Origin of the sequence: Streptomyces brevispora (assembly GCF_007829885.1) — a bacterium.
GTDB classification, from domain to species: Bacteria; Actinomycetota; Actinomycetes; order Streptomycetales; family Streptomycetaceae; genus Streptomyces; species Streptomyces brevispora.
Map to the genome: position 1 here is coordinate 4,155,822 of NZ_VIWW01000001.1, position 922,746 is coordinate 5,078,567.

The 922,746-nt window shown below is 70.3% G+C and carries 774 protein-coding genes, 9 tRNA genes, 3 rRNA genes, 24 pseudogenes and 3 riboswitches (2 of these 813 running past the window's edge); of the genes and pseudogenes, 503 read left to right on the forward strand and 307 right to left on the reverse strand.

Features of this window, described 5'->3' with window-relative positions:
• Together FHX80_RS19470 and FHX80_RS19475 are read right to left on the reverse strand one after the other, a co-directional pair.
• Positions 1–83, reverse strand: the beginning of a protein-coding gene (locus tag FHX80_RS19470) for a M18 family aminopeptidase (RefSeq protein ID WP_145765357.1). The gene continues 1,219 nt to the left of window position 1, outside the view; 83 of the gene's 1,302 nt are visible here — the first part of the coding sequence; it begins with the start codon at positions 81–83; the stop codon falls past the left edge of the window.
• A gap of 504 nt (positions 84–587) precedes the next feature.
• Complete coding sequence (locus FHX80_RS19475; RefSeq protein WP_375885341.1) at positions 588–1,850, reverse strand: MFS transporter; 1,263 nt, start codon at positions 1,848–1,850, stop codon at positions 588–590.
• A 157-nt stretch (positions 1,851–2,007) separates the two neighbouring features.
• Between FHX80_RS19475 and FHX80_RS19480 the strand changes: the two genes are divergently transcribed.
• The gene (locus FHX80_RS19480; RefSeq protein WP_145765358.1) at positions 2,008–3,024 is read left to right on the forward strand and encodes a LuxR C-terminal-related transcriptional regulator; all 1,017 of its coding nucleotides are present in this window, start codon (positions 2,008–2,010) and stop codon (positions 3,022–3,024) included.
• A 146-nt stretch (positions 3,025–3,170) separates the two neighbouring features.
• On the opposite strand, the gene FHX80_RS19485 is transcribed toward FHX80_RS19480, so the two are convergent.
• The gene (locus tag FHX80_RS19485) at positions 3,171–4,838 is read right to left on the reverse strand and encodes a fumarate hydratase (protein WP_145765359.1); all 1,668 of its coding nucleotides are present in this window, start codon (positions 4,836–4,838) and stop codon (positions 3,171–3,173) included.
• A 239-nt stretch (positions 4,839–5,077) separates the two neighbouring features.
• Between FHX80_RS19485 and FHX80_RS19490 the strand changes: the two genes are divergently transcribed.
• On the forward strand, positions 5,078–5,743 hold the full coding sequence (locus FHX80_RS19490) for a DUF1707 SHOCT-like domain-containing protein (protein WP_145765360.1): 666 nt from the start codon (positions 5,078–5,080) through the stop codon (positions 5,741–5,743).
• 159 nt (positions 5,744–5,902) lie between these two features.
• The gene (locus tag FHX80_RS19495; protein ID WP_145765361.1) at positions 5,903–6,274 is read left to right on the forward strand and encodes a WhiB family transcriptional regulator; all 372 of its coding nucleotides are present in this window, start codon (positions 5,903–5,905) and stop codon (positions 6,272–6,274) included.
• Between the two features lie 158 nt (positions 6,275–6,432).
• Here the strand turns inward: FHX80_RS19495 and glpX are convergent, their stop codons facing one another.
• The gene (gene glpX / locus FHX80_RS19500; RefSeq protein ID WP_145765362.1) at positions 6,433–7,464 is read right to left on the reverse strand and encodes a class II fructose-bisphosphatase; all 1,032 of its coding nucleotides are present in this window, start codon (positions 7,462–7,464) and stop codon (positions 6,433–6,435) included.
• A 142-nt stretch (positions 7,465–7,606) separates the two neighbouring features.
• Between glpX and FHX80_RS19505 the strand changes: the two genes are divergently transcribed.
• Positions 7,607–8,125 (forward strand): DUF4245 domain-containing protein, encoded by a 519-nt coding sequence (locus FHX80_RS19505; RefSeq protein ID WP_145765363.1) that lies wholly within the window; start codon positions 7,607–7,609, stop codon positions 8,123–8,125.
• 214 nt (positions 8,126–8,339) lie between these two features.
• On the opposite strand, the gene FHX80_RS19510 is transcribed toward FHX80_RS19505, so the two are convergent.
• The 4 genes from FHX80_RS19510 to FHX80_RS19525 all read right to left on the reverse strand — a co-directional run bounded on the left by FHX80_RS19510 (position 8,340) and on the right by FHX80_RS19525 (position 12,362).
• On the reverse strand, positions 8,340–8,930 hold the full coding sequence (locus FHX80_RS19510) for a malonic semialdehyde reductase (protein WP_145765364.1): 591 nt from the start codon (positions 8,928–8,930) through the stop codon (positions 8,340–8,342).
• Positions 8,931–9,116: 186 nt separating this feature from the next.
• Entirely contained in the window at positions 9,117–9,386 is a 270-nt protein-coding gene (locus FHX80_RS19515; protein ID WP_145765365.1) for an exodeoxyribonuclease VII small subunit, read from the reverse strand.
• Positions 9,387–9,453: 67 nt separating this feature from the next.
• Positions 9,454–10,665 (reverse strand): exodeoxyribonuclease VII large subunit, encoded by a 1,212-nt coding sequence (gene xseA / locus FHX80_RS19520; protein WP_145765366.1) that lies wholly within the window; start codon positions 10,663–10,665, stop codon positions 9,454–9,456.
• Positions 10,666–10,916: 251 nt separating this feature from the next.
• On the reverse strand, positions 10,917–12,362 hold the full coding sequence (locus FHX80_RS19525; protein ID WP_244318335.1) for an APC family permease: 1,446 nt from the start codon (positions 12,360–12,362) through the stop codon (positions 10,917–10,919).
• Positions 12,363–12,436: 74 nt separating this feature from the next.
• On the opposite strand from FHX80_RS19525, the gene FHX80_RS19530 reads away from it, so the two are divergent.
• Both FHX80_RS19530 and ppgK read left to right on the forward strand, forming a co-directional pair.
• Complete coding sequence (locus tag FHX80_RS19530) at positions 12,437–13,426, forward strand: 4-hydroxy-3-methylbut-2-enyl diphosphate reductase (protein ID WP_208764686.1); 990 nt, start codon at positions 12,437–12,439, stop codon at positions 13,424–13,426.
• A 185-nt stretch (positions 13,427–13,611) separates the two neighbouring features.
• Positions 13,612–14,349 carry a polyphosphate--glucose phosphotransferase gene (gene ppgK / locus FHX80_RS19535; protein ID WP_145765368.1) on the forward strand — a complete coding sequence of 246 codons (738 nt, stop codon included), beginning with the start codon at positions 13,612–13,614 and terminating at the stop codon, positions 14,347–14,349.
• Between the two features lie 110 nt (positions 14,350–14,459).
• On the opposite strand, the gene FHX80_RS19540 is transcribed toward ppgK, so the two are convergent.
• Entirely contained in the window at positions 14,460–15,011 is a 552-nt protein-coding gene (locus FHX80_RS19540) for a DUF6542 domain-containing protein (RefSeq protein ID WP_145767385.1), read from the reverse strand.
• Between the two features lie 347 nt (positions 15,012–15,358).
• On the opposite strand from FHX80_RS19540, the gene ychF reads away from it, so the two are divergent.
• Both ychF and FHX80_RS19550 read left to right on the forward strand, forming a co-directional pair.
• The gene (gene ychF / locus FHX80_RS19545) at positions 15,359–16,447 is read left to right on the forward strand and encodes a redox-regulated ATPase YchF (RefSeq protein ID WP_145765369.1); all 1,089 of its coding nucleotides are present in this window, start codon (positions 15,359–15,361) and stop codon (positions 16,445–16,447) included.
• A gap of 170 nt (positions 16,448–16,617) precedes the next feature.
• Positions 16,618–18,057, forward strand: coding sequence for an ATP-binding protein (locus FHX80_RS19550; RefSeq protein ID WP_145765370.1), 1,440 nt, complete (start codon positions 16,618–16,620; stop codon positions 18,055–18,057).
• 818 nt (positions 18,058–18,875) lie between these two features.
• Here the strand turns inward: FHX80_RS19550 and FHX80_RS19555 are convergent.
• Both FHX80_RS19555 and FHX80_RS19560 read right to left on the reverse strand, forming a co-directional pair.
• Complete coding sequence (locus FHX80_RS19555; RefSeq protein WP_145765371.1) at positions 18,876–19,283, reverse strand: type II toxin-antitoxin system VapC family toxin; 408 nt, start codon at positions 19,281–19,283, stop codon at positions 18,876–18,878.
• Positions 19,280–19,555, reverse strand: coding sequence for a hypothetical protein (locus FHX80_RS19560; RefSeq protein WP_145765372.1), 276 nt, complete (start codon positions 19,553–19,555; stop codon positions 19,280–19,282). The genes FHX80_RS19555 and FHX80_RS19560 overlap by 4 nt, the downstream gene beginning before the upstream one ends.
• Before the next feature lie 404 nt (positions 19,556–19,959).
• Here FHX80_RS19560 and FHX80_RS19565 point away from each other — a divergent pair, with 404 nt between their 5' ends.
• Both FHX80_RS19565 and FHX80_RS19570 read left to right on the forward strand, forming a co-directional pair.
• Positions 19,960–20,280, forward strand: a complete 321-nt coding sequence (locus tag FHX80_RS19565) for an ArsR/SmtB family transcription factor (RefSeq protein ID WP_244318336.1) — start codon at positions 19,960–19,962, stop codon at positions 20,278–20,280.
• Complete coding sequence (locus tag FHX80_RS19570; protein WP_208764687.1) at positions 20,277–20,816, forward strand: SRPBCC domain-containing protein; 540 nt, start codon at positions 20,277–20,279, stop codon at positions 20,814–20,816. The genes FHX80_RS19565 and FHX80_RS19570 overlap by 4 nt, the downstream gene beginning before the upstream one ends.
• Positions 20,817–20,948: 132 nt before the next feature.
• Here FHX80_RS19570 and FHX80_RS19575 read toward each other — a convergent pair whose 3' ends face one another.
• From FHX80_RS19575 to FHX80_RS19595, 4 genes are all read right to left on the reverse strand, one after another.
• Positions 20,949–21,839: a TIGR03620 family F420-dependent LLM class oxidoreductase gene (locus FHX80_RS19575; RefSeq protein WP_145765374.1), complete on the reverse strand. Its 891-nt coding sequence runs from the start codon at positions 21,837–21,839 to the stop codon at positions 20,949–20,951.
• Positions 21,840–22,114: 275 nt separating this feature from the next.
• The gene (locus tag FHX80_RS19580) at positions 22,115–24,745 is read right to left on the reverse strand and encodes a discoidin domain-containing protein (protein ID WP_145765375.1); all 2,631 of its coding nucleotides are present in this window, start codon (positions 24,743–24,745) and stop codon (positions 22,115–22,117) included.
• Positions 24,746–24,944: 199 nt separating this feature from the next.
• Positions 24,945–26,045 (reverse strand): threonine synthase, encoded by a 1,101-nt coding sequence (locus FHX80_RS19585; protein WP_411977500.1) that lies wholly within the window; start codon positions 26,043–26,045, stop codon positions 24,945–24,947.
• A gap of 169 nt (positions 26,046–26,214) precedes the next feature.
• Positions 26,215–27,630 carry a glycoside hydrolase family 18 protein gene (locus FHX80_RS19595; protein ID WP_145765377.1) on the reverse strand — a complete coding sequence of 472 codons (1,416 nt, stop codon included), beginning with the start codon at positions 27,628–27,630 and terminating at the stop codon, positions 26,215–26,217.
• A gap of 336 nt (positions 27,631–27,966) precedes the next feature.
• On the opposite strand from FHX80_RS19595, the gene FHX80_RS19600 reads away from it, so the two are divergent.
• The 5 genes from FHX80_RS19600 to FHX80_RS19620 all read left to right on the forward strand — a co-directional run bounded on the left by FHX80_RS19600 (position 27,967) and on the right by FHX80_RS19620 (position 33,345).
• Positions 27,967–28,719 carry a GntR family transcriptional regulator gene (locus FHX80_RS19600; protein WP_145765378.1) on the forward strand — a complete coding sequence of 251 codons (753 nt, stop codon included), beginning with the start codon at positions 27,967–27,969 and terminating at the stop codon, positions 28,717–28,719.
• A gap of 389 nt (positions 28,720–29,108) precedes the next feature.
• Positions 29,109–29,294 (forward strand): SPOR domain-containing protein, encoded by a 186-nt coding sequence (locus tag FHX80_RS19605; protein WP_425281692.1) that lies wholly within the window; start codon positions 29,109–29,111, stop codon positions 29,292–29,294.
• Between the two features lie 85 nt (positions 29,295–29,379).
• The gene (locus FHX80_RS19610; RefSeq protein WP_145765380.1) at positions 29,380–29,784 is read left to right on the forward strand and encodes a (deoxy)nucleoside triphosphate pyrophosphohydrolase; all 405 of its coding nucleotides are present in this window, start codon (positions 29,380–29,382) and stop codon (positions 29,782–29,784) included.
• Positions 29,785–30,140: 356 nt separating this feature from the next.
• A complete protein-coding gene (locus FHX80_RS19615) occupies positions 30,141–30,569 on the forward strand; it encodes an ATP-binding protein (protein WP_145765381.1) in 429 nt (142 codons plus the stop codon).
• A 193-nt stretch (positions 30,570–30,762) separates the two neighbouring features.
• On the forward strand, positions 30,763–33,345 hold the full coding sequence (locus FHX80_RS19620) for a SpoIIE family protein phosphatase (protein WP_208764797.1): 2,583 nt from the start codon (positions 30,763–30,765) through the stop codon (positions 33,343–33,345).
• Between the two features lie 18 nt (positions 33,346–33,363).
• Here FHX80_RS19620 and FHX80_RS19625 read toward each other — a convergent pair whose 3' ends face one another.
• The 6 genes from FHX80_RS19625 to FHX80_RS19650 form a co-directional block, all read right to left on the reverse strand.
• The gene (locus tag FHX80_RS19625) at positions 33,364–34,077 is read right to left on the reverse strand and encodes a PspA/IM30 family protein (protein ID WP_145765383.1); all 714 of its coding nucleotides are present in this window, start codon (positions 34,075–34,077) and stop codon (positions 33,364–33,366) included.
• A 79-nt stretch (positions 34,078–34,156) separates the two neighbouring features.
• A complete protein-coding gene (locus tag FHX80_RS19630; RefSeq protein ID WP_145765384.1) occupies positions 34,157–36,247 on the reverse strand; it encodes a TPM domain-containing protein in 2,091 nt (696 codons plus the stop codon).
• 260 nt (positions 36,248–36,507) lie between these two features.
• Positions 36,508–37,710, reverse strand: coding sequence for a glycoside hydrolase family 1 protein (locus tag FHX80_RS19635; protein WP_145765385.1), 1,203 nt, complete (start codon positions 37,708–37,710; stop codon positions 36,508–36,510).
• 114 nt (positions 37,711–37,824) lie between these two features.
• Positions 37,825–38,736 carry a carbohydrate ABC transporter permease gene (locus FHX80_RS19640; protein ID WP_145765386.1) on the reverse strand — a complete coding sequence of 304 codons (912 nt, stop codon included), beginning with the start codon at positions 38,734–38,736 and terminating at the stop codon, positions 37,825–37,827.
• Positions 38,733–39,725 (reverse strand): carbohydrate ABC transporter permease, encoded by a 993-nt coding sequence (locus FHX80_RS19645; protein ID WP_145765387.1) that lies wholly within the window; start codon positions 39,723–39,725, stop codon positions 38,733–38,735. The genes FHX80_RS19640 and FHX80_RS19645 overlap by 4 nt, the downstream gene beginning before the upstream one ends.
• 5 nt (positions 39,726–39,730) lie before the next feature.
• Positions 39,731–40,981 carry a sugar ABC transporter substrate-binding protein gene (locus FHX80_RS19650; protein WP_145765388.1) on the reverse strand — a complete coding sequence of 417 codons (1,251 nt, stop codon included), beginning with the start codon at positions 40,979–40,981 and terminating at the stop codon, positions 39,731–39,733.
• 257 nt (positions 40,982–41,238) lie between these two features.
• Between FHX80_RS19650 and FHX80_RS19655 the strand changes: the two genes are divergently transcribed.
• Complete coding sequence (locus FHX80_RS19655; protein WP_145765389.1) at positions 41,239–42,219, forward strand: acetylxylan esterase; 981 nt, start codon at positions 41,239–41,241, stop codon at positions 42,217–42,219.
• A gap of 176 nt (positions 42,220–42,395) precedes the next feature.
• Here FHX80_RS19655 and FHX80_RS19660 read toward each other — a convergent pair whose 3' ends face one another.
• Positions 42,396–43,451, reverse strand: coding sequence for a LacI family DNA-binding transcriptional regulator (locus FHX80_RS19660; RefSeq protein WP_145765390.1), 1,056 nt, complete (start codon positions 43,449–43,451; stop codon positions 42,396–42,398).
• Positions 43,452–43,642: 191 nt separating this feature from the next.
• On the opposite strand from FHX80_RS19660, the gene FHX80_RS19665 reads away from it, so the two are divergent.
• Both FHX80_RS19665 and FHX80_RS19670 read left to right on the forward strand, forming a co-directional pair.
• Positions 43,643–44,098, forward strand: coding sequence for a MarR family winged helix-turn-helix transcriptional regulator (locus FHX80_RS19665; RefSeq protein WP_145765391.1), 456 nt, complete (start codon positions 43,643–43,645; stop codon positions 44,096–44,098).
• Positions 44,099–44,204: 106 nt separating this feature from the next.
• A complete protein-coding gene (locus tag FHX80_RS19670) occupies positions 44,205–44,756 on the forward strand; it encodes an isochorismatase family protein (RefSeq protein ID WP_145765392.1) in 552 nt (183 codons plus the stop codon).
• Between the two features lie 95 nt (positions 44,757–44,851).
• Here the strand turns inward: FHX80_RS19670 and FHX80_RS19675 are convergent, their stop codons facing one another.
• From FHX80_RS19675 to FHX80_RS19690, 4 genes are all read right to left on the reverse strand, one after another.
• Positions 44,852–45,625 carry a succinate dehydrogenase/fumarate reductase iron-sulfur subunit gene (locus FHX80_RS19675; protein ID WP_145765393.1) on the reverse strand — a complete coding sequence of 258 codons (774 nt, stop codon included), beginning with the start codon at positions 45,623–45,625 and terminating at the stop codon, positions 44,852–44,854.
• Positions 45,622–47,535, reverse strand: a complete 1,914-nt coding sequence (locus FHX80_RS19680; RefSeq protein ID WP_145765394.1) for a fumarate reductase/succinate dehydrogenase flavoprotein subunit — start codon at positions 47,533–47,535, stop codon at positions 45,622–45,624. The genes FHX80_RS19675 and FHX80_RS19680 overlap by 4 nt, the downstream gene beginning before the upstream one ends.
• Positions 47,536–48,318 carry a hypothetical protein gene (locus FHX80_RS19685; RefSeq protein ID WP_145767387.1) on the reverse strand — a complete coding sequence of 261 codons (783 nt, stop codon included), beginning with the start codon at positions 48,316–48,318 and terminating at the stop codon, positions 47,536–47,538.
• Between the two features lie 126 nt (positions 48,319–48,444).
• Positions 48,445–48,693, reverse strand: a complete 249-nt coding sequence (locus FHX80_RS19690; RefSeq protein ID WP_145765395.1) for a hypothetical protein — start codon at positions 48,691–48,693, stop codon at positions 48,445–48,447.
• A gap of 390 nt (positions 48,694–49,083) precedes the next feature.
• Between FHX80_RS19690 and FHX80_RS19695 the strand changes: the two genes are divergently transcribed.
• The 12 genes from FHX80_RS19695 (at position 49,084) to FHX80_RS19750 (ending at position 66,691) form a co-directional block, all read left to right on the forward strand.
• Complete coding sequence (locus tag FHX80_RS19695; protein ID WP_145765396.1) at positions 49,084–51,483, forward strand: ABC transporter family substrate-binding protein; 2,400 nt, start codon at positions 49,084–49,086, stop codon at positions 51,481–51,483.
• Between the two features lie 430 nt (positions 51,484–51,913).
• Complete coding sequence (typA, locus tag FHX80_RS19700) at positions 51,914–53,785, forward strand: translational GTPase TypA (RefSeq protein WP_145765397.1); 1,872 nt, start codon at positions 51,914–51,916, stop codon at positions 53,783–53,785.
• 735 nt (positions 53,786–54,520) lie between these two features.
• Complete coding sequence (locus FHX80_RS19705; protein WP_145765398.1) at positions 54,521–56,161, forward strand: peptide ABC transporter substrate-binding protein; 1,641 nt, start codon at positions 54,521–54,523, stop codon at positions 56,159–56,161.
• A 167-nt stretch (positions 56,162–56,328) separates the two neighbouring features.
• Positions 56,329–57,261 (forward strand): ABC transporter permease, encoded by a 933-nt coding sequence (locus FHX80_RS19710; RefSeq protein ID WP_145765399.1) that lies wholly within the window; start codon positions 56,329–56,331, stop codon positions 57,259–57,261.
• A complete protein-coding gene (locus FHX80_RS19715) occupies positions 57,254–58,204 on the forward strand; it encodes an ABC transporter permease (RefSeq protein ID WP_145765400.1) in 951 nt (316 codons plus the stop codon). Before FHX80_RS19710 ends, FHX80_RS19715 begins: the two co-directional genes overlap by 8 nt.
• A gap of 11 nt (positions 58,205–58,215) precedes the next feature.
• Positions 58,216–59,274, forward strand: coding sequence for an ABC transporter ATP-binding protein (locus FHX80_RS19720; RefSeq protein ID WP_145765401.1), 1,059 nt, complete (start codon positions 58,216–58,218; stop codon positions 59,272–59,274).
• Entirely contained in the window at positions 59,267–60,415 is a 1,149-nt protein-coding gene (locus FHX80_RS19725) for an ABC transporter ATP-binding protein (protein WP_145765402.1), read from the forward strand. The genes FHX80_RS19720 and FHX80_RS19725 overlap by 8 nt, the downstream gene beginning before the upstream one ends.
• 401 nt (positions 60,416–60,816) lie before the next feature.
• Positions 60,817–62,445, forward strand: a complete 1,629-nt coding sequence (locus tag FHX80_RS19730; RefSeq protein WP_145765403.1) for a peptide ABC transporter substrate-binding protein — start codon at positions 60,817–60,819, stop codon at positions 62,443–62,445.
• A gap of 106 nt (positions 62,446–62,551) precedes the next feature.
• Positions 62,552–63,475 (forward strand): ABC transporter permease, encoded by a 924-nt coding sequence (locus tag FHX80_RS19735; protein WP_145765404.1) that lies wholly within the window; start codon positions 62,552–62,554, stop codon positions 63,473–63,475.
• A complete protein-coding gene (locus FHX80_RS19740) occupies positions 63,468–64,442 on the forward strand; it encodes an ABC transporter permease (protein ID WP_145765405.1) in 975 nt (324 codons plus the stop codon). The genes FHX80_RS19735 and FHX80_RS19740 overlap by 8 nt, the downstream gene beginning before the upstream one ends.
• A 13-nt stretch (positions 64,443–64,455) precedes the next feature.
• Positions 64,456–65,433 carry an ABC transporter ATP-binding protein gene (locus FHX80_RS19745; protein ID WP_145765406.1) on the forward strand — a complete coding sequence of 326 codons (978 nt, stop codon included), beginning with the start codon at positions 64,456–64,458 and terminating at the stop codon, positions 65,431–65,433.
• On the forward strand, positions 65,423–66,691 hold the full coding sequence (locus tag FHX80_RS19750; RefSeq protein ID WP_145765407.1) for an ABC transporter ATP-binding protein: 1,269 nt from the start codon (positions 65,423–65,425) through the stop codon (positions 66,689–66,691). Before FHX80_RS19745 ends, FHX80_RS19750 begins: the two co-directional genes overlap by 11 nt.
• Before the next feature lie 68 nt (positions 66,692–66,759).
• Here the strand turns inward: FHX80_RS19750 and FHX80_RS19755 are convergent, their stop codons facing one another.
• The 5 genes from FHX80_RS19755 to FHX80_RS19775 form a co-directional block, all read right to left on the reverse strand.
• Positions 66,760–68,460, reverse strand: coding sequence for an ABC transporter family substrate-binding protein (locus FHX80_RS19755; RefSeq protein WP_244318337.1), 1,701 nt, complete (start codon positions 68,458–68,460; stop codon positions 66,760–66,762).
• A gap of 14 nt (positions 68,461–68,474) precedes the next feature.
• Positions 68,475–70,601 (reverse strand): ABC transporter ATP-binding protein, encoded by a 2,127-nt coding sequence (locus FHX80_RS19760; RefSeq protein WP_145765408.1) that lies wholly within the window; start codon positions 70,599–70,601, stop codon positions 68,475–68,477.
• On the reverse strand, positions 70,598–71,554 hold the full coding sequence (locus tag FHX80_RS19765; RefSeq protein WP_145765409.1) for an ABC transporter permease: 957 nt from the start codon (positions 71,552–71,554) through the stop codon (positions 70,598–70,600). The genes FHX80_RS19760 and FHX80_RS19765 overlap by 4 nt, the downstream gene beginning before the upstream one ends.
• A 1-nt stretch (position 71,555) precedes the next feature.
• Positions 71,556–72,539 (reverse strand): ABC transporter permease, encoded by a 984-nt coding sequence (locus FHX80_RS19770; protein WP_145765410.1) that lies wholly within the window; start codon positions 72,537–72,539, stop codon positions 71,556–71,558.
• Positions 72,540–73,041: 502 nt separating this feature from the next.
• On the reverse strand, positions 73,042–75,129 hold the full coding sequence (locus FHX80_RS19775; protein ID WP_411977572.1) for a S9 family peptidase: 2,088 nt from the start codon (positions 75,127–75,129) through the stop codon (positions 73,042–73,044).
• A gap of 210 nt (positions 75,130–75,339) precedes the next feature.
• On the opposite strand from FHX80_RS19775, the gene FHX80_RS19780 reads away from it, so the two are divergent.
• The 8 genes from FHX80_RS19780 (at position 75,340) to FHX80_RS19820 (ending at position 83,059) form a co-directional block, all read left to right on the forward strand.
• Positions 75,340–75,534: a hypothetical protein gene (locus FHX80_RS19780; RefSeq protein ID WP_073736631.1), complete on the forward strand. Its 195-nt coding sequence runs from the start codon at positions 75,340–75,342 to the stop codon at positions 75,532–75,534.
• An 84-nt stretch (positions 75,535–75,618) separates the two neighbouring features.
• Positions 75,619–76,518 carry an N-acetyl-1-D-myo-inositol-2-amino-2-deoxy-alpha-D-glucopyranoside deacetylase gene (mshB, locus tag FHX80_RS19785; RefSeq protein WP_145765412.1) on the forward strand — a complete coding sequence of 300 codons (900 nt, stop codon included), beginning with the start codon at positions 75,619–75,621 and terminating at the stop codon, positions 76,516–76,518.
• Positions 76,515–76,958, forward strand: a complete 444-nt coding sequence (locus FHX80_RS19790; protein ID WP_145765413.1) for a DUF6113 family protein — start codon at positions 76,515–76,517, stop codon at positions 76,956–76,958. Before mshB ends, FHX80_RS19790 begins: the two co-directional genes overlap by 4 nt.
• Positions 76,959–77,133: 175 nt before the next feature.
• The gene (locus FHX80_RS19800) at positions 77,134–79,443 is read left to right on the forward strand and encodes a peptidoglycan binding domain-containing protein (RefSeq protein ID WP_208764688.1); all 2,310 of its coding nucleotides are present in this window, start codon (positions 77,134–77,136) and stop codon (positions 79,441–79,443) included.
• A 145-nt stretch (positions 79,444–79,588) separates the two neighbouring features.
• Entirely contained in the window at positions 79,589–80,527 is a 939-nt protein-coding gene (locus tag FHX80_RS19805) for an ABC transporter ATP-binding protein (RefSeq protein WP_145765415.1), read from the forward strand.
• The gene (locus FHX80_RS19810; protein WP_145765416.1) at positions 80,521–81,276 is read left to right on the forward strand and encodes an ABC transporter permease; all 756 of its coding nucleotides are present in this window, start codon (positions 80,521–80,523) and stop codon (positions 81,274–81,276) included. Before FHX80_RS19805 ends, FHX80_RS19810 begins: the two co-directional genes overlap by 7 nt.
• On the forward strand, positions 81,273–82,451 hold the full coding sequence (locus FHX80_RS19815) for a sensor histidine kinase (RefSeq protein ID WP_145765417.1): 1,179 nt from the start codon (positions 81,273–81,275) through the stop codon (positions 82,449–82,451). Before FHX80_RS19810 ends, FHX80_RS19815 begins: the two co-directional genes overlap by 4 nt.
• Positions 82,448–83,059: a response regulator transcription factor gene (locus tag FHX80_RS19820; protein WP_145765418.1), complete on the forward strand. Its 612-nt coding sequence runs from the start codon at positions 82,448–82,450 to the stop codon at positions 83,057–83,059. The genes FHX80_RS19815 and FHX80_RS19820 overlap by 4 nt, the downstream gene beginning before the upstream one ends.
• Before the next feature lie 28 nt (positions 83,060–83,087).
• Here the strand turns inward: FHX80_RS19820 and FHX80_RS19825 are convergent, their stop codons facing one another.
• Both FHX80_RS19825 and FHX80_RS19830 read right to left on the reverse strand, forming a co-directional pair.
• A complete protein-coding gene (locus tag FHX80_RS19825; RefSeq protein ID WP_145767389.1) occupies positions 83,088–84,092 on the reverse strand; it encodes a L,D-transpeptidase in 1,005 nt (334 codons plus the stop codon).
• 263 nt (positions 84,093–84,355) lie between these two features.
• Positions 84,356–86,155 carry a coagulation factor 5/8 type domain-containing protein gene (locus FHX80_RS19830; protein WP_145765419.1) on the reverse strand — a complete coding sequence of 600 codons (1,800 nt, stop codon included), beginning with the start codon at positions 86,153–86,155 and terminating at the stop codon, positions 84,356–84,358.
• Positions 86,156–86,561: 406 nt separating this feature from the next.
• On the opposite strand from FHX80_RS19830, the gene FHX80_RS19835 reads away from it, so the two are divergent.
• Positions 86,562–87,236: a class I SAM-dependent DNA methyltransferase gene (locus FHX80_RS19835; RefSeq protein WP_244318338.1), complete on the forward strand. Its 675-nt coding sequence runs from the start codon at positions 86,562–86,564 to the stop codon at positions 87,234–87,236.
• Here FHX80_RS19835 and FHX80_RS19840 read toward each other — a convergent pair.
• The 3 genes from FHX80_RS19840 to FHX80_RS19850 all read right to left on the reverse strand — a co-directional run bounded on the left by FHX80_RS19840 (position 87,202) and on the right by FHX80_RS19850 (position 89,328).
• Positions 87,202–88,047: a class I SAM-dependent methyltransferase gene (locus FHX80_RS19840; protein WP_145765421.1), complete on the reverse strand. Its 846-nt coding sequence runs from the start codon at positions 88,045–88,047 to the stop codon at positions 87,202–87,204. The genes FHX80_RS19835 and FHX80_RS19840 overlap by 35 nt on opposite strands.
• A 131-nt stretch (positions 88,048–88,178) precedes the next feature.
• Positions 88,179–88,736: a TetR/AcrR family transcriptional regulator gene (locus tag FHX80_RS19845; RefSeq protein WP_145765422.1), complete on the reverse strand. Its 558-nt coding sequence runs from the start codon at positions 88,734–88,736 to the stop codon at positions 88,179–88,181.
• Positions 88,737–88,746: 10 nt separating this feature from the next.
• On the reverse strand, positions 88,747–89,328 hold the full coding sequence (locus FHX80_RS19850) for a sugar O-acetyltransferase (protein ID WP_145765423.1): 582 nt from the start codon (positions 89,326–89,328) through the stop codon (positions 88,747–88,749).
• 84 nt (positions 89,329–89,412) lie between these two features.
• Here FHX80_RS19850 and FHX80_RS19855 point away from each other — a divergent pair, with 84 nt between their 5' ends.
• Positions 89,413–90,615 (forward strand): MFS transporter, encoded by a 1,203-nt coding sequence (locus FHX80_RS19855; protein ID WP_145765424.1) that lies wholly within the window; start codon positions 89,413–89,415, stop codon positions 90,613–90,615.
• Between the two features lie 24 nt (positions 90,616–90,639).
• Here FHX80_RS19855 and thrS read toward each other — a convergent pair whose 3' ends face one another.
• Positions 90,640–91,965, reverse strand: a complete 1,326-nt coding sequence (thrS, locus tag FHX80_RS19860; RefSeq protein WP_341874043.1) for a threonine--tRNA ligase — start codon at positions 91,963–91,965, stop codon at positions 90,640–90,642.
• A gap of 124 nt (positions 91,966–92,089) precedes the next feature.
• A complete protein-coding gene (locus tag FHX80_RS19865) occupies positions 92,090–92,827 on the reverse strand; it encodes a class F sortase (protein ID WP_145765426.1) in 738 nt (245 codons plus the stop codon).
• 313 nt (positions 92,828–93,140) lie between these two features.
• On the opposite strand from FHX80_RS19865, the gene FHX80_RS34770 reads away from it, so the two are divergent.
• Both FHX80_RS34770 and FHX80_RS19875 read left to right on the forward strand, forming a co-directional pair.
• The gene (locus FHX80_RS34770; RefSeq protein WP_167523579.1) at positions 93,141–93,887 is read left to right on the forward strand and encodes a hypothetical protein; all 747 of its coding nucleotides are present in this window, start codon (positions 93,141–93,143) and stop codon (positions 93,885–93,887) included.
• Between the two features lie 519 nt (positions 93,888–94,406).
• Entirely contained in the window at positions 94,407–96,386 is a 1,980-nt protein-coding gene (locus FHX80_RS19875; RefSeq protein ID WP_145765427.1) for an elongation factor G, read from the forward strand.
• A 62-nt stretch (positions 96,387–96,448) separates the two neighbouring features.
• Here FHX80_RS19875 and FHX80_RS19880 read toward each other — a convergent pair whose 3' ends face one another.
• Both FHX80_RS19880 and FHX80_RS19885 read right to left on the reverse strand, forming a co-directional pair.
• The gene (locus tag FHX80_RS19880) at positions 96,449–97,288 is read right to left on the reverse strand and encodes a transglutaminase-like and tetratricopeptide repeat-containing protein (RefSeq protein WP_145765428.1); all 840 of its coding nucleotides are present in this window, start codon (positions 97,286–97,288) and stop codon (positions 96,449–96,451) included.
• 4 nt (positions 97,289–97,292) lie between these two features.
• Positions 97,293–98,294, reverse strand: a complete 1,002-nt coding sequence (locus FHX80_RS19885) for a GNAT family N-acetyltransferase (protein ID WP_167523580.1) — start codon at positions 98,292–98,294, stop codon at positions 97,293–97,295.
• 117 nt (positions 98,295–98,411) lie between these two features.
• On the opposite strand from FHX80_RS19885, the gene fdxA reads away from it, so the two are divergent.
• Positions 98,412–98,732: a ferredoxin gene (gene fdxA, locus FHX80_RS19890; protein ID WP_018956287.1), complete on the forward strand. Its 321-nt coding sequence runs from the start codon at positions 98,412–98,414 to the stop codon at positions 98,730–98,732.
• Between the two features lie 118 nt (positions 98,733–98,850).
• Positions 98,851–99,954, forward strand: coding sequence for a succinyldiaminopimelate transaminase (gene dapC, locus FHX80_RS19895; protein ID WP_145765429.1), 1,104 nt, complete (start codon positions 98,851–98,853; stop codon positions 99,952–99,954).
• Positions 99,955–100,025: 71 nt separating this feature from the next.
• Here dapC and FHX80_RS19900 read toward each other — a convergent pair whose 3' ends face one another.
• Complete coding sequence (locus FHX80_RS19900; protein ID WP_145765430.1) at positions 100,026–100,436, reverse strand: ATP-binding protein; 411 nt, start codon at positions 100,434–100,436, stop codon at positions 100,026–100,028.
• A 287-nt stretch (positions 100,437–100,723) separates the two neighbouring features.
• Positions 100,724–101,704 (reverse strand): VldE C-terminal domain-containing protein, encoded by a 981-nt coding sequence (locus FHX80_RS19905; protein ID WP_145765431.1) that lies wholly within the window; start codon positions 101,702–101,704, stop codon positions 100,724–100,726.
• A gap of 35 nt (positions 101,705–101,739) precedes the next feature.
• Here FHX80_RS19905 and dapE point away from each other — a divergent pair, with 35 nt between their 5' ends.
• Positions 101,740–102,819, forward strand: coding sequence for a succinyl-diaminopimelate desuccinylase (gene dapE / locus FHX80_RS19910; RefSeq protein ID WP_145765432.1), 1,080 nt, complete (start codon positions 101,740–101,742; stop codon positions 102,817–102,819).
• Positions 102,820–102,915: 96 nt separating this feature from the next.
• On the forward strand, positions 102,916–103,665 hold the full coding sequence (locus FHX80_RS19915) for an LOG family protein (protein WP_145765433.1): 750 nt from the start codon (positions 102,916–102,918) through the stop codon (positions 103,663–103,665).
• 182 nt (positions 103,666–103,847) lie between these two features.
• Here FHX80_RS19915 and folP read toward each other — a convergent pair whose 3' ends face one another.
• Positions 103,848–104,720: a dihydropteroate synthase gene (gene folP, locus FHX80_RS19920; protein ID WP_145765434.1), complete on the reverse strand. Its 873-nt coding sequence runs from the start codon at positions 104,718–104,720 to the stop codon at positions 103,848–103,850.
• A gap of 121 nt (positions 104,721–104,841) precedes the next feature.
• On the opposite strand from folP, the gene FHX80_RS19925 reads away from it, so the two are divergent.
• Both FHX80_RS19925 and FHX80_RS19930 read left to right on the forward strand, forming a co-directional pair.
• On the forward strand, positions 104,842–105,258 hold the full coding sequence (locus FHX80_RS19925; RefSeq protein ID WP_145765435.1) for a hypothetical protein: 417 nt from the start codon (positions 104,842–104,844) through the stop codon (positions 105,256–105,258).
• Positions 105,255–105,842 (forward strand): DNA-3-methyladenine glycosylase I, encoded by a 588-nt coding sequence (locus FHX80_RS19930; RefSeq protein WP_145765436.1) that lies wholly within the window; start codon positions 105,255–105,257, stop codon positions 105,840–105,842. The genes FHX80_RS19925 and FHX80_RS19930 overlap by 4 nt, the downstream gene beginning before the upstream one ends.
• A gap of 21 nt (positions 105,843–105,863) precedes the next feature.
• Here FHX80_RS19930 and chcB read toward each other — a convergent pair whose 3' ends face one another.
• Positions 105,864–106,667, reverse strand: a complete 804-nt coding sequence (gene chcB, locus FHX80_RS19935; RefSeq protein ID WP_145765437.1) for a 2-cyclohexenylcarbonyl CoA isomerase — start codon at positions 106,665–106,667, stop codon at positions 105,864–105,866.
• Positions 106,668–106,979: 312 nt separating this feature from the next.
• On the opposite strand from chcB, the gene FHX80_RS19940 reads away from it, so the two are divergent.
• A complete protein-coding gene (locus FHX80_RS19940) occupies positions 106,980–107,147 on the forward strand; it encodes a DUF3117 domain-containing protein (RefSeq protein ID WP_003966491.1) in 168 nt (55 codons plus the stop codon).
• A gap of 138 nt (positions 107,148–107,285) precedes the next feature.
• On the opposite strand, the gene FHX80_RS19945 is transcribed toward FHX80_RS19940, so the two are convergent.
• Positions 107,286–107,951: an O-methyltransferase gene (locus FHX80_RS19945; protein ID WP_145767391.1), complete on the reverse strand. Its 666-nt coding sequence runs from the start codon at positions 107,949–107,951 to the stop codon at positions 107,286–107,288.
• Positions 107,952–108,132: 181 nt separating this feature from the next.
• Between FHX80_RS19945 and sigE the strand changes: the two genes are divergently transcribed.
• From sigE to FHX80_RS19975, 5 genes are all read left to right on the forward strand, one after another.
• Entirely contained in the window at positions 108,133–108,894 is a 762-nt protein-coding gene (gene sigE / locus FHX80_RS19950) for an RNA polymerase sigma factor SigE (RefSeq protein WP_244318606.1), read from the forward strand.
• Complete coding sequence (locus tag FHX80_RS19955) at positions 108,891–109,877, forward strand: zf-HC2 domain-containing protein (RefSeq protein WP_145765438.1); 987 nt, start codon at positions 108,891–108,893, stop codon at positions 109,875–109,877. The genes sigE and FHX80_RS19955 overlap by 4 nt, the downstream gene beginning before the upstream one ends.
• Positions 109,878–109,988: 111 nt before the next feature.
• On the forward strand, positions 109,989–111,668 hold the full coding sequence (locus tag FHX80_RS19960) for a S1C family serine protease (protein WP_145765439.1): 1,680 nt from the start codon (positions 109,989–109,991) through the stop codon (positions 111,666–111,668).
• Between the two features lie 99 nt (positions 111,669–111,767).
• Positions 111,768–112,244 (forward strand): sec-independent translocase, encoded by a 477-nt coding sequence (locus FHX80_RS19970; protein WP_145765440.1) that lies wholly within the window; start codon positions 111,768–111,770, stop codon positions 112,242–112,244.
• A gap of 118 nt (positions 112,245–112,362) precedes the next feature.
• Positions 112,363–113,022, forward strand: a complete 660-nt coding sequence (locus FHX80_RS19975; RefSeq protein ID WP_145765441.1) for a hypothetical protein — start codon at positions 112,363–112,365, stop codon at positions 113,020–113,022.
• Positions 113,023–113,122: 100 nt separating this feature from the next.
• Here FHX80_RS19975 and FHX80_RS19980 read toward each other — a convergent pair whose 3' ends face one another.
• From FHX80_RS19980 to FHX80_RS19990, 3 genes are all read right to left on the reverse strand, one after another.
• On the reverse strand, positions 113,123–114,256 hold the full coding sequence (locus tag FHX80_RS19980; protein ID WP_145765442.1) for an Mrp/NBP35 family ATP-binding protein: 1,134 nt from the start codon (positions 114,254–114,256) through the stop codon (positions 113,123–113,125).
• Between the two features lie 98 nt (positions 114,257–114,354).
• Positions 114,355–114,909 carry a DUF1003 domain-containing protein gene (locus FHX80_RS19985; protein ID WP_145765443.1) on the reverse strand — a complete coding sequence of 185 codons (555 nt, stop codon included), beginning with the start codon at positions 114,907–114,909 and terminating at the stop codon, positions 114,355–114,357.
• Positions 114,899–116,173, reverse strand: coding sequence for a magnesium transporter MgtE N-terminal domain-containing protein (locus tag FHX80_RS19990; protein WP_145765444.1), 1,275 nt, complete (start codon positions 116,171–116,173; stop codon positions 114,899–114,901). Before FHX80_RS19990 ends, FHX80_RS19985 begins: the two co-directional genes overlap by 11 nt.
• Positions 116,174–116,376: 203 nt before the next feature.
• Here FHX80_RS19990 and FHX80_RS19995 point away from each other — a divergent pair, with 203 nt between their 5' ends.
• Positions 116,377–117,153: a hypothetical protein gene (locus tag FHX80_RS19995; RefSeq protein ID WP_145765445.1), complete on the forward strand. Its 777-nt coding sequence runs from the start codon at positions 116,377–116,379 to the stop codon at positions 117,151–117,153.
• Between the two features lie 39 nt (positions 117,154–117,192).
• On the opposite strand, the gene FHX80_RS20000 is transcribed toward FHX80_RS19995, so the two are convergent.
• Both FHX80_RS20000 and FHX80_RS20005 read right to left on the reverse strand, forming a co-directional pair.
• Positions 117,193–117,711: a hypothetical protein gene (locus FHX80_RS20000; RefSeq protein ID WP_145765446.1), complete on the reverse strand. Its 519-nt coding sequence runs from the start codon at positions 117,709–117,711 to the stop codon at positions 117,193–117,195.
• A gap of 36 nt (positions 117,712–117,747) precedes the next feature.
• A complete protein-coding gene (locus FHX80_RS20005) occupies positions 117,748–118,869 on the reverse strand; it encodes a magnesium and cobalt transport protein CorA (protein ID WP_145765447.1) in 1,122 nt (373 codons plus the stop codon).
• A 411-nt stretch (positions 118,870–119,280) separates the two neighbouring features.
• Here FHX80_RS20005 and FHX80_RS20010 point away from each other — a divergent pair, with 411 nt between their 5' ends.
• The gene (locus FHX80_RS20010; RefSeq protein ID WP_145765448.1) at positions 119,281–119,865 is read left to right on the forward strand and encodes a suppressor of fused domain protein; all 585 of its coding nucleotides are present in this window, start codon (positions 119,281–119,283) and stop codon (positions 119,863–119,865) included.
• 130 nt (positions 119,866–119,995) lie between these two features.
• Here the strand turns inward: FHX80_RS20010 and FHX80_RS20015 are convergent, their stop codons facing one another.
• Positions 119,996–121,228 (reverse strand): MFS transporter, encoded by a 1,233-nt coding sequence (locus FHX80_RS20015; RefSeq protein WP_145765449.1) that lies wholly within the window; start codon positions 121,226–121,228, stop codon positions 119,996–119,998.
• Positions 121,229–121,385: 157 nt separating this feature from the next.
• Here FHX80_RS20015 and FHX80_RS20020 point away from each other — a divergent pair, with 157 nt between their 5' ends.
• From FHX80_RS20020 to FHX80_RS20030, 3 genes are all read left to right on the forward strand, one after another.
• A complete protein-coding gene (locus FHX80_RS20020; RefSeq protein ID WP_145765450.1) occupies positions 121,386–122,030 on the forward strand; it encodes a DUF6758 family protein in 645 nt (214 codons plus the stop codon).
• A 76-nt stretch (positions 122,031–122,106) separates the two neighbouring features.
• Complete coding sequence (locus tag FHX80_RS20025; RefSeq protein ID WP_145765451.1) at positions 122,107–122,973, forward strand: PHP domain-containing protein; 867 nt, start codon at positions 122,107–122,109, stop codon at positions 122,971–122,973.
• A 178-nt stretch (positions 122,974–123,151) separates the two neighbouring features.
• Positions 123,152–123,757: a MarC family protein gene (locus tag FHX80_RS20030; RefSeq protein WP_145765452.1), complete on the forward strand. Its 606-nt coding sequence runs from the start codon at positions 123,152–123,154 to the stop codon at positions 123,755–123,757.
• A 74-nt stretch (positions 123,758–123,831) separates the two neighbouring features.
• On the opposite strand, the gene FHX80_RS34775 is transcribed toward FHX80_RS20030, so the two are convergent.
• Positions 123,832–123,984 (reverse strand): hypothetical protein, encoded by a 153-nt coding sequence (locus FHX80_RS34775; protein WP_167523582.1) that lies wholly within the window; start codon positions 123,982–123,984, stop codon positions 123,832–123,834.
• 222 nt (positions 123,985–124,206) lie between these two features.
• Here FHX80_RS34775 and FHX80_RS20035 point away from each other — a divergent pair, with 222 nt between their 5' ends.
• On the forward strand, positions 124,207–125,094 hold the full coding sequence (locus tag FHX80_RS20035; protein ID WP_145765453.1) for an NYN domain-containing protein: 888 nt from the start codon (positions 124,207–124,209) through the stop codon (positions 125,092–125,094).
• 31 nt (positions 125,095–125,125) lie between these two features.
• Here the strand turns inward: FHX80_RS20035 and FHX80_RS20040 are convergent, their stop codons facing one another.
• Complete coding sequence (locus FHX80_RS20040) at positions 125,126–125,974, reverse strand: alpha/beta fold hydrolase (RefSeq protein WP_145765454.1); 849 nt, start codon at positions 125,972–125,974, stop codon at positions 125,126–125,128.
• A gap of 162 nt (positions 125,975–126,136) precedes the next feature.
• A complete protein-coding gene (locus FHX80_RS20045; RefSeq protein WP_145765455.1) occupies positions 126,137–128,044 on the reverse strand; it encodes a DEAD/DEAH box helicase in 1,908 nt (635 codons plus the stop codon).
• Between the two features lie 475 nt (positions 128,045–128,519).
• Between FHX80_RS20045 and FHX80_RS20050 the strand changes: the two genes are divergently transcribed.
• A complete protein-coding gene (locus FHX80_RS20050; RefSeq protein ID WP_145765456.1) occupies positions 128,520–129,254 on the forward strand; it encodes a ferritin-like fold-containing protein in 735 nt (244 codons plus the stop codon).
• 30 nt (positions 129,255–129,284) lie between these two features.
• Here the strand turns inward: FHX80_RS20050 and FHX80_RS20055 are convergent, their stop codons facing one another.
• The 4 genes from FHX80_RS20055 to FHX80_RS20070 form a co-directional block, all read right to left on the reverse strand.
• Positions 129,285–129,554, reverse strand: a complete 270-nt coding sequence (locus tag FHX80_RS20055) for a hypothetical protein (protein WP_145765457.1) — start codon at positions 129,552–129,554, stop codon at positions 129,285–129,287.
• A 294-nt stretch (positions 129,555–129,848) separates the two neighbouring features.
• The gene (locus tag FHX80_RS20060; RefSeq protein ID WP_208764689.1) at positions 129,849–130,076 is read right to left on the reverse strand and encodes a DUF3107 domain-containing protein; all 228 of its coding nucleotides are present in this window, start codon (positions 130,074–130,076) and stop codon (positions 129,849–129,851) included.
• Between the two features lie 130 nt (positions 130,077–130,206).
• Positions 130,207–130,848, reverse strand: coding sequence for a TetR/AcrR family transcriptional regulator (locus tag FHX80_RS20065; RefSeq protein WP_145765459.1), 642 nt, complete (start codon positions 130,846–130,848; stop codon positions 130,207–130,209).
• A gap of 168 nt (positions 130,849–131,016) precedes the next feature.
• Entirely contained in the window at positions 131,017–131,232 is a 216-nt protein-coding gene (locus FHX80_RS20070; protein ID WP_145765460.1) for a hypothetical protein, read from the reverse strand.
• 110 nt (positions 131,233–131,342) lie between these two features.
• Between FHX80_RS20070 and FHX80_RS20075 the strand changes: the two genes are divergently transcribed.
• The 12 genes from FHX80_RS20075 to moeZ all read left to right on the forward strand — a co-directional run bounded on the left by FHX80_RS20075 (position 131,343) and on the right by moeZ (position 146,289).
• Entirely contained in the window at positions 131,343–132,308 is a 966-nt protein-coding gene (locus FHX80_RS20075) for an alpha/beta fold hydrolase (protein ID WP_145765461.1), read from the forward strand.
• Positions 132,293–133,666 carry a DUF3152 domain-containing protein gene (locus FHX80_RS20080; RefSeq protein ID WP_145765462.1) on the forward strand — a complete coding sequence of 458 codons (1,374 nt, stop codon included), beginning with the start codon at positions 132,293–132,295 and terminating at the stop codon, positions 133,664–133,666. Before FHX80_RS20075 ends, FHX80_RS20080 begins: the two co-directional genes overlap by 16 nt.
• 140 nt (positions 133,667–133,806) lie before the next feature.
• Positions 133,807–133,902: an Ms4533A family Cys-rich leader peptide gene (locus FHX80_RS36630; protein ID WP_311316959.1), complete on the forward strand. Its 96-nt coding sequence runs from the start codon at positions 133,807–133,809 to the stop codon at positions 133,900–133,902.
• A gap of 221 nt (positions 133,903–134,123) precedes the next feature.
• Positions 134,124–135,851, forward strand: a complete 1,728-nt coding sequence (locus FHX80_RS20085; RefSeq protein WP_145765463.1) for an ABC transporter substrate-binding protein — start codon at positions 134,124–134,126, stop codon at positions 135,849–135,851.
• A 2-nt stretch (positions 135,852–135,853) separates the two neighbouring features.
• Entirely contained in the window at positions 135,854–136,837 is a 984-nt protein-coding gene (locus FHX80_RS20090) for an ABC transporter permease (protein ID WP_145765464.1), read from the forward strand.
• A complete protein-coding gene (locus FHX80_RS20095; RefSeq protein ID WP_145765465.1) occupies positions 136,834–137,823 on the forward strand; it encodes an ABC transporter permease in 990 nt (329 codons plus the stop codon). The genes FHX80_RS20090 and FHX80_RS20095 overlap by 4 nt, the downstream gene beginning before the upstream one ends.
• On the forward strand, positions 137,820–139,412 hold the full coding sequence (locus FHX80_RS20100) for a dipeptide ABC transporter ATP-binding protein (protein ID WP_145765466.1): 1,593 nt from the start codon (positions 137,820–137,822) through the stop codon (positions 139,410–139,412). Before FHX80_RS20095 ends, FHX80_RS20100 begins: the two co-directional genes overlap by 4 nt.
• Positions 139,413–139,602: 190 nt before the next feature.
• The gene (locus FHX80_RS20105) at positions 139,603–141,585 is read left to right on the forward strand and encodes a glycosyltransferase (protein ID WP_145767393.1); all 1,983 of its coding nucleotides are present in this window, start codon (positions 139,603–139,605) and stop codon (positions 141,583–141,585) included.
• Positions 141,586–141,667: 82 nt separating this feature from the next.
• Positions 141,668–143,092: a hypothetical protein gene (locus FHX80_RS20110; RefSeq protein ID WP_244318339.1), complete on the forward strand. Its 1,425-nt coding sequence runs from the start codon at positions 141,668–141,670 to the stop codon at positions 143,090–143,092.
• Positions 143,093–143,229: 137 nt separating this feature from the next.
• Positions 143,230–144,195 carry an NAD-dependent epimerase/dehydratase family protein gene (locus tag FHX80_RS20115; protein WP_145765467.1) on the forward strand — a complete coding sequence of 322 codons (966 nt, stop codon included), beginning with the start codon at positions 143,230–143,232 and terminating at the stop codon, positions 144,193–144,195.
• On the forward strand, positions 144,183–145,025 hold the full coding sequence (locus tag FHX80_RS20120; protein WP_145765468.1) for a spherulation-specific family 4 protein: 843 nt from the start codon (positions 144,183–144,185) through the stop codon (positions 145,023–145,025). The genes FHX80_RS20115 and FHX80_RS20120 overlap by 13 nt, the downstream gene beginning before the upstream one ends.
• Before the next feature lie 85 nt (positions 145,026–145,110).
• Complete coding sequence (gene moeZ, locus FHX80_RS20125) at positions 145,111–146,289, forward strand: adenylyltransferase/sulfurtransferase MoeZ (protein ID WP_145765469.1); 1,179 nt, start codon at positions 145,111–145,113, stop codon at positions 146,287–146,289.
• Positions 146,290–146,366: 77 nt separating this feature from the next.
• Here moeZ and FHX80_RS20130 read toward each other — a convergent pair whose 3' ends face one another.
• From FHX80_RS20130 to FHX80_RS20140, 3 genes are all read right to left on the reverse strand, one after another.
• Positions 146,367–147,947, reverse strand: coding sequence for an alpha/beta hydrolase (locus FHX80_RS20130; RefSeq protein ID WP_145765470.1), 1,581 nt, complete (start codon positions 147,945–147,947; stop codon positions 146,367–146,369).
• A 69-nt stretch (positions 147,948–148,016) separates the two neighbouring features.
• Positions 148,017–149,621 carry an alpha/beta hydrolase gene (locus FHX80_RS20135; RefSeq protein WP_145765471.1) on the reverse strand — a complete coding sequence of 535 codons (1,605 nt, stop codon included), beginning with the start codon at positions 149,619–149,621 and terminating at the stop codon, positions 148,017–148,019.
• Between the two features lie 106 nt (positions 149,622–149,727).
• Positions 149,728–152,469 carry a lysylphosphatidylglycerol synthase domain-containing protein gene (locus FHX80_RS20140; RefSeq protein WP_145765472.1) on the reverse strand — a complete coding sequence of 914 codons (2,742 nt, stop codon included), beginning with the start codon at positions 152,467–152,469 and terminating at the stop codon, positions 149,728–149,730.
• Between the two features lie 221 nt (positions 152,470–152,690).
• On the opposite strand from FHX80_RS20140, the gene FHX80_RS20145 reads away from it, so the two are divergent.
• Positions 152,691–153,098 (forward strand): MGMT family protein, encoded by a 408-nt coding sequence (locus tag FHX80_RS20145; protein ID WP_145765473.1) that lies wholly within the window; start codon positions 152,691–152,693, stop codon positions 153,096–153,098.
• 236 nt (positions 153,099–153,334) lie between these two features.
• Positions 153,335–156,775, forward strand: a complete 3,441-nt coding sequence (locus tag FHX80_RS20150) for an ATP-dependent helicase (protein ID WP_145765474.1) — start codon at positions 153,335–153,337, stop codon at positions 156,773–156,775.
• Positions 156,776–156,827: 52 nt separating this feature from the next.
• On the opposite strand, the gene FHX80_RS20155 is transcribed toward FHX80_RS20150, so the two are convergent.
• Positions 156,828–157,751, reverse strand: a complete 924-nt coding sequence (locus FHX80_RS20155) for an SAM-dependent methyltransferase (RefSeq protein WP_145765475.1) — start codon at positions 157,749–157,751, stop codon at positions 156,828–156,830.
• A gap of 594 nt (positions 157,752–158,345) precedes the next feature.
• On the opposite strand from FHX80_RS20155, the gene FHX80_RS20160 reads away from it, so the two are divergent.
• The 3 genes from FHX80_RS20160 to nudC are packed head-to-tail and all read left to right on the forward strand — an operon-like array spanning position 158,346 to position 164,291.
• On the forward strand, positions 158,346–161,897 hold the full coding sequence (locus tag FHX80_RS20160) for an ATP-dependent helicase (RefSeq protein ID WP_145765476.1): 3,552 nt from the start codon (positions 158,346–158,348) through the stop codon (positions 161,895–161,897).
• A 10-nt stretch (positions 161,898–161,907) separates the two neighbouring features.
• On the forward strand, positions 161,908–163,302 hold the full coding sequence (locus FHX80_RS20165) for a dipeptidase (protein WP_145765477.1): 1,395 nt from the start codon (positions 161,908–161,910) through the stop codon (positions 163,300–163,302).
• Between the two features lie 44 nt (positions 163,303–163,346).
• A complete protein-coding gene (nudC, locus tag FHX80_RS20170) occupies positions 163,347–164,291 on the forward strand; it encodes an NAD(+) diphosphatase (protein ID WP_167523584.1) in 945 nt (314 codons plus the stop codon).
• 158 nt (positions 164,292–164,449) lie between these two features.
• Here nudC and FHX80_RS20175 read toward each other — a convergent pair whose 3' ends face one another.
• A complete protein-coding gene (locus FHX80_RS20175) occupies positions 164,450–164,707 on the reverse strand; it encodes a glutaredoxin family protein (RefSeq protein ID WP_145765478.1) in 258 nt (85 codons plus the stop codon).
• Between the two features lie 221 nt (positions 164,708–164,928).
• Between FHX80_RS20175 and FHX80_RS20180 the strand changes: the two genes are divergently transcribed.
• The 5 genes from FHX80_RS20180 to FHX80_RS20200 all read left to right on the forward strand — a co-directional run bounded on the left by FHX80_RS20180 (position 164,929) and on the right by FHX80_RS20200 (position 168,987).
• The gene (locus tag FHX80_RS20180; protein ID WP_145765479.1) at positions 164,929–167,121 is read left to right on the forward strand and encodes an ATP-dependent DNA helicase UvrD2; all 2,193 of its coding nucleotides are present in this window, start codon (positions 164,929–164,931) and stop codon (positions 167,119–167,121) included.
• Between the two features lie 166 nt (positions 167,122–167,287).
• Positions 167,288–167,623: a hypothetical protein gene (locus FHX80_RS20185; protein ID WP_145765480.1), complete on the forward strand. Its 336-nt coding sequence runs from the start codon at positions 167,288–167,290 to the stop codon at positions 167,621–167,623.
• 172 nt (positions 167,624–167,795) lie between these two features.
• Positions 167,796–168,164 (forward strand): WhiB family transcriptional regulator, encoded by a 369-nt coding sequence (locus FHX80_RS20190; protein ID WP_145765481.1) that lies wholly within the window; start codon positions 167,796–167,798, stop codon positions 168,162–168,164.
• Between the two features lie 32 nt (positions 168,165–168,196).
• Entirely contained in the window at positions 168,197–168,520 is a 324-nt protein-coding gene (locus tag FHX80_RS20195; RefSeq protein ID WP_145767395.1) for a hypothetical protein, read from the forward strand.
• Between the two features lie 263 nt (positions 168,521–168,783).
• On the forward strand, positions 168,784–168,987 hold the full coding sequence (locus FHX80_RS20200; RefSeq protein WP_145765482.1) for a hypothetical protein: 204 nt from the start codon (positions 168,784–168,786) through the stop codon (positions 168,985–168,987).
• A gap of 9 nt (positions 168,988–168,996) precedes the next feature.
• On the opposite strand, the gene FHX80_RS20205 is transcribed toward FHX80_RS20200, so the two are convergent.
• The gene (locus FHX80_RS20205) at positions 168,997–170,589 is read right to left on the reverse strand and encodes an ABC1 kinase family protein (RefSeq protein WP_145765483.1); all 1,593 of its coding nucleotides are present in this window, start codon (positions 170,587–170,589) and stop codon (positions 168,997–168,999) included.
• A gap of 41 nt (positions 170,590–170,630) precedes the next feature.
• Positions 170,631–171,776, reverse strand: coding sequence for a ThiF family adenylyltransferase (locus tag FHX80_RS20210; protein ID WP_167523586.1), 1,146 nt, complete (start codon positions 171,774–171,776; stop codon positions 170,631–170,633).
• A 187-nt stretch (positions 171,777–171,963) separates the two neighbouring features.
• Here FHX80_RS20210 and FHX80_RS20215 point away from each other — a divergent pair, with 187 nt between their 5' ends.
• The 4 genes from FHX80_RS20215 (at position 171,964) to FHX80_RS20230 (ending at position 175,796) form a co-directional block, all read left to right on the forward strand.
• A complete protein-coding gene (locus FHX80_RS20215; RefSeq protein WP_145765485.1) occupies positions 171,964–172,587 on the forward strand; it encodes a M48 metallopeptidase family protein in 624 nt (207 codons plus the stop codon).
• 107 nt (positions 172,588–172,694) lie between these two features.
• Positions 172,695–174,329, forward strand: a complete 1,635-nt coding sequence (locus FHX80_RS20220; protein WP_145765486.1) for a TerD family protein — start codon at positions 172,695–172,697, stop codon at positions 174,327–174,329.
• A gap of 11 nt (positions 174,330–174,340) precedes the next feature.
• Positions 174,341–175,021, forward strand: a complete 681-nt coding sequence (locus FHX80_RS20225; RefSeq protein WP_145765487.1) for an AIM24 family protein — start codon at positions 174,341–174,343, stop codon at positions 175,019–175,021.
• A 19-nt stretch (positions 175,022–175,040) separates the two neighbouring features.
• Complete coding sequence (locus tag FHX80_RS20230; RefSeq protein ID WP_145765488.1) at positions 175,041–175,796, forward strand: AIM24 family protein; 756 nt, start codon at positions 175,041–175,043, stop codon at positions 175,794–175,796.
• A gap of 125 nt (positions 175,797–175,921) precedes the next feature.
• Here the strand turns inward: FHX80_RS20230 and FHX80_RS20235 are convergent, their stop codons facing one another.
• Both FHX80_RS20235 and FHX80_RS20240 read right to left on the reverse strand, forming a co-directional pair.
• On the reverse strand, positions 175,922–176,470 hold the full coding sequence (locus FHX80_RS20235; protein WP_145765489.1) for an NUDIX hydrolase: 549 nt from the start codon (positions 176,468–176,470) through the stop codon (positions 175,922–175,924).
• On the reverse strand, positions 176,467–177,978 hold the full coding sequence (locus FHX80_RS20240) for a zinc-dependent metalloprotease (protein WP_244318341.1): 1,512 nt from the start codon (positions 177,976–177,978) through the stop codon (positions 176,467–176,469). The genes FHX80_RS20235 and FHX80_RS20240 overlap by 4 nt, the downstream gene beginning before the upstream one ends.
• A gap of 190 nt (positions 177,979–178,168) precedes the next feature.
• Here FHX80_RS20240 and FHX80_RS20245 point away from each other — a divergent pair, with 190 nt between their 5' ends.
• From FHX80_RS20245 to FHX80_RS20260, 4 genes are all read left to right on the forward strand, one after another.
• Positions 178,169–179,311, forward strand: coding sequence for an SDR family oxidoreductase (locus tag FHX80_RS20245; RefSeq protein WP_145765490.1), 1,143 nt, complete (start codon positions 178,169–178,171; stop codon positions 179,309–179,311).
• A gap of 168 nt (positions 179,312–179,479) precedes the next feature.
• Positions 179,480–179,941 carry a molybdenum cofactor biosynthesis protein MoaE gene (locus FHX80_RS20250; RefSeq protein ID WP_145765491.1) on the forward strand — a complete coding sequence of 154 codons (462 nt, stop codon included), beginning with the start codon at positions 179,480–179,482 and terminating at the stop codon, positions 179,939–179,941.
• A gap of 128 nt (positions 179,942–180,069) precedes the next feature.
• Entirely contained in the window at positions 180,070–180,258 is a 189-nt protein-coding gene (locus FHX80_RS20255) for a hypothetical protein (protein WP_145765492.1), read from the forward strand.
• Positions 180,259–180,403: 145 nt separating this feature from the next.
• Positions 180,404–181,492 (forward strand): YlbL family protein, encoded by a 1,089-nt coding sequence (locus FHX80_RS20260; protein WP_145765493.1) that lies wholly within the window; start codon positions 180,404–180,406, stop codon positions 181,490–181,492.
• 30 nt (positions 181,493–181,522) lie between these two features.
• Here FHX80_RS20260 and FHX80_RS20265 read toward each other — a convergent pair whose 3' ends face one another.
• A complete protein-coding gene (locus tag FHX80_RS20265) occupies positions 181,523–182,092 on the reverse strand; it encodes a PPA1309 family protein (protein WP_244318343.1) in 570 nt (189 codons plus the stop codon).
• A gap of 127 nt (positions 182,093–182,219) precedes the next feature.
• Here FHX80_RS20265 and FHX80_RS20270 point away from each other — a divergent pair, with 127 nt between their 5' ends.
• From FHX80_RS20270 to FHX80_RS20285, 4 genes are all read left to right on the forward strand, one after another.
• On the forward strand, positions 182,220–185,138 hold the full coding sequence (locus FHX80_RS20270) for a UPF0182 family membrane protein (RefSeq protein ID WP_145767396.1): 2,919 nt from the start codon (positions 182,220–182,222) through the stop codon (positions 185,136–185,138).
• A 52-nt stretch (positions 185,139–185,190) separates the two neighbouring features.
• Positions 185,191–185,264 (forward strand) — tRNA-Met (locus FHX80_RS20275).
• Between the two features lie 213 nt (positions 185,265–185,477).
• The gene (locus FHX80_RS20280; protein ID WP_208764690.1) at positions 185,478–187,532 is read left to right on the forward strand and encodes a tetratricopeptide repeat protein; all 2,055 of its coding nucleotides are present in this window, start codon (positions 185,478–185,480) and stop codon (positions 187,530–187,532) included.
• A 306-nt stretch (positions 187,533–187,838) separates the two neighbouring features.
• Positions 187,839–187,912: transfer RNA gene (locus tag FHX80_RS20285), tRNA-Met, on the forward strand.
• 69 nt (positions 187,913–187,981) lie between these two features.
• Here the strand turns inward: FHX80_RS20285 and FHX80_RS34780 are convergent.
• Positions 187,982–188,125 carry a hypothetical protein gene (locus FHX80_RS34780; RefSeq protein ID WP_167523336.1) on the reverse strand — a complete coding sequence of 48 codons (144 nt, stop codon included), beginning with the start codon at positions 188,123–188,125 and terminating at the stop codon, positions 187,982–187,984.
• 422 nt (positions 188,126–188,547) lie between these two features.
• Positions 188,548–188,967 (reverse strand): Fur family transcriptional regulator, encoded by a 420-nt coding sequence (locus FHX80_RS20295; RefSeq protein WP_145765496.1) that lies wholly within the window; start codon positions 188,965–188,967, stop codon positions 188,548–188,550.
• Positions 188,968–189,136: 169 nt separating this feature from the next.
• On the opposite strand from FHX80_RS20295, the gene FHX80_RS20300 reads away from it, so the two are divergent.
• Positions 189,137–190,588, forward strand: coding sequence for a catalase (locus tag FHX80_RS20300; RefSeq protein ID WP_208764691.1), 1,452 nt, complete (start codon positions 189,137–189,139; stop codon positions 190,586–190,588).
• Positions 190,589–190,685: 97 nt separating this feature from the next.
• On the opposite strand, the gene FHX80_RS20305 is transcribed toward FHX80_RS20300, so the two are convergent.
• Entirely contained in the window at positions 190,686–191,087 is a 402-nt protein-coding gene (locus tag FHX80_RS20305; protein WP_145765498.1) for a CBS domain-containing protein, read from the reverse strand.
• 290 nt (positions 191,088–191,377) lie between these two features.
• A complete protein-coding gene (gene hisN, locus FHX80_RS20310) occupies positions 191,378–192,178 on the reverse strand; it encodes a histidinol-phosphatase (RefSeq protein WP_145765499.1) in 801 nt (266 codons plus the stop codon).
• 121 nt (positions 192,179–192,299) lie between these two features.
• On the opposite strand from hisN, the gene FHX80_RS20315 reads away from it, so the two are divergent.
• On the forward strand, positions 192,300–192,920 hold the full coding sequence (locus FHX80_RS20315) for a TetR/AcrR family transcriptional regulator (RefSeq protein WP_145765500.1): 621 nt from the start codon (positions 192,300–192,302) through the stop codon (positions 192,918–192,920).
• 37 nt (positions 192,921–192,957) lie between these two features.
• Here the strand turns inward: FHX80_RS20315 and FHX80_RS20320 are convergent, their stop codons facing one another.
• From FHX80_RS20320 to FHX80_RS20335, 4 genes are all read right to left on the reverse strand, one after another.
• Positions 192,958–193,281, reverse strand: a complete 324-nt coding sequence (locus FHX80_RS20320; protein ID WP_145765501.1) for a DMT family transporter — start codon at positions 193,279–193,281, stop codon at positions 192,958–192,960.
• Between the two features lie 98 nt (positions 193,282–193,379).
• Positions 193,380–194,396 carry a ribosome small subunit-dependent GTPase A gene (gene rsgA / locus FHX80_RS20325; protein ID WP_145765502.1) on the reverse strand — a complete coding sequence of 339 codons (1,017 nt, stop codon included), beginning with the start codon at positions 194,394–194,396 and terminating at the stop codon, positions 193,380–193,382.
• Between the two features lie 3 nt (positions 194,397–194,399).
• Positions 194,400–195,740 (reverse strand): 3-phosphoshikimate 1-carboxyvinyltransferase, encoded by a 1,341-nt coding sequence (aroA, locus tag FHX80_RS20330; protein ID WP_145765503.1) that lies wholly within the window; start codon positions 195,738–195,740, stop codon positions 194,400–194,402.
• A gap of 92 nt (positions 195,741–195,832) precedes the next feature.
• Positions 195,833–196,546 carry a M50 family metallopeptidase gene (locus FHX80_RS20335; RefSeq protein WP_145765504.1) on the reverse strand — a complete coding sequence of 238 codons (714 nt, stop codon included), beginning with the start codon at positions 196,544–196,546 and terminating at the stop codon, positions 195,833–195,835.
• A 78-nt stretch (positions 196,547–196,624) separates the two neighbouring features.
• Between FHX80_RS20335 and FHX80_RS20340 the strand changes: the two genes are divergently transcribed.
• The 9 genes from FHX80_RS20340 to FHX80_RS20380 all read left to right on the forward strand — a co-directional run bounded on the left by FHX80_RS20340 (position 196,625) and on the right by FHX80_RS20380 (position 204,878).
• Positions 196,625–197,440 (forward strand): SOS response-associated peptidase, encoded by an 816-nt coding sequence (locus FHX80_RS20340; RefSeq protein WP_145765505.1) that lies wholly within the window; start codon positions 196,625–196,627, stop codon positions 197,438–197,440.
• Between the two features lie 50 nt (positions 197,441–197,490).
• Positions 197,491–198,141 carry an alpha/beta hydrolase family protein gene (locus FHX80_RS20345; RefSeq protein ID WP_145765506.1) on the forward strand — a complete coding sequence of 217 codons (651 nt, stop codon included), beginning with the start codon at positions 197,491–197,493 and terminating at the stop codon, positions 198,139–198,141.
• 273 nt (positions 198,142–198,414) lie between these two features.
• On the forward strand, positions 198,415–199,071 hold the full coding sequence (locus FHX80_RS20350) for a sigma-70 family RNA polymerase sigma factor (RefSeq protein WP_018105559.1): 657 nt from the start codon (positions 198,415–198,417) through the stop codon (positions 199,069–199,071).
• On the forward strand, positions 199,068–199,388 hold the full coding sequence (gene rsrA / locus FHX80_RS20355) for a mycothiol system anti-sigma-R factor (protein WP_145765508.1): 321 nt from the start codon (positions 199,068–199,070) through the stop codon (positions 199,386–199,388). Before FHX80_RS20350 ends, rsrA begins: the two co-directional genes overlap by 4 nt.
• 104 nt (positions 199,389–199,492) lie before the next feature.
• On the forward strand, positions 199,493–200,893 hold the full coding sequence (locus FHX80_RS20360; RefSeq protein WP_145765509.1) for an HD-GYP domain-containing protein: 1,401 nt from the start codon (positions 199,493–199,495) through the stop codon (positions 200,891–200,893).
• Positions 200,890–202,149: an HD-GYP domain-containing protein gene (locus FHX80_RS20365; RefSeq protein ID WP_145765510.1), complete on the forward strand. Its 1,260-nt coding sequence runs from the start codon at positions 200,890–200,892 to the stop codon at positions 202,147–202,149. The genes FHX80_RS20360 and FHX80_RS20365 overlap by 4 nt, the downstream gene beginning before the upstream one ends.
• Before the next feature lie 92 nt (positions 202,150–202,241).
• Positions 202,242–203,234: a tetratricopeptide repeat protein gene (locus FHX80_RS20370; protein ID WP_145765511.1), complete on the forward strand. Its 993-nt coding sequence runs from the start codon at positions 202,242–202,244 to the stop codon at positions 203,232–203,234.
• Positions 203,235–203,340: 106 nt separating this feature from the next.
• Positions 203,341–203,979 carry a peptide deformylase gene (gene def, locus FHX80_RS20375; protein WP_145765512.1) on the forward strand — a complete coding sequence of 213 codons (639 nt, stop codon included), beginning with the start codon at positions 203,341–203,343 and terminating at the stop codon, positions 203,977–203,979.
• A gap of 167 nt (positions 203,980–204,146) precedes the next feature.
• Positions 204,147–204,878: a D-Ala-D-Ala carboxypeptidase family metallohydrolase gene (locus FHX80_RS20380; RefSeq protein ID WP_145765513.1), complete on the forward strand. Its 732-nt coding sequence runs from the start codon at positions 204,147–204,149 to the stop codon at positions 204,876–204,878.
• Between the two features lie 52 nt (positions 204,879–204,930).
• Here FHX80_RS20380 and FHX80_RS20385 read toward each other — a convergent pair whose 3' ends face one another.
• From FHX80_RS20385 to FHX80_RS20420, 8 genes and pseudogenes are all read right to left on the reverse strand, one after another.
• Positions 204,931–205,434 (reverse strand): glycoside hydrolase family 20 zincin-like fold domain-containing protein, encoded by a 504-nt coding sequence (locus tag FHX80_RS20385; RefSeq protein WP_244318344.1) that lies wholly within the window; start codon positions 205,432–205,434, stop codon positions 204,931–204,933.
• A 185-nt stretch (positions 205,435–205,619) separates the two neighbouring features.
• Positions 205,620–205,811, reverse strand: a pseudogene (locus tag FHX80_RS35810) (AraC family transcriptional regulator); the annotation flags it as partial.
• A 124-nt stretch (positions 205,812–205,935) separates the two neighbouring features.
• Positions 205,936–206,952, reverse strand: a complete 1,017-nt coding sequence (locus FHX80_RS20395) for a ribonucleotide-diphosphate reductase subunit beta (protein WP_145765514.1) — start codon at positions 206,950–206,952, stop codon at positions 205,936–205,938.
• Positions 206,952–209,432, reverse strand: a complete 2,481-nt coding sequence (locus FHX80_RS20400; protein ID WP_145765515.1) for a ribonucleoside-diphosphate reductase subunit alpha — start codon at positions 209,430–209,432, stop codon at positions 206,952–206,954. Before FHX80_RS20400 ends, FHX80_RS20395 begins: the two co-directional genes overlap by 1 nt.
• Before the next feature lie 154 nt (positions 209,433–209,586).
• Positions 209,587–209,685: riboswitch (adenosylcobalamin-variant (AdoCbl-variant) riboswitch) on the reverse strand.
• 78 nt (positions 209,686–209,763) lie between these two features.
• Positions 209,764–210,276, reverse strand: coding sequence for a GNAT family N-acetyltransferase (locus FHX80_RS20405; RefSeq protein ID WP_145765516.1), 513 nt, complete (start codon positions 210,274–210,276; stop codon positions 209,764–209,766).
• Between the two features lie 111 nt (positions 210,277–210,387).
• Entirely contained in the window at positions 210,388–212,025 is a 1,638-nt protein-coding gene (mctP, locus tag FHX80_RS20410) for a monocarboxylate uptake permease MctP (RefSeq protein ID WP_145765517.1), read from the reverse strand.
• Complete coding sequence (locus tag FHX80_RS36415; RefSeq protein WP_145767398.1) at positions 212,022–212,228, reverse strand: DUF3311 domain-containing protein; 207 nt, start codon at positions 212,226–212,228, stop codon at positions 212,022–212,024. The genes mctP and FHX80_RS36415 overlap by 4 nt, the downstream gene beginning before the upstream one ends.
• A gap of 346 nt (positions 212,229–212,574) precedes the next feature.
• A complete protein-coding gene (locus tag FHX80_RS20420) occupies positions 212,575–213,345 on the reverse strand; it encodes a GntR family transcriptional regulator (RefSeq protein ID WP_145767399.1) in 771 nt (256 codons plus the stop codon).
• A 281-nt stretch (positions 213,346–213,626) separates the two neighbouring features.
• On the opposite strand from FHX80_RS20420, the gene FHX80_RS20425 reads away from it, so the two are divergent.
• From FHX80_RS20425 to FHX80_RS20440, 4 genes are all read left to right on the forward strand, one after another.
• Entirely contained in the window at positions 213,627–214,928 is a 1,302-nt protein-coding gene (locus FHX80_RS20425) for a sugar ABC transporter substrate-binding protein (RefSeq protein ID WP_145765518.1), read from the forward strand.
• A gap of 135 nt (positions 214,929–215,063) precedes the next feature.
• On the forward strand, positions 215,064–216,059 hold the full coding sequence (locus FHX80_RS20430; protein ID WP_145765519.1) for a carbohydrate ABC transporter permease: 996 nt from the start codon (positions 215,064–215,066) through the stop codon (positions 216,057–216,059).
• Complete coding sequence (locus FHX80_RS20435) at positions 216,056–216,913, forward strand: carbohydrate ABC transporter permease (protein ID WP_145765520.1); 858 nt, start codon at positions 216,056–216,058, stop codon at positions 216,911–216,913. The genes FHX80_RS20430 and FHX80_RS20435 overlap by 4 nt, the downstream gene beginning before the upstream one ends.
• Positions 216,914–216,921: 8 nt before the next feature.
• The gene (locus tag FHX80_RS20440; protein WP_145765521.1) at positions 216,922–218,460 is read left to right on the forward strand and encodes a glycoside hydrolase family 3 protein; all 1,539 of its coding nucleotides are present in this window, start codon (positions 216,922–216,924) and stop codon (positions 218,458–218,460) included.
• Between the two features lie 173 nt (positions 218,461–218,633).
• On the opposite strand, the gene nagB is transcribed toward FHX80_RS20440, so the two are convergent.
• Positions 218,634–219,419 carry a glucosamine-6-phosphate deaminase gene (gene nagB, locus FHX80_RS20445; RefSeq protein ID WP_145765522.1) on the reverse strand — a complete coding sequence of 262 codons (786 nt, stop codon included), beginning with the start codon at positions 219,417–219,419 and terminating at the stop codon, positions 218,634–218,636.
• Between the two features lie 219 nt (positions 219,420–219,638).
• On the opposite strand from nagB, the gene FHX80_RS20450 reads away from it, so the two are divergent.
• Positions 219,639–220,709, forward strand: coding sequence for an SIS domain-containing protein (locus FHX80_RS20450; protein ID WP_145765523.1), 1,071 nt, complete (start codon positions 219,639–219,641; stop codon positions 220,707–220,709).
• 363 nt (positions 220,710–221,072) lie between these two features.
• Entirely contained in the window at positions 221,073–222,539 is a 1,467-nt protein-coding gene (locus FHX80_RS20455) for a sensor histidine kinase (RefSeq protein ID WP_145767400.1), read from the forward strand.
• A gap of 175 nt (positions 222,540–222,714) precedes the next feature.
• Here FHX80_RS20455 and FHX80_RS20460 read toward each other — a convergent pair whose 3' ends face one another.
• Positions 222,715–222,972: a WhiB family transcriptional regulator gene (locus FHX80_RS20460; protein WP_003953983.1), complete on the reverse strand. Its 258-nt coding sequence runs from the start codon at positions 222,970–222,972 to the stop codon at positions 222,715–222,717.
• Positions 222,973–223,291: 319 nt separating this feature from the next.
• Positions 223,292–224,260: a diacylglycerol/lipid kinase family protein gene (locus tag FHX80_RS20465; protein ID WP_145765524.1), complete on the reverse strand. Its 969-nt coding sequence runs from the start codon at positions 224,258–224,260 to the stop codon at positions 223,292–223,294.
• Positions 224,261–224,495: 235 nt separating this feature from the next.
• On the opposite strand from FHX80_RS20465, the gene FHX80_RS20470 reads away from it, so the two are divergent.
• Positions 224,496–224,885 carry a hypothetical protein gene (locus tag FHX80_RS20470; protein ID WP_145767401.1) on the forward strand — a complete coding sequence of 130 codons (390 nt, stop codon included), beginning with the start codon at positions 224,496–224,498 and terminating at the stop codon, positions 224,883–224,885.
• Positions 224,886–224,980: 95 nt separating this feature from the next.
• Here the strand turns inward: FHX80_RS20470 and FHX80_RS20475 are convergent, their stop codons facing one another.
• From FHX80_RS20475 to FHX80_RS20485, 3 genes are all read right to left on the reverse strand, one after another.
• Entirely contained in the window at positions 224,981–225,907 is a 927-nt protein-coding gene (locus FHX80_RS20475) for an RNA polymerase sigma factor SigF (protein ID WP_375881480.1), read from the reverse strand.
• Positions 225,908–225,957: 50 nt separating this feature from the next.
• Positions 225,958–226,371, reverse strand: a complete 414-nt coding sequence (locus tag FHX80_RS20480) for an ATP-binding protein (protein ID WP_014048265.1) — start codon at positions 226,369–226,371, stop codon at positions 225,958–225,960.
• 231 nt (positions 226,372–226,602) lie between these two features.
• Complete coding sequence (locus FHX80_RS20485) at positions 226,603–226,863, reverse strand: UBP-type zinc finger domain-containing protein (protein WP_145765525.1); 261 nt, start codon at positions 226,861–226,863, stop codon at positions 226,603–226,605.
• Between the two features lie 35 nt (positions 226,864–226,898).
• On the opposite strand from FHX80_RS20485, the gene FHX80_RS20490 reads away from it, so the two are divergent.
• On the forward strand, positions 226,899–228,500 hold the full coding sequence (locus FHX80_RS20490) for a Na+/H+ antiporter (protein WP_145765526.1): 1,602 nt from the start codon (positions 226,899–226,901) through the stop codon (positions 228,498–228,500).
• A 57-nt stretch (positions 228,501–228,557) separates the two neighbouring features.
• On the opposite strand, the gene FHX80_RS20495 is transcribed toward FHX80_RS20490, so the two are convergent.
• The 4 genes from FHX80_RS20495 to FHX80_RS20510 all read right to left on the reverse strand — a co-directional run bounded on the left by FHX80_RS20495 (position 228,558) and on the right by FHX80_RS20510 (position 232,026).
• On the reverse strand, positions 228,558–229,508 hold the full coding sequence (locus FHX80_RS20495; RefSeq protein ID WP_145765527.1) for a 1-aminocyclopropane-1-carboxylate deaminase/D-cysteine desulfhydrase: 951 nt from the start codon (positions 229,506–229,508) through the stop codon (positions 228,558–228,560).
• A 40-nt stretch (positions 229,509–229,548) separates the two neighbouring features.
• Positions 229,549–230,139 carry an N-acetylmuramoyl-L-alanine amidase gene (locus FHX80_RS20500; RefSeq protein WP_145765528.1) on the reverse strand — a complete coding sequence of 197 codons (591 nt, stop codon included), beginning with the start codon at positions 230,137–230,139 and terminating at the stop codon, positions 229,549–229,551.
• A gap of 148 nt (positions 230,140–230,287) precedes the next feature.
• Entirely contained in the window at positions 230,288–231,484 is a 1,197-nt protein-coding gene (locus FHX80_RS20505) for a globin domain-containing protein (RefSeq protein WP_145765529.1), read from the reverse strand.
• Between the two features lie 92 nt (positions 231,485–231,576).
• Positions 231,577–232,026, reverse strand: coding sequence for an RrF2 family transcriptional regulator (locus FHX80_RS20510; protein WP_145765530.1), 450 nt, complete (start codon positions 232,024–232,026; stop codon positions 231,577–231,579).
• A 175-nt stretch (positions 232,027–232,201) separates the two neighbouring features.
• On the opposite strand from FHX80_RS20510, the gene FHX80_RS20515 reads away from it, so the two are divergent.
• The 5 genes from FHX80_RS20515 (at position 232,202) to FHX80_RS20535 (ending at position 237,320) form a co-directional block, all read left to right on the forward strand.
• Positions 232,202–233,608, forward strand: coding sequence for a family 2B encapsulin nanocompartment shell protein (locus FHX80_RS20515; RefSeq protein ID WP_145765531.1), 1,407 nt, complete (start codon positions 232,202–232,204; stop codon positions 233,606–233,608).
• A 196-nt stretch (positions 233,609–233,804) separates the two neighbouring features.
• Positions 233,805–234,848, forward strand: a complete 1,044-nt coding sequence (locus FHX80_RS20520) for a family 2 encapsulin nanocompartment cargo protein polyprenyl transferase (RefSeq protein ID WP_145765532.1) — start codon at positions 233,805–233,807, stop codon at positions 234,846–234,848.
• Between the two features lie 219 nt (positions 234,849–235,067).
• Positions 235,068–235,736, forward strand: coding sequence for a DUF6304 family protein (locus FHX80_RS20525; RefSeq protein WP_145765533.1), 669 nt, complete (start codon positions 235,068–235,070; stop codon positions 235,734–235,736).
• Positions 235,737–235,977: 241 nt separating this feature from the next.
• The gene (locus FHX80_RS20530; RefSeq protein ID WP_145765534.1) at positions 235,978–236,961 is read left to right on the forward strand and encodes a DUF1648 domain-containing protein; all 984 of its coding nucleotides are present in this window, start codon (positions 235,978–235,980) and stop codon (positions 236,959–236,961) included.
• Positions 236,962–236,963: 2 nt separating this feature from the next.
• Positions 236,964–237,320, forward strand: a complete 357-nt coding sequence (locus tag FHX80_RS20535; RefSeq protein WP_145765535.1) for a GntR family transcriptional regulator — start codon at positions 236,964–236,966, stop codon at positions 237,318–237,320.
• Positions 237,321–237,534: 214 nt separating this feature from the next.
• Here the strand turns inward: FHX80_RS20535 and snpA are convergent, their stop codons facing one another.
• Positions 237,535–238,206 (reverse strand): snapalysin, encoded by a 672-nt coding sequence (gene snpA / locus FHX80_RS20540; protein ID WP_244318346.1) that lies wholly within the window; start codon positions 238,204–238,206, stop codon positions 237,535–237,537.
• Between the two features lie 300 nt (positions 238,207–238,506).
• On the opposite strand from snpA, the gene FHX80_RS20545 reads away from it, so the two are divergent.
• From FHX80_RS20545 to FHX80_RS20570, 6 genes are all read left to right on the forward strand, one after another.
• A complete protein-coding gene (locus FHX80_RS20545; RefSeq protein WP_208764692.1) occupies positions 238,507–239,460 on the forward strand; it encodes a LysR family transcriptional regulator in 954 nt (317 codons plus the stop codon).
• A gap of 112 nt (positions 239,461–239,572) precedes the next feature.
• On the forward strand, positions 239,573–240,574 hold the full coding sequence (locus FHX80_RS20550) for an NAD-dependent epimerase/dehydratase family protein (RefSeq protein WP_145767405.1): 1,002 nt from the start codon (positions 239,573–239,575) through the stop codon (positions 240,572–240,574).
• A 184-nt stretch (positions 240,575–240,758) separates the two neighbouring features.
• Positions 240,759–242,189 (forward strand): choice-of-anchor A family protein, encoded by a 1,431-nt coding sequence (locus FHX80_RS20555; RefSeq protein WP_145765536.1) that lies wholly within the window; start codon positions 240,759–240,761, stop codon positions 242,187–242,189.
• 9 nt (positions 242,190–242,198) lie between these two features.
• Complete coding sequence (locus tag FHX80_RS20560) at positions 242,199–242,555, forward strand: DUF952 domain-containing protein (RefSeq protein WP_145765537.1); 357 nt, start codon at positions 242,199–242,201, stop codon at positions 242,553–242,555.
• Positions 242,552–243,487 (forward strand): NAD(P)H-binding protein, encoded by a 936-nt coding sequence (locus tag FHX80_RS20565; RefSeq protein ID WP_145765538.1) that lies wholly within the window; start codon positions 242,552–242,554, stop codon positions 243,485–243,487. The genes FHX80_RS20560 and FHX80_RS20565 overlap by 4 nt, the downstream gene beginning before the upstream one ends.
• 130 nt (positions 243,488–243,617) lie before the next feature.
• Entirely contained in the window at positions 243,618–244,232 is a 615-nt protein-coding gene (locus FHX80_RS20570; protein ID WP_145765539.1) for a nucleotidyltransferase domain-containing protein, read from the forward strand.
• Positions 244,233–244,287: 55 nt separating this feature from the next.
• Here the strand turns inward: FHX80_RS20570 and FHX80_RS20575 are convergent, their stop codons facing one another.
• Positions 244,288–244,959: a TetR/AcrR family transcriptional regulator gene (locus FHX80_RS20575; protein WP_244318348.1), complete on the reverse strand. Its 672-nt coding sequence runs from the start codon at positions 244,957–244,959 to the stop codon at positions 244,288–244,290.
• Between the two features lie 559 nt (positions 244,960–245,518).
• On the opposite strand from FHX80_RS20575, the gene FHX80_RS20580 reads away from it, so the two are divergent.
• The 4 genes from FHX80_RS20580 (at position 245,519) to FHX80_RS20595 (ending at position 248,519) form a co-directional block, all read left to right on the forward strand.
• Positions 245,519–245,728 carry a hypothetical protein gene (locus tag FHX80_RS20580; RefSeq protein WP_145765540.1) on the forward strand — a complete coding sequence of 70 codons (210 nt, stop codon included), beginning with the start codon at positions 245,519–245,521 and terminating at the stop codon, positions 245,726–245,728.
• 108 nt (positions 245,729–245,836) lie between these two features.
• Positions 245,837–246,595, forward strand: coding sequence for an ATP-binding cassette domain-containing protein (locus tag FHX80_RS20585; protein WP_145765541.1), 759 nt, complete (start codon positions 245,837–245,839; stop codon positions 246,593–246,595).
• 53 nt (positions 246,596–246,648) lie between these two features.
• Positions 246,649–247,935, forward strand: coding sequence for a DUF7224 domain-containing protein (locus tag FHX80_RS20590; protein WP_145765542.1), 1,287 nt, complete (start codon positions 246,649–246,651; stop codon positions 247,933–247,935).
• Between the two features lie 38 nt (positions 247,936–247,973).
• Positions 247,974–248,519 carry a hypothetical protein gene (locus FHX80_RS20595; RefSeq protein ID WP_123461596.1) on the forward strand — a complete coding sequence of 182 codons (546 nt, stop codon included), beginning with the start codon at positions 247,974–247,976 and terminating at the stop codon, positions 248,517–248,519.
• 615 nt (positions 248,520–249,134) lie between these two features.
• Here FHX80_RS20595 and FHX80_RS20600 read toward each other — a convergent pair.
• Both FHX80_RS20600 and FHX80_RS20605 read right to left on the reverse strand, forming a co-directional pair.
• Positions 249,135–249,632 (reverse strand): NUDIX domain-containing protein, encoded by a 498-nt coding sequence (locus FHX80_RS20600; RefSeq protein WP_208764693.1) that lies wholly within the window; start codon positions 249,630–249,632, stop codon positions 249,135–249,137.
• A 35-nt stretch (positions 249,633–249,667) separates the two neighbouring features.
• Positions 249,668–250,429, reverse strand: a pseudogene (locus tag FHX80_RS20605) (NsdA family TPR-like regulatory protein); the annotation flags it as partial.
• Positions 250,430–250,632: 203 nt separating this feature from the next.
• Between FHX80_RS20605 and FHX80_RS20610 the strand changes: the two are divergent.
• The 3 genes and pseudogenes from FHX80_RS20610 (at position 250,633) to FHX80_RS20620 (ending at position 252,804) form a co-directional block, all read left to right on the forward strand.
• Positions 250,633–251,181 (forward strand): GNAT family N-acetyltransferase, encoded by a 549-nt coding sequence (locus tag FHX80_RS20610; protein ID WP_145765545.1) that lies wholly within the window; start codon positions 250,633–250,635, stop codon positions 251,179–251,181.
• Between the two features lie 96 nt (positions 251,182–251,277).
• Positions 251,278–251,931: pseudogene (locus tag FHX80_RS20615) on the forward strand (aminoglycoside phosphotransferase family protein); the annotation flags it as partial.
• Between the two features lie 141 nt (positions 251,932–252,072).
• Positions 252,073–252,804: an alpha/beta fold hydrolase gene (locus tag FHX80_RS20620; protein ID WP_145765546.1), complete on the forward strand. Its 732-nt coding sequence runs from the start codon at positions 252,073–252,075 to the stop codon at positions 252,802–252,804.
• Positions 252,805–252,901: 97 nt separating this feature from the next.
• Here the strand turns inward: FHX80_RS20620 and FHX80_RS35815 are convergent, their stop codons facing one another.
• The gene (locus FHX80_RS35815; RefSeq protein ID WP_244318350.1) at positions 252,902–254,011 is read right to left on the reverse strand and encodes an IS1634 family transposase; all 1,110 of its coding nucleotides are present in this window, start codon (positions 254,009–254,011) and stop codon (positions 252,902–252,904) included.
• 12 nt (positions 254,012–254,023) lie between these two features.
• Between FHX80_RS35815 and FHX80_RS35820 the strand changes: the two are divergent.
• Together FHX80_RS35820 and FHX80_RS20635 are read left to right on the forward strand one after the other, a co-directional pair.
• Positions 254,024–254,218 (forward strand): annotated as a pseudogene (locus FHX80_RS35820) (XRE family transcriptional regulator); the annotation flags it as partial.
• A pseudogene (locus FHX80_RS20635) lies at positions 254,208–255,095 on the forward strand (tyrosine-type recombinase/integrase); the annotation flags it as partial. The pseudogenes FHX80_RS35820 and FHX80_RS20635, both read left to right, overlap by 11 nt.
• 7 nt (positions 255,096–255,102) lie before the next feature.
• Here FHX80_RS20635 and sodN read toward each other — a convergent pair.
• Complete coding sequence (gene sodN, locus FHX80_RS20640; RefSeq protein ID WP_145765547.1) at positions 255,103–255,498, reverse strand: superoxide dismutase, Ni; 396 nt, start codon at positions 255,496–255,498, stop codon at positions 255,103–255,105.
• Between the two features lie 179 nt (positions 255,499–255,677).
• On the opposite strand from sodN, the gene sodX reads away from it, so the two are divergent.
• Positions 255,678–256,136 (forward strand): nickel-type superoxide dismutase maturation protease, encoded by a 459-nt coding sequence (sodX, locus tag FHX80_RS20645; protein ID WP_145765548.1) that lies wholly within the window; start codon positions 255,678–255,680, stop codon positions 256,134–256,136.
• Here sodX and FHX80_RS20650 read toward each other — a convergent pair.
• Positions 256,040–256,669 (reverse strand): CGNR zinc finger domain-containing protein, encoded by a 630-nt coding sequence (locus FHX80_RS20650; RefSeq protein ID WP_145765549.1) that lies wholly within the window; start codon positions 256,667–256,669, stop codon positions 256,040–256,042. The two genes, sodX and FHX80_RS20650, sit on opposite strands and share 97 nt — an antisense overlap.
• A gap of 75 nt (positions 256,670–256,744) precedes the next feature.
• On the opposite strand from FHX80_RS20650, the gene FHX80_RS20655 reads away from it, so the two are divergent.
• Positions 256,745–257,521, forward strand: a complete 777-nt coding sequence (locus FHX80_RS20655; protein WP_145765550.1) for a class I SAM-dependent methyltransferase — start codon at positions 256,745–256,747, stop codon at positions 257,519–257,521.
• Between the two features lie 90 nt (positions 257,522–257,611).
• Here the strand turns inward: FHX80_RS20655 and FHX80_RS20660 are convergent, their stop codons facing one another.
• Genes FHX80_RS20660 through FHX80_RS20670 form a run of 3 tightly spaced genes read right to left on the reverse strand, consistent with a single transcriptional unit; the run spans position 257,612 to position 260,306 of the window.
• On the reverse strand, positions 257,612–258,373 hold the full coding sequence (locus tag FHX80_RS20660) for an amino acid ABC transporter ATP-binding protein (protein WP_145765551.1): 762 nt from the start codon (positions 258,371–258,373) through the stop codon (positions 257,612–257,614).
• Positions 258,370–259,320, reverse strand: a complete 951-nt coding sequence (locus FHX80_RS20665) for an amino acid ABC transporter permease (protein WP_145765552.1) — start codon at positions 259,318–259,320, stop codon at positions 258,370–258,372. Before FHX80_RS20665 ends, FHX80_RS20660 begins: the two co-directional genes overlap by 4 nt.
• A gap of 29 nt (positions 259,321–259,349) precedes the next feature.
• Positions 259,350–260,306 carry an ABC transporter substrate-binding protein gene (locus tag FHX80_RS20670; protein WP_145765553.1) on the reverse strand — a complete coding sequence of 319 codons (957 nt, stop codon included), beginning with the start codon at positions 260,304–260,306 and terminating at the stop codon, positions 259,350–259,352.
• A 519-nt stretch (positions 260,307–260,825) separates the two neighbouring features.
• Between FHX80_RS20670 and FHX80_RS20675 the strand changes: the two genes are divergently transcribed.
• From FHX80_RS20675 to FHX80_RS20690, 4 genes are all read left to right on the forward strand, one after another.
• Positions 260,826–262,046: an NAD(P)-dependent malic enzyme gene (locus tag FHX80_RS20675; RefSeq protein WP_145765554.1), complete on the forward strand. Its 1,221-nt coding sequence runs from the start codon at positions 260,826–260,828 to the stop codon at positions 262,044–262,046.
• A gap of 153 nt (positions 262,047–262,199) precedes the next feature.
• Positions 262,200–263,171, forward strand: coding sequence for a zinc-binding dehydrogenase (locus FHX80_RS20680; protein WP_145765555.1), 972 nt, complete (start codon positions 262,200–262,202; stop codon positions 263,169–263,171).
• A 31-nt stretch (positions 263,172–263,202) separates the two neighbouring features.
• Positions 263,203–263,412 carry a helix-turn-helix domain-containing protein gene (locus FHX80_RS20685; RefSeq protein WP_145765556.1) on the forward strand — a complete coding sequence of 70 codons (210 nt, stop codon included), beginning with the start codon at positions 263,203–263,205 and terminating at the stop codon, positions 263,410–263,412.
• On the forward strand, positions 263,412–263,987 hold the full coding sequence (locus FHX80_RS20690) for a Clp protease N-terminal domain-containing protein (protein WP_145765557.1): 576 nt from the start codon (positions 263,412–263,414) through the stop codon (positions 263,985–263,987). Before FHX80_RS20685 ends, FHX80_RS20690 begins: the two co-directional genes overlap by 1 nt.
• Positions 263,988–264,152: 165 nt before the next feature.
• Here the strand turns inward: FHX80_RS20690 and FHX80_RS20695 are convergent, their stop codons facing one another.
• Positions 264,153–265,184 (reverse strand): PadR family transcriptional regulator, encoded by a 1,032-nt coding sequence (locus FHX80_RS20695; RefSeq protein ID WP_145765558.1) that lies wholly within the window; start codon positions 265,182–265,184, stop codon positions 264,153–264,155.
• 1 nt (position 265,185) lies between these two features.
• Entirely contained in the window at positions 265,186–266,043 is an 858-nt protein-coding gene (locus FHX80_RS20700; protein WP_145765559.1) for a DUF4097 family beta strand repeat-containing protein, read from the reverse strand.
• Between the two features lie 166 nt (positions 266,044–266,209).
• Here FHX80_RS20700 and FHX80_RS20705 point away from each other — a divergent pair, with 166 nt between their 5' ends.
• Positions 266,210–267,082: a hypothetical protein gene (locus FHX80_RS20705; protein ID WP_145765560.1), complete on the forward strand. Its 873-nt coding sequence runs from the start codon at positions 266,210–266,212 to the stop codon at positions 267,080–267,082.
• A gap of 952 nt (positions 267,083–268,034) precedes the next feature.
• Here FHX80_RS20705 and FHX80_RS20710 read toward each other — a convergent pair.
• Positions 268,035–268,220 carry a DUF6104 family protein gene (locus FHX80_RS20710; RefSeq protein WP_018102711.1) on the reverse strand — a complete coding sequence of 62 codons (186 nt, stop codon included), beginning with the start codon at positions 268,218–268,220 and terminating at the stop codon, positions 268,035–268,037.
• A gap of 207 nt (positions 268,221–268,427) precedes the next feature.
• Here FHX80_RS20710 and FHX80_RS20715 point away from each other — a divergent pair, with 207 nt between their 5' ends.
• The 8 genes from FHX80_RS20715 to fxsT all read left to right on the forward strand — a co-directional run bounded on the left by FHX80_RS20715 (position 268,428) and on the right by fxsT (position 282,434).
• Positions 268,428–269,003, forward strand: coding sequence for a CU044_2847 family protein (locus FHX80_RS20715; protein WP_145765561.1), 576 nt, complete (start codon positions 268,428–268,430; stop codon positions 269,001–269,003).
• 56 nt (positions 269,004–269,059) lie between these two features.
• Positions 269,060–271,069 (forward strand): VMAP-C domain-containing protein, encoded by a 2,010-nt coding sequence (locus FHX80_RS20720; protein ID WP_145765562.1) that lies wholly within the window; start codon positions 269,060–269,062, stop codon positions 271,067–271,069.
• 226 nt (positions 271,070–271,295) lie between these two features.
• Positions 271,296–272,318 carry an AAA family ATPase gene (locus FHX80_RS20725; RefSeq protein ID WP_145765563.1) on the forward strand — a complete coding sequence of 341 codons (1,023 nt, stop codon included), beginning with the start codon at positions 271,296–271,298 and terminating at the stop codon, positions 272,316–272,318.
• Between the two features lie 367 nt (positions 272,319–272,685).
• Positions 272,686–276,060, forward strand: coding sequence for an SAV_2336 N-terminal domain-related protein (locus tag FHX80_RS20730; RefSeq protein WP_244318610.1), 3,375 nt, complete (start codon positions 272,686–272,688; stop codon positions 276,058–276,060).
• A 230-nt stretch (positions 276,061–276,290) separates the two neighbouring features.
• The gene (gene fxsA, locus FHX80_RS20735; RefSeq protein WP_145765564.1) at positions 276,291–276,506 is read left to right on the forward strand and encodes an FxSxx-COOH cyclophane-containing RiPP peptide; all 216 of its coding nucleotides are present in this window, start codon (positions 276,291–276,293) and stop codon (positions 276,504–276,506) included.
• Between the two features lie 307 nt (positions 276,507–276,813).
• Complete coding sequence (locus tag FHX80_RS20740; protein ID WP_145765565.1) at positions 276,814–277,971, forward strand: FxsB family cyclophane-forming radical SAM/SPASM peptide maturase; 1,158 nt, start codon at positions 276,814–276,816, stop codon at positions 277,969–277,971.
• Entirely contained in the window at positions 277,968–279,359 is a 1,392-nt protein-coding gene (locus FHX80_RS20745) for an aKG-HExxH-type peptide beta-hydroxylase (RefSeq protein ID WP_145765566.1), read from the forward strand. The genes FHX80_RS20740 and FHX80_RS20745 overlap by 4 nt, the downstream gene beginning before the upstream one ends.
• An 81-nt stretch (positions 279,360–279,440) precedes the next feature.
• The gene (fxsT, locus tag FHX80_RS20750; protein WP_145765567.1) at positions 279,441–282,434 is read left to right on the forward strand and encodes an FxSxx-COOH system tetratricopeptide repeat protein; all 2,994 of its coding nucleotides are present in this window, start codon (positions 279,441–279,443) and stop codon (positions 282,432–282,434) included.
• A 208-nt stretch (positions 282,435–282,642) separates the two neighbouring features.
• Here the strand turns inward: fxsT and FHX80_RS20755 are convergent, their stop codons facing one another.
• The 5 genes from FHX80_RS20755 to FHX80_RS20780 form a co-directional block, all read right to left on the reverse strand.
• Positions 282,643–286,479 (reverse strand): multifunctional oxoglutarate decarboxylase/oxoglutarate dehydrogenase thiamine pyrophosphate-binding subunit/dihydrolipoyllysine-residue succinyltransferase subunit, encoded by a 3,837-nt coding sequence (locus FHX80_RS20755; RefSeq protein ID WP_145765568.1) that lies wholly within the window; start codon positions 286,477–286,479, stop codon positions 282,643–282,645.
• A 257-nt stretch (positions 286,480–286,736) separates the two neighbouring features.
• The gene (locus tag FHX80_RS20765; RefSeq protein WP_145765570.1) at positions 286,737–287,813 is read right to left on the reverse strand and encodes a HAMP domain-containing sensor histidine kinase; all 1,077 of its coding nucleotides are present in this window, start codon (positions 287,811–287,813) and stop codon (positions 286,737–286,739) included.
• Positions 287,810–288,547: a response regulator transcription factor gene (locus FHX80_RS20770; protein ID WP_145765571.1), complete on the reverse strand. Its 738-nt coding sequence runs from the start codon at positions 288,545–288,547 to the stop codon at positions 287,810–287,812. The genes FHX80_RS20765 and FHX80_RS20770 overlap by 4 nt, the downstream gene beginning before the upstream one ends.
• A gap of 244 nt (positions 288,548–288,791) precedes the next feature.
• Positions 288,792–289,484, reverse strand: a complete 693-nt coding sequence (locus FHX80_RS20775; protein WP_145765572.1) for a spermidine synthase family protein — start codon at positions 289,482–289,484, stop codon at positions 288,792–288,794.
• A gap of 135 nt (positions 289,485–289,619) precedes the next feature.
• Positions 289,620–289,826 carry a hypothetical protein gene (locus FHX80_RS20780; protein ID WP_145765573.1) on the reverse strand — a complete coding sequence of 69 codons (207 nt, stop codon included), beginning with the start codon at positions 289,824–289,826 and terminating at the stop codon, positions 289,620–289,622.
• A gap of 364 nt (positions 289,827–290,190) precedes the next feature.
• Here FHX80_RS20780 and lon point away from each other — a divergent pair, with 364 nt between their 5' ends.
• Positions 290,191–292,617: an endopeptidase La gene (lon, locus tag FHX80_RS20785; RefSeq protein WP_145765574.1), complete on the forward strand. Its 2,427-nt coding sequence runs from the start codon at positions 290,191–290,193 to the stop codon at positions 292,615–292,617.
• Positions 292,618–292,843: 226 nt separating this feature from the next.
• On the opposite strand, the gene FHX80_RS20790 is transcribed toward lon, so the two are convergent.
• Together FHX80_RS20790 and FHX80_RS20795 are read right to left on the reverse strand one after the other, a co-directional pair.
• Complete coding sequence (locus FHX80_RS20790; RefSeq protein WP_167523587.1) at positions 292,844–293,608, reverse strand: polysaccharide deacetylase family protein; 765 nt, start codon at positions 293,606–293,608, stop codon at positions 292,844–292,846.
• 217 nt (positions 293,609–293,825) lie between these two features.
• Positions 293,826–294,680, reverse strand: a complete 855-nt coding sequence (locus FHX80_RS20795) for a lysozyme (RefSeq protein WP_145765575.1) — start codon at positions 294,678–294,680, stop codon at positions 293,826–293,828.
• 225 nt (positions 294,681–294,905) lie between these two features.
• On the opposite strand from FHX80_RS20795, the gene FHX80_RS20800 reads away from it, so the two are divergent.
• The gene (locus FHX80_RS20800; protein ID WP_208764694.1) at positions 294,906–295,403 is read left to right on the forward strand and encodes a MarR family winged helix-turn-helix transcriptional regulator; all 498 of its coding nucleotides are present in this window, start codon (positions 294,906–294,908) and stop codon (positions 295,401–295,403) included.
• 166 nt (positions 295,404–295,569) lie between these two features.
• Here FHX80_RS20800 and FHX80_RS20805 read toward each other — a convergent pair whose 3' ends face one another.
• Positions 295,570–296,355: a protein phosphatase 2C domain-containing protein gene (locus tag FHX80_RS20805; protein ID WP_145765577.1), complete on the reverse strand. Its 786-nt coding sequence runs from the start codon at positions 296,353–296,355 to the stop codon at positions 295,570–295,572.
• Between the two features lie 364 nt (positions 296,356–296,719).
• Between FHX80_RS20805 and FHX80_RS20810 the strand changes: the two genes are divergently transcribed.
• Genes FHX80_RS20810 through FHX80_RS20830 form a run of 5 tightly spaced genes read left to right on the forward strand, consistent with a single transcriptional unit; the run spans position 296,720 to position 302,605 of the window.
• Complete coding sequence (locus FHX80_RS20810) at positions 296,720–299,812, forward strand: sensor histidine kinase (protein ID WP_145765578.1); 3,093 nt, start codon at positions 296,720–296,722, stop codon at positions 299,810–299,812.
• Complete coding sequence (locus FHX80_RS20815; protein WP_145765579.1) at positions 299,809–300,288, forward strand: roadblock/LC7 domain-containing protein; 480 nt, start codon at positions 299,809–299,811, stop codon at positions 300,286–300,288. The genes FHX80_RS20810 and FHX80_RS20815 overlap by 4 nt, the downstream gene beginning before the upstream one ends.
• Positions 300,285–300,701 (forward strand): DUF742 domain-containing protein, encoded by a 417-nt coding sequence (locus tag FHX80_RS20820; RefSeq protein ID WP_145765580.1) that lies wholly within the window; start codon positions 300,285–300,287, stop codon positions 300,699–300,701. Before FHX80_RS20815 ends, FHX80_RS20820 begins: the two co-directional genes overlap by 4 nt.
• Positions 300,682–301,332, forward strand: a complete 651-nt coding sequence (locus FHX80_RS20825; protein ID WP_145765581.1) for a GTP-binding protein — start codon at positions 300,682–300,684, stop codon at positions 301,330–301,332. Before FHX80_RS20820 ends, FHX80_RS20825 begins: the two co-directional genes overlap by 20 nt.
• A 31-nt stretch (positions 301,333–301,363) precedes the next feature.
• Positions 301,364–302,605 (forward strand): styrene monooxygenase/indole monooxygenase family protein, encoded by a 1,242-nt coding sequence (locus FHX80_RS20830; protein ID WP_145765582.1) that lies wholly within the window; start codon positions 301,364–301,366, stop codon positions 302,603–302,605.
• A 91-nt stretch (positions 302,606–302,696) separates the two neighbouring features.
• Here FHX80_RS20830 and FHX80_RS20835 read toward each other — a convergent pair whose 3' ends face one another.
• The 5 genes from FHX80_RS20835 to FHX80_RS20855 all read right to left on the reverse strand — a co-directional run bounded on the left by FHX80_RS20835 (position 302,697) and on the right by FHX80_RS20855 (position 308,774).
• Positions 302,697–303,914: a C40 family peptidase gene (locus FHX80_RS20835; RefSeq protein ID WP_145765583.1), complete on the reverse strand. Its 1,218-nt coding sequence runs from the start codon at positions 303,912–303,914 to the stop codon at positions 302,697–302,699.
• Between the two features lie 160 nt (positions 303,915–304,074).
• Positions 304,075–306,657, reverse strand: coding sequence for an outer membrane protein assembly factor BamB family protein (locus FHX80_RS20840; RefSeq protein WP_145765584.1), 2,583 nt, complete (start codon positions 306,655–306,657; stop codon positions 304,075–304,077).
• A 118-nt stretch (positions 306,658–306,775) separates the two neighbouring features.
• Positions 306,776–307,042 carry a hypothetical protein gene (locus FHX80_RS20845; protein ID WP_145765585.1) on the reverse strand — a complete coding sequence of 89 codons (267 nt, stop codon included), beginning with the start codon at positions 307,040–307,042 and terminating at the stop codon, positions 306,776–306,778.
• 17 nt (positions 307,043–307,059) lie between these two features.
• Positions 307,060–307,812 carry a TetR/AcrR family transcriptional regulator gene (locus FHX80_RS20850; RefSeq protein WP_145765586.1) on the reverse strand — a complete coding sequence of 251 codons (753 nt, stop codon included), beginning with the start codon at positions 307,810–307,812 and terminating at the stop codon, positions 307,060–307,062.
• A 26-nt stretch (positions 307,813–307,838) separates the two neighbouring features.
• Positions 307,839–308,774: an AurF N-oxygenase family protein gene (locus FHX80_RS20855; RefSeq protein WP_145765587.1), complete on the reverse strand. Its 936-nt coding sequence runs from the start codon at positions 308,772–308,774 to the stop codon at positions 307,839–307,841.
• A 178-nt stretch (positions 308,775–308,952) separates the two neighbouring features.
• Here FHX80_RS20855 and FHX80_RS20860 point away from each other — a divergent pair, with 178 nt between their 5' ends.
• Together FHX80_RS20860 and FHX80_RS20865 are read left to right on the forward strand one after the other, a co-directional pair.
• Positions 308,953–310,071 carry a ferritin-like domain-containing protein gene (locus tag FHX80_RS20860; RefSeq protein WP_145765588.1) on the forward strand — a complete coding sequence of 373 codons (1,119 nt, stop codon included), beginning with the start codon at positions 308,953–308,955 and terminating at the stop codon, positions 310,069–310,071.
• Between the two features lie 40 nt (positions 310,072–310,111).
• Positions 310,112–311,206 (forward strand): protein kinase family protein, encoded by a 1,095-nt coding sequence (locus tag FHX80_RS20865; RefSeq protein ID WP_145765589.1) that lies wholly within the window; start codon positions 310,112–310,114, stop codon positions 311,204–311,206.
• Here the strand turns inward: FHX80_RS20865 and FHX80_RS20870 are convergent.
• Positions 311,172–311,657, reverse strand: a complete 486-nt coding sequence (locus FHX80_RS20870) for a mycothiol transferase (protein ID WP_244318611.1) — start codon at positions 311,655–311,657, stop codon at positions 311,172–311,174. The genes FHX80_RS20865 and FHX80_RS20870 overlap by 35 nt on opposite strands.
• 220 nt (positions 311,658–311,877) lie before the next feature.
• Between FHX80_RS20870 and FHX80_RS20875 the strand changes: the two genes are divergently transcribed.
• Complete coding sequence (locus FHX80_RS20875; protein WP_145765591.1) at positions 311,878–312,768, forward strand: ADP-ribosylglycohydrolase family protein; 891 nt, start codon at positions 311,878–311,880, stop codon at positions 312,766–312,768.
• A gap of 57 nt (positions 312,769–312,825) precedes the next feature.
• Complete coding sequence (locus FHX80_RS20880; protein WP_145765592.1) at positions 312,826–313,713, forward strand: hypothetical protein; 888 nt, start codon at positions 312,826–312,828, stop codon at positions 313,711–313,713.
• 117 nt (positions 313,714–313,830) lie between these two features.
• Here the strand turns inward: FHX80_RS20880 and FHX80_RS20885 are convergent, their stop codons facing one another.
• The 8 genes from FHX80_RS20885 to ligD all read right to left on the reverse strand — a co-directional run bounded on the left by FHX80_RS20885 (position 313,831) and on the right by ligD (position 323,659).
• A complete protein-coding gene (locus tag FHX80_RS20885) occupies positions 313,831–314,970 on the reverse strand; it encodes an amidase family protein (protein WP_145765593.1) in 1,140 nt (379 codons plus the stop codon).
• A gap of 4 nt (positions 314,971–314,974) precedes the next feature.
• Positions 314,975–316,432, reverse strand: a complete 1,458-nt coding sequence (locus FHX80_RS20890; protein ID WP_145765594.1) for a penicillin-binding transpeptidase domain-containing protein — start codon at positions 316,430–316,432, stop codon at positions 314,975–314,977.
• 34 nt (positions 316,433–316,466) lie between these two features.
• Positions 316,467–317,846: an FtsW/RodA/SpoVE family cell cycle protein gene (locus FHX80_RS20895; protein ID WP_145765595.1), complete on the reverse strand. Its 1,380-nt coding sequence runs from the start codon at positions 317,844–317,846 to the stop codon at positions 316,467–316,469.
• 80 nt (positions 317,847–317,926) lie between these two features.
• Positions 317,927–319,204 (reverse strand): sensor histidine kinase, encoded by a 1,278-nt coding sequence (locus tag FHX80_RS20900; protein ID WP_145765596.1) that lies wholly within the window; start codon positions 319,202–319,204, stop codon positions 317,927–317,929.
• Positions 319,205–319,248: 44 nt separating this feature from the next.
• Positions 319,249–320,025, reverse strand: coding sequence for a hypothetical protein (locus tag FHX80_RS20905; protein ID WP_145765597.1), 777 nt, complete (start codon positions 320,023–320,025; stop codon positions 319,249–319,251).
• A gap of 100 nt (positions 320,026–320,125) precedes the next feature.
• Positions 320,126–320,455 carry a zinc ribbon domain-containing protein gene (locus FHX80_RS20910; protein ID WP_145765598.1) on the reverse strand — a complete coding sequence of 110 codons (330 nt, stop codon included), beginning with the start codon at positions 320,453–320,455 and terminating at the stop codon, positions 320,126–320,128.
• The gene (locus tag FHX80_RS20915; protein WP_145765599.1) at positions 320,452–322,578 is read right to left on the reverse strand and encodes a PBS lyase; all 2,127 of its coding nucleotides are present in this window, start codon (positions 322,576–322,578) and stop codon (positions 320,452–320,454) included. The genes FHX80_RS20910 and FHX80_RS20915 overlap by 4 nt, the downstream gene beginning before the upstream one ends.
• 184 nt (positions 322,579–322,762) lie before the next feature.
• Positions 322,763–323,659: a non-homologous end-joining DNA ligase gene (gene ligD, locus FHX80_RS20920; protein WP_145765600.1), complete on the reverse strand. Its 897-nt coding sequence runs from the start codon at positions 323,657–323,659 to the stop codon at positions 322,763–322,765.
• Positions 323,660–323,719: 60 nt separating this feature from the next.
• Here ligD and ku point away from each other — a divergent pair, with 60 nt between their 5' ends.
• Both ku and FHX80_RS20930 read left to right on the forward strand, forming a co-directional pair.
• Positions 323,720–324,829: a non-homologous end joining protein Ku gene (ku, locus tag FHX80_RS20925; protein WP_145765601.1), complete on the forward strand. Its 1,110-nt coding sequence runs from the start codon at positions 323,720–323,722 to the stop codon at positions 324,827–324,829.
• A gap of 69 nt (positions 324,830–324,898) precedes the next feature.
• The gene (locus FHX80_RS20930; protein ID WP_145765602.1) at positions 324,899–325,771 is read left to right on the forward strand and encodes a fatty acid desaturase; all 873 of its coding nucleotides are present in this window, start codon (positions 324,899–324,901) and stop codon (positions 325,769–325,771) included.
• Here FHX80_RS20930 and FHX80_RS20935 read toward each other — a convergent pair.
• The 3 genes from FHX80_RS20935 to FHX80_RS20950 all read right to left on the reverse strand — a co-directional run bounded on the left by FHX80_RS20935 (position 325,755) and on the right by FHX80_RS20950 (position 327,090).
• Positions 325,755–325,958: a DUF397 domain-containing protein gene (locus FHX80_RS20935; RefSeq protein WP_145765603.1), complete on the reverse strand. Its 204-nt coding sequence runs from the start codon at positions 325,956–325,958 to the stop codon at positions 325,755–325,757. The genes FHX80_RS20930 and FHX80_RS20935 overlap by 17 nt on opposite strands.
• A 255-nt stretch (positions 325,959–326,213) precedes the next feature.
• Positions 326,214–326,768 carry an Imm21 family immunity protein gene (locus FHX80_RS20945; protein ID WP_244318352.1) on the reverse strand — a complete coding sequence of 185 codons (555 nt, stop codon included), beginning with the start codon at positions 326,766–326,768 and terminating at the stop codon, positions 326,214–326,216.
• A 250-nt stretch (positions 326,769–327,018) separates the two neighbouring features.
• Positions 327,019–327,090, reverse strand: a tRNA-Arg gene (locus FHX80_RS20950).
• Between the two features lie 207 nt (positions 327,091–327,297).
• On the opposite strand from FHX80_RS20950, the gene FHX80_RS20955 reads away from it, so the two are divergent.
• From FHX80_RS20955 to FHX80_RS21075, 25 genes are all read left to right on the forward strand, one after another.
• A complete protein-coding gene (locus tag FHX80_RS20955; RefSeq protein WP_244318353.1) occupies positions 327,298–327,732 on the forward strand; it encodes a response regulator in 435 nt (144 codons plus the stop codon).
• A 55-nt stretch (positions 327,733–327,787) separates the two neighbouring features.
• Positions 327,788–328,870, forward strand: a complete 1,083-nt coding sequence (nrtL, locus tag FHX80_RS20960) for an ArgS-related anticodon-binding protein NrtL (protein ID WP_145765605.1) — start codon at positions 327,788–327,790, stop codon at positions 328,868–328,870.
• A gap of 26 nt (positions 328,871–328,896) precedes the next feature.
• On the forward strand, positions 328,897–330,288 hold the full coding sequence (gene lysA, locus FHX80_RS20965; protein WP_145765606.1) for a diaminopimelate decarboxylase: 1,392 nt from the start codon (positions 328,897–328,899) through the stop codon (positions 330,286–330,288).
• Between the two features lie 124 nt (positions 330,289–330,412).
• Positions 330,413–331,714, forward strand: coding sequence for a homoserine dehydrogenase (locus FHX80_RS20970; protein ID WP_208764695.1), 1,302 nt, complete (start codon positions 330,413–330,415; stop codon positions 331,712–331,714).
• A gap of 6 nt (positions 331,715–331,720) precedes the next feature.
• Positions 331,721–332,791 carry a threonine synthase gene (gene thrC / locus FHX80_RS20975; RefSeq protein WP_145765607.1) on the forward strand — a complete coding sequence of 357 codons (1,071 nt, stop codon included), beginning with the start codon at positions 331,721–331,723 and terminating at the stop codon, positions 332,789–332,791.
• Between the two features lie 422 nt (positions 332,792–333,213).
• On the forward strand, positions 333,214–334,131 hold the full coding sequence (gene thrB / locus FHX80_RS20980; RefSeq protein ID WP_145765608.1) for a homoserine kinase: 918 nt from the start codon (positions 333,214–333,216) through the stop codon (positions 334,129–334,131).
• Between the two features lie 391 nt (positions 334,132–334,522).
• Positions 334,523–336,613 (forward strand): transcription termination factor Rho, encoded by a 2,091-nt coding sequence (gene rho / locus FHX80_RS20985; protein ID WP_145765609.1) that lies wholly within the window; start codon positions 334,523–334,525, stop codon positions 336,611–336,613.
• Between the two features lie 359 nt (positions 336,614–336,972).
• Positions 336,973–338,073: an LCP family protein gene (locus FHX80_RS20990; protein ID WP_145765610.1), complete on the forward strand. Its 1,101-nt coding sequence runs from the start codon at positions 336,973–336,975 to the stop codon at positions 338,071–338,073.
• Positions 338,074–338,216: 143 nt separating this feature from the next.
• Entirely contained in the window at positions 338,217–338,441 is a 225-nt protein-coding gene (gene rpmE / locus FHX80_RS20995) for a 50S ribosomal protein L31 (protein ID WP_145765611.1), read from the forward strand.
• Positions 338,442–338,593: 152 nt separating this feature from the next.
• The gene (gene prfA / locus FHX80_RS21000) at positions 338,594–339,670 is read left to right on the forward strand and encodes a peptide chain release factor 1 (protein WP_145765612.1); all 1,077 of its coding nucleotides are present in this window, start codon (positions 338,594–338,596) and stop codon (positions 339,668–339,670) included.
• A gap of 44 nt (positions 339,671–339,714) precedes the next feature.
• Positions 339,715–340,560, forward strand: a complete 846-nt coding sequence (prmC, locus tag FHX80_RS21005; RefSeq protein ID WP_145765613.1) for a peptide chain release factor N(5)-glutamine methyltransferase — start codon at positions 339,715–339,717, stop codon at positions 340,558–340,560.
• Positions 340,561–340,624: 64 nt separating this feature from the next.
• Positions 340,625–341,272, forward strand: coding sequence for an L-threonylcarbamoyladenylate synthase (locus FHX80_RS21010; RefSeq protein ID WP_145765614.1), 648 nt, complete (start codon positions 340,625–340,627; stop codon positions 341,270–341,272).
• Positions 341,269–341,910 carry an arsenate reductase/protein-tyrosine-phosphatase family protein gene (locus FHX80_RS21015; protein ID WP_145765615.1) on the forward strand — a complete coding sequence of 214 codons (642 nt, stop codon included), beginning with the start codon at positions 341,269–341,271 and terminating at the stop codon, positions 341,908–341,910. The genes FHX80_RS21010 and FHX80_RS21015 overlap by 4 nt, the downstream gene beginning before the upstream one ends.
• Before the next feature lie 170 nt (positions 341,911–342,080).
• Positions 342,081–343,334, forward strand: coding sequence for a serine hydroxymethyltransferase (locus tag FHX80_RS21020; protein WP_145765616.1), 1,254 nt, complete (start codon positions 342,081–342,083; stop codon positions 343,332–343,334).
• 115 nt (positions 343,335–343,449) lie between these two features.
• On the forward strand, positions 343,450–344,844 hold the full coding sequence (locus FHX80_RS21025; protein WP_145765617.1) for an MraY family glycosyltransferase: 1,395 nt from the start codon (positions 343,450–343,452) through the stop codon (positions 344,842–344,844).
• A gap of 261 nt (positions 344,845–345,105) precedes the next feature.
• Positions 345,106–345,549 carry a Cg1360 family ATP-synthase-associated protein gene (locus FHX80_RS21030; RefSeq protein ID WP_145765618.1) on the forward strand — a complete coding sequence of 148 codons (444 nt, stop codon included), beginning with the start codon at positions 345,106–345,108 and terminating at the stop codon, positions 345,547–345,549.
• 225 nt (positions 345,550–345,774) lie between these two features.
• Entirely contained in the window at positions 345,775–346,596 is an 822-nt protein-coding gene (gene atpB / locus FHX80_RS21035) for a F0F1 ATP synthase subunit A (RefSeq protein ID WP_145765619.1), read from the forward strand.
• A 70-nt stretch (positions 346,597–346,666) separates the two neighbouring features.
• On the forward strand, positions 346,667–346,897 hold the full coding sequence (gene atpE / locus FHX80_RS21040; protein ID WP_073889576.1) for an ATP synthase F0 subunit C: 231 nt from the start codon (positions 346,667–346,669) through the stop codon (positions 346,895–346,897).
• 42 nt (positions 346,898–346,939) lie between these two features.
• Positions 346,940–347,482, forward strand: a complete 543-nt coding sequence (locus FHX80_RS21045) for a F0F1 ATP synthase subunit B (protein WP_145765620.1) — start codon at positions 346,940–346,942, stop codon at positions 347,480–347,482.
• Positions 347,479–348,294 carry a F0F1 ATP synthase subunit delta gene (locus FHX80_RS21050; protein ID WP_145765621.1) on the forward strand — a complete coding sequence of 272 codons (816 nt, stop codon included), beginning with the start codon at positions 347,479–347,481 and terminating at the stop codon, positions 348,292–348,294. Before FHX80_RS21045 ends, FHX80_RS21050 begins: the two co-directional genes overlap by 4 nt.
• 140 nt (positions 348,295–348,434) lie before the next feature.
• On the forward strand, positions 348,435–350,006 hold the full coding sequence (gene atpA, locus FHX80_RS21055) for a F0F1 ATP synthase subunit alpha (RefSeq protein WP_145765622.1): 1,572 nt from the start codon (positions 348,435–348,437) through the stop codon (positions 350,004–350,006).
• A gap of 3 nt (positions 350,007–350,009) precedes the next feature.
• A complete protein-coding gene (locus FHX80_RS21060) occupies positions 350,010–350,927 on the forward strand; it encodes a F0F1 ATP synthase subunit gamma (protein WP_145765623.1) in 918 nt (305 codons plus the stop codon).
• Positions 350,927–352,369, forward strand: a complete 1,443-nt coding sequence (gene atpD / locus FHX80_RS21065) for a F0F1 ATP synthase subunit beta (protein WP_145765624.1) — start codon at positions 350,927–350,929, stop codon at positions 352,367–352,369. Before FHX80_RS21060 ends, atpD begins: the two co-directional genes overlap by 1 nt.
• A 109-nt stretch (positions 352,370–352,478) precedes the next feature.
• Positions 352,479–352,853, forward strand: a complete 375-nt coding sequence (locus FHX80_RS21070; protein WP_145765625.1) for a F0F1 ATP synthase subunit epsilon — start codon at positions 352,479–352,481, stop codon at positions 352,851–352,853.
• Between the two features lie 140 nt (positions 352,854–352,993).
• Positions 352,994–353,440: a DUF2550 domain-containing protein gene (locus FHX80_RS21075; RefSeq protein WP_208764800.1), complete on the forward strand. Its 447-nt coding sequence runs from the start codon at positions 352,994–352,996 to the stop codon at positions 353,438–353,440.
• Between the two features lie 96 nt (positions 353,441–353,536).
• On the opposite strand, the gene FHX80_RS21080 is transcribed toward FHX80_RS21075, so the two are convergent.
• From FHX80_RS21080 to FHX80_RS21090, 3 genes are all read right to left on the reverse strand, one after another.
• Complete coding sequence (locus tag FHX80_RS21080) at positions 353,537–355,414, reverse strand: glycoside hydrolase family 18 chitinase (protein ID WP_145765627.1); 1,878 nt, start codon at positions 355,412–355,414, stop codon at positions 353,537–353,539.
• A gap of 180 nt (positions 355,415–355,594) precedes the next feature.
• Positions 355,595–356,245 carry a response regulator gene (locus FHX80_RS21085; protein WP_145765628.1) on the reverse strand — a complete coding sequence of 217 codons (651 nt, stop codon included), beginning with the start codon at positions 356,243–356,245 and terminating at the stop codon, positions 355,595–355,597.
• Positions 356,242–357,438 (reverse strand): sensor histidine kinase, encoded by a 1,197-nt coding sequence (locus FHX80_RS21090; RefSeq protein ID WP_208764696.1) that lies wholly within the window; start codon positions 357,436–357,438, stop codon positions 356,242–356,244. Before FHX80_RS21090 ends, FHX80_RS21085 begins: the two co-directional genes overlap by 4 nt.
• A gap of 151 nt (positions 357,439–357,589) precedes the next feature.
• Between FHX80_RS21090 and FHX80_RS21095 the strand changes: the two genes are divergently transcribed.
• Complete coding sequence (locus FHX80_RS21095; protein WP_145765629.1) at positions 357,590–358,159, forward strand: hypothetical protein; 570 nt, start codon at positions 357,590–357,592, stop codon at positions 358,157–358,159.
• A gap of 33 nt (positions 358,160–358,192) precedes the next feature.
• Here FHX80_RS21095 and FHX80_RS21100 read toward each other — a convergent pair whose 3' ends face one another.
• The 3 genes and pseudogenes from FHX80_RS21100 to FHX80_RS21110 form a co-directional block, all read right to left on the reverse strand.
• A complete protein-coding gene (locus FHX80_RS21100) occupies positions 358,193–358,765 on the reverse strand; it encodes a cob(I)yrinic acid a,c-diamide adenosyltransferase (RefSeq protein ID WP_145765630.1) in 573 nt (190 codons plus the stop codon).
• Positions 358,766–358,769: 4 nt separating this feature from the next.
• Positions 358,770–359,204: pseudogene (locus tag FHX80_RS21105) on the reverse strand (ABC transporter permease); the annotation flags it as partial.
• Positions 359,201–359,677: pseudogene (locus tag FHX80_RS21110) on the reverse strand (ATP-binding cassette domain-containing protein); the annotation flags it as partial. The pseudogenes FHX80_RS21110 and FHX80_RS21105, both read right to left, overlap by 4 nt.
• Here FHX80_RS21110 and FHX80_RS21115 point away from each other — a divergent pair.
• From FHX80_RS21115 to FHX80_RS21130, 4 genes and pseudogenes are all read left to right on the forward strand, one after another.
• A pseudogene (locus FHX80_RS21115) lies at positions 359,677–360,087 on the forward strand (TetR/AcrR family transcriptional regulator); the annotation flags it as partial. The pseudogenes FHX80_RS21110 and FHX80_RS21115 sit on opposite strands and share 1 nt — an antisense overlap.
• Before the next feature lie 129 nt (positions 360,088–360,216).
• A complete protein-coding gene (locus FHX80_RS21120) occupies positions 360,217–361,065 on the forward strand; it encodes a 3-hydroxyacyl-CoA dehydrogenase family protein (RefSeq protein WP_145767412.1) in 849 nt (282 codons plus the stop codon).
• A gap of 238 nt (positions 361,066–361,303) precedes the next feature.
• Positions 361,304–361,627, forward strand: coding sequence for an STAS domain-containing protein (locus tag FHX80_RS21125; RefSeq protein WP_145765632.1), 324 nt, complete (start codon positions 361,304–361,306; stop codon positions 361,625–361,627).
• A gap of 241 nt (positions 361,628–361,868) precedes the next feature.
• On the forward strand, positions 361,869–364,382 hold the full coding sequence (locus FHX80_RS21130; RefSeq protein WP_145765633.1) for an ATP-binding protein: 2,514 nt from the start codon (positions 361,869–361,871) through the stop codon (positions 364,380–364,382).
• Positions 364,383–364,547: 165 nt separating this feature from the next.
• On the opposite strand, the gene nucS is transcribed toward FHX80_RS21130, so the two are convergent.
• Complete coding sequence (gene nucS, locus FHX80_RS21135) at positions 364,548–365,219, reverse strand: endonuclease NucS (protein WP_123523497.1); 672 nt, start codon at positions 365,217–365,219, stop codon at positions 364,548–364,550.
• Positions 365,220–365,482: 263 nt separating this feature from the next.
• Between nucS and FHX80_RS21140 the strand changes: the two genes are divergently transcribed.
• Positions 365,483–365,875, forward strand: coding sequence for an SCO5389 family protein (locus tag FHX80_RS21140; protein WP_123461692.1), 393 nt, complete (start codon positions 365,483–365,485; stop codon positions 365,873–365,875).
• Between the two features lie 91 nt (positions 365,876–365,966).
• Here the strand turns inward: FHX80_RS21140 and FHX80_RS21145 are convergent, their stop codons facing one another.
• Positions 365,967–367,010, reverse strand: coding sequence for an LLM class flavin-dependent oxidoreductase (locus FHX80_RS21145; RefSeq protein WP_145765634.1), 1,044 nt, complete (start codon positions 367,008–367,010; stop codon positions 365,967–365,969).
• 212 nt (positions 367,011–367,222) lie between these two features.
• On the opposite strand from FHX80_RS21145, the gene FHX80_RS21150 reads away from it, so the two are divergent.
• Entirely contained in the window at positions 367,223–367,552 is a 330-nt protein-coding gene (locus FHX80_RS21150; RefSeq protein ID WP_145765635.1) for an ATP/GTP-binding protein, read from the forward strand.
• A gap of 35 nt (positions 367,553–367,587) precedes the next feature.
• Here FHX80_RS21150 and FHX80_RS21155 read toward each other — a convergent pair whose 3' ends face one another.
• The 7 genes from FHX80_RS21155 to mce form a co-directional block, all read right to left on the reverse strand.
• Positions 367,588–368,463, reverse strand: a complete 876-nt coding sequence (locus FHX80_RS21155; RefSeq protein WP_145765636.1) for an ABC transporter permease — start codon at positions 368,461–368,463, stop codon at positions 367,588–367,590.
• Positions 368,460–369,653 (reverse strand): ATP-binding cassette domain-containing protein, encoded by a 1,194-nt coding sequence (locus tag FHX80_RS21160; RefSeq protein ID WP_145765637.1) that lies wholly within the window; start codon positions 369,651–369,653, stop codon positions 368,460–368,462. Before FHX80_RS21160 ends, FHX80_RS21155 begins: the two co-directional genes overlap by 4 nt.
• A 157-nt stretch (positions 369,654–369,810) precedes the next feature.
• On the reverse strand, positions 369,811–370,590 hold the full coding sequence (locus FHX80_RS21165) for an ABC transporter permease (RefSeq protein WP_145765638.1): 780 nt from the start codon (positions 370,588–370,590) through the stop codon (positions 369,811–369,813).
• 4 nt (positions 370,591–370,594) lie between these two features.
• Positions 370,595–371,632, reverse strand: coding sequence for an ATP-binding cassette domain-containing protein (locus FHX80_RS21170; RefSeq protein WP_145765639.1), 1,038 nt, complete (start codon positions 371,630–371,632; stop codon positions 370,595–370,597).
• Positions 371,633–371,750: 118 nt separating this feature from the next.
• Complete coding sequence (locus FHX80_RS21175) at positions 371,751–372,689, reverse strand: coiled-coil domain-containing protein (protein WP_145765640.1); 939 nt, start codon at positions 372,687–372,689, stop codon at positions 371,751–371,753.
• A 188-nt stretch (positions 372,690–372,877) separates the two neighbouring features.
• Positions 372,878–376,726 (reverse strand): polarized growth protein Scy, encoded by a 3,849-nt coding sequence (scy, locus tag FHX80_RS21180; RefSeq protein ID WP_145765641.1) that lies wholly within the window; start codon positions 376,724–376,726, stop codon positions 372,878–372,880.
• Positions 376,727–376,970: 244 nt separating this feature from the next.
• Entirely contained in the window at positions 376,971–377,399 is a 429-nt protein-coding gene (mce, locus tag FHX80_RS21185; protein ID WP_145765642.1) for a methylmalonyl-CoA epimerase, read from the reverse strand.
• A 134-nt stretch (positions 377,400–377,533) separates the two neighbouring features.
• Here mce and FHX80_RS21190 point away from each other — a divergent pair, with 134 nt between their 5' ends.
• Both FHX80_RS21190 and meaB read left to right on the forward strand, forming a co-directional pair.
• On the forward strand, positions 377,534–378,736 hold the full coding sequence (locus FHX80_RS21190) for an acetyl-CoA C-acetyltransferase (protein WP_145765643.1): 1,203 nt from the start codon (positions 377,534–377,536) through the stop codon (positions 378,734–378,736).
• A 39-nt stretch (positions 378,737–378,775) separates the two neighbouring features.
• Positions 378,776–379,735: a methylmalonyl Co-A mutase-associated GTPase MeaB gene (gene meaB, locus FHX80_RS21195; RefSeq protein WP_145767413.1), complete on the forward strand. Its 960-nt coding sequence runs from the start codon at positions 378,776–378,778 to the stop codon at positions 379,733–379,735.
• Positions 379,736–379,964: 229 nt separating this feature from the next.
• Here the strand turns inward: meaB and FHX80_RS21200 are convergent, their stop codons facing one another.
• Positions 379,965–380,564, reverse strand: coding sequence for a PepSY domain-containing protein (locus FHX80_RS21200; RefSeq protein WP_145765644.1), 600 nt, complete (start codon positions 380,562–380,564; stop codon positions 379,965–379,967).
• 119 nt (positions 380,565–380,683) lie between these two features.
• On the opposite strand from FHX80_RS21200, the gene FHX80_RS21205 reads away from it, so the two are divergent.
• Together FHX80_RS21205 and FHX80_RS21210 are read left to right on the forward strand one after the other, a co-directional pair.
• Positions 380,684–381,343 (forward strand): response regulator transcription factor, encoded by a 660-nt coding sequence (locus tag FHX80_RS21205; protein ID WP_145765645.1) that lies wholly within the window; start codon positions 380,684–380,686, stop codon positions 381,341–381,343.
• Positions 381,340–382,800 carry a sensor histidine kinase gene (locus FHX80_RS21210; RefSeq protein WP_145765646.1) on the forward strand — a complete coding sequence of 487 codons (1,461 nt, stop codon included), beginning with the start codon at positions 381,340–381,342 and terminating at the stop codon, positions 382,798–382,800. The genes FHX80_RS21205 and FHX80_RS21210 overlap by 4 nt, the downstream gene beginning before the upstream one ends.
• Before the next feature lie 97 nt (positions 382,801–382,897).
• Here FHX80_RS21210 and FHX80_RS21215 read toward each other — a convergent pair whose 3' ends face one another.
• The 4 genes from FHX80_RS21215 to FHX80_RS21230 form a co-directional block, all read right to left on the reverse strand.
• Positions 382,898–383,368, reverse strand: a complete 471-nt coding sequence (locus FHX80_RS21215) for a MarR family winged helix-turn-helix transcriptional regulator (protein WP_145765647.1) — start codon at positions 383,366–383,368, stop codon at positions 382,898–382,900.
• A gap of 123 nt (positions 383,369–383,491) precedes the next feature.
• Positions 383,492–384,259, reverse strand: coding sequence for an AIM24 family protein (locus FHX80_RS21220; protein ID WP_145765648.1), 768 nt, complete (start codon positions 384,257–384,259; stop codon positions 383,492–383,494).
• Positions 384,256–384,906: an AIM24 family protein gene (locus FHX80_RS21225; RefSeq protein WP_145765649.1), complete on the reverse strand. Its 651-nt coding sequence runs from the start codon at positions 384,904–384,906 to the stop codon at positions 384,256–384,258. Before FHX80_RS21225 ends, FHX80_RS21220 begins: the two co-directional genes overlap by 4 nt.
• Entirely contained in the window at positions 384,906–385,538 is a 633-nt protein-coding gene (locus tag FHX80_RS21230; protein WP_145767414.1) for an AIM24 family protein, read from the reverse strand. Before FHX80_RS21230 ends, FHX80_RS21225 begins: the two co-directional genes overlap by 1 nt.
• Before the next feature lie 177 nt (positions 385,539–385,715).
• On the opposite strand from FHX80_RS21230, the gene FHX80_RS21235 reads away from it, so the two are divergent.
• The gene (locus tag FHX80_RS21235) at positions 385,716–386,066 is read left to right on the forward strand and encodes a DUF3817 domain-containing protein (RefSeq protein WP_145765650.1); all 351 of its coding nucleotides are present in this window, start codon (positions 385,716–385,718) and stop codon (positions 386,064–386,066) included.
• A complete protein-coding gene (locus FHX80_RS21240; protein ID WP_014048385.1) occupies positions 386,063–386,356 on the forward strand; it encodes an MTH1187 family thiamine-binding protein in 294 nt (97 codons plus the stop codon). Before FHX80_RS21235 ends, FHX80_RS21240 begins: the two co-directional genes overlap by 4 nt.
• A 53-nt stretch (positions 386,357–386,409) precedes the next feature.
• On the opposite strand, the pseudogene FHX80_RS21245 reads toward FHX80_RS21240, so the two are convergent.
• Positions 386,410–387,058, reverse strand: a pseudogene (locus FHX80_RS21245) (ArsR/SmtB family transcription factor); the annotation flags it as partial.
• 5 nt (positions 387,059–387,063) lie between these two features.
• On the opposite strand from FHX80_RS21245, the pseudogene FHX80_RS21250 reads away from it, so the two are divergent.
• The 7 genes and pseudogenes from FHX80_RS21250 to FHX80_RS21280 form a co-directional block, all read left to right on the forward strand.
• Positions 387,064–387,306 (forward strand): annotated as a pseudogene (locus FHX80_RS21250) (MFS transporter); the annotation flags it as partial.
• A 10-nt stretch (positions 387,307–387,316) separates the two neighbouring features.
• Positions 387,317–387,826, forward strand: a complete 510-nt coding sequence (locus tag FHX80_RS21255; protein WP_145765651.1) for a MarR family winged helix-turn-helix transcriptional regulator — start codon at positions 387,317–387,319, stop codon at positions 387,824–387,826.
• Between the two features lie 65 nt (positions 387,827–387,891).
• Positions 387,892–388,224: a DUF3817 domain-containing protein gene (locus FHX80_RS21260; RefSeq protein WP_145765652.1), complete on the forward strand. Its 333-nt coding sequence runs from the start codon at positions 387,892–387,894 to the stop codon at positions 388,222–388,224.
• A 74-nt stretch (positions 388,225–388,298) separates the two neighbouring features.
• Positions 388,299–389,999 carry a coenzyme B12-dependent isobutyryl-CoA mutase large subunit gene (gene icmA, locus FHX80_RS21265; RefSeq protein ID WP_145765653.1) on the forward strand — a complete coding sequence of 567 codons (1,701 nt, stop codon included), beginning with the start codon at positions 388,299–388,301 and terminating at the stop codon, positions 389,997–389,999.
• Between the two features lie 442 nt (positions 390,000–390,441).
• Positions 390,442–391,224, forward strand: a complete 783-nt coding sequence (locus FHX80_RS21270; RefSeq protein ID WP_167523588.1) for a LamG domain-containing protein — start codon at positions 390,442–390,444, stop codon at positions 391,222–391,224.
• A 1,466-nt stretch (positions 391,225–392,690) separates the two neighbouring features.
• Positions 392,691–392,984: pseudogene (locus tag FHX80_RS36800) on the forward strand (hypothetical protein); the annotation flags it as partial.
• An 8-nt stretch (positions 392,985–392,992) separates the two neighbouring features.
• A complete protein-coding gene (locus FHX80_RS21280) occupies positions 392,993–393,646 on the forward strand; it encodes a hypothetical protein (protein WP_145765656.1) in 654 nt (217 codons plus the stop codon).
• 45 nt (positions 393,647–393,691) lie between these two features.
• On the opposite strand, the gene FHX80_RS21285 is transcribed toward FHX80_RS21280, so the two are convergent.
• Positions 393,692–394,336 (reverse strand): TetR/AcrR family transcriptional regulator, encoded by a 645-nt coding sequence (locus tag FHX80_RS21285; protein ID WP_145765657.1) that lies wholly within the window; start codon positions 394,334–394,336, stop codon positions 393,692–393,694.
• A 318-nt stretch (positions 394,337–394,654) separates the two neighbouring features.
• Between FHX80_RS21285 and FHX80_RS21290 the strand changes: the two genes are divergently transcribed.
• The 4 genes from FHX80_RS21290 to FHX80_RS21310 all read left to right on the forward strand — a co-directional run bounded on the left by FHX80_RS21290 (position 394,655) and on the right by FHX80_RS21310 (position 398,865).
• Positions 394,655–395,632 (forward strand): tetratricopeptide repeat protein, encoded by a 978-nt coding sequence (locus tag FHX80_RS21290; protein WP_208764697.1) that lies wholly within the window; start codon positions 394,655–394,657, stop codon positions 395,630–395,632.
• A 597-nt stretch (positions 395,633–396,229) separates the two neighbouring features.
• On the forward strand, positions 396,230–396,889 hold the full coding sequence (locus FHX80_RS21300) for a DUF6230 family protein (protein ID WP_145765658.1): 660 nt from the start codon (positions 396,230–396,232) through the stop codon (positions 396,887–396,889).
• A gap of 97 nt (positions 396,890–396,986) precedes the next feature.
• The gene (locus FHX80_RS21305) at positions 396,987–397,577 is read left to right on the forward strand and encodes a DUF6114 domain-containing protein (RefSeq protein ID WP_145765659.1); all 591 of its coding nucleotides are present in this window, start codon (positions 396,987–396,989) and stop codon (positions 397,575–397,577) included.
• Entirely contained in the window at positions 397,567–398,865 is a 1,299-nt protein-coding gene (locus tag FHX80_RS21310) for a hypothetical protein (RefSeq protein WP_145765660.1), read from the forward strand. The genes FHX80_RS21305 and FHX80_RS21310 overlap by 11 nt, the downstream gene beginning before the upstream one ends.
• A 94-nt stretch (positions 398,866–398,959) precedes the next feature.
• Here the strand turns inward: FHX80_RS21310 and pyk are convergent, their stop codons facing one another.
• The 3 genes from pyk to pta all read right to left on the reverse strand — a co-directional run bounded on the left by pyk (position 398,960) and on the right by pta (position 403,790).
• On the reverse strand, positions 398,960–400,390 hold the full coding sequence (gene pyk / locus FHX80_RS21315) for a pyruvate kinase (protein ID WP_145765661.1): 1,431 nt from the start codon (positions 400,388–400,390) through the stop codon (positions 398,960–398,962).
• A 74-nt stretch (positions 400,391–400,464) separates the two neighbouring features.
• Positions 400,465–401,703 carry an acetate kinase gene (locus FHX80_RS21320; protein ID WP_145765662.1) on the reverse strand — a complete coding sequence of 413 codons (1,239 nt, stop codon included), beginning with the start codon at positions 401,701–401,703 and terminating at the stop codon, positions 400,465–400,467.
• A 5-nt stretch (positions 401,704–401,708) separates the two neighbouring features.
• Positions 401,709–403,790 carry a phosphate acetyltransferase gene (pta, locus tag FHX80_RS21325; protein WP_145765663.1) on the reverse strand — a complete coding sequence of 694 codons (2,082 nt, stop codon included), beginning with the start codon at positions 403,788–403,790 and terminating at the stop codon, positions 401,709–401,711.
• 258 nt (positions 403,791–404,048) lie between these two features.
• On the opposite strand from pta, the gene FHX80_RS21330 reads away from it, so the two are divergent.
• Positions 404,049–405,074 carry an ATP-dependent 6-phosphofructokinase gene (locus FHX80_RS21330; protein ID WP_145765664.1) on the forward strand — a complete coding sequence of 342 codons (1,026 nt, stop codon included), beginning with the start codon at positions 404,049–404,051 and terminating at the stop codon, positions 405,072–405,074.
• A 169-nt stretch (positions 405,075–405,243) separates the two neighbouring features.
• Here FHX80_RS21330 and FHX80_RS21335 read toward each other — a convergent pair whose 3' ends face one another.
• From FHX80_RS21335 to FHX80_RS21345, 3 genes are all read right to left on the reverse strand, one after another.
• Positions 405,244–405,867 carry a helix-turn-helix domain-containing protein gene (locus FHX80_RS21335; RefSeq protein WP_145767416.1) on the reverse strand — a complete coding sequence of 208 codons (624 nt, stop codon included), beginning with the start codon at positions 405,865–405,867 and terminating at the stop codon, positions 405,244–405,246.
• A 197-nt stretch (positions 405,868–406,064) separates the two neighbouring features.
• Positions 406,065–406,739 (reverse strand): response regulator, encoded by a 675-nt coding sequence (locus FHX80_RS21340; RefSeq protein ID WP_145767417.1) that lies wholly within the window; start codon positions 406,737–406,739, stop codon positions 406,065–406,067.
• Positions 406,740–406,744: 5 nt separating this feature from the next.
• Positions 406,745–408,442 carry a sensor histidine kinase gene (locus tag FHX80_RS21345; RefSeq protein WP_145765665.1) on the reverse strand — a complete coding sequence of 566 codons (1,698 nt, stop codon included), beginning with the start codon at positions 408,440–408,442 and terminating at the stop codon, positions 406,745–406,747.
• A gap of 130 nt (positions 408,443–408,572) precedes the next feature.
• Between FHX80_RS21345 and FHX80_RS21350 the strand changes: the two genes are divergently transcribed.
• From FHX80_RS21350 to trxA, 3 genes are all read left to right on the forward strand, one after another.
• A complete protein-coding gene (locus FHX80_RS21350; protein WP_145765666.1) occupies positions 408,573–409,940 on the forward strand; it encodes a cation:dicarboxylate symporter family transporter in 1,368 nt (455 codons plus the stop codon).
• A 123-nt stretch (positions 409,941–410,063) separates the two neighbouring features.
• A complete protein-coding gene (locus tag FHX80_RS21355) occupies positions 410,064–410,468 on the forward strand; it encodes a MerR family transcriptional regulator (protein ID WP_145765667.1) in 405 nt (134 codons plus the stop codon).
• Positions 410,469–410,471: 3 nt separating this feature from the next.
• On the forward strand, positions 410,472–410,813 hold the full coding sequence (gene trxA / locus FHX80_RS21360; RefSeq protein ID WP_145765668.1) for a thioredoxin: 342 nt from the start codon (positions 410,472–410,474) through the stop codon (positions 410,811–410,813).
• Positions 410,814–410,862: 49 nt separating this feature from the next.
• Here the strand turns inward: trxA and glgB are convergent, their stop codons facing one another.
• The 4 genes from glgB to FHX80_RS21380 form a co-directional block, all read right to left on the reverse strand.
• Entirely contained in the window at positions 410,863–413,337 is a 2,475-nt protein-coding gene (gene glgB / locus FHX80_RS21365; protein ID WP_145765669.1) for a 1,4-alpha-glucan branching enzyme, read from the reverse strand.
• A gap of 73 nt (positions 413,338–413,410) precedes the next feature.
• Positions 413,411–414,808 (reverse strand): maltokinase N-terminal cap-like domain-containing protein, encoded by a 1,398-nt coding sequence (locus FHX80_RS21370; protein WP_145765670.1) that lies wholly within the window; start codon positions 414,806–414,808, stop codon positions 413,411–413,413.
• 225 nt (positions 414,809–415,033) lie between these two features.
• On the reverse strand, positions 415,034–416,740 hold the full coding sequence (gene treS / locus FHX80_RS21375) for a maltose alpha-D-glucosyltransferase (protein ID WP_145765671.1): 1,707 nt from the start codon (positions 416,738–416,740) through the stop codon (positions 415,034–415,036).
• Positions 416,737–418,788, reverse strand: coding sequence for an alpha-1,4-glucan--maltose-1-phosphate maltosyltransferase (locus FHX80_RS21380; RefSeq protein ID WP_145765672.1), 2,052 nt, complete (start codon positions 418,786–418,788; stop codon positions 416,737–416,739). The genes treS and FHX80_RS21380 overlap by 4 nt, the downstream gene beginning before the upstream one ends.
• Positions 418,789–419,552: 764 nt before the next feature.
• Here FHX80_RS21380 and glgP point away from each other — a divergent pair.
• Both glgP and FHX80_RS21390 read left to right on the forward strand, forming a co-directional pair.
• Complete coding sequence (gene glgP, locus FHX80_RS21385; RefSeq protein WP_208764699.1) at positions 419,553–422,156, forward strand: alpha-glucan family phosphorylase; 2,604 nt, start codon at positions 419,553–419,555, stop codon at positions 422,154–422,156.
• A gap of 215 nt (positions 422,157–422,371) precedes the next feature.
• Complete coding sequence (locus FHX80_RS21390) at positions 422,372–423,589, forward strand: alginate lyase family protein (protein ID WP_145765673.1); 1,218 nt, start codon at positions 422,372–422,374, stop codon at positions 423,587–423,589.
• Between the two features lie 81 nt (positions 423,590–423,670).
• On the opposite strand, the gene FHX80_RS21395 is transcribed toward FHX80_RS21390, so the two are convergent.
• The 3 genes from FHX80_RS21395 to FHX80_RS21405 all read right to left on the reverse strand — a co-directional run bounded on the left by FHX80_RS21395 (position 423,671) and on the right by FHX80_RS21405 (position 429,868).
• Positions 423,671–425,719, reverse strand: coding sequence for a M4 family metallopeptidase (locus tag FHX80_RS21395; RefSeq protein ID WP_145765674.1), 2,049 nt, complete (start codon positions 425,717–425,719; stop codon positions 423,671–423,673).
• A gap of 376 nt (positions 425,720–426,095) precedes the next feature.
• Complete coding sequence (locus tag FHX80_RS21400) at positions 426,096–428,000, reverse strand: ABC transporter ATP-binding protein (RefSeq protein WP_145765675.1); 1,905 nt, start codon at positions 427,998–428,000, stop codon at positions 426,096–426,098.
• Entirely contained in the window at positions 427,997–429,868 is a 1,872-nt protein-coding gene (locus tag FHX80_RS21405) for an ABC transporter ATP-binding protein (protein WP_145765676.1), read from the reverse strand. Before FHX80_RS21405 ends, FHX80_RS21400 begins: the two co-directional genes overlap by 4 nt.
• 175 nt (positions 429,869–430,043) lie before the next feature.
• Here FHX80_RS21405 and FHX80_RS21410 point away from each other — a divergent pair, with 175 nt between their 5' ends.
• Genes FHX80_RS21410 through FHX80_RS21425 form a run of 4 tightly spaced genes read left to right on the forward strand, consistent with a single transcriptional unit; the run spans position 430,044 to position 433,781 of the window.
• A complete protein-coding gene (locus FHX80_RS21410; protein ID WP_145765677.1) occupies positions 430,044–430,982 on the forward strand; it encodes an ABC transporter ATP-binding protein in 939 nt (312 codons plus the stop codon).
• A 1-nt stretch (position 430,983) separates the two neighbouring features.
• Positions 430,984–431,766 carry an ABC transporter permease gene (locus FHX80_RS21415; protein WP_145765678.1) on the forward strand — a complete coding sequence of 261 codons (783 nt, stop codon included), beginning with the start codon at positions 430,984–430,986 and terminating at the stop codon, positions 431,764–431,766.
• Between the two features lie 24 nt (positions 431,767–431,790).
• Positions 431,791–433,071, forward strand: coding sequence for a sensor histidine kinase (locus FHX80_RS21420; RefSeq protein ID WP_145765679.1), 1,281 nt, complete (start codon positions 431,791–431,793; stop codon positions 433,069–433,071).
• A 59-nt stretch (positions 433,072–433,130) separates the two neighbouring features.
• The gene (locus tag FHX80_RS21425; RefSeq protein ID WP_145765680.1) at positions 433,131–433,781 is read left to right on the forward strand and encodes a response regulator; all 651 of its coding nucleotides are present in this window, start codon (positions 433,131–433,133) and stop codon (positions 433,779–433,781) included.
• A 9-nt stretch (positions 433,782–433,790) separates the two neighbouring features.
• On the opposite strand, the gene glgX is transcribed toward FHX80_RS21425, so the two are convergent.
• On the reverse strand, positions 433,791–436,067 hold the full coding sequence (gene glgX / locus FHX80_RS21430) for a glycogen debranching protein GlgX (protein WP_145765681.1): 2,277 nt from the start codon (positions 436,065–436,067) through the stop codon (positions 433,791–433,793).
• A gap of 153 nt (positions 436,068–436,220) precedes the next feature.
• Here glgX and FHX80_RS21435 point away from each other — a divergent pair, with 153 nt between their 5' ends.
• Complete coding sequence (locus FHX80_RS21435) at positions 436,221–437,453, forward strand: L,D-transpeptidase (RefSeq protein WP_145765682.1); 1,233 nt, start codon at positions 436,221–436,223, stop codon at positions 437,451–437,453.
• A 372-nt stretch (positions 437,454–437,825) separates the two neighbouring features.
• Positions 437,826–439,073 carry a L,D-transpeptidase gene (locus FHX80_RS21440; protein WP_145765683.1) on the forward strand — a complete coding sequence of 416 codons (1,248 nt, stop codon included), beginning with the start codon at positions 437,826–437,828 and terminating at the stop codon, positions 439,071–439,073.
• A 188-nt stretch (positions 439,074–439,261) separates the two neighbouring features.
• Here FHX80_RS21440 and FHX80_RS21445 read toward each other — a convergent pair whose 3' ends face one another.
• The 4 genes from FHX80_RS21445 to FHX80_RS35830 all read right to left on the reverse strand — a co-directional run bounded on the left by FHX80_RS21445 (position 439,262) and on the right by FHX80_RS35830 (position 443,158).
• Complete coding sequence (locus FHX80_RS21445; protein WP_244318355.1) at positions 439,262–440,164, reverse strand: helix-turn-helix transcriptional regulator; 903 nt, start codon at positions 440,162–440,164, stop codon at positions 439,262–439,264.
• A 704-nt stretch (positions 440,165–440,868) separates the two neighbouring features.
• A complete protein-coding gene (locus FHX80_RS21450; RefSeq protein ID WP_145765684.1) occupies positions 440,869–441,531 on the reverse strand; it encodes a 4'-phosphopantetheinyl transferase family protein in 663 nt (220 codons plus the stop codon).
• Positions 441,528–442,376 (reverse strand): metallophosphoesterase family protein, encoded by an 849-nt coding sequence (locus FHX80_RS21455; protein WP_145765685.1) that lies wholly within the window; start codon positions 442,374–442,376, stop codon positions 441,528–441,530. The genes FHX80_RS21450 and FHX80_RS21455 overlap by 4 nt, the downstream gene beginning before the upstream one ends.
• Before the next feature lie 62 nt (positions 442,377–442,438).
• Entirely contained in the window at positions 442,439–443,158 is a 720-nt protein-coding gene (locus FHX80_RS35830) for a helix-turn-helix transcriptional regulator (RefSeq protein ID WP_244318356.1), read from the reverse strand.
• Here FHX80_RS35830 and FHX80_RS35835 point away from each other — a divergent pair.
• Positions 443,147–443,500 carry a hypothetical protein gene (locus tag FHX80_RS35835; protein ID WP_244318357.1) on the forward strand — a complete coding sequence of 118 codons (354 nt, stop codon included), beginning with the start codon at positions 443,147–443,149 and terminating at the stop codon, positions 443,498–443,500. The genes FHX80_RS35830 and FHX80_RS35835 overlap by 12 nt on opposite strands.
• Positions 443,501–443,688: 188 nt before the next feature.
• Here the strand turns inward: FHX80_RS35835 and FHX80_RS21465 are convergent, their stop codons facing one another.
• Together FHX80_RS21465 and FHX80_RS21470 are read right to left on the reverse strand one after the other, a co-directional pair.
• The gene (locus FHX80_RS21465; protein WP_145765686.1) at positions 443,689–443,958 is read right to left on the reverse strand and encodes a PqqD family peptide modification chaperone; all 270 of its coding nucleotides are present in this window, start codon (positions 443,956–443,958) and stop codon (positions 443,689–443,691) included.
• 400 nt (positions 443,959–444,358) lie between these two features.
• Positions 444,359–444,577 (reverse strand): annotated as a pseudogene (locus tag FHX80_RS21470) (thioesterase II family protein); the annotation flags it as partial.
• Between the two features lie 132 nt (positions 444,578–444,709).
• Between FHX80_RS21470 and FHX80_RS21475 the strand changes: the two are divergent.
• Positions 444,710–445,471: a TetR/AcrR family transcriptional regulator gene (locus FHX80_RS21475; protein ID WP_244318358.1), complete on the forward strand. Its 762-nt coding sequence runs from the start codon at positions 444,710–444,712 to the stop codon at positions 445,469–445,471.
• 141 nt (positions 445,472–445,612) lie between these two features.
• Here the strand turns inward: FHX80_RS21475 and FHX80_RS21480 are convergent, their stop codons facing one another.
• A complete protein-coding gene (locus FHX80_RS21480; protein ID WP_145765687.1) occupies positions 445,613–447,208 on the reverse strand; it encodes an MFS transporter in 1,596 nt (531 codons plus the stop codon).
• 130 nt (positions 447,209–447,338) lie between these two features.
• Complete coding sequence (locus tag FHX80_RS21485; protein WP_244318360.1) at positions 447,339–447,632, reverse strand: hypothetical protein; 294 nt, start codon at positions 447,630–447,632, stop codon at positions 447,339–447,341.
• Here FHX80_RS21485 and FHX80_RS21490 point away from each other — a divergent pair.
• The 6 genes and pseudogenes from FHX80_RS21490 to FHX80_RS21515 form a co-directional block, all read left to right on the forward strand.
• Positions 447,628–447,813: pseudogene (locus tag FHX80_RS21490) on the forward strand (alpha/beta fold hydrolase); the annotation flags it as partial. The gene FHX80_RS21485 and the pseudogene FHX80_RS21490 sit on opposite strands and share 5 nt — an antisense overlap.
• Positions 447,814–448,170: 357 nt before the next feature.
• Positions 448,171–448,608 carry a cold-shock protein gene (locus FHX80_RS21495; protein WP_145765688.1) on the forward strand — a complete coding sequence of 146 codons (438 nt, stop codon included), beginning with the start codon at positions 448,171–448,173 and terminating at the stop codon, positions 448,606–448,608.
• Between the two features lie 218 nt (positions 448,609–448,826).
• Positions 448,827–449,594, forward strand: a complete 768-nt coding sequence (locus FHX80_RS21500; RefSeq protein ID WP_145765689.1) for an enoyl-CoA hydratase/isomerase family protein — start codon at positions 448,827–448,829, stop codon at positions 449,592–449,594.
• 251 nt (positions 449,595–449,845) lie between these two features.
• Positions 449,846–450,361: an ATP-binding protein gene (locus FHX80_RS21505; RefSeq protein WP_145765690.1), complete on the forward strand. Its 516-nt coding sequence runs from the start codon at positions 449,846–449,848 to the stop codon at positions 450,359–450,361.
• 453 nt (positions 450,362–450,814) lie between these two features.
• Positions 450,815–451,621, forward strand: a complete 807-nt coding sequence (locus FHX80_RS21510) for a polysaccharide deacetylase family protein (RefSeq protein WP_145765691.1) — start codon at positions 450,815–450,817, stop codon at positions 451,619–451,621.
• The gene (locus FHX80_RS21515; RefSeq protein ID WP_145765692.1) at positions 451,621–452,808 is read left to right on the forward strand and encodes a YncE family protein; all 1,188 of its coding nucleotides are present in this window, start codon (positions 451,621–451,623) and stop codon (positions 452,806–452,808) included. Before FHX80_RS21510 ends, FHX80_RS21515 begins: the two co-directional genes overlap by 1 nt.
• A 19-nt stretch (positions 452,809–452,827) precedes the next feature.
• On the opposite strand, the gene FHX80_RS21520 is transcribed toward FHX80_RS21515, so the two are convergent.
• On the reverse strand, positions 452,828–453,466 hold the full coding sequence (locus tag FHX80_RS21520; RefSeq protein ID WP_145765693.1) for a GNAT family N-acetyltransferase: 639 nt from the start codon (positions 453,464–453,466) through the stop codon (positions 452,828–452,830).
• A 145-nt stretch (positions 453,467–453,611) separates the two neighbouring features.
• Here FHX80_RS21520 and FHX80_RS21525 point away from each other — a divergent pair, with 145 nt between their 5' ends.
• Positions 453,612–453,827: an EF-hand domain-containing protein gene (locus FHX80_RS21525; RefSeq protein ID WP_123461777.1), complete on the forward strand. Its 216-nt coding sequence runs from the start codon at positions 453,612–453,614 to the stop codon at positions 453,825–453,827.
• Positions 453,828–453,877: 50 nt separating this feature from the next.
• On the opposite strand, the gene FHX80_RS21530 is transcribed toward FHX80_RS21525, so the two are convergent.
• Positions 453,878–454,288: an STAS domain-containing protein gene (locus FHX80_RS21530; protein ID WP_145765694.1), complete on the reverse strand. Its 411-nt coding sequence runs from the start codon at positions 454,286–454,288 to the stop codon at positions 453,878–453,880.
• A gap of 217 nt (positions 454,289–454,505) precedes the next feature.
• On the opposite strand from FHX80_RS21530, the gene FHX80_RS21535 reads away from it, so the two are divergent.
• Positions 454,506–455,471, forward strand: coding sequence for a CopD family protein (locus FHX80_RS21535; protein WP_145765695.1), 966 nt, complete (start codon positions 454,506–454,508; stop codon positions 455,469–455,471).
• A gap of 21 nt (positions 455,472–455,492) precedes the next feature.
• Here the strand turns inward: FHX80_RS21535 and FHX80_RS21540 are convergent, their stop codons facing one another.
• From FHX80_RS21540 to gcvT, 6 genes are all read right to left on the reverse strand, one after another.
• Positions 455,493–456,989: a carboxylesterase/lipase family protein gene (locus tag FHX80_RS21540; protein WP_145765696.1), complete on the reverse strand. Its 1,497-nt coding sequence runs from the start codon at positions 456,987–456,989 to the stop codon at positions 455,493–455,495.
• A gap of 326 nt (positions 456,990–457,315) precedes the next feature.
• Positions 457,316–458,326, reverse strand: a complete 1,011-nt coding sequence (locus FHX80_RS21545) for a terpene synthase family protein (RefSeq protein WP_411977496.1) — start codon at positions 458,324–458,326, stop codon at positions 457,316–457,318.
• Positions 458,327–459,142: 816 nt separating this feature from the next.
• Positions 459,143–460,525: an L-serine ammonia-lyase gene (locus FHX80_RS21550; protein ID WP_145765697.1), complete on the reverse strand. Its 1,383-nt coding sequence runs from the start codon at positions 460,523–460,525 to the stop codon at positions 459,143–459,145.
• 184 nt (positions 460,526–460,709) lie between these two features.
• The gene (gene glyA / locus FHX80_RS21555; RefSeq protein ID WP_145765698.1) at positions 460,710–461,966 is read right to left on the reverse strand and encodes a serine hydroxymethyltransferase; all 1,257 of its coding nucleotides are present in this window, start codon (positions 461,964–461,966) and stop codon (positions 460,710–460,712) included.
• A gap of 19 nt (positions 461,967–461,985) precedes the next feature.
• Positions 461,986–462,363 (reverse strand): glycine cleavage system protein GcvH, encoded by a 378-nt coding sequence (gene gcvH / locus FHX80_RS21560; RefSeq protein ID WP_145765699.1) that lies wholly within the window; start codon positions 462,361–462,363, stop codon positions 461,986–461,988.
• A gap of 101 nt (positions 462,364–462,464) precedes the next feature.
• A complete protein-coding gene (gcvT, locus tag FHX80_RS21565; protein ID WP_145765700.1) occupies positions 462,465–463,580 on the reverse strand; it encodes a glycine cleavage system aminomethyltransferase GcvT in 1,116 nt (371 codons plus the stop codon).
• Positions 463,581–463,721: 141 nt separating this feature from the next.
• Positions 463,722–463,814: riboswitch (glycine riboswitch) on the reverse strand.
• Positions 463,815–463,971: 157 nt separating this feature from the next.
• Between gcvT and FHX80_RS21570 the strand changes: the two genes are divergently transcribed.
• The 11 genes from FHX80_RS21570 (at position 463,972) to FHX80_RS21620 (ending at position 476,296) form a co-directional block, all read left to right on the forward strand.
• Positions 463,972–464,685, forward strand: coding sequence for an AAA family ATPase (locus FHX80_RS21570; RefSeq protein ID WP_145765701.1), 714 nt, complete (start codon positions 463,972–463,974; stop codon positions 464,683–464,685).
• 87 nt (positions 464,686–464,772) lie between these two features.
• Positions 464,773–465,543: an enhanced serine sensitivity protein SseB gene (locus tag FHX80_RS21575; protein ID WP_145765702.1), complete on the forward strand. Its 771-nt coding sequence runs from the start codon at positions 464,773–464,775 to the stop codon at positions 465,541–465,543.
• A 167-nt stretch (positions 465,544–465,710) separates the two neighbouring features.
• Positions 465,711–466,517: an enhanced serine sensitivity protein SseB C-terminal domain-containing protein gene (locus FHX80_RS21580; RefSeq protein ID WP_145765703.1), complete on the forward strand. Its 807-nt coding sequence runs from the start codon at positions 465,711–465,713 to the stop codon at positions 466,515–466,517.
• 418 nt (positions 466,518–466,935) lie between these two features.
• Positions 466,936–467,934 carry an ABC transporter permease gene (locus FHX80_RS21585; RefSeq protein ID WP_145765704.1) on the forward strand — a complete coding sequence of 333 codons (999 nt, stop codon included), beginning with the start codon at positions 466,936–466,938 and terminating at the stop codon, positions 467,932–467,934.
• A gap of 72 nt (positions 467,935–468,006) precedes the next feature.
• The gene (locus FHX80_RS21590) at positions 468,007–469,770 is read left to right on the forward strand and encodes an ABC transporter substrate-binding protein (RefSeq protein ID WP_145765705.1); all 1,764 of its coding nucleotides are present in this window, start codon (positions 468,007–468,009) and stop codon (positions 469,768–469,770) included.
• Between the two features lie 142 nt (positions 469,771–469,912).
• On the forward strand, positions 469,913–470,923 hold the full coding sequence (locus tag FHX80_RS21595) for an ABC transporter permease (protein ID WP_145765706.1): 1,011 nt from the start codon (positions 469,913–469,915) through the stop codon (positions 470,921–470,923).
• On the forward strand, positions 470,920–472,008 hold the full coding sequence (locus tag FHX80_RS21600; RefSeq protein WP_145765707.1) for an ABC transporter ATP-binding protein: 1,089 nt from the start codon (positions 470,920–470,922) through the stop codon (positions 472,006–472,008). Before FHX80_RS21595 ends, FHX80_RS21600 begins: the two co-directional genes overlap by 4 nt.
• A 56-nt stretch (positions 472,009–472,064) precedes the next feature.
• Entirely contained in the window at positions 472,065–473,261 is a 1,197-nt protein-coding gene (locus FHX80_RS21605; protein ID WP_375889705.1) for an ABC transporter ATP-binding protein, read from the forward strand.
• Between the two features lie 18 nt (positions 473,262–473,279).
• Positions 473,280–473,939, forward strand: a complete 660-nt coding sequence (locus tag FHX80_RS21610) for a trimeric intracellular cation channel family protein (RefSeq protein WP_145765708.1) — start codon at positions 473,280–473,282, stop codon at positions 473,937–473,939.
• Between the two features lie 138 nt (positions 473,940–474,077).
• Positions 474,078–474,944 carry a thioesterase family protein gene (locus tag FHX80_RS21615; RefSeq protein WP_145765709.1) on the forward strand — a complete coding sequence of 289 codons (867 nt, stop codon included), beginning with the start codon at positions 474,078–474,080 and terminating at the stop codon, positions 474,942–474,944.
• Between the two features lie 182 nt (positions 474,945–475,126).
• A complete protein-coding gene (locus tag FHX80_RS21620; protein WP_145765710.1) occupies positions 475,127–476,296 on the forward strand; it encodes a cysteine desulfurase family protein in 1,170 nt (389 codons plus the stop codon).
• Positions 476,297–476,485: 189 nt separating this feature from the next.
• Here FHX80_RS21620 and FHX80_RS21625 read toward each other — a convergent pair whose 3' ends face one another.
• On the reverse strand, positions 476,486–477,166 hold the full coding sequence (locus FHX80_RS21625; protein WP_145765711.1) for an N-acetylmuramoyl-L-alanine amidase: 681 nt from the start codon (positions 477,164–477,166) through the stop codon (positions 476,486–476,488).
• A 61-nt stretch (positions 477,167–477,227) separates the two neighbouring features.
• On the opposite strand from FHX80_RS21625, the gene mnmA reads away from it, so the two are divergent.
• The 3 genes from mnmA to FHX80_RS21640 all read left to right on the forward strand — a co-directional run bounded on the left by mnmA (position 477,228) and on the right by FHX80_RS21640 (position 481,085).
• A complete protein-coding gene (gene mnmA, locus FHX80_RS21630; protein WP_145765712.1) occupies positions 477,228–478,358 on the forward strand; it encodes a tRNA 2-thiouridine(34) synthase MnmA in 1,131 nt (376 codons plus the stop codon).
• 112 nt (positions 478,359–478,470) lie between these two features.
• The gene (locus tag FHX80_RS36420) at positions 478,471–478,695 is read left to right on the forward strand and encodes an IS3 family transposase (protein ID WP_145767421.1); all 225 of its coding nucleotides are present in this window, start codon (positions 478,471–478,473) and stop codon (positions 478,693–478,695) included.
• Positions 478,696–479,495: 800 nt separating this feature from the next.
• Complete coding sequence (locus FHX80_RS21640; protein ID WP_145767422.1) at positions 479,496–481,085, forward strand: M4 family metallopeptidase; 1,590 nt, start codon at positions 479,496–479,498, stop codon at positions 481,083–481,085.
• A gap of 202 nt (positions 481,086–481,287) precedes the next feature.
• On the opposite strand, the gene FHX80_RS21645 is transcribed toward FHX80_RS21640, so the two are convergent.
• Together FHX80_RS21645 and FHX80_RS21650 are read right to left on the reverse strand one after the other, a co-directional pair.
• Positions 481,288–482,088: an alpha/beta fold hydrolase gene (locus FHX80_RS21645; RefSeq protein WP_145765713.1), complete on the reverse strand. Its 801-nt coding sequence runs from the start codon at positions 482,086–482,088 to the stop codon at positions 481,288–481,290.
• A 106-nt stretch (positions 482,089–482,194) separates the two neighbouring features.
• On the reverse strand, positions 482,195–482,530 hold the full coding sequence (locus FHX80_RS21650; RefSeq protein ID WP_145765714.1) for a DUF427 domain-containing protein: 336 nt from the start codon (positions 482,528–482,530) through the stop codon (positions 482,195–482,197).
• 137 nt (positions 482,531–482,667) lie between these two features.
• Between FHX80_RS21650 and FHX80_RS21655 the strand changes: the two genes are divergently transcribed.
• The 14 genes from FHX80_RS21655 to FHX80_RS21720 all read left to right on the forward strand — a co-directional run bounded on the left by FHX80_RS21655 (position 482,668) and on the right by FHX80_RS21720 (position 501,670).
• Entirely contained in the window at positions 482,668–483,207 is a 540-nt protein-coding gene (locus tag FHX80_RS21655; RefSeq protein WP_145765715.1) for an LOG family protein, read from the forward strand.
• 38 nt (positions 483,208–483,245) lie between these two features.
• Positions 483,246–483,935, forward strand: a complete 690-nt coding sequence (locus FHX80_RS21660) for an SDR family oxidoreductase (protein ID WP_145765716.1) — start codon at positions 483,246–483,248, stop codon at positions 483,933–483,935.
• Positions 483,936–483,969: 34 nt separating this feature from the next.
• Positions 483,970–484,995 carry a methionine synthase gene (locus tag FHX80_RS21665; protein WP_145765717.1) on the forward strand — a complete coding sequence of 342 codons (1,026 nt, stop codon included), beginning with the start codon at positions 483,970–483,972 and terminating at the stop codon, positions 484,993–484,995.
• 30 nt (positions 484,996–485,025) lie between these two features.
• On the forward strand, positions 485,026–487,209 hold the full coding sequence (ligA, locus tag FHX80_RS21670) for an NAD-dependent DNA ligase LigA (protein WP_145765718.1): 2,184 nt from the start codon (positions 485,026–485,028) through the stop codon (positions 487,207–487,209).
• Positions 487,210–487,466: 257 nt separating this feature from the next.
• The gene (locus FHX80_RS21675; RefSeq protein ID WP_145765719.1) at positions 487,467–489,638 is read left to right on the forward strand and encodes a putative bifunctional diguanylate cyclase/phosphodiesterase; all 2,172 of its coding nucleotides are present in this window, start codon (positions 487,467–487,469) and stop codon (positions 489,636–489,638) included.
• A 219-nt stretch (positions 489,639–489,857) separates the two neighbouring features.
• Positions 489,858–490,154, forward strand: coding sequence for an Asp-tRNA(Asn)/Glu-tRNA(Gln) amidotransferase subunit GatC (gatC, locus tag FHX80_RS21680; protein WP_003966094.1), 297 nt, complete (start codon positions 489,858–489,860; stop codon positions 490,152–490,154).
• A gap of 6 nt (positions 490,155–490,160) precedes the next feature.
• Entirely contained in the window at positions 490,161–491,663 is a 1,503-nt protein-coding gene (gene gatA, locus FHX80_RS21685) for an Asp-tRNA(Asn)/Glu-tRNA(Gln) amidotransferase subunit GatA (RefSeq protein WP_145765720.1), read from the forward strand.
• Between the two features lie 5 nt (positions 491,664–491,668).
• Positions 491,669–491,902 (forward strand): hypothetical protein, encoded by a 234-nt coding sequence (locus FHX80_RS21690; protein ID WP_167523732.1) that lies wholly within the window; start codon positions 491,669–491,671, stop codon positions 491,900–491,902.
• A gap of 17 nt (positions 491,903–491,919) precedes the next feature.
• A complete protein-coding gene (gatB, locus tag FHX80_RS21695; protein WP_145765722.1) occupies positions 491,920–493,431 on the forward strand; it encodes an Asp-tRNA(Asn)/Glu-tRNA(Gln) amidotransferase subunit GatB in 1,512 nt (503 codons plus the stop codon).
• Between the two features lie 82 nt (positions 493,432–493,513).
• Entirely contained in the window at positions 493,514–494,773 is a 1,260-nt protein-coding gene (locus FHX80_RS21700) for an SLC13 family permease (RefSeq protein ID WP_145765723.1), read from the forward strand.
• Between the two features lie 216 nt (positions 494,774–494,989).
• Positions 494,990–497,212, forward strand: a complete 2,223-nt coding sequence (locus FHX80_RS21705; protein WP_145765724.1) for an MMPL family transporter — start codon at positions 494,990–494,992, stop codon at positions 497,210–497,212.
• A 161-nt stretch (positions 497,213–497,373) separates the two neighbouring features.
• Positions 497,374–498,054, forward strand: a complete 681-nt coding sequence (locus FHX80_RS21710) for a hypothetical protein (protein ID WP_145765725.1) — start codon at positions 497,374–497,376, stop codon at positions 498,052–498,054.
• Positions 498,055–498,276: 222 nt separating this feature from the next.
• Complete coding sequence (locus tag FHX80_RS21715; protein WP_145765726.1) at positions 498,277–498,456, forward strand: hypothetical protein; 180 nt, start codon at positions 498,277–498,279, stop codon at positions 498,454–498,456.
• A 13-nt stretch (positions 498,457–498,469) separates the two neighbouring features.
• Positions 498,470–501,670: a helix-turn-helix transcriptional regulator gene (locus tag FHX80_RS21720; protein WP_411977495.1), complete on the forward strand. Its 3,201-nt coding sequence runs from the start codon at positions 498,470–498,472 to the stop codon at positions 501,668–501,670.
• A gap of 36 nt (positions 501,671–501,706) precedes the next feature.
• On the opposite strand, the gene FHX80_RS21725 is transcribed toward FHX80_RS21720, so the two are convergent.
• From FHX80_RS21725 to FHX80_RS21735, 3 genes are all read right to left on the reverse strand, one after another.
• Positions 501,707–501,964, reverse strand: coding sequence for a DUF6191 domain-containing protein (locus FHX80_RS21725; protein WP_145765727.1), 258 nt, complete (start codon positions 501,962–501,964; stop codon positions 501,707–501,709).
• Between the two features lie 31 nt (positions 501,965–501,995).
• The gene (locus FHX80_RS21730; RefSeq protein ID WP_145765728.1) at positions 501,996–503,174 is read right to left on the reverse strand and encodes a PQQ-dependent sugar dehydrogenase; all 1,179 of its coding nucleotides are present in this window, start codon (positions 503,172–503,174) and stop codon (positions 501,996–501,998) included.
• Between the two features lie 277 nt (positions 503,175–503,451).
• Positions 503,452–504,444, reverse strand: coding sequence for an aldo/keto reductase (locus FHX80_RS21735; RefSeq protein ID WP_145765729.1), 993 nt, complete (start codon positions 504,442–504,444; stop codon positions 503,452–503,454).
• 96 nt (positions 504,445–504,540) lie between these two features.
• Here FHX80_RS21735 and FHX80_RS21740 point away from each other — a divergent pair, with 96 nt between their 5' ends.
• The 7 genes from FHX80_RS21740 (at position 504,541) to FHX80_RS21770 (ending at position 514,909) form a co-directional block, all read left to right on the forward strand.
• On the forward strand, positions 504,541–505,503 hold the full coding sequence (locus FHX80_RS21740) for a 2-hydroxyacid dehydrogenase (RefSeq protein WP_145765730.1): 963 nt from the start codon (positions 504,541–504,543) through the stop codon (positions 505,501–505,503).
• Positions 505,504–505,786: 283 nt separating this feature from the next.
• Entirely contained in the window at positions 505,787–508,624 is a 2,838-nt protein-coding gene (locus FHX80_RS21745) for a putative bifunctional diguanylate cyclase/phosphodiesterase (RefSeq protein ID WP_145765731.1), read from the forward strand.
• 217 nt (positions 508,625–508,841) lie between these two features.
• Positions 508,842–510,698, forward strand: a complete 1,857-nt coding sequence (locus tag FHX80_RS21750; protein ID WP_145765732.1) for an acetolactate synthase large subunit — start codon at positions 508,842–508,844, stop codon at positions 510,696–510,698.
• A gap of 21 nt (positions 510,699–510,719) precedes the next feature.
• The gene (gene ilvN, locus FHX80_RS21755; protein WP_073738667.1) at positions 510,720–511,247 is read left to right on the forward strand and encodes an acetolactate synthase small subunit; all 528 of its coding nucleotides are present in this window, start codon (positions 510,720–510,722) and stop codon (positions 511,245–511,247) included.
• A gap of 127 nt (positions 511,248–511,374) precedes the next feature.
• Positions 511,375–512,376, forward strand: coding sequence for a ketol-acid reductoisomerase (ilvC, locus tag FHX80_RS21760; RefSeq protein ID WP_145765733.1), 1,002 nt, complete (start codon positions 511,375–511,377; stop codon positions 512,374–512,376).
• A 274-nt stretch (positions 512,377–512,650) separates the two neighbouring features.
• Complete coding sequence (gene serA, locus FHX80_RS21765) at positions 512,651–514,243, forward strand: phosphoglycerate dehydrogenase (RefSeq protein ID WP_145765734.1); 1,593 nt, start codon at positions 512,651–512,653, stop codon at positions 514,241–514,243.
• A 78-nt stretch (positions 514,244–514,321) separates the two neighbouring features.
• A complete protein-coding gene (locus FHX80_RS21770; protein WP_145765735.1) occupies positions 514,322–514,909 on the forward strand; it encodes a TetR/AcrR family transcriptional regulator in 588 nt (195 codons plus the stop codon).
• Positions 514,910–514,955: 46 nt separating this feature from the next.
• On the opposite strand, the gene kdpC is transcribed toward FHX80_RS21770, so the two are convergent.
• The 6 genes from kdpC to FHX80_RS21800 form a co-directional block, all read right to left on the reverse strand.
• Positions 514,956–515,585: a potassium-transporting ATPase subunit KdpC gene (kdpC, locus tag FHX80_RS21775; RefSeq protein WP_167523590.1), complete on the reverse strand. Its 630-nt coding sequence runs from the start codon at positions 515,583–515,585 to the stop codon at positions 514,956–514,958.
• A 34-nt stretch (positions 515,586–515,619) separates the two neighbouring features.
• Positions 515,620–517,743 carry a potassium-transporting ATPase subunit KdpB gene (gene kdpB / locus FHX80_RS21780; RefSeq protein WP_145765736.1) on the reverse strand — a complete coding sequence of 708 codons (2,124 nt, stop codon included), beginning with the start codon at positions 517,741–517,743 and terminating at the stop codon, positions 515,620–515,622.
• Positions 517,743–519,407 (reverse strand): potassium-transporting ATPase subunit KdpA, encoded by a 1,665-nt coding sequence (gene kdpA / locus FHX80_RS21785; RefSeq protein ID WP_145765737.1) that lies wholly within the window; start codon positions 519,405–519,407, stop codon positions 517,743–517,745. Before kdpA ends, kdpB begins: the two co-directional genes overlap by 1 nt.
• A 13-nt stretch (positions 519,408–519,420) precedes the next feature.
• A complete protein-coding gene (gene kdpF / locus FHX80_RS21790; RefSeq protein ID WP_145765738.1) occupies positions 519,421–519,510 on the reverse strand; it encodes a K(+)-transporting ATPase subunit F in 90 nt (29 codons plus the stop codon).
• Positions 519,511–519,760: 250 nt separating this feature from the next.
• Complete coding sequence (locus FHX80_RS21795) at positions 519,761–522,280, reverse strand: sensor histidine kinase (RefSeq protein ID WP_145765739.1); 2,520 nt, start codon at positions 522,278–522,280, stop codon at positions 519,761–519,763.
• A 219-nt stretch (positions 522,281–522,499) separates the two neighbouring features.
• A complete protein-coding gene (locus tag FHX80_RS21800) occupies positions 522,500–523,642 on the reverse strand; it encodes a PucR family transcriptional regulator (protein WP_145765740.1) in 1,143 nt (380 codons plus the stop codon).
• Between the two features lie 199 nt (positions 523,643–523,841).
• Here FHX80_RS21800 and FHX80_RS21805 point away from each other — a divergent pair, with 199 nt between their 5' ends.
• Positions 523,842–524,768 (forward strand): proline dehydrogenase family protein, encoded by a 927-nt coding sequence (locus FHX80_RS21805; RefSeq protein WP_145765741.1) that lies wholly within the window; start codon positions 523,842–523,844, stop codon positions 524,766–524,768.
• A gap of 40 nt (positions 524,769–524,808) precedes the next feature.
• A complete protein-coding gene (gene pruA, locus FHX80_RS21810) occupies positions 524,809–526,440 on the forward strand; it encodes an L-glutamate gamma-semialdehyde dehydrogenase (protein WP_145765742.1) in 1,632 nt (543 codons plus the stop codon).
• 103 nt (positions 526,441–526,543) lie between these two features.
• On the opposite strand, the pseudogene FHX80_RS21815 reads toward pruA, so the two are convergent.
• Positions 526,544–527,055, reverse strand: a pseudogene (locus FHX80_RS21815) (1-acyl-sn-glycerol-3-phosphate acyltransferase); the annotation flags it as partial.
• Positions 527,056–527,112: 57 nt separating this feature from the next.
• Positions 527,113–527,505 carry a hypothetical protein gene (locus tag FHX80_RS21820; protein WP_244318364.1) on the reverse strand — a complete coding sequence of 131 codons (393 nt, stop codon included), beginning with the start codon at positions 527,503–527,505 and terminating at the stop codon, positions 527,113–527,115.
• A gap of 393 nt (positions 527,506–527,898) precedes the next feature.
• Between FHX80_RS21820 and FHX80_RS36425 the strand changes: the two genes are divergently transcribed.
• Positions 527,899–528,027: a hypothetical protein gene (locus FHX80_RS36425; protein WP_280118755.1), complete on the forward strand. Its 129-nt coding sequence runs from the start codon at positions 527,899–527,901 to the stop codon at positions 528,025–528,027.
• A 31-nt stretch (positions 528,028–528,058) separates the two neighbouring features.
• Here FHX80_RS36425 and FHX80_RS21825 read toward each other — a convergent pair whose 3' ends face one another.
• Complete coding sequence (locus FHX80_RS21825) at positions 528,059–529,624, reverse strand: purple acid phosphatase family protein (protein ID WP_145765743.1); 1,566 nt, start codon at positions 529,622–529,624, stop codon at positions 528,059–528,061.
• Positions 529,625–529,753: 129 nt separating this feature from the next.
• Between FHX80_RS21825 and FHX80_RS21830 the strand changes: the two genes are divergently transcribed.
• From FHX80_RS21830 to cimA, 4 genes are all read left to right on the forward strand, one after another.
• On the forward strand, positions 529,754–530,794 hold the full coding sequence (locus FHX80_RS21830) for a 3-isopropylmalate dehydrogenase (protein WP_145765744.1): 1,041 nt from the start codon (positions 529,754–529,756) through the stop codon (positions 530,792–530,794).
• A gap of 240 nt (positions 530,795–531,034) precedes the next feature.
• Positions 531,035–532,123, forward strand: coding sequence for a branched-chain amino acid aminotransferase (locus FHX80_RS21835; RefSeq protein ID WP_145765745.1), 1,089 nt, complete (start codon positions 531,035–531,037; stop codon positions 532,121–532,123).
• Between the two features lie 189 nt (positions 532,124–532,312).
• Positions 532,313–533,647 (forward strand): MFS transporter, encoded by a 1,335-nt coding sequence (locus FHX80_RS21840; RefSeq protein WP_145765746.1) that lies wholly within the window; start codon positions 532,313–532,315, stop codon positions 533,645–533,647.
• Positions 533,648–533,947: 300 nt separating this feature from the next.
• A complete protein-coding gene (gene cimA / locus FHX80_RS21845; RefSeq protein ID WP_145765747.1) occupies positions 533,948–535,555 on the forward strand; it encodes a citramalate synthase in 1,608 nt (535 codons plus the stop codon).
• Positions 535,556–535,613: 58 nt separating this feature from the next.
• Here cimA and FHX80_RS21850 read toward each other — a convergent pair whose 3' ends face one another.
• On the reverse strand, positions 535,614–537,479 hold the full coding sequence (locus FHX80_RS21850) for a ricin-type beta-trefoil lectin domain protein (RefSeq protein ID WP_145765748.1): 1,866 nt from the start codon (positions 537,477–537,479) through the stop codon (positions 535,614–535,616).
• A 289-nt stretch (positions 537,480–537,768) separates the two neighbouring features.
• Here FHX80_RS21850 and FHX80_RS21855 point away from each other — a divergent pair, with 289 nt between their 5' ends.
• From FHX80_RS21855 to FHX80_RS21920, 14 genes are all read left to right on the forward strand, one after another.
• The gene (locus tag FHX80_RS21855; RefSeq protein ID WP_145765749.1) at positions 537,769–538,743 is read left to right on the forward strand and encodes a LacI family DNA-binding transcriptional regulator; all 975 of its coding nucleotides are present in this window, start codon (positions 537,769–537,771) and stop codon (positions 538,741–538,743) included.
• Between the two features lie 154 nt (positions 538,744–538,897).
• Positions 538,898–540,574 carry an ABC transporter substrate-binding protein gene (locus FHX80_RS21860; RefSeq protein ID WP_145765750.1) on the forward strand — a complete coding sequence of 559 codons (1,677 nt, stop codon included), beginning with the start codon at positions 538,898–538,900 and terminating at the stop codon, positions 540,572–540,574.
• A gap of 38 nt (positions 540,575–540,612) precedes the next feature.
• Positions 540,613–541,671: an ABC transporter ATP-binding protein gene (locus tag FHX80_RS21865; protein ID WP_145765751.1), complete on the forward strand. Its 1,059-nt coding sequence runs from the start codon at positions 540,613–540,615 to the stop codon at positions 541,669–541,671.
• Positions 541,668–542,648 carry an ABC transporter permease gene (locus FHX80_RS21870; protein WP_145765752.1) on the forward strand — a complete coding sequence of 327 codons (981 nt, stop codon included), beginning with the start codon at positions 541,668–541,670 and terminating at the stop codon, positions 542,646–542,648. The genes FHX80_RS21865 and FHX80_RS21870 overlap by 4 nt, the downstream gene beginning before the upstream one ends.
• Before the next feature lie 3 nt (positions 542,649–542,651).
• A complete protein-coding gene (locus FHX80_RS21875; RefSeq protein WP_145765753.1) occupies positions 542,652–543,650 on the forward strand; it encodes an ABC transporter permease in 999 nt (332 codons plus the stop codon).
• Complete coding sequence (locus FHX80_RS21880) at positions 543,647–544,654, forward strand: ABC transporter ATP-binding protein (RefSeq protein WP_145765754.1); 1,008 nt, start codon at positions 543,647–543,649, stop codon at positions 544,652–544,654. The genes FHX80_RS21875 and FHX80_RS21880 overlap by 4 nt, the downstream gene beginning before the upstream one ends.
• Before the next feature lie 31 nt (positions 544,655–544,685).
• Positions 544,686–546,104 (forward strand): GH1 family beta-glucosidase, encoded by a 1,419-nt coding sequence (locus tag FHX80_RS21885; RefSeq protein WP_145765755.1) that lies wholly within the window; start codon positions 544,686–544,688, stop codon positions 546,102–546,104.
• 54 nt (positions 546,105–546,158) lie between these two features.
• Positions 546,159–548,033 (forward strand): discoidin domain-containing protein, encoded by a 1,875-nt coding sequence (locus FHX80_RS21890; protein WP_145765756.1) that lies wholly within the window; start codon positions 546,159–546,161, stop codon positions 548,031–548,033.
• Positions 548,034–548,112: 79 nt separating this feature from the next.
• On the forward strand, positions 548,113–548,379 hold the full coding sequence (locus tag FHX80_RS36805) for a hypothetical protein (protein WP_375889475.1): 267 nt from the start codon (positions 548,113–548,115) through the stop codon (positions 548,377–548,379).
• A 125-nt stretch (positions 548,380–548,504) separates the two neighbouring features.
• A complete protein-coding gene (locus tag FHX80_RS21900) occupies positions 548,505–548,876 on the forward strand; it encodes an ATP-binding protein (RefSeq protein ID WP_145765757.1) in 372 nt (123 codons plus the stop codon).
• Positions 548,877–548,900: 24 nt separating this feature from the next.
• Positions 548,901–549,938: an NAD(P)/FAD-dependent oxidoreductase gene (locus tag FHX80_RS21905; protein ID WP_425281705.1), complete on the forward strand. Its 1,038-nt coding sequence runs from the start codon at positions 548,901–548,903 to the stop codon at positions 549,936–549,938.
• Positions 549,935–550,564, forward strand: a complete 630-nt coding sequence (locus tag FHX80_RS21910) for an SAM-dependent methyltransferase (protein ID WP_145765759.1) — start codon at positions 549,935–549,937, stop codon at positions 550,562–550,564. Before FHX80_RS21905 ends, FHX80_RS21910 begins: the two co-directional genes overlap by 4 nt.
• Positions 550,565–550,706: 142 nt before the next feature.
• Positions 550,707–551,267 carry a DinB family protein gene (locus tag FHX80_RS21915; protein WP_145765760.1) on the forward strand — a complete coding sequence of 187 codons (561 nt, stop codon included), beginning with the start codon at positions 550,707–550,709 and terminating at the stop codon, positions 551,265–551,267.
• A gap of 114 nt (positions 551,268–551,381) precedes the next feature.
• Positions 551,382–551,741: a hypothetical protein gene (locus tag FHX80_RS21920; RefSeq protein WP_145765761.1), complete on the forward strand. Its 360-nt coding sequence runs from the start codon at positions 551,382–551,384 to the stop codon at positions 551,739–551,741.
• A gap of 229 nt (positions 551,742–551,970) precedes the next feature.
• Here the strand turns inward: FHX80_RS21920 and FHX80_RS21925 are convergent, their stop codons facing one another.
• A complete protein-coding gene (locus FHX80_RS21925; RefSeq protein WP_145765762.1) occupies positions 551,971–552,600 on the reverse strand; it encodes a YceI family protein in 630 nt (209 codons plus the stop codon).
• Positions 552,601–552,827: 227 nt separating this feature from the next.
• On the opposite strand from FHX80_RS21925, the gene FHX80_RS21930 reads away from it, so the two are divergent.
• The 3 genes and pseudogenes from FHX80_RS21930 to FHX80_RS36810 form a co-directional block, all read left to right on the forward strand.
• Positions 552,828–553,349, forward strand: coding sequence for a hypothetical protein (locus tag FHX80_RS21930; RefSeq protein ID WP_145765763.1), 522 nt, complete (start codon positions 552,828–552,830; stop codon positions 553,347–553,349).
• A gap of 484 nt (positions 553,350–553,833) precedes the next feature.
• Entirely contained in the window at positions 553,834–554,322 is a 489-nt protein-coding gene (locus FHX80_RS21935; protein WP_244318366.1) for a transglycosylase SLT domain-containing protein, read from the forward strand.
• Positions 554,323–554,599: 277 nt separating this feature from the next.
• Positions 554,600–554,692: pseudogene (locus tag FHX80_RS36810) on the forward strand (DUF4291 family protein); the annotation flags it as partial.
• 561 nt (positions 554,693–555,253) lie between these two features.
• Here the strand turns inward: FHX80_RS36810 and FHX80_RS21955 are convergent.
• Positions 555,254–556,483: a glycoside hydrolase family 64 protein gene (locus FHX80_RS21955; protein WP_145765765.1), complete on the reverse strand. Its 1,230-nt coding sequence runs from the start codon at positions 556,481–556,483 to the stop codon at positions 555,254–555,256.
• Between the two features lie 414 nt (positions 556,484–556,897).
• Here FHX80_RS21955 and FHX80_RS21960 point away from each other — a divergent pair, with 414 nt between their 5' ends.
• The 10 genes from FHX80_RS21960 (at position 556,898) to FHX80_RS22000 (ending at position 570,910) form a co-directional block, all read left to right on the forward strand.
• On the forward strand, positions 556,898–560,782 hold the full coding sequence (locus tag FHX80_RS21960) for an endo-alpha-N-acetylgalactosaminidase family protein (protein ID WP_145765766.1): 3,885 nt from the start codon (positions 556,898–556,900) through the stop codon (positions 560,780–560,782).
• Positions 560,783–560,917: 135 nt separating this feature from the next.
• Positions 560,918–561,058 carry a twin-arginine translocation signal domain-containing protein gene (locus tag FHX80_RS35850; RefSeq protein ID WP_244318368.1) on the forward strand — a complete coding sequence of 47 codons (141 nt, stop codon included), beginning with the start codon at positions 560,918–560,920 and terminating at the stop codon, positions 561,056–561,058.
• Between the two features lie 2 nt (positions 561,059–561,060).
• The gene (locus FHX80_RS35855) at positions 561,061–561,393 is read left to right on the forward strand and encodes a polysaccharide lyase beta-sandwich domain-containing protein (RefSeq protein WP_244318370.1); all 333 of its coding nucleotides are present in this window, start codon (positions 561,061–561,063) and stop codon (positions 561,391–561,393) included.
• A 96-nt stretch (positions 561,394–561,489) separates the two neighbouring features.
• Entirely contained in the window at positions 561,490–562,881 is a 1,392-nt protein-coding gene (locus FHX80_RS21970) for a S1 family peptidase (protein WP_167523594.1), read from the forward strand.
• Positions 562,878–565,175, forward strand: a complete 2,298-nt coding sequence (locus FHX80_RS21975; protein ID WP_145765768.1) for a serine/threonine protein kinase — start codon at positions 562,878–562,880, stop codon at positions 565,173–565,175. Before FHX80_RS21970 ends, FHX80_RS21975 begins: the two co-directional genes overlap by 4 nt.
• A gap of 42 nt (positions 565,176–565,217) precedes the next feature.
• Complete coding sequence (locus FHX80_RS21980; RefSeq protein ID WP_244318372.1) at positions 565,218–566,645, forward strand: hypothetical protein; 1,428 nt, start codon at positions 565,218–565,220, stop codon at positions 566,643–566,645.
• Positions 566,645–567,670 carry a hypothetical protein gene (locus tag FHX80_RS21985; RefSeq protein ID WP_244318373.1) on the forward strand — a complete coding sequence of 342 codons (1,026 nt, stop codon included), beginning with the start codon at positions 566,645–566,647 and terminating at the stop codon, positions 567,668–567,670. The genes FHX80_RS21980 and FHX80_RS21985 overlap by 1 nt, the downstream gene beginning before the upstream one ends.
• Positions 567,667–568,905, forward strand: a complete 1,239-nt coding sequence (locus tag FHX80_RS21990; protein WP_145765769.1) for a carbohydrate ABC transporter substrate-binding protein — start codon at positions 567,667–567,669, stop codon at positions 568,903–568,905. Before FHX80_RS21985 ends, FHX80_RS21990 begins: the two co-directional genes overlap by 4 nt.
• Positions 568,906–569,058: 153 nt before the next feature.
• Complete coding sequence (locus FHX80_RS21995) at positions 569,059–570,642, forward strand: acyl-CoA carboxylase subunit beta (protein ID WP_145765770.1); 1,584 nt, start codon at positions 569,059–569,061, stop codon at positions 570,640–570,642.
• Positions 570,643–570,706: 64 nt separating this feature from the next.
• A complete protein-coding gene (locus tag FHX80_RS22000; protein WP_145765771.1) occupies positions 570,707–570,910 on the forward strand; it encodes an acyl-CoA carboxylase subunit epsilon in 204 nt (67 codons plus the stop codon).
• Positions 570,911–571,041: 131 nt separating this feature from the next.
• Here FHX80_RS22000 and FHX80_RS22005 read toward each other — a convergent pair whose 3' ends face one another.
• The 8 genes from FHX80_RS22005 to FHX80_RS22040 all read right to left on the reverse strand — a co-directional run bounded on the left by FHX80_RS22005 (position 571,042) and on the right by FHX80_RS22040 (position 581,650).
• Positions 571,042–571,623: a GTP-binding protein gene (locus FHX80_RS22005; protein WP_145765772.1), complete on the reverse strand. Its 582-nt coding sequence runs from the start codon at positions 571,621–571,623 to the stop codon at positions 571,042–571,044.
• The gene (locus tag FHX80_RS22010) at positions 571,604–572,284 is read right to left on the reverse strand and encodes a DUF742 domain-containing protein (protein WP_145765773.1); all 681 of its coding nucleotides are present in this window, start codon (positions 572,282–572,284) and stop codon (positions 571,604–571,606) included. The genes FHX80_RS22005 and FHX80_RS22010 overlap by 20 nt, the downstream gene beginning before the upstream one ends.
• 88 nt (positions 572,285–572,372) lie before the next feature.
• A complete protein-coding gene (locus FHX80_RS22015) occupies positions 572,373–572,795 on the reverse strand; it encodes a roadblock/LC7 domain-containing protein (protein ID WP_145765774.1) in 423 nt (140 codons plus the stop codon).
• 1 nt (position 572,796) lies between these two features.
• On the reverse strand, positions 572,797–575,997 hold the full coding sequence (locus FHX80_RS22020) for a sensor histidine kinase (RefSeq protein ID WP_145765775.1): 3,201 nt from the start codon (positions 575,995–575,997) through the stop codon (positions 572,797–572,799).
• A gap of 347 nt (positions 575,998–576,344) precedes the next feature.
• Positions 576,345–576,926, reverse strand: coding sequence for a GTP-binding protein (locus tag FHX80_RS22025; protein ID WP_073738725.1), 582 nt, complete (start codon positions 576,924–576,926; stop codon positions 576,345–576,347).
• Positions 576,907–577,314, reverse strand: coding sequence for a DUF742 domain-containing protein (locus FHX80_RS22030; protein WP_073738726.1), 408 nt, complete (start codon positions 577,312–577,314; stop codon positions 576,907–576,909). Before FHX80_RS22030 ends, FHX80_RS22025 begins: the two co-directional genes overlap by 20 nt.
• A gap of 133 nt (positions 577,315–577,447) precedes the next feature.
• Entirely contained in the window at positions 577,448–577,861 is a 414-nt protein-coding gene (locus FHX80_RS22035; RefSeq protein WP_024495006.1) for a roadblock/LC7 domain-containing protein, read from the reverse strand.
• Between the two features lie 9 nt (positions 577,862–577,870).
• Positions 577,871–581,650 (reverse strand): sensor histidine kinase, encoded by a 3,780-nt coding sequence (locus tag FHX80_RS22040; protein ID WP_145765776.1) that lies wholly within the window; start codon positions 581,648–581,650, stop codon positions 577,871–577,873.
• A 593-nt stretch (positions 581,651–582,243) separates the two neighbouring features.
• On the opposite strand from FHX80_RS22040, the gene FHX80_RS22045 reads away from it, so the two are divergent.
• The 5 genes from FHX80_RS22045 (at position 582,244) to FHX80_RS22065 (ending at position 585,479) form a co-directional block, all read left to right on the forward strand.
• Positions 582,244–582,435 (forward strand): hypothetical protein, encoded by a 192-nt coding sequence (locus tag FHX80_RS22045; protein WP_145765777.1) that lies wholly within the window; start codon positions 582,244–582,246, stop codon positions 582,433–582,435.
• A gap of 93 nt (positions 582,436–582,528) precedes the next feature.
• Entirely contained in the window at positions 582,529–583,305 is a 777-nt protein-coding gene (locus FHX80_RS22050; protein WP_145765778.1) for a fumarylacetoacetate hydrolase family protein, read from the forward strand.
• A complete protein-coding gene (gene gltX / locus FHX80_RS22055; protein ID WP_145765779.1) occupies positions 583,298–584,770 on the forward strand; it encodes a glutamate--tRNA ligase in 1,473 nt (490 codons plus the stop codon). The genes FHX80_RS22050 and gltX overlap by 8 nt, the downstream gene beginning before the upstream one ends.
• 77 nt (positions 584,771–584,847) lie before the next feature.
• A complete protein-coding gene (locus FHX80_RS22060; protein WP_145765780.1) occupies positions 584,848–585,111 on the forward strand; it encodes a hypothetical protein in 264 nt (87 codons plus the stop codon).
• On the forward strand, positions 585,108–585,479 hold the full coding sequence (locus FHX80_RS22065; protein ID WP_145765781.1) for a PIN domain-containing protein: 372 nt from the start codon (positions 585,108–585,110) through the stop codon (positions 585,477–585,479). Before FHX80_RS22060 ends, FHX80_RS22065 begins: the two co-directional genes overlap by 4 nt.
• Before the next feature lie 289 nt (positions 585,480–585,768).
• On the opposite strand, the gene FHX80_RS35860 is transcribed toward FHX80_RS22065, so the two are convergent.
• Positions 585,769–586,191: a DUF3800 domain-containing protein gene (locus FHX80_RS35860; RefSeq protein ID WP_244318374.1), complete on the reverse strand. Its 423-nt coding sequence runs from the start codon at positions 586,189–586,191 to the stop codon at positions 585,769–585,771.
• A 95-nt stretch (positions 586,192–586,286) separates the two neighbouring features.
• Here FHX80_RS35860 and FHX80_RS22075 point away from each other — a divergent pair, with 95 nt between their 5' ends.
• From FHX80_RS22075 to FHX80_RS22115, 9 genes are all read left to right on the forward strand, one after another.
• Positions 586,287–586,721 carry a helix-turn-helix domain-containing protein gene (locus FHX80_RS22075; RefSeq protein ID WP_145765782.1) on the forward strand — a complete coding sequence of 145 codons (435 nt, stop codon included), beginning with the start codon at positions 586,287–586,289 and terminating at the stop codon, positions 586,719–586,721.
• Positions 586,722–586,737: 16 nt separating this feature from the next.
• Complete coding sequence (locus tag FHX80_RS22080; RefSeq protein ID WP_145765783.1) at positions 586,738–586,938, forward strand: DUF397 domain-containing protein; 201 nt, start codon at positions 586,738–586,740, stop codon at positions 586,936–586,938.
• A gap of 154 nt (positions 586,939–587,092) precedes the next feature.
• On the forward strand, positions 587,093–587,707 hold the full coding sequence (locus FHX80_RS22085; protein WP_167523597.1) for a type I restriction-modification enzyme R subunit C-terminal domain-containing protein: 615 nt from the start codon (positions 587,093–587,095) through the stop codon (positions 587,705–587,707).
• A gap of 18 nt (positions 587,708–587,725) precedes the next feature.
• Complete coding sequence (locus FHX80_RS22090; protein ID WP_145765784.1) at positions 587,726–588,445, forward strand: HAD family hydrolase; 720 nt, start codon at positions 587,726–587,728, stop codon at positions 588,443–588,445.
• 86 nt (positions 588,446–588,531) lie between these two features.
• Positions 588,532–588,603: transfer RNA gene (locus FHX80_RS22095), tRNA-Gln, on the forward strand.
• Between the two features lie 27 nt (positions 588,604–588,630).
• A tRNA-Glu gene (locus FHX80_RS22100) sits at positions 588,631–588,703 on the forward strand.
• Positions 588,704–588,763: 60 nt separating this feature from the next.
• A tRNA-Glu gene (locus FHX80_RS22105) sits at positions 588,764–588,836 on the forward strand.
• Positions 588,837–588,848: 12 nt separating this feature from the next.
• Positions 588,849–588,920, forward strand: a tRNA-Gln gene (locus tag FHX80_RS22110).
• Between the two features lie 27 nt (positions 588,921–588,947).
• A tRNA-Glu gene (locus tag FHX80_RS22115) sits at positions 588,948–589,020 on the forward strand.
• Between the two features lie 81 nt (positions 589,021–589,101).
• Here FHX80_RS22115 and FHX80_RS35865 read toward each other — a convergent pair.
• Complete coding sequence (locus FHX80_RS35865) at positions 589,102–589,620, reverse strand: transcriptional regulator (RefSeq protein WP_244318376.1); 519 nt, start codon at positions 589,618–589,620, stop codon at positions 589,102–589,104.
• Here FHX80_RS35865 and FHX80_RS35870 point away from each other — a divergent pair.
• A pseudogene (locus FHX80_RS35870) lies at positions 589,588–589,836 on the forward strand (monooxygenase family protein); the annotation flags it as partial. The gene FHX80_RS35865 and the pseudogene FHX80_RS35870 overlap by 33 nt on opposite strands.
• A 62-nt stretch (positions 589,837–589,898) precedes the next feature.
• Here the strand turns inward: FHX80_RS35870 and ndgR are convergent.
• Entirely contained in the window at positions 589,899–590,615 is a 717-nt protein-coding gene (ndgR, locus tag FHX80_RS22130) for an IclR family transcriptional regulator NdgR (protein WP_024490257.1), read from the reverse strand.
• Between the two features lie 174 nt (positions 590,616–590,789).
• Between ndgR and leuC the strand changes: the two genes are divergently transcribed.
• From leuC to FHX80_RS22150, 4 genes are all read left to right on the forward strand, one after another.
• A complete protein-coding gene (gene leuC / locus FHX80_RS22135; RefSeq protein WP_145765787.1) occupies positions 590,790–592,214 on the forward strand; it encodes a 3-isopropylmalate dehydratase large subunit in 1,425 nt (474 codons plus the stop codon).
• 5 nt (positions 592,215–592,219) lie between these two features.
• A complete protein-coding gene (gene leuD / locus FHX80_RS22140) occupies positions 592,220–592,813 on the forward strand; it encodes a 3-isopropylmalate dehydratase small subunit (RefSeq protein WP_145765788.1) in 594 nt (197 codons plus the stop codon).
• Between the two features lie 104 nt (positions 592,814–592,917).
• On the forward strand, positions 592,918–593,145 hold the full coding sequence (locus FHX80_RS22145) for an SCO5555 family protein (protein WP_145765789.1): 228 nt from the start codon (positions 592,918–592,920) through the stop codon (positions 593,143–593,145).
• Positions 593,146–593,288: 143 nt separating this feature from the next.
• Positions 593,289–593,951, forward strand: coding sequence for an HU family DNA-binding protein (locus FHX80_RS22150; protein WP_145765790.1), 663 nt, complete (start codon positions 593,289–593,291; stop codon positions 593,949–593,951).
• Positions 593,952–594,052: 101 nt separating this feature from the next.
• Here the strand turns inward: FHX80_RS22150 and FHX80_RS22155 are convergent, their stop codons facing one another.
• Positions 594,053–594,256 carry a hypothetical protein gene (locus FHX80_RS22155; RefSeq protein ID WP_145765791.1) on the reverse strand — a complete coding sequence of 68 codons (204 nt, stop codon included), beginning with the start codon at positions 594,254–594,256 and terminating at the stop codon, positions 594,053–594,055.
• A gap of 10 nt (positions 594,257–594,266) precedes the next feature.
• Positions 594,267–594,950 carry a 2-phospho-L-lactate guanylyltransferase gene (gene cofC, locus FHX80_RS22160; RefSeq protein ID WP_145765792.1) on the reverse strand — a complete coding sequence of 228 codons (684 nt, stop codon included), beginning with the start codon at positions 594,948–594,950 and terminating at the stop codon, positions 594,267–594,269.
• Positions 594,951–595,141: 191 nt separating this feature from the next.
• On the opposite strand from cofC, the gene FHX80_RS22165 reads away from it, so the two are divergent.
• From FHX80_RS22165 to FHX80_RS22175, 3 genes are all read left to right on the forward strand, one after another.
• Positions 595,142–595,894: a lysophospholipid acyltransferase family protein gene (locus FHX80_RS22165; protein WP_145765793.1), complete on the forward strand. Its 753-nt coding sequence runs from the start codon at positions 595,142–595,144 to the stop codon at positions 595,892–595,894.
• Positions 595,891–596,901, forward strand: a complete 1,011-nt coding sequence (locus FHX80_RS22170) for an NAD(P)H-dependent glycerol-3-phosphate dehydrogenase (protein WP_145765794.1) — start codon at positions 595,891–595,893, stop codon at positions 596,899–596,901. The genes FHX80_RS22165 and FHX80_RS22170 overlap by 4 nt, the downstream gene beginning before the upstream one ends.
• Before the next feature lie 91 nt (positions 596,902–596,992).
• Positions 596,993–598,150 carry a D-alanine--D-alanine ligase family protein gene (locus FHX80_RS22175; RefSeq protein WP_145765795.1) on the forward strand — a complete coding sequence of 386 codons (1,158 nt, stop codon included), beginning with the start codon at positions 596,993–596,995 and terminating at the stop codon, positions 598,148–598,150.
• A gap of 59 nt (positions 598,151–598,209) precedes the next feature.
• Here FHX80_RS22175 and FHX80_RS22180 read toward each other — a convergent pair whose 3' ends face one another.
• Together FHX80_RS22180 and FHX80_RS22185 are read right to left on the reverse strand one after the other, a co-directional pair.
• Positions 598,210–598,698 (reverse strand): DUF3515 domain-containing protein, encoded by a 489-nt coding sequence (locus FHX80_RS22180; RefSeq protein WP_244318378.1) that lies wholly within the window; start codon positions 598,696–598,698, stop codon positions 598,210–598,212.
• A 20-nt stretch (positions 598,699–598,718) separates the two neighbouring features.
• Complete coding sequence (locus tag FHX80_RS22185; protein ID WP_145765796.1) at positions 598,719–598,952, reverse strand: Lrp/AsnC family transcriptional regulator; 234 nt, start codon at positions 598,950–598,952, stop codon at positions 598,719–598,721.
• 320 nt (positions 598,953–599,272) lie between these two features.
• On the opposite strand from FHX80_RS22185, the gene FHX80_RS22190 reads away from it, so the two are divergent.
• Positions 599,273–600,244, forward strand: coding sequence for a thiamine-phosphate kinase (locus FHX80_RS22190; protein ID WP_145765797.1), 972 nt, complete (start codon positions 599,273–599,275; stop codon positions 600,242–600,244).
• 10 nt (positions 600,245–600,254) lie between these two features.
• Positions 600,255–601,082, forward strand: a complete 828-nt coding sequence (gene thiD / locus FHX80_RS22195) for a bifunctional hydroxymethylpyrimidine kinase/phosphomethylpyrimidine kinase (protein WP_145765798.1) — start codon at positions 600,255–600,257, stop codon at positions 601,080–601,082.
• A gap of 75 nt (positions 601,083–601,157) precedes the next feature.
• On the opposite strand, the gene rpmB is transcribed toward thiD, so the two are convergent.
• Positions 601,158–601,343 carry a 50S ribosomal protein L28 gene (rpmB, locus tag FHX80_RS22200; protein ID WP_003965989.1) on the reverse strand — a complete coding sequence of 62 codons (186 nt, stop codon included), beginning with the start codon at positions 601,341–601,343 and terminating at the stop codon, positions 601,158–601,160.
• Positions 601,344–601,601: 258 nt separating this feature from the next.
• On the opposite strand from rpmB, the gene FHX80_RS22205 reads away from it, so the two are divergent.
• From FHX80_RS22205 to mutM, 9 genes are all read left to right on the forward strand, one after another.
• On the forward strand, positions 601,602–603,248 hold the full coding sequence (locus FHX80_RS22205; RefSeq protein WP_145767432.1) for a DAK2 domain-containing protein: 1,647 nt from the start codon (positions 601,602–601,604) through the stop codon (positions 603,246–603,248).
• Positions 603,249–603,428: 180 nt separating this feature from the next.
• Positions 603,429–605,693: an ATP-dependent DNA helicase RecG gene (recG, locus tag FHX80_RS22210; protein WP_145765799.1), complete on the forward strand. Its 2,265-nt coding sequence runs from the start codon at positions 603,429–603,431 to the stop codon at positions 605,691–605,693.
• A 110-nt stretch (positions 605,694–605,803) separates the two neighbouring features.
• Positions 605,804–606,388 (forward strand): 16S rRNA (guanine(966)-N(2))-methyltransferase RsmD, encoded by a 585-nt coding sequence (gene rsmD / locus FHX80_RS22215; RefSeq protein ID WP_145765800.1) that lies wholly within the window; start codon positions 605,804–605,806, stop codon positions 606,386–606,388.
• 26 nt (positions 606,389–606,414) lie between these two features.
• Positions 606,415–606,894 carry a pantetheine-phosphate adenylyltransferase gene (gene coaD, locus FHX80_RS22220; RefSeq protein ID WP_208764803.1) on the forward strand — a complete coding sequence of 160 codons (480 nt, stop codon included), beginning with the start codon at positions 606,415–606,417 and terminating at the stop codon, positions 606,892–606,894.
• 98 nt (positions 606,895–606,992) lie between these two features.
• On the forward strand, positions 606,993–608,105 hold the full coding sequence (locus FHX80_RS22225; protein ID WP_145765802.1) for an ATP synthase subunit B family protein: 1,113 nt from the start codon (positions 606,993–606,995) through the stop codon (positions 608,103–608,105).
• 247 nt (positions 608,106–608,352) lie between these two features.
• Positions 608,353–608,961, forward strand: a complete 609-nt coding sequence (locus FHX80_RS22230; RefSeq protein ID WP_145765803.1) for a YceD family protein — start codon at positions 608,353–608,355, stop codon at positions 608,959–608,961.
• 2 nt (positions 608,962–608,963) lie between these two features.
• On the forward strand, positions 608,964–609,137 hold the full coding sequence (gene rpmF, locus FHX80_RS22235; RefSeq protein WP_003965982.1) for a 50S ribosomal protein L32: 174 nt from the start codon (positions 608,964–608,966) through the stop codon (positions 609,135–609,137).
• A gap of 19 nt (positions 609,138–609,156) precedes the next feature.
• Positions 609,157–609,981 (forward strand): ribonuclease III, encoded by an 825-nt coding sequence (gene rnc / locus FHX80_RS22240; protein ID WP_145765804.1) that lies wholly within the window; start codon positions 609,157–609,159, stop codon positions 609,979–609,981.
• 88 nt (positions 609,982–610,069) lie between these two features.
• Complete coding sequence (gene mutM, locus FHX80_RS22245; RefSeq protein ID WP_145765805.1) at positions 610,070–610,930, forward strand: bifunctional DNA-formamidopyrimidine glycosylase/DNA-(apurinic or apyrimidinic site) lyase; 861 nt, start codon at positions 610,070–610,072, stop codon at positions 610,928–610,930.
• A gap of 62 nt (positions 610,931–610,992) precedes the next feature.
• Here mutM and FHX80_RS22250 read toward each other — a convergent pair whose 3' ends face one another.
• Complete coding sequence (locus FHX80_RS22250; protein ID WP_145765806.1) at positions 610,993–611,412, reverse strand: winged helix-turn-helix transcriptional regulator; 420 nt, start codon at positions 611,410–611,412, stop codon at positions 610,993–610,995.
• 109 nt (positions 611,413–611,521) lie between these two features.
• Positions 611,522–612,475 carry a CAP domain-containing protein gene (locus FHX80_RS22255; protein WP_145765807.1) on the reverse strand — a complete coding sequence of 318 codons (954 nt, stop codon included), beginning with the start codon at positions 612,473–612,475 and terminating at the stop codon, positions 611,522–611,524.
• 144 nt (positions 612,476–612,619) lie between these two features.
• Between FHX80_RS22255 and FHX80_RS22260 the strand changes: the two genes are divergently transcribed.
• The 4 genes from FHX80_RS22260 to FHX80_RS22275 all read left to right on the forward strand — a co-directional run bounded on the left by FHX80_RS22260 (position 612,620) and on the right by FHX80_RS22275 (position 619,393).
• Complete coding sequence (locus tag FHX80_RS22260; protein WP_145765808.1) at positions 612,620–612,901, forward strand: acylphosphatase; 282 nt, start codon at positions 612,620–612,622, stop codon at positions 612,899–612,901.
• Between the two features lie 438 nt (positions 612,902–613,339).
• Positions 613,340–613,552, forward strand: coding sequence for a hypothetical protein (locus FHX80_RS22265; protein WP_024494492.1), 213 nt, complete (start codon positions 613,340–613,342; stop codon positions 613,550–613,552).
• Positions 613,553–613,886: 334 nt separating this feature from the next.
• Positions 613,887–617,765: an AAA family ATPase gene (locus FHX80_RS22270; protein ID WP_145765809.1), complete on the forward strand. Its 3,879-nt coding sequence runs from the start codon at positions 613,887–613,889 to the stop codon at positions 617,763–617,765.
• A 209-nt stretch (positions 617,766–617,974) separates the two neighbouring features.
• Positions 617,975–619,393, forward strand: a complete 1,419-nt coding sequence (locus tag FHX80_RS22275) for a sugar porter family MFS transporter (RefSeq protein WP_145765810.1) — start codon at positions 617,975–617,977, stop codon at positions 619,391–619,393.
• Between the two features lie 531 nt (positions 619,394–619,924).
• Here the strand turns inward: FHX80_RS22275 and FHX80_RS22285 are convergent.
• The 4 genes from FHX80_RS22285 to FHX80_RS22300 all read right to left on the reverse strand — a co-directional run bounded on the left by FHX80_RS22285 (position 619,925) and on the right by FHX80_RS22300 (position 624,518).
• On the reverse strand, positions 619,925–620,788 hold the full coding sequence (locus tag FHX80_RS22285; RefSeq protein ID WP_145765811.1) for a DUF3592 domain-containing protein: 864 nt from the start codon (positions 620,786–620,788) through the stop codon (positions 619,925–619,927).
• A 23-nt stretch (positions 620,789–620,811) separates the two neighbouring features.
• On the reverse strand, positions 620,812–621,894 hold the full coding sequence (locus FHX80_RS22290) for a hypothetical protein (protein WP_145765812.1): 1,083 nt from the start codon (positions 621,892–621,894) through the stop codon (positions 620,812–620,814).
• Positions 621,895–622,104: 210 nt separating this feature from the next.
• Positions 622,105–623,070 carry an LLM class flavin-dependent oxidoreductase gene (locus tag FHX80_RS22295; RefSeq protein WP_145765813.1) on the reverse strand — a complete coding sequence of 322 codons (966 nt, stop codon included), beginning with the start codon at positions 623,068–623,070 and terminating at the stop codon, positions 622,105–622,107.
• Positions 623,071–623,126: 56 nt separating this feature from the next.
• Complete coding sequence (locus FHX80_RS22300; protein ID WP_145765814.1) at positions 623,127–624,518, reverse strand: purine-cytosine permease family protein; 1,392 nt, start codon at positions 624,516–624,518, stop codon at positions 623,127–623,129.
• 140 nt (positions 624,519–624,658) lie between these two features.
• Here FHX80_RS22300 and FHX80_RS22305 point away from each other — a divergent pair, with 140 nt between their 5' ends.
• Positions 624,659–624,946 carry a hypothetical protein gene (locus tag FHX80_RS22305; protein WP_145765815.1) on the forward strand — a complete coding sequence of 96 codons (288 nt, stop codon included), beginning with the start codon at positions 624,659–624,661 and terminating at the stop codon, positions 624,944–624,946.
• Positions 624,947–625,173: 227 nt separating this feature from the next.
• On the opposite strand, the gene FHX80_RS22310 is transcribed toward FHX80_RS22305, so the two are convergent.
• The 4 genes from FHX80_RS22310 to FHX80_RS22325 all read right to left on the reverse strand — a co-directional run bounded on the left by FHX80_RS22310 (position 625,174) and on the right by FHX80_RS22325 (position 629,852).
• Positions 625,174–626,397, reverse strand: coding sequence for an MFS transporter (locus tag FHX80_RS22310; protein WP_244318379.1), 1,224 nt, complete (start codon positions 626,395–626,397; stop codon positions 625,174–625,176).
• Positions 626,398–626,927: 530 nt separating this feature from the next.
• Positions 626,928–628,403 carry a recombinase XerD gene (locus FHX80_RS22315; protein ID WP_145765816.1) on the reverse strand — a complete coding sequence of 492 codons (1,476 nt, stop codon included), beginning with the start codon at positions 628,401–628,403 and terminating at the stop codon, positions 626,928–626,930.
• Between the two features lies 1 nt (position 628,404).
• The gene (locus tag FHX80_RS22320) at positions 628,405–628,740 is read right to left on the reverse strand and encodes a helix-turn-helix domain-containing protein (protein WP_145765817.1); all 336 of its coding nucleotides are present in this window, start codon (positions 628,738–628,740) and stop codon (positions 628,405–628,407) included.
• Entirely contained in the window at positions 628,737–629,852 is a 1,116-nt protein-coding gene (locus FHX80_RS22325; RefSeq protein ID WP_145765818.1) for a tyrosine-type recombinase/integrase, read from the reverse strand. Before FHX80_RS22325 ends, FHX80_RS22320 begins: the two co-directional genes overlap by 4 nt.
• Positions 629,853–630,129: 277 nt before the next feature.
• Between FHX80_RS22325 and ftsY the strand changes: the two genes are divergently transcribed.
• Positions 630,130–631,326, forward strand: a complete 1,197-nt coding sequence (gene ftsY / locus FHX80_RS22330; RefSeq protein WP_145765819.1) for a signal recognition particle-docking protein FtsY — start codon at positions 630,130–630,132, stop codon at positions 631,324–631,326.
• A 228-nt stretch (positions 631,327–631,554) separates the two neighbouring features.
• Here the strand turns inward: ftsY and FHX80_RS22335 are convergent, their stop codons facing one another.
• Positions 631,555–632,214, reverse strand: coding sequence for a bifunctional DNA primase/polymerase (locus FHX80_RS22335; protein WP_145765820.1), 660 nt, complete (start codon positions 632,212–632,214; stop codon positions 631,555–631,557).
• A gap of 427 nt (positions 632,215–632,641) precedes the next feature.
• Here FHX80_RS22335 and nsdA point away from each other — a divergent pair, with 427 nt between their 5' ends.
• From nsdA to FHX80_RS22365, 6 genes and pseudogenes are all read left to right on the forward strand, one after another.
• Positions 632,642–634,120: a transcriptional repressor NsdA gene (gene nsdA / locus FHX80_RS22340; RefSeq protein WP_145765821.1), complete on the forward strand. Its 1,479-nt coding sequence runs from the start codon at positions 632,642–632,644 to the stop codon at positions 634,118–634,120.
• 403 nt (positions 634,121–634,523) lie between these two features.
• Entirely contained in the window at positions 634,524–635,864 is a 1,341-nt protein-coding gene (locus FHX80_RS22345; RefSeq protein ID WP_145765822.1) for an ammonium transporter, read from the forward strand.
• The gene (locus tag FHX80_RS22350) at positions 635,861–636,199 is read left to right on the forward strand and encodes a P-II family nitrogen regulator (protein ID WP_145765823.1); all 339 of its coding nucleotides are present in this window, start codon (positions 635,861–635,863) and stop codon (positions 636,197–636,199) included. The genes FHX80_RS22345 and FHX80_RS22350 overlap by 4 nt, the downstream gene beginning before the upstream one ends.
• A 31-nt stretch (positions 636,200–636,230) precedes the next feature.
• Positions 636,231–638,684 carry a [protein-PII] uridylyltransferase gene (locus tag FHX80_RS22355; protein WP_145765824.1) on the forward strand — a complete coding sequence of 818 codons (2,454 nt, stop codon included), beginning with the start codon at positions 636,231–636,233 and terminating at the stop codon, positions 638,682–638,684.
• A 143-nt stretch (positions 638,685–638,827) separates the two neighbouring features.
• Positions 638,828–640,378 carry a signal recognition particle protein gene (ffh, locus tag FHX80_RS22360; RefSeq protein WP_145765825.1) on the forward strand — a complete coding sequence of 517 codons (1,551 nt, stop codon included), beginning with the start codon at positions 638,828–638,830 and terminating at the stop codon, positions 640,376–640,378.
• Positions 640,379–640,763: 385 nt separating this feature from the next.
• Positions 640,764–641,329: pseudogene (locus FHX80_RS22365) on the forward strand (M41 family metallopeptidase); the annotation flags it as partial.
• A 49-nt stretch (positions 641,330–641,378) separates the two neighbouring features.
• On the opposite strand, the gene FHX80_RS22370 reads toward FHX80_RS22365, so the two are convergent.
• A complete protein-coding gene (locus tag FHX80_RS22370; protein ID WP_145765826.1) occupies positions 641,379–642,233 on the reverse strand; it encodes a class I SAM-dependent methyltransferase in 855 nt (284 codons plus the stop codon).
• A 502-nt stretch (positions 642,234–642,735) separates the two neighbouring features.
• On the opposite strand from FHX80_RS22370, the gene FHX80_RS22375 reads away from it, so the two are divergent.
• From FHX80_RS22375 to FHX80_RS22460, 18 genes are all read left to right on the forward strand, one after another.
• Positions 642,736–643,329 (forward strand): hypothetical protein, encoded by a 594-nt coding sequence (locus tag FHX80_RS22375; RefSeq protein ID WP_145765827.1) that lies wholly within the window; start codon positions 642,736–642,738, stop codon positions 643,327–643,329.
• Positions 643,330–643,486: 157 nt separating this feature from the next.
• Positions 643,487–643,930 carry a 30S ribosomal protein S16 gene (gene rpsP / locus FHX80_RS22380; protein ID WP_145765828.1) on the forward strand — a complete coding sequence of 148 codons (444 nt, stop codon included), beginning with the start codon at positions 643,487–643,489 and terminating at the stop codon, positions 643,928–643,930.
• A 2-nt stretch (positions 643,931–643,932) separates the two neighbouring features.
• Entirely contained in the window at positions 643,933–644,172 is a 240-nt protein-coding gene (locus FHX80_RS22385; protein ID WP_145765829.1) for an RNA-binding protein, read from the forward strand.
• A gap of 79 nt (positions 644,173–644,251) precedes the next feature.
• The gene (gene rimM / locus FHX80_RS22390) at positions 644,252–644,875 is read left to right on the forward strand and encodes a ribosome maturation factor RimM (protein WP_145765830.1); all 624 of its coding nucleotides are present in this window, start codon (positions 644,252–644,254) and stop codon (positions 644,873–644,875) included.
• Positions 644,875–645,696, forward strand: a complete 822-nt coding sequence (gene trmD, locus FHX80_RS22395; protein ID WP_145765831.1) for a tRNA (guanosine(37)-N1)-methyltransferase TrmD — start codon at positions 644,875–644,877, stop codon at positions 645,694–645,696. Before rimM ends, trmD begins: the two co-directional genes overlap by 1 nt.
• 171 nt (positions 645,697–645,867) lie before the next feature.
• Entirely contained in the window at positions 645,868–646,218 is a 351-nt protein-coding gene (gene rplS, locus FHX80_RS22400; protein WP_145765832.1) for a 50S ribosomal protein L19, read from the forward strand.
• Positions 646,219–646,263: 45 nt separating this feature from the next.
• A complete protein-coding gene (gene lepB / locus FHX80_RS22405; RefSeq protein ID WP_145765833.1) occupies positions 646,264–647,034 on the forward strand; it encodes a signal peptidase I in 771 nt (256 codons plus the stop codon).
• Positions 647,027–648,103, forward strand: a complete 1,077-nt coding sequence (lepB, locus tag FHX80_RS22410; RefSeq protein WP_145765834.1) for a signal peptidase I — start codon at positions 647,027–647,029, stop codon at positions 648,101–648,103. The genes lepB (FHX80_RS22405) and lepB (FHX80_RS22410) overlap by 8 nt, the downstream gene beginning before the upstream one ends.
• On the forward strand, positions 648,000–648,905 hold the full coding sequence (gene lepB, locus FHX80_RS22415; RefSeq protein WP_145767434.1) for a signal peptidase I: 906 nt from the start codon (positions 648,000–648,002) through the stop codon (positions 648,903–648,905). The genes lepB (FHX80_RS22410) and lepB (FHX80_RS22415) overlap by 104 nt, the downstream gene beginning before the upstream one ends.
• Before the next feature lie 214 nt (positions 648,906–649,119).
• A complete protein-coding gene (gene lepB / locus FHX80_RS22420) occupies positions 649,120–650,025 on the forward strand; it encodes a signal peptidase I (RefSeq protein ID WP_244318619.1) in 906 nt (301 codons plus the stop codon).
• Between the two features lie 49 nt (positions 650,026–650,074).
• Positions 650,075–650,824: a signal peptidase I gene (gene lepB / locus FHX80_RS22425; RefSeq protein WP_145765836.1), complete on the forward strand. Its 750-nt coding sequence runs from the start codon at positions 650,075–650,077 to the stop codon at positions 650,822–650,824.
• Positions 650,814–651,302, forward strand: a complete 489-nt coding sequence (locus FHX80_RS22430) for an NUDIX hydrolase (RefSeq protein WP_145765837.1) — start codon at positions 650,814–650,816, stop codon at positions 651,300–651,302. Before lepB (FHX80_RS22425) ends, FHX80_RS22430 begins: the two co-directional genes overlap by 11 nt.
• A gap of 63 nt (positions 651,303–651,365) precedes the next feature.
• A complete protein-coding gene (locus FHX80_RS22435) occupies positions 651,366–651,674 on the forward strand; it encodes a DUF2469 domain-containing protein (RefSeq protein ID WP_003965949.1) in 309 nt (102 codons plus the stop codon).
• An 84-nt stretch (positions 651,675–651,758) separates the two neighbouring features.
• The gene (locus tag FHX80_RS22440; protein WP_145765838.1) at positions 651,759–652,118 is read left to right on the forward strand and encodes a YraN family protein; all 360 of its coding nucleotides are present in this window, start codon (positions 651,759–651,761) and stop codon (positions 652,116–652,118) included.
• On the forward strand, positions 652,118–653,743 hold the full coding sequence (locus FHX80_RS22445) for a YifB family Mg chelatase-like AAA ATPase (protein ID WP_145765839.1): 1,626 nt from the start codon (positions 652,118–652,120) through the stop codon (positions 653,741–653,743). Before FHX80_RS22440 ends, FHX80_RS22445 begins: the two co-directional genes overlap by 1 nt.
• Positions 653,744–653,859: 116 nt before the next feature.
• Positions 653,860–655,014: a DNA-processing protein DprA gene (dprA, locus tag FHX80_RS22450; protein WP_244318381.1), complete on the forward strand. Its 1,155-nt coding sequence runs from the start codon at positions 653,860–653,862 to the stop codon at positions 655,012–655,014.
• Positions 655,015–655,305: 291 nt separating this feature from the next.
• Positions 655,306–656,142: an RNA polymerase sigma factor WhiG gene (gene whiG / locus FHX80_RS22455; protein ID WP_145765841.1), complete on the forward strand. Its 837-nt coding sequence runs from the start codon at positions 655,306–655,308 to the stop codon at positions 656,140–656,142.
• 118 nt (positions 656,143–656,260) lie between these two features.
• Positions 656,261–656,836 (forward strand): TetR/AcrR family transcriptional regulator, encoded by a 576-nt coding sequence (locus FHX80_RS22460; protein WP_145767435.1) that lies wholly within the window; start codon positions 656,261–656,263, stop codon positions 656,834–656,836.
• A gap of 25 nt (positions 656,837–656,861) precedes the next feature.
• On the opposite strand, the pseudogene FHX80_RS22465 reads toward FHX80_RS22460, so the two are convergent.
• Positions 656,862–657,603: pseudogene (locus FHX80_RS22465) on the reverse strand (murein hydrolase activator EnvC family protein).
• Between the two features lie 405 nt (positions 657,604–658,008).
• On the opposite strand from FHX80_RS22465, the gene rpsB reads away from it, so the two are divergent.
• The 9 genes from rpsB (at position 658,009) to FHX80_RS22510 (ending at position 667,941) form a co-directional block, all read left to right on the forward strand.
• Positions 658,009–658,944 carry a 30S ribosomal protein S2 gene (gene rpsB, locus FHX80_RS22470; protein WP_145765842.1) on the forward strand — a complete coding sequence of 312 codons (936 nt, stop codon included), beginning with the start codon at positions 658,009–658,011 and terminating at the stop codon, positions 658,942–658,944.
• Between the two features lie 99 nt (positions 658,945–659,043).
• Positions 659,044–659,898 (forward strand): translation elongation factor Ts, encoded by an 855-nt coding sequence (gene tsf / locus FHX80_RS22475; protein WP_145765843.1) that lies wholly within the window; start codon positions 659,044–659,046, stop codon positions 659,896–659,898.
• Between the two features lie 158 nt (positions 659,899–660,056).
• On the forward strand, positions 660,057–660,833 hold the full coding sequence (gene pyrH / locus FHX80_RS22480) for a UMP kinase (RefSeq protein ID WP_145765844.1): 777 nt from the start codon (positions 660,057–660,059) through the stop codon (positions 660,831–660,833).
• Between the two features lie 172 nt (positions 660,834–661,005).
• Positions 661,006–661,563, forward strand: coding sequence for a ribosome recycling factor (frr, locus tag FHX80_RS22485; RefSeq protein ID WP_024488459.1), 558 nt, complete (start codon positions 661,006–661,008; stop codon positions 661,561–661,563).
• Positions 661,563–662,648, forward strand: a complete 1,086-nt coding sequence (locus FHX80_RS22490) for a phosphatidate cytidylyltransferase (protein WP_145765845.1) — start codon at positions 661,563–661,565, stop codon at positions 662,646–662,648. Before frr ends, FHX80_RS22490 begins: the two co-directional genes overlap by 1 nt.
• Before the next feature lie 104 nt (positions 662,649–662,752).
• Positions 662,753–663,859, forward strand: a complete 1,107-nt coding sequence (gene rlmN, locus FHX80_RS22495; protein WP_145765846.1) for a dual-specificity RNA methyltransferase RlmN — start codon at positions 662,753–662,755, stop codon at positions 663,857–663,859.
• Between the two features lie 250 nt (positions 663,860–664,109).
• Positions 664,110–665,213 (forward strand): thiamine ABC transporter substrate-binding protein, encoded by a 1,104-nt coding sequence (locus tag FHX80_RS22500; RefSeq protein ID WP_145765847.1) that lies wholly within the window; start codon positions 664,110–664,112, stop codon positions 665,211–665,213.
• A gap of 86 nt (positions 665,214–665,299) precedes the next feature.
• Positions 665,300–666,913 (forward strand): ABC transporter permease, encoded by a 1,614-nt coding sequence (locus FHX80_RS22505; protein WP_145767437.1) that lies wholly within the window; start codon positions 665,300–665,302, stop codon positions 666,911–666,913.
• Positions 666,914–666,915: 2 nt separating this feature from the next.
• Positions 666,916–667,941: an ABC transporter ATP-binding protein gene (locus FHX80_RS22510; protein ID WP_145765848.1), complete on the forward strand. Its 1,026-nt coding sequence runs from the start codon at positions 666,916–666,918 to the stop codon at positions 667,939–667,941.
• 216 nt (positions 667,942–668,157) lie between these two features.
• Here the strand turns inward: FHX80_RS22510 and FHX80_RS22515 are convergent.
• From FHX80_RS22515 to FHX80_RS22535, 5 genes and pseudogenes are all read right to left on the reverse strand, one after another.
• Positions 668,158–668,736 (reverse strand): annotated as a pseudogene (locus tag FHX80_RS22515) (LOG family protein); the annotation flags it as partial.
• Positions 668,737–668,790: 54 nt separating this feature from the next.
• Complete coding sequence (locus FHX80_RS22520; protein WP_208764701.1) at positions 668,791–669,975, reverse strand: hypothetical protein; 1,185 nt, start codon at positions 669,973–669,975, stop codon at positions 668,791–668,793.
• A complete protein-coding gene (locus FHX80_RS22525) occupies positions 669,957–670,694 on the reverse strand; it encodes an ABC transporter ATP-binding protein (RefSeq protein ID WP_145765850.1) in 738 nt (245 codons plus the stop codon). The genes FHX80_RS22520 and FHX80_RS22525 overlap by 19 nt, the downstream gene beginning before the upstream one ends.
• 290 nt (positions 670,695–670,984) lie before the next feature.
• A complete protein-coding gene (locus FHX80_RS22530) occupies positions 670,985–672,364 on the reverse strand; it encodes an aspartate aminotransferase family protein (RefSeq protein ID WP_145765851.1) in 1,380 nt (459 codons plus the stop codon).
• A complete protein-coding gene (locus FHX80_RS22535) occupies positions 672,349–672,840 on the reverse strand; it encodes an Lrp/AsnC family transcriptional regulator (protein WP_208764702.1) in 492 nt (163 codons plus the stop codon). Before FHX80_RS22535 ends, FHX80_RS22530 begins: the two co-directional genes overlap by 16 nt.
• Positions 672,841–673,017: 177 nt before the next feature.
• Here FHX80_RS22535 and FHX80_RS22540 point away from each other — a divergent pair, with 177 nt between their 5' ends.
• Both FHX80_RS22540 and FHX80_RS22545 read left to right on the forward strand, forming a co-directional pair.
• Positions 673,018–674,457, forward strand: coding sequence for a gamma-aminobutyraldehyde dehydrogenase (locus FHX80_RS22540; RefSeq protein WP_145765853.1), 1,440 nt, complete (start codon positions 673,018–673,020; stop codon positions 674,455–674,457).
• A gap of 184 nt (positions 674,458–674,641) precedes the next feature.
• A complete protein-coding gene (locus FHX80_RS22545; RefSeq protein WP_145767438.1) occupies positions 674,642–675,805 on the forward strand; it encodes a polyamine ABC transporter substrate-binding protein in 1,164 nt (387 codons plus the stop codon).
• A gap of 200 nt (positions 675,806–676,005) precedes the next feature.
• Here FHX80_RS22545 and FHX80_RS22550 read toward each other — a convergent pair whose 3' ends face one another.
• The 3 genes from FHX80_RS22550 to FHX80_RS22560 all read right to left on the reverse strand — a co-directional run bounded on the left by FHX80_RS22550 (position 676,006) and on the right by FHX80_RS22560 (position 678,641).
• Complete coding sequence (locus FHX80_RS22550) at positions 676,006–676,812, reverse strand: SAM-dependent methyltransferase (RefSeq protein ID WP_244318384.1); 807 nt, start codon at positions 676,810–676,812, stop codon at positions 676,006–676,008.
• A gap of 64 nt (positions 676,813–676,876) precedes the next feature.
• A complete protein-coding gene (locus FHX80_RS22555) occupies positions 676,877–677,581 on the reverse strand; it encodes a glycerophosphodiester phosphodiesterase (protein WP_145765855.1) in 705 nt (234 codons plus the stop codon).
• A gap of 25 nt (positions 677,582–677,606) precedes the next feature.
• Complete coding sequence (locus tag FHX80_RS22560; protein ID WP_145765856.1) at positions 677,607–678,641, reverse strand: adenosine deaminase; 1,035 nt, start codon at positions 678,639–678,641, stop codon at positions 677,607–677,609.
• 124 nt (positions 678,642–678,765) lie between these two features.
• Here FHX80_RS22560 and FHX80_RS22565 point away from each other — a divergent pair, with 124 nt between their 5' ends.
• Positions 678,766–679,575 (forward strand): DUF4190 domain-containing protein, encoded by an 810-nt coding sequence (locus FHX80_RS22565; RefSeq protein WP_145765857.1) that lies wholly within the window; start codon positions 678,766–678,768, stop codon positions 679,573–679,575.
• Between the two features lie 113 nt (positions 679,576–679,688).
• Here the strand turns inward: FHX80_RS22565 and FHX80_RS22570 are convergent, their stop codons facing one another.
• Positions 679,689–680,255, reverse strand: coding sequence for an NADAR family protein (locus FHX80_RS22570; RefSeq protein WP_145765858.1), 567 nt, complete (start codon positions 680,253–680,255; stop codon positions 679,689–679,691).
• Positions 680,256–680,462: 207 nt separating this feature from the next.
• On the opposite strand from FHX80_RS22570, the gene FHX80_RS22575 reads away from it, so the two are divergent.
• The 8 genes from FHX80_RS22575 to FHX80_RS22610 all read left to right on the forward strand — a co-directional run bounded on the left by FHX80_RS22575 (position 680,463) and on the right by FHX80_RS22610 (position 690,167).
• On the forward strand, positions 680,463–681,977 hold the full coding sequence (locus FHX80_RS22575; RefSeq protein WP_145765859.1) for a gamma-aminobutyraldehyde dehydrogenase: 1,515 nt from the start codon (positions 680,463–680,465) through the stop codon (positions 681,975–681,977).
• A 43-nt stretch (positions 681,978–682,020) separates the two neighbouring features.
• Positions 682,021–683,271 (forward strand): polyamine ABC transporter substrate-binding protein, encoded by a 1,251-nt coding sequence (locus tag FHX80_RS22580; RefSeq protein WP_145765860.1) that lies wholly within the window; start codon positions 682,021–682,023, stop codon positions 683,269–683,271.
• Positions 683,272–683,320: 49 nt separating this feature from the next.
• A complete protein-coding gene (locus FHX80_RS22585; protein WP_145765861.1) occupies positions 683,321–684,469 on the forward strand; it encodes an ABC transporter ATP-binding protein in 1,149 nt (382 codons plus the stop codon).
• Positions 684,466–685,392: an ABC transporter permease gene (locus tag FHX80_RS22590; RefSeq protein ID WP_375888208.1), complete on the forward strand. Its 927-nt coding sequence runs from the start codon at positions 684,466–684,468 to the stop codon at positions 685,390–685,392. Before FHX80_RS22585 ends, FHX80_RS22590 begins: the two co-directional genes overlap by 4 nt.
• Positions 685,392–686,195, forward strand: coding sequence for an ABC transporter permease (locus FHX80_RS22595; protein ID WP_145765862.1), 804 nt, complete (start codon positions 685,392–685,394; stop codon positions 686,193–686,195). Before FHX80_RS22590 ends, FHX80_RS22595 begins: the two co-directional genes overlap by 1 nt.
• Before the next feature lie 23 nt (positions 686,196–686,218).
• Positions 686,219–687,634 carry an NAD(P)/FAD-dependent oxidoreductase gene (locus FHX80_RS22600; RefSeq protein ID WP_145765863.1) on the forward strand — a complete coding sequence of 472 codons (1,416 nt, stop codon included), beginning with the start codon at positions 686,219–686,221 and terminating at the stop codon, positions 687,632–687,634.
• A 158-nt stretch (positions 687,635–687,792) separates the two neighbouring features.
• Positions 687,793–688,275, forward strand: coding sequence for a bifunctional DNA primase/polymerase (locus tag FHX80_RS22605; RefSeq protein ID WP_145765864.1), 483 nt, complete (start codon positions 687,793–687,795; stop codon positions 688,273–688,275).
• A gap of 74 nt (positions 688,276–688,349) precedes the next feature.
• Positions 688,350–690,167 (forward strand): chitinase, encoded by a 1,818-nt coding sequence (locus tag FHX80_RS22610; RefSeq protein ID WP_375888234.1) that lies wholly within the window; start codon positions 688,350–688,352, stop codon positions 690,165–690,167.
• On the opposite strand, the gene FHX80_RS22615 is transcribed toward FHX80_RS22610, so the two are convergent.
• Positions 690,118–690,741: a phosphatase PAP2 family protein gene (locus tag FHX80_RS22615; protein WP_145767440.1), complete on the reverse strand. Its 624-nt coding sequence runs from the start codon at positions 690,739–690,741 to the stop codon at positions 690,118–690,120. The genes FHX80_RS22610 and FHX80_RS22615 overlap by 50 nt on opposite strands.
• A gap of 379 nt (positions 690,742–691,120) precedes the next feature.
• Complete coding sequence (gene gabT, locus FHX80_RS22620; protein WP_145765866.1) at positions 691,121–692,461, reverse strand: 4-aminobutyrate--2-oxoglutarate transaminase; 1,341 nt, start codon at positions 692,459–692,461, stop codon at positions 691,121–691,123.
• Between the two features lie 247 nt (positions 692,462–692,708).
• On the opposite strand from gabT, the gene FHX80_RS22625 reads away from it, so the two are divergent.
• The 3 genes from FHX80_RS22625 (at position 692,709) to FHX80_RS22635 (ending at position 698,508) form a co-directional block, all read left to right on the forward strand.
• A complete protein-coding gene (locus FHX80_RS22625) occupies positions 692,709–695,216 on the forward strand; it encodes a type IV secretory system conjugative DNA transfer family protein (RefSeq protein WP_145765867.1) in 2,508 nt (835 codons plus the stop codon).
• Positions 695,217–695,346: 130 nt separating this feature from the next.
• Positions 695,347–696,912 carry a PucR family transcriptional regulator gene (locus FHX80_RS22630; protein ID WP_145765868.1) on the forward strand — a complete coding sequence of 522 codons (1,566 nt, stop codon included), beginning with the start codon at positions 695,347–695,349 and terminating at the stop codon, positions 696,910–696,912.
• A gap of 150 nt (positions 696,913–697,062) precedes the next feature.
• On the forward strand, positions 697,063–698,508 hold the full coding sequence (locus tag FHX80_RS22635) for an aldehyde dehydrogenase family protein (protein WP_145765869.1): 1,446 nt from the start codon (positions 697,063–697,065) through the stop codon (positions 698,506–698,508).
• A 208-nt stretch (positions 698,509–698,716) separates the two neighbouring features.
• On the opposite strand, the gene FHX80_RS22640 is transcribed toward FHX80_RS22635, so the two are convergent.
• Complete coding sequence (locus tag FHX80_RS22640; protein WP_145765870.1) at positions 698,717–702,106, reverse strand: S8 family serine peptidase; 3,390 nt, start codon at positions 702,104–702,106, stop codon at positions 698,717–698,719.
• A 318-nt stretch (positions 702,107–702,424) separates the two neighbouring features.
• Entirely contained in the window at positions 702,425–703,453 is a 1,029-nt protein-coding gene (locus FHX80_RS22645) for a TrmB family transcriptional regulator (protein WP_145765871.1), read from the reverse strand.
• Between the two features lie 233 nt (positions 703,454–703,686).
• Here FHX80_RS22645 and FHX80_RS22650 point away from each other — a divergent pair, with 233 nt between their 5' ends.
• From FHX80_RS22650 to FHX80_RS22700, 11 genes are all read left to right on the forward strand, one after another.
• A complete protein-coding gene (locus FHX80_RS22650) occupies positions 703,687–704,808 on the forward strand; it encodes a PP2C family protein-serine/threonine phosphatase (RefSeq protein ID WP_244318386.1) in 1,122 nt (373 codons plus the stop codon).
• A 299-nt stretch (positions 704,809–705,107) separates the two neighbouring features.
• Positions 705,108–707,069: an acyl-CoA dehydrogenase family protein gene (locus FHX80_RS22655; RefSeq protein ID WP_145765872.1), complete on the forward strand. Its 1,962-nt coding sequence runs from the start codon at positions 705,108–705,110 to the stop codon at positions 707,067–707,069.
• A gap of 85 nt (positions 707,070–707,154) precedes the next feature.
• Positions 707,155–708,450: a 3-phosphoshikimate 1-carboxyvinyltransferase gene (gene aroA, locus FHX80_RS22660; RefSeq protein WP_145765873.1), complete on the forward strand. Its 1,296-nt coding sequence runs from the start codon at positions 707,155–707,157 to the stop codon at positions 708,448–708,450.
• Between the two features lie 13 nt (positions 708,451–708,463).
• The gene (locus FHX80_RS22665; protein ID WP_208764805.1) at positions 708,464–708,955 is read left to right on the forward strand and encodes a nucleotidyltransferase domain-containing protein; all 492 of its coding nucleotides are present in this window, start codon (positions 708,464–708,466) and stop codon (positions 708,953–708,955) included.
• A 90-nt stretch (positions 708,956–709,045) separates the two neighbouring features.
• The gene (locus FHX80_RS22670; RefSeq protein ID WP_145765875.1) at positions 709,046–709,825 is read left to right on the forward strand and encodes a hypothetical protein; all 780 of its coding nucleotides are present in this window, start codon (positions 709,046–709,048) and stop codon (positions 709,823–709,825) included.
• Between the two features lie 84 nt (positions 709,826–709,909).
• Positions 709,910–711,163, forward strand: a complete 1,254-nt coding sequence (dxr, locus tag FHX80_RS22675) for a 1-deoxy-D-xylulose-5-phosphate reductoisomerase (RefSeq protein WP_145765876.1) — start codon at positions 709,910–709,912, stop codon at positions 711,161–711,163.
• On the forward strand, positions 711,160–712,470 hold the full coding sequence (locus FHX80_RS22680; protein WP_145765877.1) for a M50 family metallopeptidase: 1,311 nt from the start codon (positions 711,160–711,162) through the stop codon (positions 712,468–712,470). Before dxr ends, FHX80_RS22680 begins: the two co-directional genes overlap by 4 nt.
• A gap of 184 nt (positions 712,471–712,654) precedes the next feature.
• Entirely contained in the window at positions 712,655–713,809 is a 1,155-nt protein-coding gene (gene ispG / locus FHX80_RS22685) for a flavodoxin-dependent (E)-4-hydroxy-3-methylbut-2-enyl-diphosphate synthase (protein ID WP_145765878.1), read from the forward strand.
• A 233-nt stretch (positions 713,810–714,042) separates the two neighbouring features.
• Positions 714,043–714,885 (forward strand): GNAT family N-acetyltransferase, encoded by an 843-nt coding sequence (locus FHX80_RS22690; RefSeq protein ID WP_145767442.1) that lies wholly within the window; start codon positions 714,043–714,045, stop codon positions 714,883–714,885.
• 74 nt (positions 714,886–714,959) lie between these two features.
• Positions 714,960–715,535, forward strand: a complete 576-nt coding sequence (locus FHX80_RS22695; RefSeq protein ID WP_145765879.1) for a GNAT family N-acetyltransferase — start codon at positions 714,960–714,962, stop codon at positions 715,533–715,535.
• A 73-nt stretch (positions 715,536–715,608) separates the two neighbouring features.
• Positions 715,609–717,309 carry a proline--tRNA ligase gene (locus FHX80_RS22700; protein WP_145765880.1) on the forward strand — a complete coding sequence of 567 codons (1,701 nt, stop codon included), beginning with the start codon at positions 715,609–715,611 and terminating at the stop codon, positions 717,307–717,309.
• A gap of 114 nt (positions 717,310–717,423) precedes the next feature.
• Here the strand turns inward: FHX80_RS22700 and FHX80_RS22705 are convergent, their stop codons facing one another.
• The 3 genes from FHX80_RS22705 to FHX80_RS22715 are packed head-to-tail and all read right to left on the reverse strand — an operon-like array spanning position 717,424 to position 719,449.
• On the reverse strand, positions 717,424–718,356 hold the full coding sequence (locus FHX80_RS22705; protein WP_145765881.1) for an aminoglycoside phosphotransferase family protein: 933 nt from the start codon (positions 718,354–718,356) through the stop codon (positions 717,424–717,426).
• A gap of 29 nt (positions 718,357–718,385) precedes the next feature.
• A complete protein-coding gene (locus FHX80_RS22710) occupies positions 718,386–718,910 on the reverse strand; it encodes a ferritin-like domain-containing protein (RefSeq protein ID WP_244318387.1) in 525 nt (174 codons plus the stop codon).
• Positions 718,907–719,449 (reverse strand): hypothetical protein, encoded by a 543-nt coding sequence (locus FHX80_RS22715; protein ID WP_145765882.1) that lies wholly within the window; start codon positions 719,447–719,449, stop codon positions 718,907–718,909. Before FHX80_RS22715 ends, FHX80_RS22710 begins: the two co-directional genes overlap by 4 nt.
• 179 nt (positions 719,450–719,628) lie before the next feature.
• On the opposite strand from FHX80_RS22715, the gene rimP reads away from it, so the two are divergent.
• From rimP to FHX80_RS22770, 10 genes are all read left to right on the forward strand, one after another.
• Positions 719,629–720,126, forward strand: a complete 498-nt coding sequence (gene rimP, locus FHX80_RS22720) for a ribosome maturation factor RimP (RefSeq protein ID WP_145765883.1) — start codon at positions 719,629–719,631, stop codon at positions 720,124–720,126.
• Positions 720,127–720,128: 2 nt separating this feature from the next.
• Positions 720,129–721,169, forward strand: coding sequence for a transcription termination factor NusA (gene nusA / locus FHX80_RS22725; protein ID WP_145765884.1), 1,041 nt, complete (start codon positions 720,129–720,131; stop codon positions 721,167–721,169).
• A 158-nt stretch (positions 721,170–721,327) separates the two neighbouring features.
• Positions 721,328–721,606: a YlxR family protein gene (locus FHX80_RS22730; protein WP_208764704.1), complete on the forward strand. Its 279-nt coding sequence runs from the start codon at positions 721,328–721,330 to the stop codon at positions 721,604–721,606.
• A gap of 148 nt (positions 721,607–721,754) precedes the next feature.
• A complete protein-coding gene (gene infB, locus FHX80_RS22735; RefSeq protein WP_145765886.1) occupies positions 721,755–724,898 on the forward strand; it encodes a translation initiation factor IF-2 in 3,144 nt (1,047 codons plus the stop codon).
• Between the two features lie 137 nt (positions 724,899–725,035).
• A complete protein-coding gene (locus FHX80_RS22740; RefSeq protein WP_145765887.1) occupies positions 725,036–725,332 on the forward strand; it encodes a DUF503 domain-containing protein in 297 nt (98 codons plus the stop codon).
• Between the two features lie 24 nt (positions 725,333–725,356).
• Positions 725,357–725,809, forward strand: coding sequence for a 30S ribosome-binding factor RbfA (rbfA, locus tag FHX80_RS22745; RefSeq protein ID WP_123462623.1), 453 nt, complete (start codon positions 725,357–725,359; stop codon positions 725,807–725,809).
• Complete coding sequence (truB, locus tag FHX80_RS22750) at positions 725,806–726,762, forward strand: tRNA pseudouridine(55) synthase TruB (protein ID WP_145765888.1); 957 nt, start codon at positions 725,806–725,808, stop codon at positions 726,760–726,762. The genes rbfA and truB overlap by 4 nt, the downstream gene beginning before the upstream one ends.
• A gap of 206 nt (positions 726,763–726,968) precedes the next feature.
• On the forward strand, positions 726,969–731,072 hold the full coding sequence (locus tag FHX80_RS35220; protein ID WP_208764705.1) for a trypsin-like peptidase domain-containing protein: 4,104 nt from the start codon (positions 726,969–726,971) through the stop codon (positions 731,070–731,072).
• A 43-nt stretch (positions 731,073–731,115) separates the two neighbouring features.
• Positions 731,116–732,069 (forward strand): bifunctional riboflavin kinase/FAD synthetase, encoded by a 954-nt coding sequence (locus FHX80_RS22765; RefSeq protein ID WP_145765889.1) that lies wholly within the window; start codon positions 731,116–731,118, stop codon positions 732,067–732,069.
• A 195-nt stretch (positions 732,070–732,264) separates the two neighbouring features.
• Entirely contained in the window at positions 732,265–733,371 is a 1,107-nt protein-coding gene (locus FHX80_RS22770; RefSeq protein ID WP_145765890.1) for an XdhC family protein, read from the forward strand.
• Between the two features lie 57 nt (positions 733,372–733,428).
• Here the strand turns inward: FHX80_RS22770 and FHX80_RS22775 are convergent, their stop codons facing one another.
• The 8 genes from FHX80_RS22775 to eccE all read right to left on the reverse strand — a co-directional run bounded on the left by FHX80_RS22775 (position 733,429) and on the right by eccE (position 745,032).
• Positions 733,429–734,424 (reverse strand): oligopeptide/dipeptide ABC transporter ATP-binding protein, encoded by a 996-nt coding sequence (locus FHX80_RS22775; protein ID WP_145765891.1) that lies wholly within the window; start codon positions 734,422–734,424, stop codon positions 733,429–733,431.
• Complete coding sequence (locus FHX80_RS22780; protein WP_145765892.1) at positions 734,421–735,449, reverse strand: ABC transporter ATP-binding protein; 1,029 nt, start codon at positions 735,447–735,449, stop codon at positions 734,421–734,423. Before FHX80_RS22780 ends, FHX80_RS22775 begins: the two co-directional genes overlap by 4 nt.
• Positions 735,446–736,399, reverse strand: coding sequence for an ABC transporter permease (locus FHX80_RS22785; protein ID WP_145767443.1), 954 nt, complete (start codon positions 736,397–736,399; stop codon positions 735,446–735,448). Before FHX80_RS22785 ends, FHX80_RS22780 begins: the two co-directional genes overlap by 4 nt.
• Positions 736,400–736,410: 11 nt before the next feature.
• Complete coding sequence (locus tag FHX80_RS22790; RefSeq protein ID WP_145765893.1) at positions 736,411–737,493, reverse strand: ABC transporter permease; 1,083 nt, start codon at positions 737,491–737,493, stop codon at positions 736,411–736,413.
• Positions 737,494–737,623: 130 nt separating this feature from the next.
• Positions 737,624–739,501, reverse strand: coding sequence for an ABC transporter substrate-binding protein (locus FHX80_RS22795; protein WP_145765894.1), 1,878 nt, complete (start codon positions 739,499–739,501; stop codon positions 737,624–737,626).
• 197 nt (positions 739,502–739,698) lie between these two features.
• Positions 739,699–742,662, reverse strand: coding sequence for an SCO5717 family growth-regulating ATPase (locus tag FHX80_RS22800; RefSeq protein WP_145765895.1), 2,964 nt, complete (start codon positions 742,660–742,662; stop codon positions 739,699–739,701).
• A gap of 310 nt (positions 742,663–742,972) precedes the next feature.
• Entirely contained in the window at positions 742,973–743,695 is a 723-nt protein-coding gene (locus FHX80_RS22805; RefSeq protein WP_145765896.1) for a hypothetical protein, read from the reverse strand.
• Positions 743,695–745,032 carry a type VII secretion protein EccE gene (eccE, locus tag FHX80_RS22810; RefSeq protein WP_375887878.1) on the reverse strand — a complete coding sequence of 446 codons (1,338 nt, stop codon included), beginning with the start codon at positions 745,030–745,032 and terminating at the stop codon, positions 743,695–743,697. Before eccE ends, FHX80_RS22805 begins: the two co-directional genes overlap by 1 nt.
• 222 nt (positions 745,033–745,254) lie before the next feature.
• Here eccE and eccB point away from each other — a divergent pair, with 222 nt between their 5' ends.
• The 4 genes from eccB (at position 745,255) to FHX80_RS22830 (ending at position 748,984) form a co-directional block, all read left to right on the forward strand.
• Positions 745,255–746,805 carry a type VII secretion protein EccB gene (gene eccB / locus FHX80_RS22815; protein WP_145765898.1) on the forward strand — a complete coding sequence of 517 codons (1,551 nt, stop codon included), beginning with the start codon at positions 745,255–745,257 and terminating at the stop codon, positions 746,803–746,805.
• A gap of 41 nt (positions 746,806–746,846) precedes the next feature.
• A complete protein-coding gene (gene mycP, locus FHX80_RS22820) occupies positions 746,847–748,076 on the forward strand; it encodes a type VII secretion-associated serine protease mycosin (protein WP_145765899.1) in 1,230 nt (409 codons plus the stop codon).
• 141 nt (positions 748,077–748,217) lie between these two features.
• Entirely contained in the window at positions 748,218–748,568 is a 351-nt protein-coding gene (locus FHX80_RS22825) for a hypothetical protein (RefSeq protein WP_145765900.1), read from the forward strand.
• Positions 748,569–748,678: 110 nt separating this feature from the next.
• On the forward strand, positions 748,679–748,984 hold the full coding sequence (locus FHX80_RS22830; protein WP_145765901.1) for a WXG100 family type VII secretion target: 306 nt from the start codon (positions 748,679–748,681) through the stop codon (positions 748,982–748,984).
• A 213-nt stretch (positions 748,985–749,197) separates the two neighbouring features.
• On the opposite strand, the gene FHX80_RS22835 is transcribed toward FHX80_RS22830, so the two are convergent.
• Both FHX80_RS22835 and eccCa read right to left on the reverse strand, forming a co-directional pair.
• On the reverse strand, positions 749,198–749,431 hold the full coding sequence (locus FHX80_RS22835) for a DUF397 domain-containing protein (protein WP_123462661.1): 234 nt from the start codon (positions 749,429–749,431) through the stop codon (positions 749,198–749,200).
• A gap of 125 nt (positions 749,432–749,556) precedes the next feature.
• Positions 749,557–753,504, reverse strand: coding sequence for a type VII secretion protein EccCa (gene eccCa, locus FHX80_RS22840; protein WP_145765902.1), 3,948 nt, complete (start codon positions 753,502–753,504; stop codon positions 749,557–749,559).
• A gap of 187 nt (positions 753,505–753,691) precedes the next feature.
• Here eccCa and eccD point away from each other — a divergent pair, with 187 nt between their 5' ends.
• From eccD to FHX80_RS22870, 6 genes are all read left to right on the forward strand, one after another.
• On the forward strand, positions 753,692–755,173 hold the full coding sequence (eccD, locus tag FHX80_RS22845; RefSeq protein ID WP_145765903.1) for a type VII secretion integral membrane protein EccD: 1,482 nt from the start codon (positions 753,692–753,694) through the stop codon (positions 755,171–755,173).
• Between the two features lie 176 nt (positions 755,174–755,349).
• Positions 755,350–755,640 carry a 30S ribosomal protein S15 gene (rpsO, locus tag FHX80_RS22850; RefSeq protein WP_018551846.1) on the forward strand — a complete coding sequence of 97 codons (291 nt, stop codon included), beginning with the start codon at positions 755,350–755,352 and terminating at the stop codon, positions 755,638–755,640.
• 269 nt (positions 755,641–755,909) lie between these two features.
• Positions 755,910–758,123: a polyribonucleotide nucleotidyltransferase gene (locus FHX80_RS22855; RefSeq protein WP_145767444.1), complete on the forward strand. Its 2,214-nt coding sequence runs from the start codon at positions 755,910–755,912 to the stop codon at positions 758,121–758,123.
• On the forward strand, positions 758,120–759,499 hold the full coding sequence (locus FHX80_RS22860) for a M16 family metallopeptidase (protein WP_145765904.1): 1,380 nt from the start codon (positions 758,120–758,122) through the stop codon (positions 759,497–759,499). Before FHX80_RS22855 ends, FHX80_RS22860 begins: the two co-directional genes overlap by 4 nt.
• 28 nt (positions 759,500–759,527) lie before the next feature.
• Complete coding sequence (dapB, locus tag FHX80_RS22865; RefSeq protein ID WP_145765905.1) at positions 759,528–760,280, forward strand: 4-hydroxy-tetrahydrodipicolinate reductase; 753 nt, start codon at positions 759,528–759,530, stop codon at positions 760,278–760,280.
• A 14-nt stretch (positions 760,281–760,294) separates the two neighbouring features.
• A complete protein-coding gene (locus FHX80_RS22870) occupies positions 760,295–760,762 on the forward strand; it encodes a tetratricopeptide repeat protein (protein ID WP_145765906.1) in 468 nt (155 codons plus the stop codon).
• A 58-nt stretch (positions 760,763–760,820) separates the two neighbouring features.
• Here the strand turns inward: FHX80_RS22870 and FHX80_RS22875 are convergent, their stop codons facing one another.
• A complete protein-coding gene (locus FHX80_RS22875; protein WP_145765907.1) occupies positions 760,821–761,372 on the reverse strand; it encodes a hypothetical protein in 552 nt (183 codons plus the stop codon).
• A gap of 94 nt (positions 761,373–761,466) precedes the next feature.
• Entirely contained in the window at positions 761,467–761,706 is a 240-nt protein-coding gene (locus FHX80_RS22880) for a hypothetical protein (RefSeq protein ID WP_145765908.1), read from the reverse strand.
• Between the two features lie 187 nt (positions 761,707–761,893).
• Between FHX80_RS22880 and thyX the strand changes: the two genes are divergently transcribed.
• The 7 genes from thyX to FHX80_RS22915 all read left to right on the forward strand — a co-directional run bounded on the left by thyX (position 761,894) and on the right by FHX80_RS22915 (position 771,592).
• Positions 761,894–762,631: an FAD-dependent thymidylate synthase gene (gene thyX, locus FHX80_RS22885; RefSeq protein ID WP_145765909.1), complete on the forward strand. Its 738-nt coding sequence runs from the start codon at positions 761,894–761,896 to the stop codon at positions 762,629–762,631.
• A 152-nt stretch (positions 762,632–762,783) separates the two neighbouring features.
• Positions 762,784–763,683, forward strand: coding sequence for a 4-hydroxy-tetrahydrodipicolinate synthase (dapA, locus tag FHX80_RS22890; protein WP_145765910.1), 900 nt, complete (start codon positions 762,784–762,786; stop codon positions 763,681–763,683).
• 132 nt (positions 763,684–763,815) lie between these two features.
• Entirely contained in the window at positions 763,816–765,501 is a 1,686-nt protein-coding gene (locus FHX80_RS22895; protein ID WP_123462684.1) for a ribonuclease J, read from the forward strand.
• A 639-nt stretch (positions 765,502–766,140) separates the two neighbouring features.
• Positions 766,141–767,666, forward strand: a 16S ribosomal RNA gene (locus tag FHX80_RS22900).
• Between the two features lie 299 nt (positions 767,667–767,965).
• Positions 767,966–771,090: ribosomal RNA gene (locus tag FHX80_RS22905) — 23S ribosomal RNA — on the forward strand.
• Between the two features lie 79 nt (positions 771,091–771,169).
• Positions 771,170–771,286 (forward strand): 5S ribosomal RNA (gene rrf, locus FHX80_RS22910).
• Together the 16S, 23S and 5S rRNA genes with 1 tRNA gene alongside form the textbook arrangement of a ribosomal RNA operon.
• A 233-nt stretch (positions 771,287–771,519) precedes the next feature.
• Positions 771,520–771,592, forward strand: a tRNA-Thr gene (locus tag FHX80_RS22915).
• 53 nt (positions 771,593–771,645) lie between these two features.
• Here FHX80_RS22915 and FHX80_RS22920 read toward each other — a convergent pair.
• Entirely contained in the window at positions 771,646–774,273 is a 2,628-nt protein-coding gene (locus tag FHX80_RS22920; RefSeq protein ID WP_145765911.1) for a SpoIIE family protein phosphatase, read from the reverse strand.
• Positions 774,274–774,673: 400 nt separating this feature from the next.
• Between FHX80_RS22920 and FHX80_RS22925 the strand changes: the two genes are divergently transcribed.
• From FHX80_RS22925 to FHX80_RS22975, 11 genes are all read left to right on the forward strand, one after another.
• On the forward strand, positions 774,674–780,163 hold the full coding sequence (locus FHX80_RS22925) for a HAMP domain-containing protein (protein ID WP_145765912.1): 5,490 nt from the start codon (positions 774,674–774,676) through the stop codon (positions 780,161–780,163).
• 245 nt (positions 780,164–780,408) lie between these two features.
• Positions 780,409–781,086, forward strand: coding sequence for a response regulator (locus tag FHX80_RS22930; protein ID WP_145765913.1), 678 nt, complete (start codon positions 780,409–780,411; stop codon positions 781,084–781,086).
• Between the two features lie 212 nt (positions 781,087–781,298).
• The gene (locus tag FHX80_RS22935; protein WP_145765914.1) at positions 781,299–784,082 is read left to right on the forward strand and encodes a DNA translocase FtsK; all 2,784 of its coding nucleotides are present in this window, start codon (positions 781,299–781,301) and stop codon (positions 784,080–784,082) included.
• Between the two features lie 204 nt (positions 784,083–784,286).
• On the forward strand, positions 784,287–785,087 hold the full coding sequence (locus FHX80_RS22940) for a helix-turn-helix domain-containing protein (protein WP_145765915.1): 801 nt from the start codon (positions 784,287–784,289) through the stop codon (positions 785,085–785,087).
• A gap of 133 nt (positions 785,088–785,220) precedes the next feature.
• Complete coding sequence (gene rimO, locus FHX80_RS22945; RefSeq protein ID WP_145765916.1) at positions 785,221–786,699, forward strand: 30S ribosomal protein S12 methylthiotransferase RimO; 1,479 nt, start codon at positions 785,221–785,223, stop codon at positions 786,697–786,699.
• Positions 786,696–787,484, forward strand: a complete 789-nt coding sequence (gene pgsA / locus FHX80_RS22950) for a CDP-diacylglycerol--glycerol-3-phosphate 3-phosphatidyltransferase (protein WP_145765917.1) — start codon at positions 786,696–786,698, stop codon at positions 787,482–787,484. The genes rimO and pgsA overlap by 4 nt, the downstream gene beginning before the upstream one ends.
• On the forward strand, positions 787,481–787,990 hold the full coding sequence (locus FHX80_RS22955) for a CinA family protein (RefSeq protein ID WP_145765918.1): 510 nt from the start codon (positions 787,481–787,483) through the stop codon (positions 787,988–787,990). Before pgsA ends, FHX80_RS22955 begins: the two co-directional genes overlap by 4 nt.
• Before the next feature lie 109 nt (positions 787,991–788,099).
• Positions 788,100–788,483: a helix-turn-helix domain-containing protein gene (locus tag FHX80_RS22960; protein WP_123462700.1), complete on the forward strand. Its 384-nt coding sequence runs from the start codon at positions 788,100–788,102 to the stop codon at positions 788,481–788,483.
• A gap of 288 nt (positions 788,484–788,771) precedes the next feature.
• A complete protein-coding gene (locus FHX80_RS22965; protein WP_145765919.1) occupies positions 788,772–789,242 on the forward strand; it encodes a Dps family protein in 471 nt (156 codons plus the stop codon).
• A 106-nt stretch (positions 789,243–789,348) separates the two neighbouring features.
• Positions 789,349–789,543: a CsbD family protein gene (locus FHX80_RS22970; protein ID WP_145765920.1), complete on the forward strand. Its 195-nt coding sequence runs from the start codon at positions 789,349–789,351 to the stop codon at positions 789,541–789,543.
• Between the two features lie 174 nt (positions 789,544–789,717).
• Positions 789,718–790,017: a hypothetical protein gene (locus tag FHX80_RS22975; protein WP_145765921.1), complete on the forward strand. Its 300-nt coding sequence runs from the start codon at positions 789,718–789,720 to the stop codon at positions 790,015–790,017.
• On the opposite strand, the gene FHX80_RS22980 is transcribed toward FHX80_RS22975, so the two are convergent.
• The 3 genes from FHX80_RS22980 to FHX80_RS22990 form a co-directional block, all read right to left on the reverse strand.
• Complete coding sequence (locus FHX80_RS22980) at positions 789,965–790,729, reverse strand: SDR family NAD(P)-dependent oxidoreductase (protein ID WP_145765922.1); 765 nt, start codon at positions 790,727–790,729, stop codon at positions 789,965–789,967. The genes FHX80_RS22975 and FHX80_RS22980 overlap by 53 nt on opposite strands.
• A 36-nt stretch (positions 790,730–790,765) precedes the next feature.
• Entirely contained in the window at positions 790,766–791,617 is an 852-nt protein-coding gene (locus FHX80_RS22985; protein ID WP_145765923.1) for a DNA-formamidopyrimidine glycosylase family protein, read from the reverse strand.
• Between the two features lie 226 nt (positions 791,618–791,843).
• A complete protein-coding gene (locus FHX80_RS22990) occupies positions 791,844–796,517 on the reverse strand; it encodes an Lhr family helicase (RefSeq protein ID WP_145765924.1) in 4,674 nt (1,557 codons plus the stop codon).
• A 137-nt stretch (positions 796,518–796,654) separates the two neighbouring features.
• Here FHX80_RS22990 and FHX80_RS22995 point away from each other — a divergent pair, with 137 nt between their 5' ends.
• The 3 genes from FHX80_RS22995 to FHX80_RS23005 are packed head-to-tail and all read left to right on the forward strand — an operon-like array spanning position 796,655 to position 798,676.
• Positions 796,655–797,518 carry an AraC family transcriptional regulator gene (locus FHX80_RS22995; protein ID WP_145765925.1) on the forward strand — a complete coding sequence of 288 codons (864 nt, stop codon included), beginning with the start codon at positions 796,655–796,657 and terminating at the stop codon, positions 797,516–797,518.
• 10 nt (positions 797,519–797,528) lie between these two features.
• The gene (locus tag FHX80_RS23000) at positions 797,529–798,374 is read left to right on the forward strand and encodes an AzlC family ABC transporter permease (protein WP_425281693.1); all 846 of its coding nucleotides are present in this window, start codon (positions 797,529–797,531) and stop codon (positions 798,372–798,374) included.
• Entirely contained in the window at positions 798,371–798,676 is a 306-nt protein-coding gene (locus FHX80_RS23005; protein WP_145765926.1) for an AzlD domain-containing protein, read from the forward strand. The genes FHX80_RS23000 and FHX80_RS23005 overlap by 4 nt, the downstream gene beginning before the upstream one ends.
• A 164-nt stretch (positions 798,677–798,840) precedes the next feature.
• On the opposite strand, the gene FHX80_RS23010 is transcribed toward FHX80_RS23005, so the two are convergent.
• Positions 798,841–799,755 carry a hypothetical protein gene (locus FHX80_RS23010; protein WP_145765928.1) on the reverse strand — a complete coding sequence of 305 codons (915 nt, stop codon included), beginning with the start codon at positions 799,753–799,755 and terminating at the stop codon, positions 798,841–798,843.
• A 79-nt stretch (positions 799,756–799,834) separates the two neighbouring features.
• Here FHX80_RS23010 and FHX80_RS23015 point away from each other — a divergent pair, with 79 nt between their 5' ends.
• From FHX80_RS23015 to recX, 4 genes are all read left to right on the forward strand, one after another.
• Positions 799,835–800,029 carry a DUF3046 domain-containing protein gene (locus tag FHX80_RS23015; protein WP_073737752.1) on the forward strand — a complete coding sequence of 65 codons (195 nt, stop codon included), beginning with the start codon at positions 799,835–799,837 and terminating at the stop codon, positions 800,027–800,029.
• Between the two features lie 184 nt (positions 800,030–800,213).
• Positions 800,214–801,386, forward strand: a complete 1,173-nt coding sequence (locus tag FHX80_RS23020; protein WP_145767446.1) for an AI-2E family transporter — start codon at positions 800,214–800,216, stop codon at positions 801,384–801,386.
• A 339-nt stretch (positions 801,387–801,725) separates the two neighbouring features.
• The gene (recA, locus tag FHX80_RS23025; protein WP_145765930.1) at positions 801,726–802,856 is read left to right on the forward strand and encodes a recombinase RecA; all 1,131 of its coding nucleotides are present in this window, start codon (positions 801,726–801,728) and stop codon (positions 802,854–802,856) included.
• A 3-nt stretch (positions 802,857–802,859) separates the two neighbouring features.
• Complete coding sequence (gene recX, locus FHX80_RS23030) at positions 802,860–803,621, forward strand: recombination regulator RecX (RefSeq protein ID WP_145765931.1); 762 nt, start codon at positions 802,860–802,862, stop codon at positions 803,619–803,621.
• A gap of 247 nt (positions 803,622–803,868) precedes the next feature.
• Here recX and FHX80_RS23035 read toward each other — a convergent pair whose 3' ends face one another.
• The 9 genes from FHX80_RS23035 to FHX80_RS23075 all read right to left on the reverse strand — a co-directional run bounded on the left by FHX80_RS23035 (position 803,869) and on the right by FHX80_RS23075 (position 811,632).
• Positions 803,869–804,570 (reverse strand): DUF6197 family protein, encoded by a 702-nt coding sequence (locus tag FHX80_RS23035; RefSeq protein ID WP_145765932.1) that lies wholly within the window; start codon positions 804,568–804,570, stop codon positions 803,869–803,871.
• A 676-nt stretch (positions 804,571–805,246) separates the two neighbouring features.
• A complete protein-coding gene (locus FHX80_RS23045) occupies positions 805,247–805,621 on the reverse strand; it encodes a rhodanese-like domain-containing protein (RefSeq protein ID WP_244318623.1) in 375 nt (124 codons plus the stop codon).
• A 74-nt stretch (positions 805,622–805,695) separates the two neighbouring features.
• Positions 805,696–806,277, reverse strand: a complete 582-nt coding sequence (locus FHX80_RS23050) for a cupin domain-containing protein (protein ID WP_145765935.1) — start codon at positions 806,275–806,277, stop codon at positions 805,696–805,698.
• Positions 806,278–806,305: 28 nt separating this feature from the next.
• Positions 806,306–806,392, reverse strand: a complete 87-nt coding sequence (locus FHX80_RS36815; RefSeq protein WP_311307652.1) for a putative leader peptide — start codon at positions 806,390–806,392, stop codon at positions 806,306–806,308.
• 32 nt (positions 806,393–806,424) lie between these two features.
• A complete protein-coding gene (locus tag FHX80_RS23055; protein ID WP_145767447.1) occupies positions 806,425–808,038 on the reverse strand; it encodes an FAD-dependent monooxygenase in 1,614 nt (537 codons plus the stop codon).
• 242 nt (positions 808,039–808,280) lie between these two features.
• Positions 808,281–809,192 (reverse strand): amino acid ABC transporter permease, encoded by a 912-nt coding sequence (locus FHX80_RS23060; protein WP_145765936.1) that lies wholly within the window; start codon positions 809,190–809,192, stop codon positions 808,281–808,283.
• Entirely contained in the window at positions 809,189–809,854 is a 666-nt protein-coding gene (locus tag FHX80_RS23065; protein ID WP_145765937.1) for an amino acid ABC transporter permease, read from the reverse strand. Before FHX80_RS23065 ends, FHX80_RS23060 begins: the two co-directional genes overlap by 4 nt.
• A 74-nt stretch (positions 809,855–809,928) precedes the next feature.
• On the reverse strand, positions 809,929–810,774 hold the full coding sequence (locus FHX80_RS23070) for a glutamate ABC transporter substrate-binding protein (protein ID WP_145765938.1): 846 nt from the start codon (positions 810,772–810,774) through the stop codon (positions 809,929–809,931).
• Positions 810,775–810,843: 69 nt separating this feature from the next.
• Positions 810,844–811,632 carry an amino acid ABC transporter ATP-binding protein gene (locus FHX80_RS23075; protein ID WP_145765939.1) on the reverse strand — a complete coding sequence of 263 codons (789 nt, stop codon included), beginning with the start codon at positions 811,630–811,632 and terminating at the stop codon, positions 810,844–810,846.
• Between the two features lie 334 nt (positions 811,633–811,966).
• On the opposite strand from FHX80_RS23075, the gene FHX80_RS23080 reads away from it, so the two are divergent.
• Together FHX80_RS23080 and FHX80_RS23085 are read left to right on the forward strand one after the other, a co-directional pair.
• Positions 811,967–812,659, forward strand: coding sequence for a response regulator transcription factor (locus FHX80_RS23080; protein WP_145765940.1), 693 nt, complete (start codon positions 811,967–811,969; stop codon positions 812,657–812,659).
• Between the two features lie 15 nt (positions 812,660–812,674).
• Positions 812,675–814,102, forward strand: coding sequence for a sensor histidine kinase (locus tag FHX80_RS23085; RefSeq protein ID WP_145765941.1), 1,428 nt, complete (start codon positions 812,675–812,677; stop codon positions 814,100–814,102).
• On the opposite strand, the gene FHX80_RS23090 is transcribed toward FHX80_RS23085, so the two are convergent.
• Positions 814,092–815,093 carry a TAXI family TRAP transporter solute-binding subunit gene (locus tag FHX80_RS23090; protein WP_145765943.1) on the reverse strand — a complete coding sequence of 334 codons (1,002 nt, stop codon included), beginning with the start codon at positions 815,091–815,093 and terminating at the stop codon, positions 814,092–814,094. The two genes, FHX80_RS23085 and FHX80_RS23090, sit on opposite strands and share 11 nt — an antisense overlap.
• A gap of 135 nt (positions 815,094–815,228) precedes the next feature.
• On the opposite strand from FHX80_RS23090, the gene miaB reads away from it, so the two are divergent.
• Complete coding sequence (gene miaB / locus FHX80_RS23095; protein ID WP_145765946.1) at positions 815,229–816,749, forward strand: tRNA (N6-isopentenyl adenosine(37)-C2)-methylthiotransferase MiaB; 1,521 nt, start codon at positions 815,229–815,231, stop codon at positions 816,747–816,749.
• 191 nt (positions 816,750–816,940) lie between these two features.
• Complete coding sequence (locus FHX80_RS23100) at positions 816,941–817,654, forward strand: class III extradiol dioxygenase subunit B-like domain-containing protein (protein ID WP_145765947.1); 714 nt, start codon at positions 816,941–816,943, stop codon at positions 817,652–817,654.
• Positions 817,655–817,799: 145 nt separating this feature from the next.
• Here the strand turns inward: FHX80_RS23100 and FHX80_RS23105 are convergent, their stop codons facing one another.
• The gene (locus tag FHX80_RS23105; RefSeq protein ID WP_145765949.1) at positions 817,800–818,036 is read right to left on the reverse strand and encodes an antitoxin; all 237 of its coding nucleotides are present in this window, start codon (positions 818,034–818,036) and stop codon (positions 817,800–817,802) included.
• 239 nt (positions 818,037–818,275) lie between these two features.
• Between FHX80_RS23105 and miaA the strand changes: the two genes are divergently transcribed.
• From miaA to hflX, 6 genes are all read left to right on the forward strand, one after another.
• Positions 818,276–819,214: a tRNA (adenosine(37)-N6)-dimethylallyltransferase MiaA gene (gene miaA / locus FHX80_RS23110; protein WP_145765950.1), complete on the forward strand. Its 939-nt coding sequence runs from the start codon at positions 818,276–818,278 to the stop codon at positions 819,212–819,214.
• 107 nt (positions 819,215–819,321) lie between these two features.
• Complete coding sequence (locus tag FHX80_RS23115) at positions 819,322–819,762, forward strand: hypothetical protein (RefSeq protein ID WP_145767448.1); 441 nt, start codon at positions 819,322–819,324, stop codon at positions 819,760–819,762.
• Between the two features lie 105 nt (positions 819,763–819,867).
• Complete coding sequence (gene dapF, locus FHX80_RS23120) at positions 819,868–820,740, forward strand: diaminopimelate epimerase (RefSeq protein ID WP_145765951.1); 873 nt, start codon at positions 819,868–819,870, stop codon at positions 820,738–820,740.
• Between the two features lie 140 nt (positions 820,741–820,880).
• Entirely contained in the window at positions 820,881–822,995 is a 2,115-nt protein-coding gene (locus FHX80_RS23125; protein ID WP_145765953.1) for a RelA/SpoT family protein, read from the forward strand.
• 110 nt (positions 822,996–823,105) lie between these two features.
• Complete coding sequence (locus tag FHX80_RS23130; protein ID WP_145765954.1) at positions 823,106–824,569, forward strand: M1 family metallopeptidase; 1,464 nt, start codon at positions 823,106–823,108, stop codon at positions 824,567–824,569.
• A 133-nt stretch (positions 824,570–824,702) separates the two neighbouring features.
• Positions 824,703–826,223: a GTPase HflX gene (hflX, locus tag FHX80_RS23135; RefSeq protein ID WP_145765957.1), complete on the forward strand. Its 1,521-nt coding sequence runs from the start codon at positions 824,703–824,705 to the stop codon at positions 826,221–826,223.
• 320 nt (positions 826,224–826,543) lie between these two features.
• On the opposite strand, the gene FHX80_RS23140 is transcribed toward hflX, so the two are convergent.
• Complete coding sequence (locus tag FHX80_RS23140) at positions 826,544–827,773, reverse strand: trypsin-like serine peptidase (RefSeq protein ID WP_208764706.1); 1,230 nt, start codon at positions 827,771–827,773, stop codon at positions 826,544–826,546.
• Between the two features lie 382 nt (positions 827,774–828,155).
• On the opposite strand from FHX80_RS23140, the gene FHX80_RS23145 reads away from it, so the two are divergent.
• The 5 genes from FHX80_RS23145 (at position 828,156) to FHX80_RS23165 (ending at position 836,298) form a co-directional block, all read left to right on the forward strand.
• The gene (locus FHX80_RS23145; RefSeq protein WP_145765960.1) at positions 828,156–829,535 is read left to right on the forward strand and encodes a diaminobutyrate--2-oxoglutarate transaminase family protein; all 1,380 of its coding nucleotides are present in this window, start codon (positions 828,156–828,158) and stop codon (positions 829,533–829,535) included.
• Between the two features lie 28 nt (positions 829,536–829,563).
• The gene (locus tag FHX80_RS23150; RefSeq protein ID WP_145765961.1) at positions 829,564–831,456 is read left to right on the forward strand and encodes an IucA/IucC family protein; all 1,893 of its coding nucleotides are present in this window, start codon (positions 829,564–829,566) and stop codon (positions 831,454–831,456) included.
• Between the two features lie 64 nt (positions 831,457–831,520).
• A complete protein-coding gene (locus FHX80_RS23155; protein ID WP_145765962.1) occupies positions 831,521–832,246 on the forward strand; it encodes a GNAT family N-acetyltransferase in 726 nt (241 codons plus the stop codon).
• A 60-nt stretch (positions 832,247–832,306) separates the two neighbouring features.
• Positions 832,307–834,277 (forward strand): IucA/IucC family protein, encoded by a 1,971-nt coding sequence (locus tag FHX80_RS23160; RefSeq protein ID WP_145765963.1) that lies wholly within the window; start codon positions 832,307–832,309, stop codon positions 834,275–834,277.
• Between the two features lie 50 nt (positions 834,278–834,327).
• Positions 834,328–836,298, forward strand: a complete 1,971-nt coding sequence (locus FHX80_RS23165; RefSeq protein ID WP_145765964.1) for an ATP-dependent DNA helicase — start codon at positions 834,328–834,330, stop codon at positions 836,296–836,298.
• Between the two features lie 81 nt (positions 836,299–836,379).
• On the opposite strand, the gene lexA is transcribed toward FHX80_RS23165, so the two are convergent.
• Positions 836,380–837,180 (reverse strand): transcriptional repressor LexA, encoded by an 801-nt coding sequence (gene lexA, locus FHX80_RS23170; protein WP_145765965.1) that lies wholly within the window; start codon positions 837,178–837,180, stop codon positions 836,380–836,382.
• 532 nt (positions 837,181–837,712) lie between these two features.
• Here lexA and nrdR point away from each other — a divergent pair.
• The gene (gene nrdR, locus FHX80_RS23175; RefSeq protein WP_145765966.1) at positions 837,713–838,225 is read left to right on the forward strand and encodes a transcriptional regulator NrdR; all 513 of its coding nucleotides are present in this window, start codon (positions 837,713–837,715) and stop codon (positions 838,223–838,225) included.
• Between the two features lie 160 nt (positions 838,226–838,385).
• Entirely contained in the window at positions 838,386–841,292 is a 2,907-nt protein-coding gene (locus FHX80_RS23180; protein WP_145765967.1) for a vitamin B12-dependent ribonucleotide reductase, read from the forward strand.
• 103 nt (positions 841,293–841,395) lie between these two features.
• Here FHX80_RS23180 and FHX80_RS23185 read toward each other — a convergent pair whose 3' ends face one another.
• Positions 841,396–841,932: a TerD family protein gene (locus FHX80_RS23185; RefSeq protein ID WP_145765968.1), complete on the reverse strand. Its 537-nt coding sequence runs from the start codon at positions 841,930–841,932 to the stop codon at positions 841,396–841,398.
• A gap of 276 nt (positions 841,933–842,208) precedes the next feature.
• Between FHX80_RS23185 and FHX80_RS23190 the strand changes: the two genes are divergently transcribed.
• The 4 genes from FHX80_RS23190 (at position 842,209) to FHX80_RS23205 (ending at position 846,479) form a co-directional block, all read left to right on the forward strand.
• Positions 842,209–842,814 carry a YdbC family protein gene (locus FHX80_RS23190; protein ID WP_145765969.1) on the forward strand — a complete coding sequence of 202 codons (606 nt, stop codon included), beginning with the start codon at positions 842,209–842,211 and terminating at the stop codon, positions 842,812–842,814.
• Positions 842,815–842,943: 129 nt separating this feature from the next.
• A complete protein-coding gene (locus FHX80_RS23195; protein WP_145765970.1) occupies positions 842,944–843,603 on the forward strand; it encodes a histidine phosphatase family protein in 660 nt (219 codons plus the stop codon).
• A 10-nt stretch (positions 843,604–843,613) separates the two neighbouring features.
• Complete coding sequence (locus tag FHX80_RS23200) at positions 843,614–844,510, forward strand: ADP-ribosylglycohydrolase family protein (protein ID WP_145765971.1); 897 nt, start codon at positions 843,614–843,616, stop codon at positions 844,508–844,510.
• A 196-nt stretch (positions 844,511–844,706) separates the two neighbouring features.
• On the forward strand, positions 844,707–846,479 hold the full coding sequence (locus tag FHX80_RS23205) for a DUF4153 domain-containing protein (RefSeq protein ID WP_375883479.1): 1,773 nt from the start codon (positions 844,707–844,709) through the stop codon (positions 846,477–846,479).
• Positions 846,480–846,677: 198 nt separating this feature from the next.
• Here the strand turns inward: FHX80_RS23205 and FHX80_RS23210 are convergent.
• Positions 846,678–847,019, reverse strand: a pseudogene (locus tag FHX80_RS23210) (MFS transporter); the annotation flags it as partial.
• 421 nt (positions 847,020–847,440) lie between these two features.
• On the opposite strand from FHX80_RS23210, the gene FHX80_RS23220 reads away from it, so the two are divergent.
• Positions 847,441–848,151 (forward strand): ribonuclease HII, encoded by a 711-nt coding sequence (locus FHX80_RS23220; RefSeq protein ID WP_145765972.1) that lies wholly within the window; start codon positions 847,441–847,443, stop codon positions 848,149–848,151.
• Positions 848,152–848,211: 60 nt separating this feature from the next.
• Positions 848,212–848,832 carry a hypothetical protein gene (locus tag FHX80_RS23225; RefSeq protein WP_145765973.1) on the forward strand — a complete coding sequence of 207 codons (621 nt, stop codon included), beginning with the start codon at positions 848,212–848,214 and terminating at the stop codon, positions 848,830–848,832.
• 64 nt (positions 848,833–848,896) lie between these two features.
• Here the strand turns inward: FHX80_RS23225 and FHX80_RS23230 are convergent, their stop codons facing one another.
• Together FHX80_RS23230 and FHX80_RS23235 are read right to left on the reverse strand one after the other, a co-directional pair.
• Positions 848,897–849,526 carry a hypothetical protein gene (locus tag FHX80_RS23230; RefSeq protein WP_145765974.1) on the reverse strand — a complete coding sequence of 210 codons (630 nt, stop codon included), beginning with the start codon at positions 849,524–849,526 and terminating at the stop codon, positions 848,897–848,899.
• A gap of 218 nt (positions 849,527–849,744) precedes the next feature.
• Positions 849,745–850,494: pseudogene (locus FHX80_RS23235) on the reverse strand (recombinase RecQ); the annotation flags it as partial.
• Between the two features lie 242 nt (positions 850,495–850,736).
• Between FHX80_RS23235 and FHX80_RS23240 the strand changes: the two are divergent.
• A complete protein-coding gene (locus FHX80_RS23240; protein ID WP_145765975.1) occupies positions 850,737–853,787 on the forward strand; it encodes a M36 family metallopeptidase in 3,051 nt (1,016 codons plus the stop codon).
• Between the two features lie 110 nt (positions 853,788–853,897).
• On the opposite strand, the gene FHX80_RS23245 is transcribed toward FHX80_RS23240, so the two are convergent.
• Positions 853,898–854,989, reverse strand: a complete 1,092-nt coding sequence (locus FHX80_RS23245; RefSeq protein ID WP_167523599.1) for a helix-turn-helix domain-containing protein — start codon at positions 854,987–854,989, stop codon at positions 853,898–853,900.
• A gap of 627 nt (positions 854,990–855,616) precedes the next feature.
• On the opposite strand from FHX80_RS23245, the gene FHX80_RS23250 reads away from it, so the two are divergent.
• From FHX80_RS23250 to FHX80_RS35875, 3 genes and pseudogenes are all read left to right on the forward strand, one after another.
• The gene (locus FHX80_RS23250) at positions 855,617–857,776 is read left to right on the forward strand and encodes a RecQ family ATP-dependent DNA helicase (RefSeq protein WP_145765977.1); all 2,160 of its coding nucleotides are present in this window, start codon (positions 855,617–855,619) and stop codon (positions 857,774–857,776) included.
• Between the two features lie 59 nt (positions 857,777–857,835).
• Positions 857,836–857,985 (forward strand): annotated as a pseudogene (locus FHX80_RS23255) (transposase family protein); the annotation flags it as partial.
• A gap of 368 nt (positions 857,986–858,353) precedes the next feature.
• Positions 858,354–858,803 carry a transposase gene (locus FHX80_RS35875; protein WP_244318624.1) on the forward strand — a complete coding sequence of 150 codons (450 nt, stop codon included), beginning with the start codon at positions 858,354–858,356 and terminating at the stop codon, positions 858,801–858,803.
• On the opposite strand, the pseudogene FHX80_RS23265 reads toward FHX80_RS35875, so the two are convergent.
• Positions 858,781–859,188: pseudogene (locus FHX80_RS23265) on the reverse strand (recombinase RecQ); the annotation flags it as partial. The gene FHX80_RS35875 and the pseudogene FHX80_RS23265 overlap by 23 nt on opposite strands.
• 112 nt (positions 859,189–859,300) lie before the next feature.
• Between FHX80_RS23265 and FHX80_RS23270 the strand changes: the two are divergent.
• The 6 genes from FHX80_RS23270 (at position 859,301) to FHX80_RS23295 (ending at position 867,554) form a co-directional block, all read left to right on the forward strand.
• Positions 859,301–860,602: a DUF4192 domain-containing protein gene (locus FHX80_RS23270; RefSeq protein WP_145765979.1), complete on the forward strand. Its 1,302-nt coding sequence runs from the start codon at positions 859,301–859,303 to the stop codon at positions 860,600–860,602.
• Between the two features lie 301 nt (positions 860,603–860,903).
• Positions 860,904–861,668 carry an NUDIX hydrolase gene (locus tag FHX80_RS23275; RefSeq protein WP_145765980.1) on the forward strand — a complete coding sequence of 255 codons (765 nt, stop codon included), beginning with the start codon at positions 860,904–860,906 and terminating at the stop codon, positions 861,666–861,668.
• 172 nt (positions 861,669–861,840) lie between these two features.
• A complete protein-coding gene (locus tag FHX80_RS23280; protein WP_145765981.1) occupies positions 861,841–863,658 on the forward strand; it encodes an ATP-binding cassette domain-containing protein in 1,818 nt (605 codons plus the stop codon).
• Positions 863,659–863,818: 160 nt separating this feature from the next.
• Positions 863,819–864,721 carry a FadR/GntR family transcriptional regulator gene (locus FHX80_RS23285; protein ID WP_208764709.1) on the forward strand — a complete coding sequence of 301 codons (903 nt, stop codon included), beginning with the start codon at positions 863,819–863,821 and terminating at the stop codon, positions 864,719–864,721.
• Positions 864,722–865,043: 322 nt separating this feature from the next.
• Positions 865,044–866,591: an RNA polymerase sigma factor gene (locus FHX80_RS23290; RefSeq protein ID WP_145765983.1), complete on the forward strand. Its 1,548-nt coding sequence runs from the start codon at positions 865,044–865,046 to the stop codon at positions 866,589–866,591.
• A gap of 132 nt (positions 866,592–866,723) precedes the next feature.
• Positions 866,724–867,554 carry a S1 family peptidase gene (locus tag FHX80_RS23295; protein WP_145765984.1) on the forward strand — a complete coding sequence of 277 codons (831 nt, stop codon included), beginning with the start codon at positions 866,724–866,726 and terminating at the stop codon, positions 867,552–867,554.
• A gap of 105 nt (positions 867,555–867,659) precedes the next feature.
• Here the strand turns inward: FHX80_RS23295 and FHX80_RS23300 are convergent, their stop codons facing one another.
• Positions 867,660–867,893 carry a DUF7455 domain-containing protein gene (locus FHX80_RS23300; protein ID WP_024489001.1) on the reverse strand — a complete coding sequence of 78 codons (234 nt, stop codon included), beginning with the start codon at positions 867,891–867,893 and terminating at the stop codon, positions 867,660–867,662.
• Positions 867,894–868,331: 438 nt separating this feature from the next.
• Here FHX80_RS23300 and FHX80_RS23305 point away from each other — a divergent pair, with 438 nt between their 5' ends.
• From FHX80_RS23305 to FHX80_RS23335, 6 genes and pseudogenes are all read left to right on the forward strand, one after another.
• A complete protein-coding gene (locus tag FHX80_RS23305; protein ID WP_145765985.1) occupies positions 868,332–870,452 on the forward strand; it encodes a DNA gyrase/topoisomerase IV subunit B in 2,121 nt (706 codons plus the stop codon).
• 201 nt (positions 870,453–870,653) lie between these two features.
• Positions 870,654–871,172 carry a DUF1453 domain-containing protein gene (locus FHX80_RS23310; RefSeq protein WP_145765986.1) on the forward strand — a complete coding sequence of 173 codons (519 nt, stop codon included), beginning with the start codon at positions 870,654–870,656 and terminating at the stop codon, positions 871,170–871,172.
• Positions 871,169–871,867: pseudogene (locus FHX80_RS23315) on the forward strand (histidine kinase); the annotation flags it as partial. The gene FHX80_RS23310 and the pseudogene FHX80_RS23315, both read left to right, overlap by 4 nt.
• A 217-nt stretch (positions 871,868–872,084) precedes the next feature.
• Positions 872,085–872,528 (forward strand): DUF485 domain-containing protein, encoded by a 444-nt coding sequence (locus FHX80_RS23320; protein WP_145767450.1) that lies wholly within the window; start codon positions 872,085–872,087, stop codon positions 872,526–872,528.
• Positions 872,525–874,117: a solute symporter family protein gene (locus FHX80_RS23325; protein ID WP_145765987.1), complete on the forward strand. Its 1,593-nt coding sequence runs from the start codon at positions 872,525–872,527 to the stop codon at positions 874,115–874,117. The genes FHX80_RS23320 and FHX80_RS23325 overlap by 4 nt, the downstream gene beginning before the upstream one ends.
• A 746-nt stretch (positions 874,118–874,863) precedes the next feature.
• A complete protein-coding gene (locus tag FHX80_RS23335) occupies positions 874,864–875,883 on the forward strand; it encodes a LacI family DNA-binding transcriptional regulator (protein WP_145765988.1) in 1,020 nt (339 codons plus the stop codon).
• A gap of 29 nt (positions 875,884–875,912) precedes the next feature.
• Here the strand turns inward: FHX80_RS23335 and FHX80_RS23340 are convergent, their stop codons facing one another.
• Positions 875,913–877,238: a citrate synthase gene (locus FHX80_RS23340; RefSeq protein ID WP_145765989.1), complete on the reverse strand. Its 1,326-nt coding sequence runs from the start codon at positions 877,236–877,238 to the stop codon at positions 875,913–875,915.
• A gap of 175 nt (positions 877,239–877,413) precedes the next feature.
• Between FHX80_RS23340 and FHX80_RS23345 the strand changes: the two genes are divergently transcribed.
• Together FHX80_RS23345 and FHX80_RS23350 are read left to right on the forward strand one after the other, a co-directional pair.
• On the forward strand, positions 877,414–878,574 hold the full coding sequence (locus tag FHX80_RS23345; protein WP_145765990.1) for a citrate synthase/methylcitrate synthase: 1,161 nt from the start codon (positions 877,414–877,416) through the stop codon (positions 878,572–878,574).
• 20 nt (positions 878,575–878,594) lie between these two features.
• Complete coding sequence (locus FHX80_RS23350; RefSeq protein ID WP_244318388.1) at positions 878,595–879,734, forward strand: CobW family GTP-binding protein; 1,140 nt, start codon at positions 878,595–878,597, stop codon at positions 879,732–879,734.
• A gap of 37 nt (positions 879,735–879,771) precedes the next feature.
• Here FHX80_RS23350 and FHX80_RS23355 read toward each other — a convergent pair whose 3' ends face one another.
• Entirely contained in the window at positions 879,772–882,222 is a 2,451-nt protein-coding gene (locus FHX80_RS23355; protein WP_145765992.1) for a DNA gyrase/topoisomerase IV subunit A, read from the reverse strand.
• Positions 882,223–882,469: 247 nt separating this feature from the next.
• Here FHX80_RS23355 and FHX80_RS23360 point away from each other — a divergent pair, with 247 nt between their 5' ends.
• From FHX80_RS23360 to FHX80_RS23375, 4 genes are all read left to right on the forward strand, one after another.
• Positions 882,470–883,846 (forward strand): M16 family metallopeptidase, encoded by a 1,377-nt coding sequence (locus FHX80_RS23360; RefSeq protein WP_208764710.1) that lies wholly within the window; start codon positions 882,470–882,472, stop codon positions 883,844–883,846.
• A 26-nt stretch (positions 883,847–883,872) separates the two neighbouring features.
• A complete protein-coding gene (locus FHX80_RS23365; RefSeq protein ID WP_145767452.1) occupies positions 883,873–885,255 on the forward strand; it encodes a M16 family metallopeptidase in 1,383 nt (460 codons plus the stop codon).
• 213 nt (positions 885,256–885,468) lie between these two features.
• Positions 885,469–885,635: riboswitch (cyclic di-AMP (ydaO/yuaA leader) on the forward strand.
• Between the two features lie 13 nt (positions 885,636–885,648).
• On the forward strand, positions 885,649–886,461 hold the full coding sequence (locus FHX80_RS23370; RefSeq protein WP_145765993.1) for a M23 family metallopeptidase: 813 nt from the start codon (positions 885,649–885,651) through the stop codon (positions 886,459–886,461).
• Between the two features lie 214 nt (positions 886,462–886,675).
• Positions 886,676–887,386 (forward strand): GntR family transcriptional regulator, encoded by a 711-nt coding sequence (locus tag FHX80_RS23375; RefSeq protein ID WP_145765994.1) that lies wholly within the window; start codon positions 886,676–886,678, stop codon positions 887,384–887,386.
• A 267-nt stretch (positions 887,387–887,653) separates the two neighbouring features.
• Here FHX80_RS23375 and FHX80_RS23380 read toward each other — a convergent pair whose 3' ends face one another.
• Positions 887,654–887,935 carry an HPr family phosphocarrier protein gene (locus tag FHX80_RS23380; protein ID WP_145765995.1) on the reverse strand — a complete coding sequence of 94 codons (282 nt, stop codon included), beginning with the start codon at positions 887,933–887,935 and terminating at the stop codon, positions 887,654–887,656.
• A gap of 161 nt (positions 887,936–888,096) precedes the next feature.
• Here FHX80_RS23380 and FHX80_RS23385 point away from each other — a divergent pair, with 161 nt between their 5' ends.
• The 4 genes from FHX80_RS23385 (at position 888,097) to FHX80_RS23400 (ending at position 893,638) form a co-directional block, all read left to right on the forward strand.
• The gene (locus tag FHX80_RS23385; protein ID WP_145765996.1) at positions 888,097–891,033 is read left to right on the forward strand and encodes a bifunctional acetate--CoA ligase family protein/GNAT family N-acetyltransferase; all 2,937 of its coding nucleotides are present in this window, start codon (positions 888,097–888,099) and stop codon (positions 891,031–891,033) included.
• An 81-nt stretch (positions 891,034–891,114) separates the two neighbouring features.
• Positions 891,115–891,711 carry a DUF5998 family protein gene (locus FHX80_RS23390; protein ID WP_145765997.1) on the forward strand — a complete coding sequence of 199 codons (597 nt, stop codon included), beginning with the start codon at positions 891,115–891,117 and terminating at the stop codon, positions 891,709–891,711.
• Positions 891,711–892,898 (forward strand): alkaline phosphatase family protein, encoded by a 1,188-nt coding sequence (locus FHX80_RS23395; protein ID WP_145765998.1) that lies wholly within the window; start codon positions 891,711–891,713, stop codon positions 892,896–892,898. Before FHX80_RS23390 ends, FHX80_RS23395 begins: the two co-directional genes overlap by 1 nt.
• Before the next feature lie 89 nt (positions 892,899–892,987).
• On the forward strand, positions 892,988–893,638 hold the full coding sequence (locus FHX80_RS23400) for a thymidine kinase (protein WP_145765999.1): 651 nt from the start codon (positions 892,988–892,990) through the stop codon (positions 893,636–893,638).
• 30 nt (positions 893,639–893,668) lie between these two features.
• On the opposite strand, the gene FHX80_RS23405 is transcribed toward FHX80_RS23400, so the two are convergent.
• The 13 genes from FHX80_RS23405 to FHX80_RS23460 all read right to left on the reverse strand — a co-directional run bounded on the left by FHX80_RS23405 (position 893,669) and on the right by FHX80_RS23460 (position 906,819).
• Positions 893,669–894,385, reverse strand: a complete 717-nt coding sequence (locus tag FHX80_RS23405; protein WP_145766000.1) for a DUF6390 family protein — start codon at positions 894,383–894,385, stop codon at positions 893,669–893,671.
• A gap of 99 nt (positions 894,386–894,484) precedes the next feature.
• On the reverse strand, positions 894,485–895,573 hold the full coding sequence (gene hypE / locus FHX80_RS23410; RefSeq protein ID WP_145766001.1) for a hydrogenase expression/formation protein HypE: 1,089 nt from the start codon (positions 895,571–895,573) through the stop codon (positions 894,485–894,487).
• Between the two features lie 8 nt (positions 895,574–895,581).
• A complete protein-coding gene (hypD, locus tag FHX80_RS23415) occupies positions 895,582–896,685 on the reverse strand; it encodes a hydrogenase formation protein HypD (protein WP_145766002.1) in 1,104 nt (367 codons plus the stop codon).
• Positions 896,682–896,978 carry a HypC/HybG/HupF family hydrogenase formation chaperone gene (locus tag FHX80_RS23420; protein ID WP_145766003.1) on the reverse strand — a complete coding sequence of 99 codons (297 nt, stop codon included), beginning with the start codon at positions 896,976–896,978 and terminating at the stop codon, positions 896,682–896,684. Before FHX80_RS23420 ends, hypD begins: the two co-directional genes overlap by 4 nt.
• A gap of 47 nt (positions 896,979–897,025) precedes the next feature.
• Entirely contained in the window at positions 897,026–899,557 is a 2,532-nt protein-coding gene (gene hypF, locus FHX80_RS23425) for a carbamoyltransferase HypF (RefSeq protein ID WP_145766004.1), read from the reverse strand.
• Between the two features lie 2 nt (positions 899,558–899,559).
• Positions 899,560–900,102: a hydrogenase maturation protease gene (locus tag FHX80_RS23430; RefSeq protein WP_145766005.1), complete on the reverse strand. Its 543-nt coding sequence runs from the start codon at positions 900,100–900,102 to the stop codon at positions 899,560–899,562.
• A 34-nt stretch (positions 900,103–900,136) separates the two neighbouring features.
• Entirely contained in the window at positions 900,137–900,256 is a 120-nt protein-coding gene (locus tag FHX80_RS36820) for a DUF6893 family small protein (protein ID WP_375883435.1), read from the reverse strand.
• Complete coding sequence (locus FHX80_RS23435) at positions 900,253–901,656, reverse strand: hypothetical protein (RefSeq protein WP_145766006.1); 1,404 nt, start codon at positions 901,654–901,656, stop codon at positions 900,253–900,255. Before FHX80_RS23435 ends, FHX80_RS36820 begins: the two co-directional genes overlap by 4 nt.
• Positions 901,653–902,333, reverse strand: a complete 681-nt coding sequence (locus tag FHX80_RS23440) for a DUF6084 family protein (protein ID WP_145766007.1) — start codon at positions 902,331–902,333, stop codon at positions 901,653–901,655. Before FHX80_RS23440 ends, FHX80_RS23435 begins: the two co-directional genes overlap by 4 nt.
• The gene (locus tag FHX80_RS23445) at positions 902,330–902,983 is read right to left on the reverse strand and encodes a DUF5947 family protein (protein WP_244318390.1); all 654 of its coding nucleotides are present in this window, start codon (positions 902,981–902,983) and stop codon (positions 902,330–902,332) included. The genes FHX80_RS23440 and FHX80_RS23445 overlap by 4 nt, the downstream gene beginning before the upstream one ends.
• The gene (locus FHX80_RS23450; RefSeq protein WP_208764711.1) at positions 902,980–903,906 is read right to left on the reverse strand and encodes a NifU family protein; all 927 of its coding nucleotides are present in this window, start codon (positions 903,904–903,906) and stop codon (positions 902,980–902,982) included. Before FHX80_RS23450 ends, FHX80_RS23445 begins: the two co-directional genes overlap by 4 nt.
• A 17-nt stretch (positions 903,907–903,923) precedes the next feature.
• Positions 903,924–905,717, reverse strand: a complete 1,794-nt coding sequence (locus FHX80_RS23455) for a nickel-dependent hydrogenase large subunit (protein WP_145766009.1) — start codon at positions 905,715–905,717, stop codon at positions 903,924–903,926.
• 46 nt (positions 905,718–905,763) lie between these two features.
• On the reverse strand, positions 905,764–906,819 hold the full coding sequence (locus tag FHX80_RS23460; protein ID WP_145766010.1) for an NADH-quinone oxidoreductase subunit B family protein: 1,056 nt from the start codon (positions 906,817–906,819) through the stop codon (positions 905,764–905,766).
• A 258-nt stretch (positions 906,820–907,077) separates the two neighbouring features.
• On the opposite strand from FHX80_RS23460, the gene FHX80_RS34790 reads away from it, so the two are divergent.
• Positions 907,078–907,407 (forward strand): hydrogenase maturation nickel metallochaperone HypA/HybF, encoded by a 330-nt coding sequence (locus FHX80_RS34790; protein WP_167523601.1) that lies wholly within the window; start codon positions 907,078–907,080, stop codon positions 907,405–907,407.
• Between the two features lie 54 nt (positions 907,408–907,461).
• On the forward strand, positions 907,462–908,196 hold the full coding sequence (gene hypB, locus FHX80_RS23470) for a hydrogenase nickel incorporation protein HypB (protein WP_208764712.1): 735 nt from the start codon (positions 907,462–907,464) through the stop codon (positions 908,194–908,196).
• A gap of 136 nt (positions 908,197–908,332) precedes the next feature.
• On the opposite strand, the gene FHX80_RS23475 is transcribed toward hypB, so the two are convergent.
• Complete coding sequence (locus FHX80_RS23475; protein WP_208764713.1) at positions 908,333–909,109, reverse strand: VOC family protein; 777 nt, start codon at positions 909,107–909,109, stop codon at positions 908,333–908,335.
• Positions 909,110–909,342: 233 nt separating this feature from the next.
• Here FHX80_RS23475 and FHX80_RS23480 point away from each other — a divergent pair, with 233 nt between their 5' ends.
• Positions 909,343–910,173: a sulfurtransferase gene (locus tag FHX80_RS23480; protein WP_145766014.1), complete on the forward strand. Its 831-nt coding sequence runs from the start codon at positions 909,343–909,345 to the stop codon at positions 910,171–910,173.
• Between the two features lie 166 nt (positions 910,174–910,339).
• Here the strand turns inward: FHX80_RS23480 and sepH are convergent, their stop codons facing one another.
• The gene (sepH, locus tag FHX80_RS23485; RefSeq protein WP_145766015.1) at positions 910,340–911,404 is read right to left on the reverse strand and encodes a septation protein SepH; all 1,065 of its coding nucleotides are present in this window, start codon (positions 911,402–911,404) and stop codon (positions 910,340–910,342) included.
• A 496-nt stretch (positions 911,405–911,900) separates the two neighbouring features.
• On the opposite strand from sepH, the gene FHX80_RS23490 reads away from it, so the two are divergent.
• Positions 911,901–912,992, forward strand: coding sequence for a hypothetical protein (locus FHX80_RS23490; protein ID WP_145766016.1), 1,092 nt, complete (start codon positions 911,901–911,903; stop codon positions 912,990–912,992).
• Between the two features lie 13 nt (positions 912,993–913,005).
• Here FHX80_RS23490 and FHX80_RS23495 read toward each other — a convergent pair whose 3' ends face one another.
• Together FHX80_RS23495 and FHX80_RS23500 are read right to left on the reverse strand one after the other, a co-directional pair.
• Positions 913,006–914,328 (reverse strand): D-arabinono-1,4-lactone oxidase, encoded by a 1,323-nt coding sequence (locus FHX80_RS23495; protein ID WP_145766017.1) that lies wholly within the window; start codon positions 914,326–914,328, stop codon positions 913,006–913,008.
• Positions 914,285–915,532, reverse strand: a complete 1,248-nt coding sequence (locus FHX80_RS23500) for an MFS transporter (protein WP_145766018.1) — start codon at positions 915,530–915,532, stop codon at positions 914,285–914,287. The genes FHX80_RS23495 and FHX80_RS23500 overlap by 44 nt, the downstream gene beginning before the upstream one ends.
• A gap of 202 nt (positions 915,533–915,734) precedes the next feature.
• On the opposite strand from FHX80_RS23500, the gene FHX80_RS23505 reads away from it, so the two are divergent.
• Together FHX80_RS23505 and FHX80_RS23510 are read left to right on the forward strand one after the other, a co-directional pair.
• Complete coding sequence (locus tag FHX80_RS23505) at positions 915,735–916,862, forward strand: ferrochelatase (protein WP_145766019.1); 1,128 nt, start codon at positions 915,735–915,737, stop codon at positions 916,860–916,862.
• Between the two features lie 56 nt (positions 916,863–916,918).
• The gene (locus FHX80_RS23510) at positions 916,919–917,737 is read left to right on the forward strand and encodes an inositol monophosphatase family protein (RefSeq protein ID WP_145766020.1); all 819 of its coding nucleotides are present in this window, start codon (positions 916,919–916,921) and stop codon (positions 917,735–917,737) included.
• 41 nt (positions 917,738–917,778) lie between these two features.
• On the opposite strand, the gene FHX80_RS36430 is transcribed toward FHX80_RS23510, so the two are convergent.
• From FHX80_RS36430 to FHX80_RS34795, 3 genes are read right to left on the reverse strand one after another with little or no spacing between them, the layout of a single operon-like run.
• Positions 917,779–918,165 (reverse strand): SDR family NAD(P)-dependent oxidoreductase, encoded by a 387-nt coding sequence (locus tag FHX80_RS36430; protein ID WP_280118759.1) that lies wholly within the window; start codon positions 918,163–918,165, stop codon positions 917,779–917,781.
• Positions 918,065–918,562: an SDR family NAD(P)-dependent oxidoreductase gene (locus tag FHX80_RS36435; protein WP_280118760.1), complete on the reverse strand. Its 498-nt coding sequence runs from the start codon at positions 918,560–918,562 to the stop codon at positions 918,065–918,067. Before FHX80_RS36435 ends, FHX80_RS36430 begins: the two co-directional genes overlap by 101 nt.
• A gap of 22 nt (positions 918,563–918,584) precedes the next feature.
• Positions 918,585–918,758 (reverse strand): hypothetical protein, encoded by a 174-nt coding sequence (locus FHX80_RS34795; RefSeq protein ID WP_167523603.1) that lies wholly within the window; start codon positions 918,756–918,758, stop codon positions 918,585–918,587.
• A 395-nt stretch (positions 918,759–919,153) separates the two neighbouring features.
• Between FHX80_RS34795 and FHX80_RS23520 the strand changes: the two genes are divergently transcribed.
• The 4 genes from FHX80_RS23520 to FHX80_RS23535 form a co-directional block, all read left to right on the forward strand.
• A complete protein-coding gene (locus FHX80_RS23520) occupies positions 919,154–919,807 on the forward strand; it encodes a response regulator transcription factor (RefSeq protein ID WP_145766021.1) in 654 nt (217 codons plus the stop codon).
• A 5-nt stretch (positions 919,808–919,812) separates the two neighbouring features.
• Positions 919,813–921,048: a sensor histidine kinase gene (locus FHX80_RS23525; RefSeq protein WP_375883522.1), complete on the forward strand. Its 1,236-nt coding sequence runs from the start codon at positions 919,813–919,815 to the stop codon at positions 921,046–921,048.
• A gap of 403 nt (positions 921,049–921,451) precedes the next feature.
• Positions 921,452–921,748: a DUF4193 domain-containing protein gene (locus FHX80_RS23530; RefSeq protein ID WP_003965732.1), complete on the forward strand. Its 297-nt coding sequence runs from the start codon at positions 921,452–921,454 to the stop codon at positions 921,746–921,748.
• A gap of 13 nt (positions 921,749–921,761) precedes the next feature.
• Positions 921,762–922,746, forward strand: the 5' portion of a protein-coding gene (locus FHX80_RS23535) for a hypothetical protein (protein ID WP_145766023.1). Its footprint extends 14 nt past the window's final position; the window shows 985 of its 999 coding nt (coding positions 1–985); the start codon lies at positions 921,762–921,764; the stop codon falls past the right edge of the window.

Below are 922,746 nucleotides of genomic sequence, written 5' to 3' on the forward strand. Positions count from 1 at the left end.
GCGACGGCGTGGTACGGGGAGGGGCTGGCCTTGATGAAGGAGAGCAGATCGTCGACGTGGCTGCGGTGGTGGACCGGCGTCATGCGGTCTCCGCCTTTCCGGTGTTGGACGGTGAAGGTGTTCGGCCGTGCGGGTTCGGATGCTGGGGCTGTGGGGCTGTGGGGCTGCGCAGGTGTGAGGCTGAAGTGGCTGAAGTGGCTGGAGGGGCTTGCGGGGTGTCGGGCGGGGACGGTGCGGCCAGGGGCGCGCGGCGGCATCCGGACCGGGCGGTCGGGCGGTGTGGGGTCTCTCCCGCGACGCGGACAACTCACCGCACAGGCCCGGCACCCCGCAAGCCCGTCCGGCGGCCCGCTGCGCGAATGCGGCGGTGCGACGCCGCTACCCACGGCCGGTACGGACCTGCCCGGGACCCCGTCGTGCCCTCGGCCGGGCACCTGTGGGGCGACCGGCGTGCGCCTCGCCGCCCCCACCCGTGCCGCGGACCGCGCGCCGGAGTGGGTGCGGCGGCGCCGCACGCCCCTGCGCGGGATTGGCTGAATTCAGTCGTACGCGGGCCGTTCCGGCACTGGATCCGGTCATGCGTCCGGTCACGCGGACGGCGGGCCCGACGGCGTCCTGCGCAGGCCCGACACCCGGATCAGGTACACCGCGGCGACCACCAGAGCGGCACCGTGGGACCAGCCGACGACCGTCAGCGGGGTGTAGTGGTCGAGGGCGGCCGCGACGAGGATCATTCCGGCGCCGAAGCCGAGGTTCTCCACCGTGGCGGAGAGCCCGAAGGCGTGTGCGCGCGGCCCGGCCGGCAGGGTCTGCAGATGCGAGGTGTACGAGACCTCCGTGAGCCCGTCGGCGGCCCCCGCGACCAGGGCGATCGCGGCCGTGGCCACCAACGGGAACCCCGCGAAGGCCAGGATGAACGCCCCGGACATGAGGCAGGTGCCCCAGCCGAATCCCGCCGCACCGACGGACCGGCCGGTGCGGCGCGCGTACCGCTGGATCAGCTGCTGCGCCACGATGTTGCCGAGCGCCCACAGGCACCAGAAGGCGCTGACGAACACGGCGGGGCGCGAGGCGTCGAGCTCGCTGGAGTAGACCGGCAGCGCCGCGTTGTGCGAGGACGAGCCCAGCGCGTCCACGCCCCGCAGCGCCACCATCAGACCGAGACCGGGCGCGGCGGCCAGGGCGGCGAGCGCCACGGGCCTGCGCAGCCGGGCCGGCGCGGCGTCCGCAGCCGGTTCCGCACCGGGCACCACGTCCGGCTCCTCCCGGCCGCTGCCCGCACTCCTGCCCTCGCCGCCGCCCCTGCCGTTACCCTTGCCGCCGCCCGGGATGGGGAGCAGGGCCACCGTCACCGCGCAGACCGCGAAGGTGGCCGTGTCCACCACGAAGGCGGCCGTGTACCCGACGAGCGAGACGACGACACCCGCCGAAGCGAAACCGGCCACCATGGCCAGCGAACGACCGGTGATGGAGAGGGAGTTCGCCCAGGAGCGCCGGTCCTCGCCCACCATCTCGGGAATGGAGCTGCGCAGGGACACCATGAACAGCGTCCCGCAGGAGCCGACCACCACGGACACGGCGACCAGCGAGGCCGTCCGCAGCCCGTCCGGCGCGAGGACCAGCAGCACCATCGCCGACGCCTGCGCGATATTCGTCCAGAGCATCACGCTCTTCGCGGTGAAACGGGCGAGCAGACCGCCTGCCGTCAGCCCGGCGGCAAATCCGGAAGCCAGCCGCACCGCCATGAACAGCCCCATGGCGAGAGCCCGGCCCGTCGTCTCATAGACGAACAGATTGAGCGCCACCATATTCAGGAAGGTGCCGTACGAAGAGATGGCGTAGCCGGCCACCAGGAATCGATAACGCCGATCTCCGTGCAGCGAGTCGGCGGATTCGGCGTTCGGCCGGCTGAGGATGTCGTCGGTGCCGGGCGTCACCCGTTCATGGTCGCCGAACTGCCCGACTTCCCACCGTCATCCCGTATGTACAAAGGTAATCTGCATACTTGTGAAGGACGATCATTTCAGCCCACCGGCATGTGATTGCCACGAATCGCCGGTGGACAGCTCCGCGCGGGCCCGGCCCGTTCCGGAGCAACCGTGCGAGACGGCGCTCGCCGCCTATCGGCGCGCGCTGGTGGCGGGGGGCCTTCCGCAGGACGAGGTGGCCGGTTGTCTGCGGGATCTGCATCTGATGGTGGCGGACCGCGACTCACCGGGATTCATGATCCCCGTACCGCCGGAGGCGGCGTCGTACGCCGCGCTCGCCCCGCTCCAGGAGGCCATCCTGGACCGGCGCCGCACGCTGCGCGCCACCCGCGCCGCGCTCTCCGTCTTCGAGACCCTGTACGCGGATGTGCACCGGCTCGAACAGCCCGTGCTCACCCGGCTGTCCGGGGAGGCCGTCATCAGCAAGGCGCTGGACGCGGCGGTGGGCGGCTGCCGGGAGCAGGTGCGCACCGCGCACCCCGGGGGCGGTCGCCCCGCGCAGGTGCTCCAGGAGGCGCTGAACCGGGACCTGGGCAACCTGCGGCGGGGGATCCGGCAGCGGACGATCTACCAGCACACCGTCCGCTCGGACCGTACGACCCTCGCGTACATCGAGCAGGTGACCGCGGCGGGAGCGGAGATCAGGACGCTCGCCGAGGTGGTCGACCGGGTGATCGTGTTCGACGGGGACCTCGCGTTCGTCCCGTTCTCCGACGAACCGCACCACGCCCTGCGCGTCCAGCACCCGTCACTGGTGCGGTTCCTGGCCCGGGCCTTCGACGAGGCATGGGCCCGCTCGGTGCCGGTCCGCCCGGAACGGGCGCCGCTGCGCACCCCCGTCGTCACGTCCGATCTGCAACGCGCCATCCTGCAAGGGGTGGTCAACGGCGAGACCGACGCCTCGATAGCCCGGCGGATCGGGATGAGCCGTCGCAGCGTCGCCGAGCACATGCGGAAGGTCTCCGAGCAACTCGGCAGCAACAGCCGGGCCCAACTCGGCTACCTGGTCGCGACTTCGGGTCTGCTCGACGGCTGACGGCAGTGGGCACACGTCAGACGGCGGACGACGCATGTCAGACGGTAGACGGCTTACGGCTCACGGTAGTTGGCACATGGCTGACGGCCGGACGCTCCCTTGCGGGTGCCTCCGGCCGTCAGCCGTGCGAACGTGTCCCTGGATCGTCAGCCGAGGCCGGGACCGCGTACCGGAATGCTGGTGAACGTCGGTGCCGGGGCGGGCTCGGTGAAGAAGTCGTTGCCCTTGTCGTCGACGACGACGAACGCCGGGAAGTCCTCGACCTCGATCCGCCAGACCGCCTCCATGCCGAGCTCCTCGTACTCGACGACCTCTACCTTCTTGATGCAGTCCTGGGCCAGCCGCGCCGCCGGGCCGCCGATGGAGCCGAGGTAGAAGCCGCCGTGCGCGTCGCACGCGTCGGTGACCTGCTTGGACCGGTTGCCCTTGGCGAGCATCACCTTGGAGCCGCCCGCCGCCTGGAACTGCGCGACGTAACTGTCCATCCGGCCCGCCGTCGTCGGACCGAAGGAACCGGAGGCGTAGCCCTCGGGCGTCTTCGCCGGGCCCGCGTAGTAGACCGGGTGGTCCTTCAGGTACTGCGGCATCTCCTCGCCCGCGTCCAGCCGCTCCTTGATCTTGGCGTGCGCGATGTCGCGCGCCACGACCAGCGGGCCGGACAGCGAGAGCCGGGTCTTGACCGGGTACTTGGTCAGCTCGGCGAGGATGTCGTCCATGGGGCGGTTGAGGTCGATCCGTACGACGTCCCCCGCCTCGTCGAGGTGCTCGTCGGTGGTGTCGGGGAGGAAGCGCGCCGGGTCCTTCTCCAGCTGCTCCAGGAAGACGCCCTCGGCGGTGATCTTCGCGGTGGCCTGCCGGTCGGCCGAGCAGGACACGGCGATCGCGACGGGCAGCGAGGCACCGTGACGGGGCAGCCGGACCACACGCACGTCGTGGCAGAAGTACTTGCCGCCGAACTGCGCCCCGATGCCGATCTTCTGCGTCAGCTCGAAGACCTTCTCCTCCAGCTCCTTGTCACGGAAGCCGTGACCGGTGGGGGAGCCCTCGGCGGGCAGCTCGTCCAGGTAGTGCGCGGAGGCGTACTTCGCGGTCTTCAGCGCGAACTCCGCCGACGTACCGCCGACGACGATCGCCAGGTGGTACGGCGGGCAGGCTGCCGTACCCAGGGAGCGGATCTTCTCCTCCAGGAACTTCATCATGGAGGCCTCGTTGAGGACCGCCTTGGTCTCCTGGAAGAGGAACGACTTGTTGGCCGAGCCGCCGCCCTTCGCCATGAAGAGGAACTTGTACGCGCCGCCGTCGGTCGCGTACAGCTCGATCTGGGCCGGGAGGTTCGAGCCGGTGTTCTTCTCGTCCCACATGTTCAGCGGGGCCATCTGCGAGTAGCGCAGGTTGAGCTTGGTGTACGCGTCGAAGATGCCGTGCGACAGCGCCTCCTCGTCACCGCCCTCGGTGAGCACGTTCTGCCCGCGCTTGCCCATGACGATCGCGGTGCCGGTGTCCTGGCACATCGGCAGGACGCCCGCGGCGGCGATGTTCGCGTTCTTCAGCAGGTCCAGTGCGACGAACTTGTCGTTGGACGACGCCTCGGGGTCGTCCACGATCCTCCGCAGCTGCGCCAGGTGCGCGGGCCGCAGGTAGTGCGAGATGTCGTGCATGGCCTCGGCGGCCAGGGTGCGCAGCGCCTCCGGATCGACCTTGAGGAAGGTGCGGCCGTCGGCCTCGAAGGTGGAAACACCCTCGGAGGTGACCAGACGATAAGGCGTGGTGTCCTCTCCCAGGGGGAGCAGATCGGAGTACGCAAACTCTGGCATTACGGCCATTCCTCACTCGGTGACGGCGGCTGACCACCCTTGGGCAGCGCACCCACCAGGGTAGAACCCCGCCGGGGTGCCGAGCCTGTGAGGTAGGGCTCACCCGGACACGGCCCCGCCCGTGCGGCCGGACACGGCCCCGCCCGTGCGCGGGGCGGCCCCGGTCCGTCCCGTTTCGCGCCCCGCCGTCACCGCGCGGACCCTAGTCGCGATCTATCGCGTTTGGGTACGCTGGGCCGGTGGACCTCGAAAAGCACCCCCAACAGCCCACCGCACCGGCGGAACCCGACGTCATCCGTGCCTCCGACGCCGACCGTGACCGGATCGCGGACATCCTGCGGGAAGCCATGGCCGAAGGCCGGCTGACCGCCGAGGAGCACGGTGAGCGGGTCGACGCGGTCTACCGCGCCAAGACCGTCGGTGAACTGGAGCCGCTGGTACGGGACCTGCCCGCGCCGGGCGGGGCCGCCAGGCCCGCCACCGCGCCGTACGCCTACGGTCCGGAGGCGCCGGCGGGCCCGGCCGACAACCTGATCGCGGTCTTCAGCAGTTCCACCCGCAGGGGGCGTTGGCGGGTCGGCGGCCGCACGAACGCGTTCTCGTTGTTCGGCAGTGTGGAGATCGATCTGACCGAGGCGCTTTTCGGACAGCGTCTCACCGTGATCAACGCGACCTCCATCTTCGGAAGTGTAGAGATCCGCGTTCCCGAGAACATCTCGCTGCGCGGTAGCGGAACGGGCATTTTCGGCAGTTTCGAAGTCGTCACTCTGGAATCCGGTGATCCCGAGGCGCCAGTGGTGGTCGTCAACGGCTATTCGGTGTTCGGCAGCGTCGAGGCAAAGCCCAAGCGCGGCAAGTTCATTGCGGATCTCCAGGACCGGCTGCGCAAACACCTCGGTCACTGACGGAGAAGCGAGCGCGGAGGAACTGATTCAGGCCGAAATCGCGATCGGAGGTAATTTCGCGGACCGGCCTGAGTGCCACTCAGTGCATAGGCGTGCGCACAGCGGGTAGGGAGTGCTGCATCGTCTTCTCGCCCGCGAAGCCGTCGTCAGGAGTGGACCGTGCTGCAACTGCCGCATCAGCCCCTGCAGGTCGCCGCCGTGCCTTCCCAGCGGACCCCCGCTCGGGAGGACCAGGCCGGCCCCTGGCATTCGGAGGCGGTGTGCCGCCGGGACGAAGCCGGGCTGTTCTTCGCCCCGTCGAAGGAGCCGACCGCTGCCCGTCTCTCGCGCGAGGAGTCCGCGAAGCGGGTCTGCGCGCGCTGCCCGGTCATGGTCGAATGCCGGGAACACGCCTTGCTGCAACCCGAGCCGTACGGGGTGTGGGGCGGCCTCACGGCTGCCGAACGCCGCGTGGCACTCGCCCGCCGCCGGCGGCGCGAGGCCGAGCTCAAGGCATCCGACGCGGCCGGTCACATCGCCGCGGCCGGCTGACAGCCGCACCGCGTTTTCCTGCTGCACCGCGTCTGCCTGCCGCACCGTGCTTGTCTGTCGTACCGCGTCCGTTTGCGCGAAGAGGCGCCCCCACCGCACAGGGGGGCGCCTCTTCGCGTGGACGCGCGCCTACGCCTTTTCGCGTGGACGCGCCTCCATCACTTCGCGCGGTCGAAGTCGATCGCGCTGTAGGCGCGCAGCTTCGACAGCCGGTGGGTCGAGTCGATCTTCCTGATGGTGCCCGACTTGGACCGCATCACGATCGACTCGGTGGTCGCCGTCTCCGCGCGGTACCGCACACCGCGCATCAGCTCACCGTCCGTGATGCCGGTCGCCACGAAGAACACGTTGTCGCCGCTGACCAGGTCGTCCGTGGACAGCACCCGGTCCAGGTCGTGCCCGGCGTCCAGCGCGCGTTGGCGCTCGGCCTCGTCCTTCGGCCAGAGCTTCCCCTGGATGACACCGCCGAGGCACTTTATGGCGCAGGCCGAGATGATGCCTTCCGGGGTGCCGCCGATCCCCATGAGCAGGTCGACGCCGGTGCCGTCGCGAGCGGCCATGATCGAGCCCGCGACATCTCCGTCGGAGATGAACTTGATCCGGGCGCCGGTCTCCCGGATCTCCTTGACGATGCCGTCGTGGCGGGGGCGGTCCAGGATGACGACGGTGACGTCCTCGGGGGTGGAGTTCTTCGCCTTCGCGACCCGGCGGATGTTCACCGAGACGGGGGCGTTGATGTCGACGAAGTCGGCGGCCTCGGGGCCGGTGACGAGCTTGTCCATGTAGAAGACCGCGGACGGGTCGAACATCGCGCCGCGGTCGGCGGCGGCCAGCACGGCGATCGCGTTAGGCATGCCCTTGGCGTTCAGGGTCGTGCCGTCGATCGGGTCGACGGCGATGTCGACCTCGGGGCCGGTGCCGTCACCGACCCGCTCGCCGTTGAACAGCATGGGGGCCTCGTCCTTCTCGCCCTCACCGATGACGACGACGCCATTCATCGACACGGTGGAGACGAGGGTCCGCATGGCCTTCACGGCGGCGCCGTCGGCGCCGATCTTGTCCCCGCGACCGACCCAGCGCCCGGCGGCCATGGCGGCGGCCTCGGTGACCCGGACGAGCTCCATGGCGAGGTTGCGGTCGGGGGCCTCCGGAGAGACCTCCAGCTGGGACGGCAGATGATGCTCGGACATCGGAGCGCACCTTTCTGTACGACGACGACCGGATGAGGGTGCTATGACTCTATCGCCAGGTTGATAAAATGAGCAGACCGGGTCACGGATGAGCGGGGCGCCCTGACGTCGGGCCCGCGGGGGCCAATGCGAGGATGGACCCGTGGCAAGCAAGCGAGGCAAGCAGACGGTACGGGACATGTTCCTGTCGATGGCGGTGATCACCGCGGTCGCCGGCGTGGTCTACATCTTCGTCCCGCACGACGACAAGGCCGACCCGATCAAGGCGGTCGACTACCGGGTCGAGCTCCTGACGGCGCGGCGCGCGGCCCCCTACCCGGTGGCGGCACCCAGCGGTCTGGCGGAGAAGTGGAAGCCGACCTCCGTCAGTTACGAGCGCCGGGCCGACGACAGCTGGCACCTGGGCTTCCTCGACCCGGACGGCAAGTACGTCGCGGTGGAGCAGTCCACGTCCCCGGCGGAGAAGTACGTCACCCAGGTCAGCCAGGACGCGAAGAACACCGGCCGCACACAGCAGGTCGCCGGTGAGACCTGGCAGCACTGGGAGGGCCCGAAGTACGACGCCCTCGTGCGCCAGGACAAGGGCGCGACCACGGTCGTCACGGGGTCGGCCTCGCCGGAGCGGCTGGCGGAGATGGCGGCGGCGCTCAAGACCTCCTGACGGGAGCTCCTGGCGAGCCCAGCGGTACGCGCGAGGCTCAGCGGGACCCGCGGGACGCCGCACGGTAACGGGACGTACGGGCAGGAAGTGCGGGACGTACGGGAAAGGCCCTGGAGCAGGTGGACGAAATGTCCAAGTGCTCCAGGGCCTTTCCCGTACGTCTGCGTGCACCTCGGCGTGGGCCTCGGCCGGGCAGGCTGCCGGCCGGTGCGGCTCAGATGCTGGTGATGACCTCGTCGTAGGCCAGACGCGGCAGGCGCGGGAACCAGGCGTCCTCGCCCGGCTTGCCGATGTTGACGACCATCAGCAGGCTGTGGTCGCCGTCCAGGAACTCCTTCTCGATGCCCGCGGCGTCGAGGCCGGTCATCGGGCCCGCGGCCAGGCCGGCGGCGCGGACGCCGATGATGAAGTAGGCGGCCTGCAGCGCGGCGTTCAGCGCGGCGGACGACTCGCGGACCGGGCGCTCGGAGAAGAACGCGTCCTTGGCCTGCGGGAAGTGCGGCAGCAGTGCCGGGATCTCCTCGTGGAACTCGTTGTCGGCGGCCAGGATTGCGACCAGCGGGGCGGTCGAGGTCTTCGCCTGGTTGCCCTCGGCCATGTGTGCGACGAGGCGCGCGCGGGCGTCGTCCGAGCGGACCAGGATGACGCGCAGCGGCGACTGGTTGAACGCGGTCGGACCGTACTTGACCAGGTCGTAGATCGCCTGGACCTGCTCCTCGGTCACCGGCTCGTCGGTGAAGGTGTTGGCGGTGCGGGCCTCACGGAAGAGGAGGTCCTGGGCGGCGGGGTCAAGAACGATGGACATCTTGCGTATTACCTTCCGGACGTACATGGGGGATCAAGCAACGAGGATCACCGTAACCGAGAAGTAGGTTAACTTTCAACTAAAAGCGGGGTGGAGTGATTCACTCCACAAGACCTGCGTCGCGCGCCGGCTCGCCGTGGCTGCGCCTGTCCGCCTCGCGTGCCCAGGGTGGACGAGCGCCCGGACTCAGCCCGCGTCGGCCACTGCGCCCTCGGGGCCGCCGCCGCCCCCGGGGGCGGCCGGTCCCGCCAGCGCGGCATCCAGCCGGGCGCGCGCGCCCTCCAGCCAGTGCCGGCACACCTTCGCCAGCTCCTCGCCCCGCTCCCACAGCGCGAGGGACTCCTCCAGGCTCGTTCCGCCCGCCTCCAGCCGGCGCACCACCTCGATCAGCTCGTCGCGCGCCTGCTCGTATCCGAGCGTGCCCGTGGCCGCAGCCGTCGTCCCGTCGTCCGTCATGTGATCCACCTTACGACCTGCCCGTTGATAGGAAATGGGCTCCGAAGCCCGTCGGCCCCGGCCGCCGTCACTCGGCGACCCGCACCACGAACTCGCCCCCCGCGACCCGCGCCCGGAGCGCGTCCCCGGCCGCCCCCGCATCGGCGGGATCGCGCACCACATGCCCGTCCGCCCGCTGGAGCACCGCGTAGCCGCGCTCCAGCGTCGCCGCGGGCGACAGCGCGACGACCCGGGCCCGGGTGTGGGCGAGCTCCGAGTCGGCGCGGTCCAGGAGGTGCCCCAGCACCCGTCGGCCGCGCCCGATCAACGCGTCGACCTCCGCCGCGCGCTCGTCCACCATCCGCTGCGGGCGCTCCATCGAGGGCCGCCCCAGTGCGTGCGCCAGGCCCCGCTCCTCCCGGTCGAGGAGCCCCCGTACGGTCCGCAGCGCCCGGTCCCGCAGCTGCTGGACCCGGTCCAGCTCCTCGCCCACATCGGGCACGATCCGCTTCGCCGCGTCCGTCGGCGTGGAGGCCCGTACGTCCGCGACCAGGTCGAGGAGCGGGGAGTCCGGTTCGTGGCCGATCGCCGAGACCACCGGGGTGCGGCACGCCGCGACCGTACGGATCAGCTGCTCGTCCGAGAACGGCAGCAGGTCCTCCACACTGCCGCCGCCGCGTGCCACGACGATCACGTCGACGTCCGGGATGTCGTCCAGCTCCTTCACCGCCTGGACCACCTGGTTCACCGCGTGCACCCCCTGCACGGCGGTGTTGCGGACCTCGAAGCGGACCGCGGGCCACCGGCGCCGCGCGTTCTCCAGGACGTCGCGTTCGGCCGCCGAGGCCCGGCCGCAGACCAGTCCGATCAGCTGTGGCAGGAAGGGCAGCGGCTTCTTGCGGTCGAGGGCGAAGAGGCCCTCCGCGGCCAGTGACTTCTTCAGCAGCTCCAGTCGGACGAGCAGCTCGCCGATGCCGACCGGCCGTATCTCCGTGGCCCGCAACGAGAGCTGCCCGCGGGGGGCGTACCACTCGGGCTTGGCGAGGACGACGACCCGCGCCCCCTCCGTGACCACGTCCGCGATCCGGTCGAAGACCTGGCGGAAGCACGTCACGCTCACCGAGATGTCGTGCGAGGGGTCGCGCAGCGTCAGGAACACCACTCCGGCACCCGGGCGCCGCGACAGCTGGGTGATCTGCCCCTCGACCCAGACGGCACCGAGCCGGTCGATCCAGCCGCCGATGAGCCGAGACACGTCACCGACGGGCAGCGGAGCTTCCGCGGATGTTTGGAGAGCCATACGCGCGAGCGTATCCGCCACGACCGACAACGAGACGGCTCCGCGACGGGAGCGGCCGACGGTCCTCGGAAGAGGGGTCCTGGTGAGGAGGGGGCCACCGAAGAGCCGTCCACCGAGGAACGGTCCTCAGAAGAGCGGCCCCCGGAAGAGGGGCATCGCCCTCAGCCCCGCCGGACGGACCCTGGCGCGCCCGGTCCCCGCCCCTGCAACCGCGCCCCGGTCCCCGCAACTTCCCCCCACCCCCCGCAACCTCACCCCATCCGGCGCCCCCGCTGCACCGCCAACACCACCAGCCCCACCACCAGCCAGCACCCTCCCACCACCTGCGCACTCGACGTCGCCTCCACGATCACCGCGATCAGCACGCCGGCGCCCACCACCGGGATCAGGACGTGCCGCCACCAGCTCGGCGGCCCCTCCATCCGCCGCACCGCGAACCAGCCGACCACCGACGCGTGCAGCAGGACGAACGCGGTCAGCGCGCCCATGTCCACGACCGACACCAGATGGTCCAGGCCGTCGTCGCGCCCGGCCGCCCAGACCGCCGCGACCAGCGTCACGACCGCCGCGATCAGGATCGCGATCCGCGGCACCCCCGAGCGCGGATCGACCTTGGACAGCAGCGCGGGCAGCCGCCGCTCCCGGGCCATCGCGAACAGCAGCCGGCCCGCCGCCGCCTGCCCGGCCAGCGCCGCGAACGCCGCCCCGATCGCCTTGCTGACCGCCACCAGGTCGTGCAGCCACAACCCGACCGAGGAGTTCACCGTGTCGTAGAAGGCCGAGCCCTGCGCGGCCGGATCGGCGGCCAGCTCCGCCGACGTCATCGGCTCCAGCAGAGCCGCCAGATACGCCTGCGCCACGAACAGGACCCCCGCCAGCACCAGGCAGAACAGCAGCGCCCGCGCCACCTTCGCCGAGCCGCCCGTCACCTCCTCCGCGAACGTGGCGATGGCGTCGAAGCCCAGATACGACAGCACGGCCACGGACACCGCACCCAGTACCGCCGTCGCGGAGAACCCCGAATCGCCGGTGAGCGGCGTCAGCCAGTCGCGCTGCGCCCCGTCCCGCACGAGCACCACCACCGCGGACACCAGGAACACCAGCAGCACCCCGATCTCCATGGCGAGCACCGCGAACCCGACCCGGGCCGCCGCCCGGACGCCCCAGAGGTTCAGCAACGTCGTGAGGACCACCGCCAGCGCCGTCCACACCCACCGCGACACCTCCGGCACCAGCGAGTTCATCGCGATCCCCGAGAAGAGATAGGCCACCGCCGGGATCAGCAGATAGTCCAGCATCGCCATCCAGCCGGCGATGAAACCCGGCCCCTCCCCGAGCCCTTTGCGCGCGTACGCGAAGACCGAACCCGCCAGCGGAGCGACCCGCACCATCTGCGCGTAACTGAAGGCGGTGAACGCCATCACCACGGTCGCCGCGACGTACACCAGTGCCACCGCACCGTGCGATTTCGCGTCGAGCGTGCCGAAGACGCCGACGGGGGCCATCGGGGCGATGAACAGCAGCCCGTAGACCACCAGGTCCCGGAAGCCCAGCGTCCGCCGCAGCCCCGCCCGGTCGGCGGTGCTGCCGGAACCCGAGCCGCTGCCGGAAGCCCTTCCACCCGCGGAATCACTGCCGTTGCCGCTGCCGGAATCGCTGCCACGGCCGCTGCCGGAATCGCTGCCGCTGCCGGCCATGAGTCCTCCGTTGTTCGCGTGATGATCAGTCTTCCGATCCCGTCGGCCCCGCGCCTGTTCGGTACGGCCTTACGATGGGACGCATGACTGCTACGACATCCCGACGCGTCCTGCTCGCCGCTCCCCGTGGCTATTGCGCGGGCGTGGACCGTGCCGTGATCGCCGTGGAGAAGGCCCTGGAGCAGTACGGCTCACCGGTCTACGTGCGCCACGAGATCGTCCACAACAAATACGTCGTACAGACGCTGGAGAAGAAGGGTGCGATCTTCGTCGAGGAGACCGCGGAGGTCCCCGAGGGCTCGATCGTGATGTTCTCCGCACACGGCGTCGCGCCGACCGTGCACCAGGAGGCCGCCGATCGGAAGCTCGCCACGATCGACGCGACCTGCCCCCTGGTCACCAAGGTCCACAAGGAAGCCGTCCGCTTCGCGCAGGACGACTTCGACATCCTCCTGATCGGCCACGAGGGCCACGAGGAGGTCATCGGCACCTCCGGCGAGGCCCCCGAGCACATCACGCTGGTCGACGGCCCCGAGGACGTCGCGAACGTCGAGGTCCGCGACCCCTCCCGGGTCGTCTGGCTCTCCCAGACCACGCTCTCGGTCGACGAGACGATGGAGACCGTCGGCGCGCTGAAGGAGAAGTTCCCGCTCCTGATCTCGCCTCCCAGCGACGACATCTGCTACGCCACGCAGAACCGTCAGATCGCGGTGAAGCAGATGGGGTCGGACGCCGACCTGGTGATCGTCGTCGGCTCCAAGAACTCCTCCAACTCGGTCCGCCTGGTGGAGGTGGCCCTCGGCGCCGGTGCGAACGACGCCCATCTGGTCGACTTCGCCGACGAGATCGAGGAGTCCTGGCTGGACGGCGTCTCCACGGTCGGTGTCACCTCCGGTGCGTCCGTTCCCGAGGTGCTGGTCGACGGTGTCCTGGCGTGGCTGGCCGAGCGGGGTTTCGAGGACGTGGAGATCGTGAAGGCGGCCGAGGAGTCCATCATCTTCTCGCTGCCCAAGGAGCTCCGCCGGGACCTGCGCGCGGAGGCGGCGGCACTCTCCGCCGAATGACGGCGCCCGGTTCGGGCATCCGCTCAGGTTTCCGACCGTGCATCCGCTCGGGTATCTGCTCAGGTTTCCGATCGGCGTTCCGGTTCGGGGTTCCCGTTCGGCGTTCCGGTTGGGTTCCCGTCCGGTTCCGTTCCGGTTTTCGTTCCGGGAAGTGAGTCGGGCCGCCTGCCCGTACCGTGGATCACATGGAGATCTTCGGCGTGGACATCGGCGGATCCGGGATCAAAGGTGCTCCCGTGGACCTGGACCGCGGAGACCTGGCGCAGGAGCGCCACAAAGTACTCACACCGCACCCGGCCACGCCCAAGGACGTGGCCGGGAGCGTGGCCGAGGTGGTCGGCCATTTCGACTGGTCGGGCCCGGTGGGCATCACCTTCCCGGGCGTGGTCACCGGCGGCCTCACCCGCTCCGCGGCCAATGTCGACAAGGGCTGGATCGACCTGGACGCCCGCAACCTGCTCAGCGACAAGCTGGGCCTGCCGGTCACCGTACTGAACGACGCGGACGCGGCCGGTATCGCCGAGATGACCTTCGGCGCGGGGCGCGGCCGCAAGGGCACGGTCATCGTGCTGACACTCGGTACGGGCATCGGCAGCGCGCTCTTCATCGACGGCAGGCTCGTACCCAACACCGAGCTCGGCCATCTGGAGCTGAACGGTCACGACGCGGAGAAGCACGCGTCGACGAAGGCCAAGGAGGACGAGGACCTGAGCTGGCACCACTGGGCACACCGGTTGCAGAAGTACCTGGCCCATGTGGAGATGCTGTTCTCGCCCGAACTGTTGATCATCGGCGGCGGTGTCAGCCGCAAGGCCGACAAGTTCCTGCCGCTGATCGAGCACGTACGGGCCGAGATGGTGCCGGCGGAGCTGCAGAACAATGCGGGCATCGTGGGCGCGGCCATGGCGGCGGGGGGCAGCTGACCGCCGCGTGGCGACGGCCGAGCCGAGACCGCCGCGACCGCGCATAGCCTGCGGCTGCGACGGCTTCGTGGCGACCGCCCCGGCCGGGGCCGCTCGGTGTTCCCGGCCGGTCAGTGCTGCCGACGCCGGGGCGCCTGTGCGGTGGTCCGGGGTGCCGGCCCCGCAGGCCGGGGGGATTGCGACTGGCCGGCGCCGGCCGCCCGCGCGGTCTGTGCGGCCAGCAGCATCCGCCGCTGCCGGGCGCGCATCAGCCGGACCTTGCGTACGGTCGCGATGAGCCCGGCGATGAGCGTGCCGCCGTACAGCCAGCCCGCGTGGACGGCGAGCGCGGTGACGACGGCCATCGTCTGTCCGCCGAAACCGCTCGTGCCGCCCGAGATCGGGATGATGCCGACAGCGAACGCGATCGGCACGCTGATCGGCGCGGTCACCAGGTCCGCGGGCCGCACCCAGAGCGCGGTCAGCGCGCTGACCGGCAGGAACAGCGCACCGAACACGACGGCCGAGTCGTCGAACAGCAACCAGTCCGCGCAGGCCAGCACGAACATGGTGACGGCCGCGAAGAGCCCGGCGCCGATACCGGTCAGCCGGGGATTCGGCAGTCGCCGCAGGGCGAGCACAACAGGTGCCACCGGGCGGGCCCGGCCTGCGGGTGCGCTCATCACCCGATAGGCGGAGGCACCTTCGCCGGGTGCTCCCTTGGCTCCCTCGGCTCCCTTGGTCCCCAGCGGGGACTGCGGGGCCTGCTGAGTCGGGTTGTGCTGCGGGGGACGTGTCCTGTGCTGCTCCACCGGGACAACGTAGGTCGCCGGGCGGCAGGAATCAGGTGCGGGACACGCGCTTTGGCCGAGCTTGGCGATGAGTTCGATGCCACACGGCCCAACGGGAACCGGATCGGCGCCCGACGGGACCCGTGGATACGTGTTCGCGGCCGCCCGTAAACTGGAGAATCGGCCCACCGGGGCCGGACGTCATTGCGAGCCCGCCCACCCCTCAGGAAGTCGCCAACGTGTCGCTCACGATCGGAATCGTCGGCCTGCCGAATGTCGGCAAGTCGACCCTGTTCAACGCCCTGACCAAGAACGACGTGCTGGCGGCCAACTACCCGTTCGCCACGATCGAGCCGAACGTCGGCGTCGTCGGCGTGCCCGACGCACGCCTGAACACGCTCGCGGAGATCTTCAGCTCCCAGAAGCTGCTGCCGGCGACGGTCGACTTCGTCGACATCGCGGGCATCGTGCGCGGCGCGAGCGAGGGCGAGGGCCTGGGCAACAAGTTCCTCGCGAACATCCGTGAGTCGGACGCGATCTGCCAGGTCATCCGTGCCTTCAAGGACGAGAACGTCGTCCACGTCGACGGCAAGGTCTCGCCCAAGGACGACATCGAGACGATCAACACCGAGCTGATCCTCGCCGACCTCCAGTCCGTCGAGAAGGCCGTCCCGCGCCTCACGAAGGAGGCCCGCCTCCAGAAGGAGAAGGTCGCGGTCCTGGCCGCCGTCGAGGAGGCCCAGAAGATCCTCGAAGCGGGCGACACCCTCTTCCACGCCGGCATCACGGCCGCCACCGAGAAGGGCCGCCTCCTCCACGAGCTGCACCTGCTCACCACCAAGCCCTTCCTCTACGTCTTCAACGTCGACGAGGACGAGCTGGTCGACGAGGACTTCAAGAACGAGCAGCGCGCCCTGGTCGCCCCCGCCGAGGCGATCTTCCTCAACGCCAAGATCGAGTCCGAGCTGATCGAGCTCGACGACGACGAGGCCCTGGAACTCCTCCAGTCCATGGGTCAGGAAGAGCCCGGCCTCGCCACCCTCGGCCGCGTCGGCTTTGACACCCTGGGCCTGCAGACGTACCTCACGGCAGGCCCGAAGGAAGCCCGCGCCTGGACGATCAAGAAGGGCGCCACGGCCCCCGAAGCGGCCGGTGTGATCCACACCGACTTCCAGAAGGGCTTCATCAAGGCGGAGATCATCTCCTTCGAGGACCTGGTCGAAACGGGCTCGGTCGCCGAGGCCCGCGCCAAGGGCAAGGCCCGCATGGAGGGCAAGGACTACGTCATGCAGGACGGGGACGTGGTGGAGTTCCGGTTCAACGTGTAGCGGGTTCGATACGTTACGTCACTGATCTGGCAAAAAAGCAGGTCGGAAGGGGCCCGGCTCTTCGGAGTCGGGCCCCTGGGCTTTCCCCGTTCGGTCCGTCAGCTCAGAGGTGAAGTAAGATTCAACCTACGTAAGAATCTATCTACGTTAATTGTCCTCAGGGGTGCGTCGTGGAGTTTCAAGGTCGGGCCGGAGATCTTGAGCTGCTGGCTGAGCAGTACCGGACAGTGGTAGAGGGGGTTGGAGCCACTCGGGGGCGGGCTGTGATCATGACGGGTCGGCGCCGAGTAGGGAAGTCGCGACTGGTCCAGGAGTTCTGCGACCGCTCGGGAGCGGCATACGTGGTGTTTCAGGCCACCCGTGGGCGCAACCCTGTGACGGAGCGCGCCGACTTCGCCGCGACGCTCGCGCAGTCGCTACTGCCGGGGGCGGAGCTGGTCGCCGGCCTCCAGGCGCAGGACTGGAACCAGGCCCTGCGCTCACTGGCGCTCGCGGTACCCGATGACTCGCCCAGCATCGCGGTGATCGACGAGGTGCCCTGGCTGGTCGAGCAGGATCAGGAATTCGAGGGCGCACTCCAGACTGTCTGGGACCGTCACTTGTCCTCCAAGCCCGTGCTTCTGCTGCTGGTTGGCAGCGATACATCGGTGATGGAGGCACTGCAGTCGTACGGACGCCCATTCTTCGGTCGGGCAGCGAAAATGACCGTCCACCCCCTGAACCTGGCCGACGTACAGGCCATGACCGAACTCGACGCCGCAGGGGCCGTCGACGCCCAGTTGATCACTGGCGGATTCCCCGAGATCGTGCAGTCGTGGCGGCCGGGAATGGGGCGTACAGCCTTCTTGCAGGCGTCGGTCGCCAATCCTCTCTCGCCCCTGCTGGTGGCTGGCGAGCTGTCCCTGCTGGGCGAATTCCCCGAGGCTTCGCACTCACGGGCCGTGCTGGAAGCGGTTGGCAGCGGTGAGCGCACGTTCAGTGCAATCGCAGCCCAGGCCGGCGGCGCCAGCGCTCTGCCGTCCGGCACGCTCTCCCCGCTGCTGGCCATGTTGCAGGCCAAGCGAGTCCTGGCTGCTGATCTCCCCCTGTCGGTCAAGCCGGACAGCAAGAACAAGCGCTACCGGATCGCCGACCCGTATCTGCGGTTCTGGCTGGCGTTCCTGGCACGCGCGATCCCACTCATCGAGCGAGGCCGCGGTGACTTGGCACTGGAACGCATCGAGCGGTCATGGACCAGTTGGCGCGGGCGAGCGGTCGAGCCACTGATCCGCGAGTCCTTGCTGCGTCTGATGCCCAATGATGAGTGGCCCGAGACCGAGGCCATCGGCGGTTGGTGGAACCGTCAGAACAACCCCGAGATCGACCTCATCGGTGCAGACCGCGAGCCGGTGGCCCGGCAGGTGTCCTTCGTCGGGTCGGTCAAGTGGCTGGAGACCCAGCCCTTCGGCCGTCATGAGTACGACGCCTTGGTGCGCGACATGCTCGCCGTCCCCGGTACCGCCCCGGATACTCCACTGGTCGCGGTCTCCCGCTGTGGGGTGACCGATGATCTGCCGCTCACCGCGCACTGGGGGCCGGAGGACCTCGTACGGGCGTGGCAGCCCCGATAGCCGCGAAGTCCGGGATTCTCACGTCGTGAGTGATCCGGCGGAGCCCCGCACAGGAGCATCGTCAGCAATGCGCTCCGACTCGCACCTTGCGAGATGAGCGCAGCGACGAGGTCTACCTCGGCCGGATCGGCCCCACTGCCTCAACACTCATACCTTGAGGACCGTCGGCACCAGAACGCGCCCTCTATGCGCTCTGGTCACGGCCGGTGTGCGCCTCCCGGGCAGGCCCACACTCCCCGGCGAAGGAGGCCGCAGGCACGGGCCACCGCGGCGAAACCGGGTCAGCACCCGCAAGGTGAAGTCCCCCATCTCCCGTTACGCGGAACGGAAGCAGGACGGCCGCCCCGACGGCAGCCGGACCGTAACATCCATGACGATCGCGCTCCTGCCGCCCCCAGCCCCGGAGCCCGCGCTGCCCGCAGCGACCGTTCCGCAATACGTCGGCCCCGGTCGGCCCCGGCAAGACCAGCAGCCGCATGGCACGTGTCCTGGCCATCCTGCAGGCAGAACCCGAACGGCACTGGCGGGCAAGGGAAATCGCCGAGCACCTCGGCGACGTCACCCTCGTTGCCACCTACCGACAACTCGTTCGCTGGACCGAGAAAGGAATGATCAAGAGAGTCCGCACCGGACGCTACACGGCAACTCCACCAACAACTCCCTTGCACAACCAGCGGAAACGCTAACTACCCGGCCTTGGGGAAACTTCATCTTTACCGACGGGTCGGCCATCAACGCGATCATCGTCGCCCTCGCGGATGCCTTCTACGAAGCGGCAGTCGATCAGCAGGTGGATTCAACCTGAGTAGACGCCGAGGTCAGACGTCCTTGATCTGTACGCGGTCGCCGCACAGTTTCGACCAGTCGCCGCGGTCGGAGGTCAGGACGAGGGCGGGTGCCGGGGAGCGGAGCGCCATCGCGGCGACGAGGGCGTCGATGGCGTACTTGTGGCCGTGTAGGCCACCGGCGTCGCTCAGCAACTGCACCGCGGTGTGGCTGTCTGCCTGGGTGACGTCCTGGACCTGAAGGCGGGAGAGAAGCCAGCGCAGCCGGGTGGTGTCCGTCTTCCCGTAGACGGACACCACGACCGTCAGGGCCGACACGAGGACGGGCACGCCTACGCGACGAGCGGCCTCGATCCGGGTCACCATCTGACGGTCGTTGCGCAGCACCAGCGACAGCGCCTGGGAGTCGAGCACCAGGGACCCGGCTGCGGGCTCCTTCACGCGGCGCTGTCGTTCGACGCGTAGGGCGCTGGTGCATCACCGAAGAGCTCGCTCTGTGCGGCCTGGACTTCGGCCTCGCTCAGCGGCTCGTGCTCGGCTTCGTAGGCGGCCACGATCTCGGCGAGGCCGTCCATGGCGAGCTGGTGCCGGACCGCCGCCGTCACGTAAGCGGACACGCCGCGCTTACCGGTGCGGGTCCGCAGAGCACCGAGGAGTTCGGAGGGCATCGACACGGAGAGGTTCTCCGTGCCGCCGGGGCGGGGTGACTTCATGGCCGCAAATCTAGTACAGAAACTATTACAGCGTCTGGAGCGCTGCGCGGTCTGTATCCGGGGCGGGTCTTGATGCGTAGTCTTGGCGCTTCTGGATCTTCTTGTACTTTGCAGTGAATCCCGTGCTGGGATGGTGCTGGGATGCGCCCACATAATCGCAGGTCAGACCGGTTGTGGTGGAGTTCCGCTTCAACGTCTGATACGTGCGGCGAAAGGCCGTCTGACCTGCGGCGGAGTGGGTTAGGCGGCCTTTGCGGTCCGCGCGGAGTCCGCAGCTTGCCGACTGGGGCGTTTTTTGAAATCCGTGCACGATGGGGTCGACACGGGCTTCCTTCGTTGCGGTCGGCTCTCCGGGGTCTTGTATGCGCTTGCAGGCATATTGCTGGTGTCGTATATTCGTTTGGGTGAGCTACCCGGCAAGTGACGTCATCGCAGTGCTCGCCGAGCCCAGTCGTCGGCGGATACTCGACCTCCTCAAGGATGGCGAGAGGCCCGTCGGCGAATTGGTCGACGAGTTGGGACTGACGCAGCCGGCCGTCTCCAAGCATCTGCGCGTCCTGCGCGAAGCCGGGCTGGTCGAGGCCAGGGTGGACGCTCAGCGGCGGTTGTACCGGATACGCCCGGAGCCGCTGGCCGAGCTCGATGCCTGGCTCGCCTCCTATCGCAGGCTGTGGAGCGCGAGCCTGGACCGCCTGGGCCGGCATCTGGAGGAAGGAACATCATGAGCAACCCCATGGATTCCGTAGATCCCACGGATTCCGACGCCGCCCCCGACGCCACGTTGAGCACCGACGGCGCCCGGCCGATCCTGCGCTTCGAGCGGGTTCTGGCCCAGCCTCCCGCGGTGGTCTGGCGTGCGATCACCGACCGTGAGGAACTCAAGGCGTGGTTTCCGTCCGAGGTCATCGCTGACGCCTGGGAGCGCGGTGCCAGGATCAGCTTCCCGTTCCCCGGGACCGATATGACTCTCACCGGCACCGTCCTGGAAGCGGAGGAGCCCCGCGTTCTCGCCTATACCTGGGGAGAGGAAACCCTCCGCTTCACCCTGACGCCCGAGCCGGACGGTCGCACCCGCCTGGTGTTCACCGATGAGACGCCCCCCGGTATCGCCGCCCGCAACGCGGCAGGCTGGCAGGTCTGCCTCGCCCGCCTCGCTGGTGAAACCGCGGCCGCCGACGTCTGGAAGGGCCACTTCGACCGCTACGTCGCCGCGTTCGAGCCCGCCCTCGGTCCGCAGGAAGGCCCCCCGGCCGCCAGCTGACGACCTGCACGGGGAATGCGCCGACCGCCACCCACCCGCCCGGCCGGGAGCGACACGCACGGGCCCCTGCAGCCGGACCGGCACGGCGGCGGGTCCGGCTGCCCTTGCGAGCCGACCTCTACAGCTCGTCCTCTACAGCTCGTCGCCGAAGGCCTCGGCCAGTTCACGCCATTCGGCCCGCGGCAGGCCGGCGCCGCCCCGGTCCGCGGTGAGCACCTGGAGGGCGACGTGGTCGGCGCCGGCGTCCAGGTACTGCTGCGTCCGGGCCCTCACCTGCTCGGCGTCGCCCAGGGCGAAGAGCGCGTCGAGCAGGCGGACGCTGCCGCCGTCCTCGAAGTCGTTCTCCGTGAACCCCAGACGCAGCAGGTTGTCCGTGTAGTTGGGCAGCTGGAGGTACATCCCCAGCATGTTCCGCGCGGTGGTGCGGGCCCGGTCGGGCGTGGTGTCGAGCACGACGGACAGTTCCGGGGCCAGCAGCGCGTCGGGGCCGAGCGCCTCGCGTGCTTCCGCGGTGTGCTCGGCGGTGACGAGATAGGGGTGGGCGCCCAGTGCCCTGTCGGTCGCGAGCTTCAGCATCCTGGGGCCGAGCGCCGCCAGCACCCGACGTCCGGAGTCCACGGGCGGGGTGGCTGCGTCCAGCGCGTCGAGGTACGCGACCATCGCGCTGTACGGCTTCGTGTACTGCGGCACCATCGGGCCGTGGCTGACGCCCAGGCCGAGGACGAACCGCCCGCGCGCGCTCGCGTCCATCGCCGCGATCCGCGCCGCCACCTCCGCTGCCGTGTGGTCCCAGATGCTCAGGATGCCGGTGGCCACGGTGACCGTGCGGGTGGCGGCGACGACAGCCGCGGCGTCGTCGGGCGACGGGCTGCCGCCGATCCACAGCGTGCCGTAACCCAGCTCTTCGAGCTCGGCGACCGCCTCCGTGATCGCCCCCTTTCCCGCGTCGTCCGCCCGCGCCCCGTGCAGGGCGCCGCTCCAGATGCCGACCCGTCCGAATGCCTCGCGTGTCTCAGAAGTCATGCCGTGCCCAACAGCGACCCGCGTCCGCTATTCCCGGCCGGGCCGGGATTCATCCATCTGCCGACGTGTACGGCGCGGAGCGCCCGCCGCCCTCGACCACCTCATCCATCTCGCCGGGCCCGTGCGGTACGACAGTCCGGGCCGGCCCTGGCGCGCGTGCCGTTGCCCTGGGGCCGGGGCCGGGGCCGGGGGGCCACTGCCGGGCCGGGGCCCGCCGTCGGGGCGGGGGCGCCCCCGGTCCCGGCCCGCCCCCGGTCCCCGCCCGCCCGGATGGTCTACGGCTGGGTGACCCTCAACTCCCTTACGCCTGTGGGCTTGTCCCCATCCGCCGACCGGACCGTCACCCGCACCTCGCGGGCCACCGCGCCCGCCCGGTACAACTCCCAGTGCTGTCCGTCGGCCGAGGTTTCCAGCCCGTACGAAGCGGGGCGTACGTCCGTCCACTCCGGCACGATTCCCGTCACCGCTGCCGTCCGCCCCAGATCCACGGTCAGCGTCCCCGCCGCCCCGTCCGGCGACCAGGCCGTCGCCGTACTGCCGTCCACCGCCGCCGCCGCGTAGAGGCCGGGGGTCTCGGAGGTGGCCGTCGCCGGGCGGCACCGGGCCGCGTCGGTGGTCGGGACGAGGTCGGGGCGGCGGGTGGGCAGGGTGAGCGCGGTCGACAGGAGGCGCGGACCGGCCGGCGTGTGGAGGGTGAACGGCGCACCCGAGGCCAGCCGGACCTCGGTCGTCCGGGGGCCGATCTCGATGTCGTACATACGCCCCTGATAGCGCAGCCCCGTCAGCGTGACCCCCGCAGGCAGCTGCGGCGGCAGCATCGGGTCCAGCCGCACCCCGTCCTCCCGCAGCCGCAATCCGGTCAGCCCGTGCGTGAACACCTGGAGGAATCCGCCCTTGCCGGTGAGGAAGTCCTCGGCCGGAAAACCGGACAGCGGATCCTGCGCGCCCGCCTTCGCGCCCCGCGCCTCACTGAAGAGGGCGTACGGACCGCGCATGAACGGGCGCACGGCACGCTGGAGATAGGTGTACGTCGCACAGCCAGGCTCCCCGATCGCGGCCGCGTCGATCGCATGGACCGAATCCGTCATCGCCGGGCCGTCCGGATCGGTGTGGGCCGCGTAGTAGTCGAGCGTGGCGGCCGCCGCACCCGGCTCCATCGGCCACTCCAACGGGTAGATGAGCAGCACGGTGTCGGCCTGCTTGATCGTCGAGCCGTCGTAGCCCGCGTACTGGAGGAAGAGCTTGCGCTTCGGGTCGTACGGGATGCGCAGACCGTTCGCGACCTCGGTCCACTCGGCCGGAGCGGGGTGGCCGAGCAGCTGCGCCGCGCGGGTGGCGTTGCGCAGGGCGGTGGCGGCGACGGCGTTGGTGAACACCCCGTCCGTGACGCCGTTGCTGTACTCGTCCGGGCCCGCCACATCCTTCACGGAGTAGCTGCCGTCGTCGTTCACGGTGGCGCGCGAGGCCCAGAAGTCCGCGATGCCCTGCAGGAGTTGCCAGCCGTGGCCGGCCAGCCAGTCACGGTCGCCGGTGGCCAGGTAGTACTGCCAGACGGCCAGTGAGACATCGCCCTGGAGGTGGTTCTGCGTGACGCAGTGCGGCGGGTTCCAGCTCTGGCACTCGGACCAGAGGCCGCCCTTGCTCGCACTCGTCCACGGGTAGAACAGGCCCTTGAAGCCCAGCTTCTCGGCGTTGACACGGGCCTCGTCACGGGTGCGGTAGCGGTACTCGACCACCGAACGGGCCAGCTCGGGACGGGTGGCGAGCAGCCCGGGGAACATCCAGGTCTCGGCGTCCCAGAACACCATGCCCGCGTAGTTGTCGCTGGTCAGACCGGCCGGGGCGATGCTGTCGCGGGAACCGGCGCGGGTGGCGGTGAGCAGCCCGTACTGTGCGGAGCGCAGCCACTTCTGGAGGTCGGGGCTGCCCGGTAGGGACACGTCGGCGGACCAGTCCCGGCGCCAGACGGCGGCGCTCTCGGCGAGGACCGCGGACCAGCCGAGCCGGGCCGCGCGCCGGGACGCCTCCTGGGCGGTGGTGCGCGGGGCGCGTGAGGTGAGCGCGGTGTCGACCCCGACGAACTTCTCGAACGTATACGTGAGCCCGGCGCTCACACGGGACGGATTCGCGCCGGCGGGGGCCGGGCTCGCGCTGCCGGACGGGGCCGGGCGCATCGTCTGAACGATCGCGCCCTCCGTCCCGGTGCCCCGGGTGCGGAACGTCCCGTCGTCGTCGAGTGCGATCCGGCGTGCGCCGCGTGGGTCGAGCCGGCCCGTGACCGTCGCCGTGCCGCTCCAGTGCGGGGTCATGAGCAGTCGTACGGCGCCGGTGTGCACTGCGGCGCGGTCGGCCAGCACCTCGTACGTCAGGTCGGTCGCGCGGCCGTCGGCGGTCGTCCAGCGCAGCGACGTACGTACCAGTCCGCAGCGCAGGAACACCGTCTGGCGGTACCGGGAGATCCGGCCCGCCGGGGTGGCGGAGCCGTACGTCTCGTCGCCCACGCGCACGTCGAGGTTCGTCCAGCTCGGCAGCGCGGCGATCACCTCGCGGCCGGCCGCCAGGTCCGGCTCGCGGCCGAAGAGGCCGGAGACGAAGGCGCCGTCGTAGCGCGGGGTGAACAGCGGCCAGCCGGTCTTCCCGCCGGGCTCCGCGTATCCGGCGCCCGCGGCGGGCACGCGGTGGCCCAGGTAACCGTTGCCGACATAGGGGTCGTAGCCCGCGGCCTCGCCGAACGTGGTGGACGTCGGCGCCCAGGCGGGGTCGGTGTCGCGGCCGCAGGCCATGTCGGAGGCGGGAGCGGGAGCGGCCTGGTCCGAGGTGGGGGAGGTGGGGGGGACGGGCGGCAGGGGCGCGATCAGGGCGCACGCGGCCAGTGACGCGAGGAGAGAGATACGCGAGAGGCTCACGCTACGAACGTAGGGAAGGGAAACGGGCACAGCGCGGCGGCGTACGGCGCGCGGGTGAACGGCTGACGCGGCCACCGGCTGAGGCGGCGGCCACCGGCTGAGTCGCCGACCGGCTGCGCGGCGGTCATCGGCCGGCGCGGCAACCGGCTGGCGCGGCGGCCATCGGCTGAGTCGGGGACTCCAGGTCAGGCCCTCCGGCTCAGGTGGCGAGGCCTGTCTTGAGTCCCGCGCCGCACAGGGGTACGACGACGCTGCGGTCCGTCCAGCCACCGACCGCGGCCCAGCACGCCACCCCTGTCGTCTCCACGTAGAAGCCGCGGGCGGCCAGATCCAGTTGTGCGCCGCGGATCTGATTTTCGGTCACGGTCAGGAAGGTGCCGCCCGACTCACGCACCGCCGCCAGGATCGCCCGGGCCCGCGGCGGACGCGGGATGGCGATGCCCTCGGCGAGGGTGGGGGAGAGGGCCCCGGACGGGGCGTCGAGGAGATCCTCCGCCCCGGCGTGGAAAGCGTCGGCCAGTGGGGAAACGGCCTCGGCCTGCACGGCGATCAGGGCCGGGCGGGTGTCGATCAGGCCCTGGTCGTGGAGTTCCGTGACGGCCAGGGCCGCGCCGAGGAGCAGGGTGCCGTTGCCGACCGGCACGGCGATCGCGTCGGGGAGCCTGCCGCCGAGGTCCTCCCACATCTCGTACACGTAGGTCTTCGTGCCGTGCAGGAAGTACGGGTTGAAGACGTGCGAGGCGTAGAACGTGCCGGGTGCGTCGGCGGCGGCCCGGGCGGCCAGGGCGGTCGACTCGCGGTCTCCGGGGACGATTTCCAGCCGGGCTCCGTGGGCCCGGATCTGCTCGGTCTTCTTCGGGGACGTGCCCTCGGGGACGTACACCGTGCAGGGCAGTGCGGCGCGGGCGCAGTAGGCCGCGACGGCGGTGCCCGCGTTTCCGCTGCTGTCCGCCACAACGCGCTCGGGGGAGAGACGACGGGCCAGTTCGGCGAGCATCACCGCGCCGCGGTCCTTGAAGGAGAGCGTCGGCATCAGGAAGTCGAGTTTGGCCGAGACCGTACCGGTGAGCGGAACGAGCGGGGTGCGGCCCTCGCCGAGGGTGGTCATCGGAGACGCGAGCGGCAGCACCTCCTCGTAACGCCATAGGGAGTTGACCCGCCCGGACAGGGCGTTGGGACGAAGGGGGCCCGCGATCTCGAAGTCGAGGTCCCAAGGGCCGCGGCAGACCGGGCAGCACCAGGTCAGCGAGGCGATGTCGGCGCGGGTTCCGTCCTGCGGGCAGCGGTACGTGGTGGCCATGGCTACCAGCATGTCAGGAGGAGGGAGGGGAGGGAGGGGAGGGAGGAGGGAGCGGAGGGAGGAGGACGGGGTGGGATGGGCTGAGGGGATGGGGCGGGATGCGCTGAGGGGCCGGGCTGAGGGGGCTGGGGCGGCTGCACTGTCGCAGCCGCCCCAGCCCCGGGAGTTCCTACCGCCGGGAGAGTCCGCGGTCCACGGTGGCCATCAGCTCGCCGTCGTCCGTGTCCCCGTCCAGCGACCAGAACATCGCACCGCCGAGCCGGTGGTCGCGGATGTACTGGCTCTTGGTGCGCAGGACCTGCGGGTCGTCGTACGTCCACACGGTGGTGCCGTCGAACAGCCAGGCGCTGCCGTCCCGGACATTGCGGTGGACCTTGTACGTACCGGATTCAGCCAGTTTCTTGAGGGCCTTGTAGTCCTCGTAACCGGCGGCCCAGGTGGCGGGGGCGGGCGCCGTGGCGGGTTGGCCCAGGCCGTCGCCGCCGCCGGTCACACCGGTCCAGCCCTGACCGTAGAACGGCATCCCCATCACCAGCTTGCGGGCCGGGGCGCCGCGCTTCAGCCAGTCGCGTACGGTCCGGTCGACGCTGAAGTCGCCCTTCGCGTACAGCGCGGACTGCTGGGCGGTGGTCTTCTCGCCGGAGACGTGGAAGTCGTAACCCTGGAGGTTCACGAAGTCGAAGTCCCGCATGATGCGGGGCACGTCGAAGCCGGCGTCGATCTTCTCGGGGGACGCGGGAATGAACGCCGAGAGGTCGTAGTGCCTGGGCTTCGAGCCGTGGTTCGCGCCCTTATGCCCGGCTGACCCCTTCCGCGTGTTCTTCCCCTTGTGCGATGCGGCGTCGCTCTTCGCGTAGGCGTCGAGCTGGGTGCGGAACTCGTGCACCAGAGCGGTGAAGTTCCGCTTGTCCTCCGGGCGGTACACCGTGTCGGTGTCACCGGCGGATCCCGGCCATTCCCAGTCGATGTCGATTCCGTCGAAGAGGCCGGCCGCGGCACCCTCGCCGCCTCGTGTCCCGTCCACCGGCAGATTGCCCTTGATGTACAGGTCGATGCAGGAGGAGACGAACGCCTTGCGGGAGGCGGCGGTGCGGGCCGCGTCCGAGAAGTGGGTGGACCAGCTCCAGCCACCCAGCGAGATCATCACCTTGAGGCCGGGGTGCTTGGCCTTGAGCTCGCGCAACTGGTTGAAGTTGCCCGCGAGGGCCTGGCCGTCGGTGTCGGCGACGCCGTCCACCGAGCCTGCGGCGTCCAGCGGACGGACGTAGTCCGCCCATGCGTCGGCCTCGCCGGGCACATTGCCGGTGAAGCACTTGCCGTCGGCACTGACGTTGCCGAAGGAGTAGTTGATGTGGGTGAGCTTGGCTGCCGTGCCGCTCGTCTCCAGGTCCTTGACCTGGAAGTCGCGTCCGTAGACACCCCACTGGGTGAAGTAGCCGACGCGCTTGTAGGCGGGAGCGGAGGCGTGGTTCTTGCCGCGGTCCTTGCCGTGCCCGGCGGAGGCGCTGGCGGCGGGTGTGACGGCGGCTGCCAGCGAGACGGCGCAAACGGCAACTGCCAGCTTGGACAGGGTTCTTCGACGCATGAGGCCCATTTCTGTGCGTGTGCCGAGAGGTGCGTGAGCCGTGCTGTGTGGGGTGGAAGTTATTGGTCTGGACCAAGCGAGGTCAAGGGGTGAGTCACATCTGACTGCGGGTCACGCCCGGGGCCGCGCCCCGAGCCGTCCCGGGCCGGCGGTGGCGGATGCCGGTCGCGATCGGTGGGGTGCGACAGGGGGGCGGAATCGCCGCGGCGGCTCGGGGTGTGTATGCGTATGTCGGTGGCGAATCATCACTTCGAGTGAAACCCTGGCCTGCGCTTGCGGTCTGGAACCGACGGTTGTCACGCTGTCGCAGTCTGTCAATCTCCTGGGGAGTGGCCTGTGACTTTCGGTGAGCAGCCCGCCTATCTGCGCGTTGCGAGCGATCTGAGAGAGAAGATCGTCAATGGTTCGTTGCCACCACACACGCGCCTGCCGTCGCAGGCGCGTATCCGCGAGGAGTACGGGGTCTCGGACACCGTCGCGCTGGAGGCGCGCAAGGTGTTGATGGCCGAGGGGCTGGTCGAGGGCCGCTCCGGCTCCGGTACGTATGTGCGCGAGCGCCCGGTTCCGCGCCGGATCGCCCGCTCCGGCTTCCGGTCGGAGACCGGCGCCAGTCCGTTCCGGCAGGAGCAGACGGCGGAGGGGGCGCGGGGGACCTGGGAATCCCGGAGCGAGCAGGAGGGCGCGAGTCCGGAGATCGCCGAACGGCTCGGAATCGAGCAGGGCGACCGCGTGATGCGCACGCGCTACGTGTTCCGGGAGGCGGGTGAGCCGATGATGCTCTCGACCTCCTGGGAGGCTCTCGCGGTCACGGGGCGGACGCCGGTGATGCTGCCGGAGGAGGGCCCGCTGGGCGGCTGCGGGGTGGTCGAGCGGATGGCCGCGATCGATGTGGTCGTGGACAACGTGGCCGAGCAGGTCGGTGCGCGCCCGGGGCTGGCGGAGGAGCTCCTGGCGCTCGGCGGGGTGCCGGGGCATGTGGTGATGGTGATCGAGCGCACGTACTACGCATCGGGCCGACCGGTCGAGACCGCCGATGTGGTGGTGCCCGCGGATCGCTACCGGATCGCCTACCACCTTCCGGTCAGGTGACCGGCACCGGAGGGGGCGTCGGTGGCGGGTGGCCGATGCCCGGCGTCGTCGTACCTGTCGGTCGGCCGGTGCCGGAGGCGTTCGTCCGGAGCGCATGACGACACGTTGGCGGCTGCCCAGGTCTCGTAACGGCCGGGCGCGACGTCACTTGTGACGGCTTGTCATGTCCCGCTCGTATCGGTCCGAGTGGCCCAGGGGGCGCATCCAGCTGGATGCGCCCCCTACGTATTGGTCCACTCCTGGCCGGATCGGTATCTCTTTGTGCAAATACATATTCGTTGCGTGAAGGTCAGGCGTACGCTCGGGCATATGCGTACTGCGGTTTCCTGGGGATTCTTAGAAACGTGCACGTCGTTCAGGGGAGGGGCGCAATGCTCGGGAGGGACACGATGAGCGACAGCGGGGCCGTGCTCCCTTGGCTGGTGATACGGCAGGACGACAACGGAAACCGCTACCGCGTGGGCAGATACACCACGCAGGAAGAGGCCCAGCGGGCCGCCGACAAGCTCGATGGGCACGGCCACAAGCAGCTCTACTGGGTGGAGCGCATCGGGCAGAGCGCGCGGCCGCAGTAGTGCGCCGGTCCGGCCGTCCGCCGGAGCCCCGGTGACCGTGCCGCGCCCTCCGGGGTGGTCGGGGCCTGGCACTACGCTCCGAGGCATGAGTGATCGTGTGGTGGTGGCCGGAGCCGTCTACGACCGGGGGCGGCTGCTCGCCGCGCGCCGTAGCGCCCCGCCCGAGCTGGCCGGCCGCTGGGAACTGCCCGGCGGCAAGGTGGAGCCGGGGGAGAGCGGCGAGCAGGCGCTCGTGCGCGAACTCCGCGAGGAGCTCGGCGTCGAGACGGAACCGCTGGAGCGGATCCCCGGCGAGTGGCCGCTGAAGCCCGGCTATGTGCTCCGGGTGTGGACGGCCCGTCTGGTGTCGGGTGTTCCCGCGCCGCTTCAGGACCACGACGAGCTGCGCTGGCTCGGACCCGGTGAGGGCGACACCGTGGACTGGCTGGAGCAGGACCGGCCCGCAGTCGCCGAAGCCGTACGGCGGTTGGCCGACGGCGCGCACCGCTGAGCGGAGCGGCTGACCCGTGGCGCGCACCGCCGAGCGGAGTGGCCGACCCGCGACGCCCGTCGCTGGGTGGAGCGGTTGGCCGACGGTGCACACCGCTGAACGGAGAGGTTGGCCGGTGGTGCGCACCGCTGAGCGGAGTGACTGGTCAGCGGCGCATGCCGTTGAGCGAGGTGACTGGTCGGCGGCGCGTGCCGATGGGCCCGTGCGCCCTTTCTCTGCGCGCACACCCGTTCGTGCGCATGGCCCTGCACCCGTACGCCCCACGTGTCGACCCCGGCGGTATTTCACGCGGATTATCGGGTATGCCCTGGTTGATCCCCTTTGGACAGGACGCTCTCCGATGCTGGTCTTGGGAAGTGATCGGCGTGATCGATACCGAAGGCGACTGCACCGAGTGGAGCTTTCCCGCTGTTCCCGGCGCAGTGCGCACGGCACGGCACGCCGTCCACGAGGCGCTGCGCGGCTGGGGGATCGACACAGCGGTCGGAGATGTGGCTGTACTCCTGGTCAGCGAGCTGGTGACCAACTCCATGCGCTACACGCCGGGCCCCATCGACGTGCGGCTGGTGCGCCCTCATCCCAACGGTGACGGCCCTGTCACGCACCCCGCGCTGCTGGTGGAAGTCTCCGATCCGCTTCCGGATCCGCCCACCGAACGCAGGGCGGGACCCGACGACGAAGGCGGCAGGGGATTGCAGCTCGTGGCCTGTTCCGCCCGGCGCTGGGGGACCAGACGCGGAAAGACCGGCAAGACGGTGTGGTTCGAGCTGGCCCTGCCTGGTTAGGAGTGGGGTGGGACGAACAGCGATCACCAGAGGTCGGGCAGAACCTGGCTGAAAGGGACTGAGACCGTGCTGTGATCGTGAACGCCGTGTCGGTGAGGGCCGTAGTGCTGAATACTGCGGGCAGGACCGGTCCGGTGTGTGAGCTGGAGGGGACGGTCGCGTGAGCGAAATACCTGGGACAGCGGGCGACGTCGTGTGGCAGAGCAGTCCGCCTGGCTCGATTTATGACTACGTCAGGGTTGCCTCCTTCTCGATCGGCTCCGACGGGCTGATCGAGCAGTGGAGCCGCCGGGCCGCCGGTCTCTTTGGCGTTGCCGCTCACGAGGTGGTGGGCAAGGATCCCGTCGAGGCCTTCATGCCCGGCCAGCTGCGCCGTGACGGTCACCGCCGGATCGGTGAGGTGCTCGACGGCAAGGAGTGGACGGGCCTCGTCCCGTTCCGCATGCCGGGCGAGAACGCCCTGCACGGGCTCGCCGAGATCTATGTGATGCCGAGTGAGACGGTGACCGGCGAACGGGCCGCGGTCTGCATCGTCGTGGATGTCCGGGCGCTGCGCGGTATCGAGACGGACCTTGCGGCCTCGCAGGCAATTTTCGGCCAATCTCCCTTCGGTTTTGTGCTGTTCGGTACCGACTTCACGGTGCTGCGGGCCAACGAGCGCTTCGCCACAGTCTTCGGCGGCCGGGCCGACGACCACCACGGCCGCACCGTTCACGACTACCTCACCGGCGCGGAGGCAGACCGGCTGGCCGCCACACTCCGCCGCGTCCTGGCGACCGGTGAATCCGTCACCGACCTCCAGCTCGTCGGTACCGCCCCGGGCGACCCGGAGCGCCGCCACTGGTCGATGAACCTCTACCGGGTGCACAGCGGATCGGGCCGCCCCATCGGTATCGCCGGACTGGCCACCGATGTCACCCGGCGTCATATCGCCGCCCGCGAGGCCGCCAGCGCCAGGCGCAACCTCGCCCTGCTCAACGAGGCCAGCGCGCGCATCGGCAACTCCCTCGACCTGGAGACCACCGCACGCGAACTCCTCGACGTCGCCGTACCGGGCTTCTGCGACCTGGCGTCCGTCGACCTCTACCAGGCACTGCTCACCGGCGAGGAGGCACCGCCGGGCAGTTGGAGCTCCCTCCGTCAGGAATCGGTCGGCGGCTCCGCCGAACTGTGCCGCGTCGCCTTCGCCAGCGCCGTGTCGGACGCCATGCCCGACACCGTCGCGGACACCGTTCCCGACTCCGTCGGCGACGGCTCGCAGGCCCGGAGGGTCGCCGGGGCGCCCGCGCTCGGCGCGGTGCACCGCTACCCGTTCAACTCGCCGTGTGCCATCGCGCTGCGCACCGGCCGTGTCGAGGACGTGCCCGGCGACGACCGCGGATTCGTCCAGTCCACCTTCGCCGTGCCGATGGTCGCCCACGACACCGTGATCGGACTCGTGCAGTTCTCCCGTACGAAGGGCAGCGAGCCCTTCGGCGAACGGGACCGGGCCCTGGCCACCGAACTCGCCGCCCGTGCCGCCGTCTGCATGGACAACGCGCGCCTCTACCGGCGCGAGCACGAGCGTGCCCTGATACTCCAGCGCAGCCTGCTGCCCCCCGGCGACCCCGAGGCCGCGGGTCTCGACATAGCCTGCCGCTATCTGCCCGGCAACACGGCGACCGAGGTGGGCGGCGACTGGTTCGACGTGATCGAACTCCCCGGGCACCGCACCGCCCTCGTCGTCGGCGATGTGATGGGACGCGGACTGCGTGCCGCGGTCGCCATGGGGGAACTGCGAACCGCCGTGAGGACCCTGGCGCTCCTCGACCTGGAGCCCGCCGAGGTCCTCTCCGCGCTCGACGAAGTCGCCCGAGGCCTCGGCGCCCCCGGTGGCAGCACCTCGTCCGGCGGGATCGGCGGCGCCCAGTGGCCCTCACGGGCCGCCCACAAATCCCGCGAGGCGGACCTCGCCGAGGTCTATCTGGCGACCTGTATCTACGCCGTCTACGACCCCGTCACCCGACGGTGCACCTTCGCCAACGCCGGCCATCTTCCCCCCGTCGTGGCCGAGCCGGGTGAACCGGCGCTGCTGCTCGACGTCCCGCCCGGCATGCCGCTCGGAGTCGGCGGCGAACCCTTCGAGGAAGTCGAGGTCGAACTCAAGGAGGGCGCCCTCCTCGCCCTCTACACCGATGGCCTCGTCGAGTCCCGCGATCACCCGCTGGACGAGGGACTCGAAGCGTTGCGCGGCGCCCTCGTCGAACACGCGCGGCCGCTTGAAGACGTCTGCGACCGGGTACTGAACACCCTCGACACCCGGCACGGCGAGGACGACATCGCCCTGCTGATGGCCCGCATCCAGGGGCTGCCGGCCGAAGCGGTCGGCGACTGGCGACTGCCCAGAGAACCCCGCTCGGTCGGCCGCGCCCGCGAACTCGCCCGCGGTCAGTTGCTCGCCTGGGACCTCGACGACCTGGTGGACACCACCGAACTGCTCGTCAGCGAACTGGTCACCAACGCCCTGCGGTACGGCGAGGGCGAGGTCCGGCTCAGGCTGCTGCGCGACCGTACCCTCGTGTGCGAGGTGTGGGACGCGGGTCTCGTCCAGCCGCGGCGACGGCGGGCACGCGACACGGACGAGGGCGGCCGGGGTCTGCAACTGGTCGGGCTGCTCAGTGCGGCCTGGGGATCGAGGCGGACACCGCGTGGCAAGACGGTCTGGTTCGAACTGTCGTTGCCCGACGGCCGGCCGGCCGCCGAGCGCACGGTCGAGGAGCTTTTGAGCATGTACTGACCAGGGCCCCGCCCGGACTCACGAGGCCGTCTTCAGGGCCGCGAGACGCGCCTCGACCTCCGCACTGGCACCCAGCGTGTCCAACTGCTCGAACTGGGCGTCCAGGGACGAAGCGGCAAGCTCCTGCTTTCCCAGCGCCTTCGCCTCCTCGCGCCGCACCCTGTCCTCGAACCGGCCGATCTCGCTGGTCGGGTCGAGGACGTCGATGCTGCTGACGGAGTCCATCATCCGGTTCTGCGCCTGGGCGGACTTGACCCGTGCGACCAGCTCGTCCCGCTTGGGCTTCAGCTCCGTCAGCTTGGCCTTCATCCGGTCCAGCCCGGACCTGAGCTTGTCCACCACTTCCGTCTGCGAGGCGATGGTGGGCTCCGCGGTCTTCGCCTCCTTCTCCGACTGGAGCTGCCGGCCGAGCGCGACCTTGGCCAGGTTGTCGAACCTGTCGGCCTCGGCCGCCGATCCGCCCGCACGCAGCTCGTCCGCCTTGCGACTGGCGGCGAGCGCCTTCTCGCCCCACTCCTCGGCGGCCTCGACATCCTCCCGGTGGTCCTGCTCCATCAGCCGCAGATTGCCGATCGTCGTGGCGACGGCCTGTTCGGCCTCCGAGATGTTGGACGTGTAGTCGCGGATCAGCTGATCCAGCATCTTCTGCGGATCCTCGGCCTGATCGAGCAGTGCGTCGATGTTGGCCTTCGCCAGCTGCGTGACGCGTCCGAGAACGGTCTGCTTGGTCATGGCACCTCTCCTGTGTGTCCCGTGCTGATCCACGAGTGATCCGTACGCAGGCCGGCGAGTGCGGGGCGGCGCCGGGCGGTCAGAACCGGCCACCACCGCCGCGCCGGCCACGGGTGCCCCCGCCACCGAAACTGCCCGGCCCGCCGCCCCCGCCGAAGCCGCCGCGGCCGCCCCCGCCCCGGAGCCCGCCGAGAATGATTCCGCCGAGGACCGCGCCGCCCGTACCCCCGCCGCTGCTGCCCCCTCCTTGCGCACCGCCCGGACCATTTCGGCTGCCGTATGTCCGCACGTCCTGTTCCGCCAGGCTCTGTGCCTGCCCGGCCAGTGAGTCCGCCCGGTGCGCCTCGGCCAGCGCCCCCTGCGCGTCGTCCGTCCCGGCCAGTTCACGGGCTCGCTCCAGCCGTCGCTGGGCCTCCGCCAGCCGGGTCCGGGCCTGGCTGCCGACCGCTCCACGATGGGTACTGACGCAGTCGGCGGCGGCGCCGATCGCCGAGCGCGCGGTGAGCATCGCCTGGTCGAGGAGCGAGCGGGCCCGCCGGTCGCCCTGCTCCCGCTCACGCGCACCGGCCAGCGCCTCGTCCAGTGCCGCGTCCGCCTCCTCCACCCGGCGCAGCGCGTCGACCGGGTCGTGCGGACCGGCCCGCAGCTCTTCCCGCACAGCGCGGATCACGGAGCGCGCGCGGGTGATCCGGCCCCGGAGATCCGCTGTGGACGCCCCCGCGGTGGTGCCTTCCAGCAGCCCGCCCGCGTCGGCCAGGTCCGTCTCCGTCTCGGTGAGCGCGGCCGGCAGCCGGCCCGCCGCCTCCTCGGCCTCCCGCGCGCGCCGGTCCACGGCGTCGACGAGGGTGGTCGCCTGGTCGACCGCGCCCTCGGCGGCCCGTACGTACACCGCGGCGGCGGCGTTGTCCCCGCCGTCCACCGACTGCCGGGCCTGATTGAGTGACGACGTCGCGAACACGAGCCGGTCCTTGGCCTGTTCGATGTCACCGGCGACGGGGGCCGAGACGGACTTTGCGTAGCGGCTGCGCAGGGAGGTGAGGGTCGCCCCGGCCTCGGAGACCCGGCCGGCGAGCGCACGGAACGCGGTCTCGGCCGCCGCGAGCGCCTGGGGGGCGTTGTGTTCGAGCGCACGGAGCCGGTCGAAGTCCTCGGATACCGCGTCCAGCCGGGAGTTGGCGTCCTCGCAGCGGCTGATGATCTCGTCCAGCATCCGCCGGCGGGTGGCGTCGTCCTCGGGGATGGCGTTGTCGAGCTGCTGGCGCAACCGGAACGCGGCCGTCAGCTCGCCCCTGGCGTACGCAACCGCCTCGGTGAACGGTGCTGCGGCCGCTTCTCCGAACTGGGCCGTGGCGAATCCGAGTTCCTCGTCGCTGGTGCGGACCGCGTCGTCCGTGCCGACCAGTGTCTCCTTGGCCCGGGCGTCGAGTTCCGGCAGCGAAGTGGGCGGCGCCGGTGACGTGTTCCGGTCGGGGTCCTCCCGTCCCCAGCCGGTCGCGCCGGGCGTCGTGCGGGTGGCGGTGCGTCGTCTGCGTCGGGTGTGCGCATAGGCGGCGGCCGCCGCGGCTCCGCCGACGACGACGATCGGCAGGATCAGGTCCCCGACGCTCGTCCCGCCGGAGTTCCCCGTTCCGGGGTCGTCGGCGCCCGGGGTGATCGTCGGAGTGGGTACGGCCGCGCCGGTCAGGACGGCGGAGTACCCGTTGGCGGCCCCGATCGCGGCGCCCGCCCAGTCGTTCTCCTTGAGCGCCGGCTCGATGGCGGTGCTCGCCACGTCGTGGAGCTGGGCGTCGGTGAAGCGGGAGTCCTGGCCGACGGAGTACGCGTACCGCCGGTCGTGGGTGGCGACGGCGAGCAGGTTGTCGTCGCGTCCGATCCCGTTGCGGTCGGCCGTGTCGGCGGCCCAGTTCCGCGCGGACCGCCCGGAGGAATCACGGACGTACACCACGAAGAGCTGGATGCGGCGTTTTTCGTACAGCTGGTCGAGTGCGGTGACCACCTGGCCCCTGCGGTCTTCCAGCGCGCCGGACCTGTCGGTGACCTGCCCGTCCCGGGACAGCGTGACGGGGTCGTCGGCGCGCGCCGACAGCGCGGCAGGAAGGGTCAGCCAGCACACCGCGAGCAGGACGGCGAGCAGGGCCCGGCCCGGTATGACGGTCCGGGTTCGGCTCACAGGCGGCATCACGTCTGTGAGGCTATGTCCACGTTCGGTCACCCGCGACCCGGCGAGGGGCCACGTTCAGCGCCCGGAGAGACTCCCCGCGACGTGCCCGCGCCTGCCGTGCGTGCAGCGCCCTGCCGGACGCGGATGCCGGCCGTCGCCATGTGACTGCCCCGCGTCCGATGTTGGTGGCGGGGTCCGGCGGCCGTCAGGTACCGCCGGACCCCGCACGGTCGGGAACCGTCAGGAGGCTCCCGGTCCGAGGGCCGACGTCAGTCGGCGATACGCGGCAGCGCGCGGGTGCGGCCCATCTCGCCCAGCCAGGTGGCGGACGGCTTCGGCAGTCGCTCGAAGGTCTCCGGGTCCCAGCCGATGAGGCCGAACGTCGGCGTGTAGGAACCCCACTCGTAGTTGTCCAGGGCGCTCCACGCGAGGTAGCCCTCGACCCGCAGGCCGTCCTGGATGGCGGAGGCGACCTCGTTCAGGGCGCCGGTGTAGTAGTCGATCCGGCGGCTGTCCCGGTCGGTCGCGATGCCGTTCTCGGTCACGATCAGCGGGATGTCGTGACCGACGACCTCGGCGGTGTGGCGCAGCGCGTGGCCGACGGCGGAGGGGTAGTACTCCCACTGCGTGAGGGTGCGCTCGGCGTCGTCGGGGGTCGGGACCGGTCCGTCCGTACCGATCTTGGTGCGGGTGTAGGACTGCACCCCGATCCAGTCGTCGCCGCGGGCGGCCTCGATGAAGATGTCCTCGCGGGGGTGGCGGTAGGCCGCGGTGACCTCTTCGGCGCCGGGCAGGGCCTGGTACACCTGGTTGGCGATGGTCCAGCCGACCTGGATGTCGGCGTTGATCGCCTTGACCTCCTTGACGGCCGAGTGGTGGGCGGCGATGACGGCCTGGGTGGTCTCGTCGTCGGGGGTCGGCAGACCGGCGGGCGGGAAGCTGAGATCGCCGCGCTTGGCCTGGCCCGCCATCACGGCGATCATGTTCGGCTCGTTGATGGTGCAGACGTGGCTGACGCCTTCGCTGATCACCGGTGCGCAGGCCGCGACGTAGCGGGCGAACAGCTCGGTCGCGCCCTCGGCGGTGAAGCCGCCACGCGCCTCGAACCACTGCGGCACGGTGAAGTGGTGCAGGGTGACCATGGGGCGCAGCCCGCGCTCGATGGCGCCCTCGACCATGCGGCGGTAGTGGGCGAGCTCGGCCCGGGAGAACTGGCCCTCGGCGGGCTCGATACGGGCCCACTCGATGGAGAACCGGTAGTCGGTGAAGCCCAGTCCGGCCAGCACGTCCATGTCCTCGTGCCAGCGGTGGTAGCTGTCGCAGGCGTCCAGGCTGGGCTCCTGGATGTGGGTGCCCGCGGTGTGCTCCTTGACCCACCAGTCGCTGTTGGTGTTGTTGCCCTCGATCTGGTGGGCGGCCGTGGAGGCGCCCCACAGGAAGCCTTCGGGGAACGGGACCTGGGTGTGAGTCATCGCAAACTGTCCTTCTGGTGCGTGAGGGGGGGTGACCGGCGGGTGTGCGGGTGCGGGCCACGTACGTATCGGTGGGGCGGCCGGGGGCGGGGCGGGGCCGCCCCCGCGGGCGTACTACTTCATGCCCGCGGTGGCGATGCCCTGCGTGAAGTGCCGCTGGAGCGCGATGAACACGACCAGGACCGGCAGCACGATCAGGAAGGAACCGGCCATCAGCATGCCGTTGGATCCGCCGGCCTTGTTCGGGTCGGTGGCGAACGTGGCCAGGGCCACCGGAAGGGTGTACTTGTCGGGGTCGTTGGTCGCGATGAGCGGCCAGACGAAGTTGTTCCAGGAACCGAGGAACGTGAAGATCGACAGCGTCGCCAGGGCGGGCTTGACCAGCGGCATCACGATGCGCCAGAAGATGTACCACTCGCCCGCGCCGTCCATCCGGGCCGCTTCCAGCAGCTCGTCCGGGATCGACTGCATGAACTGCCGCATCAGGAAGACGCCGAAGGCACCGGCTGCGAACGGCAGCACCAGACCGGCGTACGAGTCGATCAGCTGCAACTTGCTCATCAGGACGAACAGCGGCAGCAGCATCAGGTTGCCGGGCACCATGAGGGCGCCGAGAACCAGACCGAAGATCTTGTTGCGGCCCGCGAACCTCAGCTTGGCCAGGGCGTAGCCGAGCATCGAGCAGAACACCAGGTTGGACACGGTGACCAGCACCGCCACGATCACCGAGTTCATGAAGTACAGCGGCAGATCGAGCTTGTCGAGCAGGTCCCGGAAGTTCTCCAGGGTCCACTCGGTCGGGATCCAGACCGGCGGGCTCGCGGTCAGTTCGCTCGACGTCTTGAACGCGGAGAGGGCCATCCACAGGAACGGCGCCGACATGATCAGCAGGCCGAGCGAGAGCAGGACGTAGACGGCGATCCGCTTCAGGGACCTGGGCTGCCGGGCCCGGTCCTTCCGCTCGGCGTTCCCGGGCTTCTTCGACGGCGCCGTCGAGACGGCGCCCGGTGCATTGGTGGCGCTCATTTCGTGTTGTCCTTCAGCAGTCGGAGCTGCAGCACCGTGATGCCCATGATCACTACGAAGAGGACATACGCCATGGCGCTCGCATAGCCCATGTGGAAGAAGTTGAAGCCCTCGCGGTACATGTTCAGCGAGACGGTGAGCGTCGAGTCCGAGGGACCGCCCTGCGTCATCACGAAGGGCTCCTCGAAGACGTTGAGGTAGCCGATCGTGGTGATCACGGTGGCGTAGAGCATCGTGGGCCGCAGCAGCGGGACGGTGATGCCCTTGAACTCCTGCCAGACGCCGGCGCCGTCCAGCCGCGCCGCCTCCCGCACCTCGGTGGGAATGGCCTGCAGACCGGCGATGAAGAGCACCATGACCGTGCCGACGTTGCGCCAGACCGCCATCGCGATCATCGACGGCATGGCGAGCGTCTCGGAGCCGAGGAAGTCCGGAGCGGTGAGGCCCACTTCGGAGAAGAGGCCCGCGACGAGGCCGTCGCTCGGGTCCAGCACGAAGCGCCAGACGACGGCGACCGCCACGATGGTGGTGACGACCGGGGCGTAGAAGCCGACGCGGAAGAAGGTCCGGGCCCGGTCGATGCCGTTGTTCAGCAGTACGGCGACGAGCAGTCCGAGGAAGATCGTCAGCGGGACGCCGATGACCACGAAGTACGCCGTGTTGAACAGCGACTTGAGGAACTTCTCGTCACTGAACAGCTTGGTGTAGTTCTCGAACCCGATGAAGTTCGCGTCCAGCGGGTGCGTCACGTTGCGCAGCCCGAAGTCCGTGAAACTCATCACCAGGGTGGCGATGATCGGGACGGCCATGAAGACGAGGAAGAGAACGAGGAAGGGAGTGGAGAACAGCCAGCCGGCCATGTTCTGCACGCCCAGCCTGGGCTTCCCACGCATGCGCGAACCCTTGGGCCCGGCGGCCGGGGACTTCGCGGTCCCCGGCCCGGCCTGCACCTTGGCCGACTCTGCGGCCTTTCCGGTCGTGGTGCTCATGGCTCCTACTTCACGAGGCCTTCGATCTGGGACTGCGCCGTCTTCAGCGCGTCCTCGGCGGAAGCCTTGCCCTGCGTCACCTTCGCGATGGCCTGGTCGACCTTGTCGGTGATCTCGGTCCAGTTGGACAGCGACGGCGAGGACTTGGCGGTGTCCATCTGCTTCTTGAAGATCTGCAGATCGGCGTCGTCGGCGAGGTCACCGGAGGTCCAGGCGGCGGTGTTCGCCGGCAGGTCCTTGGTGCGCTTGTACCAGTCGGCCTGGCCCTTGGTGTCCGTCAGGTACTTGATGAACTCGGTGGCCGCGGCCTTGTGCTCGCTGTCCTTGGAGATCACCAGGGAGGAGCCGCCGGCCATCGAGACGGAGGCCTTGTCGGAGGGGACGTTGGCCACCGCCCACTTGCCCGTGAGCTGCGGCTGGCCCTCGTTCAGCAGGGTGACGTGCCAGGGGCCGCCGAAGAACATCGGGACGCGGCCGTTGCCGAAGTCCTTCACCACGTCGTAGCCGGGCTGCACGGACTTGTTGGAGAGCCCCTTGTCGAAGTACGAGCCGTACTCCTTGAGCGCCTTGACGGCCTCGGGGCTGTCGATGACGGCCTCGCCCTTGTCGTTGACGATCTCGCCGCCGGCCGAGTACAGGAAGGAGTAGAAGTTCTGCACCGTGTCCAGGCCGCTGGGCTGGATGGACAGGCCCCACTTGGTGTCCGCCTTCTTCTGGTAGGCGGTGGCGAGGTCCCGCATCTCCTTCCAGTCGGTCGGAGCCTTGGTGATGCCGGCCTGCTTGGCCAGGTCGGTGCGGTAGTAGAGGACGCGGGTGTCGACGTACCACGGCACGCCGTACGCCTGGCCGTCCACCTCGCCCTGCTGCCAGCCGGCCGGGAAGAAGTCCTTCTCCTGGAAGATCTTGGTGTCGACCGGCTCCAGGACTCCGAGCTCGGAGAACTCGCCCATGTAGCTGCCGCCCATCTGCGCCACGTCCGGCATGCTGCCGGCGGCGGCCGCGGAGACCAGCTTCTGGTGGGCGACGTCCCAGCCGACCGGGGTCACCTTGATGGTGATGTTCGGATTGGCCTTCTCGTAGACCTTGGCCACATCCGCGAGCTTCTCGCCCTCGGCCCCCATGGCCCAGACGGTGAGCGTCTGCTTCTTGTCCGCGGCGACGTTGTCGCCACCGGAGCTGCCGCACGCGGTGAGGCCAAGAGCGAGCACGACTGCGATACCGATACCGGTGGAGGCGGTTCTGGCGGTGCGGGGCATGGAGGGCTCCTCCTTGAGCAATCCGAATGTATGCGCTGCCTGTAAGCGCATACATCACTCTGCGGCAGGGATTCGGGAATCCGCAAGAGGGTGCTAGGTCACACTCGCGCAACGTGCCGGATATCTGAATGTTCAACTTCGAACGGTAAGCGTGCCGTTTGCGAAATAGAGAACCATGTGACCGATTGCGCACGATTGGGGTGGGTGGTCGCCGGCGGCCCGAATCGTGGATCCAGGGAGGGGATATTGTCGTGATCATGTCCTCGTTCGTACATGATTTCCCTTTCGACCCGTCCTACGGGCGCACCCTCGACGACCTGACCGCCCTTCCCGCGCCCCTCGCGCCGGACGGCTTCGCCGACTTCTGGCGAGCCCGGTACGAGGCCGCTCGCGAGGTCGCCACGGAGCCGGAGATCGGGCCGCTGGAGGACGAGCGCGACGGCGTCCGGATCCACCGAGTGACATTCGCCTCGGTGGGCGGGGTGCGGCTGGGGGGCTGGCTCGCCCTGCCGTCGGACGGGGCGGCGCGCCATGGGTTCGTCATCGGCCACGGCTACGGCGGCCGGCAGGAGCCGGGCCCCGATGTGCCGCTGCCGCTGCCCGGGGCGGCCGCGATCCTGCCCTGTGTGCGGGGGATGGGGACGCGCGGCCTGGTGCCGGGCATCCCGGACGTCGCTGACGCGCATGTGCTGCACGGCATCGAGTCACGCGAGTCGTATGTGATCGGTGACTGCGTGGCGGACCTGTGGTGTGCGGCGTCGGCGCTGCGCGAACTGGTGCCCGAGTTGGCGGAGGCGGGTCCGCTCGGCTACCTCGGGGAGAGCTTCGGCGGGGGGCTCGGCGCGCTGGCCCTGCCGTGGGACGACCGGTTCGGGGCCGCGCAGCTGACGGTGCCCACGTTCGGGAACCACCCGTTGCGGCTCACCCTGCCGTGTACGGGGAGCGGGGAGTCGGTGCGCGGGTACCACCGGGAGCATCCCGAGGTCACCGAGGTGCTGAGGTACTTCGACGCCGCGACGGCCGCAAGGTTCCTGGAGCTGCCGACGCTGGTGGCCGCGGCCCTGTTCGACCCGGCGGTGCCGCCGCCGGGGCAGTTCGCGGTGCACAACGCGCTCGCGGGGGAGCGGGAGCTGCTGGTGCTGAGGGCGGGGCACTTCGAGCATGCGGGAACGGCCGCCGAGACGGCCGGGCTGGTGGCGGCGCGGCAGCGGTTCTTCGGTGAGTGGCTGGGGCGCTGACGGGGGTGGTCGGGGCGGCCGGGTTGGCCGTCTCGGCCGGGGTGGCTGGGGCGGCTGGGGTGGCCGGGGTGGCCGGGGTGGCTGGGGCGGCTGGGGTGGTCGGGGCGGCTGGGGTGGTCGGGCCCGGCCACCCCAGGTGCACTGCCCTGTCTGCCTCGTCCGCCCCGCCTGCTCCGTCAGCCGCAGCCGCAGCTTCTGCGGCGGATCGGGGAGACCGGGAGGGTGAGTGACACCGGTTCGCGGCTCGCGTTGTTCAGCCGCTGCACCAGCAACTCGACCGCCTGCTCGCCGAGTTGGCGGATCGGCTGGCGCACCGTCGTCAGTGGCGGCTGGACGATCCGGCTGAGCGGGATGCCGTCGAAGCCGGTCACCGCCATGTCCTCGGGTACCCGGATGCCGCGTCTCGCCAGTGCACGCAGGGCGCCCACCGCCATCTGGTCGTTGGCGAACAGCATCGCCTCCGGCTGCTGCCCGCCCCCGTCCAGCAGCCGTTCGGCGGCACTCGCGCCCTCGGCCTGCGTCATCATCGTCGTCCGGACGGCCGGTGCGTCCGGCACCGGGAGACCCGCGTCCTGGCAAGCCTCCCGGAAGCCGCGGAACCGTGCCTCGGCGTCGGGCGAGTCGGTGTCGCCGCCGATGAAGGCGAGCAGGTGCAGGCCGTGGTCCTCGATCAGGTGGCGGGTCAGTTCGCGCTCGCCTTCGACGTTGGCGACGATGATGTGGTCGAGGTGGTCTATCTCGCGAGGCCCGGCGATCATCACGACCGGCAGCCGGCGCGATATGACCTCAAGGTCCTCGGTCGGCACCGTCTGGGCCAGAACGGCGAAGCCGTCGACCCGGCCCGCGACCTTCGCGACCAGGCTCTCCGGCCCGCCCTCCAGCGACGCGGCGATCAGCAGGGCGTAGCCGTGCCGCCGGGCGGCGCGCTCCATGCCGCGGATGATCTGGTCGGAGTAGAGCATCACCGCGTCGTCGGCGTCGCTGTCCGCCTCGGCGTCGGCCTCGGCATCCGGGTCGGCGTAGTCGGGAAAGCACAGTCCGAGCACTCCGGTGGTGCGGCTGGCCAGTCCGCGGGCGTTTCCGCTGGGTACGTAACCGAGCTCGCGCGCCGCCTGAAGGACCCGTTCGCGGGTCTGGGCGCGCACCGAATCCGGGGTGCGGTAGACCCGTGAAACCGTGGCAATGGAGACGCCCGACCGCTCGGCCACGTCGTACACCGTTGGGGCGCTCACTCGACCGACCGTCCGCTTCTTCTTCCGTACCGACACGTCTCGACACACACGCTGTGAAAGCGCATTCACCCTAGATCGCGGGCCGGGCACGAGCAAGGCCCTCCGAAATAAGCAGACAAAACAGGCGGCGTACAGGCCGGGAAATGACAGGCAACCTTGCAAGGTGACCTGTGCATCTTTACGGTGGGCGCATGACGCAATCGCCCGGTCCCGCCCCCGTCGATCCCACGGCCGAGCAGGTGGCGGACGACCTCGCGGCCGTCGTCGGCAGACTGCTGCGACGGCTGCGTTCCTCGTCCTCGGAGAGTCTGCTCACACCGACCCAGCGCTCGGTACTGGCCCGGATCGAGGACGGGGGCCCGGCCACCACGGCCGCGCTGGCCCGTGCCGAGTTCGTACGCCCGCAGTCCATGCGGCTGACGCTGGGCGCGCTGGAGGAGCAGGGGCTCGTCGAGCGGGCGCCCGATCCGGAGGACGGGCGCAAGTCCGTCATGTCGATCACCGACACCGGGCGCACGACGCTCGCGGCGGTCCGGGCCGCCAAGCGGAACTGGCTGGCCGAGGCCATCGCCGCCGAACTCGACGGGGCCGAGCGCCGCTCCGTGGCCGAGGCGACCGCCCTCCTGGACCGCCTGGTCGGTTCATGACCGGCCGCGACGCGGCCCCGGGGCCCTGACTCCCGATCCGGCGCCCGGCTCACCGCCCCACCGCTACGTGAAATCCGTCCCGCACCACTCAGCAAGGAGCACCGGCATGAGCGCCACCACCCTCGACCCGAAGACCGCCCTGGTCGTCGTCGACCTCCAGAAGGGCATCACCGCCCTGCCCACGGTCCACCCCATCGCCGATGTCATCGCGCACGCCACGACCCTCGCCGACGCGTTCCGGGCCAAGGGCCTGCCGGTCGTCCTGGTCCGTGTCACCGGCGGCGCCCCCGGCCGCACCGAGGCACCCGCCCGCTCCGGGCAGCCCGCCGCCGACTGGGCCGACATCGTTCCCGAGCTCGGCCCGCGGGAGGGCGACATCGTTGTCACCAAGCAGCAGTGGGGCGCCTTCTACGGCACCGACCTCGACCTCCAGCTGCGCCGCCGCGGTGTGACCCAGGTCGTGGTGGCCGGTGTCGCGACCAGCATCGGCGTCGAGTCCACCGCCCGCTCGGCGTACGAGTACGGCTACCACGTCACGATCGCCACGGACGCGGTGACCGACATGAGCGCCGAGGCCCACGACAACAGCGTCGAGCGGATCTTCCCGCGCCTCGGCGAGACCGACACCACGGACGCGATCATCAAGCTGCTGGGCTGATCCGGAACGTCCTCGGGGTGCCTCGGAACCCGTTCCGAGGCACCCCGAGGACGAAAAATCCGGGCCACTCCCTCAGGGGACGGGACTCACGCCCCTCAGGACGGCTCCCGCCGCCGGATCTTGTTCCCCAGCCACACCAACGGGTCGTACTTACGGTCCACGGCCCGCTCCTTCAGCGGGATCAGCGCGTTGTCGGTGATCTTGATGTGCTCGGGGCACACCTCCGTACAGCACTTCGTGATGTTGCAGTAGCCGAGCCCGTGCTCCTCCTGGGCCGTCGCCTTCCGGTCGAGTCCGGACTCGGCGGCGGCGTCCAGCGGGTGCATGTCCAGCTCCGCGATCCGCATCAGGAAGCGCGGTCCGGCGAAGGCCGCCTTGTTCTCCTCGTGGTCACGCACCACATGGCAGGTGTCCTGGCACAGGAAGCACTCGATGCACTTGCGGAACTCCTGCGAGCGGTCCACATCGACCTGCTGCATCCGGTACTCGCCCGCCTTCACCCCATGCGGGGGCACGAAGGCGGGCACTTCCCGTGCCTTGGCGTAGTTGAACGACACGTCCGTCACCAGATCGCGCACCACCGGGAAGGCCCGCAGCGGGGTGACCGTGATCGTCTCCTCGCGGGTGAACACCGACATGCGCGTCATGCACAGCAGCCGCGGCCGTCCGTTGATCTCCGCGCTGCACGAACCGCACTTGCCGGCCTTGCAGTTCCACCGCACCGCCAGATCACCCGCCTGGGTGGCCTGGATGCGGTGGATGATGTCGAGGACGACCTCGCCGTCGTTGACCTCGACCGCGAAATCCTCCAGGCCGCCGCCATCGGTGTCCCCGCGCCACACCCTGAACCGTGCGTTGTAGCTGCTCACTCGTACAGCTCCTCATCGGCGAGGTACTTGACCAGCTCCTCCTTCTCGAAGAGGGAGAGCAGATCCGGACGGATGGGCTCGGTGACCTCGCGTACGAGATCGATCCGGCCCTCCAGCGGCGCGGCGGAGACGTCGGCCGGCCGGCACAGCAGGTTGACCGGGCGCCAGGAGCGCTCCATGGCAGGGCAGTCCTCGCGGGTGTGGCCGCCGCGGCTCTCGGTGCGCTCCAGCGCCGCCCGTGCGATGCACTCGCTGACCAGCAGCATGTTCCGCAGGTCGAGCGAGAGGTGCCAGCCGGGGTTGAACTGCCGGTGCCCCTCGACCCCGGCCCGCCGGGCCCGCTCCCGCAGCCCGGCCAGTTTCTCCAGGGCCCGCTCCATCTCGGGGGCGCGGCGGATGATGCCGACCAGGTCGTTCATCGTCTGCTGGAGTTCCTGGTGCAGGGTGTACGGATTCTCCGTGGGCGCCCCCTCGGCGAGGTCCTCCGCGCTGAACGGTCGCAGCGCCTCCGCGGCCGCGGCGGCGGTCTGCGCCTCGTCCACCACGGGCAGGGTGTCGGTGGAAGCGGCGTACCCGGCGGCGTGCAGTCCGGCGCGCCGGCCGAAGACCAGCAGGTCGGAGAGGGAGTTCCCGCCGAGCCGGTTGGAGCCGTGCATGCCGCCCGCGACCTCGCCGGCCGCGTACAGGCCCGGCACATCGAGGGCGGCGGCGGTGTCGGAGTCGACGGCTATGCCGCCCATCACGTAGTGACAGGTCGGGCCGACCTCCATCGCCTCGGCCGTGATGTCGACATCCGCCAGCTCCTTGAACTGGTGGTACATCGACGGCAGCCGGCGCCGGATCCGCTCCGCGGACATCCGCGTCGACACATCCAGGAACACCCCGCCGTGCGGCGATCCGCGGCCCGCCTTCACCTCGGAGTTGATGGCCCGCGCGACCTCGTCGCGCGGCAGCAGTTCGGGCGGGCGGCGGTTGTTGTCCGGGTCCTCGTACCAGCGGTCGCCCTCCTCCTCCGACTGCGCGTACTTCTCCTTGAACACATCGGGCACGTATTCGAACATGAAGCGCTTGCCCTCGGAGTTCCGCAGCACCCCGCCGTCGCCGCGCACCGACTCGGTGACGAGGATGCCCTTGACCGACGGTGGCCAGACCATGCCCGTCGGATGGAACTGCACGAACTCCATGTTCATCAGGGGAGCGCCCGCCAGCAGGGCCAGCGCATGGCCGTCGCCGGTGTACTCCCAGGAGTTCGACGTCACCTTGAAGGACTTTCCGATGCCGCCGGTGGCGAGGACGACCGCGGGTGCCTCCAGCACGAAGAAGCGGCCCGTCTCGCGCTCGTAGCAGAAGGTCCCGGCGACCCGCTCGCCGTCCTTGAGGACGCGGGTGACCGTGCACTCCTGGAAGACCTTCAACCGGGCCTCGTAGTCACCGAATTCGCGTTTGTCCTCCTGCTGGAGCGAGACGATCCTCTGCTGGAGGGTGCGGATCAGTTCGAGGCCGGTACGGTCCCCGACGTGCGCCAGACGCGGATACTCGTGGCCGCCGAAGTTGCGCTGGGAGATCTTCCCCTCGGGGGTGCGGTCGAAGAGCGCGCCCCAGGTCTCCAGCTCCCAGACCCGGTCGGGCGCCTCCTTGGCGTGCAGCTCCGCCATCCGCCACTGGTTGAGGAACTTCCCGCCGCGCATGGTGTCGCGGAAGTGCACCTGCCAGTTGTCCCCGGAGTTCACATTGCCCATGGAGGCGGCGATCCCGCCCTCCGCCATGACCGTGTGCGCCTTGCCGAAGAGCGATTTGCAGATGACGGCGGTACGGGCTCCGCGCTCCCGCGCCTCGATCGCGGCGCGCAGCCCGGCGCCTCCGGCACCGACCACGACGACATCCCACTGCTGCCGTTCGAGCTCTGTCATTCAGAAAAACCTCGGATCGTCGAAGGCGCCGGAGGCGACGAGGTACACATAGAAGTCGGCGAGTGCCACGCTGATCAGCGAGGCCCAGGCGAGCAGCATGTGACGGGCGTTGAGCCGACCCACCCAGCCCCAGAGCCGGTAGCGCACGGGGTGCTTCGAGAAGTGCCGCAGCCGGCCGCCGATGATGTGCCGGCAGGAGTGGCAGGACAAGGTGTACGCCCAGATCAGGGCGATGTTGACGACGAAGATCAGTGAGCCGAGACCCATATGGCCCCAGGCGTAGTGCTCGTCGCGGAAGGAGAGCACGGTGTCGTACGTGAGGATCCCGGCGACCGGCAGCGCCGCGTAGAAGAAGTACCGGTGGAGGTTCTGCATGATCAGCGGGAAGCGGGTCTCGCCGGTGTACGCCGTGTGCGGTTCGGCGACCGCGCAGGCCGGGGGCGAGGCCCAGAAGCCCCGGTAGTAGGCCTTGCGGTAGTAGTAGCAGGTCAGCCGGAAGCCGAGCGGGAAGATCAGGATCAGCAGGGCGGGGGAGAGGCCCCACCAGCTGCCGAAGAGTTCCCAGTTCGGGCCGTGCCGCATGGGGGCGCAGCTGTCCGCCAGACAGGGCGAGTAGAACGGCGAGACATAGGGCGCGGCGTAGTAGTCGGCGTTCGAGAACGCCCGCCACGTCGAGTAGACGATGAAGGCGAGGAGGCCGGCCGCTGTCACGGCGGGCGCCAGCCACCAGCGGTCGGTCCGCAGATGGCGGGCGGCGATGGCGGCCCGCGAGGCGTGGTGCACACCCGCGGTCCGGGTCCCGGCTCCGAGCCCCGCCGGCGGCTCCGTGCCCGGAGCCGCACCCGGATCCTCGCCTGAGTCCTTACCTGAATTCGTACCTGTTTCCGTATCGGTGGCCAAGGAGTTCTCCTAGGGGGCGTGCCTGCCGCGGACGCCCAGACCCTCGTCGTCCGAGTCCGTCCACAGAGTGGTGTCGTACGGCGCCTCGGTGATCGTGATGACGCCGTCGACGGGGTCGGCGTGGCCGTCCGGGGCGAGCGGGTCCGGTGCGGGGCCCACCTCGCGCAGCTGCGCGAGGCTCCGCTCCAGCCGCCCGACGGTGCGGGCCAGGTCGTCGAGACAGTGCTGAACTGCCGTCAATTCGTCCTGCAGTGACATGACTTGCTCTCACTTCCGCAGTCGCGGGTGGCCATGCTCATGCGCATGCGAGTGTCGCGCGTCACATCCCGTTTGTGAAGGGAGCGGGCCGCCCCGGCTCACCGGTCCGGCTGAAAGGTCCCAGGCGGGCCCTCCGGGGCGTCGAGTTCCGGCCGTTGTCGAGGGGTCGGGTTCCGGCCACGGCCATGGCCACGGGTTCGTGCGGGTGCCGGAGCTCCGCCGCGCGGGTGAGGTTCGGGGGTCGTTGCGCCGTGTCTGCGGCACCCCTCGCGCGTGGCCGCTTTCAGTGGATGGACGGAATCAGTGTGATCAACTGTAAATGCCACCAAACATGCATGATTCGGTCCATTCGGTTACGGGTGGTCCGGGCCGTCTCCGGAGGTATCAGCCATGTCCCACGTCGGCGTCCCGCGCGGGACAGCCCGAAAGCGCCGCTCGCTCGCGCTCTTCACCACGGGTGTGCTCACGCTCCCCGTACTGGCCGGCTGCAGCTCGGGCAACGAGGAGGCCGCCGCCCCCGTCGTCCCGCAGGACGTCGCACCCGCGGCCCGCTCCCAGGTCACGGAGGGCGGCACGGTCAACTGGGCGATCGACGCGATGCCCGCCACCCTCAACGTCTTCCAGGCGGACGCGGACAGTGCCACCACCCGGATCACCGGCGCGCTCCTGCCGACCCTCTTCCCGCTGGACGTCAAGGGCCGGCCGCAGCTGAACCCGGACTACCTGGAGTCCGCGAAGGTGGTCGAGAACGAGCCGAGGCAGGTCGTGCTCTACCGGCTCAACCAGCAGGCCGTGTGGAGCGACGGCCGGGAGATCGGGGCACCGGACTTCGTCGCCCAGTGGCGCGCGCTGAGCGGCAAGGAGTCCTCGTTCTGGACCGCCCGCAACGCCGGGTACGAGCGCATCGAGAAGATCGAGCGCGGCGCCGACGACCTGGAGGTCAAGGTCACCTTCGCCAAGCCGTACGCGGACTGGCGCTCCCTCTTCTCCCCGCTGTACCCGAAGCAGGTGACGGGCTCCCCGAACGCCTTCAACGACGGCGCGCGGTCCACGCTCAAGGCGACCGCGGGGCCGTTTCGGCTGAGCGGCGTGGACAAGGCGACGGGTTCCGTCACGCTGACCCGGAACCCGCGCTGGTGGGGCAGCCGGGCCAAGCTCGACTCGCTGGTCTTCAAGGCGGTCAAGCCGCAGGACCGCACCAAGGCGCTGACCGCCGGAAAGGTCGACATCGCCGACATCGACGCGGTTGCCGCCCACCGCATCGTCCAGGCCACCGGCAGCGGCGGGGCGCCGCCCGCCGAGGGCCCCGGCTCCGAGCTCACCCCGGCCGCGGCCCTGCGGTCCTGGGCGGTGGTGCACGGCTCCGACGCGGGAGCGGCCGCGAAGGCGCGGGCCGCCAGGGACGCGAAGGCCAGGGCCGCGACGGCGTACGCCACCGAGCAGAACGGTCTGCGCGGCTACGTCGTACGCAAGTCCCTGGAGCCCGCCTACACCCAGCTCGCCCTGAACGGTGAGACCGGACCGCTCGCCGACGACCGGGTACGCCGGGCAGTGGCCCGCGCGCTGGACCGCCAGGCACTCGTCGACACCGTGCTCAAACCGCTCGGCCTGCCAGCCACCCCGCTCGGCAGCCATCTGGCCCTGGTCGGACAGCCCGGCTACAAGGACGGCAGTGGCGCCCTCGGCGGCCAGGACACCAAGGAGGCCCAGGCGCTGCTGGCCGACGCCGGCTGGACCCCGGAGGGCGCCCTCAAGAAGGAGGAGGGCACCAAGGCCGGCAGCGAGGGCGAGAAGCAGAAGGACGAGAAGAAGGCGGCGGACAAGCAGGCGGAGGACAAGAAGAAGGCGGAGGAACAGAAGAAGGCGGAGAGCAACAAGAAGGAGGGGGACAAGAAGGCCGACGACGGCAAGAACGACGGCAGGAACGACAGCGCCGCCCGTCACGAGCCCTCCCACGACGACGGCCTCTACATCGTCGGCGACGACAACAAGCCCGGCGACGCCGAGGGCGCCGTCACCCACGTGCTCGCCCCGGCCCCCATCGCCGCCGTACAGAGCGCCGCCCTGCTGCGCCAGGCCGGACACCTGGGGGAGACGGGCACCTCCGAGGAGGCCACGGCCAGGATCACCGCCCAGGACCGGCAGCCCGGTGGCGCCGCCGGCGCCTACGCGCCGGCCGGCACCGCCGCCCCCGCCCAGGCCCCCGGCTCCGCCCGCGGCCCCCTCGGCAAGGACGGCAAGCCGCTGTCCCTGCGGTTCGTCCTGCCCTCCGGTCCGGGCTCGGAGTCGCTGCGCAGCGTCGGGGACAAGATCGCCGCGATGCTCGACACGATCGGGATCCGTACCGAGATCGTCAAGGTCTCCGACGAGAGCTACTTCCGGGACCACGTCGCGTCCGGTGACTACGACCTGGCGCTGTACTCCTGGCCCGCGACCGCCTATCCGGCCACCGACGACCGCCCGATCTTCGCCAAGCCGGTGCCCGCGACCGACGGTTCGCTGCTCGTCGAGCAGAACTACACCCGCGTCGGCACGGACCACATCGACCAGCTCTTCGACCAGGCCGCCGGGGAGCTCGACGAGGGCTCGGCCAGGAACCTGATGAAGCAGGCGGACGCCCGGATCTGGGCCGCCGCAGGATCGATTCCTCTCTACCAGCGCCCGCAGCTCGTCGCGACCGACAAGAAGCTGGTGAACGTCGGCGCCTTCGGCTTCGGGGTACCCCACTACCAGGACATCGGTTTCAAGAAGCCGCAGGCGGCGGGAGCCCCGGCCGTTCCGAAGAAGTAGCAGGTCAGCGCAGGACCGGAAAGCTCAGAACTGGCTCAATTCCCTTGCTCGCTCGCCGGTCGGCGGGCAAGGCTGTGTGCACCCGCTGACCCGGGTAGCCGCTCAGCCTCCCGGCCTCCGGGGCCCCAACCCCGGAGGCCGGCCGGGAGGCCCTGCTCCGCACCCGCCCCGGTGTCGGCCACGCAGTGAGCCGGACTGCCGAGGGAGCCGGGATCCCCGACTGCGACGAGGGGCCTCCCGAAGGGGCGACGGCCGCCGCGCACGAGGCGGTCCGGCCGTTCTGCCGCCGCTCACACTTGCCTGGGAAGCCGCAGGGGCGCCCGGCCCGTACCATGGGACTAGCCGTGGCGCGTCCGCCCGGCGGGCGTACGAGGACTCAAGACCGACTAAGACGCCTGAATCCCCGATCCGAGAGAAGCGCAAGCCACCCATGCCCACGCGCCACGACATCCGTAACGTAGCCATTGTCGCCCACGTCGACCACGGCAAGACCACGCTGGTCGACGCCATGCTCAGGCAGGCCGGCGCGTTCGCCGCGCACGCCGCCGAGAACCTCGACGAACGCATGATGGACTCGAACGACCTGGAGCGTGAGAAGGGCATCACGATCCTGGCCAAGAACACGGCCGTGAAGTACCACCCCAAGGATGGCGGCGACGTCATCACCATCAACATCATCGACACCCCCGGCCACGCCGACTTCGGTGGTGAGGTCGAGCGCGGCCTGTCGATGGTGGACGCGGTCGTCCTGCTGGTCGACGCCTCCGAGGGCCCGCTGCCGCAGACCCGCTTCGTGCTCCGCAAGGCGCTGACGGCCAAGCTGCCGGTCATCCTCTGCATCAACAAGACGGACCGCCCGGACTCCCGGATCGCCGAGGTCATCGACGAGACGTACGACCTCTTCCTGGACCTGGACGCCGACGAGGACCAGATCGAGTTCCCGATCGTCTACGCCTGCGCCCGTGACGGCGTCGCCTCGCTGACCAAGCCGGAGGACGGCCAGGTCCCGCCGGACAGCGACAGCCTGGAGCCGTTCTTCAGCACGATCCTCTCCGCGGTCCCGGCCCCGGAGTACGACGACGACGCCCCCCTCCAGGCGCACGTCACCAACCTGGACGCCGACAACTTCCTCGGCCGTATCGCGCTGTGCCGCGTCGAGCAGGGCGAGCTGCGCAAGGGCCAGACCGTCGCGTGGATCAAGCGTGACGGCTCGATGTCCAACGTCCGCATCACCGAACTGCTGATGACGGAGGCGCTCACCCGTAAGCCCGCCGAGAAGGCCGGTCCGGGCGACATCTGCGCGATCGCCGGTATCCCGGACATCATGATCGGCGAGACCCTGGCCGACCCCGAGAACCCGATCGCGCTGCCGCTGATCACGGTCGACGAGCCCGCCATCTCGATGACTATCGGTGCCAACACCTCGCCGCTGGTCGGCAAGGGCGGCAAGGGCCACAAGGTCACCGCCCGCCAGATCAAGGACCGTCTGGACCGCGAGCTGGTCGGTAACGTCTCGCTCCGCGTCCTGGACACCGAGCGCCCCGACGCCTGGGAGGTCCAGGGCCGCGGTGAACTCGCCCTGGCCATCCTCATCGAGACCATGCGTCGCGAGGGCTTCGAGCTGACGGTCGGCAAGCCGCAGGTGGTCACCAAGCAGGTCGAGGGCAAGACGTACGAGCCCATCGAGCGCATGACCATCGACTCGCCCGAGGAGCACCTCGGTGCCATCACGCAGCTCATGGCGTCCCGCAAGGGCCGCATGGAGACGATGACGAACCACGGTTCGGGCTGGGTCCGCATGGAGTGGATCGTCCCGTCCCGCGGCCTCATCGGCTTCCGTACGGAGTTCCTGACCCAGACCCGTGGCACGGGCATCGCGCACTCCCTCTTCGAGGGCCACGAGCCGTGGTTCGGCGAGCTGCGCACCCGTCACAACGGTTCGCTGGTGGCGGACCGCGCGGGCGTCGTGACGCCGTTCGCGATGGTCAACCTCCAGGAGCGCGGTGTCATCTTCACGGAGGCCACCACGGAGGTCTACGAAGGCATGATCATCGGCGAGAACTCGCGCGCCGACGACATGGACGTGAACATCACCAAGGAGAAGAAGCTCACCAACATGCGTGCGGCTTCCGCGGACACCACGGAGAACGTGGTGCCCGCCCGCAAGCTGTCGCTGGAGCAGTCGCTGGAGTTCTGCCGCGACGACGAGTGCATCGAGGTGACCCCGGAGACCGTGCGTATCCGCAAGGTCGTCCTGGACCAGAAGGAGCGTGGCCGCTCCGCGTCGCGCGCCAAGCGCTGATCCACACCTGCCGGCGCTGAACCCTCGCGGTTCGGACGGCACGGCGCTCCGGCACCGGAAACGGCTCGGCGGCCCCGCCCGACAGGCGGGGCCGCCGAGCCGTTTCCGCATGTGTTCAAGGTCGTGCGCCGAACGTAGTGACTCCGGCTGCCGGAGTGCGCCATGCTGAGGGAAGGTCATCGCGTACCTCCCACGTCGAACTTCCCGTTCGCTGCGGAGAGTTGCGCGGTGACCACCTCGTGTTCAGGGGCGTCCGCAGGTGGTCGGCGCACGCGGGAGCGCCGGGGCGGGGCGTTGTCCGGGCAGGGACCGGCCGCGCCGCTCGGCGGGACGCCGTCGGGGCCGCCGCGGGGCGGGACGGAGGCGAGGGCGGGTCGCTATCCGGTCAAGTTGCCGTCAACTCGTTTTCGCAGGCCATGTGTCCGGAAAGCGGTCACTACTCTCCGGGTGGTGCGTTAACAGTCCGTTTCGGGCGTGTCTGTCTGGAGTCATTTTGTCCGTATTTTGATCCACGCGGCCCGGGGATGTTGTCAAACCGAGACCCTTTAAGTGTGGTTTACAGCCCAGTCGTACTTAATAGTTGGCTCCATTGAGCTCGGGTCAATGGGTCACGCACTGTGGGGAGTGCCGACTCACGAGCACACTCAGGGCACTGAAACGATCACCGTCAGGGGTGTCGGTGTATCAATCCAGTGCCCTTCTTGTAGTCAAAAGTGGACTCATGAGGAGGAACCCATGCGTGGTGCCAAGAGCGCCAAGTGGGTCGCGGGAGCGGCCATCATCGCCCTGGCTGCGACTGCTTGTGGCGGCGGTAACGACGACGCCGACAAGGGCAAGAGCAGCGCCAAGGGTGCTGTCAACGCCGACGGCATCTTCTCCGTCGAGGTCGGTGAGCCGCAGAACCCGCTGCAGCCGGCCAACACGATGGAGTCGAACGGCAGCATCGTCACCGACGCGATCTTCTCGCAGCTGGTCGACTACGACCCGTCCGGCAAGCTCCAGATGATCAACGCCGAGTCCGTCGAGACCTCGGACAGCAAGCTCTGGACGGTCAAGCTCAAGAAGGACTGGAAGTTCCACGACGGGACCCCGGTCACCGCCGAGTCCTACATCAAGGCGTGGAACTGGGCCGCCAACGTCAAGAACAACCAGACCAACGCGTCCTGGTTCGGCGACATCAAGGGCTTCGAGGACGTCCACCCCGCGGACGCCAAGGCCAAGCCCAAGGGCGACGCCATGTCCGGTCTGAAGAAGGTGGACGACTACACGTTCACCATCGAGCTCAACGCCCCGCTCCCGTACTTCTCGTACAAGCTCGGCTACACGGTCTTCTCCCCGCTGCCCGAGTCCTTCTACGCGGACCCGAAGGCCGCCGGCGAGAAGCCGGTCGGCAACGGCGCGTACAAGTTCGTCAGCTGGGACCACAAGAAGCAGATCAAGGTCGTCCGCAACGACGACTACAAGGGTTCCGACAAGGCGAAGAACGGTGGTGTGGTCTTCAAGAACTACACCACCCTCGAGACCGCCTACGAGGACCTGAAGTCCGGCAACGTCGACGTGCTGCGCCAGATCGCGCCGAAGGACCTCCCGGTCTACCGGTCCGACCTCGGCGACCGTGCCGTGGACAAGGCGTACTCCGCGATCCAGACCATCGGTGTCGCGATGTACACCAAGCAGTGGAAGAACACCGACCCGAAGGTCCTTCAGGGCCTGTCGATGGCGATCGACCGCGACACCATCACCAAGACGGTGCTGCAGGGCACCCGCGAGCCGGCCACGGGCTGGGTCGCCCAGGGTGTTCTCGGCTACCAGAAGGACGTCGCCGGAGACGTCACCAAGTACGACCCGGCGAAGGCCAAGGCTCTCATCAAGGAGGGCGGCGGTGTTCCGGGTAACAAGATCTTCATCCAGTACAACGCCGACGGCGGCCACAAGGAATGGGTCGAGGCTGTCTGCAACAGCATCACCCAGGCCACCGGCGTCGCGTGCGCCGGCGACTCGAAGGCCGACTTCCAGGCAGACCTGAACGCCCGTGACGCCAAGCAGGTCAAGTCCTTCTACCGCAGTGGCTGGGTGCTCGACTACCCGGTGAACGCGAACTTCATCAGCGACCTGTTCCGTACGGGTGCGGCCGGTAACAACGGCTTCTTCTCCAACAAGGCGCTCGACGCGAAGATCAAGGCCGCGGACTCCGCTGCCTCGCTCGACGAGTCGGTCAAGGGGTACCAGCAGATCGAGAAGGAGCTGGTCAACTACATGCCGACCATTCCGCTCTGGTACTACAAGGTCAACGCCGGTTACTCGGAGAAGGTCCAGAACGTGGACTACGCGCAGGACGGCGACCCGATCCTGACCCAGATCGAAGTCAAGAAGTAACCACACCTACGTAGTCCGCGCGCAGGCGCGGGACCGGCACTGAAGGACGGTCCGCACTGCCCGCACGCAGTGGCCGGGGGGCCCTTCCACGCAGCCGACGACCCACAGGGGGAGTCGGTGCGGGGGAGGGCCCGTCGCCTGCCGCCTGCCTATTACATGGAGGCATGATGGGGCGCTATGTCGCACGACGACTGCTCCAGATGATCCCGGTCTTCCTCGGGACAACCCTGCTGATCTTCCTGATGGTCTACACGCTGCCCGGCGATCCCGTGCGCGGGCTCTTCGGAGACAAGGGTGTCGACCCCGCGACGCTGGCGAGACTTCGCCACGAGCACGGGCTCGATCAGCCGATCCTGCAGCAGTACTGGAATTACATGACAGGCATCGTCCTGCATTTTGATTTCGGTAACCAGATAGCGAGCGGGCGTCCCGTCACGGACGTCCTCGGCGAAGCGTTCCCCGTCACCCTCCGGCTGGCCGGCATGGCGTTCGCCATCGAGATCGTCGTGGGCATCGGCCTCGGGACGTTCGCTGGTCTGCGCGCCGGCCGGCTCACCGACAACGTGGTCCTGGTCTTCACCCTGCTGATCATCTCGATCCCGGTGTTCGTCCTCGGCTTCATCATCAAGACGGTGTTCGCCTTCCAGCTCGGCTGGATCTCACCGAACGTGTCCAACGATGCGAAATGGGGCGAACTGCTGGCGCCCGCCATCGTGCTGGGCTCGCTCTCACTCGCCTACGTGGCGCGGCTCACGCGTACGACGATGGCCGAGAACCTGCGCTCGGACTACATGCGCACCGCGATCGCCAAGGGGCTTCCCAAGCGGCGCATCGTCGGCGTGCACCTGATGCGCAACTCGCTGATCCCCGTCATCACCTTCCTCGGCACGGACCTGGGCGCCCTGATGGGCGGCGCGGTCGTCACCGAGGGCCTGTTCAACGTCAAGGGCATTGGTGGAACGATCTACGAGTCCATCGTCAAGCGTGAAGGCACGACACTTGTCGGCCTCGTCACCATCTTGGTGCTCGTCTACCTCCTCATGAGCCTTATCGTCGACCTGCTGTACGCGGTCCTGGACCCGAGGATCCGTTATGCCTGACGTGACCAAGACCGCACCCGCTCCCGAGGACGCCAAGGTGCCCCTCGCGGACCCGTCGGCGACCGTGAAGGCCGAGAAGGCCCGCAGCCTCTGGGGCGACGCCTGGCAGGACCTGCGTTCCAACTGGTACTTCATCATCTCGTCGGTGCTGATCGTCATCCTGATCGTGATGGCCATCTTCCCCGGCCTGTTCACCAGTGCTTCGCCGACCTCCGCCGACCTGGTGCACCACTACCTGGGCAAGCCGGAACTGGGCAAGATCGGCTCCGAGGGCTGGCTCGGCTACGACGGCCAGGGCCACAGTGTCTACGCGCGTGTCATCTACGGCACCCGCGCGTCGGTCACCGTGGGCATCTGCGTCACGCTCCTGGTGACCCTGTTCGGCGGACTGATCGGCATGCTCGCCGGTTACTTCGGCGGCTGGGTCGACGCACTGCTCTCCGGCTTCTTCACCAACGTCTTCCTCGGCATCCCCTTCCTGCTGGGTGCCATGGTCGTCCTCCAGGCGTTCACCGACCGGACGATCTGGGTGGTCATCTTCGCCCTGGCGTTCCTCGGCTGGACCCAGATCGCGCGAGTCATGCGTGGCGCGGTGATCGTGATCAAGCAGTCGGACTACGTCCAGGCCGCCAGAGCACTCGGGGCGGGCACCGGCCGGATCCTCTTCCGGCACATCCTGCCGAACGCCATGGCCCCCGTGATCGTGGTCGCCACCATCTCGCTCGGTGTCTACATCTCGGCCGAGGCGACCCTGTCCTACCTGGGTCTCGGTCTGGCCTCGCCGACCATCTCCTGGGGCATGGACATCTCCGGTGGCTCCGCCTCAATCCGAGTCGCGCAGCACATCCTGCTGTACCCGTCGATCATGCTCAGCATCACCGTTCTGGCGTTCATCATGCTCGGCGAAGCCGTCCGTAACGCCCTCGATCCCAAGTCGCGATAAGGAGGGCGAACGTGACCACCATCGACAAGACGGCCGAAGTCCCGTCCCCGCGCTCGGGTGACGACCACGTCGGCCCGCTGCTCGAAGTCCGTGACCTGCACGTGGAGTTCCACACCCGCGACGGTGTGGCCAAGGCGGTCAACGGTGTCAACTACAGCGTGAACGCCGGTGAGACCCTCGCCGTCCTCGGTGAGTCCGGCTCCGGGAAGTCCGTGACGGCGCAGGCCATCATGGGCATCCTCGACATGCCGCCGGGCAAGATCCCGCAGGGCGAGATCCTCTTCCGCGGCCAGGACATGCTCAAGATGTCCAAGGAGGAGCGCAGGCAGATCCGCGGTCAGAAGATCGCCATGATCTTCCAGGACGCGCTCTCCTCACTGAACCCGGTTCTCACCGTCGGCTACCAGCTCGGCGAGATGTTCCAGGTCCACCAGGGTCTGTCCAAGAAGGAAGCCAGGACCAAGGCCATCGAGCTGATGGACCAGGTCAAGATCCCTGCCGCCGCGGCCCGGGTGGGCGACTACCCGCACCAGTTCTCCGGCGGTATGCGCCAGCGCATCATGATCGCCATGGCGCTGGCCCTGGAACCGGACCTGATCATCGCGGACGAGCCGACCACCGCGCTCGACGTGACCGTCCAGGCCCAGGTGATGGACCTGCTCGCGGAGCTCCAGCGCGAGTACAACATGGGCCTGATCCTGATCACGCACGACCTCGGTGTCGTCGCGGACGTCGCCGACAAGATCGCCGTGATGTACGCCGGCCGGATCGTCGAGACCTCACCGGTCCACGAGATCTACAAGCGCCCGGCGCACCCCTACACCAAGGGGCTGCTGGCGTCGATCCCGCGCCTGGACCAGAAGGGCCAGGAACTCTTCGCGATCAAGGGCCTGCCGCCCAACCTGCTCCACGTGCCGTCGGGTTGTGCCTTCAACCCGCGCTGCACGATGGCGCAGGACATCTGCCGTACGGACATCCCGGCCCTGCGCCCGGTGACCGAGCAGGACGGTACCGAGCTGGTCGGACGCGGCAGCGCCTGCCACTTCTGGAAGGAGACGATCCATGGCTGACATCAAGAAGGAGCCCGTGGACGCCACCCCGAACGTCACCGAAGTGGAGACGGTCGACGCGGCCACCGAGGCGGAGGCCGTGGCCGCCATTGACGCGCCGGTGGCGCAGGGGGAGCCCATCCTCCAGGTGCGCAACCTGGTCAAGCACTTCCCGCTGACCCAGGGCATCCTGTTCAAGAAGCAGGTCGGCGCGGTCAAGGCCGTGGACGGGATCTCGTTCGATCTCTACGCGGGCGAGACGCTCGGCATCGTCGGCGAGTCCGGCTGTGGCAAGTCCACCGTCGCCAAGCTGCTGATGACGCTGGAGCAGGCCACCGCGGGCGAGGTCTTCTTCAAGGGCCAGGACATCACCAAGCTGTCCGGCCGCGCGCTGAAGGCCGTCCGCCGCAACATCCAGATGGTGTTCCAGGACCCGTACACCTCGCTGAACCCGCGTATGACGGTCGGCGACATCATCGGGGAGCCGTACGAGATCCACCCCGAGGTTGCCCCGAAGGGTGATCGCCGGCGCAAGGTCCAGGAGCTCCTGGACGTCGTCGGTCTCAACCCGGAGTACATCAACCGGTACCCGCACCAGTTCTCCGGCGGTCAGCGCCAGCGCATCGGCATCGCCCGCGGCCTCGCGCTCAACCCGGAGATCATCATCTGCGACGAGCCGGTCTCCGCGCTCGACGTGTCGGTGCAGGCGCAGGTCATCAACCTGATGGAGAAGCTCCAGGACGAGTTCAACCTCTCCTACCTCTTCATCGCGCACGACCTGTCGATCGTCCGGCACATCTCCGACCGGGTCGGCGTCATGTACCTCGGCAAGATGGCCGAGATCGGTACGGACACGCAGATCTACGACCACCCGACGCACCCCTACACCCAGGCGCTGCTGTCGGCGGTCCCGGTCCCGGACCCGGAGGCCCGTGAGGGCCGCGAGCGGATCATCCTCTCCGGCGACGTGCCGTCCCCGGCCAACCCGCCGTCGGGCTGCCGCTTCCGCACCCGCTGCTGGAAGGCTGAGGCCAAGTGCGCCGAGGAGATGCCGCTGCTGGCCATCCCCGAGCGCTTCAAGACCTCGACGACGCCGGCCGCGCACGAGTCGGCCTGCCACTTCGCGGAGGAGAAGGACGTGGTCGGCGCGGCGGCCTCGTAACCGTCGCCCCACCGCCCGCCAGGGCAACGGAAGGCGCCCGGAACCGATCGGTTCCGGGCGCCTTTCCGCGTTCCCGGGAGCTGGGCGTGCAGCGACGTTCTTGTGGACACGGCCGTCGGGAGGCTCGGGTCGACGGCCGACCCGCTCGGTTCCCCCGGGCGGGGGTGTCGGCCTCCGGCCTTCGGGTTCTCGACGGCCTTGTCGAGGGTCGGATGTTTCCGGTGCATCCGGTGATCGTGTCCGATCGCTGATGTGTCCTTCTCGCTGTCCGGGGCGCTCTGCCGTGCGTTCTGCCCTTCGGGTGGTGGGTTGATGCATTTGGTCGCAGCGCGAGTGCACTGATCCTCTTATGGGGTGATATTTGACTTCACGTAAGGCAGAGCACTATGAGGAGGCACTCCATGCGCGGAGCCACAACCGTCAAGTGGGCCGCATGTGCGGTGGCCGTCGCCCTGGCGGCGACTGCCTGCGGCGGAGGGAGCAGCGGTGGTGGCGGTGGCGCCGATGGGATCGTGAGTTCCTCATGGGGCGACCCGCAGAACCCGTTGGAGCCCGCCAACACCAACGAGGTGCAGGGCGGCAAGGTCCTCGACATGATCTTCCGGGGGCTCAAGAAGTACGACCCGAAGACCGGCGCGGCCTCGAACATGCTCGCCGAGAAGATCGACTCCACGGACAACCAGAACTTCACGGTCACCGTGAAGGACGGCTGGACCTTCAGCAACGGCGAGAAGATCACCGCGAAGTCGTTCGTGGACGCCTGGAACTACGGTGCCCTGCTGAAGAACAACCAGAAGAACGCCTACTTCTTCGGTTACATCGACGGATACGACAAGGTCCACCCCGATACCGGCACGGCGTCCGCGGCCACGCTCTCCGGCCTCAAGCTGGTGAACGACAGGACCTTCTCGGTCAAGCTGTCGCAGAAGTTCTCCCTCTGGCCCGACACCCTCGGCTACCCGGCCTTCGCCCCGCTGCCCAAGGCCTTCTACACCGACCACGCCGCCTGGGTGTCCAAGCCGATCGGCAACGGCCCGTACACCATCGACAAGTACGCCAAGGGCTCCTCGATGAGCCTGCGCAAGTGGGACAAGTACCCCGGTGACGACAAGGCGCAGAACGGCGGCATCGACCTCAAGGTCTACACCGACAACAACACCGCCTACACCGACCTGACGGCCGGCAACCTCGACCTCGTCGACGACGTGCCCGCCTCGCAGCTCAAGAATGTCAAGGCGGACCTCGGCGACCGCTACATCAACACCCCGGCCGGCATCATCCAGACCCTCGCCTTCCCCTTCTACGACAAGGCGTGGGACACCCCCGGCGGGATCAAGGTCCGCCAGGGCCTGTCGATGGCGATCAACCGCGAGCAGATCACCGACCAGATCTTCCGGAAGACCCGCACCCCGGCCTCCGACTGGACCTCCCCGGTCCTCGGCGCCGACGGCGGCTTCAAGAAGGGCCTCTGCGGCAAGGAGTGCACCTACGACGCGGCCGAGGCCAAGAAGATGATCCAGGACGGCGGCGGCATCCCGGGCGGTCAGCTCAAGATCTCGTACAACGCGGACACCGGCTCGCACAAGGAATGGGTCGACGCCGTCTGCAACAGCATCAACAAGGTGATGGGCAACAACAAGGCGTGCGTGGGCGCCCCGATCGGTACCTTCGCCGACTTCCGCAGCCAGGTCTCGCAGCAGAAACTGCACAGCCCCTGGCGCGCGGGCTGGCAGATGGACTACCCGCTGATCCAGAACTTCCTGCAGCCCGTCTACTACACCAACGCCTCGTCCAACGACGGCAAGTGGAACAACAAGCAGTTCGACGACCTCGTCAACAAGGCCAACGCCGAGTCCGACAAGGCCAAGGCCGTCTCCACGTTCCAGGACGCGGAGAAGGTCATGGTCGAGCAGATGCCCGTCATCCCGCTCTGGTACCAGAACGGCAGCGCCGGCTACTCGGACAGGGTCACCAACGTGTCGTTGAACCAGTTCAGCGTCCCGGTGTACGAGCAGATCAAGGTCAAGTGACCGGCTGAGGCCGGGCGGCCGGTGCGCTCCCAGCACCGGCCGCCCGGCTTCCCCGTCCCCGGCCACCGATGACTCCTCAGCCAACCCGAGACCCCCGGAGCCCTTCATGGGACGTTATGTGATCCGGCGGCTGCTGCAGATGATCCCGGTCTTCTTCGGCACCACGCTGTTGATCTTCCTCATGGTGAACGTGATGGGTGACCCCATCGCGGGTCTCTGCGGCGACCGCCAGTGCGACCCGGCCACCGCCGCCCAACTCCGTTCGGAATTCGGCCTCGACAAGCCGGTGTGGCAGCAATACCTCACCTACATGGGCAACGTCTTCACCGGCGACTTCGGCACCGCGTTCAACGGGCAGAAGGTCACCGAGCTGATGGGCACGGCCTTCCCCATCACCATCCGCCTCACCCTCGTGGCGCTCTTCTTCGAGATCGTCATCGGCATCAGCCTCGGTGTCGTGACCGGACTGCGCCGCGGCCGCCCCGTCGACACCACCGTGCTGATCCTGACCCTGGTCGTCATCTCCATCCCGACCTTCGTCACCGGTCTGCTGCTCCAGCTCCTGCTCGGCGTGCAGTGGGGCATCATCAAACCGTCGGTCTCCTCGGAGGCCCCGATCAACGAGCTGATCATCCCGGGGCTCGTGGTCGCCTCCGTGTCACTGGCCTACGTCACCCGGCTCACCCGGACCTCGATCGCGGAGAACGCCCGCGCCGACTACGTCCGTACGGCGGTCGCCAAGGGACTGCCCGGCCGCCGGGTGATCATCCGGCACCTGCTGCGCAACTCGCTGATCCCCGTCGTCACCTTCATCGGCACGGACGTGGGCGCCCTGATGGGCGGGGCGATCGTCACGGAGCGGATCTTCAACATCCACGGCGTCGGCTACCAGCTCTACCAGGGCATCCTGCGCCAGAACTCGCAGACCGTCGTCGGGTTCGTCACCGTCCTGGTCCTCGTCTTCCTGGCGGCGAACCTGATCGTCGACCTGCTGTACGCCGTACTCGACCCGAGGATCCGCTATGCCTGAGCAGACACCGGACGAGGCGATCTCGGCGGCCGGAGCCGGCGGAGCGATGGATCTCGCACTGGAAGAGGGCACCACCCTGGAGAAGACCCCCGGCGGCCCCGAGGGCACGGGTCCGGGCACCAAGCCGCAGAGTCTGTGGTCCGACGCCTGGCACGATCTGCGCCGCAACCCCGTCTTCATCATCTCCGCGCTGATCATCCTCTTCCTGGTCGTCATCTCGATCTGGCCGCAGCTCATCGCGTCCGGCGACCCGCTCGACTGCGACCTCGGCAAGTCCCAGCAGGGCTCCCAGCCGGGCCACCCCTTCGGGTACGACGGACAGGGCTGCGACGTCTACACGCGTGTCGTGTACGGCGCCCGCAACTCCGTGACCGTGGGCATCTGCTCCACCATCGGCGTCTCCCTGATCGGCAGCATCCTCGGCGGCCTCGCCGGCTTCTTCGGCAGCTGGTGGGACGCGATCCTGTCCCGGCTCACCGACGTCTTCTTCGGCATCCCGGTCGTCCTCGGCGGCCTGGTCTTCCTCTCCGTGGTGACCAGCTCCACCGTCTGGCCGGTGATCGGCTTCATCGTGCTGCTGGGCTGGCCGCAGATCGCCCGCATCGCCCGCGGCTCCGTCATCACCGCCAAGCACAACGACTACGTCCAGGCGGCCCGGGCACTCGGCGCCTCCAACGGGCGGATGATGCTCCGCCACATCGCACCCAACGCCATCGCCCCGGTGATCGTCGTCGCCACCATCGCGCTCGGCACGTACATCTCCCTGGAGGCGACCCTGTCGTTCCTCGGCGTCGGCCTGAAGCCACCGGCCGTCTCCTGGGGCATCGACATCTCCGCCGCGTCCCAGTACATCCGCAACGCCCCGCACATGCTCCTCTGGCCGGCCGGCGCGCTGGCGGTCACCGTGCTCGCGTTCATCATGCTCGGCGACGCGGTGCGCGACGCCCTCGACCCCAAGCTGCGCTGAGGAGTCCGCCGCCATGTTGCTCGAAGTACGCGATCTGCACGTGGAGTTCCACACCCGGGACGGGGTCGCCAAGGCCGTCAACGGGGTCAACTACTCGGTGTCCGAGGGCGAGACGCTCGCCGTGCTCGGCGAGTCCGGCTCCGGCAAGTCGGTCACCGCACAGGCCATCATGGGCATCCTCGACATGCCGCCGGGAAGGATCAGCGGCGGCGAGATCCTCTTCAAGGACCGCGACCTGCTGAAGCTCAAGAAGGAGGAGCGCCGGAAGATCCGCGGCCGGGAGATGGCCATGATCTTCCAGGACGCGCTCTCCTCCCTCAACCCCGTACTGACGGTGGGCGAGCAGCTCGGCGAGATGTTCGTGGTGCACCGGGGCCTGTCCCGCAAGGCCGCGAAGGCCAGGGCCGTCGAGCTGATGGACCGGGTCCGGATCCCGGCCGCCAAGGAACGCGTCGGCAACTACCCGCACCAGTTCTCCGGCGGCATGCGCCAGCGCATCATGATCGCCATGGCGCTGGCCCTGGAACCCTCACTGATCATCGCGGACGAGCCCACCACCGCCCTCGACGTCACCGTCCAGGCCCAGGTCATGGACCTGCTCGCGGAGCTCCAGCGCGAACTGAACATGGGCCTGATCCTGATCACCCACGACCTGGGCGTCGTCGCCGACGTCGCCGACAAGATCGCCGTGATGTACGCGGGGCGCATCGTCGAGACCTCACCGGTCCACGACATCTACAAGGCGCCCGCACACCCGTACACCAAGGGCCTGCTCCGCTCGATCCCGCGCCTGGACCAGAAGGGCCAGGAGCTCTACGCGATCAAGGGGCTGCCGCCCAACCTGCTGCACATCCCGGCCGGCTGCGCCTTCAACCCGCGCTGCCCGATGGCCCAGGACGTCTGCCGCACCGACGTACCGCCGTTGTTCGACGTGGCCGAGAACCGTCAGAGCGCCTGCTACTTCTGGAAGGAGACGCTCGATGAACGCTGATCACTCGGGGCGCGGGGAAGCGCGCGAAGAGGGCGGGGCGGCACGCCACCCGCTCGCCACATCACGGGAGACGACGGGCGCCCGGACGGGCGGCGAACCCATCCTGGAGGTACGCGACCTCGTCAAGCACTACCCGCTGACCCAGGGCATCGTGATCAAGAAGCAGATCGGGGCCGTCAAGGCGGTCGACGGGGTCTCCTTCGACCTGGCGGCGGGCGAGACCCTCGGCATCGTGGGCGAGTCCGGCTGCGGCAAGTCGACCGTCGCCCGGCTGCTGGTGCACCTGGAGGAGCCGACGGCCGGAGCGATCCGGTACAAGGGCGAGGACATCACCAAACTCTCCGGCCGCGCCCTGAAGGCGGTGCGCCGCAACATCCAGATGGTGTTCCAGGACCCGTACACCTCCCTCAACCCCCGGATGACGGTGGGCGACATCATCGGGGAGCCGTACGAGATCCACCCCGAGGTGGCCCCGAAGGGCGAGCGGCGCCGCAAGGTGCAGGACCTGCTCGACGTCGTCGGCCTCAACCCGGAGTACATCAACCGCTATCCGCACCAGTTCTCCGGCGGTCAGCGCCAGCGCATCGGCATCGCCCGCGGCCTCGCGCTCAACCCCGAGATCATCGTCGCCGACGAACCGGTCTCGGCCCTCGACGTCTCCGTCCAGGCACAGGTCGTCAACCTGCTGGACCGGCTCCAGTCGGAGTTCAGCCTGAGTTACGTCTTCATCGCCCACGACCTGTCGATCGTCCGGCACATCTCCGACCGGGTCGGCGTCATGTACCTGGGCCGGTTCGCCGAGATCGGCACGGACGAGGAGATCTACGAGCACCCCACGCACCCGTACACCCAGGCGCTGCTCTCCGCCGTGCCGCTGCCCGACCCGATGGCGCGTGAGTACCGCGAGCGGATCATCCTGCACGGTGATGTGCCCTCACCCGCCAACCCGCCCTCCGGCTGCCGCTTCCGTACCCGCTGCTGGAAGGCGCAGGAGAGGTGCGAGCTGGAGGTGCCGCTGCTGGCCGTCCCGGCGGTCTTCCGGCTGACGGACACCCCGGCCAGGCACGATTCGGCCTGTCACTTCGCGGAGGAGAAGCGCGTGGTGCCGCCGGAGGGGACGCTGGAGCCGGTACGGGGGGAGAGCGGGCCCGGTCCGGACGTGGAGAAGGTGCACAAGGAGGACCGCAGGCCGCCGTCGCCGGAGCCGCCGGGCGGGGACGAAGAGCCGCCGCCCGCCGGCAGCAGCCGGGTCGGCTGACCCCGGTACGCGCAGGGGGCTCCGCCGCATCGATGCGGCGGAGCCCCCTGCAAGGTGGCTTGCTACTGCTACTTCTGCCAGCCGATCAGCTCGGGCGGGCCCATGACGCCGTAGTGGCCGTAGAACTGGGCCGCCCCGTAGTTGGCGAGGCCCTTCTTGACGGCCCAGATGGTGGGGCCGTTGTGGATCGGCATGATGCCGTAGGTCCCCATGGCTTCCAGCTCGGCCTTGTTGCCCGCGTCGAGCTGCTCGTCCAGGGTCGGCAGGTTGGTGACGGCCTTGGTCGCCTTGTCCATGCTCTTCGGCACCGAGCGCGAGACGTTGAGAGTGGAGTCGGAGCAGTACATCTGGCAGATGTAGAGCATTCCGTTCGGGTCGCTCGAGATGAAGCCCATCCCGAAGATGTCGAAGGAGCGCTCGGTGAACACCTTGTTGAAGTCGGCGGAGGGGTGCGCCTTGATCTCCAGCTTGATGCCGATGTCCTTCATCATCTGGGCGATGGCGGTGGCACGGGCCTTGACGGTGGAGCTGTCACCGATGGTGGGGAAGGTCAGTTCCAGCTTCTTGCCGTCCTTGGCACGGACACCGTCCGAGCCGACCTTCCAGCCTGCGGCATCCAGATCCTTCTTCGCGGTGGCGGCATCGAACTTCACGAGCTTGCCGAAGTTGTCCGCGTACCCCTTCTGGAAGGGGAAGAGAGTGAAGGATCCGGGCAGGGGCTCGGTGTAGCCAAGCCCCTGGAACGTGATCTTCGCGAGCTGGGAACGGTCGATTCCCTCCATCAGGGCCTTGCGCACCGCCGGGTCCTTCAACTGCGGCGAGGTGCTGTTGAAGACCAGGAGGTTGTTGGAGGTGGTCGTGCCGCGGCGAAGCTCGGTCCCCTTCACCCCCTTCACCTGGTTGAGCTCCTCGGCGTTGGCCGCCTGAACCCCGTCGATCTGGCCGTTCTTGAAGGCGTTGATGCTGGCGCTGGACTCCATCTGCACGAAGGTGAACTCGTCCAGATGCGGCGCGGCGCCCCACCACTTGGGGTTGGGCTTGTAGGAGACGGTGCCGCCCTTGGCGTCGAACTTGGAGATGGTGTACGGGCCGGCACCCCACTCCGGGTGGGGGTTGCTCACGTAGGCCTTGTTGAAGGCGCTGGCCTTGGCGATGTGCGGGTTGACGAGGTTGTAGAAGAGGGACTTCCAGTACACGAACGGGCCGTCGAAGGTCACGATCGCCTGCTTGGCGTCCTTGCCCTTCTTGACCGAGGTGATGCTGGAGTAGCCGTCGGTGGAGCTGACGTCGTACTCCTTGTTCTTCCCGTTCTGCGCGCTCCAGGTGTCCCGGAACGCCGTCCAGTCGATCTCCTGGCCGTCGTTCCACTTGGCCTTCGGGTTGATGTCGTACGTGACCTGGGTCTTACCGTCCACCGTCGCCTGCTTGACGTCGGTGAGGTAGTCCTCGTTGTAGGTGACGTTGCCCTTGGGGTCGTTGAAGGACAGCTGCGGCTGGTAGAACCAGGCGATCTTCGACGTGTACAGCGATGCGTTGCCGTTCGCCGGGTTGAGCTGATCGGGAATCTCCACGATGGGAAGAGTCAGCTTGCCCCCCTGCTTCAGGTTGCTCGCGGGCTGGGGGTTGTACGACGTCAGCACCTCGTTCTCCGAGGTGGCGCCCTTGGACTTCTTCTGGCCGGAGTTGTCGGTGTCACCACCGCTGCACCCGGTGAGAACGAGGGAAGCGGCGGCGGCGAACGCCAGCCCGCTGAGAGCGATTCTTCTCATGACAGCCTTTCAGCTTAGTTGTCGACAGACGTGGTCGTGTCCGCGAAGTGGCATGCGTCGCGGTGGTCCCGGTCTCCTCTCCCCGTGAGCTGCGGAGTGACCCCGCGACACTGCTCCTTCTGCGGATTCGACAGCGTCAAGTGGAGCGGACATCTGGTGACGAACCGGCAACCCGGCTGGTCGTCGGTCGGACTGGGAAGGTCGCCCTTGAGCAGGGCTCGTTCCCGGGTGCGTTCCGCGACCGGATCGGGCAGGGGGATCGCGGAGAGGAGCGCCTTGGTGTAGGGGTGTCTGGGGTTGTCGAAGACGGAGTCGGTGTCGCCGATCTCGACGATCTGCCCCAGGTACATCACCGCCACGCGGTCGGAGATGTGGCACACCACCGACAGGTCGTGGGCGACGAAGAGGTAGGACAGGCCCAGTTCGGCCTTGAGGTCGTTGAGCAGGTTGATGACGCCGGCCTGCACCGAGACGTCGAGAGCCGAGACCGGCTCGTCGAGAACCAGCAGCTGCGGCTTCGTGGCGAGCGCCCGGGCGATGCCGATGCGCTGCCGCTGCCCGCCGGAGAAGGCCGCGGGGAAGCGGTCGCGGTGCTCGGGGTCGAGTCCGACCAACTCCATGAGCTCCGCGACCTGGGTGTCGAGCACCTTCCTGTCGCGTTCACCGATCGCGCGGACGGGTTCCGCGAGGATGTCGAAGACCGTCATGCGGGGGTCCAGCGCGCCCATGGGGTCCTGGAACACCATCTGCATGTTGCGGCGGACGGAGCTGATGTCCTGCTTCCGCTTCAGGTCCGCCGTGTCATGGCCGCAGACGGAGATGCTGCCCTGCTCGGGCGGCTTCAGCCCCATGATCTCCAGCAGTGTGGTGGTCTTGCCGCAGCCCGACTCGCCGACGAGCCCGAGCGTCTCTCCCTCGCGGATGTCCAGGTCGATGCCGTTGACGGCGAAGACGGTGCCCACCTTGCGCTTGAGCAGGCCGCCCTTGGTGAGCGGGAAGGTCTTGGTGACACCGGAGAGTTCCAGGACCTTCGGCCGGTCCTCGCGGGGGACGGCCGTGGCCCGGTTCTCCCTGCCGCCCGGGACGGGGTAGATCGGCAGGCCGCCGATGGCGCCGTCGTCGATCTCCGCGGCACGCCGGCAGGCGGCCGAGTGCTCGTCGCCGTCGTCGCCCTCGGTGATCGCCAGCAGGGGCGGTTCTGCTTCCCTGCAGGCGTCCTGCACCGCGGGGCAACGCGCCGCGAAGGGGCAGGCGTCAGGAAGGTCCACCAGGAGCGGCGGAGTCCCCGGGACCGGGGTCAGGGCCTCCCTGGAGCGGTCGTCCAGGCGGGGTATCGCACCCATCAGGCCGATGGTGTAAGGCATGCGCGGTCGCGCGAAGAGCTCGTCCACCCCGGCACGCTCGACCGGGCGACCGGCGTACATCACCATGACGTCGTCGGCCGATCCGGCCACCACCCCGAGGTCGTGGGTGATCAGGATGACCGCGGCCCCGGTCTCGCGCTGGGCCGTCTTGAGGACATCGAGGATCTGCGCCTGCACGGTGACGTCGAGAGCGGTCGTCGGCTCGTCGGCGATGATCAGGTCGGGGTCGTTCGCGATCGCCATGGCGATGACGGCCCGCTGGCGCATACCGCCCGAGAACTCGTGCGGGAACCCCTTGGCGCGGCGGTCGGGGTTGGGGATGCCGACCAGGTCCAGCAGTTCGACGGCCCGTTTCCAGGCGGCCGCGGACGAGATGTCCTGGTGGATCTGGAGGGCCTCGACGATCTGGGCTCCGATGCTGAAGATCGGAGTGAGCGACGAGAGCGGATCCTGGAAGATCATGCCGATGCGCTGACCGCGCACCTTCGACATCTGCCGGTCGTCGAGGTCGAGGAGGTTCTTCCCGCCGAGCGTGATCTCGCCGGTGACCGCGGCGTAGTCGGGCAGCAGCCCCATGACTGCCATGGACGTGACGGACTTGCCCGATCCCGATTCGCCCACGATGCCCAGGGTCTTGCCGCGGTGCAGGTCGAAGGAGACGCCGCGGACGGCTTCCACCCGGCCTGCTTCCGACGGGAAGGCCACCTTCAGGTCACGCACGGACAGCAGGGGCTGCCGGGTGTCGGGCTCGGTTGTGACAGCGCGTTGCTCGATCATGCGCGGCCTCCTGACTGCGAGGTGGGGTCGAGGGCGTCCCGCAGACCGTCACCGATGAGCGCCATCGCCACGGTGAGCAGCACCACCAGGGCCGCCGGCAGGTAGAACAGCCAGGGCGCGGTGGACAGGGTGTTCTGCCCGTCGGCGAGCATGGAACCCAGCGATACGTCGGGCTGCTTGACGCCGAAACCGATGAAGGAGAGCGCCGTTTCGGCCTGCACGGTCGAGGCGACACCGAGGGTGAACGTCACGATGAGCAGGGACCCGATGTTCGGCAGCAGGTGGCGGACGATGGTGCGGATCGGACTGACGCCCATGAAGCGGGCCGCCATCACGTACTCGCGCTCCCGCAGCGAGGTGGCCAGGGACCAGATCACCCGGGCCGTGAGCATCCAGCCGAACAGCGTGAGGACCACGACCAGGACCTGCCAGTCGCCGCGGTAGTGCGTACCGACCAGGGCGATGATGAGGAACGACGGCAGGATGAGCAGGAAGTGCACGAGACCGAGCATCGCCCGCTCGGCCTTGCCGCCGTAGTAGGCGGCGGTGGTGCCGAACAGTCCGGCTATGGCGGTGGTCAGCAGCGACACCGTCACGGCGATGATCAGCGATCTGCCGAGGCCGTGCACGAGTTGGGCGTAGACGTCGTTGCCCGCGCCGTTGGTGCCCAGCAGGTGGCCGCCGACCCCGGGGGCGACAGAGAGCGCGGTGAAGTCCGCCTCCATGTGGTCCCAGTGGGTCAGGTACCGGCCGAACAGCGAGAAGAGCACGAGGAGGGCGAAGAGGACCAGGCCGCCGAGCGCCGCCTTGTTGCGCGCGAAGCGCCGCATGTAGAGCTTGAACGGGGAGAGGCGCTTGCCATCGGAGCCGGTCTTCCCCGGTTCCTGGGCTTCGGCCCCGTTGGGGCGCACCTCTTCGGTGGCGGGTCCGGCACCGGGCATGTTGATGGCCACGTCAGCTCACCCTGATCCTGGGGTCGAGGGCCACGACGACGAGGTCGGCGAGAATCGCACCGATGGCCGTCATGAGGGCACCGAACGCTGCGACGGCGACGACGCCGTGCACGTCGTTCGTGCTGATGGTTCTGGTGAAGTACTCACCCATTCCGTGCCAGGCGAAGACCGTCTCCGTGATCACGGCGCCGGTGAACAGTGCCGGCATCGCGAATGCGACCTGAGTGGCGACGGGAATGATCGAGGTCCGCAGCCCGTGCCGGTAGATGGCCTGCTTCTGCGTCAACCCCTTGGCCCGTGCTGTACGGACGTAGTCGGAGTTGATGTGATCCAGCAATAGAGATCGCTGCAACAGGTGGTATCCGGCATAGGAGATGAACGTGAGCGAGATCGTGGGCAGGATCGCGTGCGTCGCTCTGGACCCGAAGACCGACCAGAACCCGGCGACGTCGGGACTCTGCGCTCCCGCGACGGGCAACAGTGTGCTGCCCAGGGCCTGGTTCAGCGCGATGGCCACGAGTACCACCGCGAGGGAGGCCACCGCGGAGGGGGTGTTGAAGGAGATCACGGAGAGCCCCTGCCACACCCGGTCGGCGGCCTTGTACTGGCGCGACGCGGTGTAGACGCCCAGCCCGACCCCGATGATGATGGACAGGATCGTCGCGCCCAGGACCAGTTGGCCACTGACGAAAATTCGATAGGCGACCTGGTCGTTGACGCTGCCCCCGGTCGGCGACTGGCCCCAGTCGAAGTGAGTCACGATCTGGGATATCCAGTGCCACCACCGATCCGTGATCGGTTTGTCTGGATTGAGATTGTAAAGCGCCAGCGAATGGTTGATCTGGGCTGGAGTTCGAGGCGGTCGCAACGCGGTGTAGTTCGACGCAGGCTTGAGGAATGCGTTAGCGAGGAAATACGTGAGGTTGGTCGCGACGGCGATCATCAAAAACCAGCCGACTGCTTTGCGGGCGATGTAACGCAGCACTCTTAGCCGGCCTTTCTTGATATAGGGTGTATCGGCCCGCAAATCCGGTGGGTGACCGGACGCTTGCCGCGCTGACCGGGCACCGGGTCGCGAGCGCTCGGACGGGAAGTGCGGATCCTCGGGGGGTCAGAAAATGACTGGCGCGAGACCCTTCCGGTGTAGGAGCCTGGGGTGTGTTGACGGAGCTTCACCGATGCGTGGAGCAGGAGTGGGCAGCGCGCCGGGCATGAAGTGACGACCTCGGGTGAGAGTGAGTCAGTTCAATGCGGCCGCACGATTCAGCAGCGTCTCTGCTGACGATTGCAACTGCCCGTGTGGCGCGTCAAGGCTGGTCAGGTCGCGATCCGGTTAAGCCGAAGCCGCATATCGGTCATTCTTTGCGAAAATTTTTAACGCCGAGGTGGACGCGCGGTGAACCGTGGGGTTTCGCAGGCTCCAAAGGTGCAAAACGAACCTTCGCGCGCATTCACCTCTTCACGTCTGATCCAGGACGGGACGGCCCTCAGGCCGGGCCCGCCAGCGACCGCTTCAGGAAGTCCACTTGGAGCAGCAGCAGATTCTCCGCCACCTTCTCCTGCGGGGTCATGTGCGTCACCCCGCTCAGCGGCAGCACCTCGTGCGGCCGCCCCGCGGCGAGCAGCGCCGACGACAGCCGCAGCGTGTGCGCGACCACCACGTTGTCGTCCGCGAGACCGTGGACGATCAGCATCGGGCGCACCTGCTCGGCCGCGTGCGACAAACCCTCGTCGGTGACCAGCGAGTTGTACGCGTACACCTCGGGCCGGGCCGCCGGGTCGCCGAGGTAGCGCTCCGTGTAATGGGTGTCGTAGAGCCGCTGATCGGTCACCGGGGCGCCCACCACCGCCGCGTGGAAGACGTCCGGCCGCCGCAGCACGGCCATGCCCGCCAGGAAACCGCCGTACGACCAGCCGCGGATGGCCACCCGCTCCAGGTCCAGCGGGAACCGCTCGGCGAGCGCGTGCAGCGCATCGACCTGGTCGTCGAGGGAGAGGGCGAGGTTGTGCTTGACCGCCTTCTCCCAGCCGGGTGAACGGCCCGGGGTGCCACGGCCGTCCGCGACGACCACGGCGAAACCCTGGTCCGCGAACCACTGCGAGGTGAGATGCGTGTTGTGGGTGGCGACCACCCGACGGCCGTGCGGCCCACCGTACGGATCCATCAGGACCGGAAGCGGACCATCCGATTCCTTGTAACCGGTCGGGAGGAGTACGGCGCACGGAATCCGCCGTGCGCCCCCTTCGGTGAGCTGTGCCCGCACGGAAAGAACCGGCTGCTCCGCGTGGTTCGTGACGGTCGTGATCCGCTTCCCGTCCCGGAGCACCTGAGCAGTCGTTCCCGGCCGGTCCGGGGAGGTGGAGACCAGCACCGTCACCCCGCCGGCCCGGACCGCGGAATGCACGCCCACGCCCTCCGAGACCCGCTCCACGCCCAGCTCGTTGACCCGGTAGACATGGCTCTCGCCGATCTCCGGCCCGGCCGCCCGCTCACCCGCCGACGCCGTCAGCAGGATGTCCGATTCACCGATGTCCAGGACCGCCTGGATCTGCAACTGCGCCCCGGTCAGCGGCCGGTCGCCGACCGCGAGGACCCGCGCCCCGCCCTCGTCCGCGATCCGTACGAGCCGCCCGTCCGGCGCCCACGCGGGCACTCCCGGGAACAGGTCCAGCCAGACCGGATCCTCGTCCACGTGCACCGTCCGGGTCGTACCGGTCTCCGGGTCCACCGCGAGATGGAGCTGGCTCTGCTGGTCCCGGGCCTGCACGAGCAGCAGCGGCGCCCCGCCCGACGACCAGTGCACCTGCGCCAGATACGGGAACCGGGCCCGGTCCCAGACCACTTCGGTGTGCTCCCCGGCCAGGTTCACGACGAAGAGCCGCACCACGGCGTTGGGCGTCCCGGCCGCCGGGTACGCGATCTCGGCGGGCTTGCGCTCCGGGTGTGCGGGGTCGGAGATCCACCACCGCTGGACCGGGCTGTTGTCGACCCGGGCGACGAGCATCCGGTCCGACTCGGGCGACCACCAGAAGCCCCGGGAGCGCTGCATCTCCTCGGCCGCGATGAACTCCGCGAGGCCGTAGGAGACCTGGGCGTCCTCCGGCTCCGCGAGCGCCCTGTCCTCGTCGCCCCCGGCGCTCACGACGCGCAGCGCCCCCTTGGACACATATGCGATGTGTCGTCCGTCCGGGGAGGGGCGCGGATCGATCACCGGACCGGGTACGGGCAGCGCGCGCGCCGTGCCCGCCCGCAGCTCCGCGACGTACACCTTCCCGGAGAGCGCGAACGCCGCCAACTCCGCGGCTGCGTCGACCGCGTAGCCCACGATCCCCGACGCACCCTCGCGGCTCCGCTCGCGCCGGGCCCGCTCCTGCACCGACAGCCGCTCCGCCGAACCGCCCAGCAGCACCGCCGGATCGGCCACCACCCGCTCCCGGGGCGCACCGTCGCCGGCCAGGTCCAGCACCCACAGCCGGGTCGACCGGTCGGTGCCCGACCCCGAGCGCAGGAAGGCCACCCGCTCACCATCGGGTGACACGGTGAACGCGCGGGGTGCGCCCAGGGTGAAGCGCATCGTCCGGGCCGACTGGAGCGGAAAGGTGATCTCTGACGAAGTCATGGGCCGAACCTATCGGCCGACCCCGGCCCGTGCGCCCCTCGTGCTGCTGTGCCCCGATCAATGCCCTGCGACGGATAGTTATGATCCGTAGCGCTCGGTGGGTATGAACCTGCTGGCTCCATGCGTGCTGCCCGTCCCCGACCGTACTGATGGAGGTGAACCGCCGTGGCACTCTCGATTTCGGCGGTGGTGCTGCTGGCGATCGTCGTCTTCCTGCTGGTCCGGAAGTCCGGACTGAAAGGCGGACATGCGGTGGTCTGCATGCTGCTCGGTTTCTATCTCGCCAGCTCGTCCATCGCGCCCACCATCTCCGAGGTGACGACGAATGTGGCGGGCATGATCGGAGGGCTCAAATTCTGACAGCGCCAACCGTGCTCGGTTCGTCGGCGCCCGGCGCGTGGGCGCCGTCGGCCTTCGGGGCCGTCGGCTCGTAGGGTGGTCCCCATGACGGACCTTCCCACCCGGCGTCTGCTCCTGGTGCACGCGCACCCCGACGACGAGTCGATCAACAACGGCGCCACCATGGCCAGGTACGCCGCCGACGGCGCTCTGGTCACTCTGGTGACCTGCACGCTCGGCGAGGAGGGCGAGATCATCCCGCCAGCGCTCGCGCACCTCGCATCCGACCGGGACGACTCCCTGGGTCCCTGGAGGCAGGGTGAACTCGCGGCAGCGATGAAGGAACTGGGGGTCATCGACCACCGCCTCCTCGGCGGCCCCGGCCGGTTCCGCGACTCCGGAATGATGGGCGCCGAGCAGAACCACCGCCCGGGCGCCTTCTGGTCCGCCGATGTGGACGAGGCCGCCGGACACCTCGTGGAGGTGATCCGCTCGGTCCGCCCCCAGGTGCTGGTCACGTACGACCCCGACGGGGGCTACGGACACCCCGACCACATCCAGGCGCATCGGGTCGCGACCCGCGCCGCCGAACTGGCCGCCGACCCCGCCCACCGCCCCGGCTCCGGCGCCCCGCACACCATCGCCAAGATCTACTGGAACCGGGTGCCGCGCACGGTCGCCGAGGACGCCTTCGCGCGCCTGCGCGCCACCGCCCCCGACGCCTTCCCGGGCATCGCCGCGATCGACGACGTACCCGGTGTGGTGAACGACACCCTGATCACCACCGAGATCGACGGCACCGCTCACGCGGCGGCCAAGGCCGCGGCGATGCGGGCGCACGCCACCCAGATCGCGCTGAGCGGACCCTTCTTCGCCCTGTCGAACGATCTGGGCCAGCCCGTCCTCACCACCGAGTACTACGAGTTGGTGAGCGGCACATCGGGCGCCGCTCCGGGGGCGCGGGAGAACGATCTCTTCGCCGGACTGACGGGAGCGGACCAGTGAGCAGCAGGCAGCGGGCCGCACGGACCAACGCACCGCCGAGGGACATTCCGGCCACCGGTCTGGCCGCTCCCCTCAACCCCCGCCGGATCGTCGCCCTGCTGGGCCTCGCGGTCCTCGGTGCGGCCGTCGGGATCGCCGGGACGCTGGTCCAATCCGCCTGGTTCCCCGCCGGATTGCTGCTCACACTGCTCGCGTCCGCCGGTCTCTTCTACGGCGGTCGCTGCCTCATGGAAGCCCAGTCGGGCGCCCTGGCACCCGCCGCAGGGTGGCTGGTTTCGGTCATTGTTCTCCTGGGCGGACGCCCGGAAGGGGACTACGTCTTCGGCGATGAACTGGGCCTCGCCCTCTTCATGCTGGGCGGGATGGTCGTCGCTGTGATCTGTGCCACCATGTCGCGGTCACCGCAACCGGGTGCCGACAGTGGACGACCTGGCAAGTAATGTGCCACGTCCGATCCCGTAATGCCCTCTGTCCGTCCGGGGGGCGCGCAGTCGTTTCCCCCGGTCGCGGGGTGTCTGTCGGCCGCGGCCAGTAAGGTGGTTCGCGCGCCGAGCCGTCCCCAGGCCTGCGGCATGGGGGAAGTACGGGCGGCGGAGCCAATCGGGAGAACCTGCTTTGAGTCGTGAAACTGACAGTTCGTCCTCCGGGCCCCAGGGCCGCGGGGGAGCCGCGTATCCCTCGGGTACGCCGCCGTACGGATCCCGCCAGTATCCGTCGCTGCACCCTTCGCAGGATGCCCCGGAGGAGACCCCGGAGCCTGCGGATCCGCCTCAGCCCGAAGAGCCGAGGACCGAGACGACGCTGACGACGCGCATCCGGATCAACATCCCCGGTTCGCGTCCGATCCCACCGGTTGTCATGCGTACGCCCATGAGTGACGCGGACGGCGGTTCCGGCGGCGAGCGCACCGGCAGCATCCCGCGTCCGGGCACCTCCACGCCCAACGGCGCGCAGGGAGCACCGGCCGCACCGGGACCCGAGGCGAGAGACGGGTCCGCCGCCGCGGCGGACCCCGCCGCCGAGAAGCCGGCCAGGGAGAAGAGCGGCAGCGACTGGTTCGCGCCGCGCAAGCCCCCGGCGGGCACCACGGCGGATACGTCCGCGACCGCTCCGACGGGTACGCCGTCGTCCGGTGGCGGTACGAATGGTGCGGGCTTCTCCGCCACGGGTTCCGGTGGCGGTACGAATGGTGCGGGCTTCTCCGCCACGGGTTCCGGTGGCGGTACGAATGGTGCGGGCTTCTCCGCCACGGGTTCCGGTGGCGGTACGAACGGTGCGGGCTTCTCCGCCACCGGCCCCGGCGGCCGCGCGGACGATCCCGGAGCCGACCGGGCCACCCCGCCCGCCGGCCCGCGCGCCGATCTGCCGTACTTCTCGGACGGCCCGCCGCGCACGGGCGAGCCGGGCGAGCCCGGCTCCGACGAGTTCGGCGCCGACGGCCCCGGCGGGCCGCGCTCCACGCCGAACCTCGGCATCCGTACGCCGGGCCCGTCCGGGCCCACCACGGGACCGGGCACCGGCACCTCCCCGCTCACCCCGAACCTCGACGGACCGGGCCCCTTCGGCTCGGGGCCGGGCGGGCCGGTCGGTCCGGGCGGTCCGGTCGGTCCGGGCGGGACGCAGCCTCCCGGTGGCCCCGGTGGCCCCGGTGGCCCCGGTGGTCCTGCGGCGCGGATGTCCGACGACACCGCGATCCTCACGCCCCAGTTCCCGGCCGCAGGCCCCGGTTCCGGACCTGGTTCCGGGCCCGGTTCCGGCTCCGGTGACAACGTCTCGGGTGACACGCTGACCAGCGGCATCCCCGTGGTGCCGTCGGAGCGCCGCTCGACGCGGAACTCGCCGTTCCCGGGCCCCGATCTGACACCGCGGACCCCGGACAACCCGATGGGTACCGGGCCGGCCGGACCGGGAGGGTTCGCGGACCAGACGTCCGGGCCTGCCGCCCCGCAGCCCGCCTCGGCGAAGGCCCCGGCGAAGAAGGGCCGTTCGAAGCTGGTCCTGCTCTGCGTGGCCGCGGTCTGCGTGCTCGGGGTCGCGTACGGCGCCGGGCTGCTGATGAACCACTCCGACGTCCCCAAGGGCACCACCGTCCTCGGCGTCGACATCGGCGGCGGCACGAAGGAGGACGGTGTCGAGAAGCTGGACGCCGCTCTCGGTGAACGCGCCAAGGCCCCGCTCAAGCTGAGTGTGGACGGCAAGGACACGCAGCTCCCACCGGACAAGGCCGGACTCGCCCTGGACAGCCAGGCGACCGTGCGCTCCGCGGCGGGCAGCGACTACAACCCGGTCTCCGTCATCCGCTCCCTCTTCGGCGGCAAGCGCGCCATCGAACCGGTGTTCCCGGTCGACGAGGAGAAGCTCGGGGTCGCGCTGACCGACCTGGCCGGTGCCTCCGGCACGGCCAGCGACGGCACGATCAAGTTCGTACCGGGCAAGGCCGTCGCCGTACCGGGCAAGGCGGGCAAGGCGCTCGACGTCAACAAGTCGATGGGCTCGGTCCGGGACGCCTACCGCGCCCAGGTGGAGACGGGCCGTGCGGCCACCGTCCAACTGCCGGTCACCACCCGCCAGCCCACCATCGACCAGGCCGAACTGAACCGGGCGATGAAGGCGTTCGCGGAGCCCGCGATGTCCGGCGTGATCGTGATCAAGGCGGGACCGAAGTCGATCCCGTTCGGACCGGCCAAGTCGCTGCCGCAGATCCTCTCGATGGTGCCGATCGACGGCAAGCTCGTCGATCACTACGACAAGAAGGCCATCGAAACCCTCTGCGCCGGCGTTTTCGACGGCATCATGATCACCAAGGGCGACGGTGCGAAGCACCAGCTCAGCCCGGACGACGTGGCCTTCGCCATGAAGGGCGCGCTGATGGGCAAGACCCCCGTCGAGCGGACCGTCACGATCGACCTCGGCGGCAACGGCTGACACCGGCCCGCACCGCACACCACCGCCCCCGGCCGGACCCCCGGCCGGGGGCGGTGCCATGTCCCGTACGACATGACATCTGTCATCCCGGATTCACGACCCGTGACCCTGCCGGGCGCGCGCCCCGTTCCGCCACGCTGGACGCATGACAACGACAGCCCCCGAAGTCACCGCGGCCAAAGCAGCCGTGGTCAGCTTCGACCAGGTCAGCAAGGCCTACGGCGTTGTACGCGCCGTGGACGGGCTCACCCTCGACCTGCGCCCCGGCGAGACCGTGGCGCTCCTCGGGCCCAACGGCGCCGGCAAGTCCTCCGCCCTCGACCTCCTCCTCGGCCTGCGCACCGCCGACTCCGGGACCGTCCGGCTCTTCGGCACGACCCCGCAGGCGGCCATCGCGGCCGGCCGCGTCGGCGCGATGCTGCAGACCGGCGGCCTGATGGAGGACGTCACGGTCGAGGAACTGGTCCGGCTCGTCTGCGGCCTGCACCCCAAGCCCTACCCGGTGATCGAGGTGCTGTCGCGGGCCGGTATCGCGTCGATCGCCGGCCGCATGGTCAACAAGCTCTCCGGCGGCCAGGAGCAGCGCGTCCGGTTCGCGCTCGCCACCGCCGGGGCCAACGACCTGATCGTGCTCGACGAGCCGACCACCGGGATGGACGTCACCGCCCGAAAGGCCTTCTGGGCCACCATGCGCGAGCAGGCCGACCAGGGCCGCACCATCCTGTTCGCCACCCATTACCTCGAAGAGGCCGACGCCATCGCCGACCGCGTCCTGGTCCTGCACAAGGGCCGGATGCTCGCCGACGGCACCGCGGCCGAGATCAAGGCCAGGGCCGGCGCCCGCCGGATCTCCTTCGAACTGGAAGGACCGGTCGACGAAGAGGCCCTGCGCGCACTGCCGTTCCTCTCCACGCTCGACGTCACCGGCCACCGGGTCCGTATCCAGTCGCACGACGCCGACGCGACCGTGCACGCCCTCTACGGCCTGGGCCTCTACCCGCGTGAGCTCGAAGTCACGGGACTCGGACTCGAACAGGCCTTCGTCGCCATTACCGAGGCCGAGGAGGCCAGGACCGCATGCTGAACCTCTTCTCGTGGGCACTCATCAGGCTCGAAGTGACCCGCACCCTGCGGAACAAGAAGTTCATGTTCTTCTCGGTCATCTACCCGTCGGTGCTCTACGTGCTGATCTCCAGCACCCAGAACACGACCGACAAGGTGCCGCACACCGATCTGACCCTGCAGTCCTTCTTCATGGTCTCGATGGCCTCCTTCGGCGCGCTGACCGCCGTCCTGATGGGCAACAGCGAGCGCATCGCCAAGGAGCGCGAGAAGGGCTGGGTCCGCCAGCTCCGGCTGACCGCGCTGCCCGGCCACGGCTACGTCCTGGCCAAGATCGCCGGCGCCGCGATGGTCACCCTGCCGTGCATCGTGGTCGTCTTCATCGTCGCCGCGTCCGCCAAGCACGTACGGTTCGACCTCTGGCAGTGGCTGGCCCTGACCGGCCTCATCTGGGCCGGTTCGCTGGTCTTCGCCGCCCTCGGCGTCGCCATCGGCTATCTCGCCAGCGGTGACGCGGTCCGCCCGATCACCATGATCGTCTACTTTGGGCTGTCGATCCTCGGCGGCCTGTGGATGCCGACCTCGACCTTCCCGCAGTGGATCCAGAACATCTCCGAATGGCTGCCCACGCACGCGTACGCTGCACTCGGCCAGGCCGTCGAGATGGGCGGCGCGCCGCACGGCAGGGATGTCGCGATCCTGTGCGTGTACTTCCTGCTCTTCGCGGGGGGCGCGGCCCATCTCTACCGGAAGGACACCTTGAAGGCGTGAACGAGGACGAGATCCCGGCGGACCTGGGGAGCCGGCCGACGAACGCCAAGCAGTTCCGGATGAAGCTGCTGTGGATCGGCATCTGGCTCGCCTTCATGAGCGCGCCGGTCAAGGACCTCGCCGACGGCGGCCACACCCGGTGGGCGACCGTCCTGGGCACACTCGGTCTGCTGGTCTTCGGGGGCAGTTATCTGGTCCTGGTCTTCCAGTACACGTCGAAGGCCCTCGACCCGCTCCGGGTCCGCTCCGCGCTCGCCTTCCTCGGGGTCCTGGCCACCGCACTGGCCCTGACGATGGGCGTTTCCTGGCTGGTCCTGTTCGTGTACGTCTCCGTCTCCGTCGGGGCCACCCTGCCGCTGACGACCTCCCGCTGGCTGATCCCCGCGGTCACCGCCCTGCTGGTCGCCATCGGCACCGCTCAGGAGCACCCGCGCGAGGTCATCACCGCGCTGGTCTTCCCCGCGCTGCTCGGCGGGTTCGCGATGACCGGCGTCCGGCAGATGATCCGCACCACGATCGAGCTCCGCGAGGCCCGCGCCACCGTCGCCCAGCTCGCGGCCAACGAGGAGCGGCTGCGGCTGGCCCGGGATCTGCACGACCTGCTCGGCCACTCCCTCTCCCTGATCACCCTCAAGAGCGAACTGGCCGGGCGGATGCTCCCCGACCACCCCGAGCAGGCGGCCGCGCAGGTCGCCGACATCGAACAGGTCAGCCGGCAGGCCCTGGTGGACGTACGCAGCGCCGTCACCGGCTACCGCCGCCCGACCCTCCCCGGCGAACTGGCCGGTGCCCGCACCGCGCTCGCCGCCGCGGGCATCCTCGCCGACGTCCCGGCCGAGGCCCCCGACGGCGTCCCCGAGAAGACCGAGGAAGTGCTCGCCTGGGCGCTGCGGGAGGCCGTCACCAATGTCGTACGCCACAGCGGCGCCCGGCACTGCACCGTGACCCTCGCCCCGCGCCAGACCCTCGACGGCCGCATCCTCGAACTCACCGTCGCCGACGACGGCCGCGGCGCCTCCGGTACGAAGCCGGGCAACGGCCTCACCGGCATCGCCGAACGCCTCGCCACGGTCGACGGGACGCTGACGACCCGGGCCACCGACTCCCGTTCCGGGAAGGGCTTCACCACAGCCCTCGGCGTGCCGCTCGAATCCGGCCTAGGATCCCAGGAATGAGCATGATCAGACTCCTCCTCGCCGAGGACCAGTCCATGGTGCGCGAGGCCCTGGCGGCGCTGCTCGGCCTGGAACCCGACATCGAGGTGGTCGCACAGGTCGCCCGCGGTGACGAGGTGCTGGCCGCGGCCCGGGAACACGAAGTCGACGTGGCCCTCCTGGACATCGAGATGCCCGGCATGACGGGCATCGACGCGGCGGCCGAGCTGCACCGCGAACTCCCGGACGTCAAGATCGTCGTCGTCACCACCTTCGGCCGCCCCGGCTACCTCCGCCGTGCGATGGAGTCGGGCGCGGACGCGTTCCTGGTGAAGGACGCCCCGGCGTCCCAACTCGCCCAGGTGGTACGCAAGGTGCTCACCGGCGAACGCGTCATCGACCCCGCCCTCGCGGCCGCCGCCCTCGCCGACGGGGCCAGCCCGCTGACCGACCGGGAGCGCGAGGTGCTGCGCACGGCGGCGGACGGCTCGACCAACGCGGAGATCGCCGAGGTGCTGCACCTGTCCCGGGGCACGGTCCGCAACTACCTCTCGATGGCGATCCAGAAGATGGCGGCGCGCAACAGGGCGGAGGCGGTGCGGATGGCGCGGGAGAAGGGGTGGCTGTAGCCGGGGCGCGGGCCGGCGACCGTACGGCTCAGAGGGTGGCCGTGGTCTGCTCGCCGCTCGCGCTTCCGTCCAGCCACTGCGACCAGGACAGGTTGAAGGAGGCGTAGCCGTTGTCGGCGGGTGCCTTGGCACGCGGGGAACCGGTGACGGTGACGGGGTCGCCCTGCTTGACCTGGCCGTAGAACCACTTCGCGTCGGAGAGCGAGAGGTGGACGCAGCCGTGCGAGCCGCGGGCGCTGCCGCTGCCCGGGTTGGTGTCGCCGGTGGAGAAGTGGACGTAGGTGCCCGACTGGGTGAGGTGGACGTCCCAGGGCAGGGTCAGGTCGTAGTAGTTCGCATTGCCCTTGTCGCAGCTGATGCCGACGCTGCAGGACGTCATGTGGACCTTCTCCTGCTTGTCGATCACCGCCATCGTGCCGTTCCAGGTGGGGTATTCGGCGCTGCCCGCGTTGATGGAGAGCGTCCGGACCGGGGCGCCGTTACGGGTGACCTTCATGGTGTGACCGGTGACCGAGGCGTCGGCGCGGACGTCGTCCCCGATGGTGAAGGAGTGGGTGTAGCCGTGCGTGCCGTAGCGGCCGCTGCCGTTGGGGACGTCCTTCAGATCGGCGTTGATCCGCACCTTGGTGCCGGACTTCCAGTAGTTCTGCGGACGCCAGTCGACCCGCTTGTCGCCCATCCAGTGCCAGGCACCGGTGGTGGGGACCGAGGCGGAGACCTTGAGGTGCTTCTCGATGTTCGCGCGGGCCGCGGTGGCCACCGGGTTGGTGAAGACCACGGAGACCGGCATGGCGACGCCGACCGTCGCCTTGTCCAGCGGTGTGATCGTCTCCAGCAGCATCGGCGGACCCGAGGGGCGCGTGTGTGACGGCGAGGGGTGCGCGCTCGCGGATGCCCGGCCGGAGGAGCCGCCCTTGGCGCCCCCGTTCGTGGAGTCGGCCGAGGCCGACCCGTGTCCGCCGCAAGCGCTGGTCCCCGCGAGTACCGCGCTCACCAGCAACGCGATCCCTATAACGCCCTTGCCCCGCCGCATGTCCTGCTCCACTCGCGTCACTACTTCAAGGATTCAACATGTGTAGAGACATGGAGCCGACCGGTGCGGTTGCGGACGGTGCGTAAAGCGCGTGCCAAGTTCGCGGTGTGCCGTGTGCCGTGTGCCGTGTCCGGTGTTCCTGTGCGCGGTGGAGAGGAAGCCCCGACAGCGGTGTGCTCCGTCATGCGTCGACGGGGCACACCGCGCTTCCTGGACGGGGCCGGGTCCACCCGTTGGCGACCCGGCCCGCACCACGCGTCTTCCTACGGGAAGGACACCACGTTCGACGGGACGGTGGTCGTCCCCGACGTGGGTGATCCGGTGGTGTTGATGACGTGTTCGTACTGGCCCTGGCCGCCGAGAGAGACGACGAGCAGGTCGTGGAACTTCACTCCGGGCTTCACCGGTGCTGCGAAGCCGTGGTCCTGGCGGATGGTCGGGTCCACGTTGAAGTAGCAGTAGCTGCCCAGGCCCCAGCCCTCGTGGGTGGTCACGGAGTCGTCGACCTTGTAGGCCGCGTACCCCTTGGTGTCACCGTTCTGGACGGCCGCCTGGTTCGGGGCGTCGTACGCCTTCTCGTTCTGGAAGAAGATCGTCTTGCCGTTCTCGCCGGACCAGCGGACGTCGTACTTGTTGAAGTGCTCGACGAACAGCCCGGTCGCCAGCACGTTGTCACCGTTGACCTGGAGGCCGTAGTCGGACCGGTTGGTCTCCCAGCCGACGCCCTCGCCGTGGTCGGCGCGCCACAGCCAGGTGTGGTCGATGATCGTGTCGTTGCTGTTGATCACCATGCCGGTGGTGGCCTTGCCCGCACCCGCGCCGCCGACCCGCACGAACACGTCCTGCAGTGACGTCGGGTTGTCCGCGTGGCTCGCGGACGCGCCCTCCGGGCCGACCTCGATCAGCGACTCGGAGTTGGTGGAACCGGCGTCGACGAGGAGGCCGGCGAGCTTCACGCCGTCCACGTCACCGACCTTGATGGCCGTGACCCCGTTGTCCGGGATGATCGTGGCGAGACCCAGGCCCAGCACGACCGTGTTGGCGCGGTCGATGTCGATCGTCTGGTTCACGTGGTAGACACCGGGCGTGAACAGCAGGTGCAGACCCTGCTGCACCGCCGCGTTGATCGTCTCGGCGGTCGCGCCGGGCTTGACCACGTAGAACTGGTCCAGCGGTATCGACTCGCCTTGCGGCGTGCCGTTGCCCCACGAGACACCGCGTGCGTTGGTGCGCTTGGCGGGGACGAACACCTTGTAGTCGTTGCCGTCCAGGTACAGGAACGGCTTCTCGCGGGAGACCGGGGTGTTGTCGAGGGTGGTGTAGGGCGGCTCAGGGAAGCTCTGGGCGGGTGCGCCCTCGACGCCGGAGAACGTCATGTTCCAGACGCCGTTGCCCCAGCTGCCGATCGAGCTGTCGCGGGTGTACCACTGCTGCTGCGAGTACGGCGCGACCTGACCGTCGATCTTGCTGTCGGCGATGTACCCGCCGCTCGCCCAGCCGTAGCCGTCGGGGGCCAGGTTCAGCCCGCCCTTGACGTGCATCCGGCGGAACGGGGCGGCCTGGGAGACGGCCCAACGGTCCGTGCCGTTCACCGGGTTGAGCGCCAGGTTCTCCGCCGAGCGCCAGAAGTTCTGGGTGGCGTTCCCGTTGAACCAGCCCGCGTCGACGGTCACATCACCGTTGAACGTGGTGTCGTCCGGCTTGAGACCGAGACCCGCGATCGAGGTGTAGAAGCCGATCTGCGCGTTGATGTTGTTGTACGTGCCCGGCTTGAACATCAGCGCGTAGCGGCGGGTGCCGAACTGCGCCGACTCCTGCTGCTTGAACACCTCGTCGACCTTGGCCTGGATGTCAGGCATCGACGGATCGAAGACCATGACGTTCGGACCGAGATCGCCGCCGCCCTCGATGGCCTGCGCGTGCGCGCCGAAGGCGTTCTGCGCCGTGGGGACGGCCATGAGGAGCGAAACGGCGAACGCGGCGAACCCGAACGTCCGGGTACGGCGCCTGCGACGCGGCGCGGTGGGGGTTTCCATGAAGGTTTCCGTGGGGGGAACATGCATAGACGTACGTCTCCTGAGTCGTGGTTGGGGTGACACGACGAGCTTCCCCGGAGAGCGCTCTGAGAGCGCTCTCTGACGGGAGTTGATGGTTTCGTCGCAGAGCGGGAAACGTCAAGAGGTGTGCAGCGGAAGCCTCCGCTGACAGGCATCGGCGCAACAATTAACGTCAGCAGAAAGGCAATTGACCCGTTCTGCGCTCAGTTCCGGGTGCGGTTGGCTTTAGGAGTTGATGTGCGTCGGCGCGGCCGCCACCACTCGCGTGGAGGGCTTGAAGGCGGCGCGGCCGGATAACTTGCCTTCACGGAAGGCGGGTTCGGAGCATTTCGCGGTCGCGGTCCGTCAGGAGCGTGGCGGTCGAAGCCAGGTGCGGTCGGGTCGGGGTCGTGCGGGCTTAGGGTCGAGCGGTGTGACGAACCTTCTCCCGCTGAGAGCGACCCGGGCCTACTACGACACCGTGGCCGAGGACTATGCCGAGCGCGTGAGGGGCGCCTTCGCACAGGACGTGTGGGGGCGTGCGATGCTCGGCGGGTTCGCGGAGGAGGTGCGGGCCGACGGCGGGCTGCCGGTCGCCGATCTCGGCTGCGGACCGGGGCATGTGACCGCGCACCTGGACGCCCTCGGCCTCTCCGCGTCCGGTGTGGACCTGTCGCCGCGGATGGTGGACATCGCCCGCCGCACCCATCCCGGCCTGCGGTTCGAGGTCGGTTCGATGAGCGCGCTCGACCTCCCGGACGCCGAGCTCGGGGGAGTCGTCGCCTGGTGGTCGATCCTCCACACGCCGCCCGCCCTGCTGCCGGTGCTGTTCGCCGAGTTCCACCGGGTGCTGGCCCCCGGCGGCCGGCTGCTGCTGGGGTTCCACGCGGGGGAGGACCAGCCGTACACGGGGCCGGAGCGCGACGACGGGACGTCCTACGACATCCATCTGCTGTCGCCCGACCGGGTCGGCGAGCTGCTGGTCCGGGCCGGATTCACCGCCGGTGCGCGGATGCTGGGCGAGGGGAAGAAGTGGCCGTGGGCGTGCCTGACCGGCCGGCGGCCCGCCACCGTCAGCGCTTCCCCCGCGGATTCCGCCAGATCCTGATCTCGGTCGCCGGAGGGCGTTCCGCGAAGCGCCGGTCGGGCGCGGCCTCCCGCAGGACCTCCCGCACCTCGCGCTCGAATTCGGGGAGCCCGTCGCCGAAGAGGTGAGGCGCCGAGTCGGACCGGGAGAACACCCACGCCACGATGTCGTCGGCCTCGCGCACGAGCACCTCCCCGGCGGGCACGACGTGCCGTTCGCAGCTCCCGAACCCGGCGCGTTCCAGCACCAGGTCCTCCCGGTCGGGCGTGCCGGCCACGAGGGTCCCGCGCCCCGCGCGGCGTACCGGGCCGAGGCGGCGTCGCACCAAGTCCGCGATCCGCTCGTACGGGGGAGACGGCAGCGGGAGGGGCGTCGGGTCCGGGGGTGGGTCCTTGAGTTCGTTCACGTGGACGAACGCGCCGCCAGGTTCCAGCATGTGCGGCACGGTGGCCGCGACGCGGGCGCGCTCCGTCCAGTGGAACGACTGGGCGAACACCAGGGCCCGGAACACACCGAGACCGGCCGGCAGGTCCTCGGCCCGGCCGGTCACCCAGCGCACGTTGCGCACTCCGCGGAGTGCGGCGCGGCGCCGGGCCTCGGTGAGCATGTCCTCGTCGGGGTCGAGGCCGACCGCCTCGGCCACGTACCGCGCGAGGCCGAGCGTCACCGTGCCCGGCCCGCAGCCGACGTCGAGCAGCCGGCCCCGGCCGTCGAGGCCGAGGGCATCGGCGAGCACGCCGGCGAAGCCCGGCGCGTACGGGAGCCTTCCGCGCGTGTAGTGGGCCGCGCTTCCCCGGAACAGCGTGCTGTCCCACTGCCATCCCTCGGGCATCCGGCCCCTCCGTCCGCGTACAACCGGAACACCGACCCTCAGGGCGCTGGGGCGGTGCGGGTGGCTGCGCGAAAATGACCTGGCCGGCACCTTGGTCAGGTGGGGTGCCGGCCAGGGGTCTCGGGGCGCGGTCAGGAACTCCCGCTTCCGCCCTTCGTGATGCGGGCGATCGCCTCGACCGTCAGGGCGCGGTCGTGCGGTTCGGTCTCAAGGGCGCGGTGGATGGAGAGTCCCTCGATCAGTGCGTCGAGCTGTCGGGCCGTCGCCGGGTCGAAGTGCCATTCGAGCGCGACGCGACTCCTGCGCATCCACTCCCGGGTCAGCTCGCGGTAGGCGGGTTTGCGGGCCGCGAGCGTGTAGAGCTCGTGGGTGAGGACCAGTTCGCGCTGGTTCCCGCCGGACAGGTGGTGGACCAGGTCGGCGACCGCCGTCCGGGCCTCGTCGGGTGTGGTCGCGGCGCCGAGACGCTCCTCGAAGACGGCGACGATACTGCTGGAGAAGCGGATGAACGCCTCCCTCAGCAGCTCGTCCATGCCGGCGAAGTGATACGTCATCGAACCGAGCGGCACCCCGGCCCGTGCGGCGACCTTGCGGTGCGACGTCCCGGCGACCCCCTCCGCCGCGATCAGGTCGAGCGCGGCGGCGATGATGCGCTCCCGCCGCTCGGGGTCGTTCCTTCCGGTCGCCACGGTGCTTCCTTTACTGAATCGAGCGGATCACCCGGGCCGGATTGCCCACGGCGACCACGTTGGCGGGGACGTCCTTCGTCACGACGGCTCCGGCGCCGATGACGCTGTTGTCCCCGATGGTCACTCCGGCGAGCACGATCGCTCCGCCGCCGAGCCAGACATTGTCGCCGATCGTGATTGGCTTGGCCGCCTCCAGCTTGTCCCGGCGCGGCTCCGGCTCCACCGGGTGGGTGGGGGTGAGCAACTGTACGTTCGGCCCGATCTGGCAGTCGCGGCCGATGGTGATGGGGGCCACGTCCAGCGCGGTGAGGTTGTAGTTGATGAACGTGTCCTCGCCGACCGTGATGTACGTGCCGTAGTCGACGTGCAGCGGCGGCCGGATGTGGGCGCCCGCGCCGAGCCCGCCGAGGAGTTCCGCGACGACGGGCTGCGCCGCGTCGGCGTCCTCGGCATACGCCGCGAGGTACCGGGCGGCGAGGCGCACGGCCCGCTGCTGGGCCTTTGCGATGTCCGGGTCGTCGGAGATGTAGAGGTCTCCGGCGAGCATCCGCTCATGGTTGGTACGGGGATCCCCCGCGAAGTGGTCCGTCATGCGTACGATCGTACACTCAAGGGCGTACGATCGTACGCTCCCGCTGCTCCCGTTCTTCGATCCGTCTGCTGAGGCCCCGCTGTCATGGATGCCGCTACGCGCCGCTGGCGCACCGCCCTGTTCCTCTTCATGCTGGCCGCCGGCACCGGCATGGCGTCCTGGGTGGCCCGCACCCCGGCCGTCCGGGACGGGCTCGACGTGTCCACCGGCTCGATGGGCCTCGTGCTGTTCGGGCTGTCCACCGGTTCGATGGCCGGAGTCACCGCCTCCGGCCAGCTCGTACGCCGTTACGGGGGCCGGGCGACGATCAGCGTCGGCGCGTCGCTGATCGTCGCCGGGCTGCTGGTCGTCGCGGCGGGCACGAGCCTGTCGCAGGCGGGCGGGGTGTTCGGCGGACTGGCCCTGTTCGGCGCCGGGATGGGACTGGCCGAGGTCGCGTTCAACATCGAGGGCGCGGCCATCGAGAGCGTCATCGGCCGGCCCGTCCTGCCGGTACTGCACGGCTGCTTCAGTCTCGGCACCGTCGTCGGGGCGCTGCTGGGCATGGGGCTGACCGCGGCCGCGTTCCCTGTCGGCTGGCACCTGTCGGCCGTCGCGGTGCTCATAGCCGCCGCCGCGGTCCGGGCCGTCCTCTCGATCCCGCACGGCACCGGGAGGGAGCCGGCCGGTGCCTCCGGGCAGGGTGGTTGGCGGGGCCAGCTGCGGGTGTGGCAGGACCGGCGGCTGATCCTCATCGCGGTGATCGTCCTGGCCATGGCCTTCGCGGAGGGCGCCGCCAACGACTGGCTGCCGCTGCTCATGGTGGACGGCTACCACGTGAGCGCCACCGCGGGATCGCTGACCTTCCTGGCCTTCGCCTCGTCGATGACGCTCGGCCGGTTCGCCGGCGGCCCCCTCCTGGAGCGCTTCGGCCGCGTTGCCGTCGTCCGGGTCAGCGCCGTCACCGCCGCCGTGGGGCTGGTGCTGATCATCGTCTCGCCCAGCCCCCTGGTGGCGGGCGCCGCCACGGTGCTGTGGGGACTCGGCGCCTCGCTCGGCTTCCCGGTCACGCTCTCCGCGGCGGGCGACCACCCGCACGACGCGGCGGCGCGGGTCGGCGCGGTCGCCACCGCGGGGTACGTCGCCTTCCTCGTCGGCCCGCCCGCACTGGGCTTCCTCGCCGACCACATCGGACTCCGTCTCACCATGACCGTCGTCCTCGCCCTGCTGATCGTCGCCTCCACGCTGGCCGGGGCGCTCGGTTCCGACCGCCGAGCGGGTACGGAGCCGGCCCCGGTCACCACCTAGGAGGGCGCTGCCCCGCGGCGTCGGTCACTGCGCCGGCCGGTGGCCGTCCCCCTCGTCCCACAGCGCGGTGCTGTGCGCCGCGACCAGCGCGCCGATCCGGGCGAGTGCCTCCCCGGCCGGCTGCGGGTCGATCCGGCGGCCGTCGCGCAGGCGGAGTGCGACGCGGTCCCCGGCGGCCTCCGCGGCGCCGAGCACCGCCTGGTACGGGACGAGGCGGGACTCCCGGATGCGGGCGCCCAGGCTGCCGCGCTCCCGGCCGCTGACCTCGGCGCGCAGCCCGAGTGCGGTGCAGCGGCGGGCGAGATCCTCGGCGTCCGGCAGTTCGGCGTCCGAGACCGGGAGGATCACGACCTGGGTGGGGGAGAGCCAGCCCGGGAAGGCGCCGCCGTGCTGCTCGACGAGGTGGGCGACGGCCCGCTCCACACTGCCGATGATGCTGCGGTGCACCATGACCGGCCGGTGTTTCGCCCCGTCCGCGCCGATGTAGTGCAGATCGAACCTCTCGGGCTGGTGGAAGTCGACCTGGACGGTGGACAGGGTCGACTCGCGGCCCGCCGGATCGGCGACCTGGATGTCGATCTTCGGACCGTAGAACGCGGCCTCGCCCTCGGCGGACTCGTACGGCAGCCCGGACGCGTCCAGGACCTCGGTCAGCAGCGCGGTGGAGCGCTGCCACATCTCCGGCGCGGCGACGTACTTCCCGCCGGGCCCCGGCAGGGAGAGCCGCAGACGGGCCGGGCGGATGCCGAGTGCTTCGTACGCCCGGCGGATCATGTCGAGCGCGCCCCTGGCCTCGTCGGCGACCTGGTCCAGGGTGCAGAAGATGTGCGCGTCGTTCAGCTGGATGGCCCGGACCCGGGTCAGCCCGCCGAGCACCCCGGAGAGCTCGGAGCGGTACATGCCGCCCAGCTCGGCCATCCGCAGCGGCAGTTCGCGATAACTGTGCGAGCGGGAGCGGTAGATCACCGCGTGGTGCGGGCACAGGCTCGGCCGCAGCACGACCTGCTCGCCGCCCAGGTCCATCGGCGGGAACATGTCGTCGCTGTAGTGCGACCAGTGCCCCGAGATCTCGTACAGCTCCCGCTTGCCGAGCACCGGCGAGTACACGTGCCGGTAGCCCGCCTGCCGCTCGGCGGTGCGGACGTACTCCTCCAGGGTGTGCCGCAGAGCCGCGCCGTCGGGCAGCCAGTACGGAAGCCCCGCGCCGATCAGCGGGTCGGTGTCGAACAGCTCCAGTTCGCGGCCGAGCTTGCGGTGGTCGTGCATGGCGGTCTCCTCGCGTACGAGGGGCGAGTCACCGCAAGCAGAAGCCCCGGGGCACTCGCCCCGGGGCTTCGGACTGTTCAGCAGTCAGCGCGCCGGGACACTCTCCGGCGTCGTCGTCATAGCGGCGCGCTTCATGCGGGGGACGCTAACAGGGGCCCCCGGCGGCCCGCGAGGGGAATTTCGTCCGCCAGGCGTGGGAGCACGGCGGTCAGCCCTTCTTGGACGAGTCGAGGTGGGCGAACACGACCACGTTGTCCTCGTAGTCCTTGGCCGTCTTGTTGTAGTCGCCACCACAGGTGATCAGGCGCAACTGGGCGTCCGGGGTGTCGGAGTAGACCCGCTTGTCCGGGAACTTCGCCTTGCTGAACGTCTCGACGGTGTCGACCTTGAACGTGGCGACCGTGCCGTCCGTGCGCGTGATGTCGACCGAGGCCCCCGGCTGCAGGAACCGCAGTTGCAGGAAGACCGCCGGCCCGATCGTGGTGTCCACGTGGCCCGCCACGATCGAGGCCCCGCGCTCGCCGGGCGTCACACCGTCCTTGAACCAGCCGACCAGGTTCTGGTCGTTCGCGGGAGGGGGGTCGAGCTTGCCCGACTCGCCGATCGCCAAGGCGGTGAACGGGGCGTCCACCGCGAGGGCCGGGATCCGCAGGCGCGTCGGCACGGAACGGGGCAGCGACGGTCCCGGGGCCGGTGTCTTTGGGACGGCGGATCCCGGAGCGGGGGCAGGTGCGGGGACCGGTGCCTGCGCCGGTACCGGGGCCGCGGGTGCGGCGGCCGCCGGTGGGGCGGGTGCCTTGTCGTCGACCGGGGCGCTGAAGGAGTTGTAGATGAGGAGCATGCCGAGCCCGGCCGCTGCGGCGGGCCAGAGCAGGGCGCGGCCGAGCGTGATGGTGTCGGTGGCAGTCCGGGAGGAGGGTGAACCGGGCGACTGCGGGGCGGCCATGGGAACGAGCCTTTCGTCTGCGCGGGACAGCGGTGGCGTGAACGCGAGGGGGAGCGATGCGGGGGAGGGGCGGGGCGGGTGCGGTGAAGGGGAAACGAAGGCGCCGCGGCCGCCGTCCGGAGGGACGACGGCCGCGACAGCCAAGCGACCGGCCGGCAGTACGGGCGGGTCAGGTGAGGATGGGTCAGGCCATCGCACCGCCCGTCGCCTGACGGCGACGCAGCTTGTACGCGCCGACGCCGACGCCACCGAGCAGCAGCACCGAACCGGCCGCCAGCCCGCCGCCGGTCATCGCCATCGCGCCACCACCGGCGTGGACGCCGCCACGGGGCTTGTCGCGGCCCTCGTCGCCGCGGTCGCCACGGTCTCCGCCACGGTCGCCACGGTCACCGCGGTCGCCGCCACGGTCGCCCCGGTCGCCCCGGTCGCCGCCGCGGTCACCGCGGTCGCCGCCACCCTCGTTGCGACCACCGTTGTCACGACCGCCGTCACGACCGCCGTCGCCGCGGTCGTCGGCCACGATCATGGCCAGGGCGCCGCCACCGGCGTGGACGCCGCCACGGGGCTTGTCCCGGCCACGGTCACCGCGGTCTCCCCGGTCGCCGCCGCGGTCGCCACGGTCGCCCCGGTCACCCCGGTCACCACCGCGGTCGCCACGGTCTCCGCCGCGGTCACCCCGGTCGCCGCGGTCTCCGCCACGGTCGCCGCGGTCACCGTCGTCGCCGCGGTCACCCCGGTCGCCGCGGTCGTCGGCCACGATCATGGCCAGGGCGCCGCCACCGGCGTGGACGCCGCCACGGGGCTTGTCCCGGCCACGGTCACCGCGGTCTCCCCGGTCGCCGCCGCGGTCGCCACGGTCGCCCCGGTCACCCCGGTCACCACCGCGGTCGCCACGGTCTCCGCCGCGGTCTCCGCGGTCACCACGGTCTCCGCCGCGGTCTCCCCGGTCGCCACGGTCACCGCCGCGGTCGCCGCGGTCACCGCCGCGGTCGCCGCGGTCGTCGTCATTGTGCCTGCCACCCTCGTCGGACCTCCCGTGGTCCTCGCTCCGGGAGGATGAGCCGTTGTTGTGCTCCCCGTCGCCGGACATGGTCATTGCGTAGGCGGAGGGAGCGGTGATCGTGAGAACCGCCATGACGGCGGCCGAAGCGAACAGCGTGCGGGCAGAGCGCATCTGAACACGTTTCCTTTCGTCGCGACTGCGAGGAGCGACGGGCTGCCGGCTCGGAGTGGCGCAGTGGCTACGTGATCCACCGTCAGCCTGAACACCGGGGCGCGCCATCGGAGAGTGCCGCATTGGAGCTACACCATGGGCTCATCGAGTGGCTGAGAGCGGATAATCACCCGTTGGACGGCACGCTGCGCCGGTTCGAGGTTTGGGCTTTGGCGCACCGGCTTTTCGCTGACGGGCCTTCATGGTGTCGGAGCCGGCCACGCGGCCCGGTAAATGAGTTGCACCGTCGGCCGACAGGCTGGTGTACTCGCCGCACCAGCCGACAGAACCAGGAGATTTCCATGCGCCGATCTCACATGTTCATTCAGACGGAAATTCACACCGAAACTGAAAACATGGAGTTCTGTGCACACGCTGAATCTCGGAATTCTGGCGCATGTCGACGCCGGTAAGACAAGCCTGACCGAGCGGCTGCTCCATACCGCCGGAGTCATCGAAGAACTCGGCCGGGTCGACGACGGGAACACACGGACCGACTCGCTCGCGCTCGAACGACGACGCGGCATCACGATCAAGTCCGCGGTCGTTTCGTTCGCCGTCGACGACGTCACCGTCAATCTGATCGACACCCCCGGTCACCCGGACTTCATCGCCGAGGTGGAGCGGGTGCTGAGCGTGCTCGACGGCGCCGTGCTGGTCATCTCCGCCGTGGAGGGCGTGCAGGCGCAGACCAGGGTCCTGATGCGGACGCTCCAGCGGCTGAACATTCCGACGCTCGTCTTCGTGAACAAGACCGACCGCGCCGGAGCCCGGTACGGGCAGGTGCTGCGGAACATCTCGGAGAAGCTCACGCCGAACGCCGTCGCGATGGGACCGGCCGTCACCGCTCTGGGCACCCGCGACGCGCACTGCCCGTCGTACGACGCCGACGACCAACGGCTCACCGACCGGCTGACGGACCTGCTCACCGCGCACGACGACGCCCTGCTGGCCGCGTACGTCGAGGGCGGGGAAACGATCGCGCCCACCTGGCTCCACGAGCAGCTGGCAGCGCAGACCGGGCGGGCACTCGTCCACCCGGTGTACTTCGGCTCGGCCGTGACCGGCGCCGGAATCGCCGCCCTGATCCGCGGCATCAAGGAGCTGCTCCCCGCGGCGCAGGGCGATGCGGACGGGCCGGTCTCCGGCGCCGTCTTCAAGATCGAACGCGGTCCGGCGGGCGAGAGACTCGCGTACGTCCGGATGTTCTCGGGGACCGTACGCACCCGCGACCGGCTGTCGTTCGGACGGGGGCCGGCCGCCGCGGGCGAGGGCAGGGTGACCGGGATCGACGTCTTCGCGGACGGCTCGGACAGCCGCAGCGCATCGGTCGGACCGGGGCGGATCGCGAAGCTCCAGGGGCTCGGGGACATCCGGATCGGCGATGCGGTCGGTATCGCACGGAAAGCGGCCGAGCACCATTTCGCCCCGCCGACACTGGAATCCGTGGTGGTGCCCGAAGCACCCGCCACCAGGGGCGAACTGCATTTCGCACTCGCGCAGCTCGCCGAACAGGACCCGCTGATCAATCTGCGCCAGGACGACATCCGTAAGGAGGTGTCCGTGTCGCTCTACGGCGAAGTGCAGAAAGAAGTCATCCAGGCGACCCTTGCCGAGGAATTCGGTATCGACGTCACCTTCCGCGAAACCACGACCATCTGTCTCGAACGCCCGTCCGGCACCGGCGCCGCATTCGAGATCATCGACAAGGACGACAATCCCTTTCTGGCGACGGTCGGCCTGCGCGTCGAGCCCGCCCCGATCGGCAGCGGGGTGGACCACCGGCTCGGGGTGGAGCTCGGCTCCATGCCGTACTCCCTGATGAGGGCGGTCGAGGAGACAGTCCTCGAAACACTCGAACAGGGCCTGTACGGATGGCAGGTGACCGACTGCACGGTCACCATGACGCACTCCGGCTACTCATCTGTGTCGAGCACGGCCGGGGACTTCCGCAACCTGACCCCGCTCGTCCTGATGGCCGCGCTCCACCAGGCCGGCACCACGCTGTACGAGCCGATGCACCGCTTCCGGCTGGAACTCCCCGCGGACGCGCTCAGCCCGCTCCTGCCGGTCCTCGCCCACCTGACGGCCGTCCCCGGCACCCCGTCCGTGGACGGCGCGCTCTGCGTACTGGAGGGCGAGATCCCCGCGGCCAGGGTGCACGAACTACGGCAACGGCTTCCGTCGCTGACCCGGGGCGAAGGCCTGCTGGAATCCGCGTTCGCATCCCACCGGCCGGTCATCGGAAGCCTCCCGCGGCGGTCCCGCACCGACCGCGACCCGCTCGACCGGAAGGGGTACCTGCTGCGGACGGCGCTGCGAGGGCCGGGCCCGTCCGGCGATTGACGTGACGACGGGACGGCCCCGGGCCCGGCCGGCGACCGGGGCGCCACGGCCCCGGCACGCTCTCAGTTCAGCCGTGCCCGGGCCGCCCGTGCGCTGCGCCGGACCGCCTCGGCGGCCGCCGGCTCGACGTCCGCGACCACGTCCGCGTACTCCTCCATCTCCGCCGCCCCGCGCAGGAACTCCCCGCTGCGCACCAGCAGCTGGGCCCGTTCGTACCGCAGCCGGGCCGGGTGCGACGGCAGCAGGAGGGACAGGTCCACCGCCCACAGCGCCACGTCCGTCCGCTCCGGCCGGGCCGCCGCCCAGGCCCGGATGTTGTTCAGGATCCGCAGCACGGTCTCCAGCGGCTGCGCGGGCACCAGCATCGACGGCTCCAGCGGCTCCCCGGTCGCGCCCGCCACCAGCAGTTCCGCGTCCTGGCCCGTCAGCGGACGGCCACCGGCGAACGGATCGGCCAGCACCCGCTCCTGCGGATCGCCGAAACCGACCACGAAATGGCCCGGCAACGCCACCCCGTACACCGGGGCGCCCGCCCGCCTGGCCACCTCGATCCACACCACCGACAGCAGGATCGGCAGCCCGCGCCGGCGCCGCAGCACCTCGTGCAGCAGCGACGACTCAAGCCGCTGGTAGTCCGCCGACGAGCCCTCGAAGCCGTACCGTTCACCGAGCAGTTCCGCCAGCGCGGAGGCCCAGGCGCGGCCGCCGCGCAACCCGTACGGCAGCAGACCCGCGAGCCGGTCCAGCTCGATCTGCGCCGCGTCGATCCCGTTCGCGTCCAGGGCGGGATCCGCCTCCGCACCCAGCAGCAGGCAGAGCAGCGCCAGGTCAGGCCGCTCGGCCCGCGCCTCCTCGGCGAACCGGCGGCGGATCTCCTGCCCGTCGTGCCTCTCGGGAGCCACCGGGCTACGCCGGCCGGAAGTGGTGGTAGCGGTGGTGGGTCGAGAAACCCATCCCGTCGTACAGGGCGCGGGCGCCCTCGTTCTCCGCCTCCACCTGGAGCCAGGCCGCCGACGCGCCCTCGTCCATCGCCTGCCGGGCCAGCGCGGTCATCACCGTGGTGGCGAGTCCCCTGCGCCGGTGCCCGGCAGCCACCTCGACGGCCATGAACCCGGCCCACCGCCCGTCCACCACGCACCGCCCGATCGCGGCGGGCGCGGCGTCCCCGGCATCGCCCGGCACCGTCGCGAACCACACCGAGGGACCGCTGCCCAGCACCGCGGTCACCTCCGGGCCCGGGGTGTCGAAGCGCTGGTAGCGGGAGAGCCACGCCGCGTCCGCCGTACGGCTCAGCCGCACCCGGGACACCTCGGCCGCCAGATCACCGATCGGGGCCAGCGCCGCGGTCCGCACCTCCGCCGTCACCTCGCGCTGCCACCCGCGCCCCTCCAGCGCCGCGCACAACTCCTCCTGGGCGCCCTCGGCGCCGGTCGCGGTCTGGATGCGGGCGGGCAGCCCCCGGTCCGCGTACCACTGCCGGACCCGCGCGAGCGCGGCGTCGAGCGGAACACCCGGATCGCCGAGCGGCAGTACGGAGTTGGCGCGCCGGGTGAACCCCCCGGCGGCCCGCAGCAGCCAGTCGCCCAGCGGCTCGCTCTCCACCGGCTGCCAGGCGCGCGCGCAGACCGGGGCGAGTTCGGCGAAGGAGGCCGCCGGACCGCGGCGGCGGGGAGGCGCGGACGGGACGACCTTGCCCGCCACCAGGGACGATTCCATGATGCGGACGGATTCACCGCTTTTCGGTGTGATGCACAGCACACCGGTGTCCCATGATGTGAGAACGCCGACCGTGTCAGTGAACTTCGGGCCGTCCGGACCGTCCTGGAGCAGGCGCCGGACCGATACCCGTTTGCCCACGTCAGCCGGTGTGATCCGGATCTCCAGCCGTCCGCCGATAGTGAATTCCACAGCTCTGTCCGCCCCTCCTGTTCGGATCGTGCCCGGGAACGGAGATACTAGGTGCGGGCATCGACGACGCCGCGCTCCCGCGCGAGAGCCAACGCCCTACCGAGGAGGAACGACAGCGTGACCTACGTCATCGCGCAGCCTTGTGTCGACGTAAAGGACAAGGCCTGCATCGAAGAGTGCCCCGTCGACTGTATCTATGAGGGCCAGCGGTCCTTGTACATCCACCCGGACGAGTGCGTCGACTGTGGGGCCTGCGAGCCGGTGTGCCCGGTCGAGGCGATCTTCTACGAGGACGACACCCCGGAGGAGTGGAAGGACTACTACAAGGCGAACGTCGAGTTCTTCGACGACCTCGGGTCGCCGGGTGGTGCTTCCAAGCTGGGTCTGATCGAGCGCGACCACGCGTTCATCGCAGCGCTGCCGCCGCAGAACCAGTAGCAGCGTCCGGCAGGTGCGTCACCCCGGTCCCGTACGGTTCGTCACCGTGCGGGACCGAGGCGTTTCCACGCTCCCGGTGTGCCATGCGCCCGAACCCCGTACGAGAAAGCAGAGATCCGTGTCCGCAGCAGTCTCCTCCCGCCTCCCGGTCTTCCCCTGGGACAGGCTCGCGCCCCACAAGTCGACGGCCGAGGGCCACCCGGACGGCATCGTGGACCTGTCCGTCGGCACGCCCGTCGACCCGGTGCCCGAGCTGATCCAGCAGGCGCTCGTCGCCGCGTCGGACAGCCCCGGCTATCCGACGGTGTGGGGGACCGCGGCGCTGCGCGACGCCCTCACCGGCTGGGTGGAGCGGCGGCTCGGAGCCGTCTCGGTGGCGCACGAGAACGTGCTGCCCGTCGTCGGATCCAAGGAACTGGTGGCCTGGCTGCCGACCCAGCTCGGCCTCGGCGCGGGCGACAAGGTCGCCTACCCGCGGCTCGCCTACCCGACGTACGAGGTCGGCGCCCGGCTCTGCGGCGCCGAGCCGGTCGTGTACGACGACCCGACCGAGCTGGACCCGGCCGGGCTGCGGCTCCTCTGGCTCAACTCGCCGTCCAACCCGACCGGCCGGGTCCTGGCCAAGGACGAGCTGACCCGGATCGTCGCCTGGGCGCGCGAGCACGACGTGCTGGTCTTCAGCGACGAGTGCTACCTGGAACTGGGCTGGGAGGCCGAACCCGTCTCGGTGCTCCACCCGGACGTCTGCGGCGGTACGTACGAGGGCGTCGTCGCCGTCCACTCGCTCTCCAAGCGCTCCAACCTCGCCGGGTACCGGGCCGCCTTCATCGCGGGCGACGCGGCCGTCCTGGGCGAGCTGCTGCTGATCCGCAAGCACGGCGGCATGATGACGCCCGCACCGGTCCAGGCGGCGGCCGTGGCCGCGCTCGGCGACGACACGCACGTGGCCGAGCAGCGCACCCGGTACGCGGCCCGGCGCGCCGCCCTGCGGACGGCGCTGGAGGCCCACGGCTTCCGGATCGAGCACAGCCAGGCGAGCCTCTACCTGTGGGCGACCCGCGACGAGCCGTGCTGGGACACCGTGGCGTACCTGGCGGAGCTGGGCATCCTGGTGGCGCCCGGGGACTTCTACGGGCCGGCGGGCGACCGCTTCGTGCGCGTGGCGTTCACGGCCACGGACGAGCGGGTGGCGGCGGCGGTCAAGCGGCTGGGCCGAGCCTGAGCCGGACGCGCGAGGGCCTCGGGAGTGCGCACTCCCGAGGCCCTCGCGCGTTTGTGCGGCCGTGCTGCGGGTCAGCCGATCGGCAGGCCGCCCAGGCCGTTGGTGGGCAGGCCGCCCAGGCCGTTGGTGGGCAGGCCGCCCTTGGCGACGCCACCGAGTGCTCCGGTCGCACCGCCGGTCGTGGCCTTGCCGACGGTCTGAGCGGCGACGGGGGCGGCCTTGCCGGTCGTCTCGCCGAGGGTCTTGCTCGCCGCCGGCAGCGTGGTCCCGACGACCTTGCCGCCGGTCTCGGCGCCCGGCTTGGACACGCCGTCGACCGTCTTGCCGAGACCGGCGCCGTCAACGGTGGTGAGACCGCCGAGCTCCGGAGCCTGTGCGAGCTCCGCGGCACCCGCGGCGCCGGCCGCACCGACCACGGGGGCCGCGGTCGCCGCGATCAGCAGCGCGGTACGGACGATCCGACGGGTCAGGGGGAGGGACATGATGCTCCTTCGACGGGGTGTGGAATCTGTCTGTCCGTGGGCCGGACACCATGACAACCGTCGTGGGGGCGGGGGAGGTTGCGGTGAACCAACGTAAAGAGTCGGTAATGCGTCACATAATCCGCAACGGGCGGACCCGGGCGCGCATTGCATTCCCCGGCCGTTGGATGAACCGTCACTTCCCTTTGCCCGCAAGGGAATTGAGCCTTCCTGAAGATGCCGCACGAACCGCTGCGCCAAGGCTGTTCCGGGAATACCCGGATCCCCCGTACGGGGGACCGGCCGTACTAACGCACGAAGCGCATACGCACCGCTGTGGTGCCCGATTTCTCGCTTTCCGTCCGCCAGCCCGAGCCGGCGTCCCACACCCGGCCCGCGTACGCGACCTCGCCGATGCCCAGCGCCTCGGACTGCGCGACCGCCCAGTGCGCGAGCTCCCAGCCGTGCCGCGGAGCGCCGCCCTCCACGGACGCGCCACCGTCTCCGGATGCGCCGTCCTCGCCGGACTTGCCGCCCGGTCGGACCGGCACCGAGAGCGAGCCCGGAGCCGTCGCGCCCGCCGTCGAGGTCCGCCCGTCCGCCCGCTTCGCGGCCGGCAGCACGCCCTTGCCGAAGGAACGGATCAGCTCGGCCCGGACCTTCGAGGCGTCACCCGTCCCGGCCGTGGTCCGCGACGGCGAACAGTTCAGCGCGGCCGGCGTGCGGCCGGTCAGTACGGCCGCCAGCAGTGCGGCATCCGGCTCGTGCTTCGCGTACGCCTGCGGGAAACCGCTGCGCTGCACGCGCTGCGCGGCCACCGTCAGCGGCAGCCGCGAGTAGCCGGGAACCTCGGCCAGGTGCTGGTAGAACTTCCCGGCCGCGTACACCGGGTCCAGGATCTGCTCCCCGGTGCCCCAGCCCTGCGAGGGGCGCTGCTGGAACAGCCCGAGGGAGTCCCGGTCGCCGTGCTCGATATTGCGCAGCCCGGACTCCTGGAGCGCCGTCGCCAGCGCGATCGTCACCGCGCGCTCCGGCATCCCGCGCGTGGTGCCGACAGCCGAGATCGTCGCGGCGTTCGCGGCCTGCTCCGGACTCAGCCGGTAGGTGCGCCCCTCACCGGACGAGCCGTCCGCCGACTGCACGGTGCACTGCTGGGAGCCCTTGCCGCCCGACAGGTACTGAACGCTCATGTAGCCGCCCAGGGCCACGAGCACGGCGAAGGCGGCCGCGACCCGCAGGCGGCGGCTGCGGCCGGTGTGTCGGCGGGCGGAGGAATCGGTCCGGGGCACGGGGCCACCGTACGCGAGGCACTAGGGTCGTAGCCATGGCCGAAAGCACCCTTGACCTCACACTGGACGGACCCGCGCTCACCGCCCGGCTCGTCGACTTCCCTTCGGTCAGTGGAGAGGAGAAGGACCTCGCGGACGCCATCGAAACGGCGCTGCGGACCCTTCCGCACCTGACCGTCGACCGGCACGGCAACAACGTCGTCGCCAGGACGAACCTGGGCCGCGGCGAGCGCGTCGTACTCGCCGGGCACATCGACACCGTGCCGATCGCCGACAACGTGCCGTCCCGGCTCGACGCCGACGGCCTGCTGTGGGGCTGCGGGACCTCCGACATGAAGTCCGGCGTCGCCGTCCAGCTGCGGATCGCGGCGACCGTGCCCGAGCCCAACCGCGACCTCACCTTCGTCTTCTACGACAACGAAGAGGTCGCCGCGCACCTCAACGGCCTCGGCCACATCGCCGACGCCCACCCCGACTGGCTGGCGGCCGACTTCGCCGTCCTCCTGGAGGGCTCCAACGGTGAGGTCGAGGGCGGCTGCCAGGGCACGCTGCGCGTCCACCTCCGTACGGAGGGGGAACGGGCACACTCCGCACGCAGCTGGATGGGGTCCAACGCCATCCACGGCGCCGCCCCGATCCTCGCCAGGCTCGCCGCGTACGAGCCGCGCAAGCCGGTGATCGACGGGCTGGAGTTCCACGAGGGACTCAACGCCGTACGGATCGAGGGCGGCGTCGCCAACAACGTCATCCCCGACGCCTGCACGGTCGTCGTCAACTACCGCTACGCCCCCGACCTGGGCCCCGACGAGGCCCTGGCCCACGTCCACGAGGTCTTCGCCGACTGCGGCGTCGCCGAAATCACCGTCGACGACCACTCGGGCGCGGCCATGCCCGGCCTCTCCCACCCGGCGGCCAAGGCGTTCATGGACGCGGTCGGCGGCACCGCCCGGCCCAAGTTCGGCTGGACGGACGTGTCGCGCTTCGGCTCGCTCGGCGTCCCCGCGGTGAACTACGGACCCGGTGACCCGATCCTCGCGCACAAGCGCAACGAGCACGTGGCGGTCGAGCGGATCACCCACTGCGAGGAGCGGCTCCGCTCCTGGCTCACCAACTGACCTCCCGCATTCCCCTTCCCTTAACCTCCGGCGATCTACGCTGGCCTGAGACAGGGCGCCGCAGGGCGGTTCTGACGTCGTCGGAGGGAGCAGGTCATGGGCAACCCCGAGGGAGAACGGATTCCCGAGGAACAGCGACTCGGCCCGGTGCTGCGCCGCAGGGAGCAGGTACAGCCCGGCACCACCGATCAGCGGCTGCTGGACTCCGAGGGTGACTCCGAGTGGGTGCACACCGACCCCTGGCGGGTGATGCGCATCCAGTCGGAGTTCGTCGAGGGGTTCGGCGCGCTGGCCGAACTGCCGAGCGCCATCAGCGTCTTCGGCTCGGCCCGCACACCGGCCGACGGGCCGGAGTACGAGGCGGGTGTGCGGATCGGCAAGGCGCTGGTCGAGGCCGGCTTCGCGGTGATCACCGGGGGCGGACCCGGAGCGATGGAGGCGGCGAACAAGGGGGCGCGGGAGGCTAAGGGGGTCTCGGTCGGTCTGGGCATCGAGCTGCCCTTCGAGTCCGGTCTCAACCCGCACGTCGACATCGGCGTCAACTTCCGCTACTTCTTCGTCCGCAAGACGATGTTCGTGAAGTACGCGCAGGGCTTCGTCGTCCTGCCCGGCGGACTCGGCACGCTGGACGAACTCTTCGAGGCGCTCACCCTCGTCCAGACGGGCAAGGTCACCCGCTTCCCGATCGTGCTGTTCGGCACGGCGTATTGGGGCGGGCTGGTCGACTGGCTGCGGGACACGGTGGTCGCGCAGGGCAAGGCGTCCGCGAAGGACCTGCTGCTGTTCCACGTCACGGACGACGTGGACGAGGCGGTCGACCTGGTGACCAAGGAGGTCGGGCGCTAGAGGCATCCGGCGTCCCAGGAGCGGGGTACCGGGCGGAGCCCGGGAACCGGCGCGCGGCCGGGATCCCGCTCCGCCGGTGCCGCGACCGGGCACCGCCTGCCGGGAGGTGGCCGCGGATGTGCGTGCCGGGCGCCGGGGGCCCGGCCATGATCTTCAGCGCTCTCCTGGGCCGGAGTGCTCTCCTAGGCCAGCCCGCGCCGCGCCACGGCGGGTGGCCGATGCCCGGCGACGGACGCCACCATGTCCAGGACATCCCGTGTCTCCGCCACCTCGTGCACCCGGTACACCCGCGCCCCCAGCCACGCGGACACCGCGGTCGTCGCCAACGTACCGATCAGGCGTTCCTTCACCGGGCGGTCGAGCGTCTCGCCGACGAAGTCCTTGTTGGACAGGGAGACCAGCACCGGCCACCCGGTCTCCGTCATCTCGCCGAGACGACGGGTCGCCTCCAGCGAGTGGCGGGTGTTCTTCCCGAAGTCGTGACCGGGGTCGATCATGATCCCGTCCGGCCGGACCCCCAGCTCCACGGCCCGCTCGGCCAGTCCCACGGTCACCCGCAGGATGTCGGCCATCACGTCCTCGTACCCGACCCGGTGCGGCCGGGTCCGCGGCTCGGCGCCGCCCGTGTGCGTGCACACCAGCCCCGCCCCGTACCGCGCGGCGACCTCCGCCAGCTTCGGGTCGACGCCGCCCCACGCGTCGTTCAGCAGGTCGGCACCCGCCTCGCAGACGGCCTCGCCGACATCGTGCCGCCAGGTGTCGACGCTGATCACCACGTCCGGGTGCCGCCGGCGCACCTCGGCGACGAACCCGACAGTCCGGCGGGCCTCCTCCTCGGCGGTGACCTCTTCGCCCGGTCCCGCCTTCACCCCGCCGATGTCGATGATCGCGGCACCGTCCGCCACCGCCTGCTCGACCCGGGAGAGCGCCGGCTCGTCACGGAAGGTCGCGCCCCGGTCGTAGAAGGAGTCCGGGGTGCGGTTCACGATCGCCATGATCACCGGCTCGTGCGCACCGAACTCACGCCGCCCCAGCCTGAGCGCACCGCTTCGCATCCCGTGTCTCTCCCTGTGAATCCCCCGGCGGATCACCCGCCGGGACCGACTGCGACCCTAACTGTCAGTGCCGCATGGCACGATCGGACCCGGACGAAATTCCGCTCCCGGGGAGATGTACGTGTTCTGGTTCTTGCTGCTCGCGATGGTGGTGGTGGTTGCCGCGGTCACCCTCGCGGTGGTCGGCGGAGGAAGGAGCGCCATCCTTCAGGACGTGGCGCCCGAGCAGCTGACGGATCCGCTGCCCGCGACGCGCCCGGTCGGCCGCGCGGACGTCGAGGCGCTCCGGCTGCCGGTCGCCGTCCGCGGCTACCGGATGACAGATGTCGACGAGGCGCTGGGCCGGCTCGGTGCCGAGCTCGCCGAGCGGGACGCGCGGATCGCGGAGCTGGAGTCGGCGCTCGCCGGCGCACAGGCCACGAGGGCCGGCCGCCCCGACCTACTCGAGGATCCTCAGGAACGGCCTCGGGCGCCCTGGCAGGCGCAGGAGCAGTCACCCGGGGGCGGGCAGCGGCCGGACGGCGAGGACGGGCGATGAGCGGCGGCGCCGTGGCGGCGGCGGACGGCGGGCTGCGCTGCCCGTGGGGCCTGTCCACCGAGGACTACCTCACGTACCACGACACGGAATGGGGCCGTCCGGTCCACGGCGACGACGCCCTCTTCGAGCGGCTGTGCCTGGAGGCGTTCCAGTCGGGGCTGTCCTGGCTGACGATCCTGCGCCGCCGGGAAGGCTTCCGCAGCGCGTTCGCCGGGTTCAGCATCCCCGCCGTGGCGAAGTTCACCGACGCGGACCGGGAGCGGCTGCTCGCCGACGCGGGCATCATCCGCAACCGCGCGAAGGTCGACGCGACCCTGGCCAACGCCAAGGTGCTGGCCGACTGGCGCGGCGGTGAGCTGGACGAGCTGATCTGGTCGTACGCCCCGGACCGCGCCACTCGGCCCGTCCCGCGCACGCTCGGGGACGTCCCGGCGGTCACGGCGGAGTCCACGGCGCTGTCCAAGGACCTCAAGAAGCGCGGACTCCGCTTCATCGGCCCCACCACCGCCTACGCCCTGATGCAGGCGTGCGGGCTGGTCGACGACCATCTCGCCGACTGCGTGGCACGCGGCACCAAGGCATAGGGCCTCTCGGGCCGGAAGCGGCTACCGGCCCAGGTACGTGGGCCGCTCCTTGTCGAGGAAGGCCCGCACCGCGATGGCGTGGTCCTGTGACGCGCCCGCGCGGGTCTGGAGCTCGTCCTCCTTCTCCAGCGCCTCGCCGAGGCTGTGACCGGCCCCGTACGCGAGGGACTCCTTGAGCGCCGCGTAGGCCACCGTCGGACCGTCCGCCAGTGCGCGGGCCACCGCGGCGGCCTCGGTGGCGAGCTCGGCGGCGGGTACCAGCCTGTTCACGATGCCCAGGTCATGGGCGTCGCTCGCGGAGATCGAGCGCGGGAAGAGCAGCAGGTCAGCGGCGCGGCTGTGACCGATCAACCGGGGCAGCGTCCAGGAGACGCCCGAGTCGGCAGTGAGCGCGACCCCGGCGAACGAGGTGTTGAACGAGGCGGTGTCCGCGGCCACCCGGTAGTCGCAGGCGAGCGCGAAACCGAAACCGGCACCGGCCGCGACCCCGTTGATCCCGGCGACCACGGGCTTGGGCATCTCGGTGAGGGCCCGCAGGATGGGGTTGTAGTGCTCCCGCACGGTGCTGAGCGCGTTGCCGCCGTCCGACTCCCGCGCTTCCGCCAGCTTGGCGACGTGCTCCTTGAGGTCCTGGCCGACGCAGAAGGCGCGCCCGCCGACCGCGGTGAGCAGAACCGCCCGCACGGCGGGGTCGCCGGCGGCCGACGTCAGCGCGTCACGCAGTGCCACCTTGGTCGCGGTGTTCATCGCGTTCATCGCGTCGGGACGGTTGATCGTGATCGTCGCGAGTCCGTCGCTCACTTCGCAGAGCACGTCGTCGGTCATTCGGGGGCCCCTTTGCACCTCGTCGAAAGCCTGTCGAGGCAAGCATGGACGACTTCGGCGAAGGCGAACATGTGACCTGCGTCTAACAATTCCGCCCCGATGGAGGGGTAAGGGGGACGGAGTATCGCAGTCGGATCGCCGAATTGGGTGGTTTTGAGTGAGTGCGTTGCGCAAGCGATGCAGAGCGATGTTGGTCATTGGGGTCTGTGATGCGGGATAATGACCTGGAAGCAATGTGTTCGATGCCGGTGAGGCAGCGCCTGTCATGGGGCCGCCGGTTGCGATGAGCTGGTTTCAGGAAGGGGAACGAGCATGGCGGCCATGAAGCCGCGGACGGGCGACGGCCCGCTCGAGGTGACAAAGGAGGGGCGGGGCATCGTCATGCGCGTTCCGCTCGAAGGTGGCGGTCGGCTTGTCGTGGAGCTGACTCCGGACGAGGCCGATGCGCTCGGCGATGCCCTCAAGAAGGTCGTCGGCTGACACAGAGGCGCCCACACTTCACTACTGCCCCGGCACGCATTCCGTGCCGGGGCAGTAGTGCGTTCGGTGACAGTGCGACGGGGCGACGGTGACAGCCGGGGAAGCGGGCCGCGGCCCCGCGGTACGGCGGGGCCGCGGTTAGCCGAGCCGTACCGCGCAGAGCAGGCCGTCGCCCACCGGCAGCAGCGTCGCCATCAGCTCCTGGCTCTCGCGGACCGCGCGCAGCAGCTCGCGCAGGCGCAGCACCTCCGCGGGCTGGGGCGCGGAGTCGACCGTACGGCCGTCCGCGAAGACGCCCTCGAAGCACACCAGGCCGCCGGGTCGCAGCAGGCGCAACGATTCAGCGAGGCAGTCGAGGCTCTCCATCCGGTCGCCGTCGCAGAAGACGAGGTCGTATCCGCCGTCCGCCAGCCGGGGGAGCACGTCCAGGGCGCGGCCGGGGATGAAGCGGGCCCGGTTGGTGGCGAAGCCCGCCGCCCGGAAGGCCTCGCGGGCGAACTGCTGGCGCTCGGGTTCCGGGTCGACCGTGGTCAGTACCCCGTCGGGCCGCATGCCGTGCAGCAAATAGATGCCGGACACGCCCGTACCCGTGCCGATTTCGGCGACCGCTTTGGCGTCCGTCGTGGCAGCGAGGAGGCGCAGCGCGGCGCCGGTGCCTGGTGACACCGAGCGGAGCCCCGCATCCCGGGCCCGGTCCCGGGCCCAGCGCAGTGCTTCGCCCTCGGCGACAAAGGCGTCGGCGAACGCCCAGCTCGTCTGCCGGTTGGCGGTGATGGCCCTCTCCTGTCCCCGTAGTTGGCGCAACGGTGACTGTATCCGCTGCACCCGGGAACCCGCAGATGGGACCGGGCGTTATGAAAGGACAGGGGAAAGCCCGTTGACCGGGCCCGCGGATCGGGCCGGGGATCACGGGCAGGCGGTTCCCGGGGCCGTCCCCGGCCCCAGCAGGAAAAAGGCTTATCCGGAGCTAACGGGCGAGGTGGCTATGGTAGGGGCTCCACTGGACACCACCAGAGCCGACAGGGGAGGTGCGGCTGCGCCTGTGGATCGGGGAGGAGTGCTGTGGCGCTTCCTCAGATCGGCGGGTGAGCCGAAATCCGTGACCAACATTGCTGACCGTTCTTCCAACGACTCCGCAACGACCGCGACCTTCGCCTCGGATGCGGAATCCCAGGCGTGGACGCCGCCCTCATGGGAAGAGATCGTCAGCACGCACAGCGGTCGTGTCTACCGCCTTGCCTACCGACTGACGGGAAACCAGCACGACGCCGAGGACCTCACTCAGGAGGTCTTCGTCCGGGTGTTCCGTTCGCTGTCGACCTATACGCCCGGCACCTTCGAGGGCTGGCTGCACCGCATCACGACCAACCTGTTCCTGGACATGGTGCGCCGTAAGCAGCGGATCCGCTTCGACTCCCTCGGCGACGACGCTGCCGAGCGGCTGCCGAGCCGTGAGCCGTCGCCGCAGCAGGTGTTCAACGACACCCACTTCGACGCGGACGTCCAGCAGGCTCTGGACACCCTTGCGCCCGAATTCCGGGCCGCGGTCGTGCTCTGTGACATCGAGGGACTCTCCTACGAGGAGATCGCCGCGACACTCGGCGTGAAGCTCGGCACCGTACGCAGCCGTATCCACCGCGGGCGCTCGCACCTGCGCAAAGCGCTGCAGCACCGTTCGCCCGAGGCCCGCGCCGAGCAGCGCTCGCTGGCCGGTGCCCTCGTGGCAGGGGAGGGCGGATCGCCGTGAGTGGCACAGGTCCGACCTCCGCGGAACAACACCTGGGGGACCGGCTCGCCGCGCTCGTCGACGGTGAGCTCAAACACGACGCCCGGGACCGGGTGCTCGCCCACCTCGCGACCTGCGCCAAGTGCAAGGCCGAGGCTGCCGCCCAGCGGCGCCTGAAGAGTGTCTTCGCACAGTCGGCCCCGCCCTCACCCTCCGAGGGCTTCCTTGCCCGGTTGCAGGGCCTTCCCGGTGGACCGGGTGGTGACGACGACAGTCGGGGAAGACCGCTGGGCGGCTCAGGCCGTTTCGGTGACGGGATCTTCCCCGTGATACAGCCCCCCGGCAGCCGAGCCGATTCCCCCTCGGGCGGCTCTCCGCTGGACGGCTTCGGCTATCACCCGACGGTGCACGGTTCGACCGCAGTCCTTCCGGCCGCCCCGGACCGGCCCGCGTTCCGGATCCACGAGGTCAGCCGCGAGGCCGACCGTTCGCCGTGGCGGGGCCGCAGATTCGCGTTCGCCGCCGCCAGTGCCGTCTCCCTGGCCGCCATCGCCCTGGGCGGCGCCCTGCCGACGGACGCGGGGCCGGATGCCCCGACCCGGGCCGAGGGCCCGGGCAACAGCGTGACGCCGATGAACGCCGACGCGCGTGCGGAGAGCGGCGCCACCGTCAGCCGCCGCGGCGGCGGCCACAGCGCGCTCGCCCCGGCCGGTTCCCTCGACCGCCCGGTATCGCTCGCGATGAACGCCGCGCCGCTGGCGTTCTCCGCGGCATCCCCCCTGCTCCGCACCGGCAGTTTCACCGCGAGCCGGTACGCGCTTCCCATCCAGACCGACGTGTCCGCGCCTTCGCTGATACGTCCCAACGGCACCAGCCCGCTGTTCGCCCAGGCCCTCGGCAGTGGACTCTCCCCGGCCCCCCCGGAGCCGTCGAGGACCCCCACGTCGGCCGCCGGACTGCCGGTTCCCGCCGACAACGGACTGCCGCTCCTCCCCCGTCGCTGACGCCGGTCCGCGCAGGGCGTGCGGGAACCTGGTTGAATTCCGGCAGGATTTCCGGGAGGGACGCCCCCTGCGGGGCGTGCAGAGGCCAGTTGTGGCAGTTGCGGGGAGAGCATGGACGACGGGAAGCCCACCGAGCCGAAGGCGAAGTGGTGGAGCAGGCCCACGCCGGGGCGCAGTACGCGCACAGCACCTCAGGAGTCGTCGCCGGTCGAGGACGCGGTGCCCCTGGTGGACGCGGGCGCAGTGCGTGACGGGGCAGGAGCGGAGCCGACGCGGTCCGTGGCGCCCGAGGCCGTGCCGCAGGCCGCGCGGCCGCTCCACGAGCCCGACCAGTACAGCACCCCGCCCTACGGCGGCCCCGGCCCCTGGGCACCCGCACCCCCCGTGCAGCGGCCGGTCCCGACACCGGCGCACGGCACCCCCGTACCGCCGCCCTACGCGGGGACGAACGGTGCCGGGACGACGGCGGCCGCCGCGAAGCCCCCCGCCCCGGCAGCCGCGTTCCCGCCCCCGCTGCCACAGCAGTCGCAGCCCCCGCTGCCGCAGCACTCCCCGCCGCAGCAGCACCCCCAGCCCCAGCCCCCGGCGCCGCAGTGGCTCCAGTACGACCCCTGGGGTGCGCCCCGGCAGCCCCTGATCACCAACTCCGGCCCCCCGCTCGGCCCCGACGGCGGCCGGCGGCGGAACCGGCGCGGACCGGTCCTCGTCGGTGCGCTGCTCCTCGCCCTGGTGGCGGGCGGCATCGGCGGCGGCATGGGCGCCTACATAGAGCGCAACGGCGGCCTCACCCAGGTCGAACTGCCCCAGGACGAACGGAACCTCGGCGGTCGCGCCCCCGACAGTGTCGCGGGCATCGCGGCCAGCGCGCTGCCCAGCGTGGTCACCCTGCATGTCAGCGGCAGCACCGAGTCCGGCACCGGCACCGGCTTCGTCCTCGACGCCCGGGGGCACATCCTCACCAACAACCACGTCGTCGCCCCGGCCGGCTCGTCCGGCGAGATCACCGTCACGTTCAGCGGCGGCGAGACGGCGAGCGCCGAGGTCGTCGGCAAGGACAGCGGCTACGACCTTGCCGTGGTCAAGGTCAGCGGCGTCTCGGGACTCAAGCCGCTGCCCCTCGGCAACTCCGACAACGTGCAGGTCGGCGATCCGGTGGTGGCCATCGGGGCACCGTTCGACCTGTCCAACACCGTTACCTCCGGCATCATCAGCGCCAAGGACCGGCCGATCACGGCTGGCGGTGAGAAGGGCGACGGCAGTGACATCAGCTACGTCGACGCGCTGCAGACCGACGCCCCGATCAACCCGGGCAACTCCGGTGGTCCGCTGGTCGACACCGACGCGCACGTCATCGGGATCAACAGCGCCATCCGGGCCGCGGACAGCGGCTCGACGACCGAGGGCGGCCAGGCCGGTTCCATAGGCCTCGGCTTCGCCATCCCGATCAACCAGGGCAGGCGCGTCGCCGAGGAGCTGATCAACACCGGGAAGGCCACCCACCCGGTGATCGGCGTCACGCTCGACATGAAGTACACCGGTGACGGCGCCAAGGTCGGGCAGAAGGGTGCCGACGGCAAGTCCTCCGTCGCGCCGGACGGCCCCGGCGCGAAGGCCGGGATCCAGCCCGGAGACGTCATCACCGAGGTGGACGGCAGGCGGGTGCACAGCGGCGAGGAGCTGATTGTCAAGATCCGCTCGCACCGGCCGGGCGACCGGCTGGAGTTGAAGCTGACCCGCGGTGGTAAAGACCTGTCCATGACTTTGACGCTCGGCTCGGCAACCGGCACGTGACGGCCACGTGAAGCTACCGCGCAGACAGTTCCGGCGGGTACCGTGGTCCGGGTCCGGACCTCATCCGACCTGGTCGCGGAGAATACGAGGAGCCGCAAGGTGTTCAACGACATAGGCACACTCGAGCTGGTGACGCTCGCGATCATCGGGGTGCTCGTCTTCGGTCCGGAGAAGCTGCCCAAGGTCATCCAGGACGCCTCGCGCTTCATCCGCAAGATCCGTGAGTTCTCGGAGAGCGCCAAGGAAGACATCCGCACGGAGCTCGGCCCGGAGTTCAAGGACTTCGAGTTCGAGGACCTCAACCCCAAGACGTTCGTCCGCAAGCAGCTCATGGACGGCAACGACGATCTGGGGCTGAAGGAGATCCGGGAGAGCTTCGACCTGCGCAAGGAGGTCGCCGAGGTCACGGACGCGGTCAATGGCCGCGAGACCTTGTCGGTGGAGGCGAAGAGCGGCGTGTCGGGCGGTTCCGCGATCACCGCGGCGAACGGTTCGGCGGGCGCTCCCGACCTGCTCAAGAAGCGCGAACAGCCGACGAAGGACGATCACCCGCCGTTCGACGCAGACGCCACCTGACACCCGTCAATCCCGACTCGCCCGGACGGTATGGCTATTCTCCATCTGTCCGGTTGTGAGGACGCCCGAGGGGGGCGGGCCGCTCCGGACCCTACGGATCGAGGAGGCGGCCGGACAGATGGAGACAACGAGTCGGGTGGGCGCGGATGGTGCGCCGGAAACAGGCACGGCAGAGGGGGTGCCTGCGGCCCGGCTCACGGTCGACGGCTATCTGCGGGCGCCGTTCCCCTGGTACGGACTTGACGAGGCCTTCACCGGGCCGCGCTGGCTGATGCAGGTGGGCGCCGCCGCTGACGGCACGGTGCAGCACGGATCCACCGGCCATGGCGACGAACCCTCGGTACGCAGCGACGCGGGCGAGGAAAGGCAGAGATTCGCGGTCGTCGTGACCGTGGCCAGCAGCCCGGTCCGGCGCAGCGGCGACGGCACGGGCGTCCTGGACGCGACGACGGTCTCCTCCGCGGCCTGGCTGGCCGGCTCCGGTCTGCTGGCCTACACCTGGCCCGCGCAGATGGACCACACGCTGCGCGACGACTGGCTGGACCAGCAGACGGAGACGGCCTTCGAGCTCGCCGACGACCTGGACGGCCCCGCGTGGTCGGCGCTTTCGCTGCCGGTCGACGGCGTGCCGGTGGCCTTCCACTACCGCGAGTCCGAGTTCGGCTGGGTGCTGGCCGGTTCGGCGCACGGTGGGGTGCACATCGGGGCGTACGGGCGGGGGATGAGCGCGTACGGGCTGGGGTTCTCGGCGATCGGTGACATCACGTCGTACGCGTAGCCGCGAGCGGGCCGGTCGGGATCGAACGGACGTCCGGTCCGGCTTCGGCGGTGGGTGTCGGGGGCTATCGGTCCCCGGCACCCACCGTTCTCGTGCGCGGTCAGAACTTGTTGCGCGGGGTGATTCCCAGGGACATGCCTGACAGGCCGCGCCGGCGGCCGCTCAGCTTGTCCGCGATGGAGCGCAGCGCCTGGCCCGCCGGGGAGTCGGGGTCGGACAGGACGACCGGCTTGCCCTCGTCGCCGCCCTCCCGCAGCCGTACGTCGATCGGGATGGAGCCGAGCACCGGCACCTCCGCGCCGACCGTCCTCGTCAGACCCTCGGCGACCCGGGCGCCGCCGCCCGAGCCGAACACGTGGACCATCTCGTCGCAGTGCGGGCACGGCATGCCCGACATGTTCTCGACGACGCCGACGATCTTCTGATGGGTCTGTACGGCGATCGAGCCGGCCCGCTCGGCGACCTCGGCCGCGGCCTGCTGCGGGGTCGTGACGACCAGGATCTCCGCGTTCGGCACCAGCTGGGCCACGGAGATCGCGATGTCACCGGTGCCCGGCGGCAGGTCGAGCAGCAGGACGTCCAGATCGCCCCAGTACACATCGGCGAGGAACTGCTGGAGCGCGCGGTGCAGCATCGGGCCGCGCCACACCACGGGGGCGTTGCCCGGGGTGAACATGCCGATGGAGATGACCTTCACGCCGTGCGCGGACGGCGGCATGATCATGTTCTCGACCTGGGTCGGCTTGCCGTCCGCACCGAGCATCCGGGGCACGCTGTGCCCGTAGATGTCCGCGTCCACGACGCCGACCTTGAGGCCGTCGGCGGCCATCGCGGCCGCCAGGTTCACGGTCACCGACGACTTGCCGACGCCGCCCTTGCCGGAGGCGACCGCGTACACCCGGGTCAGCGAGCCGGGCTGGGCGAACGGCACCTCGCGCTCGGCCGTGCCGCCGCGCAGCGAGGTCGCCAGCTCCTTGCGCTGCTCGTCGCTCATCACGTCGAGTGTGACCTCCACCCGTGACACCCCTTCGACGCGGGCCACCGCGTCGGTCACGTTCTTGGTGATCGTCTCGCGCATCGGACAGCCGGAAACTGTGAGATACACCGTGACAGCGACTACACCGTCAGGATCGATCTCGACCGATTTCACCATGCCCAGCTCGGTGATCGGGCGGTGGATCTCCGGGTCGTTCACTGTCGCCAGTGCCTCAAGCACCGCGTCTTCCGTAGCCATACCTCGATAGTACGGGTGCGCGCGGCGGTCCTCGGAAGGGTGGTGACGGGTGACGGGAGGGCGGTACGGCGCCCGCTCCCACGCGGGAGCAGCCCCCGTCAGCGGTTTTCGTCGCCCTCGGCCCGGGACGGTGCCCGGCGGTCGTCCAGGTCCCTCACCAGGTCCTCCAGCTCGGAGCGGATCCAGTCGCGGGTGGCGACCTCCCCGAGGCCCATCCGCAGCGCCGCGATCTCCCTGGTCAGGAACTCGGTGTCGGCGATGGAGCGTTCGTTCTGGGCGCGGTCCTGCTCGTGGGTGACCCGGTCGCGGTCGTCCTGCCGGTTCTGCGCGAGCAGGATCAGCGGGGCCGCGTACGAGGCCTGGAGGGAGAGCATCAGGGTCAGGAAGATGAACGGGTACTCGTCGAACCGGAGCTTCTCCGGCGCGTAGATGTTCCACACCACCCACACGATGATGATCAGCGTCATCCAGACGATGAACCGCCCGGTCCCCAGGAACCGTGCGATCCGCTCCGAGAACCGGCCGAACGCCTCGGGGTCGTACTCCGGCAGCAGCCGGCGCCGCGGGTCCTTCGGCTGGTCGAGCCGGCTCCTGGGGGTGCGGGTCAGGGCCGTCGAGCCGTTCGACGTCCTGGAGCGGTCCTCACCGGCCACGGAGCTCTCCCTCGTGGTCGTGGAAGTTGGTCTCCCGCCAGTCGTCGGGCAGCAGGTGGTCGAGCACGTCGTCGACGGTCACCGCGCCGAGCAGCGAGCCGCTCTCGTCCACCACGGGCACCGAGACCAGGTTGTACGCCGCCAGATAGCTGGTCACCACCGACAGCGGGGTGCCCGGCGGCAGCGCCACCAGATCGCTGTCGACGATCGAGCTGACCAGGGTGAACGGCGGGACCCGCAGCAGCCGCTGGAAGTGCACCGTGCCCAGGTACTTCCCGGTCGGGGTCTCGTCCGGGGACCGGCACACGTACACCTGGGCGGCGAGCGCCGGGGACAGGTCCGACCGGCGGACCCGGGCGAGGGCTTCGGCGACCGTCGCGTCCGGGCGCAGGATGATCGGTTCGGTGGTCATCAGGCCGCCCGCGGTCCGCTCCTCGTACGACATGAGGCGCCGCACATCGGCCGCGTCGTCCGGGCGCATCAGCGTCAGCAGCCGCTCCTTGTCCGCCTCGGGCAGCTCGGACAGCAGGTCGGCCGCGTCGTCGGGGTCCATCGCCTCCAGGACGTCCGCCGCGCGCTCCTCCTGCAGCTTGCCGATGATCTCCACCTGGTCGTCCTCGGGGAGCTCCTCCAGGACGTCGGCGAGCCGGTCGTCGTCGAGTGCGGCGGCCACCTCCGCCCGCCGCTTCGGGGAGAGGTGGTGCAGGGCGTTGGCCACATCGGTCGGGCGCAGCGTCTCGAACGTGGCGACCAGCGACTCCGTGCCCTGCCCGTGCTCCTCCAGCGAGAAGCCGCTGACCGCCGACCACTCGACCGTCAGGGTCTCGCCCTTGCGGCGCAGCGCGCCGCCCCTGCCCTTGCGCACGAAGTACTTGTCGATCTCCCAGTCGCGGCGGGCCGGCAGCTGCTGGATCGCGACGTCGAGGATGGTGACCTCCTCGCCGGTCTCCACCAGGCTGACCCGCCGGTCGAGGAACTCGCCGAGCACCAGGCGTTCGGTGGGCCGCTGTTCGAAGCGCCGCATGTTGACCACGCCCGTGGTGATGACCTGTCCCGACTCGATGCCCGTCACCCGGGTCATCGGGAGGAAGATCCGGCGCCGGCTCACCACCTCGACGACGATGCCGAGCAGCCGGGGCGGCCGGCCGCCGACCCGGAGCATCGCGACCAGGTCGCGGAGGCGTCCCACCTGGTCGCCGTTGGGGTCGAAGACCGGCACGCCGGAGAGGTGCGAGACGAAGACCCGGGTCGTTCCTCCTGACATGCCCGCGCCTCCTCCTTCGCCGTCGGCTTACGCATCCGGTCTGTTCTGACAGTTATTGCACCGTTATGACGGGATCAGGCTAGCCCGTACCGTTGCGGGGCGCCCCGGCGAGCCGTCTGTGCGACTCTCTGCCGGATGGCGTAGGCCGCACGGGTACGCTGCCGTCTGCCACCCCCGCCATGCAGCTGAGAGGCAGTGCGCCTGTGACCTCTTTCGTCCCGCCCGTCCGGGCCCGCCGCCGGACCGCCCTCTTGGCCGTCGCGCTCTGCGCGGGGCTGACCGCCGCGCTGACCGCGTGCGCGGGCGAGGATCCGGACGAGGGGACCAACGGCATCGGCAGACTGGACGCACCGCAGATCGAGAAGAGGGCGCGGGCCGCCGCGGACGCCTCCGGCACGGTCCGGCTGGCCGGCACGCTGGTCAGCAAGGGCGGCACGTACAAGATCGACATGCGGCTCAAGGACAAGGGTGGGGCGGGCTCCGTCGCGTCCGGGAACAGCACCTTCGAGCTGCTCCGGATCGGCGACGTGCTCTATCTCAAGGCGGACGCGGGCTTCTGGACCCATGGCACGACGGACGCCGGGAAGGCGAGCGACGCGGACGGGGCGGCGGCGGACAAGCTCGACGACAAGTACGTGAAGGTCCCCGAGGACGACCCCACGTACAAGCAGCTGCGGGGATTCACGGACAAGAAGGTGCTGCTCGACGGGCTGCTCACGCTGCACGGCGAGGTCGCCAAGGGAGACCGCGACAAGGTCGGCGGGGTGCGCACCATAGGGATCATGGGCGGCAAGGGCGAGGGTGGCGCGCTCGACGTGTCCCTGGAGGGCAAGCCGTATCCGCTGCGCTTCGCGCGGGGCGGCGGCGGTGGCGTCATCACGCTCGCGGACTGGGGCAAGGACTTCGCGCTGGAGGCCCCGGCCGAGGGCGACACGGTCGACTACGGGCAGCAGCTGCCCAGGTCCACGTCCTCTTCGTAGCCCCTGCGGCCGGTCCCGGGACCGGCCGCGGCCACCCGGCTACGGCTTCCTGAGCGAGCGCTTCAGCAGGCGCGGCAGCCCGGCCGGAACCGGCAGCCGGGTGGTCGCGCCGGTGGGCAGCGGCGCCGCCGCCCCCGAGGTCACCGGCAGGTCCGTGCGGGAATCGAGGGGCGTGAGCCGTACGATCCGGCACTCGCGCGCCCAGCGCTCCGTCATCCGCTCGGCGTCCGGCGCGTTGAGCCGCTTGCCCCTGAGCTCGGCGACCGCGGCCTCCCACTCGTCGGAGTGCGGTGCGAGCTGGGCCACCGAGGCCGTCCAGGCGACGATCCGGCCGCCCTTGTCCTTGCTGCGGACGGTCACCTCGGCGGTGGCGCCGTCCGTGAGCCCGGCCGGGAGCGGCTGCTCGCCGGGGCCGTCCCCGACGAAGTGCGCCGCACCCTCGTGCCACACGTGCCACAGCGCCCGCGCGGGCCCGGTGCCACGCACCCAGACCAGGCCCGACTTCTTGGTGGCCTCCTCGACGAGGGCCGGTCCGAGCAACGTGTCAGCAGCAGTCATGCAGCAGAGCCTACGACCTGCCCGGTGTCCCGGCGGTCAGAGCCAGCCGTTGCGCTTGAGTATGCGGTGGATCGAGAAACAGACCACCCCGATGCAGCCCATCACCATCGGATAGCCGTAGGTCCAGCGCAGCTCCGGCATGTGCTTGAAGTTCATGCCGTAGACCCCGCAGATCATCGTCGGAACGGCGATGATGGCCGCCCAGGACGTGATCTTGCGCATGTCCTCGTTCTGCGCGACGGTCGCCTGCGCCAGGTTGGCCTGGAGGATGGAGTTGAGGAGCTCGTCGAAGCCGATGACCTCTTCCTGTACCCGGACGAGGTGGTCGGCGACGTCCCGGAAGTACTTCTGGATGTCCGGGTCGATCAGCCGCATCGGCCGCTCGCTGAGCAGTTGCATCGGGCGCAGCAGCGGCGACACGGCCCGCTTGAACTCCAGCACCTCGCGCTTCAGCTGGTAGATCCGGCCCGCGTCCGAACCGCGCGGGCTGCCCTTGTCCGGGGTGGAGAAGACCTCGATCTCCACCTCGTCGATGTCCTCCTGCACCGCGCCCGCTACCGCGATGTACCCGTCGACGACATGGTCGGCGATGGAGTGCAGGACCGCCGAGGGCCCTTTGGCGAGCAGTTCGGGGTCGTCCTGGAGCCGGTGGCGCAGCGCGCGCAGCGAGCCGTGGCCGCCGTGCCGCACGGTGATGACGAAGTCCCGGCCGGTGAAGCACATCACCTCGCCGGTCTCCACGACCTGGCTGGTCGCGGTCAGCTCGGCGTGCTCGACGTAGTGGATGGTTTTGAAGACGGTGAACAGGGTGTCGTCGTACCGCTCCAGCTTCGGCCGCTGGTGGGCGTGCACGGCGTCCTCGACGGCCAGCGGGTGGAGCCCGAACTCCCGGGCGATACCCGCGAATTCCTCCTCGGTGGGCTCGTGGAGGCCGATCCAGGCGAAGCCGCCCTGTTCCCGTACCCGGAGCATCGCCTCGTGCGGCGTACGGCAGGTGCCGTCCACCTCCGCGAGGCGGCGTCCGTCGCGGTAGACCGCGCAGTCGACGACAGCGCTGGAGGCGGACGGGTCGCGGGTGGTGTCGTAACTGCTGTGCAGGGTGTTGGTCTTGCGCAGGGACGGGCGCACCACGGCGCGCAGGTCACGGATCATCGACATGGCTGGCTCCTTCACGGAGGGCCGTCGGCGAGGGCGTGGAACAGCCCGGAATGGGGACGTGGACTCACGTCCGCAAAGCGGGCGGCACCGCGGCGGCGCGATGACGGCGTTCGCTACAGACAGGCAAAAAAGGAGTGCTCTTCCGTCGTGCGAAATGCCATGGCCCTTGACCGGGAAGGCGTCAGATCACAGAAGAAAGGCGTCGAGCGGAAGAGCGGTTGGTACTGCACGGTCGACTTGGATCCACCGCAGCCCCACCTCCTCCGGTCGGTCCCCCGTGGGGGATGACGTTTCGTCGGGACTTGAGAGCAACGCTTCTGCGTGCTGTCCCGACCGGCGGGCCCAGGCTATCAGCAGGCACCGGGCCAATCTCTTACTTTGCCCGTTCCATACGCGTCCTATGCTCGCCACATGGCAGAAATTCTTGCTCTGGTCGAGGCACGTCTGCGGACAGCCCTGGGTGAACCGGACGCACGCGCGGCAGTGACGTTTCTCGGTACGGACCGGATCGAGGTGCTCCGGTTCATCGACGGCGACGTGGTGAGGTACGCCACGCTCGGCATGTCCGCGCAGCCGATGGCCGACCCGACCGAGGCCCTCGCCGACCCCGTGAAGGGGCCGCGGGCCGAGCTGGTCCTCTCGGTGCGGGCCGGCCTCGCCGACACCGACCAGGTGCTGCGCAAGCTCGCCGTGCTGGCGGCCTCGCCGCAGGTGGAGGGGTTGATCGTGGCCCCAGGCGCCTCGCTGGACCTCGGTGAACCGCTGTGGCCGGAAGCACCGTTCAGCTCGGTGCTCGTCGCCGAGTCCGGAGGGCTGGTCGAGGATCTGGAGCTGGACGCGCCCATGGAGCCGGTGCGGTTCCTGCCGCTGCTGCCGATGACGCACAACGAGGCGGCCTGGAAGCGGGTCCGGGGCGCGCAGGAGCTCCAGGAGCGGTGGCTGGCACGGGGGACGGACCTGCGCGATCCGCTGCGCGCCGCGGTGGCCCTGGACTGACACCGCCGGGCCGGGCGCGCTGCGGTGGCCCTGGACCGGCGCCGCCGCGACGTACGGAACGCGAAGCCCCGCCGCGCGGCGAGGAGGAAGCCGCGGGCGGGGCTGTACGGGGGAGACCGGCGCGGTCGCCTCAGTCGGCGAAGGCCGTGACGCCGTCCTCGGTGGCGTGCTTCGGTTCCAGCTCCGCCGCCTCGTGGATCAGAGCGGAGCGCCGGACCGAGATGACGACCGCGCCGACGAGCGCGGAGGCGGCGGCGACCACGAACGGGGTGTGGATGTTGCTCCACTCCTCGATCTTCGGCGCCAGGTAGGGCGCCGCGGCCGCGGCGAACCAGCGGACGAAGTTGTAGCCGGCGCTGGCCACCGGGCGAGGTGCGTCGGACACCCCGAGCGCCAGCTCCGTGTAGACGGTGTTGTTCATGCCGATGAAGGCGCCGGAGGCGATCGTGCAGACGATGGCCGTGGTGTGGCTGCCGTAGCCGAGGATCACCAGGTCGGCGGCGAGCAGCACCAGCGAGGCACCGACCACGTTGACCGAGCCGAAGCGCTTCTGCAGCCTCGGTGCGACGACCACCGAGAAGACCGCGAGCAGCAGGCCCCAGGCGAAGAAGACGGCGCCGGACTTGTACGGCGACATGTTCAGCACGAACGGCGTGAACGCCAGGATCGTGAAGAACGCGTAGTTGTAGAAGAACGCCGAGGTGGCGACGGAGGCGAGCCCGCGGTGGCCGAGCGCCTTGACCGGGTCGAGCAGTGAGGTCTTCTCGGCCGGCCTGGGCTGTTCCTTGAGGAACGCCGTGATGCAGACGAAGCCGATCGCCATCAGCGCGGCCGTGCCGAAGAACGGGTACCGCCAACTGGCGTCACCGAGCAGGGCGCCGAGCAGCGGCCCGCAGGCCATGCCGAGGCCGAGCGCCGACTCGTACAGCAGGATCGCCGCCGAGCTGCCGCCCGCCGCCGCGCCGACGATCACGGCGAGCGCGGTCGATACGAAGAGGGCGTTGCCCAGACCCCAGCCCGCCCGGAAGCCGACGAGTTCCGCGACGGAGGACGAGGTGCCGGAGAGCGCGGCGAAGACCACGACGAGCGCCAGGCCGGCCAGCAGCGTCTTGCGCCCGCCGATGCGGCTGGAGACGAAACCGGTGACCAGCATCGCGAATGCGGTGATCAGGAAGTACGAGGTGAAGAGCAGGGACACCTGGCTCGGCGTCGCCTCCAGGCCCTTGGCGATGGACGGCAGAATCGGGTCCACCAGGCCGATTCCCATGAACGCGACAACCGAGGCGCCCGCTGTGGCCCAGACGGCCTTCGGCTGGCGCAGGATGCTGACCGATCCTGAGTCGAACGGGTCCTCTCCCTGCATGGGTCTTCTCGCTCTCCACTAGGTCATTGGGCGATGCACAGAATAAGTTAGGGGGACTAATAAATGCAAACTACATCTAAATCCCCTGATGGGAGCCACGCTGCGGAAGGGTGATCGTCCTTGACGCGGCGGCGGCCGGGGAGGACGGTTGGTGACTATGAGGGGCGAACCAAGTTGCCCGAAGTGCGGAGGCCGGGTGAAGGCGCCCGGTTTCTTCGACGACACCTGGCAGTGCGATGTGCACGGCAGTGTGCACCCGATGCAGCCGGTGGTCCCGCCCGGCGTCGAGGCGCTCGAAGTCGTGGTGCAGCGTGCCCGGGTGCCGGTGTGGATGCCCTGGCCGGTGCCGGTGGGCTGGCTCTTCACCGGTGTGGCGTGCGCGGGCGACGACCGCAGTGGCGGCCGGGCCACCGCCGTCGCCTGCTCCGGACCGGGGCCGTTCGGCGGTGTCGGTGAGCTGCTGCTCGTGGCCGAGGAGCTCGGCGTCGGACTCGGTGCGCGGTACGCCGGAATCGACGGCCCCGACCCGGGCCCGTATCTGCGGGTGGACGGGGCGCCGGACGTCAAGGTGCTCGCCGCCGGACGGCCGACCCCGCTCTGGCGGGTGAAGGGCACCCCCGCCGACCGGGCGGTCTTCGCGGGCGAGGCGTGCGGCCTGTGGCTCTGGGCGGTCGTCTGGCCCGAGCAGTCCGGACTCCTGATGTACGACGAACTGGTGCTGACCGATCTGCGCGACGCCGGGGGAGAGGCCGACCTGGTGCCCTGCGGCGCGCTCACGCCCCGGCTGCTGAGCGGGCCCTGAGCGGTCCGGGGCCCGCGCGCCCGCCGGTTATCCTTGGGTGTCCCCCCGTCCGGCCGCGAGCTCTGGAGTACGTGTCGTGCGCATAGACCTGCACACCCACTCCACCGCGTCGGACGGTACGGACACCCCCGCCGAGCTGGTGCTGAACGCCGCCGCCGCGGGCCTGGGCGTCGTCGCCCTCACCGACCACGACACGGTCCGCGGGCACGCCGAGGCGGTCGCGGCCCTGCCCGAGGGGCTCACCCTGGTCACCGGCACGGAGCTGTCGTGCCGGCTCGACGGTGTGGGCCTGCACATGCTGGCGTACCTCTTCGACCCCGACGAGCCCGAGTTCGCGCGCGAGCGCGAGCTGGTGCGCGACGACCGGGTGCCGCGCGCCCGGACCATGGTGCGCACGCTCCAGGAGCTGGGCGTGCCGGTCGAGTGGGAGCACGTCGCGCGGATCGCCGGGGACGGATCGGTCGGGCGGCCGCACATCGCCACCGCACTGGTCGAACTCGGCGTCGTCCCGACCGTCTCCGACGCCTTCACGCCGCAGTGGCTCGCCGACGGCGGACGCGCGCACGCGCAGAAGCACGAGCTCGACCCCTTCGACGCGATCCGGCTGGTCAAGGCCGCCGGCGGCGTCACCGTCCTCGCCCACCCCGCCGCCGTCAAACGCGGCAGGGTGGTCTCCGAGTCCTCGATCGCGGAGCTGGCCGCCGCCGGGCTCGACGGCATCGAGGTCGACCACATGGACCACGACGAACCGACCAGGGCCCGGCTGCGCGGGCTCGCCCGCGAGCTGGGGCTGCTGACCACCGGGTCGAGCGACTACCACGGCAGCCGCAAGACCGTACGGCTCGGCGAGAACGCCACCGACCCCGAGATCTACGGCGAGATCACCCGGCGCGCCACGGGGGCCTTCCCGGTGCCGGGAGCCGGCGGACCGCTCGCCCCGTAACGGCCCACGCCGCAACACCCTTCACCCGGCCCGCCCACAGCGCGACGCCGCCCGTTCCACCCCCGCGCACCGGCCCGCCGCGGCTGCCGTCAGCACCTTCTGACGGACGCCGGTCCGGCATTCGTCCGGTGCGCCGCTCCCGGCCAGATTCCCGCTCTCTCTCCCCGCAAGGCTCACTGTGTTCGACGTCGCTGTCTTCGGATCCCTTTTTCTCACGCTTTTTGTGATTATGGATCCGCCCGGAATCACCCCGATCTTCCTGGCCCTCACCGCCGGCCGACCCGCCAAGATGCAGCGCAAGATGGCACTGCAGGCGGTCTCCGTCGCCTTCGGCGTGATCGCCGTCTTCGGCGTGCTCGGCCAGCAGATCCTGGACTACCTGCATGTCTCCGTACCCGCGCTGATGATCGCGGGCGGACTGCTCCTGCTGCTGATCGCGCTGGATCTGCTGACCGGCAAGACCGACGAGCCGACGCAGACCAAGGACGTCAACGTGGCGCTCGTGCCCCTGGGCATGCCGCTGCTCGCCGGTCCCGGCGCGATCGTCTCGGTGATCCTCGCCGTGCAGCACGCCGACAGCGTGGGGAGCCAGATCTCGGTCTGGACGGCGATCGTGGCCATGCACATCGTGCTCTGGCTGACCATGCGCTACTCGCTGCTGATCATCCGGGTCATCAAGGACGGCGGCGTCGTGCTGGTCACCAGGCTGGCCGGAATGATGCTGTCGGCCATCGCCGTGCAGCAGATCATCAACGGTGTCACCCAGGTCATCCAGGGCGCCTGACCCGGACCGGACACCACAGCGCCCCCGCACGGTCGATCCGTGCGAGGGCGCTTCTTCTTTATGCCTGCAATGTGTTACGAGGCCGCGGTGTCGGCCGGGCGGATATAGATGCGCTGGCCCACTGAGGCTGCCTGCTGCACGATCCGGTTGACGGAGGCGGCGTCCACGACGGTGCTGTCCACGGCGGTACCGTCGACATCGTCGAGACGCATGATCTCGAAGCGCATATGGCTTCCCTTCGTCCGATCCTCCTGCTGGAGAACTACTGGGAGGACGGGTGACCCGTCCGCAAGGATGTGGAGCGCCGGACTGGTCCGTCTCGCGCCCCACAGGGTGTACAACGACTTGCCCTCTGCAATCATTCCCTACGCTAAGGAAATTTTTTGGATGTCTAAGCACCAGCAGGTAACCGAGCGGGCGCGGACGACGACAGCCGCGGCGAGGCCCGAATGAACGAGGCAGAGATCGGCGAACGCCTGGACCGCGCCAACGAGCTGCTCCAGCGCATGCTCGCCGAGGTGTCGAAGACCCCCTCCACCCACGCGATCTTCGTGGACGCGGGCTATGTGTACGCCGCGGCCGGGCTGCTCGTCACCGGCACCGAGGACCGGCGCTCCTTCGACCTCGACTCGGAAGGACTGATCGAGGCCTTCATCGACAAGGCCCGCACGATCTTCGCGGACAGCAGACTGCTGCGCGTGTACTGGTACGACGGAGCCAGGCGCCGGATCCACACCGTCGAGCAGCAGTCCATCGCGGAACTCCCCGACGTCAAGGTCAGACTGGGCAACCTCAACGCCAACAACCAGCAGAAGGGCGTCGATTCACTCATCCGCACCGACCTCGAATCCCTCGCCCGCCACCGCGCGATCAGCGACGCCGCGCTCGTCGGCGGCGACGAGGACCTGGTGTCGGCCGTCGAGGCCGCACAGGGGTACGGGGCCCGCGTCCACCTGTGGGGCATCGAGGCCGGAGAAGGCCGCAACCAGGCCGAACCGCTGCTCTGGGAGGTCGACAGCCAGCGCACCTTCGACCTCGACTTCTGCCGCCCGTACGTGACCAGGCGCCCCGTCACCACCTACGAGGACGACTCCCCGGCGCCCTCGCGCGACGACGTCCGCTTCGTCGGTGCGCAGATCGCCGCGGCCTGGCTCTCCGCCCGCGGCCGCGAATCCCTTGCCGACCTGCTCCCCGGGCACCCGTATCTGCCCGGCTCCGTCGACCAGGACCTGCTGGTCGAGGCCGAACGCCTGCTCCAGCACTCGTTGCGCGGCCACGCCCATCTGCGGCGGGCGCTGCGCGACGGCTTCTGGCAGCACCTTCAGTCGCAGTACTGATCCGGCGGCCGGTGCGGGTGGCAGGCTCCGCCTACAGGCTGTCCCAGAAGGAGACGAGCGCGGCCGCTGTCGGCTCCGGCCGGTCCGTGTTGGGGGAGTGCTCGGCGCCCCCGATCCGGGTCCGGCGGGCGCCCAGCCGGTCTGCCATCCCGTCGAGTCGAGGCACCGGCCAGGCGTCGTCGCGCTCGCCGGAGATCACATGGACCGGCAGCCCGGTGGCGGCGACCTCGGCGACCCGGTCGGGCTCGGTGGCCAGTTGGCGGCCGGTGGCGATCAGCTGGGCGGGCCGGTGGCGCATCCAGCGCCGCCGCAGGTCCTCGCCTCCGTCCGTCTCGGCCTCGACGGGCGGGTCGAAGGCGCGCATGGCCTTCCAGACCCGGTCCATGCTCATGGTCGCGAGCGCGTCGCAGAGGATCTTCAGCCTGATCTGCTGGCCCTCGACGACCTCTGCGGGCCCGGATGACATCAGGGTCAGCGACCGGAACGGCGCGGGGTCGAGGATGGCCGCGGCGCGGGCGATCAGCCCGCCGAGCGAGTGCCCGAGCAGCTGGACCGCGCCGTCACCGAGCTCCAGTGCGGCCGTCTGTGCGAGCACGTCGCGGGCCAACTCGCCCTGTGCGTAGGTCTCCTGGCGGTCCGTTCCGTCGGTCTCGTACTGCCCGCGCCCGTCGACCGCGACGGCACGGTAGCCGGCGGCGGCGAGCGGTTCCAGCATCGCGATGAAGTCCTCCTTGCTGCCGCCGAAGCCGGGCAGCAGGAGAGCGGTGCCGCGTGGTGCGGTGGACGGGGAGGCGTCCAGCACGGCGAAGTCCCCGCGCGAGGTGTGCAGCACACGGGCACGGGTGCAGGGGGGCGGGGCGAAGGTGGGTGGCCGGCTCATGGGACGAGGTTACGACCAGAGCGTGTCCGGCGGGCCCAGGGACGGGCAGGGCGCCGCCCCGAGCCGTGGAACGCCCGACGGGCCCGAGGGAATCCCTCGGGCCCGTCGGGCACACTCGACGCCGGTCGGCCGGGGCGTGGCCCCGGGCATCCGGCGCCGGGCTCAGCTCTCGGTCTTCGCGGCAGCCGCTCGCGGCGCCCGCCGCCTGCGCGGCTTGGCCTCGCCCTCGGCGCCCGCGGTTTCCGCCACGGCCTCGGTCTTCGGCTTCGCGGCCGCACGGGTGCGACGACGCGGCCTGGTGTCCGTCTCGGGCTCGGCGATCGGCGCGATCTGGAAGTCGACCTCGTCCTCGGCCGGCTTGATCACCCGGGCGCGGCGGCGCGGCTTCGTCACCGTCTTCGCCTCGGCGACGGGCTCGGCCACGGGGGCGGTCTGGAAGTCGACCTCCTCCGTCACCGGCTTCACGACCCGGGCGCGACTGCGACGCGGCTTCGCCGCGGTCACGGCCTCGGCCGCCACCTCGACGGTGACATCGGCCTTGGCCTTGACCGCCCTGGTCCTGGTCTTCACCACGGGCTCGGTGTCGATGACGACGACCGGGGCCTGCGCCACGTCGACCGCGGCCTCGGCCGCGATGTCCGGGACACCCACCCGGCCGCGCCGACGACGGCGAGGCGTACGCGGCTCCGAGGGGCCTTCGGCGGCCTCGGCGGCCTCGGGGGCATGGACGGCTTCCGCGGCCGGTGCGGGCACCGTGGCGACGCCCTCCTCGGCAGCGGAACCGCCCCGGGTGCGACGACGCTGACGCGGCGTGCGCGGGGCACGCTCCTCGCGGACCGCGGGGGCCGAGGCGGGGGCGGACTTGCGGCCGCGGCCGCCCGTCTCGCCGAGGTCCTCGATCTCCTCGGCGCGCAGACCCGCACGGGTCCGCTCGGTGCGCGGCAGGACACCCTTGGTGCCGGCCGGGATGTCCAGCTCCTCATAAAGGTGCGGGGAGGTGGAGTACGTCTCCGGCGGGTCCGGGAACTTCAGGTCCAGGGCCTTGTTGATCAGCTGCCAGCGCGGGATGTCGTCCCAGTCGACGAGCGTGATCGCGATGCCCTTGGCACCCGCGCGGCCGGTCCGGCCGATCCGGTGCAGATAGGTCTTCTCGTCCTCGGGCGACTGGTAGTTGATGACGTGGGTGACACCCTCGACATCGATACCGCGGGCCGCGACGTCGGTGCAGACGAGGACGTCCACCTTGCCGTTGCGGAAGGCGCGCAGCGCCTGCTCGCGGGCGCCCTGGCCGAGGTCGCCGTGGACCGCGCCGGAGGCGAAACCACGCTTCTCCAGCTGCTCGGCGATGTCGGCCGCGGTGCGCTTGGTGCGGCAGAAGATCATCGCGAGTCCGCGGCCGTTGGCCTGCAGGATGCGCGAGACCATCTCCGGCTTGTCCATCGAGTGGGCGCGGTAGACGAACTGCGCCGTGTTCTTGACGGTCGTGCCCTCGTCGTCGGGCGAGGTGGCGTTGATGTGCGTCGGCTGCGACATGTAGCGACGCGCCAGGCTGATGACGGCACCCGGCATGGTCGCCGAGAACAGCATGGTCTGCCGCTTCGCCGGCAGCATCGTGATGATGCGCTCGACGTCGGGCAGGAAGCCCAGGTCCAGCATCTCGTCGGCCTCGTCGAGGACGAGGACGCGGATGTGCGAGAGGTCGAGCTTGCGCTGGCCCGCCAGGTCGAGCAGCCGGCCCGGGGTGCCGACGATCACGTCGACGCCCTTCTTGAGGGCCTCCACCTGGGGCTCGTACGCCCGGCCGCCGTAGATCGCGAGAACGCGGACGTTACGGACCTTGCCGGCGGTCAGCAGGTCGTTGGTGACCTGCTGACACAGCTCGCGGGTGGGGACGACGATCAGTGCCTGCGGTGCGTCGGTCAGCTTCTCGGGCGCCGCCCGGCCCGCCTCGACGTCGGCGAGGACGGTGACGCGCTCCAGCAGGGGCAGCCCGAAACCGAGCGTCTTGCCGGTGCCGGTCTTGGCCTGCCCGATGACATCGGAGCCGGAGAGCGCTACGGGGAGCGTCATCTCCTGGATGGGGAAGGGGGACACGATGCCGACGGCTTCAAGCGCCTCGGCCGTCTCGGAAAGAATCCCGAGGTCTCGGAACGTAGTCAGGGTATTGCCTCTTCTGTGAAACGCGGTCCGAGGCGAACGAAGGGGGTCGTACCGTGCCGGGGTTGGTCATCCGGCCCAGGATGGGCCGGGTGGCGCGGGACCACTGCCGTCGCTCGAGCGCTCGTGCCGCTGAGGGGGCCCCTCATCTGCGGTCGCACGTGTCGTACGCATCGCGTGGAGGGCTGTCGGGTCGGAGCCGATCGGGCCACCGACCGGGCATCCTCATTCAATTTCGCGCCACGAGCAGTTGCAAAATGCTCAGTAAGCGCAATACCACTGTACCCCGGATTCGCGCATCTGTGTTGGGCGAATTCATCGGAACGGTGTGACGTCAGTCGGCGGCCGGACCCTTCCACCGCTCGTCGGGCGGGCTATTCTGCGCTCCATGGAGACGCCTGACAACGCCACGGAAACCCCCGCATCCACCAAAATCGCCGACCAGGACTGGGCCACCGCGTCCACGGAGCCGCAGTACCGGGCCGCCGTCGTAGACCTGCTGGGAGCACTTGCCTACGGGGAGCTGGCGGCCTTCGAGAGGCTCGCCGAGGACGCGAAACTCGCGCCGACGCTGGGTGACAAGGCGGCGCTGGCGAAGATGGCGTCCGCGGAATTCCATCATTTCGAGCGGCTGACCGACCGGCTGACGGCGATCGAGGTGGATCCGACCGGCGCGATGGAGCCGTTCGCCAAGGCGCTCGACGACTTCCACCGCCAGACCGCGCCGTCGGACTGGCTGGAAGGCCTGGTCAAGGCCTATGTCGGTGACTCGATCGCCAGTGACTTCTACCGTGAGGTCGCGGCCCGGCTCGACTCGGACACCCGCTCCCTCGTCCTCGCCGTGCTCGACGACACGGGCCACGGCAACTTCGCCGTCGAGAAGGTGCGTGCGGCGATCGAGGCGGACCCGAGGCTCGGCGGCCGGCTCGCGCTGTGGGCGCGCCGGCTGATGGGCGAGGCGCTCTCGCAGGCGCAGCGGGTGGTGGCCGAACGCGACGCGCTGTCCACCATGCTGGTGGGCGGGGTGGCCGACGGGTTCGACCTGGCCGAGGTCGGCCGGATGTTCTCGCGGATCACCGAGGCGCACACCAAGCGGATGGCCACCCTGGGGCTGGCGGCGTAGGACCGTCCCCGAGGGGCCGGGGTGGCGGCGTCAGGCCGCCGCCGACCGGCCCAGACGGCGGCTGCGCGGCCGGAGCAGCAGGGACACCGTCACCGCGGAGATGAGCACCGCGCCGATCAGCGTCGCCGCCGCGTGGCCGGGACCCAGCACCGAGTGCATCAGATACAGGCCGAACAGGGCTCCCAGCGCACCGGTGCCGAAGACGGCCCGACGGGACGGGAGACGACCCGACAGGGAGCGCAGGGCCGCCCAGGAGAGGGCGAGTCCGAGTACGACGGAGCCCAGGGTTTCCAAGATCACAGACGATCACCTCGCAGGTAGGGGGCGGGCAATTCGGTCGTAGGCGGTACTACCCCCGGGCCGCGGAAGGCAATCCTCTCGCGGACAGGCTTCGCTCAGCCGACGCACAGGAATGGCCCCAGCGCCTCGCGCGTGAGACGCACGGGACCGAACGCGCGGCTTCACGGCCCGAACGGACGGGTTCACGGCACGAACGCCCGGGTGCACGGCACGAACGCGTGAGGCCCAACGGAAAGCGGCCCGGCGGGGAATCCCCGTCGGGCCGCTTCCACGGTCACTGTGTCCGTGCGTGCCTTACAGCGCGCCGAACCCCACCCGTCGCGTGCTGGGCTCGCCGATCTCCACGTAGGCGATCCGGTCGGCCGGCACCAGGACCTTGCGGCCCTTCTCGTCCGTGAGGCTGAGCAGCTGCGCCTTGCCGGCGAGAGCCTCGGAAACCGCGCTCTCGACCTCTTCGGCGGAAAGCCCGCTCTCCAGAACGATCTCCCGGGGCGCGTGCTGCACCCCGATCTTGACCTCCACGGCTATGTCCCTCCGACGGTCAGTCCCTGCGCGTTGAACCGCGCCGTACGCAGGACACATTAGCCCGCTGAGGGGACCGGCCAGGGCTCCGCGGCAACGCCCGCAGCGAACACGGACGCGGCCGTACCGCTCAGTGCTGGTCGATGCCGTGCAGCGGGAAGCCCGCGATGCCCCGCCAGGCCAGCGAGGTGAGCAGTTGCACCGCGGTGTCGCGCGGAATGGTGGACCCGCTGGAGAGCCAGTAGCGGGCGACCACCTGGGACACCCCGCCCAGGCCGACGGCGAGCAGCATGGACTCGTCCTTGGACAGGCCCGTGTCACCGGCGATCACGTCGGAGATCGCCTCGGCGCACTGGAGCGAGACCCGGTCGACCCGCTCGCGCACGGCGGGCTCGTTGGTCAGGTCCGACTCGAAGACCAGCCGGAAGGCGCCGCCCTCGTCCTCGACGTACGCGAAGTAGGCGTCCATCGTCGCGGCCACGCGCAGCTTGTTGTCGGTCGTCGACGCGAGTGCCGTCCGCACCGACTGGAGCAGCGACTCGCAGTGCTGGTCCAGCAGGGCCAGGTAGAGCTCCAGCTTGCCCGGGAAGTGCTGGTAGAGGACCGGCTTGCTGACCCCGGCCCGTTCCGCGATGTCGTCCATCGCGGCGGAGTGGTACCCCTGCGCGACGAAGACTTCCTGGGCGGCGCCCAGGAGCTGATTGCGTCGGGCGCGACGCGGCAGGCGAGTGCCCCGTGGACGCGCCGCCTCGGTCTGCTCGATGGCTGTCACGCCGCCTCCCAAAATCGTGAATCCGACACACCGTTCCGTACACGCTGCGCCATACCGCCATCGTACTTTCGGGTAACCGGGGTATGCGCGGCGCGGACGCAGAATTTCACGGACCGGACGACTGCGGTAGCCACAGGTTGTTCGGCCTGTGCCCTATAGCGGGACGTATCACCGGTAATCGTCCTCGTCGTCGGCGACAATGCGGGCCTGTTCCGCCGCGTCCGCCTCGTTCGCGTGGTTCCGGTCGAGCTCCGTCAGCGGTGCGTCGCCCTCGGGGCGCAGTTCTGTCTGCTGCTCGGCGGCGTCCGCCTCGGGTGTTTCCTGGCCGGGATCGTCCGGCTGGACGCCCTCGAAGGTCTCCGGGTCACTGGGGTCGACCGTCATGGTGACTCCCTTCCTTTGCTTCGAGCCTAGGAGCAACACCCCGAAGCCGCGACGCGATGTGTGACGGCGAACACACGAATCGCAGTGTGATCATCTCGTAACATTGCCGTATGTCTTCGACCGAGCTGCCGGGAGTCCGTGCCGCCGCCGCAGCGGTGGCCCCCACGGTGAGCGCCGTCAGGGCCGCGCAGGGCGAGAGGCTTCGTTCCGTCACGCTGCCCGGACTCACGCTGACCGTCCGTTCGCGACCCCCGGAGCGGACGGGTCTGGCGCCCGCCCTCTATGTGCACGGGCTCGGCGGCTCCTCGCAGAACTGGTCGGCGCTGATGCCGCTGCTCCAGGACGTGCTGGACGGCGAGGCGGTCGACCTGCCCGGCTTCGGGGACTCCCCGCCGCCGGACGACGGCAACTACTCGGTCACCGGTCATGCCCGAGCGGTGATCCGCTTCCTGGACGCGGAGGAGCGCGGGCCCGTCCACCTGTTCGGCAACAGCCTCGGCGGCTCGGTGGCGACCCGGGTCGCGGCGGTCCGCCCCGATCTGGTGCGCACGCTCACCCTGATCTCGCCCGCGCTCCCCGAGATCCGGGTGCAGTGGTCGGCCGCGCCGACCGCACTGCTCGCCGTTCCGGGGCTCGTCTCCCTGTTCTCCCGGATGACCCGGGACTGGACCGCGGAGGAACGCACCCGCGGAGTCATGGCACTCTGTTACGGCGATCCGGCACGGGTCTCCGAGACGGGCTTCCGCGCGGCGGTGGCCGAAATGGAGCGACGGCTGGAGCTGCCGTACTTCTGGGACGCCATGGCGCGCTCGGCGCGTGGCATCGTCGATGCGTACACGCTGGGCGGCCAGCACGGGCTGTGGCGTCAGGCCGAGCGGGTGCTCGCGCCGACCCAGCTCGTGTACGGCGGACGGGACCGGCTCGTCTCGTACCGGATGGCACGCAGGGCGTCCGCGGCCTTCCGCGATTCGCGTCTGCTGACACTGCCCGACGCCGGGCACGTGGCGATGATGGAGTACCCGGAGACGGTCGCCCAGGCGTTCCGGGAACTGCTCGACGAATGCGGCGGGAGCTGATCCGGGGCGTGGGACGACACAGTCGAAAAGGCCCTGGGCCCAAGGCGCCGGAGGCCGGTTCGGCCTCGGCGGACACGGGTGCCGGGCGTGAGGGCACCCGGCCCGTACCCGGCAGCGGCCGGCGCCGACGGCCGGGCGAGGCGTCATCGGGCGCCGATGGCCACACCCCGTTCCAGGGCACTCCCCAGGTGCGCGGTGGCCACCCCGAACAGCGTGAACCCGGTGGTGGCTGGGGCGCCGGGCCCATGGCACGGCAGCCCGGGCGGCCGGGTCGGCCGAGCGGCGGACCCGGCCGTGTCGGTGCGCAGCCGCAGGCGCCGCAGGACGGGCAGGGGACCGGCACCCGGTCGCTGATACCGGGACCGCGACGGGAGTTCGTCGAGGCCTTCGACAACCCGTCGGCCGCTCCCGCACCCCGCGGCCAGGCGCCGGCACGGACCAACCCGGCTGCACCGGCCGACCCGGCCGATCCGTACAGCTCCGTCAGCGACTCGGACGAGCGGCCGCCGGGCGGTGGTGGCGGCACGCCCAAGGACTCCAAGGACTCCAAGGGTGGCAGGGGCCGTACCTTCACCGGCATCGCGGCCGCCGCGGTGACCACGGTGCTCGCGGTGGTCGTGGCGGGCCAGGTCGCCCACGACAGCGGCGCCCGGACCGGTGCCGCGCAGCCCGCGGGCGTCGACCGGGACGGCGTCGACGACGCCTCCCGTTCGGACAGCCGGAAGACGCCCGCGCCCAAGGTGGCGCTCAAGCCCCTTTCGTACGAGCAGAAAATGGCCAAGGCCTATCCGCTGGCGCCGAAGCTCAAGGGTTCGGGGGAATTCGAGGCCGTGCCCGGTGCGGCGAAGGCTCCGGGCAAGGGGCACAAGTACCGCTACCGGATCGATGTCGAGAAGGGGCTCGGACTCGACTCCGCGCTCTTTGCCGAGGCGGTCCAGAAAACCCTGAATGATGAACGTAGTTGGGCGCACGACGGCGAGATGACCTTCGAACGGATTTCCACCGGCGATCCGGATTTCGTGATCACGCTGGCGAGTCCCGGGACCACGGGCGACTGGTGCGAGAAGTCGGGGCTGGACACGACGGTCGACAACGTCTCCTGCGACTCCGCCGCCACCGAGCGCGTGATGATCAATGCCTATCGCTGGGCCCAGGGGTCGTCCACCTTCGGCCCGGACAAGCTCCACTCCTACCGCCAGATGCTGATCAACCACGAAGTGGGCCATCGGCTGGGTCACAACCATGTGAGTTGCCGCACGCCGGGCTCGCTCGCTCCGGTGATGCAGCAGCAGACCAAATCGCTCAATATCGACGACATCAAATGCCGCGCCAACGCCTGGGTGTATCCGACCGGTTGAGCCCGGCGGGTGTCTGTGCGAACGGTCGCGGGTCCGGACCGGGCCGGTGAGGGCGGTCTCCCGACACACATCGTCCGAATGGTGAGATGGCCGTCTCATGTTTTTTTGACATCGTGAAGGCCGTCACTCATATTTCTCGCATGTCACGCAGCCTCGTCACCTTCGATCGCGCCGCCATTGAGCTGGCGCTCATCGGTGTGACCGGGCACAGCGTCGCCGACGTCGACTGTTGCTGACGCCCGCCCGAGTGCGCGTCGGCCCCCTCCCGTTCGAGCCCTGATGGCCCGGACGGGTCCTCCCTGACTGCCGCACCGGGCCTACTCCGTCCGCAGGCGCGGCAGTTCCAGTGTTCCGGTCCCTCCACCGACCGGTCGTCAGCACGCCCTCTCGTCGCCGCCTGCACGGATTCGCTTTTCGATTCCTTCATCCAGGCAGTACTCCGAGAGGTCACCTTCCGATGCGTCAACCGTCTGTCATATCGCGCCGCACAGCAGCCGCGGCCGCAGTACTCGTCGTCGTCGCCGGCGCCGCGGCCTGCGGGCCCGAGGCCGGCAGCAAGGGCGGCGACGGCGGCTCCGGCGCGGCGGGCGCCCCCAAGAAGGGCGGCACGCTCACCGTCCTGAACAGCGCCCCGCAGGAGGACTTCGACCCCGCCCGGCTCTACACCTCCGGCGGCGGCAACGTCCCCTCGCTCGTCTTCCGCACGCTCACCACCCGCAACCGGGAGGACGGTGCGGCCGGCTCGAAGGTCGTCCCCGACCTGGCGACCGACCTGGGCAGACCCAGCAAGAACGCCACCGTCTGGACGTACACGCTCAAGGACGACCTCAAGTACGAGGACGGCACCGCGATCACGAGCGCCGACATCAAGTACGGCATCGAGCGCTCCTTCGCGGCCGAGCTCTCCGGCGGCGCGCCCTACCTGCGCGACTGGCTGATCGGCGGGGCCGGCTACCAGGGCCCGTACAAGGACAAGAAGGGCCTCGACTCGATCGAGACACCCGACGCGAAGACGATCGTCTTCCACCTCAACAAGCCCGAGGGCGAGTTCCCCTTCCTGGCCACCCAGACCCAGACCACTCCCGTGCCGAAGGCCAAGGACACCGGCACGAAGTACGAGGAGCACCCGCTCTCCTCCGGCCCGTACAAGGTCGTCACGAACGAGGGCGACGGCGAGCGGCTCGTCCTGGAGCGCAACACCTACTGGTCGCCCGCCACCGACGAGGAGCGCAAGGCCTACCCCGACCGGATCGACGTCCGCTCCGGGCTCGACTCCGCCGTCATCAACCAGCGGCTGTCCGCCTCGCAGGGCGCCGACGCCGCGGCCGTCACCACCGACACCAACCTCGGCCCGGCCGAGCTCGCCAAGGTCAGCGGCGACAAGAAGCTCGCCGCCCGGGTCGGAACCGGCCACTTCGGCTACACGAACTACATCGCCTTCAACCCGAAGGTGAAGCCGTTCGACAACCCGAAGGTGCGCCAGGCGATCTCCTTCGCCGTCGACCGCAGCTCCGTCATCAACGCCGCGGGCGGCTCCTCGCTCGCCGTGCCCGCCACCACCTTCCTGCCGGACCAGGAGTCCTTCGGCTACACGCCGTACGACGCGTTCCCGGCCGGCGAGTCCGGCAACGCGGCCAAGGCCAGGGAACTGCTGAAGGAAGCCGGCTACCCCAACGGCCTGACCGTCACCCTCACGCACAACAACGACAAGAACTTCGCCACCAGCCCGGAGATCGCCACCGCCCTCCAGGAGGCGCTGAAAAAGGCCGGCATCACCGTCAAGCTCCGCGGCCTGGAGTCCAACGCGTACTCGGACACCGTCTACAACGTGAGGACCGAGCCCGGTTTCTTCCTCGCCGGCTGGGGCGCCGACTGGCCCTCCGGCGGCCCGTTCTTCGCCCCGATCTTCGACGGACGCCAGATCGTCAAGGCCGGGTACAACTTCAACTCCGGCCGGCTGAACGACCCCGCGGTCAACAAGGAGATCGACGAGATCAACAAGCTGACCGACCTGAACGCCGCCGCGAAGCGCTGGGGCGCGCTCGACAAGAAGGTCGGTGAGCGGGCGCTGACCGTGCCGCTGTTCCACCCGGTCTACAAGCGCCTGTACGGCGAGTCCGTCAAGAACGTCGTGATCAGCGACTGGACCGGCGTGCTCGACATCTCGCAGGTCGCGGTCAAGTAGCCATGGCCGAAGCACTGCTGGTCAAGGAGGCGGGGGCCGTCGCGGCCCCCGCCTCCGGGGCCCATCCGTTCTGGCGCCGGCTGCGCACCCGGCGCTCGGCGCTCGTGGCCGCCGCCGTCGTCACCCTGCTCGTCCTGACCGCGCTCGCCGCGCCGCTGCTCGCGGGCATCGAGGGCCAGGACCCCACCACGTACCACCCGTCTCTCGTCGACTCCGCCACCGGCGGGGTGCCGCTCGGCTCCTTCGGCGGGATCAGCGCCGAGCACTGGCTCGGCGTCGAACCGCTCACCGGACGCGACCTGTTCGCCCGCGTCGTGTACGGCGCCCGGGTCTCGCTCGGCGTCGCGCTCGGCGCGACCCTGCTCCAGGTGGTCATCGGCGTCGTCATCGGCCTCGCCGCCGGTCTCGGCAACCGCTTCGTCGACCAGGCGTTCAGCCGCCTCACCGATGTCATGGTCGCTCTGCCGGTCATGGTGGCGGCCCTCGGCGCACTCGCCGTCGTCCCGGCCGGATTCCCGCGCCCGGTGCTGATCGCGCTGCTCGTCGGCCTGGTCGGCTGGACCCACATCTCGAAGATCGTGCGCGCCAAGACCCTCGCCCTGAAATCCCTCGACCACGTCGCGGCCGCCCGGCTCAGCGGCTGGGGCTCCTGGCAGATCGCCCGGCGTGAGCTGCTGCCCGCGCTGGCGGCGCCCGTCATCACGTACGCCGTACTGCTCTTCCCCGCCAACATCGTCGTCGAGGCCGCTCTGTCCTTCCTCGGCGTCGGCATCAAGCCTCCCACCCCGTCCTGGGGGCAGATGCTCAGCGACGCCGGCACCTGGTACCAGGCGGCGCCCACGTATCTGCTGATCCCGGCCCTGCTGCTCTTCGTCACCGTGCTGGCGCTCACCGTCCTCGGCGAGGGCGTGCGCACCGCGCTCGACCCGCGCGCCGCCTCCCGGCTGCGGATCGGCACCGGAGCCAAGAAGGAGGCCGGAGCATGAGGTGGTTCCTGCTGCGACGACTCGGCGGGGCGCTCTTCGTCCTGCTCGCCCTCAGCGTCGTCGTCTACGCGGCCTTCTACGTGGCACCGGGCAACGTCGCACAGATCGCCTGCGGCCCGCGCTGCTCGCCCGCGCAGGTCGCCCAGGTCAGCGAACAACTGCGGCTCGGCGACCCGGTGTACGTGCAGTACGCGCACTTCCTCCAGAGCCTGGTCGCCGGCCGCGACTACTCCACCGGAACCGGCGTGGTGCACTGCCAGGCCCCCTGCCTGGGACTCTCGTACCAGAGCGGCCAGCAGGTCACCCAGCTGATCGTCGCCAAGCTGCCCGCCACCGTCTCGCTCGCCGTCGGCGCCTTCGTGCTGTGGATGGTGCTCGGCGTCGGCACCGGCCTGCTCTCGGTGTGGCGGCGCGGCCGCGCCACCGAGCGCGTCCTCACCGGGATCACCCTGGCCGGCATGGCCACGCCGGTCTTCGTGATCGGCCTGCTGCTGATCATCATCTGCGTCACGACGCTCCAGATCCTGCCGTTCCCGGACTACGTGCCGTTCACCGAGGACCCGGAGCAGTGGGCCTGGAACCTGCTGCTGCCGTGGATCTCCCTGGCCCTCGTCTCCGCGGCCCCGTACGCCCGGATGACCCGGGCCTCGATGCTGGAGACGCTTGCCGAGGACCATGTCCGCACCTTCAGGGCGTACGGGGTCAGCGAGCGGGTGATCGTCGGACGGCACGCGCTGCGCGGCGCACTCGCCCCGGTGATCGCGCTCGGCGCACTGGACGTCGGCTCGATGTTCGGTGGCGCCGTGCTCACCGAGTCCCTCTTCGGGATTCCGGGGGTCGGCCGCGAACTCGTCGCAGCCGTAAGGAACGTGGACCTCCCGGTCGTCGTCGGTCTGGTGCTCGTCACCGGGTTCTTCGTCGTCCTTGCCAATGCCGTCGCGGACATCCTGCAGGCGATGGCCGACCGACGGGTGGTGCTGTCATGAGTCTGGTCGAGGTCACCGATCTCTCGATCTCGTTCGGCGACGTACAGGCGGTGAGCGGACTGTCGTTCTCGCTGGAGGCGGGCGGTGCGCTCGGCATCGTCGGCGAGTCCGGCTCCGGCAAGAGCGCGTCGGCGTACGCCCTGCTCGGACTGCACCGGGGCACCGGCGCCAGGGTCGGCGGCTCCGTCCGGGTGGCCGGTGTGGACGTCCAGACGGCCGACGACGCCGAACTGCGCGGACTGCGGGGGGCGAAGGCCGCGATGGTCTTCCAGGACCCGCTGTCCTCGCTGGACCCGTACTACGCCGTCGGCGCCCAGATCGCCCAGGTCCACCGGGTCCACAACCGAGTCTCCCGGCGGGCGGCGCGGGCCAGGGCCGTCGAGGTGCTGGACCGGGTCGGCATTCCCGACGCGGCACGCCGCTCCCGGTCCCGGCCGCACGAGTTCTCCGGCGGGATGCGGCAACGGGCGCTGATCGCGATGGCACTGGCCTGCGAGCCGCAGCTGCTGATCGCCGACGAGCCGACCACCGCGCTCGACGTCACCGTCCAGGCCCAGATCCTCGACCTGCTGCACGATCTGCGCCGGGAGACGGGCATGGGGCTGCTGCTGGTCACCCACGACGTGGGCGTGGCGGCGGAGTCGGTGGACGAGGTGCTGGTCATGCGCTCCGGTCTCGCGGTGGAACGGGGGCCGGTGGCGCAGGTCCTCGGCGCGCCGCGCGAGCCGTACACGAAGGCGCTGATGTCCGCGGTGCCGCGCATCGCTGCGGAGCCGGGCGGCCCGGCCGCCACGACCGGACGCGTGGTCCCCGATGAGGCCGAGGTGCTCATCGAGGCCGACGGAGTGCGGCAGGTCTTCGGCCGGGGGAAGTCCGCCCTGGCCGCCGTCGACGGGGTCTCCCTCACCGTTCGGCACGGCGAGACGCTCGGCATCGTCGGGGAGAGCGGCAGCGGCAAGACCACCCTCGGGCGGATGCTCGTCGGCCTGCTGGAGCCCACCTCCGGCCGGCTGAGCCGGGTGGACCCGGTGCAGATGGTCTTCCAGGACCCGGTCTCCTCGCTCAACCCGCGCCGCTCCGTCGGCGAGTCCGTCGCCGACCCACTGCGGGCGCGCGGGCAGCGCGACGAGGGCGTCATCAGGGCGCGCGTACAGGATCTGCTGGAGCGCGTCGGGCTCGACCCGGAGCAGTACGACCGCTATCCGCACGAGTTCAGCGGCGGACAGCGCCAGCGTGTAGGGATCGCGCGGGCGCTGGCCGCCGAACCGAGGCTGATCGTCTGCGACGAGGCGGTCTCCGCTCTCGACGTGACGACCCAGGCCCAGGTGACCGCGCTGCTGGCCGAGCTCCAGCAGGAACTGGGGCTCGCGCTGGTCTTCATCGCGCACGACCTCGCCGTCGTACGCCAGGTCAGCGACCGGGTCGCCGTCATGCGCCACGGCCGGATCGTCGAGGAGGGCACCGTGGAGCAGGTGTACGGAGATCCCCGTGACCCGTACACCAAACAGCTCCTGGCGGCCGTTCCGGCGCTCGATCCGGCACGCGCGGCGGTCCGCCGCGCAGCACGCGCGGAGCCGGTCGCAGGCTGACCGTACGTAATCGGCCTCCTCTATAGCGCGACGGAACGCTACGGGGACGGGAAAGTTACGACGGTTCACCCCTTTCGGTGGTGCGACGGACAACCGTCCGCCGCACCACCGGCGTATCCGCTTACGGTCGTCCCGCTGCGAGTCGCCGATCCAACGGTGGCCGCCCACAAGGGAGATCGGGGGTGTGCTCGTGCGGATCGGACTCCTCACCGACGGTGGTTATCCGTATGCGACCGGTGAGTCCAGACTCTGGTGCGACCGTCTGGTGCGCGGACTCGCGCAGCACGAGTTCGATCTCTTCGCGCTCAGCCGCACCGCCGAACAGGAAGCGCGCGGCTGGGTCCAGCTTCCGCTCCAGGTGAGCCGGGTGCGCACGGCGCCGCTGTGGACCGCCGACGAGGACACCCTCGGCCTGCACGCACCCAGAGGGCTGCTTTCGCGGCTGCTGACCGGTGGGGGCGCACGCTCCTACGGGCGGCGCGAACGGCGGCGCTTCACCACCCACTTCACGGCGCTGGCGACCGCGGTCTGCGCCGCGGATGCGGCCGGTGGCGAGCGGGACGACGCCCGGCCGGACGAGTCCGGGCCCGATGTGTCCTGGCCGGGCGGGTCCGGTCACGGTGCGTACGGAGATGGGGGACGTGCCGCGGCCGGCTTCGAGGACGCACGGTTCACCGGCGGCCTCTACGGTCTCGCCGAACTTGCCTGCGAACACGGCGGACTTCCCGCAGCACTCCGCTCCGAGACGGCGCTCCGGATCCTGGAGGCGGCCTGCGGCGCGCCCGGCACCGGCCGCACCGTCCAGGCGGCCACCGTCCCCGACCTCCTCGCCTTCGCCGCGGAGCTCGACCGGGTGCTCCGCCCGCTCTCCCTCGACTGGTACGACGAGGAGAGCCTCGGTGCTGTAGACCTCTGCCACGCCACCTCCGGAGGCGCCGCCGCACTGCCCGGGCTGCTGGCCAAACGCTTCTTCGGGGTGCCGCTGCTGGTCACCGAGCACTCCGTTCAGCTGCGGTCGCACTACCTGGCGGCGGCCGGCACCCCGGTCAGTGCGCCGGTGCGCGCCCTGCTCGCGAACTTCCACGGCCGGCTCGCCGGTGAGGTGTACCGCCAGGCCGCGCTCATCACCCCCGGCAATGCGCACGCCCGCCGCTGGCAGGAGCGCTGCGGTGCCGAACCCGCCAAGGTGCGCACGGTCTACCCCGGCATGGAGTCCGGCCGGTTCGCGGCGCTGGGCGAGAACGAGGGCGACGGCGGCCCGGACACGCTGGTGTGGGTCGGCCGGATCGAGCCGGCCAAGGACCTGGTCGCGCTGCTGCACGCCTTCGCGGAGGTGCGCAGGGCCGAACCGGACGCCCGGCTGCGGATCATCGGCGCGGCGGCCCAGGGGCCGGAGGGCGCCACCTATCTCGCGCACTGCCGGGCACTCGCCGCCCAGCTGTTCCCGGACGAGGCCGCCGACACGCACGCCGCCGACGCGCACATTGTTGATGCGCATGCTGCTGACGCGCACATCGCTGACGCGCGTGCCGCCGACTCGCGCGCCGCTGACGTGCACATCGCTGACTCGCGCTCCGCCGACTCGCGCGCCGCCGGCGACCACCCGGTCTCCTTCGAGGACATCGGCGGGGCCGGGATCCCCGACCTCGCCCAGGCGTACGCGGCCGGCGGGATCGTGGTGCTCTCCAGCGTGGCCGAGGGCTTCCCGATCAGCCTGGTCGAGGCGATGTTCTGCGGCCGGGCCACGGTCTCGACGGACGTCGGCGCCGTCGTCGAAGTCATCGGCGGTACGGGGCTCGTGGTGCCGCCGCGCAATCCCCGGGCGCTCGCGGACGCCTGTCTGGCGCTGCTGCGGGACCCGAAGCGCCGTGCGCGCCTGGGAGCGGCGGCGCGCGCCCGCGCACTCGAACTCTTCACGGTCGAACAGAACCTCGCGGCGTTTCGCGGCATTTACCTGGAGCTCATCGCGCGGGCGCCGGTGCGCCGGGACACGGCAGCGGCGAACGCCGACGGCGGACCGCGCCCCTTCGCCACCCCGCCGGAGGCCCATGTACTCGGCCTGTGGCCGGAGTCGGACGAGGGCCCCGACCCGGGACCGGCCGAGCGCGCACCCAGTTGGGCGGGGCACGGGATCTGCGCGGGGGCGCGCGGAGCGGGGGACCGCGATGCGTGACCAGGAAGCGGCCGGGCCCGGCCGCCGTACCGACCGATCCGGGCCGCCCGGCGCCGCAGGTGAAGAACACGGAGGAACGACGATGGGCCGCCCGACCGAGGTGTCCGGCACACCGATGACCGGCCGCGAGTGGGACCCCCGCTCGCGGGCACTGGTCTCCGAATCCCCGGCTGCCGAAGTCTCCGAACCCGCATGGGGGCTGTCGGGCCCGCAGGACGCGTCAGCGGACGGTGTGACCGTGACCGCGTCCGGGCCGGTGGCCACAGCGGCAGAGGGCGCCCCGGCGGAGGCGGCGCCGCAAGCCACTCCGGCGGAGACAGCACCGCAAAGCGCCCCCGCGGAGACAGCACCGAAAGTCACCCCGGAGCGCGGAGCGCACGCCTCCCTCCGCGCACCCGAGATCGCGCACGCCGCCCCCCAGCGCAGACCAAGCACCGGGCGGCGTGGTCCCGCCGACCCCGTGAAGTCGCTCATGCACCGGCACCGCGAACTCTGCGAGCGTGCCGTTGATCCGCTGGAGATCGCCGCCGGGCTCGAAGCCCACGGCGTCACCGACCGCACCGCCGCCCGCTACCGGCACCGTGATGTGTTCTCGCTCGCCGAGGAACTGTTCGCACGGGTACCGGGCTTCGCGGGGGAGCCCGCCGGAGCGGTTTCCGCTCCGGCGCATGACATCCGGACGCGCGCCGCGTGGTCGCTCCGGGCGCTGCTGCCGGGCGCCGCCTGCCTGGCGACCCTCGTCGCGCTGCGGCTCACCGAGGGGGTGCTCGGCGGTGAGGCGCGGCTCGCCATCGGCAGCGGGGGCACACTCCTCGCGTTCACCGGCCTCGCCCTTGCCCTGCACACCGGTCCGCTCTCCGGCGGTGGCCGCTCCGCGGGCGCCGCCAACCTCTACGGCTGCTGGCTGCTCGGCTACGCCCTGTACGGCGAGGCCCTGCTCCACCAGGTCCTCAGTGGCGGCCCGGAAGGTCCCTGGGCGATCACCCCGGCACCGCTGCTCGGGCTCGCCGTGGCGGTCGCACCCGCGGCCTGGTGCGCGCACCTCTTCTCCGTGCACGCACAGCGCAAACTCAACGGCAGCCGCGCACTGGAGGAGTTCGCGGCAGGCGTGCGCCCCTTGTTGTTCGGCGCCGTCGCGTTCTTCTTCTGCGTCCTCATCGGTCTGCTGTACCTGGCCGGCCTCGGTACCGGGGACGGCGGTGCCCCCGTCGGGGCCGTCGGCCTCGGGGTGCTGCTCCTGCTGGCCCGGCTCCTCACCGTCCACGGCTTCCCCGAACCGGCCGCCGCCGGACTCGCCGCCGCCTGCGCCGTCGAGGCCGCCGCCCCCGCCCTGGTCCTGGCCGGGCGGCTGCCCGGTCTCGACGCCGTCGCCCGGCCCGTCGACGCCCTCGTGGCGGCGGCGGGCACCGGAGCCGTACCCGCCGTGGCCTGCGGCACGGCCGCGCTCGGCCTGCTGATCACCGCCACCGTCGCCCTCTCCCGGGCATCCGCCCACACCGCCGCCTGACGCACCACACAGCCGCCGCGGAGCCGACGCCGCGGGTCCCTTCCCCCGCACGTACACAACTGACCCAAGGAGAAACCGGACATGACCCCCCAATACCCCGCACCGGCAGCCCGCCGTCGGCACCCAGGGGGCGCGCGATGAGGGTGCTGCTGCTCGGAGCCAACGGATTCCTCGGCCGGTTCGTCGCCGACCGGCTGCTCGCCGACCCCGCCGTGCACCTCACGGCACTCGGCCGCGGCGACGACGCCGACGTGCGCTTCGACCTCGCCAGCGGCAGCCCGGGAGCGCTCACCCGCTTCCTGGACGCCGTCCACCCCGGAGTCGTCGTCAACTGCGCGGGCGCCACCCGGGGCGGGGCCCGCGACCTGACCCGCCACAACACCGTCGCCGTCGCCACCGTCTGCGAGGCGATGCGGCGCAGCGGCTGCACCGCCAGGCTGGTCCAGGTCGGCTGTTCCTCGGAGTACGGGCCCTCGCAGCCCGGCTCGTCCACCGCCGAGGACGCCATCCCCCGCCCCGGCGGGCCGTACGGCGTCAGCAAGCTCGCCGCCACCGAACTCGTCCTCGGCTCCGGCCTCGACGCGGTCGTGCTGCGGGTCTTCTCGCCGGTCGGCCCCGGCACCCCGGCCGGTTCCCCGCTCGGCCGGCTCGCCGAGGCGATGCGCCGCGCCATGCAGTCCGGTGACGGCGAGCTGAAGCTCAGCGGCCTCGGCGTGCAGCGCGACTTCGTCGATGTGCGCGACGTCGCGCGCGCCGTGCACGCCGCCTCGCTCTCCGCCGCCCAGGGGGTCGTCAACATCGGCACCGGCCGGGCCGTACGACTGCGTGACGCCGCCGCCGTGCTCGCCAAGGTCGCCGGATACGCCGGCGCGCTCCACGAACTGGACACGCCCCCCGCCCGGCTGCCCATCGGCGCCCCCCGCACCTCCACCGAATCGGTCATCGAGCACCTCTCGGCCACCCCGTCCCCCTACCCGGACGGCTGCGGCACCTGGCAGCAGGCCGATGTCCGCACCGCCAGGGACCGGCTCGGCTGGCGTCCCCGGATCAATCTGGAGGAGTCCCTCGCCGACATCTGGATGGAGGCGGCGTGCCGTATCTGACCAGTACCGGCACGGCCCGCAGGACCGGCGCCGCCGAACAGCTCGGCTTCGGTGTCCCCGGCTACGCGCACCCGCTGCTCGCGCCCGCCGAGTGGGCCGAGCTCGCCCGCCCCGGCACTCCGCTGCACTGGGCCGTGCTCAATATCGACAACGGCCCCGGCACCCGTCCCGACCCGCACTGCCTGGAGGCCGCGGGCCGGCTCCGCAACGCCCGCGAACGAGCCGTGCACGGTGAGGAGGCGCTGGACCCCGTACGGGCCTCGGCCGGCCGGCTCCTCGGCCGGATCGACCTGGCCCACGGCGACCGGCCCCTCGACGAGGTGATCGCCGACGCCCGGTCCTTCCTGGACTGGTACCGCGTCGACGGCTTCTACCTCGACCGGTGCCCGGCCGGGCGGCCCGGCCTCCCGGCGGTCCGCCGGCTCACCAGCACGCTCGCCGTGCTGCTGGCGGACAGCGGCAGCGCGCGAGGCGGCGGACATCTGGTGCTCGGGCACGACACCCACCCGTATCCCGGCTACGCCGAGGCCGCCGACCAGCTCGTCACCTTCCGCGGCCCGTGGACCGACTACCGCTGGTCGCAGGTGGCGGAGTGGACCGCCGCCTATCCACCCGGCCGGTTCGCGCACTTCGTCCACGGCGTCCCGCGTACTCATCTGGAGGAGGCGATACGCGTCGCGCGCTGGCAGGGCGCCGGAACGATCTTCTTCACGGACCGCACCGGAGAGGCGGATCCGGTGAGCGGGAGGGGGCAAACCGATCCATTCGCGACACTGCCCAGGTACTGGGATGAAATTGTCTCGCGGATCGGACCTGGTATCTCGGAATGAGAGGGGGCGTGGCAGTGTTACCGCAAGAACAACCGTACGTAGCCGAAGTACGTAGAAACCGACCACCTGCATTGTTGAGGTTCCTGTGTCGCTGCCACCCCTGGTCGAGCCAGCTGCTGAGCTCACCGTCGACGAGGTCCGCAGGTACTCCCGCCACCTGATCATCCCGGATGTCGGGATGGACGGGCAGAAGCGGCTGAAGAACGCGAAGGTGCTCTGTGTGGGCGCCGGCGGTCTCGGCTCGCCGGCTCTGATGTACCTGGCCGCCGCCGGTGTCGGAACGCTCGGCATCGTGGAGTTCGACGAGGTCGACGAGTCGAACCTGCAGCGTCAGATCATCCACAGCCAGGCCGACATCGGCCGGTCCAAGGCCCAGTCGGCCAAGGACTCGGTGCTCGGCATCAACCCGCTGGTGAAAGTGATCCTTCACGAGGAGCGGCTCGAAGCCGACAACGTGATGGACATCTTCGCCCAGTACGACCTGATCGTGGACGGCACGGACAACTTCGCCACCCGCTATCTCGTCAACGACGCCGCGGTGCTGCTGAACAAGCCGTATGTCTGGGGCTCCATCTACCGCTTCGACGGTCAGGCGTCCGTTTTCTGGTCCGAGCACGGCCCCTGCTACCGCTGCCTCTACCCGGAGCCGCCGCCCCCCGGCATGGTTCCGTCGTGCGCCGAGGGCGGCGTGCTGGGCGTGCTCTGCGCGTCCGTCGGCTCCATCCAGGTCACCGAGGCCATCAAGCTGCTCGCCGGAATCGGTGACCCGCTCGTCGGCCGGCTGATGATCTACGACGCCCTGGAGATGCAGTACCGCCAGGTCAAGGTCCGCAAGGACCCCGACTGCGCGGTCTGCGGCGAGAACCCGACCGTCACCGAGCTCATCGACTACGAGGCCTTCTGCGGCGTCGTGTCCGAGGAGGCCCAGGAGGCGGCGCTCGGCTCCACGATCACTCCCAAGCAGCTCAAGGAGTGGATCGACGCGGACGAGAAGATCGAGATCATCGACGTCCGTGAGCCGAACGAGTACGAGATCGTCTCGATCCCCGGCGCGAAGCTGATCCCGAAGAACGAGTTCCTGATGGGCAACGCCCTCCAGGACCTCCCGCAGGACAAGCGCATCGTGCTGCACTGCAAGACCGGTGTCCGCAGCGCCGAGGTCCTCGCGGTCCTCAAGTCGGCGGGCTTCGCCGACGCGGTGCACGTCGGCGGCGGCGTGATCGGCTGGGTCCACCAGATCGAGCCCGAGAAGCCGGTGTACTAGAGCCTGACCGTCTGTTCCGAAGGGGCCGGAGTCCGCATCGTGCGGTCCGGCCCCTTCGGCGTGCCCGGCGTGCTCCGCTACGGGCAGGTCGTGCCGTCCGCGGGTACCTTCCCGTCCAGGAAGTACGTGTCCACCGTCGACGTCACACAGGCGCCCCGGCCGTAGGCGCCGTGCCCCTCGCCCTTGTTGGTGAGCAGGATGCCGACGCCCTTGCCCAGCTCGTCCGCCATCTTCCGCGCACCCTCGTACGGCGTCGCCGGGTCGCCCGTCGTCCCCACGACGAGGACCGGTCCGGCGCCCGGAGCGCTCGCCTCCGGGGTGTCGTGCTCGCCCTTCACCGGCCAGCCGGAGCACCAGCCCGCGGTGTCCCAGGCGAGGAACGCCCCGAAGACCGGGGACAGCTTCTCGAACTCCGGCAGCAGCGCCCTCGCCTCGGCAGCCGTCGGCCGGGCCCTGCTGTCCGCGCAGGAGATGGCCCGCTGCGAGTGGCTCTCGGTGTCGTAGTGCCCCTTCGCGTCACGGCCGTTGTACGAGTCGGCCTGCCGCAGCAGCAAGCTGCCCCGGCCGCTCTCCGCCTCGTCCAGTGCCTTGGTCAGGAACGGCCAGCTGTCCTTGGAGTAGAGCGGCATCACGATGCCCGTCAGGGCCAGTGACTCGTTGAGCTCACGGGACGTACCGGTCGGCAGCGGCTTCCGGTCGATCCGCGCCAGCAGCCGGGCGATGCGCCGGGTGCCCGCCTTCGGGTCCTGGCCGCGGTCCCTGAGGTAGTTGTCCAGCGCCCGCTGGAAGCCGGTCGCCTGGTTGCGGGCGTGCCCGATGGTGTCCGCCGTGGGGTCGACGACGGCGTCCAGGACGGTGCGCCCGACGTTCGCCGGGAAGAGGTGCGCATACGTGCCGCCCAGCTCGGTGCCGTACGACATGCCGAAGTAGGTCAGCTTCCTGTCGCCGAGCACCTCACGGATCAGGTCCATGTCCCGGGCGGCGTTCGTCGTGCCGACGAACGGCAGGACCTTGCCCGAGCGGCGCGCGCAGCCGGCCGCGAAGGCGGCGCCGTCCTTCATGAACGCCGCCTCCTCCGCCGCCGTGTCCGGAGTCATGTCGACCTTCCGGTTGGCGTCCTCCTGCTCCTGGTCGGAGCGGCACCGCACCCCGGCGCTCCGGGCCACCCCGCGCGGGTCGAACCCCACGAGGTCGTAACGGGAGTTGAGCCTGCCGTACGAACCGGCGGCGCGCGGCAGGATGGAGACCCCCGAACCGCCGGGCCCGCCGAAGTCGAACAGCATGGAACCGAGCCGCCGGCCCTTGTCCCGGGCCTCCTTGCGGATCAGCGCGATCCCGATCGTGGTGCCGTCCGGCTTCGCGTAGTCCAGCGGGACCCTGACCGTCGCACAGCGCCAGGCCGGGCCCGGGGCGCTGCCGCCCTCGGGGGCCTCGCAGCGGTTCCAGTCGAGGCGCTGCGAGGTCAGCGAGCCGGGCAGGGCGGGCAGTTCCGGCTTTCCGCTCGCGGTGGACGAGGGCGCGGCGGGCGGCGAGGCGGCCGTGCTGCCGTCCGCCTGCTTGCCGGGCTTGTCGTCCGTACCGTCCTCGCAGCCCGCGAGCACCCCCGCCAGCAGCAGCGCGGTGGCGGCCAGCGCCCCGGCCCGTGCGTGTGCGACCACGTGTCCGTCCCTCCCCGTTGAGCCTGCCCGGTCGACAGTTCGCCCATGGTAGGGCGGGGCCGGACCGTCCTACCCGCAGACCGTTCCCGGCGCCGGCATCTCGCCGTTCAGCAGATAGCCGTCCACCGCCTTCTGCACGCAGGCGTTGCCGCTGTTGTACGCGCCGTGCCCTTCGCCCTTGTACGTCATCTCCACGCCGACGCCCTGGCCGAGCTCCTCGACCATCGCCTTCGCGCCCTTGTACGGCGTGGCCGGGTCGCCGGTGTTGCCGATGACCAGCTGGGGGGCCGACCCCGGGGCACTGACATCGGGGTGGTCCCAGGCGCCCGCCACCGGCCACTCGGTGCAGGTCATCAGGCCCCAGCCCAGGTAGTCCCCGAAGATCGGTGAGGCCTCGCGGAACGCGGGGAGCTTCGCCCTGGTCTGCTCCAGCGTGAACCGTTCCTTGGAGTCGGCGCAGCTGATGGCCGTGTTGGCCGCGGCCAGGTTGTTGTAGTGGCCGGTGGCCGAGCGGCCGTTGAGGGAATCGGCGAGGGCCAGCAGCAGGGCGCCGTTGCCGCCGTCGGCCTCGTCCAGGCCCTCCTCCAGCAGCGGCCAGGTCTCCTTGGAGTAGAGGGCGGAGGCGATGCCGGTGATGGCCAGCGTCTGCGTCAGTTTCCGTGAACCGAGCCCGGGGATGGGCGTCTTCTCCAGCCGGCCGAGGAGATCGGAGACCCCTTGCTCGACCTCGGCCCCGGTGGAGCCCGGCAGCTTGCAGGCGCCGCCCCGGTCCGCGCAGTCCTTGGCGAAGTTGTCCAGCGCGAGCTGGAACCCCTTGGCCTGGCCCAGGGAGGACTGCTCGATGTCCTCGGTCGGGTCCACCACCGCGTCCAGCACCGACCGGCCGACGTTCTTCGGGAACAAGTGGGCGTAGACACCGCCGAGTTCGGTGCCGTACGAGATGCCGAAGTAGTGCAGCCTGGCGTCGCCGAGCACCTGGCGCATCAGGTCCATGTCGCGGGCGGCGTTCGTCGTGCCGACGAAGGGGAGCTGCCTGCCCGAGTTCTTCTCGCAGGCCGCCGCGTACTCCTTCGTGTCGTCGGTGAAGATCTTCTCCTCGGCGGCGTCGTCCGGCGTCCCGTCGGCCTCGTACCGGGTGTCCAGCTGTTTGTCGCTCTCGCACTTCACCCCGTCGCTGCGGCCGACTCCGCGCGGGTCGAAGCTCACCAGGTCGTAGCGGGTGCGCAGCTTGTCGTACTCGGTGCCGAAGGCGGGCAGGGTGGCCACGCCGGAGGCGCCGGGACCGCCGAAGTTGAAGATGAGCGAACCGATCCGGTTCTTCTGGTCGATGGCCTTCGCGCGGACGAGCGCCAGCTCCGTGGTGTCGCCGTCGGGCCTGGCGTAGTCGAGCGGGACCTTCATGGCGGAGCACTCCCAGACGGCCCCGCCGGGCAGCGGAGAGGGTGTGGGGCCGCCGCCCTCCGCCTCGGACGGGGCGGGGCAGGGGTGCCACTCCAGCTGCTGGGAGGCGAGGTCGGACGGGCCGGGGGCCGCTGCGGCGTTCGCGGCGTGCGGCGAGCTGTCCGACCGGTCCGGTGTGTCGTTGCCACCGATGCCCGAACAGCCGGTGAGCGGGAGCAGCACGGTCACGGTGGCGGCGAGCGCCGCGGCGCGCACAGCAGGGGAGGTCCTCATCGCTCCATCGTGCGGCGGGGGCCGGACGGGTGCACGGGGCGCCGGTCCAAGCGGGTGGCGGTCCAGGCGGGTGGCGGCCCGCTCCGGACCGGCGCCCCGAGGGTTGTCAAAGCTCGCCCTTGCGCGTCAGGTGGTTGAAGCAGATCCAGCCGGGAAGCACCGGCAGCCACAGCGTCATCAGCCGGAACAGCAGCACCGCCGGGGCCGCCACCTCCTTCGGCAGGCCGACCGCGATCAGCCCGAGCGTCAGTGCCCCCTCGACCGCACCCATACCGCCCGGGGTCGGCGCCGCCGAGCCCAGGGCGTTACCGGCGAGGAAGACCACCGCGATGCTCGCGTAACTGAGGTGCGGCGTGTCCGGACCGCTGAACGCCCGGACCGACGCGTCCAGACACATCACGAACAGACCGGTCAGCAGCAGCATCCCGCCGATCCCGGTCAGCAGCTTCTGCGGACGCTGTACGACGTCGAGCATGCGCGGTACGACGCCGGCGAACAGCGACCGCACCCGGGTCACCACGAACTTCCGCATGAACGGGATCGCCGTCACCACCAGCACCAGCACGGCGACCGTCAGCAGCCCCGCGATCACGGTCCTGGACGGGGTGAGCGAGGACGGGGTCTTCTCGGTGCCCGTCAGATAGCCGAAGGCGCCGAGCAGCAGGATGTGGCAGCCGAGGCCGAACAGCTGCGAGGCGCCGACACTCGCGACCGCGAGCCCCGGGCGCACACCGGAGCGTTGCAGGAACCGCGTGTTCAGGGCGACACCGCCCACCGCGGCCGGCGCCACGATCTTCACGAACGACCCGGCGATCTGCGCCAGTACCGTCCTGGCGAACGACACCCGCTCGGGCACGAAGCCCAGCAGGCTCATCGCGGCCGCGACATAGCTGAGGGCCGAGAAGCCGGCCGCTGCCGCCACCCAGCCCCACTCCGCCTGCTCGACCACCGCACCGAAGTCGGCCTCGGTGACCTGCGAGATCAGGAAGTACGCGGCGATGGCGCCCGCGATGAAGCTGAACAGGGTGCGCGGCTTGATGCGCTCCAGACGGACCGGCTCGACCGGGGCCTGTGGCCGGATCAGCAGCACCTCCCGGCGGATCTGGGAGAGCAGATCCTCCTCCCGGGCCACGTCCAGCGCGTCGTCGATGGCCCGTTTCTCGGCCTGCTTCTCGGTGCGGTGCGACTTGCGGACGGCCTTGCGGTCCGCGTCCTCGGAGAGCTCCGCGCCATGGGTACGGGCCCGCTTGGCCGCGTCCGACGCATCGAGCACCGCCTCGCGCTCCCGCTGCGACCGCTCCCGGGCGAGCCTGCGCAGATGCGCCCGGGTGGAGCGGCTGAGCGCGATCGGCTGGAGCAGCGGCAGGCAGTCCGCGACGGTGTCCGGACCGACGACCGCCAGCGCGGCGGCCACCGCCCGCTCCGCGCCCACCCGCAGACCGGTCGTGGTGAGCAGCTGGGCGACGTCCATCCGCAGGACCAGATCGCCGGCCGCGATCTCGCCGCCGCGCAGATCCGTGACGAACACCTTGCCGGAACGATCCACCAGCAGGGCGTCGCCGGTGAGCCTGCGGTGTGCGATGCGCCGCGACTGGAGCGCCTTCACCTGGCGCCAGGCGCCGCGCACCAGGTCGTCGGTGATGTCGGTGTCCACCATGGCGTCCAGCGAGCGCCCGCCGATGTGCTCGTACACCAGCATCACGGCGTCCGGACCGAGCTCGGAGGTGGCGATCAGCTTGGGGGCGTTGGCCCCGGCGGCGATCGCCGCATACGCCAGCAGCGCCTCCTGCTCCAGCGCCTGGCGCAGCGACTGGATGGAACGCCGCTGGGTGATCCCGCGCAGGGTGAGCCTGCGCCACACCCGGTAGAAGAAGCCCTGGGCCTGCTGTTCCCGGTCGACGACCGTCACATCGAGCGGTGGGCCGTCCTCCAGGGAGACCAGATAGCGGCGTCCGCGATCGTTCTGGTCGCCGGAGTCGGGGTCGTCGTCGGCCCGCGTCGCGGAGACGGGGCGGAAGCCGACATGGCGCAGCCCGGCCATCAGATGCTGGCCGGTCGGCCTGACGTTCGGCGAACCGACCGCGTACAGCGTGCCGTAGGCCACCGTCCAGCCGATCAGCACCGTGAGGATGATCGACAGCGGTGTCGTGTAGCCGCCGACCAGCATGGCGAACGCGTCGAGCAGCAGCACCACCCACAGCACGACCCGCCAGCGCGGCCGTCTCGCCATCCCGACCGCCGTCATATAGGCGATGACGGGGGCGAGATAGCCGTGCACGGGGTCGGTGAGCGCGTCACCCGGCGCCGGCTGGGTCAGGGCGTCCTGAATGGTTCCGGAGGCGGTCTTGGCGACCCAGAGATCCGCCGCGAGCGTCACCCCGTGCGCCAGAACGGCGGCCAGCACACCGTCCGCGATCCGCAGCCCGTCCCGTTTGATCAGCCGCTCGATGGCGAAGGCGACCGGGACGAGCAGTACGGCGATGCTGGAGACCAGACCGGCGATCTTGATGAGCAGATCGGGTGCCTGGCCGGTGCCCTTGTTGATGTCCTGTTCGAGACCGGCGGTCGTGCCGTGGGCGAACGCGGCGAAGGAGAACAGCACGGCGATCGCCAGGACGCCGATGAGGAGCCGCAGCAGATCGGAGGGACGGTGCACCCGGGCGGGGAGCAGGGGTTCGTCCCCCGAGACACGTTCGGACAGTTCCTTCTCGGAGGTCGAGAGCGTCGAGCCGGCCGGGCTCTCGGAAGGATGCTCCGGTTCGGTGTCAGGGGCGGTGTCCGAGTCGGGCCGGGCTCCCTCCGGGCGCGGCTCGGCATCAGAGGCGTCGGCCGCCTTCGGTGGCTGCACGCCCTGCTCCTTCGTCGCCTCTGATTGGTCTTCGTGTTCTCGTATCACCGGTCACCGCCCGCATGATGGTGGCACGGCCGGCGGACGGAGGAGGGCATCAGGGTGCGATGCAGGGGTGCGCGAAGCGCAAGATACGCCCCTTTTCCGCCGCGCGCACGCTCCGTGTCCGGCCGGATACGTAATCGGGCAGGCTGTCGGTGGCGTACGGCAGGATGGGCCGGATGAGCGAACACCCGACGAGCGACGCGCTGCCGGAGTACGCGGAGCGCGTGCTCGACGTCGCCGAGATGATCCCGGCCGGGCGCGTCATGACCTACGGCGACATCGCGGAGTGGCTGGGGGACGGCGGCCCGCGTCAGGTCGGCCGGGTCATGGCCCTGTACGGGGGAGCGGTGCCGTGGTGGCGTGTGGTGCGCGCCGACGGGGCGCTGCTGCCCGGCCACGAGCTGCGCGCGCTGAACCACTACCGCGAGGAGAACACCCCGCTGCGCGAGGCCCCGCGCAATGCGGACGGCCATGTTCCGCGGCTGGACATGAGACGCGCACGGTGGGACGGCGTGGCCGGCGGGGCGGCGGACGGCAGATCGGGCGGTCCGGGCGCGGACGGCGGCGGGGATGCTCACACCTGACAGCTTCGGCCATCCGGTGGCGCTTAGGGCGGAGCCGGGCCCGTACGGCGTACAGGAAGCATGATGTGCGGACGGCGCGGGGCCCACTGACCCCACGGCGTTCCCCGGCCGGGCGGAACGTGACGATCCACGCATCCGTACCGCCGCAATCGGGGCCGTCGCCGGAGTAGCGTCGTCAGTTCGCGGCAGGTGCCGCGCCCTCACCATCAGCACACCCACCAGGACCGGCGACCCACGTGAGCTCCTCCTCCACCACCCGGCACAGTCCGCACCGTCAGGCACGGCAGCAGACCACGGGCGCGTACCGACTGGTGCGTACCCTGCCGGGCTCCGTGGATCCCCCTCTCCTGGACGCGGCGCAGCGCGCGGTGGTTGATCACCCCGGCGGGCCGCTGCTGGTCCTCGCCGGACCGGGCACGGGCAAGACCACCACGCTCGTCGAGACCGTCGCCGCACGCGTCGCCCGGGGAGCCGATCCCGCCCGCATCCTGGTCCTCACCTTCAGCCGCAAGGCCGCCGTCGAACTGCGCGACCGGATGGCCGCCCGGCTCGGCGCCGTCCGCGGCCCGCAGGCCACCACGTTCCACTCCTTCTGTTACGCCCTGGTCCGCGCCCATCAGGACGCCGACCTCTTCGCCGACCCGCTGCGGCTGCTCTCCGGGCCGGAACAGGACGTCACGGTCCGCGATCTGCTGGCCGGCCAGCTCGATCTGGAGAAGCGGGGCCACGCCCACATCCGCTGGCCCGACGAGCTGCGGGCCTGCCTGACCACGCGCGGCTTCGCCGACGAGGTGCGCGCGGTGCTCGCCCGCAGCCGTGAGCTGGGTCTCGGCGCGGACGCCCTCGCCGACTTCGCCCGGCGCACCGGGCGGCCCGACTGGAGCGCCGCCGCCGAATTCCTCGCCGAGTACCTGGACGTGCTCGACGCCCAGGGAGTGCTGGACTACGCGGAGCTCGTGCACCGGGCGGTGCTGCTCGCGGAGCGCCCCGAGGTGTCGGCGCTGCTGGCCGGGAGTTACGACCTGGTGTTCGTCGACGAGTACCAGGACACCGACCCGGCGCAGGTACGGCTGCTGCACGCGCTGGCCGGGAACCGGGGGAGCGCCCCGGGTGGCGGCGGTGGCCGGAACCTGATCGCGTTCGGCGACCCGGACCAGTCGATCTACGCCTTCCGCGGCGCCGATGTGAACGGCATCCTCGACTTCCCCGAGGTGTTCCGGCGGGCGGACGGCGCTCCGGCCCCGGTCGGCGTCCTCACCACCTCGCGCCGCTCCGGCGCCGGGCTGCTGGAGGCCACCCGGCTGCTCACCCGGCGGATGCCGATGACCAGGCTCCCCGCGGCGAAGGTCCGCGCCCACCGGGACCTCGGCGCGGTCCGCGAGGGCGGCACCGTCGAGACGTACACCTACCCCACGGCCTCCACCGAGCTCGACAACATCGCCGACCTGCTGCGCCGGGCGCATCTGGAGGACGGGGTGCCGTGGCGCGAGATGGCGGTGCTGGTGCGGGCCGGCGGCCGCACGATTCCCGCGGTGCGCCGGGCCCTGACCTCGGCGGGCGTGCCGCTGGAGGTCGACGGCGACGACCTGCCGCTGCGCCACGAGCCGGCGGTGGCCCCGCTCCTGACCGCCCTGCGCACGGTGGCCACGGCGGCGCTGAGCCGGGGCGCGGGTGCCGCCGCGGACGTCACGGACACCGCGGATGCAGAGGACGCCGCGGACGCCGCGGATGCAGCAGACGTCACGGACGCCGCGGATCCGGACGCCGCCCCCGACGACGAGTCCCCCGCCGCGGGACCGCGGGCCTGGCTCGACACCGAGACCGCCCTGACGCTCCTCGCCTCCCCCCTCGGCTCCATGGACGCCGCCGATCTGCGCCGTCTGGGCCGGGCCCTGCGCGACGAGGAACGCGCCGCCGGGAACCGGGTGCCCGCACCCTCCGGCGAACTGCTGGCCCGCGCCCTGGCCGAGCCGGAGCGGCTCGTCGCGCACGATCCGGCGTACGCCCGTGGCGCGCAGCGTCTCGGGGCCCTGCTGCGCAAGGCGCGCGAACTCCTGGAAGGCGGCGGCACCGCCGAGGAGGCCCTGTGGGAGCTGTGGTCCGGCACCCCCTGGCCGGGCAGGCTGGAGCGTGCCGCGCTGCGCGGTGGCGCGGGCGGCCGCAACGCCGACCGCGATCTCGACGCGGTCTGCGCCCTGTTCGACACCGCGGCCCGCGCCGAGGAGCGCACCGGAGGCCGCGGCGCGCTCAACTTCCTGGAAGAGGTCGACGCCCAGGACATCGCCGCCGACACCCTCTCCCGGCGTTCCGTGCGGCCCGACGCCGTACGGCTGATGACCGCGCACCGGTCGAAGGGCCTGGAGTGGCGCATGGTCGTCGTCGCCGGGGTGCAGGAAGGCCTCTGGCCCGACCTGCGCCGCCGCGGCTCGCTGCTCGAGGCGGACCGGATCGGCCGCGACGGTCTCGCCGAGCCCCTCACCCCCGGCGCCCTTCTCGCCGAGGAGCGCCGGCTCTTCTACGTCGCGGCCACCCGCGCCCGCGAACGCCTCGTCGTCACCGCGGTCAAGGCACCCGCCGACGACGGCGACCAGCCGTCCCGCTTCCTCTCCGAACTCGGCGTCGAACCCCGCGACGTCACCGGCCGTCCGCGCCGCCCCCTCGCGGTCGCCGCCCTCGTCGCCGAACTGCGCGCCACGACCGTCGACCCCGACGCGTCCGACACCCTGCGCGAGGAGGCCGCCCACCGCCTCGCCCGGCTCGCCGCGCTCACCGACGACGAGGGCCAGCCGCTCGTACCGTCGGCCCATCCCTACCGCTGGTGGGGTCTGTACGAGCCGACCCGCTCGGCCGTCCCGCTGCGCGACCGGGACCAGCCCGTCGCCCTCTCCGGCAGCGCGCTCGACCAGCTGGCCAACACCTGCGCGCTCCAGTGGTTCCTCGGCCGCGAGGTGAAGGCCGACGCCCCGGCGACCGCCGCCCAGGGCTTCGGCAACGTCATCCACGTACTCGCCGACGAGGTGGCCTCCGGCCGTACGCCCGCCGACCTGGCCGTCCTCATGGAGCGGCTCGACTCGGTCTGGGACGGACTGGTCTTCGACGCCCCCTGGAAGTCGAAGCAGGAGAAGGAACAGGCGCGCGTCGCCCTCGAACGGTTCCTGCACTGGCACGTCATGGACCGCACCGGCCGCACCCCGGCCGCCAGCGAGCACGACTTCGACGTGACGCTCGATGCGGGGGAGTACGAGGTGCGCATCCGTGGCTCCATGGACCGCGTGGAGCGGGACGCCGAGGGCCGGGCCTACGTCGTCGACTTCAAGACCGGCAAGCAGTCCCCGACGAAGGACGAGGTCGCCCGCCACCCCCAGCTCGCCGTCTACCAGCTGGCCGTCCGGGAAGGGGCGGTCGACGAGGTCTTCGACGGCCGGCGCCCCGAGTCCGGCGGCGCCGAACTCGTACAGCTGCGCCAGCCCGCCCCGAAGAAGGAGGGTGGTGACGCCGTCCCCAAGGTGCAGGCCCAGCAGCCGCCGGACACCGAGTGGGTCTCCGACCTGCTGGCGACCGCCGCGGGCCGCGTCCTGGACGAACGGTTCACCCCGACGAGCGGCCAGCACTGCACCCACTGCACCTTCAAGGCCTCGTGCAGCGCCCAGCCGGAGGGCCGGCACGTCCTGGAGTGAGCGGGTCCGCCCGGGTGGCCCGGCTGTGGGACCGTCGGGCGGGCCGGGCGGGTCACGGCTTGCGGGCCATCACTCCGTACACACTGACGTCCGCGTCGGTGACGTCGTTGATGTCCCGATAGCGCGTCCGGTCCAGCTTGTCCAGGCCCGCCACGAACTCCGCGTCGGGGTCCTTCGCCTCGGGCAGATCGATGACCCGCTCGGGACGCCAGCGGTGCACCGGCACGACCCCGGGGTCGAGCATGTCCAGACCGTTGTCGGTCACGAAACGCTCCACCTGGGCGTGCGAGCGGCGGACCATGGCGAAGCCGCGCTCCTTGAACGCCTTCGTCACCTGACCGACCTGCTCGGGGTTGAGATCCGAGCTGACGTTGCTCAGGACGAGATGGCTGCCCGACGGCAGCGCGTCCACGAGCTGCTTGACGATCGGGTAGGCCTCGTCGTCCTCGATGAAGTGGAGTACGGCGGCGAGGACGAGGGCGATGGGGCGGTCGAAGTCGAGGGTGCGGCGGGCGGCTTCGAGGATCTTGGCGGGGTCGCGCAGATCCGCCTCGACGTAGTCGGTACGGCCCTCGGGACCGCTGGTGAGCAGGGCCTGCGCGTGCACCAGGACGACCGGGTCGTTGTCGACGTACACGACACGCGAATCGGGCGCGACGGCCTGCGCGATCTGGTGCACGTTCTGCTGCGTCGGCAGCCCCGTGCCGACATCCAGGAACTGCCGGGTCCCGCCCTTGGCGGCGAGGGTCACCGCTCGCCGCATGAAGTCCCGGTTGTGGCGCACGGTGAGGTAACCGCGCGGATTGGCGACGAGGGCCATGGCCGCGGCATCGCGGTCGGCCGGGTAGTTGTCCTTGCCGCCGAGGAAGACGTCGTAGACGCGGGCCGGGTGCGCCTTCGTGGTGTCGATGCGCTTCCTGAGTTCGGCTGTGGCGTCCGGGGAGCCGGGGGCAGGTGCGGGGGCATCGGCACTCATGTGACCGTCCTCGTAAAGCTGTTGATGCGACAAGAGGTCAATCTAGACGCTCTTCATGGCGTGCGTGCCACGGTGACGAAGATGGTGATGCCGTCGTCGTCGGTCGCCTCGGCGATGCTCACTTACTGCCCCTGCTCAAGGTCGTCGAGCCGCTCCACGCGCTCCGGCGCAGCCCCGTGTCCCGGCCGCTTCGGCCACTTCGGCCGCGTGATCCGGCCGCCAGCGACGGGAGGGGACGATGCCGGGCTCCATCGGCTCCAGACCGTTGCCGGTCGGGGAGAGTGCTCGATCTCTTCGCGCCGGCGCAGAGCGAAGGGGAACCCGCGCTCGCGGAACGTCTCCGCCACCTTGTTGGCCGGCGGGTGCGATCGGCGTGATCGGCAGCTGTCGGCAGTGATCCGCTTCGACGTGGGCCGGGCCCCGGGCGCGACGCTTCCCGGCCTCCGCGGGGGTTCCGCGCGCCGCCCGTCTCCGGGCCCCGTGCGCTTCCTCACACCGTTTCGTACGAGCTCCCCCGGATACCCGGCACTGGGCCCAGCGCGAGGCCGATCACGGCTTCGTGGGTTGTCGGTGTGTCCGGTTAGCCTCTGTGGAGTGTCCTCACACATCACCGATCCCGAGCAGCTCAAGGAGTTGCTCGGAATCCCCTTCACCCCGGAGCAGACGGCGTGCATCACCGCGCCGCCCGCCCCTCAGGTGATCGTCGCCGGAGCCGGGTCGGGGAAGACCACGGTGATGGCGGCCCGCGTGGTGTGGCTCGTCGGGACCGGACAGGTCGCCCCCGAGCAGGTCCTCGGGCTCACCTTCACCAACAAGGCGGCCGGCGAGCTGGCGGAGCGCGTCCGCAAGGCCCTGATCGCCGCCGGCGTCACCGATCCGGACGCCATCGATCCGGACAACCCGCCCGGCGAGCCCAGCATCTCCACGTACCACGCGTTCGCCGGCCGGCTCCTGACCGAGCACGGGCTGCGGATCGGGCTCGAACCCACCACCCGCCTCCTCGCCGACGCCACCCGCTTTCAGCTCGCCGCCCGCGTACTGCGCGAGGCCCCCGGCCCGTACCCGGCCCTGACCAGGTCGTTCCCCACCCTGGTCAGCGACCTGCTGGCGCTCGACGCCGAGCTGGCCGAACACCTCGTACGCCCCGAACAGCTCGCGGAGTACGACACCGAACTGCTCCGCACCCTGGAGACCGCCAAGCTCAGCAATGCCGAACTGCGCAAGATCCCCGAGACCGCCGAGGCCCGCCGCGAGCTGCTCTCCCTGACCCGGCGCTACCGGGAGGCGAAGCGGAGCCGCGACCTCCTCGACTTCGGTGACCAGATCGCGCTCTCCGCGCAGCTCGCCCTCACCCGACCCGAGGTCGGGGCGATCCTGCGCGAGGAGTACCGGGTCGTCCTGCTCGACGAGTACCAGGACACCTCCGTCGCCCAGCGGCTCCTGCTCTCCGCCCTCTTCGGCAGCGGCCCCGACGGCCTCGCGTCCGGGCACGCGGTCACCGCCGTCGGCGACCCCTGCCAGGCCATCTACGGCTGGCGCGGCGCCTCCGTCGCCAACCTCGACGACTTCCCGGACCACTTTCCGCAGGCCGACGGCGCCCCCGCCACCCGCTACTCCCTCAGCGAGAACCGCCGCAGCGGCGGCCGCCTCCTCCGCCTCGCCAACGGCCTCGCCGAACCTCTGCGCGCCATGCACGAGGGCGTCGAGGCCCTGCGCCCCGCCCCCGGCGCCGAACGCGACGGCCTCGTCCGCTGCGCCCTGCTGCGCACCCACACCGAGGAGATCGACTGGCTCGCCGACTCGATCGCCCACCTCGTGCGGACCGGCAAGGCACCCGGTGAGATCGCCGTCCTGTGCCGCACCGCGGGCGACTTCCCGGAGATCCAGGCCGCCCTGGTCGCCCGGGACATCCCGGTCGAGGTCGTCGGTCTCTCCGGGCTGCTCCACCTCCCCGAGGTCGCCGACCTCGTCGCGGTCTGCGAGGTCCTCCAGGACCCGGGGGCCAACGCCTCCCTGGTCCGGCTGCTCACCGGCCCCCGCTGGCGGATCGGCCCCCGTGACCTGGCGCTGCTCGGCCGCCGGGCCCGCCTCCTCGTGCACCGCGCGGCCCATGGCGGCGACGAGGACTTCGACCCCGACCGCCGCCTCGCCGAAGCCGTCGAAGGCGTCGACCCGGCCGAGGTGATCTCGCTGGCCGACGCCCTCGACACCTTCCTCGACTCAGGGGGCGAGCAGGACGACCGCCTGCCGTTCTCCACCGAGGCCCGCATCCGCTTCGCCCGGCTCGCCACCGAACTGCGCGACCTGCGCCGCTCGCTCGCCGACCCCCTGATGGACGTACTGCACCGGGTCCTCACCACCACCGGACTCGAGGTCGAGCTCTCCGCGTCCCCGCAGGCCCTGGCGGCCCGCCGCCGCGAGACCCTCGCCAACTTCCTCGACGTCGCGGCCCGCTTCGCCGCCGTCGACGGGGAGGCCACCCTCCTCGCCTTCCTCGGCTTCCTGCGCACCGCCGCGCAGTACGAGAAGGGCCTGGACAACGCGCTGCCCGGCGGCGAGAACACCGTCAAGGTCCTCACCGCCCACAAGTCCAAGGGCCTCGAATGGGACGTCGTCGCCGTGCCCGGCCTGGTCACCGGCCAGTTCCCCAGCGGCCAGTCCCGCGACGCCTGGACCTCCCAGTCCAAGTTTCTCCCGCACGCCCTGCGCGGCGACACGGCCACACTGCCCGTCATCCACTCCTTCGACGCCAAGGGCCTCAAGGGCTTCAAGGAGGAGATGAAGGAGCACCAGCACACCGAGGAACTGCGTCTCGGATACGTCACCTTCACCCGGCCCCGCACCCTGTTGCTCGGCTCCGGCCACTGGTGGGGCCCGAGCCAGAAGAAGCCGCGCGGCCCGTCCGGCTTCCTGCACGCGCTGTACGAGCACTGCGTGGCCGGTCACGGCGAGATCGAGGCGTGGGAGGACGAGCCGGCCGAGGACGAGGAGAACCCCGCCCTGGCCGAGTCGGCGGCCGACCACGCCTGGCCGCTGCCCCTGGACGACACCGCGCTGGCCCGCCGCAGGGCCGCCGCGGACACGGTGATGGCCCACCTGAACGCGCTGGCCGCCGGGGGCCCCGCGGCGGGCACGCGTGCTGCGCCGCACGGGGCGGCGGAGCCACCGCCCTTGCCGGACGAGCTGTACCTCCACGAGGCGCCTTTCCCGGACGAGCCGCCCCTCGACGAGGCGCCGTTCCCCGACGACGATCCCTTCCTGGACGAGGCCCCTTTCCCGGACGACGGGCCGCTTCCGGACGAGGGTCCCCTCAGCGACGAGGGTCCCTTCCGCAACGAGGCACCTTTCCGCGACGACGGGCCGCCGCCGGTCCCGCCCGTCACGCCGGTCCCGCCCGTCCCGTACGTCCCCGCAGCCCGGGCGCCCGAGAGGGTCCCCCCGCGTCTCACCCCCGAGGAGTCCCGCACCCTCGCCTCCTGGGACCGCGACCTCGATGCCCTCGCCGGGGAGCTGCGCCGGGCCCGGGCCACCGTGCGCGACGTCCTCGTACCCGCCTCGCTCTCCGCCACCCAGCTGCTGCGTCTCGCCGACGACCCCGACGGCTTCGCCCAGGAGCTGGCCCGTCCCATGCCCCGCCCCCCGCAGCCCGCCGCCCGCCGCGGCACCCGCTTCCACGCCTGGGTCGAGTCCCGCTTCGAGGAACTGCCACTGCCCATGCTCGGCCCCGACGAGCTGCCCGGCGGCGACGAGAGCGATGCCGACATCGCCGACGAACGCGATCTCGCCGAGCTGAAGGAGGCCTTCGAGCGCACCCCGTACGCCCGCCGCATCCCCTACCGCGTCGAGACGCCGTTCCAGATCACCCTGGCCGGCCGGGTGATCCGGGGCCGCATCGACGCGGTGTACCGCACCGGGGACACGTACGAGATCGTCGACTGGAAGACCAGCCGCACCAACACCGCGGACCCCCTCCAGCTCGCCGTCTACCGTCTCGCCTGGGCCGAACTGCACGGCCTGCCGCTCACCGGCGTCACGGCCACCTTCCTCTTCGTACGAAGCGGCGAGAGCGTCCGCCCCACCCGCCTCCCGGGCCGCCCGGAGCTGGAGCGGATCCTCCTGGACGAGCCACCGCCCACGGCCCGATAGGCTGAAGGTCATGAGCGATACCCCGGACAGCGCCGTCCGTACGTACACCGAGCAGCACCGCACAGCCTTCCTCGACGACCTCGCCGAGTGGCTGCGCATCCCGTCCGTATCCGCCCAGCCGGAGCACGACGGGGACGTACGACGCAGTGCCGCCTGGCTGTCCGCCAAGCTGAAGGAGACCGGCTTCCCGGTCGCCGAGATCTGGGAGACGGACGGTGCGCCCGCCGTCTTCGCCGAGTGGCCGTCCGACGATCCGGACGCCCCCACGGTCCTTGTGTACGGGCATCACGACGTGCAGCCCGCCGCCCGCGAGGACGGCTGGGACACCGACCCGTTCGAGCCCGTGATCCGGGACGGCAGGGTGTACGGGCGCGGCGCGGCCGACGACAAGGGGCAGGTGTTCTTCCACACCCTCGGGGTCCGGGCGCACCTGGCGGCCACCGGCCGCACCACCCCCGCCGTACACCTCAAGCTCCTCGTCGAGGGCGAGGAGGAGTCCGGTTCCCCGCACTTCCGCGCCCTGGTCGAGCAGCGGGCCGCCCGCCTCGCCGCCGACGCCGTGATCGTCTCCGACACCGGCATGTGGGACGAGACGACCCCGACCGTCTGCACCGGCATGCGCGGCCTCGCCGAGTGCGAGATCGAGCTGCACGGCCCCGGCCAGGACATCCACTCCGGATCGTTCGGCGGCGCGGTCCCCAACCCCGCGACGGAGATCGCCCGGCTCGTCGCGGCACTGCACGACGCGGACGGCCGGGTCGCGGTCCCCGGTTTCTACGACGGCGTGGCCGAACTCACCGCCACCGAACGCACCCTCTTCGCCGAGCTGCCGTTCGACGAGGCGGCCTGGCTGCGCACCGCCAGGTCGCAGGCCGCGTCCGGCGAGGCGGGCTACTCCACGCTGGAGCGGATCTGGGCCCGCCCCACCGCCGAGGTCAACGGCATCGGCGGCGGCTACCAGGGCGCCGGAAGCAAGACGATCATCCCGTCCTCGGCACGGGTGAAGATCAGCTTCCGCCTGGTCGCGGGACAGGACCCGGCCCACGTCCAACAGGCCGTGCAGGCCTGGGCCGAGGCGCGGATCCCGGCCGGGGTCCGCCACCGGATCACCTTCCTCCCCGCGACCCGCCCCTGCCTCACCCCGCTGGACCACCCCGCCCTGCAGGCCGTGGCCCGCGCCATGGGACGAGCCTTCGGCCAGAAGATCCTCTTCACCCGCGAAGGAGGCTCGGGACCCGCCGCCGACCTGCAGGACGTCCTCGGCGCCCCCGTCCTCTTCCTGGGCATCTCCGTACCGTCCGACGGCTGGCACGCCCCCAACGAGAAGGTCGAACTCGACCTGCTGCTCAAAGGCGTGGAGACCACCGCCCATCTCTGGGGCGAACTGGCAGCCGCACTCCGCTGAATCCTCTGAACACCCGATCCATCCCGGGGGAGTAGGAAGCACCTGTGAGCACCTTCGACAACGCCACCGCAGACCGGCCCATCGGTCTGACCGCGCCCAGCGGCATCGACCGCGCCGCGCACCACCGCCTCGACGAGGCCTGGCTGGCCGCCGCGTGGAGCCACCCGACGACCCGGGTCTTCGTCGTCTCCGGCGGGCAGGTGCTGATCGACGACACCGCCGACGGGACCGAACTCGTGACGACCCCCGCCTTCGAGGCGCCCGTCACCGAGACCCACCGCTACTTCCTCGGCACCGACGAGGACGGCGTCCGCTACTTCGCTCTCCAGAAGGACTCGCTGCCAGGCCGCATGGACCAGTCGGCCCGTCCCGCCGGCCTGCGCGAGGCGGGCCTGCTCCTCGGCGCCCGTGACGCCGGTCTGATGGTGCACGCGGTGGCGCTGGAGAACTGGCAGCGGCTGCACCGCTTCTGCTCGCGCTGCGGCGAACGCACCGTGATCGCGGCCGCCGGACACATCCGCCGCTGCCAGGCCTGCGGCGCGGAGCACTACCCGCGTACCGACCCCGCGGTCATCATGCTGGTCACCGACGACCAGGACCGCGCCCTGCTGGGCCGCCAGGTCCACTGGCCCGAGGGCCGCTTCTCCACCCTGGCCGGTTTCGTCGAGCCGGGCGAATCGATCGAGCAGTCCGTGGCGCGCGAGGTGTTCGAGGAGGCGGGGATCACGGTCGGCGAGGTGGAGTACATCGCCAGCCAGCCCTGGCCCTTCCCGTCCAGCCTGATGCTCGGCTTCATGGCACGGGCCACGACGTACGAGATCAACGTCGACGGCGAGGAGATCGAGGAGGCTCGCTGGTTCTCCCGCGAGGAGCTGACCGCCGCCTTCGAATCGGGCGAGATCCTGCCCCCGTTCGGCATCTCGATCGCGGCCCGGCTGATCGAGATCTGGTACGGCAAGCCCCTCCCGAGGCCAGTACGGGCGAGCTGACCGGGCAGCGTCCCGTCCGACCCGGCCGCGGAAGCGGCCAGGGACAACGCGGCGGCGGTCCGGGACCAGGGCCGTGAACGGCCGCCGCCTGCTCTCCGCGCACACAGCGACGCCCCCTCCGGCGATGCCTGCCGGAAGGGGCGGTGCGCGCCGGGAGGTCAGGCCGCGAGGGCCTGCTTCACCTGGGCCAGGCTCGGGTTCGTCATGACGACGTTCTCGCCACCGCCGGCAGGAGTCACCAGAAGCGTCGGAACCGTTTGGTTTCCGCCATTCGCCTTCTCGACGAAGGCCGCGGAGTCCGGGTCGTGCTCGATGTTGATCTCGGTGTACGCGATGCCCTCGCGGTCCATCTGGCCCTTGAGCCGACGGCAGTAGCCGCACCACGTGGTGCTGTACATCGTCACAGTGCCCGGCATGTCTTCGTGCTCCTTAGTCTCAATTGGTCCCGGCGATCCCGCCACGTCCCGTCGCGGTCATTTCCGTCACACCCGGAAGCCTGGACGTGCGTTGCCGCACGACAGGGCAACGTACGTGACCTGGCCACCATTCCCGGCGCCGATCCTGATTAGTACGACTGATGCTGCACCCCTGTGGACAACCTCCGCGTCCGCCCCTTTCGACCTGGCAGCATGGCGGGGTGACATCAGCAACGCATTCCACCCTCTTCCCTCAGGTCCCCGACTCCGCCGACGCCGTCCTCGACGGGCTCGACCCCGAGCAGCGCGAGGTCGCCATGGCCCTGCAGGGCCCGGTGTGCGTGCTGGCCGGAGCCGGTACGGGCAAGACGCGGGCCATCACGCACCGCATCGCCTACGGGGTGCGCGCCGGGATACTCCAGCCGACGAGTGTGCTCGCCGTCACGTTCACCAACCGGGCCGCCGGCGAGATGCGGGGGCGGTTGCGCCAGCTCGGAGCCGGCGGGGTGCAGGCGCGGACCTTCCACTCCGCGGCCCTGCGCCAGCTCCAGTACTTCTGGCCGAAAGCCGTCGGTGGCGATCTGCCCCGGCTGCTGGAGCGCAAGGTCCAACTGGTGGCCGAGGCGGCGGCCCGCTGCGGTATCCGGCTCGACCGCAATGAGCTGCGCGATGTCACCAGCGAGATCGAGTGGGCCAAGGTCACCCAGACCGTCCCTGCCGACTACCCGGCCGTCGTCGCCAAGTCCCAGCGGGACGCCCCGCGCGATCCTGCCGAGATCTCGCAGGTCTACGCGATGTACGAGCAGCTGAAGCGGGAACGCACGGTGATCGACTTCGAGGACGTGCTGCTCCTGACCGTCGGCATCCTTCAGGACCGCCACGACATCGCCGACCACGTACGCCGTCAGTACCAGCACTTCGTCGTCGACGAGTACCAGGACGTCAGCCCGCTCCAGCAGCGGCTGCTCGACCTCTGGCTCGGCGACCGGGACAACCTCTGCGTCGTCGGCGACGCCAGCCAGACGATCTACTCCTTCACCGGAGCCACCCCCGACCACCTGCTGAACTTCCGCACCCGTCACCCCCGGGCCACCGTCGTCAAGCTCGTCCGGGACTACCGCTCCACACCCCAGGTGGTCCACCTGGCCAACGGGCTGCTCGGCCAGGCCCGGGGCAGGGCCGCCGAGCACCGGCTCGAACTCGTCTCGCAGCGCGAGCGCGGCCCCGAGCCCGCCTATACGGAGTACGCGGACGAGCCCGCAGAGGCCGAGGGCACCGCCCGCCGCATCCGCGACCTGATCGCCGCGGGCGTCCCGGCGGGCGAGATCGCCGTGCTCTACCGGGTCAACTCCCAGTCCGAGGTCTACGAGCAGGCCCTGGCCGACGCGGGTGTGCCGTACCAGCTGCGAGGTGCGGAGCGGTTCTTCGAACGCGCGGAGGTACGTGAGGCGGGCGTCGCCCTGCGCGGCGCTGCCCGCGCCGGGGGCAACGACTCCCTGCTGGACGATGCGGAGGGGCTGCCCGCCGAGGTTCGCGCGGTGCTCTCCACCAAGGGCTGGCGGAGCGAGCCGCCCGCCGGGTCCGGGGCGGGGCGAGACCGCTGGGAGTCCCTGGCCGCACTGGTCAGGCTCGCCGAGGACTTCGAACAGGCCAAACCGGGCGCGACCCTCTCCGACCTGGTCGCCGAACTGGACGAGCGGGCCGCGGCCCAGCACGCACCCACGGTCCAGGGAGTCACCCTGGCCTCGCTGCACTCGGCCAAGGGCCTGGAGTGGGACGCCGCGTTCCTGGTCGGACTGACCGAGGGCATGATGCCGATCACGTACGCCAAGACGGACGAACAGATCGAGGAGGAGCGCCGGCTGCTGTACGTCGGCGTCACCCGGGCCCGTTTCCACCTCTCGCTGTCGTGGTCACTGGCACGCTCGCCCGGCGGCCGGTCCGGCCGCCGCCCGAGCCGCTTCCTGAACGGGCTGCGCCCCGGCTCGGTGGCGCTGGGCAGCAGGGGCGCGACGAGCGGCAGCGGCGGCGGCATCGAGCGCCCGGTCACGGCCCGGCGCAAGCGGCGCGGGCCCGCGCTGTGCAGGGTGTGCGGCAAGACCCTGACCGACGCCGGTGAGATGAAGCTGATGCGCTGTGACGACTGCCCGTCCGACATGGACGAGGCGCTGTACGAGCGGCTGCACGACTGGCGGGCGGCGCGGGCGCGGCAGATCAGCCAGCCCGCCTACTGCGTGTTCACCGACAAGACGCTGATGGCCATCGCGGAGACGGTGCCCGGCAGCGAGGGTGAACTGGCTGGGATCTCCGGGGTCGGCGCGCGGAAGCTGGGCCGTTTCGGCGCCGCCGTGCTGGACATCTGCGCAGGTGGGGACGGGGCGGAGGCGCCTGGGGAGGCCGTCGAGGAGATGTGAGAAAAACTCGTCGAAAAAATAGTTTGCGCCCGCCCCAGTCGTCACCATAGGTTCTTAACCACGGGAACAGCGACTTCTCTGAAGCCCTGATCCTGTGCTGTACTTATCCGAATACGTAGGACCGGCTTGGTCGGTCCGCTCTAGACGCCGAGAGGAGGCGATTGAAGTGATCAGCATCATCGAGACCAACAAAATGACCGATCTCTCGGTCGTCTCCGCCTACTCGCTCGGCCTCGCCTGCTCTTCGACGTCTTCGCTGCGTGGCACCGGTGTGTCCGGCGTTCCCGCCGTCAGCCCGCTGTCCCTGGCAGGCATTTCCGAGCGGGAGCGTAATGAGCGACCGACCCAGGCACCGGCTGCAGCAGTAGCGAAGGGACAGGCCCAGGCCTATGCCTTTGCGGCCGTCGGTGCGGGAGCGGAAGCCGGAGCCAAGAAGCAGACGACGCATCACCACACGATGTGGGCCTTCCGTGGGCCTGAACCCTGGAGTGATCCAGCCTGATCGACGATCAGGCCGGCGCCTTCAGGGCCGCGGAACCCCACTCGGGATCCGCGGCCCTTTTGTTTTGTCCGAACGGATGAGACAGCACGAAGGAGCCTCGGGACAAGCAATACCTGGTACCAGCCGCCCCCGGCCAACAGGCCGGAAACGACCAGACGAGGACACCACCACCGTGCAACTCGAAGCGCACGCCCCGTCCGTACCGCCTTCCGAAACGATCCCCCCGCCCGGCCTCACGGAGGACTCCACCTTGACCCCGCTCACTGCGCTCACCGCGCTCGACGACGCCATCGAGAACCTCGGCGTGCCCGTCCCCTGCCGTTCCTATGACCCGGAGGTCTTCTTCGCCGAGTCGCCGGCCGATGTCGAGTACGCCAAGTCCCTCTGCCGTACCTGCCCGCTCGTCGAGGCTTGCCTCGCCGGCGCCAAGGAGCGCCGCGAGCCGTGGGGTGTCTGGGGTGGCGAGCTCTTCATCCAGGGCGTCGTCGTTGCCCGCAAGCGGCCGCGTGGCCGTCCGCGCAAGCACCCGGTCGCGGCGTGATCGCCGACCTGGGAGTTACGGCTCCCAAACCCATGAAGCGCATCGGAACCATCGACCGTCCCCACACCCACGACCCCCGGAACCAGGAACCAATGCCCATCCCCACGAGGGAGCCCGTCGGCTCCGCGACACCGGACGTCACCATCATCGGCGCGAACGACTCGCGTCAGAACAGGACCCGCGAGATGCAACTCATCCCAGAAGCCATGGCTCGTGCTCATATGCACGACCGTCTGCGGGAAGCCGAAGCGCAACGTCAGGCCCTGCGCCTGAGCAACGCGCGGCGGATGCAGCGCAGGGCCGAGCGCGCCTCGATGCGTGCCCGGCGCGCGCTGGCCATGGCGGTCATGCACTGAGCCGAGCAGGACAGAAGACCGGCAGCACAGAACACAGGCAGGACAGAACGCCGGCGGTACTGAACAACAGCAGTGCCGAACGGCAGCAGTACCGCTGCGGGGCAGCCGCTCTCTGACCCGCAGCAAGCAGCACCCACCACCCCTGCCTCGGGGCCGGTCCACTCGGACCGGCCCCGAGGCCGTGCTGTGGGGCCTGCTGTCCGGTGCCGTGCCGCGCCCCGTCCTGTCGTGCCGGACCGCGCCGGCGGGGTTATCGTCGCAAGGTGGACGAGGAGACTCAGCGCCCCGACGCGGCGGGTACCGAGGGCGTTGTATGTGCCCTGTGCGAAACCGCAGCCGGGAGCCACGACGCACCGCCGACCTGGATCTGCTCCGTGGAGAACGGCAGCCGCCGCTACCTCTGCGACTGCTGCGCCCGCACCCACATCAGGGCCATCGAGAGCCGCCTCGACTCCGCCTGGTGGTGAGACCGGCCGCTACTTTGCCTCCGCGCCGGCCGTGGCACCTTCCACGGGCTCGTCCGCCGCATCGCGTTCGTCCGCCGCATCGCGTTCGTCCGTCGCCTCGAGCTCGTCCGTCGCCTTGAGCTCGTCCATGGCCTTGAGCTCGGCCGGAGCGTCTTCGGCCCATTCCTCCTCGTTCCACTCCTCCTCGTCCTGCGGCAGGAACCCAGGCAGCCAGGACTCGAGTTCCTCGCGCAGCCGGACCGTCGCGCCGAGCTGGCACAGCACGCCTATCGTGCTCAACGTCACCCGGTGTATCAGCAGATAGGAGGGCGGCAGATTCAGTTGCTTGCCCAGCTGGTGGGCGGGGGATCGTGGATCCGCTATCCGGGTGGCCTGATTGCGCATCCAGCTCCGGCTGAAGGTGAACTCCTCCACCAACGCCGGCTCGATGATCGGCCGGAGGTAGTCGAGCACGGCGTCCGGGGCGAGGTCGATCGAGTCCTTGACGAACCCCTCCTCGCGCAGCCGCTCGTACACCGCCTCCGCGTCGCCCTGGAGCGTCAGCCGCAACGAGTCCCCGATGGTCTGGGGCAGTCCGCCCGGCAGCCGGTCCACCGTCCCGAAGTCGAGTACACCGAGCCGCCATTGAGATGCCCCGGTGTTCTCCGCGACGCCGGTCTCCTCGGTGCCGTCGGCAGCGGCGGCCGTGTCGTCGGGTTCGTCGGTGTCCGTCCCACCGGCCGGTTCCGGGGGCAGCAGCCGGAAATTGCCCGGGTGCGGGTCGGCGTGCAACAGCCCGGTGCGCGCAGGGCCGGAGAAGAGGAACCGGGCCAGCAGTTGCCCGGCCCGGTCCCGCTGCTCCGCGGTTCCGTCGGCGATCACATCGGCCAGCGGCACACCGTCGATCCACTCCGTGACCAGTACCTGATCGCACTGGTGGACCACGCCCGGGACGACGACATCGGGATCGTCCGCGAACTCCTCGGCGTGCTCCCGCTGCGACCGCGCCTCCTGCTCGTAGTCCAGTTCCTCCGCCACCCGGTCGCGCAGCTCCGTGATCAGCGGCTTGATGTCCATGCCGGGAATCAGCGGGCCGAGCAGCCGGGCGAACCGGCTGAGCTGGGTCAGGTCCGAGAGCAGCGCCTCCCCGGCACCCGGGTACTGCACCTTCACCGCGACGTTCCGCCCGTCGTGCCACACCGCCCGGTGCACCTGCCCGATCGAGGCAGCGGCTGACGGCTTGTCCTCGAACGTCAGGAACAGCTCCCGCCAGTCCTCACCCAGCCGTTCGGCCAGCACCGCGTGGACCGTGCTGTTCGGCATCGGAGGGGCGGCCTCCTGGAGTTTGGTGAGGGCCGCGCGGTAGGGGCCGGCGACCTCCTCCGGCAGGGCGGACTCGAAGACGGACAGGGCCTGTCCCAGCTTCATCGCCCCGCCCTTCAACTCACCCAGGACCTTGAAGAGCTGGTCGGCGGTGCGCTGCTGTACCTCGCGGGCGACCAGCTCCGCGGACTTCCCGCCGATGCGCTTGCCCAGCCCCCAGGTGGCGCGGCCCGCGAACCCCAATGGCAGCGCGGCCAGCTTGGCGGTTCGGGTGACCGCCTTCCGGGGAAGATCAGACATATGCCCCTCCAAATCCCAGACTGCCGCGCTGCGTGCGGCGGTTACCCGGCCATTGTGTCGTGCGCCGTGCCGGCCCCGGAGGTGCGCACCCCTTCAGTGTGCCCACCCGCTCCACAGGAACAGTCGAGGTGCGCCGGGATCTGTTCCGACCGCCAGTCCAACAGAGGCAGTGCGGCTTCCCATCGGGCCCCGGTGCAGGCGGGCAGTTCTCCGTCGAGGAAGGCCAGTGCGTGGGCCGCCGCCAGACCCGCCACCGCGGTCGCCAGGCCCAGGTCACAGGCCTGAACGGCGGTGCGTCGCCCGGACTGCCACTGAGCCAGCATCCGCGGCCACTGAGGGTCCCGGTCCCGCCGGTTCAGGTCCAGGCATCCCGCGCACGCGGTACCTCCCGGCAGTACGAGGGGCCCCACGAATCCGGTGGCCTCGATCACCCCGGCGTAGAGGTGGGGTGTGCCCGAGGCGATCCATGGCCCGGCGGTGCCCGGATCGGGGACGTAGGCGGAGAGGCTGTCGCGAGGGGCGACCACGATCAGGGAAAGGCCGGGCTCGCCGCTCGTGGGCCCGCCCGACGCCTGTGCTGCCCGCGGCGCCGGACCAGGGGCCGAGCGCCGTACGAGTTGCCTGGCCGAGGTGTCCCGGCGCTCTCCGGTCGCCGAGGGCGGCAGGCCCCCGGGTGAGACGTCGCCCGGCTCGGCGCATCCGCCGTCCAGGACCTCGACCCGGCCCACCCCGGATCCGGAAAGTACCGCGGCGACGGCCGCGCCGACCCGGCCGGCTCCCCGTACCTGGACGCGCATGGAGCGGCGGGCGGCCAGCCGGCGCATCCCTCCGCCGGGCTCGGGATGCACGACGGAGAGTGACGCCAGGTCCGGTCGGTGACGCTCCAGGACGTCCGCCCGGTTCCGTAACGCATCGGCTTCCGGTCCGCCGGCCCGCACATCGTCGATGAGGCCCGCGTCCAGCAACCGCACGACGAGCGTGTCCACTTGGTGGTCGGTGAGATCCAGCGCCCTGGCCTCCTCGCGCAACAGCGGCATCCCGCGTGTTCCGTCGAGCAGCTCCAGGAAACAGCCCGTCGCGATATCCATCGGGCCGACCTTCACCGCATGTGCGGGCGTCACACCGAATTGGACGGTGCCGCGGCCGCGCCATGCGCGGCGCAGTGCGGGTTTCAACATCGGATGCACGGCTTCCCCCGGTCTGTGTGGCTGCGTGAGATCCATTGCCAGAATGCAACGGGCCGCGGAAGCGCGTGAAAAGTTGTCCACAGGCAGGGGGTATTAGTCGTTCAAATGGTGCAAGCCATGGGGTGGATCATGTGTGAACCGTCCAGGAGACGGGACTTCGCACACTGACAGCGGGTAACGTCGTGCCGTGCCCGCCGACCCGTCACCCGGCTTCGCCGGCGAGACCCCCGCGCGCAGCGCCGGAATCCATCAGCGCAGCGCGGCAGACCATCCGCCCCGCGGCTCGGCGACGAGCGCGGTCGAGGTCCGCAGGAGCTCCCGCCGCAGCAGAACGGTCTCCGCGTACCGGGAGGGTGATCGCACGATCGTGCTGATTCCCGCCAGGATGTCCGAGGCCGAGGAGCAGCGCTGGGTGGGCGTGATGCTCGACAAGCTGGCCGCCCAGGAGAGCAGACGCATCCTCGGCGACAGCGAACTCGCCGAGCGGGCGGCGCGGTTGTCCGCGCAGTATCTCGAGGGCCGGGCCAGACCCGTCTCGGTGCGGTGGGTGACCAATCAGAACACCCGGTGGGGGTCCTGCACCCCGGCCGAGGGCAGCATCCGCCTGTCGCACCGGCTGCAGGGCATGCCGGAGTACGTCGTCGACTATGTGCTCGTCCACGAACTGGCCCATCTCCTGGTGCCCGGACACGGTCCGAGGTTCTGGCGGCTCCTGGACGCCTACCCCCGGACCGAGCGGGCCCGCGGCTATCTCGAAGGGGTGGTGGCGGCCGACCGGCTGCCGCACCTGCCCGCCGCACGCGGCGAGTGACGTTCTGCGATTCTGTACCGGGTCTGTACCGGCTTGGCCCGGGGCCGGATTTTGCGGTTAGCCTGACGCGAAGCATTCAGTTTCCGGATGGGGGACGGTCGTTACGCATGGCCAGGGAATTCCAACGCGGCCACAAGGCCAAGATCAGCGATCTCACACCGGGAACGGACCTGTACGTAGGTGTGCAGATCGCCGGCCCGGGACTGACCTTTGACATCAGCTGCTTCGGCCTCGACGCCAATGAGCAGCTCTCCGACGACCGGTATTTCATCTTCTTCAACCAGCCGAAGTCGCCCGAGGAGTCCATTCAGCTCCTCGGCCCCCAGGCCGGTGACACCGAGTCGTTCCGCGTGACTCTGGACCGCATTCCGGCGAGCATTCACAAACTCTCGTTCACTGCCACGCTGGACGGCGCCGGGCAGATGGCGCAGGTCGGTCCCGGATACATCCGGATCGTCGCGGGTGGCGAGGAAGTCGTCAGATACGCCTTCACCGGCTCGGAGTTCACGACCGAACGTGCGGTGATGCTGGGTGACTTCTACCTCAAGGACGTCTGGCGGTTCGCCGCTGTCGGCCAGGGCTTCGACGGCGGGCTCGACTCGCTGCTGAAGAACTTCGGAGGCGAGGTCGCCGAGGAGGCCCCCGCCGCCGCACAGCCGCAGTCCGCCGTCCCGTCGTTCGCCCCGCCCGCCCAGGCGGCACCGGCCCCGTCGTTCGGTGCCCCGGCCGCACCGCAGATCCCGCAGCCCGCACCGTCCTTCGGCGGACCGGCGGCGCCCGCGCCGGTGCCCACTCCGCAGCAGCAGCAGATGCATGCCGCGCCCACCATCGTGGCGCCGCTGGCCCCGCTGGGCGGTACCGTGCCGCCCCCGCCGCCGCCCCCGCCCGCTCCGTACGGACATCCGGGGCAGCCGTCCCAGCAGCCGCAGTTCGGGCAGTTCCCGGGACAGCCGCCGGCACCCTATGGGCAGCCGGCTCCCGCGCCGTACGGTCAGCCGGCTCCGGCCCCGTACGGTCAGCAGCCTCCCGGCATGCCGCCGGGGATGCCCCAGGGCGTACCGCAAGGGGCGCCGCAGACCGGGGCAGGTCTCCTGGCCGCGCTCCAGCCGTACAAGGAGACGGCCACCGGTCAGCGCTGGACCGCGCAGAACCATCAGCTCATGCGCGTCGACCTCACCAACGGCGGTGGGGGAGTGCTGGCCAGACAGGGCAGCATGGTGATGTACCAGGGCAAGGTCGACTTCGGCTACAAGGGCGCAGGTTTCGCGGGCCGGATCGTCGGCAACGCCACCGGTCAGGAGATGCAGCTGATGCGCTGTACCGGCCGGGGGCAGGTCTTCCTCGCCGAGGACGGCTCCCACCTGCACACCGTCGAGCTCCAGGGCGACGGCATCTGCGTCTCCGCGGAGAACGTCCTCGCGTTCGACGAGTCGCTGCAGTACGAGGTCCGCAGGATCGAGGGCCACGGCATCCCCGGTGGCGCCCTGTTCACCATGCAGTTCCAGGGCACCGGCACCGTCGTCGTGAAGACCCACGGCGTGCCGGTCGTCCTGCCCGTCACCCCCACCACCTTCGCCGACTGCAACGCCGTCGTGGCGTGGTCGTCGGCATCCCAGGTGATCGTCTCCAGCCAGGTCCGGCTGCGCCGCAACGCCTATCCCGGACACAGCGGAGAGACCGTGAACCTCCAGTTCCGGGGCGCGCCCGGCAACTTCATCGTCGTCCAGCCCTACGAGGTCTGAGGGAGCCCGTCATGAATCAGCAACTCGCGGGCTACGCCCCGACCCCCGTCACGGCCCGGATGGAGAACCACGGCCATTCGATGCTGAAGGTCGCCATGGCCACCGGCCAGGACCTGTACGCGCGTACCGGCTCGATGGTGGCGTACGAGGGCTTCATCCAGTACGAACCCAATCCGCCCGCTGTCCGCCAGATCGCCTCGCAGTGGATCACCGGCGAGGGCACGCCCTTGATGAAGTGCGCCGGTGACGGGCTGCTCTACCTCGCCGACTACGGCGCCGACGTGGTCGTCATCAATCTCAACAACGACTCCCTCTCGGTCAACGGCACCAACGTCCTCGCCTTCGACGGCCATCTCACCTGGGGTGTCGAGCGGGTCAAGGGGCTGGCCAAATTCGCCGGCCAGGGGCTGTGGAACGTCTGCATCTCCGGCACCGGCTGGGTCGCCATCACCTCCCGCGGCACACCGATCGTCGTCGACTGCGGGCGCGGCGAGGACGAGACCTATGTCGACCCCGACGCCCTGGTCGCGTGGTCCCCGAACCTCAAGGTGAAGGGCAAGCGCAGCTTCAAGGCCGCCTCGCTCATCGGGCGGGGCAGCGGAGAGGCGTTCCAGATGGCCTTCTCCGGCGAGGGGATCGTCGTCGTCCAGCCGAGCGAGGACAGTACCGACCGCCTCCGGGTCCGGAACTGACGGGGAGGAGAAACACACCATGCAGAGTCCGCTTTTCAACTACACGGAACAGCAGTCCCAGGACCGGTACACGGTTCAGAACCCGCAGCTCCTTCGGGTCTCGCTGACCGGCCACGAGGACATCCTCGCCCGCAAGGGGGCCATGGTCGCGTACCAGGGGCTGATGGAGTTCGACGGCGAGTACCAGTCGCACGGACAGCGCCGGGCCCGCGCGAGCACCGGTGAGGGTCTCGACCTGATGCGCTGCTCCGGGCAGGGCACCGTCTACCTGGCCAACCTGGCGCAGTACGTCCATGTGGTGGATGTCGACCACGACGGCATGACGGTGGACAGCGCCTATGTCCTGGCGCTCGACTCGTCGCTCCACACCGAGGTCATCGCGGTGGACAGCCAGTACGGCATTTCGGGCACCGGTAAGTACCAGCTCAACATCTCCGGCAGCGGCAAGGTCGCCCTGATGACCTCCGGCCAGCCGCTGATGCTGCAGGTCACACCCGACAAGTACGTCAACGCCGACGCGGACGCCATCGTCGCCTGGTCCAGCTCCCTGCGCGTGCAGATGCAGGCCCAGACGCACTCATCGGGCGTGATGCGCCGACGCGGCAACACCGGCGAGGGCTGGGAGCTCAGCTTCCTCGGGCAGGGCTTCGCCCTGGTCCAGCCGAGCGAGGTGCTGCCGCCGCAGAGCGCCCAGATCGGCCAGGGGCTGGCTGCCCAGTTCGGCATGGGCCAGCAGGGATCCCATGCGCAGAACCAGAACAACGCCTGGAACTGAGTCAGGCACACCGGACCGGCGCAGGACGGGCGGGACGGGTGCGGTGGAAGAGCACGGTAAGGGGCGGTCTCCCATGAGACCGCCCCTTACGACCGTGCCCCTTACGACCTCGCTCGTGGTCCCCGCTACCTGACGCCGGCCAGTGCCGCCCGCGTACGTTCCATCAGACGCACCACCGAGGAGTCGGCGACCCCGGCGACCTCGTCGTAGGCGAACCATCGAAGGTCCAGCGATTCGTCACTGATCCGCTCCGTCGAGCCCGACGGAGCCAGTACCGCGTACTGGACGTCCAGATGCCAGTTGCAGGGCGCCGGGATCGGGTGGCGGTCCAGCGTGACCGGGCCGCCCGCCAGCAGCGTCAGACCGGCGATGCCGGACTCCTCCATGGCCTCCCGCAGCGCCGCCCCGGCCGGCGTGGCGTCCCCGGGCTCGCAGTGACCGCCCATCTGCAGCCACTTCCGCAGCTTCCGGTGCAGCGTGAGCAGCACCCGGCCGCGCTCCGGGTCGATGACCAGCGCGCTGGCCGTCAGATGCCCGGCCCCGCAGGCCTTCCACATGCCGTCGGGATGCAGCGCCAGATGGTCCAGACAAGCCAGGCGCAGTTCCTCCTGGGCGGCGTCCGCGCCGCTCTCGTAGCTCTTCAGTACGAGAACGGCTTCGTCATGCAGGCTCACTTTTCGGTGTCGTCCTTGCCGTCGCCGCCCGTGCCGTTGCCGTCCGTGCCGTTGCCGTCCGCACCGTCGTTGTCCTTGCCGTCGGCGTCGGCCGGCCCGGATCCGGCCTTGCTGTCGCCGACGGTGTCGGTCGCGGGCTTCTGCAGACCGTTCGCGGCCTCGCCGAGCATCTTGTCCAGCTCGGAGAAGTCCAGCTGCTCGTGGTGCACGAACTCGTCCGGATCGTCCAGGTCGTGGGCGGTCGGCAGCATGTCCGGGTGCTCCCACAGCGCGTCGCGCCCGTCGAGACCCCGCGCGTCCGTGAGCGAGGCCCACAGCCGTGAGGCGTCACGCAGCCGTCGCGGGCGCAGCTGGAGACCGATGAGCGTGGCGAACGTCTGCTCGGCGGGACCGCCGGAGGCACGGCGCCTGCGCATCGTCTCGCGGAGTGCGTCAGCCGAGGTGAGCCGGGGCTTCGCGGCCTCGTGCACCACGGCGTCCACCCAGCCCTCGACCAGCGCGAGCGCCGTCTCCAGCCGGGCCAGGGCGGCCTTCTGCTCCGGGGTGTCCTCCGGCTGGAACATGCCCTGCTGAAGAGCTTCCTGGAGCTGCTCCGGCTGCGAGGGGTCGAACTGGCCGACCACGTCCTCCAGCTTGCTGGTGTCGACCTTGATGCCCCGCGCGTAGCCCTCCACGGCACCGAACAGATGCGAGCGCAGCCACGGCACGTGGGCGAAGAGCCGCTGGTGGGCGGCTTCGCGCAGCGCCAGATACAGCCGCACCTCGTCCTGCGGCACACTCAGGTCCTTGCCGAACCGCTCGACGTTCAGCGGAAGCAGCGCGGCCTTGCCCGCCGGGCCCAGCGGCAGCCCGATGTCCGTCGAGCCGACGACCTCGCCCGCCAGCACACCGACGGCCTGCCCGATCTGCTGGCCGAACATCGCGCCGCCCATCGACCGCATCATGCCGATCAGCGGGCCCGCCATCGCCTGCATCTCCTCGGGCAGCACATCGCCCATGGCGAGGCCGACACGCTCGGCCACCGGGTCGACCAGCTTCTGCCAGGCGGGGAGGGACGCCTCGACCCACTCCGCACGGCTCCACGCCACGGTGGAGACCGAACCGGACGGCAGCGACGTCGCGCCGTCCAGCCAGTGGTCCGCCAGTCGCAGCGCCTCGTCGACCGCGGCGCGTTCGGACGGGCCGACGCTCGCGTCCTTGGTGCCGTCCGCGTTGCCCTGCGAGACGGTCTGGCGGGCGATCTGCTTGGCCATGTCCCAGTTCACGGGACCGCCCTCGTAGCTCAGCATCTGGCCGAGCTGCTGGAAGGCCGCGCCCAGGTCGTTCGGGTTCATCGAGCCGAACATCGCGGCGAAGGGGTTGTCACCCCCCGCGCCGGGGCCGAAGCCGAGCGGGTTCGCCGGACCGCCCGAACCCTGCCCACCTCCGGTGGGGTCCTTCTTCTTGCCTGCGTCGCCGTCGTCCGGCTCCTCCGGCGGAAGGCCGAATCCGAATGGGGTGTCACTCACGGGTTTCCTCGGCTCGTAGGGCCGCCGGATCGAACCGACGGCGACTGCCCGACATCACCATCCAGCGTAGACACCAAGTCCGCTTAGGGCCTCAGTGCTCCGTCGGCTCCCGGCCTGCGGCAGGATGGACGCCACCTGGTACGTACGCGTCATTCGGGTACGTACTGAAGACAACCGCTGGAGACGCCCGGTGAGTTCCCCAGATCCGCAGGTTCGCGCAGCGCGAAACCTGGCCGACCCGCTGCCCGAGAACAAGACGGTCCGCAGCCGCTCCAGAAGCCGCGGCCCCGTCGTGGCCGTCACCGGAGCCGCGACGGGTGTCGGCGAGCTGCTCGCGGCCCGTCTCGCGGCCTCCGAGGAGATCAAGCAGGTCATCGCCATCGACGAACGCCGCGGAGAGGTCTCCGAGGCGACCTGGCACATCCTCGACGTCCGTGACCCGGCCATCGCGGAGAAGCTGCGTGGCGCGGACGTCGTGGTGCACCTGGCGCTCGATCTCGACCTGGAGACCGATCCCGCCGCCCGCACCGCCTACAACGTGCGCGGCACCCAGACCGTGCTGACCGCCGCCGCGGCCGTCGGCGTCCACCGGGTCGTGCTGTGCACCTCCGCGATGGTCTACGGGGCGCTGCCCGACAACGACGTCCCGCTGGCCGAGGACGCCGAGCTGCGGGCCACCGCGGAGGCGACCGGCGTCGGCGACCTGCTGGAGATCGAACGGCTCGGCCGCCGCGCGCCTCGCGCCCACCCCGGACTCCACGTCACGGTGGTCCGTCCCACGGTGCTGGTCGGCGGCACCGACACCGCACTGACCCGTTACTTCGAGTCACCGCGCCTCCTTGTCGTCGCCGGATCACGCCCCACCTGGCAGTTCTGCCATGTCGACGACCTGGTCACGGCGCTGGAGTACGCCGCGCTGGAGAAGATCGACGGGGAGTTCGCGGTCGGCTGCGACGGCTGGCTCGAACAGGAGGAGGTCGAGGAGATCAGCGGCGTCCGCCGGATGGAGCTGCCCTCCGCCGTCGCGCTCGGCGCCGCCGCCCGGCTGCACCGGATCGGCCTCACCCCGTCCCCGGCGGGCGATCTGGCGTACACGATGCATCCCTGGGTGGTCAGCGTGAGCCGGCTGCACGACGCGGGCTGGCGCCCGAGCTGGACCAACGAGGAGGTGCTCGCCGCGCTCCTGGAGGAGGTGGAGGGACGGCACACCGTCGCCGGCCGTCGCCTCGGCCGCAAGGACGCCACCGCGGCCGGTGCCGCCGGTGCGACCGTGGCGCTGCTCGGTACCGCTGCCCTGGTACGACGCGCCCGCAAGGCGCGCCGCCGTATCTAGTGCCCCTCCCGGCGAGCATCGCCGGTCGCGCCGTCGGCCACCCGTCGCTGCCGCCGGGACGCGCTCCGGGGACGTCCCGGCGTCTGTAGGAGGCTCCAAGGCCGGTGGCGGCCCACCAGCGGAAAGCGCTATTCCGTGATGCCGCCGCGGTACGGCACGATGGCCGGCATGGCACCCACGCATGACCATCCCGGCGAGCAGGCGGCACAGGACCCCATCCGGCTGCTGGAGATTCGCGACACGCCGCTCTCGGTGGACGAGATCTTCCGTGCCGTCGGCGACGACGCGGCCGGCGGCACCGCGCTCTTCGTCGGCACCGTGCGCAATCACGACGGCGGTCAGGACGTCGGGGCGCTCGGCTACTCGTGCCACCCCTCGGCGCAGGACGAGATGCGCAGGGTGGCGGAGAAGGTCGTCGCGGCCTTCCCGGTGCGGGCACTGGCCGCGGTCCACCGAGTGGGTGAACTGGAGGTCGGCGACATCGCCGTCGTCGTGGCGGTCTCCTGCCCGCACCGCGGAGAGGCCTTCGAGGCCTGCCGCAAGCTCATCGACGACCTCAAGCACGAGGTCCCGATCTGGAAGCACCAACGCTTTTCGGACGGTACGGAGGAGTGGGTCGGTGCATGCTGAGCGCAAACCGGACAGGCCGGAATCCGCCCCGATTTGCGTAACCGCACCCCTGCCGTGAGCGTTGGCTCTGTAGATGGTTAATCTGCTGATCGGTTGGTTGCGGTTGCGCATGGGGCAGGGAGGTCATCATGGCAGCACTCGCCTGGTTGTTGATTCCGCTTTTCGCTGCGGTCGGTGCTGCAATATGGGGAAGCTGGGCCGCCCGTAATCGCACGACCGGCGATGGTACCGAGCTCGCCGGCTATGCCCGGTTCCGTGAAGCGATGGAGAAGTCGCACTCCGATTCGGAGCCGGTCGAGCAGATATCGAACGTCTGACGCCACGTCGAACGTACGCACTCGCCAATCCGCGCCACCGCATCTCCTGCCGAGGCTCCCCGGCACACCTCTCGCACCCCGGCCCCGGCTCCGTACGGACCGGCCCCGACGGTGCACAGACGGACCCTTCCCGTACTGTCGTTCCATGCCACGCCGCACCGCGACGATGCTCGCCTCCACCCTGGTTCTGATCGCGCTGGTCTGCGCGGGTCTGCTGATCAGAGTGCCGTACTCGGAGATGTCCCCCGGGCCGACCGTGAACACGCTCGGCAAGGTCGACGGCGAGCCCGTCCTGCAGGTCACCGGGCACAGGACGTACAAGACGTCCGGCCATCTCAACATGACGACGGTCAGGGTCACCGGCGCCGACTACAACATGAACCTCGTCGAGGCCCTCTACGGATGGCTGGGGCACGACAGCCTGGTCGTACCGCACGACACGCTGTACCCGGACGGCAAGACCGAACAGCAGTCGACGCAGGAGAACGCCGAGGAGTTCAGCCAGTCCCAGGAGAGCGCCAAGGTCGCGGCCCTCACCGAACTGGGCATCCCGGTGTCGTCACGGGTCGTGGTCTCCACGGTCATCAAGGACAGTCCCGCACAGGGCAAGCTGCACGCCGGCGACGTGATCAAGTCCGTCGACGGTACGGCGGTCGAGCGGCCCGAGGACGTCGCGAAGCTCGTCACCAGGCACAAGCCCGGCCAGGACGTCACCTTCACCGTCATCCCGGCCAAGACCGCGGCGGCGGCCGAGAAGGCAGGCAAGGAGCCCGAGGGCACCGAGAAGATCACCCTCACCACCAGGAAGGCCCCCAAGGAGAACCGCGCGATCGTCGGCATCCAGGCGGGGACGGACCACACCTTCCCGTTCGAGATCGACATCAAGCTCGCCGACGTGGGCGGCCCGAGCGCCGGTCTGATGTTCTCCCTCGGCATCATCGACAAGCTCACCCCGGGACAGCTGACGGGCGGCAAGTTCGTCGCGGGCACCGGGACGATCGACGACAAGGGCAAGGTCGGCCCGATCGGCGGGATCAGCATGAAGCTGGTCGGCGCGCGCAACGCGGGCGCGCGCTACTTCCTGACCCCCGACGACAACTGCAAGTCGGCCGCCTCCGACACCCCGGACGGGCTCACCCTGATCAGGGTGAAGACCATCGACGACGCCAAGAAGTCGCTGGAAAAGATCAGCTCGGGGAACACGGCCGGCCTGCCCAGCTGCTCGACAGGCTGACCGCGCCCCCGTACCGGCGGGCGGACGGGGTCAGGACTCGAAGGTCGCGGCCAGTGCCTCGGCCAGCCCCGGCACCAGACCGGCCCCGGTCAGCACGTCGTTCGGCGAGTCCTTCTCACGCAGACGTACGGCCGACTCCCGGGCACCGTCGCGAAGGACGGCCACGGTCATCCGTACCTCCTGACGGTCGGGGTGTTTGGCGACCCATTTGGTCAGCTGGTTGTCGTTGAGACCTTCCGGAACGGAGGCCTCGGCGGACGGCGGCAGCATCAGCCGCTCGACCGTCATCGCGCACCCGACCACCGCGTCCGGCCAGGCGATCGTGGCGAGGAACTCGTCCAGCGCGGTACCTGCGGGAAGCTCCTCCTGCTCGATAGGGGTGAGTGCGGCGGCCTTCGAGCCGTCGCCGTCGAGGCCGAGCTGGGCGGCGAGGCCGGGCTCCTGGACCCGCAGCCGGGCGGTGTCGACGAGCGCGAAGAGCCGGGCGGGCTGATCCCAGCCGAGACCGGAGATGTATTCGTCGATTTCGAGCACCGCGACGGTGAGCGGGCTCGCGGCCATCGGAGGGCCTGAGGGGGAAACGTTGGACATGGACAACATCCTGCCTCCTTCCGCCCCGGGAACGGGAACTAGGTAAAGCCTCAGTAAGTTGCATAGGTGGGTTCTAGGATCGCTGGGCCCCTTTCACACGACCGCGAACTTTGAGGTGCGCACGTTGGCTTTCCAGATGCCGGACCGCGGCGGAGGCCCGACAGGGCCACGGATCAGAGTCGGCCGCCCGTCCCGGCGCGCCCGAACCCTGCTCATGACACTGGGCGTCCTGGCGATCCTCGCCATGGCGTTCGTCATGTTCGCGGGGTTCTGGACGGACTGGCTCTGGTACAGGTCGGTCGCGTATTCATCCGTCTTCACCACCACCCTGTGGACCAAGATCGGACTGTTCCTCGTCTTCGGACTGCTGATGGCCGTCGCCGTCGGCGTGAACATCTGGCTCGCGCACCGGCTCCGGCCGCCGCTGAGCGCGATGTCGCTGGAGCAGCAGAGCCTGGACCGCTACCGGATGAGTATCGCCCCGTACAAGAAGTGGGTGCTGCTCGCGATCACCGCGCTCGTCGGTCTGATCGCGGGGGCGTCCTCCTCCGGCCAGTGGCGTACCTGGCTGATGTATGTGAACGGGGTCTCGTTCGGGCAGAAGGACCCCCAGTTCCATCTGGATGTGTCCTTCTTCGCCTTCGACCTGCCCTGGTACCGCTTCCTGCTGGGCTTCGGCTTCGCGGCCACGGTGCTCTCGCTGATCGCCGCCGCGCTGACCCACTACCTGTACGGCGGACTGCGCATCACCAGCCCCGGTGCACGGGCGACGGGGGCGGCCACCGGTCACCTCTCGGTGCTGCTCGGCGTCTTCGTCGCGCTGAAGGCGGTGGCGTACTGGCTCGACCGCTACGGGCTCGCCGTGAAGTCCAGCGATTTCAAGGCCACTGACAACTGGACCGGCCTGCGGTACGTCGACGCCAACGCCTATCTCCCGGCGAAGACCATCCTGTTCTGCATCGCCGCGATCTGCGCCGTGCTGTTCTTCGCGACGCTCTGGCGCCGCACCTGGCAGCTTCCGGTGATCGGATTCGGGCTGATGGTCCTCTCCGCGATCCTGATCGGCGGGCTCTACCCGGCGATCGTGCAGAAGTTCCAGGTCCAGCCGAACGAGCAGGCCAAGGAAGCCCCGTTCATCCGGAAGAACATCGAGGCCACGCGGGACGCCTACGACATCGACAACGCGCAGGTCCACGACTACTCGGGCAAGAGCACCACGGACGACGAGGCGAAGCTCCGGGCCGGCGCGGACACGGCGGCCAGCTACCGGGTGATGGACCCCAACGTCGTCTCCCCGGCCTTCCAGCAGCTCCAGCAGAAGAGGAACTACTACCAGTTCCCCAAGACGCTGGATGTCGACCGCTACAAGGACGAGTCCGGCAAGGAGCAGGACACGGTCATCGGTCTGCGCGAGCTCAACCTGCAGGGCATCCCCAAGCGCAACTGGATCAACGACCACTTCACCTACACCCACGGCTACGGTGCGATCGCCGCCCGGGGCACCACGACCGGCAAGAACCCGAAGGGATCTCCGGACTTCACCGAGTCGGGACTGCCGACCACCGGTGAGCTGGGCTCGTACCAGCAGGAGATCTACTACGGCGAGAAGACCGAGCAGTACTCCATCGTCGGCGGGCCCCAGAAGGAGCTCGACTACGAGGAGGACGGCGAGAAGACCACCAGCTACAAGGGCAAGAGCGGGGTCAGCCTTTCCGGCGCCTTCAACCGCGCCGCCTACGCGGTGGCGTTCAGCGAACCGCAGATCCTGTACTCGGGAGCCATCGGCGAGGGCTCGCGGATTCTGTACAACCGCACGCCCAAGGAACGCGTCGAGGCGGTCGCCCCGTGGCTGACCATCGACGGCGACGCCTACCCGGCCGTGGTCAACGGCCGCATCCAGTGGGTCGTCGACGCGTACACCACGACCAACGGCTACCCGTACGCCTCGCGCACGACGCTGGGTGACACCACGGCCGACTCGCTGACCACCAACCAGCGCGCGGTCGTCGCCCAGCAGAACCAGGTCAACTACATCCGTAACTCGGTGAAGGCCACCGTCGACGCGTACGACGGCAACGTCAAGCTGTACGAGTGGGACACCGAGGACCCGGTTCTCAAGACCTGGCGCAAGGCGTTCCCGGGGACCGTGAAGTCCAAGGCGGACATCCCGCAGGAACTCATGGACCACCTGCGGTACCCGCAGGACCTGTTCAAGGTGCAGCGCGAGCTGCTCACCCGCTACCACGTGACGAACCCCGCCCAGTTCTACAGCGGCAGTGACGCGTGGCAGGTCCCGGACGACCCGACCAACAAGGAGTCCGGTGCCGTCCCGCCGTACTACCTGAGCATAAAGATGCCGGACCAGGCGGCTCAGAAGTTCTCGCTGACGACGACGTTCACCCCCAAGGGGCGGCCCGACCTGGGGGCGTTCATGGCGGTGGACGCCGATGCGTCCAGCAAGGACTACGGCACGATCAGACTGCTGAGAGTCACCACCACGGTGAAGGGCCCGGGTCAGGTTCAGAGTGAGCTCAACGGCAACGACGACGTCGCCGAGTTCGTGAGAAACCTCAAGGGCACCGACTCCGACATCGAGTACGGCAACCTGCTGACCGTGCCGCTCGAAGGGGGCTTCCTCTACATCGAGCCGGTGTACACGCGCGGTGGCACGCAGAACTATCCGCTGCTGCGCAAGGTCGCCGCCTCGTACGGGTCGAAGATCGTCTTCGAGAACAGCCTCGGTGAGGCGCTCAACGCGGTCTTCGGGGTGGACGGCTCCGATACGAGTCAGCCGCCGGCCGAGACCACGCGGCCACCGGGTGACACCACGGAGCCGCCGGCCACCGGCGACGCCGCGCTGAAGAAGGCGATCGCCGACGCGCAGAGGGCCTACACGGAAGGTGAGGCGGCCCTGAGGAAGCAGGACTGGGCCGCCTACGGCAAGGCCCAGACGGATCTGCAGGACGCGTTGCAGCGGGCAGCGGCCGCGCAGCCCAAGTCCGGCAGTCCCAGCAAGACGGACAAGAGTGCCGCAAGTGCCGACAGCGGTGGCTGAGTAACTCGGTAAAGCTTCACCTTCGCGCCGTGGTACGGTTTGAACACAACGGCGCGGGGTGGAGCAGCTCGGTAGCTCGCTGGGCTCATAACCCAGAGGTCGCAGGTTCAAATCCTGTCCCCGCTACTGCAAGACGAAGGCCCGGATTCTTTCGAGGATCCGGGCCTTCGTCGTGCCGCCGTGACTTTTCTCTGCGCGGGGCGTGAACTGCACTTCATGGGGCACGAGTTGAGTTCGAGCGCGTTTGACTTGTCTCTCTGTGGGCATGTCGACAAAACGCTGAAGTGACCTCACTGTCCGCGATATACCAGGTGTACGCGGGTTACAGGTGGTGCGACGATGGTATTTATGGGGGACAGGGCAACTCTGTTGGAGACAGGGCGGTTTGCGCAACGTCACACCCATCCTGCGGAAAACGCGATGGATGTGGCATTTGCCGCCGCCGCGGGGTACAACGACTACATCGAGACCGCCGAGACTGCGGAGTGTGCCGCGAGCGTCGAAAGTGCAGAGACCGCAGAGTCCGCGGACGGCGTGGAGAACGCCGAGGGCGCGGAGACCGCAGAGAGTGCGGACAACGCCGAGAGCGAGGCGCGCCATCGTCGTGCCGCCGACGCCGGGGACACCGCGTCGATGAGCGTGCTCGGCGCGTTGCTGCTGCGCCGGGGCGACCTGGTGGGCGCCGAGTCCTACCTGCGCGCGGCCACTGCCGACGGCGACCGTGCCGCGGCCAACAACCTCGGCGTCCTCCTGCACCAGCGCGGCTACCCGGACGAGGCGGCCGACTGGTGGCGGACCGCGGCCGTGGCCGGCTCCGCCGCCGCCGCGCACGCCCTGGGACGCCACTACCGCGAGCGTGGCGACGAGCCCGGCGCCGAGTACTGGCTGCGCCAGTCCGCGGAGCAGGGCCACGCGCTGGGCGCGTACGCCCTCGCGGACCTGCTGGAACACCGCAGCGACGTCGGCGCCGAGCGCTGGCTGCGTGCCGCGGCCGAGCAGGGGCACCGCGAAGCCGCGTACCGGCTGGCGCGGATGCTGGAGCGCAACGCGGCGGACGCCGCGCACGACGCGTTCGGCAGCCCCGGACTGGGCCCCCGCACCGGAACGGACAGCGGGGCGGACACCGGCCGGCGCCGTGTGGCCGTGCGCAGGGACGACGGCCCGGTCGCCGGACCCGCGGCGGGCCGGGTCGGTGAGGCCGAGCAGTGGTACCGGCAGGCCGCCGCGCGTGGCCATCGGCGTGCCGCCCTGCACCTCGGCGCCATCCTGGAACAGCGCGGCGAGCTCAAGGAGGCCGGCCGCTGGTACCTCATCTCCGCCAAGGCGGGCGAGGCGCGTGCCGCGTGCGCGCTCGGCTTCCTGCTCCGTGACGCGGGCGACCGCGAGAGCGCGGCCGTGTGGTGGCTGCGCGCCGCCCAGGACGGCGACGGCAACGCCGCCAACGCGCTCGGTGCGCTGCACGCGGCCCGGGGGGAGCAGCAGACCGCCGAGCGCTGGTACCGCGCCGCCATGGACGCCGGTGACGTCAACGGCGCGTACAACCTGGGGCTGCTCTGCGCGGCCCAGGACCGTACGGCGCAAGCCGAGCAGTGGTACCGGCGCGCCGCCTACGCCGGGCATCGGGAGGCCGCCAACGCGCTGGCCGTGCTCCTGCTGCAGTCGGGCGACGCGACCGGAGCGGAGCCCTGGTTCTCCAAGGCGGCCGAGGCGGGCAGCGTCGATGCCGCCTTCAACCTCGGCATCCTGCACGCCGGGCGGGACGAGGACCGGGCGGCGCTGCTCTGGTACGAGCGTGCCGCGGCGGCCGGTCACACCGAGGCCGCGCTCCAGGTCGGCATGGCGCTGCTGCACCACGGCGAGGAGCGGGAGGCCGAGCGGCATCTGCGCTGCGCCGCCGGTGGTGGCAGCGCGGAAGCGGCCTTCCGGCTGGCCGGGGTGCTGGACTCGCGGCAGCCGCCGCCGGGACCGCCCGCCCTGGGCGAGGCGATGCCGGAGAAGACCGAGTGCGAGGAGTGGTACGAGCGTGCGGCCGAGCAGGGCCACCGCCGGGCCCAGGTGCGCGTCGGGATGCTCGCCGCGGCCCGCGGCGACGTGGAGAGCGCCGGGCGCTGGTACCGGGAGGCGGCCGAGGCGGGCAGCCGCAACGGGGCCTTCAACCTCGGTCTGCTGCTCGCCCGCGAGGGCAGTGAGCGTGAGGCCGCGCTGTGGTGGAGCCGCGCCGCGAACGAAGGGCACGGGCGGGCGGCCCTGCGCCTCGCCCTGCTGGCCGCGCGCCGCGGTGAGCTGGCCGAGGGGCAGCGGTGGTGTGCGCGGGCGGTCGAACTGGGGCCGGCGGAGGTTTCGGAGCGGGCTGCGCGGTTGCGCGAGGCGCTGCATCAGGAGCTGACCGCGTAGCGGGTGCGGGGTGCGGTGCCGGGTGGGCGAGTCGGGGCGGGTGTTCGGGGGTGCGGTGCCTTCGGCCCCGCTTTGTCCTCAATCGCCGGACGGGCTTGATGTGGCCGGAGTCCTCGGTTGCCGGACGGGCTTGGTGAGGCCGGAGTCCTCGGTTGCTGGACGGGTCTGACGTGGACTGCGTCCTCAGTCGCCGGACCGGCCTGATGCGACAGTCATGGTCCATGGCCTTCGGGGCTCGTTCCTGGAGGGGCTGGGAAGTGATTTGCGCTGGTCCGGAGGGGTGACGTACTGTGGGGATCACAACGACGCGGGGTGGAGCAGCTCGGTAGCTCGCTGGGCTCATAACCCAGAGGTCGCAGGTTCAAATCCTGTCCCCGCTACTGAAGACAGAGGGCCGGATCCTTAAAGGATCCGGCCCTCTGTGCATGCACCGCACGAGGCTGCCCCGCTCAGAGCTTGTGACCCACGGCTTCGCCGTACATCGCACGGTCCACGGCCTTCTCCTCCGGCACCGGCGTGCCCGTCGAGACTCCCGAATCGGCGTACGCCTTCTGCAGCCGGTCCGTGGTGCCCTTCCGGATCTCCCAGTCCATCCGCATCGACGGCGTCGGCCGCAGGGTGGCCTCGTCGGTCGATGAGGACGCCAGGGGTGATGCGGATGGGGATGTGGATGGGGATGCGGGGGGTGGCGGTGATGGGGATGGGGGGCGGGTGCGGGTCTCCCACGGGTCTCTCCTCGTACGCAATCGAGGTGCGGAGCCGCCGCGGGGCGGCGGTGATCGCCGATGACGATATGGCGACCCGTCAGATTCGAGAAGGGGGTGCGCGGGGCGGGTGTGAAGGGGGCGCGCGGGACGGGCGCCGGGGCGGTGGGTTCAGCCTTGGCCGGACGGTGGGCCGGACGGTGGGCCGGACCGGTGTCCGGGCCGGGACCCGCGGTTCCGTGCACACGGAGAACGCCCCGCACCGGACCTCCGGTGCAGGGCGTGGGGTGTGGGGCAGGGGGTGTCGGGGTTCAGGCGGCCGCGGCGCAGTTCGGGCAGATGCCGCGGTACGTCATCTCGACGCCGGAGATCGTGAAGCCGAAGCGCTCGCCGTCCGGCAGGTCCGCCAGCGGGTCGCCCGCCGGGTGTACGTCGCGGATGGCGCCGCACGTCGCGCAGACCAGGTGGTGGTGGGGGCGGTGCGCGTTCGGGTCGTACCGCTTGGCCCGGCGGTCGGTGGAGACCTCGATGACCTCGCCCAGCGTCACCATCTCGCCCAGCGTGTTGTAGACGGTGGCGCGGGAGATCTCGGGCAGCTTGGCGACGGCCCGCGCGTGGACCTCGTCGGCCGTCAGGTGTACATGGTCCCCGTCGAGCACCTCGGCCACGACGCGCCGCTGCGCAGTCATGCGCCAGCCGCGTCCACGGAGTCGTTCCAGCAGGTCACTCATGAGGACAAGCCTAACAGTGGAGTGGCCGTGTTCCGAACTGGTGTGACTTTGGATGACTGCTTGACTTGGACTAAGTCCATTGTAGGATCGGAAACGGCGTAGGCCAAGGGACAGGCTGTGCACGCCATGACGACATGACGAATGTGCAGGAATGACGCAGGAGGCGCACGTGACGCAGGGACCGCTCACCACGGAGGCCGGAGCACCGGTCGCCGACAACCAGAACAGCCAGACCGCTGGCGTCGGCGGTCCGGTGCTGGTGCAGGACCAGTTGCTGATGGAGAAGCTCGCGCACTTCAACCGCGAGCGCATTCCGGAGCGGATCGTGCACGCCCGGGGCGCCGGGGCGTACGGCACCTTCACGCTGACCCGCGACGTCTCGCAGTGGACGCGTGCGAAGTTCCTCTCCGAGGTCGGCAAGCAGACCGAGACCTTCCTGCGCTTCTCGACCGTCGCGGGCAACCTCGGCTCGGCCGACGCGGTGCGTGACCCCCGCGGCTTCGCGCTGAAGTTCTACACCGAGGACGGCAACTACGACCTCGTCGGCAACAACACCCCGGTGTTCTTCATCAAGGACGCCATCAAGTTCCCCGACTTCATCCACACCCAGAAGCGCGACCCGTACACCGGCTCGCAGGAGGCGGACAACGTCTGGGACTTCTGGGGCCTGTCGCCCGAGTCCACCCACCAGGTGACCTGGCTCTTCGGTGACCGCGGCATCCCGGCCACGCTGCGCCACATGAACGGGTACGGCTCGCACACCTACCAGTGGAACAACGAGGCCGGCGAGGTCTTCTGGGTCAAGTACCACTTCAAGACCGACCAGGGCATCAAGAACCTCACCCAGGACGAGGCCAACAAGCTCGCCGGCGAGGACCCGGACAGCCACCAGCGCGATCTGCGCGAGGCCATCGAGCGCGCCGACTTCCCGTCCTGGACCGTGCAGGTCCAGATCATGCCGGCGGCCGAGGCGGCCGCGTACCGCTTCAACCCCTTCGACCTCACCAAGGTGTGGCCGCACGAGGACTACCCGCCGGTGGAGATCGGCAAGCTGGAGCTCAACCGGAACCCGGAGAACGTCTTCGCGGAGACCGAGCAGTCGATCTTCAGCCCCGCGCACTTCGTGCCCGGCATCGGTCCGTCCCCGGACAAGATGCTCCAGGGACGTCTCTTCGCGTACGGCGACGCGCACCGCTACCGCGTCGGCATCAACGCCGACCACCTGCCGGTGAACCGTCCGCACGCCACCGAGGCGCGCACGCACAGCCGTGACGGCTACCTGTACGACGGCCGCCACAAGGGTGCGAAGAACTACGAGCCGAACAGCTTCGGCGGTCCGGTCCAGACGGACCGGCCGCTGTGGCAGCCCGTCCCGGTCACCGGCGACACCGGCACCCACGAGGCCGCCGTACACGCCGAGGACAACGACTTCGTCCAGGCCGGCAACCTCTACCGGCTCTACTCCGAGGACGAGAAGGCCCGGCTGATCGACAACCTCGCCGGGTTCATCTCGAAGGTCTCGCGCGACGACATCGCCGAGCGCGCGATCAACAACTTCCGCCAGGCCGACGGCGACTTCGGCAAGCGCCTGGAAGCCGCGGTCCAGGCCCTGCGCGGCTGAGGCCTGCCGGCCGGTCGCGGGCAGTCGCCGGCACCTGCGGGGTGGGGCGGCGAATGAGCTGTCCCACCCGGCGCCGGCCGGGCGTCCGGGTGCCCGTTCAGCCGACCAGCTCCACGGGATGGCGTCCGGCCGCTGCCCAGCAGCGGATGATGTCGCGCACCGACACCACGCCGACCGGACCGGCGTCGTCCAGCACGATCAGATGCCGGAAGCCGCCGTGCGCCATGACCTCGGCCGCCTCCTCCAGCGTCCAGGCGGGCGCCGCGAAGACCACGTCAGTGGTGGTGTGGGTGGAAGCCGTCTCGATATCGGGGTTCTGGCCCGATCCGATCGCGTTGAGGATGTCGCGCTCGGTGAGAATGCCGAGGCCGCAGGTGTCCGGGTCGTGGACGACAGCTGCTCCGATACGGCGTGCCGACATGAGCCGGGCCGCCTGGCGGAGGGTGTGGGTGGGGCCGATGGTGAGGACCACCGTACTCATGGCGTCACGGACGAGCATGAAAGGAGCCACCTCCTTCGTGAAGCGACTGCGTGAGCCGATTCACAAGTTCACAAGCAGGGGGACTCTCAGGGTCGCACTGTTGGGGAGCGGCAACAAGAGGTGGTGAGGATCATTCGAGGGGCGTGCGGTGGTGCGGCACGCCCCTCGTGGTTACCGGTGCGCCTGCTGAGGCGTCCGGCACGGCTGATCCTGTTCAGGCGTTTGACCGGCACCGATGGACCCGTACCGAACCCGTACCGGGGGCTCGCCCCGGTGGGCTGTCCCGGCGGGGCCCGTTCCGGCCGGGGTCAGTAGCGCTGGTTCAGATATCCCAGCAGTTCGTGGTGGAGTGTCCCGTTCGAGGCCGCCGCGTTGCCGCCGCCCGGTCCGGAGACTCCGTCCAGGCTGGTGAACCGGCCGCCCGCCTCCTGCACGATGATCGCGTTCGCCGCCATGTCCCAGAGCGAGAGCTCCGGCTCCGCGCAGATGTCGACCGATCCCTCGGCGACCATCATGTAGGGCCAGAAGTCCCCGTACCCGCGGGTGCGCCAGCAGGCCCGGGTCAGATCCATGAATCCGTCGAGCCTGCCCTGCTCCTCCCAGCCGGTCAGGGAGGAGTAGGCGAGCGACGCGTCCGCGATCCGCTCCACCTTCGACACCTGCAGCCGGGACGCCGAGGTCAGGCTGCGGCCGGAGAACGCCCCCGCGCCCTTCGCCGCCCACCAGCGCCGGTTCAGCGCGGGCGCGGACACCAGGCCGACCACCGGCTGGAAACCGTCCTCACCGGCCTCCATCAGTGAGATCAGCGTCGCCCAGACCGGCACGCCGCGTACGTAGTTCTTGGTGCCGTCGATCGGGTCGATCACCCAGCGCCGGGGGCCGGTCCCCTCGATCCCGTACTCCTCGCCCAGAATCGCGTCGCGCGGGCGGGCCCGATGGAGGTGGCCGCGGATCAGCTCCTCGGCGGCCTTGTCGGCCTCGGTCACCGGTGTCATGTCCGGCTTCGTCTCGACCTTGAGGTCCAGAGCCTTGAACCGGTCCATCGTCGTCGCGTCGGCGGCGTCCGCCAGCACGTGGGCGAGGCGCAGATCATCGTGGTAGTCGGGCATGACCGCCACAGTATCGACCGCGGATCAACAGAGCCACATGACCCTGACGCTGTGTGGACGCTTGACAGCGCGCAGGAGCGCATCAACTCTGAAACGCAGAGCCCCGGCGTGGGAGGCAACGATGCCGACAGCGCGAGAAGCACTGCTGGACGCGGCCCTCGCGGCCGTGACCGGCCGGCCCTGGCCGACCGTGCGGATGGTCGATGTGGCCGCTGCCGCCGGGGTCTCCCGGCAGACCCTCTACAACGAGTTCGGCAGCAAGGACGGGCTGGCCCGCGCCCTGGTCCGGCGGGCTGCCGACGCCTATCTGGACGGCGTCGAACGGGCACTGGGATCGGCCGGCGGCACGGGCGACAAGCTGGCCGCCACCGCCGCCTGGACGGTCCGGGCCACCCGGACGAACGTACTGGTCAGAGGGTTGCTCACGGGCTGCTGGGGGGACCGGTTACCGTGCCCGGCCGACCTGGTCCGCTCGCCCCGCTTCCCCATACCGGCGCAGCGCCCGGCCGATGCCGGACCGCCGACGCCCGCCGAGCTGCTCGGCCAGGTCCGGGACCGCGCGGTGGCCGCCCTGGACGGGGGACGCCCGCCGCACGACCCGGCGGCCCTGGCCGTGACCTGCGAACTCGCGCTGCGGCTAGCCCTGTCGTACGCACTGGTGCCGGCTCCTGCGGGGACCGAGGGGGAGGTGGCACCGCTGGTGAGCCACGTGGTGGAGCGGGCCCCGGACGCCGCCGCCTGAGCGGGGCGGCCGCGGACGGCACGGGCAGGGCCGCGGGTCAGTGGGTGGAACCCGAGAGCTGGAGCCCGATCACGCCGAGGATCACCAGCGAGATCGAGACCAGCTTGAGCGTGGAGACCACGTCGTCGAGGAAGACCATGCCGTAGATCGCGGTGCCCGCCGCGCCGATACCGGTCCACACCGCGTAGGCGGGTCCGACGTCGAGCTTCTTCAGCGACATGGTCAGCAGACCGAAGCTGCCGAGCGCGAAGACACAGAACGCGATGGTCGGCCAGAGCCGGGTGAAGCCGTGCGAGAGCTTGAGGCAGACGGCGAAGCCCGTCTCCAGAAGTCCCGCGACCACGACCAGCAGCCACGCCATCGTCAGTGCCCCTCCCGCATCGGTGACCGCCGTGTACCGCTGGGCGTGATTCGTGATTATGCACTTACCGGTGGCGAGTGATCGCAAACGTGCCCGGATCAGTCGCCTTCGCGTCGCTCCCGCGTGGACAGCAGCCGGTGCAGCGAGTCCAGCCGGGCCGGATCGGCGTGCCCCGCCGCCACCCAGGCATCCAGCGCGCATTCCGGTTGCCGGCTGTCGTGGGTGCAGCCGCGCGGGCACTCCTCGGTGCCGGGCTGGAGGTCGGGGAAGGCGTTGATGACCCGGGACGGGTCGATGTGGTGCAGGCCGAAGGAGCGGACGCCGGGGGTGTCGATGACCCAGCCCCGGTAGTCCGGCAGCGGGAGCGCCAGAGCCGACGTGGTGGTGTGGCGGCCCCGCCCGGTGACCGCGTTGACCACTCCGGTCGTGCGCCGCCTGTCCTTCGGCACCAGCGCGTTGACCAGCGTGGTCTTCCCGACTCCGGAGTGCCCGACGAACGCGGTCACCCGGTCGTTCAGCTGCTCTCGGACCCGTTCCGCAGCGTCGCCGTTCTCCAGCTCCTCGCGGTTGGTGACGATGAACGGCACGCCCAGCGGGGTGTACGCCTCCAGCAGCTTGTCCGGGGAGGCCAGATCGGACTTGGTCAGCACCAGGAGGGGGGAGAGCCCACCGTCGTACGCGGCGACCAGACAGCGGTCGATCATGCGCGGACGGGGTTCCGGATCGGCCAGCGCCGTGACGATCGCGAGCTGGTCGGCGTTGGCCACCACCACCCGCTCGAACGGATCGTCGTCGTCCGCCGTCCGGCGCAGCACCGAGCGGCGTTCACCGATCCGGACGATCCGGGCGAGGGTGTCCTTGTCGCCGGACAGATCGCCGACGATGGAGACGGTGTCACCCACCACCGCTGCCTTGCGGCCCAGTTCACGGGCCTTCATCGCGATGACCGTGCGGCCCTCGACGAGACAGGTGAGGCGGCCGCGGTCGACGGTGAGGACCATGCCCTCCTCGGCGTCCTCGTGCTTGGGACGGATATGCGTACGAGGCCGGTTGCCCTTGCGGTTGGGGCGGACCCGGATGTCGTCCTCGTCGGGGTTCTTGCCGTAGCGGCGCATGTCTCAGACCCCGAGCATTCGGGTCCACATCTGCGGGAAGTCCGGCAGGGTCTTGGCGGTGGTCGCCACGTTCTCGATCTCCACTCCCGGGACGGCAAGGCCGATGATCGACCCCGCGGTGGCCATCCGGTGGTCGTCGTACGTATGGAAGGTACCGCCGTGCAGCGGTCGCGGCCGGATGTGGAGGCCGTCCGCGGTCTCGGTGACGTCGCCGCCCAGCTCGTTGATCTCCTTGGTGAGCGCGGCCAGCCGGTCCGTCTCGTGCAGCCGCAGATGGGCCACGCCGCTCAGGGTGGAGGGGGAGTCGGCCAGGGCCGCGACCGCCGCGATGCCCGGGGTCAGCTCGCCGACCTCCCCGAGGTCGACTTCGATGCCGTGGATGCGGCCGGAGCCGGTGAAGGTGAGTCCGTGCTCGGTCAGCTCGCAGCTGCCGCCCATGGCGGTGAAGATGTCGCGCAGCGCGTCACCCGGCTGTGTGGTGCTCAGCGGCCAGTCCGGCACGGTGACCCGGCCGCCGGTGACCAGCGCCGCGGCCAGGAACGGCTGGGCGTTGGACAGGTCCGGCTCGATGGTCAGGTCGCGGCCGAGCAGCGCCGAGTGGGAGACCCGCCAGACGTTCGGTTCGCCGCCCGTCTCCGGCTCGTCGACCTGGGCGCCGACCGCCCGCAGCATGTCGACGGTCATCCGGATGTGCGGCATGGACGGCAGCCGGGCGCCGGTGTGGCGTACCTCCACGCCCTGGTTGAAGCGCGGCGCCGACAGCAGCAGCGCCGAGACGAACTGGGAGGACGATGAGGCGTCGATCGCGACCGGGCCGCCGTCCAGCACGCCGACGCCGTGCACGGTCATCGGCAGCGAGCCGCGGCCGTCGTCGTCGATCCGGGCGCCGAGCACCCGCAGGGCGTCGATCACCCCGTTCAGCGGGCGCTCGTAGGACCGCGGGTCACCGTCGAAGTGGACCGGGCCGTCGGCGAGGGCCGCCACCGGGGGCAGGAAGCGCATGACCGTGCCGGCGTTGCCGACGTCGATGGTGACCGGGCCGTGCAGACCGGCCGGGATGACCCGCCAGGCCTCGCCGGAGCCGTCCGGGCCGCCCGCGACGGAGGAGCTGGAGGACACCGTCTCCTCGATGCCGACGCCCATCGCGCGCAGCGCGTCGGCCATCAGCAGGGTGTCGCGGGAGCGCAGCGGGCGGCGCAGCCAGCCGGGCTCCGAGGAGAGCGCGGCCAGCACCAGTGCGCGATTGGTGACCGACTTCGATCCGGGCACGGTGACGGTCGCGTCGACGGCTCCGCTCGCATGCGGGGCGGGCCAGAGGGCGGGGTGCACGGAACTTTCGGTCATGACGCTCACTTTAGACCGACCTCCGCCAACCCGGATCTAGATCAAATGCGTGGAAACCTGGACGTAACGCAGGGGTGGTGAAGGAAGCGAGGTCACAGACCCAGCATCCAGCGCCCGCCGCCGATCAGTGAGCAGAGCGACACGGCGTGGAACAGGAACAGCCACAGCGCGGCCGGTACGTCCGTCAGCCGCGACAACTGGTCCGCGTCCGAGTCCGGCGCACCGCCGTGCCGCCGCTTGGACTGCAGCTCGAACGCCGGACGCACACCGCCCAGCAGCAGGAACCAGACCGCACTGTAGGCGAACAGCGACTGCCAGTCGGGCGAGGCCAGCCACGACATCAGCAGGAAGAGCGAACCGGTGAAGATCACCGCCAGCGCCCCGTACACATTGCGGATCATCACCAGCATCACCGCGAGCAGCGCCGTGGCCAGCCACAGCAGCAGCGTGATCCGCCCGTTGACCAGCAGCCACGCGCCGCCGAGCCCCAGCAGCGGCGGCGCGGTGTAACCCGCCGCCGCGGTGAGGACCATGCCGATGCCGGTCGGCTTGCCGCGGCTCACCGTCAGGCCGCTGGTGTCCGAGTGCAGCCGGATGCCCGAGAGCTGCCGCCCGGTGAGCAGGGCGACCAGTCCGTGACCACCCTCGTGGGCGATGGTGATCGCGTTGCGGGTCAGCCGCCATATGACGTTGGGGACGACGGCGATGAGCGCGGCCGTGGCGGTGACCACGACCAGCCACTGCTCGGGGGCCGGCTGAGTACCGAAGACGCGGTCCCACAGATTGCCGAGATCGGTGCTGTCCATGGGGTGGGCGGCTCCTTGCGGTGTTGACGTGAGGTGTTCGCGTCCGGTCGGGACGGCGGTCGTGGCAGTCTGGCACTTATGTGCGGACGGTATGCAGCGAGTCGGCGGCCCGGGGATCTGACCGGACTCTTCCAGGTGGAGAAGTGGGAACCGGCCGAGGCGCTGGAGCCCGATTACAACGTGGCGCCGACCAAGGAGGTCTACGCCGTACTGGAGCGTCCGGTGAAAGACGCGGATGACCAGCGTCCGGTTCGCCAGCTGCGCGCACTGAAATGGGGACTCGTCCCTTCCTGGGCCAGAACACCGGAGGGCGGCGCCCGGATGATCAACGCCCGCGCCGAGACGGTGCACGAGAAGCCGTCCTTCCGCCGCCCCTTCGTCTCGCGGCGCTGCATCCTGCCGGCCGACGGCTATTACGAGTGGGTGACCGGCAGCGAGGAGCGGCAGCTGGAGGAGAAGGGCCGCAGGAAGCGGCCCCGCAAGCAGCCGTACTTCGTGACCCCCGCCGACGGATCGGTCTTCGCCATGGCCGGGCTGTACGAGTTCTGGCGGGACCGGACCCTGCCGGACGACCATCCGCAGGCCTGGTGGGTGACCTGCTCGGTGATCACGACCGAGGCGGAGACGAGCCCGCTCGCCGTCGCCCCGGCCGAGGGCCCGGCCGCGCTCGCCGACATCCACCCCCGGATGCCGCTGATGCTGACCCCGGACCGCTGGGACGACTGGCTGGACCCCTCGCACACCGACGTCGAGGAGCTGCGGGGGCTGCTCACCCCGCCGCCCGGCGGGCTGATGCGGGCCTATCCGGTCGCCACCACCGTCAGCAACGTTCGCAACAACGGCCCCGAGCTGCTGGACGAGCTGGCCGCGCCCGAGGTCGGCACGCTCTTCTGAGACACGGGTCGCAGCGGTGCCGGTCGCACCGGTCTTGGTTGGATGGGCCCGTGAAAGCCACCGACACAGCCCCACGCACCGAAACGGTCGACACCGAGGCCGGGACCGCCCGGATCAGCTGGCTGCCCGCGCGCGAACCCCGCCTCCTGCTCGCCCTCGGCCACGGCGCCGGCGGCGGCATCGAGGCCCGGGACCTGCGGGCGCTGGCCGCCGCACTGCCCGCGCACGGGGTGAGCGTCGCTCTGGTGGAGCAGCCGTGGCGGGTCGCCGGGAAGAAGCTCGCGCCCGCCCCGAAAACCCTGGACACCGGCTGGCGCGGCCTGTGGCCGGCACTGGCCGACGCCGGGCTCCCGGTCGTCGCCGGCGGACGCAGCGCAGGGGCCCGGGTGGCCTGCCGCACGGCGTCCGCACTCGGCGCCCGCGCGGTCCTCGCGCTCAGCTTCCCGCTGCACCCCCCGGGCCGGCCGGAGAAGTCCCGTAAGGACGAGCTGCTGGCCTCCGGCGTACCCACCCTCGTCGTCCAGGGTGGCAACGACCCGTTCGGCAGGCCCGCCGAATTTCCTCCGGGGGAGTACCGGCTCGCCGAGGTGCCGCACGCGGACCACGGCTTCTCCGTACCGAAGCGGTCGGGGACGACCGAGGACCGGGCGATGGAGATCCTCACGTCGGCCGTGACCGGCTGGCTGGCCGCGACGGTGTGACGTACGACCCGGGAATGCCGGACGGGGGACCGCTGTTGTCCGGGGTGTCGGTACACCAACGTCGTACGTGGAGAGGGAGTCCGTCGCATGGGTTCAACCATCTGCCCGCGTCGCTCGAACGCCGCTGACCTGGAGTGGACGGTGCTGCATGCGGCCAAGACCACTTCAGAGCGGGCGCTGAGCGGATCGGATCGACAGCCCGCGGCGGACCAAGGTCGACTATTCTCCGATTCGAGCGGGTCCGGTTTCGGCTCCGCCACAGCGTTGGAGGAGGTGGGTCCGGTCACTGGGACCGACACAGGGACCGACGACGGCCGCCCGCAGGAGACGACCGCCGAGCGCAACGCGCGCTTCGAGCGCGATGCCCTCGGATTCCTCGACCAGATGTACTCGGCCGCGCTGCGCATGACGCGCAACCCCGCGGACGCCGAGGACCTGGTCCAGGAGACGTACGCCAAGGCGTACGGATCCTTCCACCAGTTCCGTGAGGGCACCAACCTCAAGGCGTGGATGTACCGCATCCTCACCAACACGTTCATCAACTCGTACCGCAAGAAGCAGCGTGAACCCCAGCGCAGTGCCGCCGAGGAGATCGAGGACTGGCAGCTGGCCCGCGCCGAGTCCCACATGTCGACAGGTCTGCGCTCCGCCGAGTCCCAGGCCCTCGACCACCTGCCCGACTCCGATGTGAAGTCCGCGCTGCAGGCGATCCCCGAAGAGTTCCGCATCGCGGTCTATCTCGCCGATGTAGAGGGCTTTGCCTACAAGGAGATCGCGGACATCATGGGGACTCCCATCGGTACGGTGATGTCCCGACTGCACCGGGGCCGCCGTCAACTGCGCGGCATGCTGGAGGACTACGCCCGTGACCGCGGGCTCGTCCCGGCCGGCGCCGGTGAGTCGGACGATCGGAAAGGCTCGGGCTCATGAGCTGCGGAGAGCCGCACGAGACGGAGTGCTCAGAGGTCCTCGATCACCTCTACGAGTTCCTCGACCGGGAGATGCCCGACAGCGACTGCACCAAGTTCGAGACGCACTTCGGTGAGTGCAACCCCTGCCTGGAGAAGTACGGGCTGGAGCAGGCCGTGAAGAAGCTGGTCAAGCGCTGCTGCGGCCAGGACGACGTGCCGGCCGACCTGCGCTCCAAGGTGATGGGGCGGATCGACCTGATCCGCTCCGGCCAGGCGGTGCCTGAGCAGGACGTGACGGTGTCCGACCCCGAACTGCCGGCCGCCGCCAAGGAATGACGCGTCACCCGAACGTGCTAATCACGGTCGTCGGCACTCTGCCGGGACGTCCAACTCGCTAGCCTGACGCCTCCATTGGCGATGCTGGGGGGCGGGCGGAACGGGTGAGAGCCACACGCGGGGCGGTGCGGGCGTACATCCTGGCCGTCACGCTCTGCGCCACCCTGTGCGTGCTGCCGGCGCTGCGGCCCGGCGCGGACACCCCGTGGGCCACGCTCGGACTGCTCGCCGGGCTCTACCTGGGCTGCGAACTCCCCGGCCGCTGCCCGTTCTTCGGCCGCTCCGCGCCGGTCAGTGCCGGGTCGTTCTTTCCGCTGCTGCTCGCCGCCGCCTTCCTGCTGCCGCCCGCGGCCGCGGCGCTGGTCGCGGTACCCGGCTCGCTCGTCGGCCGGGTGGAGAATCCCCCGGCCGCCGCCCGCCGCGTCTGGCGGGCGGCCGAGCTCGCCCTCACCGTCTGGGCGGCCTCCCGCGTCCACGCCCTGCTCGGCGGTCCCGCCGCGCTCGGCGGCCCCGGACCCGGACGGCTGCCCGACCTCCCGTACGCGCTGCTGCCCGCCTGCGCGGCCGCACTGGCCTTCAGCCTGGTGCTGGCCGCGCTGGACGGCTCGATCCTGGCCACGGCCGAACAGCTGCCCGTCCGGCGCGCCTGGAGCGGGCTGCTGCCCCACTCGCTCGGCCCGCACCTCGTGCACGGCCTCGCCGGACTGATGATGGCGGTCCTGTGGAGCAGCTCGTACGGGCCGCTGGCCGCGCTCTTCGTCCTGTTGCCGATGTACATCTCCTGCTGGGTCTTCGCCCAGTACCACCGCGAGCACGCCGCGCACCGCGCCACGATCAGGGCCCTGGTGCAGGCCGTCGACATCAAGGACACCTACACCCGGGGCCACAGCGAGCGGGTGGGGCGCGCCTCCGTGCTGATCGCCCATGAACTGGGCATGGCGCAGGACCGCGTCGAAGTGCTCCGGTTCGCCGGCATCCTGCACGACGTCGGCAAGCTCGGCGTGCCGACCCGGGTGCTGCGCAAGGACGGGCCGCTGACGCCTCAGGAGCGGCGGGTGATCGAGCTGCACCCGGAGTACGGGCACGAGATCGTCCGCGGCATCGGCTTCCTCGGCGAGGCGCGGGCCGCGATCCTGCACCACCACGAACGGCTCGACGGCAGCGGGTACCCGTACGGGCTCACCGGTCGCGAGATCCCCGAGTTCGCCCGCGTGGTCGCCGTCGCCGACGCCTTCGACGCGATGACCTCGACCCGGTCCTACCGGCCGGGCCGGCCGGTGCCGGTCGCCGTGGAGGAGCTCAAGCGGTGTGCCGGCACCCAGTTCGATCCGCAGATGGTGCGGGCGCTGGCGCGGGGCCTGGAGCGGCACGGGTGGTCGGGGGCGGCGTCGGCCGTGACCGCGGACGACGAGCGGGTGCCGGACGACGAGCGGGTGCCGGCGCCGCGGACCGGGGGCGCCGGACGGGACGCGGATGCCGGGCCCGACCGGGGCCGTCCCCGGTGAGCCGGGAGCGGTCCCCGCTGCCCCCGGCCACCCTGGCCGTTCGCGGCGCCGCCCTCGCGCTCGCCGTCGCCGGGCTCGGGCACACCCTCTGGGACGGGGTCCGGGATCCCGGCCACGCCCTCGCCTTCGGGGTGCTCATCACCATCGGCGAGCTGGCCCGCTGGGGCGCCCTCCCCGGTGAACGGGAGCCCGCACCGCTCGGCGCCGCCGGAGCGCTCGCGTACGCCCTGCTCGGCCGCAGCGGCGGGGAGCCCACCGGGCACGGCGCGCTCCAGGTCGTCGCCGTGCTCGTCGCGGCCCAGCTCATCGCCTCCGTGCCCCATGTGGCACGCGGCAGCGGGCCCGGCCCGGACCAGGTGGCCCGCCGCGTGCTGACCGTCGCCTTCGCGGCCGTGTGCTTCCAGCCGCTCTACAACTCCGGCCGGTCCGAGAACTGGTTCGGCGACGGCCCGTACCACGCGGCCTTCCTGCTCCTGCTGCTCGGCCTCACCGCCCTGTGCGACGCCGTTCTGGGCGCCCTGCTGCTGCGCGCCGGCACCGCCGTCCCGTACGGGCCGCTGCTCCGCGACGAGCTGCGGGCCCTGACCGGCATCGGATCGGCGGTCTGCGCGACCGGCGCGGTCATGGCGCTCGGGGTCGCCGCCGCCGGGCTGTGGGCGCTGCCCGTCCTGTGCGTACCGCTGCTGCTCACCCAGGTGTCGTTCCGTCGTTTCGTCGCCGTACGCACCACCTACCGGCAGACCATCGCCTCGCTCGCCCGGTCCACCGAGATCGCCGGTTACACCCCGCACGGCCATGCCCGCAGGGTGGCGGCGCTCTGCACGGCCGTCGGCCGTGAGCTGGGGCTCTCCGGGCCCGAGCTCACGGTCCTTGAGTACGCGGCCCTGATGCACGACATCGGCCAGCTCTCGCTCGTCGACCCGGTCCCGGAGGGGGCCACCGCCGTACTGCCCGCCGCCGAGCAGCGCCGGATCGCGCTGCTCGGCGGGGCCGTGGTCCGCCAGACCGGGGTCGACGCGAAGGTCGCCGCGGTGGTGGAGCGGCAGGCCGACCCCTACCGTGAGCAGCCGCTGTCCGCCAGGATCGTCAGGGCGGTCAACGCATACGACGACCTGTGCGGGAAAAGTCTCAGCGGGCCGCTCGGCGCGCTGGAACAGCTCAGGCTCGGGACCGGCCACGACTACCAGTCCCAGGTCGTGGAATCGCTCGCCAGGGTTCTGGCCAGGGACGGTCTGACCCCTGTCCCACCTGGGTAAACCCATGGGTAATGAGCGGGCGTCCGGCCGGGCATGGTTGGATGCGAAGGAGAGCGAAAAACGAGGGTGTCCAGTCGGGACAGGCGGGAATCGTGAGGATCTTCGGGAAGGTACGGCATCGGCCCTCCGCCTCTTGGCGGCAGGCCACGGACCGCGCGTTCACGCTGATCGGCGACGGTCGGTACGACGATGCGGGCGCACTGCTGACGCGGGCGGCGGACCTGGAGCCCTGGCTCTCCGAGTCATGGTTCAACCTGGCGCTGCTGCACAAGTTCCGGCATGACTGGGAACAGGCGCGGGCCGCCGGACTGCGGGCCGTCGCGCTCCTCGACAAGGAGTCCGGCGCCCCTGACTGGTGGAACGTCGGGATCGCCGCCACCGCACTGCAGGACTGGCCGCTGGCGCGCCGTGCCTGGCAGGCGTACGGGCTGAAGGTGCCCGGCGGCGGGCAGCAGAGCCCCGCCTCCAACAGCGAGCCGGTCGGCATGGAGCTGGGCAGCGCGGCCGTGCGGCTGTCGCCCGAGGGCGAGGCCGAGGTCGTGTGGGGCCGCAGGCTGGACCCGGCGCGGATGGAAGTGCTGTCGATCCCGCTGCCGTCCTCCGGGCGGCGCTGGGGCGAGGTCGTGCTGCACGACGGGGTGCCGAACGGCGAGCGGATTACCGCGGCCGGGCCCTCCTACCCCGTCTTCGACGAGATTGAGCTGTGGGCGCCGTCCCCCGTGCCGACCTGGGTGGTGCTTCTCGAAGCCGCCACCGAGGCGGACCGGGACGCCCTGGAGCAGCTGGCGTCGGACGCAGGTTTCGCCGCCGAGGACTGGTCGTCGTCCGTCCGGCTGCTCTGCCGGGCCTGCTCGGAGAGCCGGATGGAGAGCGACGAGGGCGACGGCGAGCACCTCGACCCGCACGACCACAGCGAGCCGGGACACCCCGGCCCGCTGGGGCACCGCACCGCCGGTGAGCTGTGGGTGCCGGAGCGTGAGTGCGGCCTGGCGGCGCCCGCCGGGCTGGTGCGCGGCCTGCTCGACGGCTGGGTGGCGGACAGCCCGGACAGCCGTGAGTGGCGGGATCTCGAAGAAGTCTGCTGACCGGTGCCCGTAGGCTGTACGGGCACCGATTCCGGTGCTCGGGCGCCCGGGTTCTCGCGAGCCGCGGACCCCGGGTTTCACGTTGTGAGGAAGGCGTACGGCGGACATGGCGCAGCAGGAGACGGACGAGCAGATCAGCGTCGACGACGAGGGCTACCTCGTCGACACCGAGGACTGTGAGGCGCGTGAGGCGGCATACCGCGAGCGCGGCACCTCACACCCGATCACGGTCGTGGGCAACCCCGTCCTGCACAAGGAGTGCAAGGACGTCACCGCCTTCGACGACAAGCTGGCCACGCTGATCGACGACATGTTCGCCAGCCAGCGGACGGCGGAGGGCGTGGGCCTGGCCGCCAACCAGATCGGGGTCGACCTCAAGGTCTTCGTCTACGACTGCCCGGACGACGACGGGGTGCGGCACACGGGCGTCATCTGCAACCCGGTGCTCGACGAGCTGCCGCCCGAGCGGCGCGTCCTGGACGACGCCAACGAGGGCTGCCTCTCGGTCCCGACGGCGTACGCCTCGCTGGCCCGCCCGGACTACGCGGTGGTGCGCGGACAGGACGCGAAGGGCAACCCCGTCAAGGTGCGGGGCGACGGCTACTTCGCCCGCTGCCTCCAGCACGAGACGGACCACCTGTACGGCCACCTGTACATCGACCGGCTCTCGAAGCGCGACCGCAAGGACGCGCTCCGGCAGATGGAGGAGAACACCCCGCGCTACGAGATCGTGCCGAACGACTGAGACCGACCTGAGCGCGCAGCTGCGCGGGGGCCCCCTTCCGGTACGCCGGGGCAGGGCCCCCGCGGCGTCTCCCGTTCGTCAACCGCCTTGCTCCTGTGCATAGTTGACGCGCGTCGACTCGTCCGACAGTCTCTCTGTCCACACCTTCGTCGCAGTAGGGAGCCCCCATGCTCAAACGTTCCGCGAGACTCCTGCTCGGTCTTGTCATGACCATGGCTTTTGCTTGGGGCGGGGCCGTGGTCACCGCCGGCACCGCACAGGCCGACGGCTGCTACACCTGGACCCGCACCCTGTCCCCCGGCGCCACCGGAAACGATGTCGTCCAGCTCCAGATCCGAGTCGCCGGATACCCCGGATACAACTCCGTACTCGCCGTGGACGGCTCCTACGGACCGGCCACCACGGCAGCCGTCAAGCGCTTCCAGGCCGCCTACGGACTGGCCGCCGACGGCATAGCGGGCCCCTCCACCCAGGCCAAGATCTACTCCCTCCAGGACAGCGACTGCACGCCGATCCACTTCACCTACGCCGAGCACAACACCTGCAACAGCACCTGGGCGGGCGGTGCCGTCGCGGCGGGCACGGCGAAGGCCAACGCGCTGAGCACCATGTGGAAGCTGGAGGCGCTGCGGCACGCGCTCGGCGACCACCCCATCAGGATCAACAGCGGCTTCCGCTCCGCGGCCTGCAACAGCGCGGTCGGCGGCGCGGCAGGCAGTCGCCACATGTACGGCGACGCGGCCGACCTGGGCGGACTCCCGCTGTGCACCATCGCCCAGCAGGCCCGCAACCACGGGTTCAACGGGATCCTCGGCCCGGGCTACCCGGACCACGGCGACCACATCCACGTGAACCAGGGCCCGAGCCACTTCTGGTCGGCGCCGAACTGCGGTATCTGACATCCGGCACACGTGTGGGGCCCGCCGCACCGGCGAGCCCCACACGTGCGGGTCAGGCGGACTTCGCCGTCAGGGGCGTCCCGCCCGTCGTCTGCACCGCGGCGCCGTCCGCGGCCCGCTCGAACCAGGGGAGCGAGACGTTGATGTAACAGGCGCAGACCCCGACCCCGCGCTCCCGGTACGCGGGCACGTCGGTCGCCGAACCCCGCGCGGCGCGGCCGTCGTCGTCGTTCAGCAGCTGGAGCACGGTGCGCGAACCGTAGAACACGCCCGTGGAGGTCGCGGCGGTGACCGTGACCCGGTCGCCGACATCGAGGCGGTAGCCCTCCGCGCCCAACGACCCCTTCAGGGCCGGGTCCTGGCGCAGCACGATGTCCCCGGCCCGGGCGGCGGACAGGCCCCGCGACACCGAGGGGTGCCCGTTCAGCTCGGCCGCGAACCTCCGCGCGTCGGCGGCGGTGCGCTGCTCCCGCGCCCCGTCGAGCACGATCCTGGCCCGGTCGGTGAGGGTGAACTCCCCCTCGCCGGGCTGCCACTGCCGCAGCGAGGGCAGCACCTCGGGCGGATCCGTCCACGGCCGCGGCGCTCTGCCAGGGCAGCAGAGTGGCGGCGAGCGCGGCCACCACGGCCCCGATGGTCCTTCGTCTTGCTGTCCGGATGTCCATCCGTCAGACCCTGGCCCCCTCGCCGGGGTCCGGTCCATGGACAGGTGAGGGAAACGGTTGGACGAATGATCGGAGGTCAACTCCGCCTGGGGCGGGCGACTTCGGTCATTGCGGAGGGGCTGTGGAAGGCCCTCCGATACGCATGCGGCTTGATGCCCGAAGAACGTACGAGCCGGCGGCGCGGCGCGACGGCGTTCCCGAAGCCGGACCGTCCTGCGATCGTGTCCGTCGTTTCATCCGATGTCTCCAGGAGGTGCTGTGCCGCCAGCTCCGGGCGAAGGCGCGCGGGGCGGGGGCTGATGGTGAACCGCCGCGGACGGCGGACGCCGCGCGGCCGGTGAGGGCCGCACGGCGTCCGTACCTGAGGAGCTGGGCGAGGAAACCGGAGGGTTCTAGAAGTCGTCGTCGAAGCCGACCGTGCCCTCGACCGCCACCTGGTACGCCGACGGGCGGCGCTCGAAGAAGTTCGTCAGCTCCTGGACGCCCTGGAGCTCCATGAACGAGAACGGGTTCTGCGATCCGTACACCGCGGGGAAGCCCAGCCGGGCGAGACGCTGGTCGGCGACGCACTCCAGGTACTCGCGCATGGACTCGGTGTTCATGCCCGGCAGCCCCTCGCCGCACAGGTCGCGGCCGAACTGGAGCTCCGCCTCGACGGCCTCCTTGAGCATGTCGGTGACCTGCTCCTGGAGGGCGTCGTCGAAGAGCTCCGGCTCCTCCTTGCGGACGGTGTCCACGACCTCGAACGCGAAGCTCATGTGCATGGTCTCGTCACGGAAGACCCAGTTCGTCCCGGTGGCGAGGCCGTGCAGCAGGCCGCGCGAGCGGAACCAGTAGACGTACGCGAACGCGCCGTAGAAGAACAGCCCCTCGATGCACGCCGCGAAGCAGATCAGGTTCAGCAGGAAACGGCGGCGGTCGGCCTTCGTCTCCAGCCGGTCGATCTTCTCGACCGAATCCATCCACTTGAAGCAGAACTGCGCCTTCTCACGGATCGAGGGAATCTCCTCGACCGCGTCGAACGCGGCCGCCCGGTCGTCCGGATCGGGCAGATAGGTGTCGAGCAGCGTCAGATAGAACTGGACGTGCACGGCCTCCTCGAAGAGCTGCCGCGACAGGTACAGCCGCGCCTCGGGGGAGTTGATGTGCTTGTACAGCGTCAGCACGAGGTTGTTGGAGACGATCGAGTCACCGGTCGCGAAGAACGCCACCAGCCGGCCGATCATGTGCTGCTCGCCCGGCGACAGCTTGGCGAGGTCGGAGACGTCGGAGTGGAGGTCCACCTCCTCCACCGTCCAGGTGTTCTTGATCGCGTCCCGGTAGCGCTCGTAGAAGTCCGGGTAGCGCATGGGTCGCAGGGTCAGCTCGAAGCCCGGGTCCAGCAGGTTCTTGTTCTCGGATGTGCTCATTACTGGCAGGCCTCGCAGGACTCGGGGTTTTCGAGGGAGCAGGCGATCGCGTCCGCGTCGGGCGCGGCGGCCTGCTGTACGGGAATGGGGGCGGCGGCCTGGCCGGATGCCGCACGGGCGATCCGGGTCGCCGGGCGCGAGCGCAGGTAGTACGTCGTCTTCAGCCCCTGCTTCCAGGCGTACGCGTACATCGAGGAGAGCTTGCCGATCGTCGGCGTCTCCAGGAACAGGTTCAGCGACTGGCTCTGGTCGAGGAACGGCGTACGGGCCGCCGCCATGTCGATCAGTCCGCGCTGCGGGATCTCCCACGCCGTGCGGTACAGCGCCCGCACCTCCTCCGGGATCCAGGCGAAGCCCTGCACCGAGCCGCTGGCCTCGCGCAGCGCCTCACGGGTCCGCGCGTCCCACACGCCGAGCTTCTTCAGCTCGTCGACGAGGTAGGCGTTGACCTGGAGGAACTCACCGCTGAGCGTCTCGCGCTTGAAGAGGTTGGAGACCTGCGGCTCGATGCACTCGTACACGCCCGCGATCGAGGCGATCGTCGCCGTCGGCGCGATGGCGAGCAGCAGCGAGTTGCGCATGCCGGTCGTCGCGACCCGGGCGCGCAGGGCGTCCCAGCGCTCCGGCCAGTTCAGCTCGGTGTCGTAGTGGTCCGGGTGCAGCACACCGCGGGCGGCACGCGTCTCGGACCAGGCGGGCAGCGGGCCGGACCGCTCGGCCAGGTCGCAGGACGCCTCGTACGCGGCGAGCATGATCCGCTCGGAGATCTTCGTGGAGAGGGTGCGCGCCTCGGGGGAGTCGAACGGCAGCCGCAGCCGGAAGAAGACGTCCTGGAGACCCATCGCGCCCAGGCCCACCGGCCGCCAGCGGGCGTTGGACCGGCCGGCCTGCTCGGTCGGGTAGAAGTTGATGTCGACGACCCGGTCGAGGAAGGTCACGGCGGTACGGACGGTGGCGTCCAGACGCTCCCAGTCGATCGTGCCGTCGGCGACGAACGCGCCGAGGTTGACCGAACCCAGGTTGCAGACGGCCGTCTCGCCGTCGTCGGTGACCTCCAGGATCTCCGTGCACAGGTTCGAGGAGTGCACGACGCGGCCCGGCTCGGCGGTCTGGTTCGCGGTCCGGTTGGAGGCGTCCTTGAACGTCATCCAGCCCTGGCCGGTCTGCGCGAGCGTCCGCATCATCCGGCCGTACAGCTCACGGGCCGGCATCGTCTTGCGGGCCAGGCCCTTGGCCTCGGCCGCCCGGTACGCGGCGTCGAACGCGTCGCCCCACAGGTCGACCAGCTCGGGCACGTCGGCCGGGGAGAACAGCGACCAGGTGCCGTCCGCGTCGACCCGGCGCATGAACTCGTCCGGGATCCAGTGCGCCAGGTTGAGGTTGTGCGTGCGCCGCTGGTCCTCGCCCGTGTTGTCGCGCAGCTCCAGGAACTCCTCGATGTCCGCGTGCCACGTCTCCAGGTAGACGGCCGCGGCGCCTTTGCGGCGGCCGCCCTGGTTCACCGCGGCGACGGAGGCGTCGAGCGTCTTCAGGAACGGCACGATGCCGTTGGAGTGCCCGTTGGTGCCGCGGATCAGCGAACCGCGGGCGCGGACACGGGAGTACGAGAGGCCGATGCCGCCCGCGTGCTTGGAGAGCCGCGCCACCTGGTGGTAGCGGTCGTAGATCGAGTCCAGCTCGTCCAGCGGCGAGTCCAGCAGATAGCAGGAGGACATCTGCGGGTGCCGGGTGCCGGAGTTGAAGAGGGTGGGGGATGAGGGGAGGTAGTCCAGCCGGCTCATCAGCCGGTACAGCGCGGCGACCTCGTCCAGGGCGCGCTCGGAGTTGTCCTCGGCGAGCCCGGCGGCGACCCGCAGCATGAAGTGCTGCGGGGTCTCGACGACCTGGCGGGTGAGCGGGTGGCGCAGCAGATAGCGGCTGTACAGGGTGCGCAGACCGAAGTAGCCGAAGCGGTCGTCGGCGCCGTCGGCGAGGGCCTGCCCCACCAGAGCGTCGAGAGCGGCCGCGTGGAGCGTCACGAACTCGGCGGTGCGGTCCGCGATCAGGCCCTCGCGGTGACTGACGGCGACCGATGCGGAGAAGGACGTCGCGCCCTGCCCGGCGGCCTCGTCCGCGATGGAGCGGGTGAGGAGGCGGGCGGCGAGCCGGGAGTAGGCGGGGTCCTCGGAGATCAGGCCCGCGGCGGCCTCGGTGGCCAGCGAGCGCAGCTCGGCCTCGTCCGACCGGGCGTTGCGGCCGCGCAGCGCGGCGGCGGCGACGCGGCCGGGGTCGGTGTCGGGCAGATCCGCGGTGAGGTCGGTGAGGGTCCGCAGCAACGCGGTTCCCGGTCCGTCCTTCGCGGGTGTCGCGGACGGGTCGGCTCCGGACTCGACCGCCCCGGACTCGACTGCTCCGGACTCGACTGCTCCGGACTCGGCGGCTTCCGACTCGGCGGCTTCGGACTCGGCCGCTGAAACCGGATCGGCTGGCGCGATGGTCACGTGGTGCTCTCCCTCGCTCGGCTCTGGGCCGGCGGGGGAACGGGGGCAGCCGGGCGGAGCCGGACCCTGGGCAGGGCAGCACTCCGTGCGGCGTCCACCGGCCCATCCACGAGGCCCGGACGTCTGGGCATCCGGTTCGGTCGAGCCGGATGCGCTGTCGGCAGGTCCTCGGACTCACGGATGCGCAAAAGCACACCGAACACACCGTTGCGGGACAGTTCCGGATTCGCACCGGATTTCCCTGCGTCGACAGCGAGCACGAGCATACATGTGGGGGCAGCCGGATGCGGCAGCCCCCACATGTTGTGTTGCGCGACGCGTCAGTGCGACGTCATGACGCCGGCGGGAGGTCCAGGCGATATGTCAGCAACGACACCCCGTCGATGGGGTACCAGTCCCTCTCGGGGGTCCGTACGAAGCCGAGGCGCCCGTAGATCCTATGGGCTCCGTGCATGCTCGGCTGCGTCGACAGGACGATCCCCGTGACCCCCGAGGTGCCCTGTGCGCGGTCGATACAGGCCCGGACGAGCGCCTCGCCCGCCCCGGCCCCACGGGCCTCGCGGGAGACCGCGAGCATCCGGAACTCGGCCTCGTCCGCGGCCGCGATGTCGGCCCACCGGTTCCCCGGCGGGGCGTAGGTCACGCCGCCCAGGACCCGGCCCCGCGCATCCGCCGCGACGAGTACCTCGGCCTCGGCGGCCCGCCGGGCGACGTCCCGCAGCTGAACCAGGTACGGATCGTCGGCGCCGAAGTCCAGCAGCCCGTCCCCGAGATAGGCCTCGGCGGTGATCTCGCCGAGGGCGGTGTGCTCGGCGGGCTCGATCGGCCTGATGGTGATGTCCATACGCGGAAGTCTGCCGTATCCGCGGGCGCCGTCCGCAAGGGTTTTCCGCCCGGCGCGCGAACGGGCCGCCGCGCCCCTGTGCGTGGGGTGCGGCGGCCCGTGCCGCTGCCGTCAGTGCCCGCCCGGCGCCCCGGCCGTTACCGGCGGGAGCTCCTTCTTCACACCGGGGGCGGCCAGGTCGTCCGCGTCCGCGGTGTAGTCGCCGGGGGATGTCTCGTCGGTCCCGGCAGGCGCCTTCACGGCGTTCAGGACGAGGGTGAGGACGAGGGTGACCACGACGTTCAGCACGAACGCCGTCAGGCCGATGTAGCCGATCTCGCCGATGCCCGGGATCTCCTTGGACGACCCGCCGAAGTGCGCCTGGGTCGGGCCGGCCACCCCGTATGCGGCGGCCGTGCCGTAGACCATGCCGACCGCCCAGCCCGCGAGCAGCGCCCAGCGGTGGAACCACCGGGTGAACAGGCCGCCGACCAGGGCCGGCATCGTCTGGAGGATCCAGATCCCGCCGAGCAGCTGGAAGTTGATCGCGACCGTCTTGTCCATGGTGAGGACGAAGGCGAGCGCGCCGACCTTCACCAGCAGCGACACCAGCTTGGAGACCCTGGTCTCCTGGGCGGCCGTCGCGTCGGGCTTCAGGAAGTCCTTGTAGATGTTCCGGGTGAACAGGTTCGCCGCGGCGATCGACATGATCGCCGCGGGCACCAGCGCGCCGATGCCGATGGCGGCGAACGCCACCCCCGCGAACCAGTCGGGGAACATGTTCTCGAAGAGCTGAGGGATCGCCAGCTGAAAGTTGTCCACCTTGACCCCGGCGGCGATCGCCATGAAGCCGAGCAGCGCGAGCAGGCCCAGCATCAGCGAGTACAGCGGCAGGATCGTGGTGTTGCGGCGGATCACGTCGCGGCTGCGGCTGGAGAGCGTCGCCGTGATCGAGTGCGGATACATGAAGAGCGCGAGCGCCGACCCCAGGGCCAGCGTGGCGTAGCCCCACTGGCCGTTCACCCCGGGCGCGAGCGCGCCGGTCGGCTTGCCTCCCGGCGGGCCCGCGAACTTCTCCTGCGCGGCGGCGAAGATGTTGTCGAAGCCGCCGAGCTTGATCGGGATGTAGATGATCGCCACGGCGATGACCAGGTAGATCAGCCCGTCCTTGACGAACGCGATCAGCGCGGGTGCGCGCAGCCCGGAGGAGTACGTGTACGCGGCGAGTACCGCGAACGCGATCAGCAGCGGCAGGTCCTTGACGAACCAGTGGGTGTTCTCGCCGCCGCCTACGCCCATCACGTCCAGCACCGCCTGGATGCCGACGAGCTGCAGCGCGATGTACGGCATGGTGGCGAGGATGCCGGTGACGGCGACGGCGAGGGAGAGCCCCTTGGAGCCGAACCGGCCGCGGACGAAGTCCGAGGTGGTGACGTAGCCGTGCTTGTGCGAGACCGACCACAGCCGCGGCAGGAAGGTGAAGATCAGCGGGTACACCAGGATGGTGTAGGGCACCGCGAAGAAGCCGGCCGCGCCCGCCGCGTAGATCGCCGCGGGTACGGCGACGAAGGTGTACGCGGTGTAGAGGTCGCCGCCGAGCAGGAACCAGGTGACCCAGGTGCCGAACGACCGGCCGCCCAGGCCCCACTCGTCGAGACTGGCCTCGTTCTCGGCCTTGCGCCAGCGGGCCGCCATGAAGCCGATGACCGTGACGGCCAGGAAGAAGAAGATGAAGACGCCGAGCGCGACGCCGTTCACGCCGTCCTTCATGCTGACGCACCTCCCTTGCGGGCGCGCTGGTCACGCTGCCACAGCTTGTACGCGATCATCGTGAGCGCGGTCGAGATCAGCACCCAGAGCATCTGGTACCAGTAGAAGAACGGGATGCCGATGAAGGCCGGGTCGATCCTGGCGTACGAACTCACCCAGAGCATCGCCACGAACGGCGCGATGAGACAGAAGGCGATGACCACCCGCACCGGTGTGACGGTGGGCGGCTCTGCTGCTGGGCCCGGCTCCCCTGCTGGGTCCGGCTTTCCTTCTGGGTCTGCTGTCATTGCGGCGACTCCGTCCCCTCGCTGATCACCTGTCGTGATGCGCACGAAATCTAGGCGAGGGTTCCGGCCGGCGTCACCCCCAGTCGGCGTTGCGGTCCGGCAACGGCCTTCATACCGCGAACGGTTGGCCGAAACAGCTCCAGGCGTACGAAAAATGGTCTAGTCCAATGGCGGTATGGAGTGCCTTCTGTGGGCGCGGAACAGCCCCCGTGGAAGCGGCTCCACGGGGGCTGTTCGGGTAATGCTTCGGGCGGGCGTCCGTTCAGTCCAGCGGACGCTTCAGGCGGGCCACGAACTTGTAGCGGTCGCCGCGGTAGACCGAGCGGACCCACTCGACCGGCTCGCCCTGTTCGTCCAGCGAGTGCCGGGACAGCATCAGCATCGGCAGGCCCACGTCCGTGCCGAGCAGTCCGGCCTCGCTCGGGGTGGCGAGGGAGGTCTCGATGGTCTCCTCGGCCTCGGCCAGCCGCACGTCGTACACCTCGGACAGGGCTGTGTAGAGAGAGGTGTACTTCACCAGCGAACGCCTCAGCGCGGGGAAGCGTTTGGCTGAGAGGTGGGTGGTCTCGATCGCCATCGGCTCACCGCTCGCCAGCCGCAGCCGCTCGATCCGCAGTACGCGGCCGCCCGTGGTGATGTCGAGGAGCTGGGCCAGTGTGTCATCGGCCGTGACATAGCCGATGTCCAGTAGCTGGGACGTCGGTTCCAGCCCCTGGGCGCGCATGTCCTCCGTGTACGAGGTGAGTTGCAGGGCCTGCGAGACCTTCGGCTTGGCGACGAAGGTGCCCTTGCCCTGGATGCGTTCCAGCCGGCCCTCGACGACCAGTTCCTGGAGCGCCTGGCGCACGGTGGTGCGCGAGGTGTCGAACTCGGCGGCCAGGGTCCGCTCCGGGGGTACGGGGGTGCCCGGCGGCATCGTGTCCGTCATGTCGAGGAGATGTCGCTTCAGCCGGTAGTACTTCGGGACGCGCGCGGTACGCGTACCCGCGCCCGCGCCCGTCTCGTTCTCCGTGCTGCCCCCGCCGGTACCCATGGCCCGCCTTCCCGACTGCTGCGTTGCTGCCGTCACCGGCTCCTCCGTCTGTCGCGGCTCACATGGTGGCACGGTCCGGTCACGGCTCGTCGCCCTCCCTCAGGTGTCGGTCCTATAACGGACGCGAGTGCACTTCTTATACACCCTTGACACCCCTAAAGGTCTAGGCCAAGCTCCCCGTACTGGTCTAAACCATTAAAGACCAGGTTCCAGCCCCAGCAGTACTCGTCGACGTTATTCGCGCGGTGGGCAGGGGTTGCAGCATCCCTGAGGAGGGTGGCGTGAAGCGCAAGCTCATCGCGGCGATCGGCGTCGCGGGCATGTTGGTTTCGATCGCAGCGTGTGGTTCCGACGACGGCAAGACGTCGTCGAAGGACCCGAAGGACCGCAAGGAATCGCTCACCGTCTGGCTGATGTCGGATGCGCAGAGCACGTGGCCTGAACTGGTCAAGGATGTCAATGCCCAGTTCAAGACGAAGTACCCCAACGTCAAGGTCAACGTTCAGTACCAGACCTGGGCCGACAAGGCCAAGAAGCTTGACGCCTCCCTGGCGGGCGACAAGTTCCCCGACGTGGTGGAGCTCGGCAACACCGAGACCATGACGTACATCCTCAACGGGGCACTCGGCGAGATCGACCCGAAGAAGTACGAGAACTCGGACACCTGGATCAAGGGTCTGAAGGACACGTGCGCCTTCGAGGGCAAGCAGTACTGCGTTCCTTACTACGCCGGCGCCCGCGTAGCGATTTACAACAAGGACATGTTCAAGGCCGGCACCGGCAAGGACACTCTCCCCGCCACCCAGGACGAGTTGACCGCCGCGCTCGACAAGATCGGCAAGAAGTACGGCAAGGACAAGGCGTTCTCGCCGCTGTACCTGCCGGGCCGTTACTGGTACGCCGCGATGTCCTACGTCGCTGCCGAGGGCGGCCAGATCGCCAAGTACGACGAGGGCAAGAAGGAGTGGAAGTCCACTCTCTCGACCCCCGAGGCCCAGAAGGGCATCACGGACTTCGTCGAGCTGGTCAAGAAGTACAACCACGGTGACCAGACGAAGGACGAGGCGGACCACGCCAACGTCATGGCCAACGAGAAGACCGCTCTTCTCTACGGCAACGGCTGGGAGGCCGGCAGCGTCATCGACTCCAAGTCCAACGGCAACCCGAAGCTGAAGGACAAGATCGGCACCGCGGGCATGCCCGGCCCGAACGGCAAGGCGCTTCCGTCCTTCATCGGCGGTTCCGACCTGGCCACCATCTCCAAGTCGAAGGTCCAGGACCTCGGCGAGGAGTGGATCTCGCTGTTCACCTCGGAGAAGTCGGAAGAGGTTCTCGCCTCGAAGAACATCCTTCCGAACAACACCAAGCAGCTTGAGCCGCTGAAGGCGAAGCCGGAGACCGCGGCCATCGCCAACGCCGTTCCGGACGCCTGGTTCACCCCGATCGCCCCGGGCTGGACGGCGATCGAGAAGAAGGAAACGCTCGAGATCCTGCTCCTCGACATCATCAAGGGCAAGTCGGTCGAGGAGGCCACCAAGAAGGCCGACGCGGAGATCGACTCGATGATCAACAAGGAGTCCTGAGCCCCGAGCTCACGGAGTCCGAGCCGGTGAGCCGATGAGCCACCGACTCAACTGATCGTCTGCGGGGGTGGCAGGCCCGAAAGGGGCTGTCACCCCCGCCCTCCGGTACCCGGTCCGAAACGGAAGGCAAGCACAATGAGTGCCGCCGATATGAAAGCAGCCGACCCGCCGGTGTCCGTCCCGCGGGCTCCTGAGGGTGCGGATCCTCAGCTCGCGAAAAACGTGAACCGTAAACCGCGGAAGGCCGGCGCTCTGCTGCCGTACCTCCTCATAGCACCGGCGTTCGTCGCTATCGCCGCAGTCTTCGTCTGGCCCTTCATCAAGACGGTCATCATGTCCTTCCAGGACGTGGGCCGCCGCGAGCTGTGGTCCGGAGCGGCGGCACCCTGGGTGGGCTTCGACCAGTTCACCAACATCCTCGGGGACAGCGAGTTCTGGGACGTCGTCTGGCGGACCATCATCTTCATGGTGGTCTGCGTCTTCGTCACCATGGTCGGGGGCCTCGGCCTGTCCATGATCATGCAGCGGATGTCCACCTGGGTCCGGCTGCTGCTGACCGCCGCGCTGGTCGCCGCCTGGTCGATGCCGCTGCTGGTCGCCACCTCGATCTTCCGCTGGTTCGCCGACTCCGACTACGGCGTCATCAACATGGTGCTGACCAAGTACCTGGGGATCGACGCGCAGGGCCACAACTGGTTCCTCGATCCCAAGCAGGGCTTCGTCATCATCGGCGCGGTCGTCGTCTGGGGTGCCATCCCCTTCGTCTCCGTGACCCTGTACGCCGCGCTCACCCAGGTTCCCAAGGAACTCGAAGAGGCCGCGTCGCTCGACGGAGCCGGCACGACCGGCATCTTCCGCTACGTCACCTGGCCGGTCATCAAGCCCGTCTTCCAGATGGTCGCCACGCTCTCCGTGCTCTGGGACTTCAACGTCTTCGGCCAGATCTTCCTGATGCGCGGCAACAAGCCGGAACCGGAGTACTCGGTTCTCGGTATCTACTCGTTCGAGAAGGCATTCGAGTCGAACTCGTTCAGCCAGGGCGCCGCCATCTCGCTCATCACGGTCCTGCTGCTGTCCGGCGTCGCCGTGTACTACCTGCGCCAGCTGCTCAAGATCGGAGAGGTCGAGTGAGCGCCTCCACCCCCCAGGTCCTCCGCCCGGACCGCAAGAAGCACCGCATCGGCTACAACATCGCGGGCCTCGTCGCCTTCGTGCTGATGGCCTTCCCGGTCTACTGGCTGGTCATCAGTTCCCTGCGGCCGAACGCCGAGATCCGCAGCTACGACCAGACGCTCTGGCCCTCGTCGATCACCTTCGACAACTTCTCCCGCGCCATCAATCAGCCGAACTTCGGTACGGCCATCGAGTCCAGCCTGATCGTCTGCGGCGTCGCCGTCCTCGGCGGCATGCTGCTCGCCACGATCGCGGCCTTCGCGATCGGCCGCTTCCGGTTCCGCGGCCGCAAGTTCTTCATGATCGTGCTGCTCGTCGTCCAGCTGCTGCCTCCGACGGCGATGCTGATCCCCATCTACATCCAGCTGAACGACCTCGGCGGGCTGAACGAGTACTGGGGCGTCATCGTCATCTACCTCGTCTCCACGCTGCCGTTCGCGACGTGGATGATCCGCGGATTCGTGATCAACATTCCGCCGGAGCTCGAGGAGTCGGCCATGGTCGACGGCTGCAGCCGGATGGGCGCCTTCTGGCGGGTCACCTTCCCGCTGCTGGCCCCGGGCCTCGCCGCCGCCTCGATCTTCTCGCTGATCACCGCCTGGAACGAATACCTGCTCGCCTACGTCGTCCTCCAGGACAACGACAAGTACACCCTCAACGTGTGGCTGATGAACTTCACGACCTCGCGAGGCATCGACTACGGCGCGCTGATGGCCGCCTCGACGATGATCGCGATCCCGGTCGTGGCCTTCTTCCTGCTGGTACAGAAGTACATGGCAACCGGCCTCACCTCTGGTGCCGTGAAGGGATAACGCCGCCCATGACCACCCTCGTATCCACCACGGATACCGTCACCCGCGACGCCCTCGCCGTTCTGCAGCCGGGGTTCACCGGCACCACCGCCCCGGACTGGCTGCTGCGCCGGGTCGGCGAAGGCCTCTCCTCCGTCGGCCTGTTCGGCCGCAACATCGAGACGCCCGAGCAGCTCGCCGCGCTCACCGCCCAGCTCCGCGCCGAACGCGACGACGTGCTCGTCGCGATCGACGAGGAGGGCGGTGACGTCACCCGGCTCGAGGTGCGCCACGGCTCGTCCTTCCCCGGCAACCTGGCGCTCGGCTCCGTCGACGACGTCGCACTGACCCGCGCCGTCGCCCAGGAGCTGGGCCGCCGGCTCGCCGAATGCGGCGTCAACCTCAACTGGGCGCCGTCCGCGGACGTCAACTCCAACCCCGGCAACCCGGTCATCGGGGTACGGTCCTTCGGCGCCGAACCCCGCCTGGTCGCCCGGCACACCGCCGCGTACGTCGAGGGCCTCCAGGCCGCCGGCGTCGCCGCCTGCACCAAGCACTTCCCGGGGCACGGCGACACCGCGGTCGACTCGCACCACGCGCTGCCGCGTATCGATGTGGACCTGGAAACCCTGCACGCCCGTGAACTGGTGCCTTTCCGGGCGGCGATCGCGGCCGGTTCCAAATCGGTGATGAGCGCGCACATCCTGCTTCCCGCGCTCGACCCGCACCGTCCGGCGACGCTGAGCCCGCAGATCCTCACGGGTCTGCTGCGCGAGGAGCTGGGTTACGACGGCCTGATCGTCACCGACGCCGTGGAGATGCAGGCCATCGCCTCGACGTACGGGATCGAGCGCGGCTCGGTCCTCGCGATCGCGGCGGGCGCCGACGCGCTCTGTGTCGGCGGCGGCCTCGACGACGACAGCACGGTGCTCCGGCTGCGCGACGCGCTCGTCGCGGCGGTCCGGGCCGGTGAACTGCCCGAGGAGCGGCTGGCCGACGCCGCCGCACGTGTACGGGCCCTCGCGTCCTGGACGCAGCGGGTCAGGGGGGCTGCCCCGGAACCGGGCGCGGCAGCGCAGGAGGGGACCGCGTCCGGCGCCGGGGGCAGCACGGCAATCGGCTCCGACATCGGCCTGGTCGCGGCCCGCCGCGCGGTCGTGGTGACCGGCGCGGCCGAACCGCTCACCGGGCCGGCGTACGTCGCCGCTCTCACCCCGGTCGCGAACATCGCGGTCGGTGCCGAGACCCCGTGGGGTGTCGCCGCCGAACTGGCCCGGCTGGCACCGGGCACCGAGGCCGACACGTACGACGGCGGGGCCGAGGAACTCGCGGCCGACGTGCTGCGGGCCGCGGGGGAGCGGCGCATCGTCGCGGTCGTCCGCGACGCGCACCGTCACCCGTGGATGACCGAGGCCATCGACGCGCTGCTGGCGGAGCGTCCGGACACGATCGTGGTCGAGATGGGCGTCCCGCAGGCCGAACCCAGGGGCACCTTCCACATCGCCACCCACGGCGCGGCCAGAGTCTGCGGTCTGGCCGCGGCAGAGGTCATCACCTCGGGCCGATAGAGCCCGTCCGGCGGCTGATTCAAGTCCGTCCGGCGACGAGGACAACTCCTCGCGCCGGGCGGACGGGTCAAGCCCGTCCGGCGATCGAGGACAAGGCGCCCACCAGGACGCCCGTTACGCGGGAGGGGCCGGACACCACCAGGTGTCCGGCCCCTCCCGCGTAACGCCAAGGACTAAATGCCCTGCCACAGCGGCTTCGCCGCGAACGTGGCGCGGAAGTAGTCCGCCAGCTTCAGCTTCGACGCCGCCGCCTCGTCGACCACGATCGTCGCGTGCGGGTGCAACTGCAGTGCGGACGCGGGCACGACCGAGGCCACCGGCCCCTCGACCGTCTGCGCCACCGCGTCGGCCTTGCCCTCGCCTGTCGCGAGCAGGATCGGGTGGCGGGACTCCAGGATCGTGCCGATGCCCTGGGTGATCACGTGGTGCGGCACCTGCGTGATGTCGTTGTCGAAGAAGCGCGCGTTGTCCACCCGGGTCTGCTCGGTGAGCGTCTTGATCCGAGTACGGGAGGCGAGCGAGGAGCACGGCTCGTTGAAGCCGATGTGCCCGTCGGTGCCGATGCCCAGCAGCTGGAGGTCCACCCCGCCGGCCTCGGCGAGCGCCTTGTCGTAGGCCTCACAGGCGGCCTGGACGTCCTCCGCGGAGCCGTCGGGGCCCATGAACGAGGCCTCGGACAGTCCGAGCGGCTCGACGACCTCACGCAGCACCACGGAGCGGTAGGACTCCGGGTGGCCCGCCGGCAGTCCGACGTACTCGTCGAGCTGGCAGATGCGGGCGCGCGAGGCGTCCACGGCACCGGAGCGGACCCGGTCCGCCAGCGACTGGTAGATGGGCAGCGGGGTCGAGCCGGTGGCAACGCCGAGAAGGGCGTCGGGCTTGCGGCTCAGCAGGGCACCGATGGCCCCTGCGATCAGTTCGCCGCCTGCCTTGGCGTCCGGGACGATGACAACTTCCACGCGGGGGCCTGCCGATCTGGAGTGACTACATGTGGTATAGACCAATCAAAGTCCTAATCTAGCAGAACTCGCCGTACGCGGACACGGTGCCCGGGTACGTGCGGGCGAACGGTGGGCGACGGGCGCCGCAACCCCGCCGGGTGCCGTCCGCTGGCGGGGCCGAGGTACCGCGTGTTCGACTTGGCCGACGCATCGGCACACCTCCGGGAGGCACCAGACATGTCCGCCCCGTACCCGGCAGGCGAGGGCGAGCTGCCCGGCCGGATCATGTCCGGCGAGATGGCGGAGCAGCCCGCGGTGCTCCGGCGCATCCTCGACCAGGGGATCCCCGCCATCCGGGCGGTGGCCGCCGAGATCGCGGCGAGGCGGCCGCGCTTCGTCCTGCTCACCGCCCGCGGCACCTCGGACAACGCCGCGCTCTACGCGAAGTACCTGATCGAGATCACGCTCGGGCTGCCCTGCGGCCTGGCCTCGATGTCCACCACCACCGCCTACGGCGCGAAACCGGATCTGAAGGACGTCCTGGTCGTCACCGTCAGCCAGTCCGGCGGCTCGCCCGACCTGGTGGCGTCCGCCAAGGCCGCGCGCGAGGCCGGTGCGGTGACGCTGGCCGTGACCAACAACCCCGACTCGCCGCTCGTCGCGGTCTCCGAGTACCACATCGACGTCCTGGCGGGTCCGGAGAAGGCCCTGCCGGCCACCAAGACGTACACCGCCTCGTTGCTGTCCCTGTACCTGTTCGTGGTGGGCCTGCGCGGCGGCGACGGTGCGGCGGCCGCGATCCTTCCTGAGCTCGCCGAGGCGATCCTGGCCCGCGGGGACGAGGTCAAGGCCCTGGCGTCGCGCTACCGCTTTGCCGAGCGCATGGTCATCACCTCGCGCGGCTACGGCTACCCCACGGCCAAGGAGGCCGCCCTGAAGCTGATGGAGACGAGCTACATCCCCGCTCTGTCCTACTCCGGCGCCGATCTGCTGCACGGCCCGCTCGCCATGGTCGACAACATCTCCCCGGTGATCGCCGTGGTCACCGACGGCCGGGGCGGCGAGGCCCTCCAGCCGGTGCTCGACCGGCTGCGCGGACGTGGCGCCGACCTCTTCGTGGTCGGCCCGAAGGCCCAGGTGGCAGCGGCGTCCGCGGGCTTCGTACTGCCGACTGCCGGGGTCGCCGAGGAGGTCCAGCCGATCCTGGAGATCCTGCCGCTGCAGATGCTGGCGTACGAGGTGACGATCGCCCGCGGCCAGGACCCGGACGCGCCGCGCGCGCTCGCGAAGGTCACCGAAACGCACTGACCGGGCGGCCGGACGGCCCGGAAGACACCCGCGGGCCGCGGCGCCGGGCCGGGACCCTCAGCCCGACCAGCACCGCAGCCCGGAGCAAGGCCGCCCAGGGGGCGGCCGGTTCGGCCGGCGGTGTGCGGTGCCCCCGGCCTGGGAGAGGTACCGGCGCAGTCAGGGCAGAGAGCGCGGGTACCTCGTTCCGCTCTCCTGTGCGGGGAGAGCGGAGGTTCCGTCTTGAGCATTGTGGACTAGACCATTCATCCCTGTCCATCCATGGGGCGCGGTGATTTCCGGCCCTTCTCCCGGCACGTACGGCCGGGCCGTCCGGTTCGGTACCTGTGCACATCCACAGGTACGCTCGCACGCGTGCCCTCCATGAACGACCTCGTCCGCCAGCACACAGCCCTGAGTGACACCGACCTCGAGTGGCTCCACCTGCTGGTCTCGGAGTGGCAACTGCTCTCCGACCTCTCCTTCGCCGACCTGGTGCTCTGGGTCCCCACCCGCGACGGCACCCGCTATGTGTCCGTCGCCCAGATGCGGCCCAACACCGGCCCCACCTCGTACCAGGACGACATGGTCGGCCATCTGGTGCCGCGCGGCCGCCGGCCGCTGCTGGACGCGGCGCTGGACGAGGGCCGGATCGTGCGCGAGGGCGACCCGGAGTGGCGCGAGGAGGTCCCCGTACGGGTCGAGTCGATCCCCGTGCGCCGGGAGGGCCGCGTGCTGGGTGTCATCGCCCGCAACACCAACCTCCTCACGGTCCGCACCCCGTCCCGGCTGGAGCTGACCTACCTCCAGTCGGCCTCCGACCTGGCCCAGATGATCGCCGCCGGGTCCTTTCCGTTCCCCGGTCAGCAGGTCGACATGGACGCCTCGCCGCGGGTCGGTGACGGGCTGGTCCGGCTCGACGCCGACGGCGTCGTCCAGTACGCCAGCCCCAACGGCCTCTCCGCGTACCACCGTCTCGGACTCGCCTCCGACCTGGTCGGGCAGCACCTCGGCGGGATCACCGCCGAACTCGCGCCCTCCCGCGGGCCGGTGGACGAGGCGCTGGTCAAAATGGCCAGCGGTTACGCGCCCCGTGAGTTCGAGGTCGAGTGCGCGGGCGGTGTGATCCAGCTCCGGGCGATCCCGCTCAAGCCCAAGGGGGTCCGGATCGGCTCCCTGGTCCTGCTCCGTGACGTCACGGAACTGCGGCGCCGCGAGCGCGAGTTGATCACCAAGGACGCCACCATCCGGGAGATCCACCACCGGGTGAAGAACAACCTCCAGACGGTGGCCGCCCTGTTGCGGCTGCAGGCCCGCCGGATGGACTCCGAGCAGGGCCGTGAGGCGCTCAACGAGGCGGTGCGGCGCGTCGGCTCGATCGCCATCGTGCATGAGACGCTGTCTCAGAATCTGGACGAGCGGGTGGAGTTCGACGAGATCGCCGACCGGGTCATCGCCATGGTCGCCGAGATCTCGCCCGGAAAGGTGACCTGCCGCCGCTCGGGACGCTTCGGCATCCTCGACGCCGAAGTGGCCACCCCGCTGGCGATGGTCCTCACCGAAGTGCTGCAGAACGCGCTGGAGCACGCATTCGGAGTCGCCGAGTCCGGCACGGTCGAGGTCTCCGTGGTGCGGGGCGGTTCGCCCACCGAGGGCCGGCTGCTGATCACCGTTCAGGACGACGGGTGCGGCCTGCCCGAGGGGTTCGACCCGCAGCGGGCCGGCAACCTGGGGCTCCAGATCGTGCGGACGCTGGTGGAGGGCGAGTTGAGCGGGACGTTCGGCATGGTGCCGGGACCCGAGAGCGGCACCCAGGTCATCCTCGACATCCCGGTCCGCGCCGACAAGTAGCATCCGGCCCCGCTGCCGGACACACGCACAGCAGGAAGCCCGGACCGTTGGTCACGATCCGGGCTTCCTGGTCAAGCGTGCGTTTCGGGGGTACTGCGCGCTGCGACTCGGGGGGCGGGGTGATGCGTACACTCCGTACGCGCCGCCTGGCTGAGGTTCGTAGCGGTGGCGTCGGTCAGGCGCTGGCGTTGCGCGCCCGGTTGCGAGCGGCGCGGCGCTTCATTGCGCGGCGCTCGTCCTCGCTGAGGCCACCCCAGACGCCGGAGTCCTGGCCGGACTCGAGCGCCCACTGCAGGCACTGCTCCATGACGGGGCAGCGACGGCAGACGGCCTTGGCTTCCTCGATCTGCAGCAGCGCAGGACCGGTGTTGCCGATGGGGAAGAACAGCTCCGGGTCTTCCTCACGACAAACGGCGTTGTGACGCCAGTCCATGGCTGCTACCTCTCCTTGGTATTACGTACTGTGGCTTGTGAATGTGAACGCTTTCACGAATCCCCCCGCAGGTGTAGGTCCGACGCCCAGATGAACTGGATGTGGTCCTGTGAAGTGAGGAGGGGTTCTGGCTCTCAGTGGAGGCCGTTGTTGCGGGCCGTCCCGATCGCCATGTAGAGATTCGCAAACCTCGGCGACGGATACAACCCCTTCTGGAAACTTTTTTTTGATTCCTCGGTGTCGACTAGGTCACAGCCGTACTTCTAGAGGGTGGAAGCCAGTCCAAACGTTCGAGTTAAAGGACTTTGGTCCCTTCCACTCACACAATCACACGCAGTGCACGGCGTACGCCTGTGAACGTCACACTCGTACGCAGTCCCAGGTGGTCGCCGTCCATCTGGAAGGGCAGTGGAGCCTTTGAATGCAAGGTGAAGTCCGTGAGGTCATGCCGTGAAACCGCGTGCTTGCCGTGCGGGCCCTTTTCGGGACTCGAAGTGAGCAGCTGGGTGGCGTAGCGGGTGACCGCCGCCGTCGACAGTCGTCGCAGGCCGAGGACGTCCAGGGCGGTGTCGAACGAGGCCTTCGGGGAGGCGTATATCGGGCGGTTCCCCAGGTAGGTCCAGGGTGCCGTATTGCAGATTATGGAGAGCGCGAGATCGGTGACCGGGTCCTGGCCGGGGACCTCGAGTGTGATCATTCCGTTCCGCCGGTGCGGTTCCTCGACGAATTGGCGGAGCACCTGTCGGACGTACAGCGCATGGGTCGACCGCTTGCCCTGTTCGCGCCGTTGTTCGACCCGGCCGATGACACCGGCGTCGAATCCGAGGCCGGCGCAGAAGGTGAACCAGCGTTCCGGAACCGATTCGTCCTCGGTGCCGGGTGTACCGGCCGCCAGGCCGAGGCCGACGGTGCGCTCCGTGTGATTGGCCAGCGCGTCCAGAATGGCGCCGGTCGCCTCCACCGCGTCGTTGGGCAGACCGAGCGCGCGTGCGAAGACATTGGTGGAGCCACCGGGAACCACGGCGAGCTTCGGCAGGTTGTCTATGTCGGGGCCGTTGTGCAGCAGGCCGTTCACGACCTCGTTGACCGTGCCGTCGCCGCCGAGTGCCACCACGAGATCGATGTCGTCGCTGTCGGCGGCCTGACGCCCCAGATCGCGGGCGTGCCCGCGGTACTCGGTGGTCACGGCCTCCAGCTTCATCTCGCTGGCCAGTGCATGAATGAGCACGTCACGGGTACGCGCACTGGTGGTGGTAGCAGCTGGATTGACCACAAGAAGTGCGCGCATGACCGCCAGACTACCTACCGCGGGGTATCGGTCTGTAGTCCCGCCCGGTGACCTTCACGCACGGTGACGATCCGGGCGCGGTGGGGCGACCGGAGCCGCCACGTTCCGGTGGTGTCGCGACCCCGGCTTCGCTTTCGCGGGCCCGGGATGCCAACCTGCAAGGGTGAGTACTCAGCAGAACGCGCCCTCGTCGATGCCGCTGGCCGAACCGCCGAAGCCGGCCAGGCTCACGCTCGTGGCCGGACTCAACGCCCTCGAAGGCGCGACCCTCGTCATCGGCGGGATCTACATGCTGGTCATGGGGCTGCTGGGTCGCCCCGACAGCCCGCAACAGGCCGAAATGGGCGGTCTGACGCTGATCGCCCTCGGGCTGATCCCGCTGTTCGCCGCCCGCGGACTGCTGCTGCGGCGCAGCTGGAGCCGCGGCCCGGCCCTCATCACCCAGATCGTCGCGCTGCCGGTGGCGTGGACGCTGCTGCGGTCCCACGGCGTGTTGATCCCGGCCGGGATCGTCCTCGCGGCGGGGTCGCTGACCGCGCTGTACCAGCTGGCAAGGCCGGCGACGATCGAGGCCCTCGGCATCCGCCGGCCGGGCACGGCGCCCGACACCGACCCCGACGCCTGACAGCTGCGCGAGGCAGCGCGGGCGCGCTTCGCAGGCCCGGGGCGGATGGCCGCGGGGGGCGCGGACACCGGTCTCCCGGGCCGCGCACCGTCCGGCTACTCCTCGACGAGCAGCCGCTCGCGCAGCTGCGCCAGGGTGCGGGCCAGCAGTCGCGAGACATGCATCTGCGAGATGCCGACCTCCTGCGCGATCTGCGACTGGGTCATGTTGCCGAAGAACCGCAGCAACAGGATCCGCTTCTCCCGCGGCGGCAGGTCCTCCAGCAGCGGCTTGAGCGACTCCCGGTACTCGACCCCCTCCAGCGCCTCGTCCTCGGAACCGAGCGTGTCCGCGACCGCGGGGGACTCGTCGTCCGTGTCCGGCACGTCCAGTGAGAGCGTGCTGTAGGCATTGGCCGATTCCAGGCCCTCGAGGACCTCTTCCTCGGAGATGCCGAGCCGCTCCGCCAGCTCGTGCACCGTGGGCGAACGGCCGTGCTGCTGGGAGAGCTCCGCGGTCGCCGTGGTCAGCGAGAGCCGCAGCTCCTGGAGGCGGCGCGGCACCCGCACCGCCCAGCCCTTGTCACGGAAATGGCGCTTGATCTCACCGACGACGGTGGGCGTCGCGTACGTCGAGAACTCGACGCCCCGCTCCGGATCGAACCGGTCCACCGACTTGATCAGGCCGATCGTGGCGACCTGGGTCAGATCGTCCAGCGGCTCGCCCCGGTTGCGGAAGCGCCGGGCCAGGTGCTCCACGAGCGGCAGATGCATCCGCACCAGCCGATTGCGCAGTTCGGCCTTCGCGGCCGAGCCGTCGGGAAGCTTGCCCAGCTCGATGAACAACGCCCGCGCCCCGCTGCGGTCGTGTGGATCGTGGTGCACGTGCTCGCTCATCTGGCCTGCCCGCTCCGCCTGCGACTGCTCCACCACGACCGTACGGCCGGCGGGCCCGTCCGCCCCGTCCACCGCACGGGGAAGGTCCGCCCCGTCCACCGGATGAGTCAGGGCCTGCTGCTCCGGGATGCCTGCTGAGTGCACCACCCCTGGTCGGATCGTCTCGTCCCGCACAGGACCGTCCCCGTTCCCGTTGCTCACGCCGGCCCGGGTCCCGCGCCGCGCTGTTTGTACAGGCTGATGCTGACCGTCCGGTCATCGGCGACCGTGGAGTCGACCTTTCCTGCCAGTGCGGAGAGCACCGTCCAGGCGAAGGTGTCGCGCTCCGGGGCCCGCCCGTCCGTGGTGGGGGCCGAAACCGTCACCTCGAGAGAATCGTCGATGAGACGGAAGACGCAGCTGAGGACGGAGCCGGGCACGGCCTGCTGAAGCAGGATCGCGCAGGCCTCGTCGACCGCGATGCGAAGATCCTCGATCTCGTCGAGAGTGAAGTCCAAGCGCGCTGCGAGACCGGCCGTGGCCGTACGCAGCACCGACAGGTAGGCACCCGCAGCGGGCAGCCGGACCTCTACGAAGTCCTGATTCCCGGGCTCGCCTGCGATCTGGGACACCCTCACCTCCAAGGTGGCACAAACTCATTCGAGGATCCGGGAAGAGTGCCCGGAGCCATGTGGTACGTCTTCGGTTCTTGGTCCGGCGACGCTATCGCGATCCATGATGCCGTGTCGCCAAGACCCCGTCCCATGACTGTCACTCATGGTAAGCACATGGGCACACACAGTGGCTAGGGGTCTGTGACGGTCAATTACGAACAACAGGCGCCGGTTTGACGTACCCAGACGTCAGACGATCGAACCGTCCTCGAAGCACCAGCGCCAGCTTTCGCCGGGTTCGAAACTTCGCATCACTGGGTGACCGGTGTCCTCGAAGTGCGTGGTGGCGTGCTGCAGGGGTGACGAATCACAGCAGCCGATATGGCCGCAGGCCAGGCAGAGTCGCAGCTGTACGGGTTGGGTGCCCGCTGCCCGGCATTCGAGACAGGTCTCGCTGAGGGGCACGGGCTCAGGGCGCGGCAGGTCTGATACGTGCGAGCACTCACTCATGATTGCCAGGTTACGACGGATGCGAGGACCGTGAGATGTACGCATTGCCGCTGGTGGCACTGGTCGCGGCCAGTGCGGCGATGGCGGGGCTGGCCCGCCGTACGCCGGTGCCCGCCCCACTGTTGCTGGTGGCCATGGGGCTGATCGGCTCGTATGTGCCGGGGGTGCCGACGTACACGCTGAGCGCGCACATCGTCCTGCCGCTCCTGCTGCCACCGCTGCTCTACACGGCCGCCGTCGACAGCTCCTACCTGGACCTGCGGGCCAATCTCCGCCCCGTCGCGCTGCTCTCCGTCGGCTATGTGCTGTTCGCGACCTTCGCGGTCGGCTGGCTGGCGTACCGGCTGGTGCCCGATCTGCCGCTCACCGCGGCACTGGTGCTGGGCGCCGTGATCGCCCCGCCGGACGCGGTCACGGCCGCGGCCATCGCCCGCAGGGTCGGCCTGCCGGCCCGGGTCACGACGATCCTCCAGGGCGAGTCCCTGGTGAACGACGCCACCGCGATCACCGCGTACAAGGTGGCGCTGGCCGCGGCCGTCGGCGAGGGGATGAGCTGGGGCGCCGGCATCGGCGAGTTCTTCCTCGCGGCGGTCGGCGGTGTCGGGGTCGGCCTGGTGCTCATGGTGCCGCTGCACTGGCTCCGTACGCACCTGAAGGAGGCGCTGCTCCAGAACACCCTGTCGCTCCTGATCCCCTTCGTGGCGTACGCGGCGGCCGAACGCGTGCACGCCTCGGGGGTGCTCGCGGTGGTCGTCGTCGCGCTCTATCTGGGCCACCGGGCCTGGCAGGTGGACTTCGCGACCAGGCTCCAGGAGGCAGCCGTCTGGAAGATGGTCGCCTTCGTCCTGGAGTCCGCGGTCTTCGCCCTGATCGGCCTCCAGCTGCCCTTCGTACTGAGGGGGCTCGGTGCGTACGCCGTCGTGGACACCGTCTGGTACGCGGTGGCGGTGTTCCTGGCGGTCGTCGTGGTCCGGTTCGTCTGGGTCTATCCTGCGACCTACCTGCCCCGGTGGATGTCGAAACGGATCAGGGACCGGGAACCCGAGACCGACTGGACCGCGCCGCTGATCGTCGGCTGGGCCGGGATGCGCGGCGTCGTCTCGCTCGCCATCGCCTTCTCCATCCCGACGCTCACGGCCGGCGGCGCGCACTTCCCGGCCCGCAACCTGGTGCTCTTCCTGACGTTCACCACGGTCATCGGCACCCTGGTCGTGCAGGGGCTCACGCTGCCGCTCCTGGTGCGTGTACTGAGGCTTCCCGGGCGCGACCTGCAGACCGAGACGCTCGCCGAGGCACAGGCGCAGAGCGAGGCCTCCGCGGCCGCGGAGGCGCGGCTGGAGGAGCTGCTCACCGACGAGCGCAACCAGCTGCCCCAGCCGCTCGTCGACCGGCTGCGCACCGTCCTGGAGCGGCGCCGCAACGCCGTCTGGGAGCGGCTGGGGGCGTCGAATCCGGTGACGGGGGAGTCGGCGGACGACACCTACCGGCGGCTGGCCGGCGAGATGATCGCGGCCGAGCGCGAGGTCTTCGTACGGCTGCGGGACGAGCGGGCCATCGACGACGAGATGCTGCGGACCCTGCTCAGGCGCCTCGACCTGGAGGAGGCGGCGGCCTACCGGGAGGAGGCGGACGGCTGAGGGGCTGCCGGGTGACCTCGGACCGTGAAGCGTGCGTGCCAGGGCGCGGCCGCCCGGTCAGTGGCCGCCGGGCGGTTTCTGCGGGGCGCCGGGCGGCTCGGTGGGGTCCGGGCGGCCGGTGATCACGGCGGCGACCGTCGTGCCGGCGGGGAACGCGCCTTGCCCGGCCAGCTCCGTGAGCGCGTACAGCAATTTGGCCACATAGAGCCGCTCGATCGGCAGCCCGTGCCGGTCCTCGAAGTCGTCCGCGAAGGCGTGCAGCCCGGGAGTGGTGCGGGCGTACCCGCCGAAGTGGAAGCGCTCGTCCAGGGACCAGGTGCCGGCCGGTCCGCCGAACGCCTCCCGCTGGAGGTCCCGTACCGCGTCCCCCAGGAAGCCGCCGCGCAGGACCGGGATGCCGAGGGCGCGCTGTCCCGGTGCGAGGCCGGCGGCGAGGCCTGCGAGGGTGCCGCCGGTGCCGCAGGCCACCGCGGCCACGTCGACCCGGCCGAGCAGCTCGCGCCCGAGCTCTGTGCAGCCCTGTGCGGCCATCGCGTTGCTGCCGCCCTCCGGGATGACCTCGCACTCCCCGTGGGCGCTCAGCAGCCCGGCCAGGACCTGTGGATCGGCCTTGGCGCGGTACGTCCGGCGGTCCACGAAGTGCAGCCGCATGCCGTCGGCGGCGCACTGCGCGAGCGAGGGGTTGAGCGGGCGGTGCGCCAGCTCGTCGCCGCGGACGACGCCGACCGTACGGAAGCCCAGCAGCCGGCCCGCGGCGGCCGTGGCCCGCAGGTGGTTGGAGTACGCCCCGCCGAACGTCAGCACGGGACGGCCGGCGGCGGCGAGCAGGTTGGGGGCGAGCTTGCGCCACTTGTTGCCGGGCAGATCCTGGTGGATCAGATCGTCGCGCTTGAGCAGCAGCCGTACGCCGTGACGTTCGAAGCGGTCGTCCGCGGCCGGCTGCAGGGGCGAGGGGAGCGCCGGCCGCAGCCGGGAGAGGCCGGGCGGATCGGAGGGTGTGGCGGGCATGCCCCATTGTGGACACGTCCCGGGCGGGCCACCTCGCCGGCTACTTCAGACAGTCGTGGATCCGTGCCCGCATGGAGGCCATGGTGAAGCCGCGCGGGTCGACCTTGCCCGGTTGCCACTCCAGGTGACCGATGACCGATCTGGAGGTCCAGCCGTGGTGGCGGCAGACCGCGGCCGCGGCCTTCGCGATGGCTTCGAGCTGGACGTCGGGCCAGGGGTCCTCGCCGTCGCCGAGGTTCTCGCACTCGAAGCCGTAGAAGTACTGGTTTCCATCGGTGTCGGCCTCGTTGTCCGGCGGGAGGCCTTTCTCGGCGATGACGGCGCGCAGGACGTCGCCGTCGCCGAGACCGGCGTGATTGGTCCGGCCGTGGCCGACCAGATGGACCCGGCCGTCCTTGGTGATGACGCCGTGGCACAGCGGCCCCGGCAGGCCGGTGCGGCCGTCGCGGCAGATCCGGACGGTGGCGTCGGTCCCCTTGGTGGCGGTGTGGTGGATCATCACGCCGTTGACCGGGCCCCAGGAGCCCTTGTGGCTGCGGTTGTGGGTACGCCAGTCGCCGACCTGGACGACGGTGAGCCCCTCGTTCTTCAGGGCGGCGAGGAAGGTGCTCGCGGACATGGGTGAGGACATGGCCGACTCCTTGTTGCGCGTGGGGAGTATGTCCGTACAGCGCTTGTACCCGACAAACGAGGCCCCGGGCCGCCAATGGGCTGTTTACGGGCCCTGTTCGGGCGGTGTGCGAGCCGATCCGGCCAATTCCGCGAGCACCGGGCCCGATTCAGGCCGTGGCGAGCCACAGGTCGGGGCCGAACACCTCGTAGTGGATGTCGGCCGACGGGACGCCCTTGGCGAGCAGCTGGGTGCGCACGGACCGCATGAAGGGCAGCGGGCCGCAGAGGTAGGCGTGGGTTCCGGACGGGATGACCACACCCGTCAGGTCGACCAGGCCCGTGCGGTTCGCGGGGTGGCCCGGCTCGGGGTTCTCGTACCAGAAGTGTGCCGTGGCGTCGGGGAGTTTGCCGGTGAGCAGGGCGTGGTCGGTGCGCATGGCGTGGTCGTCGGGGGAGCGGTCGCCGTGCACGACGGTGACCGGGGCGCGGTGACCGTCGCTCGCGAGGTGCTCCAGCATCGAGAGCATCGGGGTGCATCCGATGCCCGCGGAGGCGAGCAGGAGCGGGGCATCGGGGGACTTCAGCACGAGGTCGCCGTACGGGGCCGAGACCCGGAGCCGGTCGCCCGCCCGGACCCGGTCGTGCAGCTGCCGCGAGACCTCACCGTCGGGGGAGCCGTCGCCGTGCACCCGCTTGACGGTGATCGAGCGGAGCGGGGAGCCGGGGGCCGAGGAGAGGCTGTACTGGCGGATCTGGCGTGCGCCGTCCGGGAGTTCGATCTGTACCGAGACGTACTGGCCGGGGTGGAAGCCGGGGGCGGGCGCGCCGTCGGCGGGGCGGAGCTGGAAGGTGACGACGTCCGCGGTCTCCGTTGCCCGGGAAACCACCTCCCAGTCGCGCCAGACATCACCGGCGAGCACGCCCTGCTGCGCGTACAGCCGCTCCTCGATGGCGATCAGGGCGTTGGCCATCAGCCAGTAGACCTCGTCCCAGGCGGCGGCGACCTCCGGGGTCACGGCGTCGCCGAGCACCTCGGCGATGGCGGCGAACAGGTGGGTGTGCACGACGTCGTACTGGGCGGCGGTGATACCGAGCGAGGCGTGCTTGTGCGCGATGCGGCCGAGCATGACGTCGGGGCGGGTGTCCGGGTGTTCGACCAGCTGGGTGGCGAACGCGGCGATGGAGCCGGCGAGCGCCTGGCGCTGGGCGCCGGAGGCCTGGTTGCCGCGGTTGAAGAGGTCGCGCAGCAGCTCGGGGTGGGCGTCGAACAGCTTGCGGTAGAAGAGATCCGCGATGTCTCCGATGGCCGCGCCGACGGCGGGGAGGGTGGCGCGGACAGTGGCGGTCGACGGCTCGGAGAGCATCGTGACTCCTCGGGTTTGAATTGGCATATCAGATGCGTATTTTAGAGCGCGGTGAAGTGCGGCGTGGGGGTGGAGTGGAAGGCCGTGGTGGTTCAGCGGCCGGGTGGCCGTCCGCTGCTGATGCTGATCAGGAGCGGACCGGTGGGGGAGGCGGTGAGTTCGGTGACGGTGATCGGGTCGAGCGTGGCGTAGAAGGCTTCCGCCGCCTCGCGCAGCGCTCCGCGCAGCCGGCACGCCGACCGCAGTGGGCACGGGGTGGTGCCCTCGCAGTCGACGACGTCGCCGGGGCCCTCCAGCTCGCGGACGAGCCCGCCGATCGAGGCGGACCGGCCGCGCGCGGTGACGGCGAGTCCGCCGCCGCGGCCCCGTCGGGCCTCGACCAGGCCGAGGTGCTGGAGCCGGGCCACGACCTTCGCCGCGTGGGAGTACGGCACTTTTATGGTCGCCGCCACCTCGCGGGTGGTCGGCGGATCCTCGTTCTCCACGACGGCGAGGCGCATCAGCACGCGCAGCGCCACGTCGGTGAATCTCGTCAGCCGCATGACCGTCACCGTAGATAATTGGCATTCAAGATGCAAGTTAACTGGTCCATGGGCATCGCGCAGCGTTGTGCCCAGCCCAAAGCCCTATTAGTCACACTCTTTTGTGTAATGGCGCGTCGGGCCCCGCGCTGGAAGGCTTCTTCTGCAGGTCAGCCGATGATCGAGAGGACGTCAGATGTCCGTTGGTGAAGAGGTTCAGAACGTGCAGGTGTCGCCGCAGCAGAGTCTTGGCACGGCAGCCGCGCGGAACCTCGCGACGACCACCAAGTCCGCTCCGCAGATGCAGGAGATCACCTCGCGGTGGCTGCTGAAGATGCTCCCGTGGGTCCAGGTGCAGGGCGGCACATACCGGGTGAACCGCAGGCTGAGCTACTCGGTCGGCGACGGCCGGGTGACCTTCGTGCAGACCGGGGACCGGGTAGCGGTCATCCCCGCCGAGCTCGGCGAACTCCCGGCCCTGAGGGACTTCGGGGACGCGGAGGCGCTCGCCGAGCTGGCCCGGAGGTGCGAGCAGCGTGACATTCCCGCCGGACAGCTCCTGGCCACGGCCGGTGAGGCGGCGGACCGGGTCTTCCTGCTGGCGCACGGAAGGGTCGAGAAGATCGGCACCGGCCCCTACGGGGACGAGACGGTGCTCGGGGTGCATGCCGACGGGGCCTACTTCGGTGACCACTCGCTCATCGAGGGCGACGCCCTCTGGGAGTACACGGCCCGCGCCGTCACCGACTGCACCGTACTGACGCTGCAGCGGGCGGATGTGCTCAACCTCGCCGAGCGGTCCGACTCGCTGCGTGAGCATCTCGCCGGACTGCTGGCGATCCCGCAGCAGCGCACCAACAAGTACGGCGAGGCGGCGATCGACCTGTCCGCGGGCCATGTCGGCGAGGCCGTCGTCCCGCACACGTACGTCGACTACGACTCCGCGCCGCGCGAGTACGAACTGAGCGTCGCGCAGACCGTGCTGAAGGTCCACAGCCGGGTCGCCGACCTCTACAACCAGCCGATGAACCAGACCGAGCAGCAGTTGCGGCTCACGGTCGAGGCGCTGCGTGAGCGCCAGGAGCACGAGCTGATCAACAACCGCGAGTTCGGCCTGCTCAACAACTGCGACTACGGCCAGCGGATCCAGCCGCACGACGGGGTGCCCAGCCCCGACGACATGGACGAACTGCTCTCGCGCCGCCGCGGATCGAAACTCTTCCTGGCCCACCCGCGGGCCATCGCCGCCTTCGGCCGGGAGTGCAGCAAGCGCGGTCTGGTCCCGGAGAGCGTGGATGTCGGCGGACACCGTATGCCGGCCTGGCGCGGGGTTCCGATCTTCCCGTCCAACAAGATCCCGGTCACCGACGCCCGCACCACATCGATCATCTGCATGAGGACCGGTGAGGCCGAACAGGGCGTCGTCGGACTCCAGCAGACCGGCATCCCCGACGAGATCGAGCCCAGCCTGTCGGTCCGCTTCATGGGGATCGACGAGCAGGCGATCATCTCCTACCTCGTGACCGCCTACTACTCGGCGGCCGTGCTGGTACCGGACGCCCTCGGCGTCCTGGAAAACGTCGAGGTCAGCCGCTGGCGTTAGGTCCGGCCCGGCGCCGCGGGGCAGGCGGGACCTTCACCACCCGCCCCGCGCCCGGGGGCTCCGACCGCCGGGGCCCGCCCCGCGGTCCGGGCCCCTCGGCCACGGTCCGCAGTACCCACAGCAACCACCCACGTCCCCGGCCCCGTGGCGACAGCGACCGGGCCGGGACGGCAACGACCGGGGTGACCGATTGACCATGACCCATACCGATGCCGCGACCGAGGGCAACGAGGCCGCGGCGCTCCTGGAGCACACCCGATCCCTCGTCGACCCCCACCTGCGGGCCGCGGTCGCCTCACTGCCCGGTTCGATCCGGCGCGTCGCCATGTACCACTTCGGCTGGCAGCACGCCGACGGCAGCCCGGCCGCGGGCGGTGCGGGCAAGGCGATCAGGCCCGCGCTCGTCCTGGCCGCCACCCGGGCACTCGGAGGCGACCCCCGGGACGCCGTGAGGGCAGCCGTCGCGGTGGAGCTGGCCCACAACTTCACCCTGCTGCACGACGACGTCATCGATGAGGACCGGACCCGTCGTCACCGCGCCACGGCCTGGGCGGTCTTCGGCATCCCGGACGCGGTCATCGCGGGCGACGCCATGCTGGCCCTCGCCCAGCGGCTTCTCGCCGAGGACGCCCGAGCGGTGTCGCCGCGCGCGTCGGCCCGGCTCTCGACCTGTGTCATCGAGCTGTGCGCGGGCCAGCAGGCCGACTGCGCCTTCGAGGAACGCGGCCCGGACGAGGTCTCGTTGGACGAGTGCCTTGCCATGGCCACGGCCAAAACGGGCGCTCTGCTCGGCTGCGCCTGCGCGCTGGGTGCGCTCTACGCGGGCGTGGACGAGCAAGCCGTCGGGGCGATGGACGGTTTCGGCCGGGAGGCGGGGCTGGCGTTCCAGCTCATCGATGACCTGATCGGCATCTGGGGGGACCCGGCCCAGACGGGGAAGCCGGTCGGGGCCGATCTCGCCGCCCACAAGAAGTCGTTGCCCGTGGTCGCCGCGCTCACGTCCGGCACCCCGGCCGCCGCGGAGCTTGCCACGCTCTACCGGGGCGCCATGAACACGGCCGGCGAGGTGAGCCGCGCGGCGGATGCCGTCGACCGGGCCGGCGGCCGCGACTGGGCGCAGGTCTGTGCCGCGGACCGGATGGCGCGTGCCGTGCACCATCTGTCCCGCGCCGTGCCCGATCTGTCCGCGGCGGGCGACCTCCTGGCCCTGGCGGAGTTCGTCACCCGCCGGGCGCACTGAGCGAAGGGGCGGAGGCGAGGGGCGGACCCCGGTGGCGGGCCGGGCCGGGCGGGCGGACCGGTGGGCAGGTGGGTGAGCGTGTGGTCCACGCGGTGAGTCGAGTGAGCGGGTGAGTGGGTGCGGCGGGCGGGTTGATGATCGGCCGAGGTCACAGGGCCCGTGCGAGGAAGTGGAGGGCGGCAGGGGGAGTGTCGGAGGCACGAGCTACAGTCCGTGCCCATGACAGATGAGTCGTGGGCAGGGTGGTACCGGGACCGGCAGGGATCCGATGCCGTCATCCTCACCACCGACGGACAGCAACTCCGCCTCCGTATCCGGGGCGTCGACTTCGAGGGCGAAAGCTTCGACGGTCTTCGCCCGGCCGCGGGCATGCCGGCCGAGGGCGATACGTTCGCCCTGGCGGACGGTGTGCTCAACGACTGCGTCCTGGAATGGGACCTGCCGTTCCCGGTCACCGCGGACGGGACGGCCCAGCAGGCGACGCTCAGTTGCCTGCTGTCCCTGCGCAGGCCGGACCCGTACCTCTACCTGGAGCTGCGGTTCGGCGGAGCGGCCTTCCGGTCCCATCGGGCCGAGAGTGACTTCGGGGCCGCGCTCGCCACCATCCAGCGGGTCCTTCCGCCCGGGATCCGGCTCCAGACCTGTATAGCCTGCGCCTTCTCGGACTACTTCCCGGCGCCGGGCCGTGGTCTGTCCGGTGGCCTCGCCTGCTTCCGGGGTGCCAAGGATGCCTACCGGGGGGCGGACGGCGAGGGCGATGTCCTCGATCTCTGGGACCGGCGCAGCGGTTTCGTCCAGGAGACCTGGAGCTGCCCGGAGTTCGAGCCCCGGCCGGCGGCGGGTGCGGGCACCGGCCACCGCGGCGCGTTCCCGCTCGAACTGGCCTGACCGCTTGCCCACCCGCTTGGCTGCTTGAACCGTCGGCCTCCCGTACCTCCCGTACCTCCCGTACCTCCCGTATTGACCAACCACCCACACCGCACCGGCCAACAACCTGCACCGCACCGGCCGGCCACCCGAACCCGCCTGACAGAGCGCCACCGTCAGGCGGGTTCGGCATTGCCCTGCCATTGCCGTGTCATTGCCCTGGCTCCATTGTTCTACTAGCATGCGAACAATGGAGGTTTTGATGAATCGAGAGAATGTCGGCCGCGTGGCCCTTGCAGTTCTGCCGTTCCTGCTCGCGCTCGCCGCCGACCTCATCCTTTTCGCCACCCGCCGTGACCGGCTGCCCGCGCAGCTGGCCAGCCACTTCGTGGGCAACGGCCGAGCGGACGACCACGCGGGCCAGGGCTCGTACATCGCGATCACCACGGTCCTGCTCATCGGGACCGGCGTCCTGTGGACCCTGATGGCGGTCGGGGGCAAGTTCACCGGCCCCGCGTACCGGAAGCTCGTCGCCAGTGGCTATGCCCTCGCCGGGTTCCTCGGCTACCTGATGGCGGTCGTCCTGCTCGTCAACGTGGATGCCGCGGAGGACGCGCAGGGCCGCGCGCAGGACGTCTCGTTCCCGATGTGGCACATCGTCGTGGCCCTGGGGGTCGCCGTGCTCGCGTTCGGGCTCGGTCTGCTGCTCGCCGCCCTGGTTCCCGTACCGGAGGGGCCCGCCGCCGACGGGTCGGCCGGTGACGGCGAACGGATCGCGCTGGCCGACGGGGAGGTCGCGGGGTGGGCGCGCAGCGCCGGCAACCGGTGGCTGCCGCCGGCCGCGCTCGCCGTGCTCGGAGCCGGGGTCGTCCTGCTGTTCACCACGGGCTGGGCCGCGGCGGTTCCGGCTCTCCTCGTCGGCGTGCTCGTGGCGAGCTTCGCCCGTCCCTGCGTCACCGTGGACCGGCGCGGCATCACGGTCTCCGGGGTGCTGCCGTGGCCGCGCATACGGGTCCCGCTCGACCGGATCGAGGCGGCGAGCAGCCGTAGGATCAATGTCCTTGCCGAGTACGGGGGCTGGGGCTACCGGATCCGCCCCGGGCGCACCGGAGTCATGATCCGTTCCGGTGAGGGGATCGTGGCACGGTTGTCCGGCGGACGGGACTTCGCGGTGACCGTCGACGACTCGGCGACCGCTGCCGCGCTCCTCAACACCCTGGTCGACCAGCGTCGAACGGAACACTGACCATGCTCTTCAGGGTCGACCCCACCTCCACCGTGCCGCTCGGCGACCAGATCGCGGCCTGTGTGCGCCGTGCCGTCGCCGAGGGGACGGTGGACCCCGGGGAGAGGCTGCCCGCCGCCCGGGTCCTCGCCGAATCGCTGGGCGTCAATGTGCACACGGCGCTGCGCGGCTACCAGCGACTGCGCGAGGAAGGGCTGATCGAACTGCGCCGGGGACGCGGCGCGGTGGTCGCCGTCGGCGCCTCCCCGCACCGCGCCAGGCTGCTGGAGCGGGTACGCGAGATGGTCGGCGACGCCCGTGAACTCGGGATGACGGAGGACGAGTTGCTGGCCCTCGTCCGCACCGAACTCAACAGCTGACACAGGCTGCCGGCCGCGAACAGCCGCCGGCGCGGTGCACGTCTGCGGACAACCGCCGGCGCGGTGCATGCGTTCGCGAACAGTCACCGGCACGGTGCACGCGTCCGGGAACGGTCACCGGCGCGGTGCACGCGTCCGCGGACAACCGCCGGGGCGGTGTCCGCGCCGCTAAGGGCCACCCCGTCCTGCGAGGTGGCCCCTTTGGGCTGGTGGGTCAGGAACCGCTGCGGGCGAGCGCGGCCGCGAAGCCGTTCTGCCACAGGGAGTTCACCCGGTTGCGCTCATTGGTGTTCGGATAGGGGTTGGTGCAGGACGTGCCGGGGCCGCCGCCCGACATCAGCTCGCTGCACGGTCCCGAGTAGTGGTCCGGCAGGCCGAGCACGTGACCGGTCTCGTGGGCCGTGACCCGGGTCGAGTTGTACTGCCGGTTCTGCGCGTAGTCGAGGAAGATGTAGCCGTTGCCGTGCATGTCGGTGCTGGCGTACGAGCCTCTCGAGTCATTGCCCTCGTAGTAGGTGAAGTCGGCTTTGGACCCCTCCTGGAGACGGACGTTGGAGACCGAGCTGTTCCAGATCTGCGCGCTGTTGGCTATCTGAGTGCGGAAGGTGGGTGCGTTGGCGGCGCTGTAGACGATGGTGACCGACTGGACGCCCGGGCGTGCGGCGCGCTTCTCGGCCACCGACTTCGCGACCGCATCGAAGAACGCCTTGTTGGCGGAGGCGTTCTCGTGCGATCCGGAGCGGGCGGTGTACGCGGCGTGGGGGGCCGAGGCCGACGAAGCAGGTGCCGGGGCGGCAGTGGCGAGCGCGGGGGCGGTGCCCAGCGCGGCGGCGAGGCCGAAGCCGAGGCCGATCACGGCCGACATGACGGTCCTGGGGTGATTCATGGGGGGTCTCCTACCAGTTACCTGTCCGAGGAACCCGTCCGATGATCGGACTCGGACGGGGGCGGTACGGAGAGAGTTTCGGTGAAGCGGAGCCGCAGCGGATGATGCCAACAGCCGATAGCGCCGCGTTATCACCCCGCGAGCACCCCGCGAGCACCTTTCGATCACCCCTGGGCGAGAACGGGGTGACGCGAGAGGGAACAAGCGGTGTCCGGCATTCCACCAACCGCTGGATTAGCGGTGTTTGATGGGGTTGGGGCGTCTGGTGCGGCACGGTCCCGCCGCCCTACTCTCGGCGGTATGGAGCTTGAGGTGAGGCACCTCAGGGCGCTGTGCGCCATCGCCGACACCGGCAGCCTGCACCGGGCGGCCCGCAGACTGGGCGTGAGCCAGCCCTCGCTCACCACTCAGCTGCGCCGGATCGAGAACTCCCTCGGCGCCGAGCTGTTCAGCCGCGAACGCACCGGCTGCCGCCCCACCCTGCTCGGCCACGCCGTCCTCAGCCGGGCCCGTCCGCTCGTGGACGGCATGCGGGCCCTGGTCACCGATGCGAAGGCGGAGGCGGAGGCGGCCCGCGCCGGTGGGCCCCGGCTGCGGATCGGCTGCACCGCCAGCCGGGTCATCGGTGGCTGGCTGCGCAGGCTGCGGATCCGGCTGCCGGGTACGGACATCTCGCTCCGGGTCGACGTGTCGGCCCACGCGCTGCTGCGTGCGGTGGAGGCTGGCCGGCTCGATGTCGCCTTCGTGCACGAGGTGGAGGGGTGCCCGCTGTACGTGCCGGACGGGCTGGTGCAGCGGGTTCTCGTGGACCGCGAACCGCAGTTCGTCTCGATGGCCCGCGACCATCCGGCCGCCGCCCTGCCCGTCGTCGACCTGACGGACCTGGCCGCCGACCGGTGGATGGTCGACCCCACGGTGGACGGCGAATGGGACGGCCTGCGCCGGGTGTTCGGGGCGGCCGGTGTCGCGCCGACCGTGCTGCACGGCGACTATCTCACCGCCGCCTCCCTCGTCGTCCTCGGCGAGGCAGTCGCCCCGTGCCAGCCGACCTCGGGCCCGCGCGACGACATGGCGATCCGCCCGCTGCGCGACGACCCGCTCGCCGTGCGCCTGCTGCTGGTCTCCCGGCCGGGCGCCGACATGGCCTCGGTGTACAAGGAGTTGGAGGCCGCCTACCGGGAGGCGGCCCGGCGGGCGGACGGATACCACCAGTGGCTGCTGCGCAACCGGAGCCCGCTCGCCCGTTACTCCTGAGTGCGGACCGGACCCGGCCCGAGCGCGGACCGGGTTCGACCGGTTCAGCCCGGAGCGAGGCGGGTTCCGGATCGGGGTGCGGGGAGGCAGAGTCGGTGCCATGAGGCTTCTGATGCTGGGTGGTACGGAATTCGTCGGACGGGCCGTCACCGAGGACGCCCTCGCGCGCGGCTGGGAGGTCACGGTGTTCCACCGCGGCCACCACGGGCCGCCGCCCGGCGCGGCCGAACTGATCGGCGACCGCATCGCGGAGGGCGGTCTGGCCGCGCTCGAAGCCGCCGGGGGTCCGGGGGACGGCACGTACGTCTGGGACCTGGTCGTCGACACCTGGAGCGGCGCTCCCTCGGTCGTACGGGACGCGGCCCGGCTGCTGTCGAGCCGTGCCAGGCGGTACACGTACGTCTCCAGCCGTTCCGTCTACGCGTACCCGGCCCCGGCCGGTCTGCCTGAGGACGGGCCGCTGGTGGACGGTGCCTCACCGGATGCCGGTGGCGACGTCTCGTACGCCCTGGCCAAACGTGGTGGCGAACTGGCCGTGCTGGACGCCTTCGGCGACCGGGCGTTGCTCGCCCGCGCGGGACTGATCATCGGCCCCCGGGAGAACATCGGCCGGCTGCCGTGGTGGCTGACGCGGATCGCCCGCGGCGGGCCCGTGCTTGCCCCCGGGACTCCTGATCTGCCCCTCCAGTACATCGATGCCCGCGACCTCGCCGGGTGGCTGTTGGACGCCGCCGGGAGCGGACTGCACGGACCGTACAACCTGGTCAGCCGTCCGGGGCACACCACGATGGGGGAGCTGCTCGACGCCTGCGTGCGTGTCACCGGCTCCGATGCGGAGCTGCGCTGGACCGACACCGCGGCGATTCTCGCGGCGGGCGTCGAGCCCTGGTCGGACCTGCCGGTCTGGCTGCCGCCGGGGGAGCTGTACGACAGCCTGCACCAGGGCGATGTCAGCCGGGCGCACGCCACGGGGCTGAGCTGTCGGCCGGTGCAGGAGACGGTCGCCGACACGTGGAAGTGGTTGTGCGAACTGGGCGGCAGCGCACCGCAGCGGCCCGACCGGCCCCAGGTGGGCCTCGATCCGCAGACCGAGGCAAAGCTGCTGACGGGCTGACGGGCTGACGGGCTGACGGGGGACCCTCGTCCGGTCCGCCGACCGCACCCACGTCCGTGCCCACGCCCGTGCCCGCGTCTGGGCCGTCGGCCGAGGTGGGTCCGGCCGTCCGCGAGACGGAAGAGGCCGACTGCCCGGCGTGGCATAGCCGATGAACACGTAATAAAGCTGCATATTGCGCTGTATGGGAACAAAAGCGCGCAGAATCGGTAAATCTCACCGCGCGGCGGTGACGGTGGCGGCAGCGGCGGCCATGGTGGGGGTCATCGCGCCCTCGGCGGTCGCCGATTCGCTGCCGGGCGATCTCGGCCCGTGTCTCGGGGACGAGTGCCTCTCGGTCTGGGAGGATCCGAACAACGGGCCCGTTACCCACCATGACAGCAACATCAACATCTATGTCGGCGGCGACTACCTGGTCAGGGAGGCCGCCGCGGAGGCCGAGGGGAAGATCGTCACTCTCGGCCGGTTCGACATGCGTAAACGGGACGGTGTCTCGCAGATCTACGACGTCGGCGTCGCGGGTGTGGGATCACGGGTGCCGCCGCCCAACGGCTCCGATTACCTGACGGTGGGCGGCGATCTGACCGTCGCCACCGGTCAGCGGCTGCTCGCCGAGGAAGGCGCCAACCACGGTGTGGTGCGCCACGCCCAGGGCCTCAACGGGACGGTGATCCCGACCGCCGTCCACGATGCCGATGCCGCCGCTCCGTACACCGCGCTGCGCGACGAACTGACGGCGGCCAGCCACTGCTACGCGTACGACGACAACGAGGACCACCGGCGTCCGACGACCGGAACGGTGCGGAACGACGGCTCCGAGACCGTCTTCACCGGCGACGGCAGCTCCGCCCTCCAGGTCTTCGCGCTGGACGCCGATGTGGCCACGGGCGCGGGCGGCGACCAGGGCGTCGTCTTCAACGGCGTTCCCGACAGTGCGACCGTGCTGGTCAACGTCTACGGAAGCGCCCGCAACATCAGTACGTACATGGGATCGTTGCCCCAGTCGGGACTGCGTGAACGCCTGATGTGGAACTTTCCGGACGCCACCGAGATCGGGCTGAAGGGTTCCGGCCAGTTCCAGGGCAGTGTGCTGATCGGGCAGCAGTCCAGTGTGGTCACCCTGATGATGTCCGGCATCAACGGCCGCTTCTACACCGCTGGTTCGCTGACCCACTCGTCGGCAGGAGAGTCGGGCGGCCAGGAACTGCACGCCTACCCGTTCAACGGCGAGTTGCCGGACTGCGGCGAGGAGCCCTCCCCGTCCCCGTCGCCCACGGACGAGTCACCGTCCCCCACGCCGTCGCCCACGGACGAGTCGCCGTCCCCGTCGCCCACGGACGAGTCGCCGTCGTCCTCCCCGTCTCCGAGCGACACGTCCCCGGGCCCGTCCCCCTCGCCGAGCGGCGAGTCCCCGGCCCCGTCCCCCTCCGACACCGTCCCCGCTCCGGAGCCGACCCGTACCCACACCTGGCCGCACCCGCCCAACCCGGGCGGCGAACTCCCGAACACGGGTTCGCACGGCGGTGAATGGGTGATCGGCGGGATCGCGGCAGCACTGCTGATCGCCGGATCGGCGGCCACGCTGGTGTCCCGGAGGACGCGTCGACGCGGCTAGTTTTGGCCCATGGCCGAACTGCTGCACCTCACCGAAGGACCACTGTGGGAGGCGGCCCGCGGGATCGGGACGTACGAGATGTCCACCCGCGGCCGCACCCTGCACGAAGAGGGCTTCATCCACTGCTCACTACCGCACCAGCTCCCTGGTGTGGCCGAGATGCTGTACGGCGCCGGGAGCCGGGCCGGAGCCGGTGACCAGGACCTCTTGGTGCTCGTCATCGACACCGAGCGGCTCCCCGCGCCCGTGCGGTACGAGTCGGTCACACCCGGCGGCGAGGAATTCCCGCACATCTACGGACCGGTCCCGGTCGACGCGGTCGTGGAGGTGCGCCCCTGGCAGCGCAAGGAAGGCGATCCCGCATGACCCCCTCGGACGACACGCACGGTTCCGAAGACCTCACGAGCGGCCCCCTCACGGCGGTCACCGGCGCGAGCGGCGCGCTGGGCGGCCGGGTCGCGAAGCGGCTGACCCGGGCCGGTGTTCCTGTCCGGTTGCTGGGACGCGACCCGTCCCGGCTGCCGCGACTGCCCGGCGCCGACACCGCGCCGGCCGCTCCCTACGGAGACGGGGAGGCGATGCGCCGCGCACTGGCCGGGGCGCACACCCTGTTCCTCGTCTCGGCGCACGAGAGCCCGGACCGGGTGCGCGAGCACATGACCGCCGTGGACGCGGCGGTGGCGGCGGGCGTCGAACGGATCGTGTACGTCTCCTTCCTCGGCGCCGCACCCGACGCGACGTTCACGTTCGCCCGGGACCACTGGGACACCGAGGCGCACATCCGCGTCTCCGGCGTCCGCCACACCTTCCTGCGCGACAGCTGGTATCTCTCCGGCCTCCCGGCGATGACCGGCACCGACGGCGTGCTGCGCGGCCCGGCCGGTGACGGCAGGGTGGCGGCGGTGTCCCACGAGGACATCGCCGACGCCGCGACCGCGGTCCTGCTGCCCGCCGGCGATCCGGCGGCCGACGCCGCGCACGACGGGGAGACGTACGACCTGACAGGGCCCGAGGCGTTCACCCTCGCCGAAGCGGCCGAGGAACTGAGCCGGGCCACCGGACGGACCATCACCTACGTACCGGAGACACGGGAGGAGGCCTACGCCTCACGGTCCAGGTACGGCGCGCAGGACTGGGAGGTGGCCGGCTGGGTGACGTCGTACGAGGCCATCGCGGCGGGGGAGATGGCCGCCGTCTCGGACGCCGTACCGAGGCTCACCGGCCGACCGGCCAAGGACCTGGCCACGTACCTCAGGGAACACCCGAACAGCTACCGGCACCTCCTCACCGAGGACTGACGCACGAACAGGCCATCCGGGTCGGTGCCCCGGCGGAGCACCCGGCCCGGCCTGCCCGTCCCGATCTGCCCGCTCCGACCTGCTCGCCCCGACCTGTCCCGCCCCACCCCGACGAGCCGACCGGAACCCGATGCGGACGGAAACCCCCTGGGGCCCCTGGGACCCGTTGTCCCTCGCTGAAGCCGTCCGCCTGCTCGCCGCGCTGCGCACGCCGTGGTGGATCGCGGGCGGGTACGCGGTCGAACTGGCCGTCGGCCGCGCGTACCGGGACCACGGCGACATCGACGTGCTCCTGCTGCGCCACGACCAGCTCGCAGTCCAGCAGGTGCTGCCGGGCTGGGAGTGGTGGGCCGCCGATCCGCCCGGCACCCTGCGGCCCTGGCGCCCCGGGGAGATCCTGCCGGCGCACGTCCACGACATCTGGTGCCGACCGGGGCCGGACCAGCCGTGGCGCGTCCAGTTCATGCTCGACGACGTGGACGGCGGTGACTGGGTGTTCCGGCGTGACCCCAGGATCCGGCTCCCGCTGGACCAGCTGGGCACGGCCACCGGGGACGGCGTCCCCCACCTCCTGCCGCAGGTGCAACTGCTGTACAAGTCCCGGTGCCGGCGCCCCAAGGACGAACAGGACTTCGAGGCCGCACTGCCGGTCCTCGACGACGACCAGCGCTCCTGGCTGACCGAGACGATCACCCTGGCCGAGGGCGCGGACCACCCCTGGGCGGCCCGGCTTCGCGCGGGCTGAGGCCCGGCCCGCGCGGGTGTGCGGGCCGGGCTCGGTTCACGCGTGCGGGCTGGGCTCAGCTCACGTACGCACCCGCCCTCGCGGCCGCCGCGGCGGCGTCGGCGGCGCGATCGGCGGTCGCCTCGTCGAGCGGATCGCCGCTGGCCAGCAGACGGTAGTAGAGCGGCGCCGACACGGCACGGATCACCTCGTCCGGATCCGTGCCCGCGGGTAGTTCGCCGCGCTCGACGGCCTCGGTGACGCAGCCGGACCACTCCTTGATCCGGATCGCGTAGAAGCGGTGCAGGGCCCGAGCCGTGCGCTCGTCGCAGGTCGCCGCCGCGATCACGGAGCGGAACAGGGCGCCCTGGCGCGGGTCGGTGAGGGTCTTGAGCACGAGCCGGGCGTTGGCCCGGAGGTCCTCGGCCAGCGAGCCGACTGCCGTGCGCGGGGACGACTGCTCGGCCATGTCGTCGAGCAGATCCGCGATCAGCCCGGTGGGGCTGGACCAGCGGCGGTAGACGGTCGTCTTGCCGACCTCCGCGCGGCGTGCGACATCGGCGAGGTCGAGGCGGTCGAAGCCGTGCTCGGCCAGCGCGTCGCCCGCCGCGCGCTCGACTCCAGAGGGCTGACCTTCTTGGGCTCGGAGTGCAGCGCGCTGACGCCCTGAACCTCCATGTAGGCCTCGGCCACGAGAAGGGCGACGAGACCAGGGCCGGCCCAGGCAATTCGCGCGATGACGCGTCATGCAAGCGGGTAATGGCCGACGTCGGCGCGGCCGAGATCGACGTACCCAGAGACCGGACGGCTCCTGGGCCGTTGACGCCAGGCATCGAGTTCTTCGGTGGCCTCGTCGGTCGCGCGGGGAACAGGTCGCGGGAGAGGTCCACGTCGCAGATCTCCGCGAAGACCACCAGGGCTTACGCAAAACAAGACACACCGCGACGTAACAGCAACTGCCGTGTATTCCAACGCTGTTGATGTATAATCAGGGCCCCTCGCAGGGAATTCCCACCAATGCGGCCTTCACTCAATTCACCTCGTGATGCACACGCATGCCCGCGATTCCAAACGAGAGGTACACCTGTGCGTAAGTTCGGAACCCGTATTACCTGGAAGCGGATCGGTACGGTTGCTTCCATCTCGACCCTCCCATTGGCCCTCGCGAGCCCCGCTGGGCTGTCGTGAAGTACTCGTACATGCAGGGTGGAGTCGCCGGCTTCAACTCGCATCCTGTGACCGATGACGGAGGTACCGGCGGGAACAAGGTGGACTTCACCGGATGCCATACGGACTCGGGTGGAAGTGTGACTGTTCAGCTGCGTCGTGCTGTCATCGGACCCGACACCGGATACGACGAAAAGACGTACACGGCATGCTTCAACGGTGGAACGTCGTCCGGCGAGTGGGGTGCCGGAATCGAGGGCCACGACTACTACTTCCGCATAACCGAGGTCGATGGCAGTTCGATAGTCGGCCCGACGATCGGCGTCGATCAGACCCGTATGTCGTTCTAGGTGACACTGGATTCTGAATACCTGGGTGGAGACCTGAAACGCAGTTCTCCACCTGCCTCTTGATGAAACAGACAGAGGCACCCCCACGCTGAAATGCCAAGGTGTCGCATGCCCATTTCGATGTCCGAGTGTTCCTTTTCCTATCGGCGTAGACGCCCGGTGCTGCGTGATCTCAGCTATACGCTGCCGCCCGGGCGGACCGTGCTCCTGGGTCCGAACGGAGCGGGAAAGAGTACCCTGTTGGGCTTGTGCGCATCTGCGCTGCGCCCCGATTCCGGTTCCGTCACCTATGGCGACCTGAGCACCGGCCGGCGTCGCGCGCTGCCCGCGTTCCGTAGGCGCGTGGCATGGATGCCTCAGCAGGTGGAGCAGGTGCAGGGGCTCACGGCCCGGGATCAGGTCGCGTATTCCGGTTGGCTCAAGGGGATGCCCCGGCGCGAGGCGTGGCGTGAGGCTCTCCAGGCCCTGGATCGCGTGGAGTTGGCCGATCGGGCGGATGACAAGGTCCAGGAACTCTCCGGGGGGCAGCAGCGGCGCGTCGCAGTGGCGCAGGCCCTCGTGCATGACGCAGAGGTCCTTCTCCTCGATGAGCCGACAGCGGGCATGGATCCCCGGCAGCGGCAGGTCTTCCACCAGATTCTCGCCGATCTGTCGAAGGAGGTGCACATCGCTCTCTCCACCCATGACACCTCGGACATCGCCAACTCGTACGACTCAGTCGTAGTTCTGTCGGACGGTCAGGTGCGCTTCTCGGGAACAGTGGTGGACTTCCTTTCCCACGCGAGCGCGACGGCGACATCCGACGAGCAGCGGGCCACCTCCGCTTATCAGGCCTTCATCGAGATCGATGGGGCGATCTCGTGGTGAACCGATTCCCCTTTGCTCGGCACTCGGGCGCCATCGGGCTCGGAGCCCCGACGGTGGCTCTGGCCATATACTTCACCGCCTACCAGCCCATGCCGTTCACCGGTGAGGATTCCATCGTCGTGGTCTCGGTGGCCCTGAGGGTCGCCGCGTTGGGAATCGCTTTGGTGGCCGCCTGGGACGCAGGGAGGCTTCGCCAGGCTCGGATCACAGCCGCCCCGTCCAGCCGCCCCCTGCTGCGAATATTTGTCGATGCGATGGCCCCCACCCTGGTCCTGATGATCATCAGCTGGGCGGCGTCCTTCCTGTTCGTGATCAGCTATCTGGGAGGCCCCGCACCAGGGTTCCACGACACCGTTCCAATGGTCCGAAGTCTTGCGATCCCCTTCAGTGCAGTAGCAGTCGGCTTCCTCCTCGGGCTCTCCCTTCCGCCCGTTATCGCCCGCCCCCTTGCGGTGGTGATCACGGCGCTGTGGGTCTTCGTCGCCTATACGCTGGGTATCCCATGGCTGCGGGCGATATCCGGATTCGACATGAGCACTCCGACCTATACGGATGTCGTGGACCGCGCCTACCTCATGGCACCGGCGATCCTGGCTCTCGGGCTGCTGCTCGGTCTTGTCGCGCTCAGCCTGCTCTCACGTCCGGCGCTGCGCGCCGCCGCCGTGGTCTGCTGTGTCCTCGCGGGCTTCGGGGCGTCGTATCCTCTGGTGAGTGACGCCCCGCGCTACGCCGACCCCACCGTTCCCCGCACTTGGGCAACGACGTGTGAGCGAACTGCCCCGGTGATCTGTGTGCCCGGCGAGTTCGCCGACGACATCCCCGCGCTGCACCGCTCCGCTCAACACGCGCTGCCCCGCCTGCGAGAGGTCGGGTTCACCCCACCCCGGAAGCTGGCCTTCGTCTCGGAGGATCTACCGCTGGCACGCGACACCTGGCGAACCTTCCTCCAGAAGCCGGTGACCCGCCACCGCAGCCGGGCCGTCTACGTCAGCGCCTTGGTTCCGACAGGGCTCCACGACTGCCCGGACCTTCCTGATGACTACGTTTATCCGGGGCGCGGAGCCGCTTCCGCCTGGATCGGCCTGACGGTTGGGATGTCGGAGGCAGAGGCCGCCCGCAGCTACGGACCCAGCGGTGTGTACCGGGCACGCTGGGTGCGCAGCCTCCCCAAGGCGAAGCAGTACGCTTGGTACAAGCAGCAGTTGAGTTACCTCGAGTCCTGCGACGAGCAGGTCCACGAGAAGGCCCGGGCGGGGGCCAAGGACGAGAACGAGCGGGGCCGAGCGCTGGGCCCGCAGTTGGAGGATGCGGCGGACATGGCACCGGGGGTGGACCGTTGACCCTCTGGGCGCGCGCACGAAGAATCTGGCTGCTGCCTGTGGCCCTGTTCGCCTGGACGCTCCTCCTTGTGCTCGTGCGCGACGACGTGGCGAAGGTTCCCCAGATCGCCGCGCGGGGCACCTTCTCGATCAAGCTGATGAATTTCGTCCCGCTCATCCTGTGCATCCCGACGATGTACTGCATGAGCCGGCGCCTCATCGCCACCGAAACCACAGCGGCGCGAGCGGTCGCTGTCGTTGACCGGCTGGCTCTCCTGCTTCTGGGGGTGAGCGTGGCGGGACTGGGGTTTGCACTCGGGGAGTTCCTGGACATGCCGACAGCGATGGCGGGCGGACGAAACACCGTCATGGTGCTGGGCCTCGCTCTCCTCGTACACAGCTGGTACGGCCCGATCGCCGGTGGCGCGGCGGCGACCATGTTCGTGATGGTCAGCATTGTCACCGGCCTGGCGGGAGACCAGAGGCCGTACCCGTGGGCGGTTCTCCTGATGGAGTCCACCAGCGTCGTGGCGGCAGTCGTGGCGGCGGTCAGTTTCACTGCCGGTCTGATCACGATGTCGTACCGCCGACAGATACCGGGTTGACATGTACCTTGGGCTGAAGCCCGAGGATTCTGGCCGTCCCCTACCCGCTGCTGTGCGAGGAAGAGCCCAAGGCCGGGGACCACAAGGTGGAGCTCTCCGAAAGGTTCGTTGACACGGCGGCGGACGGGGTCCGCGAGTACGTCGTCGCACCTCCGCTGCGCGCCGAGTTCGACAAGGCCCCCTGTCCCTGGTCAAGAGCGCCGTCACCAAGAAACGCTCGTACGCCGCGTACTTGCACGGCTCGTTCGGCGCCGGTAAAGGCCACTTCCTGACCGTGCTGCACGCCGTCCTGAACAGCGGCCCGGAGACCCGGGAGAAGGAGCGGCTGGGCCGGCTGGAACCACCGCGACCGGGCCGAGGCCCTCGTCGACCTCCTCCGCTCCCGCACGGAGGCGGACGGCTGGGCCCTGGACGACCCCCGTTCCGTACCGCTGTCTGCGGCCTGCGGCCTGCGGCCTGCGGCCTGCGGCCTGCGGCCTGCGCGAGATCCTTCCCTGGGTGCACCACACAGCCCAATGACTGCGGCGCTGAGGGCGCACGCGTAGACCAGCGCTGTCTGGAACAGGGCCACAACCTGGTAGAGGTTCAGGCCGTGGCCCCGGCTATGAGGTTGGGCTACCGCCATCCGTCCAGGGAGACCTCGGGCCCTTCCGCCAAGTAGCTGCGTAGTGCGCTGCGGGTCGTCTCCACGAAGTTCTCGGGGATGGCGTCGGCGTCGGTCCATCGGACCTGGGAGTGCTTGCGAGGCTCGCGGTTCTCAGGTTCGCCGGTCCATTCGTGGGCGGCGAAAACGACGGTGAGGAAACCGCTTGGGGCTTCGACGCCCCAGGCGCCGTGGATGACGTGGGCGATCTTCAAGGACTCCGGCTTCACCGTGAGGCCGGTCTCCTCGTAGAGCTCTCGTACGGCGGTCTCGGTGATGGGCTCGCCCGGCTCGCTCTTCCCGGCCGGGAGGTCCCACATCCCCTGGGCGAACTTGGCGTTCTCGCTGCGCTGGAGGAGGACGACGCGGTTGGTGGTCTTGTCGTGGACGATGACCGCGGCGACCAGCAGGGTCATGGATTCGAGCGCCGGCTTCAGGGCCTTCGGCTGGTCGTCGGTCTGCTGGGGCACGGGAATTCCTCTCGTCGGATGGGCCATTGGGCATGTTAGGCGAGGGCTTCACGGGCGCGGCGGGCGAGATCGGCGGCGCCGGGTACCCCGCGTCGCTGGTAGACCGCGAGGGTGGAGCGGATCGAGGTGATCGCCTTGCGGGTGCGGTCGGAGGTCATGCCCTCCATGAGGATCAGCGCCTGCGTCCAGGCGGCGACGGCCTCATCGGCGCGGTCCTGAGCGGCGAGGCTGTCGCCGAGGTCGGCGTGGGTGAGCGCGTGGACGCGCTTGTACTTTTCCGGGTCCCAGCGGGTGAGAGCATCCCGGTGCTGCTGCTCGGTACCGACGTGGTCGGCGAGGTCGGTCAGCGTGCGTGCGGTGTGACTGGCCACCGTGCCCGTGGCGGGGCCGCTCACACGGGAGTAGCTGGGCTGTCGGCCGTCCTCCCGCAGGAGGGCGTCCTCGGCGGCAAGCAGGGCACGTGCGGCCGACGGGTTCTCATCGGTCGCGGCGTAGGCACGGGCGTGAGTGATGTGAAGGAGGGCTTCGGTCTGGCCGTCGACGCGGTCGAGACCGCGCCGCAAGGCGGCTTCGACGAGCTCGACGCAGTGGTGGGGCTGTTTGAGACTGAGGGCCTGGTGGGCAAGGGCGCGCATCATCCAGGCGGCATGCCCGTGCGGGTCGGCTTCGCAGGCGAGCTGGTAGCCGACCTGGTAGTACCGCTGGGCGGCACCCTCCTGGCAGAGGTCGTGGTGTTTCCACCCGGCCAGGTAGGCGAGTTCGGAGACGGCTCCGAAGGCGGCCCGCCGTAACGGTCTCGGGGGAAGTTGAGCTTCGGGCGTGCTGGCCTGGCGGCTCGGCTGGTGGGTGACGAGTGAGGCGTTCGCGAGATGGGTCTCGGCGTAGGCATCGCGCGGCCGCGCGGCCCTTCCCATGTCACGGCCCGACGGGGGCGATCATCATGTCCGCCGAGGCCGTAAAGCGGTGGACAGCTCTCTGGTGCTGGGCGAGCATCTCCGCGATGAATAACGAACTTCTCTCCGCCCCCAAACGCGTCCGCTTCGTCGAGCTCAGCGTCAAGGCGCTGCGGGCGCTTGCCGACGGTGACCTGGCTGGCGGCAGCGCCGAGGCCGGGGTCGCCCTTGACGAATACTTCGTGTCTGACCGGGCCCGCGGGATCTTCGGCTATCGAGCCGACCAGCTCACCGGGGACCCGTCTGTCGCGCCCTGGATCGTGCGGGCCGCGGTGTCCGAGCCGGATGGGGCCGTCGTCGGCGACGCCGGGTTCCACGGGCCGCCGGACGGGGCTGGCATGGTCGAGGTCGGCTACAGCGTCGTGCCCGGGTACCGCCGCCAGGGCTATGCCCGCGCGATGCTGGCGGCGTTGCTTGTCAGGGCCGCCGCCGAATCCGGTGTCAGGACCGTGCGGGCCACTATCAGATCCGACAACAACGCTTCCCTGGCCACCATCGCGGGCTTCGGTTTCACGCGCGTCGGTGAGCTAGGGAACGAGCGCGACGGGCTCGAGATCGTCTTCGAGGTCCCGGCAGACGCGATTCAAGCCGAGTAGCACGGCGGATATGGTGATCGTCCCGGTCGGGCCGTGACATGAGAAGGGCCGCACGGGTTGGGTGAGTTGTGAAGCTGACCTGGGCCCGTGCGGCCTGTTCTCATGGACGACCTCGGCACCCCCGTACGGGACGCAGACGACCTCGACGGTGTCGCCGCCGCCGTGATGCTCCATGCCGCCCGCCCTGCGGGTGGTCTGCCCCTCCTCGACGGGGCGGGCCTCGCGGCCCTGCCCGGCCGAGCCCTCAATCACCTCCAGCGGCTACGGAAAGCCGACCGCTGGACGGACTGCGACGACATCGAGACCGCACTGGGGAAGATCTCCGCCGCGGCCGAGGCCCGCGTCCAGGGTGCGACGCTCGACCCGTTCGGCTGGGTCCACTCCGAGTTCCACCCCACGAGCGTCCACATCGGGGAGAACGGCTGGCACCTCCTCGACTTCGCACGCGCCTTCACCGGACCCGGCCTGATCGACCTCGCCTCCTACCACGGCACCACCGACGTACCGAGCCCCTTCCGCATGCGGGTGTTCCTGGAGCAGTACGTCACCGCAGGCGGTCATGAAGACGCCCTCGCCGCCCGGGGCGGCCTCGCCGCAGAGGCATGGGCCCTGGGCTGGCACCGCATGTGGGCCGTGGAGTGGTTCATGGAGCAGGCCATCCGCTGGATCAACGACCCGGCCAAGGATCCCGCGTACATCCCCGTCGTCCGCCGCCACCTGGGCGACGTGGTCCAACTCCTGGAGGTCTAGGTCCGTACTTCGCAGGCCGTTCGTACAGGTCTGTAGTTGGCCAGTCTGAGCGTCCCCGTTGGACAGCACTTTCGCGTCTCAGCGCCGGGGATGGCCCCGCCGGTAGAGTCGCTCCGAGGAGAGCGCTGATCTGGGGGACTCATGACGGCAGCGGATGCACCGCCCATCGTCTTGGTACACGGGACGCGGTTCAGCGCGGGACAGTGGAGCCCGCAGCTCACCGCACTTCAAGAGGACTTCCCGGTAGCCGCCGTTGACCTACCAGGCCACGGCGCCCGCTCTGCTCAACCATGGAGCCTGAACGCGGCGACGGAGATCATCGCTTCCGCGGTGGACTCGCTCGACCGCGGGCCGGCTCTGGTCGTCGGGCACTCGCTCGGCGGATACGCCTCACTGGAGTTCGCGCGGCGCTGCCCGGAGCAGCTGCGCGGGCTGGTCCTTGCGGGGGCCAGCGCCTCAACTTGTGGCCCGTGGGCAACGCCGTATCGGTGGGTCGCCGGGCTCGTCCCTCGCATGCCGGCGGATCGGTTGGCCCGGTGGAACGACCGGTTGCTGCGCCGGCTCTATCCTCCCGGGGTGGTGGAGGCGACCATCCGCTCTGGCTACGCCTTCCACACTCTGCCGGCCGCATGGGGCGAGGTGCTGGGCCGCTTCGACGCGGGTGCGATGCGTCATGTGGCGGCTCCCGTGCTCATCCTGAACGGCGAGAAGGACACCGTCTTCCGGTCCGGCGAGATGGACTTCGTCCGCGCGCATCCGCACGCCCGCGTCGAGTTGATCCCGCGGGCAGGACATCTCGCGAACTTTGACGATCCAGATGCTTTCACCGAAGCCGTCCGCCGCTTCGCCCGGCATCTACCTGTTCGCAGCTGAGTGCGCCAGAGTCAGGTCCACCAGGGCTGCCCGAGCGCAGTGGGACCGCGAACGCGCAGGCTGGCCACATCGCGTGCTCACTGGCCAACGGTGGTGTTCAGGTTTCTGGCCAGCGGGGGTGTGTGGGTTCCAGGCCGAGGAGGTCGAGGAGGTGGAGCTGGATGCCTCGGGTGATGGCGATGACGGGTGGGTCGGTGGCGCTGCCGACCCGTAGCCGCAGGTCGGACAGGTGGTAGAGGATCATCCGGCCGGTGGGCCGCACTTTCTGGCTGCCCGGATACAGCCCCTGCATCTTCTGCTCGCCTCCCAGTGTTCTGCGGACCTGGCGTTCGATGAGGCAGAACAGCAGCAGGGCCAGGCAGATCACGGTGATCAGTGCGGCGACGCGTTTGTTGTCCTGTACGAAGATGGGGGTGACGGCCAGCGGGCCCTTGAAGTCGCCGTATCGGCGCTCGACCGTGCCCTGGCCTTTGTGGCGGCGTAGTACATCGCTGGGATCGGTCTGTTCGGGGGTGAGGGTGGTCAGCAGCGCGTACCAGCCGTCGACGGCGGCCTCGGCCTGGAGCACGTCCTGGTCGAAGTGCCAGGACAGGGCGGGCCGTCCGGTTTCGTCCGTGGTGATCTGGGTGCACAGGCAGCCGGAGACCCGGCGGGTGCGGGTGATCACGCCGAGGCGTGCGGCGATCTCCTCGGCGGTGTTGTAGTAGCGGCCGCCGGTCGAGTGCTGGAGCTTGTCGAGGTCCTCGCGGGCCTTGGCCAGGCGTTTCTCGCGGGCCCGCTGCTGGCCTTTGGCGTTGCCGGTGGAGTGCACCAGGATCCGGCGTACCTCGAGCGGGGGATCGTTCTTGTGGGGCCCGGTCAGCAGGTGGATGTCTTCCAGGACCCGGTAGGTCTCGCGTTCTGCGGCGGGGGTGTCCTCGTAGCGGGCCGGGGTGTAGTCCACGACGGTGGCCGCATCGAGGTCGAGGGCGGCGTAGATGGCGTCGTCGACCTTGGAAGCGGGGGCCGGGGCGATGAAATCGGTCCCGGCCTTGATCAGGGCAGCCACGTTGCCGTAGGAGATCAGCTTGGAGTCGGCGATCAGCAAGAACTCCTTCGGTCCGGCCATCGCGCGCAGAGCGTTCATGGTGCCGGTGATCTGGGAGATCTCCGCGGCTCCGCCGTCGATGACGCGGGACAGCAGCGGGATGCCGCCGTCGCCGGTCACCGCCAGGCCGGTCTGCTCTACAGCGAAGGCAACGTGGCGGGCCGCGTGGCCCTGGAGCGCGGGGTCAGAGGGTGGAGCACGACCGAGCTGGCCGAGCGGGTGACCAGAGCGGGCGTGAAGATGAACCAGACGGCTGTGTGGCGCATCGAGAACGGCTCACCGCGCCGCCGGATCAACCTCGACGAGGCGCTCGCCTATACCAGCGTTGGGCGCTCGCTCACTGGCAGCGATCCGCCGCAACGACATACAGGTGCTCTTCAAGCACCTGTCCGACCAGCTCGGCCCCGGCAGCGTCCGGAACGTTCACGACGTCCTCGTGCGCATCATGACGGCGGCCGTGGACGACAAGGTCATCGCCTCCAGTCCGTGCCGCCGGATCACCCTTCCGGTCATGCCGGACGAGGAGGTCACCCCGCCCACCGTCGCCCAGGTCGAGGCGATGGCCCGCATGATGCCGCCGTACATCCGCGCGACTGTCGTCACGCTCGCCGGATCAGGCTTGCGCATAAGGGAGTTGCTCGGCCTGAAGGTGTCGGACGTCGACTTCAAGGCCGGCAGCATCCGCGTGGAGCGACAGCGGTTGCAGTCGGGGAAGATCGGTCCGCCGACGACCGCGAAGTCCCGGCGGACGGTTCCGGTCGGGGAGGTCGTCACCGACGCGCTCCTGGGGCATCACGCCGCGCGCCCCTCCACGGAGTGGCTGTTCACGATGGAGGAGGGGGAGCCGCTCAACTACCGACGGTGGAAGACCGAGTGGAACTGCACCCGCAGGGCGCTCCAGGCGGAGGAGAACGAGGCGGCCGGGCGAGCGGGGCGCAAGCCCGTCGCGCTGCCGCACCTGGTGACCCACGACCGGCGGCACTTCTACGCCTCCGCGCTCATCGGCGGCGGGGCGAGCGTCAAGCAGGTCCAGCTGGTCCTCGGCCATGCGTCCGCCGTCATCACGCTGCGGATCTACGCGCACCTGTGGCCGGGCGAAGAAAACCGCACCCGGTCCGTGATGGACGCCGTGCTCGGCGGCCTGCGGACCGGGTGCGGACCGGTAGGGAGTCTGACCAGCGAAACCGCAGGTCAGACGGCCTAGCCAGAGATCAAGCCTTCTTGGTCTCCCAGAAGATCTTGTCGATCTCGGCGATCAGGTCGAGCGCCTTCTGGCCCGTGGCCGGGTCCGTGGAGGCCTTCGCGGCCGACAGCGCCTTGAGGGCGTCGTTGACCAGCTGGTGCAGCTCCGGGTACTTCTCGAAGTGCGGGGGCTTGAAATAGTCGCTCCAGAGCACCGAGACGTGGTGCTTGGCGAGCTCGGCGCGCTGCTCCTTGATGACCACAGCGCGGGCCCGGAAGTGCGGGTCCTCGTTGGCCTGGTACTTCTCCTGGACGGCCTTGACGGACTCCGCCTCGATGCGGGCCTGGGCCGGGTCGTACACGCCGCAGGGGAGGTCGCAGTGGGCGCTGACCTTCACCTTGGGGGCAAACAGGCGGGAAAGCATTGAGCTGTCCTTCCTCGTGATCGTCTTCTCAGGTGGGACATTACTCCGTGAGAGGCGCGAAATAGTGGGTGCCCCCATGGGCTTAGGCCAAAAGTCCAGGGTGAGGATGGGACCAGTGGCCGAATGTACGGTGCGCCGTCGTGGACGGTGCGCGGGACGGACGGGGAGGTGCCGGAGAGATGCGGGAGGTGCCGGAGGTGCCGGAGCTGACCGATGAACAGCCCGGACGGGGGCTGGCGGCGCGGGTGCCGTTCCAGGTGGTGGAGGTGACGGGGCCCTCGATGGTGCCCACGCTCCACCACGGGGACTGGCTGCTCGTGCAGTACGGGGCACCGGTGCGCCCCGGTGACGTGGTGATTCTGAGACATCCGTTCCAGCAGGACCTGCTGGTGGTCAAACGGGCCGTGGAGCGGCGGACCGGTGGCTGGTGGGTGCTCGGCGACAACAGGTTCGCGGGCGGCGACAGCACGGACTACGGGACCGTGCCCGAGGAGCTCGTGCTGGCCAGGGTCCGGGCCCGCTACCGGCCGCTGACGAAAGGTCAGCGCTCGCTGCGCGGTGTGGCGGGCTGGGCGGTCTCCGCGTTGCGGCCGGTCTCGGCGGCGCGCTCCGTCTCCAGGCGCTTTCGGGCCCGGTAGGCGGCGACGTTGGCGCGGGTCGCGCAGCGGTCCGAGCAGTAGCGGCGGGAACGGTTGGTCGAGGTGTCGAGGTAGGCGTTGCGGCACGGTGCCGCCTCGCACAGGCCGAGCCGGTCCACGCCGTACGAGGTGAGGTGGAAGGCGAGGCCCATCGCCGCCGTCGCGGCGTAGCCCGCCGTGGCGTTGGACGGGTGGTCGGCCAGGTGCATGTGCCAGTCCGGCTTTCCGTCCGCGTCCCGGATGTCGTGCCCGGAGACCTGCGGGCTGACCGGGAACTCCAGCAGCAGCGAGTTGAGCAGGTCCACGGCCAGCGTCTCGTCCCCGCCGTCGGCCGCCTCGAAGACCGAGCGGAGCCGTGCCCGGACGGACCGGAAGCGGGTCACATCCGCGTCGGTCGCCCGGCGGGCGGCCTGCCGGTTGACACCGAAGAGCTCGCGCACCGCGTCGACCGAGGTGAGGGCGTCCTTGTTGCGGGCCGGCTCCTCGGTGTTGACCAGGCGCACGGCGTAGTCCGAGTAATAGGCCAGTTCCACTTGTAGTCCTTACGCCGTCGGTCTAAGGTCGGTGGGGCGATGATGTAATGGTCTTCTATGGGTTCAGGGTATTACATGGGAGGGTTTCGGGTGACTGGGACAGCACGGGACACCGACTGGCAGGCCTGGCAGGAGAGCTGGGACCGGCAGCAGGAGTGGTACTTGCCCGACCGCGAGGAGCGCTTCCGCGTGATGCTCGACATGGTCGAGGCCTTCGCGGGCCCCGAACCGCGGGTGCTCGACCTCGCGTGCGGTACGGGAAGTATTACGGACCGGCTGCTCCGGCGGTTCCCGAAAGCCACCAGTACCGGAGTCGATCTCGACCCCGCACTCCTCGCCATCGCCCGCGGCTCCTTCGCCGGCGACGAGCGCGTCACCTTCGTCACCGCGGACCTCAAGGACCCGGGATGGGCGGACCGGCTGCCCCATGACTCGTACGACGCGGTCCTCACCGCCACTGCCCTGCACTGGCTGCACAGCGAACCGCTCGCCGCGCTCTACGGGCAGCTCGGCGGCCTCGTCCGGGACGGTGGGGTGTTCATGAACGCCGACCACATGCCCGATACGGACACCCCCCGGATCAACGCCGCCGAACGCGCCCGCCGGCACGCGGTCATGGACGGGGCCAGGGCCGGGGGCGCCCTGGACTGGGCGGACTGGTGGGCGCTGGCCGCGAAGGACCCGGTGCTCGCCGGGCCGACCGCCGAGCGGTTCAGGATCTACGGCGAGCACGCGGACGGCGACACGCCGTCCGTGCGGTGGCACGCGGACACGCTGCGCGCGGCCGGCTTCGGCGAGGCGCGGGCCGTCTGGTCCTCGCCCTCGGACAGCCTGGTGCTCGCGGTGAAGTAGGCGAAGCGGGCGGAGCGGGTGAAGACGCACGAGAGGGCGGTACGGACTCGGTGAGTCCGTACCGCCCTCCCTCGTGCAGGCTCACCGCACCTAAAGGACCTTGGAAAGGAACGACTTCGTCCGGTCGTGCTGCGGGTTGGTCAGCACGTCGCGCGGGTGGCCCGACTCGACCACCACGCCGTCGTCCATGAAGACCAGCGCGTCGCCGACCTCGCGGGCGAAGCCCATCTCATGGGTCACGACGATCATCGTCATGCCGTCCTCGGCGAGACCGCGCATGACGTCCAGGACATCACCCACCAACTCCGGGTCGAGCGCCGATGTGGGCTCGTCGAAGAGCATCAGCTTCGGCTCCATGGCCAGCGCACGGGCGATGGCCACCCGCTGCTGCTGTCCGCCGGAGAGCTGCGAGGGGTAGCTGTTCGCCTTGTCGGACAGGCCGACCCGGTCCAGCAGCTGGGTCGCCCGTGCGCGGGCGACGGCCTTGGACTCGCGCTTGACCTGGACCGGAGCCTCCATGACGTTCTCGATCGCCGTCATGTGGGGGAACAGGTTGAAGCGCTGGAAGACCATGCCGATGTCCCGGCGCTTCAGCGCGACTTCGCTGTCCTTGAGCTCGTAGAGCTTGTCGCCCTTCTGGCGGTAGCCCACCAGTTCGCCGTCGACGGACAGCCGGCCGGCGCTGATCTGCTCCAGGTGGTTGATGCACCGCAGGAAGGTCGACTTGCCGGAACCGGACGGGCCGATCAGACAGAAGACCTCGCGCGGGGCGACCTCCAGGTCGATGCCCTTGAGGATGTGCGCGGCGCCGAAGGACTTGTGGACGCCCTCGGCCTTCACCATGGCGGTCATGCCATGCCTCCCTTCGGGCGGCCCAGCGACAGCAGATTGGCTCTGACCTTCTGCATCGGGGTGGGCGGCAGACTGCGGCTGGAGCCGCGGGCGTAGTACCGCTCCAGGTAGTACTGCCCGACGCTCAGCACCGAGGTCATGATCAGGTACCAGGCCGCGGCGAGGAAGTACATCTCCACCGGGGACCCGGAGGCCTGCCCGATGTCCTGGGCGTATTTGAAGAGTTCGTAGAACTGCACGGCGGCCACCAGGGAGGTGGTCTTGAGCATGTTGATGACCTCGTTGCCCGTGGGCGGCACGATCACCCGCATGGCCTGCGGGATCACGACGCGTCGCAGGGTCTTGCCGTGGCTCATGCCCAGCGCGTGCGAGGCCTCCGTCTGGCCCTCGTCGACCGAGAGCAGACCGGCGCGGCAGATCTCCGCCATGTACGCGGCCTCGTTGAGGCCCAGGCCCAGCAGCGCCGTCAGCAGCGGCGTCATGAAGCTGGACCAGTAGTCCTTGTAGATCGGCCCGAGGTTGATGTACTGGAAGACCAGGCCCAGGTTGAACCAGACGAACAACTGGACCAGGACCGGTGTACCGCGGAAGAACCAGATGTAGGACCACGCGATCGACGAGGTCACCGGGTTCTTCGACAGGCGCATGACGGCCAGCAGGATGCCGCCGACCACGCCGATCACCATCGACAGGGAGGTCAGCAGCAGGGTCTGGCCGACTCCCGTGATGATCCGGTCGTCGAAGAAGTAGTCCGGGACGGCACCCCAGTTGATCTTGCCCTGGCTGAAGGCGTAGATGATCGCGACGAGTGCGGCGATGGCGACGACCGCCGCGACGTACCGGCCGTAGTGCCGGACCGGGATGGCCTTGATCGCCTCCGGTCCGGCCGTCGGGACGGGTGGTGCGGGTGGCTGGTCGGCCGGGCCCGGCTTGTCGGTGTCAATCACGGCTGATGCCTCTCAGTGCCGGGGTCCGGTCACGATCCGCCGTTCAGCTTGGCCTCGGTGACCGCTCCGGCCTCCACGCCCCACTTGGCGATGATCTTCTGGTACTCGCCGCTCTTGATGATTTCGTCCATGGCCGCCTTGACGGCCTGGGTGAGCTTGTCGTTGCCCTTGGCGACGGCGATGCCGTACGGGGCCGCCTCGACCTGCTCGCCGACGATCTGGAAGTCCTTGCCGCCGCCCGAGGTCTTCACCGCGTACGCGGCGACCGGGAAGTCGGAGGAACCGGCGTCGGCCCCGCCGGAACGCAGCCGGGTCTGGGCCTCCAGGTCGTTGTCGTACGGCTCGATGGCGATCTTCTTGCCGCCCGTGCACTTCTTGGACTCGGCCTTGGCCAGGTCGTGCGAGACGGTGTTGCGCTGGACGGCGATCTTCTTGCCGCAGAGGTCGGACCAGGTCTTGATCCCCCGGTCGTCCCCCTTCTTGGTGTAGATCGAGACCCCGGCGGTGAAGTAGTCGATGAAGTCGACCCCCTCGCCGACCTTCTTCTTGGTCTCGGGGTCGATACCTTCCTGGCGGTCCTTGGTGTCGGTCATCGCCGACATGGCCAGGTCGTAGCGCTTGGAGCGCAGCCCCGTGACCAGCGTGTCGAACGTGCCGTTCTCGAACTGGAACTCCACGCCCAGCACCTTGCCCAGCGCCGCGGCGATGTCGGGGTCGATGCCGACCGTCGTGCCGGACTTGTCCTTGAACTCGACCGGCGGGTACGCGATGTCCGAGCCGACCTTGATGACGCCCTTGGACTTGATCTCCGGGGGGAGCAGATCGGCGGGGGAGGAGGAGGCGCCGGCCGTGGTCTTCGCCGTGTCCGAGCCGCTCTTGGTCTGGTCGCCACAGGCGGTCAGCAGCATGGTGCCGGCGACCGCGATGGCGCCGACCGCTGCAATCCGGGACTTCGCGGTCGTACGACGAGTCGTGCTTGCGGTCATGTTCGGTTCCTCCGGCAGATGAGGGTGTTGCCAGGCGGTTTGACACACGGCGTCGAGTGTCGCCGCCGTGTGCGATTACGGCATCTTGCCATTTGGACCAGCGCATTCAGGGGCCGGTCATGTCAAAATCGGGTAACGGGCGATCCCCGATCCTCACGAGGCCGGTACACCAAGGCCGGACCTTCTGTGGGGTTTCTTTACTGCAGCCGCAGGATCTGCGGCGCGTCTCGACCGGTGGACACTCATTCTTCGCGTGGCGGACTTGTCCAGATATTGGGCTATGAGTCGCGTCACCGAGCGGGTATGGACTCGTCCATGACCCGGTCCGTCCGGTATGAAAGACGTCTACACCCCTCATCCGGGGACCAGGGCGCGTGTGCGGCGCGCCCGCGCGTACGTACATCCCCCCTGCCGGGGCGGGCCAATCGCCCAGCGCAGGGGACGTACGCGGTGCCCGCCCACCCCTCCTCAACCAGGAGTGGCCACCCTCAAACGATGAAGACTTAAGGGGTCAACACCATGGCAGCGGAGATCGTCAATCCTCGCAGCGACAGCAGCACAGACAGCACGGACAGCGCGACCGACGAGCCGTTCGATCCGGCCTTCGCCCTCCACCGCGGCGGGAAGATGGCCGTGCAGGCCACCGTCCCGATCCGGGACAAGGACGACCTGTCCCTCGCGTACACGCCCGGCGTGGCGAAGGTGTGCAGCGCGATCGCCGAGAATCCCGAGCTCGTCCACGACTACACCTGGAAGTCCCAGGTCGTCGCCGTCGTGACGGACGGCACCGCGGTGCTGGGGCTCGGCGACATCGGGCCCGAGGCCTCCCTCCCCGTGATGGAGGGCAAGGCGATCCTGTTCAAGCAGTTCGGCGGCGTCGACGCGGTGCCGATCGCGCTCGCGACCACCGACGCCGACGAGATCGTGGAGACCGTCGTCAGGCTCGCCCCGTCCTTCGGCGGTGTGAACCTGGAGGACATCTCGGCGCCGCGCTGCTTCGAGATCGAGCGCAAGCTCCAGGAGCGGCTCGACATCCCCGTCTTCCACGACGACCAGCACGGCACCGCCGTGGTCACGCTCGCCGCCCTGCGCAATGCCGCGAAGCTGTCCGGGCGCGACCTCGGTGAGCTGCGCGCCGTCATCTCGGGCGCGGGTGCGGCCGGGGTCGCCATCGCCAAGTTCCTGCTGGCGGCCGGTCTCGGCGATGTCGCAGTCGCCGACCGCAAGGGCATCGTCAGCCGGGACCGCGAGGACCTGACGGAGGTCAAGCGGGAGCTGGCCGAGCTCACCAACAAGGCCGGTATCTCCGGGCCGCTGGACAGTGCGCTGGCCGGTGCGGACGTCTTCATCGGCGTCTCCGGCGGTACGGTCCCGGAGCCGGCCGTCGCCTCGATGGCACCCGGCGCGTTCGTCTTCGCCATGGCGAACCCGAACCCCGAGGTGCACCCCGACATCGCGCACAAGTACGCGGCCGTCGTGGCGACCGGGCGGTCGGACTACCCGAACCAGATCAACAACGTGCTGGCGTTCCCGGGCATCTTCGCGGGCGCGCTCCAGGTGCGGGCGTCGCGGATCACCGAGGGCATGAAGATCGCCGCGGCCAACGCGCTGGCGGACGTGGTGGGCGACGAGCTGGCCGCGGACTACGTGATCCCGTCGCCGTTCGACGAGCGGGTCGCCCCCGCGGTCACCGCGGCCGTCGCGGCGGCGGCGCGGGCGGAGGGCGTGGCGCGGCGCTGAGCGCATTGAGGCGGGGGTCCGGGGGTGCCGTCCCCGGACCCCCGCTTCTCGGCCGCCGGAGGGGGCTCACCTTTCGGGCGGCCCGTCACACGCGGTGCGTGTCACACCCGCGGCCGGTTACACCGGACCGCCGCCCGGCCTATCGTCGGCCCCATGTTCGCCGCCTACGCATCCCGCCTCGACCGTGACCACCCACTCAACGGCCTTGAGCTGGGCGAACGCCCGGCTCCCGGCGCACGTCCCGGATGGACCACCGTCAACGTCCGGGCCGCCTCCCTCAACCACCACGACCTCTGGTCGCTCCGCGGCGTCGGCCTCGCGGAGGACAAGCTGCCGATGATCCTCGGCTGCGACGCCGCCGGGACCGACCAGGACGGCAACGAGGTCGTCCTGCACTCCGTCATCGGCCAGACCGGGCACGGGGTCGGCCCGGACGAGCCCCGCTCCATCCTCACCGAGCGCCATCAGGGCACCTTCGCCGAGCAGGTCACCGTCCCCAGCTGGAACGTGCTGCCCAAGCCGAAGGAGCTCACCTTCGAGCAGGCGGCCTGTCTGCCCACCGCCTGGCTGACCGCGTACCGCATGCTCTTCACCAACGCCGGGGTACGCCCCGGCGACTCCGTGCTCGTCCAGGGCGCAGGCGGCGGGGTCGCGACCGCCGCGATCGTGCTCGGCCGGGCCGCCGGACTGCGGATCTACGCCACCAGCCGCGACGAGTCCCGGAGGAAGCGAGCCGTCGAACTCGGTGCCGTCGAGGCGTACGAGCCCGGCGCACGGCTGCCCCACCGGGTCGACGCCGTCATCGAGACGGTCGGCGCCGCCACCTGGTCACACTCCGTCAAGTCCCTGCGTCCCGGCGGCACACTGGTCATCTCCGGCGCCACCAGCGGCGACCGTCCCTCGCACGCCGAGCTGACCCGGATCTTCTTCCTGGAGCTGAGGATCGTCGGCTCGACCATGGGGTCCAAGGACGAACTGGAGGATCTGCTGGCGTTCTGCGCGACCACCGGTGTGCGTCCCGTCATCGACGAGGTACTGCCGCTGGACCGGGCCCGTGAGGGGTTCGAACGGCTCGCTTCGGGAGACCAGTTCGGGAAGATCGTGCTGACCGTCAACCAAGGTTGACACGTACGGCGTGTCAACGTACGTTGACGTCATGACCGAAGCGACGGATCTCGCCGCTCGCGCCGGCGACCACGACCCCCGGGTGGGGCTGCGGTCGGTCGCCGCGCTGCGAAGGCTGCTGGAGCAACTCGAAGCCGTGCAAGTCACGAGCGCCCGTGCTCAGGGCTGGTCGTGGCAGGAGATCGCGGCCGAACTGGGTGTCAGCCGGCAGGCCGTGCACAAGAAGTACGGGAGGCATTGATGTTCGAGCGATTCACCAAGGGCGCCCGCGCCACCGTGACCGGTGCCGTCACCCATGCCGAACGGGCCGGTTCCGGTCCCGTCACCGAGGAGCATCTGCTGCTCGCGCTGCTGGACCAGGAGGGCAGCCGGGCGTCGTTCGCCGTCGCGGCGCTCGGCCTCGTGGACCGCAGGGCATCGGTGGCGGCCGCGCTGGCCGATGCGCGCAGACGTGGCGGCATGACCAGGGCCGACGTCGACGCACTCGCCGGCATCGGCATCGACCTCACCGCGATCGTCGACCGCATCGAGGAGGCGCACGGCGAGGGCGCCCTGGGTGGCGAACGCAAGGGCCGGCGCCGATGGTCGGGCCACCGCACGTTCACCCGGGAGGCCAAGGCGATCCTGGAGAAGTCGCTGCGGATCGCGCTGGGCCGGGGCGACCGGTTCATCGGCGAGGAGCACGTACTGCTGGCTCTCACCGCCAACCCCGGCGTCGTCGCCGACGTCCTCGCCGAGCACGGCGCGACGTACGAAACGGTCAGCCGCGCGCTGTACGGGGACGGCGGTGCTCAGCGGGACCGGAGGGCGGGCTGAGGACCTCACGCCGCGGCGCCGCGGCCAATCACCGGTGAGGCCGTGAGGCCGTGAGGGACCGCGCGGCAGCGGAACCGGCGGGTTGGGAGACAGCAGGGAGCCCGGGGTGTGCACCCCGGGCTCCCTGCCGTTTCCTGCTTCGGCTCCTGGGCTCCCTGCCGCTGCCTACTCCGGCTCCTGGTCGTCCTTCCGCAGCAGCGCCCCGATGCGGGCCGCCGCCGTCGACAGATGCCCGCGGGCCTGCGACAACTGGTCCGCCGTGACGCCCCGGTCCCGGGCCGCGTCGCGGATGTCGTCGCGGAAGCGGTCGAGCAGACGGTCCAGATCGCGTGCCGGGTCGCCCGTACTGCCCGCGTCCTTGCCCCAGTCGGGGTCGGAGTCGGTGCCGGCGGGTTCCGGCTTGACGTACGGGGGCCGGCCGCCGGTACGGGCGAAGCCGCCCAGCTGTCCGGTGATCTCCGCCAGCCCCTCCCGTACGCCCGCGGGCCAGTCGCCGCGGGCGAAGTGCTCCTGGACCTGACGGGCGGCGTTCTGCATCTGCTCGCGCGCCCGGTCCTGGGCCTCCTTGGCCTGGCGCCGGGCCTGCTGGGCGTCCTCACGGGCGCGGCGCGACTCGTCCTTCGCCCGCCGGGCCTGCTCCTTCCACTCCTGCTTGGCCTTGCGCAGCTCCTCCTTCGCGGTGCGCCACGTCTCGCTGTCGCCGAAGTCACCGAGGTCGCCGAGGTCACCGAAGCCGCCGAAGGGGGACTCCTTGCCTCCCGCGGTGTCCTTCTTGTCGCTTGCCCCGGCGCCGGAGCGGGTGCTGCCGTGGCGGGACTCGTCCGCCGCGGCGCGCATCTCGCTGCGCAGCTTGCCGGCGGCCCCGCGGACGTCGTCGCGGATCTCGGCGGCCAGTTCGGAGACCGACTCCCTGATCTCCAGCTCCAGATCGGCGAGCTCTCCGGTGCGGCCGGCGAGCTCGGCACGGCCGGCGTCGGTGATCGAGTAGACCTTGCGGCCGCCCTCGGTGGCATGGGTGACCAGGCCCTCGGCCTCCAGCTTGGCCAGCCGCGGATAGACCGTGCCGGCCGAGGGCGCGTACCGCCCCTCGAAGCGTTCCTCCAGCAGCCGGATCACCTCGTAGCCGTGGCGGGGGGCCTCGTCGAGCAGCTTCAGCAGGTAGAGGCGCAGACGGCCATGGGCGAATACGGGGGGCATGTCAGAGCACCTTTCCGGTCGGCTCGGCGTCGTGCGGATCGTCCTCGGCCGGGGGGCGGCGGAGCAGGGCGATCGATCCGGAGACCGTCGTCGCCCTCAGTGTCCCGGTACCGGCGCCGAGCGTGCCGGTGATCCGCTTCGCGCCCCACTGGCCGTTGACCCGCAGGTCCTCGAAGCCGTTGGAGACGGCGCCGCTCGCGGTGTTCGCCTCCACCTTCGCGTCCGCCGGGTGCGGCAGCCGGATGGCGACCTCGCCGGAGACGGTGGTGAGCCGGATGTCGGTGGGCTTCCCGGTCGGGTCCAGGTCGAGCACCATGTTGCCGCTGACCGATTCGGCCCGCACGGAGGCACCGGCGCCCTCGACGACCGTCAGATCGCCCGAGACCGAATGGAAGCGCAGATCGCCGGTGACGGCCTGGGCCTCCAGGCTGCCGGACACGGTCTCCGCGCCGACCGGGCCGGCGAGTCCGACGAGGGTGGTGTCGCCGGTGACACCGCGCACCTCCGTACGGCCGCGGACTCCGGAGACGAAGGCTCCGGCGCCGACCACGCCGACCTCCACGGCCGAGCCGGCCGGGACCGCGAGGGAGACGGACGCGCTGCGGTGCCAGCCCTTGCGGTCGAACCACTTGAGGAGGCCCTGCCAGGCCAGGTCCTCGTAGGCGACGGTGAGGACGCCGTCCTTCTGGGTCACGATCAGCGGCGGTCCCTCGATGCCGGTGACCTCCAGCCTGGCGGTCGGTTCGTCGGTGCCGACGACATTGACCGTGCCGTTGACGATGCGCACGTTCAGCGCCGTCACGGGTTCGTCGAAGGTCAGCTTCTGAGGCTCGGCGATGGCCCACGTCGACACAGGCATGGATCTGACCTCCTGGGGGAGCGCGGATGACGCAACATATCGCGTCTCTTGCAGAACACGATATATCGCGGATTGGGGAAGTCAAGACAGATCGCGACGGAGGGTGGGGTCGGTTTGATGGGTCAAATCGCATCAAACAGTGATGATTTGTCCTACGGTGTGGTGCATGAACGCGACATCACCCGTGGGGGCACTGCTGCTGTGCCGGGCCGAACCCGAAACCGTGCGGCCGGTCGCGCACCTGCTGCGCGAGCGGATGCTGCTCGCGCCCGCCGGAGACGGGTGGAGCGTCCTCGTACCCGGGGGAAAACCCTGGCGGGACCGGCCGGGCCGGCAGTCGGGGGAGGTGACCGACCCCGTCGACCGGGTGCTGGGCGGCTGGGCCACCGCGCTCGCGGTCGGCTCCACCTGGCCGGTCCTCGCGCTCTGGTGGGACGGCGACCGGGCCGGATACACCCTGGCCGCGGGGTTCCGCCGCCCGGTCGGCTACGTCTGGCTCGCCGACGGGACCCCGGCGGGGGAGGACGAGGCGATGCGTACGTTCGCCGAGCGGCTCGGCCTCGATCCCGTACTGGACGTCCAGGCACTCGAGGCCCTTACCCGCCCCGACCCGGAGGCGGACGCCCGTGCCCGGCTGCGCGGACTGCTCGCCGTCCTCACCCGCGTCGGGCTGACGCTCCCGGCCGGCCTGGACCCCGGCGAGTCCTCCGCCGCGCTGGCCGCCGCAGCCGCTACGGGGCCGGCGGTCGAACGCATCGCGTGGGCCGGTTGGCGCGACGCGGTCAGGGTCGAACTCGAAGCGGTCGAGAACAGCCGTATCGGCCCCTGGCTGCGCGGTCCCAGGGCCCGCGCACTGGCGGGCGTCCAGCTGGCCGCGGGGCTCCCGCTCGCACTCTGGGGAGTTGGCCGGCACAGCGGTGGCTGGGTCTTCGCCGGGGCGCTGCTGATGGTGCACGGCGCGCTCGGCCTCGCGTACGACCGGATCCGTGACGACGGCCCGGGCGGGCGAGCGACGGGCCGGTCCGAGGGGTCCTCCTGACGGGTCCGCCTGACAGGTCCGCCTGACGGGCCCGTCTGACGGACCGGCGAGGGGCGGGCGGTGACCAGTGCCGCGTCAGGGGGCGCCTTCGCCTCAGCCGACCGCACCAGCCACCGTTGCTGAGCGCCAGGTACGGGCCCGGCTCCCTCAACTCCGAGACAGCTTGAGCCAGTTCGGCCGACGCCCGGCCGCCGGGCGGAATTCCGAGGGCCACGGCCTGTCTCACCCCTTCCGCCCGGCTGGAGGCGAAGGGACCCGCCGCGTCCGCCTCGCGATCGACCGGGCCCAAGGTGGCCCGGCGGGCGTAGTAGGCATCGGCCCGCCCTGCCGTGACCGCGCCCAGCCGGCCGAGCGCGCGGGCGAAGGCGGTCAGCCGCTTCGCGTGAGCCACCGCACCGTCGCGGACGAGCAGGCCGTCCAGGACGACACGGGGTGCGAGATCCTCCAGTACGAGCAGCCCGGCGGCCAGGTCGCAGGTGATCACGCGGGGCGCGAGGCGTGTTCCGAGGTCCTCCCCGAGGAACCGCAGCGCGGCACACTCGGCGGGCAACCGCCAGGGGTCGCAGCGGGCAGTGCGGCCCGCGGCGGGACGCACCCACTTGGCGATCGCGGTCCGCGGTACTCCGGCACCCTCCAGGCGGAACCGGGCCACCGCCCATGGCTCCAGCTGCTGCCAGTCGCCGACGGCGACGGGTGCCTCGCAGTGCTCAATCAGAACCTTCTGAACGGCCAGGGCCCGGGAAGGCATCGGGGTCGCAGGCACTCGCCCAGCCTACGACGCACGCTGGTGTGGGTCCGCAGGCCTTCCGGCGCCGGCTTCTGGTGCCGCATCAACCGGCATCCACGCCGTTCCGCCGCCCGGCGGGCTGATCTGTCCGGCAGACCGATCCGCCCGGCAGGCCGATCCGGCCGGTCTGAAGACGGGGCAGGGCGAACACTGCCCGACGCGGCACTACTCGTCCTCGTCCTCGTCGTCGTCCAGCCGGGCCAGCCAGGTGGCGAGGCGCTCGACCGGCACCTCGAAGTCAGGATTCAGATCGACGAACGTACGCAGCTGCTCGGCGAGCCACTCGAAAGTGACCTCTTCCTCGCCTCGCCGCTTCTCCAGCTCCTCGATACCGCGGTCGGTGAAGTACATGACGGCAAGTTTAATGCCTGGTGAAAGCCCACAGCGGCCGTGGGGCCCGGCCCGTATCCGGTCCCGTGTCCGGTCCCTGTCCGGTCCGCACCGGCCGTGCGGACGGCCCGCGAACCGACCCGTCACGCCCCCGCGTCATGGTCCATGTGCCTCGCATCGGTCGACTACGGCCGTTAGCCTGCGGGTAGTTGGGGAACGGGGGGTTTCATGGGCGACAGTGTGGCCCGTATTACGCGCATTGAGATGCCGGACGGCACGCCGGTCTGGGCCCGGATCTCGGGAGCCGAGGAGCTGGACCTTCCGGCGCCCGGTGCCGGTCCGACGTACACGGACACCGGGTTCGGGGACATCGCCGACCAGGTGCAGGCCCGGGTCGAGAGCCTGCAGGGCGTGGTGACCAGTGTCGCGCGCTCGCTCGCCGTGCCGCTGCGCGCCGTGCGGCCGGACGAGGTCAGTGTCGAGTTCGGGATCGAGCTCACCGCCAAGGCGGGCAGGATCGTCGGACTTCTCGCCGATGGCGAGGCCAAGGGGGCGATCAAGGTCACGCTCACCTGGAACGGCGGCGGACCACCCGTCGATCCGCCCCCGCCCCCGCAGGCGTCCGTGCCCGTACCCGCTCAGGCCCCGGCGCCGCCGGCGTTCCTGCCACCGGTTCCGTTCGCGCCCCCCGGAGTGCCGCCCACCGCACCGGCGCCCGCGCCCCCCGGCCCGCCCGCCGGTGCATCCCCCGGCGCCCCGGCGCACCCGGACGGGGCGGACGGCACCGACGGCGGCGCGGCATGACCTCGGAGGCCGACGGGGGCGCAGAGGGGGTTCTGGGACAGCCGCAGGCTGCACTCATGGACCTCGTGCATGACGCCACCGTGCGCATCCATCGCCCGGGGTCCGGGTATGCCCATGACGGACCGGGCGGGGACTTCCTGGGGAGCGGCTTCTTCATCGCCCCGAGCTGGATCCTGACGTGTGCGCACGTGGCGATGCGGGGGGAGGGGGGCGTGGTGAACGTGTGGTTCAAGGAGGACCGCTACAGCACCGAACTGAGCGAGGTGCCGGGCAAGGTGGTCGCCGCGATGCCCGGCGCCCGTCCGCAGGGGGCCGCCGCCTGGCCGGCCCCCGACCTCGCGCTCATCAAGCTCCAGCGCCCCGTCGAGCACACCTGTGTGTACGTCACCGAGCGCTCGGAGGCCATGCTCCGCAGCCGCGAGATCCACTGCGTGGGCTGGGCGCCCTCGCAGGGCGGGGGGCTGCTGAAGCGCAGCGGCGTCTGTGCGGTGAAGGGGGCCTACGGCGCGTCGGACGACGCCGAACAGGTCGTCCGGCTCGACGGCGACTGGCTGGAGCCGGGCATGTCCGGCGGCCCCGTGGTGGATCTCGCCCGGGGGGAGGTGGTCGGGGTGATCAAGTCGCGGCTCGACAACCACCAGGGCGGCACGGCCGTGGGGATCGAGCGGCTGCGCACCCTGAAGGTGCCGTCCACGCCCGTCGAGGCCGAGGCCGACGACACCTACCAGTCCGTCTTCCACGCCCATGACCGCTACCACGCGGACCGGCACAACAGCCCGGCCAGCACCGAACGGACCTGGGCCGACGCGCAGAGCGAGCTGTCGGCCCCGCCCGGCGGTGTCCTCGGCCCCAAGCGGCGGGCGGACCTGCTGGGGCGGCTCGCCGAGTTCCCGCCCCCGGTCAGCACCCGCAGCCTGCTCGCCCTCCTCGACTCCCTGCCCGGTGTCCACTCCCGCGACCACCGCCCCGCCCCGCGCGGCTGGCGGGACGGTCTGGGGGCGCTGTACGACACCCGCCCCCGTGACCGGGACGCCCCGCTCGAACTGGTCCTGCGCTACTGCATGGGCGTGCTCGCCGCCGACCGGCCCTTCGGCACGCCGTCCACCAGGACGGCGGCCGGATCGCTGTGGGAGTGGGTGAAGCGGATATCCGAGGAGGAACTGTCCCGGGACTTCCGCCAGCAGCTCGCCATGGACTGGGCGGCCGTCCGGCTGCGTCTGGAGGAGAGCCGCGGCCGGGCCCGCGCACCGCTGAGCAACCCCGTCCGGTACGGCGAACGCGGCTACGTCGTGCTGGAACTGGAGCCCCAGGGCTGGGTCCGGGACCGCTACGACTGGCGGATCGGTGTCGCCCGCCACACCGGAGAGATGCTGCCCGTCGACGAGGACAGCCAGGGCTCCGCGCTCGACACCCTGCCGGACCGGCTGGCCGCCGCGCTGACCGAGGCGTTCCGGCAGTGCGACGAACCGGGCAGCCCCGCCCTGCTCCAAGTCGCCGTCGCCCCGGCGCTGTTCGGGCTCGAGGTCGACCGCTGGGAGCTCCCCTCGGACGGGCAGCCGCTCGGAGTCGTACGCCCGGTGGTCCTGCGCAGCTCTTACCACGGGCCGGCCGACGAGCGTCTGGCGCGCTGGAACGCCATGCCGGACGCCGGGATGTGGGCCGAAGTCGTCGACTGCGACAACGAACTGCGGGTACGAGTACCGGAGGTCGCGCACCTGCGCACGCTGCCCCACGAAAGCGTGCCCGTGCTCTGCCGCTACGGCAGCCGCCCGGACCCCGAGATCACGGCCGGGGTGGTGCGGGTGCTCGACACCGGTTTCGGAGTGGCCCTGCTGCAACGAAGGCCGACGGAGACCGACACGGTCTGCAAGGAATTCCACCGACGTGCGGCCGAGGCCGTCTCCGATGCCCACGCCCGTGACGGACTGCCGCTGAAAGTGCATGAGTTGAGGAAAGGAGTGCGTGCGGAACGTACGGAGACGTACTGGTCCGACGGGGTCGCCCTCTACTGGGACGATCCGCACCACCCGCTGCCCGGTTCGGACGAGTTCCTGGAGGCGCCGTGACGGCCCGAGCCGGTCATGAAGCGCAGGCCCGTGCCGGTCATGAAGCGGAGGCCCGCACCGGTCATCAAGTGCAGGTGCGTGCCGCTCATCGATCGAAGACCCGCGTCGGTCATCAAGGGAAGGCCGGCGTCGGCCCTCCCCTTACGGAGGGTGCGACGGATCGCTACGGTAAGGCACGTTCGACGGCTGCTGTCCCTGGCGGACGAGTGACAACGAGGACCACGCTATGAGTGAACCCAGCGAGTGGCTCATCTACCGCGGAGTCGGCGAACCGCACGACGGCGTACCGCAGTTGCCTCCCCCGCCGCCCTGGCGTGACTTCGCGGGCAGTCGCGGTGCCCCGGCGGACGGGGATGATTCCGCCGACCGCCGTCTCGGTATCCCCGGACGCATCGCCGAGGAGCACCGGCCGGGCGCCGAGGAACTCGAAATGATCAACGCCGCGCTGTATCTGCGGCGCCCGCTGCTGGTCACCGGGGACCCGGGTGCCGGAAAGAGCACCCTCGCCCACTCCGTCGCCCGTGAACTCGAGTTCGGCAAGGTGCTGCGCTGGCCCATCGTCAGCCGCTCCACCCTGCTGGACGGGCTCTACCACTACGACGCGATCGCCCGGCTGCAGGACGTGCAGATCGCCTCGCACGCATCCGGCGACGGGGTTGACGGAGCAGACTCGGCCCAGAACGTGGGGAGTTACATCCGGCTCGGCCCGCTCGGCACCGCCCTGCTGCCCTCGGACCGGCCAAGAGTGCTGCTCATCGACGAGCTCGACAAGAGCGACATCGATCTGCCGAACGATCTCCTCAACGTGCTGGAGGAGGGCGAGTTCGCCATCCCCGAGCTGGAACGGATCGTGGACCGGCTGCCCGACGGCGAGGCGGACGTGCTGGACCATGACGGCAACAAGGTACGGATCAAGGGCGGCCGGGTGCAGTGCGGGGCCTTCCCGTTCGTCGTCCTCACCAGCAATGGTGAGCGGGACTTCCCGGCCCCCCTGATGCGCCGCTGCATCCATCTGGAACTCGACCGGCCCGACCACAAGCGGCTGGCCGCCTTCGTCAAGGCCCACCTGGGCGAGGAGGTGGCCCGTTCGAGCGAGGACCTCATCACCCGCTTCCTGGAGCGTTCACGCAGCGAACTCCTGGCCACCGACCAGCTGTTGAACGCGATCTACCTCACCCATGCCGCAGCGCCGGCCGGCCGCGACCGGCTGGCCGAACTGCTCATCCAGCGACTCGACCGGCCGAGGTGAGGTACTGATGCCCGGGGTGGACGGGGCACCGGAGGTGCCCGGCGCGGACGGGGTGTCCGGGGTTCCTGGGGTGTCCGAGGGGCCTGGGGTGCCTGGGGTGTCTGGGGTGTCCGGCACGGGCGGGGTGTCCGGTGCGGACGGTGCCCCTGGCGCGGGCGGTGCCCCCGTGCCGCCGGGTGTGGACGGTGCCCCTGGCGCGGGCGGTGCCCCCGTGCCGCCGGGTGTGGACGGTGCGCCCGGTGCGCCCGGTGCGCCCGGTGCCCCCGTGCCGCCGGGTGTGGACGGTGCGCCCGGTGCGCCCGGTGCCCCCGTGTCGCCCGGTGTACCCGATGGGCCAGGCGCCCCGGAGCCGTACGAGGAAGGGTTGCTGCCGACGCTTGTCGCACGGCTTCGCGGGGCCGGGCTCGATCCCGACGTCGAGCAGCTCTGCGATGCCCTCTGGCTGGCCAGGTGGACCCGCGTCCCCGGCGCGCCCGAGGAGGACGTGGCCGGGGCGGTGCCCTCGGGCGTCCGGCTGCCCGACGAGCCCGCAGGCGCGGAGGGCGCGAAGGGCGCGGGAGGCGGTCCTGTTCCGGACACCGGCCGGTCCGACCCGCCCGATGAGGGCCGCAGGCCGGGTGACGAGGCGGTCGACGACGGGCGGATCGCCCTGTACCCCGTCCCGGCCCGCGCACGGGCCGGTGGCAAGCGGGACGAGGGTGACCCGACGGGCCGCCGGAGTTCCGGGGCGGAGCCCCGCGCCACCGTACTGGCACTCGGGGTGCCGGCCGCACCCGTCCTGCCGGCACCCCTCGAACTCACCCGCGCGTTACGCCCGTTACAGCGCTACCGACCGGTCTCCGCCCCGCTGCGCCGCGCCCTGGACGAGACGGCGACCGCGGACCTCAGTGCCCGCGCGGGCGGCATGATCATGCCGGTGTTCCGTGGGATCGGCCGGGGCGACGCGATCCTCCAGTGCGTCATGGACGCCTCGTCCTCGATGCTGGTGTGGGACCGGATGTTCGGCGAACTCCAGCAGATCTTCGGCCAGTTGGGTGCCTTCCGGGATGTGCAGGTGCGCTATCTGCACCAGGGCCCGGACGGCGGCTGCACGGTCAGCCGCAGCTCCGACCCCACCGCTGCCGCGCTGCACTCCGCGGACCGGCTCAGCGACCCGACCGGGCGCCGGGTCACCGTGGTGATCAGCGACTGCGCCGGACCGCTCTGGCACAGCGGGCGCGCCCACCGGCTGCTGCACCACCTGGCCAGGCAGGCCCCGGTCGCCGTGTTGCAGCCGCTGCCGCAGCGCATGTGGAACCGCACCCGGCTGCCGGTCACCTTCGGCTCGTTGTCACGAGGTGACGGCCTCGCCGGAGCCACCCTGCTGAAGGTCACCGAGGACGCCGGAACCGGCCCCGCGGTGCACCCCGGCGCCCTGGCGGTCCCGGTCCTCCCGCCGGTGCCGGACGCCCTGGCGGCCTGGGCCAGGCTGCTCTCCGGTACCGGAGCGGCGCGGATCTCCGGAGCGGTCGGCTGGGTGCGGGCCGACCAGCCCCCGGCGGCCGCCCAGCGCTCGGGCGCCGCCCTGTCCTCGCTCCAGCTGGTCAGCCGCTTCCGTTCGACCGGCTCACCGGCCGCCGGACAGCTGGCCGTCTATCTCGCGGCCGCGCCCCTCTACCTCCCGGTGATGCAGCTCGTGCAGCGCACCATGCTGCCCCAGTCGGGCCCGTCCGAACTCGCCGAGGTACTGCTGAGCGGCCTCCTCTCGCGTGCCGACGGCGGCGGGGGCCGCGGACAGTGGTACGCGTTCGGGCCCGGCGTCCAGGAGGCGCTGCTCGGTCCGCTGGGCCGGGACGAGGCACTGCTCGTGCTCAAGCACTGTTCGGAGTACATAGAGACGCGGTTCGGCAAGGGCGGCCCCAACTTCCCTGCCCTGGCCTTCGCTCAGCTCGGCGACGGCGGGGCGGGCGATTCCCCGTACGCCACCGGGAGCGGCAGCACGGGCATCGGGTACCGGGACGGGGAGTCCGACAGGGGCGAGGAGAACGAGGACAGCGAGGAGAACGAGGCGGGCGGGGGGATCGGGGGGCGCGGCGGCATCCGAGTTCCTCATGCCTTTGCCGAGGTCGCAGCCCGCGTACTGGAGCGATTCATGCCCGTGCCCCCCAGATTCGTGACCCCGCCGGAGACCGCCGCCGGACCGTCGGCGCCGGGTACCGCCCCCGCCGTGAAGCGTGCCCGTGAGCTCGTACGGCACTTCGAGGCCGACAAGATGGTGCAGCGTCTGATCGACGCGGTCCAGCTGCTGCGGGGAGCCGCCGAGAACGGTCCGCGGCAGGCCGTCGACCCCGAGCTCTGGGCGGAGTACGCGCGCTGCGTGCTGCGGCTGTGGGAGGTACAGGGCGGCGCCGAGCTGCTCCGCGAGGCCGAGCGGGCCGCCGAGCGGGCAGCCGCGATTCCCGCCGCGGTACGCGAACGGGCCGTGCTGGCCAAGGTGTTGCACGCGGCGGCCGACGACCGGCGGCGGCGCGGCGACCGGCGCGGCGCCCTGGAGCTGCTGCGGCGCGCCGACCGCGAGTACACCGCCGCCTGTGCGGCCCCCGGCCTGGATCCGGCCGAGGCGCTGCGGCTCACCCTGGAGCGGGTGCGGGCCCTGGAGGCGCAGTGGCGGCTCGACGGCGACAGCGCCCTGCTGCAGAGCGCCTGCGGGATGCTGGAGGCCTTCGCCGACTCCTGGCCCGACCAGGAGAACCGGCCGGCCGCCCTCCCGCTCCAGCACGGCCGGACGCTGCTGAAGCTCTCCGGCGCCACCGACGACACCGAGCGGTCCAGGGAGTTCGCCCGGCAGGCGGCCCGCTCGCTGCGCACGGCCTTCGCCCAGGGCGGCCGGCACACCATGGGCACCGAGATCCGCGTCGTGCTGGACCTGGTGGACGCGCTGCTGGCCTCCGGCGAGGAACCGGACGAGGCCGCGACCCTGACCGGGCAGGCGCTGGAGACGGTACGGGACCAACGGCAGCGCGCCCAGCTGCAGACCAGGGCCGGACGGGTCCGGGTCGCCCGCTACGAGCACACCGGCGATCCGGACGAACTCGTCGAAGCGGCAGACTGGTTCGCCCGAGCGGTCCGGGGGATCCCCCGGGACTCCCGGGCCCACACCGATCTGCTCGCCGAGTGGGGCGGCACGCTGCTGCGCCGCGCCGGACTGCCGGACGGCGGCCCTTACATCGGTGCGGCGGTGCGGGTGCTGCGTGACTGCCGGACCGAGACGCCGGCCGGCGGTGCGCAGCAGTCCGAGCGGCTGCTGATGCTCGGCCGGGCGCTGATGCTGCGGCACCGGGCGATCGCGGACCGGGTCGACCTGCGGGAGGCCGAGTACCTGTTCGGGCTGGCGGCGCAGGAGGCCACGGCCCCGCTCACCGCGGCGCGCTGCTGGCTGGAGCTGGGCAGGGCCCAGCTGGAGGCCGCCGACGTACTGGACAGGCCGGCCCGCCGCGACGAGGCGGCGGAGGCCTTCCGCTCGGCCGCCGAGTCCGCCGCGGCGGCAGAAGCGGAGCCGGAAAGTCCGCAACGGCTTCAGGAGGCTGTGGAGTTGGGTGCTACAGCCAACCACTGGCGGGGTATGACGTATGAGAGAGCGGGGCGCCCCCGGGCCGCGCGAGAGGCGTACCGGGCGGCCCGCCGGGAGTGGCGCAGGCTGCCGGACGGCGGCGGGGCGGCGGGCGAGTCGACCGCCGAACGGCTGGCCGAGCTGGAGCGATAGGAGCGGTCGGTCCAGGTGCTCGACGACGAGCACCCGGCACGGCGGCGCGTCCCGACCGGGTACGGGTACGGGTACAGGTACGACTACGACCGGCGCGTGACCGGCGCGTGACCGGCGCCGGGCGAAGGCGCGGGCAGCAGGACGAAGCGGGCCAGGGACGCGGGACCGGCGGTGTGCGCTCAACGGCGAGCGCGGGGCGGCGGGCCCGGTGCTGAGTACGGGGAGGCGTGATGAGCGAGTCGACACACAACGAGGGGGCGGCTGTGCCCGACGGCACGGGCGTGGGCGCGTCCGGGGCCGCGGGCGCGCTGCCGGACCTGCTGGAGCTCGATCTGGAGACCCTGCGGACCCTGGGCCACCCGGTGCTGGCGGAGGTGGTCGCCGATCTGCGCGGCCGGGCCGAACAGCCGCGGGAGATGCTCTGGGGATTCCAGAGCGCCTTCTGAGGCGGAGGGTCCCGCAGCGCCGCCGCACGGACCCGGACCCGGCGCACGGTTTCGGCCCGGGGCGTGGCCGATCAGGACATCATCGTCCGGGACGTGTCTGCTCGCGCCGGGCGCCGGGGATACTCACCCCGGGCCGGTACCGGTGACCGTCCCGGCAGACGCACAGCACGGGGGTGCCGGAGTGGTCCGACGGACGACGCCGCAGGGGGAGCGGTACGCGGAAGGGTGCGGCGAGCCGCCGCGCCCGGACGGAGTGCGGCGCCCGGCCGCGTTACCGGAGCGCGGTGGCGCGGGCTCGCCCCCGCCCGTGCCGTTCGGGCAGTTCATCGTGAAGGTGCACGGCCGTTGCAACCTGGCCTGCCGGTACTGCTACCTGTACGAGGGCCCCGACCGGACCTGGCGGAGCCGGCCGGCCGCCGCCTCGCCCGCAGTCCTGGACCGCGCCGCGGACCGGATCGCCGAACACGCCGCCGCCCACCGGCTCCGGCACGTCGCCCTGGTGCTGCACGGCGGTGAACCCCTGCTCGCGGGCCCGGCCCGGCTGGCCGCCCTCGCCGACCGGGTGCGGGAGCGGGTGCCCGGGGGCTGCACCGTCCACGCCACCGTGCAGACCAACGCCACCCTGCTCACCGACGCGGGCGTCACCACGCTCGCCCGGCACGGCATAAGCGTCGGCATCAGCCTGGACGGCGGCCTGGCCGCCCACAACGCCCAGCGCACCGACCACGCGGGCCGCCCCTCCTGGCCCGCCGCCTCGCGCGGCGCCCGGCTCCTCGCCGACCACCACGCCGACGCGTACGCGGGCATCCTCACCGTCGTGGACCCGCGCACCGACCCCGTGGAGATGTACGAGTCGCTGCTCGCCCTGCGCCCGCCGGCCCTGGACCTGCTCCTGCCGCACGGCAACTGGACCAGCCCACCGCCCGGTCTGCCGGACCCGGCGGACACCCCGATGGGTCCGGGTTCGGGCCGTGCCACCCCGTACGGCGACTGGCTGTGCGCCGTCTTCGACCGCTGGTGGCCGGCGGCCCGGCGGGAGACCCGGATCCGGCTCTTCGAGGAGTGCGTCGCCCTGCTCCTCGGTCTGCCCGCCGCCACCGAATCCCTCGGCCTCGACCCCGTCAACGCCGTCGTGGTCGAGACCGACGGATCGATCGAACAGGTCGACTCCCTCAAGTCCGCCTACGACACGGCGGCCGCCACCGGACTCGACGTCTTCCGGCACACCTTCGACGACGCCCTGCGCCACCCCGGCGTCGCCGCCCGGCAGGCAGGAGCCGGTGCGCTCGCCGCCGCCTGCCGCGCCTGCCCGGTGCTGACCGTCTGCGGCGGCGGCCACTACGCCCACCGCTACCGCGCAGAGAACGGCTTCATCAACCCGTCCGTCTACTGCGCAGATCTCGAACGGCTGGTCCGCCACGTGGCGGACCAGCTCGCCGAAGCAACCGCAGGAGACCCCCCATGAGCCCCGCCATACCCGATCGCGCGCTGCGCGAACTCGGCCGCACGGAGGGCGACGCCGACTCCCTCGGCCTGCTCGTACGCGATCAGGACACCCGCCGCCTCGTCCTCCTCAGGGCCCTGCTCGACGCGGCGTCGGCCGCCCCCACGACGGTGTGCCCGCCTCCACTGCTCGACCGGCTGCGCGAGGACTGGGCGCTGCTCGAAGCGGCCGAACGCGCCGACCGGGCCGCGGTGCGCACCGTGCTGTTCCACCCCATGGTCGGCCCCTGGGCGCAGCGGCTCCTGAGCGGCCTCGCCGCCACGACCGCCCCGACCCCGGAACTCCGCGCGGACCTGGCCCACTTGAGCGCGCTCGCGGCCGCGGCCGCGATCCGGGCCGCACTGCCCTGCACCGCTCGGCTCACTCCTCGCGAAGGACTGCTCTGCCTGCCCACCCTGGGTGCGGTACGGACGGGCCCCGGACCTGTCGAACTCGCCTATCTGGGCGGTGAGGTGACGATCCGTCCGACCGGTGCGCCGCCCCTTTCGGTACGGGCCCTGCCGGACGGCACCATGTGCTCGGCCGACCCCCGCTGGCTGCCGGTGCTCGCGCTGCCCGCCGTACTGCCGGGCGCCGGCCCCGTACCCCTGGACGACCTCGACCCGTACCGTGCCCGCGGAACCGGACTCGAACGCCATGGGCTGAGCGGCGCCCCCCACATCGACGACAGCGAACGCAAGGCGTGGAACGAGTCCTGGTCCGCGGTCGAACCGATGCTGCGGGTGGGCGGCGAGCACCGGCTCACCGAAGCGGCCGTCCTGCTGCGCTGCCTCGTCCCGCTCGGACCGCCGCCCGGCTCCGGGCCGACCGGTCGGAGCGCGGCCCACTGCAGCGGCACCCGGCGCGAGGCGTTCGGCGCGGTCCTCAGCAGCAGGCCCGCCACGCCTGCCTACTTTGCCTCGACCCTCGTGCACGAACTCCAGCACACCAAGCTTGCCGCGCTCGGCACACTCGTACCGCTGCACCACGAGGACGCGACCCCCCGCCACTTCGCCCCGTGGCGCCCGGACCCCAGGCCCTTCGACGGGCTGCTCCAGGGCGCCTACTCGCACCTGGCGCTCGCCGACTACTGGCAGCGGTTCGCGCTCGGCGCGCGGCGGGTCACCGACTGCGACCTGGCCTGGGCGGAACACGCGCGCTCCCGCAGGCAGGTCGGCGCCGTACTGCCGGTACTCGCCGGCTCGGCCGCCCTGACCACCGAGGGACGGGTGCTGGTCAACGAGATGATCACGGTCTACCACCGTCTGGAGGATTCGCCGCCCCCCGCGGGGCACCTCGCACGCGCGGAGGCCTACGTCAGCACCGCCAAGGTGATATGGCAGCAGAGGAACGGATCGCCCAGGAGCTGAACAGCCAGGTGATTCCGGCCGGGGCGACCTTGCTCCGGTGTATCTTGACAGAGCTCGCAACGAGGCCAGGGAGACGGTTCAATGCCCGGAACGCGTAAGCAAGTTGGAGCAATCGGGGCGCAGACCGTCACCCTCAGTTTCGCCGGTTTCAACCGGGCCTGGGCGGCGTGGATCGCGGACCGGCTGGAGCGGCGCGGGGTGACGGTCGTCCAGCAGCGCTGGGACCCTCCGGTCGAGGTCCCGCTGGAGGACGCCCTGCGGGACCTGATGCTCTCCCGTGGCCGCATCCTGGTCCTGCTCAGTGACTGGTACTTCCAGGTCGGGCCCCGCGGCCACAAGGAGTGGAACCGCGCCCTGCGCGAGGTCGTCGCCCCCGACCAGGAGCGTTTCGCCGCAGTGTCCGTCACCACCTCGGCACTTCCCGGCGCCACCTCGGTCTACGCCGCCGCGGACCTGACGAACGTCGGCGCGGACGAGGCCGAGCGCCGGCTGCTCGTACGCCTGGGGCTGCCCACCGACCCGCTGCCCGAGGCCGCCGCCGCGCGGCCGGGCCCGCGCTACCCGGCCGACACCCCCGAGGTGTGGGGCGGGGTGCCGCGCCGCAACACCCGTTTCACCGGCCGCGAGGAACTGCTCAGCAAGGCCTACACGGCCCTGCAGGACGCCGGGACCGGTGCGGGCGTCGTCACACTGCACGGCATGTCGGGGGTGGGCAAGACCCAGCTGGCCGCCGAGTACGTCTACCGGTTCGGCTCCGAGTACGACGTGGTGTGGTGGGTGCCCGCCGACCGGCGCGCCCTCTACCGCCAGAAACTCGCCGAACTCGCCCCGGAACTGGGCCTGTCCACCGGCGCCGAGTACGGCGAACGACTGCGCGCCGTACGCGACTCGCTGCGGCGCGGCGACCCGCACCCCCACTGGCTGCTGGTCCTGGACGGCGCGGACGAACCGGAACAGATCTGGGACCTGGTGCCGACCGGCCCCGGCCACGTCCTGATCACGTCCCGCAACCCCGAGTGGAGTGAGCACAACAGCAACCTGGTCGAGGTGCCGATCTACAACCGTGAAGAATCGGTCGCCTTCATCCTCCGCCGGGCCCCGCGCCTCACCCGGACCGAGGCCGACCGGCTCGCCGAGGCGCTGGAGGACCTCCCGCTGCTGCTCGACCAGACCGCGGGCTGGCTGAACGACTCCGACATGTCGGTCGAGGAGTACATCGAGCTGCTCGGCGGCGGCATCGACCAGGACGTCGTCAAGGTCTCCGCCGACTTTCCGCTGGCCTTCCAGACCGCCTGGTCGATACTGCTGAACAAGCTCCGGGACACCGTCCCCGAGTCCGTCGATCTGCTGCGCCTGTGCAGCTTCTTCGCGCCCGGCTCCATCCCCGTACGGCTGCTGAAGGAGATGCCACCGGGCGAACTGCCCGAGCAGCTCTCCGGCCTGATGAACGACCCGCTGCTGTGGAACAAGGCGATCAGCCAGCTGCGTCAGTACTCGGTGGTCCGCCTGGAGTCCCACGAGGCCGTCGTCGACGAGTCGTCCTCCGGCGAGTCGGTCTATCTGCACCGCATGGTCCACCAGATCGTCCGCAAGGACATGCCGGAGCGCGACGCCCAGGAATTCATCGACGTGGTCCGCCGCGCACTCGCCGCCGCGGACCCGGGCCGCCCCACCGACACCCGGCTGTGGCCCCGATACGCGGAGATCACCCCGCACCTGAAGTGGGCCGACGTCCTGCGCAGCACCGACCCGGCGGTCCAGTCCCTGGTGCTCAACTGCCTGCGCTACATGTACCTCTCCGGGGAGTACCGCGCCGGAATCAAGCTGGGCTCCCGTGCCATGACGGCATGGGGTGAGCTGATGGGAGAGATCCACCCCCGGGTCTGGGACCTCAGCTACAACTACGCCAACCTGCTGCGCGCGGTCGGCGACTACGCCGGAACCGAGGCGATCGAACGGGCCGCCGTCGACCACCTGCGCACCGAGCGGGGCACCCACGACCTGGAACACCTGCGCGCCGCCAGCGGCCTCGCGGCGGACCTGCGCGGCCTCGGGCAGTACGACGAGGCGTACGAGATGTCCAGCTGGATCCTGAGCGCGTACCGCGAACTGCTGGGGGACCAGGACTCGCTCACACTCAGCGCGCAGAACAACCTGGCCATTTCGCTCCGTCTGCTCGGGCGGTACGAGGAGGCGCTGGAATTCAACCGGCGCACCCTGGAAGCGCGTCGGCAACTGCTCCGGCAGCGCCACAGCTGGACCCTGTACTCCGAGATCAACTACGCCACCGATCTGCGCCTGCTCGGCCGGTACAGCGAGGCCGAATCGCTCCAGACCCAGAGCGTCCGGGTGCACCGGCTCGTGATGGGCAACGAGAACCCCCAGACACTGCGCGCCGAGCACAACCTCGCTCTCTGCTACTACCGTTCGGGGCAGCGCAGTCAGGCCGCAGAGCTCTTCACCCGGGTGCTCGAACGCGGTGAGCGCGTGCTCGGCGAGAGCGACCCGCTGACCACGATGTTCGCCGCCAGCCAGAGCTGTTTCGCCCGGGAGCACGCCGACATCGACCAGGCCCGGGCCATAAGCGAGAAGGTCATGGAAGCCTACGTGGACATGCTGAGTGACCAGCATCCCTATGTGGCGGGCACCCGGGGCAACCACGCACTGATCCTGCGCAACGTCGGGGAGCGTGACCACGCGCACCACCTTGCGGAGGACGCGCTCGCGGACATGGGCCGGGCGGTGGGCGAGAACCACCCCTGGACACTGGGCTGCGCCATCAACGTCGCGGCGCTGCGCAATCTCGTGGGCGACCCCGAGTCCGCCGCCGCGCTGACGGAATCGGTCACCACCCGGGCCACCGAGATCCTCGGCAGAACCCACCCGCTGACCCTCTCCGCCCGCATCGCCCACGCGGCCGATCTGCGGGGACTTCGCGACCGGCAGCGGGCGGAGAAGGTCGAGACGGAGGCACTCGGCGATCTGGCGGCCACCTTGGGAGCGCAGCACGTTCACACCGTCTCGGCGCGCTCCCGCAACCGGCCGTACTGGGACTTCGAGCCGCAGATGATCTGAGTACCCGCCCGGTATCCACACATGATGTGAGGGGCCGTCACCAGCCTTGTGGTGCAGGCTCCGAGCGGCCGTCGGGGACCGTCCCGGTCCTTCCGAGCAGCCGTGTCGCCGGGCGGGACGAGCCGAGGCCGAGCGCCCGGGGCAACGCCGAGGGCCCGGCTCCGCGATGGATTCGCGGGGCCGGGCCCTCGGTTCATGAACTCGCTGATCAGGCCTCGAAGACCTCGTCGGCCAGCTGGGCCTGCTCGGCCTGGTGGCGCTTGGCCGAGCCGACCGCGGGGGACGAGCCGCGCGGCCGCGAGATGCGGCGCAGGCGCTCACCGTGCGGGACGTCGGCGCCGACGGCCAGGTCCAGGTGGTCGATCAGGTTCAGGGCGATGAACGGCCAGGCACCCTGGTTGGCCGGCTCCTCCTGGGCCCACAGGTACTTCTCGGCGTTCGGGTACTTGGCGATCTCCGCCTGGAGCTCGGCACCCGGCAGCGGGTACAGGCGCTCAAGGCGGATGATCGCGGTGTCCGTGACGCCGCGCTTCTCGCGCTCGGCCTCCAGGTCGTAGTAGACCTTGCCGGCGCAGAAGACGACCTTGCGGACCGCGTTCGGGTCGACCGACTCGTCGCCGATCACCGGACGGAAGCCGCCGGTGGTGAACTCCTCCACCTTCGACGCGGCCGCCTTCAGGCGGAGCATCGACTTCGGGGTGAAGACGATCAGCGGCTTGTGGTGCGGGTTGTGCACCTGCCACCGCAGGAGGTGGAAGTAGTTCGACGGCAGCGTCGGCATGGCGACCGTCATGTTGTCCTGCGCGCACATCTGGAGGAAGCGCTCCGGGCGGGCGGACGAGTGGTCCGGGCCCTGGCCCTCGTAGCCGTGCGGCAGCAGCAGCGTGACGCCGGAGGTCTGGCCCCACTTCTGCTCGGCCGAGGAGATGAACTCGTCCACGACGGTCTGCGCGCCGTTGACGAAGTCACCGAACTGGGCCTCCCAGATGACCAGCGACTCCGGGCGGGCCAGCGAGTAGCCGTACTCGAAGCCCATCGCCGCGTACTCGCTGAGCAGCGAGTCGTAGACGTTGTAACGGGCCTGGTCCTCGGAGAGGTACAGCAGCGGGGTGTAGTCCTCGCCGGTCTTCTGGTCGACGAGCACCGCGTGCCGCTGGCCGAACGTGCCGCGGCGGGTGTCCTGGCCGGCGAGCCGGACCGGGGTGCCCTCCATCAGCAGCGATCCGATGGCCAGCGTCTCGCCCATGCCCCAGTCGATGGTGCCGTTGTCCACCGAGGCGGCGCGGCGCTGCATCTGCGGCATCAGACGCGGGTGGACGGTGATCCGGTCGGGGATGTTGACCTGCGACTCGGCGATCAGCTTGACGACCTCCGAGGACACCGCGGTGGTCACGGCCACCGGGAACTCGGCCTGGACGTCCGGGACATGCGGCTGGGACGGCGCGGAGGTGGCTTCGCGGACCTCCGCGAAGACCTTCTCCAGCTGGCCCTGGAAGTCCTGGAGCGCCTGCTCGGCCTCCTCCAGCGTGATGTCGCCGCGACCGATGAGGGACTCGGTGTAGAGCTTGCGCACCGAGCGCTTCTTGTCGATCAGCGTGTACATCTGCGGGTTGGTGAACTCCGGGTTGTCGCCCTCGTTGTGACCGCGGCGGCGGTAGCAGATGAGGTCGATCACGACGTCCTTGTTGAACGTCTGCCGGTACTCGAAGGCGAGCCGCGCGACGCGGACCACGGCCTCCGGGTCGTCACCGTTGACGTGGATGATCGGCGCCTCGATCATGCGCGCGACGTCCGTCGCGTACATCGAGGAACGCGAGGACTCCGGGGCGGCGGTGAAACCGACCTGGTTGTTGATCACCACGTGCACGGTGCCGCCGGTGCGGTAACCGCGCAGCTGCGACATGTTGAGCGTCTCGGCGACGACGCCCTGGCCCGCGAAGGCCGCGTCGCCGTGGAGCGCGACGGGCAGGACGGTGAAGTCCGTGCCGCCCTTGTTGATGAGATCCTGCTTGGCGCGGGCGATGCCCTCCAGGACCGGGTCGACCGCCTCCAGGTGCGAGGGGTTGGCGGCCAGCGAGACCTTGATCTGCTCGCCGTCCAGACCGGTGAAGGTGCCCTCGGCGCCCAGGTGGTACTTGACGTCACCGGAGCCGTGCATCGACCGGGGGTCGAGGTTGCCCTCGAACTCCCGGAAGATCTGCGCGTACGACTTGCCGACGATGTTCGCCAGCACGTTCAGCCGGCCGCGGTGGGCCATGCCGATGACGACCTCGTCCAGGCGCGCCTCGGCCGCGGAGTCGATGACCGCGTCGAGCAGCGGGATGACGGACTCGCCGCCCTCCAGCGAGAACCGCTTCTGGCCGACGTACTTGGTCTGCAGGAACGTTTCGAACGCCTCGGCGGCGTTGAGCCGTCGCAGGATCCGCAGCTGCTCCTCGCGCTCCGGAGCCGGGCGCGGACGCTCCACCCGGTCCTGGAGCCACTTGCGCTCCTTCGGGTCCTGGATGTGCATGAACTCGATGCCGGTGGTGCGGCAGTACGACTCACGCAGGACACCGAGGATGTCACGGAGCTTCATCAGGGTCTGCCCGGCGAAGCCGCCGACCGCGAAGTCCCGCTCCAGGTCCCACAGGGTGAGGCCGTGCTCGGTGATGTCCAGGTCGGGGTGCTTGCGCTGGCGGTACTCCAGCGGGTCGGTGTCGGCCATGACGTGGCCGCGGACCCGGTAGGAGTGGATCAGCTCGAAGACCCGTGCGGCCTTGGTGACGTCGTCGTCGTGCGAGGCGTCGATGTCCTTGAGCCAGCGGACCGGCTCGTAGGGGATGCGGAGCGCCTTGAAGATGTCGTCGTAGAACCCGTTCTCGCCGAGCAGCAGCTGGCTGAGGATCCGCAGGAACTCGCCGGAGGCGGCGCCCTGGATCACCCGGTGGTCGTACGTCGAGGTCAGGGTCATGACCTTCGAGATGCCCAGCTTGTTCAGGGTGGCCTGCGACGTGCCCTGGAACTCCGCCGGGTAGTCCATCGCGCCGACACCCATGATGAGGCCCTGTCCGGGCATCAGGCGGGGCACCGAGTGAACGGTGCCGATGCCGCCGGGGTTGGTCAGCGAGGCGGTGACGCCCGTGAAGTCGTCCATGCCGAGCTTGCCGTTGCGGGCCCGGCGGACGATGTCCTCGTAGGCCTGCCAGAACTCGAAGAAGTTGAGCGTCTCGGCCTTCTTGATGGCCGCGACGACCAGCTGGCGGTCGCCGTTCGGCTTCACCAGGTCGATGGCCAGACCGAGGTTGACGTGCTCCGGCTTGACCAGGGTCGGCTTGCCGTCCTTCTGTGCGAAGGAGTAGTTCATCGCCGGCATGGCCTTGAGGGCCTGCACCATCGCGTACCCGATGAGGTGCGTGAAGGAGATCTTCCCGCCGCGGGCGCGCTTGAGGTGGTTGTTGATGACGATGCGGTTGTCGAAGAGCAGCTTCACCGGGACGGCGCGCACGGACGTGGCCGTCGGCAGCTCCAGTGAGGCGTTCATGTTCTTCGCGACGGCGGCCGAGGGACCGCGCAGCGTCACGTACTCCGGCCCGGCCGGGGCCTCGGCGGCCGGGCCGGCGGCGGCCTTCGCGGCCGGAGCCGGTGCTGCCGGAGCCGGGGCGGCCTTCACCGGAGCGGGTGCTGCCGGAGCCACCGGGGCGGCCGCGGCAGGAGCGGGCGCCGGTGCAACGGGTGCGGCCGGGGCCTGGACCACGGGCGGCGCGGGTGCGGCCGGGGCGGTGTGGTTGGTGGCGGTCGGTGCGGTCACGGCCGGAGCCGTGGGCGCTGCGGCCCCCGCGGCTGCGGCGCCGGGAACGGGCTTGTCCGCCGTGCCGGAAGTGCCCGGCTTGTAGTCGGCGAAGAAGTCCCACCAGGCGCGATCGACCGAATTGGGATCCTGGAGGTACTGCTGGTAGATCTCGTCGACGAGCCACTCATTGGGGCCGAAAGCAGCAGCCGGGTTCGAACCCGGGCTGGCTTGGTCGGTCGAGATGCTCGAGTTACTGGGGGACTGAGACGACACGGCGGCAACCGCCCTCTTCCGCTTCACAAGGTGGTGGACAGCGGAAATCAAGGCTACGCCTCCCGGACCGTTCCATGCGGACCGGGCCGGTCTTCGTCGTGCAAGTCACATCGAAAGTCGGGTTTCGGCGCAGGAAATGGCGGGAAACAAGCCTGGTTCCGCATTGCTCCGGGTACGCGAGACCGCACTTACGGCCCCTTGGACCGTACCCCTTGAACAGAACACGCAGAACGTGCCCTTCCGGTTGGAAGCCTATGTCAACCTCGCGGTTGATGGAGCCCCGGAAGAGTGACGCGGATGCGGCATCCGCGAGCTGATTCGGCCACACCGATGCGTCCGCCGTGCAGATCCACCGCCCAGCGGGCGATCGCGAGGCCCAGCCCCGTACCGCCGTCGCTGCCCGGACCGTGCGGGGACATCACCTCGCCCCGGTTGAAACGCTCGAAGACCCGGTGCCGCTCGGACTCCGGAATGCCGGGGCCCTCGTCCACGACCTCCAGGTCCAGTGACTCCGGCTGAGCCCCGCGCCGCGCGAGCACCGTGACCCGGCCGTGCGGCGGGCTGTGCTTCACCGCGTTGTCGATCAGGTTCGCCACCACCTGGTGCAGCCGCTCCGCGTCCGCGTGCGCGGTCAGCTCCGGCGGGGACACGTCCAGGTGCAGATGGACATCCTTGCGGGTGGAGTTCCCGGAGCCGGAGGACAGCCGGCGGTGGGCGGCGGCGAGATTCGCCTCCTTCAGCACCCCCGACAGATACGGCCACACCTCGAAACGGCCGGCCTTCAGCGTGACCACGCCGTTGTCCAGCCGGGACAGGTCCAGCAGCGTCTCCACCAGCCTGCCGAGCCGCTCGGTCTGTTTGAGGGCCGTGCGCATCGTCTCCGGATCGGCCGAGGACACCCCGTCCACGACGTTCTCCAGCACGGCTCTCAGCGCCGCGATGGGAGTGCGCAACTCGTGCGAGACGTTCGCCACCAGCTCCTTGCGGTGCCGGTCCACGGCCTCCAGGTCGTCCGCCATCAGGTTGATCGTCTGCGCCAGGTCGCCCAGCTCGTCACGCCGGTCGGCGCCGCTCACCCGTCTGGTGTAGTCGCCGTGCGAGATCGACCGGGCCACGGCTCTCATCTCGTCCAGCGGCGCGGTCAGACCGTGCGCCACGAACTGGGTGATCAGCAGGGTCGCGATGACCGAGAACACCGTGATGAACCGCAGCTCGGTGCGGGTGCGCAGGGCCACCATCAGCAGGCCGGTCGTGATGAACACCGAGACCACGACGAGCGTGCCCAGCTTGGCCTTGATGGAGAACGGCCGCAGCCCCGGTCCGGGCGCGGTCATGGCGCCGGGGTCTCCAGGGCGTAGCCGACACCGTGCACGGTACGGATCCGCTCCGCGCCGATCTTCCGGCGCAGCGCCTTGATGTGACTGTCGACGGTCCGGGTGCCCGAGGCGTCCGCCCAGTCCCAGACCTCGGCCAACAGCTGCTCCCGGGAGAGCACCGCGCGCGGCGTGTTGGCCAGGCAGACCAGCAGGTCGAACTCGGTCGGCGTCAGATGGACGTCGTCCGCCCGCACCCGCACCCGGCGCTGTGCGTGATCGATCTCCAGCTCACCGAGGCGGAGTATCCCGCTGCGCGGCGTCACGGCGGCCAGCGCGGCCCGCTCGACCCGGCGCAGCAGGACGTGCACCCGGGCCGCCAGCTCACGCATGGAGAACGGTTTCGTCATGTAGTCGTCCGCGCCGACCCCGAGGCCGACGAGCATGTCGGTCTCGTCGTCCCGGGCGGTCAGCATCAGCACCGGCACCGGGCGCTGGGCCTGCACCCTGCGGCAGACCTCCAGCCCGTCGAAACCGGGGAGCATGATGTCGAGCACCATCAGATCCGGCTGCCAGGCCTCGGCCGCCTCGACGGCCGCCGGGCCGTCGAGCGCGGTCTGCACCAGGAAGCCCTCGGCCCGCAGCCGGGCGGAAATGGCATCGACGATCGTCGCGTCGTCCTCGACCACCAGGACCCGGCGCTGCGCGCCCGGGGTGGCCGCGACACCGTTGTGGGTGGTGTGTGTCTGTTCCATCGCCCCGCCCCTGCCCGTTCTCACGGAGGCCATTCCCCCGGACGCACGGTTATCGCTCATGAATTTCGTGGAGATCCCGTTATCGGTCAGCAGCGTAAAGGCAGCGGGCGGCTCCCGGCTACGCAGGGTGCAAGGGCGCCGGGGCGCGTTGGCAGCGCGAAGAGGGCGGAGTGTCGCTCTTGTGGCGCTTGGCCCCGGGCGCCCCCGGGCCCCGCATACCCGGCGGGGGGATCGCAGGCGGATCTCAGGCCGCGCGAATTGCGAGATGGACCACGTCGGGCACACCTCGGGCAACGCCTACCTCTTCGGTTCGAACCCCATGGAACCCGGCATCACGCAAGGCTTGTTCGAACTTCTCGGACGGCTGTGCGGACCACACGGCGAGGACTCCGCCGGGTGTGAGCCGCTGGTGGCAGTCGGCGAGACCGGCGGGGGAGTAGAGATTCCCGTTGTCGTCGGTGACGGTCCAGTCCGGCCCGTTGTCGATGTCCAGACACAGCGCGTCGTAACGTTCCGTAGTCGTACGGAGGTGGGCGACGAGATCCGTCGTCAGGACCGCGGTCCGCGGATCGGCGAGCGCCGGCCCCGAGATCCCGGCCAGCGGCCCGCCCAGGTGCCAGTCCACGATGGCCCGCTCCCGCTCCACCACCGCGATCCGGCCCCAGCGCGGCTCGGCGGCGGCCCGTGCGAGCGAGAACCCGACCCCGAGCCCGCCGATGAGTACCGCCGGGGCAGGCCGTCCGGCGGGCAGCGCGGCGAGTGCGGCGTCGATCAGCAGCCGCTCGGAGCGCCCGTCCGAGGTGTCCATCAGGAAACACCCGTTGGCGATGATCTCGAAGTCGTGGCCCCGCTTGCGCAGGACGACCTCCCCGTACGGTCCCTCGCGGCGGTCGAGGGTGACGGGGGAGAGGATGTCGGGGCCGTAGGTGTGGGGCATGGCGCGGATCTCCGGTGGATGTGTCGGTGGGTGCCACCGCCGGTCGGTGTCACGGCCATCCTGGCCCGCCCAGCCGCGTCCGGGCCAGCGGTTTGCCCGAGCGGGCACCGGCCGGCCGAATTCGGGCCGACCCGGTCAGCCGCGCTCGGAACGGGCCCCGCGCACCGCGAACAGCACCGCGCCCACCCCATGCACCGGCAACCCCACCACCCACGCCCCGGCCCACGCCCCGGCCCACGCCCCGGCCTGCGGCCCGGGGTGCATCGGCCAGGCCCACAGGGCGGCCGCACCACCCGGGGCGCGCCGTGCGGCCGGGTACACCGCGCCGCCGTAAACGGTCATGGGCAGCCGGCTCAGAGGGGCCGGTTTCCGGAGGGGACGTCTCTGGCCTTGGACACGGATGGGAGCAAGCGGCGGGCGCTTGGCGGTCAGGTCGGCCCAGTAGCTGAGGGGGTCGTTTGTACGACTTGAACGCGCGTACCGGCGCGACGTCCTCGAACCGCACGGCCCCGGCATCCACCAGCGAGCGACGGAACTCGGACCCGCCCTGGTCGGCGTACGCGATCTCGGGCCCACCGCCGGCGGCTCAGAGTCGAAGGGCAGCAGCCACCACCCGATCGCTCACAGCGAACACCCCCCGGGGAACATTGAGCGGCTCAGCAGCATTGAGTCTTCATAGCTCAACTTGACTGCCGAAGGGGAGATCATGGCTACTGAGTCCGATGCGGTCACACCGCTCACCCTGCCTGTGCTGCCGCTCGACGACGAGGTCGTGCTGCCCGGAATGGTGGTACCTCTGGACCTGTCCGAAACCGAAGTGCGCGCCGCGGTGGAGTCCGCACAGGCCGCTGTCCGTGAGGGCGGCGGCAAGCCCGAGGTGCTGCTCGTCCCGCGCATCGACGGCACCTACACCGGGACCGGTGTCATCGGCACCGTCGAACAGGTCGGACGGCTCTCCGACGGCGACCCCGGCGCGCTCATCCGCGGCCGCGCCCGGGTGCGGATCGGTGCAGGGACCGGTGGACCGGGCGCCGCGCTCTGGGTGGAGGGGACCAGGGTCGACGCATCGGCCCCCGATCCGCTCCCCGGAGCCGCCGCCGAGCTGGCCAAGGAGTACAAGGCGCTCGCCACCAGCTGGCTGAAACAGCGCGGCGCCTGGCAGGTCGTGGACCGGGTCCAGCAGATCGAGGACATCTCCGCGCTCGCCGACAATTCCGGATACTCACCCTTCCTCACCACCGCGCAGAAGGTGCGGCTGCTGGAGACCGCCGACGCGGTCGACCGGCTGAGGCTCGCCATCCAGTGGCTCCGTGAACACCTCGCCGAGCAGGACGTCGCCGAGTCCATCGCGAAGGACGTCCAGGAGGGCGTCGACAAGCAGCAGCGCGAGTTCCTGCTGCGGCGCCAGCTCGACGCCGTACGCAAGGAGCTCTCCGAACTCAACGGTGACCCCGATTCCGGCGACGAGTCCGACGACTACCGGGCGCGCGTAGAGGCCGCCGATCTTCCCGGCAACGTCCGCGAGGCCGCGCTCAAGGAGGTCGACAAGCTGGAGCGTTCCTCCGACCAGAGCCCGGAGGGCTCCTGGATCAGGACCTGGCTCGACACCGTCCTCGAACTGCCGTGGACCGAACGGACCGAGGACGCCTACGACATCCGTGGTGCCCGGGAGATCCTGGACGCCGAGCACGCGGGCCTCCAGGACGTGAAGGAGCGCATCACCGAGTACCTCGCGGTGCGCAAGCGCCGTGCGGACCGCGGTCTGGGCGTCGTCGGCGGGCGGCGCGGCGGCGCGGTGCTGGCCCTGGTCGGCCCGCCCGGCGTGGGCAAGACCTCGCTCGGCGAATCCGTGGCGCACGCCATGGGCCGCACGTTCGTCCGCGTCGCGCTCGGCGGTGTCCGGGACGAGGCGGAGATCCGCGGCCACCGGCGCACCTACGTCGGCGCGCTTCCCGGACGCATCGTCCGAGCCATCAAGGAGGCCGGTTCGATGAACCCGGTCGTCCTGCTCGACGAGATCGACAAGGTCGGCTCCGACTACCGGGGCGACCCGGCCGCAGCGCTCCTCGAAGTGCTCGACCCGGCCCAGAACCACACCTTCCGCGACCACTACCTGGAGGTCGAACTCGACCTCAGCGACGTCGTCTTCCTGGCCACCGCCAATGTCCTGGAAGCGATCCCGGAGGCCCTGCTCGACCGGATGGAGCTGGTCAGGCTGGACGGCTACACCGAGGACGAGAAGGTCGTCATCGCCCGCGACCACCTGCTCCCGCGCCAGCTGGAGCGGGCGGGCCTGGAGAAGGACGAGGTCACCCTGGGCGAGTCCGCCCTGCGGAAGCTGGCCGGCGAGTACACCCGGGAGGCCGGGGTGCGGAACCTGGAGCGGGCCGTGGCCCGGCTGCTCCGCAAGGTCGCGGCCCAGCACGAACTGGGCGACCGGGAGCTGCCGTTCACGGTGACCGACGAGGACCTGCGCGGTCTCATCGGCCGGCCGCATCACGTCCCGGAGTCCGCCCAGGACCCCGCCGAGCGCCGCACCTCGGTGCCGGGTGTGGCCACCGGACTCGCGGTGACCGGAGCCGGTGGTGACGTGCTCTTCGTGGAGGCGTCGCTCGCCGACCCGGAGACCGGGGCGTCCGGACTGACCCTCACCGGCCAGCTCGGCGACGTCATGAAGGAGTCCGCGCAGATCGCGCTGAGCTTCCTGCGGTCGCACGGTGCGGAACTGGAACTTCCGGTCGCGGACCTGAAGGACCGCGGTGTGCACATCCACTTCCCGGCGGGCGCCGTGCCCAAGGACGGTCCGAGCGCGGGCATCACGATGACCACCGCACTGGCCTCGCTGCTCTCCGGACGGCTGGTCCGTACGGATGTGGCGATGACGGGTGAGGTTTCGCTGACCGGGCGCGTGCTGCCGATCGGTGGACTGAAGCAGAAGCTGCTCGCCGCGCACCGGGCCGGGATCACCACCGTGGTGATCCCGAAGCGGAACGAGGCGGATCTGGACGACGTCCCCGCCGAGGTGCTGGACACCCTGGAGGTGCACCCGGTCACGGACGTCCGCCAGGTGCTGGAGATCGCCCTCGCCCCGGCCTCGGCCCGGGCGGAGCGGAGGATCCCGGCCGCCGCGTAGGTGCCACGGAGTGACGGGCGTGGCACCACGGGCACGGCCGGTACGAACGGTCCGCCTCCCCGGCGACGGGGATGCGGGCCGTTTCGCGTACGCGGTGGCGGTGCGGCCGTTTCGCGTACGCGGAGGGTGGGGTGGCCGATTCGCGTGCACGGTGGCGGTGCGGCTGATCCGCGTACGCGGAGGGTGGTGCGGCCGTTTCGCGTACGCGGAGGGTGGTGCGGGCGGCTCAGGGGCGGTAGATGGTGCCCGGGACCGGCTCGGCGGGCGCCATCAGCTGGGGCACCGTCACGAAGGTGTAGCCGCGCTTCTTCAGCTCGTCGATGATGCCCGGCACCGCGGGCACCGAGCCCTTGTAGATGTCGTGCAGCAGGATGATGCCGTCCTTGCTCGCCTGGTCGAGGATCCGCTTCTTGATCAGCGCGGAGTCGGTCGTCGAGTAGTCCTTGGCGGTGGCGCTCCACAGGATCTGGGACAGCCCCAGGTCCTTGCTGATCCCGGAGACGGTGTCGTCGGTGCGGCCCTGCGGCGGGCGCATCAGCCGCGGCTTCTTGCCGGTGATCGCCTCTATCGCGTCCTGCGTCTTCTCCAGCTCGGCGCGTATCTCGGCGGGCTTCTTGTCCGTCAGTATCTCGTGCGACCAGGTGTGGTTGGCCACCTCGTGCCCCTCGGCCGCGATGCGGCGGACGACGTCGGGGTGCTTCTTCACATGGTTCTTGCCCAGCAGGAAGAAGGTCGCGTGGACCTTCTCCTCCTTGAGGATGTCCAGCAGGTGCGGGGTGTCCTCGGCCGGGCCCGCGTCGAAGGTCAGGGCTATGCACTTGGCCTTGCGGCAGTCCACCGGCCCGAACGGCCCCTTGGAGTCGGAGCCCGCGTCGGCGCGTGCGGAGCCGGGGGCGGTGGTCTCCATCGAGCAGCCGCTCAGCGTCAGGGTGAGGGCTGTCACAAGAGCGACGGCCAACCCCGTACCGATCGACTTCGTCCTACTGGGCATGGCACGTCACTCCCTCGTGGCTGAACGACGCACACGACGTGCGTCCCGGGAGGACTATACGCAGCGTGTATACACCTGGTGCATAGGGGGTGCCGGGGGTCGTCCCCGGGCACTGAATGCCGGGTCAGGGGCGTGAAACGGGAAGAACCCGGCGACGTGATGCGTCACCGGGCTCTTCCGTGGGAAAGTCGTGCCGGGCGACTGCCGGCGGAGCGGCTCAGCCGTTGGCCAGCGCCTGTACGCGGTCGAGGGCGCCGTTGAAGTGGCTGTGGTCGCCGACCGTGGGGCCGGTCGAGGTGTACTGCCACATCGTGTAGTAGCCCCAGCCGGCCGGGAGTGTGCCGACCGTGGTGTTGTAACGGGCCACCCAGAGCGGGTTGGTGGCGCCGAAGCCCGCGTTGTTGCCGGTGCAGGTCTGCCACCAGCTCGTCGCGGTGTAGATGACCGCGTCGCGTCCGGTGCGCGCCTTGTAGGTGTTCACGAAGTCGCGGATCCAGGAGACCATCGCGGCCGGGGTCATGCCGAAGCACTGGTCGCCGTACGGATTCCACTCGATGTCGAGTACGCCCGGCAGTGTCCGGCCGTCCCTGGACCAGCCGCCGCCGTGGTCGACGAAGTAGTTGGCCTGGACGGCACCGCTCGTGGTGTTCGGGGTGGCGAAGTGGTAAGAGCCGCGGATCATCCCGATGTTGTACGAACCGTTGTACTGCTGGGTGAAGTCCTCGTTCATGTAGTAGGTGCCCTCGGTGGCCTTGACGTAGGCCCACCTGACACCGCTGTTCCAGAGGGCCGACCAGTTCACGGCGTTCTGGTGGCCACTGACGTCCACGCCCTCGGTCTGGACGGCGCGGGTGTCCACCGGCAGACCACCCCGGCCGTCGTGGGCGACGACACCCATACCCATGGTGGCGGAACCCCGTTCGGGCTTCGTGGGGTTGCCGGTGGCCGGGTTGCCCGCGGCGCCCGCCGCGCCGGGCAGGGTGATGAGGAGGGAGAGTGCAGCGAGCAGAGTTCCCGCAGCCGCGAAACGCGAGCGGCGGGCAGTCTTGGAGCCGGATCTTTGCACGAGCATGTGCGTGCCTCCGAGGCCTCAGTGGGGGGATCTGCTGATTCAGGGACCGGCGTACGCACCCCTGTTGACACGACATGGTGTGGACATGCCATGCAGGACGCTACGCGCGTAGGCCTGTATTGCGGAAGGGGGTCAGGGCGGTGCCGTTGGTCTACTCCTGCGAAATACTGGCGGAGCTGCGGCGATGACCAGCGCTGAAAGAAACTTTCAGCGGCAGGAAAGCATATGAGGGGTTTTGACGTGCACGGGAGCGGAAGAGGGAGTGAACCCGGCGCAGCCGGTGGGAGTGGTGTGGACCATGAATTCCTGGCCCTGGAGCTGGAACTGGCGGTGTTCCTGCGTCGCGCCCGGGCGAACTCCGGCGAAATGGCGCGCGAGGTGCACCCGGAGCTGGAGGCGGCCGCCTACGGGCTCTTCGTACGCCTGGAGTCGGCGGGCCGGCAGCGGGCCACGGACCTCGCCTCGTACTTCGGGGTCGGCAAGGCCACCATGAGCCGTCAACTGCGCGCCCTGGAGGGCCTCGGACTGGTGGCGCGCGAGCCCGATCCGGCCGATGGGCGGGCCTTCCTCGTCCAACTCACCGACGAGGGCCTCGACCGCTTCCGGCGCGTCCGCGACGCCCGCCGGGACCGGTATGTGCGCAAGCTCGCCGACTGGGACCGGGCCGAGGTGGCCGAACTGGCCCGGCTGCTCCATCACTTGAACGCCCGCGCGGAGGACTGACGGCGATACGCCCCCGGCGGCGCGAACACCCGGCCGCGCCGCGCCTGGGCGTCACGGGCCCGACCGAGTCACGCCTCCACGTCACGGGCCGGCCACGCCTCCGCGCCTCAGCGTCCGGCCACGCCTCCACGTCACGTGCCGGCGACTCCGGCCCACCGCGCGGGCCTCACAGCTCCACGTAGACCGCCGTCGCGTCGTCGTGCGTCTTGCCGCGCCGCAGCCGCGTACGGTCCGTGTCCGCGTCCTCCAGGGTCCGGACCCGGTCGATCAGCCCCTGTGGCCCCTCCTTGCGCAGCACTCCGAGGCAGTCCGCCCAGTCGCCCTCGTCGAACATCTCCGCCCAGCGGCTCGCGCCGTCCGTCATCGCGGCCAGGGCCCGCACCTCGGCGCGGGGCGTGCGCCCCGTCACCGCGCGGTGCGCCACGGACGGATCGGCGGCGGCGGTGAAGAAGCCCCCCTCCTTGTTCCTGAACCGTGCGTCGGCGATCGCGTCGGAGGCCAGCGAGCCCGGCGGCAGCCGGTCGAGCCGGTCGTCCAGCAGGACGCGCACGGTCCCGTCGGGCGATTCGACGAGCAGCACGGAGTCGGAGAGGACCAGGTGTTCGATCTCGGTCTCGTCCCAACGTGCCATGACGACGGTCGCCTGCGGTGTGCGTACGTGAGAAAGGTCACAGAGGGAACGGTGCGTGTCGGCGGTGCGTCGGATGGACTCGGCCAGGATCTCCCGCAGAGTCAGATCTCGCCGTGAACCGGACAGTTCGACCAGGGCGCCGCCCAGCCGGGCGGTGAACCACGGCACCGAGTGCGCACAACCGTCGTCCCCCCGTGGCGGAGTGACCCCGTCGAGCAGCACCAGCCCCCCACCCTGGCCGGAAGCGGGCAGGACGGTGGCGGCCCAGTCCTCGTTCGAGCGTCCGGGAATGCCTGCGGCGGTGGCGAGCTCCATACGCATACGGACCAGTCTGCACGACGCCTTCACGAGGCCTGCACGTACCCGGGCCGACCCGTATCAGCAGGTCAGACGGGCGGCTGGGGCGGAGGTAATCACTCCGCCAAGTGTGCGGGCGGGCATCCTGCCAAAGGCTGCCCGGAAGTTCCAGCCGGACGTCCGGGTGTGCCGTCCGGGCGCCGCGGGGAGACTTGTTCGCCAACTCGCGAGTGTTGTTCACTCGTTCGAGTGGCGGAGCGGTTGATGCGCGCCCCCCTCTCAAAAGCACTGGAATGGTCGGAAGCCGTACCAGGGGTCGGGGCGCTCATTCACGTGGCCGTGCGTCACCTCTGCTTCAAGGGCGGACGAGTCAAGATTGCGAGCACCGGTGCAGAAGAAGCGGCCTCGGAGCAAGGGCGGCAAGAACAGCGGTTCCGAGGTGGCGCCTTCGGCGTCGGCTGAAGGCGGGCGCACTGTGCGCGTACGCCGTCGGCTGGTCGCGGGAGTCGCGGTCGTCGGGATCACCGTCATAGCCGCGGGGGCCCCGGCAGCCCTCAGCGCCTCGTCCGATCTGACCGAGTCGCAGCGGCTGGTCACCCTCGCGGAGCTGAACCAGCAGGCCATCGCGCTCGCGCACTCCCTCGCGGACGAGCGCGACGAGGTCACCGCGTACATCGCCGCCGGCCGGGAGGGAAAGCCCGAGGGTGCGGGCACCACCGGGAGCCGGAGCGCCCGTGTCGACCAGCAGGTGGACGAGATCCGGGACGCGGCCCCCGCCGTCCTGCGCCGCGACCTCTCCACCATCCCCTCGCTGCGGCGCGACGCCGTCAGCGGCAAGGGTTCGGCGCTGGAGGCCCACCAGTCGTACTCCGAGGTCATCGCGAAGCTCCACGGCCTCGCCGACGACCTCGCGGAGAAGACCCCGCCGCGCGCCGCCGAGACGGGCCGCGCCCCGCTCGCGCTCGGTCAGGCCACCGAGCACGCCTCGGCCACCCGCGGGCTGCTGCTCGCGGCGCTCGCCGTCCCCCGCAAGGAGCCGGCCGCCCCGCAGATCGACCCGTTCACCGGGCTGCCCGTCCAGACCCAGGACGAGGGCGACACCAAGGACGACCGCACCCGTGACGAGCTGAGCGCGGCCGCCCAGCAGGCCCGGGTCGGCGAGCTCTCCTCGCTCGCCGACTTCGACCAGGCGGCCGGAGCCGCCGCCCGCGACAAGCTCACGTCCACCGTCACCGGCCCCGACGTCAACAGCGCGGAGAAGTACCTCGCCGAGCTCACGGACCGCCCCGAGCTCTCCGACTCCGACCAGAAGGTCAACAGCAAGAAGGCGGGGGCGGCGCTCTCCGCCCGGATCGACCGGATGCGGAGCGTCGAGTCAGCCCTCGGCACCGCCCAGGTCCAGCGGCTGGAGCAGCTGCGCGACGACGACGTCACGGGGCTCGAACTGCGGATCGCGCTGCTCGGCGGCTGTCTGCTGATCGCCGTCGGCGTCTCCACCGCGGTGGCCCGCACCCTCACCCAGCCGCTCTCCGTGCTGCGGATCGGCGCCGCCCGTCTCGCGGCGGAACCCGCCACCGCCGAACCGGTCCGCTACACCGGCCGCAACGACGAGTTCGCCCAGGTCGTACGGTCCATCAACGCCCTGCACGGCAAGCTGCACGGACTGCTCCACGAGTTCAACGGACGGTTCGAGAACCTGGAGAGCGAGCGCGCCGAGCTGATCGCCGGCCGCGAGGCGCTCACCCTCCAGCGCGCCGAACTCCAGGTCCACACAGCCGATCTGACGACCCAGCTGGAAAAGCTGAAGAACACCGTCCACCACACCTTCGTCAACCTCTCGCTGCGCAACCTCGGCCTCGTCGACCGCCAGCTCGGGGTCATCGAGTCGCTGGAGGAACGCGAGCAGGACCCGGACCGGCTCGCCACCCTCTTCAAGCTCGACCACATGGCCACGGTCATGCGCCGCCACAGCGAGAACATGCTGGTCCTCGCGGGCGCCGAGCACGGGCACGGGCATCCGGGGCCGATTCCGCTGGTCGACGTCCTGCGCGCGGCGGTCAGCGAGATCGAGCGGTACGAGCGGGTCACCATCCAGTCCCTGCCGCCGCACGCCCAGATCGCCGGGTTCGCCGCCGACGACCTCAGTCACCTCGTCGCCGAACTCCTGGAGAACGCGACCTCCTTCTCGCCGCCCGACTCCCATGTCCAGCTCTCCGGCTGGCTGCTGGAGTCCGGCGAGGTGATGCTCTCCGTGCAGGACGAGGGCATCGGCATGTCGTCCGTGCGGATGGGTGAGCTGAACACCCGGCTGGGCAACCCGGCGCTCTTCGAGGCGGGCGAGCAGAACGCGGACGGAGCCGGTCTCGGCCTTCAGGTGACGTCGCTGCTGGCCGCGCGCCACGGCGTGCAGGTCGAGCTGCGCGAGCAGAAGGGCAGCGGGGTGACCGTGGTCGTCGTACTGCCCTTGGCGTTGCTGCCGAAGGCGTTGCCGGCCGCCACCCCGCCGCCGGTCACCGTGTCCGGCGACGCGCCCACGCTGAACCTGCCGGGCTCGGTCGCGGAGGCCAACTCCAACGCGTTGCCGGGCCGCCCCCCGGCGCTGCCCGGTGACCCGCTGATCGCGGCGGCCGAGCAGACGATCGCCGCGTCCGGGGCCGAAGCCGTCAACGCGCCCGTCGTCAACGCGCCCGTCGTCGACGCGCCCGCCGTCCAGAAGCCTGTTGTCGAGCAGCCCGTCGTCGAGGAGCCTGTCCAGGCCGTCCCCGACCACGCACCCCCCGCCGAGCCGGAGCCCTCGCAGCCCGCGCAACCTTCGGACAGTGAGGTGCCCGTGCACCCCGCGCAGCCCTCGGACAGCGAGGTGCCCGCGCACTCCTCGGACTCCGAGGCCGAGATCACCATGCAGGTGCGGCTTCCCCGGGTGCCCGAGTTCGACGACACCCCCGAGTTCACCCACGCCCCCGCCTTCGGGGACGGCCCCGACTCCCCGCTCGTGTCCGGCCCGTACGCCATCGGCCCCGACCGCCACGAGCGCGCCGCCGACGAGGGCCCGCGGGAAGCCCCGGCCCCCGCCCCGGCACCGGAACCCGTCACCACCCCCGCGCCCGTCACCACCCCCGCGCCCGCCACCACCCCCGTGGCCGACACCGTGCCGGGCCCGCGCCGGCCGGAGCCCGAGAGGATCACCGACAAGGGGCTGCCCAAGCGCACCCCCAAGGTCGTCAAGCCCACCGCGGCCCCCGCGGCCGACCGCAAGGGCAGCGTGGACAAGGACGCTCTGCGGCGTCGGCTGGGCGGCTTCCACCAGGGAGCGAAGGACGGCCGCAGGGACGTCGAGGCGGAGATCGCCGAGTCGTCCGCCACGCCGGAGGCGGCCGTACCCGCCGGACGCGCAACACGTACAGGCCACACCGAGGCGGCCGACCGTACCGACGGTCGAACCGATGAGACGGGGGACACAGTCGAGGAGGCACGCAGTTGACTGCGCCCAGCACATTCGGGCTGAGCACCGAGGCCCGGAACCTTCACTGGTTGCTGAGCAATCTGGTGGAGGAGGTGCCAGGGGTTCACTCGGTCACCGTCGTCTCGTCCGACGGGCTGATGCTGCTCTCCTCCGACCCCGGCCACCAGACCGCCCAGGTGAGCAGCCGGCAGGACGGCCCACGGGGCTCCAGCGCCGACCTGGCGACCATCGTCTCCGGTATCGGCAGCCTCACCATCGGCGCCGCGAAGCTGATGGAGGGCGGCGGTGTCAAGCAGACCATGGTCGCGATGGAGGAAGGCAGTGTCTTCGTCATGTCGATCAGCGACGGCTCGCTGCTCGGTGTGCATGCCACCCCCGACTGCGACATGAGCGTCATCGCCTATCACATGGCGCTCTTCGTCGGCCGCGCCGGCCACGTACTCACCCCCGAACTCCGCAGTGAGCTGCGCAAATCGATGGAGAGCGCCCAGTGACCCCCGCCGCCGCCGAACCCGTCCGCAGGCTCCCCGTCCGCGGGGCCGAGAAACGGCCCTCACGGGTCCGCCCGTACTCACTCACCGGGGGTCGCACCCGGTTCGGTCACGTCCTGCTCGTCGAGACGTTCGTGGCCGCACTCGAAGCACCCGAAGAGCGGCGTGAACTGACCAATGGCAATCTGGCCTCGCGCGTCGTGCCCGAGCTCCAGGCCATCGTCGAGATCTGCCGCCGGATGCGTACCGTCGCGGAGATCTCCGCACTGCTGAAGATGCCGCTCGGCGTGGTCCGGGTGCTGCTCAGCGACTTGGCCGACCAGGGAAAGATCCGCGTGTACGGGACCGGGCACGGCACCGGCCAGCCCGACCGCGCACTGCTCGAAAGGGTGCTCAATGGACTCCGTCGTCTCTGAGTCGCCGCTGTTCGCCCCGCGCCGGCCGGGGCCGCAGGACCAGGCCGACGAGGCGCTGCAGGCCTGGCAGCTGGACCACACCAGGGCCCCGATCGCCACGAAGATAGTGGTCGCGGGCGGCTTCGGCGTGGGCAAGACGACCTTCGTGGGTTCGGTCTCCGAGATCACCCCGCTGAAGACCGAAGCGATGATGACCCAGGCCAGCGAGGAGACCGACGACCTCAGCGCGACGCCCGACAAGGTCACCACGACCGTCGCCATGGACTTCGGCCGTCTCACGCTCGACGACGACCTGGTGCTGTACGTCTTCGGCACACCGGGGCAGCAGCGCTTCTGGTTCATGTGGGACGACCTGGTGCGCGGCGCGATCGGCGCGATCGTGCTGGCCGACACCCGCCGGCTCGCCGACTGCTTCCCCGCCCTCGACTACTTCGAGAGCTGCGGACTGCCGTACATCGTGGCCGTCAACCACTTCGAGGGAACCCCCGGGTTCGAGGTCGAGGACGTCAGGGAGGCCCTGACCGTGCCCCCGCACGTGCCTGTCGTGATCATGGACGCGCGTAACAGGATCACCGTCGTCGAGGCGCTGCTGGCTCTGGTGGGCCACGCCCTCGACGCCACCCCGGCATAGCTTGTACGTTCACACACAACGGAGAACCGCGATGCGGAAGATACTCATAGTCGGAGCCGGCCAGTCCGGTCTCCAGCTCGCCCTGGGACTCCAGTCCAGAGGGTACGAAGTCACCCTCATGTCCAACCGCACCGCCGACGAGATCCGTTCGGGCCGGGTCATGTCGACCCAGTGCATGTTCCACACCGCGCTCCAGCACGAGCGGGACTACCAGCTCAACTTCTGGGAGTCCCAGGCCCCGCGCATCGAGGGCCTCGGGGTCTCGGTCGCCGCCCCCGACTCCTCGCGCGCCGTCGACTGGGTCGGCAAGCTGGACGGCTTCGCCCAGTCGGTGGACCAGCGCGTGAAGATGGCCGGCTGGATGGACACCTTCGCCCAGCGCGGCGGACAGCTCGTCATCCACGGCGCCGCCGTCTCCGACCTGGACTTCTTCTCCCGCACCTACGACCTGGTGATGGTTTCGGCGGGCAAGGGCGAGCTGGTCTCCATGTTCGGCCGGGACGCCTCCCGTTCGCCGTTCGACGCCCCGCAGCGCGCCCTGGCCGTCGCGTACGTGCACGGCATGGGCCCGCGCCCCGAGCACCCCGAGTTCGACGCGGTCCGCTGCAACCTGGTCCCGGGTGTCGGTGAGCTCTTCGTGATGCCGACCCTGACCACGTCCGGCCGCGCCGACATCCTGTTCTGGGAGGGCGTCCCGGGCGGACCGCTCGACGTCTTCCAGGGCATCAAGGACCCCTCGGAGCACCTCGCCAAGACGCTGGAGCTCATGGAGCGGTTCACCCCGTGGGAGTACGCCCGCGCCACGAAGGTCGAACTGACCGACGCCAACGGCACCCTGGCGGGCCGTTACGCCCCGACCGTCCGCAAGCCGATCGGCCGGCTGCCCGGCGGCGGCCTGGTGCTCGGAGTCGCGGACGTGGTCGTCGCCAACGACCCGGTCACCGGGCAGGGTTCCAACTCGGCCTCCAAGTGCGCGAACGCCTACCTGGACTCGATCATCGAGCACGGTGACGGCGAGTTCGACGCGGCGTGGATGCAGTCCACCTTCGACCGCTACTGGGACACCGCCCAGCACGTCACGAAGTGGACGAACGCGATGCTCGGCGTTCCGCCGGAGCACGTGTTGAACCTGATCGGCGCCGCCGGCCAGCTCCAGCCGGTCGCCGACCGCTTCGCCAACGGGTTCGACAACCCGGCGGACTTCGAGAACTTCTTCTTCGACCCGGAGAAGACGAACGCGTACCTCGCCTCGGTCACGGGTCCCGCCGCCTGAGCGCTCCGTACTTACTGAACCAACCGGCCGGGCCGGGACCAGTCGCCATCGCGCAGCGGTCCCGGCCCGGCCGAAGCGTGTACGGCAGCCGTCACCCGGCAGGGGACGAAGAGGCGCTGTACCCCTCGTCGGAGCCCTCGGACGCACCCTGGGGGAGCTCCGGCGGCTTGTACGTCGACAGCGGGGCGCTCTCCGGGTCCGGCCGAACAGCGCCCAGCAGCGGGTTCGACGCCAGTGGCGAGATCTTCACCCGGGAGCCCGGCCGGGGCGCCTGCACCACCAGGCCGTTGCCGATGTACAGCGCCACATGCGTGGCCTTCGGGAAGTAGATCACCAGGTCACCGGGGCGCAGGCTCCCCACCGGCACCTTCCGGAGCTGCCGCCACTGTTCCTGCGAGGTCCGCGGGATGGCGCGGCCGGCGTTCGCCCAGGCCTGCGAGGTGAGCCCGGAGCAGTCGAACGAGCCGGGTCCCTCGGCGCCCCACACGTACGGCTTGCCGATCTGCCTGAACGCGTACCGGACCGCCTCGCCGCCCTCCTCGGACGGCGGCCGGTTCGAGGACAGGGCGCCCGAGGCGACCAGAGCGCTCTGGGCCGTGGCCGTGCCCTTCTGTTCGAGGCTGGACACCTGGGTGAGCTGGTCGATGGAGAGCGTGGCGAGCATCGCCTCGACCTCCTTGAGGCGCTTGCGCACGGCGTCGCGTTCCTTCTTCTGCCGTGCGGCCAGCACCTGTTGCTTGTCCAGCACCTCGCGGGATTCCTTCGCCAGCTCCCCGGCACGCTCCTCGGCGCCGGTGAGCCTCTTCACGGCCGCCACCCGCCCGGCGGCCAGCCGCTGGATGACCTGCCCCTGGTCCAGGGCCTGTTCGGGGTTGCGGGACAGCAGCAGCCGCAGGTACGAGGAGAAGTCGGAACGGCCCTGGTACTGCTCGCGGGCCAGCCGCCCGGCGGCGTCGCGGCCGCGGGACAGCGAGAGCCGGGCGGTGACGAGCGCGGCGTCCAGCTTCTTCGCCTGCGCGGTCCGCTTCTTCAGCTCGGCCGCCGTCCCGTTGTAGGCCTCGGTGGCCTCCTCGGCCTGCTGGTACAGCTTCTGAAGACCACTCAGCAGTGCGGGGACCACGCGGCGGGCCGCTTCCGGAGCGGCGGCACCCACGGCGCCCGGGGCGGGGATCGCCGGGACGGCGGAAGGGGAGGGCGAGGGTGAGGGTGAAGGAGAGGGGGCGGCAGCGGCCAGGGCGCCGGTGGGTGAGGTCACGACGACGGCTGCCAGCGTCGCCGTACAGATGGAGCGCAGAACTCTGCCCGGCACGACATCACCTCCGATAGCGGGGTGAATCGTGGGACTACCCCATGAGTGAGCGCGATTCGTCCATACGCTCACTTGCCGTCAGGTGATTCAAGAACCGAAGGGCGTGGCGGCGGCCCGGTCCCCCGGAAGGCGGCTCACCGGCCGCCTTCCGGCCCTGTGGTCAGGCGACCGGGAACGCGTAGAACACCCGGTCGCGCCACACGACTGCGATCTTCCCGAAGGGCAGTACCTCGTACACGGCGGTGACCGTCGCGCCCTTCGGGTCCTGTTCCCCGATGTCCTGGAACTTCCACAGCCGCCGCCCGTCGGCCGCCGCGAACGCGGTGACCTGGTCGGAGCTCGCCGCGAACAGCGTCCCGCCGGTGCCGCTGACGGTGATCGTGGGGGACCGGTCGGTGGCCGTCCCCTCCGTCGACCGCTGCCAGCGCAGCTGCCCGGACTCCCGGTCCACCGCGCCCACTTCCTGGTTGCTGTTGGTGGTGTGCAGCAGCGCACCGGCCTCGACCGCTGTCCCGAAGTGGGAGCCGCGAGTGCCGTTGAGCGTCCACTTCGGCTTCCCGTCGGACGTCCCGAAGGCGCGGAGATCGTCCCCGGCCGCCGCGTACAGCACCCCGTCCGCGTCGCCCATGGCCGCCCCGTCGGGGGTGACGACGCCGAACGTCTCGGTCCACTTCGGCTTTCCGGTCCTCCGGTCGAAGCCGCGGAACATGCCCTTGCCCTTGGCCGCCTTCACGTCCGCCGGGGTGAGTGACAGCCGGCTCTGCCGTACGACGATGTCGTCCGGCCGCACCGCGATCAGCCGGTACACCGGTGCGGCCGGGCCGCGCCCGGTGGGCACGGGGGTCCGCCACAGCTCCTTGCGCTGCTCGATGTCGTACCCGAACAGATACGACTTGACGACCTGCTGGTCCTTGCCGCGCTTCTTGCCCTTCTTCGGCTTGGGGGCCTTCACAGTTACCTTGTTGGAGCCGGTGAACCAGACGGTCGAACCGGACGCGCCGACGAGCTGGGGCACCGTCAGGTACGGGGCGCCGTCGAATCCGTCGGCGTACGCCACCCGGTGGGCGACCCGGCCGTCCTTCGCCGACAGCCACAGGAACTCGGTCGGGCCCGCGATGAAGCAGAACTCCTTGCCGGCCGGCACGGCCGCCTGGCCCTTGGCGGCGTCCGGGCTCTCCCAGACCCGGCGGCCGGTGCGCAGGTCGACGGCGGACGCGTGGGTCTCGCCGGTCAGCACCAGCAGCCGGTCGTTCCAGAGGGCGGCGGTGAGAGGGGGCGGTTCGGATGCCGGGTGCGTATGGATCCAGCGCGGCTGCGGAGGCAGTCCGGCGATGGTGGCCCGGCTGGTGCTCGGGCCGGGCTCGGCGTCGTCCGTGGGCTTCGTGTCGTCGCCGGACCCGAGCGCGAGCACCCCGCCGCCTCCGACGAGGAGCCCGGCGGCCCCGGCCGCGGCCCCGATCACCAGGGTCCGGCGGTCGACCGCGGCGCGCCCGGGAGCGGCCGGAGGAGGCGGAGGGGGCGCGAGGGCGGGAAGGTACGCCGCGGGTACGGGGAGCGGCCGCGGGACCAGAGTCCCGGCGGGGAGGGCGGCGGGGAGGCCGGGCAGCTCACCCGGCATCGAGAGCTGGGCCGTCACCAGATCGGGGCGCGGGGCGCGGTGATCGATGATCCCGAACTGGGCGGTCCGGGTGTCCCGGCCGGGCGCGGGGGCTTCGGACCCGCCGGTGGCGGGGTCGGCCGCGGACACCACGGCGTCCCGCACGTCCGGGACCTCGGGCACGGCGGGCACGTCCGCCCGGACCGGCGCGGCCATCGAGTCCCCGGAGGTGGGCGGTGCGGTCCCCAACGACTGTGCGCGTACGTCCTGTTCGGCCACGGCCACCGACAACGAAGCCGGCAGCCAGCCGCCCTTCGCGAGCCCGGCCGCACCCTCCAGGGCCAGTTCGGCGGCCACCGCACCCGCCGTCGGCCGGTCGGCCGGGTCCTTCGCCAGGCAGCGGGTGACCAGATCGCGCAACGCGTCCGGTACGGCGCCCAGTTCGGGGTCGGCATGGGCGATCCGGTCGGCGGCCTCCACCGCCGGACCGTCCGCCAGCGGGGTGCTGCCGGTCGCCGCGTACGCGAGCAGCAGGCCCAGCACGAAGAGGTCGGAGGCCGGACCGGCCTCCGTGCCCGCGACCTGCTCCGGGGTCAGATAGCCGAGCCGGACGGAGAGCTGACCGCCCGGCCGCGCCTCGGCGTCGGCCGCCGCACCCAGCGGGCCGAAGGCGGTGAGCCGCGGCCCGTTCTCGGCCAGCAGCACCGTCGTGGGGGTGAGGCCCTGAAGCACGGCCCCGGTGGCGTGCACCCGGGAGAGGGTCTCGGCGATGCCCGCGCCCAGTATCCGCACGGCCCGCTCGGGGAGCGGCCCGGCGGTCTCGATCGCCTCGGCGAGGGTCAGGGCCGGTGCGTACTCCGAGGCCGTCCACAGCAGGTCGGCGTCCCCGGACCCGTCCGTCCGGGTGTCGAGCTGCGCCGCCACCCAGCCGCCGGCCAGCCGGTCCGCGGTCCGCGCCTCCGCCTGGAAGCGGCGTCGGAAGACGGGCAGCGCGGCCAGCGCGGGCCGCGCCGCGGTGATCACGACGAGGTCCCGCGAGGCCGCCCCGCGCGCGAGGTACTGCACCGCGACGGCCGTCTCACGCAGGCGCACCAGCGTCGTGTACGGGCCGAAGCGGAGTGGATCGTCCTGACGCAGCGCCTCCATGGCGCACCCCCTTGGTGACCGTCCTCTGACCGTCCTCGGACCAGATCGCCGATCTTAGAGGCTGCCGGGCGGCCTCGGACCGGACGGCCGGTCCCACCCCCGATTCACCCGATATGCGTCATCCCGGCTTCGACCAGGGCCACTTGACGCCGTGGCGTTCGCGGCCGCCGGGGGCGTACTCGTACACCCAGCCGCGCTGGATCCCCAGCCGCTTGGAGTGTCCGGCCGGGACCCGCCGGTACGCGTGCACGGTGGCCGGTCCGCCGTCGGCGTCCGGGACCGGGACCTCGTACCACTTGGGCGGGTGGCCGGTCGCGCCGACGAGTACGGGCAGCACCCGGCCGTCCAGCGGGCCGCCGGTGAAGGGTGTGTTCTCGCTTCTCACCGCCCCAGTCTGACCGATCAGCCCGGGGGCAGCAGATGCGCCGCCACGCCGACCACCGGGATCAGCCGGTCCGCCAGCCGGCCGGCCGGGCCCGCCGCGGTCTCCAGGGGCAGCAGCTCGGACACCGCGGAAGCGGTTGCCGGGTCCGTGGCGGCGGTGACCGCGAGGAGTCCGATGAACTGGTCGACGAGCCAGTCGCGCAGCTCGGAGGCGGCCGGCTGCTTCTCCTCGTCCAGCCAGATCAGCGAGGCCGCCTCGACGGCGGCTATCCAGGTGCGCACCATCATCCGCAGCCGCGGTCCGGGATCGCTGCCCGCGCCCCGGCCCAGGTGCAGGAGTATCTGGTCGGCCGCCGCCCGCCGTACCTCGTCGACGATCGTGCTCGTACGCGACGTCTCGGCGACACTGCCGCCGCGCAGCAGTGCGCTGAAGCCGGCGTCGTGCTGGTCGACGAAGGCGAGATAGCGGTCCAGAACCCGCGTCACCCGTTCCGTGGGCGGGCCCACGGCCGGCTCGGTGAAGCACAGGATCAGTTCCTCGGCGGCGGACCTGAGGGCCGCCTCGTACAACTGCTGCCGCCCGCCCGGGAAGTAGCGGTAGACCAGCGGCCTGGAGACCCCGGCCACCGTCGCGACCTCGTCGAGCGAGACCTCGTCGGGGGCCCGGTGCGCGAAGAGGGTGAGTGCCGCGCCGAGGAGCTGGGTGCGCCGCTCCTCGACGCTGAGCCTTCGGTACGCACGGGTCGGCGGCGCGGCTGCGGCAGGGGTCATACCCGTCAGCGTAAGTCTTGGTGCCGTCAGGCGAGCAGGCCCGAGCTCTTCCACAGCCTGCGTCCCACCCCGTTGAGGACCCCGATGTCGTCGAAGAAGTCGGTCAGCCGCTTGGCGCCCGACTGCATGACCTCCGCCCGGTGGCCGCTCACCCGCACCTGGGCCACGGCCTCGTGGCGGTCCAGCCCGACGTTCTCGTACACCTGCGGATTGACGAAGCAGACGGAGAAGACGCGGGCCGCCTCGCCGCAGCTGACCCGGGTGAGCTCACGTTCCCAGCGCGGTGCGGTCACCATCTGGCGGCGCAGTTCCTCGCGGGCGTACCGGACGTGCCGGGCCTCCTCGACCACATGGATGCGGGTCACGCCGCGCACCAGGGTCTGGACGCGCTCGTCGGGGAAGGTCAGCCGCTGCATCCAGTCGAGGATCTCCTCGCCGAGCAGGGTGGCGGCGAACGAACCGGGCGTGGTGGAGACGGTCTTCAGCACCCGGGCGAGGTTGTGGTACCTGCGTGGGACCGGGTAGGAGGGCGCCCCGCCCCAGGTGATCATCCGGCCGAACATCATCGAGTGCCGGCACTCGTCGGCTATCTCGGTGAGGGCGTAGCGGACGTGGTTGCTGGTCACCGGCTTGTCGTAGATGTGCCGGACCAGCAGCTGCATGAGGATGATCTCGAACCAGATGCCGAGCGAGGCCAGTGAGGCCGCCTCGTGCCGGGCCAGTTCCTGCCGCTGTTCCTGCGACATCCTCCGCCACATCGGGGTGTCGTAGAGGGAGACCAGCTCGGGCGGCCAGAACCACTTGCCGTCCTCGACCGCCGCGTCCCAGTCGAGCTCCTTGTCGGGGTCGAAGGAGTGCTTGGCCGAGGCCTCCAGCAGTCGTTCGGCGATCTGCTCGCGGTCCCGGAGCGGGCCGAGTGCGTCGCGGAGCAACTGCACATCGTGTTCGGTCACTGTCGTCATGGCTGGAGGCACCTCGCACATGGGTTACCGGCGGTCACTTCTTATGAGACCTTCTGTCAGCAAGCCCGTCAATCCCTTGCGCACGACTTGTTGACCCGGCGTCTACCAACGTGTGAACCTGCCAACTGAGCCAAGCGACAGGTGACTTGTCCGAGCATGCGAGGCGAAGGAGCCGTCCGTGTCGACCCACGACCTCTACACCACCGCCCCCGACCAGCCGCTGTGGACGGTGCCCGCCTCGGGTGCCGCCCGCTTCAGCTGGGACTACGACGACGGCCGCGAGCGCCTTCTCGCCCTGTACCAGAAGGGCAAGGACAAGCAGTGGGACGGCAACAAGCGCATCGACTGGAGCCTGGAGGTCGACCCCACCGACCCGCTCGGCACCCCTGACGAGGCCCTCACCCTGTACGGCACCCCGCACTGGGCGAAGATGACCGAGAAGGACCGGGGCGAGCTGCGCAAGCACTACACCTCCTGGCAGTTCAGCCAGTTCCTCCACGGCGAGCAGGGCGCGATGATCTGCGCGGCCCGGATCGTGGAGTCCGTCCCCGATCTCGACGCCAAGTTCTACTCCGCGACCCAGACCATGGACGAGGCCCGGCACGCGGAGATCTACGGCCGGTTCCTGCACGAGAAGATCGGGATGCTGTACCCGGTCAACGACAGCCTCCAGGGCCTGCTCGGCGACACCCTGCGCGACTCCCGCTGGGACATGCCCTACCTCGGCATGCAGGTCCTCATCGAGGGACTGGCCCTGGCCGCCTTCGGCATGATCCGCGACACCACGACCAAGCCGCTGCCCAAGCAGATCCTCGCGTACGTGATGCAGGACGAGGCCCGCCACGTGGCCTTCGGCCGGATGGCGCTGCGCGACTACTACAAGCAGCTGAGCGACGCGGAACTGCGCGAGCGCGAGGAGTTCGTCATCGAGGGCTGCTACCTGATGCGCGACCGGCTCAGCGGGGTGGAGGTGCTGGAGAACTTCGGCATCGCCAAGCAGGAGGCCAAGGATCTCTCCGAGCACTCCGAGTTCCTCCAGCTCTTCCGCAAGCTGCTGTTCAGCCGGATCGTCCCGTGCGTCAAGGACATCGGGCTGTGGGGCGAGCGGCTCCAGAAGGCCTACGTCGACATGGGCGTCCTCGAACTCGGCGACTCCAGCCTGGACCTGCTCATGGCCCAGGACGAGGAGATCGCCGAACAACTGGACCGGGACCGGTTCGAGACCGAGGAGCAGGCGCGGGTGGCGGAGGTCGCGGAGGCGATCGCGGACGGCGGAGCGGACCCGGCGGCCTCCTGAACGGGGCGGGCCGGCGGGAGCGTTGAGTAGGGTCGTCCGCATGTATGAGACCGAGAATGCCACCGGTCCGCCGACGGACCACTCGGACCGGCGGGCCGCCTACGGTTCCGTGTCCACCCACCTGTCGCTGATGAGCGATCGCCGGCTCGGCGAGGCCGTCTCCGCGGCCACGCCGCTGGGGTCCGGCATGGGCGGCAGGTCGGCGGAGCTGGATGTGTGCGGGACGCGAGTCTTCGTCAAACGGGTGCCGCTGACGGACCTCGAACTGCGGCCGGAGAACGTGCGGTCGACCGCCAACCTCTTCGGGCTGCCGACGTTCTACCAGTACGGGGTGGGCTCGGCCGGATTCGGGGCCTGGCGCGAGCTGGCCGCGCACACGATCACCACCAACTGGGTCCTCGGCGACGTGTACGGGGACTTTCCGCTGATGTACCACTGGCGGGTCCTGCCGGATTCCGCCCCGCAGGGTTTCGCCGACGAGTTCGGCGGCATCGACGGGGCCGTCGCCCACTGGGAGGGCTCCTCGGCCGTACGCGCCCGGCTGGAGGCCGTCGGCCGGTCATCGGCGAGCCTGGTGCTCTTCCTGGAACATGTGCCGCAGACCCTCGCGGCCTGGCTGAGTGACCGCCGTGCGGCGGCCCGGGAGGGCGGGGAGGAGCCGCCGTACGAGTGGCTGGACGCGGCCCTGGCCCGCGGGGCGGACTTCATGAGTTCCCGCGGGTTCGTGCACTTCGACGCCCACTTCGGCAATATCCTGACCGACGGCCGCTCGATCCGCTTCGCGGACTTCGGCCTCGCCCTGAGCTCCGGGTTCGACCTCTCCGCGGACGAGTCCGAGTTCCTGGCCGGCCACCTCGCCCACGACCGCCACTACCTCGCCGGCCATCTGGTCCGTCACCACTTGCTCGACGGCGTGTGCGACGCGGCCTTCCTGCGCGCCTGGATCGCGGGCGACCGGCCCGATGGCGTCCCGCCCGGGGCCGCCGCGGTCCTCGACCGGCACGCGGCGCCCGCCGTCGTCCTGGACGGCTTCCACCGCCGCCTGCTGACCGTGAGCAAGCGGACGCCCTATCCGGCGGCCGCCATCGCCCGGGCCGCGGCTACGTCAGCACCAGCCACTGCCGTCCGTCGATGAGTTCGCGTGCCGCGTCGAGGTGACCGGCATGGCACGCGGTCTCGGCGATGACGTGCAGCAGGACGTCGCGCAGGGTGTGCAGGTGCGGTTCGCCGAACAGCTCACGCGGCCACCAGGCCAACGGGGCACCGGCGTCCGCGGCGGCGACGACGACGGCGTTCGCGAGCTCCGTCTCGGCGCGATACCGGTCGAGGACCTCCGTGCCCGTGACGCCGGGCGCCACCTGCCAGGCATCATCGATCTCGTCCAGGGCCGCGATGACGGCCCGGTCACCCGCGAACACGGCACCGAACCAGAACCGTTCGACATCGAGCGCCAGATGCTGGACGAGCCCCAGACAGCTCCACCCCGACGGCAGCACGGGCCGCCGCAGCGCATCGGCGTCCAGCCCGCCGACCATCTCCAGGACATGGCGGCGCTGCCCGTCCAGGCAGGAAAGGAGCGCCCGGATCTCGGCGTCGGGGTCGGTGACCCCGGCGCCGGGGCCGGCGTCGGGGCCGGTCCGGGGTTCGTTCTGTGTCCCGGTCCCGGTCCCGGTCCCGCTCTCGGGTCGGGTCACTGCGTCATCTCCCCGGTAGGTCATGTCTCCAGAATCCCATTGATGCGGCTGGTCCGGGTGATTCGGCCGAAAACGGCTGTACGGTCCCGGACCGCTGCGGAAGGATGACGTCATGGCCTCAACCACCGTCGAAGCGGACCTCGCCGCCGCCCACCGCAGTCTCGAAGGGCTGGCGCTCGGGGACGCGTTCGGGGAGCGGTGGTTTCGGCTCTTCCGGGAGCCCCGGCAGGCGTACAACGAGGTCAGGGCGCGGCGGATGCCCCCGGAGCCCGTGTGGAACTGGACCGACGACACCGCCATGGCCCGTGCGCTTCAGCGGGTGCTCGACGAGCACGGGGAGGTCGAGCAGGACCGGCTCGCGCTCTTCTTCGCCTTGGCCTTCGACGCCGATCGGGCGCGGGGGTACGGCCACGGCATGCACATGCTGCTGCCCGAGCTGCTGATCTCACCGGGCGACTGGCGGACGCTGGCCCCCCAGCTGTTCGAGGGCGGCAGTCTCGGTAACGGTGCCGCGATGCGGGTCGCGCCGCTCGGGGCGCGCTTCCGCCGGGACGTCGACCACGCGGCCGAACAGGCCGCGTTGCAGGCGGAGGTCACCCACGCCCACCCCGCGGGGATCGCGGGCGCGGTGGCGGTCGCGGTCGCCGCGGCGCTGGCGGTGCGGGGTGCGTTCACGCTGGACGAGGTCGTCGCGCGGACCCCCGCGGGGCCGGTGCGCGACGGTCTGGCGCGGGCCGCTGAGGTGCCGTTCGACACCGAGCCGTGGCGGGCCGCCGACCTGCTCGGCAACGGGCAGCGCATCCGCGCCGACGACACCGTGCCGTTCGCCCTGTGGACCGCGGCCAGGCACCCGGACGACCTGGAGGCGGCGCTCTGGGCGACCGCCGAGGGATTCGGGGACGTCGACACCACCTGCGCCATCGCGGGCGGGGTCGTCGGCGCCGCGGTCGGGGTCGACGGCGTGCCCGCCGAGTGGCTCCGGCGCCGCGAGCCGCTGAACTGAACCGGCCGCCCCGGCGGTTCGAAATCGTGTTCGTGCACATGACGTAACTTGGGCGCCATGACCACCCCGCCGCCGCAGCCGCCGCAGGGTCCGTACGGAGCGCCGCAGGGCCCGTACGGAGCCCCGCCTCCGCCCCAGCAGAACCCGTACGGCCAGCCGAACCCGTATGCCCAGCAGGCCCCGTACGGGCAGCAGAACCCGTACGCGCAGCCGCCGGCACCCGGGCCGCAGCCCTTCGGTCACCCGCAGGGACCGCCGCCCTTCGGGTTCCCGCAGGGACCGCCGCCGCCCCGGAGGAGCAGGACCGGGCTGATCGTCGGGATCACCGTCGGCGCGGTGGTGGCGGCAGGCAGCATCGCGTTCGGTGTCTCCCGGCTGGCCGACTCCGGGGTGTCGGCGGTCGGCGGTGGGTTCCCCGCGGCCAAGTACCGGCTGACCGTGCCCAAGAAGCTGCTGGACGAGGAGTACACGCTGCTCAAGGACTCCTCGTCGACCGAGGGGCGGGAGATCGAGAAGACCTACGACCCGAGCATCCGCGATGCGAAGGCCGTCGTCACCCAGTACACCTCCTCCGCGGGCGGCACCCTGGTCATCTCAGGGCTGTGGGGACGGATCAAGGGGCCCGAGTTCACCCGGGACAAGATCCTTGAGGGGGCCACCCAGGCGAAGGGCATGACCATCGCCGTACCCGCCAGGGAGTTCACCCCCGACGGGTACGGGGTCACCGTGTCCTGCCAGGTCGTGCGGGCCAAGGACGGCGCGATCACCAGCACCATCCCCATGTGCGCCTGGGGCGACGACAACACCGCGTCCTTCGTCGCCGTCGTCACGCCCGAGATCGCGCTCCGGGCCCCCGAGAAGGTCGACCTCGAAAGGGCGGCGCTGGACACCGCCCGGGTCAGGGCCGAGTCGCGCAAGCCGATCGGCGCCACCGAAGCGGGCTGATCGGCTCCCGGTCCCGGCCCCGGTACATGAAGGCCGTCGGTGTGTCCTTGTCCCCCCCACACGGTCATGTCCGGCCGACCCGGCTCACCTGGGCTGTGGCCGTGGGCTCATTCGCTGTCATGGCCGCACACCGGTCAGCACCCTTTCCGCCGCAGCGGCCATCCCGAGCAGCGAGGCATCGGCACCGCGCCGCGCCACCAGTTGGAGCCCGACCGGGCAGCCGTCCGGGGTGAATCCGGCGGGCACACTCGCCGCGGGATGCCCGCTCAGGTTGAACGCCCAGGTCAGCGCGGTGGAGAGGAGTTCGCCCGGTCCCTCGTGGCCGTGCGGGCGGTTGGGGGTGACCGGGGTGAGGAGCAGGGGCACGCCGTCGAAGAGGGCGTCCAGCCTGCGGTCGTTCTCGCGCCGGAGTTCCCCGGCGGACGGCGCCGCCTCCCCGCTCCGTACCGCCTGCCAGGCCGCCGCCGGGTCGAGCAGGTCGCAGCCGCCGCCCACCAGCCGGATCACCCCGGCCGCCGCCAGCCGTCGCACCGCGCCCCGCACCACCGTCTCGACCTCCGGGTCGACGTCCGCGTACCCCAGGTCCGGGCTGTGGACGGCGCGCAGGGGCAGCTTCGGCACCGCCGGTTCGTACGTGTCCAGGACGCAGCGCAGATAGACGTGCGCGTGCGCGGCCGACCGGGCCAGCACCCCGGCGGAGGCGAGGCCCGAGCGGTCGGGGGAGGGCAGCAGCCCGTTGGTCGTCTTGAGGCCGAACACCCCGCACCAGGCGGCCGGGATGCGCACCGACCCGGCCCCGTCGCTCCCGGTCGCCAGTTCCACCAGCTCCGCCGCGACCGCCGCCGCGGAGCCCGCCGAGGAACCGCCCGGCGTCCGGTCGGCCCGCCAGGGATTGACCGTGCGTCCGTGGGCGCCCAGCCCCCAGGTCTGCCAGTGCGTGCCGGGGCCCGGCACGGAGGTCGAGCCGACCGGGACGCCGCCCGCCGCGATCAGCCGCCGGGCGGCGTACGAGCCGATTCCGGTGGGGCCCTTCACCGTGAACGGCAGCCCGGCCAGCGGGAGTCGGGCCGCGCCGGGCAGCCGGGCGAGTGCCTCCGTGTGCCAGATGTCGAGGAAGGCGCAGAGTTCCGGATCCGCCCGCTCGATCGCGGCCAGTGCCCCGCGTACGTCGGTCCGCCCGATCGAGGCCGACAGCCCTGGTACGGCGGTCCGTTCGGCTGCGGCCGGTGGCCCGGAGGCGTCCCTGGAAGCCGTCATGGACTCAGTCTCGCAGGGCCGCTTCCATGACGGAACGGGCGATCGGAGCGGCGTTGCCGCCGCCGCTGATGTCGGCCCGGTCGGCGGCGGCGTCCTCGACGACCACAGCGACCGCGACGGCCGGCCGGGCGGAGTCCTGTGCCTGCGCCCAGGAGATGAACCAGGCATACGGTGTACCGGAGTTGCCGACGCCGTGCTGGGCCGTGCCGGTCTTGCCGCCGACCGTCGTCCCGTCGATGGCCGCGTTGGTGCCGGTGCCGTCGCGCACCACGTCGATCATCATCCGGCGCAGCCGCGACGCCGTCTGCGGACTCATCGCCCGGTGGTAGGAGCGGGACCCCGTCGTGTGGACGGTGGAGCCGCTGTGCGTGGTCGTGCGGTCCACCAGATGCGGGTACATGAGGTCGCCGCCGTTCGCCACGGCCGAGGCGACCATCGCCATCTGCAGCGGGGTCGCCGTCGTGTCGAACTGGCCGATCGAGGAGAGGGCCAGCTGGTCGTCGCTCATGTCGGTGTCGAAGTTGCTCTTCGCCACCCCGGACGGGATCTTCAGCCCCGTGTCGTTGAAGCCGAACCTGCCGACGGCGTTCACCATGCCTTTCAGCCCGACCTGCACCCCGAGGTGAGCCATCACGGTGTTGCAGGAGACCCGGATCGCCTCGGCCAGGGACGCCGTGTCGCAGCCGCTCGCCTCGTCGGGGAGCGTGGTCGAGGTGCCCGGCAGGACGTAGGGGGAGGGGGTGTCGGTCTCGGCGTCCGGATCGGTGACGACCTCCGAGTCCAGCGCCGCCGCCGCCGTCACGATCTTGAAGGTGGAGCCGGGCGGATACGTCTGCCGGAAGGCCCGGTTGAGCATCGGCTGGCTCCGGTCCGCGTTGAGCTCCCGCCAGGCGTCGGTGACGGACGAACCGGTACCGGAGAGCCGCCCCGGGTCGTACGACGGGGTGGAGACCAGGGCCAGGATCTTGCCGGTCGCCGGCTCGATGGCCGCGACGGCGCCCCGCCGGCCGCCGAGCCCCACATAGGCGGCGCGCTGCATGGAGTCCTTGATCGTGGTGATGACATCGCCGCCGGGCTGCCGGCTGCGGGTGGCCTCGTTCCAGAGGGGGAACGGGGCGAGCATCGAGGCGGTGCCGGAGAGGATCGGGTCCTCGGCGTTCTCGATCAGGGTGGTGCCGTACGTCTGCGAGGCGTATCCGGTCACCGGGGCGTACAGCGGGCCGTAGCGGTAGGTGCGCTCGTAGGCGAGTTGCTCGCCGGTGTCCTTCGAGCCGGTTACGGATCTGCCGTCGACCAGGATGTTGCCGCGCGGCTGGTCGTAACGGTCGATGGTGGTCCGGCGGTTGGCGGGGTTGTTGTCGAGGGAGGGGGCCTCGAAGACCTGGACGCGGGCGGCGTTCAGCAGCAGCGCCACGAGCAGCAGCAGACAGAAGCCGGCGGCGCGCCGGATGTAGCGGATCATGGCCGGACCCCTTGCGCGGTCGACGGGTACGGGGTCACAGCTCGTCCTCCAGGATGGGTGCGATGACACCGGTCTCCACCTGGTCGGGGTGGGGTCTGCGGGCCACGTCGCTGACCCGGATCAGCAGCGCCACGATGATCCAGTTGGTGACCACGGACGAACCGCCCTGGGCGAGGAACGGCATCGCCATGCCCGTCAGCGGGATCAGCCCCATCACCCCGCCCGCGATCACGAACACCTGGAGCGCCAGGATCGAGGAGAGGCCGATCGAGAGCAGCCGTCCGAACGAGTCGCGCAGGGCGAGCCCGGCCCGGTAGCCGCGCGCCACCAGCAGCGCGTACAGCATGAAGATCGCGGTCAGCCCGGTCAGTCCGAGCTCCTCGCCCGCCGTCGCCAGGATGAAGTCGGACTTGGCGGCGAAGCCGATGAGGATGGAGTGCCCGAGCCCGAGCCCGGTGCCGAGCATCCCGCCGGCCGCGAAGGCGAACAGCGACTGGGCGAGCTGCCCGGGCCCCCGGCCCGCGTCGATCGAGGCGAACGGGTCGATCCAGTCCTGCACCCGGCTGTGCACATGCGGTTCGAAGGAGCCGACGACGAACGCGCCGACGGCGGCGAGCAGCAGTCCGACGGCGATCCAGCCGATCCGGCCGGTCGCCACGTACAGCATGATAACGAACAGGCCGAAGAAGAGCAGCGAGGTGCCCAGATCGCGCTCCAGGACCAGCACCCCGACGCTGAGCAGCCAGATCGCCACGATCGGGCCGAGCACCCGGCCGGTGGGGAGTTGCAGCTTCCAGATCTTGCGGCCGGTGTACGCGAGGGCGTTGCGGTTCGCCGCGAGGTAGGCGGCGAAGAACACGGCGAGCAGGATCTTGGCGAACTCGCCCGGCTGGAAGGAGAATCCGCCGACCCGGATCCAGATCTTGGCACCGTTCACCGCGGGGAAGAAGATCGGCACGATCATCAGGACGAGGGCGGTGGCGACCGAGAGGTAGGCGTAGCGCTGGAGCACCCGGTGGTCGCGCAGGAACACCACGACCGCGATGAAGAACGCGACGCCGAGCGTGGACCAGACCAGCTGGGTGGGGGCCGCCTGGTCCCTCGGGGTCTCCAGGTCGAGCCGGTAGATCAGCACCAGGCCGAGGCCGTTGAGCAGGACGGCGATGGGCAGCAGCAGCGGATCGGCGTACGGGGCACGGAAGCGGACGGCGAGATGCGCGAGCAGGGCGAGCAGCCCGAGGCCGCCGCCGTACCCCGCGACATCGGGTGGGACCACGCCGTTCCTGGCCAGACCGACGGCGGCGTAGCCGTAGACGGAGATGAGGACGGCCCCGATGAGGAGCGAGAGTTCCACGCCGCGCCGCTTGGGCAGGCGCAGTTCGGGCGGGGGTGCGTCCGCTGTCGTTGCGGTCATGCCACGCAACGTAGCAAGAGGCGGGGGTTATTTCCCCTATGTCACAGTGTGGAGGTTCGTGGGGTCCGGGTGGCGGACCGTCAGGTCCGGGGGCCGGGCAGTGGTGGCTCATGTGCGGGGCGTCCGTACTCCGGCAGCGTCAGCCGGGCGACCGCCCCGCCGTCCGCCGCGTTCTCGAAGACCAGCCGGGCACCCATCACCCGTGCCTGCCCGGCGGCGATGGTCAGCCCGAGGCCGTGCCCCTTGCTGCCGCCCTCGGTGCGGAAGCGCTGCGGACCGTCCGCCGTCAGATAGTCCGGGAAGCCCTCCCCGTGATCGCGTACGGTCACCACCGGCCCGTCGGCCGTCAGCACGACCGGCGGGTGGCCGTGCCGGTGCGCGTTGCTGATCAGATTTCCGAGCACCCGCTCCAGCCGCCGCCTGTCCGTCTCGACGCGTACCGGCGGCCCGTCCCCGACGACCTCGACCTCGGTGTCGGTGCCCGAGGCGGACACCACCCGCTCGACGAGCGGCGCCAGTTCGTGCACATCCAGATCGACCCGTTCGGTACGGGTGTCGAGCCGGGAGATCTCCAGCAGGTCCTCGGTGAGGGCGCGCATCGTCCGGACCCGGTCCCGCACCAGCTCGGAGGGGCGGCCCGGAGCCAGCAGTTCGGCGGCGGCCGACAGCCCGGTCAGCGGGGTGCGCAGCTCGTGCGCCACATCGGCGGTGAAGCGCTGCTCGGCCAGCAGTTTGTGCTGGAGCGCCGAGGCCATCGTGTCCAGTGCTCCGGCGACGATCGCCACCTCGTCCTGCGGGCGCGAGGCGTCGGCCGTACGGGGATCGCCGACCCGGGCGTCCAGATCGCCCGCGCCGATCCGGCGGGCCACCAGCGCGGTCTGGTGCAGCCGCCGGGTGACCCGGGTGACGGCGAACCCGCCGGCCAGCAGTGTGGCGCCGATCGCCAGCAGCGAGGAGCCGACGATCGCCCGGTCCAGGCCGTTGATCGTGCGGGCGCTCTGGCCGTAGTCGGTCTGGGTGGCCAGCGCCTGGCCGTCGGCCGGGGCGGCGGCCCACATCGTCGGGCGGCCGAGATGATCGGCGACCATGGTGCCGCGTTCCCCGTCCACCGCCAGGGCGCGCAGCGAGGCGGGCAGCCCCGGCGGATCGAGACCGGAACGCCGCGGGAGCGCCTCGCCGGCCGTGTAGGCGGCGGTGACGTCGTCCAGCCGGGTCAGCGCCTTCTCGCGGGCCTGGCCGACCGTCTGGCGGGTGACCGCGGTGTGCACCAGCACCCCCAGCAGGGCGGCGAGCGCACAGCACATCACGGTGATGAAGACCGCGGACTTCCAGGCCAGCGTCGCGGTCCAGGCGGGCATCCGCGTCCCGCGCCGGACCCGTGCGGCCGACGTCCGCCGCCGGTTCACCGGCGCTCCGCCGACACGGCGGCCGAGGGCGCCGCGGTGGATGCGGCGGTGGGCGGCGCGGTCGTCGGCGTGGCGGTGGGCGGTTCGCCCGGTGTGCGCCGCCGGTCCGGCCGCGGCTGCGGGGTCATGCGCAGGATGTCGTCCTGGGTGGGCAGCATGGCGCGCTGCCGGCTGTCCCAGGACCAGGCCGTGCGGTACTCGTACCCGGTGATGGCCGACGGTGCCCGCATGATCAGGTCCCGGCCGGCCAGCTCCACGCTGATCACCGCGTCCGAGGTGGACATGATCCGGGTCAGTCCGTCCGGCTCCGGCATGTAGACCCGTACGGAGAGCTGGCGGTCGGCCAGCCGGATGGCGAGGACCAGATCGTCCCTGCCGTCGCCCGTCAGGTCGCGGTAGTACGGCGCGAGCACCGGGCAGGCGTCCGGCGCGGTCCGGCAGGCGTTGATCCGGCGGACCGTGGCGGCCGGGAGCCGGTCCGCACCGCTGGAGCGGTCGGGGCGGGCCTTCAGTCCCGCCTGCACCACCGCCACCGGGTCCAGCCGGTGCACGTCGCCGCCCGGAACCGTGATGCCGGGGATGTGCGCGGTCTCGCCCTCGCCGTAGTCGTACGGGGCGGCGGAGGCGGCCGGCAGCTCAGGCCAGAGGCGGGCCGGGCCGATGGCGGTCGGGGCCCGCCCGGCGCTCTTCAGCTCGCCGCCGGTGCCGCAGCCCGCCAGCAGTACGGCGCCGACCAGCAGCGCCGCCGCGCGGGGCCCCGCCCGGTGCTGCATGGCTTCCTCCGTTCCCGATGGTCCGTCGAGCCGGCGGGCACATGCCCCCGCACGGCCCCGACTCGTAGACCTTATTCGGAAGGAAGTCTCTTATGCGTATTTAGTGCTGATACGGGTTCTGGCGCTGGCCCTGCGGCCCCGGCTTGACGCCCGGCTGCTGCGGCGACTGGCCGAACGGGTTGCCGTCCTGCGACGCCATGTGCTGGGCGAGCAGCTGATCGGCCTGCTCCCTGGGGATCTTCTGCTCGCCGCCGCAGAAGGTGCACTGGGTGGCGAACTTCGTCGAGAAGGGGAACAGCGGCACGAAGAACAGCGTGAACTTCGTGACCCGCTTGCGCAGGGTGTGCGCGGACGGATTCCCGCACCAGCCGCAGACCATCGTCATGACGGCCAGTTGGTAGAGATAGCCTCGCGTACCGAAAATGATCATGTGGCGGGTCCCTTCCCCGGATTACCCGTGAGTGCCCGGCGGCAGAGCGCCAGCAGCTTCTCGTCCTCGTATGTGTCGTGGCTGCCGTAGCCGCCGTCCATCGCGTTGTGCCGGCGTACGGAGGCGAGCTCGGCGCGCAGCACGTGTGCCGCGTCCGACTCCGCGTCGGCGGCCCCCATCCGCGCCAGGCAGCCGGCCACCCGGACCCTGACATGGCGGTTCTGCTCCCAGGCCGCCAGGAGTACCGGAACGGACTCCCCGGCCCAGCCCGAAACCTCCCACAGAGCGATCGCCGCGTCCACCCGCAGCCACAGCTCCTCGTGCCACAGCAGCGCCCGCAGCCGCGGCGCGGTCACCGCCGCCTGCGCACCGAGCCGGCCCAGCGCGCTCGCCGCCGACCGCCGCTCGTGCGCGTGCTCCGCCTGGAGCCCTTCGATCAGCACCGGCAGCACGGTGCCGGCGTCCCCGTCGACCGCCCACAGCGCCTCGGCGGCCTCCGTGGCCGCCGCGGTGCCGGGACGCCGGATCAGCGCCCGCAGCTCCGGTACGGCACAGTGCGCCGCCGGCCCGAACGAGCCGAGCGCCCGCAGCGCCGCCGTCCGCAGCCACTCGCCGCGGTACTCCGGAGCCCCGCGCAGCACCCGCAGCACCTCCGGCGCCGCCTCGCCCGCCCGCAGCGCGGTCAGCCCGGCCAGCAGCGGGCTCGCCCGGTCGTACGCACCCTCGTCGAGGCCCACCTCGCCGAGTCTGCGCCGCAGCGCACCGGCCAGCGGGCGGGCCGCCGACCCCAGATAACCAATGGCGAACCCCACGTCGTGCGGCACCTCGGGCCGCTCCAGCGCCGCCGCCAGCGCGGGCACGGCGCGGGCATCACCCAGCCGGGACAGGGCCTTCACCGCGCTGCCGAGCCCCGGCGGCCCGCTGGCCCACTCCTTCACCCAGGCCCCCGGATCCGCCGCGACCCGGACCGCCAGCGCGTCCGCGGCCGGTGCGGCCAGGCCGAACAGCTCCTCCAGGACGTGCGAGGCGGCCTCGGCCAGCCGCGGTTCGGCCTCGCCGAGCTGCTCGCCGACCAGCCGCACCAGCTCCCCGTAGGAACCGCGCCAGGCCCGGATCAGCCCGCTGCTCATCCGGACCGCGTCGATGCGCTGCCAGCGGTCGGGGCTGCACAGCTGATCGGTCAGCAGCGCCGTCCGCTCGGCGACCCGGTCGTCCAGCCCGACATGCAGGGTCCGCAGCAGATCGGCCGTCCAGGGTGCCGCGCGACCCGCGTTCTCCTCGGCCGACAGCGCCCGCAACTGCCCCACCAGGGTGACCGGCGCGGCCCGCTCCTCGGCCGCGGCCGCCTCGCCGTGCGCCTCGGCCGGCCGGGACCCCGGATCGGCGGCCGCGGGCACCGAGCGCAGCTGCCGCAGCAGCCCCGCCACCATCCGCACCAGATCGCCCGGCAGCGCCTGCGGTGCGCACCGCGCCAGCTGGGCCAGCGCCGCCAGCCGCAGCCCCGGCGGGTACGCCTCGGCGGCCAGCCGGCTCAGCCAGTCGGCGATCCGGTCGGTCAGCGGGCGGTGGCGCAGGGCGATCCGCCCCGCCGCCTCGACCAGGGCGAGCCGCACCTCCTCGTCCGGCTCCACCGCCAGCCGGTCCCGCAGCAGCGTCAGGACCCGGGCGGGGTGGCCGTGCAGGGTGGCCAGCGCCAGCGGGGCGCAGACCCGGACCCCCGGGTCGTCGTCCGCCATCAGCGCGAAGAACACCCCGGCGCCCGCGGTGACGGCCGCCGCCGCCATCGCGTAGTTCGCCGCGCCCTCGATCTCCTCCTCGTCGATCTCGTCCTCGTCGTCCTCGTCGAGGTCGATGCCGCCGATGCTGGTGAGCAGCTCGACGATGCCTCCGCGGTCCGGGACCGCCGGATCCACGACCAGTTCGAAGAGGAAGGGGATACAGGCGAGGGTGCACGCGTAGACGTCACCCTGGTGGTGCACGGCCCCGTACATCCCGTCCAGCGCCCCCTCACGCTCCGCCGGATCGGCGGACGCGAGACCCTGGAGCAGTCCGGGCACATCATCGGCAGGCCCGTAGGCATGCTCCATCGAGGCCCAGTCGACCTCGTTGATCCCCGCGAACACGCCATCGCCTCCCCACCCGTCACCACGAAGCGGTGCCTGCGCAGAGTGTGCACCACCGATCCGACAATCCACCCTTCACATGCGGCCTTTGCCTTTGGACATGACAACAGCGGTGGTGGTGCGGTATGCCCCGGGACGGGAGGGCCCGGACTATGCCGTGTCTTGGGGACGGGAGGGCCCGGGGCTATGCCGTGTCCGGAATTGAACGCCCCCGGTCCGGCTCGTTGAGCGGCCCGAGCAGATCCCCGTACCGCGCCAGCCGCTCCGCCATGTCGCCGGCCAGGAAGACCAGATCCCCGGGACTGCGGCATTCCTGGATCTCCGCCCAGGTGACCGGTGCCGAGACGGTGGGCTCGGCGCCCGCGCGCAGGGTGTAGGGAGTGGCGGTCGTCTTGGCCGCGGCGTTCTGGCTGAAATCGACAAACACCTTCCTGGGTCGCAGCGCCCGCCTCATCCGGTGCACGACCAGATCCGGAAGCTCCCGCTCCGCCTGGACGGCCAGTCCCTTCGCGTACGCCGACACCCGGGCGGACGGAGTGGGCTCCAGCGGGACGAGCAGATGCAGCCCCTTGGACCCGGAGGTCTTCCCGTACGCCTCCAGGCCGTCCGCGGCCAGCCGCTCCCGCAGCCAGAGGGCGACCTCGCAGCACTCCACCGCTGTCGCGGGCGCCCCGGGGTCCAGGTCGAACACCAGCCGGTCGGCCAGCCCCGGCGCACCGGCCCGCCACTGCGGGGTGTGGAACTCCACCACCAGATTGGCCGCCCACATCAGCGAGGCGAGGTCCCCGACGACGATCTGTCCGGCTTCCTCGTTGTCGTGGTGCGGCACCGGGGTGATCCGTACCCAGGACGGCGTACCGGGTGGCGGGTTCTTGGTGAAGAAGCGCTGACCGTCCGGCCCGTCCGGATAGCGCAGGAAGGACACGGGCCGGTCCCGCAGATGCGCCAGCAGCGGCTCGGCGGCCGTGGCCGCGTAGTAGTGCAGCACCTCGCCCTTGGTGGTGCCGGTGGCCGGATACAGCACCTTCTCCAGATTGCTGAGCGTCAGGCGCCGCCCCTCCACCTCCGCGATCGGCGTCATACGATAAGAATCACACACAAAACGGATCTATACGGCTGTTGCGGATGTAAGGGGTGACCGGTGAGGTCCATATGGAACGGTGCCATCTCCTTCGGGCTGGTCAGCATCCCGATCAAGCTGGTCAACGCGACCGAGAGCCACTCGGTCTCCTTCCGCCAGATCCACCTCACCGACGGCGGCCGGGTCCGCTACCGAAAGGTGTGCGAGCTGGACGGGGAGGAGGTGACCGCGGCCGATATCGGCAAGGCGTACGAGAGTGCCGACGGCTCGATGATCCCGATCACCGACGAGGATCTCGGCTCGCTGCCGCTGCCCACGGCCAAGACGATCGAGATCGTCGCCTTCGTGCCGGCCGACTCGATCGACCCGCTCCAGATGGACGCGGCCTACTACCTCTCCGCGAACGGGGTCCCGGCCGCCAAGCCGTACATCCTGCTGCGCGAGGCGCTGAAGCGGAGCCGGAAGGTCGCCGTCGCCAAGTACGCGCTGCGCGGGCGCGAGCGCCTCGGGATGCTGCGGGTGGTCGACGACGTGATCGCGATGCACGGTCTGCTCTGGCCGGACGAGATCCGGGCCCCGGAGGGGGTGGCGCCGGAGGCCGAGGTGAAGGTGCGCGACGCCGAACTGGACCTGGCCGACGCCCTGATGGCCACACTCGGCGAGGTCGACATGGACTCGCTGCACGACGACTACCGGGAGGCGGTCGAGGAGCTCATCGCGGCCAAGGCCTCCGGCGAGGTGCTGCGGCCCGCGGCGTCCGAGGACTCCGGCGGCAAGGTCATCGACCTGATCGCCGCGCTGGAGAGCAGCGTCCGCGCCGCGAAGCAGGCCCGTGGGGAGACGCCCGACGAGGACGGCGAGGAGGCTCCGGTCGCCGAGGTCACCTCGATCGCGGACCGCAAGACGTCGGGCGGCACGCGCAGGACCGCGACGGGGAAGTCGGCGTCGCGTGCGTCGTCGTCCTCCGACGCGAAGAAGTCCACGGCGGGGGCCGGTAAGGCGGCCACGAAGAAGAGCACTCCGAGCGGCGGGACCGGCGCGAAGAAGAAGGCGACGGCCAAGAGGACCACGGCCAAGAGGACCACGGCCAAGAGGACGACGGCCAAGAGTGCGACGGCGAAGAAGCGGGCCGGCGCGAAGAGCGCCCCGCGCAAACGCGCTTCGGCCTGACGCAGGGCCCGCCTCGCCAAGGGTCCCAACGCCCCAACGCCCCAACGTCCCAACGCCCCAACGTCCGAGATGCCCCCGGCGCCCGCGGCAGCGGCCGGGGCGGTGAAGTTGCGGCATCTCCAGGAGGTCAGCCACTTCGCTGTCCACGGAGTGCTGACGCGCGGCGCGCGGGCCGGCAACGTGCTGTGCGAAGCGGCCGTCCACGTTCCGCTGGGCTTCGCATCCGTCCCGCTCCGCCGCCGACGGCATGTACGGGAACACCACCCCAACGCGACCGTTGCCGGCGCCGACCCCAACCTCCGGGAGTTGCACGAGGCCGGCCTTCGCGCCGGGGTCACCGGAGCAGGCTTCCTTCGCGCCCTGCTCTTCCCGCTCACCCCCACAGGTATCGCTGCCACGGTGCGGGGTATCGCGGACAACGTCCTCAACGGCACGCGGCGTTGGTGGCGTGTGGCCGGCTTCGTCGCCGTACCGGCGGCGATCATGGCAGCGGGAGGCTGGCAGGCGGCACTGTTCGGGTACGCCGTACCCCGCCTGCTGCTGTACCCACAGCTCGCCTGGATGTCCCTGCTCGTCGAACACCGCTGGTGGGACGCCGAACCCGTGCCGGGACCGCCCGCAGTGGTCGAAGCAGCCCGGTGCCTGCGCCTGTATCCGGACAACGCGGCCTCGGCACTGCTGGCACGCGGCACCTGGCTGCCGTACGGCGACCTCTACCACTACGCGCACTCCGCGCATCCTGCCGTGCGCTGGAACTACCTGCCGGTCCTGGAACAGAACATCCTCGGCACCCCTGCGTACACCCCAGCTGCGCTGATGCTCGGCGACGATGCGGTCGTACGCCGTCACTTCCGGGCGCTCATGACGCGCCGTGAGGCAGCGAGCGGTGCAGCTGAGGGCGCCGCAGCGCGTGGCGGTTCCAGGGTCAGACCAGCTCGCTGACGAACGCGTGCCAGGCGTCGTGGCCGAAGGTGATGACGGGGCCGGTGGGGCGCTTGCTGTCGCGGACGGGGACGAGAAGGGGGAGGTTGTGGGCGACCTCGACGCACTCGTTATTTCCGCCGCTGTACGTGCTTGTGCGCCACCTTGCGCCCGACAGGTCCGGCGTTCTGTGGTGTGCGCTGTTCATGCTTGATGCTCCTTGGCCCGGCGATGGATGGCAGCACGGGACTCGGTCGGCGAGAGCGCTGACGTGCGCGCGGCGTCGAACAGGTTTCTTGGTAGCGAGACACGTCCGTTTCCCGCTCCAGCCACATGGAACCGGAAAAAGGCAGCAGTCCTGGTCGGCGTCGGCCGCTTCCGCGTACCGCAATGACTCCAAGGCGTGGGAGGAACCCGCGGTCAAGGCTGCCGTCGGCAGGACCGACCCAAACTCCTGCCCGTTTCAAGATTCGATGGGCAGGAGCTGGACCAGGCCGACCCAGTTCTCCTCGTCCGCCTGGGTGTGGGTGGCGCGGACCCTCCAGCGGCCGGCGGGCAGTGGGACCGATGCCCGGGCGGGCTTACCACCGCCGGGATACCCGATGTCCAGCTCGGCGCCTGCTTCGGCGGAGTCCATGAGCGTGGCCGGACCGTCCGACGCCCATGTGCCGCACTCCTCCCACTCCGTGGCCGCAGCTACGAGCACAGCCCTGGCCGCAGCCTTCAGGCCGGCTTCGGAGTCGGCGGCGAGCCACCGCAGGAAGGTTCGATGCTCGGGTAGGAAACAGCTGGTGGCGGGCTCGTCCGCCAGCACCAGTGCCTGCGCACCGCTGTCCCCGACGGCGATCACGCCGGCCAGGTCATCCACGGCACAGGCCCGGTCGTAGTCGTCCGGAGTGAGGGCGTCCCCCGCCAGGACCCCGGTCTCCGCGCTCCCGCGCCATGCAGTCAACGCGGAGACGGGGACGATGATCAACGGCCCGCCCATCGACTCGACCCAAACAGGAGGGATGCTCATGCCGTCAGTGTGCCCGCGCCCGCTGACAAGGCCCGAGCGTTCCGTTCCGTGCGCGATTGCGTTCTGCACGGTGTCCGTACTGCGGAGGCGCGTTCGCGCGGGCAGTCTGTCGGGGCGCCGCCTCGGCCTCGGAAGGCCGCCGCACGGGATGAGCCTGTCATGAGCTCGTTGAAGGGCGAGCGGGCATGAAAAAGACCCTCCGTTCAACGTTTCCGCTGATCAGAGGGTCTATTCGGCACCTTTTGCAAGGTGCCCCCGGCAGGATTCGAACCTGCGCTCCCGGCTCCGGAGGCCGATGCTCTATCCCCTGAGCTACGGGGGCGTATCGCCGTGCTGCTCTGCGACGGGTGAAACACTACCAGCTTCCGCCCGGTGCCCGTGAACAGGTATTTCCGTACGGCCGGCCGGGTGCCTCAAGCACTCCCAGGCCCGTCGCACACACATCCGGCCAACCTTCGGCACCATCCGTCCGGGGACGGAAGTGGGCAAAACCCGGACGCAGCCACTCCGGCCCGCCTACTCTCGAAGGGTGTCAGGGGCGTCCGGCCGCGTGCTTGTTGTCGACGACAACAAGGTCATCCGGCAGTTGATCAGGGTCAATCTCGAGCTTGAGGGCTTTGAGGTCGTGACTGCGGCCGATGGTGTCGAGTGTCTGGATCTGGTGCATCGGGTCAGTCCCGATGTGATCACGCTCGATGTCGTCATGCCCCGGCTGGACGGTCTACAGACCGCCACCAGACTGCGTTCCGATCCGCGCACCAGACATCTGCCGGTGGCGATCATCAGCGCGTGCACTCCGTACGAGGTCGACAACGGCGTCGCCGCGGGAGTCGACGCCTTCCTTGCCAAGCCCTTCGAACCGAGCGAGCTGGTGCGGGTCGTGCGGCAGTTGATGGAGCGTGGCCGGCCTCCTGTACTCGACGGCAGGCAGGGTGCCGGGCGGGCGGAGACCGCCGCCGGCTGACCGCATGGCGAAACCGGTTCGCGAAACGCCCCCCTCCCTCCCATACGCTTGCCCCGTGACCCCCGCTGATCTCTCCACGACCGTGCTGCGCGCCGTGCGCCGCGCGGTCGACGAGGACGCTCTCCACGCGCCCGTGCCCGCGCGCGTGCGAGTGGAGAGGACCAGGCCGGGCGGCCGCGGCGACTACGCCAGCGCCGTCGCCCTCCAGCTGGCCGGGCCCGCCGCACTGCCCGCGCGGGAGGTGGCCGAGATCCTGCGGGAGCGGATGGCCGGGGCGCCCGGGATCGGGCAGGTCGAGATCACCGGCCCCGGCTTCCTGAACTTCACCCTCGACGCCACGGCCGACGCCGCCGCGCACCACGCGCTCCTGCACCGGGTACGGGAGCAGGGCCCGCGGTACGGATACGGCGACGCGCTCGCCGGGACCCCGCTGCAATTCAGCCACGCCCGCGAGGTCCGGGCCGCCGTCACCGCCGACGCGGTGCGCCGGCTCGTACGGTCGCAGGGCGCCCCCGTACGCATCAGCTGCGACGAGGAGCCCGACCCGGACTGGACGCGTCTCGGGGTCACCGTCGACGCCCAAGGACGGCCCCCCGCACCCCTGACGGTGGTACGCCCGGTCCCGGCCGGGGCCACCGCCGGCGAGCTGCTCGAACGGCTCGGGCCCGACGCCACCCGCTGGGGACTGCTCCGGCCGGCCGGACACGACCACGCCCCGCTCGGCGACGGCCTTCTCGTCCAGGGCGAGGGCAACCCGCTGTTCCTGGTCCGCTACGCCCACTCCCGCACCCACGCGCTCAGCCGCGGCGCGGCCCTGCTCGGGTTCACGGGCGACCCCGGCAACGACACCGGCGGCCCGGCGGGGCCCGAGGCGCTCGCGCTCCTCGCCGTCATCGCCGACCACCCCGCCGTCCTCGCCGCCGCCGCACACCACCGCGCACCCGACCGGCTCGCCCGCCACCTCGAAGCGGTCGCGCAGGCGTTCCTCGACTTCCACGACGCCGCGTCGCCGCTCCCCGTCGGGGACGAGAAACCCTCGGCCGCCCACCGCACCCGGCTCGCCCTTGCCGAAGCCGCCGGAACGGTGCTCGCAGGCGGCCTGTCCCTGCTCGGTATCAGCGCGCCCCAACACCTCTGAGAGACCCGAGAGAGCAGAGCAACACGATGAGCCGATCCGCACACCCCGCCGGTCCCCGTCACGCCGACGTCATGACGGAGGGCCACTACACCGCCCCGGCCGAGGACCTCAACGTCCTCGACGAGAAGGTCTGGTCCCGCACCGTCACCCGGGACGAACACGGCGCACTGACCGTCGGCGGGATCGAAGTCGCCCGGCTGGCCGAGGAGTTCGGCACCCCGGCCTACTTTCTCGACGAAGCCGACTTCCGGGCCCGCTGCCGCGCCTGGTCCGACGCCTTCGGCCCCGGCGCCGACGTCTTCTATGCCGGCAAGGCCTTCCTCTCCCGCGCGATCGTGCGCTGGCTGAAGGAGGAGGGGCTCAACCTCGACGTCTGCTCCGGCGGCGAGCTGACCACCGCACTCGACGCCGGGATGCCCGCCGGGCGCATCGCCTTCCACGGAAACAACAAGACGGTCGACGAGATCGAGCGGGCCGTCACGGCCGGCGTCGGACGGATCGTGCTCGACTCCTTCCAGGAGATCGCCCGGGTCGCGCACATCGCGCAGCGTCTCGGCCGGCGCCAGCCCGTACAGATCCGGGTGACCGTCGGCGTCGAGGCGCACACCCACGAGTTCATCGCGACCGCGCACGAGGACCAGAAGTTCGGCATCGCGCTGGCCGGGGGACAGGCCGCCGAGGCCGTACGGCGGGCGCTCACCCTCGACGGGCTCGAACTCGTCGGCATCCACTCGCACATCGGCTCGCAGATCTTCGACATGGCCGGTTTCGAGGTCTCCGCCCGGCGCGTGGTGCAGCTCCTCGCCGAGGTGCGCGACGAGCACGGCGTCGAACTGCCCGAGATCGACCTCGGCGGCGGCCTCGGCATCGCGTACACCTCCGAGGACGACCCGCGCGAGCCGCACGAGATCGCCAAGGCGCTCGGCGACATCGTGACCCGCGAGTGCGAGTCCGCCGGGCTCGCCACCCCTCGGATCTCCGTCGAGCCGGGCCGCGCCATCGTCGGACCGACCGCCTTCACGCTGTACGAGGTCGGCACGATCAAGCCCCTGGAGGGGCTGCGGACCTACGTCAGCGTCGACGGCGGCATGTCGGACAACATCCGCACCGCGCTGTACGACGCCGAGTACAGCGTCGCGCTCGTCTCGCGCACCTCGGATGCCGAACCGATGCTCGTCCGCGTCGTCGGAAAGCACTGCGAGAGCGGCGACATCGTGGTCAAGGACGCCTTCCTGCCCTCGGACCTGGCCCCCGGCGACCTGATCGCCGTCCCCGCCACCGGCGCGTACTGCCGTTCCATGGCGAGCAACTACAACCATGCCCTGCGCCCGCCCGTCGTCGCCGTGCGCGACGGGCAGGCGCGGGTCATCGTCCGGCGTGAGACGGAGGAAGATCTCCTGCGTCTCGACGTCGGCTGACGCCGTATTTCCCGGGGTACACCCCCGGTCCCCCGAAACATCTCAGGATCCGGACGGGTGGCAGGAACGCCCGTCCGGTGAGTGAGACTGGTCCATACAACAGATGTAAAGGAAACGAGGTCGGATGATGCGTACGCGTCCGCTGAAGGTGGCGCTGCTGGGCTGTGGAGTGGTCGGCTCAGAGGTGGCGCGCATCATGACGACGCACGCCGACGACCTCGCCGCGCGCATCGGTGCGCCGGTGGAGCTCGCCGGTGTCGCCGTGCGCCGGCCCTCCAAGGTGCGCGAGGGCATCGACCCCGCACTGATCACCACCGATGCGACCGCCCTGGTCAAACGGGGTGACATCGACGTCGTCGTCGAGGTCATCGGTGGCATCGAGCCGGCCCGCACGCTCATCAGGACCGCCTTCGAACACGGCGCGAGCGTCGTCTCCGCCAACAAGGCACTGCTCGCCGAGGACGGTGCGGCCCTGCACGCCGACGCCGAGCGGTACGGCAGGGACCTCTACTACGAGGCCGCCGTGGCCGGTGCCATCCCGCTCGTCCGGCCGCTGCGCGAGTCCCTCGCCGGCGACAAGGTCAACCGGGTCCTCGGCATCGTCAACGGCACCACGAACTTCATCCTCGACAAGATGGACACGAGCGGCGCCGGGTACTCCGAGGCGCTCGACGAGGCCACCGCCCTCGGATACGCGGAGGCCGACCCGACCGCCGACGTCGAGGGCTTCGACGCCGCCGCCAAGGCCGCGATCCTCGCCGGAATCGCCTTCCACACCCGGGTGAAGATCGGCGACGTGCACCGCGAGGGCATCACCGAGGTCACCGCGGCCGACATCGCCTCCGCCCGCCGCATGGGCTGCACCGTCAAGCTCCTCGCCATCTGCGAGCGCGCCGCCGACGGCCGGTCGGTCACGGCCCGCGTGCACCCCGCGATGATCCCGCTCAGCCACCCGCTGGCGTCCGTCCGCGAGGCGTACAACGCGGTGTTCATCGAGGCCGACGCCGCCGGGCAGCTGATGTTCTACGGCCCCGGCGCCGGTGGCGCGCCGACCGCCTCCGCGGTCCTCGGCGACCTCGTCGCGGTCTGCCGCAACAAGCTCAACGCGGCCCCCGGCCCCGGTGAGTCCGCGTACACGCGCCTGCCGGTCAGCCCCATGGGCGACGTCGTCACGCGGTACCACATCAGTCTCGACGTGGCCGACAAACCTGGCGTACTCGCCCAGGTCGCGACGGTCTTCGCCGAACAGGGCGTATCCATCGATACGGTCCGCCAGAAAGGCCGACAGGACAGCAGCGGCGAGGCTTCGCTCGTCGTCGTCACCCACCGCGCGCCCGACGCCGCCCTCTCCGGGACCGTCGAGGCGCTGCGCAAGCTCGACACCGTACGCGGTGTCGCCAGCATCATGCGTGTTGAAGGGGAGTAAGGACCCATGACCACCAAGGGCACCCACCAGTGGCGCGGCATCATCGAGGAGTACCGGGACCGCCTTCCGGTCACGAGCACGACTCCGGTCGTCACACTCCGTGAGGGCGGTACGCCGCTCGTTCCCGCTCAGGTCCTCTCCGAGCGCACGGGCTGCGAGGTGCACCTCAAGGTCGAGGGCGCCAACCCCACCGGTTCCTTCAAGGACCGCGGAATGACCATGGCGATCACCAGGGCCAAGGAGGAGGGCGCGCAGGCCGTCATCTGCGCCTCCACCGGCAACACCTCCGCCTCCGCCGCCGCGTACGCGGTCCGGGCCGGCATGGTCTGCGCCGTCCTCGTACCGCAGGGCAAGATCGCGCTCGGCAAGATGGGCCAGGCGCTCGTGCACGGCGCCAAGATCCTCCAGGTCGACGGCAACTTCGACGACTGCCTCACGCTGGCCCGTTCGCTTTCGGACAACTACCCGGTGGCGCTGGTCAATTCGGTCAACCCGGTCCGTATCGAGGGCCAGAAGACCGCGGCCTTCGAGATCGTCGACGCGCTCGGCGACGCCCCGGACATCCATGTCCTCCCGGTGGGCAACGCGGGCAACATCACCGCGTACTGGAAGGGCTACACCGAGTACGCCGGCGACGGCCCGGCCGCGCGCACGCCGCGGATGTGGGGCTTCCAGGCCTCCGGCTCCGCGCCCATCGTGCGCGGCGAGATCGTCAAGGACCCGTCGACCATCGCCACCGCCATCCGGATCGGCAACCCGGCCTCCTGGCAGTTCGCGCTCGACGCGCGGGACGAGTCGGGCGGTTTCATCGACGAGGTGACGGACCGACAGATCCTTTCCGCCTACCGGCTGTTGGCCTCCCAGGAGGGCGTCTTCGTGGAGCCCGCGTCGGCCGCGTCGGTCGCCGGTCTGCTCAAGGCCGCCGAAGAGGGCAAGGTCGACCCGGGTCAGCGGATCGTCTGCACCGTCACCGGCAACGGCCTGAAGGACCCCGACTGGGCCGTCGCCGGCGCCCCCCAGCCGGTCACCGTCCCGGTCGACGCGGTCGTCGCCGCCGAGAAGCTGGGCCTCGCGTAGTACGCACCGCACACCGCCCCCGGGACCTGATGCGCATCGGCTCCCGGGGGCGCGGCCGCGGCAGCGGTTTCGCCAGGAAGACGGGTCAACCGCCCTTTTCGGGGCGGAGAGCGCATCGGTGGCGTGCGACACGCATCGTGCGCCTCCTGTGCGCCCTATGTCGCCACAGAACCTTCCTTCGATAAGCTGTACGCAACCCACCCCGTCGCATATGCCCGGGGTGCCCAGGCCGTTGCGGCCGTCGGTCCATTCCCGGACTTGCGCAATACCCGCCGCCGCAATCGACCTGAAGAATCCCCAAGAACCCTTGGACCCCGAAAAACCCGAAGTCCCCCAGAAGAGCCCGAAGAGCCGCAAAGAGACCCCAATATCTCGCAGCGCTTCGAATTCCCCGCCGCCTCACAAGGAGAGTCGTCAGACCGATGGCCGGTCCCGCCTTCCGAGCCGCCGCCGTACGGGTGCGCGTCCCGGCAACCAGCGCCAACCTCGGTCCGGGCTTCGACGCCCTCGGCCTGTCGCTGGGGCTGTACGACGATGTCGTCGTCCGCGTCGCCGATGCCGGACTGCACATCGACATCGCCGGTGAGGGCGCGGACACGCTGCCCCGCGACGAGAACCACCTGCTCGTACGGTCCCTGCGCACCGCTTTCGACCTGCTCGGCGGACAGCCCCGCGGCCTGGAGATCGTCTGCGCCAACCGCATCCCGCACGGACGCGGCCTCGGCTCGTCCTCCGCCGCCATCTGCGCCGGAATCGTCGCCGCCCGCGCTGTGACGACCGGTGGTGACGCCCGGCTCGACGACGCGGCCCTGCTGGAGCTCGCCACCGAGATCGAGGGTCACCCCGACAACGTCGCGGCCTGCCTGCTCGGCGGGTTCACGCTCGCCTGGATGGACGGCGGATCGGCCCGCGCCATCAGGATGGACCCCGCGGATTCCATCGTTCCGGTGGTTTTCGTCCCCGGCAACCCGGTGCTCACCGAGACCGCCCGCGGACTGCTGCCGCGTACCGTTCCGCACGTCGACGCCGCCTTCAACGCGGGCCGTGCCGCCCTTCTCGTCGAGGCTCTGACCAGGCGCCCGGAGCTGCTGCTCACCGCCACCGAGGACCGGCTGCACCAGGAATACCGCTCCCCGGCGATGCCGCAGAGCGTGGAACTCGTGAACCGACTGCGCGCCGACGGCATCCCCGCAGTCATCTCCGGTGCCGGACCGACCGTGCTGGCACTGGCCGACGAAGGTGCGGCCGACAAGGTCGCACGGCTGGCGGGCGAGGGATGGGTGGCCGACCGGCTCGCTCTCGACGCCTCGGGCGCGAGTGTGCTGCCGCTCGCCCAGTAGTCGAGAAGTGATTACCGGTGCGTGAGAGGGGGAATGTTTGTTGGAGCCGGTAGTGTTAACCTCAAGTCTGCAACCGACGTCTATGTGGCGCGTTGCTTCGTGTCCCTTTCCGGGACCACCATTTCTTCCGGGAGCCTCCCCAACTGCCTGAGCAGCCTGCCTGAGCAGTTTCGAGCACGCTCCGGAACCGGCACGACACCCTCTCGCTTGTCCAGGAGTGGGCCGAGCAGGGGGATGCTCGCGCCGGGCCCAAGCACACGTTCATCTCTCCGCCGTACCTACCCGGCGGACCACCGCCCCGGCACGGTCCGCACAACCAGAGACCGCAGTCGGACAGCACAACCGGTCGCCGAGCCAGAAGGCCGACGTCCGCTCCAGGGAAGGACCCTTCGTGAGCGACACCACCGATCTGATGGGCGTGACTGCCGACAAGAATGTCGACAGCGCCGCGCCCGCCGAAGGTGCTGCCACTGGCACCACCGCACGGCGCCGCCGCTCCGGCACCGGCCTTGAGGGCATGGTCCTGGCCGAGCTGCAGCAGGTCGCGTCCGGCCTCGGCATCAAGAGCACTGCGCGGATGCGCAAGAGCCAGCTGATCGAGGTCATCAAGGAGACCCAGGCCGGCGGTTCCTCGGCGCCCAAGGCCAAGGCCAAGGCCGTCGCCGCGGCCCCCGCCGACGAGGCCGAGGCCAAGCCGAAGCGCCGGGCCACCTCCAAGGCGCGCACCGGCGCCGGGGACGAGACCCCGGCCGCCGCCGCTCCCGTCGACCAGGCCGCGGCCCAGCAGCAGATCGACATCCCCGGCCAGCCGGCCAGCGACGAGCAGCCCACCGGCGAGCGCCGTCGGCGCCGCGCGACCGCTCAGGCGGGCAGCCCGGAGACCAAGGCGGAGACCAAGACGGACACCAAGGCGCAGGCCAAGGACCGCACGCAGGACGAGCCGAGGCGCGAGGCACCCGCCGAGGACCGCTCCGACGCCAAGGCCGAGGCCGCCGCGGACAACGCCGAGGGCCGCCGGGGCGACCGCCAGGACCGCGGTCAGCGCGGCGAACGTGGTGACCGCGGCGACCGCGGTGACCGTCGTGAGCGCCAGCGCGACCGTCGCGGCAAGGGCGGCGACGAGCAGGGCGGTGGCCAGGGCGGCCAGCGCCAGCAGCGCCAGGGCCAGGGACAGAGCCAGGGCCAGGGCCCGGGCCAGGGTCAGGGCCAGCAGGGTGGCGGCGGACCGCAGGACGACGGGTTCGACGACGAGGGCGGCCGTCGTGGCCGTCGTGGCCGTTACCGCGACCGCCGTGGCCGTCGTGGCCGTGACGACTTCGCGAGCGACGCGCCGCCGGTCACCGACGACGACGTCCTGATCCCCGTCGCGGGCATCCTGGACATCCTCGACAACTACGCGTTCATCCGGACCTCCGGCTACCTGCCGGGCCCGAACGACGTGTACGTCTCGCTCGCCCAGGTCCGCAAGAGCGGCCTGCGCAAGGGTGACCACGTCACCGGTGCGGTGCGCCAGCCCAAGGACGGCGAGCGCCGCGAGAAGTTCAACGCGCTGGTCCGCCTCGACACGGTCAACGGTGCCGAAACCGGCCGCGGCCGCCCGGAGTTCCAGAAGCTGACGCCGCTCTACCCGCAGGACCGGCTCCGTCTGGAGACCGACTCCAACATCCTGACGACGCGCATCATCGACCTGGTCGCCCCCATCGGCAAGGGCCAGCGAGGCCTGATCGTGGCCCCGCCGAAGACCGGTAAGACCATGATCCTGCAGGCGATCGCCAACGCGATCACGGTCAACAGCCCCGAGTGCCACCTGATGGTCGTCCTGGTCGACGAGCGTCCGGAAGAGGTCACCGACATGCAGCGGTCGGTGAAGGGCGAGGTCATCTCCTCGACCTTCGACCGTCCCGCCGAGGACCACACCACCGTCGCCGAGCTGGCCATCGAGCGCGCCAAGCGTCTCGTCGAGCTGGGTCACGACGTGGTCGTCCTGCTGGACTCGATCACCCGCCTGGGCCGCGCGTACAACCTCGCGGCCCCCGCCTCCGGCCGCATCCTGTCCGGTGGTGTCGACTCGACCGCGCTGTACCCGCCGAAGCGCTTCTTCGGTGCCGCGCGCAACATCGAGGACGGCGGCTCGCTGACCATCCTGGCCACCGCGCTGGTCGAGACCGGCTCGCGCATGGACGAGGTGATCTTCGAGGAGTTCAAGGGCACCGGCAACATGGAGCTCAAGCTCGACCGCAAGCTCTCCGACAAGCGCATCTTCCCCGCGGTGGACGTCGACGCGTCCAGCACCCGTAAGGAAGAAATCCTCCTCGGCAGCGACGAGTTGGCGATTGTCTGGAAGCTGCGGCGGGTGCTCCACGCGCTGGACCAGCAGCAGGCGATCGAGCTCCTCCTGGACCGGATGAAGAAGACCCAGTCCAACGCGGAGTTCCTGCTCCAGATCCAGAAGACGACGCCGGCCCCGGGCAACAACGACTAGTTCGCAAGCCCGTCGGCAGCCGTACACAGGGCCGCCCCCGCCACTTCGGTGCCGGGGGCGGCCCTGTGTCGTACGCCGGATACGGGAAGCCCGTGGCCGGCCCGAGACCTTCGCCACACGGCCACCGGGGCGCACACCCGCCCCGCATTGCCGGCCGCGGACAGGAAACCGCAGGTGGGCGCCGGATCGCCGGCTGTTCCCGCGTGCCGCCGGCCGCGTCCCGCTTACCCGGAGACCACGGGGCCCTGTGCAACCCTTCTTGTCTGCGCAACGTCGTACAAAAGAGCGACAAAGCGGCGCATGAGCCCGCACACCGCACCAGGGAGTCGCCGGGAGCAGTCGAGGGAACGAGGAGACGGATGACCGGACAGAGCGGGAGTAGCAGCCGAATACGGGCCACCGGCAAACGCCGGAGGAAGCAGTCCCGCCGCCGCAGGGCGACCGTCATCGCCGCGTGGAGTCTGGCCGGCCTGGTCGTCGTGGGCGGAGGGGGACTCGGTTACGCCTACTTCCAGCTCAACGGCAACCTCAAGGCCGTCGACATCAACAACGCCCTCGGCAAGAACCGTCCCCAGAACGTCGACAACGGCTCCGAGGACATCCTCGTCCTGGGTTCCGACTCCCGCTCCGGCGCGAACGCGCAGTACGGCGCCGACGAGGGAGGCGCCCGCTCGGACACCGCGATGGTCGTCCACGTCAACAAGGGCCACAAGACGGCCAGCGTCGTCTCCATCCCCCGCGACACCCTCGTCACCCGGCCCGAGTGCACGAGCGACGAGAGCGGCGCGACCGTCCCGGGTCAGCGGCGCGCGATGTTCAACACGGCGTACGAGGTCGGCGGACCGGCCTGCGCGGTCAAGACCGTCGAGGCGATGTCCGGGATCCGGATGGACCACTACATCGAAGTCGACTTCACCGGCTTCAAGAAGCTGATCGACAAGCTCGGCGGGGTCGAGATCACCACCAAGCAGGCGATCAACGACTCCAAGAGCCATCTGAACCTGGAGCCGGGCACCCACACCCTGAACGGCGAGGAGTCGCTCGGACTGGTCCGTACCCGCAAGAGCATCGGCGACGGCAGCGACCTCGGCCGCATCCAGCTCCAGCAGGCCTTCATCAAGGCCCTGATGGTGCAGGCGAAGAGCGTCGGCATCCTCGACGGCACCAAGCTGTACGGCCTCGCGGACACCGCGACCAAGGCCATCACGACCGACTCCGACCTGGGCTCGGTCAAGGCGCTCGCGGGCTTCGCCAACGGGCTCAAGGGGCTCGGCTCCGACGACGTCCACATGGTGACCCTGCCGGTCGCGTACGACCCGGCCGACCCGAACCGCGTCATACCGCTGGAGGAGGCCGGAAAGCAGGTGTGGACGGCGCTCCGGCACGACGCGCCGATCCCCGCCTCCGCCACCGAGAAGTCGGCGGGCGACAAGGGCAGCGCGGGCGACATCGTGCAGTGACCGGGCGGGCCCGGGAATAGTTCCCGGCCGACCCCGGTTTTGGGAGATACGGCCGGTCCTGGCAGACTGGTACGTCGGCCCCGGTTCACGGACACGCAATCCGCGCGTACGACCCGGCGCCCTCCCGAAACTAGGAGACACCCTTGAAGCGCGAGATCCACCCCCAGTACGTCGAGACCCAGGTCAGCTGCACCTGTGGCGCGTCGTTCACCACCCGGTCCACCCTGGACAGCGGCGCCATCCGTGCGGACGTCTGCTCCGAGTGCCACCCGTTCTACACGGGCAAGCAGAAGATCCTCGACACCGGTGGCCGTGTGGCCCGCTTCGAGGCCCGCTTCGGCAAGGCCGCCGGCACCGCCAGCAAGTAGCGAGCCAACTGCGCCGGTTCTCGGCGCCCTCTTTTCCGGGGGGCGCCGTGACCGGCGTTTTTTCCGGCCGGGACACGGCATCCCCGTGTCCCGCCCGGCAGGCATCCCGCCGGCCGGCAGGCACGTCGAGCGAAGAAACCAGGAGCCCGAAGATGTTCGAGGCGGTCGAGGAACTGATCGGCGAACAGTCCGATCTCGAGAAGAAGCTCGCGGACCCGTCGGTCCACGCCGACCAGGCCAACGCGCGCAAGCTCAACAAGCGCTACGCCGAGCTGACCCCGATCGTCGCCACGTACCGCTCCTGGAAGCAGACCGGCGACGACATCGAGACGGCCCGCGAGTTCGCCGCCTCCGACCCCGACTTCGCCGCCGAGGTCAAGGACCTGGAGAAGCAGCGCGAGGAGCTCACCGAGAAGCTCCGCCTCCTGCTCGTGCCGCGTGACCCCAGTGACGACAAGGACGTGCTCCTGGAGATCAAGGCGGGCGCGGGCGGCGACGAGTCCGCCCTGTTCGCCGGGGATCTGCTGCGCATGTACCTGCGCTACGCCGAGCGGGTCGGCTGGAAGACCGAGATCATCGACTCCACCGAGTCCGAGCTCGGCGGCTACAAGGACGTCCAGGTCGCCGTGAAGACCAAGGGCGGCAACGGGGCCACCGAACCCGGCCAGGGCGTCTGGGCCCGGATGAAGTACGAGGGCGGCGTGCACCGTGTGCAGCGCGTGCCCTCCACCGAGTCGCAGGGCCGCATCCACACCTCCGCCGCCGGTGTGCTGGTCACGCCCGAGGCCGAGGAGGTCGAGGTCGAGATCCACGCCAACGACCTGCGGATCGACGTCTACCGCTCGTCCGGCCCCGGCGGCCAGTCCGTCAACACCACGGACTCCGCCGTCCGCATCACGCACCTGCCCACCGGCGTCGTGGCCTCCTGCCAGAACGAGAAGAGCCAGCTCCAGAACAAGGAGCAGGCCATGCGCATCCTGCGCTCCAGGCTCCTCGCCGCCGCCCAGGAGGCCGCCGAACAGGAAGCCTCGGACGTGCGGCGCAGCCAGGTGCGCACGGTCGACCGGTCCGAGAAGATCCGTACCTACAACTTCCCGGAAAACCGGATCTCGGACCACCGCGTCGGCTTCAAGGCGTACAACTTGGACCAGGTGCTCGACGGTGATCTGGGCGCCGTGATCCAGGCATGTGTCGACGCCGACTCCGCCGCCAAGCTCGCCGCGGCGTAAGCTCCACCACCCGCACCGCTCGTGAACCTGTACGGAGAACCGCGATGAACCTGCTGCTCGCCGAGGTGGCCCAGGCCACCCAGCGGCTGGCCGACGCCGGTGTGCCTTCGCCGCGATTCGACGCGGAGGAACTCGCCGCGTTCGTGCACGGCGTGAAGCGGGGCGAGCTGCACAACGTGCCGGACGCCGACTTCGACGCCCGCTACTGGGAGACCATCGCCCGGCGCGAGGCCCGCGAACCGCTCCAGCACATCACCGGACGCGCCTTCTTCCGCTACCTGGAGCTCCAGGTGGGACCCGGTGTCTTCGTGCCCCGCCCGGAGACCGAATCGGTCGTCGGCTGGGCGATAGACGCCGTCCGCGCGATGGACGTGGTCGAGCCGCTGATCGTCGACCTCTGCACCGGATCGGGCGCCATCGCCCTCGCCATGGCCCAGGAGGTGCCGCGCTCGCGCGTGCACGCCGTGGAGCTGTCCGAGGACGCCCTCAAATGGGCCAGGAAGAACGCCGAGGGCTCCAGGGTCACCGTGCACCGCGGAGACGCCCTGACGGCCCTTCCCGAGCTCGACGGACAGGTCGACCTGGTCATCTCCAACCCGCCGTACATCCCGCTCACCGAATGGGAGTACGTGGCCCCGGAGGCCCGCGACCACGACCCCCAGATGGCGCTCTTCTCCGGCGAGGACGGCCTCGACACCATCCGCGGCATCGAGCGCACCGCACACCGTCTGCTGCGCCCCGGCGGCCTCGTCGTCATCGAGCACGCCGACACCCAGGGCGGCCAGGTGCCGTGGATCTTCACCGAGGAGCGGGGCTGGGCCGACGCGGCCGACCACCCCGACCTGAACAGGCGGCCCCGGTTCGCCACGGCCCGCAAGGCGATGCCGTGACCGGCGGCCACCACCCGCACGACCCGTACCAGCCCTACCCGAACATGCTTGAGGAGGCCGGCTGATGGCACGGCGATACGACTGCAACGACGCGACGGACCGTATGACGGGTCTGCGCGAGGCCGCGTCCGCCGTCCGCCGCGGTGAACTGGTCGTGCTGCCCACCGACACGGTGTACGGGATCGGGGCGGACGCCTTCAGTTCCGAGGGCGTCGCCGACCTGCTGGACGCCAAGGGCCGCGGCCGCAACATGCCGACCCCCGTCCTGATCGGTTCCCCGAACACCCTGCACGGCCTGGTCACCGACTTCTCCGAGCAGGCCTGGGAACTCGTCGACGCCTTCTGGCCCGGCGCCCTCACGCTCGTCGCCAAGCACCAGCCGTCGCTCCAGTGGGACCTCGGGGACACCCGCGGCACCGTCGCCATCCGGATGCCGCTGCACCCGGTCGCCATCGAGCTGCTCACGGAGGTCGGCCCGATGGCCGTCTCCAGCGCCAACCTCACCGGGCACCCCTCGCCCGAGGACTGTGACGCGGCCCAGGAGATGCTCGGCGACTCCGTGTCCGTCTACCTCGACGGCGGTCCGACGCCGGGCATCATCCCGTCCTCGATCGTCGACGTCACCGGCAAGGTCCCGGTCCTGCTGCGCGCCGGCGCGCTCTCCGCGGAGGAGCTGCGCAAGGTGGTACCCGACCTCGAGGTGGCCAATTGACCGCCCCTGAGGGGCGTGGCATAGCGGGGCAGACCGACACTTTCCGCATCCTCCACGTCAGCACCGGCAATGTCTGCCGCTCACCGATCACCGAGCGGCTGACCCGCCATGCCCTCGTGGACCGCCTCGGCGACCCGCTCCAGGGCGGCCTGATCGTGGAGAGTGCCGGCACCTGGGGGCACGAGGGTGCCCCGATGGAGGCCAACGCCGAGGTGGTCCTGGCCGACTTCGGCGCCGACGCCACCGGGTTCGTCGGCCGTGAGCTGCTGGACGAGCACGTGATCCGTGCTGACCTGGTGCTCACCGCCACCCGCGACCACCGGGCCCAGGTGATCTCGATGGGTCACTCGGCCGGTCTGCGGACCTTCACGCTCAAGGAGTTCACCCGGCTGGTCCGGGCGATAGACCCCGCGACGCTGCCCGACGCGAAGGACGAGGGCGTCGTCGAACGCGCCCGCGCGCTGGTGCGCGCGGCCGCCGCGCTGCGCGGCTGGCTGCTGGCCCCGACCGCCGAGGCCGACGAGGTGTACGACCCGTACGGCGCCCCGATCACGTTCTTCCGGTCCATCGGCGACGAGATCAACCAGGCCCTGGAGCCGGTCGTCACCGCACTGACCGGCGTATCGACCCCGCACTGACCGGCGCGGGGTCCTGGGCCCCGCCCACGCCGTGCCGACGGCCCTGCGGACCGGGCCCGGGCCCCTCCTCCGGACGGGTGCACCACGGGGCGTGACAGCGGGCAGCAGGCCCGTCGCGGGCCTACATTGGAGCTGACGTCAGCGCACTCCTCCCAGGCCCGGAGCCCCCGATGCCGGTCACCACCTCCGCCGCACCCCCGGCCACCCTGCCGCAGGACTTCGGTGCCCTGCTCCGGGAGGACCCGGAGATCGCCGATGTACTGCTGGGGGAGCTGCGCCGGCAGTCCGGCACACTGCAACTGACCGCCGCCGAGAACTTCACCTCGCCCGCGGTCCTCGCCGCGCTCGGCTCGCCGCTCGCCAACAAGTACGCCGAGGGCTACCCCGGCAAGCGCCACCACGGCGGCTGCGAACAGGCGGACGCCGCCGAACTCATCGCCGTCCGCCGGGCCACCGCGCTCTTCGGCGCCGAGCACGCCAACGTCCAGCCGCACTCCGGCTCCTCGGCCGTCCTCGCGGCGTACGCCGCGCTGCTGCGGCCCGGCGACACGGTGCTCGCGATGGGACTTCCGTACGGCGGACATCTCACCCATGGATCGCCCGCCAACTTCTCCGGCCGTTGGTTCGACTTCGTCGGCTACGGCGTGGACTCCGAGAGCGGTCTGATCGACTACCAGCAGGTCCGCACCCTGGCCCGCACCCACCGGCCCAAGGCGATCGTCAGCGGCTCCATCTCCTACCCGCGTCACCCGGACTACGAGCGGTTCCGCGAGATCGCCGACGAGGTGGGCGCGTACTTCATCGCCGATGCCGCGCACCCGATGGGGCTGATCGCCGGGGGAGCGGCGCCGAGTCCCGTCCCGTACGCGGACGTGGTCTGCGCCACCACGCACAAGGTGCTGCGCGGGCCGCGCGGCGGCATGATCCTGTGCGGCGCGGAACTGGCCGAGCGGATCGACCGGGCGGTGTTCCCGTTCACCCAGGGCGGCGCCCAGATGCACACGGTGGCCGCGAAGGCCGTCGCGTTCCACGAGGCGGCCACGCCGGCCTTCGCCGCGTACGCCCACCGGGTGGTGTCCCACGCCCGGGTGCTGGCCGCCGGCCTGGAGGCCGAGGGCTTCGACGTCACCACCGGCGGCACGGACACCCACCTGATCGTCGCGGACCCGGCCCCGCTCGGCGTCGACGGTCACACCGCCCGCACCCGGCTGGCCGCGGCGGGTCTGGTGCTGGACACCTGCGCGCTTCCGTACGGGGACGCCCGGGGCATCAGGCTGGGCACGGCGGCCGTCACCACCCAGGGCATGGGCGACGCCGCCATGGCACGGCTCGCGGCGCTGTTCGGCGCGGCGGTGCGCGAGGAGGGCGACGTCCTCGCCGAGGTGCGGGAACTGGTGGCGAAATTTCCGCCCTACCCCGGGTGACATAGGTCCTATGTCCTGAATGCAGACGCCCCGTGCAACCATCACGGGTACCTCTGTGTCCTCAACCATGAGGCCGACGTAGTTAAGGTGTGGGCTGAGATGGCCGGCGACATTTGTGGGGCAGCCCGTGCGTGATTACTTGCTGACACTCTGTGTCACGGCTGCGGTGACCTATCTGCTCACCGGCCCGGTGCGCAAGTTCGCCATCGCGGTCGGGGCGATGCCCGCGATCCGGGCGCGTGACGTCCACCGGGAACCGACCCCGAGGCTCGGCGGCATCGCCATGTTCGGCGGGCTGTGCGCGGGGCTGATCGTCGCCGATCACCTGGCCAACCTCGACGGCGTCTTCGACCTCTCCAGCGAACCCCGGGCGCTGCTCTCCGGGGCGGCGCTGATCTGGCTGATCGGCGTCCTGGACGACAAGTTCGAGATCGACGCCCTGATCAAGCTGGGCGGACAGATGATCGCCGCGGCGGTCATGGTCCTCCAGGGCCTGACGATCCTGTGGCTGCCGATCCCCGGCGTCGGCACCGTCGCCCTCACCCAGTGGCAGGGCACGCTGCTGACGGTCGCCCTGGTCGTCATCACGATCAACGCGGTGAACTTCGTCGACGGCCTGGACGGCCTGGCGGCCGGCATGGTCCTCATCGCGTCGGCCGCGTTCTTCCTCTACACCTACCGGCTCTGGTACGGACACGCGATCGAGGCGGCCGCCCCCGCGACGCTCTTCACGGCGATCCTGATGGGCATGTGCCTCGGCTTCCTGCCGCACAACATGCATCCGGCCCGGATCTTCATGGGCGACTCCGGCTCGATGCTGATCGGCCTCGTGCTGGCCGCCGGCGCGATCTCCGTGACCGGACAGGTCGACCCGGACACCATGAAGATCTTCGAGGGCAGCGAGCGCCAGGCGACCCACGCGATGCTGCCGGTCTTCATCCCGCTGCTGCTGCCGCTCACCATCATCGCGATCCCGGCGGCCGACCTGGTGCTGGCGATCGTGCGGCGAACGTGGAACGGCCAGTCGCCGTTCGCCGCCGACCGCGGACATCTGCACCACCGGCTGCTGGAGATCGGCCACTCGCACAGCAGGTCGGTGCTGATCATGTACTTCTGGTCGGCCCTGATCGCCTTCGGCGCGGTCGGCTACTCCGTGCACTCGGCCTCGATGTGGATCGTCCTCGTGATCGTGGGCCTGAGCGCGCTCGGCCTGATCCTGCTCCTGATGCCCCGCTTCACCCCGCGCGCCCCGCTGTGGGCACAACGCGTCGTACCGCCCCGCTACCGCCGTCGGCGCCGCCCGGCCGCGGAGCCCGAGGCTGCTTCCGCGGACGGGCCGGAGGGCCAACAGGGGCCGCTGGAAGGCCAGATGGGGCAGGAGGGCGAGGAGCCCGAACCCGCTCCGCGGGCCCGGGTCGCGGCAGGAGTCTCCGGCGTCAACGGGGCGACAGCCATTGGCCCCCGTTCTCGATTTTCGGACCGGCGCAAGGCCGATTCCACGCGTCGATAATTCGGGCATCAACGGGCAATACCACACAAGCAGTTAGACTGCCTTGCTCACACGCGCTCACTCACACTCAAGTGTGACGGTGAGCACACTTTCTAGGTAAAGACCTCATCAAATAGTTTGTGATACCGTTCACGAACCCGGTGACAGAGCCGAAGGACCTGAGTAACACGGTCTCTTGGCCCCGAGGCATCGACTCGGACCGGGCCTACGCTCGTCCATGACGACACACTGCCGAACCCCCCAGCAAGCGGAGCTGCCGCCATGCCGTCCAACGACGTCCGGACTCTCCTCCAGACCGCCGTACCCACCGCTGTCGCCGGCGCTGTTGCCGCCGCGATCGCCGGTGGCGTCGCCGGTGGCAAGGGAGCCCTGGGCGCGGTCGTTGCGACGATCGTGGTCATCCTCTTCATGGGTATCGGGCTGGTGGTCCTGCAACGGACCGCCAAGTCCCTGCCCCACCTGTTCCAGGCGATGGGGCTGATGCTGTACACGGCTCAGCTGCTCCTGCTGTTCATTTTCGTCGCCGTGTTCAAGAACACCACGATGTTCAACCCGAAGGCGTTCGCGATCACCCTGGTCGTGACGACACTCGCGTGGATCGGTGCACAGGCGCGTGCGCACATGAAGGCCAAGATCCTTTACGTCGAGCCCGAGTCGAAGTCCGACAAGAGTGAGAAGCCCAAGAACACTGGGTCCAGGTCGTGAAGGGTAGGGGCGGGATAAGGGCGAGTTCAGGACCCTGCTATCGTCCGGTTCCAACTGCGGCACCGCGGGCGCGGGCATATGAGCTGACGCCTGCTCGATCGCGAGGCTCAATGCCTGACTGCCGCTCACACATCCGAAACACCAGTCCAGTGCCGAACCGCGGCTGCGCGCCGCGCCGACACAACGAGGTTGCCGTACCTATGCGCCACGCTGAAGGAGCCCGCGGTGAGTGCTGACCCGACACAGGTGCTCGCCTTCGAGACCGATTGCCACATCTTCTCCGGTTGTGGTTTCCCGGCACCCGGCCTGCACTCGTTCCTGTTCGAACCCCTCTGGGGCGACGCGGACAGCAACCTGTACTTCAACAAGCCGATGCTGCTGGCCCTGCTCGGTTCGATCATCATCGTCGGCTTCTTCTGGGCGGCCTTCCGCAAGCCGAAGATCGTCCCGGGCAAGCTGCAGATGGTTGCCGAGGCGGGATACGACTTCATCCGCCGCGGCATCGTGTACGAGACGATCGGCAAGCGTGAGGGCGAGAAGTACGTCCCGCTCGTCGTCTCGCTGTTCTTCTTCGTCTGGATGATGAACCTCTGGTCGATCATCCCGGTCGCCCAGTTCCCGGTGACGTCGATCATCGCCTACCCCATTGTGCTGGCGGCGATCGTCTACATCGTGTGGGTCAGCCTGACCTTCAAGCGCCACGGTTTCGTCGGTGCTTTCAAGAACATCACCGGATACGACAAGTCGCTCGGCCCGGTGCTGCCGCTGGCCATGACCATCGAGTTGTTCTCGAACCTGCTGGTCCGGCCCTTTACTCACGCGGTGCGACTCTTCGCGAACATGTTTGCGGGGCACACGCTCCTGCTGCTGTTCACCATCGCCAGCTGGTACCTGCTCAACGGCATCGGTTTCGCGTACGCGGGCGTCTCCTTCGTGATGACCATCGTGATGACGGCCTTCGAGCTGTTCATCCAGGCGCTGCAGGCCTACGTCTTCGTCCTTCTGACCTGCACCTACATCCAGGGCGCGCTCGCCAAGCACCACTGAGCACCCGCACCCGTCCCAGTCGTCCGGTGGCCAACCCCCACCGGTCCGTGAAAGAGAAGGAAGAACTGGCATGTCCCAGACCCTTGCTGCCGTCAGCGGCTCCCTCGGCTCCGTCGGTTACGGCCTCGCTGCCATCGGCCCCGGCGTCGGCGTCGGCATCATCTTCGGTAACGGCACCCAGGCTCTCGCCCGTCAGCCCGAGGCTGCCGGTCTCATCCGCGCCAACCAGATCCTCGGCTTCGCCTTCTGTGAGGCGCTCGCCCTCATCGGTCTGGTCATGCCGTTCGTCTACGGCACCTGATCCACGGATCAACGACCAGCCCACTAGACGAAAGGCAATGACGTGAGCCAGTTGCTTACGATCGCGGCTGAGACGGAAAATCCGCTCATCCCGCCGATCCCTGAGCTCGTCATCGGCCTCATCGCCTTCCTGATCGTCTTCGGCTTCCTCGCCAAGAAGCTCCTTCCGAACATCAACAAGGTTCTGGACGAGCGTCGCGAGGCGATCGAAGGCGGCATCGAAAAGGCCGATGCGGCTCAGACCGAGGCCCAGAGCGTTCTTGAGCAGTACAAGGCTCAGCTCGCCGAGGCCCGCCACGAAGCCGCTCGTATGCGCCAGGAGGCGCAGGAGCAGGGCGCCGTGATCCTGCAGGAGATGCGGGCGGAAGGCCAGCGGCAGCGCGAGGAGATCGTCGCTGCGGGCCACGCCCAGATCGCCGCCGACCGCAAGGCCGCGGCGTCCGCGCTGCGTCAGGACGTGGGCAAGCTCGCCACCGACCTGGCCGGCAAGCTCGTCGGCGAGTCCCTCGAGGACCACGCCCGGCAGAGCGGCACCGTCGACCGTTTCCTCGACGAGCTCGAGGCGAAGGCCGAGGCCGTCCGATGAACGGCGCGAGCCGCGAGGCACTGGCCGCCGCACGCGAGCGTCTCGACGCACTGACCGACAGCACGTCGGTCGACGCGGCGAAGCTCGCCGAGGACCTGGCCGGCGTCACGGCGCTGCTGCACCGCGAGGTGTCGCTGCGCCGGGTCCTGACCGACCCGGCGCAGGCCGGCGAGGCCAGGGCCGAGCTGGCCGGACGGCTGCTGCGCGGCCAGGTGGGCGGCGAAGCCGTCGATCTGGTCTCCGGCATGGTCCGCTCGCGCTGGTCGCAGTCGCGTGACCTGGTCGACTCGGTCGAGGAACTGGCGAACACCGCAGACCTCACCGCCGCCCAGCGCAACGGAGACCTCGACGACGTCGAGGACGAGATGTTCCGGTTCGGCCGGATCGTCGCCTCCAACCCGGAGCTGCGCGCCGCGCTCACCAGCCGGACCGCGACCCCCGCCGCCAAGGGCGAGCTGCTGCGCAGCCTGCTCGGCGGAAAGGCGCGGCCCACCACCGAGCGCGTCATCGTGCGGCTTGTCACCCAGCCCCGGGGACGTAGCCTGGAGGAGGGACTCGACTCCCTCTCCAAGCTTGCCGCGGAGCGCCGCGACCGCATGGTCGCGATCGTCACCTCGGCAGTGCCGCTGAGCGATCGGCAGAAGCAGCGCCTCGGCGCCGCCCTGGCGAAGATCTACGGCCGCCCGATGCACCTGAATCTCGACGTGGACCCCGAGGTCCTCGGCGGAGTCACGGTGCGGGTCGGTGACGAGGTCATCAACGGCACCATCGCGGAGCGTCTCGACGAGGCGACCCGACGGATGGCCGGCTGACCCAGCCCGGCGCAGTAACAGAGACAGAGCAAGACCAGCGGCCCGGTTGGGCCGTGCAGAAATTGCAGAAGATTCCTGGGGGTCGGCCCCCAGACCCCCTTAAGAAACTTCGGGCCCAACAAGGAGAGCAGGGAACCCAGATGGCGGAGCTCACGATCCGGCCGGAGGAGATCCGGGACGCACTGGAGAACTTTGTCCAGTCGTACAAGCCGGACGCGGCCTCGCGCGAGGAGGTCGGTACGGTCAGCGTTGCCGGCGACGGCATCGCGAAGGTGGAGGGCCTGCCCTCCGCCATGGCGAACGAGCTGCTGAAGTTCGAGGACGGCACCCTCGGTCTCGCCCTCAACCTCGAGGAGCGCGAGATCGGTGCGATCGTCCTCGGCGAGTTCAGCGGAATCGAGGAGGGCCAGCCGGTGCAGCGCACCGGTGAGGTGCTCTCCGTCGGCGTCGGCGAGGGTTACCTCGGCCGCGTCGTCGACCCGCTCGGCAACCCGATCGACGGTCTCGGCGAGATCGCGACCGACAGCCGGCGCGCCCTCGAGCTGCAGGCCCCTGGCGTCATGGTCCGCAAGTCGGTGCACGAGCCGATGCAGACCGGCTACAAGGCCGTCGACGCCATGGTGCCGATCGGCCGCGGCCAGCGTCAGCTGATCATCGGCGACCGTCAGACGGGTAAGACCGCTCTGGCTGTCGACACGATCATCAACCAGCGCGACAACTGGCGCTCGGGCGACGTGAACAAGCAGGTGCGCTGCATCTACGTCGCCATCGGTCAGAAGGGCTCCACCATCGCCTCCGTGCGAGGTGCCCTGGAAGAGGCCGGAGCGCTCGAGTACACGACCATCGTCGCCGCCCCGGCGTCCGACCCGGCCGGCTTCAAGTACCTTGCGCCGTACACCGGTTCGGCCATCGGTCAGCACTGGATGTACCAGGGCAAGCACGTCCTGATCATCTTCGATGACCTCTCGAAGCAGGCCGACGCGTACCGCGCCGTATCGCTTCTGCTGCGCCGTCCGCCGGGCCGTGAGGCCTACCCGGGCGACGTCTTCTACCTCCACTCGCGTCTGCTGGAGCGCTGCGCCAAGCTCTCCGACGAGATGGGTGCCGGTTCGATGACCGGCCTCCCGATCGTCGAGACCAAGGCGAACGACGTGTCGGCGTTCATCCCGACCAACGTCATCTCCATCACCGACGGCCAGTGCTTCCTGGAGTCCGACCTGTTCAACGCCGGCCAGCGTCCGGCTCTGAACGTCGGTATCTCGGTCTCGCGAGTCGGTGGCTCCGCCCAGCACAAGGCCATGCGGCAGGTCTCCGGCCGACTGCGCGTGGACCTCGCCCAGTACCGCGAGCTGGAGGCGTTCGCCGCCTTCGGTTCCGACCTGGACGCGGCCTCGAAGGCTTCGCTGGAGCGCGGTAAGCGCATGGTCGAGCTGCTGAAGCAGCCGCAGTACGCCCCGTTCCCGGTCGAGGAGCAGGTCGTCTCGGTCTGGGCCGGCACCACGGGCAAGATGGACGACGTCCCGGTCGAGGACATCCGCCGCTTCGAGGGCGAGCTGCTGGAGTACCTGCGCCGCGAGCGCAAGGACCTCCTGACCAGCATCGCCGAGGGCGCCAAGATGTCCGACGACACGCTGCAGTCGATCGCCGACGCGGTCGCCGCCTTCAAGCAGCAGTTCGAGACCTCGGACGGCAAGCTTCTGGGCGAGGGCTGATCGATGGGCGCTCAGCTTCGCGTTTACAAGCGCCGCATCCAAGCCGTCACCGCGACCAAGAAGATCACCAAGGCGATGGAGATGATCGCCGCCTCGCGCATCGTCAAGGCGCAGCGCAAGGTGTCGGCGTCGATGCCGTACGCGGCCGAACTCACCCGTGCGGTGACCGCGGTCGCGACCGGCTCCACCACCAAGCACCCGCTCACCACCGAGGCCGAGGCCCCGGCGCGGGCCGCGATTCTGCTCATCACGAGCGACCGCGGTCTGGCCGGCGGCTACTCCTCCAACGCTCTCAAGGCGGCGGAGCGGCTCCGGGAGCGGCTCGCGGCGGAGGGCAAGGAGGTCGACGCGTACATCGTCGGCCGTAAGGGTGTCGCTTACTACGGCTTCCGCGAGCGCAAGGTCGCGGAGTCGTGGACGGGCTTCACCGACAGCCCGGAGTACTCGGACGCCAAGAGGGTCGCAGCGCCGCTGATCGAGGCCATTCAGAAGGACACGGCCGAGGGCGGCGTCGACGAGCTGCACATCGTCTTCACCGAGTTCGTGTCGATGATGACGCAGAACGCGGTCGACGACCGGATGCTGCCGCTCTCGCTCGACAAGGCTGCGCAGGAGAGCACGGAGAAGGGCGAGATCCTTCCGCTGTTCGACTTCGAGCCGTCGGCGGAGGACGTCCTCGACGCCCTCCTGCCGCGCTACGTCGAGAGTCGTATCTACAACGCACTGCTGCAGGCAGCCGCTTCCGAGCACGCTGCCCGCCGCCGCGCGATGAAGTCGGCGACCGACAACGCCGGGGATCTCATCAAGAGCCTCTCCCGGCTTGCCAACGCGGCCCGCCAGGCCGAAATCACCCAGGAAATCAGCGAGATCGTCGGCGGTGCAGGTGCTCTGTCCGACGCGTCCGCGGGGAGTGACAAGTAATGACGACGACAGTTGAGACGGCCGCTGCCACGGGCCGCGTCGCCCGGGTCATCGGCCCGGTCGTCGACGTGGAGTTCCCCGTCGACGCCATGCCGGAGATCTACAACGCCCTGCATGTGGAGGTGGCGGACCCGGCCGAGGACGGTGCCCGTAAGACACTGACCCTCGAAGTCGCCCAGCACCTGGGTGACGGCGTGGTCCGTGCGATCTCGATGCAGCCCACCGACGGTCTGGTCCGCCAGGCCCAGGTGACCGACACCGGCGCGGGCATCCTGGTGCCGGTCGGCGACATCACCAAGGGCAAGGTGTTCAACACTCTTGGTCAGATCCTGAACGACCCGGACGCCGAGGCTCAGATCACCGAGCGCTGGCCGATCCACCGCAAGGCCCCGGCCTTCGACCAGCTCGAGTCCAAGACCGAGATGTTCGAGACCGGCCTGAAGGTCGTCGACCTGCTGACCCCGTACGTCAAGGGCGGCAAGATCGGTCTGTTCGGTGGTGCGGGCGTCGGCAAGACGGTCCTCATCCAGGAAATGATCATGCGTGTGGCGAAGCTGCACGACGGTGTGTCGGTGTTCGCCGGTGTCGGCGAGCGCACCCGTGAGGGCAACGACCTCATCGACGAGATGACCGAGTCGGGCGTCCTGGAGAAGACCGCGCTGGTCTTCGGCCAGATGGACGAGCCGCCGGGCACCCGTCTGCGGGTCGCCCTGTCCGCCCTGACCATGGCGGAGTACTTCCGTGATGTGCAGAAGCAGGACGTGCTGCTCTTCATCGACAACATCTTCCGCTTCACGCAGGCCGGCTCCGAGGTCTCCACGCTGCTCGGCCGTATGCCGTCCGCGGTGGGTTACCAGCCGACGCTGGCCGACGAGATGGGTGTGCTCCAGGAGCGCATCACCTCGACGCGTGGTCACTCGATCACCTCGATGCAGGCGATCTACGTCCCCGCGGACGACCTGACCGACCCGGCCCCGGCCACCACGTTCGCCCACCTCGACGCGACGACGGTTCTTTCCCGTCCGATCTCCGAGAAGGGCATCTACCCGGCCGTGGACCCGCTGGACTCCACGTCCCGCATCCTGGACCCGCGCTACATCGCGCAGGACCACTACGACGCGGCCAGCCGTGTCAAGGGGATCCTGCAGAAGTACAAGGACCTCCAGGACATCATCGCGATCCTCGGTATCGACGAGCTGGGCGAGGAGGACAAGCTCGTTGTCCACCGTGCCCGTCGCGTCGAGCGCTTCCTGTCGCAGAACACCCACGCCGCCAAGCAGTTCACCGGCCTGGACGGTTCGGACGTGCCGCTCGACGAGTCGATCGCCGCGTTCAACTCGATCTGCGACGGTGAGTACGACCACTTCCCGGAGCAGGCGTTCTTCATGTGCGGTGGCATTGAGGACCTCAAGGCCAACGCCAAGGAGCTCGGCGTCTCCTGAGCCTCCGGCTCACCGAGGGGGGCGGGTGCGTCCCGTCCCCCTCACCACGCCCCGTAGAATTGACCCAACACCCGGCATGACCGCCGGGTGGTGACCCGAGGAGCCACCCTTGGCTGCTGAGCTGCACGTCGAGCTGGTCGCGGCGGACCGTAGTGTCTGGTCCGGCGAGGCCACCCTGGTCGTCGCGCGCACCACGTCCGGCGACATCGGCGTCATGCCCGGTCACCAGCCGCTTCTGGGTGTGCTGGAATCGGGCCCGGTGACGATCCGTACGAGTGATGGCGCCACTGTCATCGCCGCGGTGCACGGCGGTTTCATCTCGTTCGCCGACGACAAGCTCTCGCTGCTGGCGGAGATTGCCGAGCTGGCCGACGAGATCGATGTCCAGCGCGCGGAGCGTGCGCTGGAACGTGCCAAGTCGGACACGGACGGCGCCGCCGAGCGTCGCGCCGATGTGCGACTGCGTGCGGTGGCGGTGCACTAGCCACCCCGCGACAAGTCTTTACCCTCAGCCGCGGCCCGTTCTGGAGACCTCTCCAGACCGTGTCGCGGCTGAGGCGATGCAGGTGCAGGTGAAGTTCGGGCGGTATCCGTTTACTCGACGATGCGAGGAGGTCGGTGGAGATGTTCCTCGCGCTGTGGGTGGGCGGGCTGGTCGTCGCACTGGTCGCGGTTGGTCTCTTCGTCTTCGGTCTGCGCCGGCGGCTGATTCAGCGCTCCGGCGGGACCTTCGACTGCAGCCTGCGCTGGAACGTGCCGGTGGAACCGGACCTCTCGGGCAAGGGCTGGGTGTACGGCGTCGCCCGCTACCACGGCGACAAGGTCGACTGGTTCCGGGTCTTCAGCTACTCCCCGCGTCCACGCCGGGTGCTGGAGCGGTCCTCCATCGAGGTGGTCGCCCGCCGGATGCCCGAGGGCGAGGAGGAGCTCGCGCTGCTCTCCGACGCCATCGTGCTCGGCTGCCTCCACCAGGGGACCCGGCTGGAGCTGGCGATGAGCGAGGACGCGCTGACCGGATTTCTCGCCTGGCTGGAGGCGGCACCGCCCGGCCAGCGGGTGAACGTGGCCTGAGGTCACGCACCACACACACGAAAACCGGGGAGACAGGGGGCGGACCTGTCTCCCCGGTGCTTTTCGGGGGTTACGCGATGTGCGGTGCTGTGGGGATTACTTCAGACCGTTGTTCATCGCGCTCACGAGTTCACCGTTGCTGGTGTCCCCGCTGAACTCCCAGAAGAACGCGCCTCCCAGGCCCTGGCTCTTCGCCCAGGCCATCTTGGTGCCGATGGTGGCCGGGGTGTCGTAGCTCCACCAGTTGGTGCCGCAGTGCGCGTAGGCGGTGCCGGCGATGGTGCCGGTGGCGGGGCAGGTGTTCTTGAGGACCTTGTAGTCCTCGATGCCCGCCTCGTACGTACCCGGGGCGGCGCCGGTGGCGGTGCCGCCGGGCGCGTCCTGGGTCACGCCGGTCCAGCCGCGGCCGTAGAAGCCGATGCCGAGCAGCAGCTTCGAGGCGGGGACGCCCTGGGCCTTCAGCTTGGCGATGGCCTCGGAGGCGGAGAAGCCGGCCTTCGGGATGCCGGTGTACGGGGTGAGCGGGGAGTGCGGGGCCGTCGGGCCCTTCGCGTCCCAGGCGCCGAAGAAGTCGTACGTCATCACGTTGTACCAGTTCAGCGACTGTGCGGCGCCCGCGTAGTCGGCGACGTCGATCTTGCCGCCGTTGGAGCCGTCGGCCGTGATGGCCGCGGTCACCAGGTTGTTGCTGCCGAACTTGGTGCGCAGTGCGGACGTGAGGGACTTCAGTGCGGCCGGGCCGCTGGTGTCACAGGTCAGACCACAGGCGTTGGGGTACTCCCAGTCGATGTCGATGCCGTCGAAGACATCGGCCCAACGGGGGTCCTCCACCAGGTCGTAGCAGGACTGGGCGAACGCGGCCGGGTTCTGCGCCGCCTGGCCGAAGCCGCCGGACCAGGTCCAGCCGCCGAAGGACCAGAGGACCTTGATGTTCGGGTACTTCGCCTTGAGCTTGCGCAGCTGGTTGAAGCTGCCGCGCAGCGGCTGGTCCCAGGTGTCGGCGACGCCGTCGACGGACTGGTCGGCGGTGTACGCCTTGTCGTAGTCGGCGTAGGAGTCACCGATCGTGCACTTGCCGCCCTGGACGTTGCCGAAGGCGTAGTTGATGTGGGTGATCTTCGCGGCCGAACCCGAGGTGACCAGGTTCTTGACGTGGTAGTTCCGGCCGTAGACGCCCCACTCGGCGAAGTAGCCGAGGTTGACCTTGCTGCCGGTGCCCGGACCGGGGTCGGTGCCCCCGCCGCCGGTGGTGTGCACCTTGACCGCGCCGCTGGCCGGACCGGTCTGGTCGGCGGTGTCGCGGGCCCGCACGGTGTACGAGTAGTCGGTGCCGGCGGTGAGGCCGGTGTTGGTGTACGTGGTGCCGGTCACCGTGCCGACGACCGCGCCGTCCCGCAGGACGTCGTAGTTCTTGATGCCGTTGTCGTCGGTGGCCGCGTTCCAGCTCAGCTTCACCGAGGTGTCGGTGATGCCGCTCGCGGTGGGGGTGCCGGGGGCAGAGGGGGCCTTGTCACCGGGGACGCTGCCGCCGTCGCAGGAGGCGCCGTTCAGCTTGCATCCCGCGGGGGAGCCGGAGCCGGTGCCGTTGAAGCCGAACGAGACGCTGGCGCCCGGTGCGACCGAGCCGTTCCAGCTGAGGTTCTTGGCGGTCCAGTGAGTGCCGGAACTGGTGACGGCGGCGTCCCAGGCGGAGCCGACGGCGGTGCCGGAGGGGAAGTCCCACTCGATGGTCCAGGAGCTGAGGGCGGTGGTGCCGGTGTTCTTCACCGTCCACTGGCCCTCGAAGCCGCTGCCCCAGTCGGACTTCTTGACGTAGGTGGCGGTCGCCGAGGTGGCTGCTTCGGCCGGGGAGGCCATGCCGACCATCGCGGCGAGCGGAAGGAGCAGTGCGGTGAGGCCCGCGACGGCTCGTGATCTGGTGGCTTTCCCGGCCCCGACTCTGAATCGGGTCCGGCGGGGGGTCTCAGTACTCAACGGTGCTCCTCGGGTGAGGTCCGGACAAACGGGGGTGGTCCGTCGACTGCAAACCCTGCGCCGCCCTGAGTACGCCTTGTCATGGCGTACTCACCGCAGTGTGCTCGGTGAGAGTAGGAAGGTCTGGACCAATCGTCAAGAGGTCTGGACCAAAGAACCAGGGTTGGGCAGGACTAAACCTCAGAGGCCCAACTCCTGGGCCAGTACCGCCGCCTGGGCCCGGCTGCGAAGCTTCAGCTTCCCCAGCAGCCTGCTGACGTGCGTCTTCACCGTCGCTTCCGCCATGGACAGCCGCACCGCGACCTCGGCGTTCGACAGGCCCTCGCCGAGGCAGCCGAGCACTTCGCGCTCGCGCCGCGTGAGGGGGGCGAGCACCGACCTGTCCGCGGTTTCCGATGGCCGTACGGGGGCGGCACCGGCGAACTCCGCGATCAGCCGGCGCGTCACCGCCGGGGCGATCAGGCCCTCGCCGCGCGCCACCGTGCGTACCGCTTCGAGCAGGCCGTGGGCCTCGGTGTCCTTCAGCAGGAAGCCCGACGCCCCGGCCCGCAGCGCGCCGAAGACGTACTCGTCCAGATCGAAGGTCGTCAGCACCAGCACATCCGCCAGCCGCTCCGCGACCACCTGCTTCGTCGCCGACACCCCGTCCAGTTTGGGCATCTGAATGTCCATCAATACCAGGTCCGGGCGCAGTTCGCGGGCCAGCCGCACCGCCTCCTCCCCGTCGCGGGCCTCCCCGACGACCTCGATGTCCGGTGCGCTGCCCAGGATGAGCACCAGCCCAGCGCGCACCGCCGACTGGTCCTCGGCCACCAGTACCCGGATGGTCATGTCCTCACGCTCCCTTCCTCGACGGGCAGTTCGGCCCGTACCCGCCAGATCTTCGTCCCGTTCGCGGTGGACACCGGTCCCGCCTCGATCGCCCCGCCGAGCAGTGCCACCCGCTCCCGCATCCCGACCAGCCCGGTCCCCGAACCGGGAGCACGCGGTCCCGGCCGGTTCCCGAGGGCACTGGTGACCTCCACCGTCAGCCGCGGCCCCGCCTGCCCCAGCCGGACCGTGACCGGGCCGGGCCCGGCGTGCTTGAGCGTGTTCGTGAGGGACTCCTGGACGATCCGGTACGCGGCCAACTCGACCGGTGCCGGCAGCGGACCGGGCTCGTTGCGGGAGTCCTCCAGCACACATGTGAGCCCGCTGGACGCGGCGTTCGTACGGTGCTGCTCGACCAGGGCGACCAGCGAGCCGAGCGTGGGCGAGATACTGGGCTCCGGAGCGGCCCCACCGGTACGCAACAGCCCGATCAGACGGCGCATTTCGGCCAGACCGTCGACGCTGTTCTCCCGGATGACCCCCAGGGCGTTCCGGGACGTCTCCGGGTCGTCGATGGAGAGCGCGGCGGTGGAGTGGATGGCGATCGCGGAGAGGTGGTTGGCCACCATGTCGTGCAACTCGCGTGCCATCCGGGCCCGTTCGGCGGTCACCGCCTGCGCCCGGTCCATCTCGGCCAGCAGAGCCGTCTGATCGGCGCGCAGCCGCTCGGCTTCGGCGGCATCGCGGTGGTTGCGCACGCTGACGCCGGTGAGGGCGGGCACGAACGAGACCAGTCCCGTGACGATGCCGATGAGCAGCGCCTCGGCGGTGCGGAACCACGCCAGGAAGCCGATCGTGATCGTGACCGTGATCAGGAAGGTGGTCACCGGGATCCGCCGGGCTGCCGCCGGGCTGCCGTACAGCACGGCCGCGTACATGACGTCGGTGTACAGCAGCAGGGTGGCCAGGTTCCCGGCCGTGAACTGGTCCATGACCAGCGCCAGGGTGCCGATGATCAGGGCGGTCCGCGGCGCGCTTCTGCGCAGCAGCGCCAGTGCCGACATCACGGCGAGCGGGACCAGCTCGATCCCCGGGGCGTCGAGGGGGCGGCCGGTCTGCATGTGCAGACCGAGCAGCCACAGCACCACTCCGCCGAGCAGACCGCCGACCGCGATGAGGGCGTCGTCCCGGTGGGGGCGGGGATGAGAGAGCACCCTCCCATCCAACACGGCGGGCCGTTCCGGGACGTCCGTACGGGGAATGAGCCGCGACTGCATCGAAGTATGCAGCGGCGGTTCGTCACTCCGGGCGACGATCGGGCGCGCCGCCGCGGGGATGCTGGAGGGGAGCGAAAGGAGCAGGACCGTGATCGTCACGCTGATCGTTCTCTGCGAGATCGCCTTCTGGGTGCTGCTGGCCGTGGGACTCGCGCTGCGGTACGTGGCGAGGAAGCCGCGGCTCGGTGGCGCGGTGCTGCTGTGCGAGCCGCTGCTGGAGGTGATCCTGCTGGTGGTCACGGCCGTCGACCTGAAGAACGGCGCCGCTCCGGACTGGAAGCACGGCCTCGCCGCCGTGTACATCGGCTTCACGGTGGGCCTCGGGCACTCCACGATCCGGTGGGTCGACGCCCGGATCGCCCACCGGTTCGCGGGCGGTCCGCCACCGGTGAAGCCGCCGAAGTACGGCATGGCGCGGGCGGTCCACGAGTGGCGGGTGGCCGGACGGTGGACGGTGGCCACGGTGACGGCGCTGGCGCTGCTCCAGGGGGCGGTCTGGTACGTGGGGGGTGACGGGGACGTGGCGTCGCTGCGGTCCTGGCAGCAGACGATGCTGTTCGTGATGGGGATCAACCTGGTGATCGCGGCGAGCTACACGGTGTTCCCGAAGCGGGATCCGAAGGGATCCGCGAAGGGGGTGCCTCGCCCGCCCGGCTGAGGCGTTGTCATCGGTCGCCGGACGGGCCTGGCTCTACCGTTCGCCGCCCGGTACCCACAGCACGTCGCCGACCTCCTTGTTCGCCACCCGGGCGAGGATGAACAGCAGGTCGGAGAGCCGGTTGAGATACGTCGCCGTCAGCGGGTTCATCACCTCGCCGTGCACCTCGAACGCCGCCCAGGTGGACCGCTCCGCGCGCCGCACCACCGTGCACGCCTGGTGCAGCAGCGCCGCGCCCGGGGTGCCGCCGGGCAGGATGAAGCTGCGGAGCTTCTCCACCTGCTCCAGGAAGTGGTCGCAGTCCGCCTCCAGCTTGTCGACGTAGAACTGCTCGACCCGCAGCGGCGGGTACTTCGGTTCCTCGACGACCGGCGTCGACAGGTCGGCGCCCACGTCGAACAGGTCGTTCTGTACCCGGACGAGGACCTTCACGACGTCCTCGGTGAGCTGCCCGAGCGCGATCGCCGTGCCGATGACCGCGTTGGCCTCGTTGCTGTCGGCGTAGGCGGAGATCCGCAGATCGGTCTTGGCGGTCCGGCTCATGTCGCCGAGGGCGGTGGTGCCCTGGTCGCCGGTGCGGGTGTAGATACGTGTCAGATTGACCATGTCGTCAGCCTAGTGAGGCACCGGCCCTCCGGAGGACGCGTGTGCCCACTGTCACGGCGAGCGCCGCGAATCCGAGGGCGACCAGGACGCCGTACAGCAGGTGCGCGGTGGCGTACGAGCCGATGTACGCGTCCCGTACCGCGTCCACGAGGTAGCGGAACGGCGTGAGGTGGGAGAGCACGTCCAGCCATCCCGGGCCCAGCGTCGTCGGCAGCATCGGACCGGAGAGCAGCATGGCCGGCATGGTGAGCGAGTTGATCACCGGGCCGAACTCCTGCGGTGTGCTGACCCTCATCGCCAGGGCGTACGACAGCGAGGCCAGTGAGGCCGTCAGCAGACCGACGAACGCGAAGCCGATCAGCACCCCGGGGAGCGGCGCGCGCAAGCCCATGACCAGCGCGGCCAGGACCAGCAGGACCGCCTGGAACATGAACAGAGTGCGTCCGCCTCGTCGAGGTAGTGGGTGGTGAGCACGACGGTCGTGCCGGATGTGTCGCGCAGCCTCCGCACCAGGTTCCACAGATCGGTGCGGCTGCCCGGGTCGAGTCCGGTGGTCGGTTCGTCGAGGAAGAGCAGTGGTGGGCGGTGGGTGAGTCCCCTCGCGATGTCGAGCCGCCGGCGCCGGCCCCCCGAGAGCGAGGCCGTCTTCCGGTCGAGCAGGTCCGACAGGCCCAGTTCCCCGGCGCGGGCGACCGCCGCGGCCTTGCCGAGCCGGTACATCCGGCCCTGGGTGACCAGCTCCTCCCGCACGGTGATGCCGGGGCCGACCCCGCCGGACCGGGCGACGTACCCGCAGGTCTCCCGTACGCCCGCCGGGTCCGTGAGCAGGTCGTGGCCGGCCACGGTGGCGGCGCCGCCGGTGGGGGCCGGCAGCGTGGTGAGCATGCGCAGGGTGGTGGTCCTGCCCGCTCCGCGGCAAGGGCGAGTCCGCGGCCGACGCCGTCCTGCGGGAACTGCGCATCCAGGTCGAGGGCGTATCACCCACCGTCGGCCTGATGGAGGGCTACGAGCGCTTCATGTGGGTCATCGAGAACGCCGACGGCCTCAAGGCCCGCCTCTGGCGCGTACAGCAGGAGGCCGTCCGGCATCTGGAGGCGACGCTCCTGGAGGAGTCCGGGGCGGAGCCCGGGGACCGGACCCCGGTCCTGGTGGCCGGTCGGCTCTCCTGGGTGCACAGCACGCTCATGGCGTACATCGGGGGCGAGATGGCCGCGGGCCGCGGAGCCGCCGAGGTGTCCCGGGACGCCCTCGTCCTGCTCGATGACATCGAGGACCTGCTGGGCGAAAAGGTGCTCAACTACGCCCGGCGCGCCGCCGAATGACACGCCCCGGTGTGATGTCCGTCATTTGAGACGTGACGCGCATCTCTTCGCGGCCCCAGCGCCCCTCACGGGTACTAACCTCCGCCGGAGAGTATGGACAGGAACCTTATGGAAAGCAGGGGTGTCAACGTGGCCAGGAAGCTCGCCGTCATCGGAGCCGGACTCATGGGGTCCGGTATCGCGCAGGTCTCCGCCCAGGCGGGCTGGGACGTCGTGCTGCGCGATGTCACCGACGCGGCGCTGACCCGTGGCCGTGACGGCATCAAGACCTCCTACGACAAGTTCGTCTCCAAGGGCAAGCTCGCGGCGTCCGACGCCGAGTCCGCGCTCGCTCGCATCACCACGACCACCGATCTCGACGCGGTCGCCGACGCGGACATCGTCGTCGAGGCGGTCTTCGAGAAGCTGGAGGTGAAGCACGAGATCTTCCGGGCCCTCGACAAGATCGTCCGGGACGACACCGTGCTCGCCTCCAACACCTCCGCCATCCCGATCACCAAGATCGCGGCCGTGACGGAGCGCCCGGAGCGCGTCGTCGGTGTGCACTTCTTCTCGCCGGTCCCGATGATGCAGCTCTGCGAGCTCGTACGCGGCTACAAGACGAGCGACGAAACCCTCGCCACCGCACGGGAGTTCGCCGAGTCGGTCGGCAAGACCTGCATCGTGGTCAACCGTGACGTGGCCGGCTTCGTCACCACCCGGCTGATCTCGGCGCTGGTCGTCGAGGCCGCCAAGCTGTACGAGTCGGGCGTCGCCTCGGCGGAGGACATCGACACCGCGTGCAAGCTGGGTTTCGGCCACGCCATGGGGCCGCTCGCCACCGCGGACCTGACCGGCGTCGACATCCTGCTGCACGCCACCGGCAACATCTACACCGAGTCCCAGGACGAGAAGTTCGCCGCACCGGAGCTGATGCGCCGAATGGTCGATGCAGGTGACATCGGCCGCAAGAGCGGGCAGGGCTTCTACACCTACTGATCGTTTTCAGTCCCTTGTTGCCTGATCCGCTGTCAATCAGGCCCGGGGTCCCCGGGGGTCACCTCCCGGGATCAGTGGATCCGCACCGGATCGACAGCGGGCCTCAGTCACTCCACGGAGTGAATTCGGTATCGGTTCGCTTACAGACGGCAACTTCCCTGCCGCTGCCGCAGTCAGTTGGGGCAGAGGCAGTTTCAGACATCCGGACCTTGCCACGGAGCATTCCAGGGGAGCGCATATGCACATCAGGGGCGACCACGCCAAGCTGGTCGTCGGGGGCCGCCTCGACGTCCGAAGCGCGGCGGACGCCCGTACGGTCCTGCACTCGGCCCTCGACGACGGCGTCGGCGATCTGGTGCTGGACCTGACCGAGCTCGATTCATGGGACGCCACCGGACTCGGCGTCATCATGGGCGCGCACAGACGGGCCGGACGGGCCGGGCGGCGGCTGGTGCTCCGCGGCGTGCCACCGCAGATGCAACGCCTTCTGGTGGCCACCAGACTGCACCGCATCCTGGCCATCGAGGGCGGAATCGCCGCAGACTCCCTGCCACGCGTCTGAGGCTCCGGGCGGCGGCGGACACCCGTCCGCACCCCGCGGCCGAAGCCGCACAATCCTCACGAGACCGTGATCTGTCGGGCGGCGTGGGACCCCGGATGTTCGTAGATACTGTGCGAAGGTTTAGGGTTCGGCCGTCTGCCGATTGACGGACCCACCTGGCTGACACCGGACCGGAAGCGACCGCTGGACGTGCGAGGCCGGGAGGGACAACCGTGCTCGACGCGTCTTGGGGGCTTTGACGATGGACCCGATACACCGGGGGCCGGAAGAGTACGGCCACGACAGGAACGGCTCCGCGCAGGACGCCGGCCGACGGCGCACTTCCCGCGATCCGCTGACTCCTGATTTCGGTCAGCAAACACCGCAACAGATACGCATCGTCCCCGTCATATCGGGTGACCTCCTGCTCACGGTCAACCCGGTCGACGGCAGCGAGGTCGAACTGTGCCCGCCGGGCGAGCAGCCCGCCGAACCGGTCCGGCGCACCCCCGCCGGACGCGCCGACCACGAACGGGCCACCGCGCCCCCTGTGCCGCCCGGCCTGCCCGTCCTCCAGCTGCCCCTCCTGCAGCGCGCGGACGAACGCGAGCGACTGGTACGCCTGCTGGCCCGCGGCCGCTCCGTACGGCTCACCGGACCGGCCGGATCCGGCCGGACCGCGCTCCTCGACGCCGTCGCCGCCGACTGCGCGCAACTCGCACCGGACGGAGTCGTACGGCTCAGCGGCCACAAGCGAACCGTCACCGACCTGCTGTACGGACTCTTCGAGGCCGTCCACGACGCGCCGCTGCACCGCCCGGACCGGGCGCTGCTGCTGGAGAAGCTGCGCGCCACCGGCGCCGTCGTCGTCCTGGACGACCTGGAGTTCGGCGGCGCCGCGCTGGACGAGCTGCTCGACGCGACGCCCGAATGCGCCTTCCTGTTCGCCGCGACACCCGACATCGACGCCCCCGGCGCCGACTCCCACCTCGATGAGGTCTCCCTCGCCGGACTGGACCGCGGCGCCTCGGTCGACCTGATGGAACGGGTGGTCGAGCGGCCGCTCTCCGAGGAGGAGGCCAACTGGGCGGGCGACCTCTGGTTCGAGTCCGAGGGCCTGCCGCTGCGCTTCGTCCAGGCGGGCGCCCTGCTGCGCCAGCGCGATCTGCTGCGCACCGACTCCACCGCGTACGACGAGTACGGCTACCTCGACAACAGGCCCGCCGATGCGCCGCTGCCTGCCGAGGCCCCCGACGTGCCGCTGCCCAGCCTCGGTGAGGGCGCCGCGCCCGCCGCGCTGCTCGCCTCGCGGCTGAGCGGGGCCGCGCGCGACACCCTGCGCTTCGCGGTCGCGCTCGGCGGCGAGGTGCCGCACCAGGCGCATCTGCCGGCGCTCGTGGGGGACACCCACGCCGATGCCGCACTCGGCGAACTGGCCGGCTGCGGACTGCTCTCCCCGGCCGGGTCCCGCTACCGGCTGGCCGCCGGTGTGGTCGCCCAGCTGGAGGCCGCCGGATACGGCGACGACGCCACGAGCCGGGCCCGTACGGCGGCCCAGCACTACGCCTGGTGGGCCGGGCACCCCTCGGTCACCTCCGCACGGGCGGTCGCCGAGGCCGACGCGATCGTCGCGGCGATGACGCAGCTGGTGCCGGGGGACGGGGCCGGACAGACCAGCGTTGCCGTGCTGCTGGCCCGCAGCGCCTCGCCGACCTTCGCGGCCGGGCTGCACTGGAGCGCCTGGGAGAAGTCCCTGCGGATCGGCCAGGAGGCGGCCCGGATCGCCGGCGAGGTCGCCGAAGAGGCCTACTTCCACCACGAGTTGGGCGTACTCGCGCTCTGCACCGGCAATCCGGAGCGGGCCAGGGCCGAGCTGGAGACCTCCATCAGCATGCGCGGGGCGCTCGCCGACAAGTCGGGTGCGGTGGCCGGGCGCCGGGCACTCGCCCTGGTCGAGGACCGCTCCGGTGTGGTGGCGGGCCGTACTCCGGTGGACGAGGAGATACCGGCGAACCGCTTCGAGGCGTCGTCGCCCGGTGGCCCGACGGTCGCGCTGCCGGTCTCGACGCCGTGGCCGTCCGCGGCCGACACCGCCGTCCTGCCCCGGCAGACCGCTCCGAAGGGCGCTCCGAAGGGCGCTCCGAAGGGCGCTCCGAAGGGCGCGCCGGGTGGCCGCTTCGCGGTCCTGGGCGGGGCGCGGCGCAATCTGGTCGCCGCGAGTGCGGGTGTGCTGCTGGCAGGCGTGCTCGGCACGGTGGTGACGCTCGGGCTGACGTCGAGCAGTGATCCGCAGAGTGACCCCGGTGACTCGACCGAGCAGTCGGTGAGCGAGGGCGACGACAGCGAGAACGAACTCCCGGCCGACGAGCCGACGGACGATCCGGTTCCGTCCGCCCAGGCATCCAGCGCCACGGCGTCGACGCCCGGGCCGACGGGGAGCGAGGCCGCGCCCACCGGGAGCGTGAGTCCGTCCCGGGGGACGAGCGAACCGCGGGAGAGCTCGTCGTCCCCGGACAAGCCGCCCGTCGATCGCCCGTCGAGTCCTTCGGGCAAGCCGTCCGATCCGCCCAAGCCGACGAAGTCGGACACGCCGCGGCCGACGACGAGTCCGTCGTCGAGCCCGCCGGAGACGAGTGAGAGCCCGTCGCCCACGGAGCCCGTGACGGAGGAGCCGGGTCTGCCCAATTCGTCGGACTCGGCGAGTGGGCCGTCGGGGGCGATGAGTACGGGTACGGCGGTGTCCGGGGGGCCCGCACCGAGCCCGTCGGTGGCCTGAGCCGGGGTGCGCCCCGGGTGGGCGCCTTGTCCTCGCGCGCCGGACGGGCCTGATGGGCATGCTCGTCCGGCGCTGCGTCCGGGCTCCGGGGTCGGGGTCCCGTCCTCGGGCGCCGGGCGGGCTTGACGCACCGGGCGGGCTTGAGGACGGAGCGAACGGCCCGGGTCAGAACAGCCGGAGTTTGTCGTCCTCGATGCCGCGCATCGCGTTGTAGTCGAGCACCACGCAGCCGATCCCGCGGTCCGTCGCCAGCACGCGGGCCTGGGGCTTGATCTCCTGGGCGGCGAAGATGCCCTTCACCGGGGCGAGGTGCGGATCGCGGTTGAGCAGCTCCAGATAGCGGGTCAGCTGCTCCACGCCGTCGATGTCGCCGCGTCGCTTGAGCTCGACGGCCACGGTCTGCCCGTCGGCGTCGCGGCACAGGATGTCGACCGGGCCGATGGCGGTGAAGTACTCGCGGCGGATCAAGGTGTAGCCCTCGCCGAGGGTCTCGATCCGGTCAGCGAGCAGTTCCTGGAGATGCGCTTCCACGCCGTCCTTGATCAGGCCCGGATCGACGCCCAGTTCATGGGACGAGTCGTGGAGGATTTCCTCCATCGTGATGATCAGTTTTTCGCCCGCCTTGTTCACCACGGTCCAGACGCCCTCGGTGTCGTCGGCGCCCTCCTTCAGGGTGCAGGGCGGTGACATCCAGTTGAGCGGTTTGTAGGCCCTGTCGTCGGCGTGAATAGACACGCTCCCGTCCGCCTTCACCAGGATCAGACGGGGAGCGGAGGGCAGGTGGGCCGTGAGCCGGCCCGCGTAGTCCACGGAGCAGCGGGCGATGACGAGACGCATGGTCGGCAACGCTACTCGACGACGGGTGGTCGACGCGATTCACCCACCCGTCACTCCATCCCCGCCTCTACCTGACCGAATCTGGCTTGTCCCTCTTTGAACCCCTTCGTTGTTGGCCGGTTGTGTTCCCAATCTCCTGGTGCGGCCCGGACTGCACCCTTACCGTGGATGCAGGAGGTCGCCGTCTGTGCACGCTGCGTCGCCGTCCTCCTTCCCTGCCCGTAAGGCCCCGGCCCTCCGTCGGGGTCGCGAGAGGAGAACCCATGTCGCTCGACGTCTCACCGGCGCTGTTGGAACAGGCCGAGCGAGGCGAGGTCGATGAAGCCGACTTCGTCGACTGCGTCCGGACCTCCCTGCCCTTCGCGTGGGAGATGATCAGCTCGCTGGTGGCTCAGCTGAAGGTCGACGGCGGCGAGTTCGCCGACAACCAGACGCCGCCGCCGGACGAGCAGGCACGTGGTCAGCTGCTGCGTGCGCTCGCAAGTGATGCAATCCGCGGCGCGCTGCAGCGGCACTTCGGGGTGCGTCTGGCATTCCAGAACTGCCACCGCGTCGCGGTGTTCCCGCTGGACGCCTCGGTCGACGACCGACTCGCCCGATTCACCTCGGTGAGGGGTCAGTTGCTCAACCAGTCGCCCGAACTTCGGGACTGCTGAACGCCTTTGCTGTCGTTCCGGACCGCGGGAGGTGCGACTGGTCCGGGGCGGCAGCTCCCGTTCGTACACCGGAACGGCGTTTTCCGGCGGATCATTTCAGGAGCGGCAGCACCTCGGTGCCCAGTCGCGCTACGTTCTCCTCCGTGGCCACGAGATCGCCCGAACCCTCGACCAGGAGCGCGAAGCGGGTGATGCCCGTGCGCTCGGCCGTGGCGGCGAGCCGGTCGGCCGCGAGCCGGGGCGGGCCCACCGGGTGAATGCCGCACAGCATCTCCGTGTAGCCGACCGGGTCACGCATCACCCGGTGCCGGCCGTCGACCGTCACATGGGCGTCCAGCCCCTGCCGCAGCCAGCCGGGCATCGTCTTCACGAGCGTCTCGGTGGCTTCCTCGGCGCGGTCCGCGATCTGGGCCACCCCCGCGGACACGTGCCCGGCCTGCCGCACACTCTCCGGCGAGCGGCCCGCGGCCAGCGCGCAGGTCCGCCAGAGCGCGACCACCTCGGCCTTCTCCTCGTCCCCGCAGTGCATGCCGAGCAGCATCGGCAGGCCGTTCTCGGCGGCGAGCCGCACGCTCTTCGGCGAGGTGCACGCGACGACCACCTCGGGACCGCCGGGGTTCTCGGTGCCCGCCCCGTCGAACAGCTCGTCGGGGCGGGGCACCACCGCCACCTCACGGAAGCCGTAACGCTCCCCGCGGCCCGCCACACGCGGTTCGCGCAGCCAGTCGAGCAACAGCCCCAGGGACTCCGGGAAGCCCCTCTCGTAGGCCTCCAGGCCGCCGCCGAACACTTCCAGGTCGATCCAGGGGCCGCCCCGGCCGACGCCGAGGGTGAATCGGCCGCCGCTGGTGAGGTGCAGCAGCGCGGCCTGCTCGCCGAGCGCGACCGGATGCTGCGTCGGCAGCACGCTCACCGCCGTGCCCACCCGGATCCTGCGGGTGCGGCCGAGCAGCAGCGCGGCCAGTGTCACGGCGGACGGGCAGACCCCGTACGGCACGAAATGGTGTTCTGCCAGCCAGACCGAGTCGAGTCCGGACTCCTCCGCGACCTCGGCGGACCGGATCGCGCGATGCAGCGCTTCTCCCGGCCCCTGCCCCGGGAACTGGGCTGCCAGTACGAACGTTCCCACACGCATCGCCTATTACCTCCTTGCGGCCGACGCGGCTCTCCCCTGCTGGCAACAACGTCTGACACGTGCCAAAGGCACGGTCCGGCGAGAAGTTGTTGCGATTTTCCGGTAACCCGTCCCCCCGTCGGGCCCGGTGATGAGCGGTGCGGGACACCTGCCTCGGCCGAATGGCCCTACGCTGGACGGGAACTGCCCGGCCTGCCCCCATGAGGTGTCACGTGTCCCCGCGCCGCAACCGCCCCCGAGGCGGCGAGAGTCCCACCGACAGCGCGCGCGTGGACGGGGACCGGTACGGCGGTGGAGGGCGCGCGGAGGAGTGGCAGGGCGAGGACTGGTGCATCCGCCCGGTGAGCGGCGCGAGCGCGGCGGGCAAGCGCTACCGGTGCCCCGGCTGCGACCAGGAGATCCCGTCCGGCGTCCCGCACCTGGTGGCCTGGCCCGAGTACGGCGGTATCGACGACCGCAGGCACTGGCACAAGGCGTGCTGGAACGCGAAGGACCGCCGCACCACACGGGTGCAGCGGTCCAGGAACGCGCCTCGGTACTGAACGTCCGCCCGGTCGACGGCAGGTACGGAGACCGGTCAGACGTCGCGGCGGCTCATCGCCAGATAGGCGCCGCCCATGGCCACGGCGGTCAGCCCGACCATGATCCACAGCGGTTCCCAGCCGGACGGCCCCGACTCGGTGACCGAGGTGTCGTAGAAATTGCTGAGCTGGTTGGGGATCGAGTACTCCAGGAGCCACTCCTGGATCTTCGCGAGCGACTGGGCGAACATGAAGATCGCCAGCACGAGCGGCAGCAGCACCACACCGATCATGACGGTGATCGCACCGGCCGAGTGCCGGATCAGCGCGCCGATCGCGAGCGAGAGCAGCCCCAGCGTCGCGATGTAGAGGCCGACGCCGACCGTGCTGCGCAGCCAGTCCGCGCCGCTGGGGGTGTCGGCGTCCACGATGGCCGTCTGGAGCACCGCGACGACCGTGGTCATCACGGTCGTCAGGACGAAGGTGAGCAGGAAGAAGACGATGGCCTTCGCACCGAGCACCCGTCCGGGGCTGGGGCAGGCCGTCATCGTCGTACGGATCATCCCGGTGCCGTACTCCGAGGCGATCGTCATCACGCCGAGCGTGATCACACAGATCGAGCCGAGCAGTACGCCGAAGAAGCCGAGGCTGAGCACCGGGGTGGAGCCCAGGTCGGCGTCGGACAGATGGACGGCGACCGCGGAGAGCACGCCGATGACGAGCAGCAGCACGATCAGGATGCCGAGCGTCCACATCGTGGAGCGCACCGAACGGATCTTGGTCCACTCGGAGGCGATCGCGTCGCCGAGCGTGGCCCGGCGCACCGGGATCGGCGAGACGTAGGAGTCGGCCTGCGCGTTCTGCTGCGGTGCCGGGGGCTGCTGGTACGCCTGCTGCTGGTACGGCGTCGGCGGCGTGGACGGGGTTGTCATCGGGGGTCCTCGCTGGTGTCGCGCGCGGTCGGGTCCGCGGGGGCCGCGGCAGGTGCTGCCGGGGCGGGGGCGGGGGCGGGGGGGACGGCGGGCGCCGCCGGTGCCTGGCCGGGCCCGGGGGCTGTCGCGTACGGGTTGGCTCCAGGCGGCGGCGGGGCGTACCAGCCCTGCTGCGGCACCTCCGGGACGGTCTGCTGAGGCGGCGCGTACCCGGGGTGCTGCTGCCCGTATCCGCCCTCCGGGACGGGCGGCTGCAGGCCCGCCTTCTGGTCCGCCGTCGAGCGGTAGTCCACGGTGGCCTGCGTCATCCGCATGTACGCCTCCTCCAACGAGGCCTGGTGCGGCGAGAGCTCCCACAGCCGTACGTCGGAGTCATGGGCCAGATCGCTGATCCGGGGCAGCTTCAGCCCGGTGATCCGCAGGGCGCCGTCCGGCTCCGACATGACCTGGCCGCCCGCCTCGGTGAGGGTGGCGGTGAGCTTCTCCCGCTGCTCGGACCCGTTGTCCTGGACCCGGACCCGGGCGAAATCGGCCGAGTTGGCCGAGATGAAGTCCGTGATGTTCATGTCGGCCAGCAGCTGGCCGCGGCCGATCACGATCAGATGGTCGGCGGTGAGCGCCATCTCGCTCATGAGGTGGCTGGAGACGAAGACCGTACGGCCCTCGGACGCCAGCATCTTCATCAGGTTGCGGACCCAGAGGATGCCCTCCGGGTCGAGTCCGTTGACCGGCTCGTCGAAGAGCAGCACCTGCGGGTCGCCCAGCAGCGCGCCCGCGATGCCCAGCCGCTGTCCCATGCCGAGCGAGAAGCCGCTGGACCGCTTCCGGGCGACATCCTGAAGGCCGACGACACCGAGCACCTCGTCGACCCGGGCGGCCGGGATCCCGGCGAGCTGGGCCAGCGAGAGCAGGTGGTTGCGGGCGCTGCGGCCCCCGTGCACCGCCTTGGCGTCCAGCAGCGCGCCCACCTGGCGCGGCGCGTTCGGCAGGCTGCGGTACGCGTGTCCGCCGATCGTCACATGGCCGGCGGTCGGCCGGTCCAGGCCGAGCATCATGCGCATGGTCGTCGACTTGCCCGACCCGTTGGGACCGAGGAATCCGGTGACGGTGCCCGGCCGCACCTGGAAGGAAAGGTTGTACACGGCCGTCTTCGCGCCATAGCGCTTGGTCAGGCCGACTGCCTCGATCATGCTCCAGCCCCATCGACTTATCTGTCGTCGGGGTACAGGCCGTCCGGCCGCACACCCCCGTAAGAGTTAGGAGGATAACCAGGCCTTTACGGTTCCGGCCAAGCCGATGCGGCGGCGCGCCCCTTACGAAGGCCGCGGACCGGGGTCCGCGGCCCGCTCAGGCGTCCCGCTTCTTGAGTACGAGGAAGCCGCCGAGCACCGCGGCCACCACCCAGCCGACCATGATCAGCAGTCCGCCCCACGGCCCGTACGGAGCCGCGTTGCTGTTCATCGCGTGGGGCACCACCTGCATGATCTTGGACCCCGCCTGGTCGGGGAAGTAACGGGCGACGTTCTTGGCGCCCGGTACGGCCGACAGGATCTGGGAGACCAGGAAGAAGAACGGCATCAGGATGCCGAGCGACAGCATGGAGCTGCGCAGCATCGTCGCCACTCCCATGGAGAAGAGCGCGATCAGCCCCATGTAGATGCCGCCGCCGAAGACCGCCCGCAGCACGTTGTCCGCGCCGATGTCCGTGCCGTGGTCGCCGAGCAGGGCCTGGCCGAGGAAGAACGAGACGAAGCTGGTGGCCAGGCCGACCAACAGGGCCAGCACGACGGCCACCAGCATCTTGCTGAAGAGGAACGTGGCGCGCTGCGGCACGGCCGCCAGCGAGGTGCGGATCATGCCGGAGCTGTACTCCGTACCGACCACCAGGACGCCGAAGACCACCATCGCCAGCTGACCGAGAATCATCCCGGAGAAGCTGATGAGGGTGGGGTCGAAGGTGACCCGCTCCGCCACGGAGAGGTTGCTGAACTGGGAGTTCGTCAGGGCACTGAGCGCGGCGCCCATCGCGACGGTGACGACGAACGCGGAGATCAGGGTCCAGACGGTCGAGGAGACCGTACGGATCTTGGTCCATTCGGAAGTCAGGACCGCGGGTACCGATGCCATCTCGTCATGCCCCCTTGCCGGTGCCGGACCCGCCGGGGGTTCCGGGAGTGCTGTCGGGAGGCCCTGGGGCGGCGCCCGGCTGCCGCTGCCCCCACTGGTCGCCCCAGTGCGGTCCCACCGGCGGCGCGGCGTCCCGTTCCGAGTGCGCGTGGTACTCCACCGAGCCCGCCGTCATCTGCATGAACGCCTCCTCCAGAGAGGCCCGCTGGGAACTCAGCTCATGCAGCACGATGCTGTGCCGGGCGGCGAGCTCGCCCAGGGCCTCGGTGGTGGCGCCGTCGATCTCCAGCGTGCCGTTGCCCGACTCGACCGCGATGATGCCCTCCGCGTGCAGTACGTCGCGCAGCCGCTCCTGCTGCGGCGAGCGCAGCCGTACGTAGCTGCGGGAGTTCTGGTGGATGAAGTCGGCCATCGAGGTGTCGGCCAGCAGCCTTCCCTGGCCGATCACGATCAAGTGATCCGCTGTCAGTGCCATTTCGCTCATCAGATGTGAGGAGACGAAGATCGTCCGGCCTTCCGAGGCGAGCGTCTTCATCAGATTCCGGATCCAGTGGATTCCCTCGGGGTCCAGACCGTTGACGGGTTCGTCGAACATCAGGATCTCGGGATCACCGAGCAGCGCCGAGGCGATTCCCAGCCGCTGCCCCATGCCGAGGGAGAAACCCTTGGACTTCTTCTTCGACACCGCGGTCAGGCCGACGGTGTCCAGGACCTCCGCCACCCGGCTCCGCGGGATCCGGTTGCTCTGCGCGAGACAGAGCAGGTTGTTGTACGCGCTGCGACCGCCGTGCATCGACTTGGCGTCGAGCAGCGCACCGATGTACTTCAGGGGTTCCTGCAGCTCGCGGTAGTGCTTGCCGTCGATGCGCACCGATCCGCTGGTGGGGTTGTCGAGATCGAGCATCATCCGCATCGTGGTGGACTTGCCCGCCCCGTTGGGTCCCAGAAAACCCGTCACCATCCCCGGCTTGATCCGGCACGACAACTGGTCGACGGCAACCTTGCTGCCGAAACGCTTGGTGAGGCCATCAAGCTCGATCATGCGTTCACGCTAGAACGGCCGCGCGCCCGGCGCCACCACAAAGGTGGAACCGGGCGCGTCGGGATCGAACCGGCCGGTGCGTCGGGGACGACCGGTCGTACCGCGTCGTTCCCTGGCGTCAGCGGGTCTGCTGGGCCGGGACGCCGCGGGAGGCGGGCTCCTCGTCGGCGGGGGTGCCGGCGGCGGCCACCGCGGCACCGGTCAGCGTCGCCAGCATCTCGCGGACGTTGGTCAGCTGCGCGTTGATCGAGTCGCGGCGGTTGGTGAGCGCCGCCAGCTCGCGCTCCGACTCGCTGCGGATCCGGTCGGCCTTCGCGTTGGCGTCGGCCACGATGTCCTCGGACTGGCGCTGCGCGGTCTCCACCGTCTGACGGGCCCGGCGCTCGGCGTCCGTACGGAGCTTCTCGGCTTCCAGCCGGAGCTGCTCCGCGCGGTGCTCGATCTCGGCCAGACGCTTCTCGGCCTTGGCCTGACGGGACGCGAGGTCGCGCTCCGACTGGTCGCGGCGCTTGGCCAGGTTCGTCTCGAAGTCCGCGGCGGCCTGGGCGGCCTTGGCACGGGTCTCCTCGAAGAGGGCGTCGGCCTCCTCGCGCTTCTGGGCGGCGTCCTTCTGAGCGTCCGTGCGCAGCGTGGTGGCCTCGCCCTTGGCCTTATCGACGATGCGGACACCGTCGTCCTCGGCCTTGGACTTGCGCTCGGCGGCGAAGGCCTCGGCGTCGTTACGAACCTGCTGGGCGGCGGACTCGGCGAGCTCGCGGTGCTGCTCGGCGGCGCGACGGGCCTCTTCTCGAAGGTCCTTCGCCTCCTCCTCGGCAAGGCGGAGAATCTTCTCCACGCGAGCGCCGAGACCGGCGTACGACGGCTCGGCGTCGCTCACCTGCGCCTGGGCGTTCTGCGTTTCGAGGTGCAGTTCCTCGATGCGCTTTTCCAGAGACGTGATGCGGGCGAGAGCACTATCACGGTCGGCGACGAGCTTGGTAATGCGGTCATCCACCTGACCGCGGTCGTAACCACGCCGCACATGCTCGAAGCCGAAGGGGGAGGAGGGGTCACTCATGGGGTTCCTGTCGAAGTAAGACCGGTGAGGTGATAGAGGGAATCCTAGGGGCCCGGACGGCGTGTCATCGAGCAGATGCCGGTTTGATCTGGAGAATGACACCCCTTTTGAGTGGCTGGACCCCGCAACTCTTGCCACTCGGAGGAATGATTGGCTTTGCTGGGTCGCGGGAGGTCCCCGGAAAGGATCTACCCATCGGACGGCTTGCCATTCGAACGAGTGCCCGCGGCGGCCCCGGCCTTGACGCCGTCGGCGCCCTTACCACCCGCCGCCGGGGTCTCGAATGACTCCAACGCCTCCAGCACGTCCTGGACGCGGGAGATCTCCGTGTTGATGTCCGCGCGCCGGCGCACCAGTACATCGAGTTCGCGCCGGCCCTCGTCCACCGTCCGCTTGGCCTCGGCCTCGGCGTCGGACCGCAGCTTCTCGGCCTCGCGCACCAGGCTGGCCTTCTTCTGCTCGGCCTCCTTCAGCAACGACTCGGCCCGCTTCACGGCGGCGATCCGGACCTTGCTCGCCTCCGAACTGGCGTCGGACAGGAGCTCCTTGGCCTTCGCCGCGGCCTCGTCGCGCTGCTCGGTCGCCGCCTTCATCAGTTTGTCGACGCGCTCGCCGGCCGTCTTCATCTGCTCGGAGGTCTCCCGCCGGGCACGGTCGTGCAGCTCCTCGATCTCGCTCTCCAGGCGGGTCCTGAGCTCCTCGGCCCGCTCCCGGATGGCGGTGGCGTCCCGGCGGGCGCCGACCAGCAGCTCGTCCGCGTCTGTCCGGGCCCGCTCGACCAGGGAGTTGCCCTCGACCGTCGCGTCGGAGGTGATCCGGACAGCCTCGTTCCGGGCGGCCCCGACCATCGTGTCGGCCTGCTCCTCGGCCTCGGTGGCGGCGCGCAGCGCCTCCTCCTGGGCCTTGTTGATCAGCTGGTCGGCCTGCTCGGCGGCGTCGGCCCGGCGCTTCGAGGCCGATTCACGCGCCTCGTCGAGCAGCCGGTCCGCCTCCTCACGGGCCTCGGCACGCATCTGTTCGGCCGCGGCCTCGGCCTCGCCGCGCAGCCGCTCCGACTCCTCGCGGGTCCGGGCCGCGTGCTCCTGCGCGGAACCGACGGTGGCCGCCGCCTCCGCCCGCAGCCGCTCCGACTCGCCGGCCGCCTCGTCGCCGATCCGGGCCGCCTGCTGCGCCGCCTCGGTACGGACGCGCTCGCTCTCGACGGTCGCCTCGGACATCAGACGGTCGGCCTGGACCGCCGCCTCCGACCGCATCCGGTTGGCGTCCTCGCGGGCCTCCGCACGGCTGCGCGAGGCATCCTGCTCGGCGGAGGCCAGGGCGTCGGACGCCTCGGTGCGCATCCGCTGGCTGTACTCCGCGGCGTCGGCCCGCAGCTTCTCCGCCTCCGCGGCGGCGTCGGCCCGCAGTTTCTCCGCCTCCGCGGCGGCGTCGGCCCGCAGTTTCTCTGACTCCGTGATCGCCTCGGAGACCGTCCGCTCGGCCATCGCCTTCGCGGCCTCGGTCTCCTCCTTCGCGACGGAACGGATCCGGGCCGCGTCCTCCCCGGCCCGCTCCCGCTCGGCGTAGGCATCGGAGCGGACCCGGTCCGCCTCCTCCTGCGCCTCGGACTTCGTCCGCTCCGCGACGTGCTCGGCGGTGGAGCGCAGCCCGGCGATCTCCGCCTCGGCCTGCTCCTGGAGCCCGCTGACCGCATCCCGTACCTGCTGGGCGGTCTGCTCGGCCGCGGAGACCATCTCGGTCGCCCGGCTGTCCGCCTCCTCGACCAGGCGCTGGGCCTCGGCCTGCGCCTCCTCGACCCGCTTGCGGGCGGAGGCGAGGAGATCCTCGCTCTGCTCGCGGGCCCGCTCGCGCTCCTGGTTCGCCTCGGCACGTGCCGCGTCGAGGGTCTCCTCCGCCTCCCGGCGGCGCCGGTTGGCCTCCTCCTGGGCGGCGGCCAGCGCCTCGGCGGCCTCCGTGCCCACCCGCTCCGCCGCGGCCGCGGCCTCCGACCGCACCCGGTCGGCACTCTCCTGCGCCTCGGCCTTGAGCCGCTCCGCCTCGACGGCCGCCTCACTGCGCAGCCGTACGGCGACGGTCTCGCCCTCCGCACGGGACTGCGAGGCATCGGCGGCGGCCTCGTCGCGCAGCCGCTGGGCCTCGGCCTCGGCCTGCTCCTGGAGGGTGCGCAGCCGCTCGGCGGCCTCCGCGCGCAGCCGCTCGGACTCCTCGTTCGTCTCGCGCCGGATGCGCTCCGCGTCGGTGCGCGCCTCGCCCAGCGTCTTCTCGGCCGTGCTGACCCTGGTCTCGGCTTCGGTGTGCAGCCGGGCCAGCTCCTCGGCCGCCTCGGCCTGCCGGGCCGCGACCGCGCGCTCGGTCTCCTCGCGCAGCTCCGTCGCCGCCTGCTCGGCCGCGGACGTCGTCGACTCGGCCTGCTCCTCGGACTCGGTGCGCAGCCGCTCGGCCTCGGCGCGGGCCCGCTCCAGGGCCTCCTCGGCCTGCTTGCGCAGGGTGCCGGCCCGCTCGGTGGCCTCGGTGCGGACCCGCTCGCTCTCGGTGCCCGCGGCGCCGCGCAGCTCCTCCGCGTCCGCCCGCGCCTTGGCCAGCAGCTCCTCGGCGGTCTTGGCGCCCTCCTCGATCTGCTGGACGGCCTCCCGGCGGGCCTCGCCGCGGATCCGCTCGCCCTCGGCGACCGCTTCGGAACGCAGCTGCTCGGCCTCGCCGCGCAGCCTGCGTGCCTCCTCCTGGAGCTCGACCGTCTTGGCCCGGTACTCCTTGGTGTCGTCCTTGGCCGCGCCCTTGAGCTGGTCGGCCTGCTCGGCGGCCTCGCCGCGCAGCCGGTCCGCCTCGGCCTCGGCCTCGCGGCGGATCCGGTCGGCCTCCTCGCCCGCCGACCGGGTCGTCGACCTGGCGTCGTCCGACGCCTTGGTCAGCACCTCCTCGGCGGCACGGGCCGCCTTGGCGAGCTGGGCCGCGGCGTCCTCCGCGGCGGCGGTGCGCGCGGCGTCGGCCGCCTCGGAGCGGAGCCGGTCGGCCTCGGCACGGGCATCGGCGAGCGACTGCTCGGCCTCCGCCTTGAGGGCTTCGGCGTCCTTGGTGGCCTCGCCGACGAGCCGGGCGATCTCCGACTTGGCGGTACGGGTGCGCTGCTCGTTCTGCGACTCGGCGCCGGCCAGCCGCTTGATCGCGGCCTCCTTCGCCTCGGACAGGACCTTCTCGGCCTCCAGCCGGGCCTCGCGCAGCTGCGTCTCGGCCTCCTGCATGCGCTGCTCGGCGGTCCGGTTCAGCTCGGCGGTCTGCTGCCGCGTCTGCTCGGTCTCGGCCGTCGCCGACGCACGCAGCTGCTCGGCGTGGGCGGTGGCCTCCTGCGCCTGGCTGGAGGCGGTGTTCATCAGCCGCTCGGCGTCCCTGCGGGCCCGCAGCAGGATCGACTCGGCCTCGGACCGGGCGGACTCCGCCTCGGAACCGAGCCGCTGCCGCGTCTCTTCCGCCAGCCGGACGGCCTCGGAGCGTGCGGCGGTCAGCGCCTGCTCGGCCTCGGCCCGTGACTCCTCCAGCAGCCGACGGGCCTGGGACTCGGTCCTGGCCCGCAACTGCTCGGCCCACGCGACGTTCTCGTTGACATGGGACTCGACGGTCTGGCGGCGTTCCGCCAGCTCCTGGTCGAGCCGCTGGCGCCGCTGCACGGCCTCGTTGTGCAGCTCGGTCTGGAGCCGCGCCTGGTGCTCCGCGTGCTCCTGAAGGATCCGCTGCGTCTGGGCACGGGCGTCGCGCAGCTCGCGCTCCGCGTCGGTGCGCAGCTGCTCGGCCTGGATCTGGGCGTTACGGAGCATCTGCTCCGCCTGGTAGCCGATGTCCGCGCTGTCGTACGCGGGACGGGTCGCCAGACTGCGGCGGGCCTCGTGCAGCTTGGCGCGCAAGACCTCGACCTGGTAGCCGAGGTCCTCGGCATGCTGGACGGCCTTCTCCCGGTCGGTCTTCAGCCGGTCCATCTCGGCCTCGAACCGCGAGAGATGGTCGTCTTCAGCTCGGTGGCTCTCCTGGCGTTCGTAGCCCCGCACTGCGCGGTCCCATCCTTCCCCGAGCTCTCAACTTCTTCCCCGAACTCTCAACTTCGTTCGAGCAGGGGATACCCCACTGAGCAGGGGAGACCCCAACCCTGGTCGCACACTCCAAACGAGTACCGTTCGCCGGCGAACGGTCCCCCCGGGGAATGGTGACAGATCAACGGCTGAGGACGCGGCGCGGCCCCGACCCGGCCCCGGCCCGGAACAGCCCACTCTACCGGGCCGGGTATGCCTCGGGTCAGTGCTCCGTCCGGGACGTGACCAGTTCGGTCAGGACACCGTGGCAGTCCTTGGGGTGCAGGAAGGTGATCCGGGACCCCATCGACCCCGTCCTGGGCTCGTCGTACAGCACCCTGACACCCTTCTCCCGGATGTCCGCGGACTCCGCGTCGACGTCGGCCGTACCGAAGGCGAGGTGGTGCACCCCCTCGCCGTTCTTGGCCAGCCACTTGCCGACGGCGGAGTCCTCGCGGGTCGGTTCCAGCAGCTGGAGGTAGGAGGCGCCGCCGTCCGACGTCTCGTTGATCTTGAGCATGGCCTCCCTCACGCCCTGCTCCTCGTTGACCTCGGAGTGGAACACCTCGAACCCGTAGGTCGAGCGGTAGAACTCGACAGTGGCGTCGAGGTCGAAACAGGCGATCCCGATGTGGTCGATTCGCGTCAGCATGGAACCAGTGCAGCGCTCCTCGGATGGTTACGCAACGTGCGCGCGATCACACTCGTAGCCGGATGACGGGCGCGGTACCGCTCAGTACATTCAGGTAAACCCTCGTTCACTCCTATTCCAAGGGGCTGTGCCTCATGTCAGGAACGACAGGTACGACTTCCGTGATCGTCGCGGGCGCCCGTACGCCCATGGGCCGCCTCCTCGGCTCGCTGAAGAGCTTCTCCGGAGCCGACCTCGGAGGCTTCGCCATCAAGGCGGCACTGGAACGGGCCGGCATCGGCGGCGACCAGGTCGAGTACGTGATCATGGGCCAGGTGCTGCAGGCCGGGGCAGGGCAGATCCCGGCACGGCAGGCCGCGGTCAAGGCGGGCATCCCGATGAACGTCCCCGCGCTCACCGTCAACAAGGTGTGCCTCTCCGGGCTCGACGCCATCGCGCTGGCCGACCAGCTGATCCGCGCCGGCGAGTTCGACATCGTCGTGGCCGGCGGCCAGGAGTCCATGACGAACGCCCCGCACCTGCTCCCGAAGTCGCGCGAGGGCCACAAGTACGGCGCGATCGAGATGCTCGACTCCATGGCGTACGACGGCCTGACCGACGCCTACGAGAACATCCCGATGGGTGAGTCCACCGAGAAGCACAACACCCGCCTCGGACTGGACCGTGCGGCCCAGGACGAGATCGGCGCCCAGTCCCACCAGCGCGCCGCCGCCGCCCAGAAGAACGGTCTCTTCGAGGCCGAGATCACCCCGGTCGAGATCCCGCAGCGCAAGGGCGACCCGGTCCTCTTCTCCCAGGACGAGGGCATCCGCCCCGAGACGACCGCCGAGTCGCTCGGCAGGCTGCGCCCCGCCTTCGCCAAGGACGGCACGATCACCGCGGGCACCTCCTCGCAGATCTCCGACGGCGCCGCAGCGGTCGTCGTCATGAGCAGGGCCAAGGCCGAGGCGCTGGGCCTGGACTGGATCGCCGAGATCGGCGCCCACGGCAATGTGGCCGGCCCGGACAACTCGCTCCAGTCCCAGCCGTCCAACGCGATCCGGCACGCCCTCAAGAAGGAGGGCATCGGCGTCGAGGACCTCGACCTCATCGAGATCAACGAGGCGTTCGCGGCCGTCGCCATCCAGTCCATGAAGGACCTCGGCGTGACCTCGGACAAGGTCAACGTCAACGGCGGCGCCATCGCGCTCGGCCACCCGATCGGGATGTCCGGCGCCCGTGTGGTGCTGCACCTGGCGCTGGAGCTGAAGCGGCGTGGCGGCGGCACCGGAGCGGCGGCGCTGTGCGGCGGCGGGGGTCAGGGCGATGCGCTGATCCTCCGCGTTCCGGGCAAGTAGTACGCGGTACATGTGGAGCACGCGGTGAACGGAGCGGTGATGGTGGACGTCCCCACCCTGGTGGAGCAGGCCCGTGCGGGCAGACCGCGGGCGGTGGCCCGGCTCATCTCCCTGGTGGAGGGGGCGTCGCCGCAGCTGCGCGAGGTGATGGCGGCCCTGGCGCCGCTGGCGGGCAACGCCTACGTCGTCGGCCTGACCGGCTCACCGGGTGTCGGTAAGTCGACATCGACGTCGGCGCTCGTCTCCGCGTACCGGCGGCAGGGCAAGCGGGTCGCCGTGCTCGCCGTCGACCCGTCGTCGCCGTTCTCCGGCGGCGCGCTGCTCGGTGACCGGGTCCGGATGTCGGATCACGCATCCGACCCGGGCGTCTACATCCGCTCCATGGCCACCCGCGGGCACCTGGGCGGCCTCGCCTGGTCGGCACCGCAGGCGATCCGGGTGCTGGACGCGGCGGGCTGCGACGTGATCCTGGTGGAGACCGTGGGCGTCGGCCAGTCGGAGGTGGAGATCGCCTCCCAGGCCGACACCTCCGTCGTGCTCCTGGCCCCCGGTATGGGCGACGGCATCCAGGCGGCCAAGGCCGGGATCCTGGAGATCGGCGACGTCTACGTGGTCAACAAGGCGGACCGGGACGGCGCGGACGCCACCGCCCGGGAGCTGAACCACATGCTGGGCCTCGGGGAGTCCCGGGGACCCGGCGACTGGCGGCCGCCGATCGTGAAGACGGTCGCCGCCCGGGGCGAGGGCATCGACGAGGTCGTCGAGGCGCTGGAGAAGCACCGGGCGTGGATGGAGGAGCACGGCGTCCTGGCCGAGCGGCGCGCGGCCCGCGCCGCCCACGAGGTCGAGACGATCGCGGTCACCCGGCTCCGCGAACGCATCGGCGACCTGCACGGCGACCGCCGCCTCGGCGCGCTCGCCGAACGCATCGTGGCCGGCCGGCTCGACCCGTACACGGCGGCGGACGAACTGGTGGCGGGGCTCACCGGGGAGGCCTGAGAGGTCCCCCCGGACGGTCCCCCGGGACTGACCGGGGAGGCCTGAGAGGTCCCCCATGGACGGTCCCACCGGGGCTCACCGGGAAGGCCTGAGAGGTCCCCGGGGCCCGTCGGGGAGGCCTGGGCGGTTCCTTCCCCTGTTCCCGGTGCGGCGTGCGGGCCGCACCGGGAACAGGGGGGCGGGACCGCCGGACCACGGCCGGGCCGGGACCGGCGCGGCGGCTGCTTCCTCAGTCGTCGTCCCCGTCGTCCCCGATATCGTCCCCGTGACCGTCGTCCGACCGGTCCACCGTGACCTTCGCCGTCTTCGCGTCCACGTTCAGCCCGTGCTTCTTGCCGTCCTTGCCCCGGACGTCGACTTCCCAGTGCACCGCACTGCCGCCCCGGCCGTCGTGGTCCTCCAGCTCGATCGAGGTCACCGTGCCCGGGGCCGACCGGACTGCCGCGTCGGCCGCCGCGTCCAGCGTGACGGAGGTCCTGCGGGGTGCGTGCCGGTCGTTGTCGTCGTTGTCGACGTGCTTGCCGAGCACCTTGCCGTTGCCCGGGTCCACCGTCACGTCGTGCCAGGACCTGTCGGAGCCGTACACATCGATCTCCCAGACGAGCCGGCCGTCCTCGTCGTCGAGCTCGGCCTCGGTCACCGTGCCCGGGACGGCCCGGACGGCGGCCTTGGCCGCGTCACCGGCCGCGACCCGGGCCGTGCTGCTCCCGGAGGCGGTACGGGCGCCGCTGCCGCGGCTGTCGTCGCCCGTGAGGGCGACGGCCGTGGCGGCTGCGCCGCCGACGAGCACGGCTGCGGTGACGGCGGCGATGACGATCTTTCGCTTCATGAGGGTTCCTCCCGATCGGATGGTTCCGTTGCGACGGGGCCCACACTGCCGGTGTGATGCTGAACGCAGCCTGAAGCCACCTGAAGGTGTCTTCAGGTTCGGTTTGCGAGGCTGTGCGCATGCGCCTGTTGATCGTGGAGGACGAGAAGCGGCTGGCGATCTCCCTGGCCCGGGGGCTCACCGCCGAGGGATTCGCCGTGGACGTCGTGCACGACGGGCTCGAAGGGCTGCACCGGGCCACCGAGGGCGCGTACGACCTCGTGGTCCTCGACATCATGCTGCCGGGGATGAACGGCTACCGGGTCTGCGCCGCCCTGCGCGCCGCCGGGAACGAGGTGCCCATCCTGATGCTGACGGCGAAGGACGGGGAGTACGACGAGGCGGAGGGGCTCGACACCGGTGCCGACGACTACCTGACCAAGCCGTTCAGCTACGTGGTGCTGGTCGCCCGGGTCCGCGCGCTGCTGCGCCGCCGCGGCGGTTCCGCCTCGCCGGTGGTCACCGTCGGGGCCCTGCGGATGGACACCGCCGCCCGCCGGGTCCACCTCGGCGACGACGAGATCGTCCTCACCGCCAAGGAGTTCGCGGTGCTCGAACAACTCGCCCTGCGGGCCGGGCAGCTGATCAGCAAGGCGGAGATCCTGGAGCACGTCTGGGACTTCGCCTACGACGGGGACCCGAACATCGTCGAGGTGTACGTGAGCGCCCTGCGCCGCAAGCTCGGCGCGGCCGTCATCCGTACCGTGCGCGGCGCCGGCTACCGGCTGGAGGCGCTGTGAGATCGGTACGGGCCAGGGCGGCGCTCGGTGCCACCGTGGTGGTCGCCCTCGCGGTCGTCGCCGCCGGGCTCGGCGTCCTGCTCGTCCTGCGCGCCAACCTCACCGACCAGGCGGGGCTCCAGGCCGAGGTGGCGGCCCGGGAGACCGCCGGGCAGCTGGCCCTCGACGTCCCCTACGGCAAGCTGGGGATGAGCGACGAGGAGGACCATCCGGTCCAGGTGACCGACGAGGGCGGGCGAGTGGTCGCCGTCTCCAAGGACCTGGAAGCGATCGCCGGCACCGGCACGGACCGGGTCACCCCGCAGCCCTCGCCCGCCGCCACCGAGAAGAGCGACGACGACCACGACGGCCACGACGACCACGGCGGCCACGACGATGACGACGGCGTGAGCATCACCCCCGGCCGCGGTGAGGTCTCCACCGACGCACCGCACTTCAGCAACGGCACCGCCACCGTCGACGGCGACAGTGCCGACTACCGGTTCGCCTCCATCGAGGCGACCAACTCCGCCGGGCTGACCCTGACCGTCCACGCGGGCGCCCCGCTCGCCGCGGAGCAGCGGGCCGTCGCGAGCGTGCGCGGTGCGATGTTGGCCGGGCTGCCCGTCGTGCTGCTCGTCGTCGCCGGGGTGACCTGGCTGGTGACCCGGCGGGCGCTCCGCCCGGTCGAGGGCATCCGGCGCGAGATGGCGGCGATCACCGCGTCCGAGGATCTGAGCCGACGGGTGCCGGAGCCCGGTTCGCACGACGAGATCGCCCGGCTGGCCCGGACCACCAACGAGACGCTGACTGCCCTGGAGGCCTCGGTCGACCGTCAGCGGCGCTTCGTCGCGGACGCCTCGCACGAACTGCGCAGCCCGATCGCCTCGCTCCGCACCCAGTTGGAGGTGGGTGCGGCGCACCCGGAACTGCTGGACGTTGAGGGCGCGGTCGCCGACACCGTACGGCTCCAGGTGCTGGCCGCCGATCTGCTGCTGCTGGCCCGGCTGGACGCGGGGGAGCGGCCGGGGAAGGCGCGAGTGGACGTCGGCGCACTGGTCCACGAGGAGGTCTCGCAGCGCACCGGCGACCGGATTGCGGTGACGGTGTCCGTGCCGGAGCCCGGCGGTCCGGAAGTGACCGGCTCACGCGGCCAGTTGGCCAGGGTGATAGGCAATCTGCTGGACAACGCGGAGCGGCACGCGGAGAGTTCGGTGGCCGTCGCGGTGCGCGCGGAGCGCGGTGGGGCGGTCGTGGCGGTCACGGACGACGGGGCCGGGGTGCCGGAGGCGGAGCGCGAACGGATCTTCGAACGCTTCGTGCGCCTCGACGACGCCCGCGCCCGTGACGACGGCGGGGCCGGTCTGGGCCTCGCCATCGCCCGTGATGTGGCCACCCGGCACGGGGGCCGGCTGACCGTGGCCGGTGCGGGGGAGCACGGCGCCCGGTTCGAGCTGTGGCTGCCGGGCTCCCGCTGAGCGCTGTCACCGGTGTGCCGGTGCCGCTCGGACCGAGCGCTGTCGCCGGTGTGCCGGTTTCGCTCGGATGTGGCGTGCGCGGTGCTTTCGGTCCTGCTCAGACGCGGCGTGCGCGCAGATGATCGGCGACCGGGGCCAGGGCCGCGTGCAGCTGCTCCAGCGCCTCCGGCGTCAGCAGGTCCATGAAGTGCTTGCGCACCGACGCCACGTGGTGCGGCGCCACCTTCCGCATCGTCTCCGCGCCGGCCTCGGTGAGGACCGCGTACAGCCCGCGCCGGTCGGACTCGCAGTTCTCCCGGCGGACCAGGCCCACGCTCTCCATGCGGGTGATCTGGTGCGAGAGCCTGCTCTTGGACTGCAGGGTGACGGTGGCGAGGTCGCTCATCCGCAGGCGCTGTTCGTCCGCCTCCGAGAGGTTGACGAGAATCTCGTAGTCGTTGTTGGTCAGGCCGAACGGCTGGAGGTCCCTCTCCAGTTGGTGCATCAGCAGCCTGCTGACGTCCAGGTGGGTGCGCCAGGCGCACTGCTCCGCGTCGCTCAGCCAGCGGGTGGCCGTCTCGGTCTCCATGTATGGATTCTACCTAAGAAGTTGAAATCCGGACGAAGTCAGTTTGTGTGACGCCCCGCACGTACTGGCCGGGTCCCGCAGCCAAAGCGCGGGCCCTCGGCGTCACACTCCGCAGACTACAGTTCACAACCCGAAGCGACGCTGGAGGTCGCCCAGCTGACCGGCGGAGCGACTGGCGGACCCAGGTTGACCCCCGCCGCCGCCCGGAACCCCCGGCTGCTGCGGCACCGCCCCCGTCGGCTGCTCGGCCATCAGCACCTCGGTGGACTGGAGCAGCACCGTACCCGCGCCCACGAACTCGAACTGGTGCTCCTCGCCCGAGGCGCCCCCGATCCCGGTGAACGCGCGCAGCCCGCCCAGTACGCCCGTCATGTAGCCGTGGTCGTAGTGGTGGCACGGCGAGGGGCAGTCCGCCCAGCCCACCAGCGCCTGCGGATCGACCCGCAGCGGCGGCTCCATGAAGACCACCGGACCATTGGACGCCGCGACGAACTTCCCCGTGCCGATCAGCGTCAGGAACCCCGGCACGATCGACTGCTTCAGCGCCAGCGTCGGCTGGTAGGCGAGCAGATTGCCGGACCGGATCGTCAGGTTCCCGTCCTCCAGGTCGTACGAGTTCACATCGAAGGCCCGGTCCGCGAGCAGCATCTTCCCGCTGCCCTCGGCCACCACCCAGTCGCTCGCGTGCAGCGGCGAGTGGAAGCTCGTACGGACCAGCCGCTCGAAGCGGCCGTGCCCGATGCCGTTGAACTCGATCCGCCCGTAGTAGGCGATCATCTTGCCCTTCTGCAGGAACCACTGGCTCCCCTTGAGCTCCACGCAGAAGGTGTACGAGTTGACGTTGTCGTCCGACGGCAGTGTCATCGGATCGAAGACCACGGGCGTGCTCACAGCTTCTCCTCCGACGCCTGGACGTACACCGCACCATTGCCGCTGAGCTCCAGCTGGAACGCCTCGCCGGAGCCGCGCCCCACCATGTCGCGCCAACCGAGCGCGGTGGAGAGCTTGTTGCGCACATCGCCGTGGTGGGCGACGTACGCCTGCGGGTCCACATGCACATCGCGGCCCGGTGCGATCGGCAGCTCGATCACCCCGCCGTGCGCCATCACCGCCACCGCGCCGTGCCCCTTGAGCGTCGTGGTGAACAGGCCCTGCCCGGTCACCTGGCCGCGCACCATGCCCATCACCCCGCCCTGCGAGCCCATGAACATCGTGCCCTGCTGGAGCGTGCCGTCGAAGGCGAGCAGCCGGTCGGCCTCCACGTAGAGGGTGTCCCCGGCCAGATTGATCACCTGGATGTGATGACCGCCGTGGCCGAACATCACCGTGCCGCTTCCCTCGACCGTCATCAGCGGGGTCGCCTCGTTCGCCATCCGGCGGCCGATCATCGACATCACCCCGCCCTGACCGCCCTGGATGTTCGGGGTGAACGACACCTCGCCGCGGTAGGCCAGCATCGCGCCGCGCTGGCTGAACATCTTCTGGCCTGGCAGCACCGTCGCCTCGACCATCTTCGAGTTGATCTCACGGAACGGCATCAGACGTTGCCCCCGATCGTGTTCCGCTCGCTGGGCTGGACGTAGACGAGCCCCTCGCCCTCGAAGCGGATCTGGAAGGACTCGCCCGATCCCTCGCCCATCAGCGTCCGGAAGTTGACCCCGGACTGGAAGTGCTGCTGGAGGCTGCCCTGGTGGGCGATGTAGGCGCCCGGGTCGACGAAGAGCGGGTACTGGGCGGAGACCCGCAGGGCCACGGCCGAGCCGTCCGACATGATCGCCGCCTGGCCGGTTCCCTCGACGGTGGTGGTGAACAGGCCGTTGCCCGTCGCGCCGCCGCGCAGCCCGGTGAAGGTGGTGCCGGTACGCAGCCCGGCGTCGGTGCAGAGCAGATTGCTCGCCTCGACGTACAGCTTCTCGCCGCGCAGCGAGACGAGATTGATCTCACTCGCACGGTCGGCGAAGTAGCAGGTGCCCTGCCCGGTCACCTCCATCACGGTCATCTGCTCGCCGGTCAGCCGGCGGGTCACCATGCCGCGCAGACCCTCACCGCCGCCGGTCATCTTCTTGAACGTCATCCGGCCGTCGTACGCGACCATCGAGCCGTTCTTCGCCTTGACGGCGTCGCCGGCCAGGTCGACGGCGAGCGTCCTGCTGCCTTGGAGTCGAAACATTGCCACGGGGTGACGGTAGCCGCCGGAAAACGGCCCCGTACGGCGATTGAGGACAAGGAGTGCCCGAAGGGCGCGAAACGGCCCCCGCTACCTCGTCCGGCAGGAGTCGGTGCCACAATGGTGACGCTTGTGCCTGCGTTCACAAGCCGTAGCCCTCCTCCCACCGAAGGTGCCCCCGTGGACATCAAGACCGCTACCGCCCTGCACCGGCTGCGCCTCATCTCGATTCCCGAGGCGCTCTCCTTCCCGGCGCTGATCATCTTCGGATCGATCCTGAGCCGGGTCTCCGACATCGACTTCCTGATGATGCCGCTCGGCGCCCTGCACGGCGGGCTCTTCGTGATCTACGTCGTCCTGCTGCTGGACGTCTGGTCCAAGACCAAGTGGCCGCTCAAGCGCGTCGCGTTCTTCTTCCTGCTCTGTGTGCTGCCGTTCGGCGGACTGTACGGCGACAAGCTGCTGAAGCAGTACGAGGCCGACGGCGTCATCGCCGCCCGCGCCCGCCGCGAAGGCACGGTCAGCGCATGATCGTCGCCTTCTCCGTCAGCCCGCTGGGGGTCGGCGAGGACGTCGGTGAGTACGTCGCCGACGCCGTCCGCGTCGTCCGCGAGTCCGGACTGCCCAACCGCACGGACGCCATGTTCACCTCCGTCGAAGGTGAGTGGGACGAGGTCATGGACGTCGTCAAGCGCGCCGTCGCGGCCGTCGAGGCGCGGGCCGGGCGGGTCTCCCTCGTCCTGAAGGCCGACATCCGCCCCGGTGTGACCGACGGCCTGACCTCCAAGGTCGAGACGGTCGAGCGGTACCTCGCGGACTGACGCCCCCGCCCCGCGCCCCGGAGCCCCCTGCCGCAGCCGGCCGGGGGCTTCCGTCATTCCGGCGCCCGGTGCTGCGACACCGCCAGGGCGATCCCGAGCGGCGTCCGTTCGTACAGCACCTGGTGGCCGTATCGGCACGACGTGAGCAGCCCGCGGCCCGCAGCACCGACAGGTGCTCCGACACGGAGGAGGGTGCGCGGCCGAGCCGGTGCGCGAGCGCGCCGGTGCCGGCCGGCTCGTCGGGCGCGCACAGGACGTCGGCGCGGGCCCGGCCGAGCAGCCGGGCGAGCACCTCCGGGGTGCGGTCGTCCGGCTCCGTCCGGAGTCCGCCGACTCCGCGTGCCGGATAGATGACCGCGGGCAGCCACGGCGCCTCGTACCCGCCGACCACATCGGGCCGGCCGAAGACACTGGGCATCAGCACGAGCCCCTGCCCGCCGAGCACCCCATGTCCTCCCGCGCCAGCGCCGGATCGACCGCCCGCACCCTCGCGATCTCCTCCTCGAACGAGGCCAGGGGCCCCAGCGCCGGCGGGCAGAAGAAGTCCGGGTTGTGGCCGCCCTCGGTCATCAGCAGCCACAGGGGTTCGAGTTCGAGCCCGGCGGCGGCCTGCCGGATCCTGCGCAGCCACGGCAGGTGATAGCCCTGCCGCTCCGGCCTGGCCAGCACCCGCACGGCGGCCTGGGTCTCCCAGAGCGGGGAGCGACCTGATCCGCGCCGGCTGCGTCGCCGTGATGGGTCTGCCGGGCACCCCCGTCGCCGGACTGCTCGTGCTGCGCTGCCTGGTGGCCGCCGAGTTCTTCCCGGTGCACCAGGTGGTCGCCGGGGCCGGGGTGCTGGGCACGCTGTGCCTGCTGCTGCTCGTCGCGGAGGTCCGCGGAACCGCACCCGCTCACCGTATTCGGACCGAAGTTCGAGACGGGGAGGATCAGCATGTGGCCAGTGGGTAAGGTCGAAGCCGTGCCGAAGCCGCTCAGTCTCCCCTTCGATCCCATCGCCCGCGCCGACGAACACTGGCAGCAGCGCTGGGGTCCGGTGCCCTCCATGGGCGCGATCACCTCGATCATGCGTGCGCAGCAGATCCTGCTCGCGGAGGTGGACGCGGTCGTCAAACCGTACGGGCTGACCTTCGCCCGGTACGAGGCGCTGGTGCTGCTCACCTTCTCCAAGGCCGGTGAGCTGCCGATGTCCAAGATCGGCGAGCGGCTGATGGTCCACCCCACCTCCGTCACGAACACCGTGGACCGGCTGGTGCGCTCCGGCCTGGTCGACAAGCGCCCCAACCCGAACGACGGGCGCGGCACGCTCGCCTCCATCACGGACAAGGGCCGCGAGGTCGTCGAGACCGCCACCCAGGACCTGGTCGCGATGGAGTTCGGGCTCGGGACGTATGACGCCGAGGAGTGCGGCGAGATCTTCGCGCTGCTGCGGCCGCTGCGGATCGCGGCACAGGACTTCGAGGAGAACTGAGAGACGGGGTTCCGGGCCCCGGCCCGCTGCAAGATCGCCCCGGGTGCCCGGTTAGGGTCGATGGCATGAAACGCAGCGTCCTGACCCGGTACCGGGTGATGGCTTATGTCACCGCCGTCATGTTGTTGATCCTGTGCCTGTGCATGATCTTCAAGTACGGCTTCGAGAAGGGTGAGGGCCTGACCCTCGTCGTCTCGCAGATCCACGGCGTGCTCTACATCATCTACCTGATCTTCGCCTTCGACCTCGGTTCCAAGGCGAAGTGGCCGATGGGCAAGCTGCTCTGGGTGCTGGTCTCCGGCACGATCCCGACGGCCGCGTTCTTCGTCGAGCGCAAGGTCGTCCGCGAGGTCGAGCCGCTGCTCGCGGACGCCCCCGCGGTGACCGCCGAAGCCTGAACCGAACCGCCCCGTGCGAAGCGCCGGGCGGTTTGCCATCGACATTTACTAGGACGTCCTAGTAAATTCGTCTCATGGACGCTGACGCGATCGAGGAAGGCCGCCAACGCTGGCAGGCCCGTTACGACAAGGCCCGCAAGCGTGACGCGGACTTCACCACGCTCTCCGGGGATCCGGTCGAGCCCGCCTACGGCCCCCGGCCCGGGGACACGTACGAGGGTTTCGAGCGGATCGGCTGGCCCGGCGAGTACCCCTTCACCCGCGGGCTCTACCCGACCGGCTACCGCGGCCGCACCTGGACGATCCGCCAGTTCGCCGGCTTCGGCAACGCCGAGCAGACCAACGAGCGCTACAAGATGATCCTGGCCGCGGGCGGCGGCGGACTCAGCGTCGCCTTCGACATGCCGACGCTGATGGGCCGCGACTCGGACGACCCGCGCGCGCTCGGCGAGGTCGGCCACTGCGGGGTGGCCATCGACTCCGCCGCCGACATGGAGGTCCTCTTCAAGGACATCCCGCTCGGTGACGTCACGACGTCGATGACGATCAGCGGCCCCGCCGTGCCGGTCTTCTGCATGTACCTGGTCGCCGCCGAGCGCCAGGGCGTCGACCCGGCCGTGCTCAACGGCACGCTCCAGACGGACATCTTCAAGGAGTACATCGCGCAGAAGGAGTGGCTCTTCCAGCCCGAGCCCCATCTGCGTCTCATCGGCGACCTGATGGAGCACTGCGCCCGCGACATCCCCGCCTACAAGCCGCTCTCCGTCTCCGGCTACCACATCCGCGAGGCCGGAGCCACGGCCGCGCAGGAGCTGGCGTACACCCTCGCCGACGGCTTCGGCTACGTGGAGCTCGGCCTCTCCCGCGGGCTGGACGTCGACACCTTCGCGCCCGGCCTCTCCTTCTTCTTCGACGCGCACCTCGACTTCTTCGAGGAGATCGCCAAGTTCCGCGCGGCCCGTCGGATCTGGGCCCGCTGGATGAAGGAGACGTACGGCGCGAAGACCGACAAGGCGCAGTGGCTCCGCTTCCACACCCAGACCGCCGGCGTCTCGCTCACCGCCCAGCAGCCGTACAACAACGTCGTACGGACCGCGGTCGAGGCGCTCTCCGCCGTTCTGGGCGGCACGAACTCCCTGCACACCAACGCCCTCGACGAGACCCTGGCGCTCCCCTCCGAGCAGGCCGCCGAGATCGCCCTGCGCACCCAGCAGGTGCTGATGGAGGAGACCGGCGTCGCCAATGTGGCCGACCCGCTGGGCGGCTCCTGGTACGTGGAGCAGCTCACCGACCGGATCGAGGCGGACGCCGAGAAGATCTTCGAGCAGATCAAGGAGCGCGGCACCCGGGCCCACCTCGACGGGCAGCACCCGATCGGCCCGATGACCTCCGGCATCCTGCGCGGCATCGAGGACGGCTGGTTCACCGGCGAGATCGCCGAATCCGCCTTCCGTTACCAGCGGTCGCTGGAGAAGGGCGAGAAGCGGGTCGTCGGCGTCAACGTCCACCACGGCTCGGTGACCGGGGACCTGGAGATCCTGCGGGTCAGCCACGAGGTCGAGCGCGACCAGGTCAGCGAGCTGGCCGGCCGCAAGGGCGGCCGCGACGACGCCCGGGTGACCGCCGCGCTGGACGCGATGCTGGCCGCCGCCCGCGACGGCTCCAACATGATCGCCCCGATGCTCGACGCCGTACGGGCCGAGGCGACCCTCGGTGAGATCTGCGGGGTGCTTCGCGAGGAATGGGGCACCTACACGGAGCCGCCCGGCTTCTGAGTGTCGATCCGACCGCACGGCTGGGCCGACCGGGCTCCACCCCGGTCGGCTTCCGCGTTCCTCCGGCGGGGCCCCGCCCCGCGGAGGTTGGGGCCGCGGGACTTCGGGAGGATTCTCGGAGTGGCCCTGTCACCACCTCTACCCACCGGAGCGGATTGTCCGTCTCTTTCTGCCGCGAACCAGGAACGGCAGGAGCCGACGGCGACCGGTGCGGCGGACGAGCTTGTGTGAAGGCATTGTGATGGCCCGTCATGAATGTAATGATCATGACGAGCCCCCCGGGGGGCGTTCGAAGGGCGCCGCCAGGAGATATTAACTCTGCCGCGTTTCGCACTGCTGCCGTCCTGCCCTGGAGCACCTTCCAATGACCAGGGAACGGTGGATCGTGAAGACCAGAATCCGGAAGAGACCGGGCGGCACCCGGCCTGGTGTGGCCAGGCTGATGACAGCCACGGCGTTCGTCACCGCGCTGTCGACAGTGACGACGCTCGCCCACGCGGTGCCCAACAAGCCGTCGGCGCCGCAGAGCGCGACGGCCGCGGACGAGGACGCGTCGCCCGTCTATCCCCTCAAGGGGGAGGTCGCGCACTATGACTTCGAGTGGAGCGAGCCGGAGTACACCCCGACTTCGGGCGAGCTTGAAGGCGGACCGGAGGCCACCCATCACAATGGCATCTACGCCGGAGAGAGGACGGACAACGAGTCCATTTGGGGCGGCGGATCCGGGGGCCGCACGCTGCGGTTGGACGGGGTGGACGACTACCTCACCGTTCCGGTGCCGCTGCCCACGGACCAGTCCTTCACTGTCTCGGCGTGGCTGCGCTCGGAGAAGCCGGGCAAGGCCTACACGGTCATCTCGCAGCCGGGTAGCCAGGTCTCCGGCTTCGAGCTGAGGATCAACGCGGACGGCAAGCCCGCATTCGCCATGCCGAACGAGGACACCGCGGCGACGGCCTGGGACACCGTCACCGGCACGGCTCCCGTGGCAAGCGGCAACGACTGGAATGGTAACGACTGGACCCATCTCACAGGCGTCTTCGACGCGGCAGCCGGCCAGATCCGGCTGTACGTGAACGGTGCCCGAGTGGCCACCGCCACCCACGCCAAGGCCTGGCGGCAGGACAGCCGGCCGGCTACTTCCCGGGCCGCATGGACGACGTACGGGTCTGGAGCCGGGCACTCAACGACCTCCAGGCGTCCGGCGCGGCCATCCCGCAGGTCATAGCGCGCGGACTACTGCACCACCGGCAACTGGCTGCACGCCGGTGGCCCGAAGGTCAAGGCCGCCGCCGCACAGGGCCTGGTGGGCCCCGCGGTCAACGCGCGCCTCGCCGTCTACACGTGGGGCGCCGGCACACTCGGAACCGCACGTCGCGAGGACCAGGACGACCTGCGGGTGGCAAGCGCCGCCCATTCCACCCGCCAGACCGGGTGGGCGGGTGTCACGAAGCCGTTCGCCGTCCACAACGACGACTACATGACGTTCCTGGAAGCACCCAACTACGCGCAGACGATGCTGCAGTTCCTGGGTGACGACGGGACGAAGAACTTCGACGGGCTGCCGCCGACCAAGCCCTCCAAGGCATCGCTCGACAACGCCATCGTCATCCTCAACCAGCGGAAGGAGGAGTCGAAGGACGAACCGTACGGAGGTGTCTACGGCTTCACCTCCGAGGACGACCTCAAGAAGATGTCGGCCAACGAGATCGCCCGATTCATCCGGCTGGGCGGATTCCCCTCGGTGAGCCCGGAGAGCGACTCGCTCGAATTCCGCATGGAGGTCGAGGAGCTCAAGACCCAGTGGGCCGGCTGCGCGACGGAGGACCCCTACGGCGCGTCCGACAAGTTCAACGACGTGGTGGAAACCGCGGACGCCGAATGGCAGGCGGAACAGGCGAGCCAGGCCAAGCAGCGCGGTGACCTCGTCGCTGCCGAGATCCAGGCCTGCAAGGACCTGCGCAAGGCCTCGGACGCGATGATCGAGGCGCAGGGCCAGGCCTACATCGTCAGCCGCATGCTGGTCTTCCAGAAGTACTGGCAGGGCAAGCCGAAGACGGATCCCGACTACCCCAAGGCCGCGGTCTTCACCAACGCCACCACCGCGATCAGCAACGCCAAGAAGGCCATCTCCGCGCAGCTGACGATCGCGAAGAACGCGGCCGCCTCGGCGCAGACCCAGGCGGGCAAAGCTGCCACGGCACAGACGGACGCAGGGGCTATCGCGCTGGCCAACGGCACCCCGTACGGGCGCGGGCTCACCTACGCCCGGCAGTCCGCGCAGGTGATCAAGGCCTCGGCCTCCGCCGCACAGTCCTCGTCCAAGGCGATCGAGGCGACGCTGAGCGCGGTCTCGGCCACCGCGGCCGACAGCAAGGCGCTCTACGCACTCGGCGCCACGCAGTCCCACGCCGCTCAGAACGCCTTCAAGCGCGCGGCGGCGGAAGAGGCCGCCGCGCAGGCGAAGGCCGCCGCCACCGGCGCCGAACAGCAGGCCACCAAGGCGGCGGACAGCGCCAAGAAGGCCAAGGCCGCGCAGACCAAGGCGGAAGCTGCCGAACAGACCGCCAAACTGGCCGCCGCAGACGCGAAGTCGAAGCGAGCCACCGCCGAGAAAGAGCGTGACAACGCCAAGGCGCAGAAAGCCATCGCCGCCTCGCGAAGAAGAAGGGCAAGCCGAACACCGTATGGACGAACGGGGACATCGCGCAGCAGGCGGTGGACCGGGTGGTCGCCGACTACTTCTACCCGAGAGGCGTCAGGAACAAGGCCGCCTTCGCCAAGCTGGAGAGGTGGCGGAACACTGCGGGACCGGGCGACTACTTCACCATCAACGGGAAATGGGACGCCTATCCATCGCTGGGCAAGGCCTACCATCCTGACGGCAGCACCATCACGACAGCCGGCAACGAGGTGACTGTCCTCCTCAAGAAGTGGACCCACAAGGGACGCGGTGGCTTCGTCGTGTACACCGCCTATCCGAACTGAGAGCGTCCATGACAGTGCATCGATTTGACTGGGACTTCGGCTTCAGCCGGCTGACCAAGTTCTTCGCCGGGCCGTGGTCCCACGAACGGACCGTCGAGGAGACCATCGCGGACGCGGCTACGGGACACACGGACGACCCGCCCGGAGCGGCCGCCTCGGCGATCCTCGAGGACGCCGTCCGGCTGGAGGAGTCGTCGCTGCCCACCGAGGTGATCGCCACGGTATGGACGGTGGCCTCGGAAGGGGGCTACAACCTCGCTTATTTCGGCGTCGACGGACGGGACTGGCTGCGTCAGGTCGCGGCTGTCTGCTCCGGGCAGGTGCGGCAGGCCGATCCTGCCCGAGTGCCGGGCGTCGAGCCGGTCAGGGCCGCCGAGGAGTCGGTGGACGCGGTCGTGGAGGTCATCAGGTCGGCGGCACCTGCCCTGGCGGCCAAGGCAGCCACCTTCCACGGCCATGAGGCCGGCGACGTGGTCCGGGGGCTGGAACTGGTCGCCACCGAGGTCGATCCCGACCTCGGCCTCCGGCTCCTCCTCCGCGTGCTGAACGCTTGTCGGGTGCCGATCACCGACGCCCAGTACGCCCGGTACGAGGCCCTCGGCGAGGCGTTCGGCTACGGGCAGTTCCACGTCTCCGATGTGGAGCATCTGACCCGGTTCTGAGCGGTGCCGAGTACGGGCATGTGAAGGGAAAGCGCCCCGGGGTCCTCAGACCCCGGGGCGCCGTTCGGTCGCCGCCGCGCCCAGCCCCGCGAGCAGCAGCAGCGTGAAGCGCCGGGCCCAGTCCTCGTCGACGGGCTCGGCGCTCACCAGTGCCCGGTGCACCACCGCACCGGCGATGACGTCGAAGACCAGGTCGGCGGTCAGTGCGGCCATGGCCTCGTCCGCTTCCACCGGCAACTCCCCGCGTTCCTGCGCCCGCTGCCGGCCCTGGAGAACCAGCCGCTTCTGCCGGTCCACGATCGAGTCGCGGATCCGGGTGCGCAGCGCCTCGTCGCGGGTCGACTCCGCGATCACCGCCATCAGTGCGGTCTGGGTCTCCGGCCGCTCCAGCAGCGCGGCGAACTGGAGTACCACCGCCTGCACATCGGCGGACAGGCTGCCCAGATCGGGCAGTTCCAGCTCGTCGAAGAGGACCGCCACCGCGTCCACGACCAGTTCGTTCTTGCCCGCCCAGCGCCGGTACAGCGTCGTCTTGGCGACGCCGGCCCGCGTCGCCACATCACCCATCGTCAGCTTCGACCAGCCGAGATCGACCAGCGAGGCTCTGGTCGCCTCGAGGATCGCCTCATCGGCCGCGGCGTTGCGCGGACGTCCCGTTCGGGAGGGTTTGGGGTGGCTGTGGCTCAGCATGACGCGACCATACCCGCCAGTAGCAAGAACCGGCCGGTCCCGTTGGCCGTGAGACAGATCACCGGGTACTCCTGTGCGGCGGGGGCGGTGGCCAGTTACGCTACGGGTCGTAGCGTAAGGACGACAGCCCAGCTGTTGTGACGCCACGGACGAACGACAGCCACAGGCGCCGGGTGGGGACCGGGTGCCGAACCGGGCCTTTCAGGGGCCCTCGGACCGTGTCTGTCCGTACACCTCGCACACCGGCGGGGGGTCGCGGACGGGCGCGGTTCACGCAACGCTTTCCGGATCGGTGTGCCAAGGGGGGAGGATGTACGTATGCAGCCTAGGAACATGTCCATGAGCGGCGTCGTCGACCTCGCCGCGGTGAAGGCGGCCGGTGAGGCCAAGGCGAAGGCGGAGCAGGCCCGTGCCGAGTCCGCCCGGCAGGGTGGCCCCGCCGCCGTACCCGCTTCCTCCCTCGTGTTCGACGTCGATGAGGCGGGCTTCGAGAGCGATGTCCTGCAGCGCTCCGCCGAAGTCCCCGTCGTCATCGACTTCTGGGCCGAGTGGTGCGAGCCGTGCAAGCAGTTGGGGCCGCTCCTGGAGCGACTGGCCCAGGAGTACAACGGTCGCTTCGTGCTGGCCAAGGTCGATGTCGACGCCAACCAGATGCTGATGCAGCAGTTCGGTATCCAGGGCATCCCGGCGGTCTTCGCCGTCGTCGCCGGACAGGCGCTCCCGCTCTTCCAGGGCGCGGCTCCCGAATCCCAGATCCGGCAGACCCTGGACCAGCTGATCCAGGTCGGCGAGGAGCGGTTCGGGCTCACCGGCATCGTGGTCGACCCGGACGCGGCTCCGGGCGCGGCCGCGCAGGAGCCCGCCCCGGTGCCCGCGGGCCCGTACGACGCCCTTCTGGAGGCGGCCGCACAGGCGCTGGACGCCAACGACTTCGCCGGTGCCGTCCAGGCGTACAAGAACGTCCTCTCCGACGAACCGGCCAACAGCGAGGCCAAGCTCGGCCTCGCGCAGGCCGAACTCCTGGCCCGGGTCCAGAAGGCGGACCCGCAGCAGGTCCGCAAGGACGCCGCCGAGAATCCGGCCGATGTGCCGGCCCAGCTCGCCGCGGCCGACCTGGATCTGGTCGGCGGTCATGTCGAGGACGCGTTCGGGCGTCTCGTCGAGACGGTCCGCCGGACGTTCGGTGACGACCGGGACCGGGTGCGGGTACGGCTGTTGGAACTGTTCGAGGTGATCGGCCCCGATGATCCACGGGTCGGCGCCGCGCGTACCGCGCTCGCACGCGTCTTGTTCTGATCTGACAACACGGCCGCGACTCCTTTCCGGAGTCGCGGCCGTTTTCGCGTCGGGGCGATAAGAGAAGCCCGCACTTTACCAAATCTTGATAAAAGCACCGTCTGTTACTCGCAGTAAATCGCGCCCTGGGATCTGTCCGATTTCGAGCGTCAATGCCGTGGTTCGTCTGCGGGGCGCGGGCAACCCTGTGTGGCCGCTCGGTGCCGCCCGGTCGTGGGTGGGTTATCGCGCCGTTACCAGTGAGTAACGAACCCCCTTGTGTCACAGCCGCGAATGGACCACGATCGGCCACGCTCGGTCCAATGACGTCACTCCGGCTGCCAGTCGGTGCGGCGGCTCCGTTGGGTCCCCACCGGGTGGGCCGGCGCAGTGGTGCCGGCTCCGGACAGGGGGGTTCCTGTGAATCGCAGGGCCTGTCCGAAGAGGTTGCGCGAACGCGTGGCCAGTGGTTGTCGCTCGGGGGTGATCGCCGGTGATTCGGGCGCGGTTCACGTCTCCGTTCGCGGGCGCTCTCCTTTCCGAGGACGTAGCACTTCTCCCATCCCAGGTCGGGCAGGATGCCAGGCCGGAGATGTACGTCCGAGAAGGAGGAAAAGTATGAGTTCCCAGGTTCGCGGTGGCACGAGATGGAAGCGCTTCGCTGTCGTCATGGTGCCGAGCGTCATAGCCACCGCCGCGGTGGGTGTCGGCCTCGCACAGGGCGCGCTCGCCGCTTCGTTCAGTGTGTCGGGGCAGGAGTTCAAGGTCAGCGCTGCTGAGCTCGAAGGTTACGACTTCGTGCAGTACGGCAGTGTGGCCACCGAACCCGGCGCCGACCCCAAGGCCTCGGGCAAGGCGCACGCCGTGGCCGTGTCGGGCTTCAGCAAGGCCTACATCACGAACATGTGCCAGTCGGTCGTCACGCCCAACCTGCCGTTCGGCCTCGGCACCGTCACCATGAGGCTGGAGGCGGGTGGCAAGGGCCACAAGCGTGTCTACGCCAAGGACCTCTACCTCGATGTGTCGGAGCTCGACGGCGACGCCAAGTTCTCGCACATCGACATCGGTGTGGCTGCCGGTTCGCTGAAGACGAGCAAGCCCGGGAGCATAGGCATCCAGCCTGGCACCCAGGCCGACCCCAACGGGTTCTCCCAGCGCGCCGAGGAGGCCGTGCTGACCGGCGTCAAGCAGAAGGCGTGGGCCACGACGGCCGGCACCTTCAACCTCAGCGGGCTGAAGCTGCGGCTCTCCAAGGGCACAGAAGCGGAGTGCTACTAAGCACCCGTCAGGGTGGCCGGGGCACACACCGTTGGCTTCCGGCCGCCCACCCCTTCTTCTCTCTCACAGCAGTACCGGTTCCAGGGAGCTGTATTCCATGAGCCCCGAATCCCAAGGGCAGAACGAGCACTACCTCAGCGTCTTCCGGCGGAACTTCCGCACCTGGCGGGGTAACCGACCGTTCTGGGCGGGCCTGTTCACCATGTTGGGCGGAGTACCCATCGCGTACTTCCCGTACGCGAACATGCACCTCGGCAACGTGACGCTGGCCATGTCCACCACCGCGGGCGCCGGGTCGCTCATCATCGGGGTCCTGCTCATCACGCTCGGCCTGACGATGTGGTTCCACAGCATCGTCCGGGTGTTCGCCGGTGTCGCCGCGATTCTGCTGGCCCTCATCTCGATACCCGTCGCCAACATCGGCGGCTTCCTGGTCGGCTTCGTGCTCGCCCTGCTCGGTGGCGCCCTCTCCCTCTCCTGGGCTCCTGGTGAGCCAGGGGCGGACGAGACCGCGCCCGCAGCGGGAGTTCCCGCCGAGGCGGCACCGGAGGGCCTCTCGTTCACGAAGGACGAGCAGACCGCCGAACACCCCGGGGGCGCGCTCTACGGGAGCGCAGTTCCGCGGCAGGAGGCGGCGCAGTACGACACGACAGTCGAGGTCGACGGCGGGAGGCATCGTGCGGGGTGACGACGATCAGGCGGACGCCGTGGGCGAGAGCGGGCTCCGGGAGCGAAGAGGACCCCGCCACGCCGCCCCCAGGAAGTCCCTGCTGACCAAGCTGCACATGCCCGCGGGCAAGAAGGCGTTCGCGCTCGCCGCGATGCCGACCGCGGTGTTCGTCGGGATGGGGCTCACCCCGAAGCTGGCGATGGCCGACGACAACGTGGACATCCCCTTCGCGCCGGGCCCCTGCGTGACCCGCTCCGACGAGCCGAGCGAGTCGGCTTCACCCTCCGCCTCCGCGACGAAGCCGCCGTCCCCGTCCGTCTCCGCGAGCGACAAGGTCACGCCGGACAGGAGCGACGGCGCCACGCCGAAGCCCTCGGCCACCCCGTCCGCGAGCGCCTCGGGCGACACGGCTGCCGACTCGGCGAAGAAGAGCACCGACGCCCCGGCAGCCACGCCGAGCGCGACTCCTCCGCCCACCAAGTCGAAGAACCCGCTCGACCCACTGGGGCTCGGCGACACGCTCAAGGACCTCTTCGACGGACCGGACAAGGAGACGGCCGCCCCGTCCCCGAGCGCCACCACCGCGTCCCCGAAGCCTTCCGCGAGCGCCACCGGCACGGCCACTGAGAAGGCGGCCGACAAGCCCGTCGAGAAGGCCACGGACGCGGTGAAGGACACGGCCGACAAGACCGCCGACGCCATCCGTGACGCGGCGGACAAGGCGGGCAAGCCGGTCGAGGAGCTGGACGGGGACGTCAAGGGACTCGACCCCAAGAAGGACGAGGACATCCCGGACGGCGCCAAGCCCTCCTTCCCGTGCCCGACCGCCGACCCGAAGGCACTGGCCGCGGCCGATCTGGAGCAGGGCATCCCCCGGCTCCCGAACGACCCGTGGATCCTGGAGAGTTCGCTGCTCACCCTGAACGGACTGGACTACAAGGGCATCGTGGAGGTGGAGAAGGGCGACGGCAGCACGAAGAAGGTGCTGAAGTTCACCGCCTCCTCCGTCGACATCAAGGACCTCCACCAGCTGACGGTCGGCCCGATGTCGGATGTCACCGGTCATGTGAAGGCGCGGAAGGGCTCCACCTCCACCATCCGCGACGGCACGGTGACGATGTACACCGAGGAGCTGAAGGGCAACCTCTTCGGGCTCATCCCGATCACCTTCAGCCCGCAGACCCCGCCCCCGCTGAACGTGCCGTTCGCCTTCTTCACCAAGGTGAAGGTCACCCAGGCCGGCCAGTTCGGCGGCACGCTGACGGTGCCGGGACTGCAGAACTACTTCACCAAGGGCGCCAACTGACCGACCCGGACCCGTTCGGGAGCCGCGGACACGGCTGTGGGCCGCACCCCTCGGGGTGCGGCCCACAGCCGTGTCGCGATCAGTGCCGACGGAATCAGTCGCGCCCCTGGCCGCCCACGTGGTGCACGCGCACCATGTTGGTCGTGCCCGGGACACCGGGAGGCGAGCCGGCCGTGATGACCATCGTGTCGCCGGCGTTGTAGCGGTCCAGCTTCAGCAGCTCCGCGTCGACCAGCTCCACCATCGCGTCCGTGTTGTCCACGTGCGGGACCACGTGGGCCTCGACGCCCCAGCTGAGGGCCAGCTGGTTGCGGGTGGACTCGTCCGTGGTGAAGGCCAGGATGGGCTGGGCCGCGCGGTAGCGGGAGAGGCGGCGGGCGGTGTCGCCGGACTGGGTGAACGCGACCAGGGCCGCACCGTTCAGGAAGTCCGCGATCTCGCAGGCCGCACGGGCCACCGAACCGCCCTGGGTGCGCGGCTTCTTGCCCGGCACCAGCGGCTGGAGGCCCTTGGAGAGCAGCTCCTCCTCGGCGGCGACGACGATCTTCGACATCGTCCGGACCGTCTCGATCGGGTACGCGCCCACGGAGGACTCCGCGGAGAGCATGACCGCGTCCGCGCCGTCCAGGATCGCGTTGGCGACGTCGGACGCCTCGGCGCGGGTCGGACGGGAGTTGGTGATCATCGACTCCATCATCTGGGTCGCGACGATCACCGGCTTGGCGTTCCGGCGGCAGAGCTCCACCAGGCGCTTCTGCACCATCGGGACCTTCTCCAGCGGGTACTCGACGGCGAGGTCGCCACGGGCGACCATCACACCGTCGAACGCCGCGACGACGCCCTCCATGTTCTCGACGGCCTGCGGCTTCTCGACCTTGGCGATGACGGGGACCCGGCGGCCCTCCTCGTCCATGATCTTGTGGACGTCCTTGACGTCACCGGCGTCCCGGACGAAGGAGAGCGCGACCAGGTCGCAGCCCATCTTCAGGGCGAAGCGGAGGTCGTCGATGTCCTTCTCGGACAGGGCCGGGACGTTGACCGCGGCACCCGGCAGGTTGATCCCCTTGTGGTCGGAGATCACCCCGCCCTCGATGACGATGGTGTGGACCCGGGGGCCGTCCACGGAGACGACCTTCAGCTCGACGTTGCCGTCGTTGATCAGGATCGGGTCGCCCTTGGCGACGTCGCCGGGCAGGCCCTTGTAGGTGGTGCCGCAGATCGACTTGTCCCCGGGGACGTCCTCGGCGGTGATGACGAACTCGTCCCCGCGGACCAGTTCGACAGGGCCCTCGGCGAACTTCGCCAGGCGGATCTTCGGGCCCTGGAGGTCGGCGAGTACGCCGACCGCCCGGCCGGTCTCGGCGGCGGCCTTGCGGACCCGGTCGTAACGACCCTGGTGCTCCGCGTGGGAACCGTGACTGAAGTTGAATCGGGCCACGCTCATGCCGGCCTCGATCAGAGCGACGAGCTGCTCATGGGAGTCGACGGCGGGACCGAGGGTGCAGACGATTTTGGAACGGCGCATGAGGCGGATCCTATCGGTTTGTTTCACTGCGGAATATTCCGGCTGGTGGAAGATACAAAGGGGCGCGGGGGCGCTCAGTTGTCGACCAGTGCGAAGGTCTGGCCGGCGATCTCCAGCTCCTCGTCCGTAGGCACCACGGCGACCGCGACCCGTGCGTAGTCCGGTGAGATCAGCCGCGGTGAGCCGGACCGTACGGCGTTGAGATCCGCGTCCACCACCAGGCCGAGCTCCTCCAGGCCGGCGATCGCAGCCTCCCGCACCGGAGCCGAGTTCTCGCCGACCCCCGCCGTGAACACCACGGCGTCCACCCGCCCGAGGACCGCCGAATAGGCGCCGATGTACTTCTTCAGCCGGTGGACGTAGATGTCGAAGGCGAGCGCGGCACGTGCGTCGCCCTCGTCGATCCGGCGCCGGATCTCCCGCATGTCGTTGTCGCCGCAGAGACCGACCAGACCGCTCTTCTTGTTCAGCAGCACGTCGATCTCGTCCGCCGACATCCCCGCCACCCGCCGGAGGTGGAAGGTGACGGCCGGATCGATGTCCCCCGATCGCGTACCCATGACCAGTCCCTCCAAGGGGGTCAGTCCCATCGACGTCTCCACGCACCGGCCGCCCGCCACCGCGGACGCCGAGGCTCCGTTGCCCAGGTGCAGCACGATGACGTTGACGTCCTCCGGGGCGTGGCCCAGCAGCTCGGCCGCCTTGCGCGAGACGAACGCGTGCGAGGTGCCGTGGAATCCGTAGCGCCTGATCCGGTGCGCGTCGGCCGTCGCCACGTCGATCGCGTACCGGGAGGCGTACTCCGGCATCGTGGTGTGGAACGCGGTGTCGAAGACCGCCACCTGCGGCAGGTCGGGGCGCAGCGCCCGTGCGGTGCGGATGCCGGTGATGTTCGCCGGGTTGTGCAGCGGCGCCACCGGGACCAGGCGCTCGATCTCCGTCAGCACCTCGTCGGTGATCACCGTCGGCTGGGTGAACCGCAGCCCGCCGTGCACCACCCGGTGGCCGATCGCCGCGAGTTCCGGGGAGTCCAGGCCGAGCCCGTCGGCGGCCAGCTCCTCGGCCGCCGCCCTGAGCGCCGCGTCGTGGTCGGGGATCCGGCCGGTGCGCTCCCGGCTCGCGCCACCGCCGCCGACCAGCGGGGTGTGGACGAGCCGGGAGGTCTCCTCGCCGATCCGCTCGACGAGACCGGAGGCGAGCCGGGAGTGGTCGCGCATGTTCAGGAGCTGGTACTTCACGGAGGAGGAGCCGGAGTTGAGGACGAGCACCCGGCTCGGCCCCACAGCTGCTGCGGCACCTTCGGTGGTGGTCATGCGGGTCACTCCTCGTCCTGCGCCTGGATCGCCGTAATGGCCACGGTGTTGACGATGTCCTGGACGAGCGCGCCCCGGGACAGGTCGTTGACGGGCTTGCGCAGCCCCTGGAGGACCGGGCCGACGGCCACCGCTCCCGCCGAGCGCTGCACGGCCTTGTACGTGTTGTTGCCGGTGTTCAGGTCCGGGAAGATCAGGACCGTCGCCTGGCCCGCCACCTCGGAGCCGGGCAGCTTCGTCGCGGCGACGCTCGGCTCCACCGCCGCGTCGTACTGGATCGGGCCCTCGATCATCAGCTCCGGGTGGCTCGCGCGCACCCGGTCCGTCGCCTCGCGGACCTTGTCGACGTCGACTCCCGTGCCCGAGGTCCCCGTCGAGTACGACAGCATCGCGATCCGCGGCTCCACACCGAAGCGGGCGGCGGTGACCGCGGACTGCACGGCGATGTCCGCGAGCTGCTCCGCGTTCGGGTCCGGGTTGACCGCGCAGTCGCCGTACACCAGGACCTTGTCGGCGAGGCACATGAAGAAGACCGAGGAGACGATCGAGGTGTTCCCCTTGGGCCCCTTCGTCTTGATGATCTCGAAGGCCGGGCGGATCGTGGCCGCCGTGGAGTGCACGGCCCCGGAGACCATGCCGTCCGCGAGCCCCTCCTGGACCATCAGGGTGCCGAAGTAGTTGACGTCCGAGACCACGTCGTAGGCGAGCTCGACCGTCACCCCGCGGTGCGCGCGCAGCCGCGCGTACCGCTCCGCGAAGGCCTGGCGCAGCTCGGAGGTCTGCGGGTCGATGAGCTGGGTGCCGGCCAGATCGATGCCGAGATCGGCGGCCTTCTTACGGATGACGTCGGGGTCGCCGAGCAGCGTGAGATCGCAGACGTCGCGCCGCAGCAGTACGTCGGTGGCCCGCAGCACCCGCTCCTCGGCGCCCTCGGGCAGGACCACCCGGCGCCGGTGCGCACGGGCCTGTTCGAGGAGTTCGTGCTCGAACATCATCGGCGTGACCCGGCCGCTGCGGGCGACCGAGATCCGGTCGAGGAGCGCCCCGGTGTCGACATGGCGCTCGAAGAGTCCCAGCGCCGTCTCGGCCTTGCGCGGCGTCGCCGCGTTCAGCTTGCCCTCCAGGGCGAAGAGCTTCTCGGCGGTGGGGAAGGAACCGTCGGCCACCGCGACGACCGGGGTACCCGGTGCGAGCCGCGCGGCCAGCTTGAGTATCTCCTCACCGGGCCGCTCGTTCAGCGTCAGCAGCACACCCGCGATGGGCGGTGTCCCGGCGCTGTGCGCGGCCAGCGAACCGACCACCAGGTCCGACCGGTCCCCGGGCGTCACCACCAGGCACCCCGGCGTCAGCGCGTTCAGCAGGTTCGGCAGCATCGCGCCGCCGAACACGAAGTCCAGCGCGTCCCGGGCCAGCCCCGCCTCGTCGCCGAGCAGCACCGTGCCGCCCAGCGCCGCGGTCAGCTGGGCGACCGTCGGCGCCGAGAGGGCCGGGTCGTCGGGCAGGACCGAACAGGGGACGGGCAGCGTCGCCGCGAGCCGGTCCGCGATGACGTCGCGGTCCGCGGACGCCACCCGGTTCACGATCATCGCGAGGACGTCGCAGCCCAGCCCCGCGTACGCGCGGTAGGCGTTGCGCGTCTCGGCCCGCACGGACTCCGCGTTCTGGTCCTTGCCGCCGACCACCGCGATCACCGAGGCGCCGAACTCGTTGGCGAGGCGGGCGTTGAGGGCCAGCTCGTCGGGGAGCTGGGTGGCCGCGAAGTCGGTGCCGAGCACGAGGACCACCTCGTACTTCTGGGCCACCCGGTGGAAGCGCTCGACGAGCCGGGAGACCAGTTCGTCGGTACCCTGTTCCGCCTGGATCGCGGAGGCCTCGTGGTAGTCCAGCCCGTAGACCGTCGCCGGGTCCTGGGAGAGCCGGTAGCGGGCCCTCAACAGCTCGAACAGCCGGTCGGGGTCGTCGTGGACCAGCGGGCGGAACACCCCGACCCGGTCCACCTGACGGGTCAGGAGCTCCATGACCCCCAGATCGACGACCTGGCGGCCGTCTCCCCGGTCGATCCCGGTCACGTACACGCTGCGCGTCACGCGTGCTCTCCCGTCCTTGCCTGGCAGGTTTGGGTGATATCGCCTGTTTGACGATACCTGCGGGGGCTGAGGGGCCGCCCGCCGGGCGAAGGTCCCCGTTCGCAGCCGCCGGTGCCGCCGCCGCGAGCGGCCGGCAGCCCTGTGAGCAGCCGAAAGCGCGAGGGACGTACCTGGCATGGGACAATCACCGTGGCTCACGGTACGGGGGAATCTGTAGTTACCGGCGGACAGGCCCTAGCGAGCAGGAGATTAAGCACGATGCGCATCGGAGTTCTCACCGCAGGCGGCGACTGCCCAGGCCTGAACGCAGTGATCCGCTCGGTCGTGCACCGTGCCGTGGTGGGTCACGGCGACGAGGTCATCGGGTTCGAGGACGGCTTCAAGGGCCTCCTCGACGGTCACTTCCGCCCCCTCGACCTCAACGCGGTCAGCGGCATCCTCGCCCGCGGCGGCACCATCCTCGGCTCCGCCCGGCTGGAGCGCGACCGGCTGCGTGAGGCCGCCGAGAACTGCGCCGAGCTGAGCCGCCGTTACGGCATGGACGCGCTGATCCCGATCGGCGGAGAAGGCACCCTCACCGCCGCCCGGATGCTCTCGGATGCCGGAATGCCCGTCGTCGGCGTGCCGAAGACCATCGACAACGACATCTCGGCCACCGACCGCACCTTCGGCTTCGACACCGCGGTCGGCGTCGCCACCGAGGCCATAGACCGGCTGAAGACCACCGCCGAGTCCCACCAGCGCGTCATGGTCGTCGAGGTGATGGGCCGCCACGCGGGCTGGATCGCGCTGGAGTCCGGAATGGCCGGCGGGGCGCACGGCATCTGCCTGCCCGAGCGGAAGTTCCAGGTCGAGGACCTGGTCAAGATGGTCGAGGAACGCTTCGCACGCGGCAAGAAGTTCGCGGTCATCTGCGTCGCCGAGGGCGCGCACCCGGCCGAGGGCTCGATGCCGTACGCCAAGGGCGAGATCGACCAGTTCGGCCACGAGCGCTTCCAGGGCATCGGCAACCGCCTCGCCGTCGAGCTGGAGACCCGGCTCGGCAAGGAGGCCCGGCCGGTCATCCTCGGCCACGTGCAGCGCGGCGGCACGCCGACCGCGTACGACCGGGTGCTCGCCACCCGCTTCGGCTGGCACGCGGTGGAGGCGGCGCACCGGGGTGACTTCGGCCGGATGACGGCCCTGCGCGGCAACGACATCGAGATGGTGCCGCTCGCCGACGCGGTGACGCAGCTGAAGCGGGTCCCTCTGGACCGGATGCACGAGGCCGAGTCGGTCTTCTGACCGGGCCGACCGGGCCGAACCCGATGCGTGCGGCCGGGTCGGACGCCCTGACCGGGCCGACCGGACAACGAACAGCGGCGAGCGGGCCGTGGCCGTCCCTCATGGACGGTCACGGCCCGCTCGTCATGGTGCGGCCGGCCCCGGGGCGGACCTCACGACCGCATGGCCCTCACGCCTCGGCCGTCTGCCAGAAGTGCTCCACTATGCCCGCCAGGAACGCCCGGCCGGCGTCGCCCGCCGCGCTCTCCCGATCCGTCCCCGTACTGCTCCAGCTCAGCGTGGACACCATCAGCGACTGATAGTCGGAGTGCAGCTGTTCCAGGACGCCCTGGAGCAGCCGCCGCTCCACCGGCACCAGCTTCGCGACCGGCCGCACATGCGCCTGCCAGCGCGTCGTCACCGCGCTGCGCAGCAGTTCGGCCAGTTCCTCGTCCCGCCCGCTCGCCGTCACGAAAGCGGCGGTCGTCAGCCCCAGCGCCTTGGTGAGCGCCGCGGACTGGCGCTCGTTGCCCCGCCACCGTCCGGACTCCTCCATGCGCAGATACGCGGAGGTGGCCATGCCCAGCAGCCCCGCCAGCTCTTCCGCCGCCAGCTCCCGGGCGACCCGGTGCTCGCGCAGGGTCCGGGCCGCGGTGAGGAGTTCACCCGGCGCGCACCACAACACCCCGGCCAGCGCGGCGAGTTCGTACTCACTGGGCAATTCGAGCCCACGCTCCCAGGCGGCGACGGTCTCGGCGCTGATCCGGAGTCCGTACTGGGCGCCGAGGCCGTAGGCGACGTGGCCGGGAGCCATCCCCAGGGCCTCGCGCAGTCTGCGCGCGGCGGGGGCGTTGAAAGGTGGGGTGGGGTGCACGGCCCTACCGTAAGAGGTTCGGAGCCGGTCTGACTACGGTGGGTTCCATCGAGACCACGGCTCGTAGGAACGTCCTAATGGGAAAGCCGGACGGCCGCGCACCCGATACGGGGTCCCGGGACGCTCCGGATACCCGGTCAGCGAGCCTCGGCCACCCACCGGTAGTGCAGCTCCGGACGCCCGATCTGTCCGTACTGCGGACTGCGCGCGGCCCGGCCCGCCGTCACCAGATGCTCCAGGTAGCGGCGCGCGGTGATACGGGAAATCCCCAGCTCCACGCCGGTGGCCGCCGCCGTCACGCCGTCCGGCGCCGAGCGCAGCACCCGGGTCACCGCCTCCAGCGTCGGACCGCTCAGGCCCTTGGGCAGCCGTGCGGGCTGCGGGGAGCGCAAGGTGGCGAGTGCGCGGTCGACCTCGTCCTGGCCGCTCGCCTCACCGGCCGCCGCCCGGAACTCGGCGTAGCGGACGAGCCGGTCGCGCAGGGTGGCGAAGGTGAACGGCTTCAGCACGTACTGGACGACACCGAGCGACACCCCTTCGCGGACCACGGCCAGATCACGCGCCGAGGTCACGGCGATCACATCGGCCGCGTGCCCGGCGGCCCGCAGCGAGCGCAGCAGGTGCAGACCGTGCCCGTCGGGCAGATACAGATCGAGCAGCAGCAGATCGACCTGGGTACGCTCCAGCGCCCGCACCGCCTCGGCACGGGAGCGCGCGACCGCGGCCACCGCGAACCCCGGGACGCGGTCCACGTACAGCCGGTGGGCGTCGGCGGCGACCGGATCGTCCTCGACGACCAGCACCCTGATCACCGGGTTCATGTGGCCCTTCCTCTCCGCACACCGCTGCCCGCGGGCAACGGCAGCCGTACGGTGAACTCCGCGCCGCCGTCCGGCCCCCGCTCCAGCGTGACCACCCCGCCGTTGCGGTGCGCGGCCTGCCGCACGAGTGCCAGCCCGATCCCGCGGCCGGCGCCGTGCGTCGACCAGCCGCGCCGGAACACCTCCGCGGCATCGGCGGGGTCGACGCCCGTCCCGTTGTCGGCGACCCGCAGCAGGAGCTCGCCGTCCCCGGCGAGTGCGGTGACAGTGACCCGGGCGCGTGCCGGACGGTGCGCCGACGGGGCACGCTGGGCGGGCACGGCGCCGTCACCGGCATCGTCCACCGAGCCGGGGCCCGTCGCCGCCTCCGACGCCGCGTCCACCGCGTTGTCGATCAGATTGCCGAGGATGGTCACCAGATCGCGCTGCGGCAGCGCCTCGGGCAGGACCCCGTCGTCGATCAGGCTGTCGTCCGCCAGCACCAGCTCCACCCCCCGCTCGTTCGCCTGCGCGGCCTTGCCCAGCAGCAGGGCCGCCAGCACCGGTTCGGCGACCGCGCCGACGACGCGGTCGGTCAGGGCCTGGGCCAGCTCCAGCTCCGCGGTCGCGAAGCCGACCGCCTCGTCGGCCCGGTCCAGCTCGATCAGTGACACCACCGTGTGCAGCCGGTTCGCCGCCTCGTGGGCCTGCGAGCGCAGCGCCTGCGTGAAGCCCCGCTCCGAGTCCAACTCGCCGGACAGCGCCTGCAGTTCCGTGTGATCGCGCAACGTGACGACCGTGCCGCGCCGTTCACCGCCCACCACCGGACGGGTGTTGACCACGATCACCCGGTCCGCCGTCAGATGCACCTCGTCGACCCGCTCCTCGGAGGCGAGCAGCGCCCCGGTCAGCGGCGCGGGCAGATCGAGTTCGGAGACCCGGCGCCCGACCGTACCCGGAGCCAGCCCCAGCAGCTCCCGGCCCGCGTCGTTGATCAGCGCGATCCGGTGCTGCCCGTCGAGCATCAGGAGCCCCTCGCGTACCGCGTGCAGCGTGGCCTCGTGGTAGTCGTGCAGCCGGCTCAGCTCGGCGGCGTTCATCCCGTGGGTGTGCCGTCGCAGCCGGGCGTTGATCACATAGGTGCCGACACCACCGAGCGCCAGCGCCGCACCCGCCGCCAGTCCCAGCGCGCCCAGCTGCGCCCGCACCTGCGTGGAGACCCGCTCGACCGTGATGCCCGCACTGACCAGGCCGACGATCCGGCCGCCGTCCCGGACCGGGGTGACGACCCGGATCGAGGGGCCGAGCGTGCCGGTGTACGTCTCCGAGAACGTCTCGCCGCGCAGGGCCCGCGCCGTGTGCCCGAGGAAGGTCTCGCCGATCCGGTCGGCGTCCGGGTGCGTCCAGCGGACCCGGTGCGGATCCATGATCGTGACGAAGGCGATCCCGGTGTCCCTGCGGACCCGCTCCGCGTACGGCTGGAGGACGGCCGACGGGTCCGGGGCGCGGATCGCCTCCCGAACCGACGGCGAACCGGCCACCGCCAGGGCCACCGCCCTGACCTGCCGGGTCGCGGTCTCCCGGGCCTGCGCGCTGCCCGAGACGTACGCGAAGAACGCGCACCCCGCCACGACGGCCGCCACCAGCACCACCTGCATGGCGAAGAGCTGTCCGGCCAGGCTGCGCGGACGGGCGCGAGGACGGGGAATGCGCATGCCCACAGTCTGCCTGGCCGAAAACATATGAACGAAATGCACGTAAGGGTGACCGGGGTCACAGGGGGCGGAATAGTCGCCGGAGCCCCCAGGGACGGGGGAGGGACAAGGACGAACCGAGGAGACCCCCGTGGGAGTGGCCGCCGCCAAGCGGGACCGTACGAAGTATCTGTATCTCGCCGTGATCGTGGCGGTGGGGCTCGGGATCATCGTGGGCTTCGCCGCCCCCGGAGTCGCCGTCGAGCTGAAGCCGCTCGGCACCGCCTTCGTCAATCTGATCAAGATGATGATCTCGCCCATCATCTTCTGCACGATCGTGCTGGGCGTCGGCTCGGTCCGCAAGGCCGCCAAGGTCGGCGCGGTCGGCGGCCTCGCCCTCGGCTACTTCCTGGTGATGTCGACCGTCGCGCTCGGCATCGGCCTGGTCGTCGGCAACATCCTCGAGCCGGGCACGAGCCTGCACCTCACCGACGCGGCACGGGCCGCCGGTGAGCACCAGGCGAGCGGCGGCGGCGAATCGACGGCCGACTTCCTCGTCGGCATCATCCCGACCACCATGGTCTCCGCCTTCACCGGCGGCGAGGTCCTCCAGACCCTGCTGATCGCACTGCTGACGGGCTTCGCCCTGCAGGCGCTCGGCCCGGCCGGCGAGCCGGTGCTGCGCGGCATCGGCCACATCCAGCGACTCGTCTTCCGCATCCTGTCCATGATCATGTGGGCCACCCCGGTCGGCGCGTTCGGTGCGATGGCCGCGGTGGTCGGGGAGACCGGCGTCGACGCGCTGAAGTCCCTCGCCGTCATCATGATCGGCTTCTACGTCACCTGTGCGATCTTCGTCTTCGCGGTGCTCGGCGCGATCCTGCGGCTCGTCGCCGGGGTGAACCTGCTGCTCCTGCTGAAGTACCTGGGCCGCGAGTTCCTGCTGATCCTGTCGACCTCCTCGTCGGAGTCCGCGCTGCCGCTGCTGATCGCCAAGATGGAGCACCTCGGGGTCAGCAAGCCCGTCGTCGGGATCACCGTCCCGACCGGCTACTCGTTCAACCTGGACGGCACCGCGATCTACCTCACGATGTCGTCGCTCTTCATCGCCAACGCGATGGGCGACCCGCTGAGCGCGACCCAGCAGATCTCCCTCCTGCTCTTCATGATCATCGCCTCCAAGGGGGCGGCCGGGGTCACCGGCGCCGGTCTCGCCACCCTCGCGGGCGGGCTCCAGTCGCACCGCCCCGAACTGGTCGACGGCGTCGGCCTGATCGTCGGCATCGACCGGTTCATGAGCGAGGCCCGCGCCCTGACGAACTTCGCGGGCAACGCGGTCGCCACGGTCCTGGTCGGCACCTGGACCAAGGAGATCGACAAGGAACGCGTCGACCGGGTGCTCTCCGGCGAGCTCCCCTGGGACGAGTCGATGCTCGACGCGGACGACGCGCACGGCGGCGGCACGGACGTCCCCGAGCCGCGCGAGGGCGAGCGCGAGGTCTCGATGACGAAGGCGTAGCCGCCACCACGACCCCCATGCGCGCCGGGCCGGTACGGGCACACTCCGTACCGGCCCGGCGCGCGCCCGTTCCCGTCCGGACGTCCTTGCCCTGACGTCGGCGTCAAGGTCTACGGTCGTCCCATGCGAATCGGGGAGCTGGCCGAGCGGGCCGGAACGACGACGCGGACTCTGCGCTACTACGAGTCGCGCGGGCTGCTGCCCACGCGGCGGGCGGAGAACGGGTACCGCACGTACGACGAGGGCGATCTGCGGCTGCTCCAGCAGATCCGGACCCTGCAGGACTTCGGGTTCGACCTGGAGGAGACCCGGCCCTTCGTCGAGTGCCTGCAGGCCGGTCATCCGGCCGGTGACGCCTGCCCCGCCTCCCTCGCCGTCTACCGGCGCAAGCTCGGCGAGCTCGACTCGCTCATCGAGCAGCTGCGGACGGTCCGTACGGAGGTGGGCGCCCAGCTGGCCCGCGCCGAACTCGAGGCGTCGTCCGAGCTGCCCGGCGGCCCCGAACCACGATGCGAACTGGGAGGATGACAGATGATCCAGGTGGAGGGCGTCGCCGAGGTCACCGACGAGACCTTCGACGCGGAGGTGCTGGGGGCGGGGCTCCCCGTCCTCGTCGAATTCACCGCCGACTGGTGCGGACCGTGCCGCCAGCTCGCCCCCGTACTGGGAGCGATCGCGGCCGAGGAGAGCGAGCGCGTCAAGATCGTCCAGATCGATGTCGACCGGAATCCCGGGATCACCTCCCGGTACGCGGTGCTGTCGATGCCGACCCTGATGGTGTTCCGGTCGGGCGAGCCGGTGAAGTCGATGGTCGGCGCCCGGCCGAAGCGCCGGCTGCTCCAGGAGCTGGAGGACGTGTTCGAGACGGTGTGAGGCCACTGGCCCCGCGGGTGAGGGAACACCCGCGGGGCCGGTTCGTCGCTCACGCCGGCTTGAACCACACCGTCGCCAGCGGCGGCAGCGTCGGAGCCATGCTCGTCGCCCTGCCGTGGGCCGGTACGGCCTCCGGCTTCAGCGGCCCGTCGTTGCGCACGTCGCTGCCGCCGTACCGTTCCGCGTCCGTGTTCAGGACCTCCACCCACGCCTGCGGGCCGTCCGGCACCCCGATCCGGTAGTCGTGGCGGACCACCGGCGAGAAGTTGCAGACGGACAGCAGCGGTGACCCGTCCGCGTCGAAGCGCAGGAACGCGAAGACGTTGTCCTCGGCGGCGCCCCCCTCCACCCAGGCGAACCCCTCCGGGACCGTGTCGCGCTGCCAGAGCGCGGGCGTCGCCCCGTACACCGTGTTCAGATCGCTGACCAGGGTCCGTACGCCCCGGTGGTCACTCTCCGCCGCGTACGACGGATCGAGCAGCCACCAGTCCGGGCCGTGGCCCTCCGACCACTCCGCCCCCTGCGCGAACTCCTGCCCCATGAAGAGGAGTTGCTTGCCCGGGTGGGACCACATGAAGCCGAGATAGGCGCGGTGGTTGGCGCGCTGCTGCCACCAGTCGCCGGGCATCTTGCTGACCAGCGACCGCTTGCCGTGCACGACCTCGTCGTGCGAGACCGGCAGCACATAGTTCTCGCTGTACGCGTACACCATCGAGAAGGTCATCTCGTCGTGGTGGTACTTGCGGTGCACCGGCTCCTTCGACACGTACTCCAGCGAGTCGTGCATCCAGCCCATGTTCCACTTCAGCCCGAAGCCGAGCCCGCCGAAACCGCCGGGGCCGACGTGATGCGTGGCGCGGGTGACACCGTCCCAGGCGGTGGACTCCTCGGCGATGGTCACGACGCCGGGGCTGCGCCGGTAGACCGTGGCGTTCATCTCCTGGAGGAAGGCGACGGCGTCCAGGTTCTCCCGGCCGCCGTGCTCGTTCGGGGACCACTCGCCGTCCTCGCGCGAGTAGTCGAGGTAGAGCATCGAGGCGACGGCGTCGACCCGCAGCCCGTCGATGTGGAACTCCTCGCACCAGTAAGTGGCGTTGGCGACCAGGAAGTTGCGCACCTCGGTGCGGCCGAAGTCGAATTCGAGCGTGCCCCAGTCCGGATGCGCGGCCCGCTGCGGGTCCGAGTGCTCGTACAGCGGCCGGCCGTCGAACTCGGCGAGCGCCCACTCGTCGCGCGGGAAGTGGGCCGGCACCCAGTCGACGATGACGCCGATCCCGGCCCGGTGCAGCGCGTCGACCAGGAAGCGGAAGTCGTCCGGTGTGCCCATCCGGGAGGTCGGGGCGAAGAAGCCGGTGACCTGATAGCCCCACGAGCCGCCGAAGGGGTGCTCGGAGACCGGCATCAGCTCCACGTGCGTGAACCCCAGATCGCGTACGTACGCCGGGAGTTGCTCGGAGAGCTGGCGATAGGTGAGACCGGGGCGCCAGGACGGCAGGTGCACCTCGTAGACGGAGAGCGGCGCCTCGTGCACCGGGACGTCACCGCGACGGGCCATCCACTCCTGGTCCCGCCAGACGTGGTGCGAGGCCGTCACGACCGAGGCGTTGGCGGGCGGGACCTCGGCATGGCGGGCCATCGGGTCGGCGCGCAGGGTGTGCGAACCGTCCGGGCGGCAGATGTCGAACTTGTAGAGCGCCCCCTCCCCGATCGCGGGCAGGAACAGCTCCCACACCCCGCTGGAGCCGAGTGAGCGCATCGGGAAGCCGGTGCCGTCCCAGTAGTTGAAGTCGCCCGCGACGCGTACCCCGCGGGCGTTGGGGGCCCAGACCGTGAACCGGGTTCCGGTGACGCCCTGGTGCTCCATCGGCTGGGCACCCAGCGCGGTCCACAGCTCCTCGTGCCGGCCCTCGCCGATCAGGTGCAGATCGAGGTCGCCGAGCGCGGGCAGGAAGCGGTACGGGTCCTGGACCTCGATCTCGTTGTCCTCGTAGGCGACCAGGAGCTGGTACTCGGGGACCGCCGGCATCGGCAGGAGCGCGGAGAAGAATCCGTCGCCGTCCTCGTGCAGCGGGGTCCGCAGCCCGTCGGCCAGCACGGTGACGGACCGGGCGAAGGGGCGCAGCACCCGGAACGTGACCCCGTCGGGGATCCGGTGTGCGCCGAGGAAGTCGTGCGGTGCGTGGTGCTCACCCGCCAGGAGCCGGCCCCGGTCGCCGCCGTCCAGGGCCGGGGCCGGGCGGACCCCCTGGTCGGCCGCGGCGCTGCGGGGACGAGGCGGGGCCGCGGCCGCTCGCTTCGCCCGTTTGGCGGGAGCGGGAGTGGCGGCGGGAGCGGGAGTGGCAGCGGTGATCGGTGTGGTGACCGGAGCCGGGGGCGGGGTGCTCGCTTCCGGCGGTGCGAGGGTCCCGGTCGCAGGGCCGGCGGCGGTGGCGTCCGCGTGCTCGGCCGGAGCCGTGGCGAGCGTTGCTTCGGGGGTGGTCGGAGCGGGATCGGGCGCGTTGCGGGACGGCTTGCGGGCGGTCACAGGGACAGCCTCCTCGGGGGTGTGGGCGGGGCGGGGGATGGGGGTGCCGGCGGGCCGCGCGCGGTGGCGGGCGTCAGTCGGTGACGGCGGCCAGGCGGTGGATGGCGGCCATCGGGACCGGAAGCCAGTCGGGCCGGTGCCGTGCCTCGTACAGCACTTCGTACACCGCCTTGTCGGTCTCGTGGGCCCGCAGCAGCTCCGGTTCGCCGCGGGGGTCGATGCCCGCGGCCTCCGCGTACCCGTCGCAGTAGGCGGACCGGCAGCGCGCCGCCCAGTCGGCGTTCCAGGGCCGGTGCGAGCGGGCCGCGTAGTCGAAGGAGCGGAGCATTCCGGCGATGTCGCGCGCCGGTGGCTGCGGGCTGCGGCGTTCCGGGAGCGGGCGGGCCGGTTCGCCCTCGAAGTCGATCAGCGACCAGAAGCCGTCGCTCCCGCGCAGGGTCTGGCCGAGATGGAGATCGCCGTGTACCCGCTGGGCCGCCCAGCTCCGCCCCAGGTGACTCAGCGCCGTAACGGCGTCGAAGGCGGCCCGCAGCCCGGGGACGTACGGCACCAGCTCCGGCACCGCGTGGGCGGCCGCCTCCAGCCGCCGCACCATGCCGGCGGCCAGCTCGTCGGTCTGCGCACGGCGCAGGGCGGGCGTGGGCAGCGCCGCGGCGAGCGCGGTGTGCACCTCGGCGGTGGCCCGCCCCAGCGCGCGGGCCTCGGGCCCGAAGTCATGGCCCGCCGCGAGTGCGCGCAGGGCGAGCTGCCAGCCGTCCTGCGCACCGCGCAGGAACGGCTGGAGTACACCGAGCGTGAGCTGTTCCGCCGCGGTGGACTCGAACCAGGCGACGGGGGCCGGGACGCGCCCGCACCCCTCGCGGGCGAGCGCGAGGGGCAGTTCGAGATCGGGGTTGGTGCCGGGGAACACCCGGCGGAAGATCTTGAGGATGTAGGAGTCGCCGTAGACGAGCGAGGAGTTGGACTGCTCGGTTTCCAGCACCCGGGGCGCGAGGCCGTCGGGGACCGGGGCCGCGCCCCGGCCGAACCGGAGGGTACCGAGACGCCCCGGGATGCGCAGCCGCTCCAGCAGCAGAGCGGCGAGGCGCGGGTCGTGCAGCCCGTCGTAGACGCTCCGGCCGGCCAGCGGACCGCCCGTCACATGGCCGATGAGGGCGGGCGCCAGCCGGGGCGGCAGCGTGGCCCGTACGCCGAGCAGCAACTGGTAGCAGTCGATGGGCGGCTGGGCGGGCATGGTGGGCTGGTGGACCCGGACCAGCAGATGCAGGAGCCCGGGGCCGGCGGTGGGGCCGCCGGACCTCTTCACCGGCAGTATCTCGGTCGCCGACACGAGCGAGAAGGCCGTGATCGGCCGGCCCTTGCCGGCGAACCACCGCTGCCTGGGCAGCCATTCATGCAGCAGCGGTCCGAGAGACGGGAGCAGGGCTGTGCTGTTCGCCAGGGTGACCTGAGCGGATGCAGCCTCCGACATGGCATCGCGTCCTTTCCCCGGGCACACCACAGGATGCGAAGAGTGTCCCGGATTGCGGCATTGGCTGTCCGGCTGTGCGGGACGTGTCGGGTCAGGATGATCCGTACGGACTCGACTCGAAGGGAACGAAACGCCAGGAGGATCCTGGAAGGGTCCTGAAGCGTTCGATATGGTGGGAGAGTGCCCCGTGCGGAGCGGCGGAAACCGCCCCGCACCGGCTTCCGGTCAGCTCGGCGGCGCGTCCTTGCGCAGCCGGAACCAGTAGAACCCGTGTCCCGCGAGAGTCAGCAGATAGGGCCACTCACCGATGGCGGGGAAGCGCACCCCGCCGATCAGCTCCACCGGATGACGCCCGTTGAAGGACCTCAGATCGAGCTCCGTCGGCTGCGCGAACCGCGAGAAGTTGTGCACGCACAGCACGAGGTCGTCCCCGTGCTCACGGGTGAAGGCGAGCACCGCGGGGTTGGTCGAGGGCAGTTCGCTGTACGAGCCGAGGCCGAACGCGGGGTTCTGCTTGCGGATCTCGATCATCCGGCGCGTCCAGTGCAGCAGCGACGACGGCGAGGCCATCGCCGCCTCGACGTTGGTGACCTGGTAGCCGTAGACCGGATCCATGATCGTGGGGAGGAAGAGCCGCCCCGGATCGCTGGAGGAGAATCCGGCGTTCCGGTCGGGCGTCCACTGCATCGGGGTGCGCACGGCGTCCCGGTCGCCCAGCCAGATGTTGTCGCCCATCCCGATCTCGTCCCCGTAGTAGAGGATCGGGGAGCCCGGCAGGGACAGCAGCAGCGCGGTGAACAGCTCGATCTGGTTGCGGTCGTTGTCCAGCAGCGGTGCCAGGCGCCGCCTGATGCCGATGTTGGCCCGCATCCGCGGATCCTTGGCGTACTCCGCGTACATGTAGTCGCGCTCTTCGTCGGTGACCATTTCGAGCGTCAGCTCGTCGTGGTTGCGCAGGAAGATGCCCCACTGGCAGCCGGACGGGATCGCCGGCGTCTTGGCCAGGATTTCGGAGACCGGGTAGCGGCTCTCGCGCCGCACGGCCATGAAGATCCGTGGCATCACGGGGAAGTGGAACGCCATGTGGCACTCGTCGCCGCCGGCCCGGTAGTCGCCGAAGTAGTCGACGACGTCCTCCGGCCACTGGTTGGCCTCGGCGAGCAGCACGGTGTCCGGGTAGTTGGCGTCGATCTCCTTGCGGACCCGCTTGAGGAAGCCGTGGGTCTCCGGGAGGTTCTCGCAGTTGGTGCCCTCGCGCTGGTAGAGGTAGGGCACGGCGTCGACCCGGAAGCCGTCGATGCCGAGGTCCAGCCAGAAGCGCAGGGCGGAGATGATCTCCTCCTGCACCGCCGGGTTCTCGTAGTTGAGGTCGGGCTGGTGCGAGAAGAACCGGTGCCAGTAGTACTGCTTGCGCACCGGGTCGAAGGTCCAGTTGGACGTCTCGGTGTCGACGAAGATGATCCGGGCGTCCTGGAACTGCTTGTCGTCGTCGGCCCAGACGTAGTAGTCGCCGTACGGACCCTCGGGGTCGGTGCGGGACTGCTGGAACCAGTCGTGCTGGTCGCTGGTGTGATTCATGACGAAGTCGATGATCACGCGCATTCCGCGCTGGTGCGCGGCGTCGACGAACTCGACGAAGTCGGCGAGGTCGCCGAACTCCGGCAGTACGGCGGTGTAGTCGGAGACGTCGTAACCACCGTCGCGCAGCGGCGACTTGAAGAACGGCGGCAGCCAGAGGCAGTCGACGCCCAGCCACTGGAGGTAGTCCAGTTTGGAGGTGATTCCCTTCAGATCTCCGATGCCGTCGCCGTTGGAGTCCTGGAAGGAACGCACGAGGACTTCGTAGAAGACGGCACGCTTGAACCAGTCGGGATCGCGGTCCTTGGCCGGGGTGTCCTCGAACGTGTCGTGGACGGGCTCATTGACGATCATGGTGTGGGTGACCCTCCGGTCGGCGGGGACGGTCGCAGGACGGCGATGTGCGCGGGCGTCACGCCCGGCTCAAGGCGCACATAGAAGGTCCTGCCCCAGTGGTAGGAAGTGCCGGTGAGCTCGTCGCGCACCGGCACGCTCTCGTGCCGGTCCAGGCCGAGTTGCGGCATGTCCAACGAGACGGTCGCCTCCTGGGTGTGGTGCGGGTCGAGGTTGACGACCATCAGAACGATGTTCGAACCGGAGCGCTTGCTGTAAACGATCAGGGCGTCGTTGTCGGACGAGTGGAAGTGCACGTCACGCAGCTGCTGCAGCGCCGGGTGGCGGCGCCTGATCCGGTTGAGCGTGGTGATGAGCGGGGCCAGCGACCGGCCCTCACGCTCGGCGGCTTCCCAGTCCCTGGGCCGGATCTCGTACTTCTCCGAGTCGAGGTACTCCTCACTGCCGCTGCGGACCGGGGTGTTCTCGCAGAGCTCGTACCCCGCGTACACCCCCCAGGTGGGGGAGAGCGTCGCCGCGAGCACCGCCCGTGTCTCGAAGGCGGGCCGGCCGCCGTCCTGGAGATATCCGGGAAGGATGTCGGGGGTGTTCACGAAGAAATTGGGCCTCATGAAGGAGGCCGTCTCACCGGACAGTTCGGTGACGTAATCGGTGATTTCCTGCCGGTTGTTGCGCCAGGTGAAGTAGGTGTACGACTGCTGGAACCCGACGGTGGCGAGTGCGTGCATCATCGCGGGACGGGTGAATGCCTCGGCCAGGAAGATCACATCGGGATCGGTGCGGTTGATGTCGGCGATCACCTTCTCCCAGAAGATCACCGGTTTGGTGTGCGGATTGTCGACGCGGAAGATCCGTACCCCGTGGTCCATCCAGAACCGGAGGATGCGCAGGGTCTCCGTGACGATTCCGCTCAGATCCTTGTCGAAAGCGATCGGATAGATGTCCTGGTATTTCTTGGGCGGATTCTCCGCGTAGGCGATGCTGCCGTCCGCTCGGTGATGGAACCACTCGGGGTGCTCCGTCACCCAGGGGTGGTCGGGGGAGCACTGGAGGGCGAAATCCAGGGCGATCTCCATGCGCAGGTTACGGGCGGTCTCGACGAAATGGCCGAAGTCGTCGAGAGTGCCGAGACCGGGATGGACGGCATCGTGACCGCCCTCGGCCGAACCGATCGCCCAGGGCACCCCCACATCGTGCGCGGCGGGGGAGAGGGAGTTGTTCGGCCCCTTGCGGTGGGTGGTCCCGATGGGGTGGATCGGCGGCAGGTAGACCACGTCGAACCCCATCGCGGCGACCGCCGGCAGCCGCTCGGCAGCCGTGCGGAAGGTGCCGCCGATGATGCGGGGAGGCCGCGCCGAGGCCGCTCGCGCCTTGGCCGCGCGGCCCTTCCCCGCAGGTTTCGCCGGCGGGGCCGGTTCGGCCCTGGCGCCCTCGGAACGGGGGAACAGCTCGTACCAGGAACCGAACAGGGCGCGCCGGCGCTCGACGACGAGCGGCATCGGGCGCGAGGCCGTGACCAGCTCACGCAGCGGGTGACCGGCCAGCGCCTCGTCCGCCTCGGGGGTGAGCGCGGCGGCCAGCCGGGCTGCGGCCGGGCGGGCCGCGTCACGCAGGGCGTCGACCGCGGACAGCACCGCCTCACGGCCGTCCCGCTTCGGCACGCCGCCGGCGGCCCGCTCGTACAGCTCGGCGCCCTCCGCCAGGACGAGCGCGGTGTCGATCCCCGCCGGGATCTTGATCCGGGCGGTGTGCCGCCAGGTGGCCACCGGATCGCTCCACGCCTCGACCGTGTACGTCCAGCGGCCCTCGGCGTCCGGGGTCACGTCGGCGCCCCAGCGGTCGGTGCCCGGAGCGAGCTCGCGCATCGGTGTCCAGGGGCCGGACCGCCCGCTCGGGTCCCGCAGGACGACGTTGGCCGCGACCGCGTCATGGCCCTCGCGGAAGACGGTCGCGGTGACCTGGAAGGTTTCACCGGAAACCGCCTTGGCGGGCCTTCTTCCGCAATCGACGAGGGGGCGGACGTCGAGGACGGGAATTCGACCGATCATGGAATCACCTGGGGACTGGAGCTCGGACTCAACAGGGCGCGTTGTGGCTGCGGACGGCTGAACGCGCGCGCCGCGATGACGGGGGTCCGTCCTTTCTAGCTGCTCCGTTGACGACTGGTGGGATGTGGGCATGGCCGCTCCTGTCCGCGTTCACTCGAATGGCACTCGAATGGATGGGGCGAGGGTGTGGTGCACGGGTGTGGACCGAATGCGCGCGGGCCGTACCGATCGCATACGAACCGCGGGCGGATTGCCGCCGAACAGCGGATGAATCGTCTGTGGGCCTGAGGTGGATCGCCTTCGGCTGTCATCCGAATGCATCCGTTCCGGGTACCGGAGAAGCCTTCCCATGGATGCCGGTGGGCCAATCCGGTGGTTTGTTAACTACTCGGGCGTATCTGTGACGTTCTGAATGCGCCGGGCTCCGCCGCGCGTGCGCGGGGTCGCGGAAATCCGGCGCACGCGGGGACGGCGGGCGCCACTGGGAAGCCTTCCCTGTGGGGCGAAGGCCCACAAGGCCGTACGAGGTGAGGGAATCGGCCATAACGCCTGTGACGCATGTGTCCGCAGCCGCGTCCAGTGCCGGGCGGTGCCCGGGAGGGCGGAGCGGAAGGGGCGGTCGGCCCGCCCGGGGTCGCACCCCACCGGACGGCCGCGCGCCGTGGTTGCGGAGGGCCGCACACGGTTAACGTCGAGAGTGACGGAGCGGCGCACACCGTGGTGCGTCCCCTCGGATTCGGACGTCCCCTGTAAAGGTGGAAAACGTGAAGGCCATTCGTCGATTCACCGTGCGCCCCGTCCTCCCCGACACCCTTCAACCGCTCAGCGACCTCGCCCGTAACCTGCGCTGGTCCTGGCACACCGAGACCCGTGAGCTCTTCGAGGCCGTCGACCCGGTGGCCGGCCGGACGGCGGACGGCGACCCCGTGCGCCTGCTCGGTGCCGTGTCCGCCGGGCGGCTCACCGAGCTGGCCCGGGACGAAGAGTTCCTGCGCCGGCTGACCGCGGTGTCCGCCGGTCTCCGGGACTACCTCCAGGGCCCCAGGTGGTACCAGGAACAACTGGCGCAGGGCGTCGAGTTGCCCGCCGCCATCGCCTACTTCTCGCCCGAGTTCGGGGTGACCGCGGCCCTGCCCCAGTACTCCGGGGGACTCGGCATCCTGGCCGGCGACCACCTCAAGGCCGCCAGCGACCTGGGCGTGCCCCTGGTCGGCGTCGGCCTGCTCTACCGCCACGGCTACTTCCGCCAGAGCCTCTCCCGGGACGGCTGGCAGCAGGAGCACTATCCCGTCCTCGACCCCAACGAACTGCCGCTCACCCTGCTGCGCGAAGCCGACGGAACACCCAGCGAGGTGGTCCTGGCGCTCCCCGGCGGCCGGTCGCTGCACGCCCACATCTGGCAGGCCCTGGTGGGCCGGGTGCCGCTCCTCATGCTCGACTCCGACGTCGAGGGGAACGCACCCGGCGAGCGCGAGGTCACCGACCGGCTGTACGGCGGCGGCAGCGAACACCGGCTGCTCCAGGAGATGCTGCTGGGCATCGGCGGCGTGCGCGCCGTACGGACCTACTGCCGGCTCACCGGCCACCCGGCGCCCGAGGTGTTCCACACCAACGAGGGCCACGCCGGGTTCCTCGGCCTCGAACGCATCCGGGAGCTCTCCGGCACCGGCCTGGACTTCGGCTCCGCGGTGGAGTCCGTACGGGCGGGCACCGTTTTCACCACCCACACGCCGGTGCCGGCCGGGATCGACCGGTTCGACCGCGAACTCGTCGCCCGTCACTTCGGTGACGACGGAGAGCTGCCGGGCGTCTGTGCCGAACGCGTCCTGCAACTGGGCATGGAGACGTACGACGGCGGCGACCCCGGCGTCTTCAACATGGCCGTGATGGGCCTGCGGCTCGCCCAGCGGGCCAACGGCGTCTCCACCCTGCACGGCGCGGTCAGCCGGGAGATGTTCGCCGGGCTCTGGCCGGGCTTCGACGCCCCGGAGGTGCCGATCACCTCCGTGACCAACGGGGTCCACGCACCCACCTGGGTCGCCCCCGAGATCTACCGGCTGCGGACCGAGTCCGGGGGCACCCCCGGACGGTGGGACGCCGCCGCCGGCATCCCCGACCGGCAGCTCTGGGACCTGCGCCGGACCCTGCGCGAACACCTGGTGACCGAGGTGCGGCAGCGGCTCCACGCCTCCTGGCGCACCCGCGGCGCGCAGGCCGCCGAACTCGGCTGGATCGACGGCGTGCTGGACCCCGACGTGCTGACGATCGGCTTCGCCCGCCGGGTGCCCTCGTACAAGCGGCTGACGCTGATGCTGCGCGACCGCGACCGGCTGCGGAGGCTGCTCCTCCACCCGGAGCGCCCGATCCAGATCGTCGTGGCGGGCAAGGCGCATCCGGCCGACGACAGCGGGAAGCGGCTGGTCCAGGAGCTGGTCCGGTTCTCCGACGACCCCCGGGTGCGTCATCGCATCGTCTTCCTGCCCGACTACGGCATGGCGATGGCCCAGAAGCTCTACCCGGGGTGCGATGTCTGGCTGAACAATCCGCTGCGCCCGCTGGAGGCGTGCGGTACGAGCGGGATGAAGGCCGCGCTCAACGGCTGTCTCAACCTGTCGGTTCTCGACGGCTGGTGGGACGAGTGGTTCGAACCGGACTTCGGCTGGGCGATCCCGACGGCCGACGGCTCCGCCATGGACGAGGACCGGCGCGACGACCTTGAGGCCAACGCGCTCTACGAGCTGATCGAGGACCGGGTCGCGCCCCGCTTCTACGACCGCGGCGGCGAGGGGCTCCCGGAGCGCTGGATCGAAATGGTCCGCCGCACGCTGGGCACCCTCGGCCCCAAGGTCCTCGCGGGGCGCATGGTCCGTGAGTACGTGGACCGGCTGTACGCCCCCGCGGCGCTCGCCCAGCGCTCCCTGGACGCCACCACCGCACGGCAGCTCGCCGACTGGAAGGCCAGGGTCCGGGCGGCCTGGCCGCGGGTGGCGGTCGACCATGTCGAGACGGTGACGCCCACCGAGGCGGGCGGCTCGGCGGAGCTGGGCTCGACGCTGGCGCTGCGGGTCCGGATCAGCCTCGGGACGCTGGAGCCGGACGACGTGGAGGTGCAGGCGGTGGCCGGCCGGGTGGACTTCGCCGACTCCATCACGGACGCCCAGGTGTTCCCGCTGAAGCCGGCCGGGGGCCAGGACCTGGAGGGGCGCTGGCTGTACGACGGCCCGCTCGCCCTCGACCGCACGGGCGCCTACGGGTACACCGTGCGGGTGCTGCCCTCCCATCCGCTGCTGGCCGGTGGCGCCGAACTAGGCCTGGTCGCACAGCCGGCGGGTGCGGCGGGCGAGGGCGCGGGGCTGCTGATGCGCTGACGTCCCGTTCTCCCGGCCGCGCGAGGGCCCGGCACCGCTCCATCGGTGCCGGGTCCTTCGATTTCTGAACACACATGCTTGACGTGTGCATGCGATGGCTTTACGTTCCTCACTCATCGCAGGGTTCACAGTTCGACCCAGGGTTCATGTGTATGAACTTTTCTGCTTCCGGGTCGAGTTGCCGGACCTCCCCCGCACCGGAAGGCACCCCCCACATGCGCACCGGAACCATCGGGCGCGGCCTCGGCCTCGCCACCGCACTCGCGGCACTGATCACCGGCCTCTGCATGGCCCCGGCCACGGCCGTCCGGGCCGCCCCGGAACCCGCCCCGGCGGTGGCCGCGGCCCCCGCCGCCTTCACCCACCCCGGCGTACTCGTCAGCCGCCCCCAGCTGGACTTCGTACGCGCCAAGGTGCAGGCCGGCGCGCAGCCCTGGAAGAGCGCCTACGACCAGATGATGGCGAGCAAGTACGCCTCGCTCACCCGGACGGCCAAGCCCCGGGCCGTCGTCGAGTGCGGCTCGTACTCCAACCCCAACTACGGCTGCACCGACGAGCGCGAGGACGCGATAGCCGCCTACACGCTCTCGCTGGCCTGGTACATCACCCAGGACAGCCGCTACGCCGCCAAGGCCGTCGAGATCATGGACGCCTGGTCGGCCGTGATCAAGGACCACACCAACAGCAACGCCCCGCTCCAGACCGGCTGGGCCGGCTCCTCCTGGCCGCGCGCCGCCGAGATCATCAAGTACACCTACAGCGGCTGGCCGAACGCGGGCCGGTTCGCCACCATGCTGCGCGACGTCTATCTGCCCAAGGTCATCAACGGCTCGAACAGCAACGGGAACTGGGAACTGAGCATGACCGAGGCCGCGATCGGCATCTCGGTCTTCCTGGAGGACCGCACCTCGTACGACAGGGCGGTCACCAAATTCCGCGGACGCGTTCCCGCGTACATCTATCTGACCTCGGACGGCGCGCTGCCGAAGGCGGCGCCCGGCAGCGGGCTGGACACCCGCGACAAGATCATCAAGTACTGGCAGGGCCAGTCGACCTTCATGGACGGCCTCTCGCAGGAGACCTGCCGCGATCTCACCCACACCGGCTACGGCATCTCCGCCGTCTCGCACATCGCCGAGACCGGCCGGATCCAGGGCCAGGACCTCTACCCGGAGATCGCCGACCGGCTGCGCCACGCGCTGGGTCTGCACGCCAAGTACCAGCTGGGCGAGGCCGTTCCGTCGTCGCTCTGCGGCGGATCGCTCAAGGACAACCTCGGCCCGGTCACCGAGGTCGGGTTCAACGCGCTGCACAACCGGATGGGCATCGCGATGACCAACACCCAGACCCTCACGCAGCAGCGCAGGCCCGCCGGGACCGACAACCTGTTCGTCGCCTGGGAGACGCTGACCCACGCGGACAACCCGAACTGAGCGTGGAACCGCCCGGGAGGAGTGGGTACTCCTCCCGGGCGGGATGCCGCGTCAGCCGTGGTGCACGCCGTGCGGCTGGGTTCAGAAGGTCAGCTTGAAGCTGTTGATCTTTCCGGTGTCGCCCGAGTAGACGTCCTGGACCTTCAGCTTCCAGGTCCCGTTCGCCACGTTCGACGAGGCGTTGACCGTGTACGTGGTCTGGACGTTGTCCGCCGAGTCGGTGGGGGACGAGTTCTTCAGGCGGTAGGTCGTGCCGTTCGGGGCGACGAGGTCGATGACCAGGTCACCGCGGTAGGTGTGGGTGATGTCCACGCCGACCTTGAGGGCGCTGGGGGCGTTGCCGGTGCGGCCGGTGACGTTGATCGAGCTGGTGACGGCCGCGCCGCGGTCCGGGATGGCCGTGACGGTGTTGTTCTCGAAGACCGTGCCGCCGGGGTCGGTGCCGCCGCCGGGACGCGTGCCGACGTTGATGCCGGCCCAGGCGTCGCCCACGGCCTTGTACTCGGCGCTGGTGGTGCCGTACAGCTCACCGGCCGCGGCGAGCGTGCCCGTGCGGGCGGACGCGTAGTTCGTGTTGGAGCTGAACTTGGTGGTGAGCGCCTTGAACCAGATCAGCGCGGCCTTGTCGCGGCCGATGCCGGTCACCGGCAGGCCGTCGGAGGTCGGGGAGTCGTACGAGACGCCGTTGATGGTCTTGGCGCCGCTGCCTTCCGAGAGAAGGTAGAAGAAGTGGTTGGCCGGGCCCGACGAGTAGTGGACGTCGATGTTCCCGATGCCCGAGTACCAGGCGTCCTTGGACGCGCCGTCCTTGCTCGGCTTGTCCTGGTAGCGCAGCGGGGTGCCGTTGCCGTTGATGTTGATCTTCTCACCGATGAGGTAGTCGCCCTTGTCGGTGGCGTTGTCGGCGTAGAACTCGACGGCGGTGGCGAAGATGTCGCTGGTCGCCTCGTTGAGGCCACCGGACTCACCGCTGTAGACCAGGCGGGCGGTGTTGGAGGTGACGCCGTGCGTCATCTCGTGCGCCGCGACGTCCAGTGCGGTCAGCGGTGAGGCGTTCCCGCTGCCGTCGCCGTACGTCATGCAGAAGCAGCTGTCGTCCCAGAAGGCGTTGACGTAGTTGTTGCCGTAGTGGACCCGGGAGTACGCCCCGACGCCGTCGCCCCGGATGCCCGTCCGGCCTTGGACGTTCTTGTAGTAGTCCCAGGTCTCGGCCGCACCGTAGTGGGCATCCGCCGCCGCGGTCTCCGCGTTCGAGGGGGTGCCGTCGCCCCAGACGTCGTCGGTGCCGGAGAAGAGGGTGCCCGTGCCGGACGAACCGTGGTTCAGGTTGTACGTCTTGTGGTTACCGCGGGTGGTGTCGGTCAGGTTGTACGTCCCGGAGGTGTTGAGGGTGACCTGACCGCTGTACTCCGTGTTGCCGACGCCGTTCTCGATGGCCTGCCACTCGTAGAGCTTCGCGCCGGTGGTCGCGTCGGTGACGACGTGGAGCGCGTTCGGGGTGCCGTCCTCCTGGAGCCCGCCGACCACGGTCTCGTAGGCGAGCTGCGGCTTGCCGCTCGCCATCCAGACGACCTTGCGCGGCGCCTTCTCGGCCACCGTCCTGTCCGAGCCCGCGGCCTTGGCCGCACCGAGCGCCTGCTTCTGGGCGGTCGCCGGGGCGACGTCCGCGGTCGTGTCCACGGCCTTCAGCTGGGCGGTGGTGGCCTTGGAGGCCTTGGTGACGCTCTCGGTCGTGCCGGCCTTCGACTCCTGGACGATCAGGTCGCCGCCGAGGACCGGAAGTCCGCTGAAGGTGCGCTCGTAACGGGTGTGCGTGGTGCCGTCGTTGTCCTGGATGACGTCCCGGACGACGAGCTTCTCCTGCGAGCCGAGGCCGAGCTCCTTGGCGGTGGCCGCCGTGCTCGCGTTCGCGTCGCGGATCAGCTCCGCACGCTGGGAGGGCGAGAGCTGCTTGGGCAGCGCACCGTGAATGGCGCCGGCCGAGGCCGAGGCCGAGGCCGAGGCGGTGGCGCCGGGGGCGTCGGCCGGTGTCGCGGTGGCGGTGCCGGTCTGGACTCCGGCGGCCAGGAGGGCTGCTGCGGCTATCAGAGCGCCGGTCGCGGTGGCACGACGGCTGGGCGTGGATCTCACGCGGACTCCTTCTGCAAGGGGGGTACCGGCGGCAGAGCGAGCCGTCCGGGCAGAGCAGGCAGTGCGCAGAACGGGGTGAAGAGTGTCAGCAGATGGAGGCACCTGTCAGGACCGCGTCAACAAGATGGCCGAAATTCGTTCGTTGCCGTAATGGTCATGTTCGTTAAGCGGACGTTTCGCCGATCATCACCGCGATGTCGCCCGGGGTCCTCCGTAGCGCGAATTCCAAGCGGACAGCGAGGTCGGGCGCGAAGTCGTCGTGTTCGAAAAGAGTGTGAAGAACCTGAAAATGCCACCCTGTCGAGACAGCTTCGAACTGTGGCTCGTTCCGCGCCGTCCACTCCTCGTCGGACAGTGCGGCGTCCCGGCGCGGCCGTCAGACCAGGCTCTCCCGCCAGACGCGGTGCAGGCCCGCGAACCGGCCTGTGCCGCCGATGAGTTCGGCCGGGGCGCCGTCCTCCACGATGCGGCCGTGCTCCATGACCAGGACCCGGTCCGCGATCTCCACGGTCGACAGCCGGTGGGCGATCACCACCGCGGTGCGGCCGTGCAGCACGGTGTCCATCGCCCGCTGCACCGCCCGCTCGCCCGGGATGTCGAGGGAGCTGGTCGCCTCGTCGAGGATCAGCACCGCCGGGTTCGCGAGCAGGGCACGGGCGAAGGCGACCAGTTGGCGCTGACCGGCCGAGATCCGGCCACCCCTCTTGCGTACGTCGGTGTCGTACCCGTCGGGCAGACCGCTGATGAAGTCGTGGGCGCCGATCGCCTTGGCGGCCTGCTCGATCTCCTCACGGCTCGCGTCCGGGCTGCCGATCGCGATGTTCTCGGCGACGGTCCCGGAGAACAGGAAGGCCTCCTGGGTCACCATCACCACCCCGCGCCGCAGTTCGGGGACGGCGAGATCCCGCAGATCGGCCCCGTCCAGCAGCACCCGGCCCTCGGTCGGGTCGTAGAAGCGGGCCAGCAGCTTGGCGAGCGTCGACTTGCCGGCGCCCGTCGAACCGACCACGGCCACCGTCTGGCCCGCGGGGATCGTCAGACCGAAGCGGGGCAGCACCTCACCACCCGTGCGGTAGGAGAAGCTCACCGAGTCGAAGACCACCTCGCGGCCCGGGAGCTCGCCCGTGAGCGGCGGCAGCTCCCGCGGCTCCAGGGCCTCCGGAACCGTGGGGGTCTGCGCCAGCAGACCCGCGATCTTCTCCAGCGAGGCCGCGGCGGACTGATAGGAGTTGAGGAACATGCTGAGCCGGTCGATCGGGTCGTAGAGCCGCCGCAGATACAGCACCACCGCGGCCAGCACACCGAGCGCCAGGGTCCCGGAGGCGACGCGGTAGGCACCCCACAGCACGATTCCGGCCACCGCGGTGTTGGCGACCAGCCGGGAACCGACGACGTACCGCGCGTTCTCCAGCATCGCGTCGCCGTTCGTTCGCCGGTGCTCGTGGTTCAGCTCCCGGAAGGTCGCGTCGTTGACCGGCTCACGACGGAAGGCCTGGACGGGACGGATCCCGTTCATCGTCTCCGCGAACTTCACGATGACCGCGGCGATCGCCGTCGACCGCTCGGCGAAGATCACTCCGGCCCGGCGCTGGTAGAGCCGCACCAGCAGATACAGCGGGACGAAGGAGAGCACGGCGACGGCGCCCGTCGCGAGATCCAGCCAGAGCAGCATCAGGGAGATGGAGACGAAGGAGAGGACGACACCGATCAGTTCCTGCAGCCCCTCGCTGAGCAGCTCCCGCAGCGACTCCACATCGGTGGTGGAGCGGGAGATCAGCCGTCCCGAGGTGTACCGCTCGTGGAAGTCCACGCTCAGGGCCTGGGCATGACGGAAGATCCGGCCGCGGAGATCGAGCAGGGCGTCCTGGTTGACCGCTGCGGAGACCCGGATGAAGGCGTACTGCATGGCCCCCGCGCCGACGGAGCAGAGGGCGTAGCCGATGCCCACGGCGATCAGCGGCCCGTAGTCCTTGTCCCGGAACGCGGGCACCCCGCTGTCGATGGCGTACCCGACGAGCAGCGGACCGGCCTGCACCGCCATCTGCTGGATCAGCAGGAACAGCGCGGCCACCACGACCCGGCCGCGGTGCGGGCGCAGCAGCGAGGCGAGCAGCTCGCGCGTCGCCCCACGGGGCGTGGGCAGGTCGTCGCGGTCGAACGGGTCCCCGGGCCGCTTCGCCGGGGCCTCGCCCGCTGGTTCCGGGGCGTACGGGGGCGCCGTCTCCTCGTTCTCGCCGCTGCCGTCGGGCCCCTTCGGGCGCCCGGTCGTCGTGCTCGTCATCGGGTGCTGTTCCCTTCGGCGGGGGCGTCCGCGCCCGCGACGTCATCGGCCGGTGTGACCGCTGCGGTCACACCGGTGAGGTCCTCGCCAGAAGGGCTCTCCGCGCCCGACATCAGCAGGGCGTACTCGGCATTGCCGCGCAGCAGTTCCTGGTGGGTGCCGACCGCGCTGATCCGGCCCTCCGACAGCAGCGCCACCCGGTCCGCGAGCATCACGGTGGACGGCCGGTGGGCCACCACCACCGCCGTGGTCTCCCGCAGCACACTGCGCAGCGCGGCCTCGACGAGCGTCTCCGTGTGCACGTCCAGCGCGGAGAGCGGGTCGTCGAGCACCAGGAAGCGCGGCCGGCCGACGACGGCGCGGGCCAGCGCGAGACGCTGCCGCTGACCGCCGGAGAGGCTCAGCCCCTGTTCGCCGACCTGGGTGTCGACCCCGTGCGGCAGATCGTGGACGAAGTCGGCCTGTGCGACCGAGAGCGCCCGCCGCAACTCGTCGTCACCGGCCCCCTCGGCGCCCATCAGGACGTTCTCCCCGACACTCGCGGAGAAGAGCGTCGGCTCCTCGAACGCCACGGACACCAGCTCCCGCAGCCGCTCGCGCGGCATCGAGGTGATGTCCTCGCCGTCCAGGGTGATCCGCCCCGAAGTGGCGTCGTGCAGCCGGGGCACGAGCGCGGTGAGCGTGGTCTTGCCGCAGCCCGTGGCCCCGACCAGGGCCATCGTCTCGCCGGGACGGATCCGCAGATCGATCCGGGCCAGCACGGGGACGGAACCCTCCTCCGCGTCCGGGTAACGGAACTCCACCCCCTCGAAGACCATGCCGCCGTGACGTTCCCGGTCCCCGTCGGCGTCCTCGCGGTACGCGGAGGTGTCCTCCTCCTCGGCCACGTCCATCACCTCGAAGAACCGCGCGGTCGCCGACGCCGACTCCTGGCTCATCGCCAGCAGGAAGCCGATCGACTCGACCGGCCAGCGCAGCGCCAGCGCCGTGGAGAGGAAGGCGACCAGCGTGCCCGCCGAAAGGCCGCCGTCCGCGACCTCGATCGTGCCGAGCACCAGTGCCGCCCCGATGGCGATTTCCGGGATCGTCGTGATGAGCGCCCAGATGCCCGCGAGCAGCCGCGCCTTGTCCAGCTCCGTGGCGCGCAGCCGCTGCGAGAGGGCCCGGAACGCGAGGGCCTGGCTGCGGTGCCGTCCGAAGCCCTTGACGATACGGATGCCGAGCACGCTCTCCTCGACCACCGTCGTCAGATCGCCGACCTGGTCCTGGGCCCTGCGCGCCACCAGCGCGTACTTCGACTCGAAGACCGAGGAGGCGATCACCAGCGGCACGACGGGGACGAGCAGCACCAGGCCGAGTGTCCACTCCTGGGCCAGCAGAATCACGAAACCGACCACGATCGTGGTCGAGTTGACCACCAGATAGGTCAGGGGGAAGGCCAGGAACATCCGCACCAGCATCAGGTCGGTGGTCCCGCGCGACAGCAGCTGGCCCGATGGCCAGCGGTCGTGGAAGGACACCGGCAGTCGTTGCAGATGCCGGTAGAGGCCGGCCCGCATCGACGCCTCGACACCGGACAGCGGACGCGCCACCACCCAGCGCCGGATGCCGAACAAGAACGCCTCGGCGATCCCGAGCAGCAGCAGATACAGTGCGCCCAGCCAGACCCCGCCGGGATCCCGGTGGGCGACCGGGCCGTCGACCATCCACTTCAGCACGAGCGGGATCACCAGGCCGAGGCACGAGGCGACGACCGCGACCAGGACCGCGATGGACAGCCGGGCCCGTACCGGCTTCACGTACGGCCACAGCCGCATCAGGGTGAGCACGGCGGACCGGTCCTTGGGCACTGCATGTTGTTCGGGCATCAGGGGCGAGCCTACGGTTCACCACTGACATCCCTCATCCTTTTTTCTCGCCCGGCCGCGGTCCGGCGGGGCGACGGCCCCCTACGTCGTAGCGCCCCATCAACCGATCGGCTGATGACGATTCGAGCGCGATGGCGGATGCCGCGTGCGGCCCTTCGCCCGGATGCTCGTGGACATGGCAATCATCGAAGTGAGCGGGGTGCACAAGGCCTACGCCGGACGCCCCGCGGTGGACGGGGTGAGCCTCACCGTCGACGAGGGGGAGATCTTCGGGATTCTCGGCCCCAACGGTGCGGGCAAGACCACCACCGTCGAATGTGTCGAGGGACTGCGGGTCCCCGACTCCGGTACGGTCCGGGTCGCCGGGCTCGACCCCGTCGCCGACCACGACCAGGTGACCCTGCTGCTCGGCGCCCAGCTCCAGGAGAGCGAACTCCAGCCCAAGATCACGGTGGGTGAGGTGCTGGAGCTGTACAGCGCGTTCTACCCGAACCCCGCCGACTGGCGGTCGCAGGCGGAGCGGCTCGGCCTGCACACCAAGCTGACCACCCGGTACGGCCGGCTCTCCGGCGGCCAGAAGCAGCGGCTGTCGATCGCGCTCGCGCTCGTCGGGAATCCCCGGGTCGTGGTCCTCGACGAGCTGACCACCGGGCTCGATCCACGGGCCCGGCGCGACACCTGGCAGCTGATCGAGGACGTACGGGACAGCGGCGTCACGGTCCTGCTCGTCACGCACTTCATGGAGGAGGCCCAGCGGCTCTGCGACCGGATCGCCGTGATCGACAAGGGCAGGGTCGTCGCCCTCGACACCCCGTCCGGGCTGATCGCCAGGGCCGGGAGCTCCACGGTCATCTCCTTCACACCCTCGCGGCCGCTCGACGACGCCGAGCTGGCGCGGCTGCCCGGCGCGGCCTCGTGCGAGAGCCGCAACGGCCGGATCGTCATCAACGGCACCGACGAGACCGTCAACGCCGTGATCTCGCTGCTGGCCCGGCTCCGCGTCACCGCGCACCAGTTGCGCGTCGCCGAAGCCACTCTGGACGACGCCTTCCTCGACCTCACCGGACAACCCGGCCCCGCGCAGCGGCACCAACTCACGGAACGGGCAGTCTGAGATGGCCACGGCGAACCCCGCCCCCGCGCCCCGCACCGCCCTTTCCGGTGCCTCGGTGGCGGTCCTGAAGTCCGAGACCCGGCTCTTCCTGCGGGAACCCGGCAGCCTGTTCTGGATCATGGTCTTCCCGACCGTGCTGATGACGATCCTGGGACTGATCCCGTCCTTCCGGGACCCCGACGACGCACTCGGCGGCCGGCGCGTCATCGATCTGTACGTACCCGTGGCGGTGCTGCTCGCCATGATCATGGCCGGCCTCCAGGCCATGCCGCCCGTACTCACCGGCTATCGCGAGCGCGGCATCCTGCGCCGCATGTCCACCACACCGGTACGGGCCTTCGCCCTGCTCGGCGCGCAGATCGCGCTGCACGGAGTCGCCGCGCTCGGCTCCGCCCTGCTGGTGACGGCGGTCGGCCGGATCGCCTTCGGCGTGCGGCTGCCCAGACAGCCCTTCGGCTATCTGCTGGCCCTGCTGCTCGCCGTCGCCTGCGTGCTGGCCCTGGGCGCGCTGGTCTGCGCGGTCTCCCGCACCACCAGGATCGCGGGCGCCATCGGCTCGGTCGTCTTCTTCCCGATGATGTTCACCGCGGGTGTCTGGGTGCCGGTGCAGACGATGCCCGACACACTCCGGCACATCGTCCAGTTCACCCCGTTCGGCGCCGCCTCCCAGGCGCTGGACCAGGCCGCGGCCGGTGACTGGCCGAACTGGGCGTACCTCGGTGTGGTGGCGCTGTGGACCGCGCTGGTGGCAGTGGCGGCCACCCGCACGTTTCGGTGGGAGTAGGAGGATCCGGGGGAGACTTCACCCATGAGCACGGGGGAGCGGGAAAGAGAAGTCGTGAAGCGGGTGGCGACGGCCGAGCAGTGGTGGGAGCGGTTCTTCCGGTACGGACCGTACGGACTGCTCCTCCTGGCCACCGCGATCTCGGCCGTGTCCAGTTCACTCATCATGTCCCGCGCGGACGTGTACGCGGCCGCGGTCCTCGTCCCGGTGGCGCTCGTCCTCCAGCTCTGGTGGGGCCGCGTCGCCTCCGGACCGGGGTCACGGGCGGCGCAGTTCTACTTCGTCGCCCGCACCCTGCTGGCCTTCGGGCTGACCTGGTGCAACCCGTTCTTCTCCATCTTCACGACGCTCGGCTACTTCGACGCCGGCCGGCTGCTTCCGCGACGGGCCATGCGGGCCGGGCTGCTGGCCACCGCCGTCATCATGGCGGGCTCGCAGTCCGGCAGCGGTATGCCGCCGGCCAGTCCCATGAACTGGATCGCCTTCGTCATCCTCTTCGCCCTGCACGGGACGCTCACCATGATCTTCGCCCAGATCGGCGACCGGGAGGCGGAGCAGACCCGCACCCAGGCCGACACCATCGCCGCACTCGAATCCGCCAACGCCCGTCTCGAAAGGGCCATGGCGGAGAACGCCGGACTGCACGCCCAGCTCCTGGTCCAGGCCCGCGAGGCCGGGGTGGCCGACGAGCGGAGCCGGATGGCGGCCGAGATCCACGACACCATCGCGCAGGGGCTGGCCGGCATCATCGCCCAGCTCCAGGTCGTGACGTCCGCGGCCGGCACCGATCCCGGGCCGGCCGGGGAACACCTCGTCCGGGCCCTCGCCCTCGCCCGGCACAGCCTGGGCGAGGCGCGCCGCTCGGTGCACAATCTGCTGCCCGCCGCGCTGGAGCACGACGACCTGCCGGGCGCCCTCGAGAAGACCGTCACCACCTGGTCCGAACGCACCGGCGTCCGCGCCGAGTTCACCGTCACCGGCACGGCCGAGCCGCTGCACGACGAGATAGGCGCCACCCTGCTCCGGATCGCCGAGGAGGCGCTCGCCAACGCCGGCCGCCACGCCGCCGCGTCCCGGGCCGGCGTCACCCTGTCCTACATGGGCGACGAGATCACGCTGGACGTGCGGGACGACGGCCGCGGCTTCGACCCGCACGCGCTGCCGCCGTACCGGGGCGCCGGCGGATTCGGGCTCGGCGGCATGCGGGCACGCGCCGAACGCATCGCGGGCACGGTCGAGGTGGAGACCGGACACGGCCTCGGCACCGCGGTCTGCGCCCGGGTCCCGCTGGTCCGCAACGACTGAGGCGGCTGCCGGACGACCTCTGGGACGGCACGGCCCCGGGCACAGTACGGTGGGCCGCTATGGCTCAGGAACCCGCACGCGTCATCACGCTGATCGTCGTCGACGACCACCCCGTCGTACGGAACGGACTGCGGGGCATGTTCGATTCGGCGGCGGAGTTCCGGGTGCTCGGCGAGGCGGCGGACGGTGTCGAGGGCGTCGAGATGGCCGTCCGGCTCGATCCCGACGTCGTCCTGATGGACCTTCGGATGCCCGGCGGCGGCGGAGTGGCGGCGATCACCGAACTGACCCGGCGCGGCGCCCGCTCCAGGGTCCTGGTCCTCACCACGTACGACACCGACTCCGACACCCTGCCAGCGATCGAGGCCGGGGCGACCGGATACCTGCTCAAGGACGCCCCGCGCGAGGAGCTGTTCACCGCGGTGCGCGCCGCCGCCGACGGCCGCACCGTCCTGTCGCCCGCCGTCGCCTCCCGGCTCATCTCACGGGTGCGCACCCCCCTCCCGTCCGGCAGCGAGACGCTCTCCGCGCGCGAGCGCGAAGTGCTCGAACTCGTCGCCAAGGGGACCTCGAACCGGGAGATCGCCGCCGTACTGTTCATCAGCGAGGCCACGGTGAAGACCCATCTCACCCATGTCTTCGCCAAGCTGGGCGCCAAGGACCGCGCGGCCGCCGTCGCCGTGGCGTACGACCGCGGCATCCTGGGCTGACCTCCCGGCTCACTCCCGTACCCGCAGCAGCAGGACCGATCTCGCCGGCACCGTCAGGCCCGTGTCGCCCCGGTGGACGGTGCCCGGTGCGGCGGACTGGTCCTCCCGTGAGGTGTCCAGGACCAGTTCGTACGCCTGCGCCCACGGCGGTCCCGGCAGCCGGAAGTCCGCCGGGCGGTCACCGGCGTGCAGCACCGCCAGGAAGCTGTCGTCGGTCACCGGCTCGCCGCGGGCGTCCCGGCCCGGGATGTCGCGCCCGGAGAGGTAGAGCCCGACCGTCGCGGCCGGTGCGTACCAGTCCCCCTCCGTCATCTCGGCCCCCTGCCGGGTGAACCACGCCAGGTCCCGCAGCCCGTCCGGGGCCTGCGCCCGGCCGGAGAAGAACGCCCGGCGGCGCAGCACCGGATGGGTGTGGCGCAGCGTCAGCAGGCGTGCCGTCAGCTCGGTCAGCTCCCGCCACTGCGGCTGGTCCAGCAGCGACCAGTCCAGCCAGCCGATCTCGTTGTCCTGGCAGTACGCGTTGTTGTTGCCGCCCTGGGTGCGGCCCATCTCGTCGCCCGCGACCAGCATCGGGACCCCGGTCGACAGCAGCAGGGTGGTGAGCAGGTTGCGCAGCTGGCGGCGGCGCAGCGCGTTGACCGCGGCGTCGTCGCTCTCGCCCTCGGCGCCGCAGTTCCAGGCCCGGTTGTCCGAGGTGCCGTCGCGGTTGCCCTCGCCGTTGGCCTCGTTGTGCTTCTGTTCGTAGCTCACCAGGTCGCGCAGGGTGAAGCCGTCGTGCGCGGTGACGAAGTTGACCGAGGCGTACGGGCGGCGGCCGCCCCACGCGTAGAGGTCACTCGATCCGGTCAGCCGGTAGCCGAGGTCGCGTACGTCGGGGAGCGCGCCGCGCCAGAAGTCCCGTACGGCGTCCCGGTAGCGGTCGTTCCACTCGGTCCACAGCGGCGGGAAGGCACCGACCTGGTAGCCGCCGTTGCCGACGTCCCACGGCTCCGCGATCAGCTTCACCCGGCGCAGCACCGGGTCCTGGGCGATCACCGCGAGGAACGGGGAGAGCATGTCGACGTCGTGCATCGAGCGGGCCAGCGCCGCCGCCAGGTCGAAGCGGAAGCCGTCGACGCCCATCTCGGTGACCCAGTACCGCAGTGAGTCGGTGATCAGCCGCAGGACGTTCGGCTGCACCACGTGCAGGGTGTTGCCGCACCCGGTGTAGTCGGCGTATCTGCGGGCGTCGGACTGGAGCCGGTAGTAGCCGCGGTTGTCGATGCCGCGCAGCGACAGCATCGGGCCGAGCTCGCCCGCCTCCGCCGTGTGGTTGTACACCACGTCGAGGATCACCTCGATCCCGGCGTCGTGCAGGGCGCGCACCATGCGTTTGAACTCGCCGACCTGCTGGCCGGCGGTGCCGCTCGCGGAGTAGGCGGCGTGCGGGGCGAAGTAGCCGATCGAGTTGTAGCCCCAGTAGTTGTGCAGCCCGCGCCGGAGCAGATGGTCCTCGTGGGCGAACTGATGCACCGGCAGCAGTTCCACGGCCGTCACCCCGAGGCGCTTCAGATGGCCGATGGCCGCGGGGTGCGCGAGTCCGGCGTAGGTGCCCCGTAGTTTCTCGGGGATGCCCGGGTGGAGCTTGGTGAAGCCGCGGACGTGCAGTTCGTAGATGACGGAGTCGGCCCACGGGGTCTTGGGCCGCCGGTCCTCGGCCCAGTCGTCGTCGTCGTGGACGACCACCCCCTTGGGGACGTACGGCGCGGAGTCCCGTTCGTCGCGCACGGTGTCGGCGACCTGCTGCTCGGGCCAGTCCCTCATATGGCCGTACACCTCGGCCGGAAGGGTGAAGGAGCCGTCCACCGCCCGTGCGTACGGATCGAGCAGCAGTTTCGCCGCGTTCCACCGGGCACCCGTCCACGGGTCCCAGCGGCCGTGCACCCGGTAGCCGTAGCGCCGGCCGGCTCGTACCCCGGGCACGAAGCCGTGCCAGATCTCATGGGTCAGCTCGGTCAGTGCCAGCCGGGTCTCGGTGCCGTCCTCGTCGAAGAGGCAGAGCTCCACGGCTTCCGCCCCGCCCGCCCAGAGCGCGAAGTTGGTGCCCGCCACCCCGTCGGGCCCCACCCGGAAGCGGGCTCCGAGCGGCATCGGCGTACCCGGCCACACGGCGGGCGGCCGTCGGCCGGGCCCGGTGGCAGGCACCTGTCCTGAGCCGGCGGGAGCGGTGGCCGGCCGCTCCACCGTCTGTCCGGCCGATCCCGGAACCGTCTTCGGCACTGCCTCCTGCTCGGCTGCGCTCGACACCTGCTCGCCTCCCGCGGCTCGTGGGGACCGGCACCGAAAGGGAGCGCGCGGCGTCCCGGCCGCGGCTCCCCGAGTGTGGTCGTCCCCTCTGTTCTGCCCACGAGGGGGCCCGCACTCACGTTTCCCCCGACCGGCCCCGGTCGTTGGGAGGGCGTGAACCACGTAGCGAAGAAGGCAGGCGCGAGCGGGGCCACCGTGCTGACACGGTCGGGACTGCTCGCCGTACTGGCCGTACTGGCTGTTCTGACCGGCTGCTCGGGCGCGGACTCGACCACCGGCGGGAAGTCCCGGTCGCCGCAGGAGGCGATCCGGATCACCCCGAAGGACAGGGCGGCGGGCGTAGGACCGGACAGCAAGGTCGAGGTGAGAGTCCCGGACGGGCGACTGGAGAGCGTCAAGGTGACCCGGATCGAGGACGCGCAGGAACAGGAGGTGAGGGGCCTGATCGCGAAGGACGGCCGGTCCTGGACTCCGCAGGGAGCGGCGGGCCGGCTCGGGCTCGCCGCCAAGTACAGCGTCGACGCGGTGGCCGTGGACGGTGCGGGGCGCCGCTCGGCCCGGCACACCACCTTCACCACGGTGGTGCCCGAACACCGCTTCATCGGCTACTTCAAGCCGGAGAACCGGTCCACGGTCGGCACCGGCATGATCGTCTCCTTCGAGTTCAACCGCCGGATCACCCAGCGCGCGGCAGTGCAGCGGGCCATCAGGGTGACCAGCGATCCGCCGGTCGAGGTGGCCGGGCACTGGTTCGGCGCCGACCGGCTGGACTTCCGCCCGGCCGCCTACTGGGAGCCGGGTACCGAGGTCACCGTCGAGGTGGGGCTGCGTGATGTGCAGGGGGCGCCGCAGGTGTACGGCACCCAGCACAAGACCATCAGATTCACGGTGGGCCGGGAGCAGGTGTCCCGGGTGGACGCGGAAGAGCACACGATGGAGGTGCGCCGGGACGGGAATCTCGTCTCCACGGTCCCGATCACGGCGGGCTCCCCGGCGACGGCCACGTACAACGGCAAGATGGTGGTCAGTGAGATGCAAGAGGTGACCCGGATGGACGGGCGGACCGTCGGCTTCGGCGGTGAGTACGACATCAAGGACGTTCCGCACGCCCTGCGGCTCACCGATTCCGGGACCTTCGTGCACGGCAACTACTGGTCCGACGAAGACATCTTCGGCTCGACCAACGTCAGCCACGGCTGCATCGGGCTCCGCGACGAGCAGGACGGCGGCGGGGCCACCCCGGCCCGCTGGTTCTTCGACCGGACGCTCATCGGGGACGTCGTCGAGGTCGTCAACTCCAAGGACAAGCAGGTTGCCCCGGACAACGGGCTGAGCGGCTGGAACATGAACTGGACCCAGTGGAGGGCGGGCTCCGCCGTGCACTGACGCACCGCCGGCTCAGCTCTCCGGCCGACACCTCATCGGCTCTGCCCGAGCGGCCCGAGCACCCGGACGGCGCGGCCGTCGCGGCCCCGCCGTCCGCCGGGTTCGCCCGGTTTCGCGGCCCCGCCGTCCGCCGGGTTCGCCACGGTTTCGCGGCCCCGCCGTCCGCCGCCGCGACCCCGGCACACCGGGACGGCCACGACCGGGCGATGTGCTGGACGGGTTGGGACTGAACGGTGACATTCCGGGGAAGAACTGTCCGCAGTCGGTGTGATTATCTTTCGCTGAGCGCGCATATGCAGCGCGCGGGGGCGGGAGCCCGAGAGCTCCCAGGGCCTTGGCGGGGCCAGGCCGTGCGAAGGGGAGACGACCACATTGAACGGGCAGCCGATATCGGGGACATCGGCCGGGGCGGACAGCGGGCGGCGTGGGACCACCGGACTGCTGGCTCTGGTACTGGGTGCGCTGCTGTTGCTGGTGACGGCGTGCAGCGCGGGAGACACCGAGGACGGTGGCAAGGGCGCCGGCCGGGGTGGGGCGAAGGCGGAAGACACCAGCGCCTCCCAGGCCGTGGTGAAGGTCGCTCCGAAGGACGGCGCCGACTCCGTTGCCACCAGTGGGGCGCTGAAGATCTCGGCCGAGCGCGGGAAGCTGGCCACGGTCAAGGTCTCCGACCCCAAGGGGGCCGACGTCGAGGGGAAGATCGCGGCGGACGGCGCGAGCTGGGAGCCGGACCAGCATCTGGCCTCGGCGACCAAGTACAAGGTCCACGCCGTGGCCAAGGACGAGAAGGGCCGTGAGTCGGCGAAGGACACCACCTTCACCACGCTCGTCCCGCAGAACACCTTCATCGGGCAGTACACCCCGGAGGACGGTTCCACGGTCGGCGTCGGCATGCCCGTCTCGATCCACTTCACCCGCGGCATCACCGACCCGGAGGCCGTCGAGAAGGCCATCAAGGTGACGGCCGATCCGGCTGTTCCGGTCGAGGGCCACTGGTTCGGCAACGACCGCCTGGACTTCCGGCCGCAGGACTACTGGCCCGCGGGCACCAAGGTGACCGTGAAGCTCAACCTCGACGGTGTCGAGGGACGCCCGGGGGTCTACGGCAAGCAGGCCAAGACGGTGTCGTTCACCATCGGCCGCCGGCAGGTCAGCACGGTGGACGCGAAGTCGCACCGGATGAAGGTCGTGCGCGACGGCAAGCAGATCAAGGACATCGCGATCTCCGCGGGCGCCCCGGCCACCACCACGTACAACGGCAAGATGGTCATCAGCGAGAAGCTCCGGGTGACCCGGATGAACGGTGACACCGTCGGCTTCGGCGGTGAGTACGACATCAAGGACGTGCCGCACGCGATGCGCCTGTCCACGTCGGGCACCTTCATCCACGGCAACTACTGGGGCGGTCCGGGCGTCTTCGGCTCCAGCAACACCAGCCACGGCTGCGTCGGCATGCTGGACGCCCGCGGCGGCGGTGACCCGAGCACCCCGGCGTCCTGGTTCTTCAACAACTCCCTCATCGGTGACGTCGTGGTCGTGAAGAACTCCCACGACAAGACGATCCAGCCGGACAACGGCCTCAACGGCTGGAACATGGACTGGTCGGAGTGGACCAAGTAGCCCTGCCCCACTGACTGTTCACGGGCCCGGCACCGGCGGCGGACGCCGGTGCCGGGCCCGTGTGCGACGTCGGCTTCCAGGACCTCGACGCGGTCCGGGGAGCCGACGTTGTCATTGGGGGAGCGTTACAGGGCGGTGTGGAGCGGTATTTCGGCACGTATTCGGTACGTGCGCAACGGTCCGGTTCGTTACGTGGGTGATGTTCCGGGCTCGTATGTCGAGTGCCCGGACCCTTCCGCGCCACGGGGATTATCCGATGGGTCGGACTTATTCCCCGCGGCGGCCGTCCGGGGCGGAGGAAAGGGATCGTCGACCAGGCCCGCCCGAGTCAGATGGACACCGGCTTGAAAGCGGCTGACGGCTCCCTGTTCATCCATTATTTCGGCAATATGCCGACGGCATGTGCGGACCGATATGCTGAGCCGGCGAGCCACCATTTCGTCTTTGTGGCCCATGGACAGAAGGTGCACTATCGATTTCTTGAGTTCATCGATTGCGTGCGGAGTCTTCTTCGTGTCGGGAATGAGTGGGCTTGCGGTGTTCCACAGGTTTTCGAAAGCGGCGCAGGCGAAGGCGACCACGGCCGGGTCCCGCACCGCGACCGCCGTCGTCGCGCCGGCTCCCCGGGAGGAGTCCGGGGGGTGGGGCAGGACGAGCGCTTCGCGATCGAAGGCGATGAGCGGATCGATCAGTTCGGCACTGGTCCTGACCTCGGCGCCGTGCTGGGTCAGCTCCCGCACCAGGGCCCGGGTGACCAGGTCGCCGCGTATGGCGTGCTGGTAGATCAGCCGGGCCCGCACCCCGCGGGCGAGCAGGTTCAGCACGATGATCCGGGCGGCCGGGAAGGACTGGCAGGGGCGGGCGCCACTGGGTAGGACGAGGAGGAGCTCCTCGCGGCAGTGGCTGCTCATGTCACTGATCAGCGCGTGAAAGGCCGTGGTGCGGGCGGAGTCGCACGCAGGGGCGGTGGCGGGAGGAGCCGCGGGGTCCGGCCGGTTCTCCGCGCTGTCGCGGGGGCCGTCCGTGTGACGTTCGCGCAGTTGCGCTCCGAGCGCCCGTGCCAGCATCGCCGAGGTCTCCTCGCCATCCACCGGGTCGACGAGTCCGCCGTCGGCGGCACCTGACCGGATCAGGCCCAGGAGGCGCAGTACCCGCTCCGCGCCGATCGACTGCTCAGGGCTCAGGCTCAGCCCCTCGGCGACGTCCGCACGCTCGAACCGGGTTGCTTCCGCGGCGAATCCATGCGTTGGCGTCCCGTGGTCCAGCGGTGTGCATTCCCCGGCCGGGTGAGACCCTCTCGCTGCCGGCATTTACTGTTCCCCCTTGCGCCCGCAGGTCGGTGGGCGTCAACTCTAAGGTATCTGGATTTCGTGAGGAGAATAAGGAGCATTAATTCTCTCACGAGCGATCCGAGGGTCTGGTTGTGCAGTGGAGAGGGGAGGTGTGGAAAATGTCGGAAAAGTTGCTGGAAATTAACGCCAAGGTAATCGGGGAGTTGTCTCGGTGGTGCCGAGTCGGGATGAATTCCCCTCATACGGAATTTCCTGCAAGAGTGAAGGAAGTGTGATTGATCGATCACGAGCGTAACCGAGAGGATTGCAAATGGAACAGTATTTGCTCAATCAATGCATTTCGTTTACTTTTCCTTTACTCGCGTTCGGGTTGCGAACGACGTTTGGCTCCGCCGCGCGGAGGGAACTGATTAGTTGAAGATTTTCCCGCTTTCCACCGTGCGGCAAGCTGCGCGCCACGGAGGTCCTCCGGAACGTGGCAGTGCGCGGACCGGCTGGTCAGTTCACGCCGGCAGTGCGATCGCGGTCAGGACGAAGCCGCGCCCCACCGTCCAGCGCCCGGAGAACGCGCCGTGACGTCGCCCGGCCAGTTCGGGCCCCGGCACCAGCAGCCGCGCCGAGAACGTGCCCGCCGGGTCGAAGTCGAGCTCCGCCTCCGTGAAGTCGAGCTCACGCCGGGTCAGCGGATACCAGGTCTTGAACACCGACTCCTTGGCGCTGAACAGCAACCGGTCCCAGTGCACGTCCGGGCGCCGCCGGGAGAGTTCGGCGAGCCCGGCCCTCTCGCGCGGCAGGGAGATGACCTCCAGGACACCGTCGGGCAGCGGCAGATTGGGTTCCGCGTCGATGCCCAGTGACGCGATGGCCTCGGTGCGGGCGATCGCCGCCGCGCGGAAGCCGGGGCAGTGGGTCATGCTGCCGGTCACCCCGTCCGGCCAGTTGATCGCACCCCGCTTCCCGGACAACAGGGGGGCCGGCGGCAGACCGAGCTCGGCCATGGCACGCCGTGCGCACAGCCGCACGGTGGTGAACTCGGCCCGGCGGCGCGCCACCGCCTGGGCGACCGCTGCCGCCTCCGCCGGAAAGAGCCCGCGGTCCCGCGTGGGTGACAGATCGCCGAACGTGCTCACGGCGGCCACGTCCGGGGGCAGTATGGCGGCGATCATCCCGCGTGCCCCGACGCGGGCCGGGGCAGGATCTGGCGCAGCGGGGAGCGGGACGGCCGGGAACGCCACTCCCTCGGGTATCCGATCGACACCTCCTCGAAGCGGACCCCGTCGTGGGCGGTGACCCGGGGTATGTGGAGGTGGCCGTAGACGACGGTGACCGCCCGGAAGCGCCGGTGCCAGTCGGCGGTCAGCTCCGTGCCGCACCACTGGGCGAACTCGGGGTGGCGCAGGACCCGCGTCGGGTCCCGTACCAGCGGATAGTGGTTGACCAGGACCGTGCCGTACCGGGGGTCGACGGCCGCGAGCCGTTCCTCGGTGAGGGTGACCCGGGCCCGGCACCAGGCGTCCCGCGACGGGTACGGGTCGGGGTGGAGCAGGAACTCATCGGTGCACACCACCCCCGATTGGTGGGCGACCCGCAGGGATTCCTCCTTGGTACCGGTCCCGGGGGCGAAGAAGGAGTAGTCGTACAGCACGAACAGGGGGGCGACCGTGACCGGTGCCTCCCCGCCGTGCCAGACCGGGTACGGGTCCTCGGGGGTCAGTACGCCCAGGCCCCGGCACATCTCGACCAGGGCCTCGTAGCGTGCGACGCCGCGCAGCGTGACGGGGTCGGAGGGAGGGGTCCACAACTCGTGGTTGCCGGGGGCCCAGACGACCTGGGAGAAACGCTCCGAGAGGAGTTTCAGCGCCCAGGCGATGTCCTCGAACTTCTCGCCGACATCCCCGGCGACGAGCAGCCAGTCGTCCTCGGACTCCGGCCGGAGGGACTCCGTGATGCGCCGGTTCTCCGCATGGGCGACGTGCTGGTCGCTCAGCGCGAGCAGCTTTCCGTGGGTCACGGAGATCAGTCCTTCCACTCCGTGCTGACGCCGTGATCCACCCCGAGCCCGGAAGGCTCTGATCAGACGGCTTCGGCAGCGGAGACCGCGAGGTGGAGGTCCACCGGCAGGTCCTGCCGGCGCGTGATGTTGAGCTTGCGATAGACGCGCGTGAGGTGCTGCTCCACGGTACTGACGGTGATGTGAAGTTTCAGGGAGATCTCACGGTTGGTGTAGCCGCTCGCCGCGAGGGTGGCCACCCGGCGCTCGGAGTCGCTCAGCTTGGTGTCGGGATCGGAGCGGTACTCCTCCGGGGCGCCGCTCCGGCTCATCCGGTCCTCCGGGCCGAGCTCCGGGCGGATCTCCTCGCACAGCGACTGGGCACCGCACTCCCGCGCCAGGTTCCAGGCCCTGCGGATCACCGCGTCGGCCCGGGCGGGCTCGGCGATCGCCCGCAGGGAACGGCCCAGCGCGGCGAGCGAACGGGTCAGCTCCACCCGGTCGCCGGAGCGGCTCAGTTCGTCGACCGACTGGTTGAGCAGGGCGAGTTGCTGGCGCGGATCCGACGTCACCGCGCGCAGCCGCAGACTGATCCCGCGCACCCACGGTCTTCGCGCGTCAGGGTCCGCGAACTGCTGTTCCACGAGCACTTTGGCCCGCTGCGTCTCACCGAGCCGGAACAGTACGTCGGCCGCGTCCGTGCGCCAGGGCAGGATCGCCGGCCGGTCCACGCCCCAGCTCCTGGCGAGCCGGCCCGCTTCCAGGAAGTCGCCCAGCGCGGCGTGGAGTTGATGGGTCGCCATGAGATAGAGGCCGCGGGCGCGCAGATAGGCGAGACCGTGGGTGCTCTTGAACAGCGTCTCCGCGACGGGCTGGTGGAGCTGGCGGGCGGCCGCCGCATGGTCGCCATGAGGGTGCGTGCCCGGATCAGGGTGGCCGTCGGGCTCCCCATGAACGCGCTGCTGCTCTGCTCGGGCAGGCAGTCCAGTGCCCGGCGCGCGTACTCCTCGGCGGCGTGCAGATCGCTCAGCCGCAGAAGCACCGCCGCGAGCGCCGAGGAGAACAGGGCCTGCCAGGCGGGGGCCTTCTGCCGCTCGGTTTCGGCGATCAGCTCGCGGCAGCAGACGGCGGCCCGTTCGGGGTGACCGAAGTAGGAGAGGGTCCGCAGCGCACGCAGGACGGGTTCCAGCGTCTCGGTGCTGCATCAGGGTGTCGCCGTCGGCTCGGGCCCGGCCGCCTGAAGGGTCGAGCAACGCCTGAAGTGGCGGGCCGTAGCTGTTCGGTGGGGGCGGCGGGGTGCCCGGAAGGGAGCGGGTACCGTGCCGCCGCCCGCTCAGAGTTCGTCGCGCACCAGGCCGGCGTCCCGCAGCTCGCTCACCCAGATGTCCATGTCGGTACGGGTGTTCTCCGGGTCCGTGCACCACAGCTCGGCCAGCATCTCGGCCGCCGGGCCGATGTGGCCGTTGTGCTGGCGCAGTGCGATCCACATGGCCGCGGCGACGGGGCTGCACCGGTAGCCGGCGCCGTCCGCCGGGGTGAGGAATTCGAGGTACCCGTCCTCGGTGACGCGTGAGGTGACGCCGTGTTCTGGTCGTACCGGCACTCTGGCCTCCGTAGTCGACAGCCGACCGGTGACGGCCAACCGTGAGAAGGAGGCGTGACCGTGTACGCGGGGCGGGTTGGGATGTCTGTCAGGCCGGTGCGCTTACGGGCGCCGGCCGGGACTGCCTCGCACATCGGCTCATGAGGGCGGACTGCCCGATGCCGCGATAGACGTTCGTCTAGTACGGTCGTCTAGATTCTGGTGAGCAAAGCGCAACTCTGTCCGGATTGAATCGTCCGGGGCATGCAGCACGCATGCCCCGGAGATGACTCCGGGGCATGCGGCAGTGGGCTTCCCGAAGCGGCGCCGGTCCCGGCGCCGCTCGTGCGGGACTTGTGCAGGACTCACCTGTGGGTGACCGGGCGAGCGGGCCGGACAGCCCGGCGCCGCCGCCGGCCGGTCACGATCTCACCGGCGCCACGCTCATGCGGCCACGGATCAGATCGAGGACCGGAGCCACATGGGAGTCCAGGAAGAAGTGGCCACCGGGAAACACTTTCAGCTCGAACGACGCCGTGGTGTGCTCACGCCACGACGACGCCTCGTCGACGGTCACCTGCGGATCGTCGTCACCGACGAGTGCCACCACGTCCAGGCCGAGCGGCGGTCCCGGCCGGAAGCGGTAGGTCTCCGCGGCCGTCTCCCCGCCTCGGTGTCACACCGGCTCCGCGTACCGCGGACCCGAGGCGTATACGATGCTCTATGCGTGCGTGATACGCATGGGAAGGCTTCCGATGAAGGCAGGCGCGAGATGACTACTGGTGAAGGATCGAGCACGGAAGGCGTCGGCCTGCCGAACAGCATCGCGGTGCTCTGGGAACTGCGGAACAGGGAACAGCGCACCGCGCGTACCGGCCTGAGCGTCGAGCGCATCGTGACGGCCGCCATCGAGTCGGCGGACGCCGACGGCCTCGCCGGGCTGTCCATGTCCCGGGTCGCCAAGAGCCTCGACTTCGGCACCATGTCGCTGTACCGCCACGTGTCGAGCAAGGACGAGCTGCGGCAGCTGATGCTGGACATGGCCTACGGCGTCCCGCCCCGCATCGAGACGGCGGCGGGGGACTGGCGGGACGGGCTGGAGCAGTGGGCCCGCGCCTTCCAGGAGGTCTTCCACCGGCACCCCTGGATGCTCCAGATCTCGGTCAGTGGGCCGCCCCTGGAGCCGGGCCAGCTCAGCTGGCTGGAGTGCGGGCTGCGCACCCTGGGCGGCACCGCCCTGAGGCCGGACGAGAAGCTCTCCGTGATGATGCTGATGATCGGCTACGTGCGCAACAACGTGCAGATGTCGCTCGGTGTCGTCACCCAGGACATCAGCGAGGAGGACCTGATGGCCAACTACGGCCGTGCGCTGGCCAAGTACGCCGACTCCGCCTCGTTCCCCGCCCTCGCCGAACTGCTGGAGGCCGGGGCGTTCAACGAGCCCGAGGACGACTTCACCTTCGGGCTCCAGCGGGTCCTGGACGGAGTCGAGGTACTGGCCCGGATCCGCAACGGCGAGAAGCCGCTCACCTGACGGGACCACCGGCCGGGCCCGACGCGTGACCGGCCGGTAGTCCCGTGGGACCGGCCGGTCCCACGTCGGGCCATGCGGAAGGGGGCTGGTTCCCCACCCGACCGGGTGGGGAACCAGCCCCCTTCCTTCGTCTCCGGTGCCTCAGCTCGCGGTGGGCTGCATACGTGCCGGAGCGGGTACGGTCGCCGGTGCGTCGATGTCGTACGGGTCGGTCGGCTCGCCCGTCTCGATCGGCACCTTGCGCAGCAGCATCGCGACGATCGCGGCGACCACGACCATGGCGGCGGCCCCGGACAGCGCGGCTACCTGGAGGCCGTGGGTGAAGGCCTCACGGCTGGCGGAGATCAGTTCGGAGCCGATCGCGGCCGGCTGCTGGGCGGCGACCGTGGCGGCGCCGCCGATGGTGTTGCGGACCGCGCCCAGCGCCTCGCCGCCGAGACCGGCCGGGTTCACCGCGTTCATGTCATGCCGGTAGATGGCGGAACCGATGCTCCCGATGACCGCGAAGCCGAACGCGCTGCCGAACTCGGTGAACGTCTCCGAGGTCGCCGTGGACGATCCGGCGTGCTCCTTCGGCGCCGAGGTGACGACGATCTCCGCCGTGAGCGTCTTCGACGCCGTCATGCCGGCCGCCATCAGCCCCACGCCCACCAGCAGGACGGCGACGTTCGAGCCCACCGTGAGGCGGCTGAGCACGCCGAAGCCGATGGCCATCACCAGCATGCCGCTGGTGACCAGGAAGACCGGTTTGACCTTGCGGGACAGGGCCGAGACGAGGCCGACCGCGATCCCGATCGCCGGCATCACCGCCATGGACCACAGGGCCGCCCGGAACGGTGTCATGCCCAGCACCATCTGGAGGTACTGGTTGGTGAGGATGCTGACGCCCATGAACGAGAACATCACCATCAGGTTGGTCAGGATCGCCCCGGTGAAGCCGCCGTAGCGGAACAGCGAGATGTCGATGAGTGGGTGGGACGTCATGCGCTGGCGCTGCACGAAGGCGATGAGCAGCACGAGACCGACGGCTGCCCAGATCGCGGGGTCGCGGTCCCAGCCGTCCACGGCCAGCTCCTTGAGGCCGTAGATGAACGGCATGATGCCCGCGACCGACAGGAACGCGCCGAGCACGTCCAGCTTGCCGCGCGAGGTGTCGCGTCGCTCCGGCAGCAGGATCGGGGCCAGGATCAGCACCAGCACCATGACCGGGGTGTTGATCATGAAGACCGAACCCCACCAGAAGTTGTTCAGCAGCAGTCCGCCCACGACCGGGCCGAGGGCCGCGCCGGTGGCGAGGGTGCCGCTCCAGGCGGCGATGGCCGACTTGCGCTGCTTGGAATCGTGGAACATGTTGCGGATCAGGGCCAGCGAGGTCGGCGTCAGCGTCGCGGCGCCGAGTCCCAGCAGGGCGCGCGAGCCGATGAGCATCTCGGGAGTGTCCGCGGTCGCGGCGAGCGCGGACGCGACGCCGAAGACCAGGGCCCCGGTGATCAGGAGCTTCCGCCGTCCGAAGCGGTCACCCACCCAGCCCATCGTGATCAGCGCGCCGGCCAGCACGAAGCTGTAGATGTCCGTGATCCACAGCAGCTGGGTGGCGCTCGGCTTCAGCGACTCGCTGATGGGCGTGATCGCGAAGCCGAGTACCGAGATGTCAATGGCGATCAGCAGGGTGACCAGGACGATCACCACGAGGCCGAGCCATTCCTTGAGCCCCGCCCGGGGCTTGTTTTCTGTCACGGCAAACGTCCATGCCTTCCTGCGTCATGACCCTGAGTACATAACACGCTGAGCGTATCAGGTACGCGTAAGCGTGTCGCGTACTCATCGGCGGCGGATCGGGGCTCCCGAGCCTCGCCCCGTCATGGCTTCAGCCCGTTCGGCCGAGCAGTTCCCGCGCCCGGCTCAGCAGCGCCCGGCGGTCGATCTTCCGGTTGGCGTTGAGCGGGAATTCCGTGATGTGGAAGAAGTGCTGGGGGAGGACGGCCCGGGGGAGTGTGCGGCTCAGCTCGCGGGCCAGGACGACGGGGGGCACGCGCTCTCCGGTGTGGAACGCGGCCAGCGTGATGCCCTGATCGGAGGGCATCGGCACCGCGACGCCGTCCTCCACCCCCGGACACCGGCGCAATGCCTCGTCGATCTCCGCCAGCTCGAACGTGCCCACCCTGCTGATCTCCGGGCGCCATGACGAAGCCACCCCCGCGACCGTGCAACCGTTCCAGGACCTCATTCCGGGAGCGCGCTGGGAGATATTCGAGGAATCCAGTCACCTGCCGCACCTTGAGGAACCGGAACACTTCCGCGAGGTCATGAGGGCGTTCCTGCAAGAAGTCGACCCCAGCTGACTCCCCGGCGCCGACGGCAGCGCACCCAGGCAGAGGGCGTGGCAGAGCAGACAGGCAGAACACGCAGACAGAGCACACAGGCGGGGCAGCGCGGGCCCGTGGCCGGCCCGGGCACGCAAGGTGGAGCAACAGAGCACCTCCACGCTGTTCCGACGGCCGCGGGTTGCATAGAGTGCTGGCAGCATGCCGCGCCTCGGCGCGGAGGCCCGGTTGCCACCCGCAAGGGAAAGACAACCGGGACAGGAGTGGTCAGGTAGTCGCAAGGCGTGTCCGGAGTGGTGTACGAGGTCCGGGCCGCCTGCCGCGGCAGGGGTATCCCGGGCACGGGTCCGGGGTTTCGTTGAGAGGTTGGTTGTAATGGTCATCGGTCGTGTGGTGCGGTTCGACGGTGCGAAGGGCTATGGGTTCATCGCTCCCGACCATGGCGGCGAGGACGTCTTCCTCCATGTGAACGACCTTCTCATTCCCGAGGCCTCCCTCCGGCCCGGTCTGATGGTCGAGTTCGAGATCGAGCAGGGCGACCGGGGCCTGAAGGCATCCTCGGTGCAGCTCGCCCCCGGCAGCGGGCCGGCAGTGGTTCCGGCAGCTGTGTTCCCGGGGCGCGCCGACTCCCCGAGCCGGCAGATCGCGGACGGCGACGACGTGTTGTGCGATGTGCTCAACTCGGAGGAGTACGTACGGGACGTCACGGAAGTGCTGCTGGAATCGGCACCCACGCTCACCGCGGCGCACGTTCTTCAGGTACGCCAGGGGATGCTGCTGTTCGCCAAGAAGCACGGCTGGGTCGAGGGCTGAGCCAAGAAACCCTGTTACACGCCGCGGCCCGGGGACCACAGGTCCCCGGGCCGTCGCCCGTCCCCCGTCCGGCATCCGACGGACGGTGCGGGGACCGTCCCCCGTCCGGCATCCGACCAACGGCGCCGGGCCACTCGCACGTCGCCCGTCGGCTGTGACGAACGGCACCGGCCCCGGGCCTGTCCGGCCCCGCGTTAGCGCCGGTTAACCTGCCTCTCATGACCGTAACCCTCGAAGTAAGCGGCGGCGTCGGCACGATCCGGCTGGACCGTCCGCCGATGAACGCCCTGGACATCGCCACCCAGGACCGGCTGCGCGAGCTCGCCGAGGAGGCGTCCGGGCGCGACGACGTGCGCGCCGTGGTGCTCTACGGCGGCGAGAAGGTGTTCGCGGCGGGCGCGGACATCAAGGAGATGCAGGCCATGGACCACCCCGCGATGGTCGTACGGTCCAAGGCCCTGCAGGAGTCCTTCACCGCGGTGGCCAGGATCCCCAAGCCCGTCGTCGCGGCCGTCACCGGCTACGCGCTCGGCGGCGGCTGTGAACTGGCCCTCTGCGCCGACTTCCGGATCGTCGGCGACAACGCCAAGCTGGGACAGCCGGAGATCATGCTCGGCCTGATCCCGGGCGCGGGCGGCACCCAGCGGCTCGCCCGTCTCGTGGGCCCCTCCAAGGCCAAGGACCTGATCTTCACCGGCCGCCACGTCAAGGCCGACGAGGCCCTCGCCATGGGCCTGGTGGACCGTGTGGTGCCCAGCGCCGAGGTGTACGAGCACGCGCACGCCTGGGCCGCCAGACTGGCGAAGGGCCCGGCCCTCGCGCTGCGCGCCGCCAAGGAGGCCATCGACGCCGGACTGGAGACGGACATCGACTCCGGCCTCACGATCGAGCGGACCTGGTTCGCCGGACTCTTCGCCACGGAGGACCGGGAGCGCGGTATGCGCAGCTTTGTGGACGAAGGACCGGGCAAGGCCAAATTCCTCTGACCGAACGCCAGTTGGGAACAGATCACTGCGCGTTCATCCGTGTGGGCGGATTAGCTGAGCCTTAAGGCAACCTTAAGGCTCAGCGTTCCCCCGGTCCCGGCGAACCCGTTCGGGTGCGGTGTTCATGCAGGTCGGTGGGGGTGCGGGCGGGTACGCCTTGCCGGTGGCATATGACAAGGAGCCGCTGTGGAACTACTGATTCCGGGTCAGGGATTCCCGCGGAACGGCCCCGGGGCGTCCGCCGTCCAGCCATGATGGTGTCCATGGCGGGCCTGGAGGGTGTGGAGCAGCCGCGACAGCGCTGCGGCGCGACAGCGGCACGGAGGATGCCGGCTGTCGAGAACGAACAGGCGTTCAAGGCGCTGGAGTTGTTCGGAAATCCGACGGAGGACGAAGTCCGGCTGCCCTCCCGCCCGGAGTCCGCGGCCACCGCCCGCCGGCTCACTTCCTGTGTGGTGCTGGGTCAGTGGGCGCTCTCCCCGCAGACCGCCGAGTACGCCGTCCTGCTCGTTTCGGAACTCGTCGGCAACGCCGTACGGCACACCGGCGCCAGGGTCTTCGGTCTGCGGATGCTGCGCCGTCGCGGCTGGATCAGGATCGAGGTGCGCGACCCCTCGCGTGGACTCCCGTGCCTCATGCCCGTGCAGGAGATGGACATCAGCGGGCGGGGCCTCTTCCTCGTCGACAAGCTGTCCGACCGGTGGGGTGTGGATCTGCTGCCGCGCGGCAAGGTCACCTGGTTCGAGATGCGGATCTCCGACCGCTGACACCGACCGCCGCCCAGGCGTACCGACCCGCAAGGCTCGGGACATGCAGAAGCCGGAAAGCGCAGAAGTCCCAGGATGCACAGAAGCCCCCGGTTCGGCCGTGGTGCGGCGCTGCGGGGGCTGCTGTGTGGGGACCGTGAATTGGGGGGTGTGTTCACGGCCGCTTATGGCGACCTGGCCCGGGTCAAAGGAGGTCGTGTCACCGACTATGGCAGACGGGCGACTCCACCGCCAAAGCCGCAAATAGCCCATTCGGTAACGTATCTGGACGTTCTATCGGTGAATCGTAGGTGTGTTGGGTCACTCACCTGGAATTCCACGAGCATTTATGGGTCCTCGCGGGTGATTCATTGATCGCCGAAGGTGCGGACGGTGCGCATCCGTGTGACCTGCGGAAGTAGCGAAGGCGGTCAATTGTTATTTTCCTGACATTTCGCACTTACTGTTCTGCACATGAACGCCTCCGACACACCGGTGCACCGCCGCAGCGCCCTGCGCGCAGGAGCCGGGGCCGCCCTCGTCGCAGCCCTCGCCGCCGGTTGCGGGGACGGGAACAGTGCCGGGACATCGGCGAAGACCCTCACCCACCCGGCACCGAAGAAGCCGGCCGGTACCGCCGGAGCGCCCGCCCCCGCGCCCGCCCCACGCCGCTTCCCCGGGCAGCCGGTGCAGATCGACCACGGCCCCCGCGACCGGGCGCGCGTCGCCCTCACCTTCCACGGCCAGGGCGACCCCGCCATCGCCCGGACCGTCCTGGCCGAGGCCGAACGGGCCCGTGCGAAGGTCACCGTGCTCGCCGTCGGCAGCTGGCTCGACGAACACCCCGAGATGGCCCGCCGGATCCTCGACGGCGGCCACGACCTCGGCAACCACACCCAACACCACATCGACATCTCCTCGATGGGCGAGGCGCAGGCGTACGCGGAGATCACCGGCTGCGCCCAGCGGCTGCGCCGGCTCACCGGCTCCATCGGCACCTGGTTCCGGCCCTCGCGCACCCAGTACGCCACCCCGCTCGTCCAGCGGCTCGCCGTCCGCGCGGGGTATCCGCACGTCCTCTCGTACGACGTGGACTCCCTCGACTTCACCTCGCCCGGCGCCGCGGCCGTCACCCGCAAGGTGGCCGGGGAGATCCGTAACGGATCGGTGGTGAGCATGCACTTCGGCTACGCGGACACGGTCGCCGCGCTGCCCGTCCTTCTCACCGAACTCGACCGCCGCGGACTGCGTGCGGTGACGACCACGGAGCTGTTGACCTGATGCTTCCCTCCACCACACGCGCCACGGCCCTGCTCGGGGGCGTCCTGCTCGCCGCGCTCACCGGCTGCGGCACCCCCGCCCCCAAGACGTCGTCCGACGCCACCACCGAGGCCGCCGCACCCGCCAGACCCGAGCACGTCACCCCGCCCGCACCGCCCGGACTGGCCGGGATGCCGCCCGTGCTCGATCCCGCGAACGTGTACGCGGCCGACGCGGCGGGAAAGCTGTCGCCGGTCGTCAAGGGCTTCCCCTCCCGGGTGTACGTACCCAACACCAACTCCAACACGGTGACGGTGATCGACCCCGCCACCTACAAGGTCATCGAGACCATCCCGGTCGGCCGCCAGCCGCAGCACGTCGTCCCGTCCTGGGACCTGAAGACCCTCTGGGTGAACAACGACCTCGGCGACAGCCTCACCCCGATCGACCCGGCGACCGGCAAGGCGGGGAAGACGGTCGCCGTCTCCGATCCGTACAACCTCTACTTCACCCCGAACGGCAAATACGCCATCGTGATGGCCTCGATGGACCGTCAACTGGTCTTCCGCGACGCGCACACCATGAAGACGGCCAAGGCGGTCCCGGTCAGCTGCGCTGGCGTGAACCACGCGGACTTCTCGGCGGACGGCCGCTACTTCATCGTCTCCTGCGAGTTCTCCGGCGAACTCCTCAAGGTCGACACGGCCGGGATGAAGGTCGTGGGCCAGCAGAAACTGCCGTTCAAGGGCGCCATGCCGCAGGACGTGAAGCTGTCGCCCGACGGCAGCACCTTCTACATCGCGGACATGATGGCGAACGGCATGTGGGTGCTGGACGGAAAGAAGTTCACCACCCCGAAGCTGCTGCCCACCGGCAAGGGCTGCCACGGGCTCTACGTCAGCCGCAACGCCAAGGAGATGTACATCTCCAACCGCGGCGAGGGCTCCATCTCCGTCTTCGACTTCGCGGACAAGAAGCTGGCGAAGAAATGGCACCTGCCCGGTGGCGGCAGCCCCGACATGGGCGGCGTCTCGGCCGACGGCAAGGTCCTCTGGCTGACCGGGCGTTACAACGCCGAGGTCTACGCGATCGACACCACCAGCGGCAAGCAGCTCGCCCGGATCCCGGTGGGCAAGGGACCCCACGGCCTCGCCGTCTACCCGCAGCCGGGGCGCTACTCGCTCGGCCACACGGGCGTCTTCCGGTAGTAAGCCGCCCACCGGGCGCTCACCCCTCGATCAGCAGCGCCTCCGAGCCCACCGGCCGGTATCCCGCCGCCTGGAACGTCCGCACACTGCGGGCGTTCCCCGGCGACTGCTGCGCCCACACCACCGCGTCCGGCACCAGATGCCGGGCCGCCCGCGCCAGCCGTTCGCCGAGCCGCCGCCCGCGCGCCTCCTCCGCCACCTCGATCGCGGCCTCCCAGCGCCCCGCGACACCCCGGCCGAGGATCAGCACACCACCGTTCGCACCCCAGACCCGCACCTCGTCACGGAACCTCATCGCCCTTGCCACCCGCGGATGCCCGGGGTCCCGGATCTCGCGCAGCTCAAGACCGGGGGCACCCGGCAGCGCGGTCGCGACCGTGAGCAGATCGATCGTGTTCATGTGCCGGCCGGTCCGGGCCAGCAGCGCGCCCAGGAAATGCGGATTCATCGTCGCGGCGAGCTCATCGCCAGGCGTGGCGGCCAGCGCGGCCCGCACCCACCGCGGGTCCTCGTCCGTGAACACCACCGAGTGCGCGGTGAACGCCAGCACCCCGGCATCCCGCACACTCGGCTGCCGCACCACCGTCGTGGACCCGTCCGGCGGCGGAAACCGCCCCTGCGCCGCGGCTGCCAGGATTCCCGCCAGTGCATCGGTCATCGCGCCGTACTCTCCTGGGTCCGGGCCACCACCCGCCGGGCGGCGGACGGACCCACCCATGATCGACGACCGGCCGCCGCGATCACCATCCATCACGCCCGATAATCTGACCTCCGTCATATAGGCATTACGAAGGGGCGGGACAGTGGCGGACATCGAGTCGGCGCGCAAGGCGTTCGAGCGGTTCGACCTCAACGGCGACGGGCTGATATCGGCCGCCGAGTACAAGAGCGTCATGGCCCAGCTGGGAGACCCCTACGTCACCGAACCGGTCGCGCAGGCCGTGATCAACTCCCACGACGCGAACGGTGACGGACTCCTCACCTTCGACGAGTTCTGGGCCGCACAGAACAAGGGCTGACGGCCGAGGCTCCCCGGCCGGCGGGCCGGGGGCCGGGGACCCGCCCCCGTTCACCCGCCGGACGGGCCGGCGGACCCGTCCGTGGCGAAGGCCTCGTCCGGGGTCGCCACCGGACGGAACACGTCGTGCAGCCGGCCGGCCCGCAGCAGCCGCAGGATTCTCGGGCAGTCGCAGACGAGCCAGAACCGCCCGTCCCGGTCCAGCGCCCGCCGTCGGGCCCGGCACAGCAGCGTCAGCCCCGAGCAGTCGAGGAAACTCACCTCGGTCAGGTCGACCACCACATGCGGTGACCCGTCCGAAGTGGCCACGTCCAACGCCGGGGCGATGAGGGCCGCGGTCGCGATATCGATCTCGTCGCGCAGCGCCACCACCGTACGGCCGTTCCTGCGGTACACGCGGCCGCACGGCTCGGGCAGGGGGAGCAGCGCGTGGGATGCCGTGGGGGACAGCCTCTCGGTCATGATGCCTCTCCTCGCGGCGCCGAATCCGTGGAGGCACCCGGGCCTGGGTGGCTGTCGGTGAGGTGACAGTCGGTGAACCTAACCCGACGCTCGCGTCGGGAGGGGATGCAGAAACGTTCGCGCCTCCCGTAATGCGCCCTTCCGGGTGAACGTCCGGTGCCGCCGTGGACCTCGGGGGCCTTTTTGTGTGGTTGTCGTTCAGGAAAGGGGGTGGCTGGTGCTCCCCTCACGCGTGCCCGCACCCGCCCGCCGCAGATCAGCGGTGGCCGTGCTCGTCACAGCGGTGGGCTGTCTCCTGGCCGTGGCGGCCGCGCTGCTGGGCGCCACCGCCGTCGCCCGCGGCACCGGTGAACTGCGCATACCCGACGCCGGGACCGCCACCCTGCTGCGGACGGTCCTCTTCGGCGCGCTCGCCGTTCACCTCGGCGCACTCGCGGCCACCGCACTGGCCCGCTCCCTGCCCGGCCGGCCCGAAACCGCACCACGCGACTGGGCGGCGGCCGCCTCGGTCGCCGGAGCGGTGGCCGCGGCGGGGCAGATCGTCCGGCTCGCCCACGTCAGCGATCTCGGCCTCGTCGAGACCTACGGAACCCGGGAGGGCGGTCTGCTGCTGCTGACCGCCAACGGCTTCGCCCTCGCCGCGTGCTGCGCCGCGAGCCGCCGCCCGGCACGGGCCGCCGTCCCGCTCGCCCTGGTCATCGGCGCGGAGGCGTTGCGCGCCCACCCCGAGGCGTACAGCCCGGCGGTGGGCGCGGCGCTCACCGTCGTCCATCTGACGGCCGCGTCGCTCTGGTGCGGCGGGCTGCTGCACGTGCTGCGCACCATGCGGCTGTGGCGGCGGCCCGGGTCCGGCGCCGCCCGCGCGCTGCTCGGCCGCTACGCCCGGTTCGCCGGGTGGCTGTACGCGGCCCTGGCGGTGACCGGCACGTTCAGCGCCCTGCGCCGGCTGCCGCTGGACGTCGTCCTGACCTCGGCCTACGGGCGCACCCTGCTGGTCAAGCTGGTGCTGATGGCCGTCGTGAGCGCGCTGGCGCTGGGCGCGCGACGGGGGCTGGCGTCGGACCCGGACCCCGCGGTCGCCCAGCGCCGGGCGCGCCGTGAACTCGTCGCCCTGGCGGCGGTCGTCCTGGTGTCCGCGGTCCTGACGGTCGTGCCCGACCCGCACTGGCTCAGCACCCGCTGACCGCCGCCGGGCGCTCCCCGCTCAGTGCCCGCGGTAGGGCGGCCAGCCGCGCAGTTCGTCGTCGCGCGGGGCGCGCACCGTCCCGGGGGCGCCGGGGCCGAAGAGCATCACGGGACGCGACGCGTCCCAGGCGGGCCAGCCCGGGTCGCCGGACTCCGCGAACCGTACCCACGCCGCATGCATCGTGTCGGCCAGCTCCTGCGGGGCGTCCCGGCCCGCGAGCACCACCGCGTCCGGCCGGTGCAGGTTGTCGAAGACGAAGCCGATCTCCAGCCCGTGACAGGCGCCGAGCCGCTGCACGGGGGAGGGCCAGCCGAACTCGTAGAGGTGCGTGCCGCCGACGGCGCCGGTACGGGCGTCGGCCAGCCGGTTCAGCGGTACGCGCAGCAGCAGGTCGGTGGCGAGGGCGCCCAGCAGCTCGCCGGGGGTGGCACCGGGCCGGTTCGCGCGGTAGGTGCGGGCCGTGGCGCCCGGCACCCCGAACTTCAGCAGGGCCAGCCGGAGCCTCGTGCGGGAGAGCCGCTCGGTGAGCCCGCTGGGCACGAACCAGAGCCGGTACTCCTCCGTGTTGGACCCCATCAGCAGATCGATTCCGGACGCGGCACCGTCCCGCAGCGCCTCGGCCGGGTCACGGGGCAGCAGATCGCCGTCCACCACGATCTGGAAGGAGTTCCCGCCGGTCAGCGGGGAGCCACCGCTCGTCACCGCGGTCTGCGCGGCCAGGAGCGCGGGCGGGTCCACCGCGGCCAGGGCCCGCGCCGTAGCCGCCACCCCGAGCCGTTTCGCGATCAGTTCGGTGGTGCGGCGGCCCTTGTCCACGGGGAGCGCGGCCGGGGCCCCGCTCTGCAGTACCGCGCGCCGGAACAGGCCCCGGGCCCGCGGCGCGGCGAGCAGTGCGCCGATGCTGATGGCACCCGCCGACTCCCCGCACACCGTCACCCGGTCCGGATCGCCGCCGAACGCCGCGATGTTGTCCCGCACCCAGCCGAGCGCCGCGAGCTGGTCGAGCAGCCCCCGGTTGGCGGGCGCGTCCGGGAACACCCCGAACCCCTCCACGCCGAGCCGGTAGTTGAGCGACACGAGCACCACCCCGTCGCGGGCGAAGGCGGCCCCGTCGTACAGCGGGACGGCAGACGAGCCGTGCAGCAGTGAGCCGCCGTGGATCCAGACGAGGACGGGCAGCCCGGTTCGGGCGGGCGCGGGCGTCCACACGTTGAGGTTGAGGCAGCCGTCGCCGGGCACCGCGGGGTCGGGCAGCAGCCGGTCCAGCGGCGGGGCGTACGGCCGCTTGGGCGCGGTCGGACCGAAGGCCACCGCTTCCCGGACCCCGTCCCAGGGTTCCGGCGGCGCCGGGGCCCGGAAACGGTGGGCGCCCACCGGCGCGGCCGCGTACGGGATACCGCGGAAGACGGCGACACCCTGTTCGTGTGTGCCGCGGACGGTGCCGTGGGCCGTTTCGGTGTGCGGAGCGGCCCGGTCGGCGCCGGACGCGGATATCGGAGGAGGTACGGCGGTCATGAGATGCCTCCAGCCCTGCTGCGGTACGGCCGGCGAGGTCGTGTCATCGGAGTGCCGCCTGCCATCGGGCGTATGCACCAGCACACCACGGCCGGGCGGGGCCGACCATTCGTGAGGGTGCGGCCCTCCCGCGGCCGCGCCGGGGAGGGGTCGCTTCGGACAGGGCGCGCTTTCGGCCGTCGGCGGACGACCGGTAGTTGCCGGGCCATCGTGACGACAAATGTCCGGAAATCGTCGCCGAGCGCCCTCGTTGCGGTGCCGTGTGCCGCCGCGGCAGGGCCCGGCAGGGTGCGTCGGGCCCTGCCGGGTACCCGTTCGGGTGTGCGTCAGGCGGCGAAGTTCCGGGACAGCGAGTCCTGTTCGTCGATCTCCACGAGGTCCGGGCGGGTGTAGCGCTCCGCCCGCGCGTGGTAGTCGAAGTCCCCCCGGACGAGCCCCCGGTAGTCCTGGATGCAGCGCTCCAGAGCGGCTCGCGGAAGGCCCTCGATTCCCGCCGCCTCAATTTCCTCGATGAGTTCCTTCTCGGCCCGCTGCACGCGGTCGGCGATGCGGGCCAGCTGGATTCCGGCCTCGTCCGCCGCTTCCTGGAGCGTGCCCCCGCGGTCCCGCTGGATCAGCCGGACGGTGTTGTGCTCATAACCGAGCAGGGCCTCCTTCTCGAATGAGCAGATATCGTTGCAGAGGCCTGAGTGGTCGGTCACCGCATTGCGCAGCGAGATATAGGCGGGAAGACTCCGCGCGGATTCCGTCAGATCAATTCCGGCAGTGATTTCGTGCAGATCGAGGAACGGCTGCATGGCCACCGAATCACGGCGGTGCTTCACGAAATCGGCCGTGCTCGGCACATGGCCGGCGGCCCGGTCGACGGCCTCGGCGTAGTACGTCCACAGCCAGGCGGCTGTGTCTCTGCGGAACTGCCGCACCCAGTGCGTCGGTCTGTCCGAGCAGGTCCGGACTAACAGCTCGTCGAGGGCGTGCTCCATGGGGCCGTCCGGTGTCCGGGCGCCGTCGAGCACGTCCACCAGATGCGCGATCGCCGATTCGCACAGCCGGGGGTCCCGGCCGGCCGGCCCGTCGTCGAACTCGTCGTCGACGAGGAAAGCCCAGAACAGCCACTGGCAGAAAAGGTCGAGGTGTTCTTGCGAGGCCTCGGGAAAAATTAGCGATATCCAGAGTTCGGGGCGGGTCCGGATCATCTTCTTCTGGGCCACCGGTGAGAGGACGAGATTGCTGGACTCAGCCCATTCCCAGGCGGCCTGCCTGGTCTTCTCGATTCCTGGATTACATCCTGCGCTCTCGAACGGCATGTGGAACTCTGGAAGCGCGATCTTGCTCATGGTGCACCTCGTCTGAACGATGCGAACAGGGAAGGGGGGATACGCGAAACGAATCGCGCACGCATGGGCCGGGCGGCAAGCGGTGGACGCGGCCTTTGCCGAGCGGGGCTTCGGTGAGGCCGTGTCATCGGAGACAGCCGTCCACGCCGGCACGACGAAGGGGCGGCGAGACGGTGAACCCGGCTGCGGCGGCGACCGCCGCAGGAGGATCAGGGGCGGCGGGGCGGCCGGTCGGTGCGCGGGGGTTGCGACGCTCTTCGTGAAACGGCGCGGCCGGGCCGGACGGCCGGATCCCGTCGGGGGCGCGTCACGGGAGGGGCGGCTGTCATCGCTGTCCTCTTTCCTCCGCCGGAGCCTGGGAATCGGAGCCGGACCCGTGGGGCCCACGGCAGCGGACCGCCTGACGTGCACGGCGATTGCGTCACCACTCGTCACGACCAGTGAACTCCCAGTATGCGGGGGAGGGAAGGTGCATGTGACTGAAAATGTGTGTTCGGAATGAACATCTGCTCAGTTATGGGCAGTTGGGGCACTCGCGTGTCGGCTGGGGTGACGGGCCGCGGGCATGTCTGTAACCCGTTCGACGTACCGGTACGAGGTACCGGTACGTCGAACGGGTTACTTCTCACCGTGGGCCCGGCTCAGGCAGGCGGCGAGGCGAGCCTGCCTGTCCGGATCAGGTGCGGTGACAGCGACACGGCCGTCGATGGCGCCCGGGGCGTTCCGCCACATGAGCACGGAAGTGAGCGGGGAAGTGGGCAGGGAAGGCCCTGACCGTGCTGATGGTTGCGAACACGCGGATCAGGGCCTACGTGCCTAGCACTCGATGATGTTCACCGCGAGCCCGCCCCGGGCCGTCTCCTTGTACTTCACGCTCATGTCGGCGCCCGTCTCCTTCATGGTCTTGATGACCTTGTCGAGGGAGACCTTGTGGTTGCCGTCGCCGCGCAGCGCCATCTTCGCCGCCGTGACGGCCTTCACCGCCGCCATGCCGTTGCGCTCGATGCACGGGATCTGGACGAGGCCGCCGACCGGGTCGCAGGTCAGGCCCAGGTTGTGCTCCATGCCGATCTCGGCGGCGTTCTCGACCTGCTCGGGGGTACCGCCCAGCACCTCGGCGAGGGCGCCCGCGGCCATGGAGCAGGCGGAGCCGACCTCGCCCTGGCAGCCGACCTCGGCGCCGGAGATGGAGGCGTTCTCCTTGAAGAGCATGCCGATCGCTCCGGCGGCCAGGAGGAAGCGGACGATGCTGTCGTCCTTCTCCGCCTCGGTCGCGCCGCCGGCCGCGAAGTTCACGTAGTAGTGCAGCACCGCCGGGATGATGCCCGCGGCGCCGTTGGTCGGGGCGGTGACGACGCGGCCGCCCGCGGCGTTCTCCTCGTTGACCGCCATCGCGTAGAGGGTGATCCACTCCATCGCGTGGGTCTGCGGATCGCCCTCGGCACGCAGTTGGCGGGCGGTGTTCGCGGCGCGGCGGCGGACCTTGAGGCCGCCGGGCAGGATGCCCTCGCGGGACATGCCGCGGGACACGCACGCCTGCATGGAGCGCCAGATGTCCAGCAGGCCGGAGCGGATCTCGTCCTCCGTGCGCCAGGCGCGCTCGTTCTCCAGCATCAGGGAGGAGATCGACAGACCGGTGTCCTGGGCGAGGCGCAGCAGTTCGTCGCCGGTGCGGAAAGGGTTCTTCAGCACGGTGTCGTCGAGGACGATCCGGTCCTCGCCCACCGCGTCCTCGTCGACGACGAAGCCGCCGCCGACCGAGTAGTACGTCTTCTCCAGGAGCGGGGTGCCGTCGAGGTCGTACGCGAAGACCGTCATGCCGTTGGCGTGGTACGGCAGGGTCTTGCGGCGGTGCAGGATCAGGTGCTCGTCGGCGTCGAAGGCGATCTCGTGCATGCCGAGGAGGTTGAGCCGGCCGGTGGAGCGGATCTCGGCGACCCGGTCGTCGGCCGTTTCCACGTCGACGGTGCGGGGGGACTCGCCCTCCAGGCCGAGCAGCACGGCCTTGGGGGTGCCGTGGCCGTGGCCGGTGGCGCCGAGCGAGCCGAACAGCTCGGCGCGTATCGAGGCGGTGTGGGCCAGCAGGCCCTCGTTCTTCAGCCGGCGCGCGAACATACGGGCCGCGCGCATCGGGCCGACCGTATGGGAGCTGGACGGGCCGATGCCGATCGAGAACAGGTCGAAGACCGAGATGGCCACGGGTGACTCCTCTGAAGCGTTGGCGGACGCCGTTGTCTGCCGGGTGGTGCGGTACGGGCCGGGTGGGCCCGAAGAGCGGGGACAAGGGATGGGGCACCGCGCCCACTGTTCAGTGTGCGCGGTGCCCCTCCCCGACATGCAAGTACGACGTGCAAGTACGACGTGCAAGTAACGCAGGTCCGGACTACAGACCGGGGTACAGCGGGAACTTCTCGGCGAGCGCGACGACGCGGGCCCTCAGGTCGTCCGCGTCGTAGGACGGCTTGAGGGCGGACGCGATGATCTCGGCGACCTCGGTGAAGTCCTCCGTCTGGAAACCGCGGGTGGCCAGGGCCGGGGTGCCGATCCGCAGGCCCGAGGTGACCATCGGCGGCCGCGGGTCGTTCGGGATGGCGTTCCGGTTGACCGTGATGCCCAGCTCGTGGAGGCGGTCCTCGGCCTGCTGGCCGTCCAGCTCGGAGTTGCGCAGGTCCACCAGGACCAGGTGCACGTCCGTGCCGCCGGACAGGACGGAGACGCCGACCTCGGTGACGTCCGGCTGCACCAGACGCTCAGCGAGGATGCGGGCACCGTCCAGGGTGCGCTGCTGGCGCTCCTTGAACTCGTCGCCCGCCGCGACCTTGAACGAGACCGCCTTGGCCGCGATCACGTGCTCCAGCGGGCCGCCCTGCTGACCCGGGAAGACCGCCGAGTTGATCTTCTTGGCGAGCTCCTGGGTGGAGAGGATCACACCGCCGCGCGGACCGCCGAGGGTCTTGTGCGTGGTGGTCGTGACGATGTGGGCGTGCGGCACCGGGTTGGGGTGCAGACCCGCGGCGACCAGACCCGCGAAGTGCGCCATGTCGACCATCAGGTAAGCGCCGACCTCGTCCGCGATCCGGCGGAAGGCGGCGAAGTCCAGCTGACGGGGGTAGGCGGACCAGCCGGCCACGATCATCTTCGGCTTGGACTCCTTGGCGAGGCGCTCGACCTCGGCCATGTCCACGACGCCGGTCTCGTCCACGTGGTACGGGACCACGTTGTAGAGCTTGCCGGAGAAGTTGATCTTCATGCCGTGGGTCAGGTGACCGCCGTGGGCCAGGTTCAGGCCCATGATCGTGTCGCCCGGCTTCAGCAGCGCGAACATCGCGGCGGCGTTGGCCTGCGCGCCGGAGTGCGGCTGCACGTTCGCGGCCTCGGCGCCGAAGAGCGCCTTGACGCGGTCGATGGCGATCTGCTCGACCACGTCGACGTGCTCACAGCCGCCGTAGTAGCGGCGGCCCGGGTAGCCCTCGGCGTACTTGTTGGTCAGGACGGAGCCCTGGGCCTCCATGACCGCGACCGGAGCGAAGTTCTCCGAGGCGATCATTTCGAGGGTGGACTGCTGACGGTGGAGCTCGGCGTCGACAGCGGCGGCGACGTCCGGGTCCAGCTCGTGGAGGGAGGAGTTGAGAAGCGACATCAGGTGGTCCCTTGGGGTCTCAGTTGCCGGAGAACTCGGTGTACTCGTCTGCGGAGAGCAGATCCTTCGGCTCCTCCGCGACGCGTACCTTGAACAGCCAGCCGCCTTCGAACGGCGCGGAGTTCACCAGCGAGGGGTCGTCCACGACGTCCTGGTTCGCGGCCGTGATCTCGCCGGTCACCGGCGAGTACAGGTCGCTCACCGACTTGGTCGACTCCAGCTCACCGCAGGTCTCGCCCGCGGTCACCGTGTCGCCGACCTCGGGGAGCTGGGCGTAGACGACGTCACCGAGCGCGTTGGCCGCGTACTCCGTGATGCCGATCGTCGCCACGCCGTCCTCGACGGCCGACAGCCACTCGTGCTCCTTGCTGTACCGCAGCTGCTGGGGGTTGCTCATGACCTGAATTCTCCTGTACGCGGGGGAGTGCTGATGAACGATGGTCTTACGGTGTGAGACACGACTGCGTCACGTGTGCGGGGCCCTGCGGCGCCCACGGCCTACTTGCGGCGCTTGTAGAACGGCAGCGCCACGACCTCGTACGGCTCGTGGCTGCCCCGGATGTCCACGGCGACGCCCTCGGTGCCGGGCGTGGCGTGTGCGGCGTCGACGTACGCCATGGCGATCGGCTTGCCGAGGGTGGGTGACGGGGCTCCCGAGGTGACCTCGCCGACGACCTGGCCGCCGGCGACGACGGGGAAGCCCGCCCGCGGCACCCGGCGGCCCTCGGCGACCAGGCCGACGAGCTTGCGAGGCGGGGCGCTCTCGGCGCGCTCGGCGGCGGCCTCCAGGGCCTTGCGGCCGACGAAGTCGCCCTCCTTCTCGAACTTCACGACCCGGCCGAGCCCGGCGTCGAACGGGGTCAGTCCGGTCGTCAGCTCGTGCCCGTACAGCGGCATGCCCGCCTCCAGGCGCAGCGTGTCGCGGCAGGAGAGCCCGCAGGGGATCAGGCCGCGGGAGGCGCCGGCCTCGGTGAGCGCCCGCCACAGCTGCTCGGCGTGCCCGGGGGCGACGAACAGCTCGAAGCCGTCCTCGCCGGTGTAGCCGGTACGGGCGATCAGCGCGGGGACCCCGGCGACCGTGCCGGGCAGACCGGCGTAGTACTTCAGCCCGTCCAGATCGGCGTCGGTGACGGAGGCCAGGATGGCGGGGGACTCGGGGCCCTGGACGGCGAGCAGCGCGTACGCGTCGTGGTCGTCGCGCACCTCGGCGTCGAAGCCCTCGGCGCGGGCGGTCAGCGCGTCCAGCACGATCTGGGCGTTGCCCGCGTTGGCGACGACCATGTACTCGGTCTCCGCCAGCCGGTACACGATCAGGTCGTCCAGGATGCCGCCGTCCTCGGCGCAGATCATCGTGTAGCGGGCCCGGCCCACGGAGACGGTTCCGATGTTGCCGACCAGCGCGAAGTTCAGCAGGTCCACGGCCGCCGGGCCGGTGACGGTGATCTCGCCCATGTGGGAGAGGTCGAAGAGGCCGGCCTTCGTACGCACGGCGTTGTGCTCGTCGCGCTCACTGGCGTACCGCAGGGGCATGTCCCAGCCCGCGAAGTCGGTCATCGTGGCGCCCAGCGAACGGTGCAGGGCATCGAGGGCGGTGAGACGGGGGGCGGTGCTCATGGATATGGCTCCCAGGGCATGACGACGAGGACGATCCCTCCCCATCTGTCATCGGAACCTGAGAGGTTCGCCGAGAGACCCCGGAGGGGTTCGGCTTGCACCTTGGGTGGAGCCGCTGGGCGACTCGCTTTTCAGATCTGCCTCATCCACGCGGTACGGGGCCTGAGAGATTCAAGGGAGGATCTTGCTCCTTCGGCGCCCGGCCAGTGGCCGGAACTCTCCCGCGCGGATTCAAGCGGCCTTTATGCAGTTGGCCGGGCCATCATCGCATGCATCGGGGGGCAGTGGGGCGCCGGTACCCCACCGGATCCGGCGGGTCGGAAGCTTGTGCCGCATTACCTTTTCTTTACACTTCTTGGGCAGGTGTGGGTCAGCCGACAGGGGGATGGCGATGACGTTGCAGCGGTACGCGACGACCGCGGGGGTCGCGCACGGCGCACTGCCCGCGCAGCCGGGCACGCCGACCCGGGAGATGCCGGGCCCGCACGGACCCGTGGTGCGGGATCTCAGGGAGCGCGACGGGCGCAGCCCGCGGAGCCTGCACTTCGCGGCGGGCGATGTCGTGGTGGTCTCCGGGCTGCCGGGCAGCGGCAAAACGACACTGATCAGGCGGACGGTGTCCGCCCGCGTCATCGACTCCCAGGACACCAGGGACCGCTGGGCCGGTCTGCTGCCCCGCCCGGTCCCGTACGCCCTCTACCGGCCGCTCGTCCGCGTCGCCCACTACTGGGGACTGTGGCGGGTGCTGCGCTCCGGCGCCTCCGTCGTCGTCCACGACTGCGGCACCCAGTCCTGGGTGCGCTGCTGGCTGGCGCGCGACGCCCGGCGGCGCGGCCGCATCCTGCACCTCGTCCTGCTCGACGTCACCCCGCAGACGGCACGGGCGGGCCAGCGCGAACGGGGGCGCGGCGTCTCCGGATACGCGTTCGCCCGGCACCGCAGGGCGTTACGGAGGCTGCTGCGGGACACCGAGACGGGCCTGCTGCCGCTCGGCTGCGTCTCGGCGGTGCTGCTGGACCGCGAGGCGGCGGCGCTGCTGACACGGATCACCTTCGCGGACGCACGGAGCGAGAGCGGGTACGACGCCGCCGCCCATCGCGGGTGAGGCCGTGAGCGGGCTGTCCGATGCCCGGACGCCCGGTGCGCGGCGCTAACCTCTTGCTTGCACGGCACGGGGCGAGAGAGGGAAGCAGTGGACATTCCGGCGCAGGGCCACACCGATCCGCAGGGCGGATGGCCGGCCAACGAGCTCGAACAAGTACTGGGCTCCTCGCTCGGCAGCCCGGAGGCGGGCGGCCGGCTCCTGGAGGTGCTCGGCCGCAGCCATCTCTGGGTGCCCCTGCCCAACGGCGGCGGACCGGACGCCATCGACCTGGACCTGCCGACACTGGAGATCGACGGCGCGCCGTACGTTCCCGTGTTCAGCTCCGAGCAGCAGTTCCTCAGCTGCGTCGGCGCCCATATGTCCTTCACCGTGGCGCCCGCCGTCGAGTTCGCCCGCGGACTGCCCCCGCAGCTCGGCGTCGCGGTGAACCCGGGCGGTGCGGTCGGCATGCCACTCCCGCCGCCCGCCGTGGCCGAACTCTGCCGGGCCGGACGCACCGTGCTCGACGGGCCGACCACCGGCGGCCGGGTCCGGCTCTTCGAGCCGGACTGGAAGGAGGAGCCCGTCGACTTCCTCTCCGCCGCGGCCGGCGAGTTCGAGGAGAGCGGTGTCGTGCGCAGCGCCCGCAGGGCCCTGGCCAGCATCGAGGGCGGCGACCCCGTCCTCTTCGTCGGCGTCGAGTTCTTGACCTGGGACGGCGCCGGGCGCAACGACCCCATGGACGCCCTCGGCCGGGCGCTCGGCCGCGTCGAGGTGCCGTGGCCGGTCAATCTGGTGCTGCTCGACGTGGCTCAGGACCCGGTCGCCGACTGGATGCGCGCGAGGATCCGGCCGTTCTATCAGCGCGCCGGAGAGTAGCGCGGCCCCGTGCGCCGCGGGGTGACGACGCCGGCCCATGGCGTCAAGTCGGTGTCAGGACCGGCGCCTAAGCTGGTTTGATGGCTGGTGTCTCGGCAGCGCGCCGTACCCGGGTGTCCCGGGAGCGGCGGGCCGACACAGTGGATCGAAGAGGGGCGGGACCCAGGGTGAGTGCGTCAGGCACCGCGGCGGCCGGAAAGGTCGAGCACATGCTGCGCCAAGTGACGCCCGGGCGCTACGACGCGTACGAGGCGTTGCTCCAGGCCCTGGCGGCCGACCGGATCTGGATGCTGCTCTGGCACGGCCGGGCCGGCTCGCCCGACGCCCAGTACGGCAACATGGAGATCGACGGCCTCGGCTACGCCCCCTGTGTCACCTCGGCCCAGGAGCTCTCCGCCAGTGGCTGGAACCGGGCCCATGAGGTGGTGGGCGGACACGACATCGCCCGTACGCTGTTCCCCGACCGCTGGGGCCTCTGGCTCAACCCGCACGCACCGGGCGGCGGTGTGGGCATTCCCTGGCTCGACCTGCGCCGGATCGCCACCGGCCTCGACCGGATGCCCGCCGGTCCACTGCGGATCAGCGACCCCGCCGTCGAGACCCCGCAGTTCTACGCCCAGCTGACGCAGAACGCCCACCACACCCCGGCGATCCGCTCGCTGCGCCGCGCCTGGGTGCAGCCCGCGCTCGGTGCTCCGTACCTCGCCATCGGTCTCGATCTGTACGACACGAGCCAGCCGTCCGTCGACGCGGTGCGCGCGATGATGCAGCAGTCGATCGGCGCGGTTCCGGAGGGGCTGCCGGTCTCCACCGTCGCCATGTCCGACGAGTACGACCCGGTCGCGATGTGGTTGCGGGGCAACTCCCGGCCGTTCTACGACCGTGAGTCGCACGCCCCGGCCGGCCGGAGCGGCGGCGTCGCTCCGGGTTACGGCTACCCGCAGGCGCCCGGTCCGGCCCCGCACGCCTACTAGGCCCGTCGAGCCCGCCCACCGGGGCGGACAAAGGTCCCCCCGGCGGACAAGATGACCGCCCGCTTCACCCAAATAGCCACCCAATAAGGCCTGTTGGGTAACATGTCCGTTCTGGTGGATTAGTGACCGAGTGGTCCGCTCACTCGGCGGTGCTGTCCGGATAACGGAAGCTCACTGACCGCATCACGTTTGAGCAAACATTCCCCGTCAGGTCTGGCGGGTGATCGCAACTGGGTTGAAGACTCCCGGCTAGTGGGGATCGTCGGCCCTTTGTACGAGGTTGCCCCGGCGGACAGTCCGCAGTCACTTTTACGCACCGAAGACATCAGCCGCATGAACAAGCGCGGCTGACACGCGCCAGGCCGTTACCGCGGCGAGCAAGGGCCGGCCACCGCCGGCGGGAGGGGTCAAAGGCACTGTGACCGCACCGATCGAGACCACCGGATCGGCTGCCGAGGCTCAGCCGGAGGCAGTACTCACGGGAGTCAAGCAGAGCCAGATCGAAGGCCGTTCGCTCGGGCAGATCGCCTGGACGCGCTTCAAGCGCGACAAGGTGGCAGTGGCCGGCGGCATCGTTGTCATCCTGCTGATCCTGCTCGCCGTTCTCTCCAAGCCGATCCAGGCCTTCTTCGGTCTGGACCCCAACGAGTTCCACCAGGACCTCATCGACCCCGCGCTGCTCGCCCCCAAGGGCGACTGGGGCGGCATGAGTTGGAGCCATCCGCTCGGCGTCGAACCGCAGTACGGCCGCGACATCATGACCCGGATCATCGAGGGCTCCTGGGTCTCCCTCGTCGTCGCCGTCGGCGCCACCCTGCTCTCCGTGGTGATCGGCGTCTTCTTCGGCGTGGTCTCGGGGTTCTACGGAGGCTGGGTCGACACGGTCATCAGCCGCATGATGGACACCTTCCTGGCCTTCCCGCTCCTGCTGTTCGCGATCTCCATCTCGGCGGCGCTGCAGGACGGTGCGTTCGGCCTGGAGGGGCTGCCACTGCGGATCGCCGTGCTGATCTTCGTGATCGGCTTCTTCAGCTGGCCGTACATGGGACGTATCGTCCGGGCCCAGACGATGAGCCTGCGCAACCGCGAATTCGTCGAGGCAGCCCGGTCGTTGGGCGCCCGGGGACCCTTCATCCTCTTCCGGGAGCTGCTGCCGAACCTGGTGGCGCCCATCCTGGTCTACTCGACGCTGCTGATCCCCTCGAACATCCTCTTCGAGGCGGGTCTCAGCTATCTCGGGGTCGGTATCGCCCCGCCGCAGGCCTCCTGGGGCGGGATGCTCACCAACGCGATCGACTTCTACCGGAACGACCCGATGTACATGATCGTGCCAGGCGTGGCCATCTTCGTCACGGTCCTGGCGTTCAACCTGCTGGGAGACGGGCTGCGTGATGCCCTCGACCCCCGCAGCAAGTAGTACTGCCCGGGCGCTCGTCACTCCGACGTGCGACATGTCATGGCAACCATCGATTGAGGGGAATTTCCTCAGGTGAAGACCAGAAAAACGACAGCGGTGGTTGCCACGGCTGTGGTCCTGATGCTGAGCGCGTCCGCGTGCAACGACTCCAAGGACGACAACGGCGGCGGCACCAACGGCAAGGGCTCCGGCGCCACTGACGCCGCGCTGACCTCCATAGTCAACAAGTCGGACAAGAAGGGTGGGACCGTCAAGATCGAGATGTCGGACGAGCCCGACTCCCTCGACCCCGGCAACACGTACTACGGCTGGGTGCAGAACTTCGCCCGCCTGTACGGCCGCACCCTGACGTCCTTCAAGCCGGCCGCCGGCAAGGACGGTCTGGAGATCGTCCCGGACCTCGCGGAAAGCCTCGGCAAGGCGAGCGCGGACGCGAAGACCTGGACGTACACGCTGAAGAAGGGTCTCAAGTTCGAGGACGGGACCCCGATCACCTCGAAGGACGTCAAGTACGCCGTCGAGCGCTCCAACTTCGCGCCGGAGGCCCTGTCCAACGGCCCGACGTACTTCAAGGCCCACCTCATGGGTGGCGACAAGTACAAGGGTCCGTACAACGACAAGAACCCCGACGGCATCTCCTCCATCGAGACGCCGGACGACAACACGATCGTCTTCAAGCTGAAGGACGCCTTCGCGGACTTCGACTACCTGGCGACCTTCTCGCAGACGGCCCCCGTGCCGGCCTCGAAGGACAAGGGCGCCGACTATGTGAAGCACATCGTGTCCTCGGGCCCGTACAAGTTCGAGTCGTACGACGAGGGCCGCGGCGCGACCCTCGTGCGCAACCCGAACTGGGACCCGAAGACCGACCCGATCCGCCCGGCCCTGCCGGACAAGGTGACGGTGCGCTTCAAGGTCAAGCAGGAGACGGTCGACAACAACCTGATCGCCGACAACATCACCGCTGACGGCGCCGGTACCGGTGTCGCCCCGGCCACCCAGCCGGACGTGCTCACCAAGCCCGACCTGAAGAAGCAGACCGACAACTCGTACGCGGGTGCCACCTCGTACATCGGCCTGAACGTCAACGTGAAGCCGTTCGACAACATCCACTGCCGCAAGGCCGTGCAGTGGGGCCTCGACAAGGCTTCGGTCCAGGCCGCCCAGGGTGGCGACCCCAAGGGTGACGTCGCGACGACCCTGCTGCCCCCGACGGTCAACGGCTACTCGAAGTTCGACCTGTACGAGTCGGCCGGCCACAAGGGCGACGAGGCCAAGGCCAAGGACGAGCTGAAGCAGTGCGGCAAGCCGAAGGGCTTCGACACCAAGATCTCGGCCCGCTCCGACCGCCCCGCCGAGATGGCCATGGTCACCGCGGTGCAGGCCTCGCTCAAGAAGATCGGCATCAACGCCGAGATCAAGAGCTTCCCGGCCGGTAAGTACTTCTCGAACTTCGCGGGCAACCCGAGCTACGTGCACGCGAACAAGCTCGGCATGATCATGAGCGCCTGGGGTGCCGACTGGCCGACCGGCTTCGGCTTCCTGGACCAGATCATCAACGGCTCGGCCATCAAGCCGTCCGGTGGCAACAACGTCCAGGAACTGAACGACCCGAAGATCAACAAGCTGCTCAACGAGGGCATCGCCAACACCGACACCGCCGCCCGTGAGAAGGCGTGGGGCGACGTCGACAAGGCCGTGGCCGAAGGCGCGACCGCCGTGCCGCTGATCTACCGCAAGAACCTGCTGCTCCGGCCGGCGTCCGCGACGAACGTCACGGTCACCCAGGCCTACCTCGGCATGTACGACTACGTGCTGATGGGTTCCGCCAAGTAGGTACGGCTCCGCTCCCCGGGCCGCGCACGCGGCCCGGGGAGCGGCCCCCCGGGCCCCCAGAATTGTCCTGAAAGGCAGGTGAAGGCACGGTGTCCGACCGCACGGGTCACCCCCGGCAGACAGATACCGGCGCCGGATAGCTGTGGCTGCGTACATCATCCGACGCGTCTTCGGCGCGGTACTGCTGCTGTTGATCGTCAGCGCAGTCACCTTCGCGATTTTCTTCCTCGTCCCCCGGATAGCCGGGCAGACGATGGACCAACTGGCGGCCCAGTACGTGGGCAAGGACGCCAATCCGCAGTCCATCCTCGCGGTCAAGCAGAATCTTGGCCTCGACCAGCCGCTGTATGCGCAGTTCTGGCACTTCCTCAAGCAGATCTTCGTCGGCGCCGACTACAGGTTCGGCCCCGACGCCTCGCACTGCGGAGTGCCTTGCTTCGGCTACTCGTTCAAGAACCACGTCGAGGTCTGGCCCGAGCTGACCGCGCGGATCCCGGTCACCTTCTCGCTGGCCATCGGTGCCGCGGTGATCTGGCTGCTCAGCGGTGTGGCGATCGGTGTCGTCTCCGCGCTCAAGCGGGGCTCGCTGCTGGACCGTTTCTTCATGGGTGTCGCGCTCGCCGGCGTCTCGCTGCCGATCTTCTTCACCGGCATGCTCGCACTGGGGCTGTTCACCGTTCAGTGGCCCATCTGGGGGAACGTCGACTACGTCCCGTTCACGGAGAGTCCGCTCGACTGGGCCTGGAACCTGCTGATCCCGTGGTGTTCGCTGGCCTTCCTCTACTCCGCGCTCTACGCCCGCATCACCAGAGCCGGGATGCTGGAGACCATGGGTGAGGACTACATCCGGACGGCCCGCGCCAAGGGCCTCAAGGACCGAGTGATCATCGGCAAGCACGGTCTGCGGGCCGCGCTCACCCCGATCGTCACCATCTTCGGCATGGACTTCGGCCTGCTGGTCGGCGGTGCGGTCATCACCGAGCAGGTGTTCTCGTTCCAGGGCCTCGGCTTCTACGCCATCAAGGGCGTCCAGCAGAACGACCTGCCCGTCGTGCTGGGCGTGACGCTCATCGCGGCCTTCTTCATCGTCGTCTGCAATCTGCTGGTGGACCTGGTGTACGCCGCCATCGACCCCAGAGTGAGGTACTCGTGACCGAGGTTTCCAAGGCACAGACCGCGACGGCCGGCGAGCCCGCCGCCGCGCGGGCCGGCGACGACGCCTTCCTCTCCGTACGGGACCTGCGCATCCACTTCAAGACGGACGACGGCCTGGTCAAGTCGGTCGACGGCGTCAGCTTCGACGTGAAGCCCGGACAGACCCTCGGCATCGTGGGCGAGTCCGGCTCCGGGAAGTCCGTCACCTCCCTCGGCGTGATGGGCCTGCACCGCACGGCACCCAACGCCTCCATCTCCGGCGAGGTCTGGCTGGACGGCGAGGAGCTGATCGGCGCGTCCGACGACCGGGTGCGCGAGCTGCGCGGCCGCAAGATGGCCATGATCTTCCAGGACCCGCTCTCCGCGATGCACCCGTACTTCACGGTCGGCGGACAGATCGTGGAGGCGTACCGGGTCCACAACAAGGTCAGCAAGAAGATCGCCCGCACCCGCGCCATCGAGATGCTCGACCGGGTCGGCATCCCCGAGCCGCACAAGCGGGTCGACTCCCACCCGCACGAGTTCTCCGGCGGCATGCGCCAGCGCGCCATGATCGCGATGGCCCTCGTCAACAACCCGGAACTGCTCATCGCGGACGAGCCGACCACCGCCCTGGACGTCACCGTCCAGGCGCAGATCCTGGACCTGATCCGGGACCTGCAGAAGGAGTTCGGCTCCGCCGTCATCATGATCACCCACGACCTCGGGGTCGTCGCGGAGATGGCCGACGAGCTCCTGGTGATGTACGGCGGCCGGTGCATCGAGCGCGGCACGGCGGAGAAGGTCTTCTACGAGGCCCAGCACCCGTACACCTGGGGTCTGCTCACCTCGATGCCGCGCATCGACCGTGAGGAGACCGAGCGGCTGATCCCCGTCAAGGGCCAGCCGCCGTCGCTGATCAACGTCCCGAGCGGCTGCGCGTTCAACCCGCGCTGCCCGTACGCGGACATCCCCAAGGACGACCTCACCCGCACGACGCGTCCCGAGCTGAAGCAGGCCGGTGACGGGCACTTCTCCGCCTGCCACATGGCACCGGAGGAGCGGGCCCGGATCTGGACCGAAGAGATTGCGCCGAAGCTGTGAGCGGGGCGAGTGATGTGAGCGACGTGAGTGACGTGAGCGAGAAGAAGAATCCCCCGGTGCTGGAGAAGGACGTGACGATCCCGGAGCAGGCCGCCTCCTCGCCCGAGCCGTTGCTCAGGGTCGAGGGCCTGGTCAAGCACTTCCCGATCCGCAAGGGAGTGTTCGGCCGGCAGAGCGCCGCGGTCAAGGCCGTCGACGGCATCGACTTCGAGGTGTACCCGGGGGAGACCCTGGGCGTCGTCGGCGAGTCCGGCTGCGGCAAGTCGACGATGGGCCGGCTGATCACCCGGCTGATCGAACCGAGCGGCGGCAAGGTCGAGTTCGACGGCCGCGACATCACGCATCTGTCCATGGGCAAGATGCGGCCGATGCGCCGCGACATCCAGATGATCTTCCAGGACCCGTACTCCTCGCTGAACCCGCGGCACACGATCGGCACCATCGTCAGCGCGCCGTTCAGGCTCCAGAACGTCGAGCCCGAGGGCGGTCTCAAGAACCACGTCCAGGAGCTGCTCCAGCTGGTGGGGCTCAGCCCCGAGCACTACAACCGCTACCCGCACGAGTTCTCCGGCGGACAGCGCCAGCGCATCGGCATCGCCCGCGCGCTCGCCCTGCGCCCGAAGCTCGTCGTGGCCGACGAACCGGTCTCCGCGTTGGACGTGTCGATCCAGGCACAGGTGGTCAACCTGCTCGACGACCTCCAGGACGAGCTCGGCCTCACGTACGTGATCATCGCGCACGACCTCTCGGTCATCCGCCATGTCTCGGACCGGATCGCGGTCATGTACCTCGGCAAGATCGTCGAGCTGGCGGACCGCAAGGCGCTGTACTCGACGCCGATGCACCCGTACACCACGGCCCTGATGTCCGCCGTGCCGGTGCCGGACCCCAGGCGGCGCGGGCTGAAGAGCGAGCGCATCCTGCTCAAGGGAGATGTGCCCTCGCCGATCTCGCCGCCCAGTGGCTGCCGGTTCCACACCCGGTGCTGGAAGGCGACGGAGATCTGCAAGACGCAGGAACCGCCGCTGATCGCGCTGAAGACCGGCCACCAGGTCGCCTGCCACCACCCGGAGAACGCACCGGACCAGGTACCGGGGCAGCAGGTGCTCGCCGAGGCCCGGGAAGCGGTCGAGCTGATCGCACCGGCGAAGCCGGAGGCCTCCGCCGAGGAGCCGCCCGAGAGCGGCGCGACGCCCACCGAGGACGGCACCGCAACACCCTCCGAGCCGGCGGAGGACGGCGCGAAGGAGTAGTACCGGCACAATTGCCCGGTGCTCAACGAACTGTTCACGCCCTCCGTCCAGCATGCGCTCGACATCGTCGGGATCTTCGTCTTCGCGATCTCCGGCGCTTTGCTGGCCGTACGCAAGAACTTCGATGTCTTCGGCATCGCGGTGCTCGCCGAGGTCACCGCGCTGGGCGGAGGGCTGTTCCGTGACGTGATCATCGGTGCGGTGCCGCCCGCCGCCTTCACCGATCTCGGGTACTTCACCACCCCGCTGCTCGCCGCCGGGCTGGTCTTCTTCATGCATCCGCACGTCGAGCGGATCCAGGTGGGCGTGAACGTCTTCGACGCGGCCGGGCTCGGGCTCTTCTGCGTCACCGGAACGGTCAAGGCGTACGACTACGGCCTCGGCCTCACCGCGTCGGCGGCGCTCGGGCTGGCCACCGCGGTCGGTGGCGGTGTGCTGCGGGACGTACTCGCCAACGAGGTGCCCTCGCTGCTGCGCTGGGACCGCGACCTGTACGCGGTGCCCGCGATCGTGGGGGCCACGATGATCGTGCTCTGCATCCGCTTCGACGCGCTCAACGCCTTCACCAGCGGGGCCGCGGTGATCACGGCGTTCGTGCTGCGGCTGCTGGCCCTGCGCTACCACTGGCGGGCCCCGCGCGCCTACAACCGGCGCTCGGCGACGGCCGAGGAGGGGTAGTGCGGGTACTCCGCGTCTCACGGCCGGGGGCGGCGCGGGTACCCCGCGTCTCACCGGCCGTGGGTGGCGCGGGTACCCCCCGTCTCACCGACCGGAAAAGCTACCGCTCAGTAATGCAATCGGTGTACGGTGCATTCCATGGCACAGGCAGCAACGCAGGCGGCACAGACCGCGCAGGCGACCATCGGCGACAGCGAGTTCGACCGGGACACCGCCGTCACGCTTCGCGAAGAAGGCGTCTACGACGCCGAGCTCTCCGCCGGCTGGACGATCATCCACGCCGTCAACGGCGGCTACCTGCTCGCGATGCTCGGCCGCGCGCTCGGTGAGGCACTCCCGCACGCGGACCCCTTCTCGGTCTCCGCGCACTACCTCACCGCGTCCGTCCCGGGGCCCGCCGTGATCCGCACCCAGGCCGTCCGGACCGGGCGCACCCTCTCCACCGGCCAGGCCTCCCTCTTCCAGTACGCGGAAGACGGCACCGAGGTCGAGCGCATCCGGGTCCTCGCCACCTACGGCGACCTGGACGCCCTGACCGAGGACATCCGCACATCGGCGAAGCCGCCGGCCATCCCGCCCCGCGAGCACTGCCTGGGCCCGAGCGACGGCCCGGCCCCGATCCCTGGCAGCTCCGCCATCACCGAACGGCTCGACATCAAGCTCGACCCGGCGACGATCGGCTGGGCCGTGGGCCGGCCGTCCGGCAAGGGCGAGATGCGCGGCTGGTTCGGCCTCGCGGACGGCCGCGACGCCGACCCGCTCTCGCTGCTGCTCACCGTCGACGCACTGCCGCCGACCTCGTTCGAACTGGGGCTCAAGGGCTGGACCCCGACCATCGAACTCACCACCCACATCCGCTGCCGCCCGGCCCCCGGACCGCTCCGTGTCTCCATCACCACCCGCAACCTCGCGGGCGGCTTCCTGGAGGAGGACGCGGACGTCTGGGACAGTGCGGACCGGCTGGTCGCCCAGTCCCGCCAGCTCGCCAGGGCGCCGCGCAGCTGACACCCCGCGGCGGCCGGAACATGCGCGGTCCGGCCGCCGACAGGGCGCGACCGTCGACGCTCGCCCCGCCGGATCGGGCTCCGCCAGGGGGCGGCCTGGGCGCACCTTCCGGGGCGCGCGGGCCCCGGGACGCCATGCGGCCGCCGTACTCCCCGCCGCGGGCTCGTAGAATCGAGCGCACCATGGCTTACCTCGACCACGCCGCGACCACGCCGATGCTTCCGGAAGCGATCGCGGCGATGACCGCCCAGCTCGCTGTCACCGGCAACGCGTCCTCCCTGCACGCCTCCGGGCGCCGGGCCCGCCGTACCGTCGAGGAGTCCAGAGAGACCCTCGCGGACGCCCTCGGCGCGCGCCCCAGCGAGGTGGTCCTCACCTCCGGCGGCACCGAGGCGGACAACCTCGCCGTGAAGGGCCTGTACTGGGCCCGCCGCGACGCCGACCCCCACCGCACCCGCGTACTGGCCAGTCCGGTCGAGCACCACGCGGTGCTGGACGCGGTGGACTGGCTCGCCGAGCACGAGGGCGCGACGGTCGAGTACCTCCCCGTCGACCGGTACGGGCGCGTCCACCCGGAGGTGCTGCGCGAGGCGCTGGACCGTAACCCCGACGACGTCGCGATGATCACCGTGATGTGGGCCAACAACGAGATCGGCACCATCATGCCGGTCCATGAACTGGCCTCCATCGCCCGCGAGTTCGACGTGCCCATGCATGCGGACGCGGTGCAGGCCTTCGGGCAGCTGGAAGTCGACTTCGCCCGCTCCGGACTGGCCGCGATGACGGTCAGCGCACACAAGATCGGCGGCCCGTTCGGCATCGGCGCGCTGCTGCTCGGCCGCGAGTACACCCCTGTGCCCGTGCTGCACGGTGGCGGTCAGGAGCGCCATGTCCGCTCCGGCACCCTCGACGTGCCCGGCGTCGCGGCGTTCGCCGTCGCGGGACGGCTCGCCGCCGACGGTCGGGACGAGTTCGCCCGGGAGATCGGCGGCCTCCGGGACCAGCTGACCGCGGCCGTGCTGGCGGAGGTCCCGGACGCGCTCCTCGGCGGCGACCCGGCCCCCGGCGGGCGGCTCCCGGCCAACGCGCACTTCACGTTCCCCGGCTGCGAGGGCGACTCCCTCCTGCTGCTGCTGGACGCCCAGGGCATCGAGTGCTCCACCGGTTCCGCCTGCACGGCCGGGATCGCCCAGCCCAGTCACGTCCTGCTCGCCACCGGGACCGATCCGGACCTGGCGCGCGGCACCCTGCGTTTCTCGCTCGGCCACACCACGACCAAGCAGGACATCGACGAGGTGGCCCGGGCGATCGGCCCGGCGGTCGAACGCGCGCGGACGGCGGGGCTCAGCTGAATCCGAGCCCGGCCGGCGATCGAGAACACCTTCCGAACCGGTCCGGCGATCGAGGTCATGTTCCGAGCCGGGCCGGCGACCGAGGAGACTTTCCGAACCGGTCCGGCGATCGAGGCCATGCTCCGAGCCGGGCCGGCCATTGAGGTCATGTTCCGAGCCGGTCCGACGATCGGGAACGGGCCGGCGCCGTCACCGGGCGCGCTCCGCCGCCCGGACCAGCTTCATGTAGCGGTCCCAGTCCCAGTGCTTCCCCGGGTCCGTGTGATCGGCGCCCGGCACCTCCACGTGCCCGATGATGTGATCGCGGTCCACCGGTATCCCGTACCGCCCGCATATCGCCGCGGTCAGCCGGGCGGACGCCCCGTACATCGCCGCCGTGAAGTCCTGCGGGCGGTCCACGAAGCCCTCGTGCTCGATGCCGACGCTGCGTTCGTTGTACGAGCGGTTCCCCGCGTGGAAGGCCACGTCCAGCTCGCGGATCATCTGCGCCACATGACCGTCCCTGCGCACCACGTAGTGTGCCGCCGCCCCGTGTCCCGGGTCCTGGAAGACCTTGACGGCGCTCCGGAAACTGCCCTGGGTGACATGGATGACGACCCGGTCGATGCCGAAGTCGTCGGGGCGGTCCGCCCGCCGCCAGTTCGCCGGGGACGCCGCCGTCCACTTGGCCCGCGCGTAGTCCACCTCGCCCGGCGTGCGGGACTTCTCCACGCCGGGCAGCCGCCACCAGGCACGTTCCAGCCGGTCACGGGCCAGCGCCGCCGCGCCGACCGCCGTGACGGCCCCGCCGATCAGCACCGAACGCCGGCTGATGCCGCTGCCCGTCGCCCCGGCGGACCCCTTGGCGCCCGCCGTGCCCTTGGTCCCCATGTGATCGACAACGCATATCCATGAGCGTTCGGTTCCCGGCGCCCCGTACCCTGGTGGAGCTATGACTCAGACTTCCCAGCGCCCCCTCCGTGTACTCGCCGCCATGTCGGGCGGTGTCGACTCCGCCGTCGCCGCGGCCCGCGCCGCCGAGGCGGGCCACGACGTGACCGGTGTCCACCTCGCCCTCTCCGCGAATCCGCAGTCCTTCCGGACCGGAGCCCGAGGCTGTTGCACGATCGAGGACTCCCGCGACGCCCGCCGCGCCGCGGACGTCATCGGCATCCCCTTCTACGTCTGGGACCTGGCGGAACGCTTCCGCGAGGACGTCGTGGAGGACTTCGTCGCCGAGTACGAGGCGGGGCGCACCCCCAACCCGTGCCTGCGCTGCAACGAGAAGATCAAGTTCGCCGCGCTGCTCGACAAGGCCCTCGCCCTGGGCTTCGACGCCGTCTGCACCGGCCACTACGCCACCGTCGTCCTCGGCGATGACGGCAACCGCGAGCTGCACCGGGCATCCGACATGGCCAAGGACCAGAGCTATGTGCTGGGCGTCCTGGACGAGCGCCAGCTCGCCCACGCGATGTTCCCGCTCGGCGACACCCTCACCACGAAGGACGAGATCCGCGCCGAGGCCGAGCGCCGCAATCTCGCCGTCGCCAAGAAGCCCGACAGCCACGACATCTGCTTCATCGCCGACGGCGACACCCAGGGCTTCCTGGCGGGCCGTCTCGGCGGCACCGCCGAGGGCGACATCCTCGACGAGTCCGGCACGAAGCTCGGTACCCACGAGGGTGCCTTCGGCTTCACCATCGGTCAGCGCAAGGGGCTGCGTATCGGCCACCCCGCCGCCGACGGCAAGCCGCGCTACGTCCTGGACATCTCCCCGGTGAACAACACGGTCACCGTCGGGCCCGTCGAGGCTCTCGACGTGACCGCCCTGACCGCGATCAGGCCCCGTTGGTGCGGTACACCGCCGGCCGGTCCCGGCGCGTACACCGCCCAGCTCCGCGCCCACGGCGGTGAGACCGAGGTGACGGCCGAGCTGCTCGACGGGACGCTCCACGTCGCGTTCGCCGAGCCGGTACGGGGCGTGGCCCCGGGCCAGGCGGTCGTGCTGTACGACGGGACCCGGGTGGTCGGCTCCGCGACGATCGCGACGACGGTGCGGAGTACCGAAGCAGCCGTCAGCTGACGGACAGGGCTGCCACAGGCCTCGCGGTGGTCATGGGCTGGGCCGGTCCTCCTGCTGCCAGTGGCCCGGGGCCGGCGCAGGCCGTGCGGCCGAGTGAGGAACGCACGAGGAGATCCGGGAGATCCATGCCACGTCCCGTGGTGCTTCTGGCGTCCCGCGCGTGCACGCCGAGCTGCGGCGTACGGGCCGGCCGGTCAACCGCAAGAAATACCAACGGAACATGCGCGAGCGCGACCTCCGCGGGGTCACCGGTCGCAAACGCCGCAACCTCACTGAGGCCGACAGCAAGGCCGCCCCGTCCCCCCGACGTGATCGGACGCGACTTCACCGCCGATGAGCCGGGGCGAGAGCTGGTCGGCGCCATGACATGCCTCTCCCCGTCGAGCGGAGATCGGCACCACCGTCCGGGAATCCCGCGCGGACGCACGTGACGACGTCTTCCGCTTCATCGAGATCGAGTACAACCGCACCGGACTCCGCAAGCACCCCGAGTTCGGGTACCTCGCCCCACTCGAAACGCGGCGCCTGCCGCAACCAGACCTGACCCCCGCAGCGTCACCACCCGCTGTCCACGTTCAGGGGGCACTTCAGACATCGCCCCGGCCCTCGGATCGTACTGCGGTCTCTTCGAGCAGCACGGCCACTTCGCGTGGCGCCGGTCCCCCTGAGCGGTACGGACGTCACGCCCGGCGGTGAGCCCCCTCAAAATAGCGCCACCCCTTCGAGGCAGCGCGCGGTGAGAACCGCGCCACCTGACGGCGGAGGGTGTCCCGGCTGTCGCCCGCGGGGGCCATCCGCTCTCCATGCCGGGCTGTCCGGCACCCCAAGTTCCCTGCCAATACGACCGTTTGACGTCTCTATGCCCTACTCGACTGACAACGCAAGGTCAAAAATTTTCGTTTCCTATCTGGTCGAACGAGTCTGATTGATGGCACGCTCTGGACGGCTCGCCGCGCGTAGTTCGTACAGCGGAGCGAGTGCTTCTTGGCATGCGCACCTCAGCACCAGCGGGCGGCGGCCCCACCCATGGCCGTCGCTACCCCACGCAGGCTGCCCACCCGGCGGCCGAACCCTCTTGGAGACTGAGTGAGACTCGTAGCTTCCCCTCTCCGCAGCATCGCCCCCCGCAAGAACACCATGCGCGTCGCGGCCCTCGTGGCCTCCGCCGCCATGGTGGTCGTCGGAGTTCAGTCGGGGCCGGCCAGTGCTCAGCCCGACGCCGCTCGGGACAGTGGCGCGACAGCTGTGGCGTTCACCCCCAGTCAGCGTGCCGAGGCCATCAAGGACGCGCAGGCGGACACCACGAGCGAGGCCAAGTCCCTTGCTCTCGGAAGCCAGGAGAAGCTGGTTGTCCGGGACGTCATCAAGGACACCGACGGCACGGTTCACACCCGGTACGAGCGGACCTACGCGGGCTTGCCCGTCCTCGGCGGCGACCTTGTCGTCCACGAGACGGCTGCCGGAAAGAGCACTGTGACCAAGGCGGTCTCGGCCCGGATATCCGTGGCCACCACCGACGCCGAGGTCACCGCGACCGTCGCGAAGTCGACCGCCCTGAAGGCCGCTTCGGCCGAGAAGACCGCAAAGGCCGCGGCGGAAGACGCGCCCCGCAAGGTGATCTGGGCGGCCTCCGGCACGCCCGTGCTCGCCTGGGAGACCGTGGTCAGGGGCGTCCAGCCCGACGGTACGCCGAGCGAGCTCCACGTCGTCACCGACGCCGCCACCGGCAAGGAGCTGTTCAAGGACGAGGCCATCGAGACCGGTACCGGCACCGGGACCTACAGCGGATCGGTGACGCTCGGCACCACCAAGAGCGGCACCACGTACAACCTCACCGACGGCACCCGCGGCAGCCACAAGACGTACGACCTGAACCAGGGCACCTCGGGCACCGGCACGCTCTTCACCGACGCCGACGACATCTGGTCCGGCGGCCGCCAGAGCGCCGCCGTGGATGTCCACTACGGCGCCGCGGTGACCTGGGACTTCTACAAGAACGTCGTCGGCCGTAACGGCATCAAGAACAACGGTGTCGCGTCCTACTCCCGCGCCCACTACGGCAACAACTATGTCAACGCGTTCTGGAGCGACAGCTGCTTCTGCATGACGTACGGCGACGGCTCGGGCAACACCCACCCGCTGACCTCGCTCGACGTGGCCGCGCACGAGATGAGTCACGGCCTCACGGCCGCGACGGCCAAGCTCAACTACAGCGGTGAGTCCGGCGGTCTGAACGAGGCGACCTCCGACATCTTCGGCGCCGCGGTCGAGTTCTACGCGAACAACCCGAGCGACCCGGGCGACTACCTCATCGGCGAGAAGATCAACATCAACGGCAACGGCACGCCGCTGCGCTACATGGACAAGCCGAGCAAGGACGGGGGCTCGAAGGACTACTGGTCCTCGACCCTGGGCAACCTCGATGTCCACTACTCCTCGGGTCCCGCCAACCACTTCTTCTACCTGCTGTCCGAGGGCAGTGGCGCGAAGACCATCAACGGGGTGAGCTACAACAGCCCCACGTACAGCGGATCCGCGGTGACCGGCATCGGTCGGGACAAGGCCATCCAGATCTGGTACAAGGCGCTCACCACATACATGACGTCCACCACCAACTACGCGAAGGCGCGCACCGCGACGCTGAGCGCGGCGGGCGCCCTGTACGGAACGTCGAGCGCCGAGTACAAGGCGGTCGGTGCCGCCTGGACCGCCATCAACGTGGCCTGATCCACACGATCCGGCCCGACTGACGGACCGTCCACGAGGGCACGGGCCCGCGCGCTCCACGCGCGGGCCCGTGCCCTGTTCCGTGGACCGCGAGACCGCTTTCCCGGCCGGGCCGGGCCGCCCGCCCGCACCACCGGTACCCCGCGCGGTAACGTCCGACCCCTGTACGGGCGTGGCCGCGCGGAGCGTTTTCGGGCCCCCCTCAGGTCGCCTGGCCCACGTACACGTTCCGGGTGAAGAACTCCGCCAGCACCGGAGCGATCACCTGCGGCGCCGGCTCCCGCGTCTGGCCCGTCAGTGTGCGGTGGCGGCCCCGGGGGAGGGTGTCCGCCAGCAGCCGCGTCGCCGCCCGGGAGGAGGCCGGGCTGAAGCCGCCGCTGACCACCAGGGTCCGTGCCGTGACGGAGGCGAACCGCTCGACGGGCACCGTGCCGTCGCCGAGCAGCGCGTCGTCGTACGCCAGGGTGTGCGCCACGGACTCCAGGCTCCGCCACAGCGGCGCACTCCGCATCCTGGCGATCAGGTCGTCCGGGACGCCCGTCACGGACAGGAACAGCTCCACCGCCCCGTCCCGGTTCCCGGCGGACAGCAGCCGGTGCAGCCGGGCCGTGCCGTCGGCCTTGGACCGCAGGCCGGTGATGCAGGAGGTGTACGGCGGCTCGCACACCGCGAGCAGGTCGACGGGGAGCCCGGCGGCCTGCGCCTCCAGGGCCAGCGCGCCGCCGGCCCCGACGCCGAACACCGAGGGCCGGCCGCCCACCGCCGCGGCGACCGCGGCCAGGTCCTCGATCTCGCGCTCCACCGCGTACGGCGCGCTGTCACCGCTGGCGCCCCGGCCACGCCTGTCGTACGTGACGACCTGGAAGCGCGGCGCGAGCAGACGTGCCAGCGGTGCCTCGGTCGCGGCCGTGCCCAGGGCGCCGCCCACCAGGATCACCGGCGGTCCTTCACCCCGGCACCGGTACGCGATCAGGGTGCCGTCACGGGAGAGAGTCTTGTCCATGTGACGGTGGACTCCGGGGGCCCCGGAAACTCATCGCCGGACGCGAAGAAGTTTTGAACTTTCTCATCGCCGCGGCCCGGAAGGGGTACTGACGGTCCGTCGGCGGTCAGGACGGGACGGCCTCGGCGTCGTAGAAGCAGAAGTGGTCCCTGATCGCGGCGACTTCCGGCTTCGGCTCCGGGTACGCCCAGACCAGATCCGCCGCGTCCGGCCGCGACCAGTAGGAGGCGTCCCCCTTGAACGGGCAGTGGGTTCGGGTGTCCGACGCCGTCAGCAGCTCGGTCCGGACATCCTCGGGCGGCAGGTAGTAGCGGACCGGACAGCCCGTCTCGCGCAGGACGAGCGGGCGCCGGCTCTCGGCGAGCAGCAGGCCGTCGCGGACCACGCGCACGTGCTCGGTGCCGGGCTCGACGGTGATGTGGTGTCCTCGGGTGGCAGTCATGTGTTTCTCAGCGGTGCCGCACGCCCGTTTCTTCCCCGGCGGCGCGGCAGGCCCGTTTCTTCTTCCCCGGCGGCGTGGCACTGCCGTTTTCGTGCCCGGCGGAGGGGCTGTCGGTGGCGGGTTCTACCGTGGAGGCCATGAAGATCTGCGTATTCCTCTCCGCCGCCGACCTCGACGAGCGCTACACCGGGCCCGCCCGCGAATTCGCCGAACTGCTCGGCCGCGGCGGTCACACCCTGGTCTGGGGCGGCTCGGAGAGCGGGCTGATGAAGGTCGTGGCCGACGGGGTGCAGGAGTCGGGCGGGAAGCTGGTCGGGGTGTCGGTGGACTTCCTGGCCGCGAAGGCGCGTACCAACGCCGACGAGATGGTGATCGCGCGCGATCTCGCCGAGCGCAAGGCACTCCTGCTGGAGAAGGCCGACGCCGTCGTGATCATGGTGGGCGGCACCGGCACGCTCGACGAGGCCACCGAGATCCTGGAGCTCAAGAAGCACGGCAGGCACACCAAGCCGGTCGTGCTGCTCAACACGGCGGGCTTCTACGACGGACTGCGCGAGCAGTTCCAGCGCATGGAGGTCGAGGGCTTCCTGCCGCTCCCGCTGAGCGACCTGGTGTTCTTCGCGAAGGACGGGGCGGGCGCCCTGGCCTACCTGGAGGAGTCGCCCGGCCTGCGGTGATGTGCCGGCGCCCGGCGGACGGGTGCGACGATGGGGGCATGTCCACTCACCTCATCACCGGCGCCGGTTCCGGCATCGGCGCAGCAGTCGCCCGCCGTCTCCTGGAGCGCGGGGACGATCTCCTGCTCCTGGCCCGGGACGCGGGCCGCGCCAAGGAGCTCGCCGCGCTGTACCCCGGCGCCCGCACGATCGTCGGCGACCTCTCCAACCCGGACCGGCTCTCCTGGGCGTTCGCCCAGCAGCCGATGCCGGAGCGGCTCGACTCGCTGCTGCACATCGCGGGCGTCGTCGAGCTCGGCCGGGTCGGCGAGCTCACGCCCAAGGCCTGGCACGTCCAGCTCAACGCCAACCTGGTCGCCCCCGCCGAGCTGACCCGGCTCTTCCTGCCCCAACTGCGCGTCGCCCAGGGCCACGTCCTCTTCGTCAACTCCGGCGCCGGGCTCGCCGCCCACGCCGCGTGGAGCGCCTACGCGGCGAGTAAGCACGGACTGAAGGCGCTGGCCGACTCCCTGCGCCACGAGGAGCACGGCAACGGGGTCCGGGTGACCTCCGTCTACCCCGGGCGCACCGCCAGCCCCATGCAGGCCAAGGTCCACCAGCAGGAGGGCAAGGAGTACGACGCCGAGCGCTGGATCGACCCGGAATCGGTCGCCACCACGATCCTGATGGCGATCGACCTGCCGCGCGACGCCGAGGTCAACGACCTCACGGTGCGCCCCGGCCGCTGACGGCACGGGCGGGGAACCGCCGTAGGCTTCCCGCGTGAGCGAGAAGAGCAAGTTCAGCGGGTGCCCGGCCACCGGAGTCGGTTCGATGCCCGGAGGAGACGCGCGGGAGGCGGCGAAGACCGTCACCGGCTCCTTCGGGGACGGCCAGGGCGTGCCGTATCTGGCGGAACTGCCCGCGCGCGGTCCTGGTGCGGACATGATCGGGCGGACCATCGGGCTGCTCGTCGAGATGTACGGACACGTCGAGCCGAGCGGTTGGCGGATCAGCGACCGGCCGGGGCGCGACACCCGCCGGGCTCGCTCCTGGCTCGGCGAGGACCTCGACGCGCTGGAGGAGTTCACCCAGGGGTACGAGGGGCCGCTCAAGGTGCAGGCCGTCGGGCCCTGGACGCTGGCCGCCGCACTGGAGCGCCGGGGTGGCGAGGCGGTGCTCGGTGACCCGGGCGCCTGCCGCGATCTGGCGGACTCGCTCGCGGAAGGGCTGCGCAACCACCTCGCCGAGGTACGGCGGCGGATGCCCGGCGCCCGGGTGATCCTCCAGCTCGACGAACCGTCCCTGACCGGGGTCCTGCTCGGGCGGGTCAGGACGGCGAGCGGCTACCGCACCTATCGGGCGGTGGACCGTCAGCTCGTCGAATCCACCCTGCGGGACGTGCTGGGCGCGACGGGCGAAGGCGCCGCGGTCGTCCACACCTGTGCGCCCGAGGTGCCGTTCGCGCTGTTGCGCCGGGCCGGGGCGGACGGCATCTCGTTCGACTTCTCGCTGCTCACCGAACGTGAGGAGGAAGCGATCGGGGAAGCCGTCGAAGGCGGTACCCAGTTGTTCCTCGGTGTGGTGCCGGGCACCGACCCGGCCTCGGGCGGATTGTCGGACCCGGGCGGTAGCGTCATGGGTGTCAGGACGCTGTGGCGCAGGCTGGGGCTGAATCCGGGGACTCTGACCGAGTCCGTGGTGATCACTCCCTCGTGCGGCCTCGCGGGTGCGTCGCCCGCGTACGCACGTGCCGTGCTCGCCCACTGCGCCCGGGCCGCGAGATCGCTCGCAGACAACCCTGAATAGCGGGGCACTGGGTAACGGGAGGACGGGACGATGGCCGGCGAGAAGCAGACGGCAGGGCCGGCGGAGGCGCGGGAGCGGCATGCGCTCCTCGCCGAGCAGATCGAGGAGCACCGCTTCCGCTATTACGTGAACGACCAGCCGGTCGTCAGCGACGCCGAGTTCGACCGGCTGATGCGTGAGCTGGAGGCCCTGGAGGACACGTATCCGCAGCTGCGCACGCCGGACTCGCCGTCGCAGAAGGTCGCGGGGCCCTACCGGACGGAATTCACCTCCGTCGAGCACCGTGAGCGGATGCTGTCCCTGGACAACGCCTTCGACGACGAGGAGCTGGCCACCTGGGGCGAGCGGGTCGCCCGGGACGTCGGCGCCACCGGCTACCACTTCCTGTGCGAGCTCAAGATCGACGGCCTCGCGGTCAACCTCACCTACGAGCACGGACTGCTGACCCGGGCCGCGACCCGGGGCGACGGCCGCACCGGCGAGGACATCACGCCCAACGTCCGTACGATCGCCGACATCCCGCACCGGCTGAAGGGCGATCGCATTCCGGCGCTCGTCGAGGTCCGCGGCGAGGTCTTCTTCCCGATGGAGGGGTTCGAGGCGCTCAACGCCCGGCTGGTGGAGGCGCAGGACAAACCCTTCGCCAACCCGCGCAACGCCGCGGCGGGTTCGCTGCGCCAGAAGGACCCCAAGGTCACCGCCGGACGACCGCTGCACATGGTGGTCCACGGCATCGGGGCCCGTGAGGGCTTCGACATCGACTGCCTCTCGCACGCCTACGAGCTGCTGCGTGAATGGGGGCTGCCCACCGCCAAGCACAACAGGGTGGTGGATTCCCTGGACGGGGTACGGGAGTTCATCGCCTACTTCGGCGAGAACCGGCACTCCGTGGAGCACGAGATCGACGGTGTCGTCGTCAAGCTCGACGAGATCCCGCTCCAGGGCCGCCTCGGCTCCACCTCACGCGCCCCGCGCTGGGCGATCGCCTGGAAGTACGCGCCGGAGGAGGTCAACACCAAGCTGGTCAACATCCGGGTCGGCGTCGGCCGTACCGGCCGCGTCACCCCGTACGCCCAGGTGGAACCGGTCGAAGTGGCGGGATCCGAGGTCGAGTTCGCCACCCTGCACAACCAGAACGTGGTCCGGTCGAAGGGTGTCCTGATCGGCGACACGGTGGTGCTGCGCAAGGCCGGCGATGTGATTCCGGAGATCCTCGGCCCGGTCGCCGACCTCCGGGACGGCACCGAGCGGGCGTTCGTCATGCCCGCCGAGTGCCCCGAGTGTGGGACGGAGCTGCGGCCCATGAAGGAGGCCGACATCGACGTCCGCTGCCCCAACGCCCGCTCCTGTCCGGCGCAGTTGCGCGAGCGCGTCGCCTATCTGGCCGGTCGCGCGTGCCTGGACATCGACCACTTCGGCTATGTGGCGGCCGCCGCCCTGACCCGACCGCTGGAGCCCGCCGATCCGCCGCTGCGCGACGAGGGCGACCTGTTCGGGCTGACCATCGACCGGCTGCTGCCCATCCGTGCCTATGTCCTCGACATGGACAGCGGACTGCCCAAGCGCGACCCGAAGACGGGTGAGGAGAAGACCGCGATGGTCTTCGCCAACCAGCAGGGCGAACCGAAGAAGAACGCGCTCGCCATGCTGGACGCCATCGCCGCGGCGAAGGAAGCGCCGCTGGCCCGGATCCTCACCGGGCTCTCGATCCGGCACGTCGGACCCGTCGCGGCGCAGGAGCTGGCCCGTCAGTTCCGGAGTATCGACCGGATCGACGAGGCCACCGAGCAGGAGCTGTCCGATGCCGACGGGGTCGGACCGGTCATCGCGGCCTCGGTCAAGGCCTGGTTCGCCGAGGAGTGGCACCGGGAGATCCTGCGCAAGTGGCGGGAGGCCGGGGTCCGGATGGAGGACGAGGGGGCCGGTGAGGAAGAGGGGCCGAGGCCGCTCGAAGGGCTCACCGTCGTCGTCACCGGCACGCTGGCCTCGCACACCAGGGACGGCGCGAAAGAGGCACTCCAGAGCCGCGGGGCGAAGGTGACGGGTTCCGTTTCGAAGAAGACCGCCTTCGTGGTCGTCGGCGACAACCCCGGATCGAAGTACGACAAGGCCATGCAGCTGAAGGTGCCCGTGCTGAACGAGGACGGCTTCGCCGTGCTGCTCGAGGAAGGACCGGACGCGGCGCGCGAGGCGGCGGTGCCGGCCGAGGAGTAGGGCCGGGGCGGGGATGGAGCCGTGTGGGTGGAGTCGTGTGCGTACGCCCGGATTCACCCGGTCGGCGCATAGCAGATGCTGACGGGCGGTCGGTTCGCATTCGGGCAAGAGATGTAGACGGCTGCCCCTGGGACCCTTCCGCGGCCTACTGTTGAGGGGTGCGCCTGCGGCGCCCGGCCGCCGGGCGTGCCGCGGCACAGGGGCACGCAACGGAACCATCAGGTGACATCGGCACCGCCGGCTGTGAGAGGGACGGAATGAAACCGACCGAGAACGCCGAACCGGTGTCGCGGCTGAGGGGTTTCACCGGGCTCACACCCAAAGTGGGCGCCGCCGTCGTGGCCCTCGCCACTGTCCAGCTCGCGACCGGCTTCTATCGGACCGTCAGCGGCGGACACGCCCTCTTCCCGGAGGGCGCGGCCGGCTGGTCGCTCGCCGTGCTCACCGGGATCGTCGTCGGTCATCTGGTCGCGCTCGGCCGCGACCGCTGGTGGGGCGGCACCGGTTCCGGGGCCGCCCTCACGCTCGCCGTGCTGCTGCTCTACGGCTGGGTGTCCGCCGGTCTGGTCAGCCTGGTCGTGGTCGTACTCGTCGGGATGGCCCGCAGACACCGCTGGTGGCAGGGGCTGTTGCACGGGGCGGTGGACATCCTGGGGGTGGGCGCGGCGGCGCTGGTCATGGCCGCGTTCGGTGAGGTGCAGACCGTCGAGTCGCCCTGGCAGCCACTCGACTGGGGCATCGACGTCATCCCGGAAGTCCTCCTCGCGGCCTCCACCTACCTGCTCGTCACCCGGGTGCTGCTGTGGTACGCCCGGTCCCCCCAGAGCGGCGGGCTGCCGACCGTCGCCCGCACCGCACTGCTGCGGCAGGGCCTCGTCGCGGTCGCCCTGCTCGGCATCGCACCGCTGATCTGCGTCGTCGCCATGGCCATGCCGGTACTGCTGCCGCTCTTCGCGGTCCCGCTGATCGCGCTGGACTCCACGCTCTGGATCGCCCGTGCCAGGGCCGAGGAGCAGCTGCGCGATCCGCTCACCGGACTGCCGAACCGGCAGTGGCTGCTCGAACGCACCTGGACGGCCCTGGAGGAGGCCGAGAGCGTCGGCACCCGGGTCGGCCTGGTCCTGATCGACCTCGACCGCTTCCGAGCGGTCAACGACACCCTCGGCCATCTGGCGGGGGACCGGCTGCTGCTGCAGATAGCGGACCGGCTGCGCCTCGCCCTGCCGCGCGGCGCGGAGGCGGCCAGGCTCGGCGGCGACGAGTTCGCCGTCCTGCTGCCGGCCGCGGACTCCACCACCAGCGTCCAGCGGGTCGCCCGCCATCTGGTCGCCGGACTCTCCTCACCGCTGGACCTCGACGGGCTCACCCTGGTGCTGGAGGCCAGCGCGGGCGTCGCCGTCCACCCCGACCACGCACTCGACGCGGAGGGGCTGCTGCGCCGCGCGGACGTGGCGATGTACCAGGCCAAGCGCGACCGTACGGGCGTCGAGGTGTACGAGTCGAAGCGCGACAGCAACACCCCCGACCGGCTCGGGCTCCTCGGCGATCTGCGGCGTGCGCTGGACGCGGGCGAGGTGGAGCTCCACTACCAGCCGAAGGTCCGCTTCGACGGACAGGTGGCCGGCCTGGAGGCACTGGTCCGCTGGGTGCACCCGGAGCGCGGGCGGGTCCCTCCGGACGAGTTCATCGCCATCGCCGAGTCCTCCGGGCTGATGCCGCACCTCACCGAGTACGTACTGGAGACGGCGCTGGCCCAGGTCGCCAGGTGGCGGGCGCAGGGGCTGTTCGTCCCGGTCGCGGTCAACGTCTCCCCGCGCGATGTGCACACCCCGGGGTTCGCGGGCGGCGTCGCGGCCCGGCTGGCCCGGCACGGAGTCCCGGCCGGTGCGCTCCAGCTGGAGATAACGGAGCACGTGCTGCTGGAGGACCCGCAGCGGGCCGCGGACACCCTGGCCGGGCTGACGGGGCACGGCGTGAAGATGTCCCTGGACGACTTCGGTACGGGGTACTCCTCCCTCGTCCATCTGCGCCGGCTGCCGGTCAGCGAGCTCAAGATCGACCGGTCCTTCGTGGCCCGGCTCGCCATCGACCACGAGGACGCGGAGATCGTGCGCTGCACGATCGACCTGGCGCACTCGCTCGGTCTGCTGGTCGTCGCCGAGGGCGTCGAGGACGACGAGACGTGGGAGCGGCTGCGGGACCTGCGCTGCGACGCGGTCCAGGGGTGGCTGGTGGCGGCCGCGATGCCGCCGCAGGAGACGACCGCGTGGCTGCGGGCGCGGGGCGAGCACGGGTGGCGTCGGCCGGCGGAGCTGGCGGCGGCCGCCGCTGCCGCCGCGGCAGCGGCGGGTGTGACCACCGCGGCGACGCCCGAGCCGGCGCAGCCGCCGTCCGGCCGGACGGTCGACCCACGGCCCGCCACGACATGAACCGGCTCGGGGCCCGCCACGACGTGAACCCACTCACGGCCCGTTCGTCATGAACTGACTCACTGCCCGTTACGACATGAGCCGACTCGCGGTCCGCGACGGCATAAACCGCCTCCGGGAGGCGGGCCGGGCAGGGGTGTTCCGTGGGTGGCCGTGGTCGGTGCGGGCGACACCATAGGATTGGGCCAAAACCACACACCAACCCCTGAGGATCGCTGCATGCCTGGCATCACGCGCGAGGAGGTCGCCCACCTCGCCCGGCTGGCGCGTCTGGAGCTGAAGGGCGAAGAGCTCGATCACTTCGCCGGTCAGCTCGACGACATCATCGGCGCGGTCGCCCGCGTCTCCGAGGTCGCCGACCAAGACGTACCGCCGACCTCCCATCCGCTGCCGCTGACCAACGTCATGCGCGCGGACGAGGTCCGTCCCTCGCTCACCCCCGCGCAGGCGCTCTCCGGCGCCCCGGCCCAGGAGCAGCAGCGTTTCAAGGTGCCGCAGATCCTGGGGGAGGACTAAAAAGCCATGACGGACATCAGCACCATCATCAAGCTCACCGCCGCCGAGACCGCCGCGAAGATCGCTTCCGGTGAGCTCACGGCCGTCGAGGTCACCGAGGCCCACCTGGCCCGGATCGAGGCCGTCGACGAGAAGGTCCACGCCTTCCTGCACGTCGACCGCGAGGGCGCGCTCGCGCAGGCCCGTGCCGTCGACGCGAAGAGGGCGGCGGGCGAGAAGCTCGGCCCGCTGGCCGGCGTCCCGCTCGCGCTCAAGGACATCTTCACCACGCAGGACATGCCGACCACCGTCGGCTCGAAGATCCTCGAAGGCTGGGTCCCGCCCTACGACGCGACCGTCACCAAGCGGCTGAAGGCCGCCGACGTCGTCATCCTCGGCAAGACCAACATGGACGAGTTCGCCATGGGGTCCTCCACCGAGAACAGCGCCTACGGCCCGACCGGCAACCCGTGGGACCTCACCCGCATCCCGGGCGGCTCCGGCGGCGGCTCCTCCGCCGCGCTCGCCTCCTTCGAGGCCCCGCTGGCCATCGGCACGGACACCGGCGGCTCGATCCGCCAGCCCGCCGCCGTCACCGGCACCGTCGGCGTCAAGCCCACCTACGGCGGTGTCTCCCGCTACGGCATGGTGGCCTTCTCGTCCTCCCTCGACCAGGGCGGCCCCTGCGCCCGTACGGTCCTGGACGCGGCGCTGCTGCACGAGGTCATCGCCGGGCACGACCCGCTCGACTCGACGTCCATCGACGCCCCGGTCCCGCCGGTCGTCGAGGCCGCGCGCAACGGCTCCGTCGAGGGCATGCGGGTCGGAGTCGTCAAGCAGTTCTCGGGCGAGGGCTACCAGGCCGGTGTCGTCCAGCGCTTCAACGAGGCGGTCGAGCTGCTGAAGTCGCTCGGCGCCACGGTCGTCGAGCTGGACTGCCCGTCCTTCGACCTGGGCCTTTCGGCGTACTACCTCATCGCGCCGTCCGAGTGCTCCTCGAACCTCGCCCGCTTCGACGCCATGCGCTACGGCCTGCGGGTCGGCGACGACGGTACGAAGTCCGCCGAGGAGGTCACCGCGCTCACCCGCGAAGCCGGTTTCGGCGACGAGGTCAAGCGCCGCATCATCCTCGGCACGTACGCGCTGAGCTCCGGCTACTACGACGCCTACTACGGCTCGGCGCAGAAGGTCCGCACCCTGATCACGCGGGACTTCGAGAAGGCCTTCGAGCAGGTCGACGTCATCGTCTCCCCGACGACGCCCACCACCGCCTTCCCGATCGGCGAGCGCGCCGACGACCCGATGGCGATGTACCTCGCGGACCTCTGCACCATTCCGACCAACCTGGCCGGCAACGCCGCCATGTCGCTGCCCTGCGGCCTGGCGCCGGAGGACGGCCTCCCGGTCGGGCTGCAGATCATCGCCCCCGCCATGAAGGACGACCGGCTGTACAGGGTCGGAGCCGCCGTTGAGGCCGCCTTCGTGGAAAAGTGGGGACACCCGCTGCTCGAGGAGGCTCCGTCGCTGTGACTGCCATGGCAAAGAAGGCCACGAACTTCAAGAAGTCCAAGACCGGGCTGTACGTATCGCTCGGCAGCACCGCGTTCGGCGCGATCAGCGTCGCCAAGCAGGCGAGGCTCGCGCGGAACGACAACGACATGCTGCGGCTCATCGACGCCGCGGTGTCCGCCGCCGCCATCGTCACCGGCCTCGCGATCCTCTATCGCGAACTGAAGCGTCTCGGCGACGATGACGTCCTGCTGGGCTGAGAGGGAAAGTTTTCACCGTGACTGCTGTCATTGACCTGGAGTCGTACGAGGACGCCCTCGCGACGTACGACCCCGTCATGGGCCTCGAAGTCCATGTCGAGCTCGGCACCAAGACCAAGATGTTCTGCGGCTGCTCCACCGAGCTCAAGCAGGACGCCAACTCCCAGACCTGCCCGGTCTGCCTCGGACTGCCGGGCGCGCTGCCGGTCGTCAACGAGATCGGCGTCGAGTCCGCCATCAAGATCGGTCTCGCACTGAACTGCGAGATCGCCGAGTGGTGCCGCTTCGCCCGGAAGAACTACTTCTACCCGGACATGCCGAAGAACTTCCAGACCTCCCAGTACGACGAACCGATCGCCTTCGACGGCTATCTGGACGTCCAGCTGGAGGACGGCGAGATCTTCCGCGTGCAGATCGAGCGCGCCCACATGGAGGAGGACACCGGTAAGTCGACGCACGTCGGCGGCGCCACCGGCCGTATCCACGGGGCGTCCCACTCCCTGCTCGACTACAACCGCGCGGGCATCCCGCTCATCGAGATCGTCACCAAGCCGATCGAGGGAGCGGGCGCACGCGCCCCCGAGGTCGCCAAGGCGTACGTCGCCGAGCTGCGCGAGCTCATCAAGGCGCTCGGCGTCTCGGAGGCCCGGATGGAGATGGGCCAGATGCGCTGCGACGTGAACCTGTCGCTGCGCCCGCACGGCCGTGAGGCGTTCGGCACCCGTTCCGAGACGAAGAACGTGAACTCCCTGCGTTCCGTCGAGCGGGCCGCCCGCTTCGAGATCCAGCGCCACGCCGCGGTGCTGAACTCCGGCGGCACGATCGTGCAGGAGACCCGGCACTTCCACGAGGAGGACGGCTCCACCACGGCCGGCCGCATCAAGGACAACGCCGAGGACTACCGCTACTTCCCGGAGCCCGACCTGGTACCGGTCGCCCCGGCCCGCGCCTGGGTCGAGGAGCTGCGGGGCGGCCTCCCCGAGCTGCCGCGGCTGCGCCGCGCACGGCTCAAGGAGGAGTGGGGCGCGTCCGAGCACGACATGCAGTCCATCCTCAACGCGGGCGCGGTCGACCTGATCGTCGCCACGACGGAGGCGGGCGCACCCTCGGACCAGGCCCGCAAGTGGTGGATGGGCGAGCTGGCCCGTAACGCCAACGAGACCGGCCGCGGTCTCGACGAACTGCCCGTCACCCCGGTGCAGGTCGCCAGGGTGGCCGCGCTCGTCGCCTCGGGCGACCTCAACGACAAGCTGGCCCGCCAGGTGCTGGAGGGCGTCCTCGCGGGCGAGGGCGACCCGGACACCGTCGTCGAGAAGCGCGGCCTGAAGGTCGTCTCCGACGAGGGCGCGCTGTCCACCGCCGTCGAGGAGGCCATCGCGGGCAACGCCGCCATCGCGGACAAGATCCGCGGCGGCAAGGTCGCCGCGGCCGGCGCGCTCGTCGGCGCCGTCATGAAGGCCACCCGTGGCCAGGCGGACGCGGCACGGGTGCGTGAGCTGATCCTGGAGAAGCTCGGCGTCGAGGGCTGAGTCCGTCCCCGTACGTCCTCGAAGGGGCGGTGCATCCGGTACCACCGGGCGCGCCGCCCCTTTCACCGCTCCGGAGAGCCCGCTGAACTCCGTCACCACCGAGATCGTCTCCGTCGCCCTCCTGCTGGGGGTGCTGGCGTTCGCCGTCGCACGCCCCCGGGGCCTGCCGGAGGCGACCGTCGCCGTGCCCGCCGCACTCCTGGTGATCGCGATCGGCGCGCTCTCCTGGCCGGAGGCCCGCTCCCAGGTGAGCAGCCTGCTGCCGGTGATCGGCTTCCTCGCCGCGATCCTGGTACTGGCACAGCTCTGCGCGGACGAAGGGCTCTTCACGGCTGCCGGTGAACTGGTCGCCCGCGTCTGCGGCGGGCGGACCGGCCCGCTGCTCGCAGGGGTCTTCGTGGTCGCGTCGGTGATCACGGCGGTGCTCAGCCTGGACGCCACCGTGGTGCTGCTGACGCCGGTCGTCCTCGCGACCGCGGCCCGCGTCGGGGCCCGCCCCCGCCCGTACGTGTACGCCTGCGCGCACCTCGCCAACTCCGCCTCGCTCCTGCTCCCCGTCTCCAATCTGACCAATCTCCTGGCGTTCACGGCCAGCGGCCTCTCCTTCACGCGCTTCGCCGCCCTGATGACGCTGCCGTGGCTGGCGGCGATCGCCGTCGAGTACGTGGTCTTCCGCCGGTACTTCGCGGCCGACCTGGCGGCGGGCGCGTACCCGCAGAAGGCGGCGGAGGAACGGCCCCGCGTCCCCGTCTTCACCCTGGCCGTCCTCGTGCTGACCCTGTGCGGATTCGTCGTGACCTCGTTCGCGGGCGCGGAGCCGCTGTGGGCGGCGCTGGCGGGCGCCGCCGTGCTGGCCGTACGGGCGCTGGCGAAACGGGAGACCACGGTGAAGGGGCTGGTGCACTCCGCCAACGTGCCGTTCTGCCTGTTCGTGCTGGCCCTGGGCGTCGTCGTCAAGGCGGTCGTCGACCACGGCCTGGGCACCGGCATCGGCTGGCTCCTGCCCGACGGTTCCTCGCTGGCCGCGCTGCTGGCGGTGGCCGTGGTGGCGGCCGTCCTCGCCAACCTGATCAACAACCTGCCGGCCATCCTCGCCCTGCTCCCGGTCGTCGCGGCGGCCGGCCCGGGTCCGCTGCTGGCCGCACTGATCGGGGTGAACCTCGGGCCGAACCTCACGTACGTCGGCTCGCTCGCCACCCTGCTGTGGCGTCGCATCCTGCACACGCACGGCGCGGCGCCGGAGCTCGGTCACTTCACCAGGCTCGGGCTGCTGACCGTTCCGGCGACGCTGGTGGTGTCGACGGTCGCGCTGTGGGGGGCGCTGGGGGTGATCGGGGTGTGACGTGCGCACGGGAGGGCGTGCGGGCGCGTGCCGCGAGCCCGCCGTCCGGCCGTGGCGATGTCGTCCATACGTGGATCCGACGCCTGTGAATAAAGCCACGAATAGGGCAAACGATCACAGATGACTGTCATGGTGAAGGCTCCAGGTCAGGTGTTTTTCGGCGCACGGTGCTGCCGAACCGCCGGAGAGGCCACGAACCCGCAGGGAGTACGTCCCTTGGCTGCCATCGCCCGCTGGTGCATCGCTCACCGCCTTGTCACCGTCCTCATCTGGCTGTTCGCCCTCGGCGGCACAGCCGCTGCCGCCGGGTTCGCGGGCAGTGCCTACACCAACGACTACGAGGCGCCCGGCACCGAATCCGGCCGTGCCGCCACGCTGCTGAAGAGCGGCTTCACGAACCTCGGCGGGGACACCGACACCATCGTCTGGCACACCGACGACTCCACCGTGCGGGCGACCGACGTCGAACAGAAGATGACCAGGACCCTGCACGAGGTCGAGCGGCTGCCGGGTGTCGGCGCCGTCAGCGGGCCCTACAACCAGGCGGGCTCCGGCCAGATCAGCGCGGACGGGCACACGGCCTACGCCACGCTCACCTTCGACCAGCAGGCCGACGACGTACCGGTGGCGCAGGCCGAGGCGGTCGTCCAGACCGCGAAGGCCGCATCCGGCGAACACCTCCAGGTCGAACTGGGCGGCTCGGCCATAGCCCTCACCGAGGCGCCCGCCATCCACCTCAGCGAGGCCATCGGGGTCGTCGTCGCGGCCGTCGTGCTCTTCCTCGCCTTCGGCTCGCTCGCCGCCAGCATGCTGCCCATCGCCACCGCTCTCGTCTCGGTCGGAACGGCGTACGCGGGCATCATGCTGCTCGGGCACGTGATGACCGTCGCCGACTTCGCCCCGATGCTCGGCATGCTCGTCGGACTCGGGGTCGGCATCGACTACGCCCTCTTCATCGTCACCCGGCACCGCAGAGGGCTGCGGCGCGGCATGAGCGTTCCCGAGGCGGCGGAGCACGCGGTCGCAACGACCGGACGGGCCGTCGTCTTCGCCGGGGCCACCGTCTGCATCGCGCTGCTGGGCATGCTGATCCTGCGGCTGAGCTTCCTCAACGGTGTCGCCGTCGCCGCCTCGCTCACCGTCGTGCTGACCGTGGCGGCCGCCGTGACCCTGCTGCCGGCCCTGCTGTCCGTCATCGGCATGCGGGCGCTGAGCGGGCGCGAGCGCAGACAACTCGCCGAGCGCGGCCCGCAGCCGGACCTGCCCACCGGTTTCGCCGCCCGCTGGTCCGCCTTCGTCGAGCGGCACCCCAAGCTGCTCGGAGGGATCGCGGTGCTGGTGATGGTGGTCCTCGCGATCCCCACCTTCTCGCTCCACCTGGGCACGTCCGACCAGGGGAACAACGCGAAGTCCTCGACCACCCGGCAGGCGTACGACCTGCTGGCGAGCGGGTTCGGCCCCGGCGTCAACGGACCGCTGACCATCGCCGCCCAGCTCGACGGTGCCGACGACCGCCTGGCGCTGGACGCGCTGCCCGCGACGCTGCGCGCCACCGACGGGGTGGCATGGGCCTACCCGGCCACGTACAACTCCAGCGGCGACACCGCGTTCGTCACCGTCGTACCGGACTCGGCGCCGCAGTCCCAGGAGACCAGCGCGCTCGTCGACCGGCTGCGTACGGACGTACTGCCGAAGGCGGCCGACAACACCTCGCTCGAGACCCATGTGGGCGGTGTGACGGCCAGCTACGACGACTTCGCCCAGGTCGTCATCGGTAAACTTCCGCTCTTCATCGGTGTCGTCATAGGGCTCGGCTGCATGCTCCTGCTGATGGCCTTCCGGTCGGTCGGCATCCCGCTGAAGGCGGCGCTGATGAACGTGGCGGCGGTCGCCTCCTCGTTCGGCGTGATCGTCGCGATCTTCCAGTGGGGGTGGGGGAGCGAGCTGCTGGGACTGGGCAGTGCGGGCCCCATCGAACCCTTCCTGCCGGTCATCATGGTGTCCGTGCTCTTCGGCCTCTCCATGGACTACCAGGTGTTCCTGGTCGGCCGGATGTACGAGGAGTGGCTGGAGACCGGCGACAACCGGCGGGCGGTCCGGGTGGGCCTCGCCGAGACCAGCCGGGTGATCAACTCGGCTGCGGTGATCATGATTTCGGTCTTCCTCGCCTTCGTGCTCAGTGGCGACCGGGTCATCGCGATGTTCGGAATCGCACTCGCCGCGGCCGTCGCGCTGGACGCCTTCGTCCTGCGTACGCTGCTGGTTCCCGCCCTGATGCATCTGCTGGGCGGGGCGAACTGGTGGCTGCCGGGCTGGCTGGACCGCAGGCTGCCGCGTCTCAGCATCGAGCCGCCCGGCTGCCGGGCGCCGGACGCGAAGATCCCGGGGGCGGGCGTGAGCCAGGACGACGCCGTACCGGCCGCGCAACGCGTCCACTGATCAGCGCGGAACCGTGGCACGCAAGATACGGGAAGGGGCACGGTGTTCGCGCCCACCGGCCCCGGAACGGCGGGCCGGGCAGGGGGTGAACCGGGGGTTCGGGGGCGGGGCGTCGCCGGGCGTTAAGAACGTTCTCATCCGGGGCGCCTAGCGTGCGGGAAATGAACCCCACTGCTCCCACTACTCCCACTACTCCCACCGTTCCCACCGCCGAGGGCGACGGAGAGCGGGAGACGGCGAAGAAGACCGTCACCGAAACCGCCGGCGCCAAGGACACGGCGAAGCACCTCGACGAGGCACGTACCGGGCCCGGAAAGGCCGCGGACCGTGATGCCGATGCCGATGCCGATGCGGCGATGGACGCCGACGCCGACCTTGACGCTGCTGAGCAGGACTTCGACCTCGATCCGGACGCCGACGAGTCCGACAACGAGTCCGCAGGCCTCGGCACCGCCGCCGCGGCCGTCGTCTCCGTCGGCCTCGGCATCGTCTCGCTCACCGGGGCCTGGAGCGGCCGGGTAGCCGCCGAGCGCGAGACGCTGATCGGACAGATCAAGACATCGTCGGGCGGTTCCGCGGCGCAGCAGATCTCCGAGATCTACGGCGACGCCTGGCACGCCACCGCACTGGTCAACGGCCTCTTCGGGCTCCTCGCGCTGCTGGTCGGCGGCTACGTCCTGGTCCGGCCCGCGTTCGGTGCCCCGTCCGCACACCCGCAGGCCGGCTGGGTCCGCGCGGTGGCCATGGGCGGAATCGCGCTCGGTGTGCTCGGTGTGCTGATCTCCGTGGGCATGTACTTCGACCTCATCGTCGCCCTGCCCACGGCGACGGCGGGAAGCTGACCCCGAGCGGCAGGTACGGCGCCTCCCGGCGCGGCCTAAGGCATCTGCGGGGGTGTTCACCGCCCTTGTGCGGCGGCGTGGGCGCCCGACTAAGGCCCCGGCCCGTCAGAGATGCGTAACTCGCCCGATGCGGCGGCACCCCCTGGGCGACGAAAGTAGTGGCACGGCAGAGGAACTGCCGCCACCGAGGCCCAACGGGCCCTCGTCACCAGGGGGAATCGCATGTACGAGCTGGAGCTCCACAAGATCAGGCACGCCGAACTGATCCGCCGCGCCGACAACCAGCGGCTCATCCGGGAGGCACGCCGTGCCGGCCGGGCCGTCCGCAGGTCGGCACGCAAGGAGCGCGAGAGGATGGTGAACGCGGCCAGGGAACGGGAACGGTTCACGCACGCCGCGTAAGGGCCGAAGGACGATGCCTGTCCAGCTTCCCGGCTCCGCGATGTCGGACCCGTGTGCGATGCTCGGCGTCGTGGAGACCAGGTCAGTCAGTCCCGTGTTCGTCGGCCGCGCAGGCGAACTCACCTCGCTCACCGATGCGCTCGCCCGTGCCACCGCGGAAGGCACCGGCCCGGCCCGCGGCTCCGGCGGAGAGCCGCAGGCGCTGCTCATCGGTGGCGAGGCGGGCGTGGGCAAGACCCGGCTGGTCGAGGAGTTCCTCGCGGTGGCGGCCCGCCGCGAGGCCGTCGTCGCCGTGGGTGGCTGCGTGGAGATCGGCGCCGACGGTCTGCCGTACGCCCCCTTCTCCACGGCCCTGCGCGCCCTGCGCCGCGTCCTGCCCGACGAGATGGCCGCGGCCTGCGCGGGGCAGGAGGGCGAACTGGCCCGGCTGCTTCCCGAACTCGGCGAGCCCGGCCGGGACTCGGCCGACGAGCACGGCACCGCCCGGCTCTTCGAGCTCACCGTCAGGCTGCTGGAGCGCATCTCCGCGGAGCGCGCGGTCGTGCTCGTCCTGGAGGACCTGCACTGGGCCGACGCCTCCACCCGGCACCTCCTCGCCTACCTGTTCCGTACGCTGCGCAGCGGCCGCCTCGTCGTGGTCGGCACCTACCGGGCCGACGACATCCACCGCCGGCACCCCCTGCGCCCGCTCCTGGCCGAACTGGACCGGGTCCGGACCGTCCGCCGCATCGAGCTCGCCCGCTTCAACCGGGCCGAGGTCCGCCGGCAGCTCGCCGGCATCCTCGCGGGAACCCCCGAACCGGCCCTGGTGGACGAGATATTCGAGCGCTCCGACGGCAACGCCTTCTTCGTCGAGGAGCTCGCCTGCAGCCTGGAGTGCGGCGACGGGGCCGGAGTCCCCGACTCGCTGCGCGATCTCCTCCTGGTCCGGGTCGAGGCGCTCTCCGACGACGCCCAGAAAGTCGCCCGGATCGTGGCCGAGGGCGGCTCCGCCGTCGAGTACGAACTGCTGGCCGCCGTCGCCGGCCTCACCGAGGACGACCTCATCGAAGCCCTGCGGGGAGCGGTCGGCGCCAACCTGCTGCTCACCACCCCGGAGGGCAACGGCTACCGCTTCCGGCACTCCCTGGTCCGCGAGGCCGTCAGCGACGACCTGCTGCCGGGCGAACGCTCCCGGCTCAACCGCCGTTACGCCGAGGCCCTGGAGACCGACCCCACCCTCGTCCGCGACGGGGAACGCGCCACCCGCCTGGCCAGCTACTGGTACGGCGCGCACGACGCCGCCAAGGCCCTGCCCGCCGTGCTGAAGGCTTCCGTCGAAGCGCGCCACCGCAACGCCTACTCCGAGCAACTCAGGCTTCTGGAACGGGCGATGGAGCTGTGGGACGATGCTCCCGAAGCGATACGCGGCACCCTGCGCCCCATCGACTACGCCGAGGTCTACCCGGCCTGTGGCCGCGACAGCGCCACCCCCCTGAGCTATCTCGACCTGATGGCCGAGGCCACCGTCGCCGCCCGTTTCGGCGGGGACCGCGAACGGGCCCTCGCCATCTGCAAGAAGGCCCTGCGCATCCTGGAGAGCGGGGACGACGCCCTGCGCGCCGCCTGGTTCTGGGTCCAGCGCTCCCGACTGATCCAGGACCTCGCCCGGGGGGACGGCTGGGCGGAACTGGCCACCGCCGAGGAACTGGTCCGTGGACTGCCCCCCTCGGCCGTGCACGCGGACGTCCTGATGAGCGTGGCCGGCTGGGGCGCCCTGCACCGCCCCGGCGCCGACACCCTCGCCGCCGCCGACCGGGCCGTGGAGTACGCCCGGCTGGTCGGCGACGAGTACATCGAGCTGCACGCACGCCTCACCCGCGGCTGGCTGACCGCCGACGCCGGAGACGTCGACGAGGGCATCGCCGAGATGTATGCCGTCCGCGACCGGGCCGACGAGCTGTGCCTCATCGGCATCATGGGCCGCGCCAGCATCAACCTTCCCTCCACCCTCGAAGCCATGGGCCGTTCCCTGGAAGCCGTGGCCGCCGCCGACCACGGGATCGAGATCTGCCACAGCCACGGCATCGCCGACACGGAGGCCTGGGTCCGCACCAACCAGGCTATGTCCCTGTTCTCGCTCGGTCACTGGGACGAGGCCCTGGCCACCATCGAGGCCGCCGCCCGCAAGGCGCTGTCCCGCAAACCCCAGGGGCTGATCGCCGCCCGCCGCACCGAAGTGGCCCTGGCACGCGGAGACTTCTCCGAGGCCGAACGGCAACTCGCGCTCAACAAGCGGAGCTTCGGCTCCCGCGACCCACAACCCCAGCACTTCATCAACGCCGTGCGCCACACCATCACCCTCGCCGTGCAGCAGGGCCGCCTTCCCGAGGCCCGGACGGCCTTCGAGGCCCAGGCGGAGGTGGGCTTCCCGACCGGCACCCAGCGCTACGCCATGCCCCTGCTGCACGTCGTCGCGGCGGCCGAGGCCGATGCCCGCGGCCTGCCCGCCACCGAACCGGGCCGGCCGGCGAACCTCGCCCTGATCCGCACACACCTCAAGCGGCTGCCGATGGTCGTCCCCGTATGGGTGGCCTACGGTCTGCTCATCGATGCCGAACTGGCCCGCGCCGAAGGCCTCGACACCCCCGGGCACTGGTCCCGCGCCGCACAGGCCTTCACCCCGCTGCACCGTCCGTACGAACTGGCCCAGATCCGCCACCGCTGGGCCGAGGCCCTGCTCGTGGCCTCCGGCGACCGGCCCACGGCCACCGTCCTGCTGCGCGAGGCATACGGCACCGCCCGGCAGCTCGGCGCCCGCCCGCTGGCCGAGACCATCGAGCTGCTGGCAGGACGCGCCCGCATCGCTCTGACGGCCCCCGACGAGCCGCACACCCCCGGCTCCGGCCCCGAGATCCTGGTGGCTGTCACGGTCCCGGACGGCGACGGCGCCACCGGCGAGCGGACCGGCCGGGACCACTCCGAGGAGCAGCTGCGGGCCGTGGTCGCCGCCGCTGTGGAGTCCTTCGGGCTGACCCGGCGCGAACAGGACGTGCACCGGCTCGTCGCCGAGGGCCACACCAACCGCAGGATCGCCGAGGAGCTCTACATCTCGCCCAAGACCGTGAGCGTGCACGTCTCCAACATCCTGGCCAAGCTCGGTGTGGCCGGCCGGGGCGAGGCCGCCGCGCTCGCGCACCGGCTGCGTCTCTACCGCACGCCGACGGGTTCCTGAGGGCTGTCCCGCGGTCCCCGGCGGGCGGGACAGGCCTCAGAGCCTCTCGCCGCGCTCGCCGGCGGCCCCGCCGGACTCGGGGTCCCCGGGCCCTGGTTCACCGGGGCCCGTGTGCTCGGGTTCTCCGTCCCCGGCGTCCGGTCGGCGGACCACCACCCTGCCCGAGGTGAGGTCTATCGGGCCGCGCGCCGGGTCGCCGATGCCGAGATCCACCCGGCTCAGCTCCAGCCGCCGCTGTTCCTCGGCAGCGTGCTTGCGGCCCGGTGCGAAGAGTTCCTCGAAGAAGTTGAACACCGGCCGCGCACCCTTCCGCCTGCTGTAGCCGCTACCGCACCTCAAGCACCAGGATCTTGTCGTCTCCCGGCTTCGGGGTGCCACGGGTGTCCGTCTCGCTCGTGACGAGATAGAGCTTGTCGCCGTCGGCCGCGAGCACGGTGCGCAAACGGCCGTACTTCCCCTTCAGGAACGACTGCGGGGCCGCCAGAGGTTCCCTGTCCGCCGTACCGGACAGCGGAATCCGCCAGAGCCGCTCACCGCGCAGAGCGGCCATCCAGATGGAACCCTTGGCGAAAGCGATGCCGCTCGGGGACGCCTCGGACGGCTTCCACTGTGCCACGGGATCACGGAACCCCGCCTTGCCCGCCTTGCCCTCGACCTCCGGCCAGCCATAGTTTCCGCCCGGCACGATCAGGTTGAGCTCGTCCCAGGTGTCCTGGCCGAATTCGGACGCCCACAGCCGCTTGTGGTTGTCCCAGGCCAGCCCCTCCACATCGCGGTGACCGTACGAATACACCACGGAGTCGGCCTGCGGATTGCCGTGCAGCGGCTCGCCGTCCGGCGTCATCCGCAGGATCTTGCCGGCCAGGGACTTCTTGTCCTGCGCGAGGCCGCGATCCCCTGTCTCGCCGGTCCCCGCGTACAGCATGTGGTCCGGGCCGAAGGCGATCCGCCCGCCGTTGTGGATGGAGCCCTTCGGGATGCCCCGCAGAATCGTGTCGGGAGCGCCCAGCAACTGACCGGTCGTCGTCCCCTTCTCGTCGTAGAGCATGCGGGCGATGCGATTGTCCGAGGCCGTGGTGAAGTACGCGTACACCAGGTGGTCCGTGCCGAAGGCGGGAGAGACCGCGATCCCCAGCAGCCCGCCCTCCCCGGCGGGAGCCACGCCGGGCACGGCGCCCAGCAGCGTCTTCTTCCCGCTCTTCGCGTCGACCCTGGTGATCGTGCCCTTGTCGCGCGAGGACACCAGCAGGTCACCGTCCGGCAGGGCCGCGAGGCCCCACGGCGAGTCGAGCCCCTCGGTCAGGGTCGACACCACCTTCACCGAGCCCTTCGCGGGCGGCGGATCGGCCATGGGACGCGAGGCGGACGGCGAGGCCGCCGGGCTCGACCGGGCCGTCGGGGACCCGGCCGGTGATCCCGTCCCCTGGCCCACCGTGCCCTCCACCCCCTCCGGTGAGGAGCACCCCGCGGCGAGCATCAGGGCACCCACCGCCAGTGCGGCCACCGCTCCGCGCCGTGCTCCCGCCCCCGTACGCCTCCGCGCAACGCGACGACTCCCATGACGCGTCGTATGACGCCCCGCCGGGTCCTGCCCAGATCCGAACACCGCACCGATCCCTTCGACGGCCGCCTGTCCACTGTTCTTACACCGCGGCCCGGCCCGAGGTTCCCACCGACCGCCGACTTTCTTGGTCAGCGGTCAGCGGTCAGTGGTCAGCGGTCAGCGGTCGGTGACCGGTGACCACCGCCCGCCCGTGCCGCGCCCGCCCGTACCCCCGTGCTCAGTCCCACGACTCCCGCGCCGGCGGCAACCGGTCGATCTCCGTCAGGTCCCGCGCCGTCAGCTCCAGCCCGGCCGCCCCCGCGTTCTCCACCGCCCACCGCTCCTGCTTGGTCCCCGGCACCGGAACCACCTGTGGCCCCTGCCGCAGCGCCCAGGCCAGCGCCACCTGCGCGGGCGTCGCCCCGTGCCGTTCGGCGACCCGTCGCAGCCCCACCACCACCGGCTGGTTCGCCGCCATCATCTCGGCGGTGAACCGGGGATGCCTGGCCCGCAGATCGTCCGGCTCGAAGCCCTGCCCCGGAGTGAGCGTCCCCGTCAGATAGCCGTTGCCCAGCGGCATCGCCGCCAAAAATCCCACCCCCCGCGCCGCACACCACGGAAGCAGCGATTCCAGCGCCTGGGGGGACCACACCGAGAGCTCCGCCTGCACCGCGCTCACCGGAAAGACCTGCTGCATCCGTTCCAGCTGCCGGATCGTTCCGTCGTGCATCCGCGCGCCCGGCCGCCGCGGGGCCCGCGCCCCGATCGCGCACAGCCCGAGGGCCCGTACCTTCCCCGCGGCCACCAGCTCCGCCATCGCGCCCCAGGTCTCCTCCACGGGCACCTCGGGGTCGGCCCGGTGCAGCTGGTACAGATCGATCACATCGGTCTGCAGACGGCGCAGCGAGGCGTCGCAGGCCCGCCGCACATAGCCGGGCCGGCCATTGGCCACGATGTGCTGATCGACCACCAGCAGACCGCACTTGGTGGAGACGAAGGCCTCCGCGCGGCGCCCCTTCAGCGCCCGTCCCACCAGCAGCTCATTGGTGAACGGGCCGTACATGTCGGCCGTGTCGATCAATTGGACGCCCGCGTCGAGCGCCGCCTGCACCGCGCGCAGGGCGTGATCGCCACGCTGCTGCGAGGCGGCGTACGCCCAGCTCATCGGCATGCAGCCGAGACCGACCGCGCCCACGGCCAGCGCCGCCGCACCGAGACTCCTGCGCTCCAACTCCCCGAACCCCCCCTCGGCCCCGTCTGCACGGGCCCACTCCGCACCCACAAACTAACCTCTGCTCCCCGCACGCCTTCGCATAGCCTCCTGACCATGACTTCCACCACGAATTCCACCGCGGCCCCCGACGTATGGCTGCCCCTCGCGGCCGATGAGATCGAAGGGCTCCCCGAGGGTCTCAACTACCGTTTCTGGGACGGCGCGCAGGACTACCCCGCCGACCCCGCGGACTGTGCCTTCTATGTCGTTCCGTACATGAAGGGCCCAAAGGTCGCGGTCCGTCCGCTCGACGGGATGACCTCGGTGCGGGTCGTGCAGACGCTCTCCGCGGGCATCGACCATGTCGAGCCGGGGCTCGGCCGGCTGCCCGCCGGGGTGCGGCTGTGCAACGCCAAGGGGGTCCACGAGGCGTCCACGGCCGAGCTGGCCCTCGCCCTGGTCCTCGCCTCCCTGCGCGGGCTCCCCGGGTTCGTGCGCGGCCAGGACGACGAGGAGTGGCGGTCCGGCTTCTACCCGGCGCTCGCCGACAAGTCCGTGCTGATCGTGGGATACGGATCGATCGGCTCCGCCGTAGAGGACCGGCTCGCGCCCTTCGAGTGCGCGCGGGTGGCGCGCGTCGCACGCTCCGCCCGGACAACCGCACGCGGGCCCGTACATACGCTCGACGACCTGCCCGCACTGTTGCCCGAAGCCGACATAGTGATCCTGTCCACCCCGCTGAACCCCTCCACGCAAGGGCTGGTGGACGCGGAATTCCTCGCGGCGATGCCGGACGGGGCGCTGCTGGTGAACGTCGCCCGCGGCGGTGTCGTCGACACGAAGGCCCTGCTGGCCGAACTCGAGTCCGGCCGGCTGCACGCCGCCCTCGACGTCACCGACCCGGAACCGCTCCCTGCCGGCCATCCCCTCTGGCATGCTCCGAACGTCCTGATCACTCCGCATGTCGGCGGCAGCACCTCGGCGTTCCTGCCTCGTGCCAAGCGTCTGATCTCCGGACAGCTCAGCCGTTTCGCCGCGGGGGAGCCGGTCCACAACGTCGTGCGCACCACCGGCTGAACACGCTGCGAGCACGTTCCGCGGCACTCAGTGCCGACAACACCCCAGGTCGTCACGGAGAGTAGAGAAACTATGTCCCTGTGTGACGAGTCTGGTGTATCGTCCGAAAGGGAGGTTGCGCCGTGGAAGGGGCGGCGCCGGGGAGGAAGCCACACGCGAGGGGGCGACGGGCGATGTACGGCCGATGGGCGAATGATCCGGCACGGCAGGGCGGTCGAAGGCGGTCGGCGATGTGTTCGCTGCGCCGGCGCCGCAGCCGTCCGGAGATCTCGGGGACACCCCGGTGAGCGCCCCGGCGAGTACCCGAGGGGCGCTCCTGGCCCGGCAGTCGGCCGTCGGGAGGACGCCCGCGCTGTTCCCGCAGCTCGTCCTCGGCCTCGTCTGCACCGGATACGCGGTGGGCGCGGCCGTGGACTGGGGATCGCAGCGACTGGCGCTCTTCATGGGGGACTTCGGCCTCAGCGCCGCCGCCCTGGCCGCCGCCGTGTCCTGCTTCCTCTTCGCGCGTGCGGCGGACAACCGGTTCCGGCCGGCCTGGCTGCTGTTCTCGCTCTCCTCGCTGATGGCCGCCGGGGGCAACGCGGTCTGGGGCTGGTACGAGTTCGTGCGCGGACTCCCGGTGCCCAGCCCGTCCCTCGCCGACCTCTTCTACCTCTGCTTCGCGCCACCCGCCATCGTCGGACTGCTCGTCCTCGCCAAGCGCCCCGTCACCCGGGCCGGCTGGCTCTGCCTGGCACTCGACTCCTGGCTGATCGGCGGATCGCTCCTCACGCTCTCCTGGAGCCTCGCCCTCGCCCATACGGCACATCTGGCGGACGTCGAGGGCGCCAGCGTGGCCCGGGCGGCGCTCTCGCTGGCCTACCCGCTGCTCGACATCGTGCTGGTCTCCATGGTGCTCGCGCTCCACTTCCGGCGCTCCAACGTCAACCGCGCCGCGGTGAACACCGCCATCGCCGCCCTCGCCCTGACCGTCCTGTGCGACGCCCTGTTCACCTCGCCGCTGCTGCGCCAGTCGTACCATTCCGGCCAACTGCTCGACGCGGGCTGGTTCGCCGGTTCGCTGCTCCTCGCGTACGCCCCCTGGGGTGCGGGCGGTGAGGAGGACAACGCTGTCCAGGAGCCTCCGGAGCCGCATACCACCAGTCGCCCCATCGCCGGTTCGCTCGCCGCGCTGACGCCGTACCTCGCCGCCGCCGTCTGCACCCTGGGCATCCTCTACAACGTCATCGAGGGCCGCAGGGTGGACCGTGTCGTGGTCTTCACCGGGTGCACGGTGGTGCTCGCGCTGGTCGTCCGGCAGGGCATCATGCTCGTCGACAACATCGCGCTCACCCAGGAACTGGCCCAGAAGGAGAACCACTTCCGCTCCCTGGTGCAGGGTTCCAGCGATGTCATCATGATCGCCGCCCCGACCGGCATACTCCGCTACGTCAGCCCCGCCGCATCCGGTGTCTACGGGCGCGAGGCGGACGACCTCGTCGGCGCGGAGCTCGCCTCGATCATCCACCCCGAAGACCTCGGCCGGGTGGTGCACGAGGTGCGCCGGTTCCTTGCCGCTGCGCCGGCCGAGGAGCCCACCACCCGTATCGAGTGCCGCTTCAGGTCGGGCAGCGGTGAATGGCTGAACGTCGAGTCCACCGTCAACCGCCACCAGGGCGGGCTGATCCTCAACAGCCGCGACGTCACCGAACGGGTCCGGCTGCAGGCCCAGTTGCAGCACAACGCGGAGCACGACCCGCTCACCGACCTGCCCAACCGCGCGCTCTTCACCGACCGGGTCCGCCAGGCCCTCGGTGGCCGCCGGTCCGGTGACGTGGGCACCGCCGTGTTCTTCATCGACCTGGACGGCTTCAAGGCGGCCAACGACCGGCTCGGCCACCAGGCGGGCGACGAACTCCTCATCCAGGCCGCCCGCCGTCTCCAGGACTCCGTACGGGCGGGGGACACCGCCGCCCGGCTCGGCGGTGACGAGTTCGCCGCCCTCATCGTCGGTGACGGCAGCCGCGAGCAGACCTCCCGCGAATACCAGGTCCACGAGATCGCCGACCGGCTGCGCCTCACGCTCTCCCAGCCCTACCGCATCGGCGCCGGTGAGGTCCGGGTCACCGCCTCCATCGGCGTCGCCTTCGCCGAGCCGGCCATCACTCCCAACGACCTCATGCGCAACGCCGACCTCGCCATGTACCGGGCCAAGGCGGGCGGCAAGGACCGTGTCGAGCTGTACGCCCCGCAGATGCAGGCCGAAGTGGTACGCCGCTCCGAGCTCGCTGCCCGGCTGCGCACCGCCCTGCGGGACGGCGAGTTCGCCCTCCTGCACCAGCCCGTGGTGCATCTGGCCAGTGGTGCGGTCGCCGCCGTCGCGGCACAGGCCCGCTGGCGCTCCGCCCAGGGCATCCTGTTCACCCCCGCCGAGTTCCTCCGCGTCGCCGAGGACAGCGACCGCACCGCCGAACTGGGCCGCTGGCTCCTGGAGGAGGCCGTCGAGCAGGCCGCCGACCGGACCAATGCCGGGCATCAGGTCTCCGTCGCCGTCCGGCTCTCCGCCCGCCGCCTCCTCGAAAAGGGGAGGCCGTTCGGCACCGTCGAGGCGCTGCTCACCCGCTACGGGCTGCCGTCGGGCGCGCTGATGATCGAAGTCTCCGACAGCGACCCCAGGGTCTCCTTCGACGAACTCGAACAGCGGCTGGTGGCCCTGCGCCGGCTCGGCGTGCGTATCGCGCTCGACGGCTTCGGCAGCGGATACGCCGCGATAAACGCCCTGCGCAGGCTCCCCATCGACGTACTGAAGCTGGATCGCGGTCTGGTCGAGGGCGTCGTCGAGTCCGCCCGGCTGCACAAGATCACCAGCGGGCTGCTGCGGATCGCGTGCGACCTGGGCATGCAGTCCGTGGCCGACGGCGTCGACGTACCGGAACAGGTCCTCGCCCTGCGCGCCATGGGCTGTACGCACGGCCAGGGCATGGCCTTCTCCGGGCCGCTGGACGAGTACCGGCTGCGCCGCGCCCTGGTGCGCGGCGAGTTCCCGGTGCCCGGCAGCCCGGCCGTTCAGCCGGTCCTGGCGGGCGGCTCGATCCCGCTCCTCACCGGCTCACATACTGAGACGCCCATCCCACCCACTTGACACTGCGAGTGCGTCGGAGAGAGGGTCAATGCCATGCGCACCCGAATTCTCGTACTTGGAAAGCGCGTCGGCTGAAGCAGGGTCCATCGATGGCACTCTGCAGACCGCACCGGCGCGCTCCCCTCGCTTGCCTCACGGCACGAGGGGTTTTTTGTTGCACCGGTACCACGCAAAACGTCGTAAAACACTCGCAAAAATCCTCAGCTTCGAGAAGAGAATGCCGATGACCGAGCAGGCCACCGGGGCCCACCATCCCCAGCCGCGGGCCCGTACCGGCGGATCGTCCTCCGCCGCCGTTGAGCACCTCACGGGCGCGCAGTCCCTCATCCGCTCTCTCGAGGAAGTCGGGGCCGACACGGTATTCGGCATTCCCGGCGGCTGCATCCTTCCGGCGTACGACCCGATGATGGACTCCACCCGGGTCCGTCATGTTCTGGTCCGCCACGAGCAGGGTGCCGGTCACGCAGCCACCGGCTATGCGCAGGCCACCGGCAAGGTCGGTGTCTGCATGGCGACCAGCGGCCCCGGCGCCACCAACCTCGTCACCCCGATCGGTGACGCGCACATGGACTCCGTGCCGCTGGTCGCGATCACCGGTCAGGTGACCTCGAAGTCCATCGGTACGGACGCCTTCCAGGAAGCCGACATCTGCGGCATCACCATGCCGATCACGAAGCACAACTTCCTGGTCACCCGCGCCGAGGACATCGCGCACACGATCGCCGAGGCCTTCCACATCGCCTCCACCGGCCGTCCGGGACCCGTCCTCGTCGACATCGCGAAGGACGCCCTCCAGGCGAAGACCACGTTCTCCTGGCCGCCGCATCTGGACCTGCCCGGCTACCGCCCGGTCACCAAGCCGCACGCCAAGCAGATCCGCGAGGCCGCCAAGCTCATCACCCAGGCCAAGCGCCCGGTGCTGTATGTGGGCGGCGGCGTCCTGAAGGCCGGAGCCACCGCGGAACTGAAGGTCCTGGCCGAACTCACCGGAGCGCCCGTCACCACCACGCTGATGGCGCTCGGCTCGTTCCCCGACAGCCACCCGCTGCACGTGGGAATGCCCGGCATGCACGGCTCGGTCACCGCCGTCACCGCGCTGCAGAAGGCCGACCTGATCGTCGCGCTCGGCGCCCGGTTCGACGACCGGGTCACCGGCAAGCTGGACAGCTTCGCCCCCTACGCCAAGATCGTGCACGCCGACATCGACCCGGCGGAGATCGGCAAGAACCGCGCCGCCGACGTGCCGATCGTCGGGGACGCCCGCGAGGTCATCGCCGACCTCGTGCAGGCGGTCCAGGCCGAGCACACCGAGGGCCACACCGGCGACTACGCGGCCTGGTGGAAGGACCTCAACCGCTGGCGCGAGACCTACCCGGTCGGCTACGACCTGCCGGAGGACGGCAGCCTCTCGCCGCAGCAGGTCATCCAGCGCATCGGCGAACTCGCCCCCGAGGGAACGATCTTCACGGCGGGCGTCGGCCAGCACCAGATGTGGGCCTCGCACTTCATCCAGTACGAGAAGCCCGCCACGTGGCTGAACTCGGGCGGTGCCGGGACGATGGGCTACGCGGTCCCGGCCGCGATGGGTGCCAAGGCCGGTGTGCCGGACCGCACGGTCTGGGCGATCGACGGCGACGGCTGCTTCCAGATGACCAATCAGGAGCTCACCACCTGCGCGCTCAACAACATCCCGATCAAGGTCGCGATCATCAACAACGGCGCGCTCGGGATGGTCCGCCAGTGGCAGACCCTCTTCTACAACCAGCGCTACTCCAACACCGTGCTGCACTCCGGAGCCGACACGGACGGCGTCCCGGCGAAGGGCACCCGGGTGCCCGACTTCGTCAAGCTGTCCGAGGCCATGGGCTGTTACGCGATCCGCTGCGAGGACCCGGCCGACCTGGACAAGGTCATCGCCGAGGCCAACTCGATCAACGACCGCCCGGTCGTCGTCGACTTCATCGTCCACGAGGACGCCATGGTGTGGCCGATGGTCGCCGCCGGCACCTCCAACGACGAGGTCATGGCAGCCCGCGGTGTCCGCCCCGACTTCGGCGACAACGAAGACGACTGAGAGACAGAGAGACCGACCTCCATGTCCACCAAGCACACGCTCTCCGTCCTGGTCGAGAACAAGCCCGGTGTCCTCGCCCGGATCACCGCCCTGTTCTCCCGCCGCGGCTTCAACATCGACTCGCTCGCGGTCGGTACCACCGAACATCCCGACATCTCCCGCATCACCATTGTGGTGAATGTCGAGGGCCTGCCTCTGGAGCAGGTGACCAAGCAGCTCAACAAGCTGGTCAACGTCCTGAAGATCGTCGAACTCGAGCCCGCCGCTGCGATCCAGCGTGAGCTCGTCCTGGTGAAGGTCCGCGCCGACAGCGAGACCCGGTCCCAGATCGTCGAGATCGTCCAGTTGTTCCGCGCCAAGACCGTGGACGTCTCCCCGGAGGCCGTCACGATCGAGGCCACCGGCGGCGCCGACAAGCTGGAGGCGATGCTCAAGATGCTGGAGCAGTACGGCATCAAGGAGCTCGTCCAGTCCGGCACCATCGCCATAGGACGTGGCGCGCGTTCGATCACCGACCGGTCCCTGCGCGCCCTCGACCGCACGGCGTAGCCACATGACCCGGGGCAGGCCGCCCCGGGCCCCCGGCTCGCCGCTCGTATGGCGAGACCCGAAAACGTAACTGACGCACCCCGCCGTACGGTGGGACGCAACACCTGCACACCAAGGAGAAGACCCAGTGGCCGAGCTGTTCTACGACGACGATGCCGACCTGTCCATCATCCAGGGCCGCAAGGTCGCGGTCCTGGGCTACGGCAGCCAGGGCCACGCCCACGCGCTGTCGCTGCGCGACTCGGGTGTCGACGTCCGTGTCGGTCTGCACGAGGGCTCCAAGTCCAAGGCCAAGGCCGAGGAGCAGGGTCTGCGCGTGGTGACCCCGGCCGAGGCGTCCGCCGAGGCCGACGTCATCATGATCCTCGTTCCGGACCCGATCCAGGCCCAGGTCTACGAGGAGTCCGTCAAGGACAACCTCAAGGACGGCGACGCGCTGTTCTTCGGCCACGGCCTGAACATCCGCTTCGGCTTCATCAAGCCGCCGGCCAACGTCGACGTCTGCATGGTCGCGCCCAAGGGCCCCGGCCACCTGGTCCGCCGTCAGTACGAGGAGGGCCGCGGCGTTCCGTGCATCGTGGCCGTCGAGCAGGACGCCACGGGCAAGGGCTTGGAGCTGGCCCTGTCGTACGCCAAGGGCATCGGCGGCACCCGTGCCGGCGTCATCAAGACGACGTTCACCGAGGAGACCGAGACCGACCTCTTCGGCGAGCAGGCTGTCCTCTGCGGTGGCACCGCCGCTCTGGTCAAGGCCGGTTTCGAGACGCTGACCGAGGCCGGTTACCAGCCGGAGATCGCGTACTTCGAGTGCCTCCACGAGCTGAAGCTCATCGTCGACCTCATGTACGAGGGCGGCCTGGAGAAGATGCGCTGGTCCATCTCGGAGACCGCCGAGTGGGGCGACTACGTCACCGGCCCGCGCATCATCACCGACGCCACCAAGGCCGAGATGAAGAAGGTCCTCGCCGAGATCCAGGACGGCACCTTCGCCAAGGCCTGGATGGCGGAGTACCACAACGGTCTGCCCAAGTACAACGAGTACAAGAAGGCCGACAGCGACCACCTGCTGGAGACCACCGGCCGTGAGCTGCGCAAGCTCATGAGCTGGGTCAACGACGACGACGCGTAACACCGATGCCCCAGGGGCGGGTCCCCGGACCCGCCCCTGAGACGTCAGCCCTGCTTCACCGCTGGAAGAGGCGGCGTCGTACGTGTGTACAAGTCGTCCAGCCCCATGCGGGTGATCCTTCCAACGGGGCACAGTGTGCGTCCCCGCGCATGACTACACTTCTCCACACATACACGCGTCAGGCCCACAGTGTCGTGCGTCTTCCACGCGGCAAGCCCCTCCACCGCCTGCGGCCGTCGGGACGGCCGTCCGCACTGGACCTGTGAGGACTCACGTGAGCTCGAAACCTGTCGTACTCATCGCTGAAGAGCTGTCGCCCGCCACGGTGGACGCCCTGGGCCCGGACTTCGAGATCCGGCACTGCAACGGCGCGGACCGCGCCGAGCTTCTCCCCGCGATCGCCGATGTCGACGCCATCCTGGTGCGCTCCGCCACCAAGGTCGACGCCGAGGCCATCGCCGCCGCGAAGAAGCTGAAGGTCGTCGCCCGCGCGGGCGTCGGTCTGGACAACGTCGATGTCTCCTCGGCCACCAAGGCCGGTGTGATGGTCGTGAACGCGCCGACCTCCAACATCGTCACCGCCGCCGAGCTGGCCTGCGGTCTGCTGGTCGCCACCGCGCGCAACATCCCCCAGGCCAACACCGCCCTCAAGAACGGCGAGTGGAAGCGCTCCAGGTACACCGGCGTCGAGCTGAGCGAGAAGACCCTCGGCGTCGTCGGCCTCGGCCGCATCGGCGTCCTGGTCGCCCAGCGCATGTCGGCCTTCGGCATGAAGATCGTCGCGTTCGACCCCTATGTGCAGCCCGCGCGTGCCGCGCAGATGGGCGTCAAGCTCCTCTCGCTGGACGAGCTGCTCGAGGTCTCCGACTTCATCACCGTGCACCTCCCCAAGACCCCGGAGACACTCGGCCTGATCGGCGACGAGGCGCTGCACAAGGTGAAGCCCTCGGTGCGGATCGTCAACGCCGCGCGCGGTGGCATCGTCGACGAGGAGGCGCTCGCCTCCGCCCTCAAGGAGGGCCGCGTCGCCGGCGCCGGCCTCGACGTGTACACCAAGGAGCCCTGCACGGACTCCCCGCTGTTCCAGTTCGACCAGGTCGTCTGCACCCCGCACCTCGGCGCCTCCACCGACGAGGCCCAGGAGAAGGCGGGCATCGCGGTCGCCAAGTCGGTGCGCCTCGCGCTGGCCGGTGAGCTCGTACCGGACGCGGTCAACGTCCAGGGCGGCGTTATCGCCGAGGACGTCCGTCCGGGCCTGCCGCTCGCCGAGAAGCTCGGCCGGATCTTCACCGCGCTCGCGGGCGAGGTCGCGGCCCGCCTCGACGTCGAGGTGTACGGCGAGATCACCCAGCACGACGTCAAGGTGCTCGAACTCTCCGCGCTCAAGGGTGTCTTCGAGGACGTGGTCGACGAGACCGTGTCGTACGTGAACGCACCGCTGTTCGCGCAGGAGCGCGGTGTCGAGGTCCGCCTCACCACCAGCTCCGAGTCGCCCGAGCACCGTAACGTGGTCACCGTCCGCGGCACGCTCGCGGGCGGCGAGGAGGTCGCGGTCTCCGGCACGCTGGCCGGTCCCAAGCACCTCCAGAAGATCGTCGCGATCGGCGACCACGACGTGGACCTGGCGCTCGCCGACCACATGGTCGTGCTGCGCTACCAGGACCGCCCCGGTGTCGTCGGCGCGGTCGGCAAGATCCTCGGCGAGGCCGGACTGAACATTGCCGGCATGCAGGTCTCGCGGGCCGATGTGGGTGGCGAGGCGCTGGTCGTCCTCACCGTCGACGACGACGTCCCGGCGTCGGTGCTGACCGATATCGCGGAGGAGATCGGCGCGGCCTCGGCCCGTTCGGTGAACCTGACCGACTGAGTCCCTCCCGCACCATCCGTACCCGGCATCTAGACGTGTGTCTTACACAGACGTTTGCGTGCCGGGTACGCTGCTGTCATGGGACATCGTGAGGATCTGCTCGAAGGCGCCAAGCGCTGCCTGCTGGAGAAGGGGTACGCCCGGACGACGGCACGCGACATCGTGGCCGCCTCCGGTACGAACCTCGCCTCCATCGGCTACCACTACGGTTCCAAGGAGGCCTTGCTCAACCTCGCCTTCATCAAGGTGACGGAGGAGTGGGGTGACTTGCTGACCGACGGGCCCGATGGGGGCGCCGCCGGTGAGGACGTGACCCGGGCGCCGCTCGACCAGTTCCGCGAGACCTGGGAGCGGGTGATCGGCAGCTATGAGCAGACCCGGTCGGTCTGGCAGCTCCAGATGGAGGTCATCTCCAGGATCGACACCGACCCCGAACTGCAGAAGGCCCTGGCCGGCCCGCAGCGTGAGGGCCGGAACGGGCTCGCCGAGAACATGCTGGGCATCGACCCGGAGACCGATCCCGAGAAGGCACGGGTGGCCGGACTGTTCTGCCAGGCGCTGCTCGCCGGTGTCATGGTCCAGTGGATGATGGACCGTGACTCGGCACCGTCGGCACAGGATCTGACGGACGGACTGAAAGTGGTCCTGGAGGGGCGGGGGCAGTAGCGGGGCATCGCCCGGGACCCGGAAGGCAGCTGCCCTCGCGCTCCGGTCACGTCAGCCTGGCCAGATCGTGGTTGAGTTCGATGACATTGACGCGTTCCTGACCCAGAAATCCGAGTACGCGTCCCTGGACGTGTCGGGCGACCAGTGTCCTGACCCTGGCGGGGGCGAGACGGCGGGCCCTCGCGACGCGGTCCACCTGTTCGTAGGCGTACGCCGGGGAGATCGCCGGGTCGAGCCCCGAGCCGCTGGCGGTGACGGCGTCCGGGGGGACGGACGCGGGCGGGACCCCGTCGAAGGCGGCGACGGCGGCGCGGCGCTCCCTGACGGTCCTGACCAGGTCGGTGTTGTTCGGGCCCAGGTTGGAGGCGCCGGAGACCGTGGGGTCGTAGCCGCCGGCGGACGGGCGGGGCTGGAACCACTTGGGGTCGGGGCGCGGTGTCTCCTTCTCGTCCCGGGGATTCCTCTTCGGCAGCAAGAAGTTCTGGCCGATCAGGCTGGAGCCCACCGGCGTGCCGTTCGTCGTCAGCAGGGAGCCGTTGGCCTGGCGGGGGAGACCGGCCTGGGAGATGCCGGTGACGAGCAGCGGATAGGCGATACCGGTGATCACGGTGAAGACCAGCAGTATCCGCAAGGCAGTCAGATGGTGCTGGAGTACGGGAGGGAGGTGGGTGCGCACCCTGGGATCGCCTTCTTCTCTCGTCGGGCGTCTGTCAGCGCAGGCCGGGGATGAACTGAATGAAGAGATCGAGCAGTTTGATGCTGACGAAGGGCAGGACCAGCCCGCCGAGCCCGTACATCCAGATGTTGCGGCTGAGCAGTTTCGCCGCGGAGGACGGCCGGTAGCGCACGCCGCGCAGCGCCAGCGGGATCAGAGCGATGATGATCAGCGCGTTGAAGACGATCGCGGAGGCGATCGCCGAGGTCGGGCTGTGCAGTCGCATGATGTTGAGCTTGTCCAGGCCCGGGTAGACCATCGCGAACATCGCGGGGATGATCGCGAAGTACTTCGCGACGTCGTTGGCGATGGAGAACGTCGTCAGTGCGCCGCGGGTGATCAGCAGCTGTTTGCCGATCTCGACGATCTCGATCAGCTTGGTCGGGTTGGAGTCCAGGTCCACCATGTTCCCGGCCTCCTTGGCGGCCGAGGTTCCGGTGTTCATGGCCACGCCGACATCGGCCTGGGCGAGCGCCGGGGCGTCGTTGGTGCCGTCGCCGGTCATCGCGACGAGTTTTCCGCCGGCCTGTTCCCGCTTGATGAGGGCCATCTTGTCCTCGGGGGTGGCCTCGGCGAGGAAGTCGTCGACACCGGCCTCCTCGGCGATGGCGCGCGCGGTCAGCGGGTTGTCGCCGGTGATCATGACGGTCTTGATGCCCATCCGGCGCAGTTCGTCGAACCGTTCGCGCATGCCCTCCTTGACGACGTCCTTGAGGTGGATGACACCGAGGATGCGGGCGCCGGGCACGTCGCTGTGCCGGGTCGCTTCGCCGACGACCAGCGGGGTGCCGCCGCTCGCGGAGATGCCGTCGACGATGCCGCCGACCTCTGCCGTGGGGTGGCCGCCGTTGTCACGGACCCAGCGCATCACCGCCGTCGCGGCTCCCTTGCGCAAGGACAGGTTCTCCTGGGGATCGTTGAGATCGACACCGCTCATCCGGCTCTGAGCGGTGAAGGGCACGAACCGCGCCTGGGCCAGTTCTCCCTCGCTACGGGCGCGTAGCGCGTACTGGCGCTTGGCGAGGACGACGATCGAGCGGCCCTCGGGCGTCTCGTCGGCGATCGACGACAACTGGGAGGCGTCCGCGAGTTCTTCGATGCTCACCCCGTCCACCGGCAGGAACTCGGCGGCCTGGCGGTTGCCGAGGGTGATGGTGCCGGTCTTGTCGAGCAGGAGGGTGTTCACGTCGCCCGCGGCCTCCACCGCACGCCCGGACATCGCCAGCACGTTGCGCTGCACGAGCCGGTCCATGCCCGCGATGCCGATCGCCGAGAGCAGCGCACCGATCGTCGTGGGGATGAGGGCCACCACGAGGGAGACAAGGACGACGATGGTCTGCTCCGCCCCGGCGAAGACGGCGAAGGGCTGCAGGGTCGCCACCGCGATCAGGAAGATGATCGTGAGGGATGCCAGCAGGATGTTGAGCGCGATCTCGTTCGGAGTCTTCTGCCGAGCGGCCCCCTCCACGAGTGCGATCATCCGGTCGATGAAGGTTTCTCCCGGCTTCGAGGTGATCTTCACGATGATCCGGTCCGAGAGCACCTTGGTACCGCCCGTGACCGCCGACCGGTCGCCGCCCGACTCGCGGATCACCGGCGCCGACTCGCCGGTGATGGCCGATTCGTCGACGCTCGCGATGCCCTCGACCACATCTCCGTCGCCGGGGACGGTCTGCCCGGCCTCGACGACGACGTGATCGCCCAGACGGAGAGCGGCGCCCGGAACCTCCTGCTCCGTCGCGTCGTCCGCGCCTGGCCGCCAGCCGGTGAGACGGCGGGCCGTCGTCGTCGTCCTGGCCCGGCGGAGAGTCTCCGCCTGGGCCTTGCCGCGTCCCTCGGCCACTGCTTCGGCGAGGTTGGCGAAGAGGGATGTCAGCCAGAGCCACCCCGTGATCACCCAGGCGAAGACACTGGGCGACTTGATCGCCGACACCGTGGTCAGCACCGCCCCGACCTCCACCACGAACATGACGGGGTTGTGGACCATCACCCGCGGATCCAGCTTGCGCAGGGCGTCGGGGAAGGACGTCAGGAGCTGCCGGGGATCGAGCAGCCCGCCCGAGACCCGGTTCTGCCGGTGCCCGGCGTCCGGCGGGGTGGGAGCGGCGGTCGTGGACATCAGTGCAGGCCCTCCGCAAGGGGTCCGAGCGCGAGTGCGGGCAGGTAGGTCAGACCGACGACGATGAGGATCACCGCGGTCAACAGCCCGACGAACTGCGGCCGGTGAGTGGGCAGGGTGCCCGCGGTGACCGGAGCGGGTTGCTGCGCTGCGAGCGAGCCGGCGAGCGCCAGGACGAACACCATGGGCAGGAACCGGCCGACGAGCATGACCACACCAAGCGTGGTGTTGTACCAGACGGTGTTCGCGCTCAGCCCCGCGAACGCCGAGCCGTTGTTGTTCGCAGCCGACGTGAAGGCGTACAGGACCTCGGAGAAGCCGTGCGGACCGGAATTGAGCATGGCCGCCCGCTCTCCCGGGAGCGTCATCGCCAGCCCCGCCCCCACCAGTGCCACCGCGGGCGTGGTCAGGATGTAGAGCGAGGCGAACTTCATCTCCCGGCCCCGGAGCTTCTTGCCCAGGTACTCGGGTGTCCGGCCCACCATCAGTCCGGCGACGAAGACCGCGACGATCGCCAGGATCAGGATCCCGTAGAGCCCGGATCCGGTGCCGCCGGGTGCGATCTCCCCCAGCATCATGTTGAAGATCGTCATTCCGCCGCCGCCCGGCGTGTACGAGTCGTGGGAGGAGTTGGTCGCTCCGCACGACGTGAGGGTGGTGGACACGGCGAACAGGGCCGAGGCCCAGATCCCCAGCCGCGTCTCCTTGCCCTCTGTCATTCCGCCGGCCGCGTGCCCTGCGGCGCTGCTGACGCTGTGCAGTTCGTTGGCGGTGACGACGGCGACCGACGCGCCCCAGATCAAGGCCATCACGGCGACGACGGCGTATCCCTGGCGGTTGTCGCCGACCATCGTTCCGAAGGTCCGCGGGAGCGAGAACGCGATGACCAGCATGAGGTAGATCTCGATCAGGTTGGTGAAGGCGTTGGGGTTCTCGAAGGGGTGCGCGGAGTTCGCGTTGTAGAAACCACCGCCGTTGGTGCCCAGTTCCTTGATGGACTCCTGGGAGGCGACGGGGCCTCCGGGCAGGCCCTGGTGCCCGCCCGCGATGGTGGTGATGTCATGGAACCCGTGGAAGTTCTGGACGGTGCCGGCGGCCACCAGAACGATCGCGAAGACGCAGGCCGGCGGCAGCAGAACGCGAAGCACGATCCGTGTCAGGTCCACCCAGAAATTCCCGACGCGATCGGTCTTCTTCCGGTTGAAGCCCCGGATCAGCGCGGCGGCGACGGCGATGCCCACGGCTGCGGAGACGAAGTTCTGCACCGCTAGGCCCGCCATCTGGACCAGATGCCCCATGGCCGACTCACCTGAATACGACTGCCAGTTGGTATTGGTGACGAAGGATGTCGCGGTGTTGAACGACTGGTCCGGGGTGATCGGCTTCATGCCCAGGGACAGCAGAAGATGGTTCTGCAGGCGCAGGAACGCGTACAGGAAGAGTACCGATACGGCTGAGAAGGCCAGGACGCTCCGCAGGTAGACCGGCCATTTCTGGTCGGCGTCGCCGTTCACCCCGCCTGCCCGGTAGACCAGGCGTTCCACCCGACCATGGTGATCGGCGGTCAGGACTCGGGCCAGGTAGTCGCCCAGCGGGCGAAAGGAGAGACCTAGCGCGACCGCCAGGGCGAGTACCTGGAGCCAGCCCGCGAGGGTGTCGTTCATCCGGGACTTCCTCCTAGAACTTCTCGGGGAAGATCAGGCAGATGACCAGGTAGATCACGAGGCACGCGGCAACGATCAGGCCGACGATGTTTTCCGCGTTCACAGGCGTCCGACGCCCTTGGCGGCCAGGCCGATGAGGGCGAACACCACCACCGTGAGGCCGATGTACGCGATGTCCGACATCCGCGAAGTACCCCCGCAAAGTCATGAGGGACGGGACTTTTGGGCCCTTCCGACCGGCATGTGGAGTTGATCCGGAAACGAGATCAGTTCATTTGTGACGCTATATCAGTTGCCGTCAGGATTACCCGCTCGCCCTGTGCGCCGATGGGATGACGGTGAAGTGCGTGGACTCACTCGTCGCGGCCGGATGTCGCGCCGCCTTCGGGCGCGGAGCTCGGAAGAGTGAGCGTCACCGAGAAACCGGGGCTCCCGATGGCCGTCTCCAGGGTCCCGTCCATGGCCTCGGTCAAGTCGCGCGACAGCCGTACAGCCAGGCTGTCGGCCCTGGGATCCGGAGCCCGGGAAAGACCGGGGCCCGGTTCCGGGCCCCGGGCGGGCGTGCCGTCCTCCACCCGGATCATCACGTGGCCGGACCGGACCTCGGCGGTGAAGACGGGGGGCCGGTCCGACGGGCTGTGACGCAACGCGTCGGCCCCCAGGGCGGTCAGCGCGCGGGTGAGGAGAGCGGCGTCGGCGATCACGTCGGGCAGCTGTTCCGGCAGGCGCGGAATGATCGAGTGACCGCCGGGCCCGAGGTCGTCCAGGGCGGCGCCCAGCATGTCGTTGAGGTCGACCGGGCGGAGGTAGAGATCGAGTGCCCCGGCGTGCAGACGGCTCACATCGTCGAGATCGGTGACCAGCTGAGCCGCACGGTGCACCGCCGCACGGGCAGCCTCCAGCAACTGCGCCTCCTCCGGGACGGTCCCGCCGGCGTGCCGGCTCCGCAGGCGCACGAGCGCTTCCTCGGCCGTGCGCAGCGGAGCACGCAGATCGCGTCCTGCCGCGAGAAGCAAGGATGCCCGGGTACGTTCGGCGTCGGCGAAGGTGTCCGTGCCGTCGGAACACCCGGCGATCCGCCCTCGGGCATGGGCCAGCCCCAGTTCGGCGGCGCATGCGGCGAGGACGCGTTGGTCCTCCGTACTCAGTCCTGAGCCGCGCGCGGCCAGCGTGAGGTTGTCGTCGACGGGGCTTTCCACGTCCGCCTCGTAGGGCTTTTCCGGTGGCCGCTCCCCGGCGCTGGCGACCACGTACCAGCGGGGCACGGGAGATGCTTCCGGGTCCCTTTCGAGCAGGCTGATCGCACCGAGGCCGAAGTTCTCCCGGATCTGCTCCACCAGTGCCGTCAGGTCCTGGCCACGCATCATGGCGGCGGCCAGGCGGCTCAGCGCCCTTGCCTCGGATGTCGCGCGTACCGCCTGGTGCGTACGCTGAGCGGCCGTTCCCGCCGCCGTGCCGACGAGGGCGGCCGTGGCGATGAACACCACGAGCGCGGCAATCGAGTCCGGGTGCTCGATGGCCAGCGAGTGCACCGGTGCGGTGAAGTAGTAGTCGGCGAGCAGCGCAGCGGCGATGGCGGCGAACAGCGCGGGGTACAGCCCTCCGACCAGGGCGACCACGACGACGGCGAGCAGATAGATCACCAGGTCGCTGGAGAGGCCGAGGTGGCCGCGCGCCGCGGTCAGCAGGAGCGTCAGTACGGGCAGCAGCACCACGGTGCCGGCCAGTGCGGCCCAGTAACGTCTCGGGCCGGTGCCGCGGCTCGGGTGTGGAAGCCTCGAAGCGGCAGACCCCGCCGCCTCCCCATGGGTGACGATGTGGACGTCGATGGGGCCGGAGCCCTTGATCGTCCGCTCTCCCACACCTGCTCTCAGGAGGGAGGCCAGCCGGCCGTGACGGCTCGCGCCCAGCACGATCTGGGTGACGTCCTCCGCCTCGGCGAACTGGAGCAGGGCGTCGACGACGTCCTCGCCGGTGGTCTGGTGGTAGCTGCCGCCGAGTGATTCCAGAAGAGTGTGCTGGGCGTCCAGTGCCGCCGGGTCGACGTCGGCGAGTCCGTCCTCCGGGACCACGTGGAGGGCCAGCAACTCGGTGCCGGGGGTACGCGCGCTGATCCGCGCGGCACGGCGGATCAGTGTCTCGCCCTCCGGCCCGCCGCTCAGGGACACCAGGATGCGCTCCCGGGTCTCCCAGGGAGCGACGATGCCGTGCTCCGCGCGGTAGCGCCGCAGCCCTTCCTCCACCCGGTCGGCCAGCCACAGCAGGGCGATTTCGCGCAGGGCGGTGAGGTTGCCGACCCGGAAGTAGTGGGTGAGGGCGGACTCGATGCGGTCCGGCGCATAGATGTCGCCGTGGACCATACGGCGGCGGAGCACCTCCGGTGGCAGGTCGACCAGTTCGATCTGGTCGGCCCGGCGGGCCACCTCGTCGGGCAGGGTCTCCCGCTGGGTGACCCCCGTGATCTGCCGTACCACGTCGTTGAGTGACTCCAGGTGCTGGACGTTGAGCGTGGTGACCACATCGATGCCGGCGTCCAGGAGCTCCTCCACGTCCTGCCACCGCTTGGCGTTGCGGGCCCCCGGAACGTTGGAGTGGGCCAGCTCGTCGACCAGCGCGACCTGGGGACGGCGGGCCAGTACCGCGTCGAGATCCATCTCGGTGAAGAGCGCGCCGCGGTGGCTCAGCGTCCGGCGGGCCGTCGTCTCCAGACCGTCGGCCATGGCCGCGGTCGCCCGGCGCCCGTGCGGCTCGACGAAGCCGACGACCACGTGCGAGCCCCGGGCACGCAGCCGCTGCCCCTCGGCGAGCATGGCGTACGTCTTGCCGACCCCGGGAGCGGCCCCGAGGTAGATCCGCAACCGTCCACGTGCCACCGGCGGACTCCTGCCCAGGTCACCCCATGTCGTGTTCGCGCCCTTCCATGGTGCGCCCGTCGAAGCCGTTCCACGCGACGACACAGGTGAGGGCGGCGGAGATGTTCCGCTGTCGTCGGCGCCGGGCCCGCAACGCACGGACGGCCGGTGGAGCAGGGGCCCGATGCCGGGCCGGATCGCCGCTGAGCGATTCCTTACGGGCCGGCTGCCGGCAGCCGCTCAGAGCCGGGACGCCTTCAGTGCCATGTGCAGCAGCAGCCGGTCCTCGCCGTCGTTCAGGTCCAGGCCGGTGAGCTGCTGGACCCGGGAGAGGCGGTAGTAGAGCGTCTGGCGGTGAATGCCCAGCTCACCGGCGGTCCGGGACGCCTGGCCCGCACAGTCGAGGAACACCTCGGCGGTGCGGGCCAGATCCCGGTGCGGCGGGGTGAGCAGCGGGCGCACGGCGCGGTCGGTCGGCGTGTCCGGGGCGAGCGCGGTCAGCAGGCGGTACGGGCCGATGGCCGACCACTGGGCGACCGGGCCGAACCGGGCTTCCGCCGCAGCCGCCCGGTTCGCGGCGGAGGCCTCGTGCCAGGCGTCGGCCAGCTCCGCCAGGCCCCGGCGCGGCACCGCGATCCCGGCGGTGGCGGCGGGCCCCGCGGTGGCGCGCAGCCGGTCCGCGGCGGTCAGGGCCGGGTCCAGGACCTCGGTCGACCGGAGCCGGACCAGCGCGGCCAGTGCCGCAGGGCCCGCCCCGGCCGCGGCCGGGGCGACGGACAGTGCGGCCGTCGACGGCACCGTGCGCACCGAGGGCGGCTCTTCCGCCCACGGGGTCACGCACACCACGGTGTGCAGCCCGTCCGCGTCCGGGCCGAGCGCCTCGCTGAGCGCGGCGACCGCCATGTCGCGCTGCCAGCCGCGCCCGGCCGTGAGGACCGCGCCGAACTCCCGGGACAGATCCGCGCCCGCCCGCGCCTCGTCGGAGAGCAGCGCCCCGATCCGGGCCGCCACCTCCATCGCCGCGTCCAGCTGCTCGTCGGTCGGCCGGGGGTCGGCGTCCAGCAGCCATACGTAACCGAGCACCACACCCCGATGGCGTACCGGCAGACAGATCCGGTCCCGGTTGACGCCGGCCTCCGGGGCGGCCGGGATGCGGACGGGGCCGGTGGCGCGGGTGATGCCGAAGTTCTCGAACCAGGCGCGGACCGCGGGGGTCGAGCGACGGGTCAGGATCGAGCGGGTGCGGACCGGGTCCATCGCCGTGGCGTCGTCGCTGTCGTGGGCACCGAAGGCGACCAGGCCGAAGTCCCGGTTCTCCAGCGTCGCGGGAGCGCCGAGCAGTCCGGAGATCTCGTCGACCAGCTCCTGGTAATCGCCCTTCACCCGCTCATTCTCGCACCCCTTCAGACATATGTCTGAGATCCAGGGAACGGATGCGTGACAGCTGTCGATGGCCCAGGATCGGAGAGATCCCTAGATTTCACGGTGGTTCTCCGTGCTGTACCGCTTCTGTTCCTCAGGTTTCGTTAGGCTTCATTTGCGGCGGTACGGCCTTCGTTCGTACTTTCCGTGGAGGTGCCCCGTGCTGGGTCCCGTGATTCTCGCCGCGTCACGCAGCGACAAGATGCGCCGCTTCGTCTCGGCAGCCCCGGGCACCAAGCAGGTCGTCGGCCGGTTCATCGCCGGTGAGACGGTCGAGCAGGTCATCCCGATCATCGAGGACGCCGCCGACAAGGGCCTGGAGGTCACCCTCGACGTGGTCGGTGAGGACATCACCACGCCCGAGCAGGCCGCCGCCGCCCGCGACGCCTACCTGGAGCTCATCGGCCGCCTCGAGGACCTCGGTCTGGGCACCAGGGCCGAGATGTCCGTCAAGCTCTCCATGTTCGGCCAGGCGCTGGAGGGCGGCCACGAGCTGGCCCTCGCCAACGTCCGCCCGGTCGTCGAGGCCGCCGCCGCGATCGGCACCACGGTCACCCTGGACGCCGAGGACCACACCACCCTCGACTCGATGTTCGCCATCCACGAGGAGCTGCGCAGGAGCCACCCGCAGACCGGATGCGTCATCCAGGCCTACCTCTTCCGCACCGAGGAGGACGCCCGTCGTCTCGCCGCGGCCGGCAGCCGCGTCCGCATCGTGAAGGGCGCCTACAAGGAGCCCGCCTCCGTCGCGTACCAGGACAAGGCCGAGATCGACAAGGCGTACGTCCGCATCCTGCGGACGCTGATGGACGGCGAGGGCTACCCGATGATCGGGTCCCACGACCCGCGTCTGATAGCCATCGCCCAGGAGCTGGGCCGCAAGGCGGGCCGCAAGCTCGACGAGTACGAGTTCCAGATGCTGTACGGCATCCGCAGCGAGGAGCACATCCGGCTCGCGGCCGAGGGCCACCGGATGCGCGTCTACACCGCCTACGGCACCGACTGGTACGGCTACTTCATGCGCCGCCTCGCGGAGAAGCCGGCCAACCTGCTGTTCTTCGGCCGCTCCATCCTCACCAAGGGCTGAGCCCCCCCTTCCCCTCTCTACCCAAGGAGCAACGGAACTCATGGACGCTGTGACCCAGGTCCCCGCGCCGGTCAACGAGCCGGTCCACTCCTACGCCCCGGGCTCCCCGGAGCGCGCCCGCCTGGAGGTGAAGCTCAAGGAGCTCAGCCAGAACCCGATCGACCTGCCGATGACCATCGGTGGCGAGAAGCGGATGGGCGGCGGCGAGCGCTTCGACGTCGTGCAGCCCCACAACCACAAGGCCGTCATCGGTACGTTCGCCGGTGCCACCGAGCAGGACGCCAAGGACGCGGTCGACGCCGCCCTCGCCGCTGCCCCGGCCTGGCGCGCGATGGCCTTCGACGACCGCGCGGCCATCATCCTGCGCGCCGCCGAGCTGCTCGCCGGCCCCTGGCGCGAGACGCTGGCCGCCTCCACGATGCTCGGCCAGGGCAAGACCGCCCAGCAGGCCGAGATCGACACCCCCTGTGAGCTCGTCGACTTCTGGCGCTTCAACGTGCACTACGCACGCCAGATCCTGGCCGAGCAGCCCCCGGCCAACTCCCCGGGCGTGTGGAACCGCATGGACCACCGCCCGCTGGAGGGCTTCGTCTACGCGATCACGCCGTTCAACTTCACGGCCATCGCGGGCAACCTGCCCACCGCCCCCGCGCTCATGGGCAACGTCGTGGTGTGGAAGCCGTCCCCGACGCAGACCCACGCCGCCGTGCTGCTGATGCAGCTCCTGGAGGAGGCGGGTCTCCCCAAGGGCGTCATCAACCTGGTGACGGGCGACGGCATCGCCGTCTCCGAGGTGGCCCTGAACCACCGCGACCTGGCCGGTATCCACTTCACCGGCTCGACCCCCACCTTCCAGCACCTGTGGAAGACGGTCGGCAACAACATCGCGAAGTACCGCACCTACCCGCGTCTCGTCGGCGAGACCGGCGGCAAGGACTTCGTGGTGGCCCACCCGTCGGCCGACCACGCGATCCTGAAGACCGCCCTGACCCGCGGCTCCTTCGAGTTCCAGGGCCAGAAGTGCTCCGCGTCCTCGCGTGCGTACGTCCCGGCCTCCATCTGGAACTCCGGTTTCAAGGAGAAGTTCGCGGCCGAGGTCGACTCCATCACCATGGGTGACGTCACCGACCTGTCGCACTTCATGGGCGCCGTCATCGACGACCGTGCGTTCGCGAAGAACAAGGCCGCCATCGACCGCGCCGCCGCCGACCCGGCGTGCACGATCGTCGCGGGCGGCACGTACGACGACTCGGTGGGCTACTTCGTCCGCCCGACCGTCATCGAGTGCAGCGACCCCGAGAACGAGGTCTTCACGACCGAGTACTTCGGCCCGATCCTCGCCGTCCACGTCTACGAGGACGCCGCGTACGACGCGATGCTGGAGCAGATGGAGTCGGTCTCCGACTACGCCCTGACCGGTTCCGTCATCGCGGGCGACCGTGCCGCGGCCGCGCACACGATGGAGAAGCTGCGGTACGCCGCGGGCAACTTCTACATCAACGACAAGTCGACCGGTGCCGTCGTCGGCCAGCAGCCCTTCGGCGGTGGCCGTGCCTCGGGTACGAACGACAAGGCGGGCGCCCCGCAGAACCTCCAGCGCTGGACCCTGACCCGGGCCATCAAGGAGACGCTGGTCCCGCCGACCGACTACACCTACCCCCACCAGGGCTGACGCCCCCCGGGGTGCCGCTGTACCGGCACCCCGCCCCGAACACCGCCTCCCGCCCGGTTCCCCTGCCGGCCGGGGGGCGGTTTCCATTTCGCCGTCGCCCGGCTCAGCTCCAGCCGCGCACGATCAGTGAGAACCCCACCGCGAACCCGCCGCCCAGCAGGGCCAGTCCCCGGCCGTAGTGGCGGCGGTGGCGGCGCATCAGCAGCCCGAATCCGGCGAGGCCGAGGCCCACCGTGAGCGTGCGCGAGCCGCGGGCCGTCGCCGACGCGGCGAGCCAGTCGGACGCCGGGACCCCGGCGGCGCCCGCCTCCGCGCCGTACACCTTGAACGGGATGCCGTTCCACGGCTGGTGGCGCACCGCGGACGCACCCTCGAGTGCCAGTTCGTGACGGACTTCCGCGCGCATCCGGTCCGTTGTCAGCGGCGCGGGCAACGGGACTCCGGACGAGGCCAGTTGCAGCGCGAGCAGGCCCCCCGCCAGGCTGCCCGCGAGCGCGCCCAGCGACATCTTCAGCGCCGCCCGCGGCACCGCCACGCACACGCGCCCAGCAGCAGCTCCGGCATCAGCGGCCGGCTCAGCGCCTCCGCGAACGCCCAGCAGAACGCCAGGGGCAGAGCGGGAGGGCCGGGCGGTCGTGCTGTTCCCCGAGGGCACCCGGGCCGAGGACGGGTTCACCGGCCATCGAAAGCAGATCGTCCATCCCGCCGCCGCCCCGCCGCACCGGGAACCCGGCCGCGCCGCTCGGCCCCGCCGGTGAGGCTGAACACGCCCCGCCACAGGCCGCGCCGGGTCGTCCGGCCCGTTTCGCGGGCCAGCGCCCCGTCCAGGTTGGCGAAGGCGAGCCGGGCCGCGAGCAGTGCGGCGACCGGCAGGGCGGCGGGGTCGGCGGGCAGCAGGGCCAGTGCGGCGGCGGCGCCGGCCGCCGCGATCACACCGGCCGCGGTGAGGGTGTCGGGCGACACCTCATGGCGGACCAGCGAGGCGCGGACGCCGGAGGGCCGGTTCGCGTACCAGGGCTTGAGAGCGTAGAGGCCGTTCAGGGGTGCAACTGTTGTGCGTCGCACAATTTTTCGACACGTGTCCCGTACTCACATGCGGGCTGAGTACCCGGTGGGTGCGGTCCCGGGGGCCGGGGCGTCCGGGATGCCGCTTCGTCCCCGGTCGCCGGACGGGCCCGTGGCGGACGGGGTCCTGGACGGGCCGAGCCAAACCTCCGTCTCAGATAGTAGGAAGTCCGAGTAACTGTGGAGACAGAACGGCCGGGCTGGCCTAGCTTTGTAGAAGCCGAACGTCTCGCTGGAACCAGCGACTGGTGTTGCGAGCGCATGCCCCGATGCAGGTAACCCCTGCGGCATCCGTTCCCGCCCCTTCCGGCACCTCGAAATCACTGATCTCGAAATCACCGTTCACGCCGTTCCGATCTCGAAATCCTCGCGATCTCAAGGAGTCGATGCATCATGGCCGAGACCATAGTCCGCCGCGTCCGTCACGCCCACCGCCCGACCGAGTCGGAGCGGCGCAATGCCGCCGCCGCCCTGCAGCGGGCCCTCGACCGCAGGGACAACGGCGGCTCCACCGGTCACTGACCGGGCCGCGGCCCGGCCGGTGACGTGCGGATCAGCCGCGGCTGATCTCGAAGTGGTCGATGCGCTCACCGGACTCGGCGAGCGCGGTGACCTTCATCCGGGCGTGCCGCCCGGCCTCCACCTCCACCGCGAGGAACGAGAAGCCGGTGTAGCGCACCCGTGACCACTCGACGGTCTCGGTGGCCCTTCCGCCGCCCTTGACCACGTGGTACGTGTTCACGCTCTCCAGATCCGCGACGTGCCCCTCGTAGCTGTCGGGTGCCGGGAAGTCGTACAGCGCCTTGCCCGCGCCGCCCGCGGTGACGTACACGATGCCGTCCCGCGTGGGGTCGGTGCGCTCGCCGATCGGCACCCTGCGCTGGACGGCGTTCCGCAGGATCGCGTCGGTGCGCTCGTAGACGTGGTTGTGGCCGTTGATGACCAGGTCCACCTGGTGCTTCTCGAAGAGCGGCACCCAGGCGTCCCGGACCCCGCCGTCCGAGGCGTGGGCGTTGGTCGTGGAGAAGGCGCAGTGGTGGAAGAAGACCACCAGGAAGTCGATGTCGTGGCGTGCCCGCAGCTCACCCAGCCGCCGGTCCAGCCAGCGCGTCTGCTTGCCGCCGCTGATGCCGAAGTTCGCGGGGATCTCGTACGAGACGTCATTGGCGTCGAGCGCGATCACGCCCACGTTTCCGTGCACGAAGGAGTACGCGCCGGGCTGGTTCACGGGGTCCGGCCCGTTGTCCGGCAGCGTCCAGCGGGCGTTCTGGCCGCCGTAGCCGTCCGGCGAGTACCAGGCCTCCATGTCGTGGTTCCCGGTGGTGACCATCCACGGCACGGTCTTCGACACGGTTTCCGTCTGCGCCAGGAACTGGTCCCAGGTGCGGGCGTCATAGGTGTCGCTCGTCCGGCCGGAGCCCGACGGGTCGGCGTAGCAGATGTCGCCCGCGTGCAGGTGGAAGGCGGGGTTCTGGCCCAGGATCAGCTGGTCGTTGCCGAGTGCGTGGTAGCTGACGCCCTGGTCGCCGAAGGCGGTGAAGGTGAAGGTCCCGGCGTGCGAGGGCGCGGTGGTGAAGGTGCCGAGCGTGCCCAGGTTGCGGGTGTCGGCCGGGTCGAAACCGTCGTGGCCGACGCCGTAGTAGTACGTCGTGCCGGGCTTCAGCCGCTCCAGGCCCGCGTGTACGTAGTACTGCTCGGCCGCCGCGATCTTGCCGTCGTTCAGCCGCGGCGTGGTGAGGTGGCGCACCTCGGCGTCGATCTTCCGGCTCAGCGCCCACGGCTTGAGGCCGATCCGGATGTACGGCCGCCGCACGGCGAACGGAACCTGCCAGGAGACCGCCATCTGCGTCCTCGGGTCGGCGCCGTAGGCCAGGTGCCGGCCGAACGGGGCGACCAGCGAGCCGTCCACCCGGGTGGAGCTGTGCGAGGTGAGCACCGTCGGCGCGGCGTACGCCGGAGAGGCGGTCAGGGAGGCGCCGAGACCGGCGACGGCGGCGGTCGCCACGCCGGTACGCAGCGCGCCGCGCCGGGTCAGCCGGGTGCGCAGGTAGTCGTGCTGCTCGGCCATGCTCATGCGGTCGGCGAGCTTCTCGGGGATTCCGAATCGGGGGATGTCCATGGGCGACAACATCCACCCGTTCCCCGACGCAGTCCCGTCGAGTGGGTGAACGGTACACGTACAGCTCCCCATGTGTCCGTATGGTGGACTCCATGTGTCATGGGGTGGGACGCGCAGTAGGGTGCGGACATGTCTCGCAGCATCAATCTCGCAGTGATCCCCGGTGACGGTATCGGCCAGGAGGTCGTGGCCCAGGGCCTCAAGGTCCTCAACGCTGTTCTCCCGCAGGATGTGAAGCTGGAGACCAAGGAGTACGACCTTGGTGCCCAGCGCTGGCACCGCACCGGCGAAACCCTCCCGGACGCGGAGCTGGAAGCCCTCAAGGGCCACGACGCCATCCTGCTCGGCGCGATCGGTGACCCGTCAGTGCCGTCCGGCGTCCTGGAGCGGGGGCTGCTGCTGAAGCTGCGCTTCGCCTTCGACCACTTCATCAACCTGCGGCCGTCGAAGCTGTTCCCGAACACCGAGACCCCGCTGGCCGGCCGTCCGGACATCGACTTCGTCGTCGTCCGAGAGGGGACCGAGGGCCCGTACACCGGCAACGGCGGTTCGCTGCGCACCGGTACCGAGCACGAGGTCGCCACCGAGGTCAGCCTCAACACCGCCTTCGGTGTCGAGCGGGTCGTCCGGGACGCCTTCGAGCGGGCCGCCGCCCGTCCGCGCAAGAAGCTGACGCTGGTCCACAAGAACAACGTCCTCGTCTACGCGGGTCACCTGTGGAAGAACACCTTCGACAAGGTGGCGGCCGAGTACCCCCAGGTCACCACCGACTACCTGCACGTCGACGCCGCGACGATCTTCTTCGTCACCCAGCCGGAGCGCTTCGACGTCATCGTCACCGACAACCTCTTCGGTGACATCCTGACCGACCTCGCCGCGGCCGTCTCCGGCGGCATCGGCCTGGCGGCCTCGGGCAACATCAACCCGACGGGCGCCTTCCCGTCGATGTTCGAACCGGTCCACGGCTCCGCCCCCGACATCGCGGGCCAGGGCAAGGCCGACCCGACCGCCACGATCCTCTCCGTCGCCCTCCTGCTGCGCCACCTCGGCTACGAGGCCCAGGCCGTACGCATCGAGGACGCGGTCTCCGCCGACCTCGCGGAGCGCGAGGGCACCGCCCGTACCACCGAAGAGATCGGCGACGCGCTCGCGGTACGCGTAGCGGGCTGATCCGACGACTCCCTCGAAGCCGCCGGGTCGCACAGACACCCGGCGGCTTCTCCTGTGCGGCCCCGGGTGTCACCATCGAACCCTGGACCGCAATCACGTCATTTCGTGCACGGCCTCCCGCGAGAGATAATCGGACTGGGCCGTGGCTTGTTGCGAAGCTCGGACGTCCTACCACCTGTCCGACAGGCGCGGGCGTGGGAGCGGTCCTACACACACAAAACCGGTGAAGGACACGTACTCATGACGACGCCCACGATCGAGCTCAAGCCCTCCTCGAACCCGCTGTCCGACGCGGAGCGCGAGGCGATCCTGGTCAAGCCCGGATTCGGCCGCTACTTCACCGATCACATGGTGACGATCAAGTGGACCGAAGGCCGTGGCTGGCACGACGCCCAGCTCGTCCCGTACGCGCCGCTGTCGATCGACCCGGCCAACATGACGCTGCACTACGGCCAGGAGATCTTCGAGGGCCTCAAGGCGTACCGCCAGCCCGACGGCTCGGTCGCCACCTTCCGCCCCGAGGCCAACGCCGAGCGTTTCCGGTCCTCCGCGCGCCGGCTCGCCATGCCGGAACTTCCCGTCGAGACGTTCGTCGCGGCCTGCGACGCCCTCGTCCAGCAGGACGCGGCCTGGGTCCCGGAGCACGGCGGTGAGGAGTCGCTGTACCTGCGCCCGTTCATGATCGCGGCCGAGGTCGGCCTCGGCGTGCGGCCCGCCAACGAGTACCTCTTCCTGGTGATCGCCTCGCCGGCCGGCGCGTACTTCCCCGGCGGGGTGAAGCCGGTCTCCATCTGGCTCTCCGAGGACCGGGTGCGCGCCGTCCCCGGCGGCATGGGCGACGCCAAGACCGGCGGCAACTACGCCGCGTCCCTGCTCGCCCAGGCCGAGGCCGCGACGAAGGGCTGCGACCAGGTCGCCTACCTCGACGCCGTCGAGCACAAGTGGGTCGAGGAGCTCGGCGGGATGAACCTGTACTTCGTGTACGGGAACAGGATCGTCACCCCGACGCTGACCGGCTCGCTGCTCGCGGGCATCACCCGTGACTCGCTGCTCACGCTCGCCGCGGACCTCGGCCACCAGCCCGAGGAGAGCCGCGTCTCGATCGACCAGTGGCGCGACGACTCGGCGAACGGCACGCTCACCGAGGTCTTCGCCTGCGGCACCGCCGCCGTCATCACCCCCGTCGGCACGGTGAAGAGCGCCGGCGGCGAGTGGACCCAGGGCGACGGCACGCCCGGCCCGGTCACCCTCCGGCTGCGCGAGCGCCTGCTGGACATCCAGCGCGGCATCGTCGAGGACACCCACGGGTGGATGCACCCGCTCGGCTAGAGATCGTCCCGGAGTCCTACGAGTCCGGACACCGTACGTACGAGGGCCGCGCCCGGCTGTCCGCCGGGCGCGGCCTTCGCGCGCGAGGCGTGCGCACCGGCGGCTGCCCTCCGGCCCGGCCCGAGCGCCCGGCCGTCACTCCCTCGCACCCGTGTTACTTCGCCGGCGGTCCGGGCACGGTGACCAACCATGGGACGAGAGCAGTGGAAGAAGATCTGGGTCGGCTCCGCCGGAAACATGGTCGAGTGGTTCGACTGGTTCGTGTACGCGACCTTCGCGGTCTACTTCGCGGACTCGTTCTTCCCCGAGGGCAACGAGACCGCCAACCTCATGAACACGATGGGCATCTTCGCCGTCGGCTTCTTCATGAGACCGGTCGGCGGCTGGCTGCTCGGCCGGATCGGTGACCGCAAGGGCCGCAAGGCCGCGCTCACCCTCACTGTCACCCTCATGTCGGCCTCCGCGATCCTGATCGCCGTCGCGCCCACCTACGACGTCGCCGGATACGGCGGGGTCGCCGTACTGATGCTCGCCCGGCTGCTCCAGGGGCTCTCGGTCGGCGGTGAGTACGCCGCCAGCGCCACCTACCTCACCGAGGCCTCCGCACCCGAGAAGCGCGGCTTCGCCTCCAGCTTCCAGTACGTGTCCATGACCGCGGGCCAACTCGTCGGCCTCGGCCTCCAGATCGTCCTCCAGCGCAACATGTCCGACGCGGCGCTGCACAGCTGGGGCTGGCGCATCCCGTTCGTCGTCGGCGCGCTCGGCGCCGCCACCGTCTTCTATCTGCGCCGCTCCATGCTGGAGACGGAGGTGTACGCCGAGTCCGGTGCCACCGAGCAGCAGGACCGCGGCACACTGAAGTTGCTCTGGCAGCACCGGCGCGAGGCGTTCCTGGTGATGGCGCTGACCATGGGCGGGACCGTCGCCTACTACACGTACACGACCTACCTCGCCAAGTTCCTCTCCACGAGCGCCGGCATGGACAAGTCCACCGCCTCGCTCGTCAGCTTCTGCGCCCTGTTCGTCTTCATGTGCATCCAGCCGGCGGCCGGCATGCTGTCCGACCGGATCGGGCGCCGCCCGCTGCTGATCACCTTCGCCGTCGGCTCGACCTTCCTGACCGTGCCGATCATGACGATGCTCAAGCACGCCGACACCTTCTGGCCCGCGCTGGGCCTGGCGCTCCTCGCCCTGGTCGTGATCACCGGCTACACCTCCATCAACGCCTGTGTGAAGGCCGAGCTCTTCCCGACCGGCATCCGCGCCCTGGGGGTCGGCCTCTCGTACGCCGTCGCCAACGCGCTGTTCGGCGGCACCGCCGAATACGTGGCGCTGTGGTTCAAGAACGCCGGCGCCGAATCCGGCTTCTACTGGTACGTGGCCGGCTGCGCCGCGGTCTCGTTGATCGTCTACCTGACGATGCGCGAGACCCGCGACATCGACCTGAACCGGGTCGACGCCACTGGACAGCGGCAGGAGCAGTCGCAGGAGGCCGGAGCGACGAGCGTCACGCCCGCATCCTGACGAGCGTCACGCCCGCATCCTGAGACGGGACACGGCACGGAGGCCGTCCTGTGCCAGACTGCCTCCGTGTCCTCGTTCGTCATGATTATTGGCAACAGGCGCGCCGGTCCGCAGTGATCGTTCCGTACCACCATGTACGGCACGGTTATCGTGCCCCAGACCCGCGCGCAGACCTCTCGCACCCGCGAGGGGTTTTTTGTTTTCCGGCCCTCACCTCGGCCGGGGCGAGGCGCGCGGGATGATGGGGGCAAGTGGAGCCAGATCGTCCGGATCCACTCATCCGACAGGAGTCAGACCAGCATGACCACAAAGGCCAAGCCCACCGACGACAGCTTCCACGTCTTCGACACCACGCTGCGCGACGGTGCACAGCGTGAAGGCATCAACCTGACGGTCGCCGACAAGCTCACCATCGCCCGGCACCTGGACAACTTCGGCGTCGGCTTCATCGAGGGCGGCTGGCCCGGCGCCAACCCCCGCGACACCGAGTTCTTCGCCCGCGCCCAGCAGGAGATCGAGTTCAGGAACGCCGAGCTGGTCGCCTTCGGCGCGACCCGCAGAGCGGGCGGCAAGGCGGCCGAGGACCCCCAGGTCAAGGCGCTGCTGGAGTCGGGCGCACCGGTGATCACACTGGTCGCCAAGTCCCACGACCGCCATGTGGAACTCGCCCTGCGCACCACGCTGGAGGAGAACCTGGAGATGGTCCGCGACACCGTCTCCCACCTCCGCGAACAGGGCCGCCGGGTCTTCGTCGACTGCGAGCACTTCTTCGACGGCTACCGCGCCAACGCCGAGTACGCCAAGGCCGTCGTCCGCACCGCGTCCGAGGCCGGCGCGGACGTCGTCATCCTCTGCGACACCAACGGCGGGATGCTCCCCGCCCAGGTCCAGGCCGTCGTCGCCACCGTCCTCGCCGACACCGGTGCCCGTCTGGGCATCCACGCCCAGGACGACACCGGCTGCGCCGTCGCCAACACCCTGGCCGCGGTCGACGCGGGCGCCACCCACGTCCAGTGCACCGCCAACGGCTACGGCGAACGGGTCGGCAACGCCAACCTCTTCCCCGTCGTCGCCGCGCTGGAGCTCAAGTACGGCAAGACCGTCCTGCCCGAGGGCGCGCTCGCCGACATGACCCGCGTCTCGCACGCCATCGCCGAGGTCGTCAACCTCGCTCCCTCCACCCACCAGCCCTACGTCGGTGTCTCGGCCTTCGCGCACAAGGCCGGGCTGCACGCCTCCGCGATCAAGGTCGACCCCGACCTCTACCAGCACATCGACCCCGCGCTGGTCGGCAACACCATGCGGATGCTCGTCTCCGACATGGCGGGCCGCGCCTCCATCGAGCTCAAGAGCCAGGAGCTCGGCATCGACCTCGGCGGCGACCGCGAGCTCGTCGGACGCGTCGTCGCACGGGTCAAGGAGCGCGAGCTCAAGGGCTACACCTACGAGGCGGCCGACGCCTCCTTCGAGCTGCTGTTGCGCGCCGAGGCGGAGGGCCGGGTACGCCGCTACTTCCGTACCGAGTCCTGGCGCGCCATCGTCGAGGACCGCCCCGACGGCACACACGCCAACGAGGCGACCGTGAAGCTCTGGGCCAAGGGCGAGCGCATCGTCGCCACCGCCGAGGGCAACGGCCCGGTCAACGCCCTGGACCGGGCGCTGCGGGTGGCCCTGGAGCGGATCTACCCGCAGCTCGCCAAGCTGGAGCTGGTGGACTACAAGGTCCGCATCCTGGAGGGGCGCACCGGCACCGACTCCACCACCCGGGTCCTGATCACCACCGGTGACGGCACCGCCGACTGGTCGACCGTCGGCGTCGCCGAGAACATCATCGCGGCGTCCTGGCAGGCCCTGGAGGACGCGTACACCTTCGGTCTGCTGCGGGCGGGGATCGAGCCGACGGAGTAGGGCGCGCACACGGCGGCCGCGGACCGGGCCCGGTCTGCGGCCGCCGTGCCTGTCTCTCCTACCCCAGGTGCCACTTCTGGTTGGACGTCCCCGTGCACGTCCAGATCTGGGTGCGGGCCCCGTTCGCCGTCGACCGGTCGATCACGTCCAGGCACTTGCCCGCGGCCGTGTTGACGATGTCGCCGGTGGACGCGTCGTACGTCCAGCGCTGCGCCCCGGAACCGTTGCAGGTGTACAGCTGGACCTTCGCACCGTTGGCCGTGGAGCCGCCCGCGACGTCCAGGCAGGCGCCCAGGGTCCGGACGGATCCGTCGCCCGGGAGCGTCCAGCGCTGGTTCGCCGCGCCGGTGCAGTCCCAGAGCTGGGCCGGGGTGCCGTCGGCGGCCGTGTTGCCGGTCGCGTCCAGGCACTTGCCGCCCGACGTCAGGGCTCCCGAGGTGCCCGCCGAGCCGGACGGGGTGCCGGACCAGGTGAAGGTCGCCGACGTGCGCGCGGGCAGCGAGTAACTGAACTTGCTGCCGCCCCAGTTGACGGTGATCTGCTGCGCCGAACCGCCGCCGTTGTACGCGATCAGCGCCTTCGAGCCGTCCGGGTTGCGCCAGGCGACATTGGGCACGGTGGAGCTGGCCGTGGAGGCGATCCGGGAGGCTCCCGGGCGGACGAACTTGGTCAGGTGGCCCATCGTGTAGTACTCGATGTTGTAGTCGACCTGTCCGCTGCGGCCGTCCCCGTTGTGCACGGTGATCAGCCCGTCGCAGGTGCCGCAGCCGCCGTTGTGCGGGCCGCGGTTCTGGTCCACGGCCAGGGACCACTTGGTCACCGACTTCGCCCAGTTGCGGGTGTAATCGATGATGTTCAGCATGTCCTCGCGCTGCTGGTCGGCGATCCAGGTGCCGCCCGAGTGCTCGGTCTGGAAGGCGTCCATCGTGGGGTACTGGTTGTGCACCGCCGTCTGCTTGGCGACGTCACCGCCGTACCCGTGCCATGCGACCCCGCCGAAGTTGGGGTGGTTGCGCACCGCCGCGTCGTTCACCGTGGCCGCGGCGTACTCGTCGTAGGTGTCCCAGTTCCAGTCGTGGGCCAGCACCTTGGTGGACAGGCCGGCCGACTGGAGTTTCGGCAGCAGCTCGCTCTTGGTGAAGTAGGCGAGCCCGGAGCCGTTCCAGCTCATCGAGGGGTAGCCGGAACAGCAGGTCGGCTCGTTCTGCGCGGTGACGTAGTCGACCGGCACGCCCTGGCCCCGGTACGCCTGGAGGTACTTCACGAAGTAGTCGGCGTACGCGCCGTAGTTCTCCGCCTTCAGCCAGCCGCCGTTCAGCTGCCCGTTGTCCTTCATCCACGCCGGAGCCGTCCACGGGGACGCCACCGTCGTCAGCGCGGGGTTCAGCTCCCTGGCCTGTTTGGTGAGCGGGAGCACGTCCTGCAGATCGTGTGCGATCGAGAACTTCCCGAGCGTCGGGTCGGTCTGCCCGGCGGGGACGTCGTCGTACGTGTAGCCGGTCCTGGCCAGGTCCGAGCCGCCCATCGGATTGCGTACGAACGAGAGCCCGATGCCGTCCGTGGGGGAGAACAGCTTCTTCATCGTGGCGTCGCGGGTCGCCTGGCTCAGCGCCCCGCTGCTCTTCATCAGGTACGCGGCGGTGTCGGTGAACGAGGCGCCGCCGCCGGTGAAGGTCTGGTACCGGGTGTTCTCGTCGACGGTGATGTTCGTACCGCCGCCTCCGTTCCCGGCTTCGAAGGCGACCGGGGTCTGGGCCGCCAGGCCCCGGGTGACATGCCGGCCGCCGGCGTCATCGGTGGTGGTCAGCGCGATGCCGACCGTCTCGCCCGCGGCCTGGGCGGCGCCGGACGAGAGCCCGGTGAGACCGGCAGTCGCGAGCGCTGCGGCGAGCAGCACCCGTACGGCTCTTCCTGATCGGATCATGCTCAAGACCTTCCTCGGCGGGAGCGTGGGGGACTTGCCGTCGAACGATGCGTGAGTGAACTGCTCTTACGTGCCCACGTCAAGAGGGTGCGTGTTCAGGACTTGAACGTATTGGTCTTCCTCGCTGCTCGCGGGATGGGTACGGACCAATCTCGGTGTGAAGTATTGACGGCTCTGTTCCAGCGGGGTTAACTCACGCCACCAACGCCGGTACCGGTTCCGGAACCGGTTGCGGTACCGGTTCCATGGCCGGTCGCTCCCTCTGTCCCGTTGTGTCCTGGAGGACCCGATGCGTGTCACCATCGCTGATGTCGCCCGCGAGGCCGGCGTCAGCAAGACGACCGTGTCCCGGGTCATCAACACCAAGGGCGAAGTGGACGGTTCAACGGCCGCCCGTGTTCGTGAAGTGATCGCACAGCTCGGTTATGTGCCCAGTTCGGGCGCCGTCGGACTGGCCCGCGGCAGCAGCCGTACGGTCGGCATGCTGGTGCCCTCGCTGACCTGGCCGTGGATGGGCGAGGTGCTTCAGGGTGTCGTCGACACCGTCGAGGCCGCCGACTACGGGCTGCTGCTCTTCACCTGCAACCGCGGGGCCGAGTCCGTGAAGCGCTTCACCAGCCAGGTGTCGGCGCGGGCCTTCGACGGACTGGTCGTGGTCGAACCCGAGAACACCCTCGACCACCTCACCGAACTGCACCGCGACGGCCTTCCGATCGTGCTGATCGACGATCGCGGCCACCACCCCGAGTTTCCCTCCGTCGTGACCACCAACCACGAAGGAGGCGCGTCGGCCGCCCGTCATCTGCGGGCTGCCGGCCGCACCAGGCCCCTGGTCATCACGGGCCCCCAGGACTTCGGCTGCGTACGTGACCGGCTTGCGGGATTCCTCTCCGTCCTGCCGACCGACCTTGTCGTCCGCGGGGACTTCACCGAGATCTGCGGCCGGCTGGCCGTGGAGCAACTCCTCGCCTCCGGCACGGAGTTCGACTCGGTCTTCGCGCACAACGACGTCACCGCGGCGGGCGTGCTGCGGGCACTGCGCCTCGCTGGACGTTCCGTTCCCGGTGACATCGCGGTGGTCGGCTTCGACGACATCCCGATGGCCGAGCACACCGAACCGCCGCTGACCACCGTGCGCCAGCCCACCCGGCAGATGGGTGAGACGGCCGCACGGATGCTGCTCTCCCACCTCGGCGGCACGGCCGTACCCGATGCACCGGTCGTGCTGCCCACCGAACTGGTCGTGCGCCACTCGGCGCCCTAGCGGCCGGGGCCGGACCGGCCCCACCGCTCCCCTTGCTCCGCGCAGCAGCCGGCTGCGCGCACCCGCACACCGCACCCGTACCGCCCGTACCCGGCGCGCCGAGCGCTGCCCGTTTCCGGATCTCCCAGACCCGCCAGTCCCTCCTGGAGTCGCCATGTCCGCACGCCGTCACCACACGCTCAGAGCGGTCGCGCTCGCCACCGCGGTGGTCGCGCTCGCCGCCGGATGCTCGTCAGCCAACTCGAACGCCAAGAAGAGCGGCAGTGCCGCGTCAGGCATCCTGACGCTGGGCAAGCCGGACGGGCCGCAGACGAACAACAGCAACCCGTTCCTCAACACCTCGGCGGGCGCCACCCTCGGCTACCGCTACATGATCTACGAGCCGCTGGCGATGACGAGCCAGATCCGGCCCGCCGACAAGGCCGACCCGTGGCTGGCGACGGAATGGAAGTGGGACTTCAACTTCACCAAGGTCACCTTCACCCTCGACGACAAGGCCAAGTGGGCCGACGGCAAGCCGCTGACCGCCGAGGACGTGGCGTTCACCTTCAACCTGCTGAAGAAGCACCCGGCGCTCAACGGCAACGGCATAGCCTTCGACGGGGTCGAGGTCCAGGGCAAGAAGGTCGTGCTGACCTTCGAGGACTCGCAGTACGTCAACCAGAACAAGATCATTCAGCAGTTCATCGTGCCCAAGCACATCTGGGAAGGCGTCAAGAACCCGGAGACCTGGCCCAACCGCACCCCCGTCGGCTCGGGTCCGTACAAGCTGAAGACGTTCACCCCGCAGACCACCACCCTGACCGCCACGCCCACGTACTGGAAGGGCGCGACGAAGGTCAAGGAGCTGCGCTACAGCACGTACAACGACAACAGCGCCGCGACCACCGCACTGGCCAGCGGCAAGCTCGAGTGGTCGTTCGTCTTCATGCCGGACTACAAGAAGCTGTACATCGCCAAGGACCCCAAGAACCACAAGCTGTGGTTCCCCTCCGGGCTCGGCATCCACGGACTGTGGTTCAACACCGCCCGCAAGCCGTTCGACAACCCGGCGCTGCGCAAGGCCATGGCGATGGTCGTCGACCGCAACGCGATCTACACCCAGGCCGAGGCGACCCTCTACCCGGAGATCACCAACCCGACCGGCATCCCGCTGCCCGCCGGTGAGTCCTTCCTCGCCCCCGAGTACAAGAAGGCCACCACGAAGCCCGATGTCGAGGGCGCCAAGAAGATCCTCGACAAGGCCGGCTTCACGCTCAGCGGCGGAGTGCTGAAGGACCCGAGCGGCAAGCCGGTGAAGCTGACCTTCACCGACCCGGCCGGCTGGAACGACTACATCACCGGCCTCGCGATCATCAAGGACAACATCAAGCAGCTCGGCATCGAGGCCAAGGTCAAGACGCAGACCGCCGAGGCCTGGGGAGCGGACGTGGCCAACGGCAACTTCGACGCCACCCTGCACTGGACCAACAGCGGCGCCACCCCGTACGACATGTACCAGAACATCATGGACGGCGCGCTGCTCCAGCCCATCGGCAAGGCCTCCCAGCTCGGCAACTTCGGCCGCTTCAAGAGCACCGAGGCAACCGAGGCGCTGAAGGACTTCGCCAACGCCACGACCGACACCACGCGCATCAACGCGATGAACGCGCTGCAGAAGATCATGGTCGAGCAGGCGCCGATGATCCCCACCGCCGCCGCCCCCATCGGGGCCGAGTACTCCACCAAGAACTGGGTGGGCTGGCCCACCGAGGCCGACCCGTACGCCGACCCGCAGCACACCCAGCCCTCGTCGCTGGAAGTCGTGCTGAAGCTCAAGCCGTCGAAGTAAGGCCGTCGGCCTCACACCCAGGGATCCAGGTACCGGCCATGTCTGAACAGCTCGAAAAGAACCAAGTCGTGCTCGAAGCACGCGGAGTCACCAAACACTTCGCCGTACGGCGCACCGGCCGCGATCTCCTCGCGGGCAAGCGCCGTACCGTCCACGCCGTCGACGACGTCTCGCTGAAACTGCGGCGCGGCACCGTCACGGCACTGGTGGGGGAGTCGGGCTCCGGGAAGTCCACCGTCGCCAGGCTGCTCGCTCAGCTGTATCCGCTCACCGAGGGCGAGATCCACCTGGGCGGGCAGCCGGTGAAGGCCGGACGTGGCCGGTCCTTCCGCAGTTACGTACGCCGGGTCCAGCTCATCTTCCAGGACCCGTTCGCCTCGCTGAACCCCGTGCACACCGTGCGCTACCACCTCACCCGGGCACTGAAGATCCACGGCCGGGCGGGCAGCGGCGAGGCGGAACTGGAACAGAACCTGACCGCTCTGCTGAACCGCGTCCAGCTGACTCCTCCTCATCAGTACCTGGACAAGTTCCCGCACGAGCTGTCGGGAGGTCAGCGCCAGCGCGTGGCCATCGCCCGCGCGCTCGGCGCCGACCCCCAGGTCCTCCTCGCCGACGAGCCCGTCTCGATGCTGGACGTCTCGATCCGGCTCGGGGTGCTCAACCTGCTCAAGGACCTCAAGGACCGCATGCACCTCGCGATCCTCTACATCACCCACGACATCGCCTCCGCCCGCTACTTCGCGGACTCCACGCTGGTGATGTACGCGGGCCGGATCGTGGAGGGCGGTGACAGCGAGACCGTCACCCAGCGCCCCGCACACCCCTACACCCAGCTGTTGATCGCCTCGGCGCCCGACCCGGACCGGGTGGTCGCCGAGGAGGAGCAGGAGGAGACCGGCAGCGGCGAGCCCCCCTCGCTCATCGCACCACCCGCCGGCTGCCGCTTCCACCCGCGCTGCCCCAAGGCGATGGAGCGCTGCCGCACCGAACTGCCGCCCCGCTTCGACCTGGCGGACGGCCAGTGGGCGGCCTGCTGGCTGTACGCCGACGGCGCCGGCCACACCAGTGACCACGAGAAGGAGGCCGCGAAGTGAAGTACCTGTTCCAGAGGCTCGCCTTCTACCTGGTCACCGCGTGGGCCGCGATCACCATCAACTTCCTCATCCCGCGGCTGATGCCCGGCGACCCGGTGCAGGCCCTCATCGCCCGCTTCCAGGGACAGCTGGACACCAGCGCCATCGCCTCCCTCAAGGCCCTCTTCGGCCTGGACAAGCAACAGTCGCTCTGGCAGCAGTACACCGACTACTGGGGCCATCTGCTCGACGGTGACCTCGGCCTGTCCTTCACCTTCTTCCCCACCCCGGTGAGCGAGGTCATCGCCCAGTCGCTGCCGTGGACGCTCGCGCTCGTCGGCATCACCACGCTGATCAGCTTCGTGCTCGGCACCGGGATCGGCGTGTTCACCGGCTGGCGGCGCGGCTCCTGGATGGACAGCCTGCTGCCCGTCACCACGTTCATCTCCGCGATTCCGTACTTCTGGCTCGGCCTCATCGCGATCTGGCTGTTCGCCACGAAGTGGCCGCTCTTCCCGGCGTCGGACGGCTACGACAACTCGCTGGTGCCCGCCTTCGACTGGCCGTTCATCTCCAGCGCGCTCTACCACGGGGTGCTGCCCGGCCTCACCATCGTGCTCAGCGCGGTGGCCGGCTGGATCCTCGGCATGCGCAACATGATGGTGACGGTCTCCTCCGAGGACTACGTCATGGTCGCCCAGGCCAAGGGGCTCTCCGAGCGCCGGGTGATGTTCGGGTACGCCGCCCGCAACGCGATCCTGCCCAACATCTCCGGCTTCGCCCTCTCGCTCGGCTTCATCGTCGGCGGCACCCTGCTGGTGGAGATGGTCTTCTCCTACCCCGGCATCGGCTACCAGCTCTTCCAGGGCGTGGGCGCCAAGGACTACCCCCTCATGCAGGGCGTCTTCCTGATCATCACGCTCTCCGTCCTGGCGGCGAACCTCCTCGCCGACGTGCTCTACATGCTCCTCGACCCCCGTACCCGAAGGGAGGCCTAGGACATGGCCGTCACCGCCACAGAGGTCGCTGTACTCGATGCCACCGAGACCCCGGCCCCCAGCAAGCGCACGTTCCGGTTCCTGCGCGGCCGCAAGACCGTCGTCGGACTCTGCATCCTGCTCTTCTTCGTGCTGATCGCCGTCATCGGCCCGTGGATCGCCCCCTACGACCCGGACACCATGGGCAAGGAACTGCTCCAGCCGCCGTCCGGGGCCCACTGGTTCGGCACCACCCAGACCGGTCAGGACGTGCTCTCGCAGATCCTCGTCGGCACCCGCGGCGTTCTGGTCGTCGGCTTCATCGCCGGGACTCTCGCCACGATCCTCTCGGTGCTGATCGGCGTCAGCGCCGGCTTCCTCGGCGGCACCGCCGACGAGGTGCTCTCGCTGCTCTCCAACGTCTTCCTGGTCATCCCCGGACTGCCGCTGATCATCATCATCGCCAGCTTCGTCTCCGACGCGGGCGACCTGCTGATCGCGACCGTCATCGCCCTGACCTCCTGGGCCTGGGGAGCGCGGGTGCTGCGCGCCCAGACGCTCTCGCTGCGCCGCCGGGACTACGTCGAGGCGGCCCGTGCCACCGGTGAGTCGACCTGGCGGATCATCCTGTTCGAGGTGATGCCCAACCTGACCGCCGTCATCGCCTCCGGCTTCGTCGGCACGGTCATCTTCGCCGTCCTCTCCGAGATCACCCTCGCCTTCATCGGCGTCGCCGACATCTCCGACTGGAACTGGGGGACCGTCCTGTTCTGGGCGCAGTCCAACCAGGCCCTGGCCCAGGGCGCGTGGTGGTGGTTCGTCCCGGCCGGGCTCTGCATCGCCCTGCTCGGCATGTCCCTCGCACTGATCAACTTCGGCATCGACGAGTTCGTCAACCCGCGCCTGCGCACCGAGACCGGCGGCTCCCGCAAGGTCCGGATGCGGGTCGGTTTCACCCCCGTGGCACGCGGCACGGACCACGCCGCGGCGCGCGGCAGGCACCACAAGGAGACCCGCTCATGAGCGAGCCCGTCCTCACCATCAGCGGCCTCAACGTCGACTACGGCACCGGGTCCGCCGCCGTGCACGCGCTGCGCGACATCGACCTCACCCTGCACCGGGGCGAAGTCCTCGGCCTCGCGGGCGAGTCGGGCTCCGGCAAGTCGACCCTGGCGTACGCCGTCACCCGGCTGCTCTCCCCGCCCGGCGTGATCACCGGCGGCGAGGTCCGCTACCACCGGCCCGGCGGCGAATCGCTCGACCTGCTGACCCTGTCGGCCCCCGAACTGCGGGCCTTCCGCTGGCAGGAGCTGTCGATCGTCTTCCAGGGCGCGATGAACTCCCTCAACCCGGTCCACACGGTCCACAGCCAGCTCACCGACGTACTCCAGGCCCACCGCCCGGAGATGAAGCGGGCCGAACGCACCGCACGAGCCGTGGAGTTGCTGAGGCTCGTCGGGATCTCCGCCGACCGGCTCGGGGCCTACCCGCACCAGCTCTCCGGCGGAATGCGCCAGCGCGTGATGATCGCGATGGCCCTCGCGCTGGAACCCGAGATCGTCATCATGGACGAGCCCACGACGGCCCTGGACGTCGTCATGCAGCGCCAGATCCTGCGCCAGCTGGTCAAGCTCCGTGAGGAGCTCGGCTTCTCGGTCGTCTTCATCACGCACGACATCTCGCTCCTGATCGAGTTCTCCGACCGGATCGCGATCATGTACGGCGGCCGGATCGTCGAGGAGGCCGGTTCCTCCGACATCTACCGGGACCCCCGCCACCCCTACAGCGACGGGCTGCTGCACTCCTTCCCCGCCCTGCACGGCCCCCGCCGCGAACTCAGCGGCATCCCGGGCTCGCCCCCGCACCTGTCCGCGATGCCCGCCGGCTGCGCCTTCCACCCCCGCTGCGCCAAGAAGGTCGAGGGCTGCGACACCCATGTCCCGGTGCTGGCCGCACCCAGCGGGGACGGCTCCCGTTCGGTGGCCTGCTGGCTCCACCGGGAGGCCCCGGCCGCCGCCCGCTCGTAGCGCCCCACGCACCGCACACCTCAGGAGAACCATGAACCTCGTCACCCCTCAGGCCTACGCCCGCGAGATCACCGCCCAGGCCGTTTCCGGTCTGCCCGCTGACTTCCGCTGGGGCGTCGCCACGGCCGCCTACCAGATCGAGGGAGCGGCGGCCGAGGACGGCAGAACGCCCTCGATCTGGGACACGTACTGCGGGGTGCCGGGCATGGTCGTCCGCGGCGAGAACGGTGACGTGGCCTGTGACCACTACCACCGGATGCCCGAGGACGTCGCACTGATCGCCGACCTGGGCGTCGACACGTACCGCTTCTCGCTCGCCTGGCCGCGCATCCAGCCCGGCGGCCGGGGCCCCGCCAACGCGAAGGGCCTGGACTTCTACAAGCGCCTGGTCGACGAGCTGGAGGCCAAGGGCGTCACCCCGTGGATCACCCTCTACCACTGGGACCTGCCGCAGGAGCTGGAGGACGCGGGCGGCTGGCCGGCCCGTGACACCGCCTACCGGTTCGCCGAGTACGCGGCCCTCGCCTACGACGCCCTGGGCGACCGGGTGAAGCACTGGACCACGCTGAACGAGCCGTGGTGCTCGGCGATGCTCGGTTACGCCTACGGCAACCAGGCCCCCGGCCGGAAGAACTTCGGCGAGGCGATCCACGCCGTCCACCACCTGCTGCTGGGCCACGGCCTCGCCTCGCAGTACATGAGGGAGCAGGCAGCCGAACGGGGCAACGCACTCGACCTCGGCCTCACCCTCAACCTGGGCACCGCCACCCCCGAGACACAGAGCCACGAGGACGCCGAGGCCTGCCGCCGCGCCGACGGACTCGGCGCCCGCCTCTACCTCGACCCGGTCGTCAAGGGCTCCTACCCCGCCGACATCGTCGCCGACCTCGCCGCGCAGGGCATCGAACTCCCGGTCCAGGACGGCGACCTGGCGGTCATCGCCACCCCGCTGGACGTCCTCGGCGTCAATTTCTACCGTGGCGCGCTCTTCTCCGGCGTCACCGAGGAAGGAGCGACGACGGACGCCGACGGCCTGCCCGTCACCCGGGGCGTCGAGCGCGACCTGCCCCGTACCGCCATGGACTGGGAGATCACCCCCACGGCCCTCACCGACCTGCTCGTCCGTCTGGAGAAGGACTACGGCCTCCCGACGGTCATCACCGAGAACGGCGCCGCCTTCGACGACACCGTCTCGGCGGACGGCGAGATCCATGACGCCGACCGCACCACCTATCTCGCCGACCACATCGCCGCCGTCGCCGCAGCCCGCGCACAGGGGGCCGACGTCCGGGGCTACTTCGCCTGGTCGCTGATGGACAACTTCGAGTGGTCCTACGGCTACGACAAGCGGTTCGGCATCGTCCGCGTCGACTACGACACGCAGGAGCGGACGCTCAAGGACAGCGCCAAGTGGTACCGCGACACCATCCACCTCACCCGCAACGCGTAGCCGCGCCCGCGCGCGCGGCCGCGCAGCCCCATTGATACGAACGGGAGCCCCACCGTGCCCTCTCGTACGACTCTGGCAGCCACCACCGCCGCCGCCCTGCTGGCCCTCGCCGCCCCCATGGCCTTCGCGGACCAGGCCCCCCGGCCGGCCGCGCAGGCTGCGGCCTGGGACACCGACCGGGCGGCCGCCGCCCACACCGCCGACCCCGGCTCCGTCACCGCGTCCGGCAGCGAGAACGGCGCCACCGGACCGGGGGCCGCCGCGGACGGCGACGGCGCCACCCGCTGGTCGAGCAACTTCGCCGACGACGCCTGGATCCGGGTCGACCTCGGCTCCGTCATCCGGATCAGCCAGGTCACCCTGGACTGGGAGGCCGCGTACGGCAAGAAGTACGCCCTGGAGGTGTCGAGGAACGGCACCGACTGGACGACGTTCTACACCGAGGACGACGGCACCGGCGGCAGCGTCACCGCGCACACCTACCCGCAGGAGGTCACCGGCCGCTACGTCCGGATGCGCGGCATCCAGCGTGCCACCGCCTGGGGCTACTCCCTCTACTCCTTCAAGGTCTACGGAGGGGAACCGGCCCCGGCCTCCACGACCCGCGCCAACCTCGCCCTGAACCACCCCGCGTACGGCAACCTCTACCAGCACGCGGGCAATTCACCGGCGTTCGTCACCGACGGCGGCTGGCCGGCCGATCTCAAGGCGGACCAGTCGCGCTGGTCCAGCGACTGGAACGCGGACCGCTGGGTCGGTGTCGACCTCGGAGCCACCTCCAGGATCGACACGGTCGACCTGTACTGGGAGGCGGCGTACGCCGTCGACTACCGGATCCAGGTCTCCGACGACAACCGCACCTGGCGCACCGTGTACCAGCCGTCCGCCGCCGACGTCGCCGCCCGCCGCGCCGACGTGAAGGCGCCGGGCGAGGCCGCCGGCCGCCACGACACCGTCACCCTGCCCACCCCGGCGACCGGCCGCTACATCCGGATGCTCGGCGTGGAACGCCGTTCCTTCTACAACCCGGCGCCCGCCACCGCCCAGTTCGGCTACTCGCTCTACGAGTTCCAGGTCTGGGGCACCGGAGGCAGCGCGAACGCCACCTACCCGGCCCTTCCCAAGGACCCCGGCGGCACGTACCGCACCACGTTCTTCGACGACTTCACCGGCTCGGGCCTGGACCGCTCCAAATGGCGGGTGGTGCGCACCGGCACGGAGATGGGCCCGGTGAACGGCGAGTCGCAGGCCTACGTCGACTCGACGAACAACATCCGCACCGAGAACGGCTCCCTCGTCCTGAACGCGAAGTACTGCAAGGGCTGCACCTCCACGCGCAACGGCACCTTCGACTTCACCTCCGGCCGGGTCGACACCAACACCAAGTTCGACTTCACCTACGGCAAGGTCAGCGCCCGTATGAAGCTGCCGGTGGGCGACGGCTACTGGCCCGCGTTCTGGATGCTCGGCAGCAATGTCGACGACCCGACGGTCTCCTGGCCCGGCTCCGGCGAGACGGACATCATGGAGAACATCGGCTACGGCGACTGGACCAGCTCCGCGCTGCACGGCCCCGGCTACTCCGCTGACGGCAACATAGGAAAGCAGCAGACCTACCCGAACGGCGGCCGCGCTGACGCGTGGCACACCTACGGCGTCGAGTGGACGGCCGAAGGCATGACGTTCACCGTCGACGACCAGGTCGTCCAGCGGATCTCCCGCCAGAAGCTGGAGTCCACCCGCGGCCAGTGGGTCTACGACCACAACCAGTACGTGATCCTCAACCTGGCCCTCGGCGGCGCCTACCCGGCCGGCTGGAACAAGGTCACCGCGCCGTACTGGGGTCTCCCGCAGTCCAGCGTCGACCGGATCGCCCAGGGCGGCATCAAGGCCGAGATCGACTGGGTCAAGGTCGAGCAGAAGAAGTAGCCGGGAAGAAGTAGCCGAGAAGAAGCGACGACCCCGGCCCCACCCGCGCCCCGCGCGTGGCACAGCACCCGCACCCGCTGTGCCGCGCGCGGGCGATCTGCTCGAAGGCCGGCGCTACATCCTCGGGCACCGGACGCCGCGCCCGCTGCTCGTCAACGCGGTCGTGGTCAACGGCCTGATCATGGCCTCCGGGCCACTGCTCGCCGTGCTCCTGCTGGCCACCGTGACCAGTCCCCGCACCGCGATCGCCGCCGCCGGAGTCCTTCTCCCGGCCACCCCGCTGCTGCTGCCGCGCCGCGCGAAGGTGCCCGGGAAGAAGCTCACCGGAGTCGAGGAAGCCGCGTGAACGACATGGTCCGGCAACCGGCCGGCGATCACCGGCCCGCTCGGTTCGGACAACGAGCAGCACCTGCCACCGGTCCGCGACAGCCGGTTCCGTCCTGCTAGAGGGCGCCGCCGAGGAACGCGGACCTGGCTGCTGCTGTAGCCGACTGGGCGTGCGAGGTGCCCGCGGGTGACGTGTTGCTGTGCGTGAGCGAGCTGGCCACCAATGCGCTCGTGCACGGCGTGCCGCCCGGGCGCGGGTTCCGTGTCCGTCTGTACTGGGAGCGGGCCGGTGGCAGGCTCCGTATCGAGATGCATGACAGTGGCGCCGGTGCGGCCCCGACCGCCCGATGCCCCGCGCCCGACGCGGAAGGCGGGCGCGGGCTGCTGTTGGTGTCGGCGCTTGCAGCGGCGTGGGGAGTGGGGGAGCGGGACCCCGGCAAGGTCGTCTGGTGCGAGTTTGCCGCTTCGGCAAGGATGTTTGCCGTACTGGTCTCCAACGCGCACCATCTCCCGTAGATGGAGGTGTTTCGCATGAGCGACATGACGACGCAGATGTACGACGTAGTGGTGATCGGTGGCGGGGCCGCCGGGCTGAGCGCGGCCCTGACGCTGTCGCGGGCCCGGCGTTCGGTGCTGGTGATCGACGCGGGCAGCCCGCGCAACGCACCCGCGTCCCACGCGCACAACTACCTGGGCCGCGAGGGCATCGCGCCCGGGCAGCTTCTGGCCATCGGCCGGGAAGAGGCTTCCGGGTACGGGGCCGAGATCGTCGAGGGTGAGGCAGTGGCGGCCGAGAAGCTGCCGGGCGGGGCCGGGTTCCGGGTCGTACGGGAGGACGGGATCGCCGTCACGGCGCGCCGTCTCCTCGTCACGACCGGGCTCGTCGACGAACTGCCGCCGATCCCCGGCCTCGCCGAGCGGTGGGGGCGGGACGTGCTGCACTGCCCGTACTGCCACGGCTGGGAGGTGCGGGACCTGCCGGTCGGCATCGTGGCCCTGAGCCCGATGGCCGTGCACCAGGCGCTGCTCTGGCGGCAGTGGAGCGACGACGTCACCCTCTTCCTCCACCACGCGCCCGAGCCCGGCGACGAGGAGTACGAGCAGCTCGCCGCGCGCGGCATCGCCGTCGTGGACGGCGAGGTGACCGGCCTCGAGGTGAGCGGGGACCGGCTCACCGGGGTACGGCTGGCCGACGGCCGGGTCGTGCCGCGCGCGGCCGTGGTGGTCCAGCCGCGCTTCACCGCACGGTCCGGGGTCCTGGACGGCCTCGGCCTGCACGCCACCGCGCTGGAGGTGGGCGGTCACACCGTCGGTACGTACATCGCGGCCGATCCGGCCGGTGCGACCGAGGTGCCCGGGGTCTGGGTCGCCGGTAACGTCACCAACCTGATGGAGCAGGTCATCGGCGCCGCCGCGGCCGGGCAGAAGGCGGGCGCCGCCATCAACGGGCACCTGATGACCGAAGATGTCCGTCGTGCGGTCGAGGCCCGCCGCGCACCCTTCTCGGCGGAGGCCGAGCGCCAGGTCTGCGAGAAGACGCTCGGAAGCCGCCGTCACGGACTGCAGGAGACACGATGACGACCGACAGCACGAAGTCCGACGCGGAACTCTGGGACGAGCGCTACCGGGAGAGCCACCGGATCTGGAGCGGGAAGCCCAATGCCGCGCTCGTCCGTGAAGTGGAGGGCCTGGCGCCGGGGCGCGCCCTCGACCTCGGGTGCGGCGAGGGGGCCGACGCGGTCTGGCTCGCGCGCGGGGGCTGGCAGGTCACCGCCACGGACATCTCGCGCGTAGCCCTCGACCGGGCCGCCGAACACGCGGCCGACGCGGGGGTCGCCGACCGTATCGACTGGCAGTTCCACGACCTCGGGGTCTCCTTCCCCGAGGGGGAGTACGACCTCGTCTCCGCCCAGTTCCTGCACTCGATGGGCGACCTGCCGCGCGAGGAGATCCTGCGGCGGGCCGCCGCGGCCGTCGCACCCGGCGGAGTGCTCCTGATCGTCGGCCACGCCGGCTTCCCGCCATGGAAGCACGACCACGCGGACATGGAACTCCCCACCACCGACGAGGTGCTCGCATCCCTCGAACTCCCGGCGGGGCAGTGGGACGTACTGCTCAGCGAGGAACACGAGCGCATCCAGAACGACCCGGACGGGAACCCCACCACCCGTACCGACAACGCGCTGAAGGTCCGCCGCCGCTGACGGCGGGTCACGAGATGTGCGTGCCGGACGGCTCGGACCGGTCAGCGCGCCGATCCGTCCGGCATCCAGGTCAGGAACTGACCTGTACGACTCCTAACGTGGACCTCGAACGGCGGAACAGGAACTACCGAAGGCAGAGATCATGAACTCGAACGTCAATGAGCCGGACACCCGCGACGCCGCCGCCCCGGCCGTCACCGGCGAGCGCGCCGACCTGCTGGAGGCGCTGGCCAAGCAGCGTCACTTCCTGCGCTTCACCACCCGCGACCTCACCGACGAGCAGGCCGGACTGCGGCCCACCGCCGGTGAACTGTGCCTGGGTGGTCTGATCAAGCACGTCACCAAGGTCGAAGAGAGCTGGGCGGGCTTCATCCTGCACGGGGCTTCGGCGATGCCGGACTTCACCGCCATGACCGAGGCCGACTGGGCCCGACGGGCCGACGAGTTCCGGATGCTGCCCGGAGAGACGCTCGAAGGTGTGCTGGCCGACTACGAGAAGGCGGCCGGCCGGATCGACGAACTGATCGCCACCCTGCCCGACCTGGGTGTCACCCACGCGCTGCCGAAGGCTCCCTGGAACGAGGCCGGCGCGCGGTGGTCGGCCCGCCGGGTGCTGATGCACCTCCTCGCGGAGACCGCTCAGCACGCCGGGCACGCCGACATCATCCGCGAGTCGCTGGACGGCGCCAAGACCATGGGCTGACCCGCTCGGCACGGAGCGAGCGGTCAGGGGTGGGGGCAGGAGTGGCGCAGGGCCGGTGCGGTGAGGACGGGGCGCTGACCGTGACCCCGCTCCGGCCCAGCCGTTGAGTCGATCATGAACAGTCGACGTATGACCACCGCGCTGGGCGCCTTCGCCGTCACCGCGCTGCTGTCGTTCTCCGTACCGGCCACGACCGCCCACGCGGCCGAGTGCGGGGTCCGCTCCGACGGCCGGCTGTACTGCGGCAACACCGTCGGTGCGAAGGGGTACGCGGACCGCTCCTACCGTTCGGCGACCCGCGGCACGCTCACCAGCGGGTTCAGCTGGTTCGCCTGCTGGGGCCACGGCGACCCCCACGAGGGCCAGAACGACATCTGGTACTGGACCCAGCTCGACAACGGCCAGTGGGGCAACGTCCCCGCCGTCTCCGTGAAGACCGGCCAGGACCCGGCCCCCGGCCTTCGCGAGTGCTGAAGCCATAGGCGTAGCTGCAACCCGTGGCTGCGGCCTTGGCCCTGGCCTCCTGGCCGTGGTCGCTGTTCGACCAGTGGCACGGATGGCACCGCAGGGACGCCTGTGCGAGCTGTCTCGGCGCTCGACGGGCGCCCGGCCGACGTCGCGGCGGCCCGACGCCGAGCGCCCGCCGTCCTCCCCGGGAAGGGGCGGAAGGCGGGCGCGCTCGGTTCGGGTGTTCCCCTCGGCGTCAGGCCTGCGGTGCGGCGGCCTTGATCGCGGAGATGTCGAAGTTCAGCTTCACCTTGTCGCTGACCATCACGCCGCCGGTCTCCAGCGCGGCGTTCCAGGTCAGGCCCCAGTCGGAGCGCAGGATGTCCGTGCCGCCCTCGAAGCCGACGCGCTCGTTGCCGTACACGTCGGTCGCGGAGCCGTTGAACTCCAGGTCGATGGAGAGCGGGCGGGTGACGTCCTTGATGGTGAGGTCGCCGGTGACGCGGTACTTGTCGCCGCCGAGCTGCTCGGCGGAGGTCGAGCGGAACGTCATGAGGGGGAACTTCTCGGCGTCGAAGAAGTCGCCGCTGACCAGGTGGCCGTCACGGTCCGCGATGCCGGTGTCCACGCTGGCGATCTTGACGTCGATCGAGACGGCGGAGGCGGCCGGGTTGCTGCCGTCCAGCTTCAGGCTGCCCTCGTGCTCACCGAAGGAGCCGCGCACATTGGTGACCATCGCGTGGCGCACGGTGAAGCCGATGCTGCTGTGGGACGGGTCGATCGCGTAGTCGCCGGTGAGGGCGGCCAGTGCCGGGTCGACGGTGGCGGTGGTGGTGGCGGTGGTGGCGGTCTGGGCGTTGTTGTTCTTGCGGTTGAACAGAGCCATGGCTCCTCCTCGGGGACGTGATCGAGCGGGGCTCGAAGTAGTTGGTTCAAGCTTCAACGAGATTCACTCTAGCCCTATCTACTTCAAAGTTCAACATCAATGGTTCAGGTTGTCGCGTGTGGCGCCATGTATTCACGCGACCGTCACGTCACGCCCTCTGGCGGACGCGCGTAGAACTCGGGCACTATCTCCCCGTCCCTACATTGTCATGCACAGGAGGAGTCCCCATGGTGTCCCGTATGACGCTGCGCCCCGTCCTGACCGCTCTCGCCCTCGTCCTCGGAGTCCTCTTCGCCCCCGGAATCGGCGTCGTCTCCGGCGCGACGGACGCCTTCGCCGTCAGCAAGCTCACGCACAGCCAGGCGACCGCCAGATTCAGCTCGTCCGGCGTCACCTGGTCGTCCTCCGGTGGCTGCTCCAACCGCAACGTCGCCACCTGTACCTCCTTCGACCAGCTCAACCTGCCGACCGCTCAGGGGGCCCAGACCCTCAAGAGCGCCACGGGCTGCGCGCTCAACATCACCGGCGGCACCGAGACCGGGCACGCCAGTGGCACGTACTCGCACTGGAACGGCTACAAGCTCGACTTCGGCAAGACCACCTGTCTCACCAACTACATCCACGGCGTGTTCAGTTACATCGGCCTGCGCGGCGACGGCGCGCCCCAGTACCAGTCCGGCTCCGGCAACGTCTACGCGGACGAGGGCAACCACTGGGACGTGACCTACTACAACTGCGGCGGCTGCTGACACTCCGGGATCCGCGCATGAAGGCGCCCCCGCCCTTTCGAAAGGGCGGGGGCGCCTTCATGCGCGAGTGGCGACGGTGGTGGGGGTGTTCCGGTGAATCGAATCGACGGTGGGACCTCCTGGGGGGCCTGTCGAGCCGTGTGAACCATGGCCGGATTCCGTACATCCGCCCCGCAAATACGGAACGCATATTCATTATTACGGTGAGCGAATAAAGTGCCATTGATATGACGCAGGCCACATGACCTGCGTCACTCTCGTGTGGATATGCGGCATTTGCCGTGTGAGGTGGGGCACGTGATTGCCGTCACCATTAAGCGTAATAGTAGATCTGTCGGGGCTCCCTTTCCTGCCTCCTTGGCGTCAGCAAGGTCATTTCCCATGCCACCTACGAATGCAGGTAGTAGAAGGGGGGTATTGACCCCAATTCCCCTCTCGATTAACAATTCATGGCATCACCCCGCAACGAAAGAGGAAATACCAGATGCAGTTCACCGCGATGTCCGAGAAGTTCGCCCGCATGAACCGGACCAAGAAGATCTCGCTGGGTATGGTCACCGCAGGAGCCGCAGTCGTGGCCGGCGTCGTCGCCGGAGCCCCGGCCGCCACGGCAGCCACCCCCGCCGCCCCCGCCGCCCCCGTTCAGGTCCCCGGCAGCAACGTCGACACCTGGATCAAGCAGGCGCTGAAGGTCATGCACGACAAGGGCATCCCCGGCACCTACGAAGGCATCCACCGCAACCTGATGCGCGAGTCCGGCGGTAACCCCAACGCCATCAACAACTGGGACTCCAACGCAGCCAAGGGCATCCCGTCCAAGGGCCTGCTGCAGGTCGTCGACCCCACCTTCAACGCCTACCACGTGAGTGGCACGGCGCATAACGTCTACGACCCGGTCGCCAACATCGCCGCGTCCGCCAACTACGCCGCTCAGCGCTACGGCTCGATCGACAACGTCAACTCGGCCTACTGACCGGACGTTCCGGCCGGACTCCGTCCCGACGGCCCGAGGTTGAAGTCGAAGCAGACGCCGAAGTGGGGAGTCGCAACGGCTCCCCCCGCGCCCCGGCACCTTGGCAACACGCCCGCCGACCGAGCCCCCACCGGGGCTCCGACGGCGTCATGACCGCAGCACCGGCCCCCTCCCGAAATGCTCCTCGGCACGAGATCTGTGCGCATCGCACCGATACGAACCGTGACCGTCCATCAGGCGTACACCCCGTTCACAGGCCTGCCCGCCGCCCGTGAAGCGCATCCAGTGGGACCCCGAGCGAGATCCGCGCCTGAGTCCACTCCCGTACCGTTCTCTCCGAATCCGGCTCACCGGCGCCCTGTCCCCGCGCCCGGGCCGGTCCCGTCGGGCGTACGACTGACGGGCCCGCCGACGGTCCCGACCGCACCTCCGCGCGTAGCATCCTGATACTCCAGCAGCAGATCGTGATGTTCTTTCCGTGCGCACCGGCTCGGTCCCCCGGGGTCCCTGGCACATCGCCGGCCTGCCGCCCGGCACCGCCCGCGAGCAACAGCAGTTCCACGCCCTGATGACCGAGAACGGCGTGCTGTCCGTGTCGTCGGCGGAGGCAACGGACATGGCTGGACGCCTTCGCGAAGCCGTTGCCGCCCGAGGAGTCCTCGGCCGGCCGGACGCAACCCGCAGTATGTGATCTTGCTGGTTGGAGCGAGCCGGCCAACAAGCGCGACCACCGTTGGTCATGGCGGGAAGCCACCCCGGACGGCATGCGGCACCTGCTGAACCGCGCCACGCGCGACCCCGACGCGGAACGCGACGACCCGCGCGGCTACGTGGTCGAGCATCCGCACGGCGACCGGGCGTCACGGTCCCGCACAAGGAGGTGCCCCCGTCCCGCCCGGACGGGGGCACCTCCGGTCTCCGTGCGGCGAGGTCAGGAGCCGACACTCACGGTGAAGCGCCGCGGGTTGCCGTCGTTCGCCGCGCCCGAGACGTCCGGCTCACCCTCGGGGCGTACGTCGTCGTACGGGAAGGCGTAGCCGATCGGGCTGTTGGCGTGGACGATCCGCGACCAGTGGTTGGTCACGGCGCCCTGGTAGTAGTCCGCCACCGTCGTGCCGTTCGGCTGGTCGGGGTGACTGAGCATGATCGAGCGGTTGAAGCCCGCCGCGAGCCGGGCCAGCAGGCCCTTCTTGTCGTCGGAGTCCGCCGGGTTGTTGGCGAACGGCCCGTGGTTGCAGGTGAAGATGTCCCTGGAGACGGGCTTGGTGAAGGTGTGCCCGCCGTTGAAGGTCAGGGTGTCGCCGCTGACCCGCCCGGTGAAGACGCCGCGCCCGCCCTGGAGGTCGATCCGCAGGTCGGTCGAGCGGTACTTCTCCCAGACCTCGTCGATCTGCGCGGTGAACAGATCCCGGAACGGCATCTCGTCCGGGCTGCCGAAGAACGGTGCCATCAGGTTCTGCGGCGAGATCACCCGCAGCACATGGCCGTCCGAGCCGCGCGTCACCAGCTTGTCCCAGGGCTGCCCGTCCGCGGCCGCCTGGGCGACGAGACCGTCGGCGATCTTCTGGACGGCGCCGTCCGGGAGCGGGGCCACGGTGTGCGTGGTGTCGCCCTCCAGCGTCAGGCCGATCGGCAGCGCCGTCACCAGGTCGACGTAGCTGATGTTCGCGTACAGCTGCGACGGGTTGAAGGTGAACTCGCAGAACGACCAGGTGCGCCCGTAGTTCGAGTCCGTGGACGTGGCGAAGGCCGGCTCGACCAGGGCGGGTCCCGGGTTGAGGTAGAAGTCCAGGGTGTCGTCGCGCACGAAGTAGACCCGGGCCCCGTACATCTGGGGGAGCGTGACCACGACGGGTGCGCCGCCCGCCGCGTTCAGCGGGATGGCGCAGTCGACCGGCAGCGGGGTCTGCGGGGCCGCGGGGGAGTCCGGGTGGTAGACGCTGCCGTCGGCCCGCAGCAGCACCCAGCGGTCGGTGCCCTGCTCATGACCGGTGACGTACGCGTTGACCCGGCCGGGCAGGGACTTGTTCTCCAGAGCCAGTTCGCAGGTCGCGGCGGCCGCCGACGCGCGCGGGCTCAACGCGCCTCCCCAGACGGGATAGGTGAGTGCGGTCGCGGAGGCGGCGACGCCGCCCGTCAGGAACAGTCTGCGCGAAATCACGAGGGGACTCCTGAGGTGTGGGGGGATGAAGCGTGAGGAAGCGTGGGGGGTGAAGGCTGTGGACGGTGGGGGACGGGAGGGGTACGGACGGCCGCACGGTGCGGGGAGGTGGAACGAGCGCGTCCGCGGTGCGCACCACTCTCGCCAGGGCTGCGGCGACCGTCAAGACTTGTGACTGAGAGCGCTCTCAAAAATCGAAGTTCTTCACAACTCGACTCTCTGAGTCGCTACTTGGCGTATCCGGCCCCTCCGCATCCGGCCACCGTGATCAACACCTGAACGCGGAACTCCTGATGGTTCCCGCGCCCCCTACGTGGAGTTACTTGGACTTACGCAGGGCGGTTGTTGGACTGGAGAGGCCCTCGGAGCCGTACGTCGTTGACGGTGTCCGGACACGGCGACTACTCAGAGCACATGTCGTCAAGATTCACTACGGCGGGCGCTGTCGCCGCCGCCTCAGCCGCCGTCCTGGCTCTGGTGGGGACCGCCCTCCCCGCCACAGCCGCCGCCCCCTCACCCACCGACCCCCCGCCCACCGCGGCCGAATCGGCCCTCCGGGCAGGCGCGGTCATCGGGTCCGCGCAGCTCGCCGTCGCCGTCGCGGACGACTTCCCGCGCGTCCTGACGTACACCGACCGGGCCTCCGGGAACCAGCTGTCCGGCAGCACCCGGCCGGTCACCGCCGTCACCCTCAACGGCACCGCACACCCCGTGCGGCTCAAGGGCGCGCCCAAGATCACCACGTCGGCCGCCCGCTACACGCTGACCTTCGCCGATCTGCCCGGCGTCGAGATCGACGCCTCGCTCTCGGTCTCCGGACGCGCCACCACCTTCAAGGTGACCGCCGTCCGCGACACCGCCGCGTTCCGGGTCGGCACGATCGACATCCCCGGCCACGACCTGGTCTCCGTCGCCAGTACGGACACCGGGGCCGCGACCGCCTTCACCCAGCTGGACCCCGACTCGACGAAGACCGCCGACGTCTTCGCGAAGGTCACCGACGCCACCAAGGCCGACGCCGCACCGCTCGGCGCCACGTACGCGATAGTCAACACCGGCTCACTGGCGGCCGCCGTCGAGTCCAACTCCTCGTACGACAAGCCCTCCGGTGCCACCGGCGGCGACGACGCCCGCTTCTGGCACCAGGCCCGCAAGGCCGACGACGGCTCCACCCGGGTCGGCGTCTGGTCCGGCCAGTGGACCTACCGCGGCGAGGGCGCGCCCAAGCCCGAGAGCGGCGACAACCTGCCCTGGGCGAAGGTCGTCGTCACCCCCGACGTCAACGGAGACAAGACCGTCGACTGGCAGGACGGCGCCGTCGCCTTCCGCTCCATCGGCGTGGTCGCGCCGGGCAGCAAGGACACCGCGGACCGGGTCATCACCCACATCCCGTTCAACTTCGCCAGCCAGGCCACCCACCCCTTCCTGCGCACCCTCGACGACGTCAAGCGGATCTCCCTCGCCACCGACGGCCTCGGACAGCTGGCACTGCTCAAGGGATACGCCTCCGAGGGCCACGACTCCGCCCACCCCGACTACGGCGGCAACTACAACAAGCGCGCCGGCGGGCTGAAGGACCTCAACGAACTCCTGAAGGACGGCAAGAAGTGGGGCGCGACCTTCGGCGTCCACGTCAACGCCACCGAGGCCTACCCGGAGGCGAAGGCCTTCGACGAGAAGCTCGTCGACAAGTCCAAGCCGGGCTGGAACTGGCTCAACCAGAGCTACTACATCGACCAGCGCACCGACATCAACAGCGGTGACCTGGCCAAGCGCTTCCAGCAGCTGCGGAACGAGACCGACAGCAACCTCAGCATGCTGTACATCGACGTCTACTACTCGCACGGCTGGATAGCCGACAAGACCCTCCGGTCCGTCCAGAAGCAGGGCTGGAACGTCTCCAGCGAATGGGCCGACAAGTTCGAGCGCGGCTCCCTCTGGTCGCACTGGGCCAACGACCTCGACTACGGCGGCGCCACCAACAAGGGCCTCAACTCGCAGATCATCCGGTTCATCCGCAACGACGAGAAGGACGTCTGGAACAACGACCCGGTCCTCGGCCAGAGCGCCATCGACGAGTTCGAGGGCTGGACCGGCGAGACCGACTGGAACGCCTTCTACGACAACGTCTGGCAGCGCGACCTGCCCGCCAAGTACCTCCAGCAGCAGAAGATCACCCGCTGGGACGGCAACGACATCACGTTCACCGGCGGCGTGAGCGGCACCGTCGAGGACGGGAAGCGGACCTTCTACGACCACGGCCGCAAGGTGCTCAGCGGCACCGACTACCTGCTGCCGTGGGACGGCGGCAAGAAGCTGTACCACTACAGCGAGTCCGGCGGTACGAGCAGCTGGGCGGTGCCCTCCAAGGGCACGTACACCGTCTACGAGCTCACCGACAACGGCCGGGTGAAGACCGGCACGGTCCGCCCCGTCGACGGGGAGATCACGATCACGGCCGAGGCCGGGCAGCCGTACGTCCTCTACCCGGACAAGGCGCCGAAGGCCGCCGACGCCAAGTGGGGACAGGGCACCCCCGTCGACGACCCCGGCTTCAACGACAACGGGCTGACCGCCTGGTCGAAGACCGGCACCGCCGTCCGTGACACCGACACCCGGGGCCGCAACAGCGCCGAGCTGTCCGGCACCGGCACGGCGGCCCTCTCCCAGCGCATCGACGGACTGAAGCCCGGCACGCGCTACACCGCCTCCGCCCTCATCGAGGTCCAGCCCGGCAGGACCCGGCATACCACCCTGTCGGCCGGCGGGAACTCCGTGGCCGTGGACCGCTCCACCGCCAAGGACCAGGTCGCCGCCTCCGACTGGCACGGTACGTACTTCCAGCGGGCCGAGGTGAACTTCACCGCCCCCGCGAACGGGCGCACCACGCTGCGCATCGAAGCCGCCGAGGGCAGCGCGGCGACGGTCCGCGCCGATGACGTACGCATCGTCGCCAACGCCCCGGCGACCAGGAAGAACACCGTCGTGTACGAGGACTTCGAGGACGTCGACCAGGGCTGGGGCCCCTTCCTCAAGGGCGACGCCGGCGGCTCCACCGACCCCCGCACCAGCGTCTCCCAGCTGCACGCCCCGTACACCCAGGCCGGCTGGAACGGAAAGCTCGTCGACGACGTGCTCGGCGGCAAGGAGTCCCTCAAGGCCCACGAGGAGAACGCCGGACTCGTCTACCGCACCGCCCCCTGGACCGTCCCGATGGCCGACGGCCACCGCTACAAGGTCGGGTACGACTACCAGTCCAGCCATGCCGGCGCCTACGAGTGGGTCGACGGCTACGACCGGATCACCACGGACGGCAAGCCCGGCTCGGTGACGACCCGGACCACCCCGATCGGCGCCCAGCACACCACCGGCCACTTCACCGAGACCGTCACGGCGGGCTGCGGCGACACCTGGACCGGGCTGCGCAAGCGCGACGACGCCCCCGAGGGCGCCGACTTCGTCCTCGACGGCTTCACCGTGACCGACCTCGGCAAGGCCCCCGTCGGAGAGCAGGCCGCCTGCGGCACGCTCACCGTCGAACCCGCCGGGGAGACCCTGGAACCGGGCACGGCCAACGTCGTGAAGGCGAGCTTCACCAACTACGAGGCCACCGGTGTCACCGGTGTCTCGGTGAACCTGACCGTCCCCGACGGCTGGAAGGCCGAGCCCGCGGGCGCCGTCACCTTCGACTCGGTCGCGGCCGGTGCGAAGGCCACCGCCAGCTGGCAGGTCACCCCGCCGGTGGACGTCAAGTACCAGACGTACCAGCTGAGTTCGGAGACGGGCTACGCCGTGGGCGGTGCCCGGCGCACCCTCGGCGCGCAGACCTCGGTCCGCACCCTGCCGCCGCCGCCCACCGCCGACAGCTGGGCCAGCGACCTGGACTGGACGGCCTCCGAGAACGGCTGGGGACCGGTCGAGCGCGACCTCTCCAACGGCGAGACCGGAACCGGTGACGGCACCCCGCTGACCATCGGCGGCACGGTCTACGCCAAGGGCCTCGGCAGCCACGCACCCGCGAAGATCCGCTACTACCTGGGCGGCAAGTGCACCTCGTTCACCACCGAGGTGGGCGTGGACGATGTGCAGAAGAGCGCCGGCAGCGTGCAGTTCTCCGTGACGGCGGACGGCACGGAGAAGGTGAAGTCGCCGGTCCTCAGGGCCGCCGACCCCGCCTGGTCGCTGACGGCGGACGTCACCGGCGCGAAGTACGTCGAGCTGATCGTCGGTGACGGCGGCGACGGCAACGGTAACGACCACGCCGACTGGGGCAACGCCCGCTTCCACTGCGGCGGCTGAACAGCGGCACACGTGAGGGGGGCGGGGCCGGCAGACGGATTCCAGGAGCCGGCCCCGCCCCCTTCCCGCGCCCCCGGGCGCGTGCTGGACCGACCACCGTCCGGCCTGAACCACCTGGACCCCGGAGGTATCCCCGTGTCACTTCTGCCCGCCAGGTCGCGCCGTGCCTTTCTCGCCACCGGCAGCGCCACCGCACTGGGCCTGGCGCTCGCCCCCGGCGGCCCGGTGCCTCCCGGCGCACCGTCGCCGCCCGCGCCGCCGACCGGCACTGGCTGACGGTGCTCGCCAACACCGCCGCCGTGCAGGCGGTGGCCGTGCGCCCGCCCGGGCTGACCGCCGCCGACTTCTGGCAGCCGGGCCAGGCGGGACGGCTCGCCTCGACCGGGCCGGCCAGTGTGCTCGTGCGCGAGGTCCGGGGTGCGACGACGATCCGGATCAGCGGCCCCGACCGCAGTGGCAACCCCTTCGAGGTGGTCTGGGACCGGCCGGTCGAGGTGGTCTGGGACCGGCCGGTGCGCGGGGCCGTTCCGGTGGACCCGGGCATCGAGGTCCGCGCCACCGGACGACGGCTGGTGCTGGGCGTGGACCCGGGAACGGCGGGGCCACGCTGAGGTGTGACCTCCGGTCGCGCCGGCGGGGCGGCCCGGCGCAGGGAGTCTTCCGGGAGTCCGGGAAGTATGGCTGCCACGCGCGTACTCTCGTATGTCATGCGGGAGTTGAGGGCGGACTGGCGGCTCCGATTACGGCGCGGCGACGCGGCCGGCCCGGTGTGCGGGGCCGGGGTGCTGCTCACCCACGACCGCATGCTGACCTGCGCGCACGTCGTCGGCGAACCGGACACCCCGATGTGGGTGGAGTTCGCGGAGAACCCCGGAATCCCGCCGGTCGCCGCCCGGGTCGCGCCGGGCGGCTGGCTGCCCGGCCTGGACGGGGCGGGCCGCGAGGACATCGCCGTACTGGCGCTGGACAGCCCCCGCCCGCAGGCGGCGCCCGCGCAGCTGGGACGGCGGATGGAGCGCGGCCGGAAGGTGTGGATCGGCGGCTACTCCCAGGCCTTCGACGACGGCATGTGGCTCACCGGCCGGATCAGCGGACTGCACGGCGCGTGGGTGCAGCTCGACGCCGGGACCAACGCCGAGGTGGTACGCCCCGGATTCAGCGGCGCGGCCGTGCAGACGCGGGGCGAGGAGCCGCACGACGAACTGGTCGTCGGCCTGGTGGTGAGCTGGCGCGGTGATCTGGAGCTGGGGCTGCCCACCGAGAACGACCTGGCGTTCTCGTACATGATCCCGATCGACCGGATCGCCGAACTCGTACCTCTCGTAGCCGAGTTGAGCGGGCCCGACGGCTGGGACAGCGGACTGTCCCGACGCCTGCGCGACTGGTTCACGGACGGCGACCAGCCCGCGGTGCGGTTCGGTGTCGTCGGGCACGGCGGCGGCCGCGACCGCACTCTGCGGCACCACCTCCACCGGGCCCACCTGGTCTACCGGGGTGGCCGCACCCGGCCCGAGGAGCTCGTCGAGACCCTGGTGGCGCAGCTGCGGCCGCCGCGTCACCGGCGCAACGCCTACCGCGACTGGCTCCTGGAGGGTGGCGACGAACCGGAGCGCCCGGCCACCGGACGCCCCGACGGATCGGGGCGGGTGCTCGCCGTGATCGGACTGGACGAGGACCCGGACCCGCGCGGGCTGGTGCCCCTGCTGGCGCGGGTACGGACACTCGGCTTCCGGTTGCTGATCATCTTCCGCGGCGGCGACGGAGCGGCACTGGCCGAGGTGTCGCGGGACCTGCTGGTGCCGGCCCTGGACGAGCGGGCCGAGGAACTGGTGGGCAGGGCCGAGCACTTCGAGCGGGAGTGGGTCAGGTTGAACGGCATGATCGACTCGGCGTCCGTGGCTCCCCGCCCCGCCGTCACCGCGGCCGCCCGCCGCCAACAGCTGCGCGCACTGCGCTCGCTCACGGATCCGCGGCAGCAACTGACCGCGCTGAAAACGCTGTTACGCGAGCTACGCGCCGATCTCGACGAAGAGTCCCGCTCCCGGCGCCCGATCCTGCCGGGGCAGCGCACCGGCCCCGGCCCGGCAGGGCGCCCATGAGGATCCGGTGCCCACACCGCCGCTTCACCGGCGCCCGCTGCGACGGGGCCGTTCAGCCCACCGGCCACTGCGACACCTGCGGCCGCGACGAGGCGGCCCCCGGTCTGCCGCCGCTGCCCACCGCCCCGGAGGAGTACGGCCCCGCCGGACTGCTCGAACTGCCGCTGCTGGAGCCGGGCAGCCCGGCCGACCGGCTCGGCGCCGCCGATCAGCCGGTGCGCATCGTGATGACGTGCTCGGCCAAGGCCTGCGGGGCCGCGTTCGTCCCGCCGTACACCGCGGCCCCACCACCGGACAGGGGCAACTGCCCCTGCTGCGGAGCCCAGTACTCCTACCGCCCCGAGCTGACGAGGGGCGGACCGCTGCTCCAGGACCAGTACGAGATCCGCGGGCCGATAGCCCACGGTGGCCAGGGCTGGGTCTATCTGGCCGAGGACACCCATCTGGAGGACCTCGTAGCGGTCAAGGGACTCCTCAACCGCTACGCGGAACGCGGCGCCGCCCAGGCCGGTGAGGAGCGCCGGAGCCTGGTCGCCATCCGGCACGAACGCATCGTCCAGATCCGTGACTTCGTCAGTACCCGCAACGACGACGGCACGGTGTCCGGCGGCTACATCGTGATGGAGGACGTCGGCGACCGGACGCTCTCCGCCGTCGTCGAATCGACCCGGCAGGGCGACTTCGTCCTCGACATCGAGCACGTCATCACCTACGGCTGCCAGATCCTGGAGGCCCTCGCCCATCTGCACGGCATGGACTTCCTGTACGGCGACATGAAGCCGTCCAACGTCATCCACCACCGCGACGGCATCAAGGTCATCGACCTCGGCGGCGTCCGCAAGGCCGGTGCCACCGATCCGCCCCCCGTGATCACGCCCTGGTTCGCCGCACCCGAGATGGACGGCAGTACACCGCTGACCGTCGCGCACGACCTGCACACGGTCGGCATCACCCTGGCCGAACTGGCCGCCTGGGCGGTCGGCGACGATGTGCCCGGACTCGGCATCAGCTCGTTCCGGCTGGTGGTGGAGCGGGCCACGGAGCGCGACCCGGAGCGCCGGTTCGACTCCGCCGACGACATGTCGGGGCAACTGCGCGGTGTCCTGCGCGAGATCCGGGCCCTGCGCGGCAAGCGCGACCAGCCCGAGCCCTCCGCGTACTTCACCCCGTCCACCGAACTGCTGGGCGCCCGGCTGGGTTCGGTGCCCGACTACGCCCACTGGCTGTGCCGTCCCCCGTACGGCCGCCGCCAGACGCCTGAGTCACCCGCGCTCGACTCCGGGCTGCCCACCCCGACCGAGATCGCCCGCCGGCTGCCGGTGCCGAGGCCCTATCCGGGCGACCCGCAGGCGGCCCGGTTCGGGGTCAGCAGCTACGACCCCGGGCAGCCGCTGAACCAGCCGGCCCACGGCGAGCAGTCGGTCGAGATCTGCCTGCACAACGCCCGGCTGCTGCTCGGCCACGAGGGCGACGAGGCACTCGCGGCGGCGCGGGAACAGCTCGCCGCGGCGGCCGCCATACCGGGCCCGGGACCGGTGCGGGAGTGGCGGCTCAGCTGGCACCGGGGGCTCCTCGCGCTGCGTGGCGCCGATGTGCTGGACGACCGGGAGCCGATGCTCGAACAGGCCCTGGAACAGTTCTCCGCCGTGCACCGGGCGCTGCCCGGCGAGTACGCGGCCAAACTGGCGCTGGCGTACAGCGCGGAACAGCTCGGCGAGGACCGGCCGGCCGCGGCGGGGCCCTCGGCGTACGAACTCTTCCGGGCCGTGCACGCCCGCAACCCCTCACACGTCGGCGCCGCCCTCGGGCTGGCCAGGCTCGCCCTGGCGCGCGGCGACCGGGCCGCCGCGATCGAGGTCCTCGACCTGGTGCCGGACGAGTCGCGGGACCACACCGTCGCGCGGATCGCCGCCTTCCGCATCCGGGCGGCGCGCCTCGCGGCGGGGGAGCGGCCCCTGCCCGAGGAGGCGGAGATCGACGCCTGCCTCGCCGCGCTCGCCCCGGAGCCGGGTGCGCCCGCAGCGGTGGTCGCGGGCGACGAACCCGCCTGGCTGCTCCGGACCGAGCTGTACGAGTGGAAGCTCGACGCGGTGCGGGCCGCGGACAACGGGCCGCGGCCGCGCGGCGGGTGGCTGCGGACAGGTCTGCCGCCCCCGCCCGTACCCGGGGAGCGGGACGTACGGGTGAGGCTGGAGCAGTGCTACCGCTGGCTGGCCCGGCGGCGCCAGGCACCGGCCGAGTACGAGCGGCTGATCGACCTCTCGCACGCGGTCCGCCCGCAGACCCGGTTCTGACACCGGCCCGGCCCGTAACCGTCAACCCCTGGAGACAGTGCCTTGGGCGTCAACGACCCGCTGCCCGCCCCCCGGCTGCCCGTCGGCCTGAAGGTGTCCGTCGACGTCCAGCGCGATCAGCAGCCGCATCACGACGCACGGATCGAGGCCCATCTGCGGGTCGAGGCGACCCCGGTGGGGCCGGTCGACGAGGTGCCCGCCGCCGAACTCGCCGTCGTCATCGCGCTGGACGTCGCCGCGGAGCGCCGGGAGGCCGCGGCCGCCGCACTGGCCACCGCGCTGCGCGCCCTGCCCGACGGCCTCTCCTTCACGGTCCTGGGCGGCGCCGACGAGAACGGGGCACCGACCGGCTGCTATCCGTTGCGCGGCGGGTGGGCGTCGGCCGACACCGCCCAGAAGCGCCGGGCCGCGTTCAGCACGGGCCGGATCGCCGGGGCCGCCGGTGACCGGCCGCCCACCGGATACCCGGTCTGGCTCGCCACCGCCCGCGCACTGTTCGGCGAGCGCCCGCTGCCGGTACGGCACCTGCTGCTGATCACCGACGGAAGCAGTCAGGACGAGTCCGACGAAGCCGACCTGGACGACAGCGCCCTGCAGAGCGAACTGAGGCGCTGCGCCGGCAGGTTCACCGCGGATGTGCTCGCGCTCGGCAGCGACTGGGACCCCGCGCCGCTGCTCGCCGTCGTCGAGCGGCTGCACGGCGACCCCGTCGACGCGCCGGACCGGTTCGGCCCCGCGGTCACCGAGGCCGTGCGGCGGATCCGCCGGGTACGCAGCCCCGAACTGCCCGTCTCGGTGACCGTGCGCCCCGTGGTGCGCGGGGTGACCCTGACCGAGAACGCCCCCCGTGGGCAGGTGCTCGAACCGGTGCACCGGCGGGAGGAGCCGCGCCGGTTCGACTTCCCCACCCGCCCGTGGGAGTCGGGCGCCCGTGACTACCTCCTCACCCTGCACGTCGACGCGAGTACCGACCCGCTGGGCGTGCTGCTGCAACTGGCCACCGTCTCCGTCGGCGACTCCACCGCGGCGCTGCTGGTCCGCTGGCTGCCGCCCGGAGTCGCGGTGGGAGCGGGCACGGCCGACGGCGGGCTCGGCACCCGGACGATGAACGTCGCCGAGCGGATGCGGGCCGCCCTCGCCTGCGGATACGACGCCCTGGACCCGATGAGCCGGGGCGAGGCCGAGCGGCAGTTCGGCCTCGCGGTGCGGCTGGCCGACGAGATCGGCGCCACCTGGGTCCTGGACCTGGTCCGCGAGGTCGCCGAGATCCTGGACGGCCCCCAGGGCGTGGTCCGGGTCGGCCCGACCGTGGACCACGCCACCGTGCGCCTGGGCCGTCTGCACATCGGCGCCGACCATCGGCTGGAACTGCCCGGCCGCGCCCCCGCGGAGCCGGTGAGATGCCCGGACTGCCGGCACCCCGCCGGGCCCTCCGCCCGGTACTGCATCGTCTGCGGAAGGCGGTTCTGATGCCCCGGCCGAACCGGTGGACACGCGCCTTGCGGACCCGCGGGCAGGGCGGCTTCCGCACCAGGAGGCTGCTCGAACTGCACCTGGCCGTAATGGTGGTGACCGCACTCACCTCGATGACCGTCCTGCTGGTGTCCTACCGCGAGGTGCAGAACTCCGCGGGAGAGATGCGCACCCATGGCGCCCCGGCCGTCCAGGGAGTCGCCGCCACCCAACTGGCGCTGCTGCGCGCCCACCAAGAGGCACAGGACTCGGTCGACCGCGGGATCGACCACGTGATCGGCGCCGGAGCACGGTACGAGAACCAGCTGTCCGCCGCCGACCAGGGCCTGTCCCGGCTCTCCGACGTACAGCTCGACGGCGAACGCGGCCGGGGCGTGCTCGAAACGGTCAACGGCCTGCTGACCTCGTACAGCAGCTCGATGACGCCCGGAGCGGTCAAGTACGTCTCCGACGACAGCATGCAGCAGGAGAAGTTCACGGAGGCCCAACGCATCCTCAGCAGGCCGGGCACCGGAGTGGTGCCGCGCCTGGACGTCCTGCAGAAACACCAGATGCAGCGGGTCGACAGGGTCAGCTCCATGGGGGCACTCCAGCGAACCGGCTGGGTGATCGCCGAACTGGGCCTGCTGGTCATGGCTCTGACCGTGCTCTCCGCGCTGTGGCTGCTGCGCGGCCGCTGCGGGCGCAGCCACGACCCCTGGCTGCTGCTGTCACTGCTGGCGGCCGTCGCCCTGGCCGTCTTCCCGCTGTGGGCGACCGCCGCCACCCAGGAACGGCTGGACACCGCCCGCCACCTGCTGAGCAGGATCGATGAGCGCGCCCATGACAACGCCCCCGAGGAACTGGCCGACTCCCAGCAGGACGTCACCCTCGACTCCACGGACCTGCGCGGCAGGCTGGCTGCCCAGAGCTGGCAGAGCTGGACGTACTACGGGGCGCTGGGCGGCGGCGCACTGATCGTCCTGCTGCCCGCCGCCGCCGTCTGCCGACGGCTCAACGCCGACTACTGGAGGGCCGGATGACCCGGCGAAGCCACGCCCTGCTGCTCGTCCTGACCCTGCTCCTGACCGCCGCGGGCTGCGGGCTCTCGGCCCCGGGCGGCAGCGACGAGGAGCCGAAGGTGACGATCCTCGGCCCGTGGACCGACGAACAGGAGCGGCACTTCAAGGAGGTGCTGGACGACTTCGGCATCCCGTACACCTACCAGGGGACCGCCGCCACCCGCGAGGTGCTGCTCGCCGAGGTCCAGGCCGGCAATCCGCCCGACATCGCGATCCTGCCGGGCGTCGGCGAACTCGTCGAGTACGCCGTCGAGAAGCGGCTGCGCTCACTGCGCGGGCTGTACGAGCCCAAGGAGTACGGGAAGCCCTGGCAGCCCGAGGCGGAGGGCATGGACGGCCATCTGTGGGTACCGCTCAAGGCCGACCTCAAGTCGATCGTCTGGTACCGCGAGGACACGCCCCCGCCTCCGGCCCCCGCCCGGCTGGACTCCTGGTGCATCGGCATGGGCGACGACGGCGCGTCCGGCTGGCCCGGCAGCGACTGGATCGAGGACCTGATCCTGCAGACAGCGGGCCCGGTCGCCTACGCGCGCTGGGCGACCGGCGACATGTCGTGGACCGACAAACGCGTGAGGAAGGCCTGGACCACCTGGGCCGGACTGCTCGACCAGGATCCGAAGGTGGCCCGGAACGCGCTGTTGGACGACCACCGGGGCCCGGTCGGGGGACACGGGCTGCTGTTCGGCGGCGGCTGCGACCTGGAGCACCAGGGCTCCTTCGCCCGCGCCTTCTACGGGGACCGCGAGGAGCAGGCCCGCTTCGTGGACTCCGCGCCACTGCTGCCCGGCGGCCGGTACACGGTGAAGGCCCACGAGGTGTCGGCCGACTTCGCCGCGCTGTTCGGCCGCAGCGGCCCGGCCCGTGACATGATCAGGCGGCTCGCCTCCCGGTCCGCGCAGGAGGACTGGGGGCGCAAGGGCGGGGTGTTCTCGGCGAACGCGGCGGTCCCGGCCAGGACGGGCGCGGTCGAGAAGCAGATCAGCAGCCGCCTCGCCGACCAGCGGGTGCCGCTCTGCCTGGACGCCTCCGACGTCATGCCGGCCGCCGTGCGGGACGCGTTCTACGAGGCGGTGCTGCTCACCGTCGCGCACCCGGACAAACCCGTACTGGACCGGCTGAAGGACATCCAGAAGGTCCAGGACGCCCAGCCCCGCGACACCCCGCGGCTGACCGACGTGTGCAGCAGGCCACAGTGAGCCATTGTTGATTTCCTACAAACGATGATAGGTGCGGGCTGGCACTTCGCCTGCATGTTCCGGGGCTTCTGTCAGGCTCCACCAGGAAACCGGGCGGGAGACTGTACGGAGTGGACGGCAGGATTTTCTTGCCGGGCTTCGTAGGGTCGGTACATGACCGTTGTGGACGAAACCCCGGGCGAGCAGAGCGACACCCGTGGCCGTGTGGCCGAACTGCTGGCCCTGCGCGAGCAGGCCCGGCGCGGACCGAGTGACAGGGCGACCGAGGCGCAGCATGCCAAGGGCAAGCTGACGGCACGTGAGCGCATCGCCCTCCTCCTGGACGAGGGATCGTTCCACGAGGTCGAGCAGCTGCGCCGGCACCGGGCGACCGGCTTCGGCCTGGAGGAGAAGAAGCCGTACACCGACGGTGTCATCACCGGCTGGGGCACGGTCGAGGGCCGGACGGTCTTCGTCTACGCGCACGACTTCCGGATCTTCGGCGGCGCTCTGGGCGAGGCCCATGCCACGAAGATCCACAAGATCATGGACATGGCCATCTCGGCCGGTGCCCCGCTGGTCTCCCTGAACGACGGCGCGGGCGCCCGGATCCAGGAGGGCGTCTCCGCGCTCGCCGGCTACGGCGGGATCTTCCAGCGCAACACCCGGGCCTCCGGTGTCATCCCGCAGATCAGCGTGATGCTCGGCCCGTGCGCGGGCGGCGCGGCCTACAGCCCGGCCCTCACCGACTTCGTCTTCATGGTCCGCGAGACCTCGCAGATGTTCATCACCGGACCGGACGTCGTGAAGGCGGTCACCGGCGAGGAGATCACCCAGAACGGCCTCGGCGGCGCCGATGTGCACGCCGAGACCTCGGGCGTCGCGCACTTCGCGTACGACGACGAGGAGACCTGCATCGCCGAGGTCCGCTACCTGATCGGGATGCTGCCCTCGAACAACCGCGAGAACCCGCCCACGGTCGAGAGCGACGACCCGGCCGACCGGCGCGGCGACGTCCTGCTGGACCTGGTGCCCGCCGACGGCAACCGCCCGTACGACATGCACAAGGTCATCGAGGAGCTCGTCGACGACGGCGACCACCTGGAGGTCCACGAGCGCTGGGCCCGCAACATCATCTGCGCCCTGGCCCGGCTGGACGGCCAGGTCGTCGGCATCGTCGCCAACCAGCCGCAGGCACTGGCCGGTGTCCTGGACATCGAGGCGAGCGAGAAGGCCGCCAGGTTCGTCCAGATGTGTGATGCGTTCAACATCCCCATCATCACTCTTCTGGATGTACCCGGCTTTCTGCCCGGTGTGGACCAGGAGCACGGTGGAATCATCCGGCACGGGGCGAAGCTGCTCTACGCCTACTGCAACGCCACGGTGCCGAGGATCTCGCTGATCCTGCGCAAGGCCTACGGCGGTGCTTACATCGTTATGGACAGCCAGTCCATCGGTGCGGACCTCACCTATGCCTGGCCCACCAACGAGATCGCGGTGATGGGCGCCGAAGGCGCCGCGAACGTCATCTTCCGCAGGCAGATCGCCGACGCCGAGGACCCGGAGGCCATGCGGACCCGCATGGTCAAGGAGTACAAGGCCGAACTGATGCATCCGTACTACGCCGCCGAACGAGGCCTGGTCGACGACGTCATCGACCCTGCCGAGACCCGCGAGGTTCTGATCGCCTCGCTGGCCATGCTCCGGTCCAAGCACGCCGACCTGCCGTCCCGCAAGCACGGAAACCCCCCGCAGTAGTCCGCGGCCCCGCAGCACCCTGCAAGGCCCCGCGAAGACCTGCCGAGAAGACGGAGAGAGATACATGAGCACTGCCGCCGAGTCCGTGCTGCGCGTCGAGAAGGGTCTTGCCGACCCCGAGGAGCTGGCCGCCATAACCGCGGTCCTCCTCGCCCGCGCCGCGGCCCAGCCCGCGGACGCCCCCACCCGCCGCGGTCGCAACACGGCCGGCTGGCGCCGCCTGGAGCGCACCCCCGGCTTCCGGGCCCCCCACAGCTGGCAGGGCTGACCCCCTCCGGCACGGTCGAGCCCGTCCGGCGTCCGAGGACAGGGCACGGCCGAAGGCCGGGCGCGCACAGCGAAAGGCCCCGCACTCCCGAGGGAGCGCGGGGCCTCACGTACATCCGGACGCGAGTGGACCTACCGCAGGCGTGCCATCAGCGCATGCTCCACCAGAGTGATCAACGCACTCTTCGCATCCGCCCGATGCCGCGCATCCGTGATCAGAATCGGGGTGTCGGGTCCGATCTGGAGCGCTTCGCGTACCTCGTCGGGGGTGTAGGGCTGGTGTCCGTCGAAGCCGTTGAGGGCGATGACGAAGGGGAGTCCGCTGTTCTCGAAGTAGTCGACTGCGGGGAAGCAGTCGGCGAGGCGGCGGGTGTCGACGAGGACGACGGCGCCGATGGCGCCGCGTACGAGGTCGTCCCACATGAACCAGAAGCGGTCCTGACCGGGTGTACCGAAGAGGTACAGGATCAGGTCCTGGTCCAGGGTGATGCGTCCGAAGTCCATGGCCACCGTCGTGGTGGTCTTGCCCCCGGTGTGTGTCAGGTCGTCGATGCCCGCGGACGCGGACGTCATCACGGCTTCGGTGCGCAGCGGATTGATCTCCGAAACGGCACCGACAAACGTGGTCTTACCCACGCCGAAGCCCCCTGCCACCACGATCTTCGCCGAGGTAGTGGAGCGGGCCGCTCCGCCGCTAGAGCTTGCGAAGTCCACTGAGCACCCTTTCGAGCAGTGTCACATCTGGCTGGCCGCCGGCGGACTCTTCGCCGCCGGGCTGGTGGATAGCGACGAGTCCGGCCTCTGCCAGGTCGGCTACGAGGATCCGGGCAACGCCGAGAGGGATCGAGAGCAGGGCCGAGATCTCGGCCACCGACTTGATCTCGATGCACAGCCGGCAGATCCGCTGGTGCTCGGGCAACTGCCCTTGCAGCCGGGACGGATCAGCCGTAGTACTGACCAACGCCTCAATGGCGAGTTGGTAGCGCGGTCGGGTCCGACCGCCTGTCATGGCGTACGGACGAACGAGTGGATTGTGGGCGGCGGGAGCATCCGGCTCGGCGTTCCAGCGCGGCTGCACCGGCTCAATACGGGGTGGCGGCTGCGGGGAGTCGTACCGGTGCGGGCGCTGCGGCCGTTGGGGCTGCTGAGGCCCCTGCGAACCCTGCGTGTTCTGCGGCCAGTCGTCCGAGCCCCGCGCTTCCTGCTGCGGCCAGTCGTCCGGGCCCTGAGCGCGCCGAGGCTGCCGGGACGGCTGAAAAGGCTGCTGCGCGTCCTGTCTGCCGGGTGCGGAGGGGAAGTCGAAGCCATCGCCCCTGTGCTCACCCGGTACCTGCTGATCACCATTGAACTGGTGTCCGCCTGGGGGTGTACCCACGATTCCTCCTCCGACTGCCGGTCCCGGTCCCAGTGGGTCCGCGCACCGCACCTTATGGCGCGGTGCCGCGAAACGCACTGTCTGTCTACTAGTTAAGAAGACTTCCCTGAAGCTCGGCGCGGAGGTCCGGGGTGAGGACACTGCCCGCGCGGTCGACCAGAAGTGCCATTTCGTACCCAACCAAACCGATATCGGCGTCCGGGTGTGCAAGAACGGCCAAGGAAGATCCATCGGAGACAGACATGATGAAGAGGAATCCTCGCTCCATCTCCACAACAGTCTGATTCACGGCGCCGCCTTCGAAGATCCGCGAGGCACCCGCGGTCAGTGAGGTCAGACCGGAGGCGACAGCTGCCAGCTGGTCGGCGCGGTCACGTGGAAATCCCTCGGACATCGCCAGCAGGAGTCCGTCCGCGGAGACCACCACCGTGTGCGACACCCCGGGGGTGTTGTCCACGAAGTTGGTGATCAACCAGTTCAGATTCTGCGCCGCCTGGCTTATCGGGCTCACACTAACGCTCCTGGTTGTAGGTATTACTGCTGTCCGAACCCGCGTTACGTCCCCGCAGGACGCCCCGCCGCAGGTTGCTCAACCTGCCACGCACGTCCTCCGGGGCGCGGGAGACCTGGGGGCCGCCCTGCTGGGTCTGCTCGGCCGTGCCCTCGATCAGATTGGCCTTGGGCACGCGCCGGGGAAGACCGGACGGGGTGACCCCGCCCGCCTTCGGGTCCCGGAGCTTCTCGGCCCGCTCCCAGCGTTCGTCGTTGGCCGAGCGCCAGTCGTCGCCACCGTCCGCGTCCTGCGGCGCGGGCGACGTCTGCTGCGGTTCCTGCGGCTCCTGCTGCGGCTCCCGCGTGGCGACGGAGCGGTCGTTCCCGCGGCCGGTGGGCTGCCAGTGCTGCTGGCCGCCCCGGCGCGGCAGACCGGCCTCGGTCATCTCGGTGCCGGAGTTCGGGACGGGCCCCGAACGGTCGAAGCCTACGCTCTCCCGCGACTCGGCGGGGGCGCTCCCAACAGAATCCGGTTCGGTCCGCGGCAGGGCTTCGTACACGCCCTGGTGCGTGCTCTGATCTGGCCATATGCCTTGCTGAGGCTGGGCGGTGTACTGCCCGTCATAGGCCTGCTCAGATGTCTCGGGGGCCGCGTATGCCGTCTCCGGGTAGCCGTTCTGCCCATGCTGGTCGGGCTGTTGGGCGTAGCCGGTGTCACCGCGGAACGGGTCGTAGCCGTCCTCGTACGAGGCCTGTTCGTACCGCTGCTCCTGCGGTCCGCCCTCCTGCGGTTCTTGGGCGTACTGGTTCGCGGCGTAGGGGTCCTCGCCGAACGGGGCCCGGTACGGCTCCTGCGGCTCCTGCTGCTGCGGGAACGGCGGGTGCTCGTCGCCGGTCTGCGCCCCCAGCGCCGCGCGGCGTTCCTCCCGCATCAGCGAGCGGTCCAACGCGTCGGGCTGCGCGGGCTGCGCCGACGGCTCCTCGTAGCGCGAGTCGTCGAAGCCGAGATCCGCCGCCGTGAGCAGCTGGGGCTGCGGGGGCTGCGCGTCGAAGGACTGCTGGTGCGGAATGATCGAGGAGACCGTGAAGTCGTCCTGCGTGGGAGCCTCTTCGCCGCCGCCACCGTGGGTGATCGCGTCCGGCAGCATGACCAGCGAGGTGGTTCCGGCCTGCTCGCCCGAGGGGCGCAGCTGGACCCGGATGCCGTGCCGGTCGGCGAGCCGGCCGACCACGAAGAGGCCCATGCGCTGGGAGACCGCGGCGTCCACCGTCGGCGGGTTGGCCAGCTTGTGGTTGATGTCGGCGAAGTCCTCGCCGGTGAGGCCGATGCCCTTGTCGTGGATCTCGATCATCACGCGGCTGTCGGGCAGCCGGGTCGCGGTGACCCGCACCTTGGTCTGCGGCGAGGAGAACGTCGTGGCGTTCTCCAGCAGCTCGGCCAGCAGGTGCACGAGGTCGGTGACGGCCTGGCCGTGGATCTCGGTGTCCGGCACCCCGGAGAGCTCGATGCGCTCGTAGGACTCCACCTCGGAGGAGGCGGCCCTGAGGACGTCCACCAGCGGCACCGGCTGGTTCCAGCGGCGGCCGGGCTCCTCACCGGCGAGCACCAGGAGGTTCTCGCCGTTACGGCGCATCCGGGTCGCCAGGTGGTCCAGCCGGAACAGGCTCTCCAACTGGTCCGGGTCGGCCTCGTTGTTCTCCAGGCCGGTGATGAGCGTCAGCTGACCCTCGATGAGCGACTGGTTGCGGCGCGACAGGTTGGTGAAGATCGCGTTGACGTTGCCCCGCAGCATGGCCTGCTCGGCCGCCAGCCGGACCGCCTCGCGGTGCACCTGGTCGAAGGCGCGGGCGACCTCGCCGATCTCGTCCTGGCTGTTGATGGGGATCGGCTGAACACGGGTGTCCACCCGGCCCGGGTCGGTCCGGGACAGCTGGTCGACCAGCGAGGGCAGCCGCTGCTCGGCGATGCCGAAGGCGGCGTTGCGCAGCTGGTGCATCGAGCGGCTCATCTGGCGGGCCATGAGGCCGGCCAGCACGAAGGCGACCAGCAGGGCGACGAGCACGATCGCGGCGTTGACGACGGCGTCGGTCCTGGCGCCGGACGAGATGTCCGCGGCCTCGGTCACGGCCTTGTCGACGAGCTCGTCCTCGACCGTGGTGTATCCGTCGAACTTCGCGGTGGCCGCGGCCATCCAAGTCTCGGGGGTGATCCCCTTCGCCTTGAGCTGGCCGGGGCTCCTGCCCAGCGCGATCTGCTGGGCCATGCCGTCGAAGACCGAGCCGTCGAGGGTGGGCGGCGTCACGAACGGCACACCCGCCGCGGCGGCCTGCTCCTTGGCGGCCTTGACCTTGGCCGCACCCTCGGCGGCCTTGCCCGCCATGACCTTCTTCAGCCGGGCCGCGTCCGCCTGCGTACCGCCGGAGACGAACTCGCCGAGGGCGATCTGCTCCAGGTAGTTGTACGAGCCGAAGGCCTTGACCTGGTCGTTGAACTTGCCGCTCTCCTGGCTGGGCCGTATCAGCAGATGCATGCCGATGGAGCGCTGAAGCGATTCTGCGGCCTTGGCCAGTTCGATCGCGTAGACGGTACGGCCGTAACTGGTGATGTTGCCGGTGCCGAGGCCGAGCTCGTTGCAGAACTCCATGAGGGAGTGCTGGACCTGTACGTAGCCCTCTTCGGTCTTCACCGGGTCCAGGGCCTCGGCGTAGGCGGCCTTGCGGAGGCCGGGAAGCTTGGGCTCCTCGAGCTTGAACAGCTTGAGGCGGCGTTCCAGGCCTTCCTTCGCGGGCATGTCCTTCACGGCCGTGTCGAACTTCTCGGCGGCCGCGTCGGTGGTGGCCCGGACCCGGGCGACGGCCGCCGCGGTGCGGTTGTTGGACAGCAGGGGCTGGGCGGAGAGGTCGCGCTCGTTCAGCAGCGCCTGCCCGTACTCGGAGGCGGCGCGCACGATCAGCGCGGTCTTCTCGGCGTCCTGGGCTTCCTGCCAGGTGTCGATCGAGCCCTTCACCTGGAAGCCGCCCATGACGAGGCCGACCAGCACGGGGATCAGGAGGATCGCGTTCAGCCGGGTGGCCACGCGCCAGTTGCGCGGGGACATCCGGCTGGTGCTGTCGCCGGCCGACGCCTTCTCGGGCACATCGGCTGACGACGCCGCGGCGCGCGGCGGGGTGAAGTTGCCCCGCTCCGGCTGCGCCGCGGAGCCCTCGTTGTTACGCCTCACTCGACCAACAACCTCTCGGCGTCGGCACCTACGCTGTGCCGTGTTTTGTTCAGGGCCGTACTACTCGGGAGTTCGTCGAATTGCAGCACGGGGAACGGCCGCGTTCCAAACAGTCGGAATGAGCCATTCCGACTGGTGCAGGCCTCGGATAAAACGGGCATAAAGAACGAGCCCCGCCAAAAGGCGGAGCTCATGTGAGCACAGCGGCACCAGTCGTGCGCATCGGGTATCGGCCGTGAGGTAATTCTCTTTCGAAACGTTATGAACACAGGGGTGGATCGTGTCTAAGGACACAGCCCACCCCCGTGTGACTACTTTAACTGCCGTACGGCAATACCGACTTGTGCCTACTTGAGTCGCGCCATCAGCGCGTGCTCCACCAGCGTGATGAGACCGCTCTTGGCGTCACCGCGATGCCGGGCGTCCGTGGTGATGATCGGGGTGTCGGGTCCGATCTGGAGCGCTTCGCGTACCTCGTCGGGGGTGTAGGGCTGGTGTCCGTCGAAGCCGTTGAGGGCGATGACGAAGGGGAGTCCGCTGTTCTCGAAGTAGTCGACTGCGGGGAAGCAGTCGGCGAGGCGGCGGGTGTCGACGAGGACGACGGCGCCGATGGCGCCGCGTACGAGGTCGTCCCACATGAACCAGAAGCGGTCCTGACCGGGTGTACCGAAGAGGTACAGGATCAGGTCCTGGTCCAGGGTGATGCGTCCGAAGTCCATGGCCACCGTCGTGGTGGTCTTGCCCCCGGTGTGTGTCAGGTCGTCGATGCCCGCGGACGCGGACGTCATCACGGCTTCGGTGCGCAGCGGATTGATCTCCGAAACGGCACCGACAAACGTGGTCTTGCCCACGCCGAACCCGCCCGCCACCACGATCTTCGCCGAGGTGGTGGCACGGGCGGCACCGCCACTAGAGCTTGCGAAGTCCACTGAGCACCCTTTCGAGCAGTGTCACATCCGGCGCGCCGCCGGCCTCTCCGTTGCCCGGCTGGTGGATGGCCACCATGCCGGCTTCCGCCAGGTCCGCGACGAGAATCCGGGCCACACCGAGCGGCATCGACAGCAGGGCCGACACCTCGGCCACCGACTTGACCTCACGGCACAGGTGGCAGATCCGCTGGTGCTCGGGGAGCAGTGTCCCCAGGTGCGCGGGGTCGGCCGTGGTGCTGACCAGCGCCTCTATCGCTAGTTGGTAGCGCGGTCGGGTCCGGCCGCCGGTCATGGCGTACGGACGAACCAGCGGCTGATCGCCTTCACCTTCGTACGACGCGTGGTTCAGCGCGCCGTACGGATCAGGTGAGGCGGGTGGCGGGGTCATGAATCCTCCGGGCGTGACAGCAGGGTGTCGGCTTGCCGTCTGAAGGGGCCGGTGGGGGGCTGTAAACGGCCGGACGGGCGAGGGTTGAGTGCAATACCTGGGGTAATCGTCTGTGTCACCGATTCACGGCCGCCTAGTGGAGCAGGCTGCCCTGGAGCTCGGCACGGAGGTCCGGGGTGAGGACTGTGCCCGCCCGGTCCACGAGCAGAGCCATTTCGTACCCGACCAGACCGATATCGGCGTCCGGATGGGCCAGTACGGCAAGTGAGGAACCGTCGGAGACGGACATCAGGAAGAGGAACCCGCGTTCCATCTCCACAACGGTCTGGCTGACGGCGCCGCCTTCGAAGATCCGGGAGGCTCCCGCGGTCAGCGACGTCAGACCGGAGGCGACAGCCGCCAGCTGGTCGGCGCGGTCGCGCGGGAAACCTTCGGACATTGCCAGCAGCAGGCCGTCTGCGGAGACCACCACCGTGTGCGACACCCCAGGGGTGTTGTCCACGAAGTTGGTGATCAACCAGTTCAGATTCTGCGCGGCCTGACTCATCGGGCTCAACTAACGCTCCTGCTGGTGAGTGGGGCCGAGTGGGAAACTGCCGGTCGACTGGCCGTTGTTGGCCTGACGCCCTTGCTGGATGCCCCGGCGGAGATTGGTAAGCCGCCCGCGCACATCATCCGGCGCGCGCGACACCTGGGGACCTGACTGATGATTCTGCTGTTGGGCGGTGCCCGGTACCAGATTGGCACGCGGGACCCGGCGAGGCAGACCGGAAGTAGTAATTCCGCCTGCTGCGGGCTTCTTCACCCGCTCCGCCTGCCGGACGAGTTCATCGTTCGGCGAGGCGCGCCAGGAGCTCGTGACGCCGTTGGTGTCGCCCGTACCGTGCTGCGGTGCGGGCGGTGCCGGACGCTCGTCGGCGGACTGCTGGGTGAAGGCCGGTGTCTGCGGCGTGGCGGGCGGCGGCGGCTGCTGCTGGCCGTTCTGCTGCGGACCGTGGAACCAGTTCGTCTCCAGCGTGTCGTACAGCGGCGTACGGCCGTCGCCGGGCCCGGAGGCCGGCGGAAGCGCCTCGGGCTGCTGCGGCAGGGCCGGCCGGTACTGCGGGTCCGGCTGCTGCGCGACGGGCGGACGCGGAGCACCGAAGTCCTCGTTGCCGCGGTCGCGCCGGGCCGGCGCGACCTGTCCCTGCCCCTGGCCCTGGTCCTGCGGACGGCCGAAGTCGGGGCGGGGGAACTGCGCGGTGCTCGCCGGGTCCGGCGCCTGCGGCTGACCCGGCCCGTACTGCGGACCCGGAGCGGGCGCCGAGTAGTCCGGGCGGGTGAACTCCGAGGTGGAGCCCGGCCCCTGCCGGTCGTCCATCGACGGACGCCGGCCGTGCGGAGGCGGGTTCAGCGGCCGCTGGAACTGGCTGGTGGACTCCGGCTCCTCGTGACCGCGGGGGGCGTCGTGCGCGGAGGGCTGCTGAGGTGCGGACTGCCCCTGGGAGCCCCAGCTGGTGGCCTGCGGGCGCTGCGGCTGAGGGTTGCCACCGGGCAGTTCCGCACGCGGACCGCCGACCGGGGGCAGCTGACGGCCGTTCTCGCCCGGACCGCCGTGCTGCTGGAAGCCGCCCTGGCCCGCCGGGTTCTGCGGAGCGTGCCGGCCGGGGCCGTTCCCCGCACCCTGGCCGTTCTGCTCCGGACGCCGCTGATCGAACATGCCGGGCTGGCCCGAGTCCGTACGGCCGGTGCCGTCGCCCTGGCCGCGGGCGCCCAGCCGGGCACCGCCGCCGAAGGCGCCGGAGAGGCCGCCGCCCTGACGCTGCGGCTCCTGACGCGAGGCGTCCTGAGGCTGCCGGCCCTGCGGACCGGTGCCGGACAGCCCGGCGCTCTGGAAGCCAGAGTTCTGCTGACCGGGCTGGCCGGGCCGGCCGTGCTGACCGGGCTGGCCCTGCTGACCGGGCTGGCCCTGCTGACCGGGCTGGCCCTGCTGGTTCTGGGACCGGCCGGCGGTGTCCCGGGCGGGCAGCGCGGCCCGCTGACCGGAGCCCGGACCGACCTGACCGCGACCGGCACCAGAACCGGCCGGGAGCCGGCCGCCGGGAGCCGACGGAGCACTGTCGAGACCGGGACGGGGAGCGCCACCGGCGAGCAGGCCGCCGGGAGCGGACTGCTGGCCCTGGGCCTGCTTCGGAACCGGCATCTTGCCGCCGTGCGCGACATCGACGGGGAGCATGACCAGCGCGGTCGTACCACCGGAGTCGGAGGGCCGCAGCTGGATCCGGATGCCGTGGCGCAGGGACAGCCGGCCGACCACGAACAGACCCATGCGGCGGGAGACCGAGACGTCCACGGTGGGCGGCGAGGCGAGCCGCTCGTTGATCGCCGCGAGGTCCTCGGGGGAGAGGCCGATACCCGTGTCGTGGATCTCGACGAGCACCCGGCCGTCGGGCAGTGCGTGACCGGTGACCCGGACCTTCGTCTGCGGCGAGGAGAACGACGTGGCGTTCTCCAGCAGCTCGGCGAGGAGGTGCACGAGGTCGTTGACGACCCGGCCGGCGACCTCGGTGGCGGGCACCGCGGCCAGTTCGATGCGCTCGTACTGCTCCACCTCGGAGGCGGCGGCACGGAGCACGTCGACCAGCGGCACCGGACGGGTCCACCGGCGGCCCGGCTCCTCGCCCGCGAGGACGAGGAGGTTCTCACCGTTACGGCGCATACGGGTCGCGAGGTGGTCGAGCTTGAAGAGCGAGGACAGCTGGTCCGGGTCGGCCTCGCGCGACTCCAGCTCGGAGATGAGTGAGAGCTGACGCTGGATGAGGCCCTGCGAACGACGCGAGAGGTTGGTGAACATCGCGTTGACGTTGCCTCGGAGGAGGGCCTGCTCGGCGGCGAGGCGGACGGCCTCGCGGTGCACGTCGTCGAAGGCCGCGGCGACCTTGCCGATCTCGTCCCGGGAGTGCACACCGACCGACTCGACCGAGGTGTCGACGTCCTGCGGGTCGGCCTCGGAGAGCTGCTTGACGAGCTCCGGCAGCCGGTCCTGGGCGACGCGCGTCGCGGTGTCCTGGAGCCGGCGCAGCGAGCGGATCATGGACCGGGCCACGACGAAGGCGCCGACCAGCGAGACACCGAGCACGAGCAGGATGAGCGCACCGCTGATGATCGCTTCGCGCTGGGCCTGGTCGCGCAGTTCGCGTGCCTTGCCCTCCATGTCGCTGAGGAGCGTCTCCTCGATCTGCTTCATGGCCTGGATCTTGTTGGAGTCCTGGTCGTACCAGTCGAGGTACGAACGCCGGGCCGTCCCGGTCATGCTCATCGGGCTGTCGAGCACCTTCTTGGCGTAGGTGTCGGCGGCCTTGATCTCCGGGTTGCCCTCGTCGAGCGTGGCCGTCAGCTCGTTCGCGTTGTTGCCGGTGGTCGTGTAGATCGACTCGAACGAGCGACGCGCCAGGTCTTCCTTGCGCAGCGCCGCCAGGCCGAACTGCCGGTCGTTCGAATCGAGTTTCGGCTGCTTGTCGTTGCCGCCCGGCAGCGCCGCGGCGATGATCGCGCGCTGGATCGAGGCGTACTCCTTGGCGGAGGAGAAGGCCGCCAGGGCGCGGGTCCGCTTGATCATCTCGGGGCTGTTGGTCGCCTGGGCCATGTCCTGCGAGAGGCTCAGCAGCGAGGTGATCAGCTGGCTGTACGCGTCGACGGTCTGAAGGCTCGGGCTGTTCTTGGTGAACGCCTGCTTACGGGTTTCGCGGATGCTGCTCAGTTGCGTGGCGATCTGGGTGACGCTGGAGTGGATGCTCTCCAGGGCCTCGTCGCCCTCGGTGTCACCGATGTCGTTCGTCGCGGCGAGGAAGGCCTTCTTCGCGCGGTCGGTCTTCTTCCGCGGCTCGGTGACCTTGAAGTCGGTGTCCGGCACTCCGTTGGACAGCGGGCCGGCCGACCGGTCGCGCTCCTCCTGGAGCGCCTGGGCCAGCGAGGTCGCCTGCTTGGTCATCTTGGTCAGCAGCTGCATGTGCTCCAGCTGCTGGATGTCGTTCATGGAGTCGTTGATGCGGAGGCCACCCAGGGTGGTCGCCGCGACCACGGGCAGGGCGAGCAGGGAGACCAGACGGGTACTGATCCGCCAGTTGCGGAGAGCTACGCGCGAGCCCGTGTTGACCGGGCCCTGCGGCTTGACCGACGTGATCGGATCGGAACCGCCCTTCGCCGCGGCGCCCGAGCGCTTGGCGTGGTCGGTGTTGTCGCCGGCCGTGGCCGGTCCGGGGTTCTGGGCGTGCTGGGGCGAGGAGCCGCGGTCGGTCCCGCCGCGCGGCTCCTGTTCGGCCGCCGCGCTGCCATCCCTCTTGAAACGTCCCTGCACTAGCGTCGCAACCTCTGGACCAGGCGTTCCCCTCCGTCAATGACGGATGGAACGGTGTCGGCGTCGTGGGGCGTTGTACCGCCCCATGGTGGTCTTGAGTGACCGGCGTTCTTCCCCTTCCCGCCGCCACTCGGCTCGGCGCTCCCTTGCGCCCCCTGCGCGCCGGCCTGAAACCTGCGGCGGTGCGTGGAATTCCAGCACAGTGCAGGATCTCCAACAAGGGCCAGGTACCGGGCTGTGACCTGCGTGACGCGTTGTGATGGTGGTGTGACAAGCCGTGGAGCCGGTTCACTGCCAAAATGGACGATTGCGGGTGAATCAGGTGTATGTGGCGGGTGCCCTAGACGGCATGATCGGGAGCGGAATGATTCATTCAGTGGCGGAATGTCCTTTTCTTCGGGTCGAGTTGACCGCCCGTATTGGGGTGATTGTCGGCCCCTGGGTGAGCAAACTCACACGATGATCGTCGTCTCTTCCGGGCTCCCGGAGGGAATCAGATGTTTAGCCTGACGCTTTACACGGATGGCAAAACCGACAACCGATGACCGGCACCCCTCCGGGTGGTGCCCCTACCGACAGGGTCCGAACGGCAGATGAAGACGACGACGATGTTCCGCAACATTGCCAACCCCCGGCGCACGACGCTGGCGCACCTCAAGGACGCCGAAGCGCTGCGCACGCCGGAGCGGCCGGAGCACGCGCTCGACCTGCCGACACAGACGGCCAACCCCCGCCGCACGATCCTCATGGTCGCCCCCCAAGCCGTCACGACCGCCGCGGAGTAATCGCCGGTCTTCATATAGCGAGGCGTCACCCTCACGCGCGTTAGCCTGGAGCGTCAGTCTTCAGCCAGAGCAAGTGAGGGGCCACAGCTTCCCGTGCGCATCGCCAGGTTCTCCATCGACGGCAATGTCGCCTTCGGCGCCGTCGAGGGCGACGGGCCCGATGGTCTCGTCCTCGACATCATCAAGGGCATCCCGTACGCCGAGTTCGAGCTCTCCGGGGTCAAGGTCCCGCTGGACAAGGTCCGGCTGCTGCCGCCCGTACTCCCCAACAAGGTCGTGGCCATCGGCCGCAACTACGCGGAGCACGCCGCGGAACTCGGCAACGAGGTCCCCGACGTCCCCGTCGCCTTCTTCAAGCCCACCACCTCGGTGATCGGTTCCGGCGACGCCATCGAGTACCCCTCGTTCTCCGAAGAGGTGCACCACGAGGCCGAGCTGGCCGTGGTCATCGGCCGGATGTGCCGCGAAGTGCCGCGCGAGCGGGTCAAGGACGTCATCTTCGGCTACACCTGCGCCAATGACGTCACCGCCCGAGACGCCCAGAAGCGCGAGAAGCAGTGGGCCAGGGCCAAGGGCTTCGACACCTCCTGCCCGCTCGGCCCCTGGGTGGAGACCGACCTCGACCCCGGCGACCTCGCCATCCAGGCCACGGTCAACGGCGAGCAACGCCAGTTGGGCCGGACGAGCGACATGATCCGCTCCATCGAGGATCTGGTCGTCCACATCACGGAAGCCATGACGCTGCTCCCGGGCGATGTGATCCTCACCGGCACTCCCGCGGGGGTCGGACCCCTGCACGTCGGCGACGAGGTCGCCGTCACCATCGAAGGCATCGGCACTCTCACCAACAAGGTGATCAAGCGTGGTTAACGGACCGGTCCGTGTACGTTTCTGTCCCTCCCCGACGGGCAACCCCCATGTGGGCCTGGTCAGGACAGCTCTCTTCAACTGGGCCTTCGCCCGGCACCACCAGGGCACCCTGGTCTTCCGCATCGAGGACACCGACGCGGCGCGCGACTCCGAGGAGTCGTACGACCAGCTCCTCGACTCGATGCGCTGGCTCGGTCTCGACTGGGACGAGGGCCCCGAGGTCGGCGGCCCGCACGCCCCGTACCGCCAGTCGCAGCGCATGGACATCTACCAGGACGTCGCCGGGAAGCTCCTCGCCGCCGGCCACGCGTACCACTGCTACTGCACGACCGAGGAGCTCGACGCCCGCCGCGACGCCGCCCGCGCCGCCGGCAGGCCGTCCGGCTACGACGGCCACTGCCGTGACCTGAGCGACGCGCAGAAGTCCGCGTACGAGGCCGAGGGCCGCACCTCGATCGTCCGCTTCCGGATGCCCGACGAGGCCCTCACCTTCACCGACCTGGTCCGCGGCGACATCACCGTCCAGCCGGAGAACGTGCCGGACTACGGCATCGTCCGCGCCAACGGCGCCCCGCTCTACACGCTGGTCAACCCGGTCGACGACGCGCTGATGGACATCACCCACGTCCTGCGCGGCGAGGACCTGCTCTCCTCGACCCCGCGCCAGATCGCGTTGTACCGGGCGCTCATCGAGCTGGGCATCGCCAAGCAGACCCCTGAGTTCGGCCACCTGCCGTACGTCATGGGCGAGGGCAACAAGAAGCTCTCCAAGCGCGACCCGCAGGCCTCGCTCAACCTCTACCGCGAGCGCGGCTTCCTGCCCGAGGGGCTGCTCAACTACCTCTCGCTGCTCGGCTGGTCGATCGCCGAGGACCGCGACATCTTCGACATCGACGAGATGGTCGCCGCGTTCGACATCAAGGACGTCAACGCCAACCCGGCCCGCTTCGACCTCAAGAAGTGCGAGCACGTCAACGCCGAGCACATCCGCCGGCTCGACGTGAAGACCTTCACCGAGGCCTGCGGCCCCTGGCTGCGCGCCCCGTTCGCCCCCTGGGCCCCGGAGGCCTTCGACGCGGACCTGTTCGCGGCGATCGCCCCGCACGCCCAGACCCGCGTCACGGTCCTCTCGGAGATCACGGCCAACGTCGACTTCCTCTTCCTCGACGAGCCGGCGACCGACGAGGCGTCCTGGACCAAGGCGATGAAGGAGGGCTCCGACGCCCTGCTCGTGACGGCCCGCGCCAAGCTGGCCGACGCCGAGTGGAACGCGGAGACCCTCAAGGCCGCCATCCTCGCCGCCGGTGAGGAGCACGGCCTGAAGCTCGGCAAGGCCCAGGCCCCGGTCCGCGTCGCCGTCACCGGCCGCACGGTCGGCCTGCCGCTCTTCGAGTCCCTGGAGATCCTGGGCCGCGAGAAGACCCTGGCCCGGGTGGACGCGGCGCTGGCGAAGCTGGCCGCGTAGCGGTTTCGGATCACACGATGGGGTGGTTGCTCGGGCAGAGCGGCCGCCCCATCGGTATTCAGTTGTATTCTGACTTCATGGCTGACACCACGATCAAGATCAGTGATGAGATAAGGGATCGAATCCGAGCGCTTGCGGAGGAGCGTGGCCTGAGTGCCCGTGCGTACGTGGAACGTCTGGTTTCCAGCGTTCCCACGGAGGATGAGCGGGCCGAACGGACGGCGAAGGCGATCGCGTACGTGCGTGCTCACTTCGGCACGGATCTCGGGCCGGACGATCTGGCCGCAGGCGAGGAGTGGCGACAGGCGATTGTTGCCCGACGTATCGGAAGTCGCCGGTGATCATTCTTGACCACACCGCCGTTGTGGCCCTCTGTCGAGGGCACCGGCTGCTGTCCTCGATTGTGGTCGTCGAAGTGGACGACGCGGAGCAGCGTGCCCATGTGCCAGCTCTGTGCCTGCTCGCGGCGAGTCTGGAACTGCCCGGCGCTGCCTCGCACGCAGGATCGCTACCGGGGCTGGAGTTCGTGCCACTCGACTGTGCCAGCACTGCCGCCGCGGAGCAGGCCATCGCGGCCGGTGTCGACTGGCGCCATGCTCACGCTGTCTATGCGGCCGTTTCCAGCGGAGTGGAGAGCCAGGTGCTCACCGCAGCTCCGGAGGTATATGAATCCACCGGCGTGTGGGCGGTCGACATCGGCAAGCCCTGAGCGTCGGTAGTGCCTGCGCGAGGGGGTCGGCAGCCAGCGGGCTGCCGACCCCTCTTCGTTCTCGCTACGGGGCGAGCGGCAAGACGTTTTCGATCCCCTGCTGCCCCGGGATGACTGCCGGTGATGTCGAGGCCGGCGTACCCGACTTCGTGGGCCCGAACATCAAGCTGGAGGACTGCGCGGTGCGCCGGTCGGAGACCACGATGCCACCGCGCCACTTTCCGACCCGGTCCTGGTAACGGAACTGGAGCTTCTTCAGCCGCTCCCCGGACTGCTCGCGCAGGGGTGCCTACGCGTTGTCGCAGTGCACGTTCCACGTCAGGTCGTTGAGGTAAGCGTGGCAAGCGATCGGGAACAGCAGGGACGACACCACGAGATCGGCAAGCTGTAGCAGGGTGTGTGTATCGCTGTGCCCGAAGACGGGCGATTCGATGATTCCGCGCAGCCCGTCCCCGCCCGTCCGGTACTTGCGCGTCGTCACGCAGTGGACATCGGGCGCGTTCTTCACCTTGGTCCGGCTGTCCAGGACCATCATTCCGCGGGAGTGCTCGTGGGCGAGCTGGGCCTGGAAGGTCTCGGTCAGAGAGCCCACGGAGGTCGGGTAGACGCCGGACTCGTTGAAGGCGAGTCCTTCCTCCTTGATCCAGACGCGGGCGAGGAGCCGCGTGTCGTGGCGTTCCAGTATGCCGAGCAGGGACGACAGCAGCTCCATGGCCGCGCGGTGCCAACTGTGGTTGCCCGCTCTGAGGTTCTTACGGACGTCAGCGCCCTTGATTTGGGCGGCCCTGTACGCGAGGAGCAAGGACAGTGGCCCGTGCCAAACTTCCGCCGTCCGTGAGGCAACGGTGCCTGGGAGAACTCTTCGGTGCGACGCAGTCTCGTATCAGCAATATCGAGGCCGGCGGCTATGCGGTAAGCGCCGAGCGGGTCAGGGCGCTGGCCAGACTGTACGAGTGCGCCGACGGCGAGTTGATCGATTGCAGCGAAGAGGCGCACCTGACAGTCTCGGTGATCCCCTTCGGGATGGGGACCTTTCCCGGCGCCGGTCACGGGATCGTCCAATTCGGTGGCCCGCTTCCGCGGCTGGACACTGTTCAACTGGATGCGGACCATGGCTCCGTGTTCGTCGACGGTGAGGCTCAGCTCGCCAAGTACCGAACGGTGCTGGACCGCATGGAGGCGTGTGCGCTCGGACCGCCGAAGTCCCGGGACCTCATCCTGCACGTCATGCGCTCACTCTGAGAGAAAGAGGAATCCCGTGGCCAACTTGGTCTGGCAGAAGTCGTCGTTCAGCGGCGAGGCTGCGAACTGCGTCAACGTGGCCGCTGCGCCCGACGGCACGCTCCGGTTGCGTGAGAGCGACGACCCGGATGTGATACTCGCGGCCACCCGGGCCGGCATGTCTGCGTTGGTCGCGTCGATCAAGGCGAATGGGAGCCTCGGGGTGCAGGCCGAGTGAGGACGTGACTGCGCTGCTGCAGCGCAGGAGCGGGTGTGCCGGAGTGGCTCTCGGGTGTCAGTGGGCGGAAGCAAGCTCGCGGGGTGATTACCGGTGAAGTGAAGAGCAAGGTGGGACGCGTTCTGGTCGGGGCATCGCCAATCCGCTGGAGGTGATGGAGGAGATCACGTACCTGCTCTTCATCAAGCGCCTGGACGAGCTCCAGACGGTCAAGGATCGCCGGGCAAACGCCACGGGCACACCTGACCCTGACCCGTTCTTCGACGAGGCCCAGCAGGACCTGCGCTGGCAGAACTTCAAGGTCCGCGACCCCGAGATCATGTGTCACCAGAATCTGCCGACCGTCCACAAGCTGCGTCACAACGAACAAATCACCGAAGACGACCTCGCCGGTCTGGAAGAGATCTTCCTTGCCGAGGCGGTGGCCTCGCCCGAGGATCTTGACGAGGTCCGGGCCGCGGGAGGTCTTGGTCTGTTCGTCCGCACCCTGTGCGGACTGGACCGGCAGGCGGCCCAGCGGGCATTCGAGAGCTTCATCGCAGGAATGCATTTGAGTGCCTCGCAGCTGGACTTCATCACGCTGATCGACGACGTGGTCACCAAGCGTGGTGTGCTCGACGTCGGGGACCTGTACGAAGTCGGCAGTCCCTTCCACGACCGCGCGCCCGGCGGTCCGGACGACCTGTTCTCCCTTGAGCAGATCGATGACCTCAAGATTGTCTTCATCGGCCTGCAAAGCACCGCGAAGCCCACCGGTCTCGCCGCGTAGCCGCGTACTCTCGGACGCATGCCGATCCGAGCTGTCCTCTGGGACATCGACGACACGATCTTTGACTATTCGGGCGCCGACCGCATCGGCATGCGCAAGCACCTCGAGGCCGAGGGCCTGCCCGGCGGGTATGCGTCCCACGAGCAGGCACTCGACGCGTGGAAGTCGATCACGGACGTGCACTGGGCGCGATTCGCCGCCGGGGAGACCGACTTTCAGGGGCAGCGGAGGGGGCGGGTCCGCTCGTTCCTCGGGCGAGGCCTCAGCGATGAGGAGGCCGACAGCTGGTTCGGCCGGCATGCGGCCCACTACGAGGCCGCCTGGTCGCTGTTCCCGGACACCGTGCCCGTGCTGGACCGGCTGGCAGGTGATTTCAGGCACGCCGTACTGTCGAATTCCAGCATCCACAGCCAGGACCGCAAGCTGCGCGAGCTCGGGGTGCGGGACCGCTTCGAGGCGGTGGTCTGCGCCGTTGAGCTGGGCGTCTCCAAGCCCGCCGCCGGGGCCTTCCACGCAGCCTGCCAGGCCCTCGCGCTCGATCCGCACGAGGTCGCCTACGTCGGGGACGAACCCGATATCGACGCCGCCGGTGCGGTGGCCGCCGGGCTGACCGGGATCTGGCTGGACCGGGGCGGCCGGGGCGGACGTCCGGAACTCGTCCGGATCACGGCCCTGGACCAGCTTCCCGGCCTGCTGGCGGGCGATACCCGTTTTGGAGCGCCGGACACCTTCGGGTAATGTTCTTCCTGCGCCGCCCGAACGGCCCGAAAGATCCGGTCGGGAAGCGCAGACAGAAGAGAGATCCCCATGGGGTTGCTTTTCAGTGGGCTATGGTGTAATTGGCAACACTACGGTTTCTGGTACCGTCATTCTAGGTTCGAGTCCTGGTAGCCCAGCGCAAGACAGCAAGTCGCAGTAATTAAGCCCCCGTTGTGTAGCGGCCTAGCACGCTGCCCTCTCACGGCAGTAGCGCCGGTTCGAATCCGGTCGGGGGTACAGATCCTTCCCGCGAGAACATTTGGGTCGCACCCACGCTCTCGATGCAGGATCGCTAGGGCCCCCGTTGTGTAGCGGCCTAGCACGCTGCCCTCTCACGGCAGTAGCGCCGGTTCGAATCCGGTCGGGGGTACTTGTAACACCATGGGCTATGGTGTAATTGGCAACACTACGGTTTCTGGTACCGTCATTCTAGGTTCGAGTCCTGGTAGCCCAGCGCAAGACAGCAAGTCGCAGTAATCAAGCCCCCGTTGTGTAGCGGCCTAGCACGCTGCCCTCTCACGGCAGTAGCGCCGGTTCGAATCCGGTCGGGGGTACAACAGAGCGCAAGACAGTGGCCCTTCACTCCGGTGAGGGGCTTTCTGCTTGTGTACGCGGGCCGTTCGACCCGGCCGGGCTCAGAGCCCGAACCGCCGCGCGGACTCCTCCTCCTGGGCCTGTCGGCGCAGGGAGGCCAGCAGCGGTTCGTACAGGACCGCGGAGGCGACCGCCTTCTCCACCTGCTCCGCCTCCGACGGATACGTTTCCATCATGTCCAGGTCGCGGACCGCCACTTGATGCGTGAGCCGCGCCTGCTCCACCAGGTAGTCGCCCTCGCAGGGATAGCCGAGACGGATGAGCGTGGCCAGCGACGCCACCACGGACCGGTGGACGGGGGAGAGCGAACCGATCTCCTGAGCGGTGGTCCACCCCAACCGGCCCAGGAGCCGCTCCACTTCGTCCCGGGCGAGCGCGGTTTCCGGTGCCTCCTCGTCCGGTTCCGGGCCGTGCGGGAGCGCCCAGAGGGCGGCGCCCAGTCGGATCGTCCGGCCCAGCGACTCGTCGTCGACGTACTTCAGCACCTCGCGGGCCGTGGCGACCGGGAGGCGGCCGACCTGGAGCAGTACGCGTACGCGGCGGCGCCCGACATGTTCCACCGCAAGGCGTGGGCGATGATCAACCGCAAGGAGACGAAGTCCCGTCAGCGCGTGGGGCTGTGGCACGAGACCTACATGGTGCCCGAGGGCGGCTACGAGTCCATCTACGCCGACATGCCGGCGTACGGGCTGGCCGCGGCGACCGGGATGCTGCCGATCGAGGGGCGGGGGCGCAGGGCGGCGGAGCGCCTCGCGCACCGTTCACCGGCGAAGTGAGGTTCTGAAGGGGCCGCCACGGCGCTGGGGCGGCCGGTTTCCGGAAGGGTGGGGCCGGCGGGTCAGCCGGTGCGGCGCAGGGCCTCGCTCAGCCGGGCCGCCGAGTCGATGATGGCCTGGGCGTGCATCCGGCCCGGGTGGCGGGTCAGCCGCTCGATGGGCCCGGAGACGGAGACCGCCGCGACCACCCGGTTCGAGGGACCGCGCACCGGCGCGGAGACCGAGGCGACGCCCGGTTCCCGCTCGCCGATCGACTGGGCCCAGCCCCGGCGGCGTACGCCGGAGAGTGCCGTCGCGGTGAAGCGGGCGCCCTGGAGGCCGCGGTGCAGGCGCTCCGGCTCCTCCCAGGCCATCAGGATCTGGGCGGACGATCCCGCCTTCATGGTGAGCGTGGAGCCGACCGGCACGGTGTCCCGCAGGCCGGACAGCCGCTCCGCCGCCGCCACGCAGATCCGCATGTCGCCCTGCCGGCGATAGAGCTGGGCGCTCTCGCCGGTGATGTCGCGCAGGTGGGTGAGCACCGGTCCCGCCGTTGCCAGCAGCCGGTCCTCGCCCGCCGCGGCCGCGAGTTCCGACAGCCGGGGGCCGAGGATGAAGCGGCCCTGCATGTCCCTCGCCACCATGCGGTGGTGTTCCAGTGCCACGGCCAGCCGGTGAGCCGTGGGTCGTGCGAGCCCGGTCGCAGCGACCAACCCGGCGAGGGTGGCCGGACCGGACTCCAGGGCGCTCAAGACCAGAGCTGCCTTGTCGAGAACGCCGACGCCGCTAGAGTTGTCCATACGACGATACTCGCGTCTCACTCTGTGAAACGCAAGTTCAATATTCCAGGGAAGTTGCGAACCTGTACGGACGGCCCCACAACGGCCCGTAGCCACCGCCCCGCACGGGGGTCCGGACAGTGGCGCACCGAATCTCTAGTTGGGCCGGCGACGAAGCCGGCCGGAGGGAAAGCGATGGGTAGGACACTCGCGGAGAAGGTTTGGGACGACCATGTCGTCCGGCGCGCCGAAGGTGAGCCCGACCTCCTCTTCATCGATCTGCACCTGCTGCACGAGGTGACCAGCCCGCAGGCCTTCGACGGTCTGCGGCAGGCCGGACGCCCGGTGCGGCGCCTCGACCTCACCATCGCCACCGAGGATCACAACACCCCGACCCTCGACATCGACAAGCCGATCGCCGACCCGGTCTCCCGCGCGCAACTGGAGACCCTGCGCAAGAACTGCGCGGAGTTCGGCGTCCGGCTGCACCCGCTGGGCGACGTCGAGCAGGGCGTCGTGCACGTGGTCGGCCCGCAGCTGGGGCTGACCCAGCCCGGCACCACGGTCGTATGTGGCGATTCCCACACTTCCACGCACGGTGCCTTCGGTGCGCTGGCGTTCGGTATCGGCACCAGCCAGGTCGAGCACGTACTGGCCACCCAGACGCTGCCGCTGGCCCGCCCGAAGACGATGGCGATCACCGTCGAGGGCGAACTGCCCGACAGCGTCACCGCCAAGGACCTGATCCTCGCGATCATCGCGCGGATCGGCACCGGCGGCGGCCAGGGCTACATCCTCGAATACCGCGGCTCCGCCATCGAGAAGCTCTCGATGGAAGCCCGGATGACCATCTGCAACATGTCGATCGAGGCCGGTGCGCGGGCAGGCATGATCGCCCCCGACCGGACCACCTTCGACTATCTGCAGGGCCGCGACCACGCCCCGCAGGGCGAGGACTGGGACGCCGCGGTGGCGTACTGGAAGACGCTGCGGACCGACGACGACGCGGTCTTCGACGCCGAGGTGGTCATCGAGGCCGCCGAACTGGCCCCGTTCGTCACCTGGGGCACCAACCCCGGCCAGGGCGCGCCCCTGTCGGCCAACGTCCCCGACCCTGCTTCGTACGAGGACGCGTCGGAGCGCAACGCCGCCGAAAAGGCCCTGGAGTACATGGGGTTGACCGCCGGGCAGCCGCTGCGCGAGATCAACGTCGACACCGTCTTCGTAGGTTCCTGCACCAACGGCCGGATCGAGGACCTGCGCAACGCGGCCGCGATCATGGACGGCCGCAAAGTCGCCGACGGTGTACGGATGCTGGTCGTCCCCGGCTCCGTCCGGGTCGCCCTGCAGGCCGTCGAGGAGGGCCTGGACAAGGTCTTCAAGACCGCCGGCGCCGAATGGCGGCACGCGGGTTGCTCGATGTGCCTCGGCATGAACCCCGACCAGCTGGCCCCCGGCGAGCGCTCCGCCTCCACCTCGAACCGCAACTTCGAGGGCCGGCAGGGCAAGGGCGGCCGTACGCACCTGGTCTCCCCGCAGGTCGCCGCCGCCACCGCCGTGCTGGGCCACCTGGCCTCGCCGGCCGACCTGTCCGACGACCGCACGTCCGCCGGAGTCTGAGAATCATGGAAGCTTTCATCGCGCACACCGGCCGGGCCGTCCCGCTGCGCCGCAGCAACGTCGACACCGACCAGATCATCCCCGCCCACTGGCTGAAGAAGGTCACCCGGGACGGCTTCGAGGACGGGCTCTTCGAGGCCTGGCGCAAGGACGAGAACTTCGTCCTCAACCGCCCGGAGCGCAAGGGCGCCTCGGTGCTGGTGGCCGGTCCGGACTTCGGTACCGGGTCGTCCCGCGAGCACGCCGTCTGGGCCCTGCAGAACTTCGGCTTCAAGGCCGTCATCTCCTCCCGGTTCGCCGACATCTTCCGCGGCAACTCGCTGAAGAACGGGCTGTTGACCGTGGTCCTGGACCAGCAGGTCGTCGACGCCCTGTGGGAGCTGACCGAGGCCGACCCGACAGCCGAGATCACGGTCGACCTGGAGAAGCGGCAGGTCCTCGCCGAAGGCATCGCCGCCGACTTCGAACTCGACGAGAACGCCCGCTGGCGGCTGCTGAACGGGCTGGACGACATCAGCCTCACCCTGCAGAACGAAGCGGACATCTCGGCTTACGAGGCGACCAGGCCGGCCCACAAGCCACGTACAATTAACGCCTGAGCAGCGTCTTTCCAGTACTGCGCCCCCTGCCGTCCGGTAGGGGGCGCAGTCGCTTGTTGAGACCCCGTCGGGCGACAACTCGCCCCAGATGGCACAATCGGTGCATGGAACGCGACAGCCAACTCAAGCTTTACGGCCAAGTCGCCGACCGATTGAAGGAAGCGCACTCACGAGTGCGTGCACTGCAAGTCCCGGAGGGCGTACGGATGGCGCTGTCCCGGAAGCTGCTGGTCGTCACGGCCGCGGCGAAGCACGATCTCCCAGACGCGGCAAGGCGTCTGGACCGGTTGATGAAGGACCTCGATGAGGGCCGATTCCCCGAAGGTGACTGACTCTGCGGAACTGCGCAGCGGTCGACTTCGTTGCGGCACTAGGGTGATTAGCCCGTTTCGTGTTTGATTTGCGGTATATATCTGCCTAACGTGCGAAAAAGCTTGAACACTTTCGTTCTGGCTATGTCTCCGAAGGGGAAGACGTGAACAAGGCGCAGCTCGTAGAAGCGATTGCCGACAAGGTCGGCGGCCGTCAGCAGGCCGCAGACGCCGTCGATGCGGTGCTCGACGCGATCGTTCGTGCAGTTGTCGCAGGTGACCGCGTTTCGGTCACCGGCTTCGGCTCGTTCGAGAAGGTCGACCGTCCGGCCCGCTACGCCCGCAACCCGCAGACGGGTGAGCGCGTACGGGTCAAGAAGACCTCGGTGCCGCGTTTCCGTGCGGGACAGGGCTTCAAGGACCTGGTGAGCGGCTCGAAGAAGCTCCCCAAGAACGATGTGGCCGTGAAGAAGGCGCCCAAGGGCAGCCTCTCGGGCGGTTCTTCCACCCGCACGACGGCCAAGGCGGCCGCCAAGAAGGCCACCGCGAAGAAGGCCACCGCCAAGAAGACCGTGGCAGCGGCGAAGAAGACCACGGCCCCCGCGAAGAAGACCACCGCCAAGAAGGCGTCCGTGGCGGTGAAGAAGACCACGGCGGCCGCGAAGAAGGCGACCCCCGCGGCGGCGAAGAAGACGGCGACGGCGGCGAAGAAGGCCGTCGCGAGCAAGACCGCGCCCGCCAAGAAGACCACGGCGAAGAAGGCGCCCGCGAAGAAGACCACGGCGCGCAAGACCACGGCCAAGAAGGCCACCGCACGGAAGAAGTGAGACCGAGCAGCACAGGGCTCCTCACACGCGCCGGGCCGGGCTCCCCTCGGGGAGCCCGGCCCGCGGGCTGTTCCGGCCCGCTCCGGGCGGCGCGAGGGGGCTCAGAAGGTCTGCAGCGTCACCAGGGTGATCCGCAGCCCGGCGCCCTCGCCCGGGCCCTCGATCCGCACCCGCTGACCCGGACGCAGCAGCCGCAGGCCGCCGGCGTCGAAGGCGGCGGCGTCGAAGTCCACCGGGGTGCCGTCGTCGAGCAGCACGCTGCCGGTGCGCGTCTCGGGGTCGTACGTGTACGAGGTCGCCTGCATGAACGGCAGCCTATCGGTCCCGCGCCGGGACTCCCGCGGCCCAGCGCCCCGCCGTGTACGGGCCCACACCCAGGGCCAGCGCGGCCCGCAGGTCGTCGCCGGTGTCCACGTCCTGGCGCACCGAATCGATGCCGGAGAGCGTGATTTCCGCGGCGCCGGACGCGAGATGCCGGGCCCGCGACAGCCCGCCGAAATTCGGGTGCAATTCCACTCCTGTCCCTGCGGACAGAAATGTCGTTCCGATTCCCGCCGCATCGGTCACAAATGCCCGGGGAAAAGCGACTGAGAAATCGAGCACCCGGGTCAATTCCGTGTGACGCAGTGCGGGCAGATCGGCGTTCAGCACGGCGACGGCCGCTCCGGGCCGGGCCGCCCGCACCGCCCGTGCACCGTGCGCGAGGGCCGCGTTGAGCCCGGCGGCGGGGGAGTCGGCCACGATGCGGGCACCGAGAGCCGCCAGCGCGGCGCCGGCCCTCGTGTCGTCCGTGACGACCACCACATCGCGGACGGCCCGGCAGGCCAGCGCGGCGTGCACGGTGTCCTGGGCGAAGGCCAGAGCGAGTCGGGGCCGCAACAGGGCGCCCGACGAGGGCGTCAGCCTGCTCTTGGCCACCGCCAGGGGCTTCAACGGGACGACCAGGGACCAGCGGCCGGTCGGGTCGGTGTTCGTGGCGGTCTCCCCCTCGATACGCATAGCCACCCATTCTCGCCTGTCGGTACGACAACCCGGGGGGTCGGTCCCGAAGGTGAGGCGTACGGTGTTCTCGACAGAGCAGGGGCCTGGGGCGAGACTTGACCGTCGGTAGTCAGGCAGTACAGCCCCGTGGTCAGGTCCGTGGAGAGCAGCACGGCTCCACAGCCAGTTCCGTAGCGAAAGGTGTTCGGGTGTCCCGCCGTAGAATCGGCTTCTGGTACCGCTTGGCAGCGGCCATCGCAAAACCGCCGCTGGTGGTTCTGTTCAAGCGCGACTGGCGGGGAATGGAACACATTCCGGCCGACGGCGGATTTATCACTGCGGTCAATCACAACTCGTATCTGGACCCGCTCTCGTACGGGCACTTCCAGTACAACACCGGCCGGGTGCCGCGGCTTCTCGCCAAGGCGGGGCTCTTCAAGACCCCCTTCGTCGGGATGATGCTGCGTGGCACCGGCCAGATTCCCGTGTACCGCGAGACCACCAACGCGCTGGACGCCTTCAGGGCCGCCGTCGACGCCATCGAGCGCGGCGAATGCGTCGCCTTCTACCCGGAGGGCACCCTCACCCGTGACCCCGAGATGTGGCCGATGGGCGGCAAGACCGGCGCCGCCCGCGTCGCGTTGATGACCAGGGCTCCGGTCATCCCCGTCGCCCAGTGGGGTGCCAACCTGGCGATGCCGCCCTACGCCACGGACAGGAAGCTGCGGCTGTTGCCCCGCAAGACCCTCACGGTCCAGGCCGGTCCGCCCGTCGACCTCTCCCGGTTCTACGACAAGGAGCCGACGCCCGAGTTGCTGCGCGAGGCGACCGAGGTCATCATGCTCGCGATCACCGAGCAGTTGGCGGACGTACGCGGACAGCAGGCCCCCAACGAGCTCTACGACCACCGCAAGGCCCGCGCGGAACAGCGGCGCAAGTCCGAAGGAGAGGGACTCAAGTGACGCACCCCGTAAAGGCAGCCGTCTTCGGAACCGGCTCATGGGGTACGGCCTTCGCCATGGTTCTCGCCGACGCGGGCTGTGAGGTCACCCTCTGGGGACGCCGCCCCGAGGTGGCCGAGGTCGTCAACAGGACCCGTACCAACCCCGACTACCTGCCGGGCATCGAACTCCCCGCGTCGGTCCGGGCCACCACCGACGCCGCCGAGGCACTGCGCGGCGCCGACTTCGCCGTGCTCGTCGTGCCCTCCCAGACGCTGCGCGCCAACCTCGCCGACTGGACTCCGCACCTGGAGTCGAAGACGGTGCTGGTCTCCCTGATGAAGGGCGTCGAACTCGGCACCGCGAAGCGGATGAGCGAGGTCATCCAGGACGTGACGAAGGTCTCCGCCGACCGCATCGCCGTCATCACCGGACCCAACCTCGCCAAGGAGATCGCCGAACGCCGCCCCGCCGCGGCCGTCGTCGCCTGCCCGGACGAGTCGGTGGCGCGCCGCCTCCAGGCCGCCTGCCACACCCCGTACTTCCGCCCGTACACCAACACCGACGTGGTCGGCTGCGAACTCGGCGGCGCCGTCAAGAACGTCATCGGGCTGGCCGTCGGCATCGCCGACGGCATGGGGCTCGGCGACAACACCAAGGGGTCGCTCATCACCCGCGGTCTCGCCGAGACCACCCGTCTGGGGCTGGCCATGGGCGCCGATCCGCTGACCTTCTCCGGACTCGCCGGACTCGGCGACCTGGTGGCGACCTGCTCGTCGCCGCTCTCGCGCAACCACACCTTCGGCGTTAACCTCGGCCGCGGCATGACCCTTCAGGAGACCATCGCGGTCACCAAGCAGACCGCGGAGGGCGTCAAGTCCTGTGAATCGGTGCTCGATCTGGCACGCAGGTACGGCGTCGAGATGCCCCTCACCGAAACCGTCGTCGGCATCGTCCACGAGGGCAAGCCCCCGATGGTCGCGCTCAAGGAGCTGATGTCGCGCAGCGCCAAGGCCGAGCGGCACTGAGGGACCGTCGGGCGACCGGCGGTCGGTTCACCCGCCGGACGGGACCGGCGACGCTGCCGCGACCGGTACCAGCAGGTACGCTCATCGCGATATGAGCAGCGAGAACCTCCCCCAGAGCACGGAGCAGCAGCTCCGCAAGCCGCGTGTTGCCGTCGTGTTCGGCGGCCGCAGCTCCGAACACGGCATTTCGGTGGTCACGGCCGGTGCCGTCCTGAACGCCATCGACCGGACGAAGTACGACGTCCTGCCGATCGGCATCACGACGGACGGCCGCTGGGCGCTCACCGCCGACGATCCCGAACGCATGGCCATCACGGACCGCAAGATGCCGGACGTGGCCCAGCTCGCCGAGTCCGACGAGGGCGGCGTGGTGCTCTCCGTCGACCCCGGCAGCCGCGAAGTGGTCTACAGCGAACCCGGCTCGGTCCCCAAGGCGCTCGGCGAGGTCGACGTCGTCTTCCCCGTCCTGCACGGCCCCTACGGCGAGGACGGCACGCTCCAGGGCCTCCTGGAGCTCTCCGGAGTGCCGTACGTCGGCGCCGGCGTCCTCGCCTCGGCGGTCGGCCAGGACAAGGAGTACATGAAGCGCGTCTTCACCTCGTTCGGGCTGCCCGTCGGCCCGTACCTCGTCGTGCGCCCCCGCGAGTGGGACCTGGACCCCCAGGCCGCCCGCAAGCGCATCGTGGAGTTCGCCGGCGACCACGGCTGGCCGCTCTTCGTGAAGCCGGCCCGGGCCGGCTCGTCGATCGGCATCACCAAGATCGACGACCTCTCCGGCCTCGACGAGGCGATCGAGGAGGCCCGCCGCCACGACCCCAAGTTCCTTGTCGAGTCGCTGCTGCGGGGCCGCGAGATCGAGTGCGGGGTGCTGGAGTTCGAGGACGGACCGCGCGCCAGCGTGCCGGCCGAGATCCCGCCCGTCACCGCACACGACTTCTACGACTTCGAGGCCAAGTACATCGACTCGGCGCCCGGGATCGTGCCCGCCCCGCTCACCGAGGAGCAGACCGCCGAGGTCCAGCGGCTCGCCGTCGAGGCCTTCGAGGCGGCGTCCTGCGAGGGCCTGGTGCGCGCCGACTTCTTCCTCACCGAGGACAGCGGATTCGTCATCAACGAGATCAACACCCTGCCGGGCTTCACCCCGATCTCCATGTACCCGCGGATGTGGCAGGAGAGCGGTGTCAGCTACCAGCAGCTGGTGGACCGGCTCATCCAGGCGGCGTTGAACCGGCCGACCGGACTGCGCTGACCGTCTGCGCCGACCCCGACCGACGGCAGGGGCGTGTGCTCCGCACCGGAGCACACGCCCTACAGCCTGTTGGGAATCGTCTTCTTCACCGCCGGGGCGAAGGCCGCCAGCGGACTCGCGTCATGCGCGTACGCCACCGACAACGTCACCTCGACATACGCCTTGCGGTACGTCGTCGTGAAACGCGGCCTGCCGTCCTGCTGCTGCTCCAGCATCCAGTTGACCCCGTTCGCGTCGATCGCCTTCGACTGGGCGTCGTCCATCTTCGCGGGGCGCGGAACACCGCAGCGCAGTACGATCTCCCCGTCCCCCCACCCAGCGGTCAGGTTCGAGCCGGTCCCGGAACCACTGCGCTCCTGACCGGCGACGGAACTCGGCAGCTCCTTGTGCAACGCACGGCAGTAGGCTGCGGCTTCCGACGACGGGGTGGGATCCGTGACCGGCGCCGAGGCGTCATCGGCGGAGCAGCCCGCCGCGGCCATGAGCATCAGGGCAGCGGACGGACCGAGGAACACGGGGCGGGTAAGCCGGCGGCGGACAGACGTCACCGGCCCAGCTTAGACGGGGGTTACAGGTGCACGACCGGGCAGGTCAGGGTTCTGGTGATGCCGTCCACTTGCTGCACCTTGGCAACGACCATGCGTCCGAGTTCATCGACCGTGTCGGCCCGCGCGCGCACGATCACATCGTAGGGACCGGTTACGTCCTCCGCGTGGATCACTCCCGGGATTTTGGCGATGGTCTCGGCGACTGTCGACGCCTTGCCCACCTCGGTCTGAATAAGGATGTACGCCTGTACCACGGAACCTCCAGGGCGGCCACGAGGATCATGTGGGGGAAAGGGACGCCACGGTATCGCGTTGGCGTGGGCCGCGGGGAGACCTGCGGGCCGGATGACACCCGCAGCGTGGCGTGCGGAACACACAAGTTGACGTATCTCTTGACAGTACCGACAGCAGTGACCGCCCGCGACCGCAAGCTCAGCGGTGCGGACGGGGGACGCGCATGCCCGTGACCACCAGGACGGACCGCCCCCCGGGGCAGGTCCACGCCCCGGGCGCCGGCAGGCCGCTTAAGCAGGCCGGACGCCCGTCCGGCGCGATAGATGAGGGGTGAAACTCGGTGAAGGGAACCGTGGGCGAGTTGGGGGAGTTCGGGCTCATCAGAGAGCTGACGTCCCGGCTCACCACCACTCCGGCGGTACGGATCGGGCCCGGCGACGACGCCGCGGTCGTGACCGCTCCCGACCGCAGGGTCGTGGCCAGTACCGACATCCTGCTGGAGGGGCGGCACTTCCGGCGTGACTGGTCGACGGCGTACGACGTCGGCCGCAAGGCCGCCGCACAGAACCTCGCCGACATCGCCGCCATGGGCGCCGTGCCCACCGCGCTGCTCCTCGGCCTGGTCGTCCCCGCCGAACTCCCCGTGACCTGGGCCGGGGAGCTCATGGACGGCATCCGCGACGAGTGCCAGGTCGCCGGGGCGGCCGTGGTCGGCGGCGATGTGGTGCGCGGCGACACCATCACCGTCGCGATCACCGCGCTCGGCGATCTGCGCAATCACGAGCCCGTCACCAGGGGCGGCGCCCAGCCCGGCGACGTCGTCGCCGTCACCGGCTGGCTCGGCTGGTCCGCCGCCGGATACGCCGTGCTCTCCCGCGGCTTCCGCTCGCCCCGCGCCTTCGTCGAGGCCCACCGGCGGCCCGAACCGCCGTACCACGCCGGTCCCGCGGCCGCCGGGCTCGGCGCCACCGCGATGACCGACGTCAGCGACGGGCTCGTCGCCGACCTCGGGCACATCGCCGAGGCGAGCAAGGTCAGCATCGACCTGCGCTCAGGACGCATCGACATCCCGTCCCAGATGTCCGACATCGGGCAGGCCGTCGGTGTGGACCCCCTTCAGTGGGTGCTGACCGGGGGAGAGGACCACGCGATCGTCGCGACGTTCCCGCCCGACGTGAAGCTGCCGGCCCGCTGGAAGGTGATCGGCGAGGTCCTCCACCCCTCGGCGCTGCCCCAGGTGACGGTCGACGGGGCGCCCTGGACCAGCAAGAGCGGCTGGGACCACTTCGGGGACATCGAGGACGCCCCGTAGATTGCGGCGTATGCCCCTACCCTCCGCCGTACTTCCCCGTGTGCTCACCGTCGCCGGATCCGACTCCGGCGGCGGTGCCGGCATCCAGGCCGACCTGAAGACGATGCTGGCGCTCGGTGTGCACGGCATGAGCGTGCTGACCGCCGTCACCGCCCAGAACTCGCTGGGCGTGCAGGGCTCCTGGGAACTGCCCGCGGAAGCCGTACGCGCCCAGTACCGCAGCGTGGTGGACGACATGGGCGTGAACGCGGTCAAGACCGGCATGCTGTCCTCTGCCGTCCTCGTGGAGACCGTCGCCGCACTGATCGCCGCGACGGACGCCCCGGCCGTCGTGGACCCGGTGGGCGTCTCCAAGCACGGCGATCCGCTGCTCGCCGACGAGGCGCTGGATTCGGTACGCACGAAGCTGCTGCCCGTCGCGACCGTGGCGACCCCGAATCTCGACGAAGTGGCTCAGATCACGGGCGTGACGGTCACCGACGAGGCCGGGATGCGGCGGGCCGCGGCCACGATGCTCGGCCATGGGCCCCGCTGGGTGGTCATCAAGGGCGGTCATCTGCCGGGCGACCCCGTGGACCTGCTGACGGACGGCTCCGAGGAGCACTGGCTGCGCGCCCCCCGCCACGACAACCGCCACACACACGGCACCGGGTGCACCCTCGCCTCCGCGATCGCCTGCGGACTGGCCCGCGGCCAGGACGTGCCCACGGCGGTACGGGCCGCGAAGTCCTACGTCACCGGGGCCATCGCGGCGGGCTTCCCGCTGGGCGCGGGGATCGGCCCGGTCGACCACGGGTGGCGGCTGCGGAGCACCGGCCGCCGGCCCCGCCCCGCCTGAGCACAGCAAAAAGCCGGTCCACCGAGGTGGACCGGCTTTTTGGGCAACCGGTAAGGCTGCGCTACGACGGGAACGTCAGCGCGCGACCTTGCCGGCCTTGATGCACGAGGTGCAGACGTTGAGCCGCTTCGGCGTCCGCCCGACCACGGCACGCACGCGCTGGATGTTGGGATTCCAGCGACGGGACGTACGGCGGTGCGAGTGCGAAATGCTGTTGCCGAAGCTCGGCCCCTTGCCGCAAACGTCGCAGTTGGCAGCCACGGGTCACTCCAAAACTTCAGATGCACTTACAGTGAATTCCGGCACGCCGGATTCAATGACTGAAGTGGCGGTACCGGGGGAATGTCCCGACTCTCATCGGGCAACCGAAGCAGCATACAACGGCTGCGTCGGAGATACGAAACTACCATGGGATCCACTACTGCCCGCCCCGCCCCTGACCCCGCCGGAGCCGCCGAGCGGGGCTACCCTGCGGTGCAGCCCGCCGCCCCCAGGCCCCGTTCCGAGGAGGACCATCAGGTGCCGCAGACCGCCGACGACCTGGACGCCGTCGCGGTGCGTACCTGGTGCTCACTGGCGCTGGACGCACTCGGCCGGGAGCGCGAGGCGATCGACGCGATCAACGTGTATCCCGTCGCCGACGGGGACACCGGCACCAACCTCTATCTGACCGTGGAATCCGCGGCGGGCGCCGTCGAGGCGGTGTTCGCCGCCCATGAGACCGGCACCTCGGTGCCCTCCACCGCCGACGCGGTACGCGCCATGGCGCACGGGGCGCTGATCGGGGCCCGCGGCAACTCCGGCACGATCCTGGCCCAGTTGCTGCGCGGCATGGCCGGGGTACTGGCCGAGGAGGCCGGTGCGCGGGGCGGTACGGACCGGCTGCGCCTCGCACTGACCCGGGCCGCGCTCTCGGCGCGCGAGGCCGTCGCCCACCCCGTCGAGGGCACGGTCCTGACCGTGGCCACCGCGGCCGCCGAAGCCGCGGGGCGTGCGGCGGCCGGCGCCGGTACGGCCGTGGTGGCACAGGCGGCGTACGAAGGGGCGCGCACCGCCCTGGAGGCGACGCCCGGCCAGCTCGCCGTGCTCGGCCGGGCAGGTGTCGTGGACGCCGGGGGCCGGGGGCTGGTGGCGGTCCTCGGGGCGCTGGTCGAGGCGGTCTCGGGACGGGCGCCGGTGCGGGTGTACGAGGCGCCGGCCTCGCCCGTTCCGGTCGCCGCCGCTGCCGATGACTGCCCCGCGGCGGACACCCCGGAGGGCGGGCCGGCCTTCGAGGTCATCTATCTGCTGGAGGCCGGGGACGAGGCTGTGGAGCGGCTGCGGACCCGGCTCGACGACCTGGGCGACTCCCTCGTGGTGGTGGGGGGCGACGGGCTCTGGAACGTCCATGTACACGTCGACGACGCGGGTGCGGCGGTGGAGGCCGGGGTCGAGGCCGGGCGGCCGTACCGCATCCGGATCACCCACTTCGCCGCGGACCGGGTGCACACCCGCCCCGAACCCGCCCAGCGCGCCGTCGTCGTCGTGGTCCCGGGCGACGGGCTCGGCGGCCTGTGCGCGGAGGCCGGGGCGACGACGGTGCTCGCGCGCCCCGGGGAACCGCCGGCCAGCGGCGAACTGGTCGACGCGATCCGCCGCGCCCACGCCCGCGAGGTGGTGCTCCTGCCCAACGACGGGGACCTGCGCCACACGGCCGCGGCCGCCGCGGAACAGGCCCGGACCGAGGGCATCAGGGTCGCCCTGATCCCGACCAGGGCCGCCGTCCAGGGCATCGCTGCCCTGGCCGTCCACGAACCGGACCGCAGCTTCGACGAGGACGTGGTCGCGATGACCGCGGCGGCCGGCGCCACCCGGTACGCCGAACTGGCCGTCGCCGAGCGGCAGTCCTGGACCATGGCGGGGATCTGCCAGGCCGGCGACATCCTGGGCCTGATCGACGGCGATGTGGCCGTCATCGGCGACAACGTCCCGGAGACGGCCCGCAACGTCCTGGACCGGATGCTGGCGGCCGGCGGCGAACTGGTCACCCTGGTCCTGGGCGAGGACGTCCCCGACACGCTGGCCGGCACACTGGAGGAACACGTCCGGGAGGGCTACCTGGCGGTGGACACCGTGGTGTACCGCGGCGGCCACCAGTGCGCTCCGCTGCTGATCGGGGTGGAGTAGCGGGCCCCCTGCTCCCCGTACGCCCGCACCGAAGCCGCCTCCGCCCGTTGTATGTCCGCCGTAGCGTCCGCGCCCGCGCGTGGGAGAGAGCCGGTCCCGGGGTCGCGAGCAGGATTGTGACCAGGACTTCTCGGCGGCTCGGTGGTGCCCGGCGGACAACTGTCAGTGGCGTGGTGTGCAATGGATCGCGTGTCTGCGTTCGACGAACCCCTCAAGAAGCTGCTCGGCGGCGCCACCGCGAAGGTGATGGCCGAGCACCTCGACCTGCACACGGTCGGCGATCTGCTGCATCACTACCCGCGGCGGTACGAGGAGCGCGGCCGTCTCACGGCCATGACCGACCTCCCGCTCGACGAGCACGTGACGGTCGTCGCCCAGGTCGCCGACGCCCGCGTCATGGCGTTCAACAACGGCCGGGGCAAGCGCCTCGAAGTGACCCTCACCGACGGCCACGGCCGGCTCCAGCTGGTCTTCTTCGGCCACGGAGTCCACAAGCCGCACAAGGAACTGCTGCCGGGCCGGCGCGCCATGTTCGCCGGCAAGGTCTCCGTCTTCAACCGGAAGATGCAGCTGGCCCACCCCACCTACCAACTGCTCGACGCGGAGACCACCGACGAGGCCGGGGCGACCGAGGCCGTGGACGCCTTCGCCGGCCGGCTGCTGCCGATCTACCCGGCCTGCAAGCAACTCGACTCCTGGCGGATCGCCAAGGCGGTCGACGCGGTGCTGCCGAGCGCCCAGGAAGCCGTCGACCCACTGCCGCCCGCGCTGCGCGAGGGCCGCGGGTTCACCGCGCTGCCCGAGGCGCTGCTGAAGATCCACCGGCCGCAGACCAAGGCCGACATCGCGGCGGCCAAGGGCCGGCTGAAGTGGGACGAGGCCTTCGTCCTCCAGGTCGCACTGGCCCGCCGCAGATACGCGGACACCCAGCTGCCGGCCGCCGCCCGCAGACCCGTTCCCGGCGGGCTGCTCGACGCGTTCGACGCCGAACTGCCGTTCACCCTCACCGACGGCCAGCTCAAGGTCTCCAAGGAGATCTTCGACGACCTGGCGACCGAACATCCGATGCACCGGCTGCTCCAGGGCGAGGTCGGCAGCGGGAAGACCCTGGTCGCGCTGCGCGCCATGCTCGCCGTCGTCGACGCGGGCGGGCAGGCCGCGATGCTCGCGCCCACCGAGGTGCTCGCCCAGCAGCACCACCGGTCCATCACCGAGATGATGGGCGAGCTCGCCGAGAACTGGGGGCTGTGGCGCGAAGCGCCTCTCGACGAGGGGCGGCGGTCGGGCGACGGGCGGGCGCTCGGCGGGTCCGACCGGGGCACCAAGGTCGTCCTGCTCACCGGTTCCATGGGCATGCCCGCCCGCCGCCGGGCGCTCCTCGACCTGGTCACCGGCGAGGCCGGGATCGTGATCGGCACCCATGCGCTGATCGAGGACAAGGTGCAGTTCCACGAGCTGGGGCTGGTCGTCGTCGACGAGCAGCACCGCTTCGGGGTGGAACAGCGCGACGCCCTGCGCTCCAAGGGGAAGCAACCGCCGCATCTGCTCGTCATGACCGCCACCCCCATTCCCCGTACGGTCGCCATGACCGTCTTCGGTGACCTGGAGACCTCCGTCCTGGACCAGCTGCCGGCCGGCCGTTCGCCGATCGCCAGCCATGTCGTCCCCGCCAAGGACAAGCCGCACTTCCTCAGCCGCGCCTGGGAACGGGTCCGTGAGGAGGTGGAGAACGGGCACCAGGCGTACGTGGTCTGCCCCCGGATCGGTGACGACGAGGACGAGGTGGCCGGGAAGAAGGGGAAGAAGGACGCCGAACAGGAGGGGGACAAGCGCCCGCCGCTCGCCGTCCTGGACACCGCCGAACAGCTCGCCAAGGGGCCGCTGACCGGTCTGCGCGTCGAGGTTCTGCACGGCAGGATGCACCCCGACGACAAGGACGACGTGATGCGCCGCTTCGCCGCCGGCCAGGTCGACGTCCTGGTGGCCACCACGGTCATCGAGGTCGGGGTCAACGTCCCCAACGCCACCGCGATGGTGATCATGGACGCCGACCGGTTCGGCGTCTCCCAGCTGCACCAGCTGCGCGGCCGGGTCGGCCGTGGCTCCGCCCCCGGACTCTGCCTGCTGGTCAGCGAGGCCCACGAGGCGAGCCCCGCCCGCGCCCGGCTCTCCGCCGTGGCCGCCACCCTCGACGGGTTCGAGCTGTCCCGGATCGACCTGGAGGAACGCCGCGAGGGCGACGTCCTCGGCCAGGCCCAGTCCGGGGTCCGCTCCTCGCTGCGGGTGCTCAGCGTCATCGACGACGAGGAGGTCATCGCGGCCGCCCGTGAGGAGGCCGTCAAGGTCGTCGCCGCCGATCCGGACCTGGAGCACCTGCCGGAGCTGCGCCTCGCACTGGACGCGCTGCTCGACAAGGACCGCGAGGAGTACCTCGACAAGGGCTGACGTGCGGGGGCGCGGCCACTGCGGGCGCCCCGGTCTCCCCGACGTCATATCGTGGGTGGCACGGCGCCCGCAGCACCCTGCGCGCCGCCCCGACCCGAGGATCAACACCCATGACCCGCGTGATCGCCGGCTCGGCCGGCGGACGCCGCCTGGCCGTCCCGCCCGGCACCGGCACCCGCCCCACCTCCGACCGCGCGCGCGAGGGCCTGTTCTCCACCTGGCAGGCGCTCCTCGGCACCCTCGACGGCGTCCGGATCGCCGATCTGTACGCGGGCTCGGGGGCCGTCGGCCTCGAAGCGCTCTCCCGGGGCGCGGTCCACGCCCTGCTCGTCGAGGCCGACGCCAAGGCCGTCCGCACCGTCCGGGACAACGTCCGCACCCTCGGCCTGCCCGGCGCCGAGGTCCGGGCCGGCAAAGCCGAACAGATCGTGACAGGACCGGCGCCCGCGGAGCCGTACGACGTGGTGTTCCTGGACCCGCCGTACGCCGTCACCGACGAAGATCTTGGCGAGATACTGCTCACACTCCGTGCCCAGGGGTGGCTCTCGGCCGCTGCGCTCGTCACCGTGGAGCGCAGCACCAGAGGCGGAGAATTCAGCTGGCCCAAGGGTTTCGAGCCATTGCGGGCCCGTCGCTACGGCGAGGGAACGCTTTGGTACGGTCGCGCCGCCGCTACGTGCGAAGACGCACGATGACCGGACCGGAGAGCGAGGGAATCAAGTTGCGCCGCGCCGTCTGCCCGGGGTCGTTCGACCCCATCACCAATGGACATCTCGACATCATCGGCCGCGCCTCGAAGCTGTACGACGTCGTACACGTCGCGGTGATGATCAACCAGTCGAAGAAGGGTCTGTTCACGGTCGACGAGCGGATCGACATGATCCGCCGGGTCACCGCGGACTTCGGCAACGTCCAGGTCGAGTCCTTCCACGGGCTGCTGGTCGACTTCTGCAAGCAGCGCGACATCCCGGCGATCGTGAAGGGCCTGCGGGCCGTCAGCGACTTCGACTACGAACTGCAGATGGCCCAGATGAACAACGGGCTCTCGGGTGTCGAAACGCTCTTCGTGCCGACCAATCCGACCTACAGTTTCCTGTCGTCCTCCCTGGTCAAGGAGGTGGCGACCTGGGGTGGCGACGTCTCGCACCTGCTGCCGCCACTGGTCCAGGAGGCCCTGACGGAGCGCCTCGCCCAGCAGTGAGGCACTGACAGCCCGTCACCCGGTGTCGGGCGGGCGCCGACTGGCCGTACAGTCGTCCCGTCCGTCTCCAATCGGCAGTAGAGAGTGGCGAGCACACGGTGGACGTGCAGAAGAAGCTCGACGAGATCGTCGAAGCGGTCGGGAACGCCCGGTCGATGCCCATGTCGGCGTCCTGCGTGGTCAACCGCGCCGACCTGCTCGCGATGCTGGAAGAGGTGCGCCAGGCCCTGCCCGGCTCCCTCGCGCACGCGCAGGAGCTCATCGGCGGCCGGGAACAGCTCGTCGAGCAGGCCCGTCAGGAGGCCGGGCGGATCATCGAGACCGCCCACGCCGAGCGCGGTTCGCTGATCTCGGACACCGAGATCGCCCGGCGGTCCCAGGCCGAGGCCGACCGGATTCTCGGTGAGGCCCGCAAGGACGCCGAGGAGATCCGCGCCGAGGCCGACGAGTACGTCGACAGCAAGCTCGCCAACTTCGAGGTCGTCCTCACCAAGACCATCGGCTCCGTCGACCGGGGCCGCGAGAAGCTCCTCGGCCGCGGCCAGGGCTTCGACGAGCAGGGCTACGAGGACCCGGACTTCGCCGAGGCCCCGGAGCGCAGCGCCGACCCGGCCACGCTCCAGCGCCGGGCCGACGACTACGTGGACACCAAGCTCGGCGCCTTCGAGGCAGTGCTCGCCAAGACCCTGGAGGCGGTGGGCCGGGGCCGGCAGAAGCTGCACGGCCGGGTCGCCACCGACGACCTCGGCGCGCACATGGCCGCCCAGGACGCCGCGGGCAGCCAGGGTCACACCAGCGACGAGGACCACTGGGCGGGACTGGCCGAGATCGCCACCCCGGAGCCGCCGCAGGTGCCCCAGCAGCTGTCCCCGCAGGCCGATCCGCGCTTCCCCGCGCAGGCCGAGCCGCAGTACGCGCAGACGTACGCGTACCAGGACCAGCCGCAGCAGGACGTGTACGGCTACCAGCAGCAGCCGGACCCCTACGCCGGCTACCAGCAGCAGGGCTACGACCAGAACCAGCAGCAGGGCTACGACCAGAACCAGAACCAGGTCGCGCTGCCCGCGCAGGGCTACGACGCCTGGCAGCAGCCCGCGCAGGCCCAGCAACCCCTCCAGCAGCACGGCGAGGGCGCCCTGGACGAGACCAGTCTTTTCGACACCAGCATGATCGACCTGGACCAGCTCCGCCGGTACGAACAGGAGCACTGACCGGCCGGGACCCGGTCCGGGAAGCCGCTCCGGGAAGTCGACCCGGTCCTGATCGGGTCCGATCAGGACCGGATTGGGAGCTGAGCGGTGCGTCAAGTATCCTGGTTCTTCGGTCGCGCGTATGTACGCGGTCCAGGCTGCCCGCTTCGACTCCGGAGCCGGTCGGCTTCTCCCCACCACGCGTGATGCGCATGATTCGAAAGCAGGAAAAGCCCTGAACGGCCACCTCGACCACCGAAACCCTCTTGTGTTCGATACGCACGAGCTGGGTCGGCGTCCAGGTGCCCTCAAGCGGCTGACCCGCTCGGTGAACGCCCCCAAGGACTTCGGTATCGACGGAGTCGTCGGTGTGCCGGAAGGCGCACCCGTGGAGCTGGATGTCCGCCTCGAATCGGTCATGGAAGGTGTGCTTGTCACAGGCACCGCCCGTGCATCGGCCGAGGGGGAGTGCGTAAGGTGTCTGGAGCCGCTGAGCCTTGAGGTCGAGGCGGACTTCCAGGAGATGTTCTCGTACCCTGACGCCGATGACCGGAACCGCAGCAAGACGGCGGACCCGGTCGACGACGCCGAGGACGACGAGGACAGGTTCTTCCTCGAGGACGGCTTGTTCGACCTCGAGTCTGTGCTGCGTGACGCGGTGGTGCTCGCACTGCCGATGCAGCCGGTGTGCCGGGAGACCTGCGCCGGTCTGTGCTCCGAATGCGGAGTCAGGCTGGACGAGAACCCCGGTCACCACCACGAAGCCCTCGACATCCGTTGGGCGGCATTGCAAGGACTCGCCGAGACCGTTCAGGACGGCGAGAAGGACAACATGGGCGGCGCCGAACCTGGCGTCGACGAGAAGCAGGAGAAGTAGCCGTGGCTGTTCCGAAGCGGAAGATGTCGCGCAGCAACACGCGCCACCGCCGGTCGCAGTGGAAGGCTGCGGTCCCCACCCTGGTTTCGTGCGAGCGTTGCCAGGAGCCGAAGCTGCAGCACATCGCGTGCCCCAGCTGCGGCACGTACAACAAGCGCCAGGTCCTCGAGGTCTGAGCGGCTGGTGAGAGGCCCGATGTCTGAGTTGTCCCACGCCAAGAAGCAGGCAGACAACGTCAACACAGCCTCGTCCCACACGCTTCTGGAAGGGCGGCTCGGGTACCACCTCGAGTCCGCCCTTCTGGTGCGAGCGCTGACCCATCGTTCGTACGCGTACGAGAACGGCGGTCTGCCCACCAATGAGCGGCTGGAATTCCTCGGGGATTCGGTACTCGGCCTGGTGGTCACGGACACGCTGTACCGCACTCACCCCGACCTGCCTGAAGGCCAGCTGGCCAAATTGCGGGCCGCGGTGGTCAACTCGCGCGCTCTTGCGGAAGTGGGCCGCGGCCTCGAACTCGGCTCCTTCATCCGGCTCGGCCGCGGTGAAGAGGGCACGGGTGGCCGGGACAAGGCGTCCATCCTCGCCGACACCCTTGAAGCGGTGCTCGGTGCGGTCTATCTCGATCAGGGCCTCGACGCGGCCTCGGAGCTGGTTCACCGGCTCTTCGACCCGCTGATCGACCGGTCCTCCAACCTCGGCGCCGGCCTGGACTGGAAGACCAGTCTCCAGGAGCTCACCGCGAGCGAGAGCCTCGGAGTCCCCGAGTACCTCGTCACGGAGACCGGCCCGGATCACGAGAAGACCTTTACTGCTGCTGCTCGCGTCGGTGGTGTCTCGTACGGCACCGGCACCGGCCGCAGCAAGAAGGAAGCGGAGCAACAGGCGGCGGAATCCGCCTGGCGCGAGATCAGTGCCGCCGCGGAGGCGCGGGAGGTCGTGGCCAAGGCCGCCGCCGACGGAGGGGCCGCCGACGCCCCTGCCGACCCGCCGCCGTCCACGGACGTCGCTCCGGCCTGACCCGAGAACCCCTCGGTGCCCTGTGCGCCGGGGGGTTTTCCCTGCCCCGAACCGTTTGGTTCCCCGCCGAATCCCCAGGAGCGACACCGTGCCCGAGCTGCCCGAGGTCGAAGTCGTACGGCGCGGGCTGCAGCGCTGGGTGACCGGGCGCACGGTCGACGAGGTCGAGGTCCTGCACCCGCGAGCGGTCCGCCGTCATCTCGCGGGAGGCGTGGACTTCGCGGCCAGACTCGCCGGCATCCGTTTCGGGCCCGCGATGCGCCGCGGCAAATATCTCTGGGTGCCGCTGGACGAGACGACCAGCTCGCTCCTCGGCCACCTCGGCATGAGCGGTCAGCTGCTCGTACAGCCGCAGGACGCCGCCGACGAGAAGCATCTGCGGATCAGGATCCGGTTCGACGACTCCCTCGGTACCGAACTGCGCTTCGTCGACCAGCGCACCTTCGGCGGGCTCTCGCTCCACGAGAACACCCCCGACGGAGTGCCCGACACCATCGCGCACATCGCCCGCGATCCACTGGACCCGGAATTCGACGACGCGGCGTTCCACACCGCGCTGCGACTGCGCCGCACCACGGTCAAGCGCGCCCTGCTCGACCAGTCGCTGATCAGCGGGGTCGGCAACATCTACGCGGACGAGGCCTTGTGGCGCGCCAAGCTGCACTACGACCGGCCGACCGCGACCCTGACCCGTCCCCAGTCGGCCGAGCTGCTCGGCCATGTCCGCGATGTGATGAACGCGGCGCTGGAGCAGGGCGGCACGAGTTTCGACAGCCTCTACGTCAATGTGAACGGTGAGTCGGGCTACTTCGACCGGTCGCTGGACGCCTACGGGCGCGAGGACGAACCCTGCCACCGCTGCGGTACGCCGATGAGGCGCCGTGCCTGGATGAACCGGTCCAGCTACTTCTGCCCGCGCTGCCAGCGCCCGCCGCGCAACACCGGCTGAGACCCCCGCGGGGGTCGGCGGTTCCCGTGCCGCGACGCGGCAGAGCCTTGCCGGGAGGGGCGCTAGCTTTCCCGGGCCGCGTGCGCCTCGTCGTAACGTTCACGGGCGACCATGACCTCGGCCATCCGGTCCTCGACGAGCTGGATCAGTCCGATCAGCTGCCCGGCGACCTGCCGTCCCAGCGGTGTGAGCTCGTAGTCGACGCGGGGCGGATTGGTGGGCTGCGCCTCGCGGTGCACCAGTCCGTCACGTTCCAGCGCGTGCAGGGTCTGGGAGAGCATCTTCTCGCTCACCCCGTCGACCCGGCGGCGCAGCGCGTTGAAGCGGAGGCTGCCCTCATACAGGGCGCCGAGCGTCAGGCTGCCCCAGCGGCCGGTGACATGTTCCAGGGTGCCGCGCGAGGGGCAATGCCTGGCGAACACGTCGAAGACCCACGCATCGCCCGGGCAGCCGTCCGTCCCGCTGCCGCCGTTCTCGTCCATGGAAGCCAGCGTACGCCCGCACAGCGCTCGCCACGGGATTGCGCGATCCATGGGTGAGCGGGTGGGGCGTACGGGGCCGGAGCGGGTGGTGGTGCGGGGCGGGTACGGCTCAGAAGCCGAAGTCCTGGGTCCACCAGGGACCGCCGGCGCCGAAGTGGACACCCACGCCGAGCGTCTTGTAGTCGCAGTTGAGAATGTTCGCGCGGTGGCCCTCGCTGTTCATCCAGGCGTCCATCACGGCCTGCGCGTCGGCCTGGCCCCGGGCGATGTTCTCGCCGCCGAGACCGGCCACGCCTGCCTTGGCGGCACGGTCCCAGGGGGTCTTGCCGTCAGGGTCGGTGTGGTCGAAGAAATCGCGGGCCGCCATGTCCTCGCTGAAGTTCTGGGCGAGCGAGGCCAGCGAACTGCTCGCCGTCACCGGGCCGCAGCCAGCCTTGGCGCGCTCCTGATTGACCAGGGAGAGCACGGCGGCCTGGGCCGAGGTGTCGGCGGCGGGCTCGGTGCTCCGGCGGGGGGCCGGAGCGGAGGTCGAGGGTGCCGGCGCCGCCGAGCTCGCGGTTGGGGCAGCGCTCTTCGTGGCACCGGACCCGGGAGCCTTGGAGGCGGAAGCCTGCCCGGAAGGCTCCTTCTTCTCCGCCTTCTTCGCCGGACCGGACGTCCTCGAAGGGGACGAGGAGGATTTGCCGTCGGCGGAGGGGCCGGACTTCGTGGGCCCGTGGGTGCGGTCGGTGCCGCGGCCGGCCTTGCCGGACGCGGATCCGCGGTCGGCCGGCGCGGTCGTGGAGCCGCCCTGCGTCAGCAGGTCCGGGGCGCCCTCGGAGCGCACCCGGTCGGCGGCCGAACCGCCGCCCGGGTAGTGGTCGCCGCCGGGCAGCAGACCGGAGGCCACGGCGACGGCCCCGACGGCCATGGCCGCGGAGACACCGAGCAGTCCCGTACGTACCGGCATCCCGGACCGCTTCCTGCGGCGGGATCCCCGGCTTCGGACCGCGTCCCGCTCCGCGTTTTCCTCAGCGGCGGGAGCGGTGGCGGGAACTGCGGCGGAGCGTCGATGGCGTCCCATCTGCTGTGCCCTTCTGACGACCTGGACGCCGCATCCGACGCCACATGACTCACCCGATCGAGTGATGCTTTTGCGAGGGGACTGTACGCCATGGTCTTTCGGTGAGAAGTGCTCCGAGAGCAATTGGCCGGTTAGCGTTCGGGCATGGACGAAGATGTACGACTCACCGCCTGGGTACGCGGCCGAGTGCAGCAAGTAGGGTTCCGCTGGTTCACCAGGGCAAACGCTCTGGAGATCGGGGGCCTCGTCGGATTCGCCCTCAATCTCGACGACGGCAGGGTGCAGGTTGTCGCGGAAGGACGGCGTGAGAGTTGCCACCGTCTGCTGGATTGGCTGCGCTCGGACGACACACCCGGCCGCGTTGACGGAGTCACTGAGATCTGGGACACCCCGCGGGGCGGATACGAGGGGTTCGCGATCCGCTGATCCGGGCTCCGGGCGGGGTCCGAAGATGCCTTGTGTTCGGACTGTGTTCGATACGCGGCGCGGGGTGACGGTGAGAGGCGCCGTTGTACCTACACATGAAATGACCTGCGGAATGATCCGGTGGTTGCCAAGAATCGGTTGCCGTGCGAGGCTGCGGCGAGAAGGAAGATCTCCGTGCCCCTGAGGGCCCCGCAGGAGAGTCGCGCCGCAAGATCATCAAGCCGCGCGCCCCCGGGACGCCCGCCTCTACGGGGTGTGATCGTGTTGACCGTCAAACTTTTTGGTGAGACGCTGAAAACCCCGCGCACCTTAGCTGTTCGGCAGAGCTGTTTGGCAGCAGAACAGCAGTGAGCACAGAGCACTGCCGAGCACCGCGGGTGCGATTCCCTCACGACCCACACCGCATCGGTCGGTCACTCAGTGTGGAGGACCATCCTCATGGCAAAGGCGCTTCTCGGTTACGTCGGCGGTTCCGACCCGCGACTCCTCGCCGAGATGCGACGGCTTCAGCAGCGCGTCCAGGATCTTGAATCCGAAATCGTACGGATTCAGGATGAGAACGACGCGCTCAATGCCGCCGCTCAGCACCAAGAGTCGCTGCTCGACAGCATCGACATCGACGTACCTCAGGCGGAGCCGGCGCTGACCTGACCGATGGCCCCAGGGCCGGTCGGGCTGCATGCGTCAGCCGCACGGAATCATCGCCGGATCGCCACCGGATCATTGAAGATCGATTGCGCTTGAGCTGCTTCTTGTGCGTCTTCATCTGTCATGTCATTGATCCGGCACGCGCGTCTCCATGGAGACGTCGTATCCGTCGACACAGCATTGCACAAGATTTACCGGGGACGCTTCGGCGTCCCTTCTTTCTTTTCCCCTCCGAATCCCGCCCGTCCCGCCCCGGACGTACACCCCTTCCCTTACCCTCTGATGTGCCCTGCACCTTCATCAGCGAAACCGCGAGTGAAAGGTAGAGTCCGGCGGCGTGCACCTCAAGTCCCTGACCCTGCGTGGTTTCAAATCGTTCGCCTCCGCCACGACCCTGCGGTTCGAGCCCGGGATCACCTGCGTGGTCGGCCCCAATGGGTCGGGCAAGTCCAATGTGGTGGACGCGCTCTCCTGGGTCATGGGGGAACAGGGTGCCAAATCCCTGCGTGGCGGCAAGATGGAGGATGTGATCTTCGCCGGTACCACCGGGCGGCCTCCGCTCGGGAGGGCGGAAGTGTCGCTGACCATCGACAATTCCGACGGCGTACTGCCCATCGAGTACGCCGAAGTGACGATCACCCGGATCATGTTCCGCAATGGCGGCAGCGAATACCAGATCAATGGCGACACCTGCCGGCTGCTGGACATCCAGGAACTCCTCTCGGACTCGGGTATCGGCCGGGAGATGCATGTCATCGTCGGCCAGGGTCAACTGGACTCCGTTCTCCACGCCGACCCGATGGGGCGCCGCGCCTTCATCGAGGAGGCCGCCGGCGTACTGAAACACCGCAAGCGCAAGGAGAAGGCGCTGCGGAAACTGGACGCGATGGGGGCGAACCTGGCCAGGGTCCAGGACCTCACCGACGAACTGCGGCGACAGCTGAAGCCGCTCGGCCGGCAGGCGGCGGTCGCGCGCCGGGCCGCCGTGATCCAGGCCGACCTGCGCGACGCCCGGCTGCGGCTGCTCGCCGACGACCTGGTGCGGCTGCACACCGCGCTGCGCGGTGAGATCGCCGACGAGGCGGCCCTGAAGGAGCGCCGGGAGACGGCCGAGGCGGAGCTCAGGGCCGCGCTGAGCCGCGAGGCGGAACTGGAGGACGCGGTCCGGCGGTTGACGCCGCGGCTCCAGCGCGCCCAGCAGACCTGGTACGAGCTGTCGCAGTTGGCTGAACGGGTACGCGGCACGATCTCGCTGGCCGACGCCCGGGTGAAGAGCGCCGCCGCCCCGCCGGAGGAGGAACGGCGCGGCCGCGATCCGCAGGACATGGAGCGCGAAGCCGACCGGATCCGCGAGCAGGAGGCGGAGCTGACCGCGGCGCTGGAAGCGGCGGAGCACGCGCTGGAGGACACCGCCTCCCACCGGTCGGAGCTGGAAAGGGAGTTGGCGGCCGAGGAACGCAGGCTGAAGGACGCGGCCCGCGCCCTGGCGGACCGCCGCGAGGGGCTCGCCCGGCTGACCGGTCAGGTCAACGCGGCCCGCAGCCGTGCCGGTTCGGCGCAGTCGGAGATCGACCGGCTGGCCGCGTCGCGCGACGAGGCACAGGAGCGGGCGGTCACCGCCCAGGAGGAGTACGAGCAGCTCAAGGCCGAGGTCGACGGCCTGGACGCGGGTGACGCCGAGCTCGGCGAACGGCACGAGGCCGCCAGGAGCGAGCTGAAGGAGGCGGAGGGCTCGCTCTCCGCCGCCCGGGAGGCCGCCACCGCCGCCGAACGCAAACGCGCCGCGGTCGCGGCCCGCCATGACGCCCTGGCCCTCGGGCTGCGCCGGAAGGACGGAACCGGGGTGCTGCTCGGTGCCCGGGACCGGTTGGCGGGCCTTCTCGGGCCGGCCGCCGAACTGCTCACGGTGGCCCCGGGGCACGAGGTCGCGGTGGCCGCCGCACTGGGCGCGGCGGCGGACGCGGTGGCGGTCACGGACCCGGCCACCGCGGCGGAGGCGATCCGGCTGCTGCGGAAACTGGACGCGGGGCGGGCCGCGCTGCTGCTCGCAGGCGGAGGCGGAGGCGCAGACGGGGGCGGGGGCGGAGGCGAGGTCGGCGCGGCACCCCGGGGGCCCGACGCGGTGGGGCAGGTACCGGGTCAGGGCTCGGAGTCGCACGTCGCGGGGCAGGTACCGGGTCAGGGCTCGGAGTCGCACGTCGCGGGGCAGGTACCGGGTCAGGGCTCGGAGTCGCACGTCGCGGGGCAGGTACCGGGTCAGGGCTCGGAGTCGCACGTCGCGGGGCAGGTACCCGGTCAGGGCTCGGAGTCGGTGCGGCCGGCCGCGCACGACGGCACATCGCCGGAGTCCGCGCCCGCCTCCTCGATCCCGCAGACGTCGGCCGCCCTGGCTCTGGACGGCCGGGGGTGCCCCGCCGTCGCCGATCTCGTCAGCGGTCCCGTCGAGCTGCTGGCCGCGGTACGCAGGCTGGTGCGGGACATGGTGGTCGTCGGAACACTGGAGGACGCCGAGGACCTGGTGGCCGCCCATCCGGAGCTGACGGCGGTGACCGGCGAGGGGGACGTGCTCTCGGCGCACTTCGCGCACGGTGGTTCCGCGGGGGCGCCCAGCCTTCTCGAAGTCCAGGCGTCCGTCGACGAGGCCGCCGCCGAGCTTGCCGAACTGGCCGTGCGGTGCGCGGAGCTGGCCGAGTCGCAGCGGCTCGCGGCGCAGCGGCGGGGTGCCGTCGCCGCGCTCGTCGAGGAGCTGGGGGAGCGGCGCCGGGCCGCCGAGCGCGAGAAGTCCGGGGTGGCCCAGCAGCTCGGGCGGCTGGCCGGCCAGGCGCGGGGCGCCGCCGGTGAGGCCGAACGGATGACCGCCTCCGCCGTCCGTGCCCAGGAGGCGCTGGAGCACGCGACCCAGGAGGCGGAGGAGCTCGCCGAGCGGCTGCTCGTCGCCGAGGAGGCGTCGCAGGACGGCGCGGACGAGGAACCGGACACCGCCGTGCGCGACCGGCTCGCCGCCGACGGTGCCAACGCCCGCCAGACCGAGATGGAGGCCCGGCTCCAGGTTCGTACCCACGAGGAACGGGTCAAGGCGCTGGCCGGCCGCGCCGACTCCCTCGACCGCGGCGCCCGCGCCGAACGGGAGGCACGGGCCCGCGTCGAGCAGCGCAGGGCCCGGCTGCGTCACGAGGCGGCGGTGGCCTCCGCCGTGGCGTCCGGCGCCCGGCAGTTGCTTGCCCACGTCGAGGTGTCCGTCGTACGGGCGGAACAGGAACGGGTGGCCGCGGAGGCCTCGAAGGGCGAGCGGGAGCGGGAGCTGGCGGCCGAGCGTCAACAGGGCCGGGAGCTCAAGGGCGAGCTCGACAAGCTGACGGACTCGGTCCACCGGGGCGAGGTGCTCGGCGCCGAGAAGCGGCTGCGGATAGAGCAGCTGGAGGCGAAGGCCCTGGAGGAGCTGGGCGTGGAGCCGGCCGGTCTGGCCGCCGAGTACGGGCCCGACCAGCTCGTGCCGCCGTCCCCGGCCGCGGAGGGCGAGGAGCTGCCGGAGGATCCGGAGCATCCGCGCAACCAGCCGAAGCCGTTCGTCAGGGCCGAGCAGGAGAAGCGGCTGAAGTCGGCCGAACGGGCGTACCAGCAACTCGGGAAGGTGAATCCGCTCGCTCTCGAGGAGTTCTCCGCGCTGGAGGAGCGGCACAAGTTCCTCTCCGAACAGCTTGAGGACCTGAAGAAGACCCGGGCCGATCTGATGACGGTCATCAAGGAGGTCGACCAGCGCGTCGAGCAGGTCTTCACCGAGGCGTACCGGGACACCGCACGCGAGTTCGAGGGTGTCTTCTCCCGTCTCTTCCCGGGCGGTGAGGGGCGGCTCATCCTGACCGATCCGGACAACATGCTCGCGACCGGTGTGGACGTCGAGGCCCGCCCGCCCGGCAAGAAGGTCAAGCGGCTGTCCCTGCTGTCCGGCGGTGAACGGTCGCTGACGGCAGTGGCGTTGCTGGTCTCGATCTTCAAGGCCAGGCCGAGTCCGTTCTACGTGATGGACGAGGTCGAGGCGGCGCTCGACGACACCAACCTGCAGCGGCTGATCCGGATCATGGAGGAGCTCCAGGAGAGCTCCCAGCTCATCGTGATCACGCACCAGAAGCGCACGATGGAGGTCGCCGACGCGCTCTACGGCGTCTCGATGCAGGGCGACGGGGTCTCCAAGGTCATCAGCCAGCGGCTGCACTGACCCTTGATCTGATCTTCAGGACTTAAAGGTTTCTTCTGGGTGCTCTTGCGTGAATTCCGCATGGAGCGCGATCTTTATTTCATGTGATGAATGCAAATCCCTGCCCGGTATCGCTTTCGCATTCAAGTGGTGGTGGGGGTGAACTTATGCGCCACTGGGAACAGCTCGTCCCCCACACCGGCGTTCGCGGCCAGGCACCAGGAGTTCATGTGACCAGCACATCGCAGGGACCGGAGTCCGGAGCCAGACCGGCCCACCCGGACCACCTCGGCCATGTCATCTTCATTACGGCAGCCGCTGCGATGGGTGGCTTCCTCTTCGGCTACGACAGCTCCGTGATCAACGGGGCCGTCGAGGCGATCCGCAGCCGGTACGACATCGGCTCCGCCACGCTCGCCCAGGTCATCGCCATCGCCCTGATCGGCTGTGCGATCGGCGCGGCCACCGCGGGCCGCATCGCCGACCGCATCGGCCGCATCCGCTGCATGCAGATCGCCTCCGTCCTCTTCACTGTCAGCGCCGTCGGTTCCGCGCTCCCGTTCGCGCTCTGGGACCTGGCGATGTGGCGCATCATCGGCGGCTTCGCCATCGGCATGGCCTCGGTGATCGGCCCGGCGTACATCGCGGAGGTCTCACCGCCCGCCTATCGAGGCCGCCTCGGCTCCTTCCAGCAGGCGGCGATCGTCATCGGCATCGCCATCTCCCAGTTGGTCAACTACGGCATCCTGCAGATCGCCGACGGCGACCAGCGCGGCAAGATCGGTGGCCTCGAGGCCTGGCAGTGGATGCTTGGCGTGATGGTCGTGCCCGCGCTCCTGTACGGGCTGCTGTCCTTCGCGATCCCCGAGTCACCGCGGTTCCTGATCTCGGTCGGCAAGAAGGAGCGGGCCCGCAAGATCCTGTCGGAGGTCGAGGGCAACGATGTCGACCTCGACGCCCGGGTGGCCGAGATCGAGACCGCGATGCACCGCGAGCACAAGTCGAGCTTCAAGGATCTGCTGGGCAGCCGCTTCGGCTTCCTGCCCATCGTCTGGGTCGGTATCGGCCTGTCGGTCTTCCAGCAACTCGTCGGCATCAACGTGGCGTTCTACTACTCGGCGACGCTGTGGCAGTCCGTCGGTATCAACCCGACCGACTCGTTCTTCTACTCGTTCACCACCTCGATCATCAACATCATCGGTACGGTGATCGCGATGGTTCTGGTGGACCGGGTGGGCCGCCGGCCGCTGGCCCTCGTCGGCTCCTGCGGTATGGCCACCGCCCTCGCCTTCGAGGCGTGGGCCTTCTCCGCAGGTCTGGTCGACGGCAAACTCCCCAGCACCCAGGGCGTGGTCGCGCTCGTCGCCGCCCACGTCTTCGTGCTCTTCTTCGCCCTGTCGTGGGGCGTCGTGGTCTGGGTCTTCCTCGGCGAGATGTTCCCGAACCGGATCCGCGCCGCCGCGCTCGGCGTCGCCGCGTCCGCGCAGTGGATCGCCAACTGGGCGATCACCGCGAGCTTCCCGAGCCTGGCCGACTGGAACCTGTCGGGCACGTACATCATCTACGCCTGCTTCGCCACGCTCTCGATCCCCTTCGTCATCAAGTTCGTCAAGGAGACCAAGGGCAAGAAGCTGGAGGAGATGGGCTGAACACCTTCCTGGGATCCGTACGGCCCCGGCGATTGCCTGCGAGCCGGGGCCGTACGCCGTTCGGGGGTCCCGGTGGCTCTCGCCGAAAGACAACGCTGAGGGCTGCGCCCCGGGCCGGCGAGCGGTGGCGGGTGAGGGGTGTGGGCCGCGCTTCTTGCCAGTGTGGATCACCAGCCGGGAAGGCGATCTCCCGCAGCGAGAGGTGTTCGGTGTCCGGCAGGCGCACGGCGGTGGTGGGCATGTCGTTGTCGGAGACCGGTACTCCGCGTTCCCGGACCCGGGTGCTGATCTGTTCCTGGAACAGCCGGTGCACGCCGGAGGCTTCGAGGGCGTCCACCTGTCTCGACGGTGACCAGGAGGTGCCGGGAACCCATTTACGCGCAAAGAGCGGTTCGTCGAGCTCGAAGACTCCGTGGCCGACCCGCAGGTGCACGTTCTCGTCGTCGAACGTCAGCGGCTCCATGCTCGTGGAGCGAAGCCAGCTCACCTGATCCGGCCGCCTCGTGAGCCTCACCAGCGTCCTCCCCGTCCTCAGAGGAGCACCCCTCCCGCCACGGCCGTCGCCGCGAACACGATGATCACCAGGATGTTGAACGTCACGTCCTGACCCTCCGAGCGGTGTTCGGCCGCGCGGTCCAGAGTGAAGTCGGCCGGGTCGGCGGGCGTGTAGTGGACCGTGACGTCACGGCCGTACGCGCCGGCGGGGTCCGCCAGATGCGACGTGCAGAGGGCCGTGACAGACGTGCCCTCGCGGGTGGTGAACGACACGACCGGGGTGATGGTGGTCCAGGTGTGGCCGTCGTCCTGGTCGACGCTGACGTCCTTCAGGACCGCGACGACCCGGCCCCGCACGGTGTCCATCGCGGCCAGCCTGCCGAGGCGATCGTTCTTGGCACGTACCGTCCCGGGCAGGTGAAAGGCGGCGAAGACCGCCCACGGGCCGCAGAAGCCGATCAGCGCCCACGGCCACCCCCGGTCGACCGCGGCGAGGACCACCAGCCCGACGTGGACCAGGAAGAGCGCGAAGCCGGCCCAGCCCAGCCCGCGACCGGGCTCCTCGGGGATGTTGGAGAACCGGTGGACGTGCGGTCTGCCCCGCGGGTAGCTGACCCCGATCTCCCGGCCCTCCCACGCGGCGGTGATCATCTCGCCGCACTCACCGTCGTTCGTCACGGTGACCTCCTGCCCGGAGGCCGGGTCGCGGTAGGAGACGACCACCGATATCCCGCCCTTGCGGGACCCACCGTGCCGGGGCTCCCGCACCCGCTCGATCCGCCCCGTGAGCCGGACCGTCCGCTGCTCCGCGGTCACCCCGGCCAGCGACATGCCGCACCCGGCCAGCGCCACCACACCCCACACCGCACACCACAACAGCAGGAACTCGTCCCACCCCATGCGCCCTCCCCCAGTCGATCCGGTCAACTTCCGGTGCGCCGAAGCACTTTGCCCTGCCCGTCCGCCTCCAGCGTTCCCGTGCCGCCGTCGCCGGTGACCATGACCCTCAGCGTGAGCGAGCCGGTGACGCCGTCGGCGGACAGTTGCCAGCTCTTCGGGGAGGCGACGCCGAGAGTGGTCCTGGCTTCCTCGACCAGGCCGGGGAGGCGATCGTAGGGCAGGGAGCGCGGGTCGAACCCGGCGCTCGTCACGCCGGTGGGGGAGAAGACGATCGTCAGCAGACGGTCCTGCACGACGACGGTGAGCGCCCGGCGCTCGTCCGCGCCCCGCGTCAACGACTCGACGGCCTTGCGCAGTTCGCCCCGGTCGAGCATCGACCGGCCCGGACCGATGGTGACCGTGCCGGTCCCCGACGTCACGGTGGTCGTGGACGAGGAGGAGGAGGAGACGGACGGTCTCCGGGAGGTGCCGCTCTCGGCGGGGCCGAACAGGTCGGCGCGGAACAGCAGGAGCACGGCGCCCGCGCCGAGCAGCAGGCCGAGGAGCGTGAGGAGACCGCCGGCACAGCCCGCCGGGGAATCGCTCTCCATGGCCGGACCGGGCACCGAATCCACCTGGGCCCCGGCAGCCCGCTCCTCCCACTCCGGGGTGGGCCGCTTCACGATCCGCGTCTTCCACGGCCGGTCCGGCGGATACTCGACCACCACGACCCCGCGCGGCCGGTAGTCGGGCAATTCGACGAGGTTGATGTCCTGCCGGATCTCGACACGGTACGCGGGCGCCTCGTCCGGCGCCACGGTCAGTTCGAACCGCACCGGTACGTCGCTGGTCTCACCTCCGACCGCCTCCATGCTCTCGATCACCGCGAGCGCCGTGCGCGGTACGACGGCCGCCTCACGGGCGCGCCGCGGCAGCGTGGAGCCGAAGAGGACCAGACCGTAGACCGCGGGCAGGACCAGCCCCAAAACGATCAGCGGCACCTTCTCGACGACGCACCCGCTGATGAAGGCGGTCAGCGACGCCCCGATCACCCCGCCCGTCAGGAACCCCAGGGCGAGGCCGGCGGGTGTGTGGTGCGTGGGCGGCGCGCCCGCGGGCATCGTCATGGGGCCGATTGTGCACGCCATGGCCGACGGCCGACAGACCTGTGGACGACCTTCGCGGTCACGGCGGGACCGCCTCGATCGTGCCCCTCAAGTGGTGCGACGCGGTCCCGGTTTCACCCGGGGCCAAGGCGGCCGGGGCCGGCCGGAGCGCCTCAACGCAGGCTCCCGGGACTGACGTTGTTCGTTCGGCGAGAACTGCGGGGACCCCGTTCAGTCGCCGGTCGCCTCGCAGAACAGCCGCAGACTGCGCCACCCCTCCTCGACCGGCATCCCGCCGCACAGCGGATGCAGCACCAGGCTGTCCAGCTCCCGGCCCAGCGCCGCGCACCCCTGCGGGGTGACGACCCGGTAGACGCCCTCGTCACGCAGTTCCGCCACCGTCGTCGCCGCCGAACGGACGGCCGAGCGGATGTCCTTGGACTGCCAGGAGGCGTACGTGCGGGCCTCGTGCAGGAAGTGCTCCCCGTACTCGGCCCACGTCCGGTCCGGGTCCTCGGACACATGCAGCAACGGTGTCTCGGCCGCGGGCATCATGCAGAAGCCCTCCGTGCCGTGCTCCGCACGCTGCTCGTGGTAGTACGCCTCCAGCTCCGGCAGATGCGCGCTCGGGAACAGCGGCAGCCCCAGCCGCGCCGCCCGCCGCGCCGCCGCCCGGGAGCTGCCGCCCACCAGCAGCAGCGGGTGCGGCCGGGTGAAGGGGCGCGGGGAGACCGTGACCGTACGGCCGCGGAACTCGAACGGCTCCCCGGTCCACGCCAGCAACAATGTCTCCAGCAACTCGTCCTGGAGCCGGCCGCGCCTGCCCCATTCGACGCCCGCCCGCTCGTACTCCTCGGGCCGGTAGCCGATCCCCGCCACCGTGACCAGCCGGCCCGCGCTCAGCAGGTCGAGCACCGCGATGTCCTCCGCCAGCCGCAGCGGGTCGTGCAGCGGCCCGATGATGGCGGAGACCGTGACCGCGATCCGGTCGGTGGCGCCGAAGACGGCACCGGCGAGGACGAACGGGGAAGGCAGCCAGGAGTTGGCGACCCCGTGGTGCTCCTCGGTCTGCACGGTGTCGATGCCGTGCTCGTCGGCGTACGCGGCCATGTCCAGGGCCGCGCGGTAGCGGGCCGAGAGCGAGGCGGGTGTGGCGGCTGGGTCGACGAGGTTGAACCGGACGACTGTGAAGGCCATGACGTTGTCCCCTTCGCCGGACGGGCTGGGCGAGCCGGACCTTAGCTGACGCGGCATCAGATGTGTAGGGCGGTGGCGCCCCGCCGTGAGCCGGGGCGCGGCAGTGCCGCGTACAGGCCGCCCGAGACGACGATGGTGACGGCCCAGCCGAGCCCGTTGCGCCCGGCCCAGGTAGCGGCGAGCGGACCGGCGAACCACTGCACGCCGGTGAAGAGCAGCCCCACCACCAGGCCCGCGGCCCAGGCCGCCACGGCCGGCCACGAGAAGCCGCCCGTGTACCAGTAGGCGCTGGCGGGAGTGGTGTCCAGGAGCGCCACCGGATCGTATGCGCGCCCCCGCAACTGGTCCATGCCGAAGACCCCGATCCAGGCCGAGAACGTCACCGCGAGCAGATTCAGAAAGGAGATGAACAGATCGATGAAACTGTTCGCGACCATCATCAACAGCGTCCCCAGGAACAGGCTGATCGCGGCATTCGTGCCGACCGCCCAGGCGCGCGGGACGCGGAATCCCAGCGTCTGCGCGGTGAATCCCGCCGAATACATCGACATGGCATTGATCAGCACCATGCCGATCACGGCGACGAGCAGATACGGCACCGAGATCCAGTCCGGCAGCAATGCGCCGATGAAGGAGACCGGATCCCGGGTGACAGCCAGTCCCGGCGTACCCACCGCCATCACCGCTCCCATCAGCACCATCGGCAGAAACACGATTCCAGCGCCGCCCACGGTCGCCGCGACGATCGCCCGGCCGGACGCGGTGCGCGGCAGGTAGCGGGTGAAGTCCGGGCCCGTGGGGGCCCAGCTGATGCCGCCGGCCGCCAGGGTGCCGATGCCCGCGATCATCATCGAGGTCGGTCCGGCCGGCCGGTCCAGGACGTCCTGCCACGGGGTCGCACCGGCCAGATACGCCAGGACGAGGATGCTGAACCCGCCGAAGAGGCAGGCGGACCAGGCGGAGCACACCAGCAGGGCCCGCGCCCCCAGCCCCGACAGCAGAAAACCGGCCGCCACGAAGGCCGTGAGGGTCGCCATGATCAGGGCCGGGGTGCTCCGGACCCCGAAGAGCAGATCGAGCACGGCCAGCACGGCGTACGAACCGGTGACCGCGTTGATCGTCTCCCAGCCCCAGCGGGCGACCCAGATCAGCGCACCGGGCGCCAGATTGCCCCGCTGCCCGAAGACGGCCCGGGAGAGCGCCATGCCGGGTGCGCCGCCGTGCTTCCCCGCGATGGAGATCAGCCCGACCATCCCGTACGAGAGGACGGGGGCGGCGGCCGCGACCACCAGCACCTGCCAGAAGCTCAGTGCGCTGAAGACGATGAGGCCCGCGCCCATGGTGAGCAGCAGCACGGCCATGTTGGCCGCGACCCAGGTGGGGAAGAGGGTTCGGACCCGGCCGGTGCGCTCGCCGTCGGGCACGGGGTCCAGACCACGGGTCTCCACGGGCAGGATCGTACCTTTTGTGAGGTGTCGGGGGTTGTGGCCGTATTCAATTCATGGGTGCCGCCCGGCCCGTGTCCGGCAAGCTGACCGGGTCCCGGCCGGCGGGTGCCGTCCGGAACGGACCGGAGGATGCCGTGGAGATGACCTTGGCTCGCGTGGTGAAGACGTGTGCCGGGTGCCCCGCCCAGTGGGACGCGTGGACGACCGGCGGCCAGTACCTGTACTTGCGCTACCGGCACGGCGTCGGCAGTGTCGAGCGACAGCCGTGCGAGGATCCCGGCACCTGGCACGACGACCCGTCCGAGACCGTGGCCGAATGGGACGACGGCACCGGGAGCGGGCAGATCGAGCTCCTCGGCTTCCTCGACCGGGCCGGGCTGAGCCTGGTGCCCGGGGCGGAGGTCTCGGAGCGGTTGAGCATGCGGTAGGGCTGTGGGGGCAGGAGTTCCACCGGTCCGTGCCGGGTGCCGGCGCCCACTCGGCCCTCGGCGGCCGCGTGCATTCCCCTATTGCCGCCACAGACTGACGACGTCGGATATTGAGACGTCGCGAGTTCCCGTCCGGGGGCAAAGGGCCGCGAGGCGCCCAGACCCGGAGGGCCCGCCCCGGAGTCTTACGCCTGGTGAGAGGCTCGGCGGGGCGTCGCCCGTCGGTATCAGCGGTGCTCGGCGGGGCTGCTGTCCACCGTCCGGTCGGATTCGGCCGGACGGCTCTGCTCCGCGGGCGGCAGCATCCGCTCGGTGAGCAGTACCGCGAGCGAGGTGACGGTCAGCAGCCCGCCCATCAGGAACGTGGCCCGCACGTTCCAGGCGGGCAGGACGAGGCCGCCGAGTAGTGCCCCGCCCGCGATCCCGGCGTTGTAGGCGCCGGAGTTGGCCGCCAGGGCGATTTCGGTACGGCCGGGGGCGAAGCGCAGCATCTGGTTCTGCGTGGCCATGAACACCGGGCCGAGTGAGCCGCCCAGCAGCACCAGGCACGCGACGGCTCCGGCCGGGGCGCTGCCGAACGCGTACAGGCTCAGCATGCCGGCCGCCTGGGTGGCCACCGGTAGGGCCAGCGTGCCGCGCGGGTAGCGGTCCAGGAGCGGCCCCGCGATCGTCACACCGACCACGCCCGCGATGCCGGAGACCATCAACAGAGCGCTGACGGAGGTGTCGGAGAAGCCGCTCACGTCACCCAGGAACTTCACGAGGTACGTATAGCCCGCGAACGCGCCCGTGGCGGACAGGGCGGTGGTCGCCAGCACGATCTGGAACCGCCGCTTGTCGGGTGCCGAACCGTAGGCCGCGTGCCCCTCCTCCGGGCGGGACGTCGGGAGGAGAACAGCGATCGTGAGGAGGGAGGCCAGCCCCAGCCCGGCCAGCACGATGAGCGGGACCTGCCACGTGCTCTGCTGGCCTAGCCACGTACCGAGCGGGACACCCAAGACCAGGGCCAGTGAACCGGCCACCGACAGCACCCCGATCACCCGCCCCCGGACAGCCGGTGGGAACAGGCCAACCGCCACCGGTCCCATCACCGCCCAGAACAGGGCCTGGGCGAGCGCGGTCACCAGCCGGGCGATCATCAGCAGCCAGTAGCTGGAGCCCAGCGCCGAGATCAGGCTGGACAGGACGAGCGCGGCCAGCAGCACGGTGAGCACATGGCGGCGCGGCATGGACCGGGTGGCTTGCGCGAGAGGCAGGGAGACCAGGGCGACGGTCAGCCCGTAGGCGGTGACCAGATAGCCCACCGCCGAGAGTGACACCTGCACGTCGGCCGAGATGAGATTGAGCAGCCCGATCGGCAGATTCTCCGTGGTGTTGAAAGTAAACGCGGCCAGCATCAGGGCCGAGAGCACAGCCAGCCTGTGCCAGCGAGTCGACGGTGCCGTCGCCATGCAGCCTCTTCCCGCTTGCTCACGTCGATCACACTCCGATTGAACATACGCACAACTCATCTGCCTCGTGAACGACTTGAGGCCACATTGGCCGAATAGCCGTGCTGCAGGGCGGGCAGGTGGTTCCGGGCTCGCGAACGTGGCTCGAATTCCTTCCACGCCGCCAGGATCTAGGCGTCCGAGGCTGGAACAGGCCGACGTGGCGCACCGGCAATTGAAGGCAGGCCACATGCGCGGCAAGATCGTCCTGACTCATCATTCGGAGGCCTGAGAGCCGTCCTGACCATTGCAACCCTCATATTGGCCTACGCCTCACCATGGGAACGTCACCCGCGACGATCCCGTCCCTGGTGAGGTGATGGCGGGCAGGCGTTCGCCACACGGAAGGATTGCCGGAGGCCTCGTTCCTGCCTCCTGGCGCGGGTGTCTACAGAGACAGGCACCCGGGGCGTCACGATTCTTACTGGCACCCCGGATTGTGCGCTTCAGACGGCGATCCCCTCCCGCTGAAGCGCCCAAGGAGAGTGTCTTCAGAAGATCTGGAGCTGTTTGCCGCGGTAGCGGCGGATGGATGCGTATCCCGCCCATGGATGTCCTGCTTCCGCGGCGTGCAGTTCGGTGGCGAGGGGGCTGTAGCCGAGAGCCTTGGCCACCAGTGCCGGCGGCATCTCCAGGACGAGATCGCGCAGGGCCGAGTTCCGCCCGCGACGGATGGGGATGCCGCTGTCCCACAGGCCTTTGTGGAGGGTCGCGATTGCCAAGGGCTGCCCAGGCACGGCGCCGGGGAAGAGCCAGCGGGTGCGGTTGTTGCGGGCAGTTGTCGTGTGGCGTCGTTGCGGCAGGTAGTCGCGAAAGAGGTGGTCAAAGGGGTGGGGGACAGGGACGGGTTCCCCACCGGTGAGGTGGACGATGACCTCCTCGTCGGTGATCTCGATGTCGTTGATGCTCATGCGCGAAATCCGTGTCACTGGCTGAGCGAAGAGCAGGACGAGTAGCCCGAGGACTCGGGTTTCGAGGCGGATAGAGCTGTCTTCGGCGATGCGTCGGAGGAAGTGCAGTCGTTCGCTCTGGCCGATGGAATCGAGCTTGGCCGAGCGGATCCAGGGAAAGTCGACCGGGGCCATGACGCGGGTACGAACGGCCCAGTGCACGAAGGTCGCCGCGCTGCGGCGGGTGCCTGTGCCGGTGGCGAGCCATTCGTCCACGTGACCTTGTGCACAGGTCATAGGGCTGCGGTCGCGCTCCCGCAGCCAGGCCAGGAAGTCGGCTCCGGCGCGGACATCGGCGCGGGCCCGGGCCACGGTCGTCGGCGCGACAGCCCCACGGGCGTCGAGCTCACGCAGCCGCCGTAGATGGTGCCAGGTAGCGAAGCGGCGAACAAGCTGCTGATCCTCGGGGTTGGCGATCTGCGGCGTCTTCCACTCCAGCCAGCGTAGAAATTCCACCTCGGCCCGATTACGTTCCGCCAGGATCCCGATAGTGACGAGAAGTTCGCGTGTGTGCTCTGCGGCATGCCGTGGAATGAAGTTGTCGAAGGTCTCGTGGTCGAGGGCCAGACTGCCGTCTGCGAGTCCGCGCAAAAGCGTCTTGACGTGTGGGAATCGGGTCCATAGCCGGGCGCTGACCGGTCGATCCTGGGTGGTCAAGGCATCAACGAGCGGTCGCAGCGGCGGCGCAATTTGGCCTGTGCCGTCATCGAGAAGGGTCGCCAGGTCGTCCTGGAGGCAGCAGCGGTGACAGAGGCCTCGACGGCCGCGGTCGGCTTCTTCTCCACAGCGTGTGCAGTGGAAGTCACGGGGGATGCCTGCGCAATCGCGGCAGATGGGGATGCGGTCTGTGTTGAGGCCGGGCAGGAGCCGTTCGACGCCGCAGGCTGGGCAGGCGCCGTGGCACTGCATGGCACGGTAGTAGCAGCGGCCGCAGACAAATCCCTCGGGCCATTTGGCGACGCCGTAGCGGCCGTTGACGACGCCGCAGCGTGCGCAGGGCTTCTTGCAGCGGGGCATATCAATCAGTCCGTCGTACTCGTGCCCGTCGCGGGCGGATGGTGCTGTTCAGGTCGATGACCGTGGGCCCGCCGGAGGCCGCTTGACGGGGCTGCTGAGTGGTCTGTACTCCGAATCGGCACAGGTCCTCGACGCTGCACTCCAACGCGTCACAGAGGGCGCCGAGCAAGGCCAGTGACAGGCGTTCCGGACGTTGGCCGACCAAGCGGTAGATCTGTGAGGCTGACAGGTCGATGCTCCGATCCTTGAGAAGCGGAATCAAGTCGGAGATGTTGTTGAGGCCGCGTGCGGCCATGATCTCCCGCAAACGCCAGGAGTACGTCACCGAACGGTTCATGGAGCGACCTCCCCCACAGCCACTCGGTGCCCGATGCGATCCAGGGCAGCCCGCACGGTGCGGGCCCGGTAATCGGGAGAAACGTGCGTGTAGATCGTGGTGGTCGACGCATGTTCGTGGCCGACCTGCTGCTGCACGAACAGAGAGTCGTAGCCGGCCTCGATGAGGTGGGAAACGTACGACCTCCGCAGCGAGTGGAAGTCCAGTCCTTCCGCTAGCCCCAGCTCGTGCCGGCAGCGCGTGAACAGGGACGTCACGGAGGAGAGACACAGGAGCGATCCTCGCTCCGAGGGCCAAAGAACGGGGGAGTCGGCCTCTGCGAGCAACGGGCGGACCTCCTCGACCCACTGCCCGAGGGCGTCCGTCGCCCAGTCGAACAACGGGACCGTCAGCACGGCCCGCCGTTTGGGCGGTGAACCGCGCATGGCCTTCCCGAAGCGGACGTGGACGATGCCGTAGCTGCCGAACTCCGGAGCCCTGGGATTGCTGCCCAGATCGCACAGTTCGAGGCGTCGGACCTCGTTGCGGCGCAGGCCCCAGCTGTATGCGACCTTCAGCAACGTGGCATCGCGGAAGGCGGTGAGCCACCCCTTGCGGCCGGAGGACTGCGCGGCCACGGCGCGCTCGTCGGCATGATCGAACAGCGCCTGCAGTTCGTTGTGAGTGAGGGCTCGCTTGCCGGGCCCTGCCTGGGCTTCCTGGGTGTGGCGGGCAGTGTTCCACTCATGGCAGACCTGCACGGGATGGGTGCCGAACCGTGTCTCGCACTCGGTCGACCAGCCGTAGGCAGGATCGGTGAGATAGCCCATGAAGAGCCTGATCCCGGTCTGATAGCCGAGCACCGTCGAGCGGCTGTTCCGCCGGACTCCTCGCGCCTCGGTGGTGAACTCGTCCACGTGCGCGGCCGTCCATAGCCACGGGTCGGCGTCGGTGAAGGCTCGGAAGCGCCGGATGAGCGCTTCTCGTTGCTCGACCGTACCGAAGCTGAGATTGCGGGCCAGTTGCTGGTTGCGCCAGCCGTCCAGCATCGCCTGGAAGACCTGGTCCTCCGGGCGCAGTAGGGGCACACCGGCCGCCAGATACAGGTGAGCCGATCCGTCAATGGGCGCCATGGGCCGCCTCGCATGGATCGCGAAAAATTCGCATGTTCTGCGAACGACGCTGGTCAGAGCAAGGACACGCGCGGTCATCACATTGTGTGGGTGGAGACCGAAGGAGCGGCTGTAGCCCTGTGCTGACGTGTATAAACACTCTCGACTGCACCAGACACGCAGCTCAGAGGTGTTCTGCCGGACGGACTCCGGCGAGCCGTGATTGCTCGTACGCGCACCGTCACGGGTTCGCACCTTCTGCGATTCCCCACCTTTCGTGACCGATACTGGGTGGGTTATGGAATTCGTCATCCTTGCTGTAGTCATCGCCCTGGTCGCGGTCGGCGTGATCAGCGGGCTCGTGGTCAGCAGCCGCAAGAAGAAGCAGCTGCCCCCGGCACCGTCGAGCACGCCGACCATCACTCCTCCCGCCGAGCCCCATGTCGGCGAGGAGGCCGAAACGCCGCGCGACGAATCGCGCCGCACCATCGAGGAGGTCGGGCTCCCGCCCGCCGAGGCCGCCGACGAGCAGGCCCCGGAGGCCGTCGCGGTCCCCGCGCTCGACGTTCCCGAGCCCACGGCAGGCCGTCTCGTACGGCTGCGGGCCCGGCTCGCCCGCTCGCAGAACACCCTCGGCAAGGGGCTGCTCACGCTCCTGTCCCGGGACAACCTCGACGAGGACACCTGGGAGGAGATCGAGGACACGCTCCTCACCGCCGACGTCGGCGTCGCCCCCACCCAGGAACTGGTGGAACGGCTCCGGGAACGCGTCCGGATCCTCGGCACACGCACCCCCGAGGGTCTGCGCTCGCTCCTGCGCGAGGAGCTCCTCACCCTGCTCGGCACCGACTTCGACCGTGCCGTCAAGACGGAGAGCGGCGTCGACACCCCCGGCGTCGTGATGGTCGTCGGTGTCAACGGCACCGGCAAGACCACCACCACCGGAAAGCTCGCCCGGGTGCTCGTGGCCGACGGCCGCAGCGTCGTGCTCGGCGCGGCCGACACCTTCCGGGCCGCCGCCGCCGATCAGCTCCAGACCTGGGGCGAGCGCGTCGGCGCCCGCACCGTGCGCGGACCCGAGGGCGGTGACCCGGCGTCGATCGCCTTCGACGCGGTGAAGGAGGGAATCGCCGAGGGCGCCGACGTCGTACTGATCGACACGGCGGGCCGGCTGCACACCAAGACCGGTCTGATGGACGAGCTCGGCAAGGTCAAGAGGGTGGTCGAGAAGCACGGACCGCTCGACGAGATCCTGCTCGTCCTGGACGCCACCACCGGGCAGAACGGCCTGGTGCAGGCCCGGGTGTTCGCCGAGGTCGTCGACATCACCGGCATCGTCCTCACCAAGCTCGACGGCACCGCCAAGGGCGGCATCGTCATCGCCGTCCAGCGCGAGCTGGGCGTACCGGTGAAGCTGATCGGGCTCGGCGAGGGGCCGGACGATCTGGCCCCGTTCGACCCGGAGGCGTTCGTGGACGCCCTGATCGGGGACTGACCCCCTGCCGCAGGCAGTAAGGAGCCCGGCCGCATGACCCATGCGGCCGGGCTCTTCGCTGCGACGAACGGTGTGAGGAACGGCGTCACGAACCGCGTGATGAACGACGTGGCGAATCAGCGTCACGAACCGGCGTCAGGAACCGCGTCGCGAACCGGCGTCACGAACCGTGTGGCGAACCAGCGTCACGAACCAGTGTCACGAACCGTCGGACAGCCCCGCGGCGGCTCATCCGCAGGGGGCCCACCGGTGGCAGACGTACGCCAGCGTGCCCAGCAGCAGCCGTGCCTCCGGTGGCGCCGCCGCGGTGTCCAGAGCCGGCGGCCGAAGCCAGCGGACCGGGCCGAGGCCGCCCTGGTCCGACGGCGGTGCGGTGATGTGGGAGCCGAGTCCGAGCGCCCTCAGGTCCAGCTCCGCGTCGTCCCATCCCATCCGGTACAGCAGCTGGGGGAGTCCGGCGGCGGCGCCCGGTGCCACGAAGAACTGCGCCCGTCCGGCCGGGGTGACCGCCACCGGGCCCAGCGGCAGCCCCATCCGCTCCATCCGTACCAGCGCCCGGCGCCCGGACGTCTCGGCGACATCGAGCACATCGAAGCTGCGGCCCACCGGCAGCAGCATCGAGGCGCCCGGCACCTCGGCCCACGCGCGCGCCGCCGTGTCGAGCGTCGCCCCGGCGGGAACCTCCCGCGCGAAGTCCAGCGGATGTGCGCCGGGGGAGGCGCAACCGGCATCCCCGCACGAGCAGTTGCCTTCCGCGGCCCGCGCCCCCGGGGCGACGGCCCAGCCCCACAGTCCCGTGTACTCGGCCACCGCGGTGCCCTCGGCCGCACGGCCGCGACGTCGTGAACCGGACCGTAATTCGCGGATGCCGCCGATCGTGAAGCCCATGCCCCCTCCAACGGGTCCAACTCGCCGGTGGTTACGGACCGGAGTTCCATCGTGGCACTCCGCCGTCCTTGGTGATCCCTTCGGGCGCGGGGCGTGCACCGGGGTGCCTGACCTCGTTCGCACGCCCCCGAATGCGCCTTTGCACCTACTGGTGATCGCTGTCTGTCAAGTGAATCGCGCCCGGCTGCAGTGGCGTTCATCCGAAGGGGTGGCGAATGGTGGCGTTTCCGCAATCTCCCTCCCTGAGGGGGTGATCGTAGGATTACCGTCGGTACACGAACCATGGAAGTATGTGCTCCCATGGGTATGCCGCAGGCAAATCGACTTTCTGTTCGATGGTGTGCAACCTCCGTACGGGCGTCATCGGTTCACGGCATTCTGATAGTGGTTCGCGGCGGACGGTATTCGGCGGGATGGGGGCGTTCCAGTGAGTGGCAGTGGCGCAGGCGATGCGAATGCCGGTAAGCGCCCGAACGGGCAATTGGGATCATGGTTCGTGCGCAGCGGCTGGTCGAAGGGCGAGCTGGCCCGACAGGTGAACCGCAGGGCACGCCAGATGGGCGCCCATCACATCAGCACCGACACCTCCCGGGTGCGGCGCTGGCTCGACGGTGAGCAGCCGCGCGAACCGATCCCGCGCATCCTGTCCGAGCTGTTCTCGGAACGCTTCGGCACCGTCGTCGCCGTCGAGGACCTGGGGTTACGCACCGCGCACCAGGCCCCGTCGGTGGCCGGCGTCGATCTGCCCTGGGCCGGACCGCAGACCGTCGCCCTGCTCAGCGAGTTCTCCCGCAGCGACCTGATGCTCGCCCGCCGCGGATTCCTCGGCAGCTCCCTCACCCTCGCCGCCGGCCCCGCCCTCATCGAACCCATGCAGCGCTGGCTGGTGCCCGTCGTGCCCGCCGCCGCCGCGGAGCCGGACCCGGCCGCCGCCCGCCGCCCCTCCCGGCTCTCCGGCCCGGAACTCGACCTGCTGGAGTCCACCACCGCGATGTTCCGCCAGTGGGACGCGCAGTGCGGCGGCGGACTGCGCCGCAAGGCCGTGGTCGGTCAGCTCCACGAGGTCACCGACCTGCTCCAGGAGCCGCAGCCCGCCGCCACCGCGAAGCGGTTGTTCCGCTGCGCTGCCGAACTGGCCGAGCTCGCGGGCTGGATGAGCTACGACGTGGGCCTCCAGCCCACCGCCCAGAAGTACTTCGTCCTCGCCCTGCACGCCGCCAAGGAAGCCGGTGACAAGCCGCTCGGCTCGTACGTCCTGTCCAGCATGAGCCGCCAGATGATCCACCTCGGCAGGCCCGACGACGCCCTCGAACTGATCCACCTCGCGCAGTACGGCAGCAGGGACTGCGCGACCCCCCGGACCCAGGCCATGCTGTATGCGATGGAGGCCCGCGCCTACGCCAACATCGGCCTGCCCAGCAAGTGCAAACGAGCCGTCCGGATGGCCGAGGACACCTTCGCCGACGTGGGCATCGACGGCGAGGCCGAGCCCGAGCCCGACTGGATCCGGTTCTTTTCCGACGCGGAGCTCCACGGCGAGAACTCCCACTCCTACCGCGACCTGGCCTATGTGGCCGGCCGCAGCCCCACGTACGCCTCGCTTGCCGAACCCGTCATGCGCAAGGCGGTCGAGCTCTTCGGCGAGGACGACGAGCACCAGCGGTCCTACGCCCTCAACCTGATCGGACTCGCCACGGTCCACCTCCTCAAGCGCGAGCCCGAGGAGTCCACCGTGCTCGCCGAGAAGGCCCTGCGCGTCGCCAAGAAGGTCCGCTCCGAGCGCGTCAACACCCGGCTGCGCAAGACGGTCGACACCGCGGCCAGGGACTTCGGGGACATTCCCGAGGTCGCCCGGCTCACCGATCTCCTCACCGAACAACTGCCCGAGACCGCCGAAGCGGTCTAGCGGCACCCCTGCCCGGGACCGCCGTAGCGGTCCGGCGGCACCCCTGCCCCGGCCACGACGGCCACCCCGCACAGACCGACTTCGGCTCCCCCGATTGCCAGGTCAGTGGGTGGTCGCCGTGGCCGGTTCGTGTGGTCGTTCCCGTACCGGAGCGTCGTAACCGCACCGTATGCGGCCAGGGCCGCAGAGTAGGCCCGAGCGCGGATGCGGCACGGGCGGTTCATGGGGACGTAACACGTCGCTCCCCTTCGTCACTGCGGCGAAACACCGTGCGGCATCGGCGGAAACGGCACTGGGCGAATCTCATGGCGCATAACCGGCCCGCACCTTTTCCCCAGTGGTCCCGCACGTGGTTGTGCCCCCATCGCCCGCACGCGGCCGCACCGACGACGAGGAGACGCCGATGCCCCCAGGCATCACGACGCTCGCAGCAGACGCCCCGACGCTCTCTGCCGCCAACACCGGATTCATGCTCATCTGCTCCGCCCTGGTGATGATCATGACTCCGGCCCTGGCCTTCTTCTACGGAGGCATGGTCCGCGTCAAGAGCACCCTCAACATGCTGATGATGAGCTTCATCAGCCTCGGGATCGTCACGATCCTGTGGGTGCTGTACGGATTCAGCCTCGCCTTCGGCACCGACATCGGGTCCTTCATCGGCTGGAGCTCGGACTTCGCGGGCTTCAGCGGGATCGGTGTCACCCAGCTCTGGGACGGCTACACCATCCCGGTCTACGTCTTCGCCGTCTTCCAGCTGATGTTCGCCATCATCACCCCGGCCCTGATAAGTGGTGCTCTCGCCGACCGGGTCAAGTTCACCTCCTGGGCGCTCTTCATCACCCTCTGGGTCACCGTCGTCTACTTCCCGGTCGCGCACTGGGTCTGGGGGGCGGGCGGCTGGCTGTACGAGCTCGGTGTCATCGACTTCGCCGGCGGTACGGCCGTCCACATCAACGCCGGTGCCGCGGCGCTCGGCGTGATCCTCGTCATCGGCAAGCGGGTCGGCTTCAAGAAGGACCCGATGCGGCCGCACAGCCTGCCGCTCGTCATGCTCGGCGCCGGTCTGCTCTGGTTCGGCTGGTTCGGGTTCAACGCCGGCTCGTGGCTCGGCAACGACGACGGCGTCGGCGCGGTCATGTTCGTCAACACACAGGTCGCCACCGCCGCCGCGATGCTCGCCTGGCTCGGCTACGAGAAGCTCCGCCACGGCTCCTTCACCACCCTCGGCGCCGCCTCCGGCGCCGTCGCGGGACTCGTAGCCATCACCCCGTCCGGTGGTGCCATCAGCCCGCTCGGCGCCATCGCGGTCGGTGCCATCGCCGGTGTCCTGTGCGCCGTGGCGGTCGGTCTGAAGTACCGGTTCGGCTACGACGACTCCCTGGACGTCGTCGGCGTCCACCTCGTCGGCGGCATCACGGGCTCCCTGCTCATCGGCCTCTTCGCCACCGGCGGAGTCCAGTCCGACGCCAAGGGCCTCTTCTACGGCGGCGGACTCGACCAGCTCGGCAAGCAGGCCGTCGGCGTCTTCGCCGTCCTCGCGTACTCTCTGGTCGTCTCCGCGGTCCTCGCCCTCATCCTCGACAAGACGATCGGGATGCGGGTCGACGAGGACGACGAGGTCTCCGGCATCGACCAGGTCGAGCACGCCGAGACCGCGTACGACTTCAGCGGCGCCGGCGGCGGTTCGTCCGCGCGCTCCACGGCCCCCGCGACAGCCCCGACCAACAAGAAGGTGGACGCATGAAGCTCATCACCGCAGTCGTGAAGCCCCACCGGCTTGACGAGATCAAGGAGGCCCTCCAGGGCTTCGGCGTCCAGGGCCTCACGGTCACGGAAGCCAGCGGCTACGGGCGTCAGCGCGGCCACACCGAGGTCTACCGGGGCGCCGAGTACACCGTCGACCTCGTCCCGAAGATCCGCATCGAGGTCCTCGTCGAGGACGAGGACTCCGAACAGCTCATCGACGTCGTCGTCAAGGCCGCCCGGACCGGCAAGATCGGTGACGGCAAGGTCTGGAGCGTGCCGGTCGAGACCGCGGTCCGGGTCCGTACCGGCGAACGCGGCCCGGACGCACTCTGACCGACAGTTCCTTAAACGGAAAGGCAGTTGGGTGACGAGTACCGAAGTGACCACCGAATCCGAGGACTCGGGACCCAGCGGCTATGCGGCGGCCCGGCTGCGCCTCCTCCAGGAGAAGGCACAGCCCGGGCCGCCGCGCCGTGCGGCCCTCGCCTCGCTCACCGACGACTGGCTGACCGCCCTCTTCGCCGCCGCGGCCGCACACGCCGGTGTCCGCGGCGCCGCCCTCGTCGCCGTCGGCGGCTACGGCCGCGGCGAACTCTCCCCGCGCAGCGACCTCGACCTGCTGCTCCTGCACGACGGCACCGCCGACGCCGGAGCCGTCGCCGCCCTCGCCGACCACATCTGGTACCCGGTCTGGGACCTCGGCCTCGCCCTCGACCACTCCGTACGCACCCCCGCCGAAGCCCGCAGAACGGCGGGCGAGGACCTCAAGGTGCAGCTCGGCCTCCTCGACGCCCGGCCCGTCGCCGGGGACCTCGGCCTCGTCGCCTCCCTGCGCACCGCGATCCTCGCCGACTGGCGCAACCACGCCACCAAACGCCTGCCCGCGCTCGACGAGCTCTGCCGCGAACGGGCCGACCGCCAGGGCGAGCTTCAGTTCCTCCTGGAACCCGACCTCAAGGAGGCCCGCGGCGGACTCCGCGACGCCACCGCCCTGCGCGCCGTCGCCGCCTCCTGGGTCGCCGACGCACCCCGCGAGGGGCTCGCCGAGGCCCGACGCGTCCTGCTGGACGCCCGCGACGCACTGCACCTCACGACCGGCCGCGCCACCGACCGCCTCGCCCTCCAGGAGCAGGACCAGGTCGCCACCGACCTCGGCCTCCTCGACTCCGATGCGCTGCTGCGCCAGGTGTACGAGGCCGCCCGCACCGTCTCGTACGCCACCGACGTCACCTGGCGCGAGGTCAACCGGGTGCTGCGCGCCCGCTCGGTCCGCCCCCGGCTGCGCGCCATGCTGGGCGGCGGCCGGACCCCGGCCGTCGACCGCAGCCCGCTCGCCGACGGCGTCGTCGAGGCCGACGGCGAAGTCGTCCTCGCCCGCACCGCCCGCCCCGAACGGGACCCGGTGCTCGTCCTGCGCGCCGCCGCCGCAGCCGCCCAGTCCGAACTCCCGCTCTCCCGCCACGTCGTACGCCACCTCGCCACCACCGCCAAGCCGCTGCCCGTGCCCTGGCCGGCCGAGGCCCGGGAGGAACTCGTCACCCTGCTCGGCGCGGGCGAGGCCACCGTCCCCGTCTGGGAGGCCCTCGAAGCCGAAGGGCTGATCACCCGGCTCCTGCCCGACTGGGAACGGGTCCACTGCCGGCCCCAGCGCAACCCCGTCCACACCTGGACCGTCGACCGCCACCTCGTCGAGGCGGCCGTCCGCGCCTCCTCCCTCACCCGCCGCGTCGGCCGCCCCGACCTGCTGCTCGTCGCCGCGCTGCTGCACGACATCGGCAAGGGCTGGCCCGGCGACCACTCCGTCGCCGGTGAGGTCATCGCCCGGGACATGGCCGCCCGGATCGGCTTCGACCAGCACGACGTGGGCGTCATCGCCACCCTCGTACGCCACCACCTGCTGCTCATCGAGACCGCCACCCGCCGCGACCTCGACGACCCGGCGACCGTCCGCTCCGTCGCCGGAGCGGTCGGCACCGCCTCCACCCTGGAGCTCCTGCACGCGCTCACCGAGGCCGACGCGCTCGCGACCGGACCCGCCGCCTGGTCCACCTGGCGCGCCTCCCTCGTCACCGAGCTGGTCAAACGCGTCGCGGCGGTCCTCGCCGGCGAGGCGCCCGAGGAGCCCGAACCCGCCGCCCCCGGCGTGGAACAGGAACGCCTGGCCATCGAGGCCCTGCGCACCGGTGAGCCGGTCCTCGCCCTGCACGCCCAGACCGAGTCGACGGACGAGGACGGCGCCCCCGAACCCATCGGCGTCGAACTCCTCATCGCCCTCCCGGACCGGCCCGGCGTCCTTCCCGCCGCCGCCGGGGTCCTCGCCCTGCACCGCCTCACCGTCCGCGCCGCGGACCTGCGGGCCGTCGAGCTCCCCACCGAACTGGGGGACTCCGCCGATGTGCTGCTCCTCAGCTGGCGGGTCGCGGCCGAGTACGGATCGCTGCCCCAGGCCGCCCGGCTGCGCGCCGACCTCGTACGCGCCCTGGACGGATCGCTGGACATCCGGTCCCGGCTGGCCGAGCGCGAGGCGGCCTACCCGCGCCGCCGCGGGGTGAAGGCCCCGCCGCCGAGGGTCACGGTCGCGGCGGCCGGCTCGCAGCTGGCCACGGTGATCGAGGTGCGCGCCCAGGACGCCCCGGGACTGCTGCACCGGATCGGCCGGGCGCTGGAACAGAGCGCGGTACGGGTCCGCAGCGCGCATGTGTCCACGCTGGGGGCCAATGCCGTGGACGCCTTCTACGTCACGGACACGGACGGTGGGCCACTGCCCGCCGCACGCGCCGCGGAGCTGGCCCAGGAGGTCGAGAAGGCGCTCGGCTGATCCCCCGGCCGGGTGAACACCCCGTGAAGTCGCCCTCGTCCGTCACGAGTACCGGGCGAGGGCTTTGCGTTCTCCGGGGTCCGGATACCCTGGGGGACGACCGACCTGCCACCCGCCCCCGACCCTGAGGACCGACGAGCGCCGTGTTCGATACTCTCTCCGACCGCCTTGCCGCGACTTTCAAGAACCTCAGGGGCAAGGGCCGCTTGTCCGAGGCGGACATCGACGCCACGGCTCGCGAGATCCGTATCGCCCTGCTCGAGGCCGATGTCGCCCTGCCCGTCGTCCGGTCCTTCATCGCCAACGTCAAGGAGCGGGCGCGCGGCGTCGAGGTCTCCCAGGCGCTGAACCCCGCGCAGCAGATGATCAAGATCGTCAACGAGGAGCTCGTCTCCATCCTCGGTGGCGAGACCCGGCGGCTGCGGTTCGCCAAGACCGCGCCCACCGTGATCATGCTCGCGGGTCTCCAGGGTGCCGGTAAGACGACCCTCGCCGGAAAGCTCGGCGTCTGGCTCAAGGGCCAGGGCCACTCCCCGCTGCTCGTCGCCTGTGACCTCCAGCGCCCCAACGCCGTCAACCAGCTGAGCGTCGTCGCCGACCGCGCCGGTGTCGCGGTGTACGCGCCCCAGCCGGGCAACGGCGTGGGCGACCCGGTCCAGGTCGCCAAGGACTCGATCGAGTTCGCCCGGTCCAAGCAGTACGACGTCGTCATCGTCGACACCGCCGGCCGTCTCGGCATCGACCAGGAGCTGATGCAGCAGGCCGCGGACATCCGCGACGCCGTCAGCCCCGACGAGATCCTCTTCGTCGTCGACGCGATGATCGGTCAGGACGCGGTCAACACCGCCGAGGCCTTCCGCGACGGCGTCGGCTTCGACGGTGTGGTGCTCTCCAAGCTCGACGGCGACGCCCGCGGTGGTGCGGCCCTGTCGATCGCCCACGTCACGGGCAAGCAGATCATCTTCGCGTCGAACGGCGAGAAGCTCGAGGACTTCGACGCCTTCCACCCGGACCGGATGGCCTCGCGCATTCTCGACATGGGTGACCTGCTCACCCTGATCGAGCAGGCGGAGAAGACCTTCAGCCAGGAAGAGGCCGCCAAAATGGCCTCCAAGCTGGCGTCCAGCAAGGGCAAGGACTTCACGCTCGACGACTTCCTCGCCCAGATGGAGCAGGTCCGGAAGATGGGCTCCATCTCCAAGCTGCTCGGGATGCTGCCCGGCATGGGGCAGATCAAGGACCAGATCAACAACATCGACGAGCGCGACGTGGACCGCACCGCCGCGATCATCAAGTCGATGACCCCGAAGGAGCGCGCCGAGCCGACGATCATCAACGGCTCGCGCCGTGCCCGTATCGCCAAGGGCTCCGGCGTCGAGGTCAGCGCCGTGAAGAACCTGGTCGAGCGGTTCTTCGACGCACGCAAGATGATGTCGAAGATGGCACAGGGCGGCGGCATGCCGGGGATGCCCGGGATGCCGGGCATGGGCGGCGGTCCCGGCCGGCAGAAGAAGCAGGTCAAGCAGGCCAAGGGCAAGCGCAAGAGCGGTAACCCGATGAAGCGCAAGGCCGAGGAGCAGGCCGAGGCCGCCCGCCGCGAGCAGGCGGCGCAGGGCGGCGCCTTCGGTCTGCCGGCCGGCCAGGACGACAAGAACTTCGAGCTGCCGGACGAGTTCAAGAAGTTCATGGGCTGACCGGCCCGCACACGCCCGAGGGGGCGCCCGCTTCACGGCGGGCGCCCCCTCGGGCGTGTGCGGGGAGGTGGGGCCCCGTCGGCGGGTGTGAGGGAGTCGGGGTCCCCCCATGGGCCAGCGGGCAGCCGCTCCGAGAGCTTCGCCCCTGTTTCTCCCTTGGTGTCGGCTCAACGGCTGTCGGCAGAGGAGCACGCGTGACCAGTCCGGTACCTCCCCGCGACCGAACCGACCAGCCCTGGCGCTCCGAGGGCGCCCCGCCGCCCACGCCGCCGGGCCGGAAGATGCCGGGAGGCTGGGGCGGGCTGCTGCTGACCGCGCTGGCCGTCTACCTGATCGCCAATCTGGTGCTCTCCTTCTTCAACGGCGAGCAAGAGCCGACGATCGAGAGGAACGCCGCAGGACCGCGTACCACGAGAGCGGGCACGCGCTGCTCGGCATGCTCCAGCCGGGCGCCGACCCCGTCCGCAAGGTCACCATCGTGCCGCGCGGCCGGGCGCTCGGGGTCACCCTCTCGACACCGGACGCCGACAAGTACGCGTACACCGAGGAGTATCTGCGCGGCCGGATCATCGGCGCGCTCGGCGGGATGGCGGCCGAGCAGGTGGTGTTCGGCGTCGTCACCACGGGCGCGGAGAGCGATCTGGAGCAGGTCACCGGTCTGGCCTGGGGCATGGTGGGCCGCTGGGGCATGAGCCACAAGGTGGGCCGGCTGGCGGCGATCCCGGCCGATGCCCAGCAGGCGTACGGCCTCTCGGCCGCGCCCGCGACGCTGGACGCGGTGGACGGTGAGATGCGGCGCATCGTCGACGAGTGCTACGAGGAGGCGTGCCGGCTACTGGGCACAACCGGGACCGGCTGGACTCGCTGGCCGGGGCGCTGCTGCAGAACGAGACGCTGGACGAGGCGGCCGCCTACCGGGCCGCGGGGATCACCCGGCTGGCCAAACCGTAGGGGTCCCGTTTCCTGCGTCGTGGGTTCGCGAGGCCGGCCCTCCGGCTCCCTACGTCGTGCAGACGAGATAGCGGAACACGTTGGGCATCCAGACTGTGCCGTCCCGCCGCCGGTGCGGGCGCAGGGCCTCCGCCACCTCCTTCTCCACCTGGGACCGGTCCGTCGCCCGTATCGCCGCGTCGAAGAGCCGTGTCGACAGCAGACCCCGGACCGCACTGTCCATGTCCGCGTAGCCGAACGGGCACGCCACCCGCCCCGAGCCGTCGGGCTTCAGCCCGGTCCGGAACGCCACGTCCTCCAGATCGTCCCGCTGGGCGCCCAGCCAGCCGCCCGCACCGGGGGAACGCGTACCCTCCGCCAGCCGGGCCGCCACCCGCAGCACCGCGGCCGTGGCACACCGCTCGGGCGGGCCCCAGCCGGTCAGTACGACCGTGCTGCCCCGGCCCGCCAGCGGTATCGCGGAACCGAGCGCGCCCACCAGCTCCTCCGCGTCGTCGGCCGAGCAGCCGATCGGAGTGAACGCGGTGATCAGGTCGTAGGGCTCGTGGCCGGTCGGCGCGGCCGGAACGCCGTCCAGGAGCCACGGCCCGGTGGCCGGGGGACCGGCGGCGCCCTCGTGATCCGGCAGCAGCCGGACCCGGGCGAGCGTGAGACGTTCGGCATCGGCGTCGATGCCGGTGACGCGAGCTCCGCGGCCGGCCGCGATCAGCAGCGCGAGCCCGGAGCCGCAGCCGAGCGAGAGCATCCGGGTGGCGGCCCCCACTTCCAGCCGCCGGTAGACCGCCTCGTACAGCGGCGCGAGCATCCGCTCCTGGATCTCGGCCCAGTCGCGGGCGCGGGAACCGGTGTCCACCGAAGCGGACGAATCCGTGTGCGTGTGGTGCCGGACGAGCGTTGGTGTCATGGAATGCGCCCCAATCCGCCGAGATGCCGGTCATGTCGATCGGTCGAGTCCGAGTGGACGATTTCCCCGTGCCTGCGGCCGCGCTTCCCCCGTAAGCCAGAGAACTGCGCATCCGCCGCCGCGTCCAGGGGGCTACGGGCAATGGTTGCCCCCGGTGCCGCTCGCCGGTCCAGTCTCACCCGACACGCGGGGCCGGGCATGTCGAGGGCGCGGGGGAGGGGAGCGGGGCGGGCCGCGCCCCCGGTACTGTCGGTTCCCGGGGGCGGCGCCCGCCGGGTTTCGGGGCGCCCGGGTGGTGCGAGTTCCGGGAGGCGTACGCGCCGTCTACGCGCTCGGGCGTACACGACACTACGTACCACCTTGGTGTGAGCTGTGTGACTTCTCCGCAGATCAGCGCACCCGCCCTCGTCAGGACACATGAACCGCAACTGACTGGTACGTGCAAATTATTTGGGATGCCCCGGAATCGGAACACTGGGGTGCTCGCGCTCGTTGTCACGACGTGAGCACGACACCACCTGTACTTGCCGCAGAGCTGGCACAGGCGTGGGCCGACATTCAGCGGTACCACCCCGAGCTGCCCTCTCTCGCCGCGCCCGAGTCCCTGATCGGAGAGTCCTCGTCCGCCTGTGGCGCCGAGCTCTCCTTCGAACGGCTGCTCCACGAGGCAGTCCATGGCATCGCCGCCACCCGAGGTGTCCGTGACACCTCGCGCGCCGGCCGTTACCACAACCGTCGGTTCCTCGCGATCGCCGAGGAGCTGGGCCTCGACCACGCCGAGGAGCCCCATCCCAGCAGTGGCTTCTCACTGGTCACGCTCAACCCCGAGGCCAAGCGCCGGTACCGGCCGACGATGGAGCGGTTGCAGCGCGCCCTCAAGGCGCACACCGTGGCCACCGCCGCCGACACCAAGCGCTCCTTCCGCGGCCCGGCCGCCCGGCACGGCTCCTCCGGAGGGGGCGTGCGGGTCAAGGCCGTCTGCGACTGCGGTCGCAATGTGCGCGTCGTCCCCTCGGTCCTCGCGCAGGCCCCGATTGTCTGCGGCGGCTGCGGAAAGCCGTTCCGGATCCCGGAGGCAGTGGTCGCGGTGGGGTGAGCCGATGTGGTGTGGCACAATGGCTAGCTGTACTCGACAGTCGCATAGGACCCCTCTCTCCTCCGGCTGACGCGTCCATCGGGCACTCGAGTACCGCAACCCCACGTGGCATCTTCGTTGTGCCCAACCACGTCATAGACCAGGAGACACCACTTCCGTGGCAGTCAAGATCAAGCTGAAGCGTCTGGGCAAGATCCGTTCGCCTCACTACCGCATCGTCGTCGCCGACTCCCGTACCCGCCGTGATGGCCGGGCCATCGAGGAGATCGGCCTGTACCACCCGGTGCAGAACCCCTCGCGCATCGAGGTCAACGCAGAGCGCGCGCAGTACTGGCTGTCCGTCGGCGCCCAGCCGACCGAGCCGGTTCTCGCGATCCTGAAGCTCACCGGTGACTGGCAGGCCCACAAGGGCCTCCCGGCCCCCGCGCCGCTGCTGCAGCCGGAGCCCAAGGCCGACAAGCGCGCCCTGTTCGAGGCCCTGACCAAGGACATCGGCGAGGAGTCCAAGGGCGAGGCCATCACGCAGAAGGCGAAGAAGGCCGACAAGAAGGCGGACGAGGCTGCTGACGCTGCCGCGCCTGCCGAGTCGACCGAGGCCTGAGCATGCTCGAGGAGGCTCTCGAGCACCTCGTGAAAGGCATCGTTGACAACCCCGAGGACGTGCAGGTCGCTTCGCGCGATCTGCGTCGGGGCCGTGTGCTCGAGGTTCGGGTCCACCCCGATGACCTCGGTAAGGTGATCGGCCGCAACGGCCGCACCGCACGCGCGCTGCGTACCGTCGTCGGCGCCATCGGCGGCCGTGGTATCCGTGTCGACCTCGTCGATGTGGATCAGGTTCGCTGACAGAGTTGAACACCGGCACGGGCCGGGGAGGGCCATGCGCCCACCCCGGCCCGTCGTCGTACGACAGGAGATACACAAGGTGCAGTTGGTAGTCGCGCGGATCGGTCGCGCCCACGGCATCAAGGGCGAGGTCACCGTCGAGGTGCGCACGGACGAGCCGGAGCTCCGGCTCGGACCCGGTGCGGTGCTGGCCACCGAGCCGGCCACGACGGGACCGCTGACGATCGAGACCGGCCGGGTGCACAGCGGCCGGCTGCTGCTGCGTTTCGAGGGCGTACGGGACCGTACGGGCGCCGAGGCGCTGCGCAACACGCTGCTGATCGCCGATGTCGACCCGGAGGAGCTCCCGGAGGACCCCGAGGAGTTCTACGACCATCAGCTGATGGACCTGGACGTGGTTCTCGCCGACGGCACCGAGATCGGCCGGATCACCGAGATCACGCACCTGCCGTCCCAGGACCTCTTCATCGTGGAGCGTCCCGACGGCACCGAGGTGATGATCCCGTTCGTCGAGGAGATCGTCTCCGAGATCGATCTGGAGGAGCAGCGCGCGGTGATCACTCCGCCGCCGGGCCTGATCGACGAGAGCGAGGCGGTCGTGGTCTCCTCGCGCGACGAGGAGTCCGCAGCCGCCGAGGCCGGGTCCGGCTCTCGTGAGCGCGGGTCCGCGTCCGATGCCGTCGAGTCCGGGAAGGACGACTGATGCGCCTCGACGTCGTCACGATCTTCCCCGAGTACCTGGAACCGCTGAACGTCTCGCTCGTCGGCAAGGCCCGCGCCCGCGGGCGTCTCGACGTGCATGTGCACGATCTGCGGGAGTGGACGTACGACCGCCACAACACGGTCGACGACACCCCCTATGGCGGCGGTCCCGGCATGGTCATGAAGACCGAGCCGTGGGGCGACGCCCTGGACGAGACCCTGGCCGGTGGTTACGAGGCCGGTGCCCACTCCCCGGTGCTCGTGGTGCCCACGCCGAGCGGCCGGCCGTTCACCCAGGAGCTCGCCGTCGAGCTGTCCGGGCGGCCCTGGCTGATCTTCGCCCCGGCCCGCTACGAGGGCATCGACCGGCGGGTGACCGAGGAGTACGCCACTCGGATGCCGGTCGTCGAGGTGTCCATCGGCGACTACGTGCTGGCCGGCGGGGAAGCCGCGGTGCTGGTGATCACGGAGGCGGTGGCCCGGCTGCTGCCCGGAGTGCTCGGCAACGCCGAATCGCACCGGGACGACTCCTTCGCCCCCGGCGCGATGGCCGATCTGCTGGAGGGGCCCGTCTACACCAAGCCGCCCGAGTGGCGCGGCCGGGGGATCCCGGACGTGCTGCTCAGCGGCCACCACGGCCGGATCGCGCGCTGGCGCCGGGACGAGGCCTTCCGTCGTACCGCGCTCAACCGGCCCGATCTGATCGAGCGTTGCGAGGCGGCGGGCTTCGACAAGAAGGACCGCGAGATGCTCTCGATCCTCGGCTGGTCACCGGAGCCCGGCGGCCGATTTTGGCGCAGGCCCGACGCCGTGGAAGAATAGGCCGCTGCTGTACGTCCGGCGTGCGCCCCTGCCACAGGGGGAAAGCGGCCGTTGTGTTCCCCATACGTATTCATGTGGGGATGGTCCCGACGCCCGTCCGACGCGATCAGCACCCCGAACTCATCACTCTCCCGTCGATGACCTGTGGCATTGGCGAAGAAAGCAGACAACATGGCTTCCCTGCTCGATGGCGTCAACGCCGCCTCGCTGCGTACCGACGTCCCGGCGTTCCGCCCCGGTGACACCATCAACGTTCACGTGCGCGTGATCGAGGGCAACCGCTCCCGTATCCAGCAGTTCAAGGGCATCGTCATCCGCCGCCAGGGTGCGGGCGTCGGCGAGACCTTCACGGTCCGCAAGGTCTCCTTCAGCGTCGGCGTCGAGCGCACCTTCCCGGTGCACAGCCCGATCTTCGAGAAGATCGAGCTCGTCACCCGCGGTGACGTCCGTCGCGCCAAGCTGTACTTCCTCCGTGAGCTGCGCGGCAAGGCCGCGAAGATCAAGGAGAAGCGCGACCGCTGAGCTGGCTCCCAGGTCCACGGCACGGGCGGATAAGCTCTGGCCCCGATGGACACGGAAGCAAGAACCACGGAGCGCGACCGCTCCTCCGCAGCCCCCACGGGGCCGGAGGAGGGGTCGCGCTTCTCGCGTATGCAGCACCGTTTCGCCGCCTCGATGTCGTTGCGGCGTACTCTCGCGCTCGGTGCCGTCTGCTCGGTCTTCGTCCTGCTCCTCAGCGCCTTCGTGGTGCAGCCGTTCCTGATCCCAAGCGGCTCGATGGAGTCCACGCTGCGGGTCGGGGACCGGGTGCTGGTCAATAAGCTGGCGTACCGTTCCGGCTCTGTACCCCGGCGTGGCGACGTGCTGGTCTTTGACGGCACCGGCTCCTTCGTCCAGGAGGCGCCGCAGGGGAACCCCGTCACCGGGCTGCTGCACGCCGCGGCGGCTTCCCTGGGGCTCGCGGAGCCCGCCGAGACCGACTTCGTGAAGCGGGTGGTGGGTGTGGGGGGCGACCGGGTGGTCTGCTGCGACAAGCGGGGGCGGGTCGAGGTGAACGGCCGGCCGGTGGACGAGGGCTACCTGTTCGCGGGTGACGCGCCGTCCCGGGCCCCGTTCGACATCGTCGTGCCGGACGGCACGCTCTGGATGATGGGCGATCACCGCAGCCGTTCCCGGGACTCCCGCGACCACCTGGGCGAACCGGGGGGCGGCATGGTGCCCGTCGACAAGGTGATCGGCCGGGCCGACTGGATCGGCTGGCCGCTGGGACGGCTGGGCTCTTTGCCGGGCACCGAGGCCTTCGACGGCATACCGGCGCCGGGGGCGGCACATGGGTAACCGCGGGCGGCCGCACGGCGCTGCCGATCCCGGGGGACCACCCCCCGCCGGCACCGGACCGACGGCCGCCCGCTCGCTGCCCACGAGGGCGGAGCGGCGCAAGCTCGCCCGCAAGGTGAAGCGGAAGCGGCGCAGATCGGCCGTCCAGGAGATACCCCTCCTCATCACCGTCGCCCTGGTGATCGCGCTGGTCCTCAAGACGTTCCTGGTGCAGGCCTTCGTGATCCCGTCGGGGTCCATGGAACAGACCATCCGGATCGGCGACCGGGTCCTCGTGGACAAGCTGACGCCCTGGTTCGGGTCCCGGCCACAGCGTGGTGACGTGGTCGTGTTCAAGAACCCCTCCGACTGGCCGCCGCCGAATCCGGTCACGGCGAAGGAGCCCCCCGTCGTCATCAAGCAGGTGAAGGGTGTGCTGACCTTCATCGGGCTGCTGCCGTCCGACGACGAACAGGACCTGATCAAGCGAGTGGTCGCCGTCGGTGGCGACACGGTGAAGTGCTGCGACACGGACGGCCGGCTCATGGTCAACGGCCAGGCGGTCGAGGAGCCCTATCTGTATCCCGGCAATCCCCCCTCCACGATCAAATTCGAGGTAAAGGTTCCGCTCGGGCGAATCTTCGTGATGGGTGACCATCGCTCCAATTCCGCCGATTCACGTTTCCATCTGGACAAGACGGCCCGCGGCACGGTTTCCGAGGATGCCGTAGTGGGACGGGCCGTGGTGATCGCCTGGCCCTTCGGACACTGGCGGAAGCTGGAGGAACGTCCGGCGTTCTCCACGGTCCCGGACGCGCGCGCCGGGACTGCTACTGCCCCCGGGCCGTCGAATAGTGTGTCCCAGGATCCCAACGGAATGATCCGGCTCCCGACCCCTGCGGAACTCCCGCTCGTTATGGGAGTGGTTGGCCTGCACCGGCTAGGGCGCAGGCGGTGGCACGGAATAAGGAGCAGATGTGGGGGATTTGGCGGTGGGCGCACGATCCGGACACGGCGAACCCGAGGACCGGCCGGACATTCCGGGCAATGCCGAGTCGGCCGGGACAACAGCGGGCCGGACGGAGAGTGACGACGACTCCCCGAGCAACGGCAGTACGGCCCGGAAGAAGCCCCGCTCCTTCTGGAAGGAGCTGCCGCTCCTCATCGGCATTGCGCTGATCCTCGCGCTGCTGATCAAGACGTTTCTGGTGCAGGCGTTCTCGATTCCGTCGGATTCGATGCAGAACACCCTCCAGCGGGGGGACCGGGTGCTGGTCGACAAGCTGACCCCGTGGTTCGGCGCCGAGCCGGAACGCGGTGAGGTCGTCGTCTTCCACGATCCGGGCGGCTGGCTGGAGAACACCCCGGCGGCCAACCCGAACGCGGTGCAGAAGTTCCTGAGCTTCATCGGGCTGATGCCGTCAGCCGAGGAGAAGGATCTGATCAAGCGGGTCATCGCGATCGGCGGTGACACGGTCGAGTGCCAGATGAACGGTCCCGTCACGGTCAACGGCAAGGCGCTGGACGACAAGTCCTTCATCTTCAAGGGGAACACCGCCTGCAACGACGAGCCGTTCGGCCCGGTCGAGGTCCCCAAGGGCCGTATCTGGGTGATGGGCGACCACCGTCAGAACTCCCTCGACTCCCGCTACCACCAGGAGTTGCCGGGCGGCGGCACCGTCTCCACGGACGAGGTGGTCGGCCGGGCCATCGTGGTCGCGTGGCCGATCAACCGCTGGGCGACCCTGCCGATTCCGAAGACCTTCGACCAGCCGGGGCTGAACGCCGCGGCGGCGTTGGCGCCCGGTGCGCTCGGCTTCGCCGGCGCCGTGCCCATCGTGCTCCGGCGCAGGCGGCACCGGGCCGCTCCGGAACGGCAGAAGCAGGACTAGGCATCCGGAGCCGCTCGTCGGGCTGCCCTGCCCCGTCCACCGGTGGGCTCGGTGGGCGCGCTCCCGTTGCGGACGGCGCCCGGCTCCTCTTCTCCACCGGCCCGGCGAGGGCAAAGGCTCCGGGAACCCCCGCTCGTTATCCAGGGGGTGGGTTTGTGATCCGCAGGCCCGGTGGGCCGGCGTTGGCGCAGAGTGAGGAATGAATGTGAGCGACGTGGCAGGCGGAGCACGATCTGGACACGGACAGTCCACGGAGAGGCTCGAGCAGCCCGCTGACGCTGCCTTCGATCCGGTGGGGGAGACCGGGGATCCGGACGTGCTGGAGGGTGCGCGCACCTCGGACCGGGACGGAAAGGAGCCGAGGAAGCCCCGCCCCTTCTGGAAGGAGCTGCCGCTCCTCATCGGCATTGCGCTGATCCTCGCGCTGTTGATCAAGACGTTTCTGGTGCAGGCGTTCTCGATTCCGTCGGATTCGATGCAGAACACCCTCCAGCGGGGTGACCGGGTGCTGGTCGACAAGCTGACCCCGTGGTTCGGCTCGGAGCCGGAACGCGGTGAGGTCGTCGTCTTCCACGACCCCAGTGGCTGGCTGGACGGGGAGCCGACTCCTGAGCCGAATGCGGTGCAGACCTTTCTGAGCTTCATCGGTCTGATGCCGTCGTCGCAGGAGAAGGACCTGATCAAGCGGACGATGGCGGTCGGCGGAGACACCGTGTCGTGCAAGAAGGGCGGCCCGGTCGAGGTCAACGGGAAGGCGCTCGACGAGCCGTACCTCTTCCCCGGTGGCACGCCGTGCGACGACATGCCCTTCGGGCCGTTCAAGGTGCCCGACGGCAAGATCTGGGTGATGGGCGACCACCGGCAGGACTCCTCGGACTCGCGCTATCACACCAATGACGCCAACAAGGGCTTCGTGCCGGTGGACGAGGTCGTGGGCCGGGCCGTGGTGGTGGCCTGGCCGATCAACCGCTGGGCGACCCTGCCGGTCCCGGACACCTTCGACCAGCCGGGTCTGAGCGCCGCGGCGGCGATGGCACCCGGTGCGATCGGCATCGCCGGTGCGCTGCCGATCGTGATCAGGCGCAGGCGCAGGCTGACCAGCGAGCGTACCGCCCGGTAGGGTGCCGACTCGGATCAGCGATTGTCGATCTCCGATGGGGGACGCTGGGATGAGTGGAACGGGACGTACGGATGACGGCCGCGGCCGGCTCGGCAGCATGCTGTCGGGGCTGGCGGTGGCCGTCGGCTGTGTGCTCTTCCTCGGCGGTTTCGCCTGGGCAGCCGTGGTGTACCGGCCGTACACGGTGCCGACCGAGTCGATGACACCGACGGTGAACGCGGGCGACCGGGTTCTCGCGCAACGGGTGGACGGCAGCGAGGTGCGCCGCGGTGATGTGGTGGTGTTCACCGACCAGGCGTGGGGCGATATGCCGATGGTGAAGCGGGTCGTCGGAATCGGCGGCGACAAGATCGCCTGCTGCGAGAAGGGCGGGCTCCTCACGGTCAACGGCATACCCGTTGAGGAACCGTATCTGCGGACGACCGACCCCGCCTCGGGGAACGACTTCACGGCCGAGGTGCCCAAGGGAAAGCTCTTTCTCCTGGGCGACGACCGCCGGGTCTCGCTGGACTCCCGGGTCCATCTGGAGGACCGCGGACAGGGCTCGGTACCCCGCAGCGCCGTGACGGCCCGGGTGGACGCCGTCGCCTGGCCGCTGGGCGCCATGATCGAACGGCCGAAGGCCTTCGCCGCGCTGCCGGGCGGGGTGTCGTCGGCGGGGCCCCTCAAGCTTCAGCTCGGGGCCGTGGCCGTGGGTGTGGTGCTCATTCTGGCCGGTGCCGTGTACGGCCCGGTCGCGGCCCGTACCGCCCGGTCGAAGCGGAACAAGCAGCGGCAGGCGGCTACCGGTGTCCGTTGAGAAGCGCAAGGTCTCCCGCCTGGTACTCCTGGATCCGGACGACCGCATTCTACTGATGCACGGGTTCGAACCGGAGGCCCCGGCGAGCGCGTGGTGGTTCACCCCCGGCGGCGGGCTGGAGGGCGACGAGACCCGGGAGCGGGCGGCGCTGCGCGAGCTGTCCGAGGAGACCGGGATCACGGATGTCGAGCTGGGCCCGCTTCTCTGGAAGCGGATGTGCTCCTTCTCGTTCGACGGCCGGCGCTGGGATCAGGACGAGTGGTACTTCCTCGCCCGTACGACACAGACCCTGACGGACACCAGCGGGCAGACCGGGCTGGAACGGCGCAGTGTCGCGGGTCTGAGGTGGTGGACCTCCGCCGAACTGTCGGCGACGCGTGAGACGGTGTACCCGACCAGACTCGCCGGGCTGCTGCGCACGCTGCTCGACGAGGGTCCTCCGCGTGCGCCGCTGGTCCTGGCTCCCGAAATCGCCTGAGCGTCCGGGGCGTCGGGGCCTGGCGCACAATGGGGGAACGCACGGCTGAAGGGGAACATGCCAATGAGCGCCGAGGACCTCGAGAAGTACGAGACCGAGATGGAGCTGAAGCTCTACCGGGAGTACCGCGATGTCGTCGGTCTGTTCAAATATGTGATCGAGACCGAACGGCGCTTCTACCTCACCAACGACTACGAGATGCAGGTGCACTCGGTCCAGGGCGAGGTGTTTTTCGAGGTGTCCATGGCGGATGCCTGGGTCTGGGACATGTACCGGCCCGCACGGTTCGTCAAGCAGGTCCGGGTCCTGACGTTCAAGGACGTCAACATCGAGGAGCTCAACAAGAGCGATCTCGAACTTCCGGGTGGCTGAGTTGTCCACATTCACCTGCTTATCCACCAAGATCCACTAGCGGCGGGGGAACGCGGCAGAGTCGGTGCCGGAGGTGGTGCCGATATGAACGCACGGGGGGCACTCGGGCGGTACGGCGAGGATCTGGCGGCGCGGCTGCTGACCGATGCCGGCATGTCCGTACTGGAGCGGAACTGGCGCTGTCGCGCCGGCGAGATCGACATTGTCGCGCTGGACGGCGACGCGCTCGTCATCTGTGAGGTGAAGACGCGCAGGGCGGGTGGCTTCGAGCACCCGATGGCCGCCGTCACACCGGCCAAGGCGGACCGGCTGCGACGGCTGGCCGAACTCTGGCTCGACCGGCACGACGGCCCGCCGCCCGGCGGGGTGCGGATCGACCTGGTCGGCGTGGTGCTGCCCAGGCGCGGTGCACCGCGGGCCGAGCATGCGCGGGGGGTGGCCTGATGGGGTTCGCGCGTGCCTGCTCGGTGGCGCTGGTCGGCGTCGAGGGCGTGGTGGTGGAGGTCCAGGCGGACCTGGAGCCCGGGGTGGCGGCGTTCACCCTGGTGGGGCTGCCGGACAAGAGCCTGGTGGAGAGCCGCGACCGGGTCAGGGCGGCGGTGGCCAATTCCGGCGCGGAGTGGCCGCAGAAAAAGCTCACGGTGGGTCTGTCCCCGGCCTCGGTACCCAAGGGCGGTTCGGGTTTCGATCTCGCTGTCGCGTGCGCGGTGCTCGGCGCGGCCGAGCGGATCGACCCCGCTTCGATCGCCGATGTGGTGATGATCGGGGAGTTGGGGCTCGACGGCCGGGTACGGCCGGTGCGCGGGGTACTGCCCGCCGTCCTGGCCGCGGCGGAGGCCGGCTACCGGCAGGTGGTCGTCCCGGAACAGACGGCGGGCGAGGCAGCGCTGGTGCCCGGGGTCTCCGTGCTCGGGGTCCGGAGCCTGCGGCAGTTGATCGCCCTGCTCCGCGACGAACCGGTGCCCGAGGAACAGGAGCCCCACGACCAGGGGCGTCCCGACACCATGCTGGCCGGCCTCATGGTGCCCGGCGCCGGTATGGGCACCGGCACCGCCAGGGGTTCGGCGCAGGGCGAGGGACACCGGCCCGACCTGGCGGACGTCGCGGGTCAGGAGCGTCCGCGCAAGGCCCTGGAAGTCGCAGCGGCTGGCAGCCACCACCTTCTGCTGTCCGGACCGCCGGGCGCGGGCAAGACCATGCTCGCCGAACGGCTGCCCGCGATCCTGCCGCCCCTGACCAGGCAGGAATCCCTTGAGGTGACCGCGGTGCACTCGGTGGCGGGCATCCTTCCGCCGGGCGAACCCCTGGTCTCCCGGGCGCCGTACTGCGCACCGCACCACTCGGCGACCATGCAGTCGCTGATCGGCGGGGGCAACGGGCTGCCACGGCCCGGCGCGGTGTCGCTGGCTCATCGCGGCATCCTCTTTCTGGACGAGGCGCCGGAATTCTCGGTACGGGCCCTGGACGCACTGCGTCAGCCGCTGGAGTCGGGGCACGTGGTGGTGGCTCGCAGCGCCGGGGTGGTGCGGCTGCCGGCCCGGTTCCTGATGGTGCTGGCCGCCAACCCGTGCCCGTGCGGGCGGCACACCCTGAGCGGGGCCGGCTGTGAATGCCCTCCCGCGTCGGTCCGGCGCTACCAGGCCCGGCTCTCCGGCCCGTTGCTCGACCGGGTGGATCTGCGGGTGGCCGTCGACCCCGTCAAGCGCGCGGACCTGATGGGACAGGGCGGCCGGGGCGAGTCGACCGCGACGGTCGTCGCCCGGGTGCGGGCGGCCCGGGCCCGGGCGGCGGAGCGACTGGCCGGCACCCCCTGGACCACCAACAGCGAAGTGCCCGGACACGAGTTGAGGACCCGGCTGGTCGTGGCGCCGGGGGCACTGATGGCGGCCGAGCGGGACATGGAGCGGGGCCTGCTCACCGCACGCGGCCTGGACCGGGTTCTGCGGGTGGCGTGGACCGTCGCGGATCTACGGGGCGCCGACCGGCCGGACGCCTCGGACGTCGCGGTGGCACTGGAGCTGCGGACCGGGATCCCGCGAGGGGCCCCACTGACGGCGGGGGCGGCATGACGGGGCATGGGGGCGGGGGAAGCGGACGGGCGCCGGGCGCCGGGGACAGCCCGCCGGCCGAGGCGCGGACGCCGGGGACAGGAGACCGGGAGCGGCCGGCGCCGGCTCCCGGCGGGGTGAGCGACCGGGAGCGGCTGGCGCGCGCCGCGCTGACCAGGGTCCTGGAGCCGGGGGACGAACGGGGTGGCCGCTGGCTGCGGGAGTGCGGCGGTGTGGAACTGCTGCGGCGGATCACGGTCCGGGACGGATCGGCCGAGCAGCTGAACGGCATGACGGCGAAACGTCTGGCCGGCTATCGGCTGCGGGTGGAGACGGCCGACCCCGCGCGGGATCTGGCGGCCGTGGCCGAGGTCGGCGGGCGCTTCGTGTGTCCGGGCGACCAGGAGTGGCCGACCCAGTTGGACGACCTGGGCGACACCAGACCGACCGGGCTCTGGGTACGGGGAAGGCCTGGTCTGCGGCTCTGGGCGCTGCGTTCGGTCGCGGTGGTCGGCGCCCGCGCCTGCACACCGTACGGCGCGCACATGGCGACGACACTTGGCGCAGGTCTCGCCGAGCGGGGGTGGGTCGTCGTCTCGGGCGCGGCGTTCGGGGTCGACGGGGCGGCGCACCGGGGCGCCCTCGCCGCCGGTGGCGCGACGATGGCGGTGCTGGCCTGCGGGGTGGACGTCGTGTACCCCCGCGGACACACCGAACTGATCGGGCGCATGGTCGAACAGGGACTCGTCATCGGCGAACTGCCGCCGGCCGCCCACCCCACCCGCAGCAGATTCATCCTCCGGAACAGGGTCATCGCCGCGTTGACGAGGGGAACCGTCGTGGTCGAGGCCGAATACCGCAGCGGTTCACTGGTCACGGCACGCTGGGCCCAGCGACTGGGCCGCTTCACCATGGGCGTTCCGGGACCTGCCACCAGCGGTCTGTCGGCAGGCGTTCATGAACTCCTTCGAGGGGAGGGCGTGCTGGTGACGGACGCCGCGGAAGTCGCCGAACTGGTGGGTGACATGGGAGAACTCGCCCCGGCCAGATGCGGTCCGGTGCTTCCGCGGGACCTTCTGGACGCCGAGTGCGGCCGGGTCCTCGACGCGCTGCCGGCCCGCGGCGCCGCCGACGGGCGCGAGGTGGCCCGCACCGCGGGAACGAGCGCCGACGCTGCGCTCGCCAGGTTGTACGAACTGCACTCACTGGGGTTCGTCGAACGTCATGGCGATGGATGGGAGTTGACGCGACGGCGGACTCGCAATGACGACGCGCGGCGAGGCGGTACTTGACCTGGAGCATTCGGGTGAAAAGGTGAGGCCGATGACCTCGGCGGATCGTTCGGCAACGACTCCGGGGCCGGCGCGTGACGCGTCGGCCCCGGACGTCGGCCATGTCCTCGTCCGTGAGCGCCGTCATGTCCTTCGCCGCGCCCGGTGTCGTGATCCGTTCATCCGGAAGGGCACAGCGCCGATCCCATATCCTGCGCGTACCGCGACACTTCAGTCACGCTACGCTCACAAGGATCCCGCCCCAGACACAAATCCCTCAGCACTTCACAGCAGAACGGCTCAAGGCACCACATGCCCCAGCACACCTCCGGGTCTGACCGTGCGGCAGTACCACCGGCTGCGCGTGACACTGTGCGCCCTCCCGCCCCCTCCTCGCTCGACGAGTTGTGGCGCTCGTACAAGACCACGGGCGACGAGAGGCTGCGGGAACAGCTGATCCTGCACTACTCGCCCCTGGTGAAGTACGTCGCCGGCCGGGTGAGCGTGGGCCTGCCGTCCAACGTCGAGCAGGCGGACTTCGTCTCCTCGGGGGTCTTCGGGCTGATCGACGCGATCGAGAAGTTCGACATCGAGCGCGCGATCAAGTTCGAGACGTACGCGATCACCCGCATCCGGGGCGCGATGATCGACGAACTCCGTGCGCTGGACTGGATCCCGCGCTCCGTGCGCCAGAAGGCGCGGGCCGTGGAACGCGCCTACGCCACGCTGGAGGCGCGGCTGCGTCGTACCCCGTCGGAGGCGGAGGTCGCCGCGGAGATGGAGATCGCGCTGGAGGAACTGCATGCGGTTTTCAGCCAGTTGTCGCTGGCGAACGTGGTCGCACTGGAGGAGCTGCTCCATGTGGGCGGCGAGGGCGGCGACCGGCTGAGCCTGATGGACACGCTCGAGGACACCGCCGCCGACAACCCGGTGGAAGTGGCCGAGGGGCGTGAGCTCAGGCGGCTGCTCGCCCGGGCGATCAACACCCTCCCGGACCGCGAGAAGACGGTCGTCACGCTCTACTACTACGAGGGTCTCACCCTCGCCGAGATCGGGAACGTCCTCGGGGTCACCGAGAGCCGGGTCAGCCAGATCCACACCAAGTCCGTGTTGCAGTTGCGCGGGAAACTGGCCGACTCCGGTCGCTGAGACCACTCGCCGGCGATGTTCGGCCGGGTCCGCTCCGGCCACCGATCGGGGCCGCCCGCCCCCTCCCCCGCGCCGGTCGCCGTAGAGTGGACGCGTGCCCAGGATTCGAGCGGCCTCCGTGGCCGAGCACCGGACCATGCAGCGCGGCGCCCTCCTGGACGCAGCGCGTTCCCTGCTGTCCGAGGGAGGCACGGAGGCACTGACCTTCCCCGCCCTCGCCGAACGCACGGGCCTCGCCAGGTCATCCGTCTACGAGTACTTCCGTTCCCGCGCCGCCGTCGTCGAGGAGCTCTGCACCGTCGACTTCCCCGTCTGGGCGGCCGAGGTGGAGAACGCGATGGAGCGGGCAGGGACGCCGGAGGAGAAGATCGAGGCGTACGTGCGACGGCAGCTCGATCTCGTGGGGGACCGGCGCCACCGGGCCGTCGTCGCGATCTCCGCGAGCGAGCTGGACGCGGGCGCCCGCGAGAAGATCCGCGCCGCGCACGGCGGGCTGATCGCCATGATCGTCGAGGCGCTCGGAGATCTCGGCCATGAGCAGCCCAGGCTGGCGGCCATGCTGCTGCAGGGCTCCGTGGACGCCGCGGTGCGACGCATCGAACTCAGCGTGGCGGAGGAGCCGGACGTGATCGCGGACACCGCCGTCGCCATGATCCTTCGCGGCGTCCGGGGAGTCCCCGGCGAGCAGGGCTGACGTCGGCGCCTCGCCGCGACGCCCGTCAGCGGAGCGGGGCGGCGGGTCCGCCATCCGGCAGCAACGCCGGGGCACCGCTGCGCGGCTCTGCCGCCGAAAGTCCGGGTTCGGGCACACCGGTCACCGGCAGCAGCCGGGACGGTCCGCGCCGCAGCAGTGAGGGCGGCAACAGTGACAGCGGGTCCAGATACGCCGCTGCGCGGCGCAGCCCCCAATGCAGACAACCGGCCGCGCAGTGGAACGGTCCCGTCCCGATGACCGCCACCACCTGTCCCGCAGCGACCTGGTCCCCCTTCGCGACCAGCGGGCGCACCGGCTCGTACGTGGTCCGCAGTGGCGGATCGCCCGTGTCCGCCAGCTCGATCGCCAACACCCCTCGTCCCGCGACACCGCCCGCGAACGAGACCCGGCCGGAAGCGGCCGCGAGCACCGCCGTTCCCGGTCCGGCGGCGAGGTCCACCCCGCGGTGCCCCCGCCCGTAGTCCGTGGCGGGCGGCTCCCATCCCCGTACGACCACGGGCCGCCCCGCCAGCGGCCAGACCCGTCCGCCGGTCGGCGGATCCACGGGGTCCGTTGGGTCCACGGGGTCCGTTGGGTCCACGGGGTCCGCTGGGTCCACGGGGTCCGCTGGGTCCACGGGGTCCGCCGGGTCCGCCGGATCTACCGGGTCCGGCAGATCCACCCCGTCCGGCAGATCCGCCGGGTCCGGCGCGGGCGCGGGCAGGGACATGTGCGGCTGCTTCGTGGCCGGGGCGGCCGTCCCGCAGTACCCCATCGCGAGAAGCGCCGCGGCGGCTGCCGCCGATGCCGCCCGCATCAGGAGCCCCCGTCCGGCACCCGGTGCGCCGCGTCCCCCGGCCCGGACCCGGGGTCCGTCCAGGTCAGTTGTGTTTCGCATGGCACCACCGTCCCCCGGCCGCCCGGTTCGCGGGGGATCATGGACCGGATCTGTGGAGTACCGGCCGGTTGTGGACAGCGCCGTCACCCGGCACTCGATGGGTCCCGTACACTTCTTGTGGCGATCCGGGTCACCGGGTCGACTTCGCACGCCCCGCCATCTCCCTTACGGAGGTGGCCGCGCTCCTCGGTCCCTCGTGGCACGGCGCGTCGGGGCGTCAGGCGCGACAGCAAACCTGCGGTCGCGATAACCGAGCACCTCAAGGAGTACGGCCATGGCCGTCGTCACGATGCGGGAGCTGCTGGAAAGCGGCGTCCACTTCGGTCACCAGACCCGTCGCTGGAACCCGAAGATGAAGCGCTTCATCTTCACCGAGCGCAACGGCATCTACATCATCGACCTGCTCCAGTCGCTGTCGTACATCGACCGCGCCTACGAGTTCGTCAAGGAGACCGTCGCCCACGGCGGCTCCATCATGTTCGTGGGTACGAAGAAGCAGGCCCAGGAGGCCATCGCCGAGCAGGCGACGCGCGTCGGCATGCCGTACGTCAACCAGCGTTGGCTCGGTGGCATGCTCACCAACTTCTCCACCGTCTACAAGCGCCTTCAGCGTCTGAAGGAGCTTGAGCTCATCGACTTCGAGGACGTGGCCGCCTCCGGCCTCACCAAGAAGGAGCTCCTGGTTCTCTCCCGCGAGAAGGCCAAGCTGGAGAAGACCCTCGGTGGTATCCGCGAGATGCAGAAGGTGCCGAGCGCCGTCTGGATCGTCGACACCAAGAAGGAGCACATCGCCGTCGGTGAGGCGCGCAAGCTCCACATCCCGGTCGTCGCGATCCTGGACACCAACTGCGACCCCGACGAGGTCGACTACAAGATTCCGGGCAACGACGACGCGATCCGCTCCGTCACCCTGCTCACCCGCGTGATCGCCGACGCCGTCGCCGAGGGCCTCATCGCCCGCTCCGGCGCTGCGACCGGCGACTCGAAGCCGGGCGAGAAGGCCGCCGGCGAGCCGCTCGCCGAGTGGGAGCGTGACCTGCTCGAGGGCGACAAGAAGGCTGACGCCGAGGTCCAGACCTCCGCCGAGACCGAGAAGGTCGCGGACGCCGCTGAGACGCCGGCCGAGGTCGAGGCCGAGGCCGCCACCGAGACGCCGGCCGTCGAGGCCCCCGCTGCCGAGGCTCCGGCCGCGGACGGCGAGCAGGCCTGACACCCGTCACGGCTGACGACGGCGGGGGCCGGTGCCACAGGCGCCGCCCCCGCCGTTCACCCGTAGATCTTTCAGACTTCGAGAGAGACATACAGACTCATGGCGAACTACACCGCCGCTGACGTCAAGAAGCTCCGTGAGCTCACCGGCGCCGGCATGATGGACTGCAAGAAGGCGCTCGACGAGGCCGATGGCAGCGTCGATGGTGCCGTCGAGGCCCTTCGTATCAAGGGTCAGAAGGGCGTCGCCAAGCGCGAGGGCCGTTCTGCCGAGAACGGCGCCGTCGTCTCCCTCATCTCCGAGGACAAGACCTCCGGCGTCCTGCTCGAGCTGAAGTGCGAGACGGACTTCGTCGCCAAGGGCGAGAAGTTCCAGGCCGTCGCCAACGCGCTGGCCGCGCACGTCGCCGCCACCTCCCCGGCCGACCTGGCCGCGCTGCTCGGCTCCGAGATCGAGGCCGGCAAGACCGTCCAGGCCTACGTCGACGAGGCCAACGCCAACCTCGGCGAGAAGATCGTCCTGGACCGCTTCGCGCAGTTCACCGGCGGTTACGTGGCTGCGTACATGCACCGCACGATGCCCGACCTCCCGCCGCAGGTCGGCGTCCTTGTCGAGCTCGACAAGGGATCCGCCACGGACGAGGCTGCGGCCACGGTCGCCAAGGACGTCGCGCAGCACATCGCCGCCTTCGCCCCGAAGTACCTCAACCGCGACGAGGTCCCGGCCGAGACGGTCGAGAACGAGCGTCGTGTCGCCGAAGCCACCTCTCGCGAGGAGGGCAAGCCCGAGGCCGCCCTTCCGAAGATCGTCGAGGGTCGGGTCAACGGCTTCTTCAAGGACGTCGTCGTCCTGGAGCAGGCGTTCGCCAAGGACAACAAGAAGTCCGTCCAGAAGGTCCTGGACGAGGCCGGTGTCACCCTGAAGCGCTTCTCGCGCATCAAGGTCGGCATCTGAGTCCGTCCGCGAAAAACGGTGGACCCCGATAGGGTCTGGTGCAGTCGACGGCCGCACACCGCCGTACGACCGCAGATCTGACGAGGAGGCCATTGCCGCTGAGGGACATCGGACCCACCGGCAATGGCCTTCTTCGTATGTGCACGAGGAGAATCTCCATGAACAAGGGCGCGGACGCCGCCACAGGTGACCACAGGCGCGACGACGGCAAGGTGGCCGGCCGCTTCATGCTGAAGCTGTCCGGAGAGGCATTCGCCGGTGGCGGGGGTCTCGGTGTCGATCCCGACGTCGTGCACGCCATCGCACGCGAGATCGCGGCGGTCGTCCGGGACGGCGCGGAAATCGCGATCGTCATCGGCGGCGGCAACTTCTTCCGCGGCGCCGAGCTCCAGCAGCGCGGTATGGACCGGGCCCGGTCCGACTACATGGGCATGCTCGGCACGGTCATGAACTGCCTGGCGCTCCAGGACTTCCTGGAGAAGGAGGGCATCGACTCCCGCGTCCAGACCGCCATCACCATGGGGCAGGTCGCGGAGCCGTACATTCCGCTGCGTGCCGTGCGGCACCTGGAGAAGGGCCGCGTCGTCATCTTCGGCGCCGGTATGGGCATGCCGTACTTCTCCACCGACACCACCGCGGCACAGCGCGCCCTGGAGATCGACGCCGAGGCTCTGCTGATGGGCAAGAACGGTGTGGACGGGGTCTACGACTCCGACCCGAAGACCAACCCCGGAGCGGTGAAGTTCGACGCGCTGGAGTACAGCGAGGTGCTCGCCCGCGACCTCAAGGTCGCCGACGCCACCGCCATCACGCTCTGCCGTGACAACCGGCTGCCGATCCTCGTCTTCGAGTTGACGACGGCGGGCAATATCGCCCGCGCCGTCAAGGGTGAGAAGATCGGTTCGCTCGTGAGTGACCGGGGCACCCGGGCCTGAGAACCGGGGGACCGAACCGCGGGGGAAGACCCAGTGAGTTCCCGGGGCCCGTGGTAAGGCCCCGAAGGATGGACAACGGCCTGCCGGTCGGACACCGTGCAGGTGAGGACGCGACGCAGGACCCGCCGGGCCCGAGCACGCCGGGCCCACTCAAGACACGCAGGAGCACGTGGTGATCGAAGAAACCCTCCTCGAGGCCGAGGAGAAGATGGAGAAGGCCGTCGTGGTCGCGAAAGAGGACTTCGCCGCGATCCGCACCGGCCGTGCGCACCCGGCGATGTTCAACAAGATCGTCGCCGACTACTACGGCGCGCTGACCCCGATCAACCAGCTGGCCTCGTTCTCGGTGCCCGAGCCCCGTATGGCCGTCGTGACGCCGTTCGACAAGACGGCGCTGCGCAACATCGAGCAGGCCATCCGCGACTCCGACCTCGGCGTCAACCCGAGCAACGACGGCAATATCATCCGGGTGAACTTCCCCGACCTCACCGAAGAGCGTCGTCGCGACTACATCAAGGTCGCGAAGACGAAGGCCGAGGACTCCAAGATCTCGATCCGGGCGGTCCGCCGCAAGGCCAAGGAGACCCTCGACAAGCTGGTCAAGGACAAGGAGTCCGGCGAGGACGAGGTACGTCGCGCCGAGAAGGAGCTCGACGACACCACCGCGAAGTACGTCGCGCAGGTGGACGAGCTGCTGAAGCACAAGGAAGCCGAGCTGCTCGAAGTCTGATGAACGACTCTTCCTGGGGTGCCCCGCAGGGCACCGGCCAACGGGCCGCTCCTGAGATGCGGGCCGCTCCGGCGGGTCCTGCATACGATGTGCATATCGCCCAGCAGACTCGGCCCATGCCCATCGTGCCGGACGTTCCCGACGCAGGTAGAGACGCTGACGATCGTGATGACCGGGACCAGGGGGCCGCACACCTGAGCGGCGGCCCCCTGTTCCGCGACGAGAAGCCGCAGGAGCCCATGTCCACCGCGCCGCCACCCCCGCCGAAGAAGCGTGCGGGCCGTGATCTGGGAGCCGCCATAGGGGTCGGCGTGGGGCTGGGTGCCGTCGTCGTCGCCTCGCTCTTCGTCGTCAAGGCCGTCTTCGTCGGTGTGATCGTGGTCGCCGTCGTCGTCGGTCTCTGGGAGCTCACCTCCCGGCTCGAGGAACGCAAGGGCATCAAGGCGCCACTCGTACCCCTCGCGGTTGGTGGCGCGGCCATGGTTGTGGCCGGCTACGCGCGAGGTGCCGAGGGCGCCTGGGCCGCGATGGCGCTGACCGCCCTCGCGGTGCTCGTCTGGCGGATGACCGAACCGCCGGAGGGTTACCTCAAGGACGTCACGGCCGGGGTCTTCGCCGCGTTCTACGTACCGTTCCTGGCCACCTTCGTCGCGATGCTGCTCACGGCGGGCGACGGGCCGCAGCGGGTCCTGACCTTCCTGTTGCTGACCGTGGTCAGCGACACCGGCGCGTACGCCGTCGGCTGGCGGTTCGGCAAGCACAAGCTCGCACCGCGCATCAGCCCCGGGAAGACCCGTGAGGGCCTTTTCGGAGCCGTGGCCTTCGCGATGGTGGCCGGTGCCCTGTGCATGCAGTTCCTGATCGACGGCGGATCCTGGTGGCAGGGCCTGCTGCTCGGCCTCGCGGTCGCCGCCAGCGCCACCCTCGGTGACCTGGGCGAGTCGATGATCAAGCGGGACCTCGGGATCAAGGACATGGGCACGCTGCTTCCCGGGCACGGCGGAATCATGGACCGGCTGGACTCCCTCCTGCCGACCGCGCCGGTGGTCTGGCTACTGATGGTGATTTTCGTCGGCTCCGGCTGAGCAGTTGCCGGATCACCCCGTCTGACCTGCGTTTTTACCAGTGAGGGTCCGTTGTCCACAGGGCGGCGGGCCCTCACTGTTCTGTCTGCGACACTGGATGAACCATGCCTAAGCCCGGAGAACTCACTTTCGTCGCGCCCCGCGGAGCCAAGAAGCCGCCGCGGCACCTCGCCGACCTCACGCCCGCCGAGCGCAAGGAAGCCGTCGCCGCGACCGGCGAGAAGCCCTTCCGCGCCCAGCAGCTCTCGCAGCACTACTTCGCGCGGTACTCGCACGACCCGGCGGAGTGGACCAACATCCCCGCCGGGTCGCGGGACAAGCTCGCCGAGGCGTTGTTCCCTGATCTGATGTCCGTGGTCAGGCACATCAGCTGCGACGACGACACCACCCGCAAGACGCTGTGGAAGCTGCACGACGGCACGCTGGTCGAGTCCGTTCTGATGCGCTACCCGGAGCGGGTCACGATGTGCATCTCCTCGCAGGCGGGATGCGGGATGAACTGCCCGTTCTGCGCCACCGGGCAGGCCGGTCTCGACCGCAACCTCTCCACCGCGGAGATCGTCCACCAGATCGTGGACGGCATGCGGGCCCTGCGCGACGGCGAGGTCCCCGGGGGCCCGGCCCGGCTCTCCAACATCGTCTTCATGGGCATGGGTGAGCCGCTCGCCAACTACAACCGGGTGGTCGGGTCGATCCGTCGGCTGACGGACCCCGAGCCCGACGGGCTGGGACTGTCGCAGCGCGGGATCACCGTCTCCACCGTCGGACTCGTGCCGGCGATGCTGCGGTTCGCCGACGAGGGCTTCAAGTGCCGTCTCGCCGTCTCGCTGCACGCCCCGGACGACGAGCTGCGCGACACGCTCGTGCCGGTGAACACCCGGTGGAAGGTGCGCGAGGTGCTGGACGCCGCCTGGGAGTACGCCGAGAAGTCCGGACGCCGTATCTCCATCGAGTACGCGCTGATCCGTGACATCAACGACCAGGCCTGGCGGGGCGACCGGCTGGGCCGGCTCCTCAAGGGCAAGCGGGTACACGTCAACCTGATCCCGTTGAACCCGACGCCGGGCTCGAAGTGGACCGCCTCGCGGCCCGAGGACGAGAAGGCGTTCGTCGAGGCGATCGCCGCGCACGGGGTGCCGGTGACCGTCCGGGACACCCGGGGCCAGGAGATCGACGGCGCCTGCGGGCAGCTGGCGGCATCCGAGCGCTAGGGCAGGCTCTGGGGCCGAAACCGGCCGTGTAGCCTGAGGCCGAAATCAATTCAATATTCCGACAGGGGAGCGCCACAGCGCTGAGAGTGCGGCACCAAGGACAGGTTGGCCGCAGACCCTCTGAACCTCGCCCGGGTCATTCCGGGTAGGAAGTTCGGACCTTACTCAAGCTGTTGAGCCCTGCCCGCTTCCGGTTTCCGCCGGGGCGGGCAGGGTCGCGTCTCTTCCTGGTCACCCCAGGAGGAATCACATGAGCACCACCAAGAAGATCACGGTGACGGCCGTCGCCGCCGCGCTGGGTGTCACCGCGCTCGCCGGATGCGGAAGCTCCGACGACTCGGCGTCCGGCTCCGCCGGTACCAAGGGCGCCGGCTCCAAGACCGTCACCCTCGTCAGCCACGACTCCTTCAACGTCTCCAAGGGCGTACTGAAGGAGTTCACCCGGGAGACCGGTTACACGGTCAAGGTCCTGAAGAGCGGGGACGCGGGCACCGCCCTCAACCAGGAGATCCTGACCAAGGGCTCGCCGCGCGGCGACGTGTTCTTCGGCGTCGACAACACCCTGCTCTCCCGCGCCCTCGACAACGCCCTCTTCACGCCGTACGCGGCCAAGGGGCTCGACCAGGTCGCGGCCGACGTCCAGTTGGATGCCGGCAAGCACCGGGTCACCCCGGTCGACACCGGTGACATCTGCGTCAACTACGACAAGAAGTACTTCGCCGACAAGAAGCTCGCGCCGCCGAAGTCCTTCGAGGACCTGGCGAAGCCCGCGTACAAGAACCTCCTCGTCACCGAGAACGCCGCGACGTCCTCGCCCGGCCTCGGATTCCTCCTCGGCACCGTCGCCACCTACGGCGAGGACGGCTACCAGGACTACTGGAAGAAGCTGAAGAGCAACGGCGTCAAGGTCGTGGACGGCTGGGAGCAGGCGTACAACGAGGAGTTCTCCGGTTCCGCGGGCGGCAGGAAGGCCAAGGCCGACCGGCCGCTCGTCGTCAGCTACGCCTCCAGCCCGCCCGTCGAGGTGCTGTACGCGGATCCGCAGCCGAAGACGGCCCCGACCGGGGTCGCCACCGGGACGTGCTTCCGGCAGATCGAGTTCGCCGGTCTGCTCGGCGGTGCGAAGAACGAGGCGGGCGGCAAGGCCCTGCTGGACTTCCTCATCGGCAAGAAGTTCCAGGAGGACATGCCGCTCAACATGTTCGTCAGCCCGGTCACCAAGGGTGCGAAGGTGCCGGACCTCTTCACGGAGTTCGGGGCCACCGTCGACAAGCCCTCGACCGTCGCCCCGGACACGATCGCCGAGAACCGTGAGCAGTGGGTCCAGTCATGGTCCTCGCTCGTAGTGAAGTAGCGAGGACTCCCGTACGCGGACCGGGCGCGCGCGGGAAGGCCGCACGCACCCGGGCGCGGCGCGGGAGCGCGGTGCGGCTCGGCCTGATGGCCGTGCCCGTCGCCTTCTTCGCGGTGTTCTTCGCCTACCCCGTCGTCGCGATCGTCGGACGCGGGCTCAAGGCCGACGGCGTCTGGCAGTTCGGCCGGTTCGGCGAGGTGCTGACCCGGCCGGACATCCTGGACGTCCTCTGGTTCACCTTCTGGCAGGCGCTCGCCTCGACCGCGCTGACCCTGCTGATCGCACTGCCGGGCGCCTATGTGTTCGCCCGGTTCGACTTCCCGGGCAAGCAACTGCTGCGGGCGATCGTCACCGTGCCGTTCGTCCTGCCGACCGTCGTCGTGGGCACCGCGTTCCTCGCGTTGCTGGGGCGCGGCGGCTTCCTCGACGAGCTGTGGGGCGTCCGGCTCGACACCACGGTGTGGTCGATCCTGCTGGCCCATGTGTTCTTCAACTACGCGGTCGTCGTGCGCACCGTCGGCGGACTGTGGTCGCAGCTCGACCCGCGGCAGGAGGAGGCCGCGCGCGTCCTCGGCGCCGGGCGGTTCGCCGCCTGGCGGCGGGTCACCCTTCCGGCGCTCGCCCCCGCCGTGGCCGCCGCGGCGCTGATGGTCTTCCTCTTCACCTTCACCTCCTTCGGCGTCGTCCAGATCCTCGGCGGTCCCGGGTTCTCCACGCTGGAGGTGGAGATCTACCGCCAGACCGCGCAGTTGCTCGCCCTGCCCACGGCCGCCGTGCTGACGCTCGTGCAGTTCGCCGCGGTCGGCTCGATCCTCGCCGTGCACGCGTGGACCGTACGGCGCAGGGAGACCGCGCTGAAGCTGGTCGACCCGGCTCAGACCGCCCGCAGGCCGCGCGGCGCGGGCCAGTGGGCGCTGCTCGGCGGCGTCCTGCTGACCGTGCTGGTACTGATCCTGCTGCCGCTCGCCGTACTGGTGGAGCGCTCGCTCGACCTGCCCGGCGGCCACGGCCTCGACTACTACCGGGCACTGGGATCGGCGGAGGCGAACAGCGGTACGTTCCTGGTCGCGCCCCTCGAAGCGGTCTGGAACTCGCTGCGCTACGCCCTGGTCGCGACCGCCATCGCGCTGGTCGTCGGGGGCCTGGCCGCGGCGGCTCTGACCAGGCGGGCCGGCCGACTGGTCAGGGGATTCGACGCCCTTTTGATGCTGCCCCTCGGGGTCTCCGCCGTGACCGTCGGCTTCGGTTTCCTGATCACCTTGGACAAGCCGCCGCTGGATCTGCGGACCTCCTGGATCCTGGTGCCGCTCGCCCAGGCGCTGGTCGGGGTGCCGTTCGTGGTACGGATCATGCTGCCGGTCCTGCGCGCGGTGGACGGACGGCTGCGCGAGGCGGCCGCGGTGCTCGGAGCCTCGCCGCTGCGGGCCTGGCGCGAGGTGGACCTGCCGCTGGTGCGCCGGGCGCTGCTGGTCGCGGCGGGCTTCGCGTTCGCCGTGTCGCTCGGCGAGTTCGGCGCCACGGTGTTCATCGCACGGCCCGACAACCCGACGCTCCCGGTCGCCGTGGCACGGCTGCTGGGGCGGTCCGGGGATCTCAACTACGGCCAGGCGATGGCCCTCAGCACCATTCTGATGCTCGTGTGCGCGGTGTCGCTGCTGCTGCTCGAACGTATCCGCACCGATCGATCCGGGGAGTTCTAGGGATGCTGACACTCGAATCGGCCACCGTGAGCTTCGGCGACCGGGCGGCGCTGGACGGGGTGGATCTGGAGGTCGCCGAGCACGAGATCGTCTGTGTGCTGGGGCCGAGCGGCAGCGGGAAGTCGACACTGCTGCGGGTGGTCGCCGGCCTCCGGCATCCGGACGGCGGGCGGGTACTGCTCGACGGAGCGGATCAGGCCGGGGTGCCGGTGCACCGGCGCGGGCTCGGCCTGATGTTCCAGGACCACCAGCTCTTCCCGCACCGGGACGTCGGTGCGAACGTCGCCTTCGGGCTGCGGATGCACGGCGTGAGCCGGAGCGAGCAGGGCCGCAAGGTCGCCGAACTCCTCGATCTGGTGGGGCTGCCCGGCGCCGAGCGGCGGGCCGTCGCCGCGCTCTCGGGCGGCGAGCAGCAGCGCGTCGCCCTCGCGCGGGCGCTCGCCCCCCGGCCCAAGCTGCTGATGCTGGACGAGCCGCTCGGCCAGCTGGACCGCAGCCTGCGCGAACGTCTCGTCATCGAACTCCGCACACTGTTCGGCCGGTTGGGCACGACCGTGCTCGCGGTCACCCATGACCAGGGCGAGGCCTTCGCGCTGGCCGACCGGGTCGTCGTGATGCGCGACGGACGCATCGCCCAGGTGGGCTCCCCGCTGGAGGTGTGGCAGCGTCCCGCCTCGGCCTTCGTCGCCCGCTTCCTCGGCTTCGACAACGTGGTGGAGGCGACGGTCACCGGCGAGGCGGCCGACACGGACTGGGGTAAGGTGCCGGTGCCCGCCGGATCACCGCAGGGGGCCTGCGATCTGCTGGTGCGTCCGGCCGGTGTCCTGATCGGCGCCCCGGAGGAGGGCCTGCGCTGCACCGTCGGCGCCCGCACCTTCCGCGGCAACCACGTCGCCGTGACACTGAACCCCGAGCACGGCCCGGCCCTGGACGCCGAATGCCCACTGCGCAGCGCGCCGGACGAGGGCGCGCGGGTCGGTGTCACCTTCGACGCGTCGGAGAGCGTGGTACTGCCCGCCGTGCTGTGACCGGGCAGGGGGTGACCCGACCGCACCGGGCCCCGCCGGTCGTATCCCGGACATGGCGCCGTCGGTTTCGGAGCTGAGCAGGGCGGCGCCCGACCGTGGGGAAACCGACGGCCCGGACCGGCTACTTCGCCGACAGCCGGGCGAGCGCCCCGGGGGCTTCCTCCACCGTGTCCACGAGCGCGATGCGGGACTCCATCGGCCGGTCCGCGGCGAGTGCCCGCCGCCGGTGGCCACCGTCAGCCCGCTGCGGGCCAGGGTCCGGCCGAGGCGGGCGGCGGCCGTGTACGAGGCGCTGCCGCGGGCTGTCGTGTGGCCGCCCATCACGCCGACCACCCGTGCCTCGGCGAGGAGTTCGTCCAGCGCGTCGGACACCGCGTCGTTATGGAGTGCGCGGAGCATCGACGCGAACGCGTCACCGTTCGACCGCGTCTCCTGGAACCAGCGGTAGGCGCGGGCGTCGGGCGTCACCTCGTACCCGCCCTTCGCCAGCCCGTCGTTGAGCGCGTCGGGGGAGTAGAGCAGCCCGCGGTACGCGTCGAAGGGGAGACCCGGCACCGGCGGGAAGACGAACGCCCCGTCGGCGCGTACCTTCGCCGCCGCGTCGGGCTCCATCGGGCAGCCGAGGAAGACGGCGCCCGATGCGTCGGCGGCCAGCAGGGCGGCACCGCGGTCCGTCAGATCGACGGACTGGACGCGTCGCCCGGCCAGCGAGCCGGCGGCGACCGCCTCGTCGAACTCGGCGAGCGCCTCGATCTCGCCACCGGGTGCGGGAATGCTCTCGTCCGGGTTCTCCACGCACTCATGCTACGGACCGGCGGGCGGACCGCCCGGTGGCGTCCGGTCGGCCGCTCAGGGGGTCAGCGGAAGAGCGGCCAGTTCGGCGATCGCCCAGGTCAGCGGGGCGAGGACGAGGAGCAGCGTGGCCGCGCGCAACGCCGTCGCGGCCCGCAGCGCCGAGGCCGGGGTGCCGAGCCGCAGCAGGGTCCGTGCCGTTTCCGTGCGGGCCTGCTTCGCCTCCAGTGCCGACGTCAGCAGCGTCGCCGTCGTGCAGCCGATGACCAGCACGGCGCCGAGTGCGGTGAGCGGTCCGAAGGGCCGGGGGCCCGTCCCGTACAGCGCGAAGGCGGCGATCACCGCCGAGAGCACCGCGCAGACGACGCCCAGCGGCCTGCCGATCCGGCCCGCCTCGTCCATCAGCATCCTGCCCGCCAGCAGGCGTACGGCTCCGGGGCGCACCGCCTGGAGCAGCCGTCCGGCGAGGTGGGTCAGCCCGGGGCCGGCCGTGGCCAGGCCGATCGCCGTCAGCGTCCACCCCACCAGCACCCAGGCCGGAGTGGACTCGAGCTTTCCGGGGAGCGGGAACGGGCTGTCCGTCGAACCGCGGCTCGCGTACGCCTCGACCGCGAGGCCGGCGGCCGTCAGGGCCACCCCCCACGGCAGCCCGGTCGGTGGCGCGTCCGGAACCGGGACCTGCTCCTCGGGCACCAGGTCCTGCGAACCGTCCTGCACGCCCGCCGCGCGTACCGGCCTGGTGCGCAGCGCCAGCGCGCTCGTGGTCGAGGCCGCCGCGGGCAGCAGGGTCAGCAGGACCAGGGCGGCGGCGAGCGGCAGCGGCGCGTTCGCGCCCAGCAGCCCGGCCGCCGCGCCGTCGAACGGCAGCCCCGACAGATCACCGCGCAGATGGAGGAAGAAGAGCAGCGCCACCATGGAGCCGAGGGTGCACGAGACGGCGGTGGAGACCGCGGCGAGCAGACTGAGCCGGACCGGCCCGAGGCCGACGGCGGACAGCCCGGCGCGCGGGCGGGTGCTCGGGTCCGTACGGGCCACCGCGACCGCGAACTGCACGGTGGCGGCCAGCGGGACGAGGCACCACAGCAGCCGCAGCACGGAGCCGGTGGAGTGCGCCGGGTGCCCGGAGGCGTAACCCAGGGTGCACAGCAGGAGGAAGCCGACCCCGGCGGAGGCGGCCGCGACCAGCAGCCGACGCATCAGGACCAGCGGATGGGAACCGCGGGCTAGACGGAGAGCGAGCACGCCGCGCGGCCTTCCGTGTCGGATACGGCGGGCAGGGCGACCGTGGCGACCCGGCGCCCGTCCAGCAGCGGCACCTCACGGTCGGCGAGCGCCGCGATCTCGGGGTCGTGCGTGGCGAGGACCACCGTGATGCCGTGCGAGCGGGCCGCACTCGTCAGGGTGCGCAGCACATGCGCGCGGTCGGTGCGGTGCAGGGTCGCGGTCGGTTCGTCGGCGAAGATCACCGTGGGGGCGGCGGCCAGCGCGCGGGCCACCGAGATCCGCTGCCGCTGGCTCTGCTGGAGGGCGTGCGGCCGCTTCCTGGCGCACATGCCGATGTCGAGGCGCTCCAGCCACTCCATGGCGGCCTTCTTGGCCTCCCGGTGCGAGGTGCCGCGCAGCAGCAGCGGAAGAGCGGTGTTCTCCCAGGTGTTCAGCTCCAGGACGAGTTGGGGCTCGGGAGCGATCCAGCCGAACCTGTCGCGGCGCAGCCGTTCGCGCAGTCGGGGCCCCATGGTGTGGACGGGGACGCTGTTGAACCACACCTCCCCCTGGGTGGGCACGAGTTGACCGGACAGGCAGTGCAGCAGGGTCGTCTTGCCGCTGCCGCGCGGGCCGGTCACGGCGAGGATCTCGCCGTCGCGGATTCCCAGGGACACCCCGCCGAGCGCGGGCGAGCCGTTGTGGGAGTGGTGCAGGGAACGCGCCCAGATCACGTCGTTGTCCGGCGGGGCCACCATGGCGTACACCTCGGTTCAGATCAGATATCCCGTCCCCGTACGGGGGAACGAAGAGGGGGCCGATCGGTCACTCGGCACCGTAGGGATTCGAACCGCGGTGTGGGCACAGCACGCGGCCCGGATGCGTTTGTTCCCACTCGATCGGGTGCATCCGGGCCGTGTGGACCGTATGAAATGACCGCTGCTCGACCGTCGGGGGACGGTCAAGCAGCGGTCAAGCCGAGCTCTGCCGGGCCGTCGACCGGGCCGTCGGTCGGAGAGCCGGTGGAGCGGTCGGCCGGGCTCCCGGGTCAGAGCTTCGTCCAGGCCTCCGTCAGGACGGACCGGAGGATGCCCTCGATCTCGTCGAACGTGGACTGGGTGGAGATCAGCGGCGGGGCGAGCTGGACGACCGGGTCGCCGCGGTCGTCGGCCCGGCAGTACAGGCCGTTCTCGTACAGCGCCTTGGAGAGGAAGCCGTACAGGACGCGCTCGGTCTCCTCGTCGGTGAACGTCTCCTTGGTGACCTTGTCCTTCACCAGCTCGATGCCGTAGAAGAAGCCGTTGCCGCGGACGTCGCCGACTATCGGCAGGTCGTGCAGCTTCTGCAGCGTGGTGAGGAACGCGTTCTCGTTGTCGAGGACGTGCTGGTTGAGGCCTTCCTTCTCGAAGATGTCGAGGTTGGCGAGGCCGACCGCGGCGGAGACCGGGTGGCCGCCGAAGGTGTAGCCGTGCAGGAAGGTGTTGTCGCCCTCGTAGAACGGCTCGGCGAGCTTGTCCGAGATGATGCAGGCACCGATCGGCGAGTAGCCCGAGGTCATGCCCTTGGCGCAGGTGATCATGTCCGGCACGTAGCCGAACTTGTCACAGGCGAACATCGTGCCGAGCCGGCCGAAGGCGCAGATGACCTCGTCGGAGACGAGCAGCACGTCGTACTTGTCGCAGATCTCGCGGACGCGCTGGAAGTAGCCGGGCGGCGGCGGGAAACAGCCGCCCGCGTTCTGTACGGGCTCCAGGAAGACGGCGGCGACGGTGTCCTCGCCCTCGAAGAGGATCTCCTGCTCGATCTGGTCGGCGGCCCAGCGGCCGAAGGCCTCCGGGTCGTCGCCGAAGAGCGGGGCGCGGTAGATGTTGGTGTTCGGTACCTTGTGCGCGCCGGGGACCAGCGGCTCGAAGGGGGCCTTGAGGGCCGGCAGACCGGTGATGGACAGGGCGCCCTGCGGGGTGCCGTGGTAGGCGACCGCACGGGAGATGACCTTGTACTTGGTCGGCTTGCCCTTGAGCTTGAAGTACTGCTTCGCCAGCTTCCACGCGGTCTCGACGGCCTCGCCGCCACCGGTGGTGAAGAAGACCTTGTTGAGGTCGCCCGGGGCGTAGTCCGCGAGGCGCTCGGCCAGTTCCACGGCCTTCGGGTGGGCGTAGGACCACACCGGGAAGAAGGCCAGTTCCTGCGCCTGCTTGTACGCGGCCTCGGCGAGCTCGTGGCGGCCGTGGCCGGCGTTGACCACGAACAGGCCGGACAGGCCGTCGAGGTAGCGCTTGCCCTGGTCGTCGAAGATGTAGGTGCCCTCGCCACGCACGATGGTGGGAACGGGCGCGTTCTCGTAGTCCGACATGCGGGTGAAGTGCATCCACAGGTGGTCGTACGCGGTCCGGCTGAGGTCCTTGCTCACGGCTATCGGGTTCCCCACATATAGGTCTGCTTCTTGAGCTTGAGGTAGACGAAACTCTCGGTGGAGCGCACTCCGGGAATGGCCCGGATGCGTTTGTTGATCGTCTCCAGCAGGTGGTCGTCGTCCTCGCAGACGATCTCCACCATCAGGTCGAAGGAGCCCGCGGTCATCACCACGTACTCGCACTCGTCCATGGCCGACAGGGCCTCCGCGACGGGATCGAGGTCGCCCGTGGCATTGATCCCGACCATCGCCTGCCGTCTGAATCCCACGGTGAGCGGGTCGGTGACGGCGACGATCTGCATCACGCCCTGGTCGAGCAGCTTCTGGACACGCTGCCGCACGGCCGCCTCGGAGAGGCCGACGGCCTTGCCGATCGCGGCGTACGGACGACGCCCGTCCTCCTGGAGCTGCTCGATGATTGCGAGGGACACGGCATCGACCGCTGGGGACGATCCGTTCCCGGTCCTGGAGTCTGCGCTGCGGCTGGCCACGAAGCCACTGTGCACCGAGACTCGTCTGTCTTGCAACCCTCAATCGATGAAATTCGTTGTTGAGGAGCCTGTATCTGACTGAATCCGAAGTTCACGGCGGTTGGGTATGTCGAAAGCGTTACCCAAGCGACTACGCTGACATCTCACCCATTGGACTTCAGAGCAGGAGTGCCCGCTGTGACCACCGAGGTGCGCCGTCTGCGCAACTACATCAACGGAGAGTTCCGCGACGCCGCCGACGGGCGGACCATCGACGTGGTCAACCCGGTGACGGAAGAGGTCTACGCGACCTCACCGCTCTCCGGCGGCGCCGATGTCGATGCCGCCATGGACGCCGCCGCCGCGGCCTTTCCCGCCTGGCGCGACGCCACCCCCGCCGAGCGCCAGCGCGCCCTGCTGAAGATCGCGGACGCCTTCGAGGAGCGCGCCGAGGACCTCATCGCGGCCGAGTCCGAGAACACCGGCAAGCCGGTCGGGCTCACCCGCACCGAGGAACTCCCGCCGATGGTCGACCAGATCCGCTTCTTCGCGGGTGCGGCCCGGCTGCTGGAGGGCCGCTCGGCCGGCGAGTACATGGAGGGCCTCACCTCCATCGTCCGCCGCGAGCCGGTCGGCGTCTGCGCGCAGGTCGCGCCGTGGAACTACCCGATGATGATGGCCGTCTGGAAGTTCGCCCCGGCGCTCGCCGCGGGCAACACCGTCGTCATCAAGCCGTCGGACACCACCCCGGCGTCCACCGTGCTGATCGCCGAGATCATCGGGCAGATCCTGCCCAAGGGCGTCTTCAACGTCATCTGCGGCGACCGCGACACCGGCCGCGCGATGGTGGAGCACCCGACTCCGGCGATGGCCTCCATCACCGGTTCGGTACGGGCCGGCATGCAGGTCGCCGAGTCCGCCGCGAAGGACGTCAAGCGGGTCCACCTGGAGCTCGGCGGCAAGGCCCCGGTCGTCGTGTTCGAGGACACCGACATCGCCAAGGCCGTCGACGACATCTCGGTCGCCGGCTACTTCAACGCCGGGCAGGACTGCACCGCCGCGACCCGTGTCCTGGTCCACGAGTCGATCCACGACGAGTTCGTCACGGCGCTGGCCAAGGCCGCCGCCGACACCAAGACCGGGCAGCCGGACGACGAGGACGTGCTCTACGGCCCGCTCAACAACGCCAACCAGCTCGCCCAGGTCAGCGGCTTCATCGAGCGGCTCCCCGCCCATGCCAAGGTCGAGGCGGGCGGCCACCGGGTCGGCGAGAAGGGCTACTTCTACGCCCCGACCGTCGTCTCCGGCCTCAAGCAGGACGACGAGATCATCCAGAACGAGGTCTTCGGCCCGGTCATCACCGTCCAGTCGTTCAGGGACGAGGCGCAGGCGCTGGAGTGGGCGAACGGCGTCGACTACGCCCTGGCCTCCTCGGTGTGGACCAAGGACCACTCCCGTGCCATGCGGATGTCCAAGAACCTCGACTTCGGCTGTGTGTGGATCAACACCCACATCCCGCTCGTCGCCGAGATGCCGCACGGCGGGTTCAAGAAGTCCGGCTACGGCAAGGACCTCTCCGCCTACGGCTTCGAGGACTACACCCGGATCAAGCACGTCATGACCTCGCTCGACGGCTGACCGCCGCGGCGAACCGTACGGATGCGGCCCCGGGCTCCTGCCCGGGGCCGCATCCGTGCTCCCGGACCCGTCCGGCATCGACAGGGTGTGCGCGGTGGGCGGCCACGGCTGGACGGTTGGTCCATTGCCCGCGACACCCCCCGACCGGCATCCTGCGCAGGTGCGAGCAATCCCGAAGAACCCCATGTCCCGCCGGTCCCTGCTCCGCGCCCTCGGGGCGGGGGCGGCCGGTGCCACGCTGGCCGGCTGCGGAGTGCCCGCCGCCTATGTGCAGCCCGGTGACCGTGCCGGACGCGACTCCTCCGCCGACGACCACACCCTGCACTTCGCCAACTGGCCGCTCTACATCGACACCGACGACGACAACCAGTCGAAGCGGCCCACCCTGGACGCCTTCAGCAAACGCACCGGGATCTCCGTCACGTACACCGAGGAGATCAACGACAACGACGAGTTCTTCGGGAAGATCAGCCCCGCGCTGATGAACCACCAGCAGACCGGGCGCGACCTCATCGTCATCAGCGACTGGATGGCCGCCCGGTTCGTCCGGCTCGGCTGGGTCCAGGAGATGGACCGGGCCAAGCAGCCCAATGTGGCGAAGTACCTCGATCCACAGCTGCGCTCGCCCGCCTTCGACAAGGGCCGCACCCACAGCGTGCCCTGGCAGTCCGGGATCACCGGCATCGCGTACAACCGCAAGAAGCTCGGCCGCGAGATCAAGCATCTGGACGACCTGTGGGCGCCCGACCTGCGCGGCAAGATGACGCTGCTCTCCGGGCTCGACGAGTCCTTCGCCCTGCTGATGCAGGGCAACGGGGTCGACATCACCCGCTGGAAGCGCGACGACTTCTACGACATCTGCGACCAGGTGGAGAAGCTGGTGAAGACGAAGCACATACGCCGCTTCACCGGCAACGACTACATCAAGGACCTCTCCACCGGCGATGTGCTCGCCTGCCAGGCCTACTCCGGCGATGTCATCCAGCTCCAGGCGGACAACCCCGACATCGAGTTCATGGTGCCCGAGGAGGGGGCCGAGCTCTGGGCGGAATCACTCATGATCCCCAACCTCGCCCACCACAAGCGCAACGCGGAGAAGATCGTCGACTACTACTACGAGCCGGAGGTCGCCGCCGAACTGGCGACCTGGGTCAACTACGTCTGCCCGGTCCCGGCCGCCCGCGACGTACTGGCCTCCTCCAAGGACGAGGAGACCGCCGCACTCGCCGAGGACCCGCTGATCTTCCCCGACGACGCCATGCGCAAGCGGCTCGCCATCGCCCGCGACATCACCTCCGAGGAGCGCACCGAGTTCGCCAAGAAGTGGAACTCCATCGTCGGCCTGTGAGCCCTGCCAGGGGCGGCGCGAGCGCAGTGTGCGGGAGAGCTTGAGCCCCGATCCAGGCGTCGTGGCCCCGGCGGCCACCGGACCCGCCCCGGACCCGGTGGCCGCCCGGATCCCACAGGGGGGCAGGCGCCCCCCGCACCGGCATCGCGCGGCCCGGTCGTCCCGTCACCGCCGGGCGGCCGCCACCGCCGCGCGGTCCGCTACCGCTTCCGTGCCACGGCGCCGAACTGGGCGACCTCGACCGCGCCGGAGCCGGGCGCGGAGCGCCAGCGGGCGCACGAGACGATGCCCGGCTCGACCAGGTCCATACCGCTCAGGAACGCGGCGAACTCGAAGCGGCTGCGGGCGGTGATCGGGGGCGTGGCGTTCTCGTTCCAGAACCGCATCGCCGCCTCGTTGCCCGCGCCGCCCAGCTCCAGCGTGGGATGGGTGAGGACCAGATAGCTGCCGGACGGCACCGCGTCCATCAGCTGCCGGACGATGCGCAGCGCCTCGTCCGTGTCGAGGACGAAGTTGAGGATGCCGAGGAGCATGACCGCGACCGGCCGCTCCAGGTCGAGCGTCGACCGGGCGGCCCGCAGGATCTCCTCGGGGTGACGGGCGTCCGCGTCGATGTACTCGGTCGCGCCCTCCGCCGAGCTGGTGAGCAGTGAGCGGGCGTGCGCCAGGACGATCGGGTCGTTGTCGACGTACACGACGCGGGCGTCGGGCGCGGTGTGCTGGGCGACCTCGTGCGTGTTCTCCGCGGTCGGCAGACCGGTGCCTATGTCCAGGAACTGGCCGATGCCCGCGTCACCGGCCAGATACCGGACCGCCCGGCCCAGGAACGCCCGGTCGGCCCGCGCCACTTCGCCGATGCTGGGATACATGCCGGTGACCTGGTCGCCGACGGCCCGGTCCACCGGGAAGTGGTCCTTTCCGCCGAGCCAGTAGTTCCAGACCCGGGCGTTGTGGGCCACATCGGAACGGACGCGGGCAGGAAGGGAGTTGCTGCGGGGGACGGACACGTCTGCTCCTCTGGTGCCGGGCCTGGCATCGGGACGATGAGGTGCGTCCATGATGCCGGAGTGATCAAGAGGATTCGGTGCCGGAGTAGTTGGCGATCGCGGTGTGCAGCACATCGATCCGGTTGGTGGTGATGGAGTCCACGCCCTGCCGGATCAGCCTGCGCATCGTGCGCCCGGTGTCCGCCGTCCAGGCCGAGACCAGCAGCCCGTCCCGGTGGTTGCGGTCCGTCAGCTCCCTGCTCACCAGACCGAACCGGTAGTTCAGCCAGCGCGGCCGCACCGCGTCCAGCAGCGCCGCCCGCGGCGGTGCGAGTGTCGTCCAGGTCATCGCGATCTCGGCGGACGGGTCCGCGGCCCGCACCCGCAGCATCGTCTCCGGGCCCGCGCAGTAGTAGGCCCGCTCACCGGCCCCGCACTCCCGGACCGTCCCGACGATCCTTCGCACCGAGTCCTCCGTGGAGCCGGGCAGGTCGACCATGACGCGGTGCGCCCCGACGGCGAGCAGCGCCTCGCTCAGGGTCGGCACGCCGCCCGCCGTCAGCTCGGTCAGCTCCTGCCGGGTGAGCCGGTCCAGCCGCAGGTCATGGCCCCACAGCCGTTCCAGGGTGGCGTCGTGCAGCAGGACCGGCACGCCGTCGCGGGTGACCCGGACGTCGATCTCGACCGCGTCCGCCCCCCGTTCGAGGGCGGAGCGGATCGAGGGGAGGGTGTTCTCGCGGACACGGTACGGATCGCCGCGATGGGCGACGGCGGTGACAGGGGCGGCCATGGGTCCCATTGTCGCCACCGGGGGGTCACCGGCCGCTGCGGTCCAGCCAGTTCGTCGTGTACGTGTCGATCTCCTCGGACAGCGTGCGCTTGCCGGCCGGATCGAGGAAGGACGCCTCGACGGCGTTCTTCGCGAGTGCGGCGAGCCCCCGCTCGTCGAGGTCGAGGAGGCGGGCCGCCACCCCGTACTCGCTGTTGAGGTCGGTGCCGAACATGGGCGGGTCGTCGCTGTTGATCGTGACCAGCACACCGGCCTTCACCATCTCCCGGACCGGGTGCCGGTCGAGGTCCGCCACCGCGCGCGTCGCGATGTTCGACGTGGGACAGACCTCCAGGGCGATGCGGTGCTCGGCGAGGTGCTCCAGCAGCCTCGGGTCACGGACGGAGCTGGTGCCGTGGCCGATGCGCTCGGCGCGGAGCGCGGTCAGCGCGTCCCAGACCGTCTGCGGTCCCGTGGTCTCGCCGGCATGCGGTACGGAGTGCAGGCCCTCGGCGATCGCGCGGTCGAAGTACGGCTTGAACTGCGGCCGGTCCACGCCGATCTCCGGGCCGCCGAGGCCGAACGAGACGAGCCCCTCCGGCCGCAGGTCCACGGCGAGCCGGGTGGTCTCCTCGGCGGCTTCGAGTCCGGCCTCGCCGGGGATGTCGAAGCACCAGCGCAGCACCACGCCGAGTTCGGCCTCGGCCGCCTTGCGGGCGTCCTCGATGGCCTCCATGAAGCCCTGCTCCGGAATGCCGCGGCGGGTCGAGGAGAAGGGGGTGACGGTCAGTTCCGCGTAACGGATGTTCTGCCGCGCCATGTCGCGGGCGACCTCGAAGGTCAGCAGCCGGACGTCCTCCGGGGTACGGATCAGGTCCACGACCGACAGATAGACATCGATGAAGTGCCCGAAGTCCGTGAAGGAGAAGTAGTCGGCCAGCGCCTCGGGGGCGGTGGGGACCTTGGAGTCGGGGTGGTGCGCGGCCAGTTCGGCGACGATGCGGGGCGAGGCCGACCCGACGTGGTGGACATGCAGCTCGGCCTTGGGCAGCCCCGCGATGAAGGGGTGCAGATCGGTCATCGGATCCTCCGGGGGCGTGGGGTGGTGCGGGGCCCGGATACGTGTGGGAACCGGGCAGGGGACGGAAGTCATCGTAGGACGGGGGCTGGCCGTAGCATGACGAGCATCACGATGGGGGAGGCACATGTCAGACAACACAGAGCAGCCCGCGGACGGAGCCGCGCCGCGCGACCCGTGGGCTCCGCCGGACAACAGGGTGCCGCTGGAGAAGAACACCGGGAACACCCAGCCGCCGGCCGTGCACGACCAGCGGACCGTCACCTCGGTGCCCACCGGTGAAACACCCCCCGCGCCGGACGCGGGCGGGCAGCCGAGCGCCGGGACGGGCCCCGCACCCACGGCGGGCTTCGGCGCCCCGCCGGACGCGGGACAGCAGGCGCCCGGCCCCGGCTGGTACGGCCCGGGGACCGTACCGCCGCCGCCGGCCGGCCCGAACGGCCCGGGGCAGCCGGCCCCGCCGCAGGCCGGCCAGTACGGCTACCCGGCGCCGCCGGAGCAGCCCGGCGGCCAGTACGGCTACCCGGCCCCGCAGGCCCCGCAGTACGGCGGCTACCCGGGATACCCCGGCTACGGCCAGAACGCCTGGGGCGGGCCACAGCCCGCGAACGGCCTGGGGATCGCCGCCATGGTGCTCGGCATCATCGCGGTGGCCGGCTTCTGCATGTACGGCCTGGGCATCATCCTCGGCGCCCTCGCGCTGATCTTCGGTCTCATAGGCCGGGGCCGGGTCAGCCGGGGCGAGGCCGACAACGGCGGGATGGCCCTCGCCGGCATCATCCTCGGCTCGATCGGCATCGTCGTCAGTGCCGCGTTCCTGGGGATGATCATCTGGGCCGTCTCCAGCGACAACTTCGAGGAGGGCAGCGACTCCGGCTACGAGCCGTTGTCGGCGTCCCTGGTCGTCGACTCCCCGGTCGTCGCTGTGACGCGGTAGAGCCGGTCCGGCGGACCGCAGCCCGGCCGCTTCCCGGACCGCGGTCCGCCCGGTGCTCCGCACGCCCGGCCCGTGGGGCGGTGGGAATTCCTCCCGCCGCCCCACGGGCCGTTTCATATGGTCGCGGTCACCGTCGCAGCACGCAGCCCGGTCCGCGCGTCCATCAGCGCGAAGCCGAGCAGATTCAGGCCCCGCCAGGCCGCCGGGTCCTGCGCACGCGGATCGTCCGCCGCGAGCCCGATGCCCCAGATCCGGTCCATCGGGCTCGCCTCGACCAGCACCCGGTCGCCCGTGCCCAGCAGGAACTCCCGCAGCGCCGGATCCTGGCCGAATTTGTGGAGGCTGCCCGTCACCACGAGCCCGTACCGCTCGTGCTCCCAGACGGCCTCGTCGAAATCGCGGACCAGCCGGCCCACCTTCTTCGCCTGGGCAGGGCTCTTCGCGGCCACCGCCAGTTCCGCTGACTCGGTGTCACCGAACAACCGCGCCTTGCCGGCCATCATCCAGTGCTCGGCCGACGCGTACGTCACCCCGTCGACCGTGAACGGCGACGGCCACCACTGACTGAGGCAGCTCGCACCGATCGTGCCGTCGGGACGCGGCCGGTGCCCCCAGAACCTCAGATACTTCACTTTCTCGCCCCGGCCGGCCCGTGACACGAGGTCACCGATGTGTTCCATGACACGGGAGTCTGGCATCCGCCACTGACACTACGTACGCGGATTTCCGCACTGACACGACACATGGTCGACAGATTCCGTTGCGTAACCAAAAGGCAACAACGGAATCACTTGTTGGGCTCGGTCTGCTCTGCCAGGATCGGCAGTCAAATCGAGCAGAAGCTACGCCGCCCCCGCACTCCGGGGACAGCGGCGGAGGAGAGCGTGATGGGCAACACCTTCCAGGCACAGGACCGCTTCGCGGACGGCGCGCAGTACATCGGCGGAAGACTGCGGCCCGGTACATCGGGACGCAGCCACGACGTGGTGAATCCGGCCACGGGCCAGACCGTCTACACCTACGAGCTGGCGGGCACCGCCGACGTCGACGCGGCCGTCGCCGCCGCACGTGCGGCCTTCCCCGGCTGGTCCGGAGCCACCCCGGCCGAGCGCTCCGAGGCGATGCACCGCTTCGCCGCCGTCCTCGCCGAGCAGGCGGACGACTTCGCGTACGCGGAATCCCTCCAGTGCGGCAAGCCGATCAAGCTCTCCACCGAGTTCGACGTGCCCGGCACGGTCGACAACACCTCGTTCTTCGCGGGCGCCGCCCGCCACCTGGAGGGCAAGTCCGCCGCCGAGTACGACGGCGACCACACCTCGTACGTACGGCGTGAGGCGATCGGCGTCATCGGCTCCATCGCTCCCTGGAACTACCCGCTCCAGATGGCTGCCTGGAAGGTCCTCCCGGCCGTCGCCGCGGGCAACACCATCGTGCTGAAGCCCGCCGAGATCACCCCGCTGACCTCGTTGATGTTCGCGCAGGCGGCCACCGAGGCAGGCATCCCGGACGGCGTGATCAACATCGTCACCGGCGCGGGCAAGGACGCCGGTGAACACCTCGTCGGCCACCCCGACGTCGTGATGACCTCCTTCACCGGCTCCACCGCCGTCGGCAAGCGCGTCGCCGAGATCGCCACCTCCACCGTCAAGCGGCTCCACCTCGAACTCGGCGGCAAGGCACCCTTCGTCGTCTTCGACGACGCCGACCTGGAGGCGGCGGTCAACGGAGCGGTCGCCGGCTCCCTCATCAACACCGGCCAGGACTGCACGGCGGCCACCCGGGCCTACGTCCAGCGCCCGCTGTACGACGCCTTCGTGCAGGGCGTCGCCGAGCTGATGGAGACCGTCCGGCTCGGTGACCCGTTCGACCCGGACACCGACCTCGGCCCGCTGATCAGCCACGCCCAGCGCGACCGGGTCGCCGGATTCGTCGAGCGCGCCCGCGCGTACGCCACCGTCGTCACCGGCGGCGAGGCCCCCGGCGGCGCACTCGCCGACGGCGCCTACTACCGGCCGACGCTGGTCGCCGGAGCAGCCCAGGACAGCGAGATCGTCCAGTCCGAGATCTTCGGCCCGGTCCTGGTCGTGCTGCCCTTCGACACCGACGACGAAGGCATCGCGCTGGCCAACGACACCCCCTACGGGCTCGCCGCCTCCGCCTGGAGCCGCGACCTGTACCGGGCCAACCGCGCCACCCGCGAGATCAAGGCGGGCTGCGTCTGGGTGAACGACCACATTCCGATCATCAGCGAGATGCCGCACGGCGGGTACAAGGCCAGCGGCTTCGGCAAGGACATGTCGTCGTACTCCTTCGAGGAGTACACGCAGGTCAAGCACGTCATGTACGACAACACCGCGGTTGCCCGCAAGGACTGGCACCGCACGATCTTCGGGGACCGATAACCCGGCCGGTCCGGCCCCACACCCACCCGAAAGGGCAACGCGCATGGAGCAGTACGAGCCCGAGCGTCTCTCAGCGGCCCAGTTGGCCGCGATGCGTCGCACTCTGACCAGCGGCAGGGGAGCCCTCACCCGCCGATCGCTGCTGCGCGCCTCCGGTACCGGCGCGCTCACGCTCGGCGGGCTGGGCGCGCTGAGCGCGTGCGGGATCCCTCCCGCGCAGCGGGAGGGCGACGCCGCGGCGGCCTCCGACGACCACTCGGCCAAGGAGAAGCAGGTCAACTTCTCCAACTGGACCGAGTACATGGACGTCACCGACGACGGCAAGCACCGGCCCAGCCTGGAGCAGTTCACCGAGCGGACCGGGATCAAGGTCAAGTACACCGAGGACATCAACGACAACGTCGAGTTCTTCGGCAAGATCAAGCCGCAGCTCGCGGCCGGCCAGGACACCGGCCGCGACATCATCTGCGTCACGGACTGGCTGGCCGCCCGCATCGTCCGCCTCGGCTGGGCGCAGAAGCTCGACCCGTCGAACCTGCCGCACGCCTACGCCAACCTCTCGGCACAGTTCCGCTCCCCGGACTGGGACCCCGGCCGCGCCTACTCCTACCCCTGGGCCGGGATTCCCACCGTCATCGCCTACAACTCCAAGGCGACCGGCGGCCGCAGGATCGACTCCGTCAGCCAGCTGCTCGACGACCCCCAGCTCAAGGGCCGGGTCAGCTTCCTCTCGGAGATGCGTGACACCATCGGCATGACCCTGCTCGACATGGGCAAGGACCCCGGCACCTTCACCGACGCCGACTACGACGCGGCGGTCGGCCGGCTCCAGAAGGGCGTCGACCGGAACCAGATCCGCCGCTTCACCGGCAACGACTACACCGCGGATCTCGACAAGGGCGACATCGCCGCCTGCGTCGCCTGGGCCGGCGACATCATCCAGCTCCAGGCCGGGAACCCGGACGTCAAGTACGCGATACCCGCCGCGGGCTACGTCATATCCAGCGACAACATGCTGGTCCCGGTGAAGGCACGGCACAAGACCAACGCCGAGAAGCTCATCGACCACTACTACCAGCCGCATGTGGCCGCCGAGCTCGCCGCGTACATCAACTTCGTCTGTCCGGTCGACGGTGTCCGCGGGGAACTCGCCAAGATCGACCGGTCGATGGCCGACAACCCGCTGATCCTCCCGGACAAGAAGATGGCGTCCGCCTCGCACGCCTTCCGCTCCCTCACCTCCGAGGAAGAGACGGCGTACGAGGAGAAGTTCGCCAAGCTCATCGGCGCCTGACGCCGCTCCTTCCCCTGATCTCCCTCTGACACCACTGGGACTGCGATCCATGACACAGCAGCAGACAGGCGGCGATGTCCGCCTCACCGGGATCAGCAAGACGTACGGCTCCTTCGCCGCCGTCAAACCGCTCGATCTGACCGTCCCGCAGGGCTCCTTCTTCGCACTGCTCGGCGCGTCCGGCTGCGGCAAGACCACCACCCTGCGGATGATCGCGGGCCTGGAGGAGGCCACCACCGGCACCGTCTCGCTCGGCGGCCGGGACATCACCGACCTCCCGCCGTACAAGCGGCCCGTCAACACGGTGTTCCAGAGCTACGCGCTCTTCCCGCACCTCGACATCACGGAGAACGTCGCCTTCGGACTGCGCCGGCGCGGCATCAAGTCGGTCAAGAAGCAGGTCGACGACATGCTGGAGCTCGTCCAGCTCGGCGACTTCGCCAGGCGCAAACCGCACCAGCTCTCCGGCGGCCAGCAACAGCGCGTCGCCGTCGCCCGTGCCCTGATCAACCACCCGCAGGTGCTGCTCCTGGACGAGCCGCTCGGCGCCCTCGACCTCAAGCTGCGCCGCCAGATGCAGCTCGAACTCAAGCGCATCCAGACCGAGGTCGGCATCACGTTCATCCACGTCACCCACGACCAGGAGGAGGCCATGACCATGGCCGACACCGTCGCGGTGATGAACGGCGGCCGGGTCGAGCAGCTCGGCGACCCCGCCGATCTCTACGAGAACCCGAGGACGACGTTCGTCGCCAACTTCCTCGGCACCTCGAACCTCATCGAGGGCGAAGTCGTCTCCACCGGCACGGACATCGTCGTATCGGCCAGTGGCGGGAAGCTGCGGCTGCCCACCGACCGGTGCCCGGCAGCGACCACGAAGGGCGGCAAGCTGCTCCTCGGCATCCGCCCCGAGAAGATCTCCCTCGCGCACCGCGACGACGCGGACGCGATAGCGCAGGGCCGTAACCGGGTCACCGGACGGATCGTCGACTCCAGCTTCATCGGCGTCTCCACGCAATACCTGGTGGAGAGCCCGGCCGGCAAGTCCCTCCAGGTCTACGAGCAGAACATCGAGCGCGACTCCCGGCTCACCGCCGGAGCCGAGGTCGTCCTGCACTGGAACCCGGCGCACACCTTCGGCCTGGACGCCACCCAGGACATCGACGCAGGTGTGGAGACGGTGGAGGACGCGGCGTGAGCGTCATCCAGGAGGCGCCACCCGCTCCCGTCGAGGAGCCGAAGCCGCGCAAGCCCGCCACCCGCAAGCGACTCGTCCCCTACTGGCTGCTGCTCCCCGGCATCCTGTGGCTCGTCGTCTTCTTCGCGCTGCCGCTGGTCTACCAGGCGTCGACCTCCGTACAGACCGGATCCCTGGAGAAGGGGTTCGAGGTCACCTGGCACTTCCAGACCTACTGGGACGCGCTGACCGACTACTACCCGCAGTTCATCCGGTCCCTGCTGTACGCGGGGACCGCGACGATCCTGTGCCTGCTCCTCGGCTACCCGCTCGCCTACTTCATCGCGTTCAAGGCCGGCCGCTGGCGCAACCTGGTCCTGGTCCTGGTCATCGCCCCGTTCTTCACCAGCTTCCTGATCCGCACGCTCGCCTGGAAGACGATCCTGGCGGACAGCGGCGCGGTCGTCGACGTACTGAACACACTGCACGTACTGGACGTCACCAGCTGGCTCGGCTGGACCGAGTCCAACCGGGTGCTGGCCACACCGATGGCAGTGGTCTGCGGTCTCACGTACAACTTCCTGCCGTTCATGATCCTGCCGCTCTACACCTCGCTCGAGCGGATCGACGGCCGGCTGCACGAGGCGGCCGGGGACCTGTACGCCACACCCGCCACCACGTTCCGGAAGGTGACGTTCCCGCTCTCCATGCCGGGCGTGGTCTCCGGAACCCTGCTGACCTTCATCCCGGCCAGCGGTGACTACGTGAACGCGGAACTGCTGGGCTCCACCGACACCAAGATGGTCGGCAGCGTCATCCAGACCCAGTTCCTGCGCGTCCTCGACTATCCGACGGCGGCCGCGCTCTCCTTCATCCTCATGGCGGTCGTCCTGATCGCGGTCACCCTCTACATCCGCCGCTCCGGGACGGAGGACCTGGTCTGATGCCTGTACTGCGCTGGCTGCGACGCCATCTGATCGTCATCGCGGGTCTGCTGACCCTCGCCTACATGATCCTGCCGAACATCGTCGTGATGGTGTTCTCCTTCAACAAGCCCAACGGGCGGTTCAACTACTCCTGGCAGCGCTTCTCGCTGGACGCCTGGAAGGACCCCTGCGGAGTGGCCGACATGTGCGGCTCGCTCTCGCTCTCCCTCCAGATCGCCGCCTGGGCCACGGTCGGCGCGACCGCGCTCGGCACGATGATCGCGTTCGCCCTGGTCCGCTACCGCTTCCGGGCGCGCGGCGCGATCAACTCGCTGATCTTCCTGCCGATGGCGATGCCCGAGGTCGTCATGGCCGCGTCGCTGCTGACGCTGTTCCTCAACATGGGCGCGCAGCTGGGCTTCTGGACGATCCTCATCGCGCACATCATGTTCTGCCTCAGCTTCGTCGTGACGGCCGTCAAGGCGCGGGTCATGTCGATGGACCCCAGGCTGGAGGAGGCGGCGCGCGATCTGTACGCCGGGCCCGTGCAGACTTTCCTGCGGGTGACCCTGCCGATCGCCGCCCCCGGAATCGCCGCGGGAGCGCTGCTCGCATTCGCGCTCTCCTTCGACGATTTCATCATCACCAATTTCAACGCGGGCTCGACCGTGACCTTCCCCATGTTCGTCTGGGGCTCGGCACAGCGCGGTACCCCCGTGCAGATCAACGTCATCGGTACGGCGATGTTCATCATTGCGGTACTGGTGGTTCTCGCCGGCCAGCTGATCGCTAACCGGCGGAAGAACAGCGCACGACCCTGAAAGTCCCGAAGGAGTTGGAAAACATGGCCCCAGTTGCCATGAGCACCGCCGCCCAGTCACTCGCCGACGCGAAGCCGGTCTCGTTCTGGCTGGACGACCCCGGCAGGCCCGAAGCGCTCCCCGCGCTCACCGGCGACGAGCACTGCGATCTCCTCGTCATCGGCGCCGGCTACAGCGGACTGTGGACCGCGCTGCTCGCCAAGGAGCGCGAACCGGAACGCGATGTCGTACTGATCGAGGGGCACGAGACGGGCTGGGCCGCCTCGGGCCGCAACGGCGGATTCTGTGCCGCCTCCCTCACCCACGGCCTGCCCAACGGGCTGGAGCGCTGGCCCGACGAGATCAGGAAGCTGGAGGAGCTGGGGGAGCGCAACCTCGACGCCATCGAGGAGGCGGTCGCCCGCTACGGCATCGACTGCGAGTTCGAGCGCACCGGCGAGATCGATGTCGCCACCCAGCCCCACCAGCTCGAAGAGCTGCGGGAATGGCACCAGGAGATGGAGCGGCGCGGCTTCGGCGGGGTCGAGTTCCTCGACGCCGACGCCGTGCGCGCGCATGTCGACTCACCGACATTCCTGGGCGGCCTGTGGGACCGCCGCGGAGTCGCGATGCTGCACCCCGCCAAGCTGGCCTGGGGCCTGAAGCAGGCCTGTCTCGACCTGGGCGTTCGGATCTACGAGCACACCCGGGGCCTGGAGCTGGCCAGAACCGGAACCGGAATGGCGGTCCGCACCCCGTACGGAAGGGTGTTCGCCCGCCGCGTCGCCCTCGGCACGAACATCTTCCCGTCACTGGTGAAGCGGGTGCGCCCGTACACCGTTCCGGTCTACGACTACGCACTGATGACGGAGCCGCTGACCGCCGACCAGCTCGCCGCCATCGGCTGGAAGAACCGGCAGGGGCTGGGGGACAGCGCCAATCAGTTCCATTACTTCCGGCTTTCCGCGGACAACCGGATCCTGTGGGGCGGATACGACGCCATCTATCCGTACGGGGGCCGGCTCAGCGCCGATCTCGACCAGCGGCCGGAAACGTTCGTGAAGCTCGCCGGACAGTTCTTCGAATGCTTCCCGCAATTGGCCGGAGTGCGTTTCAGTCATGCCTGGGGCGGTGCGATCGACACCTGCTCCCGATTCTCCGCATTCTTCGGTACGGCCCATCAGGGCCGGGTCGCCTATGCCGCCGGATACACCGGACTCGGCGTCGGAGCCACCCGGTTCGGCGCCGATGTGATGCTCGACCTCCTCGCCGGAGAGCAGACGGAGCGGACCGCGCTGGAGATGGTGCGCACCAAGCCGATGCCGTTCCCGCCGGAGCCGCTGGCCTGGGCCGGCATCGAGTTGACGAAGCGCTCGCTGGCCAGGGCCGACGACAACGGCGGTCACCGCAACCTGTGGCTGCGGACGATGGACCGGATGGGGCTCGGCTTCGACAGCTGAACCCGCGCCCGGCCCGCGGCGCCGACCGGCCGGCCCACCGTGACCCAGTTCACCATCGGTCGGTAGTCGAAGTCGCGTAATGGATCGGGTCCAGCCCGCTCTCTCCCGTGAACGCACCGGCAACTTCCTGCCGATGCGATACGGATGGGAGGACGGCCATGACGGGCTCGGGGGTCAAGGCAGCAGTCGAGTGGCTCGCATCGGTGGCACCGGACCCCGACGCCTGCCGGTGGGAGTGGGAGCGCAGTCCGCAGGGGATCGTGCTCCTTCCCGCCGGCCGGCGCTGGGACGTGCTGATTCTTCCGGGGGAGCTGGGCCGTCCGACGCTCGACGTGCTCACCCGGCTCATTGACCGGCCGGGGCCGGTCCTGTCGGACTTCGGCGACGCCCGCGTGGGGTTCTTCGTGCCGCCGGGCACCGTCGACCGCTGGATCGGCACGGGGGTACGGGGCGCGGGCCAGGGCACCTGGATCGTGGCGCCCTACCCGGGGCGGGCCGCCGGCGGGGTGCGCTGGCTGATCCCGCCCGACGGATCGGGCACGCTCACCGACGCCACACTGCTGGAACTCGCGATGCACGAGGCCGCCGGAGAGGCAGCGGCGAGGGAGGGAGATCGGGCGGCTGGGTGCCAGAGGTCTTGACAACCGGATTGGTCTGGACCATGTTGTGCGCGCCACGCTCAATTCCCCCCTGCACGGAGGCCGTTGTGGAACGCATGGGACTCCCCACCCGCATTACCGGACTTCTGGCCGCCTGCACGGCGGCCCTGCTGGCGGCCGGCGGCCTGGCAGCCACGGCGCCGAGCGCCGCGGCGGCCGACGCCGATCTCGCGCGCAACGGAAACTTCGAGGCCGGCCTCGACGGCTGGAGCTGTACGGGCGGCAGCGGAGCCGTCGTCAGCACACCCGTGCACGGCGGCACCTCGGCGCTGAAGGCGACCCCGGCCGGCAGCGACAACGCCAAGTGCACCCAGGCCGTGAAGGTCAAGCCCGGCTCCACGTACACGCTGAGCGCCTGGGTCCAGGGCAGCTACGTCTACCTGGGCGCGGACGGCACGGGTACGACCGACGTGTCCACCTGGACGCAGTCCGCCTCCGGCTGGCAGCAGCTCACCACCACCTTCAAGACGGGCGCGTCCACCACCTCGGTCAACGTGTACACGCACGGCTGGTACGGCACGCCCGCGTACTACGTCGACGACCTCACCCTCGTCGGCCCCGGCGGCGATCCGGTCGTGCTCCCGGCGGTACCCGGGGGCCTCAAGGCCGGTACGCCCACCGCGTCCTCGGTCCCGCTGTCCTGGACCGCCTCCACGGGCGCCACCGGCTACAACGTGTACCGGGGCGGCACGAAGGTCCTCTCCACCACCGGTACCTCGGCGACCGTGACGGGCCTCACGGCCTCGACCGCGTACAGCTTCCAGGTCACCGCCACCAACTCGGCGGGCGAGTCCGCCAAGTCCGCCGCGGTGCCCGTCACCACCAAGGCCGGCGGCGGGGGAGGCGGCACCACGGACCTGCCCGCCCACGCCCTCGTCGGCTATCTGCACTCCAGCTTCGCCAACGGCTCCGGCTATACCCGGATGGCGGACGTGCCCGACTCCTGGGACGTCATCGACCTGGCCTTCGGCGAGCCGACCTCCGTCACCTCGGGCGACATCCGCTTCTCGCTCTGCCCGGTGGCCGAGTGCCCGAACGTCGAGTCGGCGGCCGAGTTCAAGGCGGCCATCAAGGCCAAGCAGGCCGCGGGCAAGAAGGTGCTGATCTCCATCGGCGGCCAGAACGGCCAGGTGCAGCTCGCCACCACCGCCGCCCGTGACACCTTCGTCTCCTCGGTCAGCAAGATCATCGACGAGTACGGTCTGGACGGCCTGGACATCGACTTCGAGGGCCACTCGCTCTCGCTGAACACCGGCGACACCGACTTCCGCAGCCCCACCACGCCGGTCGTCGTCAACCTGATCTCCGCGGTGAAGACCCTCAAGGCCAAGTACGGCGACAAGTTCGTCCTCACCATGGCCCCCGAGACCTTCTTCGTGCAGCTCGGATACCAGTACTACGGCTCGGGCCCGTGGGGCGGCCAGGACCCGCGCGCCGGGGCCTACCTCCCGGTGATCCACGCCCTGCGCGACGACCTCACCCTGCTGCACGTCCAGGACTACAACTCGGGCTCCATCATGGGTCTGGACAACCAGTACCACTCGATGGGCGGCGCCGACTTCCACATCGCGATGACCGACATGCTGCTGACCGGCTTCCCGGTGGCCGGCGACCAGACCAAGATCTTCCCCGGTCTCCGTCCCGACCAGGTCTCGATCGGTCTGCCGGCCTCCACCCAGGCGGGCAACGGCCACACCTCGCCCGCCGAGGTCACCAAGGCGCTGAACTGCCTGACGAAGAAGACCGACTGCGGCTCGTACACCACCCACGGCACCTGGTCCGGACTCCGCGGACTGATGACCTGGTCGATCAACTGGGACCGCTTCAACAACTGGGCATTCTCGAAGAACTTCGACGCCTACTTCGGCAGCTGAGCCCCGGCCCGACCCCCGGCCCGAGCGGCTTTCGGCGGCTGAGCCCCAGCGGGAGCAGCAGCAGCCCGCACAGGAACCAGCTGCCCAGCACATCCAGCGGCCAGTGATAGCCGCGCAGCACCAGACCGATGCCCGTCGCCCCCGTCAGCAGGACGGTGGCGACGGGCATCATCCATGCGCGCCGCACGTACGGGGCCAGCAGCAGCGCCGCGGCGCCGTACGCCACCGCGGCGGTCGCGGCATGGCCCGACGGGTAGTAGCCGGTGGCGTCGGTCAGCGGCCCGGGGCGGGCGACCCAGTCCTTGAGCGGGACGACGAGCAGCGGCACCGCGGCCATGGTGAGCGCCGCGGTGAACGGTTCACGCCGCGCGCCCCGCAGCAGGGACCAGACGATCGCGCAGCCCAGCACCGGCAGCGCGATCTGCGTGTTGCCGAGATCGGCGAGGAATTCGGTGAGGCGGGCGGGGCCGTGGCCGACGAGGGCCCGGCCGGTGCGTTCGTCGAGGCGGCGCAGCGGGCCATCGGCCGCGATCTGCCAGGTGGTGAGCGCGAACAGGGCCAGCAGGCCCGACACCACGGAAACGAGAAGAGCCGCCCGCTCCGGAACAGGGGGGGTTGTTCCGGAGCGGACGGCAGGACCGGTTTGCCGCGCGCCCCGGGGGGTGTGGGGCGGGCGGCCATCCGATCGGTGAGGAGTTCCGGAGCCAGAGGCTCCAGTGGTGTGCGCGAAGGCACGACCAGGACGGTGCAGGGGAAGCTCCGACCCGGTGTCGCCCGCAGTCCCCTGCGGGCGGGGTGTTTCTCTCATCTGCGGAAACCGTACGTCAGGCGGTGCGGGACGGACAGCGGCAACGGTATCCCGCCATCGCCCCCGCACACCTTCTTCACAGGCCCTCACCCGGCCACCGGGCATCCCCGGAGGAAACGCCGTGCGCCGCCTCCGGGGACCGGCATCAGAGGGTGGCGAACGCCTGCTCGATGACGTCGAGGCCCTCGCCCAGCAGGTCCTCGCCGATCACCAGCGGCGGCAGGAAGCGCAGGACGTTGCCGTAGGTGCCGCAGGTGAGCACCAGCACGCCCTCGGCGTGGCAGGCCTTCGCGAGCTGCGCGGCGGCCTGCGGGTTCGGGTCCTTGGTGCCGGACTCCACCAGCTCGATCGCGATCATCGCGCCGCGGCCGCGGATGTCACCGATGAGGTCGCCGTTCGGCAGCTTCGCCCGCATCTCGGCGAGCCGGCCCTTCATGATCTCCTCGATGCGCTTCGCCTTCCCGTTCAGATCCAGCTCGCGCATCGTCTCGATGGCGCCGAGTGCCCCGGCGCAGGCGACCGGGTTCCCGCCGTAGGTGCCGCCGAGGCCGCCGGAGTGCGCGGCGTCCATGATCTCGGCGCGGCCGGTGACCGCGGAGAGCGGGAGGCCGCCCGCGATGCCCTTGGCGGTGGTGATCAGGTCGGGGACGATGCCCTCGTCCTCGCAGGCGAACCACTGGCCGGTGCGGCAGAAGCCGGACTGGATCTCGTCGGCGACGAAGACGATGCCGTTGTCCTTGGCGAACTGCGCGATCGCCGGGAGGAAGCCCTTGGCCGGCTCGATGAACCCGCCCTCGCCGAGCACCGGCTCGATGATGATCGCGGCGACGTTGTCCGCGCCGATCTGCTTGGTGATCTGGTCGATGGCCTGGGCCGAGGCCTCCGCACCGGCGTTCTCGGCACCGGTCGGCCAGCGGTAGCCGTACGCCACCGGCACCCGGTAGACCTCGGGGGCGAACGGGCCGAAGCCCTGCTTGTACGGCATGTTCTTCGCCGTCAGCGCCATCGTGAGGTTGGTCCGGCCGTGGTAGCCGTGGTCGAAGACGACGACGGCGGTGCGCTTGGTGTACGCACGGGCGATCTTCACCGCGTTCTCGACGGCCTCGGCGCCCGAGTTGAACAGCGCGGACTTCTTCGTGTGGTCGCCCGGCGTCAGCTCGGCGAGCTGCTCACAGACCTCGACGTACCCCTCGTACGGAGTGACCATGAAACAGGTGTGGGTGAAGTCGGCGAGCTGCGCGGAAGCGCGCCGCACGACGGCTTCGGCGGAGGCGCCGACCGACGTCACGGCGATACCGGAACCGAAGTCGATCAGCCGGTTGCCGTCCACGTCCTCGATGATTCCGCCACCGGCGCGGGCGGTGAACACCGGCAGGGTGGAGCCCACCCCTGCGGCGACCGTCGCGAGGCGGCGGGCCTGCAGCTCCACCGACTTCGGGCCGGGAATGGCAGTGAGGACGCGGCGCTCCTGCGGAATTGCGGTCATGCGGGGCTCCTGGGGGGTGTTTTCGGACGCTTCTCTTTCTGCAGGCTAGGGGTGGGGACGGGCCGCGGGCATGCGCCGATCGGGAGTGATGAGGGGCGTGTCCTTGTCCGCGACGGACAGAAGGCGGGGCGGGGACGGGCCGTCCCCGCCCCCGTCACTATCCGGGCGCCTTGCTGAACTCACCGTGTCGGCGCACTAGATTGACCGGTGCAGCGGTCGGACCTGGCTGGTCAGGGGGCAACGGTTCATGGACAACGAAGGCACGCACGGAGCCCGGGGCACGTGGGGCGCGCAGCCGCCCGACGGCCGCGCCGGCCGGCCCGGGAGCTCCGTGCCGCACCCGGCCGGCCCGCCCCCCGCCGCTCCGCCCGGCCCGCCGCCCGCCGCCCCGCCCGCGTTCCCGCCGAGGGTGCCGCCGCCCGCGGTGGAGCCGTCCGCCATGAAGCCGCCCGCGACGCCGCCGGGCCGGTACCGGACAGCCGGTACGGGAGCGCCGACGGCCGAGTGGCTGAACGCGCCGCGCCCCGACAGCGATCCGGGCGTGTGGCGTTACGCCTACCGGCCACGGCCCGCCGAGCGTCCGCCGCGCCCCTCCCTGGTGGGGCCGGCCGCGACGCTGGCCCTGTGGCTCGTGCTGTGGCTGCTGCTCACCGAGCGCGCCGTCCCCTACGTGTTCAAGCCGATCGAGATCATCACCGGCCCCCAATGGTGGGTGTTCGGCGGCCTCCGGGACGACGCGCCCGCCCTGGTGGTCAACTCCACCACGCTCTACTACCAGCTCCTGGTGCTCGCCCTTGGCTTCTGGGCCGCCCGGATCGGCGGCTGGGCACGCCTCTTCCGCTACTTCGCGGGACCCCGCCTGGACCGGGCCAGGTTCGTGACCACGGCAGCCGGCGCCCTGCTCACCGTATGGCTCGTCTGGACCCGGCGGGTGCCGCTCGCGGACGTACTCCTGCCCGCGGTGCCCACCGGACTGATGCAGGGGGGCGGCAACCAGTACGCGGCGCTGTTCGTCTCGATCGTGCTCTACGCGCTGATCGGCACCGCGATCGTGTGGCCCTTCGCCAGGATCGGCCAGTGGTCGGTGGAGCTCGGCCCCCTCCTGGGGCGCGTCCGGAACCAGCGGCCGCAGCAGCCCCGGACCGCTCCCGGCCTGCCCGGGACCGCTCCCGTGGAGGCCGCCGGCCCCGCCCCGGCGGACTGGCCCGAGCTGCGGGCCGCAGGCCGCGTGGACGCCGCGGAGGCGCTGACCGCGGCCGTGCACACGGGCCGGATGAACGACGTGGACTGTGTACGGCTGCGCCATGCCTGGGCCGTCGCCCGGACCCGCCCCGACCGCCTCGAATCCTTCACCGACACCGTGCTGCGCAAGGGCGCCGGCGCCTATCTGCACCCCTCGGGCCAACGTGACCTGCCGCTGCGCACCGCCCCGCACGACCCGCTCACGGGCCAGGTCCGCATCGGCGACTGCGTGGACGACCCGCGCAACCCCTACCCGCGCCGCGGTTCGGGCATGGCCCTGGATCCCGCGTCCCTGGGAACCTCGCTGCTGGCGGTCGGGCCACCCGGCTCGGGGAAGACCGCCGGGGTGGTCCGGCCGGTCATCGAATCCCTCGCCATCAGGGCGCTCACCGGGCAGGCGGCGGTCCTCGCCGTCGGCGGGGCGGGCGCACAGCTGGGGCCGGACGACGCCTACGACGTCGTCGTCAGGATCGGTGACCCCACATCCGTGCACGACTTCGACCTGTACGGCGGCACCACCGACCCCGACGAGGCCGCGGCGGCGCTCGCGGAGGGACTGGCCGGCGACATCCCCGGGCTGGACAGCAGGCGCGCGGGCACCGTGCTCGGTCAGCTCCTCGGCCCGTACCGCACCGTTCACGGCAGGTTCCCCGGCGTACCCGAACTCCGTGAACTCCTCGAGGGTTCCGTCGCCGCGCTGACCGTACTGCGTCAGGCCCTGGAGGCGGGCGGCCATCACTCGATGCTGCGCGAACTGGACGCCCGGGCCCGGCAGGCGGGCGGGGCCGGGGACCCGGCCGCCGTTCTCGCCGACCGGATCGCCGTACTCGACCGGCCGGCCTTCGCCGGGTTCTTCGCCACCGGGGACGACGCCCGGCCGTTCTCGCTGCGGTCCCTGGAACAGCACCCGCTGCGGGTTCGCATCGATCTGCCGGAGCGGGCCCACGCCGAGGCGTCCCACCTACTGGCCCGTCTCGTCCTCGCCCAGTTCAACGCGATCACCGCGGCCCGTTCGGACCGCTCACTGTTCGTCTGCCTGGTCCTGGACGACGCCACCCACACCGTCACCGCCGAAACCGTCCGGGGCATCCGGCGGCTGCGGTCCGTCAACGCGGGGGCGGTCCTCGCGCTCCGGACCCTGGACGACGTGCCCGAGGCGCTGCACCACGCCCTGCTCGGGTCGGTCGGCTGCGCCATGGCCTTCTCCGGCGTCTCCACCTGGGACGGCAAACGCTTCGCCGAGGCATGGGGCAAGGAATGGGTGGAGGTCCGGGAGGTCGCCCAGCACGGCGTCTTCGCCGACCAGCCGCTCACCCGTGCCCTGCACGCCCTGCGGAAGCTGGCCACCGGCAAGGCCGTGACCACGGACGCCGTGACCGTACGCCAGGTCGAGCGGGAACGCTGGTCCGCCTCGGGACTGGCGTACGAACTGGCGGCCGGACACGCGGTCCTCTCCCTCACCACGGTCGAAGGGGAGCACGCCCCCCCGCTCCTGGTGCGACTGGGAGGCTGACGGGCTACGTGGGGAGCGGTACGGCAGGGCCGGGAGCGGTTACGGGAACCCTGCCGCCCTGGCAGAATCGACGGCAGCCGTTCATACGGGACGGCGTAATCGACGCCCCCTCCCAAAGGTCGCCCGTCCCATGCCCCCCACACTCGCCTCGCTCGTCCAGCACTCGGCGCTCAAACTCACGGTCCGTGCGGGGGCGGACCGGCTCGACACACCCGTGCGCTGGGCGCACGCCAGCGAGCTGGCCGACCCTGTCCCCTACATGGAGGGCGGCGAGCTGCTGCTGATCACCGCGACCAATCTCGACGCCGAGAGCCCACCGGCCATGCAGCGGTACGTGCGGCGGCTGGCCGGCTCGGGAGTCGTCGGGGTGGGATTCGCCGTCGGCGTCAACTACGACGACGTACCCGAGGCACTCATCGACGCCGCCGAGGAAGCGGGGCTGCCGCTCCTCGAAGTGCCCCGGCGCACGCCGTTCATCGCCATCGCCAAGGCGGTCTCCTCGGAGATCGCCGCCGACCAGTACCGGGCCGTCACCGCGGGCTTCGAGGCGCAGCGCGAACTCACCAGGGCGGCGCTCGCCGGGGACGGTCCCGCCGAACTCCTCACCCGGCTCGCCGCACACGTCGACGGCTGGGCCGCGCTGTACGACACCTCCGGGGCCGTCGTGGCCGCCGCCCCCGAGTGGGCCGCCCGCCGCGCCGCCCGGCTCACCCCCGACGTGGAACGCCTGCGGGACCGCCCGGCCCCCGCCAGCGTGGTCGTCGGCGGCAGCGACGACCGGGTGGAGCTCCAGTCCCTGGGCACCGGCCGCCGGGCCCGCGGCGCACTCGCCGTCGGCACCGGAGCGGCGCTGGGCACCGCGGAACGCTACGCCGTCCACTCGGCGGTCGCCCTGCTCACCCTGACCACCGCCCGCTCCCGCTCGCTCCAGGGCGCCGAACAGCGGCTCGGCGCCGCGGTGCTGCGCATGCTGCTCGCCGGCCAGCCCGACCACGCGCGCGCCGTCGCCGGAGATCTCTACGGCGGGCTGCTCGACGCGCCCTTCCGGCTGCTCATCGCCGAGGCCGGCGAACCGTCGACCACGGCGCAACTGGCCGAGGCGATGGAGACCGCGGCCTTCCGGTCCGGCGAGACCGTGCTGATGGTGCCCGAGGGCGAACGCCTCGTCGTCCTGGCCGCCGACGGCGGCGCCGCGGTCGCCGCCTGCACGGCCTACGCCGAGGCCCAGGAGCAACGGCCCGCGCACGAACCGGCACAGGACACCGAAGTGGTCGTGGGCCTCTCCGCCCCCGCCGGGCCGATCGCCGTCTCCGCCGCGTACAAGCAGGCCGAGCAGGCCCTGTCGGTGGCCCGAAGACGGGGCCGGGCGCTGGTCGAGCACGAGGAACTGGCGACCGGCTCGGTCCTCCCGCTGCTCGCCGACGACGCGGTACGGGCCTTCGCGGACGCCATGCTCCGCGCCCTGTACGAACACGACGCCAAGGGCCGCGGCGACCTGGTCGCCTCCCTGCGGGCCTGGCTCTCCCACCACGGCCAGTGGGACGCCGCCGCGGCCGACCTGGGAGTGCACCGGCACACCCTGCGCTACCGGATGCGAAGGGTCGAGGAGATCCTCGGCCGTTCGCTGGACGATCCGGACAGCAGGATGGAACTCTGGCTGGCCCTCAAGGTCACCGGCCCCCCGACGACCGCTTAGGACGGCTGGGACCGGGGGGACACCTCCCTCCCTCCGACAAACCGGAGCGCCCCGGCACGCCTCTGCTCCACGCCGGACAAACGCCAGGCGGACGGTGCGGCCCTACGGTGGGGACGGAACACCCCACGACATCGAAGGGCCGGAACCTCCATGACCTCCACCCACGCCTTCTGGCTGGCCGGCCGCGAGGCCACCGGCGAGGAAAGCTTCGACGTCACCAACCCCTGGGACGGCCGTCTCGTCGGTACCGTCGGCGTGCCCACCGAGGCCCAGGTCGAGGAGGCGGTCGCCGCCGCCCACGCCGTGCGCGACGAGTTCGCCGCGACCCCGGCCCACGTCCGCGCCGCCGCGCTCGACCATGTCGCCCGGCGCCTGACGGAGCGCACCGAGGAGATCGCCCAGCTGATCTCCGCCGAGAACGGCAAGCCCGTCAAGTGGGCGCGCGGCGAAGTCGGCCGTGCCGTCTCCGTGTTCCGGTTCGCCTCCGAGGAGGCCCGCCGCTTCAACGGCGGCGACGCCCAGCGCCTCGACACCGACCCCGGCGGCACCGGCCGTCTCGGCCTGACCCGGCGTTTCCCGCGCGGCACGGTCCTCGGCATCGCACCGTTCAACTTCCCGCTGAACCTGAGCGCCCACAAGGTCGCCCCGGCCATCGCCGTCGGTGCCCCGATCATCCTGAAGCCGGCTCCGGCCACCCCGATCTCGTCGCTCGTCCTGGGCGAGCTGCTGGCCGAGACCGACCTGCCGGCCGGTTCCTGGTCCGTGCTGACGGTCCCCAACGACCGGATGCCCGCCCTCGTCCAGGACGAGCGGCTGCCCGTGATCTCGTTCACCGGCTCCGCCCCGGTCGGCTACTCGATCATGGACTCGGTGCCGCGCAAGCACTGCACCCTGGAGCTCGGCGGCAACGGCGCGGCGGTCGTGCTCGGTGACTACGCGTCCGAGGCGGACCTGGACTGGGCCGCGACCCGTATCGCGACCTTCTCCAACTACCAGGGCGGCCAGTCCTGCATCTCGGTGCAGCGCGTCATCGCGGACGCCACGGTCTACGACCGGCTGCTCCCCAAGATCGTCGCGGCCGTCGAGGCCCAGGTCACCGGTGACCCGTCCGACGCGGCCACCGACGTCGGCCCGCTGGTCAACGAGGACGCCGCCAAGCGCGTCGAGTCCTGGGTCGACGAGGCCGTCCAGGCCGGCGGCAAGCTGCTCACCGGCGGCAAGCGCGACGGGGCGACCTACGCGCCGACCGTCCTCACCGAGCTCCCCGACGGCGTCAGCCTCTCCTGCGAGGAGGTCTTCGGACCGGTGCTCTCGGTACAGAAGGTGGACGGCGAGGCCGAGGCGTTCGCCTCCGTCAACTCCTCCAAGTACGGCCTCCAGGCCGGCGTGTTCACCCACGACCTGCAGACCGCGTTCCGCGCCCACCGCGCGCTGGAGGTCGGCGGCGTGATCATCGGCGACGTCCCCTCGTACCGCGCGGACCAGATGCCGTACGGCGGCACCAAGCAGTCCGGCGTCGGCCGGGAGGGTGTCCGGTACGCGATGGACGACTACACCTACGAGCGGGTCCTGGTCCTCACCGGCCTCGCCCTGTAGCCCCGCCCCGTCCTCTGCCCGCCCGGACAGCACCGTTCGACCGGCGCGGGACGACCACGCAGCAGCCCCGGCAGGCGAACCGCTTGCCGGGGCTGCTGTCTGCACCGGCCCCCGCCGGACCCCGCCGTGCCCCGGTGATCACGGCGGGGACAGCACGTGGCCGGGCGGACCATCCGCTGCGGGTGGTCCGACCGGCCTCACCGCGTGGCTACCGGACGTCGTAGGCGCGGGTGATGGTCTGGGTGACCGCGTTGCCCTTGGCGTCGGTGAGGGTGGCCTTCGTCATGACCTGCTTGCCGGCGGCACCGGTGTGGTCGAGGACGGCCGTCCACGTGCCGTTCCGCTGCTCGGTCGGCGCCTGGGTCCAGGTGGCGCCGCCGTCGTAGGAGTAGGACAGCGAGGCGGCCTTGACCGCGCCCGGGGTGTACCCGGCATGCCCCTCGACCGACAGGCCGACCCTGATGCCGCTCTTCGCCGGCAGCGTGTTCATGCCGTCGACCGGCACGTCGTACCTCGGGAAGAGGATCGGCAGGCCGCGCGAGTAGACGTCCGGCTCCCGGTGGGAGCGGAAGCTCCACACGGTGGTGACGGCGGTGGAGCGCAGCCAGTTGCGGTCCGACGTGTCGATCTTCTCCAGGTTCTGGGTGAGTTCGTACGCGGAGTCCTCGTCCGGCACCTGGAACACGTCGTAGGGATAGGCGCTGGTGGCGATCTGCTCACCGTTGCGCTTCAGTGCCAGGTTGCCGAGGTCACCGAACGACCCGCCGTAGGACCAGTGGTCGCCGGAGCCGTCGACCCAGAGCGCGTTCTGGAAGCCGATCAGGTCGCCCTGCCGTTCGGCGGCCAGCACCGGCTTGCCCTCGGCGTCCCGGGGGGCGGCCGGGCTCAGAGGGCCGCCGTACCACTCCTCGGTGCTCCGCTGCCCCGCCCGGTAGATGCGCTCTTGATCACCCATGAACGCGGCGAACGGGAAGCTGGTCATCGCGCCGTGGTACCAGGCGTCCTCGCCGGTCGTGTAGTACGCGGTGCGGGTGGTGGGCACATGCACCTGGCCGAACGGGCTGACGGCGATGTAGGAGTCGCTGTTCCCGGAGGGGCGGATGAACATGGCGTCGATGTAATCGCCTTCCTTGCCCATGGCCTTCCACGTCTCGTCGACCTTGGCCAGCCGGGAGTCCTTCGGCCTGTAGACCTGGTCGGAGTGCAGCGGGCCCCGGGTCGGGAACGACAGGTTGTAGACGTAGGGCGAACCGCCCTCGGAGCCGGTCGCACGCCAGGTGGGCCGGAACTCGAAGGTGCCGTCCTTGGCACGTCCGTCGACATCCGCGTAGAACTTCTGGACGGCGCTGCCGGACAGCAGCGATCCTGAGATCAGCCAGGTGTCGTCCCAGGTGCGGGAGTAGCTGAGTACGGTGTTGTTCACCTTCGAGGGACGGTCGGTGTGCAGGCTCAGCCGGTGGGCCTTGCGGGCGTCCAGGACGACGGTGGTGTCACGGGTGATCCGAAGCTGCGGCTGCGCCAGGTAGCTGACCGACTCGGGCGCGTTGTCCGCGCCGTACGTCGCCACGAAACTGCTCAGGGAGTAATCGCCCGGTCGGACCCGGTACATCTGGTCGTTCGAACCCGAGTTGTTGCGGTGCTCGCCCGTGTTGGTGTCGAGGCTGACGAGGTCCAGGGAGGAGGGGGCCACCGCGGACTTGCCGTTCCGGTCGATGACCTTGACCCGGAGCGTGACCGTCTCGGCCTGGACGTAGAGCGTGACCGGCACGGAGACGTGCACACCACCGCCCGTGGCCAGGATCCGGCCGGTGACGCCACCGTACTGGCCGTCCTTCAGGCGGGCGGTGGGGTCGATCCGCAGCGGCACCTGAGCGGTGGCGCCCGCGGGGATTGTCACCTTGCCCTGGTCCGGCTTGATGACACCCGAGGCGACATCGCTGCCGTCGTTGCCGTGCACACCGCTGACCTTCAGGTTCAGGGTGACGGCGCTGTCGCCGGTGTTGGTGAACGGCACCTGCACGGTGGTGCGGTCCGAGGTGTCCTGCGGCCAGTTGTAGCTGCCGGCCTGGACGGCGGGTGCGGAGACCACCTTCTGGTTCACCGCACCGAACACGTCGAGGACCCCGCCGCCGGTCTGGTCGGCGCCACCGACCTTGCCGCCGGTGCGGGCGGAGGAGACAAGGGCCGCCTTGATCTGCTGCGCGGTCCAGTCCGGGTGTGCCTGGCGGGCGACGGCCGCGGCGCCCGCGACATGCGGCGTGGCCATCGAGGTACCGGACATCGTCCGGTACGCGTAGACGCCGCGTCCGCCCGCGCTGGCCGCCGAGATGTCGACGCCGGGGGCGGCGATCTCGGGCTTGAGGGTGTGGGTGACGGCCACGGGACCGCGGCTGGAGAACTGCGCGGTGGTGTCGTCGCGGTCGACGGCTCCGACGGTCAGCACGCCGGGCACGCAGCCGGGCGAGGAGACGGTCTCGGTGTTCGAGCCGGCGTTGCCGGCGGCGATGACGAACAGCGTGTGGGTGTTCTTCGAAAGCTGCTCCGTGGCCTGGGCCATCGGGTCGTTGCAGTTGCCGATGGTGGGGTTGCCCAGGCTCATGGAGACGACATCGGCCTTCTGGTCGACGGCCCACTGCATGCCCGCGATGATCCAGGAGTCCAGGCCGTAGCCCTGGTCGTTGAGGACCTTGCCGATGAGCAGCGAGGCGCCGGGGGCGACGCCCTTCTTGCGGCCGTCACTGGCCGCTCCGGAGCCGCCGACCGTGGACGCGGTGTGGGTGCCGTGGCCCACCCGGTCGTCGGTGTTCTTGGAGTCCGTGAAGTTCTCGGACCCGGCGACCCGGTTCACCAGGTCCGGGTGCTCGGCGTCCACGCCCGTGTCCAGCACGGCGACCTTGGTGCCCTTGCCGTCGTACCCGGCCGCCCAGGCCTCCGGCGCGTGCACCTGCGCGGTGGACCGGTCCAGGGTGGCCTCGGCCTTGCCGTCCAGCCACAGCTTCTTCAGCGTGGAGGCGGAACGTGAGTGGGCGTCGGTGACGTCCTGCCAGAAGGCGGCGGCGGTGTCCTTGCCTGCCTTGAGCGCGACGCCGTCCACGGCCGGCAGGCTCAGGCCCCGCTCGGAACCGCGAGGGGCCGCCGGCGCGCTCTCGGCAACGTTCACGCTCTTCTGATACGTGGCGATGAGCGGCAGCGTGTCCGTGTGCGCGTCGTCGTATCCCTGGCGGATGAGCCCGGTGACGTTGAACAGCTGCTCGTCGACCTTGCCCTCGGCGACAGCCCGGGAGGCGGCCTCGGGGTAGACGTAGAGGTCCTTGCCCATCTGACGGGTCTGGATCATCGGCTGCGTGCCGTCCTCACGGGGCAGCACGGCCGCAGAGCTGTGACCGGACGGGTCCGTGGTCACCATCACCTTGTCGCCGGTGACCAGGGTGACCGTTGCCTGCTTGCCGGCCTTTGCCGTGGCTTCGCTGCCGACGAGGGGTCTCTTCCCCGAGGCGCGGCCAGGCGGCGCGTCCGCCGCGCCGGAAGGCGCGACCGCGGTGACGGCCAGGGCTGCGGCGGTTGCCGCGCCCAGGGCTATGCGCGATATGGAGCGCATGAATCTCCCCACTTGATATCGGGAACATTTCGTACTGCCGCCGCAGCCTGGCAGACATGTGGCGGCCATGGGGATGCCGTGAGTGACGGGTTTCCCGCATGTCGGATTTCCGTCAGGCGGCCCCAACTCATCGCCGAACTCCTGACCGGCAGCAGGCTCCGGCCTCCTCAAGTGCTTCCGGACACACCGATTCCCGCGGATCCGCGCGGGACCGGACCCACAGCCGGGGAAGCGGATCGCAAGCTCATGACCGAGGTGCCGATCCGGCCGTGACCACCAACAGGCGCAGACCACTTGGCCCTCACGTCCGGGACGAGGTCAGAGCCAGTCCGCGCGAGCGGCGTGCCAGCCCAGCTGCAGGCGCGAGTCCGCTCCGGCCAGGTCCATCAGACGGCGGGTCCGTCGCTCCACCGTGCGTACGGAGAGCCCGAGCTGAGAGGCCGCCCGCCGGTCGGAGATCCCTGCCAGCAGCAGGGTGAGGACCTCCAGTTCGCCCTCGGTCGGCCGCTGATCGGCCTTCGCCTTCGCCTGCACACCCGTGGTGGTGGCGTACAGCGGCCTGGCCTGGGCCCATTCCTTCTCGAAGAGATGGACCAGGGCCGTCAGCAGTCCGCTGCGGTGCACCACGATGGCGCTCGGCTCACCGCCGGAGTCCGTCATGTCCAGGGGCACCATGGCGCGCTCCCGGTCCGACACGACCATCTTCAGCGGCAACGACTCGACCAGACGGAGTTTGAGGCCGGCCGTGATGGCCGCCCTCATGTCCCCTGCCACATCGGGCACGTCGAGGTAGTTCTTGGCAGCCACGACCCGGAAGTCGACTCCGTGGTCCAGCGCGAAACTCTCCGAGGCGTCGGCAGCCTCGCGCGGCACCGCGATGGGCTCGCCGACGAGGAAGACGAGGAGCTCCCACTGAGCGCCGCGCTGCAGTTGGTGGAACCGGTGGGCGACCTGCTCCACGCCCACGACCACCTCCATGACGCTGCCCGCGGGGTGCGCGGCGGTGGTGCGGTACTGCTCGGTCAGCATCGAGAACGCGGTCTCGGCCCGGTGCAGTGCGTTGCGCTGCTCGACGAGGAACGGAGCCAGAGCCACGGAGGGGGGTGTGAGCCGGTAGCGGGCGGGCTGGGGGCCGGCCCCGCTGTCGGCCGGGTCGGTCACCCGGCTCCCGGTCTCGGCGGCGATCGCCACCAGGCCGCGCGCCGCCAGGTCGAGCAGGACACGGGTGGTCTCGGCCTCTTCGAGTCCGGTCTGCCGGACGAGTTCCTGCGCCGATGCCGTCGGGTGGGCCAGCAGCGTGGTGTAGACGGCCTCTTCGGCCGGGCCCAATCCCAATGCCTGCAGCATCCGGCTCTCCCTCGGGCGGCCACCGCACGGAGCCTTGGCGCAGCCCGGCTGGACCGATCGGATTCTTCTCGGCCGAACCCTATCCCGCTGATCCGCCGGCCACGCCTGAGCGGCGGGCGCTGCCACCGAACCGGTGGGTCGTCGCGCGGGGCACCTCGTCCGGCGGGGCGCGGCTCACCCATGCCCGGGCCTGCCTAACGTACGGGGAGCACACCGTCGGCTCCGGAGGTCCCGTGCCCCGTAAACATTCGAAGAGACTCGTACGTACCTTCGAGGCCATCGAACCGCCACCCAATGTCGAAGTGATGCTCGGCGTCGTGTCGGTGACCTTGTTGATGGAGCTCCTCGGTGCGCTGTCCGAGTCCCCGGTGTGGCTTCTCGGGCTCCTGGTGTTCCTGCCGGGTGCGGCGTCCGCGCTGTGCAGCACGCGCCAGACGTTGTTCGTGTCCGCATGGACCACGATCGTGGTCGCCGTCACCGTGCTGGTCCGGCACGGTGACGGGCGGTCGTGGCTCGACAGGCTCCTGATGATGCTGCTCACCCTCGCCCTGGGCATGACTGCCGTCTACGCCTGCAACCGCCGTATCCGACGCGAGACCGAGATGCTGCGGCTGCGTTCCACCGCCGCGGCCATGCAGCGCCACATCCTGCGCCCGTTGCCTCTGCTCACCGACGACGTCCTGGTCGACGGCGTGTACGAGCCGGTACAGGAGGACCGGCTCATCGGCGGCGACATCTACGACGTCGTCGTGTCACCGTGGGGAACCCGCGTGCTGATCGGCGATGTCCAGGGCAAGGGCCTGCCCGCGGTCGGCGCCGCGTTCGCCGTCATCGGCGCCTTCCGGGAAGCGGCCCACCGGGAGCCCACCCTGACCGCGCTCGTCGACGCCCTCGACGCCTCGGTCGTGCGGCACAACTCCTATGCCGTGCAGACCGGCGACGACGAACGCTTCGTCACGGCGCTCATCGTCAACATCGACGCGCAGAACGAGGTGCAGGTCATCAACTGTGGTCACATCGCGCCACAGTTGCTGCACGACGACACCGTCATCACACCGGAACTCAAGTCCGGTGTCCCCCTCGGTCTCGCCGAACTCGCCGCCGAACCCACGACGGTCGACTGGTTCACCTTCCCACCCGGTTCGACGCTCATGCTGACCACCGACGGGCTCACCGAGACCCGCGACGCCGACGGCACCTTCTACCCGGTCACCGAACGCCTCACCCGGCGCGACTCGTTCTCCGCACGCAATCTGCCGCAGGCCCTCTACGACGACGCGCGCGCCTTCGCCGGGGAGAGCAGCCAGCACGACGACGTCGCGATCCTGTCCGTCCGGCGGTCACCGTACCGCTGACACGATTGCGGCGCGGGCCGAAGGCCGAAGGCGTGTACGGGCCGGAGCGGAACCAGCCGGCCAAAGGCGCTGACCGGATCCCGTCGCACGGCGGTTCCGGACGTTCCGGCATTCCGCCAGCCGTGCCGGTCACTGGAGTGGCGGCCGACCCGATCGGCGTCCCGCGGATGGTGGCGCCCCCAGGAATCGGGTACATACGGACGAGTAGAGCCGGTGGATACGCGTCGGCGGCCCGTACCCGGACCGCCCCTGAATCCGCCGGAACCACCCACCCGACGAAGCGGCGAGGTGAGCTCCTCATGTCCGCACCATCCGCACAACGGCCATCCGCACCACAGCACACGCCCAAGGTCTCCGAGCGTGAAGCGCGCCAAGTGGCCGAGGACGCGCGTGAACGGGACTGGCACAAACCCAGTTTCGCCAAGGAACTCTTCCTGGGCCGCTTCCGCCTGGACCTGATCCATCCGCATCCGCTGCCCGCGGGTGAGGACGTCCGGCGCGGCGAGGAGTTCCTTGCCCGGATGCGCGAGTTCTGCGAGACCAGGATCGACGGGGCCCTGATCGAGCGCGAGGCCAGGATCCCCGACGAGGTGGTCAACGGCCTCAAGGAACTCGGCGCGCTCGGCATGAAGATCGACGTGAAGTACGGCGGTCTGGGCCTGACCCAGGTCTACTACAACAAGGCCCTCGCCCTGGTCGGTTCCGCCAGCCCGGCGATCGGCGCCCTCCTCTCCGCCCACCAGTCCATCGGCGTGCCCCAGCCGCTGAAGATCTTCGGCAGCCAGGAGCAGAAGGACACCTTCCTGCCCCGGCTGGCCCGTACCGACATCTCGGCGTTCCTCCTCACCGAACCGGACGTCGGCTCCGACCCGGCACGCCTGGCCACCTCCGCCGTCCCGGACGGCACCGACTACGTGCTCGACGGGGTGAAGCTGTGGACGACCAACGGGGTCGTCGCCGACCTGCTCGTCGTCATGGCGCGCGTCCCGAAGTCGGAGGGCCACCAGGGCGGCATCACGGCCTTCGTGGTCGAGGCCGACGCCCCGGGCATCACCGTGGAGAACCGCAACGCCTTCATGGGACTGCGCGGTCTGGAGAACGGTGTCACCCGCTTCCACCGGGTCCGCGTCCCCGCCGCGAACCGAATCGGGCCGGAGGGCGCCGGGCTCAAGATCGCCCTCACCACCCTCAACACCGGCCGGCTCTCGCTGCCCGCCATGTGCGTCGGCTCCGGGAAATGGTGTCTGAAGATCGCCCGCGAGTGGTCGGCGGTCCGCGAGCAGTGGGGCAGGCCGGTCGCCCGGCACGAGGCCGTCGGCTCGAAGATCTCCTTCATCGCCGCGACCACCTTCGCCCTCGAAGCGGTCGTCGACCTCGCCTCCCAGATGGCCGACGAGAACCGCAACGACATCCGGATCGAAGCCGCGCTCGCCAAGCTGCTGGGCTCCGAAATGGGCTGCCTGATGGCCGACGAACTCGTCCAGATCCGCGGCGGCCGGGGCTTCGAGACAGCGGACTCCCTCGCCGCCCGCGGTGAACGGGCCGTCCCCGCCGAGCAGATGCTCCGCGACATGCGCATCAACCGGATCTTCGAGGGTTCGACGGAGATCATGCATCTGCTGATCGCCCGTGAGGCGGTCGACGCCCATCTGAAGGTCGCCGGGGACATCATCGACCCCGACAAGCCGCTCTCCGCCAAGGCCCGGGCCGGCGCCAACGCCGCCGGGTTCTACGCCCGGTGGCTGCCCAAGCTCGTCGCCGGACCCGGACAGCTGCCGGGCACCTACGGGGAGTTCCACCCCGCGGGCCACACCGATCTGTCCGGCCATCTGCGCTACGTCGAACGCTCCTCCCGCAAGCTGGCGCGCTCCACCTTCTACGCCATGTCGCGCTGGCAGGGCCGGATGGAGACCAAGCAGGGCTTCCTCGGCCGGATCGTCGACATCGGCGCGGAACTCTTCGCGATGAGCGCGGCCTGTGTCCGGGCCGAACTCATGCGCACCGGCGACGACCACGGCCGCGAGGCCTACCAACTCGCCGACGCCTTCTGCCGGCAGTCCCGGGTCCGGGTCGAGGAACTCTTCACCCGGCTGTGGTCCAACACCGACGACCTGGACCGGCGCGTGGTCGACGGCGTCCTGTCGGGCACCTACACCTGGCTGGAGGAGGGGATCGTCGACCCGAGCGGCGAGGGCCCGTGGATCGCCGACGCCACCCCCGGCCCCTCCACCCGGGAGAACGTGCACCGGCCGATCCGCTGAGCCGCTGACGCCGGACCCGGCGGGGCGCGTCCACTCGCTGGACGCGCCCCGCCCGCGCGCCCGCGGCACGGCAGGATGGGGACCCGTGACCGTCATCCACGTCCCCGGTTCCAAGTCCGTCACCGCGCGCGCCCTCTTCCTGGCCGCCGCCGCGAACGGCACCAGCACCCTCGTACGCCCGCTGAGCTCGGACGACACCGAAGGCTTCGCCGAAGGGCTCACCGGCCTCGGCTACGAGGTGGTGCGGAACGCGGACCACTGGCGGAACGCGGGCCGCCCCGCCGGGCCGGCCGCCACCGACGCCGACATCTACTGCCGCGACGGAGCGACCACCGCCCGCTTCCTGCCGACCCTCGCCGCGGCCGGCGCCCGCGGCACCTACCGCTTCGACGCCTCCGCGCAGATGCGCCGCCGCCCCCTCGCCCCGCTCACCGAGGCGCTGCGGACCCTCGGCGTCGACCTCCACCACGAGGCGGCCGAGGGCCACCACCCGCTGCGGATCAGTGCCGCGGGCATCAAGGGCGGCGAACTGACCCTGGACGCCGGGCAGTCCAGCCAGTACCTCACCGCGCTGCTGATGCTCGGACCGCTGACGGCCGAGGGACTCCGGATCACCGTCACGGAACTGGTGTCGGCGCCCTACATCGAGATCACCCTGGCGATGATGCGCAGCTTCGGCGTCGAGGTCGTCCGCGGCGGCCCCGGGAACAACGTCTTCACGGTGCCGCCCGGCGGCTACCGGGCCACCACGTACGCCGTCGAGCCGGACGCCTCCACCGCGAGCTACTTCTTCGCCGCGGCGGCCCTCGCCGGCCGCGAGGTCACCGTCCCCGGACTCGGCAAGGACGCCCTCCAGGGGGATCTGCGGTTCGTCGACGTACTGCGCCGGATGGGCGCCGAGGTGCACACGACCGCCGAATCCACCACGGTCCGCTCCACCGGGAAGCTCCGCGGCCTCACCGTCAACATGCGCGACATCTCCGACACCATGCCGACACTGGCGGCGATCGCTCCCCACGCCTCGGGGCCGGTACGCATCGAGGACGTCGGCAACACCCGGGTCAAGGAGTGCGACCGGCTGGAGGCGTGCGCCCGGAACCTGCGGCGGATGGGCATCACGGTCGAGACGGGTCCGGACTGGATCGAGATCCTGCCGGGCACCCCGCGGGCCGCGGAGATCGCCACCCACGGCGACCACCGCATCGTCATGTCCTTCGCCGTCGCCGGTCTGCTCACTCCCGGCCTCACCTACGACGACCCCGGCTGCGTCCGCAAGACGTTCCCCCGGTTCCACGAAGCGTTCGCCGAGTTCGCGGAACTCATGACCCGGCAGGAGTCCGGGCCGGAGAATTCCGGGCAGGTGCCGGCCGCGCGGCGATAGTCTCCGCGGCATGATGTCCGCCCCCGACGTGCTGTCCGTACTGTCCGTGCTGCGCGAGGCCGGTAGCGATGTGGTGCTCGCCGGTGGCTGGGGGATCGATGCCCTGGTGGGCGAGGAGACCCGCCCTCACCAGGACCTCGACCTGCTGCACCGCCACGAACAGGAACCCGCCCTCGTCGCCGCCCTGGTGGCGGCCGGCTACGCGCAGACGGTCGACTGGCGGCCCGTACGGTTCGTTCTCAGCCATCCGGCCGGGCCCGAAATCGACCTGCACCCGCTGGAGTTCGCCACCGACGGGTCGGCGACCCAGACGTCGTTCGACCCGCGGGAGCCGTTCCGCTACCCGGCGGAGTGCTTCGTCACCGGCACCATCGACGGGACACCGGTGCGCTGCATCTCGGCGGGGCAGCAGGTCGAGTTCCACCAGGGATACGACCCCCGCCCGGCCGATCTGCACGACATGGCCCAGCTCCGCAGAGTGTTCGGCGTGGCCACACATTTCTGAATCCGACCGGCCCGCGGGTGCCCCGGCCCGACGGCATGCAGCACAATCGAGCGTCGGTCAAGAGCGCGACGAGCAACGGGGAATCAGCGAATGGGAACAGCCATGTACGGGGCGGGGAACCCGCGGGGACGGTGGCACCGGGTGGCCGCCGTCGGGATCGCGGCCGCGATGGCACTGGGCGCATCCGCATGCGGCAGTGACGGCGACGGAAAGGGCGGCTCCGCCGGTGCGGACAAGGACGGCAGGGCCACGGCCAAGCCCTCCGGGCCCCGGGCGCTCGACGAGGCCCGGCTGAAGGCCGCCTCCTTCACCGACGGTGAGAGTGTCGGCACGTACACCGCGTCCGAGTACGCGCTCGGCGGCCCCCTTGGCGACGCCTACTCCGCGGACCCGGCCGGATGCCAGCCGCTGGTCAGCCTCGCCGCGGAGGTCAGCGACCCCGACCCCACCGCCCAAGTGCAGCGCAAGGCCGACGTTCCCGACGAGATGCTCGGTGTCACCGTCGACATCACGCTGCGCAGTTACGGCGACGGCGGGGCGGCGACCGTCATGAAGGCACTCGACAAGGCCGGCAGGGACTGTGCCGGAGGCTTCACCGAGCAGCGGGCCGTCGCCCGCGCGAAGTACCTGAAGGTCGAGCCCGCCAGGACTCCCGCCTTCGCGTCCGAGGCCGACGAGTCGAAGGCGTACCGCTTCACCATCCTCGACGTGAAGGGCAAGGAGAAGCTGTACGAGTACCTGACCGTCGTCCGTTCCGGCTCCACCACCCTCGCCTTCCGCGCGGAGATCAGCTCCCCCCAGGACATCGGCGGAGTCCCACCGGAGATCATGGCCGCCCAGTGGTCGAAGTTCCGCGCGGCCAAGGGCTGAGGGGCCGCGATGAGCGAGCAGTCACGACCCGGCGCGAGGGGCGCGCTGTCAACGCACCCAGCGGATGCGGCAACAATGGGGGGCATGAGCGACAGCCCTGCCCCCCTGGCCGACCCGCACCTCGTCTTCGACGCCGTGGAAGGACGCCGGGATCTCGTCATCCTCGGCTCCACCGGGTCCATCGGCACCCAGGCCATCGACCTGGTGCTGCGCAACCCCGACCGCTTCCGTGTCACCGCGATCTCCGCGGCGGGCGGCCGGGTCGCCCTCCTCGCCGAACAGGCGCGCCGACTGCGGGTGCGCACGGTGGCGGTCGCCGCTCCCGAAGCGGTGCCCGCCCTGCGCGAGGCGCTGCGGCAGCAGTACGGAACGGGGGAAGAGCTCCCCGAGATCCTGGCCGGCCCGGACGCGGCCACGGAACTGGCCGCCGGCGACTGCCACACCGTGCTCAACGGGATCACCGGCTCCATCGGCCTCGCCCCCACGCTGGCCGCGCTCAGGGCGGGCCGCACCCTGGCACTCGCCAACAAGGAGTCGCTGATCGTCGGCGGCCCGCTGGTCAAGGCGCTGGCCGCGCCCGGTCAGATCATCCCGGTCGACTCCGAGCACGCCGCCCTCTTCCAGGCGCTGGCGGCCGGCAAGCGCAGCGACGTGCGCAAACTCGTCGTCACCGCGTCCGGCGGCCCGTTCCGCGGACGCACCAGGAACGAGCTCGCGGACGTCACGAGGGAACAGGCTCTCGCGCACCCGACCTGGGCCATGGGCCCGGTCATCACGATCAACTCCGCGACCCTGGTCAACAAGGGGCTCGAGGTCATCGAGGCGCACCTCCTCTACGACATCCCCTTCGACCGGATCGAGGTCGTGGTCCACCCCCAGTCGTACGTCCACTCCATGGTGGAGTTCACCGACGGTTCCACCCTCGCCCAGGCCACCCCGCCCGACATGGGCGGACCGATCGCCATCGGCCTCGGCTGGCCGCAGCGCGTCCCCGACGCCGCCCCCGCCTTCGACTGGACGAAGGCCTCGTCCTGGGAGTTCTTCCCGCTGGACACCGAGGCCTTCCCGTCCGTCGGACTCGCCAGGCACGTGGGCACGCTGGGCGGCACCGCACCGGCGGTGTTCAACGCGGCCAACGAAGAGTGCGTGGACGCCTTCCTGGCCGGACAGCTGGCGTTCAACGGCATCATGGACACGGTCACGGCGGTGGTGGCCGAACACGGAACGCCTCCGACGGGAACTTCACTGACCGTCGCGGACGTCCTTGAAGCGGAGACCTGGGCACGGACCCGGGCCCGGGAACTCTCGGCCAAGGCCACAGCGGAGGCGCGCGCATGAGTTGGACGTCGGTCCTGTTGACCGTTCTGGGCATCGCCGTCTTCGCCATCGGCCTGCTGTTCTCCATCGCCTGGCACGAGCTGGGACACCTCTCGACAGCGAAGCTCTTCGGCATCCGCGTACCCCAGTACATGGTCGGCTTCGGCCCGACGGTCTGGTCGCGCAAGAAGGGCGACACGGAGTACGGGATCAAGGCCATCCCGGCCGGCGGCTACATCCGCATGATCGGGATGTTCCCGCCCGGAGCGGACGGGCGACTGGAGGCACGATCCACTTCGCCGTGGCGCGGCATGATCGAGGACGCCAGATCGGCCGCCTTCGAGGAGCTGGAGCCGGGCGACGAGAAGCGGCTCTTCTACACGCGCAAGCCGTGGAAGCGCGTGATCGTCATGTTCGCCGGACCGTTCATGAACTTGATCCTGGCCGTCGCGATCTTCCTCGGCGTCGCCATGACCTTCGGGTTCCAGACCCAGACGACCGAGGTCGCCGGCGTCCAGAAATGCGTGATCGCCCAGAGCGAGAAGCGGGAGACCTGCAAGGAGTCCGACCCGGTCTCGCCCGCCCAGGCGGCCGGGCTCCGGGAGGGCGACAAGATCGTCGCGTTCAACGGCCAGAAGGTCGACACCTGGTCCACGCTCTCCGACCGGATCCGCGACACGATCGGCCCCGCCACCATCACGGTCCAGCGCGACGGCCAGGAGAAGACCCTGCACGCCGTGCTCAAGAAGAACGCGGTGGCGAAGAAGGACTCCCAGGGCGAGGTGATCCCCGGGGAGTTCATCTCCGCCGGCTACCTCGGATTCGCGGCGCAGTCGGAGATCATCCCGCTCTCCTTCGGCGACTCGGTCGTCCGCATGGGAGACATGATCGAGAACGGTGTCCATTCGATCATCGCCCTGCCGTCGAAGATCCCCGCACTCTGGAACGCGGCCTTCAGCGACGGCGAGCGCGCGGCCGACTCCCCGGTGGGCGTCGTCGGTGCGGCCAGAATCGGCGGTGAGGTGATGACGCTGGACGTTCCGGGGCAGAACCAGATCGCGATGATGCTGTTCCTGCTGGCCGGTTTCAACCTCTCGTTGTTCCTCTTCAACATGCTGCCGCTGCTGCCCCTCGACGGCGGTCACATCGCGGGAGCGCTGTGGGAGGCGATCCGCCGGAACGCGGCGCGCGTCTTCAAGCGCCCCGACCCCGGCCCCTTCGACGTCGCCAAGCTGATGCCCGTCGCCTACGTGGTCGCCGGAGTGTTCATCTGCTTCACCCTGCTCGTACTGGTGGCCGACGTCGTCAACCCGGTCAAGATCTCCTGATCGGTGCGGCGAACGCACCTGATGTACCCCGAGTGACGGCGGATGCGCATGGTGCGTCCGGTGGCCCATATTTTGTGCGGGCGCCGGACGCCGTGTGCCTCAGGTTGCCCTCGGTGCCGTAACCTCGAAGGTCGGAGCCCGCCGATCTCGGGACCTTGATCCACACCTTGGGGATGCTCAGCGCATGACTGCGATTTCTCTCGGAATGCCTGCCGTTCCGACCAAGCTCGCCGACCGGAGGGTCAGCCGCAAGATCCAGGTCGGGTCGGTGGCGGTCGGCGGGGATGCGCCGGTTTCGGTGCAGTCGATGACGACGACGCGTACGTCGGACATCGGCGCGACTCTGCAGCAGATCGCGGAGCTGACGGCATCGGGCTGTCAGATCGTGCGGGTGGCGTGTCCGACGCAGGACGATGCGGACGCGCTCGCGACGATTGCGCGCAAGTCGCAGATCCCGGTGATCGCGGACATTCACTTCCAGCCGAAGTACGTGTTCGCGGCGATCGATGCGGGTTGCGCGGCGGTGCGGGTGAACCCGGGGAACATCAAGCAGTTCGACGACAAGGTGAAGGAGATCGCGCGGGCCGCCAATGACGCGGGTACCCCGATCCGGATCGGTGTCAACGCCGGTTCGCTGGACGCGCGGCTGCTGAAGAAGTACGGCAAGGCGACCCCCGAGGCACTGGTGGAGTCGGCACTGTGGGAGGCGTCGCTCTTCGAGGAGCACGGCTTCCGGGACATCAAGATCTCGGTGAAGCACAACGACCCGGTCGTGATGGTCAACGCCTACCGCCAGCTCGCCGCGCAGTGCGACTACCCGCTGCACCTCGGCGTCACCGAGGCCGGACCGGCCTTCCAGGGCACCATCAAGTCGGCCGTCGCCTTCGGCGCCCTGCTCAGTGAGGGCATCGGTGACACGATCCGCGTCTCGCTGTCCGCGCCTCCCGCCGAGGAGGTCAAGGTCGGACTCCAGATCCTGGAGTCGCTGAACCTGAAGCAGCGGCGGCTGGAGATCGTGTCCTGCCCCTCGTGCGGTCGCGCCCAGGTGGACGTCTACAAGCTCGCGGACCAGGTCAGCGCCGGCCTGGAGGGCATGGAGGTGCCGCTGCGGGTCGCCGTGATGGGCTGTGTCGTCAACGGCCCCGGCGAGGCCCGCGAGGCCGACCTCGGCGTCGCCTCCGGCAACGGCAAGGGCCAGATCTTCGTCAAGGGCGAGATCATCAAGACGGTGCCCGAGTCGAAGATCGTCGAGACTCTCATCGAGGAAGCCCTGAAGATCGCCGAACAGATGGAGAAGGACGGCATCGCCTCCGGCGAGCCCGAGGTCTCCATCAGCTAGGGCGTGTTCTGAGCGTCCCCGCCTGCCCCGCGGGCGGACGGCGCCACTGTCGGCAACGCCCCACCCATGACACCCACGACAGCGCCCCGCCGGAGGAACGAGCTCCGCGGGGCGCTGCCCGTGAGCGAGCTCACCGCGTTCCGCAGAAGCTGTTCACCACCACGGGCGGCGCCTCACAGCCACTTTGGGTACAGTGCGGAAATCAGCAGACCGTATGGTGAGGCCCCCTCGTGTTGACGCAGACCACCACCCGGGTCCTCGAACCCAGCGACCTCGGCGCCGCGCTCGCGTTGCTGGAGAGCGAACCCGTAGCGAACGCCTTCGTGACCTCCCGGGTCCAGATCGCGGGCCTCGACCCATGGCGCCTCGGCGGCGAGATGTGGGGCTGGTACGCCGACGGACGGCTGCGCTCCCTCTGCTACTCCGGGGCCAACCTCGTCCCCATCTGCGCCACCCCCGAATCCGTCAGGGCCTTCGCCGACCGGGCCCGCAGGGCCGGCCGCCGCTGTTCCTCGATCGTCGGCCCCGCCGAGCCGACCGCCCAGCTGTGGCGGCTGCTCGAACCGGGCTGGGGCCCCGCCCGCGAGGTCCGGGCCAACCAGCCGCTCATGGTCACCGAGAGCCCCGCCGCCGACGTGGTGCCCGATCCGCTGGTCCGCCGCGTCCGCAAGGACGAGATGGACGTCCTGATGCCGGCCTGCGTGGCCATGTTCACCGAGGAGGTCGGCGTCTCCCCGCTCACGGGCGACGGCGGACTCCTCTACCAGGCCCGCGTCGCCGAACTCATCGGCGCCGGCCGCTCCTTCGCCCGGATCCAGGACGGCAAGGTCGTCTTCAAGGCCGAGATCGGCGCCACCACCTCACAGGCCTGCCAGATCCAGGGGGTCTGGGTCGCCCCGGAATTCCGCGGCCGCGGATACTCCGAGACCGGTATGGCGGCCGTCCTGCGCCACGCACTGTCCGATGTCGCGCCGATCGTCAGCCTGTACGTCAACGACTACAACATGCCCGCGCGCAAGTCGTACAGGCGGATCGGTTTCCGCGAGGTCGGCGCGTTCATGAGCGTGCTGTTCTGACCCGGCCGCCCGCCCCGCCTCCGCCCCGCACCGACCCGTACCCCGCACCCCGCCACGGACAGTAAGGTCGGTCCATGGCAGCAGCTTCCGGGGGCGGCCCCCACACTCCCAGCGTCCGGATCGGACCGATCGATCTCGCCGCACGCGTGGACGAGGCGCTCGCCGTGCAGGCCGTCGCCTTCGGCCTCGGCGCCGACGAGATCGAAGTACGCCGCCACATCGTCCTCAGACACCTCGACCACCCCCGCGCCCGCGCGCTGGGCGCCATGACCGGGGCCGACCGGCTCGTCGGCTTCGTCTACGGCATGCCGAACGAACGCGGTCACTGGTGGTCCACCGTCGTCGAGCCCTATCTGCGCGCCACCGGCTCCGCGCACTGGCTCGACAACTCCTTCGTGATCACGGAACTGCACGTCCACCCGGAGTTCCAGAACCGCGGGATCGGCCGCACCCTGATCACTGCCATCACCGACGCCGTCGACCAGCCCCGCTCCATCCTCTCCGCGATCGACACGGAGAGCCCGGCACGCGGTCTGTACCGTTCCCTCGGCTACCAGGACCTGGCCCGGCAGGTGCTCTTCCCCAGCGCTCCCAAACCGTACGCGGTCATGGGAGCACCGCTTCCGCTGCTGCGCCGGACGCATCACTGACTCAATCGATTTCCGCCCGCCCGTGCCGCCCGGCTAACCTCCTGCACATCACCCTTCCGAGCAGGAGTTCATCATGGCCCAGGTCCAGCGCATGTCCCGATTGATGATCAAGACACTGCGTGACGACCCGGCGGACGCCGAGACGCTCAACCACAAGCTGCTCGTCCGGGCCGGATACGTACGTCGCACCGCCGCCGGAATCTGGTCCTGGCTGCCGCTCGGCAAGAAGGTCCTGGACAACGTCACCCGCGTCGTCCGCGAGGAGATGGACGCCATCGGCGGCCAGGAGGTCCTGCTCCCCGCCCTGCTGCCCAAGGAGGCGTACGAGGCGAGCGGCCGGTACGAGGAGTACGGCGACCTGCTGTTCCGCCTCAAGGACCGCAAGGGATCCGACTACCTCCTCGGCCCCACCCACGAGGAGATCTTCACCCAGGTCGTCAAGGACATGTGCTCGTCCTACAAGGACCTGCCGGTGATCCTCTACCAGATCCAGACCAAGTACCGCGACGAGGCCCGCCCCCGCGCCGGCGTGCTGCGCGGCCGTGAGTTCCAGATGAAGGACTCGTACTCCTTCGACACCACCGACGAGGGTCTCGTCGAGGCGTACCGGCTCCACCGCGCCGCCTACATCCGGATCTTCGAGCGGCTCGGCCTCGACCACCGCATCGTCTCCGCCGTGTCCGGAGCCATGGGCGGCTCGGCGTCCGAGGAGTTCCTGGCGCCCGCCCCGGCCGGCGAGGACACCTTCGTCGACTGCCCCGGCTGCGACTACGCCGCCAACACCGAGGCCGTCACCTTCCGGGCCACCCCGGCCGACGCCTCGGGCACCGGCCCCGTCGAGGAACTGGACACCCCCGACACCCCGACCATCGAGACCCTCGCCGCCCACCTCGGCGTCCCGGCCTCCGCCACCCTGAAGAACCTCCTGGTCAAGGTCGACGGCGAGATCGTGGCCGTGGGCGTGCCCGGTGACCGCGAGGTCGACCTCGGCAAGCTCGGGGAGCACCTCGCCCCCGCCGTCGTCGAACTGGTCACCGCCGAGGACTTCGTGGGCCGCCCCGACCTGGTACGCGGCTATGTCGGCCCGCAGGGTCTGGAGAAGGTCCGCTACGTCGCCGACCCGCGCATCGCCTCCGGAACCGCCTGGATCACGGGCGCCAACAAGGAGGGTAAGCACGCGAAGAACGTCGTCGCGGGCCGCGACTTCGAGGTCGACGACTACCTCGACGTCGTCGTCGTCGAGGCGGGCGACCCCTGCCCCAACTGCGGCACCGGCCTCCAGGTGGACCGCGCCATCGAGATCGGCCACATCTTCCAGCTCGGCCGCAAGTACGCCGACATCTTCTCCCTCGACGTCCTCGGCCAGCAGGGCAAGCCCGTCCGCGTCACGATGGGCTCGTACGGCATCGGCGTCTCCCGCGCGGTGGCCGCCCTCGCCGAGCAGACCGCCGACGACAAGGGCCTGTGCTGGCCCCGCGAGATCGCCCCGGCCGATGTGCACGTCGTCGCCGCGGGCAAGGCGCTCCAGACCGAGCTGGCGCTCGACGTCTCCGAGAAGCTGAACGCGGCCGGCCTGCGCGTCCTGGTCGACGACCGCGCGGGCGTCTCGCCCGGCGTCAAGTTCACCGACTCCGAACTCATCGGCGTCCCGAAGATCCTGGTCGCCGGCCGCCGCTCGGCCGAGGGCGTCCTGGAGCTGAAGGACCGCCGCACGGGCGAGCGCGAGGAGCTCACCGTCGACGAGGCGATCGCCCGCCTCACCGAACAGGGCTGACCGCCCCGGAGTACGGCGAAGGGCCCGCACCGGTGCGGGCCCTTCGCCGTTTCGCGGGAGACGCCGCGGGAGACGCCGCGGGAGATGGCGCAGCAGACGACGCGGGAGGCGGCGCTACAGCCAGCCCGCGAACTCCAGCGTCACTTCGCCCTCCTGGCCGCGTCCGGCCGCCAGCGCCCGGGTGCCCGACTCCACCGCGCGGAACAGCGTCCAGCCGTGCAGCCGCTCCCGGTCCACATCCAGCGCGTCCGCGAGCTTCTTGATCCTGCGCCGGGCCGTCACCGCACCCCCCGGCGAGGCGATCAGATCCTCGACCCGGTCCCGCACCAGCCGCGCCAGATCGTAGGCCCGCTCGCCGACCAGCGGCTCGGGCCCGACCGTCAGCCAGGGCGCGCGCTCGCCCGAGAGCACCTTGCTCTGCCGGAAGTTGCCGTGCAGCAGCAGGGTCTCGGGGGAGTGGGCGACCAGTTCCTCACGCGCTGCCAGGGCAGCCGAGACCAGCGGCTCAAGGTCCGGATCGGCCTCGGCGGCGGCCCGCATGGGTCCGGTCCGCCGCGCGGTCCGTTCGGCGACCGTCTCGAAGGCGTGGCCTGCGGGCGGCTCGACCCACAGCCGCCGCACCGTCCCCGCCGCCTCCAGCAGCGCCTTGGCCTCCGGCAGCGAACGCAGCGACACCTCGGGGTGCAGCCGTTCCAGTAGCAGGGCCCCGGCGGCGGGGTGCCCGGGGAGCAGGTCCTCGCCCGGCGTGATCAGCCGCACCGCGCCCCAGCCGTTCCAGTGCGCCAGCGCCGCCCTTTCGAGCCCTGGTGCCGCCCCGGAGGGGGAGATCTTCAACGCTGCCGGGGTGCCGTCGCCACCTCGCACCAGAAGGACCAGGCTGCTGCGCCCGCCCGGGGCGGCGACCCGGTCGACGGACAGTTCCCGCCCGGCCCCGGCCAGCGCTCGTTCGGTCAGTGCGGGAAGCCCTGCGAGCCATTCCCCGGCGGCCGTATCCCCGTACGACTCGCCGAGCGCTCGCACCAGCCGCCGCGGCGGTTCAAAACCCATACGTGCCGTGTTCCCTTTCAGAGCCTTCTTCAGTGCGTCGTGCCGGTCGTGGCCTTCGCATCGGACCCGGTCTTCGCGTCGGCGCCGGTCACCTCGTCCGTCTCGGCGGCACGCCCCTCGCGGGATCCGTCGGCGGCCCGCTCGGCGAGCCCGGGAAAGGGTACGCCGCTGCCCCGCCAGCGCACCGAGCGCACCGCGGCCTCCCGCAACGCGTCGGCGGCCTCCCGCCGCAACGGCCCCTCGGCGGCCCGTACGAGGTCGGAGTAGACGTCCGCGACCCGGTCCTCCAGCACGGCGGCGAGCCGCACCGCCGCGGCCGGGCCGGGCACCGCGAACGGCAGAGCGTACGCGGGGTCCGCCGCCACCGGTTCACCGCCCAGGTCGCGCACCGTCCGCACCAGCGCGTCGCGGCGGGCCCGGTGGGCGTGGTGCGCGGCGGTGGCCTCGGCCCGGCGGCCCGCGGCGACCCGGCCGCCCGCCACCCCGTACCCGTACACCGCGGCGTGCTCGGCGGCCAGTGCCGCCTGTGCCGCGGTCAGTGTCCCGTCGTTCATGCCTTCGTCTCCTTGGCCTGTCCGGTCAGCAGATAGGCGTGGGCCGAGGCCGCCGCCGCGACCGAGGCGAGCAGCCGGGCCAGCTCCGGCGGCGCCTCCAGCAGGGCCGCCGTGTGCGAGGCCGCGGCGCTGCGCTCGGCGGTGGCCAGTGCCTTGACGGCCTCTTCGGGACCGCCGACGGGCCGCGTCCGGACGAAGTCGAGCGAGGCCCCCTTGGCCGGGGCGAGGGCCTTGACGTGGGCGCGGACGGCGTCGCGCAGCGGGATGAGCCCGGCCGCCGTCGCCGGGTGGGCGGCGAGCACACCCTCGTACTGGCCGAGCAGGGAGGCGCTCACACCGGCGGCCTTCTTCCGCAGCGAGGTCTCCACCCGCTCCGCGGACGAGCGGTCGGCCGCGGTCCGCGCTTCGGTGTGCCCGGAGCCCTTCAGACCGCCGTCCCCGTCATCGGCGTCGCTTCCGCAGCCGGCCAGTGCCGCCCCCATGGCGATCGCTCCCGTCGCGGTGAGCGCGCCCCTGCGCGTCGTCCCCGTGCGCCGCACTTGTTCTCCTTCGGACCTGGACCTGTCTTGACCGGATGTGTCCGGAAGTGATCACCGCAGGCGAGCGTACCCGCGCTCGGGGGGGCCGGCGGACGGCAACACCCCTCGGGACCGGATACCCTTTGACCCAGACACGCGACGAACCCCACAACAGCACACGCGGCCGAGGAGTCACCCGGATGAGCACCACCCAGAGCGAGAAGCTGCGCGGGCTGGTCGAACCGCTCGTCAGCGCCGAGCAGCTGGATCTGGAAGAGATCGAAGTGTCCCGGGCCGGCCGTCGCCGGGTGCTGCGGATCATCGTGGACTCCGAAGAGGGCGTGGAGCTCGACACCTGTGCGGAGTTGAGCCGTGCGATCTCCGCGATGCTCGACGAGACCGATGTGATGGGCGAGGACGAGTACGTCCTGGAGGTCAGCTCTCCCGGTGCCGACCGCCCGCTGACCGAGCACCGCCACTACGTACGTGCCACCGGCCGCCTGGCCAGGCTCCAGCTGCGCGAGGGCGGCGAGCTGGTGGCCCGCATCCTCGCGGTCGACGACGAGGGTCTCGATCTCGAGGTGCCGGGTGTCAAGGGCCGCAAGCCCACGTCCCGCCGGATCGCCTTCGATGAGATCGCGAAGGCCCGCGTGGAGCTGGAATTCAACCGCAAGGACAAGAAGGAAGAGGAGGCGTAGCCGTGGACATCGATGTGAAGCTTCTGAAGGGCTTGGCGCAGGACAAGGAGATCCCGTTCGACGTGCTCGTCGAGGCGATCGAGTCGGCCCTCCTCATCGCGTACCACCGCACGGACGGCAGCCGGCGCCGGGCGCGCGTGGAGCTGGACGAGCGCGGTCATGTGACGGTGTGGGCGAAGGAGGACCCGGCCGATCTGGAAGAGGGCCAGGAGCCCAAGGAGTTCGACGACACCCCGTCGGGCTTCGGCCGGATCGCCGCGACCACCGCCAAGCAGGTCATCCTGCAGCGGCTGCGCGACGCCGAGGACGACCGGACGTTCGGCGAGTACGCGGGCCACGAGGGCGATGTCGTCACCGGCGTCGTCCAGCAGGGCAAGGACCCGAAGAACGTCCTGGTCGACATCGGCAAGCTGGAGGCCATCCTGCCGGTGCAGGAGCAGGTGCCGGGCGAGGAGTACACCCACGGCCTGCGGCTGCGCACCTATGTCGTACGGGTGGCCAAGGGAGTGCGCGGTCCGTCGGTGACGCTGTCGCGGACCCACCCCAACCTGGTGAAGAAGCTCTTCGCGCTCGAGGTCCCCGAGATCGCCGACGGTTCCGTCGAGATCTGCGCGATCGCCCGCGAGGCCGGCCACCGCACCAAGATCGCGGTCCGCTCCACTCGCTCCGGTCTCAACGCCAAGGGCGCCTGCATCGGCCCGATGGGCGGCCGTGTGCGCAATGTCATGGCCGAGCTGCTCGGCGAGAAGATCGACATCGTGGACTGGTCGGACGACCCGGCGGAGATGGTCGCCAACGCGCTGTCGCCCGCGCGGGTCAGCGAGGTCGAGGTCGTGGACCTCGGAGCGCGCTCCGCCCGGGTCACCGTGCCCGACTACCAGCTGTCGCTGGCGATCGGCAAGGAGGGGCAGAACGCCCGTCTCGCCGCCCGTCTCACCGGCTGGCGCATCGACATCCGCCCGGACACCGAGACGGACGCCGAGCGCGATGTCGCCGACCGCGAGCGGGCCGAGCGGGCCCGGGAGCGCGCCGAGCGGCGCTGATCCGGCGACGGTCCGGGGCGCGGAATCAAGCGCGGCACGGACCGGCCCGACCGCACGACAGGGAATAGATCTCGTCGGTATTCCGCTGAGATCACGACAACATCCGTTCGATCTTTACCCCAAACAGGTGAGGTCGGTACGGGGAGGTAGACTTAGACGTGTCTGGCCGGACGCACGCCCGAGCTTGCCCTGAGCGAACCTGTGTGGGATGCCGGGAGCGAGCGGCCAAGAGCGAGCTGCTGCGCATCGTGGCGGACGGGGACGCATGCGTCCCTGACCCTCGCGGTACGCTGCCCGGCCGGGGTGCATACGTACACCCCGAATCTGTCTGTCTCGACCTGGCGGTTCGCCGCCGGGCATTCCCCCGGGCCTTCAAGGCCAAGGGGCCGTTCGATCCCGCCGCGGTACAGCGGCTCGTCGAGCGGGTGACACCGTAGAAAATTGAACGGCACGGGTCCCCGTGCGGTCAGGTACCTCGCGAGTTGGAAGTAGGTCGAGATTGCGATGAGCACTCGATGAGTACGCGATGAGTACGCCCATGAAGTAGCGACGGTCCGGCGGTAACCCGGACCTAAAAGGAGCGAAGTGGCTAAGGTCCGGGTATACGAACTCGCCAAGGAGTTCGGGGTTGAGAGCAAGGTCGTCATGGCCAAGCTCCAGGAACTCGGTGAGTTCGTACGTTCGGCGTCCTCGACGATCGAGGCGCCGGTTGTACGCAAGTTGACTGACGCACTGCAGGGTCCCGGTGGTAACGCCGCCGGCAAGTCCGCTGCAAAGCCTGGCGCGCCCCGCAAGGCCGCCCCCGTGAAGCCCGCAGCGCCCTCCCCGGCCGCTGCGGCACGTCCCGCTGCCCCGAAGCCCGGCGTACCGGCTGCAAAGCCGGCCGCTGCCGAGGCTCCCGCGAGCAGCGCCCCCGCTGCGGCCTCCACGCCGTCCGCGGGCCCGCGTCCGGGCCCCAAGCCCGCACCCGTGAAGCCCGCCCCGGTGACCCCGGTGCCCGCAGCCGAGTTCTCGGCTCCGGCCCCGGCACAGCCGGCCGCACCGCAGCAGCAGCAGGCCCCGCGTCCCGCGGGTGCCACCCCGGGTCCCCGCCCCGCCCGTCCGGCTCCGGCCGGCGGTCAGCGTGACGGTGGCCGCGACGGTGGTCAGCGTGACGGCGGCCGTGGCGGCGAGCGCGACGGCGCCCGTGGCGGCGACCGTCCGGCACGTCCCGCGGGCCAGGGCGCCCCGCGCCCCGGCGGCGCACGTCCGGCGGGTCCCCGTCCGGGCAACAACCCGTTCACCTCCGGCGGCTCGACGGGCATGGCCCGTCCGCAGTCGCCCCGTCCCGGCGGCGCCCCGCGTCCCGGTGGCGGCTCGGAGCGCCCCGGCGCCCCGCGTCCGCAGGGCGGCCCCGGCGGCGCCCCGCGCCCGCAGGGTCAGGGCGGTGCACGTCCCTCCCCGGGCGGCATGCCGCGCCCGCAGGCTCCTCGTCCCGGCGGCGCCCCCGGCGCCGGCGGTAACCGTCCGAACCCGGGCATGATGCCGCAGCGTCCCGCTGCCGGCCCGCGTCCCGGTGGTGGCCCCGGCGGTGGCCGTGGTCCCGGTGCCGGTGGCGGTCGCCCCGGCGGCGGTGGCGGCGCAGGTCGTCCCGGTGGCGGCGGCTTCGCAGGCCGTCCGGCCGGTCCCGGTGGCGGTGGCGGCGGTTTCGCCGGTCGTCCCGGTGGTGGCGGTGGCGGCGCAGGCCGTCCCGGTGGTGGCGGCGGCTTCGGCGGTCGTCCCGGATTCGGTGGGCGACCCGGTGGCCCCGGTGCCCGTGGTGGCACGCAGGGTGCCTTCGGCCGTCCCGGTGGTCCCGCGCGTCGTGGTCGCAAGTCGAAGCGGCAGAGGCGTCAGGAGTACGAGGCCATGCAGGCCCCGTCGGTGGGCGGCGTCATGCTGCCTCGCGGCAACGGGCAGGCTGTCCGGCTGTCGCGCGGTGCCTCCCTCACCGACTTCGCCGAGAAGATCAACGCCAACCCGGCGTCGCTCGTCGGCGTGATGATGAACCTCGGCGAGATGGTCACTGCCACGCAGTCCGTCTCCGACGAGACGCTGAAGATGCTCGCGGACGAGATGAACTTCGTCCTGGAGATCGTCAGCCCCGAGGAGGAGGACCGCGAACTGCTCGAGTCCTTCGACATCGAGTTCGGCGAGGACGAGGGCGGCGAAGAGGCCCTGGTCTCCCGTCCGCCGGTCGTGACCGTCATGGGTCACGTCGACCACGGTAAGACCCGACTGCTGGACGCGATCCGCAAGACGAACGTCGTTGCGGGCGAGGCCGGCGGCATCACGCAGCACATCGGTGCGTACCAGGTCGGCGCCGAGGTCAATGGCGAGGACCGCAGGATCACCTTCATCGACACCCCGGGTCACGAGGCGTTCACCGCCATGCGTGCACGTGGTGCGAAGTCCACCGACATCGCGATCCTCGTGGTGGCGGCGAACGACGGTGTGATGCCCCAGACGATCGAGGCGCTGAACCACGCCAAGGCGGCCGACGTGCCGATCGTGGTCGCGGTCAACAAGATCGACGTCGAGGGTGCGGACCCGACCAAGGTGCGCGGTCAGCTCACCGAGTTCGGTCTGGTGGCCGAGGAGTACGGCGGCGACACGATGTTCGTCGACATCTCCGCCAAGCAGGGCCTCAACATCGAGGCTCTTCTGGAGGCCGTCGTCCTCACCGCCGACGCCTCGCTCGACCTGCGGGCCAACCCGGAGCAGGACGCGCAGGGTATTGCGATCGAGTCCCACCTCGACCGCGGCCGCGGTGCCGTCGCGACCGTCCTGGTCCAGCGAGGCACGCTGCGGGTCGGCGACACGATGGTGGTCGGCGACGCGTACGGCCGAGTCCGCGCGATGCTCGACGACAAGGGCGAGAACGTCGAGGAAGCGGGTCCCTCGACCCCCGTCCTCGTGCTGGGTCTCACCAATGTCCCGGGTGCCGGCGACAACTTCCTGGTCGTCGACGAGGACCGTACGGCCCGTCAGATCGCCGAGAAGCGTGCCGCTCGTGAGCGCAACGCCAACTTCGCCCGCAAGGGTGTCCGGTTCTCCCTGGAGAACCTGGACGAGGCGCTCAAGGCCGGTCTGGTCCAGGAGCTCAACCTCATCATCAAGGGCGACGCGTCCGGTTCGGTGGAGGCTCTCGAGTCCTCGCTGCTCCAGCTCGACGTCGGTGAAGAGGTCGACATCCGGGTCCTGCACCGCGGTGTGGGTGCGGTCACCGAGTCGGACATCGACCTGGCGACCGGCTCCGACGCCATCGTGATCGGCTTCAACGTGCGCGCCGCAGGGCGTGCCGCGCAGATGGCCGACCGCGAAGGTGTGGACGTCCGGTACTACTCGGTCATCTACCAGGCGATCGAAGAGATCGAAGCGGCCCTCAAGGGCATGCTCAAGCCGGAGTACGAAGAGGTCGAGCTCGGTACGGCGGAGATCCGCGAGATCTTCCGCTCGTCCAAGCTGGGCAACATCGCCGGTGTGCTGGTCCGGTCCGGCGAGGTCAAGCGCAACACGAAGGCGCGCCTGCTTCGCGACGGCAAGGTCATCGCGGAGAGCCTCAACATCTCCGGTCTGCGCCGCTTCAAGGACGACGTCACCGAGATCCGCGAAGGCTTCGAGGGCGGTATCAACCTCGGAAACTTCAACGACATCAAGATCGACGACGTCATCGCGACGTACGAGATGCGCGAGAAGCCGCGAGGCTGACCCGTACCTCAACAGTCGGGGCCGGTCGACGGGTCGTATTTCCGTCGATCGGCCCCGGCCGTTCCGTGTACGGTTCTTGTGTCCCTGCCAATCAACGGCGGGGCACGAACCCGAACCGGCGGGACATCCGGACACACATGTATGTGGGGACACTGTCCTTCGATCTGCTTCTCGGCGACGTACGGTCGCTGAAGGAGAAGCGTTCCGTGGTCCGTCCGATCGTCGCCGAGCTCCAGCGCAAGTACGCGGTGAGCGTGGCGGAGACGGGCGGCCAGGACCTCCATCGCAGGGCCGAGATCGGCCTGGCCGTGGTCTCCGGGGACACCGGGCACCTCAACGACGTGCTGGACCGGTGCGAGCGGTTGATCGCCGGCCGGCCGGAAGTGGAGCTGCTGTCCGTACGGCGGCGGCTGCACAGCGACGAAGACGATTGAGCAAGGCGAGAAGGAGACGGACCAGTGGCCGACAACGCGCGGGCTAAGAAGCTGGCGGACCTCATCCAGGAGGTGGTCGCCGAGAAACTGCAGCGCGGAATCAAGGACCCGCGCCTGGGTACGCACGTGACCATCACGGACACCCGCGTCACCGGCGACCTGCGGGAGGCCACGGTCTTCTACACGGTTTACGGCGACGACGAGGACCGGGCGAGCGCGGCAGCCGGCCTGGAGAGCGCCAAGGGCATCCTGCGCTCGGCGGTCGGGGCGGCGGCGGGGACGAAGTTCACCCCCACGCTCGCCTTCATGGCGGACGCGCTCCCCGAGAACGCCAAGGCGATCGAGGACCTCCTCGACCGGGCACGGGCCTCGGACGCCAAGGTGCGCGAGGCGTCCTCGGGCGCCACGTACGCCGGCGACGCCGACCCGTACCGCAAGCCGGAGGACGAGACCGACGAGGACACCGCCTCCGAATGACAGCGCAGAACAAGACGCCCCAGGAAGGGAGCGGGAGCGCAGCGACCTCGGGCACGGGTGGCGGCGGGCGACGGGAGGGCGGACTTGTCATTGTCGACAAGCCGTCCGGCTTCACTTCGCACGACGTCGTCGCCAAGATGCGCGGCATCGCCCGGACCCGCCGCGTCGGCCATGCCGGAACGCTGGACCCGATGGCGACGGGCGTGCTCGTGCTCGGTGTCGAGAAGGCCACCAAGCTCCTGGGCCATCTCGCGCTGACCGAGAAGGAGTACCTCGGTACGATCCGGCTCGGCCAGGACACCGTCACGGACGACGCGGAGGGCGAGATCATCTCGTCCACCGACGCCTCCGGTGTGTCACGCGCGGGCATCGACGCGGGCGTCGCCGAGCTGACCGGCGCCATCATGCAGGTGCCGTCCAAGGTCAGCGCCATCAAGATCGACGGCAAGCGGTCCTACGCACGGGTGCGCGGCGGCGAGGAGTTCGAGATCCCGGCCCGGCCGGTGACCATCTCGTCCTTCAAGGTCTACGACGTCCGCGAGGCCGTCGCCGAGGACGGCACCCCGGTGGTCGACCTCGTCGTCTCGGTGGTCTGCTCCTCCGGTACGTACATCCGGGCCATCGCCCGTGACCTTGGCGCCGGACTCGGAGTGGGCGGGCATCTGACCGCGCTGCGGCGCACCCGCGTCGGTCCGTACGGCATCGACGGGGCGAGGACGCTGGACCAGCATCAGGAAGAGCTGGTCGTGATGCCGGTGGCCGAGGCCGCCGCTTCGGCGTTCCCGCGCTGGGACGTCGACGAGAAGCGGGCCAAGCTGCTGCTGAACGGGATGCGGCTGGACATGCCCGCGTACCCGCCGGGGCCGGTCGCGGTCTTCGGGCCCGACGGGCGGTTCCTGGTCCTCGTGGAGGAGCAGAAGGGCAAGGCCAAGAGCCTCGCCGTCTTCGGCTGAGCGTCTGCGGCTGAACGCCTTCGGCGTCCGCATCGTGGAGCGGGCAGGGCCCCTGTGCCCGCTCCACGGTCCCCCACCGATTCCTGTCCACGGAACGCTCCTGATTCACCCCAATGGGCAGGCGCTCGGAGTGAATCAGGGGTGCATACGGGGGCGCTTTTACTCCGATTGTCTCTTGGCGATCACCGCGGACCTAACGTCGGATCATGGGATGCGGGGACCGGGCGACGCTGGTACGACTGTGCGATCCGGCCGGCCGGCCGAGAGGGACCGGGTTCGTCGCGGACGACCGGGGAACGGTTGTGACCAGTCACGAGGCGGTCGAGGGGGTCACACACCTCGTCCTGCACGGCACGGACGGACGCAGCTGCCGCGTCGAGGCCGATGACATCACCGCCCTGCCCGAGCTGGATCTCGCGCTCCTGCCCACCGGTGGACCGGAGGCGCTGGGTGGCAGGCCGCTGCCGATCGTGCTGCGGGAGCGGATCGAAGCCGGCACGTATGTGACGATCGCCGCGCACGGCTGGCGCGAGGCACGCGTCCTGGGCCCGGTCCCGGTGACGTACACCGCCGGCGGCGGCACCCACCGGATCGACCGGGCGCTGGAACTGGCCCTCGGCACGGACGGGCGCGACGCGCTGCGGCTCGGCGGTGCGGCCGTGGGCGGGCCGGTCCTCGACCCGGACACCGGAGCGGTCGTCGCGGTTCTCGGCACCGCTCTGCGGGCCGGGCACGCGGCCGCCGGATGCGCGGTACCGCTGGCCGGGGCGGGCGACGGGGGACCGCTGGACGCCCTGCTGCGGCGCAACGCCATGAGCGTCCCCGGCTACGGCCGCGATCTCAACCTTGCCGGAGCCCTCCAGCTGACCGCCATGTCCGTCGGTTCGGCGGGCGGACCGAGCGCCTGGCCCGATCCGGTGGAACGGCCCGAGGCCACCGCGGAGTTCAGCGCGTTCGCCGCGGCCGGTCCGACGGCTCCCGGCGAGGAGCCCGCAGTGGTTCTCGGTCTCGTCGGAGAGCCGGGTACGGGCCGCACCACCGAACTCGCCGCGCTCGCCGCCCGGCGGGCCCGCGGCCCGGTGCCCGCGCTCACCGTGTGGCTGCGCGGCGCCGATCTGCTGGCCGACGACACCTCCCTCGCCGACGCGATCGCCCGCACGCTGCGGCAGGCCGGACGCATCGTCACCGCCGCCGGAGCCGTCGGCGACATGACGGCCGCCACCCCGGAGCGGGTGGCCCGGCTGGCGGCGGACTCCGGCAGCCCGCTGCTCGTCCTGCTGGACGGCCCGGAGGAGATGCCGCCCGTCCTGGCGCACCGGCTGGCCCGGTGGAGCGCGGGCACGGTCGGCTGGCTGCGGGCGAACGGGGCGCGGCTCGTCGTCGCCTGTCGCCCCGAGCACTGGGAGACCGCCGGAGCACTCTGCCCGCCCGGCGCGCTGCACCGCCCCGCCAAGCCCGCCCGGCGGCTGCCGTCCGCCGTGCGCATCGAGGACTTCACCGTGGGTCAGGCCGAGGCGGCCCGGCAGCGGTACGCGCTCCCGCCCGACGCGCTCGCCCCCGGCCACGACCGGCACCCGCTCACCTTGCGGCTGCTGGCCCAGGTGCGCGAGGCCCTGCCCCCGGACACGCGGGGGCGGCCCGGTACGGAGGAGGTCTTCGGCGCGCACCTGGACCTGATGTGCCTGCGCATCGCGGTCCGGATCGCCGCCGAGTGCCGTCCGGCACCGCGGGGCACGGCGGTACGGCGGCTGGCGGCGCGGGTGGCGGGGCAGGTCCACGAGGCGGCCCGGCGCTGTCTGGGACCGGGGCAGGGAGAACTGGACCGGGCCGCGTTCGAGGAGGTCTTCCCGTGGCGCACGGGCTGGGCGCCGGCCGTGCTCACGGAAGGGCTGCTGGTCCCGGCGGGAGCGGGCTACCGCTTCGCGCACGAGGAGCTGGGGGACTGGGTCCAGGGTGCGCATCTGGACCTGGACGCCGCGCTGCGGGCACTGGTGCACCGCTGGCATTCCGCGGGCGCTTCCGCGGGCGTTTCCGCAGGTGCTCCTGCAGGTGCTTCTGCTGGGGAGGGCGGCGGGCGGGTCCCGCACCCCCGAAGGCCGGGCGCGGTCGGCGGGCCCGGGACCGCGGCTGTACCCGCCTCCCTACCCGCGCCTGTACCCGCCTCCGCCTCCGCCTCCGCCTCCGCCTCCGCCTCCGCCTCCGCCTCCGTCGCGGGAGCGGGAGCGGGCGAGGGTGGGAGTGCGGGAGCGGAAGTGGGAGCGGGAGTGGCTGCGGGCGCCGATGATGTGGAGCCGCACACCCTTCCCGTGCCGCGCCATCGGATCGGCCCCGTGATCCAGGCGCTGCTGCTCCTGGGCCGCCGTCAGGGCCCCGCCGCGCTGGCCCACCGGCTGGCCGACCTGATCGAGGCGCTGGACCGGCTGCCGGTGGAACGGGACGACGCGGTGGTGAGGACCGGCGGACAGGGCCCGTCGGCAATCGGCCCGGCGCCCACGGCGGCACGGGAGGCCGCGACCGGCTCCGTCCCCGCTGTCCCCGGCACCGGTCCGCGCGCGGCCTTCGGCACCGCCACGGCCGTGCGCCCGACCGGCGCCCCCACGGCCGTGCGCCCGACCGGCGCCCCCGCCGCCGTGTGCCCGAGCGGTACCGCGGCCGCGCCGCCCCCGACCGGCACCGCCACGGCCGTGCGCCCGACCGGCGCCCCCGCCGCACCGCCCGCCGCCCGTGACGGTGGCTGCCCGCCTCCGGACGCCCGTTGGTGGGCCGCTCATCTGCTCGCCGAGACACTGCTGCGGGTGCCCGACGCCCGCCCGCATCTCGGGGTGCTCCGGCTGCTCACCGGACGCATCGTCCGGAGCTCGGCCGAGGCGGGCGGGTCCGGCGCGCAGGGTGTGTACGCGGAGTTCGGGCCATGGTTCTGGCGGCGGCTGCGGCTGCCCGAGGCGGACCGGATGGATCTGTTCCGGCGGCTCGTCCCCGCTGACGGACCGCCGTGCGCCGAGGGCGACGCCGATGGCGGGCGCTTCCTGGACGCCGTGGCACGGCGCCTCGCCGCCCATCCGCGTACCCTCCAGCCGCTCCTGTGCACCTGGTTCACCGACGAGCAGCCGCTCGCCGGTGAGGAGGAGGAAGTGGTGGCGATGCGCCCGACCGTCGCGGCAGCCGCGCAGGCCCTTCTCTACGCCCGCCGCGACCTCGCCGTGGACGACCTGGCCGACGCGCTCGTCTCGACCGACCACCCCCGCGCCGGGGAACTGCTCGCCGCGCTGGCCGAGGACGAACCCTCGGCGCTGTGCCGGGCCGTCGAGCGGTGGTCGCGCGACGACCGCCGCACCCGGCGGATCGCGGCAGCCTCCTACGGAGCGGTCCTCGCACCGCACCTCACCGGCGACGCCGACCGGGCCCTGCTGCGCCGCTCCGTCCTCGCCCTGCTGGCCCGCCCCGGCGACACCGATCTGCACGGGCCCGCGCTGGCCCGGCTCGTGGCCGATCCGGAGACCAGGGACCGCTATCTGCCGCAGGCACTGCGGGTCTTCGCCGCGGACGGCCCCCGGCTGTCCCCGGCCGCGCTCGCCGTCGCCCTGCCCACGCACCCCGAGCCGGTGCTGACCGCGTACCGCGACCGTCTCGTGCGGCCCGGGGACAGCGCGGGCGACGTGCTGCGCGCCCTCGCCGGGATCGATGCCCCAGCGCTGGCCCTGCACGCCGCCGGGCTCGTGCGGGCGTACGTCGACAGCCACCCCGAGGACACCGTGCACGCCGCGGCGTACCTCGACCGCAGGCTGGAGCACGGGCCCGCCGCCCGCGCCCTGCTGCTTCCCCTGCTGACCGGGCTGCTCCGGGACCGTCCCGCGACCGCGCCGGTCCGCGGCGCGCTCGCCGGGGTACTGGCCTCGCCCGGCAGCCCGGCCTCGCAGCCGCTGCGCGACGAATTACTGGAAGTGCTGCTGGACTTCGAGCAGGGCGGCGCCTACCGGGACCCGATCGTGCTGGACGCCCTGCTGCGGGCTGCCGCGGCCGGCTGTGCCGGGCGCAGCCGGGCCCGTACCAGGGCCCTGGTCCACCGCACCGGGACGCTGCTCGTCCGGACGCCCGAAGGCGCCGGACGGTTCGACCGCCGGCTGGTCGAACTGGCCCGTGACGTACCCGGATTCGCCGCCCTGGTCAGCGGGTGGCTGGCGGACGCCCCGCAGGAGTGGGCGGCGGTCGTCGGTGCCGGTGCGCGGCGGACGATGGAGGCCCTCGGGACCCCCACGCCCATGCCGATGCAGGCCGCAGGGCGTGAGCATGGCAGTCTTAGACCTGCGTAAGAGACAAACCCACGTACACAGGTTCGGGCGAGGAGCGGTCAGAGTGCAGCGCTGGCGTGGCTTGGAGGACATCCCCCAGGACTGGGGACGCAGCGTCGTCACCATCGGCTCCTACGACGGGGTGCACCGCGGACACCAGCTGATCATCGGCCGGGCCGTCGAGCGGGCCCGTGAGCTGGGCGTCCCGTCGGTCGTCGTGACCTTCGACCCGCACCCCAGCGAGGTCGTCCGGCCCGGCAGCCATCCGCCGCTGCTCGCCCCGTACCACCGCCGTGCCGAACTGATGGCGGAACTCGGCGTGGACGCGTTGCTGATCCTGCCGTTCACCACCGAGTTCTCGAAGCTCGCCCCGGCCGACTTCATCGTCAAGGTGCTCGTCGACAAGCTCCATGCGCGGCTGGTCATAGAGGGCCCCAACTTCCGCTTCGGCCACAGGGCCGCGGGGAACGTGCAGCTGCTCGCCGAGTGCGGCGGTACGTACGACTACCGGGTCGAGGTCATCGATCTGCGGGTGCGCGGCGAGGCGGGCGGCGGCGAGCCGTTCTCCTCCACGCTCACCCGGCGCCTGGTCGCCGAGGGCGATGTGGCCGGCGCCGCCGAGATCCTGGGCCGCCCGCACCGCGTCGAGGGCATCGTCGTCCGTGGTGCGCAGCGCGGACGCGAGCTCGGCTTCCCCACCGCGAACGTGGAGACCCTGCCGCACACCGCGATCCCCGCCGACGGTGTGTACGCGGGCTGGCTGAACGTGAACGGTGAGTCGATGCCCGCCGCGATCTCGGTCGGCACGAACCCGCAGTTCGACGCCACCGAGCGGACGGTGGAGGCGTACGCGATCGACCGGGTCGGCCTCGATCTGTACGGGCTGCACGTCGCCGTGGACTTCCTCGCCTACGTACGCGGGATGCTGAAGTTCGATTCGATCGACGAGCTGCTCGTGGCGATGGCCGCCGATGTGAAGCGGTGCAGCGAGCTGATCGCCGCGTACGACCGGGGCTGAGCTCCGCGTATGACCGGGCTGTGCTCGGTGTACGGCGAGGGCCGAGCCACCCGTCCGGTGCGCCGGGAGCGCCCTGCGTCCATGTGGCGGGACCCCGCGCACAAGCCGCAGCGCTCAGCGTTTCGGCACGGAGGCTCACTTAGGGTGGGGCGCGTCCTGGCCGGGTGAGCCGGGCCGGAGGCGGAGGTCCGTACCGTGCGTGAACTGCTCTCTGAACTGCGTGCCTGGGACGACGCCGGTACGCCCTTCGCCCTGGCGACCGTCGTCTCCGTCCGGGGCAGCGCCCCGCGGGCCCCCGGCGCGGCGATGGCGGTGACCGCCGACGGCGCGGTGGCGGGTAGCGTGTCCGGCGGCTGCGTCGAGGGCGCGGTGTACGAGGTGGCGGGCGAGGTGCTCGCCACCGGAAGCCCGCAGCTCCAGTCGTACGGGATCAGCGACGACGAGGCGTTCGGTGTCGGCCTGACCTGCGGCGGCACCATCGAGGTCCTGGTCGCGCCCTTCGCGGCGGAGGCCGACCGCGCATGGCTCCGGGGGGTCACCGACTCGATCGTGCGTGGTGAGCCCGTCGCCGTGGCCACCGTCCTGCCGGGCGCCGCGGCGGCCGGTGCCCGGCTGGTGGTCCGGGCCGGCAGCGCACGGGGCTCGCTCGGCAACGAGGGGCTCGACGCGGCCGTCACCGACGACGCCCGAGGCCTGCTCGCCCAGGGGGCGACCGGCCGGCAGTGGTACGGGGTGCGCGGGGAGCGCCGGATGCAGGACGTCCCCGTCTTCGTCCAGACGTACGCGCCACCGCCCCGCATGCTCGTCTTCGGCGCCATCGACCACGCGGCCGCGACCGCGCGCATCGGGTCGTTCCTCGGGTACCGGGTCACCGTGTGCGACGCCCGTCCGGCCTTCGCGACCCGTGAGCGGTTTCCCACCGCCGATGAGGTCGTCTGCGCCTGGCCGCACACCTATCTGTCGGACACGGACATCGACGGGCGCACGGTCGTCTGCGTCCTGACACACGATCCGAAGTTCGATGTCCCGCTGCTGGTGTCCGCGTTGCGCACACCGGCCGCGTACATCGGTGTGATGGGGAGCCGGCGCACCCATCGCGACCGGCTCGCACGGCTGCGGGAGGAAGGGGTGGACGAAGCCGATCTGGCCCGGCTCGCCTCACCCGTCGGGCTCGACCTGGGGGCCCGTACGCCGGAGGAGACGGCCGTCTCGATCGCGGCGGAGATCATTCAGCACCGCTGGGGCGGCACGGGGCGGCCGCTCGGCGAACTCAGGGGCGCGATCCACCACGAGCACCCGTAGCAGGGGGAACGGGCAGGCCCGGAGACCCGGACCTGCCCGCACACACCGTTTCGGCCCCTAAGCCCGCGCCGCCACCGTCGCGTTCGCCCAGTGGCACGCCACCTGTGTCTCGCCGCCCCCGGCCAGCACGGGCAGATCCTTCGTACGGCACGCGTCCGCGACACCCGCGCGCTCCGCCTCGCCGGAGGCCAGGACCTGGCAGCGCACATGGAAGCGGCAGCCGGACGGCACCTTGGACGGGTCCGGCGGCTCACCGGTCAGCACCACCGGATCGCCCTCCGCCTCCGGCAGCACCGACAGCAGCGCCTGGGTGTAGGGATGCCGGGGAGCCGTGAGGATCTGCTCGACGTCACCGGTCTCCACGATCCGGCCGAGATACATCACCGCCACCCGGTCCGCGATGTTCCACGCCAGACCGAGATCGTGCGTGACCACCAGTGCGGACAGGCCCAGTTCGTCCCTCAGCCGCAGCAGCAGCGCCAGGATCTCGCCGCGCACCGAGGCGTCCAGCGAGGCCACCGGCTCGTCGGCCACGATGAGTTCCGGTTCCAGGACCAGGGCGCCCGCGATCACGACCCGCTGACGCTGACCGCCCGACAGCTCGTGCGGGTAGCGCAGGAAGAACCGCTCCGGGGGCCGCAGCCCCGCCCGGGACAGGGCGTCCGTCACCGCCGCCCGCTCGTCGCCGCCGTACCGGTGGATCCGCAGGCCCTCGGCCACGGCGTCGTACACCGTGTGCCGCGGGTTCAGCGAACCGCTGGGGTCCTGGAGCACCAGCTGGACCCGCTTGCGGTACGCCTTCAGCGCACGGCTCCCGTAGTCCAGCGGCCTGCCGCCGAAGGTGATCTGCCCGGAGGTCGGCGGGACCAGGCCCAGCAGCGACCGGGCCAGCGTCGTCTTGCCGCACCCGGACTCGCCGACCAGTGCGACGATCTCGCCCGGCCTGATGTCCAGGTCGACCCCGTCCACGGCACGCGCGGGTTCGGCTCCGTGCCTGCCGGGGAAGGTGACCTGCAGCCCCTGCGCGCTGAGCAGGTCCGTGGTGGTGGTCATGATGTGCTCCTTGCTTCCTCGGCGCCCGGCAGGGCCGGGGCGGCGGCCCCTTCCGGGCCCACCAGCACGCAGGCGGCCTGGCGTCCGGGCCCGGAGTCCCGCAGCTCCTGGTCCTGTGTGGTGCAGGAGTCCAGGGCCACCGGACAGCGCGGGTGGAACGTGCAGCCGGCCGGCAGCGCCGACGGGTCGGGCGGATCGCCCGGCAGCCCCCGGGGAGCGAACCGGGAGGCCGGGTCCCCGATGCGCGGGAAGGCGCCCGACAGGGCCTTGCTGTACGGGTGGGTCGCGCTCTCGTAGACCTCGGACGCGGGGCCCTCCTCGACGACCCGCCCCGCGTACATCACCGCGAGCCGGTCGCAGGTGTCCGAGAGCACCGCCAGGTCGTGGCTGATCATGATCAGCCCGAGGTCCTGCTCGGAGACCAGCTCCTCGATCAGGCGCAGGATCTGCGCCTGGATCATCACGTCGAGGGCTGTCGTCGGCTCGTCGGCGATGATCAGCCCCGGATCGCAGGCGAGCGCCATCGCGATCATCACGCGCTGCCGCTGTCCGCCGGAGAGCTCGTGCGGATAGGCGTCCGCCCGCGCGGCGGGCAGCCCCACCTGTTCCAGCAGCTCGCCGGCCCGTTTCCTGGCGGCGGCCTGACTCGTCCGGCGGTGCAGCACGATCGGCTCGGCGATCTGGTCCCCGACGCGGTGCACCGCGTTGAGCGAGTGCATCGCGCCCTGGAAGACGATCGAGGCACCGGCCCAGCGCACGGCCCGGACCTGCCCCCACTTCATGCCGAGGACGTCCTCGCCGTTCAGCAGGATCTCACCGGAGACCTTCGTGCCGGCCGGCAGCAGACGCAGCAGCGCGAGCGCCAGCGTCGACTTCCCGCAGCCCGACTCCCCGGCGATGCCGAGTTTCCGGCCCGCTTCGACCTCCAGATTCACCCCGCGGACCGCCTGGGCCCCGCCGGCGTACGTCACCGTCAGGTCGCGTACCTGGAGAAGAGGCGTCTTGCGGATGCTCGTCGTGCTCAACGGGCCACCCCCAGCTTGGGATTGAGGACGGACTCGATGGCGCGCCCGCACAGGGTGAACGCCAGCGCGACCAGGGCGATGGCGATACCGGGCGGCGCCAGGTACCACCAGTCGCCCGCGCTCACGGCGCCGGCCTCGCGCGCGTCCTGGAGCATGCCGCCCCATGAGGTGATGGTCGGGTCGCCGAGGCCGAGGAAGGCCAGGGTGGCCTCGGTCAGGATCGCGCTGGAGATCACCAGCGTGGTCTGGGCGAGGACCAGCGGCATCACGTTCGGCAGCACGTGACGGCTCATGATGTGGCCGTGGCCGCCGCCCAGCGCCCGGGCCCGTTCGATGTAGGGGCGGGACTCCACGGCCAGCGTCTGCGCCCGCACCAGACGGGCCGTCGTCGGCCAGGTGGTGACGCCGATCGCGATGATGACCGTCCACAGGGAGCGGTCCATCACGGTGGCGAGCGCGATCGCCAGGACCAGGGTCGGCATCACCAGGAACCAGTCGGTGACCCGCATCAGGACCGTCGAGTACCAGCCGCGGAAGTGTCCGGCGAGGATGCCGACGACCGTACCGATGGCGACGCACAGGAACGCCGCGAGCAGCCCCACCGTCAGCGAGACCCGTGCTCCCCACACCAGCAGGGCGAGCACGCTCCGTCCGAACTGGTCCGTGCCGAGCGGGAACTCACCGCTCGGCGCCTCCAGCGCACCGCCCGGGGCGGCGGTGACGCTCTGCGAGTCGGTACCGACCAGCGCCGGCGCGAACAGGGCGATCAGCCCGATCAGGATGAGCCCGGCCAGGCCCCACAGGCCGCCAGGGTGCCTGCGGTACTCGCGCCAGAAGCGGGCCACGGAGCGGCGCTTGCGGGCCCGTGCCAGCGCGCGAGGGCTTTTGGCCGCCGCGGCCCCGGGCCCTTCGGGCGTCGGCTTCTCGGCCTCGGGCGTGGAGGCGGGCATGGATTCGGCTCTCATCGGCCCACCCGGGGATCGAGCAGCGGATACAGCACATCGGCCAGGGTGTTCGCCAGGATCACCGCGGTGGCGAAGACGAAGAACAGCCCTTGGACGAGTGGCAGGTCAGGGACGCTGAGCCCCTGGTAGAAGAGGCCGCCCAGGCCCGGCCAGGAGAACACGGTCTCGACCAGGATCTGTCCGGCGACCACCTGCCCCAGGTTGACGAACATCAGCGTGAAGGCCGGCAGCATCGCGTTGGGGACGGCGTGCTTGCGGCGGACCGTGTCGTCGCGCAGCCCCTTCGCGCGGGCCGTCGTCAGATAGTCGCTGCCCATCTCGTCGAGCAGCGAGGAGCGCATCACCAGAAGCGTCTGCGCATAGCCGACCGCGACCAGGGTGATCACCGGGAGCACCATGTGGTGCGCGACATCGAGGACGTAGGCGAAGCCCGTCTCGGTGCCCGACTCCAGGCCGCCGGTCGGGAACATGCCCGGAATCGGCCCGATGCCCACCGAGAAGACGATGATCAGCAGCAGACCCAGCCAGAACGACGGCACCGAGTAGAGCGTGAGCGCGAGCGCGGTGTTGAACCGGTCGCTCATGGAACCGTTGCGCCAGGCGGTACGGGTACCCAGCCAGATGCCGAGCGCGCTGTAGAGGAGGTACGCCGTGCCGGTGAGCAGCAGCGTCGCCGGAAGCGCCTCGGTGATCTTGTCCATGACCGGGGCGTGGAACTGGAACGAGGTGCCGAAGTCGCCGGTGAGCGCGTCCCCCACGTAGCTGGTGAACTGCTGCCACATCGGCTGGTCGAGGCCGAACTGGTGACGCAGCGAGTCGAGCTGCTGCGCCGAGACGGGACGGCCGCCCGTCATCTGCTTCACCGGGTCGCTGGGGATGAGCCGGAAGAGGAAGAAGCTGGTGACCAGAACGGCGAACAGCGAGACTGCCGCGCCGACGATCTTGGCGGCCACGTACTTGAGGTAGGCCTTCGTGTTGCGCGCCCGTGGCCCGCGGCCGGCCGGTGGACCGGCCGGAGCCGGCCCGTCCGTGTCCGCATCCGCCTGTCTCACGAGCGCCGGAGTGCTGTCAGCTGTCATGGGGGAACTCTCGTTGCTCGTGCTGCCCTTAGAGGGACCGGCCGGCGGGGCCGACTGATCGGGGCCCCGCCGCCGCTCTCTCTCATCCCGTCCGCGGAACATACCCGCGGCCCGCGGAACTCCCGTGGAACTACTCGCGGTCGTCCGAGGTGGTGCGACGGCGCCTCATGACGAGGAACCCGCCACCCGCCAGGACCACGACGACGACCACGATGCCGATGACGACCCCGGTGGAGCCGGAGCCGCTGTCGCTGTCCGCGTCGCCGCCGCTGCCCGCCGGTACGGCCGACCACCAGCTCCAGTAGCCGTCCTGGCCGTAGATGTTGCCGGCCGCCTCGGGCATGGTCGTGATCGACTTGATCTGGTCGGTGCGGTAGGCCTCGACCGCGTTCGGGTACGCGATGACGTTCATGTACCCGGAGTCGTACATCCAGGACTGCATCTGCTTGACGATGTCCGCCCGCTTGGCCGGGTCGTACTCGGCGAGCTGCTTCTTGTACAGGTCGTCGTACGTCTTGTCACAGATGAAGTTGTCCGTGCTCGCGCTCGCCTTCGCCTTGGTCGGCAGGGCGGCGCAGGTGTGGATGCCGAGGACGAAGTCCGGGTCCGGGTTGACGGACCAGCCGTCGAAGGCGAGGTCGTACTCACCGGCGTACCAGGGCACGGAGACGTCGTCGAGGCAGTCGACCTTGAGGCCGATGCCGAGCTTGCCCCACCACTCCTTGAGGTACTTGCCGATCGCCTTGTCGTTGGGGTCCGTGGCGTGGCAGAGGATGCGCAGGTCGAGCGGCTTGCCGTCCTTGCCGACGCGCTGGTCACCCTTGAGCCTGTAGCCCGCCTGGTCCAGGAGCTGGGCCGCCTTGGCGGGGTCGTAGGCGAGGCTCTGGCTCCCGGACGGCTGCCAGTAGTACGCGGAGAAGCGCGGCGGGATGTAGCCCTGACCCTCGACGGCGTGGCCCTGGAAGACCTTGTCGATGATCGTCTTGCGGTCGATGGACAGGAAGAGCGCCTGACGGACCTTCTGGTCGAGCAGGGCCTTGTTGCCGTTGCCGAACTTCTTGCCGTCCTTGGTCTGCGCACCCGGGTTGGTGGCGAGGGCGAAGAACCGGCGGCCGGGGCCCTCGTTGACCTTGACGTTCTTCTCGCCCTTGAGCGACGCGGCCTGGGCGGGGGTCAGTGCGGGCGAGCCGGCGACGAAGGAGACCTCACCCTTGCGGAGTGCGGCGACCGCGGCGTCCTGGTCCTTGTAGGTCTTGAAGACCACCTCGTCGAACTTGGGCGAGCCGCGCCAGAAGTCCTTGTTGGCGGTGAGCTTCACATACTGGTCGACCTTGTAGTCGGACAGGATGAAGGGCCCGTTGCCCACTATCGGGAACTTCGTGTCGTTGTTGAACTTCGAGAAGTCCCCGACCTTCTCCCAGACGTGCTTGGGGACGATCGGAACGTCGAGCGCGGCCATGGTGGCCTGCGGCTCCTTGAGCTCGATGACCAGCTTCGTCGGGCTGGGAGCCGTCACCTTCTTGAAGTTGGTGACGAAGTTGCCGTTGGCCTGGGCGGCGCCCTCGTCGGTCATGAGCTTGTTGAACGTCCAGGCGGCGTCCTCGGCGGTGGCCTGCTGACCGTCGGACCACTTGGAGTTGGACCGAATGGTGTACGTCCACGTCAGCTTGTCCGCGGAAGGCTCCCACTTGGTGGCGAGGCCCGGGATCGCGTGGTTGTCCTTGGCGTCGTAGTTCGTCAGGAAGTCGTACATCAGCCGGGAGACGCTGGTGCTCAGCAGCTTCTGGGCGAGGAACGGACTCAGTGAGTCGACGCTCTGCGCGACCGCGACGGTCAGTGTCGTCCTGCCGCTGTCGGCGGCCTGCGCCTGCTGGGGCGCGGCGGCCCCGAGGGGTACCCCTGGCACGACGGACGCGGCTGCGAGCCCGAGGGCGGCGGCACCGGAGGCCAGGAGGATACGCAGACGTGAGCGTGGCTGGGCGGCGTGTGGTGGAACTCTTTCGACCATCGTCAGGGACCTCGCGTCATGACTCGCACGGAGAAGGCGGGTTGATCTGTGGATCGCCAGCTGGTGAAGCGAAGGTTTATCAGCGGTGGTCGAGCCGCGTCAACGGTCATCGAAACGGCGTGTGGGCTGCGGGAATGCGCGGAGGGTCCGCACCGTGGACACGATGCGGACCCTCATTGGTTCAGACCTCTGACGCCTTACTGTTGAGGCGCTGGCGGCGGCTGCGGAGGCTGCTGCTGCCACCCCGCGGGCGGGATGGGTCCCTGCAGTTGGGGAGGTGTGGGCTGCCCCGGCTGACCAGGCTGTCCGCCGTACTGTTGCTGCGGGCCGGCCGGGTTGGCGGCCGACTGGGCCTGCGAGGGCGGCGACTGCTGCCAGCCCTGCCCGGCGCCGGGGCCCGGCTGCGGGGGATAGGGCTGCTGCTGGCCACCGTACGGCTGTTGGGGCGGGTACGGCTGTCCCGGCTGCTGGGGCTGCTGGGGCGCGTAGGGCTGCTGGCCCGGCACCTGCTGGCCGGGCATCGGCGGGGCGTACTGCGGCGGCTGGTTGCTGCCGTCCGACGTCCACAGCCCCTGTTGCTGCTGGGCGCGTGCGAAGTCCTCGGCGACGAGAGCGGAGAGATGGAAGTACGCGTCCCGGGTCTTCGGGCGCATCATGTCGAGGTCGACCTCGGCGCCGGCCGACAGGTGCTCGTCGAACGGTACGACGACCACGCCGCGGCAGCGCGTCTCGAAGTGCTGAACGATGTCGTCGACCTTGATCATCTTGCCGGTCTCGCGGACCCCGGAGATGACCGTGAGGGACCGCCGCACCAGTTCGGCGTAGCCGTGCGCCGACAGCCAGTCCAGCGTGGTGGAGGCGCTTGACGCGCCGTCGACCGACGGCGTGGAGATGATGATCAGCTGGTCGGCGAGGTCCAGCACCCCGCGCATCGCGCTGTAGAGGAGACCGGTGCCGGAGTCGGTGAGGATGATCGGGTACTGCTTGCCCAGCACCTCGATCGCACGCCGGTAGTCCTCGTCGTTGAACGCGGTCGAGACGGCCGGGTCCACGTCGTTGGCGATGATCTCCAGACCGGAGGGCGCCTGCGACGTGAACCGCCGGATGTCCATGTACGAGTTGAGGTGCGGGATCGCGTGGACCAGGTCGCGGATGGTCGCGCCGGTCTCCCGCCGGACCCGGCGGCCCAGCGTGCCGGCATCCGGGTTGGCGTCGATGGCGAGGATCTTGTCCTGCCGTTCGGTGGCCAGCGTCGAGCCGAGCGCGGTGGTCGTCGTGGTCTTGCCCACGCCGCCCTTCAGGCTGATCACCGCGATCCGGTAGCAGGAGAGGACCGGGGTGCGGATGAGGTCGAGCTTGCGCTGACGCTCGATCTCCTCCTTCTTGCCGCCCAGCTTGAAGCGGGAGGCGGCGGACGGGCCGCGACTGCTCTTCGCCTTCTGCTTGCCCCGGACCAGCCGGTCGGAGGAGAGCTCGACGGCAGCCGTGTAACCCAGCGGGGCACCCGGCACCGAACGCTCGCGCTGGTCGTGGGTGACCGGAGTGGGCCAGGCGGCTCCGGCGCGCGGATCGACGGGCTGTCCCTGCGGCGGGAGTTGCTGCTGGGGGTGCTGGGGGTGTTGGAGCTGCTGCGGGTGCTGCGGGTGTTGGTGTTGCTGCGGGGGGATCTGGGCGGGCAGGTTGGGGGCGCCCTGGGCCGGCGGCTGGGCGCCCTGCGGGAATCCGTATCCGCCCTGCTGCTGCGGCTGAGGCGCGGGCGGCGGCAGTGCGGCACCCTGCTGCGCGGGCCACTGCGGTGCCTGGGGTTGCTGGGGTGCCTGCGGTGCATGAGGCGGCTGGTGTGCCTGCGGTGCCTGCGGTGTGTGGGGTGTCTGGGGCGTCTGCGGGGTGTGGGGCGTCTGTGGGGCGGGTTGCTGCGGGAACTGGGCCGGGTACGCGGCTCCCGGCAGGGCCTGCTGCGGTGCCGGGGGCTGCTGGGGGAAGCCGTAGCCCGCCTGCAGCGCAGGGGCCGCGGGGTACGGCTGCGGCTGCTGCGGGAACGCGGGAGGCTGCGGGCTGTGCGGCGCAGGGGCTGCCGGGGGCGCTGAGGCTGCCGGGGCCTGCGGGAACCCGTAGCCGCCCGGCGTCTCGTTCGCCGGGGGCGGTCCCGGCCACTGCGACGCGGGCTGGGGTGCGGCGGGAAGCGGCGCCGCGGGCTGGAAGGCGGGCGGCAGGGGCGGCAGTCCGCCCTGCGGCGGCGCCGGTGTCCAGGGTGCCGGTGCCGCGTCCTGCGGTGCGCTGGCGGACGGTGCGTCGTGGGGTGCCGCGTCGGGGGCGGCGTCCGAGGGCACGGAGTCGGCGGGCTCGTCGGCCTGCGGGGTGCTGTCGGAGTCGGCGCCGCTCGCCGCGTCGGCCGTGACCTCGTCGGACTCCGCCGATGCGGCGTCAGGCGACGGTGCATCGGCGGCAGGGACCGAATCGGCAGGGACCGAATCGGCAGGGACCGCGTCAGCAGGGACGGAATCGGACGGAGTCAAATCGGACCCGTCGCTCTCCCCGGTGGCCCCGTCCAGCCCCGCATCCGCGCCCGTACCGGCCTCAGCCGCGTCCTCGTCCGCCCCGGCCGTACCGCCATCGCCTCCGGCAGTGGCGGAACCGGCGGCCGATGCCGCGCCTCCGGCATCACCGTTCCCGTTCCCGGTCTCGTTTCCGTCCCCGTCCCCGTTTCCGGTCTCGGTGGCCGCCTCGCGCTCGGCGATCTCCCGCTTCAGCGTGGCGGACGAGAACCGCATGGTCGCGCCGCTCTCCACGTCGCCGCTCCCGATCGGGTCAGGTGCACCGCCTGCGTTCGCCGCGTCCGGCGCCGGGTAGGAGGAACCGGCGGCAGCCGTGTGAACCGGGGGAGCCGGCGTCGGAGCGGGCGGGGCCTGGGTCCAGTCGGGTTCGAAACCGCCGCCGTCCGGCAGTCCGGGTGCGGGCACCGGGGCGCCGTTGGGCGGCGTGGGCGGTGCCAGGTGTGTTCCGGCGCCGCCCGAGGAGTCGCCCGGCGTATTCTGCGTGTACCAGGCGGGCGGGGTGTAGTCGATGGTGAACTCGCCCGTCATCTCGGCGGGCTCCGCGTCGGACGACTCGTCGACGGGCTTGTCCCAACTCCCGCGCATCTCGTCCCGATCGCCGTTCACTTTGCCTCCTGGTGTGGTCGAGCACCCTTGTGCCGTGGTGGGTGGGGGCGACCGTTCCCATCGTGCGAACCGCCCGGCTCTCCCCCTGTGACGCGCATTGCCTGCCCGCAGGTTCTTCTGCCGCGTCCGGACCCACCCTAATCGTCATCGGGCCGGGTACGGCAGGCCGGAGAGCGCCGCGGGCGCTGCCCCGTACGTCATGTACTGCCCCCAAGTGGACTGAGTACGGCGGGGAGTGAAGGGGAAAGCGGTCAAACGTGCACATCCGCGCAGGGAAACCTGAACATTTCGCACACGTCCCGCCGCGTCCTCAGTCCATCCGGCGCGGGCTGCCCAGCAGTCCCGATTCGGCATCGGTCGCCCGGGTCATCACGAACTGCCGGTCCCGGCGCGTGCACCAGAGGGTGACCCCGTCCGTGAGGGTGGGCAGCGTACGGGTGTCGCCGGCCGGCAGATCCATCAGGCGCCCGATCTGTGCGGCTTCATCGGGAGATACCCGCTGAATGCCGACCAGTGATGACTTCTCCATCAACCCGGCTGCCACCGGGCTCAGATAGGGCAGCAGCGTCACCACCGACTGCCACGGAGCCGACACCACCCGCCCACGCGGTGGTCTCATGCCGCAGTCCCGCACCACGACGACCGGCGAGCCGGCCGTGGGGCCCTGCGCGGGCACCCGTCCCACATCGTGCAGCGAGATGCACGGCCGGTCGCCGCCCGCGGCCTGCGCCAGTTTTTTCCAGTCCTGGGCCCGTCCCGTCTCGACCACGATCCGGGCACCGGTCGCCGCCGCCCGCAGCGCGAGCACCTGCGCCGTCCACACTCCGCCGATCAGCGTGATGTCGTACGGAGTGGGCCGGTTGATGCCGATCACGGCGGGCCGCCCCTCGCCGTCCACGCCGATCACCACGCCGTCGTCGCCGACCGGCAGGGCCAGTGACGCCAGTTGGTCGAGGCGGACGGTGTGCCGGGCCCGGCGCGAGGCGGCCGGACCGAAGCCGAGGCGTCCACGGCCCCGCGCGATCATGGACATCAGCGGGTACCCCCGAGCGGAAGGGTGGCGAGCACGCCGGGCAACTGTTCGCGGTCGAGCCGCACCAGCGAGGTCTTCACCCCGCGCGCGGTGCGCTCCAACTCGGTCCGGGCGGCGATCAGTTCCTCCTCGCCGCAACCGGTGATCCGAATGTGCCCGGTGATCGGGATCTCCTGCCGGTCGGCGTGTCCCAGCGTGAGGCTGAAGGTCGTGGCCGACGCCGGCACCGAGGTGAGCAGCGCGACCAGCTGAAGCATCGGCGCACCGCCCGCGCCGAACTGCGGCCAGCGGCGCACCCGGTAGGTGGTGTGCAGCCGGTCGTCGCAACGCCAGGTGCGCGAGGTCTCCGCGGTGCGCCGCACGGGCGTTCCGGACCGGCCGGCCCGCGCCACCGCCTCCGGGCCGGCGCCGACGGACGTCGCGATCGCCGAGTGGAGCTCCTGCTCCGTCAGCACCGTCGCACCGAACCCCGCCCCCGTCAGTCTGCTGGACAGCTGGTCGACCGTGCGGACCAGGCACTTCTGTGCACCGGTGAGTCCGCCGCCCCGCGCCCGTACGGCCTCCGGGCAGAGCTCCGGGTCCAGCTTCAGCGCGACCCAGGTGATGCGGACCGCCGGGGAGCCCGTCCGGGCCTGCAGGGGTGCGTAGTTGCGTGCCGCGACCGACCGCTCCGACAGATGCGGGGCGGGAGCCGGCTGGGTGTGCTGCACGATCTGCGCCGACTCCAGCCGGATGCCGTCGACATCGAGCGCGTCCTTGACGAGCACCAGCGGCAGCGGCCGCACGGACCGGTCCGGCCGCAGCGCGGTGGTGTCCGAGTCGATCCGGAGTACGGCCGTCAGATACGTACCGTCACCGATCATGCCGACCGGCCGCCGGTCGCGGTCCCTGAAGGAGTACGTACGCAGCGCCGGTTCGCACTCGACCGCCGGCGCGAACCCCGGCTCGGTGCCCGCGGGCAGCACCGCCGACGCGGCCCTGCGGGTACGGGCCCGCAGCGCGAGGACCGTGAGCAGCCACACGGGAAGGGAACGGCGACGCCTGCGCACGACGGCGAGCAGCACCAGCGCCCCGGCCACCACGACGGCGGGGGCCAGCAGCAGGGGATCGACGACCCAGGCGCACAACAACAGCGCGGCGGCGATCTCGAACAGGACGAGCTGTTGCAATCGGAACGCTCCGAAGTGCCCGGCTCGTCCGCCACGCCGGGCGCCGCCCGGCCCGCGAGGGCCCGAAGCGCCGGGCGAACCGCCGGGCCCGGCGACGGGTGCGGTGGGCCGGGGGGCTTCGGGAGGCGGCACGTTCCCGGCCGGAGGTGTCCGCGTCACGGAAGCCATCATCGCGGCATATCCCCCGTTCGTCCGGGCCCAACTCGACCCGTGCCACGCCTCTTCCGCCGACGGCTCCGGCGGCTGGATCAGCCTACCCGCCCTGCGGACCCCCACGGATGACAGGCATAGTAAGGGGCCGGTCCGGCGGGGCGGGTGCCCGGAGCGGGGCCATCGGACGCGGTCGCCCATGGCGCCGCACGGGGAGAGCAGCGGGAGACGGACGGTTCCATGGCATCGCGGCGGGACGAGCTCAACGCGTACACATTTGCGAAGAGGCGCATGGTTGCGGCATTCCTCGCACCCTCGCCGACCGGTTCCGACGAGGGCGCCCCGCGCCCGCTGCGCGCCGTCCTGCCGAGCATGATCGCCGGGGCCCTGATCCTCGCGGGCTTCGGCGCCGTCGGTATGTTCAGGCCGACCGCCCCCATGGGCTGGGACCGGCCCGGAGCCAACGTGATCGTCGGCAAGAAGTCGACCACCCGTTACGTGGTGCTCACCACCGGCCGGGGTGAGAACAGCAAGACCCTGCTGCACCCCGTGCTGAACCTCGCCTCGGCCAGGCTGCTGCTCACCCCGCAGAGCGACGGCGTCGTGCAGGTCGCCGACGACATCCTGGACGCGGGAAAGCCCCCGCGCGGACCGCTCCTCGGCATTCCGTACGCCCCCGACCGGCTGCCCGAGGACAAGGACGCCGGTACCGCGAAACGTTGGGCCGTGTGCGTACAGCCGGGTGGCAGCGGCAACACCGTGCAGAAGGCGGCCTTCGTCCTCGCCGAGCGGGACAACGGGCTGATGGAGGGCGCGAACAGGCTCACCGAAGGCCAAGTGCTCTACGTCAGGGGCCAGGACCGGACCCGCTACGTCGTCGACGCCCGCGGCACCAAGTACCGCATCGACGAGACCCCCGCCGACCTCGGCCACCTGACCGGCGCCCTCGTCGGCAGCGCACAGCCGCAGCCGGTCACCGACGACTGGCTGGCCACCCTGCACGACGGCAGCCCGATCGCCTTCCCCCCGATCCCCGGCAACGCCGGCGCCCCGGCGCACGTCGAGGGACGGCTCTCCGCGCGGGAGAACCGGATCGGGACCGTGCTGCGCACCAGGAACGGGGAGGGCACCGCGTACTACGTCGTCCTCGGCGGAAAGGTCCAGCCGGTCTCCGAGTTCACCGCCTGGCTGCTGATCAACTCCCCGCAGACCGCCGCCCTCGACCTGAACGGCGAGGCGCGCGCCGTCGGCCTCCAGGACTTCGTGCCCGACCCCGCACCCTTCACCGGCCAGGCCGCGCACTGGCCGGCGCACCGGGCCGACCGGGTCAACTCCACCGATGCCAGCGGCTCCGGCCGCGACACCGTCTGCAATGTGCTGCGCAAGGCGGACGGCAACGGCGTGACGACACTGAGCACCTGGGCGGGCACCTCCTACCCCGCCGCCGTCGGAGCGGGCGGCACGGGCACGTACGTCACTCCGGGCAGCGGCCTGCTCTACACCCAGGTCCGGGGCCGGCAGACCAGCCCGGACGGATCACTCTTCCTGGTGACCGACACCGGACTGCGGTACGCGGTTCAGGCGAACGGCGACAGCGACGCCGAGCGCTCCGGCATCGGCACCGGCTCCACGGCGAACGGGCCGGACGGACGCCCCGAACCCAGCGAGGCGCAGATCCGGCTCGGATACGAGAAGGTGACACCCGCCCTCGTCCCGATCGAGTGGTCGGACTTCCTGTCCAAGGGCCCCCGGCTCGACACCAACAGCGCCCGCCGGCCCCAGGGTTCCTGACGGGCCCAGGGCGAGCGGCAGCGGAAGAGCACGGGGAGAAGATGACGCCGTACCGGAAGAGGGCCCTGCCGGCGACCGCCGCAGCGGCAGCGGCTCTGGCCGTGCTCGCGGGGCCGCAGGCCGCGTACGTCGATCGGGGTCCCGGTGACCTGCGCATGGATGGCAGCGGCGTATGCACCTTCCCGATGAAGAAGCAGTTCGAGGGCCGCCCCTGGCCGCTCCAGCGCGTGCTCCTGGACGAGTTGTGGCAGGACACCAAGGGCAAGGGTGTCCGTGTCGCCGTCATCGACACCGGGGTGGACACCACCAACCCGCAGCTCACCGCGGCCGTGGACGCCTCCGCGGGCGCCGACCTCCTCCCGGGCGGCGGCACCGACGGCACCGTCGACGAGGTCGGCCACGGAACCAAGGTGGCCGGCATCATCGCCGCCCGCCCCCGCAGCGGCACCGGATTCGTCGGCCTGGCCCCCGAGGCCACCATCATCCCGATCCGCCAGAACGACGAGAAGAACAGCGGCAAGGACACCACGATGGCCGCCGCGATCGACCACGCGATCGCGAAGCGTGCCGAGGTCATCAACATCTCGCAGGACACCACCCGGCCGCTGACGGAGGACTCCGCGCTGGGCCGGGCGGTGGCCAGGGCGATCGGCAGGGGCATCGTGGTGGTCGCCTCCGCGGGCAACGACGGCATGGACGGCCGGCCGAGGCGCACCTACCCCGCCGCCTTCGACGGAGTCCTCGCCGTCGCCGCCTCCGACCGCAACAACGAACGCGCCCCGTTCTCCCAGGCCGGGGCGTTCGTCGGGGTCGCCGCACCCGGCGTCGACATCGTCTCCACCGTCCCCGGCAACGGCCAGTGCACCGACAACGGCACCAGCTTCTCCGCTCCCTACGTCGCCGGGGTCGCCGCACTGATGCGCGCCAAGTACCCGTCCTGGACGGCGGCGCAGATCGTCGCCCGGATCGAGCAGACCGCCGAACGCTCCGTCAACGGCCACGACGACTTCGTCGGCTGGGGCGTCGCCGACCCGGTACGGGCACTGTCCGGCGACGACACCCCGCAGAACACCCCCCACCCGGACCCGTCGCCCGCCGGGGCCCAGGCCCCCGAACCCGCGCACCTGTCGATGTCACAGACCCCGCAGGAACGAAACAAGCGGTACGCGTCCTACGCGCTGGCGGCCGCGGCCGTACTCGTCGGAGTGGTGGCCGGCACCGCGTCGGTCGTGCGCGACGTCCGGCGACGCCGGGGCCCGCGCACGCGGTAGAACGCGTCAAGGCGGCTCCCGGAGCAAAAGCCGCAGGGTGGGAAAGATGGTGAAATGGCCAGACCGATACGGGACTTCACGTACCGGGTACCTGGCCGCGCTCGGCGGACAGGTCTGCGAACCGAGAGACAGGACCTCCGGATGACCAACCCCGCGGGCGGCTTCGGACTTGCCGACGATCCGATCGTCCAGGCGAAAACCAAGATCATCAACACTGCCGAGGCGGTGTCCCGGCAGTCCAGGGAGCTCGCCGACATCCTCGCGACGGCCGGTGCGGGATGGACCGGCGCGGGTGCCTCGGGATTCACGTCCGCGCAGCTCGTGATCAACGAGGACCACGACGGGATCCGCCGCCTCCTCACTGTGCTGCACCACGCCGTGGGCACCACCAAGAACCTCAGCAACGCCAACGACGAGGAGATCCGGGCGGCCTTTCACTCGGTGAAGGAACCGGCCGCTCCGGCCAACACGTCCGGGCTGAACGGCGTCTGAGCCGCGCTGCCGCACACCTTCCGCCACAGCCGAACCAGCTGCCGAGCGAGCCACCGAGCCAGCAGCTGAACCAGCACTTGAACCAGCAGTCGAACCAGAGGAGAAGCCGGATGGGCCAGGATCCGCACACCAAGGTCAGGTACGAGAGCGTCCAGGAGATGGCGAACCGCATCCGTGCGGTGTCGCAGAACATCTGCCGTGACCTCGAAGAGATGGACGCCGCGCTCAAGGTCGTCACCGACACCTGGGACGGTGAGGCCCACAGCGAGTACGTGATGCTCCAGAACAAGTACCGGGGCAGGGCCGACGACATGAAGAGCCGCCTGGAGCAGGTGGCGTGCATCGTCGAGTCCGGCAAGGACCACTACCGCTTCACGGACATCAAGTCCTCCCGCCTGTTCACCGAGGCGTTCTGACCGCCGGCGCCCCTCCCGGGACCGGTCACGCAGACACGACAGGCACAGCGGCCGGACACGACAATGGGCACGTTCACCCGAACGTGCCCATTGTGCGTACGGCCACAGCCACAGCCACAGCCACAGCCACAGCCACAGCCACAGCCACAGCCACAGCGCGCAGCGACCGCGCCATCGGCGGTCGCCCCGCCGCGGCCGTCGCCCGCCGCTTCGCTACGTGAGGTCGAACTCGCCGTCCCGTGCGCCCAGTACGAAGGCACGCCACTCGGCCTCGGTGTACCGCAGCACGGTCTCCGGATCGAGCGAAGACCTCATCGCCACTGCCCCGCCCGGCAGATGCGCGATCTCCACGCGCTCCTCGGCCTCCTCGGTGCCCGGCGCACTCAGCCATTCCACCCCCGAGATGTCGAGTGCGTACAGCTCGTCCTTCTCCGCCTGCGTGCCCATCGTCAAGGGTTCCTCTCCGTACGGTGGCTCTGTACGGCACCGTACAGGGCCCGTGCCGACGAGGGATCCGGTCGGCCATTCCGCAGCGCGCGGGCCGGTTTTGTGCTCTCGCGCACCGCGTCGCATCAGTGCCGCTCCGGCAGCCGCCCCGTCTGCACCAGCGGGTTCCCGCGGCGCCGGTTGGCGAAGTACCCGCGTCCCGGCGGCATCGGATGTCCGCGCACCGCCCCGATCAGATCGCCCTCGGACGGATCGCCGGACAGCACCACACCCTGTGCGCCCAGCTCCCTGATCCGCTGCATGAACGTCTCGTACATGGAGCGCGAGGCCCCCGCCGAACCACGCGCGATGACGAAACGCACCCCGGCGTCCCGGGCGAAGGGCAGATACTCCGCCAGCGGGGCCAGCGGACTGCCCGCGCCCGTCGCCACCAGGTCGTAGTCGTCGACGACGACGAAGATCTGCGGACCGGTCCACCAGCTGCGGTCGCGCAACTGCTGCGGACTGACATCCGCCGGGGGCTGCCTGCGCGCGAACACACCGGCCAGCGCCTCCATGTGCATCCGCAGCGCGCTCGCCGTCGGCGCGTACTCCAGCAGATGGCTCTCCGGCAGTGCGCCCAGCAGCGACCGCCGGTAGTCGCCGACGACGAACCTGGCCTCGTCGGGGGAGTGGCGCTCCGCGATCTGCTTCGCGATCAGACGCAGCAGATTGGTCTTCCCCGACTCGCTCTCGCCGAAGACCAGGAAGAAGGGATCGGTGTCGAAGTCGACGAACACCGGCTCCAGATCCGTCTCGGCGACACCGATCGCGATGCCCCGGTGCGGGAACTCGAACCCCTTCGGCAACTGTTCCGCGGGAAGTTTGCGCGGCAGCAGCCGTACGGCCGGAGCCGGGTCGCCCGACCAGCCCGCCCGCACCGCCCCGGTCAGCGCGGCCGCGCCGTCGGCCAGATCCGCCGCACCGGCCACGGCGTCGATACGCGGCAGCGCACCCATGAAGTGCAGCTTCTCCGCCACCTGACCACGGCCGGGCACCCCGGCCGGCACCCGGGCGGCGACCCTGCGGTCGAACTCGGAGTCCATGACATCGCCGAGCCGCAGTTCGAGCCGCCCGAGGATCTGGTCCTTCAGCGCGGCGCGCACCTCCAGGTAGCGGGCGGCCGTGAGGACGACATGGACGCCGTAGCCGAGACCGCGCGCGGCGATGTCGGTGACGACCTGCTCCAGCCCCTCGTACTCGGTCCGGAAACCGCTCCAGCCGTCGATGACCAGGAACACGTCGCCGAACGCCTCGCCTGGCAGTTCACCGAGCGCGCGCCGGCGCCGGTAGGTGGCGACGGAGTCGATCGAGTGGGCGCGGAAGAACTCCTCGCGCCCGGCCAGCACCCCCGCCACCTCGGCGACCGTACGCCGTACCCGCTCCGGATCCAGCCGTGCGGCCACACCTCCGACATGCGGCAGGTCCGCCAGCGAGGCGAGTTGACCGCCACCGAAGTCGAGCCCGTAGAACTGCACTTCGCGCGGGGTGTGGGTGAGCGCGAACGACGAGATCAGCGTACGCAGCAGCGTCGACTTGCCGGACCGCGGACCGCCGACCACCAACAGGTGCCCCGCCGCGCCGGAGAAGTCCCCGTACAGCACCTCGCGCCGCTGCTCGAACGGCTTGTCGATCACGCCGAGGGGGACGGTCAGCCCGCCGGGCCGGCCGTACTCCGTGGCGGTGAACCCGCGGTCGGCGCTCTCGGCGAGCCCCGGCAGCAGCTGATCCAGCGTCGGCGCCCGGTCCAGGGGCGGCAGCCACACCTGATGAGCGGGCACCCCCTGCCCCTCCAGGCGGCGCACGATCACATCGAGGACGGTGTCGGCGAGCGCGTCGTCCCGAGCGACCGCCGACGAGACCACCGGCTCCGGCGCCGTGTGCTCCACCGGTACCGGCAGCGCGCTGAACACCGCGGCCCGCCGCGCGGCCGGAAGCCGCCCCGCGGGCAGAGCGGTACCGCCGGTGCGGTGCGCGCCCGACACGTACGCCGCCTTGAACCGGGTCATCTCCTCCGTACCCGCCTTGAGATACCCGGAGCCCGGCACCGACGGCAGGTGATAGGCGTCCGGCACACCCAGCGCCGTGCGCGACTCCGCGGCCGAGAAGGTCCGCAGCCCGATCCGGTACGAGAGATACGTGTCCAGGCCCCGCAGCTTCCCCTCCTCCAGCCGCTGCGAGGCCAGCAGCAGATGCACACCCAGCGAACGGCCGATCCGGCCGATCTGGATGAACATGTCGATGAAGTCGGGCTGGGCGGTGAGCAGTTCGGAGAACTCGTCGATGACCAGGACCAGCGAGGCCAGCGGTTCCAGCGCCGCACCCGCCGCGCGCGCCTTCTCGTAGTCGTGGATACCGGCGTAGTTGCCCGCCGAGCGCAGCAGTTCCTGGCGGCGCCGGAGCTCACCGCGGATCGCGTCGCCCATCCGGTCGACCAGCGTCAGGTCGTCGGCCAGATTGGTGATGACCGCGGCCACATGCGGCAGGTGCGACATACCGGCGAACGTCGCCCCGCCCTTGAAGTCCGCGAGCACGAAGTTCAGCGTCTCGGAGGAGTGCGTGACCGCGAGCCCCAGCACCAGCGTCCGCAACAGCTCCGACTTGCCGGAACCCGTCGCGCCGACACAGAGCCCGTGCGGCCCCATGCCCTCCTGCGCCGCCTCCTTGAGGTCCAGCATCACCGGCAGGCCGTCCTCGCCGACCCCGATCGGCACCCGCAGCCGCTCGGAGGCCGACCGCGGCCGCCAGGTGCGCGCCACATCGACCGAAGCCGCGTCGCCCAGGTTCAGCAGATCGGTGAAGTCCAGATCGGCCAGCAGCGGCTCGTCGTCGCCCCCGCCCATCCTGAGCGGCGCCAGCTGCCGGGCCAGCGCCTCGGCGGCCGGCAGCGAGATGGCGTCCGCCACCCCCTCGCGCACGAGTTCCGCACCGGACTCCAGCCGCAGCAGTCCGGGCCGCACCACCACCGACAGGCCGCCGCGCGGCGTGTCCTTCCCGCCCGGCACCACCTCGACGACCGTCACGCCCTGAAGCCCCTCGGCCCCCGCCAACAGCGAGTCCGGCGGCACCGTACCGCCGTCCAGGACCACCACGACATGCGGCCGGTCCAGCAACGGCCGTGCCTCCCGGCCGAACCGCGGCCGCCCCTCGAGCCGGCCGGCCAGCAACCGCTCCAGCTCCCCCAGGTCGTCCACGAACAGCCGCTTCGAGCCGGCCCCGTCCACCTGACCCGGCACCTGCACGTGCGGCAGCCACTTCGTCCACTCCCAGCGCGCCACCGCACCGGGTCCCGCCACGACCGCGACCACCAGATCCTCGGGAGAGTGCAGCGTCACCAACTGGGCCACCACAGCCCGGGCCACGGACCGGGCCGACTCCGGCAGGCCGGAAACCGTCACGTGGGGGAACGCCCGCATCGAGACGGCCATCGGAAGCCCGTCCAGCGAGCCGTGCACCGCCAGGAAACGCTCCATCGCGCCCGCGCACAGCGGCTCCAGCTCATCAACCGGAGCGGTCACCGGCGCCGACAGGGGTGTCGCCAGCCGCTGCGTCCCCAGCCCGATCCGCACCAGACCGAAGTCCTCGTCGCCGGCCCGCCGTTCCCACACCCGGCCGCCCTCGGCGACCACCGACCACAGCTGCTCGGGAGCGGGCTGCAGATACAACTGCGCGTCCCGCTGCGCCCGCGCGGTGCGGCGCACCGCGATCCGCGTCCGCGCCAGGTACTTGAGGTAGTCGCGCCGGACATCCGCCAACTGCCCCTGCGAACCACGCCGGTGACGCACCAACTGGGCGACGACCATGCCCACGGTCGACACCAGCATCAGCACACCCATGATCCGCATGAACGGGGGAGCCTGCGGCGAGAAGAAGAAGACCACCGACGAGCCCATGCCGAGCACCGGCAGGACCTGCATCAGCAGCCCCTCCCGCTGCCCGCGCGGCAGTTCGGGAGGGGCCGTCAACGTCAACTCGTCCGTGGGGACTTCCGGCGGCAGGGACCGCGGCGGTCGTTTCACGACGATCTGGCTCACCGGAACATCAATTCCTCAGTGCGGACGGGCGAAGGGCCGGGTGGATCCGCACCGGCGCCCCCGTGGCTGCCTCTGCTCGCGGACTGGCCTCCGCGCGACGGTGATCCTACGTGCCGAGGGCCTTTCACCCCTCCCGGTAGGCTGGCGCGCGCACGGTGCGCAACCGCGAATCAGGGGGACCAGACACGTGAGTACGACTGCGGCGACCGGCTTCTGCCGTGTCACTGTCGTGGCGCCCGACAGCCGGATCGACGTCGCACTGCCCGAGGACATCGCCGTCGCCGACGTCTACCCGGAGATCCTCCGCCTCACCGGCCGGACCCAGACCGTCGGCACCCCCACCGGACACCACCTCGTACGCCGCGACGGCACGGTCCTCGACAGTGCCAGGACCCTCGCCGCCCAGCAGGTCCTCGACGGCGAACTCCTCCTGCTGCGCCCCTTCGCGCTCTCCCTGCCGCCCGCCGTGTTCGACGACGTCTCCGACGCCGTCGCCTCGGCCGTCAGCCGCGACCGGCACCTCTGGAGCGACGACCTGCTGCGCGGCGCCGGTCTGGCGGGGGCCGTCACCCTGCTCGTCCTGATGAGCTCCGTCCTCTGGTCCGCCGACCCGGTCCGCCACGACATGCACGGCCTGCCCGGCGTCGTCGCGGGCTTCGCGGGAGTGCTGCTCACCGCCTTCGCGGGGGTGCGCGCCCGGGTCTACGCCGACCGCGCCGGCGCCGTCGCGACCGGCCTCGGCGCACTGCCCCTCGTCCTCGTCGCGGGCTCCGGCATCATCGGGCCGGACGCCGGCCAGGGCTCCGGCAGGCTGCAGTTCCTGCTCGGCTGCGTCGCCGTACTGATCGCCTCCGTCGTCCTGGTCGCCCTGACCCCGAGCGGCGACGCCCCGTTCGTCGCGACGACCTTCCTCGCCACCATCGGCACCCTGGCGGCCTTCGTCGCGATACTCACCGAGACCTCCGCGACCGGAACCGCCGCCGTCTGCGCCCCGGCCGGCCTCGGACTCGTCGCCTTCCTCCCCGGCCTCTCCGCCCGCTTCGCCCGGCTGCCCATCGGATACGCCGCGCCGCGCTCCGCCCCGGGCGGCCACGGGGACCACTTCGGCAACCCGGACGCCCGGCCCGGCACCCCCGTCCCGCCCGTCGACGCCGACGGCATCGCGGACCGGGCCCGCCGCGGCCACGAGCTGCTGCTCGGCCTGGCCGGCGGATGCGCGGCCGTCGTCGTCGTGGCCGCCGCCGTACTCGGCTTCTCCGACAGCGACTGGGGCCGGCTCCTCGCCCTGGCCTCAGGACTCGCGCTGCTGCTGCGCGCCCGGCTCTTCCGCTACACCGCGCAGATCGCCTGCCTGCTGGCGGCGGGCATCGGCGCGGTCGCCCTGCTGATCCTCGGCCTCGCGCTGAACCCGCCCGCAGACCTGCTGGACGAGCTGACCCGGTACGGCGACCGCGGCTCCCTCGACCTCCGTACGATCTGGCTCTCCGCAGCCGTCGCCGCGGGCGCCGCCCTGCTCATCGCGGTCGCACTGATCGTGCCGCGCAAGGGCCTCTCCCCGTTCTGGGGCCGGCTCCTGGACCTCACCGAGAGCGCGCTCCTGCTCTCCCTGGTCCCGCTCTGCCTGGCGGTCCTCGACGTCTTCGCCAGGGCCAGGGCCCTCACCGGCTGAGGCCCGTAGGGGGCGCTCCGAACGGCTGGTAGTCTGGCTGTGGCCGTTTGTGTACGCGTTCCCGGTTGACTCTGGGGGCTGCGCTCATCGGACCTTCGCTCCCGAGTCACACAAGCCCCCCTGAGATCAAGACCAGGGGCACTCGTGGGCGCATCGAACACCTAGAGGAGTACCGCGTGCCGCTCGACGCCGCTACGAAGAAGCAGATCATGACCGAGTTCGCGCAGAAGGAGGGCGACACCGGTTCCCCCGAGGTTCAGGTCGCCATGCTTTCGCGCCGGATCTCGGACCTGACGGAGCACCTCAAGACGCACAAGCACGACCACCACTCCCGTCGTGGTCTGCTGATCCTGGTCGGCCAGCGTCGCCGCCTCCTGCAGTACCTGGCCAAGAAGGACATCCAGCGCTTCCGTGCGCTCGTCGACCGCCTCGGCATCCGCCGTGGCGCGGCCGGCGGCGCCAAGTAAAGACGCTGTGAAGGGGAGCGGTGCCCACATCCACGGGGCCGCTCCCTTTGCCGTATGTGCGGGACTGGGGTCAAGCTCAGTAACCTGGACGTACAACACCAGACGAGGAGAGGCGCCCCACGCCGCCGCCGGTCCTCGGTAGTGGCCCCCGGGACAACGCCCGGGAGCTTCGATCGAAGACCGGCCCCGCACACACGGTGCGCCTCTCCGCACCGTCCTGCGCCACACGGGCGACAGGACGAAAGACGACGAGTATGGAGAAAACACTAGTGGAGAACGAGACCCACTACGCCGAGGCCGTTATCGACAACGGAACCTTCGGCACCCGCACCATCCGCTTCGAGACGGGCCGCCTTGCCAAGCAGGCCGCCGGCTCCGCCGTCGCGTACCTGGACGACGACACCATGGTGCTGTCGGCCACCACCGCTTCCAAGCGGCCCAAGGACCAGCTCGACTTCTTCCCCCTCACGGTGGACGTCGAGGAGCGGCAGTACGCGGCCGGCAAGATCCCCGGCTCCTTCTTCCGCCGGGAGGGCCGCCCCTCCGAGGACGCGATCCTCACCTGCCGCCTGATCGACCGCCCGCTGCGCCCCTCCTTCAAGAAGGGCCTGCGCAACGAGATCCAGATCGTCGAGACGATCATGGCGCTCAACCCCGACCACCTGTACGACGTGGTCGCGATCAACGCCGCCTCCGCTTCCACGATCCTGGCGGGCCTGCCCTTCTCCGGCCCCATCGGCGCCACCCGCGTCGCCCTGATCAAGGGCCAGTGGGTCGCCTTCCCGACGCACACCGAGCTCGAGGACGCCGTCTTCGACATGGTTGTCGCCGGTCGCGTCCTGGAGGACGGCGACGTCGCGATCATGATGGTCGAGGCCGAGGCCACCGAGAAGACCATCCAGCTCGTCCAGGACGGCGCCGAGGCCCCGACCGAAGAGGTCGTCGCCGCCGGTCTGGAAGCCGCGAAGCCCTTCATCAAGGCGCTCTGCAAGGCCCAGTCGGACCTCGCCGCCAAGGCTGCCAAGCCCACCGGCGAGTTCCCGGTCTTCCTCGACTACCAGGACGACGTCCTGGTGGCGCTCACCGGCGCCGTCAGCACCGAGCTCGCCAAGGCGCTCACCATCGCCGGCAAGCAGGAGCGCGAGGCGGAGCTGGACCGCATCAAGGAGATCGCCGGCGAGAAGCTGCTCCCGGCCTTCGAGGGCCGCGAGAAGGAGATCTCCGGTGCCTACCGCGCGCTGACCAAGAAGCTGGTCCGCGAGCGCGTCATCAAGGACAAGGTCCGCATCGACGGCCGCGGCGTCACGGACATCCGTACGCTCGCCGCCGAGGTCGAGGCCATCCCGCGCGTGCACGGCTCGGCGCTCTTCGAGCGTGGCGAGACCCAGATCCTGGGCGTCACCACCCTCAACATGCTCCGTATGGAGCAGCAGCTGGACACCCTCTCCCCGGTGACCCGCAAGCGCTACATGCACAACTACAACTTCCCGCCGTACTCCGTCGGTGAGACCGGCCGCGTGGGCTCGCCCAAGCGCCGCGAGATCGGCCACGGCGCGCTCGCCGAGCGCGCCATCGTGCCGGTGCTGCCGTCGCGCGAGGACTTCCCCTACGCGATCCGCCAGGTCTCCGAGGCGCTGGGCTCCAACGGCTCGACGTCCATGGGCTCGGTCTGCGCCTCCACCATGTCGCTGCTGAACGCCGGTGTGCCCCTCAAGGCCGCCGTCGCCGGCATCGCCATGGGCCTGATCTCGGAGGAGATCGACGGCAAGACCCACTACGTCGCCCTCACCGACATCCTCGGTGCCGAGGACGCGTTCGGTGACATGGACTTCAAGGTCGCCGGTACGAAGCAGTTCGTGACCGCGCTCCAGCTCGACACCAAGCTCGACGGCATCCCCGCCTCGGTCCTGGCCGCCGCGCTGAAGCAGGCCCGTGACGCCCGCCTCCACATCCTCGATGTGATGAACGAGGCCATCGACGTCCCGGACGAGATGTCCCCCAACGCCCCGCGGATCATCACCGTCAAGATCCCGGTGGACAAGATCGGTGAGGTCATCGGCCCCAAGGGCAAGATGATCAACCAGATCCAGGAGGACACCGGCGCCGACATCACGATCGAGGACGACGGCACCATCTACATCGGTGCCCAGCAGGGCTCGCAGGCCGAGGCCGCGCGCGCCACGATCAACGCGATCGCCAACCCGACCATGCCGGAGGTCGGCGAGCGCTACCTGGGTACGGTCGTCAAGACCACCACCTTCGGTGCGTTCGTCTCCCTGATGCCCGGCAAGGACGGCCTGCTGCACATCTCGCAGATCCGCAAGCTCGCCGGTGGCAAGCGCGTGGAGAACGTCGAGGACGTGCTCGGCGTCGGCGCCAAGGTCCAGGTCGAGATCGCCGAGATCGACTCCCGTGGCAAGCTCTCGCTGATCCCGGTCGTCGAGGGTGAAGAGGACGAGAAGAAGGACGACGCCGCCAAGTGACGTCCCGTAGTTCCGTGACGACGGCCCGCACCTCCTCGGAGGCGCGGGCCGTCGCCCGTACCCAAACGCTTCTCAAGGGCACCAACGGCATCGGCACCGTCCGCCGCACGGTACTTCCCGGCGGCCTGCGGATCGTCACCGAGACCCTGCCCTCCGTACGCTCCGCCACCTTCGGCATCTGGGCCAACGTCGGATCACGCGACGAGACCCCGAGCCTGAACGGCGCGACGCACTACCTCGAACACCTCCTCTTCAAGGGCACCCACAAGCGCAGCGCCCTGGACATCTCCTCCGCCATCGACGCGGTCGGCGGCGAGATGAACGCCTTCACGGCGAAGGAGTACACCTGCTACTACGCGCGGGTCCTCGACACGGACCTGCCGCTGGCCATCGACATCGTCTGCGACATGCTGACCGGCTCGCTGATCGCCCCCGAGGACGTCGACGCGGAACGCGGCGTCATCCTCGAGGAGATCGCGATGACGGAGGACGACCCGGGCGACTGCGTGCACGACCTGTTCGCGCACACCCTGCTCGGCGACACCCCGCTGGGCCGCCCGGTCCTCGGCACGGTCGACACGATCAACGCACTGAACCGCGACCAGATCGCCCGCTTCCACAAGAAGCACTACGACCCCACGCACCTCGTCGTCGCGGCGGCGGGCAACGTCGACCACGCCACGGTCGTACGCCAGGTCCGCAGGGCCTTCGAGCGCGCGGGCGCCCTGTCCCGCACCGACGCCGTCCCCACGGCGCCGCGCGGGGGCTCGCGCACGCTGCGCACCGCGGGCCGGGTCGAACTGCTGGGCCGCAAGACCGAGCAGGCCCACGTCGTCCTCGGCATGCCGGGCCTGTCCCGCACCGACGAGCGCCGCTGGGCACTCAGCGTGCTCAACACCGCCCTCGGCGGCGGAATGAGCTCCCGCCTCTTCCAGGAGGTACGGGAGAAGCGCGGCCTCGCCTACAGCGTCTACTCGTACACCTCGGGCTTCGCGGACTGCGGGCTGTTCGGGGTGTACGCGGGCTGCCGTCCCAGCCAGGTCCACGACGTCCTCAAGATATGCCGCGACGAGCTCGACCGCGTCGCGTCGGACGGACTGAACGACGAGGAGATCGGCCGCGCCATCGGGCAGCTCTCCGGGTCCACGGTCCTCGGCCTGGAGGACACCGGCGCGCTGATGAACCGCATCGGCAAGAGCGAACTGTGCTGGGGCCAGCAGATGTCGGTCGACGACATGCTGGTCCGAATAGCGCAGGTCACGCCGGACGACGTCCGGTCGGTGGCGGCCGAGATCCTCGGACACCGCCCCTCGCTCTCCGTCATCGGCCCGCTCAAGGACAAGCAGGCCGACCGCCTCCACGAGTCAGTCGCCTAGCCACCTAGTCACCCCGAAAGAAGTAAGCATGAGCAAGCTGCGCGTAGCCGTTCTCGGCGCCAGGGGCCGCATCGGCTCCGAAGCGGTACGAGCCGTCGAGGCCGCCGATGATCTGGAGCTGGTGGCCGCACTCGGCCGCGGCGACAAGCTGGAGACCCTCGCGGACACCGGCGCCCAGGTCGTCGTCGAGCTCACCACCCCCGCCTCGGTGATGGAGAACCTCGACTTCTGCGTCCGGCACGGCATCCACGCGGTGGTCGGCACCACCGGCTGGACCGACGAACGGCTCGCGCAGCTGAACACCTGGCTCTCCGGCTCGCCGGGAACCGGTGTGCTCATCGCCCCGAACTTCTCCATCGGCGCGGTCCTCACGATGAAGTTCGCGCAGCAGGCCGCCCGCTACTTCGAGTCGGTCGAGGTCATCGAGCTCCACCACCCGAACAAGGTGGACGCCCCCTCCGGCAGCGCGACCCGCACCGCCCAGCTCATCGCCGAGGCCCGCCACGAGGCCGGCTGCGCTCCCCAGCCCGACGCCACCACGACGGCACTGGACGGCGCGCGGGGCGCGGAGGTCGACGGGATCCCGGTCCACTCGGTCCGGCTCCGAGGCCTGCTGGCCCACCAGGAGGTGCTGCTCGGGGGCGAGGGCGAGACCCTCACCATCCGGCACGACTCGCTGCACCACAGCAGCTTCATGCCGGGCATCCTGCTCGGCGCACGGCGCGTGCCGACCGCCCCGGGCCTCACGTTCGGCCTGGAAAACTTCCTCGACCTGAACTGACTGAGCCCACCGCCATGCGCGCAAAGATCACTTACGTCGTCACCGCTGCCGTCCTGGTCTTCTACTTCGTCCTGGCCGGCAGCCGTGGCGTCCTGCTCATCCGGCACGGCACGCTGCTCACGGTGACCTTCGGGGTCGCCGTGCTGATCCTGCCGCTGATCGGCATCTGGTTCCTCTGGAAGAACACCCAGTTCGTCCGGCGGGCCAACGCCCTGGCCGCCGAACTCGACGCCGAGGGCGGGCTGCCGGTCGACGACCTGGCCCGTACCCCGAGCGGCCGCATCGACCGCGACTCCGCCGACGCGGCGTTCGCAAGCCGGCAGGCGGAGACGGAGGACACGCCGGACGACTGGCGCTGCTGGTTCCGCCTCGCTGTCGCCTACCAGGACGCCCGGGACACGCCACGGGCCCGCAAGGCCATGCAGCGAGCCATCGCCCTGCACGGCAGCCCGGCGGGCACATCAAGCCCGTCCGGCGTCTGAGGACAGAAAAAGAGCCGTCCGGTGGCTGGGGAAACCCTCAGCCACCGGACGGCTCCGCCTACTGCTGCCGGTACTCGTCCCCCCAGGCCTCAATCGTGTCCGCAGCCCGGTCGAACGCCTCGCCCCGCGTCAGGAAGTCCGCGTTGGAGTCCGTGAGCAGCGGCGGCACCGCGTCGCCACCTCTGCGGACGACGATCAGGGCCTGACCCTGAACCGTCCGGGGGAACCCGAGCCACTTCACCGGCTGCTGCACCGTACGGACCGCGGTGGCACGGTTCCACGGCACGGTCGTCGTCCGGAAGAAGCCGACACGGCGCACACCGTGCCGGCTCACCCAGGCGCCGATCCGCAGTATCCGCAGGGCACAGATGATCACCGCGAGTGCGAGCGCGAAACATGCGCCCGCCCCGGGCATCGCCCCGGCGAACGCGGTGATCATCCCCGCGAACAGGATGAACGAGGCAAGCAGCAGCAGGGTGGCCGCGGCAGCGACCCGCCACGGTCCGGGGCGGTAGGGGCGCCGCCAGCTGTCGTGGTCGTCGAACGGCAGCGCGACGTCCTCAGCGCTCGCGTCAAACGCGCGGTCGGCCGTCAGAAAGGGCAGGGGCACGACTGATCCTCACTCACAAGCACGCTCGATTGCTGTGCCCGGTGAGGCTACCGAGGAGGTGACCGGCCCTACCACCCCAGGGGGCCCGTACGGGTCAGTGCCCCGTCGCGGCCTCGGTCTGCTGGCTGTGCGCCGGCGAGTGTTCGGATGACAGGGCGGGAAGGCCGAACAGCAGCGATCCGGCGAGTCCGGCGATCACCGCGAGCCCGACGAGGCCGCGGCCCGCCAGTTCGGAGCCGGTGGTGCGCTCCCGGGGCGGGGGAGTGACGTTACTGCGGAATCGGTCGGCCTCGGCCACGAACGAGAACGGGACGGCTTCACGCCGGCGGAACATGAGGAAACTCTCCTTGAACTCTGTTTCGGGTGGTGCTATTGAGTCAGACGCACGGCGAGCCCGATCGGTGCCCCGAATTGCCGAATTGGTCGAAAGAATCCTCGAAAGGGCGGTGCCGACCGCGTTGTCAGTGGCGGCCCGTAGAGTGGGCGCCGCCCGAGCGACGCCATTGGAAGGACCCCCGCCGGTGACCGAGACCCCCGAGCCCGCAAAGCCCAGCTTCCGCAGCGATGTCACCGTTGACCTGGTGAAACATGCCGCAGGCGACTCCGATGTGCTGTTCGCCGCCCGTGTCTCCACGGCCGGTGAGCAGTCCCTGGAGGAGGTCACCAAGGATCCCGAGCGCTCCAAGGGGCTCATCAACTACCTGATGCGGGACCGGCACGGAAGCCCGTTCGAGCACAACTCGATGACCTTCTTCATCAGCGCCCCGATCTTCGTCTTCCGCGAGTTCATGCGGCATCGCGTCGGCTGGTCGTACAACGAGGAATCGGGCCGTTACAGGGAGTTGCAGCCGGTCTTCTACGTCCCGGGGGAGTCTCGCAAGCTCGTCCAGCAGGGCCGTCCCGGCAAGTACGAGTTCGTCGAGGGCAGCGGGGCCCAGCAGGAGCTCACCGGCCGCGTCATGGAGGACTCCTACCGTCAGGCGTACGAGGCCTACCAGGAGATGCTTGCCGCAGGCGTGGCCCGCGAGGTGGCCCGCGCGGTTCTCCCGGTCGGCCTGTTCTCCTCGATGTACGCCACGTGCAACGCCCGCTCGCTGATGCACTTCCTCGGCCTGCGCACCCAGCACGAGCTGGCGAAGGTTCCGTCCTTCCCGCAGCGCGAGATCGAAATGGTCGGCGAGCAGATGGAGGCGCAGTGGGCGGAGCTCATGCCGCTCACCCATGCAGCGTTCAACAAGAATGGCCGGGTCGCCCCATAGGCGGTGTCCGTATTGCGGCGTTTCGAGAAGTTCATCTAGGCTGATCAAACGGACCCGGCACTGCTTGAACCCCCGAGCAGGCAGTGCCGGGCTCCTATCGCTTGTCCCCCCGAGGGGGCACCCGGCGTCGAGCAACGAGTAGCGTGTTACCCATGGCTCCGATCTCCACTCCACAGACCCCCTTCGGGCGGGTCCTCACCGCTATGGTCACGCCCTTCACGGCGGACGGCGCACTCGACCTCGACGGCGCCCAGCGGCTCGCCACCCATCTGGTGGACGCAGGCAACGACGGCCTGATCATCAACGGCACCACCGGCGAGTCCCCGACCACTAGCGACGTGGAGAAAGACCAGCTCGTACGGGCTGTGCTGGAAGCAGTGGGAGACCGGGCGCACGTGGTCGCCGGCATCGGGACCAACGACACCCGCCACAGCATCGAACTCGCCCGTACGGCCGAGCGCACCGGCGCGCACGGCCTCCTCGCGGTGACGCCGTACTACAACAAGCCGCCCCAGGAGGGCCTCCTGCGGCACTTCACGGCGATCGCGGACAGCACCGGCCTGCCGGTGATGCTGTACGACATTCCGGGCCGCAGTGGTGTGCCGATCGACACGGAGACGCTGGTCCGGCTCGCCGAGCACCCGCGCATCGTGGCGAACAAGGACGCCAAGGGCGACCTCGGACGCGCCAGCTGGGCCATCGCCCAGTCGGGCCTCGCCTGGTACTCCGGTGACGACATGCTGAACCTGCCGCTCCTCTCGGTCGGCGCGGTCGGCATCGTTTCCGTCGTCGGCCATGTCGTCACCCCCGATCTGCGGGCCCTCGTCGAGGCCTTCCTCGGCGGCGACGTCCACAAGGCCACGGAGATCCACCAGAAGCTGCTGCCCGTCTTCACCGGCATGTTCCGCACCCAGGGCGTGATCACCACCAAGGCCGCGCTGACCCTTCAGGGCCTTCCCGCGGGCCCGCTGCGGCTCCCCCTGGTGGAACTCTCCGCACACGAAACGGCGCAGCTCAAGATCGATCTCGCCGCCGGTGGGGTACAGCTGTAACCACAGACTTCACAACTGAATACGCGAAGAACACTCGCAAGAGGGCAACACCCCAAGACAACAGCAAGTGCACGAATGACATGCGCGCCACGTGCCCAAGCGGTACGTGGCGCGTGTGGTAAGGAGAGTCTTTTGAGTCATCCGCATCCTGAACTCGGCACCCCGCCGAAGCTCCCGAAGGGCGCCCTGCGGGTCACCCCGCTGGGCGGCCTCGGCGAAATCGGCCGCAACATGACGGTCTTCGAGTACGGCGGCCGCCTGCTCATCGTCGACTGCGGCGTGCTCTTCCCGGAGGAGGAGCAGCCCGGAATCGACCTGATCCTTCCGGACTTCACGACCATCCGGGACCGTCTCGACGACATCGAGGGCATCGTCCTCACGCACGGCCACGAGGACCACATCGGTGGTGTCCCGTATCTGCTGCGTCTGAAGGCGGACATCCCGCTGATCGGCTCCAAGCTGACCCTCGCGCTCATCGAGGCGAAGCTCCAGGAGCACCGCATCCGTCCGTACACCCTTGAGGTCACGGAGGGCCAGCGCGAGCGCATCGGCGTCTTCGACTGCGAGTTCATCGCGGTCAACCACTCCATCCCGGACGCTCTCGCGGTCGCCATCCGTACCCCTGCGGGCATGGCCGTCGCGACCGGCGACTTCAAGATGGACCAGCTTCCGCTGGACGGCCGCCTCACCGACCTGCATGCCTTCGCGCGGCTGAGTGAGGAGGGCATCGACCTGCTGCTCTCCGACTCGACCAACGCGGAGGTCCCCGGCTTCGTACCGCCCGAGCGGGACATCTCGAACGTCCTGCGCACGGTGTTCGCCAATGCCCAGAAGCGGATCATCGTGGCGAGCTTCGCCAGCCACGTGCACCGCATCCAGCAGATCCTCGACGCGGCCCACGAGTACGGCCGCAGGGTCGCCTTCGTCGGACGGTCGATGGTCCGGAACATGGGCATCGCCCGTGACCTGGGATATCTGAAGGTTCCCGCGGGCCTGGTCGTCGACGTCAAGACCCTCGACGACCTGCCGGACGACGAGGTCGTGCTGGTCTGCACGGGGTCCCAGGGCGAGCCGATGGCGGCCCTGTCCCGGATGGCCAACCGCGACCACCAGATCCGTATCGTCCAGGGCGACACGGTCATCCTGGCGTCGTCGCTGATCCCCGGCAACGAGAACGCGGTCTACCGCGTGATCAACGGTCTGACCCGCTGGGGCGCCAACGTCATCCACAAGGGCAACGCCAAGGTCCATGTCTCGGGCCACGCCTCGGCCGGCGAGCTGCTGTACTTCTACAACATCTGCAAGCCGAAGAACCTGATGCCGGTCCACGGCGAATGGCGCCACCTCCGCGCCAACGCCGAACTGGGCGCCCTCACCGGCGTTCCCAAGGACCACATCGTCATCGCCGAGGACGGCGTGGTCGTCGACCTGATCGACGGCAAGGCCAAGATCGTCGGCAAGGTCCAGGCGGGCTATGTGTACGTGGACGGCCTTTCGGTCGGCGACGTCACCGAGACCTCCCTCAAGGACCGTCGCATCCTCGGTGACGAGGGCATCATCTCCGTGTTCATCGTGGTCGACAGCTCTTCCGGCAAGATCGTGGGCGGCCCCCACATCCAGGCCCGGGGCTCCGGCATCGACGACTCGGCGTTCAGCGCGGTCGTACCGAAGGTCCAGGACGCGCTGAACAAGTCGGCCCAGGACGGCGTGATGGAGCCGCACCAGCTCCAGCAGCTGGTCCGCCGTACGGTGGGCAAGTGGGTCTCCGACACCTACCGCCGGCGCCCGATGATCCTTCCCGTCGTCGTCGAGGTCTGACCCCGACAGGCGCGAACTCCGGAGCGGGGCCCCCGATTTGCATCGGGGAGCCCCGCTCCAGTACGTTTACGTCTCCGCCTCACCGGGAAGCACCACGCACACTTGTGCGCTGCGAGCCTCCCGCAGGGGATGGAAATTCCGACTCAGAACTTCTGATAAAGTCGGGATCGCCGAAAGGCAAGGCCACTTCAACGGCCACCGGAATTCAAATTCGAACCGGAAACGGAACGAAATCGAGTCTGGTAAGGTTGGAACCGCCGGAAAGGGAAACGCGAAAGCGAAGAACTGGAAAGCGAAAATGCGAAACCCGCTTCGACCGGGAATCGGACACGAAAGAGTCTGATAGAGTCGGAAACGCAAGACCGAAGGGAAGCGCCCGGAGGAAAGCCACAGAAAATGTTCTGCGGTGATTACAAAGGAAGCGTCCGTTCCTTGAGAACTCAACAGCGTGCCAAAAGTCAACGCCAGATATGTTGATACCCCGACCTGCTTCGGCAGGTTCGAGGTTCCTTTGAAAGTCCTGGCAGATTCCTTACGGGTCTGGCAGGCAATGCACATAGCGAGGACACAGTGGGCGATCGGTCTTATTCCGACTTGATTGTTCCGCTCTCGTGGTGTCATCCCGATTACGGGAAAACATTCACGGAGAGTTTGATCCTGGCTCAGGACGAACGCTGGCGGCGTGCTTAACACATGCAAGTCGAACGATGAAGCCCTTCGGGGTGGATTAGTGGCGAACGGGTGAGTAACACGTGGGCAATCTGCCCTTCACTCTGGGACAAGCCCTGGAAACGGGGTCTAATACCGGATAATACTTTCCCTCTCATGGGGGAAGGTTAAAAGCTCCGGCGGTGAAGGATGAGCCCGCGGCCTATCAGCTAGTTGGTGGGGTAATGGCCTACCAAGGCGACGACGGGTAGCCGGCCTGAGAGGGCGACCGGCCACACTGGGACTGAGACACGGCCCAGACTCCTACGGGAGGCAGCAGTGGGGAATATTGCACAATGGGCGAAAGCCTGATGCAGCGACGCCGCGTGAGGGATGACGGCCTTCGGGTTGTAAACCTCTTTCAGCAGGGAAGAAGCGAAAGTGACGGTACCTGCAGAAGAAGCGCCGGCTAACTACGTGCCAGCAGCCGCGGTAATACGTAGGGCGCAAGCGTTGTCCGGAATTATTGGGCGTAAAGAGCTCGTAGGCGGCTTGTTGCGTCGGTTGTGAAAGCCCGGGGCTTAACCCCGGGTCTGCAGTCGATACGGGCAGGCTAGAGTGTGGTAGGGGAGATCGGAATTCCTGGTGTAGCGGTGAAATGCGCAGATATCAGGAGGAACACCGGTGGCGAAGGCGGATCTCTGGGCCATTACTGACGCTGAGGAGCGAAAGCGTGGGGAGCGAACAGGATTAGATACCCTGGTAGTCCACGCCGTAAACGTTGGGAACTAGGTGTTGGCGACATTCCACGTCGTCGGTGCCGCAGCTAACGCATTAAGTTCCCCGCCTGGGGAGTACGGCCGCAAGGCTAAAACTCAAAGGAATTGACGGGGGCCCGCACAAGCAGCGGAGCATGTGGCTTAATTCGACGCAACGCGAAGAACCTTACCAAGGCTTGACATATACCGGAAAGCATCAGAGATGGTGCCCCCCTTGTGGTCGGTATACAGGTGGTGCATGGCTGTCGTCAGCTCGTGTCGTGAGATGTTGGGTTAAGTCCCGCAACGAGCGCAACCCTTGTTCTGTGTTGCCAGCATGCCCTTCGGGGTGATGGGGACTCACAGGAGACTGCCGGGGTCAACTCGGAGGAAGGTGGGGACGACGTCAAGTCATCATGCCCCTTATGTCTTGGGCTGCACACGTGCTACAATGGCCGGTACAATGAGCTGCGATGCCGCGAGGCGGAGCGAATCTCAAAAAGCCGGTCTCAGTTCGGATTGGGGTCTGCAACTCGACCCCATGAAGTCGGAGTTGCTAGTAATCGCAGATCAGCATTGCTGCGGTGAATACGTTCCCGGGCCTTGTACACACCGCCCGTCACGTCACGAAAGTCGGTAACACCCGAAGCCGGTGGCCCAACCCCTTGTGGGAGGGAGCTGTCGAAGGTGGGACTGGCGATTGGGACGAAGTCGTAACAAGGTAGCCGTACCGGAAGGTGCGGCTGGATCACCTCCTTTCTAAGGAGCATCTAGATTCCGCAAGGAATCCAGAGCCACTACGTCGGCAAATGATCGACGGTGGTCAGCTCATGGGTGGAACGTTGACTATTCGGCACGACAGGTTGTTTTTCACTAGTACTGCTTCGGCGTGGAATGTGGGAAGTGATCGGTCGGGTCGGGCACGCTGTTGGGTATCTGAAGGTACGGCCGTCATTGGTCGTCCTTCGGTTGCCGGCCCCGGTAAAGCATCGTGTATGCGGTGTGTGACGGGTGGCTGGTCGTTGTTTGAGAACTGCACAGTGGACGCGAGCATCTGTGGCCAAGTTTTTAAGGGCGCACGGTGGATGCCTTGGCACCAGGAACCGATGAAGGACGTGGGAGGCCACGATAGGCCCCGGGGAGCTGTCAACCAAGCTTTGATCCGGGGGTGTCCGAATGGGGAAACCCGGCAGTCGTCATGGGCTGTCACCCACTGCTGAACACATAGGCAGTGTGGAGGGAACGAGGGGAAGTGAAACATCTCAGTACCCTCAGGAAGAGAAAACAACCGTGATTCCGGGAGTAGTGGCGAGCGAAACTGGATCAGGCCAAACCGTATGCGTGTGATACCCGGCAGGGGTTGCGCATGCGGGGTTGTGGGATCTCTTTTTCACGGTCTGCCGGCTGTGAGACGAGTCAGAAACCGTTGATGTAGGCGAAGGACATGCGAAAGGTCCGGCGTAGAGGGTAAGACCCCCGTAGCTGAAACATCAACGGCTCGTTTAAGAGACACCCAAGTAGCACGGGGCCCGAGAAATCCCGTGTGAATCTGGCGGGACCACCCGTTAAGCCTAAATATTCCCTGGTGACCGATAGCGGATAGTACCGTGAGGGAATGGTGAAAAGTACCGCGGGAGCGGAGTGAAATAGTACCTGAAACCGTGTGCCTACAAGCCGTGGGAGCGTCGCGCATCGAGCTTGCTCGGTGCGTCGTGACTGCGTGCCTTTTGAAGAATGAGCCTGCGAGTTTGCGGTGTGTTGCGAGGTTAACCCGTGTGGGGAAGCCGTAGCGAAAGCGAGTCCGAATAGGGCGATTTAGTAGCGCGCTCAAGACCCGAAGCGGAGTGATCTAGCCATGGGCAGGTTGAAGCGGAGGTAAGACTTCGTGGAGGACCGAACCCACCAGGGTTGAAAACCTGGGGGATGACCTGTGGTTAGGGGTGAAAGGCCAATCAAACTCCGTGATAGCTGGTTCTCCCCGAAATGCATTTAGGTGCAGCGTCGTGTGTTTCTTGCCGGAGGTAGAGCACTGGATAGGCGATGGGCCCTACCGGGTTACTGACCTTAGCCAAACTCCGAATGCCGGTAAGTGAGAGCACGGCAGTGAGACTGTGGGGGATAAGCTCCATGGTCGAGAGGGAAACAGCCCAGAGCATCGACTAAGGCCCCTAAGCGTACGCTAAGTGGGAAAGGATGTGGAGTCGCAGAGACAACCAGGAGGTTGGCTTAGAAGCAGCCACCCTTGAAAGAGTGCGTAATAGCTCACTGGTCAAGTGATTCCGCGCCGACAATGTAGCGGGGCTCAAGCGTACCGCCGAAGTCGTGTCATTCACATATATAGGGCCAACGCCTGTGTGGATGGGTAGGGGAGCGTCGTGTGCCGGGTGAAGCAGCCGCGGAAGCGAGTTGTGGACGGTTCACGAGTGAGAATGCAGGCATGAGTAGCGATACACACGTGAGAAACGTGTGCGCCGATTGACTAAGGGTTCCTGGGTCAAGCTGATCTGCCCAGGGTAAGTCGGGACCTAAGGCGAGGCCGACAGGCGTAGTCGATGGACAACCGGTTGATATTCCGGTACCCGCTTTGAAACGCCCAATACTGAATCAGGCGATGCTAAGTCCGTGAAGCCGGCCCGATCTCTTCGGAGTTGAGGGTAGTGGTGGAGCCGACGAACCAGACTTGTATTAGGTAAGCGATGGGGTGACGCAGGAAGGTAGTCCAGCCCGGGCGGTGGTAGTCCCGGGGTAAGGGTGTAGGCCGTGTGGTAGGTAAATCCGTCACACATTAAGGCTGAGACCTGATGCCGAGCCGATTGTGGTGAAGTGGATGATCCTATGCTGTCGAGAAAAGCCTCTAGCGAGTTTCATGGCGGCCCGTACCCTAAACCGACTCAGGTGGTCAGGTAGAGAATACCGAGGCGTTCGGGTGAACTATGGTTAAGGAACTCGGCAAAATGCCCCCGTAACTTCGGGAGAAGGGGGGCCATCACTGGTGATCCGATTTACTCGGTGAGCTGGGGGTGGCCGCAGAGACCAGCGAGAAGCGACTGTTTACTAAAAACACAGGTCCGTGCGAAGCCGTAAGGCGATGTATACGGACTGACGCCTGCCCGGTGCTGGAACGTTAAGGGGACCGGTTAGCTGACTTTCGGGTCGGCGAAGCTGAGAACTTAAGCGCCAGTAAACGGCGGTGGTAACTATAACCATCCTAAGGTAGCGAAATTCCTTGTCGGGTAAGTTCCGACCTGCACGAATGGCGTAACGACTTCTCGACTGTCTCAACCATAGGCCCGGTGAAATTGCACTACGAGTAAAGATGCTCGTTTCGCGCAGCAGGACGGAAAGACCCCGGGACCTTTACTATAGTTTGATATTGGTGTTCGGTTCGGCTTGTGTAGGATAGGTGGGAGACTTTGAAGCGGCCACGCCAGTGGTTGTGGAGTCGTCGTTGAAATACCACTCTGGTCGTGCTGGATGTCTAACCTGGGTCCGTGATCCGGATCAGGGACAGTGTCTGATGGGTAGTTTAACTGGGGCGGTTGCCTCCTAAAGAGTAACGGAGGCGCCCAAAGGTTCCCTCAGCCTGGTTGGCAATCAGGTGTTGAGTGTAAGTGCACAAGGGAGCTTGACTGTGAGACCGACGGGTCGAGCAGGGACGAAAGTCGGGACTAGTGATCCGGCAGTGGCTTGTGGAAGCGCTGTCGCTCAACGGATAAAAGGTACCCCGGGGATAACAGGCTGATCTTCCCCAAGAGTCCATATCGACGGGATGGTTTGGCACCTCGATGTCGGCTCGTCGCATCCTGGGGCTGGAGTCGGTCCCAAGGGTTGGGCTGTTCGCCCATTAAAGCGGTACGCGAGCTGGGTTTAGAACGTCGTGAGACAGTTCGGTCCCTATCCGCTGTGCGCGTAGGAATATTGAGAAGGGCTGTCCCTAGTACGAGAGGACCGGGACGGACGAACCTCTGGTGTGCCAGTTGTCCTGCCAAGGGCATGGCTGGTTGGCTACGTTCGGAAAGGATAACCGCTGAAAGCATCTAAGCGGGAAGCCTGCTTCGAGATGAGTATTCCCACCCTCTTGAAGGGTTAAGGCTCCCAGTAGACGACTGGGTTGATAGGCCAGATGTGGAAGCCCGGTAACGGGTGGAGCTGACTGGTACTAATAGGCCGAGGGCTTGTCCTCAGTTGCTCGCGTCCACTGTGTTAGTTCTGAAATAACGAACGGCCGTGTTTTGTTCCGGTGTTGGTTAATTTCATAGTGTTTCGGTGGTCATTGCGTTAGGGAAACGCCCGGTTACATTCCGAACCCGGAAGCTAAGCCTTTCAGCGCCGATGGTACTGCAGGGGGGACCCTGTGGGAGAGTAGGACGCCGCCGAACTCCTTTTGATAGTTAAGCCCCGTGCCCTTGTGGCACGGGGCTTTTCTGCGTTCGGGGGCTGTTCGCTTGCCGGCTGCTGCGGTGCCGGAGCGCGGGTCCGGGCAGAAGTCCGCCGGCAGACCGGCTCCAGGGCCGAAACACCGCTGGGACGCGTCTCGGTGACGACGCGACAGATGGTTTGGCGCACCCCCTGGATCAGGGTATGCTTTAGCTCGTTGCCGCAGGGCAGCAAGGCCCCAATAGCTCAGTCGGTAGAGCGTCTCCATGGTAAGGAGAAGGTCTGCGGTTCGATTCCGCATTGGGGCTCAGACAGACGAAAGGCCCCCGCCAAGTGGCGGGGGCCTTTCGCGTATCCGGATCTATACGGCCGGCGGTTCGGGGACACGCATCGCGAGAATGGCCATGTCGTCCGAGGCCGGATCGGCTGCGAACCGCTCGACCGCCCGCAGAATGCGTGCCGCCACCGCGCCCGCCGTAAAGCCCGTGCAGGTGGCCAGTACGTCCGCCAAGCCGTCGTCGCCCAGCATGCGGGTGCCCTCACGGCGTTCGGTGACACCGTCGGTGACGCACAGCAGAACGTCGCCCGGTTCGAGCGTCACCGTCTGCTCGTACAGCTCCAGGTCCTCGATGACGCCCAGCAGTGGCTGCGGTTCCGCCGCGGCCTCGACCGATCCGTCCTGGCGCAGCCGCAGCGGCAACGGGTGGCCCGCACAGACCACCTTCAGCAGCGCACTGCCGTCCTCCTGGGGCCACAGCTCCCCGTACAGCAGAGTCAGGAAGCGGCTGCGGGCACCCTCGTCCAGGATGGCGGCGTTCAGCCGCTCCAGGACGGCGGGGCCGCCGAAGCCCTCGCGGGCGAGCAGACGCAGGGCGTGACGGGCCAAGCCCGTCACGGCCGCAGCCTCCGGGCCCGTGCCGCAGACGTCGCCGATGGCGAAACCGTACGCGCCGTCGCGGATCGGGAAGACGTCGTAGAAGTCGCCTCCCACCTCGTTGCCCTCACCGGCTGCCCGGTAGATGACCTCGATCTCGACGTTGGGTACGTCCGGCAGTCCGGGCGGCAGCAGGCTGCGCTGCAGGGACTGGCTGATCGCCATGCGCTCCGAGTAGAGGCGGGCGTTGTCGAGAGCCAGGGCGGCCCGGCGGGAGAGGTCCTCGGCCAGTTCCAGAATCTCCTGGCGGAAATGGTCGTCGGACGGTTTGCCGAGCGTGAGCATGCCGATGACACGGTTGCGGGCGACGAGCGGAAGGACCACCGTCTCCCCACCCACAGCGGCCGCTGTGGCGAGCGTCGTACGGATGCCCGCGCCCAGGTCGCCGGGGTCGCCGAGGCCGATGCTGTGCGTCGAGGTGCGCAGGGCCGCCTGGCGGGCGGCCTCGGACGGAGCGGACCAGATCCGGGCACCGGGGGCCGGCACCGGGTCAGGCGGGGAGATCTTGGAGAGCAGGGCCTTCAGGCCGTCGATGCGCTCCTCGTCCTCGTGCAGCACGTACGAGAGGTATGGGTCCGAAGACTGGTCGGCGATCGTGTAGACGGCGCACCAGGTGGCCAGGGTGGGGACCGTCATCTGAGCCATCAGGGCCAGCGTCTGGTCCCGGTCGAGCGTGCCCGCGAGGAGATCCGACGCCTCGACGAGGAAGGAGAGGGAACCGCGGCGCAGCCGTTCCAGCTCGCCCAGGCGGGCGGACTCGACGGCCAGGGCGATGCGGTCCGCTGCGAACTGGAGACGCAGGGCCTCCTCGTTCGAGTACCGGCCGGCGGCCTCGGCCGCGACGCCCAGGGAGCCCGTCAGACGGCCCTCGACCTTCAGCGGGACCGTGACCACCGAACGCATACCGGTGTTGCCCAGCAACGGGACGGCGCCCGGGACGGCGTCGAGGTCCTCGTGGACCGCGGGCATGCGCGCGGAGCCGTACCGTCCGGTACCGGCCTCCACGGGGACGCGGGCGAAGCGCTGGCGCGCGGAGGGCAGACCGGTCGTGGCCCGTACCTCCAGCTCGGTCTCGTCGTCCGTGGCCAGCAGCAGGAACGCCGCGTCGGCGTCGAGCAGGTCGCGTGCCCGCTCGACGGTGCGCTGGAGCAGGCCGTCGAGGTCGTCGGGGGCGGGGGAGCCGATGAAGACCTCGAAGGGGTCCGTCTTGCGGCCCTCGGCGCTCGTGTCGGAGACCGGAGTGCGTACCGGTGACTGGAGCACGGCCCGCTCGTATTCGCGGACCAGCAGACAGACCGTCGAGGGTTCGCCCCGGGTGTCCCGTACGCGCAGGTGGGAGCCGTAGACCGGGATGGTGCGGCCGTCGGCGGCGCGGATGCCGTAGCTGCCCTCCCAGCGGGAGAGACGGAGCGCGTCGGCGATCCCGGTGTTGGTGCCCGGAGTCTGCGGCCAGGCGGTGAAGTCGGTCAACTGCTTGCCGGTGACCTGATCCGCCGTGTATCCGAACAGGTACGCGGCGTCGTCGTTCCATGCCGCGACGGCGCCCAGGCTGTCGATCTGGACGACGGCGACCCTGACTCGTTCGTCGGTGACCGGGAGGAGGTCCACGGCGAGCAGCGGGCCCGCGGAACGGATGCCCACCGGGCGGTCGGGGAGATCGAGCTGGAACCAGACGTGTTTGTGCGCGGGGGAGTACTCGACGCCCCAGCGGGAGGCGAGTGCCGCGCACAGCAGCAGGCCGCGGCCGCCCTCCCGGTCCGGGCTGCCGAAGTCGGGGCCGTTGGACTGGAGGGGGATCTCCCGTTCCGGATAGTGGTCGGAGATCTCGACCCGGACGCCGTCCTCCGTACGGAGGCACAGCACGTCCGCGGCGGTGCCCGCGTGGACGACCGCGTTGGTGACGAGCTCGCTGGTGAGGACGACGGCATCGTCGACGACGTCGGTGTACCCCCACCCCTGGAGGGTGTCGCGGACAAAGGCGCGGGCGGTCGCGACGGAGCGCCCCACCGGGTCGAAGGTGGCAGCCGCACGCGCCGTGATTACAGCACTCCCCATATGGTGTCTCGTCGCTTCCCCGAGTCCTGTGCCCGATTCTCGCCGCTTCGATTCGCTTGCCAGGCTAGACGCTCCGTCCGTGTACCGGATACACGAGGGCCGACTTCGGGCAACAACGAACGGATACGGGCCTGTGACCGGACAAGTGTGGGCTTCCCCACGGAGCGATGTGGGACAACCTCTGGACGCTCCACCCCGACCGGTTCCGGCCTGGTAGGTTTCAACGATTTGACGTCCACATGGTCACCCGTCAACGGTGGGCTGTGGCGGTGAGCCATTCGGGATCTGGGCAAGCTCCCAGAGAAGACCCGAGCGATACGGTCAACCCTGCGGGAGGGACACGGTGGAGTCTGACGTGGCGGCGCGGGGAACAGGCACGCGCACTAAAGGCGGACAGTCCGTGAAGAAGCAGCGCAATGGAACCTTCGAAGTCGACGCCGCAGCGCTCAACAGACTGCTGGCCGGTCTGGTGGCCATGCGTGACGGGAATTTCCGCAGGCGTCTGACCGTCTCCGGCGACGGTGCGATGGCCGAGATCGCGGCAGTCTTCAACGAAGTCGCCGACCGCAATGTCCATCTCACGGGTGAGCTCGCCCGGGTGCGGCGTGTGGTCGGACGGGAGGGCAAGCTTACCGAGCGGCTGGAGACGGGCGCCTGCGAGGGGTCCTGGGCCGCCGCCATCGACGCCTCCAACGAGCTGGTCGACGATCTCGCGCGGCCGGTCTCGGAGGTCGGGCGTGTCCTGTCGGCGGTGGCCGACGGTGATCTGGAGCAGCGGATGGAGCTCCGTTCGCACACCACCGACGAAACGGTACGGCCACTGCGCGGCGAGTTCCTGAAGGTCGCCCGTACGGTCAACAACCTCGTCGACCAGCTGTCGGCGTTCACCGAGCAGGTGACGCGAGTCGCGGTCGAGGTGGGGACCGAGGGGAAGCTGGGTGGACAGGCCCAGGTGCGCGGCATGTCCGGGTCCTGGAAGGACCTCACGGACTCCGTGAACACCATGGCGTACCGGCTGACGGCACAGGTGCGGGACATCGCGCTGGTGACGACGGCGGTCGCCAAGGGCGACCTGTCCCGGAAGGTCACCGTCCACGTGGCCGGCGAGATGCTCCAGTTGAAGAACACCGTCAACACGATGGTCGACCAGCTGTCGTCGTTCTCCTCCGAGGTGACCAGAGTCGCCCGCGAGGTGGGCACGGAGGGCGAGCTGGGCGGGCAGGCCACGGTGCCGGGTGTGGCCGGGGTGTGGAAGGACCTCACCGACTCCGTCAACACCATGGCCGGGAACCTCACCTCCCAGGTGCGGGGCATCGCGGAGGTGACGACGGCGGTCGCCAACGGTGACCTGTCGCAGAAGGTCCGGGTGAGCGCGCGCGGCGAGGTCGCCCAGCTCGCCGAGACCATCAACCAGATGACCGAGACGCTGCGCACCTTCGCCGACGAGGTCACCCGGGTCGCCAGCGAGGTCGGTGGCGGGGGCGTGCTCGGTGGGCAGGCGCAGGTGCCGGGCGCCGCGGGTACGTGGAAGGACCTCACCGACTCGGTGAACACCGTCTTCCGCAACCTGACGACCCAGGTGCGGGACATCGCGCAGGTGACGACCGCGGTGGCCAGCGGTGACATGTCGCAGAAGGTCACCGTTGATGTGGCCGGCGAGATGCTGGAGCTGAAGAACACCGTCAACACGATGGTCGACCAGCTTCAGTCCTTCGGGTCGGAAGTGACCCGGGTGGCCCGGGAGGTCGGCGTCGAGGGCCGGCTGGGCGGCCAGGCCGAGGTGCCCGGTGCCGCCGGTACCTGGAAGGACCTCACGGACTCCGTGAACACGGCGTTCCGGAACCTGACCGGTCAGGTGCGGGACATCGCGCAGGTGACGACGGCGGTCGCCAACGGTGACCTGTCGCAGAAGGTCACCGTCGATGTGGCCGGCGAGATGCTGGAGCTGAAGAACACCGTCAACACGATGGTGGCGCAGCTGTCGTCCTTCGCCGACCAGGTGACGCGGATGGCGCGGGACGTGGGCACGGAGGGCCGCCTCGGCGGTCAGGCGCGGGTCGACGGCGTCTCCGGTACGTGGAAGGAGCTCACCGACTCCGTCAACTTCATGGCGGGGAACCTGACCTCCCAGGTGCGCCAGATCGCGCAGGTGACCACGGCGGTGGCCCGGGGTGACCTGTCGCAGAAGATCGACGTGGACGCGCGCGGGGAGATCCTGGAGCTGAAGAACACCATCAACACGATGGTCGACCAGCTCTCCGCCTTCGCCGAGCAGGTGACCCGGGTGGCCCGCGAGGTGGGCACGGACGGGCGGCTCGGCGGGCAGGCCCAGGTGCCCGGTGTGGCCGGTGTGTGGCGTGATCTGACCGACTCGGTGAACGGCATGGCGGGGAACCTCACCGCTCAGGTCCGTAACATCGCGCAGGTCGCTACCGCGGTGGCGCGCGGTGACCTGTCACAGAAGATCGACGTGGACGCGCGCGGCGAGATCCTGGAGCTGAAGAACACCCTCAACACGATGGTCGACCAGCTCTCGAACTTCGCCGAACAGGTGACCAGGGTCGCGCGTGAGGTGGGTACGGAGGGCATCCTCGGCGGCCAGGCCGAGGTGCAGGGGGTGTCCGGTACGTGGAAGGACCTCACCCAGTCCGTCAACGGCATGGCGAACAACCTGACCCTTCAGGTCCGCAACATCGCCGAGGTCACCACCGCGGTCGCCAAGGGCGACCTCTCCAAGAAGATCACCGTCGACGCCAAGGGCGAGATCCTGGAGCTGGTGACGACCGTCAACACGATGGTCGACCAGCTGCTCAACTTCGCCGACGAGGTGACGAGGGTCGCGCGCGAGGTGGGTACCGAGGGCATCCTGGGCGGTCAGGCGCGGGTGCGCGGCGCCACGGGCATCTGGAAGGACCTCAGCGACAACGTCAACCTGATGGCCAACAACCTGACCAGTCAGGTGCGGAACATCTCCCGGGTCTCGTCCGCGGTCGCCAACGGTGATCTGACGAAGAAGGTCACCGTCGAGGCGCGCGGCGAGGTTGCCGAGCTCGCCGACACCGTCAACACGATGGTGACGACTCTGTCCTCGTTCGCCGACGAGGTGACCCGAGTCGCCCGCGAGGTGGGCACGGAGGGCGAACTGGGCGGCCAGGCAAGGGTCCCCGGGGTCGCCGGTACCTGGAAGGACCTCACCGAGTCCGTGAACTCGATGGCGTCCAACCTGACCGGTCAGGTGCGCCAGATCGCCACCGTCACCACGGCGATCGCGAAGGGCGATCTCACGAAGAAGATCGACATCGATGCCCGCGGTGAGATCCAGGAGCTGAAGAACACCATCAACACGATGGTCGATCAGCTGTCCTCGTTCGCGGATCAGGTGACCCGGGTGGCCCGCGAGGTGGGTACCGAGGGGCAGTTGGGCGGCCAGGCGCGGGTGCGGGACGTCGACGGTACCTGGCGCGACCTCACCGAGTCGGTGAACGAGATGGCCGGAAACCTCACCCGTCAGGTGCGTGCCATCGCGGCTGTCGCCACCGCGGTGACCCGCGGCGATCTCAATCTGAAGATCGACGTGGACGCGGCCGGCGAGATCCAGGCCCTGCAGGACAACATCAACACGATGATCGCCAACCTCCGTGACACCACGGCGACCAACAAGGAACAGGACTGGCTCAAGGGCAACCTCGCCCGGATCTCCGGTCTGATGCAGGGGCGGCGCGATCTCGACGACGTCGCCTCGCTGATCATGAGCGAGCTGACTCCGGTCGTCTCGGCGCAGCACGGCGCGTTCTTCCTGGCCATGGCGACCGGTGAGACCGACGCGCTGGGTGCGGAAGGCGACCGGGAGGGCGCGTACGAGCTCCGGATGCGGGGCAGTTACGGCTACTCGGCCGGATCCATGCCGACGTCCTTCCGGCCCGGTGAGACGCTCATCGGAACGGCTGCGGAGGAGAAGCGGACGATCCAGGTGGACAACGTCCCGCCGGGGTACCTGAAGATCTCGTCCGGCCTCGGTGAGGCGCCGCCCGCGCATGTGATCGTGCTGCCGGTGCTCTTCGAGGGGAAGGTCCTCGGAGTGATCGAACTGGCCTCTTTCCAGCCGTTCACCCACATCCAGCGGGACTTCCTCAACCAGCTCGCCGAGATGATCGCCACCAGCGTCAACACCATCAGCGTCAATACGACGACCGAGAAGCTGCTGGAGCAGTCGCAGGAGCTGACGGAGCAATTGCGCGACCGTTCACAGGAGTTGGAGAACCGGCAGAAAGCCCTCCAGGAGTCCAACGCGGAACTGGAGGAGAAGGCCGAGCTGCTGGCCCAGCAGAACCGGGACATCGAGGTCAAGAACACCGAGATCGAAGAGGCGCGGCAGGTCCTGGAGGAGCGCGCCGAACAGCTCGCCGTCTCGATGCGCTACAAGTCGGAGTTCCTGGCCAACATGTCGCACGAGCTGCGTACGCCACTCAACTCGCTGCTCATTCTGGCCAAATTGCTGGCGGACAACGCCGAGGGAAATCTGTCGCCGAAGCAGGTGGAATTCGCCGAGACGATCCACGGGGCGGGGTCCGATCTGCTGCAGCTGATCAACGACATCCTCGATCTGTCGAAGGTCGAGGCGGGCAAGATGGACGTCAGCCCGACCCGGATCGCGCTGGTTCAGCTCGTCGACTACGTGGAGGCGACGTTCCGGCCGCTCACTGCGGAAAAGGGGCTCGACTTCTCCGTACGGGTGTCACCGGAACTGCCGGCCACACTGCACACCGACGAGCAGCGGCTGCTCCAGGTGCTGCGCAATCTGCTCTCCAACGCGGTGAAGTTCACCGACAGCGGCGCTGTCGAGCTGGTGATCCGGCATGCGGGGGCCGAGGTGCCGAACGCCATCCGCGAGCAGTTGCTGGAGGCCGGTTCGCTGCGTGACGCCGACGCCGATCTGATCGCGTTCTCGGTGACCGACACCGGTATCGGGATCGCGTCCAGCAAGATGCTGGTGATCTTCGAGGCGTTCAAGCAGGCGGACGGCACGACCAGCCGCAAGTACGGCGGTACGGGTCTGGGCCTCTCCATCAGCCGGGAGATCGCCCGGCTGCTGGGCGGCGAGATCCATGCGGCGAGCGAGCCCGGCCGGGGCTCGACGTTCACGCTGTACCTGCCGCTGCACCCCAGCGAACTCCCGCCGCAGGGGTACCCGCAGATCGGTCCCGGGCCCATCGAGGCGCACGGTGCCGCGGGCGAGGGCGGGCGGCTGCCCGAGACCGGGCAGGGGATCGGGCAGGGCCTCGGCGGGCCGGGCTTCCAGGACTTCGGGCGGGGAGAGGGCCAGCCGGGGATCGGGCAGGACCAGAGCGGCGCGGCAGGGCTGTTCCGGCGCCGGCGCAAGGCGCTGGGCGGCGCGGGACAGCAGCAGCCCGCCCTTCCGGCCCCCACCGGCTCCCCGGCGGCGCAGGCCGCTCCGCAGGAGCCGTGGACGCCGGCCGTCCAGGAGGAGCCCGAGGTCCGCAGGACGTTCCGGTTCAGCGGCGAGAAGGTGCTGATCGTCGACGACGACATCCGTAACGTCTTCGCGCTCACCAGCGTGCTGGAGCAGCACGGGCTGGCGGTTCTGTACGCGGAGAACGGGCGCGAGGGGATCGAAGTCCTGGAACAGCACGACGATGTGACGGTCGTACTGATGGACATCATGATGCCGGAGATGGACGGCTATGCGACGACCTCGGCGATCCGCAGGATGCCGCAGTTCGCCGGGCTGCCGATCGTCGCGTTGACGGCCAAGGCGATGAAGGGCGACCGGGAGAAGGCGATCGAGTCCGGCGCGTCCGACTACATCACCAAGCCGGTCGACCCTGATCATCTGCTTTCCGTTATGGAGGGATGGATGCGCGGAGAGTGATCGCCGATTGAGCGAATCAATGATGATTTGTTGATGGAGTCTGTCCGAAGTGGTGTGGGAACGCGGCTCCCGGGGAACCTTTTGGTCTCCCACCGCGTTTCTGGTATGTGCACAGTGACATCGCGGTGACAGGGTGTGGTGACCGGCGGGGTGCGGTTACCATGACCGGCACAAGGACGGACGGCGTAAGGGAGTCGTCCCCTGGGGCGGCGCCCGGTGCAATTCCGGGGCGAGGAGGACGGGCCATGGTGCCGAAGGCCAAGATCCTCCTGGTCGATGACCGGCCGGAGAATCTGCTGGCGCTGGAGGCCATCCTCTCTGCGCTCGATCAGACACTGGTGCGGGCATCGTCAGGGGAGGAAGCGCTCAAAGCGCTGCTCACGGACGACTTTGCGGTCATTCTGCTGGACGTCCAGATGCCGGGCATGGACGGTTTCGAAACCGCCGCGCACATCAAGCGGCGGGAGCGGACCCGGGACATCCCGATCATCTTCCTCACCGCGATCAACCACGGTCCGCATCACACCTTCCGGGGTTACGCGGCAGGCGCGGTGGACTACATTTCGAAGCCGTTCGACCCGTGGGTGCTGCGGGCGAAGGTCTCGGTCTTCGTCGAGCTGTACATGAAGAACTGCCAGCTCCGGGAGCAGGCGGCGCTGCTGCGGCTCCAGCTCGAAGGCGGCGTGCACGTCGGCGCGAACCACGAGAAGGAGCCCGCCGGTCTGCTGGCCGAACTCTCCGCGCGGCTCGCGGCCGTCGAGGAGCAGGCCGAGGCGCTGTCCAAGCAGCTTGACGACGAGTCGGCGGATGCCGGGGCGGTGGCCACCGCCGCCCATCTCGAACGGAAGCTCACCGGGCTGCGCCGGGCGCTGGACGCCCTGGAGCCCGGCGCCAACGGCGGACCGAACCTCCTTCCCTCGTAACGCCTCCGGCGCCCGCCCGTACCGCCCTTTCCCGTCAGGTGCCTTCACGCCCGCGCGGCGGCAACTGACGGGCGGTTCCGGCCGGTCGGTGGGCAGGACGCGATGCCGAGCGGATGAAGGCACGTCAGTTCGCTGCTGCCACAGGGCGACACGGTCGGGTGAACGGGCCCGCGCACGTGTTCACCGTCGTCGACACCGGTAACCTCGGCCCCATGGCCTCACGTACGTCCGGCAAGGGTTCCCAGGGCACGGCGGGCACCGCGAAGCGCGTCGGCGGTGGCCCCGGTCCGGCGAAGAAAGCCGCGCCGGCGAAGAAGGCCGCCGCCAGGAAGAGCGCGCCCGCGAAGAAGGCACCCGCCAAGAAGGCGGTGGCCAAGAAGGCGGCCGCGCCCAAACCGGCGCCCTCGCCCACCAGCGGTGTGTACCGTCTGGCGCGCGCAGTCTGGCTCGGTGCGGCCCACGCCATCGGCGCGATGTTCCGCGGCATAGGGCGAGGCGCCAAGGGGCTCGACCCCGCACATCGCAAGGACGGTGTCGCGCTGCTGCTGCTCGGCCTCGCGCTTGTCGTCGCCGCGGGCACCTGGTCGAATCTGCGCGGTCCCGTCGGCGATCTCGTGGAGATGCTCGTCACCGGCGCCTTCGGCCGGCTCGACCTCCTCGTGCCGATACTGCTGGGCGCCATCGCCGTACGGCTGGTCCTCTATCCCGAGAAGCCCGAGGCCAACGGCCGGATCGTCATCGGACTGTCCGCGCTCGTCATCGGGGTGCTCGGCCAGGTCCACATCGCCTGCGGATCGCCGGGACGCGAGGACGGCAGCGAGGCGATGCAGAACGCGGGCGGGCTCATCGGCTGGGCCGCCTCCAAACCGCTGATCTTCACCATGGGCGAGGTGCTCGCCGTCCCGCTGCTCCTGCTGCTCACGGTCTTCGGGCTGCTGGTCGTCACGGCGACCCCGGTGAACGCCATTCCGCAGCGGCTGCGGCTGCTCGGTTCCAGGCTGGGGATCATCGACCCCGGGTACGACCCCGAGGCGCAGGACGAGAGCGACGACGAGCGGTACGACGAGCAGTGGCGTGAGGCCCTGCCCGCCCGCTCGCGGCGCTCCTCCGTGCGCCGCTCCGAGGCGTACGACGAGTACGACGAGTACGACCCCGAGCGGGTGGAGGCCGACGCCCTCGCCAAGCGACGCAGGCCGCGCAGGCCCTCCGTGCAGCCCGCCATGAACCGCACCATGGACGCGGTGGACGTCGCGGCCGCCGCGGCCGCCGCGCTCGACGGGGCCGTACTCAACGGCATGCCGCCCTCGCCCGTCGTCGCCGACCTCACCCAGGGCGTCTCCGTGGACCGCGAGCGCACGGGCACTCCGGTGCCGGGCGCCAGAGAGGCGGAGCGCCCCCGGAGGCCGGGGGAGAAGGCCGCCTCGCCCTCCGGCGGCGTACCCGACCTGACCAAGCCCGCCCCCGACCGGTCGCAGTCGCAGCCGCTGCCGGCCCGCGCCGAGCAGCTCCAGCTCTCCGGCGACATCACCTACTCACTGCCCTCGCTCGATCTGCTGGAGCGCGGCGGCCCCGGCAAGACCCGCAGCGCGGCCAACGACGCGATCGTCGCGTCGCTGACCAACGTCTTCACCGAGTTCAAGGTCGACGCGGCCGTCACCGGTTTCACCCGCGGACCCACGGTGACGCGGTACGAGGTGGAGCTCGGCCCGGCCGTGAAGGTCGAGCGGATCACGGCGCTCGCCAAGAACATCGCGTACGCCGTCGCCAGCCCCGACGTCCGGATCATCTCCCCGATCCCGGGGAAGTCGGCGGTCGGTATCGAGATCCCCAACTCCGACCGCGAGATGGTCAACCTCGGAGACGTCCTGCGGCTCGCGGACGCCGCCGAGGACGATCACCCCATGCTGGTCGCACTCGGCAAGAACGTCGAGGGCGGTTACGAGATGGCCAACCTCGCGAAGATGCCGCACGTCCTGGTGGCCGGTGCGACCGGCTCCGGCAAGTCCTCCTGCATCAACTGCCTGATCACCTCGGTGATGGTGCGGGCGACCCCGGACGACGTCCGTATGGTGCTGGTCGACCCCAAGCGCGTCGAGCTGACCGCGTACGAGGGCATTCCGCACCTGATCACGCCGATCATCACCAACCCCAAGAAGGCCGCCGAGGCCCTTCAGTGGGTCGTGCGCGAGATGGATCTCCGCTACGACGACCTCGCCGCGTTCGGCTACCGGCACATCGACGACTTCAACCATGCCGTGCGCACCGGCAAGCTCAAGACGCCGGAGGGCAGCGAACGGGAGCTGTCGGCGTACCCGTATCTGCTGGTGATCGTCGACGAGCTGGCCGACCTGATGATGGTCGCTCCGCGCGATGTCGAGGACTCCATCGTCCGTATCACCCAACTGGCCCGCGCCGCCGGCATCCATCTGGTTCTCGCCACCCAGCGCCCCTCGGTGGACGTCGTCACCGGTCTGATCAAGGCGAACGTCCCCTCCCGGCTGGCCTTCGCGACCTCGTCGCTCGCCGACAGCCGGGTCATCCTCGACCAGCCCGGAGCCGAGAAGCTCATCGGAAAGGGTGACGGACTGTTCCTGCCGATGGGGGCGAACAAGCCGACCCGTATGCAGGGCGCCTTCGTCACCGAGGCCGAGGTCGCCGCCGTGGTCCAGCACTGCAAGGACCAGATGGCACCGGTGTTCCGCGAGGACGTCGTGGTCGGCACGAAGCAGAAGAAGGAGATCGACGAGGACATCGGCGACGACCTGGACCTGCTCTGCCAGGCCGCCGAACTGGTCGTCTCCACCCAGTTCGGGTCCACCTCGATGCTCCAGCGCAAGCTGCGGGTGGGCTTCGCCAAGGCCGGCCGGCTGATGGACCTCATGGAGTCCCGCAACATCGTCGGACCCAGTGAGGGTTCCAAGGCACGCGATGTCATGGTGAAGCCGGAGGAGCTCGACGGAGTGTTGGCACTGATTCGCGGGGAATCCGGTTCGTGAGGGTTTTCCGGGCAACCCTTTCGTCGGGCCGTACGTCAAGTTGAGGGGAGGGACGGCAAGATGTCCTTCCACGGGGCGGTCCGGAGAATCCGGCTCTGTTCGAATCTGATGGCGTACAAAGTCCTCCCTCCCGGTTGCCCCACCCTTTCTCACCCCCCCTAGACTGAACATCCAGCAGGTGGCTCACGCTCGAAAGGCACCCCCGTGTCCATCGGCAACTCCCCCGAAGACGACCGGCCTTCGATCGGTCGAGTGCTCCAGCAGGCTCGAATCGCCGCAGGTCTCACGGTCGAAGAGATCAGCACGTCCACCCGGGTGCGCATTCCCATCGTGCACGCGATCGAGGCGGACGACTTCTCCCGCTGCGGCGGCGACGTGTATGCGCGCGGCCATATCCGTACGCTGGCACGGTCCGGCGGCATCGATCCGGAACCGCTGGTTGCGCAGTACGACGCCGAGCACGGCGGCCGTCCCGCGCCCACGCCTGCGGCTCCGCTGTTCGAGGCCGAGCGGATCCGTTCCGACCCCAGGCGGCCCAACTGGACCGCGGCCATGGTCGCGGCCATCGTCGCCGTGGTCGGGTTCGTCGGCTTCACGTTCTTCAAGGGCAGCGACGACTCCCCGACCGCCGGCCAGGTCGCAGAAGGCCCGACCTCCGCCAAGACCACCCCCAAACCGGCGGCCAGCAAGCCCACCGATCCCAAGCCGGCTCCCTCCGACAGCGCCATTGCCGCGGCGCCGCAGGACAAGGTGACGGTCAAGCTCAGCGCCAGTCAGGGCAAGAGCTGGATCTCCGCAAAGGACCACAACGGCCGGCTGCTCTTCGACGGGCTGCTCCAGCAGGGCCAGTCGAAGACGTTCCAGGACAAGGAGCGGGTCGACCTCGTCCTCGGCAACGCCGGGTCGATCGAGCTCTTCGTCAACGGCAAGAAGGTCGAGGACCAGTTCCAGCCCGGTCAGGTCGAGCGGCTCTCGTACACCAAGGGTGACCCCGAGGTCGGCTGACCACAGCACTTCACGGTTCGCACACTGCGGCGAGCGCCCGGCCATCGCGCCGGGCGCTCGCCGCTTTGTCACTCCCCGTGACTGCGGAACCTGCGCGGTGGGGCCAGTGCCGGGACAAAGTAGTCTTGAGCCCATGCCCGAACGCCGTACCGTCGCCCTTGTCACTCTTGGCTGCGCCCGTAACGAGGTGGACTCGGAGGAGCTCGCAGGCCGCTTGGCAGCGGACGGCTGGGAGCTCGTCGAGGATGCCTCCGATGCCGATGTCGCCGTGGTCAACACCTGTGGATTCGTCGAGGCCGCCAAGAAGGACTCCGTCGATGCCCTGCTCGAAGCCAATGATCTGAAGGACCACGGCCGGACCCAGGCCGTCGTCGCCGTCGGCTGCATGGCCGAGCGCTACGGCAAGGACCTCGCCGAGGCCCTGCCGGAAGCGGACGGAGTCCTCGGATTCGACGACTACGCAGACATCTCGGACCGCCTCCAGACCATCCTCAACGGCGGCATCCACGCCTCGCACACCCCGCGGGACCGCCGCAAACTGCTGCCGATCAGCCCGGCCGAGCGCCAGGACGCCGTCGTGGCCCTGCCCGGCCACGCCCAGGAGGCAGCACCGGCCCCCGCCGACCTCCCGGAGGGAGTCGCACCGGTTTCCGGCCCGCGGGCACCCCTGCGCCGCCGGCTCGGCACCAGCCCCGTCGCCTCGGTGAAGCTGGCCTCCGGCTGCGACCGCCGCTGCTCCTTCTGCGCGATCCCGTCCTTCCGCGGTTCCTTCATCTCGCGACGGCCCTCGGACGTCCTGGGCGAGACCAGGTGGCTGGCCGAGCAGGGCGTGAAGGAGGTCATGCTGGTCTCCGAGAACAACACCTCGTACGGCAAGGACCTCGGTGACATCCGGCTGCTGGAGACGCTGCTGCCGGAGCTCGCGGACGTCGACGGGATCGAACGCATCCGGGTCAGCTATCTGCAGCCCGCCGAGATGCGGCCCGGTCTGATCGACGTACTTACCTCGACGCCGAAGGTCGCGCCCTACTTCGACCTCTCCTTCCAGCACTCGGCCCCCGGCGTGCTGCGGGCGATGCGCCGGTTCGGCGACACCGACAGCTTCCTGGAGCTTCTGGACACCATCCGGAGCAAGGCGCCGCAGGCCGGTGCCCGGTCCAACTTCATCGTGGGCTTCCCTGGCGAGACCGAGGCCGACCTGGCGGAGCTGGAACGGTTCCTCACCGGTGCGCGTCTCGACGCCATCGGCGTCTTCGGCTACTCCGACGAGGACGGCACCGAGGCGGTCGGCTACGAGAACAAGCTGGACGCCGACACCATCGCGGAGCGGCTCGCGCACATCTCACAGCTGGCCGAGGAGCTGACGTCCCAGCGCGCCGAGGAACGCGTTGGGGAGACGCTCCAGGTGCTGGTCGAGTCGGTCGAGGCGACCGAGGACGAGTCGCGCGCCGTGGGCCGCGCGGCGCACCAGGCACCCGAAACGGATGGCCAGGTGCTCTTCACCGCACGCGAGGGGCTTGTCCCGGGCCGTATGGTCGAGGCAACGGCAGTGGGCACCGAGGGCGTGGACCTGGTGGCCGAATGCCGCGAGTTTGCGGAGGTGGCCAGATGACCGGAGCGCCGGCATCCGCGACAGGTGGCACCGGCGCGACGCCGGTCCGCGGCGGGAAGCTGGGCACTGCGGCCGTCAACCAGGCCAGTCTGTGGAACATCGCCAATCTCCTCACCATGGCGCGGCTGGTGCTGGTCCCCGGCTTCGTCGTGCTGCTGCTCCACAACGGCGGATACGACCCGGCATGGCGTTCCTTCGCCTGGGCGGCCTTCGCCGTCGCGATGATCACCGACCTGTTCGACGGGCATCTGGCGCGTACGTACAACCTGGTCACCGACTTCGGGAAGATCGCCGACCCGATCGCCGACAAGGCGATCATGGGTGCGGCGCTGATCTGCCTGTCGTACCTCGGTGATCTGCCCTGGTGGGTCACCGGCGTGATCCTCTTCCGTGAGCTCGGCATCACCGTGCTGCGGTTCTGGGTGATCAGACACGGCGTGATCCCGGCCAGCCGCGGCGGGAAGATGAAGACGCTGTCTCAGGGGATCGCCGTCGGGATGTACGTCCTGGCGCTGACCGGACCCCTGGCGACACTGCGGTTCTGGGTGATGGCGGTGGCCGTCGTGCTGACGGTTGTCTCCGGTCTGGACTATGTGCGTCAGGCAGTCGTGCTGCGACGGCAGGGGCTGGCGGCGGAGCGGTCGGCGGCGGCCCAGGAAGCCGTCGAGGCGGCCGCGGAGGCTCCGGGTGGCGCCGAGGGCCCGGATCGGATCTCCGGGAGTTCAGAGGCCCGTGGCGCGGCGAGGACCTCAGAGGCCCGCGGTGCGGCGGAGGCCGAGCGGTGACAGCCGCGGCCCGGGTGCTTCGACGGCTCGTCGAGCGGGGTGAGACCCTCGCCGTCGCCGAGTCGTTGACCGGCGGCCTGGTCGCGGCCGAGTTGACGTCCGTACCTGGTGCCTCGCACTCCTTCCGCGGCTCCGTGACGGCCTACGCGACCCCCCTGAAGAGTGAAGTCCTGGGTGTGGATCCGGCCCTTCTGGCATCGCGTGGTGCAGTGGACCCCGAGGTCGCCTCCCAGATGGCCGCGGGCGTGCGCCGGGTACTCGGAGCGGACTGGGGACTTGCGACCACCGGCGTCGCGGGCCCCGAGCCGCAGGACGGCCGGCCCGTGGGAACGGTCTTCGTCGCAGTCTGCGGGCCTCGGGGAGCGGCGAAAGTAGCCACGCTGCGGTTGTACGGCGGACGAGCGGACATCCGTAATGAGAGCGTACGGAGCGTGCTCGATCTGCTCTCCGGCGAACTCGGCGGGTACGCGAGCGCACAGGATACGGAACAGATCGGGGGGAATTGATGTTTGCAGCCCTGAGTGAACACGACATCGCTCCCCGCACGGCCGCAGCGCTAGGCGGTACGGTGGGGCGTGAAGGATGCGGCTACGCGGTCCGAGGAGGGAGCCACCGATGATTCTGCTCCGTCGCCTGCTTGGTGACGTGCTGCGTCGGCAGCGCCAGCGCCAAGGCCGTACTCTGCGCGAAGTCTCCTCGTCCGCCCGAGTTTCGCTCGGCTATCTCTCCGAGGTGGAGCGGGGGCAGAAGGAGGCATCCTCCGAACTGCTCTCCGCCATTTGCGACGCGCTTGACGTACGGATGTCCGAGCTCATGCGTGAAGTGAGCGATGATTTGTCGCTGGCTGAACTGGCCGAATCGGCAGCAGCCAGTGATCCGGTACCCGTACCGGTGCGCCCCAGGCTCAATTCCGTCTCTGTTTCGTCGGTGGCTGGTGTACCGACGGGACGGGTGACCATCAAGGCGCCTGCGGAAGCGGTGGATGTCGTCGCCGCCTGACCCGCTCGGTTCGGTCTGAAACCGGAGCCCCGGTCCTCCCCTCAGGGGGCGGACCGGGGCTTCTGCGCGTCAGGGGGCGGGCCAGGATTTCTGCGTGTCAAGGGACGGGCCGGGATTTCTGTGTGTCGGCAGGGCTGTGGCGGGCAGGCGCTCTGTGTGAGACCGGGGAACGATCCCGGTGAGACCGGGGAACGATCGTGCGCAGCCCTTTCCCCGGATGACCGTTTTGCTTCGTTTGTGCCATCGTGGGTGGTGCTGAACGGAACGGATATCAGATCGGAGAAGTGCATGTCTGTAGTGAAGAGCCCGCTTTCCGAGGCCGACCTCAAGTCCGTCGGTGGTGCGCTCCAGGGTGCCCTGGTGGACCTCGTGGACCTCTCTCTGGTGGCGAAGCAGGTCCACTGGAACGTGGTGGGTCCGCGCTTCAGGTCCGTGCACCTTCAGCTCGACGAGGTCGTCGACACCGCCCGCCAGCACTCCGACACGGTTGCCGAACGGGCCTCCGCGCTGGGCGTCAACCCGGACGGGCGGTCGGGGACGATCGCCAGGACCACGGCCATCGCCTCCGTGCCCGAGGGCTGGGTCAAGGACGTCGACGCGGTCCGGACTCTGGTCGACGCCCTCGGAGTGGTGATCGGCCGGATGCGGGAGCGGATCGAGGTGACCGGCGAACCCGATCCGGTCAGCCAGGACATCCTGATCACGCTGACCGCCGATCTTGAGAAGCACGCCTGGATGTTCCAGGCGGAGAGCGCCTGAGCTGCATCCGTTTCACCCGGCCGGGTGCCTCTGCACCGGACCGGTCTTCCCCCCCGGCCTGCCCACGTTCGGGCAGCTGTCGGTTCACCCCATTCGAGGAGTCGCAATGACCGACGAAGGCGCGAAGGACAAGATCACCGGCAAGGCCAAGGAGACCATGGGCAAGATGACCGGTGACCGCCGCAAGGAGACCGAGGGCAAGACAGACCAGGCGAAGGGCAAGGCCAAGGGCGCCATGGGCGATGCCAAGGAGCACACCAAGGGGATCAAGGACTCCCTGACCGGCGACGACAAGAGCTGATGGCCGACGCGGAGCCCCCACCCGAAGCGGTGGGGGCTCCGCTCTGGACGCGGCCCCGATGGCGCCGGGTGAGACTGCCAGGGTGTGCGACCGCGCCGTGCGCGCCGGTACTGCACCGGTGCGCTCTCCCGCCGGGTGATCGGGCCGGACTAGGTTCGCCCGGAGGAGGCAGCCATGGTGCGGCGATGGGTACCGGCGCTCGTTCTCGGCGGTGTGTGGTGGTGGGCCGTGCTGCGGCTGGTGCTGGAGCCGGCGCACGCCGGGGTGGTCGAGGGAGCGGTGGCGGCGGGCGGCTGGGGGCTGAGCCTCCTGCCGGTGCATGTGGCCGCGACCGCCAGGCCGACCGGGATCTTCGACGCGGGCACCGGCCTGCTGCGGCGGTGTGCCGCGGCTGTGCGGGACGAGGGCCGGTCCTGGTGTGCTACCAGGGCATGGCGACGCCGCCGTTCGGACGGAGGATCTGACCCGTCATGAAGGCCGATGCGTCGGACGCCAGATGCAGAACCGTGTGCGCCACGTCAACGGGCTCCCCGACCCTTCCCAGCGGCGAAATCCGGGCCATCGCGACTTCCGCCCGGTGCTGCTGCTCCGCGTCGTGGCGGGCGGTCATAGGGGTGCGGATCCAGCCGGGGGCGACGGCGTTGACCCGAATGGCGTGCGGCCCCAGTTCGGTCGCCAGGGTCTTGGTCAGCTGGACCACCGCCGCCTTGGCGGCGCTGTAGCAGAGCAGCCCGCGGCTCGCGGAGTCGACAGCGCCCGAGGCCATGGTGATCAGCGATCCGGGGACATCGCGGGCGATCATGGAGCGGGCCACTTCCTGGCAGGCGTACAGAACGCCCTTGAAGTTGACCGAGAGCACGCGGTCGAGGTCCTCGTCCGCAGTCTCCAGGACGCTGCTCGTGTGCATGATCCCGGCTACGGCGGCCAGGATGTCCAGGTCTCCGGAGGTCGCGACGGCGGCCCGGACCTGGTTGCGGTCGGTGACATCCAGCGGGTGCGTGTGGGCTTCGCCACCCCTCGCGGTGATCAGGTCCAGGGTCTCCAGGAGGCCCTTCTCGTCGAGATCGGCGCAGTGGACGGTGGCGCCGGCGTCCGCCAGGAGGACGGCGCAGGCGCGGCCTATGCCACCGGCCGCGCCGGTGACGAACGCGGAGCGGCCGGTGAGGTCGTACGCGGTGAGGGGCATGTCCGGACCGTACGACCGAATCTGACGGATCGTCAACTATGGGGTGGGGCCGGATTGGCAGCGCGGACACCAGTAGGCGGGGCGGGTGTCCTGCTCCGCCGTACGGATTGGCGTTCCGCAGCGGAGGCAGGGGCGGCGGGTTCTGCCGTAGACCCAGAGATTCTCGCGCGGGCGGCCGGCGCGGGACATCTGACCGGGGGCGGTGCGCCGGTGTGCGCCGGTGATGATGCGGGGCTTTGCGCCGGTGGTGGTGATGCGGACCGGGCGGTCGCGGTTGGCTTCGAGGAGTTGGTGGGCTGTGCTCACCAGCAGGGCGGCCGTGGCGGCGGGCAGGTCGCCGATGGGGAGCCAGGGGGTGGCGCGGGCCAGGAAACAGAGCTCGGCCTTGTAGACGTTGCCGATGCCGGCCAGGTTGCGCTGGTCCAGCAGGGCCTGGCCGAGGGGGCGGGCGGGGTCGGCGAGCAGATTGCGCAATGCGGTGCCGGCGTCCCAGTCGGGGCCCAGAAGGTCGGGGCCGAGGTGGCCGACAGCCTTGTCCTCGTCCGCGGTACGCAGGAGTTCGAGGACCGGGAGGCGGTAGCCGACGGCTGTGTGCGCGGTGTTGGCGAGTACGGCGCGGATCTGGTGCGTGGGGCCGCCACGCCAGCGCTCGTCAGGGCCGTAGATCAGCCAGGCGCCGTCCATCCGTAGATGGCTGTGGAGGGTCAGGCCGCCCTCGACACGGGCCAGCAGATGTTTGCCGCGCGGGATGACGTCGAGCACGGCCCGGCCGGTGAGGTCGGCGGTGGCGAACCGGGGGACGCGCAGGTCGGACCTGGTGAGGACCTGACCGGCGAGCGCGTGGTGCAGACGCCTGGCGGTCCGCAGGACGGTGTCTCCTTCGGGCATACCTCCATGATGCGCGGGATGAACGGTCCGGGCGGGGTCCTGGGCGCGGCGCCGGTGAGGCCGAGGCGGGCCGGGTGCGGGGCCGGTGCCTGTGAGTAAGCGACTGCGGGTGCTGGACTGGGCGTGGGGCCGGTGCCTGTGGGGCAGCCCGGGTGCGGGACTGGGCGTGGGCGTTGCGTGGTCACGCGCGGAGGCGGGTGCGGGACTGGGCGTGGGCATTGCGTGGTCACGCGCGGAGGCGGAGGCCCCTCGGGGTGGCGAGGAAGCCGGCCGACTCCAGCGTGCGGCCCAGCGGCGAGGTCAGTGCCGAGGCACCGTTGGTGCGTTCCACCGTCACCGTGCCGAGGGCTCCGGCGCGGGCGGCGGCGGCCAGGGCTGCCGCGGCCGCCCGGAGGGCGGGGTCGTCCGGATCGGTCGGCCAGGCCAGTAGCGTCTTCCCGCCGCGCTCCATGTACAGCGTCAGTTCGCCGTCGACCAGGACCACGAGGGAGCCCGCCTTGCGGCCGGGCTTGTGCCCGGCCCCGTCCGGTGGCTCGGGCCAGGGCAGCGCCGCACCGTAGGCGTTGGCCGGGTCGGCCGCGGCGAGGACCAGAGCACGGGGGGCCGCGCCCGGTTCCGTGCGGTCGCGGGCGGTGGAGGCCGCGCGGAGCCGGTCGACCGCGCCGTCCATGGCGAACTGCGCAGCGCCCAGTCCCTCCACGACGTAGCCGCGGCGCGCCTGGCCGTTGTCCTCGAAGGCGGACAGCACGCGGTACGCGGCGGAGAAGCCGCCCTCGACACCCTCGGCCTGGACCGCGCCGCGGGTCACCACACCGTGCCGGTCCAGGAGGGTGCGGGCCAGGGCGTGGGCCCGGTGCGTGGGGTCCGGCTCGACGGCAGGCAGCAGGGACCAGCGGCCCGACACCGTGGGCGGGCCGGTGCGCGAGGCCGGACGGGCCGCGGCGGTCAGCGACCCGTAACGGCCGCGCGGGACGTTGCGTCTGGCGCGGTGCGCGGTCGATCCGGCGGTGCGCCCCGAGCCGAGGAGCGAACGCAGCGGTGCGAGCGTGTCGTTGGTGAGCCGGCCCGACCAAGTGAGGTCCCAGAGGGCGTCCGCCAGTTGCGTATCGGTGCAGTCCGGGTGAGTGGTGGCCCGGACCTGATCGGCGATCTGGCGGAAGAAGAGCCCGTATCCGCCGGTCAGCGCGGTGAGTACGGATTCGTGCAGTGCGCTGAGTTCGAGCGGGCGCGGAGGAGCCAGCAGCAGGGGCGCGCTGTCGGCCAGGTAGAGGGAGAGCCAGCCATCCTTGCCGGGGAGGGCGCCCGCACCGGCCCACACGACCTCGCCGGTGGTGGTGAGTTCGTCGAGGAGCGCGGTGGAGTAGTCGGTGACACGGCCGGGCAGGACCAGCTTCTCCAGGGCCGAGGCGGGGACAGGAGCGCCCTGCAACTGCTCGATGGCACGGGCCAGTCCGTCGATTCCGCGGAGGCTGTTGCTGCCGAGATGCTGCCATGGGGGCAGGAAGCCCGCGAGGGCGGCGGGCGGGACGGGTTCCAGCTCATGTCGGAGCGCGGCGAGCGAGCGGCGCCGCAGCCGTCGCAGCACCGTGGCGTCGCACCACTCCTGGCCGATGCCCGCGGGGTGGAACTCTCCCTGGACGATCCGGCCGGAGGCCGCCAGCCGTTGCAGCGCACCGTCGGTGACGGCGGTCCCGAGGCCGAAGCGGGCGGCGGCCGCCGTGGAGGTGAACGGGCCGTGCGTACGGGCGTAGCGGGCGAGGAGGTCGCCGAGCGGGTCCTTCACCGGTTCGGTGAACGCCTCCGGGACGCCGACCGGAAGCGCCGTGCCCAGCGCGTCGCGCAGCCGTCCCGCGTCCTCGATCGCCGCCCAGTGCTCGCCGCCGCCGATCCGGACCGGGATGGCCCGGCGGGCCGATGCCAGCTCCTGCGCCCACGGTGATTCGGCCCCGCGCTCGGCCAACTCCGCTGCGGTGAGCGGTCCGAGGACCCGCAGCAGATCGGCGACGCCTTCGATGTCCTTGATCCGGCGGTCCTCGGACAGCCACTGGAGCTCCTGCTCCAGCTCGGTCAGGACGTCGGCGTCGAGCAGCTCGCGCAGCTCCGCCTGGCCCAGCAGCTCAGCCAGGAGATGGGAGTCGAGGGAGAGCGCGGCGGCCCGCCGCTCGGCAAGGGGGGAGTCGCCCTCGTACAGGAACTGTGCGACGTAGCCGAACAGGAGGGAGCGAGCGAACGGCGAGGGCTCCTGGGTCGTCACCTCGACCAGGCGGATCCGGCGTGCTTCCAGATCGCTCATCACTTCCGTGAGCCCGGGGACGTCGAAGACGTCCTGGAGGCATTCGCGGACCGCTTCGAGAACGATGGGGAACGAGCCGAACTCGGAGGCGACCTGGAGGAGCTGGGCGGCCCGCTGCCGTTGCTGCCACAGCGGTGTGCGCTTGCCGGGGCTGCGCCGAGGGAGCAGCAGCGCCCGGGCCGCGCACTCGCGGAACCGGGAGGCGAACAGGGCGGAACCGCCGACCTGGTCGGTGACGATCTGCCCGATCTCGCCCTGATCGAAGGTCACGTCGGCGGCGCCGACGGGGGGCTGATCGCTGTCGTGGGCGGCGTTCGACAGCGGGGCCGGTGCCCGGCCGCCGGATTCGGGGGCCCGGTCCGATTCCACCGGGCCGAAGTCCAGGAGGTCAAGGCCCATCATGTCGGCGTCCGGCAGCCTGAGGACGATGCCGTCGTCGGCATGCATGACCTGCGCGTCCATGCCGTACCGCTCGGCGAGGCGGGCGCTGAGCGCGAGCGCCCACGGGGCGTGCACCTGGGCACCGAACGGGGAGTGCACCACGACGCGCCAGTCGCCCAGCTCATCGCGGAAACGCTCGACGAGGATCGTCCGGTCGTCCGGTACGTGACCACAGGCCCGGCGCTGCTCGTCGATGTACGACAGCACGTTGTCCACGGCCCAGGTGTCCAGGCCCGCGGCCCGCAGCCGTTGCCGGGAGTCCTCGGGGGACAGCCCTCCGAGTTCGCGGAGGAAGGCGCCCAGGGCGCGGCCCAGCTCCAGCGGGCGGCCCAGCTGGTCGCCCTTCCAGAACGGCAGCCGTCCGGGGACGCCGGGCGCGGGCGTCACCAGGACCCGGTCGCGGGTGATGTCCTCGATCCGCCAGGACGTGGTGCCCAGCGTGAAGACATCGCCGACCCGGGACTCGTACACCATCTCCTCGTCCAGCTCACCGACCCGGCCGCCACCCTTCTTGGGGTCGGTGCCCGCGAGGAAGACCCCGAAGAGTCCGCGGTCGGGGATGGTGCCACCGGAGGTGACGGCGAGCCGTTGGGCGCCGGGACGGCCCGTGACCGTACCCGCGACGCGGTCCCAGACCACGCGCGGGCGCAGTTCGGCGAAGGCGTCGGACGGATAGCGGCCGGCCAGCATGTCCAGTACGGCGGTGAACGCCGACTCGGGAAGCGAGGCGAAAGGGGCGGCCCGGCGGGTCACGGCCAGCAGGTCGTCCACCTGCCAGCTGTCCAGAGCGACCATCGCGACCAGCTGCTGGGCCAGTACGTCCAACGGATTGGAAGGGATCCGGAGCGCCTCGATGGAGCCCTCGCGCATCCGTTCGGTGACCACCGCGGCCTGCACCAGGTCACCGCGGTACTTCGGGAAGACGACCCCGGTGGACACCGCGCCCACCTGGTGTCCGGCACGGCCGACCCGCTGCAGCCCGGAGGCGACCGACGGCGGTGACTCCACCTGGATCACCAGGTCGACCGCGCCCATGTCGATACCCAGCTCCAGGCTGGAGGTGGCGACCACCGCGGGCAGCCTGCCCGCTTTGAGGTCCTCCTCGACCTGGGCGCGCTGCTCCTTGGAGACCGATCCGTGGTGTGCCCGCGCGAGCAGAGCGGGCGCGCCCTTCGTCGCCCCCGACTCGGCCATGATCTCGGCGGGTGAGTGGGCCTCCGGCATCGTCTCGCCGGTGGCCCGCTCGTACGCGATCTCATTGAGCCGGTTGCAGAGCCGCTCGGCGAGACGGCGGGAGTTGGCGAAGACGATGGTGGAACGGTGCGCCTGGACGAGATCGGCGATCCGCTCCTCCACATGCGGCCAGATCGACGGCTTGTCCGCCTGGCCCGCGGTGTCCGTGTCGGCGGCGGGGGAGCCGCCGAGCTCGCCCAGATCCTCGACGGGCACGACCACCGACAGATCGAACTGCTTGGTGGACGGCGGCTGGACGATCTCCACCTTCCGCTGCGGGGAGAGGAACCGTGCCACTTCGTCGACCGGACGGACCGTGGCGGACAGGCCGATCCGGCGGGCCGGCCGCGGCAGCAGCTCGTCAAGACGCTCCAGCGACAGGGCGAGATGGGCGCCTCGCTTGGTGCCCGCGACGGCGTGCACCTCGTCCAGGATCACCGTCTCGATGCCCGCAAGCGCCTCCCGGGCCGCGGAGGTCAGCATCAGGAACAGGGACTCGGGGGTGGTGATCAGGATGTCCGGCGGCCTGGTCGCCATCGACCGGCGCTCGGCGGGCGGGGTGTCGCCCGAGCGGATCCCCACCCGTACCTCGGGCTCGGGCAGTCCGAGGCGCACCGACTCCTGGCGGATGCCGGTGAGCGGGGAGCGGAGGTTGCGCTCCACATCGACCGCGAGGGCCTTCAGCGGCGATACGTACAGCACCCGGCAGCGCTTCTTCGCCTCGGCGGGCGGTGGCACCACCGTCAGCTGGTCCAGGGCGGCGAGGAAGGCGGCCAGCGTCTTGCCCGATCCGGTCGGCGCGACGACCAGCACGTCCGATCCGGCGCCGATCGCCCGCCAGGCGCCTTCCTGCGCGGCTGTCGGCGCGCTGAAGGCCCCCGTGAACCAGCTGCGGGTCGCGGCGGAGAACGAATCGAGTGCGGAGCCGGTCATGCTCCCCATCGTGCACCCCGCCACTGACAACGGCCGTGACGCCGCCCTGCGGCGGGGCCGGGCCACCCGCTCCGGCCGGCTTCGAAGGCCGGGGCCAGGACCGGTGGCCTCCGCCGCGAGCTGCGAGAATTCCGGGTATGGCGGAAACTGCGGGACCGGGGGAGTGGGCGAGGTACTGGCAGTACGCCGAACTGCCCGACCTCGACCTGCTGCGGGCCCGCTACGTCCGCCACGCCTTCCCCCGTCACAGCCACGAGGGCTATGTGCTCGGCACCATCAGCCACGGGGTCGAGGACGTGGGGCTGCCCGGCGGCACCGTCCACGCGGGTCCCGGCACCGTCGTCATGATCAACCCGGAGGTGCCGCACACCGCCCGCGCCGGGGTCCCGGAGGGGTGGGTGTACGCCACGCTCTACCCGTCCGCCCAGGTGATCAACGACATCGCGGCCGACACGACGAGCCTGCGCGGCACGGTCGGCTTCACGGAGACCGGCGTGGTCGATCTGTACGCGGCCCGGCTGATCGGCGAGGTCCACCGCGCGGCGGAAGAGGGCAACGCACTCGCCGCGGACAGTCTGCTGCGGGTCATGGTCACGCGCCTGCTCACCCGGCACGGCGGCGCGCTTCCCACCCCCGGGCCGCGGGCGGCGGGCGCACGGGACGCGGCGCGTGCCCGTGCCGTACTGGAGAGCAGGATGGCCGGTCCGCCCACGCTGGAGGCACTGGCCACCGAGCTGGGCACGAGCCCGTTCGCCCTGCTGAGAGCCTTCAAGAAGCAGTACGGAATGCCGCCGCACACCTGGCTCACCGACGCCCGGGTCCGGCGTGCGCGCCGGATGCTCGACGCGGGCACGGCTCCCGCGGTCGCGGCAGCCGAGGTCGGCTTCACCGACCAGCCGCATCTCAACCGTCATTTCACCCGGATTGTGGGCGTGCCACCGGGCGCCTACCAGCGTGAACGTGCAAGAACGTACAAGACCGGCCCTGAACCGCCCGAGTAGCGTTCCGGACGTGGCAGAACAGACAGCACCCCTTCAGAGAGCCGGCGAACCGGCCGACGGCAGTGTGATCACCGCCGATGCCAAGCCGGACGCGGCCGTCGTGCGTGACGCGCTCGGTGTCGGCATAGCCGTCGGACTCTCCGGCTTCGCCTTCGGCGTCACCTCGGCCGGCTCCGGACTGAGCCTGCTGCAGACCTGCGCGCTCAGCCTCCTCGTCTTCACCGGCGCCTCCCAGTTCGCCCTGGTGGGCGCCCTCGCCGCGGGCGGCAATCCGTACACCGCGGCCGCCGGTGCCTTCTTCCTCGGCGTACGCAACTCGTTCTACGGCCTGCGGCTGTCGCAGCTGCTCGCCCTCCCGCGTGCGGTACGTCCCTTCGCCGCCCACTGGGTCATCGACGAGACGACAGCCGTGACGCTGCCCCAGCCCACCCGGAGGGCCGCCCGGATCGGTTTCACCGTCACCGGGCTCACGCTCTATGTGCTGTGGAACCTCACCACGCTGGTCGGGGCCCTGGGTGCCGAGGCGCTCGGTGACACCGACGCCTGGGGGCTGGACGCGGCCAGTCCCGCCGTCTTCCTCGCTCTGCTCGCGCCGATGCTGAAGACCACGACGCAGCGCGTCACCGCAGGGCTCGCGGTCGTCCTCGCCCTCGGCCTGCTGCCGGTACTGCCCGCAGGGGTGCCCGTACTGGTGTCCGCGCTCGCGGCGCCCGTCGTCCTCTTTGTGATGGGACGCGGTATGGGCCCGGTGCCCAAGGACGAGAAGCACGCGAAGGACGAGAAGCACGCGAAGGACACGAAGGTCGCGAAGGTCGCGAAGGACACGCGCACGATCACGTCGGAGGACGACCGATGAACGTCTGGATCGCCATCTCACTGACCACCGTCGGCTGCTACCTCGCCAAGCTCCTCGGCCTTCTGGTGCCCGCCGGAGCCCTGGAGCGCCCCCTCGTACAGCGCCTCGCCGCGCTGCTGCCGGTGGCCCTTCTGGCCGCCCTGACCGCGCAGCAGACCTTCGGCGACGGGCAGCAACTGGTCCTGGACGCCAGGGCCGCGGGCCTCGCCGCGGCGGCGCTCGCGCTCGTCCTGCGCGCACCCTTCCTCGTGGTGGTGGGCGCTGCCGTGGTCGTCACCGCCGGAGTCCGCGCCCTCGGCTGAAGCACACGAACACGCGCGTACGGAGACCTGTGGACGGACCTGTGTGCCGAGACATGGGTAAGGGGCTCGGTCCATATGGACCGAGCCCCTTACCCATGCGGCCGTGCTGTCGCACGGCACCGGCCGGGGAGACCGAGGCCCACCGCACCGGCCGAGGGCCCGTGTCAGCCGAGGCCGCGCCCGTGCGCGCGTAACGTCTGCAACGCCCTGAGCGTCACCAGGGGCCGTCCCTCCAGCGCGGTCCCCGGCGCCCATTGCCGCCAGGTCACCGGCCAGCCGCCGTCCGCCTCCTGCCCGGCCGCCAGGTGGTCCAGCGACAGATCCATCTCCGCATCGGTGAACCATCGGCGGGCGAGCGACTCGGGGACACGGGCGTAGTCGTACGGGAAGTGCTGCTCGCCGGGCGCGTAACCGGCCGCCACCGGGTACTCCGCACGCTGCTCCGGATCCAGCACGGCGAGCCGCTGCTCGCGTACCAGGCGCCCCAGACGATCGGCGGCTGCCTCGGCCCGCGACCGGTCGGGGGCACCGTCGAGAAAGGCGACGGCTGCCTCGATCTCGTACGGATGCGACACCCGCAGGGCGTCGACGGCCGCCCAGCAGAAGTCGGTGGCCCGAAACAGCCAGGCATGCCACACCGCGTTGCGGTGCAGCAGTCCGACGACGGGACCGGTGGCCAGCAGCTCGGCCGGCGGGTCGTCGACGATCGGGATGAACGGCGCGGCCGGATAGCCGCGTTGCGAGGGAAGGAGAGCGGGCAGCGCCCCCTCCTTTGTGGACACGTCGGTCAGGAAACGGCAGATCCGCTCCACCCGGAGACCGTTGCAACGGTCGATGGAGTCGAGGACGCTCAGCGCGTGGGCCGTGTGCAGTGGCTGGCTGACGGGGCCGCGCAGATCGGGTTCGAGCGCGTGTCCGTACCCGCCGTCCTCATTGAGGTAGGCGGCGAGCGCCGTCTCCACGGCATCCGCACTTCCTTTCAGGAAGTGATGGGCGAACCGCCGCTGTTCGAGGACACGGGCCGTGAGCCAGATGAACTGCTCGGCACGGTTGAGGGGACTTTCTCCGGTTCCAGCCATGGACCGACCGTAGGACGGATGGCGCTCTCGGTAAGGGCAGGCAGCCCGGCTGCACTCTCAAGGGCGGGATACTGAGGGCATGCGGTTGACGATTTTCTGGGAACGGATGGCGGACCACTTCGGCGCGGGCTACGCCGACTCCTTCGCGCGCGATCATGTGATGGCCGAGCTCGGCGGACGCACGGTGCATGAGGCGCTGGCCGCCGGCTGGGAGGCCAAGGACGTCTGGCGCGGAGTCTGCACGGCGGTCGGCATCCCCGCGGACAAGCGCTGACGCACGGCTCAGCACCTTGCGGCGGAGGTCGGTTGCCCGGGGTGCGCGACAGCGTGTCGCAGCCGTAGGCGAGACTGGCTCCGTGGCACCGACAGACGAGACCGCTCAGATTCAGCCGCCCGGCATTCCGCCCGTCACGCAGGCCGAGCCACCGGCCCCGCCGTCCGGCTCCGGGCCGGTCCGCATGCCCGCCTGGCTCCCGCGTGCGATGGTGCTGGCCCTGGCGCTCTACGCCTGCTTCCGACTCGGGAGCTGGGCGTTCGACCAGCTCATCGGTCTGCTGATCAATGTGCTGATCGCCTTCTTCCTTGCGCTCGCCATCGAGCCCGCGGTGAGCCGTATGTCGGCCGCCGGCATGCGCCGTGGCCTCGCCACCTTCCTGGTCTTCCTCGCCGTGCTGATCGCGAGCGTCGGTTTCGTCGTGATGCTCGGCTCGATGCTCGCGGGCCAGATCGTCGACATGGTCGACGAGTTCCCCAAGTACCTCGACTCGGTGATCAACTGGGTCAACCAGACCTTCCACACCGAGCTCTCCCGGGTCGAGGTGCAGGACAGCCTGCTGCACTCCGACTGGTTGCAGAAGTACGTCCAGAACAGTGCGTCCGGCGTGCTCGACGTGTCGACCACAGTCCTCGGCGGCCTGTTCCGACTGCTGACGATCTTCCTGTTCTCCTTCTACTTCGCAGCCGACGGACCCCGGCTGCGCCGCGGGCTGTGCTCCGTTCTCCCGCCGTCCCGCCAGGCCGAGGTGCTGCGGGCCTGGGAGATCGCGGTCGCCAAGACCGGTGGGTATCTCTACTCGCGCGGCCTGATGGCGCTCGTCTCCGGAATCGCGCACTACGTCCTGCTGGCGGCACTGGGTGTGCCGTACGCGCCGGCGCTCGCGGTCTGGGTCGGGCTCGTGTCGCAGTTCATCCCCACGATCGGCACCTATCTGGCGGGCGCCCTGCCGATGCTGATCGCCTTCACCGTCAACCCCTGGTACGCACTCTGGGTCCTCGGGTTCGTCGTGGTGTACCAGCAGTTCGAGAACTACGTGCTGCAGCCCAAGCTGACCGCCAGGACCGTGGACATCCACCCGGCGGTCGCCTTCGGCTCGGTGATCGCGGGTACGGCACTGATGGGCGCCGTCGGCGCGCTGATCGCCATCCCGGCCGTGGCCACGCTGCAGGCCTTCCTCGGCGCCTATGTGAAGCGGTACGACGTCACGGACGACCCACGGGTGCAGGGCCGGCACCAGTGGCAGCGCGGCGAAGCGCTGTCGGCGCGGGTGCGCCGGCTCTGGTATGCCCCGGAGGGCGACGGCGGGACGCAGGGGGCGGACGAGGAGCCGCAGAACCGGCCGCCGCGCTCCTGACCGGCAGCTGTGCTCCTGAGACACGGGTCCCCGGTGAGGAGCGGGAGACGCTTCCGGTCGGCGATGCCCCTGTCCGGACGGGATCGGGCATGGTGGCTGGCATGTGACCTTTGCTCCGTTGTGCCCGATCCTGGGGAGCTACCCTGGGGGCGAGTCGGTGCGGCGTGGTGCGCTTGACACCAAAATCGAACATCCGTTCTCATGGGATTCCGGCCGGGTTTTGCCGGGCTCGACCGTGGAGTTGTCCACAGGCCGGGAGGACGTCGAGGCCCATTGTCAGTGGCAGGGGTTAGCGTCTGAGACGTGAAGCGATCGACTCAAGCAAATCGGGTGGAACCCATGGCAGGAAACGACCGCGAGAAGGCGTTGGACGCCGCACTCGCACAGATCGAACGGCAATTCGGCAAGGGCGCGGTGATGCGCCTCGGTGAGCGGCCGAACGAGCCCATCGAAGTGATCCCCACCGGTTCGACGGCGCTCGACGTCGCGCTCGGCGTCGGCGGCCTGCCGCGCGGCCGTGTGGTGGAGGTGTACGGACCGGAGTCCTCCGGTAAGACGACGCTGACGCTGCACGCCGTGGCGAACGCGCAGAAGCTCGGCGGCACGGTGGCCTTCATCGATGCCGAACACGCCCTCGACCCCGAGTACGCGAAGAAGCTCGGTGTCGACATCGACAACCTCATCCTGTCCCAGCCGGACAACGGTGAGCAGGCGCTCGAGATCGTGGACATGCTGATCCGCTCGGGCGCCCTCGACCTGATCGTCATCGACTCCGTCGCGGCCCTGGTGCCCCGTGCGGAGATCGAGGGCGAGATGGGTGACTCGCACGTGGGTCTGCAGGCCCGCCTGATGAGCCAGGCGCTCCGGAAGATCACCAGCGCGCTCAACCAGTCCAAGACCACCGCGATCTTCATCAACCAGCTCCGCGAGAAGATCGGTGTGATGTTCGGCTCGCCGGAGACCACCACCGGTGGCCGCGCGCTCAAGTTCTACGCCTCGGTGCGCCTCGACATCCGACGGATCGAGACGCTCAAGGACGGCACCGACGCCGTCGGCAACCGCACCCGCGTCAAGGTCGTCAAGAACAAGGTCGCACCGCCGTTCAAGCAGGCCGAGTTCGACATCCTCTACGGCCAGGGCATCAGCCGCGAGGGCGGTCTGATCGACATGGGCGTGGACCACGGCTTCGTACGCAAGGCCGGCGCCTGGTACACGTACGAGGGTGACCAGCTCGGCCAGGGCAAGGAGAACGCCCGCAACTTCCTCAAGGACAACCCCGATCTCGCCAACGAGATCGAGAAGAAGATCCTGGAGAAGCTGGGCATCGGTGTGCGGCCCGAGGCGGCATCCGCCGAGCCCGGAGCGGACACGGCCGGAACCGCCGCGGCCTCGGCCGACGGTGCGGCGAAGTCGGTGCCCGCTGCGGCCGGTAAGGCCAAGCCGGCCAAGACGGCGGCGGCCAAGAGCTAGACCGTGACGCGTCGTACGGAGTGGCCGGGCAGCGCCGCCGCATCCGGCGCGGGCCCCGGCCCCGAATCCGCCGCCGGACACGACACCGGATCCGATCCCGAGTCCGGTCTCCCCTACGAGCCTGAGGCCGGGTCCGGCTACGGCAGAGGCGGAGGCAGGGGCAGGGGGTCGGGCTCCGGATTCGGTGAGGGGGGCGGGCGCGGTTCCCGCTCCCGTTCCAGAAGCAGCGGCTCCCCCTCCTCGTCGAGGGCCGAGAAGGGGGAGCCGCGCGACCCGGTCGAGGAGGCGCGCAATATCTGCCTGCGGCTGCTCACCGGGACTTCCCGCACCCGCAAGCAGCTCGCGGACGCCCTGCGTAAACGGGAGATCCCCGACGAGGCCGCCGAAGAAGTGCTGTCGCGCTTCGAGGACGTCGGGCTGATCAACGATGCCGCGTTCGCCGATGCCTGGGTGGAATCGCGGCATCACGGCCGAGGACTCGCGCGCCGCGCACTCGTCCGTGAGCTGCGGACCAAGGGAGTGGACGCGGCGGTGATCGACGAAGCCGTCGGTCAGCTCGACCCGGATCAGGAGGAGGCGACGGCGCGCGAACTCGTCGCGCGCAAAATCCGGTCCACCCGGGGGCTGGACCGCGACAAGCGGCTGCGTCGACTCGCCGGCATGCTCGCCCGCAAGGGATACGGGGAGGGACTGGCCCTGCGCGTGGTGCGCCAGGCACTCGAAGAAGAGGGCGAGGACACGGAAGGGCTGGACGATCCCTACTGAGACCCCTACTGACCGGCCGGCATCCCGGCCTGACCGGCCTGCATCCGGCCTGCATCTGCTCTGACCGGCAGTTATCCGGCCTTCCACGGCTCCGGCCACCTCGCCACCCGCACCCCTCGAGGGAGGGACAGGCAGCGAAGTGCCGGGTTGCGGCAGATGCCAGGGGCTCCGCCGGGCTCAACTGCCGGCGCGGGCGGTCGTCAGGGGCTCGTCGGGTTTATCGCGGCCTGTCGAGGCGTGCTGCGGTCTATTGCCCGGCGCGGGCGGCGCGGCTGATGGTGGCGTCGATCAGGGCGACAGCATCCGAGGCGGTGCGCCCGGGCTGCCGGTTCCACGGCCCGATCAGCCCCGTCCAGCCCTGGGAACGGAGTTCGGTGATCAGCCAGGCACCGGCCCGGTCGACAGTGTCCAGCGAACCGTAGCCCAGGCGGTGCGCGGTCACCATGGCACCGCAGACACAGCGGGCGCCCCTCGCGTTGCGAAGCCGGTACGGGGTGCTCTGCCAGCCCCACTCGGTCAGGATCTGTCGTGCATGGGCGAGATGGGTGGAGGGCCGTACCTCGGGCTGTCCGATGCGCCGCCAGGAGTGGAGCCGGTCGGGCAGTACCGCACCGAGGCGCCCAGGGAGCGGGCGCTCGCGCGGCGCGGCGGCGGGCAGGGCTCGGACCGTATCCGCGATCAGTTGATCGACCGGCACGGAGAGCAGGTCGCGCCAGTCGGCTTGCTTTCCCTGGCCTCTCTGCTGTGGGTCCGACGGGCGCAGCGAGTGTGGCGGACGCAGCGGGTGTGATGGATATGACGGTTGTGACTCGTGTTCGTCCGGGACGAGGCGTACGGGTTCCGGGGCTGTGAGGTCCCAGCCCGTGACGATCTGCCGCCACGCATCCGTGTCGTGGAGACGAGCGGCCTGGATGTCGAGCTCGTCAGGGGTGAGGGCGGTGGTCGGCATCGGTGTGGGCTCCCCGGCATAGAGGTCCTTGTCGTTGAGGCGAATGTCCGTCCGGCACGGGGTTCGTTCCACCGGAGCGAGGCCATACGGGTGTGTCACGACGAATTCCGGGCCGGGAAGTGCCCTGGGCGCGGGGGGAAACGCCCGTACGAAGACGGCGAAATACTCCAGTGCCCAGTGCCCAGTGCCCAGTGCCCAGCGCGCCTGTGGACGTGGGCAGGGTGTGACGCATGCCAGAGAAGCCCGGTGGTACCGAGATCACGGAGCCGACGGGACTTCGCGGACTCGTCCTGGCCGCGGTCTGGTCGAGACCCTGAAGGGAACGACCGCTCAGGTCGTCACGGTGACGCCCGCGGGCCCGTCGGGTTCATGGACGCGGGGGTGCCCGGGCGCCAAACCCCGACAGGTGCGGCGGATACTCCGTATCGAGGCTGTGTCGACCTGCTGATCGCCGCCGTTCTCGGTACCGGCATCGGCCCACCGGCATCGCACTTGCCGTGCTGACCGCGTTCAGCATCGGTGTGACCGGCAGCCCGGCAGCCCGGCAGCCCGGCAGCCCTGCAGCCCGGCGCCCGCCCCCGCCGGGGCTCCCGGTCACGTGTCAGCCCCAGCCCCAGCCCCCGTCGGCCCGCCGCCCGTGTCCGCCACCGCCCCGGGCACTTGCGGGCACTTCCGGTCACGCGTCGACAGGGAGCCCCGCCGCGCGCCAGGCCTGGAAGCCGCCGACCAGATCGGTTGCCCGGTACAGCCCGAGCCGGTGCAGGGACTCGACGGCGAGGCTCGACGCGTAGCCCTCGTTGCAGATCACCACGACCTGGAGGCCGTGGCTCACCGCCTCCGCCGCGCGGTGGCTTCCCTGCGGGTCCAGCCGCCACTCCAGCTCATTGCGCTCGACGACCAGCGCCCCCGGGATCAGCCCGTCCCGCGTGCGCAGCTCCGCGTAGCGGATGTCGACGAGCAGGGCTCCCTCGGCGGCTGCCGCTCTGGCCTCATCGGGACCGATCCTCTCGTATCCGGACCGGACCCGCTCCAGCAGTTCGTCGATCCCCACCTGTGCCGTCCCGACCTGTGCCGTCCCGACCCGTTCCGTACCATCTCGTTCCGTCCCGTCGTACAGTTCGTCACTCACTGCCAGTCCTCCGGGTTTTCGGTCTGCTCCAGGCGGAGCACCGCGCCGGTGCGGCTGTAGCGGCGGATCTGCGGCAGTGGCGGATGGTAGGCGTGGACGGAGACGGCGTGCTCCGTGGCGGACTCGTTCAGCACCTCGTGCACGTGGTGCCGGCCGAAGGCCTTGCCCTGACCAGCAGTCAACTCCCGTGACCGGTCGATGTTCTCGGTCAGCTCCAGGGTCTTCCACCCGTCGGTGGGCAGCCGCGCCGCGAGTGAGTGTTCCTTGAGTGTGCCGCTCGCGGTCAGGAAGGCACCGATCGAGTCGGCGTGGTCGTGCCAGCCGGTGCCGGTGCCAGGCGGCCAGCCGATCAGCCAGGCCTCACTGCCACCGGGCCCGTCGAGCCGGATCCATGTCCGGCCCTCGGGATCGAGGGGCAGCGAGGCGATGAGGTCGGTGTCCGCGGCGGTACGGCGGAGGAAGTCGAGCAGTTCCGCAGCCGTCGGGCCGGAAGCGGACGTGCGTACGGAAACAGGGGAGGGAGAGCCAGACACGGGGACCGTCCTGAGGGTTCGCGCGGTGCTCAGGCCGTACGTCATGGCGCACGGCGGAGCAGAGGAAGGCGATTCAGCAGGACGGGCGACACACGCAGCCCGCATAGCGGAGCAGGTCCATATGGACCCTCCGCCACAGGCGCACATCGGTGTCGGTCATGTTCCGGAGTAGACCATGTGCGCCTGCGGGGGTCAATTGATGTCTGCGGTGCGGTCGGAGCGTTCGGAGGCGCGGGCCGCGCCGCCGCGCACCGCCTCCGCGGCCGCGAGGAGTTCCGCGGGCCGTACCCCGCCGAACGACTCCACGAGGTGACCGTCCGGTCTGACCAGCAGCACGGTGTGCGCGGACGCCCCCGGATAGCTTTCGGCCACCAGCAGTTCACCCTTCACCGGCAGGGCGTCCACCGCCTCGACCAGCCGGGGCATCACCCCTGCCCGCACCCAGTGCCGCCGGTCCCACACCCCGGTACCGGGGGCCACCAGGACCAGCAGCAGCCTCCCCTGCCCCAGCCGTTCCCGGAGCCGTACGCGCGTGCCGTCCGGCGCGGTCACCCGTACATCGGCGACCGGCGCACCGGGGGGCGTACCAACGGGGACGTGCGCCTCGGCGCGTGGGGGCGCAAGGGGGGACAGGGAGTAGGAAGGGGGCGCACCGAGGGGGCCACATCCCAGATGTCCGTCGGTGAGCAGCGAATCGTGCCCCCGTGCGCTCCCCGGGACCAGGGTCCGCAGCCCTCCGCCGCCCCGCAGTATCGGCAGCGACTGGTCGGCGGCGCGCAGCCGCGAGGCGACCGCGGCCCGGCGCTCGGCCTGGTAGCTGTCGAGGAGTACGTCGGACGCGCCGTGATGCCAGGCCAGCGCCAGTTTCCAGGCCAGGTTCTCGGCGTCCCGCAGCCCCTCGTCCAGCCCCTGGGTGCCGAGCGCGCCCAGCAGATGGGCGGCGTCCCCGGCCAGGAAGGCCCGCTTCACCCGCCACCGCCGGGCGAGCCGGTGGTGCAGTGTGTAGACGCCGGTGTCCAGCAGCTCGTACGGGGGCGTCTCGCCGCACCAGCCCGCCAGGGTGTCCCGGACCCGGGAGACCAGGACATCGGGAGTCACGAGCTCGCCACGCGGCGGCAGCAGCCAGTCCAGCCGCCAGACGTCGTCCGGCAGCGGCCGTGCGGTCACCTCGGCGCCACCCGTGCGCCACGGCGGAAGCCGGTGCAGCACGGCCTCGCCCGGCCAGGGCAGCTCCGTGCGCAGTGCGGCGACGGCATGCCGCTCCACCGCCGTACGCCCGGGGAACCTGATGTCCAGGAGCTTGCGCACGGTGGACCGCGCCCCGTCGCAGCCGACCAGGTAACTCCCGCGCCACCAGGTCGAACCGGGCTCCCTGGTGTGCACGGTGACCCCGGCCGGGTCCTGCTCCAGCGTGTCGATCCGGCTGAGCCGTGCCGTCTGGACGAGGTCCTGCGCTGCCACCGCGTCCCGCAGCCCGCGCATCAGCGCGTGCTGCGGCACATGGACGGGAGCGGCCGGCGGATCCCCCAGCGGGGAGCCTTCGCCGAGGGGCAGTTCGCGTACCAGCTGCTTGCGCCGCATGGACCGCCAGCCGGACCAGCGAAGGCCCTCGTCCTGGAGCGTCTTGCAGCCGAGCCGCTCCACCAGCGCTGCGGTGTCCTCGCGGAGCACGACCGTGCGGGCCGGGCGCGTCTCGTCCTTGCCGGGGTCCTCGTCGAGGAGTACGGAGGGCACACCCTGCGCAGCGAGGGCGAGCGACAGCACCAGACCGACCGGCCCGGCACCGACGATGATCACCGGGTCCACGGCGCGGCCCCCGGAACGTGTGCGGTCGGACGCGAGGAGGCGCACGGGCAGAGCGGACGGGCCGGGACGGCCCCGGGGGTCGGGGACGGTGGCGACGGAGATGCGGCGGCATAGGGGGCTCGGTGCGCGATCACAGAACGTATGCAACCTACTGCCGGTGCGTGCGTCAAGTGACACCGGAACGTGGCGAGGGGCGGTGGCGAATGCGCCACCGCCCCTCGCGGACGTCTGTCGACGAGCCGTCAGGTGGCGCGTCCGTCATCAATGTTGAGCGACGGCGCACCGATCGTCTCCAGGTCGCCCCCGGGGCCGGTGCCCACGACAGCGCCCGTGCTCTTCTTCGCGCGCCGGAGCCGCCGCTCCAGCCAGCTCGCGAACGAGGTGAGGGCGAAGTTCAGCGCCATGTAGAGCACGGCGATGATCGTGAAGCACGCGATGGTGTTCGCGCCGTAGTTCGCGGCCATCGGCCGGACCGAGGCCAGCAGCTCCGGGAAGCTGAGCACCGCGCCACCGAGGGCGGTGTCCTTCACGATCACCACGATCTGGCTGACGATCGCGGGCAGCATGGCGGTCACCGCCTGCGGCAGCAGCACGAAGACCATGGTCTGGCCCTTGCGCATGCCGATCGCCTTGGCCGCGTCCGTCTGCCCCGACGGGAGCGTCAGGATGCCGGCCCGCACGATCTCGGCGAGCACCGAGGCGTTGTAGAGCACCAGCCCCGTGATCACGGCGTACAGCAGGCGGGTGTCCGGGGCGAGGTCGGTGTACTCGAAGTACGCCTGGTTCGCGATGAGCATCAGGATCAGCACCGGAATGGCGCGGAAGAACTCCACGACCACGCCCGACGGCGCCCGCATCCACCGGTGGTCCGAGAGCCGGCCTATCCCGAACAGTGCGCCCAGCGGCAGAGCGATGATCAGCGCGAAGAACGCCGCCTTGAGCGTGTTCTGGAGTCCGGGCCAGATGTACGTATCCCACGGCTGGGAGCTGGTGAGAAAGGGCTTCCACTTGATCCAGTCGAGCTGGTGCTTGGAGGCGAGACCGTCGTACACCCACCACACCACGGCTGCCGCGCCCAGCACGAACAGGACGGTGTAGAGGACGTTCCGACGCTTGGCGCGCGGCCCCTGTGCGTCGTAGAGGACCGAGGTCATCGCTTCACCGCTACCTTCTTGCTCACCCAGCCGAGGATGAGGCCGGTCGGGAGGGTCAGAACGATGAAGCCGAATGCGAAGACAGCCGAGATCAGAAGGAGCTGCGCTTCGTTCTCGATCATCTTCTTCATCAGGTAGGAGGCCTCCGCCACCCCGATCGCGGAAGCGACGGTGGTGTTCTTCGTCAGCGCGATCAGCACGTTGGAGAGCGGATTGACGACCGAGCGGAAGGCCTGCGGGAGGATGATCAGCCGCAGAACCTGGGTGAAGCTCAGGCCGAGGGCGCGTGCGGCCTCGGCCTGACCGACCGGCACCGTGTTGATGCCGGACCGCAGGGCCTCGCACACGAAGGCGGCGGTGTAGGAGCTCAGAGCGAGTACCGCGAGCCGGAAGTTGATCCCCGTGAATCCGTCGGCGCCGAGCTTGACGCCGAGCGTGGAGAACAGGCCGAGCGACGCGAAGAGAATGATCACGGTCAACGGAATGTTCCGGACCACGTTCACATAGCCGGTCGCGAAACCGCGCATCAGGGGGACCGGGCTGACCTTCATGCCGGCCAGCAGCGTTCCCCATATGAGGGAGCCGAGGGCGGAGTAGACGGTGAGCTGCACCGTCACCCAGAAGGCCCCCAGCAGGTCGTAACCATCAAGAAAGTCGAACACGATCTCCCGCGCTTCCGCGTGTAGGAGGGCACGGCGCGCCGCCCTCAGTGGCGGCGCGCCCGGTCAGCCCTGCTTCACTTGACGACGTTGCCGATCTTCGGGGCGGGCTCGTTCTTGTAGTTCGCCGGGCCGAAGTTGGCCTTCACGGCCTTCTCCCACGAACCGTCCGAGACCATCTTGGTGAGCGCGTCGTTGATCTTCTTCTTGAGGTCGGCGTCGCCCTTCTTCAGGCCGATGCCGTAGTTCTCGTTGGTCATCTTGAAACCGGCCAGCTTGAACTTGCCCTTGTTGGCGTCCTGCGAGGCGTAGCCGGCCAGGATGCTGTCATCGGTGGTCAGGGCGTCAACGGCCTCGTTCTCCAGGCCGGTCAGGCACTCCGAATAGCCGCCGTACTCCTGGAGGTCCGCCTTCGGGGCCAGCTTGTCGTGGACGTTCTGTGCCGAGGTCGAGCCGGTGACCGAGCAGAGCTTCTTGTTGTTCAGGTCCTCGGGCGCCTTGATGGAGTTGTCGTCCGCGCGGACCAGGATGTCCTGGTGGGCGAGGAGGTACGGACCCGCGAAGTCGACCTTCTGCAGCCGCTCGTCGTTGATCGAGTAGGAGGCGGCGATGAACTTTACGTCACCACGCTCGATCGACGTCTCGCGGTCGGCGCTCTTGGTCTCCTTGAAGTTGATGTCCTTGGCGTCGTAGCCCAGTTCCTTGGCGACGTACGTGGCGACATCGACGTCGAAGCCGGTGAACTTGCCGTCCGGAGTCTTCAGCCCGATACCCGGCTGGTCGATCTTGATGCCGATCGAGATCTTCTTGCCGCCGCTCGAACCGGACGCGTCGTCCTTCTTGTCGTCGGAGCCACAGGCGGTGGCGGTCAGGGCGAGGGCGAGCACGGCGGCCGAGGCGGCGGTGACCTTACGAAGCTGCATGGTGAAATTCCCTAGAGTTGACGCGATGTGAGTGATCAGCCGGTCCGGAAACCGGCGCCGAAGGCTCCATCAGTGGTGAAGGATCTTCGACAGGAAGTCCTTGGCCCGGTCACTGCGCGGGTTGCTGAAGAACTGGTCGGGCACGGCCTCTTCGACGATCTTCCCGTCCGCCATGAAAACAACCCGGTTCGCCGCAGAACGGGCAAAACCCATCTCATGGGTGACGACGACCATGGTCATGCCGTCACGGGCGAGCTGCTGCATGACCTCCAGCACCTCGTTGATCATCTCCGGGTCGAGCGCGGAGGTCGGCTCGTCGAAAAGCATGACCTTGGGGTCCATCGCCAACGCCCGTGCGATCGCCACACGTTGCTGCTGGCCGCCGGAGAGCTGGGACGGGTACTTGTCGGCCTGGGTCGCCACGCCCACCCGGTCGAGCAGCGAACGCGCCTTGTCCTCGGCCGCCTTCTTCTCCGTCTTGCGGACCTTGAGCTGGCCCAGCATCACGTTTTCCAGCACCGTCTTGTGGGCGAAGAGATTGAACGACTGGAAGACCATGCCGACATCGGCACGCAGCCGCGCCAGCTCCTTGCCCTCCTGGGGCAGGGGCTTCCCGTCGATCGAGATCGCGCCCGAGTCGATCGTCTCCAAGCGGTTGATCGTGCGGCACAGCGTGGACTTCCCGGACCCCGAGGGCCCGATGACGACCACGACCTCGCCACGGGCGATCGTCAGGTCGATGTCCTGGAGCACATGCAGCGCGCCGAAGTGCTTGTTGACGTTGCTCAGCACGACCAGGTCGCCGCCGGCCGCGGGTGCAGCGTCCTCGGCGCCCTTCGTCACTGAAACTCCGCTCATCGGCTTTTTGCTCCGTCCTCCTCGGTTGGGAAGGACCTTAGTGACGCAGTGCGACCAGCGTCATTACATCTGAGCGGAAATTGAGCATAACGATCCGGCCGCAACCGGACACTCCGTGTGAACGGGACGCCTCTCGGGCCGTCCGGGCGTACCGGGTGCATAACGGAAACATGGATGCAATGGGTGAGCACTTGACTGGCCCACCGGTCATCGGAGTGGATGCCCTGGTACACCCTGACGTGAAACGCCTCGATACGGGGAAGTGACCAGGGACGTACGCGACCGCACCGACACCGCAACTGACCAATACTGCAACTGACCGGAGAGGGAGGCCATGAGACTGCTGCTCGTCGAGGACGACAACCACGTCGCCGCCGCCCTGTCCGCGATCCTCGGCCGGCACGGCTTCAAAGTGGTGCACGCCCGCAGTGGCGAGGAGGCCCTGCAGGCTCTCCTCCCCACGGATACGGAACCCTTCGGCGTCGTACTCCTCGATCTGGGGCTGCCCGACCAGGACGGCTACGAGGTGTGCGGGAAGATCCGCAAGCGGAGTGCCGTACCGGTGATCATGGTGACCGCACGGGCCGATGTCCGCTCGCGGATCCACGGACTGAACCTCGGCGCGGACGACTACGTGACCAAGCCGTACGACACCGGCGAGCTCCTCGCCCGTATCCACGCAGTCAGCCGGCGCAAGCCGGCCGGCGAGGAGACCGGGCCCACGCCCGTCGCGGCGCTGCGCCTGGGCCATGTGCACATCGAGCTGCCCACCCGGCGGGTCAGCGTCGACGGGAGCGAAGTCCAGCTCACCCGCAAGGAGTTCGATCTCCTCGCACTCCTCGCACAGCGGCCCGGTGTGGTGTTCCGCCGGGAGCAGATCATCAGCGAGGTCTGGCGCACGAGCTGGGAGGGGACCGGGCGCACGCTTGAGGTGCACGTCGCCTCCCTGCGTGCCAAGCTGCGCCTGCCCGCGCTGATCGAGACGGTGCGCGGGGTCGGCTACCGCCTCGTCGCCCCGTCCGCGTAGAGGCGTACGTCTCCGGTGCGCACCAGGCTGCTTCCGCTGCTCATCGTCCTCATGGCGAGTGTCCTGCTGGCGCTCGGCTTCCCGCTGGCCGTCAGTGTGGCCGCGGCGCAGCAGCAGGGTGTCGTGATCGACCGGATCGACGACACGGCACGCTTCGCCGCACTCGCCCAGTTCATCACCGAACGCACCCACGGCTACGACGAACGGCGGCGCACCCTCCAGGCCGAACTGGACACCTACGACTCCGTGTACGGCATCCGGGCGGGTGTCTTCTACCGCGACGACTCCGCGATGGCGAAGGCCCCCGCGACCTGGCGGCTGCCGGTCGAGGGCGAGGGCCGGGAGGCGTTCAACGAGGCACTGCTCGGCCGTCGCAGCCACGATCCGCCGCAGGTCTGGCCCTGGCAGCAGGGCAGGGTGGTCGTCGCCTCGCCCGTCGTACGGGACGGGGACGTGATCGCCGTCGTCGTCCTCGACTCACCCACCGCGCAGATGCGTTCCGGCACACTCCGCGGCTGGCTGTTGATCGCGGCTGGCGAGGTGGTCGCGATGCTGGTGGCCGTAGGCGCGGCGATCCGGCTCACCGGCTGGGTTTTGCTGCCGGTGCGGACCCTGGACGTGGCTGCCCATGACATCGCCAGCGGCCGGATGCGGTCCCGGGTGGTGGCATCCGGGGGTCCTCCGGAGCTCCGGCGGCTGGCCCGTTCGTTCAACGAGATGGCCGACAACGTCGAGGACGTGCTGGAGCAGCAGCGCGCGTTCGTCGCCGACGCCTCGCACCAGTTGCGCAATCCGCTGGCCGCGCTGATGCTGCGGATCGAACTGCTCGCCCTCGAACTCCCGGAGGGCAACGAGGAGATCGCCTCCGTGCGCACGGAGGGAAAGCGCCTCGGCCAGGTCCTCGACGACCTGCTCGACCTGGCGCTGGCCGAGCATGCCGCAGCCGATCTCCAGCTCACGGACATCGGCGCCCTCACCGCCGAACGTGTCTCGTCCTGGCGGCCGATGGCCGAGGAGAAGGGGGTACGTCTCAGAGCGGACGGCGCCCCCGCCGTCACCGCCTGGACGGACCCCATCGCCCTGTCCAGCGCACTCGACGCCATCATCGACAACGCGCTCAAGTTCACCCCCGCCGACGAGGAGGTCCGGGTCACGGTCGCCTCCGGCAGCGAGTGCGTCACGGTCGTCGTCGCGGACCGCGGACCGGGTCTCACCGAGCAGGAGCTGGAGCGCGTCGGAGACCGCTTCTGGCGCAGCTCCCAGCACCAGAACGTGCGGGGGTCCGGTCTGGGCCTCTCCATCTCGCAGGCGCTCCTGGCCGCGAGCCGCGGCTCCCTCGCCTACGAGCGGCACGAACCGCACGGGCTGCGGGTGACGGTGTCGGTGCCGCGCACCGGGCCGCACGAAAGCCCCTGGGAGAGCGGCCGGGCCGTCAGGGCTTGACCGAGCGGTAGTAGCGCTTGGCCCCTTCGTGCAGCGGCAGGGGATCCGTGTAGATCGCGGTCCGCAGATCCACCAGCTGCGCGGCGTGCACCTCGCGCCCGATGCGGTCCCGGCTGTCGATCACGGTCCGGGTGAACGCCTCGGTCATCGCCGCGTCCGTACGGTCGGTGGTCACCAGCACATTGGCGACGGCCACGGTGGGCACGGCCTGGCCCTGCTGCGCGTTGCGGTAGGCGTCGGCGGGCATCACGGCCGAGCGGTAGTAGCGGGTGGAGCCGCCCGCCGCCTGGAGCTCCTTGATCAGCGGGTCCTCCAACGGAACCAGCCGGATCGGGAACCGGTCCGAGAGATCCGTCACCGCGGTGGTCGGCAGCCCGCCGGACCAGAAGAACGCGTCGAGCCTGCCGCCCTCCAGCAGCTCCGGCATCGTGTCGATTCCCGCCGGTACCGCCGTCACGTCGTTGACCGGGTCCAGTCCGGCTGCCGTCATCAGCCGGTCGGCGACCAGTCGCACCCCCGACCCCGGCTGTCCGACCGCGACCTTCTTGCCGCGCAGGTCAGCGACCTTGCGGATCTCCGAGCTCCGCTCCACGACCAGCTGGATGTAGTCGTCGTACAGCCGCACACAGCCACGCAGCCGATCGGCGCCCGGCTTCCCGTCCCGCAGATAGGTGGCTACGGCATCGGTGGTGGCGATGGTGAAATCGGCCTTGCCCGTCGCCACCCGGGCGATGTTCTGCTGAGATCCCTCGCTGGTCTGCAGCTGTATCGACACATCGGGCAGGTCCTTGGCGAGTGCGCCCTTCAGCCGTTCGCCGTAGCGCTCGTAGACGCCGCTGCGGACACCGGTACTGAACGACAGGGTTCCGCTCGGTGCCGATTCCCCGAGCGGAAGCAGCCACCACAGCAGCAGCCCGAGCACGACGACGAGGGCGGCGCCCGCCCGAAGGGAGCGACGCCGGCCGATTCGGGTCATTGCCGCCGGGAACATGGCGGCGATCCTGCCAGGTGGTTCCCGGCGATGGCCAGGGGCATCGACGGATCTCCCGGTTCTCCCGGTGGCCGGGAGAACCCTCCGGGAGCCGCCCGCGACGGGAGGTGTCCGGGCAGCGCCTACCCTTGTCGCATGAGCAGCGGCAACCGGAGCGAAGCAGTGGACGTCAGAAAAAGCTACGAGGTGCGTACCTACGGGTGCCAGATGAACGTCCACGACTCCGAGCGGCTGTCGGGGCTGCTTGAGGACGCCGGCTACGTACGGGCGCCCGAGGGCTCCGACGGGGATGCCGACGTCGTCGTCTTCAACACCTGTGCGGTGCGGGAGAACGCCGACAACAAGCTCTACGGCAACCTGGGCCGGCTCGCCCCGATGAAGACGAAGCGCCCCGGGATGCAGATCGCGGTCGGCGGCTGTCTCGCGCAGAAGGACCGCGACACCATCGTCCAGCGGGCTCCCTGGGTCGATGTCGTCTTCGGTACGCACAACATCGGCAAGCTGCCCGTGCTGCTGGAGCGCGCACGTGTCCAGGAGGAGGCGCAGATCGAGATCGCCGAATCCCTGGAGGCGTTCCCCTCGACGCTCCCCACCCGCCGCGAGTCCGCGTACGCGGCCTGGGTCTCCATCTCCGTCGGCTGCAACAACACCTGCACCTTCTGCATCGTCCCGGCGCTGCGCGGCAAGGAGAAGGACCGCCGGACCGGCGACATCCTGGCCGAGATCGAGGCACTGGTCGCCGAAGGCGTCTCCGAGATCACCCTGCTCGGCCAGAACGTGAACGCGTACGGCTCCGACATCGGCGACCGCGAGGCCTTCTCCAAGCTGCTGCGCGCCTGCGGGCGGATCGAGGGCCTGGAGCGGGTCCGCTTCACCTCGCCGCACCCGCGCGACTTCACGGACGACGTGATCGCCGCGATGGCCGAGACCCCCAACGTGATGCCGCAGCTGCACATGCCGATGCAGTCCGGGTCGGACACGATCCTCAAGGCGATGCGGCGCTCCTACCGGCAGGAACGCTTCCTCGGCATCATCGAGAAGGTGCGCGCCGCGATGCCCGACGCGGCGATTTCCACCGACATCATCGTCGGCTTCCCCGGTGAGACCGAGGAGGACTTCGAGCAGACCATGCACGCGGTCCGGGAGGCGCGCTTCGCCAACGCCTTCACCTTCCAGTACTCCAAGCGCCCCGGAACCCCGGCCGCCGACATGGAGGGACAGATCCCCAAGGAGGTCGTCCAGGAGCGGTACATGCGCCTGTCCGTCCTCCAGGAGGAGATCTCCTGGTCGGAGAACAAGAAGCAGGTCGGCCGCACCCTGGACGTCATGGTCGCTGAGGGCGAGGGCCGCAAGGACGGCGCGACCCACCGGCTGTCCGGCCGCGCCCCCGACAACCGCCTGGTCCACTTCACCAAGCCGGACCAGGACGTACGGCCCGGCGACGTGGTGACCGTCGAGATCAGCTACGCCGCCCCGCACCACCTGCTCGCCGAGGGCGTACCCGTCGGCGTGCGCCGGACCCGCTCGGGGGACGCCTGGGAGAAGCGCAACGCCACCGCGGCCGCCAAGCCCGCCGGCGTGATGCTGGGCCTGCCCGGGATCGGCGCTCCGGCACCGCTGCCCGCCGCCTCGGCCCCGGGCTGCGGCTGCGACTGACGACCCCGTCGGGAGCGATGCGGACGCCGGTGCGCCGAGGGGAGCGCGGCTGGGACTGACGACCGCGCCGGGAGCGATGCGGACGCCGGCGCGCCGAGGGGAGCGCGGCTGGGACTGACGACCGCGCCGGGAGCGACGCGGACGCCGACGCCCCGAGGGGAGCGCGACGTGCGGCCAGTACGCTGCCCACCATGCTTGTCGCCGCCGCTGTCTGTCCCTGTCCGCCTCTGCTGGTTCCCGACGTCGCCGCTGGTGCCGCGCCCGAGCTCGACGCCGCGAGGACCGCGTGCACCGACGCCCTGGGCGTACTGGCCGCCTCCCGGCCCGATCTGCTGATCGTGATCGGTCCGGCGGACCTCGCGGGCCGCGGCCCGCATCCCGAGGGCGCCACCGGCACCTTCGAGGAGTTCGGCGTCGATCTCGGAGTGCGGCTCGGACGGGACCTGGGCACGGTCGCCGACCAGCCGCTCCCGGCGTCGCTCGCGGTCGGCGCCTGGCTGCTGGCCCGTACCGGGTGGGCGGACGCCCCGGTCGAGGCGCTGGGCGTGGGGGAGGCGTTGGAGTCCGGCCGCTGCACGGACACCGGGCGTGCGCTGGCCGCCAGGGCGGACCGGGTGGCGCTGCTGGTGATGGGCGACGGCAGCGCCTGCCGCACCCTCAAGGCCCCGGGCTACCTGGACGAGCGCGCCACGGAGTTCGACGCGGCTGCCTCGCGCGCGCTGGGCGCGGCGGACACCGGCGCGCTGATCGCGCTCGACGCGGCGCTGGGTCACGAACTGAAGGCCGCGGGCCGCGCACCCTGGCAGGTGCTCGCCGGGGCGGCGCAGGGCGCCGGTCTGGACGGCCAGCTGCTGTACGACGACGCGCCGTACGGGGTGGGCTACCTGGTCGCCGCCTGGTCTTGAGCGCCCTGGCCGACGCAGGAACCCCGGCCGGACGCCGTATGGACACCCTGACGGCCGCGGAGCGATGCCGCTCCGCGGCCGTCAGTGTGTCCTGCCGGTCCTGCCGGTCCTGCCGTCAGGAGGCGGGCACGAGGGCGCTCCGTCCTCAGGAGGCGGGCGGCGTCGTGCCCCCGTCCTTGTGGGACAGGCGCTCCACCGCGTCCTTGGCCTTCTGGGTGCCGGAAACGATCTTGTCGCTGTACTTGCCTTTGGTCTTCTCGTCCACGGTCCGCGCGGCCTTGTCGAGCCCTTGGTCGATCTTGCCCCCGTGCTGCTGCGCGAGGTCGCTGACCTTGTCCTTCGCCGGGCTCAGCTTCGCCTTCACATTGTCCATGAAGCCCATCGGACACCTTCTCTGCTGGGGGACTGCGGGCGGGTGCTCTCTCCGGCCGGATACCCGTCGTGCTGTCACGTACTCACCCGGCCGCGGCATCGGCGGTCGTGGAGGACGAACGACGGCACCATGAGAAAACGCCCATATTTACTAGTCAGTTTACTTGACAGGGTGTGCGAACGCGCCATAGTCCCGGCCGTCACGTCGTCCGTTCGGGAACGGGCCCCCGGGTTTGCGAGACTGTGGCAGTGAGAAGTTCAGCTCCCGCACCGCGGGTCATCGCCGTCGTCGGTCCCACCGCAGCCGGAAAGTCCGACCTGGGGGTGTTCCTCGCCCAGCAGCTCGGGGGCGAAGTGGTCAATGCCGACTCCATGCAGCTCTACCGGGGGATGGACATCGGCACCGCGAAACTGACGCTCGCCGAGCGCGCGTCCGTCCCGCACCTGCTGCTGGACATCTGGGACGTGACCGAGGCCGCAAGCGTCGCGGAGTACCAGCGGCTCGCCCGCACCGAGATCGACCGGCTGCTCGCCGAGGGCCGCACCCCCGTCCTGGTGGGCGGCTCCGGCCTCTATGTGAAGGGCGCGATCGACGCCCTGGAGTTCCCCGGTACGGACCCCGGCGTCCGGGCCGTGCTGGAGGCGGAGCTCGCCGAGCACGGCTCCGGAGCGCTGCACGAACGGCTCGCCGCGGCCGACCCGGAGGCCGGCCGCGCCATCCTGCCGAGCAACGGGCGGCGCATCGTCCGGGCCCTCGAAGTCATCGAGATCACCGGCAAACCCTTCACCGCCAACCTCCCCGGTAGCGATGCGGTCTACGACACCGTCCAGATCGGCGTCGACGTGGCCCGCCCCGAACTCGACGAGCGCATCGCCCTGCGGGTCGACCGGATGTGGGACGCGGGACTCGTCGACGAGGTGCGCGCCCTGGAGGCACAGGGGCTGCGGGACGGACGCACCGCCTCCCGGGCGCTCGGCTATCAGCAGGTGCTCGCCGCGCTGGCCGGGGAGTGCAGCGAGGAGGAGGCGCGCGGCGAGACCGTGCGCGCCACCAAAAGGTTCGCGCGCCGCCAGGATTCCTGGTTCCGCCGCGATCCGCGCGTCCAGTGGCTGAATGGCGCCGCCGAGCAGCGCCGGGAACTCCCCGGGCAGGCACTGGCGTTGGTCGAACGGGCGGTCACAGCCTGATCACGTGATGGCATCGGGAAGCCCTGCCCGTCAGTTCGGCGACCTCTGGCGTGCCATCATCGAGCATCGATCGACCAGTGGAGTCCGAGTTGGGAGGGCGCGTGGCGATGGAGGCCGGCCCTCGCGACACGGAACAAGACGCACCGGACACGCAGCACGAGGCAGGACGCTTGAGCCCCGACGGGCCCGACGAGCTCGATGTGACCCCCGAGGTCCAGGTCGAGCTGCGCCCCGCCCGTCGGATGCGCATCTGGCAGCTCGCGCCGATCGTCACCCTCGCCGCGATGGGATCGCTGATGTTCGCCTTCCCGCTCGCCTTCGAGTTCGGTGACGGCGGAGCGGTCGTCGCCATGCTGGGACTGCTGATCAGCTGCTGCGCCGCGGGCTGGGGCATGATGGCCGCCCGCCGCGTCGGGTACACCTGGCCCGGACTGCCGTCCAAGGGCTCGGGGGAGCGCACCGACTGGCGCGTGATCGTGCTGTACGTCGCGGTGTGCGCGGCGCTGGTCGCGCTGGCCGTGTGGCGCGTGGCACGGCTGCGTTCCTGACACCGGGCCGGACCCCGCCCCCGCGGCGGGCGGCAGGCGCCGGAGCCCCTTCGTACGGGAGGGCCGGTTCGCGGCGCTGTCGGCGCCGCCTCGTACAGTTGTCCTGTGACCACGACGCAGATCGCCTTCCTCAAGGGCCACGGCACCGAGAACGACTTCGTGATCGTTCCGGACCCGGACAACGCCGTCGACCTGCCCGCCTCCGTCGTCGCCGGACTCTGCGACCGCCGGGCCGGCATCGGCGGTGACGGGCTGCTGCACGTCGTGCGGTCCGCCGCCCACCCCGAGGCGCTGGCCATGGCGGACGAGGCCGAGTGGTTCATGGACTACCGCAACGCGGACGGCTCGATCGCCGAGATGTGCGGCAACGGTGTACGGGTCTTCGCCCGCTACCTCCAGCGCTCCGGCGCGGTCCAGGCGGGCGATCTCGCGGTCGCCACCCGCGGCGGCATCAAGAAGGTGCACCTCGCCAAGGACGGCGACATCACCGTCTCCATGGGCCGCGCAGAGCTCCCCGGGACAGACGTCACCGTCACCGTCGACGGCCGCAGCTGGGGCACCCGCAACGTCAGCATGGGCAACCCGCACGCGGTCGCGTTCGTCGAGGACCTGGCGCACGCCGGCGATCTGCACACCGGGCCGTCCTTCGTCCCCGCGGCCGTCTACCCCGACGGGGTCAACATCGAGTTCGTGGTGGACCGCGGACCCCGCCACGTCGCGATGCGCGTCCACGAGCGCGGCTCCGGCGAGACCAGGTCCTGCGGCACCGGAGCCTGCGCCGTGGCCGTCGCCGCCGCCCGCCGGGACGGGGCCGACCCGGCGGTCACGGGCGTCCCGGTCACGTACACCGTCGACCTCCCCGGTGGCACGCTGGTGATCACCGAGCACCCGGACGGCGGCATCGAGATGACCGGACCGGCCGTGATCGTCGCCCAGGGCAAGATCGATTCGGCCTGGCTCGAAACGCTGAACGGATAGCGCTTCGCTCGAATGGGTGATCCGTTTCACGCTGGGCGAGAGCCGGACTCCGCCACGTGGTGGGGTCGGTAGCATCAAGCACCGGCCCGGAGGCGCGACCGCACCTCCCCACAGCCGGCCGACGTTGCCGGAGGTGCCCCATGAGCGCAGAGGCCACCAACCCAGGTGCTCCCATCCGCAGGCGGGGCCGTCCCCGGATCGACCTCCGCAGGCTGGGGCGGGTCGCTCTGCTCGGCCCGGTCTCCCGGGACCGGCTGCCCGACGCCATCGGCCATGTCGCCGAGGCGCACCGGGCCCACCACCCCGACGCCGACCTCTCCGTTCTGCGCCGGGCCTACGTCCTCGCGGAGACCTCGCACCGCGGGCAGATGCGCAAGAGCGGTGAGCCGTACATCACGCACCCGCTCGCGGTCACCCTGATCCTCGCCGAACTCGGCGCCGAGACCACGACGCTGACGGCGTCCCTGCTCCATGACACGGTCGAGGACACCGAGGTGACCCTCGATCAGGTGGGTGAGCAGTTCGGCGACGAGGTCCGCTATCTGGTCGACGGCGTCACCAAACTGGAGAAGGTCGACTACGGGGCGGCGGCCGAGCCCGAGACCTTCCGCAAGATGCTGGTGGCCACCGGCGACGACGTCCGGGTGATGTCGATCAAGCTCGCCGACCGGCTGCACAACATGCGCACGCTCGGCGTGATGCGCCCCGAGAAACAGGCCCGGATCGCCAGGGTCACCCGCGATGTACTCATCCCGCTCGCGGAACGGCTCGGCGTACAGGCGCTCAAGACCGAGCTGGAGGATCTCGTCTTCGCGATCCTCCACCCCGAGGAGTACGCACAGACCCGCGCCGTGCTCTCCGCCGCCACCACCGGGGCGGACCCGCTCACCGTCATCGCCGGGAACGTCTCCTCGGTGCTGCGCGAGGCCGGTATCACCGCCGAAGTCCTCGTCAGGCCACGGCACTTCGTCTCCGTGCACCGGGTCAGTATCAAACGCGGCGAACTGCGCGGCACCGACTTCGGACGGCTCCTCGTGCTCGTCGCCGAGGACGCCGACTGCTATGCCGTCCTCGGCGAACTCCACACCTGCTTCACCCCGGTGATCTCCGAGTTCAAGGACTTCATCGCCGCCCCCAAGTTCAACCTGTACCAGTCGCTGCACACCGCGGTGGTGGGACCGGAGGGCGAGGTCGCCGAAGTCCTCATCCGTACCCACCGGATGCACAAGGTCGCCGAGGCCGGCGTCATCGCGCTCGGCAATCCCTACGCCGCGGACAGCGGCGCGCCGCCCGCCGAACCGGCGGACGGCGAACGTGCGGACCCGACCCGCCCCGGCTGGCTGTCCCGGCTCCTCCAGTGGCAGCAGTCCGCGACCGACCCCGACACCTTCTGGACCACACTGCGCGCGGACCTCGCCCAGGACCGCGAGATCACGGTCTTCCGCACCGACGGCGGCACGCTCGGCCTGCCCGCGGGCGCCAGCTGCGTCGACGCCGCCTACGCGCAGTACGGCGACGCGGCGCACAGCTGCATCGGGGCCCGGGTGAACGGGCGGCTGGCCACGCTCAGCACCGCGCTCGGCGACGGTGACACCGTTCAGCTGCTCCTTGCCGAGGACGCCGCGTCGGGGCCCTCGCCCGACTGGCTCGACCACGCCCGGACGCCCACCGCCCGCATCGCGATCACCGGCTGGCTCGACGCCCATCCGCAGGATCAGGAGGCCGTCCAGGGCAGCCGGCCCGCGGACCGCAGGCCCGGACCGCAGCCGGCGCCGTCCGGATCCGCGGGACCGGGCGGCCGTACCGCGAGCGCCCTGGTCGAGCGGTCGGACGCCACCGTGCGGCTCGCCGGCTGCTGCACTCCCGTACCGCCCGACGACGTCACCGGCTTCACCGTGCGCGGCGGCGCCGTCACCGTGCACCGGCTGCGATGTCCGGCGGCGGCCCGCATGGAGGCAGTCGGCCGGGTACCGGTCGCGGTGAGCTGGGGCGACGCGTCCGAATGCCGGGTGACGCTGGTCGCGGAGTCCTTCGGACGGCCGAGGCTGCTGGCCGACCTCACCGAGGCGATCGCCGGGGCGGACGCGGCGATCATCTCCGCCACCGTCGAACCGCCCAGCGAACAGCGCGTGCGGCACACGTACACCCTGCAACTCCCCGACGCCGCCGGACTGCCCTCGCTGATGCGCGCCATGCGTGACGTACCAGGGGTGTACGACGTGAGCCGCGCCCAGCACCCGGCCGCCGCTCTCTGACCCGGCCGGGCTCCGGTCCCGGCCGGCACCGTCCGCCACCGCGGATCTCGTTCGAGTGGCGCGGCGCGCGCCGTCCCGCTATGGAGGGGCTGCGCTGGTAGCCGTAGTCCATGCCGTTCCTCTCCCGCCGTCTGCGGGCCGCTCTGCTGGCCACCGCATCGGCCACCCTCGTCGCCGCCACCCTGCCCGCACCGGTGCCGCTCGGCATCGGCGACCCGCTCTTCCCACACCTGGGCAACCCCGGATACGACGTACTCGCCTACGACATCGGCCTCGACTACCAGGGCCGCAACAGCGAACCGCTCGAAGCCGTCACCACGATCGACGCGCGGACGACCGAGCCCCTGGACCGGATCAACCTCGACTTCACCCGGGGCACCGTGCGCTCCGTTGAGGTCAACGGCCTGCGCACCGACTTCGCGGTCGAGGACGAGGACCTGATCATCGAGCCCCCGGGCCCGCTCCCGGCCGGCGTGCCGTTGCGGATCACGGTCCGGCACACCAGCGATCCCCGCGGGGAGCGGGACAGCGGCGGCTGGGTGCAGACCGCCGACGGTCTCGCCATGGCCAACCAGGCCGACGCCGGGCACCGGGTCTTCCCCAGTAACGACCACCCGGCCGACAAGGCGTACTTCACCTTCCGGATCACCGCCCCCCAGGACCTGACGGTGGTGGCCAACGGTCTGCGCACCGGACGCACCCGGCACGGCGACCGCACCACCTGGACGTACCGCACCGAGCACCCGATGGCCACCGAACTGGCCCAGGTCAGCATCGGCAGGTCCACCGTCGTGCAGCGGACCGGACCGCACGGACTGCCGGTGCGCGACGTCGTGCCGGTCGCCGACCGGCAGCGGCTGGAACCGTGGCTGAAGAAGACGCCGGGGCAGCTGGAATGGATGGAGAAGCAGGTCGGCCGCTACCCCTTCGAGAACTACGGCGTGCTGATCGCCGACACCGACACCGGCTTCGAGCTGGAGACCCAGACCCTGTCGCTCTTCGAGCGCCGACTGTTCGCCGAAGGCGACTTCCCCGAGTGGTACGTCGACTCGGTGATGGTCCATGAGCTGGCACACCAGTGGTTCGGTGACAGCGTCTCACCGCGGACCTGGTCCGATCTCTGGCTCAACGAGGGACACGCCAGCTGGTACGAGGCGCGCTACGCGCAGGAGCACGGCGGCAAGCCGCTCGAACGCCGGATGCGTGACGCCTACACCAGGTCGGACGGCTGGCGCGCCGGGGGAGGGCCGCCCGCGCGCCCCGACGCACCGGCCCCGGGCGAGAAGATCAGCCTGTTCCGGCCGGTGGTCTACGACGGCAGCGCGCTGGTCCTGTACGCGCTCCGTCAGGAGATCGGTCCCAGCGCCTTCGACCGGCTGGAGCGGCTCTGGGTGCGCAAGCACCGCGACTCCAACGCCGCCACGGCGGACTTCACCCGGCTGGCCGCCCAGGTGGCGGGACGCGACCTGGGCACGTTCTTCGACGGCTGGCTGTACGGGACGAACACACCGCCCATGCCGGGCCACCCGGACTGGCACAGCACGGCACCGGCGGGCAGCGCTAAACCCGCGTGACGGGCCGGGCGTGCCATGCCACTATCGACAGGTCGCCACGGCGGCCGGACCGGAGCGCTCCCCGTGCGGGAATCATCCGGGGAGGTCACGCGTTGTGACAGCTGTAGACCACTTCTATCGACGTAAGGATCCAATGACCTCCTCTTCTTCCCTTCCCCAGGACGCGCAGGACGCGCAGAGCGCCACGGAGAACGTCACCGAGAGCCTCACCGAGCCCCTTCGGGCCGACGCCCTGATGGAAGAGGACGTCGCCTGGAGCCACGAGATCGACGGAGAGCGGGACGGCGACCAGCTCGACCGCTCCGAGCGTGCCGCGCTGCGGCGGGTGGCAGGACTCTCCACCGAGCTCGAGGACGTCACCGAGGTCGAATACCGCCAGCTGCGCCTGGAGCGTGTGGTGCTGGTCGGTGTCTGGACCTCGGGAACCGTGCACGACGCGGAGATCTCGCTCGCCGAGCTGGCGGCTCTCGCCGAAACGGCAGGGGCCCAGGTGCTGGACGCGGTCTTCCAGCGCCGCGACAAGCCCGACCCGGCCACCTACATCGGTTCCGGCAAGGCCTTGGAGCTGCGCGACATCGTTCTCGAAACCGGGGCCGACACCGTCGTCTGCGACGGTGAGCTCAGCCCCGGCCAGCTGATCCACCTGGAGGATGTCGTCAAGGTCAAGGTGGTGGACAGGACCGCCCTGATTCTCGACATCTTCGCCCAGCACGCCAAGTCCCGTGAGGGCAAGGCGCAGGTCTCGCTGGCACAGATGCAGTACATGCTGCCGCGGCTGCGCGGCTGGGGTCAGTCGCTGTCCCGTCAGATGGGCGGTGGCGGTTCCAGCGGCGGTGGCGGCATGGCGACCCGTGGTCCCGGTGAGACCAAGATCGAGACGGACCGGCGCCGGATCCGCGAGAAGATGGCGAAGATGCGCCGGGAGATCGCGGAGATGAAGACCGGCCGCGAGATCAAGCGCCAGGAACGCAGGCGCAACAAGGTGCCTTCGGTCGCGATCGCGGGCTACACCAACGCCGGCAAGTCCTCGCTCCTCAACCGGCTGACCGGGGCGGGTGTGCTGGTGGAGAACTCGCTGTTCGCCACCCTCGACCCGACCGTGCGCCGGGCCGAGACGCCGAGCGGCCGGATCTACACGCTGGCCGACACCGTCGGGTTCGTACGGCATCTGCCGCACCACCTCGTCGAGGCGTTCCGCTCCACCATGGAGGAGGTCGGTGAGTCCGATCTGATCCTGCACGTGGTGGACGGCTCGCACCCGGTGCCGGAGGAGCAGCTCGCAGCCGTACGCGAGGTGATCCGCGAGGTGGGCGCGGTGGATGTGCCCGAGATCGTGGTGATCAACAAGGCGGATGCCGCGGATCCGCTGGTGCTTCAGCGGCTGCTGCGCATCGAGAAGCACGCGATCGCGGTGTCGGCCCGGACCGGCGCCGGTATCGACGAGCTGCTCGCGCTCATCGACAGCGAACTGCCGCGGCCCTCGGTCGAGATCGAGGCGCTCGTGCCGTACACCCAGGGCGGACTCGTCTCCCGGGTGCACGCCGAGGGAGAGGTGATCTCCGAGGAGCACACCTCGGAGGGCACCCTGGTCAAGGCGCGGGTGCACGAGCAACTGGCCTCGGACCTCGCCCCGTTCGTGCCCGCGGTGCACTGACCGCAGCACAGCGCGGAACCGTACAGGCCGATGGCCCGCCCCCATACCGGGAGCGGGCCGTCGGCCGTTCGCCGTGCGCGGCCGGCACGGCCGGACGTACATGTGCATGATCAGGCCGTCGAACGGCGGGGCGGCCGGGTAACCCCAGGCCCATCGCGCTGATCCGAGTGGCCTCGGGGACGTCGAAGCCGACCGTCAGGGCGTTGCCCGCGGGCTCCTCCAGGGACTTCCCGCCCTTCCCCGGCTTCACCCGACAGCATCTCAGGGGCCTTCAGCGGTCGGCTCTGCGCCGAAGGCCCCTGAGAGGCCGGGTGCGGCCGTTACTGGCCCGCGTACTTCTTGCTGACCGAGTCGTAGACGCCCTTGGCTTCCTTGCCGAGGCGCGGTCCGGCCAGCCAGCCGGCCGCCACCGGGCCGATGGAGGTGTTCGAGACCAGCGCGGGCTTGCCGTCCTGACCCGCCGCGACCCAGCCGCCACCGGAGGAACCGCCGGTCATGGAGCAGCCGATGCGGTACATCGTCGGGTCGTCCTTGGTGAGCGAGAGCCGGCCCGGCTTGTCCGCGCACTGGAACAGCTTCTGGCCGTCGTACGGTGGGGCGGCCGGGAAGCCGGTCGCCGTCATATCGGCGATCTCGGGCACGGCCGGGGCGTTGAACTCGACCGGCAGAGCCGAACCGACCGTCTCCTCGAGGGACTTTCCGTTCGAGCCCTTCTCCGGCGTCACGTGCAGCACCGCGAAGTCGTACGGAGCGCCCAGGCCGCCGACCGAGGAGCCCTGGTCGATCCACTGCTCGGACGTCTGCGCCCACGAGCCCCACCACACGCCGTACGGGGCGACCTTGTCCTTGGGCGGGTTGTTGCGGAGCTGATCGGCCGACAGACCGCTGTTGTTGTAGGACGGGACGAAGGCGATGTTGCGGTACCAGCCGCCCTTGGAACCGGCGTGGACACAGTGGCCGGCGGTCCACACCATGTTGGACTTGCCGGGGTGCGCCGGGTCCTTCACCACGGTTGCCGAGCAGACCATCGAGCCCTCGGGACCGTCGAAGAACAGCTTCCCGGACTCGGCGGCGTTGTCGTGGAACGGCGTGTTCACGCCCACGGCCCGGACCGGTGCGGGGGTCGGGTCGGTCACGCCCTCGTCACCGGATATGTCGTTGGCGACGGGCTTCTCGGGCGACTTGTCGGCGTCACGCATCCGGTCCGAGTCCCAGAGGCCCGCGATGATCGGATTGATGAAGTCCTTGGCCTCACGCAGCCACGTGTCCTTGTCCCAGTTCTTCCAGTCGCCGTTCTTCCACTGGTCGAGGTCGATCCCGTGTTCCTTGAGCCGGTCCTTGAGATCGTCCGGGACGATGATCTTGTTGTCCGACGTCTGGCTCGCTGAGCTGCCGCTCGGCTCGGCGCTCGCACCGTCGTCGCTCGGGCCGCAGGCGGTCGCGGTCAGCGCGAGGACGGCGGCGACCGCCGCGGTGGCGAGCACGGGAGAGGACGGGCGACGGGCGCTCCCCCCACGGCGTGCGGTGGCTGCTGGTCGAATGCGTCGCATCTGGTGATCCCCCTGGGACTTCGTAACTCAACGCTTCTGTACTGAACTTCCGCACCGAACTCCCGTACGGCACACCGGACTTCCGTGGCCACACCGGCCGGTTCCCGGATGGCGTTCGGGACTGCTCCGCAGGTGCCACGGCCGCCAGGAGGCTGTCCCGGAGGCTCGGCGCGGTCCCCCACTATGCCGGTGCCGGTGCGGACGGTGCACGGCAGGGGCCTGGTTCCGCTCCGCAAGGATCTTCGGATTTACCCGTGATCCCCGGCGTCCGGCGTCGTTGGTACGTACGGGTGACACAGAGCCAGAGTTCACCCCCGCGGTCCGTCCCTGCGGAATCGTGCTGACGTGCAACTCAACCGTTACAGCGGGAGGATCAAGAGTCGTGGCCGTGACCGAACCAGCTCCGGCGGCGCCGCCCGCGGCGTACGAGGGCATCCTGCGCCGCCAGGCGATGCGCGAGTCGGCCGCCCGCACCTATGCCCGGTCGCTGCCCATCGTGCCGGTACGGGCCCGGGGGCTGACCATCGAAGGAGCGGACGGGCGGCGCTATCTCGACTGCCTGTCCGGAGCCGGGACACTGGCCCTCGGGCACAACCACCCGGTCGTCCTGGAAGCGATCAAAAAGGTCCTGGACACGGGCGCGCCCCTGCATGTGCTCGACCTCGCCACCCCGGTCAAGGACGCCTTCACCACGGAGCTGTTCGCCACGCTGCCACGCGAGTTCGCGGACAACGCCCGGATCCAGTTCTGCGGACCGGCCGGAACGGACGCGGTCGAGGCGGCATTCAAACTGGTCCGCGCCGCCACCGGACGCAGCGGTCTGCTCGCGTTCACCGGTGCCTATCACGGCATGACGTCGGGCGCCCTCGCCGCGTCCGGAGGCGCCGAGGACGTACGGGTGACGCGACTCCCGTTCCCGCAGGACTACCGCTGCCCCTTCGGTATCGGCGGGGATCGCGGCGCACAGATCTCCGCACGGTGGACCGAGAGCGTGCTCGACGACCCCAAGAGCGGAACACCCGCGCCGGCCGGAATGATCATCGAGCCGGTACAGGGTGAGGGCGGCGTCAACCCCGCCCCCGACGGCTGGATGCGCCGGATGCGGGAGATCACCGCGTCCCGGTCGATCCCCCTGATCGCCGACGAGGTCCAGACGGGCGTCGGCCGGACCGGTGCCTTCTGGGCCGTCGAGCACAGCGGGGTCGTGCCCGATGTGATGGTGCTGTCCAAGGCCATCGGCGGCTCCCTTCCGCTCGCTGTGATCGTCTACCGCTCCGAACTGGACACCTGGCAGCCCGGCGCCCACGCAGGCACCTTCCGCGGCAACCAGCTCGCGATGGCGGCAGGCACGGCCACCCTCGCCCACGTCCGGGAGAACGGGCTCGCCGAGCGGGCCGGGATCCTCGGCGCCCGGATGCTCGCCAGCCTGCGGACACTCACCGCGGACCACCCGTGCATCGGTGACGTCCGCGGACGGGGCCTGATGATCGGCGTGGAACTCGTCGACCCCGAGTCGCCCCCGGTGGGCGGAGGGAACGAGGCACCGCCCGACCCGGTCCTCGCCGTCGCCGTCCAGCAGGAGTGCCTGCGCCGAGGTCTCATCGTTGAACTCGGCGGCCGTCACTCCACGGTCGTACGCCTGCTCCCTCCCCTCACGCTCACCGACGAACAGGCAACAGCGGTCGTCGACCGCCTCGCCGATGCCCTGGCAGCCGCCGAGCGCTCGCCGCACCGACGGACCGCGACCGGGTCGATCCGCTGACCCGGACACCATCACAGGAAAGACCGCCGTGAACCCCACCCCCGCGCCCGAGGCCGACGGCCCTCCCTCCAGCCACCACCGAGGAGAGGCCGGATCAACAGGCCACCTCGCTGTCGAGCTGACGACCGTGCCGCGCCAGAAGGAGGTGCCGCACGGTCAGTGGTACGCCTCCAGGGCAACACCCGCCTGCCCCGCACCGGCCGCCGACCCCCTGGACCACCCCGATCCGCTGCAGGCCGCGGATGCCGCCGGCATCGAGAACCTGCTGCGCTGCTGGGTCCGCGAATGCGACCTGCCCCGCCCGGAGGGGGAGACCCTCCGAATCCCGCTCGCCGCGAGCGGCACCGCCCTGCTCGTCCCCGTCCGCCACTGGTCCGCCACGGGCTGGCACCGCTTCGGCGCGCCCGTCCTGGAGCAGGCACCCGACGGGGCGCCCACCGCCGACGCCGTCACCGTCGCCGCTCTCCTGGGCCGCGAAGCCGGCCACAACGAGGGCGCGGACATGGTGGCCAGGGTGGCCGACTCGGTACGGCGAACCGCCGTATTCATCGACGGGCAGCGCCGCCGCCCCGGCGCATCCGCCGAGGCCGATCTCTTCCTGACCGCGGAGCAGTCACTCCTTCTCGGACATCCCCTCCACCCCTCTCCCAAGAGCCGCGAAGGTCTCTCCGACTCCGAATCCCGCCTCTACTCACCTGAGTCGCACGGCTCCTTCCCCCTCCACTGGATGGCCGTCGACCGGTCCGTACTGGCAACCGACTCCGCATGGACCGACCAGGGCCGCCCGGTGCCGGCCACCGAACTCGTGGCCAGGCACGCCGAGGGGCTGCGACTCCCGGAGCACACCGCGCCCATTCCGCTCCACCCCTGGCAGGCCCGAGAGCTGAGGAACCGGCCCGAGGTCGCCGCCCTTCTCGACGCCGGGCTCGTGCACGACCTGGGGCCGTACGGCGCGCACTGGCACCCCACCTCTTCGGTGCGCACCGTGCAGCGGCCCGGCGTCGACACCATGCTGAAGCTCTCCCTCGGACTGCGCATCACCAACTCCCGTCGTGAGAACCTCCGCAAGGAACTCCACCGGGGAGTCGAGGTCCACCGTCTGCTCCGCAGCGGGCTCGCCACGCAGTTGCACCTGGCCCATCCCGGTTTCGACATCGTCCGGGACCCCGCATGGCTCGCGGTCGACACCCAGGACGGCGAGCCCGTCCACGGCTTCGACGTCATGCTGCGCCACAACCCGTTCGACCGGCACGACGACGCGGTCTGCATCGCCGGGCTCACCGCCCCCCGCCCCTGGCCGGACCGCGCGGGCATGCACTCGCGCCTCGCCGACACCGTCTGCCGGCTCGCCGCCCGCACCGGCCGGACCACGACCGCCGTCGCCGCCGAGTGGTTCCTGCGCTACCTCACCCGTGTCGTCCAACCGGTGCTCTGGCTGGACGCGCACGCCGGTGTCGCCCTCGAAGCCCATCAGCAGAACACCCTGGTACTGCTCGACGCCGAAGGCTGGCCGGTCGGCGGCCACTATCGCGACAATCAGGGCTACTACTTCCGCGAATCACACCGCGCGGCACTTGAGCGCAGGCTCCCCGGCATCGGATCGGTCAGCGACACCTTCGTCTCCGATGCCGTCACCGACGAGCGCTTCGCGTACTACCTCGGCATCAACAACGTGTTCGGACTGATCGGAGCGTTCGGTGCCCAACAGCTCGCCGACGAACGGATGCTCCTCGCCGCCTTCCGCCGATTCCTGGGAGCGGCCACCGCGCTGGGCTCCCCGCTCCCCGCACATCTGCTGGAGACTCCGCACCTGCGCTGCAAGGCCAACATGCTGACCCGGCTGCACGGCCTCGACGAACTCGTCGGCCCCGTCGACACCCAGTCCGTCTACGTCACCATCACCAACCCCCTTCGCGGCTGAAGGACTGCCGCTGGGTGCCCGATGGAACCCGTCGTCCGAATTGCTGAGAGAGGAGAGCATCACCGTGCCTCCCACCGATGCACACGCCGACCCCGGAAACGACCCCACTCCCCAGGCCGGTACGGACGCCGAGGACACACTGGATCTACAGCTCACCGATGAGATCCTCGCGTTCCTGGCGGAGGACACCCCCCTCACCGGGCACGGCACCGCCGCCTCCGAACTGCTGGACCGGCTGTCCGAATGGAAGGCCGTCACCACGCCGGCCGGAGTGTTCCAGTTCGTTCCCGTACGGCTGGAGCGCGACCTCGCGCTGATCAGCCGCTGGATGAACGACCCCGCCGTCGCGGCCTTCTGGGAACTCGCCGGAGCCGAATCCGTCACAGCGGAGCACCTGACGCCCCAACTCGAAGGCGACGGACGAAGCCTCCCCTGTCTGGGGGTGCTCTCAGGTGTCCCCATGAGCTACTGGGAGATCTACCGCGCCGACCTGGACCCGTTGGCCCGTCACTACCCCGCACGCCCGCACGACACCGGAGTCCACCTCCTCATCGGTGAAGTGAACAACCGCGGCCATGGGGTCGGCAGCACTCTGCTCCGGGCCGCCTCCGACCTCGTACTCGACAACCGGCCCCTGTGCACCCGCGTCGTCGCCGAACCGGCCCTGCCTAACACCCCTTCCGTCTCCGCCTTTCTCCGCGCCGGATTCCGCTTCTCCGCGGAGGTCGAACTCCCGGACAAGCGGGCCGCGCTGATGATCCGCGACCGAGCCCACCGTGCCCAGCTGTGAACCAACCGCTGCCTTGTCCGCACCGCTCGAAACCCATCGGTTCCGTCCCGAGGAGTGCCCGTGCCCAAATATCCCGTGAGCCATGACTCGGCGGAGTCGCCCGCGTTGCTCAACACTCCAGAACTGAACCGGGCGGTGTGGGACCGAGCCGCCGCCCGGATGCTTGCGAAGATGCTCGGCGAATTCGCCTACGAGGAAGTCATCCAGCCGGTTTCGCGGTCCGCCGGGGGCGATACGTACACCCTCGTGCTGGACGACGGCGGAAGCCTGAGCTTCACCGCAGGGCGCGGGGTGTACGGCAGCTGGCGTGTCGCCCCCGACTCGATCCGCGAGGCGACCACCGTCGAGACCGAGGCGGAGGCACTCTGCGCGCCCCCGGCCGAAGCACCCGCCGCGCCCGGGCCGGACGCGCACTCCGCACCTGGGCCGGACGCGCACTCCGCACCCGGCCGCTCTGCCGAGCGCACCGATCCGCGGGACCGCGTCCCCGCCGGTGTCCCCTTCCGCGACCCGCTGCTCTTCCTCGCCCGCGCCCGTCGTCTGCTCGGGCTCGACGGCGCCACCCTCGGTCACCTCGTGCGCGAGCTCACCACCACGCTCACCGCCGACGCCCGCCTCGACCACAGCGCGCTCGCCGTCGCCGAGCTGGCCGACCTCGACTACGCGGAACTCGAAGGACACCAGACCGGCCACCCCTGGATCGTCGCCAACAAAGGGCGGCTCGGATTCTCCGCCACCGACGCGTCCCGCTTCACCCCCGAGGCCCGCAAGCCGGTCAGGCTGCCGTGGATCGCGGTCTCCTCCCGGATCGCCGCCTACCGGGGCGTGCCCTCGCTCGCCACCGCCGAGCAGCTCTACGCCCAGGAGCTCGACCCCGAGGTCCGCGAGTCGTTCGCCGCCGTCCTGCGCGGCCGCGGCCTCGACCCCGACGGCTACTACTGTCTGCCCGTCCACCCCTGGCAGTGGGACGAATGGATCGTTCCCCTGTTCGCCCCGGCCATCGCCGCGGGCGACATCGTTCCCCTGCACGCCGACCCGGACCTGCGGCTGCCGCAGCAGTCCATCCGCACCTTCGCCAACGTGGAACGGCCCGACCGGCACACCGTCAAACTGCCGTTGTCGATCCTCAACACGCTGGTCTGGCGCGGACTCCCGACCGAGCGCACCCTCGCCGCCCCCGCCGTCACCAGCTGGGTCCAGGGGCTGCGCGACAGTGATCCCTTCCTGCGTGACACCTGCGGCGTCATCCTGCTCGGCGAGGTGGCATCGGTCACGGTCGAGCACCCGCTGTACGACCACCTCCCCGAGACGCCGTACCAGTTCAAGGAGATCCTCGGCGCGATCTGGCGCGAGCCCCTCCTCCCGCGTCTGGCGCCCGGCGAGCGGGCCCGAACCCTCGCCTCACTGCTGCTCACCGATCCGCACGGCCGCGCCTTCACCGCCGAGCTCGTCGCCCGCTCGGGACTGATCCCCACCGCGTGGCTGACCCGGCTCTTCGCCGCGATGCTCCCGCCGCTGCTGCACTTCCTCTACCGCTACGGCACCGTGTTCTCCCCGCACGGCGAGAACGCCATCGTCGTCTTCGACGGCCAGGACGTCCCCGTCCGCCTGGCGATCAAGGACTTCGTGGACGACGTGAACGTCAGCGCCCGCCCGCTGCCGGAGCACGACACCATGCCGCCGGACGTACGCCGCATCCTGCTCACCGAGGAACCCTCCTTCCTCACCCAGTTCATCCACTCCGGGCTCTTCACCGGAGTCTTCCGCTTTCTTTCCCCGCTCTGCGAGGAGCAGCTGGGCGTCCCGGAGGCCGAATTCTGGTCACTCGTCCGGGCGGAGATCCTGCGCCACCACGCCCGCTTTCCGCAGCTGAAGGACAGGTTCGAGATGTTCGACATGCTGAAGCCGCGCATCGAACGCCTCTGTCTGAACCGCAACCGCCTGCATCTGGACGGCTACCGCGACCGGCCGGAGCGACCGCACGCGGCCATCCACGGCACGGTGGCCAACCCGCTCCATCCCTCCGCGTGAGGCCGGGAGTGACCGTCGTTGTCAGTGGCGCCCCGTAGGCTGGTCGGGCTATGACGAAGCCATCCCTCCCCGAGCTCCTGCACGCCGCCGTCACCGCCGTCGGCGGTACGGAGCGGCCTGGTCAGGCCGCCATGGCCGACGCGGTCGCTACGGCCGTGGACGACCACTCCCACCTGCTCGTCCAGGCCGGTACCGGCACGGGCAAATCGCTGGGTTACCTGGTGCCCGCCCTGGCGCACGGCGAGCGTGTCGTGGTGGCCACGGCGACGCTGGCCCTGCAGCGCCAGCTGGTGGAGCGGGACCTGCCGCGTACGGTCGACGCCCTGCATCCGCTGCTGCGCCGCCGTCCCCAGTTCGCGATGCTCAAGGGCCGGTCGAACTACCTCTGTCTGCATCGCCTCCACGAAGGAGTGCCGCAGGAGGAGGAAGAGGGCCTCTTCGACCAGTTCGAGGCCGCGGCTCCGTCGAGCAAGCTCGGTCAGGACCTGCTGCGGATGCGGGACTGGGCGGACGAGACGGAGACCGGCGACCGTGACGACCTCACCCCGGGTGTGTCCGACCGGGCCTGGGCGCAGATCTCCGTCTCCTCGCGCGAGTGCCTGGGCGCCAGCAAGTGCGCGTACGGGGCGGAGTGCTTCGCAGAGCAGGCCCGTGAGCGGGCGAAGCTCGCCGATGTGGTGGTCACCAACCACGCGCTCCTCGCCATCGACGCCATCGAGGGCGCCCCGGTGCTCCCGCAGCACGAGGTGCTGATCGTCGACGAGGCCCATGAGCTGGTCTCCAGGGTCACCGGCGTGGCCACCGGCGAGCTCACCCCCGGCCAGGTCGGCCGCGCGGTGCGGCGCGCGGCGAAGCTCGTCAACGAGAAGGCCGCGGACGCGCTGCAGAGTGCGTCGGAGGGCTTCGAGCGCGTGATGGAGCTGGCGCTTCCGGGGCGTCTGGAGGAGCTGCCGGAGGATCTCGGCTACGCGCTGACGGCACTGCGCGACGCGGCACGTACGGTGATCTCCGCCCTGGGCTCCACCCGGGACAAGTCCGTCCAGGACGAGGACGCGGTCCGCAAGCAGGCACTGGCCGCGGTGGAGACGATCCACGGTGTCGCCGAACGCATCACCCAGGGGTCCGAGTACGACGTGGTCTGGTACGAACGCCATGACCGTTTCGGCGCCTCCGTACGGGTCGCCCCCCTCTCCGTCTCCGGGCTGCTGCGCGAGAAGCTCTTCACGGACCGCTCCGTCGTACTCACCTCGGCCACGCTGAAGCTCGGCGGCGATTTTAACGGGGTGGGCGCCTCGCTCGGGCTCGCCCCCGAAGGCACCGCCGGCGACGACATCCCGCAGTGGAAGGGGCTCGACGTCGGTTCGCCCTTCGACTACCCGAGGCAGGGAATCCTCTACGTCGCCCGGCATCTGGCGACGCCCGGCCGAGAGGGCTCCCGCACCGACATGCTGGACGAGCTCGCCGAGCTGGTGGAAGCGGCAGGTGGCCGCACCCTCGGGCTGTTCTCCTCCATGCGGGCCGCCCAGGCGGCCGCCGAAGAGCTGCGGGGCCGGCTGGAGAGGCCGATCCTGCTCCAGGGCGAGGAGACCCTGGGGGAGCTGATCAAGAATTTCGCGGCCTCCCCGGAGACCTGCCTCTTCGGCACGCTCTCGCTCTGGCAGGGCGTGGACGTCCCCGGCGCGAGCTGTCAGCTGGTGGTCATGGACCGGATCCCGTTCCCCCGCCCCGACGACCCGCTGATGAGCGCGCGCCAGAAGGCGGTCGAGGAAGCGGGGGGCAACGGCTTCATGGCAGTCGCGGCGACGCACGCCGCGTTGCTGATGGCACAGGGCGCCGGCCGACTCGTCCGGGCCACGGGCGACAAGGGCGTCGTCGCGGTGCTCGATCCGCGTCTCGCCAATGCCCGGTACGGGAGCTATCTGCGCGCCTCGCTCCCCGACTTCTGGTACACGACCGACCGCAATCAGGCACGTCGCTCGCTCGCGGCGATCGACGCCGCCGCGAAGGCCGACGAGAAGTAGTCCCGCTCGGGCCCGGCCGCACGGACGGGGCCCCGGGATCGGTCCAGCCGATACCGGGGCCCGGTCGGAGCAGGCGTGACCTCACACCCGCCGTAGCACCGCCACGACCTTGCCGAGGATCGTCGCCTCGTCGCCGGGGATTGGCTGGTACGCGGAGTTGTGGGGGAGCAGCCACACATGACCGTCCTCCCGCTTGAAGCGCTTGACCGTGGCCTCGCCCTCCAGCATGGCCGCCACGATGTCGCCGTTCTCCGCCACGGGCTGGCGCCGGACGGTGACCCAGTCCCCGTCGCAGATCGCCGCTTCGATCATCGAGTCGCCGACGACCTTCAGTACGAAGAGCTCTCCGTCACCGACCAGCTGGCGGGGGAGCGGAAAGACGTCCTCGACCGATTCCTCGGCGAGGATCGGACCACCGGCCGCGATCCGGCCGACCAGCGGCACATACGAAGCCGCCGGCTTCCCCGTGGTGTCCGTGGGCTGTGTGCTGGGCTGGTCCGAACCACGGACCTCGTACGCCCGGGGGCGGTGAGGGTCGCGGCGCAGGAAGCCCTTGCGCTCCAGGGCCATGAGCTGATGCGCGACGGAGGACGTACTGGAAAGGCCCACCGCCTGGCCGATCTCCCGCATCGACGGCGGGTATCCCCGCCGCTGCACGGAGTCCCGGATGACCTCGATCACTCGCCGCTGCCGGTCCGTGAGCCCCGAGCTGTCCGCCCGGATTCCGGGAGGTCGTCCGGGTAGCGAGCGCGCTGGGCGCGCGGGATCCGGTCCCTCCGTGTTCGTGGCGGGAACTGAGTCATTCATGGCATGCACCGGCTCGAGTCGGCTCTGGGAGCGGTCCTGGGCAGTGATGATGGCACTGTCTGCGGTGGTGGTCACGTCGGCCCCTCTCGAATGGTCTCCCTAGCTGCACAACGGTAGTAGCTTTCGAAAGGTTGCGCCAAACACACGTTCGAGTGAAAAACAAATAAAAGCCTGTTGGGCGTTCATTGCTGGGTGTATGAGCGAAGCCGGGGGGTGCGTTGTCCGCCGTCGGACCGAACGGCAATTCGGACCATTACGGTAGCGTTCGCGGCCGCGGTGCTGCCGCGCGGGGTCGCCGTCGGGCCCTCCTCGTCACCTCGGAGGCCGCCGTTCCGATGTCGCCCCGCAGCCAGTGGAACCGCGCGCTTCCCGTACCCTCGTCATCGGTCGTACGCTGCCTTCCGGCCGCCCGCGATGCGCGACACGCGCTAGGGCCAAATGCGCGATCAAACCCAAGATCTAGTGGTTGGATTGCTCCGGCCGCCCAGAAGTTGTGGTCCCCGGCTTTTGGGGGTGCGGTCATCGCCTATGCTTGAGGCTGCTTCGACGGCCCCTCACGGGGCCTGAAGAGGCCATTCAGTCGTGCTGTGAAGGAGGGTTGGGAGCCATGCACTGCCCCTTCTGCAGGCACCCCGACAGCCGGGTCGTCGACAGTCGCACCACCGACGACGGGACCTCGATCCGCCGACGCCGTCAGTGCCCCGACTGCTCCCGCCGTTTCACGACGGTGGAGACCTGCTCGCTCATGGTGGTGAAGCGCAGCGGCGTGACCGAACCCTTCAGCCGCACCAAGGTCATTTCCGGAGTGCGCAAGGCGTGCCAGGGGCGGCCGGTCACCGAGGACGCCCTCGCCAAACTCGGCCAGCGGGTCGAGGAGGCCGTGCGTGCCACCGGCAGCGCCGAGCTGACCACGCACGACGTGGGCCTGGCCATTCTCGGCCCCCTGCAGGAACTCGACCTGGTCGCGTACCTGCGGTTCGCATCGGTCTACCGGGCGTTCAACAGCCTCGAGGACTTCGAGGCCGCCATCGTGGAACTCCGCGAGCAGCGACCTCGCGCAGAGGGATGCGGGACCGGCGAGACCCTTGAGGTCCCCGTGCCCGCCGTCGCCGCCGACTGAGCGGCACATGCCGATCGTCGCGGGTCCGTGGACCGGCGGCTGAGCGGCACGCAGACCTGCTCCGGATGCCCTGCTCGGCGTCCGAAGTACCAGACACACACTGTGCCGGGGGGAAGTTCTCGGCACTTCAGGGCGTTTTTGCCCACATATGGGAGGCGGCATGACAGAGACGGCGAGCGGCCCGGCACGAGGTTCCCGCAACAAGGGAGCCAAGTCGACTGCGACCAAGCAGGGCCTGCGTATCGAGCGCATTCACACCACCCCCGGCGTGCATCCGTACGACGAGGTGGCGTGGGAGCGCCGTGACGTCGTCATGACCAACTGGCGCGACGGCTCGATCAACTTCGAGCAGCGTGGCGTCGAGTTCCCCGACTTCTGGTCGGTGAACGCGGTCAACATCGTCACCAGCAAGTACTTCCGCGGGGCCGTAGGCACCCCGCAGCGCGAGACCGGTCTGCGACAGCTCATCGACCGGATCGTGAAGACGTACCGGAAGGCCGGTGAGGACTTCGGCTACTTCTCCTCCCCGGCGGACGCGGAGATCTTCGAGCACGAGCTGGCGTACGCCCTCCTGCACCAGATCTTCAGCTTCAACTCGCCTGTCTGGTTCAACGTCGGCACGCCCCAGCCGCAGCAGGTCTCCGCCTGCTTCATCCTGGCCGTCGACGACTCCATGGAGTCGATCCTCGACTGGTACAAGGAAGAGGGGATGATCTTCAAGGGCGGCTCGGGCGCCGGCCTCAACCTCTCCCGTATCCGCTCCTCCAAGGAGCTCCTCTCTTCCGGCGGCAACGCCTCCGGTCCGGTCTCCTTCATGCGGGGCGCCGACGCGTCCGCCGGAACGATCAAGTCCGGTGGCGCCACCCGCCGTGCGGCCAAGATGGTCATTCTCGACGTCGACCACCCCGACATCGAGAACTTCATCGAGACCAAGGTGAAGGAGGAGGAGAAGATCCGCGCCCTGCGTGACGCGGGCTTCGACATGGATCTGGGCGGCGACGACATCACGTCCGTCCAGTACCAGAACGCCAACAACTCGGTCCGGGTGAACGACGAGTTCATGAAGGCCGTCGAGTCCGGCGGCAAGTTCGGGCTGCGCGCCCGGATGACCGGTGACGTCATCGAAGAGGTCGAGGCCAAGTCCCTCTTCCGCAAGATGGCCGAGGCCGCCTGGGCCTGTGCCGACCCGGGCATTCAGTACGACGACACGATCAACCAGTGGCACACCTGCCCCGAGTCCGGCCGGATCAACGGCTCGAACCCGTGCAGCGAGTACATGCACCTGGACAACACCTCGTGCAACCTGGCCTCGCTGAACCTGATGAAGTTCCTCAAGGACGACGGCAAGGGCACCCAGTCCTTCGAGTCCGAGCGCTTCGCCAAGGTCGTCGAGCTGGTCATCACCGCGATGGACATCTCCATCTGCTTCGCCGACTTCCCGACCGAGAAGATCGGTGAGAACACCCGCGCGTTCCGCCAGCTGGGCATCGGCTACGCCAACCTCGGCGCCCTGCTGATGGCGACCGGCCACGCGTACGACAGCGACGGCGGCCGCGCGCTCGCCGGGGCCATCACCTCGCTGATGACCGGCACCTCGTACCGCCGCTCCGCGGAACTGGCGGCGGTCGTCGGTCCGTACGACGGCTACGCCCGCAACGCCGAGCCGCACCAGCGCGTCATGAAGCAGCACGCGGACGCCAACGCCGTTGCCGTCCACGCGGACGACCTCGACAACCCGATCTGGGCCGCCGCCACGGAGGCCTGGCAGGACGTCGTCCGCCTCGGCGCGAAGAACGGTTTCCGCAACGCGCAGGCCTCGGTCATCGCGCCCACCGGCACCATCGGTCTCGCGATGTCCTGCGACACCACCGGCCTTGAGCCCGACCTCGCGCTGGTCAAGTTCAAGAAGCTGGTCGGCGGCGGCTCGATGCAGATCGTCAACGGCACCGTCCCGCAGGCCCTGCGCCGCCTGGGCTACCAGGAGGAGCAGATCGAGGCGGTCGTCGCCCACATCGCCGAGAACGGCAATGTGGTGGACGCCCCCGGCCTGAAGACCGAGCACTACGAGGTCTTCGACTGCGCGATGGGCGAGCGTTCCATCTCCGCGATGGGCCACGTGCGCATGATGGCGGCCATCCAGCCGTGGATCTCCGGCGCGCTCTCCAAGACGGTGAACCTGCCGGAGACGGCCACCGTCGAGGACGTCGAAGAGGTCTACTTCGAGGCGTGGAAGATGGGCGTCAAGGCGCTCGCGATCTACCGCGACAACTGCAAGGTCGGTCAGCCCCTCTCCGCGAAGACCAAGGAGAAGGAGAAGGCCGCGGTCACCGCCAAGGCCGAGGACACCATCCGTACCGCGGTCGAGAAGGTCGTCGAGTACCGCCCGGTCCGCAAGCGTCTGCCCAAGGGCCGTCCCGGCATCACGACCTCCTTCACGGTGGGCGGCGCCGAGGGCTACATGACCGCCAACTCCTACCCGGACGACGGTCTCGGCGAGGTCTTCCTGAAGATGTCCAAGCAGGGTTCTACCCTCGCGGGCATGATGGACGCCTTCTCCATCGCCGTCTCGGTCGGTCTGCAGTACGGCGTCCCGCTGGAGACGTACGTCTCGAAGTTCACCAACATGCGCTTCGAGCCGGCCGGTATGACGGACGACCCGGACGTGCGGATGGCGCAGTCGATCGTCGACTACATCTTCCGCCGGCTGGCGCTCGACTTCCTGCCGTTCGAGACCCGCTCGGCACTCGGCATCCACTCGGCCGACGAGCGTCAGCGTCACCTCGACACCGGTTCGTACGAGGCCTCGCTGGAGGACGACGAGCTGGACATCGAGGGCCTGGCCCAGTCCGCCCCCGTGCGGCCGGCGGAACCGCTGAAGGCGGTCGCCCCCGTGCGGGAGGCCGAGAAGCCGGACCCGAAGACGGCGCACACCTCGGCGGAACTCGTCGAGATGCAGCTGGGCATCAGCGCGGACGCCCCGCTCTGCTTCTCCTGCGGTACGAAGATGCAGCGCGCCGGATCCTGCTACATCTGCGAGGGCTGCGGCTCGACCAGCGGCTGCAGCTGATCGCGGCAGCATGAGGCGCGACGGCTGAGCCGCGCACCGCGGCCGGTCATGGGGCGGGAAGATCTCCTCGGAGACCTTCCCGCCCCGTCCCGTACCCGGAACCTCACGCTCCGGGCGGGCGGCTTCCCATCGTCGCGGCGAACGAGTCGGCGTCCCCTTCGAAGCCCCGCACCGTGTCGTGGAACCGCCAGACCCCGGAGACGTCCCGGACGAACTCGGCGACGACCGCCGCCGTCGCCGCGCCGACCGTCGAGAAGTCGTCCTCCGAGAGGCTGTTGTACCCCTCGCGGATCTGCACCGCGGTGTTCTCCACGGCGTCGAAGGTCTTGCGTCCGTCGCGCTGCTGAATGGCCACACCGACGACGACCCGGGCGTACGAGTCCGACAGCCGGTCCAGTTCCAGCGTCATCACCTCGTCGTAACCCAGCCCCTGACCGGTCCGGCTGTCCCGGTTGAGGGTGATCGTGCCGTCGGGTGCGCGGCTGTCGAAGTGCACGAGGTACTCGGGGGCGCCGTACGGCTCCTCCGCCGAGTAGGTTGCCGCGATGATGTCGAGGTCATTGGGGGGTTCGCCCTGTGAACTGGGGTCCCACTTGAGCCTGATCTCGACCTTCTCGATGTCCTTGTTGGGCGTGCTCATCGGACTTCCCTCCTTCGCGCGCGGGGCCGTCACTCCGGTTCTATCACCCGATCATGTCCGTAACTGTCCGTGGAACCAACCGGCTTGGGTACAGGTGGCGGGATCGGGCCACCGCGCCGCTCCGGTACCTCGGTGCGGAATCCGCCGCGGTGAGGCCGAGCGGTCGAACTGACGGATTCGGGTGAAGAGAGGCCAAGTTGGCCATTTTGCCGCCGGTTCAGGTGCACTCCATCGGAGCGTGACCCACGCCACGTCCGACACCCGTACGATGGGGCCGTGCTGGTCAAGTGGATTCGCTGCAGTGTGGTGGACCGTCGCGGTTTCGAGCGGGGGCAGCGGAAGTGGGCGGGGCTGCTGGGTGAGCCGGGGTTCAGGGGGCAGGGCGGCGGCTGGAGCCGTGGCCGGCCGGAGGTGGCGCATGTCTTCGCGTTCTGGGAGAACCGGGTCTTCTACGACTCGTTCATGGCGCGTGGGCACGACGCCCTGGCCGCCGCGCAGTCCGGTACGTGCAACGACATACAGGTCAAGCTGTTCGAGTACCGCTTCGATGTGAAGACCGGCTTCGAGCCCGCGTTCACCGACGCGGACGTGCTCAGGGTGGCGCACAGCAGGGTGCACGAGGACCGGGTCGAGCATTTCGCGCTGATGCAGCAACGGGTGTGGAATCCGGCGATGGCCGGGTCGCCCGGGATGCTGCGAGGAGTGTTCGGAGAGGCGCCGGGCCACGAGTTCCTGGTGCTCTCCATGTGGCAGTCGAGCGCCGAACGCGGCAAGTACCGGGCGGGAAGTGTCGAACGGCTCTCGCAGCGGGCACAGACCGAGGACGATGTCGCGGAGCTCGCCGGTGACGTCGTACAGCTCGAACCGTCATGGACGGTGTGAGAGGACGAGTTGCCGGCGTCTCGCCAGCGGCAACGTGACATGCGAGGCGCCGACGTCTTGTGTCCGCCATGCGACGGCCGAGATCCGGACAATTGCTCGAACGGCTGCGACTCGATCTAGGGTCGGTACATGGCAAGACCGCAACGCATTGTCCTGGTCCGCCACGGCGAGTCCGAGGGCAATGCCGATGACACGGTGTACGAGCGCGAGCCCGACCATGCCCTGAGGCTTACCGCGAAGGGGCTGCGGCAGGCCCGCGACACGGGAGTGCGGCTGCGCGAGCTCTTCGACGGCGAGCGGGTCAGCGTGTACGTCTCGCCCTACCGCCGTACGCACGAGACGTTCAGGTCCTTCGGCCTCGACCTCGAACGCGTACGGGTACGGGAGGAGCCGCGGCTGCGCGAGCAGGACTGGGGGAACTTGCAGGACCGGGACGATGTCAGGCTGCAGCAGGCCTACCGGGACACCTACGGGCACTTCTTCTACCGGTTCGCACAGGGGGAGTCCGGAGCGGATGTGTACGACCGGGTGGGAGCCTTCCTGGAGAGCCTGTACCGGAGCTTCGAGGCCCCGGACCACCCGCCGAACGTCCTGCTGGTCACGCACGGTCTGACCATGCGGCTGTTCTGTATGCGCTGGTTCCACTGGTCCGTGGCCGAATTCGAATCTCTCTCGAATCCCGGAAACGGGGAGTCCCGGATGCTGGTGCTCGGCAAGGACGGCCGCTACACACTTGACCGGCCGTTCGAGCGCTGGCGCATTCCTGAGCCGTACGGCATCACCGGATAGAGTGGAGGTGATGACCGAATCGGCTTCCGACCAGCGCTTCGAGCGCGCCCTTGCCAGCCTCCGCGGCCTCTCCGTGGGAGACGCCCTGGGCTCCCAGTTCTTTGTGCCCGCCAACTATCCGCTCCTGAAGGACCGCTCCCTGCCCCCCGGGCCCTGGCAGTGGACCGACGACACGGAAATGGCCTGTTCGGTCCTCTCCGTACTCCGGGAGCACGACCGTATCGACCAGGACGCGCTCGCCCGGTCCTTCGCGGTGCACCACGACTTCGACCGGGGATACGGACCTGCCGTGAACCGCCTGCTCAGGCTGGTCCGGGAGGGCGGGGACTGGCGGGAGCTGGCCTCCGCTCTGTTCAACGGCCTGGGTTCGTGGGGCAACGGTTCGTCGATGCGCATCGCACCGCTCGGTGCCTGGTATGCGGACGACCCCGAGCAGGCCACGCACCAGGCCGAGATCTCCTCGTACCCGACACATCAGCACCGGGAAGCCGTCGTGGGGGCGATGGCCGTGGCGGCGGCCGCCTCGCTCGCGGCGTCGCCCACCGGCCCGCCGAAGCCGACGGACCTTCTGGACGGCGTCATCGCGCTCGTACCGCGCAGCGCGGTCGGGGCCGGGCTGCGCCGGGCCCGCGACATGCTCGACTACCGCGACGCCGGCACGGTCGCCGCGGTCCTCGGTAATGGCCGTCGTACCAGTGCACACGACACCGTCCCGTTCGCCCTCTGGTCCGCGGCCCGCAGCCTCGGCGATTTCGAGCAGGCCTTCTGGGTGACCGCTCAGGCGGGCGGAGACGTCGACACGACCTGCGCGATCGTCGGCGGGGTGGTCGCGGCGGGCGCCGCGGGTGCACCACCGGCGGAGTGGACGGCGAATACGGAGCAGCTCCCCGGCTGGCTCGCACAGTAGAAGCGGCGCGCCGCGCCCGACTGTCACGGTACTGCCACAGGGCTTCCCCGTCAGGCCGACGACGGTACCGGGGGGTTACTCTTTCGGCCACGCCGCCCTCGGTGATCATGACGACGGGCGCGCACCGAATGAGACGCCGGGGGGCCGCGCGCTGCCCAGGGCTCGCGTGGGCGGACCTCGGTGGGGAGGGGTCCCGTTGTCCGGTATCACATCAGAGTCACCCCGGCCCGAGCATGAGCATGGGTCGGGGCCGCCCGAGCCGGCGGATACGTCCGGAGCGGCCGCGTCCTCGGCAGCCCCTGGGAAGCCGCTCGGAAAGCCGGACGGATCCGGGGCGGCGCCGGCCAAGGCGCAGACGCCGGAGCCTCCGAAGGTGCCGGCCTACGCGCAGCGGACACAGCAGTCGCCCGCCGTCTGGGGGCACACCGTTCAGCAGACGCCGTCGGTACTCGTACGGTTCCGCCCCACCGAACCGGGGGTCATCCCCGCGGCCACTCTCTGGTCCGTCCTGGCCACCGCGCTGCTCAGCGCCCTGCTGCTCGGGGACGGGATCGGCCCGAACCTGCTCGTCGTGGCGGTTCCCGCGGCACTCGCGGCGTACTTCGCCGCACGAGCGACCGGTCGCCGGCTGCGCCCGTGGACCGCGGTCTGGGCGGTCGGCGGCCTCGCGCTCCTCATCGTCCCGGCACTGCGGGACGCGGGTTGGCCGGCCTTCCTCGCCGTCGTGTCCGCCGTGGCACTGGGCTCGCTCGCGCTGCACGGCAGCCGGAGCTGGCTCGGGATGTTCCTCGGTTCGGTGGGACTCCTCACGTCCGTCGCCGGATCGCTGGGCTGGGGCGCCCATGGTGTACGCGACCGGATGGCCGGCTCCCGGGGCCGCTGGGGCGTCGTGTTCCGGTCCACTGCCGTGGCGATCGTGCTGGTCGTCGTGTTCGGGGCGCTCTTCGCGAGCGCCGATGCCGCGTTCGCCGATGTACTCGGCAGCCTGATTCCCGATGTGTCGCTGGGTGAAGGCCCGTGGCGGCTGTTCCTCGGCGCGATCGGGCTCGTGGGTGCGCTCGCCGCCGCGTACACCGCCGCTGCCCCGGTGCTCTGGGACAAGGTGACCGTACGTCCTGGCGCGGCACGCGGCCGGTTGGAATGGGCGCTTCCGCTGATCGTCCTGAATCTGCTCTTCGCCGTCTTCCTCGCCATCCAGCTCACGGTGCTGCTCGGCGGATACGACAAGGTGATGGCCGGATCAGGTCTCAGCGACCAGTACGCCCAGTACGCCCGCCAGGGATTCTGGCAGCTGCTCTGGGCCACCCTGCTCACGCTGCTGGTCATCGCCCTCGCGCTGCGCTGGGCACCTCGCGGCGGAGCGCGCGACCGTACGCTCGTGCGGTCCGTACTCGGCACGCTGTGTCTGCTGACGCTCGTCGTGGTCGCCTCCGCACTGCGGCGCATGGATCTGTACGTATACGCGTACGGTCTGACCCGGCTGCGTATCTCTGTGGCGGCGGTTGAGCTCTGGCTGGGTGTCGTCCTTGTGCTGATCATGGCGGCCGGGGTGTTCGGCGCCAAGATGCTTCCGCGCGCCGTCGCGGCGAGTGCGGCCGTCGGCGTACTCGCCTTCGGGTTGGTCTCGCCGGACGGTCTGATCGCGGAACAGAACGTCCAGCGCTACCGCGACGGTCACTCGATCGACATCCAGTACCTCCGTGGCCTCTCCGCCGATGCGGTGCCGGCCCTGGACACCTTGCCCGAGCCGCTGCGCTCCTGCGCGCTCGACGAGATCCAGCGGACACTGAGGAACTCGGACACGCCCTGGTACGCGACGAGTTGGGGTGAGGCGCGGGCCCGGGACATTCTCGGCGACTGGGACCCCGGTGCGCGTGTGCGGAACTGTCAGGGCCGGGGGTCTGGCGGCGAGGGGAGTGAACGAGGCGGCGACGGAGGCGACTCGTACGACCCGTACGACCCGTACTGATTCGTACGACTCCACTGATCCGCACGGTCCGGCTCGGTCCGGTCCTGCGGTGCCTCCGGTACCGGTCCGTGTCCGACAGGCCTCGCTGACAACGGCGTCGGGCCGCCCTCCAGGGGGCGGCCCGTTTCGCCCTGTCCGGTGGACCGGGGCAGAACGGGCCACAGTGGCCGTAGGCCCCGTACGCACGGCTGTCGTGCGTCACACGGCTGGTCTTCCAGCCGATGCTTTGCCGCTCAGCGCATCCAGATCGCTCTTGCGCACGCGGATCACCACCACCGCGGTCAGCAAGGCGAGGGCCACCATGGCCACCGCCGCGACGAACGCGGTCGAGATGCCCTGCGTGAGCACCTCGTGTCCCCAGCTCCCCGGCAGCTCACGGGTCCTGGCGAACTCCGCCTTCTGGTCGGGCGACGCATTCGCCAGGAACAGCGGCACCTGCTTCTCCGCCTCGGTGCGGCTCGCCGTGCCGAAGACCGTGACCAGGATCGAGAGCCCCAGCGAACCGCCCACCTGCTGGCTCGCGTTGAGCAGGCTGGACGCTCGATGAGGACGAACGAGGCGAGCAACTCTGTTGCGCGGTCATGTCCGGAGCCGCCAACCACGGCCGGGAACTGCTCAGCCCCGGCCGATCCCACGCGCCGCCCTGTTCCGCCGCGCCGCGCCGGCCCGAGTGCCGGTCGGGGCGGCGCGGGCGTCGCGAAACTGTTCCCCGCGATGATGATGTATCGCAGCAAGGTGTGCGGCAGCGAATGGAGCGACGGCGACATCGCCGAGCTGATCGATCAGGTCGCGATGCCGTTCTTCCGCTCCGACTCCCGCTGACCGTTCTTGCCGGCCGCCGCTCGGGCCACTTCCGGCGGCGGCCTCGAGATACGTCCCGCGGCGTGGCGCCGGGCGGCGGCGGCCTGTACGCGCCCCGGGGTGTTCTCGGCGGCCGCATCGGCGTACCCTTGCTGGCGCCATGCCGTATGAACCACCCACGCACACCGTCGAGCGCTCACTGCGCGCCACCACCGGTGCCAAGACCGTCGCCGGTGTCGACGAGGTCGGGCGCGGGGCGTGGGCAGGGCCGGTCACCGTGTGTGCCGCCGTCACCGGTCTCCGTAAGCCGCCCGCCGGACTCACCGACTCCAAGCTGATCAGCCCCAAGCGTCGTGCGGAACTCGCGCCGCTGCTGGAGCGGTGGGTCACCGCGTACGGTCTCGGCGACGCCTCACCGCAGGAGATCGATGAGCTCGGGATGACCGCCGCTCTCCGGCTCGCCGCCATTCGCGCCCTGGAGGCGCTGCCGGTGCGTCCCGACGCGGTGATCCTCGACGGCAAGCACGACTACCTGGGCCCGCCCTGGCAGGTCCGTACCGTCATCAAGGGCGACCAGTCCTGCATCGCGGTTGCGGCGGCCTCGGTGATCGCGAAGGTCCGCAGGGACAAGGTCATGGCCGAACTCGGCGCGGAATCCGGGGAGTACGAGGACTTCGCGTTCGGTGCCAATGCCGGTTATCCGTCCCCCGTGCACAGGGCCGCACTGGAGGAGCGGGGGCCCACGGCCCACCACCGCCTCTCGTGGTCCTACCTGGATGCGCTGCCCAAGTGGCAGCACCTCAAGAAGGTCCGCTTCTCCGCCGAGGCGGCCGCACTGGAAAGCGGGGGCCAGCTCGGCTTCGACTTCTGATCGCACACACGTACCCACCCGCTGATGTCTTGTGCGTCGGCGTTTGATAGACAACCACTCATGCCTCTCATCCCCGAGGAGCCTCAGATTCACGAGAGCGCCCAGGGTCCCCGCGCCACTTCGGCCACCGGCCGCACCGCGTCGACCCCTCGTCCCGTACCCGGCCCGCGTTCAGCGGCCACGCCGCGCCCCGGTCGTCCGGGTCCCGGTCCCGCGAGGCCAGCGCCCCCGGCGCAGCGCCCGCCTTCCCTCTCCGGCAGGCCCCAGGCCGCTCCGCCGGAGAATCGTTCCGCTCGGCAGCTTCAGCTGATCCCCGCCACGGCCGACGGTGCGCTCGCCGCCGCCGACGGGGCGGTGGACCTGCTGCTCGACTCCGGTCGGGCACCCGGCGAAATCCTGGTGCTCACCACGGGCGAACAGCACCCGTGGGCGACGCACGAGCTGTCCTTCGGTGAGGCCGCCTACTGGGCCCAGCACGAAGCGGGCGACGACGTGTTCTTCGCCGGAGTCGCAGCCGCCGACCGGGCGAAGCCCCGGCCGGTGGTGATCATCGCGGTCAACGGCGCCATCGATGACGCCGCCACGCGCGCGCTGTCCACCGCGCAGCGGAGTGCCGGAGCCCTGCTGATCGTCTGCGGTGACCCGCAGTCGGTCAACGCGGTGCTCGGCGCGGGCGTCTGACCGCAGCGCGAGCCGGCCTGTGGTGCCCCGGCTGCCCGTAAGGGCGGCCGGGCCCACGACGGCGTCAGCGGGCCGCGCTGCGGTGCAGAGCCTGGGCCGCCCCGCCACCGGTACGCGACGGGGCCGGATCATGATCCAGTGCGGTGGCGGCGAGAGTGGCCGGCTGCGAGGTGGAGTTCGGGTGGCGGCCGCCCCGGCCCTCGCCCAGTACCTGCCAGCCGCCGCGGGTCAGCGTGATGTACGCGCCGCACCTCAGACCGTGCAGGGTGCAGGCATCCCGCAGCCCCCACATCCACGCCCCGTCCTCCTCCGTCCAGCGCTCGTCCCCCTCACGGCAGTAGAGAAGTACGGCCGTACGGACGGGTGTCCGGCGGCGCAGATCGTGCGGGACGACCCGGCGCAGATGTGCCAGCAGGGAGTTGCGGAATTCCCAGCCGTCCGCCGTCACCGAGCGACGGGCGAACGAGGCGCTGGCCGTCAGGCGTTCCTCGTGATCGAGTACGGCGACGACGGCGGTTGCCGGAGTCGGCCGGTGCCTGGCGTGCAGGCCGCTGACAACCTCGCGCGGGTTGCGCAGCAGCGGTATTCCCGCCGCTGCCCACTCGGCCGGTTCGAGCATCCGGGCCAGGCGGTTGGCGGAGACGGCGGCGGGCGACATCGAAGTGGCTGCGGACGGAGCGAATCCGAAGGTCACGGTCCTCCCTTCGCATACGCGCCCACGATGCGGGCAGGGGTCGGGTGAGGGCGCGCCGCGGCACAGCCCTTCCGGGCCGCGAAAGGACCGTGCAGGGAGCGAGTCCAATTCTTCCTGGCGTATCGGCAGGCGGCAACGAGCAATTGGCGCAGCTGACGGTAATCAACGGGAATGACACGGATATCCCTGCCCAATCCGGCCCCGGATGACGCCACCTGTCACGCCTGAACAGCGAGGACCAGCGGAAACACCGCGTCCGCTCCGGCCCGTCGCGGCGGCCGGGCCGCCACGGCGAGCGTCCAGCCGGTGTCCGAGAGATCGTCCACGAGCAGCACGGGACCGTGCGCCTGTGCCAGCGCCCCGGCCAACTCCGGTCCCACGACGAGCGTCTCGTGCAGCGCCCGGACCCGATGGGCGCTGTTGGTCTGCGAGACGCGGATCCCGTCGGCCCCCGGAGCGTGGCCGAGGCTGCCCAGGAAGGGCATCCGCCCGACCTCGGCGATGCGGTGGCCGAGGGGCTGGACGAGCTGTGGCCTGCTGTGCGACGCCACGGTGACGACACCCACCGGCCGGGGCACTGCGTCCACGGCGCCGGGTGCCCACCCCCCCCGCGGGCCTTGGCCCAGTCGGCCAGCACGGTCACCATCGTCGGCCACCTCGTCCGGTACGGGTGCGTCCGGGGCCTGCGCCGTCAGCATGGGGCGCAGCCTGTTGCCCCAGCCGATGTCGGACAGCCTGCCCAGTGCGCGCCCGGCGCCGGACAGTTCTCCCGCGGGGATACGGCCCTTGCGGTCGACACCCACCGCGGCGAGACCGGTCGGCCACATCTTGCGGGGCTCCACCTCGACGCCCGGTCTCCCGAGCTCGCCGCGAGCGGTGTCCAACGCCGCCGCGGAGACCGCCTGGTCGAAGCGCGCACCGGCGCAGTTGTCGCAGCGCCCGCAGGCGGTTGCCTCCTCGTCGTCCAGCAAACAGGTGCTGCCCAAGCTTGCGGCCACGACCGGCCTGCTGGTGGATTTTCAGCGGTGACGGATCGAGGCGCCCGCTGCCGGTAGGGCGGCTCTCCGCCGGAGGATCTGTTTGGCGGAACTGTGCAGTGTCGTAACTCCGCCACGTAGGAACCGTTCCTGTGAACCCCCGACCCGTGCCAGGCTCCGCGCAATCCGGAACGAGTGATCGCGGTCCGGACTTCCCACAAGGAGGAGCACGTATGCGCATGGACTCCGCGCGAAGACGGCTGGCGGCACTGGCGGTGGCCACGGCGGCCGTCATAGTGGTGGCACAGACCTCGTCCGCCGGTGCGGCGCCTGGAACCGAGGGACAGAAGCCGTCGGAATCCCGGTCGGGCACGTTCGCCTCGCACCAGCACGGCAAGTCCGACAAGGACCTGCCCGGGGCCCACAAGGCTCCGTCGGCGAAGGCCAGGAGTGCGGCGGACAAGGCCCGCGCGAGGGTGAGCTGGAGCCGGTACGGCACGCCGACGACCGTCGTGCCGGACGGCGACGGCGCCGCCCTGGCGAAGGGGCTGCCGACCAAGCCGGAACAGACGGCCCGGGCGTACCTCAAGGCCAATGCGGACCTCTTCGGTATATCCGCCGACCAGGTCGACGGTCTCAAGCTGATGTCGAGTACCCCGATCGGCAAGGGCGCGGCGGTGTTGCTCGCCCAGGAGGTGGACGGCAAGCCTTTCGGCCAGGACGGCCAGGTCTCCGTCGGTGTCGTCGACGGCACTGTGGTCAGTGTGTCCGGCGCGCTCGCCCCGGTCACCGGTACGCCGAAGCCGGCGACCCTGTCCGCGCAGGACGCGATCAAGGCCGCGCTGGCCGACGTGACAATGACTCCCGGCAAGCTGACCTCGGCCGACGCCGCCGACGGCTGGCAGAAGTACGACGCCGCGGGGCTGACCGGCTCGCAGCTCGTGCGCGCGGTCGTGGTCGCAGATCCGGACGGCACCGTGCGTTCGGCCTACCAGGTGCAGGTCGGTACGGCCGACGAGGACCCCCAGCTGTACGACAGCATCGTGGACGCGCGTACCGGCGAGGTGCTGTCCCGCCGGTCCCTCGTCGACGACGAGGTCGCGGCCGATCACGACGGCAATCCGCAGTGGAAGGCGTTCTCCTTCTCGCCCCCGCTGGACGACTCCTCCAAGGACACCCGCCAGACCGTGTGCTGGGTGGCGGGACCGGGCTGTGACCAGGTATTGAGCGACAGCGCGCCGGCCGCGCCGCACCACGCCTGGGACATCGCGTCCGGTGAGGGCGGCGGCAGCTACGGCAGCTTTTACAAGCTCGGCACGACGCTGGGCGCCAACGCCTTCAGCAGCGACGGCCTGAACTCCACCGGGCGCAATTGGCTCGGCATCACGCCGGACGTTCGGCCCGACCGGGTCTACGACTACACCTTCGCCGACGCCTGGCACGCCAGCCGCTGTGACCCGAAGGTGCTGACCGACCCGTCCCAGCCCGACCGGGACGCCGCGCTCGGTAACCTGTTCGTCCAGCACAACATCATGCATGACTTCTCGTACCAGCTCGGTTTCACCGAGAAGACGTGGAACATGCAGAGCGACAACTATGGCCTGGGCGGCAAGGGTGGTGACCCGGAAATGGGCGTCGCCCGCTCCGGTGGCAACAACCCGGCGACCCGCAACAACGCCAACCAGAGCACCGGTGCCGACGGCGGCGTGGCGCTGACCAACATGTACCTGTGGCAGCCGCAGGCCGGTGCCTTCTACGGACGCTGCGCCGATGGTGACTTCGACAACTCCGTCATCGGCCACGAGTACACCCACGCCATCAGCAACCGCATGGTCGGTGGCGGCACCACCGGCCTCTCCGGCGCGCACGCCGGCTCGATGGGAGAGTCCTGGAGCGACCTGGTCTCCACCGAGCGGCTGATCGAGACGGGCGCGGTCCCGGACGGTGTCGACCCGTGGGTCGTCGGCCCGTATGTGACCGACAACAACGAGCGCGGAATCCGTAACTTCGCGATTGACAACAGCCCGCTCAACTACTCCAACTTCAGCTACGACATGGCTGGGGCGGAGGTGCACTCCGACGGCGAGATCTGGAACGCCGTCAACTACGAGGTGCGTCAAGCGCTCATCGGCAAGTACGGCGAGCCGTCTCAGAAAGTGCTCGCCTCCTGTGCGGCCGGCAAGACCTCGGTCGACAAGTGCGGCGGCGGCCGCCGCTGGATCCAGCTGATGTTCGACTCGTACCTGCTGATGGGCACGGGCAAGGTCACTATGGTCGACGCCCGTGACGCGATGCTCGCTGCGGACAAGATCCGCTACCACGGTGACGACCTCGATGTCATGTGGGGCGCGTTCTCCAAGCGCGGTCTGGGCACCGACGCCACTGCCACCTCGACGAGCGACACCCGGCCGCACGCGGACTTCGCCACCCCGGCCGACGCGAACGGCAACATCACCTTCAAGATCGTCAACGGTGGGGACGACGTCCCCAACGCCCAGATCTTCATTGGTCAGTTCAGCGCGCGGACCACGCCGATCGCCGGTACGACCGCGGGCCTCAGCAACAAGGCGGCCTTCGCCAAGGGCCACTACACTGCCATCGCGGTCGCCCCGGGCTACGGTGAGGTGCCGTTCGACTTCGAGGTGACCGACAGCTCCAAGCAGACCGTCAAGGTCAAGATGCAGCCCAACCTCGCCTCGGCGGCGGCTGGTGCCACCATCACCGGCGGCGACGGGATGAACCTGTCGGCGCTGATCGATGACGACGAGGGTACCAACTGGGCGTTCGTCGGCGAGCAGACCAAGACCTCGGTGAGCGGCAAGGGTGTCTTGATCCACCTGGCCCGCGACAGCGCGAGCAAGATCCGCCGCGTTCAGGTCAGTGCCCTGAACCGGCCGACCAACGCCAAGGACCCGGGCGGCGACACCGGCAGCCAGAGCCGCTTCTCGGCCCTGCGTCAGTTCGAGGTATCGGCTTGCACCCGTACCGCGACCGTCGACTGCTCCCAGGCCAAGCAGTTCCACGTCGTCTACCTCAGCCCGAAGGATGCCTTCCAGGCGGCCAAGCCGCGTCCGCTGGCGCCGAATCTGACGATGCGCAGCTTCGACATCCCGGTGACCACGGCGACCGACCTGCGCTTCGAGGCGATCACCAACCAGTGCGTCGGCAACCCGGCGTACGCCGGCAAGCAGGACAACGACCCGAACAACGTGACCGACTGCGCCACCGGCTCCCCGTCGGCGTTCAATGTGCGCGCCTCGGAATTCCAGGTGTTCGAGAAGTGATCAACCGGCAGTGACGGTGGGCTCCGCTCCGGAGGCCGCCGTACGAGGGGCCCTCGACCCGGCTGAATGGGGCGAGGGCCCTTGGCCGGTACTCGGTGTCCGGCAGGGGATCACAGCCAGCCGTGGCGGGCCACCTCCCAGGCCAGCTGCATCCGGGTGCGGACCCCCACTGTCTCGAGAAGGTCGCGGATACGGCGTTGCACCGTACGAAGGCTCAGCCCCAGCTGACCGGCGATGGCGGTGTCCGTCAGCCCGATGAGCAGCAACGAGATCAGGGCCAGGTCCTCGGGCGGGGGAGCCTGTTCTGGGCTCCTCTCACCGATCTGGCCGTCCTCGGTGAGCAGCAGAGGAGCGGCCCCCGCCCACAGACTCTCGAAGAACGCGACCAAGGCGTCGAGCAGCACACCAGGGTGGACCAGGACGGCGGACGGCTCATCAGGGGTGCCCCCGGACGATCCACCGAGCGTTTCACCGGATGGTCCGGCGGAGGGATCGTCCGGCGCCCGGTCGGTGCCGATGCCGGACGGACTGTCCCCGTCGGCACCGGTGGACCGTACGGACGAGGACACCAGCAGGGCCAGCGACCGGTCCACGATCACCAGCTTTGCCGGAACCTGTGGGGCGACACGGGCCTGCTCACCTTGCCGGATGAACTCGCGGATCCGGAACACCTCGGGCGGCACCTCCAGCGCCGCCCGTTCGTATACCGCGCGGTACCCTACCCCCGAATTCAGCACCCCGATCTCGGTGTCGTTCCCCCCGGACGGCACCGCTATGTTCGGCAGTTTGCACAGCGCCAGGACCTCGTCCCGGGCACATCGCTGCAACTGGTCGAACATCGAGGCTATGGCCGGTGCCCCGATGACGGTTTCGACCATGTCGGTCGAACCACGGCGCCCGGCCTCACTGCGGTACTCCTCGGTGAGCTGCGCCACCACGGCTTGCACAGCGTGCAGTTCTTGCTGCCTGCTCAGCAGCAGGGGGCCGAGCGCCAGGTCCGGCGGTGACGCCTGGAACCGGTGAGCCGAGCCCGCGGCACGGCTGGCCAGGCCCTTGGCCTCCAGTGTGTCGAGCAGCGCGGCTGCCTCGTGACCGGACAACCCGAGACGGCGGGCGAGCTGGGGCGGCGTGGCCGCGGGCATCTTGACCAGGCTGCGGTATGCGCGTACTTCCACAGGATCGAGACCGGCCGCATCGAGCATGGCGTTCGTCTTCCTCTCTCCGCCTGTGTACTGGTCCCCGGGTTGCAGTACGTGATTTCGGCGTCCGTCGCCGGCTCCGGTCAGGCAGAACCGCCGGCCAGGTGATCTTGACGCAGCACTGCCACATCGCGCCAGGGGGTCATGGCACGGAGGGAATCCGATGACGGGCCGGGCACCCGTAAGGGGCAGAGCCACCATCTCGCCGACACCCGTGCGACGGTCACCTATTGAAGAATCAGTCTTCGTTCGTTGTGGCGAAGAGTCGACGAGAGGCTTGGGCGCTTCGGTGTTGACCATCATGTCGAGTCCGTACGCGGACTGGAACGCCGACTCGGCAGTGCGAGCGAAGATGATCTGCTCGTGTTCCGCCGAGACGCAGAACCTACTGGATAACGGGCAGAGCGTTGTGTGTGGAGAATTAGCGCTTCGGGGCTACCGAACTGGGAGGGCATTCGAATTCCGGGCGGAATTGGCGCCCTGACCTGCGTAAACGTGCGGTTCGGGGGTGGCTGCGGCCGGAGGATCTGCCTCGTCCGTCCTTGATCGGTGCGTGTCCGGCGGCTTGTGAGTTGGTTGTCACGCGGGGTGAAGTGGTCGATTGTCCTTGCTATCGGGTTGCATGGGGGCATGGACAACCTGGAGCTCCGCACTGAAGCCGATGCCATCCTCGCTGAGCTCGTCGGTGACCCCGGGGGCTCGGCGCGACTGCGGGAGGACCAGTGGCAGGCGGTGGCGGCTCTCGTGCAGGAGCGTCGTCGTGCGCTGGTGGTGCAGCGCACCGGGTGGGGTAAGTCGGCTGTGTATTTCGTCGCCACCGCTCTCCTGCGACGGCGTGGCTCCGGGCCGACGGTGATCATCTCGCCGCTGCTGGCGCTGATGCGTAACCAGGTTGAGTCGGCGGCGCGGGCGGGTATCCATGCGCGCACCATTAACTCGGCCAACCCGGAGGAGTGGGAAACGATCTACGGGGAGGTGGAGCGCGGTGAGACCGACGTTCTCCTTGTGAGCCCGGAACGTCTCAATTCTGTGGATTTTCGCGATCAGGTGCTGCCGAAGCTTGCGGCCACGACTGGTCTGCTGGTGGTCGACGAGGCGCACTGTATTTCCGACTGGGGGCACGACTTCCGGCCTGACTACCGTCGGTTGCGCACGATGCTCGCGGAGTTGCCGGCGGGGGTGCCTGTGCTGGCCACGACGGCGACCGCGAACGCGCGGGTGACCGCGGATGTGGCCGAGCAATTGGGCACGGGGAGTGGGGACGCTCTGGTTCTGCGGGGGCCGCTGGACCGGGAGAGCCTTCGGTTGGGTGTGCTGGAGTTGCCGGATGCGGCACATCGGCTGGCGTGGCTGGGGGAGCGGCTGGGGGATCTGCCGGGTTCGGGGATCATCTACACGCTGACGGTGGCGGCGGCGGAGGAGGTCGCGGCGTTTCTGCGGCAGCGCGGGTATCCGGTGGCTTCCTACACGGGGAAGACGGAGAACGCTGATCGGTTGCAGGCGGAGGAGGATCTGCTGGCGAACCGGGTGAAGGCGCTGGTGGCGACCTCTGCGCTGGGTATGGGCTTCGACAAGCCAGACCTGGGGTTCGTGGTGCATCTAGGGTCGCCCTCGTCCCCGATCGCTTATTACCAGCAGGTGGGGCGTGCGGGGCGTGGCGTGGACCATGCGGATGTGCTGCTGCTCCCGGGCAAGGAGGACGAGGCGATCTGGGCGTACTTCGCTTCGGTGGGCTTCCCGCCCGAGGAACAGGTCCGGCGCACGCTGGCGGTACTGGAGGAGGCGGGCCGTCCGCTGTCGCTGCCGGCGCTTGAGCCGTTGGTGGATCTTCGGCGCTCGCGTCTGGAGACAATGCTGAAGGTCCTGGACGTGGACGGCGCGGTCCGGCGCGTGAAGGGGGGCTGGACCGCGACGGGGCGGCCGTGGGCGTACGACGCGGAGCGGTACGCCTGGGTCGCGAAGCAGCGGGCGGCGGAGCAGCAGGCCATGCGGGACTACGTGGCGACCACGGGGTGTCGGATGGAGTTTTTGCAGCGGCAGCTGGACGATGAGAAGGCGGTCCCGTGCGGCCGCTGCGACTCCTGCGCCGGCCCCTGGCTGGAGGCGGCCGTGTCTCCTGCAGCCCTCGCGGCGGCGGCAGGCGAGCTGGACCGCCCGGGAGTCGAGGTCGAGCCCCGCAAGATGTGGCCGACCGGGCTCGCCGCGGTCGGAATGGACCTCAAGGGCCGTATCCCCGCAGGCCAGCAGGCAGTCACAGGGCGAGCGCTGGGCAGGCTGTCGGACATCGGTTGGGGCAACCGCCTGCGCCCGATGTTGTCGGCCCAGGCGGCGGACGGGCAGGTCCCGGACGACGTGCTGGCCGCCGTCGTGACGGTGATGGCCGACTGGGCCCGCTCGCCGGGCGGCTGGGCCAGCGGCTCCCCTGACGCGGTGGCGCGGCCCGTGGGGATCGTCGCCATGTCGTCCCGCACCCGCCCCCAGCTCGTCGCCTCACTGGCCGAGGGCGTGGCCCGGGTCGGCAGGCTCCCGCTGTTGGGCCGCCTGGCCTACGCCCCGCACGCCGACGAGCATGCCGCGCACCGCAGTAACTCCGCCCAGCGGCTTCGCGCCCTGGCCGCCTCGTTCGCTGTGCCCGACGAACTCGCCGCCGCCTTGGCCCGCACCCCTGGCCCGGTCCTGCTCGTCGACGACTACTCCGATTCCGGATGGACCCTGGCCGTAGGCGCACGCCTGCTGCGCCAGGCCGGTGCTGACCAAGTGCTCCCGCTTGTCCTCGCCCTGGCCGGATAGGCGAACTCTGCCGGCCTCGGCACAGGCCGACCCGCGGGGTGCGGCACCGGCGACGGCACAACAGCACCCATGCCAAAATCCGGTGCCTCGGCGAGCAGGCCATGGCCGTCCTGAAGGGCTGGCGCCTGCTACGCAAGCTCCGCTGCAGCACCAACCGGATCACCAACATCGTGAAGGCCGTCGTCGTCCTTCACCACGCCTCAACCTGAGGTTGGAAAGGGCTCACTGGATTGGCATCACGGCTGGCCAGCGCATCAACTCTGAGGAGCGCCTCGCCGACCTGGACCAGTTGATCGAGACCCAGGAACAGGCCATCGCTCTCACGCTCAGTGTGGCGTCCAAGAGGGTGGCTGCCCGCAAGCTGCCGAGGAAGGAGGCTGAGAAGGAACTGGAGAAGGCCATTGCGCCTCTTCAGGCCGAACTCGACAGCCTGCGCGAGTCCAGGGAAGAAGTGGCCTCCTGGCAGGCGGAGTCCGCAGCGGCGGGGGAGCGGGCGGCTCAGCTCGTCGAGCTTGCCGAGAGGGCCCACCTTCGGCTGAACAGCCTTCCGCTTGACCGCCAGGCCGAGTTCATGGACATGCTGAACGTGGTGGTCACCATCGTGGGCGACGCCCCCCAAGGGCGGACGGGGCAGCCGTGCGCGCTGGCTGCTTGGTTCCGGGAGAGGGGCCGCATTGTCCCGATCCTCACGGACGAGGCGTGGGGGGAGATCGCTCCTCTGACCACGTACAAGTCGCGAGGCCTGGACCCGCGGTTGGTGATGCGCGGGATCCTTCACAAGGTCCGGACGGACACGCCATGGAAGGACGTTCCGACGTTGTTCGGCCGACGCGCCGCGCTGCAGACCTACTGGACCCGCTGGCGTGAGTCCGGCTTCTGGGAGCAGGCGATGGATGCGCTGGCGAGTGCGGAAGGTACGCAACTGCCCGGGCCGGGCGCTCCGAACCTTCAGATGCAGTGCCTGATGCAGCCGCTGACCATCCTGGAGTCCGAAGGCCACCCCGGTGATGTAGCCCGTCGGGGCTGACCAGCAGCACATCCACCTCCCCAGCGGCGACCTCGGCCTGGACGGTGTCCCACTCCTCGGTGTTGGTCGAATTGATCGTGCGGGCGCTGATCCCGGCCCGGGCGGCGGCCGCGACCTGGGGACGCATCAGTGCCAGCAGGGGCGAGACGATGACGGTCGGCCCGCTGCCCTGCGCACGCAGGAGCGAGGAGGCCACGAAATGCACGGCTGACCTGCCCCAGCCGGTCCGCTGGACGACCAGCGCTCTGAGCTTGTCGGCGACCAGCGCCTCGACGGCCCGCCACTGGTCCTCGCGCAGCCGGGCGGTGCCGGAGGCGCTCCCGACAAGTCGGGCCAGTACGGAGTCGGCCGAAGCCCTGAGCTCTGCGCGGCCTGCGTTGGTCATGCCCCCATGCAACCCGATGGGTACGACAAAGCGCGAACGACCGCGCGACCCCCTGTGGATAACTTATCCACAGGGGGTCGCGGATTCTTGCCCGGCGCGAGACGGTCATGCCATGAACAAGCACCACGAATCCACCGGCCCGTCCGACGAGCAGCAGATCACCCTGCGAGGCCCCGCCGAGCTGGCTGACGCCCTCCCGTATCTCATGGGATTCCATCCGAACGACAGCGTGGTCATGGTCGCCCTGCACGGGGGCCGGGGCCGCTTCGGCGGGCGGCTCCGGCTCGGCATTCCGCAATCCGCGCAGGAATGGCCGTCGGTTGCCGAGCAACTCGCCGAGTGCCTGATCACCGGCAGCGAGCGGCGTGGCAGCCGCCCCGACGCGATCGTCATCTTCCTCTGCCAGGACCCGGCCGAGGGAGAGACCGGCAACCAGACCATGGAGCGTCTGCGGCCCTTCGCTCAGCGCCTGCGCACCGCCTGCGGCGCATTGGACGTGCCCGTACTCGAAGCACTCTGCATCTCCGACAACCGCTACTGGTCCTATTGCTGCCCCGACGTCCGGTGCTGCCCGGCCGATGGCAATCCGCTGGCCATTCCCGGTACCTCGGTCATGGCGGCGGCCGCGACCTACGCGGGCATTCAAGTACGCGGATCGCTGCGTGAGATGGAATCGAGGCTGGCACCCCAGGCGACCACGGCGGGTACGGAGCAGCAGCAGGCGCTCGACTCGGCAGGGGCCACGCTGCTGCCGAAACTCCTCGACGAGGAAGGCCGCAGGGAGGTCGGCGGCTCAACCCTGAAGCTCGCTCGGCGGCTCATGAAACGACTCGTGGAGATGCCGGCGGCGATGCCCTCGCTGTCCGACCACAACGACGACCGGCTGATCAGTCATGAGGAGGCCGCCGCGGTCATTCTCGGCCTCCAGGACCGGGAGACCCGCGACAAGGCCGCGGAATGGATGGAAGGCCCCGAGGCGGAGTCCGCCCTGCGCCTGTGGCGGGCGCTGGCACGCCGTTGCGTCGCGCCGTACGAGGAACACGCGGCGGCCCCGCTCACGCTGGCGGGCTGGGTCGCATGGTCCACGGGTGACGAACCGGCCGCACGGGTGGCGCTGGGCCTCGCCCTGCGGCTGGACCCCGGATACACCTTCGCCCAGCTCCTGCACGAGGCGTGCAACCAGGGCCTTGACCCGGAGACGCTGCGCCGCTGCCTGCGTGGTGAGCGCACCACACGGACGGTGCGGCGCGGCCACCGTACGGGACGGGTCGCGGGGGCCCGTTCCGTACGGGCCCAGTCAGCCGGACGGCGCGGGGCGCGGCCGGCACCCACCAGGCCCGCAACGGCGACCGGCCGGCGCCGCGCCGAACAGCCGCGGGCCCAGGGCCGTCGAGGGACCAGGACCCGCCGATGACAGCCGGTGCGGTACGGGGTCTTGGGCCCCGTACGTTGATGGTGCGGGGTCATGGGACGGGGCACGGCGAGTACCGGGCCGGGGCTCCCGAGCCGCTCCGCACGGTCGAAGGCGGCGGTAGCAGGAGCGGTGCAGTGATGCAGTGATGCAGTGATGCGGTGAATGAATCCGGGGTGTCGGTGGCCGGGGCCCCGGAGCGCGGGGCGGTGTGCGGTCGAGGTGGGCCCCGGCCGGTGTCGGAACGTACGGAGAGCACGACGAAAGGAGTGTTTATCGTCAGGCAGACGACTATGATCACGGCATGCCGCCCTACGACCCGTCGACCTTTCCGCCCTTCGCTGTCACCGTCGACCTGGTCGTGCTCACGGTGCGCCGTCACGCGCTCTGCGCGTTGGTGGTGCGCCGAGGTGAGTCGCCGTTCCAGGGCAGGTGGGCACTGCCCGGCGGCTTCGTCAAAGCAGATGAGGACCTCGGTGCCGCCGCGGCCCGTGAGCTCGTCGAGGAGACGGGTCTGTCCGCGCACGACACGGCGGCCCCGGCCGTCGGGAACGGCGCTCATCTCGAACAGCTCGCCACGTACGGGGATCCCGGACGCGACCCGCGGATGAGGGTCGTCAGCGTCGCCCACCTCGCGCTGGCCCCTGATCTTCCGGCTCCCCGGGCGGGCGGAGACGCGAACAGCGCGCGCTGGGCACCTGTCGAGGATCTGCTAGGACCCGAGGGCGGATACGGCCGCGACGGCGAACACAGGGCGCCGCTGGCCTTCGACCACGCACAGATCCTCGCCGACGGTGTGGAGCGGGCCCGCTCCAAGATCGAGTACTCCTCGCTGGCCACCGCCTTCTGCCCACCGGCATTCACGGTCGGGGAACTGCGCAGGGTGTACGAAGCGGTCTGGGGCGTGGTGCTCGACCCGAGGAACTTTCACCGCAAGGTGACGGGTACCCCCGGCTTCCTGGTGCCTTCCGGTGGGACGACCACCAGGCAGGGTGGCCGTCCCGCCCAGCTCTTCCGGTCCGGCGCGGCCACCGTGCTCAACCCGCCGATGCTCCGGCCCGAGGTCTGATCCTGCTCCAGAGGTAGTGCCGTACACCGGATGCGTGTCCGTCCGCCGGATGCGACAGCCGCCGGGAGCCGGAGCGCCGCAGATGCAGCGTTGCGCGAAAAGTCGGATATGTCGGGTTATCTTGCTGCGTACCCACTGCCGTCGAGCGGTCTCACCTCCTGCGAGAGAAGCGATGCTCCAGGCCATCGGACTCACCAGCGCCCGCCACCGCGGACTTTCGCCCGCCGTGGACGACCTCACGTTCGAAGCCGGCTCCGGTTGCGTCACCGCCCTGCTGGGCGCACCGGGCTCGGGCAAGACCGCAGCCCTGCGGCTGATGCTCGAACTTGAGCCGGGCCGGGGGGTCACCTACTTCCGAGGCAGAGCGCTGCACCGCGTGGAACAGCCTGCCCGCGAAGTGGGAGTGCTGCTCGGAGACGTGCAGGGCCACCCGGTCCGCACCGTCCGAGGGCAGCTCCGCATGCTCTGCGCCGCGGCGGGTGTACCGGCATCCAGGGCCGACGAACTGCTCGACACGGTCGGCCTCGCCGGGCTGGGGGATCAACGCATCGGCTCGCTCTCCCTCGGCATGGAGCGCAGGCTGGCCCTCGCCTCCGCGCTGCTCGGCGACCCGTACACGCTCATTCTCGACGAACCCACGAAAGGCCTCGCCCCGCGGGAGGCCGCCTGGCTGCATGGGATGCTGCGGTCCCACGCAGCCGGGGGCGGCGCCGTTCTGTACACCACCAGCGACCCCAAGGAGGCCGCGCGGTCGGCGGGCCATGTGGTGTCCATCGACGGCGGACGGCTTGTCGCGGACCAGGGCGTAGCCGACTTCTCACGCACCCGGCTCCGGCCCCGTGTCGCGGTCCGTTCCCCGCACGCCGCCCGTCTTGCCGCAGTCGTCAGCCGCGAGGCGCGGGCGGCCCGGCGCTCCGTCGAGGTCGTCACCGAGGCGAGCGGCAGCCGTCTCTCCGTCTACGGCAGCAGTTGTGCGGAGATCGGCGACACGGCATTCCGGCACGGGCTTCCCGTGCACCAGCTCGCCGACGAGATCGGCGAGATCGGTGACACCGGCCCGGTCGCCGAGCGCGCGGATTCCGGAGCTGCCCCTGCCGCGACCAGGGGCGACGGGCGTGAGGCCGACGCGACCGGGGGCGGCGGCTCCGGTGCCGTTCCGCGGCCCGCCGCGAACGCCGCCGGGCCGGATCTTCCACCGCCGATCAGGCGGCGTGCCGCCCGCGGTCCGCTGCGTCCGGTGCGTTATGAACTGCGCCGTCTCTTCGGGGTCAGGACCACGGCCCTGATCATGGCCGTCGCCCTGGTCGCCTCGGCCGGGATCTCCGTCCTGCTCGCCCGTAACGGCAGTACGCCGCTGCCGAACGTGCTCGCCGCCTGGCCTCCCCTGCTCCCGCTGCCGCCCGCCGCGCTCGGTGCCGGGCTGCTCGGCGCACTCTCCTTCGGTGACGAATTCCGCTATCCCGCGCTCGCCGCCGGCCGCGGCACCGTTCCCCGTCGCCTCGGGCTGCTCCTTGCCAAGCTGGCGGTGTCCGCGGGTGTCGCTCTGCTGCTCGCTCTGCTTGTCGTGCTGGCCTCCGCGGCGTCTCTTCGCCTTGTGTACGGAGGTGACTTGATCCGGATGCCGCCGAATGTGATGTCGCTGGCCGTGAGTTGGTCGGGCCTGACCGTCGGCTGTGCCTGGGCCGGACTCCTGGCTGCCGGGCTCTTCCGGGTGACGGCGGCGGGGGTGGCCGCTGTGCTCGCGGTTCCGGTGCTGATGGTTCCGCTCGTCCAGAGGATGCCGAAGGCGTCGACCGCCCGTTCGGTGACCGGACTTCCGGGCCGGCTGCGGGACCTGGCCTGGCTCCAGTGGCCGCATGAGACGGACCGGTGGCTGCTGGCCGCGATGCGGGTCGTGGCACATCCGGTGGGGACCGCATTGACCCTGTCGTTGTCGGTCCTCATCTGCGCGTATCTGTTCACCAGCCTTCGCGGCAGGGTGCGTTGGTGATCGCCGGACGGCGCCGGAGTGCCGTATGCCCCACAACTCCGCTTGCGTTGCCCGTTTTGTGCAAATAAGGCGTCAATTGGGAAGCAGGTGCCGATCACCCTTTCGTGTGCTTTTCACCAAAGACCTCAAGGGGCGGCTGAGCCGCGCCGACAAAGGATGCGTGAGTACCCTTGCGCACACCATGATGACCGCCGCCCGCGCCGCCGACTCCGGCCCGGGCGAACTCGACCGTTACACCTATGCGGAGGCGCCGGCCGGCGAGCGTGCCGCCATTCGTTCCTGGAACGGTCCCGACAACGAGCTGGGCAGGGTGGGCCGACGGGGATCGGCCAGCCGTGGCCGAGGCCTGCACGGACAACTTGTTCAGCAGCTGGGACAGATGATCGTTTCCGGCGACCTGGGCGCGGACCGCCCCTTGGTGCCGGAGGAGATCGGTCAGCGTTTCGAGGTCTCCCGCACCGTCGTGCGGGAGTCGTTGCGCGTGCTGGAGGCGAAGGGGCTGGTCAGTGCCCGGCCCAATGTGGGTACCAGGGTCAGGCCCGTCAGCGACTGGAATCTGCTCGACCCCGACATCATCGAATGGCGTGCCTTCGGCCCGCAGCGCGACGACCAGCGTCGCGAGCTGAGTCAGCTCCGGTGGACGATCGAGCCGCTCGCCGCGAGCCTGGCCGCGGGGCATGGCCGTGAGGATCTTCAGCAGCGTCTCGCCGACATGGTCGAGATCATGGGGCATGCGCTCGGGCAGGGCGACGCGATCACCTGTGCCCGGGCCGACGCGGAGTTCCATGCCCTGCTCATCCAGGCCGCGGGCAACCGCATGCTGGAGCACCTCTCCGGCATCGTCTCCGCCGCCCTGCATGTCTCCGGCGGCCCGGTGACCGGTTGTGACCGCCCCAGCGAGGCGTCGCTCGGCCACCACGTGCGGATCGTCGAGGCCCTCGCGTCCGGCGACTCCGCGGGCGCCGAGGCGGCCATGCGCCAGCTGCTCGTGGTCCACGTCGAGGTGGAGCGAGAGGTCGAGCGCGAGGTGGACCGAGTGGTGCCGGCGCCGCGCGAGCACTGAGCGCGACACAGTCGGGGCGTGCGAGCCATGTGTCGTCGGGCCCTCGGGGTCCGGCGGCACAATTGTGGGGAGATGTCGTCCCTCGTCGCGTTCGTCGGAAATGAGGTGTGACTCGGGCCACGCGGATTGGGCGTAACACTCCTCGAAGCAGCGCGATGACTTAAGAGGTGACCGCCGCGGAAGGAATACAGCAGCCATTGAGTGCGCTGTGCAGTTCTGAGGCATAGCCCGCGCCGTCGGCACATTCCCAGCCGACGGTCGTCGGTTCAGCCCTCTCAGGGGCCGGGCCGGAAGCCGTTTCCATCGTTCCGAGAGGTTGTTCGTGTCGGCCAGCACATCCCGTACGCTCCCGCCGGAGATCGCCGAGTCCGAATCTGTGATGGCGCTCATCGAGCGGGGAAAGGCTGATGGGCAGATCGCCGGCGATGACGTGCGTCGGGCCTTCGAGGCTGACCAGATTCCGCCAACCCAGTGGAAGAACGTTCTGCGCAGCCTCAACCAGATCCTCGAGGAAGAGGGTGTGACGCTGATGGTCAGTGCCGCGGAGCCGTCCAAGCGCGCCCGCAAGAGCGTCGCAGCGAAGAGCCCGGTCAAGCGCACCGCCACCAAGACCGTCGCGGCCAAGACGACCGTGACGCGTACCGTCGCGGCCACCGCCGCCTCGTCGTCCGAGGCCGTGGACGTGGTGGCGGATGACGCCGCCGCGGCCGCCCCTGCGAAGAAGGCGGCAGCCAAGAAGACGGCTGCCAAGAAGACCGCCGTGAAGAAGACGGCGGCCAAGAAGACTGCGGCGAAGAAGGCCGGCAAGCAGGACGACGAAGCCCTCGACGGCGACGACGCGGCCGAGGAAGTCAAGGCCGGCAAGGGTGAGGAAGAGGAGAGCGAGGGCGAGAACAAGGGCTTCGTCCTCTCCGACGAGGACGAGGACGACGCGCCTGCGCAGCAGGTCGCCGTCGCCGGGGCCACGGCTGACCCGGTCAAGGACTACCTGAAGCAGATCGGCAAGGTCCCGCTCCTCAACGCCGAGCAGGAGGTCGAGCTCGCCAAGCGCATCGAGGCGGGCCTGTTCGCCGAGGACAAGCTGGCGAACTCCGACAAGCTCGCGCCGAAGCTCAAGCGCGAGCTGGAGATCATCGCCGAGGACGGCCGCCGCGCCAAGAACCACCTGCTGGAGGCCAACCTCCGTCTCGTGGTCTCGCTGGCCAAGCGGTACACCGGCCGCGGCATGCTCTTCCTGGACCTGATCCAGGAGGGCAACCTCGGTCTGATCCGCGCGGTCGAGAAGTTCGACTACACCAAGGGCTACAAGTTCTCCACGTATGCCACCTGGTGGATCCGTCAGGCGATCACCCGCGCCATGGCCGACCAGGCCCGCACCATCCGTATTCCGGTGCACATGGTCGAGGTCATCAACAAGCTCGCGCGAGTGCAGCGCCAGATGCTCCAGGACCTGGGCCGCGAGCCCACCCCGGAGGAGCTGGCCAAGGAACTCGACATGACCCCCGAGAAGGTCATCGAGGTCCAGAAGTACGGCCGCGAGCCGATCTCCCTGCACACCCCGCTGGGTGAGGACGGAGACAGCGAGTTCGGTGACCTGATCGAGGACTCCGAGGCGGTCGTCCCGGCCGATGCGGTCAGCTTCACCCTCCTTCAGGAGCAGCTGCACTCGGTGCTCGACACCCTTTCCGAGCGTGAGGCCGGCGTGGTCTCCATGCGCTTCGGTCTCACCGACGGACAGCCCAAGACGCTGGACGAGATCGGCAAGGTCTACGGCGTGACGCGTGAGCGGATTCGCCAGATCGAGTCCAAGACCATGTCGAAGCTGCGCCACCCGTCGCGTTCGCAGGTACTGCGCGACTACCTCGACTAGGTCGCGGGAGCACACGCAACGAGGGCCCGGATCCCATGGGGATGCCGGGTCCTCGGCCTATGTGGGGGTGCGGATCGGCGGCGGCGGAATGACTCTGGGTGGGCATGGTCCATCACAGAGTCAGGAGTACGTATGTCCCGTACCGTCGTCCGTGTCATGACCGGGGCGCTCGCCCTCACTGCCGCCGCGGCCGTGATGCCGCTCGCGTCCCCCGCTTCGGCAGTCGCGGACAGCATCGTCATCGGGGGCCAGCCCGCACATGTCAATGACAGTCCGTGGGTGGTGGCGCTCTCCAGTCGTGACCGGTTCGGAAGCACTCGCGCCGGCCAGTTCTGCGGCGCCGTGGCGGTGGGGCCGAAGAGGGTGCTGACGGCCGCGCACTGCCTCAGCGAGGAGGCGCTCGGTGCCGATGTCAGCCAGATCCGCGATCTGCGGGTCATCTCCGGCCGGGACGAGCTGAACGGTTCCGGCGGCAAGGAGATCGCGGTGAGCGGGACGTGGGTCAACCCCGGCTTCGACGTCACGACCAACAGCGGGGACGTCGCGGTGCTGACCCTCGCCGAAGCGTTGCCCACGCAGAGCGTGATCCCGATGGCCGAAGCCGGTGACGCCGGGTACCGGTCCGGTACCGCTGCCGTCGTCTACGGGTGGGGGGACACGACGGGTAACGGCGACTACGTGTCGTCACTGCGGTCCGCGAAAGTGAGTGTTCTGCCGAACAGTGCGTGCGAGCGGGCCTACCCGGGCGGCAGGAACGGCACGTACGAGGCCTCGGCGATGCTCTGCGCGGGCGAACTGCAGGGCGGGTACGACGCATGCCAGGGGGATAGCGGAGGGCCTCTGGTGGCCCATGGGCGGCTTATCGGGCTGGTGTCCTGGGGAAGCGGCTGCGGCAGGGCGGGGAGTCCGGGGGTCTATACGCGGATTTCCGCCGCCATCGGGTGGATGGCGGTCGCCGGCTGACCGTCTCCGGCTCCAGGTACGAGAACGGGCGGCCCCCTCTTTACGGAGGGAGTCGCCCGTCGGTCGGTCCGGGACCGGGCCCTGGCTCGTCGTGGATGTGAGGTGTCAGTGTTGTTCCTCTTCGGCGGCTTGGGCCTGCACGGCCGTCAGTCGGTCCGTCTCATCCTGTATTTCCGCGGCGATCTTCTTGAGTTCCGGCTCGAACTTGCGACCGTGGTGGGCGCAGAAGAGCAGTTCACCGCCACTGATCAGGACGACGCGCAGGTAGGCCTGGGCGCCGCAACGGTCACAGCGGTCTGCTGCGGTCAGCGGGCTCGCGGGGGTCAGAACAGTAGTCACGTCGCCTCTTCTCTAGCTCGACGAGCTGTCGTACCAGGGTCAACATCCAACCAGGCCGAAAACGTTCCCGCTCGTGGCTTTTCTTCGAAATTTCTTCTCAAGATGGCTGTCTGTTGCCGGTTCGCGGCGAATGTGCCGTATTGCGTGGCGCTACGGTTTCGCGTTGCTTGTCTTGGTCGGTCCGTCCGACCGGCTGGCTTGCCGGCTTGTTGATGAGGACGTGCCCGGAGCCTAAATGGTTCATGCCTGGAAGGGAACGTGATGTGCACGTCACTCCGACAGGAGATCGAACGTGTATGCGAGGCTGGACTAGTGTGAGGGTTCTCCGAGGGTGGCGTTACACCCGCTCTACCAGGCCTCGGTACCCTCTCAGCGGCGACCGAAGCCGAGCCCGTTACCCACTGGGCCCCAAATGAAATTCAGCGAGGAGCGAACCGCGTGACCGCCGATACGTCCGTGCCGTCCACTGCGCTGCTGACCGGAGCAGACCGAGACGGTTCCAACTACACCGCGCGGCATCTGCTCGTACTCGAGGGGCTCGAAGCGGTTCGCAAGCGCCCCGGGATGTACATCGGGTCCACCGACAGCCGCGGCCTCATGCACTGCCTCTGGGAGATCATCGACAATTCCGTCGACGAGGCTCTCGGCGACTACTGCGACCACATCGAGGTCATCCTCCACGACGACAACTCCGTCGAGGTCCGCGACAACGGCCGGGGCATCCCTGTCGACGTGGAGCCCAAGACCGGCCTGTCCGGCGTCGAGGTCGTGATGACCAAGCTGCATGCCGGAGGCAAGTTCGGCGGTGGCTCGTACGCCGCCTCCGGCGGTCTCCACGGTGTGGGCGCCTCCGTGGTCAACGCACTCTCCGCCCGGCTCGACGTGGAGGTCGACCGCAACGGCGCGACCCACTCGATCAGCTTCCGGCGCGGGGTTCCGGGCATGTTCACCGAGCAGGGACCGGACAGCCCCTTCGACCCGGCCAACGGCCTTCGCAAGGGCAAGCGGGTTCCGAAGGCGCGCACCGGTACGAGGGTGCGGTTCTGGGCCGACCGGCAGATCTTCCTCAAGGACGCCAAGCTCAATCTGGACACCCTGTACCAGCGGGCGCGCCAGACGGCCTTCCTCGTCCCCGGCCTCACCATCGTCGTGCGCGACGAGCGGGGTCTGAACGGCGAGGGCAAGACCGAGGAGACCTTCCGCTTCGACGGCGGGATCAGCGAATTCTGCGAGTACCTCGCGCAGGACAAGGCCGTCTGCGACGTCCTGCGCCTGACCGGCCAGGGCACCTTCAAGGAAACCGTGCCCGTACTCGACGAGCGCGGACACATGACGGCGACCGAGGTCACCCGGGAACTGGTCGTCGACATCGCCATGCGCTGGGGCACCGGGTACGACACCAACCTGAAGTCCTTCGTCAACATCATCGCCACCCCCAAGGGCGGCACCCACGTGTCCGGGTTCGAACGCTCCGTGACCAAGACGGTCAACGAGGTGCTCCGCTCCGCGAAGATGCTCCGCGTCGCGGAGGACGACATCGTCAAGGACGACGCCCTGGAAGGCCTCACCGCGGTCGTCACCGTGCGGCTGGCGGAGCCGCAGTTCGAGGGCCAGACCAAGGAGGTGCTCGGCACCTCCGCGGCCAACCGCATCGTCGCCAATGTCGTGGCCAAGGAGCTCAAGGCGTACCTGACCTCGACCAAGCGGGATGCGAAGGCCCAGGCCAGGGCGGTCCTGGAGAAGGCGGTGGCAGCGGCCCGGACCAGGATCGCGGCCCGCCAGCACAAGGACGCGCAGCGCCGCAAGACGGCTCTGGAGTCCTCCTCGCTGCCTGCGAAGCTCGCCGACTGCCGCAGCGACGACGTGGAGCGCAGCGAGCTGTTCATCGTGGAGGGCGACTCCGCGCTCGGCACGGCCAAACTGGCCCGGAACAGCGAGTTCCAGGCCCTGCTGCCGATCCGCGGCAAGATCCTCAACGTTCAGAAGGCATCCGTCTCCGACATGCTGAAGAACGCCGAGTGCGGTGCGATCATCCAGGTCATAGGAGCAGGGTCCGGGCGGACCTTCGACATCGACGCCGCCCGCTACGGCAAGATCGTTCTGCTGGTGGACGCCGATGTGGACGGCGCCCACATCCGCATCCTGCTGCTGACACTCTTCCAGCGGTACATGCGGCCCATGGTCGAGGCGGGGCGGGTCTTCGCGGCGGTGCCCCCACTGCACCGGATCGAGCTCGTCCAGCCGAAGAAGGGCCAGGACAAGTACATCTACACGTACTCGGACAACGAGCTGCGCCAGCGGCTGCTGGAGCTCCAGCGCAAGAACGTCCGGTACAAGGACTCGATCCAGCGCTACAAGGGTCTGGGCGAGATGGACGCCGACCAGTTGGCGGAGACCACGATGGACCCGCGCTTCCGCACCCTGCGGCGGATCAACATCGGCGATCTGGAATCGTCCGAGCAGGTCTTCGATCTGCTGATGGGCAACGAAGTGGCGCCCCGCAAGGAATTCATCACCAGCTCGGCCGCCACGCTGGACCGCTCGCGCATCGACGTCTGAGTCCTGGCCTCGCCGGAGCTCCGCACCGGTGAGGCCACCGAATCCGTCCCGTCCGCACGACACAGGAGCCGTTGTCTCCACCCCCGGGTGGAGACAACGGCTCCACCCACGTTCAACCCCTGAGCCGATCCCCTGATCTTGTCGTTTCCGTAGCGTCGGAGTTGCAGAACTTCCCGAACTTCCCGCTATTCGGAGGCATTCATGTCCGGGATCGTCAATGTCCTGGTGATCGTCGCGGTTGTCGCGCTCGTAGTGGTCCGCCAGTGCTCGGCGCGACGGATCTCCGGCGACCGGCGCTGGTGGCTCCTGCCGGGCGTCCTGCTCGTCATGGCGCTGCGGGAGCCCGGTCTCCTGGACCCGCGTCACGAGACACTCTCCGTCGTCGTCCTGGGCGCCGAGCTGATCGTGGGGCTGGTCACGGGCGCCGCCTGGGGATGGACGGCCCGGCTCTGGCGCGCGGAGGACGGCGCCCTCTGGAGCGAGGGGACCAGGGGCACCGTCTACGTCTGGATCGCGGGCCTGGCGCTGCGGGCGGCCCTCTACGGGGTGGCCGCGGTGCTGGGCATACATCAGGGCAGCCCCGCACTGATGATGGCTCTCGCCGTGACGCTGCTGGTGCGCAGCGGGGTCCTGGCCCGGCGGGCCGCGGAGATACCGGCGTCGTTCGGCGGTCCCGCTGACGGCGCGCCGTTCCGGCAGGCGTGGAAGGACCGCGTGTGACACCCGCTGCGTGGACGAGCTGGCCTTCGCGGGAGGCCCTCTCGCGGGAGAAGCGCACCCGCTCGCGGATCGCCATCGCATGGTGCATGCGGGCCGGGCTGCTGGCCCTGATGCTCTGGGGCACCTTCACGGGCGGGCTCTTCGGCCCCTGGGAGATCGGGGTCGGCCTGATCGGGGTGCTCGGCTGCGCCGTGCTCGCGGTGGCCTTCTTCCGGGCCAGCCTGGAGAACCGCCTGGGGCCGTCGCTCGGAGCGCTCGCCCTGCTGATGCTGGCGGCGTTCGGCGCGCAGCAGGCCGGGGCCACGGTTCCCGCGGTGGTGCTCTGGTGCCGTTGCGCGGTCACCGCTCTGGAACGGCTGCCGCTTGCGGCGGGAGTCCCGTCCACGGCAGTGGCGCTGGGCGCGTACGCCGCTGTGAACACCGGCAACTGGCCGGCCACGGCCGTGACCACGGCGGGGCTCTGCCTCGCGGGCTACGTGCTCCGCCTGGACGCCGAGGCCCGCGGGAGTGCGCGGCGTCTTCTCGCACAGGAGCGGGCCGCGCGGGTGGCGGAGGCCGAAACGGCCGCTCTGGACGAGCGGTCCAGGATCGCCCGGGAGATCCACGACGTGCTCGCGCACAGTCTCTCCGCGCAGTTGGTGCACCTGGAGGCGGCCCGGCTGCTGATCGAGAGAGAGCCTGCGGGGGAGTTCCGGGGGCGGGGTTCCGCGACCGGGCCCAGGCGGTTCGCTATGCGTACGTTCGAGGGCTCGCACAGCCGCCCGGGTCATCCTTCACCTGATGAGGTGAAGTCTCGCGAATGAAGTGCCCGGGATCTTCCCGATCTGCCCATTCTTGGGTACGCGGCCGAAGGGGTCCGTGGACAAGGGGAGTTGTTCGGTGGAGAAGGAAGCAGGGCGCGATTTCGCAGTGATGCGAGTCGACGACCCGTGGTACGACGCGCTGGCCTCCGGATGGGGGGAGCCGGACGGTACGGGAAGCTTCGCACCCGCCGGGACGCCCGATTCCATGGCGCCGCAGCGCGGCCACAGCGCAGCGGACATCTATCTGGAGGTGCAGCGCAGCGATGCCTTCCAGGAAGTGCGGCGCCGGTACCGGCGCTTCGTCGTCCCCGCCACCCTCGCCTTCTTCGCCTGGTACCTCGCCTATGTGGTCCTGGCGGTCACCGCGCCCGACCTGATGGCCAGACCGGTGGCCGGGGCGGTCAACGTCGCCATGGTCGCGGGACTCGGTCAGTTCCTCACGACGTTCCTGCTCACCGGTGCGTACGCGCGGCACGCGCGGCTGCGCAGGGACCGGGCGGCGCTCGATCTGCGCTGGGAGACACAGGAGATGACACGGGGGTTCGGGCGTTGAGCGTGAATCACCAGGCCCTGGCGCTCCTGCTGTTCAGTGTCTTCATCGCCGTGACCCTCGGCATCACCACCTGGGCGAGCCGCAACCGGCACGGCTCGGCCGAGGAGTTCTACGCCGGTGGCCGGCTGTTCTCGCCCATGGAGAACGGTTTCGCCATCGCGGGCGACTACATGTCGGCCGCGTCCTTCCTCGGCATCTCCGGACTGATCGCACTCTTCGGTTACGACGGCATGCTCTACTCGGTCGGCTTCCTGGTCGCCTGGCTCGTCGTGCTGCTGCTCGTCGCGGAACTCGTACGTAACTGTGGGCGGTTCACTCTCGCCGATGTGGTGGCGGCGCGGATGGCGGAGCGCCCGGTCCGGATCGCGGCGGGGACGTCCTCCGTCACGGTCTCCGTGCTCTACCTGGTGGCGCAGATGGTGGGCGCGGGCAGTCTGGTGGCCCTGCTCCTCGGCGGGACGAGCGGCGCTGCCCGGTCCTGGACGGTCATCGGTGTCGGGGCGCTCATGGTGATCTACGTGTCGCTCGGTGGCATGCGCGCCACCACCTGGATCCAGATCGTGAAGGCCGTCCTGCTGATGGCGGGCACGATCCTTCTCACCGTGCTCGTCCTCGTCCATTTCCACGGCAATGTCAACGAGTTGCTCAACTCCGCCGCCGACCGCAGCGGGTACGGCAGGAAGTTCCTCTCGCCCGGTCTCCGGTACGGCGGTAGCTGGACGGCGCGCATCGACTTCATCAGCTTGGGACTGGCCCTGGTACTCGGCACGGCCGGACTGCCGCACATCCTCTCGCGCTTCTACACCGTGCCGACCGCCCGCGCGGCCCGCAGGTCGGTCGTGTGGTCCATCGGCCTCATCGGCAGCTTCTACCTGATGACGATCGTGCTCGGATTCGGGGCGGCGGCGCTGGTCGGCTCGGCGGACGTCCGGGCGTCGAATCCCGCTGGGAACACGGCCGTTCCGCTGCTGGCCCTGGTACTCGGCGGCGGCGAGGGTTCCACCGGGGGAACGATCCTGTTCGCCGTGGTCGCCGCCGTGGCCTTCGCGACCATCCTTGCCGTCGTCGCCGGGATCACGCTCGCCTCGTCCGCGTCCGTCGCCCACGACCTCTACGCGTCGCTTCGCCGTCCGGGTTCCAAGCAGCACAGCGAGGTCGCCGTGGCCCGGGTCGCCGCAGCGGGCATCGGGGTGGCCGCCATCGGGCTGGGGCTGCTCGCCCAGGACCTGAACGTGGCGTTCCTGGTGGGCCTGGCCTTCGCGGTCGCAGCCTCGGCGAACCTGCCGGTGCTGCTCTACTCGCTGTTCTGGCGGAACTTCACCACGCGAGGGGCGGTCTGGTCGGTCTACGGAGGGCTGATCCCTGCCGTGCTCCTCGTCCTGATCTCGCCGGTGGTCTCCGGCAGCGCCACCTCGCTCTTCCCCGGCGTGGACTTCCAGTTCTTCCCGCTGGAGAACCCCGGCCTGGTCTCCATCCCGCTGGGATTCCTGGCCGGCTGGATCGGCACGGTCACCTCGCAGGAGCCGCCGGACGTGGCCAAGCACGCGGAGACCGAGGTCCGTGCGCTGACCGGTGCCGGCGCGGTGTGACAGGCCGGGCACCTGGTGCCTGGGGAGCTGTGGTCAGGCCCCGCCGGACGTCGCCGCCTCCGGCGTGCGGACGCGTCTCGGGTGCGGTGGAGTGGGCACGCACCTCGGGCTCGCCCCTCACGTTCGCGGTACAAGGTGCCCAGATTCAGCGGTGTTCCGGGAGCCCGGTCCTGCCATCGCTCTCCGTCGTGTGCAGCGGGGAGGCATACGCCTCCCCGCTTGGTGCGAAGGCCCGCGTACGTGAACGGGCTTCACCAGGTGCCCGCGTACGTGAACGGGCTCTCACCCTTCACCAGGTGCTCGCGTACGTGAACGGTTTCGGCGCGGGCGCTGCAGGGCGCCCTGGCGCATGGCCTCCTTGCTGCCGCGGACTGCACAGGAGCGAGTGGAGCCGGGTCCATGGCGACCAGTGATTGCGGCCATCTCCGGCTGTGAGGCCGCGCTCTGTGCGATGGTCGGCGCCCGGCTCATCGCCCGGTCGTCGAGTTCTGCGCCGAGGGGTGCCAGAAAGAGGCCGTTGGCGAGTACGGTGACGCCGGTGGCGATGGCATGCTGCATCAGCACTACCTGCGAGAAGACCCGCTGAGGCCGGCCGAACCGACGCGGCTTCCCTGCGGGGGCGATGGGGCGCTCATCGCGGAGGCGGCAGCGCGAAGGCAGTAGAGGGCATTCCGGTGCTTTCGGAGATTCGTCTCATTTTCAACTCAACGCAATCCGCTTGCGCTTCTTGCGCTAATCTTGCGTGCATGACGCGACGACTTGCTCAGGTGGCACAGAAGGTTGGGGTCAGTGAGGCCACGGTCAGCCGGGTACTCAACGGCAAGCCGGGAGTCTCCGACGCCACGCGGCAGGCCGTCCTGTCCGCGCTGGACGTCCTCGGATACGAGCGCCCGACCCAGTTGCGCGGCGAGCGGGCCAGGCTGGTCGGCCTGGTCCTGCCCGAGCTGCAGAACCCCATCTTCCCCGCCTTCGCCGAGGTGGTCGGCGGCGCGCTCGCCCAGCAGGGGCTGACCCCCGTGCTGTGCACCCAGACCAAGGGGGGCGTCTCGGAGGCGGACTACGTCGAGCTGCTCCTCCAGCAGCAGGTCTCGGGCGTCGTCTTCGCCGGTGGTCTCTACGCCCAGGCCGATGCCCCGCACGACCACTACAGGGTGCTCGCCGACCGTAAGATCCCCGTCGTCCTGATCAACGCGGCCATCGACCATCTCGGTTTCCCGGGCGTCTCCTGTGATGATTCCGTCGCCGTCGAGCAGGCCTGGCGCCATCTGGTCTCGCTGGGTCACGAGCGCATCGGCCTGGTGCTCGGCCCTTCGGACCACATGCCCTCGCAGCGCAAACTGGCCGCCGCCCGGGTGCTCGCCGAGGAGTCCGGCACGACCATCCCCGACGAGTGGGTGGCGCGGGCGATGTACTCGCTGGAGGGCGGTCAGGCGGCCGCCATGCGGCTGCTGGACGAAGGGGTCACGGGGTTCATCTGCGCCAGTGACGTGCTGGCTCTGGGAGCGGTGCGTGCGGCGCGCCGCCGCGGTCTCTCGGTGCCCGCCGACGTCTCCGTCGTCGGGTACGACGACTCGGCGTTCATGAACTGCACCGAGCCGCCCCTGACCACTGTCCGTCAGCCGATCGAGGCCATGGGCCGTGCAGCCGTCGAGCTGCTGTGTGTGCAGATCGGAGGGCGCACCGTGCCGTCCGACGAGCTGCTCTTCGAGCCCGAATTGGTGGTGCGCGGCTCCACGGCCCAGCCTCCGCGCAATGTTTCCCGCTGACCGTCGTTAATTTGCACCACATGAACCGTCTATTGCAATAGTGTCCCCATGGTGACGGGCAGCGGCTGAGGCGGCCGCGGCCCGTTGTACTGACCGGTGGGGCGCATTCGCAGCGGGCGTTCCCCGTACTCCTCCAGGGCGTGCGCGATCCAGCCCGTCGTACGGGAGATCGCGAACACGGTCTCGCCCGCCTCCGGGGCCATGCCCGAGGAGACCGACAGCACGGCGAGCGCGAGATCGACGTTCGCGTGCAACGGGGCGTGACGCGTGGTCGTGGTGACCACATCGCGGGCCGCGGCCAGCGCCGACGCCGCGTGCGGGACCTTCGCGAGCAGGGCGAACAGCGTGGTGGCCCGTGGGTCCTCGGCGGTGTAGAGCCGGTGGCCGAGCCCCGGAACCCGGCGTCCGGTACGGAGATGGTCCGCGACCACCGGTGCCGCGCCGCCCCGCTCCAGGGCCTCCGCCAGCATCCGGTGCGCCAGGCCGCTGGCCGCGCCGTGCAGCGGCCCCTCCAGGACCCCCAGCCCCGCCGAGACCACCGCGTACGGGTGCGCCCGGGCCGAGGCCGCGACCCGGGCCGCCAGGGTGGAGGCGGCCAGATCGTGGTCGATCAGCAGCCCCAGGGCGGTGTCCAGCACGTCGAGTGACGCCTCGTCGGCAGGGCGGGCGGTGAGCTTCGGCCACAGCTGACGTGCCAGACCGGCGTCGGCGATGCCGCCGTCCGCGCCCTTTGGGGCGAGCGTCCCGGAGGGCGCCGCAGGTGCCCCGCCCACCATCGGGAGCGCGGACACCAGGGTGGGGATCAGGCTCCGGGCGCCTCCCAGCACCGCCTCGCGCGACAGGTCGAAACGCAGCGGATCGGCGGCAGCCGCGGCGACGACCGCGACCCGCAACCGGTCCGTCGAACCGCAGTGCGCCGGCAGTGCGCCGCCTGTCCGGCGGGCCGCGGCCAGCGCTTCGGCAGGCGCCGCGAAGCGCATCCCCGTCCGCAGCTCACCGGTCCAGAGCCATTCGGCGACCTCCTCGTACGTATGGCGCCGGGCCAGTTCCGTGGCGTCCACGCCCCGGAAGTAGTAGCGGTCGCTCTCGATGAGCGTGATGCCGGTCCGGAAGGCGAGATCACCGGCAGGAGGAGCGGGCTCCCTGCGGCCCGTACGCCGTGCCAGGGCCTCGACCTCCGCCGCGTCGAACGTGCTGCCCCGCCCGCCGGGCGCGCGGTTGCTGCTCAGCTGGCCCCGGCTCACGTACGCGTACACCGTTTCGGGCTTCACGCCCAGGCGCTCGGCCGTCTCCCGGGTGGTGAGCCGATGCGCCGTGGGCTCCGAACGGGAACCCGGGTCTGCTTGATCCGTCATGCCGCTCACCGTATCCATATTGATTCAATCAACATTGACAGATCTTAAGTCAAGCATGGACAGTCGAATCAATGTCAAGTGTCATCCGGATGCCGGGCGGCACCACGGGAATGCAAGCGTCACAGGGATGCCCGGCGTCACCGGAATGGCCACGCAGATGTCTACGGAGGAAGCAATGACCACCATGACCGGCGGAACACCGCTCGACGTCCCCCGAGGCCTCGCGGGTGTCGTCGTCACCGACACGGCCCTCGGTGATGTCCGCGGCCGCGAGGGCTTCTACCACTACCGGCAGTACTCGGCGATCGAACTGGCGCAAACCCGCAGCTTCGAGGACGCCTGGTACCTGATGACCGAGGGCGAACTGCCCGGTCAGGCCGCCCGCGCCGACTTCGCGGCCCGCACCGCCACACTGCGCAGGCTGCCCGCGGAGGTGCGTGACGCGCTGCCCGCCATAGCCCGCGCGGGAGCGGTATCAGGCCCGCTCGCAGGGCTGCGCACCGCGCTCTCGCTGCTCGGCGCATCGGCGGGATTCCGTCCCGTGTACGACATCGACGCGGGCCGGCGCCGCGACGACGCGCTGACCGTCTGCGCCGCGGTCCCCACCGTGCTCACCGCCCTGCACCGGCTCGGTCAGGGACTCGAGCCGGTGGAGCCGCGTGACGACCTGCCGTACGCGGCCAACTACCTCTACATGCTCACCGGTTCCGTGCCGGAAGCCGCTCGGGTCAGGGCCGTCGAGCAGTATCTGATCTCCACCATCGACCACGGTTTCAACGCCTCGACCTTCACCGGCAGGGTCGTCGCCTCCACCGGCGCGGACATCGCCGCATGCCTGGTGGCGGCCGTCGGCGCGCTCTCCGGACCGCTGCACGGCGGTGCGCCCAGCCGGGCCCTCGACACCCTGGACGCCATCGGGACCCCCGACCGCATCGACGGGTGGATCCGTGAGCGGGTGCTCGCCGGAGACCGGATCATGGGCTTCGGGCACCCGGTCTACCGCACCGAGGACCCGCGCTCGCGCATGCTGCGTGGCATCGCCCAGGGCTTCGGCGGACCGCTCGTCGACTTCGCCGTCGAGGTGGAACGGCAGGTCGAGGCGATCCTCGCCGAGCTCAAGCCGGGGCGCGAACTGCACACCAACGTGGAGTTCTACGCCGGAGTGGTCATGGAACTGTGCGGGCTGCCGCGCGAGATGTTCACGCCGACGTTCTGCGCGGCGCGAGTGGTCGGATGGAGCGCCAATATCCTGGAACAGGCGGAGGACTCCAAGATCATCCGCCCGGCGGCCCGCTATGTCGGCCCGCCTCCGCCGCAGCCGGTCCCGGCCGCCTGACGTCCCCCGGAAGGCCCCTGTTGAACCCGTCGTCCCCGCCCCGCAGCCGGCAGATCCCGGTCATCGTCCTCGCAGGATTCCTGGGATCCGGCAAGACGACGCTGCTCAACCATCTGCTGCGCCACCGCGCGGGAACCCGGATCGGCGTGATCGTCAACGACTTCGGGGCCATCGAGATCGACGCCATGACCGTGTCCGGACAGGTCGGCTCGACGGTCTCACTCGGCGGCGGCTGTCTGTGCTGCGCGGTCGACGTGAGCGAGCTGGACACCTACCTGGAGACCCTGACCCGGCCCGCCACCCGTCTCGATGTGATCGTCATCGAGGCGAGCGGACTCGCCGAACCCCAGGAGCTCGTACGGATGCTGCTGGCCAGCGACAACCCGCACATCGTGTACGGGGGACTGGTCGAGGTGGTCGACGCGGCGGAGTTCGCCACCACCCGGGAACGTCACCCGGAGATCGACCGCCATCTCGCCGTCGCCGACCTCGTCGTGCTGAACAAGACGGACCGGGCCGGGGACGCCGACCGGCTGCGCATCCGGGAGGCCGTCGCGGCCACCGGCAGCGCGGCGGCCGTCATCCCCGCCGCATACGGACGCATCGACCCCGAGCTGCTCTTCGATCCGGCGCTGCGGCCCGACAGCGAGGAGAAGGCGCGACAGCTCACCTTCGAGGACCTGTACCTGGAGGAACGGGCGGCGGCCGGCGAGGAGCACGGGGACCATCTGCACGCGGCTTACGAGAGCCTCGACTTCACCTCCGACGTGCCCATGAGCCCCCGTCGGCTGATGGAGTTCCTGGACTCCCGGCCGGAGGGCCTCTACCGGATCAAGGGGTACGTCGACTTCGGCGGGGGAGACCGGGACAACACGTACGCGCTGCACGCCGTCGGCAGGTTCCTGCGGTTCGCCCCGCGGCCCTGGACACGTGGCGAACCACGGCTGACCAGGCTGGTGCTGATCGGCTCGGGCATCGACGCCGAGGCCCTGCACAAGGAGCTGGCGGACTGCCGGGAGACCGCCCCGCGGCCGGGGGAAGCAGCACCGGGGGACACGGCGCCGGCGGACACGGCACCGGACACAGCGCAGGACGCCCCACATGAACGAAGCATGTGGGGCGTCCTGCGGTATGTACAGCAGCCCGGCGACGACGCATAGCGCCCCGGACCGGGCCGGTCCCGCTACAACGGTCCAGCTACAACGGGCCGGCGATCACCGCGACCGGCGACTCCAACGGCGTCCCCGAACCGTCGCGCCGCGGGTCGGGCTCGGGCAGCGTGGCCGGTGTGCCGTTCTTCTGCGCGGCGCGGGCGGGTGTCGGGCCCGCCCAGGCGAACACCAGCAGGTCCTCGCCCTTGAGGAACCGCTGACAGCGCACCCCACCCGTGGCCCGGCCCTTGCGCGGGTACTGGTCGAACGGGGTGAGCTTGCACGTCAGCACGGAGTCGTCCAGCGTGCCGTGCGAACCGGCGACCGTGAACACCACGGCGTCCGCGGCCGGATCCACCGCGGCGAACGAGAGCACCTCCGCGCCCTCCGTGAGCTTCACGCCCGCCATACCGCCGGCCGGACGGCCCTGGGGGCGCACCTGCCCCGCCGGGTAGCGCAGCAGCTGCGCGTCCGAGGTGATGAAGACCAGGTCCTCCTCGCCGGTACGCAGTTCCACCGCGCCGACGATCCGGTCACCGTCCTTGAGGGTGATGACCTCCAGCTCGTCCTTGTTGGCCGGATATTCGGGCACCACGCGCTTCACGACGCCCTGCAGGGTGCCGATCGCCAGCCCCGGTGAGGACTCGTCGAGCGTGGTGAGGCAGACGACCTCCTCGTCCGCGTCCAGAGTGAGGAACTCGGCGACCATCGCGCCGCCCGAGAGGTTGGGCGCCGCGTGGGTGTCCGGCAGCTGCGGCAGGTCGATCACGGAGAGCCGCATCAGCCGCCCCATCGAGGTCACCACGCCGACATCGCCACGTGCCGTGGCCGGAACGGCCGACACGATCACATCGTGCTTGGCGCGCTTGGCGTCCTCCTGGAACACGATCGGGTCACCGTTGGCGGTACGGGCCAGCAGACCGGTCGAGGACAGCAGCACCCGGCACGGGTCGTCCGCGACCTCCAGCGGAACCGCCGCGACCTGCGAACCGGCCGACTCCAGCAGCACCGTACGCCGGTCGGTGCCGAACTTCTTGGCGACCGCGGCCAGTTCCGTGGATACGAGCTTGCGCAGCTCGGTGTCCGATTCGAGGATCGCGGTCAGCTCGTCGATCTCGGCGTTGAGCCGGTCCCGCTCGCTCTCCAGCTCGATCCGGTCGAACCGGGTGAGCCGGCGCAGCGGGGTGTCCAGGATGTACTGCGTCTGGATCTCGCTCAGCGAGAAGTGCTCGATGAGCCGGTCCTTCGCCTGCGCCGAGTTGTCGCTGGACCGGATGAGCCGGATGACCTCGTCGATGTCGATCAGCGCGACGAGCAGCCCCTCGACCAGGTGCAGTCGGTTGCGGCGCTTGGTCCGGCGGAACTCGCTGCGCCGGCGCACCACGTCGAAGCGGTGGTCGAGATAGACCTCCAGGAGTTCCTTGAGGCCCAGGGTGAGCGGCTGTCCGTCGACCAGCGCCACATTGTTGATGCCGAAGGACTCCTCCATCGGCGTCAGCTTGTAGAGCTGCTCCAGCACGGCCTCCGGCACGAAGCCGTTCTTGACCTCGATGACCAGGCGCAGTCCGTGCGAACGGTCGGTGAGGTCCTTGACGTCCGCGATGCCCTGGAGCTTCTTCGCCGAGACCAGGTCCTTGATCTTGGCGATCACCTTCTCCGGACCGACGCTGAAGGGCAGTTCGGTGACGACCAGCCCCTTGCGGCGCGGAGTGACGTTCTCCACCGCGACGGTGGCGCGGATCTTGAACGAGCCGCGGCCTTTCGCGTAGGCGTCCTTGATGCCGCCGAGGCCCACGATCCGGCCACCGGTCGGCAGGTCGGGACCGGGGACGAACCGCATCAGGGTCTCCAGGTCCGCGCCCGGATGCTTGATCAGGTGGCGGGCGGCGGCAATGACCTCGCCCAGGTTGTGCGGCGGCATGTTGGTCGCCATGCCGACGGCGATCCCGGTCGTGCCGTTGACCAGGAGGTTCGGATAGGCGGCCGGGAGGACGACCGGCTCCTGCTCCTGGCCGTCGTAATTCGACTGGAAGGCGACGGTTTCCTCGTCGATCGACTCCGTCATCAACGACGTCGCGTCGGCCATCCGGCACTCGGTGTACCGCATGGCGGCCGGCGGGTCGTCGTTGCCGAGCGAGCCGAAGTTTCCGTGTCCGTCGACGAGGGGGAGCCGCATGGAGAACGGCTGTGCCATCCGCACCAGCGCGTCGTAGATCGACGCGTCCCCGTGCGGGTGCAGCTTACCCATGACCTCGCCGACGACGCGGGCGCACTTCACATAGCCGCGGTCCGGGCGCAGGCCCATCTCGTTCATCTGGTACACGATGCGACGGTGCACCGGCTTCAAGCCGTCACGGGCGTCCGGCAGGGCCCGTGAGTAGATCACCGAGTACGCGTACTCAAGGAAGGAGCCCTGCATTTCGTCGACGACGTCGATGTCGAGGATCTTCTCCTCGAAGTCGTCCGGCGGCGGGGTCTTCGTGCTGCGGCGGGCCATCGCGGCTGCGACTCCTTCACGGATTCTGTTCGGGCAACCTCAGGGTCTGATGCGGACCATTGTGGACCGCCGCACTGACAACTCCGACCTCGACCCGTCCCAAAGGGGGTTCTCCACCCGTCCCGAGGGGGTCGGGACGCTCCTTTCCGGTGACGTGCGCGGCACGGGTACTTCGCCAGGTGTCGGTGCGCTTGCTTACAGTGGCAGGTCTCGCATCACATCCAGTATCGCGATCGAAGGGACGTACATGCCCATGGGTCACACGGCCACAGCCCAGGCCGGCTCCGGCGGCTTGACAGCGACCGAGCACCGTCTGGCCAACGGCCTGCGCGTGGTGCTCTCCGAGGACCATCTGACCCCGGTCGCCGCGGTGTGCCTCTGGTACGACGTCGGCTCGCGCCACGAGGTCAAGGGACGCACCGGTCTGGCTCACCTCTTCGAGCACCTGATGTTCCAGGGCTCGGGCCAGGTCAAGGGGAACGGACACTTCGAGCTGGTGCAGGGCGCCGGCGGCTCCCTCAACGGCACCACCAGCTTCGAGCGGACGAACTACTTCGAGACGATGCCCACGCACCAGCTGGAGCTGGCTCTGTGGCTCGAGGCCGACCGGATGGGCTCGCTGCTCGCCGAGCTCGACGAGGAGTCCATGGAGAACCAGCGCGACGTCGTCAAGAACGAGCGCCGCCAGCGCTACGACAACGTCCCGTACGGCACCGCGTTCGAGAGGCTGACCGCCCTCGCCTACCCGGAGGGCCACCCGTACCACCACACCCCGATCGGCTCGATGGCCGACCTGGACGCCGCGACGCTCGAGGACGCACGGGCCTTCTTCCGTACGTACTACGCGCCCAACAACGCGGTGCTCTCGGTCGTCGGCGACATCGACCCCGAGCAGACGCTCGCCTGGATCGAGAAGTACTTCGGCACCATCCCGTCGCACGACGGCAAGCTGCCGCCGCGGGACGGCGCGCTGCCCGAGGTCATCGGCGGTGAGCTGCGCGAGGAGGTCCGGGAGGAGGTCCCGGCGCGTGCGCTGATGGCCGCCTACCGGCTGCCGCACGACGGCACCCGTGAGTGCGACGCCGCGGATCTCGCGCTGACCGTGCTGGGCGGCGGCGAGTCGTCGCGGCTGCACAACCGCCTGGTCCGCCGCGACCGGACGGCCGTCGCCGCCGGATTCGGGCTGCTGCGGCTTGCCGGTGCGCCCTCGCTCGGCTGGCTGGACGTCAAGACGTCCGGCGGTGTCGAGGTGGCGCAGATCGAGGCCGCGGTCGACGAGGAGCTCGCCCGGTTCGCCGAGGAGGGCCCCTCGCCCGAGGAAATGGAGCGCGCCCAGGCACAGTTGGAGCGCGAGTGGCTGGACCGGCTCGGTACCGTCGCGGGCCGCGCCGATGAACTGTGCCGGTTCGCCGTGCTGTTCGGTGACCCGCAGCTCGCGCTGACCGCCGTGCACCGGGTGCTCGACGTCACCGCCGAGGAGGTCAAGGCCGCCGCCAGGGCCCAGCTGCGGCCCGACAACAGGGCGGTGCTGGTCTATGAGCCGGTCGAGTCGGTGGAGCCCGCCGAAGAGGCGGAAGCCGGCGCCGCCAACGACACCGACGCGCACGAAGGGGCGGACAAGTGACCGACGCTGCCGCGACTGGAGTTTCGATGGAGTACCACCCGCAGCCCGCTCCCGGAGTGGCCAGGCCCTGGGCCTTCCCCGCACCCGAGCGCGGCGCCCTGCCCAACGGCCTCACGGTGCTGCGCTGCCACCGCCCCGGCCAGCAGGTCGTCGCCGTCGAGATCTTCCTCGAAGCCCCGCTGGAGGCCGAGCCCGAGGGCCTGGACGGGGTGGCCACGATCATGTCGCGCGCCCTGTCCGAGGGCACCGACAAGCACAGCGCCGAGGAGTTCGCCGCCGAGCTGGAGCGGTGCGGCGCCACCCTTGACGCCCATGCCGACCACCCCGGCGTCCGGGTCTCCCTGGAGGTTCCCGCCTCCCGGCTGGCCAAGGCGCTCGGCCTGGTCGCCGAGGCCCTGCGGGCGCCGGCCTTCGCCGACAGCGAGATCGAGCGGCTGGTGAACAACCGGCTCGACGAGATCCCGCACGAGCAGGCGAACCCCGCCCGCCGCGCCGCCAAGCAGCTCTCCAAGGAGCTCTTCCCGGCCACGGCCCGCATGTCACGCCCCCGCCAGGGCACCGAGGCGACCGTGGAGCGCATCGACTCCGCGGCCGTGCGTGCCTTCTACGACGCCCACGTCCGGCCGTCCACCGCGACGGCCGTGGTCGTCGGTGACCTCACCGGCATCGACCTGGACGCCCTGCTCGCCGACACCGTCGGCGACTGGTCGGGCAACACGGCCGAGTCCCGTCCGGTCCCGCCGATCACCGCCGACGACACCGGCCGCGTGGTGATCGTGGACCGCCCCGGAGCGGTGCAGACGCAGCTGCTGATCGGCCGGATCGGCGCCGACCGGCACGACAGCGTCTGGCCGGCCCAGGTGCTCGGCACGTACTGCCTGGGCGGGACGCTCACCTCCCGGCTCGACCGGGTGCTGCGCGAGGAGAAGGGCTACACCTACGGCGTACGCGCCTTCGCCCAGGTGCTGCGCTCCACGGCTCCCGGCTCCGCCTCGGGGGCGACGGGCGCCGCGATGCTCGCCATCAGCGGCTCGGTGGACACGGAGTCCACCGGCCCGGCGCTGGACGACCTGTGGAAGGTGCTGCGGACCCTGGCCGCGGAGGGCCTGACGGACGCCGAGCGCGAGACGGCCGTGCAGAACCTCGTGGGCGTCGCACCGCTGAAGTTCGAGACGGCTGCTTCTGTCGCGAGCACCCTCGCCGACCAGGTCGAGCAGCACCTCCCGGACGACTACCAGGCGCAGCTCTACGCGCGCCTCGCCGACACCGGCACGGTGGAGGCGACGGCTGCCGTGGTCAGCGCCTTCCCGGGGGACAGGCTGGTCACGGTCCTCGTCGGGGACGCCGCGCGGATCGAGGAGCCCGTCAGGGCTCTCGGTATCGGAGAGGTCTCGGTCGTCACCGGCTGATCGGTCACTCTCCCCGAAAGCGGGGCAAAGGGAAGGTCCTGGCAGATCGCTGACTGCCGGGACCTTCCCTTTTTGTCCCGCTTTGGCGGGGAGGTTGCCTGTCTGCCCTGTGGGATGTGCTACAAAACCGCCTGTCCGTTTGGTGTGGGGAAGTGCCTCCGTCTAGCGTCGGCTCGGCTGTCCGTCACTCGTATGCCGCATCCGTGACGTACCGGACAGTCATCGCCGAGTCCCCGTCAGGCGCGAGCCCGGGGAGCCGGGGACCCACGCAGTCCCTGGGGTGAATCGGATGCCCATGCCTCTGCGAGGCCGGGGGATCCGTAGGAGACCTTCCTGCTCCGAACCCGTCAGCTAACCCGGTAGGCGAGAAGGAAGGAAAGGACCAGCCACTTCATGGCGTTCACCCGTGCCACGGGGAAGCACCGTGCCCCGAGCCGTCTGACGCGCCGCGGCGCGAAGGCCGTCGGCATCGCGACCCTGGCGACCACCGGCGTCATCGGTTCCATGGCCTCCCCGGCCCTTGCCGCGGACACCGAGACCCCCGCCGCCGCCGAGACCGGCCTCTCCCAGGTCATCGCCATCGAGGGCGCCCTCGCCGACCGGATCCACGCGCAGGCCGATGCTCAGCAGCGCCAGGCCGACATCGCCGCGGCGGCGAAGGCGAAGGCGGAAGCCGAGGCAAACGCCAAGGCCGAAGCGAAGAAGAAGGCCGACGCCGAGGCCAGGGCCGCCGCCCGAGCCATGGAAGCCCGCGAGGCCGAGGCGCGTGCCGCCCGCTCCGCCGAGCGCGCCCGGCTGGGCACCTTCCAACTCCCCGTCGCCGGTTCGTACGTGAGCACCGGCTACAAGACCGGCGGCTCCCTCTGGTCCTCCGGCAGCCACTCCGGCATCGACTTCCACGCCGTGTCCGGCAGCTCCGTCGTCGCCGTCGGCGCCGGTACGGTCGTCGAGGCGGGCTGGGGCGGCGCGTACGGCAACAACATCGTGCTCCGGATGACGGACGGCACGTACACGCAGTACGGCCACCTCTCCTCGATCGGTGTCTCCGTCGGCCAGAGCGTCGGCCAGGGGCAGCGGATCGGCCTCTCCGGCTCCACCGGCAACTCCACCGGACCGCACCTCCACTTCGAGGCCCGGACCACGCCGTCGTACGGCTCCGACATGGACCCGCTCGCGTACCTGCGCGCCCACGGCGTCACCGTCTGACCGACGCGAAGAACCTCGACGCAGGCCCCGGCACGCCGGGGCCTGCGTCGTACCCGGCCACCGGGCCGGGATGCGGGCCGTTCCGAACCCGCCGGTGACCAGAAGATATTCATGAATTTCCGCCCGGCATCGGAAATACGAGCGCACTGCAATAGAGTCACGGGACAGGCGTCGATCGGCCGCGTTTCGCGGGGATTAAGGCGGAGGTTCGGACATGCGCATTCCGGCGCATTCGGTATGCACGGCAATCCGTGACGACATCGTCTCCGGTGTCTTCGAACGCGGCAGCCGACTCACCGAGGAGGTGCTCGCACGCCGTTACGGGGTTTCCCGCGTCCCGGTGCGTGAAGCGCTGCGCACCCTGGAGTCCGAGGGTTTCGTGGTCACCCGCAGGCACGCCGGGGCCTGCGTCGCCGAGCCCGACGAGCAGGAGGCCGCCGACCTCCTGGAGGTCCGGATGCTGCTGGAGCCGCTCGGTGCGGCCCGCGCCGCCCGGCGTCGCACCGATGCCCACCTCAAGGTGCTGCGCGGCCTGGTCAGGCTGGGCCAGGAGCGGGCCCGCCGCGGTGAGGGCGAGGACCTGCGCTCACTGGGCGGCTGGTTCCACGAGACCCTGGCTCAGGCCTCCGGCAGCCCCGGCCTGATCGCGTTGCTCACCCAGCTCCGGCACAAGGTCGCCTGGATGTACGCGGTCGACCAGCCGGCCCGGCCGGCCGATTCCTGGGCCGAGCACGGGGCCATCGTGGACGCCGTGGCGCGCGGCGACGCGGAACGGGCGCGGGTGCTGGCCGCCCAGCACGCCGAGCGGGCCACCGCGGCGTACCGGCTGCGCCGCCCGGGCCGACCGGGTGCCGGCACGGTCCCCCGCGCCGGGCGGGTGAGGGCTTCGCAACATGCCGTAAACACCCCGAGCGGCCGTCATTAACAATGAGGGCGTATACAAGGAGCGGGCATTCGGCAGGGCGCTGATTTCACTGCTCCGCATTCTTCCGGTCGGTCCGTCCCGAAGGGGCGAATTCCTGCGCAAGCGAAAGACGGCCCGGGCAGGAGGAAGAGTTTCCTGGGCAGTGGAATAAGCTCCCGGCCCCACGGAAGGGATTTCTGGGCCAACGAAAGAGCCGCGGCTCCCGGTCGGGGGTGCCGCGGCTCAGGCGCTGGAATCCGGCGGTCGTGACCGCGGGACCGAACGGGATCAGACGGTCTCCGGGAGCTCGTCGAGCCCCTCGGCGACCAGCTTGGACAGGCGGTCCAGGGCGGCTTCGGAATCGTCGGCCGGGGACGCGAGGACGATCTCCTCGCCGCCCTGGGCGCCGAGCCCGAGCACCGCGAGCATGGACGCGGCGTTCACCGGGCTGCCGTCGGCCTTGGCGATGGTCACGGGGATACCGGAGGCCGTGGCGGCACGGACGAAGATGGATGCGGGGCGGGCGTGCAGGCCCTCGGCCCAACCGACGTTGACGCGGCGCTCAGCCATGGTTCTGCCCTTCACGAATCAATGGTTGTCTAGACCAGTCTCTCATGCAGTGCGCAATGCTCCGGCCGACCCGAGGCCCGTCCCGTACCGTCGATCGGCCCCCCCAGACTGCCCCGGCCCCGGCCCCCACGCGACCGCTGACAGAGCCGTACGCTTTGCCCATGGAGCCCTCTCCGGAGCAGAGTCCGCATCACGCCTACCCCGACCACTGGGAGGCGGACGTGGTGCTCCGCGACGGCGGCACCGCGCGGATCAGGCCGATCACCACGGACGATGCCGAACGGCTGGTCAGCTTCTACGAGCAGGTCTCGCCCGAGTCGAAGTACTACCGGTTCTTCGCCCCCTACCCGCGGCTCTCCGCCAAGGACGTCCACCGCTTCACCCATCACGACTACGTCGACCGGGTGGGACTCGCCGTCACGGTGGGAGGCGAGTTCATCGCCACCGTCCGCTACGACCGGATCGACGCCCGGGGCAGGCCGGCAACGGCCCCGGCGGACGAGGCCGAGGTCGCCTTCCTCGTCCAGGACGCGCATCAGGGCCGCGGAGTCGCCTCGGCCCTGCTCGAACACATCGCGGCCGTCGCCCGCGAGCGCGGCATCCGGCGGTTCGCCGCCGAGGTACTGCCGGCCAACAACAAGATGATCAAGGTGTTCCGGGATGCCGGCTACACCCAGCAGCGCAGCTTCGAGGACGGCTCCGTCCACCTCACCCTGGACCTCGAACCGACCGCCGAGTCGCTCGCCGTCCAGCGCGGCCGGGAGCAGCGTGCCGAGGCGCGGTCCGTGCAGCGGCTGCTCGCCCCGGGCTCCGTCGCCGTCATCGGCGTCGGCCGCACCCCCGGCGGGGTCGGGCGTACGGTCCTGCGCAACCTCCTGGGCGCGGGCTTCACCGGCCGCACCTACGCCGTGAACCGCGCCTTCGCCGCCGACCGGGCCACCATCGACGGGGTGCCCGCCCACCGTTCCCTCGGCGAGATCGGCGAACCCGTCGACCTCGCCGTCGTCGCCGTACCCGCCGAGCGGGTGCCCGAGGCCGTCGCGGACTGCGGGGAACACGGAGTCCAGGGCCTGGTCGTCCTCTCCGCCGGATACGCCGAGTGGGGTGCCGAGGGCCGCGAGCGGCAGCGCGAACTGGTGCGCCAGGCCCGCTCGTACGGCATGCGGATCGTCGGCCCGAACGCCTTCGGCGTCATCAACAACTCCGAAGCGGTGCGGCTGAACGCCTCCCTGGCACCGGAACGGCCCGCCTCCGGGCGCATCGGCCTGTTCACCCAGTCCGGCGCGATCGGCATCGCGCTGCTCTCCGGGCTCTACCGGCGCGGCGCCGGGCTCTCCACCTTCATCTCGGCCGGAAACCGCGCCGACATCTCCGGCAACGACTTCCTCCAGTACTGGTACGAGGACCCGGACACCGATGTCGCCCTGCTGTACCTCGAATCGCTCGGCAACCCCCGCAAGTTCACCCGCCTCGCCCGGCGTACCGCCGCCGTGAAGCCGGTGGTCGTGGTGAAGGGGGCCCGGCACAGCGGATCCACCCCGCCGGGCCACGCCGTACCCATCAGCCGGATCCCGGACGCCACGGTCTCCGCGTTGATGCGACAGGCGGGCGTGATCCGCGTCGACACGGTGACGGAGATGGTCGACGCGGGCCTGCTCCTCGCCGACCAGCCGCTCCCGGCGGGCGGACGCGTCGCGATCCTCGGCAACTCCGAGTCCCTCGGCCTGCTCACGTACGACGCCTGCCTGGCCGAGGGGCTGCGCCCGCGTCCGCCGCGCGACCTCACCACCGCCGCCACTCCGCAGGACTTCCGAGACGCGCTGGCCGAGGCGCTGGCCGACGAGGGCTGCGACGCGGTGATCGTGACGGCGATCCCGTGGGTGGGCGAGGACGGCCGGGCGGAGGCGGGCGACGGCGAGGTACTGGCCACCGCCCTGCACACGGCTGCCGCCGCCGGGCCGGCCAAACCGGTGGCCGTCGTCCATGTGGAGATCGGCGGCCTCGCGGAGGCCCTGGCCGCCGCCACCAGCACGGTCACCCAGCAGCGCCCGGCCCAGGCGTCACCCGGCGTCCAGGCACCGGGACACGCCTCGGGCACCCCCACCACCCAGCCGCCGGTGACGCACGCGTCCCCCGGCGGAACAGACACCGCCCCCGCAGCCGCCTCCGACGGCGCCCGCGCAGCCGACCCCGACACCGCACCCGCAACCGCCCGCGCCATCGGCCGGATCCCCGCCTACCCCGCCGCCGAGCGCGCCGTCCGGGCGCTCGCCGAAGCCGTGAAGTACGCCCAGTGGCGACGCCAGGCCGCGGTACCCGGCAAGGTGCCCGAGTTCCTCGACGACACCATCGACGAGGCGGGCGCGGCAGCCCGTATCGACGCGCTGCTCGGCAAGGACCCCGACCCGCGTGGCAGGCCCCTGTCGCACGACGAGGCCGGCGAGCTCCTGGCCTGCTACGGCATCACCGTCCGGTCGACGCTGCCCGCCCCCGACGCGGAGGCGGCTGTCGCCGCTGCCGCGCGGCTCGGCTACCCGGTGGCGCTGAAGACCACCGCACCCCACCTGCGCCACCGCGCCGACCTGGGCGGTGTCCGGCTGGACCTCGCGACCGAGTCCGCGCTGCGCCGCGCGTACGGGGAACTGGTCGACCTCCTCGGCAAGCCCGCCGAGCTCCGGCCCGTCGTGCAGGCCATGGCCCCCCGCGGTGTCGACACCGTCGTACGGGCCACGATCGACCCGGCCGCGGGCGCCGTCCTCTCCTTCGGCCTGGCGGGTGCGCCCTCCGAGCTCCTCGGCGACATCGCCCATCGTCTGGTTCCGGCCACCGACCGGGATGCCGCCGAGCTGATCCGCTCGATCCGGGCCGCTCCGGTCCTCTTCGGCTGGCGCGGCTCCGCGCCCGTGGACACCGCGGCGCTGGAAGAACTGCTGCTTCGGGTCTCCCTGCTGGTCGACGACCACCCCGAGGTGGTCTCCATCGCCCTGGAACCGGTCGTGGTCGCCACCCAGGGGCTGACCGTCCTCGGTGCGAGCGTCCGGCTCGCGCCGCCCCCGCCCCGTACGGACCTCGGCCCGCGCCGCCTCTCCAACTACTGACCCGCGCCGCTCCGGGTGCTGCCGGCCACGGGGCGGGCATGACGTCCCCGGCAGCCATCCGCCCCCCGTAGGATGGTCCTTATGGCTAAGACCGGTACGACGACCCAGGGGCTGCGCGCGGCGATCGAGCGCAGCGGCTACTACCCGGCCCTCGTGGCCGAGGCGGTGGAGGCCGCCGTGGGCGGTGAGCCGGTCGCTTCTTACCTGGTGCACCAGGAGACCACCTTCGACTCCAACGAGGTGCGCCGGCACGTCACGGTCCTGGTGCTCACGGACACCCGTTTCGTCGTCAGCCACACCGACGAGCAGAACGCCGACACCAGCTCCCCGACGCCCTACGCCACCACCTCCACCGAGTCGGTCAAGCTCGACCGGATCTCCTCGGTCGTGGTCAGCCGCGTCGTGGCCAACCCGGAGAAGTACGTTCCCGGCACGCTGCCCCGCGAGGTCGTCCTGACCATCGGCTGGGGCGCGGTCTCCCGGATCGACCTGGAGCCGGCCGCCTGCGGCGACCCCAACTGCGAGGCCGACCACGGCTACACCGGCAGCTCCACCGCCGACGACCTGAGCCTGCGGGTCAGTGAGGCCGGCGACGGCCCCGACACCGTGCGCCAGACGCTGGCCTTCGCCCAGGCGCTCTCCGAGGCCACGGCCGCGACCGCGGAGGCCGGCCGCTGATGGTCCAGCCGGCCTGGCAGGACCCTGTACTGCTGCCTGTCGACACCGCCCCCGTGCCCGAGTACGGCAGCGGCTCGCTCGCCGATCTGCTGCCCACGCTCGTCGCCGGACAGGGCGTCCCCGGTTTCACGGCAGCGATCGCCGAGCTCACCCCGGCCGACCGGAACTGCGTCTTCCTGATAGACGGCCTCGGCTGGGAGCAGATCCGGTCCCATCCGGACGAGGCCCCCTTCCTGCACTCCCTGCTGCCCACCTCGCGCGGCGGCACGGGCCGCCCGATCACGGCGGGCTTCCCCGCCACCACCGCGACGTCGCTGGCCTCGGTCGGTACCGGGCTGCCCCCGGGCGAGCACGGTCTTCCCGGGTACACGGTGCGCAATCCCGAGACCGGCGCGCTGATGAACCAGCTCCGCTGGAGGCCCTGGACGCAGCCCAAGGTCTGGCAGCCGCACCCCACCGTCTTCACGCTCGCCGACGCGGCCGGAGTACGTACCGCGCAGGTCTCCGCACCCACCTTCGAGCAGACCCCGCTCACCAAGGTCGCGCTCAGCGGCGGCTCGTTCCTCGGCCGGCTGACCGGCGAGGACCGGATGGACGTCGCCGCCGAGCGGCTGGCCGCCGGTGACCGCTCGCTCGTCTACACCTACTACAGCGAGGTCGACGGCATGGGGCACCGCCACGGCGTCGACTCCGACGCCTGGCGCGGCCAGCTGATGCACGTCGACGGACTGGCCAGGCGCCTCGCCGAGCAGCTCCCGCCGCGCTCGGCGCTGTACATCACCGCCGACCACGGCATGATCGACATCCCGTTCGACGAGCAGTCCAGGATCGACTTCGACGAGGACTGGGAGCTGCGCGCGGGCGTCGCGCTGCTCGGCGGCGAGGGCCGCGCCCGCCATGTGTACGCCGTCCCGGGCGCCGAGGCCGATGTGCTGACCGTCTGGCGCGAGGTACTCGGCGAGCAGTTCTGGGTGGCGAGCCGGGACGAGGCCGTCGCGGCGGGCTGGTTCGGCCCCCGGATCGACGAACGGGTCCTGGGCCGGATCGGCGACGTGGTCGCGGCGGCCCACGACGACGTGGTGATCACCGCCTCCGACAACGAGCCCCACGAGTCGGCCATGGTCGGGATGCACGGCTCGATGACCCCCGTCGAGCAACTCGTCCCGCTCCTCGAAGTACGCTCCTAGGCGTGTTTTGAAAGTCCCGCACACTCCGTAGCCGTGTTCGGCCCGTTCCCCCGTCCTCCCCGCCCATCCCGAAAGGTGCTCCACCCCTCATGCCCGAGCTTGTGTTCTTCTCCGGAACCATGGACTGCGGGAAGAGCACCCTGGCGCTCCAGATCGGACACAACCGGTCGGCGCGGGGGCTCCAGGGTGTGATCTTCACCCGGGACGACCGGGCCGGGGAGGGCAAGCTGTCGTCGCGGCTGGGCCTGGTGACGGATGCGGTCGAGGCGGACGAGGGGATGGACCTGTTCGCGTACCTGGTCCATCAGCTGTCGAAGGGGGCCAGGGTCGACTACGTGATCGTGGACGAGGCGCAGTTCCTGGCTCCGGACCAGATCGATCAGCTGGCCCGCACCGTGGACGACCTGGAGATGGACGTCTTCGCCTTCGGCATCACGACGGACTTCCGTACGAAGCTGTTCCCTGGTTCGCAGCGGCTGATCGAGCTGGCCGACCGGGTCGAGCAGCTCCAGGTCGAGGCCCTGTGCTGGTGCGGAGCCCGTGCCACGCACAACGCGCGGACGATAGAGGGCGAGATGGTCGTCGAGGGTGCTCAGGTCGTGGTCGGTGATGTGAACCGGTCGGCGGGCGAAGTCGGCTACGAGGTCCTCTGCCGTCGCCACCACCGCCGCCGGACGACCAGCGCCCGCGCGCAGGCGGGCATGCTGTCCCCCGACGTCCTTCCGGTCACCACCAGCTGAAGGGGCGCCGCCTTTCGCACCGGGCCGGTCCTACGGAACGAGCAGGCCCAGCCCGGCGCGCGTGCGCTCCTCGAAGGACTCGATGCGCCGGACCTGCTCATCGGTGAGCACGTCGCACACCCAGTCCCAGTGCAGCGCCACCCGGTCACCGGGGGAGACGCCGTCGATCAGCGTCCGCCCGCCGGCCGAGAAGCGCACGGTCTCCTCCTGCCAGTCGCCGGCGACGGTCCCCGTGCCGTCCCAGACCAGCGGGCGCGACCGCACGGTCGCCACCTCGCTGCCGGCCGTGAGAACCACGCCCGTACGGATGCGGCACCGGTCCAGGACGGAGAGGGCGGTCGGGTTCCCGTCAGGCCGGAGCAGCGGCGCCCACGGATACACCTCGAACACCTGAAAGCTGTGGTGGGCCAGGGCCCGCTGCGCCGCCTCGCGCCAGGTACCGCCCAGCTGACCGCGAAAGCGGTCCGTCAGCCGCTCGACCAGGGCGGCGGGATCGGCCAGGTCCAGCAGTTCGTTGCCGATCCAGTAGGCCTCGACCACCCGCACGTCGAGGGGGTCCGGGAGCCCGGCCGTCTCCGCGAGGAACTGGAGATAGCACCAGGCCCCCTCGAACTGCCGGGCCCGCCGCTCGATGTCGGCGGTCGCCTCCCGGCGCAGGAGGGCCGCCGCGTCGGCGGGCCCGCAGTAGCCGAGCTCATTGGGCGGGTAGGCGTATCGCGCGAACAGCAGCGCGCCCTCAGCACTCACTCAGCAGATCCTCGGTAGTCGTTCGCCACTCGGTCAGCAGATCGTCGGCAGTCGTTCGCCACTCGGTCAGCAGATCGTCGGCAGTCGCTCGCCGCTCGCTCAGCAGATCCTCGGCAGCTGTTCGCCGATCGGCAGCGCGATGACCCGGCTCCCGCCCAGGCCCGTCCTCGCGACCACCATCCCGGCGTGATCCGGCACGCAACTGCCGATCCGGCACGCCGACCGGCCCAGTGGATGGGCCCGCATCGCGGCCAGCACCCGGTCCGCGTCCGCCGCGGGCACGATCGCGATCAGCTTGCCCTCGTTGGCCACCTGGAGCGGGTCGAGCCCGAGCAGGCTGCACGCGTCCCGCACCGTGGCCGGCACCGGCAGCAGCCGTTCGACCAGCTCGATGCCCACCTCCGAGGCACGGGCGATCTCGTTCAGCGACGCGGAGACACCCCCGCGCGTGGGGTCCCGGAGCACATGGACGTCGGCACCGGTGGCGAGCATGGAGGCGACCAGTCCGTGCAGCGGAGCGGTGTCGCTCTCGACCGCCGTACCGAACTCCAGACCCTCCCGGCAGCTCATCACCGCCACACCGTGCACGCCGATGTCGCCGCTGACGAGCACCGCGTCGCCGGGGCGCGCCCGGCGCACGTGGATGTCGACACCGGACGGCACCACGCCGATGCCCGAGGTGTTGAGATAGACGCCGTCACCGCTGGCGCGCTCCACGACCTTGGTGTCCCCAGTGACCAGTTGTACACCGGCGGACTCGGCCGCCCGGCCCACGGCCCGGGCGATCCGGCCGAGGACGCTCAGCTCGGTGCCCTCCGCCAGGATGAACGCGGTCGACAGGTACAGGGGCGTCGCACCCGACATGGCCAGGTCGTTGACCGTACCGTTCACCGCCAGGTCACCGATCGACCCGCCCGGGAAGAACATCGGCTTCACCACGAACGAGTCGGTGGAGAAGGCGAGACGGGTGTCGGAGCCGACCGTCAGGACGGCCGAGTCACCGAGGTCGGCGGCTGCCGCGGCCCCGTACGCGGGCAGGAACAGGTGCTCGATCAGCTCGCCGGACATCGCGCCGCCGCCACCGTGGCCCATGACGACGCACGGGACGTCCCGCAGTGGTACGGGGCAGGCCCACCCCTCGAAGTCCAGATCGGCCGGCCCCGGCAGCGTGTCGGTCACGTCTTGCATCGCGTCGGTCACTTGGCATCGACCAGTTCCAGTCGGCGGTGGGTGTAGTAGGCGGCGCAGGCGCCCTCGGACGACACCATGGTCGCGCCGAGCGGGTTCCTCGGCGTGCATTCCTTGCCGAACGCCTCGCACAGGTGCGGTTTGATCAGGCCCTGGAGGACCTCGCCGGACCGGCAGAGCGACGACTCGGAGGTGTGGATGTCCGTCACGTCGAACCGCTGCTCCGCGTCGAACTCCCGGTACCTCTCGGACAGCCGCCAGCCGCTGCGGGGAATCTCCCCGATGCCGCGCCACGTCCGGTCCGTCACCTCGAAGACATCGGCGAGCATCTTCATGGCGGGCACGTTGCCCTCGGCGCGTACGGCCCGGGGGTAGGCGTTCTCCAGCTCGTGGCGGCCCGCTTCGAGCTGAAGGACGGTCCGGCGGATGCCTTCGAGGATGTCCAGGGGCTCGAAGCCGGTGACCACGATCGGCACCTTGTACTTCCGCGCCAGCGAAGGGTACTCGGCCGTCCCCATCACACTGCACACATGACCGGCGGCCAGGAACGCCTGCACCCGGCAGGTCGAGGACTCCATGATCGCGGCGATCGCGGGCGGTACGAGGACGTGGGAGACCAGCAGCGAGAAGTTCCGGACCCCGAGCTGCTTGGCCTGGTACACCGTCATCGCGTTGGCGGGGGCGGTGGTCTCGAACCCGATCCCGAAGAAGACGACCTCACGGTCCGGGTTCTCGCGGGCCAGCTTCAGCGCGTCGAGGGGCGAGTACACCACGCGTACGTCGCCGCCGGCGCTCCTGACGGAGAACAGGTCCTGGCTGCTGCCGGGCACGCGCAGCATGTCGCCGAACGAGCAGAAGATGACTCCGGGGCGGGCGGCGATCGCCAGTGCGCGGTCGATGGTCTCCAGCGGGGTGACGCAGACGGGACACCCCGGTCCATGGATCATCTCCACGCTGTCCGGCAGGAGTTGGTCGATGCCGTGCCGGATGATCGAGTGGGTCTGGCCGCCGCAGACCTCCATCATCGCCCACTTCCGGGTGGTGGCGGCGTGGATCTGGTCGATCAGCTTCTTCGCGAGATCGGAGTCGCTGAACTCGTCGAGGTACTTCACCGGCCGGCTCCTTCGGGTGAGGTGTTCTGCTGTGCCGCGAGTTCGAAGCCGTCCCCGAACTCCTCGGCGAGGATGCCGAGCCGTTCGAAGTTGGCCAGGGTGTCCCGGGCGGAGGCTTCGTCGAGGCGCTGAATGGCGAATCCGACGTGCACGATGACGTATTCACCGACGGTCACATCGGGGATGTACTGGAGGCACACCTCTTTGCGCACCCCGCCGAAGTCGACCTCGGCCATCACGGTGCCGTCGACTTCGGCGGTGCTGAGGACACGCCCCGGAACAGCCAGACACATGGTTTCTCTTCTCTCTGGATCCCTTGGGGTACGGGAGGCGCGGGCGGTCAGCCCGCCGCGGCGATCATGAGCTGGCCGAGCGCGATCCCGCCGTCGTTCGGCGGGAGCAGCCGCGGCCGCAGGACGGTGAAACCTCTGTCGGTCAGGCCCAGTTGCGTCGCTTCGAGCAGTACGGCGTTCTGGAAGACACCGCCGCCCAGGGCCACGGTGTCGAGACCGGTGCTCGCACGGCAGCGGTCCGCGAGCTCGGTGACCAGCGCGGCGACGGACGTGTGGAAGCGCGCGGCGATCTGAGCCGCGGGGATGCCCGCCCGTACGTCGGACACCACGGCCCGGATGACCGGACCGGGATCGGCGATCGCCGGCTCCCGGCCCGTTCCCGGCCGGATGCCGAAGCGGTAGCCGCCCTCCGTCCCGGCAGTCCGGGCCAGCCCTTCCAACTCCATGGCCGCCTCCGCCTCGTACGCCACCACGTGCCGGACGCCGGTCAGGGACGCGACAGCGTCGAAGAGCCGGCCCATGCTCGACGTGGGTACGCAGCCGAATCCGGTGGTGAACTGATGTGCCAGTACGTCGCGTTCCTCGGGCGGGCACGCCCGGACCGCGGGCGCGTCCTCGTCCCAGGGGACGCCGGCCGCGTGCAGGTGGGCGAGAGCCATCCGGTACGGCCGCAGCACACTCGCGTCGCCCCCGGCCAGCGGTACGTAACCCAGGTGAGCGGCCCTGCGGTACGACGCGTAGCCCGCCACCAGGACCTCGCCGCCCCAGGCCGCCCCGTCGTCGCCGTGACCGGTGCCGTCGAAGGCGACGCCGATCACGGACTCGTCCGCGCCCAGCCCGTGCTCGGCCATCACGGACGCGATGTGCGCATGGTGGTGCTGCGCCGTGCGGACCGGCCGCCCGGCCGCGTGCGCGCGGGCCCAGCCGGTGGAGTGGTAGCCGGGGTGGCGGTCGGTCACCAGCCGTGCGGGCGCCACCCCGGTGAGGTCTTCCAGGTGCTTCTCGGTCCGGGTCAGCGCGTCCACCGTGGACAGGTCGTCCATGTCGCCGATGTGCTGGCTCAGCCACGCGTAGCGGCCCTCGCCCAGCGCGCAGGCGTTCTTGAGATCGGCGCCCACGGCCAGCGTCGGCGTCACGTGGAAGGGCAGCGCGATCGGCAGCGGGGCGTATCCGCGCGACCGGCGGAGCGGCAGTTCGGCACCGGCCACCCAGCGGCTGACCGAGTCGTCGCACGGCACATGGATGCGCCGGTCGTGCCGCAGCCAGGCATCGACCAGCGGGGCCAGCGAGGTCAGCGCGACCTCGTCGTCGGTGACGATCGGCTCGCCCGACAGATTGGCCGACGTCATCACCAGCGCGTCCGGGCCCGGCCGGTCGGCACCGATCCCGAAGAGCAGGACGTGCAACGGGGTGTACGGAAGCAGCAGCCCGAGGTCGCGGCTCCCGGGCGCCACGGCGTCGGACACCCCGGTCCCGGCCGCGCGCCGGGGAAGGAGAACAATCGGGCGGCGGCCACCGGTCAGGAGTTCCTCCTCCTCGGCCGTGACGGTCACCAGCTCCCGCGCCACGTCGAGTCCCGGGACCATCACCGCGAAGGGCTTGCCGCCACGCCGCTTGCGCCGGCGCAGCTCGGCCACGGCCGCGTCGTCGCGGGCGTCGCACACCAGGTGGTAGCCGCCGAGCCCCTTGACCGCGATGATCCCGCCGTCGGCGAGCAGCTCCCGCGCGTCCCGCAGCGCGTCCTCGTCGCGGCTGCGGGACACCCCGTCCCCGTCCACCAGTTCGAGCCGGGGCCCGCAGTCGGGACAGGCGATGGGCTGGGCGTGGAAGCGCCGGTCGCGCGGATCCTCGTACTCGGCCCGGCAGGCCCCGCACATCTCGAACTCCGCCATCGTGGTGGCGGCCCGGTCGTACGGAAGCCCGGTGACGATGGTGAACCGGGGGCCGCAGTGCGTACAGGTGATGAAGGGGTGGCGGTAGCGCCGGTTCGCCGCGTCGGCCAACTCGTCGAGGCAGTCCCGGCAGGTGGCGATGTCGGGCGAGACGAGCGTCCTGCCCCGGCCGCCCCCGCTGGACTCCTCGATGGTGAAGCCCGTACCGCCCCGCGTCGGCTGTTCGCTGGTGCGCACGTCCTCGACGACGGCGAGCGGCGGGGCGTCGGTACGGAGCCGGCGGCCGAACTCGTCCACCGCGTCGGAGGTTCCCTCGACCTCGGCGAGCACCCCGTCGCCGGTGTTCGTCACCGTGCCCGTGAGCATCAGCTCGGAGGCGGTGACGTAGACGAAGGGCCTGAATCCCACGCCCTGCACGACTCCGCGCACCTCGAACCTGCGCCGGACGCGCTCCGCCCGGCCGCGGCCCATCATCTCCAGGCCGGACAGGGCCTCGCGGGCCTTCGCCCGGTCGATGAGCTCGACGGCGAAGCCCATGTGAAGAAGCACCCAGTCGTCGCAACCGGGTGCCTCGTCGAGCATGCCGATATTGACGCGGCGTCGGGCGCCCTCCACGTCGACCAGAGCCAGTTGGCCCGCATAACCGTCCACGATCTCCACGACGCGACCAGGAATGCCCAGGCACATGATCAGGATCTCCGGGGTTCGGCGCTCTTCACGGGCGCGGTCGGTACGGCTGGTTCGGTCGGTACGAGCCGACGGAGCAGGGTGTGCACCGCCTGGACCGCCTCGGGCACCGCTTTGTCGACGGCTTCGCTGAGCCCGATGCCCTCCTCGACCCCGGCGGGTGTGCACCCGACGAGGTAGGTGAGCGGAAGAGTACCGCCCAATTGATCCAGATTTGCAAGGACAGCGACCGGATTCATACCATGGGCGTCGAATTCACCCGTACCGAGGTCCTCCTCGCCGATGCGCAGCACCGTCAGCTTCCCGGGCGCACCGCCCCCCGGGTACGCGTCGACCAGCACCAGCGCGTCGTACCCCGCCAGCAGGTCGTACGCGAGGTGCATGCCGCGGATGCCGTAGTCCACCACCCGTACCCGCGGCGGCAGTCCGCCGTCGCGGGCCAGTCGGCGGACGGCCTCCGGGCCGAAGCCGTCGTCGCCGAGGAACAGATTGCCGATGCCGGCCACCAGCACCCGTGCGGCCGTGCCCGGTTCCCTTGCCGTCATCGCCCACTTCGCCGTCGTCGTCGGTGCCGGGGATTCACATCGAACGGATGCGCAGATAGCGGCGGACGTCGGGGATCGACTTGATGCCGACGCACACGGCGACCAGCGCCACGGCCGCCGCCACGCCTGCGGTGATGAAGCCCAGGGTCTTCACGATCGGTTCTCCTCTCGGTGCCGCGCCGTCTCCTGGACGGTCAGCGGTGTCAGTTCGTCGGGTGCGAAGTAGAAGTAGCGGCCGTACCAGTCGTGCAGGTCCGACGCCGGGTCGTCGACGAGGACCAGGGCGACGTGTGTACCGCCGTCCACGTCCGAGAGCACCGCGGTCACCCGGGCCACCTGGCCGGCGAAGAACAGATCCTGCGCGTCGGCACGCCGGGACGGATGGACGCGGACCAGGCTGCCCTTGGCCACCCGGAGTCCGTCGATCACCACCGCGTCGCTCTCCGGCCGCGCCGAGGCATCGGCCGCCGGGTCCCACCAGGGGGCGCCGGCGGTGTCGAAGGCGGCGGGCTCCACGTCCCGGACATCGGCCGCAGGCTCCACGGGAGCCGCGGGCTCCGGCCGGTATGGATCGCGCAGCAGACCGTGCAGCTGCTGGAGGCCGGCGGGCGACATGCCGTCGCACCGGTCGATGATCTCCCTGGCGCGCGGGTCGGTGGCCCGCGCCTCCGCCTTCTCCGCCTCCGTCATGGTCATCACCCGGAGGGTCAGGATCTCGTCGATCTCGGTCGAGTCGAACAGTGCGCCGGGGCTCTGCTCGGCGACCTCCGGGTGGTCGTACAGGATGATCGGCGCGCCGAGCAGGACGTCCGTCGTCCCCTTCGGACCGGCGAGCACCGGCCAGCACCTGCTCTGCCGGCAACGCCCGGCGGCGGCCGCCGCCCCGGCGGGCGGTTCGAGCAGTGAGACGAACTCGGCGTCGTGCGACCGCAGCAGCAGATGCGCGCCGATCAGCGAGGCCCGGATCGCGGCGTCCTTCGTGGCGGCCTGCTCCGGGTGCTCATTGCGCACCGCGACCGAGAGGCGCACGAATCCGTCGTCGACGACGGTCCGCGTACGGATACGGAACGCCAACGGCAGCCGGCGCCGCACGATCCGGCCCACCACCGCGCCCCGCGCGTCGGTGACCGGCTCGCTGTCCTCGCCGCCCGGGACCTCATGGACGGTGTCCGTCGGATCGCCCAACGGGACGGCGGCCAGCACGACTTCCCGCTCGACCGCCTCGTCCCAGGACAGCACCGGGACGCCGTCGACGGTGAGCTGGTCGACCGGTCGCTCCACGCCGTCCGCGCCCGTACTCCGCACCTCGCGGACCTGGAGCTGGAGGAAGCGCAGATGTACGGTGACGGCCGCCGGGCCGGGGCGCGGTGCCAGCAGGCACTGCGTCTCCATCCCCGGCTGTTCGCCGAAACTCGCCGCCGTGGCGTTCGGCGGGCCGAGGACCCCGAACTGCCAGCGGGACCGGTTCTTGTGCGAGCTCGCGCGGTACGGGTAGAGCAGATACCCCTCGTACAGGATCGCGTCGGCGATCGAACGCACCTGGTCGAGGCTCACACGACCACCTCGTCCGAACACACCTGGTCAGGGTTGGCAGGACCCACCTCGTCGTGCTCGGCCAGGAGGGCCTGGACCGTCTCGTCCCAGCTGATCAGCCCGCGCCGGGCCCGGAAGTCCGCGAAGCGCGCCAGCACCTCGTGGTCCAGCCTGATCCAGCCGGTGTTCGGGAAGTGCGCCGCCATCATGCGCCGCCACACCTCGACCGGCATCGGGTACCTGGCCTCGCAGTCCCACGGCACCTGCTCGACCCCGAAGCCCTTGCTGCCGCGGGTGAAGACCGTGCCGGAGAACATCAGGGCGAGCGGGACCGAACCCTCACCCAGGGCGTGCAGATAGCGGGAGCCGATCACATCGAAGTCGTACGTGCAGGGCAGCGCGAGGTCGACCTCGGTGGCTCCGCTGAACCCCTGCACCGTGGTGTCACAGCTCATCCACTGGAACGGCTTCAGGGTGTCGGTCCAGCGGTCCCTGCCGCCGAACAGCGCTTGCAGGCCGCTCTGTTCGGCATCGTCATAGTGGCGTCGCTGCGGCTCGATGCGGACCTGGCAGTGCAGCGCGACGGCATGGATCCGCCGGCCCGTCCGCTCCTCGATCCGCAGCCGCGCCGTGAGCTGCGGCGCGGCCGCGTACGGCTCGGCGAAGACATCGAGCACGGAGAACGCGAAGTCGTTCACGGCGCCCCGATCCCCGCGGCGGGCCGGCTGCGCTCCGCCACCCGGGCGAAGAAGGCGTCCATCGCGGCGCGCGCCTCGGAGCCGCCGTCGAACCCGCGCCACAGCGTGCGCAGTTGCCCCACCAGTTCGTAACAGGCGTCGATCGGCACCAGATGGCACGATCCGCCGCTCTCCGGGGTGCGCCGGATCAGCAGCGCCTCTACATCCGGACGCAGCTCGGCGAGTTCCGGGCTCGACTCCACGACGGCCTCCCAGGCGTCCAGCGGCAGCTCCGACTCGGTGGCCCCGGCGGGACCCGGATAGAACGCGACCATGCGGTCCTGGACCGAATTGCGGAACAGGAAGGCGAGCCCCACGGGAATCTGCAACTCGTCCCAGGCACGCCCGTCCACGGTCAGCCCGGCGAAGTGCAGATAGCGCTCGGGCACCGCCCGGTAGCGCAGCTGCGCCCCCTCGTCGGTGAACAGCAGATAGCAGGCCCGACAGCCGCACATCAGGGCCCGGCTGTCGAGGTTCACCACATGGGGGTGGCTCTCACCGATCGGCTCCGCACACATCTCGCAGCGCTCCCCGGCGACCGGCCGCGGCCGGTCGCGGGTGAGGCGCAGCAGGGCGGCCGCCGGAGAGGCGGAACGGCCGGCCGCGATCACGGCGCCACCGCCGCGGGCACCGAGACGGAGACCTCGCCGCCGTTCGACAGGAGCGGCAGCGGGGCCAGATGGACGTCGTCCTCGTCGAGGCAGACCCCGGCCCGCCGCACGTCGTAGTGCGCCCGGCAGCCCGCGCAGCGCAGGATCGCGTCCCCGGAGTCACCGCCGAGCCGCCGGGCCAGCGTGGCGCCCTCGAACGGTCGCTCGCAGCGCGCGCACCGGTCCTCGAAGGCGAAGAGATCCGCCCCCACCCGGCAGGCCGCCACCCGCATCCGGCCGACCTCGACCCGGGCCACGGCGCCTGACTCCAGCCCCGACAGCTCGGGCACGACCGCCCACGACGCGCCGTCGTCGGCGATCACTCCGGCATCCGCGTGCAGCCGGGCGAACAGCGAGTCCACCGGCACCAGCGGCCCCGCCGCCCCGGAGTCCTGCTCGTCCGCGGTCTCGACCTCGATCGAGGTGATCTCCGGAGCCGCCGCCTCCACCGCACCCTGCACGGCCAGCTTGAGCGTGACCGACGACGACGGGCAGCCGTCGCAGCTGCCCAGCAACCGCAGCCGGACGGTTCCCTCGTCGGTGACGGCCAGCAGCTCCACATCACCGCCGTGCGAACCCAGATACGGCCGCACACTCTCCAGCGCCTGCTCGACCCGGGTTTCCACGCCGTACGGATGCAGCCCGTGCACCAGCAGGACGCTGGCCACCAGGTCGTCGCCGGCCAGGGCGGCCAGGACCTTGTCGTCCAGTCGCCCCTGTTCGTACACGAGATCGAGCAGCCGCTCGAGACCGGCGCCGTAGAAGTCGACGACGAGCCGGACCAGTTCCTCGCTGCGCTCACGGGCGACCGCGCCGCCCGAGCCGCTGGCGGCGATCAGGGTGTCGATGCGCTCACCGGTCGTACGCCAGTCGGGCGCCGACACGGATTCCTCCTGCGCCATCACTCACTGCCCGCGGACTGGGTGGGGGAGTGAAGCAGTTCCAGCTTCTTGCCCTCGCCGAGATACATGTGCACGCCGCAGGGCAGACAGGGGTCGAAGCTGCGCACGGTGCGCATGATGTCGATCCCCTTGAAGTTCTCCCGGTCGTTCTCCTCGAAGATCGGCTGGCCCTGCACGGCGTCCTCGTAGGGACCCGGTGTGCCGTAGGTGTCGCGAGGGCTCGCGTTCCACGGGGTCGGCGGGTAAGGGTGGTAGTTGGCGATCTTGCCATCCCGGATCACCATGTGGTGCGAGAGCACGCCGCGCACCGCCTCGGTGAACCCGCAGCCCACAGCCTCCTCGGGCACCTCGAACTTCTCCCAGGTCTTGGTGTTCCCGGACCTGATCTCCGCGAGTGCCTTCTCCGCGAAGTGGAGTGCGCAGGCGGCCGCGTAGGCCTGGAAGTAGCTGCGCGCCCGGTTGCGCTCGATGGTGTTGCTCCACTTCGGGACGTGCCACTCCAGCTCGACCGGCCCCTTGAGGGCGGTCTTGGGAAGGTTGATCTTGACGCTGTGGCCGGTGGACTGGACGTAGCCGATGTCGACCAGGCCGGCCAGCGCGGTGGTCCAGAGCCGCGCGAGTGGCCCGCCGCCCGTGTCGAGGGCCAGGTAGTCCTTGCCGTCGAACCACCGCGGCGACATGACCCAGCTGTACTTGCCGTCCAGGTCCCGCTTCTGCGGCTGCGGGTTGGTGTGCTGGTTCCACGGGTGGCGCCGGTCGACCGGGTTGCCGAGCGGGTCGTGGGACACGAAGGTCTCCTGCTCGTCCCAGTCGTTGTAGTACGACGAGCCGAGCAGGATCCGGATGCCGAGGTTGATCTTCACCAGGTCGGTGGTGACCAGCTTCCCGTCGACGACGACACCGGGGGTGACGTACATCTTCCGTCCCCAGTCGGTCATGTCCTTGTACTCGAAGTTGCAGTGCTCCGGGTCCTGGAAGGAGCCCCAGCAGCCCAGCAGGATGCGCCGGTTGCCGACCTTCTCGTACCCCGGCAGGGCCTCGTAGAAGAAGTCGAAGAGGTCGTCGTGCATCGGCACGACCTTCTTCATGAACTCGACGTACCGCTGGAGCCGGGTGATGTAGTCCGTCATCAGCTGGATGGTCGCCACGGTGCCGACCCCGCCGGGATACAGCGTGGAGGGATGGACGTGCCGTCCCTCCATCAGACAGAACATCTCCCGGGTCATCCGGCTGACCTGGAGCGCCTCGCGGTAGAACTCGCCGGTGAACGGGTTCAGCGACCGCATGATGTCGCCGATCGTCTTGTACCCGTGGGCGTCGGCGTGCGGGGAGGGGGTGCGGTTGGCCTGCTCCAGTACCCCCGGGTTGGTCTCCGCGACCATCTTCTCGCAGTAGTCGACCCCGACCAGGTTCTCCTGGAAGATGTTGTGGTCGAACATGTACTCCGCGGCCTCGCCGAGATTCACGATCCATTCGCCGAGGTGCGGCGGCTTCACCCCGTACGCCATGTTCTGCGCGTAACAGGAACACGTGGCGTGGTTGTCACCGCAGATTCCGCAGATGCGACTCGTGATGAAGTGCGCGTCCCGCGGATCCTTTCCCTTCATGAAGACCGAATAGCCGCGGAAAATGGAACTGGTGCTGTGACACTCAGCGACCACTTTCTGCTTGAAGTCGATCTTCGTGTAGATGCCCAGGCTGCCGACGATCCGGGTGATGGGGTCCCACGCCATCTCGACCAGTTCGTTCTTTCCCTGGCCTCCCCCGGCACCCTTGTGCTGCGTCGCGGTCATGTGCGCCGCCTCATCTTTCTGTCCGTTGCGGTGATTGCGCGGTCACTTACCAGGTGCGTGCGGCGCCGGTCGTGAGTTCCCTGCCGGGCTTACGCCATTTCGGTTCGCGGTCCAGGGTGTGGGTGGTGATGCCGCGCAGGCGCCGCATCGTCGACCCGTACAGCCCGACCGCGTTGGTCGAGAGCTTTCCGCCGGGGGGCTCGTCCATGAAGGGCATGAACTTGTCCGGGAACCCCGGCATGGTGCAGCCGATGCAGATGCCACCGACGTTGGGGCAGCCGCCGATGCCGTTCATCCAGCCGCGCTTGGGCACGTTGCACTTGACCGTGGGTCCCCAGCAGCCCAGCTTGACGATGCACTTCGGCGAGCCGTACTCCGTCGCGAAGTCGGCCTGCTCGTAGTACCCGGCCCGGTCACAGCCCTCGTGGACCGTCGCCCCGAACAGCCACGTCGGCCGCAGCGCGTCGTCCAGTGGGATCATCGGCGCCTGGTCGGTGGCCATGTAGAGCAGGTAGGTGAGCGTCTCCGACAGGTTGTCCGGCTGGATCGGGCACCCGGGCACGCACACGATCGGGATCCCGGCCTTGGACTTCCAGTCCCAGCCCAGGTAGTCGGGGACCCCCATCGCGCCTGTCGGGTTGCCCGCCATGGCGTGGATGCCGCCGTACGTCGCGCAGGTGCCCACCGCGACGACCGCGGTGGCCTTCGGGGCCAGCCGGTCGAGCCACTCGCTGGTGGTCATCGGCTGACCGGTGGCGGGATCGTTGCCGAAACCGCACCAGTACCCCTCGTCGTGCAACTGCTCGTTCGGAATGGAACCCTCGACGACCAGGACGAACGGCTCCAGCTCCCCGCGGTCGGCCTTGAAGAACCATTCGAGGAAATCATCGGCGCCACCGTTGGGGCCGCACTCGAAATCGATGAGCGGCCAGTGGACCGCGACCTGCGGAAGTCCGGGCAGGGCACCGAGCGCGATCTCCTCGATGCTCGGCTGAGTGGCGGCGGTCAGCGAAACGGAATCGCCGTCACAGCTCAGCCCCGCGTTGATCCACAGCACATGGATCAGAGTGTCCTCCGCCTTTACCGCTTCCTCTGTCGGCATGGAAGTGCCGCCTTTCAGGATGACGGCCCACCGGCCATCGGCCCCCACGGATGGGTACGCGCACATTGCTACCATCACGCCTCGATTCGGGTGCACCGGCAACACGGGGAATTCGCGTCCCCGCCCCATTCCCGGGGGCCGAATGACCGCACGCGGTGGACCGCTCGGGTGATCCGGCCGGGCACCGGTCCGGTCGGACGCCGGTCCCGGCCGCCGCCGTCCTACGGTCGGAGCCACCCCAGGAAGAACGAGGCACCGGTGCATGAGCTGGCCATCACCCAGAGCGTCGTCGACTCGGTGTGCGAACGCGCCGCCGGGCGCCCGGTCCGCGAGGTCCGCGTCCGCGTCGGTGCGCTCACCGCGGTGGTGCCCGACTCGATGCGGTTCTGCTTCGGCCTGGTCGCGGAGGGAACGGCTGCCGAGGGAGCGCAGTTGGAGATCGAACAGCGGCCCGGCGCCGGCCGCTGCCGCGCCTGCGCCGTCGAATTCACCCTGACCGACCTGATTCTGCTGTGTCCCTGCGGCAGTGCCGATGTGGAGATCACATCAGGACAGGAACTGCAGATCGTTTCCATGAGAGTGGGCTGAACCATGTGTGGCACCTGCGGCTGTTCCGAGGAGTCCGGCGGGACCAGGATCGTGATGCTGCGGGAGGATGATGAAGCGGACCACGCACATCCGCATCCGCACACGCACCCTCGGCCGCACGGGAGCCATCGGCTGACGGGCGCCGGTGAGACCGTCACCATCGAGCAGAAGGTACTCGCCAAGAACGACCTTCTCGCCGACCGCAACCGGACGTGGATGACGGATCGCGGCGTGGCGGCCGTGAACGTGATGAGCTCACCGGGCGCCGGCAAGACCACCCTGCTCGAGCGCACCATCACCGATCTCGGCGGTCGCCGGCCGGTGGCCGTCATCGAGGGTGATCAGGAGACCAGGCTCGACGCCGACCGGATCAGGCGCACGGGCTGCGCCGTGGTGCAGGTGAACACCGGGGCGGGGTGCCACCTGGACGCGGAGATGATGCGGGACGCGCTCACGGCGCTGTCCCCGGCCGAGGGCTCGCTGCTCATGGTCGAGAACGTCGGAAACCTGGTGTGCCCCGCCCTGTTCGATCTGGGCGAGCGCGCCAAGGTCGTGATCATCTCGGTCACCGAGGGCACGGACAAGCCGCTGAAGTACCCGTACATGTTCGCCGCCGCCGACCTGATCCTGATCAACAAGGCCGATCTGCTGCCCTACGTCGACTTCGACGTCGAGCAGTGCGCCCGGCACGCGCGCTCGGTGAACCCCGACGTGCGCGTGCTGACGGTGTCCGCGACGACCGGGGAGGGCCTGGCCCACTGGTACGACTGGCTCGCCGGGCAGCGGTAGCGGCCCCGCTGCCGCCGCCCGTGGCCCGAGCCGTCACCGACGGCCTCCGCTCGGCGGAAGACGCGAGCTGTCGCCGAGCGGAAGAGGAGGGGCCGGCTCACTCGTCGGTCCCTTCTCTTCCGCTCCCGCTCCCGCGTCAGGGTTTGGCGGACTGCACGATCGTGAAGGCCGCGCCCTCCGGGTCGGCGACCGTCGCCACCCTGCCGCTGGAGCCCTCCCTGGGGGGCTGGAGGATGTGTCCGCCGAGCTCCATCACGTGCAGCGCCGCCTCGTCCGTGTCGACGACCTCGAAGTACGTCATCCAGTGCGGGCCGCGGTCCCGCGGCAGGCCGTGGCCGACGCCGTGCAGCGAGGCGACGGGGCGGCCGTCCAGGTGCAGGGTCTGGTAGTCGAAGTCGGCCGAGACCACGGCCTCCGCCTCGTAGCCGAAGACCGCCTGGTAGAACTTGGCGACCGTCGCCGTCTCCCGGGTCACCAGCTCGTTCCAGACCGGTGTGCCGGCTGCCCCCGCCAGTGCGGTGCCGACATGCCGGGCGGCCTGCCAGATCCCGAAGACGGCCCCGCCCGGATCCGAGGCGAGGGCCATCCGGCCCGCATCACCCGCGTCGAGCGGTCCGACGGCGACCGTGCCGCCACAGGCCCTGATCATCTCCGCCGTGACATCGGCGTCGTCGGTGGCCAGATAGGTCGTCCACGCGATCGGGAGGTGCCGCTCGGGTGGCAGCTGTCCGATGCCCGCGACTTCCTTTCCGTCGATCAGTGCCCGGACGTACGGGCCCAGCTGTTCCGGGCCCGGTCCGAACTCCCAGCCGAACAGTTCGGCGTAGAAGTTCTGGGTGGCGTCCAGGCCGTGCACGATCAGGCTCACCCAGCAAGGTGTTCCGGGTACACGCCGAGCGGCAGCCTCGGTCATCGTCACTATCTCCTCGGACCATCGTGGTGGCCGTACGGGGGGAACGGGGCCTGCGCGCCGTCGTGCGGTACGGGATGTGTACGCCCCGTGCAGATGCTTGCACCACCCGGCGCCTGATGCGCCCCGGCCGCGCCGCACTTTCCTCGATCTCGACGGACGAGGTCCCATTTGTTGCGGTACAGCCGTTTCGTTGTTGTTACGGGTAGGCATGCGACTGCGCGAGGATGGCTCCCATGAAGCCCATCATCTCCGCATCCGAATGTATGAGCGAGTCGACGGAGCCACGTCCGCCGGTGCTCCTGGACGTACGTTGGCAACTGGGCGGCCCGCACGGGCGGCCCGACTACGAGGCCGGGCACATTCCCGGGGCGGTCTTTGTCGATCTCGACGCGGAACTCGCCGGGCCGGCGGGCAGCGGCGGCCGTCACCCGCTTCCGGACCCGGCGGAATTCGGTGCGGTGATGCGCCGCGCAGGGGTCGACCGGGACAGTGCGGTGATCGTGTACGACGGCGGCCAGGGCTGGGCGGCCTCCCGCGCCTGGTGGCTGCTGCGCTGGACGGGGCACCGGGACGTCCGGGTGCTGGACGGCGGTCTCGCCGCCTGGACCGGCGAGCTGTCGAAGGAGACCCCGGTCCCCGCCGAGGGCGACTTCGCCCCCGAGCCGGGTGCGCTGCCGCTGCTGGACGCGGACGGGGCGGCGGCCCTGGCGCGTTCGGGCCTGCTGTTCGACGCGCGCGCGGCCGAGCGTTACCGGGGCGATGTGGAGCCGATCGACCGGGTGGGCGGGCACATCCCCGGCGCGGTCTCGGCCCCCACGGCCGAGAATGTCGGCCCGGACGGGCGCTTCCTGGCCGCCGACGCGCTGGCCGCCCGCTTTGCCGGGCTGGGCGCCGAGAGGGACACCGTGGATGTCGGCGTCTACTGCGGCTCGGGCGTCTCCGGTGCCCATGAGGTGCTGGCGCTGGAGATCGCCGGATACCGGGCCGCTCTCTACGCGGGCTCCTGGTCGCAGTGGTCGGGCGACGAGTCCCGTCCGGTCGCCACGGGACCGGACCCCCAGTAACGGAACGGCCGCCCGCGGTAAGGAGACGGCTGTTCTCGGTAACGGGACGGTCGCTCCCGACAACGGGACGGCAGGCGGGAAACGCCGCCACGGGTTACGTCCGGGCAGCGCGCAGGGGCCCGTACACGATTGCGTACGGGCCCCCGTCACGCTGCGGTCACCCGGTTCAGTCCTGCTTCTTGCGGCGTGTGCCGAAGACGATCTCGTCCCAGCTCGGCACCGCGGCCCGGCGGCCCGGCCGGACGCCGTCCGCCTCGGCCTGGCGGTCCGTCGTCCCGGTCAGCCGGTCACGGTGACCGGCGACCGCGCGAGGCATCAGCACATCCGCGTAAGCGGCACCCGCGCCCGCGGAAGCCGCCGGGGCGGGCGGCTTCTCGGCCTCCGGCTCGTGCACGGCCGGTTCCAGCGCCGGGGGCTCGGGCGGCGAGGGCCGCTCCGGTACGACCATGTCGCCGCGGAAGCTGGGTACGGCCTCCAGAAGACTGGTGAGCGAATCGCGTTCGCTCGCCGTGACCCCGCCGATGCGCTCCTCGGGCTCCGGGGGCGGAGGCGGGGCGGGGCGCTCCATCTGACGGTCGAGGGCGCGGTCCAGCGGCCGATCGCGCGGCAGCCGGGCGATCCGGGGGACGAACGGGAAGCTGGGTTCGGGCGCGGCGACGTCGTCGGTCTCGCCGATCAGCGAGCGCGCCTCGTCGTCCACTGCCTGGACGAGCCGGCGCGGGGCGTCGTACGTCCAGCTCGCCGAGTGCGGCTCGCCGGCGACCCGGTACACCAGGAGGACCTCCCAGGTGCCGTCGTCGCGGCGCCAGGAGTCCCACTGAACGGTTTCCTTGTCGGCGCCGCGCAGCAGGAGGCGTTCCTGCACGGCCTCGCCGAGCTGGGGGCCGGCGTTCTCGCCGGGACGGCGCACGGGAGTCTTGCGGGCCCGCTCGGCCATGAAGGCGCGCTCCGCGAGCACGGGGCCCTCGAAGCGGCGGACACGGTCGACCGGAATCCCGGCGAACTGAGCGACTTCCTCCGCCGAGGCACCGGCTCGTATCCGGGCCTGGATGTCGCGGGGACGGAGGTGGCTCTCCACCTCGATCTCGATCTGGCCGAGCCGCGCGCGGTCGTTGCGCACGGCGGCTCGAAGCCGCTCGTCGATCGGAAGCGTGTACTCCGTGCTGTCCGCAGCCTTGAGCACCAGTCGTGTGCCGTCGTTGGAGACGGCCACGACACGCAGTTCGGGCATGGGAACCTCCCGGGTGGTGCCTGCCGACGTCACGTGCGTCGCTGCTTCCGCTAGTCGAGTGTGGCCTGCCCGACCGCAGCCTGCCACAACATTGCCGTGTTGCCCGGCGTGTCGGGCGTGAGCCCTTGATCGCCAGTGTGGCACGGTGACCTCTTGCGCAACGCAAAGTGACCGTCGGTCGCTCCGCGTAGCCAGCCTCCGTGCGATGCTGTGACGCCGCTGGATCGAGTGCCTCCGTCGGCCCCCTCCCGAAGGTTCCGGACTTCCACGCGGGAGTCCGGCCCCAGGGCTCGCCACAGTACTCCATTCGGGCCATGTGGGTGGACCGCCGCGCCGCCGAAGTTCTCGTGGGGCGCAGGAGTTGAGTACCCGGCCGGCTGCGGGATGCCCCTCTTGCGTGTCCTGCTTCACAGAATCACCGTAAACGGAACTATCGGCTTCGCTCATATGTCCCTTGTTGTTGCATGGTGGGAGAGATGTCAATCAAGGGCTGGAAATGGTGCAGAAGCCGGAAAGTGACACAGAACCCAGAGAAAGGCGGATAGACCTCAGCTTGCCCCAGGTCGCGGGCAGCGCCGTGGCGGCGGTCGCGGCGGCGGTGGCGGCCTCACAACTGGGCGTGTACGGAACGATTCTCGGCGCCGGAGTGATGAGCGTCGTGGCCACCTGCGGCGGCTCGGTCTTCCAGCACTTCTTCCGCCGTACGGGTGAACAGATCCGCGAGGTCACGGTCCAGGTGAAGCACCCGGACCGCGAGGTGACCGTGCACACGCGCCAGACGCGTGATGCCGGTGACGCGGACGGGACGTGGGGGACACCCGAGACGCATGTCGCCGTGCGGGAGGCGGAAGGATCCGCCGACGCCACCGCTGTGCCGCGCACGATGGACGCCACGACGGTCCTGCGCCGGGTGGACGCGGTGACCGCTCCCGAAGACGCGGACGCCACAACAATCCTGCGCGCCGTGGACGACGCCACCGTCCTGCGCCGGGTGTCCGACGACCCCGGGCGTACCCGGCCGATCGCGGCGCTCGACGGAGCCCGGCCGCTCGCGACGGGTCCCGGGACCGGGGAGGACGCGTTCTCGCAGGCGACCACGCACGGCACCCGGATCCGCGGTTGGAAGCGCTCGGTGCTCGGCGCCGCCATGGTGTTCGCCGTCTCGATGGCCGGGATCACCACGTTCGAACTGGTCTCGGGCAACGACCTGAGCGGCGGTCGGGGAACGACCGTGGGCTCCGTCGTACGCGGCGAGCCGGGAGGGGCTCCGGCCGACCCCGCACCGTCGGGCAGCACCGCCCCGGACCACGAGCCGACCCCGGGCCAGGACAACGGCACGACGCCCGGCACCGCCCCGCAGGACGGACCGAGCCGGAGCCCGGAGCCGGACCGGGGGGACAACTCCACGGCCGACCCGACACCCACCCCCACCCCGTCGGGCTCCGCGGAGGACGGCCCGGACCAGTCGCCCACGCCCACGCCTTCGGCGACCGGTGACGGCAGCAGCACCGCCCCCGGCTTGGCCGGCACGGGCAGCGCCCCGGCGCAGCAGGACCGGGCACCCGCCGCCACGGACACCGGGCAGTGAGCGGGCACGATCATCAGTCGCCCAGGACCCGGCGCAGGTAGTCGTTGGTGAAGAGGCGGTCCGGGTCCAGCCGGTCCCGGACCGCGGCGAACTCGCCGAACCGGGGGTACACCCCCGCCAGGTACGCGGCGTCACGGGTGTTGACCTTGCCCCAGTGGGGGCGGCCGTCGTGGGCGGTCATGATCCGCTCCACCGCCGTGAAGTACGCCTGGTAGGGCGTGCCCCGGTACAGGTGGACGGCGATGTACGCGCTGTCCCGGCCCGAGGCCGTGGAGAGCGCTATGTCGTCGGCGGGCGCGGTACGCACCTCCACGGGGAAGCTGATCCGCAGCGGCGAACGCTCAACCATCGCCCTGACCTCGCGCAGCGCCTCCACGGCCGCCTCGCGCGGCAGGGCGTACTCCATCTCCACGAACCGCACCCGGCGCGGGCTGGTGAACACCTTGTACGGGATGTCGGTGTACGTACGGGCCGACAGGGCGCGGCTGGAGAGCTTGGCGATCGAGGGGATCGTGGCGGGTACCGCCCGGCCGAGCGAGCAGGCCGCCTGGAAGATGCCGTTGGAGAGGAACTCGTCCTCGATCCAGCCGCTGACCTTTCCGGGCGGGGCGGCGGGGCCCGCGCTGCGGTTGTTGCGCTTGGTGTTGCAGTTGCCGGTGTGCGGGAACCAGTAGAACTCGAAGTGCTCGTTCTCGGCCACCAGCTGATCGAAGTCGGCCGTGACCCTGTCGAAGGCCATCGGCTCCTCGCGGGCGGTCAGCAGGAAGACCGGCTCCACGGCGAAGGTGATCGCCGTGATGACGCCCAGGGCGCCGAGCCCGATCCGGGCGACGGCGAAGACGTCCGGGTTCTCGGTCGCCGAGCAGGTCAGCACCGTACCGTCCGCCGTGACCAGCTCCAGGGCGCGGATCTGCGCGGATATCGACGCCGAGTCGCGGCCGGTTCCGTGGGTGCCGGTGGAGGTCGCCCCGGCGACCGTCTGGTCCATGATGTCGCCCATGTTGGTGAGCGAGAGGCCCTCGCGGGCCAGCGCGGTGTTGAGGCGCTTCAGCGGGGTGCCGGCCTCGACCGTCACCGTCATCGCCGTACGGTCGATCTCCCGGATGCCGGTGAGCAGATCGGGGCGTATCAGCAGCCCGTCGGTGGCCGCGGTCGCGGTGAAGGAGTGACCTGTGCCCACCGGCTTCACCTTCAGGCCGTCCTCGGACGCCCTGCGCAGCGCCTCGGCCAGTTCGTCCACGGAGGCGGGCGACACGGTCCGTGCCGGACGGGCGGTGACGTTCCCCGCCCAGTTACGCCACGCGTCCGTTGTCGTCCGTGCGTAGGTGTCGGTCATCTTCCCCGCGCCCTTCGGTAGGAACCGGCCCACTGAGCCGGCGATACCCCAGGAACGCCACCGCGGCCGCGAGCGCTCCCGCCATGGCGGGCACCGCGTACCCCGCCTTCGCCCCGGACGCGTCGACCACCCAGCCGGCGGCCGAGGAGCCGAGCGCCACACCTACGGCGAGCCCGGTACTGGTCCAGGTCATGCCCTCGGTCAGTCTGGTGCGCGGTACGTGCTGTTCGACGAGAGCCATGGTGGTGACCATCGTCGGTGCGACGGCGAGGCCTGCGACAAAGAGCGCCACGGCCAGGAACGGCAGGCTCCCGGCCATTTGGAGGGGGATCATACTCACGGCCATCGCGCACACTCCCACCAGCCACCGGCTGGACGGCCTGCCCTTCAGATGCAGCAGGCCGAAGACCGCCCCGGCGAGGCAGGACCCCAGCGCGTAGACGGCCAGTACGAGGCTCGCCGCGGCCTTGTGGCCCTGCTCATCGGCGAAGGCCACCGTCACCACGTCGACGGCCCCGAAGATCGCACCGGTCGCCACGAAGGTCCACACGAGCACCTGGAGGCCGGGGGACGACAGCGCGGAACCGCGGGTGTGCCGCGTGTGCGGATGCGGCACCGGCTCGGTGGTCCGCTGAGCGGTCAGCCAGAAGACGCCGATCAGCAGGAAACCGGCGGCCAGCAGCGGGCCGGCCTCGGGGAACCAGGCGGTGGAGAGACCGATCGAGATGATCGGGCCGAAGATGAAGCACACCTCGTCGACGATCGACTCCCACGCGTACGCGGTGTGGAGCCGGCGGGGCGAGCTCCGGTAGATCTCCGCCCAGCGGGCCCTGATCATCGAACCGACGCTGGGGACGTAGCCGGCGCCGGCCGCGAACACGAACAGGGTCCAGTCCGCCAGTCCCTGCTGCGCACAGATCAGCAGACCGGCCACGGCAGCCAGGGCGACGAGGGTCACCGGGCGCAGCACCCGACGCTGACCGTGCCGGTCGACCAGCCTGGACACCCGCGGTCCCACCACCGCGGCCGACATCGCCAGCGTCGCGGAGAGCGCGCCCGCCAGGCCGTACCGGCCGGTCAGCTCGGAAACCATGGTCACCACGCCGATGCCCATCATGGACAGCGGCATCCGGCCGAAGAAACCGGCCGAGGAGAACCCCTTGGAGCCGGGGGCGGCGAAGATCTCGCGGTAGGGATTGGGCAAGAGGGACTCCGGTACCGCGTGGTCACACGCGGTGTCAGGGGTGAACGTGGCCGATACAGCTTACGACCTCACCCATGATCGGCAGCGACGTCCCGGGTGCGGCCGTAGCGGCGGAGCGGGACGCCCGTGAGCGGGAGGCCGCGGGTGTGCGGGGCGGATGTCGGTGGGAGCGGAGCCGGGGGCGGGTGGCAGGATCGGTGTCATGTCCGATCTGCGTGAGCCCGCTCCCTACGACGCCCTGCTGCTGCTCTCCTTCGGGGGACCCGAAGGCCCGGACGACGTGGTTCCGTTCCTGGCGAACGTGACCCGCGGCCGGGGTATCCCCGAGGAGCGGCTGAAGGAAGTCGGCAAGCACTACTTCCTGTTCGGCGGCGTCAGCCCGATCAACGGCCAGAACAGGGCCCTGCTCGACGCCCTGCGCAAGGACTTCGCGGATCACGGACTCGATCTGCCGGTCTACTGGGGCAATCGCAACTGGGCGCCCTACCTGACCGACACCCTGCGCGAGATGGCCCGGGACGGGCACCGCCGCATCGCCGTCCTGGCGACCAGCGCCTACGCCTCCTACTCCGGCTGCCGGCAGTACCGCGAGAACCTCGCCGAGTCACTGGCCGTCCTGGAGGCCGAAGGGCTGCCGGTGCCGCGCGTCGACAAGCTGCGGCACTATTTCAACCACCCCGGCTTCGTCGAGCCGATGGTGGACGGCGTTCTCGCCTCCCTGGCCGACCTTCCCGAGGACGTGCGGACCGGGGCGCGTCTCGTGTTCACCACGCATTCCATCCCCACCTCGGCGGCCGATGCCTCGGGCCCGCCGGAGGCGCACGGAGACGGCGGCGCGTACGTCGCCGAGCACCTCGACGTCGCACGGCTGATCGTCGAGGCCGTCCGCGAACGGACCGGTGTCGCGTACTCCTGGCAGCTCGTCTACCAGTCGCGCAGCGGTGCCCCGCACATTCCGTGGCTCGAACCCGATATCTGCGAGCACCTGGAACTGCTGTGCAGCGACGGCGTCCCTGCCGTGGTGATGGCGCCCATCGGCTTCGTCTCGGACCACATGGAGGTCCTCTACGACCTCGACACCGAGGCCACCGCGAAGGCCGCCGAGCTCGGCCTGCCGGTGCGCCGGTCCGCGACCGTCGGCGCCGATCCGCGGTTCGCGGCCGCGGTGCGTGACCTCGTGCTGGAGCGCGCCGCCACCGAACGGGGCCTCGACCGGGAGAGGTGCGCCCTCGGGGCGCTCGGGGCGAGCCACGACCTCTGCCCGGTCGGCTGCTGCCCGGCCCGCGCGGCCCGGCCGGCCGCCGCGGGCGCCGACAGCCCGTACGCGTAGGCCGTGTCCGCGAAGCCCTTTGTCCGGCCCGTACCCCTCACCCCCTTGGGAGCGCTGTGACCTACCCCCTGCTGTCCGAACTGCTCGACCTGGCCCTGGACGTCGCCCGCCGGGCCGGTGAGCTGCTGCGCGACGGCCGCCCCGCCGATCTGGGGGTGGCCGCGACCAAGTCGAGCCCGGTGGACGTCGTCACCGAGATGGACATCGCCGCCGAGAAGCTGATCACCGGTTTCCTGTCCGAGCACCGCCCCGAGGACGGCTTCCTCGGGGAGGAGGGCGCCAGCTCCGAGGGCAGCAGCGGCATCCGCTGGGTGATCGACCCGCTCGACGGCACCGTGAACTATCTGTACGGGCTGCCGACCTGGGCCGTCTCCGTCGCCGCCGAACGGGACGGCGAGCGGGTCGTGGGCGTGGTGGAGGTCCCGATGCGCCGCGAGACCTATCACGCGGTCCTCGGCGCCGGTGCGTACGCCAAGGGCGGTGCCTACGGGGACGGGGCCGCCCTGCGCTGCCGGCCCGCCCCGCCGCTCGACCAGGCGCTCGTGTCGACCGGCTTCAACTACGTCGCCGACGTCCGCGCGCACCAGGCCGATGTGGCACGTGTGCTGATTCCGCGGCTGCGGGACATCAGGCGCGGCGGCTCCGCCGCGATCGACCTCTGTGACGTCGCGGCGGGCCGCCTCGACGGCTACTACGAGCGTGGCCTCCACCCCTGGGACCTGGCGGCCGGTGACCTCATCGCGCGGGAGGCGGGCGCGCTCACCGGCGGGCGGCCGGGGCAGGCCGCGGACGGCGGTCTGACGGTGGCCGCGTCACCGGGCGTCTTCGAGCCGCTCCAGTCCCTGCTGGAGGAACTGGGCGCCTGGCACGACTGAGCCTTGGGGGCACCGCATCAGGGCCTGTCCCGGTCGGAGCATCAGACGGCGGAACGCCCGCCGTCTGCGGGGATCACGGCGCCGGTGACGTAACTGGCCTCGGAGGAGGCCAGGAACGCGATGACCTCGGCGATCTCGTTGGCCTGCGCCGGCCGGTCGAGCAGCGTGGTGCTGCCCAGCTGCGCGATGAGTTCGGGGTCCGCCGCGGTGACCACCGGGCCGGGGGCGATGGTGTTGACGCGTACGCCGCTGGGGCTGAATTCCGCCGCCCACGCACGTGTGAGCGCCGCGAGCGCGGCCTTCGTCGCACTGTAGGCGGCACCGCCGTCAGGCCGATCTGCCCCGCCATGCGGCCGAGGTTGATGATGTTGCCGGTACCGCGCTCGGCCATACCGGTGTGAGGACCGCCACCAGGTAGTAGGCGGCACGCACGTTGGTCGCGAACATCGTGTCGAACGTGTCCGGGTCGAGGTCCGCGGTGGCGCCGAACCACCCGATACCGGCGTTGTTCACCAGCACGTCGACCCGGCCGGCCTCGGCGGCGAGCCGCTCGACATCGGCTGCGACGCTCAGATCGGCCGCGACGAACCGCCCGTGACCGCCGTGACCGCCGGCCTGCGTGCTGCCGGCCTTCTTGATCGCCTCGACCGTCGATGCCCCGCGAGCGGGGTCACGGCCATGCACCACGACGTCGAAGCCGTTGAGGTAGGCGCCGAGTTCGACGGTGTCGATCCGGCGGCGTTCTCCGAGGACGGCCCCTGGGCCGCTGCGCGGACCGTGGGCGGCGCCGGAACGAAGAAGGCCCCGCGGGTGCCGATGCGGCACTGCGGGGCCTTCTCGTGACGACTCAGACGCTTGTGGCGCCGATCTGGACTCCGTGCTCGGCAGCGAGGCGGTGCAGGTCCTCCAGCTCGCTCTGCTCGACGTCCGCAAGGAAATCGTCGCCCGTCTCGCGGGCTTTCGTGAGGTCGGACTCGGTGGTCTTGATGCGTTGCAGCAGACCTGCGGTGAAAGCGTCCATGAGGCGCCCCCTCATCGTGGGTCGGTGGCACGGGGGTGTGCCCGGGTTTCCCTCCGCCGAGGCGGTAGGGCGGGTGATCACGCATCCTCCGGGGGAACGGAGGGGGCCAGTGGCACGCCACATACGAGACGTGATCGCGGGTGTGAATTCGTCCTCCCCAGCCCAACCCTCAAAGAAACCTCAACTGGCCCGTGAAACCGCTGCATTCCGGGAAGTCGCAGGTCGGACCGCACCGTCTTACCGCCGGTTTATACGTGTTACGGGCAGGATGGAGGCGCACAGACCGTGCCTGGGTGCGGCCCGGATCACGGGCCACCGGTCCGTTTCGAACGTTCCGCCGGTCTGTTCCGAACGTTGTGCAGCTCTGTTGTGGAAGTTCTAAGGAAGGAAGCGCCGTGCGCGTACTCGTCGTGGAGGACGAGCAACTGCTCGCCGATGCGGTGGCCACCGGATTGCGCCGGGAGGCCATGGCCGTCGATGTCGTGTACGACGGTGCGGCGGCACTGGAGCGCATCGAGGTCAACGACTACGACGTCGTGGTGCTGGACCGGGACCTCCCCCTGGTGCACGGCGACGACGTCTGCCGCAGGATCGTCGAGCTGGGCATGCCGACCAGGGTGCTCATGCTCACCGCCTCCGGAGACGTCAGCGACCGGGTCGAGGGCCTGGAGCTCGGAGCCGACGACTATCTGCCCAAACCCTTCGCCTTCAGTGAGCTGACCGCGCGGGTGCGGGCTCTCGGGCGCCGCACGACCGTCGCGCTGCCGCCCGTCCTGGAGCGAGCCGGGATCAAGCTCGACCCGAACCGCCGGGAGGCATTCCGGGGCGAGCAGGAGGTCCAGCTCGCGCCCAAGGAGTTCGCGGTGCTGGAGGTCCTGATGCGCAGCGAGGGCGCCGTGGTCTCGGCCGAGCAGCTGCTGGAGAAGGCCTGGGACGAGAACACCGACCCGTTCACCAACGTCGTCCGGGTGACCGTCATGACCCTGCGGCGCAAACTCGGCGAGCCTCCGGTGATCGTCACCGTGCCCGGCTCGGGTTACCGGATCTGATGCCGGTGCCCACAGTCCCGCCGCCCGCGACGGCGCCCCCCAAACCCACCTGGGAGCCCAAACAGCAGGAGCCCCCGTACCCGTGGCTGCGCCCGACCATCCGGATACGTCTCACGCTGCTGTACGGCGGCATGTTCCTGATCGCCGGCATCCTGTTGCTGTCGATCATCTACATGCTGGCCGCGCAGGCCCTGCACGTGGGCAGCGAGCTGCCGTTCAAGATCGTCGACGGTCATGTCTCCAGTGAGGTGTGCAACCTGCTGGGGGAGGGCAGCACGCCGAACGCCGTCAACGCGGCGATGAACTCCTGCGTCAACCACCAGCGCCAGCAGGCGCTCGACACCCTCCTCAACCGGTCGCTGCTGGCCCTCGTGGGGCTGAGCGTCATCGCCTTCGCGTTCGGCTACGCGATGGCGGGGCGGGTGCTCTCGCCGCTGGGCCGGATCACCCGCATCGCCCGCCGGGTGGCCGGCACGGATCTGTCCAGGCGCATCGAGCTGGACGGTCCGGACGACGAGCTCAAGGAGCTCGCCGACACCTTCGACGACATGCTGGTCCGGCTGGAGCGGGCCTTCACCGCACAGCAGCGGTTCGTCGGGAACGCGTCGCACGAGCTGCGCACGCCCCTGGCGATCAACCGCACGCTGCTGGAGGTCCACCTCTCCGATCCGCAGGCGCCCCCGGAGCTCAAGCAGCTCGGCAAGACGCTGCTGGCCACCAACGAACGCAGTGAGCAGCTGGTCGAGGGCCTGCTGCTGCTCGCCCGCAGTGACAACCAGATCGTCGAGCGCAAACCCGTCGACCTCGCCGAGGTCGCCTCGCGCGCCCTCGACCAGACGCGCGCCGAGGCCGAGGCCAAGGGCGTGGAGATGCGCGGCGAGCTGGCCCCGGCCGTGGTCCAGGGCAACGGCGTGCTGCTGGAGCGGATCGCGCTGAACCTCGTACAGAACGCGGTGCGCTACAACGTCCCGGGCAGCGGCTGGGTCGAGGTCACCACCGAGCTTCTGCCGGGCCAGGCCCTGCTCGTCGTCTCGAACACGGGTCCAGTGGTGCCCGGCTACGAGATCGACAACCTCTTCGAGCCCTTCACACGGCTCCGTACGGAGCGGACGGGCAGCGACAAGGGGGTGGGGCTCGGCCTGTCGATCGCGCGGTCCGTCGCGCGCGCTCACGGAGGCCGTATCATCGCGGAGCCCCGCGAGGGCGGTGGTCTTGTGATGCGCGTCTCACTTCCTGTCTGACAGGCCGGACGAAGCGATTCGCACGCGGATTATTTTGTTCGCTTTGAGCGGAATTTTCGGGACCTGAACCCGGAAGATCCGTGTGTGATCGATCACAGGAGCGAATTTCGGGCCGTCCACGCTCCGTTATCAAGGCTCCCACCGGAAAACCGGCAAATTCGGGGTTTTCGGGGGCCATTATCACGGGAAGTACACGGGGTGGCGCCTGCGAACGACGCCGCCGGGACCGTGTACGGTCCCCATCGCCACCCAAGCTGATCGCTCCAGAGCGGTCCTTTTGGGTGTCGATTGAGTAACAGACCTTGATGTGAGGCAAAATCTCCGCCTCGGGTCGGGCACAAGTCCGGCCTCTCACGCGTTACGAGCGCTGAGACACCGCAGACACCCAGAGGGGGAGAGCGACATGGCAACGGATTACGACACCCCACGAAAGACCGACGACGACGTCGATCAGGACAGCCTTGAAGAGCTCAAGGCTCGTCGGAGCGACAAGACGGCCTCGGCCGTCGATGTCGACGAATTCGACGCGGCAGAAGGACTGGAGCTGCCCGGCGCAGACCTGTCCAACGAAGAGCTGGCCGTAAGGGTCCTGCCCAAGCAGGCCGACGAATTCACGTGCATGAGCTGCTTCCTCGTGCACCACCGCAGTCAGCTGGCCCGCGAGAAGAACGGCCAGCCGATCTGCCGCGACTGCGACTGAGGTCCGGTCGGCCGTGGCAGGGGACACACCGTTCCGGAAGCGGCGTCTCCGGCGCAAGCAGTCGTCGGAGGCGCATCAGGGCGGTAACGGCCCGGCAGAAGGCGTAGCAGCGTCTGCCGAGCCGTCCGCCCCGCCACCCTCGCCGGGCGGACAGGACGAGGGGCGAGGCCGGCCGGTCTCGCTCGAAGCAGCCGAAGCAGCTGCAGAAGTCGACACGGCCGACAGGGCCGAACAGGTCGACAGGACGGAGCCCGTGACCGGGGCAGGCCGTCTGAACTCAGTGAAACGGGGCGTACGCAAGGGCGGGGAGAGCGCCAGGGCGGCGATCGGTCATATCGCCGACCTGATCATCGATATCGCTCCCCGCGTCCCTGTGCGCGACCTCGCCACCTTGCGCAAGCAGTTCCCGGACCTCGGGCCCGAGGAACTGGCCGACCGGCTCATCGCCGGTGCCGGCAAGGCCACCGCCGCCGTCGGCGCCGGAATCGGCGCGGCGGCCATGATGCCCGTACCGCCCGCCATGCTCGCCGAGCTGGCCACGGAGATCACCGGTGTGGCCGCGATCGAGCTGAAGCTCGTCGCCGAGCTGCACGAGGTGTACGGACGACGCCCGCCGGGCGGCATCGGCCAGCGCTCCACCGCCTACCTCACCTCCTGGACCCAGGAGCGCGGCATCGACGTCACGCATCCCATGACGGTCGATGCGGCACTCGGTGGCCGGATGAAGCGCGAGCTGCGCCAGCAGATCATGAAGCGCACCGTGCGCGATCTGCCGAATCTGATTCCGTTCATGATCGGTGCCACGGTCGGCGCGATGATGAACCGGCGCGATACCAGGAAACTTGCCGAACGGGTCAGGAAGGATCTGCGGAAGCGGCAGGTCCCCTGGGACCGGCTGCCGGAGCTGCCGCCGCTGGAACCGTCCGCGCTCCCGTACGAAGCCCTACCCGAGAACCCGAAGCACCGGAACGCGAAGCACCGGAACCCGAAGGACCAGC

What these genes read in the sequence shown, in the direction of transcription:
- FHX80_RS19485 (WP_145765359.1), bottom strand. Translation starts at nt 4,838, where the DNA reads ATGCCAGAGTTTGCGTACTCCGATCTGCTCCCCCTGGGAGAGGACACC.
- glpX (WP_145765362.1), bottom strand. Translation starts at nt 7,464, where the DNA reads ATGTCCGAGCATCATCTGCCGTCCCAGCTGGAGGTCTCTCCGGAGGCC.
- FHX80_RS19510 (WP_145765364.1), bottom strand. Translation starts at nt 8,930, where the DNA reads ATGTCCATCGTTCTTGACCCCGCCGCCCAGGACCTCCTCTTCCGTGAG.
- FHX80_RS19515 (WP_145765365.1), bottom strand. Translation starts at nt 9,386, where the DNA reads ATGACGGACGACGGGACGACGGCTGCGGCCACGGGCACGCTCGGATAC.
- xseA (WP_145765366.1), bottom strand. Translation starts at nt 10,665, where the DNA reads ATGGCTCTCCAAACATCCGCGGAAGCTCCGCTGCCCGTCGGTGACGTG.
- FHX80_RS19525 (WP_244318335.1), bottom strand. Translation starts at nt 12,362, where the DNA reads ATGGCCGGCAGCGGCAGCGATTCCGGCAGCGGCCGTGGCAGCGATTCC.
- FHX80_RS19530 (WP_208764686.1), top strand. Translation starts at nt 12,437, where the DNA reads ATGGGACGCATGACTGCTACGACATCCCGACGCGTCCTGCTCGCCGCT.
- ppgK (WP_145765368.1), top strand. Translation starts at nt 13,612, where the DNA reads ATGGAGATCTTCGGCGTGGACATCGGCGGATCCGGGATCAAAGGTGCT.
- FHX80_RS19540 (WP_145767385.1), bottom strand. Translation starts at nt 15,011, where the DNA reads ATGAGCGCACCCGCAGGCCGGGCCCGCCCGGTGGCACCTGTTGTGCTC.
- FHX80_RS19560 (WP_145765372.1), bottom strand. Translation starts at nt 19,555, where the DNA reads ATGAAGTCACCCCGCCCCGGCGGCACGGAGAACCTCTCCGTGTCGATG.
- FHX80_RS19570 (WP_208764687.1), top strand. Translation starts at nt 20,277, where the DNA reads ATGAGCAACCCCATGGATTCCGTAGATCCCACGGATTCCGACGCCGCC.
- FHX80_RS19575 (WP_145765374.1), bottom strand. Translation starts at nt 21,839, where the DNA reads ATGACTTCTGAGACACGCGAGGCATTCGGACGGGTCGGCATCTGGAGC.
- FHX80_RS19585 (WP_411977500.1), bottom strand. Translation starts at nt 26,045, where the DNA reads ATGGCCACCACGTACCGCTGCCCGCAGGACGGAACCCGCGCCGACATC.
- FHX80_RS19595 (WP_145765377.1), bottom strand. Translation starts at nt 27,630, where the DNA reads ATGCGTCGAAGAACCCTGTCCAAGCTGGCAGTTGCCGTTTGCGCCGTC.
- FHX80_RS19605 (WP_425281692.1), top strand. Translation starts at nt 29,109, where the DNA reads ATGAGCGACAGCGGGGCCGTGCTCCCTTGGCTGGTGATACGGCAGGAC.
- FHX80_RS19610 (WP_145765380.1), top strand. Translation starts at nt 29,380, where the DNA reads ATGAGTGATCGTGTGGTGGTGGCCGGAGCCGTCTACGACCGGGGGCGG.
- FHX80_RS19625 (WP_145765383.1), bottom strand. Translation starts at nt 34,077, where the DNA reads ATGACCAAGCAGACCGTTCTCGGACGCGTCACGCAGCTGGCGAAGGCC.
- FHX80_RS19635 (WP_145765385.1), bottom strand. Translation starts at nt 37,710, where the DNA reads ATGACTCACACCCAGGTCCCGTTCCCCGAAGGCTTCCTGTGGGGCGCC.
- FHX80_RS19640 (WP_145765386.1), bottom strand. Translation starts at nt 38,736, where the DNA reads ATGAGCGCCACCAATGCACCGGGCGCCGTCTCGACGGCGCCGTCGAAG.
- FHX80_RS19645 (WP_145765387.1), bottom strand. Translation starts at nt 39,725, where the DNA reads ATGAGCACCACGACCGGAAAGGCCGCAGAGTCGGCCAAGGTGCAGGCC.
- FHX80_RS19650 (WP_145765388.1), bottom strand. Translation starts at nt 40,981, where the DNA reads ATGCCCCGCACCGCCAGAACCGCCTCCACCGGTATCGGTATCGCAGTC.
- FHX80_RS19655 (WP_145765389.1), top strand. Translation starts at nt 41,239, where the DNA reads ATGTCCTCGTTCGTACATGATTTCCCTTTCGACCCGTCCTACGGGCGC.
- FHX80_RS19665 (WP_145765391.1), top strand. Translation starts at nt 43,643, where the DNA reads ATGACGCAATCGCCCGGTCCCGCCCCCGTCGATCCCACGGCCGAGCAG.
- FHX80_RS19670 (WP_145765392.1), top strand. Translation starts at nt 44,205, where the DNA reads ATGAGCGCCACCACCCTCGACCCGAAGACCGCCCTGGTCGTCGTCGAC.
- FHX80_RS19680 (WP_145765394.1), bottom strand. Translation starts at nt 47,535, where the DNA reads ATGACAGAGCTCGAACGGCAGCAGTGGGATGTCGTCGTGGTCGGTGCC.
- FHX80_RS19690 (WP_145765395.1), bottom strand. Translation starts at nt 48,693, where the DNA reads ATGTCACTGCAGGACGAATTGACGGCAGTTCAGCACTGTCTCGACGAC.
- FHX80_RS19695 (WP_145765396.1), top strand. Translation starts at nt 49,084, where the DNA reads ATGTCCCACGTCGGCGTCCCGCGCGGGACAGCCCGAAAGCGCCGCTCG.
- typA (WP_145765397.1), top strand. Translation starts at nt 51,914, where the DNA reads ATGCCCACGCGCCACGACATCCGTAACGTAGCCATTGTCGCCCACGTC.
- FHX80_RS19705 (WP_145765398.1), top strand. Translation starts at nt 54,521, where the DNA reads ATGCGTGGTGCCAAGAGCGCCAAGTGGGTCGCGGGAGCGGCCATCATC.
- FHX80_RS19710 (WP_145765399.1), top strand. Translation starts at nt 56,329, where the DNA reads ATGGGGCGCTATGTCGCACGACGACTGCTCCAGATGATCCCGGTCTTC.
- FHX80_RS19715 (WP_145765400.1), top strand. Translation starts at nt 57,254, where the DNA reads ATGCCTGACGTGACCAAGACCGCACCCGCTCCCGAGGACGCCAAGGTG.
- FHX80_RS19725 (WP_145765402.1), top strand. Translation starts at nt 59,267, where the DNA reads ATGGCTGACATCAAGAAGGAGCCCGTGGACGCCACCCCGAACGTCACC.
- FHX80_RS19730 (WP_145765403.1), top strand. Translation starts at nt 60,817, where the DNA reads ATGCGCGGAGCCACAACCGTCAAGTGGGCCGCATGTGCGGTGGCCGTC.
- FHX80_RS19735 (WP_145765404.1), top strand. Translation starts at nt 62,552, where the DNA reads ATGGGACGTTATGTGATCCGGCGGCTGCTGCAGATGATCCCGGTCTTC.
- FHX80_RS19740 (WP_145765405.1), top strand. Translation starts at nt 63,468, where the DNA reads ATGCCTGAGCAGACACCGGACGAGGCGATCTCGGCGGCCGGAGCCGGC.
- FHX80_RS19745 (WP_145765406.1), top strand. Translation starts at nt 64,456, where the DNA reads ATGTTGCTCGAAGTACGCGATCTGCACGTGGAGTTCCACACCCGGGAC.
- FHX80_RS19750 (WP_145765407.1), top strand. Translation starts at nt 65,423, where the DNA reads ATGAACGCTGATCACTCGGGGCGCGGGGAAGCGCGCGAAGAGGGCGGG.
- FHX80_RS19755 (WP_244318337.1), bottom strand. Translation starts at nt 68,460, where the DNA reads ATGAGAAGAATCGCTCTCAGCGGGCTGGCGTTCGCCGCCGCCGCTTCC.
- FHX80_RS19760 (WP_145765408.1), bottom strand. Translation starts at nt 70,601, where the DNA reads ATGATCGAGCAACGCGCTGTCACAACCGAGCCCGACACCCGGCAGCCC.
- FHX80_RS19775 (WP_411977572.1), bottom strand. Translation starts at nt 75,129, where the DNA reads ATGCGCTTCACCCTGGGCGCACCCCGCGCGTTCACCGTGTCACCCGAT.
- mshB (WP_145765412.1), top strand. Translation starts at nt 75,619, where the DNA reads ATGACGGACCTTCCCACCCGGCGTCTGCTCCTGGTGCACGCGCACCCC.
- FHX80_RS19805 (WP_145765415.1), top strand. Translation starts at nt 79,589, where the DNA reads ATGACAACGACAGCCCCCGAAGTCACCGCGGCCAAAGCAGCCGTGGTC.
- FHX80_RS19810 (WP_145765416.1), top strand. Translation starts at nt 80,521, where the DNA reads ATGCTGAACCTCTTCTCGTGGGCACTCATCAGGCTCGAAGTGACCCGC.
- FHX80_RS19820 (WP_145765418.1), top strand. Translation starts at nt 82,448, where the DNA reads ATGAGCATGATCAGACTCCTCCTCGCCGAGGACCAGTCCATGGTGCGC.
- FHX80_RS19825 (WP_145767389.1), bottom strand. Translation starts at nt 84,092, where the DNA reads ATGCGGCGGGGCAAGGGCGTTATAGGGATCGCGTTGCTGGTGAGCGCG.
- FHX80_RS19830 (WP_145765419.1), bottom strand. Translation starts at nt 86,155, where the DNA reads ATGCATGTTCCCCCCACGGAAACCTTCATGGAAACCCCCACCGCGCCG.
- FHX80_RS19840 (WP_145765421.1), bottom strand. Translation starts at nt 88,047, where the DNA reads ATGCCCGAGGGATGGCAGTGGGACAGCACGCTGTTCCGGGGAAGCGCG.
- FHX80_RS19850 (WP_145765423.1), bottom strand. Translation starts at nt 89,328, where the DNA reads ATGACGGACCACTTCGCGGGGGATCCCCGTACCAACCATGAGCGGATG.
- FHX80_RS19855 (WP_145765424.1), top strand. Translation starts at nt 89,413, where the DNA reads ATGGATGCCGCTACGCGCCGCTGGCGCACCGCCCTGTTCCTCTTCATG.
- FHX80_RS19865 (WP_145765426.1), bottom strand. Translation starts at nt 92,827, where the DNA reads ATGGCCGCCCCGCAGTCGCCCGGTTCACCCTCCTCCCGGACTGCCACC.
- FHX80_RS19900 (WP_145765430.1), bottom strand. Translation starts at nt 100,436, where the DNA reads ATGTCCCTCCCCCTGACCCGTCGGATCGTCCGTACCGCGCTGCTGATC.
- dapE (WP_145765432.1), top strand. Translation starts at nt 101,740, where the DNA reads ATGGCCGAAAGCACCCTTGACCTCACACTGGACGGACCCGCGCTCACC.
- FHX80_RS19915 (WP_145765433.1), top strand. Translation starts at nt 102,916, where the DNA reads ATGGGCAACCCCGAGGGAGAACGGATTCCCGAGGAACAGCGACTCGGC.
- folP (WP_145765434.1), bottom strand. Translation starts at nt 104,720, where the DNA reads ATGCGAAGCGGTGCGCTCAGGCTGGGGCGGCGTGAGTTCGGTGCGCAC.
- FHX80_RS19930 (WP_145765436.1), top strand. Translation starts at nt 105,255, where the DNA reads ATGAGCGGCGGCGCCGTGGCGGCGGCGGACGGCGGGCTGCGCTGCCCG.
- chcB (WP_145765437.1), bottom strand. Translation starts at nt 106,667, where the DNA reads ATGACCGACGACGTGCTCTGCGAAGTGAGCGACGGACTCGCGACGATC.
- FHX80_RS19940 (WP_003966491.1), top strand. Translation starts at nt 106,980, where the DNA reads ATGGCGGCCATGAAGCCGCGGACGGGCGACGGCCCGCTCGAGGTGACA.
- sigE (WP_244318606.1), top strand. Translation starts at nt 108,133, where the DNA reads ATGGTAGGGGCTCCACTGGACACCACCAGAGCCGACAGGGGAGGTGCG.
- FHX80_RS19960 (WP_145765439.1), top strand. Translation starts at nt 109,989, where the DNA reads ATGGACGACGGGAAGCCCACCGAGCCGAAGGCGAAGTGGTGGAGCAGG.
- FHX80_RS19975 (WP_145765441.1), top strand. Translation starts at nt 112,363, where the DNA reads ATGGAGACAACGAGTCGGGTGGGCGCGGATGGTGCGCCGGAAACAGGC.
- FHX80_RS19980 (WP_145765442.1), bottom strand. Translation starts at nt 114,256, where the DNA reads ATGGCTACGGAAGACGCGGTGCTTGAGGCACTGGCGACAGTGAACGAC.
- FHX80_RS19990 (WP_145765444.1), bottom strand. Translation starts at nt 116,173, where the DNA reads ATGTCAGGAGGAACGACCCGGGTCTTCGTCTCGCACCTCTCCGGCGTG.
- FHX80_RS20000 (WP_145765446.1), bottom strand. Translation starts at nt 117,711, where the DNA reads ATGACTGCTGCTGACACGTTGCTCGGACCGGCCCTCGTCGAGGAGGCC.
- FHX80_RS20005 (WP_145765447.1), bottom strand. Translation starts at nt 118,869, where the DNA reads ATGTCGATGATCCGTGACCTGCGCGCCGTGGTGCGCCCGTCCCTGCGC.
- FHX80_RS20010 (WP_145765448.1), top strand. Translation starts at nt 119,281, where the DNA reads ATGGCAGAAATTCTTGCTCTGGTCGAGGCACGTCTGCGGACAGCCCTG.
- FHX80_RS20015 (WP_145765449.1), bottom strand. Translation starts at nt 121,228, where the DNA reads ATGCAGGGAGAGGACCCGTTCGACTCAGGATCGGTCAGCATCCTGCGC.
- FHX80_RS20020 (WP_145765450.1), top strand. Translation starts at nt 121,386, where the DNA reads ATGAGGGGCGAACCAAGTTGCCCGAAGTGCGGAGGCCGGGTGAAGGCG.
- FHX80_RS34775 (WP_167523582.1), bottom strand. Translation starts at nt 123,984, where the DNA reads ATGCGCTTCGAGATCATGCGTCTCGACGATGTCGACGGTACCGCCGTG.
- FHX80_RS20035 (WP_145765453.1), top strand. Translation starts at nt 124,207, where the DNA reads ATGAACGAGGCAGAGATCGGCGAACGCCTGGACCGCGCCAACGAGCTG.
- FHX80_RS20040 (WP_145765454.1), bottom strand. Translation starts at nt 125,974, where the DNA reads ATGAGCCGGCCACCCACCTTCGCCCCGCCCCCCTGCACCCGTGCCCGT.
- FHX80_RS20045 (WP_145765455.1), bottom strand. Translation starts at nt 128,044, where the DNA reads ATGACGCTCCCCGTAGCGCTCTCCGGCTCCGATGTCATCGGGCAGGCC.
- FHX80_RS20050 (WP_145765456.1), top strand. Translation starts at nt 128,520, where the DNA reads ATGGAGACGCCTGACAACGCCACGGAAACCCCCGCATCCACCAAAATC.
- FHX80_RS20070 (WP_145765460.1), bottom strand. Translation starts at nt 131,232, where the DNA reads ATGACGGTCGACCCCAGTGACCCGGAGACCTTCGAGGGCGTCCAGCCG.
- FHX80_RS20075 (WP_145765461.1), top strand. Translation starts at nt 131,343, where the DNA reads ATGTCTTCGACCGAGCTGCCGGGAGTCCGTGCCGCCGCCGCAGCGGTG.
- FHX80_RS20080 (WP_145765462.1), top strand. Translation starts at nt 132,293, where the DNA reads ATGCGGCGGGAGCTGATCCGGGGCGTGGGACGACACAGTCGAAAAGGC.
- FHX80_RS36630 (WP_311316959.1), top strand. Translation starts at nt 133,807, where the DNA reads ATGTCACGCAGCCTCGTCACCTTCGATCGCGCCGCCATTGAGCTGGCG.
- FHX80_RS20085 (WP_145765463.1), top strand. Translation starts at nt 134,124, where the DNA reads ATGCGTCAACCGTCTGTCATATCGCGCCGCACAGCAGCCGCGGCCGCA.
- FHX80_RS20090 (WP_145765464.1), top strand. Translation starts at nt 135,854, where the DNA reads ATGGCCGAAGCACTGCTGGTCAAGGAGGCGGGGGCCGTCGCGGCCCCC.
- FHX80_RS20095 (WP_145765465.1), top strand. Translation starts at nt 136,834, where the DNA reads ATGAGGTGGTTCCTGCTGCGACGACTCGGCGGGGCGCTCTTCGTCCTG.
- FHX80_RS20100 (WP_145765466.1), top strand. Translation starts at nt 137,820, where the DNA reads ATGAGTCTGGTCGAGGTCACCGATCTCTCGATCTCGTTCGGCGACGTA.
- FHX80_RS20110 (WP_244318339.1), top strand. Translation starts at nt 141,668, where the DNA reads ATGGGCCGCCCGACCGAGGTGTCCGGCACACCGATGACCGGCCGCGAG.
- FHX80_RS20115 (WP_145765467.1), top strand. Translation starts at nt 143,230, where the DNA reads ATGAGGGTGCTGCTGCTCGGAGCCAACGGATTCCTCGGCCGGTTCGTC.
- FHX80_RS20135 (WP_145765471.1), bottom strand. Translation starts at nt 149,621, where the DNA reads ATGAGGACCTCCCCTGCTGTGCGCGCCGCGGCGCTCGCCGCCACCGTG.
- FHX80_RS20145 (WP_145765473.1), top strand. Translation starts at nt 152,691, where the DNA reads ATGAGCGAACACCCGACGAGCGACGCGCTGCCGGAGTACGCGGAGCGC.
- FHX80_RS20155 (WP_145765475.1), bottom strand. Translation starts at nt 157,751, where the DNA reads ATGAGTGCCGATGCCCCCGCACCTGCCCCCGGCTCCCCGGACGCCACA.
- FHX80_RS20165 (WP_145765477.1), top strand. Translation starts at nt 161,908, where the DNA reads ATGAGCGATACCCCGGACAGCGCCGTCCGTACGTACACCGAGCAGCAC.
- FHX80_RS20175 (WP_145765478.1), bottom strand. Translation starts at nt 164,707, where the DNA reads ATGCCGGGCACTGTGACGATGTACAGCACCACGTGGTGCGGCTACTGC.
- FHX80_RS20195 (WP_145767395.1), top strand. Translation starts at nt 168,197, where the DNA reads ATGAAGCGCATCGGAACCATCGACCGTCCCCACACCCACGACCCCCGG.
- FHX80_RS20205 (WP_145765483.1), bottom strand. Translation starts at nt 170,589, where the DNA reads ATGTCTGATCTTCCCCGGAAGGCGGTCACCCGAACCGCCAAGCTGGCC.
- FHX80_RS20220 (WP_145765486.1), top strand. Translation starts at nt 172,695, where the DNA reads ATGGCCAGGGAATTCCAACGCGGCCACAAGGCCAAGATCAGCGATCTC.
- FHX80_RS20225 (WP_145765487.1), top strand. Translation starts at nt 174,341, where the DNA reads ATGAATCAGCAACTCGCGGGCTACGCCCCGACCCCCGTCACGGCCCGG.
- FHX80_RS20230 (WP_145765488.1), top strand. Translation starts at nt 175,041, where the DNA reads ATGCAGAGTCCGCTTTTCAACTACACGGAACAGCAGTCCCAGGACCGG.
- FHX80_RS20250 (WP_145765491.1), top strand. Translation starts at nt 179,480, where the DNA reads ATGGCACCCACGCATGACCATCCCGGCGAGCAGGCGGCACAGGACCCC.
- FHX80_RS20255 (WP_145765492.1), top strand. Translation starts at nt 180,070, where the DNA reads ATGGCAGCACTCGCCTGGTTGTTGATTCCGCTTTTCGCTGCGGTCGGT.
- FHX80_RS20260 (WP_145765493.1), top strand. Translation starts at nt 180,404, where the DNA reads ATGCCACGCCGCACCGCGACGATGCTCGCCTCCACCCTGGTTCTGATC.
- FHX80_RS20265 (WP_244318343.1), bottom strand. Translation starts at nt 182,092, where the DNA reads ATGTTGTCCATGTCCAACGTTTCCCCCTCAGGCCCTCCGATGGCCGCG.
- FHX80_RS20270 (WP_145767396.1), top strand. Translation starts at nt 182,220, where the DNA reads ATGCCGGACCGCGGCGGAGGCCCGACAGGGCCACGGATCAGAGTCGGC.
- FHX80_RS20280 (WP_208764690.1), top strand. Translation starts at nt 185,478, where the DNA reads ATGGTATTTATGGGGGACAGGGCAACTCTGTTGGAGACAGGGCGGTTT.
- FHX80_RS34780 (WP_167523336.1), bottom strand. Translation starts at nt 188,125, where the DNA reads ATGGACTGGGAGATCCGGAAGGGCACCACGGACCGGCTGCAGAAGGCG.
- FHX80_RS20295 (WP_145765496.1), bottom strand. Translation starts at nt 188,967, where the DNA reads ATGAGTGACCTGCTGGAACGACTCCGTGGACGCGGCTGGCGCATGACT.
- FHX80_RS20305 (WP_145765498.1), bottom strand. Translation starts at nt 191,087, where the DNA reads ATGCTCGTCCGTGACGCCATGAGTACGGTGGTCCTCACCATCGGCCCC.
- hisN (WP_145765499.1), bottom strand. Translation starts at nt 192,178, where the DNA reads ATGCCCGACTACCACGATGATCTGCGCCTCGCCCACGTGCTGGCGGAC.
- FHX80_RS20315 (WP_145765500.1), top strand. Translation starts at nt 192,300, where the DNA reads ATGCCGACAGCGCGAGAAGCACTGCTGGACGCGGCCCTCGCGGCCGTG.
- FHX80_RS20320 (WP_145765501.1), bottom strand. Translation starts at nt 193,281, where the DNA reads ATGGCGTGGCTGCTGGTCGTGGTCGCGGGACTTCTGGAGACGGGCTTC.
- rsgA (WP_145765502.1), bottom strand. Translation starts at nt 194,396, where the DNA reads ATGCGCCGCTACGGCAAGAACCCCGACGAGGACGACATCCGGGTCCGC.
- aroA (WP_145765503.1), bottom strand. Translation starts at nt 195,740, where the DNA reads ATGACCGAAAGTTCCGTGCACCCCGCCCTCTGGCCCGCCCCGCATGCG.
- FHX80_RS20335 (WP_145765504.1), bottom strand. Translation starts at nt 196,546, where the DNA reads ATGGACAGCACCGATCTCGGCAATCTGTGGGACCGCGTCTTCGGTACT.
- FHX80_RS20340 (WP_145765505.1), top strand. Translation starts at nt 196,625, where the DNA reads ATGTGCGGACGGTATGCAGCGAGTCGGCGGCCCGGGGATCTGACCGGA.
- rsrA (WP_145765508.1), top strand. Translation starts at nt 199,068, where the DNA reads ATGAGCTGCGGAGAGCCGCACGAGACGGAGTGCTCAGAGGTCCTCGAT.
- def (WP_145765512.1), top strand. Translation starts at nt 203,341, where the DNA reads ATGGCGCAGCAGGAGACGGACGAGCAGATCAGCGTCGACGACGAGGGC.
- FHX80_RS20380 (WP_145765513.1), top strand. Translation starts at nt 204,147, where the DNA reads ATGCTCAAACGTTCCGCGAGACTCCTGCTCGGTCTTGTCATGACCATG.
- FHX80_RS20395 (WP_145765514.1), bottom strand. Translation starts at nt 206,952, where the DNA reads ATGAGCACATCCGAGAACAAGAACCTGCTGGACCCGGGCTTCGAGCTG.
- FHX80_RS20405 (WP_145765516.1), bottom strand. Translation starts at nt 210,276, where the DNA reads ATGGACATCACCATCAGGCCGATCGAGCCCGCCGAGCACACCGCCCTC.
- mctP (WP_145765517.1), bottom strand. Translation starts at nt 212,025, where the DNA reads ATGAAGGACGGCGTGAACGGCGTCGCGCTCGGCGTCTTCATCTTCTTC.
- FHX80_RS20420 (WP_145767399.1), bottom strand. Translation starts at nt 213,345, where the DNA reads ATGGGTACCGGCGGGGGCAGCACGGAGAACGAGACGGGCGCGGGCGCG.
- FHX80_RS20430 (WP_145765519.1), top strand. Translation starts at nt 215,064, where the DNA reads ATGAGTGCCGCCGATATGAAAGCAGCCGACCCGCCGGTGTCCGTCCCG.
- FHX80_RS20440 (WP_145765521.1), top strand. Translation starts at nt 216,922, where the DNA reads ATGACCACCCTCGTATCCACCACGGATACCGTCACCCGCGACGCCCTC.
- FHX80_RS20450 (WP_145765523.1), top strand. Translation starts at nt 219,639, where the DNA reads ATGTCCGCCCCGTACCCGGCAGGCGAGGGCGAGCTGCCCGGCCGGATC.
- FHX80_RS20455 (WP_145767400.1), top strand. Translation starts at nt 221,073, where the DNA reads ATGAACGACCTCGTCCGCCAGCACACAGCCCTGAGTGACACCGACCTC.
- FHX80_RS20460 (WP_003953983.1), bottom strand. Translation starts at nt 222,972, where the DNA reads ATGGACTGGCGTCACAACGCCGTTTGTCGTGAGGAAGACCCGGAGCTG.
- FHX80_RS20465 (WP_145765524.1), bottom strand. Translation starts at nt 224,260, where the DNA reads ATGCGCGCACTTCTTGTGGTCAATCCAGCTGCTACCACCACCAGTGCG.
- FHX80_RS20485 (WP_145765525.1), bottom strand. Translation starts at nt 226,863, where the DNA reads ATGAGTGAGTGCTCGCACGTATCAGACCTGCCGCGCCCTGAGCCCGTG.
- FHX80_RS20490 (WP_145765526.1), top strand. Translation starts at nt 226,899, where the DNA reads ATGTACGCATTGCCGCTGGTGGCACTGGTCGCGGCCAGTGCGGCGATG.
- FHX80_RS20495 (WP_145765527.1), bottom strand. Translation starts at nt 229,508, where the DNA reads ATGCCCGCCACACCCTCCGATCCGCCCGGCCTCTCCCGGCTGCGGCCG.
- FHX80_RS20500 (WP_145765528.1), bottom strand. Translation starts at nt 230,139, where the DNA reads ATGTCCTCACCCATGTCCGCGAGCACCTTCCTCGCCGCCCTGAAGAAC.
- FHX80_RS20505 (WP_145765529.1), bottom strand. Translation starts at nt 231,484, where the DNA reads ATGCTCTCCGAGCCGTCGACCGCCACTGTCCGCGCCACCCTCCCCGCC.
- FHX80_RS20510 (WP_145765530.1), bottom strand. Translation starts at nt 232,026, where the DNA reads ATGCGGCTGACGAGATTCACCGACGTGGCGCTGCGCGTGCTGATGCGC.
- FHX80_RS20515 (WP_145765531.1), top strand. Translation starts at nt 232,202, where the DNA reads ATGTCCGTTGGTGAAGAGGTTCAGAACGTGCAGGTGTCGCCGCAGCAG.
- FHX80_RS20520 (WP_145765532.1), top strand. Translation starts at nt 233,805, where the DNA reads ATGACCCATACCGATGCCGCGACCGAGGGCAACGAGGCCGCGGCGCTC.
- FHX80_RS20525 (WP_145765533.1), top strand. Translation starts at nt 235,068, where the DNA reads ATGACAGATGAGTCGTGGGCAGGGTGGTACCGGGACCGGCAGGGATCC.
- FHX80_RS20530 (WP_145765534.1), top strand. Translation starts at nt 235,978, where the DNA reads ATGAATCGAGAGAATGTCGGCCGCGTGGCCCTTGCAGTTCTGCCGTTC.
- FHX80_RS20535 (WP_145765535.1), top strand. Translation starts at nt 236,964, where the DNA reads ATGCTCTTCAGGGTCGACCCCACCTCCACCGTGCCGCTCGGCGACCAG.
- snpA (WP_244318346.1), bottom strand. Translation starts at nt 238,206, where the DNA reads ATGAATCACCCCAGGACCGTCATGTCGGCCGTGATCGGCCTCGGCTTC.
- FHX80_RS20545 (WP_208764692.1), top strand. Translation starts at nt 238,507, where the DNA reads ATGGAGCTTGAGGTGAGGCACCTCAGGGCGCTGTGCGCCATCGCCGAC.
- FHX80_RS20550 (WP_145767405.1), top strand. Translation starts at nt 239,573, where the DNA reads ATGCTGGGTGGTACGGAATTCGTCGGACGGGCCGTCACCGAGGACGCC.
- FHX80_RS20555 (WP_145765536.1), top strand. Translation starts at nt 240,759, where the DNA reads ATGGGAACAAAAGCGCGCAGAATCGGTAAATCTCACCGCGCGGCGGTG.
- FHX80_RS20560 (WP_145765537.1), top strand. Translation starts at nt 242,199, where the DNA reads ATGGCCGAACTGCTGCACCTCACCGAAGGACCACTGTGGGAGGCGGCC.
- FHX80_RS20565 (WP_145765538.1), top strand. Translation starts at nt 242,552, where the DNA reads ATGACCCCCTCGGACGACACGCACGGTTCCGAAGACCTCACGAGCGGC.
- FHX80_RS20570 (WP_145765539.1), top strand. Translation starts at nt 243,618, where the DNA reads ATGCGGACGGAAACCCCCTGGGGCCCCTGGGACCCGTTGTCCCTCGCT.
- FHX80_RS20575 (WP_244318348.1), bottom strand. Translation starts at nt 244,959, where the DNA reads ATGACGCGTCATCGCGCGAATTGCCTGGGCCGGCCCTGGTCTCGTCGC.
- FHX80_RS20585 (WP_145765541.1), top strand. Translation starts at nt 245,837, where the DNA reads ATGCCCATTTCGATGTCCGAGTGTTCCTTTTCCTATCGGCGTAGACGC.
- FHX80_RS20610 (WP_145765545.1), top strand. Translation starts at nt 250,633, where the DNA reads ATGAATAACGAACTTCTCTCCGCCCCCAAACGCGTCCGCTTCGTCGAG.
- FHX80_RS20620 (WP_145765546.1), top strand. Translation starts at nt 252,073, where the DNA reads ATGACGGCAGCGGATGCACCGCCCATCGTCTTGGTACACGGGACGCGG.
- sodN (WP_145765547.1), bottom strand. Translation starts at nt 255,498, where the DNA reads ATGCTTTCCCGCCTGTTTGCCCCCAAGGTGAAGGTCAGCGCCCACTGC.
- sodX (WP_145765548.1), top strand. Translation starts at nt 255,678, where the DNA reads ATGCGGGAGGTGCCGGAGGTGCCGGAGCTGACCGATGAACAGCCCGGA.
- FHX80_RS20655 (WP_145765550.1), top strand. Translation starts at nt 256,745, where the DNA reads ATGGGAGGGTTTCGGGTGACTGGGACAGCACGGGACACCGACTGGCAG.
- FHX80_RS20660 (WP_145765551.1), bottom strand. Translation starts at nt 258,373, where the DNA reads ATGACCGCCATGGTGAAGGCCGAGGGCGTCCACAAGTCCTTCGGCGCC.
- FHX80_RS20670 (WP_145765553.1), bottom strand. Translation starts at nt 260,306, where the DNA reads ATGACCGCAAGCACGACTCGTCGTACGACCGCGAAGTCCCGGATTGCA.
- FHX80_RS20675 (WP_145765554.1), top strand. Translation starts at nt 260,826, where the DNA reads ATGGCAGCGGAGATCGTCAATCCTCGCAGCGACAGCAGCACAGACAGC.
- FHX80_RS20680 (WP_145765555.1), top strand. Translation starts at nt 262,200, where the DNA reads ATGTTCGCCGCCTACGCATCCCGCCTCGACCGTGACCACCCACTCAAC.
- FHX80_RS20685 (WP_145765556.1), top strand. Translation starts at nt 263,203, where the DNA reads ATGACCGAAGCGACGGATCTCGCCGCTCGCGCCGGCGACCACGACCCC.
- FHX80_RS20690 (WP_145765557.1), top strand. Translation starts at nt 263,412, where the DNA reads ATGTTCGAGCGATTCACCAAGGGCGCCCGCGCCACCGTGACCGGTGCC.
- FHX80_RS20695 (WP_145765558.1), bottom strand. Translation starts at nt 265,184, where the DNA reads ATGCCCCCCGTATTCGCCCATGGCCGTCTGCGCCTCTACCTGCTGAAG.
- FHX80_RS20700 (WP_145765559.1), bottom strand. Translation starts at nt 266,043, where the DNA reads ATGCCTGTGTCGACGTGGGCCATCGCCGAGCCTCAGAAGCTGACCTTC.
- FHX80_RS20705 (WP_145765560.1), top strand. Translation starts at nt 266,210, where the DNA reads ATGAACGCGACATCACCCGTGGGGGCACTGCTGCTGTGCCGGGCCGAA.
- FHX80_RS20710 (WP_018102711.1), bottom strand. Translation starts at nt 268,220, where the DNA reads ATGTACTTCACCGACCGCGGTATCGAGGAGCTGGAGAAGCGGCGAGGC.
- FHX80_RS20715 (WP_145765561.1), top strand. Translation starts at nt 268,428, where the DNA reads ATGGGCGACAGTGTGGCCCGTATTACGCGCATTGAGATGCCGGACGGC.
- FHX80_RS20720 (WP_145765562.1), top strand. Translation starts at nt 269,060, where the DNA reads ATGGACCTCGTGCATGACGCCACCGTGCGCATCCATCGCCCGGGGTCC.
- FHX80_RS20725 (WP_145765563.1), top strand. Translation starts at nt 271,296, where the DNA reads ATGAGTGAACCCAGCGAGTGGCTCATCTACCGCGGAGTCGGCGAACCG.
- fxsA (WP_145765564.1), top strand. Translation starts at nt 276,291, where the DNA reads ATGAGCGAGTCGACACACAACGAGGGGGCGGCTGTGCCCGACGGCACG.
- FHX80_RS20745 (WP_145765566.1), top strand. Translation starts at nt 277,968, where the DNA reads ATGAGCCCCGCCATACCCGATCGCGCGCTGCGCGAACTCGGCCGCACG.
- fxsT (WP_145765567.1), top strand. Translation starts at nt 279,441, where the DNA reads ATGCCCGGAACGCGTAAGCAAGTTGGAGCAATCGGGGCGCAGACCGTC.
- FHX80_RS20765 (WP_145765570.1), bottom strand. Translation starts at nt 287,813, where the DNA reads ATGACCGCGCCCGGACCGGGGCTGCGGCCGTTCTCCATCAAGGCCAAG.
- FHX80_RS20770 (WP_145765571.1), bottom strand. Translation starts at nt 288,547, where the DNA reads ATGGAACAGACACACACCACCCACAACGGTGTCGCGGCCACCCCGGGC.
- FHX80_RS20775 (WP_145765572.1), bottom strand. Translation starts at nt 289,484, where the DNA reads ATGCCCCACACCTACGGCCCCGACATCCTCTCCCCCGTCACCCTCGAC.
- FHX80_RS20780 (WP_145765573.1), bottom strand. Translation starts at nt 289,826, where the DNA reads ATGACCGTTTACGGCGGCGCGGTGTACCCGGCCGCACGGCGCGCCCCG.
- lon (WP_145765574.1), top strand. Translation starts at nt 290,191, where the DNA reads ATGGCTACTGAGTCCGATGCGGTCACACCGCTCACCCTGCCTGTGCTG.
- FHX80_RS20790 (WP_167523587.1), bottom strand. Translation starts at nt 293,608, where the DNA reads ATGCCCAGTAGGACGAAGTCGATCGGTACGGGGTTGGCCGTCGCTCTT.
- FHX80_RS20795 (WP_145765575.1), bottom strand. Translation starts at nt 294,680, where the DNA reads ATGCTCGTGCAAAGATCCGGCTCCAAGACTGCCCGCCGCTCGCGTTTC.
- FHX80_RS20800 (WP_208764694.1), top strand. Translation starts at nt 294,906, where the DNA reads ATGAGGGGTTTTGACGTGCACGGGAGCGGAAGAGGGAGTGAACCCGGC.
- FHX80_RS20805 (WP_145765577.1), bottom strand. Translation starts at nt 296,355, where the DNA reads ATGCGTATGGAGCTCGCCACCGCCGCAGGCATTCCCGGACGCTCGAAC.
- FHX80_RS20825 (WP_145765581.1), top strand. Translation starts at nt 300,682, where the DNA reads ATGGACTCCGTCGTCTCTGAGTCGCCGCTGTTCGCCCCGCGCCGGCCG.
- FHX80_RS20830 (WP_145765582.1), top strand. Translation starts at nt 301,364, where the DNA reads ATGCGGAAGATACTCATAGTCGGAGCCGGCCAGTCCGGTCTCCAGCTC.
- FHX80_RS20840 (WP_145765584.1), bottom strand. Translation starts at nt 306,657, where the DNA reads ATGGAGGCGCTGCGTCAGGACGATCCACTCCGCTTCGGCCCGTACACG.
- FHX80_RS20850 (WP_145765586.1), bottom strand. Translation starts at nt 307,812, where the DNA reads ATGACCCCTGCCGCAGCCGCGCCGCCGACCCGTGCGTACCGAAGGCTC.
- FHX80_RS20855 (WP_145765587.1), bottom strand. Translation starts at nt 308,774, where the DNA reads ATGACGACAGTGACCGAACACGATGTGCAGTTGCTCCGCGACGCACTC.
- FHX80_RS20865 (WP_145765589.1), top strand. Translation starts at nt 310,112, where the DNA reads ATGTATGAGACCGAGAATGCCACCGGTCCGCCGACGGACCACTCGGAC.
- FHX80_RS20875 (WP_145765591.1), top strand. Translation starts at nt 311,878, where the DNA reads ATGGCCTCAACCACCGTCGAAGCGGACCTCGCCGCCGCCCACCGCAGT.
- FHX80_RS20880 (WP_145765592.1), top strand. Translation starts at nt 312,826, where the DNA reads ATGACCACCCCGCCGCCGCAGCCGCCGCAGGGTCCGTACGGAGCGCCG.
- FHX80_RS20885 (WP_145765593.1), bottom strand. Translation starts at nt 314,970, where the DNA reads ATGACGGCTTCCAGGGACGCCTCCGGGCCACCGGCCGCAGCCGAACGG.
- FHX80_RS20890 (WP_145765594.1), bottom strand. Translation starts at nt 316,432, where the DNA reads ATGATCCGCTACATCCGGCGCGCCGCCGGCTTCTGTCTGCTGCTGCTC.
- FHX80_RS20895 (WP_145765595.1), bottom strand. Translation starts at nt 317,846, where the DNA reads ATGACCGCAACGACAGCGGACGCACCCCCGCCCGAACTGCGCCTGCCC.
- FHX80_RS20900 (WP_145765596.1), bottom strand. Translation starts at nt 319,204, where the DNA reads ATGCCCGCCTGGACCGCGACGCTGGCCTGGAAGTCCGCGGTCTTCATC.
- FHX80_RS20905 (WP_145765597.1), bottom strand. Translation starts at nt 320,025, where the DNA reads ATGCAGCACCGGGCGGGGCCCCGCGCGGCGGCGCTGCTGGTCGGCGCC.
- FHX80_RS20910 (WP_145765598.1), bottom strand. Translation starts at nt 320,455, where the DNA reads ATGATCATTTTCGGTACGCGAGGCTATCTCTACCAACTGGCCGTCATG.
- ligD (WP_145765600.1), bottom strand. Translation starts at nt 323,659, where the DNA reads ATGACGCCGATCGCGGAGGTGGAGGGGCGGCGCCTGACGCTCAGCAAT.
- FHX80_RS20930 (WP_145765602.1), top strand. Translation starts at nt 324,899, where the DNA reads ATGCCCCCGGCGCCCGCGGCAGCGGCCGGGGCGGTGAAGTTGCGGCAT.
- FHX80_RS20935 (WP_145765603.1), bottom strand. Translation starts at nt 325,958, where the DNA reads ATGAACAGCGCACACCACAGAACGCCGGACCTGTCGGGCGCAAGGTGG.
- FHX80_RS20945 (WP_244318352.1), bottom strand. Translation starts at nt 326,768, where the DNA reads ATGAGCATCCCTCCTGTTTGGGTCGAGTCGATGGGCGGGCCGTTGATC.
- lysA (WP_145765606.1), top strand. Translation starts at nt 328,897, where the DNA reads ATGAGCCGATCCGCACACCCCGCCGGTCCCCGTCACGCCGACGTCATG.
- FHX80_RS20970 (WP_208764695.1), top strand. Translation starts at nt 330,413, where the DNA reads ATGATGCGTACGCGTCCGCTGAAGGTGGCGCTGCTGGGCTGTGGAGTG.
- thrC (WP_145765607.1), top strand. Translation starts at nt 331,721, where the DNA reads ATGACCACCAAGGGCACCCACCAGTGGCGCGGCATCATCGAGGAGTAC.
- thrB (WP_145765608.1), top strand. Translation starts at nt 333,214, where the DNA reads ATGGCCGGTCCCGCCTTCCGAGCCGCCGCCGTACGGGTGCGCGTCCCG.
- FHX80_RS20990 (WP_145765610.1), top strand. Translation starts at nt 336,973, where the DNA reads ATGACCGGACAGAGCGGGAGTAGCAGCCGAATACGGGCCACCGGCAAA.
- prfA (WP_145765612.1), top strand. Translation starts at nt 338,594, where the DNA reads ATGTTCGAGGCGGTCGAGGAACTGATCGGCGAACAGTCCGATCTCGAG.
- prmC (WP_145765613.1), top strand. Translation starts at nt 339,715, where the DNA reads ATGAACCTGCTGCTCGCCGAGGTGGCCCAGGCCACCCAGCGGCTGGCC.
- FHX80_RS21010 (WP_145765614.1), top strand. Translation starts at nt 340,625, where the DNA reads ATGGCACGGCGATACGACTGCAACGACGCGACGGACCGTATGACGGGT.
- FHX80_RS21020 (WP_145765616.1), top strand. Translation starts at nt 342,081, where the DNA reads ATGCCGGTCACCACCTCCGCCGCACCCCCGGCCACCCTGCCGCAGGAC.
- FHX80_RS21030 (WP_145765618.1), top strand. Translation starts at nt 345,106, where the DNA reads ATGCCGTCCAACGACGTCCGGACTCTCCTCCAGACCGCCGTACCCACC.
- atpE (WP_073889576.1), top strand. Translation starts at nt 346,667, where the DNA reads ATGTCCCAGACCCTTGCTGCCGTCAGCGGCTCCCTCGGCTCCGTCGGT.
- FHX80_RS21050 (WP_145765621.1), top strand. Translation starts at nt 347,479, where the DNA reads ATGAACGGCGCGAGCCGCGAGGCACTGGCCGCCGCACGCGAGCGTCTC.
- atpA (WP_145765622.1), top strand. Translation starts at nt 348,435, where the DNA reads ATGGCGGAGCTCACGATCCGGCCGGAGGAGATCCGGGACGCACTGGAG.
- FHX80_RS21060 (WP_145765623.1), top strand. Translation starts at nt 350,010, where the DNA reads ATGGGCGCTCAGCTTCGCGTTTACAAGCGCCGCATCCAAGCCGTCACC.
- atpD (WP_145765624.1), top strand. Translation starts at nt 350,927, where the DNA reads ATGACGACGACAGTTGAGACGGCCGCTGCCACGGGCCGCGTCGCCCGG.
- FHX80_RS21075 (WP_208764800.1), top strand. Translation starts at nt 352,994, where the DNA reads ATGTTCCTCGCGCTGTGGGTGGGCGGGCTGGTCGTCGCACTGGTCGCG.
- FHX80_RS21085 (WP_145765628.1), bottom strand. Translation starts at nt 356,245, where the DNA reads ATGACCATCCGGGTACTGGTGGCCGAGGACCAGTCGGCGGTGCGCGCT.
- FHX80_RS21100 (WP_145765630.1), bottom strand. Translation starts at nt 358,765, where the DNA reads ATGGTCAATCTGACACGTATCTACACCCGCACCGGCGACCAGGGCACC.
- FHX80_RS21125 (WP_145765632.1), top strand. Translation starts at nt 361,304, where the DNA reads ATGCACATCAGGGGCGACCACGCCAAGCTGGTCGTCGGGGGCCGCCTC.
- FHX80_RS21130 (WP_145765633.1), top strand. Translation starts at nt 361,869, where the DNA reads ATGGACCCGATACACCGGGGGCCGGAAGAGTACGGCCACGACAGGAAC.
- nucS (WP_123523497.1), bottom strand. Translation starts at nt 365,219, where the DNA reads ATGCGTCTCGTCATCGCCCGCTGCTCCGTGGACTACGCGGGCCGGCTC.
- FHX80_RS21140 (WP_123461692.1), top strand. Translation starts at nt 365,483, where the DNA reads ATGTCGCTCGACGTCTCACCGGCGCTGTTGGAACAGGCCGAGCGAGGC.
- FHX80_RS21145 (WP_145765634.1), bottom strand. Translation starts at nt 367,010, where the DNA reads ATGCGTGTGGGAACGTTCGTACTGGCAGCCCAGTTCCCGGGGCAGGGG.
- FHX80_RS21155 (WP_145765636.1), bottom strand. Translation starts at nt 368,463, where the DNA reads ATGACAACCCCGTCCACGCCGCCGACGCCGTACCAGCAGCAGGCGTAC.
- FHX80_RS21160 (WP_145765637.1), bottom strand. Translation starts at nt 369,653, where the DNA reads ATGATCGAGGCAGTCGGCCTGACCAAGCGCTATGGCGCGAAGACGGCC.
- FHX80_RS21165 (WP_145765638.1), bottom strand. Translation starts at nt 370,590, where the DNA reads ATGGCATCGGTACCCGCGGTCCTGACTTCCGAATGGACCAAGATCCGT.
- FHX80_RS21170 (WP_145765639.1), bottom strand. Translation starts at nt 371,632, where the DNA reads ATGATCGAGCTTGATGGCCTCACCAAGCGTTTCGGCAGCAAGGTTGCC.
- FHX80_RS21175 (WP_145765640.1), bottom strand. Translation starts at nt 372,689, where the DNA reads ATGAGTGACCCCTCCTCCCCCTTCGGCTTCGAGCATGTGCGGCGTGGT.
- mce (WP_145765642.1), bottom strand. Translation starts at nt 377,399, where the DNA reads ATGCTGACGCGAATCGACCACATCGGGATCGCCTGTTTCGACCTCGAC.
- FHX80_RS21190 (WP_145765643.1), top strand. Translation starts at nt 377,534, where the DNA reads ATGTCAGGAACGACAGGTACGACTTCCGTGATCGTCGCGGGCGCCCGT.
- meaB (WP_145767413.1), top strand. Translation starts at nt 378,776, where the DNA reads ATGGTGGACGTCCCCACCCTGGTGGAGCAGGCCCGTGCGGGCAGACCG.
- FHX80_RS21200 (WP_145765644.1), bottom strand. Translation starts at nt 380,564, where the DNA reads ATGAAGCGAAAGATCGTCATCGCCGCCGTCACCGCAGCCGTGCTCGTC.
- FHX80_RS21205 (WP_145765645.1), top strand. Translation starts at nt 380,684, where the DNA reads ATGCGCCTGTTGATCGTGGAGGACGAGAAGCGGCTGGCGATCTCCCTG.
- FHX80_RS21215 (WP_145765647.1), bottom strand. Translation starts at nt 383,368, where the DNA reads ATGGAGACCGAGACGGCCACCCGCTGGCTGAGCGACGCGGAGCAGTGC.
- FHX80_RS21225 (WP_145765649.1), bottom strand. Translation starts at nt 384,906, where the DNA reads ATGCCGTTCCGTGAGATCAACTCGAAGATGGTCGAGGCGACGGTGCTG.
- FHX80_RS21230 (WP_145767414.1), bottom strand. Translation starts at nt 385,538, where the DNA reads ATGTTTCGACTCCAAGGCAGCAGGACGCTCGCCGTCGACCTGGCCGGC.
- FHX80_RS21240 (WP_014048385.1), top strand. Translation starts at nt 386,063, where the DNA reads ATGATCGTCGCCTTCTCCGTCAGCCCGCTGGGGGTCGGCGAGGACGTC.
- FHX80_RS21260 (WP_145765652.1), top strand. Translation starts at nt 387,892, where the DNA reads ATGAAACGCAGCGTCCTGACCCGGTACCGGGTGATGGCTTATGTCACC.
- icmA (WP_145765653.1), top strand. Translation starts at nt 388,299, where the DNA reads ATGGACGCTGACGCGATCGAGGAAGGCCGCCAACGCTGGCAGGCCCGT.
- FHX80_RS21270 (WP_167523588.1), top strand. Translation starts at nt 390,442, where the DNA reads ATGACAGCCACGGCGTTCGTCACCGCGCTGTCGACAGTGACGACGCTC.
- FHX80_RS21280 (WP_145765656.1), top strand. Translation starts at nt 392,993, where the DNA reads ATGACAGTGCATCGATTTGACTGGGACTTCGGCTTCAGCCGGCTGACC.
- FHX80_RS21285 (WP_145765657.1), bottom strand. Translation starts at nt 394,336, where the DNA reads ATGCTGAGCCACAGCCACCCCAAACCCTCCCGAACGGGACGTCCGCGC.
- FHX80_RS21290 (WP_208764697.1), top strand. Translation starts at nt 394,655, where the DNA reads ATGCAGCCTAGGAACATGTCCATGAGCGGCGTCGTCGACCTCGCCGCG.
- FHX80_RS21300 (WP_145765658.1), top strand. Translation starts at nt 396,230, where the DNA reads ATGAGTTCCCAGGTTCGCGGTGGCACGAGATGGAAGCGCTTCGCTGTC.
- FHX80_RS21305 (WP_145765659.1), top strand. Translation starts at nt 396,987, where the DNA reads ATGAGCCCCGAATCCCAAGGGCAGAACGAGCACTACCTCAGCGTCTTC.
- pyk (WP_145765661.1), bottom strand. Translation starts at nt 400,390, where the DNA reads ATGCGCCGTTCCAAAATCGTCTGCACCCTCGGTCCCGCCGTCGACTCC.
- FHX80_RS21320 (WP_145765662.1), bottom strand. Translation starts at nt 401,703, where the DNA reads ATGACCACCACCGAAGGTGCCGCAGCAGCTGTGGGGCCGAGCCGGGTG.
- FHX80_RS21330 (WP_145765664.1), top strand. Translation starts at nt 404,049, where the DNA reads ATGCGCATCGGAGTTCTCACCGCAGGCGGCGACTGCCCAGGCCTGAAC.
- FHX80_RS21335 (WP_145767416.1), bottom strand. Translation starts at nt 405,867, where the DNA reads ATGGCTCCCGGCCACGTCGCCTACGGCCTCGGCGCCCAGTACGGACTC.
- FHX80_RS21345 (WP_145765665.1), bottom strand. Translation starts at nt 408,442, where the DNA reads ATGCGCATTCCCCGTCCTCGCGCCCGTCCGCGCAGCCTGGCCGGACAG.
- FHX80_RS21355 (WP_145765667.1), top strand. Translation starts at nt 410,064, where the DNA reads ATGCGAATCGGGGAGCTGGCCGAGCGGGCCGGAACGACGACGCGGACT.
- trxA (WP_145765668.1), top strand. Translation starts at nt 410,472, where the DNA reads ATGATCCAGGTGGAGGGCGTCGCCGAGGTCACCGACGAGACCTTCGAC.
- FHX80_RS21370 (WP_145765670.1), bottom strand. Translation starts at nt 414,808, where the DNA reads ATGTCGGAGGCTGCATCCGCTCAGGTCACCCTGGCGAACAGCACAGCC.
- treS (WP_145765671.1), bottom strand. Translation starts at nt 416,740, where the DNA reads ATGATCGTCAATGAGCCCGTCCACGACACGTTCGAGGACACCCCGGCC.
- FHX80_RS21380 (WP_145765672.1), bottom strand. Translation starts at nt 418,788, where the DNA reads ATGATCGGTCGAATTCCCGTCCTCGACGTCCGCCCCCTCGTCGATTGC.
- FHX80_RS21390 (WP_145765673.1), top strand. Translation starts at nt 422,372, where the DNA reads ATGCGCACCGGAACCATCGGGCGCGGCCTCGGCCTCGCCACCGCACTC.
- FHX80_RS21400 (WP_145765675.1), bottom strand. Translation starts at nt 428,000, where the DNA reads ATGACGAGCACGACGACCGGGCGCCCGAAGGGGCCCGACGGCAGCGGC.
- FHX80_RS21405 (WP_145765676.1), bottom strand. Translation starts at nt 429,868, where the DNA reads ATGCCCGAACAACATGCAGTGCCCAAGGACCGGTCCGCCGTGCTCACC.
- FHX80_RS21410 (WP_145765677.1), top strand. Translation starts at nt 430,044, where the DNA reads ATGGCAATCATCGAAGTGAGCGGGGTGCACAAGGCCTACGCCGGACGC.
- FHX80_RS21415 (WP_145765678.1), top strand. Translation starts at nt 430,984, where the DNA reads ATGGCCACGGCGAACCCCGCCCCCGCGCCCCGCACCGCCCTTTCCGGT.
- FHX80_RS21420 (WP_145765679.1), top strand. Translation starts at nt 431,791, where the DNA reads ATGAGCACGGGGGAGCGGGAAAGAGAAGTCGTGAAGCGGGTGGCGACG.
- FHX80_RS21425 (WP_145765680.1), top strand. Translation starts at nt 433,131, where the DNA reads ATGGCTCAGGAACCCGCACGCGTCATCACGCTGATCGTCGTCGACGAC.
- FHX80_RS21450 (WP_145765684.1), bottom strand. Translation starts at nt 441,531, where the DNA reads ATGATCGCCGCCATACTGCCCCCGGACGTGGCCGCCGTGAGCACGTTC.
- FHX80_RS35835 (WP_244318357.1), top strand. Translation starts at nt 443,147, where the DNA reads ATGGGTCGCCATGAGATAGAGGCCGCGGGCGCGCAGATAGGCGAGACC.
- FHX80_RS35830 (WP_244318356.1), bottom strand. Translation starts at nt 443,158, where the DNA reads ATGGCGACCCATCAACTCCACGCCGCGCTGGGCGACTTCCTGGAAGCG.
- FHX80_RS21475 (WP_244318358.1), top strand. Translation starts at nt 444,710, where the DNA reads ATGACTACTGGTGAAGGATCGAGCACGGAAGGCGTCGGCCTGCCGAAC.
- FHX80_RS21495 (WP_145765688.1), top strand. Translation starts at nt 448,171, where the DNA reads ATGGTCATCGGTCGTGTGGTGCGGTTCGACGGTGCGAAGGGCTATGGG.
- FHX80_RS21500 (WP_145765689.1), top strand. Translation starts at nt 448,827, where the DNA reads ATGACCGTAACCCTCGAAGTAAGCGGCGGCGTCGGCACGATCCGGCTG.
- FHX80_RS21505 (WP_145765690.1), top strand. Translation starts at nt 449,846, where the DNA reads ATGATGGTGTCCATGGCGGGCCTGGAGGGTGTGGAGCAGCCGCGACAG.
- FHX80_RS21510 (WP_145765691.1), top strand. Translation starts at nt 450,815, where the DNA reads ATGAACGCCTCCGACACACCGGTGCACCGCCGCAGCGCCCTGCGCGCA.
- FHX80_RS21515 (WP_145765692.1), top strand. Translation starts at nt 451,621, where the DNA reads ATGCTTCCCTCCACCACACGCGCCACGGCCCTGCTCGGGGGCGTCCTG.
- FHX80_RS21520 (WP_145765693.1), bottom strand. Translation starts at nt 453,466, where the DNA reads ATGACCGATGCACTGGCGGGAATCCTGGCAGCCGCGGCGCAGGGGCGG.
- FHX80_RS21530 (WP_145765694.1), bottom strand. Translation starts at nt 454,288, where the DNA reads ATGACCGAGAGGCTGTCCCCCACGGCATCCCACGCGCTGCTCCCCCTG.
- FHX80_RS21540 (WP_145765696.1), bottom strand. Translation starts at nt 456,989, where the DNA reads ATGACCGCCGTACCTCCTCCGATATCCGCGTCCGGCGCCGACCGGGCC.
- FHX80_RS21545 (WP_411977496.1), bottom strand. Translation starts at nt 458,326, where the DNA reads ATGAGCAAGATCGCGCTTCCAGAGTTCCACATGCCGTTCGAGAGCGCA.
- glyA (WP_145765698.1), bottom strand. Translation starts at nt 461,966, where the DNA reads ATGTCGCTTCTCAACTCCTCCCTCCACGAGCTGGACCCGGACGTCGCC.
- gcvH (WP_145765699.1), bottom strand. Translation starts at nt 462,363, where the DNA reads ATGAGCAACCCCCAGCAGCTGCGGTACAGCAAGGAGCACGAGTGGCTG.
- gcvT (WP_145765700.1), bottom strand. Translation starts at nt 463,580, where the DNA reads ATGAGCACCGCCCCCCGTCTCACCGCCCTCGATGCCCTGCACCGTTCG.
- FHX80_RS21570 (WP_145765701.1), top strand. Translation starts at nt 463,972, where the DNA reads ATGACGTTGCAGCGGTACGCGACGACCGCGGGGGTCGCGCACGGCGCA.
- FHX80_RS21615 (WP_145765709.1), top strand. Translation starts at nt 474,078, where the DNA reads ATGGCACAGGCAGCAACGCAGGCGGCACAGACCGCGCAGGCGACCATC.
- FHX80_RS21620 (WP_145765710.1), top strand. Translation starts at nt 475,127, where the DNA reads ATGGCTTACCTCGACCACGCCGCGACCACGCCGATGCTTCCGGAAGCG.
- FHX80_RS21625 (WP_145765711.1), bottom strand. Translation starts at nt 477,166, where the DNA reads ATGGGGACCAAGGGCACGGCGGGCGCCAAGGGGTCCGCCGGGGCGACG.
- mnmA (WP_145765712.1), top strand. Translation starts at nt 477,228, where the DNA reads ATGACTCAGACTTCCCAGCGCCCCCTCCGTGTACTCGCCGCCATGTCG.
- FHX80_RS21640 (WP_145767422.1), top strand. Translation starts at nt 479,496, where the DNA reads ATGCGCGTCGCGGCCCTCGTGGCCTCCGCCGCCATGGTGGTCGTCGGA.
- FHX80_RS21645 (WP_145765713.1), bottom strand. Translation starts at nt 482,088, where the DNA reads ATGGACAAGACTCTCTCCCGTGACGGCACCCTGATCGCGTACCGGTGC.
- FHX80_RS21650 (WP_145765714.1), bottom strand. Translation starts at nt 482,530, where the DNA reads ATGACTGCCACCCGAGGACACCACATCACCGTCGAGCCCGGCACCGAG.
- FHX80_RS21655 (WP_145765715.1), top strand. Translation starts at nt 482,668, where the DNA reads ATGAAGATCTGCGTATTCCTCTCCGCCGCCGACCTCGACGAGCGCTAC.
- FHX80_RS21660 (WP_145765716.1), top strand. Translation starts at nt 483,246, where the DNA reads ATGTCCACTCACCTCATCACCGGCGCCGGTTCCGGCATCGGCGCAGCA.
- ligA (WP_145765718.1), top strand. Translation starts at nt 485,026, where the DNA reads ATGGCCGGCGAGAAGCAGACGGCAGGGCCGGCGGAGGCGCGGGAGCGG.
- FHX80_RS21675 (WP_145765719.1), top strand. Translation starts at nt 487,467, where the DNA reads ATGAAACCGACCGAGAACGCCGAACCGGTGTCGCGGCTGAGGGGTTTC.
- gatC (WP_003966094.1), top strand. Translation starts at nt 489,858, where the DNA reads ATGCCTGGCATCACGCGCGAGGAGGTCGCCCACCTCGCCCGGCTGGCG.
- gatA (WP_145765720.1), top strand. Translation starts at nt 490,161, where the DNA reads ATGACGGACATCAGCACCATCATCAAGCTCACCGCCGCCGAGACCGCC.
- FHX80_RS21690 (WP_167523732.1), top strand. Translation starts at nt 491,669, where the DNA reads ATGGCAAAGAAGGCCACGAACTTCAAGAAGTCCAAGACCGGGCTGTAC.
- FHX80_RS21710 (WP_145765725.1), top strand. Translation starts at nt 497,374, where the DNA reads ATGAACCCCACTGCTCCCACTACTCCCACTACTCCCACCGTTCCCACC.
- FHX80_RS21715 (WP_145765726.1), top strand. Translation starts at nt 498,277, where the DNA reads ATGTACGAGCTGGAGCTCCACAAGATCAGGCACGCCGAACTGATCCGC.
- FHX80_RS21720 (WP_411977495.1), top strand. Translation starts at nt 498,470, where the DNA reads ATGCCTGTCCAGCTTCCCGGCTCCGCGATGTCGGACCCGTGTGCGATG.
- FHX80_RS21740 (WP_145765730.1), top strand. Translation starts at nt 504,541, where the DNA reads ATGACTTCCACCACGAATTCCACCGCGGCCCCCGACGTATGGCTGCCC.
- FHX80_RS21750 (WP_145765732.1), top strand. Translation starts at nt 508,842, where the DNA reads ATGCCGATGACCGAGCAGGCCACCGGGGCCCACCATCCCCAGCCGCGG.
- ilvN (WP_073738667.1), top strand. Translation starts at nt 510,720, where the DNA reads ATGTCCACCAAGCACACGCTCTCCGTCCTGGTCGAGAACAAGCCCGGT.
- FHX80_RS21770 (WP_145765735.1), top strand. Translation starts at nt 514,322, where the DNA reads ATGGGACATCGTGAGGATCTGCTCGAAGGCGCCAAGCGCTGCCTGCTG.
- kdpB (WP_145765736.1), bottom strand. Translation starts at nt 517,743, where the DNA reads ATGTCCACGACCGCCGCTCCCACCCCGCCGGACGCCGGGCACCGGCAG.
- kdpA (WP_145765737.1), bottom strand. Translation starts at nt 519,407, where the DNA reads ATGAACGACACCCTCGCGGGCTGGCTCCAGGTACTCGCCCTGGCGGTC.
- pruA (WP_145765742.1), top strand. Translation starts at nt 524,809, where the DNA reads ATGGACGCTGTGACCCAGGTCCCCGCGCCGGTCAACGAGCCGGTCCAC.
- FHX80_RS36425 (WP_280118755.1), top strand. Translation starts at nt 527,899, where the DNA reads ATGGCCGAGACCATAGTCCGCCGCGTCCGTCACGCCCACCGCCCGACC.
- FHX80_RS21825 (WP_145765743.1), bottom strand. Translation starts at nt 529,624, where the DNA reads ATGGACATCCCCCGATTCGGAATCCCCGAGAAGCTCGCCGACCGCATG.
- FHX80_RS21830 (WP_145765744.1), top strand. Translation starts at nt 529,754, where the DNA reads ATGTCTCGCAGCATCAATCTCGCAGTGATCCCCGGTGACGGTATCGGC.
- FHX80_RS21835 (WP_145765745.1), top strand. Translation starts at nt 531,035, where the DNA reads ATGACGACGCCCACGATCGAGCTCAAGCCCTCCTCGAACCCGCTGTCC.
- FHX80_RS21840 (WP_145765746.1), top strand. Translation starts at nt 532,313, where the DNA reads ATGGGACGAGAGCAGTGGAAGAAGATCTGGGTCGGCTCCGCCGGAAAC.
- cimA (WP_145765747.1), top strand. Translation starts at nt 533,948, where the DNA reads ATGACCACAAAGGCCAAGCCCACCGACGACAGCTTCCACGTCTTCGAC.
- FHX80_RS21850 (WP_145765748.1), bottom strand. Translation starts at nt 537,479, where the DNA reads ATGATCCGATCAGGAAGAGCCGTACGGGTGCTGCTCGCCGCAGCGCTC.
- FHX80_RS21855 (WP_145765749.1), top strand. Translation starts at nt 537,769, where the DNA reads ATGCGTGTCACCATCGCTGATGTCGCCCGCGAGGCCGGCGTCAGCAAG.
- FHX80_RS21860 (WP_145765750.1), top strand. Translation starts at nt 538,898, where the DNA reads ATGTCCGCACGCCGTCACCACACGCTCAGAGCGGTCGCGCTCGCCACC.
- FHX80_RS21865 (WP_145765751.1), top strand. Translation starts at nt 540,613, where the DNA reads ATGTCTGAACAGCTCGAAAAGAACCAAGTCGTGCTCGAAGCACGCGGA.
- FHX80_RS21875 (WP_145765753.1), top strand. Translation starts at nt 542,652, where the DNA reads ATGGCCGTCACCGCCACAGAGGTCGCTGTACTCGATGCCACCGAGACC.
- FHX80_RS21880 (WP_145765754.1), top strand. Translation starts at nt 543,647, where the DNA reads ATGAGCGAGCCCGTCCTCACCATCAGCGGCCTCAACGTCGACTACGGC.
- FHX80_RS21885 (WP_145765755.1), top strand. Translation starts at nt 544,686, where the DNA reads ATGAACCTCGTCACCCCTCAGGCCTACGCCCGCGAGATCACCGCCCAG.
- FHX80_RS21905 (WP_425281705.1), top strand. Translation starts at nt 548,901, where the DNA reads ATGACGACGCAGATGTACGACGTAGTGGTGATCGGTGGCGGGGCCGCC.
- FHX80_RS21910 (WP_145765759.1), top strand. Translation starts at nt 549,935, where the DNA reads ATGACGACCGACAGCACGAAGTCCGACGCGGAACTCTGGGACGAGCGC.
- FHX80_RS21915 (WP_145765760.1), top strand. Translation starts at nt 550,707, where the DNA reads ATGAACTCGAACGTCAATGAGCCGGACACCCGCGACGCCGCCGCCCCG.
- FHX80_RS21920 (WP_145765761.1), top strand. Translation starts at nt 551,382, where the DNA reads ATGAACAGTCGACGTATGACCACCGCGCTGGGCGCCTTCGCCGTCACC.
- FHX80_RS21925 (WP_145765762.1), bottom strand. Translation starts at nt 552,600, where the DNA reads ATGGCTCTGTTCAACCGCAAGAACAACAACGCCCAGACCGCCACCACC.
- FHX80_RS21930 (WP_145765763.1), top strand. Translation starts at nt 552,828, where the DNA reads ATGGTGTCCCGTATGACGCTGCGCCCCGTCCTGACCGCTCTCGCCCTC.
- FHX80_RS21935 (WP_244318366.1), top strand. Translation starts at nt 553,834, where the DNA reads ATGCAGTTCACCGCGATGTCCGAGAAGTTCGCCCGCATGAACCGGACC.
- FHX80_RS21960 (WP_145765766.1), top strand. Translation starts at nt 556,898, where the DNA reads ATGTCGTCAAGATTCACTACGGCGGGCGCTGTCGCCGCCGCCTCAGCC.
- FHX80_RS21970 (WP_167523594.1), top strand. Translation starts at nt 561,490, where the DNA reads ATGCGGGAGTTGAGGGCGGACTGGCGGCTCCGATTACGGCGCGGCGAC.
- FHX80_RS21975 (WP_145765768.1), top strand. Translation starts at nt 562,878, where the DNA reads ATGAGGATCCGGTGCCCACACCGCCGCTTCACCGGCGCCCGCTGCGAC.
- FHX80_RS21985 (WP_244318373.1), top strand. Translation starts at nt 566,645, where the DNA reads ATGCCCCGGCCGAACCGGTGGACACGCGCCTTGCGGACCCGCGGGCAG.
- FHX80_RS21990 (WP_145765769.1), top strand. Translation starts at nt 567,667, where the DNA reads ATGACCCGGCGAAGCCACGCCCTGCTGCTCGTCCTGACCCTGCTCCTG.
- FHX80_RS21995 (WP_145765770.1), top strand. Translation starts at nt 569,059, where the DNA reads ATGACCGTTGTGGACGAAACCCCGGGCGAGCAGAGCGACACCCGTGGC.
- FHX80_RS22000 (WP_145765771.1), top strand. Translation starts at nt 570,707, where the DNA reads ATGAGCACTGCCGCCGAGTCCGTGCTGCGCGTCGAGAAGGGTCTTGCC.
- FHX80_RS22030 (WP_073738726.1), bottom strand. Translation starts at nt 577,314, where the DNA reads ATGACCCCGCCACCCGCCTCACCTGATCCGTACGGCGCGCTGAACCAC.
- FHX80_RS22035 (WP_024495006.1), bottom strand. Translation starts at nt 577,861, where the DNA reads ATGAGTCAGGCCGCGCAGAATCTGAACTGGTTGATCACCAACTTCGTG.
- FHX80_RS22045 (WP_145765777.1), top strand. Translation starts at nt 582,244, where the DNA reads ATGAAGACGACGACGATGTTCCGCAACATTGCCAACCCCCGGCGCACG.
- FHX80_RS22060 (WP_145765780.1), top strand. Translation starts at nt 584,848, where the DNA reads ATGGCTGACACCACGATCAAGATCAGTGATGAGATAAGGGATCGAATC.
- FHX80_RS35860 (WP_244318374.1), bottom strand. Translation starts at nt 586,191, where the DNA reads ATGGAGCTGCTGTCGTCCCTGCTCGGCATACTGGAACGCCACGACACG.
- FHX80_RS22085 (WP_167523597.1), top strand. Translation starts at nt 587,093, where the DNA reads ATGGAGGAGATCACGTACCTGCTCTTCATCAAGCGCCTGGACGAGCTC.
- FHX80_RS22090 (WP_145765784.1), top strand. Translation starts at nt 587,726, where the DNA reads ATGCCGATCCGAGCTGTCCTCTGGGACATCGACGACACGATCTTTGAC.
- ndgR (WP_024490257.1), bottom strand. Translation starts at nt 590,615, where the DNA reads ATGGACAACTCTAGCGGCGTCGGCGTTCTCGACAAGGCAGCTCTGGTC.
- leuC (WP_145765787.1), top strand. Translation starts at nt 590,790, where the DNA reads ATGGGTAGGACACTCGCGGAGAAGGTTTGGGACGACCATGTCGTCCGG.
- leuD (WP_145765788.1), top strand. Translation starts at nt 592,220, where the DNA reads ATGGAAGCTTTCATCGCGCACACCGGCCGGGCCGTCCCGCTGCGCCGC.
- FHX80_RS22145 (WP_145765789.1), top strand. Translation starts at nt 592,918, where the DNA reads ATGGAACGCGACAGCCAACTCAAGCTTTACGGCCAAGTCGCCGACCGA.
- FHX80_RS22155 (WP_145765791.1), bottom strand. Translation starts at nt 594,256, where the DNA reads ATGCAGGCGACCTCGTACACGTACGACCCCGAGACGCGCACCGGCAGC.
- cofC (WP_145765792.1), bottom strand. Translation starts at nt 594,950, where the DNA reads ATGCGTATCGAGGGGGAGACCGCCACGAACACCGACCCGACCGGCCGC.
- FHX80_RS22175 (WP_145765795.1), top strand. Translation starts at nt 596,993, where the DNA reads ATGAGCAGCGAGAACCTCCCCCAGAGCACGGAGCAGCAGCTCCGCAAG.
- thiD (WP_145765798.1), top strand. Translation starts at nt 600,255, where the DNA reads ATGCCCCTACCCTCCGCCGTACTTCCCCGTGTGCTCACCGTCGCCGGA.
- recG (WP_145765799.1), top strand. Translation starts at nt 603,429, where the DNA reads ATGGATCGCGTGTCTGCGTTCGACGAACCCCTCAAGAAGCTGCTCGGC.
- rsmD (WP_145765800.1), top strand. Translation starts at nt 605,804, where the DNA reads ATGACCCGCGTGATCGCCGGCTCGGCCGGCGGACGCCGCCTGGCCGTC.
- rnc (WP_145765804.1), top strand. Translation starts at nt 609,157, where the DNA reads ATGTCTGAGTTGTCCCACGCCAAGAAGCAGGCAGACAACGTCAACACA.
- FHX80_RS22250 (WP_145765806.1), bottom strand. Translation starts at nt 611,412, where the DNA reads ATGGACGAGAACGGCGGCAGCGGGACGGACGGCTGCCCGGGCGATGCG.
- FHX80_RS22255 (WP_145765807.1), bottom strand. Translation starts at nt 612,475, where the DNA reads ATGGGACGCCATCGACGCTCCGCCGCAGTTCCCGCCACCGCTCCCGCC.
- FHX80_RS22260 (WP_145765808.1), top strand. Translation starts at nt 612,620, where the DNA reads ATGGACGAAGATGTACGACTCACCGCCTGGGTACGCGGCCGAGTGCAG.
- FHX80_RS22265 (WP_024494492.1), top strand. Translation starts at nt 613,340, where the DNA reads ATGGCAAAGGCGCTTCTCGGTTACGTCGGCGGTTCCGACCCGCGACTC.
- FHX80_RS22285 (WP_145765811.1), bottom strand. Translation starts at nt 620,788, where the DNA reads ATGGGGTGGGACGAGTTCCTGCTGTTGTGGTGTGCGGTGTGGGGTGTG.
- FHX80_RS22290 (WP_145765812.1), bottom strand. Translation starts at nt 621,894, where the DNA reads ATGACGATGCCCGCGGGCGCGCCGCCCACGCACCACACACCCGCCGGC.
- FHX80_RS22295 (WP_145765813.1), bottom strand. Translation starts at nt 623,070, where the DNA reads ATGGCCTTCACAGTCGTCCGGTTCAACCTCGTCGACCCAGCCGCCACA.
- FHX80_RS22305 (WP_145765815.1), top strand. Translation starts at nt 624,659, where the DNA reads ATGACCTTGGCTCGCGTGGTGAAGACGTGTGCCGGGTGCCCCGCCCAG.
- FHX80_RS22310 (WP_244318379.1), bottom strand. Translation starts at nt 626,397, where the DNA reads ATGGCGACGGCACCGTCGACTCGCTGGCACAGGCTGGCTGTGCTCTCG.
- FHX80_RS22315 (WP_145765816.1), bottom strand. Translation starts at nt 628,403, where the DNA reads ATGCCCCGCTGCAAGAAGCCCTGCGCACGCTGCGGCGTCGTCAACGGC.
- FHX80_RS22320 (WP_145765817.1), bottom strand. Translation starts at nt 628,740, where the DNA reads ATGAACCGTTCGGTGACGTACTCCTGGCGTTTGCGGGAGATCATGGCC.
- FHX80_RS22325 (WP_145765818.1), bottom strand. Translation starts at nt 629,852, where the DNA reads ATGGCGCCCATTGACGGATCGGCTCACCTGTATCTGGCGGCCGGTGTG.
- ftsY (WP_145765819.1), top strand. Translation starts at nt 630,130, where the DNA reads ATGGAATTCGTCATCCTTGCTGTAGTCATCGCCCTGGTCGCGGTCGGC.
- FHX80_RS22335 (WP_145765820.1), bottom strand. Translation starts at nt 632,214, where the DNA reads ATGGGCTTCACGATCGGCGGCATCCGCGAATTACGGTCCGGTTCACGA.
- FHX80_RS22345 (WP_145765822.1), top strand. Translation starts at nt 634,524, where the DNA reads ATGCCCCCAGGCATCACGACGCTCGCAGCAGACGCCCCGACGCTCTCT.
- FHX80_RS22350 (WP_145765823.1), top strand. Translation starts at nt 635,861, where the DNA reads ATGAAGCTCATCACCGCAGTCGTGAAGCCCCACCGGCTTGACGAGATC.
- FHX80_RS22370 (WP_145765826.1), bottom strand. Translation starts at nt 642,233, where the DNA reads ATGACACCAACGCTCGTCCGGCACCACACGCACACGGATTCGTCCGCT.
- FHX80_RS22385 (WP_145765829.1), top strand. Translation starts at nt 643,933, where the DNA reads ATGCTCGAGGAGGCTCTCGAGCACCTCGTGAAAGGCATCGTTGACAAC.
- trmD (WP_145765831.1), top strand. Translation starts at nt 644,875, where the DNA reads ATGCGCCTCGACGTCGTCACGATCTTCCCCGAGTACCTGGAACCGCTG.
- rplS (WP_145765832.1), top strand. Translation starts at nt 645,868, where the DNA reads ATGGCTTCCCTGCTCGATGGCGTCAACGCCGCCTCGCTGCGTACCGAC.
- lepB (WP_145765833.1), top strand. Translation starts at nt 646,264, where the DNA reads ATGGACACGGAAGCAAGAACCACGGAGCGCGACCGCTCCTCCGCAGCC.
- lepB (WP_145765834.1), top strand. Translation starts at nt 647,027, where the DNA reads ATGGGTAACCGCGGGCGGCCGCACGGCGCTGCCGATCCCGGGGGACCA.
- lepB (WP_145765836.1), top strand. Translation starts at nt 650,075, where the DNA reads ATGAGTGGAACGGGACGTACGGATGACGGCCGCGGCCGGCTCGGCAGC.
- FHX80_RS22435 (WP_003965949.1), top strand. Translation starts at nt 651,366, where the DNA reads ATGAGCGCCGAGGACCTCGAGAAGTACGAGACCGAGATGGAGCTGAAG.
- FHX80_RS22440 (WP_145765838.1), top strand. Translation starts at nt 651,759, where the DNA reads ATGAACGCACGGGGGGCACTCGGGCGGTACGGCGAGGATCTGGCGGCG.
- FHX80_RS22445 (WP_145765839.1), top strand. Translation starts at nt 652,118, where the DNA reads ATGGGGTTCGCGCGTGCCTGCTCGGTGGCGCTGGTCGGCGTCGAGGGC.
- whiG (WP_145765841.1), top strand. Translation starts at nt 655,306, where the DNA reads ATGCCCCAGCACACCTCCGGGTCTGACCGTGCGGCAGTACCACCGGCT.
- rpsB (WP_145765842.1), top strand. Translation starts at nt 658,009, where the DNA reads ATGGCCGTCGTCACGATGCGGGAGCTGCTGGAAAGCGGCGTCCACTTC.
- tsf (WP_145765843.1), top strand. Translation starts at nt 659,044, where the DNA reads ATGGCGAACTACACCGCCGCTGACGTCAAGAAGCTCCGTGAGCTCACC.
- pyrH (WP_145765844.1), top strand. Translation starts at nt 660,057, where the DNA reads ATGAACAAGGGCGCGGACGCCGCCACAGGTGACCACAGGCGCGACGAC.
- FHX80_RS22490 (WP_145765845.1), top strand. Translation starts at nt 661,563, where the DNA reads ATGAACGACTCTTCCTGGGGTGCCCCGCAGGGCACCGGCCAACGGGCC.
- rlmN (WP_145765846.1), top strand. Translation starts at nt 662,753, where the DNA reads ATGCCTAAGCCCGGAGAACTCACTTTCGTCGCGCCCCGCGGAGCCAAG.
- FHX80_RS22500 (WP_145765847.1), top strand. Translation starts at nt 664,110, where the DNA reads ATGAGCACCACCAAGAAGATCACGGTGACGGCCGTCGCCGCCGCGCTG.
- FHX80_RS22505 (WP_145767437.1), top strand. Translation starts at nt 665,300, where the DNA reads ATGGCCGTGCCCGTCGCCTTCTTCGCGGTGTTCTTCGCCTACCCCGTC.
- FHX80_RS22510 (WP_145765848.1), top strand. Translation starts at nt 666,916, where the DNA reads ATGCTGACACTCGAATCGGCCACCGTGAGCTTCGGCGACCGGGCGGCG.
- FHX80_RS22525 (WP_145765850.1), bottom strand. Translation starts at nt 670,694, where the DNA reads ATGGTGGCCCCGCCGGACAACGACGTGATCTGGGCGCGTTCCCTGCAC.
- FHX80_RS22545 (WP_145767438.1), top strand. Translation starts at nt 674,642, where the DNA reads ATGTCCCGCCGGTCCCTGCTCCGCGCCCTCGGGGCGGGGGCGGCCGGT.
- FHX80_RS22555 (WP_145765855.1), bottom strand. Translation starts at nt 677,581, where the DNA reads ATGGCCGCCCCTGTCACCGCCGTCGCCCATCGCGGCGATCCGTACCGT.
- FHX80_RS22560 (WP_145765856.1), bottom strand. Translation starts at nt 678,641, where the DNA reads ATGACCGATCTGCACCCCTTCATCGCGGGGCTGCCCAAGGCCGAGCTG.
- FHX80_RS22565 (WP_145765857.1), top strand. Translation starts at nt 678,766, where the DNA reads ATGTCAGACAACACAGAGCAGCCCGCGGACGGAGCCGCGCCGCGCGAC.
- FHX80_RS22570 (WP_145765858.1), bottom strand. Translation starts at nt 680,255, where the DNA reads ATGGAACACATCGGTGACCTCGTGTCACGGGCCGGCCGGGGCGAGAAA.
- FHX80_RS22575 (WP_145765859.1), top strand. Translation starts at nt 680,463, where the DNA reads ATGGGCAACACCTTCCAGGCACAGGACCGCTTCGCGGACGGCGCGCAG.
- FHX80_RS22580 (WP_145765860.1), top strand. Translation starts at nt 682,021, where the DNA reads ATGGAGCAGTACGAGCCCGAGCGTCTCTCAGCGGCCCAGTTGGCCGCG.
- FHX80_RS22585 (WP_145765861.1), top strand. Translation starts at nt 683,321, where the DNA reads ATGACACAGCAGCAGACAGGCGGCGATGTCCGCCTCACCGGGATCAGC.
- FHX80_RS22595 (WP_145765862.1), top strand. Translation starts at nt 685,392, where the DNA reads ATGCCTGTACTGCGCTGGCTGCGACGCCATCTGATCGTCATCGCGGGT.
- FHX80_RS22600 (WP_145765863.1), top strand. Translation starts at nt 686,219, where the DNA reads ATGGCCCCAGTTGCCATGAGCACCGCCGCCCAGTCACTCGCCGACGCG.
- FHX80_RS22605 (WP_145765864.1), top strand. Translation starts at nt 687,793, where the DNA reads ATGACGGGCTCGGGGGTCAAGGCAGCAGTCGAGTGGCTCGCATCGGTG.
- FHX80_RS22610 (WP_375888234.1), top strand. Translation starts at nt 688,350, where the DNA reads ATGGGACTCCCCACCCGCATTACCGGACTTCTGGCCGCCTGCACGGCG.
- gabT (WP_145765866.1), bottom strand. Translation starts at nt 692,461, where the DNA reads ATGACCGCAATTCCGCAGGAGCGCCGCGTCCTCACTGCCATTCCCGGC.
- FHX80_RS22625 (WP_145765867.1), top strand. Translation starts at nt 692,709, where the DNA reads ATGGACAACGAAGGCACGCACGGAGCCCGGGGCACGTGGGGCGCGCAG.
- FHX80_RS22630 (WP_145765868.1), top strand. Translation starts at nt 695,347, where the DNA reads ATGCCCCCCACACTCGCCTCGCTCGTCCAGCACTCGGCGCTCAAACTC.
- FHX80_RS22635 (WP_145765869.1), top strand. Translation starts at nt 697,063, where the DNA reads ATGACCTCCACCCACGCCTTCTGGCTGGCCGGCCGCGAGGCCACCGGC.
- FHX80_RS22640 (WP_145765870.1), bottom strand. Translation starts at nt 702,106, where the DNA reads ATGCGCTCCATATCGCGCATAGCCCTGGGCGCGGCAACCGCCGCAGCC.
- FHX80_RS22645 (WP_145765871.1), bottom strand. Translation starts at nt 703,453, where the DNA reads ATGCTGCAGGCATTGGGATTGGGCCCGGCCGAAGAGGCCGTCTACACC.
- FHX80_RS22655 (WP_145765872.1), top strand. Translation starts at nt 705,108, where the DNA reads ATGTCCGCACCATCCGCACAACGGCCATCCGCACCACAGCACACGCCC.
- FHX80_RS22665 (WP_208764805.1), top strand. Translation starts at nt 708,464, where the DNA reads ATGTCCGCCCCCGACGTGCTGTCCGTACTGTCCGTGCTGCGCGAGGCC.
- FHX80_RS22670 (WP_145765875.1), top strand. Translation starts at nt 709,046, where the DNA reads ATGGGAACAGCCATGTACGGGGCGGGGAACCCGCGGGGACGGTGGCAC.
- dxr (WP_145765876.1), top strand. Translation starts at nt 709,910, where the DNA reads ATGAGCGACAGCCCTGCCCCCCTGGCCGACCCGCACCTCGTCTTCGAC.
- FHX80_RS22680 (WP_145765877.1), top strand. Translation starts at nt 711,160, where the DNA reads ATGAGTTGGACGTCGGTCCTGTTGACCGTTCTGGGCATCGCCGTCTTC.
- ispG (WP_145765878.1), top strand. Translation starts at nt 712,655, where the DNA reads ATGACTGCGATTTCTCTCGGAATGCCTGCCGTTCCGACCAAGCTCGCC.
- FHX80_RS22695 (WP_145765879.1), top strand. Translation starts at nt 714,960, where the DNA reads ATGGCAGCAGCTTCCGGGGGCGGCCCCCACACTCCCAGCGTCCGGATC.
- FHX80_RS22700 (WP_145765880.1), top strand. Translation starts at nt 715,609, where the DNA reads ATGGCCCAGGTCCAGCGCATGTCCCGATTGATGATCAAGACACTGCGT.
- FHX80_RS22705 (WP_145765881.1), bottom strand. Translation starts at nt 718,356, where the DNA reads ATGGGTTTTGAACCGCCGCGGCGGCTGGTGCGAGCGCTCGGCGAGTCG.
- FHX80_RS22710 (WP_244318387.1), bottom strand. Translation starts at nt 718,910, where the DNA reads ATGAACGACGGGACACTGACCGCGGCACAGGCGGCACTGGCCGCCGAG.
- rimP (WP_145765883.1), top strand. Translation starts at nt 719,629, where the DNA reads ATGAGCACCACCCAGAGCGAGAAGCTGCGCGGGCTGGTCGAACCGCTC.
- FHX80_RS22740 (WP_145765887.1), top strand. Translation starts at nt 725,036, where the DNA reads ATGTATGTGGGGACACTGTCCTTCGATCTGCTTCTCGGCGACGTACGG.
- truB (WP_145765888.1), top strand. Translation starts at nt 725,806, where the DNA reads ATGACAGCGCAGAACAAGACGCCCCAGGAAGGGAGCGGGAGCGCAGCG.
- FHX80_RS35220 (WP_208764705.1), top strand. Translation starts at nt 726,969, where the DNA reads ATGGGATGCGGGGACCGGGCGACGCTGGTACGACTGTGCGATCCGGCC.
- FHX80_RS22775 (WP_145765891.1), bottom strand. Translation starts at nt 734,424, where the DNA reads ATGACCACCACCACGGACCTGCTCAGCGCGCAGGGGCTGCAGGTCACC.
- FHX80_RS22785 (WP_145767443.1), bottom strand. Translation starts at nt 736,399, where the DNA reads ATGCCCGCCTCCACGCCCGAGGCCGAGAAGCCGACGCCCGAAGGGCCC.
- FHX80_RS22790 (WP_145765893.1), bottom strand. Translation starts at nt 737,493, where the DNA reads ATGACAGCTGACAGCACTCCGGCGCTCGTGAGACAGGCGGATGCGGAC.
- FHX80_RS22795 (WP_145765894.1), bottom strand. Translation starts at nt 739,501, where the DNA reads ATGGTCGAAAGAGTTCCACCACACGCCGCCCAGCCACGCTCACGTCTG.
- FHX80_RS22805 (WP_145765896.1), bottom strand. Translation starts at nt 743,695, where the DNA reads ATGTCCATGATCGCGCGGGGCCGTGGACGCCTCGGCTTCGGTCCGGCC.
- eccE (WP_375887878.1), bottom strand. Translation starts at nt 745,032, where the DNA reads ATGGCTTCCGTGACGCGGACACCTCCGGCCGGGAACGTGCCGCCTCCC.
- eccB (WP_145765898.1), top strand. Translation starts at nt 745,255, where the DNA reads ATGGCATCGCGGCGGGACGAGCTCAACGCGTACACATTTGCGAAGAGG.
- mycP (WP_145765899.1), top strand. Translation starts at nt 746,847, where the DNA reads ATGACGCCGTACCGGAAGAGGGCCCTGCCGGCGACCGCCGCAGCGGCA.
- FHX80_RS22825 (WP_145765900.1), top strand. Translation starts at nt 748,218, where the DNA reads ATGACCAACCCCGCGGGCGGCTTCGGACTTGCCGACGATCCGATCGTC.
- FHX80_RS22830 (WP_145765901.1), top strand. Translation starts at nt 748,679, where the DNA reads ATGGGCCAGGATCCGCACACCAAGGTCAGGTACGAGAGCGTCCAGGAG.
- FHX80_RS22835 (WP_123462661.1), bottom strand. Translation starts at nt 749,431, where the DNA reads ATGGGCACGCAGGCGGAGAAGGACGAGCTGTACGCACTCGACATCTCG.
- dapB (WP_145765905.1), top strand. Translation starts at nt 759,528, where the DNA reads ATGAGCAAGCTGCGCGTAGCCGTTCTCGGCGCCAGGGGCCGCATCGGC.
- FHX80_RS22870 (WP_145765906.1), top strand. Translation starts at nt 760,295, where the DNA reads ATGCGCGCAAAGATCACTTACGTCGTCACCGCTGCCGTCCTGGTCTTC.
- FHX80_RS22880 (WP_145765908.1), bottom strand. Translation starts at nt 761,706, where the DNA reads ATGTTCCGCCGGCGTGAAGCCGTCCCGTTCTCGTTCGTGGCCGAGGCC.
- dapA (WP_145765910.1), top strand. Translation starts at nt 762,784, where the DNA reads ATGGCTCCGATCTCCACTCCACAGACCCCCTTCGGGCGGGTCCTCACC.
- FHX80_RS22920 (WP_145765911.1), bottom strand. Translation starts at nt 774,273, where the DNA reads ATGGGGAGTGCTGTAATCACGGCGCGTGCGGCTGCCACCTTCGACCCG.
- FHX80_RS22930 (WP_145765913.1), top strand. Translation starts at nt 780,409, where the DNA reads ATGGTGCCGAAGGCCAAGATCCTCCTGGTCGATGACCGGCCGGAGAAT.
- FHX80_RS22935 (WP_145765914.1), top strand. Translation starts at nt 781,299, where the DNA reads ATGGCCTCACGTACGTCCGGCAAGGGTTCCCAGGGCACGGCGGGCACC.
- rimO (WP_145765916.1), top strand. Translation starts at nt 785,221, where the DNA reads ATGCCCGAACGCCGTACCGTCGCCCTTGTCACTCTTGGCTGCGCCCGT.
- pgsA (WP_145765917.1), top strand. Translation starts at nt 786,696, where the DNA reads ATGACCGGAGCGCCGGCATCCGCGACAGGTGGCACCGGCGCGACGCCG.
- FHX80_RS22960 (WP_123462700.1), top strand. Translation starts at nt 788,100, where the DNA reads ATGATTCTGCTCCGTCGCCTGCTTGGTGACGTGCTGCGTCGGCAGCGC.
- FHX80_RS22965 (WP_145765919.1), top strand. Translation starts at nt 788,772, where the DNA reads ATGTCTGTAGTGAAGAGCCCGCTTTCCGAGGCCGACCTCAAGTCCGTC.
- FHX80_RS22970 (WP_145765920.1), top strand. Translation starts at nt 789,349, where the DNA reads ATGACCGACGAAGGCGCGAAGGACAAGATCACCGGCAAGGCCAAGGAG.
- FHX80_RS22975 (WP_145765921.1), top strand. Translation starts at nt 789,718, where the DNA reads ATGGTGCGGCGATGGGTACCGGCGCTCGTTCTCGGCGGTGTGTGGTGG.
- FHX80_RS22980 (WP_145765922.1), bottom strand. Translation starts at nt 790,729, where the DNA reads ATGCCCCTCACCGCGTACGACCTCACCGGCCGCTCCGCGTTCGTCACC.
- FHX80_RS22985 (WP_145765923.1), bottom strand. Translation starts at nt 791,617, where the DNA reads ATGCCCGAAGGAGACACCGTCCTGCGGACCGCCAGGCGTCTGCACCAC.
- FHX80_RS22990 (WP_145765924.1), bottom strand. Translation starts at nt 796,517, where the DNA reads ATGACCGGCTCCGCACTCGATTCGTTCTCCGCCGCGACCCGCAGCTGG.
- FHX80_RS22995 (WP_145765925.1), top strand. Translation starts at nt 796,655, where the DNA reads ATGGCGGAAACTGCGGGACCGGGGGAGTGGGCGAGGTACTGGCAGTAC.
- FHX80_RS23005 (WP_145765926.1), top strand. Translation starts at nt 798,371, where the DNA reads ATGAACGTCTGGATCGCCATCTCACTGACCACCGTCGGCTGCTACCTC.
- FHX80_RS23010 (WP_145765928.1), bottom strand. Translation starts at nt 799,755, where the DNA reads ATGGCTGGAACCGGAGAAAGTCCCCTCAACCGTGCCGAGCAGTTCATC.
- FHX80_RS23015 (WP_073737752.1), top strand. Translation starts at nt 799,835, where the DNA reads ATGCGGTTGACGATTTTCTGGGAACGGATGGCGGACCACTTCGGCGCG.
- FHX80_RS23020 (WP_145767446.1), top strand. Translation starts at nt 800,214, where the DNA reads ATGCCCGCCTGGCTCCCGCGTGCGATGGTGCTGGCCCTGGCGCTCTAC.
- recA (WP_145765930.1), top strand. Translation starts at nt 801,726, where the DNA reads ATGGCAGGAAACGACCGCGAGAAGGCGTTGGACGCCGCACTCGCACAG.
- FHX80_RS23035 (WP_145765932.1), bottom strand. Translation starts at nt 804,570, where the DNA reads ATGCCGACCACCGCCCTCACCCCTGACGAGCTCGACATCCAGGCCGCT.
- FHX80_RS23050 (WP_145765935.1), bottom strand. Translation starts at nt 806,277, where the DNA reads ATGACGTACGGCCTGAGCACCGCGCGAACCCTCAGGACGGTCCCCGTG.
- FHX80_RS36815 (WP_311307652.1), bottom strand. Translation starts at nt 806,392, where the DNA reads ATGACCGACACCGATGTGCGCCTGTGGCGGAGGGTCCATATGGACCTG.
- FHX80_RS23060 (WP_145765936.1), bottom strand. Translation starts at nt 809,192, where the DNA reads ATGACCTCGGTCCTCTACGACGCACAGGGGCCGCGCGCCAAGCGTCGG.
- FHX80_RS23070 (WP_145765938.1), bottom strand. Translation starts at nt 810,774, where the DNA reads ATGCAGCTTCGTAAGGTCACCGCCGCCTCGGCCGCCGTGCTCGCCCTC.
- FHX80_RS23075 (WP_145765939.1), bottom strand. Translation starts at nt 811,632, where the DNA reads ATGAGCGGAGTTTCAGTGACGAAGGGCGCCGAGGACGCTGCACCCGCG.
- FHX80_RS23080 (WP_145765940.1), top strand. Translation starts at nt 811,967, where the DNA reads ATGAGACTGCTGCTCGTCGAGGACGACAACCACGTCGCCGCCGCCCTG.
- FHX80_RS23090 (WP_145765943.1), bottom strand. Translation starts at nt 815,093, where the DNA reads ATGTTCCCGGCGGCAATGACCCGAATCGGCCGGCGTCGCTCCCTTCGG.
- miaB (WP_145765946.1), top strand. Translation starts at nt 815,229, where the DNA reads ATGAGCAGCGGCAACCGGAGCGAAGCAGTGGACGTCAGAAAAAGCTAC.
- FHX80_RS23100 (WP_145765947.1), top strand. Translation starts at nt 816,941, where the DNA reads ATGCTTGTCGCCGCCGCTGTCTGTCCCTGTCCGCCTCTGCTGGTTCCC.
- FHX80_RS23105 (WP_145765949.1), bottom strand. Translation starts at nt 818,036, where the DNA reads ATGGGCTTCATGGACAATGTGAAGGCGAAGCTGAGCCCGGCGAAGGAC.
- FHX80_RS23115 (WP_145767448.1), top strand. Translation starts at nt 819,322, where the DNA reads ATGGAGGCCGGCCCTCGCGACACGGAACAAGACGCACCGGACACGCAG.
- FHX80_RS23125 (WP_145765953.1), top strand. Translation starts at nt 820,881, where the DNA reads ATGAGCGCAGAGGCCACCAACCCAGGTGCTCCCATCCGCAGGCGGGGC.
- FHX80_RS23130 (WP_145765954.1), top strand. Translation starts at nt 823,106, where the DNA reads ATGCCGTTCCTCTCCCGCCGTCTGCGGGCCGCTCTGCTGGCCACCGCA.
- hflX (WP_145765957.1), top strand. Translation starts at nt 824,703, where the DNA reads ATGACCTCCTCTTCTTCCCTTCCCCAGGACGCGCAGGACGCGCAGAGC.
- FHX80_RS23140 (WP_208764706.1), bottom strand. Translation starts at nt 827,773, where the DNA reads ATGCGACGCATTCGACCAGCAGCCACCGCACGCCGTGGGGGGAGCGCC.
- FHX80_RS23165 (WP_145765964.1), top strand. Translation starts at nt 834,328, where the DNA reads ATGACGAAGCCATCCCTCCCCGAGCTCCTGCACGCCGCCGTCACCGCC.
- nrdR (WP_145765966.1), top strand. Translation starts at nt 837,713, where the DNA reads ATGCACTGCCCCTTCTGCAGGCACCCCGACAGCCGGGTCGTCGACAGT.
- FHX80_RS23180 (WP_145765967.1), top strand. Translation starts at nt 838,386, where the DNA reads ATGACAGAGACGGCGAGCGGCCCGGCACGAGGTTCCCGCAACAAGGGA.
- FHX80_RS23185 (WP_145765968.1), bottom strand. Translation starts at nt 841,932, where the DNA reads ATGAGCACGCCCAACAAGGACATCGAGAAGGTCGAGATCAGGCTCAAG.
- FHX80_RS23195 (WP_145765970.1), top strand. Translation starts at nt 842,944, where the DNA reads ATGGCAAGACCGCAACGCATTGTCCTGGTCCGCCACGGCGAGTCCGAG.
- FHX80_RS23200 (WP_145765971.1), top strand. Translation starts at nt 843,614, where the DNA reads ATGACCGAATCGGCTTCCGACCAGCGCTTCGAGCGCGCCCTTGCCAGC.
- FHX80_RS23220 (WP_145765972.1), top strand. Translation starts at nt 847,441, where the DNA reads ATGCCGTATGAACCACCCACGCACACCGTCGAGCGCTCACTGCGCGCC.
- FHX80_RS23225 (WP_145765973.1), top strand. Translation starts at nt 848,212, where the DNA reads ATGCCTCTCATCCCCGAGGAGCCTCAGATTCACGAGAGCGCCCAGGGT.
- FHX80_RS23240 (WP_145765975.1), top strand. Translation starts at nt 850,737, where the DNA reads ATGCGCATGGACTCCGCGCGAAGACGGCTGGCGGCACTGGCGGTGGCC.
- FHX80_RS23245 (WP_167523599.1), bottom strand. Translation starts at nt 854,989, where the DNA reads ATGCTCGATGCGGCCGGTCTCGATCCTGTGGAAGTACGCGCATACCGC.
- FHX80_RS23250 (WP_145765977.1), top strand. Translation starts at nt 855,617, where the DNA reads ATGGACAACCTGGAGCTCCGCACTGAAGCCGATGCCATCCTCGCTGAG.
- FHX80_RS35875 (WP_244318624.1), top strand. Translation starts at nt 858,354, where the DNA reads ATGCTGAACGTGGTGGTCACCATCGTGGGCGACGCCCCCCAAGGGCGG.
- FHX80_RS23270 (WP_145765979.1), top strand. Translation starts at nt 859,301, where the DNA reads ATGAACAAGCACCACGAATCCACCGGCCCGTCCGACGAGCAGCAGATC.
- FHX80_RS23275 (WP_145765980.1), top strand. Translation starts at nt 860,904, where the DNA reads ATGCCGCCCTACGACCCGTCGACCTTTCCGCCCTTCGCTGTCACCGTC.
- FHX80_RS23280 (WP_145765981.1), top strand. Translation starts at nt 861,841, where the DNA reads ATGCTCCAGGCCATCGGACTCACCAGCGCCCGCCACCGCGGACTTTCG.
- FHX80_RS23295 (WP_145765984.1), top strand. Translation starts at nt 866,724, where the DNA reads ATGTCCCGTACCGTCGTCCGTGTCATGACCGGGGCGCTCGCCCTCACT.
- FHX80_RS23310 (WP_145765986.1), top strand. Translation starts at nt 870,654, where the DNA reads ATGTCCGGGATCGTCAATGTCCTGGTGATCGTCGCGGTTGTCGCGCTC.
- FHX80_RS23320 (WP_145767450.1), top strand. Translation starts at nt 872,085, where the DNA reads ATGCGAGTCGACGACCCGTGGTACGACGCGCTGGCCTCCGGATGGGGG.
- FHX80_RS23335 (WP_145765988.1), top strand. Translation starts at nt 874,864, where the DNA reads ATGACGCGACGACTTGCTCAGGTGGCACAGAAGGTTGGGGTCAGTGAG.
- FHX80_RS23340 (WP_145765989.1), bottom strand. Translation starts at nt 877,238, where the DNA reads ATGACGGATCAAGCAGACCCGGGTTCCCGTTCGGAGCCCACGGCGCAT.
- FHX80_RS23345 (WP_145765990.1), top strand. Translation starts at nt 877,414, where the DNA reads ATGACCACCATGACCGGCGGAACACCGCTCGACGTCCCCCGAGGCCTC.
- FHX80_RS23355 (WP_145765992.1), bottom strand. Translation starts at nt 882,222, where the DNA reads ATGGCCCGCCGCAGCACGAAGACCCCGCCGCCGGACGACTTCGAGGAG.
- FHX80_RS23360 (WP_208764710.1), top strand. Translation starts at nt 882,470, where the DNA reads ATGCCCATGGGTCACACGGCCACAGCCCAGGCCGGCTCCGGCGGCTTG.
- FHX80_RS23365 (WP_145767452.1), top strand. Translation starts at nt 883,873, where the DNA reads ATGGAGTACCACCCGCAGCCCGCTCCCGGAGTGGCCAGGCCCTGGGCC.
- FHX80_RS23370 (WP_145765993.1), top strand. Translation starts at nt 885,649, where the DNA reads ATGGCGTTCACCCGTGCCACGGGGAAGCACCGTGCCCCGAGCCGTCTG.
- FHX80_RS23375 (WP_145765994.1), top strand. Translation starts at nt 886,676, where the DNA reads ATGCGCATTCCGGCGCATTCGGTATGCACGGCAATCCGTGACGACATC.
- FHX80_RS23380 (WP_145765995.1), bottom strand. Translation starts at nt 887,935, where the DNA reads ATGGCTGAGCGCCGCGTCAACGTCGGTTGGGCCGAGGGCCTGCACGCC.
- FHX80_RS23385 (WP_145765996.1), top strand. Translation starts at nt 888,097, where the DNA reads ATGGAGCCCTCTCCGGAGCAGAGTCCGCATCACGCCTACCCCGACCAC.
- FHX80_RS23390 (WP_145765997.1), top strand. Translation starts at nt 891,115, where the DNA reads ATGGCTAAGACCGGTACGACGACCCAGGGGCTGCGCGCGGCGATCGAG.
- FHX80_RS23395 (WP_145765998.1), top strand. Translation starts at nt 891,711, where the DNA reads ATGGTCCAGCCGGCCTGGCAGGACCCTGTACTGCTGCCTGTCGACACC.
- FHX80_RS23400 (WP_145765999.1), top strand. Translation starts at nt 892,988, where the DNA reads ATGCCCGAGCTTGTGTTCTTCTCCGGAACCATGGACTGCGGGAAGAGC.
- hypE (WP_145766001.1), bottom strand. Translation starts at nt 895,573, where the DNA reads ATGCAAGACGTGACCGACACGCTGCCGGGGCCGGCCGATCTGGACTTC.
- FHX80_RS23420 (WP_145766003.1), bottom strand. Translation starts at nt 896,978, where the DNA reads ATGTGTCTGGCTGTTCCGGGGCGTGTCCTCAGCACCGCCGAAGTCGAC.
- hypF (WP_145766004.1), bottom strand. Translation starts at nt 899,557, where the DNA reads ATGTGCCTGGGCATTCCTGGTCGCGTCGTGGAGATCGTGGACGGTTAT.
- FHX80_RS23430 (WP_145766005.1), bottom strand. Translation starts at nt 900,102, where the DNA reads ATGACGGCAAGGGAACCGGGCACGGCCGCACGGGTGCTGGTGGCCGGC.
- FHX80_RS23455 (WP_145766009.1), bottom strand. Translation starts at nt 905,717, where the DNA reads ATGACCGCGACGCAGCACAAGGGTGCCGGGGGAGGCCAGGGAAAGAAC.
- FHX80_RS23460 (WP_145766010.1), bottom strand. Translation starts at nt 906,819, where the DNA reads ATGCCGACAGAGGAAGCGGTAAAGGCGGAGGACACTCTGATCCATGTG.
- hypB (WP_208764712.1), top strand. Translation starts at nt 907,462, where the DNA reads ATGCTGCGGGAGGATGATGAAGCGGACCACGCACATCCGCATCCGCAC.
- FHX80_RS23475 (WP_208764713.1), bottom strand. Translation starts at nt 909,109, where the DNA reads ATGACCGAGGCTGCCGCTCGGCGTGTACCCGGAACACCTTGCTGGGTG.
- FHX80_RS23480 (WP_145766014.1), top strand. Translation starts at nt 909,343, where the DNA reads ATGAAGCCCATCATCTCCGCATCCGAATGTATGAGCGAGTCGACGGAG.
- sepH (WP_145766015.1), bottom strand. Translation starts at nt 911,404, where the DNA reads ATGCCCGAACTGCGTGTCGTGGCCGTCTCCAACGACGGCACACGACTG.
- FHX80_RS23490 (WP_145766016.1), top strand. Translation starts at nt 911,901, where the DNA reads ATGGTGCAGAAGCCGGAAAGTGACACAGAACCCAGAGAAAGGCGGATA.
- FHX80_RS23495 (WP_145766017.1), bottom strand. Translation starts at nt 914,328, where the DNA reads ATGACCGACACCTACGCACGGACGACAACGGACGCGTGGCGTAACTGG.
- FHX80_RS23505 (WP_145766019.1), top strand. Translation starts at nt 915,735, where the DNA reads ATGTCCGATCTGCGTGAGCCCGCTCCCTACGACGCCCTGCTGCTGCTC.
- FHX80_RS34795 (WP_167523603.1), bottom strand. Translation starts at nt 918,758, where the DNA reads ATGGACGCTTTCACCGCAGGTCTGCTGCAACGCATCAAGACCACCGAG.
- FHX80_RS23530 (WP_003965732.1), top strand. Translation starts at nt 921,452, where the DNA reads ATGGCAACGGATTACGACACCCCACGAAAGACCGACGACGACGTCGAT.